This is a genomic window from Microbacterium sp. F01, assembly GCF_056156365.1.
This window is the reverse complement of the sequence record NZ_CM149592.1, coordinates 1,770,515-2,683,452: the sequence shown is the minus strand read 5'-3', so window position 1 is coordinate 2,683,452 and position 912,938 is coordinate 1,770,515. Positions and strand designations below refer to the sequence as shown.

General features: G+C 69.8%; 845 protein-coding genes, 22 tRNA genes, 3 rRNA genes, 2 other RNA genes, 2 pseudogenes and 2 riboswitches (2 of these 876 running past the window's edge). Of the genes and pseudogenes, 551 read left to right on the top strand and 323 right to left on the bottom strand.

Features of this window, described 5'->3' with window-relative positions:
* A protein-coding gene (locus ACVN90_RS12295) for a Gfo/Idh/MocA family protein (protein WP_475098527.1) crosses the window boundary here: on the bottom strand, positions 1-435 show its 5' end (the start). It extends 558 nt beyond the left edge of the window; the window shows 435 of its 993 coding nt (coding positions 1-435); its start codon is at positions 433-435; its stop codon lies off the left edge, out of view.
* 142 nt (positions 436-577) lie between these two features.
* On the opposite strand from ACVN90_RS12295, the gene ACVN90_RS12290 reads away from it, so the two are divergent.
* Positions 578-1,549, top strand: coding sequence for an IS481 family transposase (locus ACVN90_RS12290; RefSeq protein ID WP_475098526.1), 972 nt, complete (start codon positions 578-580; stop codon positions 1,547-1,549).
* Between the two features lie 13 nt (positions 1,550-1,562).
* Here ACVN90_RS12290 and ACVN90_RS12285 read toward each other — a convergent pair whose 3' ends face one another.
* From ACVN90_RS12285 to hrpA, 3 genes are all read right to left on the bottom strand, one after another.
* Positions 1,563-2,933, bottom strand: coding sequence for an O-acetylhomoserine aminocarboxypropyltransferase/cysteine synthase family protein (locus ACVN90_RS12285; protein ID WP_475098525.1), 1,371 nt, complete (start codon positions 2,931-2,933; stop codon positions 1,563-1,565).
* Positions 2,934-3,045: 112 nt separating this feature from the next.
* A complete protein-coding gene (locus tag ACVN90_RS12280; protein ID WP_475098524.1) occupies positions 3,046-3,987 on the bottom strand; it encodes a quinone oxidoreductase family protein in 942 nt (313 codons plus the stop codon).
* A 27-nt stretch (positions 3,988-4,014) separates the two neighbouring features.
* Entirely contained in the window at positions 4,015-7,959 is a 3,945-nt protein-coding gene (hrpA, locus tag ACVN90_RS12275; RefSeq protein ID WP_475098523.1) for an ATP-dependent RNA helicase HrpA, read from the bottom strand.
* Between the two features lie 218 nt (positions 7,960-8,177).
* Here hrpA and ACVN90_RS12270 point away from each other — a divergent pair, with 218 nt between their 5' ends.
* Together ACVN90_RS12270 and ACVN90_RS12265 are read left to right on the top strand one after the other, a co-directional pair.
* Positions 8,178-9,014, top strand: coding sequence for an aldo/keto reductase (locus ACVN90_RS12270; RefSeq protein WP_475098522.1), 837 nt, complete (start codon positions 8,178-8,180; stop codon positions 9,012-9,014).
* Between the two features lie 28 nt (positions 9,015-9,042).
* Positions 9,043-10,893: a thioredoxin domain-containing protein gene (locus ACVN90_RS12265; RefSeq protein WP_475098521.1), complete on the top strand. Its 1,851-nt coding sequence runs from the start codon at positions 9,043-9,045 to the stop codon at positions 10,891-10,893.
* A 7-nt stretch (positions 10,894-10,900) separates the two neighbouring features.
* Here ACVN90_RS12265 and ACVN90_RS12260 read toward each other — a convergent pair whose 3' ends face one another.
* On the bottom strand, positions 10,901-12,499 hold the full coding sequence (locus tag ACVN90_RS12260) for a dolichyl-phosphate-mannose--protein mannosyltransferase (RefSeq protein ID WP_475098520.1): 1,599 nt from the start codon (positions 12,497-12,499) through the stop codon (positions 10,901-10,903).
* A gap of 23 nt (positions 12,500-12,522) precedes the next feature.
* Between ACVN90_RS12260 and rsmI the strand changes: the two genes are divergently transcribed.
* Entirely contained in the window at positions 12,523-13,341 is an 819-nt protein-coding gene (gene rsmI, locus ACVN90_RS12255) for a 16S rRNA (cytidine(1402)-2'-O)-methyltransferase (RefSeq protein WP_475098519.1), read from the top strand.
* A gap of 19 nt (positions 13,342-13,360) precedes the next feature.
* Here rsmI and ACVN90_RS12250 read toward each other — a convergent pair whose 3' ends face one another.
* The 5 genes from ACVN90_RS12250 to ACVN90_RS12230 all read right to left on the bottom strand — a co-directional run bounded on the left by ACVN90_RS12250 (position 13,361) and on the right by ACVN90_RS12230 (position 22,111).
* Positions 13,361-16,090 carry a glycosyl hydrolase 53 family protein gene (locus ACVN90_RS12250; RefSeq protein WP_475098518.1) on the bottom strand — a complete coding sequence of 910 codons (2,730 nt, stop codon included), beginning with the start codon at positions 16,088-16,090 and terminating at the stop codon, positions 13,361-13,363.
* Positions 16,091-16,130: 40 nt separating this feature from the next.
* The gene (locus tag ACVN90_RS12245; RefSeq protein ID WP_475098517.1) at positions 16,131-17,042 is read right to left on the bottom strand and encodes a sugar ABC transporter permease; all 912 of its coding nucleotides are present in this window, start codon (positions 17,040-17,042) and stop codon (positions 16,131-16,133) included.
* Complete coding sequence (locus tag ACVN90_RS12240) at positions 17,042-18,661, bottom strand: ABC transporter permease subunit (RefSeq protein WP_475098516.1); 1,620 nt, start codon at positions 18,659-18,661, stop codon at positions 17,042-17,044. The genes ACVN90_RS12245 and ACVN90_RS12240 overlap by 1 nt, the downstream gene beginning before the upstream one ends.
* 160 nt (positions 18,662-18,821) lie before the next feature.
* Positions 18,822-20,051, bottom strand: a complete 1,230-nt coding sequence (locus ACVN90_RS12235) for a sugar ABC transporter substrate-binding protein (protein ID WP_475098515.1) — start codon at positions 20,049-20,051, stop codon at positions 18,822-18,824.
* Positions 20,052-20,092: 41 nt separating this feature from the next.
* On the bottom strand, positions 20,093-22,111 hold the full coding sequence (locus ACVN90_RS12230) for a beta-galactosidase (RefSeq protein WP_475098514.1): 2,019 nt from the start codon (positions 22,109-22,111) through the stop codon (positions 20,093-20,095).
* A gap of 198 nt (positions 22,112-22,309) precedes the next feature.
* Here ACVN90_RS12230 and ACVN90_RS12225 point away from each other — a divergent pair, with 198 nt between their 5' ends.
* The 4 genes from ACVN90_RS12225 (at position 22,310) to ACVN90_RS12210 (ending at position 26,476) form a co-directional block, all read left to right on the top strand.
* Positions 22,310-23,326, top strand: coding sequence for a LacI family DNA-binding transcriptional regulator (locus ACVN90_RS12225; protein ID WP_475098513.1), 1,017 nt, complete (start codon positions 22,310-22,312; stop codon positions 23,324-23,326).
* Between the two features lie 102 nt (positions 23,327-23,428).
* Positions 23,429-25,009: a methionine--tRNA ligase gene (gene metG, locus ACVN90_RS12220; RefSeq protein WP_475098512.1), complete on the top strand. Its 1,581-nt coding sequence runs from the start codon at positions 23,429-23,431 to the stop codon at positions 25,007-25,009.
* Entirely contained in the window at positions 25,009-25,920 is a 912-nt protein-coding gene (locus tag ACVN90_RS12215; protein ID WP_475098511.1) for a TatD family hydrolase, read from the top strand. The genes metG and ACVN90_RS12215 overlap by 1 nt, the downstream gene beginning before the upstream one ends.
* 19 nt (positions 25,921-25,939) lie before the next feature.
* Complete coding sequence (locus ACVN90_RS12210; protein WP_475098510.1) at positions 25,940-26,476, top strand: NUDIX hydrolase; 537 nt, start codon at positions 25,940-25,942, stop codon at positions 26,474-26,476.
* A 50-nt stretch (positions 26,477-26,526) separates the two neighbouring features.
* Here the strand turns inward: ACVN90_RS12210 and ACVN90_RS12205 are convergent, their stop codons facing one another.
* Positions 26,527-27,831, bottom strand: coding sequence for an MFS transporter (locus tag ACVN90_RS12205; RefSeq protein ID WP_475098509.1), 1,305 nt, complete (start codon positions 27,829-27,831; stop codon positions 26,527-26,529).
* 86 nt (positions 27,832-27,917) lie between these two features.
* Positions 27,918-29,381: a sugar porter family MFS transporter gene (locus tag ACVN90_RS12200; protein WP_475098508.1), complete on the bottom strand. Its 1,464-nt coding sequence runs from the start codon at positions 29,379-29,381 to the stop codon at positions 27,918-27,920.
* Positions 29,382-29,563: 182 nt separating this feature from the next.
* Here ACVN90_RS12200 and rsmA point away from each other — a divergent pair, with 182 nt between their 5' ends.
* Both rsmA and ACVN90_RS12190 read left to right on the top strand, forming a co-directional pair.
* Complete coding sequence (rsmA, locus tag ACVN90_RS12195) at positions 29,564-30,424, top strand: 16S rRNA (adenine(1518)-N(6)/adenine(1519)-N(6))-dimethyltransferase RsmA (RefSeq protein ID WP_475098507.1); 861 nt, start codon at positions 29,564-29,566, stop codon at positions 30,422-30,424.
* Between the two features lie 118 nt (positions 30,425-30,542).
* Complete coding sequence (locus ACVN90_RS12190; RefSeq protein ID WP_475098506.1) at positions 30,543-31,463, top strand: phosphodiesterase; 921 nt, start codon at positions 30,543-30,545, stop codon at positions 31,461-31,463.
* Here the strand turns inward: ACVN90_RS12190 and ACVN90_RS12185 are convergent.
* Positions 31,411-32,997 carry a stealth conserved region 3 domain-containing protein gene (locus ACVN90_RS12185; RefSeq protein WP_475098505.1) on the bottom strand — a complete coding sequence of 529 codons (1,587 nt, stop codon included), beginning with the start codon at positions 32,995-32,997 and terminating at the stop codon, positions 31,411-31,413. The genes ACVN90_RS12190 and ACVN90_RS12185 overlap by 53 nt on opposite strands.
* A gap of 174 nt (positions 32,998-33,171) precedes the next feature.
* On the opposite strand from ACVN90_RS12185, the gene ACVN90_RS12180 reads away from it, so the two are divergent.
* The 4 genes from ACVN90_RS12180 (at position 33,172) to ACVN90_RS12165 (ending at position 38,459) form a co-directional block, all read left to right on the top strand.
* Entirely contained in the window at positions 33,172-34,239 is a 1,068-nt protein-coding gene (locus tag ACVN90_RS12180) for an aldo/keto reductase (RefSeq protein WP_475098504.1), read from the top strand.
* Positions 34,236-35,162, top strand: a complete 927-nt coding sequence (locus ACVN90_RS12175; RefSeq protein ID WP_475098503.1) for a 4-(cytidine 5'-diphospho)-2-C-methyl-D-erythritol kinase — start codon at positions 34,236-34,238, stop codon at positions 35,160-35,162. The genes ACVN90_RS12180 and ACVN90_RS12175 overlap by 4 nt, the downstream gene beginning before the upstream one ends.
* 61 nt (positions 35,163-35,223) lie before the next feature.
* On the top strand, positions 35,224-36,591 hold the full coding sequence (locus tag ACVN90_RS12170) for a GNAT family N-acetyltransferase (protein ID WP_475098502.1): 1,368 nt from the start codon (positions 35,224-35,226) through the stop codon (positions 36,589-36,591).
* Positions 36,592-36,641: 50 nt separating this feature from the next.
* Positions 36,642-38,459: an ABC-F family ATP-binding cassette domain-containing protein gene (locus tag ACVN90_RS12165; protein WP_475098501.1), complete on the top strand. Its 1,818-nt coding sequence runs from the start codon at positions 36,642-36,644 to the stop codon at positions 38,457-38,459.
* Between the two features lie 20 nt (positions 38,460-38,479).
* On the opposite strand, the gene ACVN90_RS12160 is transcribed toward ACVN90_RS12165, so the two are convergent.
* The gene (locus tag ACVN90_RS12160; protein ID WP_363433678.1) at positions 38,480-38,983 is read right to left on the bottom strand and encodes a MarR family winged helix-turn-helix transcriptional regulator; all 504 of its coding nucleotides are present in this window, start codon (positions 38,981-38,983) and stop codon (positions 38,480-38,482) included.
* Between the two features lie 209 nt (positions 38,984-39,192).
* Between ACVN90_RS12160 and ACVN90_RS12155 the strand changes: the two genes are divergently transcribed.
* The 8 genes from ACVN90_RS12155 (at position 39,193) to ACVN90_RS12120 (ending at position 48,130) form a co-directional block, all read left to right on the top strand.
* Positions 39,193-39,264: transfer RNA gene (locus ACVN90_RS12155), tRNA-Gln, on the top strand.
* A gap of 1 nt (position 39,265) precedes the next feature.
* Complete coding sequence (gene glmU, locus ACVN90_RS12150; RefSeq protein ID WP_475098500.1) at positions 39,266-40,738, top strand: bifunctional UDP-N-acetylglucosamine diphosphorylase/glucosamine-1-phosphate N-acetyltransferase GlmU; 1,473 nt, start codon at positions 39,266-39,268, stop codon at positions 40,736-40,738.
* The gene (locus ACVN90_RS12145) at positions 40,713-41,747 is read left to right on the top strand and encodes a ribose-phosphate diphosphokinase (RefSeq protein WP_475098499.1); all 1,035 of its coding nucleotides are present in this window, start codon (positions 40,713-40,715) and stop codon (positions 41,745-41,747) included. Before glmU ends, ACVN90_RS12145 begins: the two co-directional genes overlap by 26 nt.
* Before the next feature lie 49 nt (positions 41,748-41,796).
* Positions 41,797-44,556: a cation-translocating P-type ATPase gene (locus ACVN90_RS12140; protein ID WP_475098498.1), complete on the top strand. Its 2,760-nt coding sequence runs from the start codon at positions 41,797-41,799 to the stop codon at positions 44,554-44,556.
* Between the two features lie 73 nt (positions 44,557-44,629).
* Positions 44,630-45,109: a hypothetical protein gene (locus ACVN90_RS12135; protein ID WP_475098497.1), complete on the top strand. Its 480-nt coding sequence runs from the start codon at positions 44,630-44,632 to the stop codon at positions 45,107-45,109.
* Between the two features lie 2 nt (positions 45,110-45,111).
* On the top strand, positions 45,112-46,005 hold the full coding sequence (locus tag ACVN90_RS12130) for an FAD:protein FMN transferase (RefSeq protein ID WP_475098496.1): 894 nt from the start codon (positions 45,112-45,114) through the stop codon (positions 46,003-46,005).
* A 2-nt stretch (positions 46,006-46,007) separates the two neighbouring features.
* Entirely contained in the window at positions 46,008-46,562 is a 555-nt protein-coding gene (locus ACVN90_RS12125) for an MOSC domain-containing protein (RefSeq protein WP_475098495.1), read from the top strand.
* 5 nt (positions 46,563-46,567) lie between these two features.
* Positions 46,568-48,130: an FAD-dependent oxidoreductase gene (locus ACVN90_RS12120; RefSeq protein WP_475098494.1), complete on the top strand. Its 1,563-nt coding sequence runs from the start codon at positions 46,568-46,570 to the stop codon at positions 48,128-48,130.
* Between the two features lie 135 nt (positions 48,131-48,265).
* Here the strand turns inward: ACVN90_RS12120 and ACVN90_RS12115 are convergent, their stop codons facing one another.
* Positions 48,266-49,852 (bottom strand): sensor histidine kinase, encoded by a 1,587-nt coding sequence (locus tag ACVN90_RS12115; RefSeq protein WP_475098493.1) that lies wholly within the window; start codon positions 49,850-49,852, stop codon positions 48,266-48,268.
* Positions 49,849-50,577, bottom strand: a complete 729-nt coding sequence (locus tag ACVN90_RS12110) for a response regulator transcription factor (protein WP_475098492.1) — start codon at positions 50,575-50,577, stop codon at positions 49,849-49,851. Before ACVN90_RS12110 ends, ACVN90_RS12115 begins: the two co-directional genes overlap by 4 nt.
* Before the next feature lie 194 nt (positions 50,578-50,771).
* On the opposite strand from ACVN90_RS12110, the gene ACVN90_RS12105 reads away from it, so the two are divergent.
* Positions 50,772-52,250, top strand: a complete 1,479-nt coding sequence (locus ACVN90_RS12105) for an ABC transporter permease (protein ID WP_475098491.1) — start codon at positions 50,772-50,774, stop codon at positions 52,248-52,250.
* 65 nt (positions 52,251-52,315) lie between these two features.
* A complete protein-coding gene (locus tag ACVN90_RS12100) occupies positions 52,316-53,041 on the top strand; it encodes an ABC transporter ATP-binding protein (protein WP_475102114.1) in 726 nt (241 codons plus the stop codon).
* Positions 53,042-53,056: 15 nt separating this feature from the next.
* On the opposite strand, the gene ACVN90_RS12095 is transcribed toward ACVN90_RS12100, so the two are convergent.
* A complete protein-coding gene (locus ACVN90_RS12095) occupies positions 53,057-54,046 on the bottom strand; it encodes an NAD-dependent epimerase/dehydratase family protein (protein WP_475098490.1) in 990 nt (329 codons plus the stop codon).
* Positions 54,047-54,148: 102 nt separating this feature from the next.
* On the opposite strand from ACVN90_RS12095, the gene ACVN90_RS12090 reads away from it, so the two are divergent.
* Positions 54,149-55,492: an FAD-binding oxidoreductase gene (locus tag ACVN90_RS12090; RefSeq protein WP_475098489.1), complete on the top strand. Its 1,344-nt coding sequence runs from the start codon at positions 54,149-54,151 to the stop codon at positions 55,490-55,492.
* A gap of 96 nt (positions 55,493-55,588) precedes the next feature.
* On the opposite strand, the gene gndA is transcribed toward ACVN90_RS12090, so the two are convergent.
* Positions 55,589-57,037 (bottom strand): NADP-dependent phosphogluconate dehydrogenase, encoded by a 1,449-nt coding sequence (gene gndA / locus ACVN90_RS12085; RefSeq protein ID WP_475098488.1) that lies wholly within the window; start codon positions 57,035-57,037, stop codon positions 55,589-55,591.
* Between the two features lie 180 nt (positions 57,038-57,217).
* Positions 57,218-57,730, bottom strand: coding sequence for a gluconokinase (locus ACVN90_RS12080; RefSeq protein ID WP_475098487.1), 513 nt, complete (start codon positions 57,728-57,730; stop codon positions 57,218-57,220).
* 131 nt (positions 57,731-57,861) lie between these two features.
* Between ACVN90_RS12080 and ACVN90_RS12075 the strand changes: the two genes are divergently transcribed.
* Positions 57,862-58,599, top strand: coding sequence for a FadR/GntR family transcriptional regulator (locus ACVN90_RS12075; protein WP_475098486.1), 738 nt, complete (start codon positions 57,862-57,864; stop codon positions 58,597-58,599).
* A 24-nt stretch (positions 58,600-58,623) separates the two neighbouring features.
* Here the strand turns inward: ACVN90_RS12075 and ACVN90_RS12070 are convergent, their stop codons facing one another.
* Positions 58,624-58,746 carry a hypothetical protein gene (locus tag ACVN90_RS12070; RefSeq protein WP_262927523.1) on the bottom strand — a complete coding sequence of 41 codons (123 nt, stop codon included), beginning with the start codon at positions 58,744-58,746 and terminating at the stop codon, positions 58,624-58,626.
* A 281-nt stretch (positions 58,747-59,027) separates the two neighbouring features.
* Between ACVN90_RS12070 and ACVN90_RS12065 the strand changes: the two genes are divergently transcribed.
* Together ACVN90_RS12065 and pth are read left to right on the top strand one after the other, a co-directional pair.
* Positions 59,028-59,663, top strand: coding sequence for a 50S ribosomal protein L25/general stress protein Ctc (locus ACVN90_RS12065; RefSeq protein ID WP_475098485.1), 636 nt, complete (start codon positions 59,028-59,030; stop codon positions 59,661-59,663).
* A gap of 118 nt (positions 59,664-59,781) precedes the next feature.
* Positions 59,782-60,360 (top strand): annotated as a pseudogene (gene pth / locus ACVN90_RS12060) (aminoacyl-tRNA hydrolase); the annotation flags it as partial.
* A 157-nt stretch (positions 60,361-60,517) separates the two neighbouring features.
* Here pth and ACVN90_RS12055 read toward each other — a convergent pair.
* Positions 60,518-61,144: a hypothetical protein gene (locus ACVN90_RS12055; protein WP_475098484.1), complete on the bottom strand. Its 627-nt coding sequence runs from the start codon at positions 61,142-61,144 to the stop codon at positions 60,518-60,520.
* A gap of 175 nt (positions 61,145-61,319) precedes the next feature.
* Here ACVN90_RS12055 and mfd point away from each other — a divergent pair, with 175 nt between their 5' ends.
* Positions 61,320-64,952, top strand: coding sequence for a transcription-repair coupling factor (mfd, locus tag ACVN90_RS12050; protein ID WP_475098483.1), 3,633 nt, complete (start codon positions 61,320-61,322; stop codon positions 64,950-64,952).
* A 324-nt stretch (positions 64,953-65,276) separates the two neighbouring features.
* Here the strand turns inward: mfd and gdhA are convergent, their stop codons facing one another.
* Entirely contained in the window at positions 65,277-66,659 is a 1,383-nt protein-coding gene (gene gdhA / locus ACVN90_RS12045; RefSeq protein WP_475098482.1) for an NADP-specific glutamate dehydrogenase, read from the bottom strand.
* 127 nt (positions 66,660-66,786) lie between these two features.
* Between gdhA and ACVN90_RS12040 the strand changes: the two genes are divergently transcribed.
* The 3 genes from ACVN90_RS12040 (at position 66,787) to ACVN90_RS12030 (ending at position 69,910) form a co-directional block, all read left to right on the top strand.
* Complete coding sequence (locus ACVN90_RS12040; protein ID WP_475098481.1) at positions 66,787-67,386, top strand: gamma carbonic anhydrase family protein; 600 nt, start codon at positions 66,787-66,789, stop codon at positions 67,384-67,386.
* Positions 67,387-67,477: 91 nt separating this feature from the next.
* Positions 67,478-69,199 carry an MFS transporter gene (locus ACVN90_RS12035; protein WP_475098480.1) on the top strand — a complete coding sequence of 574 codons (1,722 nt, stop codon included), beginning with the start codon at positions 67,478-67,480 and terminating at the stop codon, positions 69,197-69,199.
* Between the two features lie 3 nt (positions 69,200-69,202).
* Complete coding sequence (locus ACVN90_RS12030; RefSeq protein ID WP_475098479.1) at positions 69,203-69,910, top strand: DUF2652 domain-containing protein; 708 nt, start codon at positions 69,203-69,205, stop codon at positions 69,908-69,910.
* Positions 69,911-69,965: 55 nt separating this feature from the next.
* Here the strand turns inward: ACVN90_RS12030 and ACVN90_RS12025 are convergent, their stop codons facing one another.
* Positions 69,966-70,133 (bottom strand): hypothetical protein, encoded by a 168-nt coding sequence (locus ACVN90_RS12025; protein WP_475098478.1) that lies wholly within the window; start codon positions 70,131-70,133, stop codon positions 69,966-69,968.
* Positions 70,134-70,193: 60 nt separating this feature from the next.
* Positions 70,194-72,866 carry a phosphoenolpyruvate carboxylase gene (locus ACVN90_RS12020; protein WP_475098477.1) on the bottom strand — a complete coding sequence of 891 codons (2,673 nt, stop codon included), beginning with the start codon at positions 72,864-72,866 and terminating at the stop codon, positions 70,194-70,196.
* 173 nt (positions 72,867-73,039) lie between these two features.
* Between ACVN90_RS12020 and nhaA the strand changes: the two genes are divergently transcribed.
* The 3 genes from nhaA to hisS are packed head-to-tail and all read left to right on the top strand — an operon-like array spanning position 73,040 to position 76,333.
* A complete protein-coding gene (gene nhaA / locus ACVN90_RS12015) occupies positions 73,040-74,200 on the top strand; it encodes a Na+/H+ antiporter NhaA (protein WP_475098476.1) in 1,161 nt (386 codons plus the stop codon).
* Positions 74,155-75,006: a MazG nucleotide pyrophosphohydrolase domain-containing protein gene (locus ACVN90_RS12010; RefSeq protein ID WP_475098475.1), complete on the top strand. Its 852-nt coding sequence runs from the start codon at positions 74,155-74,157 to the stop codon at positions 75,004-75,006. Before nhaA ends, ACVN90_RS12010 begins: the two co-directional genes overlap by 46 nt.
* 55 nt (positions 75,007-75,061) lie before the next feature.
* On the top strand, positions 75,062-76,333 hold the full coding sequence (gene hisS / locus ACVN90_RS12005) for a histidine--tRNA ligase (protein WP_475102112.1): 1,272 nt from the start codon (positions 75,062-75,064) through the stop codon (positions 76,331-76,333).
* On the opposite strand, the gene ACVN90_RS12000 is transcribed toward hisS, so the two are convergent.
* The gene (locus ACVN90_RS12000; RefSeq protein ID WP_475098474.1) at positions 76,317-77,573 is read right to left on the bottom strand and encodes an APC family permease; all 1,257 of its coding nucleotides are present in this window, start codon (positions 77,571-77,573) and stop codon (positions 76,317-76,319) included. The genes hisS and ACVN90_RS12000 overlap by 17 nt on opposite strands.
* Before the next feature lie 77 nt (positions 77,574-77,650).
* Here ACVN90_RS12000 and ACVN90_RS11995 point away from each other — a divergent pair, with 77 nt between their 5' ends.
* On the top strand, positions 77,651-78,091 hold the full coding sequence (locus ACVN90_RS11995) for a YdeI/OmpD-associated family protein (RefSeq protein ID WP_475098473.1): 441 nt from the start codon (positions 77,651-77,653) through the stop codon (positions 78,089-78,091).
* Positions 78,092-78,382: 291 nt separating this feature from the next.
* Positions 78,383-79,210 carry an SGNH/GDSL hydrolase family protein gene (locus ACVN90_RS11990; protein WP_475098472.1) on the top strand — a complete coding sequence of 276 codons (828 nt, stop codon included), beginning with the start codon at positions 78,383-78,385 and terminating at the stop codon, positions 79,208-79,210.
* Here the strand turns inward: ACVN90_RS11990 and ACVN90_RS11985 are convergent.
* Positions 79,197-79,703, bottom strand: a complete 507-nt coding sequence (locus ACVN90_RS11985; protein WP_475098471.1) for a VOC family protein — start codon at positions 79,701-79,703, stop codon at positions 79,197-79,199. The two genes, ACVN90_RS11990 and ACVN90_RS11985, sit on opposite strands and share 14 nt — an antisense overlap.
* A gap of 92 nt (positions 79,704-79,795) precedes the next feature.
* Between ACVN90_RS11985 and ACVN90_RS11980 the strand changes: the two genes are divergently transcribed.
* Entirely contained in the window at positions 79,796-80,557 is a 762-nt protein-coding gene (locus ACVN90_RS11980) for an AraC family transcriptional regulator (protein ID WP_475098470.1), read from the top strand.
* A 9-nt stretch (positions 80,558-80,566) separates the two neighbouring features.
* On the opposite strand, the gene ACVN90_RS11975 is transcribed toward ACVN90_RS11980, so the two are convergent.
* Entirely contained in the window at positions 80,567-81,046 is a 480-nt protein-coding gene (locus ACVN90_RS11975) for a PaaI family thioesterase (protein ID WP_475098469.1), read from the bottom strand.
* 98 nt (positions 81,047-81,144) lie between these two features.
* Here ACVN90_RS11975 and ACVN90_RS11970 point away from each other — a divergent pair, with 98 nt between their 5' ends.
* The 13 genes from ACVN90_RS11970 (at position 81,145) to ACVN90_RS11910 (ending at position 93,266) form a co-directional block, all read left to right on the top strand.
* Entirely contained in the window at positions 81,145-81,516 is a 372-nt protein-coding gene (locus tag ACVN90_RS11970) for a GntR family transcriptional regulator (RefSeq protein WP_475098468.1), read from the top strand.
* Entirely contained in the window at positions 81,494-82,516 is a 1,023-nt protein-coding gene (locus ACVN90_RS11965; protein WP_475098467.1) for a DUF1648 domain-containing protein, read from the top strand. Before ACVN90_RS11970 ends, ACVN90_RS11965 begins: the two co-directional genes overlap by 23 nt.
* A gap of 32 nt (positions 82,517-82,548) precedes the next feature.
* Complete coding sequence (locus ACVN90_RS11960; RefSeq protein ID WP_475098466.1) at positions 82,549-83,235, top strand: O-methyltransferase; 687 nt, start codon at positions 82,549-82,551, stop codon at positions 83,233-83,235.
* Positions 83,236-83,331: 96 nt separating this feature from the next.
* Positions 83,332-84,612, top strand: coding sequence for a phosphopyruvate hydratase (eno, locus tag ACVN90_RS11955; protein WP_475098465.1), 1,281 nt, complete (start codon positions 83,332-83,334; stop codon positions 84,610-84,612).
* 108 nt (positions 84,613-84,720) lie between these two features.
* The gene (locus tag ACVN90_RS11950) at positions 84,721-85,209 is read left to right on the top strand and encodes an FtsB family cell division protein (RefSeq protein ID WP_475098464.1); all 489 of its coding nucleotides are present in this window, start codon (positions 84,721-84,723) and stop codon (positions 85,207-85,209) included.
* 103 nt (positions 85,210-85,312) lie between these two features.
* Entirely contained in the window at positions 85,313-85,831 is a 519-nt protein-coding gene (locus ACVN90_RS11945; protein ID WP_475098463.1) for a DUF501 domain-containing protein, read from the top strand.
* Positions 85,828-87,102 carry a S8 family serine peptidase gene (locus ACVN90_RS11940; protein ID WP_475098462.1) on the top strand — a complete coding sequence of 425 codons (1,275 nt, stop codon included), beginning with the start codon at positions 85,828-85,830 and terminating at the stop codon, positions 87,100-87,102. Before ACVN90_RS11945 ends, ACVN90_RS11940 begins: the two co-directional genes overlap by 4 nt.
* A 34-nt stretch (positions 87,103-87,136) precedes the next feature.
* On the top strand, positions 87,137-88,579 hold the full coding sequence (locus ACVN90_RS11935; protein ID WP_374978222.1) for an NAD(P)/FAD-dependent oxidoreductase: 1,443 nt from the start codon (positions 87,137-87,139) through the stop codon (positions 88,577-88,579).
* A gap of 76 nt (positions 88,580-88,655) precedes the next feature.
* A tRNA-Leu gene (locus tag ACVN90_RS11930) sits at positions 88,656-88,728 on the top strand.
* Positions 88,729-88,861: 133 nt separating this feature from the next.
* The gene (locus ACVN90_RS11925; protein WP_475098461.1) at positions 88,862-90,091 is read left to right on the top strand and encodes an alanine racemase; all 1,230 of its coding nucleotides are present in this window, start codon (positions 88,862-88,864) and stop codon (positions 90,089-90,091) included.
* Positions 90,088-91,401: a D-arabinono-1,4-lactone oxidase gene (locus ACVN90_RS11920; protein WP_475098460.1), complete on the top strand. Its 1,314-nt coding sequence runs from the start codon at positions 90,088-90,090 to the stop codon at positions 91,399-91,401. The genes ACVN90_RS11925 and ACVN90_RS11920 overlap by 4 nt, the downstream gene beginning before the upstream one ends.
* A gap of 82 nt (positions 91,402-91,483) precedes the next feature.
* Positions 91,484-92,050, top strand: a complete 567-nt coding sequence (locus tag ACVN90_RS11915; RefSeq protein ID WP_056368027.1) for a LemA family protein — start codon at positions 91,484-91,486, stop codon at positions 92,048-92,050.
* Between the two features lie 121 nt (positions 92,051-92,171).
* Positions 92,172-93,266: a DNA glycosylase AlkZ-like family protein gene (locus ACVN90_RS11910; protein ID WP_475098459.1), complete on the top strand. Its 1,095-nt coding sequence runs from the start codon at positions 92,172-92,174 to the stop codon at positions 93,264-93,266.
* 18 nt (positions 93,267-93,284) lie between these two features.
* On the opposite strand, the gene ACVN90_RS11905 is transcribed toward ACVN90_RS11910, so the two are convergent.
* Positions 93,285-94,598: a winged helix-turn-helix domain-containing protein gene (locus tag ACVN90_RS11905; protein WP_475098458.1), complete on the bottom strand. Its 1,314-nt coding sequence runs from the start codon at positions 94,596-94,598 to the stop codon at positions 93,285-93,287.
* 84 nt (positions 94,599-94,682) lie between these two features.
* Here ACVN90_RS11905 and ACVN90_RS11900 point away from each other — a divergent pair, with 84 nt between their 5' ends.
* Both ACVN90_RS11900 and ilvA read left to right on the top strand, forming a co-directional pair.
* On the top strand, positions 94,683-95,873 hold the full coding sequence (locus ACVN90_RS11900) for an AI-2E family transporter (RefSeq protein WP_475098457.1): 1,191 nt from the start codon (positions 94,683-94,685) through the stop codon (positions 95,871-95,873).
* Between the two features lie 8 nt (positions 95,874-95,881).
* On the top strand, positions 95,882-97,162 hold the full coding sequence (ilvA, locus tag ACVN90_RS11895; RefSeq protein WP_475102110.1) for a threonine ammonia-lyase: 1,281 nt from the start codon (positions 95,882-95,884) through the stop codon (positions 97,160-97,162).
* A 48-nt stretch (positions 97,163-97,210) separates the two neighbouring features.
* On the opposite strand, the gene greA is transcribed toward ilvA, so the two are convergent.
* Both greA and ACVN90_RS11885 read right to left on the bottom strand, forming a co-directional pair.
* Entirely contained in the window at positions 97,211-97,702 is a 492-nt protein-coding gene (gene greA / locus ACVN90_RS11890; protein ID WP_116196585.1) for a transcription elongation factor GreA, read from the bottom strand.
* 130 nt (positions 97,703-97,832) lie between these two features.
* Positions 97,833-98,231 (bottom strand): DUF4307 domain-containing protein, encoded by a 399-nt coding sequence (locus ACVN90_RS11885; RefSeq protein ID WP_475098456.1) that lies wholly within the window; start codon positions 98,229-98,231, stop codon positions 97,833-97,835.
* 114 nt (positions 98,232-98,345) lie between these two features.
* Between ACVN90_RS11885 and ACVN90_RS11880 the strand changes: the two genes are divergently transcribed.
* A complete protein-coding gene (locus ACVN90_RS11880; RefSeq protein ID WP_475098455.1) occupies positions 98,346-98,657 on the top strand; it encodes a hypothetical protein in 312 nt (103 codons plus the stop codon).
* 56 nt (positions 98,658-98,713) lie between these two features.
* Here ACVN90_RS11880 and trhA read toward each other — a convergent pair whose 3' ends face one another.
* Positions 98,714-99,457, bottom strand: coding sequence for a PAQR family membrane homeostasis protein TrhA (gene trhA, locus ACVN90_RS11875; protein WP_475098454.1), 744 nt, complete (start codon positions 99,455-99,457; stop codon positions 98,714-98,716).
* 112 nt (positions 99,458-99,569) lie between these two features.
* Between trhA and ACVN90_RS11870 the strand changes: the two genes are divergently transcribed.
* The 4 genes from ACVN90_RS11870 to ACVN90_RS11855 all read left to right on the top strand — a co-directional run bounded on the left by ACVN90_RS11870 (position 99,570) and on the right by ACVN90_RS11855 (position 103,990).
* Positions 99,570-100,355 carry an isoprenyl transferase gene (locus ACVN90_RS11870; protein ID WP_475098453.1) on the top strand — a complete coding sequence of 262 codons (786 nt, stop codon included), beginning with the start codon at positions 99,570-99,572 and terminating at the stop codon, positions 100,353-100,355.
* Positions 100,356-100,400: 45 nt separating this feature from the next.
* The gene (locus tag ACVN90_RS11865) at positions 100,401-101,522 is read left to right on the top strand and encodes an aminotransferase class V-fold PLP-dependent enzyme (RefSeq protein WP_475098452.1); all 1,122 of its coding nucleotides are present in this window, start codon (positions 100,401-100,403) and stop codon (positions 101,520-101,522) included.
* 197 nt (positions 101,523-101,719) lie between these two features.
* A complete protein-coding gene (locus ACVN90_RS11860; protein WP_475098451.1) occupies positions 101,720-103,075 on the top strand; it encodes a PhoH family protein in 1,356 nt (451 codons plus the stop codon).
* A gap of 168 nt (positions 103,076-103,243) precedes the next feature.
* Positions 103,244-103,990: a hypothetical protein gene (locus tag ACVN90_RS11855; RefSeq protein WP_475098450.1), complete on the top strand. Its 747-nt coding sequence runs from the start codon at positions 103,244-103,246 to the stop codon at positions 103,988-103,990.
* Positions 103,991-104,106: 116 nt separating this feature from the next.
* On the opposite strand, the gene ACVN90_RS11850 is transcribed toward ACVN90_RS11855, so the two are convergent.
* Genes ACVN90_RS11850 through xseA form a run of 7 tightly spaced genes read right to left on the bottom strand, consistent with a single transcriptional unit; the run spans position 104,107 to position 110,658 of the window.
* Positions 104,107-104,763, bottom strand: coding sequence for a response regulator transcription factor (locus ACVN90_RS11850; protein WP_475098449.1), 657 nt, complete (start codon positions 104,761-104,763; stop codon positions 104,107-104,109).
* A complete protein-coding gene (locus tag ACVN90_RS11845; RefSeq protein ID WP_475098448.1) occupies positions 104,760-106,262 on the bottom strand; it encodes a sensor histidine kinase in 1,503 nt (500 codons plus the stop codon). The genes ACVN90_RS11850 and ACVN90_RS11845 overlap by 4 nt, the downstream gene beginning before the upstream one ends.
* Before the next feature lie 48 nt (positions 106,263-106,310).
* On the bottom strand, positions 106,311-107,705 hold the full coding sequence (locus ACVN90_RS11840; protein WP_475098447.1) for a class II fumarate hydratase: 1,395 nt from the start codon (positions 107,703-107,705) through the stop codon (positions 106,311-106,313).
* 53 nt (positions 107,706-107,758) lie between these two features.
* Positions 107,759-108,370 carry a carbonic anhydrase gene (locus ACVN90_RS11835; protein ID WP_475102109.1) on the bottom strand — a complete coding sequence of 204 codons (612 nt, stop codon included), beginning with the start codon at positions 108,368-108,370 and terminating at the stop codon, positions 107,759-107,761.
* A 35-nt stretch (positions 108,371-108,405) separates the two neighbouring features.
* The gene (locus tag ACVN90_RS11830; protein ID WP_475098446.1) at positions 108,406-109,053 is read right to left on the bottom strand and encodes a DUF4245 family protein; all 648 of its coding nucleotides are present in this window, start codon (positions 109,051-109,053) and stop codon (positions 108,406-108,408) included.
* Entirely contained in the window at positions 109,053-109,295 is a 243-nt protein-coding gene (locus ACVN90_RS11825; RefSeq protein ID WP_374974810.1) for an exodeoxyribonuclease VII small subunit, read from the bottom strand. The genes ACVN90_RS11830 and ACVN90_RS11825 overlap by 1 nt, the downstream gene beginning before the upstream one ends.
* A gap of 4 nt (positions 109,296-109,299) precedes the next feature.
* The gene (gene xseA / locus ACVN90_RS11820; protein ID WP_475098445.1) at positions 109,300-110,658 is read right to left on the bottom strand and encodes an exodeoxyribonuclease VII large subunit; all 1,359 of its coding nucleotides are present in this window, start codon (positions 110,656-110,658) and stop codon (positions 109,300-109,302) included.
* Positions 110,659-110,782: 124 nt separating this feature from the next.
* On the opposite strand from xseA, the gene ACVN90_RS11815 reads away from it, so the two are divergent.
* The 5 genes from ACVN90_RS11815 (at position 110,783) to ACVN90_RS11795 (ending at position 114,363) form a co-directional block, all read left to right on the top strand.
* A complete protein-coding gene (locus ACVN90_RS11815; protein ID WP_475098444.1) occupies positions 110,783-111,823 on the top strand; it encodes a 4-hydroxy-3-methylbut-2-enyl diphosphate reductase in 1,041 nt (346 codons plus the stop codon).
* Positions 111,820-112,389 (top strand): DUF6264 family protein, encoded by a 570-nt coding sequence (locus ACVN90_RS11810; protein ID WP_475098443.1) that lies wholly within the window; start codon positions 111,820-111,822, stop codon positions 112,387-112,389. Before ACVN90_RS11815 ends, ACVN90_RS11810 begins: the two co-directional genes overlap by 4 nt.
* Before the next feature lie 137 nt (positions 112,390-112,526).
* Positions 112,527-113,066, top strand: coding sequence for a sigma-70 family RNA polymerase sigma factor (locus ACVN90_RS11805; protein WP_475098442.1), 540 nt, complete (start codon positions 112,527-112,529; stop codon positions 113,064-113,066).
* The gene (locus ACVN90_RS11800) at positions 113,063-113,776 is read left to right on the top strand and encodes a zf-HC2 domain-containing protein (RefSeq protein WP_475098441.1); all 714 of its coding nucleotides are present in this window, start codon (positions 113,063-113,065) and stop codon (positions 113,774-113,776) included. The genes ACVN90_RS11805 and ACVN90_RS11800 overlap by 4 nt, the downstream gene beginning before the upstream one ends.
* Before the next feature lie 35 nt (positions 113,777-113,811).
* Positions 113,812-114,363: an MOSC domain-containing protein gene (locus ACVN90_RS11795; RefSeq protein ID WP_475098440.1), complete on the top strand. Its 552-nt coding sequence runs from the start codon at positions 113,812-113,814 to the stop codon at positions 114,361-114,363.
* Between the two features lie 58 nt (positions 114,364-114,421).
* Here the strand turns inward: ACVN90_RS11795 and fbaA are convergent, their stop codons facing one another.
* Positions 114,422-115,453: a class II fructose-bisphosphate aldolase gene (gene fbaA, locus ACVN90_RS11790; protein WP_475098439.1), complete on the bottom strand. Its 1,032-nt coding sequence runs from the start codon at positions 115,451-115,453 to the stop codon at positions 114,422-114,424.
* Positions 115,454-115,644: 191 nt separating this feature from the next.
* Here fbaA and glpX point away from each other — a divergent pair, with 191 nt between their 5' ends.
* Complete coding sequence (gene glpX / locus ACVN90_RS11785) at positions 115,645-116,634, top strand: class II fructose-bisphosphatase (RefSeq protein ID WP_310291961.1); 990 nt, start codon at positions 115,645-115,647, stop codon at positions 116,632-116,634.
* 141 nt (positions 116,635-116,775) lie between these two features.
* A complete protein-coding gene (locus ACVN90_RS11780; RefSeq protein WP_082496936.1) occupies positions 116,776-116,988 on the top strand; it encodes a UDP-N-acetylmuramyl pentapeptide phosphotransferase in 213 nt (70 codons plus the stop codon).
* A gap of 3 nt (positions 116,989-116,991) precedes the next feature.
* Here ACVN90_RS11780 and ACVN90_RS11775 read toward each other — a convergent pair whose 3' ends face one another.
* Positions 116,992-118,335, bottom strand: coding sequence for a DNA recombination protein RmuC (locus ACVN90_RS11775; RefSeq protein WP_475098438.1), 1,344 nt, complete (start codon positions 118,333-118,335; stop codon positions 116,992-116,994).
* A 64-nt stretch (positions 118,336-118,399) separates the two neighbouring features.
* A complete protein-coding gene (locus ACVN90_RS11770) occupies positions 118,400-119,002 on the bottom strand; it encodes a 3'-5' exonuclease (RefSeq protein WP_475098437.1) in 603 nt (200 codons plus the stop codon).
* Positions 119,003-119,078: 76 nt separating this feature from the next.
* Here ACVN90_RS11770 and ACVN90_RS11765 point away from each other — a divergent pair, with 76 nt between their 5' ends.
* Entirely contained in the window at positions 119,079-119,837 is a 759-nt protein-coding gene (locus ACVN90_RS11765) for a class I SAM-dependent methyltransferase (RefSeq protein WP_475098436.1), read from the top strand.
* Between the two features lie 16 nt (positions 119,838-119,853).
* Here ACVN90_RS11765 and ACVN90_RS11760 read toward each other — a convergent pair whose 3' ends face one another.
* Positions 119,854-120,510, bottom strand: a complete 657-nt coding sequence (locus ACVN90_RS11760; RefSeq protein WP_475098435.1) for a class I SAM-dependent methyltransferase — start codon at positions 120,508-120,510, stop codon at positions 119,854-119,856.
* A gap of 59 nt (positions 120,511-120,569) precedes the next feature.
* Between ACVN90_RS11760 and ychF the strand changes: the two genes are divergently transcribed.
* The gene (gene ychF / locus ACVN90_RS11755; RefSeq protein ID WP_475098434.1) at positions 120,570-121,643 is read left to right on the top strand and encodes a redox-regulated ATPase YchF; all 1,074 of its coding nucleotides are present in this window, start codon (positions 120,570-120,572) and stop codon (positions 121,641-121,643) included.
* 25 nt (positions 121,644-121,668) lie between these two features.
* The gene (locus ACVN90_RS11750; protein ID WP_475098433.1) at positions 121,669-122,235 is read left to right on the top strand and encodes an alpha/beta fold hydrolase; all 567 of its coding nucleotides are present in this window, start codon (positions 121,669-121,671) and stop codon (positions 122,233-122,235) included.
* A 16-nt stretch (positions 122,236-122,251) separates the two neighbouring features.
* Here the strand turns inward: ACVN90_RS11750 and ACVN90_RS11745 are convergent, their stop codons facing one another.
* Positions 122,252-123,628 carry a pyridine nucleotide-disulfide oxidoreductase gene (locus ACVN90_RS11745; RefSeq protein WP_475098432.1) on the bottom strand — a complete coding sequence of 459 codons (1,377 nt, stop codon included), beginning with the start codon at positions 123,626-123,628 and terminating at the stop codon, positions 122,252-122,254.
* 107 nt (positions 123,629-123,735) lie between these two features.
* Between ACVN90_RS11745 and ACVN90_RS11740 the strand changes: the two genes are divergently transcribed.
* Positions 123,736-124,464, top strand: a complete 729-nt coding sequence (locus tag ACVN90_RS11740; RefSeq protein WP_475098431.1) for a phosphatase PAP2 family protein — start codon at positions 123,736-123,738, stop codon at positions 124,462-124,464.
* 64 nt (positions 124,465-124,528) lie between these two features.
* Positions 124,529-125,329, top strand: a complete 801-nt coding sequence (locus tag ACVN90_RS11735) for a DUF1206 domain-containing protein (RefSeq protein WP_475098430.1) — start codon at positions 124,529-124,531, stop codon at positions 125,327-125,329.
* Positions 125,330-125,345: 16 nt separating this feature from the next.
* On the opposite strand, the gene ACVN90_RS11730 is transcribed toward ACVN90_RS11735, so the two are convergent.
* Positions 125,346-126,122 carry a patatin-like phospholipase family protein gene (locus tag ACVN90_RS11730; RefSeq protein ID WP_475098429.1) on the bottom strand — a complete coding sequence of 259 codons (777 nt, stop codon included), beginning with the start codon at positions 126,120-126,122 and terminating at the stop codon, positions 125,346-125,348.
* Positions 126,123-126,276: 154 nt separating this feature from the next.
* Here ACVN90_RS11730 and ACVN90_RS11725 point away from each other — a divergent pair, with 154 nt between their 5' ends.
* Complete coding sequence (locus tag ACVN90_RS11725) at positions 126,277-127,461, top strand: aminotransferase class I/II-fold pyridoxal phosphate-dependent enzyme (RefSeq protein WP_475098428.1); 1,185 nt, start codon at positions 126,277-126,279, stop codon at positions 127,459-127,461.
* Between the two features lie 26 nt (positions 127,462-127,487).
* Here the strand turns inward: ACVN90_RS11725 and ACVN90_RS11720 are convergent, their stop codons facing one another.
* Positions 127,488-128,240 (bottom strand): EI24 domain-containing protein, encoded by a 753-nt coding sequence (locus ACVN90_RS11720; RefSeq protein ID WP_475098427.1) that lies wholly within the window; start codon positions 128,238-128,240, stop codon positions 127,488-127,490.
* 234 nt (positions 128,241-128,474) lie between these two features.
* Here ACVN90_RS11720 and ACVN90_RS11715 point away from each other — a divergent pair, with 234 nt between their 5' ends.
* From ACVN90_RS11715 to ACVN90_RS11705, 3 genes are all read left to right on the top strand, one after another.
* Positions 128,475-129,314 carry a DNA-formamidopyrimidine glycosylase family protein gene (locus tag ACVN90_RS11715; protein WP_475098426.1) on the top strand — a complete coding sequence of 280 codons (840 nt, stop codon included), beginning with the start codon at positions 128,475-128,477 and terminating at the stop codon, positions 129,312-129,314.
* A 63-nt stretch (positions 129,315-129,377) separates the two neighbouring features.
* The gene (locus ACVN90_RS11710) at positions 129,378-129,500 is read left to right on the top strand and encodes a hypothetical protein (RefSeq protein ID WP_263046473.1); all 123 of its coding nucleotides are present in this window, start codon (positions 129,378-129,380) and stop codon (positions 129,498-129,500) included.
* 34 nt (positions 129,501-129,534) lie between these two features.
* Positions 129,535-130,038: a hypothetical protein gene (locus ACVN90_RS11705; RefSeq protein ID WP_475098425.1), complete on the top strand. Its 504-nt coding sequence runs from the start codon at positions 129,535-129,537 to the stop codon at positions 130,036-130,038.
* Here ACVN90_RS11705 and ACVN90_RS11700 read toward each other — a convergent pair.
* From ACVN90_RS11700 to ACVN90_RS11690, 3 genes are all read right to left on the bottom strand, one after another.
* Positions 130,025-130,627, bottom strand: a complete 603-nt coding sequence (locus tag ACVN90_RS11700; RefSeq protein ID WP_475098424.1) for a carboxymuconolactone decarboxylase family protein — start codon at positions 130,625-130,627, stop codon at positions 130,025-130,027. The genes ACVN90_RS11705 and ACVN90_RS11700 overlap by 14 nt on opposite strands.
* 91 nt (positions 130,628-130,718) lie before the next feature.
* On the bottom strand, positions 130,719-132,248 hold the full coding sequence (locus tag ACVN90_RS11695) for a DHA2 family efflux MFS transporter permease subunit (protein WP_475098423.1): 1,530 nt from the start codon (positions 132,246-132,248) through the stop codon (positions 130,719-130,721).
* A 131-nt stretch (positions 132,249-132,379) separates the two neighbouring features.
* Positions 132,380-132,589: a hypothetical protein gene (locus ACVN90_RS11690; protein WP_475098422.1), complete on the bottom strand. Its 210-nt coding sequence runs from the start codon at positions 132,587-132,589 to the stop codon at positions 132,380-132,382.
* 47 nt (positions 132,590-132,636) lie between these two features.
* Between ACVN90_RS11690 and ACVN90_RS11685 the strand changes: the two genes are divergently transcribed.
* Positions 132,637-134,649 (top strand): ABC transporter ATP-binding protein, encoded by a 2,013-nt coding sequence (locus tag ACVN90_RS11685; protein ID WP_475102108.1) that lies wholly within the window; start codon positions 132,637-132,639, stop codon positions 134,647-134,649.
* 27 nt (positions 134,650-134,676) lie between these two features.
* Here ACVN90_RS11685 and ACVN90_RS11680 read toward each other — a convergent pair whose 3' ends face one another.
* The 6 genes from ACVN90_RS11680 to ACVN90_RS11655 all read right to left on the bottom strand — a co-directional run bounded on the left by ACVN90_RS11680 (position 134,677) and on the right by ACVN90_RS11655 (position 141,511).
* Entirely contained in the window at positions 134,677-135,630 is a 954-nt protein-coding gene (locus ACVN90_RS11680; protein WP_475098421.1) for a glycosyltransferase family 2 protein, read from the bottom strand.
* A gap of 74 nt (positions 135,631-135,704) precedes the next feature.
* Positions 135,705-136,859, bottom strand: a complete 1,155-nt coding sequence (locus ACVN90_RS11675; RefSeq protein ID WP_475102107.1) for a cysteine desulfurase family protein — start codon at positions 136,857-136,859, stop codon at positions 135,705-135,707.
* Between the two features lie 24 nt (positions 136,860-136,883).
* Entirely contained in the window at positions 136,884-137,741 is an 858-nt protein-coding gene (gene nadC, locus ACVN90_RS11670; protein WP_475098420.1) for a carboxylating nicotinate-nucleotide diphosphorylase, read from the bottom strand.
* Positions 137,735-139,420, bottom strand: a complete 1,686-nt coding sequence (gene nadB, locus ACVN90_RS11665; protein WP_475098419.1) for an L-aspartate oxidase — start codon at positions 139,418-139,420, stop codon at positions 137,735-137,737. Before nadB ends, nadC begins: the two co-directional genes overlap by 7 nt.
* A complete protein-coding gene (gene nadA, locus ACVN90_RS11660) occupies positions 139,417-140,769 on the bottom strand; it encodes a quinolinate synthase NadA (protein WP_475098418.1) in 1,353 nt (450 codons plus the stop codon). The genes nadB and nadA overlap by 4 nt, the downstream gene beginning before the upstream one ends.
* 22 nt (positions 140,770-140,791) lie before the next feature.
* The gene (locus ACVN90_RS11655) at positions 140,792-141,511 is read right to left on the bottom strand and encodes an NUDIX hydrolase (RefSeq protein WP_475098417.1); all 720 of its coding nucleotides are present in this window, start codon (positions 141,509-141,511) and stop codon (positions 140,792-140,794) included.
* 236 nt (positions 141,512-141,747) lie between these two features.
* Between ACVN90_RS11655 and ACVN90_RS11650 the strand changes: the two genes are divergently transcribed.
* From ACVN90_RS11650 to gcvP, 10 genes are all read left to right on the top strand, one after another.
* Positions 141,748-143,034, top strand: a complete 1,287-nt coding sequence (locus ACVN90_RS11650) for an ABC transporter substrate-binding protein (protein WP_475098416.1) — start codon at positions 141,748-141,750, stop codon at positions 143,032-143,034.
* The gene (locus tag ACVN90_RS11645) at positions 142,983-143,426 is read left to right on the top strand and encodes a hypothetical protein (RefSeq protein WP_475098415.1); all 444 of its coding nucleotides are present in this window, start codon (positions 142,983-142,985) and stop codon (positions 143,424-143,426) included. Before ACVN90_RS11650 ends, ACVN90_RS11645 begins: the two co-directional genes overlap by 52 nt.
* Positions 143,427-143,469: 43 nt before the next feature.
* Entirely contained in the window at positions 143,470-144,465 is a 996-nt protein-coding gene (locus ACVN90_RS11640) for an ABC transporter permease (protein WP_475098414.1), read from the top strand.
* A 97-nt stretch (positions 144,466-144,562) separates the two neighbouring features.
* The gene (locus tag ACVN90_RS11635) at positions 144,563-145,546 is read left to right on the top strand and encodes an ABC transporter permease (RefSeq protein WP_475102106.1); all 984 of its coding nucleotides are present in this window, start codon (positions 144,563-144,565) and stop codon (positions 145,544-145,546) included.
* On the top strand, positions 145,543-146,436 hold the full coding sequence (locus tag ACVN90_RS11630) for an ABC transporter ATP-binding protein (RefSeq protein WP_475098413.1): 894 nt from the start codon (positions 145,543-145,545) through the stop codon (positions 146,434-146,436). Before ACVN90_RS11635 ends, ACVN90_RS11630 begins: the two co-directional genes overlap by 4 nt.
* Positions 146,433-147,299 (top strand): ABC transporter ATP-binding protein, encoded by an 867-nt coding sequence (locus ACVN90_RS11625; protein ID WP_475098412.1) that lies wholly within the window; start codon positions 146,433-146,435, stop codon positions 147,297-147,299. Before ACVN90_RS11630 ends, ACVN90_RS11625 begins: the two co-directional genes overlap by 4 nt.
* A gap of 85 nt (positions 147,300-147,384) precedes the next feature.
* Positions 147,385-148,560 (top strand): MarP family serine protease, encoded by a 1,176-nt coding sequence (locus tag ACVN90_RS11620; protein ID WP_475098411.1) that lies wholly within the window; start codon positions 147,385-147,387, stop codon positions 148,558-148,560.
* A gap of 43 nt (positions 148,561-148,603) precedes the next feature.
* A riboswitch (glycine riboswitch) is annotated at positions 148,604-148,700 on the top strand.
* A 1-nt stretch (position 148,701) separates the two neighbouring features.
* Positions 148,702-148,788, top strand: a riboswitch (glycine riboswitch).
* Between the two features lie 48 nt (positions 148,789-148,836).
* Complete coding sequence (gcvT, locus tag ACVN90_RS11615; protein WP_475098410.1) at positions 148,837-149,955, top strand: glycine cleavage system aminomethyltransferase GcvT; 1,119 nt, start codon at positions 148,837-148,839, stop codon at positions 149,953-149,955.
* Positions 149,952-150,335, top strand: coding sequence for a glycine cleavage system protein GcvH (gcvH, locus tag ACVN90_RS11610; RefSeq protein WP_475098409.1), 384 nt, complete (start codon positions 149,952-149,954; stop codon positions 150,333-150,335). Before gcvT ends, gcvH begins: the two co-directional genes overlap by 4 nt.
* Entirely contained in the window at positions 150,332-153,223 is a 2,892-nt protein-coding gene (gcvP, locus tag ACVN90_RS11605; RefSeq protein ID WP_475098408.1) for an aminomethyl-transferring glycine dehydrogenase, read from the top strand. The genes gcvH and gcvP overlap by 4 nt, the downstream gene beginning before the upstream one ends.
* A gap of 210 nt (positions 153,224-153,433) precedes the next feature.
* On the opposite strand, the gene ACVN90_RS11600 is transcribed toward gcvP, so the two are convergent.
* The gene (locus tag ACVN90_RS11600) at positions 153,434-154,438 is read right to left on the bottom strand and encodes a type IV toxin-antitoxin system AbiEi family antitoxin (RefSeq protein ID WP_475098407.1); all 1,005 of its coding nucleotides are present in this window, start codon (positions 154,436-154,438) and stop codon (positions 153,434-153,436) included.
* Between the two features lie 204 nt (positions 154,439-154,642).
* Positions 154,643-155,512 (bottom strand): CPBP family intramembrane glutamic endopeptidase, encoded by an 870-nt coding sequence (locus tag ACVN90_RS11595; protein WP_475098406.1) that lies wholly within the window; start codon positions 155,510-155,512, stop codon positions 154,643-154,645.
* 163 nt (positions 155,513-155,675) lie between these two features.
* On the opposite strand from ACVN90_RS11595, the gene ACVN90_RS11590 reads away from it, so the two are divergent.
* The 3 genes from ACVN90_RS11590 to ACVN90_RS11580 all read left to right on the top strand — a co-directional run bounded on the left by ACVN90_RS11590 (position 155,676) and on the right by ACVN90_RS11580 (position 160,300).
* Positions 155,676-157,451 carry an ABC transporter family substrate-binding protein gene (locus ACVN90_RS11590; protein ID WP_475098405.1) on the top strand — a complete coding sequence of 592 codons (1,776 nt, stop codon included), beginning with the start codon at positions 155,676-155,678 and terminating at the stop codon, positions 157,449-157,451.
* 159 nt (positions 157,452-157,610) lie between these two features.
* Positions 157,611-159,146 carry an ABC transporter permease gene (locus tag ACVN90_RS11585; RefSeq protein WP_475098404.1) on the top strand — a complete coding sequence of 512 codons (1,536 nt, stop codon included), beginning with the start codon at positions 157,611-157,613 and terminating at the stop codon, positions 159,144-159,146.
* Positions 159,146-160,300, top strand: a complete 1,155-nt coding sequence (locus ACVN90_RS11580; protein WP_475098403.1) for an ABC transporter permease — start codon at positions 159,146-159,148, stop codon at positions 160,298-160,300. Before ACVN90_RS11585 ends, ACVN90_RS11580 begins: the two co-directional genes overlap by 1 nt.
* 14 nt (positions 160,301-160,314) lie before the next feature.
* Here the strand turns inward: ACVN90_RS11580 and ACVN90_RS11575 are convergent, their stop codons facing one another.
* Positions 160,315-160,920: a PH domain-containing protein gene (locus ACVN90_RS11575; RefSeq protein WP_475098402.1), complete on the bottom strand. Its 606-nt coding sequence runs from the start codon at positions 160,918-160,920 to the stop codon at positions 160,315-160,317.
* A gap of 38 nt (positions 160,921-160,958) precedes the next feature.
* Here ACVN90_RS11575 and ACVN90_RS11570 point away from each other — a divergent pair, with 38 nt between their 5' ends.
* The 8 genes from ACVN90_RS11570 (at position 160,959) to ACVN90_RS11535 (ending at position 169,332) form a co-directional block, all read left to right on the top strand.
* Entirely contained in the window at positions 160,959-162,719 is a 1,761-nt protein-coding gene (locus ACVN90_RS11570; protein ID WP_475098401.1) for an ABC transporter ATP-binding protein, read from the top strand.
* An 89-nt stretch (positions 162,720-162,808) separates the two neighbouring features.
* On the top strand, positions 162,809-164,722 hold the full coding sequence (typA, locus tag ACVN90_RS11565; RefSeq protein ID WP_378898251.1) for a translational GTPase TypA: 1,914 nt from the start codon (positions 162,809-162,811) through the stop codon (positions 164,720-164,722).
* 131 nt (positions 164,723-164,853) lie between these two features.
* Positions 164,854-165,615 carry an AzlC family ABC transporter permease gene (locus tag ACVN90_RS11560; protein WP_475098400.1) on the top strand — a complete coding sequence of 254 codons (762 nt, stop codon included), beginning with the start codon at positions 164,854-164,856 and terminating at the stop codon, positions 165,613-165,615.
* Positions 165,612-165,926: an AzlD domain-containing protein gene (locus ACVN90_RS11555; RefSeq protein WP_475098399.1), complete on the top strand. Its 315-nt coding sequence runs from the start codon at positions 165,612-165,614 to the stop codon at positions 165,924-165,926. Before ACVN90_RS11560 ends, ACVN90_RS11555 begins: the two co-directional genes overlap by 4 nt.
* Positions 165,927-165,988: 62 nt before the next feature.
* Positions 165,989-166,354, top strand: a complete 366-nt coding sequence (locus ACVN90_RS11550; RefSeq protein ID WP_475098398.1) for a histidinol dehydrogenase — start codon at positions 165,989-165,991, stop codon at positions 166,352-166,354.
* Positions 166,355-166,401: 47 nt separating this feature from the next.
* A complete protein-coding gene (gene fdxA / locus ACVN90_RS11545) occupies positions 166,402-166,722 on the top strand; it encodes a ferredoxin (RefSeq protein WP_018170155.1) in 321 nt (106 codons plus the stop codon).
* A 1-nt stretch (position 166,723) separates the two neighbouring features.
* On the top strand, positions 166,724-167,845 hold the full coding sequence (gene dapC, locus ACVN90_RS11540; RefSeq protein ID WP_475098397.1) for a succinyldiaminopimelate transaminase: 1,122 nt from the start codon (positions 166,724-166,726) through the stop codon (positions 167,843-167,845).
* A 188-nt stretch (positions 167,846-168,033) separates the two neighbouring features.
* Complete coding sequence (locus tag ACVN90_RS11535) at positions 168,034-169,332, top strand: citrate synthase (RefSeq protein ID WP_374974765.1); 1,299 nt, start codon at positions 168,034-168,036, stop codon at positions 169,330-169,332.
* Positions 169,333-169,412: 80 nt separating this feature from the next.
* Here the strand turns inward: ACVN90_RS11535 and ACVN90_RS11530 are convergent, their stop codons facing one another.
* Positions 169,413-170,852 (bottom strand): MFS transporter, encoded by a 1,440-nt coding sequence (locus ACVN90_RS11530; protein WP_475098396.1) that lies wholly within the window; start codon positions 170,850-170,852, stop codon positions 169,413-169,415.
* Positions 170,853-171,025: 173 nt separating this feature from the next.
* Here ACVN90_RS11530 and ACVN90_RS11525 point away from each other — a divergent pair, with 173 nt between their 5' ends.
* Complete coding sequence (locus tag ACVN90_RS11525) at positions 171,026-171,595, top strand: TetR/AcrR family transcriptional regulator (RefSeq protein ID WP_475098395.1); 570 nt, start codon at positions 171,026-171,028, stop codon at positions 171,593-171,595.
* An 84-nt stretch (positions 171,596-171,679) separates the two neighbouring features.
* On the opposite strand, the gene dapD is transcribed toward ACVN90_RS11525, so the two are convergent.
* A complete protein-coding gene (gene dapD, locus ACVN90_RS11520; RefSeq protein WP_475098394.1) occupies positions 171,680-172,636 on the bottom strand; it encodes a 2,3,4,5-tetrahydropyridine-2,6-dicarboxylate N-succinyltransferase in 957 nt (318 codons plus the stop codon).
* Positions 172,637-173,174: 538 nt separating this feature from the next.
* Here dapD and ACVN90_RS11515 point away from each other — a divergent pair.
* The 6 genes from ACVN90_RS11515 to ACVN90_RS11490 all read left to right on the top strand — a co-directional run bounded on the left by ACVN90_RS11515 (position 173,175) and on the right by ACVN90_RS11490 (position 181,123).
* Positions 173,175-174,696, top strand: a 16S ribosomal RNA gene (locus tag ACVN90_RS11515).
* A gap of 443 nt (positions 174,697-175,139) precedes the next feature.
* A 23S ribosomal RNA gene (locus ACVN90_RS11510) occupies positions 175,140-178,246 on the top strand.
* Positions 178,247-178,374: 128 nt separating this feature from the next.
* A 5S ribosomal RNA gene (gene rrf / locus ACVN90_RS11505) occupies positions 178,375-178,491 on the top strand.
* Together the 16S, 23S and 5S rRNA genes form the textbook arrangement of a ribosomal RNA operon.
* A gap of 81 nt (positions 178,492-178,572) precedes the next feature.
* Positions 178,573-179,649 (top strand): succinyl-diaminopimelate desuccinylase, encoded by a 1,077-nt coding sequence (dapE, locus tag ACVN90_RS11500; RefSeq protein WP_475098393.1) that lies wholly within the window; start codon positions 178,573-178,575, stop codon positions 179,647-179,649.
* Positions 179,631-180,854 carry a hypothetical protein gene (locus ACVN90_RS11495; RefSeq protein ID WP_475098392.1) on the top strand — a complete coding sequence of 408 codons (1,224 nt, stop codon included), beginning with the start codon at positions 179,631-179,633 and terminating at the stop codon, positions 180,852-180,854. Before dapE ends, ACVN90_RS11495 begins: the two co-directional genes overlap by 19 nt.
* A 95-nt stretch (positions 180,855-180,949) precedes the next feature.
* Positions 180,950-181,123, top strand: coding sequence for a DUF3117 domain-containing protein (locus tag ACVN90_RS11490; protein WP_019179788.1), 174 nt, complete (start codon positions 180,950-180,952; stop codon positions 181,121-181,123).
* 62 nt (positions 181,124-181,185) lie between these two features.
* On the opposite strand, the gene ACVN90_RS11485 is transcribed toward ACVN90_RS11490, so the two are convergent.
* Complete coding sequence (locus ACVN90_RS11485) at positions 181,186-181,821, bottom strand: O-methyltransferase (protein WP_116192952.1); 636 nt, start codon at positions 181,819-181,821, stop codon at positions 181,186-181,188.
* A gap of 72 nt (positions 181,822-181,893) precedes the next feature.
* On the opposite strand from ACVN90_RS11485, the gene ACVN90_RS11480 reads away from it, so the two are divergent.
* On the top strand, positions 181,894-182,274 hold the full coding sequence (locus ACVN90_RS11480; RefSeq protein ID WP_475098391.1) for a twin-arginine translocase TatA/TatE family subunit: 381 nt from the start codon (positions 181,894-181,896) through the stop codon (positions 182,272-182,274).
* 12 nt (positions 182,275-182,286) lie between these two features.
* Here ACVN90_RS11480 and ACVN90_RS11475 read toward each other — a convergent pair whose 3' ends face one another.
* The 3 genes from ACVN90_RS11475 to ACVN90_RS11465 are packed head-to-tail and all read right to left on the bottom strand — an operon-like array spanning position 182,287 to position 185,263.
* Positions 182,287-183,438, bottom strand: a complete 1,152-nt coding sequence (locus tag ACVN90_RS11475) for a P-loop NTPase (RefSeq protein ID WP_475098390.1) — start codon at positions 183,436-183,438, stop codon at positions 182,287-182,289.
* Positions 183,435-183,962, bottom strand: coding sequence for a DUF1003 domain-containing protein (locus tag ACVN90_RS11470; RefSeq protein ID WP_475098389.1), 528 nt, complete (start codon positions 183,960-183,962; stop codon positions 183,435-183,437). Before ACVN90_RS11470 ends, ACVN90_RS11475 begins: the two co-directional genes overlap by 4 nt.
* Complete coding sequence (locus tag ACVN90_RS11465; RefSeq protein ID WP_475098388.1) at positions 183,962-185,263, bottom strand: magnesium transporter MgtE N-terminal domain-containing protein; 1,302 nt, start codon at positions 185,261-185,263, stop codon at positions 183,962-183,964. The genes ACVN90_RS11470 and ACVN90_RS11465 overlap by 1 nt, the downstream gene beginning before the upstream one ends.
* A gap of 40 nt (positions 185,264-185,303) precedes the next feature.
* On the opposite strand from ACVN90_RS11465, the gene ACVN90_RS11460 reads away from it, so the two are divergent.
* Both ACVN90_RS11460 and ACVN90_RS11455 read left to right on the top strand, forming a co-directional pair.
* Positions 185,304-186,068: a YflT domain-containing protein gene (locus tag ACVN90_RS11460; protein ID WP_475098387.1), complete on the top strand. Its 765-nt coding sequence runs from the start codon at positions 185,304-185,306 to the stop codon at positions 186,066-186,068.
* Positions 186,065-186,763 (top strand): alpha/beta hydrolase family protein, encoded by a 699-nt coding sequence (locus ACVN90_RS11455; protein ID WP_475098386.1) that lies wholly within the window; start codon positions 186,065-186,067, stop codon positions 186,761-186,763. The genes ACVN90_RS11460 and ACVN90_RS11455 overlap by 4 nt, the downstream gene beginning before the upstream one ends.
* Here ACVN90_RS11455 and ACVN90_RS11450 read toward each other — a convergent pair.
* On the bottom strand, positions 186,739-187,938 hold the full coding sequence (locus ACVN90_RS11450) for a citrate synthase (RefSeq protein WP_475098385.1): 1,200 nt from the start codon (positions 187,936-187,938) through the stop codon (positions 186,739-186,741). The genes ACVN90_RS11455 and ACVN90_RS11450 overlap by 25 nt on opposite strands.
* Before the next feature lie 112 nt (positions 187,939-188,050).
* Between ACVN90_RS11450 and ACVN90_RS11445 the strand changes: the two genes are divergently transcribed.
* A complete protein-coding gene (locus ACVN90_RS11445) occupies positions 188,051-189,202 on the top strand; it encodes a citrate/2-methylcitrate synthase (protein ID WP_475098384.1) in 1,152 nt (383 codons plus the stop codon).
* Between the two features lie 6 nt (positions 189,203-189,208).
* Here the strand turns inward: ACVN90_RS11445 and ACVN90_RS11440 are convergent, their stop codons facing one another.
* The 3 genes from ACVN90_RS11440 to ACVN90_RS11430 are packed head-to-tail and all read right to left on the bottom strand — an operon-like array spanning position 189,209 to position 193,507.
* The gene (locus tag ACVN90_RS11440) at positions 189,209-191,008 is read right to left on the bottom strand and encodes a gamma-glutamyltransferase family protein (RefSeq protein WP_475098383.1); all 1,800 of its coding nucleotides are present in this window, start codon (positions 191,006-191,008) and stop codon (positions 189,209-189,211) included.
* 4 nt (positions 191,009-191,012) lie between these two features.
* Positions 191,013-192,446, bottom strand: a complete 1,434-nt coding sequence (locus ACVN90_RS11435) for an aminopeptidase P family protein (RefSeq protein ID WP_475098382.1) — start codon at positions 192,444-192,446, stop codon at positions 191,013-191,015.
* Between the two features lie 38 nt (positions 192,447-192,484).
* Positions 192,485-193,507, bottom strand: coding sequence for an endonuclease/exonuclease/phosphatase family protein (locus ACVN90_RS11430; protein WP_475098381.1), 1,023 nt, complete (start codon positions 193,505-193,507; stop codon positions 192,485-192,487).
* A gap of 83 nt (positions 193,508-193,590) precedes the next feature.
* On the opposite strand from ACVN90_RS11430, the gene ACVN90_RS11425 reads away from it, so the two are divergent.
* Complete coding sequence (locus ACVN90_RS11425) at positions 193,591-194,454, top strand: PHP domain-containing protein (RefSeq protein ID WP_475098380.1); 864 nt, start codon at positions 193,591-193,593, stop codon at positions 194,452-194,454.
* Between the two features lie 68 nt (positions 194,455-194,522).
* On the opposite strand, the gene ACVN90_RS11420 is transcribed toward ACVN90_RS11425, so the two are convergent.
* Complete coding sequence (locus tag ACVN90_RS11420; protein ID WP_475098379.1) at positions 194,523-194,954, bottom strand: SHOCT domain-containing protein; 432 nt, start codon at positions 194,952-194,954, stop codon at positions 194,523-194,525.
* Positions 194,955-195,061: 107 nt separating this feature from the next.
* The gene (locus ACVN90_RS11415; protein WP_475098378.1) at positions 195,062-196,594 is read right to left on the bottom strand and encodes a DEAD/DEAH box helicase; all 1,533 of its coding nucleotides are present in this window, start codon (positions 196,592-196,594) and stop codon (positions 195,062-195,064) included.
* Positions 196,595-196,808: 214 nt separating this feature from the next.
* Between ACVN90_RS11415 and ACVN90_RS11410 the strand changes: the two genes are divergently transcribed.
* Positions 196,809-197,522 (top strand): ferritin-like fold-containing protein, encoded by a 714-nt coding sequence (locus ACVN90_RS11410; RefSeq protein WP_475098377.1) that lies wholly within the window; start codon positions 196,809-196,811, stop codon positions 197,520-197,522.
* A gap of 54 nt (positions 197,523-197,576) precedes the next feature.
* Here the strand turns inward: ACVN90_RS11410 and ACVN90_RS11405 are convergent, their stop codons facing one another.
* Both ACVN90_RS11405 and ACVN90_RS11400 read right to left on the bottom strand, forming a co-directional pair.
* Complete coding sequence (locus ACVN90_RS11405) at positions 197,577-197,867, bottom strand: hypothetical protein (RefSeq protein ID WP_475098376.1); 291 nt, start codon at positions 197,865-197,867, stop codon at positions 197,577-197,579.
* 14 nt (positions 197,868-197,881) lie between these two features.
* Positions 197,882-198,106 carry a DUF3107 domain-containing protein gene (locus ACVN90_RS11400; protein WP_018171265.1) on the bottom strand — a complete coding sequence of 75 codons (225 nt, stop codon included), beginning with the start codon at positions 198,104-198,106 and terminating at the stop codon, positions 197,882-197,884.
* Positions 198,107-198,288: 182 nt separating this feature from the next.
* Between ACVN90_RS11400 and ACVN90_RS11395 the strand changes: the two genes are divergently transcribed.
* Both ACVN90_RS11395 and ACVN90_RS11390 read left to right on the top strand, forming a co-directional pair.
* Positions 198,289-201,534: an ATP-dependent helicase gene (locus ACVN90_RS11395; protein ID WP_475098375.1), complete on the top strand. Its 3,246-nt coding sequence runs from the start codon at positions 198,289-198,291 to the stop codon at positions 201,532-201,534.
* Entirely contained in the window at positions 201,531-204,878 is a 3,348-nt protein-coding gene (locus tag ACVN90_RS11390; protein WP_475098374.1) for an ATP-dependent DNA helicase, read from the top strand. Before ACVN90_RS11395 ends, ACVN90_RS11390 begins: the two co-directional genes overlap by 4 nt.
* Before the next feature lie 41 nt (positions 204,879-204,919).
* Here ACVN90_RS11390 and ACVN90_RS11385 read toward each other — a convergent pair whose 3' ends face one another.
* Positions 204,920-206,278, bottom strand: a complete 1,359-nt coding sequence (locus ACVN90_RS11385) for a phosphotransferase (protein WP_475098373.1) — start codon at positions 206,276-206,278, stop codon at positions 204,920-204,922.
* Positions 206,279-206,355: 77 nt separating this feature from the next.
* Between ACVN90_RS11385 and nudC the strand changes: the two genes are divergently transcribed.
* A complete protein-coding gene (gene nudC, locus ACVN90_RS11380; RefSeq protein WP_475098372.1) occupies positions 206,356-207,270 on the top strand; it encodes an NAD(+) diphosphatase in 915 nt (304 codons plus the stop codon).
* Complete coding sequence (locus ACVN90_RS11375) at positions 207,267-209,045, top strand: ATP-dependent helicase (protein ID WP_475098371.1); 1,779 nt, start codon at positions 207,267-207,269, stop codon at positions 209,043-209,045. The genes nudC and ACVN90_RS11375 overlap by 4 nt, the downstream gene beginning before the upstream one ends.
* 781 nt (positions 209,046-209,826) lie before the next feature.
* On the opposite strand, the gene ACVN90_RS11370 is transcribed toward ACVN90_RS11375, so the two are convergent.
* Entirely contained in the window at positions 209,827-211,272 is a 1,446-nt protein-coding gene (locus ACVN90_RS11370; protein WP_475098370.1) for a zinc-dependent metalloprotease, read from the bottom strand.
* A 146-nt stretch (positions 211,273-211,418) separates the two neighbouring features.
* Between ACVN90_RS11370 and ACVN90_RS11365 the strand changes: the two genes are divergently transcribed.
* Both ACVN90_RS11365 and ACVN90_RS11360 read left to right on the top strand, forming a co-directional pair.
* Positions 211,419-212,546: a YlbL family protein gene (locus tag ACVN90_RS11365; RefSeq protein WP_475098369.1), complete on the top strand. Its 1,128-nt coding sequence runs from the start codon at positions 211,419-211,421 to the stop codon at positions 212,544-212,546.
* A gap of 91 nt (positions 212,547-212,637) precedes the next feature.
* Positions 212,638-215,550 (top strand): UPF0182 family membrane protein, encoded by a 2,913-nt coding sequence (locus ACVN90_RS11360; RefSeq protein WP_475098368.1) that lies wholly within the window; start codon positions 212,638-212,640, stop codon positions 215,548-215,550.
* Between the two features lie 54 nt (positions 215,551-215,604).
* On the opposite strand, the gene ACVN90_RS11355 is transcribed toward ACVN90_RS11360, so the two are convergent.
* The 7 genes from ACVN90_RS11355 to idi are packed head-to-tail and all read right to left on the bottom strand — an operon-like array spanning position 215,605 to position 221,214.
* Entirely contained in the window at positions 215,605-216,498 is an 894-nt protein-coding gene (locus ACVN90_RS11355) for a prenyltransferase (RefSeq protein WP_475098367.1), read from the bottom strand.
* Positions 216,495-216,818, bottom strand: coding sequence for a lycopene cyclase domain-containing protein (locus ACVN90_RS11350; protein WP_475098366.1), 324 nt, complete (start codon positions 216,816-216,818; stop codon positions 216,495-216,497). The genes ACVN90_RS11355 and ACVN90_RS11350 overlap by 4 nt, the downstream gene beginning before the upstream one ends.
* Positions 216,815-217,168 (bottom strand): lycopene cyclase domain-containing protein, encoded by a 354-nt coding sequence (locus ACVN90_RS11345; RefSeq protein ID WP_475098365.1) that lies wholly within the window; start codon positions 217,166-217,168, stop codon positions 216,815-216,817. The genes ACVN90_RS11350 and ACVN90_RS11345 overlap by 4 nt, the downstream gene beginning before the upstream one ends.
* 2 nt (positions 217,169-217,170) lie before the next feature.
* A complete protein-coding gene (gene crtI / locus ACVN90_RS11340) occupies positions 217,171-218,736 on the bottom strand; it encodes a phytoene desaturase family protein (protein ID WP_475098364.1) in 1,566 nt (521 codons plus the stop codon).
* Positions 218,733-219,614 (bottom strand): phytoene/squalene synthase family protein, encoded by an 882-nt coding sequence (locus ACVN90_RS11335; protein ID WP_475098363.1) that lies wholly within the window; start codon positions 219,612-219,614, stop codon positions 218,733-218,735. The genes crtI and ACVN90_RS11335 overlap by 4 nt, the downstream gene beginning before the upstream one ends.
* Positions 219,611-220,666: a polyprenyl synthetase family protein gene (locus ACVN90_RS11330; RefSeq protein WP_475098362.1), complete on the bottom strand. Its 1,056-nt coding sequence runs from the start codon at positions 220,664-220,666 to the stop codon at positions 219,611-219,613. Before ACVN90_RS11330 ends, ACVN90_RS11335 begins: the two co-directional genes overlap by 4 nt.
* Entirely contained in the window at positions 220,663-221,214 is a 552-nt protein-coding gene (idi, locus tag ACVN90_RS11325) for an isopentenyl-diphosphate Delta-isomerase (protein WP_475098361.1), read from the bottom strand. The genes ACVN90_RS11330 and idi overlap by 4 nt, the downstream gene beginning before the upstream one ends.
* Positions 221,215-221,341: 127 nt before the next feature.
* Here idi and ACVN90_RS11320 point away from each other — a divergent pair, with 127 nt between their 5' ends.
* Positions 221,342-221,770, top strand: coding sequence for a MarR family winged helix-turn-helix transcriptional regulator (locus ACVN90_RS11320; protein WP_475102105.1), 429 nt, complete (start codon positions 221,342-221,344; stop codon positions 221,768-221,770).
* A 67-nt stretch (positions 221,771-221,837) separates the two neighbouring features.
* On the opposite strand, the gene ACVN90_RS11315 is transcribed toward ACVN90_RS11320, so the two are convergent.
* Positions 221,838-221,911, bottom strand: a tRNA-Met gene (locus tag ACVN90_RS11315).
* Positions 221,912-222,003: 92 nt separating this feature from the next.
* Here ACVN90_RS11315 and ACVN90_RS11310 point away from each other — a divergent pair.
* Complete coding sequence (locus tag ACVN90_RS11310; RefSeq protein ID WP_475098360.1) at positions 222,004-222,522, top strand: DUF6328 family protein; 519 nt, start codon at positions 222,004-222,006, stop codon at positions 222,520-222,522.
* Positions 222,519-223,322: a carbon-nitrogen hydrolase family protein gene (locus ACVN90_RS11305; RefSeq protein WP_475098359.1), complete on the top strand. Its 804-nt coding sequence runs from the start codon at positions 222,519-222,521 to the stop codon at positions 223,320-223,322. The genes ACVN90_RS11310 and ACVN90_RS11305 overlap by 4 nt, the downstream gene beginning before the upstream one ends.
* Before the next feature lie 9 nt (positions 223,323-223,331).
* Here ACVN90_RS11305 and ACVN90_RS11300 read toward each other — a convergent pair whose 3' ends face one another.
* A complete protein-coding gene (locus ACVN90_RS11300; protein ID WP_475098358.1) occupies positions 223,332-224,531 on the bottom strand; it encodes an aminotransferase class I/II-fold pyridoxal phosphate-dependent enzyme in 1,200 nt (399 codons plus the stop codon).
* Positions 224,532-224,649: 118 nt separating this feature from the next.
* On the opposite strand from ACVN90_RS11300, the gene ACVN90_RS11295 reads away from it, so the two are divergent.
* The 3 genes from ACVN90_RS11295 (at position 224,650) to ACVN90_RS11285 (ending at position 229,142) form a co-directional block, all read left to right on the top strand.
* Positions 224,650-226,347: a S1C family serine protease gene (locus tag ACVN90_RS11295; protein ID WP_475098357.1), complete on the top strand. Its 1,698-nt coding sequence runs from the start codon at positions 224,650-224,652 to the stop codon at positions 226,345-226,347.
* Positions 226,348-226,419: 72 nt separating this feature from the next.
* Positions 226,420-227,694: a CDP-glycerol glycerophosphotransferase family protein gene (locus tag ACVN90_RS11290; protein WP_475098356.1), complete on the top strand. Its 1,275-nt coding sequence runs from the start codon at positions 226,420-226,422 to the stop codon at positions 227,692-227,694.
* Positions 227,691-229,142, top strand: a complete 1,452-nt coding sequence (locus ACVN90_RS11285; protein ID WP_475098355.1) for a CDP-glycerol glycerophosphotransferase family protein — start codon at positions 227,691-227,693, stop codon at positions 229,140-229,142. The genes ACVN90_RS11290 and ACVN90_RS11285 overlap by 4 nt, the downstream gene beginning before the upstream one ends.
* 20 nt (positions 229,143-229,162) lie before the next feature.
* Here the strand turns inward: ACVN90_RS11285 and ACVN90_RS11280 are convergent, their stop codons facing one another.
* Positions 229,163-230,200: a glycosyltransferase family 2 protein gene (locus tag ACVN90_RS11280; RefSeq protein ID WP_475098354.1), complete on the bottom strand. Its 1,038-nt coding sequence runs from the start codon at positions 230,198-230,200 to the stop codon at positions 229,163-229,165.
* A gap of 97 nt (positions 230,201-230,297) precedes the next feature.
* On the opposite strand from ACVN90_RS11280, the gene ACVN90_RS11275 reads away from it, so the two are divergent.
* A complete protein-coding gene (locus tag ACVN90_RS11275) occupies positions 230,298-231,578 on the top strand; it encodes a CDP-glycerol glycerophosphotransferase family protein (RefSeq protein ID WP_475098353.1) in 1,281 nt (426 codons plus the stop codon).
* 30 nt (positions 231,579-231,608) lie between these two features.
* Here the strand turns inward: ACVN90_RS11275 and ACVN90_RS11270 are convergent, their stop codons facing one another.
* From ACVN90_RS11270 to ACVN90_RS11250, 5 genes are all read right to left on the bottom strand, one after another.
* Positions 231,609-232,997: a phosphotransferase gene (locus tag ACVN90_RS11270; RefSeq protein WP_475098352.1), complete on the bottom strand. Its 1,389-nt coding sequence runs from the start codon at positions 232,995-232,997 to the stop codon at positions 231,609-231,611.
* Between the two features lie 87 nt (positions 232,998-233,084).
* The gene (locus ACVN90_RS11265) at positions 233,085-233,420 is read right to left on the bottom strand and encodes a DUF4192 family protein (RefSeq protein ID WP_475098351.1); all 336 of its coding nucleotides are present in this window, start codon (positions 233,418-233,420) and stop codon (positions 233,085-233,087) included.
* Between the two features lie 115 nt (positions 233,421-233,535).
* Entirely contained in the window at positions 233,536-233,772 is a 237-nt protein-coding gene (locus ACVN90_RS11260) for a hypothetical protein (protein WP_475098350.1), read from the bottom strand.
* Positions 233,773-233,811: 39 nt separating this feature from the next.
* Positions 233,812-234,744: a hypothetical protein gene (locus ACVN90_RS11255; protein WP_475098349.1), complete on the bottom strand. Its 933-nt coding sequence runs from the start codon at positions 234,742-234,744 to the stop codon at positions 233,812-233,814.
* A 64-nt stretch (positions 234,745-234,808) separates the two neighbouring features.
* Positions 234,809-235,501, bottom strand: coding sequence for a phosphocholine cytidylyltransferase family protein (locus ACVN90_RS11250; RefSeq protein ID WP_475098348.1), 693 nt, complete (start codon positions 235,499-235,501; stop codon positions 234,809-234,811).
* Positions 235,502-235,696: 195 nt separating this feature from the next.
* Between ACVN90_RS11250 and ACVN90_RS11245 the strand changes: the two genes are divergently transcribed.
* Genes ACVN90_RS11245 through ACVN90_RS11235 form a run of 3 tightly spaced genes read left to right on the top strand, consistent with a single transcriptional unit; the run spans position 235,697 to position 239,111 of the window.
* On the top strand, positions 235,697-237,253 hold the full coding sequence (locus ACVN90_RS11245; protein WP_475098347.1) for an ABC transporter ATP-binding protein: 1,557 nt from the start codon (positions 235,697-235,699) through the stop codon (positions 237,251-237,253).
* Entirely contained in the window at positions 237,229-238,794 is a 1,566-nt protein-coding gene (locus ACVN90_RS11240; protein ID WP_475098346.1) for a hypothetical protein, read from the top strand. The genes ACVN90_RS11245 and ACVN90_RS11240 overlap by 25 nt, the downstream gene beginning before the upstream one ends.
* 50 nt (positions 238,795-238,844) lie before the next feature.
* The gene (locus tag ACVN90_RS11235) at positions 238,845-239,111 is read left to right on the top strand and encodes a DUF3039 domain-containing protein (RefSeq protein ID WP_045296870.1); all 267 of its coding nucleotides are present in this window, start codon (positions 238,845-238,847) and stop codon (positions 239,109-239,111) included.
* Here the strand turns inward: ACVN90_RS11235 and ACVN90_RS11230 are convergent, their stop codons facing one another.
* Entirely contained in the window at positions 239,112-240,437 is a 1,326-nt protein-coding gene (locus ACVN90_RS11230; RefSeq protein ID WP_475098345.1) for a nicotinate phosphoribosyltransferase, read from the bottom strand.
* Between the two features lie 108 nt (positions 240,438-240,545).
* On the opposite strand from ACVN90_RS11230, the gene murI reads away from it, so the two are divergent.
* From murI to rdgB, 3 genes are read left to right on the top strand one after another with little or no spacing between them, the layout of a single operon-like run.
* Complete coding sequence (gene murI, locus ACVN90_RS11225) at positions 240,546-241,391, top strand: glutamate racemase (protein WP_475098344.1); 846 nt, start codon at positions 240,546-240,548, stop codon at positions 241,389-241,391.
* Between the two features lie 30 nt (positions 241,392-241,421).
* Positions 241,422-242,168 carry a ribonuclease PH gene (rph, locus tag ACVN90_RS11220; RefSeq protein ID WP_475098343.1) on the top strand — a complete coding sequence of 249 codons (747 nt, stop codon included), beginning with the start codon at positions 241,422-241,424 and terminating at the stop codon, positions 242,166-242,168.
* Positions 242,169-242,185: 17 nt separating this feature from the next.
* Positions 242,186-242,842 (top strand): RdgB/HAM1 family non-canonical purine NTP pyrophosphatase, encoded by a 657-nt coding sequence (rdgB, locus tag ACVN90_RS11215; protein ID WP_475102104.1) that lies wholly within the window; start codon positions 242,186-242,188, stop codon positions 242,840-242,842.
* Positions 242,843-242,852: 10 nt separating this feature from the next.
* On the opposite strand, the gene ACVN90_RS11210 is transcribed toward rdgB, so the two are convergent.
* Positions 242,853-244,466: a CocE/NonD family hydrolase gene (locus ACVN90_RS11210; RefSeq protein WP_475098342.1), complete on the bottom strand. Its 1,614-nt coding sequence runs from the start codon at positions 244,464-244,466 to the stop codon at positions 242,853-242,855.
* A gap of 136 nt (positions 244,467-244,602) precedes the next feature.
* Between ACVN90_RS11210 and ACVN90_RS11205 the strand changes: the two genes are divergently transcribed.
* Positions 244,603-245,514: a cation diffusion facilitator family transporter gene (locus ACVN90_RS11205; protein ID WP_475098341.1), complete on the top strand. Its 912-nt coding sequence runs from the start codon at positions 244,603-244,605 to the stop codon at positions 245,512-245,514.
* A 9-nt stretch (positions 245,515-245,523) separates the two neighbouring features.
* Here the strand turns inward: ACVN90_RS11205 and ACVN90_RS11200 are convergent, their stop codons facing one another.
* Complete coding sequence (locus ACVN90_RS11200) at positions 245,524-248,010, bottom strand: ATP-dependent DNA ligase (RefSeq protein WP_475098340.1); 2,487 nt, start codon at positions 248,008-248,010, stop codon at positions 245,524-245,526.
* 71 nt (positions 248,011-248,081) lie between these two features.
* On the opposite strand from ACVN90_RS11200, the gene ku reads away from it, so the two are divergent.
* Complete coding sequence (gene ku / locus ACVN90_RS11195) at positions 248,082-248,975, top strand: non-homologous end joining protein Ku (protein ID WP_475098339.1); 894 nt, start codon at positions 248,082-248,084, stop codon at positions 248,973-248,975.
* A gap of 19 nt (positions 248,976-248,994) precedes the next feature.
* Here ku and ACVN90_RS11190 read toward each other — a convergent pair whose 3' ends face one another.
* The 3 genes from ACVN90_RS11190 to ACVN90_RS11180 all read right to left on the bottom strand — a co-directional run bounded on the left by ACVN90_RS11190 (position 248,995) and on the right by ACVN90_RS11180 (position 250,160).
* Entirely contained in the window at positions 248,995-249,759 is a 765-nt protein-coding gene (locus tag ACVN90_RS11190; protein ID WP_475098338.1) for a DedA family protein, read from the bottom strand.
* Positions 249,760-249,804: 45 nt separating this feature from the next.
* Positions 249,805-249,886, bottom strand: a tRNA-Leu gene (locus ACVN90_RS11185).
* Positions 249,887-249,953: 67 nt separating this feature from the next.
* Positions 249,954-250,160, bottom strand: coding sequence for a PLDc N-terminal domain-containing protein (locus tag ACVN90_RS11180; protein ID WP_475098337.1), 207 nt, complete (start codon positions 250,158-250,160; stop codon positions 249,954-249,956).
* A 103-nt stretch (positions 250,161-250,263) separates the two neighbouring features.
* Here ACVN90_RS11180 and ACVN90_RS11175 point away from each other — a divergent pair, with 103 nt between their 5' ends.
* The 7 genes from ACVN90_RS11175 to ACVN90_RS11145 are packed head-to-tail and all read left to right on the top strand — an operon-like array spanning position 250,264 to position 254,754.
* Positions 250,264-251,412, top strand: coding sequence for a CpaF family protein (locus ACVN90_RS11175; protein WP_475098336.1), 1,149 nt, complete (start codon positions 250,264-250,266; stop codon positions 251,410-251,412).
* Positions 251,409-252,269, top strand: a complete 861-nt coding sequence (locus ACVN90_RS11170; protein WP_475098335.1) for a type II secretion system F family protein — start codon at positions 251,409-251,411, stop codon at positions 252,267-252,269. The genes ACVN90_RS11175 and ACVN90_RS11170 overlap by 4 nt, the downstream gene beginning before the upstream one ends.
* Positions 252,266-253,198 carry a type II secretion system F family protein gene (locus tag ACVN90_RS11165; RefSeq protein WP_475098334.1) on the top strand — a complete coding sequence of 311 codons (933 nt, stop codon included), beginning with the start codon at positions 252,266-252,268 and terminating at the stop codon, positions 253,196-253,198. The genes ACVN90_RS11170 and ACVN90_RS11165 overlap by 4 nt, the downstream gene beginning before the upstream one ends.
* Before the next feature lie 31 nt (positions 253,199-253,229).
* On the top strand, positions 253,230-253,418 hold the full coding sequence (locus ACVN90_RS11160) for a hypothetical protein (RefSeq protein WP_475102103.1): 189 nt from the start codon (positions 253,230-253,232) through the stop codon (positions 253,416-253,418).
* Positions 253,419-253,422: 4 nt separating this feature from the next.
* Positions 253,423-253,857 carry a TadE/TadG family type IV pilus assembly protein gene (locus tag ACVN90_RS11155; protein WP_475098333.1) on the top strand — a complete coding sequence of 145 codons (435 nt, stop codon included), beginning with the start codon at positions 253,423-253,425 and terminating at the stop codon, positions 253,855-253,857.
* Positions 253,832-254,305 carry a TadE family protein gene (locus ACVN90_RS11150; RefSeq protein WP_475098332.1) on the top strand — a complete coding sequence of 158 codons (474 nt, stop codon included), beginning with the start codon at positions 253,832-253,834 and terminating at the stop codon, positions 254,303-254,305. Before ACVN90_RS11155 ends, ACVN90_RS11150 begins: the two co-directional genes overlap by 26 nt.
* Positions 254,302-254,754, top strand: coding sequence for a pilus assembly protein TadG-related protein (locus ACVN90_RS11145; protein ID WP_475098331.1), 453 nt, complete (start codon positions 254,302-254,304; stop codon positions 254,752-254,754). The genes ACVN90_RS11150 and ACVN90_RS11145 overlap by 4 nt, the downstream gene beginning before the upstream one ends.
* 10 nt (positions 254,755-254,764) lie before the next feature.
* Here ACVN90_RS11145 and ACVN90_RS11140 read toward each other — a convergent pair whose 3' ends face one another.
* The gene (locus ACVN90_RS11140) at positions 254,765-255,367 is read right to left on the bottom strand and encodes a LuxR C-terminal-related transcriptional regulator (protein ID WP_475098330.1); all 603 of its coding nucleotides are present in this window, start codon (positions 255,365-255,367) and stop codon (positions 254,765-254,767) included.
* A 504-nt stretch (positions 255,368-255,871) separates the two neighbouring features.
* Between ACVN90_RS11140 and ACVN90_RS11135 the strand changes: the two genes are divergently transcribed.
* On the top strand, positions 255,872-256,117 hold the full coding sequence (locus ACVN90_RS11135; protein ID WP_475098329.1) for a hypothetical protein: 246 nt from the start codon (positions 255,872-255,874) through the stop codon (positions 256,115-256,117).
* Between the two features lie 8 nt (positions 256,118-256,125).
* Here ACVN90_RS11135 and ACVN90_RS11130 read toward each other — a convergent pair whose 3' ends face one another.
* Both ACVN90_RS11130 and ACVN90_RS11125 read right to left on the bottom strand, forming a co-directional pair.
* Positions 256,126-256,455: a hypothetical protein gene (locus ACVN90_RS11130; RefSeq protein WP_475098328.1), complete on the bottom strand. Its 330-nt coding sequence runs from the start codon at positions 256,453-256,455 to the stop codon at positions 256,126-256,128.
* Positions 256,452-257,771, bottom strand: coding sequence for an MFS transporter (locus ACVN90_RS11125; RefSeq protein ID WP_475098327.1), 1,320 nt, complete (start codon positions 257,769-257,771; stop codon positions 256,452-256,454). Before ACVN90_RS11125 ends, ACVN90_RS11130 begins: the two co-directional genes overlap by 4 nt.
* Positions 257,772-257,796: 25 nt before the next feature.
* On the opposite strand from ACVN90_RS11125, the gene prfB reads away from it, so the two are divergent.
* The 5 genes from prfB to smpB all read left to right on the top strand — a co-directional run bounded on the left by prfB (position 257,797) and on the right by smpB (position 262,448).
* Positions 257,797-258,906 (top strand): peptide chain release factor 2, encoded by a 1,110-nt coding sequence (prfB, locus tag ACVN90_RS11120; RefSeq protein WP_475098326.1) that lies wholly within the window; start codon positions 257,797-257,799, stop codon positions 258,904-258,906.
* A 52-nt stretch (positions 258,907-258,958) separates the two neighbouring features.
* Positions 258,959-259,741 (top strand): alpha/beta fold hydrolase, encoded by a 783-nt coding sequence (locus ACVN90_RS11115; RefSeq protein ID WP_475098325.1) that lies wholly within the window; start codon positions 258,959-258,961, stop codon positions 259,739-259,741.
* A 95-nt stretch (positions 259,742-259,836) separates the two neighbouring features.
* Positions 259,837-260,967: a cell division ATP-binding protein FtsE gene (gene ftsE / locus ACVN90_RS11110; RefSeq protein WP_475098324.1), complete on the top strand. Its 1,131-nt coding sequence runs from the start codon at positions 259,837-259,839 to the stop codon at positions 260,965-260,967.
* Entirely contained in the window at positions 260,964-261,878 is a 915-nt protein-coding gene (gene ftsX, locus ACVN90_RS11105) for a permease-like cell division protein FtsX (protein WP_475098323.1), read from the top strand. Before ftsE ends, ftsX begins: the two co-directional genes overlap by 4 nt.
* 93 nt (positions 261,879-261,971) lie before the next feature.
* Positions 261,972-262,448 (top strand): SsrA-binding protein SmpB, encoded by a 477-nt coding sequence (smpB, locus tag ACVN90_RS11100; protein ID WP_475098322.1) that lies wholly within the window; start codon positions 261,972-261,974, stop codon positions 262,446-262,448.
* 13 nt (positions 262,449-262,461) lie between these two features.
* Here smpB and ACVN90_RS11095 read toward each other — a convergent pair whose 3' ends face one another.
* The 4 genes from ACVN90_RS11095 to ACVN90_RS11080 all read right to left on the bottom strand — a co-directional run bounded on the left by ACVN90_RS11095 (position 262,462) and on the right by ACVN90_RS11080 (position 266,885).
* Positions 262,462-263,931 carry an MFS transporter gene (locus ACVN90_RS11095; RefSeq protein WP_475098321.1) on the bottom strand — a complete coding sequence of 490 codons (1,470 nt, stop codon included), beginning with the start codon at positions 263,929-263,931 and terminating at the stop codon, positions 262,462-262,464.
* A gap of 77 nt (positions 263,932-264,008) precedes the next feature.
* Positions 264,009-265,373 (bottom strand): M20/M25/M40 family metallo-hydrolase, encoded by a 1,365-nt coding sequence (locus ACVN90_RS11090; RefSeq protein ID WP_475098320.1) that lies wholly within the window; start codon positions 265,371-265,373, stop codon positions 264,009-264,011.
* On the bottom strand, positions 265,370-266,044 hold the full coding sequence (locus tag ACVN90_RS11085) for an SIMPL domain-containing protein (RefSeq protein ID WP_475098319.1): 675 nt from the start codon (positions 266,042-266,044) through the stop codon (positions 265,370-265,372). The genes ACVN90_RS11090 and ACVN90_RS11085 overlap by 4 nt, the downstream gene beginning before the upstream one ends.
* Positions 266,045-266,072: 28 nt before the next feature.
* A complete protein-coding gene (locus ACVN90_RS11080; RefSeq protein WP_475098318.1) occupies positions 266,073-266,885 on the bottom strand; it encodes a siderophore-interacting protein in 813 nt (270 codons plus the stop codon).
* A 169-nt stretch (positions 266,886-267,054) separates the two neighbouring features.
* On the opposite strand from ACVN90_RS11080, the gene ssrA reads away from it, so the two are divergent.
* Positions 267,055-267,425, top strand: a transfer-messenger RNA (tmRNA) gene (gene ssrA, locus ACVN90_RS11075).
* A 77-nt stretch (positions 267,426-267,502) separates the two neighbouring features.
* Here the strand turns inward: ssrA and ACVN90_RS11070 are convergent.
* The 4 genes from ACVN90_RS11070 to ACVN90_RS11055 form a co-directional block, all read right to left on the bottom strand.
* On the bottom strand, positions 267,503-269,194 hold the full coding sequence (locus ACVN90_RS11070; protein WP_475098317.1) for a glycoside hydrolase family 13 protein: 1,692 nt from the start codon (positions 269,192-269,194) through the stop codon (positions 267,503-267,505).
* Between the two features lie 59 nt (positions 269,195-269,253).
* Entirely contained in the window at positions 269,254-270,138 is an 885-nt protein-coding gene (locus ACVN90_RS11065; RefSeq protein ID WP_475102102.1) for a carbohydrate ABC transporter permease, read from the bottom strand.
* A gap of 32 nt (positions 270,139-270,170) precedes the next feature.
* On the bottom strand, positions 270,171-271,040 hold the full coding sequence (locus tag ACVN90_RS11060) for a carbohydrate ABC transporter permease (protein WP_475102101.1): 870 nt from the start codon (positions 271,038-271,040) through the stop codon (positions 270,171-270,173).
* An 86-nt stretch (positions 271,041-271,126) separates the two neighbouring features.
* Positions 271,127-272,395, bottom strand: coding sequence for an ABC transporter substrate-binding protein (locus ACVN90_RS11055; protein WP_475098316.1), 1,269 nt, complete (start codon positions 272,393-272,395; stop codon positions 271,127-271,129).
* Between the two features lie 116 nt (positions 272,396-272,511).
* On the opposite strand from ACVN90_RS11055, the gene ACVN90_RS11050 reads away from it, so the two are divergent.
* Positions 272,512-273,726, top strand: a complete 1,215-nt coding sequence (locus ACVN90_RS11050; protein WP_475098315.1) for an ROK family protein — start codon at positions 272,512-272,514, stop codon at positions 273,724-273,726.
* A 7-nt stretch (positions 273,727-273,733) separates the two neighbouring features.
* Here ACVN90_RS11050 and ACVN90_RS11045 read toward each other — a convergent pair whose 3' ends face one another.
* On the bottom strand, positions 273,734-275,080 hold the full coding sequence (locus ACVN90_RS11045) for a vanadium-dependent haloperoxidase (protein WP_475098314.1): 1,347 nt from the start codon (positions 275,078-275,080) through the stop codon (positions 273,734-273,736).
* A gap of 821 nt (positions 275,081-275,901) precedes the next feature.
* Here ACVN90_RS11045 and ACVN90_RS11040 point away from each other — a divergent pair.
* Both ACVN90_RS11040 and ACVN90_RS11035 read left to right on the top strand, forming a co-directional pair.
* Positions 275,902-276,270, top strand: a complete 369-nt coding sequence (locus tag ACVN90_RS11040; protein WP_475098313.1) for a VOC family protein — start codon at positions 275,902-275,904, stop codon at positions 276,268-276,270.
* A gap of 67 nt (positions 276,271-276,337) precedes the next feature.
* Positions 276,338-278,002 carry an ABC-F family ATP-binding cassette domain-containing protein gene (locus ACVN90_RS11035; protein ID WP_475098312.1) on the top strand — a complete coding sequence of 555 codons (1,665 nt, stop codon included), beginning with the start codon at positions 276,338-276,340 and terminating at the stop codon, positions 278,000-278,002.
* A 21-nt stretch (positions 278,003-278,023) separates the two neighbouring features.
* Here the strand turns inward: ACVN90_RS11035 and ACVN90_RS11030 are convergent, their stop codons facing one another.
* The gene (locus ACVN90_RS11030; RefSeq protein WP_475098311.1) at positions 278,024-278,374 is read right to left on the bottom strand and encodes a LysR family transcriptional regulator; all 351 of its coding nucleotides are present in this window, start codon (positions 278,372-278,374) and stop codon (positions 278,024-278,026) included.
* An 88-nt stretch (positions 278,375-278,462) separates the two neighbouring features.
* Here ACVN90_RS11030 and ACVN90_RS11025 point away from each other — a divergent pair, with 88 nt between their 5' ends.
* The 4 genes from ACVN90_RS11025 (at position 278,463) to ACVN90_RS11010 (ending at position 281,139) form a co-directional block, all read left to right on the top strand.
* A complete protein-coding gene (locus ACVN90_RS11025; RefSeq protein WP_475098310.1) occupies positions 278,463-278,870 on the top strand; it encodes a VOC family protein in 408 nt (135 codons plus the stop codon).
* A 93-nt stretch (positions 278,871-278,963) separates the two neighbouring features.
* Positions 278,964-279,887: an RNA polymerase sigma-70 factor gene (locus ACVN90_RS11020; protein ID WP_475098309.1), complete on the top strand. Its 924-nt coding sequence runs from the start codon at positions 278,964-278,966 to the stop codon at positions 279,885-279,887.
* 128 nt (positions 279,888-280,015) lie between these two features.
* The gene (locus ACVN90_RS11015) at positions 280,016-280,297 is read left to right on the top strand and encodes a hypothetical protein (RefSeq protein WP_475098308.1); all 282 of its coding nucleotides are present in this window, start codon (positions 280,016-280,018) and stop codon (positions 280,295-280,297) included.
* Between the two features lie 83 nt (positions 280,298-280,380).
* Positions 280,381-281,139, top strand: a complete 759-nt coding sequence (locus tag ACVN90_RS11010) for an SDR family oxidoreductase (RefSeq protein WP_475098307.1) — start codon at positions 280,381-280,383, stop codon at positions 281,137-281,139.
* 67 nt (positions 281,140-281,206) lie between these two features.
* On the opposite strand, the gene ACVN90_RS11005 is transcribed toward ACVN90_RS11010, so the two are convergent.
* The gene (locus ACVN90_RS11005; RefSeq protein ID WP_475098306.1) at positions 281,207-282,427 is read right to left on the bottom strand and encodes a Fic family protein; all 1,221 of its coding nucleotides are present in this window, start codon (positions 282,425-282,427) and stop codon (positions 281,207-281,209) included.
* A 91-nt stretch (positions 282,428-282,518) separates the two neighbouring features.
* On the opposite strand from ACVN90_RS11005, the gene ACVN90_RS11000 reads away from it, so the two are divergent.
* Entirely contained in the window at positions 282,519-282,698 is a 180-nt protein-coding gene (locus ACVN90_RS11000; RefSeq protein ID WP_475098305.1) for a hypothetical protein, read from the top strand.
* Between the two features lie 81 nt (positions 282,699-282,779).
* On the opposite strand, the gene ACVN90_RS10995 is transcribed toward ACVN90_RS11000, so the two are convergent.
* Both ACVN90_RS10995 and ACVN90_RS10990 read right to left on the bottom strand, forming a co-directional pair.
* Positions 282,780-283,010, bottom strand: coding sequence for a putative acetyltransferase (locus ACVN90_RS10995; protein WP_475098304.1), 231 nt, complete (start codon positions 283,008-283,010; stop codon positions 282,780-282,782).
* Positions 283,004-284,485, bottom strand: coding sequence for an SDR family NAD(P)-dependent oxidoreductase (locus ACVN90_RS10990; RefSeq protein ID WP_475098303.1), 1,482 nt, complete (start codon positions 284,483-284,485; stop codon positions 283,004-283,006). The genes ACVN90_RS10995 and ACVN90_RS10990 overlap by 7 nt, the downstream gene beginning before the upstream one ends.
* A 49-nt stretch (positions 284,486-284,534) precedes the next feature.
* On the opposite strand from ACVN90_RS10990, the gene ACVN90_RS10985 reads away from it, so the two are divergent.
* The gene (locus ACVN90_RS10985) at positions 284,535-284,951 is read left to right on the top strand and encodes an NUDIX hydrolase (RefSeq protein WP_475098302.1); all 417 of its coding nucleotides are present in this window, start codon (positions 284,535-284,537) and stop codon (positions 284,949-284,951) included.
* A gap of 6 nt (positions 284,952-284,957) precedes the next feature.
* Here ACVN90_RS10985 and ACVN90_RS10980 read toward each other — a convergent pair whose 3' ends face one another.
* Entirely contained in the window at positions 284,958-285,497 is a 540-nt protein-coding gene (locus ACVN90_RS10980) for a YaeQ family protein (RefSeq protein ID WP_475098301.1), read from the bottom strand.
* A 54-nt stretch (positions 285,498-285,551) separates the two neighbouring features.
* Here ACVN90_RS10980 and ACVN90_RS10975 point away from each other — a divergent pair, with 54 nt between their 5' ends.
* From ACVN90_RS10975 to ACVN90_RS10950, 6 genes are all read left to right on the top strand, one after another.
* The gene (locus tag ACVN90_RS10975; protein ID WP_475098300.1) at positions 285,552-286,112 is read left to right on the top strand and encodes a Chromate resistance protein ChrB; all 561 of its coding nucleotides are present in this window, start codon (positions 285,552-285,554) and stop codon (positions 286,110-286,112) included.
* 4 nt (positions 286,113-286,116) lie between these two features.
* Positions 286,117-286,530 carry a YkvA family protein gene (locus ACVN90_RS10970; RefSeq protein WP_475098299.1) on the top strand — a complete coding sequence of 138 codons (414 nt, stop codon included), beginning with the start codon at positions 286,117-286,119 and terminating at the stop codon, positions 286,528-286,530.
* A 105-nt stretch (positions 286,531-286,635) separates the two neighbouring features.
* Positions 286,636-288,885: a hybrid sensor histidine kinase/response regulator gene (locus ACVN90_RS10965; RefSeq protein WP_475098298.1), complete on the top strand. Its 2,250-nt coding sequence runs from the start codon at positions 286,636-286,638 to the stop codon at positions 288,883-288,885.
* Positions 288,882-289,274, top strand: a complete 393-nt coding sequence (locus tag ACVN90_RS10960; RefSeq protein WP_475098297.1) for a response regulator — start codon at positions 288,882-288,884, stop codon at positions 289,272-289,274. The genes ACVN90_RS10965 and ACVN90_RS10960 overlap by 4 nt, the downstream gene beginning before the upstream one ends.
* Complete coding sequence (locus tag ACVN90_RS10955; RefSeq protein ID WP_475098296.1) at positions 289,264-290,400, top strand: response regulator; 1,137 nt, start codon at positions 289,264-289,266, stop codon at positions 290,398-290,400. Before ACVN90_RS10960 ends, ACVN90_RS10955 begins: the two co-directional genes overlap by 11 nt.
* Positions 290,397-291,971, top strand: coding sequence for a peptide ligase PGM1-related protein (locus tag ACVN90_RS10950; RefSeq protein ID WP_475098295.1), 1,575 nt, complete (start codon positions 290,397-290,399; stop codon positions 291,969-291,971). The genes ACVN90_RS10955 and ACVN90_RS10950 overlap by 4 nt, the downstream gene beginning before the upstream one ends.
* 19 nt (positions 291,972-291,990) lie before the next feature.
* Here the strand turns inward: ACVN90_RS10950 and ACVN90_RS10945 are convergent, their stop codons facing one another.
* The gene (locus ACVN90_RS10945) at positions 291,991-292,569 is read right to left on the bottom strand and encodes a hypothetical protein (RefSeq protein WP_475098294.1); all 579 of its coding nucleotides are present in this window, start codon (positions 292,567-292,569) and stop codon (positions 291,991-291,993) included.
* Between the two features lie 52 nt (positions 292,570-292,621).
* Positions 292,622-293,449, bottom strand: coding sequence for an inositol monophosphatase family protein (locus ACVN90_RS10940; RefSeq protein WP_475098293.1), 828 nt, complete (start codon positions 293,447-293,449; stop codon positions 292,622-292,624).
* Positions 293,450-293,543: 94 nt separating this feature from the next.
* Here ACVN90_RS10940 and ACVN90_RS10935 point away from each other — a divergent pair.
* A tRNA-Lys gene (locus ACVN90_RS10935) sits at positions 293,544-293,619 on the top strand.
* 48 nt (positions 293,620-293,667) lie between these two features.
* On the opposite strand, the gene ACVN90_RS10930 is transcribed toward ACVN90_RS10935, so the two are convergent.
* On the bottom strand, positions 293,668-294,900 hold the full coding sequence (locus ACVN90_RS10930; RefSeq protein ID WP_475098292.1) for an MFS transporter: 1,233 nt from the start codon (positions 294,898-294,900) through the stop codon (positions 293,668-293,670).
* Positions 294,897-295,355, bottom strand: a complete 459-nt coding sequence (locus tag ACVN90_RS10925) for a MarR family winged helix-turn-helix transcriptional regulator (protein WP_475098291.1) — start codon at positions 295,353-295,355, stop codon at positions 294,897-294,899. Before ACVN90_RS10925 ends, ACVN90_RS10930 begins: the two co-directional genes overlap by 4 nt.
* Before the next feature lie 216 nt (positions 295,356-295,571).
* Between ACVN90_RS10925 and ACVN90_RS10920 the strand changes: the two genes are divergently transcribed.
* From ACVN90_RS10920 to ACVN90_RS10880, 9 genes are read left to right on the top strand one after another with little or no spacing between them, the layout of a single operon-like run.
* Positions 295,572-296,771: a substrate-binding domain-containing protein gene (locus ACVN90_RS10920; RefSeq protein WP_475098290.1), complete on the top strand. Its 1,200-nt coding sequence runs from the start codon at positions 295,572-295,574 to the stop codon at positions 296,769-296,771.
* Between the two features lie 19 nt (positions 296,772-296,790).
* Positions 296,791-297,603 (top strand): ABC transporter ATP-binding protein, encoded by an 813-nt coding sequence (locus ACVN90_RS10915; protein ID WP_475098289.1) that lies wholly within the window; start codon positions 296,791-296,793, stop codon positions 297,601-297,603.
* A complete protein-coding gene (locus tag ACVN90_RS10910; protein WP_475098288.1) occupies positions 297,600-298,319 on the top strand; it encodes an ABC transporter ATP-binding protein in 720 nt (239 codons plus the stop codon). Before ACVN90_RS10915 ends, ACVN90_RS10910 begins: the two co-directional genes overlap by 4 nt.
* A complete protein-coding gene (locus tag ACVN90_RS10905) occupies positions 298,316-299,191 on the top strand; it encodes a branched-chain amino acid ABC transporter permease (RefSeq protein ID WP_475098287.1) in 876 nt (291 codons plus the stop codon). Before ACVN90_RS10910 ends, ACVN90_RS10905 begins: the two co-directional genes overlap by 4 nt.
* A complete protein-coding gene (locus tag ACVN90_RS10900) occupies positions 299,188-300,345 on the top strand; it encodes a branched-chain amino acid ABC transporter permease (RefSeq protein ID WP_475098286.1) in 1,158 nt (385 codons plus the stop codon). Before ACVN90_RS10905 ends, ACVN90_RS10900 begins: the two co-directional genes overlap by 4 nt.
* Positions 300,342-301,967 (top strand): class I adenylate-forming enzyme family protein, encoded by a 1,626-nt coding sequence (locus ACVN90_RS10895; protein ID WP_475098285.1) that lies wholly within the window; start codon positions 300,342-300,344, stop codon positions 301,965-301,967. Before ACVN90_RS10900 ends, ACVN90_RS10895 begins: the two co-directional genes overlap by 4 nt.
* On the top strand, positions 301,964-302,644 hold the full coding sequence (locus ACVN90_RS10890; protein ID WP_475098284.1) for a TetR/AcrR family transcriptional regulator: 681 nt from the start codon (positions 301,964-301,966) through the stop codon (positions 302,642-302,644). Before ACVN90_RS10895 ends, ACVN90_RS10890 begins: the two co-directional genes overlap by 4 nt.
* On the top strand, positions 302,644-303,396 hold the full coding sequence (locus ACVN90_RS10885) for a 3-hydroxybutyrate dehydrogenase (RefSeq protein WP_475098283.1): 753 nt from the start codon (positions 302,644-302,646) through the stop codon (positions 303,394-303,396). Before ACVN90_RS10890 ends, ACVN90_RS10885 begins: the two co-directional genes overlap by 1 nt.
* Positions 303,393-304,301: an alpha/beta hydrolase gene (locus ACVN90_RS10880; RefSeq protein ID WP_475098282.1), complete on the top strand. Its 909-nt coding sequence runs from the start codon at positions 303,393-303,395 to the stop codon at positions 304,299-304,301. The genes ACVN90_RS10885 and ACVN90_RS10880 overlap by 4 nt, the downstream gene beginning before the upstream one ends.
* 3 nt (positions 304,302-304,304) lie before the next feature.
* Here ACVN90_RS10880 and ACVN90_RS10875 read toward each other — a convergent pair whose 3' ends face one another.
* Positions 304,305-305,093 carry an IclR family transcriptional regulator gene (locus tag ACVN90_RS10875; protein ID WP_475098281.1) on the bottom strand — a complete coding sequence of 263 codons (789 nt, stop codon included), beginning with the start codon at positions 305,091-305,093 and terminating at the stop codon, positions 304,305-304,307.
* A gap of 108 nt (positions 305,094-305,201) precedes the next feature.
* On the opposite strand from ACVN90_RS10875, the gene ACVN90_RS10870 reads away from it, so the two are divergent.
* Genes ACVN90_RS10870 through ACVN90_RS10860 form a run of 3 tightly spaced genes read left to right on the top strand, consistent with a single transcriptional unit; the run spans position 305,202 to position 307,838 of the window.
* The gene (locus ACVN90_RS10870; RefSeq protein WP_475098280.1) at positions 305,202-306,002 is read left to right on the top strand and encodes a CoA transferase subunit A; all 801 of its coding nucleotides are present in this window, start codon (positions 305,202-305,204) and stop codon (positions 306,000-306,002) included.
* 1 nt (position 306,003) lies between these two features.
* Complete coding sequence (locus ACVN90_RS10865) at positions 306,004-306,657, top strand: CoA transferase subunit B (RefSeq protein WP_475098279.1); 654 nt, start codon at positions 306,004-306,006, stop codon at positions 306,655-306,657.
* A complete protein-coding gene (locus tag ACVN90_RS10860) occupies positions 306,654-307,838 on the top strand; it encodes an acetyl-CoA C-acetyltransferase (RefSeq protein WP_475098278.1) in 1,185 nt (394 codons plus the stop codon). Before ACVN90_RS10865 ends, ACVN90_RS10860 begins: the two co-directional genes overlap by 4 nt.
* 86 nt (positions 307,839-307,924) lie before the next feature.
* On the opposite strand, the gene ACVN90_RS10855 is transcribed toward ACVN90_RS10860, so the two are convergent.
* Positions 307,925-308,179: a hypothetical protein gene (locus ACVN90_RS10855; RefSeq protein WP_475098277.1), complete on the bottom strand. Its 255-nt coding sequence runs from the start codon at positions 308,177-308,179 to the stop codon at positions 307,925-307,927.
* A 135-nt stretch (positions 308,180-308,314) separates the two neighbouring features.
* On the opposite strand from ACVN90_RS10855, the gene ACVN90_RS10850 reads away from it, so the two are divergent.
* The 6 genes from ACVN90_RS10850 to ilvC all read left to right on the top strand — a co-directional run bounded on the left by ACVN90_RS10850 (position 308,315) and on the right by ilvC (position 315,763).
* On the top strand, positions 308,315-309,763 hold the full coding sequence (locus tag ACVN90_RS10850) for an alpha,alpha-trehalose-phosphate synthase (UDP-forming) (protein ID WP_475098276.1): 1,449 nt from the start codon (positions 308,315-308,317) through the stop codon (positions 309,761-309,763).
* Positions 309,760-310,539: a trehalose-phosphatase gene (gene otsB, locus ACVN90_RS10845; RefSeq protein ID WP_475098275.1), complete on the top strand. Its 780-nt coding sequence runs from the start codon at positions 309,760-309,762 to the stop codon at positions 310,537-310,539. Before ACVN90_RS10850 ends, otsB begins: the two co-directional genes overlap by 4 nt.
* Before the next feature lie 62 nt (positions 310,540-310,601).
* Positions 310,602-312,320 (top strand): dihydroxy-acid dehydratase, encoded by a 1,719-nt coding sequence (gene ilvD / locus ACVN90_RS10840; RefSeq protein WP_374974632.1) that lies wholly within the window; start codon positions 310,602-310,604, stop codon positions 312,318-312,320.
* Between the two features lie 47 nt (positions 312,321-312,367).
* Complete coding sequence (locus ACVN90_RS10835) at positions 312,368-314,173, top strand: acetolactate synthase large subunit (RefSeq protein ID WP_475098274.1); 1,806 nt, start codon at positions 312,368-312,370, stop codon at positions 314,171-314,173.
* A gap of 3 nt (positions 314,174-314,176) precedes the next feature.
* Positions 314,177-314,686: an acetolactate synthase small subunit gene (gene ilvN, locus ACVN90_RS10830; RefSeq protein WP_045297961.1), complete on the top strand. Its 510-nt coding sequence runs from the start codon at positions 314,177-314,179 to the stop codon at positions 314,684-314,686.
* 12 nt (positions 314,687-314,698) lie between these two features.
* The gene (ilvC, locus tag ACVN90_RS10825; RefSeq protein WP_475102100.1) at positions 314,699-315,763 is read left to right on the top strand and encodes a ketol-acid reductoisomerase; all 1,065 of its coding nucleotides are present in this window, start codon (positions 314,699-314,701) and stop codon (positions 315,761-315,763) included.
* A gap of 257 nt (positions 315,764-316,020) precedes the next feature.
* Here ilvC and ACVN90_RS10820 read toward each other — a convergent pair whose 3' ends face one another.
* Complete coding sequence (locus ACVN90_RS10820) at positions 316,021-320,256, bottom strand: nSTAND1 domain-containing NTPase (protein WP_475098273.1); 4,236 nt, start codon at positions 320,254-320,256, stop codon at positions 316,021-316,023.
* Between the two features lie 198 nt (positions 320,257-320,454).
* Here ACVN90_RS10820 and ACVN90_RS10815 point away from each other — a divergent pair, with 198 nt between their 5' ends.
* From ACVN90_RS10815 to serA, 7 genes are all read left to right on the top strand, one after another.
* Positions 320,455-320,661: a hypothetical protein gene (locus ACVN90_RS10815; protein ID WP_475098272.1), complete on the top strand. Its 207-nt coding sequence runs from the start codon at positions 320,455-320,457 to the stop codon at positions 320,659-320,661.
* 82 nt (positions 320,662-320,743) lie between these two features.
* Positions 320,744-321,460, top strand: a complete 717-nt coding sequence (locus ACVN90_RS10810) for a copper homeostasis protein CutC (protein ID WP_475098271.1) — start codon at positions 320,744-320,746, stop codon at positions 321,458-321,460.
* A gap of 79 nt (positions 321,461-321,539) precedes the next feature.
* Positions 321,540-324,788: a lamin tail domain-containing protein gene (locus ACVN90_RS10805; protein ID WP_475098270.1), complete on the top strand. Its 3,249-nt coding sequence runs from the start codon at positions 321,540-321,542 to the stop codon at positions 324,786-324,788.
* An 80-nt stretch (positions 324,789-324,868) separates the two neighbouring features.
* Positions 324,869-325,723 (top strand): peptidoglycan-binding domain-containing protein, encoded by an 855-nt coding sequence (locus ACVN90_RS10800; protein WP_475098269.1) that lies wholly within the window; start codon positions 324,869-324,871, stop codon positions 325,721-325,723.
* A gap of 136 nt (positions 325,724-325,859) precedes the next feature.
* Positions 325,860-326,408: a DNA polymerase III subunit gamma/tau gene (locus tag ACVN90_RS10795; RefSeq protein ID WP_475098268.1), complete on the top strand. Its 549-nt coding sequence runs from the start codon at positions 325,860-325,862 to the stop codon at positions 326,406-326,408.
* Complete coding sequence (locus tag ACVN90_RS10790) at positions 326,405-326,779, top strand: bacitracin resistance protein (protein ID WP_475098267.1); 375 nt, start codon at positions 326,405-326,407, stop codon at positions 326,777-326,779. The genes ACVN90_RS10795 and ACVN90_RS10790 overlap by 4 nt, the downstream gene beginning before the upstream one ends.
* 139 nt (positions 326,780-326,918) lie before the next feature.
* Positions 326,919-328,523 carry a phosphoglycerate dehydrogenase gene (serA, locus tag ACVN90_RS10785; RefSeq protein WP_475098266.1) on the top strand — a complete coding sequence of 535 codons (1,605 nt, stop codon included), beginning with the start codon at positions 326,919-326,921 and terminating at the stop codon, positions 328,521-328,523.
* Between the two features lie 81 nt (positions 328,524-328,604).
* Here serA and ACVN90_RS10780 read toward each other — a convergent pair whose 3' ends face one another.
* Positions 328,605-329,150 carry a TetR/AcrR family transcriptional regulator gene (locus ACVN90_RS10780; RefSeq protein WP_475098265.1) on the bottom strand — a complete coding sequence of 182 codons (546 nt, stop codon included), beginning with the start codon at positions 329,148-329,150 and terminating at the stop codon, positions 328,605-328,607.
* A gap of 66 nt (positions 329,151-329,216) precedes the next feature.
* Here ACVN90_RS10780 and ACVN90_RS10775 point away from each other — a divergent pair, with 66 nt between their 5' ends.
* The 5 genes from ACVN90_RS10775 to ACVN90_RS10755 all read left to right on the top strand — a co-directional run bounded on the left by ACVN90_RS10775 (position 329,217) and on the right by ACVN90_RS10755 (position 335,156).
* Complete coding sequence (locus ACVN90_RS10775; protein ID WP_475098264.1) at positions 329,217-330,758, top strand: MFS transporter; 1,542 nt, start codon at positions 329,217-329,219, stop codon at positions 330,756-330,758.
* Between the two features lie 7 nt (positions 330,759-330,765).
* Positions 330,766-331,818 carry a 3-isopropylmalate dehydrogenase gene (locus tag ACVN90_RS10770; RefSeq protein WP_475098263.1) on the top strand — a complete coding sequence of 351 codons (1,053 nt, stop codon included), beginning with the start codon at positions 330,766-330,768 and terminating at the stop codon, positions 331,816-331,818.
* Between the two features lie 60 nt (positions 331,819-331,878).
* Positions 331,879-332,985, top strand: a complete 1,107-nt coding sequence (locus ACVN90_RS10765) for a branched-chain amino acid aminotransferase (protein ID WP_475098262.1) — start codon at positions 331,879-331,881, stop codon at positions 332,983-332,985.
* Positions 332,986-333,097: 112 nt separating this feature from the next.
* Positions 333,098-333,865 carry a fumarylacetoacetate hydrolase family protein gene (locus tag ACVN90_RS10760; protein ID WP_475098261.1) on the top strand — a complete coding sequence of 256 codons (768 nt, stop codon included), beginning with the start codon at positions 333,098-333,100 and terminating at the stop codon, positions 333,863-333,865.
* Positions 333,858-335,156, top strand: coding sequence for an MFS transporter (locus ACVN90_RS10755; RefSeq protein WP_475098260.1), 1,299 nt, complete (start codon positions 333,858-333,860; stop codon positions 335,154-335,156). Before ACVN90_RS10760 ends, ACVN90_RS10755 begins: the two co-directional genes overlap by 8 nt.
* Positions 335,157-335,190: 34 nt before the next feature.
* On the opposite strand, the gene ACVN90_RS10750 is transcribed toward ACVN90_RS10755, so the two are convergent.
* Entirely contained in the window at positions 335,191-336,258 is a 1,068-nt protein-coding gene (locus ACVN90_RS10750) for an aminotransferase class V-fold PLP-dependent enzyme (protein ID WP_475098259.1), read from the bottom strand.
* Between the two features lie 82 nt (positions 336,259-336,340).
* Between ACVN90_RS10750 and ACVN90_RS10745 the strand changes: the two genes are divergently transcribed.
* The 7 genes from ACVN90_RS10745 (at position 336,341) to ACVN90_RS10715 (ending at position 342,736) form a co-directional block, all read left to right on the top strand.
* Positions 336,341-337,312 carry a LysR family transcriptional regulator gene (locus ACVN90_RS10745; RefSeq protein ID WP_475098258.1) on the top strand — a complete coding sequence of 324 codons (972 nt, stop codon included), beginning with the start codon at positions 336,341-336,343 and terminating at the stop codon, positions 337,310-337,312.
* A gap of 11 nt (positions 337,313-337,323) precedes the next feature.
* The gene (gene gltX, locus ACVN90_RS10740) at positions 337,324-338,853 is read left to right on the top strand and encodes a glutamate--tRNA ligase (RefSeq protein WP_475098257.1); all 1,530 of its coding nucleotides are present in this window, start codon (positions 337,324-337,326) and stop codon (positions 338,851-338,853) included.
* 69 nt (positions 338,854-338,922) lie between these two features.
* Positions 338,923-338,994, top strand: a tRNA-Gln gene (locus ACVN90_RS10735).
* A 117-nt stretch (positions 338,995-339,111) separates the two neighbouring features.
* A complete protein-coding gene (locus ACVN90_RS10730; RefSeq protein ID WP_475098256.1) occupies positions 339,112-339,690 on the top strand; it encodes a hypothetical protein in 579 nt (192 codons plus the stop codon).
* Between the two features lie 519 nt (positions 339,691-340,209).
* The gene (locus ACVN90_RS10725; protein WP_159843640.1) at positions 340,210-340,407 is read left to right on the top strand and encodes a hypothetical protein; all 198 of its coding nucleotides are present in this window, start codon (positions 340,210-340,212) and stop codon (positions 340,405-340,407) included.
* 383 nt (positions 340,408-340,790) lie between these two features.
* A complete protein-coding gene (locus ACVN90_RS10720; RefSeq protein WP_475098255.1) occupies positions 340,791-341,783 on the top strand; it encodes a diacylglycerol/lipid kinase family protein in 993 nt (330 codons plus the stop codon).
* 644 nt (positions 341,784-342,427) lie between these two features.
* Positions 342,428-342,736, top strand: coding sequence for a hypothetical protein (locus ACVN90_RS10715; RefSeq protein ID WP_475098254.1), 309 nt, complete (start codon positions 342,428-342,430; stop codon positions 342,734-342,736).
* A gap of 52 nt (positions 342,737-342,788) precedes the next feature.
* Here the strand turns inward: ACVN90_RS10715 and ACVN90_RS10710 are convergent, their stop codons facing one another.
* Positions 342,789-342,929 carry a hypothetical protein gene (locus ACVN90_RS10710; protein ID WP_475098253.1) on the bottom strand — a complete coding sequence of 47 codons (141 nt, stop codon included), beginning with the start codon at positions 342,927-342,929 and terminating at the stop codon, positions 342,789-342,791.
* Positions 342,930-343,140: 211 nt separating this feature from the next.
* On the opposite strand from ACVN90_RS10710, the gene ACVN90_RS10705 reads away from it, so the two are divergent.
* On the top strand, positions 343,141-343,854 hold the full coding sequence (locus tag ACVN90_RS10705; protein ID WP_475098252.1) for a GAF and ANTAR domain-containing protein: 714 nt from the start codon (positions 343,141-343,143) through the stop codon (positions 343,852-343,854).
* Positions 343,855-343,863: 9 nt separating this feature from the next.
* Positions 343,864-344,577, top strand: a complete 714-nt coding sequence (locus ACVN90_RS10700) for a GAF and ANTAR domain-containing protein (protein ID WP_475098251.1) — start codon at positions 343,864-343,866, stop codon at positions 344,575-344,577.
* Positions 344,578-344,610: 33 nt separating this feature from the next.
* Here the strand turns inward: ACVN90_RS10700 and ACVN90_RS10695 are convergent, their stop codons facing one another.
* The gene (locus ACVN90_RS10695; RefSeq protein ID WP_475098250.1) at positions 344,611-345,711 is read right to left on the bottom strand and encodes a fatty acid desaturase family protein; all 1,101 of its coding nucleotides are present in this window, start codon (positions 345,709-345,711) and stop codon (positions 344,611-344,613) included.
* Between the two features lie 271 nt (positions 345,712-345,982).
* On the opposite strand from ACVN90_RS10695, the gene ACVN90_RS10690 reads away from it, so the two are divergent.
* Complete coding sequence (locus tag ACVN90_RS10690) at positions 345,983-346,474, top strand: hypothetical protein (protein ID WP_475098249.1); 492 nt, start codon at positions 345,983-345,985, stop codon at positions 346,472-346,474.
* Positions 346,443-346,967, top strand: coding sequence for a hypothetical protein (locus ACVN90_RS10685; protein ID WP_475098248.1), 525 nt, complete (start codon positions 346,443-346,445; stop codon positions 346,965-346,967). Before ACVN90_RS10690 ends, ACVN90_RS10685 begins: the two co-directional genes overlap by 32 nt.
* Before the next feature lie 77 nt (positions 346,968-347,044).
* Here the strand turns inward: ACVN90_RS10685 and ACVN90_RS10680 are convergent, their stop codons facing one another.
* A complete protein-coding gene (locus tag ACVN90_RS10680; RefSeq protein WP_475098247.1) occupies positions 347,045-347,971 on the bottom strand; it encodes an aminoglycoside phosphotransferase family protein in 927 nt (308 codons plus the stop codon).
* A 74-nt stretch (positions 347,972-348,045) separates the two neighbouring features.
* Here ACVN90_RS10680 and ACVN90_RS10675 point away from each other — a divergent pair, with 74 nt between their 5' ends.
* The 4 genes from ACVN90_RS10675 (at position 348,046) to ACVN90_RS10660 (ending at position 352,158) form a co-directional block, all read left to right on the top strand.
* Positions 348,046-348,825: a DeoR/GlpR family DNA-binding transcription regulator gene (locus tag ACVN90_RS10675; RefSeq protein ID WP_475098246.1), complete on the top strand. Its 780-nt coding sequence runs from the start codon at positions 348,046-348,048 to the stop codon at positions 348,823-348,825.
* Positions 348,822-349,763 carry a 1-phosphofructokinase gene (pfkB, locus tag ACVN90_RS10670; RefSeq protein ID WP_475098245.1) on the top strand — a complete coding sequence of 314 codons (942 nt, stop codon included), beginning with the start codon at positions 348,822-348,824 and terminating at the stop codon, positions 349,761-349,763. The genes ACVN90_RS10675 and pfkB overlap by 4 nt, the downstream gene beginning before the upstream one ends.
* A gap of 34 nt (positions 349,764-349,797) precedes the next feature.
* A complete protein-coding gene (locus ACVN90_RS10665) occupies positions 349,798-351,825 on the top strand; it encodes a PTS fructose transporter subunit IIABC (protein WP_475098244.1) in 2,028 nt (675 codons plus the stop codon).
* Positions 351,826-351,888: 63 nt separating this feature from the next.
* Positions 351,889-352,158 carry an HPr family phosphocarrier protein gene (locus ACVN90_RS10660; RefSeq protein WP_116193108.1) on the top strand — a complete coding sequence of 90 codons (270 nt, stop codon included), beginning with the start codon at positions 351,889-351,891 and terminating at the stop codon, positions 352,156-352,158.
* Positions 352,159-352,267: 109 nt separating this feature from the next.
* Here the strand turns inward: ACVN90_RS10660 and ACVN90_RS10655 are convergent, their stop codons facing one another.
* Positions 352,268-352,906, bottom strand: coding sequence for an MBL fold metallo-hydrolase (locus ACVN90_RS10655; protein WP_475098243.1), 639 nt, complete (start codon positions 352,904-352,906; stop codon positions 352,268-352,270).
* A gap of 117 nt (positions 352,907-353,023) precedes the next feature.
* Here ACVN90_RS10655 and ACVN90_RS10650 point away from each other — a divergent pair.
* A tRNA-Glu gene (locus tag ACVN90_RS10650) sits at positions 353,024-353,099 on the top strand.
* Between the two features lie 42 nt (positions 353,100-353,141).
* A tRNA-Glu gene (locus tag ACVN90_RS10645) sits at positions 353,142-353,214 on the top strand.
* 107 nt (positions 353,215-353,321) lie between these two features.
* Here ACVN90_RS10645 and ACVN90_RS10640 read toward each other — a convergent pair.
* Positions 353,322-354,509, bottom strand: a complete 1,188-nt coding sequence (locus tag ACVN90_RS10640) for a DUF4349 domain-containing protein (RefSeq protein WP_475098242.1) — start codon at positions 354,507-354,509, stop codon at positions 353,322-353,324.
* A complete protein-coding gene (locus tag ACVN90_RS10635; RefSeq protein ID WP_475098241.1) occupies positions 354,506-355,063 on the bottom strand; it encodes an RNA polymerase sigma factor in 558 nt (185 codons plus the stop codon). Before ACVN90_RS10635 ends, ACVN90_RS10640 begins: the two co-directional genes overlap by 4 nt.
* 246 nt (positions 355,064-355,309) lie before the next feature.
* Between ACVN90_RS10635 and ACVN90_RS10630 the strand changes: the two genes are divergently transcribed.
* The 7 genes from ACVN90_RS10630 to ACVN90_RS10600 all read left to right on the top strand — a co-directional run bounded on the left by ACVN90_RS10630 (position 355,310) and on the right by ACVN90_RS10600 (position 363,092).
* Positions 355,310-356,383 (top strand): TerC family protein, encoded by a 1,074-nt coding sequence (locus tag ACVN90_RS10630; protein ID WP_475098240.1) that lies wholly within the window; start codon positions 355,310-355,312, stop codon positions 356,381-356,383.
* Positions 356,384-356,654: 271 nt separating this feature from the next.
* The gene (gene leuC, locus ACVN90_RS10625) at positions 356,655-358,127 is read left to right on the top strand and encodes a 3-isopropylmalate dehydratase large subunit (protein WP_475098239.1); all 1,473 of its coding nucleotides are present in this window, start codon (positions 356,655-356,657) and stop codon (positions 358,125-358,127) included.
* Between the two features lies 1 nt (position 358,128).
* Positions 358,129-358,725, top strand: coding sequence for a 3-isopropylmalate dehydratase small subunit (leuD, locus tag ACVN90_RS10620; RefSeq protein ID WP_116193114.1), 597 nt, complete (start codon positions 358,129-358,131; stop codon positions 358,723-358,725).
* 74 nt (positions 358,726-358,799) lie between these two features.
* Entirely contained in the window at positions 358,800-360,182 is a 1,383-nt protein-coding gene (murA, locus tag ACVN90_RS10615) for a UDP-N-acetylglucosamine 1-carboxyvinyltransferase (protein ID WP_475098238.1), read from the top strand.
* Positions 360,183-360,186: 4 nt separating this feature from the next.
* On the top strand, positions 360,187-360,951 hold the full coding sequence (locus tag ACVN90_RS10610) for a lysophospholipid acyltransferase family protein (RefSeq protein ID WP_475098237.1): 765 nt from the start codon (positions 360,187-360,189) through the stop codon (positions 360,949-360,951).
* Positions 360,941-362,077 (top strand): NAD(P)H-dependent glycerol-3-phosphate dehydrogenase, encoded by a 1,137-nt coding sequence (locus ACVN90_RS10605; protein WP_475098236.1) that lies wholly within the window; start codon positions 360,941-360,943, stop codon positions 362,075-362,077. Before ACVN90_RS10610 ends, ACVN90_RS10605 begins: the two co-directional genes overlap by 11 nt.
* On the top strand, positions 361,977-363,092 hold the full coding sequence (locus ACVN90_RS10600; RefSeq protein ID WP_475098235.1) for a D-alanine--D-alanine ligase family protein: 1,116 nt from the start codon (positions 361,977-361,979) through the stop codon (positions 363,090-363,092). The genes ACVN90_RS10605 and ACVN90_RS10600 overlap by 101 nt, the downstream gene beginning before the upstream one ends.
* A 16-nt stretch (positions 363,093-363,108) precedes the next feature.
* On the opposite strand, the gene ACVN90_RS10595 is transcribed toward ACVN90_RS10600, so the two are convergent.
* Positions 363,109-363,612 carry a DUF3515 family protein gene (locus tag ACVN90_RS10595; RefSeq protein ID WP_475098234.1) on the bottom strand — a complete coding sequence of 168 codons (504 nt, stop codon included), beginning with the start codon at positions 363,610-363,612 and terminating at the stop codon, positions 363,109-363,111.
* 72 nt (positions 363,613-363,684) lie between these two features.
* On the opposite strand from ACVN90_RS10595, the gene thiL reads away from it, so the two are divergent.
* Positions 363,685-364,665, top strand: coding sequence for a thiamine-phosphate kinase (gene thiL / locus ACVN90_RS10590; protein ID WP_475102099.1), 981 nt, complete (start codon positions 363,685-363,687; stop codon positions 364,663-364,665).
* 33 nt (positions 364,666-364,698) lie between these two features.
* The gene (locus tag ACVN90_RS10585) at positions 364,699-366,069 is read left to right on the top strand and encodes a serine hydrolase domain-containing protein (protein ID WP_475098233.1); all 1,371 of its coding nucleotides are present in this window, start codon (positions 364,699-364,701) and stop codon (positions 366,067-366,069) included.
* Here ACVN90_RS10585 and rsmD read toward each other — a convergent pair.
* The gene (rsmD, locus tag ACVN90_RS10580) at positions 366,027-366,590 is read right to left on the bottom strand and encodes a 16S rRNA (guanine(966)-N(2))-methyltransferase RsmD (protein ID WP_475098232.1); all 564 of its coding nucleotides are present in this window, start codon (positions 366,588-366,590) and stop codon (positions 366,027-366,029) included. The genes ACVN90_RS10585 and rsmD overlap by 43 nt on opposite strands.
* A 90-nt stretch (positions 366,591-366,680) precedes the next feature.
* On the opposite strand from rsmD, the gene ACVN90_RS10575 reads away from it, so the two are divergent.
* Genes ACVN90_RS10575 through mutM form a run of 7 tightly spaced genes read left to right on the top strand, consistent with a single transcriptional unit; the run spans position 366,681 to position 372,499 of the window.
* Entirely contained in the window at positions 366,681-367,277 is a 597-nt protein-coding gene (locus ACVN90_RS10575) for a hypothetical protein (protein WP_475098231.1), read from the top strand.
* Positions 367,278-367,314: 37 nt separating this feature from the next.
* The gene (locus ACVN90_RS10570; RefSeq protein ID WP_475098230.1) at positions 367,315-369,477 is read left to right on the top strand and encodes an ATP-dependent DNA helicase RecG; all 2,163 of its coding nucleotides are present in this window, start codon (positions 367,315-367,317) and stop codon (positions 369,475-369,477) included.
* A 42-nt stretch (positions 369,478-369,519) separates the two neighbouring features.
* Entirely contained in the window at positions 369,520-370,017 is a 498-nt protein-coding gene (coaD, locus tag ACVN90_RS10565) for a pantetheine-phosphate adenylyltransferase (protein ID WP_056367579.1), read from the top strand.
* Positions 370,018-370,058: 41 nt separating this feature from the next.
* Positions 370,059-370,595 (top strand): YceD family protein, encoded by a 537-nt coding sequence (locus ACVN90_RS10560; RefSeq protein ID WP_374978209.1) that lies wholly within the window; start codon positions 370,059-370,061, stop codon positions 370,593-370,595.
* A 33-nt stretch (positions 370,596-370,628) separates the two neighbouring features.
* A complete protein-coding gene (rpmF, locus tag ACVN90_RS10555; RefSeq protein ID WP_045297913.1) occupies positions 370,629-370,838 on the top strand; it encodes a 50S ribosomal protein L32 in 210 nt (69 codons plus the stop codon).
* 19 nt (positions 370,839-370,857) lie between these two features.
* Positions 370,858-371,559: a ribonuclease III gene (rnc, locus tag ACVN90_RS10550; protein ID WP_475098229.1), complete on the top strand. Its 702-nt coding sequence runs from the start codon at positions 370,858-370,860 to the stop codon at positions 371,557-371,559.
* Complete coding sequence (gene mutM / locus ACVN90_RS10545) at positions 371,552-372,499, top strand: bifunctional DNA-formamidopyrimidine glycosylase/DNA-(apurinic or apyrimidinic site) lyase (RefSeq protein WP_475098228.1); 948 nt, start codon at positions 371,552-371,554, stop codon at positions 372,497-372,499. Before rnc ends, mutM begins: the two co-directional genes overlap by 8 nt.
* A gap of 24 nt (positions 372,500-372,523) precedes the next feature.
* On the opposite strand, the gene ACVN90_RS10540 is transcribed toward mutM, so the two are convergent.
* The 3 genes from ACVN90_RS10540 to ACVN90_RS10530 all read right to left on the bottom strand — a co-directional run bounded on the left by ACVN90_RS10540 (position 372,524) and on the right by ACVN90_RS10530 (position 375,031).
* Positions 372,524-373,624 (bottom strand): N-acetyltransferase family protein, encoded by a 1,101-nt coding sequence (locus tag ACVN90_RS10540; protein WP_475098227.1) that lies wholly within the window; start codon positions 373,622-373,624, stop codon positions 372,524-372,526.
* Positions 373,617-374,699 carry a GNAT family N-acetyltransferase gene (locus tag ACVN90_RS10535; protein WP_475098226.1) on the bottom strand — a complete coding sequence of 361 codons (1,083 nt, stop codon included), beginning with the start codon at positions 374,697-374,699 and terminating at the stop codon, positions 373,617-373,619. Before ACVN90_RS10535 ends, ACVN90_RS10540 begins: the two co-directional genes overlap by 8 nt.
* Before the next feature lie 77 nt (positions 374,700-374,776).
* A complete protein-coding gene (locus tag ACVN90_RS10530) occupies positions 374,777-375,031 on the bottom strand; it encodes a hypothetical protein (RefSeq protein ID WP_116193129.1) in 255 nt (84 codons plus the stop codon).
* A gap of 489 nt (positions 375,032-375,520) precedes the next feature.
* Between ACVN90_RS10530 and smc the strand changes: the two genes are divergently transcribed.
* From smc to ACVN90_RS10510, 4 genes are all read left to right on the top strand, one after another.
* Complete coding sequence (gene smc / locus ACVN90_RS10525) at positions 375,521-379,072, top strand: chromosome segregation protein SMC (RefSeq protein WP_475098225.1); 3,552 nt, start codon at positions 375,521-375,523, stop codon at positions 379,070-379,072.
* 43 nt (positions 379,073-379,115) lie between these two features.
* On the top strand, positions 379,116-379,820 hold the full coding sequence (locus tag ACVN90_RS10520) for a hypothetical protein (protein ID WP_475098224.1): 705 nt from the start codon (positions 379,116-379,118) through the stop codon (positions 379,818-379,820).
* Positions 379,821-379,846: 26 nt separating this feature from the next.
* On the top strand, positions 379,847-380,719 hold the full coding sequence (gene ftsY, locus ACVN90_RS10515; RefSeq protein WP_475098223.1) for a signal recognition particle-docking protein FtsY: 873 nt from the start codon (positions 379,847-379,849) through the stop codon (positions 380,717-380,719).
* Positions 380,720-380,800: 81 nt separating this feature from the next.
* Positions 380,801-381,301: a DUF2004 domain-containing protein gene (locus ACVN90_RS10510; RefSeq protein ID WP_374974570.1), complete on the top strand. Its 501-nt coding sequence runs from the start codon at positions 380,801-380,803 to the stop codon at positions 381,299-381,301.
* A gap of 12 nt (positions 381,302-381,313) precedes the next feature.
* Here ACVN90_RS10510 and lipA read toward each other — a convergent pair whose 3' ends face one another.
* Complete coding sequence (gene lipA / locus ACVN90_RS10505) at positions 381,314-382,363, bottom strand: lipoyl synthase (protein WP_475098222.1); 1,050 nt, start codon at positions 382,361-382,363, stop codon at positions 381,314-381,316.
* A 275-nt stretch (positions 382,364-382,638) separates the two neighbouring features.
* Here lipA and ACVN90_RS10500 point away from each other — a divergent pair, with 275 nt between their 5' ends.
* On the top strand, positions 382,639-383,835 hold the full coding sequence (locus tag ACVN90_RS10500) for an IS110 family RNA-guided transposase (protein ID WP_475098221.1): 1,197 nt from the start codon (positions 382,639-382,641) through the stop codon (positions 383,833-383,835).
* Between the two features lie 17 nt (positions 383,836-383,852).
* On the opposite strand, the gene lipB is transcribed toward ACVN90_RS10500, so the two are convergent.
* Positions 383,853-384,623, bottom strand: coding sequence for a lipoyl(octanoyl) transferase LipB (lipB, locus tag ACVN90_RS10495; protein ID WP_475098220.1), 771 nt, complete (start codon positions 384,621-384,623; stop codon positions 383,853-383,855).
* Here lipB and ACVN90_RS10490 point away from each other — a divergent pair.
* The 3 genes from ACVN90_RS10490 to ffh all read left to right on the top strand — a co-directional run bounded on the left by ACVN90_RS10490 (position 384,622) and on the right by ffh (position 389,387).
* Positions 384,622-385,617, top strand: a complete 996-nt coding sequence (locus ACVN90_RS10490) for a TetR family transcriptional regulator (RefSeq protein ID WP_475098219.1) — start codon at positions 384,622-384,624, stop codon at positions 385,615-385,617. The genes lipB and ACVN90_RS10490 overlap by 2 nt on opposite strands.
* An 80-nt stretch (positions 385,618-385,697) precedes the next feature.
* Positions 385,698-387,767 carry an elongation factor G gene (locus ACVN90_RS10485; RefSeq protein WP_475098218.1) on the top strand — a complete coding sequence of 690 codons (2,070 nt, stop codon included), beginning with the start codon at positions 385,698-385,700 and terminating at the stop codon, positions 387,765-387,767.
* A gap of 57 nt (positions 387,768-387,824) precedes the next feature.
* Positions 387,825-389,387 (top strand): signal recognition particle protein, encoded by a 1,563-nt coding sequence (gene ffh / locus ACVN90_RS10480; RefSeq protein ID WP_475098217.1) that lies wholly within the window; start codon positions 387,825-387,827, stop codon positions 389,385-389,387.
* 61 nt (positions 389,388-389,448) lie between these two features.
* On the opposite strand, the gene ACVN90_RS10475 is transcribed toward ffh, so the two are convergent.
* Complete coding sequence (locus ACVN90_RS10475; RefSeq protein ID WP_475098216.1) at positions 389,449-390,612, bottom strand: glutamate--cysteine ligase; 1,164 nt, start codon at positions 390,610-390,612, stop codon at positions 389,449-389,451.
* Positions 390,613-390,806: 194 nt separating this feature from the next.
* Here ACVN90_RS10475 and rpsP point away from each other — a divergent pair, with 194 nt between their 5' ends.
* The 4 genes from rpsP to ACVN90_RS10455 all read left to right on the top strand — a co-directional run bounded on the left by rpsP (position 390,807) and on the right by ACVN90_RS10455 (position 396,279).
* Positions 390,807-391,238 carry a 30S ribosomal protein S16 gene (gene rpsP / locus ACVN90_RS10470; RefSeq protein ID WP_475098215.1) on the top strand — a complete coding sequence of 144 codons (432 nt, stop codon included), beginning with the start codon at positions 390,807-390,809 and terminating at the stop codon, positions 391,236-391,238.
* Positions 391,239-391,242: 4 nt separating this feature from the next.
* Positions 391,243-391,473, top strand: coding sequence for an RNA-binding protein (locus ACVN90_RS10465; protein ID WP_475098214.1), 231 nt, complete (start codon positions 391,243-391,245; stop codon positions 391,471-391,473).
* 49 nt (positions 391,474-391,522) lie between these two features.
* Positions 391,523-392,131 (top strand): ribosome maturation factor RimM, encoded by a 609-nt coding sequence (rimM, locus tag ACVN90_RS10460; RefSeq protein ID WP_475102098.1) that lies wholly within the window; start codon positions 391,523-391,525, stop codon positions 392,129-392,131.
* A 101-nt stretch (positions 392,132-392,232) separates the two neighbouring features.
* On the top strand, positions 392,233-396,279 hold the full coding sequence (locus ACVN90_RS10455; RefSeq protein WP_475098213.1) for a molybdopterin-dependent oxidoreductase: 4,047 nt from the start codon (positions 392,233-392,235) through the stop codon (positions 396,277-396,279).
* 185 nt (positions 396,280-396,464) lie between these two features.
* Here the strand turns inward: ACVN90_RS10455 and ACVN90_RS10450 are convergent, their stop codons facing one another.
* On the bottom strand, positions 396,465-397,895 hold the full coding sequence (locus tag ACVN90_RS10450) for an MFS transporter (protein ID WP_475098212.1): 1,431 nt from the start codon (positions 397,893-397,895) through the stop codon (positions 396,465-396,467).
* Between the two features lie 179 nt (positions 397,896-398,074).
* On the opposite strand from ACVN90_RS10450, the gene trmD reads away from it, so the two are divergent.
* On the top strand, positions 398,075-398,770 hold the full coding sequence (gene trmD / locus ACVN90_RS10445; protein WP_475098211.1) for a tRNA (guanosine(37)-N1)-methyltransferase TrmD: 696 nt from the start codon (positions 398,075-398,077) through the stop codon (positions 398,768-398,770).
* 20 nt (positions 398,771-398,790) lie between these two features.
* Here the strand turns inward: trmD and ACVN90_RS10440 are convergent, their stop codons facing one another.
* The 4 genes from ACVN90_RS10440 to nirB are packed head-to-tail and all read right to left on the bottom strand — an operon-like array spanning position 398,791 to position 403,668.
* Complete coding sequence (locus ACVN90_RS10440) at positions 398,791-399,927, bottom strand: uroporphyrinogen-III synthase (RefSeq protein WP_475098210.1); 1,137 nt, start codon at positions 399,925-399,927, stop codon at positions 398,791-398,793.
* Positions 399,924-400,697: a uroporphyrinogen-III C-methyltransferase gene (gene cobA, locus ACVN90_RS10435; protein ID WP_475098209.1), complete on the bottom strand. Its 774-nt coding sequence runs from the start codon at positions 400,695-400,697 to the stop codon at positions 399,924-399,926. Before cobA ends, ACVN90_RS10440 begins: the two co-directional genes overlap by 4 nt.
* Positions 400,694-401,092, bottom strand: a complete 399-nt coding sequence (nirD, locus tag ACVN90_RS10430; protein WP_475098208.1) for a nitrite reductase small subunit NirD — start codon at positions 401,090-401,092, stop codon at positions 400,694-400,696. Before nirD ends, cobA begins: the two co-directional genes overlap by 4 nt.
* Positions 401,089-403,668 carry a nitrite reductase large subunit NirB gene (gene nirB, locus ACVN90_RS10425; RefSeq protein ID WP_475102044.1) on the bottom strand — a complete coding sequence of 860 codons (2,580 nt, stop codon included), beginning with the start codon at positions 403,666-403,668 and terminating at the stop codon, positions 401,089-401,091. The genes nirD and nirB overlap by 4 nt, the downstream gene beginning before the upstream one ends.
* A gap of 310 nt (positions 403,669-403,978) precedes the next feature.
* Here nirB and glgX (ACVN90_RS10420) point away from each other — a divergent pair, with 310 nt between their 5' ends.
* Genes glgX (ACVN90_RS10420) through treZ form a run of 3 tightly spaced genes read left to right on the top strand, consistent with a single transcriptional unit; the run spans position 403,979 to position 410,275 of the window.
* Positions 403,979-406,192: a glycogen debranching protein GlgX gene (gene glgX / locus ACVN90_RS10420; RefSeq protein ID WP_475102043.1), complete on the top strand. Its 2,214-nt coding sequence runs from the start codon at positions 403,979-403,981 to the stop codon at positions 406,190-406,192.
* 10 nt (positions 406,193-406,202) lie between these two features.
* A complete protein-coding gene (treY, locus tag ACVN90_RS10415; protein WP_475102042.1) occupies positions 406,203-408,545 on the top strand; it encodes a malto-oligosyltrehalose synthase in 2,343 nt (780 codons plus the stop codon).
* The gene (gene treZ, locus ACVN90_RS10410) at positions 408,542-410,275 is read left to right on the top strand and encodes a malto-oligosyltrehalose trehalohydrolase (RefSeq protein ID WP_475102041.1); all 1,734 of its coding nucleotides are present in this window, start codon (positions 408,542-408,544) and stop codon (positions 410,273-410,275) included. The genes treY and treZ overlap by 4 nt, the downstream gene beginning before the upstream one ends.
* Before the next feature lie 2 nt (positions 410,276-410,277).
* Here treZ and map read toward each other — a convergent pair whose 3' ends face one another.
* On the bottom strand, positions 410,278-411,060 hold the full coding sequence (gene map / locus ACVN90_RS10405) for a type I methionyl aminopeptidase (RefSeq protein WP_475102040.1): 783 nt from the start codon (positions 411,058-411,060) through the stop codon (positions 410,278-410,280).
* 119 nt (positions 411,061-411,179) lie between these two features.
* Here map and ACVN90_RS10400 point away from each other — a divergent pair, with 119 nt between their 5' ends.
* From ACVN90_RS10400 to ACVN90_RS10360, 9 genes are all read left to right on the top strand, one after another.
* Positions 411,180-411,674, top strand: coding sequence for an MFS transporter permease (locus ACVN90_RS10400; RefSeq protein WP_475102039.1), 495 nt, complete (start codon positions 411,180-411,182; stop codon positions 411,672-411,674).
* A 168-nt stretch (positions 411,675-411,842) separates the two neighbouring features.
* Entirely contained in the window at positions 411,843-412,193 is a 351-nt protein-coding gene (gene rplS, locus ACVN90_RS10395) for a 50S ribosomal protein L19 (protein ID WP_045297891.1), read from the top strand.
* Positions 412,194-412,325: 132 nt separating this feature from the next.
* Entirely contained in the window at positions 412,326-413,102 is a 777-nt protein-coding gene (gene lepB / locus ACVN90_RS10390) for a signal peptidase I (RefSeq protein WP_475102037.1), read from the top strand.
* Positions 413,099-413,758, top strand: coding sequence for a ribonuclease HII (locus ACVN90_RS10385; RefSeq protein WP_475102036.1), 660 nt, complete (start codon positions 413,099-413,101; stop codon positions 413,756-413,758). The genes lepB and ACVN90_RS10385 overlap by 4 nt, the downstream gene beginning before the upstream one ends.
* A gap of 61 nt (positions 413,759-413,819) precedes the next feature.
* The gene (locus ACVN90_RS10380) at positions 413,820-414,143 is read left to right on the top strand and encodes a DUF2469 family protein (protein ID WP_045297888.1); all 324 of its coding nucleotides are present in this window, start codon (positions 413,820-413,822) and stop codon (positions 414,141-414,143) included.
* Between the two features lie 112 nt (positions 414,144-414,255).
* Positions 414,256-414,624 carry a YraN family protein gene (locus tag ACVN90_RS10375; RefSeq protein ID WP_475102035.1) on the top strand — a complete coding sequence of 123 codons (369 nt, stop codon included), beginning with the start codon at positions 414,256-414,258 and terminating at the stop codon, positions 414,622-414,624.
* Positions 414,621-416,144, top strand: coding sequence for a YifB family Mg chelatase-like AAA ATPase (locus tag ACVN90_RS10370; protein WP_475102034.1), 1,524 nt, complete (start codon positions 414,621-414,623; stop codon positions 416,142-416,144). Before ACVN90_RS10375 ends, ACVN90_RS10370 begins: the two co-directional genes overlap by 4 nt.
* Positions 416,144-417,328, top strand: a complete 1,185-nt coding sequence (gene dprA, locus ACVN90_RS10365) for a DNA-processing protein DprA (protein ID WP_475102033.1) — start codon at positions 416,144-416,146, stop codon at positions 417,326-417,328. Before ACVN90_RS10370 ends, dprA (ACVN90_RS10365) begins: the two co-directional genes overlap by 1 nt.
* A gap of 70 nt (positions 417,329-417,398) precedes the next feature.
* Positions 417,399-418,304 carry a tyrosine recombinase XerC gene (locus tag ACVN90_RS10360; protein ID WP_475102032.1) on the top strand — a complete coding sequence of 302 codons (906 nt, stop codon included), beginning with the start codon at positions 417,399-417,401 and terminating at the stop codon, positions 418,302-418,304.
* 5 nt (positions 418,305-418,309) lie between these two features.
* On the opposite strand, the gene ACVN90_RS10355 is transcribed toward ACVN90_RS10360, so the two are convergent.
* The gene (locus ACVN90_RS10355; protein WP_475102031.1) at positions 418,310-418,882 is read right to left on the bottom strand and encodes a murein hydrolase activator EnvC family protein; all 573 of its coding nucleotides are present in this window, start codon (positions 418,880-418,882) and stop codon (positions 418,310-418,312) included.
* 336 nt (positions 418,883-419,218) lie between these two features.
* Here ACVN90_RS10355 and rpsB point away from each other — a divergent pair, with 336 nt between their 5' ends.
* The 9 genes from rpsB (at position 419,219) to ACVN90_RS10310 (ending at position 425,892) form a co-directional block, all read left to right on the top strand.
* A complete protein-coding gene (rpsB, locus tag ACVN90_RS10350) occupies positions 419,219-420,103 on the top strand; it encodes a 30S ribosomal protein S2 (RefSeq protein WP_475102030.1) in 885 nt (294 codons plus the stop codon).
* A 103-nt stretch (positions 420,104-420,206) separates the two neighbouring features.
* Entirely contained in the window at positions 420,207-421,034 is an 828-nt protein-coding gene (tsf, locus tag ACVN90_RS10345) for a translation elongation factor Ts (RefSeq protein WP_203579638.1), read from the top strand.
* A gap of 84 nt (positions 421,035-421,118) precedes the next feature.
* Positions 421,119-421,838 (top strand): UMP kinase, encoded by a 720-nt coding sequence (gene pyrH / locus ACVN90_RS10340; RefSeq protein WP_363432763.1) that lies wholly within the window; start codon positions 421,119-421,121, stop codon positions 421,836-421,838.
* 52 nt (positions 421,839-421,890) lie between these two features.
* Positions 421,891-422,445, top strand: coding sequence for a ribosome recycling factor (frr, locus tag ACVN90_RS10335; RefSeq protein ID WP_045297881.1), 555 nt, complete (start codon positions 421,891-421,893; stop codon positions 422,443-422,445).
* A gap of 9 nt (positions 422,446-422,454) precedes the next feature.
* Entirely contained in the window at positions 422,455-423,498 is a 1,044-nt protein-coding gene (locus ACVN90_RS10330) for a phosphatidate cytidylyltransferase (RefSeq protein WP_475102029.1), read from the top strand.
* Positions 423,495-424,058, top strand: coding sequence for a DivIVA domain-containing protein (locus ACVN90_RS10325; protein ID WP_475102028.1), 564 nt, complete (start codon positions 423,495-423,497; stop codon positions 424,056-424,058). The genes ACVN90_RS10330 and ACVN90_RS10325 overlap by 4 nt, the downstream gene beginning before the upstream one ends.
* A gap of 138 nt (positions 424,059-424,196) precedes the next feature.
* On the top strand, positions 424,197-424,877 hold the full coding sequence (locus ACVN90_RS10320) for an aggregation-promoting factor C-terminal-like domain-containing protein (RefSeq protein WP_475102027.1): 681 nt from the start codon (positions 424,197-424,199) through the stop codon (positions 424,875-424,877).
* Between the two features lie 3 nt (positions 424,878-424,880).
* A complete protein-coding gene (locus ACVN90_RS10315) occupies positions 424,881-425,165 on the top strand; it encodes a hypothetical protein (RefSeq protein WP_374974539.1) in 285 nt (94 codons plus the stop codon).
* Position 425,166: 1 nt separating this feature from the next.
* Entirely contained in the window at positions 425,167-425,892 is a 726-nt protein-coding gene (locus ACVN90_RS10310; protein WP_475102026.1) for an alpha/beta hydrolase, read from the top strand.
* A 3-nt stretch (positions 425,893-425,895) separates the two neighbouring features.
* Here the strand turns inward: ACVN90_RS10310 and ACVN90_RS10305 are convergent, their stop codons facing one another.
* Positions 425,896-426,963: an AI-2E family transporter gene (locus tag ACVN90_RS10305; RefSeq protein WP_475102024.1), complete on the bottom strand. Its 1,068-nt coding sequence runs from the start codon at positions 426,961-426,963 to the stop codon at positions 425,896-425,898.
* Positions 426,964-427,139: 176 nt separating this feature from the next.
* Between ACVN90_RS10305 and ACVN90_RS10300 the strand changes: the two genes are divergently transcribed.
* Complete coding sequence (locus ACVN90_RS10300) at positions 427,140-428,993, top strand: DUF8094 domain-containing protein (RefSeq protein WP_475102023.1); 1,854 nt, start codon at positions 427,140-427,142, stop codon at positions 428,991-428,993.
* Positions 428,993-429,931, top strand: coding sequence for a tetratricopeptide repeat protein (locus tag ACVN90_RS10295; protein WP_475102022.1), 939 nt, complete (start codon positions 428,993-428,995; stop codon positions 429,929-429,931). The genes ACVN90_RS10300 and ACVN90_RS10295 overlap by 1 nt, the downstream gene beginning before the upstream one ends.
* 87 nt (positions 429,932-430,018) lie before the next feature.
* Here ACVN90_RS10295 and glgB read toward each other — a convergent pair whose 3' ends face one another.
* From glgB to glgX (ACVN90_RS10280), 3 genes are all read right to left on the bottom strand, one after another.
* Entirely contained in the window at positions 430,019-432,196 is a 2,178-nt protein-coding gene (gene glgB / locus ACVN90_RS10290; RefSeq protein ID WP_475102021.1) for a 1,4-alpha-glucan branching protein GlgB, read from the bottom strand.
* The gene (locus ACVN90_RS10285) at positions 432,193-434,277 is read right to left on the bottom strand and encodes an alpha-1,4-glucan--maltose-1-phosphate maltosyltransferase (protein ID WP_475102020.1); all 2,085 of its coding nucleotides are present in this window, start codon (positions 434,275-434,277) and stop codon (positions 432,193-432,195) included. Before ACVN90_RS10285 ends, glgB begins: the two co-directional genes overlap by 4 nt.
* Positions 434,278-434,353: 76 nt before the next feature.
* Positions 434,354-436,438: a glycogen debranching protein GlgX gene (gene glgX / locus ACVN90_RS10280; RefSeq protein ID WP_475102019.1), complete on the bottom strand. Its 2,085-nt coding sequence runs from the start codon at positions 436,436-436,438 to the stop codon at positions 434,354-434,356.
* 124 nt (positions 436,439-436,562) lie between these two features.
* On the opposite strand from glgX (ACVN90_RS10280), the gene ACVN90_RS10275 reads away from it, so the two are divergent.
* The 4 genes from ACVN90_RS10275 to ACVN90_RS10260 all read left to right on the top strand — a co-directional run bounded on the left by ACVN90_RS10275 (position 436,563) and on the right by ACVN90_RS10260 (position 441,673).
* Entirely contained in the window at positions 436,563-437,747 is a 1,185-nt protein-coding gene (locus ACVN90_RS10275) for a cysteine desulfurase family protein (protein ID WP_475102097.1), read from the top strand.
* A gap of 9 nt (positions 437,748-437,756) precedes the next feature.
* On the top strand, positions 437,757-438,854 hold the full coding sequence (mnmA, locus tag ACVN90_RS10270; RefSeq protein WP_475102018.1) for a tRNA 2-thiouridine(34) synthase MnmA: 1,098 nt from the start codon (positions 437,757-437,759) through the stop codon (positions 438,852-438,854).
* 83 nt (positions 438,855-438,937) lie between these two features.
* Positions 438,938-441,310, top strand: a complete 2,373-nt coding sequence (ligA, locus tag ACVN90_RS10265) for an NAD-dependent DNA ligase LigA (protein WP_475102017.1) — start codon at positions 438,938-438,940, stop codon at positions 441,308-441,310.
* A gap of 54 nt (positions 441,311-441,364) precedes the next feature.
* Positions 441,365-441,673, top strand: a complete 309-nt coding sequence (locus ACVN90_RS10260) for a YciI family protein (RefSeq protein WP_475102016.1) — start codon at positions 441,365-441,367, stop codon at positions 441,671-441,673.
* Between the two features lie 4 nt (positions 441,674-441,677).
* Here ACVN90_RS10260 and ACVN90_RS10255 read toward each other — a convergent pair whose 3' ends face one another.
* Complete coding sequence (locus ACVN90_RS10255) at positions 441,678-443,378, bottom strand: long-chain-fatty-acid--CoA ligase (protein WP_475102015.1); 1,701 nt, start codon at positions 443,376-443,378, stop codon at positions 441,678-441,680.
* A 60-nt stretch (positions 443,379-443,438) separates the two neighbouring features.
* On the opposite strand from ACVN90_RS10255, the gene gatC reads away from it, so the two are divergent.
* The 6 genes from gatC (at position 443,439) to ACVN90_RS10225 (ending at position 449,128) form a co-directional block, all read left to right on the top strand.
* On the top strand, positions 443,439-443,738 hold the full coding sequence (gene gatC, locus ACVN90_RS10250) for an Asp-tRNA(Asn)/Glu-tRNA(Gln) amidotransferase subunit GatC (protein WP_475102014.1): 300 nt from the start codon (positions 443,439-443,441) through the stop codon (positions 443,736-443,738).
* Between the two features lie 11 nt (positions 443,739-443,749).
* Positions 443,750-445,270, top strand: coding sequence for an Asp-tRNA(Asn)/Glu-tRNA(Gln) amidotransferase subunit GatA (gene gatA / locus ACVN90_RS10245; protein ID WP_475102013.1), 1,521 nt, complete (start codon positions 443,750-443,752; stop codon positions 445,268-445,270).
* Entirely contained in the window at positions 445,270-446,793 is a 1,524-nt protein-coding gene (gene gatB / locus ACVN90_RS10240; protein WP_475102012.1) for an Asp-tRNA(Asn)/Glu-tRNA(Gln) amidotransferase subunit GatB, read from the top strand. Before gatA ends, gatB begins: the two co-directional genes overlap by 1 nt.
* Before the next feature lie 101 nt (positions 446,794-446,894).
* Positions 446,895-448,157, top strand: a complete 1,263-nt coding sequence (locus ACVN90_RS10235) for a DNA polymerase IV (protein ID WP_475102011.1) — start codon at positions 446,895-446,897, stop codon at positions 448,155-448,157.
* A gap of 82 nt (positions 448,158-448,239) precedes the next feature.
* On the top strand, positions 448,240-448,560 hold the full coding sequence (locus ACVN90_RS10230) for a hypothetical protein (RefSeq protein WP_159843834.1): 321 nt from the start codon (positions 448,240-448,242) through the stop codon (positions 448,558-448,560).
* Positions 448,535-449,128 carry a nucleoside/nucleotide kinase family protein gene (locus tag ACVN90_RS10225; RefSeq protein ID WP_475102010.1) on the top strand — a complete coding sequence of 198 codons (594 nt, stop codon included), beginning with the start codon at positions 448,535-448,537 and terminating at the stop codon, positions 449,126-449,128. The genes ACVN90_RS10230 and ACVN90_RS10225 overlap by 26 nt, the downstream gene beginning before the upstream one ends.
* A 7-nt stretch (positions 449,129-449,135) precedes the next feature.
* Here the strand turns inward: ACVN90_RS10225 and ACVN90_RS10220 are convergent, their stop codons facing one another.
* The 6 genes from ACVN90_RS10220 to ACVN90_RS10195 all read right to left on the bottom strand — a co-directional run bounded on the left by ACVN90_RS10220 (position 449,136) and on the right by ACVN90_RS10195 (position 451,221).
* Entirely contained in the window at positions 449,136-449,630 is a 495-nt protein-coding gene (locus tag ACVN90_RS10220; protein WP_475102009.1) for a DUF2017 family protein, read from the bottom strand.
* Positions 449,627-449,926, bottom strand: a complete 300-nt coding sequence (gene clpS / locus ACVN90_RS10215) for an ATP-dependent Clp protease adapter ClpS (RefSeq protein ID WP_475102008.1) — start codon at positions 449,924-449,926, stop codon at positions 449,627-449,629. Before clpS ends, ACVN90_RS10220 begins: the two co-directional genes overlap by 4 nt.
* The gene (locus tag ACVN90_RS10210) at positions 449,926-450,273 is read right to left on the bottom strand and encodes a metallopeptidase family protein (protein ID WP_475102096.1); all 348 of its coding nucleotides are present in this window, start codon (positions 450,271-450,273) and stop codon (positions 449,926-449,928) included. Before ACVN90_RS10210 ends, clpS begins: the two co-directional genes overlap by 1 nt.
* Before the next feature lie 58 nt (positions 450,274-450,331).
* Positions 450,332-450,407: transfer RNA gene (locus ACVN90_RS10205), tRNA-His, on the bottom strand.
* A 37-nt stretch (positions 450,408-450,444) separates the two neighbouring features.
* Positions 450,445-451,071 carry an oligoribonuclease gene (gene orn / locus ACVN90_RS10200; RefSeq protein WP_475102007.1) on the bottom strand — a complete coding sequence of 209 codons (627 nt, stop codon included), beginning with the start codon at positions 451,069-451,071 and terminating at the stop codon, positions 450,445-450,447.
* 77 nt (positions 451,072-451,148) lie between these two features.
* Positions 451,149-451,221: transfer RNA gene (locus tag ACVN90_RS10195), tRNA-Arg, on the bottom strand.
* A gap of 106 nt (positions 451,222-451,327) precedes the next feature.
* Here ACVN90_RS10195 and ACVN90_RS10190 point away from each other — a divergent pair.
* Positions 451,328-451,540, top strand: a complete 213-nt coding sequence (locus tag ACVN90_RS10190) for a methyltransferase (protein WP_220287448.1) — start codon at positions 451,328-451,330, stop codon at positions 451,538-451,540.
* 45 nt (positions 451,541-451,585) lie between these two features.
* On the opposite strand, the gene yczE is transcribed toward ACVN90_RS10190, so the two are convergent.
* Positions 451,586-452,194 (bottom strand): membrane protein YczE, encoded by a 609-nt coding sequence (gene yczE, locus ACVN90_RS10185; protein ID WP_475102006.1) that lies wholly within the window; start codon positions 452,192-452,194, stop codon positions 451,586-451,588.
* A 62-nt stretch (positions 452,195-452,256) separates the two neighbouring features.
* On the opposite strand from yczE, the gene yczR reads away from it, so the two are divergent.
* Positions 452,257-453,681 carry a MocR-like transcription factor YczR gene (gene yczR, locus ACVN90_RS10180; RefSeq protein ID WP_475102005.1) on the top strand — a complete coding sequence of 475 codons (1,425 nt, stop codon included), beginning with the start codon at positions 452,257-452,259 and terminating at the stop codon, positions 453,679-453,681.
* A gap of 38 nt (positions 453,682-453,719) precedes the next feature.
* On the opposite strand, the gene ACVN90_RS10175 is transcribed toward yczR, so the two are convergent.
* Positions 453,720-453,983: a hypothetical protein gene (locus ACVN90_RS10175; protein ID WP_475102004.1), complete on the bottom strand. Its 264-nt coding sequence runs from the start codon at positions 453,981-453,983 to the stop codon at positions 453,720-453,722.
* A 228-nt stretch (positions 453,984-454,211) separates the two neighbouring features.
* On the opposite strand from ACVN90_RS10175, the gene ACVN90_RS10170 reads away from it, so the two are divergent.
* From ACVN90_RS10170 to ACVN90_RS10155, 4 genes are all read left to right on the top strand, one after another.
* On the top strand, positions 454,212-454,757 hold the full coding sequence (locus ACVN90_RS10170) for a single-stranded DNA-binding protein (protein WP_475102002.1): 546 nt from the start codon (positions 454,212-454,214) through the stop codon (positions 454,755-454,757).
* Between the two features lie 41 nt (positions 454,758-454,798).
* Positions 454,799-455,326, top strand: coding sequence for a DUF6993 domain-containing protein (locus tag ACVN90_RS10165; protein ID WP_475102001.1), 528 nt, complete (start codon positions 454,799-454,801; stop codon positions 455,324-455,326).
* Positions 455,327-455,439: 113 nt separating this feature from the next.
* Positions 455,440-457,119, top strand: coding sequence for an energy-dependent translational throttle protein EttA (ettA, locus tag ACVN90_RS10160; protein ID WP_475101999.1), 1,680 nt, complete (start codon positions 455,440-455,442; stop codon positions 457,117-457,119).
* Positions 457,112-457,633, top strand: coding sequence for an acyl-CoA thioesterase (locus ACVN90_RS10155; protein WP_475101998.1), 522 nt, complete (start codon positions 457,112-457,114; stop codon positions 457,631-457,633). Before ettA ends, ACVN90_RS10155 begins: the two co-directional genes overlap by 8 nt.
* Positions 457,634-457,653: 20 nt before the next feature.
* On the opposite strand, the gene ACVN90_RS10150 is transcribed toward ACVN90_RS10155, so the two are convergent.
* Positions 457,654-458,514 (bottom strand): acyl-CoA thioesterase, encoded by an 861-nt coding sequence (locus tag ACVN90_RS10150; protein WP_475102095.1) that lies wholly within the window; start codon positions 458,512-458,514, stop codon positions 457,654-457,656.
* 112 nt (positions 458,515-458,626) lie between these two features.
* Between ACVN90_RS10150 and ACVN90_RS10145 the strand changes: the two genes are divergently transcribed.
* Entirely contained in the window at positions 458,627-459,301 is a 675-nt protein-coding gene (locus tag ACVN90_RS10145) for a DUF8185 domain-containing protein (protein WP_475101996.1), read from the top strand.
* A gap of 14 nt (positions 459,302-459,315) precedes the next feature.
* Here ACVN90_RS10145 and ACVN90_RS10140 read toward each other — a convergent pair whose 3' ends face one another.
* From ACVN90_RS10140 to pepN, 8 genes are all read right to left on the bottom strand, one after another.
* Positions 459,316-460,974, bottom strand: a complete 1,659-nt coding sequence (locus tag ACVN90_RS10140; protein ID WP_475101994.1) for an FAD-binding dehydrogenase — start codon at positions 460,972-460,974, stop codon at positions 459,316-459,318.
* Positions 460,975-461,019: 45 nt separating this feature from the next.
* Positions 461,020-461,502, bottom strand: a complete 483-nt coding sequence (locus tag ACVN90_RS10135) for a globin (protein ID WP_475101992.1) — start codon at positions 461,500-461,502, stop codon at positions 461,020-461,022.
* On the bottom strand, positions 461,499-462,611 hold the full coding sequence (locus ACVN90_RS10130; protein WP_475101990.1) for a mechanosensitive ion channel family protein: 1,113 nt from the start codon (positions 462,609-462,611) through the stop codon (positions 461,499-461,501). The genes ACVN90_RS10135 and ACVN90_RS10130 overlap by 4 nt, the downstream gene beginning before the upstream one ends.
* A 45-nt stretch (positions 462,612-462,656) precedes the next feature.
* The gene (locus ACVN90_RS10125; protein WP_475101988.1) at positions 462,657-463,367 is read right to left on the bottom strand and encodes a response regulator transcription factor; all 711 of its coding nucleotides are present in this window, start codon (positions 463,365-463,367) and stop codon (positions 462,657-462,659) included.
* The gene (locus ACVN90_RS10120; RefSeq protein WP_475101986.1) at positions 463,364-464,665 is read right to left on the bottom strand and encodes a sensor histidine kinase; all 1,302 of its coding nucleotides are present in this window, start codon (positions 464,663-464,665) and stop codon (positions 463,364-463,366) included. The genes ACVN90_RS10125 and ACVN90_RS10120 overlap by 4 nt, the downstream gene beginning before the upstream one ends.
* Positions 464,666-464,675: 10 nt before the next feature.
* Positions 464,676-465,485, bottom strand: a complete 810-nt coding sequence (locus tag ACVN90_RS10115; RefSeq protein WP_475101984.1) for an ABC transporter permease — start codon at positions 465,483-465,485, stop codon at positions 464,676-464,678.
* Complete coding sequence (locus ACVN90_RS10110) at positions 465,482-466,393, bottom strand: ABC transporter ATP-binding protein (RefSeq protein WP_475101982.1); 912 nt, start codon at positions 466,391-466,393, stop codon at positions 465,482-465,484. Before ACVN90_RS10110 ends, ACVN90_RS10115 begins: the two co-directional genes overlap by 4 nt.
* 145 nt (positions 466,394-466,538) lie before the next feature.
* Positions 466,539-469,085: an aminopeptidase N gene (gene pepN / locus ACVN90_RS10105; RefSeq protein ID WP_475101980.1), complete on the bottom strand. Its 2,547-nt coding sequence runs from the start codon at positions 469,083-469,085 to the stop codon at positions 466,539-466,541.
* A 185-nt stretch (positions 469,086-469,270) separates the two neighbouring features.
* Here pepN and ACVN90_RS10100 point away from each other — a divergent pair, with 185 nt between their 5' ends.
* From ACVN90_RS10100 to ACVN90_RS10070, 7 genes are all read left to right on the top strand, one after another.
* Positions 469,271-470,470 carry a ferrochelatase gene (locus tag ACVN90_RS10100; protein WP_475101978.1) on the top strand — a complete coding sequence of 400 codons (1,200 nt, stop codon included), beginning with the start codon at positions 469,271-469,273 and terminating at the stop codon, positions 470,468-470,470.
* Positions 470,471-470,555: 85 nt separating this feature from the next.
* Positions 470,556-471,101 carry a ribose-5-phosphate isomerase gene (locus ACVN90_RS10095; RefSeq protein WP_475101976.1) on the top strand — a complete coding sequence of 182 codons (546 nt, stop codon included), beginning with the start codon at positions 470,556-470,558 and terminating at the stop codon, positions 471,099-471,101.
* A 3-nt stretch (positions 471,102-471,104) separates the two neighbouring features.
* Positions 471,105-472,103 carry an Fpg/Nei family DNA glycosylase gene (locus tag ACVN90_RS10090; protein WP_475101975.1) on the top strand — a complete coding sequence of 333 codons (999 nt, stop codon included), beginning with the start codon at positions 471,105-471,107 and terminating at the stop codon, positions 472,101-472,103.
* Positions 472,104-472,144: 41 nt separating this feature from the next.
* The gene (locus ACVN90_RS10085) at positions 472,145-472,786 is read left to right on the top strand and encodes an FMN-binding negative transcriptional regulator (protein ID WP_475101973.1); all 642 of its coding nucleotides are present in this window, start codon (positions 472,145-472,147) and stop codon (positions 472,784-472,786) included.
* Positions 472,783-474,288 carry an amidohydrolase gene (locus ACVN90_RS10080; protein WP_475101972.1) on the top strand — a complete coding sequence of 502 codons (1,506 nt, stop codon included), beginning with the start codon at positions 472,783-472,785 and terminating at the stop codon, positions 474,286-474,288. Before ACVN90_RS10085 ends, ACVN90_RS10080 begins: the two co-directional genes overlap by 4 nt.
* Positions 474,289-474,398: 110 nt before the next feature.
* Positions 474,399-475,805, top strand: coding sequence for a sensor histidine kinase (locus tag ACVN90_RS10075; RefSeq protein WP_475101970.1), 1,407 nt, complete (start codon positions 474,399-474,401; stop codon positions 475,803-475,805).
* 20 nt (positions 475,806-475,825) lie between these two features.
* Positions 475,826-476,494: a response regulator transcription factor gene (locus ACVN90_RS10070; RefSeq protein WP_475101968.1), complete on the top strand. Its 669-nt coding sequence runs from the start codon at positions 475,826-475,828 to the stop codon at positions 476,492-476,494.
* Positions 476,495-476,543: 49 nt separating this feature from the next.
* Here the strand turns inward: ACVN90_RS10070 and ACVN90_RS10065 are convergent, their stop codons facing one another.
* Entirely contained in the window at positions 476,544-477,026 is a 483-nt protein-coding gene (locus tag ACVN90_RS10065; RefSeq protein ID WP_475101966.1) for a Dps family protein, read from the bottom strand.
* 144 nt (positions 477,027-477,170) lie between these two features.
* Here ACVN90_RS10065 and ACVN90_RS10060 point away from each other — a divergent pair, with 144 nt between their 5' ends.
* On the top strand, positions 477,171-479,318 hold the full coding sequence (locus ACVN90_RS10060) for an acyltransferase family protein (RefSeq protein WP_475101964.1): 2,148 nt from the start codon (positions 477,171-477,173) through the stop codon (positions 479,316-479,318).
* A complete protein-coding gene (locus tag ACVN90_RS10055; protein WP_475101962.1) occupies positions 479,315-479,854 on the top strand; it encodes a gamma carbonic anhydrase family protein in 540 nt (179 codons plus the stop codon). Before ACVN90_RS10060 ends, ACVN90_RS10055 begins: the two co-directional genes overlap by 4 nt.
* Before the next feature lie 7 nt (positions 479,855-479,861).
* On the opposite strand, the gene ACVN90_RS10050 is transcribed toward ACVN90_RS10055, so the two are convergent.
* The 3 genes from ACVN90_RS10050 to ACVN90_RS10040 all read right to left on the bottom strand — a co-directional run bounded on the left by ACVN90_RS10050 (position 479,862) and on the right by ACVN90_RS10040 (position 482,078).
* Positions 479,862-480,767: an alpha/beta fold hydrolase gene (locus ACVN90_RS10050; RefSeq protein ID WP_475101960.1), complete on the bottom strand. Its 906-nt coding sequence runs from the start codon at positions 480,765-480,767 to the stop codon at positions 479,862-479,864.
* 132 nt (positions 480,768-480,899) lie between these two features.
* The gene (locus tag ACVN90_RS10045; protein ID WP_475101958.1) at positions 480,900-481,928 is read right to left on the bottom strand and encodes a lactonase family protein; all 1,029 of its coding nucleotides are present in this window, start codon (positions 481,926-481,928) and stop codon (positions 480,900-480,902) included.
* A gap of 76 nt (positions 481,929-482,004) precedes the next feature.
* Positions 482,005-482,078 (bottom strand) — tRNA-Gly (locus tag ACVN90_RS10040).
* A gap of 99 nt (positions 482,079-482,177) precedes the next feature.
* Between ACVN90_RS10040 and ACVN90_RS10035 the strand changes: the two genes are divergently transcribed.
* The 7 genes from ACVN90_RS10035 to ACVN90_RS10005 all read left to right on the top strand — a co-directional run bounded on the left by ACVN90_RS10035 (position 482,178) and on the right by ACVN90_RS10005 (position 488,269).
* Complete coding sequence (locus ACVN90_RS10035; RefSeq protein WP_475101956.1) at positions 482,178-482,555, top strand: nuclear transport factor 2 family protein; 378 nt, start codon at positions 482,178-482,180, stop codon at positions 482,553-482,555.
* Positions 482,556-482,631: 76 nt separating this feature from the next.
* Positions 482,632-482,705, top strand: a tRNA-Pro gene (locus ACVN90_RS10030).
* Positions 482,706-482,787: 82 nt separating this feature from the next.
* Entirely contained in the window at positions 482,788-484,302 is a 1,515-nt protein-coding gene (tig, locus tag ACVN90_RS10025) for a trigger factor (RefSeq protein ID WP_475101954.1), read from the top strand.
* A gap of 157 nt (positions 484,303-484,459) precedes the next feature.
* The gene (locus tag ACVN90_RS10020) at positions 484,460-485,050 is read left to right on the top strand and encodes an ATP-dependent Clp protease proteolytic subunit (RefSeq protein WP_374974494.1); all 591 of its coding nucleotides are present in this window, start codon (positions 484,460-484,462) and stop codon (positions 485,048-485,050) included.
* 28 nt (positions 485,051-485,078) lie between these two features.
* Positions 485,079-485,750, top strand: a complete 672-nt coding sequence (locus ACVN90_RS10015) for an ATP-dependent Clp protease proteolytic subunit (protein WP_475101952.1) — start codon at positions 485,079-485,081, stop codon at positions 485,748-485,750.
* 205 nt (positions 485,751-485,955) lie between these two features.
* Entirely contained in the window at positions 485,956-487,224 is a 1,269-nt protein-coding gene (gene clpX / locus ACVN90_RS10010; protein ID WP_116193219.1) for an ATP-dependent Clp protease ATP-binding subunit ClpX, read from the top strand.
* Between the two features lie 31 nt (positions 487,225-487,255).
* A complete protein-coding gene (locus ACVN90_RS10005) occupies positions 487,256-488,269 on the top strand; it encodes a serine hydrolase domain-containing protein (RefSeq protein WP_475101951.1) in 1,014 nt (337 codons plus the stop codon).
* 152 nt (positions 488,270-488,421) lie between these two features.
* Here the strand turns inward: ACVN90_RS10005 and ACVN90_RS10000 are convergent.
* A pseudogene (locus ACVN90_RS10000) lies at positions 488,422-489,447 on the bottom strand (IS110 family RNA-guided transposase); the annotation flags it as partial.
* 239 nt (positions 489,448-489,686) lie between these two features.
* Here ACVN90_RS10000 and ACVN90_RS09995 point away from each other — a divergent pair.
* From ACVN90_RS09995 to ACVN90_RS09985, 3 genes are all read left to right on the top strand, one after another.
* Positions 489,687-490,805 carry an epoxide hydrolase family protein gene (locus ACVN90_RS09995; RefSeq protein ID WP_475101950.1) on the top strand — a complete coding sequence of 373 codons (1,119 nt, stop codon included), beginning with the start codon at positions 489,687-489,689 and terminating at the stop codon, positions 490,803-490,805.
* 106 nt (positions 490,806-490,911) lie between these two features.
* Positions 490,912-491,742: a hypothetical protein gene (locus tag ACVN90_RS09990; RefSeq protein ID WP_475101949.1), complete on the top strand. Its 831-nt coding sequence runs from the start codon at positions 490,912-490,914 to the stop codon at positions 491,740-491,742.
* A gap of 88 nt (positions 491,743-491,830) precedes the next feature.
* A complete protein-coding gene (locus ACVN90_RS09985) occupies positions 491,831-492,898 on the top strand; it encodes an alpha/beta fold hydrolase (protein WP_475101948.1) in 1,068 nt (355 codons plus the stop codon).
* On the opposite strand, the gene ACVN90_RS09980 is transcribed toward ACVN90_RS09985, so the two are convergent.
* Positions 492,895-494,952, bottom strand: coding sequence for a M3 family metallopeptidase (locus ACVN90_RS09980; protein WP_475101947.1), 2,058 nt, complete (start codon positions 494,950-494,952; stop codon positions 492,895-492,897). The two genes, ACVN90_RS09985 and ACVN90_RS09980, sit on opposite strands and share 4 nt — an antisense overlap.
* A 120-nt stretch (positions 494,953-495,072) precedes the next feature.
* Here ACVN90_RS09980 and ACVN90_RS09975 point away from each other — a divergent pair, with 120 nt between their 5' ends.
* From ACVN90_RS09975 to ACVN90_RS09965, 3 genes are read left to right on the top strand one after another with little or no spacing between them, the layout of a single operon-like run.
* Positions 495,073-495,711, top strand: a complete 639-nt coding sequence (locus ACVN90_RS09975; protein WP_475101946.1) for an ArsR/SmtB family transcription factor — start codon at positions 495,073-495,075, stop codon at positions 495,709-495,711.
* Positions 495,708-495,938, top strand: coding sequence for a hypothetical protein (locus ACVN90_RS09970; protein WP_475101945.1), 231 nt, complete (start codon positions 495,708-495,710; stop codon positions 495,936-495,938). Before ACVN90_RS09975 ends, ACVN90_RS09970 begins: the two co-directional genes overlap by 4 nt.
* Positions 495,935-497,302, top strand: a complete 1,368-nt coding sequence (locus tag ACVN90_RS09965) for an MFS transporter (protein WP_475101944.1) — start codon at positions 495,935-495,937, stop codon at positions 497,300-497,302. The genes ACVN90_RS09970 and ACVN90_RS09965 overlap by 4 nt, the downstream gene beginning before the upstream one ends.
* Before the next feature lie 9 nt (positions 497,303-497,311).
* Here the strand turns inward: ACVN90_RS09965 and ACVN90_RS09960 are convergent, their stop codons facing one another.
* The 3 genes from ACVN90_RS09960 to ACVN90_RS09950 all read right to left on the bottom strand — a co-directional run bounded on the left by ACVN90_RS09960 (position 497,312) and on the right by ACVN90_RS09950 (position 501,631).
* Positions 497,312-497,560 (bottom strand): hypothetical protein, encoded by a 249-nt coding sequence (locus tag ACVN90_RS09960; protein WP_116193228.1) that lies wholly within the window; start codon positions 497,558-497,560, stop codon positions 497,312-497,314.
* 1 nt (position 497,561) lies between these two features.
* The gene (valS, locus tag ACVN90_RS09955; RefSeq protein ID WP_475101943.1) at positions 497,562-500,162 is read right to left on the bottom strand and encodes a valine--tRNA ligase; all 2,601 of its coding nucleotides are present in this window, start codon (positions 500,160-500,162) and stop codon (positions 497,562-497,564) included.
* A gap of 131 nt (positions 500,163-500,293) precedes the next feature.
* On the bottom strand, positions 500,294-501,631 hold the full coding sequence (locus tag ACVN90_RS09950) for an MFS transporter (RefSeq protein WP_475101942.1): 1,338 nt from the start codon (positions 501,629-501,631) through the stop codon (positions 500,294-500,296).
* 306 nt (positions 501,632-501,937) lie between these two features.
* Between ACVN90_RS09950 and ileS the strand changes: the two genes are divergently transcribed.
* Genes ileS through ndk form a run of 4 tightly spaced genes read left to right on the top strand, consistent with a single transcriptional unit; the run spans position 501,938 to position 507,528 of the window.
* Positions 501,938-505,321 carry an isoleucine--tRNA ligase gene (gene ileS, locus ACVN90_RS09945; protein WP_475101941.1) on the top strand — a complete coding sequence of 1,128 codons (3,384 nt, stop codon included), beginning with the start codon at positions 501,938-501,940 and terminating at the stop codon, positions 505,319-505,321.
* Positions 505,318-506,676: a bifunctional folylpolyglutamate synthase/dihydrofolate synthase gene (locus ACVN90_RS09940; RefSeq protein WP_475101940.1), complete on the top strand. Its 1,359-nt coding sequence runs from the start codon at positions 505,318-505,320 to the stop codon at positions 506,674-506,676. The genes ileS and ACVN90_RS09940 overlap by 4 nt, the downstream gene beginning before the upstream one ends.
* Positions 506,664-507,074 carry a DUF4233 domain-containing protein gene (locus ACVN90_RS09935; protein WP_475101939.1) on the top strand — a complete coding sequence of 137 codons (411 nt, stop codon included), beginning with the start codon at positions 506,664-506,666 and terminating at the stop codon, positions 507,072-507,074. Before ACVN90_RS09940 ends, ACVN90_RS09935 begins: the two co-directional genes overlap by 13 nt.
* A gap of 37 nt (positions 507,075-507,111) precedes the next feature.
* A complete protein-coding gene (ndk, locus tag ACVN90_RS09930) occupies positions 507,112-507,528 on the top strand; it encodes a nucleoside-diphosphate kinase (protein WP_116193233.1) in 417 nt (138 codons plus the stop codon).
* A gap of 46 nt (positions 507,529-507,574) precedes the next feature.
* On the opposite strand, the gene ACVN90_RS09925 is transcribed toward ndk, so the two are convergent.
* Positions 507,575-508,198, bottom strand: coding sequence for a vitamin K epoxide reductase family protein (locus ACVN90_RS09925; protein WP_475101938.1), 624 nt, complete (start codon positions 508,196-508,198; stop codon positions 507,575-507,577).
* A gap of 344 nt (positions 508,199-508,542) precedes the next feature.
* Between ACVN90_RS09925 and ACVN90_RS09920 the strand changes: the two genes are divergently transcribed.
* Together ACVN90_RS09920 and ACVN90_RS09915 are read left to right on the top strand one after the other, a co-directional pair.
* On the top strand, positions 508,543-510,936 hold the full coding sequence (locus ACVN90_RS09920; RefSeq protein WP_475101937.1) for an Rne/Rng family ribonuclease: 2,394 nt from the start codon (positions 508,543-508,545) through the stop codon (positions 510,934-510,936).
* Between the two features lie 102 nt (positions 510,937-511,038).
* Complete coding sequence (locus ACVN90_RS09915; protein WP_475101936.1) at positions 511,039-512,133, top strand: glycosyltransferase; 1,095 nt, start codon at positions 511,039-511,041, stop codon at positions 512,131-512,133.
* A gap of 2 nt (positions 512,134-512,135) precedes the next feature.
* Here the strand turns inward: ACVN90_RS09915 and ACVN90_RS09910 are convergent, their stop codons facing one another.
* Positions 512,136-512,402: a DUF4031 domain-containing protein gene (locus ACVN90_RS09910; RefSeq protein WP_475101935.1), complete on the bottom strand. Its 267-nt coding sequence runs from the start codon at positions 512,400-512,402 to the stop codon at positions 512,136-512,138.
* Between the two features lie 162 nt (positions 512,403-512,564).
* Here ACVN90_RS09910 and rplU point away from each other — a divergent pair, with 162 nt between their 5' ends.
* From rplU to ACVN90_RS09850, 12 genes are all read left to right on the top strand, one after another.
* Entirely contained in the window at positions 512,565-512,873 is a 309-nt protein-coding gene (gene rplU / locus ACVN90_RS09905) for a 50S ribosomal protein L21 (RefSeq protein WP_026059456.1), read from the top strand.
* 18 nt (positions 512,874-512,891) lie between these two features.
* The gene (gene rpmA / locus ACVN90_RS09900; RefSeq protein ID WP_045302739.1) at positions 512,892-513,149 is read left to right on the top strand and encodes a 50S ribosomal protein L27; all 258 of its coding nucleotides are present in this window, start codon (positions 512,892-512,894) and stop codon (positions 513,147-513,149) included.
* Between the two features lie 104 nt (positions 513,150-513,253).
* Positions 513,254-514,762: a GTPase ObgE gene (obgE, locus tag ACVN90_RS09895; protein ID WP_475101934.1), complete on the top strand. Its 1,509-nt coding sequence runs from the start codon at positions 513,254-513,256 to the stop codon at positions 514,760-514,762.
* Complete coding sequence (gene proB / locus ACVN90_RS09890; RefSeq protein ID WP_475101933.1) at positions 514,759-515,598, top strand: glutamate 5-kinase; 840 nt, start codon at positions 514,759-514,761, stop codon at positions 515,596-515,598. Before obgE ends, proB begins: the two co-directional genes overlap by 4 nt.
* A complete protein-coding gene (locus ACVN90_RS09885) occupies positions 515,598-516,857 on the top strand; it encodes a glutamate-5-semialdehyde dehydrogenase (protein ID WP_475101932.1) in 1,260 nt (419 codons plus the stop codon). Before proB ends, ACVN90_RS09885 begins: the two co-directional genes overlap by 1 nt.
* 54 nt (positions 516,858-516,911) lie before the next feature.
* Positions 516,912-517,136: a hypothetical protein gene (locus tag ACVN90_RS09880; protein WP_475101931.1), complete on the top strand. Its 225-nt coding sequence runs from the start codon at positions 516,912-516,914 to the stop codon at positions 517,134-517,136.
* Between the two features lie 9 nt (positions 517,137-517,145).
* Positions 517,146-517,742 (top strand): nicotinate-nucleotide adenylyltransferase, encoded by a 597-nt coding sequence (gene nadD, locus ACVN90_RS09875; RefSeq protein WP_116193242.1) that lies wholly within the window; start codon positions 517,146-517,148, stop codon positions 517,740-517,742.
* A complete protein-coding gene (locus ACVN90_RS09870) occupies positions 517,739-518,944 on the top strand; it encodes a hypothetical protein (RefSeq protein WP_475101930.1) in 1,206 nt (401 codons plus the stop codon). The genes nadD and ACVN90_RS09870 overlap by 4 nt, the downstream gene beginning before the upstream one ends.
* On the top strand, positions 518,944-519,324 hold the full coding sequence (rsfS, locus tag ACVN90_RS09865; protein ID WP_045302730.1) for a ribosome silencing factor: 381 nt from the start codon (positions 518,944-518,946) through the stop codon (positions 519,322-519,324). Before ACVN90_RS09870 ends, rsfS begins: the two co-directional genes overlap by 1 nt.
* A gap of 71 nt (positions 519,325-519,395) precedes the next feature.
* Positions 519,396-519,471: transfer RNA gene (locus ACVN90_RS09860), tRNA-Ala, on the top strand.
* 255 nt (positions 519,472-519,726) lie between these two features.
* On the top strand, positions 519,727-520,992 hold the full coding sequence (locus ACVN90_RS09855; protein WP_475101929.1) for a tyrosine-type recombinase/integrase: 1,266 nt from the start codon (positions 519,727-519,729) through the stop codon (positions 520,990-520,992).
* A gap of 116 nt (positions 520,993-521,108) precedes the next feature.
* Positions 521,109-521,366 (top strand): helix-turn-helix transcriptional regulator, encoded by a 258-nt coding sequence (locus tag ACVN90_RS09850; protein WP_475101928.1) that lies wholly within the window; start codon positions 521,109-521,111, stop codon positions 521,364-521,366.
* Between the two features lie 130 nt (positions 521,367-521,496).
* Here the strand turns inward: ACVN90_RS09850 and ACVN90_RS09845 are convergent, their stop codons facing one another.
* From ACVN90_RS09845 to ACVN90_RS09825, 5 genes are all read right to left on the bottom strand, one after another.
* Positions 521,497-522,513: an NAD(P)-dependent oxidoreductase gene (locus tag ACVN90_RS09845; protein ID WP_475101927.1), complete on the bottom strand. Its 1,017-nt coding sequence runs from the start codon at positions 522,511-522,513 to the stop codon at positions 521,497-521,499.
* A gap of 70 nt (positions 522,514-522,583) precedes the next feature.
* On the bottom strand, positions 522,584-523,705 hold the full coding sequence (locus tag ACVN90_RS09840) for a Gfo/Idh/MocA family protein (RefSeq protein WP_475101926.1): 1,122 nt from the start codon (positions 523,703-523,705) through the stop codon (positions 522,584-522,586).
* 7 nt (positions 523,706-523,712) lie between these two features.
* Positions 523,713-525,965 carry an alpha-L-rhamnosidase gene (locus ACVN90_RS09835; protein ID WP_475101925.1) on the bottom strand — a complete coding sequence of 751 codons (2,253 nt, stop codon included), beginning with the start codon at positions 525,963-525,965 and terminating at the stop codon, positions 523,713-523,715.
* 114 nt (positions 525,966-526,079) lie between these two features.
* On the bottom strand, positions 526,080-526,700 hold the full coding sequence (locus ACVN90_RS09830) for a TetR/AcrR family transcriptional regulator (protein ID WP_475101924.1): 621 nt from the start codon (positions 526,698-526,700) through the stop codon (positions 526,080-526,082).
* A 68-nt stretch (positions 526,701-526,768) separates the two neighbouring features.
* Positions 526,769-527,386 (bottom strand): TetR family transcriptional regulator, encoded by a 618-nt coding sequence (locus ACVN90_RS09825; protein WP_475101923.1) that lies wholly within the window; start codon positions 527,384-527,386, stop codon positions 526,769-526,771.
* A 121-nt stretch (positions 527,387-527,507) separates the two neighbouring features.
* Between ACVN90_RS09825 and ACVN90_RS09820 the strand changes: the two genes are divergently transcribed.
* The 9 genes from ACVN90_RS09820 (at position 527,508) to ACVN90_RS09780 (ending at position 539,018) form a co-directional block, all read left to right on the top strand.
* Positions 527,508-529,040, top strand: coding sequence for an ABC transporter substrate-binding protein (locus ACVN90_RS09820; RefSeq protein WP_475101922.1), 1,533 nt, complete (start codon positions 527,508-527,510; stop codon positions 529,038-529,040).
* 57 nt (positions 529,041-529,097) lie between these two features.
* The gene (locus ACVN90_RS09815) at positions 529,098-530,039 is read left to right on the top strand and encodes an ABC transporter permease (RefSeq protein ID WP_475101921.1); all 942 of its coding nucleotides are present in this window, start codon (positions 529,098-529,100) and stop codon (positions 530,037-530,039) included.
* Positions 530,036-531,772: an ATP-binding cassette domain-containing protein gene (locus ACVN90_RS09810; protein ID WP_475101920.1), complete on the top strand. Its 1,737-nt coding sequence runs from the start codon at positions 530,036-530,038 to the stop codon at positions 531,770-531,772. The genes ACVN90_RS09815 and ACVN90_RS09810 overlap by 4 nt, the downstream gene beginning before the upstream one ends.
* Positions 531,769-532,671 (top strand): ATP-binding cassette domain-containing protein, encoded by a 903-nt coding sequence (locus tag ACVN90_RS09805; RefSeq protein WP_475101919.1) that lies wholly within the window; start codon positions 531,769-531,771, stop codon positions 532,669-532,671. The genes ACVN90_RS09810 and ACVN90_RS09805 overlap by 4 nt, the downstream gene beginning before the upstream one ends.
* Positions 532,668-534,494 (top strand): glycoside hydrolase family 3 protein, encoded by a 1,827-nt coding sequence (locus ACVN90_RS09800; RefSeq protein ID WP_475101918.1) that lies wholly within the window; start codon positions 532,668-532,670, stop codon positions 534,492-534,494. Before ACVN90_RS09805 ends, ACVN90_RS09800 begins: the two co-directional genes overlap by 4 nt.
* Positions 534,491-535,687 carry a family 1 glycosylhydrolase gene (locus ACVN90_RS09795; RefSeq protein WP_475101917.1) on the top strand — a complete coding sequence of 399 codons (1,197 nt, stop codon included), beginning with the start codon at positions 534,491-534,493 and terminating at the stop codon, positions 535,685-535,687. Before ACVN90_RS09800 ends, ACVN90_RS09795 begins: the two co-directional genes overlap by 4 nt.
* Before the next feature lie 4 nt (positions 535,688-535,691).
* A complete protein-coding gene (locus tag ACVN90_RS09790; protein WP_475101916.1) occupies positions 535,692-536,846 on the top strand; it encodes a GDSL-type esterase/lipase family protein in 1,155 nt (384 codons plus the stop codon).
* Between the two features lie 94 nt (positions 536,847-536,940).
* Positions 536,941-538,032, top strand: coding sequence for an aromatic ring-hydroxylating oxygenase subunit alpha (locus ACVN90_RS09785; protein WP_475101915.1), 1,092 nt, complete (start codon positions 536,941-536,943; stop codon positions 538,030-538,032).
* 2 nt (positions 538,033-538,034) lie between these two features.
* Positions 538,035-539,018 carry a PDR/VanB family oxidoreductase gene (locus ACVN90_RS09780; RefSeq protein WP_475101914.1) on the top strand — a complete coding sequence of 328 codons (984 nt, stop codon included), beginning with the start codon at positions 538,035-538,037 and terminating at the stop codon, positions 539,016-539,018.
* A gap of 67 nt (positions 539,019-539,085) precedes the next feature.
* Here the strand turns inward: ACVN90_RS09780 and ACVN90_RS09775 are convergent, their stop codons facing one another.
* A complete protein-coding gene (locus tag ACVN90_RS09775) occupies positions 539,086-539,706 on the bottom strand; it encodes a TetR/AcrR family transcriptional regulator (RefSeq protein ID WP_475101913.1) in 621 nt (206 codons plus the stop codon).
* A gap of 122 nt (positions 539,707-539,828) precedes the next feature.
* Here ACVN90_RS09775 and ACVN90_RS09770 point away from each other — a divergent pair, with 122 nt between their 5' ends.
* From ACVN90_RS09770 to ACVN90_RS09760, 3 genes are all read left to right on the top strand, one after another.
* Positions 539,829-540,800 carry an aldo/keto reductase gene (locus ACVN90_RS09770; RefSeq protein WP_475101912.1) on the top strand — a complete coding sequence of 324 codons (972 nt, stop codon included), beginning with the start codon at positions 539,829-539,831 and terminating at the stop codon, positions 540,798-540,800.
* 140 nt (positions 540,801-540,940) lie between these two features.
* On the top strand, positions 540,941-541,327 hold the full coding sequence (locus ACVN90_RS09765) for a nuclear transport factor 2 family protein (RefSeq protein WP_475101911.1): 387 nt from the start codon (positions 540,941-540,943) through the stop codon (positions 541,325-541,327).
* Positions 541,328-541,377: 50 nt separating this feature from the next.
* Complete coding sequence (locus tag ACVN90_RS09760) at positions 541,378-542,430, top strand: NAD(P)-dependent alcohol dehydrogenase (RefSeq protein WP_475101910.1); 1,053 nt, start codon at positions 541,378-541,380, stop codon at positions 542,428-542,430.
* Positions 542,431-542,787: 357 nt separating this feature from the next.
* Here ACVN90_RS09760 and ACVN90_RS09755 read toward each other — a convergent pair whose 3' ends face one another.
* The 18 genes from ACVN90_RS09755 to ACVN90_RS09670 all read right to left on the bottom strand — a co-directional run bounded on the left by ACVN90_RS09755 (position 542,788) and on the right by ACVN90_RS09670 (position 559,662).
* Positions 542,788-543,363: a hypothetical protein gene (locus ACVN90_RS09755; RefSeq protein WP_475101909.1), complete on the bottom strand. Its 576-nt coding sequence runs from the start codon at positions 543,361-543,363 to the stop codon at positions 542,788-542,790.
* A gap of 9 nt (positions 543,364-543,372) precedes the next feature.
* Positions 543,373-543,822: a single-stranded DNA-binding protein gene (locus ACVN90_RS09750; RefSeq protein ID WP_475101908.1), complete on the bottom strand. Its 450-nt coding sequence runs from the start codon at positions 543,820-543,822 to the stop codon at positions 543,373-543,375.
* A 427-nt stretch (positions 543,823-544,249) separates the two neighbouring features.
* Positions 544,250-546,067, bottom strand: a complete 1,818-nt coding sequence (locus ACVN90_RS09745) for a type IV secretory system conjugative DNA transfer family protein (RefSeq protein ID WP_475101907.1) — start codon at positions 546,065-546,067, stop codon at positions 544,250-544,252.
* Positions 546,068-546,101: 34 nt separating this feature from the next.
* Entirely contained in the window at positions 546,102-547,100 is a 999-nt protein-coding gene (gene dprA, locus ACVN90_RS09740) for a DNA-processing protein DprA (RefSeq protein ID WP_475101906.1), read from the bottom strand.
* 45 nt (positions 547,101-547,145) lie between these two features.
* Positions 547,146-548,627: an ATP-binding protein gene (locus ACVN90_RS09735; protein WP_475101905.1), complete on the bottom strand. Its 1,482-nt coding sequence runs from the start codon at positions 548,625-548,627 to the stop codon at positions 547,146-547,148.
* The gene (locus ACVN90_RS09730) at positions 548,624-549,382 is read right to left on the bottom strand and encodes a hypothetical protein (RefSeq protein WP_475101904.1); all 759 of its coding nucleotides are present in this window, start codon (positions 549,380-549,382) and stop codon (positions 548,624-548,626) included. Before ACVN90_RS09730 ends, ACVN90_RS09735 begins: the two co-directional genes overlap by 4 nt.
* A 32-nt stretch (positions 549,383-549,414) precedes the next feature.
* Entirely contained in the window at positions 549,415-550,878 is a 1,464-nt protein-coding gene (locus tag ACVN90_RS09725; protein ID WP_475101903.1) for an SCO6880 family protein, read from the bottom strand.
* The gene (locus ACVN90_RS09720) at positions 550,875-552,182 is read right to left on the bottom strand and encodes a type IV secretion system protein (RefSeq protein WP_243073698.1); all 1,308 of its coding nucleotides are present in this window, start codon (positions 552,180-552,182) and stop codon (positions 550,875-550,877) included. The genes ACVN90_RS09725 and ACVN90_RS09720 overlap by 4 nt, the downstream gene beginning before the upstream one ends.
* A gap of 28 nt (positions 552,183-552,210) precedes the next feature.
* Positions 552,211-552,480, bottom strand: a complete 270-nt coding sequence (locus ACVN90_RS09715; RefSeq protein ID WP_243073697.1) for a DUF6112 family protein — start codon at positions 552,478-552,480, stop codon at positions 552,211-552,213.
* Positions 552,481-552,553: 73 nt separating this feature from the next.
* Positions 552,554-552,826 carry a DUF6112 family protein gene (locus tag ACVN90_RS09710; RefSeq protein ID WP_243073696.1) on the bottom strand — a complete coding sequence of 91 codons (273 nt, stop codon included), beginning with the start codon at positions 552,824-552,826 and terminating at the stop codon, positions 552,554-552,556.
* Positions 552,823-553,986, bottom strand: coding sequence for a M23 family metallopeptidase (locus tag ACVN90_RS09705; protein ID WP_475101902.1), 1,164 nt, complete (start codon positions 553,984-553,986; stop codon positions 552,823-552,825). Before ACVN90_RS09705 ends, ACVN90_RS09710 begins: the two co-directional genes overlap by 4 nt.
* Positions 553,987-553,990: 4 nt before the next feature.
* Positions 553,991-554,641, bottom strand: a complete 651-nt coding sequence (locus ACVN90_RS09700) for a hypothetical protein (protein WP_475101901.1) — start codon at positions 554,639-554,641, stop codon at positions 553,991-553,993.
* A gap of 71 nt (positions 554,642-554,712) precedes the next feature.
* Positions 554,713-555,768, bottom strand: coding sequence for a ParB N-terminal domain-containing protein (locus ACVN90_RS09695; RefSeq protein WP_475101900.1), 1,056 nt, complete (start codon positions 555,766-555,768; stop codon positions 554,713-554,715).
* Positions 555,765-556,586, bottom strand: a complete 822-nt coding sequence (locus ACVN90_RS09690) for a hypothetical protein (protein ID WP_475101899.1) — start codon at positions 556,584-556,586, stop codon at positions 555,765-555,767. The genes ACVN90_RS09695 and ACVN90_RS09690 overlap by 4 nt, the downstream gene beginning before the upstream one ends.
* An 84-nt stretch (positions 556,587-556,670) precedes the next feature.
* A complete protein-coding gene (locus ACVN90_RS09685) occupies positions 556,671-557,048 on the bottom strand; it encodes a hypothetical protein (RefSeq protein ID WP_475101898.1) in 378 nt (125 codons plus the stop codon).
* Between the two features lie 3 nt (positions 557,049-557,051).
* Positions 557,052-557,687, bottom strand: coding sequence for a DUF2637 domain-containing protein (locus ACVN90_RS09680; RefSeq protein ID WP_475102094.1), 636 nt, complete (start codon positions 557,685-557,687; stop codon positions 557,052-557,054).
* A 29-nt stretch (positions 557,688-557,716) separates the two neighbouring features.
* Positions 557,717-558,604 carry a bifunctional DNA primase/polymerase gene (locus ACVN90_RS09675; RefSeq protein ID WP_475101897.1) on the bottom strand — a complete coding sequence of 296 codons (888 nt, stop codon included), beginning with the start codon at positions 558,602-558,604 and terminating at the stop codon, positions 557,717-557,719.
* On the bottom strand, positions 558,601-559,662 hold the full coding sequence (locus ACVN90_RS09670) for an ArdC-like ssDNA-binding domain-containing protein (RefSeq protein WP_475101896.1): 1,062 nt from the start codon (positions 559,660-559,662) through the stop codon (positions 558,601-558,603). Before ACVN90_RS09670 ends, ACVN90_RS09675 begins: the two co-directional genes overlap by 4 nt.
* Positions 559,663-560,072: 410 nt before the next feature.
* Here ACVN90_RS09670 and ACVN90_RS09665 point away from each other — a divergent pair, with 410 nt between their 5' ends.
* The 10 genes from ACVN90_RS09665 to istB all read left to right on the top strand — a co-directional run bounded on the left by ACVN90_RS09665 (position 560,073) and on the right by istB (position 571,122).
* The gene (locus tag ACVN90_RS09665; protein ID WP_243073689.1) at positions 560,073-560,495 is read left to right on the top strand and encodes a hypothetical protein; all 423 of its coding nucleotides are present in this window, start codon (positions 560,073-560,075) and stop codon (positions 560,493-560,495) included.
* A gap of 63 nt (positions 560,496-560,558) precedes the next feature.
* Positions 560,559-561,023, top strand: a complete 465-nt coding sequence (locus ACVN90_RS09660) for a hypothetical protein (RefSeq protein ID WP_243073688.1) — start codon at positions 560,559-560,561, stop codon at positions 561,021-561,023.
* Complete coding sequence (locus tag ACVN90_RS09655; protein WP_475101895.1) at positions 561,020-561,985, top strand: MAB_1171c family putative transporter; 966 nt, start codon at positions 561,020-561,022, stop codon at positions 561,983-561,985. The genes ACVN90_RS09660 and ACVN90_RS09655 overlap by 4 nt, the downstream gene beginning before the upstream one ends.
* Before the next feature lie 63 nt (positions 561,986-562,048).
* Positions 562,049-563,170, top strand: coding sequence for an alpha/beta hydrolase family protein (locus ACVN90_RS09650; protein WP_475101894.1), 1,122 nt, complete (start codon positions 562,049-562,051; stop codon positions 563,168-563,170).
* 100 nt (positions 563,171-563,270) lie between these two features.
* Positions 563,271-566,729, top strand: a complete 3,459-nt coding sequence (mobF, locus tag ACVN90_RS09645; RefSeq protein WP_475101893.1) for a MobF family relaxase — start codon at positions 563,271-563,273, stop codon at positions 566,727-566,729.
* A 148-nt stretch (positions 566,730-566,877) separates the two neighbouring features.
* Positions 566,878-567,267, top strand: a complete 390-nt coding sequence (locus ACVN90_RS09640) for a sulfate permease (protein WP_475101892.1) — start codon at positions 566,878-566,880, stop codon at positions 567,265-567,267.
* 90 nt (positions 567,268-567,357) lie between these two features.
* Positions 567,358-567,627: a hypothetical protein gene (locus ACVN90_RS09635; RefSeq protein ID WP_475101891.1), complete on the top strand. Its 270-nt coding sequence runs from the start codon at positions 567,358-567,360 to the stop codon at positions 567,625-567,627.
* A gap of 9 nt (positions 567,628-567,636) precedes the next feature.
* Complete coding sequence (locus tag ACVN90_RS09630; RefSeq protein WP_475101890.1) at positions 567,637-568,935, top strand: hypothetical protein; 1,299 nt, start codon at positions 567,637-567,639, stop codon at positions 568,933-568,935.
* A gap of 193 nt (positions 568,936-569,128) precedes the next feature.
* Positions 569,129-570,334, top strand: coding sequence for an IS21 family transposase (gene istA, locus ACVN90_RS09625; protein ID WP_475101889.1), 1,206 nt, complete (start codon positions 569,129-569,131; stop codon positions 570,332-570,334).
* Positions 570,334-571,122 carry an IS21-like element helper ATPase IstB gene (gene istB, locus ACVN90_RS09620; protein ID WP_475101888.1) on the top strand — a complete coding sequence of 263 codons (789 nt, stop codon included), beginning with the start codon at positions 570,334-570,336 and terminating at the stop codon, positions 571,120-571,122. Before istA ends, istB begins: the two co-directional genes overlap by 1 nt.
* Before the next feature lie 96 nt (positions 571,123-571,218).
* Here istB and ACVN90_RS09615 read toward each other — a convergent pair whose 3' ends face one another.
* The 4 genes from ACVN90_RS09615 to ACVN90_RS09600 form a co-directional block, all read right to left on the bottom strand.
* Positions 571,219-572,877 carry a competence protein CoiA family protein gene (locus ACVN90_RS09615; RefSeq protein ID WP_475101887.1) on the bottom strand — a complete coding sequence of 553 codons (1,659 nt, stop codon included), beginning with the start codon at positions 572,875-572,877 and terminating at the stop codon, positions 571,219-571,221.
* A gap of 184 nt (positions 572,878-573,061) precedes the next feature.
* Positions 573,062-574,114 (bottom strand): Eco57I restriction-modification methylase domain-containing protein, encoded by a 1,053-nt coding sequence (locus tag ACVN90_RS09610; protein WP_475101886.1) that lies wholly within the window; start codon positions 574,112-574,114, stop codon positions 573,062-573,064.
* A gap of 1 nt (position 574,115) precedes the next feature.
* Positions 574,116-577,466: a DEAD/DEAH box helicase gene (locus ACVN90_RS09605; protein ID WP_475101885.1), complete on the bottom strand. Its 3,351-nt coding sequence runs from the start codon at positions 577,464-577,466 to the stop codon at positions 574,116-574,118.
* Positions 577,441-578,319 (bottom strand): DNA methyltransferase family protein, encoded by an 879-nt coding sequence (locus ACVN90_RS09600; protein WP_475101884.1) that lies wholly within the window; start codon positions 578,317-578,319, stop codon positions 577,441-577,443. Before ACVN90_RS09600 ends, ACVN90_RS09605 begins: the two co-directional genes overlap by 26 nt.
* A gap of 37 nt (positions 578,320-578,356) precedes the next feature.
* On the opposite strand from ACVN90_RS09600, the gene ACVN90_RS09595 reads away from it, so the two are divergent.
* From ACVN90_RS09595 to ACVN90_RS09585, 3 genes are read left to right on the top strand one after another with little or no spacing between them, the layout of a single operon-like run.
* Positions 578,357-579,430 (top strand): CBASS cGAMP-activated phospholipase, encoded by a 1,074-nt coding sequence (locus ACVN90_RS09595; protein ID WP_475101883.1) that lies wholly within the window; start codon positions 578,357-578,359, stop codon positions 579,428-579,430.
* Positions 579,427-580,416, top strand: a complete 990-nt coding sequence (locus tag ACVN90_RS09590) for an SMODS domain-containing nucleotidyltransferase (RefSeq protein ID WP_475101882.1) — start codon at positions 579,427-579,429, stop codon at positions 580,414-580,416. The genes ACVN90_RS09595 and ACVN90_RS09590 overlap by 4 nt, the downstream gene beginning before the upstream one ends.
* Positions 580,413-582,164, top strand: coding sequence for a ThiF family adenylyltransferase (locus ACVN90_RS09585; RefSeq protein ID WP_475101881.1), 1,752 nt, complete (start codon positions 580,413-580,415; stop codon positions 582,162-582,164). The genes ACVN90_RS09590 and ACVN90_RS09585 overlap by 4 nt, the downstream gene beginning before the upstream one ends.
* A 358-nt stretch (positions 582,165-582,522) precedes the next feature.
* On the opposite strand, the gene ACVN90_RS09580 is transcribed toward ACVN90_RS09585, so the two are convergent.
* Positions 582,523-583,164, bottom strand: a complete 642-nt coding sequence (locus ACVN90_RS09580; protein WP_475101880.1) for a M15 family metallopeptidase — start codon at positions 583,162-583,164, stop codon at positions 582,523-582,525.
* Between the two features lie 87 nt (positions 583,165-583,251).
* Here ACVN90_RS09580 and ACVN90_RS09575 point away from each other — a divergent pair, with 87 nt between their 5' ends.
* Genes ACVN90_RS09575 through ACVN90_RS09545 form a run of 7 tightly spaced genes read left to right on the top strand, consistent with a single transcriptional unit; the run spans position 583,252 to position 590,715 of the window.
* Positions 583,252-583,932 (top strand): response regulator transcription factor, encoded by a 681-nt coding sequence (locus tag ACVN90_RS09575; RefSeq protein ID WP_475101879.1) that lies wholly within the window; start codon positions 583,252-583,254, stop codon positions 583,930-583,932.
* Complete coding sequence (locus tag ACVN90_RS09570; RefSeq protein ID WP_475101878.1) at positions 583,925-585,010, top strand: sensor histidine kinase; 1,086 nt, start codon at positions 583,925-583,927, stop codon at positions 585,008-585,010. The genes ACVN90_RS09575 and ACVN90_RS09570 overlap by 8 nt, the downstream gene beginning before the upstream one ends.
* 45 nt (positions 585,011-585,055) lie before the next feature.
* A complete protein-coding gene (locus tag ACVN90_RS09565; protein ID WP_475101877.1) occupies positions 585,056-585,532 on the top strand; it encodes a VOC family protein in 477 nt (158 codons plus the stop codon).
* Positions 585,529-586,671, top strand: a complete 1,143-nt coding sequence (locus ACVN90_RS09560) for a PQQ-dependent sugar dehydrogenase (RefSeq protein ID WP_475101876.1) — start codon at positions 585,529-585,531, stop codon at positions 586,669-586,671. The genes ACVN90_RS09565 and ACVN90_RS09560 overlap by 4 nt, the downstream gene beginning before the upstream one ends.
* Positions 586,672-586,712: 41 nt before the next feature.
* A complete protein-coding gene (locus tag ACVN90_RS09555) occupies positions 586,713-587,810 on the top strand; it encodes a zinc-binding metallopeptidase family protein (protein ID WP_475101875.1) in 1,098 nt (365 codons plus the stop codon).
* Positions 587,807-589,483 (top strand): acyl-CoA dehydrogenase family protein, encoded by a 1,677-nt coding sequence (locus tag ACVN90_RS09550; protein WP_475101874.1) that lies wholly within the window; start codon positions 587,807-587,809, stop codon positions 589,481-589,483. The genes ACVN90_RS09555 and ACVN90_RS09550 overlap by 4 nt, the downstream gene beginning before the upstream one ends.
* A gap of 26 nt (positions 589,484-589,509) precedes the next feature.
* Positions 589,510-590,715, top strand: coding sequence for a glycoside hydrolase family 3 N-terminal domain-containing protein (locus tag ACVN90_RS09545; protein ID WP_475101873.1), 1,206 nt, complete (start codon positions 589,510-589,512; stop codon positions 590,713-590,715).
* Between the two features lies 1 nt (position 590,716).
* Here ACVN90_RS09545 and ACVN90_RS09540 read toward each other — a convergent pair whose 3' ends face one another.
* From ACVN90_RS09540 to ACVN90_RS09525, 4 genes are read right to left on the bottom strand one after another with little or no spacing between them, the layout of a single operon-like run.
* Complete coding sequence (locus ACVN90_RS09540; protein WP_475101872.1) at positions 590,717-591,592, bottom strand: 3-methyladenine DNA glycosylase; 876 nt, start codon at positions 591,590-591,592, stop codon at positions 590,717-590,719.
* Between the two features lie 41 nt (positions 591,593-591,633).
* On the bottom strand, positions 591,634-592,347 hold the full coding sequence (locus tag ACVN90_RS09535; RefSeq protein WP_475101871.1) for an SOS response-associated peptidase: 714 nt from the start codon (positions 592,345-592,347) through the stop codon (positions 591,634-591,636).
* A 47-nt stretch (positions 592,348-592,394) separates the two neighbouring features.
* Positions 592,395-593,450, bottom strand: coding sequence for an App1 family protein (locus ACVN90_RS09530; RefSeq protein WP_475101870.1), 1,056 nt, complete (start codon positions 593,448-593,450; stop codon positions 592,395-592,397).
* Positions 593,451-593,454: 4 nt separating this feature from the next.
* On the bottom strand, positions 593,455-594,132 hold the full coding sequence (locus ACVN90_RS09525; RefSeq protein WP_475101869.1) for a DedA family protein: 678 nt from the start codon (positions 594,130-594,132) through the stop codon (positions 593,455-593,457).
* Positions 594,133-594,174: 42 nt separating this feature from the next.
* Between ACVN90_RS09525 and ACVN90_RS09520 the strand changes: the two genes are divergently transcribed.
* The 5 genes from ACVN90_RS09520 (at position 594,175) to holA (ending at position 602,340) form a co-directional block, all read left to right on the top strand.
* Complete coding sequence (locus tag ACVN90_RS09520; RefSeq protein ID WP_475101868.1) at positions 594,175-595,491, top strand: anthranilate synthase component I family protein; 1,317 nt, start codon at positions 594,175-594,177, stop codon at positions 595,489-595,491.
* Positions 595,492-595,552: 61 nt separating this feature from the next.
* Positions 595,553-598,153, top strand: a complete 2,601-nt coding sequence (leuS, locus tag ACVN90_RS09515) for a leucine--tRNA ligase (protein WP_475101867.1) — start codon at positions 595,553-595,555, stop codon at positions 598,151-598,153.
* Positions 598,154-598,244: 91 nt separating this feature from the next.
* The gene (locus ACVN90_RS09510) at positions 598,245-598,871 is read left to right on the top strand and encodes a helix-hairpin-helix domain-containing protein (protein WP_475101866.1); all 627 of its coding nucleotides are present in this window, start codon (positions 598,245-598,247) and stop codon (positions 598,869-598,871) included.
* A 1-nt stretch (position 598,872) separates the two neighbouring features.
* Positions 598,873-601,260 carry a ComEC/Rec2 family competence protein gene (locus ACVN90_RS09505; protein WP_475101865.1) on the top strand — a complete coding sequence of 796 codons (2,388 nt, stop codon included), beginning with the start codon at positions 598,873-598,875 and terminating at the stop codon, positions 601,258-601,260.
* 42 nt (positions 601,261-601,302) lie between these two features.
* Complete coding sequence (gene holA / locus ACVN90_RS09500; RefSeq protein ID WP_475101864.1) at positions 601,303-602,340, top strand: DNA polymerase III subunit delta; 1,038 nt, start codon at positions 601,303-601,305, stop codon at positions 602,338-602,340.
* Between the two features lie 85 nt (positions 602,341-602,425).
* Here holA and rpsT read toward each other — a convergent pair whose 3' ends face one another.
* Positions 602,426-602,686, bottom strand: a complete 261-nt coding sequence (gene rpsT / locus ACVN90_RS09495) for a 30S ribosomal protein S20 (RefSeq protein ID WP_045302706.1) — start codon at positions 602,684-602,686, stop codon at positions 602,426-602,428.
* 239 nt (positions 602,687-602,925) lie between these two features.
* On the opposite strand from rpsT, the gene ACVN90_RS09490 reads away from it, so the two are divergent.
* Positions 602,926-604,284, top strand: a complete 1,359-nt coding sequence (locus ACVN90_RS09490) for a GH1 family beta-glucosidase (protein ID WP_475101863.1) — start codon at positions 602,926-602,928, stop codon at positions 604,282-604,284.
* Complete coding sequence (locus ACVN90_RS09485; RefSeq protein WP_475101862.1) at positions 604,281-605,531, top strand: MFS transporter; 1,251 nt, start codon at positions 604,281-604,283, stop codon at positions 605,529-605,531. The genes ACVN90_RS09490 and ACVN90_RS09485 overlap by 4 nt, the downstream gene beginning before the upstream one ends.
* Here ACVN90_RS09485 and ACVN90_RS09480 read toward each other — a convergent pair.
* Positions 605,520-606,245, bottom strand: coding sequence for an alpha/beta fold hydrolase (locus ACVN90_RS09480; RefSeq protein WP_475101861.1), 726 nt, complete (start codon positions 606,243-606,245; stop codon positions 605,520-605,522). The two genes, ACVN90_RS09485 and ACVN90_RS09480, sit on opposite strands and share 12 nt — an antisense overlap.
* A gap of 40 nt (positions 606,246-606,285) precedes the next feature.
* On the opposite strand from ACVN90_RS09480, the gene ACVN90_RS09475 reads away from it, so the two are divergent.
* The 14 genes from ACVN90_RS09475 to leuA all read left to right on the top strand — a co-directional run bounded on the left by ACVN90_RS09475 (position 606,286) and on the right by leuA (position 620,813).
* Positions 606,286-607,428, top strand: coding sequence for a pyridoxal phosphate-dependent aminotransferase (locus tag ACVN90_RS09475; RefSeq protein WP_475101860.1), 1,143 nt, complete (start codon positions 606,286-606,288; stop codon positions 607,426-607,428).
* A 57-nt stretch (positions 607,429-607,485) separates the two neighbouring features.
* Complete coding sequence (gene lepA / locus ACVN90_RS09470; protein WP_376006386.1) at positions 607,486-609,336, top strand: translation elongation factor 4; 1,851 nt, start codon at positions 607,486-607,488, stop codon at positions 609,334-609,336.
* Positions 609,337-609,363: 27 nt separating this feature from the next.
* Entirely contained in the window at positions 609,364-610,014 is a 651-nt protein-coding gene (locus ACVN90_RS09465; RefSeq protein WP_475101859.1) for a DUF1990 family protein, read from the top strand.
* 7 nt (positions 610,015-610,021) lie between these two features.
* Positions 610,022-611,239 carry a radical SAM family heme chaperone HemW gene (hemW, locus tag ACVN90_RS09460; protein ID WP_475101858.1) on the top strand — a complete coding sequence of 406 codons (1,218 nt, stop codon included), beginning with the start codon at positions 610,022-610,024 and terminating at the stop codon, positions 611,237-611,239.
* A gap of 129 nt (positions 611,240-611,368) precedes the next feature.
* Positions 611,369-612,409 (top strand): heat-inducible transcriptional repressor HrcA, encoded by a 1,041-nt coding sequence (gene hrcA / locus ACVN90_RS09455; protein ID WP_475101857.1) that lies wholly within the window; start codon positions 611,369-611,371, stop codon positions 612,407-612,409.
* Between the two features lie 51 nt (positions 612,410-612,460).
* Positions 612,461-613,576 (top strand): molecular chaperone DnaJ, encoded by a 1,116-nt coding sequence (gene dnaJ / locus ACVN90_RS09450; RefSeq protein ID WP_475101856.1) that lies wholly within the window; start codon positions 612,461-612,463, stop codon positions 613,574-613,576.
* Between the two features lie 3 nt (positions 613,577-613,579).
* Complete coding sequence (locus tag ACVN90_RS09445) at positions 613,580-614,317, top strand: 16S rRNA (uracil(1498)-N(3))-methyltransferase (protein ID WP_475101855.1); 738 nt, start codon at positions 613,580-613,582, stop codon at positions 614,315-614,317.
* A gap of 50 nt (positions 614,318-614,367) precedes the next feature.
* Positions 614,368-614,715, top strand: coding sequence for an HIT domain-containing protein (locus ACVN90_RS09440; protein ID WP_475101854.1), 348 nt, complete (start codon positions 614,368-614,370; stop codon positions 614,713-614,715).
* A 52-nt stretch (positions 614,716-614,767) separates the two neighbouring features.
* The gene (locus ACVN90_RS09435; protein WP_475102093.1) at positions 614,768-615,799 is read left to right on the top strand and encodes a PhoH family protein; all 1,032 of its coding nucleotides are present in this window, start codon (positions 614,768-614,770) and stop codon (positions 615,797-615,799) included.
* Entirely contained in the window at positions 615,796-616,266 is a 471-nt protein-coding gene (ybeY, locus tag ACVN90_RS09430; protein WP_159844058.1) for an rRNA maturation RNase YbeY, read from the top strand. Before ACVN90_RS09435 ends, ybeY begins: the two co-directional genes overlap by 4 nt.
* Positions 616,263-617,615, top strand: a complete 1,353-nt coding sequence (locus ACVN90_RS09425; protein WP_475101853.1) for a hemolysin family protein — start codon at positions 616,263-616,265, stop codon at positions 617,613-617,615. Before ybeY ends, ACVN90_RS09425 begins: the two co-directional genes overlap by 4 nt.
* Positions 617,612-618,556 (top strand): GTPase Era, encoded by a 945-nt coding sequence (gene era, locus ACVN90_RS09420; protein WP_475101852.1) that lies wholly within the window; start codon positions 617,612-617,614, stop codon positions 618,554-618,556. The genes ACVN90_RS09425 and era overlap by 4 nt, the downstream gene beginning before the upstream one ends.
* A gap of 93 nt (positions 618,557-618,649) precedes the next feature.
* The gene (locus ACVN90_RS09415; protein ID WP_475101851.1) at positions 618,650-618,838 is read left to right on the top strand and encodes a hypothetical protein; all 189 of its coding nucleotides are present in this window, start codon (positions 618,650-618,652) and stop codon (positions 618,836-618,838) included.
* Between the two features lie 214 nt (positions 618,839-619,052).
* The gene (gene leuA / locus ACVN90_RS09410; protein ID WP_475101850.1) at positions 619,053-620,813 is read left to right on the top strand and encodes a 2-isopropylmalate synthase; all 1,761 of its coding nucleotides are present in this window, start codon (positions 619,053-619,055) and stop codon (positions 620,811-620,813) included.
* 152 nt (positions 620,814-620,965) lie between these two features.
* On the opposite strand, the gene ACVN90_RS09405 is transcribed toward leuA, so the two are convergent.
* The 3 genes from ACVN90_RS09405 to ACVN90_RS09395 are packed head-to-tail and all read right to left on the bottom strand — an operon-like array spanning position 620,966 to position 622,814.
* Entirely contained in the window at positions 620,966-621,652 is a 687-nt protein-coding gene (locus tag ACVN90_RS09405) for a trimeric intracellular cation channel family protein (protein ID WP_475101849.1), read from the bottom strand.
* 20 nt (positions 621,653-621,672) lie between these two features.
* Positions 621,673-622,353 carry a hypothetical protein gene (locus tag ACVN90_RS09400; RefSeq protein WP_475101848.1) on the bottom strand — a complete coding sequence of 227 codons (681 nt, stop codon included), beginning with the start codon at positions 622,351-622,353 and terminating at the stop codon, positions 621,673-621,675.
* Entirely contained in the window at positions 622,350-622,814 is a 465-nt protein-coding gene (locus tag ACVN90_RS09395) for a MarR family winged helix-turn-helix transcriptional regulator (protein ID WP_475101847.1), read from the bottom strand. The genes ACVN90_RS09400 and ACVN90_RS09395 overlap by 4 nt, the downstream gene beginning before the upstream one ends.
* A gap of 90 nt (positions 622,815-622,904) precedes the next feature.
* Here ACVN90_RS09395 and recO point away from each other — a divergent pair, with 90 nt between their 5' ends.
* The 5 genes from recO (at position 622,905) to ACVN90_RS09370 (ending at position 627,057) form a co-directional block, all read left to right on the top strand.
* A complete protein-coding gene (gene recO / locus ACVN90_RS09390) occupies positions 622,905-623,648 on the top strand; it encodes a DNA repair protein RecO (protein WP_475101846.1) in 744 nt (247 codons plus the stop codon).
* Positions 623,645-624,457: an isoprenyl transferase gene (locus tag ACVN90_RS09385; RefSeq protein WP_475101845.1), complete on the top strand. Its 813-nt coding sequence runs from the start codon at positions 623,645-623,647 to the stop codon at positions 624,455-624,457. Before recO ends, ACVN90_RS09385 begins: the two co-directional genes overlap by 4 nt.
* A 92-nt stretch (positions 624,458-624,549) precedes the next feature.
* Complete coding sequence (locus ACVN90_RS09380; RefSeq protein ID WP_475101844.1) at positions 624,550-625,344, top strand: hypothetical protein; 795 nt, start codon at positions 624,550-624,552, stop codon at positions 625,342-625,344.
* On the top strand, positions 625,341-626,312 hold the full coding sequence (locus tag ACVN90_RS09375; RefSeq protein ID WP_475101843.1) for a hypothetical protein: 972 nt from the start codon (positions 625,341-625,343) through the stop codon (positions 626,310-626,312). The genes ACVN90_RS09380 and ACVN90_RS09375 overlap by 4 nt, the downstream gene beginning before the upstream one ends.
* 64 nt (positions 626,313-626,376) lie before the next feature.
* On the top strand, positions 626,377-627,057 hold the full coding sequence (locus tag ACVN90_RS09370; protein WP_475101842.1) for a DsbA family oxidoreductase: 681 nt from the start codon (positions 626,377-626,379) through the stop codon (positions 627,055-627,057).
* Positions 627,058-627,116: 59 nt separating this feature from the next.
* Here the strand turns inward: ACVN90_RS09370 and ACVN90_RS09365 are convergent, their stop codons facing one another.
* Positions 627,117-627,620, bottom strand: a complete 504-nt coding sequence (locus ACVN90_RS09365; protein ID WP_475101841.1) for a glutathione peroxidase — start codon at positions 627,618-627,620, stop codon at positions 627,117-627,119.
* 76 nt (positions 627,621-627,696) lie between these two features.
* Here ACVN90_RS09365 and dusB point away from each other — a divergent pair, with 76 nt between their 5' ends.
* The 6 genes from dusB (at position 627,697) to ACVN90_RS09335 (ending at position 633,796) form a co-directional block, all read left to right on the top strand.
* Positions 627,697-628,863, top strand: a complete 1,167-nt coding sequence (gene dusB, locus ACVN90_RS09360) for a tRNA dihydrouridine synthase DusB (RefSeq protein ID WP_475101840.1) — start codon at positions 627,697-627,699, stop codon at positions 628,861-628,863.
* On the top strand, positions 628,853-630,211 hold the full coding sequence (locus ACVN90_RS09355; protein ID WP_475101839.1) for a deoxyguanosinetriphosphate triphosphohydrolase: 1,359 nt from the start codon (positions 628,853-628,855) through the stop codon (positions 630,209-630,211). The genes dusB and ACVN90_RS09355 overlap by 11 nt, the downstream gene beginning before the upstream one ends.
* On the top strand, positions 630,211-632,076 hold the full coding sequence (dnaG, locus tag ACVN90_RS09350; RefSeq protein WP_475101838.1) for a DNA primase: 1,866 nt from the start codon (positions 630,211-630,213) through the stop codon (positions 632,074-632,076). The genes ACVN90_RS09355 and dnaG overlap by 1 nt, the downstream gene beginning before the upstream one ends.
* A 50-nt stretch (positions 632,077-632,126) precedes the next feature.
* The gene (locus tag ACVN90_RS09345; RefSeq protein WP_475101837.1) at positions 632,127-632,915 is read left to right on the top strand and encodes an ATP-binding cassette domain-containing protein; all 789 of its coding nucleotides are present in this window, start codon (positions 632,127-632,129) and stop codon (positions 632,913-632,915) included.
* Positions 632,916-632,989: 74 nt separating this feature from the next.
* Positions 632,990-633,062 (top strand) — tRNA-Asn (locus ACVN90_RS09340).
* Positions 633,063-633,127: 65 nt separating this feature from the next.
* Positions 633,128-633,796 carry a hypothetical protein gene (locus tag ACVN90_RS09335; RefSeq protein WP_475101836.1) on the top strand — a complete coding sequence of 223 codons (669 nt, stop codon included), beginning with the start codon at positions 633,128-633,130 and terminating at the stop codon, positions 633,794-633,796.
* Between the two features lie 19 nt (positions 633,797-633,815).
* Here the strand turns inward: ACVN90_RS09335 and def are convergent, their stop codons facing one another.
* Entirely contained in the window at positions 633,816-634,382 is a 567-nt protein-coding gene (gene def, locus ACVN90_RS09330) for a peptide deformylase (protein WP_475101835.1), read from the bottom strand.
* Between the two features lie 42 nt (positions 634,383-634,424).
* Between def and ACVN90_RS09325 the strand changes: the two genes are divergently transcribed.
* The 3 genes from ACVN90_RS09325 to nagE all read left to right on the top strand — a co-directional run bounded on the left by ACVN90_RS09325 (position 634,425) and on the right by nagE (position 637,749).
* Entirely contained in the window at positions 634,425-635,522 is a 1,098-nt protein-coding gene (locus ACVN90_RS09325) for a DMT family transporter (RefSeq protein ID WP_475101834.1), read from the top strand.
* A gap of 25 nt (positions 635,523-635,547) precedes the next feature.
* A tRNA-Ile gene (locus ACVN90_RS09320) sits at positions 635,548-635,621 on the top strand.
* 187 nt (positions 635,622-635,808) lie between these two features.
* Positions 635,809-637,749, top strand: a complete 1,941-nt coding sequence (gene nagE, locus ACVN90_RS09315) for an N-acetylglucosamine-specific PTS transporter subunit IIBC (protein WP_475101833.1) — start codon at positions 635,809-635,811, stop codon at positions 637,747-637,749.
* 63 nt (positions 637,750-637,812) lie between these two features.
* Here the strand turns inward: nagE and ACVN90_RS09310 are convergent, their stop codons facing one another.
* The gene (locus ACVN90_RS09310) at positions 637,813-639,819 is read right to left on the bottom strand and encodes a DUF262 domain-containing protein (protein ID WP_475101832.1); all 2,007 of its coding nucleotides are present in this window, start codon (positions 639,817-639,819) and stop codon (positions 637,813-637,815) included.
* A 164-nt stretch (positions 639,820-639,983) separates the two neighbouring features.
* Between ACVN90_RS09310 and ACVN90_RS09305 the strand changes: the two genes are divergently transcribed.
* Together ACVN90_RS09305 and ACVN90_RS09300 are read left to right on the top strand one after the other, a co-directional pair.
* A complete protein-coding gene (locus ACVN90_RS09305; protein ID WP_475101831.1) occupies positions 639,984-640,757 on the top strand; it encodes a hypothetical protein in 774 nt (257 codons plus the stop codon).
* Between the two features lie 150 nt (positions 640,758-640,907).
* A complete protein-coding gene (locus ACVN90_RS09300) occupies positions 640,908-641,411 on the top strand; it encodes a DUF3145 domain-containing protein (RefSeq protein ID WP_475101830.1) in 504 nt (167 codons plus the stop codon).
* Between the two features lie 145 nt (positions 641,412-641,556).
* On the opposite strand, the gene ACVN90_RS09295 is transcribed toward ACVN90_RS09300, so the two are convergent.
* From ACVN90_RS09295 to aceE, 6 genes are all read right to left on the bottom strand, one after another.
* Positions 641,557-642,795, bottom strand: a complete 1,239-nt coding sequence (locus ACVN90_RS09295) for a beta-ketoacyl-[acyl-carrier-protein] synthase family protein (protein WP_475101829.1) — start codon at positions 642,793-642,795, stop codon at positions 641,557-641,559.
* Between the two features lie 58 nt (positions 642,796-642,853).
* Positions 642,854-643,102 carry an acyl carrier protein gene (locus ACVN90_RS09290; protein ID WP_013586517.1) on the bottom strand — a complete coding sequence of 83 codons (249 nt, stop codon included), beginning with the start codon at positions 643,100-643,102 and terminating at the stop codon, positions 642,854-642,856.
* Positions 643,103-643,176: 74 nt separating this feature from the next.
* Entirely contained in the window at positions 643,177-644,178 is a 1,002-nt protein-coding gene (locus ACVN90_RS09285; RefSeq protein ID WP_475101828.1) for a beta-ketoacyl-ACP synthase III, read from the bottom strand.
* 15 nt (positions 644,179-644,193) lie between these two features.
* Entirely contained in the window at positions 644,194-645,105 is a 912-nt protein-coding gene (locus ACVN90_RS09280; protein ID WP_475101827.1) for an ACP S-malonyltransferase, read from the bottom strand.
* A 94-nt stretch (positions 645,106-645,199) separates the two neighbouring features.
* Positions 645,200-646,417 carry a PucR family transcriptional regulator gene (locus tag ACVN90_RS09275; RefSeq protein ID WP_374978147.1) on the bottom strand — a complete coding sequence of 406 codons (1,218 nt, stop codon included), beginning with the start codon at positions 646,415-646,417 and terminating at the stop codon, positions 645,200-645,202.
* Positions 646,418-646,424: 7 nt separating this feature from the next.
* Positions 646,425-649,154 (bottom strand): pyruvate dehydrogenase (acetyl-transferring), homodimeric type, encoded by a 2,730-nt coding sequence (gene aceE / locus ACVN90_RS09270; protein ID WP_475101826.1) that lies wholly within the window; start codon positions 649,152-649,154, stop codon positions 646,425-646,427.
* Between the two features lie 142 nt (positions 649,155-649,296).
* On the opposite strand from aceE, the gene ACVN90_RS09265 reads away from it, so the two are divergent.
* Positions 649,297-649,369: transfer RNA gene (locus ACVN90_RS09265), tRNA-Val, on the top strand.
* A 10-nt stretch (positions 649,370-649,379) separates the two neighbouring features.
* Here the strand turns inward: ACVN90_RS09265 and ACVN90_RS09260 are convergent.
* Positions 649,380-650,924, bottom strand: coding sequence for an amino acid permease (locus ACVN90_RS09260; RefSeq protein ID WP_475101825.1), 1,545 nt, complete (start codon positions 650,922-650,924; stop codon positions 649,380-649,382).
* Between the two features lie 89 nt (positions 650,925-651,013).
* Between ACVN90_RS09260 and ACVN90_RS09255 the strand changes: the two genes are divergently transcribed.
* The 3 genes from ACVN90_RS09255 (at position 651,014) to rnpB (ending at position 653,912) form a co-directional block, all read left to right on the top strand.
* Complete coding sequence (locus tag ACVN90_RS09255) at positions 651,014-651,745, top strand: zinc ribbon domain-containing protein (protein ID WP_475101824.1); 732 nt, start codon at positions 651,014-651,016, stop codon at positions 651,743-651,745.
* A 21-nt stretch (positions 651,746-651,766) separates the two neighbouring features.
* Positions 651,767-653,497, top strand: a complete 1,731-nt coding sequence (locus ACVN90_RS09250; RefSeq protein ID WP_475101823.1) for a bifunctional 3'-5' exonuclease/DNA polymerase — start codon at positions 651,767-651,769, stop codon at positions 653,495-653,497.
* Positions 653,498-653,544: 47 nt separating this feature from the next.
* Positions 653,545-653,912, top strand: an RNA gene (gene rnpB / locus ACVN90_RS09245) — RNase P RNA component class A.
* Positions 653,913-653,971: 59 nt separating this feature from the next.
* On the opposite strand, the gene ppgK is transcribed toward rnpB, so the two are convergent.
* The gene (gene ppgK / locus ACVN90_RS09240; protein WP_475101822.1) at positions 653,972-654,736 is read right to left on the bottom strand and encodes a polyphosphate--glucose phosphotransferase; all 765 of its coding nucleotides are present in this window, start codon (positions 654,734-654,736) and stop codon (positions 653,972-653,974) included.
* A gap of 94 nt (positions 654,737-654,830) precedes the next feature.
* On the opposite strand from ppgK, the gene ACVN90_RS09235 reads away from it, so the two are divergent.
* The 3 genes from ACVN90_RS09235 to ACVN90_RS09225 are packed head-to-tail and all read left to right on the top strand — an operon-like array spanning position 654,831 to position 659,471.
* The gene (locus tag ACVN90_RS09235; RefSeq protein ID WP_475101821.1) at positions 654,831-655,058 is read left to right on the top strand and encodes an SPOR domain-containing protein; all 228 of its coding nucleotides are present in this window, start codon (positions 654,831-654,833) and stop codon (positions 655,056-655,058) included.
* A gap of 59 nt (positions 655,059-655,117) precedes the next feature.
* Entirely contained in the window at positions 655,118-656,455 is a 1,338-nt protein-coding gene (gene glnA / locus ACVN90_RS09230) for a type I glutamate--ammonia ligase (RefSeq protein ID WP_310290934.1), read from the top strand.
* Between the two features lie 13 nt (positions 656,456-656,468).
* Positions 656,469-659,471 (top strand): bifunctional [glutamine synthetase] adenylyltransferase/[glutamine synthetase]-adenylyl-L-tyrosine phosphorylase, encoded by a 3,003-nt coding sequence (locus ACVN90_RS09225; RefSeq protein ID WP_475101820.1) that lies wholly within the window; start codon positions 656,469-656,471, stop codon positions 659,469-659,471.
* A 25-nt stretch (positions 659,472-659,496) separates the two neighbouring features.
* Here ACVN90_RS09225 and ACVN90_RS09220 read toward each other — a convergent pair whose 3' ends face one another.
* Together ACVN90_RS09220 and glnA (ACVN90_RS09215) are read right to left on the bottom strand one after the other, a co-directional pair.
* Positions 659,497-660,237: a peptidase M23 gene (locus tag ACVN90_RS09220; RefSeq protein ID WP_475101819.1), complete on the bottom strand. Its 741-nt coding sequence runs from the start codon at positions 660,235-660,237 to the stop codon at positions 659,497-659,499.
* 135 nt (positions 660,238-660,372) lie between these two features.
* Positions 660,373-661,797 (bottom strand): type I glutamate--ammonia ligase, encoded by a 1,425-nt coding sequence (gene glnA, locus ACVN90_RS09215; protein ID WP_475101818.1) that lies wholly within the window; start codon positions 661,795-661,797, stop codon positions 660,373-660,375.
* Positions 661,798-661,929: 132 nt separating this feature from the next.
* Here glnA (ACVN90_RS09215) and ACVN90_RS09210 point away from each other — a divergent pair, with 132 nt between their 5' ends.
* Positions 661,930-662,322 (top strand): RDD family protein, encoded by a 393-nt coding sequence (locus tag ACVN90_RS09210; protein WP_374978069.1) that lies wholly within the window; start codon positions 661,930-661,932, stop codon positions 662,320-662,322.
* Between the two features lie 51 nt (positions 662,323-662,373).
* On the opposite strand, the gene ACVN90_RS09205 is transcribed toward ACVN90_RS09210, so the two are convergent.
* A complete protein-coding gene (locus ACVN90_RS09205; protein WP_475101817.1) occupies positions 662,374-663,084 on the bottom strand; it encodes a DUF4191 domain-containing protein in 711 nt (236 codons plus the stop codon).
* 124 nt (positions 663,085-663,208) lie between these two features.
* Between ACVN90_RS09205 and ACVN90_RS09200 the strand changes: the two genes are divergently transcribed.
* Positions 663,209-664,516 carry a hypothetical protein gene (locus ACVN90_RS09200; RefSeq protein ID WP_475101816.1) on the top strand — a complete coding sequence of 436 codons (1,308 nt, stop codon included), beginning with the start codon at positions 663,209-663,211 and terminating at the stop codon, positions 664,514-664,516.
* Between the two features lie 19 nt (positions 664,517-664,535).
* On the opposite strand, the gene sucB is transcribed toward ACVN90_RS09200, so the two are convergent.
* The 3 genes from sucB to ACVN90_RS09185 all read right to left on the bottom strand — a co-directional run bounded on the left by sucB (position 664,536) and on the right by ACVN90_RS09185 (position 669,231).
* Positions 664,536-666,311 (bottom strand): 2-oxoglutarate dehydrogenase, E2 component, dihydrolipoamide succinyltransferase, encoded by a 1,776-nt coding sequence (sucB, locus tag ACVN90_RS09195; RefSeq protein ID WP_475101815.1) that lies wholly within the window; start codon positions 666,309-666,311, stop codon positions 664,536-664,538.
* 62 nt (positions 666,312-666,373) lie between these two features.
* A complete protein-coding gene (gene lpdA, locus ACVN90_RS09190) occupies positions 666,374-667,747 on the bottom strand; it encodes a dihydrolipoyl dehydrogenase (RefSeq protein ID WP_475101814.1) in 1,374 nt (457 codons plus the stop codon).
* Entirely contained in the window at positions 667,744-669,231 is a 1,488-nt protein-coding gene (locus ACVN90_RS09185) for a leucyl aminopeptidase (protein WP_475101813.1), read from the bottom strand. Before ACVN90_RS09185 ends, lpdA begins: the two co-directional genes overlap by 4 nt.
* Positions 669,232-669,316: 85 nt before the next feature.
* Here ACVN90_RS09185 and ACVN90_RS09180 point away from each other — a divergent pair, with 85 nt between their 5' ends.
* The 3 genes from ACVN90_RS09180 (at position 669,317) to ACVN90_RS09170 (ending at position 672,521) form a co-directional block, all read left to right on the top strand.
* Positions 669,317-670,237 carry a proteasome assembly chaperone family protein gene (locus tag ACVN90_RS09180; RefSeq protein WP_475101812.1) on the top strand — a complete coding sequence of 307 codons (921 nt, stop codon included), beginning with the start codon at positions 669,317-669,319 and terminating at the stop codon, positions 670,235-670,237.
* A gap of 248 nt (positions 670,238-670,485) precedes the next feature.
* Complete coding sequence (locus ACVN90_RS09175) at positions 670,486-671,829, top strand: RNA polymerase sigma factor (RefSeq protein WP_475101811.1); 1,344 nt, start codon at positions 670,486-670,488, stop codon at positions 671,827-671,829.
* Positions 671,826-672,521, top strand: coding sequence for a coenzyme F420-0:L-glutamate ligase (locus ACVN90_RS09170; RefSeq protein ID WP_475101810.1), 696 nt, complete (start codon positions 671,826-671,828; stop codon positions 672,519-672,521). Before ACVN90_RS09175 ends, ACVN90_RS09170 begins: the two co-directional genes overlap by 4 nt.
* Before the next feature lie 69 nt (positions 672,522-672,590).
* Here ACVN90_RS09170 and ACVN90_RS09165 read toward each other — a convergent pair whose 3' ends face one another.
* Positions 672,591-673,613, bottom strand: coding sequence for a sugar-transfer associated ATP-grasp domain-containing protein (locus ACVN90_RS09165; protein ID WP_475101809.1), 1,023 nt, complete (start codon positions 673,611-673,613; stop codon positions 672,591-672,593).
* Between the two features lie 43 nt (positions 673,614-673,656).
* On the opposite strand from ACVN90_RS09165, the gene ACVN90_RS09160 reads away from it, so the two are divergent.
* Complete coding sequence (locus ACVN90_RS09160) at positions 673,657-674,334, top strand: alanine racemase C-terminal domain-containing protein (RefSeq protein WP_475101808.1); 678 nt, start codon at positions 673,657-673,659, stop codon at positions 674,332-674,334.
* Complete coding sequence (locus ACVN90_RS09155; protein WP_475101807.1) at positions 674,331-675,380, top strand: alanine racemase; 1,050 nt, start codon at positions 674,331-674,333, stop codon at positions 675,378-675,380. Before ACVN90_RS09160 ends, ACVN90_RS09155 begins: the two co-directional genes overlap by 4 nt.
* Positions 675,381-675,413: 33 nt before the next feature.
* On the opposite strand, the gene ACVN90_RS09150 is transcribed toward ACVN90_RS09155, so the two are convergent.
* Positions 675,414-675,632, bottom strand: a complete 219-nt coding sequence (locus tag ACVN90_RS09150; RefSeq protein ID WP_056367331.1) for a DUF7455 domain-containing protein — start codon at positions 675,630-675,632, stop codon at positions 675,414-675,416.
* Positions 675,633-675,800: 168 nt separating this feature from the next.
* On the opposite strand from ACVN90_RS09150, the gene ACVN90_RS09145 reads away from it, so the two are divergent.
* Complete coding sequence (locus tag ACVN90_RS09145) at positions 675,801-677,882, top strand: DNA gyrase/topoisomerase IV subunit B (protein WP_475101806.1); 2,082 nt, start codon at positions 675,801-675,803, stop codon at positions 677,880-677,882.
* Positions 677,883-677,935: 53 nt separating this feature from the next.
* Here ACVN90_RS09145 and ACVN90_RS09140 read toward each other — a convergent pair whose 3' ends face one another.
* The gene (locus tag ACVN90_RS09140; protein ID WP_475101805.1) at positions 677,936-680,395 is read right to left on the bottom strand and encodes a DNA gyrase/topoisomerase IV subunit A; all 2,460 of its coding nucleotides are present in this window, start codon (positions 680,393-680,395) and stop codon (positions 677,936-677,938) included.
* 68 nt (positions 680,396-680,463) lie between these two features.
* On the opposite strand from ACVN90_RS09140, the gene ACVN90_RS09135 reads away from it, so the two are divergent.
* Positions 680,464-681,585 (top strand): alkaline phosphatase family protein, encoded by a 1,122-nt coding sequence (locus ACVN90_RS09135; protein WP_475101804.1) that lies wholly within the window; start codon positions 680,464-680,466, stop codon positions 681,583-681,585.
* Between the two features lie 4 nt (positions 681,586-681,589).
* Here the strand turns inward: ACVN90_RS09135 and sepH are convergent, their stop codons facing one another.
* Positions 681,590-682,633: a septation protein SepH gene (sepH, locus tag ACVN90_RS09130; RefSeq protein WP_475101803.1), complete on the bottom strand. Its 1,044-nt coding sequence runs from the start codon at positions 682,631-682,633 to the stop codon at positions 681,590-681,592.
* A 263-nt stretch (positions 682,634-682,896) separates the two neighbouring features.
* Here sepH and ACVN90_RS09125 point away from each other — a divergent pair, with 263 nt between their 5' ends.
* Positions 682,897-683,190 (top strand): DUF4193 domain-containing protein, encoded by a 294-nt coding sequence (locus ACVN90_RS09125; RefSeq protein ID WP_045302586.1) that lies wholly within the window; start codon positions 682,897-682,899, stop codon positions 683,188-683,190.
* Here the strand turns inward: ACVN90_RS09125 and ACVN90_RS09120 are convergent.
* Positions 683,165-683,668, bottom strand: a complete 504-nt coding sequence (locus tag ACVN90_RS09120) for a DUF3093 domain-containing protein (RefSeq protein ID WP_475101802.1) — start codon at positions 683,666-683,668, stop codon at positions 683,165-683,167. The genes ACVN90_RS09125 and ACVN90_RS09120 overlap by 26 nt on opposite strands.
* 12 nt (positions 683,669-683,680) lie before the next feature.
* Between ACVN90_RS09120 and dut the strand changes: the two genes are divergently transcribed.
* From dut to dxs, 5 genes are all read left to right on the top strand, one after another.
* Positions 683,681-684,133, top strand: a complete 453-nt coding sequence (dut, locus tag ACVN90_RS09115) for a dUTP diphosphatase (protein ID WP_475101801.1) — start codon at positions 683,681-683,683, stop codon at positions 684,131-684,133.
* Positions 684,130-684,729 carry a DUF3710 domain-containing protein gene (locus ACVN90_RS09110; RefSeq protein WP_475101800.1) on the top strand — a complete coding sequence of 200 codons (600 nt, stop codon included), beginning with the start codon at positions 684,130-684,132 and terminating at the stop codon, positions 684,727-684,729. Before dut ends, ACVN90_RS09110 begins: the two co-directional genes overlap by 4 nt.
* Positions 684,726-685,541: a DUF3159 domain-containing protein gene (locus ACVN90_RS09105; protein WP_475101799.1), complete on the top strand. Its 816-nt coding sequence runs from the start codon at positions 684,726-684,728 to the stop codon at positions 685,539-685,541. The genes ACVN90_RS09110 and ACVN90_RS09105 overlap by 4 nt, the downstream gene beginning before the upstream one ends.
* Before the next feature lie 133 nt (positions 685,542-685,674).
* A complete protein-coding gene (locus ACVN90_RS09100) occupies positions 685,675-688,509 on the top strand; it encodes an aconitate hydratase (RefSeq protein WP_475101798.1) in 2,835 nt (944 codons plus the stop codon).
* Between the two features lie 97 nt (positions 688,510-688,606).
* Positions 688,607-690,559, top strand: a complete 1,953-nt coding sequence (gene dxs / locus ACVN90_RS09095) for a 1-deoxy-D-xylulose-5-phosphate synthase (protein WP_475101797.1) — start codon at positions 688,607-688,609, stop codon at positions 690,557-690,559.
* Positions 690,560-690,639: 80 nt separating this feature from the next.
* Here dxs and ACVN90_RS09090 read toward each other — a convergent pair whose 3' ends face one another.
* The 4 genes from ACVN90_RS09090 to ACVN90_RS09075 form a co-directional block, all read right to left on the bottom strand.
* Positions 690,640-692,784, bottom strand: coding sequence for a 3-hydroxyacyl-CoA dehydrogenase NAD-binding domain-containing protein (locus tag ACVN90_RS09090; RefSeq protein WP_475101796.1), 2,145 nt, complete (start codon positions 692,782-692,784; stop codon positions 690,640-690,642).
* A gap of 12 nt (positions 692,785-692,796) precedes the next feature.
* Positions 692,797-694,002: a thiolase family protein gene (locus ACVN90_RS09085; protein ID WP_475101795.1), complete on the bottom strand. Its 1,206-nt coding sequence runs from the start codon at positions 694,000-694,002 to the stop codon at positions 692,797-692,799.
* A gap of 72 nt (positions 694,003-694,074) precedes the next feature.
* Positions 694,075-695,274, bottom strand: a complete 1,200-nt coding sequence (locus tag ACVN90_RS09080; RefSeq protein ID WP_475101794.1) for a ribonuclease D — start codon at positions 695,272-695,274, stop codon at positions 694,075-694,077.
* Complete coding sequence (locus ACVN90_RS09075) at positions 695,267-695,857, bottom strand: DUF3000 domain-containing protein (protein WP_475101793.1); 591 nt, start codon at positions 695,855-695,857, stop codon at positions 695,267-695,269. The genes ACVN90_RS09080 and ACVN90_RS09075 overlap by 8 nt, the downstream gene beginning before the upstream one ends.
* Positions 695,858-695,882: 25 nt before the next feature.
* Between ACVN90_RS09075 and ACVN90_RS09070 the strand changes: the two genes are divergently transcribed.
* Positions 695,883-697,136 carry an alpha/beta hydrolase family protein gene (locus ACVN90_RS09070; protein WP_475101792.1) on the top strand — a complete coding sequence of 418 codons (1,254 nt, stop codon included), beginning with the start codon at positions 695,883-695,885 and terminating at the stop codon, positions 697,134-697,136.
* Between the two features lie 16 nt (positions 697,137-697,152).
* Here the strand turns inward: ACVN90_RS09070 and ACVN90_RS09065 are convergent, their stop codons facing one another.
* Positions 697,153-697,593: a SufE family protein gene (locus ACVN90_RS09065; RefSeq protein WP_475101791.1), complete on the bottom strand. Its 441-nt coding sequence runs from the start codon at positions 697,591-697,593 to the stop codon at positions 697,153-697,155.
* A gap of 34 nt (positions 697,594-697,627) precedes the next feature.
* A complete protein-coding gene (locus ACVN90_RS09060) occupies positions 697,628-698,533 on the bottom strand; it encodes a sulfurtransferase (RefSeq protein WP_475101790.1) in 906 nt (301 codons plus the stop codon).
* 185 nt (positions 698,534-698,718) lie between these two features.
* Between ACVN90_RS09060 and zapE the strand changes: the two genes are divergently transcribed.
* From zapE to ACVN90_RS09045, 3 genes are all read left to right on the top strand, one after another.
* Positions 698,719-699,747 (top strand): cell division protein ZapE, encoded by a 1,029-nt coding sequence (zapE, locus tag ACVN90_RS09055; RefSeq protein ID WP_475101789.1) that lies wholly within the window; start codon positions 698,719-698,721, stop codon positions 699,745-699,747.
* A gap of 182 nt (positions 699,748-699,929) precedes the next feature.
* Positions 699,930-701,198 carry an ammonium transporter gene (locus ACVN90_RS09050; RefSeq protein WP_475101788.1) on the top strand — a complete coding sequence of 423 codons (1,269 nt, stop codon included), beginning with the start codon at positions 699,930-699,932 and terminating at the stop codon, positions 701,196-701,198.
* 92 nt (positions 701,199-701,290) lie between these two features.
* The gene (locus tag ACVN90_RS09045; RefSeq protein ID WP_475101787.1) at positions 701,291-701,818 is read left to right on the top strand and encodes a type II toxin-antitoxin system PemK/MazF family toxin; all 528 of its coding nucleotides are present in this window, start codon (positions 701,291-701,293) and stop codon (positions 701,816-701,818) included.
* A gap of 42 nt (positions 701,819-701,860) precedes the next feature.
* On the opposite strand, the gene ACVN90_RS09040 is transcribed toward ACVN90_RS09045, so the two are convergent.
* A tRNA-Val gene (locus ACVN90_RS09040) sits at positions 701,861-701,936 on the bottom strand.
* 155 nt (positions 701,937-702,091) lie between these two features.
* Here ACVN90_RS09040 and ACVN90_RS09035 point away from each other — a divergent pair.
* The 3 genes from ACVN90_RS09035 (at position 702,092) to ACVN90_RS09025 (ending at position 702,392) form a co-directional block, all read left to right on the top strand.
* Positions 702,092-702,164: transfer RNA gene (locus ACVN90_RS09035), tRNA-Gly, on the top strand.
* A 54-nt stretch (positions 702,165-702,218) separates the two neighbouring features.
* A tRNA-Cys gene (locus ACVN90_RS09030) sits at positions 702,219-702,292 on the top strand.
* Between the two features lie 25 nt (positions 702,293-702,317).
* A tRNA-Val gene (locus ACVN90_RS09025) sits at positions 702,318-702,392 on the top strand.
* A gap of 45 nt (positions 702,393-702,437) precedes the next feature.
* Here the strand turns inward: ACVN90_RS09025 and ACVN90_RS09020 are convergent.
* The 3 genes from ACVN90_RS09020 to ACVN90_RS09010 are packed head-to-tail and all read right to left on the bottom strand — an operon-like array spanning position 702,438 to position 706,133.
* A complete protein-coding gene (locus ACVN90_RS09020) occupies positions 702,438-702,650 on the bottom strand; it encodes a KTSC domain-containing protein (RefSeq protein ID WP_475101786.1) in 213 nt (70 codons plus the stop codon).
* A gap of 25 nt (positions 702,651-702,675) precedes the next feature.
* Complete coding sequence (locus ACVN90_RS09015; protein WP_475101785.1) at positions 702,676-703,716, bottom strand: alpha/beta fold hydrolase; 1,041 nt, start codon at positions 703,714-703,716, stop codon at positions 702,676-702,678.
* Positions 703,713-706,133, bottom strand: a complete 2,421-nt coding sequence (locus tag ACVN90_RS09010) for a GMC oxidoreductase (protein WP_475101784.1) — start codon at positions 706,131-706,133, stop codon at positions 703,713-703,715. The genes ACVN90_RS09015 and ACVN90_RS09010 overlap by 4 nt, the downstream gene beginning before the upstream one ends.
* 366 nt (positions 706,134-706,499) lie before the next feature.
* On the opposite strand from ACVN90_RS09010, the gene ACVN90_RS09005 reads away from it, so the two are divergent.
* Genes ACVN90_RS09005 through ACVN90_RS08995 form a run of 3 tightly spaced genes read left to right on the top strand, consistent with a single transcriptional unit; the run spans position 706,500 to position 710,561 of the window.
* On the top strand, positions 706,500-708,335 hold the full coding sequence (locus ACVN90_RS09005) for a peroxidase family protein (protein ID WP_475101783.1): 1,836 nt from the start codon (positions 706,500-706,502) through the stop codon (positions 708,333-708,335).
* Positions 708,332-709,660, top strand: coding sequence for a cytochrome P450 (locus tag ACVN90_RS09000; RefSeq protein ID WP_475101782.1), 1,329 nt, complete (start codon positions 708,332-708,334; stop codon positions 709,658-709,660). Before ACVN90_RS09005 ends, ACVN90_RS09000 begins: the two co-directional genes overlap by 4 nt.
* Positions 709,641-710,561: an alpha/beta hydrolase gene (locus ACVN90_RS08995; RefSeq protein ID WP_475101781.1), complete on the top strand. Its 921-nt coding sequence runs from the start codon at positions 709,641-709,643 to the stop codon at positions 710,559-710,561. Before ACVN90_RS09000 ends, ACVN90_RS08995 begins: the two co-directional genes overlap by 20 nt.
* A gap of 57 nt (positions 710,562-710,618) precedes the next feature.
* On the opposite strand, the gene ACVN90_RS08990 is transcribed toward ACVN90_RS08995, so the two are convergent.
* Positions 710,619-712,076, bottom strand: a complete 1,458-nt coding sequence (locus ACVN90_RS08990; RefSeq protein ID WP_475101780.1) for a hypothetical protein — start codon at positions 712,074-712,076, stop codon at positions 710,619-710,621.
* 21 nt (positions 712,077-712,097) lie between these two features.
* Complete coding sequence (locus ACVN90_RS08985; protein WP_475101779.1) at positions 712,098-713,180, bottom strand: alpha/beta fold hydrolase; 1,083 nt, start codon at positions 713,178-713,180, stop codon at positions 712,098-712,100.
* A gap of 307 nt (positions 713,181-713,487) precedes the next feature.
* On the opposite strand from ACVN90_RS08985, the gene thrS reads away from it, so the two are divergent.
* The gene (thrS, locus tag ACVN90_RS08980; RefSeq protein WP_475101778.1) at positions 713,488-715,482 is read left to right on the top strand and encodes a threonine--tRNA ligase; all 1,995 of its coding nucleotides are present in this window, start codon (positions 713,488-713,490) and stop codon (positions 715,480-715,482) included.
* A gap of 23 nt (positions 715,483-715,505) precedes the next feature.
* Positions 715,506-716,060 carry an HIT family protein gene (locus ACVN90_RS08975; RefSeq protein WP_475102092.1) on the top strand — a complete coding sequence of 185 codons (555 nt, stop codon included), beginning with the start codon at positions 715,506-715,508 and terminating at the stop codon, positions 716,058-716,060.
* Positions 716,061-716,159: 99 nt separating this feature from the next.
* On the opposite strand, the gene pdxY is transcribed toward ACVN90_RS08975, so the two are convergent.
* Both pdxY and ACVN90_RS08965 read right to left on the bottom strand, forming a co-directional pair.
* Positions 716,160-717,011 (bottom strand): pyridoxal kinase PdxY, encoded by an 852-nt coding sequence (gene pdxY, locus ACVN90_RS08970; RefSeq protein ID WP_475101777.1) that lies wholly within the window; start codon positions 717,009-717,011, stop codon positions 716,160-716,162.
* A 7-nt stretch (positions 717,012-717,018) separates the two neighbouring features.
* Positions 717,019-718,365 carry an aminotransferase class I/II-fold pyridoxal phosphate-dependent enzyme gene (locus ACVN90_RS08965; RefSeq protein WP_475101776.1) on the bottom strand — a complete coding sequence of 449 codons (1,347 nt, stop codon included), beginning with the start codon at positions 718,363-718,365 and terminating at the stop codon, positions 717,019-717,021.
* A 128-nt stretch (positions 718,366-718,493) separates the two neighbouring features.
* Here ACVN90_RS08965 and pdxS point away from each other — a divergent pair, with 128 nt between their 5' ends.
* The 11 genes from pdxS (at position 718,494) to ACVN90_RS08910 (ending at position 729,330) form a co-directional block, all read left to right on the top strand.
* Complete coding sequence (pdxS, locus tag ACVN90_RS08960) at positions 718,494-719,384, top strand: pyridoxal 5'-phosphate synthase lyase subunit PdxS (protein WP_475101775.1); 891 nt, start codon at positions 718,494-718,496, stop codon at positions 719,382-719,384.
* Entirely contained in the window at positions 719,378-719,980 is a 603-nt protein-coding gene (gene pdxT, locus ACVN90_RS08955) for a pyridoxal 5'-phosphate synthase glutaminase subunit PdxT (protein WP_475102090.1), read from the top strand. The genes pdxS and pdxT overlap by 7 nt, the downstream gene beginning before the upstream one ends.
* Positions 719,981-720,017: 37 nt before the next feature.
* A complete protein-coding gene (locus tag ACVN90_RS08950) occupies positions 720,018-720,539 on the top strand; it encodes a hypothetical protein (protein ID WP_375872140.1) in 522 nt (173 codons plus the stop codon).
* 73 nt (positions 720,540-720,612) lie between these two features.
* A complete protein-coding gene (locus tag ACVN90_RS08945; RefSeq protein ID WP_475101774.1) occupies positions 720,613-721,374 on the top strand; it encodes a YebC/PmpR family DNA-binding transcriptional regulator in 762 nt (253 codons plus the stop codon).
* Between the two features lie 72 nt (positions 721,375-721,446).
* On the top strand, positions 721,447-722,019 hold the full coding sequence (ruvC, locus tag ACVN90_RS08940) for a crossover junction endodeoxyribonuclease RuvC (RefSeq protein ID WP_475101773.1): 573 nt from the start codon (positions 721,447-721,449) through the stop codon (positions 722,017-722,019).
* A gap of 62 nt (positions 722,020-722,081) precedes the next feature.
* Positions 722,082-722,708 (top strand): Holliday junction branch migration protein RuvA, encoded by a 627-nt coding sequence (ruvA, locus tag ACVN90_RS08935; protein WP_475101772.1) that lies wholly within the window; start codon positions 722,082-722,084, stop codon positions 722,706-722,708.
* Positions 722,701-723,726 carry a Holliday junction branch migration DNA helicase RuvB gene (ruvB, locus tag ACVN90_RS08930; RefSeq protein WP_475101771.1) on the top strand — a complete coding sequence of 342 codons (1,026 nt, stop codon included), beginning with the start codon at positions 722,701-722,703 and terminating at the stop codon, positions 723,724-723,726. Before ruvA ends, ruvB begins: the two co-directional genes overlap by 8 nt.
* A 78-nt stretch (positions 723,727-723,804) precedes the next feature.
* Positions 723,805-724,266 carry a preprotein translocase subunit YajC gene (locus ACVN90_RS08925; RefSeq protein ID WP_475101770.1) on the top strand — a complete coding sequence of 154 codons (462 nt, stop codon included), beginning with the start codon at positions 723,805-723,807 and terminating at the stop codon, positions 724,264-724,266.
* A 43-nt stretch (positions 724,267-724,309) separates the two neighbouring features.
* Entirely contained in the window at positions 724,310-726,034 is a 1,725-nt protein-coding gene (gene secD / locus ACVN90_RS08920; RefSeq protein WP_475101769.1) for a protein translocase subunit SecD, read from the top strand.
* Positions 726,034-727,026 carry a protein translocase subunit SecF gene (secF, locus tag ACVN90_RS08915; protein WP_475101768.1) on the top strand — a complete coding sequence of 331 codons (993 nt, stop codon included), beginning with the start codon at positions 726,034-726,036 and terminating at the stop codon, positions 727,024-727,026. The genes secD and secF overlap by 1 nt, the downstream gene beginning before the upstream one ends.
* Before the next feature lie 54 nt (positions 727,027-727,080).
* Positions 727,081-729,330: a RelA/SpoT family protein gene (locus tag ACVN90_RS08910; RefSeq protein ID WP_116193488.1), complete on the top strand. Its 2,250-nt coding sequence runs from the start codon at positions 727,081-727,083 to the stop codon at positions 729,328-729,330.
* On the opposite strand, the gene ACVN90_RS08905 is transcribed toward ACVN90_RS08910, so the two are convergent.
* The 3 genes from ACVN90_RS08905 to ACVN90_RS08895 all read right to left on the bottom strand — a co-directional run bounded on the left by ACVN90_RS08905 (position 729,309) and on the right by ACVN90_RS08895 (position 732,042).
* A complete protein-coding gene (locus ACVN90_RS08905) occupies positions 729,309-729,866 on the bottom strand; it encodes a hypothetical protein (protein WP_475101767.1) in 558 nt (185 codons plus the stop codon). The two genes, ACVN90_RS08910 and ACVN90_RS08905, sit on opposite strands and share 22 nt — an antisense overlap.
* A gap of 114 nt (positions 729,867-729,980) precedes the next feature.
* A complete protein-coding gene (locus ACVN90_RS08900; protein WP_475101766.1) occupies positions 729,981-731,618 on the bottom strand; it encodes a DUF349 domain-containing protein in 1,638 nt (545 codons plus the stop codon).
* Positions 731,619-731,727: 109 nt separating this feature from the next.
* Positions 731,728-732,042 carry a dioxygenase gene (locus ACVN90_RS08895; protein ID WP_475101765.1) on the bottom strand — a complete coding sequence of 105 codons (315 nt, stop codon included), beginning with the start codon at positions 732,040-732,042 and terminating at the stop codon, positions 731,728-731,730.
* Between the two features lie 190 nt (positions 732,043-732,232).
* Here ACVN90_RS08895 and ACVN90_RS08890 point away from each other — a divergent pair, with 190 nt between their 5' ends.
* From ACVN90_RS08890 to ACVN90_RS08830, 13 genes are all read left to right on the top strand, one after another.
* The gene (locus ACVN90_RS08890) at positions 732,233-733,519 is read left to right on the top strand and encodes a replication-associated recombination protein A (RefSeq protein ID WP_475102089.1); all 1,287 of its coding nucleotides are present in this window, start codon (positions 732,233-732,235) and stop codon (positions 733,517-733,519) included.
* 90 nt (positions 733,520-733,609) lie between these two features.
* Positions 733,610-734,146, top strand: coding sequence for a helix-turn-helix transcriptional regulator (locus tag ACVN90_RS08885; RefSeq protein ID WP_475101764.1), 537 nt, complete (start codon positions 733,610-733,612; stop codon positions 734,144-734,146).
* Between the two features lie 13 nt (positions 734,147-734,159).
* Complete coding sequence (locus tag ACVN90_RS08880; protein WP_475101763.1) at positions 734,160-734,543, top strand: hypothetical protein; 384 nt, start codon at positions 734,160-734,162, stop codon at positions 734,541-734,543.
* A 174-nt stretch (positions 734,544-734,717) separates the two neighbouring features.
* A complete protein-coding gene (gene rpsD, locus ACVN90_RS08875) occupies positions 734,718-735,347 on the top strand; it encodes a 30S ribosomal protein S4 (RefSeq protein WP_475101762.1) in 630 nt (209 codons plus the stop codon).
* Between the two features lie 186 nt (positions 735,348-735,533).
* Positions 735,534-735,830 carry an ATPase gene (locus ACVN90_RS08870; RefSeq protein ID WP_475101761.1) on the top strand — a complete coding sequence of 99 codons (297 nt, stop codon included), beginning with the start codon at positions 735,534-735,536 and terminating at the stop codon, positions 735,828-735,830.
* 94 nt (positions 735,831-735,924) lie between these two features.
* The gene (gene alaS / locus ACVN90_RS08865; protein ID WP_475101760.1) at positions 735,925-738,582 is read left to right on the top strand and encodes an alanine--tRNA ligase; all 2,658 of its coding nucleotides are present in this window, start codon (positions 735,925-735,927) and stop codon (positions 738,580-738,582) included.
* Positions 738,583-738,595: 13 nt separating this feature from the next.
* The gene (ruvX, locus tag ACVN90_RS08860; RefSeq protein ID WP_475101759.1) at positions 738,596-739,063 is read left to right on the top strand and encodes a Holliday junction resolvase RuvX; all 468 of its coding nucleotides are present in this window, start codon (positions 738,596-738,598) and stop codon (positions 739,061-739,063) included.
* A complete protein-coding gene (gene mltG / locus ACVN90_RS08855; RefSeq protein ID WP_475101758.1) occupies positions 739,063-740,742 on the top strand; it encodes an endolytic transglycosylase MltG in 1,680 nt (559 codons plus the stop codon). The genes ruvX and mltG overlap by 1 nt, the downstream gene beginning before the upstream one ends.
* Positions 740,712-741,587, top strand: a complete 876-nt coding sequence (locus tag ACVN90_RS08850; RefSeq protein WP_475101757.1) for a shikimate dehydrogenase — start codon at positions 740,712-740,714, stop codon at positions 741,585-741,587. The genes mltG and ACVN90_RS08850 overlap by 31 nt, the downstream gene beginning before the upstream one ends.
* Before the next feature lie 30 nt (positions 741,588-741,617).
* Positions 741,618-742,847 (top strand): chorismate synthase, encoded by a 1,230-nt coding sequence (aroC, locus tag ACVN90_RS08845; protein WP_475101756.1) that lies wholly within the window; start codon positions 741,618-741,620, stop codon positions 742,845-742,847.
* Entirely contained in the window at positions 742,831-743,394 is a 564-nt protein-coding gene (locus ACVN90_RS08840) for a shikimate kinase (RefSeq protein ID WP_475101755.1), read from the top strand. The genes aroC and ACVN90_RS08840 overlap by 17 nt, the downstream gene beginning before the upstream one ends.
* Positions 743,391-744,467: a 3-dehydroquinate synthase gene (gene aroB / locus ACVN90_RS08835; protein WP_475101754.1), complete on the top strand. Its 1,077-nt coding sequence runs from the start codon at positions 743,391-743,393 to the stop codon at positions 744,465-744,467. Before ACVN90_RS08840 ends, aroB begins: the two co-directional genes overlap by 4 nt.
* On the top strand, positions 744,464-744,997 hold the full coding sequence (locus ACVN90_RS08830) for a GNAT family N-acetyltransferase (protein ID WP_475101753.1): 534 nt from the start codon (positions 744,464-744,466) through the stop codon (positions 744,995-744,997). Before aroB ends, ACVN90_RS08830 begins: the two co-directional genes overlap by 4 nt.
* A 54-nt stretch (positions 744,998-745,051) precedes the next feature.
* On the opposite strand, the gene ACVN90_RS08825 is transcribed toward ACVN90_RS08830, so the two are convergent.
* The 3 genes from ACVN90_RS08825 to ACVN90_RS08815 form a co-directional block, all read right to left on the bottom strand.
* A complete protein-coding gene (locus ACVN90_RS08825) occupies positions 745,052-746,377 on the bottom strand; it encodes an MFS transporter (protein ID WP_475101752.1) in 1,326 nt (441 codons plus the stop codon).
* 23 nt (positions 746,378-746,400) lie between these two features.
* Positions 746,401-747,276 (bottom strand): shikimate dehydrogenase, encoded by an 876-nt coding sequence (locus ACVN90_RS08820; RefSeq protein ID WP_475101751.1) that lies wholly within the window; start codon positions 747,274-747,276, stop codon positions 746,401-746,403.
* Between the two features lie 160 nt (positions 747,277-747,436).
* Positions 747,437-748,069 (bottom strand): TetR/AcrR family transcriptional regulator, encoded by a 633-nt coding sequence (locus tag ACVN90_RS08815; protein ID WP_475101750.1) that lies wholly within the window; start codon positions 748,067-748,069, stop codon positions 747,437-747,439.
* 84 nt (positions 748,070-748,153) lie between these two features.
* Here ACVN90_RS08815 and ACVN90_RS08810 point away from each other — a divergent pair, with 84 nt between their 5' ends.
* The 20 genes from ACVN90_RS08810 to ACVN90_RS08715 all read left to right on the top strand — a co-directional run bounded on the left by ACVN90_RS08810 (position 748,154) and on the right by ACVN90_RS08715 (position 772,952).
* A complete protein-coding gene (locus tag ACVN90_RS08810) occupies positions 748,154-749,989 on the top strand; it encodes a TIM barrel protein (RefSeq protein WP_475101749.1) in 1,836 nt (611 codons plus the stop codon).
* Positions 749,986-750,444 carry a type II 3-dehydroquinate dehydratase gene (gene aroQ / locus ACVN90_RS08805; protein WP_475101748.1) on the top strand — a complete coding sequence of 153 codons (459 nt, stop codon included), beginning with the start codon at positions 749,986-749,988 and terminating at the stop codon, positions 750,442-750,444. The genes ACVN90_RS08810 and aroQ overlap by 4 nt, the downstream gene beginning before the upstream one ends.
* Positions 750,445-750,562: 118 nt before the next feature.
* A complete protein-coding gene (efp, locus tag ACVN90_RS08800) occupies positions 750,563-751,123 on the top strand; it encodes an elongation factor P (RefSeq protein ID WP_376006277.1) in 561 nt (186 codons plus the stop codon).
* 3 nt (positions 751,124-751,126) lie between these two features.
* Positions 751,127-751,537 (top strand): transcription antitermination factor NusB, encoded by a 411-nt coding sequence (nusB, locus tag ACVN90_RS08795; protein WP_475101747.1) that lies wholly within the window; start codon positions 751,127-751,129, stop codon positions 751,535-751,537.
* A gap of 52 nt (positions 751,538-751,589) precedes the next feature.
* Positions 751,590-754,862 carry a DEAD/DEAH box helicase gene (locus ACVN90_RS08790; RefSeq protein WP_475101746.1) on the top strand — a complete coding sequence of 1,091 codons (3,273 nt, stop codon included), beginning with the start codon at positions 751,590-751,592 and terminating at the stop codon, positions 754,860-754,862.
* Positions 754,863-754,969: 107 nt separating this feature from the next.
* Positions 754,970-756,547, top strand: a complete 1,578-nt coding sequence (locus ACVN90_RS08785; RefSeq protein WP_475101745.1) for a Rieske 2Fe-2S domain-containing protein — start codon at positions 754,970-754,972, stop codon at positions 756,545-756,547.
* Between the two features lie 174 nt (positions 756,548-756,721).
* Positions 756,722-757,255 (top strand): DoxX family protein, encoded by a 534-nt coding sequence (locus ACVN90_RS08780; protein WP_475101744.1) that lies wholly within the window; start codon positions 756,722-756,724, stop codon positions 757,253-757,255.
* A 124-nt stretch (positions 757,256-757,379) separates the two neighbouring features.
* The gene (pyrR, locus tag ACVN90_RS08775) at positions 757,380-757,910 is read left to right on the top strand and encodes a bifunctional pyr operon transcriptional regulator/uracil phosphoribosyltransferase PyrR (protein ID WP_475101743.1); all 531 of its coding nucleotides are present in this window, start codon (positions 757,380-757,382) and stop codon (positions 757,908-757,910) included.
* Positions 757,907-758,914, top strand: a complete 1,008-nt coding sequence (locus tag ACVN90_RS08770) for an aspartate carbamoyltransferase catalytic subunit (RefSeq protein ID WP_475101742.1) — start codon at positions 757,907-757,909, stop codon at positions 758,912-758,914. The genes pyrR and ACVN90_RS08770 overlap by 4 nt, the downstream gene beginning before the upstream one ends.
* Positions 758,911-760,221 carry a dihydroorotase gene (locus tag ACVN90_RS08765; protein WP_475101741.1) on the top strand — a complete coding sequence of 437 codons (1,311 nt, stop codon included), beginning with the start codon at positions 758,911-758,913 and terminating at the stop codon, positions 760,219-760,221. Before ACVN90_RS08770 ends, ACVN90_RS08765 begins: the two co-directional genes overlap by 4 nt.
* Positions 760,218-760,727: a PH-like domain-containing protein gene (locus tag ACVN90_RS08760; protein ID WP_475101740.1), complete on the top strand. Its 510-nt coding sequence runs from the start codon at positions 760,218-760,220 to the stop codon at positions 760,725-760,727. The genes ACVN90_RS08765 and ACVN90_RS08760 overlap by 4 nt, the downstream gene beginning before the upstream one ends.
* Entirely contained in the window at positions 760,724-761,881 is a 1,158-nt protein-coding gene (carA, locus tag ACVN90_RS08755) for a glutamine-hydrolyzing carbamoyl-phosphate synthase small subunit (protein ID WP_475101739.1), read from the top strand. Before ACVN90_RS08760 ends, carA begins: the two co-directional genes overlap by 4 nt.
* On the top strand, positions 761,881-765,168 hold the full coding sequence (gene carB, locus ACVN90_RS08750; protein WP_475101738.1) for a carbamoyl-phosphate synthase large subunit: 3,288 nt from the start codon (positions 761,881-761,883) through the stop codon (positions 765,166-765,168). The genes carA and carB overlap by 1 nt, the downstream gene beginning before the upstream one ends.
* Positions 765,165-765,998: an orotidine-5'-phosphate decarboxylase gene (gene pyrF, locus ACVN90_RS08745; protein WP_475101737.1), complete on the top strand. Its 834-nt coding sequence runs from the start codon at positions 765,165-765,167 to the stop codon at positions 765,996-765,998. The genes carB and pyrF overlap by 4 nt, the downstream gene beginning before the upstream one ends.
* Position 765,999: 1 nt before the next feature.
* The gene (gene gmk, locus ACVN90_RS08740; protein ID WP_475101736.1) at positions 766,000-766,953 is read left to right on the top strand and encodes a guanylate kinase; all 954 of its coding nucleotides are present in this window, start codon (positions 766,000-766,002) and stop codon (positions 766,951-766,953) included.
* An 88-nt stretch (positions 766,954-767,041) separates the two neighbouring features.
* Entirely contained in the window at positions 767,042-767,296 is a 255-nt protein-coding gene (gene rpoZ / locus ACVN90_RS08735) for a DNA-directed RNA polymerase subunit omega (protein WP_018170775.1), read from the top strand.
* A gap of 118 nt (positions 767,297-767,414) precedes the next feature.
* Positions 767,415-768,608 (top strand): methionine adenosyltransferase, encoded by a 1,194-nt coding sequence (metK, locus tag ACVN90_RS08730; RefSeq protein WP_116193519.1) that lies wholly within the window; start codon positions 767,415-767,417, stop codon positions 768,606-768,608.
* Positions 768,609-768,618: 10 nt separating this feature from the next.
* Positions 768,619-770,640 carry a primosomal protein N' family DNA-binding protein gene (locus ACVN90_RS08725; protein WP_475101735.1) on the top strand — a complete coding sequence of 674 codons (2,022 nt, stop codon included), beginning with the start codon at positions 768,619-768,621 and terminating at the stop codon, positions 770,638-770,640.
* Positions 770,641-770,661: 21 nt separating this feature from the next.
* Positions 770,662-771,585 carry a methionyl-tRNA formyltransferase gene (gene fmt, locus ACVN90_RS08720; protein ID WP_475101734.1) on the top strand — a complete coding sequence of 308 codons (924 nt, stop codon included), beginning with the start codon at positions 770,662-770,664 and terminating at the stop codon, positions 771,583-771,585.
* The gene (locus ACVN90_RS08715; protein ID WP_475101733.1) at positions 771,582-772,952 is read left to right on the top strand and encodes an RsmB/NOP family class I SAM-dependent RNA methyltransferase; all 1,371 of its coding nucleotides are present in this window, start codon (positions 771,582-771,584) and stop codon (positions 772,950-772,952) included. The genes fmt and ACVN90_RS08715 overlap by 4 nt, the downstream gene beginning before the upstream one ends.
* Positions 772,953-772,974: 22 nt before the next feature.
* Here the strand turns inward: ACVN90_RS08715 and glsA are convergent, their stop codons facing one another.
* A complete protein-coding gene (gene glsA, locus ACVN90_RS08710) occupies positions 772,975-774,147 on the bottom strand; it encodes a glutaminase A (protein WP_475101732.1) in 1,173 nt (390 codons plus the stop codon).
* A gap of 20 nt (positions 774,148-774,167) precedes the next feature.
* On the opposite strand from glsA, the gene rpe reads away from it, so the two are divergent.
* From rpe to ACVN90_RS08635, 15 genes are all read left to right on the top strand, one after another.
* On the top strand, positions 774,168-774,863 hold the full coding sequence (gene rpe, locus ACVN90_RS08705; protein ID WP_475101731.1) for a ribulose-phosphate 3-epimerase: 696 nt from the start codon (positions 774,168-774,170) through the stop codon (positions 774,861-774,863).
* A 52-nt stretch (positions 774,864-774,915) separates the two neighbouring features.
* Positions 774,916-775,179 (top strand): phosphoribosyl-ATP diphosphatase, encoded by a 264-nt coding sequence (locus ACVN90_RS08700; RefSeq protein WP_045302883.1) that lies wholly within the window; start codon positions 774,916-774,918, stop codon positions 775,177-775,179.
* 43 nt (positions 775,180-775,222) lie between these two features.
* Positions 775,223-776,065 (top strand): ATP phosphoribosyltransferase, encoded by an 843-nt coding sequence (gene hisG / locus ACVN90_RS08695; RefSeq protein ID WP_475101730.1) that lies wholly within the window; start codon positions 775,223-775,225, stop codon positions 776,063-776,065.
* Positions 776,065-776,838, top strand: a complete 774-nt coding sequence (gene hisF / locus ACVN90_RS08690) for an imidazole glycerol phosphate synthase subunit HisF (RefSeq protein WP_475101729.1) — start codon at positions 776,065-776,067, stop codon at positions 776,836-776,838. The genes hisG and hisF overlap by 1 nt, the downstream gene beginning before the upstream one ends.
* Positions 776,835-777,200 (top strand): phosphoribosyl-AMP cyclohydrolase, encoded by a 366-nt coding sequence (gene hisI, locus ACVN90_RS08685; protein ID WP_475101728.1) that lies wholly within the window; start codon positions 776,835-776,837, stop codon positions 777,198-777,200. The genes hisF and hisI overlap by 4 nt, the downstream gene beginning before the upstream one ends.
* Positions 777,197-777,832 (top strand): Trp biosynthesis-associated membrane protein, encoded by a 636-nt coding sequence (locus tag ACVN90_RS08680; protein WP_475101727.1) that lies wholly within the window; start codon positions 777,197-777,199, stop codon positions 777,830-777,832. The genes hisI and ACVN90_RS08680 overlap by 4 nt, the downstream gene beginning before the upstream one ends.
* 46 nt (positions 777,833-777,878) lie before the next feature.
* Positions 777,879-778,109, top strand: a complete 231-nt coding sequence (locus ACVN90_RS08675; protein ID WP_475101726.1) for a DUF6704 family protein — start codon at positions 777,879-777,881, stop codon at positions 778,107-778,109.
* A 2-nt stretch (positions 778,110-778,111) separates the two neighbouring features.
* Entirely contained in the window at positions 778,112-778,888 is a 777-nt protein-coding gene (gene trpC / locus ACVN90_RS08670) for an indole-3-glycerol phosphate synthase TrpC (protein ID WP_475101725.1), read from the top strand.
* Entirely contained in the window at positions 778,885-780,150 is a 1,266-nt protein-coding gene (trpB, locus tag ACVN90_RS08665) for a tryptophan synthase subunit beta (protein WP_475101724.1), read from the top strand. Before trpC ends, trpB begins: the two co-directional genes overlap by 4 nt.
* Complete coding sequence (trpA, locus tag ACVN90_RS08660; protein ID WP_475101723.1) at positions 780,147-780,941, top strand: tryptophan synthase subunit alpha; 795 nt, start codon at positions 780,147-780,149, stop codon at positions 780,939-780,941. Before trpB ends, trpA begins: the two co-directional genes overlap by 4 nt.
* Positions 780,942-781,006: 65 nt before the next feature.
* Complete coding sequence (gene lgt, locus ACVN90_RS08655; protein ID WP_475101722.1) at positions 781,007-781,978, top strand: prolipoprotein diacylglyceryl transferase; 972 nt, start codon at positions 781,007-781,009, stop codon at positions 781,976-781,978.
* Between the two features lie 75 nt (positions 781,979-782,053).
* On the top strand, positions 782,054-786,661 hold the full coding sequence (gene gltB, locus ACVN90_RS08650) for a glutamate synthase large subunit (protein ID WP_475101721.1): 4,608 nt from the start codon (positions 782,054-782,056) through the stop codon (positions 786,659-786,661).
* The gene (locus ACVN90_RS08645) at positions 786,654-788,120 is read left to right on the top strand and encodes a glutamate synthase subunit beta (protein WP_475101720.1); all 1,467 of its coding nucleotides are present in this window, start codon (positions 786,654-786,656) and stop codon (positions 788,118-788,120) included. Before gltB ends, ACVN90_RS08645 begins: the two co-directional genes overlap by 8 nt.
* A 48-nt stretch (positions 788,121-788,168) precedes the next feature.
* Complete coding sequence (gene pyk / locus ACVN90_RS08640; RefSeq protein ID WP_056367250.1) at positions 788,169-789,617, top strand: pyruvate kinase; 1,449 nt, start codon at positions 788,169-788,171, stop codon at positions 789,615-789,617.
* A 74-nt stretch (positions 789,618-789,691) separates the two neighbouring features.
* Entirely contained in the window at positions 789,692-790,081 is a 390-nt protein-coding gene (locus ACVN90_RS08635; RefSeq protein ID WP_475101719.1) for an SHOCT domain-containing protein, read from the top strand.
* A gap of 75 nt (positions 790,082-790,156) precedes the next feature.
* Here the strand turns inward: ACVN90_RS08635 and ACVN90_RS08630 are convergent, their stop codons facing one another.
* The 5 genes from ACVN90_RS08630 to ACVN90_RS08610 all read right to left on the bottom strand — a co-directional run bounded on the left by ACVN90_RS08630 (position 790,157) and on the right by ACVN90_RS08610 (position 792,725).
* Positions 790,157-790,924, bottom strand: a complete 768-nt coding sequence (locus tag ACVN90_RS08630) for an ABC transporter permease (protein ID WP_310290718.1) — start codon at positions 790,922-790,924, stop codon at positions 790,157-790,159.
* Entirely contained in the window at positions 790,921-791,751 is an 831-nt protein-coding gene (locus tag ACVN90_RS08625; RefSeq protein ID WP_475101718.1) for an ABC transporter ATP-binding protein, read from the bottom strand. Before ACVN90_RS08625 ends, ACVN90_RS08630 begins: the two co-directional genes overlap by 4 nt.
* Positions 791,748-792,116, bottom strand: a complete 369-nt coding sequence (locus ACVN90_RS08620) for a DUF1048 domain-containing protein (protein ID WP_159844286.1) — start codon at positions 792,114-792,116, stop codon at positions 791,748-791,750. Before ACVN90_RS08620 ends, ACVN90_RS08625 begins: the two co-directional genes overlap by 4 nt.
* Positions 792,117-792,118: 2 nt before the next feature.
* Positions 792,119-792,478, bottom strand: a complete 360-nt coding sequence (locus tag ACVN90_RS08615; RefSeq protein ID WP_056367246.1) for a PadR family transcriptional regulator — start codon at positions 792,476-792,478, stop codon at positions 792,119-792,121.
* A gap of 164 nt (positions 792,479-792,642) precedes the next feature.
* Positions 792,643-792,725, bottom strand: a tRNA-Leu gene (locus ACVN90_RS08610).
* A 47-nt stretch (positions 792,726-792,772) separates the two neighbouring features.
* On the opposite strand from ACVN90_RS08610, the gene ACVN90_RS08605 reads away from it, so the two are divergent.
* A complete protein-coding gene (locus ACVN90_RS08605) occupies positions 792,773-793,396 on the top strand; it encodes an ANTAR domain-containing response regulator (RefSeq protein WP_109209425.1) in 624 nt (207 codons plus the stop codon).
* Between the two features lie 69 nt (positions 793,397-793,465).
* Here the strand turns inward: ACVN90_RS08605 and ACVN90_RS08600 are convergent, their stop codons facing one another.
* A complete protein-coding gene (locus ACVN90_RS08600; RefSeq protein ID WP_475101717.1) occupies positions 793,466-793,897 on the bottom strand; it encodes a hotdog fold thioesterase in 432 nt (143 codons plus the stop codon).
* Positions 793,898-793,960: 63 nt separating this feature from the next.
* On the opposite strand from ACVN90_RS08600, the gene polA reads away from it, so the two are divergent.
* Complete coding sequence (polA, locus tag ACVN90_RS08595; protein ID WP_475101716.1) at positions 793,961-796,618, top strand: DNA polymerase I; 2,658 nt, start codon at positions 793,961-793,963, stop codon at positions 796,616-796,618.
* 79 nt (positions 796,619-796,697) lie between these two features.
* Positions 796,698-798,371 (top strand): DUF885 domain-containing protein, encoded by a 1,674-nt coding sequence (locus ACVN90_RS08590; RefSeq protein ID WP_475101715.1) that lies wholly within the window; start codon positions 796,698-796,700, stop codon positions 798,369-798,371.
* Here ACVN90_RS08590 and ACVN90_RS08585 read toward each other — a convergent pair whose 3' ends face one another.
* A complete protein-coding gene (locus tag ACVN90_RS08585; protein ID WP_475101714.1) occupies positions 798,372-799,001 on the bottom strand; it encodes a phosphoribosyltransferase in 630 nt (209 codons plus the stop codon). It abuts the gene before it with no gap.
* 89 nt (positions 799,002-799,090) lie between these two features.
* On the opposite strand from ACVN90_RS08585, the gene ACVN90_RS08580 reads away from it, so the two are divergent.
* Genes ACVN90_RS08580 through ACVN90_RS08570 form a run of 3 tightly spaced genes read left to right on the top strand, consistent with a single transcriptional unit; the run spans position 799,091 to position 802,325 of the window.
* Positions 799,091-800,134 (top strand): LLM class flavin-dependent oxidoreductase, encoded by a 1,044-nt coding sequence (locus tag ACVN90_RS08580; protein WP_475101713.1) that lies wholly within the window; start codon positions 799,091-799,093, stop codon positions 800,132-800,134.
* Between the two features lie 36 nt (positions 800,135-800,170).
* Positions 800,171-801,523, top strand: a complete 1,353-nt coding sequence (locus ACVN90_RS08575) for an MFS transporter (RefSeq protein WP_475101712.1) — start codon at positions 800,171-800,173, stop codon at positions 801,521-801,523.
* 43 nt (positions 801,524-801,566) lie between these two features.
* Entirely contained in the window at positions 801,567-802,325 is a 759-nt protein-coding gene (locus tag ACVN90_RS08570; RefSeq protein WP_475101711.1) for an SGNH/GDSL hydrolase family protein, read from the top strand.
* A gap of 7 nt (positions 802,326-802,332) precedes the next feature.
* On the opposite strand, the gene ACVN90_RS08565 is transcribed toward ACVN90_RS08570, so the two are convergent.
* Positions 802,333-802,902 carry a dihydrofolate reductase family protein gene (locus tag ACVN90_RS08565; RefSeq protein WP_475101710.1) on the bottom strand — a complete coding sequence of 190 codons (570 nt, stop codon included), beginning with the start codon at positions 802,900-802,902 and terminating at the stop codon, positions 802,333-802,335.
* Positions 802,903-802,992: 90 nt separating this feature from the next.
* On the opposite strand from ACVN90_RS08565, the gene ACVN90_RS08560 reads away from it, so the two are divergent.
* Together ACVN90_RS08560 and ACVN90_RS08555 are read left to right on the top strand one after the other, a co-directional pair.
* Complete coding sequence (locus tag ACVN90_RS08560; protein WP_475101709.1) at positions 802,993-803,382, top strand: ArsR/SmtB family transcription factor; 390 nt, start codon at positions 802,993-802,995, stop codon at positions 803,380-803,382.
* On the top strand, positions 803,375-803,821 hold the full coding sequence (locus ACVN90_RS08555; RefSeq protein ID WP_475101708.1) for an SRPBCC family protein: 447 nt from the start codon (positions 803,375-803,377) through the stop codon (positions 803,819-803,821). The genes ACVN90_RS08560 and ACVN90_RS08555 overlap by 8 nt, the downstream gene beginning before the upstream one ends.
* On the opposite strand, the gene ACVN90_RS08550 is transcribed toward ACVN90_RS08555, so the two are convergent.
* From ACVN90_RS08550 to ACVN90_RS08540, 3 genes are all read right to left on the bottom strand, one after another.
* Positions 803,775-804,284: a carbohydrate kinase family protein gene (locus ACVN90_RS08550; protein ID WP_475101707.1), complete on the bottom strand. Its 510-nt coding sequence runs from the start codon at positions 804,282-804,284 to the stop codon at positions 803,775-803,777. The genes ACVN90_RS08555 and ACVN90_RS08550 overlap by 47 nt on opposite strands.
* A complete protein-coding gene (locus tag ACVN90_RS08545; RefSeq protein ID WP_475101706.1) occupies positions 804,284-805,204 on the bottom strand; it encodes a pseudouridine-5'-phosphate glycosidase in 921 nt (306 codons plus the stop codon). Before ACVN90_RS08545 ends, ACVN90_RS08550 begins: the two co-directional genes overlap by 1 nt.
* A 103-nt stretch (positions 805,205-805,307) precedes the next feature.
* Positions 805,308-806,651 carry an MFS transporter gene (locus tag ACVN90_RS08540; RefSeq protein ID WP_475101705.1) on the bottom strand — a complete coding sequence of 448 codons (1,344 nt, stop codon included), beginning with the start codon at positions 806,649-806,651 and terminating at the stop codon, positions 805,308-805,310.
* 212 nt (positions 806,652-806,863) lie between these two features.
* Between ACVN90_RS08540 and ACVN90_RS08535 the strand changes: the two genes are divergently transcribed.
* Positions 806,864-807,127, top strand: coding sequence for a DUF6458 family protein (locus ACVN90_RS08535; protein ID WP_378901684.1), 264 nt, complete (start codon positions 806,864-806,866; stop codon positions 807,125-807,127).
* Positions 807,128-807,179: 52 nt separating this feature from the next.
* On the opposite strand, the gene ACVN90_RS08530 is transcribed toward ACVN90_RS08535, so the two are convergent.
* Complete coding sequence (locus tag ACVN90_RS08530) at positions 807,180-807,872, bottom strand: GNAT family N-acetyltransferase (RefSeq protein WP_475101704.1); 693 nt, start codon at positions 807,870-807,872, stop codon at positions 807,180-807,182.
* Positions 807,873-807,956: 84 nt separating this feature from the next.
* On the opposite strand from ACVN90_RS08530, the gene ACVN90_RS08525 reads away from it, so the two are divergent.
* Positions 807,957-808,523 carry a TetR/AcrR family transcriptional regulator gene (locus ACVN90_RS08525; protein ID WP_475101703.1) on the top strand — a complete coding sequence of 189 codons (567 nt, stop codon included), beginning with the start codon at positions 807,957-807,959 and terminating at the stop codon, positions 808,521-808,523.
* A 25-nt stretch (positions 808,524-808,548) separates the two neighbouring features.
* Here ACVN90_RS08525 and ACVN90_RS08520 read toward each other — a convergent pair whose 3' ends face one another.
* A complete protein-coding gene (locus tag ACVN90_RS08520) occupies positions 808,549-809,415 on the bottom strand; it encodes an AraC family transcriptional regulator (RefSeq protein WP_475101702.1) in 867 nt (288 codons plus the stop codon).
* A gap of 452 nt (positions 809,416-809,867) precedes the next feature.
* Between ACVN90_RS08520 and ACVN90_RS08515 the strand changes: the two genes are divergently transcribed.
* From ACVN90_RS08515 to ACVN90_RS08470, 10 genes are all read left to right on the top strand, one after another.
* The gene (locus ACVN90_RS08515) at positions 809,868-810,659 is read left to right on the top strand and encodes a nucleotidyltransferase domain-containing protein (RefSeq protein WP_475101701.1); all 792 of its coding nucleotides are present in this window, start codon (positions 809,868-809,870) and stop codon (positions 810,657-810,659) included.
* Between the two features lie 203 nt (positions 810,660-810,862).
* Positions 810,863-811,144 (top strand): hypothetical protein, encoded by a 282-nt coding sequence (locus ACVN90_RS08510; protein WP_475101700.1) that lies wholly within the window; start codon positions 810,863-810,865, stop codon positions 811,142-811,144.
* Positions 811,145-811,372: 228 nt separating this feature from the next.
* Positions 811,373-811,651 carry a hypothetical protein gene (locus tag ACVN90_RS08505; protein WP_475101699.1) on the top strand — a complete coding sequence of 93 codons (279 nt, stop codon included), beginning with the start codon at positions 811,373-811,375 and terminating at the stop codon, positions 811,649-811,651.
* 608 nt (positions 811,652-812,259) lie between these two features.
* Entirely contained in the window at positions 812,260-812,631 is a 372-nt protein-coding gene (locus ACVN90_RS08500; RefSeq protein ID WP_475101698.1) for a hypothetical protein, read from the top strand.
* A 115-nt stretch (positions 812,632-812,746) separates the two neighbouring features.
* Positions 812,747-813,190 (top strand): SRPBCC family protein, encoded by a 444-nt coding sequence (locus ACVN90_RS08495; RefSeq protein WP_475101697.1) that lies wholly within the window; start codon positions 812,747-812,749, stop codon positions 813,188-813,190.
* A gap of 794 nt (positions 813,191-813,984) precedes the next feature.
* On the top strand, positions 813,985-814,179 hold the full coding sequence (locus ACVN90_RS08490; RefSeq protein ID WP_475101696.1) for a hypothetical protein: 195 nt from the start codon (positions 813,985-813,987) through the stop codon (positions 814,177-814,179).
* A gap of 552 nt (positions 814,180-814,731) precedes the next feature.
* A complete protein-coding gene (locus ACVN90_RS08485; RefSeq protein WP_475101695.1) occupies positions 814,732-815,064 on the top strand; it encodes a hypothetical protein in 333 nt (110 codons plus the stop codon).
* Positions 815,065-815,135: 71 nt separating this feature from the next.
* Positions 815,136-815,369, top strand: a complete 234-nt coding sequence (locus ACVN90_RS08480; protein ID WP_475101694.1) for a hypothetical protein — start codon at positions 815,136-815,138, stop codon at positions 815,367-815,369.
* Between the two features lie 91 nt (positions 815,370-815,460).
* Entirely contained in the window at positions 815,461-815,688 is a 228-nt protein-coding gene (locus ACVN90_RS08475) for a DUF2283 domain-containing protein (protein WP_475101693.1), read from the top strand.
* A 92-nt stretch (positions 815,689-815,780) separates the two neighbouring features.
* Entirely contained in the window at positions 815,781-816,200 is a 420-nt protein-coding gene (locus ACVN90_RS08470; RefSeq protein ID WP_475101692.1) for a hypothetical protein, read from the top strand.
* Positions 816,201-816,338: 138 nt separating this feature from the next.
* Here the strand turns inward: ACVN90_RS08470 and ACVN90_RS08465 are convergent, their stop codons facing one another.
* The gene (locus ACVN90_RS08465; RefSeq protein WP_475101691.1) at positions 816,339-816,578 is read right to left on the bottom strand and encodes a PLDc N-terminal domain-containing protein; all 240 of its coding nucleotides are present in this window, start codon (positions 816,576-816,578) and stop codon (positions 816,339-816,341) included.
* A gap of 87 nt (positions 816,579-816,665) precedes the next feature.
* Between ACVN90_RS08465 and ACVN90_RS08460 the strand changes: the two genes are divergently transcribed.
* Positions 816,666-817,211, top strand: coding sequence for a DUF6578 domain-containing protein (locus ACVN90_RS08460; protein ID WP_475101690.1), 546 nt, complete (start codon positions 816,666-816,668; stop codon positions 817,209-817,211).
* 126 nt (positions 817,212-817,337) lie between these two features.
* Positions 817,338-817,691: a hypothetical protein gene (locus tag ACVN90_RS08455; protein ID WP_475101689.1), complete on the top strand. Its 354-nt coding sequence runs from the start codon at positions 817,338-817,340 to the stop codon at positions 817,689-817,691.
* A 21-nt stretch (positions 817,692-817,712) separates the two neighbouring features.
* On the opposite strand, the gene ACVN90_RS08450 is transcribed toward ACVN90_RS08455, so the two are convergent.
* The 3 genes from ACVN90_RS08450 to ACVN90_RS08440 form a co-directional block, all read right to left on the bottom strand.
* Positions 817,713-818,213: a GNAT family N-acetyltransferase gene (locus ACVN90_RS08450; RefSeq protein WP_475101688.1), complete on the bottom strand. Its 501-nt coding sequence runs from the start codon at positions 818,211-818,213 to the stop codon at positions 817,713-817,715.
* 120 nt (positions 818,214-818,333) lie between these two features.
* Positions 818,334-818,957 (bottom strand): hypothetical protein, encoded by a 624-nt coding sequence (locus ACVN90_RS08445; protein ID WP_475101687.1) that lies wholly within the window; start codon positions 818,955-818,957, stop codon positions 818,334-818,336.
* Positions 818,958-819,165: 208 nt separating this feature from the next.
* Complete coding sequence (locus tag ACVN90_RS08440; RefSeq protein ID WP_475098597.1) at positions 819,166-820,434, bottom strand: IS256 family transposase; 1,269 nt, start codon at positions 820,432-820,434, stop codon at positions 819,166-819,168.
* A 216-nt stretch (positions 820,435-820,650) separates the two neighbouring features.
* On the opposite strand from ACVN90_RS08440, the gene ACVN90_RS08435 reads away from it, so the two are divergent.
* The 4 genes from ACVN90_RS08435 to ACVN90_RS08420 all read left to right on the top strand — a co-directional run bounded on the left by ACVN90_RS08435 (position 820,651) and on the right by ACVN90_RS08420 (position 824,366).
* The gene (locus tag ACVN90_RS08435; protein ID WP_475101686.1) at positions 820,651-821,718 is read left to right on the top strand and encodes a hypothetical protein; all 1,068 of its coding nucleotides are present in this window, start codon (positions 820,651-820,653) and stop codon (positions 821,716-821,718) included.
* 107 nt (positions 821,719-821,825) lie between these two features.
* Positions 821,826-822,425 (top strand): hypothetical protein, encoded by a 600-nt coding sequence (locus tag ACVN90_RS08430; RefSeq protein ID WP_475101685.1) that lies wholly within the window; start codon positions 821,826-821,828, stop codon positions 822,423-822,425.
* Between the two features lie 1,052 nt (positions 822,426-823,477).
* Positions 823,478-823,870 (top strand): hypothetical protein, encoded by a 393-nt coding sequence (locus ACVN90_RS08425; protein ID WP_475101684.1) that lies wholly within the window; start codon positions 823,478-823,480, stop codon positions 823,868-823,870.
* A gap of 331 nt (positions 823,871-824,201) precedes the next feature.
* On the top strand, positions 824,202-824,366 hold the full coding sequence (locus tag ACVN90_RS08420; RefSeq protein WP_475101683.1) for a hypothetical protein: 165 nt from the start codon (positions 824,202-824,204) through the stop codon (positions 824,364-824,366).
* A 12-nt stretch (positions 824,367-824,378) separates the two neighbouring features.
* Here ACVN90_RS08420 and ACVN90_RS08415 read toward each other — a convergent pair whose 3' ends face one another.
* The 5 genes from ACVN90_RS08415 to ACVN90_RS08395 form a co-directional block, all read right to left on the bottom strand.
* Entirely contained in the window at positions 824,379-825,926 is a 1,548-nt protein-coding gene (locus ACVN90_RS08415) for a hypothetical protein (protein WP_475101682.1), read from the bottom strand.
* Positions 825,919-826,257, bottom strand: a complete 339-nt coding sequence (locus ACVN90_RS08410) for a helix-turn-helix domain-containing protein (protein ID WP_475101681.1) — start codon at positions 826,255-826,257, stop codon at positions 825,919-825,921. Before ACVN90_RS08410 ends, ACVN90_RS08415 begins: the two co-directional genes overlap by 8 nt.
* Positions 826,254-827,009: a tyrosine-type recombinase/integrase gene (locus ACVN90_RS08405; protein WP_475101680.1), complete on the bottom strand. Its 756-nt coding sequence runs from the start codon at positions 827,007-827,009 to the stop codon at positions 826,254-826,256. Before ACVN90_RS08405 ends, ACVN90_RS08410 begins: the two co-directional genes overlap by 4 nt.
* Positions 827,010-827,063: 54 nt before the next feature.
* Positions 827,064-827,369, bottom strand: a complete 306-nt coding sequence (locus ACVN90_RS08400; protein ID WP_475101679.1) for a hypothetical protein — start codon at positions 827,367-827,369, stop codon at positions 827,064-827,066.
* Between the two features lie 456 nt (positions 827,370-827,825).
* Entirely contained in the window at positions 827,826-828,275 is a 450-nt protein-coding gene (locus tag ACVN90_RS08395) for a pyridoxamine 5'-phosphate oxidase family protein (protein WP_475101678.1), read from the bottom strand.
* Positions 828,276-828,363: 88 nt separating this feature from the next.
* On the opposite strand from ACVN90_RS08395, the gene ACVN90_RS08390 reads away from it, so the two are divergent.
* Positions 828,364-829,284: an AEC family transporter gene (locus ACVN90_RS08390; RefSeq protein ID WP_475101677.1), complete on the top strand. Its 921-nt coding sequence runs from the start codon at positions 828,364-828,366 to the stop codon at positions 829,282-829,284.
* 14 nt (positions 829,285-829,298) lie between these two features.
* On the opposite strand, the gene ACVN90_RS08385 is transcribed toward ACVN90_RS08390, so the two are convergent.
* The 3 genes from ACVN90_RS08385 to ACVN90_RS08375 are packed head-to-tail and all read right to left on the bottom strand — an operon-like array spanning position 829,299 to position 830,883.
* Positions 829,299-829,568, bottom strand: coding sequence for a DUF6510 family protein (locus tag ACVN90_RS08385; protein WP_475101676.1), 270 nt, complete (start codon positions 829,566-829,568; stop codon positions 829,299-829,301).
* Complete coding sequence (locus tag ACVN90_RS08380) at positions 829,568-830,293, bottom strand: ferredoxin reductase (protein WP_475101675.1); 726 nt, start codon at positions 830,291-830,293, stop codon at positions 829,568-829,570. The genes ACVN90_RS08385 and ACVN90_RS08380 overlap by 1 nt, the downstream gene beginning before the upstream one ends.
* A complete protein-coding gene (locus tag ACVN90_RS08375; RefSeq protein WP_374977947.1) occupies positions 830,290-830,883 on the bottom strand; it encodes a sulfite oxidase-like oxidoreductase in 594 nt (197 codons plus the stop codon). Before ACVN90_RS08375 ends, ACVN90_RS08380 begins: the two co-directional genes overlap by 4 nt.
* Positions 830,884-831,063: 180 nt before the next feature.
* On the opposite strand from ACVN90_RS08375, the gene ACVN90_RS08370 reads away from it, so the two are divergent.
* Positions 831,064-831,621 carry an HdeD family acid-resistance protein gene (locus tag ACVN90_RS08370; RefSeq protein ID WP_475101674.1) on the top strand — a complete coding sequence of 186 codons (558 nt, stop codon included), beginning with the start codon at positions 831,064-831,066 and terminating at the stop codon, positions 831,619-831,621.
* A gap of 69 nt (positions 831,622-831,690) precedes the next feature.
* Here the strand turns inward: ACVN90_RS08370 and ACVN90_RS08365 are convergent, their stop codons facing one another.
* Both ACVN90_RS08365 and ACVN90_RS08360 read right to left on the bottom strand, forming a co-directional pair.
* Complete coding sequence (locus ACVN90_RS08365; RefSeq protein ID WP_475101673.1) at positions 831,691-833,670, bottom strand: S9 family peptidase; 1,980 nt, start codon at positions 833,668-833,670, stop codon at positions 831,691-831,693.
* A gap of 4 nt (positions 833,671-833,674) precedes the next feature.
* On the bottom strand, positions 833,675-834,448 hold the full coding sequence (locus ACVN90_RS08360; RefSeq protein ID WP_475101672.1) for an SDR family oxidoreductase: 774 nt from the start codon (positions 834,446-834,448) through the stop codon (positions 833,675-833,677).
* 42 nt (positions 834,449-834,490) lie between these two features.
* Between ACVN90_RS08360 and ACVN90_RS08355 the strand changes: the two genes are divergently transcribed.
* From ACVN90_RS08355 to ACVN90_RS08340, 4 genes are all read left to right on the top strand, one after another.
* Entirely contained in the window at positions 834,491-834,985 is a 495-nt protein-coding gene (locus tag ACVN90_RS08355) for an NfeD family protein (RefSeq protein WP_475101671.1), read from the top strand.
* Complete coding sequence (locus ACVN90_RS08350; RefSeq protein ID WP_475101670.1) at positions 834,982-836,013, top strand: SPFH domain-containing protein; 1,032 nt, start codon at positions 834,982-834,984, stop codon at positions 836,011-836,013. Before ACVN90_RS08355 ends, ACVN90_RS08350 begins: the two co-directional genes overlap by 4 nt.
* A complete protein-coding gene (locus tag ACVN90_RS08345) occupies positions 836,010-836,798 on the top strand; it encodes a glycerophosphodiester phosphodiesterase family protein (protein ID WP_475101669.1) in 789 nt (262 codons plus the stop codon). Before ACVN90_RS08350 ends, ACVN90_RS08345 begins: the two co-directional genes overlap by 4 nt.
* 126 nt (positions 836,799-836,924) lie before the next feature.
* On the top strand, positions 836,925-837,308 hold the full coding sequence (locus ACVN90_RS08340; RefSeq protein WP_045302382.1) for an RNA polymerase-binding protein RbpA: 384 nt from the start codon (positions 836,925-836,927) through the stop codon (positions 837,306-837,308).
* 24 nt (positions 837,309-837,332) lie between these two features.
* On the opposite strand, the gene lnt is transcribed toward ACVN90_RS08340, so the two are convergent.
* The 9 genes from lnt to ACVN90_RS08295 all read right to left on the bottom strand — a co-directional run bounded on the left by lnt (position 837,333) and on the right by ACVN90_RS08295 (position 847,286).
* Positions 837,333-838,889, bottom strand: a complete 1,557-nt coding sequence (gene lnt, locus ACVN90_RS08335) for an apolipoprotein N-acyltransferase (RefSeq protein WP_475101668.1) — start codon at positions 838,887-838,889, stop codon at positions 837,333-837,335.
* A gap of 50 nt (positions 838,890-838,939) precedes the next feature.
* Positions 838,940-841,438 carry a DEAD/DEAH box helicase gene (locus ACVN90_RS08330; RefSeq protein ID WP_475101667.1) on the bottom strand — a complete coding sequence of 833 codons (2,499 nt, stop codon included), beginning with the start codon at positions 841,436-841,438 and terminating at the stop codon, positions 838,940-838,942.
* Entirely contained in the window at positions 841,435-842,262 is an 828-nt protein-coding gene (tatC, locus tag ACVN90_RS08325; RefSeq protein ID WP_475101666.1) for a twin-arginine translocase subunit TatC, read from the bottom strand. Before tatC ends, ACVN90_RS08330 begins: the two co-directional genes overlap by 4 nt.
* Positions 842,263-842,268: 6 nt before the next feature.
* Positions 842,269-842,514 carry a Sec-independent protein translocase subunit TatA gene (gene tatA / locus ACVN90_RS08320; protein WP_116193575.1) on the bottom strand — a complete coding sequence of 82 codons (246 nt, stop codon included), beginning with the start codon at positions 842,512-842,514 and terminating at the stop codon, positions 842,269-842,271.
* A 67-nt stretch (positions 842,515-842,581) separates the two neighbouring features.
* Positions 842,582-843,544, bottom strand: coding sequence for a helix-turn-helix transcriptional regulator (locus tag ACVN90_RS08315; RefSeq protein WP_475101665.1), 963 nt, complete (start codon positions 843,542-843,544; stop codon positions 842,582-842,584).
* Entirely contained in the window at positions 843,541-844,536 is a 996-nt protein-coding gene (locus ACVN90_RS08310; RefSeq protein WP_475101664.1) for a helix-turn-helix transcriptional regulator, read from the bottom strand. Before ACVN90_RS08310 ends, ACVN90_RS08315 begins: the two co-directional genes overlap by 4 nt.
* Positions 844,537-844,581: 45 nt before the next feature.
* Complete coding sequence (locus tag ACVN90_RS08305) at positions 844,582-845,547, bottom strand: FKBP-type peptidyl-prolyl cis-trans isomerase (protein ID WP_475101663.1); 966 nt, start codon at positions 845,545-845,547, stop codon at positions 844,582-844,584.
* 9 nt (positions 845,548-845,556) lie between these two features.
* A complete protein-coding gene (locus ACVN90_RS08300) occupies positions 845,557-846,582 on the bottom strand; it encodes a tRNA (adenine-N1)-methyltransferase (RefSeq protein ID WP_475101662.1) in 1,026 nt (341 codons plus the stop codon).
* Positions 846,579-847,286, bottom strand: a complete 708-nt coding sequence (locus ACVN90_RS08295) for an HAD family hydrolase (protein ID WP_475101661.1) — start codon at positions 847,284-847,286, stop codon at positions 846,579-846,581. Before ACVN90_RS08295 ends, ACVN90_RS08300 begins: the two co-directional genes overlap by 4 nt.
* A 92-nt stretch (positions 847,287-847,378) precedes the next feature.
* Between ACVN90_RS08295 and ACVN90_RS08290 the strand changes: the two genes are divergently transcribed.
* On the top strand, positions 847,379-848,254 hold the full coding sequence (locus ACVN90_RS08290) for a PAC2 family protein (RefSeq protein ID WP_475101660.1): 876 nt from the start codon (positions 847,379-847,381) through the stop codon (positions 848,252-848,254).
* Between the two features lie 21 nt (positions 848,255-848,275).
* On the opposite strand, the gene ACVN90_RS08285 is transcribed toward ACVN90_RS08290, so the two are convergent.
* From ACVN90_RS08285 to ACVN90_RS08265, 5 genes are all read right to left on the bottom strand, one after another.
* The gene (locus ACVN90_RS08285) at positions 848,276-849,097 is read right to left on the bottom strand and encodes an undecaprenyl-diphosphate phosphatase (protein ID WP_475101659.1); all 822 of its coding nucleotides are present in this window, start codon (positions 849,095-849,097) and stop codon (positions 848,276-848,278) included.
* 59 nt (positions 849,098-849,156) lie between these two features.
* Positions 849,157-850,458 (bottom strand): M20/M25/M40 family metallo-hydrolase, encoded by a 1,302-nt coding sequence (locus tag ACVN90_RS08280; RefSeq protein ID WP_475101658.1) that lies wholly within the window; start codon positions 850,456-850,458, stop codon positions 849,157-849,159.
* Between the two features lie 118 nt (positions 850,459-850,576).
* Positions 850,577-850,661: transfer RNA gene (locus ACVN90_RS08275), tRNA-Leu, on the bottom strand.
* A gap of 83 nt (positions 850,662-850,744) precedes the next feature.
* Positions 850,745-851,833, bottom strand: a complete 1,089-nt coding sequence (locus ACVN90_RS08270) for a VIT1/CCC1 transporter family protein (protein ID WP_475101657.1) — start codon at positions 851,831-851,833, stop codon at positions 850,745-850,747.
* 143 nt (positions 851,834-851,976) lie between these two features.
* A complete protein-coding gene (locus tag ACVN90_RS08265) occupies positions 851,977-853,809 on the bottom strand; it encodes a DEAD/DEAH box helicase (RefSeq protein WP_475102088.1) in 1,833 nt (610 codons plus the stop codon).
* Between the two features lie 229 nt (positions 853,810-854,038).
* Here ACVN90_RS08265 and ACVN90_RS08260 point away from each other — a divergent pair, with 229 nt between their 5' ends.
* Both ACVN90_RS08260 and ACVN90_RS08255 read left to right on the top strand, forming a co-directional pair.
* The gene (locus tag ACVN90_RS08260; RefSeq protein ID WP_475101656.1) at positions 854,039-854,899 is read left to right on the top strand and encodes an SGNH/GDSL hydrolase family protein; all 861 of its coding nucleotides are present in this window, start codon (positions 854,039-854,041) and stop codon (positions 854,897-854,899) included.
* 1 nt (position 854,900) lies between these two features.
* Entirely contained in the window at positions 854,901-855,590 is a 690-nt protein-coding gene (locus ACVN90_RS08255) for an SDR family oxidoreductase (protein ID WP_475101655.1), read from the top strand.
* 19 nt (positions 855,591-855,609) lie between these two features.
* On the opposite strand, the gene ACVN90_RS08250 is transcribed toward ACVN90_RS08255, so the two are convergent.
* A complete protein-coding gene (locus tag ACVN90_RS08250) occupies positions 855,610-856,413 on the bottom strand; it encodes a TrmH family RNA methyltransferase (protein ID WP_475102087.1) in 804 nt (267 codons plus the stop codon).
* Between the two features lie 23 nt (positions 856,414-856,436).
* On the bottom strand, positions 856,437-857,210 hold the full coding sequence (locus tag ACVN90_RS08245; protein ID WP_475101654.1) for a class I SAM-dependent methyltransferase: 774 nt from the start codon (positions 857,208-857,210) through the stop codon (positions 856,437-856,439).
* A gap of 102 nt (positions 857,211-857,312) precedes the next feature.
* On the opposite strand from ACVN90_RS08245, the gene ACVN90_RS08240 reads away from it, so the two are divergent.
* Entirely contained in the window at positions 857,313-858,146 is an 834-nt protein-coding gene (locus tag ACVN90_RS08240; RefSeq protein WP_475102086.1) for a Sir2 family NAD-dependent protein deacetylase, read from the top strand.
* Between the two features lie 37 nt (positions 858,147-858,183).
* Entirely contained in the window at positions 858,184-858,789 is a 606-nt protein-coding gene (locus ACVN90_RS08235; RefSeq protein WP_475101653.1) for a histidine phosphatase family protein, read from the top strand.
* A 45-nt stretch (positions 858,790-858,834) separates the two neighbouring features.
* Here the strand turns inward: ACVN90_RS08235 and ACVN90_RS08230 are convergent, their stop codons facing one another.
* From ACVN90_RS08230 to ACVN90_RS08205, 6 genes are read right to left on the bottom strand one after another with little or no spacing between them, the layout of a single operon-like run.
* Positions 858,835-859,032, bottom strand: coding sequence for a helix-hairpin-helix domain-containing protein (locus ACVN90_RS08230; protein WP_475101652.1), 198 nt, complete (start codon positions 859,030-859,032; stop codon positions 858,835-858,837).
* Positions 859,029-859,838, bottom strand: coding sequence for an HpcH/HpaI aldolase/citrate lyase family protein (locus ACVN90_RS08225; RefSeq protein WP_475101651.1), 810 nt, complete (start codon positions 859,836-859,838; stop codon positions 859,029-859,031). Before ACVN90_RS08225 ends, ACVN90_RS08230 begins: the two co-directional genes overlap by 4 nt.
* Positions 859,835-860,359 (bottom strand): MaoC family dehydratase, encoded by a 525-nt coding sequence (locus ACVN90_RS08220; RefSeq protein ID WP_475101650.1) that lies wholly within the window; start codon positions 860,357-860,359, stop codon positions 859,835-859,837. Before ACVN90_RS08220 ends, ACVN90_RS08225 begins: the two co-directional genes overlap by 4 nt.
* Positions 860,360-860,375: 16 nt before the next feature.
* Positions 860,376-861,536: an acyl-CoA dehydrogenase family protein gene (locus ACVN90_RS08215; RefSeq protein WP_475101649.1), complete on the bottom strand. Its 1,161-nt coding sequence runs from the start codon at positions 861,534-861,536 to the stop codon at positions 860,376-860,378.
* 16 nt (positions 861,537-861,552) lie between these two features.
* A complete protein-coding gene (locus ACVN90_RS08210; RefSeq protein ID WP_475101648.1) occupies positions 861,553-863,586 on the bottom strand; it encodes an acetyl/propionyl/methylcrotonyl-CoA carboxylase subunit alpha in 2,034 nt (677 codons plus the stop codon).
* Positions 863,587-863,591: 5 nt separating this feature from the next.
* Complete coding sequence (locus tag ACVN90_RS08205; protein WP_475101647.1) at positions 863,592-865,196, bottom strand: carboxyl transferase domain-containing protein; 1,605 nt, start codon at positions 865,194-865,196, stop codon at positions 863,592-863,594.
* 135 nt (positions 865,197-865,331) lie between these two features.
* On the opposite strand from ACVN90_RS08205, the gene ACVN90_RS08200 reads away from it, so the two are divergent.
* On the top strand, positions 865,332-865,928 hold the full coding sequence (locus ACVN90_RS08200; RefSeq protein WP_475101646.1) for an SACE_7040 family transcriptional regulator: 597 nt from the start codon (positions 865,332-865,334) through the stop codon (positions 865,926-865,928).
* Positions 865,929-865,957: 29 nt separating this feature from the next.
* Complete coding sequence (locus ACVN90_RS08195) at positions 865,958-867,775, top strand: alkaline phosphatase family protein (RefSeq protein WP_475101645.1); 1,818 nt, start codon at positions 865,958-865,960, stop codon at positions 867,773-867,775.
* Positions 867,776-867,814: 39 nt separating this feature from the next.
* On the opposite strand, the gene ACVN90_RS08190 is transcribed toward ACVN90_RS08195, so the two are convergent.
* From ACVN90_RS08190 to pdhA, 3 genes are read right to left on the bottom strand one after another with little or no spacing between them, the layout of a single operon-like run.
* Entirely contained in the window at positions 867,815-869,215 is a 1,401-nt protein-coding gene (locus ACVN90_RS08190; RefSeq protein ID WP_475101644.1) for a dihydrolipoamide acetyltransferase family protein, read from the bottom strand.
* The gene (locus ACVN90_RS08185; protein WP_475101643.1) at positions 869,212-870,222 is read right to left on the bottom strand and encodes an alpha-ketoacid dehydrogenase subunit beta; all 1,011 of its coding nucleotides are present in this window, start codon (positions 870,220-870,222) and stop codon (positions 869,212-869,214) included. Before ACVN90_RS08185 ends, ACVN90_RS08190 begins: the two co-directional genes overlap by 4 nt.
* A gap of 2 nt (positions 870,223-870,224) precedes the next feature.
* Positions 870,225-871,355 carry a pyruvate dehydrogenase (acetyl-transferring) E1 component subunit alpha gene (pdhA, locus tag ACVN90_RS08180; protein ID WP_475101642.1) on the bottom strand — a complete coding sequence of 377 codons (1,131 nt, stop codon included), beginning with the start codon at positions 871,353-871,355 and terminating at the stop codon, positions 870,225-870,227.
* Between the two features lie 164 nt (positions 871,356-871,519).
* On the opposite strand from pdhA, the gene ACVN90_RS08175 reads away from it, so the two are divergent.
* Positions 871,520-871,993 carry an Lrp/AsnC family transcriptional regulator gene (locus tag ACVN90_RS08175; protein WP_045302332.1) on the top strand — a complete coding sequence of 158 codons (474 nt, stop codon included), beginning with the start codon at positions 871,520-871,522 and terminating at the stop codon, positions 871,991-871,993.
* Here the strand turns inward: ACVN90_RS08175 and ACVN90_RS08170 are convergent.
* The gene (locus ACVN90_RS08170; RefSeq protein WP_475101641.1) at positions 871,965-872,975 is read right to left on the bottom strand and encodes an EamA family transporter; all 1,011 of its coding nucleotides are present in this window, start codon (positions 872,973-872,975) and stop codon (positions 871,965-871,967) included. The genes ACVN90_RS08175 and ACVN90_RS08170 overlap by 29 nt on opposite strands.
* Before the next feature lie 75 nt (positions 872,976-873,050).
* Between ACVN90_RS08170 and ACVN90_RS08165 the strand changes: the two genes are divergently transcribed.
* Positions 873,051-873,605, top strand: coding sequence for a CGNR zinc finger domain-containing protein (locus ACVN90_RS08165; RefSeq protein WP_475101640.1), 555 nt, complete (start codon positions 873,051-873,053; stop codon positions 873,603-873,605).
* Here ACVN90_RS08165 and ACVN90_RS08160 read toward each other — a convergent pair.
* Positions 873,565-874,464 carry an alpha/beta fold hydrolase gene (locus tag ACVN90_RS08160; RefSeq protein WP_475101639.1) on the bottom strand — a complete coding sequence of 300 codons (900 nt, stop codon included), beginning with the start codon at positions 874,462-874,464 and terminating at the stop codon, positions 873,565-873,567. The genes ACVN90_RS08165 and ACVN90_RS08160 overlap by 41 nt on opposite strands.
* Positions 874,465-874,552: 88 nt before the next feature.
* Here ACVN90_RS08160 and ACVN90_RS08155 point away from each other — a divergent pair, with 88 nt between their 5' ends.
* From ACVN90_RS08155 to ACVN90_RS08090, 14 genes are all read left to right on the top strand, one after another.
* Complete coding sequence (locus ACVN90_RS08155; RefSeq protein WP_475101638.1) at positions 874,553-875,284, top strand: exonuclease domain-containing protein; 732 nt, start codon at positions 874,553-874,555, stop codon at positions 875,282-875,284.
* A gap of 152 nt (positions 875,285-875,436) precedes the next feature.
* Positions 875,437-875,643 (top strand): hypothetical protein, encoded by a 207-nt coding sequence (locus tag ACVN90_RS08150; RefSeq protein WP_475101637.1) that lies wholly within the window; start codon positions 875,437-875,439, stop codon positions 875,641-875,643.
* The gene (locus tag ACVN90_RS08145; protein WP_475101636.1) at positions 875,640-877,241 is read left to right on the top strand and encodes a recombinase family protein; all 1,602 of its coding nucleotides are present in this window, start codon (positions 875,640-875,642) and stop codon (positions 877,239-877,241) included. Before ACVN90_RS08150 ends, ACVN90_RS08145 begins: the two co-directional genes overlap by 4 nt.
* A 318-nt stretch (positions 877,242-877,559) precedes the next feature.
* Positions 877,560-877,898, top strand: a complete 339-nt coding sequence (locus ACVN90_RS08140; protein WP_475101635.1) for a hypothetical protein — start codon at positions 877,560-877,562, stop codon at positions 877,896-877,898.
* Positions 877,899-878,125: 227 nt separating this feature from the next.
* The gene (locus ACVN90_RS08135; RefSeq protein WP_475101634.1) at positions 878,126-878,404 is read left to right on the top strand and encodes a hypothetical protein; all 279 of its coding nucleotides are present in this window, start codon (positions 878,126-878,128) and stop codon (positions 878,402-878,404) included.
* A gap of 206 nt (positions 878,405-878,610) precedes the next feature.
* Positions 878,611-879,393, top strand: coding sequence for a hypothetical protein (locus ACVN90_RS08130; protein ID WP_475101633.1), 783 nt, complete (start codon positions 878,611-878,613; stop codon positions 879,391-879,393).
* Positions 879,390-879,581, top strand: coding sequence for a hypothetical protein (locus ACVN90_RS08125; protein ID WP_475101632.1), 192 nt, complete (start codon positions 879,390-879,392; stop codon positions 879,579-879,581). The genes ACVN90_RS08130 and ACVN90_RS08125 overlap by 4 nt, the downstream gene beginning before the upstream one ends.
* Before the next feature lie 445 nt (positions 879,582-880,026).
* Positions 880,027-880,950 (top strand): hypothetical protein, encoded by a 924-nt coding sequence (locus tag ACVN90_RS08120; RefSeq protein WP_475101631.1) that lies wholly within the window; start codon positions 880,027-880,029, stop codon positions 880,948-880,950.
* 108 nt (positions 880,951-881,058) lie between these two features.
* The gene (locus ACVN90_RS08115) at positions 881,059-881,199 is read left to right on the top strand and encodes a hypothetical protein (RefSeq protein WP_475101630.1); all 141 of its coding nucleotides are present in this window, start codon (positions 881,059-881,061) and stop codon (positions 881,197-881,199) included.
* Between the two features lie 611 nt (positions 881,200-881,810).
* Positions 881,811-882,206, top strand: coding sequence for a hypothetical protein (locus ACVN90_RS08110; RefSeq protein ID WP_475101629.1), 396 nt, complete (start codon positions 881,811-881,813; stop codon positions 882,204-882,206).
* A 4-nt stretch (positions 882,207-882,210) separates the two neighbouring features.
* Positions 882,211-882,417, top strand: a complete 207-nt coding sequence (locus ACVN90_RS08105) for a hypothetical protein (protein ID WP_475101628.1) — start codon at positions 882,211-882,213, stop codon at positions 882,415-882,417.
* Positions 882,414-882,701, top strand: a complete 288-nt coding sequence (locus tag ACVN90_RS08100; protein WP_475101627.1) for a hypothetical protein — start codon at positions 882,414-882,416, stop codon at positions 882,699-882,701. The genes ACVN90_RS08105 and ACVN90_RS08100 overlap by 4 nt, the downstream gene beginning before the upstream one ends.
* Positions 882,702-882,725: 24 nt before the next feature.
* Positions 882,726-883,403 carry a hypothetical protein gene (locus tag ACVN90_RS08095; protein WP_475101626.1) on the top strand — a complete coding sequence of 226 codons (678 nt, stop codon included), beginning with the start codon at positions 882,726-882,728 and terminating at the stop codon, positions 883,401-883,403.
* 344 nt (positions 883,404-883,747) lie between these two features.
* The gene (locus ACVN90_RS08090; RefSeq protein WP_475101625.1) at positions 883,748-883,927 is read left to right on the top strand and encodes a hypothetical protein; all 180 of its coding nucleotides are present in this window, start codon (positions 883,748-883,750) and stop codon (positions 883,925-883,927) included.
* A 238-nt stretch (positions 883,928-884,165) separates the two neighbouring features.
* On the opposite strand, the gene ACVN90_RS08085 is transcribed toward ACVN90_RS08090, so the two are convergent.
* The 4 genes from ACVN90_RS08085 to glgA all read right to left on the bottom strand — a co-directional run bounded on the left by ACVN90_RS08085 (position 884,166) and on the right by glgA (position 887,032).
* Positions 884,166-884,465, bottom strand: coding sequence for a hypothetical protein (locus tag ACVN90_RS08085; protein ID WP_475101624.1), 300 nt, complete (start codon positions 884,463-884,465; stop codon positions 884,166-884,168).
* A 205-nt stretch (positions 884,466-884,670) separates the two neighbouring features.
* Positions 884,671-884,922: a type B 50S ribosomal protein L31 gene (locus tag ACVN90_RS08080; protein WP_475101623.1), complete on the bottom strand. Its 252-nt coding sequence runs from the start codon at positions 884,920-884,922 to the stop codon at positions 884,671-884,673.
* 121 nt (positions 884,923-885,043) lie between these two features.
* The gene (locus ACVN90_RS08075; protein ID WP_475101622.1) at positions 885,044-885,829 is read right to left on the bottom strand and encodes an ABC transporter ATP-binding protein; all 786 of its coding nucleotides are present in this window, start codon (positions 885,827-885,829) and stop codon (positions 885,044-885,046) included.
* Positions 885,830-885,838: 9 nt separating this feature from the next.
* Positions 885,839-887,032, bottom strand: coding sequence for a glycogen synthase (gene glgA / locus ACVN90_RS08070; RefSeq protein WP_475101621.1), 1,194 nt, complete (start codon positions 887,030-887,032; stop codon positions 885,839-885,841).
* A 77-nt stretch (positions 887,033-887,109) separates the two neighbouring features.
* Between glgA and ACVN90_RS08065 the strand changes: the two genes are divergently transcribed.
* The 3 genes from ACVN90_RS08065 (at position 887,110) to ACVN90_RS08055 (ending at position 889,808) form a co-directional block, all read left to right on the top strand.
* Positions 887,110-888,354: a glucose-1-phosphate adenylyltransferase gene (locus ACVN90_RS08065; RefSeq protein ID WP_475101620.1), complete on the top strand. Its 1,245-nt coding sequence runs from the start codon at positions 887,110-887,112 to the stop codon at positions 888,352-888,354.
* 42 nt (positions 888,355-888,396) lie between these two features.
* Positions 888,397-889,038, top strand: coding sequence for a phosphoserine phosphatase SerB (gene serB, locus ACVN90_RS08060; protein ID WP_475101619.1), 642 nt, complete (start codon positions 888,397-888,399; stop codon positions 889,036-889,038).
* Positions 889,039-889,100: 62 nt separating this feature from the next.
* The gene (locus ACVN90_RS08055; RefSeq protein ID WP_475101618.1) at positions 889,101-889,808 is read left to right on the top strand and encodes an alpha/beta fold hydrolase; all 708 of its coding nucleotides are present in this window, start codon (positions 889,101-889,103) and stop codon (positions 889,806-889,808) included.
* An 81-nt stretch (positions 889,809-889,889) separates the two neighbouring features.
* On the opposite strand, the gene fabG is transcribed toward ACVN90_RS08055, so the two are convergent.
* Positions 889,890-890,600: a 3-oxoacyl-ACP reductase FabG gene (gene fabG, locus ACVN90_RS08050; RefSeq protein WP_475101617.1), complete on the bottom strand. Its 711-nt coding sequence runs from the start codon at positions 890,598-890,600 to the stop codon at positions 889,890-889,892.
* Between the two features lie 127 nt (positions 890,601-890,727).
* On the opposite strand from fabG, the gene ACVN90_RS08045 reads away from it, so the two are divergent.
* From ACVN90_RS08045 to ACVN90_RS08030, 4 genes are all read left to right on the top strand, one after another.
* A complete protein-coding gene (locus tag ACVN90_RS08045; RefSeq protein ID WP_475101616.1) occupies positions 890,728-891,258 on the top strand; it encodes a DUF4190 domain-containing protein in 531 nt (176 codons plus the stop codon).
* 67 nt (positions 891,259-891,325) lie between these two features.
* On the top strand, positions 891,326-891,727 hold the full coding sequence (locus ACVN90_RS08040) for a DUF3099 domain-containing protein (RefSeq protein ID WP_475101615.1): 402 nt from the start codon (positions 891,326-891,328) through the stop codon (positions 891,725-891,727).
* Positions 891,724-891,954: a hypothetical protein gene (locus tag ACVN90_RS08035; protein ID WP_475101613.1), complete on the top strand. Its 231-nt coding sequence runs from the start codon at positions 891,724-891,726 to the stop codon at positions 891,952-891,954. The genes ACVN90_RS08040 and ACVN90_RS08035 overlap by 4 nt, the downstream gene beginning before the upstream one ends.
* Positions 891,951-892,844: an SURF1 family cytochrome oxidase biogenesis protein gene (locus ACVN90_RS08030; protein ID WP_475101611.1), complete on the top strand. Its 894-nt coding sequence runs from the start codon at positions 891,951-891,953 to the stop codon at positions 892,842-892,844. The genes ACVN90_RS08035 and ACVN90_RS08030 overlap by 4 nt, the downstream gene beginning before the upstream one ends.
* A gap of 18 nt (positions 892,845-892,862) precedes the next feature.
* Here the strand turns inward: ACVN90_RS08030 and ACVN90_RS08025 are convergent, their stop codons facing one another.
* Positions 892,863-894,461, bottom strand: a complete 1,599-nt coding sequence (locus ACVN90_RS08025) for an ABC-F family ATP-binding cassette domain-containing protein (protein ID WP_374977898.1) — start codon at positions 894,459-894,461, stop codon at positions 892,863-892,865.
* A gap of 166 nt (positions 894,462-894,627) precedes the next feature.
* Here ACVN90_RS08025 and ACVN90_RS08020 point away from each other — a divergent pair, with 166 nt between their 5' ends.
* From ACVN90_RS08020 to ACVN90_RS07980, 9 genes are all read left to right on the top strand, one after another.
* Positions 894,628-895,263: a DedA family protein gene (locus ACVN90_RS08020; RefSeq protein ID WP_475101608.1), complete on the top strand. Its 636-nt coding sequence runs from the start codon at positions 894,628-894,630 to the stop codon at positions 895,261-895,263.
* Between the two features lie 4 nt (positions 895,264-895,267).
* On the top strand, positions 895,268-896,527 hold the full coding sequence (locus ACVN90_RS08015; protein WP_475101606.1) for a sensor histidine kinase: 1,260 nt from the start codon (positions 895,268-895,270) through the stop codon (positions 896,525-896,527).
* On the top strand, positions 896,524-897,195 hold the full coding sequence (locus tag ACVN90_RS08010) for a response regulator (protein WP_475101604.1): 672 nt from the start codon (positions 896,524-896,526) through the stop codon (positions 897,193-897,195). Before ACVN90_RS08015 ends, ACVN90_RS08010 begins: the two co-directional genes overlap by 4 nt.
* Positions 897,196-897,292: 97 nt before the next feature.
* Positions 897,293-898,564, top strand: coding sequence for an acyltransferase family protein (locus ACVN90_RS08005; RefSeq protein WP_475101602.1), 1,272 nt, complete (start codon positions 897,293-897,295; stop codon positions 898,562-898,564).
* Positions 898,565-898,654: 90 nt separating this feature from the next.
* Positions 898,655-899,686, top strand: a complete 1,032-nt coding sequence (locus tag ACVN90_RS08000) for an iron-siderophore ABC transporter substrate-binding protein (protein WP_475101600.1) — start codon at positions 898,655-898,657, stop codon at positions 899,684-899,686.
* Positions 899,683-900,738, top strand: coding sequence for a FecCD family ABC transporter permease (locus ACVN90_RS07995; protein ID WP_475101598.1), 1,056 nt, complete (start codon positions 899,683-899,685; stop codon positions 900,736-900,738). The genes ACVN90_RS08000 and ACVN90_RS07995 overlap by 4 nt, the downstream gene beginning before the upstream one ends.
* Entirely contained in the window at positions 900,738-901,793 is a 1,056-nt protein-coding gene (locus ACVN90_RS07990) for a FecCD family ABC transporter permease (protein WP_475101595.1), read from the top strand. The genes ACVN90_RS07995 and ACVN90_RS07990 overlap by 1 nt, the downstream gene beginning before the upstream one ends.
* On the top strand, positions 901,790-902,644 hold the full coding sequence (locus ACVN90_RS07985; protein WP_475101594.1) for an ABC transporter ATP-binding protein: 855 nt from the start codon (positions 901,790-901,792) through the stop codon (positions 902,642-902,644). The genes ACVN90_RS07990 and ACVN90_RS07985 overlap by 4 nt, the downstream gene beginning before the upstream one ends.
* Entirely contained in the window at positions 902,641-903,549 is a 909-nt protein-coding gene (locus ACVN90_RS07980; RefSeq protein ID WP_475101593.1) for a siderophore-interacting protein, read from the top strand. The genes ACVN90_RS07985 and ACVN90_RS07980 overlap by 4 nt, the downstream gene beginning before the upstream one ends.
* A 15-nt stretch (positions 903,550-903,564) precedes the next feature.
* Here the strand turns inward: ACVN90_RS07980 and ACVN90_RS07975 are convergent, their stop codons facing one another.
* The 7 genes from ACVN90_RS07975 to sufB are packed head-to-tail and all read right to left on the bottom strand — an operon-like array spanning position 903,565 to position 910,307.
* Complete coding sequence (locus ACVN90_RS07975) at positions 903,565-904,944, bottom strand: MFS transporter (protein ID WP_475101592.1); 1,380 nt, start codon at positions 904,942-904,944, stop codon at positions 903,565-903,567.
* 55 nt (positions 904,945-904,999) lie between these two features.
* On the bottom strand, positions 905,000-906,166 hold the full coding sequence (locus ACVN90_RS07970) for a MalY/PatB family protein (RefSeq protein ID WP_475101591.1): 1,167 nt from the start codon (positions 906,164-906,166) through the stop codon (positions 905,000-905,002).
* Between the two features lie 58 nt (positions 906,167-906,224).
* Positions 906,225-906,554: a metal-sulfur cluster assembly factor gene (locus tag ACVN90_RS07965; protein ID WP_045298811.1), complete on the bottom strand. Its 330-nt coding sequence runs from the start codon at positions 906,552-906,554 to the stop codon at positions 906,225-906,227.
* 10 nt (positions 906,555-906,564) lie between these two features.
* On the bottom strand, positions 906,565-907,359 hold the full coding sequence (sufC, locus tag ACVN90_RS07960; protein WP_475101589.1) for a Fe-S cluster assembly ATPase SufC: 795 nt from the start codon (positions 907,357-907,359) through the stop codon (positions 906,565-906,567).
* 15 nt (positions 907,360-907,374) lie between these two features.
* Positions 907,375-907,704, bottom strand: coding sequence for a non-heme iron oxygenase ferredoxin subunit (locus ACVN90_RS07955; protein WP_116193620.1), 330 nt, complete (start codon positions 907,702-907,704; stop codon positions 907,375-907,377).
* Positions 907,701-908,888 carry a Fe-S cluster assembly protein SufD gene (gene sufD / locus ACVN90_RS07950; RefSeq protein WP_475101588.1) on the bottom strand — a complete coding sequence of 396 codons (1,188 nt, stop codon included), beginning with the start codon at positions 908,886-908,888 and terminating at the stop codon, positions 907,701-907,703. The genes ACVN90_RS07955 and sufD overlap by 4 nt, the downstream gene beginning before the upstream one ends.
* Positions 908,889-910,307 (bottom strand): Fe-S cluster assembly protein SufB, encoded by a 1,419-nt coding sequence (gene sufB / locus ACVN90_RS07945; RefSeq protein ID WP_116193622.1) that lies wholly within the window; start codon positions 910,305-910,307, stop codon positions 908,889-908,891. It abuts the gene before it with no gap.
* A gap of 258 nt (positions 910,308-910,565) precedes the next feature.
* Here sufB and ACVN90_RS07940 point away from each other — a divergent pair, with 258 nt between their 5' ends.
* On the top strand, positions 910,566-911,522 hold the full coding sequence (locus ACVN90_RS07940) for a COX15/CtaA family protein (RefSeq protein WP_475101586.1): 957 nt from the start codon (positions 910,566-910,568) through the stop codon (positions 911,520-911,522).
* 93 nt (positions 911,523-911,615) lie between these two features.
* A complete protein-coding gene (locus ACVN90_RS07935) occupies positions 911,616-912,026 on the top strand; it encodes a dinucleotide-utilizing enzyme (RefSeq protein ID WP_475101585.1) in 411 nt (136 codons plus the stop codon).
* 67 nt (positions 912,027-912,093) lie between these two features.
* On the opposite strand, the gene ACVN90_RS07930 is transcribed toward ACVN90_RS07935, so the two are convergent.
* Positions 912,094-912,938: the 3' portion of a heme o synthase gene (locus ACVN90_RS07930; protein WP_475101584.1), read on the bottom strand. 97 nt of this gene lie beyond the right edge of the window; the window shows 845 of its 942 coding nt (coding positions 98-942); its start codon lies beyond the right edge, outside the window — the gene reads right to left on this strand; it ends in the stop codon at positions 912,094-912,096.

Below are 912,938 nucleotides of genomic sequence, written 5' to 3'. Positions count from 1 at the left end.
GAGGGCGCCCGACTCCACGAGTTCGCGGATGCGCACCATGTGAGGAAGGTACCGCGTCCACATCGCCTCCATCGCGAGGAGACCGCGCTCCGCCGCCGCGTCGCGCACCGCCGCGGCCTCGGCGGCGTTGAGGGTGAACGCCTTCTCGACCAGCACGTGCTTGCCCGCCTCGAGGGCGAGAAGAGCGTTCGCCGCGTGCATCGGGTGCGGCGTCGCGATGTACACGATGTCGACGCCGGGATCGGCGAAGAGCTCCTCGTACGAGCCGTGGGCGTGCGGGATTCCGAAGTCGGCGGCGAACGCCTCGGCGGTCTCTCTGCGCCGCGAACCCACGGCGGCGACGTCGAGCCCGGCGGTGCGCAGGTCGCTGGTGAAGGCTCGGGCGATGCCGCCCGGTCCGAGGATCCCCCAGCGGGGGGAGGAGGGCGAAGTCATGAACACGAGGCTATCGGCGCGATGCCGCTCGTGCCCGGACGACTAGCTGTACTCAGCAGAGACGTTGGTGACGTTCTTGTGAGGTGAGGAGACCTCCTGGCTTAGTGGAGCTGTCTAGTTTCTTCACCCGCCAGGAGGTCTCGTGTCTCACGCTAATGCCCGGCTGAATGTCCGGGGCAGGGTTCTGCTTGTCGAACGGGTGCTGGTGCAGCATCGTCCAGTCGCACACGTCGCGAAGGAGCTCGGGGTGTCGCGCCAATGCGCGCACCGCTGGGTCAACAGGTTCCGGGCCGAGGGCGTCGCCGGACTGCGTGACCGGTCCTCGCGTCCGCACTCCATGCCGCAACGAACACCACTTGAGGTGGAGTTGCGGGTGGTCGCGTTGCGCCGTCAGCTGCGACAAGGCCCCGATCGCCTCGCCGCGGTGGTGGGTGTTCCCGCGCGCACCATCACCGCCATCCTGCGGCGGCATCACGTGCCGCGTCTGGTCGAGTGCGACCCGCTCACCGGGGCGGTCATCCGGGCGTCGAAGACCACCACTGTCCGCTACGAACGCGCCCGACCCGGCGAGCTGGTGCACATGGACGTGAAAAAGCTGGGCCGCATCCCCGACGGCGGCGGGTGGCGTGCGCACGGCAGATCGGCCGGCGACACCGCCGCCCACAGGAGAGCCCGGATCGGGTTCGACTACGTGCACTCACTCGTCGACGATCACTCCCGACTGGCGTACTCCGAGATCCACCCGGACGAGAAGGGCGCCACCTGCGCCGGGTTCCTCACCCGGGCTGCCGCCTACTTCCGCGACCACGGCATCACCCGCATCGAGCGGGTCATGACCGACAACCATTTCAGCTACCGGCTCTCCAACGACGTCCAGGACGTGCTTGCCGCGCTCGGCGCCAAACACGTGCTGATCCGCCCCCACTGTCCCTGGCAGAACGGCAAGGTGGAACGACTGAACCGCACCCTGCAAACCGAATGGGCATACCGGCAAGTGTTCACCTCGAACGACCAACGCGCCGCCGCCCTTGCACCCTGGCTCGAGCACTACAACACTCAGCGATACCACTCAGCCATCGGCGGCACCCCACTCAGCCGGGTGTCACCAACCTGACAGCCGAGTACAACTAGCGGGCGACGCTCTCCGCGAGCTCTGCGCGGTCGGCCGTGAGGGTGATCTGGTCCAGCGCACGGGCCAGGTCGTCGACGATGTCGCGGGCGTCCTCGAGGCCGATCGACAGGCGCACGGTGGTCGGGCCGATGTGCGCCTCAGCGAGCTGCGTCGGCGACATGTGACTGTGCGTCATCGACGACGGGTGCGCGACGAGGCTGCGCGCGTCGCCGATGTTCGCCACCAGCCGGATCACCTGCAAGCGGGAGATGAACCCCTCGACCAGGCGGAAGTCCGCCTCGGCGTCGCCCGTCGCGGGGAGGTCGAACGCGAACACCGAGCTCACCCCGTCGGGGAGGTACGTCTCGGCCTGCGCGTGCCACGGGCTCGACTCGAGGCCCGGGTGGTGCACGCGCGAGACGGCCGGGTGGGACTCGAGGAACCGGGCGACCGTGAGCGCGCTCGCGGTGTGGCGCTCCATGCGCAGGTCGAGCGTCTCGAGTCCCTGCAGCAGCTGGAAGGCGTTGAAGGCCGACAGCGAGGGACCGAGGTCGTGCACGTACTTGGTCTTGACCAGTGCGATGTACGGGGATCCGGTCTCGCCGAAGCGCTCGACCAGGCTGCCGTCGGGCACGCGCGCGTACGTCTGGGTCAGCTGCGGCCAGCGCGCCGGCTCGGCCGTGAAGTCGAACGTGCCGAGGTCGACGACGACGCCGCCCAGCGACGTGCCGTGGCCGCCGAGGAACTTCGTGGCGGAGTGCACCACGATGTCGGCGCCGAAGTCCTTCGCGCGCTGCAGGTACGGCGTCGCGACGGTGTTGTCGATCACGAGGGGCACGCCGGCCTCCTTGGCGACGGCGGCGACGGCGCCGAGGTCGAGCACCTGTGCGATCGGGTTGGAGATCGACTCGGCGAAGAGGGCGCGGGTCGTGGGTCGCACGGCCGCGCGCCACGCGTCGAGGTCGTCCTGATCGACGAACGTCACCTCGATGCCCCAGTCGGCGAAGGTGTCCTGCAGCAGGTCGACGGTGCCGCCGTAGAGCTGCCGCGCGGCGACGATGTGCTCGCCCTGCTTCGCGAGAGCCAGCAACGCGACCGCGACGGCCGCCTGGCCCGACGCGACACCCGCTGCGGCGATGCCGCCCTCGAGCTCGGCGACGCGCTTCTCGAACACGAGCACCGTCGGGTTCGCCGCACGGCTGTAGATGTTGCCGTCCTTGCGCAGCGCGAAGAGGTCGCGTGCCTCAGCGAGCGAGCGGAACTCGAACCCGTTCGACTGGTGGATGGACGGGATGGCGGTGTTCTCCGCGATGCCGGAGTCGAACCCGGCCTGCACCTGCGCCGTCGCGAACGAGCGAGGGGCGGCAGGACGAGTCTGTTCAGGCATGCCCACCATTGTCGAGCCGAGGCGCCCGCGGCGGTGTTTCGTGTGTCGAACTGTTGCGCCGGCGGCCCTCAGGCGCCCAGGAGCCGATAGCGCGCGGGCACGCGAGAAAGGGTCACGGGACGAGCGTGATCTTGCCCGCCACGCCCGACTCGAGCGCGCGATGCGCGTCGGCGGCGTCGGCGAGGGCGAACGACGGGCCGAGCTCGACTGAGAAGCGCCCCGCGGCGATGAGCGCGAGCACGACCGGCACGGCCTCGGTGCGCCACACCTGCTGCTGCGCGGTGAGAGGTTCGGGCGAGCCGCCAGAGAATGCGCGGATGCCGAGGGCCGCAGCATCCCGCCCCCGCACCAGCGTCGCGATGCGCTCACGGTCGTCGACCAGCTCGAGCGAGGTGTCGAGCGCTTCGTCGGTGCCGGCGGCGTCGATGGCGACGGTCACGCCCTGGGGAGCCGCCGCACGCACGCGGTCGGCGAGCCCCTCACCGTAGGCGACCGGGATCGCTCCGAGCTCGCGGACTCGGTCGAAGCGGCGCTCGGACGAGGTTGCGACGACGGTCGCGCCCCACAGCACGGCGAACTGGATGAGAGCCTGGCCGACCGCGCCCGACCCGGCGTGCACGAGCACGGTGTCGCCGCGGCCCACCGCGAGCGAGCGGAGCGCCTGGTACGCCGTGCCCACCGGGATGCCGAGGGCGGCGCCTTCGGCCGCGCTCACCTCGGGCGGACGGGGGAACACGTGCGAGGCGGGCACCGCGAGGTCGGTCGCGTATGCGCCGGAGGCGCTCGCGAAGACGACCGGATCGCCGACGCGAAAGCCGTCGACTCCTTCGCCGACGGCGGTCACGACCCCGGCGCCATCTGCGCCGATGCGTCGTGGCTCGGTGATCTCGGCCGACGGCCGCCGGCCCGAGCGGAGCTTGGCGTCGATCGGATTGACGCCGGCCGCCGTGACGCGGATCGCGAGTCGGCCGGCCCCCGCCACCGGCTCGGGAACGGGGATCTCGTGCAGGACCTCAGGGCTCCCGAACTCGGTGTACGCGATGGCAGTGGTCATGACGAGGCGACTCCTGTCGTCGAGGGGTTATTCCCTCAGGGCTTTCTGGATCCGCTGCAGCGACACGGGCTCGGCCGTGCCGAGGGACTGCGCGAACAGGCTCACACGGTACTCCTCGAGCAGCCACCGGGTGTGGGCGAGCGGACTCGGGGCGTCATCGGCGGGCGGGATGACGCCGCCGGCCTCGGTGAACACGGTCGTCGCGCGTTCGAACTCGGTCATCCGCTGACGATCGCGGCCGGGGTTGTCGGTGAGCGTGCGCACGCGGTCGAGCGCGCCGCGCAGGTACCGCGGCAGCTGGGCGAGCCGCGCGGTGCCGGTGCGTGACACGAAGCCGGGGAATACGAGGCCGGCGAGCTGGCCCTTCACGTCGTTCAGGGCGCCGAGCAGCGTCAGCGAGTTCGCGTCGCGCATCGCGCGCTCCACGTCACGCGCGGCGGTGAGGATGCGGGCGGTCAGCGACACCGTCTGGAACAGCTCGTCGACCACCACGGCCGAGAACGCGTCGCGCACCGCCTCGAAGCCGGCGCGCGTGCGCACCGCCGCGTCGGGAGTGGTGCGCGCGATGACCGCATCCGCCACCGCCACGCGGCCGTCTTCGATGAGCGCCTTCGCGGACGGATACGGGGATGCTGCGAGCGCGAGCTTCTCGGCGGACGTGAGGTGTTCGAGCACATAGGCCGAGGGTGATGCGACCGACAGCAGGACGAGGCGCCGTACGCCGGCCTTCGTCGCGCGGGCCGCGGTCTCGGGCGTGGTCTCGATGCGCAGGGCGACCGAGGCGCCTTCGTCGACGATCGCGGGGTAGCCGCGCACGACACCGCCCGCGACCTTCGTGTCGACGACGTCCGGCAGGTCGCCGAACGTCCAGTCGGTGAGGCCGGAGCGCTCGGTGAACGTCGACTCGGGCTGCTGTGCGGTGCCGGGCATGCCGCCGGGGCGGGGTGCGGGACTCTTCGCCGGGCGGGGGCCGCGTCCGTTCGCGGGCGCGGGAGCCGTGAGCGAACGGGACACGGATGCCCGGGCGCGGTCGGCGAGCCGCGCCTGCAGGGCGGCGAGATCGCGGTCGGAGCCGACGGCGCGCCCGCGCTCGTCGACGGCGCGGAACGAGACCTGCAGGTGGCCGGGCACGCGCTCCATCTCGAAGTCGGCGGCACTGACCGGCTGACTCGCGACGCGCTGGATACGCGTCGCCAGGGCATCGCGGAGCGGCGTCGGCGGCAGGCCGTCGTGGGCTTCCGGGCCGTGCCCCGCGAGCTCGCCGGCGAAGGTCGCGGCCCAGTCCGCGGCGGGCACCACGTGCCGGCGGATCGCTTTCGGGAGCGACCGGAGCAGCGCCGTGATGAGCTCGTCGCGCATCCCCGGCACCTGCCAGTCGAACCCGTCGGGCCGGAGCTGGGCGAGGAGGGCCAGCGGCACGACGGCCGTCACACCGTCGTCGGCCGCGCCCGGTTCGAACCGGTAGGCGAGCGAGAGCACCTGGTCGCCCTGCGTCCAGCGCGCGGGGAAGTCGCGCTCGTCGCCGCGCGACGCCTCGTCGACGAGGTCGGCCTCGGTCATGTCGAGGAGGCGGGGCGTGCGGGACGAGGCATCCTTCCACCAGGCCTCGAAGGAGCGCGCGTCGAAGACGTCCCGCGGGATGCGGGCGTCGTAGAAGCGGAAGACCGCTTCGTCGCCGACGAGGATGTCGCGGCGGCGCTCGCGCTCCTCGATCTTCTCGAGGCGTCGCCGCAGCTCGAGGTTGCGGCGCTCGAACGCCGTGAGCTTCTTGTCGAGGTGCGACGAGTCCCACTCGCCCTCCACCAGCGCGTGGCGCATGAAGAGCTCGCGCGCGAACGGCCGGTCGAACCGGGCGAGCTGCACCCGGCGCTTCGGCACGATCTCGAGCCCGAACAGTGTGACCTTCTCATAGGCGGATGCTGCGCCCGACGCCTTCGACCAGTGCGGCTCGCTCAGCGAACGCTTGGCGAGGTCGCCCGCGAGCGGTTCAGCCCAGGCCGGGTCGATCGCCGCGACGGTGCGCGCGAACAGGCGGCTGGTCTCGACGACCTCCGCTGCCATGACGGCGGTCGGCCGATTCTTCTTGAGTCCGGAGCCAGGGAAGATCGCGAAGCGGGTGCCGCGCGAGCCGAGATACTCGGCGCCGCGACGCTGGTCGGCGCGGTCGGAGCCGGCGCGGCCTCGCGTGGCGGTGCTCGTCGTGCGGTCATCGATGATGCCGAGGTGCGAGAGCAGCCCCGACAGGATCGCCTTGTGCAGCTCGTCGGGGTCGGCGGTGCCCGGTGCCGCTTTACGCGGGGCGTTCACGAGCATGCTGAGCTGGCGATGAACGTCGGCCCACTCGCGCACCCGCACGTAGTTGAGGTGCTCGGCACGGCAGAGGCGCCGGAACGCGCTCGAGCCCAGTTCGGCCTGCTTCTCCTGCAGGTGATTCCAGAGGTTCAGAAGGCTGAGGAAGTCGCTCGACGGGTCGGTGAACCGCGCGTGCAGGCGGTCGGCCTCCTCGCGCCGCTCTTCGGGGCGCTCGCGCACATCCTGGATCGACATCCCCGCGACGATCGCGAGGACGTCGCGCAGCACGCCGGTGCGACGGGCCTCGACGAGCATGCGGGCGAACCGCGGGTCGATCGGCAGCCGCGAGATCTCGCGGCCGAGGTCGGTGAGCGTCGGATGACCCCCGCCGGTCCCCGAGCCCGTCGAAGGGCGAACCGCCCCGAGCTCGACGAGCAGGTCGAGCGCGGCCTTGACGCCGCGCGAATCCGGCGGGGTGAGGAACGGGAACGACGAGATGTCGCCGAAGCCGAGCGAGAGCATCTGCAGGATGACCGATGCCAGGCTCGTGCGCAGGATCTCGGGCTCGGTGAACTCGGGCCGGGTGTCGAAGTCCTCCTCGGCGTACAGCCGGATCGCGATGCCGTCGCTCGTGCGGCCGGCGCGGCCCGACCGCTGCTGCGCAGAGGCCTGCGACACCGCCTCGATCGGCAGGCGCTGCACCTTGCTGCGGTTGCTGTAGCGCGAGATGCGCGCCGTGCCGGTGTCGACGACGTACCGGATGCCCGGCACCGTGAGGCTGGTCTCGGCGACGTTCGTCGCGAGGATGACACGACGACGGATGCCGGGCACCTGCGACCGCTCGAACACCCGGTGCTGCTCGGCCGCGGAGAGGCGCCCGTAGAGGGGGAGAACCTCGGTGGGCGCGGAATCCTTCGCGTATATGCCGCGGACGGCGTCCGCGGCGTCGCGGATCTCGGCCTCGCCGGGGAGGAACACGAGCACGTCGCCGGCAGGTTCGCGGTCGAGCTCGCGGAGGGCGGCGGTGATGCCGTCGACGTCGTCGGACTCGTCCTCGCCCTTCGCCGCACGCGCGGGCGGGCGGTACCGGATCTCGACCGGGTACGTGCGTCCCGACACCTCGATGATCGGCGCCGGTGTGCCGTCGGGCTTCGCGAAGTGCTTCGCGAAGCTCTCCGGGTCGATCGTCGCGCTCGTGATGACGACCTTGAGGTCGGGGCGCTTGGGCAGGATCCGTCGCAGATACCCGAGGAGGAAGTCGACGTTGAGCGAACGCTCGTGGGCCTCGTCGACGATGATCATGTCGTAGCGGCGCAGCAGGCGGTCGCGGTGGATCTCGTTGAGCAGGATGCCGTCGGTGAGCAGCGCGATGCGCGTGTCTTCCGACACCTTGTCGGTGAAGCGGACCTTGTAGCCGACCGTCGAGCCCAACGGCACCTGCAGCTCCTCGGCGATGCGCTCGGCGATCGTGCGTGCCGCGATGCGGCGCGGCTGGGTGTGCGCGATGCGCGTGCGCCCGAGCTCGAGCGCGATCTTCGGCAGCTGCGTGGTCTTGCCCGACCCGGTCGCGCCCGCGACGATCACCACCTGGTGGTCTCGGATGGCGCGCGCGATCTCTTCGCGCGCGGCGCTGACGGGGAGCTCCGGCGGATACGAGATGACGGGTTCGGGCGCGGACATAGCCTTCGATCGTATCCCGTCCGGCCGGTCGCTCGGCGGTCCCCGCCGTGGCTGTACGTCGTCGCGAGGTTCGCCGGCAGCAACTTGCCGAAAACGACGATGAACTTCCGGCTCACACGAGTGGGTCGGCTCGAGGTCGCCGACAGCGGACCCGGCAACGCAGCTGCCTGACGCCGAGGACGACCCCGACGCCGACTTCGACTTCTAGGCTGAGAACCATGACAGTCCCCAGCGTGACCCTCAACGACGGCAACACGATCCCTCAGCTCGGTTACGGCGTCTTCAAGGTGCCGCCGGCCGACACCGAGCGGGCCGTCGCCGAGGCGCTCGAGGTCGGCTACCGCCACATCGACACCGCCGCGATCTACGGCAACGAAGAAGGCGTCGGTGCGGCCATCGCGGCGAGCGGCATCGCGCGCGACGAGCTGTTCATCACCACGAAGCTCTGGAACGACCGCCACGACAGCGACGAGCCCAACGCTGCGATCGCCGAGAGCCTCGCCAAGCTCGGACTCGAGCAGGTCGACCTGTACCTGGTGCACTGGCCGACGCCCGCCCACGACAACTACCTGCACGCGTGGGAGAAGCTCATCGAGCTGCGCGCCGCGGGCCTCACGCGCAGCATCGGCGTCTCGAACCACCTGGTTCCGCACCTCGAGAAGATCGTGTCGGCCACCGGAGTGGTCCCGACCGTGAACCAGATCGAGCTGCACCCGGCCCACCAGCAGCGCGACATCACGGACTGGGCCGCCGCCCACGACGTGAAGATCGAGTCGTGGGGTCCGCTCGGGCAGGGAAAGTACGACCTGTTCGGCGCCGCACCGGTCGCCGCGGCGGCTGAGGCGCACGGCAAGACCCCGGCCCAGGCGGTGCTGCGCTGGCACCTGCAGAAGGGGTTCATCGTCTTCCCGAAGTCGGTGCGCCGCGAGCGCCTCGAGGAGAACCTCGACGTCTTCGACTTCGAGCTCACCGCCGACGAGATCGCCGCCATCGACGCGATGGAGCCCGGCGACGGCACGGGTCGCGTCAGCGCGCACCCCGACGAGGTCAACTGACCGCCGAAGAGCGGCAGGAGCGGATGCCGTGAACCCTCGCCTCGCGGAAGCGACGAGCCCGTACCTGAGAGCCCACGCGGGCAATCCGGTCGCGTGGTTTCCGTGGGGCGAGGAGGCATTCGCCGAGGCGCGACGCCGAGACGTTCCCGTCATGGTGTCGATCGGCTACTCGACGTGCCACTGGTGTCACGTGATGGCCCGGGAGTCGTTCGAAGACGAGACGACGGCGGCCGAACTCGATGCCGGGTTCGTGTCGATCAAAGTCGACCGCGAGGAGCATCCCGAAGTCGACGCGGCCTACATGGCGGCGGCTTCCGCGTTCTCGCCGAGCCTCGGCTGGCCGCTCACCGTGTTCGCGACGCCGGAGGGGCGACCGTTCTACGCCGGGACCTACTTTCCGCCGCAGCCGCGTGCGGGCATGCCCGCGTTCCGGCAAGTTCTCGCTGCCGTCCACGAGGCCTGGACCGAGCGGCGCGACCAGATCGACGAGACGGCGGATGCCGTCGCCGGCGCCCTGGCGGAGGTCCGCGACTCCTCGCCCGCCCCAGAGACGACGATGCCGTCCGCCGCAGACCTGGTCGATGCAGCCCACGCGCTCGCGGCCCGGGAGGATCCGCGTCACGGCGGGTTCGGCGACCCCGGCGCCGGCGCCCCGAAGTTCCCCGTAGCGACGGCTCTGCGCTTCCTGCAGACGCGGGTCGTCCGCGAGCGGGCATCCAGGGCCTCCGTCGTCGCCGACCGTGCGCTCACCGCGATGGCCGCGTCGCCGCTTCGCGACGCCGTGGAGGGCGGATTCTTCCGGTACGCGACCCGACCCGACTGGACGGTGCCGCACTACGAGCGCATGCTGACCGACAACGCGCAGCTGCTCGACGTCGCGATGGACGCCGTGCCGTCCCGCGAAGACGTGGCTCGCGGCATCGCGGGTTTCCTGCGCGACGTGCTGCAGCAGCCCGGGGGCGGCTTCGGCGCCGCACAGGACTCGGAGTCGTGGATCGACGGCGCTCGCAGCGAGGGCGGCTACTACGCACGGGATGCCGCGGACCGGGCCGGTCTTGAACCCCCGGCCGTCGATGGCAAGGTGGTGAGCGGCTGGAACGGCCTTGCGATCGGCGCACTCGCGCGCGCGGGCGCGCGGCTGGCAGAGGCATCCTGGATCGAGGCGGCCCGATGGGCGGCCGACGCCGTGCTCGAGGTCAACGTCACCGCGCACGGACGCCTGCTGCGCGCCTCGCTCGACGAGGTGCCGTCGCGGGCCCACGCGACGCTCGCGGACCACGGGCAGCTCGCCGCGGGCCTCCTCGCACTCTCCGTCGCCACCGGCGAGGTCGCCTACGCCGTGCGGGCCAGAGAGCTCGTCGACGCCTGCGTCGGCGCCGACGGCCGGGTCGCCGTTCCGGGTGGGGGAGATCCGGTGCTGTCGCAGCAGGGGATCGGAGCGCCGGATTCCGCGTCCGACGCCGACGAGCCGTCCGGCGCCGCGTCGGTCGCGGAGGCCGCGGCGGCACTCTGGGTGCTGGGCGCCGGCGACCCCTACCGGGTGATCGCGGAGCGCTTGATCTCCGCCCATGCTCCCGTCGCCCTCGCGCAGCCGCTCGCGTACGGCGCGCTCCTGCGGGTCGCCGCGGGCGTCGCCGAACCGCCGCGGCAGGTCGTCGTCGTCACGGACGACCCCCGAGGCGCGCTTGCGACGGCGGCGCGCAGCATCCGTGCCGATGTCGTGAGCATCGTGTCGCCGGAACAGGCGCTCTCGTGGGCCGAGGCGGGATTCGAGCTGTTCGCCGAAAAGGGGCAGCGCGATGGGCGCCCGACCGCCTACGACTGCCGGGACTTCGCGTGCCGGCTGCCGGTCACCGACGCGGCCGACCTGACGGCGTGAGACGCGGTCACACCCAGCTGTTCAGCCACATGTGCAGGTGCCAGAAGTCGTAGGGCACCGTGATCGCCGAGATGATCGGGTACCAGAACGCCGACAGTGCGAGCGCGACAGCGAGGAACACGAGCACGAGCCGCTGGCCTGTGAGCCGGCGGTAGGAGTCCGCCGATGGCGGACCCGCGATGTCTTTCAGGGCGAACGTCAGCGCGAGCAGCATGAACGGCAGGACGAGCACTGTGTAGAACTGGAAGATCGTGCGCTGGGGGAGGAACAGCCACGGCACGTAGGTGACCGCGATCCCGGTGAGCACGAGCGCGTAGCGCCAGTCGCGGACGACGACGAAGCGGTACGCGAGGTAGAGCACGGCGGCGACGCCGGCGTACCAGATCAGCGGATTCGGCATCGTCGAGATGACGTCGACGCAGCCGCTCGGGGCGGTGCACCCGTTCACACCCAGCGCGTCGTGGTGGTAGTAGACGCCTGTGGGCCGCCACAGCAGCGGCCACTGCCAAGCCGGGCTCGCGTAGGAGTGCCCGGACATGATCCCCGCCGTCGAGGTGTACATGGCGACGTGGTACAGCCACAGGCTCTCGAGGGCATTGCCGCCCGCATGGCGGTCGTACCCGCGGTCGGTGACGAGCCAGCCGGTCCAGGACGCGAGGTACACCGCCAGTGCGATCGGGACGAACAGCGTGAAGGTCGCGAGGCCTTGGCGCACGGCATCCGTCGGCCAGAAGAGGACACCCGCCCGGCGCCGGGCGAGCGCGTCCGTCACGACGAGGTAGACCCCGAGGCCGGCGAGCACCCACGCACCCGACCACTTCACGGCGCTCGCGGCGCCGAGGGCGGCGCCGGCGGCGATGATCCACGGCCGGTTCCACAGCACCGGGCCCCACTGCACCTGTTTCACGCCCGGCGGCGCGTCGCGGTCGTAGCGGGCGGCGACGGTCTCGGCGATGCGCGTCATGGTGCGCTCGCGGTCGCGCAACACGAAGAGGAAGGCGAGCAGCACGAAGAACGTCAGCGACGTGTCGAGGAGCGCGATGCGGCTCATCGATATCGCGAGCCCGTCGACGGCCATGAGCAGGCCCGCGACGACGGCGAACGTGGTCGAGCGGGTGAGGCGCTTCGCGATGAGCATGAGCACGAGCACGGAGGCGATGCCGAGCAGGGCCGTCGTGATGCGCCAGCCCCAGCCGGACTCCGGGCCGAGCACCGCCATGCCCAGCGCGATGATCCACTTGCCGAGAGGTGGGTGGACGACGAACGACGGGTTGGTCGTGAAGACGTCCACGTCACCCGAGAGGAAGCTCTCGTTGGCGCCGGAGGGCCAGGATGCCTCGTACCCGAGGTTGAGCAGCGTCCAGGCGTCCTTGACGTAGTACGTCTCGTCGAACTGGTTCATCAGGTCGTGCGCGGTGGCGAGGTTCCACAGACGCAGGACCGCCGCGATGACCAGGACGACGGCAGGACCGAGCCACCGATAAAGTCGCCGTGCGCGCGCGTCCGTGCTCAGCCGGCGGGCGAAGCGGTCGTACAGGCTCGGTCGTGCCGGGGGGTTCAGCGGCGCGGCAGGCTGGTCGGCCTCGAGCCGCGGGGCATCCGTCACCCGGTCAAGTTTAGGCTGAGGGGGTGATCATCCTCGCGGCGACCCCGATCGGAAACCTGGGGGACGCGTCCCGCCGACTCGTCGAGGCGCTCGAGGAGGCGACCATCGTCGCAGCCGAAGACACCCGCACGACGCAGCGGCTGCTGGCCGCCCTCGGCATCGCGAACCGCCCGCGCCTCATCGCACTGCACGACCACAACGAGAAGGAGCGGGCGCCCGAGCTCGTGGAGCTCGCGCGCGAGCAGGACGTGCTGGTGCTGAGCGACGCGGGCATGCCCACCGTGAGCGACCCCGGCTACGGACTCGTCGCGGCGGCCGCCGCGGCCGGCGTGGACGTGACGGCCATCCCCGGTCCGAGCGCCGTCGTGACCGCGCTCGCCGTGTCGGGACTGCCGACCGACCGCTTCACCTTCGAGGGCTTCGTGCCACGCAAGGCGGGGGAGCGAGCAGCGACGTTCCGCGCGCTCGGCTCCGAGCCGCGCACCATGGTGTTCTTCGAGGCGCCGTCGCGCGTCGCGGCGACGCTCACCGACATGGCCGCCGGTTTCGGCGCCGATCGTCGTGGCGCCGTGTGCCGCGAGCTCACGAAGCTCCACGAAGAGGTCGCCCGGGGCACCCTCGCCGAACTCGCCGCCTGGGCCGAGGCCGGCGTCCGCGGCGAGCTCGTCATCGTCGTCGAGGGGGCGCCCGCGCGCGGCGTGCCTTTCCCCGACGCGGTCACGCAGGTGCTCGAGCTGGTCCGCGGCGGACTGCGTCTGAAGGAGGCCGCGGCCGAAGTGTCCGGGCTCACCGGACACTCCAGCCGCGAGCTCTATCAGGCCGCGCTCTCCGTCCGCGGGTAGCGCTGACGGCGGATCACTGTCACCTCCGAACGGTGACCGCGAGGTCCTTGCTCGTGGTCGCGCCCGCGTCGTTCGCGAACACGACGCGGTAGGTGTGCGTGCCCCGCGTGGCGCCGGTGATCGAGAGCGTCGCGCGCTGGGAGCCGGGGGTCGCTGCGGCGAGCGCACCCTCGCCGACGAGGGTGTCGCCCTCGTAGAAGCGGTAGCTCGTCGCGTTCGTGCCCCACCACAGGTCGGCGGTCACGGCGTAGGTGCCGTCGCCGTCCTTGTTGTCGTGGCTCAGCACGGGCTTTGCGGGAGACGCGTCGGTGACCGTGACGGTCACCGGCTGCAGCGCGGTCGTGCCCTGCGAGTTCACGAGCTCGCCGGTGTAGACGTAGACCCCGTTCTTCCTGCCCGCCACCGGGATCTCGGCGGACTGCTCGCCGACGCCGCCATACGCGAGCGCCACGGTGGCGATGCGCTCGCCGTTCTCGAACACGCGCAGCTTCGTGCCGTTCTCGCCCCACCACAGGTTCATGCGCACGGTGTACGCGCCGTCCTTCAGGCCCGTGTCCCAGCCGTTGTCGTGCGACAGGATGCCGCGGCCCGGTGCCTTCGCGGCGGTGTCGAGAACGACGAGCCCGTCGACGGCGTCGGCGAGCGCGGTCGCCGCGCCGTCGACGGCGGAGCGGGACGGAGCATCCGCCGACAGCACGATGTGCGCCCGCTCGATCGCCGCCTGCAGTGCCGCCGCAGTCGTCGCCGTGTGGCCCGAGCGGTCGATCCCCTCCGCGGCGGCGAGGTCCGCGGCCAGGGCGGAGGTGTCGACGCCGGTCGGTGCGGCCCGCACCAGCTCGAGGTCGTCGATGGTGCCCCACGCCCCGCCGTTGAGCGTCGCGGTGACGGCGACCGTCACGCTGCCACCCGCAGGCACATCGATCGGCGCCGTCGTCGGCATCGACCAGGTGCGCCAGCCGTCCATCGAGAAGGGGACGGATGCCTCGGCCGATCCGCTCGAGACGCTCAGGCGCACGCTGCTCACGGCATCCTCTCCGTCGCCCTGCAGTGCGCCACGCACGACGTACGATCCGGCGGGGACGGCGTCCACGCGCTGCGACAGGGTGAAGGAGTACGCGTTCGCGGCCCAGAAGTGCGCGGAGCGCACCCCCGTGCGAGGGTCGTCCCACGCGCCGACGGTGAGGCCCGCACCGGTCTTCGTCCAGGGGCTGTTGTCGCCCTCGAACCCGGGGCTGAGCAGCAGGTTCTTCTGCGCGACGACGACCGTGGCGGTCGCCGCGAGACCCGACGACGTGACTCCCGCGATCGAGTAGATGCCGGGGCCGTCGATCCAGGTCGCGGCGTCGGACCACGTGACCGGCTGCGTCTCGGACGAACCGTCGTTGTACGACACGGTCACGGTGGCGGGAAGGACGACCGCATCGCCCTCGGTGACGGCGAGGTTCACCGGCCCGACCGCGGTGACCTCGCGCGGCGCGACGGCGCCGGTGCGGGCGTACGCGAACACGTTGAGCGACTCCAGCGGCGTGCCGTCGTGAGCGAAGAGCGCCTGGTTGTCCCACGCGGAGCCGCCGTACCACTGGCCGGCGTCGTCCGGGTCGTACTCGCCGGCGAAGCTCGAGGCCCAGCCCGAGCCGTGTTCCTCCCACAGAGCCTTGTTGGCCTCCAGCGCCGACGGCGGGCCGACCGGCAGCCACGCGGGCTCCCAGTAGAAGACGCCGATGCCCGCGGAACCGACGTTCGCGACCGCCTGGATGACGTCGCGCACCGCCGTCGCCTGCCCCTGCACACTCACCGGGTATTGCGTGGCCTCAGAGGGGAGGTCGATGACGTTGCCGTGGCCGTCGCCGTCCTCGAGCGTGTATGCCCACGAGGTCTCGGCGACCATGACCTTCTTGCCATACGCATCGGCGACGTTCTTCAGCACCGCCGTGAGGTTCCCGAGCGTCCCGTGCCAGTACGGGTAGTAGCTGGAGGCGAACACGTCGTAGTCGACGCCGCGCGCGGCGAGGTTCGCAGCGTATCCGGCGTAGCGACCGCTGGACTCGGGGTTGGTGAAGTGCACCGCGATGAGGGCGCCGGGGAAGACCGCCCGCACCGCGGACGCGCCGGCGGAGAAGATCTGCGCCATGCCGTCCCAGCCGGTGACGCCCGCCACCGCGTTGTTGGTCTCGTTGCCGACCTGCACCATCTGCACGTCGACGCCCGCGGCCCTGAGCTCCTCGAGCGCGTCCGTCGTGAAGTCGGTCACCGCGACGGCTTTCTGCGCCACCGTCATCGACGCCCACGCCTTCGGCGCCTGCTGCTTCGCGGGGTCGGCCCAGAAGTCGGAGTAGTGGAAGTCGACGAGGACGCCGAGTCCGGCATCCGTCGCCCGCTTGCCGATCTCGACGGCGTGCGCCACGTCGTTGTCGCCGCCGCCGTAGCCGCTGCCGGCCGCATCGAACGGGTCGTTCCACACGCGCACGCGGACGTCGGTGACGCCGGCGTCGGCGAGCACGTCGAACAGGTCGGCGGGCTGCCCGGCAGCGTCGCGGAACACGACGCCCGACTCCTCGAGCGCGATCGCCGACGACACGTCGACCCCGCTGATGAAGTCCGCGGGAAGGTTCTCGACCTTCGGCACGGTGATGCCGGCCTTCACTGGGCCGTCGTCCGCAGCGGCAGGTGCCGCCGCGAGCCCGGTGATGACCAGGGCGATGGATGCTGCGACCGCCGCGAGGTGCGGGGGTCGGGGGTGGTGGGACACGGTGTTCTCCGATCGACGTTGATCTGGGGCGGGCTGCAGGTCAGCCCTTGACGGACCCCGCGGTGAGGCCGCCGACGATGTAGCGCTGCAGCGACAGGAACAGGACGAGCACGGGTATCGCGGCGATCACGGCGCCGGCCGCGAACAGACCCCAGTTGGACGCGAGCTGGTTCGAGACCCACTGGTACATGCCGACCGCGAGGGTCCAGTTCTCCTCCGAGACGAGGACGATCTTGGCGATGATGTAGTCGCCGAATGCCGCGATGAAGGCCAGCAGTGCGACGACCGCGAGGATCGGCGTCACGAGCGGGAAGATGAGGCGCCAGAAGATCTGCGCGTGGGAGGCGCCGTCGATCTTGGCGGATTCGTCGATCTCGATCGGCACGGTGTTGAAGAAGCCGTACATGAGGAACGTGTTCACGCCGAGCGCGCCGCCGAGGTACACGCAGATGAGCGCGATCTTGGAGTTGAGACCCAAGGCGGGCACGACCTCCCCGAGGCCCAGCAGCATCAGGAAGATCGCGACGAACGCGAGCGCCTGCGGGAACATCTGGATGATGAGGAGTCCGGTGAGCCCCGCACGGCGGCCGGAGAACCGGAAGCGCGAGAACGCGTACGCGGCCGCGGCGCCCATCAGCACGGCGCCGACCGAGGCGATGCCGCCGATGAGGAGGGTGTTGCCGGCCCAGGTCCAGAAGCTCGTCTCGCCGAGGGCGGCGTAGTTCGACAGGTCGATGACGCTGAACAGCGCGTTGCTCGCGGCGAGCGTGCCGTTCGGATTCAGCGACGCCGACAGCACGTAGACCAGCGGGAAGATCGCGTAGAAGATCACGACGACGGCGAGCAGGTACTTCCAGCCGACGTCGAGCAGCCAGCGGCGCCGGCGTGCCGAGCGGCGGTCGCGCGGGGCGCGGGTGGTCGGTCCAGCGGCGACATCGGTGGCGGTGGACATCACTGGAACTCCTCGAGCTTGCGGGTCTGACGGAACGCGATCGCCGAGATGCCCCCGACGACGGCGAACACGAGGATCGAGAGGGCGCTGGCGAGGCCGTAGTCCGCCGCGCCGCCCGACACCCCGGAGATGTCGTAGATGGCGGAGATCAGGATGTCGGTGGCGCCGAGCGCGTACGGGGCGCCGGGGATCGCCGGCCCGCCGTTGTTGAACATGTAGATGACGGTGAAGTTGTTGAAGCTGAACGCGAACGATGAGATCAGCAGCGGTGCGGTGGCCACGAGCACCAGCGGCAGGATGATCGAGCGCAGCTGGCGCGAACGGCCGGCGCCGTCGAGCGATGCCGCCTCGAGCGTGTCCTGCGGGAGCGCCTGCAGCGCGCCGGTGCACACGAGGAAGTAGTACGGGTAGGTGAGCCACAGGTTCACCCACACGACCGCCGCGCGGGCGAGCCACGGATCGCCCAGCCAGTTGATGTTCGCGCCGAAGAAGAACAGGTCGTTGATCACCCCGAACTCGGCGTTGAACATGCCGCGGAACAGCAGCGCCGACATGAAAGCGGGGAACGCGTACGGGAGGATGTACAGCGTCCTGAGGAACCGCCGGCCCTTGAGACGCGCGTCGTTGTAGATGAGTGCGAGCAGGAGGCCGAGTGCGAACGGCAGTACGACCGACAGCGTCGCGAACACGAATGTCCAGACCGTGACCGACAGCAGCGTCTGCGCGAGCGCCGGGTCGGTGAACAGGCGGAAGAAGTTCTCGAAGCCGACGTTGACGTACCAGCCGGTGGGGAGGGCCGAGCCGTCCTCGGCGACGAACGAGCCCTTGTCGTTCGCGGTGTAGACGGTGCCCGTCGTGGTGTCGGTGATCGTCTGGGACGCAGCATCCCACACCAGAGTCGACTCGTAGACGGCGCCCGACGAGCCGTCGCGCGTGCGGATCGAGCCGTCGTTGGGGTCCTCGGACACGGGCACGCGCAGGCTCGCGATCTGCTCCTGGAGGGCGGCGTCGGTGATGACGGTGGCGCGGGGCACGACGTCCCAGCCGGCGACCTCCGACGGAGCGCCGGTGCTGCCGACCTCGGCGTCGCGAGCCTCTTCGAGGGGCTGCTCGGCAGAGCCGACGAGCACGTCGCCGTTCTCGTCGACGATCGCGAAGCCGAGCCCGCCGGCGCGCTCGACCACCGAGAGCGGGTAGGTGGGGGAGTCCTCGATGCGGCGCTCGCCCTGGATGAGGGCCGCCTCGACGGCTTGCTCCTGCGTGCCGGCGTGGCCGGTGCCGTAGTTGGTGAAGGCGATGTACGCCGTGTAGCCGAAGATGAAGACCTGGAAGACGAGCAGGAACACCAGGCCCGGCAGCAGGTACTTGAGCGGCAGCGCACGCTTGGTGAAGTAGACGATGTCGGCGGCGAGGAGCAGCACGAGCGTCGCCGAGAAGACGACCCACGACTCGACGCGGAACGCGCTCAGCAGGGTCATCACGCCGAAGGCGTTGACGAGGGCCATCAGGCCGAGCTTCGCGAGGAAGCCCCAGCCGGGGCCGCGCCAGCGGCGGGCATGCGATTCGCGGGGCGGCGTCTCTGCCGGCGCCTGGGGGAGGGTGGGGGCGTCCACCGTCATGCGTCTGCTCCTGTCACGGGGCCTCATCGCCGGGCGTGAGGGGGATCGACGGGGTCGATCCGGGAAAGAGGATGGGATCCGGGAGACGGGGAGAGGCACTCACCCGCCTCCCGGAGCAGGTCGGCCACCATGTCGGTGACCGGGTTTCAGACGGCCGGGATCAGCCCTCGACCGCGGCCTGGACGTCGGCGACCATCGTGTTCCAGGTCGACACCGGGTCGGCGCCGCTGATGATCTGCGACTGCGCCGCGTTCCACAGGTCCCAGACCGAGCCCATCTCGGGGATGCTCGGCATCGGGACGCCGTTCTGGGCCGACGCGAGGAAGCCCGCGATGATCGGGTCGCTCGAGACCTCGGTGGCGAGCGTCGACCACGCCGGGATGCGGGGGTCGGCCTCGTAGAGGGCGCGCTGCGCCTCCTCGGTGCCGAGGTAGTTCACGAGGAACTCCTGCGCGAGCAGCGCGTTCTTCGACTGCGAGCTGAGGTAGAAGCCCTGCACGCCGACGAACGGAGCGGCGGTCTCGCCGCCGGCCGACGGGATCGGGTTCACCGCGATGTTCTCCACGTCGGTGTAGGCGCTGATCGCCCACGGGCCCTGGATCGTGTACGGCGCCTTGCCGCTGTTGAACAGCTCGTTGTTGATGTCGTAGTCGACGGTCGTCGAGATGTAGCCGGTGCCGGCGGTGCCGTTGGCGCCGAGCCACGTCGCGAAGGCCTCGCCCGCCGCGCCGCCCATGCCGACCTCGGTCGTGTACGAACCCGATGCGTCCTGCACGAAGACGGGAGCGCCGAACGACGTCTGGAAGCCGTACATGGTGTAGCCGTCGCCGGTCTCGCCGGCGGTGTTGATGACGAACGGGCGCTCGGCGCCGGACGCCAGACCCTTCTGGATCATCTCATCCCACGTCGCGGGGGCCTCGGCGCCGACGAGGTCGGCGTTCTGCACGAGCGCGATGGTCTCCAGCGAGTACGGGAGGGCGTACAGCTGGCCGTCGTAGGTCATCGCCTCGAGAGCGACGGGCTCGAACTCCGACGCCTTGTCGCCGAGGTCGATCGTGTCGACGACGCCGGCGGCGACCAGCGCGCCGAGCCAGTCGTGCGCGCCGACGGTGATGTCGGGGCCCTCGCCGGTCGGCACCTGCGCGATGAAGTCGTTGCGGAGGTCCTCGAAGTTCTTCTTGACGATCTTGACGGTGGCGCCGGTCTCCTCTTCGAAGGCCTTCGCGGCGTCCTTGACGGCGGTCTGACGCTCCTCGTCGGTCCAGATGACGAGCTCGGCGCCGCTGTCCGCCGCCTCGTCGCCGCTGTCGGACGAGCCTCCGCCGGCGCAGCCGGCGAGGACGACCGCTGCCGTGAGCGCCAGCGCTCCGAGTGCGATCTGCTTTCGCATGGTTTCCCTTTCGGTGATGTGGTGTTGCAGGGTTCGGTGGGTCAGTGGGTTCGCGCGGTGCGGACGACGGCGACGCCGCCCGCGGGCACGAGGAGCTCGCCGTCGACGTCCGCGCCGGTGAGGAGTTCGACGCCGGAGGCCGCGAAGGCGGTGTCGTCGTCGCGGTGGTTGACCGCGATCGTGTAGTCCGCACCGTCGCCGCGGCGCACGACGACCTCGAGGCCTGCGGGGTGACCCGACGGGGCCACGCCGGCGTCGGCGTACACGTCAGTCATGACGGTGCTGAGGCCCGCAGCATCCAATCGGGTGCTGATGTACCAGCCGTGCCCGGTGCCGTGCGCGTGACGCGTGACCGCCGCGTTGCCGGCGCCGGGGCCGTCGACGTACGTCGCCTTCACGTCCGCGCCGTGCAGGACGAGGTCCTCCTGCCACGCGTCGGCGTGGAGAGTGGCCGATGCCGAGCCCGACCACTGCACCGCGTGACGGGCGCCTTCGCGCAGCGGCAGGAACTCCTCGACGGTGACGCCGAGCGCATCGCGCAGCGGCGCGCCGAAGCCGCCCGGGTGCACGGCGTCGTTCTCGTCGACGATGGCCGAGAAGAACGAGACCACGAGCGTGCCGCCGCCCTCGACGTAGCGGGTGAGATTCGCGGCGTCCGCGGCGCTGAGCAGGTACTGCGCGGGGGCGAGCACGAGCTTGTACCCGGAGAGGTCCTGGCCGGGGAGGGCGAAGTCGACCGTGATGCCGTCACGCCACAGCCGCTCGTAGAACGCGCGGATCTGCTCGGCGTGCGACACGTCGACCGACGGTCGCCACTCGAGGTCCTGCGCCCAGAACGACTCGAAGTCCCACAGGATCGCGACGTCGGCGGCGACGCGCGAACCGCGCACCTCGTCGAGGCGTCCGAGCGCGTCGCCCAGCTCGACGACCTCCCGCCACACGCGGGAGGCGGTGCCGGCGTGCGGGATCATCGCCGAGTGGAACTTCTCGGCGCCCGAGCGTGAGGCGCGCCACTGGAAGAAGAGGATGGCGTCGGCGCCGCGCGCGAGGTGGGTCAGCGAGTTGCGAGCCATCTCGCCCGGACGCTTCGCCACGTTGCGCGGCTGCCAGTTGACGGCCGACGTGGAGTGCTCCATGAGGATCCACGGCGTGCCGCCGCCGACCGAGCGGGAGAGGTCTGCGGCGATCGCCAGTCCGATCTCGCCCTCGCAGTCGGCCGCCCACAGGTAGTGGTCGTCCGACACGATGTCGACCTCTCGAGCCCATGCCCAGAGATCGGTGGTCCAGCTCTGGTTCGCCATGAAGTTCGTGGTGACCGGCTGCGACGCGTGGGCGCGGATCGCATCGCGTTCGGCGATGAAGCAGGCGCGCAGCTGGTGGTCGGTGAAGCGCGCGAAGTCGAGGCGCTGCGCCGGGTTGACGACCGAGGGCGCCGCGGCCGGGGCGCCGATGTGATCCCACTCGCCGTAGCGCTGCCCCCAGAACGTCGTGCCCCACGCGGTGTTGAGGGCCTCGAGCGTGCCGTACTTCTCACGCAGCCACCCGCGGAAGGCGCGCACCGACTGCGCGGAGTAGTCCTCGCCGACGGGCACGCCGTATTCGTTGTGCACGTGCCACATCACGACCGCGGGGTGCGAGCCGTAGCGCTCGGCGAGCGCCGAGGCGATGCGCACGATCGCCTCGCGGTAGGCGGTCGACGCGTGCGAGGCCATGCCTCGGGCACCGAAGCCCATCGTGACGCCGTCGCGCGAGACGACGCGGGCGTCGGGGTGGTTCGCGAAGAACCACGCCGGGGGAGACGCGGTGGGTGTGCCGAGGTCGGCCGAGATGCCGTTCTCGTGCAGCAGGTCCAGCAGCTCGTCGAGCCACGCGAAGTCGAACACGCCTTCGCTCGTCTCGATGAGGGCCCAGGCGAAGATTCCGACGCTGACCAGGTTGACGCCGGCCTCGCGCATGAGGGCGACGTCCTCGCGCCGCACCTCTCGCGGCCACTGCTCGGGGGTGTAGTCGCCTCCGTAGGCGATGCCCCGGATCTCGGGCCAGCGGTCGGGCGAGGTCATGGACGCTCCATCGGGTCGGTGCAGGGGTCGTGCTGCGGTGCGGGTCGGTCACAACGGTGGCTGTGACCGGTCACAGTCTTACCCGGACGGATGCTGGGCGCAGGCTCTGCTCGGCAACCGTTACGCAACTGTGACCGGTCACAGTCCGAATCGTGTCGTCGCGCGTTCCGGGCGGCGACGGGGGTAGAGTCGCTCGTCGTGGAGGAGACGACGTCCGTGCGGCGCAAGCCGACGATCCGCGATGTCGCGGCGGTCGCGGGCGTGTCGCGGGGAACCGTCTCGCGCGTCATCAACGGCGGGCACTGGGTGTCGCCCGACGCCCGGGTGGCCGTCGAAGAGGCGATCCGGCGCACCGGCTACACCGCGAACCACGCGGCGCGCAGCCTTGCCACCGGGCGTGCGGGCTCGCTGGCGTTCCTGCTGACCGAGCCGCAGCACCTGCTCTTCCAGGACCCGACGTTCGCGCTGCTCCTGCGCGGTGCCGCGGAGGCCCTCGCGCAGCGGTCGATGACGCTGGTGCTGCTCGTCGCGGGCACGCCGGCGGAGCGCGCCAACGTCGCCCACTTCGTGAGCGCAGGCCATGTCGACGGCGTCCTGCTCATCTCGTCCCACGAATCCGATCCGCTGGTCGACGAACTGCTCGAGGCCGGCGTGCCCACCGTCTGCTGCGGCATCCCGCTCGGTCATGAAGCCCAGGTGCCGACGGTCTCGGTCGACGAGATCGGCTCGGCGCGCGAGATGACCCGCTACCTCCGTGGGCGCGGGCACCGGCGCATCGCGATGATCGCCGGACCCCACGACACACCGGGCGGCAAGTTCCGGCTCGTCGGCTTCCAGGAGGAGATGGCCGACGACTTCGACCCGGCCCTCGTCGAGGAGGGGGACTACAGCCAGGAGTCCGGCGCTGTCGCGATGGCGCGCCTCCTCGAGCGCACCCGCGACATCGACGCCGTCTTCGCCGCCAGCGACATGATGGCCGCCGGAGCGATCGCGACCCTGCGCAAGGCAGGGCTGCGCGTCCCCGACGACATCGCGGTGGCCGGATTCGACGACTCCGGTCTCGCCGCCACGCACGAGCCCGCACTCACCACGATGCGTCAGCCCTGGGAGCGCCTGAGCAACGAGATGGTGTCGACGCTCCTCGAGGCGATCGGCGGCGCACACCCCGCGCCGATCACGCTCCCGACGACGCTGGTGGTCCGCGAGAGCGCCTGACCCGACACGCCCGAGTGTTACGTTCGGGTGCCTGGGAAGGTCCGGACGACGGCGTCCGGTCACAGCGGCGGGCGAGGCATCCGTGCTGGCTAGACTCGTCGGGTGACTTCCGGCCCCTCGTCCTTCTACATCACGACGCCGATCTACTATCCGAGCGACGTGCCCCACATCGGCCACGGCTACACCACCGTGGCGGTCGACACCCTGGCGCGCTGGCACCGCCAGGCGGGCGACGACACCTGGATGCTGACGGGCACCGACGAGCACGGCCAGAAGATGATGCGCGCCGCGTCGGCGAACGGCGTGACGCCGCAGGAGTGGGTCGACAAGCTCGTCACCGAGGCGTGGTTCCCGCTGCTCGAGACGCTCGACGTCGCCAACGACGACTTCATCCGCACCACGCAGCAGCGCCATGAGGAGCGCGTGCAGCAGTTCGTGCAGGCCATCTACGACCGCGGCTACATCTACGCCGGCGAGTACGAGGCGCTGTACTGCGTGGGCTGCGAGGAGTTCAAGCCCGAGTCCGAGATCGTCGACGGCACCGGCGCCTTCGAGGGCCTCAAGGTCTGCGCCATCCACTCGAAGCCGCTGGAGCTGCTGCAGGAGAAGAACTACTTCTTCAAGCTGAGCGAGTTCCAGGACAAGCTCCTCGAGCTCTACTCGAGCGTCCCCGACTTCGTGCGCCCCGAGTCGGCGCGCAACGAGGTCGTGTCGTTCGTGAAGAACGGGCTCAAGGACCTGTCGATCTCGCGCTCCGCGTTCGACTGGGGCATCCCGCTCCCGTGGGACGAGTCGCACGTGATCTACGTGTGGGTCGACGCGCTGCTCAACTACGCCACCGCGATCGGCTACGGCGAGGACCCCGCCGAGTTCGCCCGCCGCTGGCCGGCGTACCACATCGTCGGCAAGGACATCCTGCGCTTCCACGCCGTCATCTGGCCCGCGATGCTGATGGCCGCGGGGCTCGAGGTGCCCCGCGGCGTCTTCGCGCACGGCTGGCTGCTCGTCGGCGGCGAGAAGATGTCGAAGTCGAAGCTCACCGGCATCGCACCGACCGAGATCACGGACGTCTTCGGCTCGGACGCCTACCGCTTCTACTTCCTGTCGGCGATCGCGTTCGGTCAGGACGGCTCGTTCTCCTGGGAGGACCTCTCGGCCCGCTACCAGGCCGAGCTCGCGAACGGATTCGGCAACCTCGCCTCGCGCACGACCGCGATGATCGAGCGCTATTTCGAGGGGATCGTGCCCCCGGCCGGCACCTACACCGAGGCCGATCTGCACATCCAGAAGACGGTGGCGGATGCTGCCTCCCACGCCGACGCCGCGATCGAGCGGTTCCGCATCGACGAGGCGATCCACGCCATCTGGACGATCGTCGACGCGCTGAACCTGTACATCACGGAGAACGAGCCGTGGGCGCTCGCCAAGGACGACGCCCAGCGCGGACGCCTCGGCACGGTGCTCTACACGGCCGCCGAGGGCCTGCGCGCCCTTGCGGTGCTGCTGTCGCCGGTGATGCCGGTCTCGACCGAGAAGCTCTGGATCGCGCTGGGCGCTGCCGAGTCGATCGGTCGCCTGCAGGACCAGCCGATCCGCGAGGCAGGCGCATGGGGCGTGCTGAAGCCGGGGTCCTCGGTGAACGGCCTCGCGCCGCTGTTCCCGCGCGTCGAGCAGTCGGTCTGATGGCGACACCGCCGGTCCCGTACCCCGCGGCGGGGTCAGACCCGTCGCAGTACGTGCGCACCCGCGACAAGGGGTCGCGCGACGTCACGTATCCGGCGGCCCCCGAGCCGCTCGCGGTGCCGGTGTACGACAACCACGCCCACCTCGAGATCGAGGACGGCGTCGGCCTGTCGCTCGACGAGCAGCTCGCGCGAGCCGGGCAGGTCGGCGTGGTCGGCGTCGTGCAGGCAGGGGGCGACATCGACTCGAGCCGCTGGTCGGCGTGGGCGGCAGCATCCCATCCCCGCGTCCTTGCGGCGGTCGCCATCCACCCCAACGAGGCACCCGCTTACCAGGCCGCGGGGCGGCTCGACGAGGCCATCGCCGTGATCGACGAGCTCGCCGCGCAGCCGCGCGTGCGCGCGATCGGCGAGACGGGCCTCGACTTCTTCCGCACCGACGAGGACGGCAGGCCCGCCCAGTTCGAGAGCTTCGAGGCGCACATCGCGCTCGCGAAGAAGCACGGCGTCGCGATGCAGATCCACGACCGCGACGCGCACGAAGCGGTGCTCGAGACCCTCGACCGCGTCGGCGCCCCGGAGCGCACGGTGTTCCACTGCTTCTCGGGCGACGCCGACATGGCGCGCATCGCGGGCGAGCGCGGGTATTACCTCTCGTTCGCCGGAAACGTCACCTTCAACAACGCGCAGAACCTCCGCGACGCGCTCGCGGTGATCCCGCGCGAGCGGATCCTGGTCGAGACGGATGCCCCGTTCCTCACGCCGACGCCGCACCGCGGTCGCCCCAACGCGCCGTACCTGATCCCCGTGACGGTGCGGTACATGGCGGCGGAGCTGGGCCTCGATGTCGACGAGCTGTGCGCTCAGATCGCGGCGAACACGCTCGAGGTCTACGGGGCGTTCGAGGACTGAGCCGGCACGGGAGTCTGCGGTGGACGACGAGCTGTGGGACCTCACGGATGCTGCAGGCGCACGCATCGGCCGGACCCACCGCCGTGGCGATCCGGCGTTCCCCGAGGGGCTGTTCCACGTCGTGGCGTCGGTGTGCGTGGTGCGCGGCGACGGGCTCGTGCTGCTCACCCGGCGGGCGGAGGCCAAGGACTGGGGCCTCACGTGGGAGTTCCCGGCCGGCAGCGCCCTGACCGGAGAGACGAGTGCGCAGGCGGCGGTGCGCGAGCTGCAGGAGGAGACCGGCGTACGCGTCCTCACCTCGGACCTGCGGATCGTCGGCCGCCTCGCCGAGCGGACCGCGCTGTTCGATGTCTACGTCACGCGGGTGGCCGGCGACCCGATCCTCGCACTCGATCCCGACGAGGTGTGCGACAGCGCCTGGGTCCCCTTCGCGGAGGCGATGCGCCGCGGTGCGGCCGGCGAGATGGCGGGTCCGTGGACTCCCCGGCTGGAGCAGCTCGGCTCGAGGCTCGCGGCGCTCGTCGACGCAGGGGATTCGCGCCGAAACCCAGGGTGACGTCCCGCGTCTCGACGGGAATCCCCTGGCTCGGCGGAGCCACAGCGGTGTCAGTCGATCAGCGGCAGCCCGCCGGCACCGGGCTCGTCCTCGCCGGCGACGTCCTCGGCCTCATCCGCGTCGAGCACCGGCTTCGCGGCCGCGATGTGCGAGATCGAGCGCCACACCAGCAGCAGCGTGATGAGCGACCCGGCGAAGGCGAACCACCAGGGTGCGGTCAGGCCGAAGAGCTGGGCGAGGATGCCGCCGATGAACTGCCCGATCACGAGGCCGCCGAAGACGCCGACCATGTTCACCGAGGCGATCCGCCCCTGCAGCTCCATGGGGACGAGGCGCTGGCGCACGGTCGTCGAGATCGTGCCCCACACGAACGCGTAGAGGCCGAAGCCGAACATGATGACGAAAGCCACCGCGGGTGAGGTGGTGAGCGCGAACGCGAGGTGCATGAGGACCTCGAGCGACAGGCATACCCGCATGAGGGTCGAGAACGACACGTGCTTCTCGAGCCAGCCGAAGCTGAAGATCGCGATGATCCCGCCGAGCGCGGCCGCGGTCGTGAGGGCGCCGTAGCCGACGGGTCCCATGCCCAGGTGCTCGGTGGCGTAGAGCACGAGCACACCCCAGGGGGCCGCCCACGTGACGTTGAAGACCAGGATGATGATGACGAGCGTGCGCACCGGCGCGTTGTGACGCAGCCACTGAAGTCCTTCGCGGATGGCGTGGGCCTTCGTGCCGCGGCCGGAGTCCGGGTGTTCGGGCACCGGCGTGCGCGCGATCCGGGAGATGAGCAGCACCGCCAGCGCCACGCACAGCACCTGCAGCACGAACGGCCAGAAGGAGCCCACCGCGAAGAGGAAGGCGCCGAGCGGCGGCCCGGCGAGCTGGTTGGCGACGAGGTAGCCCGCCTGCATGCGGGCGTTGCCGATGCCGAGATCGGCCGGCTTCACCAGCATCGGCAGCAGCGTGCTGCCGGCCGAATCGGCGAAGACCTCCGCCGTGCCGTAGAGGAACGCCACGGCCAGCACCAGCCACACGGTGGCCTGCCCGGTGACGAGGAACGCGACGAGCACCGCCACGATCACCGCCCGCAGGCCGTTGGCGAGCATCACCAGGCGGCGCCGGTCGTGGTGGTCGGCGACGGCGCCCGCGAGGAGGCCGAAGAGGAGCCACGGCAGGAACTGCATCATGGCGCCGGCCGCGACGAGCACGGGCGACGACGTGAGTGAGGCGATCAGCAGCGGCGCGGCGGCGAGTGCGATGCCGTCGCCGAGATTGCTCGTCCACGACGACGCGAGCAGCCACCGGAAGTCGGTCCCGAGGCGACGTGGTGCGATCAGTTCCCCGAGCGAAGGCATCCCGCCATCCTACGAGCGACGGCGGTGAGGCGACACCTGAGGGACGAGACCCCGGCGTTGCGGTGTCTCGTCCGTGCGCTGTCGTGTCACCGCGCGGCGGGCGCGTCCTTCGGATGGATGAACAGCGTCTCGGTCTGCTCGATGTCCATGCCCTTGGTCTCGGGCACGCGCCACGCGACGTAGACGAACGACAGGGCCGCGAACAGGGCGTACATGCCGTACGTGAGGGGGAGCGACCACGACGACATCGCCGGGAAGGAGATCGTGATGAGGAAGTTCGCGACCCACTGCGCACCCGCGGCGACGCCGAGCGCCTTGCCGCGGATGCGGCTCGGGAAGATCTCGCCCAGGAGCACCCACACCAGCGGTCCCCACGACGCGCCGAACCCGACGACGAACACGTTCGCCGCGACGAGCGCGACCGGACCCCACGGTGCCGGCAGCACGACGGCTCCTTCGGCATCCGTCGTGGAGAACAGGAACGAGATGGCCATGAGCCCCAGCGACAGCGTCATCATGACGGATCCGGTGAGGAGGATGGGCTTGCGGCCGACGCGGTCCACCAGGAAGATCGCGATCAGCGTGACGAGCACGTTGGTGATCGAGGTCACGACGCTGATCGTGAAGGAGTCGCTCTCGTCGAACCCGACGGACTGCCAGAGGCTCGTCGAGTAATAGAAGATCACGTTGATGCCGACGAACTGCTGGAACACCGACAGGATGATGCCGACCCACACGATGCGCTGAAGCCCGAGCACCGGTCCGCGGATCGAGACGCCGGAGTTCTTGCGGTCGGTCTCGATCGCGGTCTGCAGTTCGCGGATCGTCTGGTCGAGGTCGGCGGGCGGCATCAGGCGCGCGAAGATCGCACGGGCCTCGTCGACGCGGCCCTTGGACAGCAGGTAGCGCGGCGACTCGGGCACTGTGAACGCCAGGATGCCGTAGACCGCCGACGGGATCACACCCACCAGGAACATCCACCGCCACGCCTCGAGCCCGAACCACAGCACGCTGTCGGCGCTGCCCGCGGCGTTCGCCAGCAGCGCGTCCGAGAGGAGCGCCGCGAAGATGCCGATCGTGATCGCGAGCTGCTGCAGCGACGCGAGTCCGCCGCGGATCTGGCGCGGCGCGATCTCGGCGATGTAGGCCGGCGCGACGACGGAGGCGATGCCGATGCCCAGGCCGCCGACCACGCGCCAGAGGGCGAGGTCCCACGCGGAGAAGGCGAGGCCGGCGCCGATCGAGCTGACGAAGAACATGATGGCGCCGAGGAACATCACCCGCAGGCGCCCCCACCGGTCCGACAGGTTGCCGGCGATGATCGCGCCGACCGCGCAGCCGAGGAGGGCGATCGCGACGACGAATCCCGTGATGACGTCGTTGAGCGCGAAGTCCTTCGAGATCGAGTCGACGGCGCCGTTGATGACCGAGGAGTCGAAGCCGAAGAGGAACCCGCCGACCGCCGCCGCGACCGACAGGCCGATCGCTCGTCGCCCGTAGGGACTGCGGAGGGAGAACGCGTCTGCGGGGATCGATCCGGTCGAGTTCATGCTGGTCACGCTAGCGTTCGGGCCGCCGCCGCGGCAGGGGGCGCGCGGTGCACAAGATCGGAGGTTTTCGGCCGACACGCCGGTCTGCAGCATCCCCACACCGGCATGCCGCACAGAGCCTCCGACGCTGTGCACCCGTGCCACGGGCCGGCAGGCGCCGTCACCGTCGGTACAGTGAACGCATGCCCGTGACACTCCTCGGTGCGGCCGAGATCCGCGCGCTGGCCGCCGAACTCGACGTGACGCCGACCAAGAAGCTCGGGCAGAACTTCGTTGTCGACGCCAACACCGTCCGCAAGATCGTGCACATCGCCGAGGTGGAGCCGGGCGATCGCGTCGTCGAGGTGGGGCCGGGTCTCGGGTCGCTGACCCTCGCGATCCTCGAGGCCGGGGCATCGGTCACCGCCGTTGAGATCGACCACCGCCTGGCGGAGCGCCTGCCCGCCACCGCGGCCGCCCACGGCGTTCCGGACGGCGCGCTCACGGTGGTCGACGCCGACGCGCTGCGTGTCACCGAGCTGCCCGGCGACCCGACGGTGCTGGTCGCGAACCTGCCCTACAACGTCAGCGTGCCGGTGCTGCTGCACTTCCTCGAGCACTTCCCGGCGCTCGACCGCGGCGTCGTGATGGTCCAGGCCGAGGTGGGGGAGCGGCTCGCCGCCCCGCCCAGGTCCAAGGTGTACGGCGCGCCGAGCGTCAAGGCCGCGTGGTACGGGCCTTGGCGCCTCGCCGGCACCGTGTCGCGCCAGGTCTTCTGGCCGGTCCCGAACGTCGACAGCGTCCTCGTCGGCTTCCATCGCGCCGCCGATCCGCGGGGCGACGAAGAGCTGCGCAAGCGGACGTTCTCGATCGTGGATGCCGCGTTCCAGCAGCGGCGCAAGATGCTCCGGCAGGCGACAGCCGGGGTGCTGGGCGGCACGGCGGCCGCAGCATCCGTGATCCTGGAGAGCGCGGGGGTCGCACCCACCGCGCGCGGCGAGGACCTGTCGATCGACGACTACGTGCGCATCGCGGAGGCCGCGGGACGCGTGCACGAAAGCTGAAATTCAGCGGATCTTCACCGCGTCGTCGGCTGATGCACGAAACATGCCGGTAACATTCGAGCGTCCGCCGTCCCGGTTACACGGCACCTCGCCTCGCGGCGGACCGGAGTGACCCGACATGCGCACCGCCGAGTACCCGGCCCCTGAACGCATCCTGCTGCACCTGAGCGACACGCACCTGCGCGCGCCGGCGACGCCGCACCTGTTCGATTCCGTCGACGGTGCCGCCCACCTCGCTGCGACCATCGGCGTGATCGAGTCGAGCGGCATCCGTCCCGACGCGATCGTCGTCACCGGCGACCTCGCCGACCTCGGCGAGCCCGGCGCGTACGCCGCGCTGCGCGCGCTCGTCGAGCCGTTCGCCGAGCGCATCGGCACGCGCGTGCTGTGGGTGATGGGCAACCACGACGAGCGCGGCGCGTTCCGCGCGGGCCTGTACGACGAGGTCTCCGACGCTCGTCCCGTCGACCGGGTCGACGAGCTCGACGGACTCCGCGTGATCACGCTCGACACGAGTGTGCCCGGCCACCACCACGGAGAGGTGCGCGACGAGCAGCTCTCGTGGCTCGCCGCCGAGCTCGCGACGCCGGCACCCCTCGGCACGATCCTCGCGATGCACCACCCGCCCGTGCCGAGCGTGCTGCCGCTCGCGGCGAGCGTCGAGCTGCGCGACCAGCGTCGGCTGGCCACGGTCCTGCGCGGCTCCGACGTGCGGGCGATCATCGCCGGCCACCTGCACTACTCGACGTTCGCGACGTTCGCCGGGATCCCCGTGTCGGTCGCCTCGTCGACCTGCTACGCCCAGGACCTCACCGTGCCCGTCGGCGGCACGCGTCCACAGGACGGGGCGCAGGCGTTCAATCTTGTGCACGTGTACGACGACACCGTCGTGCACTCGGTCGTTCCCGTCGACGCGCCCCGCACACTCGAGCACATCGACGCCGAAGAGGCGCAGCGCCGGCTCCTGTCGGCCGGCGTCGCGCCCCTCAGCGGCGTGCGGAAGGATGCGCCGACCGAGCCGATCGCCGTGCTGCGCTGAGCTCGTCGCGCTCCCACGGCGCCCGGACCGGGAACATGCGCTCCAGAGCGCTGCGGATCGCACGCACCCGGAGCTCCTCCGGCACCTCGGAGTCTCCGCCGTCGTTGAGGCAGAACATGTCGAGGTTCCCGCGCTCGGCGAACCGCTCCATGCGCTTGAGACCCGCCGCGAGCGTCGTCTGCGCGTAGCCGACGCGCGGGGCCCGGGTGGCGACGGCGCGGCCGGTCATCACCGCGTAGTAGTGGTAGAGGCTGTTCGTCACCGAGATGTCGGTCGCGGAGCGGAAACGGGATGCCGCGGTCCGGGCGAAGTCGTCGGCGAAGGCCTCCTCGAGCTCGGCCATGACGCTGCGGCGCAGCGGCGCCGCGCAGTGCTCGAGGTCGCGGACGATCGTGCGGCCGAACCTTTGCTTCAAGAGGGCGCGGTTGACGCGCAGCCCGTTGTCGTGGCCGCTGCGATGCAGGGCGGGGTCGCCGGCGCCGATGCGCACCTCGCACTCGACGAACTTCGAGACACCCGCCGGCGTGAAGAACATCTCGGGTTCCAGCGGCCGCCCGAAGAACATGTCGTCGTTCGAGTAGAGGAAGTGCTCGGCGATGCCGGGGATCCGGTGCAGCTGCGCCTCGATCGCGTGCGAGTTGTGCGTCGGCAGCACCGAAGGATCGGCGAAGAACTCCTCGCTGCGCACGATCGTCACCTTCGGGTGATCGAGCAGCCACGCGGGCGCGGGGGAGTCGGTGGCGATGAAGATGCGACGCACCCACGGCGCGTACATGTGGACGCTGCGCAGGGCATAGCGCAGCTCGTCGACGTGGCGGTAGCGCGCCGGTCCGTCGTCGCCGTCGCCGACGACATACTCGGCGAGCTGCGCGGCGCGCTGGCGCTGGAAGTCGCTCGACGACCCGTCGACCCATGAGAAGACGATGTCGATGTCGTCGGTGACCTCGAGGGGCTGGGGGTCGAACATGCCCGCGATGGTGCGCCAGATGCGTCCGTGGCGCTCGACGGTCGTGTAGGCGACATCCTCCGCTGGCGTCAGACGGCGCAGGACCGCGTTGTCGCGCGGTGCCTCGACCGTCTCGGCGCCGAAGCTCCAGAACTCCACGTGCACACCGAGCGCCGCACCGTAGCGGAGGGCGCCCGAGCGGGTGACGCGCGGACGGTAGACGCGCACGGCCGAGGGAGCGTCGGCGACGTGAGGCGCGTCGCACGCGAGGATCGGTGCGCGGCCCTTGGCCTTCAGATACAGCGGCTCGCGCGTGCAGACGGCGGCCAGGGCGGCCTGCGCCGCCTCGCGATCGCGGACGTCGACGACGAGCGCGGGCACAGCGCGGTCGTGGCGCACCAGGAGGGTCCCGACTCCGGCCTCGGACAGGGCGTCCGCGACGAGAAGCAGGTCGGCCTCGCGGGCTTCGTGCGGGGCGACGTCGTCGTGGACGAGGTGAAGGATGCCGCGGTCGACGACCACGTCGCCTCGCTCGATCAGCACGCTCCACGGGTCGGTCGCGCGCGGCAGTGCGGACAGCAGGGTCATGCGGTCCTCCTTTCGTCCGTCGGGTGGCGCTCGGATGTGAGCGTTCCCCGGTGTCGCCACGATAGGGAGCGTCCGTTACGACGACGTTTCGGACGTAGACCCTTGACACGGGGTGCGCCGATGTGCCGTGCGACGCCTCCTGCGCGCGTGGGCCGACCTCGCTAGCCTGGACCGGTGACCGAAGACGCGCGCTACCTCTCCCGTGGAGGAGACCTCCACCGCCCCTACACCGCCGCCGCCGACCGCTACGACCTCGCCGAGTACCGCCGCGTCGGCACGTCCGGGCTGACGCTTCCGCCCGTGTCGCTCGGACTCTGGTGGAACTTCGGCGACAACATCCCGTTCGACAACCAGCGGGCGCTGTTGCGCCACGCGTTCGACCGCGGCATCACCCACTTCGACCTGGCGAACAACTACGGACCGCCGTACGGCACCGCCGAGACGAACTTCGGCCGCATGATGCGCGAGGACTTCGCGCCGTACCGCGACGAGCTCATCGTCTCGTCGAAGGCGGGCTACGACATGTGGCACGGCCCTTACGGCAACGGTGGCTCACGCAAGTACCTGATCTCGAGCGCCGAGCAGTCGCTGAAGCGCATGAACGTCGACTACGTCGACATCTTCTACTCGCACCGCGTCGACCCCGACGTCCCGATCGAGGAGACCGTGGGCGCGCTCGACACCCTGGTGCGCCAGGGCAAGGCCCTCTACGTCGGCATCTCGTCCTACAGCGCCGAGCGCACGGCGGTGGCAGCATCCGTCGCCCGCTCGCTCGGCACGCCGCTCGTGATCCACCAGCCGGCGTACTCGATCCTGAACCGCTGGGTCGAAGACGGCCTGACCGGAGTGCTCAAGCAGGAGGGGATGGGCGCGATCGCGTTCACGCCGCTGGCGCAGGGGCTGCTCACCGACAAGTACCTGGGCGACGGCTCGGCAGAGCGTGCGCAGCAGCGCGGGTCGCTGCCGAACGGCTCGCTGAGCGAGAAGGGCCTGTCGACGCTGCGGTCGCTCGACGTCATCGCGAAGGAGCGCGGGCAGACCCTCGCGCAGATGTCGATCCAGTGGGTGCTGCGAGGCCCCGTGGTGGCCTCCGCGCTCATCGGCGCGTCGCGTCCGGCGCAGCTCGATGAGAACCTCAAGGCGCTCGAGGGCCCGGCATTCACCGTGGAGGAGGAGGAGCGGATCGACGCCCTGTCGGACGGCATCGACGTGGACCTCTGGGCGGAATCGGCGAACCGGTGAGTCAGGCCCTCGCCGCCGAGGGCGTCCGGGTGCGGGCGCCGGGCAAGCTCAACCTCTTCTTCGAGGTCGGCGGCGTGCACGACGACGGCTACCACGACGTCGCGTCGGCGTACCAGGCGGTGTCGCTGTACGAGGACGTGTGGGCCACGCCCTCCGATGAGTTCACGGTCGCCGTCTCGGGGACCGTCGATGTGTCCGGAGTTCCGGCCGACGACCGCAATCTCGCGGTGCGCGCGGCCCGGCTCGTCGCGCAGCGCATCGGCCACACGGGCGGCGTGCACCTCGACATCGTCAAGCACGTGCCGGTCGCGGGCGGCATGGGCGGTGGATCGGCGGATGCTGCGGCCGCCCTGGTGGCCTGCGACGCGCTGTGGGGGGCAGAGCTCGGCACGGCCGAGCTGCACAAGCTCGCATCCCGGCTCGGCGCCGACGTGCCCTTCGCGCTGATGGGCGGGACGGCGGTCGGCACCGGGCGGGGCGACCAGCTGAGCCCGGCGCTCGCGAAGGGTCGCTTCGACTGGGTCGTGGTGCCCTCGGATGCGGGCCTGTCGACCCCCGAGGTGTACACGCACCTCGACGAGCTGCGCGCCCGGCCCGACATCGTCTCGGGCGCCCGCGTGCCCGCGGTCGCGCCCGGCGTGCTCCACGCGCTGCGGGCCGCCGACCCGATCGCGCTCGCCGAGCACACGCGCAACGACCTGCAGATCGCGGCGCTCTCACTGCGCCCCGAGCTGCGTGATGTGCTCGAGCTCGGCGAGGAGTCCGGCGCGCTGGCGGGGATGGTGTCGGGGTCAGGGCCTACGCTGGCGTTCCTGACCGTCGACCCCGAGTCGGCGCTCGAACTGCAGATCACGCTGTCGGCAGCCGGGTACGAGGCGCTCCACGTGCACGGACCGGTCGCCGGCGCGCGCGTGGTCACCTGACGCGGCTCATCGGCCGGCCGCACATCACCTGAGCCCCTCGGGGGCGCGGAGAGGAAGATCAATGAGCACGCGCGAAACGACCCACGGCCGCGTCGGCGAGACCGAGCGCGCCGCTTTCCGCGCCGGACCCGTCGACGGCGAATCCGCGACGCGTCTGGCCGCGAACGGACTGGAGTACCGGCGCCTCGCCGTCGACAGCGACGAGTACGTCGGCTGGCTGCAGTCCGTCGCGCGCGGATTCCAGGACGGCGAGCGCACCGCGGAGCAGATCGCGGCGTCGCGCGAGCGCAGCGGCTACCGGCGGCTCACCGGCGTCTTCGACCCGCAGGCGCCGATGGACGCGCCGGTGGCCACCATCGCGTCGTGGCTCGGCGAGCTCACGGTGCCCGGCGAGGCGATGATCCCGTCGTGCGCCATCTCGGCGGTCACCGTCGCACCGACGCATCGCCGCAAGGGCGTCGCGCGGGCGATGCTCGAGGGAGAGTTGCGCGCGGCCCATGCGGCCGGCATCCCGATGGCGATGCTCACCGTGAGCGAATCGCCGCTCTACGGGCGCTACGGGTTCGCGCCCGCTGCAGCCGGCGCGTCGTGGCGGATCGAGACGAAGCGCGCCGGATGGATCGGCCCACAGCCCGCCGGGCGCATCGACTTCATCGGCCGTGAGCGCGTGCGCGAGCTCATGCCGGCCCTGCACGAGCGGGTGCGGCACCGCCATGCCGGCGAGATCGACGTCCCGGGCAGTCACTGGGACGGGTACGCCGGGACCAATCCGGCGGCCGAGAAGACCGCCGAGAAGCGGGCGGTGCAGTACACCGACGCGGACGGCGAGGTGCGCGGCGCAGCGGTGTACGCGGTGCGCGAGAACCACGACGACTTCACCAAGGCGACCGTCGACGTCCACTACCTGCTGACCGAGACGGATGACGCGTACGCGGCGCTGTGGCGATTCCTGCTCGAGCTCGACCTCGTCGCCGAGGTGCACGTGGGCGAGCTGTCGGTCGACGAGCCGCTGCTGTGGATGATCGCCGACCAGCGCGCGGCCAAGATCAGCGTGCGCGATCACCAGTACGTGCGGATCCTCGACGTCGTCGCCGCGCTCGAGACGCGCCGCTACGGCGGCTCGGGCACGCTCGTGCTCGACGTGTCCGACCCGCTGGGCATCGCGTCCGGCCGCTACCTCCTCGAGGTCGACGAGTCCGGTGCCGGGCGTGTGCGCCGCCTCGACGGCGAGACGGTCGATGCCGTGACGGTCGCGCTCGGCGTGGCGGAGCTGTCGGCCACGTACCTCGGCGGTGTCTCGCTCGCGGCGCTGGCCGCCGCGGGACGCGTGACCGTCGCAGGAGGCGGGGAGGCAGCATCCGATGCGCTCGCCACTGCCTCGAGTGTGCTGTCGTGGCACACGGCGCCCCGCCTGAGCATCTGGTACTGAGCCCGGGCACGTCGGCGCGGGCACGCCGGCTCGCCTAGCCTTGAGGGGACATGGCACATCTTCTGGGGGCCGAGGCCCTGCACCTGGAGTTCCCGACCAAGGTCGTCTTCGACCGCGTGTCGCTGGGCATCGACGAGGGCGACCGCATCGGCGTCGTCGGCCGCAACGGCGATGGCAAGTCGAGCCTGCTGGCGATGCTCGCCGGCCGCCTCGAGCCAGACGGCGGTCGCGTCACAGTGCGTGGCGGCGTCCGCGTCGGTGTGCTCGACCAGGCCGACACGCTCGACGATACGCTCACGATCCGCGAGGCCGTGGTCGGCGACCGCCCCGATCACGAGTGGGCCGGCGACGCCCGCACCCGCGACGTGATCGCCGGCCTTCTCGGCGACCTCGCATGGGACGGACCCGTCGCTGGCCTGTCAGGCGGCCAGCGCCGCCGTGTGTCGCTCGCTGCGCTGCTGGTGGGCGACCACGACGTGCTGTTCCTCGACGAGCCCACGAACCACCTCGACGTCGAGGCGATCGCGTGGCTCGCCGAGCACATCAAGCGCCGGTGGCCGGCGAACCAGGGCGGACTCCTGGTCGTGACGCACGACCGCTGGTTCCTCGACGAGGTGTGCAACACCACGTGGGAGGTGCACGACCGCATCGTCGAGCCGTTCGAAGGCGGCTACGCGGCCTACATCCTGCAGCGCGTCGAACGCGACCGGCAGGCGGCCGTCATCGAGCAGCGCCGTCAGAACCTCGCCCGAAAGGAGCTCGCATGGCTGCGCCGCGGTGCGCCCGCGCGCACGTCGAAGCCGAAGTTCCGCATCGACGCCGCCAACGTGCTCATCGCCGACGTGCCCGAGATCCGCGATGCCACCGAGCTGCGCTCCCTCGCCGTCTCGCGTCTCGGCAAGGACGTCGTGGACCTCCTCGACGCTGCGGTCGCTTACAACGGCCGCGAAGTGCTGCACCCGGTGGAGTGGCGCATCGCGCCGGGCGAGCGCACCGGCATCCTCGGCGTCAACGGCGCCGGCAAATCGACGCTGCTCGGCCTGGTCGCGGGCGACGTCGAGCCGACGGCGGGCCGCGTGAAGCGCGGCAAGACCGTGAAGGTCGCCACGCTCACGCAGCGCCTCGACGAGCTCGAGGAGCATCTCGACGACCCGGTGCGCGTCGTCATCTCGCGCCTGCGCACGACGTACACGTTCGGCAGCGGCTCGAAGGCGCAGGAGCTCACGCCGGGCCAGCTGCTCGAGAGCATGGGCTTCCAGAGCGCCCAGCTGTCGACCCCCGTCAAGGACCTCTCGGGTGGTCAGAAGCGCCGTCTCCAGCTGCTGCTGATCCTCCTCGAGCAGCCCAACGTGCTCATCCTCGACGAGCCCACGAACGACCTCGACACCGACATGCTCGCCGCCATCGAGGACCTCCTCGACTCCTGGCCGGGCACCCTCCTCGTCGTCTCGCACGACCGGTACTTCATCGAGCGCGTCACCGACCAGCAGTACGCGATCCTCGGCGGCCACCTCCGGCACCTCCCCGGCGGCGTCGACGAGTACCTGCGCCTGCGCGAGCGCGAGAAGTCGGCGGGGCCCACGACGACGTCGAAGGCGACGGATGCTGCGGCCGCAGCATCCGTCCCCTCCACCACGCCGTCCCTCTCGGGGCCGGAGCTGCGCGCCGCACAGAAGGAGGTCGCGTCGCTCGAGCGCCGCCTCGAGAAGCTCGAGACGCAGATCGGCGCCGCGAAGACGGCGCTCGCCGACCACGACCAGTCGGACTACGTCGGCCTCGGCGCCGAGATGGCGCGCATCGGCGAGCTCGAGAAGGAGCGCGACGGCGTCGAGGAGCGCTGGTTCGAGCTCACCGAGCAGATCGGCTGACGCTCTCCGCGCGCGGAGCGTCAATCGGCGGCGTCGAAGCCGAGGCTGAGCTTGCGCAGCAGGGCGGCGAGCCGGTCGCGGTCGCCGCGCGACAGCCCCTCGAGCAGGAGCGCCTCGGCATCGACGAGACGCGTGATCGCGGCATCCACCCGGATCTTGCCCTCGTCGGTGAGGGTGACCAGGATGCTGCGGCCGTCGTCCGGATCGGATTCCCGGCGGACCAGCCGCCGCCCGACGAGGCGGTCGATGCGGTTCGTCATGGTGCCGCTCGAGACGAGAGTCTGCTGCAGCAGCTGCTTCGGGCTGAGCTGGAACGGCTCGCCCGCGCGCCGCAGCGCCGACAGCACGTCCCACTCCCACGGCTCGAGCTCGCTGCGCTTGAACGCGTCGCGGCGCGCGCGGTCGAGGTGCCGCGACAGCCGGTCGACGCGCGACAGCACGCCGAGGGGCGAGAAGTCGAGGTCGGGGCGCTGCGTGGTCCACGCCTCGACGATGCGGTCCACCTCGTCGCTCTGCGCCGTCATGCCCCCATTATCCCGACACGGATGCTGCGCGCCCGACTCCGCGCGTTCACATCGCGTGATCTCGCCGAGGCGACCCGATGCGAACGCGCACAGCGCGTGTTCTCGGTGAGAGCACGTGAAGTGAGCGCCGGAGACCAGCGCGCGGACGGGCGCGCGCGGGGCATCTGGCAGACTTGACGGGCGGCGTCCGGCACCCGGGAGCGCCGCGGTCCGCCGTGGTGTAATGGCAGCACGACAGCCTTTGGAGCTGTGAGGTCTAGGTTCGAGTCCTGGCGGCGGAGCATGACCGACACGACCCGCGACAGCGCACTCGCCGTCATCGTCCTGGCCGCCGGCCAGGGAACCCGCATGAAGTCCTCGGTGCCCAAGGTGCTGCACCGCATCGGAGGGCGTCCGCTCGTCGGGCACGTGCTCGACACCGCGATCGCCCTCGAGCCCGAGCGCGTCGTCGTGGTCGTGCGCCACGAGCGCGACCTCGTCGCCGCCGCCGTGGTGGAGGCCGTGCCGGGCGTGGTCGTCGTCGACCAGGACGAGACCCCCGGCACCGGCCGGGCGGTCGAGGTGGCGCTCGACGCCCTCGGCGACTTCGCGGGCGACGTGCTGGTGCTGAGCGGCGACGTGCCGCTCCTCGAGGCCGACACCCTTGCGGCGCTCGTGCGCACCCACCGCGACCGCGCCGTGGCCGCGACAGTGCTCAGCGCGGCGCTCGACGACGCCACCGGCTATGGCCGCGTGATCCGCGACGCCGACGGCGCCGTGTCGCGCATCGTCGAGCAGAAGGACGCCACCGCGGACGAGGCATCCGTCACCGAGATCAACGCGGGGGTGTACGTCTTCCAGATCCAGGCGCTGCGCACCGAGCTGGCGCTCGTCGGCACCGCGAACGCGCAGGGCGAGAAGTACCTCACGGATGTCGTCGCGCTGCTGCGCGGCGACGGTCTCCTCGTGGCGGCGCAGACGGCTCCGGATGCCGCGGCCGCCCTCGGCGTCAACGACCGCGTGCAGCTGGCAGAGGCCGCTCGCGTGCTGAACGCGCGCACGGTGCGGCGCTGGCAGCTCGAGGGTGTCACGGTCATCGACCCGGCGACGACGTGGATCGACGTCGACGCGAAGCTGGCGCCCGATGTCACGGTGCTGCCGAACACGCACATCCTGCGCACCACGACGATCGCGTCGGGTGCGATCGTCGGCCCCGACACGAGCCTCGTCGACTGCGAGGTGGGTGAGGACGCCACCGTCACCCGCACCGACGCGACGCTCGCCGTCATCGGCGCGAAGGCCACCGTGGGCCCTTTCGCGTACCTGCGTCCGGGCACGTACCTCGGCGACAAGGGCAAGATCGGCACCTTCGTCGAGACCAAGAACTCGACGATCGGCGAGGCCAGCAAGGTGCCGCACCTGTCGTACATCGGCGACACGACCATCGGCAAGCACGTCAATCTCGGCGCCGGCGCGATCACCGCGAACTACGACGACCTGCACAAGCACCGCACCGAGATCGGCGACGAGGTCCACTCGGGCTCGCACAACGTCTTCGTGGCGCCCGTTAGGATCGGAGACGGCGCGAAGACCGGGGCCGGGGCGGTCATCCGCAAGGATGTGCCCGCCGGTGCCCTCGCTCTCAGCGTCGCCCCTCAGCGCAACGTCGAGGGGTGGGTCGAGAAGAACAGACCGGGTACCGGAGCGGCGGATGTCGCCGCCAAGGCCCGCAGCGCACAGAAGGCGGACGATGGCGCGCAAGAAGAAGACCGTTGAGCTCGACCGGGCGAACGACATCGCCCCGGGACTCGTCGCCAAGACGAAGAAGCGCCTCGTCATCGCACGGGGCAGCTCTCACCCCGAGCTCGCGGCCGAGGTCGCTGCGCAGCTGAGCACGGAGCTGGTGCCGACCGAGTACCGCACGTTCGCGTCGGGCGAGATCCTGACCCGCTTCGAGGTCTCGATCCGCGGCTGCGACCTGTTCCTCATCCAGAGCTTCGGCCCGCCGGTCAACGAGTGGATGATGGAGACCCTCATCATGCTCGATGCCGCCAAGCGCGCGTCGGCCAAGCGGATCACGGTCGTGGCTCCCTACTTCCCGTACTCCCGGCAGGACAAGAAGGGCCGCGGCCGCGAGCCGATCAGCGCCCGCCTGGTCGCCGACCTCTTCAAGACCGCGGGCGCCGACCGCGTGATGAGCGTCGACCTGCACGCCGCGCAGATCCAGGGCTTCTTCGACGGTCCCGTCGACCACCTGTTCGCCAAGCCCGTGCTGCTCGAGTACTTCGAGAACACGCTGAGCGCCGAGGACCGCGAGCGTCTCACCGTCGTCTCGCCCGACACCGGCCGGGTGCGCGTCGCCGACCAGTGGTCCGACAGCCTCGGTGCGCCGCTCGCGATCATCCACAAGCGCCGCGACCCGAACGTCGCCAACCAGGTCACGGTCAACGAGATCGTCGGCGCCGTCGACGGGCGCGTCTGCCTCCTCGTCGACGACATGATCGACACCGGCGGCACGATCGTCAAGGCCGCCGAGGCGCTCAAGGCGAACGGCGCGGTCAAGGTCATCGTCGCGGCGACGCACGCGATCTTCAGCGACCCCGCGGCCGAGCGCCTTCAGAGCCCGGCGATCGACGAGGTCGTCGTGACCGACACGGTCCCGCTCCCCGCCGAGAAGCGATTCCCAAGCCTTACGATTCTGCCTATCGCACCCCTGCTCGCACGTGCGATCCACGAAGTGTTCGAGGACGGCTCCGTCACCAGCATGTTCGACGGAGCCGCCTGACGCCGGCAGCCGGTCGAATCCCCGGCGGCGACGGAAGGACGAAGCAAGCATGTCGCAGCCGCTGACGGAGGCCCGTCTCACCGTTCCGCGCCCGTGGGCGGCCCCCGCCGACGACGTGCTCGCGCACCTGGAGGCGGAGGCAGGTGGCCTGCGCACCGTTGAGGCGGTGGAGCGGCTCGAGCTCGCCGGCCCGAACCGACTGCCCGAACCCGCGCGCAAGCCGGGCTGGCTGCGATTCCTCGCGCATTTCAACGACACCCTGATCTACATCCTGCTGGGCGCCGCCGTCATCAAGGCGCTCATGGGCGACTGGCTCGACTTCTGGGTGATCATGGTGGTCGCGATCATCAACGCGGTCATCGGCTACATCCAGGAGGGGCGGGCCGAGAAGGCGCTCGCGGGGATCCGGGGGATGCTGTCGGCCGACGCCAGCGCGCGGCGCGACGGCGGCTGGATCACGGTGCCGGCCGCCGATCTCGTACCGGGCGATGTGGTGCGGCTGATGCCCGGCGACAAGGTCCCGGCCGACCTGCGACTGCTGCAGGCGCACCAGTTGCGCATCGACGAGGCCGCGCTCACCGGGGAATCGGTGCCGTCCTCCAAGACGACCGACCCGGTCGCCGCGGAAGCGGGCGTGGGCGACCGCGGATCGATGGCGTTCTCGGGCACGATCGTGAGCGCCGGGCAGGGCCGGGGCGTCGTCACCGCGACCGGGCCGACAACCGAGCTCGGCCGCATCCAGGGCCTCGCCGACGAGGCCGACGCACTGGCCACGCCGCTCACGCGTCAGCTCGACAGCTTCGGCCGCGTGCTCACCGTCGTGATCCTCGGCATGGCGGCGGTCATGCTGATGATCGGCCGGTTCCTCCATGGGATGCCGTTCGACGAGCTGATCTCGGCGGCCATCGGCTTCGCCGTCGCGGCGATCCCCGAAGGGCTCCCGGCCCTCGTGACGATCACGCTCGCCATCGGCGTGCAGCAGATGGCGCGCCACAACGCGATCACGCGCAAGCTCCCCGCGGTCGAGGCGCTGGGCTCGGTCACCACGGTCTGCTCCGACAAGACGGGCACGCTCACCCGCAACGAGATGACGGTGCGCCACATCGTCACGCCGCTCGCCGAGTACGACGTCACGGGGCTCGGCTACGCGCCGGAGGGCGAGATCCTGCCGGTGGGCGGGGAGGGAGCGGATGCTGCGCCCCGAGGCGATCTCGCCGCGATCCTCGCCATCGCGACCCTGTGCAACGATGCGCACATCGTGCGCGCCGACGACGGCACCTGGAGCCTCGTGGGCGAGCCCACCGAGGGCGCGCTCAAGGCCGTTGCGATCAAGGGCGGCGTCGGCAGCGCCGGGGGACGCCGGGTCGCGGTCATCCCGTTCGACTCCGCCAACAAGCTCATGGCGACGCTCAACGAGGGCGCCCGCTCCGGAGGAGAGGCCGGTGAGGTATCGCGGGCGATCCTCGTGAAGGGCGCACCCGACCGCCTGCTCGAGCGCTCGCTGACGCAGCGCGGCGCCGACGGGTCGGAGCCGCTCGATCTCGCTCACTGGGACGCGGCCGTCGCCGCGCTCAGCGCGCGGGGCCTGCGGGTCCTGGCTGCGGCGCGCAAGCCGGTGCGGCCGACGATGGAGGAATTCGCGCTCGACGACGTGGTCGACCTCGAGTTCATCGGCGTGTGGGGGATCGTGGATCCGCCCCGGCCCGAGGCGATCGAGGCCATCGCCGACTGCCACACCGCCGGCATCCGCGTGAAGATGATCACCGGCGATCACGCCGGCACCGCCCTGGCGATCGCGCACGAGATGGGCCTTGCCGGCGCCGTCGCCGAAGTGCTCACCGGCGCGGAGCTCGAGGCGCTCACACAGGAGCAGCTGCGGGAGGTCGTGCGCGATGTCGACGTGTATGCGCGCACGAGCCCCGAGCACAAGATCCGCATCGTGCGGGCGCTGCAGTCGCACGGCGAGGTCGTGGCGATGACCGGCGACGGCGTCAACGACGCGCCTGCCCTCACTCGCGCGGACGTCGGCATCGCGATGGGCATCAAGGGCACCGAGGCGACGAAGGAAGCCGCCGAGTTCGTGCTTGCGGACGACAACTTCGCGACGATCCGCAGCGCCATCGCCGAGGGCCGTCGCATCTACGACAACCTGCGCAAGTCGATCGTGTTCCTGCTGCCGACGAACGGCGCGCAGTCGCTCGTGATCCTGGTCGCGGTCGTGTTCGGCCTGGCGCTGCCGATCACGAGCGTGCAGGTGCTGTGGGTCAACATGGTCACCGCCGTCACCCTCTCGCTCGCCCTCGCGTATGAGCCGGCCGAACGCGGCATCATGCGCCGACCCCCGCGTGCGACCGGAGGACCGATCATCAATCGGGGCGAACTCGGGTTCATCCTGATCGTGTCGCTCCTGATCGGCGGTGCGGCGATGGGGGTCTTTCACGGCGTCACCGCCGCCGGCGTCGATCTCGAGGTGGCGCGCACCGAGGCCGTGCTCATGCTCGCGCTGGGGCAGCTCGCGTTCCTGTTCAACTGCCGGTTCCTCACCCGCTCGAGCCTCACCATCGACGTCCTGCGCGGCAACCGCGCGGTGTGGTGGTCGGCGCTCGCGCTCGTCGTGCTGCAGCTCGTCTACACCTACGTGCCGTTCATGAACGTGCTGTTCGAGTCGCGGCCGCTGCCCGCGGCATCCTGGATCATCCCGATCCTGGCGTCGATCGGCATCTTCCTGGCCGTCGAGGCGCTGAAGGCGGTGCTGCGCCGCGGGCGCCCCTCATCGCCGTCTGCTGAGGAGCTCAAAGGCGGCTCATAGGACCGGTCGTCAAGATGAGTCCTGACGCAATCGCGTCGACGCCACGAGCCCGACCCGAGCCAGGAGGACCATGATGATCCGCACCGCACTCGCTTCCCGCCCCGTCCGCGCCGGTGCGGCCCTGACCGCCGTCGCCGGCATCGCCCTCCTCTCGGGCTGCGCGGCGACCGCCTCCGAGGCCGAAGAGCCGACCACGGCCGACACCGGATCGTCGTCGACCGACACGGGATCGACCGGCTCCGACGGTGGCTCGGGCTCATACGCCGACGGCACCTACACCGCTGACGGCTCGTACGCCACGCCCGAATCCGTCGAGACGATCAGCGTCACGGTGACCCTCGAGGACGACGTCATCACCGCCGTCGAGGTGACCGGCGATCCGCAGAAGCGCGAGTCTGAGCAGTACCAGAGCCAGTTCATCGGCGGCATCGCCGATGTCGTGGTCGGCGAGGACATCGACGACATCCAGGTCAGCCGGGTGGCCGGATCATCGCTGACGAGCGGCGGCTTCAACGACGCCATCGAGACCATCAAGACCGAAGCAGCGAGCTAGGCATGTCCGCGGCGCCGGCGACATGGCGCTTCGACGCCATCGGCACGTCGTGGGAGATCGTCACGGCACGTGAAGTGCCGACGGTGGTGCGCGACGAGGTCGCGGCGCGGATCGACGCGTTCGACCGCGAGTGGTCGCGGTTCCGGCCGGATTCCGTTGTGAGCGCCCTGGCACGCGGCGGCGGATCGATCCCGGCGCCTGAGGACGCCGCCCCCATGCTCGACGCCCTCGCAGGGGTGTCGGAGGCGACCGGAGGAGCGGTGAACCCGCTCGTCGGCGCCTCGCTCGACGCGCTCGGCTATGACGCGCGGTACTCGTTCCATGACGCCGAGCCGGTCGCCGCGCCCGTCGATTGGCGGGAGCGGCTCACCTGGCAGGAGGGACGCCTCGCGCTCACCGAACCCGCCACGGTCGACGTCGGCGCGCTGGGCAAGGGGCGCCTCGTCGACCTCGTCCTGGGCATTCTGTCGCGCACCGAGGCGGGCGATCTCACCGTCGACGCCGGCGGCGACCTCGCCCTGCGGGGGCGTCCGCAGCGCATCGGGCTGGAGCATCCGTTCGATCCGCGTCGCGCGATCGGCGTCTGGGAGGTGACGGATGCTGCGCTCTGCGCGTCCGCGATCAACCGGCGTTCGTGGCCGTCGTCGACGGGCGCGACGCTGCATCACGTGCTCGACGCGCGCACCGGGCAGCCCGTGCGGACGATCGCCGCGACGTGGGCGGTGGCGCCGGACGCGATGACGGCCGACGCGGTCGCGACCGCGCTGTTCTTCGACGGCGGCCCGCGCCTCGCGCACGATTGGGGCGTGGAGTGGGTGCGCATGACGACCGACGGCCGCGTCGAGTGGTCGCCCGGCTGCCGCGCCGACCTGTTCGTGCGAGCAGATAGCGTTTAGGGGTGATCGAGTCTCCCTCCGGACACGTCGTCGCGGTCTCCCGCGACGACGCGCATCGCTTCAGCAAGCCGGCGCGCGAGAGCATCACCCTGATCGCCGGGATCGGCGTCGAGGGCGACGCCCACGCCGGCGCCACCGTGCAGCACCTCTCCCGCATCAAGCGGGACCCGGCGACGCCGAATCTCCGGCAGGTGCACCTCATCCACGCGGAGCTGTTCGACGAGGTGGCGGCGCGCGGGCACGTGGTGACACCGGGCACCCTGGGCGAGAACATCACCACGGCCGGCATCGACCTGCTCGGCCTGGCGCGCGGCACGCGGCTCGAGCTCGGGGATGACGCGGTGATCGAGATCACCGGGCTCCGCAACCCCTGCGCGCAGATCAACGGACTCTCGGAAGGGCTCATGAAAGAACTGGTCCACGTCGACGACGCCGGCGCCACGGTGCGTCTGGCGGGCGTCATGTCGGTCGTGCTCGAAGGCGGCGTCGTCCGCCCGGGCGACAGCATCCGTGTCCTCCCGCGTGCGGGTCGTTTCGAGCCCCTCCAGCCGGTGTGACGCGCATGGGATCGCTCACCGCCCTCTGGAACCGCGTCTTCGCGGTGCTCGGCCGCATGTCGATGTACCGCCTCGCCTACTTCGCGCTCGCCGCCCTCGCCGTGGTGGCCCTGCTGCTGTCGTTCTTCGACCTGGTCGGACCCGACCCGCTGCAGCTGATCGCGACGCTCCTCGTGCTCTCGGCCGTCTGCGTGGGGGTGGATGCTGCCGCCCAGCGCGTGCTGAACCTTCCATGGCGCCTCGAATCCTCGCTCATCACGGCGCACATCCTGCTGTTCGTGCTCCGTCCGACGTACGAGCTGGTTCCTCTCGTCGGGATCGCGATCGCGGCCGCCGTCGCCTCGCTGTCGAAGTACGTGCTGGCGTGGCGCGGGCGTCACATCTTCAACCCCGCGGCGGTCGGCGCGACGGTCCTGACCCTGCTCAGCCTCGCGTGGCCCGACCTCGGCGCGTCGTCGTGGTGGGTGGGCACGCCTGCGCTCGCCGCGCCGGTGATCCTGCTGGGTCTCGCCGTGCTCGTGCGCACCGAGAAGGTGCGGGTGATCCTGGTGTTCCTCGTGGTCGCCGTGGCGGTCGCCGTCGTTCGCACCTCGGTGCAGTACCAGGCCGCGGGGCTCGAGATCGAGGCGCTCGACCTCTTGTGGCCGGTGCTGTGGTCGTCGCCGTTCCTCTTCCTCGGCGCGTTCATGCTCTCCGAGCCGCTGACGCTCCCGCCGCGCCGCTGGCAGCAGTTCGTGGTCGCCGGTGTCGTGGGCGTGCTCGCGGGGTGGCCGATCGCGATGGGCGACATCACCCTCGGGCAGGAGCGCGCGCTCCTCATCGGCAACCTGGTCGCCTTCGCGTTCGCCGTCCGCACGGCGGTGCGGCTGACGCTCGTGGCGCGCTCCGAGCCGACCCCGACCGTGCAGGAGCTCACCTTCCGCGTGCACGACCGGCTCGCGTTCCTTCCCGGCCAGTACCTCGAGCTCGAGGTGCCGCACCGCCACCCCGACGCTCGCGGCACGCGCCGCGAGTTCAGCATCGCATCGGCGCCGGCCGACCTGCCGTTCGTGAAGGTCGCCTTCAAGGAGGGCAAGACTCCGCAGGCCCTGAGCTCGTACAAGAAGGCGCTCGCGCTGGTCGAGCCGGGCGACGAGCTCGCCATCACCGGCGTGTGGGGCGACTTCCTCCTGCCCAAGCGCGACGCGGCGCCGATCCTGATGGTCGCGGCCGGCATCGGCGTGACGCCGTTCGTGTCGCAGCTCGGCCAGGCGACGGCGAAGGGTCTCGACCGCGACGTGGTCCTGGTCTACGTCGCGTCGGATTCCTCGGAGCTGGCGTACCGCGACGAGATCGAGGCATCCGGTGCCCGCGTCGTCGTGTTCACCCGCGACCGACCCGCCGACCTGCCCGCGCACTGGGTGTGGGCGCAGGGCGTGCGCCTCGACGCCGAGGGACTCGTGCGCATGGTCCCCGACATCGCCTCGCGACACGCGTACATCTCCGGCCCGGCGAATCTGATCGCCGAGCTCGCCCCCGCGCTCGAGAAGGCCCGCTCGATCACGACCGACGCCTTCAGCGGCTACTGATCGGCCGCTGCTCTGTCCTCGGGGAGGCGCCCGACGAAGGCGACTCGCTGAGAGTACAGCTGGCGGACGAGAGGGTGGTTCGTTCCCTACCTCTCGTCCACCAGCTGTACTCTCACCGACAGAACGGGTGTGGGCTCAGCCGGCCTTGGGGTCGGCGGGCCGGGCAGGCAGGCGGACCTCGAAGGTCGTGTCACCGGGCTCGCTGGAGACACGGATGCTGCCGCCGTGCGCGTCGACGATGGCACGGGCGATCGAGAGGCCGAGGCCGGTCCCGCCGGTCTGACGCGCCCGGGAGCGATCGGCCCGTGAGAACCGTTCGAACAGCTCGTCCTTGATGGACGGATCGATCCCGGGGCCGTCGTCGTGCACGCGGAGGATAGCGTCGCGGCCGTTGCGCGCAACACTCACGGTCACCGTCGTGCCGGCCGGCGTATGCGTGCGGGCGTTGGCGAGCAGGTTGGCCGCGACCTGGTGCAGGCGTCCGGTGTCGCCGGCGATGAGGACGGGCTCGTCGCCCACCTCGAGCACCCACTCGTGGTCGGGTCCGGTCGGTGTGACATCGGCCACCGCGTCGATCGCGAGGCGGGTCAGGTCGACGGTGCCGTAGACGAGTTCCTGCCCCTCGTCGAGGCGCGCGAGCAGCAGGAGGTCCTCGACGAGGGAGGTCATCCGCAGCGACTGCGCCTGGATGCGCTCGAGCGACGCCTCGGTCGTCTCGAGCGCCGTGCCCTGCCCGCGGCCCAGCGCCGTGAGCGACAGCTCGGAGTACCCGCGGATCGACGCGAGCGGCGTTCGCAGCTCGTGGCTGGCGTCGGCGACGAAGCTGCGCATGCGCTCCTCGTTGCGCTGGCGCGCGGTGAGCGACTCGTCGACGTGGTCGAGCAGGGTGTTGAGGGCGGCGCCCACGCGGCCGACCTCGGTGCGCGGATCGGCCTCGCGCGCGGGGACGCGCTCGGAGATCGACACCTCGCCCTGGTCGAGCTGCTGCGACGACACGCGCGCGGCGGTGTCGGCGACGGCCCGCAGCGGCGCGAGGCCACGGCGGATCGTCCACGCGGTCGCCACCGCGAGCAGCAGGAGACCGCCGGCGGTGAGCAGGGCGATCGTCGTGAGCATGCGGGTGATCGTCGCGGCGACCTCGTCCCGCGAGAGCCCGACGACGACGATCGACTGCCCGTTGACCGGGTGCCCCTCGACCCGGAACGTCCCCACGTCGTCGATGGTGACGACAAGCGGTCCCTCGCCCCGCAGCCCGGCGGCGAGCTGTTCGATCTGATCCTCCGACAGCTCCGTCACGGTGCCATCCGCTTCCATCACCGCCGCGGTGGGAGGCGACGGGGGCGTCTCGATGGCCAGGAGGAACCCGGCCTGCTGCGGCTGTTGCTCGAGGATCTCCGCTGCGGTGAGCCCGGCAGCGATGGGCTGGCGCAGCATGGCGGATGTGCGCTCCGCGGTGGAGCGCAGCTCGTTGCTGAGCCCCTCCTCCAATACGCCTCCGAGGATCGCGCTCGTGGCGACGCCGACGAGAACCATGATGAACGACGTGATGCCGACGACCGTGACGATGAGGCGGCGCTGCAACGTCCACGGGGCACGGCGGGGGAGCGTGGCGTGCTTTTCGCTCTCGACGGAAGCCGCGGATGCCTCGGCCTGCGCGGTCGCGCCGGCCGAGGCATCCGTCCCCTCCGTGATGAAGGGGTCCGGAGTCTTCTCGTCTGTCACTGCGGCGCCTTGATCATGTAGCCGACGCCGCGCACGGTGTGGATGAGGGGCTCCTGGCCGGCGTCGATCTTCTTGCGGAGGTACGAGATGTAGAGCTCGACGACGCTGGATCGGCCGCCGAAGTCGTAGTTCCAGACGCGGTCGAGGATCTGCGCCTTCGACACGACGCGGCGCTGGTTGCGCATGAGGTAGCGGAGCAGCTCGAACTCGGTGGCGGTGAGCTCGATCTCGGCGCCCGCGCGCTCGACCTCGTGGCTGTCCTCGTTGAGCGTGAGGTCGCCGACGCGGAGGATCGGCTCGGCACCGGCGGCGTGCGCGGTACCGGCGCGTCGCATGAGGCCGCGAAGGCGCGCCACGACCTCTTCGAGGCTGAAGGGCTTCGTGACGTAGTCGTCGCCGCCAGCGGTGAGCCCGGCGACCCGGTCGGTCACGGCGTCCTTCGCGGTCAGGAACAGCACCGGCACATCGTCGCCGGCCTGCCGCAGCCGCTGCAGCACGGCCATGCCGTCCAGGTCGGGCATCATGATGTCGAGCACCATGGCGTCGGGCTCGAACTCGCGCGCCGACTGGAGCGCCTCGAAGCCCGAGCCCGCGGTGCGAACCTCCCATCCCTCCATGCGCAGCGCCATCGACAGCAGGTCGGTGAGCATCTGCTCGTCGTCGACCACGAGGACGCGGAGGTTCGAGCCATCGGGACGCAGGAGGGCCGGTGCGGGGTTGGTCATGCGTCCATTGTGGAGCCCTTCCTATGCGATTCCTATGGAGCGCGCTATGCGCCGGCTGTGAAATCCACGACGGTCGGGAACGATGCGGATGCCGCTTTCCATCAGTTCTTCATAGCTCCCGCCTGTGGAGCGCATCACGCCGATCCGTAGCGTCGCGTCGACGGCCGGCACTCCGCCCGCCCAAGAGGAGACCCATGTACATGACCTATCTGCGGCGGGAGCTGGCCGGCCGCAAGAAGCAGACGATCATCGTGGCCGCCGGCCTCGCGATCGCGATCGCGCTCGTGATGATCGTGAACTCGCTCGCCGCGGGGGTGAGCGCCGCGCAGGCGAAGGCGCTCGAGTCCGTGTACGGCGTCGGCACCGACCTCACAGTCAGCGGAGCCCAGGCGGAACCCGGCGAGGGCGGCGGCGGTGCACGCTTCGACTTCGGCGAGGACGGCGGATCGACGACCGACGACGGTACGACCGAGCTGAGCCAGTCGCGGCTCATGACCGACTTCATGCGTGGCACGCTCGACGCCGCGACCGTCGACACGGTCGCGGGAGTGGAGGGCGTCTCGGCTGCGTCCGGCGCGCTGAGCCTGACGAACTCCACGTTCTCGGGCGAGCTGCCGCAGCGTCCGGACGACTCGACCGACTCCGGCACGACCCAGGGCCAGCCCCCCCAGCAGGGCGAGGGCGGCGGAGGCGGCGGATTCGGCGGCGGCTCGTTCGACGTCGACTCGTTCACGGTTCTCGGTATCGACCCGTCGGCGGACGCCGTCGGTCCGCTGTCGGCCGTGGAGGTCTCCGACGGCCGAGGTCTCGAGACGTCCGACGAGGGCGAGTACGTCGCCGTGCTCGACGCGACCTACGCCTCGACGGCGGAGCTCGCGGTGGGCGACACGCTCGATGTCGGCGGCCAGGACTTCGAGGTCGTCGGAATCGTCGCATCGACGTCGGACGAGGCCGACACGGCCTCCAACGTGTACATCCCGCTGGGCGTCGCGCAGGAGCTCTCGGGCGCCGGCGAGGTCGTCTCCACTGTGTACGTGCAGGCCGAGTCCTCCGACGCCATCGCCTCCGTGCAGTCGGCGCTCCAGGAAGAGCTGCCCGACGCCACGGTGAGCTCGCAGGCGGACCTCGCCTCGACCGTGTCGGGCTCGCTCTCGAGCGCCTCGTCGCTCATCACCAACCTGGGCACGTGGCTCTCGATCATCGTGCTGGCCGTCGCGCTGGTGCTCGCTGTGCTGTTCACGATCTCCGGCGTTTCGCGACGTACGCGTGAGTTCGGCACGCTCAAGGCCATCGGCTGGTCGAACGGCCGCGTGGTCGGCCAGGTCGCGGGGGAGTCGGTCGTGCAGGGCGCGATCGGCGGTGTGGTGGGTCTGGTCATCGGCCTCGCCGGCATCCTCGCGATCAACCTCATCTCGCCGACGATCTCGACCGCGCCGACGGCGCAGACCTTCGGCCCCGGCGGCGAGGGCGGGTCGATGGGCGGTGGCGGCGGTGCGTTCGCCGACGCCATGCAGTCCGCGGGCACGGACATCGTGCTCTCGGCCCCGATCACCCTGTGGGTCGTGGTCGCTGCGGTCGGCATCGCGGTGCTGGGCGGCCTGGTCGCCGGCGCGTTCGGCGGCTGGCGCGCGGCTCGACTGAGCCCCGCCGAGGCGCTCCGATCGGTCGGCTGAGGCCTCTCATGTCCGACACCATCCCCACTGAACCCGAAGACACCTCACCGACGGGAGAGCACGTCATGACCATGATCGACACCGAGCCGCAATCGACGGGGGATGCTGCGCCGCCGCCGCAGTACCGCCTCGAGGGCGTCACCCGGACCTACACGCAGAAGGGCCGGATCGTGAAGGCGCTCGCGGGCGTCGACCTCACGATCGACGCCGGCGACTTCGTCACCATCCAGGGACCGACCGGCGGCGGCAAATCGACGCTCCTGCAGCTGCTGGGCGCCCTCGACCGACCGACGACCGGATCGGTGCACCTCGGCGAGATCGACATCGCGACCGCGAACAACCGTGAGCTCGGCCGCATCCGCGCGCACGAGATCGGCTTCGTGTTCCAGGGCTTCAACCTCATCCCGACGCTCACCGCGCACGAGAACGTCGACATGGCGCTCGAGCCGCTGGGGCTGTCGAAGGAGGAACGCACCGCGCGCGTCACCGAGGCGCTCACGCACGTCGGGCTCGCCGAGCGCGCCGACCACCGTCCCGGCGAGCTGTCGGGCGGTCAGCAGCAGCGCGTCGCGATCGCACGCGCGATCGTCAAGCGCCCGCGCGTGCTCCTCGCCGACGAGCCCACCGGCAACCTCGACGAGAGCATGCGGGACGAGATCCTCGCCGTGCTCCAGGCGCTCAACGACGAAGGGCTCACGCTCATCGTCGTGACGCACGACTCGGCCGTCGCGCGACGGGCCCGCCGCCGCCTGCGCCTCGACAAGGGAACGGTGCGCGACATCACGCGCTGACCGGTCTCACACCGATCAGCCCGCCGAGCGGGCATGGGCCGCGATGCGATCGAAGAGCGCATCGCGGCCCTCGTCGATCTCCTGGGCCTCGGGGTGCGCGTCGTAGTACGCGAGGATGCGGCGCGCGCCCTCGTCGAACGTCACGGTCGTGCGGAACTCCGGCACGAGCTGCGTCACCTTCGACACGTCGAACACCACCGAGTTGGCCTTGTCGCCGATGAGAGTGGGGCCGAGCTCGGGCGCGAAGGCGGCGATCGTCTCGGACGCGACATGCAGCAGGTCGGGGGAGGCCACGCCCGCGGCGTCGGCCAGCCAACCGTGGATCTGGTTCCACGTCGGCGCGTGCGTGCCGGTGATCGTGAAGGCCTCTCCGATCGCGGCGGGGTTGCCGAGCAGGCCGGTGAACGCGACCGCGAAGTCGTCGGCGTGCGTGATCGTCCAGAGGCTCGTGCCGTCGCCGTGCACGATGACCGGGCGACCCGAGCGCATGCGGGCGATGTCGTTCCACTTGCCCAGGGTGGGCAGCATCCGTTCGTCGTACGTGTGCGATGGACGGATGATCGTCACCGGCAGACCCCGCTCGCGGTAGGCGCCGACCAGCACGTCCTCGCAGGCGATCTTGTCGCGCGAGTACTGCCAGAACGGGTTGCGCAGCGGCGTGGACTCGGTCACCGGCAGCCGACGCGGCGGCTTCTCGTATGCGGAGGCCGAGCTGATGAACACATACTGCCCGATGCGGCCCTCGAACAGGTCGAGGTCGGTGGCGATGTGCTCGGGCGAGAACGCCAGGAACTCGGCGACGACGTCGAAGCGCCGGTCGCCGATTGCGGCACGCACGGTCGCAGCGTCGCGGATGTCGGCCTCGATGAGCTCGACCTCCGGCGGAAGGGGGCGCCGGGCGCTGCCGCGGTTGAGGACCGCGACGTCGTGCCCGAGGGCGACGGAGCGGCGTACGCACGCCGTGCTGATGGTTCCGGTACCGCCGATGTAGAGGATGCTCGTCACCTTGGCGAGCCTACGCCCGCCCGACGACACGTCCGGGCGGCGAGCGGAGCGATCGACGCGGGACTCTGGTCGATGTCGGCGCGTACCCCTAGCCTGGCCGTCATGAGCAACGACGACCTCAGCGCCGGCTCCGTCGGCACCGTCATCCGTCCGGGCGATTCCGAATGGGAATCCGCCCGCCGCTTCCACTCCGGCATCGGCACGCCCGCCGCCGTCATCCGCTCCGCCACGGTCGACGACGTGCGCGGCGCCCTCCGCTACGCCTCGGCCGAGAGGCTCGACATCATGATCCGCGGCGGCGGTCACAGCGCCTGGGGCGGGGTGCCCGGTGGCCTCACCCTCGACATCTCCGCGCTCGACGACATCGAGGTCGAGGGCACCCGCGTGCGCGTCGGCGGGGGAGCGCAGTGGGGCGCGGTCGCACACGCGCTCGCCGAGCGCGGGCTGGGCATCAGTTCGGGCGACACGGCATCGGTGGGCGTCGGCGGCCTCACCCTCGGCGGCGGCATCGGCTGGATGGTGCGCGCATGGGGTCTGGCGTCCGACCAGCTCGTCGGCGCGCAGCTCGTCACCGCGCGCGGCGATGTGGTGGAGGCGACGGATGCCTCGCACCCCGAGCTGCTGTGGGCCTTGCGCGGCGGCGGCGGCAACTTCGGCGTCGTGACCCGGTTCGACTTCGAGGCGCATCCGCTCGACGGCGTCGTGCACGCGGTGTATGGCATCGACGGCGACGCCCGCCCGATCATCCGCGTGCTGCGCGACCTGATGGCCGACGCTCCGCGTGACCTCACCGTCACGTACATGGACGTGCCCGCGATGGACCCGAGCGCCCCGGCGGGCGCCTCGATCACCGCCGTCTGGATCGGCACCGACGAAGAGGCCGCGCGGCGGGCGCTGGCACCGCTGGCGGACGCGCCCGGGGTCACCGAACGTGAGTTCGGAGTGCAGGAATACCCCGACGTGCTGCTCGAAGCCCCTGAGTTCGACCCCGAGCAGCCGATGCCCGGGTTCGTCGGCGGCAACACGCTGCTGCCGGTGCTCGACGACGACGCGATCGAGCGGCTCGTGTCGTTCCGCGAGCGGCATCCGGCATCCGTCGCCTTCCTGCGCTCACTGGGCGGGGCGTACGGCGACGTCTCGCAGGACGACTCGGCGTTCCCCGCGCGCGACGCGACGTGGTTCGCGATGGCGGGCGCGTTCGATGTGCCGGGCATGCTCGACGACCCGACGCGGGCGCAGGTCATCGAAGAATGGGATGCCATCGAGGCGAAGGGCTCGGGCGTGTACGGCAATTTCACCGTCTCGACCGAGGCGTCGTTCGCCGAGCGGATGTATCCGCCGGCGACCATGGCCCGTCTCGTGGCGGTCAAGCGCGAGTGGGACCCCGCAAACGTGTTCTGCCGCAACCACAACGTCAAGCCCGGTCCGAACGGCCACGCAGGCTGACCCGAGCCGATCCCGCGCCTGGGCGCCGACGTGGGCTGAGACACCGAGGGCGGATCCCCATGATGGGGATCCGCCCTCGGACGTTCGCTCGATGCGTCAGTGGGTGTCTTCGGCTTCGATCTCGGTGCGGTCGCCGGACCACAGGGTGTGGAAGGTGCCGTCCTTGTCGATGCGCTTGTAGGTGTGGGCGCCGAAGAAGTCGCGCTGCCCCTGGATGAGGGCGGCGGGCAGGCGCTCGGCGCGGAGGCCGTCGTAGTACGACAGCGACGACGAGAACGCGGGGGCGGGGATGCCGGCGCCGGCGGCGGCGGACACGATGCGGCGCCAGGCGCCCTGGGCGCGGCCGAGGGCCTCGACGAAGTACGGCGCGGTCAGCAGCACCGGCAGTTCGGGCTCGGCGGCGTAGGCGTCGGCGATGCGGTTGAGGAACTGGGCGCGGATGATGCAGCCGGCGCGCCAGATCTTCGACACCGCGCCGAGGTCGATGGTCCAGTCGTACTCGGCCGCGCCGGCGCGGATCTCGTCGAAGCCCTGGCTGTAGGCGACGATCTTCGACGCGTACAGGGCGAGGCGGACGTCCTCGATGAACGCGTCCGGGTCGTCGACCGTCAGGCCCTCGGCGGGGCCGGGCAGGCCGCGGGACACCTCGCGCTGCTCGGGGTGGCTGGACAGCGAGCGGGCGAAGGTGGCCTCGGCGATGCCGGAGACCGGGACGCCGAGCGACAGCGCGGTCTGCACGGTCCAGGCGCCGGTGCCCTTGGCGCCGGCCTGGTCGAGGATGACGTCCACCAGCGGCTGGCCGGTGGCGGCGTCGGTCTGGCGGAGCACCTCGGCGGTGATCTCGATGAGGTACGACTCCAGCTCCCCGGTGTTCCACTCGGCGAACACCTCGGCGATCTCGGCGGGCGTCTTGCCGGTGCCGCGGCGGATCAGGTCGTACGCCTCGGCGATGAGCTGCATGTCGGCGTACTCGATGCCGTTGTGCACCATCTTCACGAAGTGGCCGGCGCCGTCGTGGCCGACGTGCGTGACGCAGGGCTCGCCCTCGGCGACCGCGGCGATGGACTTGAGGATCGGGCCGAGGGTGACCCAGGACTCGTCGGAGCCGCCGGGCATGATCGACGGGCCCAGCAGTGCGCCCTCCTCGCCGCCGGAGATGCCGGCGCCGACGAAGTTGATGCCTGTCTCGCGGACCGCCTTCTCACGGCGGATGGTGTCGGTGAACAGGGCGTTGCCGCCGTCGACGATGATGTCGCCGGGCTCGAACACCTCGACCAGCGCGTCGATGACCGCGTCGGTGGGGCGGCCGGCCTTGACCATGATGATCGCGGCCCGCGGCTTCTGCAGTGACGCGGCGAACTCCTCGTACGAGAACGCCGGGACGAACTCGGCCTCCGGGTGCGCGGCGGTCAGCTCGTCGGTCTTGGACCGAGACCGGTTGTACACCGCGACGGTGTTTCCCTCGCGGCTGGCCAGGTTGCGGGCGAGGTTCGACCCCATCACCGCAAGACCCACCACACCGATGTTCGCTGCGTTCTCCGACACTCTGAAGCTCCTGTCTTCGTTGCTATTCAGCCTAAAGTCTGGCCTGTTCGTGTTACACGACATGGCCGGCTGCTCACGCCGCACGGCGGTCGATTGTGAGCGTGGGATTTCCGGGCATGGCGGGCTCGCGGCTGATGCAACGAGCCTAGCCCGGGAGTCATGACGGGTCCGGTCCGAGCGTCACGAACCTTCGAGGCGGAGTGCCGACGCGACGAGCTCCGTCTGGTCCTCGGGAGCCAGCGCGATGTCGACGTCGATCGCCCGCTCGTCGGGCCCGGGCGCCTCGAGGGTCGCGAACTGCGAGTCGAGCAGTGCCGGAGGCATGAAGTGCCCCTGTCGCCGCATCATGCGGTCGCGCACGACCGCGGCGTCTCCCGTGAAGTTCACGAACGTGACGTTGTCGCGGCGGAGGATGTCGCGGTAGTTGCGCTTGAGCGCCGAGCAGGTGACGATCCCGGGTTCGCCGGCCGCGCGGCGGGCGTCGATCCACGCGGCGACGAGCTCGAGCCACGGAACCCGGTCCTCGTCGTTCAGCGCGTGACCTCGCCGCATCTTCTCGACGTTGGCGGCCGGGTGGAGGTCGTCGCCCTCCTGGAACGGCCACCCGAGCCGGCCGGAGAGCATGGCGCCGACGGTGGACTTGCCGGTGCCGGACGGGCCCATCAGCACCAGGATCGGCGGGGTCGGCAGCATCCGGAATCATCTCCTTCGTAGGCTCGTGTTCTGTCCCGATCTTAGCGCGTCCCCGATCGATAAGTACGACATAAAAACAGTAAGTGTCGATGATGTCGGATGAAACGGGAGACATGCGGCACAATCGGACCATGGCCGACACACCATACGGCAGCCCCGTTCACGACGCCCTCGTCGAGCGGGTCGGCGCCGCGATCGTGCACGGCGAACACCCCGCCGGATCGCGCCTGCTGACCACCGAGCTGGCCGAGTCCTCGGGTGCCTCCCGCTCCGCGGCGCGCGAAGCGGTGAGGGTTCTCGAGTCGCTCGGGCTGGTGCAGGTACGCCGCAAGGCGGGTATCGAGGTGCTGCCGGTGGAGCACTGGAACGTCTACGCCCCCGAGATCATCGCCTGGCGGCTCGACGGACCCGGGCGCGCTCGGCAGCTGCATGAGTTGAGCGAGCTGCGCGGCGCGGTCGAGCCGCTCGCTGCCCGTCTGGCGGCGGCCAACGCGACCGACGCCCAGCGCCAGGCGCTCGTGACCGCCGCGCTGGGCATGGCGCGTCACGACCAGCAGGCGGCGGAGGCCGAGTACCTCGACGCCGACGTGCGGTTCCACCGCACGCTGCTCAGCGCATCCGGAAACCCGATGCTCGGGGTGCTGGGCGGAGTCGTCCAGGCGGTGCTCGAGGGTCGTACGCGCCACGCGCTCATGCCGCACGAGGCGAACCCGCACGCGGTGCGCTGGCATCGCGACGTCGCGTTCGCGGTCGCGAGCGGGGAGGCGGATGCTGCGTTCCAGGCGATGACGCGGATCGTCGGCGAATCCGAGGCAGCGATGGATGAGGCCGTCGGAGAGGACCTCGCCGAGGCGCCCGGGGAGCGGTAGCGCTCAAGACCCGGACGGCGGCTCTCAGTCCTTGCGGTAGCCCTGGCGGCCGAGGCTCCAGAACGCGAGCACCGTGCCCAAGGCGCCGACGGCGGCCATGGCGCCGATGAGCCAGAGAAGAGCGTGGCTAGCGAAGCCGTAGTCCATGGGGTCCTCCGTGGGAGCGGGAAGCAGGTGCGTTCCTCATCGTAGCGGGGGCGCTGGTAGACTCTTGTCCGAACTTCGGCGAGGGATGCCTCGCGCCCGTCGATCGCGGCGGGCTGCGGCATCCGTGATCGACGCGGTGATGCCGGCCCCACGGGCTTTCCTCACGCGCGCGCGTTCGAGTCGAAGACATCCCCAATACCCGGGCCCGCCACCGCGCAGGCCGATTCGGAACGGCCCCGCGCCGCCGCAGACAAGGGCCCCGCGCCCGCAAGGAGAACACCATGTCGACCGAGCCCGACACCAAGGTCCACGCCGAGTTCCGCGAGAGCTTCGGCAAGGGCTTCGCCCGCCGCCTCCGCGCCGCCGGCAAGATCCCCGCCGTCATCTACGGCCACGGCACCGACCCCGTGCACGTCGCCCTCCCGGGCCACCAGGTCTCGCTGCTCATCCGCCGCGCCAACGCGGTGCTCGAGCTCGACCTCGACGGTACCTCGCAGCTCACGCTCGTCAAGGACGTCCAGAAGGACCCCGTGCACCAGATCGTCGAGCACATCGACCTCCTCGTGGTGAAGAAGGGCGAGAAGATCCAGGTCGACGTCCCCGTCGTCGTCCTGGGCGAGCCCGTCGCCGGCACCATCGTCAACCTCGATGCCACGTCGGTTGCGCTCGAGGTCGAGGCCACCCACATCCCCGAGCACATCGAGGTCGACGTCGAGGGCCTCGAAGAGGGCACCCACATCACCGCCGCCGAGCTGAAGCTCCCGAAGGGCGCGACGCTGGCCGCCGAGCCCGAGCTGCTCGTCGTCGCCATCGCCGTCCCCGCTGCGGCGATCGCCGCCGAGGAGGAGATCGCCGAGGCCGACGCCGAGGTCGCCGCCGAGCAGTCGGAGGAGGCCGCGGAGGCCGCCGCCGAGTAATCGGACGCCGAGCGATCGGATCGCTTTCCAGCGAGGGGGTGCGGATGCCGCGCCCCCTCGCTGCGTCTTCACGAGGAGTCACGCCGTCCTCGCGGCGTGCTCGGGCAGGATGGATGACATGGCAGACACGTGGCTGATCGTGGGGCTCGGCAATCCCGGCCCGCGCTACGAGCTCACGCGGCACAACGTGGGGCAGCTCGTCGTCGACGAGCTCGCCGGCCGCCGCAGCGAATCGTTCAAGGCGCACAAGGCGAACGCCCGTGTCGTCGAGACGTGGCTGCGTCCCGGCGGACCGAAGCTCATCCTCGCCAAGCCCAACACCTTCATGAACGTCTCGGGCGGGCCGGTCGCCGGACTGGCGAAGTTCTACAGCATCGACGCCGACCACGTCGTGGTCGTGCACGACGAGCTCGACATCCCGTTCGACACGATCAAGCTCAAGATCGGCGGCGGCCACGGGGGCCACAACGGCGTGCGCGACGTCGCGAAGGCACTTGACACCCCGGAGTTCCCGCGCGTCCGTGTCGGCATCGGGCGTCCTCCCGGACGCCAGGACGCGGCGGACTGGGTGCTCGACCCGTTCGGCTCCACGGAGCGCAAGAACCTCCCGATTCTCCTCGGCGACGCCGCCGACGCGGTCGAGCAGCTCGTCGCCGAGGGTCTGCTCGCCACCCAGCAGAAGCACCACGCGCCCCGCGTCTGCGGGAGGCGAGGGCAGCCGGGCCTTCCCGCATCCTCATCTGAGGACGTCAGCCGAGATGCGGAACGATCGTGCCGGTTTGCTCCGCACCCCGGCTTACGTCCTCGAATGAGGAGCGAAGGGGACGGATGCTTCGACCCGGCCGCCGCGGATGTCAGCCGCCGATGCCGGTCCCGGCGGCGAGACCCGCGGTGAGGAAGCCCTGCACCACGGCGCCGAAGGCGATCGGGCCGAGGGCGGCGATGACGATCGCCGCGATGCCGGCGCCGCGGCCGCGTCCCTTGACCACCGCGATGATCCCCTGAACGAGAGCCCAGACGCCGATCGCGGTGCCGACCCAGAACGAGACCTCGCCCATCAGCACCCAGTCGCGCACGGGCGTCAGGACCGACCAGTCGAAGTCGCCGGTGAACGGCCGTGACGAGATCTCGCGGCCGGCGCCGAGCCCGACGTTGAAGCTTGCGATCGCGGCCACCAGGCTCGCGCCGATCGTGGCGACGAGCGCGAGCGCGAGTGCGACGATCCCGAGTGCGCTGCTGCGCTTCACGGGGACGGGCGCGCCGTACGCCGCTGTCGTGGGCGCCCCAAAGCCCGCGGGTGCCGCGTATCCGGCTGGGGGCGCGTACGCGCCGGCCGGGGGAGCCGACCACCCCTGCGGGACACCCGCCGGATATCCCGGCGCGGGGGCTTCGCTCGCCGGCGTCCCGAACGGCGCCGCTCCGGGCGGCGCCCAGCCGCCGGGCTGAGCGGGCGGGTTCTGAGGCGCGTCGGGCTGGCTCACAGCCTCATCCTAGGAGCCGCCTGTCCGCCGCCGTCCGGATCCGCGCCCGCTGGAATCGCGAAAGGGTAGATTTCGGCACGCCATGGGTGTGCGGACATCTACCCTTTCGCGATTGCCGAGCGCGGGATCGATTCGCTGGCGGATCCCATGCCCGGCTGGGTCGTAGACTCGTGCGGTGACAGTTCCCGGGATCGTGCGCGCCCTCGAACAGGCTGAGCCTTTCCGGGACGCGTTGGCCGCGGCATCCATCGATGCCGACTTCTCGCTCGTCGAAGGACTCGACGCTCCGCTCCTCGCTGCTCTGATCGAGCGACGCCGCGCTGCCGGCAAGCCGCCCATCGTGCTCTTGGTCGCGCCGACCGGGCGCCGGGCCGAGTCGCTCGGTCCCGCGCTGGGCGCCCTCTTGCCGGGCGCCGAGGTGCTGCACTTCCCGGCGTGGGAGACGCTGCCGCACGAGCGCCTGAGCCCGAGCGCCGAGACGGTCGGCGCGCGACTCGACATCCTCACGCGCATCGCCCGCTGGGACGCCGCCACCCCGCTCGTCATCACGGCGTCGGTCCGCGGTGCGATCCAGCCCCTGGCCGCGGGTCTCACCGAGGTCGATCCGATCGAGCTCGTCGTCGGCGGCCGGGGCCACGACCTCGGTGACGTGTCGACGCGCCTCGTCCAGCTCGCGTACCACCGCGTCGACATGGTGTCGCGGCGTGGCGAGTTCGCTGTGCGCGGCGGCATCCTCGACGTATTCCCGCCCACCGCGGCGCACCCGTACCGTGTCGAGTTCTTCGGCGACGAGGTCGACGAGATGCGCGCATTCTCGGTCGCCGACCAGCGCTCGCTGCCGGGAGAGGTGCGCGAGGTCACCCTCCTGCCGAGCCGCGAGCTGCTGCTGACGGATGCGGTGCGCGGCCGCGCCCGCCAGCTCAAGGACGAGTTCCCCGGCCTCGCGGGCATGCTCGAGAAGATGTCCGAGGGCATTCCGGTGGAGGGCATGGAGTCGCTGCTGCCCGCCGTGGTCGACCGGCTCGTCACGCTCGTCGACTACCTGCCTGAGGCCGCCGCGGTCGCCCTGATCGACCCGGAGCGCGCGGTGACTCGCGCGATCACGCTCGGCGAGACCAACCGCGAGTTCCTCGATGCCGCGTGGAGCGCCGCGACTGCCGGGGCGAGCACGCCGATCGATCTGGGCGCGGGCGACTTCCTCACCCTGCCCGAGCTGCGTGAGGCGGCCCGCGATCGCAGCGGCGTCTGGTGGACGCTGAGCGCCTTCGACTCCGGACACGCGGATGCCGCGGCCGAGGGTCTCATCGACGACGACATCGACGTCGCGCTCGAGGCCGCTGCCGCGATCCGCGTGCCGGGTTCTGCGGTGCCGTCGTTCCAGGGCAACGTCGAGGGCGCCACCGACCACGTGGGTGCGCTGCTCGCAGATGGCTGGCGCGTCGTGGTCGCCGCATCCGGAGCCGGACTCGTGGAGCGCGCCCGCGACGTGCTCGCCGAGCGCGGCATCGCGGCGCGCAAGGTCGACGAGGTGCTGCACGCACCCGAGCCGGGCGTCGCACACGTGGTCGTGAGCGTGCTCGAGCGCGGGTTCGAGGCGCCCGACGCCAAGCTCGCGGTGCTCACAGAGTCGGAGTTCTACGGCCGCACGATCGGCGGCGACACGCGCGTCGTCAAGAAGCTCGCGTCGCGGCGAAAGGCCGTCGTCGACCCGCTGCAGCTGAAGGCCGGCGACTACGTCGTCCACGCGACGCACGGCATCGGCAAGTTCGTCGAGCTCACGCAGCGCGAGGTGTCCAGCGGCGGCCGCAACGCCGTGAAGAGCATGCGCGAGTACCTCGTGCTCGAGTACGCGCCCTCCAAGCGCGGTTACCCGGGCGACAAGCTCTTCGTGCCCACGGACCAGCTCGACCTGCTGTCGCGCTACGTCGGCGGCGAGGCGCCGAGCCTGTCGAAGATGGGCGGCAGCGACTGGGCGCAGGCCAAGAGCAAGGCGCGCCGCGCCGTTCGCGACATCGCGGTCGAGCTGGTCAAGCTGTACTCGGCGCGCATGGCCTCGAGAGGGCACGCCTTCGGCCCCGACACCCCGTGGCAGCGCGAGCTCGAAGAGGCGTTCCCGTTCGCCGAGACGCCCGACCAGCTGCAGACGATCGACGAGATCAAAGCCGACATGGAGAAGCCGATCCCGATGGACCGGCTCTTGTCGGGCGACGTCGGCTTCGGCAAGACCGAGGTCGCCGTCCGCGCGGCGTTCAAGGCGATCCAGGACGGCAAGCAGGTCGCGATGCTCGTGCCCACGACGCTCCTGGTCAAGCAGCATCTCGAGACGTTCACCGAGCGCTTCGCCGGCTTCCCCGTCAAGGTCAAGGCGCTCTCGCGGTTCCAGACCGACAAGCAGGCGCGCGAGGTGCTGGCGGGGCTCACCGACGGAACCGTCGACATGGTCATCGGCACGCACCGCATCCTCACCGAGAAGGTGATCTTCAAAGACCTCGGCCTGATGATCATCGACGAGGAGCAGCGGTTCGGGGTCGAGCACAAGGACACCCTGAAGAAGCTCAAGACCAACGTCGACATCCTGGCCATGAGCGCGACGCCTATCCCGCGCACCCTCGAGATGGCGGTGACCGGCATCCGCGAGATGTCGACGCTGCAGACGCCGCCGGAAGACCGGCATCCGATCCTGTCGTACGTCGGGGCACGCAACGACAAGCAGATCGCCGCGGCGATCCGCCGCGAGCTGCTGCGCGAGGGCCAGGTGTTCTACGTGCACAACCGCGTGCAGTCGATCCAGCGCGTCGCGGCGGAGCTCGCCGAACTCGTGCCCGAGGCGCGCATCGCAGTCGCCCACGGCCAGATGGGCGAGCATGCGCTCGAGGAGGTCGTCGACGCGTTCTGGGAGCGGCGATCCGATGTCCTCGTCTGCACGACGATCGTCGAGACCGGACTCGACATCTCGAACGCGAACACGATCATCATCGATCGCGCCGACAAGTACGGCCTGAGCCAGCTCCACCAGCTGCGCGGCCGCGTCGGGCGTGCGCGCGAGCGCGCCTACGCGTACTTCCTCTACGACGACATGAAGCCGCTCAGCGAGACGGCCGCCGACCGCCTCGAGACGATCGCCGTCAACAACGACCTCGGCTCGGGCATGCAGGTGGCGCTCAAGGACCTCGAGATCCGCGGCGCGGGCAACCTCCTCGGCGCGGAGCAGGCGGGCCACATCGCCGGCGTCGGCTTCGACCTCTACCTCCGCATGATCGGCGAGGCGGTCGCCACGTTCCGCGGCGAGGAGACGGAAGGGCCGACCGAGCTCCGGCTCGAGCTGCCGGTGCAGGCGCGCATCCCCGAGTCGTACATCGACAGCGAGCGGCTGCGCCTCGAGGCGTACCAGAAGCTCTCGGCGGCAGCATCCGTCACCGCGCAGCCCGGCGCGATCGACCTCGTCGTCGAGGAGCTCACCGACCGCTACGGCGAGCCGCCGGCCGAGGTCGAGGGCCTGCTCGCCGTCGCCCGCCTGCGCCGTCGCGCAGGGCAGGCGGGCCTGGCGGACGTCGTCGCGATGGGGCCGAACCTGCGCGTCGCGCCCGCGAACCTGCCGGACTCGATGCGCGTGCGCCTGCAGCGCCTGCACCCCAAGGCGAAGCTCGTCGCCGGAGGAGAGGCGATGGTCGTGCCGCTGCCGTCGGCCGGCGGCGAGCCGCTCGGCGACGACGGGCTCATCGCCTGGGTCGCACAGCTCATCGAGCAGCTCTGGCCCGAGAAGAAGCCGGAGACGGATGCCGCGGCCAACGCCGCGGCGAGCGCCTGACGCGCCCCCTCCGGATCCGCGGAGCCTTCACCGATGACGGATGCCGCGGCCCGCGGCATCCGTCATTGCTCGCTGTCGCCCCGCAGTCGGCCCCGACGGTCGCTTCCTGCGCCGGTGGTGACGACGCGGGCCGACCCGGACCCCGCCTTCGGGCTCGCCGGAGCCGCTCCCGCCTCGACCCGGTGCGCGGAGTCGGCCCGAGCGGCCGCTTCCCGCCGTGGTGGCGACCGCATGGGCCAACCAAGGGGCGCGGCCAACGCCTGAGCCGGTGGCGGGTCGGGGACTCGCGAGAGCGCCCCGCCGGTCAGCGGGTCGGAAGGACGGTCAGATGACGCCCTGAGCGAGCATCGCGTGCGCGACGCGCTCGAAGCCCGCGGAGTTGGCGCCGACGACGTAGTCGCCGGGGCGGCCGTAGCGCTCGGCGGCCTGGAACGCGGCGTCGTGGACGTCGGCCATGATCGCGCGGAGCTTCGACTCGCTGTCGTCGAAGCTCCAGCGCTGGCGCGCGGCGTTCTGGCTCATCTCGAGCGCCGAGGTCGCGACGCCCCCGGCGTTCGCGGCCTTGCCCGGGCCGAACAGCACGCCCGCGGACTGGAACAGCTCGATCGCCTCGGGCGTCGAGGGCATGTTCGCACCCTCGGCCACCGCCCGCACGCCGTTCGCGATGAGGGCGCGGGCGTCGCCGCTGTCGAGTTCGTTCTGCGTGGCCGAGGGGACGGCGACGTCGACCGGCACCTCCCACGGACGTGCGCCCTCGACGTAGCGGGCGCCCGGGCGCCGCGCGGCGTACTCCGAGATGCGGGCGCGCTCGACCTCCTTGATCTGGCGGAGGAGGTCGACGTCGATCCCGGCGTCGTCGACGACGTAGCCGGAGGAATCGGATGCCGTGACCGCGGTCGCGCCCAGCTGGCGGGCCTTGTCGATGGCGTAGATGGCGACGTTGCCCGAGCCGGAGACACCTACGCGCTTGCCGTGGAGGGTCTCGCCGTGCACGCCGAGCATCTCCTCGACGAAGAAGACGGCGCCGTAGCCGGTCGCCTCGGTGCGCACCTCGGCCCCGCCCCACTGCACGCCCTTGCCGGTGAACATGCCGGACTCGTGACGGTTCGTGACCTTGCGGTACTGGCCGAAGAGGTAGCCGATCTCGCGGGCGCCCACGCCGATGTCGCCGGCGGGCACGTCGGTGTGCTCGCCGAGGTGGCGGTAGAGCTCGTTCATGAACGACTGGCAGAAGCGCATGATCTCGGCGTTCGAGCGGCCGTGCGGATCGAAGTCGCTGCCGCCCTTGGCGCCGCCGATGCCTTGGCCGGTGAGCGCGTTCTTGAAGATCTGCTCGAAGCCCAGGAACTTGATGATCGACAGGTTCACCGAGGGGTGGAAGCGGAGGCCGCCCTTGTACGGCCCGAGCACCGATGAGAACTGCACCCGGAAGCCGCGGTTGACCTGCAGGCGGCCGGAGTCGTCGACCCACGGCACGCGGAAGAGGATCTGCCGCTCGGGCTCGACGAGACGCTCGAGGATGCCGCCGTCGACGAACTCGGGGTGCGCCTCGAGCACCGGCGAGATCGACTCGAGCACCTCGTGCACGGCCTGCAGGAACTCGGGTTCGTTCGGGTTGCGGGCCTCGACGGTGTCGAGGACGAGCCGGATCGAATCGGCCGAGGTGAGCGACGCGGTGGCGGACGTGGTCGAGGGCGCTGAGGGCATGGTGGAGCTTTCGAGGTGGAGCGATGCGCGGGGGTGGCGCTCCTTCACCCTATCCACGGCCGGCGGCGTCGCCCGCGCGTGTGACGGCGCTACGCTGGCCCCATCCACGACGGCGGGAGGCACAACGATGCGGTTCGAGCACCTCGGGGCACAGCCCCGCATCCACCCCGACGCGGTCGTGGCGGCGACCGCGGTGATCAGCGGCGACGTCGAGATCGGCGCCGACTGCCAGATCCTCCACGGCGCGGTCATCACGGCGGAAGGCGGCGCCATCACCCTCGGCGCGAACGTCATCGTGATGGAGAACGCGCTCATCCGCGCGACCGCGACGAATCCGGTGCACATCGCCGACCACGTGCTCGTCGGCCCGATGGCGAGCATCTCGGGCGCCGTCGTCGAGGAGGAGGTCTTCCTCGCGACCGGCACGCGCATCTTCAACGGCGCGCACATCGGCGCACGCAGCGAGGTGCGCATCAACGCCGTCGTGCACCTGCGCACCACGCTCCCACCCGAGTCGACCGTGCCGATCGGCTGGGTCGCGGTGGGAGACCCGGTGCAGATCCTGCCGCCCGATCGCCACGAGGAGGTCTGGGCCGCGCAGCGCGAGCTCGACTTCCCCGGCTACGTCTTCGGCCTCGACAGAGAGACGCCCGACCTGATGGTGCAGCTCACCGAACGCTACGGCCGCAGCCTCGCGCGCCACGCCGACGACCGCCCGGTGGACTGAACGAGACGGGATGGATGCTGCGTCCCGATCGCGGTGCTCGTCGGCGCACGGATGCTGGCCATCGCAGTATCCCAGGCCATAAAGTCTCCGCATGGGCCGTCTGGGGACCCGTTCGAAGTTCGGTCAGGCCGTGGGCGCCTTCTCGAGCAATTGGCGCAACGCCAATCTGCGCCGCGCCCAGCTGAGCTTCCTCGGGGCATGGACGGCGGAATGGGCGTTCACGGTCGCCCTCGGCATCGTCGCGTACAACGACGGCGGGGCGCTCGCCCTGGGTCTGGTCGGGCTGCTGCGCATGCTGCCCTCCGCGATCCTGGCCCCGGTGCTGTCGCCCTTCGCCGATCGCGGCCGGCGCGAGCGTGTGCTGGTGGTCGTCTCGGTCCTGCGAGCCTTGGCGACAGCCGTCGCCGCGGTCGTGGTGGCGATCTCGGGCCCGATCGCCGTGATCTACGCCCTCGCGGTGCTGTCCACGATCGCCGCGACCCTGTTCCGCCCGGCGCACTCGGCGCTGCTGCCCACGCTGTGCCGCACCGGCCACGAGCTTGCCAGCGCGAACGTCGTGCGAGGGCTGCTCGATTCGGTCGCGACGCTCGTCGGTCCGCTGCTCGCGGCGATCGTCCTCGCGTTCGCCGACGTGTCGATCGTGTTCGCGGTCGCGGCGGCGGCGTCCCTCTGGGCGGCGGCGCTGCTGTTCCGCGTGCGCTACGACGCCCCGCCACGGCCGCCGGCGCCGCGCCCCGACCTGCTGAAGGAGGCGGCTGAGGGACTGCGCGCCGTCGGCCGCAGCAGGGATCTCCTGCTCATCCTCGGGCTGGCGGCCGCGCAATCGCTCACGCGCGGTGCGCTGACCGTCTTCTCGGTCGTCGTCGCGATCGAGTTGCTCGGCATGGGCGAGTCCGGTGCCGGTGCGCTCATGGCGGCCGTCGGCGTCGGTGCCGTCGTCGGATCGCTCGCCGCCTCGTTGCTGGTGGGCACCGGGCGTCTGGGGGCGTGGTTCGCGGTCGGCGTCGCCCTATGGGGTCTGCCCATCGCCCTCGTCGGCGTCTTCCCGCAGCAGGCGGCCGCGCTCCTCCTGCTCTCGTTCGTCGGCGTCGGCAACGCGCTGATCGACCTCGCCGGGTTCACGCTGATCGGAAGGCTCGCGCCCGACGAAGTGATGGCACGTGTGTTCGGCGTGCTGGAGAGCCTGGTGGCGATCTCGATCGGGATCGGCTCGATTCTGGCGTCGGCGGTCATCGCATGGATCGGCGTCGAGCCGGCGCTGGTGGTGATCGGCCTGGTCTGCCCCGTGCTGGCGGTCGCATCGTGGTGGCGGCTGCGGCGCCTCGATCGATCCGTCGACGCGCTCGACGTCGAGGTGTCGCTTCTGCAGAACGTGCCGATGTTCAAGCCGCTGCCGCTGCCCTCGATCGAGCAGCTCGCCCGTGGTCTCGAGCCGGTGGATGTGGCGGCAGGCACGTCCGTCTTCACCCAGGGTGACGTGGGCGATCGCTACTACGTGATCGAACGTGGCACGGCGGACGTCATCGGGGACGGCCGGGTCGTCGCGACGCTCGGCGAAGGGGAGGGCTTCGGCGAGATCGCGCTGCTGCGCAGAACGCGCCGAACGGCAACCGTGGCCGCGCACACCGCCCTTCACCTGAAAGCACTGGCGTCCGACAGATTCACCGCGGTGGTGCTCGGCTACGCGCCGAGCGCGCAGGCGGCCGCCACGAGCGTCGACGAGCAACTCGATCGGTTCGCACCGGACGCACCGCTCGACGACTCCCGCATCGCGAGGAGCGCGGATGACCGGGACCAATCCAAGGGGATGTGACACATGACGACTTCGCGAACGGCCCTGCTGATCGCCGACATCGGCGGCTACACCGAGTACATGGGCTCCCACCGTCTGACGCTCGCGCACGCCGAGGTGAACACCGCGCGGATGCTCCAGAGCATCGTCCGGGCAGCCCGTGGCTTCGAACTCGTCGAGATCGAAGGAGACGGGGCCTTCCTCTCGCGGCGTGCCGGCTCGGGTGACCGCGACGCGACGCTGGCGGACATCCTGCAGGTCGCCGTCGCGATGCATCGCGCCTTTCACCGGGAACGCGAGTACGTCGTGCAGAACCTCTGCCCGTGCGGCGGCTGCCGCCAGGCGCGCGACCTCAAGCTGAAGTTCGTCGCGCACGTAGGAGACGTCGCGACGCAGAGCATCAGTGGCAGGTCGAAGCTCGTCGGTATCGACGTGATCCTGGTGCATCGACTGCTCAAGAACTCCGTCGGGATCCCCGAGTACGTCCTGCTCACCGAAGACCTTTACAGCGCCGACACGCCGTCGCTCCCCGGCACCGTCGGCGAGATCACTCCGGATCTCGAGGGGATCGGCAGCGTCCACGCCTACTTCGTCGACGTCGCCGACCTGGACGGCGTCGGCTCTGAGACGCTCAAGCCGACACTGCGCTCGCGGCTGGGCAGCACGTTCTCGGCGGTGGGGCGAGGGCTTCCGTACATGGTCGGCACGAAGAAGCCTCGCCGCGCCCGGTAGTCGACAGACGAGGGCGACGGATGCCGCGGGCCGCAGCATCCGTGGATCTCCGACGTCAGTCCCAGGCGAGGCCGCAATCGCGGCAGCGGAACTCGAGGTGGTCGACCGAGCCGTCGTCGAGGTGGCCTCGACGCTCCCACTCGATCCGGAACCACCGCGGTTCGGTCGCTCGCACATCGAGCGACCCGCACCAGGGGCAGACTTCGGCGACGATCCGTGCCATGGGCGCCACGGTACGCCGGCTCCGGAGCGATCCCGGTTGCGACGCGCGGCGGCGTCGGGGTCAGCCGGTGTTCTGCAGACCCGCGGCGACGCCCGACACCGACAGCAGCAGCAGGCGCTGAAGTTCGGGGTCGACGGGGGCGCCCTCGGGGGCTTCGCGCAGCGCCCGCAGCGCGCGCAGCTGAAGGAGCGACAGGGCGTCGACATAGGGGCTGCGCATCTTGACGGCCCGCTGCAGCACCGGCTTGTTGCCGAGCAGCTCGGTGCCGCCGGTGATGCGGATCACCCAGTCGCGCGTGAGATGCATCTCGTCCCGCACGAGGCTCGCGAGGTCGTCGCGGTCGCCGAGCTCGAGATAGTGCAGGGCGATGCGGTCGTCGGTCTTGGCGAGGCTCATGGCGACGTTGTCGATCAGCGTCCGGAAGAGAGGCCACTCCTGGTACGCCTGCTGCAGCAGCGGCTCGTCGCCGACGGCTTCGAGCGCCGTGCCCAGGCCGAACCAGCCGGCGAGGTTGATGCGCGCCTGCGTCCACGCGAACACCCACGGGATCGCGCGGAGGTCTTCCAGGGACTCGACCGACAGGCCGCGGCGCGCCGGACGCGAGCCGAGGGCCAGAAGGCCGATCTCCTCCATCGGCGTCACGCGCGCGAACCACGGCGCGAAGCCGGGTGCCTTCACGAGCGAGAAGAAGCGTTCGCGGGATGCCGCGTCCATCGTCGCGGCGACGCCGGCGTACCGATCGGCCGCCGCGCGGTTGCGCTCCTCGTTCGAGGGGGACGAGGCGAGCAGGATCGCCGCGGCGACCTGGTCGATGTGCCGCATCGCGATCGCGGGGTCGCCGTAGCGGGCGAAGATGACCTCGCCCTGCTCGGTGAGCTTGAAGCGGCCGTCGACGGAGTGCGGCGGCTGCGCCATGATCGCCGAGTTCGCGGGTCCGCCGCCGCGGCCGAGGGCGCCGCCGCGGCCGTGGAAGAGGGTGAGCTCGATGCCGTTCTCGTCTGCCCAGGCGGCGATCTTCGCCTGCGCCTCGTAGAGCGCGAGGTTGGCGGCGACGGGGCCGACGTCCTTCGAGGAGTCCGAGTAGCCGAGCATGACCTCGAGGCGTCGACCGGTGGCCTCCAGGCGCGCGGCGAACTCGGGGTGCTCGACGATCTCGGCGAGGATGCGGGGTGCGGCCTGCAGGTCGGCGAACGTCTCGAACAGCGGGATGACGTCGAGCACCGGGGGCGTGCCGTCGGGGCCGACCGCGTACGCGGCCAGCTTGTGGACGTTCGCCAGATCCTGGGCGGACTGCGTGAACGACACGATGTAGCGTCCGGCGGCGCGAGGGCCGTAGCGCTCCTGCAGGAACCCGACCGTGCGCACGACGTCGAGCACCTCTTCGGCGAGCTCGCTGCGCGGCGCGCCCGACTCGAGCTCGGCGAGCACCTTGGCGTGCACGGCGGAGTGCTGGCGCACCTCGAGCTCGGTGAGGTGGAAGCCGTAGGTCTCGACCTGCCACAGCAGCTGCTGCAGGTGGCCGTAGGCCTGGCGCGGCGCGCCGGCCTGCACGAGCGAGTCCTGCACGACGCGGAGGTCGGCGATCAGGTGCTCGGGATCGCGGTATGCGAGGTCGGCGTCACGCGCGCGGGTCGCCTCGATCTTGCGGGCGATCAGCAGCAGGATGCGCCGGTGCGGCTCGTCGGGGGAGCGCTTCGCGATGTCCTTCGCGGCATCCTCGTCGGCGGCCTTGAGGCGCCGCCACAGCGTGAGCAGGGCATCGCTCGGCGGCGTGGTCGACGCGTCCAGCGTCATCGTGCGGCCGATGCGGCTGGTGGTGCGCGCCAGGCCGATCAGCACGTGCTCGCTCGCGATCGCGGAGGCCTTGCGGGTGACGGATGCTGTGACGAACGGGTTTCCGTCACGGTCGCCGCCGACCCACGAGCCGACGCGCACGAACGGGCGTACGACGGGCGCGCGACCACCGGCGGCGGGGCCCTGCAGGGCGTCGTCGACGCGGCGGTAGACGTGGGGGACCGCGGTGTAGAGCGTGTCGTCGAACACGGCCATCACGGCGCGCACCTCGTCGGTCGGGGCCGGCTTCTCCGGCCGCAGCGGCGCCGTGCGCCACAGGGTGTCGATCTCCTCGAGCATGCGACGCTCGGCGCGACGCTCGTCGGCGCCGCCCCGCAGCGAGGCGTCGTGCTCCTCGAGGAGGGTGGCGAGGCGGCGGATGCTCGTCGAGATTGCGCGGCGGCGCGCCTCGGTCGGGTGTGCGGTGAAGACGGGGTGGAACCGCATGCCCTGCAGGCGCTTCAGCGCGGTGTCGTCGCCGACCTCGGCAGCCAGGCGCACGAACGCGGCGGCGACCGAGTCGGTCGCCTGCTCGCGGTCGGGGCGGCCGTCGCGCTCGCGCAGCACGCGCACGCGCTGGTGCTCCTCGGCGAGGTTCACGAGATGGAAGTAGGCGGTGAACGCCCGGGCGACCTCGTCGGCGCGGGCGATCGTGAAGGAGTCGGCGATGGCGGCGGCGCGGGCGAAGGCCTCGGGCGTCTCGTCGGTGTACGCCTGGATCGTCGCGGTGCGCAGGCGCTCGACATCCTCGTACAGTCCCGGCGATCCGCTCTCCCTGAGCACCTGACCGAGGAGCGTCCCCAGCATGCGGACGTCGCCGCGCATCTGCTCGGGGATCGCCTGCTCCGCCTCGTACCGCCCGACGAGGTCGATCGCTTCGGTGTGGGTGAGTTCACGCATCTCTCCAGGCTAACGTCGCGGTGTTTCCCCGAAGTGACGGTGGACGCTGTGTGACGATCGGCCGGGCAATCGCGCCGCGGCGTGGCGAACCCGCTCGGTACACTGGCCCGTGGAGCGCCGGGAAGTCTGGTCGGCACGTCCTCGTCGACCCGCGATTCCCTCCCGGAGGCCAGATGTCGCTTCTCCGCTCCGCCCGCTTTCCCGCGATCATCCTGCTCGTCGCGGCAGCCCTCGGTCTGTTCGTCGCCAACTCGGCGTGGGGTCCTGCCGTCGACCACGCGATGCACGCGTACCTCGGTATCCCGGGCGTGTTCGAGCTCAGTGTGTCGCACTGGATCAAGGACGGACTCCTCGCCGTCTTCTTCTTCGTCGTGGCCGTCGAGCTGCAGTACGAGCTCACGTCCGGCCAGCTGAACTCGGCGCGCAAGGCGATGCAGCCCGCGATCGCCGCGGCCGGCGGGGTTCTCATCCCGATCGCGATCTACGCCGCCATGGCGTGGGGGTCCGACGCCACCGCGGGCTGGCCGATCCCGACCGCGACCGACATCGCCTTCGCGCTCGGCGTGCTCGCGGTCTTCGGCCGCGGGCTGCCGTCCGCGCTTCGGGTGTTCCTCCTCGCGCTCGCGATCCTCGACGACATCGTCGGCATCGTGTTCATCGCAGTGCTCTTCACGACAGGGGTGAACGTCGCGGCGCTCGCCGGTGCCGCCGTCGCGGTGGTCGCCTTCGGCATCCTGAGCCGGCAGCTCGACACGCGCGCGCGCGTGCCGATCGCCGTCGTGCTCGTGCTGCTCGCGATCACGACGTGGGTGCTCGTCTACCTGTCGGGCGTCCACGCCACGATCGCGGGCGTCGTGCTCGGGCTCGCCATGGCACAGCGGCCCGCGCTGCGGGTGCGCCATGAGCTCGAGCCGTGGGTCAACGTCATCGTGCTCCCGGTCTTCGCCTTCTCCGCGGCGCTCGTGCCGATCCCGTCGGTGCCGCTGTCGGAGCTGTCGCCGGCCTTCTGGGGCGTACTCGTCGCGCTGCCTGTCGGCAAGGTCATCGGCATCTCGCTGTTCGGGTGGATCTCCCTGCGCGTCGGGCACAAGGGGAGCGCACCGCCGCTCGCCTTCGCAGACCTGCTCGCCGCCGGCGCCCTCGGCGGTATCGGGTTCACCGTGTCGCTGCTGCTGTCCGAGCTCGCGTTCTCCGACGCGGCGGCGCTGCGCGACCAGGCGACGCTCGGTGTGCTGGCAGGTTCCGTGATTTCGCTCCTCCTGGCCGCGGGGCTCGTATCGTGGCGGGCATGGCACTATCGACGCCGGACGGCGGCAGCATCCGTGACGACGTGAACGGGGCGAATCCACCCGGCGCCCCCGACCCGCTCCGCGAGGCGGCCGACGTCATGCGCGCCGTGCGCGACCGGTGCGTCTGGACACAGCAGATCGATCACCGCGCCCTCGTGCCCTACCTCGTGGAGGAGAGCGCCGAGCTGATCGACGCGGTCGAGACCGGCACGCGCGAGGAGCTCCGCGAAGAGCTCGGCGACCTGCTGTGGCAGGTGCTGTTCCACTCCGAGATCGCGTCGCGCGACGAGGACGACCCCTTCGACATCGACGACGTCGCCCGCGGGCTCACCGACAAGATGGTGCGGCGGCATCCTCATGTCTTCGGCGACGCGGTGGCGACGACGCCCGAGGAGGTGCTCATCCACTGGAACGCCGCGAAGGCGGCCGAGAAGCACCAGCGCCGCTCGGTCCTCGACGGCGTGAGCGAGCGGATGCCGAGCCTCGCCCTCGCCCAGAAGCTCCTGTCGAAGGCGGCCCAGGTGGGCGTAGCCCCCTCCGTGCCCCCGACGGTGCCCCCGCAAGCCGCCCTTCCAGAATCCGCGAGAGTACAGCTGGCGGACGAGGGTGTGGTTGGTTCCCTACCTCTCGGTGACCAGCTGTACTCTCGCCGGACTGACGCCGACGGACCGACGACGGAGGAGGCGCTCGGGGACGCGCTCCTGGGCCTGGTCGCGACCGCCCGGACGAAGGGGTGGGACGCGGAGCGCGCGCTGCGCGAGCGCCTGCGCCGGCTCGAGCGCGACATCCGTGCCGCCGAAGGGACCACGGAGGACCTGGAAAGAGCGCCTGCGGCCCCTCGGGAGGAGTGACCTCGATTCGACCTGGAAGGATAGGGGCGTGGCATCCGTCAATCCGCCGCGCGGCATGCGCGATTTCCTCCCCGCTGAAAAGGCCCGTCGCGAGAGCGTGCTCGCCGTCATCCGTGAGCGCTACCGCGCACACGGGTTCGACGAGATCGAGACGCCTGTCATGGAGGAGTACTCGCGGCTGCATGCGGGCATCGGCGGCGACAACGAGAAGCTCGCCTACAACGTGCTCAAGCGCGGTCTCGACGCCGACGCGATCCGGGCCGCGGCCGACGACCCGGCCGCGCTCACCGACCTCGGCCTGCGGTACGACCTCACCGTGCCCCTCGCGCGCTTCTACGCGACCAACCGCGGCCAGCTGCCGTCGGTGTTCCGCGCGATCCAGATCGCGCCGGTCTGGCGAGCCGAGCGTCCGCAGAAGGGCCGGTATCGCCAGTTCATGCAGTGCGACATCGACATCATCGGCGATGCGTCGGCCCGCGCCGAGGCGGAGCTCGTCGTCGCGACCCTCGACACCGCCGACGCGCTCGGACTCGAGGGCGCGAGCGTGCGCATCAACGATCGGCGAGCCCTCGACTGGATGCTCGACAGCTTCGGCTTCACCACCGACGAGCGCCCGGGCGTCCTCATCACGATCGACAAGCTCGACAAGATCGGCCCCGACGGCATCGTCGCCGAGCTGAGCGAGCGGGGGGCGACCCCAGCCGCCGTCGACGCGTTCGCGGCGTTCCTCCGCCGCCCGATGACCCTCGAGTACCACCCGTACGGCGAGCGGCAGATCCGCAAGGCGCTCCCCGAGGGCGCCCCCGACGAGGTCGTCGCGCACCTCGTCGGCATCGGCGCCGCGGTCGCTGCGGCCCGCGGTTCGCTGACCGGACTCGAGGGCGACATCCCGCTCGTGTTCGACCCCTTCCTGGTGCGCGGCATGGGCTACTACACCGGCACGATCTTCGAGCTCGCGCACCCTTCTGTCGACTATTCGCTCGGCGGCGGCGGCCGCTACGACGGCATGATCGGCCGCTTCCTCGGCCAGGACGCTCCCGCCGTCGGGTTCTCGATCGGCTTCGAGCGCATCGTCGACCTGGTGGCGGAGCGGACGGATGCTGCGGCCCCGGCGGTCGTCCTCGTCCACGACCGCGACGTGTCCGAGGGCGAGCTCCTCGCGCTCAAGGCCGCGCTCGTGCGCCAGGGCTCGCGCGTGCGCCTGGAGCAGCGGACCAAGAACCTCAAGGCGCTGCTCGAGCGCGCGGCATCCGACGGCTACACCGCCTTCGCCACCGTCGCCGCCGGCTCGACGGCGGACGCCCTCGAGGTCAAGCCCCTCGCCTGATCCGACGCAGGCGAAGCGCGCGGTACGTCACCCCGACCGCGACGACGATCACGCCGGCCACGACGGACTGCCACGGGAGCGTCACGGCGAGGACGAGGCATCCGATCCCGCCGACGACCTGGAGAGTGACCGGGTAGCGTCGCGCGTCGCCGCGCTGGCGGAAAGCGGCGACGTTCGCGACGAAGTAGTACAGCAGCACGCCGAACGATGAGAAGCCGATCGCGCCGCGGAGGTCGACGAGCGCCACGAGCAGCACCACGACTGCGGCTGCGGCGAGCTCTGCGCGGTGCGGCACATGCCAGCGGGGGTGCACGGCGTCGAGGAAGCCGGGGAGATCCCGCTCGCGCGACATCGCGAACGCGGTGCGGCTGACTCCCGCGATGAGTGCGAGCAGTGCGCCGAGCGACGCGGCTGCGGCGCCGATTCGCACGACCACCTCGATCCACGCCCAGCCCGACTGCGCGCCCGCCTCGGCGACGGGCTCGGTCGACGAGGCGACGGCATCGGGGCCGAGCGCGCTCAGCACAGCGACCGCGACGACCGCGTATACCGCGAGGGCGATGGCGAACGCGATCACGATCGCCCGCGGGATCACGCGACGCGGATCGCGCACCTCCTCGCCCATCGTGGCGATGCGCGCGTACCCGGCGAACGCGAAGAACAACAGCCCGGCGGACTGCAGGATGCGATAGCCGCCGCCCGCCCACAGGGTCTCGGACGTGAACCAGTCCGGGGCCGAGCCCGCCGAGAAGGCGGCCGTGACCGCTGCGGCGAGCGCGCCGAGCGAGATCACGACGACCACCCGCGCCGCGCCGGCGGTGCGGGTGACGCCGAACCAGTTGACAGCGGTCAGCAGGACGACGGCCGCGATCGCGACGGGTCGTTCCCATCCCGCGGGGGCGGCGTACGCGGCGAACGTGAGCGCCATCGCCGCGCAGCTCGCGATCTTGCCGATGACGAAGCCCCAGCCCGCAACGAACCCCCACCAGGGGCCGAGCTCCGCGCGTCCGTAGGCGTACGTTCCGCCCGACGTCGGATAGGCGGCGGCCAGCTGCGCCGACGAGGTCGCATTGCCGAACGCCACGATGGCGGCGATCGCGAGGCCGATGAGAAGGCCCGTGCCCGCAGCATCCGCCGCCGGCGCCCACACGGCGAAGACGCCGGCGCCGATCATCGAGCCGAGGCCGATGAAGACGGCGTCGCCGAGCCCGAGGCGGCGCTGGAGCGCGGGGGAGGTCACGGGCGAACTCTAGCCCGCGAGGGAGAATCGGCGGTTCGGGGTTTCCGGGCTGCCCCCGCGCCCACGAGGATGGGGCCATGACGCTGCAGATCCACACCGTGCTCGCGCCGATGGGCCCGGCCACCGCCATCGAACTGACCGATGAGCAGGTCGCCGAGCTCGGCGGCGGCAAGCGGGCCGCCATCGTCGTCGGGATCGGCGGACGCACCGCACGGGTGCGTCTCGGCGTGATGGGCGGGCGCAACCTCATCGGTTTCTCGAAGGCCGTCCGCGCCGAGCTCGGCGTCGAGATCGGCGACGAGGTCGACGCCACGATCGAGCTCGACACCGCCGAGCGCGAAGTCGAGGTGCCGGACGACCTCGCCGCGGCGCTCGAGGCCGCCGGCGTGCGGGCGGCATTCGACGCGCTGGCGTTCTCGCGCCGCAAGGAGCTGGCTCGCGGCGTGACCGAGGCCAAGCGCCCCGAGACCCGCGAGCGCCGCGTCGCCGCCGCGGTCGAAGAGGTGACCGCCTCGTAGACCATGGCCCGGCTGCGGTCCGGGTTTCGCGGCTCGCCTGCGACAACACGCTGCGAAGTCCGGACTTCGCAGGATGGTCGACGCCGCCCTGTGTGCGTTCGCTTGGTGGAGGGGTGCGGTCCCGGAATCGCAGGGATACCGGGCCTCGTCTGCGGCGAAGTCCGGACTTCGCAGGGAACCTGTGCGCGGAGGCGCGACGGTCCGGCGACCGCTCACGTGGGGGCGTGGCGCCGCACCGCCGCGTCAGTGGGGCGTCAGCATCCGTTCACCCGGCTGTTGTCGCATGTAGGCATGGCTCGTTCGCGTGAGATCCCGCCGCGTTCGGTCGTCATCGGCACCGCCGGGATCGTGCTGGGCGCGGGGCTCGTACTGCTCGGCGGCCGCGCCGTGCTGAAGCGCCAGGCGGCGGTCGCGCGGCGCAGGATCGGCAAGCCGCTCGGCGAGGAGGCGCTCGACGCCGACCGCGTGTGGGCCCGCCGCTTCGAGGGTCCGCCGCTCGAGTTCGTCGTGTTGGGCGACTCGATCGCGGCCGGGCTCGGCGCAGAGCGGCGCAAGGACACCCTCGGCGGCCGCCTGGCGAAGGGCCTCGCGCGCGCCGAGCGCCGGCCGGTGCGGCTGCGCACGGCGGCCATCGTCGGTTCGGAGTCATCGGTGCTCGCCGCGCAGGTCGATGCGCTGCCCGCGGACTATCGCCCCGACGCCGCCGTCATCGTGGTGGGCGGCAACGACATCACGCACCGCGTGCCGGTGTCGACATCGATCGACCATCTCGAGGCGGCGATCGTGCGGCTGCGGGCGCGCGGCGCCGTCGTCGTGGTGGGCACCTGCCCCGATCTCGGGGCGCTCCGTCCGGTGCCGCAGCCGCTGCGCGCGCTCGGCTCCCGCCTGTCGCGCCAGCTCGCCGACGCGCAGGCCGTCGCCGCCGCCCGCACCGGTGCGCGCGCCGTGTCGCTCGGCCGAGCCGTCGGGCCGTTCTTCGTGACCCAGCCCGACGAGATGTTCAGCCTCGACCGCTTCCACCCCAGCGCGCTGGGTTACCGCCGCACCGCCGAGGCGCTGCTGCCCGCGCTCGTCGCCGAGCTCGCCGCCGCCCGGGAGGACGCCGTCAGCCTGCGCTGACCGAGGCGGCCCATTCCGCGACGCGCGCGGCGCTCTCTTCGTCCGACAGGTCCTCAACCCGCGTCATGATCGACCACCGCACACCGAACGGGTCGCGCACGCTGGCGTAGCGGTCGCCCGACACGAAGGTCGAAGGCGCTTCGCGCACGGTCGCTCCCGCGGCCACCGCTCGGGCGGTCACCGCGTCGGCGTCGGGCACGTAGAGGCCGATCGAGTAGCAGTCGTCGTCGCCCTCCGGCGCGGGGACGAGACCGTACGCGGGGGACGGCTCACCGATCTGCAGGATGCCGAGGCCGAAGTCCAGCCCCGCGTGCACGACGAGCCCGTCGAACTCGGTGACGTCGGTCACGCGTGCGCCGAACACGTCGCGGTAGAAGTCGAGCGCCTCTTTCGCTCCACGGATCGCGAGGAAGGGGGTGAGGCTGGTCGCGCCGTTCGGGCGTCCGTCGGTCGTGTGCGCACCGGTCACGCCGGTCGTGTTCTGAGTGCTCATGCCTCCATGCTCGCGAGGGACGGATGCCGCGGTCTTGAAGATTCGCGACACCCTCGGTTCCGGGTGTCGGAGCCGCGCACTACCGTGACGGGGTGACCGATCCGACGCGCGGCGTGCTCTACCCGGAGCGCCTGCCGCGCTTCACCCGGCTCGCGCCCGTGGGCGCAGCATCCGCTCTCCTCGAGTGGTTCTGGATCCCGCAGTGGGATCTTCCCGACGGCGTCGTCTCGCGACAGCCGATCCTCGGCTACCCGGCCGCGAACCTCGCGGTAGAGCCGGACGCCGTCACGCTGTGGGGCGCCACGACGCGGGCGTCGGAGCGCGAGCTGCGGGGGAGCGGCTGGGCGGTGGGGGTGCTGCTGAAGCCTGCTGCCTACGCCTGCCTGCACGACGCGCCGAGCGACCTCGTCGATGCGCACATCGTGCTCGACGAGCCGGAGCTGCATCTCTCCGTGTCGGCGGCGATGCCCGACCTGGATGCGGCGGTTGCGATCATCTCGGCGTGGCTCGCGGCGCGCGTCGGGCCGCCGACGTCCGACGCGCGCCTCGCGAACGCGATGGCGGACCTGCTGATGAGCGACCCGACGATCCTCCGCCTCGACGACGCCGCCGGGCGACTGCGGGTCTCGGTGCGCACCCTCCAGCGGCTCGCCCACCGCACGGTCGGGCTGTCGCCGGCCGCGATGATCCGGCGCCGGCGGCTGCAGGAGGCGGCGCAGCGCGTGCGGGAGGACCCGGATGCGCCGCTCGCCGACATCGCGGCCGAGCTCGGCTACGCGGATCAGGCGCACCTGGCGAACGACTTCCGCGCGGTGCTCGGGTTCACGGCCACGGACTACCGCGCGGACCTGTGAGGAGCGCCGCTACGCGCCGGCCGTCGACGCCGCGGTCACCCGTTTCTTCTCGCGGACGTACACCTCGCGGCGCACGCGCGCGACGACGTCTCCCGAGGCATCCGTGATGTCGGTCTCGAACCACTCGAGCACCTTCGCGCCGCCGCGTGCGCGCTCGCGGAGGGCCTCCGCCTTCTCCCGCGGGACCGCGAAGTGTGCCGTGAGCACGCCGCGACCGGGCTTCAGGAATTCGATCTCACCGCGGGTGTCCCACACGACGTAGTCGCGGCCGAGCTGGTGCATGACCAGCATGAAGTAGTACGGGTCCGTCATCGCCGACATCGAGCCGCCGAACGCCGTCTTCACATAGTTCCGCGTGAAGACGTTGACGTGCAGCTCGACAGTGGCGCTCGTCCAGTCGTCGGCGAACCTCCGTACGCGGATGCCGCTGAAGAGGTTGGGGATCCACAGGCTCATGCCGACGGCGAGGCGTCGAGGGGTCACGCGCATGCGCCTCAGCATGGCCGAATCGCCACGCGGGCCGCATTCGCTTGGTCGATCTCCACAATCTGGTCATCATGTTGTTCTAGTTATCATAGAATAACTGCGTGTTGGTGAGAATAGATCCCGAGAGCGACGCGCCGCTGTTCGCGCAGATCGCAGCGTCGGTGCGAGCGGATGCCGCGGCCGGCCGTGTGCAGCCGGGTGACAGGCTTCCCGCCGCCCGCGAGATCGCTGCCGCGCTCGGCGTCAACGTCCACACGGTGCTGCACGCCTACCAGGACCTCCGCGACGAAGGGCTCGTCGAGCTCCGCCGAGGGCGCGGCGCGGTCATCACGGCGCAGGCGTCGACCCTCGAGGCCCTCCACCACGACATCCACGACCTCGTCGCGCGGGCGCGCGCCGCGGGGCTCCCGTCCGACGCACTCGCCGCTCTCGTGAAGGAGATCGCCGCCCATGACGAACGCCACCACCACTGACCGCTCCGACCTGGTCGTCCGCCGCTTCGTGCTCGTCGCGGTGTGGCTGCCCGTCCTGCTCGTCGCCGTCGGCGTCGCCGTCCAGCTCGCGTTGCTTCCCCAGGTGCCGTCGACCGTCGCGGTGCACTGGAACGCGGCGGGGGAGGCCGACCGATTCGCCCCGGCGTGGACGCAGCCGCTGATGACCGCGGTGTTCGGGCTCGGCATCCCGTTCCTCATCGCGCTGACCAGCCTTCCGGGGCTGCGTCGCGGAGAGCGGGGAGCCACGTACCGCCTCATGGGCGCCACGGCGGCGGCGACGTCGGCGCTGACGACGGTTGCGTTCACCGTGACGTTCGCGATGCAGGCCGCACTCGACGGCGCGGGCGACGCGCCCACCGTCTGGGTCGCGCTCGTGGCGGCGCTCGCGGCCGCCGCGCTGGCGGGGGTGGGCGCGTGGTACCTGCAGCCCCACCAGCAGGCAGCACACGATACCCCGGCGCCGGCGAGGCCGCTCGCACTCGCCGCCGGCGAGCGCGCGGTGTGGGTGCGAGCGACCGCGATGACCCTCGGTGGAGCGATCGCCATCGTCGCCGCCGTGCTCGCCGTCGCCGTCGCGGCCGCAGTCGCCTGGCTGACCGGCGCCGAGCCGGTCCTGGCCTGGCTCCTCACCGGCATCGCGCTGCTGCTCCTCGTGTTCGCGGCGACGACGCTCGCCTTCCACGTGCGCGTGGACGACAGCGGCCTGCACGTCGACTCCGTGCTCGGCGTCCCGCGGTTCCACCTCCCGCTCGCCGACGTGGTCTCGGCAGCGCGCGTCGAGGTGAACCCGATGGGGGAGTTCGGCGGCTGGGGGATTCGCCTCAGCACCGGGCGCCGGTTCGGGGTCGTGCTCCGCACCGGTGAGGCCATCGAGGTGTTCCGCCGCAGCGGCAAGCGGTTCGTGGTGACCGTCGACGACGCCGGCACCGGCGCTGCGCTTCTCGAAGCGCTCGTCGAGCGGACCGCTGTCAGGTCTTGACGCCCGGCGGCCGTCGAGGATTGGCTGTGGGCATGGCCGATCCCACCCCTGACACCTGGCTCACTCCGCAGAAGTGGCAGCGAGTCGACGCGTACCTCACCGAGCTGCTGGTCGGACACGATCCGGGCCTCGATCAGGCGGTCGCCGACCAGAACGACGCGGGGCTGCCGGCCATCGAGGTCGCACCGGTCAACGGCAAGTTCCTCCACCTGCTCACGCGGATGTCGGGAGCGCGCCGCGTCCTCGAGATCGGCACCCTCGGCGCCTATTCCACGATCTGGCTCGCCCGTGGCGTGCCCGATGACGGCCAGGTCGTGACGATCGAGGCCGAGCCGCGCAACGCCGACCTCGCGCGCACGAACCTCGATCGCGCCGGCGTGGGCGACAAGGTCGAGATCAAGGTCGGGCGCGCCGCCGACGTGCTGCCCACCCTGGACGGCGGCGCGCCGTTCGACTTGGTCTTCATCGACGCCGACAAGGAGTCCAACACGATCTACATCGACTGGGCCGCCCGGCTCGGCCGCCCGGGGACGGTGGTGATGGTCGACAACACCGTCCGCGGTGGCGAGGTCGCGAACCCCGCGACCGAGAATCCCCAGATCATCGGCGTGCAGCGCGGCCTCGAGATGCTCGGCCGCGACCCGCGGTTCGACGCGACCGCCATCCAGACGCTCGATGCCAAAGGCTACGACGGGATCGCGATCGCGCTCGTCGTATGACGCAAACCTCTGGCCGCGGCATCCGTCATCACTAGACTCGTGGGCGGACCGACGACGCTCCGACGAACCACCCTCCACCAAGCAAGGAGACCCCCTGTGGCACAGATCGAGGCTGTAGGCGCCCGTGAGATCCTCGACTCGCGCGGAAACCCGACCGTCGAGGTGGAGGTGCTGCTCGACGACGGGATCGTCCAGCGCGCGGCCGTCCCCTCGGGCGCGTCGACCGGCGCTTTCGAGGCGTACGAGCTGCGCGACGGCGACAAGAGCCGCTACGGCGGCAAGGGCGTGCTGAAGGCGGTCGCGGCCGTCATCGACGAGCTCGGCCCCGCGATCGAGGGTGTCGAGGCGAGCGAGCAGCGTCTCGTCGACGAGATCCTCATCGCCACCGACGGCACCGAGAACAAGTCGCGCACCGGTGCGAACGCCATCCTCGGCGTCTCGCTCGCGGTCGCCAAGGCGGCCGCCGACTCGGCCGACCTGCCGCTGTTCCGCTACCTGGGCGGCCCCAACGCGCACGTCCTGCCCGTGCCGCTGTTCAACGTCATCAACGGCGGCGAGCACGCCGACAACGGCATCGACTTCCAGGAGTACTTCCTCGCCCCGATCGGCGCGGACACCTACGCCGAGTCGCTGCGCTGGGGCACCGAGGTCTACCACGTCCTCAAGGGCGAGCTGAAGGCCGCCGGCTTCTCGACCGGGCTCGGCGACGAGGGCGGCTTCGCGCCCGACCTCCCCAGCAACCGCGAGGGGCTCGACTTCCTCATCAAGGCGATCGAGAAGGCCGGGTTCACCCCGGGCGCGGACATCGGCGTCGGCCTCGACGTCGCGGCGACCGAGTTCTTCAAGGACGGCGTGTACACCGTCGAGGGCAAGGCCTGGTCGGCCGAGCAGCTGACCGACTACTACGCCGACCTCGTCGCGAACTACCCCGTCGTCACGATCGAAGACGCCCTCGCCGAGGACGACTGGGACGCCTGGAAGGACCTCACCGACAAGATCGGCAAGAAGGTCCAGCTCGTCGGCGACGACCTGTTCGTCACGAACCCCGAGCGCCTGCAGCGCGGCATCGACCTCGGCGTCGGCAACGCGCTGCTGGTCAAGGTGAATCAGATCGGCACGCTGTCCGAGACGCTCGACGCGATCGCCCTCGCCACTCAGAACGGCTACCGCTCGATGCTGTCGCACCGTTCGGGCGAGACCGAGGACACCACCATCGCCGACCTCGCGGTGGCCGTCAACGCGGGTCAGATCAAGACCGGCGCGCCCGCCCGCAGCGAGCGCGTCGCGAAATACAATCAGCTTCTGCGCATCGAAGAGGAGCTCGGCGAGGCCGCGGTGTTCGCGGGCCGCGGAGCATTCCCCCGATTCAAGGGCTGATGCACTGAAGACGTCGTAGCGAGAGGGGGAGCCGTGGCCAAGACGACGGCTTCCCCTTCTCGTACCCTGGGGACCGGCGCCGGTGCCGCCGCGCCCCGTCGCCGCCCCGTGAGCGCGCGACGCCCTGTCGACGTGCGGGCATGGCTCGGCGGCATCCGTCTGTCCGGCTTCATGGTCATCATGATGGGCCTGGTCGTGCTCGCGGCCTTCGTGCTCGTCCCCACGATCGGCACCTACGTCGACCAGCGCCAGCAGGTGGCCGCGCTGGAGGCGGCGGTGCAGCTCAGCCGCGACGAGGTCGCCGAGCTCGAGTCGCAGCGCGACCGCTGGCAGGACCCCGCCTACATCACCACGCAGGCGCGTGAGCGGCTGTACTACGTGAAGCCCGGCGAGGTCGTGTACCTCGTCGACGACGATCTGCCCCCCGAGCTCGCGCCGCAGGAGCAGGACCCGGTGAGCGACGAACTCCGGGCCGCCGACGCGGACTGGATGTCGAAGCTCGTGCGCTCGGTCACCGAGGCCGGGCTCGCGCAGACCGTGACGCCCGTGACGGTAGGCGTGCCCGACCCCGAACCCTCGCCCACTCCCACGCCGTGAGCGAAGCCGGCCGCCGAGTCGACGGCGGCGCGTCCGCGCGCCCTGCGGTCCAGGACCGTCCCAGGTGGCGCCGCTAATCTGAGCCCGACCAAGGAGCATCTCTGTGACGACCCCGCCGTACCCCCCTGTCAGCGACGCCGACCTGGCCGTGCTCCGCGAACAGCTCGGTCGTCCTGCGCGCGGCGTCGTCGGCATCGCCGCCCGCTGCGTGTGCGGCAACCCCACCGTCGTCGCGACGTCGCCGAGGCTCCCCGACGGCTCCCCGTTCCCGACGTTCTACTACCTCACGCACCCCGCCGCGACCGCGGCGATGTCGGTGCTCGAAGCCGATCACGTGATGCGCGAGCTCCAGGGCGAGCTCGCCGCCGACGAGGAGGTCGCCGCCGCATACCGGCGCGCGCACGAGGCCTACCTGCGCGACCGCGCCGAGTTCGGCGAGGTCGACGAGATCGCGGGCATCTCCGCCGGCGGCATGCCGACGCGGGTGAAGTGCCTGCACGCGCTCGCCGGTCACGCGTTGGCAGCAGGGCCTGGCGTCAACCCGATCGGCGACCGCGCGCTGGCCATGTCGTCGTGGTCGCCGGAGCGCTGCGTGTGCTCGCAGCCGGGATCGGACGGATGATCCGGCGCCTCGTTGCCGGGGTCGCCGCGGCCGCCGTCGCGATGACCCTCGTCGCCGCCGCCCCCGCGGCGGCGCAGGCCGCCCCCGCGGGCGACCCGGTGCGCGAGGCCGAGTACTGGCTGACCGACTACGGCGTCGAGAAGGCGTGGGAGACCACGCGCGGCGCCGGGGTGAAGATCGCGGTCATCGACACCGGGATCGGTCGCGGTCCCGTCGCGTTCGACGGCGCGGTCGCCGGGGGGACGGATGTCTCCGGGGCCGGCTCGTCCGACGGGCGCACGCCCGTCGGCGCCGTCGACAAGGACCACGGCAGCTGGGTCGCCTCCCTCGCGGCGGGCCGGGGCACCGGCCCCGACAGCGGCATGATCGGCGTCGCGCCCGAGGCGCAGCTTCTGTCGGTGTCGGTCGCGTTCGGGTCGTCGGCCCAGCGCCCGTTCTCGGATCAGATCGCCGACGCGATCCGCTGGTCGGTCGACAACGGCGCGGACGTCATCAACATGTCGCTCGCGACGAACGTGCCGGACTGGCCCGAGAGCTGGGACGACGCCTTCCTTTACGCCTTCGAGCACGATGTGGTCATCGTGGTGGCCGCGGGCAACCGGGGGAGCGGGACGACCCGCGTCGGCGCTCCCGCGACGATCCCGGGCGTGCTGACGGTGGGCGGCGTCGACCGCTCCGGCAAGGCCAGCGTCGACGCGTCGACGCAGGGCATCACCATCGGCGTCTCGGCGCCGAGCGAGGAACTCGTCGGCGTGTCGGCTGACTCGACCCTGGTCTCGTGGGACGGCACGAGCGGCGCGGCGCCCATCGTCGCCGGCATCGCGGCCCTCGTCAGGGCGGCGCACCCCGAACTCGACGCGAACAACGTCATCAACCGCATCATCAAGACCGCCCGCCCCGCGGCGGGTGCGACGGACGTGCCGGATCTCCTCTACGGCTATGGATTGGTGGATGCTGCGGCCGCCGTCTCGGCGAGCATCCCGAGCGTCACCGCGAACCCGATGGGCAGCCTCGCGGACTGGGTTCGCCTGTACCGCCGGGCGGCGGTCGCGCCGATGCCCGAGGAGCCGGCTGCGCCCGTGGAGGTTCCACCGCTGCCGGACGCGGAACCCATGACCCGCGCGGCATCGCCCCTCCTTCCCGATCGGGACACGGTCATCTACGGCACCCTCCCGCTCCTGCTGGTCACGGCGACGGCTATACTGGTGGCGCTCGGCGTCACCGCTGCTGTCCGACGCATCCGATTGGCGTCCCGCGCGCCGAGCCGCTGACACAGGAGGAGTACTCCAAACCGTGACCAACACCGTGCCCAAGATCCTCATCGTCGGTGGCGGATACGCAGGCTTCTACACGGCCTGGAAGCTCGAGAAGCATCTGCGCAAGGGCGAGGCGGACGTGACCATCGTCGACCCGCTGCCCTACATGACCTACCAGCCGTTCCTCCCCGAGGTCGCCGCCGGCTCGATCGAGGCCCGCCACTCGGTGGTGGCGCTGCGTCGTCACCTCAAGAAGACGAACGTCGTGGCCGCCAAGGTGACCGGCATCAACCACGCGAACAAGGTCGCCACGATCACGCCGATCGCGGGCGAGCCGTACGAGCTCGCTTACGACCAGATCGTGGTGACCGCGGGCGCCGTCTCGCGCACCTTCCCGATCCCCGGCATCGCCGACAACGCGATCGGCCTGAAGACGATCGAAGAGGCCGTCGCGATCCGCGACAAGCTGATGTCGAACTTCGACAAGGCGTCGACGCTGCCCGCGGGTCCCGAGCGCGACCGCCTGCTCACCGTCGTCGTCGTCGGCGGCGGCTTCGCCGGCATCGAGGTGTTCGCCGAGCTGCGCTCGCTCGCCTCCTCGCTGGTCAAGAGCTACCCGCAGCTCACGTTCGACGACACGCACTTCCACCTCATCGAGGCGATGGGCCGCATCATGCCCGAGGTGTCGCTGAAGACGAGCGAGTGGGTGCTGAAGAACCTCGCGAAGCGCGGCGCCTCGGTGCACCTCGACACGCAGGTCACCGGTGCCGTCGGCGGCAACATCGAGCTGTCGACCGGCGAGACGATCCCGAGCGACCTCATCATCTGGACCGCCGGTGTCATGGCGAACCCGACCGTCGTGCGCGGCGGTGACCTCCCCGTCGAGGAGCGCGGCCGCATCCGCACCCGCGCCGACCTTCGTGTCGGCACCGAGGACGAGGTCGTCGAGGGCGCCTGGGCGGCCGGCGACGTGTCGGCCGTGCCCGACCTCACCGGTGGCGGCGTGGGCGGCTACTGCGTGCCCAACGCCCAGCACGCCGTGCGTCAGGCGAAGCTGCTCGCGAAGAACCTGGTCGCGGTGCTCCGCGGTGAGGTGCCCCGCGAGTACATCCACAAGAACCTGGGTGCCGTCGCGGGCCTCGGCCTCTGGGTCGGCGTGTTCCAGTCGGGCAACATCGCCCTCAAGGGCTGGATCGCGTGGCTCGCCCACCGCGGCTACCACGGCCTGGCGATGCCGTCGTGGGAGCGCAAGTGGCGTGTGCTGTGGGGCTGGTGGAACAACTTCTGGCTCGGCCGCGACATGGTGAACCTGTCGACCGTGCAGAACCCGCGCTACGTGTTCGAAGAGTTCGCCGCGCGCCCGCGGCCGCCGCAGCCGGTCGAGGCGCCCGCTGAGAAGGCTGCTCCGGCGGTCGCGCCCGCCAAGAAGGCTCCGGCGCGCAAGGCTCCGGCCAAGCCCGCGGCCGACGCCGAGAAGGTCGCCGCGAACTGACGTCGTACGCCGGATGCCGCAGGCTCGTCTGAGAAGATGAGCCTGCGGCATTCGCGTTCCCGGCGGAACGCGACCCGCCCCCGTAGCCCAACGGCAGAGGCAGGCGACTTAAACTCGCTCAAGTGTGGGTTCGAATCCCACCGGGGGTACTCGCGCCAGCCCAGGACTGCGCACGGGATCGTCTCGGCGCAGAAGGGTGCGAAACGCCGTCCACAGCCGGTCATCGGTACCGCTCCCAGCGCTCTAGGCTGGGGCGATGCGCACGCACCCGAAGCGAGCCGTATGAGTCTCGATCTGCTGTCCACGTCCGCGGCGACGAAGCCGTGGGACCACCCCGCGTCCTACTGGGACGCCATGGGTCATGCCCTGGCCGACGCGAGCGGCCCGGTCGCCGCGATCAACGCCGAAGCGCTGCGGTACAACGCCCTCGACCTCGTCGTCCGCGCCGGCGGCGTTCCGATCCGCGTCGCCAGCAAATCGGTCCGCGTGCGCGAGGTGCTCGACGCCGTCCTGGCGCTGCCCGGCTACCAGGGCATCCTCGCGTTCACCCTGCCCGAGGCGCTGTGGCTGGCCGAGACGATGGACGACATCGTGCTCGGCTACCCGACGGCCGACCGCGCCGCGATCGCGGCACTGGCCGCCGACGGGACCGCGGCGTCGCGCATCACCCTGATGGTCGACGACCTGGCGCAGCTCGACCTCGTCGACGCCGTCGCCGCACCCGGCGCGCGACCCGAGATCCGCGTGGCCATCGACGCCGACGCGTCGTGGAGGGCGCCGGGCTTGGGCCACATCGGCGTGCTCCGCTCTCCGGTGCACGAGGCAGCCGAGGTGGCCGCGCTCGCGCGCTCGATCGCCGCCCGTCCCGGCTTCCGCCTGGTGGGCCTCATGATGTACGAGGCCCAGATCGCGGGCCAGGGTGACGCGACCGGATCCGGGGACGCGGTCATCCGCTGGATGCAGCGCCGTTCGGCAGCCGAACTCCTCGATCGGCGCGGCGCAATCGTCGCGTCCCTCCGCGACATCGCCCCGCTCGAGTTCGTCAACGGGGGTGGGACCGGATCCCTCGAGCTCACGGCATCCGATCAGGCCGTCACCGAGGTCACCGCCGGCAGCGGTCTGCTCGCCGGCCACCTGTTCGACGGCTACCGCGCATTCGCCCCCGCGCCCGCCGCTGCGTTCGCGCTGGAGGTGGTGCGCAAGCCCGCCCCCGACGTGGCGACGGTGCTGGGCGGCGGATGGATCGCCTCCGGGCCTGCGCTCGAGTCGCGTCAGCCCCGTGCCGTGTGGCCTGCCGGGCTGCGCATGGCGCCCCGCGAGGGAGCCGGCGAGGTGCAGACGCCGCTGCGCGGCGACGCGGCCCGCGACCTCCGGGTGGGCGACCGTGTCTGGTTCCGCCACTCGAAGAGCGGCGAACTCGCCGAGCGCGTCGATCGCTATCACCTGGTGGACGGCGACGCCCGCGTGGGGGAGGTGGCGACCTACCGCGGCGAAGGCAAGGCGTTCCTGTGACCCGCCCCGGAGGCGTATGGCGCAACTGGGCGCGCACGGAGTCGGTGCGCCCGCAGCGCATCGAGTTCCCCCGCACCGTCGCGGCGGTGCAGCGCGCCGTCGTCGCGGCGGCGGCGCAGCATATGCCGATCAAGGCGGTCGGCGCCGGGCACAGCTTCACCGGCATCGCGGTCGCGCCCGGCGCACTCCTGGAGCTGCGTGACCTCAGCGGGCTCGTCTCCGTCGATGTCGACCGCGCCCGGGTGACGCTCCTCGCGGGAACCCGCCTGCACGAGATCCCGGCCCTCCTCGCCCCGTACGGGCTCGCGATGGAGAACCTCGGCGACATCGACCGCCAGTCCATCGCAGGCGCGATCTCCACGGGCACCCACGGCACGGGGGAGCGGTTCACGGGCATCGCCGGCCAGGTCGTCGGCGCGACGCTGGTGACCGCGTCCGGCGACCTCTTCACCGTGAGCGAAGATGAGCACCCCGAGCTGGTGCCGGCGGTCGCGCTCGGGCTCGGGGCGCTCGGCATCCTCGTCGAGGTCACGCTGCAGTGCGTGCCGGCGTTCGTGCTGCACGCGGTCGAGCAGTCCGAGGATCTCGAGGTGGTCCTCGGCGCGCTGGACGAACGCGCGGCGGCGGCCGACCACTTCGAGTTCTACTGGTTCCCGCACACCGACCGGGGGATGACGAAGACCAACACGCGGCTTCCCGAGAGCGCGCCGCGGCATCCGCTTCCCAGAGTGGGCAAGTGGATCGACGACACGCTCGTCGGGAACGGGGTCCACCAGGTCGCGTGCGCGGCGGGCGTGGCGATCCCGGCGCTCGTGCCGCCGATCAACCGCCTGTCGGCGAAGATCTGGGGCAATCGGGAGTTCACGGATGCCTCGGCCCGCGTCTTCGCGACGGACCGGTCGGTGCGGTTCCGCGAGATGGAGTACGCGGTGCCGGTCGAGAACCTGCGGCCCGCCTTCGAGGCGATGCGCGCACTCATCGACGACCGCGGCTGGCGGATCGGGTTCCCGGTCGAGGTGCGGGTCGCGGCAGCTGACGACCGGTGGCTGTCGACGGCGTACCGCCGCGACTCGGGGTACATCGCGGTGCACCGCTATTGGCGCGAGGACCCGACGGAGTACTTCGAGGCGGTCGAGGAGATCATGCTCGGCTTCGACGGTCGTCCGCACTGGGGCAAGATGCACACGCTCGGCGCCGACGCCCTGAGGTCGCGCTATCCCCGCTTCGACGACTTCGTCGCCCTGCGCGACCGCCTCGACCCGGAGCGGCTCTTCCGCAACCCGTACCTCGATCGCGTGCTCGGTGGGTAACGGCTGAGAGTCGGGGAATACCCCACATGCGAGGGGGTTTCGCGTCGGTAGGATGAGGGCACTATCGAACGGAGCCTCGGCAATGGAATGGCTGATCCCAGTCCTCATCGTGGTGGCGCTCGTCGTCATCGTCGGCATCTATCTCTGGGCGACCTACAACTCCCTCGTCCAGCTGAATGTGCGGGTGGATGAGGCGTGGAGCGACATCACGGTGCAGCTCAAGCGTCGGGCCGATCTGCTCCCGAACCTCATCGAGGCAGTGAAGGGCTACGCCGCGCACGAGAAGGCCGTGTTCGAGAACGTGACGAGGGCCCGGGCCGAGACGCTGTCGGCGTCGGGGCCGGCTGAGGCCGGTGTCGCCGAGGGGCACCTGCAGCAGGCGCTGAAGTCGCTTTTCGCGGTCGCTGAGGCCTACCCACAGCTGCAGGCGAGCCAGAACTTCCTGCAGTTGCAGCAGTCGATCGTCGACACCGAAGACAAGATCCAGGCGTCGCGCCGGTTCTACAACGGCGGCGTGCGCGAGCTCAACACGAAGATCAAGGTCTTCCCGAACAACCTGTTCGCGCGCAACCTCGGCTTCCACGAGCGCGAGTTCTTCGAGGTCATCGACGGCGCGGCGATCTCGGAGCCACCGCGCGTGCAGTTCTGACGCGACTCGGATCAACGCGGGCGCCAGCAGGCGTTGAGGCGAGTCGGGTCGAGGTCGGGCGAGCGAAGCGAGTCGAAACCTCCCCCATCCGGACGTCGTACCCAACGGGTAGCGTCGGGGAATGGTCCATCGGCTGACCCGCGAACAGGCGCGCCGCATCGCGGTGCGCGGGCAGCTGTTGACGGCGGAGCGGCCCGCGGGCATCGTCGAGACGATCGACGCGCTCACGGTCGTCAACATCGAGCCGACCGCGGCCGTCGCTCCGAGCGCCGATCTCATCCTGTGGAGCCGGCTCGGGTGGCCGTACCAACCGGCCGACCTCATACGCCTCTTCGAGGCGGATCGTGCGGTGTTCGAGTGGGGCGGCTTCTACCGCGCCATGACCGACCTCGCCCTGCTCATCCCCGAGATGCGGCGCCGGCCCGAGTCGGCGCAGGCGCGGGAGTGGCTGGCCGCCAACGACGTGTTCCGCCGTGAGGTGGTGGCGCGGTTGCGCGCCGAGGGTCCGCTGCGGGCCGCAGAGATCCCCGATGCGGCGCAGGTGTCGTGGCGGTCGTCGGGATGGACGAACAACCGCAACTCCATCCAGCTGCTCGAGATGCTCGTGCTGTGCGGCGATGTGGCCGTCTCGTCGCGGGACGCTGCGGGCCGCCTGTTCGACGTCGCCGAACGCGTGTACCCCGCCGACGTGCCGCCGTTGACGGACGAGGATGCCGGGCGCGAACGCGCCGAGCGCCGGCTCGCGTCGCTGGGGATCGCGCGAGTCAAGAGCGTCGCACAGCCCTTCGAGCCGATCGACGTCGGCGAGATCGGGGAGGAGGCGGTCGTCGACGGCGTCGACGGCGTATGGCGCGTCGATCCCGGCGCGCCGGCCGCTGCCGACGGCTTCGTCGGGCGCACGGCACTGCTGTCGCCCTTCGACCGCCTCGTTTTCGATCGGCGCCGGCTCGAAGAGCTGTTCGCCTACGAGTACCTGCTCGAGATGTACAAGCCCGCGGCGAAGCGCCGGTGGGGGTACTTCGCGCTGCCGATCCTGCACGGCGACCGCTTCGTCGGCAAGCTCGACGCCAAGGCCGATCGCAAGGCCGGCCTGCTCCGCGTGCACGCCGTCCACGAGGACGAGCCGTTCACGGACGAGGTCAGGGAATCGGTGGATGCCGAGATCCAGGACCTCGCCCGCTGGCTCGGGCTCGAGGTGGCCGGCCCGGGCGCCTGACCTCGCCGGGCGGTCGGGTCAGCCCGCCAGCTCCGCGACGTGGAGGTCGCGCGCATCGGCCCCCGGCTCGTCGTCGGCCAGGGATACGGGCTCCGCCGGACCCGCGTCGTGACGCGCCGCCTCGGGCATGACCCTTGCGAGGTCGTCGGTGGCATCGCCCCAGCGGGAGATCGAGATCGATTCGAGGCTCTGCCAGGCGGCGGCGAGCCGGAGTTCGTCGGTGAGCCGGGGCGCGGCGTCAGCGGGTCTGCCGTGCTCCCACCACGCCGATTGGACGAGCAGCCGGGACGCGGCGCGGTCGGCCTTGAGATCGACGCGGCCGACGATGTCGTCGCCGATGAGCACCGGCAGCGAATAGTAGCCGTAGCGCCGTCGCGGCGCCGGCGTGTAGATCTCGATGCGGTACTCGAAGTCGAAGAGCCGCTCGGCACGGTCACGGAACCACACGACCGGATCGAACGGCGTCAGGATCGCGGCGGCATCGACCTTGCGGGGCACGACGGCGTCGGAGTGCAGCCACGCCTTGGCCGGGCGCCCGGCGGTCGTCCATCCTTCGACGGTCACCGGCTGCAGCTCGCCGGCGTCGACGAGGTCGCCGAGCGCGGACGTCACCGCCTTGCGGTCGGCGATGCGCCAGTAGTCGGCGATGTCGGCTGCGGTCGCGACGCCGTAGGCACGCGCCGCGCGCCGCACGAGCTCGTGCACGGCCTCGTCACGGGGGACCGGCGCGTCCAGCACGTGGCGCGGGATCACCTGCTCGGCGAGCCCGTACCGTCGCTCGAAACCGCGGCGGCCCGCGATCGCCACCTCTCCGAACATCCACAGGTACTCGAGAGCCTGCTTGACGACGTTCCAATCCCACCAGGGGCCGCGGGCGCTCTCTTTCGCGTCGTGCTCGATCTGCGCCGGGCGGAGCGGACCGCGGTCGGCGAGCTCGGCGCGCACCCAGTCGACGATGTCGTGGTTCGCATCGAACCAGCCGCCGGGCTTGCTCCCGTACTTCGCGCGCATCGCCCGCATGCGGAAGTCGAACAGACCCCAGTCGTCGGCGGGGATGAACGCGGCGACGTGCGCCCAGTACTCGACGTACGGGGAGCGGCGGGCGAACAGCAGACGGTCGAGCGCAGCGGTGTCATAGGCGCCGACGCGCGAGAACAGCGGCATGTAGTGGGACCGGGCGAAGACGTTGACCGAGTCGATCTGCAGCGTCGCCATGCGGGCCAGCGCGCCGTTCAGCTGCCGGGTGCCGGCGGCTGCGGGGCGGGGCCGCCCGAAACCCTGGGCGGCGAGGGCCACGCGACGCGCCTCTTCGGCGCTGAGGGAGGACTTCACGCGCGCCAGCGTAGCCCGAGGCTCCGACATCGCGTGCCCGCCGTTCATGACCGGCACGGAATGCGACGCGCCTAGACTGGGCCAATGAGCGGCTCAGATGAAAAGCCCCGCGGCTCCATCTTCGACGCCGTCCGCGACCGCAGCCGGATCGTCTCCACCGAGACCTCCGCCGCGGTGCCGCGTGGCCTCCGCGTCGCGACCGCCTATTCGTGGCGACTGATCGTCGTCGCTGCGGCGATCGGGATCGGCGTGTGGCTCGTGATCCAGCTGAAGCTGCTGGTCATCCCGCTCCTGATCGCGATCCTCATCACAGCTCTGCTCTGGCCCGCATTCACCTGGATGCTGCGGCGCCGCGTGCCCCGTTGGCTGGCCATCGTCATCTCCGTCGTGGGGACCATCGCGATCGTCACGGGGCTGCTCTGGCTCGTGGTGTGGCAGATCATGCAGCAGTGGGACTCGGTGCAGGCGAGCACGGTCGCCGCGGTCGAGCAGTTCCGGCAGTACCTCATCGACGGCCCGCTGCACCTGAGCGAGGACCAGATCGACGACCTGCTCGACCAGGGATGGGCCTTCCTGCAGCAGCAGGCGGAGCTGCTCTGGTCAGGGGCGCTGGCCATCGGCTCCACGATCGGGCACGTCGTCACCGGCGCCGTCCTCGCGTTCTTCATCCTGCTGTGCCTGCTCGCCGACGGCGCGGGCATCTGGCGCTGGACCCTGCGGCTGTTCCCCAAGAAGGCCCGTCCCGCCGCCGACGGCGCCGGCCGCGCCGGGTGGGTCACCGTCGTCAACTATGCGCGCACGCAGCTGCTGGTCGCGACCATCGACGCCATCGGCATCGGTCTCGGCGCCGCGCTGCTCGGGGTGCCCCTCGCGATCCCCGTCGCCGTGCTCGTCTTCCTGGGTGCGTTCGTCCCGATCGTCGGTGCCGTCGTCACCGGGACCGTCGCGGTCTTCCTGGCGCTCGTCTACAACGGTCCGTGGATCGCACTGTGGATGCTCGTCGTCGTCCTCGGCGTGCAGCAGCTCGAAGGACACGTGCTCCAGCCGCTCCTCATGGGCTCGGCCGTCAAGGTCCACCCGCTCGCGGTGGTGCTCGTGGTCGCCGGCGGTGCCATGATCGCCGGCATCCCGGGCGCCCTCTTCGCCGTGCCACTCGCCGCGTTCGTGAACGTCGTCGCGGTGTACCTTGCCGAACGCGCGTGGGAGACCGGCGCCAGACCCACCGGGGACCTCATCTGGAGTACCGTTCCCCGGCCGAGGAGAGTCCGTTCGTGACCACCGCCATGTCATCCGCCGACCAGGTTTCCGAGACCGCGCCCGCCCCGGCGTCGCTCGCGTCGGCCGTGCCGACGCTCGCCGACTTCGAGGACGCCGCGGCCACGCTTCAGGGCGTCATCGCGCACACGCCGCTCGATGTCTCGCAGCACCTGTCGGACGTCCTCGGCGTGCCGGTGCATCTCAAGCTGGAGAATCTGCAGCGCACCGGGTCGTTCAAGATCCGCGGGGCGACCTACCGCCTTTCGCGACTGACCGCGGAGGAACGCGCGCGCGGCGTGGTGGCCGCCTCCGCCGGCAACCACGCTCAGGGCGTGGCGCTCGCAGCGAAGGCGCTCGGCATCCACGCGACGATCTTCATGCCCCTCGGCGTGCCGGTGCCGAAGCTCCTCGCCACACGCGGGTACGGCGCAGACGTCGTGCTGGAGGGCGCCACCGTCGAGACGCCGCTGCGCCTCGCGGCCGAGTTCGCCGAGCGCACGGGCGCCGTCTTCATCCACCCGTTCGACCACCATGACGTCATCGCCGGTCAGGGCACCCTGGGCCTCGAGCTCATGGACGAGCTGCCCGACCTCGACACTGTCGTCCTCGGCATCGGCGGGGGCGGACTCGTCGCCGGCGTCGCCGCGGCTGTCAAGGCGCGTGCCGCGGCAGAGGGTCGCACGGTGCGCGTCATCGGCGTGCAGGCGGCGAACTCGGCGGCGTATCCGCCCTCACTCGAGGCGGGGCATCCGCTCGAGATCCGCACCTCGCCGACGATCGCGGACGGCATCGCGGTCGCCCGGCCGGGAGACCTGCCCTTCGAGATCATCCGCGACCTCGTCGACGAGGTCGTGACGGTGACGGAGGACGACATCGCCCGCGCCCTGCTCGTGCTGCTCGAGCGCGCCAAGCAGGTCGTGGAGCCGGCGGGTGCCGTCGGCGTGGCGGCGATCCTGGCGGGGAAGGTCGTCGCGGCCGGCCCGACCGTGACGGTCCTCTCGGGCGGCAACATCGACCCGCTGCTGCTGCAGCGCGTCGTCGCGCACGGGCTCGCGGCTTCCGGCCGGTACATGACGCTGCGCATCCCGCTGCCGGATCGTCCCGGCCAGCTCGCGCGTGTGTCGGAGCTGCTGGCCATCGCCGGCGCGAACGTGATCGAGGTGCTGCACACCCGCCACGGGCAGGGGATCCAGATCAGCGAGGTGATCCTGCAGCTGAGTGTCGAGACGCGCGGCGAGGAGCACCGCGCTCACGTCATCTCGGTGCTCGAGGATGCGGGCTACGCACCCACGGTCGTTCCGGACTAGCCAAGCTGCGCCCGGTGGCCTCAGGGGAGTCCCTGAGGCCGCCTCGGGTCACTGACCGTTGTAGGTCTCGACCTTGACGATCTCGACGGCGATCTCGCGGCCGTTGGGGGCGGTGTACGAGGTCTTCTCACCCTCCTTGCGGCCGAGGATCGCCACGCCCAGGGGCGAGGCCTCGCTGTACACGTCGAGCTCGGAGCCGACGGCGATCTCGCGGTTGCCGAGCAGGAAGACCTCTTCGCCGCCGGCGACGATCGCGGTGATGACGGTGCCGGGTTCGACGACACCGCTGCTCTCGGGCGCCTCGCTGACGGTCGCGGTCTTGAGCAGGTGCTGAAGCGTGCGGATGCGCGCCTCCTGCTTGCCCTGCTCGTCCTTGGCGGCGTGGTAGCCGCCGTTCTCCTTGAGGTCGCCTTCTTCGCGCGCGGCCTCGATGCGCTTGGCGATCTCCTCGCGGCCGGTGGTCGAGAGGTGCTCGAGCTCGGCGGCCAGGCGATCGTAGGCGTCCTGGGTGAGGAAGGTCACGGGGGCGTCGGTGGACACGGCTGACTCCTTCATTGGGCCCGCTGCCTCCGGAGCGGTGCGGGCATAAACCGAACGCCCCGGCTCACGGCCAGGGCGCGATTGTGCTGATGTCCCGCCAGACTACGTCACGGCGCCGGTTCGGACAAACTCATCCGGGCAGCACCCAGCACGAGTTCACGAAGCCGGTCGTGGCGAGTGCGGTCGTCGGAATGGCCTCGCGGAAGGCGCGCGCGTGGAGCTCGGATGCCGGGAGCTCGACCACCCGCCAGCCCACCACGCCGTGCTCCTCGTCCTGTGCTTCGATCGCGCACGCGACAGCGGCGCCGGGCGGACTGCTGATCTGGAATCCCAGCATCACGGAGTGCTCGTCGACGACCTCGAACGACGTCGTGTCGGAGTCGACGGAGTTGAGGGAACCCTGCACCGTGAACCAGCCGAACAGCGCCACGAGGCCGACGGCGACCACGATGCCGACACCGATGATCCAGCCGCGCGCGGGGGAGCGGCGACGGCCGTAGCGCTCGTCGAGCATGTCCTGCGTGGTCACGCCGCTCCTTCGGGCTCGTCGGGTCGGATCGGAAGATTAGGCTGGAACTCCAGGCTATGCGCTCGCGCGCAGCCCCGACGACACCGCCCGCCCCGCGGGCAGAGCGAGGACCCCATGCAGCACGCGATCGCCGGGATCCTTCCCACCGCGACGACTCCGACGCCGACTCCCACGCCCGCGGTCGACCCGAACCTCGTGAGTCCCGGAGTCGTCGGATTCCTCTTCACCGCGCTCATCGCGATCGCCGTGATCTTCCTGGTGTGGGACATGATGCGCCGCATCCGCCGCGGCCGCGTGCGGGCCGACATCCAGGAGCAGCTGGACGCCGAGGAGCAGGCGGCACGAGCGACCGAGGCGACTGACGTCGACGACCAGCGCATCGACCCGGCTGACGACGACGATCGCGGTGAGACGCCCAAGGCATGAGGTCCTCGAGCGATGATGATGACGGATGCTGCGGCCCGCAGCATCCGTCATCATCGTCAGCCCGGGAGTCCCAGTGACGGGGAGTACGGTTCCAGCGCGATGATGAGGCACGCCGTCCAGTGGCAGAGGAACGCCAGCACGGTGCACACGTGGAAGATCTCGTGGAAGCCGAAGTGCCCCGGCCAGGGATTCGGCCGTTTGAGCGCGTACACGACCGCGCCGCCCGTGTAGAGCAGGCCGCCGATGGCGACGAGGATCATCATCGCCGCGCTCGCCTGGAACAGCGGGACGATGTACATGACGGCCGCCCAGCCCAGCAGGAGATAGAGGGCGACATAGAGCCAGCGCGGCGCGTTGATCCAGAAGACGCGGAAGAGGATGCCGAGGAGTGCCCCGCTCCAGACCAGGATCAGCAGCAGTGCGCCCTGCTGCGGGGGGAGAGCGAGCGTCGCGATCGGCGTGTACGTGCCCGCGATGAGCAGCAGGATGTTCGCGTGGTCGATGCGCTTGAGGATCGCCTTGGTCTTCGGCTTCCAGTTGAATCGGTGGTACAGCGCGGAATTGCCGAACAAGAGGAGTGACGTGGCCATGAACACCGCCGACGCCCACTTCGCCGGCGCACCCTGCGCGAGCACGATGAGCACGATGCCGGCCGCGATCGCGATGGGGAAGGTCGCCGCGTGGATCCAGCCGCGCCAGCTCGGCTTGAGGTCGGGCGTCGCGGCGTCGACCGCCGCGGCGTCCATCAGCGGCAGCACGGGGACCTCGGGGGCCCGGGGGAGACTGCGACGGCGGCTCATGTCCTAAGCGTAGAGGGGGGCGCATGCCGGTAAGGGAACATGCTCAGTCCCACGGAAGGTGGCACCGAGTCTCGCGCTAGGGGCGTGGTCGCGCGCGAGGTAGCGTAGGCGTGTGGCGCGCGGCGAGACGAACGAGGGCAGGGGTCCCCTCTATCGGCTCTACATCAATCGCCTGCGCCGTCGCCTGGATCCGGCATCCGTCCCGCGACACCTCGCGATGATGATCGACGGCAACCGCCGGTGGGCGAAGCAGCTCGGCTACGACTCCGCCGCGCACGGCCACCGCGCGGGCGCGGCCAAGATGAAGGAGTTCCTCCGCTGGTGCGACGACGTGGGCATCCGCGTCGTGTCGCTGTACCTGCTGTCGAACGACAATCTGCGCAAGCGCGATTCGCGCGAGCTGTCCGACCTCATCGAGATCATCGCCGAGCTCGCCGACGAGCTCTCCCATGAGCGCGACTGGCGCGTGAAGCACGTGGGCCGCGCCGACGCGCTGCCGGAGGACCTCCGGCGTGTGCTCGCGGACGTCGAGACCCGCACGAAGGGCAACGCGGGGATGCACGTCAACCTCGCCGTCGGCTACGGCGGCCGGGGCGAGATCGTGGACGCCGTCCGCAGCATCATCGCCCAGCACGACGATCGCGGCGGCTCGCTCGAGGAGCTCGCCGCCAGTCTCACACCCGAGCAGATCGGCGAGCATCTGTACACGGGCGGGCAGCCCGACCCGGACCTCGTCATCCGCACGTCGGGGGAGCAGCGGCTGAGCGATTTCCTGCTGTGGCAGTCCGCCCACTCGGAGTTCTACTTCGTCGAGGCGCTCGGCCCGGACCTGCGCGAGGTGGACTTCCTCCGCGCCATCCGCGACTTCGCCTCGCGTGACCGCCGATATGGCGGATAGCAGGGCTTCCACAACGTTGTTCTCACCTCTGCCAGAATGATCCGCGTGACGGATCTGGATTCATATCTGGCGTCGTTCGATGGGGAACCGGGGTATCTGGACTGGGCGGCATTCGGGCCGCTCTCGCCTGCGGTCCGCGGCGAGGCGCAGGCCGACACCGAGCTGCTGGGCTCGGGCCGCCCCACGAGCATCGAGCTCGTCGCCGACCACGTGCGTGAGGCCCGCGAGCTCGTCGCGGAGCTGATCGGCACGGATGCGTCGCACGTGGCGCTGCAGCCGTCCACCACGTACGGACTGATGCACGCGATCTACGGGCTGGCGGGCGGGCTCATGCTCGGCCGCGGAGAGTTCCCGAGTCTCACCGTCGCGGCGACGCGCGCGTCGGAGGCATTCGGCTCGGTGCAGCTGCAGTGGGTGGAGCCTGCCGACGGCTTCATGACCCCCGACGCGATCCGCTCAGCGCTCTCCGACGACACCCGCGCCGTCGCGGTCAGCCTCGTCGACTTCCGCACCGGCTACCGTGCCGACCTGTCGGCGATCCGCGAGGTGATCGGCGATCGCCTGCTCATCGTCGACGCCATCCAGGGCTTCGGGATGGTCGACGCCGATTACCTCGCCGCCGACGTCGTGTGCGGGCACGGGTACAAGTGGCTTCGTGCAGGTCGGGGCACCGGGTTCGCCTGGTTCGGCGAGCGTGCGCTCGAGCGCATCGCGCCCGTACTCTCGGGCTTCGCCGGCGTCGACGGCGACCTCCCGGTCGACGCGGTGCCGGCGCCGGCCGCGTCGGCGCAGGCGTTCTCGGTCTCCGGGATCGACACCCTCGCCGCGGCGCGCCTCGCGACGGCGCTGCGCGAGGTCGTGGACGTGGGCGTCGCCGACATCGCGTCCGTGCTGGCCGCGCGGGCGGCCGACGTCATGTTCTACGCGGACCGCTATGAGGTGCCGGTGGTCACACCCCGCGAACCCGAGCGCCGCGCGGGCATCGTGACGCTCGAGCCCGCCGCGCAGGACGCCGCTCCGCTCGCCGCCTCGCTCGCGAACCACGGCCTGACGGTGACGACGCGCGCCGGCCGCATCCGGGTCGCACCCCACGTCGGCACCGGCGCCGACACGCTGCGTCTGTTCGGCGACGCGCTCGCCGCCTTCTCGTCGGCAAGGGTCTGGTGATCGGGATGCTGCGGATGCGGCATCCGTTCATCAACATGTAACGAGATTCTTGCGTGTCGGGCGCGTCCGATGTCTGTGTGCGGTCGTAGCGTGAGCGCATCGGGCAAGGAGCCCGGTCGAGTCGGCCTCAGGATCGCGACTCGTGACTCCGGTCGACTCGTGACTGCCGGGTGAACCACCCGGGGCGGGAGTGGGTTGTGACCACACGAGCACCACACGAGCAGCGCAGTCAGGACCTCGAGCAGGTCGCAGCATCCGATCAGGATCTGCGCACCTATGTGCTCGATACTTCGGTGCTGCTCAGCGATCCGCGGGCGTTCTTCCGCTTCGCCGAGCACAGCGTCGTGATCCCCGTCGTGGTGATCACGGAGCTCGAAGGCAAGCGGCACGATCCCGAGATCGGTTACTTCGCCCGGCAGGCGCTGCGCCATCTCGACGAGTTGCGCGTCGAGCACGGACGCCTCGACTTCCCCGTTCCGGTCGGCGAGGGCGGCACGCTCCGCGTCGAGCTGAACAACACCGACGCGACGGTGCTGCCGTCGGGCATGCGGCTGGGCGACAACGACAGCCGCATCCTCGCCATCGCGATGAACCTCGCCCAGGACGGGCAGGAGGTCACCGTCGTCTCGAAGGACCTGCCGATGCGGGTCAAGGCGGCGTCGCTGGGCATCACCGCCGAGGAGTACCTCGCCGAGCAGGCGGTCGACTCCGGCTGGACCGGCATCTCCGAGATCGACGTCTCGGGCGACGACATCAGCGACCTGTACGAGAGCGAGGTCGCCTCGAGCGAGGACGTGCAGGGGCTGCCCGTGAACACCGGGCTGATCATCCACTCCGAGCGGGGATCGGCGCTGGGTCGCGTCGTGGGCGACGGTGAATACCGGCTGGTCCGCGGGGACCGCGAGGTGTTCGGCCTCCACGGCCGCTCGGCCGAGCAGCGCATCGCGATCGACCTGCTCCTCGATCCCGAGGTGGGCATCGTGTCGCTCGGCGGCCGCGCCGGCACCGGAAAGTCGGCGCTCGCCCTGTGCGCCGCACTGGAGGCGGTGCTCGAACGGCAGCAGCAGCGCAAGATCATCGTGTTCCGGCCGCTGTTCGCCGTCGGCGGGCAGGAGCTCGGCTACCTCCCGGGTGACGCGCAGGAGAAGATGAACCCCTGGGGCCAGGCGGTGTTCGACACCCTCGGGTCGGTGGTCTCGACCAACGTCCTCGACGAGGTGGTCGAACGGGGACTTCTCGAGGTGCTGCCGCTCACGCACATCCGCGGCCGGTCGCTGCACGACGCGTTCGTGATCGTCGACGAGGCGCAGTCGCTGGAGCGCAACGTGCTGCTGACGGTGCTGAGTCGCATCGGGCAGAACTCGCGGGTCGTGCTGACCCACGACGTCGGCCAGCGCGACAACCTGCGGGTCGGTCGTCACGACGGCGTCGCGTCGGTCATCGAGACGCTCAAGGGTCACTCGCTGTTCGGTCACGTGACGCTCGTGCGGTCGGAACGGTCGGCCATCGCCGCCCTCGTCACCGACCTCCTGGAGGCCGGAGAGCTCGCGTGAGCGCCACCGCAATCCGCTGACGACGCGGCGGGCCGGGATGCTGCATCCCGGCCCGCTGTGCCGCGTGACCATGAGGAAAGTCTCATCGCCGGCGGCGCATACGGCTCGATCGGTCTGTCACCATGGATGAGGGGAAACGATTCCGCGCACACGGAAGGCAGGCGAGACGTGGACGCACGCACGGGGCTCGTGATCGGCGGCATGACCGCTGTCGCGGCGAGCGTCGCTGTCGTCACCGCCGTCGCCCTTGCGAACACCGCGGCCCTGGCGGAGTCGAAGGGCGCGACTGTCGCCTCCGAGCGCGTCGTCGTCCCTGCCGCGGCATCCCCGTCAGCAACCCCCCAGCCGATGCCTGCGGCGACCTCCGACGCCCTCATCCCCACGGCCGGGCCGCAAGTCGTCCCGGCGCCCGCACCTGTCGAGGTCGCGCCGTCCGAGTCGACCGGCGCGCGCGGGTACGCGGCACCCGCCGCCCCCGAGGGAGTCGCGCCCGCCGCCCCTGCTGCGCCCGCCGACGTCGACGCCGCCATCGCTGCCGCCCAGGCGGCCGGAAGCTGGGACTCGCTGCGCAGCTGGGCGGCTGCGCAGGGCTGGTCGAGCGGCCGTCTCGACGCCTTGATCGCCCGGCTCGAGCGCGAGGTCGCCGACCAGAACAAGCAATCCGACTCAAACAGCTCCCTCGAGTCGAGCGGTGCGGACACCCAGCGTCAGGGCATCGTTCAGGCGCCCGCGCCGGCACCTGCACAGCGTCGGGTGAACGTCCAGGCTCCAGTGGAGGAGCAGAAGCAGTCCGGTCAGCAGTCGACCGGCCCCCAGCGTCCCGCTCACGCGGGCTCGAACGTCGGAAACGGCAACGGCGCCGGACACGGCGAGAAGAAAGACCAGTCGCGCAATTCCCCAGACAAGCGCGACTGACAACGGTCGGATCCCCCAGTCCGGCCTTTCACAGCCCCCGGTGTCCCCCAGCACCGGGGGCTTCTTCGTGCCGTGGGCGGTGCGGTGGGCACCCGGCGACGGGGTGCCCGAAGGGTTCACTCCCAGCGGTAACCGGCGCCGCGAACCGTGACGATGTGATCGGCACCGAGTTTGCCGCGCAGATACCGCACGTACACGTCGACCACGTTCGAGCCCGGGTCGAAGTCCAGCCCCCACACGCGACTCAGGAGTTGCTCGCGGCTGAGCACGCGGCCGGGGTTGCGCAGGAACTGCTCGGCAAGGGAGAACTCGCGTGCCGACAGATCGATCTCGCGACCGCCCACTGTCGCGCGGCGCGCGAGGATGTCGAGGACCACATCGCCGTGCGAGATCGAGACGCCCGCCTGCGGCACGCTCTCGCGCAGGCGCGAACGTACACGGGCCAGAAGCTCCTCGAACGTGAACGGCTTGGGCACGTAGTCGTTGGCTCCGGCATCCAGTCCGGTGACGGTGTCGCGCGTGCTGGATCGCGCGGTGAGCATGATCACCGGCACGGCGGAACCCCGGGCGCGCAGTTCGCGCAGCACCTCGAACCCGTCCATGGTGGGCAGTCCGACGTCGAGGAGCACGAGGTCGCCGTCGCCGCGCAACGCGGCCTCGAGTCCTTCGGGGCCGTCCTCGAACACCAGTGTCTCGTAACCGGCCGCCTCGAGGCCGCGGCTGACGAATGCCGCGATCCGAGGTTCGTCCTCGACGATGAGGATCCTGGTCATCCCGCAGCCTCCCGTTGCAGCACGTCTCCGGCACGAACCGGCGCCGGCAGTTCGGCCTCCGTCGGAGGCAGGTGGATCGTGAACGTGGCGCCGCCGCGCGGAGTGTCGGTGACGACGCAGTGGCCGCCGTGCCCCTTCGCGATCGCGTCGACGATCGCGAGGCCGAGGCCGGAGCCGCCGACCGAGCGCTTCACGTGCGCGCGGTCGAAGCGACGGAAGATCCGGGCGCGCGCGCCTGGAGGGATACCGGGGCCGTGGTCGCGCACCCAGAGGCGCGCGCCGTCGTCGGTGTGGGCGCTGCCGATCTCGATGGGGCTGCCCTCGGGCGTGTACTTGGCGGCGTTGTCGGCGAGTTGCAGCCATGCCTGCAGCAGCCGATCCTGGTCGCCTACCGTGGTCCCCTCGGCACGAGCCCCGATGGTCCACGTGTGCCCGGGGATCACCGCGACGAGCTCGGCGACGCGCTCGGTGAGTGCGGCGAGGTCCACGGTCTCGAGGCTGTACGAATCCGCCTCGGCCGTGGCGAGAAGGTCGATGTCCTCCACGAGCCGGGTGAGCCGGTCGAGCTCGGCGATGCCGATGTCGCGCGCCGACGCCACATCCGCGGCATCCTGCGGGTTCATGAGCTCGAGGTGGCCCCGCACGATCGTGATGGGTGTCTTCAGCTCGTGACGCACGTCGTCCAGCAGCTGTCGCTGCACGTCGACGGAGTCCTCGAGGCGGTCCAGCATCGAGTTGACCGTGCGGGAGAGGTCGGCGATGTCGTCGTTGCCTTGGGGCTCGAGCCGGTGGGAGAGATCGGAGATCGAGATCGCGTCAGCGGTCTCTCGGAGGCGACGGATGGGCGACAGCAGGCGGCCGGTCACGAACCACCCCACGATCCCGATCGCGATCAGCACCGCGACGGCCGCGATCACATACGTCGTCATCGCGAAGGTCACCGGCTGGAGCTCGGCACCCAGGTCGACCGCGCGCACGTACAACCCCTCGCGGGAGTCGCCGTCCATCGTGACCGGGATCGCGATGTAGCGGAGCGAGCCTTCGTCGGTGACCGCGGTGCCCAGCTTCTGGGAGCCGTCCGCGGTCTCGGTGAGGACCCGGTCGATCAGCTGCTCGTTCTCGGAGATGTCGAAGCCCGACAGCGTCGCGGGCACCCACCGCGGCACGCCGTCGATCAGCGCGAGCGAGGCCTCGTTGCGTGCGGGGACCAGCCTCGCGACGACCGCGTTGAGGTACTGGTCGACGGAATCGAAGTCGCTGCGGTCGAGCTCGTCGGTCGCGGCGGGGGCGCCGCCGGGTGAGTCGGCGACGCTGTCGTCGGCGACCGCCTGCAGCGATTCCACCTGCGCCTTGAGGCGCGCGTCGATGCCTCCCAGTGCCTGCTCGCGCTGGACCAGGAATGTGACGCTCCCCACGATCGCCAAACCGACGCACGCGACCGCCAGGATCGCGGCGAGGATCCTGACGCGCGCGGGAACGGGGCGGGGCGTTCGGGCCATGTCCCGATTATCCCGCCGACGCACGGCTGGCGGCATGGGTCGGGCGGATCAGCCCGGGTGCGTCATCGAGAGAAGATCGAGCTTCTCGTCGAGCTGCTCGAGCGTGAGCTCGCCGCGCTCCACGTAGCCGAGGTCGATCACGGCCTCGCGCACCGTGATGCCCTTCGCGACGGAGTGCTTGGCGATCTTGGCGGCGGCCTCGTAGCCGATGAGCTTGTTGAGCGGCGTGACGATCGACGGCGACATCCCGGCGTACGCGGCGGCGCGCTCGACGTTCGCCTCGAGGCCGTCGATGGTCTTGTCGGCGAGCACGCGCGACGTGTTCGCCAGCAGCTCGATCGACTCGAGCACGGCACTGCCCATGATGGGGATGGCGACGTTGAGCTCGAACGCGCCGGAGGCGCCGGCCCACGCGACCGTCGCGTCGTTGCCGATGACGCGGGCGCACACCATGAGGGTCGCCTCGGGGATCACCGGGTTGACCTTGCCGGGCATGATCGAGGACCCGGGCTGCAGGTCGGGGATGTGGAGCTCGCCGAGGCCGGTGTTCGGTCCCGACCCCATCCAGCGGAGATCGTTGTTGATCTTCGTCAGCGAGACTGCCACGGTGCGGAGGGCGCCGGAGGCCTCGACGAGCGCGTCGCGGTTCGCCTGGGCCTCGAAGTGGTCCTTGGCCTCGGTGACCGGCAGTTCCGTGTCGGCGACGATGAGCTCGATCACGCGCTGCGGGAAGCCGAGCGGGGTGTTGATGCCGGTGCCGACCGCCGTGCCGCCGAGGGGCACTTCGGCGACGCGGGGGAGCACGGCCTGCACGCGCTCGATGCCGAGGCGGATCTGGCGGGCGTAGCCGCCGAACTCCTGGCCGAGCGTGACGGGCGTCGCGTCCATGAGGTGGGTGCGTCCTGACTTCACGACGCTCTTCCAGAGTTCGGCCTTCGCCTCGAGCGCGACCGCGAGGTGGTCGAGCGCCGGGATCAGGTCGTCGATGAGCTCCTGTGTCACCGCGATGTGCACCGAGGTGGGGAACACGTCGTTCGACGACTGCGACGCGTTGACGTGGTCGTTCGGGTGCACGGTCGCGCCGAGCGCCTGCGTCGCGAGGGTCGCGAGCACCTCGTTCATGTTCATGTTCGACGACGTGCCGCTGCCGGTCTGGTAGACGTCGATGGGGAACTGGTCGGCGAACTCGCCGGCGATGATGCGGTCCGCCGCGCCGGCGATGGCGTCGGCGATGGCGCCGTCGAGCGTGCCGAGCTCCTTGTTCGCGAGGGCCGCCGCCTTCTTGATGCGTGCGAGCGCCACGATCTGGGCGGGCTCCAGCCGGTCGCCCGAGATCGGGAAGTTCTCCACCGCGCGCTGCGTCTGCGCGGCGTAGAGCGCGTTCTTGGGCACGCGCACCTCGCCCATGGTGTCGTGCTCGATGCGGTACTCGATGTCGGTCACGTCGTTGTTCCTCACGTGTCGGTACAGGGGGTGTCTTGGCAGAGCTCTGTTGTTCAGGCGGCGTCGGTGATGCCGACCATGACGTCGGGCACCGCGGTGCCTTCGCCGAGGCGGTAGTTGGCGCCGACGATCGCGAGGCGGCCTTCCGCGACGGCGGAGCTGATGAGCTCGGACGAGTTCAGCAGCTCGCCGACGGTGTCGCGAAGGTGCTCGCGGCCCACCTCTTCGGCGTCGATGGCGTCGGGGTAGACGCCGTCCACAGCGGAAGCCCGCTGGACGCGGCGCACGGCGGGGACGATCGGCGAGATCAGGCGCCAGATGTGCGGCGGCAGCGGATCGGCGTCGGGACTGGTGCTGTCGATCGCCGCGCGGACGGCGCCGCACGCGTCGTGACCCAGCACGACGATGAGGGGCACTTCGAGCACCGCGACGGCGTACTCGAGGCTGCCGACGACCGAGTCGGAGACGACCTGCCCGGCGTTGCGCACGACGAAGAGGTCGCCGAGGCCCTTGTCGAAGATGATCTCGGCCGCCAGACGCGAGTCCGCGCAGCCGAAGAGCGCCGCACGGGGTCGCTGCCCTCCCGCGAGCTCATGCCGGGTGTCGACGTCCTGCCGCGGGTGGCGGGGTTCGCCGGCGACGAAGCGCGCGTTGCCGCGCTGCATCTCCTGCCAGGCCTTCGCGGGCGTGGGCTGGTCGGTCACTCGGCCTCCTGGCGTAGTGCGGTGATCTGATCCGTGACGCAGCGGGCGGTCTCTTCGAGGGCGTCCTCGTCCGCGGCGCCGTAGATGAGCACCGTGTCGGTGCCGGCGTCCGTGGCGAGCGCGACCGAGATGTTCCCGGTGCGGTCGGGGTCGAGCTCGTAGCGGTCCCACGTGATGCCGTCGATCGTGACGGTGTCCTGCGGGGCGGAGCCCGACAGGACGCGGGCCTCCCACGCCTCGTCGGTGTCGAAACCCTGCGCGACGCGCAGGAATCCGCGCTCGTTCTCCTCAGCGGGGGCGTAGACGACGGTGAACGCGCGCACCCCTCCGTTGCCCTCGATGCCGGCGCGGTTGACGATCCAGGCGTCGGACATCTCCGGGGCGATGACGGTGCGTCCCTCGGAGGCGGCGACGCCCTCTGCGGCGCTGGCGACGTCTATCGCGTCGCGCGGCGGCGGCGTGCCCCGGGGCACGGCGGCGATGATCACGATGACGACCGCGAGCGTCGCGAGCAGCGCCGCGATCAGATTGCGGACGTTCTGGCTCGAGCGGTAGACCCGCGAGGACTCGGCCTTGCGGTCGGCGGCCTCCTGCGGGGTCTCGGGTCGTCCGAGTTCGGCGACGATGCGCGGTTCGCGTGACATCAGAGAGCCTCGCCCTGTGCGCGATCGGCGGATGCACGAGCGGCCTCGAGCCGGCGCTTGGCGCCGAGCAGCCACTCCTCGCAGCGGGCAGCGAGGGCTTCGCCGCGCTCCCACAGGGCGAGGGAGTGCTCGAGGGTCGGGGCGCCCTGCTCGAGTTCGGCGACGACGCGGACGAGTTCATCGCGCGCCTGCTCGAACGAGAGGGTCGCGACGTCCGCGAGGGCGCCGCTCGTCTCAGTCATACCCCTATCCTAATTCGGTCCGGGGGCGTCCCCGTGCCCCGTCCCGATTCGGCTCGGCGACGTCGCCCGCCGCGGTGGCGCCTCGACCGTCGCCCTCCGCGATCTCCCCGTCGGAGCGGGCGGCGAACGATCCGCGCCCCACGGTGACGACGATCGGGGTGGCGGCCGGAGCCTGCGCCGCGTCGCGCACGATCACGCCGTCGGCGAGGTGGGTGATCGCGTAGCCGCGGGCGAGCGTCGACGCGGGGGACAGGGCGCGCAGCGTCGCCCGGAGCTCGGCCGTACGCTGCTCCTGGACCCGCAGCGACCGGTCGATCCGGTCGCGCCCGCGCGCGGCGAGCAGCTCCACCTCGTGAGCGCGCGTGGTGAGGAGCGTCTCGGGGGCCCGCAGCACCGGGCGCGAGCGCAGCTGCTCGAGCTGGGCGATGTCGTGCGAGATGCGCTGCGTGAGCCGCGTGCTCATGCGGGCGCGCAGCTGCCCGACGAGCGCGCGCTGCTCGGCGACGTCCGGCACGACGCGCTTCGCCGCGTCGGTCGGGGTCGATGCCCGAAGGTCGGCGACGTCGTCGAGGAGCGGATGGTCGTTCTCGTGGCCGATGGCGCTGACGACGGGAGTGGATGCTGCGGCCACAGCGCGGACGAGTCGCTCATCGCTGAAGCCGAGCAGGGTCTGAGGGTCGCCGCCGCCACGGGCGATGATGATGACGTCGACGTCGGGTGCAGCATCCAGCGCCTTCAACGCAGCGATCGTCTCGGGGACGCACCGGTCGCCCTGCACCGCGGCGTACTTCGTCTGGAAGCGCACCTGCGGCCACCGCAGTTCGGCATTGCGGTGGACGTCCTTCTCGGCGTCGGACTTCTCCCCGGTGATGAGGCCGATGAGGTGCGGCAGGAAGGGAAGGGGCTTCTTGCGGGACGGATCGAAGAGCCCCTCGGATCGCAGCTGCACGCGCAGGCGTTCCAGCTTCTCCAGCTGGTCTCCGAGTCCGACGTGACGCATCGCGGAGACCCCGAAGCTGAAGTCGCCGTTCTTCACGAAGTAATCGGCCTTGACGCACGCGATGACGTGGTCGCCCACCTTGAGGTCGCCGGGCAGCCGATCGCGCGTCGACGACCAGATGCGGAAAGAGATCGTGGCATCGGTCACCAGGTCCTTCAGGCGGCCGAACACGTTGCCGCCCCGCTGGTTCCACCCGGTGATCTCGCCCTCGACCCACACCGAGCCCCACGTCTGCACGAACCCGCGGATCGTGTCGTTGAGGCGGGCCACGGACGTCGGTGCCTGCGCCGTCGAATCGCGTGGCGAAACCGAGTCGGGCGGCGGCGGCTCGCCGGGAACGGCGGCCGGCTGGAAACTCGTCATTCGGTCCTCTCGTGCCCGCGCGCGGGGTCCCTGTCGGAGGCCTCGCCCAGGAGCCCGCCCGTAGAATCGTGTGGTGAGCATCAGCACCGCGGGACAGACCCGACCGAGTCAGGCCCCTGTGAGCATGCCCGTACCTAGGGTCCCGCGGCGGCGCGAACCGCTCAAGGATATCGCCGGGGCCGGACACAAGCGGGTGCTCCTGGCATCGCCGCGCGGCTATTGCGCGGGCGTGGACCGCGCCGTCATCGCCGTCGAGAAGGCGCTCGAGCGCTTCGGCGCGCCCGTGTACGTCCGCAAGCAGATCGTGCACAACATCCACGTCGTGACCGAGCTCGAGAAGCAGGGTGCGATCTTCGTCGAAGAGGTCGACGAGGTTCCGGCCGGCGCCCACGTCGTGTTCAGCGCGCACGGGGTGTCGCCCGCGGTCGTGAACGAGGCATCCGATCGGGGCCTTCTTGCCATCGACGCGACCTGCCCTCTCGTCACGAAGGTGCACCGCGAGGCCGTGCGCTTCGCGCGCGACGACTTCGAGATCCTGCTGATCGGCCACGAGGGACACGAAGAAGTCGAGGGGACGGCGGGCGAGGCGCCCGACCACGTCACCATCGTCAACTCGCCCGAAGAAGCCGACACCATCGAGGTGCGCGATCCGTCGAAGGTCGTCTGGCTGTCGCAGACGACGCTGTCGGTCGACGAGACCATGGAGACGGTGCGCCGTCTGCGCGTGCGCTTCCCGGAGCTGCAGGATCCGCCGTCGGACGACATCTGCTACGCCACGCAGAACCGTCAGGTCGCCATCAAGAAGGTCGCGAAGGACGCCGACCTCGTGATCGTCGTCGGCTCGGCGAACTCCTCGAACAGCGTGCGGCTCGTCGAGGTCGCCCTCGAGTACGGCGCGAAGGCGGCGTACCGCGTGGACTACGCGGACGAGATCGAGCAGGCGTGGCTCGACGGGGTTGAGACCGTCGGCGTCACCAGCGGAGCATCGGTGCCGGAGGTGCTCGTCCAGCAGGTGCTCGAGGACCTCGCCGCGGCCGGCTACGGCGAGGTGGAAGAGGTGCGCACCGCGGAGGAGGACCTGATGTTCTCGCTCCCGAAGGAGCTGCGACAGGACCTCGCGGGCAAGCGCGACGACCGCGCCCTGGGCGGGCGGAGCCGCTCGTGAGCGACCCCGGGAACACCGAACCCGAACTGCGCTCGCGTCCGCGCCCGCAGTACGGCGAGTACGCGACCCCCGAGGAGCAGCGCGCGCGCATCCAGGAGCCGGCGCCGTGGCAGCTGGAGCCGGCCGCGCCGATCATGACGGATGCGCCGGCTGCCGGCATCCCATCCGCTCCCGTCGTCGCCGAGAAGCGGCAGCACCCGGTCGACCGCATCATCACGTTCGCGCTGCTCGCGTACGGCCTGGTGAACGTGATCGCGTCGATTCCGGCCTTCCTGGACTACGGCAGCTACGCCGAGACGATGCTCGGGGTGATGGGGGTCGACGCGCAGCTCTCGGACCCTGCCGCCGGGAAGCCGTGGGCGATCTCAGCCGTCATCGTCCTCGCGGTCGGCTGGTGCGTGACGACCGCCCTGTCGGTCTGGAACATGCGCCGCTCGCGGGTGTCGTGGTGGATCCCGCTGGCGGGCGGCGTCGTCTTCTCGCTGACGGCCGGCGCGCTGATGGTCGCTCCGCTGATGAACGACCCCGCCGTCTGGCAGGCGCTCCTCGACAGCACGCGGCTCTGAGCTCGAGCGGCTCGCGGCGTCCGTCCCGTGCGGTCCCGACGCGCCGGGTCCATACTCACAGGTGACGGCGCGGACGCGCTGCGGATTCACGTGAACCCGCGGGTGGTGTGTCTCGTGTCTCCTGCGGGAGGTGATGGATGCCGCACGACAGCGTGGAGCGTCGAGACAGCGCAGCCGGACGCGATGCCGCGCGGCTGGCCGCGCTGTTCGACGCACATGCGGCGCCGGTGTGGCGCTATGTCGTGCATCTCACCGGCGACCGCGCCGGTGCCGACGACATCGTGCAGGAGACACTGCTGCGGGCGTGGCGAACGCCCAAGATCCTCGAGCAGGATCCCTCGACCACGCGCTCGTGGATGTTCACGGTGGCGCGCCACCTCGTGATCGACGAGGCGCGCAGCGCACGGCGCCGACGCGAGATCGACGTCGCGGAGGTCCCCGAGCGCAGCGCGCCGGATGCCACCGATGCGCTGTTCGAGGCGATCCTCGTCGAGGAGGCGCTGGCGACGCTCACGACGGACCATCGCGCCGTCGTCGTGCGCGCATACTATCGCGGGCTCTCGGTCGCCCAGATGGCCGACGAACTCGACATCCCGGAGGGCACCGTCAAGTCGCGCCTCCACTACGGCCTGCGCGCCCTCCGGCTCACCCTGCAGGAGAGGGGGGTGACGCGATGACCACGGATCACGCCCGCTTCGCCGACTGGGACGCCGCGTACGTCGTGCGCGCGCTGAGCGTGGACGACCGCCGCCGGTACGAGGCGCACCTCGACGGCTGTCCGGTGTGCCGCGACGCCATCGCCGACCTCGCGCCGACGATGGGCCTGCTCGCCCGCGTCGCGCCCGAGCGCGCCGAGGCGCTTCTCGCTCCGTCCGACCAGGGCAGCCCCGACCCTGCGGCGCGGGAGCGCCTGGTCGTCCGCGGCACGCGCGACTCCCGCCGGCGCCGCGTGATCGCCTGGGGGAGTGGCCTCGCGGCCGCGGCAGCGGTCGCCGTCGTGGTCGCCTTCGCCGTGACGACGGCGGTCACCCCCGCGAGCGGTCCCGAGGAGGTCGTGGCGCTGCAGGCCGTGACCGATGTGCCGCTGACCGCGAAGGTCGAGCTCACCGACGTCGCGTGGGGCACCCGCATCGCCATGACCTGCCACTACCCTCCCAGCCGCGACCCATACGCGGCCGACAAGGAGTGGCCCTATGTGCTGGTGGTGACCTCCACCGACGGCACGACCAGCGAGTTGTCGTCCTGGCGCGCCGGACCGGGGACGACGGCTCACCTCGACGCCGGCACGGCTCTCGACCGCGACGACATCGCCTCGATCGAGGTGCGCGCCGTCTCGGACGGCCGCGTGCTGCTGCGCGGCGAGCCGGCGGCGCCGCCGGGGGAGTGAGCGCTGGGCGCGGGGCCCGTGGCTAGGATGAGCGGATGCCTCGCCTGGTCGCCGTCTGCGCCGTCCGACAACTGCGTCCCGATGCCGGCTCGGTCGGCGTGACCGCGATCGACAAGGGCCCGGTCGACGGACCGGTGAGGGTCGGGCCGTACGGCGTGTACGCCGACGTGCAGGCCGACCGCAAGCATCACGGCGGCTTCGACAAGGCGCTCTACGCGTACGCCGCAGAAGACGCCGCGTTCTGGGAGTCCGAGCTCGGTCGCGAGCTTCCGCCCGGCTGGTTCGGCGAGAACCTGCGGGTCGAGGGGATCGACGTCAACGCCGCGCTCATCGGCGAGCGGTGGCGGATCGGCGACCGTGTCGAGGTCGAGGTGACGATGCCGCGCACCCCCTGCCAGACGTTCGCGCGCTGGGTCGGCGGCGACGACGCGCGCGGCTGGGTCAAGCGGTTCGCGAACGAGCGCCGCCTCGGCCCTTACCTGCGGGTCGTGCAGGGCGGTCGCGTGCAGGCCGGCGACGAGATCGTCGTCGTCCATCGCCCCGAGGGCGCACCAGGTCTCCTCGATCGCTATACCGATCCCGAGTAGACGAAAGCCCCGGCGCCGGCCGCGAGGCCGGTGCCGAGGCATCCGTCGAATCCGCTGCTTACGCGGCGAGGCTCTTGCCGGCCGAACCGAGCTGCTGCGTGGCCTCCACCACGCGGGCGGCCATCGCCGACTCCGCGATCTTGCCCCACGCGCGCGGGTCGTAGGCCTTCTTGTTGCCCACCTCGCCGTCGACCTTCAGGACCCCGTCGTAGTTCTGGAACATGAAGCCGGCGACGGAGCGCGTGAACGCGTACTGCGTGTCGGTGTCGATGTTCATCTTCACGACGCCGTTGGCGACCGCGAGCGCGATCTCCTCGTCGGTGGAGCCGCTGCCGCCGTGGAAGACGAGGTCGAGGGGCTTCGGGCCGGTGCCGAACTTCGACGCGATGCCCTCCTGGATCTCGCCGAGGAGCTCGGGGCGGAGCTTGACGTTGCCCGGCTTGTAGACGCCGTGGACGTTGCCGAAGGTGAGGGCCGAGATGTAGCGGCCGTTCTCGCCGAGGCCCAGGGCCTCGACGGCCTTGGTCACGTCGGCGACCGTCGTGTAGAGCGCCTCGTTGGAGCCCTCGTGCTGCACGCCGTCCTCTTCGCCGCCGACGACGCCGATCTCGACCTCGAGGATCGCGTTGATGTTCTTGAGGCGGGGCAGGAGGTCCTTCGCGATCTCGATGTTCTCGTCGAGCGGCACGGCCGAGCCGTCCCACATGTGGGACTGGAAGATCGGGTTGCGGCCGGCCTTGACCTCTTCCTCCGAGGCCTCGAGGAGCGGCAGCACGAAGTCGGCGAGCGCGGGCTTGGGGCAGTGGTCGGTGTGGAGCGCGACCGTGATCGGGTAGCTCTTGGCGACCTCGGTGGCGAACTTCGCGAAGGCGAGAGCGCCGGCCGCGCGAGCCTTGACGGTGTGGCCGGCGAAGTAGTCGGCGCCACCCGTCGTCACCTGGATGATGCCGTCGGAACCGGCCTCGGTGAGGCCCTGCAGCACGGCGTTGATCGACTGCGAACTGGCGGCGTTGATGGCGGGATACGCGAAGCCACCGGCCTTCGCGCGGTCCAGCATGTCGGCGTACTGCTCCGGGGTGGCGACGGGCATGAGTGCTCCCTTTGATCGAGTGGGGTTCACCGCAAACTCTACCCAAGCGCCGGGTGACGGACCGGATGCCGCGACTCGGCCTCGTGCGGGAAATCCACGTCCCTGCACTATCGGAAAGAAACGCGATTCCTTCGCTTGCCGTTGCGTGAAATTCCCGTGAATCGGGCGCGATGCTGGCATAGGCTGACCGCATGGTGAGCCTGACCGCGGACATGAGTCCCCTCCACCCCGACCGCAACCTCGCACTCGAACTCGTGCGCGCGACTGAAGCGGCGGCGATCCGAGCGGTGCCGTTCATCGGCCGTGGCGCCAAGGAAGCGGCCGACGGGGCCGCCGTCGACGCGATGCGAGCGTTCTTCACCACCGTCAACTTCGACGGGACCATCGTCATCGGCGAGGGTGAGAAGGACGAAGCGCCCATGCTCTACAACGGCGAACGGGTCGGCAACGGCCGTGGCCCGCAGGCCGACGTCGCGGTCGACCCGATCGACGGCACGTCGCTGACCGCAGCCGGCCGCAACAATGCGCTGTCGGTGATCGCCGTCTCCGACCACGGCACGATGCTCGACGCCTCCAGCGTCTTCTACATGGACAAGCTCGTCACCGGCCCCGCCGGCGTGGGTGTCGTCGACATCCGCCTTCCGATCGGTGAGAACATCCGCCGGCTCGCCAAGGCGCTGGACAAGCCCGTCGACGAGCTCGTCGTCTCGGTGCTGCACCGTCCGCGGCACGAGCGTCTCATCGAAGAGATCCGCGAGGCCGGCGCCGGCACGCGCCTGATGAGCGACGGCGACGTCGCCGGCGGCATCAACGCCGCGCGCCACAACGCCCGCACCGACATGTGCGTCGGCGTCGGCGGCAGCCCCGAGGGCATCGTCACCGCGTGTGCGATCAAGGCGCTCGGCGGCCACATCCAGGGTCGCCTCTGGCCGCGCGATGACGACGAGAAGCAGCGCGGCATCGACGCGGGCCTCAATCTCGACGGATTCGTGTACGAGGCCGACGACCTCGTGAAGGGCAACAACACGATCTTCGTCGCCACCGGCGTCACCGACGGCGCGCTCGTCGCCGGCGTCCGACGTGAGGGCGGGTACGTCTACACCGAGAGCGTCGTGCTGCGCGGGGCGTCGGGGACGCTGCGCCGGATCTCGTCGGAGCATCTCGTCTCGAAGTGGCTCTGACCGCCTGACGCGGTGCGCGTCGCGCACGCGACACGTGACGCTGCCGTGACCCTTTCGTGACCGTCGCCGCGGGGAACTCTGGCAGAATCTTGTGTGGTGTCGATGGAGACACGTTCGTGTTTCCTACTCGAGGAGTTGACGATGTCTGCGCACTCAGCCGATCCGTCGTCGCCCCAGACGGGCGCACAAGCCGTGGTCGCCAACGCGATCGATCCGGCCCGCCGGCCTGACGTTCTGCTGCGCGTCCGCCGTGACGAAGGTCACGAGATCAGCGCGTGGTGGATGATCGGCGCGTTCGTCGGCGTCTCCGCCGCGGTCATCGTCCTGCTGAGCTTCGTCCCCGGCGGCGCCTGAGCCTCACTCGTTCGGCGACGCGATGCGTGCGCGCACCTCGCCGAGCTCCGCGGTGGCGGTGAGCGGCGTCACCTCGGCGTCGTTCCCGGCACCCGCAGCGGTGGCCACCTCGAGGCCGGGAAGCGTCTCATCGAGGAGCTCGGGCGCAGTGAGGCGACGCGGGCTCTTCTCGATCGCCGCAGGCTCGTTCACCGCGTCGAGTTTGGTGGCGTCGATGCCGGGGAACTTGCGCGCGCTGACCAGCACGCGCGTCTCCAGCGAGCCTGCGAACCGGTTGTAGCTGTCGACCGTGCGCTCGATCGCCCGGCGCAGGTCGTCGGCGTGGGACGCCAGCGACCCGAGCCGCTCGTAGAGCTGGTTGCCGAGGTCGAAGAGGGCGCGGGCCTCTTGTGAGACGTCCTGCTGGGTCCAGGTGTACGCGACGGTCTTGAGCACCGCCCAGAGGTTCACCGGCGACGCCAGCGCGACGCGCTTGCCGAAGGCGTAGTCGAGAAGTGAGGGGTCTTCTTCGAGGGCCGCCGCGAGCAGCGACTCGCTCGGCACGAAGCAGACCACGAACTCGGGGCTGGACGAGAGCCCCGCCCAGTACGTCTTGCGGGCGAGTGCGTCGACGTGCGCCCGCACCGCCTTGACGTGCTTGTCGAGCAGGCTCCGCCGCCGGGCCGCCTCGGCGCCCTGCGCCGTCAGCGGGATCGCGCTCGCCTCGAGGAACGCGTCGAGCGGCACCTTTGCGTCGACGGCGATCGCCTTGTCGCCGGGGAGGCGGATGACCATGTCGGGGCGCCCGGCGCCCGCATCGGATGTGATCGAAGCCTGCAGGTCGAAATCAACGTGACGCGTGAGCCCCGCGGCCTCGACGACACGGCGCAGCTGGGTTTCGCCCCACACGCCTCGGGTGCTGCCCGAGCGCAGCGCGCTCGCCAGCGACTCCGTGGTCGCGCGCAGCGCCTCGTCGGACTCGTGTGCGCGTCGCAGCTGCTCGGCCAGCGTGCCGAACTGCAGATGGCGGTCGCGTTCGAGATCGTCGACCTTGGTGTGCATCGCCGCCAGCGTCTCCTGCACCGGGGCGAGCGCGCGCAGCACCGACTGCTCGCGCCGCTCGCGCTCCTCGCGCGCGGCCTGGTCGTGGCGCGCCTGGCTGGCGAGCTCGCGGTAGAGCACCTGCTGGTGTTCGAGCTGCGCCTGCACGCCCTGCCGCGCGGCCTCCGACCCCGCGAGCCGGGCGGTGAGATCGGCCTGCTCACGCGCGGCGCGCGCTGCGCCACGGGCCAACCCCGCCGCCCAGCCCGCCATCGCGCCGACGAGGAGGGAGGCGATCACCACCACACTGATCACGACTGCGTCCATGCCTAAAGGGTGCCCGATGCCTCGGACATCGCCGCGGCGGCGGGCCGCAGCATCCGCTTCCGCGTCACGCGACGGCGAAAGAGACCGCGGGTACGTCGGCGACCGCGATCTGCGACACACGGACGCCGACCGCCGCGGTGAGGCCCTCGATGTCGTCGGCGCCGACGCGCCGTGCCGCATCGATCATGACGTGGGCGCACGCCATCGCGTCGGCCGTGGCGTTGTGGTGCGGGAAGTCGGCGAAGCCGGCCTCTGCGGCGACGAACGGCAGCCGGTACGACTCGAGCCTGTAGACCCTGCGGGCGACCTGCAGGCTGCAGGCGTAGCGGTAGGGCGGGCACTCGTCGCCGGTCGCGTCGCACGCGCGCTTGAGTACGGCCATGTCGAAGCCGGCGTTGTGGGCGACGAGGACATCGGAGCCCGCGAACGCGACGATGTCGGCGAGCTGGCGACTCCACGGAGCCGCGTCGACGACGTCCTCGGGACGGATGCCGTGGATGCGCACGTTGAGCTCGAAGAACACGTCGTGCCCGGCCGGCGGGCGGATCAGCCAGCCCGTCCTGTCGACGATCCGGCCGCCGCGCACCCGCACGAGCCCGACCGCGCAGGCCGAGGCGTTGCTGGAGTTCGCCGTTTCGAAGTCGATCGCGGTGAAATCCAGAGGCACGTCCCCAGATTCACCCCGCGCCGCCTGCGCGGACGGAAGGCGCGCCGAGCGCGCCCGGTCGTCATAGGGTCGGAGCATGGCCAGTCGCGAAGAGATGTCGCTGTCGTTCGGGGCCGCCGCGGGCGCGTACGAGTCGGGCAGGCCAGACTATCCGCGCGAGGCCGTGGACTGGATGCTCGCGCCGGTTCGCGAGCCCGGACGCGCGGTCCGCGTCGCCGACGTCGGGGCGGGAACGGGCAAGCTGACCCGCACGATCGTCGAGGCGGGTGCCGAGGTCGTCGCGATCGACCCGGACGCCGACATGCTGGCAGCTCTCCGCGAGCACGTCCACGGCGTCCCGACCTTCGTGGGGACGGCGGAACGGATGCCGCTTCCCGACGCCTCCGTCGACGCGGTGCTGCTCGGCCAGGCGTGGCACTGGGTCGACCCGGTCGCCGCCTCCGCCGAGGTCGGGCGCGCGCTCCGCCAGGGCGGCGTGCTCGGGCTGGTCTGGAACATCCGCGACGAATCCGATCCCTGGGTCGCGCGGCTCACCTCTGCGATGCACGGCAGCCACGCCGAGGAGATGCTCGCCGGCGACGGGCCCCGCGCGGCGGATCCGTTCGACGGGCTCGAACACCGGGCGTGGACGTGGACCCGCTCCCTCACGCGGGCCGCGCTGCTCGACATGGTCGCCTCGCGCAGCTACGTCATCACCGCCTCCGAGGTGGACAGGACGGCGATCCTCGCGGCCGTGAGTGCGCTGTTCGACGACCGCCGCATCACCGAGGCCACCGGCGTCGAGGTCGTCGACCTCCCGTACGTGACGCACGCATATCGCGCCATCCGCTCCTGAACGCCCGCCCGGCGGGCTACGCGCGGACGGCACCCACGACGTGCCACGGCCCGCTGACTTCGCGGTAGCGCGGCTCCAACCCGCGCCCGGTGAGTACGGCGATCATCGCGTCGGGCATGTGGGCGTACGCACGGTACGGGTTGCCGGTCAGGGTGTACCACGCGTTGATCGCGCGCGCCGAGAACCGGGCGAACAGCGTGCGCGGCGGGTGGCTGAACACGACAGCGTGCTTGGCGCGGCCGGCAGCAGCGCCCAGGAGGCGTTCGTAATCGGGATAGCAGCACACCACCCGGTGCAGCACGACGATGTCGGCGCGCTCGACGGCATCGGGCGTGCCCGCGAGATCGACCCCCAGCATCCGTGTCACCCGATCGCGCAAGCCCGCCTCGTCGAGCAGCCGCGCGGCCTCGGGTTCGTAGGCGGCCGACAGCTCGACGTTCGTGGTGTGGGACGCGCCCCGCTTGAGCGCCTCGAGCTGGATGTCGCCGATCCCGCCGCCGATCTCGAGCAGCGAGGCTCCTGCCAGGCCGATCGAGCTCGCGAAGTCGAGCACGAGCGCCGCGCTCGGCGTCAGACCGTCGCGTCGGTACTGGTGCGCGAGCCGCCGGGCGAACCGGGCGTTGAACTCCCGGTCGTAGCCCTCCGGCGCGTGCGGTGCACAGCACTCGTCCACGCGCTCAGTATCGCGCCCGGGGAAGGGCCGGGCAACGCCGCCATCTAGACTGGATGCCCGTGGCTCTCACCATCGGAATCGTCGGTCTCCCGAACGTCGGCAAGTCGACCCTCTTCAATGCCCTGACCAAGAACCAGGTTCTCGCGGCGAACTACCCGTTCGCGACGATCGAGCCCAACATCGGCGTGGTCAACCTGCCCGATCCGCGGCTCGACAGGCTGGCCGAGATCTTCCATTCCGAGCGGATCCTGCCCGCCGCGGTGTCGTTCGTCGACATCGCCGGCATCGTGCGCGGCGCGAGCGAGGGCGAGGGCCTCGGCAACAAGTTCCTCGCGAACATCCGCGAGGCTGACGCCATCGCCCAGGTCGTGCGCGGCTTCGACGACGACGACGTGGTGCATGTCGACGGTGCGGTCAACCCGCAGGGCGACATGGAGACCATCAACGCCGAGCTGCAGCTCGCCGATCTCGAGACCCTCGAGAAGGCGATCACGCGGTACGAGAAGGAGGTCAAGGGCAAGAAGCTCGACCCCTCCGTGCTCGCCGCCGCGGTCGAGGCGAAGGACGCCCTCGAGCGCGGCGTGCTGCTGTCGGCCTCGGGCATCGACCTCACGCCGATCAAGGAGCTGGGCCTGCTGACTGCGAAGCCGTTCATCTTCGTCTTCAACGTCGACGAGGCGGTCTTGACGGATGCTGCGAAGAAGGCCTCGCTCGAGGCTCTGGTCGCCCCCGCCAAGGCGGTCTTCCTCGACGCGAAGATCGAGTCCGAGCTCATCGACCTCGACCCCGAGGACGCGGCGGAGCTGCTCGCGTCGACGGGGCAGGACGAGTCGGGTCTCGACCAGCTCGCACGCATCGGGTTCGACACTCTGGGCCTCCAGACGTACCTCACGGCCGGCCCCAAGGAGGCCCGCGCCTGGACGATCGGCAAGGGCTGGAAGGCCCCGCAGGCCGCCGGCGTGATCCACACCGACTTCGAGAAGGGCTTCATCAAGGCCGAGGTCATCTCGTTCGACGATCTCGTCGAGACCGGCTCCGTGGTGGAGGCCCGCTCGAAGGGCAAGGCCCGCCTCGAGGGCAAGGACTACGTCATGCAGGACGGCGACGTCGTCGAGTTCCGCTTCAACGTCTGACGACTGCTCCCTGGAAAGGCTTGCCATGACCGACACCACGCAGATCTTCGAGCCCGACGGCCGCGCGATCCCCTACATCGTCGAGGGCGACGGGCCCATCGGCCTGGTGCTGATCGCCGAACCCGGTCAGGACGCCCTCGGCGTCGTGGGACACTACCTCGCCGAGGAGGCGGGGTTCCACATCATCCGCGTCGGGTACCGTACGAACGTCGACGCCGCGACGACCGCCGACCAGGCTGATGACGTCGTCGCTGTCATCGATGAGCTGGGCCTCGCGCGCACCTGGGTCGGCGGGCACGGCCGCGGCGGCACTGTCGCTCGGGCGCTGGTCGCCGCCCACCCGGAGCGCGTCAACGGACTGCTGCTGCTGGGCGTGGAGGACGAGGACATCGCGCTCGCCCCGGTGATCCCGGTCCTCATCGTGCAGGGCGCCGACGACGAGGTGACCCCGCCCGCCAACGGCGAACGCCTGCAGTCGACGGCGCCCGAGCGGGCGAGCGTCAAGACCCTCGACGAGGCCGGTCATCTCTTCCCGCTCACGCACCCCGTCGAGACGGCGGTCATCGTCGAGGAGTACCTCGACTGGGACTGAGCTCCCGGCGCACCGGCTACGCGATCCCGGCGAACTCCGCCAGACGTGCGCGTCCCGGGCCGATGTTCTCCTTGAACCGCGCCGCGGCCGCGAGCACGGCCGGGTCGTCCACCCGCTCCGGAGCAACGCGCGCCGGATTCAGCGAGGTGGTGTTCGACCACGCGCGCAGGTCGGTCTCCCTCGACATCGCGAGCGACGCGTCACCGCCGATCGTCTGCATCGTCGCCCAGTCCGCGGGGGTGTCGGAGTACGGCGACGGGCGGCAGACGCGGTTCTTCTCCGCGTCGTCGTCCCGCGTCGCCTCGACATAGCCGGTGAGCGCCGCGCCGTAGCAAGGGAAGCCGACCCGGACCGGCTGCGGGACGATCGCCTCCGGCGTCCAGATCGGCGTGAGCCCCGGGTACTTCAGCCCCTCGGCCGCGCAGTGCACGACGAGCGAGTCGGCGGGTACGTGCACGTCGCCGTCCGCGAACGACAGGCGTCCCCGGCCGACGGACTGCACGTGCCCGCGGCGGATGACGTCGTCGATCGTGCGGACGAGGTCGAGCTCCCACGTGGCGAGCGTCGGTGTCTTCGCCATCGTCGGGGTGACCGCGGAATCGAAGCGCAGCATGATCCCGGCGTCTTCCATGCGGAGGAAGGCATCGTCGGCATCGGATGCTGCGGCAGCAGCGGCCATCGTGTCGGCGGCCATTCCGAGGAAGATGGCCGGATCGGGCTGCACGACGGCGCGGTTGAGCAGCCACGGATCGCGAGGGCGCACCCACGTGATCGCAGTCGGTGCGACGCCGTTCTGCAGCAGCCAGACGCACGTGTCGGTCGCGGTCTTGCCCGCGCCCACGATGACGTAATGACCGGGCGCCTCCGTGATGCGGACGAGCTCGTTCACCGCGACGACGTGGGCGCCGTCCTCGATCGCGAACGGCGGGGGAGTGAGGAGCGGGATATCGGGTGACAGGTATCGCGCGTCCACGACGCGGGCACGCGGCGCGTGGAACCGGGCGCCGCTCAGCAGCGATACGAACCGGCGGTCGCCCAGGTACTCGCTGCGGCCGTGGAACGCGACGCGACCCGACCGGACGAGCCGAGCGAGCACACGGGCGTAGTACTCCGCCACCTCCGCGGCACTCGCCCGCTCGTGAAGCCCGCGCTCCGGGCCGTCGTCCTGCAGCCGCCCGCCGCCGAGCAGCGTCGAGGCGACGCCGTAGAAGGCCGACGCCTGGTGCAGTCGCACGAATCCGTAGGCGTCGAGCCAGTGACCGCCGGCCCCATGCCGGCGTTCGACGATCGCGACCGACACGTCTTCGGCGGCCGTGGTGAGGGCGTCCACGAACGCCATCCCCATCGCCCCCGCCCCGACGACGACATAGTCGACGTCGACGATCGCCTCCATGCGCTCATCAGAGCAGTGCACGTGCCGCCCGTCAATGCCCCTACGACACGGAGACCGTCGACGGCAAGGGGCCGCGCGCCGGGCTCGCCCCTGTCCACAATGGTCGCGTGGGTGAGAACGAAGAACGCCAGGGCAGTCGCGGGCCGCTCGCTGCGACGCCCGACGGGCCGCCTCCGCACCCCGATCCCCACCCCGATCCCCACCGCGCGACCGTGCTGCTGATCGGCGTGGTGGCCACGGTCCTGTTCGTGGTGCTGCGCTTCGCAGTCGCGCTGGGCGGACACGATCCCCTTGCGGTCGACGTCTGGTGGGACGATGTCATGCTCGCCGGCCTGAACGACCTGGGTCTTGTGATCGCCTGGGTGCCCGCCGTCGTCGGCGGCGTGGTCGGCGCGCCGGTGGTCGGGATCCTCATCATCGTGATCTTCCTCTGGCGGCGACGACGATGGGATGCTGCGACCCTCGCGGTCGCCATCGTCACTGTGACGGCGATCGGCGCCCCGATGGCCGCGGTCATCGCGCGGGTGCGGCCGTCGGAGTCGCTCGCCGAGAGCGTGGCCACCTCTTTCCCGTCGGGTCACACTGCCGTCGCGACGACAATCGCCGTCACGCTGGGACTGCTGCTGCGCCGCTGGTACGTCTGGACGCTCGGCGTGGTCTGGGTCGTCTACATGATGTGGAGCCGCACGTACCTCCACGCCCACTGGGCGAGCGATGTGCTCGCGGGGGTGCTGGAGGGCATCGCGGTGGCCTGCCTGGTGTGGAGCGCGATGCAGGCCTACCGCATCCGGAGGGCGATGTCTTTGCGGGCGTCTTCGTCGGAGCCGGACACCTGAGCACGGTTCCCGTGCGGATATCAAGCCCCACTCCTGCGGGAATCCCGGGGGATACGCTTCGCGGATGACCAGTGCCAAGAGTGCCGCGCGGGCCGCGACCGACTCACCCGTCTTCCGGACGATCGCCCGCATCGGCTATGTCGTCCTCGGCATCGTGCACATCGTGATCGGAGCCATCGCGATTTCGGTCGCGACCGGCGGGGCGGGCGAGGCGGACCAAGGCGGTGCCATGGAGAGGATCCGCGAGACCCCCGCCGGAGTCTTCCTCCTCTGGGCGATCGTGCTCGGCCTCGCGGCGCTGGCCGTCTGGCAGGTCGCCGAAGCCCTTGTGGAGCAGGACCCCGACACCAAGAAGAAGTGGGGGTATCGCGTCAAGTACGCGGGCACCGCCGTCGCCTACCTCGCGATCGCGTTCACCGCCCTCGTGTACGCGCTCGGCGGAAGCTCCGATTCCTCGCAGTCCTCGCAGTCTCTGAGCGCCCGGCTGATCGACAGCCCCGGGGGACTGCTCGTGCTGGTCCTGATCGGGCTCATCGTGCTCGCCATCGGCGTCGCCTTCATCGTGCGCGGCTTCACCCGCGCCTTCGAGAAGCGCCTCGACCTCCCGGCGGGCGTCGCTCGCAAGGGCATCGTGACGTTCGGCGTCGTCGGCTACGTCGCGAAGGGAATCGCTGTGGCGGTGGCTGGTGCGCTGTTCGTGGTCGCCGCCTTCACACACGATCCCGAAGCGGCGGGCGGACTGGATGCCGCGCTCCACACCCTGGCCGGACTGCCGCTCGGATCCGTCGTCCTGTGGGTGGTGGCCGCCGGGCTGATGATCTACGGCGTGTTCTGCTTCGCCCGCGCCCGCTACGCGCGGATGTGAGAGCCCGCCCGGGCGGTCACTCGACCACGAGCTCCGCAGCAGAGCGTGAAGACAGATCCTGCGGGGCCGCAGCATCCAATGCCGTCGTCGCCGCGCGGCGCCCCTCCTCGATGAGACGCGGCACGTCGGTCATCCGCCACTGAGCCATGCCCTCCATCTCGGGCTGGATCAGCACGACCGATGGGTCGGCGACGAGATCCGCGGTGCGGGTGACGGTGCGCATCATGCGCACGTTCTCCCACTTCGCGTGCAATCGCACCACGATCACGCGCGTGGCTCCGAGGGCGCGCGCGGCGGCGACCGGGACGTTGTCGATCATGCCTCCGTCGGCGAGCAGCGCATCGCCGCGGCGGATCGGGGGGAGCAGTCCCGGCACCGCGACCGTCGCGCGGAGCGCGGCGCTCAGCGGACCCTCGTCGAGGATGATCCCGCGCCGCGTGCGCAGGTCGGTGGCGTACGCCGCGAAGCGGCGGGGCAGGTGCTCGATGTGCGGGTCCTCGCCGAGGGCGCGCGGAACGGCATCGACGATCGCGGTGGTGTCGAGCAGACCCCAGCGCGGAGTCAGCGACCAGCGCGCGATCGCGCTCCAGCGGAACGTGCGTGCGGCGCGCTCGATGGCGTGCGGCTCCAGGCCCGCGGCGTAGGCGGCGGCGACGAGGGCACCCGAACTCGTGCCGGTTGCGATGCCGGGACGGATGCCTCGCTCGGCCAGCACCTGCAGGACGCCGACGTGGGCGGCGCCGAATGCGCCACCGCCTCCGAGTACGAGCCCCAGCTCAGGGTCGTCGATCATTGGTCCTCCGCTCGTCCCGCCCGGGCGACGGTAGCATCCGGCAGTTGGGGAACAACTGTGCATGGGCGTGACGCGAGGGGTGATTGACGCGTCACGCGCCAGTTGGGATCCTGGGCGGGATCACGGATCGGCACTGGGGCGAGAGGTGACTGCCATGGCGATGTCGACACGGGCGCAGGCGGCGAAGGCGGCGGTGGATGTCGTCGCGTCGTACTTCTCGCGCATGCAGGTCGTCGCGTCCGACCCGGATGCGCTGGTCTTCGCGTTCGGCAACCCGCACGAGATGGCCCTGCCCGGACTGCCGGCCGCGATCCGGCTGCACGCGGAGCCGCAGTCCGTCGACTGGTACGCGTACAAGAGCAGCGAGCGATCGGCGCAGGAGGTCGTGGCCGCTGCGCTGTCCGGAGAGCTGGGACTCGATTTCGATCCTGACGACATCGCCATGACGCAGGGCGCCTTCGGTGCGATGTCGCTCGCGTTCGCACTGCTGGCCGACGCGGGCGACGAGGTCGTGATCCCGGTGCCAGGGTGGTTCTGCTATCCGCCGATGCTGCGCGCCGCGGATCTCGTCCCGGTCGGCGTGGAGCTCGCCCCGGGGACGTTCGACCTCGACATCGACGCGATCGCCCGCGCGATCACGCCTCGCACGAGGATCGTCGTCGTCAACTCGCCTGCCAACCCGACCGGTCGCGTCTATCCGCGGTCGACATGGGAGGCGCTCGCTGCCGTGCTCGACGAGGCGTCGCGCGCGCAGGGCCGCCGCATCTGGCTGCTGTCGGACGAGCCGTACCGCCGCATCCGCTTCGATGGGGTCGAGTTCACGAGCCCCGCCGGGTTCTACCCGTGGACGGTGATCGACTACAGCTACGGCAAGGTCCTGCTCGCGCCTGGCGCGCGTCTCGGCTATCTCGCGCTGTCGCCGCTCATCCCGGCGACGGAACGGGAGGAGCTTCGTGCCGCGCTCTTCCCCCTCGGGCTGGCGATCGGCTGGGGATTCCCCGACGCGGTCATGCAGTATTCGGTGCCCGAGCTCGAGAATCTCTCGATCGACATGGCTGAATTGGCGCGCAAGCGCGACCGCATGTACGGCGCGCTCACGGATGCCGGCTACGAGCTCACCCGGCCGGAGGGCACCTTCTACCTGTGGGGCAAGGCGCCGGGTGGCGACGCCCAGGTGTTCTGCGACGCCCTTGAGGAGCGGGGCGTGTACGTCATGCCGGGCTCCCTGTTCGAGCAGCCGCATCACTTCCGGATCTCGCTGACGGCGACCATGTCCATGATCGACCGGGCGATCCCGCACCTCATCGAGGTCGCGGCGGAAGGCGACAAGACCGAGTGACGGATGCTGCGACGCAGGCCCTCACCTCACGCCCGAGCCTCTGCGTTCGGCGGGGCAGGATCGATCAGCGATCGAGCGAGCAGCGTGGCTCCCGCCACGGCCGCCGGCATCGTCGCGACCGCACCGAGCGGCACCAGGAAGCAGAGTTGCGTCGCGACGCCGAATCCCAGGACGCGGGCGCGACGGTGGCGCAGGAGCTCTTTGCGCGCGTGCCTCGTCAGACCGCGCGCGGTCAGCGCGCGTGAGCTCAGCTCGTCGGCGATCAGCCACCCGGTGAAGAGCACCGCGAAGACGGTGCTCATCACCCCGCCGACGACCGGGACCAGGCCGATCAGCGCGGCCACCACGGCGACGCCGACACCGCGGGCGATGAGCGAAAGACCGTCCGCGACGGAGCGCCAGAACCCGTAGTCGTCGTCGAACGCCGGGGAACCGGCATCCGTCTCCACCGCCCTCCAGATCCGCTCGTAGAACGGCTCGCCCACGAGCAGTGTGAGCGCCGTGAACGAGACGGCCACGAGCACCAGGGCGGCGCCGAGGAGCGCCGTGCCCACAGCGATCCGGAACACCGCGGCCCACACGCCCGGCCAGCCGTCGGCGAACGGCGTCATCGCCTCGGTGAGCGCCGGGAGCGAGACGCTCAGTGCGACGAGCCCGCCGAGGAACAGCAGACCGACGATCGCGGCGGGAACGAGGCCGAGCGCCATGAGTCCGGGTCGATGCCGCCATTGCGCGAAGCCGCGGCCGAGCAGACCGACCCCTCCGATGAACTCCCGCACCCGATCACCCTAGGACGCCTGGGCTGCGGGTTGCGCAGGCAGATCACGCGCCCGGCGTCAACCCCCTCTGCGCGGCGTCCTCCGGCGAGGATCGGGTCGAGCCGCGACGCACTCGACGAGATCGCTCTGCGCCTCGGGTTCGACGGAAGCCGGACCATCTGAGTGCGCTATCGAACGACGCCCGCGCACGCGTGATCTCGACCGCGTGTCGGGGCCTGGTGGCAGTATGGGGCCATGCCTGAGTCGCCGGAGGTCGAGGCTCTCGCGCGGTTCCTCGCTGAAGAGGCATCCGGCCGAGAGATCCGCGGAGTCGATGTGCTCGAATTCCGCACCGTCAAGACGCGTGCCGCACCTCCGGCGAGCATCTCCGGGCGCACGATCACCGGCGCGAGGCGCCATGGCAAGCACGTGGAGCTCGTACTCGACGAGTCGAGCCTCGTGGTGTCGCTCGGTCGTCACGGATGGATGCGGTGGCTCGACGCCGCACCGGATGCTGAGTCCGTGGTCCTCGCCGACGAGGCACCGCCCGCTCTCGCGACCTTCGAGCTGTCGGGCGACCGCGGCCTGGAGGTGACGGATGCCGGAAGCTGGGTGTCGCTCGGGCTGTTCGTCGTCGGCGACGCGAACGAGGTACCGGCGATCTCGAAGCTCGGGCCCGATCCCGCCGACCCCGCATTCACGCGCGACCAGTTCGATGCCGCGCTCGGCCGGCGACGCAAGCAGATCAAGGCCATCCTGCAGGAGCAGGACTCGCTTGCGGGCATCGGCAACGCCTACTCCGATGAGATCCTGCACCTCGCCAAGGTGTCGCCGGTGACCCACGCGTCCGCGCTCGACGAGGGCGAGGTGGATCGGGTGTTCGACGCCACGGTTCTGACCGTGCGGGAGGCGATCGATGCCCGGCTCGGAGTGCCCATCGACCAGCTGAAGGCCCGCAAGGTGGCCGCGATGCGCGTGCACGGACGCACGGGCGAGGCCTGCCCGGTGTGCGGGGACACCATCCGCGACCTGACGTTCTCGGGGACGTCCGCGCAGTACTGCCCCACCTGTCAGAACGGGGGCGTGCCGCTGTGAGCGGCGGCCCGTCCGCAGGCTCAGGCGGCCGAGGTCGCCGTTTCCGTGGGTAGCATGGTCGCTATGACGACTTCGCCGCAGCCCGCCCCGATCACCCTCGCTCCCGTCTCCGACGAGAAGAACCTCCTCACGGTGGTCGAATCCGCCGGGTCGTGCTGCGGCGGCGGCAGCTGCAGCATCGACTGAACCGCCCTTCCGTTCGCACCACGACGCGCCGGCGATGACCGACGAACAGCTTCACATCACGCCGCGGGTGGGCCGCATCCTCATGTCGGAGGAGGCGATCTACGGGCTGATCCTCGTGTCCGGCATGATCGTGGTCTCCGCGCGAGGCACCTCGTGGGAGGCGTTCGTCACTGTCGCCGTCACGGTGATCGTCTTCTTCGCGGCCCACGTGTTCGCCGGCACTCTCGGTCGCCTGGCCGCCACCGACGGTCATGCCGGGCTCCGTGCCAGCCTTCGCGCAGCGGCGCGTCAATCGGGCGGCATGCTCCTGGCCTCTGTGCCGCCGCTCATCATCCTGCTGCTCGGCGCGACGCGAGTCATGGAAGATTCCACTGCGCTCTGGGTGGCGCTCATCGCCAACACCGTGATGCTCGGCGCATTGGGCTGGATCGCCGTCGCGCGCTGGAGCACACACTGGCTTCCGCGCATACTGAGCGCTCTCATCACCGCCGCTTTCGGGGGAGTGCTCATCCTCCTGAAAGCCCTCATCCACCACTGATGTCGCCGCGGGCGGCCTGCGCCGGCGCGAGCAGCGCCGCGACCAGTGCGGGGCTGAGCCCGGGCACGTCGTCCACCGGTACCGCGAGGGCCAGCAGTGCGCGGCTGAAGTAGTTGCGCACGGCTGCGGCGAGGGTGATGTCCACGATCTGCCGATCGGTGAACCCGACGTCACGCAGCCGCTGGCTGTCGGCATCGGTCATAGCCGCGGCATCCGTCGAGAGCTTCTCGGAGTAGGCGACCACCGCGAGATCCGTCTCGTCGAGGTCGGCGTCCGCCCCGTCGCGCGCGAGCCGGGCGAGCTGGTCCTCATCGAGGAGTCCCGCCCGCAGGCTCCTTCGGCCGTGGGCGAGGAGGCAGTGGTCCGACCCGATCGCGCGCGCGGCGCCGAGGGTCGCGAGCTCGTAGGTTCGCAGGCCGATCGACGGAACGATGGTCCGGATCAGCGCCTCGAAGGCCTGGTGGGCCTCGGGGTTGATCGCCATCGCGCGCGTGTGCCCGAAGACGAAGCCGTCTCCGCGGAGGTCGCTGTCGTACATCTCGGCGATGTGGCCGGTCGCGACGTCGGGGTCCGGAGTGCTCACGATCATGGTGCTGCCTTCCCATCGGGCGTCGGGCGCATCCAGAATCGCGGAAGCCCCACCCCTTGTCGAGGGGTGGGGCTTCCGTGTGATACCTCGGTCAGTGACCGGCGGGCGCGCCCATCGGGGCGTCAGCCGGCTTGCGGATGAGGAATGCGCCGACCAGCAGCGGCAACGAGAGGATCGCGGCGGTGAGGAACGCGGCGTGGGTCCCGGCGGCGCCTGCCGCGACCTCGTCGGCACCCGACGCCGTCGCGCCGGCACTCGCCGAAGCCATCACGCCGAACATGAGCGCGATACCGGCGGCGCCCGCGACCTGCTGTGCGGTGCCGACGACCGCCGAGCCGTACGAGTAGAACTTCGGCTCGAGCGACGCGAGGGATGCGGTGAAGAGGGGCGTGAACGACAGAGCCAGGCCGAGGGAGAGGATCGTCTGCGTCACGGCGACCAGCCACACCGGCGTCTCGGTGCCGAAAGTCGTGTAGAACCACAGCATCGCGCTCGTGATCACGGCGCCAGGGACCAGCAGCACTGTCGTGCCCCAGCGGTCGTAGATGCGGCCGATGATCGGACCGGCGACACCCATGGCGAGGGCGCCGGGCAGCACGACGAGACCCGTCGTGAGCGGATCAACACCGAGGACGTCTTGCAGGTAGAGCGGGACGACCGTGATCGCGCCGAAGAACGCCATCGACATGATCACCATCTGCCCCATCGACAGCGAGAAGTTGGCGCTGCGGAACACCCGCAGGTCGAGCAGCGCGTCGTCCTTGCGCTGCAGCACGATCTGGCGCCAGCCGAACAGGCCGAGTGCCACGATGCCGACCGCCAGCGACACGATGAGCGTCGTGGTCGACGCGGCGGCGGCTGCCGCGGCCTCCGCCCCGCCGCCGTGCCCGCCGGCACCCAGCTGGCTCAGACCGAAGACCAGACCACCGAAGCCGAGGGCCGACAGGATGACGGAGAGCACGTCGATCGGGGCGTGGGTCGTCTCACCGAGGTTGTGGATCCAGCGCGCGCCGACGACGAGCGCCACGATCGCGATCGGCAGGACGATGCCGAAGATCCAGCGCCACTCGAAATTGTTGAGGATGGCGCCCGCGAGGGTCGGGCCGATCGCCGGGGCGAGTGAGATCACGATGCTGACGCGGCCCATCATGCGGCCACGGATGGCCGCCGGGACCACCGTCATGAGGGTCGTCATGAGCAGCGGCATCATGATGGCGGTGCCGGACGCCTGCACGACGCGTGCGACCAGCAGCATGGGGAACCCGGGCGACAGGAACGCGATGAGCGTTCCCGCGGAGAAGAGGCTCATCGCGGCGACGAACATCGTGCGGGTCGTGAAGCGGCGCAGCAGGAAGCCCGTGATCGGGATGATCACGGCCATCGTCAGCATGAACGCGGTGGTCAGCCACTGCGCGGCGAGCGCGGTGATGCCGAGATCGGTGATGAGGTGCGGGATCGCCACGCCCATCGTCGTCTCGTTGAGGATCGCGACGAAGGCGGCTGCGAGGAGCAGCCAGATGACGCGGCTTTCTTCGGGGCGCAGCTTGGGCGCCGCACCGGCGGCGCTGCGCGCAACAGCGGGAATGCTGCCGGTTCCGGGTGTCGTTTCGATGGCGGCCATGGGTCTCCTCGAGGCTCGGATGGACAGCGATGTGCCACCCGAGGATGGCAAGCCCTCAAGATAACCACAGGTTCCGACATCCCATTCCCACTTCGAGGGAAGGGATGCCGGCGATCAGGCGATCCGCCGGGTCAGCTGTCGGAGCCCCCGGAATCCGCGTCGTCCCACGTCTCGGAGCCGATCGCGTCGGTCGGCTCGGCCTCGGGCTCGCGCTCCTCGAGGGTCTTCGGGAGCGGGTTCACGATCTCCTCGTGCGGGATCGCCTGGAGGGCGTCGATCTCCTCGCGGAGCTCCGCGAGGTCGCTGCCGTCGTGTTCGGGGAGGTCGGGCGTCGAGGTCATGCCCCGAGCCTAGCGTCGGCGGCGCTCATTAGGCTGGCCACGTGAGCATGCGCGGCGGTGGTGGCGGGGGAGGACACCCCGGCTTCCGGCCGGTCGACACCGAGGCGCAGCGGCGCGCCAACGCCGAGGCGCCCGAGATCCCGAACCTCGGGCGTCGGGTGGTCGCTCTCTTCCGGCCCTACAAGTGGTCGATCCTCATCACCGGCGTGCTCGTCGTCGTCGGCGCGGGCATCGCCGTCGTCCCGCCGCTCTTGGTGCAGCGCGTGTTCGACGACGCACTGTTCCCCGTCGACGGCTCCCCGCCCGACCTCTCGCTGCTCTGGAAGCTCGTGCTCGCGATGATCGCGCTCTTCCTGCTGTCGGCGGCGGTCGGGGTGGTGCAGACGTGGCTCACCTCCACCGTCGGCAATCGCGTCACGGGTGACCTGCGGGTGAAGCTCTTCGACCACCTGCAGGCGATGGAGCTCGGCTTCTTCACGCGCACCAAGACCGGCGTCATCCAATCGCGCCTCCAGAACGACGTGGGCGGCGTCTCGGGCGTACTCACGAACACCGTGACCAGCATCCTCGGCAACACCGTCACCGTCGTGGCATCGCTCGTCGCGATGATCCTCATCGACTGGCGGCTCACGATCATCGCCGTCGTGCTCATGCCGTTCCTCATCCTGGTGCAGCGCCGGGTCGGTCAGGTCCGGGCGCGGATCGCCGGCGAGACGCAGGAGTCGCTGTCGGAGCTGACCGCCATCACCCAGGAGACCCTGAGCGTCTCGGGCATCCTGCTGTCGAAGTCGTTCAACCGCCAGCGCACGGAGTCGACGCGCTACGCCGACGAGAACGTCAACCAGGTGCGCCTCCAGGTGCGGCGCGCCATGAGCGGCCAGGGCTTCTTCGCCGTGGTGCAGGTGATCATGGCGAGCGTCCCCGCGATCATCTACCTCGTGTCGGGCTACCTCATCGGAGGCGGCACCGATGCCATCACCGCGGGCACGATCGTCGCGTTCACCACGGTGCAGGCGCGACTCCTCATGCCTCTCATGGGGCTCATGCGCGTCTCGCTCGACCTCCAGACGTCGTCGGCGCTGTTCGCCCGCATCTTCGAGTACCTCGATCTCGTGCCGGCCATCCGCGACGCCCCCGACGCGATCGACGTCGCCGACGCCCCCGGACCGCTCGGGCGCATCGAGTTCCGCGATGTGGAGTTCCGATATCCGGATGCCGCAGCCGACGCCCGCGCGACGCTCGAGAGCGTCTCGTTCACGGCCGAGCCCGGCCAGCACGTCGCGTTCGTCGGGCCCTCCGGCGCGGGCAAGACGACAGTGCTGTACCTGACGCCGCGCCTGTACGAGGCATCCGGCGGCTCCGTCCTCTTCGCCGGTGAAGACGTACGGCGCCTCACGCAGGAGTCGATCATCGACAACGTGGGCATCGTCTCGCAGGAGACGTACCTCTTCCATGCCACGATCCGCGAGAATCTGCGGTACGCGAAGCCGGAGGCGACGGACGCCGAGGTCGAAGCCGCCTGCCGCGCGGCGAACATCCATCACGTGATCGAGCGCTTCGAGAAGGGCTACGACACCGTCGTCGGTGAGCGCGGCTACCGGCTGTCGGGCGGTGAGAAGCAGCGCATCGCGATCGCGCGCGTGCTCCTCAAGGACCCTCCCGTCCTGCTCCTCGACGAGGCGACGTCGGCCCTCGACACCGTGTCTGAGCGGGTCGTGCAGGAGGCGCTGGATGCCGCGGCCCGCGGCCGCACGACGCTGTCGATCGCGCACCGCCTGTCGACGGTGATCGCGGCCGACGTCATCCATGTCGTCGAGGCGGGGCAGATCGTCGAGTCGGGCACCCACGCCTCGCTGCTGGCGGAGGGCGGGCTGTACGCCGAGCTCGCGGCGCAGCAGCTCGCGACCACCCGGATCCTCGAGGCCGAGGACTCCGAGCCGCCCGCCGACCACCCCGATCGCCGGGCCGACACCGCGCCCGACGCGCCCGTCGTCACCTCGGAAGAGGTGCTCGCGGCTGGTCGCGGCAGCGTCGGCGACCCGGAGTGGCGCGAGGACTGAGTTCTCTCGCCCGACGGCGCGAGGTGCTCACCAGAGGCGTGCGGCAGCGAGCGCCGTGGCGGCGGGGTCCGACAGCACGGCCCCGTCACTGCGCGACCACAGCGTGCGCGCGAACGCGCCGAGCTCGCGCCGGTAGGCGTCGTCGACGTGGTCGCGGGCGAGGTCCACGAGCGGCGGCAGGTCCATCGCGAGGATGAGACGGACACGGGATGCTGCGGCCCGCGGCTGGCCCGCAGCATCCAGCACCGCGATGCCCCCGGTGAGGGCCTCGAGGTAGTCGCGCAGCACGGGGAGCTCGCCCTTGTGCTGCGTGATGGAGGAGCCGTCGGCGCGTTCGCGCCATTCCACGACGACGTCGGGGATGACGTCGAACGCGCGGGCGCGCGTGTACATCTGCTGCGCGACGATCTGGTCCTCGTACGCCTTGCCGACCGGAAACCGCAGGCCGGTGCGCCGCCACAGGTCTGTGCGGCTCACCTTCGACCACGCGACGATGTTGCCGGATGCCTCGGGATGCTCTTCGAGCGTGGTGCCGACGCGCGCCGGGTCGGTTGCGGCCGCGACCCACGGCTGCACGCTGCCGGCTTCGTATCCGCCGGCGCTGTCGGGGCGCAGCCGCACGTAGGCACCGAGCGAGAAGTCGCTGCCGCTGGCGGCCACCGTGCCCACGAGGCGTTCGAGCGCGGTCGGCGTGAGGCGGTCGTCGGCGTCGAGGAACCCGACGAACGGGGTGCGGACGAGGTCGAGCGCGGAGTTGCGCGCCGCCCCGAGCCCGCTCTGCTCGCGGTGATGCACGACCTGGAACCGCTCGTCGGCGGCGGCCGCGGCGTCGAAGAGCGCACCGGTCGCGTCGGTCGAGGCGTCGTCCACGAGGATCGCGACCCAGTCGTCGCGCGTCTGCGCGCGCAGGGAGTCGATCGCCTCGGCGGCGTAGAGGGCCACGTCGTAGCCAGGGACGATGACGGTCACGGCGGGGGGCACGTCCCGATCCTACGGTCGCTGCGAAGGTCCGGGATCCGCGCGCGGCAGGTGTGACGTCGCGTCTCGCCCGCGACTCAGCGACCCGCCTCGGACACCGCGGAGACGGATGCCTCGACCGCGTCGGCGACGGCATCCAGCGGCGCGTTCAGCCAGCGAGGAAGGGTGAAGCGCACCGCGGTCTGCGCGAAGGCTGGGGCGATGCCCATCGCGAGCAGCACGTGGGAGGGCTCGTCGCTGCCCGCGGCGCACGCCGAACCGCTGGACGACACGACGCCGCGACGCTCGAGCTCCAGGAGCACGGCCTCCCCGCTCGTCCCGGCGAACGTGAAGCTCGCGGTCCCCGGGAGGCGGTGCACGGGGTCGCCCGTGAGACGCGCGGACGGGACCCGCTCGAGCACGCGGGCGATGAAACCGTCGCGGATGGCCGACACGCGAGCGGATGCCTCGACCCGCTCCGCCTCGGCCAGCTCCAGGGCCGTGGCGAACCCGACGGCGCCGGCCACGTCCTCGGTGCCGCTGCGGCGGCCGCGCTCCTGCCCGCCGCCGTGCAGCAGGGGCTCGAGCGGGATGCGACCGCGGACGCCGAGCACGCCCGTGCCTTTCGGCGCGCCCAGCTTGTGTCCGGCGAGCGAGATCGCGTCGTACCCCAGCTCGGCGGCAGACAGCGACAGCCAGCCCGCGGCCTGCACGCCGTCGAGGTGGAGCGGGATCCGCCGTTCGCGGGCGACGGCGGCCGAGGCCGCGGCATCCTGAACCGTCCCGACCTCGTTGTTCGCGTACCCGATGCTCACGAGCACCGTGTCGTCGCGAAGACTTTCGGCGACGGCATCCGTCGACACACGTGCGTGCTCGTCCACGGGCACGCGCGTTGCGGCGAACCCGTGTACGCGTTCGAGGTAGTCGACCGACTCGAGCACCGACTCGTGCTCGATCGGCGTCGTCACGACGTGCGCGCGCCGGTCGTCGCGGCGCAGCGCCGCGGCGATCGCGATGCCCTTGATCGCGAGGTTGTTCGCCTCGGTGCCCCCGGAGGTGAAGACGATGTCGCCGGCGCGGAGGCCGAGCACGCGCGCCACGCGCGCACGGGCGTCGGCGAGGGCATCCGCCGCCGCCTCGCCCACGGTGTGGTGGCTCGAGGCGTTGCCGTACCAGCGGGTGAGGTACGGCATCATCGCCTCGAGCACCTCGGGTCGCACCGGTGTGGTCGCGGCGTTGTCGAGGTACAGCATGCTCATCGGGTGCTCCCTGGCGAGTCAGGCGGTGTCGATCCGCACGTCGAGCCCGAGGTCGAGGGCACGTGCCGAGTGCGTGAGAGCGCCCACCGAGATCACGTCGACGCCGGTCTCGGCGATCGCGCGCGCGGTGTCGAGGTTGACACCGCCGGACGCCTCCACCGTCGCGCGGCCCGCCACCTGGGCGACCCCTGCGCGGAGGTCGTCGAGCGAGAAGTTGTCGAGCATGATCGTGCCGATTCCGGCGGCGAGCACCGGTTCGATCTGGTCGAGCCGGTCGACCTCGACCTCGATGTGCGTGGTGTGGGGGAGGAGATCTTTCGCGACGAGAAGAGCCGCCGTGGGCGAGACGCCCTTCTGCGCGAGCACCGCGAGGTGGTTGTCCTTCGCCATGACGGCGTCCGACAGCGAGTGGCGGTGATTGCGGCCGCCGCCGTCGCGCACGGCCTTGCGCTCGAAGGCACGGAGGCCGGGTGTCGTCTTGCGTGTGTCGGCGATGCGCGTGCCGGTGTGCGCGACCTCGGCGACATACGTGCCGGTGAGGGTCGCGATGCCCGACATCCGCTGCACGAAGTTGAGGCCGATCCGCTCGGCTGTGAGCACTCCGCGCGCCGGTCCGGTCACGACCGCGAGCACCGCACCGGGCTCGAACCACTCGCCGTCCTCCACGACGAGTTCGACGTCGATCGAGGGATCGGTGAGCCGGAATGCCGCCTCGAAGACCTCGCCGCCCGAGAACACGCCGCGCTCGCGCGCGACGAGGTCAGCGCGGGCCACCGCGTTCTCGGGGATCAGCGCCTCGCTGGTGAGGTCGCCCCACGGCGCGTCCTCTTCGAGGGCGGCGGCGACGGCGCGGTCGATCACGGCGCGGGTCAGCATGCGACGGGCTCCTTCGAGAGGTCGGCGGCGTGGGTGCGCGGGGCGGTGGTGTCGACGTTGCGCGGTTCGGCGGGCGGAACGGCTGCCTCGGCGGGCGTGCCGTCCGAGCGGAAGTGGGCGCCTACCGACTCCCGCCGGACGAGCGCTGCGGCGACGAGGTGCGCGGCCACGAGCAGCAGGTTCTCGTCCTCGAAGTCGTGCTCGGTCACGGGAGTGCGCGGCTGCGCGCGCCAGATCGCGATGACGGATGCTGCATGCTCGAGGCCCGCTTCATCCCGCACGAGTCCGGCGTCATCCCAGAGCAGCTCCTGCAGCGCCGGCCGCGAGAACACCGGCGCCTTTTTCATCGGGGTGGTTCTGTGTGCGTTCGTCACCTGTGTACGCAAGACGGCGGATTCCGCGTGCATATGTGACGAACGAACGAGGGTGACGGGCCAGGATCCGGATGCTGCGTCCTCGACGATCACGTCACCCGCTCGTGCGCCGAACACGGCGCCCTCGAGCAGCGAGTTCGACGCGAGGCGGTTCGCGCCGTGCACGCCGGTGCGCGCGACCTCGCCGACCGCGTACAGGCCGGGCAGGGTGGTGCGGCCGAAGAGGTCCGTGGTGACGCCACCCATCAGGTAGTGAGCGGCCGGCGTCACCGGGATCGGCTCGCGCGCCCAGTCGAGACCGCGCTCGCGCACCGCGCGGTCGATCGTGGGGAAGCGGTGGGCGAGGAAGGCCGCGCGCTCGGCGGCGTCTTCCGAGTGGATGTGCGTTGCGTCGAGGAACACAGGCCGCCCGTCCTGGCGCTCCATCTGCCGCGCGATCGCGCGGGCGACAACGTCGCGAGGAGCCAATTCTCCGTCGGGGTGCGCGTCGAACGCGAACCGGCGGCCGTGCTCGTCGATCAGCGTCGCACCCTCTCCCCGTACCGCCTCCGACACGAGGAAGGAGTCACCGATGCCGATGATCGTCGGGTGGAACTGGAAGAACTCGAGGTCGCGCACGTCTGCTCCGGCCCGGATGGCCGCGGCGATCCCATCGCCCGTCGCCACCTCGGGGTTGGTCGAGTGTGCATAGAGTTCACCCGCGCCCCCGGTCGCGAGTACGACCGCGTCGGTCTCGATGATCTCGCGGCGGCCGGCCGCAGCATCCGTCTCTCCGACCAGCAGCTCCACCCCGGTGACGCGGCCGTCCGTGACGACGAGGTCGACGAGGAATGCGTGCTCGATCACCGCGACGTCGCTCGCGCGGAGGCGGGCGACCAGCGCCTTCTCGATCGCGGTGCCGGTCGCGTCGCCGCCCGCGTGGAGGATGCGAGGGTACGAGTGCGCGGCCTCGAGGCCCTTCACGAACCCGCCGGTGTCGTCGCGGTCGAACGCGACGCCGAGCGCGATGAGCTCGCGGATCCGTGCAGGTCCTTCGTCGACGAGCACCTGGACCGCCTTCGGATCGCCGAGTCCCGCGCCGGCCACCAGCGTGTCGCGCACGTGGTCGTCGGCACGGTCGTCGTCGAACATGACGCCGGCGATGCCGCCCTGCGCGAAGCGGGTGTTGGCGTGCTCGAGCACGTCCTTGGTCACGAGCGTCACGCGGGAACCATGCTCGACGGCGTGCAGCGCGGTGAGAAGCCCCGCGATGCCCGAGCCGACGACGACGGCACCCAGCCCGCCTTCGGTCTCGTGCACCGTCATGAGGCGTTCTCCCACGCGGCCGCGGGCGCCGCCGGGGGCTTGGCAGCCAGCATCCGCTCCAGTGCCACACGGGCCGGAGCCGCGACCGAGTCCGGAACGGTGATGCGGTTGCGCACGTCGCGGTCGACGAGTCCCTCGAGCACCCATGCGAGGTATCCGGGGTGGATCCGGTACATCGTCGAGCAGGGGCAGACGACCGGGTCGAGGCAGAAGATCGTGTGCTGCGGGTGGTCGGCGGCGAGGCGCTGCACCAGGTTCACCTCGGTGCCGATCGCGAACGTCGTGGGCTCGGTCGCGGCTTCGATCGCCTTTCGGATGTAGTCCGTCGAGCCCGCCTCGTCGGCGGCGTCGACGACCTCCATCGGGCACTCGGGGTGCACGATCACCCGCACGCCCGGGTGCTCGGCGCGCGCCTTGTCGATCTGGTCGACCGAGAAGCGGCGGTGCACCGAGCAGAAGCCGTGCCACAGGATGACGCGGGCGTCGTCGAGCGTGCCGGCGTCGGAGCCCCCGAGGGGCTTGCGCGGATTCCACATCGGCATCTGCTCGAGCGGCACGCCCATCGCCTTCGCGGTGTTGCGTCCGAGGTGCTGGTCGGGGAAGAACAGCACGCGGCGTCCGCGCTGGAACGCCCATTCCAGCACCGTCCGCGCGTTGGACGACGTGCACACGATGCCGCCGTGGCGTCCGACGAACCCCTTGATCGCGGCAGAGGAGTTCATGTACGTCACGGGGATGACGGGCACCAGGTCGTCAGCATCCGTCTCGTCCATATCGCCGTAGATCTCGGCGAGCTGCTCCCAGCACTCCTCGACCTGGTCGATGTCGGCCATGTCGGCCATCGAACAGCCGGCGGCGAGGTTCGGGAGGATCACGGCCTGCTCGGGACGCGACAGCAGGTCGGCGGTCTCGGCCATGAAGTGCACACCGCAGAACACGATGGCCTCGGCGTCCGGGTGCTCGAGAGCCGCGTTCGCGAGCTGGAACGAGTCGCCCACGTAGTCGGCGTGGACCACGACCTCCTCGCGCTGGTAGAAGTGCCCGAGCACGACGACACGGTCGCCCAGGATCGCCTTCGCGGCGCGGATGCGCTCGTCGAGCTCGGCCTCGGATGCCTCGCGATACTCGCGGGGCAGCTCGCCCTGGCGCGGTGAGCCCGTGGGGATGACGTCCCCCATCGACGAGCCGGGACCGTAGCCGGGGCGCGTGTCGAAGTCCCACGGGCCGGCGGCGAGGTCGGTGTTGCAGGTCTCGCCTTGCAGCACACCCGCGACGATCGCCTGGATCTCGTGGTCGACCGAGGGGTCGAGTTCGGGCCGGGGCTGGAGGGTGATGTTCACGGCAGGCATGTCGGGTGCTCCGTTCGGTGGGTCAGTGGCGGGCGTCGAGCGGGCCGCGGTCGGCGAGCTCGACGTCCTGGTTGTAGCGGTAGAGCCGCGCGGGACGGTGGCTTCCGGTGCGGAAGCGGTCGGTGGGGATGAGGGTGCCGGAGTTCTCGACCTGCCTGCGGAAGTTCGCCGGGTCGAGGCGCCGGGCGAGGATCGCCTCGTACACCTCGCGCAGGTCGGCGAGGGTGAACTCGTCGGCGAGGAGCCCGTGGGCGATGCGGCTGTAGCCGACCTTGTTGCGCAGACGCCAGAGCGCGTAATCGACGATCTCGTTGTGGTCGAAGGCGAGCGCGGGGAGGGCCGCCGCGTCGAACCACTGCACGTTCTCGACGGTGGCGTCGGTGATCTCGTCGGCGCGCAGGAGCGCCCAGTACACGATCGAGACGACGCGGGTCGGGGAACGGTCGACGGCCCCGAACGCGTACAGCTGCTCGAGATAGCTCGGTGCCAGCCCGGTCGTCTCTGCGAGGGTGCGGGATGCCGCGGCATCCAGTCCTTCCGTCACGTCGAGCCATCCGCCGGGAAGCGCCCACTGGCCCTCGTGCGGATCGCGCGTGCGGCGCACGAGCGGGAGCACGACCTGGACGGCGTCGCTGCCGGGGAGGCGCCGGAGCGTGAAGATCACCGTCGACACCGCCACGCGGATCGCGTCGGTGTCGACGGGCGTGCCGGGGGAGCGGGGTTCAGGTGCTGTTCTGGTCATAGTGACTCTAACTGTCGGTTCGATCATAGTGTCACTCTGACCAGAAGCCAAACCCCCGCCGTAACACCCAACCGTTGCCAAGACGTGACGTACACAGCGCGCTCCCAGGATGCGCGAACCGAGGAATGTTTGTTAGGTTTACTAACACACATTTGTTAAGACTCAGTACTTAATAGATGGACCGGGTGCCCGCGCACTCCTCCCTGCAATGCCGCACGAGAGAGAAAGAACCAACGATGCTTCGAAACGCGAAGCGCCGAGCGGCGCTCATCGCCGTCGCCGGGGCAGCGATCCTCGGTCTCGGCCTGTCGGGCTGCGCCACTGGCGGCGGCGATGACAGTGGCGATTCCGAGGGCCGCACCCTGCGGGTCTGGGCAGGCAGCCAGACCCCCATCGAGGCGAACTTCAACCCCTTCTCGCCGAGCGTCCTGCACGCCGCGCTCGGCCCCATCTACGAGCCGCTGTTCTTCTACAACAAGACCGCCGACGACGCGCCCGCTCCGATGCTCGGCGAGAGCTTCGAGTACAACGAGGACGGCACCGTCATCACGGTGACGCTCAAGGACGGCGTGAAGTGGAGCGATGGTGAGGACTTCACCGCCGAGGACGCCGCGTTCACGTTCAACTACGAGCCGAACCACCGCGACGGCCTCATCTCGGCGGAGGCGCCCGACGACACCACGCTCGTCCTGACCTACGAGACGCCGCAGTTCACGAACGAGTTCCAGATCCTCGGCACCACCTGGATGCTGCCCGAGCACGTCTGGTCGGAGGTCGACGACTACACCACGTTCACCGACGAGGAGCCGGTCGGCACCGGTCCCTACGTCGTCGACAAGGTGACGGATGCCTCGTACACGGTCGTCGCGAACGAGAACTTCCGCGACGAGGGCGTCCCCGCCATCAAGAAGGTGCAGTACATCGGCATCGACGCGAACCAGTCGGCACAGGACCTGCTCACCGCGGGTGAGCTGGACTGGACCGGCATGTTCGTGCCGAACCCCGACTCCGTGACCTCCAACGGCGTCATCAGCATGCTGAACACGCCGCAGGACCCCACCGTTCTCTACACCTGCTCGAACGCGGAGCTCGGCTGCGCGGGTCCGCAGACCGACGTCGCCGTCCGCCATGCCCTCAACGTCGCGATCGACCGCGGGACCATCAAGGAGAAGGCGTTCGTCGGCCTCACCGGCGACATCTCGCCGACCTTCGCGCTGCTTCCGCGCGACCAGAAGTGGGTCGCCGACCCGGCTGACGAGGTCAGCCCGCAGTCGCCCGACGCGGCGGCGGCCGGTGAGATCCTCGAGGCCGCCGGCTACACGAAGGGCGGCGACGGCTTCTACGGCAAGGACGGCGCCCCGATCGAGCTGAGCCTCATCTCGGTCGACGGCTGGACGGACTACAACGACGCCGCCAAGCTCATCAGCGAGCAGAGGCGGCCGAAGCCGGCATCAAGGTCAACGCCTCGACCGTGCAGTGGCAGGAGTTCTCCGACGCGCGCCAGACCGGTCAGTACCAGCTGATCATGGGCGGTGTCATCGGCACCTCGGTCGCCGACCCGTTCCAGATCTACAAGGACTGGTTCGCGGGCGAGTCGACGTCGCAGGTCGGCGAGGAGGTCCCGTCGGGCCGCTGGAACTTCAGCCGCTACGACAACCCGATCGTGAACGAGGCCGTCGCTGCGGCCGCCGCCACGAACGACGAGGCCGTCAAGCAGGAGGCGTACGCCGCCCTGCAGACCGAGATCGTGCGCGACCTTCCGTACATCCCGCTGGTGATCAACGCCACCCAGACGTTCTTCAACACGAAGGACTTCACGGGCTGGCCGACCGAGGACGACCTGTACGCCTTCCCGCCCGCGTGGGGCTCGGTGGCGTCCGGCTACGTCCTCCAGCACCTGGAGCCGGTGAAGTAATGCAGACCCGGGCAGAAGCCGCGGCACGGAGGAGCAGGCTGCGATGAAGTTCTATGCGCGGCGGATCGCGTTCTATGTGGTGACACTCTGGGCGACGATCTCCCTCAATTTCCTCCTGCCGAGGCTTCTGCCCGGCGACCCCGCCGACATCCTCCTCGCGAAGATGCAGCGTGCCGGCGGGGAGATCAACGAGACGACGGTCCGCAACATCAAGACCCTGCTCGGCGGCGACTCGTCGTCGATGTGGGACCAGTACGTCGCGTACTGGGGGCGGATGCTGCAGGGAGATCTGGGCATCTCCATCACGAAGTACCCGGCTCCGGTGACCGACCTCATCGCCGCGGCCCTGCCGTGGACGGTGATCCTGGTGGGCCTGGCCACCGTCATCTCCTTCGTCCTCGGCGTCGGAATCGGTGCCTGGGTGGGATGGCGACGGGGCACCTGGGTCGACCACCTCGTGCCGTTCACGACCGTGCTGCAGTCCATTCCCTACTTCTGGCTGGCGCTCGTGCTCGTCGCGATCTTCTCCGTCGCTCTGGGCTGGTTCCCGATCTTCGGCGGCTACGACGTGTGGGAGTTCCCGGAGGGGCCGGAGTGGAGCTGGGCGTTCATCGGCAGCGCCGTCTACCACGGGTTCCTTCCGGCGCTCACGATCGTGCTGAGCTCGGTCGGCGGGTGGCTGCTCGGCATGCGCAACATGATGGTGTCGACAGTCTCGGAGGACTACATCGTCACCGCCGAGGCCAAGGGCCTCAAGCCCGCCCGCATCCTCCGCACCTACGCGACCCGCAACGCCGCGATCCCGTCGATCGCCGGGTTCGGCATCTCGCTCGGCTTCGTCGTGGCCGGCTCCATCGTCATGGAGCAGGTGTTCACCTATCCCGGCATCGGCAAGCTCATGATCCAGTCCGTGCAGAACAGCGACTACGCGCTGATGCAGGGCGTCTTCCTGGTGATCACGATCGCGGTGCTCGCGGCGAACTTCATCATGGACATCGTCTACGGATTCATCGACCCGAGGGCGCGCCACAATGTCTGAGAGGCTCGAAGTGACCGACACGTCGACCGATTACGAGAACGCCCCCGAGACGCTCTCCGATCGCACGATCGACCCCGCCCTCATCGCGCCGGGAGCGATGATGTCGCCGCCCGTGGACGCCGACGTCGAAGCGGCCCGAGACGAGGCGGCCGCCGCACGCCGCGGCTTCCGCCAGCTGCTGCCGAGGATGTCGCTGAAGCTCGCGCTCGGCCTGACGATCGTCATCGGCATCACGCTCTTCGGCATCCTCGGGCCGCTGTTCTGCCAGGACCCGACCGACTCCGACAACCCTGCGCTGTCGCCGCCGAGCGCGGACCACTGGCTCGGCACGACCAAGCTCGGCTACGACGTGCTCGCTCAGCTCGCGTGGGGCACGCGCGGGTCTCTCATGGTGGGCCTCGTGGCCGGCCTCATCGCCCTGATCCTGTCGATCGTGTTCGGCATCCTCGCCGGTTACAAGGGCGGCTGGTGGGACGAGATCCTGTCGCTCTTCACGAACATCATGCTCGTCATCCCCGGTCTGCCCCTGGTGATGGTGATCGCCACCTACATCCCCGGACGCAGTTGGATGCTGGTGGCCCTGGTCCTCGGAATCACCGGGTGGGCGGGATCCGCGGTGGTGCTGCGGGCGCAGGCGCGCTCGCTGCGGTCGCGCGACTACGTCGCGGCCAGCCGCGTCGCGGGGGAGAAGACGGCGCGCATCATCCGTGTCGAGATCCTCCCGAATCTCCTCCCTCTGCTCGCAGCGCAGTTCCTCTTCGCGATCATCTTCGCGATCCTCGGCGAGGCGGGCCTGTCTTATCTGGGACTCGGGCCGACGGGCTCGATCACGTGGGGCACGATGCTCAACGACGCGCAGACCGGTCAGGCGCTGGGCACCGGCGCGTGGTGGTGGTTCGTGCCGCCCGGCCTCATGATCGCGCTGCTCGGCGCGGGCCTGTCGCTCATTAACTTCTCGATCGACGAGATCATCAACCCGAAGCTTCGGCTCGCGCCGGAGAATGCGCGGCGCGTGCGGCAGGCCAAGCGCGCCGGCCGGGGTGTGGAGTCGGTCCACGTCACGAACGGAGCCGAGGCATGAACGGCGACGCCGTCCTCACCGCGAGGAACGTCTCGATCGAGTACGAGGTCGACCCACCCGTGAAGGCGGTGCGCGACGTGTCGCTCACCCTCCACCGCGGCGAGATCCTCGGACTCGCCGGCGAGTCCGGGTGCGGCAAGTCGACCCTCGCGTACGGCATCAACCGGCTGCTCAAGCCGCCGGCGCTGATGACGGCGGGCGACATCGTGTTCCACGATCGCTCCGGGGAGGACATCGACGTCGTCGGCCTCGCCGACGAGGAGCTCCGCCGCTTCCGGTGGGACAAGGTGTCGATGGTGTTCCAGGGCGCGATGAACTCGCTGAACCCGGTCATCAACGTCCGGGCGCAGCTGTTCGACGTCTTCACGACGCACCGCCCCGAGATGTCCAAGCGCGACAAGCAGCGGCGCAGCGAGGAGCTCCTCGAGCTGGTCGGCGTCGATCCGAAGCGCCTCTCGAGCTTCCCGCACGAGCTGTCGGGCGGCATGCGTCAGCGCGTGATGATCGCGATGGCGCTCGCGCTCGATCCGCAGGTCATGATCATGGACGAGCCGACCACCGCGCTCGACGTCGTGGTGCAGCGCGGCATCATCCGCGAGATCATGCGCCTGCGCGAGAAGCTCGGGTTCGCCGTCATCTTCATCACCCACGACCTGCCGATGCTCATCGAGATCTCCGACCGCATCGCGGTGATGCTGCAGGGCGAGATCGTCGAGCTCGGCACCGCGACCGACATCTATCGCAGCCCGCAGCATGAGTACACGAAGAAGCTGCTGTCGAGCTTCCCAAGCCTGCGCGGCGACCGCGGCGACTTCGTGCGCACCGGCCACCAGCCGATCTCGGCGACGCCGGGCGCAGCATCCGCTTCCGTCGAAGGAGGGGCCGCATGAGTGCCCAGTGGCCCGCCGCGGGCGGATCCCGCACACTTGAGGCCCGGAACCTGGTCAAGGACTTCCGGCTGCGCAACGGCCTGAAGTTCTCGACGCTGCACGCGGTGAAGGACGTGTCGTTCACGCTCGAAGCGGGGCGCACGATCGCGCTGGTGGGAGAGTCCGGGTCGGGCAAGTCGACCATCGCGAGGATGCTCGCGCGGCTCGAGACCCCGACGAGCGGCGAGATCCTGCTCGACGGCAAGGCCGTCGGCGGCCGGAGCCGCGATATCGCCGCCTATCGCGGCGACGTGCAGATGGTGTTCCAGGACCCCTTCGCGTCGCTGAACCCTTTCCAATCGATCGAGCACCACCTCGAGCGTCCGCTGCGCATCCACAATCCGGGGATGGGCAAGGCCGAGGTGCGCAGGCGCGTACTGGAGCTGCTCGACCGGGTGCGGCTCACGCCGACCGACAAGATGGCGGAGAGGCGCCCGCACGAGCTGTCCGGAGGTCAGCGCCAGCGCGTCGCGATCGCGCGTGCGCTCGCGCCGGGCGCGCAGTTCATCGTCGCCGACGAGCCGGTCTCGATGCTCGACGTGTCGATCCGTCTCGGCGTGCTGAACCTGCTGGCGCAGCTGCAGCGCGAGGACCACCTCGGGGTGCTGTACATCACCCACGACCTCGCCACGGCGCGGCACTTCTCCGACGAAATCCTGGTGATGTACCGCGGCGACATCGTCGAGCGCGGGCCTGCCGACACCGTCATCCTCGACCCTCAGCACGAGTACACGCGGACCCTCCTGGGTGCGGCTCCGGATCCTGAGAACCAGGGGATGCTGCGCGACGAGGTCCGGAGGGAGCTCGCCGCCGAGCGCCGCTGACGCGCGGCGGCGCGTCGCCGGGGCTCGCTCACAGGCGCGGTGCGTAGTCTGGCCGGACGAAAGGGCCAGACCGGAGGGGCACGGAATGATCGTCTTCGACGTCATCATCGTCCTCGTCCTCGTCCTGGCTCTCGTCACGGGGTTCCGTCGCGGGTTCTTCGCGAGCATCGGCACGCTCGCCGGCCTCGCGGCCGGCGCGTTCGCGGCATCGTGGCTGGCTCCGCTGGTGAGCAACCTGGTGCCGTCCCCGGCGTGGCGCACCGTGGCGGTGATCGCGACCATCCTCGGGCTGCTCTTCGGCGGCGGCGCCTTGGGCGCGTGGCTCGGATCCCTGCTGCGATCCGGCGCCGATCGCCTGAAGCTGCGGTGGGCCGAACGATTCCTCGGGGGCATCGCGTCGGTGGTCGCGGCGGTACTCGCGCTCGCGCTCGTCGCGCCGCCGCTGGTGACCTCGGGCATCCCCGGCGTGTCGGCCGCGGTGGGCTCGTCGTACGTGGTCAACGCGATCAAGACCGTCGTCCCGCCCCCGGTCGAAGCGGCACTGGCGGAACTGAGGTCGACGTACCTCCCCGACGGCATCCCTCGTCTGGGTGAGCTCCTCGGACCCGCGAGAGCGGCGCCGACTGAGCCCCCGGTCGCCCTGGATGATCCGGAGCTCGCGACGGCTGCAGCATCCGTCGCCCGCGTCTCGGGGACCGCCTACGCGTGCGGGCGAGGGGCCACCGGGTCGGGCTTCGTCATCGCGCCCGACCGGGTCGTGACCAATGCGCACGTCGTCGCAGGTGTGGATCTGCCGCTGGTCGAGCTGCCGGGCCGTCCCGCGCGCGAGGGGCGGATCGTCTACTTCGACGCGGTCGTCGACCTCGCCGTGATCGCGGTCGACGACCTCGGCGCGACGCCTCTTCCTCGTGGCGACACCCTGCCGGCGGGCAGCTCGGCCGCGGTGCAGGGCTATCCTCTCGGCGGCCCGTTCACGATGACCAGCGCGTCGGTGTTCTCCACCGGAACGGCCATGATCCCCGACATCTACGATCGGACGTCGAACCCGCGCGAGATCTACTCGCTCGCGTCTCTCGTGCGCCCCGGCAACTCCGGGGGCCCGGTCCTGACGGGCGACGGTGAGGTCGTGGGTGTCGTCTTCGCGCGCGCCGAGAATGACGAGAACCTGGGCTACGCGATGACGATGGCGGAGCTCGAGCCTGTCGCGCAGCTTGCCGGAGCCGCGACCGATCGCGTGTCGTCGGGTGACTGCGTCGGCTGACGGCACCGACCGGTATGCTTGCTGCGCAAGTCAATAACGGCCCATCACCCGGGCGGGAGAGCCTCGGCAGCACCATCGCCGAGCACCGAAGGAGCAAGCCTCCCCGCCAATCTCTCAGGTACGCGTACCGTTCGGGCAGGCCGACTCTGGAGAGTGACGTTCGCGTCCGCCGAAGGAGAAAGCCGGATGCCCGTCCGGCGAAGCTCTCAGGCCCATGACAGAGGGGGAGTTCACAGGCGTCTTCCGGCGTCTGCCCGTCCGCGACCGGGGGAACTCATGACAGAACTCCGTACGACTGCCCTGCACGACCGCCACGAGGCGCTCGGCGCCTCCTTCACCGACTTCGGCGGCTGGCTCATGCCGGTGCGCTACAGCTCGGATCTCGCCGAGCACCACGCCGTGCGCACCGGCGCCGGGCTCTTCGACATCTCGCACATGGCCGAGTTCCTGGTCACCGGGGCCGATGCGGCCGCGTTCCTCGACTACGCGCTCGCCGGCGCGATCTCGCCGATGCGCGTCGGCAAGGCGAAGTACTCGCTGGTGCTCGCCGAGTCGGGCGGCATCATCGACGACGTCATCGTCTATCGCCTCGCCGACGACCGCTTCCTCGTGATCGCCAACGCCGGGAACCGGGATGCTGTGGCCACGGCGTTCGCCGAGCGCATCGGCGGCTTCGAGGCCGAGCTCGAGGACCAGACCGACGACACGTCGCTCATCGCCGTCCAGGGTCCCGCGGCGCGGGAGATCGTCGAGGCGACCGCGAGCATCGCGGACGTCGCGCCCGCGTTCGCCGACCTCGGATACTACGCGTGGTCGTCCGGAACCTTCGACGGCGAGCCCCTGTTCATCGCCCGCACCGGCTACACGGGCGAGGACGGCTTCGAGCTCCTGGTGCCGAACCGAGCCGCAGGCGCCCTCTGGGACGCCCTCCTCGCCGCGGGGGAACCGCTCGGCCTCGTGCCCGCGGGCCTCGCCGCACGAGACACGCTGCGCCTCGAGGCCGGGATGCCGCTGTACGGCCACGAGCTGTCGCTCGACATCGTCCCCGCCCAGGCGGGCCTCGGTCGCGTCGTCGCGGCCGACAAGGACGACTTCGTCGGCAAGGCGGGCCTGTCCGCCGTCGTCGCCGCTGACGCTTCCGTGCTCGTGGGCCTCTCCAGTGAGGGCCGCCGCGCCGGCCGCGCCGGCTACGCCGTGTTCGACAGCGCCGACGCCGCGGCGCCGGTCGGCGAGATCACGAGCGGTGCGCTCAGCCCGACCCTGGGGCATCCCATCGCCATGGCGTTCATCTCGCCCACGGCGAGCGCCGCCGGAACCGAGCTCTTCATCGACGTGCGGGGTACCCGCATCCCCGCGACCGTGACCGACCTACCCTTCTACCGGAGGAACAAATGACCGATCTCACCGCCCTCAAGTACACCGCCGAGCACGAGTGGGTCGCCCTCGACGGCGACGTCGCCACCGTCGGCATCACCTCGTACGCTGCCGACAAGCTCGGTGACGTCGTGTTCGTCGAGCTGCCCGCCGTCGGCAGCTCGGTGAGCGCGGCGACCGTCGTCGGCGAGATCGAGTCCACGAAGTCGGTCGGTGAGCTCTACGCGCCGCTCACCGGCGAGGTCGTCGAGGTCAACGAGGCCGTTGTCGACGATCCGGGCCTGGTGAACGCCGACCCGTTCGGCGCCGGCTGGCTCGTCAAGATCACGGTCGACCCGGCCGCCGTGGCCGACCTCCTCGACCGCGACGCGTACATCTCCCTCACGGGTGGCGCCGAATGACGGGTCTGTTCGCCGACCGTCACATCGGGACGGATGCCGCGGCCCAGCGCACGATGCTCGACGCGCTGGGCTACGACAGCGTCGATGCGCTCGTCGAGGCGGCGGTCCCGGCATCCATCCATGCCAAGCCTCGTTCCACGAGCGACATCCCGCCCGCAGCGACCGAGGCCGAGGCGCTCGCCGAGCTGCGCGTGCTGGCGTCGCAGAATCGTACGGCGCGGCCGATGATCGGTCTGGGCTACTACGACACGCTCACGCCGTCGGTGATCGCCCGCAACGTGCTCGAGAACCCGTCCTGGTACACGGCGTACACGCCGTACCAGCCCGAGATCTCGCAGGGGCGCCTGGAGGCGCTCATCAACTTCCAGACGATGGTGACCGACCTCACCGGGCTCGCGACGGCGAACGCGTCGATGCTCGACGAGTCGACGGCCGTCGTCGAGGGCATGCTGGTGGCTCGGCGCGCCTCGAAGTCGGCGTCGAACGTGTTCGTGGTCGACGCCGACGCGCTGCCGCAGACGAAGGCGCTGCTCGCGCACCGCGCGGCCGCCGTCGGAATCTCGCTCGTCGAACTCGACCTCGCGCGAGGCGCGGTGCTTCCCGACGACCTGTTCGGGGTGCTCGTGCAGTACCCGGGCGCATCGGGAAACGTCTGGGATCCGTCCGGCGTCGTCGACGCCGCGCACGTCGCGGGTGCGCTCGTCGTGGTGGCCGCCGACATCCTCGCGCTCACGCTGCTGCGCTCGCCGGGCTCGCTCGGCGCCGACGTCGCCGTGGGCACGACCCAGCGCTTCGGCGTGCCGCTCGGCTTCGGCGGCCCGCATGCCGGCTACATGGCGGTCCGCCAGGGCCTCGAGCGGCAGCTGCCCGGACGACTCGTGGGCGTCTCTCAGGACGCCGCCGGCCACCCCGCTTACCGTCTCGCGCTCCAGACCCGCGAGCAGCACATCCGCCGCGAGAAGGCCACGTCGAACATCTGCACGTCGCAGGTGCTGCTGGCGGTCATGGCGTCGATGTACGCGGTCTATCACGGGCCGGACGGCCTCCGGGCGATCGCCACCGACGTCGCGAAGAAGGCCGAGGCGCTCGCCGCCCGCCTGCGCTCGTACGGTCTCTCGCTGCGCTCCGATGCGTTCTTCGACACCGTCCGCGTCGCGACGCCCGGCGCCTCGCGCCGCGTGATCGAGCGCGCGCGCGAGCGCGGCTACCAGCTGTTCTGGGTCGACGACGCCACCGTCGGAGTCTCGGTCGACGAGACCACCACGGCCGACGACCTCGCTGCTGTCGCGTGGGCCTTCGGCCTGCCCGAGAACGAGTTCCTGGGTGCGGGGGAGCAGGGCGAGCGCGTACTTCCGTTCACGGATGCTGCGCCCCTGGCTGGCGTGCCGTCCGGGCTGCACCGAGCCTCGGAGTTCCTCACGCACCCGGTGTTCAACTCGCACCGGTCCGAGACGGCGATGATGCGATACCTCAAGCAGCTCTCCGACCGCGACTACGCGCTGGACCGCGGCATGATCCCGCTGGGCTCGTGCACGATGAAGCTCAACGCGGCGACCGAGATGGCCGCCGTGTCGTGGCCGGAGTTCTCGCGCGTGCACCCGTTCGCGCCCGAGGACGACGTGCACGGCTACCTCGCGATGATCGAGCAGCTCGAGGTGTGGCTCGCCGAGGTCACCGGGTACGACGCGGTGTCGCTGCAGCCCAACGCGGGGTCGCAGGGCGAGCTCGCGGGCCTCATGGCGATCCGTGGCTACCACCGGGCGAACGGCGACCTCGCGCGCACGGTGTGCCTCATCCCGTCGTCGGCGCACGGGACGAACGCGGCATCCGCCGTGCTCGCGGGCATGCGCGTCGTCGTGGTCGCGTGCGACGAGGCCGGCAACGTCGACCTCGACGACCTGCGCGCCAAGATCGCGACGCACGCCGACGAGCTCGCGGCGCTCATGATCACGTATCCGTCGACCCACGGCGTGTACGAGCACGACGTGCTCGACATCACGCAGGCCGTGCACGACGCCGGCGGCCAGGTGTACGTCGACGGCGCGAATCTCAACGCCCTCCTCGGCTACGCGCGCTTCGGCGACCTCGGCGGCGACGTCTCGCACCTGAACCTGCACAAGACGTTCGCGATCCCGCACGGCGGCGGCGGCCCGGGCGTCGGCCCCGTGGCGGCGAAGGCGCACCTCGCGGCCTACCTCCCGTCGCACCCGCTGTCGCAGCGCAAGGACCATGCCGGCGGCGTCTTCGACGGCGGACCCATCTCGGCCGCACCGCACGGCTCGGCCGGAATCCTGCCGATCTCGTGGGCATACGTGCGCATGATGGGCGCCGAGGGGCTGCGATCGGCCACGGCCGCCGCGGTGCTCGCCGCGAACTACATCGCGGTCCGCCTGCGCGACCACTACCCGGTGCTGTACACCGGTGAGGACGGCCTCGTCGCGCACGAGTGCATCCTCGACCTGCGTCCGCTGAAGGAGGCGACCGGCGTGTCGGTCGACGATGTCGCCAAGCGCCTCATCGACTACGGCTTCCACGCCCCGACGATGTCGTTCCCCGTCGCGGGCACGCTCATGGTCGAGCCGACGGAGTCGGAGGACCTCGCCGAGATCGAGCGCTTCATCGAGGCCATGATCGCGATCAAGGCCGAGGCAGACCGCGTCGCCGCGGGGGAGTGGCCCGCGGCCGACAACCCGCTCGCGAACGCCCCGCACACCGCCGAGTCCGTGGTCGCGGGTTCGTGGGAGCACCCCTACTCGCGCGAGACCGCCGTGTACCCGGTGCACACCCTGGTCCGCACGAAGTACTGGCCCCCGGTCCGCCGCATCGACCAGGCCTACGGCGACCGCAACCTCGTGTGCGCCTGCCCGCCCATCGAGGCCTTCGCCTGACGCACCCCTGAGTCGACGGGATGCCGCGCCCCGCGGCATCCCGTCGCCCTCTCGTCTCCGCCCGCCGCCCCTCGGGATTCCGCGAAGGAACACCTGGCGGCCGAGAGGTAGCGAAGTTGCCTACCTTTCGGCCGCCAGGTGTTCCCTCGCCGATGGGTGCGGCAACATGCGGCGCCGAGGACGGTGCGGCGGCCGATGGGCCGCATCGCGTCAGCGATCGCCGGACGACGGGCCGGTCGCGTGGGGCGGGCGCGAAGCGAGTGCGCGCCGGAGTGAGTGAAGGTCGGCCGTATGCTCCGGATCGGTCGCCTTCAGGCCGACCCCGAGCAGCCGCTTGCGCAGGGGTTCGACGTTCACCGCGTCGTCCCAGCCCCAGTGGGTCACGCTGCGCACGTTCTCGAGCAGCCGGACGTCGCGCTCGGACTGCTTCTTGAGCACGGTCCGCGCATCACCGAAACGTCCGTCGTACTTCAGGTCACCGTCGCTGTCGCCGGCCATCGCTGAGCGTCGAGCCGATGCGGGGGGGTCACGCCAGAGGAAATCGGGCCGATGCTCCGCGCCATCACGGGCGCGGAAGACAACCTGCAGCTCCGGCCGAGGGAACCCGAGCCACTCCAGCACCGCTCGGCTGATCGACTCGATCGCCGTCTCCGCGAGAGCCGTCGCGCGGCTGAGCGGCCAGCGGGCGATATCGCGTCCCCGGCTGCTCGATCGAGCCTCGTTGATCCCGAGGAGCACCTCAGCGGTGGTGGCCGGATCGAGTCGTAGCGCAGCGTCGGCCGCGGCCAGTCCTATCGCATGGTGGCGAGCCCGGGCGAGGTCGACAGCAGTGTCGCTCGGTGAGGTGACGAGCACACCCGAGAGGTCGATGATGGTTCGCTCCGTCGTCGCACGATGTGTTCGCACGCCGGCGACCTGTCGCGCCGCTCCGCTCGGCGGCACCAGGACGTGCATCGTCACAGGATCACCGAAGATCGGCATCCCGAGCAGCGCTGCGGCGGACTCCATGCAGAAGACGGCGTCGGGATGGACCAGCGCGACCGCATGGACCCGACACAAGTAGCGATCCCACGGCGCGAGATCACGCCACAATCGAGTCGCCGCGTAGACGCCGTGTCGCACCTTGACGAGCTCGCCGCGCTGCACAGCCCGCTCCGGGTGCGGCGTGTCGGCGCGCTGCAGCAAAGGGAGCGGCGCGGGCGCGAGGGTCAGCATCCGTCAAAGATGTCGTTGGTCCGGTCGCGCGACGGCCCGTCGTGTCGGCGTTGTGGAAACTCTGCGCATGCCCCCATCCGGTGGAGGAGCCGCGAGAGAACACCGGGCGGCCGAGAGGTAGGCAACGTCACTACCCCTCGGCCGCCAGCTGTTCTCTCGCAGAGATGAGGGACGGATGCTGCGTGGCCGGGCAGCTGCGACCGATCAGGCCGCGGGCGTCGGGGTCGGCGTCGGGGTCGGGGTCGGGGTCGGCGTGGGGATCGGGGCGAATACGCCGGGCCACAGCGCGGCCGCTAAGGGGTAGCCGACGAACGCGACGATGTCGAGCAGCGTGTGCGCGATGACGAGCGGCATGACGCGACCCCACCGGCGGTAGCACCAGCCGAAGACCACGCCCATCACGACGTTGCCGACGATCGCGCCGATGCCCTGGTAGGCGTGGTAGGCGCCGCGCAGGCCGGCGGAGGTCAGGATGATGGCCCAGTCGTTCCATCCGAACCGGCGCAGCCGGTCGAACAGGTAGCCGATGAAGATGACCTCCTCGGTCAGCCCGGCACGCAGCGCCGACAGCACCAGCAGCGGCACGGTCCACCACGCCGCATCGAGCGGAGACGCGACCACCGCGACGGTGACCCCCAGCGCGCGGCCCGCGGCATAGAGGGCCAGACCCGGCACACCGATGACGGCGGCGAGCAGGATGCCGCGGCCGAGGTCTCCGCCGAACCTCGAGAAGTCCAGTCCGAGGCGGCGCAGCGCGTTGCTCCCGGGCTCCCAGAGAAGGTAGACGACGAGCGCCACCAGGGCGAGCGCGAAGAAGACGGCGAGCACCTGGTAGACGACATCCCAGACCGCCTGCGCGTCCCGCGGAGGGTTCACCTGGGTCTGCTGCTGGCCGAGCGGAACGGGTGCGAGGAGCTTGCGCACGAGCGACAGCACCGAGTACAGAGCGGACTGCCCGACCGTGATCGCGAGGACGATCCAGACCTCCCACGTGAGGCGTCGGCGATCGTACGACGTGAGGGGCGAGAGACTAGTGGAATTCCTCTGGTCTGTGGGCCGGTTCGGCGGCGTCATCTTGTCAGATTGTCACACTCCACGTCGATTGAGTTAAGGCTCTGTAACGTTTTCGCCGATCGTTTTGACCATCTCACTACCGGTGCTTATCGTTTTCCCATCCGCGCGCAGGTCCGGCTTCCGGCCGGATTCGCGCGCATTACCCTGCACAGAGGAGACACAAGTGTCTGACAAGACGACGTGGCGCATGCGCGCACTCGGAGTCGCGGCGGGCGTCGGCGTGACCGCACTGGTCCTCGCCGGTTGCTCGACGACCCCGCCGGAGGCGGAGGAGCCGACGGCCACCGACACCGCGGTGACGGTTGCCGAAACGAACGAGTTCACCGGCACGAACTCGAACAGCGACAACGGCAACCTCGACATCAACGGCAAGATCGACTACCTGACGAAGTCGACGTTCTACTACGTCAGCGACAGCTACGAGGTCGTTCCGGACGAGTCGTTCGGCACGATGGAGGTCGTCAGCGAGGACCCCCTCCAGGTCAAGTACACGCTCAACGACGGCCTGGTGTGGTCGGACGGCGAGCCCATCACGACCGACGACCTGGTGTTCGGCTGGGCCGCCACCTCGGGCGTCTTCGACGACGCGACCCTCGACCCCGAGACGGGCGAGCCCACCAGCGGCACCAAGTACTTCGCGTACGCGGGCAGCACCGAGGGCCTCAAGACCTCGACGATCACCGAGGTCGCGGACGACAAGCTCTCGCTCGTCCTCGAATACGACGAGCCCTTCGTCGACTGGAACATCCAGGACCTCATGGACCAGCCTGTCCACGTCGTCGCTGAGAAGTCCGGCGTCGACCAGGCCGAGCTCGTCGACACGATCCTGACCAGCCCGCGCGGCGACGCCGCGGCCCCGGCTCCGGTCAACGAGACGCTCAAGGCTGCGGCCGACTTCTGGAACTCGGGCTTCGACATGACGTCGCTGCCGGACGACCCGTCGCTGTACCTGTCGAGCGGCCCGTGGGTCATCGACTCCTACGAGCCCACGCAGTCGATGACGCTGAAGCTCAACGACAAGTACACCGGTGACCTCAAGCCGCAGTTCTCCGAGATGGTCATCCGCTTCATCGGTGACGCTCAGGCGCAGGTCACGGCCCTCCAGAACGGCGAGGTCGACATCATCGCCCCGCAGGCGAGCGGCGACACGCTCACCGCGCTCCAGGGCATCGACGGCGTGGAGGTCCTCCAGGGCGACGCGCTGAACTACGACCACCTCGACCTGACGTTCGCCGGCCCGTTCGCCGAGCAGAACGTCCGTGAGGCGTTCCTCAAGACGATCCCGCGTCAGCAGCTCGTCGACACGCTGATCAAGCCGGTCAACCCCGAGGCCGAGGTCCTCAACTCGCAGCTGTTCATCCCGGCGCAGGCTCCGTACGAGGACGCCGTCGCCAGCAACGGCTCCGACGAGTACGCCGAGGTCGACATCGAGGGCGCCAAGGAGCTCCTCGCCGGTGCGACCCCGACGATCCGCCTGATGTACAACATCAACAACCCGAACCGCGTCGCCGCGTTCGAGGCCATCCAGGCCTCGGCTGCTGAGGCCGGCTTCGTGATCGAAGATGTGGGCCGCGAGGACTGGAGCGCTCAGCTCGGTTCCGACATCTACGACGCAGTCATCTTCGGGTGGATCTCGCCCGGTGTCGGCAACGGCACCATCCCGCAGATCTTCGCGAGCTTCGGTGGCAGCAACTTCAACAAGTACGCCAACGACCGCGTCGACGAGATCGCGACCGAGATCCCGACCACGCTCGACATCGACGCGATCGACGAGCTCACGGTCGAGGCCGACGGCCAGCTGTTCGCGGACGCCTACGGTCTGCCCCTCTTCCAGGGCCCCGGCCTCGAGGCGCACGTCGACACCATCGAGGGCATCACCTTCATGGGCAACCAGACCGGTGTGTTCTGGAACTTCTGGGAGTGGACGGTCGCCGAGTAATTCGGTGATCCACTGAAACACCACGCCATGGGGCGTCGGGTGCTGACAGCCCGGCGCCCCGTGCGTGTGTCTTCCCGTCCACAGCCGGCGAACCCGACGCCCGGCCTCTGCTGCCGTCGTCGCGTGCCTGCTACCTTTTCTGCATGAAGGGCCAGCCCAGTGCTTAGCTTCGTTCTGCGGCGCATCGGGGTCTCGATCCTGATCCTCATCGCCGCATCCTTCCTGATGTACACCCTCGTGGCTCTGGCAAAAGATCCGCTCGAGGACCTGTACGCCTCCAACAGCCCGAACCGCGACGCGCTGATCGCGCAGCGCATCGCGTGGCTGAACCTCGACCAGCCCATCCCCGTCCGCTGGTTCAACTGGCTCCTCGGCGCCGCACGCTGTGTCATCCCGTTCGGTGGCTGCGACCTCGGCGTCACCATCCAGAACCAGCCGGTCACGATCGTCCTCGCCCGTGCGATGGGTGCGACGCTCCAGCTCGTCACCGCTTCGACGATTCTCGCCATCGTCCTCGGCGTCCTCGTCGGCATCGTCTCGGCGCTGCGCCAGTACAGCGCGATCGACTACTCGTTCACGTTCGCCAGCTTCCTCTTCTACTCGCTGCCCTCGTTCGTGATGGGCGTCCTTCTCAAGGTCTTCGTGGCGCTCGGCTTCAACAACTGGCTCGACAGTCCGGTGTTCACGTGGCCGTGGATCATCGCACTCAGTCTCATCTCCGGAGTCTTCTGGCAGGCCATCATCGGCGGGAACAGGCAGCGTCGCCTGGTCGTGTTCGCGGCCTCGGTCATCACCACCGGAGCGATGCTCTACGGCATGAGCGTGACGGCGTGGTTCCTCAACCCGTCGCTCGGCCCGATCCTCACCCCGCTGCTCATCGCCGCGTTCGGCGCCGGCATGGTGCTCATCATCGCGGGCGCGCGCGCACGCTACGCGTGGCGAACCGCGGGCGTGACCGTGATCGCGCTCATCGCCGCCTACTTCGTGCTGCAGCCGTTCCTGAAGTCCTTCAATGGGTGGGGCGTGTTCGCGCTCTTCGTCGCCGCCGCACTGGTCGGCGCCGCGGCAGGGTGGTTCCTCGGCGAGTACGACAAGGGGCAGGCGATCCGGATCGGCGTGCTCACGGGCGTTCTCGGCATGGGCGTGATCATCCTCGATCAGTTCATGCAGAACTGGAACTCGTACGTCAACAACCCGAAGGTGAACGGGCGGCCGATCGCCACGATCGGGTCGCAGACGCCGAACCTGCAGGGCGACTGGTGGATCCAGAGCATCGACACGTTCACCCACCTGCTGCTGCCGACCATCAGCCTCATGCTGATCTCGTTCGCCGCGTACACCCGCTATGCGCGCGGCGGCATGCTCGAGACGCTGAACCAGGACTACATCCGCACCGCGCGCGCGAAGGGCCTCCCCGAGCGGACGGTCGTCGTGCGCCACGCGTTCCGCAACTCGCTCATCCCCATCACCACGATCGTCGCGGCCGATGTGGGCGCGCTCATCGGAGGCGCGATCATCACCGAGCGCATCTTCGCGTTCAGCGGCATGGGCGCCCTCTTCAACGCCGGTCTCCAGCGCGCCGATCCGAACCCGGTCATGGCGTACTTCGTCGTCATCGCCGTGGTCGCCATCACGTTCAACTTCCTCGCCGACCTCGCATACTCGGCGATCGACCCGAGAGTGAGGGTCAAGTAATGTCCATCCCGATCGATCCGGCCCTCGAGCCTCCCACCGCGCCGTCCGACGGCGGTGTGCACGTCCAGACCGCAGAAGAACGCGGCGTCAGCCAGGGGCGACTCACGTTCCGCCGGTTCATCGCGCACAAGCCTGCGGTCGTCAGCGCCATCCTGTTCATCCTCATTGTGGGATTCGCCATCTCCGCGACCGGCATCGGCCCCATTCCGGGCTGGTGGAAGTGGAATTACGAGCAGCTCCTGCCCATCACCAACGGCGGAAGGCCGACGCTGACGCTGTGGCCCTTCTCGCTCGGCGAGCACCCGTTCGGCCAGAACACGGTCGGCAAGGACTACTTCGCGATGACCATGCGCGGCCTCGTGAACTCGTCCTACATGATGTTCATCATCGGCTTGATCGGCGCCTTCCTCGGCGTCATCGTGGGCGCCCTTGCGGGCTACTACCGCGGGTGGGTCGATTCGCTGCTGATGCGCCTGACCGACATCGTGATCGTGATCCCGGTCATCGTGATCGGCGCGGTCGTCGGTTCGGCCGTCGGTGGACTCGGGCCGCTGCTGCTGGCTCTCTTCCTCGGGTTCTTCGTCTGGACGGGCATCGCCCGACTGGTGCGGGCCGAGTTCCTCACGCTGCGCGAGCGCGAATTCGTCGAGGCGGCTCGTGTCGCGGGCGCGTCGGACGCGCGCATCATCTTCAAGCACATCCTCCCGAATGCGATCGGCGTGGTCATCGTCGCGACGACCCTGCTGATTGCGGCCGCGATCATCCTCGAGACGTCGCTGTCGTTCCTCGGCTACGGCGTGAAGTCGCCTGACGTCTCGCTCGGCCTGCTGATCTCGCAGAACGAGTCGGCGTTCCAGACCCGCCCGTGGCTGTTCTGGTGGCCGGCGGCGTTCATCGTCATCCTGTCCCTGCTTGTCAACTTCGTCGGCGACGGACTCCGCGACGCGTTCGACCCGCGCCAGAAGCGCGTCGTCTTCCGCAAGGTCAAGGAACTCCCCGAGGACGCGGTCATCGTGGCCGGCACGACCGCCGACGTGCCCGAGGGTGCGTTGGTCACGGCCGGTGGTGCGGCGATCGTCGAGGGCGTCACGAGCGATCGCCCCGACGATGTGCTCGACGACGAGATCGCGCCCGACCCGGATCGGCGCGGATGATGCGCCGCAGGCCCTCAGCCGGTGGCGACGATCAGCGCGACCGACGTCGCGGCGAGCACGATCGACGCGACGAGGAACGGCACGTGCCAGTGGCGCTTGACCGGCGTCTCGTCCGCAACGCCGAGCTCCACCTGACCGGCATCGAGACGGCGGCGCCAGGTCTCTCGCACGACGAGAGCCGCGTTGCCCGAGTCGGTGCCCATACGGTCGCTCGGGCGGGCGTCGCCACCGGCGGCGTTCGCCTCGCGGCGGGCCTTCGCGTTGCCCATCATCGTGGTGAAGAAGCCGGGCGCCGGCGCCGACCAGGCGGTGAAGCTGCCGGACGGCGTGTGCAGCGTCAGGGCGCGCGCCGTGTCGACGTGCACGAGGGCCTCCCAGGGCACCTCGACATCGTGGCTCACGTTCTCGATGCGCACACCGTGATCCGATACGACCACGCTGGGGCGCCACAGTGCCATCCAGCCCAGGAGGGCAGCCAGTGGGGCGGCGGCGTAGACCCACGCCAGCCGCGGGTCCGTGCTCCATACGGCGGTGATCACTGCGAGCGCCGCGAGACTCCAGACGATGACGGCAGCAATGCGGTTGAAGCGGGAGTCGATGCGGAGCGCATGGTCGGTCACCCCCTCATTCTCTCAATCGATCCCACAAGGACCATCAAATGAACGCGTCCCCCACTCCCGTCTCCACCGGCAGTCCGCTGCTGGAAGTGAGCGGTCTGTCCGTGGACTTCGCCGTCGACAACTACTGGGTGCCGGCAGCGAAGAAGCTGAACTACTCCGTCGAATCGGGCAAGGCCCTCGCGATCGTCGGCGAGTCCGGCTCGGGCAAGAGCGCGAGCTCCATGGCGATGCTGGGACTCCTGCCGTCGAACGCCCGCGTGACCGGCAGTGTCAAGCTCGGCGGCCGCGAGATCCTCGGTCTGCGTCCTGACGACCTGCGTCGCGTGCGCGGCCGTGAGATCGCCGTGATCTTCCAGGAGCCGATGACGGCGCTGAACCCCGTGTTCACGGTCGGGTTCCAGATCATCGAGACGCTGCGCATCCACCAGGGCATGACTCCGAGCGCGGCGCGCGCGCGTGCACTCGAGCTGCTCGACATGGTGGAGCTTCCCGACCCGCTCAAGGCGTTCAACTCGTACCCGCACCAGCTGTCGGGCGGCCAGCGTCAGCGCGCCATGATCGCGCAGTCGATCTCGTGCGACCCGCAGCTGCTCATCGCCGACGAGCCGACCACGGCTCTCGACGTGACGGTCCAGGCCGAGATCCTCGACCTCATGCGCGACCTCCGCCACCGCCTCGACTCGGCGATCCTGATCATCACGCACGACATGGGCGTGGTGGCCGACATCGCCGACGACATCGTCGTGATGCGCAAGGGCGAGATCGTCGAGCGCGGCACGGTCGACGCGGTCTTCAACCGCCCCACCCACGCGTACACGCAGCAGCTGCTCGCAGCGGTGCCGCGCATCGGCGATGCGCAGGGCGAGTCGATCGACACGACGGCAGCCCTCGCCGGCGACACCTCGGTGATCCGCTTGGCCGACGTCGCCGCCCGTGAGGACGAGGAGCGCCGCAAGGGCCTCGGCGCACCGGTGCTCGACTTCACGGACGTTGCGATCGACTACCCGAAGAAGGGGCGCGTGCCCGCGTTCCGAGCGGTTGAGCACGCGAACTTCACCATCTATCCGGGTGAGGTCACGGGCCTCGTGGGCGAGTCCGGCTCGGGCAAGACCACGGTCGGCCGCGCCGCGATCGGCCTGCTGCCGATCGCGGACGGCAAGGCCGAGGTCGTCGGCTACGACATCTCCAAGGCCGACCGGCGCCTGCTGCACAAGGTGCACAAGGACGTGGGCATCGTCTTCCAGGACCCGTCGTCGTCGCTGAATCCGCGCCTTCCGATCGGCCAGTCGATCGGCGAGCCGATGCTCCTGGCGGGGATCGCGAAGGGTCGCGAGCTCGACGTGAAGGTGCAGGGGCTGCTTGACGCCGTCGAGCTGCCCCGCTCGTACCGCAACCGCTACCCGCACGAGCTGTCGGGCGGTCAGAAGCAGCGTGTCGGCATCGCGCGCGCCCTGTCGCTGCAGCCCAAGCTGCTCATCGCGGACGAGCCGACCTCGGCGCTGGACGTGTCGGTGCAGGCCACCGTCCTGCAGCTGCTGCGCCAGCTGCAGGCCGACATGGGCTTCGCATGCCTCTTCATCAGCCACGACCTCGCGGTCGTCGACTCGCTGGCCGACCGCATCATCGTGATGCACCACGGCAAGATCGTCGAGCAGGGTGCGACGGGTCAGATCCTGCGCGCGCCCAAGGAGGACTACACGCGCCGCCTCATCGCCGCCATCCCGGTGCCCGATCCCGAAGAGCAGCGCGTGCGCCGCGAGGCGCGCGCCGCCCTGCTCGAAGCGGGCCTGGAGGGCTGATCCGCCGCCGAAAGGCGATACACAGCAGCGCCCAATAGAATGGGGATGCCGGCATTCCGGCATCCCCATTCTCTTTCAAGGATTCCCTCATGGCGCGCGCCCTCCGTCCGGACCTCCGCAACGTGGCTATCGTCGCTCACGTCGACCACGGCAAGACCACCCTCGTCGACGCGATGCTCCGCCAGACCGGCTCGTTCGGCGAGCACGCTCACGTCGAAGAGCGCGCGATGGACTCGAACGACCTCGAGCGCGAAAAGGGCATCACGATCCTCGCGAAGAACACCGCGATCACGTACAACGGCGCCCACACCGACGTTCCCGTCACCATCAACGTCATCGACACCCCCGGCCACGCCGACTTCGGCGGCGAGGTCGAGCGCGGACTGTCGATGGTCGACGGCGTCGTGCTGCTCGTCGACGCGAGCGAGGGCCCGCTCCCGCAGACCCGCTTCGTGCTCCGCAAGGCGCTCGAGGCGAAGCTGCCTGTCATCCTGCTGGTCAACAAGACCGACCGTCCCGACGCGCGCATCGCCGAGGTCGAGGAGGAGGCGCACGACCTGCTGCTGGGCCTCGCGTCCGACCTCCACGAGGACGTGCCCGACCTCGACATCGACGCCCTGCTCGACGTCCCCGTCGTGTATGCGAGCGGGCGCGCGGGCGCAGCATCCCGTACCCGTCCCGCCAACGGCGAGCTCCCCGACAACGCCGACCTCGAGCCGCTGTTCGAGGCGATCCTCGAGCACGTGCCTGCACCGGCATACGACGACGAGGCGCCCCTTCAGGCCTGGGTCACCAACCTCGACTCGAGCCCGTTCCTCGGCCGCCTCGCGCTGCTGCGCGTCTTCAACGGCACCCTCAAGAAGGGTCAGACCGTCGCGTGGGTCCGTCACGACGGCTCGCACTCGAACGCCCGCATCACCGAGCTGCTGAAGACCCGCGCTCTCGAGCGCTACCCGGCCGAAGAGGCCGGTCCCGGCGACATCGTCGCCATCGCCGGCATCGAGGAGATCACGATCGGCGAGACGATCGCCGACCCTGAGGACGTCCGGCCGCTCCCCGCGATCACGGTCGACGATCCCGCGATCTCGATGACGATCGGCACGAACACGTCGCCGCTGGTCGGCAAGGTCAAGGGCCACAAGGTCACCGCCCGCATGGTGAAGGACCGCCTCGACCGAGAGCTCATCGGCAACGTGTCGCTCAAGGTCGTCGACATCGGACGCCCCGACGCGTGGGAGGTGCAGGGTCGCGGCGAGCTCGCGCTGGCAATCCTCGTCGAGAACATGCGCCGCGAGGGCTTCGAGCTCACGGTCGGCAAGCCGCAGGTCGTCACGCGCAAGGGCGAGGACGGCAAGGTCAAGGAGCCTTTCGAGCACTTGACGATCGACGCCCCCGAGGAGTACCTCGGCGCCATCACCCAGCTGATGGCTTCCCGCAAGGGCCGGATGGAGACGATGGTCAACCACGGCACCGGCTGGGTCCGCATGGAGTTCATCGTGCCCTCGCGCGGTCTGATCGGCTTCCGCACCGAGTTCCTCTCGATGACGCGCGGCACGGGCATCGCCAACGCGATCTCGCACGGCTACGACGACTGGGCGGGCCACATCGTCGCCCGCCAGAACGGCTCGATCGTCGCCGACCGCTCGGGCGTCGTCACCCCGTTCGCCATGATCGCGCTGCAGGAGCGCATGAGCTTCTTCGTGCAGCCCACCGAAGAGGTCTACGAGGGCATGGTCGTCGGCGAGAACTCGCGCGCCGACGACATGGACGTGAACATCACCAAGGAGAAGAAGCTCACGAACATGCGGTCCTCGACCGCGGACGCGTTCGAGTCGATGACTCCGCCGCGCCTCCTCTCCCTCGAGGAGAGCCTCGAGTTCGCCCGCGACGACGAATGCGTCGAGGTCACGCCCGAGAAGGTGCGCATCCGCAAGGTGATCCTCGACGCCACCGAGCGCGGCCGCGCGGCCTCGCGCCTGAAGCGCCAGGACGCCAACGCGTAATTCTGGAACGGATGCCGCGACCCCGCGCCCTCGAAGGGCGCAGGGTCGCGGCATCCGTCGTATCAGAAGAGAGGCCACCGATCGGCTCGCGGCCCGGCGCCCGGTGTCGGGGCCGTCGGTAGCATGACGAGGTGACCCTCGACCCGCACTTCGACGATGCGCACAGCGCGGGCGAAGGCCAGAGGGCCGTGCGCGAAGGACTCGGGGTCGCAGTGGCGACCAGCGCCTACGGCATCTCGTTCGGCGCTCTCGCGGTCGCCGCCGGGCTCGACGTCTGGCAGACCTGCGTGCTGAGCCTCGTGATGTTCACCGGCGGGTCGCAGTTCGCGTTCGTCGGCATCGTAGGCGCCGGGGGACTGGCCGCTGTCCCCGCCGCGATCGCGTCGGCAGCGCTGCTCGGGGTGCGCAACGTCGCCTACGGCATCCGCATGTCGCCGGTGATCGGTGCGGGCTTCTGGCGTCGCGCGGCCGCGGCGCAGTTCACGATCGACGAATCGACGGCCGTCGCGCTCGCGCAGCGGTCACCGCATGCGCGCTCGCTGGGCTTCTGGGTGACGGGCATCGGCATCTACGTCGGGTGGAACCTGTCGACCCTTGCGGGCGCCCTGCTCGGAGACGTACTCGGCGACGTCCGGGCGTACGGGCTCGACGCCGCGGCCGCCGCGGCGTTCCTCGCGCTGCTGTGGCCGCGTCTGCGGGCACGGCAGCCCATCGTCGTGGGCGTGGCTGCCGCGGTCGTCGCGACGGTGCTGACGCCCGTCCTCATGCCGGGGCTGCCGGTCATCATCGCCGCGCTCGTCGCGATCGTGGTCGGCTGGACGAACTGGCTCGGCAAGGACGAACGGGTGGATGCCGAGCCCGACGACGTCGCCGAGAGAGAGGGGCTGCCGTGACGATGTGGACCGCCATCCTCGTGGCCTCGATCATCTGCGTCGCGCTCAAGACCGTGGGGTATCTCATCCCCGCCAAGTGGGTGGAGGCGCCTACGCCGATGCGCATCGCGGACCTCCTCACCGTCGCGCTGCTGGCTGCGCTCGTCGCCGTGCAGACCCTCGGCGTCGGGCAGGCGGTGGTGGTCGATGCGCGGGTGCCGGCCGTGCTCGTCGCCGCGGGCCTGCTGATGCTGCGCGCGCCGTTCCTCGTCGTGGTGATCGCCGCGGCGATCGTGGCGGCGCTCCTGCGGCTGTGGGGCTGGGCGGCGTAACGCTCAAGATCTCGGTAAGCGGGCGGGGAGGAGCGTCCAGGCGCGCTCGGTACCATCGACGCATGCGCCCTTCCGTTCCCGCCCGCATCGGCAGCTGGATCATCGCCCTGCTGGTGGGACTCGTCTACGGGGTCGCTGGTACAGTCGCCCACGCGTACGCGATCGGCCGGTTCCCGCTGGGCCTGATCCTCGCTCTGATCGGCTCGGGCGCGCTGCTCGTCGCCGTGAGGCTGCTCACCTCCGACCGCTGGGCGACCCTCGCGACAGGCGTCGGGATGATGGTGTCGACCCTCGTGTTCTCGGGCAGCGGCCCCGGCGGCTCGGTCGTCGTGCCCCAGTCGGAGCTCGGCGTCGTATGGACCATCGCCGTGCCGATCCTCGTGGCGCTCGCGGTGGCCTGGCCAGATCGCATCCCCCGGATGCAGTGAGCGTCGCACGGCGGTCGGCCATCGGAGGTCGCGGCTAGACTGAGGGCGTGACGTACGTGATCGCCCTTCCCTGCGTGGACGTCAAGGACCGCGCCTGCATCGACGAGTGTCCCGTGGACTGCATCTACGAGGGCGACCGGTCGCTGTACATCCACCCGGACGAGTGCGTGGACTGCGGCGCCTGCGAGCCGGTCTGCCCCGTCGAGGCGATCTACTACGAAGACGACCTGCCTGACGAGTGGCAGGACTACTACAAGGCCAACGTCGAGTTCTTCGACGACATCGGCTCCCCGGGCGGTGCCGCCAAGGTCGGCGTCATCCACAAGGACCACCCGATCATCGAGGCGCTCCCGCCGCAGGAACACTGACGTGGGGGTCGCGGACCTCGCCGACTACCCCTGGGATGCCGTCGCGCCGTATGCCGCGCGCGCACGCTCGCACCCCGACGGGCTCGTCGACCTCTCGATCGGCTCGCCCGTCGACGCCACGCCCGCGGTCGTCGCCGAGGCGCTCCGTGCCGCGACCGACGCGCACGCGTACCCGCAGACCGTCGGCACCCCGAGTCTGCGCGCGGCCATCGCGAGCTGGTACGACCGGCGCCGTGGTGTTCCCGGGCTGACTGCCGACAACGTGCTCCCGACCGTGGGGTCGAAGGAGCTCGTCGCACTCCTCCCGCTGCTGCTGGGCCTCGGGCCCGGCGATGTGGTCGTGCATCCCCGTGCCGCCTATCCGACGTACGAGGTCGGGGCTCGGCTGGTGGGCGCCATGCCCGTCGCGGCTGACGATCCCGCAGAGTGGCCCGAGGGTACGCGCCTCGTCTGGGTCAACTCCCCGGGTAATCCCGACGGCCGCGTGCTCGACATCCCCGCCCTTCGCGCCGCGGTCGCCCGAGCTCGAGAGCTCGGCGCCGTCCTCGCATCCGACGAGTGCTACGCCGAGCTGGGCTGGGACGCACCGTGGGACACCGCGCCGGTGCCCTCGGCGCTCGATCCCCGCGTGACCGGAGGCGACCTCGGCGGGATCCTCTCGGTCTACTCGCTGAGCAAGCAGTCGAACCTCGCGGGCTACCGGGCCGCGTTCCTCGCCGGCGATCCCGCCGTCATCGCGCGCCTGCTGACCGCACGCAAGCACCTCGGCCTCATGCTCCCGCTTCCGGTCCAGGCGGCGATGACCGCAGCGCTCGAGGATGACGTCCACGTCGCCGCCCAGAAGGAGCTCTATCGTCGCCGGCGCGAAGTGCTGCGACCCGCTATCGAGGCCGCAGGCTTCCGCATCGACGCCAGCGAAGCCGGACTGTACCTGTGGGCGACCGAGGGGCGCGACGCGTGGGAGAGCCTGGGCCGTCTCGCCGACCTCGGCATCCTCGCGGGCCCCGGCCATTTCTACGGCACGCACTTCCCTCAGCACATCCGGCTGTCGCTCACGGCGACGGACGAGCGCATCGCGTCGGCGGCCGAACGCCTGCGCGCGGCATCAGATATCGCGATCTGAGGATTCCTCTATCGGATGCCGCGGCCCTTTGGCTGTGTCAACAGTAGGCGCAACGGCGCACTAGGCTGTAGGAACGCGGCGACGCGGCATCCCCCGTCCCGCCCCTCCGTTCTGCTGCTGCCCTCTCCCCGGCGCCGCACAGGACTGGACGACACCCCCGGTACGACCAGAAATCGCGAGGAGGCGCCGTGAGCGACGCGGGCACCCAGCAGGAGAAGGCCACTCTCACGATCGGTGGCAGCACCGCCGAGTTCCCGCTCCTGCGGGGCACGGACGGCACACCGAGCGTGGACCTCTCCACTCTCACCCGCCAGACCGGCTACACGGCTCTCGACTACGGCTTCGTGAACACCGCGGCGACCAAGTCCGCGATCACGTACATCGACGGCGACCAGGGCGTGCTGCGCTACCGCGGCTACCCGATCGAGCAGCTCGCGAAGAACAGCACCTACCTCGAGGTCGCATGGCTGCTCATCTACGGCGAGCTGCCGAGCGCCGACCAGCTGGCCGAGTTCGACGAGAAGATCCGCCGGCACACGCTGCTGCACGAGGATCTCAAGCGCTTCTTCTCGGCGCTGCCGCACACCGCGCATCCCATGTCGGTGCTGTCGTCGGCCGTCTCGGCGCTCTCGACGTACTACGAGCACCAGTCCGACCCGAACAATCCTGAGCACGTCGAGCTGAACACGATCCGCATGCTCGCGAAGCTGCCCGTGATCGCGGCGTACGCGCACAAGAAGAGCATCGGCCAGGCGTTCCTGTATCCCGACAACTCGCTCGGGTTCGTCGACAACTTCCTCAAGCTCAATTTCGGCGTCCTGTCGGAGGTCTACCAGGTCGACCCCGTCATGTCGCGGGCTCTCGAGCGCCTGCTCATCCTCCACGAGGACCACGAGCAGAACGCGTCGACCTCGACCGTCCGTCTCGTCGGCTCGACCGGGGCGAACCAGTTCTCGTCGATCTCCGCCGGCATCAATGCGCTCTACGGTCCGCTGCACGGCGGCGCGAACGAGGCCGTGCTCGACATGCTGGCGCGCATCCGCGATTCCGGCGAGAGCGTGCAGCGCTTCGTCGAACGGGTCAAGAACAAGGAAGACGGCGTGAAGCTCATGGGCTTCGGTCACCGCGTCTACAAGAACTACGACCCGCGCGCGAAGCTTGTCAAGGAGTCGGCCGACGAGGTGCTGTCGGCGCTCGGCGTGAGCGACCCGCTGCTCGACCTCGCGAAGGAGCTCGAAGAGATCGCGCTCAACGACGCGTACTTCCAGGACCGTCGCCTGTACCCGAACGTCGATTTCTACACCGGCGTGATCTACAAGGCGATGGGCTTCCCGACCCGCATGTTCACGGTGCTCTTCGCGATCGGGCGCCTGCCCGGCTGGCTCGCGCAGTGGCGTGAGGCCGCGAGCGACCCGCAGACCAAGATCGGTCGACCGCAGCAGCTGTACATCGGCGCCGAAGAGCGCAACTACCCCGGTCTGTCCTGACTCTGCCGGAATGACGGATGCCGCGCCCCCGAGTGGGAGCGCGGCATCGTCGTGCTGCGGGGTCTGTGCCTCGTGGTGAGTCAGCCGACCTCGGCCAGAGCCGCTTCGTCGGCGTCCTCCAGTGACCCCGGGGCTGCAGCATCCGTCCGTCCCCGCGGGCGCACCGTCAGCACGAGGATCGCAGCCACGACCGCCCCGGCGGCGAGTGTCAGCCAGGCGACCGCGTAGCCGTCGAGCGCGGGGGTGGCGCCCGGCTCGACCGCGCCGAATACGACCGCCGTCGTGAAGGCGGAGCCGACCGCCGACCCGATCGTGCGCAGGTTGGCGTTGACGCCGGTCGCGATGCCGGTGCGGTCGGCGGGCACGCTCTCGACGATGATGCTCGCCGTCGACGCGTAGGCCAGGCCGATGCCCAGCCCGAACACGCCGCCCGCGAGGGCGAGGGTGACGAGCGTCTCGTGGTCGAACACCGCGAACACGACGCCGCCCGCCATCAGCAGCGCGCCGAGCGCCATCATGAGCCGCAGCGGGATGACGCGGGCGATCGCACCTGTCGCGAAACCGACGCTCGACATGCCGATGAGAAGGGGGAGCAGCGCCAGGCCGGCGGCCTGCACGCCGAGCCCCAGGCCCCATCCCGAGCTCGCGGGCGTCTCGAGGAACTGGGGGAGGTAGCCCCAGAAGCCGAAAGCGGCGGCTCCGATGAGGAGTGCGGCGGCGTTGACGGGCCAGATCGCCCGCGAGGCCATCAGGCGGAGGTCGACGAGCGGCTCCGACGAGCGGAGCTCGGACACCACCCACGCCACCATGAGGAGCACGGCGGCGGCGAACAGCGCGAGCGTGAGCGGCGAGGTCCAGCCCCAGCGCGCCCCGGAGCTGAGCGGAACGAGCAGTGCGATGAGCCATCCCGACAGGAGCACGGCCGAGATCACGTTCACACGGCCGACCGCACGCAGACCCGCGGGCGGCACGAGCATCATCGTGAGCACGATGCCCGCAACAGCGGCGACGAACGGGACCGCGAAGATCCCGTGCCAGCCGAGGAGCTCCGCGAGGGGACCCGCGAGCACGCTTCCCGCCGCACCACCGATGCCGATGATCGCGCTGGTGGCGCCGATGGCGCCGGTGAGCTGGTGGCGAGGCATGACATCGCGGAGCAAGCCGAACGCCAGCGGGAAGAGCGCCCCGCCGACGCCCTGCAGCACGCGGGCGAGGATGAGCACCTCGAGGTTCGGCGCGAACGATGCGACCACGTCGCCGATCGCGACGACGGCGAGCACCGCGAGGAACGTGTTGCGTCGGCCGCGGAGGTCGCCGATGCGGCCGAGGAGCGGAGTGGCGACAGCCGCGGCGATGAGCCAGGACGTGTTGGTCCAGGATGCTGCATCCGCCGTCACGCCGAAGTCCGCGGCGATGAGGGGGATGACGGGGATGACCAGATTCTGGAGCAGCGCGAGTGAGGCGACGCTCAGTGCGATCGCCGCGAACGCAGCGCGGGGTGTGAAGGGGACAGTGGGCATCGACGGGCCTTCCGATGGGTGCGGATCCGATGAATGCGGGATAAAGTGGAGGGAGGTCTCCGAACGGAGGACGCCTCCGCTTTGCAAGATTAGCGGAGGGACCCTCCGTTTCGCAACCACGGAATTCGCCGTCGCCGCAGGGCGCGGCTCGGCTATATCAGGAGGGTTCGGTCATGGCGGTCGTCGAGCGGGTGTCTGCACTGGATGCACGTCGGCCGCAGCGGGCCGATGCCGCGCGGAACTTCGACGCGCTCGTCGCGGCCGGCCGCGAGGCGTTCGCGGAGGAAGGATCCGCGGCCTCCCTCGAAGACATCGCGCGCCGCGCGGGTGTCGGGATCGGGACGCTGTACCGCAACTTCCCCACTCGCGACGACCTCATCGAGACGCTCTACCTCGGGGAGGTCGACGCGCTCGTGCGCGCCGCGGATGAGGTCGCCGATCTCGAGCCCTGGGAGGCGCTCCGCGCATGGCTCGACCGGTTCGTCGCCTACGTGGGGACCAAGCACGCCCTGCTCGACGGCCTGAACCGCCGCTCGCCGGTACTGGCGGAGTGCCGCACGATCATGCTCTCCGCAGGGGAGCCGCTGCTCGAGCGCGCCCAGGCCTCGGGCGACGTCGACCCCGACATCTCGATCGGGGACGTGGTGAAGCTGGTGTCGGGAGTGGCGGCAGTCGCCTCGTTCGACGACGAAGCGCAGCGCGAGCGGGTGCTCAACCTGGCCATAAACGCCATTCGCCGCTGATCCGCGGGCCGGGACGAGAGGGCGCGCGGTTGAAGCGACGAGACCGCCCCGTCGTCGTGACGGAGCGGTCTCGCTGAGCAGGATTCAGGCGTGGAGCGCCTCGTTGAGCGTGACACCCACACCCGCGCGGCGCACGGCCTCGACCGCGCCGGTGAGGGAGTTCCGGCGGAAGAGCAGCCCGGCGCTGCCGGACAGATCCGCGCCCTTGGCGGTCGGAAGCGAACCGTCGGCGCGACGCGGCTCGTCCGCGAGGACGACCTTGGTGCCGGCGGTGACGTACAGTCCGGCCTCGACGATGCAGTCGTCGCCGAGCGAGATGCCGATACCGGCGTTCGCCCCGAGCAGTGTGCGGGCGCCGACGGACACCTTGTGCGTGCCGCCACCCGAGAGCGTGCCCATGATCGAGGCGCCGCCGCCGATGTCGCTGCCGTCGCCCACGACCACGCCCTGCGAGATGCGGCCTTCGACCATGCTCTGGCCGAGGGTGCCGGCGTTGAAGTTCACGAAGCCCTCGTGCATGACGGTGGTACCGGGCGACAGGTACGCCCCGAGCCGCACGCGGGATGCGTCGGCGATGCGGACGCCGGCGGGGGTGACGTAGTCGAGAAGGCGCGGGAACTTGTCGAGGCCCTGTACCTGGATGCCCTCGCGCGCAAGGAAGGGGCGCAGGCGGGTCAGAGCGTCCGGATGAATGGGGCCCGCGTTGGTCCAGGCCACGTTGGGCAGGTGCGCGAAGATGCCGTCGAGGTTCACCTCGTTGGGACGCACGAGCAGGTGCGACAGCGCGTGCAGGCGCAGGTAGGCGTCTGGCGTCGAAGTCGGAGCGGCATCGAGGTCGGCCTCGATTGCCACGACCTCCACGGTGACGGCCCGGCGTGCGTCGGCGACCGCGAGGCGGTCGAGTTCGTCCGGCGGCATCTGAGGGTCGTAGCCCAGCGGAATGCGTCCGGCAGCGGGGGAGGGGAACCACGTGTCGAGCACGGTCCCGTCTTCGGCGGTCGTGGCGAGGCCGACGCCCCACACCCATCGTTCTTCGGTCATGCCTTCCACGCTAGCGCGCGGGCTCGGCCGGAGTTCCGCGTGTTTCCGCGGCTCGGAGCCTGCGACACGCCCGGGCGGCGGTGCGGATTCGACGGTGGGGTGGGATCGGCGTAGAGTTCTTGTTGTTCGCCCCAAAGGGTAGAGCAGAAGGCCGGAAGGTCTCGCTCCCCTCAAGCAGCGAACGACCTCCACCACACAGGATCCGCTGGTCGGATCACTCGCTTGCGAGAGTGGTGGAAGCCTTGTTCGGAGGGTTTTGGTCAGTTTGACCGGATCGCTTCGGCGAGGTAGGATAGTGAAGTTGCCCAGCTGGGTTGCGGGTCCGTGGGATTCGTTGCTGGTTGGTGCGTCCGATCTTTGAGAACTCAACAGCGTGCACTTGTCAAATGCCAATTTTTTTCTCTGTCGATCAGTTTTTTGCTGGTTGGTGGGGGTCTTTTTTGGATCAATTCATGGATGTCAGTTTGATATTCGTTTTTGGTCATGGTTGAACTCGTCTGCTGTGAGCTGTTTTCCCGGTTCTGGTGGGCATCATTTTTTTATGGAGAGTTTGATCCTGGCTCAGGATGAACGCTGGCGGCGTGCTTAACACATGCAAGTCGAACGGTGAAGCCAAGCTTGCTTGGTGGATCAGTGGCGAACGGGTGAGTAACACGTGAGCAACCTGCCCTGGACTCTGGGATAAGCGCTGGAAACGGCGTCTAATACTGGATATGAGCCTCTATCGCATGGTGGGGGTTGGAAAGATTTTTTGGTCTGGGATGGGCTCGCGGCCTATCAGCTTGTTGGTGAGGTAATGGCTCACCAAGGCGTCGACGGGTAGCCGGCCTGAGAGGGTGACCGGCCACACTGGGACTGAGACACGGCCCAGACTCCTACGGGAGGCAGCAGTGGGGAATATTGCACAATGGGCGGAAGCCTGATGCAGCAACGCCGCGTGAGGGATGACGGCCTTCGGGTTGTAAACCTCTTTTAGCAAGGAAGAAGCTTTTGTGACGGTACTTGCAGAAAAAGCGCCGGCTAACTACGTGCCAGCAGCCGCGGTAATACGTAGGGCGCAAGCGTTATCCGGAATTATTGGGCGTAAAGAGCTCGTAGGCGGTTTGTCGCGTCTGCTGTGAAATCCCGAGGCTCAACCTCGGGCCTGCAGTGGGTACGGGCAGACTAGAGTGCGGTAGGGGAGATTGGAATTCCTGGTGTAGCGGTGGAATGCGCAGATATCAGGAGGAACACCGATGGCGAAGGCAGATCTCTGGGCCGTAACTGACGCTGAGGAGCGAAAGGGTGGGGAGCAAACAGGCTTAGATACCCTGGTAGTCCACCCCGTAAACGTTGGGAACTAGTTGTGGGGTCCTTTCCACGGATTCCGTGACGCAGCTAACGCATTAAGTTCCCCGCCTGGGGAGTACGGCCGCAAGGCTAAAACTCAAAGGAATTGACGGGGACCCGCACAAGCGGCGGAGCATGCGGATTAATTCGATGCAACGCGAAGAACCTTACCAAGGCTTGACATACACCAGAACGGGCCAGAAATGGTCAACTCTTTGGACACTGGTGAACAGGTGGTGCATGGTTGTCGTCAGCTCGTGTCGTGAGATGTTGGGTTAAGTCCCGCAACGAGCGCAACCCTCGTTCTATGTTGCCAGCACGTTATGGTGGGAACTCATGGGATACTGCCGGGGTCAACTCGGAGGAAGGTGGGGATGACGTCAAATCATCATGCCCCTTATGTCTTGGGCTTCACGCATGCTACAATGGCCGGTACAAAGGGCTGCAATACCGTGAGGTGGAGCGAATCCCAAAAAGCCGGTCCCAGTTCGGATTGAGGTCTGCAACTCGACCTCATGAAGTCGGAGTCGCTAGTAATCGCAGATCAGCAACGCTGCGGTGAATACGTTCCCGGGTCTTGTACACACCGCCCGTCAAGTCATGAAAGTCGGTAACACCTGAAGCCGGTGGCCCAACCCTTGTGGAGGGAGCCGTCGAAGGTGGGATCGGTAATTAGGACTAAGTCGTAACAAGGTAGCCGTACCGGAAGGTGCGGCTGGATCACCTCCTTTCTAAGGAGCACCTCAACTCTTCGGGGTTGCAGGAACCTCAGCCGGGACGAATGTTCCTGGTGGGGGCTCGTGGGTGGAACATTTGACATGGCATCAGCGCGACTGATTCCTACTAGTACGCCCGGTTCTCGGACCGGGTTGGAGGGTGGGGGTGGGTGAGCGGGGTGCCTGCACGCTGTTGGGTCCTGAGGGACCGGACGCCGCATGCTCACCGTTTGGGTGGGGTGCGGGGGACGTGACTTCTGGGCTTTCCTTGCTGCCGGCTTGGCTGGTGGGTGGGGGAAGTGCCGCCCGTACTTTGAGAACTACACAGTGGACGCGAGCATCTTTGCAAGATGACCTCTTTTGGGGGTTGTTTTGTGTTGATGATCTTAAAGATCATTAGTCAATTTCTTTCGCACTCTTCCTTTGGGGGAGTGTGGTTGAGTTTTTGATTCTCATGTTTTCAAGTCTTTAAGAGCAAACGGTGGATGCCTTGGCATCTGGAGCCGAAGAAGGACGTAGCAATCTGCGATAAGCCTCGGGGAACTGATAAGCAAGTTTTGATCCGAGGGTGTCCGAATGGGGAAACCCCGCTGGGCGGCGTGCCGACCTAGTGACTCCCGCCTGAATATATAGGGCGGGTAGAGGGAACGTGGGGAAGTGAAACATCTCAGTACCCACAGGAAGAGAAAACAACCGTGATTCCGTGAGTAGTGGCGAGCGAAATCGGATGAGGCTAAACCTTATGTGTGTGATATCCGGCAGGAGTTGCATGTGAGGGGTCGTGGGACTTTCCGTATCATTCTGCCGAGTGGTGAACGTGATGCGTCGATATAGATGAACGGTCTTGAAAGGCCGGCCAGAGTGGGTGCCAGCCCCGTAATCGAAATGTCGGACGCAGCGTGGAGAGTATCCCAAGTAGCACGGGGCCCGAGAAATCCCGTGTGAATCTGTCAGGACCACCTGATAAGCCTAAATACTCCCAGATGACCGATAGCGGACAAGTACCGTGAGGGAAAGGTGAAAAGTACCCCGGGAGGGGAGTGAAATAGTACCTGAAACCGTTTGCTTACAAACCGTTGGAGCACCCCTGGTAGGTGTGACAGCGTGCCTTTTGAAGAATGAGCCTGCGAGTTAGCGATATGTGGCGAGGTTAACCCGGGTGGGGTAGCCGTAGCGAAAGCGAGTCTGAATAGGGCGATTTTAGTCGCATGTCCTAGACCCGAAGCGAAGTGATCTATCCATGGCCAGGCTGAAGCGACGGTAAGACGTCGTGGAGGGCCGAACCCACTTAGGTTGAAAACTGAGGGGATGAGCTGTGGATAGGGGTGAAAGGCCAATCAAACTTCGTGATAGCTGGTTCTCTCCGAAATGCATTTAGGTGCAGCGTTGCGTGTTTCTTGCCGGAGGTAGAGCTACTGGATGGCCGATGGGCCCTACAAGGTTACTGACGTCAGCCAAACTCCGAATGCCGGTAAGTGAGAGCGCAGCAGTGAGACTGTGGGGGATAAGCTTCATAGTCGAGAGGGAAACAACCCAGACCACCATCTAAGGTCCCTAAGCGCGTGCTAAGTGGGAAAGGATGTGGAGTTGCTTAGACAACCAGGAGGTTGGCTTAGAAGCAGCCACCCTTGAAAGAGTGCGTAATAGCTCACTGGTCAAGTGATTCCGCGCCGACAATGTAACGGGGCTCAAGCACGCCACCGAAGTTGTGGCATTGACATTATTGGTAGGCCTTCGTGGTCCAGCCGTGTTGATGGGTAGGAGAGCGTCGTGTGGCGAGTGAAGCGGCGGGGTGACCCAGCCGTGGACGCTACACGAGTGAGAATGCAGGCATGAGTAGCGAAAGACGTGTGAGAAACACGTCCTCCGAAAGACCAAGGGTTCCAGGGTCAAGCTAATCTTCCCTGGGTAAGTCGGGACCTAAGGCGAGGCCGACAGGCGTAGTCGATGGACAACGGGTTGATATTCCCGTACCGGCGAAGAACCGCCCCAATCAATCCAGTAGTGCTAAGTATCTGAATCCCCATGACCGGATCCTTCGGGTGATGGCGTGGGGCCTAGCGTACGACCCCATGCTGGTGCGGTTAGCGTATTAACAGGTGTGACGCAGGAAGGTAGCCCATCCCGGGCGATGGTTGTCCCGGGGCAAGTGCGTAGGCCGAGTCATAGGCAAATCCGTGACTCGTGTGGCTGAGACACGATGCGGATGAAAAGTGGGTGATCCTATGCTGCCGAGAAAAGCATCGACGCGAGGTTCTAGCCGCCCGTACCCCAAACCGACTCAGGTGGTCAGGTAGAGAATACCGAGGAGATCGAGAGAATCGTGGTTAAGGAACTCGGCAAAATGCCCCCGTAACTTCGGGAGAAGGGGGGCCATCCACTTATACCAGCTTGCCTGGAAAAGGGTGTGGTGGCCGCAGAGACTAGTGGGTAGCGACTGTTTACTAAAAACACAGGTCCGTGCCAAGTCGCAAGACGATGTATACGGACTGACGCCTGCCCGGTGCTGGAAGGTTAAGAGGACGGGTTAGCCGCAAGGCGAAGCTCAGAATTTAAGCCCCAGTAAACGGCGGTGGTAACTATAACCATCCTAAGGTAGCGAAATTCCTTGTCGGGTAAGTTCCGACCTGCACGAATGGCGTAACGACTTCCCAACTGTCTCAACCGCGAACTCGGCGAAATTGCAATACGAGTAAAGATGCTCGTTACGCGCAGCAGGACGGAAAGACCCCGTGACCTTTACTACAGCTTGGTATTGGTGTTCGGTGTGGCTTGTGTAGGATAGGTGGGAGACTGTGAAGCTATGACGCCAGTCATGGTGGAGTCGTTGTTGAAATACCACTCTGGTCACTCTGGATATCTAACTTCGAACCGTAATCCGGTTCAGGGACAGTGCCTGGTGGGTAGTTTAACTGGGGCGGTTGCCTCCCAAAAAGTAACGGAGGCGCCCAAAGGTTCCCTCAACCTGGTTGGCAATCAGGTGGCGAGTGTAAGTGCACAAGGGAGCTTGACTGTGAGACTGACAGGTCGAGCAGGGACGAAAGTCGGGACTAGTGATCCGGCAGTGGCTTGTGGAAGCGCTGTCGCTCAACGGATAAAAGGTACCTCGGGGATAACAGGCTGATCTTGCCCAAGAGTCCATATCGACGGCATGGTTTGGCACCTCGATGTCGGCTCGTCGCATCCTGGGGCTGGAGTAGGTCCCAAGGGTTGGGCTGTTCGCCCATTAAAGCGGTACGCGAGCTGGGTTTAGAACGTCGTGAGACAGTTCGGTCCCTATCCGCTGCGCGCGTAGGAAGTTTGAGAGGATCTGACCCTAGTACGAGAGGACCGGGTTGGACGAACCTCTGGTGTGCCAGTTGTACTGCCAAGTGCACCGCTGGTTAGCTACGTTCGGGATGGATAACCGCTGAAAGCATCTAAGCGGGAAGCCGGCCTCAAGATGAGACTTCCATACCCTTCGGGGTGAGAGGCTCCCAGCCAGACTACTGGGTTGATAGGCCAGATGTGGAAGCACGGCAACGTGTGCAGCTGACTGGTACTAATAAGCCGATGACTTGAAAACACTTCCCCCCACCCCTGCGGGTGGGGTGAGATAGCTCGCGTCCACTGAGTGGTTCCCGATGTACGGTCGGGACACCGCAACTGAACAGAAGACTTTCACGTTGTGAACACCTGAAACATCGAAAGAGTTTCGGCGGCCATAGCGAGAGGGAAACGCCCGGTCCCATTCCGAACCCGGAAGCTAAGCCTCTCAGCGCCGATGGTACTGCAGGGGGGACCCTGTGGGAGAGTAGGACACCGCCGGACACCCATTCACGAAATGGCCACCCAAAGCAGGGTGGCCATTTCGCGTTAACCCCCCGAAATCGCGCTCGGTAGACTCGAGGGATGCCGGCGCTCGACCTGACTCTTCCCTCTGACGAACTCACTCGCCTCATCTGCGACATTCCGAGCGTCTCCGGTGACGAGAAGACCCTCGCCGACGCGGTCTTCGACGAGATCTCCGCACTCGATCACCTCGAGGTGTATCGCGACGGCGACACGATCGTCGCCCGCACCCACTTGGGTCGAGCGCAGCGCGTCGTCATCGCCGGCCACATCGACACGGTTCCCATCAACGGCAACGTGCCGACGAAGGACATCGAAGTCGACGGGGCGCCCCATATCTGGGGCCGTGGGACCGTTGACATGAAGGCGGGCGTCGCGGTGCAGCTCAAGCTCGCCGCCGAGCTCGCCGCCCCCCGGGTCGACATCACGTGGATGTGGTACGACCACGAGGAGGTCGACGCGGATCTCAACGGTCTCACCCGCCTCGCACGTACGCGCCCGGATCTGTTCGCCGGCGACTTCGCGATCCTCGGTGAGCCGTCCAATGGCGAGGTCGAAGGTGGCTGCAACGGCAACCTGCGTGCGATCGTGCGCACGCACGGGGTGCGCGCGCACAGCGCCCGAGCGTGGATCGGCGAGAATGCGATCCACAAGTCCGCTCCGATCCTCGAACGTCTCGCGGCCTACGTCCCGCGCGACGTCGCGGTCGAGGGCCTCGTGTACCGTGAGGGCCTCAATGCCGTGCGCATCAACGGCGGCGTGGCCGGCAACGTGATCCCCGACCTGTGCGAGGTGGAAGTCAACTATCGCTTCGCCCCGAGCCGCGATGTCGCCGAGGCCGAGACTCATGTCCGCGACGTGTTCGCCGGCTTCGAGGTGGATGTCGTCGACGCCGCTGCCGGCGCGCGACCCGGGCTGGACGCGCCGCTCGCGCAGGAGTTCCTGGCGGCCGTCGGCGCCGAGCCCCGGCCGAAGTACGGCTGGACCGACGTCGCACGCTTCAGCGCGCTGGGCGTGCCCGCCGTCAACTACGGCCCGGGCGACCCGCACCTGGCCCACCACGACGAGGAGCGCGTGCCCGTCTCCCAGATCGAGGCGGTCGAGCGGGGTCTGCGCGCGTGGCTGGCGAGCAGCTGACCCTGCCGCCGGTGTCGCGCCCGTCCGCCGCGCGGACCGCCTTGCGCGTGGCAGCGATCTACGTCGCCGCGCGGATCGTGACCACGCTGTTCCTCTTCGCCGCGACCGAGTTGTCGGGGTTCACGTCGCGGATGGGCGCAGATGCCCGCCTCGGCGACACCGTCGTCGCGTGGGACGGCATGTGGTACTGGACGGTCGCCGCGTCCGGATACCCGAGCCGACTGCCCCTCACCGACTCCGGGCAGGTCGCGGAGAACGCGTGGGCGTTCCTCCCGCTCTATCCATGGCTCGCGCAGGCGGTGTCGACGCCGTTCGGCCTCTGGCAGGTCGGCGCCCTCATCGTCTCGCTCGTCGCGGGGTACGGGGCATCCGTCGCCCTCTACTATCTGCTGCGGATGCGGCTGGACGAGTCCGCGACGCTCTGGGCGGTGGCGTTCTTCGCCAGCGGGCCCCTCGCGGCGCTCTTCCATGTCGGTTACGCCGAGGCGCTCAACCTGTTCTGGCTGTTCTGCGCGGTCCTGGCCGTCGCGCGCCGGCGGTATGTGTGGCTGTACGCACTGATCCCGCTGATGGCGTTCACGCGCCCCGGTGTGCTCGCGTTCGCGCTGTTCCTGGCGCTCTTCGGTGTGTGGCGCTGGTTCACGCGGGCGCGCGAGCCGCTGCACGGCCCCGAGATCGCGCACATCATCGCAGCCGGTCTGTTGGCTGCGGTCGCGGGCTTCGCGTGGCAGTTCATCGCCGGATGGGTCACGGGGAACCCGGATGCCTATCTCGTCACCGAGATGGCCTGGCGTCGCAATTGGATTCTCGGTGACGCGACGTTCACGCCCTTCGAGCCGTTCCTCGCGGGAATCTCATACTGGTTCGAGACGATGTGGCACCTCCCGCTGGTGCTCGGCTATGTGATCGTGGCCGGGGGGCTGCTTCTCATCGCGGTCGCCTTGATCGCGCTGCCGCAGGTCCGCCGTCTCGGCATCGAGATCCGCCTGTGGAGTGCCAGCTATCTCGTCTACCTCCTGCTGGTGTTCTTCCCGCAGTCGAGCATCTTCCGGCTGCTGGTGCCGTTGTCGCCGCTGTGGGGCGCGTTCGCTGTTCCGCGCTCGCGCGCGTGGCGTGTCGGCGTGCTCGTCGCGTGCCTCATCGGTCAGTGGTGGTGGATCTACAACATGTATGCGCTCGGCAGCACGAACTGGCACGTGCCATGACGCCGGATGACGGATGCCGCTTTCCCCAGGCGTGTCCGTGGCGTCGGCCCTCACGATAAACTTGACGTGCAGACCATCGATGAAAAGGAGCCGCAATGGCAGCCATGAAGCCGAGAACCGGAGACGGGCCGATGGAGGCCGTGAAGGAGGGTCGACTCATCATCGTGCGCGTGCCGCTCGAGGGAGGCGGTCGTCTGGTCGTCTCGGTGAACGACGCTGAGGCCAAGGAGCTCTACGACGTCCTGGGGGGCGTCGTCAACGCCGCGTAATCGCTCGTTGCGCGAACGGCCGGTCCGATCGGACCGGCCGTTCGCGTTTTCGCGTTCGAGACTCAGGACGTGGCGACGGTGGTGAGCTGCAGCAGACCCTCGCCCGTGATCGACAGTGCGCCGATCACCGCGGGGGAGGCCTGCGTCTCCTGGATGAGCGAGCGGTAAGCCGTCGTGACCGGGTCGCGGCGCACCGGATCGGCGACCGCCCCTCCGGAGAGTACGCGGGGGACGAGCACCGTCCCGCCGGCACGGACGAGGCGGAGGCCGTGCTCGACGTACTCGATGACGCCCTCGGGGTCGGCGTCGACGAGGACGATGTCATAGGAGGCCTCGTTCATGCGTGGCAGCACCTCGGAGGCGCGGCCGGTGATGAAGCGGGCGCGCGCCGGAGGGATCCGGGCCTCGGCGAAGGCCTGACGGGCGGCGCCGAGGTGCTCGGGCTCCTTGTCGATGGTGGTGAGGGTCGCGCGGGGGGAGCCATGCAGCAGCCACAGTCCCGAGACCCCCGCCCCGGTGCCGATCTCGACGATGTTGAGCGCCTGCGACACCGCGGCGATGACCGCGCACTGGGCCCCGATCGCCGGGCTGATCGGCGCGGCGCCGAGCTCGAGCGCGTGCGCGCGGGCTCGCGCGATGTGCTCCGGCTCGCTCGTCGCCTCGTCGACGAACCGCTGGTTCGCGTTCTGCTCTCCCATCGGAATCCTCCGCCCGCCAGCCTACGCGGCCGCGCGGCGCTGGCCGCACAGGCACGGCGGTAATCTGAAGGCATGATCTTCGGCCTCACGATCGAGAAGCTCCTGCTGATCGGACTCGTCGCGGCACTCATCCTCGGACCCGAGCGGCTGCCCCGCTACGCGGAGGCCCTCGCGGGGCTGACCAAGCGGGCACGGGCGTGGGTGACGACTGCGCGGACGCGCGTGCGCGACGAGATGGGCGAGGATTTCGACGATGTCGACTGGCGCACGCTCGACCCGCGCCAGTACGACCCGCGGCGCATCATCCGCGAGGCTCTGCTCGACGACGCTCCGGTCGCGAGCATCGCCGCGACCCAGGCGCCGTCCGCCCTCGTGCCCCCGACGACGCCGGTGCGGACGCCGTACCGGGTCCCGATCGACGGCCCGACGCCCTACGACAGCGAAGCGACCTGACCCTCGCCGCGGTCAGCGCGGACGGAACGGAAGCGAACGCCCCGACAGCCCGCGCGGGGTCTGGGCCAGCGTCTCGGCCAGGCCCGCGATGGTGCGAGCCGCGGGATCGTCGGGGTGTGCGATGACGGCCGGCGTGCCGGCATCCGCGTCGGTCCGCAATGTCGGGCTGAGCGGCACCGAAGCCAGCAGGGGGACCTCGGCGTCGGGCCGCGACAGCGACTCGGCGACCGCGGCGCCGCCCCCGGCGCCGAACACGTCGATCGTCGTGCCGTCGGGAAGCGTCATGGCGGCCATGTTCTCGACCACGCCGATGACGCGCTGCCCGGTCTGACGCGCGACGACGCCGCTGCGCACCGCGACGTCGGCGGCCGCGGCCTGCGGGGTCGTCACGACGAGCACTTCGGCGTTGGGCAGGAGCTGCCCCACCGAGATCGCGACGTCGCCGGTACCGGGCGGCATGTCGAGCAGGAGCACGTCGAGGTCGCCGAAGTACACGTCCGTGAGGAACTGCTGCACCGTGCGGTGCAGCATGGGCCCGCGCCATGCCACGGCGCCGACCGGGGCGTCGCCCTCGGCGCGGCGCAGGAACATGCCGATCGAGATCACCTTCACGCCGTGCGCGACCGGCGGCAGCATGAGATCGTCGACGCGCGTCGGCTGGGGCACGGTGCCGTCGGCCGCGACGAGCCCTAGCTGGCCGGGGATCGAGAACCCGTGCACGTCGGCGTCGATCAGCCCGACGGCGAGCCCGCGCGCGGCGAGAGCGGCGGCGAGGTTCGCGGTGACCGTCGACTTGCCGACGCCGCCCTTGCCGCTCGTGACGGCGATGACGCGCGTGAGCGTGCCGGGACCGAAGGGCATCTCGCGGGCGCGGCCGCCGCGCAGCCGCTCGGTGAGCGCGTGCCGCTCGGCCGGGGTCATGACGCCCACCTCGAGCGCGACCTCCGTGATCCCCGGAACGGATGCTGCGGCCGCGCGCACGTCGGACGCGATGCGGTCCGCAGCGGGACACCCCACGATCGTGAGCGCGATCCCGACGTGGGCGACCCCGTCGTCCACCGAGATGTCACGGACCATGTCGAGCTCGCCGATGGGTCGGCGCAGCTCGGGGTCGGAGACAGCGCCCACGGCGGTGCGGACGTCGTCCGCGGAGGCCGAGGTCATCGGGTGGCGCCGTCCTCGGCCTCAGGGGAGCTCTCGAGCTTCTCGAGCATGGCGCGCAGCTCGCTGCGCAGGACGTCCCGCGTGAGGACCTGGTCGGCGAAGTCGTTGACGGCCATCCGCAGTGCGACGACCTCGCGGGCGAGGTACTCGGTGTCGGCGAGGTTGCGCTCGGCCCGCTGCCGGTCCTGCTCGATCTGCACGCGGTCGCGGTCGTCCTGCCGGTTCTGCGCCAACAGGATGAGGGGCGCGGCATACGACGCCTGCAGCGACAGGATCAGCGTCAGCAGCGTGAAGTTGGTCGCCGCCGGGTCGAACTGGAGCTGCGGCGGCATGAAGATGTTCCATGCCAGCCATACGGCGACGAAGATCGTCATCCCGATCAGGAAGCCCGACGTGCCCATCGCACGGGCGAATGCCTCGGAGAACCGGCCGAAGCGGTCGCTCGAGGGCTGCGGGGAACGCTGGAGCATGCCCGAGCGGCCACGGGGCGCGTCGAGCGACGGCTGACGGGTGTTGCGTGCCATCAGCGCCTCCTTGGAATGCTGGCGGTCGTGGTCGGGACGGACTCGGATGCCGGGCGTTCATCCTCCTCGGCATCGTGCGATCTCCAGTCCTCGGGGAGGAGATAGTCGAGCACGTCGTCGACGCTGACCGCGCCGACCAGCCGATGGGCGGGGTCGACGACGGGGAGCGAGACGAGGTTGTACGAGGCGAGCAGCCGCGCGACCTCGGCAGCCGAGGCGGTCGCCGGCACCGGGTCGAGCGTGTCGTCGATGATCGCACCCAGGCGCTCGTGCGGCGGGTACCGCAGCATCCGCTGGAAGTGCACGGTTCCGAGAAGACGGCCGGTGGGCGTCTCGTACGGGGGAAGGGTCACGAAGACCGCGGCGGCGAGTGCGGGGTGCAGTTCGTGACGGCGGATGAGTGCGAGGGCCTCGGCGATCGTCGCGTCGGCGGAGAGCACGATGGGCTCGCTGGTCATGAGGCCGCCGGCGGTGTCGGGGCCGTACTTGAGGAGGGCGCGGACGTCCTCGGCCTCTTCGGGCTCCATGAGCTCGAGGAGCTCCTCGCGCTGGTCCTCCGGGAGCTGCCCGAGCACGTCGGCCGCGTCGTCGGGCTCCATGGCGTCGAGGATGTCGGCGGCGCGCTCGTCGTCCAGTGCCTCGAGGATGTGGACCTGCTCCTCCTCCGGCATCTCTTCGAGGGCGTCGGCGAGCCGGTCGTCGGGGAGCTCCTCCACGACCTCGAGGAGTCGCTCCTCGGGGAGATCGAGCAGTGTGTTCGCGAGGTCGGCGGGACGCAGCTCCGAGTAGGTCGCCACCAGCTGCTCGGCGGACTGCGCCTCGCCGGGCACCTGGCTCTCGCGCACGGCGTCCCAGTTGGCGAACGTCGTCGGGCCTTTGGCGAAAGGGGAGGCGCTCGTCTTCGGCTTGCGCAGGAAGAGCTGCCCGACGTCCCACTCGCCGAGGCGGTTGCGCTCGATGGCGACGTCCTCGATGACCGCGGTGCCGGAGCCGTCGGCGAAGAACACCTTGCGACCGAGCAGCTCCGCCATCACGCGCACCTCGCCGCCGCGCTGCTGGAAGCGGCGCACGTTGATGAGGCCGGTCGTGATGACCTGGCCGGTGGCGATGGAGGTGACGCGGCCGATCGACACGAAGACGTTGCGTCGGCCGGGGATCTCGACCATGAGCCCGATCACGCGCGGCGGATCGTCTTTGCGGTAGATGACGACGACGTCGCGGACCTTGCCGAGACGGTCGCCGGCGGGGTCGAAGACCGAGCACCCGGACAGGCGCGCGACGAAAACCCTCTGCGTGCTCACACGTCCCAGCGTAGTCCGCGTGCCGTGGGAGGATGGGGAGATGACCATGATGGGAGGGCGCTCTCCGCAGAGTTCCGATGCGGTCGGACAGACTGTGGCGAGCTTCCCGACATATGAGGCGGCGCAGAAGGCGGTGTCCTCTCTCATCGCGGCCGACATCCCGGCGCGCGACATCGCGATCGTGGGGCAGGGACTCCGCTCGATCGAGCGCATCACCGGCCGCCTGGGTTACGCGTCGGCCGCGCGGTCCGGCGCGGTGAACGGACTCCTCCTCGGCCTCCTCTTCTCAGCGATCCTCGTGATCGGCTCGCCGTCCGTGCCCATCCAGGCATTCGTCGGCGTCCTCTTCGTCGGCATCGCGATCGGCATGCTGCTCAGCATCGTGGCGTACTCGTTCGTGCGTCGCCGCCGCGACTACGCCTCGGTGATGCAGGTCGTGGCCGACCACTACGAGGTCACCGTCACCGACAGCAGCGTCGTCCGCGCGCGTCAGGTGCTGGGCCCGCAGGCCACGGTTGCACCGGTGGTTCCGGTCCCCCCGGCGGCGGGAGTGAGCTCCGGCCCGGCGCCTCGGCCCGCTGAGCCGCCCAAGTACGGCGAGCGAGTCGCACCGAGGACCGACGCCGAGGTCCCGGCCGACAGCGAGACCCCTGCCGAGCCCGACACTCCGACGTCGCCCATGCAGCCCTCAGACGCCGGGTCCGCGGCCGAGCACGGCGCCGTCCCCGCGAACGCCGAGTCGGCGGCCGACGTGGGCGACGGAGCATCGAACGCCGCGCGCGCCGACGACAGCGAGCGCGCATGACCGCAGACGGCGATTCCTCGCGGATCGCCGTCGCGCTCCCGAACGGGAGCGCCGAGGTGTCGGCCGACTTCGCCATGCCGCCATCGGCATGGGCCTTCGCCGCGGTGGCGCACGGCGCGGGCGCGGGGTATCGGCATCCATTCCTCACCGGCTTCGCCGACGCGCTCACGCAGCAGGGGATCGCCACGCTCCGCTTCAACTTCCCCTACATCGAGGCGGGACGACGGATGCCGGGACCTGCGGCGCACGCGATCGCGACGTGGGCGGCGGTCCATGCCGAGCTGGTCGAGCGCGCGGCGGGCGCACCGGTGTTCGCGATGGGCAAGTCGTACGGCGGACGCATGGCGTCGATGGCCGCCGCGGAAGGGGCGATCGACCCGGTCGGCCTGGTGTATCTCGGGTATCCGCTTCACCCGCCGGGCAGCCCCGACAAGGCCCGCACCGCGCACCTGCCGGACGTGCCGCAGCCCCAGCTCTTCGTCGAAGGCACCAACGACCCCTTCATCGACCCTCACGCGCAGCTCGAGGAGGCCGTCACGTCGTGCCGGGTCGCCGAAATCGCCTGGATCGACGGCGGTGGGCACTCGTTCGAGGTCAAAGGACACAAGCGCCCGGCGGCCGAGATCGCGGCCGACCTCGCGCCCCCGATCGCCGAGTGGCTGCGTCGTACTCACTCCGGGACAGGACCGACGTAGCGCCCGCGCGGTCGCAGGCGCATCGGCCGTTCGTCGAACTCGTCGACCGCGTGCGAGATCCAGCCGGCGATACGGCCGATCGCGAAGATCACCGCCCCGGCATCGTCGGACATGTCCGCCCAGAGGGTGAGTGCCGCCAGCGCGAGATCGAGGTTCGGCCGGACGTCGGCGCGGCGCCCCACTTCTCCGGCGATCGCATCGACCGCGGCGACCACGTCCGCGCTGTCCGGGGCGTCCCGAAGCATGTCGAAGAGCACCGCCGCCCTCATGTCGCCGCCGGCATACAGCGGCTGACCGAAGCCGGGGATGCCGCGGCCGCCGTCGCGCACGGCGCGCGCGATCGCGGTCGTCGGTGCTTCGCCGTCACGGACGGCGCGGAGCAGGTGTGCCGCCGCACGGCTCGCGGTGCCGTGCAGCGGCGCGTCGAAGGCGCCGAGCGCGGCGGTGACGACGGCGTACCCTGACGCGCGGGCCGAGGCGGCCACGCGCGCGGCGAGAGTCGAGACGGCGAGATCGTGGTCGATGACGAGCACCAGTGCCGCGTCGAGAAGGCGGGATCCGCCCGGACGATCCCGCACGGCGAGTGCGCGCCACAGCGTCTGCGCGACGCCGGCGGGCACAAGAGCGCCGGCGAGCACGGCGGGCAGACCCGTCACGAGCCGAGCTCCGACCCGCACGAGCTGTGACGGATCCGGGTCGTCGCGCAGGGGATCCGTGGCGGCGAGGGCTGTCACGGCCACGAGCAGACGGTCCAGGGGAGCCGCAGTCTCACCCAGTGCGTCGCTGGTGCGCCGGGCGACCGACAGGTCGGAGTGAGCCGGGGTGCGCAGCGACGGCACGCCCCACAGCCAGGTCACGACCTCCTCGAACGACGACTCGCGCGCGAGCCGTGCCGCCGACCGCTCGCGATAGTGCAGCTCGTCGTCCTCGATGTGGGCGAGCCTCGTGTCGAGCACCATGAGCGGGGTGCCCGGAGTCGGCGAACCGGGGACCGTACCGGGGGAACGCCGGCGCCGGCGTGCGAACGCCTCGACCTCCAGCGGATCGAACGACGAGCCCGCGGCATCGCGTTCGCGCGACAGGAGTCCCCGTGACACGTAGGCGTACAGCGACTCCGGCTTGACGCCGAGGCGAGCGGCCGCCTCGGCCGCGGTCAGTCGGGGGAGGTCGTCCACGACATTGATCCGATCAAGATTGACGAAAGCGTGATCAAGTTCCGACACTGACTGTAGCGGGAACGACCGGCCAGGGCGGTCGCCGTCCCGGAATCGCGAGCAAGGAGCCGACATGACCACGACGACACGGCCCACCCCGATCGACGCGCCGCGGGGCCTTGCCGGCGTGATCGTCGCCGATACCACCGTGAGTGACGTCCGCGGAGCGGAAGGCTTCTATCAGTACCGTGATCGGTCGGCGATCGAGCTGGCTGAGACCGTGAGCTTCGAGGACGCCTGGCAGCTGCTCGTGACGGGTGAGACCGCGACGGCTGCCTCGCGCCCGGCGTTCGCCGCGCGCATCGCCGAGTCCACCGTCGCGCGGAAGGCAGACCTCGACGTCGTCGTCGACGCGGTGTCGTCGGCGACGCCGGACGTGCTGGCCGGGCTCGCGGCAGCCTGGCCCCTGCTGGGCGCGAGGCGCAGCATCCGTCCGCTCTACGATCTCGACGAGGACGAGCGCCTCGCCGACGCGATCGCGCTGGCTGCGGCGACGCCGGTGCTCGTCGGCGCGCTGTGGCGTCGCGCCCGCGGCGACGGTGAGCTTCCGGTGCTGAAGGATCGCGGCGTGGTCGCGAACTACCTGCACCAGGTCACCGGCATCGTGCCCGACGAGGCGACCGAGAGCGCGCTGACCGCGTATCTCATCGCCGTCATGGACCACGGCTTCAACGCCTCGACCTTCACGTCCCGGGTCATCGCCTCGACGGGGGCGGATGCTGCGGCCTGCCTCGTCGGCGCCCTCGGCGCCCTGACGGGACCCCTGCACGGCGGCGCGCCGTCGCGAGCTCTCGACGGGCTCGACGCCGTCGGCACGTCGGAGCGCATCGAGCCGTGGATCCGCAGCGAGCTCGCATCCGGACGGCGACTGATGGGGTTCGGCCATGCCGTGTACCGCACCGCCGATCCGCGCGCCGAGCTGATGAAGCGGGTCGCACAGCGCACGGGCGGGCCGCGCGTCGAGCTCGCGCTGCGCTTTCAGGAGAGCGCCGAGCGGCTGCTCGGGGTGGCGAAGCCAGGCCGCGAGCTGCACGCGAACGTCGAGTTCTGGGCGGCGCTCGTCATGGAGCAGTGCGGGATCCCGCGGTCGATGTTCACGCCGACGTTCGCCGTCGCTCGCACGATCGGCTGGACCGCTCACATCCTCGAGCAGGCGCGCGACCCGAAGATCATCCGCCCATCGGCGCATTACGTGGGGCCGCCGGTCCGCGGGGTGGCAGCGTGAACGGCGTCACCGCCCGGCGGCGTACCCCTGCATCCCGCGCGGGTTCGCCGCGCCCCACAGCACGCCAGTGGCGGCATCGCGTCCGACGGCCGACACGCGGCCGAGCGCCCAATCGCCCGCTCGCGTGACGCGGTGGCCACGGCGCTCGAGACCCTCGATCACCGCGTCGCCGAGGCGGTTCTCGACCACGGCGCCCGCCGGTGTCCAGGTGCGCGGCCAGAACGACTCGGGCATCGACGTCGTGTGCAGCGCGGGCGCGTCGATCGCCTGCTGCGGCGCGTAGCCGCCGACGATCATGCGCAGCAGCGCCAGCAGCTGCCACTGGTCCTGCTGGTCGCCGCCGGGGGAGCCGATCGCGAACTCGGGCGCGCCGTCACGCAGCACCAGCGTGGGCGTGAGCGTGGTGCGCGGGCGCCTGCCCGGCACGAGGGAGGACGGATGCCCCGGCTCGAGCCACGTCATCTGCAGGCGCGTGCCGAGGCAGAACCCGAGAGCGGGGATGGTCGGCGAGGACTGCAGCCAGCCGCCCGACGGGGTCGCCGAGACGATGTTGCCCCACCGGTCGATGACGTCGAGGTGGCAGGTGTCGCCCTTCGTCTCGCCGGTCTTGGCGACGGTTGGTTCGCCGGTGCCCAGGGCGGGCGCGCCGTACGTCGTGCGCAGCGGCGGGCGGAAGGGCGTGCGCCCGTCCGGAGATCCTGGGCGGAACTCGGCCGAGGCCTCCGACGTGATGAGCGACCGCCGCTCATCGAGGTATGCGGCGGACAGCAGGGCGTCGAGGTCGACATCGTCGTCGCCGAACCATGCATCGCGGTCGGCGTACGCCAGCTTCTGCGCCTCGAGGATCGTGTGCGCGCCCGCCTCCTGCGACGGATCGAGCAGGTCGTCGGCGAGGGGTTCGAGCATGCCCAGCGTCTGCAGCATCGCGGGCCCCTGCGTCCACGCACCCGCCTTCGCGATCGTTCGGCCGCGGAACGCCCGGGTGACCGCGGGCTCATACTCAGCGTCGAAGCCGGCGAAGTCGTCCGTCGTGATCACCGCCGCGTGCACGCCGCCGCCGGAGTGCCGGTGCGGCTGCGACAGGAACGCGGATGCTTCGTGCGCGACGATTCCCGTCTTCCATTCGCGCCGCGCGGCGTCGATGCGGGCGGCGCGGCCGACCGGCCCGTCGTCGCGGACGGTGCACGCCGCATGCACGAGCGAATCGAGCACCGCCGCGTACGCCGGGTTGCGCATGATCTGCCCGGCGACCGGAACGTCGCCGTCGGGCAGCCAGAGGTCGGCCGATGTCGCCCAGTCGTCGCGGAAGAGCTCGGCGACGCGCGCGATCGTGGCGGCGGCGCCGGCCACGAGCGGGTGCCCGTCGCGCGCGTAGCCGATCGCGTACGCGAGGACGTCGGTGAGCTCCCACGTGCCGTGGTCGCGCAGCAGAAGGAGCCACGCGTCGACCGCGCCGGGCACCGCGGCCGCGAGGCCGCCGGCGCCCGGGGTGAGCTCGAGACCCTGACCCTGGTAGTGCTCGATCGTGGCGCCCGCCGGTGCAGGCCCCTGGCCCATCAGCACGGTCGGGGTCGCGGCATCCGTCTCCTGGAAGACGGCGACGAGGTCGCCGCCGGGACCGTTGAGGTGGGGTTCGACCACGTGCAGCACGAAGGCCGCGGCGACCGAGGCGTCGAAGGCGTTGCCGCCGCGCTCGAGCACGGCCTGAGCCGTCGCGGTGGCGATCCAGTGCGTAGACGCGGCCATGCCGAACGTGCCCGTCAGGGTCGGGCGCGTCGTGAACGACGCCGGTGCGGTGTATGCCACGGGGTCAGCGGCCGCCGCGGGCGATCCAGGCCTCGACCTCGTCGGCGGTGCGCGGGATCGCGGCCGACAGGTTGACGGGTCCGTCGGCGGTCATGAGGATGTCGTCCTCGATGCGCACGCCGATGCCGCGATACTCCTCGGGCACGGTGATGTCGTCGATCTGGAAGTACAGGCCCGGCTCGATCGTGAAGACCATGCCCGGTTCCAGGACACCGTCGTAGTACATGTCCCGACGCGCCTGCGCGCAGTCGTGCACGTCGATGCCGAGGTGGTGGCTCGTGCCGTGGACCATGTAGCGGCGGTGATGGCCACCCGCGTCGGGGTCGAGGGCCTCCTCGGCGGTGACCGGCAGCAGCCCCCACTCGGCGACGCGCGTGGCGATGACCTGCATCGCCGCCTCATGGATCGAGCGGAACTTCACCCCCGGCTTCGCCACCGCGAACGCGGCGTCCGCCGCCTCACGCACGGTCTCGTAGACCTTGCGCTGCACGTCGCTGAAACGGCCGCTGACCGGCAGGGTACGGGTGATGTCGGCGGTGTAGAGGCTGTCGACCTCGACGCCGGCGTCGATGAGGATCAGGTCGCCCGGCACGACCGCGCCGTCGTTGCGCGTCCAGTGCAGATAGCAGGCGTGAGGACCGGATGCTGCGATCGTGTCGTAGCCGACCGCGTTGCCGTCGCTGCGGGCACGCTGGTGGAACACGCCCTCCACGACGCGCTCGCCGCGGGGGTGCTCGACGATCCCGGGCAGATTCGCGACGATGTCGTCGAAGCCGGCGGCGGTGACCTGTACGGCGAGTTCCATCTGGCCGATCTCGTACGCGTCCTTCACGAGGCGCAGCTCCGACACGAATCGAGTGAGGTCGTCGTCCTCGTCGAGCACGACATCCCCGTCACCTGCTTCGAAGTCGTCGATGTGCGCCGTCGCGAGGCCGAGGTCGGAGGCGACGCCCGCCAGCGCGGGCCGCGGGCCGATCCAGAACTCGCCGATCGAGGCATCCGAGTAGAACTCGCTCGTCGTGCGGTCGGCGCGCTCGCGGAAGTAGAGCGTGACATCGTGACCGCCGGCGGAGCGAGGCTCGAACACGAGCACCGCACCGGGCTCGGCGTCGGAGGCCCAGCCGGTCAGGTGCGAGAAAGCGGAGTGCGCGCGGAACGGATAGTCGGTGTCGTTGCTGCGCTGTTTGAGCTCGCCGGCGGGGAGCACGAGGCGCTTGCCCGGGAAGGCCGCCGACACGGCGTCGCGGCGCGCGGCGGTGTACGCAGCCTGCGCGCGTGCCGGCGGAGTCGACTCAGGGCGCTCCGCCCAGCCGGTCGAGATCGTGTCGAGGAAGCCCTGGCCGTACGGCTGCCGGCGGTTCGTCGAGGTCGAGGTCGGGGTCGAGGTCTCGGTGGTGCTCGTGGCGCCGGGGGACTGCTCGCTGGCTGCGCTGCTCATGCCTCCCAGTCTCGCACGGGCGATGGAGCGCGGACAGTTCAGCCGGCGGGGTCGTACTGGACGATGAGCGGCCGATGATCGGAGCCGGAACCGTCGAGCGAGCGCAGCACGAGGGAGCCCGTCGCCCGCCATTGCTGGGTCGCCATCACGTGGTCGATCGGGGCGCCGAGGATTGCCGGCATGTCGGCCGACCAGGTGCCCAGCGCGGCGTTGCCCGTCTCGGAGGCTGCGTCGCTGCAGTGACCGAGGGTGGCGCCGTCGAGCCCCATTCCCGACATGTGGTCGACCGTCGCGTTGAAGTCACCGGCCATGATCACGTTGCCATCGCCGCATTGATCGGCCAGCCACTGGAGGTCGTCCCGCCAATTCTGCATGTAGCTCGGGCGGGGCGCGACCGCGTGCACGGCCACCACGATCGGACCCTCGCCGGAGACGGGCATCGCGACGGCGCTCGGCACGGTCGAGGTGTTGCTGCTGCCGTCGAGCGACGACTCGATCACGGCGTAGTCGCCGAGCTCGGGCGAGATCAGGAGCGTCGTGGAGCCGGCATCCCATTCCGTCGACGGGTCTGAGGCATGGTGCGCCCACATGCGGTGGCCGAGGTCGCGCATCGCGATGGCGACGCTCTCGCCGGTCTCGATGGTCGTCTCGGGGAGTGCCACGATGTCGGCATCCATCGCGACGGCGATCTTGGCGATCGTCTCGGGCGGCGTCGCCGGGCCGGCGGTGTTCCACGTCATGACGCGGATGGACGCGTCGGTCTTGGCGGGCAGCGGGTCGCTGCCCAGGCCCCCGCGGGACGACAGCACCGCGATGTTCGCGACGGTCGCAAGCCCCGCCACCACTGCGAGCGACAACGCGAACGCGCGGATCGGGCGGGCGATCGCCAGGAGGAGCGCCAGCAGCGCCGCGGCGGCGAACGCGAGCGCGAGGATGCCCCGGAACGAGACGATCTGGGCGATGGGATAGATGCGCTCGACGCGGAAGAAGCCCGGGAACGTGAGCACCGCTGCAGCGATCGCGCACAGCACGGTGATGAGGATCCCGAGCAGGCGAAGCACGTCGGCGACTCTATGCGAGCAGGCTGTGAGATCCGTCAGCGCACCGGGCGTGCCGCGTGGTACCGCCGCGCTACGCTGGGAGGATGCCCAGACTGCAGCGGTTCGAAGGACCGAGCGACCTGCATCTGCACTCGGCGAACTCCGACGGCACGCAGCCTCCCGCCGAGGTGATGGCATCCGCGCACCGGCATGGTGTGCGCACAGCCGCCCTCACCGACCACGACACCACCTCGGGCTGGGCCGAGGCGGCCGAGGCGGCGACCTCCCTCGGCATGACGTTCGTGCCGGGGATGGAGCTGTCGGCGCGGCACGAGTGGCGCAGCGTCCACGTGCTGGCGTACCTGCCCGACCCCGACGAGCCGGCGCTGCGCGCCGAGACCGCGCGCATCCGCTCATCGCGGCTGGATCGCGCGCGGCTGATGGCCGACCGCATCGCACGCGACTACGACCTGGTGTGGGACGACATCCTCGAGCAGACCTCCGACGGGGCGACCGTCGGCCGCCCGCACATCGCCGACGCGCTGGTGGCGCGGGGGCTCGTCCGCGATCGAGCCGAGGCGTTCGCGGGCATCCTGAGCCCCCGCGGCGACTACTACGTCGCGCTCTACGCGCCGGACCCGGTCACCGCGGTGCGACTCGTCGCGGGCGCCGGGGGAGTGCCGGTCATCGCGCATCCCGCCGGGCGAGCGGGCCTGCTTCCGATGCGACTGATGGAACGGATGCTGGACGCCGGCCTCGCCGGCTTCGAACTGGGTCATCGCGAGAACCGCGACCCGGCGCTCACGACCCTGCGCGATCTGTGCCGTGAACGCGACCTCGTCGTGACTGGCTCGAGCGACTACCACGGCCTGGGCAAGCCGAACCAGCCGGGTGAGAACACCACGACCGACGAGATGGTGTCGCGCATCATCGCCCTGGCGAGCGGAAGCGCCCCCGTCTACCCGTGAGGGTGGACGAGGGCGCTCCGTGACCGCGGACTCCGCGGGTCAGATCATGACGATCGGCGGGTTGCCGATCAGCTCAGGGCCTTGGCCTTCAGCGCGTCGTACTCGGCCTGCGTGATCGTGCCGGCGTCGAGCAGGCCCTTCGCCTTCGCGATCTCTTCGGCGGGGCTGGCGCCTGAGCCCGCGACGGACTTGATGTACGCGTCCTGTGCGCTCTGCAGCTCGGAGGCCTCCTTCGCGCTGCGCTTGGCCATGCCGGTTCCGCGCGCGATGAGGTAGACGAGCAGCGTCAGGAAGGGCACGAAGATCAGGAAGATGATCCAGACGGCCTTCCACCAGCCGTTCAGCTTGTGGTCGCGGAACAGGTCGGCGATCACGGCGAACAGCGCGAACAGGTACGCCATGAAGAAGAAGATCCAGAGGAACCACCAGATGATGTCCCAGAAGGAGCCCCAGAAGCCCTGGTACTCATAACCGGTGGTGACGGCCTCGATGATGCGCATCGTGTGCCTTTCGTGAATGCGAGGTACCGGCGCCCTGTGCGCCGCCTGCGCTCACCATAGCGCTGTCGCGGCGCCGGATGACGGCGCCGCGACAGGAGAGAACGGATTCAGGCGCCCACGGTGGCGCCGCCCGCGGGAGCCGACCCGCCGCTGCCGCCGCGGCGCCGGCGCCGGCGCCGCGGAGCGGGCTTGCCGTCGTGGTGCTCCTTGCCCCCGCCGTCGTGGGTGCCGCCGCCGTCGGTGGAGCGATCGCCGTCGGTGCTCGCCGGGGCGCCGTGCCCCTGGACGGCGGCGGTGCCGCCGTCCGCGGTCTCGAAGGTGGAGCCCACGCGCTCGGACGAGCCCGACCGGCGACGGCGACGCCGGCTTCGCGGAGCCTGGCCGTTCGTCTCGGCCTCGGCCGCAGCATCCGCGGCCCTCTCAGGCTGGACACGGATGGCCTGCGTCTTCGGAGCCGTCACGATGCGGCCCTTCGTGCCCGCGGGGATGTCGAGGTCGGAGAACAGGTGCGGGCTCGACGAGTATGTCTCGACGGGCTCGGGCTGGCCGAACTCGAGGGCGCGGTTGATGAGGGCCCACTTGTGCAGGTCCTCCCAGTCGACGAACGTGACCGCGATGCCGGTCTTGCCGGCGCGGCCGGTGCGGCCGGCGCGGTGCAGGTACGTCTTCTCGTCGTCGGGGATCGTGTGGTTGATGACGTGGGTGACGTCGTCGACATCGATGCCGCGCGCGGCGACGTCGGTCGCGATGAGGACGTCCTTCTTCCCGGCCTTGAAGCCCGCCATCGAACGCTCGCGCGACTCCTGGCTCATGTCTCCGTGGACGGCGCCGGCGTTGAAGCCGCGGTCGTTCAGTTCGTCGACCAGCTTCTGCGCGGCGCGCTTGGTCCGCGTGAAGATCACGGTCTTGCCGCGAGCCTCGGCCTGCAGGATACGGGCGATCACCTCGTCCTTGTCGAGCGAGTGCGCGCGGTACACGAGATGACGGATGTTCGCCTGCGTGAGGCCCTCGTCGGGGTCGGTCGCCCGGATGTGGATCGGGTTCGACATGAACCGGCGCGCGAGCGCGACGATCGGGCCGGGCATGGTCGCCGAGAACAGCTGCGTGTGCCGGATCGCGGGGACCTTCGAGAAGATCTTCTCGATATCGGGGAGGAACCCGAGGTCGAGCATCTTGTCGGCCTCGTCGAGCACGACCTCGGTCGCGTTCGACAGGTCGAGCAGGCGCTGGTTGTTGAGGTCGATGAGGCGGCCGGGCGTGCCGACGACGATCTGCGCGCCGGCCTTGAGCTGGTCGATCTGACCCTCGTACGCCTTGCCGCCGTAGATGGCGACGACGCTCGTCGAGCGGTTCGAGGTCAGCATGTCCATGTCTTCGTAGACCTGCACCGCGAGCTCGCGCGTGGGGACCACGATGAGTGCCTTGACGCCGGGAGCGGGATCCTTCCCGAGACGCTGGACCACGGGGATGCCGAAGCCGAACGTCTTGCCGGTGCCGGTCTTGGCCTGGCCGATGATGTCCTGGCCCGGAAGGCCGAGGGGGATGGTCTGCTCCTGGATGGGGAACGCGTCGACGATGCCCTTCGCTGTGAGAGCGTCGACGATGTCCTGATCAACGCCGAGTTCGGCGAAGGTCGTCACGATATGTGCCTGTCCGGCAGTGGGATGCTGCCTGGGTTCATGCCCTGGCGCGGGATCCGGCCTCTTCTGAGGTCGCCGCGCGGGCGGAAAAGCGATCCACGCCCTTCTTTCCCACAGGCGCGGGCGCCCCGATCCGACGCCGGGGCCGACACCCACGATACCCGAGGACCCCGGCGCGAGCATGGAGGCGGTGTCCCCTCGTAGGCTTTCGTGCATGGTGAAGTGGTTCTGGCAGCGTCGCGACACGGGACGCAAGCTGCAGCTGCGCTCGCGTGACGAGCTGAGCGGCGGCAATCGCGTCGACTTCGAGGAGCTCGCTCCCGATATCGACACGTTCCTCGGTCAGGCCGCGTATCTGCAGCTCGGCTTCTTCGAGACGCTCACCGAGCTGATCCAGTCGATCCCGGAACTCGGTGAGAAGGAGGCCGTCTCGCGCGCGGCCGGGGCGGCACTCACCAAGCACGAGGCACTCGTCGCGCTGATCCGCGAGCGCGGCGACGATCCCACCGAGGTCATGCGGCCGTTCCGCGAGCCGCTGGACGCCTTCAGAGCGGCCACGCACGGCGTGCGGCCGCAGGAGACGATGCTGTCGGTGCACATCACGGCCGGCATGCTCGATGACTTCTACCTCGCCCTGTCGGCGAGCTACGGCGAGACCGGCGACCGCGTCGCGCGCATCCTGCAGGCCGACGACGATCGGCAGGCCATCGTCGAGCTGATCTCCCAGGCCATCGCGAGCGACCCCGAGTGGAAGTCGCTGCTGGCCCTCTGGGGGCGCCGCCTGGTCGGCGACACCCTGCTCATCGCGCGCGCCGCGCTGCGGCCGACCGATCTCGGACCGGCGGCCGAGGAGAAGGTCGAGCCTGTCTTCACCGAGCTCATGGCCGCGCACTCGCGACGCATGGACGCCATGGGGCTGGCCGCCTGACGCGGGACGGATGCTGCGGCCGCGGGTCCTCGCGGTGCGCGCAGCCGAGCCGGATCAGCCGATGCCGAGGCGGGCCTTCTCGCGCGCGTCGTGCGAGACGCGGGCACGTGAGATGAGGGTGATCGCCGGGTAGGTGACGACGATCGGGACGATCAGCGCCGCGAGCCACGGCCACGGGGTGTCGATGCCCACGCCGAGCCACGTCAGGATCGACCACGCCGCACCGGCCGACACGGCACCGATCATCGGCGCCAGGACGACGCCGCGCGTCAGGCGCTGGTGGAGCTGGAAGTGGATGCCGATGCCGACGACCGCGCCGACGATGAACGCGATGAGGATCTGCATGGGTCCGGTTCCGCTCAGGCGACGAAGCCGACGCGGCGCGACTCCTCCGAGCCGAGCTCGACGTAGGCCAGGCCCGCGGTCGGGACGATGTACGAGTTGCCCTTCGCGTCGGCGAACGTCACGTGCGTGGCGCCGGCGTCGAGGGCGGCGGCAATGGACTTCTTCACGTCGGCAGCGGGCTCGTTCGTCTCGAAGTTGAGCTCGCGGCCGGTGTTCGCGATGCCGATGCGGATCTCCACGTGACTGTCCTCCTGCGCGGGGCGATAGTTTCCTGCCGGATGGCTGAGGGCTCCTGCTGGCTGAATGCCTGAGGGCTCCCCGGACGCATGGCAACTCTACGACACCGCGCGGGGGCATCCGCCCGTCTCCGGAACGCTCTGGGCGAACGGGCGATGTCGCCCCTTCGCGCTAGCGTCGAAGGGTGACTTCGGGCAGGGCAGACCACGCGGCCGACCGCCTCGACGCGCCGCAGCGGGTCGTGCTGGAGCTGCCGTCGGGCGCATCGGGCGTCGTGGTGGGCGCAGCGGGTACGGGAAAGACCGAGACGCTGATCGCGCGCGTCGCCGCCCTGACCGAAGGCGGCGTCGATCCCGATTCGATCCTCGTGCTCACGCCGTCGCGGCAGACCGCGACGGCTCTGCGCGACAGGCTCGGCCTCGCCGTGCGCGTGGCGACGACGGGGCCGCTCGCCCGGTCGGTCGCCTCCTACGCATTCCAGATCGTGCGGGCGCACGCGGTCGCGGCGGAGGCCGATCCGCCGCAGCTTCTCACGGGCGGTGACGAGGATCAGATCATCCGCGACCTCCTCGAGGGCGACGACGAAGACGAAGCGTCCGGTGCGGTGCGCTGGCCGGACTGGCTCGGCCCGACGATCCGCGGCACCGCCGGATTCCGCACCGAGGTTCGTACGTTCCTCGCGGAGTGCACGACCCTCGGCATCGAGCCGCGGCGCCTCCGCGAGCTGGGTGAGCGTCACGAGCTGCCGGCATGGGTCGCGCTGTCGTCCTTCTTCGGCGAGTACCTGCAGGTGCGTGACGGCATGCGCGGCGCCCACCGGGACGCCGCGGGGCTGGTCCGCGAGGCCGTCGGCCTGCTGCGCACGGCCCCGGCGGGAAGCCCGGCCGTCGATCGCGTGCGCGTCGTCCTGGTCGACGACGCACAGGAGCTGACGCTCGGCGGGGTCGAGCTGCTCGAGGCCGTGCGGGCCCGGGGCGCCGCCGTGCTCGCCTTCGGCGACCCCGACGTCGGGTCGGGGTCGTTCCGCGGCGCGACGCCGGAGAACTTCGCCCGGCTGGCGGCGTCGCTCGGCGCCGTGCACGTGCTCACCGTCGGGCATCGCGGCACCGCGTGGCAGCGCGAGCTCGTCGGCCGTGTCACGCAGCGCATCGGCGCGGTCGGTGTGGTGGCACATCGCGGGGCGGCCTCGGGTGCCGAGACCGACGACTCGGTGCGGGTGCTGACGCTGCGCTCGGCGGCCGAGGAATACGATGCGATCGCGCGCGTGCTCCGCGAGCGGCACGTCCGCGACGGCGTTCCGTGGCGCGCCTGCGCCGTGATCGCGCACGACACGCGGCAGGTCGCCGCGCTCGAGGCCGAGCTATCGGCGCGCGAAGTGCCGGCGCGCTCGAGCGGGCCAGGGCGCGCGCTGGGCGCGGTGCGGCCGGTCGCCGACCTGCTGCGGCTCATCGAGCTCGCCTCGCGCGACGAGTGGACGTTCGACGAGGTCTCTGCGGCGCTCATCGGCACCTACGGACGCCTCGACGTCATCGAGCTCCGCCGGCTGAGGTCGGCGCTGCGCCACGCCGAGGTGCGGCGGGTCCTCGAGAGCGGGCCGCAGGACGCCGACAGCGTCGCGAGTGCCGAGAGCGACGAGGTCGCCGAACGCTCCGGTCGCGACCTCGTGCTCTCGGCGATGCGCCGGCCTCTGGAGTTCGACCTGCTCGACACGCGCGAGGCCCGGCGTGCGGCGTCACTGGCGCGCACGCTCGCCGTGCTGCGCGACGACCTCGACCGCGGGGCGACGGCGCACGAACTGCTCTGGACCGCGTGGGACCGCAGCGGTCTCGAGCGCGCGTGGGGCGAGCTCGCGCGCACCAACGGCCCGCTTGCCGAGCAGGCCAACCGCGATCTCGACGCCCTGGTGGCGCTGTTCCAGGCGGCCAAGCGTTTCGTCGAACGGTCTCTCGACGCCGATCCGCGCGTGTTCGCGCGTTCGATCCTCGACAGCGGTGTGGCCGAGGACCGCCTCGAAGCGCCGACGCGCGACGACAGCGTGCGCATCATGACCCCGGCCGGCGCCCTCGGACTCGAGTTCGACACTGTCGTCATCGCCGGCCTGCAGGACGCCGTCTGGCCCAACACCCGGTTGCGCGGCAGCCTCCTCGACACGTGGCGTCTGACGGATGCCGCGACCCGCGCCGACGGCGAGACGCTCGGCGCGTTCGACCGCCGCCGCGCAGCGATGCACGACGAGCTGCGCCTGCTCGCGCGGGCACTGTCGCGCGCGACGGCCCAGGTGATCGTCACGGCCGTCGACGACGACGACACCGGTCCGAGCGTCTTCTTCGAACTGCTGCCCGATCCTGAGCCCTTCGAACTCGATCACCCGGTGTCGCTGCGCGGACTCGTCGCGCGGCATCGGCGCACACTCACCGCCGCCGCCACACGTTCGGCTTCCGCGGCGGGCTCCATCGCCGCGCCGGCGGTGCGCGCCGCGGAGCAGCTCGCGCTGCTGGCGGACGCCGGTGTCCCCGGCGCCTCGCCGCGCGAGTGGTACGGCGTCGCGGGGCCGACATCGACCGGGCCGCTGCGCGATCTCTCCCGGGAGGACGTGCGGGTCTCGCCCTCGCGGCTGCACGCCTTGGAGGAATGCGAGCTCAACTGGGTGATCGCCGATCTCGGCGGCGATCCGGGCGGCACCACCGCCGGCCTCGGCACGATCATCCACGCGGCCCTCGAGCACGCGGCGGGTCACGACGAGGCGGCGCTCTGGGCGGAGGTCGAGTCGCGCTGGGGCGAGCTGACGTTCGAGGCGGACTGGCGCGATCGCGCCGAGCAGACCCGGGCACGCGATCTGGTGCGGCGCCTGCACCTGTACTTGCGCCGCTTCGACGACGCCGGAGGCACCCTGATCGGCGCCGAACCGCACTTCGAGGTCGTGATCCCGCTGGAGGACGACAGCGCGACTGCTGGAGCGCAGGCGGCCGGCCCCGAGCTCGACGTCGATGCCGAGGCGACGACGCACCGCGTGATCCTGTCGGGGTACATCGACCGAGTGGAGCTGACCCCGGAGGGAACCGTCGTCATCATGGATCTGAAGACCGGCAAGCGCGAGCCGCAGACCGATGCCAAGGTGCTCGACAACCCGCAGCTGGGCGCGTACCAGCTCGCTTTCGAGTCGGGCGCGATCCCTGAGGCGAACGGCCATGCGCCCGGCGGTGCGAAGCTCCTCGTACTGCGGCCGACGGCGACGAAGTCCGACTACGTCACGCCGTGGCAGCCGCCGTTCGACGACGAGCGGCGCGACGCGTTCGTCGGCCGCATCCGCACAGCGGTCGCGGTGATGCGGGGTGTGAGCTTCACCGCACCGTACGAGGAGCACTGCCGCGACGAGCACTCCTACGGGCTCTGCCGGATCCACACCGTGGGCGCGGTGAGCGCCTCGTGACCATCGTGCAGCCCGTGGACACGCAGGCGGTGTCCCCGACTCCCGTCCTGTCGGCGCGCGTGATCGCGTCCGCGCTCGGGCAGTTCCCCCCGACCGACGAGCAGGTCGCCGTCATCGAGGCGCCGTTGGCGCCCGCCCTCGTCGTCGCCGGCGCCGGCAGCGGCAAGACCGAGACGATGGCGGCCCGCGTCGTATGGCTGGTCGCGAACGGGATCGTCCGCCGCGACGAGGTGCTCGGCCTCACGTTCACACGCAAGGCCGCCGGCGAGCTCGCGGAGCGCATCCAGAAGCGCCTCGCGCGCCTCGCCGAGTTCGAGCGGCGAGGCCTGCTGCCGTCGCTGACGGCGCTCGCGGAGGCGGGGCGGCTCGACGTGTTCGGCGAGCTGGAGCGTTCCGGCGTCGACGGGGCGCGGGCGACCGCCGAACGTCACCGCCTGCTCGATGCGCTCGCGCGGGGCGTCGACTCCGTCGCGCAGGACTCCGTCGACGACGCGCTCCTGCACCGGCCGAGCGTGGCGACCTACAACAGCTTCGCCGACCAGATCGTGCGCGAGCACGCCTTGCGGATCGGACGGGATGCCGACGCCGCCGTCCTGTCGGAGTCCGCGGCGTGGCTCCTCATGCGTCGCGTCGTGTTCGCCTCCGACGACCCGCGGCTGGAGCAGCGGGGGGAGGCCGTGCGCACGATCGTCGACGCCGCTCTGCGGATCGCTCGTGACGGCGTCGACAATCTCGTCGACTTCGATGCGCTCGCCGCGTTCCCCGAGCGCTTCGGCACCGTGCGCGAACTGCCGTCGACCAATCGGCGGACCACGGTCTACGCCGATGTCGCCGATGCGGCAGACCGGGTCGACGCGCTCGCGCTGCTGGCCGACCTCGCGCGCGAGTACGCCGCCGAGAAGCTTCGGCTCGGCGTCATCGACTTCTCCGACCAGGTCGCCGGCGCGCTGGAGGTGGTCGCGAGCCACCGCGCGGTCGCCGACGAACTGCAGGGTCGCTACCGGGTCGTCCTCCTCGACGAATACCAGGACACGTCCGTTGCGCAGACCGACCTGCTGGCCGCGCTCTTCGCCGGCTCCGGCGTGATGGCCGTCGGCGATCCGCACCAGGCGATCTATGGCTGGCGCGGCGCCAGCGCAGGCAACCTCGGCGGCTTCGCGGCAGCCTTCGCCCCGGGTGCTGCATGCGCGCAATATGCTCTCCTCACGAGCTGGCGCAACAGCGCCTCGGTGCTGACGGCGGCGAACGCCGTGCTCGCACCGCTCGCGGCGTCTGCCTCCGTCGCGGTCGGCGAGCTGCAGCCGCGGCCGGCGGCGCCCGCCGGCGTGGTCGAGCTCGGCTTCGACGCCGACCTCGACACCGAGGCCGACCGTGTCGCAGAGTGGTTCGCGCGCGTTCGTGCCGAACGCGCCGACGTGGGTCGATCCACCACTGGGGCCATCCTCTTCCGCAGCAAGAAGCACATGGTGCGGTTCGGCGACGCGCTCGGGCGCCGCGGCATCCCGCATCGCATCCTCGGACTCGGCGGCCTGCTCTCGACGCCTGAGGTCGTAGACGTGGTGTGCGCGCTGCGTGTCATCAGCGATCCGTCGGCCGGCTCCGCGCTCATCCGGCTGCTGTCGGGGCCACGGTGGGCGATCGGTCTGCCCGACCTGCGCGAGCTCGCGGCGCTGTCCCGCCGCCTCGCTCGTCACGACACCGCACTGCAGCCCCTCGCCCCCGAGGTCGTCGAGCGCATCCGGGGAAGCGCCGGCGACGACGACGGCTCGCTGGTCGACGCGCTCGACTTCGTGCTGCGGCAGAAGTCCGACCACGGCTGGCTGGAAGGTTTCACGCCCCGGGCGCGCGAGCGGCTGCGGGACGCGGCATCCGTCTTCGCGGGTCTCCGTCAGGCGAGCGCCATGCCGATCCCGGAACTGGTGCGGCTGATCGAGCTGGAGCTGCGCCTCGACATCGAGCTCGCCGCGAACGAGTCACGAGGCCCCGCCCGCATCGCGTCGGCGCAGCTGCGGGCCTTCGTCGACGAGGTGCACGCCTTCCTCGCCGCCGACGAGACGGGTTCGCTGTCGAGCCTGCTCGCCTGGCTCGACCACGCCGAGCAGCTGGACGAGTTCGCGCCCCGCACCGAGCCGCCCGAGGACGACGTCGTGCAGCTCCTGACGATCCACGGGTCCAAGGGGCTCGAGTGGGACGCTGTCGCGGTCGTGCGCCTCGTCAAAGACGAGCTGCCGAGCGCACCCCGCGACACGAAGGCCTGGCTCGGGTTCGGCGTTCTGCCGTACGCGTTCCGCGGCGACTCCGCCTGGCTGCCCGCGCTCGGGTGGCAGTCCGCAACCACCCAGCAGGAGCTCAAGGTGGCGATCGAGACCTTCGTCGAGGCCAACCGGGCGCGGCAGCTCGAAGAGGACCGTCGCCTGGCGTATGTCGCGGTCACCCGCGCCCGCGACCACCTGCTGCTCACGGGTGCGACGTGGTCGGGCACCAAGCGCCCCCGCACGCGCAGCACGTTCTTCACCGAGATCGCCGAGGCGCAGGACCTGGCGCTGCCAGACGATGAGCCCGGCGACGACCCTTACCAGGGCGAGCGGCGCGTACTGCAGTGGCCGATCGATCCGCTCGGCGCTCGCCGAGCGGCCGTCGGCGGCGCGGCGGCGACTGTCGAGGCAGCGCTCGACGCGCCAAGGGCCGAGGTCGATCCCCAGGCGGCGCTTCTGCTCGCCGAGCGCGATGCGCGTCGCGCGCGCCCGGTGCACACGGCGCCGACCCGCATCGCGGCGTCCCGCTACAAGGAGTACGTCGCCGACCTCGAGGGAACGCTCGCCGGCATCGCACGGCCGATGCCGGAACGACCCTTCCGCCAGACGCGCCTCGGCACGCTCTTCCACGCCTGGGTCGAGCAGCGTTCCGGGCGCTCGGGGCTGGGCGGCTCGCTTGACGACGCGCTGTGGGAGACCGATGAAGACGTGCCTGGCACTGACGCATCCGTCGAAGATGCCGCCGCACTCGCGGCGCTGCGCGAGCGCTTCCTCGCGTCGGAGTGGGCGCCGCTGCAGCCGATCGAGGTCGAGACCGAGATCGATTTCACCACCATCGGCCCCGACGGCCTGCCGCATATCGTCATCTGCAAGCTCGACGCGGTGTACCGGCGCGAGGACCGCGGCGGCCGCATCGAGATCGTCGACTGGAAGACCGGCGTCGCGCCGCGCAATCCCGCCGAGAAGGACGAGCGGATGCTGCAGCTCGAGCTCTACCGCCGGGCTTATCACTCCAAGCACGGGGTACCGCTCGACGAGATCGACGTCGCGCTCTACTACGTGGCTGAGGATGTCATCCTGCGCAGCTGAGATCGCCCGGCCGCCGAAAGGTCAGCCGTCGCGGTGCCGCCTCAGTCGGCGAGCCAGCGGCGCAGGGCCGCCTCGGACGCTCGCTCCGCCTCGGCTGCGGCATCCATCCCGCCCTCGTCCTCGCGTGAGGGTGCGGCGCCCTGCGTCGTCATCGCGCCCGGCAGCGTGATGGGTGCGGTGGAGAGGTCGTCGTCCGGGTGCCGCGCGGGCAGTTCGACCGCCGACGGGTCGAGGTCGACGGGCCGGAACGCGGCGAGGTCTTCGGCGGAGATCTCCTGCGTGTCGAAGGACTCCGGTGCGGCGGAGACCGGACCGGTATCCCGCCGGGCGTCATCCTCGTCCGCGACCCACTGCGCCAGCTCCTCGGGATCGTACGCGTCGGTCTGCATCGAGGTGTCGATCGTCGGTGCGCCCGCTCCGGGCGTGCGCTCGAGGAGGGCGATCGCGTCGTCGACGTCGAGCGCAGCCGCCGCCAGGATGTCGTCGCCCGCCACGCCCGCGGCGAGGGATTCGAGCAGCTCCACGGCGTCGGCGACGATGTCGTCGCGGTCGGCGTCGTGGCCGTGCACGAGCCACTTCGCGAACTCGAGCTCGGCGTACAGGCGGGAACGCTCGCGCGCTCGCGCGTCGGGGGCGCGGCCGCTGCCGGCGACGTAGGCGGCGTAGACGTCTTCGGCGGCGTCGGGAGCGGACGCGAGCCATTGCAGGTCGGTCGCCGGATCGCCGATCGACAGTCCGTGCCACTCGAGCAGTCCGGTCACGGTCGGGATGCCGTCGAGGTCTTCGAACAGGAACGAGGCGGCTCCGGCGCCGCCGAGCACGACGGCCGATTCGAAGCGCCACAGTTCGTCGGCGTCGACGGCGCGGTGCCAGCGCTCCGCCAGACTCACCGGCAGCCGCCGCGTCGCGACGGCACGTTCGATCAGGCGTGTGACGTCGGCGCGAACCTGCTGCGGGGTGCGCGCGGGCAGACCCTCGGCTTTGACGATCGAGTGCGGCAGCGCGTGCAGCGCGGCCAGCGCCGCGCCCAGCGAAGTCGCTGCACCGCGTCCGGGCGGAAGGTGGGCCGCGTCGACGCGATACCCGGGAAGGAAGTCCACGACGACCACGCGCGTGTCGCCGAGGCCGGCCTCGCCGAGCAGCTCGGGGGCGCGGAAGGGGAGGAGACCTCGCACACCCGGTGTCAGTGCGCGCAGCGCGCGCACCTCCGCGGCGAGCTCGGGGGCGGACGACGGGTCGGCAGGCACCCGCACGACCACACGGCGCCCATCGTCGAGGTCGGCGACCGCTGCGTCGTAGCGGCCGGTCGCTCCCTCGGTGAGGGCGCCGACTCCGACGACGCCGACCCGCGGGAGAGCCGACGTGACCGACGCGGCTAGAGTGAGGGGTGAGCGTGCCATGTGCCCAGGGTAGGTCGGTCGCGCTCGTCCGTCCCCGCGCCACGCCCGGCCCTGAACGACGAAGCGGAGCATGTTCGATGACGGCGCCCGACAGCACGAGCCTGAATCCGCTGGCGCATCCCGGGCTCGATCGCGCGGCCGATGAGCGGCTGATCCCCGACCTGCTCGAGACGGCGAAGACGGATGCTGCCTCCCGCGTCCTCGTCATCGTCGGCGATTCCGCGCCACTCGTCGCGGGGGAGTCGCTGCTCTGGCTCCCACCCGCTGACGTCCCTCACGGAGCCGAATGGGCGTTTCTCGGACGTGACGACGACGGGGCCGCGCTGCTCGCCGCTGTATTCGCATCCCAGGACGAGGAGCTGTTCGTCGCACCGGCGGGCTGGGCGGGTCTGCGCACCGTCGGAGCGCTGCTGTCGGCCCATGATGCCGGCGCGTTCGTGGAGGCGCTCAGTCTCGGGCGCTGGTTGATCGACGCGCCGTTCTGCCCGGCGTGCGGCACGCTGACAGTCCTGGGCGATGCCGGCTGGTCGCGCCGCTGCCCGAACTGCGGGCGGCAGCACTTTCCGCGCACCGACCCGGCGGTCATCGTCGCCATCACGAGCGCCAACGACCCCGACCTGCTGCTCCTCGGCTCGAACGCGCTATGGGGCGCCGACCGGTTCTCGTGCTTCGCCGGGTTCGTCGAAGCCGGCGAGTCGCTCGAGGCGGCCGTGCGCCGGGAGGTCGCCGAGGAGTCCGGCGTCGATGTCGGCACGGTGACGTATCGCGGGTCTCAGGCATGGCCGTACCCCCGCTCGCTCATGGTCGGCTATCTCGCCGAGTCCCGCGACGACGCGGCGGCGCGCGCCGACGGCGAGGAGATCGCGGCGATCCGCTGGTTCACACGTGACGAGATCGGCCGGGCTCTCGCCGGCGAGGGTGATGTCGTGCTGCCGGGGCGGGCGTCCATCGCGCACCGGCTCATTGCCGACTGGTACGCGGAGCGCGCGTGAGCGCCGGCGCCCTGGCCGGGCTGGACGAGCATCAGCTCGAGGCGGCGACCGCGTTGCGCGGACCCGTGGCAGTGCTGGCCGGCGCCGGAACGGGCAAGACCCGCGTCATCACGCATCGCATCGCGCACGGCGTCGATACCGGGGCGTACTCGCCCGGACGCGTCATGGCGGTCACCTTCACGACCAAGGCCGCCGGCGAGATGCGCGGTCGCCTGCGCGCGATGGGCGTGGGCGGAGTATCGGCCCGCACCTTCCACGCGGCCGCCCTCGCGCAGCTCAACTTCTTCTGGCCGACCCTCGCGGGCGACACGGCGCCGGGCATCATCGACAACAAAGTGCGCATGCTCGCCCACGCCGCCGACGGCATCGGGCTCGCGCCCGACGTGGCGACCCTGCGCGACGTCGCATCTGAGATCGAGTGGCGGAAGGTCTCGATGCTGAGCGTCGACGCCTACGCCACGGCCCGCCCGAACGGGGTCGGCCGCCTCGGGGTCGACCGCGTCGTCGCGCTGCAGCACGCGTACGAGAAGCTCAAGGACGAGCGCCGCCAACTCGACTTCGAAGACGTGCTGCTCGCCTGCGCGGGCATGCTCGAGGCCGAGCCCCAGGTCGCCAAGGCTGTGCGCGAGCAGTACCGCCATTTCACCGTCGACGAGTTCCAGGACGTGTCGCCGCTGCAGAACCGCCTGCTCGAGCTGTGGCTGGGCGACCGCCGCGACCTCTGCGTCGTGGGCGACGCGAGCCAGACCATCTACTCGTTCGCCGGTGCCGACGCGGCGTACCTCCTCGACTTCCCGTCGAGGTACGAGGGCACGCGGGTCGTGCGCCTCGAGACGAACTATCGATCGGATGCCCCGATCCTGGCGGTCGCGAACGAGCTGATGCGCGGACGCCCCGGCGCCCTGCACCTCGCGGCCGCCGCTGACCGCGACGCACAGACCGACGCCGCACCGGTTCCGACGGTGACCGCCTTCGAGGACGACCGGGACGAGGCGCGCGCGGTCGCGGCGCGGATCGCCGCGCAGATCGCCGACGGCGCCGACCCGCGCCACATCGCGGTGCTCTACCGCGCGCATGCGCAGTCGGCCGAGCTCGTCGCCGCGCTCTCCGACGCGGGGATCGCGACGACGGTGCTCGGTGGCCGCCGCTTCTTCGACATGCCCGAGGTGCGGCAGGCGGTGATGGAGCTGCGGGCGGCCTCGGTGGCCCCGATCGAGAGCGGCTTCGTCGACACCGTGCGCGACATCCTCCGCTCGCGGGGTCTCACCGACGAGCCGCCGGAGGCGGGCGGCGCCCTCCGCGACGCGTGGGAGGCTCGCGCCGCTCTGCTGCGCCTCGCGCAGGAGGCTCCCGCCGGCACGACGCTCCGCGCCTTCGCGGACGAGCTCACCGCGCGGGCCAAGGCGCACGACGAGCCCGCGATGCGCACGGTCACCCTTGCGACGCTGCACGCGGCCAAAGGCCTGGAGTGGGAGCACGTGCACCTCGTCGGCGTCGCGGAGGGTCTGCTGCCCATCTCATACGCCACGACGTTCGAGCAGGTCGACGAGGAACGGCGGCTCGCGTACGTCGGCATCACGCGAGCCGGGCGAACGCTGTCGCTGTCGTGGGCGCGAGGCGTACGGGAGCGACAGCCGTCGCGGTTTCTGCGAGAGATCGGCAACGGCACTCTGCGTGCGGGCGGTGCGACCGCACGTGCCGGTGCAGCGAGCCGGCGCGGAGGGTCACCGAGCGGGTCCGGCCGGCCGAGGGGTGCCGCGCGCGCTCCGCGATGAGCCGCCCTGCCACGATCCCCGCCTCCCACAGCACAGAGGGCTCGCTCGCCACGGCGCGCCCCAGCAGCTGAGCGGCGACCGCAGGCCACGACGGGTCTCTGTCGCGGCGGTGAGCCGCGACGCAGGCGAGGCACGCGCTCCGGCCCGGCCCGACGAACGGACCGACTTCTGCCCCCGAACCGGTGAGCACCACAGGCACATGGTCGACGTCGGCGCTCATCAGAGCCGCGGCCGAGCCGGGAGCCACCACACGATGCACGATGAAGACGACGGCGGCAGCATCCGTTCCGACCCTTCCCACGGCATCGAAGCGGTGGGCGGTGTCGACGTCGAATCCCTCGGCGGACAGGCCCGCGGCGACCGTGTCGCGATGCTCGTCAGGCACGTCCTCGGCGCACTGGACCAGGATGCGGCGGCGGGTCGCGGCATCCGTCATCAGAGCCCGGCGGATGCGCGAGAGGAACCCCGCCGCCGCCCTGGCGTCGGGTGCTCCGAGCGCCTGCGCGAACGGCACCGCCGCGCCGTCGGGGATGCCGCGCTCGAGCTCGCGCAACAGCCGCTGCTGCCACGGCTGGGGGTCGTCGAGCACGGCGACGGGCTCGGCGCCGAACTGGATCGTCGAGTCGGTCCGCCACACCGGGGGATACGAGGGGTCGAGTCGCAGCATGCGCCGATCCTGTCGCACCCGCGGGGCGCACAGCCGGTATCCACAGGCCGAGATCGCGAATCGCCGGATCCCGCGAACCTGGGGAGGAACCGACGATCCGGCCCGGCCGGCCGCCTACACGGGCCGGTGGTCGTCGGGCGCGCCGCTCTCACCCTCGTCGCCCGCGCCGTCGGACTCGGACGGGCGATCGGATGCCTCGCCCGCGGCCGGTCCGCCGGGCTCCTCGCCTGCGAGCAGGCGCGCCAGAGCGTCGTCCATCTCGTCGCGCACCGGCTCCTCGCCGCGCGCGCGGGCCTCAAGACGGGCGACGAGTGACGCGGGATCGTCGATGTCGGACGCGCTCGGCATGAGGTCGGGGTAGTCCCACAGCGCGTCGCGCGCGGCCGGGCCCACGGCTTCCGTCACGGCGCGCCACATCGCGGCGGCTTCGCGCATGCGGCGCGGGCGGATCTCGAGGCCGACGAGGGAGCCGAGCGCGCGCTCGGCCGGACCACCGACGGCGCGGCGGCGGCGCACGGCCTCCGAGATGCGCTGCGCCGAGGGGAGCCGCGACGTGGCGTCCTCCGTGACGACCTCGACCCAGCCCTCGACGGTGGCGAGGAGGTTCTCGAGGCGCGCGAGAGCCGCGTCCTGCGCCTCCGAGCGGGCGGGCAGAAGCGCGCCGCTCTCGATCGCCCGGCGGAGCTCCTCGGGCTCGGACGGGTCGAAGCGGGTGGCGAGGTCTTCGAGGGCATCGGTGTCGACGTGCACGCCGCGGGCGAAGTCGGTGACCTGCGAGATGACGTGCAGGCGCAGCCAGCGGGCGTGCCGGAACAGGCGCGCGTGCGCGAGCTCGCGCGTCGCGACGTAGAGGGCGAGCTGATCCTCGGGCACCTCGAGATCGCGGCCGAAGTCCGCGAAGTTCTGCGGGAGGATCGCGGCCTGCCCGTCGGGCATCAGCGGGATGCCGACGTCGCCGCCGCTCACCACCTCTTTCGACAGATTGCCGACCACCTGGCCGAGCTGCGACGCGAACAGCGACCCGCCGACCGTGCGCATGAGGCGCCCTGCGCCCTGCACCAGTCCCTGCATGTCTTCGGGCGCCTGCTCGCTCAGCGCCGTCGTCAGGGCGTCGGCGATGCTCGTCGCGACCGGTGCCGCGAGCTCCTGCCACACCGGCAGCGTCGCCTCGACCCACGCGCCGCGCGTGAGCGTCGCCGGGGGAGTGGGCAGCTCCGAGATGGTGGTCGCCTCGCTCAGCCACAGGGTCGCGAGCGCGAACGCCTGGTCGAGGTCGGTGCGCTGGCCGGCGGTGACCCCGAGGCCCTCCTGATTCGCGATGTGCAGCGCCTGGCGCTGGGCCATGTCCCACGAGATGCCGGTCTCGTCGGCGCCTTCGAACGCGCCCTGCAGCTGGCGCATGACCGCCTGCATCATGGCGGGGTCGATGTTCATCCCCGACAGCCGCGAGAGCTGCTCGGGGTCGAAGTCGCCCGCCGCGCCGCCGAACAGCTGGCGGATGAGCTCCTGGAAGTCGTCCTCGGGGCTCGGGTCGCCCCCGGGAGTGACGTCGTCTGCCACTTCAGCCGCCTTTCAGCCGGTCGATGAGGTTGCGTTCTACGCTAGTCGCAGCATCCGTCGCACTCCCCGGCAGGGACCCCTTACGCCTTACGCCGGTCGCGAACGACCAGGCGCATCAACGACAAGGCACGGAAGAGAGGTCCCGCGTGGCCCTGTTCGACGAGAACACGACGATCGAGCCCGCACCGCGGCCGCGGATGTCCCGCCGCACGCTGGTGGGTGTGTGGGCGCTCGCCGTCGCGATGGTGGTGCTGCTCGTCATCACGTTCCTGCCGACGTCGTACGTCATCCAGCGTCCCGGGCCTGTCTACAACACCCTCGGCAGCGCTCAGAACGCCGACGGCGAGGAAGTGCCGCTGATCTCGGTCGAGGGCGCGGAGACGTACCCGACCGACGGATCCCTCGACCTGCTCACCGTGCAGGTGCAGGGCAACCGCGAGCACACCCCGTCGTGGTTCGAGCTCGCGATGGCGTGGTTCGACCCGAGCCGGGCCGTCATGCCGATCGACGCGATCTTCCCCGAGGATCAGACCACGGAGGAGCGCAACGAGGAGAGCGCCCAGATGATGGTGGACTCGCAGCACGAGGCGACCGCCGCAGCGCTCACGGAGCTCGGCTACGACGTCGGAGCCACCCTGGCGGTGTTCTCGGTCATGGATGATGCCGCCGCTGCGGGGATTCTCGAGCAGGGCGACCTGATCCTCGAGGCGAACGGCGAGGAACTCACGGATGTCGCCACCCTGCGCTCGGTCATCAACGAGGGGGAGGGAGCCCCCGTCGAACTGCTCATCGAGCGCGACGGCGAGCAGCAGACCGTCGAGGTCATCCCGAAGGAGAGCACGGACGACGACGGTGAGACGAGCTGGATCCTCGGGGTCAATCTCACGACGGACTACGACTTCCCGATCGACGTCACCATCCAGCTCAACAACGTCGGCGGCCCGAGCGCGGGCATGATGTTCGCGCTCGGGATCATCGACACGCTGACTCCGGGTGAGCTCAACGGCGGCCAGCAGGTCGCGGGCACGGGCACGATCACCGCGGACGGCGAGGTCGGGCCGATCGGCGGCATCCGTCAGAAGATGTGGGGCGCGCTGGATGCCGGGGCCCAGTGGTTCCTCGCCCCCGAAGCGAACTGCGATGAGGTCGTGGGCCACATCCCGGGCGATCTGCGCGTGTTCTCGGTCGAGGATCTCGACGACGCGCTGGCCGTGCTCGACGCGGTGAGCGAGGGCGGCGACCTCGATTCCCTCCCGACCTGCGCGCTGAAGTGATGCGGATCGTGCCCGAAACGTTGCGAGTTTCTTAGAGTTCGCCCAGGGAGGACAAGGCGGGCGCCGAGAATCGCGCGCCTAGGATGGGAACGTGACCACGACCTCCGCGCCGACTCCGGCCACACCCTCTCGCACCCGACGCGTCATCGCCATCACCCTCGCGGTCATCGCCGCGCTCGTCGTGGCGTTCTTCATCTTCGCCAGCCTCTACGCGGACTGGCTCTGGTACGACCAGCTCGGGTTCTCGGAGGTGCTGCTGACCCAGTGGATCGCGCGCATCGTGATGTTCGTGGTCGGCTTCCTGGGAATGGCGGTGCCGGTGTGGCTCTCCATCCAGCTCGCCTACCGGCTTCGCCCCGTCTACGCGCGGCTGAGCTCCCAGCTCGACCGGTACCAGGAGGTCGTCGAGCCGCTGCGCCGCCTGGCGATGTGGGGCATCCCGATCTTCTTCGGCTTCTTCGCCGGCTTCGCCGCCTCGGCCCAGTGGGAGACCACGTGGCTGTGGTTCAACGGCGTCGCCACCGACACGACCGACCCCGAGTTCGGGCTCGACACCGGCTTCTACATGTTCGCGATGCCGTTCTGGAGCTCGCTCGTCGGCTTCGCGTCGGCAGTGCTGCTGATCTGCCTGCTCGTCACGGCGCTGGTGTCGTACCTCTACGGCTCGGTGCGCATCGGCCAGCGTGAGCTGCGCATCTCGAAGTCGGCGCGCATCCAGCTCGCGGTGATCGCGGGCCTCTACCTGCTGGTGCAGGGCGCGAGCCTGTGGCTCGACCGGTACAAGACGCTCGTCGAGCCCGGCGATCGCATCACCGGCCCCGGGTACACCGGCGTGAACGCGATCATCCCCGGCCAGACGATCCTCGCGTTCGCGGCCGTCATCGTCGCGATCCTCTTCTTCGTGACCGCGATCATCGGCCGCTGGCGCTACCCGCTCATCGCGACCGCCCTGCTCGTGGTGTCGGCGATCGTGGTCGGCGTCGGCTACCCGTGGGTGGTCAACACTTTCCAGGTGCAGCCGAACCGCTTCACGCTGGAAGAGGAGTACTACCAGCGCAACGTCGACATGACGCACGAGGCGTACGGGGTCGACGGCCTCGAGCAGGAGGACTTCACGGCCGTCACCGACGTGGAGGCCGGCCAGCTGCGCGAGGACGCCGCCACGACGGCCCAGGTGCGCATCATGGACCCCGCGATCATCTCGCCGAACGTGCGCCAGCTCGAGCAGTACCGCTCGTACTACCAGTTCGCCGACCCGCTCGATGTCGATCGATACGAGATCGACGGCGTGTCGCAGGACACCGTCGTCTCGGTGCGCGAACTGAATCTCGCCCAGCTGGGCAATGCCGCCGACTGGCAGAACTCCGCCGTCGTCTACACGCACGGATACGGCATCGTCGCGGCCAAGGGCAACGACCGCACCGGCGAGGGGGATCCGGTCTTCCTCGAGCGCGGCATCCCCACCACCGGGTTCCTGACCGACCAGGACGACTTCCAGCCGCGTGTGTATTTCGGCGAGTACTCCCCGACCTACTCGATCGTCGGTGCACCCGAGACCGCGGAGCCGGTCGAGCTCGACTACCCGTCGGCCGAGGACGGCGGCAACGAGACGAAGACCACGTTCAACGGTGAGGGCGGCCCGAGCCTCGGAAACGTGTTCAACCGCCTGATCTACGCGCTGAAGTTCCAGGCCGAGCAGATCCTCTTCTCGGACTACGTCAACGAGGACTCGCAAATCCTCTACGACCGCAACCCACGTGAGCGTGTGCAGAAGGTCGCTCCGTACCTCACCCTCGACAACGACGCGTACCCGAGCGTCGTCGACGGCCGCATCGTCTGGATCGTCGACGGCTACACGCTGAGCGCCAACTACCCCTACTCCTCGACGGTGAGCCTCACCTCGGCGATCTCGGACTCGTCGAACCCGGCGCCGCGGTTCGCGCTCGACGACATCAACTACATCCGCAACTCGGTGAAGGCGACGGTCGACGCGTACGACGGCTCGGTGACGCTCTACGCGTGGGACGAAGAGGACCCGGTGCTGCAGTCCTGGCAGAACGTGTACCCGTCCACGATCAAGCCGATCAGCGACATGTCCGCCGAACTCGTCAGTCACGTCCGCTACCCCACCGACCTGTTCAAGGTGCAGCGCACGATCCTCGGCGTGTACCACGTCGACGATGCACGGTCGTTCTACCAGAGCGACAACCGCTGGCAGACGCCGAACGACCCGCAGGAAGACACGCAGCTGCAGCCGCCGTACTACCTGACGATGCAGATGCCGGGTCAGGAGAACCCGACGTACTCGATGTTCACGTCGTTCATCCCGTCATCCACGGGCGGGAACGCGCGCAACGTGCTGATGGGGTACCTCGCTGTCGACTCCAACGCCGGAGCCGAAGCGGGCGTCAAGAGCGAGGACTACGGCAAACTCCGGATGCTGGTGATCGATGCCGAGACGCCGGTTCCCGGTCCCGGTCAGGTGCAGAACACCTTCGACTCCGAGCCGAGCGTGTCGTCGTTCGTCAACATCCTCCAGCAGGGTCAGTCCGAGGTGCTCAACGGCAACCTGCTGACGCTTCCCGTCGGCGGCGGCCTGCTGTACGTGCAGCCGGTGTTCGTGCAGTCCTCGGGTGCCACCAAGCTTCCCAAGCTCCAGAAGGTCCTCGTGTCCTTCGGCGACGAGGTGGCGTTCGAAGACACCCTGAGCGAGGCGCTCGACGTGATCTTCGGCGGCGACTCCGGCGCCGACGCGGGCGACACGGATGTCGAGCCGACGCCTGGGGCGACGCCTCAGCCGACGCCCGAGCCGACCGAGCCCACCGAGCCGACGGAGCCCGCCCCGCCCGCCGACGCGTACCAGGCGGCGCTGCAGGATGCCCAGCAGGCCATGATCGACCGGCAGACGGCGCTCGAAGCCGGAGACTGGGCCGCGTACGGCGAGGCCGATGAGCGGTTGACCGCGGCGGTCGAGACGCTCATCCAGCTCGGCGGCGGCCAGTAGGCACGTACGAACGAAGGCCGGTCCCGCTCGGGACCGGCCTTCGGCGTTCCCAGGTCAGGCTGTGAGGATCGCGTACCAGATGAGCAGCAGCGTGACCGCGAAGCCCGTGAACTGGTTGAGCCAGAGGAACCGACGCCAGCCGGTCGTCGCGGCGGCCGCATCGTCGTCGGTGATCGAGCGGTAGGGCCACACGGTCACGAGGTACGGCAGCACGAGCAGGGCCGCGATCGGCCCCGGCCACGCGGTCGCGAGCATCGCGACGCCGGCAGCCGTGTAGCAGGCGAGGGCGAAGCGGACCGTCCATCTCGCGCCGCGCGCGGTGGCGATCGACGCGATGCCCGCGTCGCGGTCGGCGACCACGTCCTGCACCGCTCCGAACGCGTGCGAGGCCACGCCCCACAGCGCGAAGGAGCCGATGAGTGCCACGAGCGGCAGCGTCCAGGTCGCGCCCGCCAGAACGAGACCGTAGACGGCAGGGGAGAAGAAATGGATGCTGCTGGTCACGGAGTCGAGGAACGGCCGCTCTTTCAGCCGCAGCGGCGGCGCGCTGTAGAAGACGACGAAGAACAGGCTCGCGGCGAGCACGAGCCACGACGAGGGGGCACCGACCACGGCGAGGTAGGCCACGAACGGCAGGCACAGCAGCGCGGAGGCCCACAGAGTCGCCCGATGCATGCGCCGATCGAGCACCGCCCCGTGGGCGCCTCCCTTGCGCGGGTTGCGCAGATCGGACTCGTAGTCGAACACGTCGTTGATGCCGTACATCGCGAGGTTGTACGGCACGAGGAAGAACAGCGTGCCGATCACGAACGTCAAGTCCACTTCGCGAACGGTCATGACGTACGCGGCTGCGAACGGGTAGGCGGTGTTGATCCAGCTGACCGGTCGCGAGGCGATCAGCAGCTGCCGGGCGACGGCGCCGGCCCGCAGGGGCGGGGCGGAGGTCACGCCTTCGCCTCCTCGTGTCGAGCCCCTGACGGCGTGAGCAGCGTGAAGACGGCGGGGACGAGGAACGCCGCGCATACGGGGTAGGCGAAGTCCTCGATCGGCGCGAGCCCGATCCGCACTCCTGAGATCAGCGTCTCCGGGTAGGTGAACAGGCCGGCGGCGATCATCACGTTGTCGAAGACGGCGGTCAGCGCGATCAGGATGCCGGCGGCGATGACGGATGCTGTCATCCTGCGTCCGAACCCGGGTCGACGCACCGTCAGCAGCACGACGACCGCCGTGATCACGACGAACGGCACGACGATGAGGGCGTACGTCATCGCGCCGCCTCCGAACGGGGAGGCGCAGCATCCGTCGTCCGTCGTGCCATCAGGCGCATCGCTGCGGACCACGCGACGAGCGCCAGGTAGCTCAGGAACGCCAGGAACACCGGCTCCTCGAGGGGGAGGTGCGGGGCTAGATCGACACCGAGCAGCAGGGGACTGTCACCTTTCACGAAGACGCCGGTCGCGATGCCGACGGCGTCCCACGCGAGGAAGAACGCCGTGCCGATGCCGACCGCGAGCGCCGTGCGCCCGGGCGACCGCCACGCGGCGAGGCGCCAGCGCCGGTCGATCAGCAGCATGCCTGCGGCGGAGGCGAGGATGGCGGCGAGGTAGAGCCCTGGCACCGTCACACCCTCGCCGGCTCTGCGAGCGGACCGGGGGAGCGATCCCCTCGCAGACGCTTGACGACGAGCTCCGCCGAGATGAGGCACATCGGCAGGCCGATGCCCGGCAGCGTGGAGGCCCCGACGTACGACAGGCCCTCGACTTCGCGCGAGGTGTTCCGCGGGCGGAAGACCGCGCTCTGCCCGAGCGTGTGGGCGAGGCCGAGCGCGTTCCCGCGCCACGCGCCGAGGTCGTCGGCGAAGTCGCCGGGGGCGACGGTGCGTCGAACCACGATTCTCCGCTCCAGATCCGGGATGCCGCACCACTGGGCGACCTGGGCGATCACCCGGTCGGCCGCGGTCTCGATCGCCGGGTCGCCGTCGCCGTCGATGCCCCCGTGCCCCAGCCGGGGATCTGCGGGCACGGGGACGAGCACGAAGAGATTCTCGTGTTCCGGCGGCGCGACACTCGGGTCCGTGGCGCTGGGACGGCAGATGTAGAGCGACGCGGGGTCGGGGATCCGCGGGCGGGTGCCGAAGATGTCGGTGAAGTTCTCGCGCCACTCCTTGGCGAACAGCAGCGTGTGGTGGGCGAGCTGCGGCAGCCGCCCCTCGACGCCGAGCATCACCAGCAGCGCCCCTGGGCTGGGCGTGCGCGAGCTCCACCACTCCTCTGGGTAGGTCTGCTCGGCGCGCGGGAGCAGCCGGGTCTCGGTGTGGTGCAGGTCCGCGCCCGACACCACGAGGTCGGCGGGCACGCGGTGGCCACCGGCGAGCTCCACGCCGGTCGCGACCCCCGCGTCGGTCGTGATCGCGGTGACGCGAGCCCCTGTCTCGATCGCGACTCCGGATGCCTCGGCCAGGCGCACGATCGCCTGCACGAGCTCGGTGAACCCGCCGCGCGGGTAGAGCACGCGATCGCCCAGGTCGAGGTGGCTCATGAGGTGGTAGAGGCTCGGCACACCGTACGGCGATCCACCCAGGAAGACCGCGGGGTACTCGAGGATCTGCCGCAGCCTCGGGTCGGTGAACCGCCGCTCGACGTGGCGGGCGAGGCTGCGGGTCAGGAGGGGGGCGAGGCGCGGCATCCGTCGCAGCAATGCCGGGTCCCTGAGGCCGGCCGTGGTCTCGTACGTGTCGTAGAGGAAGCGCGTGACGGCGAGGTCGTACGCGTCGGCGGCGGAGTCGAGGTAGGTGTCGAGGCGAGCGCCGGCGCCGGGTTCGACGCTCTCGAACAAGGCGGCGGCCTCGGCGCGTCCGGACCGCACGTCGAGGGGGGACAGCCCGGTCGAAGGATCCGAGTAGACGCGGTACGCCGGGTCGAGGGGCACGAGGTCGAGCTCGCTCTCCGCGGTCGTTCCGAGGAGCCGGAAGAAGTGATCGAACACCTCGGGCATGAGGTACCAGCTCGGGCCGGTATCGAAGCGGAAGCCGCCCTGCTCCCATGACCCCGCGCGCCCGCCGAGTTCGTCGCGCGCCTCGAACAGGGTCGTGTCCCAGCCCTCGGACGCGAGCAGCGCTGAGGCGGCGAGTCCGCCGACACCGCCGCCGATCACGACCGCGCGCCGCGGTCCGTCGTCGAGCGTCATGCGCGCACCTCCCGCGGGGCGAAGCCGAGCAGCGCGCGCGCCGCGAGACGCGCCTTCACGGTGTCGGGCACCCGCACCCGCTCGTCGCCCCCGTCGCATGCGCGCAGACGCACGGCCAGTTCCGCGAAGAGATCGTGCGCGGCGGTCACCGCGCGCCGGCAGTCGGCTGGAAGCGCGGGGATGGCGCTCGCCGCGACCGCGAGATCCCGGTCTATGCGATCCAGCACCGCCGCGCGCTCGCCGTCGGCCGTCGACAGGGCCAGGTAGTCGCGACCGAGCACGGTCTCATCGTGACGGAGGTCGCGCAGGAAGTTCACGTCCTGGAACGCGGCCCCGAGACGGCGAGCCCCGTCGACGAGCTCGGGAGAGGGGGAGACGGGATGCTGCGCCCCCGCGTTGACGAACACCTGCAGGCACATCAGGCCGACGACCTCCGCCGAGCCGTAGACGTATGCGTCGTGCGAAGCGGCGTCGTGGTGGAACGTGTCGAGGTCGGTCCGCATCGACGCGAAGAACGGGCTCACGAGATCCTCGCCGATGCCGCACTCGCGCGCCGTGCCCGCGAACGCGTGCACCACGAGGTTGGAGCTGAACCCGCGCTCGATCGCCGACAGGGTCTCGAGCTCGAGCTGGTCGAGGATCTCGCCGGCGACCTCCGACGACAGTCCGGCCTCCTCGGCGGGGCCGTCGACGATCTCATCCGCGATCCGCACCAGGGCGTACACGTTCCGCACGTGCGGGCGCGGTCGCGGGCCGAGCAGTCGGCACGCGAGCCCGAACGAGGTCGAGTACCGCGCGATCACGGTGGCCGCGGCATCCGCTGCCGCCTGGTCGTAGAGGGCGAGACCCGTGGGGGACGCGGCGCGCACCGTGCTCATGGGATCCGCCCTTCGATGCCGTCGGCGAGGGTGCGCAGAAGAGCCCCGGCTTGATCGGGGAGTACCGGGTCGTACGAGGCCTCCCGCACCGCCGCCAGCGTGTCCTCGACGAGCCGCACCAGGCGCTCCCGGGCGCCGGTCTGCTCCAGGACGAGCTGCGCCTCACGCACGGCGACGGGCCCGGTGCGCGCGAGGGCGAGAGCCTCGTCGACGCGGGGCGCGGCGCCGGTCTCGCGGGCGAGCGCGACGAGCGGGGTGCGCTTGTTCTCGCGAAGGTCCGGTCCGGTGTCGCGGCCCGTCTGCGACGTGGTCCCGAACGCCCCGATGAGGTCATCGACCAGCTGGAACGCGAGTCCGAGGCGCCCGCCCGCCTCGCCGAGCACACGCAGGGCGTCGCCGTCGGCGCCGCCGAGCAGCGCGCCCGCCTGCAGCGGCGCGCGGAACGTGTAGACCGCGGTCTTGTTGAACGCCGTGTCGAGCGTGGAGATGCGGGATGGATGCCGCGCCGCGACGCTGTTCTCGACGTCGGCGAGTTCGCCGGCCGCGGAGATCAGGACGGCGTCGTCCAGGAGGGTCAGGAGTCGATCCCGGGTCGCGTCGTCGGTGTGGGCCATGGCGACAAGGCGGAAGGCCTCGTGGAGCAGGATGTCGCCTGCGAGGATCGCCGCGGCGTCGCCCACCAAGGCCGCCCCGTCGGTGTCGGCGCCGTCGTCCTGTGCCCGTCGCCGGAATTCGCCGCCGATGTTCGGCACCCCGCGCCGCATCGTGTCGTGGTCGATCACGTCGTCGTGCACGACGAAGGCCGTGTGCAGCAGCTCGAAGGCCGCCGCGACCGAGAGGACGGCCGACGCGTTGGAGTCGTCGGTGCGGAACGCATCGAAGGCCGCCGTGACCAGCGCGGGGCGCAGGCGCTTGCCGCCCTGCGCCGCCCGGGTGATCGCGTCGCCCAGTGCGCCGAACGCCGGCCCCAGTTCGGCGGCGCGCTCACGGATCCGCGCGAGCGCGCCGTCGATCGCGATCCGCAGATCGGGGTCGGCCGCCGCGGGGATCATGACGCGCGTCTCTCGCGCGACGGCGTCTCGAAGAGGTGCAGCTGCTGGGCCTGGAGCACGAGCCACGGGCTGAACGCCCACGGCGTCGCTTCGAGCGAGACAGCGAGCGCCTCGGGCTCGACCCACCGCGCATCGACGACCTCGAGCGGGTTGAGCACGGGCTCGTCGTCGGTGTAGGCGGTGTACACCGGGCACACCTCGTGCTCGACGATGCCGTTGGCGTCGGTGGCGCGGTACCGGAACAGGGGGAGGGCTATGCTCAGCTCGCTCAGCGTGAGCCCGAGTTCGAAGTCCGCGTGACGGCGGACCGCCGCGAGCACGGGCTCAGCGGGACGGGGGTGCCCGCAGAACGAGTTGGTCCAGACCCCGGGCCACGTGCGCTTCGTGAGGGCGCGGCGGGTGATGAGCACCTGGCCATCGCTGTTGAGCACGTGGCAGGAGAATGCGAGATGCAGGGCGGTGTCGGGACCGTGCACGCTGGATTTCGGTGCCGTGCCGATGGCGCGGCCGTCATCGTCGAGCAGGACGACGTGGTCGATGTCGGGCATCCGATCGCTCCTCTCAGATTGCTAGCTAAACTAGCAATACGTCTTGTGCGATGCTACAACGGGTCGGAGGGAAACGTCCACGATGTCAGAACGCTGGTTGCCACAGACGGATCATGAGCACGCGGTGATGCGCGTGCTGCAGTCCATCCGTGCCGTCAGCGACGCCATGGAGCGCATGCACAGCGGCATGAAGGGCGACATGGACATGAACGCCTCGGATGTCGCGGCGCTTCGTCTGCTCATCATTCGCGAGCGGCAGGGGCGCTCGGTCAGTCCGCGCGACATCGCGCGCCATCTGCGCATCTCGACCGCGTCGACCACGAAGCTGCTCGACCGGCTCGTCGAATCCGGGCACGTCGAGAGGCTGCCGCACCCCAGCGACAGGCGGGGACGTGTGGTCGTGCTCACGGAGGGGGCGCGCAACGCGTTCTTCCGCGTCTTCGGCGATCGCCTGCGGGCGATGAGGTCCGTCGCCATGGAGTACGAAGAATCCGAGCTCGCGGTGATCGCGCATTTCCTCGACGACCTGTGCGGCGCCATGGATCCCGAAGACTGAACCCACGACAGAGCGGGAAACACAGAAGAGGGCGTCCCTTTCGGGACGCCCTCTTCTGTGTTTTCTGTTGCGGGGACAGGATTTGAACCTGCGACCTCTGGGTTATGAGCCCAGCGAGCTACCGAGCTGCTCCACCCCGCGGCACAAGGAATAGCCTAGCACGGGGTTTGGGGTGGTCGTGACACAGGGCGGCCGGCTTGCCCCGATCGCGCGCCGCGGGCAAGGATGAACGCATGTCCACCGAGCGCGACGCCGACCCCCAGGACGATCGTGTCGACGGTCGCGACGAGACGCCGGAGGAGCGCGCCGACCGCAACTGGAGCGAGGTGCTGCAGGAGGTGCGCGTCCTGCAGACCGGCACGCAGATCCTGACCGGCTTCCTGCTCGCCCTGGCGTTCCAGCCGGCCTTCGGCGACCTCACGGAATCGCAGAAGGCGTTCTATCTGGGTCTCGTGGTGCTGTCCGCGCTGAGCTCGATCATCGCGCTCGCTCCCGTCGCGCTGCACCGCGCACTGTTCCAGCAGCGAGCCAAGGCCGAAGTGGTGCACTATGGCCACTTCGCGCTCGTCACCGCGCTCGCGACCGTGGCGGTGCTCCTCGTCGGCGTCGTGGCGTTCGTGTTCGATGTGGTGCTCGGCGGGTCGGCGTTCTGGTGGGCGCTCATCCCGCTCGGGCTGCTTCTGTTCGCGCTGTGGCTGGTCGTGCCGGCGATCCTCCGCGCGCGCCGCCGGACGAATGGAGGACGACGATGACCGACACGCTTCCCATCGCGGTGGCGCAGTTCGCACCGACAGCCGACACCGCCGTGAACCTCGAGTCCATCGCGCAGCTCGTGGCCACGGCATCCGTCCGCGGCGCGCGCATCGTGGTGTTCCCCGAGTACTCGAGCTACTTCGTCGACCCGTTCGACGAGTCGCTCGCCGAGAACGCGCAGGAGCTGGACGGCCCGTTCGTCGAGGCGCTGACACGTCTCGCCGCACAGCACGGCGTGACCATCGTCGCCGGGTTGCTGGAGCGCGCGAGCGACCGCGAGCGCGTGCGCAACACGGCGGTCGCGGTCGACGCGACGGGTCTGGTCGCGCACTACCGCAAGCTGCATCTGTACGACGCGTTCGGGCAGCGGGAGTCGGACTGGGTCGAGCCGGGCGAGCCGGAGGAGCCGAAGACCTTCGAGCTCGGCGGACTCCGGTTCGGCTTGATGACCTGCTACGACCTGCGCTTCCCCGAGGTCGGGCGCCTGCTCGTCGACGCCGGTGCCGATGTCTTCGTCGTTCCGGCGGAATGGGTGCGCGGTCCGCTCAAGGAGCACCACTGGCGCACGCTGCTGCACGCTCGCGCGATCGAGAACACGGTTTTCGTGGCCGCGGCCGATCACCCGCCGCCCCTCGGCGTGGGCAACTCGCTCGTCGTCGATCCGCAGGGCGTCGAACTCGCCGCCGTGGGAACGTCGACCGATGTCGCGGTCGCCCACCTCGACGTCGGCGCGATCGAGCGGGTGCGCCGTGTCAACCCGGCGCTGAGGCTCAGACGCTTCGGCGTCGGGCCCCGGTGACCCGCACTCTCACCCGAGGCGGGCGAGGCGGGCTGCCGCGTCCTCGAGCACCTCGACGCGCTTGCATGCCGCGAAGCGCACGAGCGTGGCGTACTCCGCGCGCCTGGCCGGCGTCGCGAAGGCCGTGAGCGGGATGGCCACGACCCCGGCGCGCTCCGGGAGGGCGCGGCAGAACGCCGCGGCATCCGTCGCCCCCAACGGGGCGGCGTCGACGACGGTGAAATACGAGCCCGCGGGGGTCGACACATCGAAGCCGGCGGCGCGCAGCCCGGCTCCCAGCAGGTCGCGCTTGGCGCGCAGGGTGTCGGCGATGCCGCGGAAGAAGTCGTCGCCGAGCCGCAGCCCGGTGGCCATCGCGGGCTGGAACGGACTGCCGTTGACGTACGTGAGGAACTGCTTGACCGCGAGCACCGCGTCCACGAGCGTGGCGGGTCCCGAGATCCAGCCGATCTTCCAGCCGGTCGTCGAGAAGGTCTTCCCGCCCGACGAGATCGTGAGCGTTCGGTCCCAGGCGCCGGGAAGGGTCGCGATCGGCACATGCGGCGCGTCGAACACGAGATGCTCGTACACCTCGTCGGTCACGATCACGGCGTCGTGGTGCTCGGCGAGGCGGACGATCTCCTCGCCGACCTCGGCGGCGAAGACCGCACCCGTCGGGTTGTGCGGGTCGTTCACGAGGATGACGCGTGTGCGGTCGCTCACAGCGGCACGCAGTTCGTCGAGGTCGGGCTGGAAGTCCGGCCACCGCAGCGGCACCGTGACGAGCCGTGCGCCGGCGAGCGCGACGACCGCCGCATACGAGTCGTAGTACGGCTCGAGGACGACGACTTCGTCGTCGGGGTCGTCCAGCAGCGCGAGGAGCGCCGCGGCAAGGGCCTCGGTCGCCCCCGCGGTCACGAGGACCTCGTGTGCGGGATCCAGGTGCAGGCCGTAGAACCGCTCCTGATGCTCGGCCACCGCCGAGAGGAGATCAGGGATGCCGCGACCCGGCGGGTACTGGTTCACGCCGTTCGCGATGGCGGAGCGTGCCACCTCGAGCACCTCGGCGGGCCCGTCCTCGTCGGGGAAGCCCTGCCCGAGATTGATGGCGCCGGTTCTCGCCGCGAGAGCCGACATCTCGGCGAAGATGGTGGGGTGGATCGACCCGTCGGAACCGACGAGTCCGGCGCCCGCGGCTGTGCGGCGCCATGCTCCGGGGATCTGTCGCATCGCTTCACCGTAATACCGGGCGGGCTCATCCCTGTTGCATAGGCGAGTCCCATTCGCGACATAAGAAACGCACAGCATCGGTGGGCACAGTGGTGAGTGCTTGGCAGAAGGAGCAACCATGAGCGACATCCAGGGCGACCGCCCGGAAGACCAGACCCCCGCCGTCCCCTCGCAGTCGGCCGCGGAGGCCGCCGCGCAGACGCCCGCCCAGCCCGAGACCCCGGTCCCCGCCGCGGCCGCGTCGGAGGCCGTCGAGCCCGCGCAGCCCGCCCAGCCGGCTGCGCCCGCCGCCACCCCGGCTGCGCCCGCTCAGCCCGCTCCCGCGGCGCCTCCGGTTCCGCCCGCCGCCCCGGCGGCACAGCCTGCGGCCGATGTGCAGCCCACGGCGCCGACCCAGCCCGTGCCCCCCGCGGGCTACCCGGTCGGCGCGCACGCCTACGCACGTCCGCAGGGCTACGCCGGTCAGCCCGCGCCCTATCCCCACTCCTACGCGGGTCAGCCCGCACCGGGTGCCCCCGGTGCCGCGTTCGGCGTGAACCCCGCGGACGCTCAGCCGACGCTGCCGATCGCCGGCTCGACCGGTGCGGTGCCGACCGCGACCAAGGCCCCCAAGAAGTCCTCGGGTGCGGGCAAGGTCGTCGGCCTCATCGTCGCCGCCGCCATCGTCGGCGGGGCGGCAGGTCTCGGCGGTGCCTACGCCGGGGTCACGTGGTTCGCCCCCGTCAGCGCTTCGCCTGCCGCCGGCCCGTCGACGGTCACGGTCAACGACACCGATTCGGTCAACCAGACCACCGCGATCGCCGCGAAGGTCGTGCCGAGCGTCGTCACGATCGAGGCGACCGGATCGTCGGGTGCCGGCACCGGTTCGGGCGTCGTGCTCACAGAAGACGGCTACGTCGTCACCAACACGCACGTGGTGACCCTCGACGGCGCGACCGGCGACGCGGCGATCCGCGTGACCACCTCCGACGGCCGCGTGTACGACGCCGAGGTCGTCGGCACCGACCCGACGTACGACCTCGCCGTCATCAAGCTGAAGGACGCCGAGGACCTCACTCCGATCGAGATCGCCGACTCGAGCAAGCTCAACGTCGGCGACACGACGGTCGCCGTCGGCGCGCCGCTCGGCCTCGCGAACTCCGTCACCGAAGGCATCGTGAGCGCACTCAACCGCTCCATCTCGATCGCATCGTCGGCAGCGCCGGACAGCGGCGACAGCGAGGACCAGGAGGACCAGGAGGACCAGAACAGCCAGGAGGGCCCGTTCCGCTTCGACTTCGGTCAGGGCGAGCAGCAGTCGACGGCCACCGAGAGCATCTCGATCTCGGTGATCCAGACCGACGCGGCCATCAACCCGGGCAACTCGGGCGGCGCGCTGGTCGACTCCGACGGCAAGCTGATCGGCATCAACGTGGCCATCGCGACCGCCGGCGGCTCGTCGTCCGACGGCTCGGGCTCGATCGGCGTCGGCTTCTCCATCCCATCCGACATCGTCCAGCGCATCACCGACGAGATCATCGAGAACGGCGAGGCGACGCACGGTCTGCTCGGCGCCAACGTCCAGGCCGCGGCATCCGTCGAGGGCTCCACCATCACGGGCGCCTACATCGCCGGTGTGACCGACGGCGGCGCGGCGGCCGCCGCGGGTCTGCAGGAGGGCGACATCGTCACCGCTTTCAACGGCGTGCCCGTCACCGACGCGACCGACCTCACGGCGCAGGTGCGCGCCGCGGCGGCCGGCAGCGACGCCGAGGTCACGTTCGTCCGCGACGGCAAGACGCAGACCGTCGAGGTCACGCTGGGGTCGCTCCAGTAATCCACACCGTCCAAGGACGCCATTGCGCGAGTTTGCAAGCCTGCGGCGCGGGCTCGCAGGTAGGCTCGCGGAATGGCGTCCTTCTCGTTCGGCGCGGGGAACGCCCGGAAGATCGCGACGATCCCGCTCTACGCCGCCGGACGCCTCCTGACGCTCCTGGTGCCGCGCTCCCGCGACGAGTGGGTGATCGGCTGCGCGGTCGGCATCGGCGACGGGGCGCTGGCGCTCTGGGAAGTGGCGGCCGCCGACGGGCGCAGTCCCGTATGGCTGGTCGGGTCGAAGCGGGAGGCGACGGATGCTGCGGCCCGCGGCATCCGTGCCGTTTCGAAGCGCTCCCTGCACGGGCTGTGGCGGACCGCGCGTGCCCGCGTGGTCGTCGTCACGCACGGGTTCGGCGACGTCAACCGCTACACCGTGTCGGGTGCATTCGTCGTGCAGCTGTGGCACGGCATCCCGCTCAAGCGGATCGGGGTGGACTCGCCCGAGACGCTGCGGGTTCCCGGCGCCGTCGCCGCCACACCCGCCGCCGGCGCCGTGAGGACGCTGCTGCGCACGATGTACCGTGGCGCCGCGCGCCGCATCCGGGTGCTGCCGGCCGCTTCGCACCTCGTGCGCGGCCGTCTCGAGTCCGCGTTCGCGCTTCCCGATGCGAGCGTGCCGGTGACCGGCGAGCCTCGCGTCGACGTGCTCTCCCGGGGCACCGCCGACGATCGCCGTGTCGGCGCGCGTGCCGCGATCGGGCGCGCGGTGCCGCGCGTGGCGCCGTCGAGCCGCTTCGTGCTCTACGCGCCCACGTGGCGCGATGGCGCGGTGGATCCCGCGGTGCCGACCGCCGAGGAGTGGTCGCAGATCGTCGAGGTGCTGAGGCGTCATGACGCGACGTTCCTGGTCCGGTCGCACCCGCTCGGCGCCGGCGACTACGCCCCGCCGTTCCCGACCGACCGCGTGCACTCGCTCGGCAGCGACCTCGTCGCGGATGTGACGCCCCTCCTGCCCGGTCTCGACGCCCTGGTCACCGACTACTCGTCGCTCGCGTTCGATGCTTCGCTCGTGCCGCTGCCCACGTTGTTCCTCGCGCCCGACGTCGAGGAGTATGCGCGCACGCGCGGCTTCTACGGTACGTACGCCGACGTGGCGGGCGATGACTGGGCGGTCGACTGGACCCAGGCGGCGGCGCAACTGGACGCGGTGCTCGGCTCCGACAGCGAGCGCGAGCGCCGCGTGGAACGGGCGATCGCGCTCGACGCGCGGGTGCACGCGTACCGGGACGGACGCAACGCCGAGAGGGTGTACCGTGCGATTCTGGCCGGAACGGTCCACGACGGCCCGAGGGAAGGAACCGGATGACCGACGCGCGCTTCACGACGGAGGGGAGCCCGGCTCTCGTGCTCTCGGGCGAGGGGGAGCGGCCCGATTCCGTCGAGATCGTCGGCGCCCGCGCCCGGGTGGCTGCCCGCCTCACCGGTCGGGGCAAGACGTGGACGGCGACGCTGCCGCTGCGTGCCGCGCGCTGGGGAGGTCCCGAGCTTCCCCTGCCCGCGGGGTCGTACGAGGTGCGGATCACGGATGCCGCGGGCCGAGGCATCCGTCCCCCCGAAGCCGTTCCGCTCACGCAGCTGGGCACGCTCCGCGCAAGCCTCGAGGGGTGGACGCTGCGCGTCGGACCGCCGATCGACCCCGCCTACGACTCGGGCGAAGGGCAGGACGCCCTCGAGCGCCGCTACGCGACCCGCCCGGCGGCGGGGTTCGAGAACGCGGTGTTCTTCGAAAGCTTCTACGGCCGTAACGCCAGCTGCAACCCGCTCGCGATCGACCGGGAGCTCGCGCGCCGCGCGCCCGGGGTGACGCGCTACTGGAGCGTCGTCGACCTGTCAGTGGCCGTGCCGGACGGCGCGATCCCGGTGGTCGAGGGGAGTCCCGAGTGGTGGCGCGCCCGCGGCGCCGCACGGCTGCTCGTCGTCAACGACTGGCTGCGCCGCCGTTTCTCGCGCCGCAAGGGCCAGGTCGTTCTGCAGACCTGGCACGGCACACCCCTCAAGCGCCTCGCACTGCACCGGCCCGGGTTCGACCCGCGCCGCACGGCGGCGGTCGTGCGCGAGTCGCTGCGGTGGAACATCCTGCTGGCGCAGAATCCCTACGCCGCACGCATCCTGGGCAAGGCGTACGCCTTCCTCACGCGCCCGATCTGGGTCGAGGGGTATCCGCGCAACGACGTGTTGGCCACAGGCGACGGCGCCGCCACGCGCGAGGCCCTCGGGATCCGTCCCGGGGAACGGGTGCTGCTGTACGCGCCGACGTGGCGCGACGACCGCGACCAGATCGTCGACTTCGTCGATCCGGTCTCGCTGGCAGCGGCCACCGATGCGGTCGTGCTGGTCCGCGGCCACTCGCGCACGCTGCTGCCGGGGCGCGATGCCGAGGGACCGCGAGTGATCGACGTCACGGGCTTTCCCGACACGTCGCTGCTGCTGCTCGTCGCCGACGCGCTCATCACCGACTACTCGTCCGTGATGTTCGACTACTCCGTGACCGGCAAGCCGATGTACTTCCTCGTGCCCGACATGGAGCACTACCGCGGCGAGCTGCGCGGGTTCTACTTCGATCTCGCCGCGCACGCGCCGGGGCCCATGGTTCGCACGCAGGACGAGCTGGTGGCAGCGCTCGCCGCCGATGACACCGCGACCTACGCCGGCCGCTACGCGCAGTGGCGTGACAAGTTCAACGCCCGCGACGACGGACACGCCGCCGAGCGGGTCGTCGCCCGGATCCTGGACCAGGGCTTCATCGACGCGTGACGCGCTGACGGCTCCGGCCGTCACGGCAGGGGCGTGTTGCGGCTCCCGAGACGCGACGTGTCGACAGTGTCGTGGGCGCCACCGACCACGCCGAGGAGGAACCCCCAGCCCCAGGCGAGGTGCATCGACGGCAGCACGGCCGCGGTCCAGAGCTTGTCGCGCCAGCCCCGCCCTCCGCCCGGGCCGAGGGTCACGACGACGATGAGGAGCGCGTACGCGATCACGGGGAGGTAGACGACGGATGCCGCCACGGACCACCACCCCTGCAGCACACCGGTGAGCTGCAGCACGCCGACCACGATCCCGAGGAGGATCGTCAGCACGAGTGCGGGTGGGGCGAAGAAGCGGAGCGAGTTGCCGCGCCCGAACCGGCGGACGAGTTCACCGCGCCACCGCCCCGTCGCGGAGAACTGGCGCACGAGGCGCGTCCAGCTCTCCCGCGGCCAGTACGTCACGGCGAGCGTCGGGTCGAACCAGACGCGATACCCGGCGCGGCGGATGCGCAGGTTCAGCTCCCAGTCCTCGCCGCGGCGGATGCTCTCATCGAACAGTCCCACCTCTTCGAGCACCTCCCGCCGCATGACGCCGAGGTACGCCGACTCCGCTTCACCCTCCTGCGTGCCGCCGTGGTAGGCGCCGCCACCGAGGCCGATCGGCGAGTTGTAGGCGCGGGCGACGGCCCGCTGGAACGGGGTGCGGCCGTCGGCGCGCATGACGCCGCCGACGTTCGCCGCGCGCACGCGGTCGAGCGTCGCCAGCGCGCGTCGTGCGTACGTCGGGTCGAGCTCGGAGTGCGCGTCCACGCGCACGACGGTGGGGTGGCGGGCGGCGCGGATCGCGAGATTCAGGCCGATGGGGATGTCGGCGCCGGGGTTGTCGACCAGCACGATGCGGTGGTCGCGGGCGGCCAGCTCGGCGGCCAGCGCGTTCGTGCCGTCCGTCGACGGCCCGAGCGCGAGTATCAGCTCGGTCGGGCCCGGGACGTCCTGTGCGAGCACGGTCTCCACCGCGCGGCCGAGGTAGTCGTGCTCATTGAGCACCGGCATCACGAAGCTCACGCCGGCGTCGGGAGAAGGGACCGGAGCGTCCCTGCGCCCGTGTTGCTCGACATGCACGCGTCGATCATGTCATGGGTGCCCTGGGTAGGCTGGATGCGTGGGTCTGGTCTCGGATGGAAAGAAGGCGGTCGCGCTCGTCCGCAAGGCGGTGCGCAATCGTTCGGCCGTGATCGACGTGCGGCGCAGGCTCGCCGCCCGTCCTCCGCACCCGCCGTTCCAGTACCGGGTGGCCGTCTACTTCGCCGACGGCGCGGTGAACATGTACCAGATGCGGCAGTGGTACAAACCGCTCGCCGACCTCGCCAAGACCTGGCCCGTCGTGGTGCTGAGCCGAGCGGCGACGGGCGCCGAAGCGCTGCTGTCCGACGGAGCGCTTCCGGTGGCGTTCGTGCCGACGGTGCGCGATCTCGAGCGCTTCATCGCCAAGCAGGACATCCGCGTCGTGCTGTACGTGAATCAGAACACGCGGAATTTCCAGATGTTCCGGTACGGCCGCCGCTGGCATGTGTTCATCAACCACGGCGAGTCCGACAAGATGTACATGACCACGAACCAGTACAAGGCGTACGACTACGCGATGATCGCGGGCGACGCCGCGCGCGAGCGGCTCTCGCGAGTGCTGTGGGACTACGACATCGAGCGGCGCACGATCGAGATCGGCCGCCCTCAGGCCGACCACTACTCGGGCACCCTGCCGTACACGCCCGACGAGCGCACGGTGGTGCTCTACGCGCCCACGTGGGAGGGCGACCGCCCGTCCGCCCACTACGGCTCGATCGCGACCCACGGCGAGGCGCTCGTCACCGCGCTGCTGTCCACGGGCCGTCACCGCGTGATCTATCGCCCTCACCCGCGATCGGGCGTCGTGAACCACGATTACGGCGCCGCGAACAAGCGCATCATCTCGGCGCTCGCCGCCGCGAACGCGTCGGATCCCGCAGCCCAGCACGTCTTCGACGACGGGCCCGAGCTGGGCTGGCAGCTCGCTGCCGCCGACGTCGCCATCGTCGACATCTCGGCGATGGTCTACGACCGGCTCGCGGCCGACAAGCCGCTCATGATCACGCGCCCGGCCGACCCCGCCGCCGCGATCGACACCCACGGTTACCTGTCGGCGTGCGAGTGGCTCGCCGCGGCGGACGCCCCCGACATCGTCGCCCACACCGAGCGGGTGCTCGGCGACCCCGACGCGGTTGCTCGGCTCGAGGAGTGGGTCGCGCACTACTTCGGCGACACCGCCCCGGGTGCGGCGACGGCGCGCTTCCAGGGGGCGGTGCAGCGCCTCATGGACGACTGGGACACCTGGTTCGCCCGGTCGGTCGCCGACACCGAGGACGACGAACCGGAAGACGAAGCGGAACTCGACGACGAGGGCTGAGCCGTCGCGCTGCCGGAGCAGGGGCGGGGCTCACGCCACCGGAGCCGGACGCTCGACGAGTCGTGCGATCGCGCGCAGGGGAATCGCCACCCACGTCGGCCGGTTGCGGGCCTCGTAGATCGCCTCGTACACCGCCTTGTCGAGCTCGAGGGCGGCGAGGAGCGGATGCCGAGGGTCGAGCCCGCCGGCAGACACCGCGTATCCCTCCACGAAGGCCCCGCGGGCGTCGCGCGCCCAGGAGCGCACCGCGTCGGCGGAGCGATCGGGATCGTCGAGGCGGAGCGAGCCCGCGACGTAGTCGAACGAACGGAGCATTCCCGCCACATCCCTGAGCGCCAGATCCGGCTGCGTGCGCTCCGCCATCGGGCGCAGCGGCTCGCCCTCGAAGTCGACCATGATCCAGCCCCGGTCGGGGGAGTGCAGCACCTGCCCGAGGTGGAAGTCGCCGTGGATCCGCTGCAGCGGCGGCCACGGCACCTCGAGGGCGCGGCGGTACACCTCGGCCGCGGCATCCCGTTGGCCGGCGATGTCGGGAACCTCCGCCATCGCGATCGCGAACCGCCGCTCCCACGTCGCGGCCGTCGCCTCGCGATCGGCCGCGCTGGCGATGCGGGTCGGGAAGCACTCGGCGAGGGCGAGATGAACCTCTGCCGTCGCGGTGCCGAGGGCGCGCGCCGCATCGCGGAAGTCGTCGCCCTTGGCAGCGGCCTGGAGCGCGACGCGCCAGGCGTCCTCGACGCCCGGCAGGAACTCCTGCGCGGAGGCGAGGGATCCGTGCACGGTGCCGTGAGCGGTGGCGAGGTCGGGCCAGGTCCCTTCGATCGAACCGACCGGGCGCGGCACATGCGGCGATCCGGCTCCGGCCAGCGCCTCCTGCAGTTCGATGTCGGGGTTCAGGCCCGCGTGCAGCTGGCGAAAGACCTTGCAGATCACCGGGGCGCCGTCGCCTTCGTAGATGAGGGACGTGTTCGACTGCTCTCCGCTGATCACGCGCGACGTCGCGCGTGCGGGAGCGCCGCCGGTCGGCGCAGCCCGCCCGACCGCGGTCGCCTGCGGGCCGTGCGCGGTGCCGCCGAGTGAGATGAGGCGCAGCAGCGCCTGCGCATAGGCGGGATCGAACGGCCCATCGATGAAGGTCGTCCCCGGCACCGGACTGCCGATGACGTGGTCGGGGTCGGCATCCACGGTCTCGGTCGCGCGTTCGACGACCGGGATCTGGTACAGCACGGCGGGCAATGCGCCCTCGTCCGCGACGAGGAACGTGCGGATTCGCGCCCCCGCGTCTGCGTCGTCGTGCTCGCCGGACGCAGCATTCAGATCCCACCACGAGAGCAGTCTCAGGCTGGGCGGGCGCCCTTTCGCGGCGTACCACCGCTGCCGCGGCATCCACGCCGCAAGGCACGCCAACGTGCTGTCCATACCCTGAGCGTATGCCCGCGGTCGGTCGTGTGTCGAGGACGCACTGCAAGCGCTTGCAATCCGCGGCGACGGGCGCTGTCCACCGCGTCAGCCGGACTCGGTGCCGACTCGCCCCGTTGCCGCTCGCAGGTCGCGATCGAATACCCAGGACGGCAATGAGACCGACAGAGCAATGGCGTTGACGATCGCTGTCAGCTCGTGGTGAGGCGCGATTCGCGCCGATTCGCTGAGAAATCGTCCGGTGTACGTGCCGAGGCCCAACGACCAGTGCAGCCACGCGAGAATGCAGAGGGTGGTCGGCCGATAGTCCAGCGGTGCATGTGCCGCGACGTGGGCGAGCAGCGCGATGGCGGAACGAACCCGCTCCGTATCAGGGCGGGCACCGCGGAGGCCGCGGAGCAGCGCGCTGCGAGGGCCACCCATCCATCGAATCTCTGAGCGATATCAGAGTCGCAGTCGCTGGGTGAATCAAAACAAAACTCCGACGATCTCTCGCTCTGCCAGGGGCCGGCAAGGAAGCCCGCGGGCCCTGCCGGGGTTACTCGTCCTCGCCGGACTCCTGCGACTGCACGATCTCGATGACCGGGGCGACCGGAATGACGATCGATTCGACCGCCCCTCCGCCTCCGACGGCGAGGTCGCCCAGGCCGAGCCCGCCGAGGTCGACGGTCGCGGCATCCGTCAACCGCTCCGCCTGCGTCTCGGCACGTGCCGGCTCGGAGGGGAGCCCCGCCCATTCGACGGGTTCTTCGGGAAGCTTGCTGAACAGACCCATACCGCCATTGTCACCCCGCCGCGCGCCGGCGGGCCTACATCAGGAGTGCTCGCTCTGCTCGGTCGGAGCCTCGATGGCGTCCGGCGTCCGCCGGATCACGCGCGCGGTGATGCGGCGCGCACCCGACGCCCCGCGCGTCACCCCGCCGACGACGGCCTCTCCGGCGCGACGGATGCTTCGTCCGGCGAGCCGTTCGATCCGGTCGGCGCCCGGGCGCGGTTCGAGCTCGGAGGGCAGCATCTGCGGAGGTACACCGAAGGCGCGGCGGGAGCCTGTGAGCACGCGGCGCCCCAGGATGTTGTTGCCGGCGCCGCCGATCGCGGCGCCGATGCCGAACGGCAGCGCCTTGCCGATCCAGGACGCGCCGCCCCGCGCGGCGAACTGGCGGATGAACGTCGTCTTGAGTCGGTCCACGAGCGGCCCGACGGCGGCCCGGGGGAGCGACTTCGTGATCAGCTCGCCCCAGTAGCCGGAGCGGGACGGACCGCGCCCGGCGGCCTGTCCGGCGAGCTGCGCGACGAGGTCGACGCCCTCCTTGCCGAGCATGAGGGTGAGCACGAGCGCCCGTGCCCGGTCGGGATCCGACACCGGGATGCCGTGCACCTCGGCGACCGACTGCGCGAACAGCGTGGTCGCCTCGAGGAACGCCACGGTCTCCACGCCGCTGAGCGCAAGGGTCACTCCCGTTCCGATCCCGGGAACGACGGCGGTCGCGCCGACCGCGGCGCCGCCGGTGGTCACCGCTGCGAGATAGCGCCGCTCGAGGATGCGGACGATGTCGGCGGGTGAGGAGTCCGGGTGGCGCAGACGGATGCTGCGCAGATGCGCGAGCACGACGGGCCGCTGGATCGCAAGCACGCGGTCGAGCGCACGGATCGTGAAGGGATGCTCGTCGGACCCTGTGGGCGGCAGCCCTCCCTGCCACGGCGCGTCGCCGGGCAGGGAATGGATCTGGTGAACCTTGTCGGTCATCGCGCCGAGTCTATGCGCCCGAGTCTGAGCACAGGCTCGGGGTTGACAGCCCCGGCGCGATCGGTCAGACGAAGAGGTTGGCGCGCTCGAGGTCCTCGGCGAAGTCGACCTCGACGGCGTACAGGTCCGAGATGTCGAGCGGCTCGAGCAGCACGCCGTCCTCGGCGATCGCGAGTTCGAGGCCGCGCTCGAAGTAGTCCTGGTCGTCGACGCGCGTCAGGTGGCGCATGAACGCCTTCTTGTCGCGGCTCGAGATGTAGTTGATGCCCACGGCCTCGCCGATGCCGCCCTTGACGGTCTTCGAGAGCTCGTCGATGAAGCCCTCCGAGGTCACCGTGTACTTGACCTCTTCGTCGCTCACCTTGGACGTGTTGACCGTGACGAACGACTGGTCGCGCTCGATGAGCTCGATGGCGCGGCCGAGCACGCGCGGGTCGAAGACGACGTCGCCGTTCATCCAGAGGACGCCGCCCCTGCCCGTCTTCGACAGGGCGCGCAGCAGGCTCTTGGAGGTGTTGGTCTGGTCGTAACGGTCGTTGTAGACGTAGTCGACGTCGGGGAAGGCCTCGACGATGGTCTCGGCACGGTAGCCGACGACAGTGGTGATCTTGGCTTCGCGGCCGAAGGCGGCACGGATGTTGTCGTGCTGCTGCTGCATGATGCTGCGGCCGTCGCCGAGCTCCGTGAGGGGCTTGGGCAGGCTGCGGCCGAGACGCGAGCCCATTCCGGCTGCGAGGATGACGGTCTGAAGGGTCAAAATCTGCTCCTGAAGTGCGTGATTCACTGCCGGTTCACCGGCGGGACACCCCTTCGTGCCTCGACCATGGTAGCGATGAGGCCTGGGAAGCCGCATAATGAGCGGCTCCCGTTGCAGAGTTGTGACATAACGTGAATGCCGCGACGCGGCGAGACGAACTGCCTCGCGATCAGGACCGCTTGATACGTTGGTTCAGTGACAGCCTCCCTCCCGGTGCCGAATGACATCGATCCGGAAGAGCCGGACCGTCACTCCAGCGCGCGCGTCGTACGCCTCGCAGACACGGTCTCACCGGCTCCCGAGAAGCCCCGCCGCCCGCCGCGCAAGAAACGCACACCGGCCGCATCCAAGGGGAAGGCGGCGCCGGCGCCCGTTCCGGATCCGGGGCCTCCACCTCCGCTCCCGAGCGATCTCGAACTCGCGGCCAGCGCCGCTGCGGGCATCGTCGTGCCGCCGCGCCCGCCGCTACCCGGCTCCGAAAGTGCCGCGCCGACGGATGCTGCGGAGCCGACTCCGAGCGAGGACTCGGCGCTCGTCGACGTCGAGGCAGCGACCGCCGAAGCCGAAGCCGCGGCCGATTCCGAAGCCGCCGTCGCACCTGAGCCGATGGTCGAGCCGGAGGCGGAAGTCGAGCCGGAGGCGGAAGTCGAGTCCGAACCCACTGCCGAGCCGGAGGCAGAGATCGAGCCGGATGCGGAGATCGAGCCGGAACCCGCTGCCGAGCCTGAGCCGCTCACCGCGCCCGAGTTCGCCGAGGACGCGACTCTTGCCGAAACCGCGGCGGTGGTCGATGCTGAGCCCGTGGTCGAGTCCGCGCCCGTGGCCGAGCCCGCGGGGGTGGTCGAGCCCACGCCCGTGGTCGAGCCCTCCGCTGCGCCCGTCGAGCCCGTGCCCGTGCCTTCCCCCGCACGGGAGCCCGCCACGACCCTCGATCCCGCGGCGCTGGCCGCGGCCGTCTCCCTGGATGCCGCCGCTTCGGCGGTCGCCGCATCCGGGAACGCCCTCGTGCTGCGCGGAGTCACCAAGCGCTTCGGCAGCACGCACGCCGTCGACGGCATCGACCTCACGATCCCGGCCGGCACGTTCTACGGTCTCGTCGGCCCGAACGGCGCAGGCAAGACGACCACGCTCTCGATGATCGCGGGTCTGCTCGAGCCGGATCGCGGCACCATCCATGTCGGAGGAGTGGATGCTGCGGCCAAGCCGCTCGCGGCCAAGAAGCTCATGGGCGTCCTGCCCGATCGGCTCCGTACCTTCGACCGTCTGACGGGCCGTCAGCTCCTCTACTACTACGGGGTGCTGCGGAAGCTCCCGCCCGCCGTCGTCGAGAGCCGCACCGCGGACCTCGCTCGCGCGTTCGATCTCGAGGACGCACTGGGCCGCAGCGTCTCGGACTACTCGGCGGGCATGCTCAAGAAGGTCATGCTCGCGGGAGCGCTCATCCACTCGCCGCGCCTGCTCGTGCTCGACGAGCCGTTCGAAGCTGTCGATCCCGTCTCGAGCGCGATCATCCTCGACATCCTCTCGACCTACGTCGCCCACGGCGGCACGGTGATCCTCTCCAGCCACGGCATGGACCTCGTCGAGCGCGTCTGCACGCGCGTCGCGGTCATCGTGGCCGGCCAGGTGCTCGCGGAGGGCACCGTCGACGAGGTGCGCGGCGAGCTGACGCTCGAGCAGCGCTTCGTCGAACTGGCCGGAGGGCTCAGCGACGTGGAGGGCCTCGAGTGGCTGCACACATTCTCCGACTGAGGCTCGCGCTGCTGTTCGGCACGTTCCGCGGTCACGCGGGGCATGTCGTGCGCGTCGTCGGCGCGCTGCTGATCCTCGTGGCCGCGACGGTGGCCGCCTGCTGGGCGCTGCTGACGCTGCAGGACGCCGCCACGGAGGAGGTGCTCGCGGTCACGGTGCTCGGCGGTTCCGCCGTCACCCTCGGGTTCGCGCTCGCTCCGCTGTTCGGCTCGGTCGTAGACCCCCTGGATCCGCGGCGCTTCGCGTTGTTCGGCCTCCCGCGCGGGCGCCTCGCGCTCGTGCTCGCGGTCGCCGGCTTCCTCAGCGTGCCGATCCTCGTGCTGCTCGCGATCGCGGTGTGCTCGGCGATCGTGTGGGCGGCGCACGGCGTGCCGGTCATGGTGGGGGTCGTCAGCGTGCTGCTCGGGGTCCTGACATGCGTCCTGCTGGCTCGGGTGTGCATGGCGCTGGCCTCGCTGTTCCTGCGCGACCGGCGCTCGCGCGAGCTCTCGGGCGTGTTCGTGCTCGTGGTGCTCGTGGTCGTGGTCCCGGTCGGCGTCTTCCTCGCCTCGCTCGAGTGGCAGGGGAGTGTGCCTCCTCAGCTGCTCGAGGCGGTGGACTGGCTCGCCCTCACCCCGTTCGGCGCCGCCTGGGCGCTGCCCGGCATGGTGGTCACGGGCGGCGACGCGGGGCTCTCGGCGCTGGTCGCGGTGGGCACGGTCGTGCTGCTGGGCATGCTCTGGGCGTGGACGGTGAGGCGACTGCTCACGACGACCGAGCGCCCCGGAACCGGTCGCGAACGCGGCGGCCTGGGCTGGTTCGGCGTCGCGCCGGGCACGCCCGGTGGGGCGATCGCTGCGCGCAGCCTCGTCTACTGGTTCGGCGACCGACGCTACGTGGTGAACGGCCTCGTGATCCCGTTCGCCGCCGCGATCACCGTGGTGCCGCTCCTCATCGCGGGAGTTCCGCCGGAGCTCGTCGCGCTCGTGCCCGTGCCGTTCGCGGCGCTCTTCCTCGGCTGGCTGCCGCACGACGACCTCGCCTACGACTCCACGGCCGTCTGGATGCACATCGCCAGCGGCGTGCGTGGCGTCTCCGACCGGCTCGGCCGGCTCGTGCCCGTGCTGCTGGTCGGCGTGCCGCTGCTCGCCGTCGCGATCCCGGTGGCGACCCTGCTGCACGGGCGGTGGGCGGTGCTGCCCGCGCTCACCGGCGTGTGCGCGGCGCTGTTCCTGTCGGGCCTCGGGCTCTCCAGCATCTCGTCGGTCCTCGCGCCCTACGCGGTCTCGCGCCCGGGCGAGAGCCCGTTCCAGCAGCCGCAGCGCACCAGCGCGAGCGGCGCGATCGCGCAGGGCAGCGTCATGGCCGGCGCGCTCGTGGTCTCGGCGCCGGTGCTGTGGTGCGGCTGGCTCGCCCTGCGGGGCGACACGGATGCTGCGAACACGGCGCTGTGGGGCGGCCTCGCGATCGGACTCGGCGTGCTCGTCGTCGGCATCGGCATCGGAGCCATCGCCTTCGAGCGTCGCGGCGGTCGTCTCATGGAGTTCGCCGAGTCCACCTGACTCCGGCCGCCCGACCCCATGCGGGCTCGCCCCGACTACACTGGCAGACCATGAGCACCCCGCTGGACAGCCCCGACCAGGGCGGCATCGCGACCCTCGATCGCGAGCTCGAAGAGCTCCTCAAAGAAGAGAACATCGAGCCGGGTGACCACGAGCGCTTCTCCCATTACGTGAAGAAGGACAAGATCCTCGAGTCCGCCATCACCGGCAAGCCGGTTCGCGCGCTGTGCGGCAAGAAGTGGACGCCCGGCCGCGACCCGGAGAAGTTCCCCGTGTGCCCGACCTGCAAAGAGATCTACGAGTCGCTTCAGGGCTGATCACTCGGCGTCGGCGTAGACCGTCGGGATCGCCGGGTCGGATCGGCTGAGCGCGAGTGCGCGCACCGGAAGCTCTTCGCGCACGCGCGCGTGATGTGCTCGCGCTGCCTCTACTCCGTCGGATCCCTCGTACGCGGCATCCGGTTCGCCGTCGACGACCAGGGAGACCTGCAGTGCGCGCGAGCCGGGATGCGCCGAGGCGGTCTCCAGCGCCTCGAAGCCGTCTGACACGACGATGAGTTCGCTCGTCGCGGTGCCCGCGTCCAGCGTGCGGAAGGCCGCCTTGCGGCCGCCCTTCGATGCCTTGTCCGTCGAGGCCTTCGCCACCCCGACCCAGCCGCCGTGGGAATCCTGTCGGGCGACGAGCTTGTAGACCATGCCGGCAGTCGGTGTGCCGGACCCCGTGACCACGGACGTGCCCACACCGTAGGAGTCGACGGGGGATGCTGCGAGCGCGGCGATCGCGTACTCGTCGAGGTCGCTCGTCACGGTGATGCGCGTGCCGGTGGCTCCCAGCTCGTCGAGTTGGGCACGCACCTCCGCAGCCACCGTCGGGAGATCGCCGGAGTCGATGCGGACTCCGCCGAGCCCGGTCCCCGCCACGCGGACGGCCGTCTCGACGCCCTGACGGATGTCATAGGTGTCGATGAGGAGGGTCGTCCCGACGCCCAGAGCGTCGATCTGCGCCTGGAAGGCGTCTTCCTCGGTGTCGTGCAGCAGGGTCCACGCGTGCGCGGCGGTGCCCATCGTCGGGATTCCCCAGCAACGGCCGGCTTCGAGGTTCGAGGTGGCGCTGAATCCCGTGATGTACGCGGCGCGCGCGGCCGCGACGGCGGACGCCTCGCCGGCCCGTCGCGAGCCCATCTCGGCCAGCGGGCGATCTCCGGCGGCGATGCTCATGCGGGCGGCGGCGGTCGCGACCGCGGAGTCGTGGTTGAGCACGCTCAGCGCGAGGGTCTCGAGCACGACGGCCTCGGCGAAGGTCCCCTCGACGGTGAGGATGGGGGAACCGGGGAAGTACAGCTCGCCCTCGCGGTAGCCGGTCACCGAGCCGGTGAACCGGTAGCCCTCGAGGAAGTCGAGGGTCGCAGCATCCACCACCTTCTCGTCGCGGAGGAACCGCAGCTCGTCGTCACCGAAGCGGAAGTCCCGGATGAGCGACAGCAGCCGGCCCGTGCCCGCGACGACCCCGAACCGTCTGGCGCCGGGGAGGCGGCGGCCGAACAGCTCGAACACGCATCGGCGGTGGGCGGTGCCGTCGCGGAGTGCCGCGTCGACCATCGTGAGCTCGTAGCGGTCCGTCAGCAGGGCGGTCGAGGCGGCCATGCGGGTCAGCCTAGCTTTTCATGACGCGGGGGTCCCCCCGAGGGCTCGCTCTGCTCGCCGCGGCTTCGCCGTGCCCCGCGGCGACCCGCTGGCGTAGGGTGGACTCTCGTGAACGACGCGCCGATCGGAATCTTCGACTCCGGGGTCGGCGGGCTCACCGTCGCGCGGGCCGTCTCGTCGCTGCTGCCGCAGGAGTCGATCCTCTACATCGGCGACACCGCGCGCTCGCCGTACGGGCCGAAGCCGATCGCCGACGTCCGGCGCTACGCGCTCGAGGTGCTCGACGATCTGGTCGCCCAGGGCGTGAAGATGCTGGTGATCGCGTGCAACACCGCCTCCGCGGCGATGCTGCGCGACGCGCGCGAGCGCTACGACGTCCCGGTGGTCGAGGTCATCAACCCCGCCGTGCGCACGGCGATGTCGACGACGCGCAACGGACGCGTCGGCGTGATCGGCACTGCCGGGACCATCAGCTCCGGTGCGTACCAGGACATGCTCGGGGTGAACGAGCGTCTCACCGTCTTCGCGCAGGCCTGCCCGCGCTTCGTCGAGTTCGTCGAGGCGGGCGTCACCGGCTCTCCTGAGGTGCTCGCGGTCGCCGAGGAGTATCTCGCGCCACTGCGGGCGGCCGAAGTCGACACCCTCGTGCTGGGCTGCACCCACTACCCGTTCCTCGAGGGCGCGATCAGCTATGTCATGGGGCCCGACGTCAGTCTGGTCTCCAGCGATACCGAGACCGCGAAGGACGTCTACCGTCAGCTGGTCTCCCGCGATCTGCTCGCGGGGCCGGATGCCGAGCCCCGCCACGTCTACGAGGCCACCGGCGCGTCCGCCGACGAGTTCCTGCGCCTCGCGCACCGGCTCATGGGACGCGAGGTCACCTCCGTGCGCCTCGTGCAGACCGGCGCCATCGACCTGCCCACTGCCTCGAACCCTGCCCGGCGCCTCGGCTGAGGCGTCCGTCCCGCTCCGGAGGAGAACCGAATGACCGACATCACCCGTGCCGACGGCCGTTCCGTCGACCAGCTGCGACCCATCACGATCGAGCGGGGCTGGTCGAGCCAGGCCGAGGGGTCCGCCCTCATCTCCTTCGGGAACACGAAGGTGCTGTGCACGGCGTCGTTCACGAACGGCGTGCCGCGCTGGCTGACCGGCAAGGGCAAGGGGTGGATCACCGCCGAGTACGCGATGCTGCCGCGCGCCACCAACGAGCGCAACGACCGCGAGAGCGTCAAGGGCAAGATCGGCGGCCGGACGCATGAGATCTCGCGCCTCATCGGCCGGGCGCTGCGTGCCGTCGTCGACACCAAAGCCCTGGGCGAGAACACCATCGTCATCGACTGCGACGTGCTGCAGGCCGACGGCGGCACGCGCACCGCGGCGATCACCGGCGCCTACGTCGCGCTCGCCGACGCGATCGAGTGGGGCCGCGGCAAGAAGTTCATCGGCCAGAAATCACAGGTGCTGTTCGACTCGGTGGCGGCGGTCTCGGTCGGCATCATCGACGGCGAGCCCATGCTCGACCTCGCGTATGTCGAGGACGTGCGCGCCGAGACCGACATGAACGTCGTCGTCACCGGACGCGGCCTGTTCGTCGAGGTGCAGGGCACCGCCGAAGGAGCGCCCTTCGACAAGCGCGAGCTCGACGCGCTCCTCGAGCTCGGCGTGAACGGCTGCGCCGACCTGCGCACGCACCAGCTCGCGGCGCTCGCCGCGGAGGATGCCGCGTGACCGCGCACCCCGAGGACATGGCTGATGTCGTCGCCGCAGTCGAGGCCGAGTCTGCGGCTGCGGGCGGGACGCTGGAGCAGATCGTGCTCGCGACGCACAACCGCCACAAGGTCGAGGAGTTCCAGGCGATCGTGGCCGCGACGCGGCCGGATCTGATCGTGATCGCCTACGACGGACCCGAGCCGGTCGAGGACGGGATCACGTTCGCCGAGAACGCGCTCATCAAGGCGCGAGCGGCGGCGCAGCATACGGGCCTGCCGGCGCTCGCCGATGACTCGGGCATCTGCGTCGACGTGCTCGGCGGCGCCCCGGGCGTGTTCTCGGCGTACTGGGCCGGTCACGCGAAGGATGCCTCGGCCAACCTGAATCTGCTGCTCGACCAGCTCTCCGACATCGGCGACCCGCACCGCACGGCGCAATTCGTCTCGACGATCGCGCTCGTGGTGCCGGGCGACGCCTCGCGCGAGAGCGTCGTCGAAGGCGTGTGGCCCGGACGCCTGGCGACCGCGCCGTCGGGGGAGAGCGGCTTCGGCTACGACCCGATCTTCTTTCCCGACGGGCAGGAGCCCGGCGCCGAGCGGACGGTCGGCGAGTGGACGGCCGACGAGAAGAACGCAGCATCCCATCGCTCGCGTGCCTTCGTCGCGCTCGCGGCGCTCCTTGCCGACCTCTGACGCGAGGGGGTCAGCGGCTCTCCACGAGGGGCAGTTCGAGCACCTGCGGACGGACGGGATCGGAATGCAGCGAGAAGCCGGCCTGCCCGCCGGCGCGGTAGAGCGCGGGGAACGCGCCCGTCAGCGGGTTTCGGGGGGAGAGCTGGCGACCCGCGACATGCAGTCGCAGCTCATCGCCGGCGCGGAAGAACGTGGCTGACGGAGCGAAGTCGATCTCGACCTCCGTGGGCGTGGTGCGCACCTCGACCCGGCGAAGGCCCGTCGTGACGAGATCCCGTCCGAAGCCGTACGAGCCTTCGAACGGAACGAATCGCCCGCCGCTCCACTTCGAGAGCCCTGCGAAGATCGAGACCCCGCCGGCGGCAGTGGCGCTCACCCACAACCGAATTCTCGCCTCGCCGGTGATCTCGGCATCGTCGGGGAACACCCATGAGAACCGCGCGGCACGTCGTCGGCCGGCTGCCGCGACAGAGCCGCCCGCCGCCGGCGACGACGACAGGCGACCTCCGTCGGCGAGCTGGAGCAGCAGCGGCCGGGTCTCAGGCGGCCAGCGCTCCTCCTCGCGGACGGCATGGACGAGATCGCCCCGCTCGCGCACCTCCAACCGCACGCGCGGCAGTGCGGACGCGGCATCCTTCAGGTGCGTGTCGAGAAAGGCGCGCTGCACGGCCTTGGCGTCCTCACCGTAGAACGCCGCCCACTTGCCGGTGCGATGGGTGAACAGGTGACGCTCGGGGGACCCTGCCTCGGCGAAGGCGCGGAAGCTGCCGCGGGAGTGCAGGTCATGGTCGGAGAAGCTGCCGCAGACGAGCATCGGCGTCTGGATCCGGCCGAGGTCTGGCGCCAGCGAGCGCCACCACGCGTCGTCGTCAGGACGCGCCGCCGCCTCTCGCCCCAGATCCGGCGACATGCGCGTGGCGCGACGGACGAGGGTGGTCCACAGTCGTGAGAATCCGATCTCTCGCACCCCGCCGGGGTAGAAGAAGTCGCGGTACGCGTCGGTGAAGCCCTCCCATGGAACGATCGCACGCAGATGCGGCGGGCTCAGGGCAGCGGCCTTGTACTGCGAGATCGCGAGGTACGACACGCCGAGCATGGCGACCCCGCCGTCGCACCAGTCCTGTGCGGCGATCCACTCGATCGCGTCGTAGACGTCTTCCGCCTCGGCGTCGGTCATCAAGGAACCCACGCCGTCGGAACGGCCAGCGCCGCGCATGTCGAGGTTGACCACCGCGTAGCCCCGCGGCACCCACCACGCCGGATCCGGGGCCTCCCAGCTGGTCTCGTCCGAGATGTGCACGGGTGCCGTCTGGCGCAGGATGCGGAACTGCGGGTTGATCCGGTAGCGGCGTCCCGCGCGTCGCGGCAGCGCGTCCTTGCCGTAGGGGTGCGCGCAGAGAATCGCCGGCACAGTGTCGCCGGTCGTCGGCAGGTACACGTTCGCCCGCAGGAGCGTGCCGTCGCGCATCGGCACCTCGATGTCGCGCCGGATGCGAACGTCGGTGCCGATCGGCGTGACCACGACGGGCGGACGCACTGCCCGCGCCACGCGATGGCGAGCATAGGCGAGGGCGCCCGAGCGCCGCCAGGGGCGATCGGTCATTCCCACGACGCGGTCGATCACGGTGCGACGCTATCAGCCGCCGGGAGCTGGGCAGTGGATCCCGCGCGTTCACGCCGAGCCGACACTGAGAATCACACTCATTCCCGACTAGGCGGAACAGCGCTGTCCGACGCAGTCCCGGGCATACCCTGGGGCCATGCACGACCACGCGCCGACCGGGATCCGAGGGGCGGGCAACCGCCGCCTGCTCGCGATCTCGCTCGCGATCACCGCCACGGTCATGGTGGTGCAGATCGTCGGCGCCGTGCTGTCGGGATCCCTCGCGCTGCTCGCCGACGCGGCGCATATGTTCACGGATGCCGCGGCCCTGGTGATCGCCCTCATTGCGAGCACCGTCGCGGGCCGGCCCGCGAACGACCGCCGAACCTTCGGCTATCAGCGGGCTGAGGTGTTCGGCGCCCTGATCAACGGTGTCATCCTGATCGTGCTGTCGGGATGGGTCGCGTTCGAAGGCATCTCGCGCCTGCTGAACCCGGGGGAGGCCGAGGTCGCGGGTTCGCTCATGCTCATCGTCGCGATCGTCGGACTGGTGGCCAACGGCGTGGCGATGTGGCTGCTGAGCTCTGCCCAGCGGCACAGCATCAACGTACGCGGCGCCTACCTCGAAGTGCTGGGCGACCTCATCGGATCGGCGGCAGTCATCGTCGCCGCGATCGTCATCGTCACGACCGGCTGGTACCAGGCGGACGCCATCGCGTCGCTGTTCATCGCCGCCATGATCATCCCGCGTGCGATAGGTCTGCTGCGTGAGGTCGTCTCGGTGCTGGCCGAGTCGGCGCCCCAGGGCACCCACGTGAAGGAGATCCGCGAGCACATCCTCACCACGCCCGGGGTCGTCGACGTGCACGACGTGCACGTGTGGCAGCTCACGCGCGGAGCGCCGGTGTTCACCGCGCACGTCGTGGTCGACGGCGCGGCGCTCTCCGACGGTCGGGCAGCAGCCATCCTCAGCACCCTGCAGGCCTGCCTCTCGGACCACTTCGACGTGGAGCACTCGACGTTCCAGCTCGAGCCCGCCGGACACGTCGAGCACGAAGCCCACGCGTAGCGCACGGCGTCAGTCTTCGCGCCGGACCTCGGCGGGGGACTTGTCGGGGCGCAGCCCCCGCCAGCGGGGATGGCGCAGGATGCCGCCAGGGGTGAACTCGCCGTACTCGACCTCGCCGACGAGCTCGGGCCGCACCCAGAGCGCGTCACGCGCGTCGAGCGCCGGCACGCCGACCAGGGGATTCTCGTCGGTGCGCAGCGGCGTCAGCTTCTTCAAGAGCGCGGCGAGCGTCGAGTCGCTGAATCCGCTGCCCACGCGGCCGGCGTACTGCAGCCCCTCCCTTCCGGGGATGCCGAGCAACAGCGACCCGAAGGTGCTGCTGCGCCCGCCCTTTCCTGGACGGATGCCCGCGATCACGACCTCCTGCGTGCGCGTGTTCTTGACTTTGAGCCAGGACTCCGAGCGGCCTCCTCGGAGGTACCGCGACACCGGGTCCTTCACCACGATGCCCTCGAGCCGCAGCTGCTCGCTCGCGTCGAGTGCGGCGTCGACGTCGTCGAACACGGGTGGCACGGTGATCGCATCGACGGATGCTGCGGCCACCGCTTCGAGCACATCACGGCGTTCACGCAGTGGCAGGCCGGCGAGGTCGTCGCCGTCGTGGGAGAGCACGTCGAAGAGGTAGTAGCGCACGGGCGTCCGCCGCGCCACGCGGGCGATGTCGCCCGCGTGCTCGAGGTTCATCCGCGTCTGCAGGAGCGGGAAGCTGGGGCGGCCGTCGGCCTCGAGAGCGACGAGTTCGCCGTCGAGGACGCAGGGCTGCTCGCCGAGCCCCGGGTCGACCGCTGTCAGCTCGGGGTAGCGATGGGTGATTTCGTTCCCGCTGCGCGCGAAGAGGCGCAGTCGTCGGCCGTCCCACGTGCCGACCGCGCGGATGCCGTCCCACTTCATCTCGACCCAGGCGGTCTCGGCTTCGCCCTCGGCCCAGGTCCGGGCGGCCAGGCGCGCCTGCGTCGGGGTCGCGCTCGTCGAGAGCATCGGTCGCAGGTCGGATGCGCCGCGCGTGGGCATGGGCGCGTGCGCGTGTGCCTGGACCCGGCGAGGGACGTCGGCCTGAGGGCTGGGCTCGACGACCGTGCCTTCCGGCTGCGGGCGGCCCGCAGCATCCGTCTTCATGCGATGCAGGAGCCAGCTGGATTTCTCGCCCTCGCCGGTCGTCCGGATGAGTGCCAGGCGCACACGACCGAGCGGGCCGCCGGGGCGGCCTTCGAGCGTCGCGATGACCTCGTCGTCGCGCCACTTCTCGAGCTCGTAGCGGCCGTCGTCCCAGATGGTCACCGTGCCGCCGCCGTACTCGCCCGCGGGAATCGTGCCCTCGAAGGTGGCGTACTCCATGGGATGGTCCTCGGTCATGATCGCGAGGTTGTTGCGCTTGTACGAGTGCGGGACGCCTCGGGGCACGGCCCAGCTCACGAGCACGCCGTCGTGTTCGAGGCGGAAGTCCCAGTGCAGGGCGGTCGCGTGGTGCTCCTGAATCACGAACCGGGGCAGCTCGCCGTGCGGCGTGGCGCCCAGCGGGTTCGCCGGTACGGGCTCGGGGGTGCGGTCGGCGCTGCGCTTGGAGATGTACGCCGACAGCGGGCCCGACTCCGCCTCACGACCGCCGGCGTGGAAACCGAGCGCGGCCATCGGGTCGCCGATCGTCTCGACACGATCGAGCACCTCGGAGAAGTCGAGGTGGCGCAGATTCGGATCGTCGAGTTCGTCCCACGTGCGCGGCGCGGCAACGGTCGGGTGCGGGCGACCACGCAGGGAGTAGGGGGCGATCGTCGTCTTCGAGCCGTTGTTCTGGCTCCAGTCGATGAGTACTTTCCCGTGCCGCTCGGTCTTCTTCATGCTGCTGACCACGAGCTCCTTGTGGTCGGCTTCGATCGCGCGGGCGAGCTCGTTCGCGAGCGCCGAGGCCTGCTCGGTCGACTGCCCCGGCGGCAGCGCGGCATACAGGTGGATGCCCTTGCTGCCGCTGGTGACCGGGTAGGGCTCCAGACCCATGTCGAGCAGGATCTCGCGCGCCCAGCCGGCCACCACCGCGCACTCGGCGAGGCCCGCACCCGGACCGGGGTCGAGGTCGAGCACGAGACGGTCGGCGGGGCCGCGGCCGCCTCCCGCATCGAAGCGCCACTGGGGCACGTGCAGTTCAAGGCTCGCCACCTGCGCGAGGTAGACGAGCGTCGGCACGTCGCCGACGAGGGGATACTCCTTGGTTCCGGTGGAATGGGGGATCGGCATCCGTCGCACCCACGATGGCGCTCCACGCTCGAGGTCCTTCGCGAAGAACACCATCCCAGGGTCGTCCTCGGTGCCGACACCGTCGGGCCAGCGCTTGCGGGTGACGGGGCGCCCGACCACATGGGGGATCAGCGCCTCGGCGATGCGCGAGTAATAGTCGATGACCTCGCCCTTGGTGGTGCCGGTCTCGGGGTAGAGCACCTTCTCGAGGTTCGTGATGCGCAGGCGGCGGCCGCCGATGCGCACCAGCTGCTCGTCGCCCGCCATGGGCTCAGAGTATCGGCGCCGCGTCGCGCAAGGGGTGGCCGCATGTCGGCGCCCTGGTGTTCACTGGTGGGGTGAGAGCGATCTGGAAGGGTGCACTGACGTTCGGGCTCGTCAACGTACCGGTGAAGGTGTACTCGGCGACCGAAGACCACGACGTCTCGCTGCATCAGGTGCACAACAAAGACGGCGGGCGCATCCGCTATCAGCGGATCTGCGAGATCGACGGTGAGGTCGTTCCTTACTCCGATATCGACAAGGCCTACGACGACGGTGAGAAGACGGTCGTCCTGACCAAGGAGGACCTCGAGTCGCTCCCGGCCGAGCGCAGCCGCGAGATCGACGTCGTCGAGTTCGTGCCGAGCGAGCAGATCGATCTGCTGACGCTCGACCGTGCGTACTACCTCGAGCCCGACTCGGCGTCGCCCAAGGCCTACGTGCTGCTGCGCAAGACGCTGGAGCAGACCGATCGCACGGCCATCGTGCGGTTCTCGCTCCGGCAGAAGACCCGCCTCGCGGCGCTCCGCGTGCGGGACGACGTGCTGGTGCTGCAGACGCTGCTCTGGGCAGATGAGGTGCGCGAAGCCGCGTTCCCGTCGCTCGACGAGTCGGTGCGCATCTCGGCGAAGGAGCTCGAGCTGTCGGCATCGCTGGTCGAGAGCTTCTCGAGCGACTTCGATCCCGAGGAGTTCAAGGACGAGTACCAAGAGGAACTGCGAACCCTCATCGAGGCGAAGCTCGAGAAGGGCGACGCGGTCGACACCTCCGAGACGTTCGGCGAGCAGGAGGAAGAGGAGGCCGGCGGCGAGGTCATCGACCTGATGGCGGCCCTCCGCGCCAGCGTCGAGAAGTCCCGTGCGGCCCGCGAAGGAGGCGCCGCGAAGGCCGGCTCAGGAAAGCCGGATGCTGCAGCCCCGGCGAAGGCGCCCGCGAAGAAGCCTGCGGCGAAGAAGAAGAAGGCGTCCTGACGGGCTAGTGGCTCGGGGCTCAGGCCTTGGGGGACTCGCCGTGCTCGGGGCCACGCTCGAACACCTCGGGGTCGAGCACGAGCGCCTCGGCCTCGGCGTGGTCGGTGACGATGTCTTCACCGGCCGCAGCGGCCTTCTTCGCCTTGCTGCGCTCGCGGAGGTAGTGCCACAGCGTGACGAGCGCGGTGCCACCGACGGCGACCAGCAGGATGAGGTCGATGTAGTTCTCGACGAACTCGGCGACCGGCGGGATGAAGCCCAGCAGGTAGCCGAACATCGTCAGCCCGAAGCCCCACAGCACCGCGCCGATGAAGTTGTAGAGCGTGTACTTCCACTTGTTCATGTGGCCGATGCCGGCGGCGACCGGGGCGAACGTGCGGACGATCGGCACGAAGCGCGCGAGGATGATCGTGAGCCCGCCGAAGCGCTCGAAGAACGCGTTGGTGCGCTCGACGTTCTTCACGCTGAACAGGCCCGATTCCTTCCTCTCGAAGACCGCGGGGCCGCCCTTGTGGCCGATGTAGTAGCCGACCTCCCCGCCGACGAACGCGGCGAGTCCGATCAGCAGCGAGACCACCCAGATGTTGACGCCGAAGATGTTGCTCGTGTGCGTCAGCAGCCCCGAGATGACGAGCAGGGTGTCGCCGGGAAGCAGGAAGCCGACGAGGAGGCCGGTCTCGGCGAAGACGATGAAGCACACCACCACGAGCGCCCAGGGGCCGGCCCATTCGATGATGGCGGCCGGATCCAGCCAGGGGATCAAGGCTGTGGGAACTGCGTGCACGATGGTCGTCCCGTCGTCAGTCGGCGGAGGATGCGAGAACTCGCGTGCGGAAGGTGGGACTTGAACCCACACGCCCGGAGGCACAGGAACCTAAATCCTGCGTGTCTGCCAATTTCACCACTCCCGCGAGGCTCTCAGTCTACTGAGGCGACTGGGGGTCGGCTGTGGGGCTTGCCCCCGTCCGGACCGGGGGATCAGCGGCGGATGCCGAACAGGAAGTAGCTCGCGGGGCCGATCCAGTTGACGAGGATCGCGGGGATCCACGCGACCTTGGGGCCGTGCACTTCGTCGGCGTCGCGGTGAGCCAGGTCCCAGAACGCGAGGAACGCGAACGCGACCTGCACGATGCCGAGCAGGCCGAGTCCCGCCTTCGCCGCCGGGGCCATGTCCGTCTTCGTCATCATCGTCCCTTTCGTCGGTGACTCCATCCTGCCTCCCGGGCGCGTCCCGCGCATCTGTGGATAACTTTCGGCTGGCTCCGCGGGGAATTGGGAGGATGCTGACGTGACCTCCCCCGCCGCTCCCGTCGCGACCGTCGTGGCGGAGCGCGTGCGCGAACGCCTCCGGGCAGAGCGCTCGGATCCGACCCGCGATCCGGAGTTCGCGGCGCAGATCGCGCGCGCAGAGGTGCGCCGTCACAACGATTTCGCGCTGGCGCGCGGCCTCACGCCCGTCGACGACGAGACCGCGTGCGTGCGAGAGGTGCTGGCCGCGGTGTCGGGCTTCGGGCCGTTGCAGGCGTACCTCGACGATCCGACGGTCGAGGAGGTCTGGATCAACGCCCCCGACCGCATCTTCGTTGCCCGCGGGGGAGTGGCCGAGCGCACACCGCTCATGCTCACCGATACCGCGGTGCGCGATCTGGTGGAACGGATGCTGCAGTCCAGCGGCCGTCGGGTCGACCTGAGTCAGCCCTTCGTCGATGCGTCTTTGCCGGATGGGAGCCGGCTTCACGTCGTGATCCCCGACATCACGCGCCGTCACTGGGCGGTCAACATCCGAAAGTTCCTTCCGGCCTACCGCGATCTCGGGAGACTGGTCGCCGCCGGCTCGATCGCTGCGGAGGCCGCCACGCTGCTGCGCGACGCGATGATCGCGGGGCAGTCGGTCCTGGTCTCGGGCGCGACGCACGCCGGCAAGACGACGCTGCTCGGCGCGCTCATCGCGGCGTGCCCGCCCGAACACCGGATCGTGACGGTGGAGGAGACCTTCGAGCTCGCCGTAATGGCGCCCGATCTCGTCGCCCTGCAGGGCCGGCAGCCGAGCCTCGAGGGCACCGGCGAGGTGACGCTCCGCCGCCTCGTGAAGGAGGCGCTGCGCATGCGCCCCGACCGCCTCGTCGTCGGCGAGGTGCGCGACGCCGAAGCGCTCGACCTGCTGCTCGCCCTCAACACGGGCGTCCCCGGCGCGGCGACGATCCACGCCAACTCGGCGCGCGAGGCGCTCGGCAAGCTCGCCGCGCTCCCGCTGCTGGCGGGACGCAACATCGACTCGAGCTTCGTGCAGCCGGCTGTGGCGGCATCCGTCCACCTCGTCGCGCATTGCGAGCGCGATGCGGGCGGAGCACGGCGGGTCGTCGAGATCGTCGCGCCGACCGGCGTCGCGGACGGCGTCATCACCGCGAACACCCTGTACCGGGCGGTCGGCGCGTGACCTTCGTGTGGGGCGCGGTGCTCGCCGCCGGAATCCTGCTGATGCTGTCGCCGTGGCTCTGGCCAGGGGGATCACGCTCCCGCGCCGCTGCGACACGGCGCGGGCGAGTCGCGCGACTGCTCGAAGACGCGGGCATGGCGCGGGTGACGGTGCCGTCGATCGTCGTCGTCGCCGGTGTGAGCGGCGCGATGGCGGCGGCGGTGGCATGGCTCATCGCTCCGGTCGCAGCCCTCGCCCTCGTTGCTGCCGTCGCCGGTGCGCTCGCGCCGTTCACGTGGCTGCGGGCGCGCCGTTCCAAGCTGTTGCGCACGAGGCGGGGACTCTGGCCCGACGTGTGCGATCTGCTCATCGCCTCGGTGCGCGCAGGGATGTCGCTGCCCGACGCGGTGGCGAGTCTCGCCGACTCCGCACCCGCCGAGCTGCGACCGGCGTTCGCGGCCTTCGCCCGCGACGTGGCGGCGTCGGGGCACTTCGACTCGAGCATCCAGCGGCTCAAGACCACCCTGGCGGACCCGGTCGCCGACCGCATCGTCGAGACGCTGCGCATGGCGAGACAGGTCGGCGGCACGGAGCTCACAACGGTGCTGCGTGCCCTCGCCTCGTCGGTGCGCGCGGATGCTGCGCTGCGGGCCGAGGTCGAGTCGCGTCAGTCGTGGATCCGCGGCGCGGCGGTACTCGGCGTGATCGCGCCGTGGGTGATCCTCGCGATGCTCGCGATGCGTCCGGAGGGAGCACGCGCCTACGGCAGCCCGGGCGGCATCGCTCTCATCCTCGTCGGTGCGGCGGTGTCGCTCATCGCGTACCGGCTCATGATCCGGCTCGGCCGTCTTCCCGAGCCGCGGCGGTGGTTCGGGTGAGCGGGTTCGCGCTCGGTGACGTCGCCTACGCCGTCGTCCTCGGCACCGCGCTGGGTATCGGGGTCTGTCTGCTGATCTCGCTCGCTCCGCGGTGGGGCGCGCCCAGCCTGGCGCGGCGGATCGCGCCCTACATCCGAGATGTCACCGACCCACGCGGGCTCGACGTGGCCGCGCCGGCCGGCGGGAGCTCGCCGTTCGCGTGGTCGGCGTTCGCGCAGCGGCGCCTCGGCCGCTTGGCCGGTGGCGACGCGGTGCTCACCCGGCGTCTGCATCAGGCCGCGTGGACGATCGACACGGCACGCTTCCGCGGGCGACAGCTGGCGTGGGCGATCGCGGGCCTCGCGATCGGCGGCGCAGTGGTGGTCGTTCTCGTGCTCGTCGGCCGCGGATCGCCCGTTCTCGGGCTCTTGCCCCCGGTCGCCGCCGTTGCGGCAGCACTCGCGTATGACGCCTGGCTCACGCGGGCGGCACGGACGCGATCCGCACGCATCGAGGAGGAGCTGCCGACGGTGCTCGAGTTCCTCGCGCTGTGCCTGTCGGCAGGCGAAGGGATCCTCGACTCGCTGCGGCGGGTCAGCGACGTCGGCGCGGGGGAGCTCACCGCCGAGCTTCGCGGCGTCGTGGTCGCGGTCGGCACCGGCTCGCCGCTGTCGGAGTCGCTCACGCGCCTCGCCGCAGGCCTCGAGATCCCCGCCCTCACCCGCGCGATCGATCAGCTGGTGGCGGCGATCGAGCGAGGTGCCCCGCTCGCGCACGTGCTGCAGGCGCAGGCGATCGACGCCCGCGAGGACGCCAAGCGCACGCTCATCGAGCGCGCGGGGCGCAAAGAGATCTACATGCTCTTTCCGCTTGTGTTCTTGATCCTGCCGCTCAGCGTGCTGTTCGCGGTGTTCCCGGGGATCTTCATGCTTCGGCTCGGACTCGGCTGACGGCCGGAAGGAGAAAATGATGAAAGCACGGATGCTGCGCCTCACGGCTCGACTTCACGCTGCGGCGAGCGACCTCGCCGACGACGAGCGGGGCGACGTGCCGGGGTGGGTCCTCATCACCCTCATGACCGCGGGGTTGGTGGTCGTGATCTGGGCGATGGCCGGCCCCGCCCTCGCCGACCTGTTCGAGCAGGCGATCAGCCGCGTCTCCGGACTCTGACGCCGTGCGCGTCGTCCTGGCCCGCGCGACGTCGGGCGTGCGCGCCCGACTCGCGGCGGACCTCCGCGACGACGCCGGCGCGAGCCCGGTCGAGTTCGTCCTCGTCGGCGCACTGCTCACCGTCCTGGCCCTGGGCGTGCTCCAATTCGGGCTCGCGGTGTACGTCCGCAACGTCGTCCACGACGCCGCCGTCGAGGGGGCCTACCACGCGGCCCTCGCCGATACCACGCTCGCCGACGGCGCTCAGCGCACGCGTGACATCGTCGGCCGCACGATTGGCGCCGAGTATGCGACTGACGTCACCGTGCACGAGACAGCGGCGCTCGGCCAGCAGACGGTCGAAGTGCGCGTTCACGCGACGCTGCCGCTGGTGGGTCTGCTCGGCGCACCCCGCGGGCTGGAGGTGACGGCGCATGCACCCGTCGAATCGTTCGACTGACACTCCGCACGCGGACCCGCTCGGCGACGACCGCGGCTCAGCGGCGCTCGAGTTCATCCTCGTCGGCCTGCTCCTCCTGGTTCCTCTCGTCTACCTGATCGTCGCACTCGGCCTCGTCCAGGGGCAGAGCCTCGGTGCCGAGGCCGCGGCGCGCCACGTCGCACGTGCCGTGTCGACGGCGAGCGACGTCGACGACGCGCGCGCCCGGGCGGACGCCGTGCTGGCGTCCGTTGCGGAGGAGTACGGACTCGAGGACGTCGACCTGTCCATCGAGTGCACGCCATCGGGCGCCGCGTGTCCGCGGGCAGGTGCAACCCTCCAGGTGAGCGTTCGCACGATAGTCACGCTGCCGCTCGTGCCGCCGGTGCTCGGACTCGACCGCATCGCCGCGATCCCGATCGAGGCGTCGGCCGCGCACAAGGTCTCGCGGTTCTGGAGCGAACGGTGATCGCGCGCGTGCGTCGCGTGCTCGCCGCGCGCATCGAGGCTCGCGAGGCGGACGACGAGGGGAGCGTCCTCATCCTCACCCTCGGATACGCCGTCCTCGCGATCGCCGTGATCATGGTCTGCACCGCCGCGACGAGCTTGTATCTCGCCCAGAAGCAGCTCGATGCGGTCGCGGATGCCGCGGCCCTGGCGGCCGCGGACGGCTTCGACCTGACGGTGGTCGGCGGTGAGCCCGTCGCGACGCTCACCGATGCGGGCGTGCGCCGGGAGGCGGAGGCCATGATGGGCGCCGTCGGTCCCGACGCGCGTCTCGTTGCGGCGTCGACCCCCGACGGTGTCTCTGCGCGGGTGACGGTCGCGGGCCAGTGGCATCCGCCCATCGTCACGGTGTTCGTTCCCGAGGGCGTCGCCCTCGAGTCCACCGCGACGAGTCGCACCGCGCTGCGCTGACGGGCGGGCGTCAGGCCTCGGTGGCCGCGGCGCGCGCGGCGAGCGCCACCGCCTCCATCCGCGAGTGCACGCCGAGCTTGCCGAGCAGGTTCTGCATGTGGGCGCCGACGGTTTTGATGCTGATGCCCATGTCGGCTGCGACCTGTTTCTGGGTCATCCCCTCCGTCGTGAGCGAGAGCACCTGCCGTTCGCGCGGGGTCAGCGACGAGAGTCGCCGGAGGTCGGCGGTCGCGCCGCGAGATGGGCGCGTGCGCTCGATGAGCCGCCGCACGCGGGCGAGGAACTCCTCGGTGTCCATCGACTCCGCGGCGTAGTCGTCGGCGCCGACGAGCAGTCCGGCGACGACATCGGCGGGTGTCGTGCGATCCGCCGACACGAGCACCGCGGGCATGTCGGGTCCGTATCGATCCCGCAACTCTCGGAGGAAGCTGCACCCGCCGTCCTCCACCTCGAGGATCGCGACGTCCGGCGCGACGCCGTTCAGTGCGGCCGCAGCATCCGTCGCTCTCGCGAATGCCATCGACCGCAACCCCAGACGCCGCAGCAGCGTCACGTAATCGGCTCTGACGTGGTCGCCGGCGACCACCAGAGCGTATGCCTCATCCGTGCTCACGATTCCTCCCCGAATCGCGCGCCCTCCCGCTGAAACCACGACCTAGGGAGTATCCCCACACCCCGGTACGCATCCACCCGATGGTCGCGTCCCCACGCGGTTCATAGCCTAAGCCCCGCGGAGGCCCGGGAAAAGGGGAGCACTATGTCCACGAACACGCGGCGGCGATCGATCGCCGCAGGGATCACGGCGACGGATGCTGCCGCCCACGCTTGCGCAGATCACCTCGGGTGACGCGCACCGCGCGCGTCGGCTAGAGTTGCGCGCAGTCGGTGCCGGCTCACGCGCCGCACCTCGGACCGGAGGGAGGAAGAACGATGGCCGTCTTTGTTGCGCCTCGCCACCTGATCCCCTCTCGCGAGGTCGCCCGCACGTATTGACCCGGCGGCGACCTCCAGTCCTGGAGTGTCCCACCGATGTCATACGAACGCATCGACGCGTCCGCATCCGTTCTCTCGCCGGATCTCGAACCCGGCCCTGACTCACGCGCGCGACACCGCGAAGATGTACCCGTCGCCATCGACCACGGCCACAGAGTTCCTGCCGATCGCCGCCGTGCCGACCGCCGACGACGTGGACGGCGATCTGCTCCGACTGCTTCTTCTGGGAGTGACGGATGCTGCGGCCGCCGCGCAGCTCGGCATCTCATTGCGCACCGTCCAACGGCGTGTCGCCGAACTGATGGAGACGGCCGGCGTGACGACCCGCATGCAGCTGGGAGCGGAGGCCGTGCGGCGCAACTGGGTCTGAGGCGTCGACTACCAGCCGAAAGCGTTGAACCATTCGCGGCGACGCTGGGTCTCAGCATCCGTCTCCTGCGCGTCCGACGTGTCATGAGCCGGCAGCCTGCCGTCGTCCAGTGCGATGAAGCGCAGGCACACCGGGCACAGCGCGCGGCCGCCGGGGAAGCCGTCGGCGAGCCTCGCAGCGGGCTCGCCCGGCTGGGCCGACCCGGGGCAATGCGCGGGATCTGCGCCGGCATCCGTCCACATGATCGTGCGGTGGCGGTGCAGACCGGCGTGCCCGAGCGGTCGGGTGCAGCGCCGCCCGTCGTTGCGACTGCGGCAGAACTGCACGATCTCGGTCATGGGCGGGTCCGCGGCACGTAGCGCGGGACCCACCGCACGAAGGCGAACGCGCCGACGAGTCCGATCGCGCCCATGATGCCCGTCGCGACGGAAAGGGACGCGAGGGCGGCGATGCCCGACACCAGCAAGGGTGCGACCGCCCCGCCGGCGTCGGTGAGCGTGCGCCACGATCCGAGGAACGGCGCCGGGTCGGCCTTGGGCGCGACGTCGGCGCCGAGGGTGAGGAGGATGCCGCTCGACAGGCCGTTGCCGACGCCCAGCACGGCGGCGAACATCGCGAACCACATCGCCGCCTGCGGGAGATCGTGGGTGAACGCGAGCGCGACGAATCCCGCTCCCATCAGGATCATGGCCGGAAGGGCGGCCCACAGTCGCCCGAATCGGTCCATCACCTGGCCGCTGGCGTAGAAGAGGGCGAAGTCGATCGCCCCCGAGATGCCCACGACGAGCGCGATCGTCTGCGCGTCGAGGCCGATCGACACGCCCCACAGCGGCAGCACGACCTGGCGGGCAGAGCGGACGGACGAGAGGGATGCTGCGGCCAGGCCGAGCGTCGACAGCACGCGGCGGTGCCGCCACATCGTGCGGATGACGCCCGCGCCCGGGCCCGAGCCCTCCGTCGGCGGGCGCGTGCGATGCACCGGAATCGACCCGGTGACCGGCTCGCCGGTGTCCTCCGTGTCGACGGCGTCCTCGCGCAGACCGGCGGGGGTCGGCGCGAAGAACTGCCGCTCCGGGTCGGGACCGAGGAGGACGAGAAGAACAGTGGCCACGAGGCATCCGCCGAAGAACCAGATCGTGGCATGTTCGTCGCCGAACAGTGCGAGGAGGCCCGCCGCGACGAACGGTCCGATGAACATCCCGAGGCGGAACGTGCCGCCCAGCAGTGACAGTGCGCGGGCGCGGAACGACACCGGCACCCGGGTCGTCATGAACGAGTGGCGGGCCAGGCCGAAGGCCGCGGCGCAGAAGCCGATGAGGAAGACCGCGATCGCGAAGATGCCGAGCGAGGGCGCGAGGGCCATGCCCACCACGCCACCGAGTGAGATGACGCCTGCGATCGCCATGGTCAGGCGCTCGCCGATGCGGGCGACCGCCCAGCCGGCGGGGATGTTGCCGCAGAGCTGCCCGACGACGAGCGCCGAGGCGACCAGAGCGGCGGTGGCGACATCCGCCCCGAGCTGTGCGGCGATCACGGGGATCAGCGGGATGACCGCGCCCTCGCCGAGCGCGAACAGCACGGTGGGGCCGTAGACCATCGGCCCGAACCGCCACAGCACGTCACGAGCGGTGGGGGAGTCGGCGTGATCGGTCATCGCTTCCACGTTAGTCTGGAGTGTCATGCTCGACTTCGATCCCTCCGCCGATATCCAGGCCCTGCGTTCCACGTTCGCCGACATCAAGGCCGTGGTCGACGTCGAGGCACTCAACGCCGACATCGCCCGCCTCAGTGAGGAAGCCGGCGCTCCCAATCTCTGGGATGACGTCGAGAAGGCGCAGAAGGTCACCAGCGCCCTCAGCCACCGACAGGCCGAGCTCAAGCGCATCACCGACGTCGAGCAGCGCCTCGACGATCTCGATGTGCTCGTCGAGCTCGCCAACGAGATGGACGACGAGGACTCCGCCGAGGAGGCGCGTCACGAGATCGCGGAGCTCGAGGACATCGTCAGCCAGCTCGAGGTGCAGACGCTCCTCGACGGCGAGTACGACGAGCGCTCCGCGGTCGTCACGATCCGTTCGGGCGCGGGCGGTGACGACGCCACCGACTTCGCCGAGATGCTGCTGCGCATGTACCTGCGCTGGGCCGAGCGTCACAAGTACCAGGTGAAGGTCATGGACACCTCCTACGCGGAGGGCGCCGGCATCAAGTCGGCGACGTTCGAGATCGACGCTCCCTACGCCTACGGCACGCTTTCGGTCGAGGCCGGCACGCACCGCCTCGCGCGCATCAGCCCGTTCGGCTCGGCCGACAAGCGCCAGACTTCGTTCGCCGCGGTCGAGGTCATCCCGGTGATGGAAGAGGCCGTCGAGGTCGACATCCCGGAGAACGACCTTCGCGTCGACGTCTTCCGCTCGTCGGGGCCGGGCGGCCAGTCCGTCAACACGACGGACTCCGCCGTGCGCCTCACGCACATCCCGACCGGCATCGTCGTGTCGATGCAGAACGAGAAGTCGCAGATCCAGAACCGCGCCGCGGCTATGCGCGTGCTGCAGACCCGCCTGCTCCTGCTCAAGCGCGAGGAAGAGGCGGCGAAGAAGAAGGAGCTCGCGGGCACGATCACCGCGAGCTGGGGCGACCAGATGCGCTCGTACTTCCTCTACGGCCAGCAGCTGGTCAAAGACCTCCGCACCGGCCATGAGGTGGGCAACCCGGCGATCGTCTTCGACGGCGACCTCGACGGCTTCATCTCGGCGGGCATCCGCTGGCGCAAGCGCAAGGACGACGACTGACACGGATGCCGCGCCGCGACGGCCGATGATCGGACCGCGTTAGGATCGCGGGATGGTCGAGGTCGTAGGCGATTCCGGTCCCGCGGTTCTGCTGCTCCCGGGCGGCGCCGAGGCGGTGGACGGCTTCTTCCCCGGTCTCGTGGAGGGTCTTCTCGCCGATCCCGGATGCCGCATCATCCTCTTCGACAGGCCCGGAAACGGCGCGTCGAAGGAGACCGGTGGACTCGGCGCGTCCACTGCCGCGCTCCACGCCGCGATCGAGGAAGCCGGTGCGGGCCCCGTCGTCGCGATCGGACAGAGCCTGGGCGGTGCGGTCGCGCTCATGCTCGCCGCCGAGTATCCCGACGACATCGCCGGCTTGGTGCTGCTCGATCCCACGCCGATCACTGACGAGAAGCTTGCCGCGACGGTCGCCAGGAGTGCACGGGTGACGGTGGCGCTGTTTCGCGTGCCGGTGGTTCGCGACATCCTTCGCCGCTCCCTGCGCCGCGGCGCCGAAAGAACAGCCGACCGCCACCGGATGGACCCCGATGCACGCGCGGCGATGCTCAAGATGACGGCGCTCGATGCGCCCCAGCTCGGTCGCGCCGTCGCCGGTCTGGAGGACGCGGCGCGCGAACTCGATCTGGCCGCCATCCCGCGGGTCCCTGCCGTGGTGGTGACCGCCGACCGCAAGCCGAGCAACCGGATCCAGCGCGCTCATGCGCGGCTCGCCACCGCGATCGACGCTCCCCTCGTGAGCTGGCCCGCCGCCGAGCACGCCGTGCACGTCACGCATCCTGAAGAGGTCCTCGACCAGAGCCGCAAGGTCGTACGCCGGGTGGCCGCGCCCTGATCGCCCGCATCGCGCCGCGCACCCGGCGAACCGATGCGCAAACGTTGAGTGTCGCTGGACCGACGCCCGGGGCCTCCGCATAGGCTCGTTAGGCCATGATCCGGTTCGAGAACGTCACGAAGCGCTTTCGCGGCACTTCCAAACCCGCCCTGAGCGATGTCGATTTCGAGGTGCTGCGCGGGGAGTTCGTCTTCCTCGTCGGCGCGTCGGGATCCGGCAAGTCCTCCTGCCTGCGCCTGATCCTCCGCGAGGAGACGCCGTCCGAAGGGCGAGTCGTCGTCCTCGGCCGCGACCTGCGCACGCTGTCGAACCGCAAGGTGCCGTATTTCCGTCGGCACGTCGGCGCGGTGTTCCAGGACTTCCGGCTGCTGCCGACGAAGACCGTGTTCCAGAACGTCGCGTTCACGCTGCAGGTCATCGGGTCGTCGCGCGGATTCATCCAGCAGGCGGTCCCTGAGGTGCTCGCCCTCGTCGGCCTCGCCGGCAAGGAGAAGAGATTCCCGCACGAGCTGTCGGGCGGTGAGCAGCAGCGCGTCGCGATCGCCCGCGCGCTCGTGAACCGGCCCCAGATCCTGCTCGCCGATGAGCCGACCGGAAACCTCGACCCCGCGACATCCATCGACATCATGCAGCTGCTCGCGCGCATCAATGCCGGCGGCACCACCGTGGTGATGGCCACGCACGAGGCCGGCTTCGTCGACCAGATGCAGCGTCGCGTCATCGAGCTGCGCCACGGCGAGATCATCCGCGACGAGCGACACGGCGGCTACGGCGATCGGTCGAGCCTGCCGAGCCTGGCGCCCGAGCCGGAGCGTGGTGCCGCCGCGGTCGCCGCCCTCACCGCCGTGCTCGAGGTGCAGCGCGAGGCCGCCATCGCGGCCGCCGCGGGCCTCGACCCGACAGCCGTGGAGGACGACGACGAACTCGTCGGCGTGGAGACGGATGCCGCGTCCCCTTCCGCCGGTGTCGCCGCTGCTGCGGCCGCTGCGGCGGCGGCGGTCGCCGTCACCGCCGCGGAAGCACAGCAGGCGGAGGGGCTCGCACAGGCGCTCGAGGAGCCCGTCGCCGAAGTCGCACCAGAGGCATCCGTTCCTGCGAAGCCGGCGCACACGCAGCCGATTCCGCTCGTCGATGCCGTCGAGCTGCAGGTCGAGGAACTCGGTCTCGCAGATCGCCTCGGGCTGGATGACGCGAATCGCGACGACGAAGTGGGGCCCACCTCATGAGGTTCGGACTCATCATGTCGGAGGCCTTCACCGGCCTCCGGCGCAACGTCTCGATGGTCGTGTCGGTGGTGCTCGTCACGTTCGTGTCGCTCACGTTCGTCGGCGCCGCGATCTTGATGCAGATGCAGATCGGCACGATGCGCGACTTCTGGGTCGAGCGTGCGCAGGTCGCCGTGTACATGTGCACGAGCATCTCGACGCCGGCGACGTGCTCGAACGGTGAGGCGTCGCCGGAGCAGGTCGAGGAGGTGCGCGCCAAGCTCGAAGGCAGTGCGCTCGCGCCGCTCATCCGGGATCTGACGTTCCTCGACCATCAGGCAGCCTACGACGAGCTTCTGCAGATCGCCGGCGAGGAGAACGCGAGCGTGATCACGCCTGAGCAGGTGAACGAGACGTTCCGCATCACTTTGGTCGACCCCGAGCAGTCCGACGTCATCATCGAGGCGTTCAGCGGCCTGCAGGGGGTCGAGCTGGTCAAAGACCAGATGCAGTACCTCGACCCGCTGTTCTCGGCGCTCACGATCGCCACGTACATCGCCGTCGGGATCGCGGTGCTGATGCTCATCGCCGCGGTGCTGCTGATCGCGACCACGATCCGTCTCTCGGCCTTCGCGCGAAGGCGGGAGCTCGGGATCATGCGCCTGGTCGGGGCATCAAACCGGTTCATCCAGACGCCGTTCATCCTGGAGGGCGTGATCGCGGCGCTGCTCGGATCGATCCTCGCCAGCGCGGCCGTGATCGCGGGCGTGCACTTCGGCGTCAACAACTATCTGCGCAACCGGGTCGACTTCGTCACCACCTGGGTCGGCATGGCCGATGCGTGGATCGTGGTGCCCGTCCTGATCCTCGTCGGGGTGGTCCTCGCTGCCCTGTCGGCGAGCTTCGCGATCCGGAGATGGCTGCGCGCGTGATGGTCGGCCCCGCCGCAGGGGTAGACTGACAGGCTGCCGTCCGCCCCTTCACAGGCTCAGGGGCCAGCAGGTCGGCATCAGCGAGGAGACATCATGCCCAGGGAACGCGGGGAGAAGGTCGTGGCGACCAATCGTCGCGCGCGCCACGAGTACGCGATCGAGAAGACGTACGAGGCCGGCCTCGTGCTGACCGGCACCGAGGTGAAGTCGCTGCGCGAAGGCCGCGCGAATCTCTCGGACGGCTACGCGTACATCGACAACGGCGAGGCGTACCTCGACGCGGTGCACATCCCGGAGTACTCGCAGGGCCACTGGACGAACCACTCGTCGAAGCGCACGCGCAAGCTGCTCCTCCACAAGGAGGAGATCGTCAAGCTCTCGCACGCCATCTCGGCGGGCGGCTACACGCTGATCCCGCTGAAGCTCTACTTCTCGGACGGTCGCGCCAAGGTCGAGATCGCCGTCGCGAAGGGCAAGCGCGAGTTCGAGAAGCGTCAGACGATCCGCGAGCGCGAAGACGAGCGCGAAGCCGAGCGTGCGATGCGGTCCCGCAACCGCCTCGGCGAGTAGTCCGCAGGGAGTCTCAGATCGAGGCAGGTGCCGCGGCGTCATGCTCGGCACGGTCGCTGAACGCCGTCTTCGGGACGAAGAACAGCAGCACCGCGGCGGCGAGCGCCGTCACACCGCACACCACCCACACGGTGACGTAGCCCGAGAACGATCCCGCCGTGCCCTCCGCTGCGGCGCCCGTCGCCCCGTGCAGCAGCGCGATGCCGAAGACGCACGACGCGATCGCGCCGCCGACGGTCTTCACGGAGTTCGTGAGGCCGGTGGCGACACCCGTCTGGGTGGGAGGAGCGGCGGATGCTGCCGCCGCGGGCAGTGCCGCGACCAGTGCTCCGGAGCCCAGGCCGACGACCACCATGTTCACGATGATCTGCGTGTACGTGTCGTGGAACGGCAGGAACATGAGGAATCCGATGCCGACGAGCGTCGCCGCGCCGATGAGCGTGAGTCGCGGTGCCGTGAGTCGCGCGATCAGCGGGAACAGCAGGGCGCCCGTGATCATCGCGATGAGGTAGACGCCGATGATGAGCGAGGTCTGGAAGCCGGTCGTACCCAGACCGTAGCCGTACACCGACGGGTCGGTGCGGGCGAAGGTCGACAGCGGCGCCTGCGCGCCGAGCACGCTCACGCCGAACAGGCCTGCGGTGAGGAAGACCGGGCCGAGGGCGGGCGAGCGGAACATGCGCACGTCGATGAGGGGGTCGTCGTGGCGGAGCTCCCACAGCACGAACGGCACGACGAGCAGCACGCCGAGCAGGGTGACGAGCCAGGCGGTCAGGTCGACGGGTCCGTTCAGTCGCAGGAGGCTCAGGCCGCCGGTGAAGGCGACGAGCGCGAGCGAGATGAGCACGAGGCCGACATTGTCGAGGCGACCGCCGGTGGGATCGGGCGACTCCTTCACGCCGAAGAGGATGACGAAGAAGCACGCGACCACGAGCAGCGCCGGCACGAGCAGCACGATCCACAGCGGCAGGCTGTCGATCAGCATGCCGCCGACGAGCGCGCCGGCGATGGCTCCGGTCTCGAGCGCCGCCACGAGGAAGCCGGCCGCGCGCGCGGTGATCGTCGCCCTGCCTTCCATGCGCCGTGACCGCGACCAGATGAGGGCGATCTCGAGCGGCAGCCACACCACGTAGAAGCCCTGGATCGCCCACGCCGCCAGGAAGATCCCGAACGAGTCGGTGAACGGCAGGACGAGCGATGCCGCAGCGGTGATCGCGGTCGAGATCACCAGCATCCGCTTGTGCCCGACCATGTCGCCGAGTTTCGCGAACGCCGGGACGACGAGCGCCGACAGCATGAGCTGCGTGCCCTCGAGCCAGTTGACGTCGGCGTCGTGCACGCCCAGGTGGCGGGCGATGTCGGTGAGCATGGGCGTGTAGAAGCCCTGGATCACACCGCTCGTGAACTCGACGAACGCGAGGAAGCCGACGACTCCCGCGAGCGCGCCGATCGTGACGCGTGAGGACACGGCGCTGCGCGTCATCGGTGCTCCTTCGCTCGGGCCCCAGACCCGGTCACTGCTTCGCCCCGCCGCTGAGCATGCTCAAGGTCGGCCGCGAATCACTCTAAGCGCTGCAGCAGGGTGCGATGGAACAGCTCGCCCCTCTCGAGCTCCGCGATCTCGACACGCTCGTCGACGCCGTGGATCGACGCGCGCTGCGCCTTGCTCATCGCGAGCGGTGCGAAACGGTAGACCGCAGGCGAGAAGCGGTGGAAGTGCCGCGAGTCGGTGGCCGCCATCATCACGTAGGGCACGGTCGCCGCGTCGGGATGCGACGCCTTCACGGCGTCGGCGATGGCGGCGAACTGCGCGTTCTCGGTCGACGATTCCGGCGACGGCCCGTCGCCCTCGAGCACCTCCATCTTCACGTGCCGGTCGGCGACCCGTTTGCGGACGCGCGTCACGGTGCTCTCGACCGACTCGCCCAGCGCGATGCGCAGGTTGAGGGTCGCCGACGCCTGCGAGGGCAGGACGTTCGCGGCCGTGCCACCGGACTGCATGGTGGCCGCGACGGTCGTGCGAACGAGCGCCGCCGGTTCGCCGCCCATCAGCGTGAAGACGCGCGCGGTGAGCCACGGCGCCGACGAGAGCAGACGATACAGAGCGCGAGGTATGCCGTCGGCCCGCGTCGCGAACAGCTCGAGCATGCGCGTGACCGCTGCCGGTGTGCGAGCGCGGAAGGCCTCGGGCGACAGCCGCTCGACCGCGCGCGCGATGCGCCGGACGGCGGTACGCGCCGGGGGAGCCGACGCGTGCCCTCCCGCGCCACGAGCGCTGAGGCGGAGCGTCAGCACGCCCTTCTCGCCGACGCCGACCATCGCCGCGCTTCCGCGGACGAAGGGGAGTGGCGCGTCGACGACCGCGCCGCCTTCGTCGAGCACGAGCCACGGCTCGACGCCGCGCTCCTTGAGCGTCTCGGCGATGATGCGCGCCGCTCCGCCGAAGGTCTCCTCGTCGCCGCCGAACGACAGGTACACGTCGCGGGCGGGTGTGAAGCCCGTCGCGAGGAGGTTCTCGACGGCGTCCATCACCACGACGAGCGGTCCCTTGTCGTCGAGCGCACCGCGGCCGTACACCCAGCCGCCCTCGATGCGCCCCTCGAACGGCGGGTGGGTCCACGCGTCGCTCTCGTCGACGGGCACGACATCGAAATGCGCCATCAGCACCGTGGGCTGCGCGGCTTCGCGCCCACGCCACCGGTACAGGATCCCCAGCTCGCCGATGCGCTCGCGTTCGAGGCGCGCGTGGACGAGAGGGTAGAGCTCGACCAGAAGGTCGGCGAAGGCATCGAACGGACCCTGCCCGCGCTCGGCGCGCTCGGCCGAGACGGTGGGCAGCTGAATCATGCGGGAGAGCCGCTCGGCGATGCCGTCGCGGGCAGAGGGGAGGGAGGCCGCGCCCGCGGCCGTGACCGGACCACTCATCGGGCGGCGAACCGGGCCTCGACGGCGGCCGAGATCACGATGTCCTCCGGCTGCAGCTGCACAGCGGGGCCGCCGCCGGAGTCCGAGGCGAACGATGCCTTCGCCATCAGCATGCGCGGGGCAGGCGCCATCTCGGGGACGCTCGGCTGAGTCAGCAACCCCACGTCGGCGAGCTCGACGGCGGTGACGTGCGCCAGGCCCAGCGCGCCGGCGTAGGCGGTCGCGCGGGCGACGGCCACCCCGACGGCCTGGGTCGCGACGTCCCGCTCCACGGAAGCTTTCGTCTCGGGGGTGAGCTTCCACTCGATCCAGCCCAGCTGTACACCCTCGCGCTCGGCGATCTCACCCGCCCACCACGACAGCACCGCGAAGTCGGTGAACGTGACCGAGAAGTCGACCGTGGCGTAATGCACGGGCGCGAGACGCTTGCCCTCGTTGTTCCACGGGCGCTCCGACCACACCGACACGCGCTGGCTCGTCCACTCGGTGACGGTGCCCGCCGACTTCCGCGAGGCGAGGTCGGCGCGTACCGGCTCGGTGAGCGCCGCCATGCGCTCGACGACGGCGCCGCGCTCGGGTCCTTCTGCCCGGATAGTCAGGTGCGCGATCGCCCGCTCAGGGGCGATGCGGGTCTCGTGCTCCCCGCGGACGGTGATGACGACGTCGCTCATGCTCAGACCCTAACCCGTCACCCGTGCGTCAATCCGGGAAGATCTGCCCGACCGGGAGACGCTTCTCGGCCTGGAACGCATCCTCGGTGCGTCCGTACGCCCAGTACGCCGACAGCGACAGGTCGGCCCGCGTGACGCCGCGCGCGAGCAGCAGCGGTCGAAGGGCCTTCATCGCGCCGCGCTCACCGTGCGCGAACACCTGCACGCGGCCGGCCGGCCAGGCCGCAGCATCCACCGTCGACACGAGTCGCGCCCCGGGAGCGTCGTGGTCCTCGTCGACCCACTGCACGACCGCGCCCGACGGCACTTCCACACGGTGCGCCGCGGAGCGCGTCTCGATGATCGTCGTGACCGGAGTCCTCGCGGGCAGCGCCTCGAGCGCGGACCAGATCGCCGGGATCGCCGACTCGTCGCCGATCAGCACGTGGTGGTCCGCGGTGAGGTCGGGAGAGTATCCGGCTCCGGGCGACGACAAGGTGAGCCGATCGCCGGGCTTGGCGTTCGCGGCCCAGGGGCCCGCGACACCCGTGTCGCCGTGCACCACGAAGTCGATGTCGATCGTGCCCGCGGCCGCGTCCACTCGCCGGATCGTATAGGTGCGGATCGTCGGCAGTTCGTCGAACGGGAGCGTCTCGCGGAGCGTCGCGAGGTCGTACGGCGGCTCGAGCGTGCTGCCGGCCGGCGGGAAGTAAAGCTTGGCGTACTTGTCGGTCTCGGGTCGGTCGGCGAAGTCGGCGAACTCGTCGCCCGCCAGCGTCACCCGCACGAGGTCGGGCGAGAGCCACGTGCTCCCGGTCACGAACAGGGTGGTCTGCGGGCGCGCGGCACGAGGTGAGGTCACCCTTACATGCTAGGCAACGGATGCTGCGCCCCGGCCGTGCCCGCCGGGAATGGCGGGGACGCGGCATCCGTTGTATCCTGATGTGCTCGGATGCTTCGGCGGCCGAGTCTTGGCAACTCCACAGTGTGACAGCGGCCCTTCGCGAGAAGGACACCTCGAGAGAGGCCACGGGGATGATCGGTTTCGACATCGCCTGTGAATCTGCGAGAAGCGGGCCGAGGATGCAGGGTTATCTCGTGAACGCTCCCTGCAAACCAATAACTGCCGAAAAGAAGCAGTCCGACTTCGCCCTCGCTGCCTGAGCAGCGAGCCCGAGTCCGTCAATCCGTGACTGATCCCGTCACGGGTATTGGCGTCATCTAGGGATCTTGCTGCGTGACGTCGCCTGAGCGTCACGCGGGACTCTTTTCAGGATGGGCTCGTCGACTTAGGTGTCTGTGACAAAGGTCGGAGCCGATGAGAACGCTCGCACAGACTGCGCCCGGAGAATCCGCAGTATCCCAGCGATGGACGGGGGTTCGATTCCCCCCATCTCCACAGCCGTTGTCACCACGTGGAAGCCCCGGTCCCCGCGAGAAATCGCGAGGACCGGGGCTTTTTCCGTTATGGCCGCGTCGTCAGGCCTTGGCGATCCATACCGTGGTCTCGCCGTGCAGGATGCGCTGGTCGACCGGTCCGCTCGACAGCGACACCTGCGAGCCAGCCGGCAGATCGAACGGCTCTGTCCCGAAGTTCGTGATCACGGTCCACCCACTCGGGCGCCGGAACGCCAGCACGTCGTCGCGGCCGGTGTCGATCCACTCCAGCGATTCGCCCGTCTGCAGCTCGTGCCGCAGCGCCAGCGCCTGGCGGTAGAGCGACAGCGTCGACGCGGGGTCGCCCTCCGCCGCCGACACCGCGTACTCGGCGAACCACGCGGGCTGCGGCAGATGCGCGCCGCCGTCACCGAAGCCGAACGAAGATCCCGAGTCCGACCACGGCAGGGGAACGCGGCATCCGTCCCGTCCGATGTCCTCACCGGGGCTGCGGAAGAAGGTCGGGTCCTGGCGCTCGGCGTCGGGGATCACCGCCACTTCGTGCAGGCCCAGCTCCTCGCCCTGGTAGACGTACGCCGAGCCCGGCAGCCCCAGTACGAAGAGCGTCGCAGCCCGCGCGCGGCGGAGTCCGCGCGCCACATCGAGCTCTGGCTCGGTGCCGCCCGACAGCAGCCACTCGTTGCCGTGCTTGCGCGTCGGTCGTCCCCTCTCGTCGCGCTCGGCGTCGGGCAGGCCGTAGCGCGTGGCGTGGCGTACCACGTCATGGTTCGACAGCACCCAGGTCGTGGACGAGCCTGACTTCTCGGCGAGCGCGAGGTTCGCGCCGACGATGCGGCGGAATTGCGCAGCGTCGAAGTCTGCCTCGAGCAGGTCGAAGTTGAAGGCCTGCCCCAGGCTCTCGGCGCGCGCGTACAGCGGGATGCGCGACGGCTCGACCCACGCTTCGGCGACGGCCGTGCGCGGCGGGTCGTACGAGTCGAACACCTCGCGCCACTCCGCGTACACCTCGTGCACGTCGTCGCGGTCGATCATCGGGTGGTTCCCATCACTGGGCATGGCGTCGAGCTCGGCCTGCGAGGGGAGGGGGTCGACGAAGTCCTTCGTGAGCATGTGCGCGACGTCGATGCGGAAGCCGTCGACGCCTCGGTCCGACCAGAAGCGCAGCGTCTTGACGAAGTCTCCGCGCACCTCGGGGTTCGACCAGTCGAGGTCCGGCTGCTCCACCGCGAAGTTGTGGAAGTACCACTGCCCGTCGGCCACGCGCTCCCAGGCCGATCCGCCGAACACCGACACCCAGTCCGCGGGCGGCTCCGAGCCGTCCGGTCCGGTGCCGTCGCGGAAGATGTACCGCGCACGAGCCGCTGAGCCGCGGCCGGCCGCCAGCGCCTCCTGGAACCACCCGTGCTGATCCGACGTATGGTTGGGCACGATGTCGACGACCACCTTGATGCCCGCGCCGTGCAGCGCCGTGAGCATCTCGTCGAAGTCGTCGAGCGTACCGAGCCGCGGGTCGACGTCACGGTAGTCCGCCACGTCATAGCCGCCGTCGGCCAGCTCCGACGGATAGAAGGGGCTCAGCCATACCGCGTCGATCCCAAGCTCTTTCAGGTACGGCACACGCGAGGTGACGCCTCGGATGTCGCCGATGCCGTCGCCGTCGGCGTCCGCGAAGCTTCGCGGGTACACCTGGTACACGACGGCCTGACGCCACCATTCGGGCGTCTCGAGGTCATTCAGCTTTGCGGTCAGGGGTGCGGAATGCACAGTCGTCACGGGGACGGGTTTCCTTTCTGAGTGGGTTTGTTCTCGGTGGGGGACGGGATGCCGCGGCCTCAGCCCTTCACGGCTCCCTGGGTGACGCCTGCCACGACCCATCGCTGGGTGAAGAGGTAGACGATGATGGCCGGTGCCATCGCCATGAGGTATGAGGCGAACGACACGTTGTAGTTGTTGCTGAACTGCGTCTGGAAGATGTTCTGCACCACCGGCAGCGTCTGCAGCGCGGGGTCGGAGATGATCAGCGACGGCATCATGAAGTCGTTCCACGAGGCCAGGAAGGCGAAGATCCCGACCGTCGCGCTCATCGGTGCAAGCAGCGGGAAGATGAGCCGCCAGAAGGTCTGGTTGGTGCTGGCGCCGTCGATCCGCGCGCTCTCTTCGAGCTCGTGCGGGATCGAGCGGAGAAAAGCCGTGAAGAGCAGGATGCTGAAGCTCAGCTGGAACATGATCTTCAGGATGATCACACCACCCGGGTTGTCGAGTCCGGTCAAGCCCGTCAGCTGGATCTGCGGCAGTGCCACGACCGGGAACGGCAGGAACAGCGCCGCGAGCAGGTAGTAGAACGAGTAGCGGAAGAGCTTGCGGTCCCAGTTGCGCGAGATCGCGAAGGCGGCGAGCGCCGCCAGCACGATCGTGCCGGCCACCGTGAAGACAGTGATCAGCAGCGAGACCGTGAACGCCCGCGGGAAGTTCGTCAGCTCCCACGCGGCGACGAATCCCTCGATGCTCCACGGCGTCGGCCAGGTGAAGGCGTTGCCGTCGACCGCCTGTGACTGCGTCTTGAATGCCATCGTGACCGTGACGTAGAGCGGCACCAGCACGGTGAGCGTGCAGAGGGCGAGCAGGATGGTGCCCGGCCAGTTGACGCGCTCCATGGCGAAGCGCGAGCGGGCGGGTTGGCGGCCGTCGTCGCCGGCGAGCACGCGCTCGGCGGTCATGTCCTCGACAGCGAGGGCGGGCTGCGTAGCCATCAGAACACGTTCCTTCCGCGAGTGAGTCGGAGTTGGAGAAGGGCGAGGGTCAGCGTGATGACGAAGAAGATCGTCGCGTTCGCCATCTGGTAGGCGTAGTCGCCGCCCGAGAAGCCGGTGAAGATCGTCATGGCGATGCTGCGCGTCGCGGTTCCAGGCCCGCCGTTGGTCAGGCCGACGATGATGTCGTAGGCGTTGAGGTAGTCCTTGAAGCCGATGATCACGTTGATCACGACGTAGCCCGCGACGAGCGGCAGCGTGATGCGCAGCAGTTGCTGCAGCTTGCCGGCGCCGTCGATGTCGGCCGCCTCATACACCTCACCGGGAATCGACAGGAGTCCGGCGATGTAGATGAGGAGGGTTCCGGGGATCGCCTGCCACGCCGTGACCATCGCGATCGCGACCCACGCCAGGTCAGGGTTGGCGAGGATGCTCTCGCTCAGCCACCCGACGCCCCACAGCTGCCCCAGCGCCGGTACGGAGTTGGAGAACAGGAAGTTGAAGACGTAGGCGATGATGATGCCCGAGATCACCATGGGGATCACGAAGATCGTTCGCAGCCCTGTCTTCAGGCGCACCCGGGACACCAGTCCCACCGCGAGCAGGAATGCGAGGATGTTCACCACGATCACCACGACGAAGGCGAGCCAGAAGGTGAACAGATAGCTCTGCAGGATCGCGGGGTCGGTGAAGACGGCGATGTAGTTGATCAGCCCGACGAACTCCCAGTCTCCGAAGCCGATGGAGTTGGTGAAGCTGAAGAAGATGCCGATGATCGCGGGGATCGTGATCGCCAGCGTGAACAGGATCAGCGCGGGCAGAAGGAAGAGGTAGTAGACCCCCTCCACCTTCCGGCGCGTGCGCGGCATCGTCGCCGCACCGGCGCGCCGGCCCGATCTCGGCACCGTGACGGTGGCCGTGGTAGTTGCCATGAGTGCGTTCCCTTCGTGTCGCGCTATTGGCGGAGCGCCAGTCGGGCCCAGTCGGCATCGAGCCTCGCGAGCGTGCGCTCGGGGTCTTCACCGGTGACGATGCCCTGCATGTAGTTGTCGGTGGGGATGGTGAGCGGGATCGCCTTCGAGGCGCCCTGGTAGAACTTCGCCTCGTCGTAGTACTCCTTCATGCCGAGAATGCGCTCGTCGGTCACGGGAGCCGAGTCGGTCGTGGTGCCGTAGCCCAGGAACGCGGCGTTGTACTCGTCCATCACGTCCTTCTGGAAGAGGTAGCTCAAGAAGTCGCGCGCCCCCTCCTTCTGGTCGGACGCCTCCGGGATCCACGCCGCGAGGTCGATGTTGACCCGCACCTTGTTGTCGTCGGGGTCGTCGGTCATCGGCAGCGGGAACGTGCCGAGGTCAAGGTTGGGGTTGGTCTTGTCGATCTCGCCGAACGCCCACGGCCCCTGCAGGTACATCGCCCCCTCTTGTTTGGCGAAGGCGAGGTTGCCGTCGCCGTACCCTCGGCTCGCAGCATCCTCGTTCACGTAATTGCTCGTCAGCTCGACCATCTGGTCGACCGGGTCGGCCATCGTCTTCTGGAACGACACCTCGGAGTCGGGACCGACCTCGGTGCCGAGCTCGTTCATCTCGTCGTAGAACGACGCCACGTCGACGTCGCCGCCGACGGAGTAGTCGAACCAGCCTTGGCCGACCGTCCACGGGTCCTTGAAGGTGGCGTAGAAGGGGGTGATGCCCGCGACCTTGAGCGCGTCGCAGACCTCGATGAGCTCGTCCCACGTGGTGGGCACCTCGAGGCCCTGCTCCTCGAAGATCTGTTTGTTGTAGATGACGGATGCCGCCATCACCGAGTACGGCAGCACGCTGGTGCGTCCGGGGTAGGTGGCGTACTGGTCGACGAGATCCTGCACCTCGGGGAGGATGCGGTCGGCCTCGGGCATGTCGCTCAGGTCGCTGAGGGCGCCGCGCTCCATGAAGCGCGCCATCTCCATGTTGTAGTTGAGCAGCCCGAGGTCGGGCGGGTTGCCGCGCAGGAAGCCCGCCTGCAGGTTCGACGAGGTGTCGAAGACGACCTCGACCTCGTCCTGGCTCGCGTTGTACTCCGTGATGAGATCGCGGAAGTAGGGGATCGCCTCGGGCTTGCTGAGGTGGAACCTTACTTCGGCGGGGCCGGTCTGCGCGCCGGAGCACGCGACCAGCGAGGTGCCGACGAGCGCGACGGCGACGGCGGTCGCGCTCGCGCGGCGGAGGATGACGGATGCTGCAGGCACGTCGTTGTCCTTATTCCGTAGGTTTCGGGGAATGTTGGTTCGAAGAGTAGATTTACTCACCGAATCAACTGGGTGTGGACCATAATGACGAGGAACGCGTGAAAGGTCAAGGCCCGATGCCACAATCGCTGCTCACCCCGACGGCACTTCGTCGTGCGAGTCTGGATGCCGTGCTGGGCTTCGCGTGGGACGCCGAAGCGCTCACGGCATCGGATGTGATCGAGAACGTGGGGCTCACGCGGTCGACTGCGATCGACGTCATCGACGAACTTGTGCAGCGCGGACTGCTGGCTGAGCTTCCGAACGCCCGTGCCGCGGGGGAGTACCAGAAAGGGCGACCGGCGAGGCGGTTCGCCTTCCGCGCCGACGCCGGATACGTGGTCGGGGTGGACGCGGGGCGCGCACGCCTCACGGCGACGGTCGCGGATCTGCGAGGTGACCCCCGGGCGGTCAGCCATCTGGCGGCGGATTCGTCGCAGGATTCCGCGGAAGACAGGCGTCGCGACGTCGAGAAGGTGGTGGACCAGGCTCTCGCGGCAGCAGGACTCAACCGGGCAGACGTCACGGCGCTGTGCGTCGGTGTTCCGGCGCCGGTGGACCGCAATGGCTCGTCGCCGCCGCACCGCGACGACTTCTGGCGCCGCATGAACCCGTCATTCGGTGACCTGTTCGGGAAGTGGGCGCCGATAGTGCGGGTGGAGAACGACGCATCTCTCGCAGCGGTGGCGGAGCGTGCGGTGGGCGCGGCGGTCGGCTACGACGACTTCGTGACCCTGCTCGCGGGAGAGCGTCTCGGTGCGGGGGTCTGGGTCGACGGGACTCCTCTCCGTGGTGCGCATGGAGGGGCCGCCGAGATGGTCGCCTTCGATCATGTCGCGGGCGTCGAGGGCGCGTGGGGACTCGGATATCGGGCGGCCGAGCTGGCACGCCGGGCGTTGGCGAAGGGGGCCCTTCCAGCATCGAGTGCGCTGCGAGAACTCGACGCGGCAGACATCGACGGCAAGACGGTGCTGATGCTCGCTTCGCACGGCGACGCGGGCGCGATCATCGTCGCACGGCAGGTCGGAGAGACCCTCGCTGTGGTCGCCGGTGTGCTGGGGAGCCTGTTCGACTCCCGCCGGATCATCGTGTCCGGCGCCGTCGCCGCGGGCGCCGCGCCCGTGATCGAGGCCGCACTCGACGCACTCCCGCAGGAGCTTGACCTGCCGGCACCCGAGATCGTCGCCTCGGAACTCGGTGCCGACATCGTGTCGGTCGGCGCCGTGCGCGCCGCCGTTGAGGCGGCGCGCACGGGCGTTCTCGATCTGCCGCGGTTCGTCGTGGCCGGCTGACACGTTGTCAGCGGCCCACCGCCTGCAGGTGGTGGGTAGCGCCGTACTGTGCGACATTCACGCCGAGCAGCTGACCCTCGACGTCGCCGTGGTGGAAGTGCAGACCAGCCCAGATGCGGGCGTCGATCAGCTCTGACAGCGGTTGCGAGAACGTCTGGAACGTCCGCACCCGCTGCGCGCCGGCCGGAAGTGCCGCCGACGTGCTCGTCATCTGGAAACCGCCCGCGATCACGTCGCCGAAGAACATGCGGAGGATCGCGCCGTGCGCGCCGTCGTTGCAGTTGTGTCCCGACGGGTGTTCGGGGTACGGAGCCGTGATGAGTGCGGTCCAGCCGGGCTCGGCGGTGGTCGCCTCGTTGCCGTCTTCGTCAGCACGCGTGATCGCGTTCCAGGGCCGCCAGAAGTCGTAGTAGTACTTGTCCGCCCAGCATGTGATCAGGGCGTCGGCCCCGCTGAGATTCTGCAGCGCGAGGAGCCGCGCGGCGTCGGTGGCGCTGAGGTCATCGGCGACGATCAGCTGCCGGGCGACCTCGTTCCATGCGAGGATCGGCGGCCATTGCCACCACTGCGCGACGTACGTCTGCTCAGCGGTTCGGGTCGAGCCCGTCGACCTGCCGAGCGTCTGTACCGCGTTCACCTCGGCGGCGTATTCAGGGCTGTCGAGTGCCAGCGGTGGAGCGGAGCGGAACTGAGACGCGCTCTCGACGAGGAACGGCTCGACGCCGCCCACCCATGGCGTCGGGTCAAGGACTTCCTGACCCGCCGCGTTGAGCAGCGGCGACCAGTGCCCGGGGCGCGGATCGCGCAGCCACTGCGACGGGCCGAAACGTCCGTCGTCTTGCCGTGCCTGCAACATCGCGTCTGCTGCCGCGTGGCCCGCGGCCATGCCCTGCTTCTTGAAGGCGTCGTCGGCGATGTCGTCGATCGACGACATGTACTGGGTGTCGAGCGCGGCCAGCAGGCCCGCCCTGCCCGGGAACGGCGCGATCTCGGGCGCGGTCGATACGAGGTTCGTCAGAACCTCGTAAGCCGCAGTGGCCACCGCCGCGTCGATCGACGCCTTCGCACCGAACCGCTGCCTGAGGAGATACGGCTGATACTGCTTCGGACCGATCGCTGTCACCGCGTCGTACACGGCTCCTTGCGTCATGGCCATGTTGATCTGGTAGGCAGGAGGCGCGCCGCCGTCGGGTCCGGGAATGGCGACGAGCGTGTTCGCCGCCACCTCGTTCCAATGGGCGACCGCCGTGGCGTCCGTCTGTGTCGGTGGTGCGGCTGAGGCTCCCGCGGCTCCGAGTGAGACCGAGGCGATGAGCGCGGCCGCAACGATGGCGATGGATCGACGAGTGTTCATGACCAACCTCACAAGTGGGGATCTGAGGTGAAGGCTCGGGTAGCCTGCCTCACTGTCTCACCGCCGTGCGCGGCCGTCGATTGGGCATAGCCCCTAGGGAGAATCAGCGAGCTGCTCTTGTGGCGGGCAGGCGGGCCCGCGCGGGTACCCGCCTCCCTGGTCCGGACAGACTCCCACGGTGAGAAGGTGCGAATGGAGGACGTTCCGTGTGCTGCCGAATGGTGCGATCAGCGGATCCTCTTCCGACAGCCAGACGGCGTAGACGATCGGTACCGTGAACCGTCCTCCGTATACGAACGCCCCTGTGCCCTCGTTGAAGGGCACGAGCAGGGCCGGGTGGCAGTCCACTCGCTCGATGCAGAGCGGGACGGCGCGATCCGCGATCCCGGTGCACGGTGAGAGGCCGCTGAGCTCGCAGTACTGCGTCGCCCAGGCCGACAGGCGTTCAGGACCCGTTCCAGGTCTCAACCCGAAGCCGATCGGGTCGATCGTGACGAGGCTCGATCCGCCCGCGTTCGCGGGCGACGGCGTCACCTGTCCGGCAGCGGGAGGCGCCGGCGCATGCCAGTGCGTGGTCGGTGCCGGTGGAATCGCGGACGAGGGCGCGCTGCAGCCGGCCAGAAGCAGTACCGCCCCCAGCGTCACCACCCATCGTCCCCAGGCGAGCACGGGCATCTCCCTGGGCGTGACCGTAGACCTCGCCGCCGAGGGGGCGCAAGACGACCGATACCGCCCGAGTACGCATTACGGACGGAATTTGTCCGCGTCGTACGGGATGATCGCTGTGTCAAAGAGCCTGACGTCCGAAGGAGGACGATGCAATGTCCAAAGTCGTGTGGTTCGACATCCCCGTGGCAGACATGACGCGAGCTATCGCGTTCTACGAGGCGCTCACGGCCGAGAAGCTCATCCGGCTCCCCGTCGGGCCCGGCAAGGAGACCGCCATCTTCGCCGCGGCGGACGGGGGTGCGGCGGGATGCCTGTTCGCGGCCCCGGAAGACGAGCCGTCGCACTTCGGATCGCGCGTCTACTTCGACGCGAGCCCTTCGATCGACGACTGGCTGGCACGGGTCGAGCCGGCGGGAGGACGCATTCTCGTGCCGAAGACCGAGATCACCGGCGGTCGCGGCGTCTACGCCTACGTCGAAGACAGCGAGGGCAACAGGATCGGGCTGAACTCACCGGCGTGAGCCGGTGATGGGCGTCACCAGCGTCCATCGGGTCAGCGCTCCGGGCGCGCGCTGAGAGGATTGTCTGATGACCGCAACACTCGTGGCGCGCGGCCTGGCCGGCGGCTACGGCCACCGCACGCTGTTCGACGCGCTCGACCTGACTGTCGCGCCGGGGGATGTCGTCGGTGTCGTCGGCGCCAACGGCGCCGGCAAGTCCACGCTTCTGCGTCTGCTCGCCGGCGTCGACGAGCCGCAGGCGGGTACCGTCAGCCTTTCGCCCGCTGACGCGTTCGTCGGCTGGCTGCCCCAGGAGCACGAACGGGTCGAGGGCGAGACGGTGGCCGGGTATATCGCGCGTCGGACGGGGTGCGCGCAGGCGACGAGGGACATGGATGCTGCGGCCGCCGCACTCGGCGACGCCACGCTCGCTCCGCTCGGCGTCGACCCCGCCGACGCGTACTCGACCGCGCTCGACCGCTGGCTGGCGAGCGGCGCCGCAGACCTGGAGGAGCGGATGCCGGTCGTGCTCGCCGACCTGGGGCTCGACCTCGGTGGCACTTCCGCCGACGAGGCGGGGATGACGGCGCTTTCGGGCGGCCAGGCCGCGCGCGTCGGGCTCGCGGCGCTCCTGCTCTCGCGGTTCGACGTCGTCCTGCTCGACGAACCCACCAACGACCTCGATCTCGATGGCCTCGATCGGCTCGAGACCTTCGTGCGCGGCATCCGTGGCGGTGTCGTGCTGGTCAGCCACGATCGCGAGTTCCTCGCTCGCTGCGTGACCCGGGTGCTCGAACTCGACCTCGCGCAGCACTCGAACCGCGTCTACGGCGGCGGGTACGACGCCTACCTCGAGGAACGCGCGACACTTCGCCGGCACGCGCGGGAGAAGTACGACGAGTTCGCCGACAAGAAAGCCGATCTCGTGGCGCGGGCGCGCACGCAGCGGGAGTGGTCGAGCCAGGGCGTGCGCAACGCGATGAAGAAGTCTCCCGACAACGACAAGATCCGGCGCAAGGCCAACACCGAGTCCAGCGAGAAGCAGGCGCAGAAGGTGCGGCAGATGGAGAGCCGCATCGCGCGGCTGGAGGAGGTCGAGGAGCCGCGCAAGGAGTGGCAGCTCGAGTTCACGATCGGCGCCGCGCCGCGGTCGAGCACCGTGGTCTCGACGCTCAGCTCCGCCGTGTTCGAGCAGGGTTCGTTCACGCTCGGGCCGGTGTCCCTGCAGGTCAACGCAGGGGAGCGGATCGGCATCACGGGGCACAACGGCGCCGGCAAGTCCACGCTGCTGCGTGCGCTGCTCGGCCGCCAGGCGCCGACCGCGGGCACAGCGGGCGTCGGGGCCAACGTCGAGATCGGCGAGATCGATCAGGCCCGCTCGCTGCTGATGGGATCGCAGGCGCTCGCCGCCGCGTTCGGTGAGCTCGTGCCTGCGATGGAGTCCGGCGAGGTGCGCACCCTGCTCGCCAAGTTCGGCCTCAAAGCCGCTCACGTGAGTAGACCGGTGGACGAGCTGTCGCCGGGGGAGCGCACCAGGGCCGCCCTCGCCTTGCTGCAGGCGCGGGGGATCAACGTGCTCGTGCTGGACGAGCCGACCAACCACCTCGATCTGCCGGCGATCGAGCAGCTCGAGCAGGCCCTCGAGTCCTATCGGGGGACGCTGCTGCTGGTGACCCACGATCGGCGGATGCTCGACGCGGTGCAGCTCGACCGCCACTGGCGCGTCGACGCCGGGCGCGTCACCGAGCTGTAGCCTCGCGAGATCGAGGGACGCCTAGCGTCCCTGACGCTTCTTGTACGGTTTCGGCTGCCCCTTCACGATGGGCGCGCGCCCTTTGCCTTTGGAAGCCTTGGCCTTGCCGCCCGCGGAAACCTTCGGCTTCGCGGCGGGCGCCGGGGCTTCGGTGATCCGCATCCTGGCCTCTTCGAGCAGCAGCGCGCCGGCGGCAGTGAGGGACCAGTTCGGCTTGCTGCGCGTGAAGAGCGGGTGCCCGACCTCGGTCTCGAGCTTGTCGATCGTGGAGTAGAGCGACGCCAACGGCACGCCGAGCGCGTCCGCCGCACGCGGCACATGCATTCCCTCGTCGACGATGGCGACGAACCGCTGCAGTTCGCTGATCTTCACGGGCACCCTTCCGCTCGCCGAGGCTCCCATCAAGTCTGCCCCAGCGACCAGCGCTCCCGCACGTCGCGCGATGGGGCAGACTGGCCCGATGCCCCTCCTCGATCACCTCGGCGTCACCGTCGATGACCTGCCGCGCGCCGTCGCCCAGTTCGACCCCGTGCTCACGGCGCTCGGTATGGAGCGCACCGACGGTGACGTCGGGGTCGCCTGGTACGTCGAGGACGAGACGGAACTGATCCTCTTCCCCGCGCGGGAACCTGGGACCGGCCCCCACAGACACGGGACCGTCGGCTGGCAGCACCTGGCATTCGCCGTGGACTCCCGTGACGAAGTCGATCGGCTCCACGCCATCGCTCTGGCCGCGGGATGGAGCGCGGTGCGCGACCCCAAGCCTTACCCGCGCTTCAACGAGCGCTACTACGCGTCGTTCGTCGAGGACGACAACGGCATCCGCATCGAGTTCATGCACAACCCTCCGAAGCCACAGGTCGGCTGAGCTCCGACTTTCCGTCGATCCGTCACAGATCGCTGTCGTGTCCGGTCTCAGCTGGAAACGGACGCTCGTCGCGGGCGTACGCTGAGCGCGACGATGGGAGCGGCAGACGCGATGGGCGAGACCACGGAGCGCATGAACGATCATGACGACATCGCGCTCGCGGTCGCGGTCTTCGACGAGCATCGGCGGCGCGTCTTCGGCATCGCGTATCGCATGCTCGGCACCGTGGCCGATGCGGAAGACATCGTGCAGGAGACCTGGATCCGCTGGCAGAACGCCGACCGCGCCGGCATCCGGGAGCCGGGGGCGTTCCTCGCGACCGTCGCAACCCGGCTGTCGATCAACGCCACGCAGTCGGCGCACGCTCGCCGCGAGACGTATATCGGACCGTGGCTGCCTGAGCCGGTGAACACGGATGCCGACCCCGCGCTCGGCGCCGAGCGCGGGGAAGCGCTGCAGTACGCGATCCTGCTCATGCTCGAGAAGCTCACGCCCACTGAGCGTGCCGCGTACATCCTCCGCGAAGCGCTCGACTATCCGTACGATCGCATCGCCGACGTCGTCGGCGCGACAGTCGCCAGTGCCCGCCAGCTCGTCAGCCGTGCTCGCAAGCACCTGGAGTCGGCACGCAAGGCGGAGGTGGCCGCCGCCGAGCAGCGCCGCCTGCTCGAGGCGTTCCTCGTCGCCGCGCAGAAGGGCGACGTGAGCGACCTCGAGCGGCTGTTCGCCGAGGACGTCGTCAGCTACAGCGACGGCAACGGTGTCAAGCTCGCAGCGCGCATCCCCGTGGTCGGGCGAAGTCGCGTCGCCAAGTTCGTCGCCGCGTTCTCCAGCCACTTCTGGACCGGCAAGCAGATCGACTGGGTCGAGGTCAACGGGCAGCCCGCGGCCACCCTCTCGGAGGAAGGGGAGGTCACGACTCTCGTCACCGTCACGGCGGGGGAGGACGGCATCCGTCGCCTGCTCTGGGTCATGAGCCCCGACAAGCTCAGGCATGTCGCCCAGGTCGGGGCGTGATCAGGCGTCTTGGCGCGAGGCTGCACCGCTCTGTGCGGAGCTCGACCGCGAGCCCCGCACAGCACGAACGTGTCGTTCGGGCGTTGGCCGCCTCTGCGCAAGCGGGTGATTCCCGCGGACTGGAACGGATGCTGCACCCCAGCGTCGTCCTCACCGTCGACGGCGGTGGGGCCGTGGCGGCTCCGTCTCGGGCGCTCGAGGGCGCGTCGATCGTCGGGGATTACCTCGGCGAGATGCTGATCGATGCGGCGCAGTCGCTGCGGGTGGAGTCGGTGAACGGCATGCCGGGCGTCGTCCTGTGCCGAGCAGGACGCGTGACCGGGGTGCTCAGCATCCGTGTTCGGGGCCGGGTGATTCTCGAGGCGTGGCTCGTCCTCAACCCCGAGAAGCTGACGCACTGGAACCGCTGACTCCGGACTGTCACAGATCCGGCGCCGATCCGGTCATAGATGATGAGCGCCGCCCCACGCGCTCCTCGAACGAAAGGCTCATCATGGCAAAGATCGTCGTCATCGGAGGCTCCGGGCTCATCGGCTCGAAGGTCGTCGCGAAGCTCACCGCGCATGGACACGAGGCCGTTCCGGCCTCTCCGAACTCGGGTGTCAACACCATCACCGGCGAGGGCCTCGCCGAAGCGCTGGAGGGGGCGGCTGTGGTGGTCGACGTGTCGAACTCGCCGTCGTTCGCGCCGGCGGACGTGATGGAGTTCTTCACGACGTCGACGAGGAACCTCATCGCCGGTGCGCGCGAGGCGGGCGTCGGGCACTTCGTTGCACTCACCGTCGTCGGCACGAACCGTCCGAATGCGATCTCGTACTTCGCCGCGAAGACCGCTCAGGAGCAGTTGATCCGCGATTCGGGCATCCCGTATTCGATTCTTCACGCGACGCAGTTCTTCGAGTTCATCACGGGCATCGCAGGGGTGTCGGGGAACGGCGACGCGATCCACCTGCCGGGCAACCTCGTGCAGCCGATCGCGGCGGAGGACGTCGCGACCGCCGTCGCGCGCACGGCCGCGGGAGCCCCGCTCAACGCCGACGTCGAGATCGCCGGGCCCGAGGTCATGGGACTCGATGAGATGGTGCGTCGTGGGCTGACGTTCCGCGGCGATGCACGTGAGGTCGTGACCGACCCCGAGGCGCCGTACTTCGGTGCGCTCATGCAGGAGCGCACGCTCATGCCCGTGGCCGGGGTGCAGGTGTTCGAGACGACGCTGGAGGAATGGCTGCCGGCGAACCCTCCCCGCAGCTGACCGCCGGATGTGGAGGGGTCCGTGTGCCAGACGGCGCGCGGACACACCTCCGCGTGCGGCACGCCGGTCAGGACGTCATCGCGGCCTGGACCCGTCGGTCGAGCTCTTCCAGCTCGCCGAGCGCATCCGTCGCGGCCCACACCCGATCGCGCTTGCGGCCGGTGATCTCGGCCAGGATGCCGGCATCCACGAGCCGATCGATGGCCGCGTACGCCGCGGCGGTGGTCGACCCAGAGGCGGCGATCATCTCCTCCGCCGCCATCACCGGGTTGTCGAACAGTGCGTCGATGATCCGGTCGGCCGCAGGGCTCCTGCGCCCCGTCAGCAGACGCCTCCATTCGTCGGGCAGCGCGCGCAGCTCATCCATCGACGCCCGGCTCTCGACGGCGGCGGCCTGCGCTGACCGGCAGACGATCCCGATCACCGGCACGGGATCGCCCTCGCGATATGACGTCAGCGCGGCGAAGTAATCGTCGCGCACGGCGAGAATGCCACTGGCGAGCGGGATGACGACGTTGCGGGCAACCCCCCGCCGCCGCAGGATCGCGCTGATCAGCGCCCGGCCGATGCGCCCGTTGCCGTCGGTGAACGGGTGGATCGACTCGAACTGCGCGTGTGCGATCGACGCATGGATGACGGCCGGCACGTCGTCGCGGGCCGCCCATGCGAGGAGGTCTTCGAGAAGACGCGGGACGAGCTCGGGTGGCGGGGGAACGAACAGCGCCCCCCGAGGGCTGTGATTGCTTCCGCCGATCCAGTTCTGCATGTCGCGCAATCTCCCGGCGTAGTGCGACTCGGCGGGATCGTCGGCCATGAGCACGCGGTGGGCCGCGAGAAGATCGTCGAGCTGGATGCTGCCGCCCTCGCCCGCCCGCTGCACCATGCGATGCAGGGCAGCGGAGGCCGCCACCATGCTCACGGCGCTGGCGTTGGAGCGGCTGCCGGCCAGTGCGCGTGCGTAATCGCCGACACTCGCCGAGACGCGCTCGATCTTCGACGACGCCGCAGACTCGGTCCGCAGGAGAAACCGACCCAGGGCGTGCGACTGTGCGCGAGCCTCGGCGTCGGTCGTCGCGATCTCGATGACGGCGCGCTCGGTCTCGGAGAGGAGGTCGGATGACGCGTCGAACGTGAGGTCGGCGATGCGTGGCGGGATCGATGCATCGATGTGACGCAGCATCCGATCCTCGCGGCTGCCGCCGCGCACCGACTGGCGCCATTCGCGCCGGTCGGTGCCGTGTGCCGGCCACTTGGCGCCCGGCGATGGCGAAGGAGGCTCCGTGCTCACTATTCCAGTTTACTGTCCCAAAACGGAACAAGAACACCGCTGTTTCAGGGCTCTCGGTGAGGGCGTCGACGCCCTGAAGCTCGCGCAGCGCGTGGCCACCGGCGGAACGTTCGGCGTATGGAGCGAGTACTTCGTCGCGAAGGCCGCGGGGCTCGTCCCCGTGCCTGATGCGCTGCCGGTCGACGCGGTGTTCCCCTTCGAGCAGGCACGAGAGGCCGCGGCCGCGAGCGCCGTGCCCGGGCGGGACGGCAAGGTGCTGCTGCGGTTCTGAGTGCTCGCCGAGAGGTCGCGCCGATCACGGCGCGGCCCGCCGGGGCTCACGTGTCGCGCGAGGATCTTCCCGATCAACCCCTTATTCGATCGGCGGACCGGGGCGCCTCGGCGCGCGCGGCGGGGGTGGCGGAGGCACCTCCTTCGCGGCGATGATCGCGCCGCGCGGGATGCGCTCGACACCGCGTTTGCCGTCGACCGTGACGGTCTCGGCGTCCGTGCTCAGCAGCATCCCGAGCGCGTCCGTCGCCTGGCCCGTGGGCAGGATGTAGCGCACGACCACCCGGTGGCCCGGCTCAGGCAGGTTCACCATTGGCCGGGCGCGTAGTCCTTCAGGAAGACGCCGAACAGATCCTCGCCCGCCTCGCCGCGCACGATCGGGTCGTAGACGCGAGCGGCACCGTCGACGAGGTCGAGCGGAGCGTGGAAGCCCTCCTCGGCGAGCCGCACCTTCGTCGGATGCGGGCGCTCGTCGGTGATCCAGCCGGTGTCGACGCTCGTCATGAGGATGCGGTCGGTCTCGAACAGCTCGCGCGCGCTCGTGCGCGTCAGCATGTTGACCGCGGCCTTGGCCATGTTGGTGTGCGGATGCCCCGGCCCTTTGTATCCGCGATTGAACACACCCTCCATCGCGCTGACGTTGACCACGTACGTGCGGCGCGCGGGACTCGCGGCCAACGACGCCCGCAGCTTCGAGACCAGCAGGAACGGTGCCGTCGTGTTCGCGAGCTGCACCTCGAGCATCTCGAGAGGGTCGACCTCCTCGACGCTCTGCACCCACGAGTTGGTGTGGTCGAGGTCGGGGATCAGTCCGCCGGCATCGATCGCGGTGCCGGCGGCGAGGCGCTCGAGCGAACTGGAACCCGCCGCCATCGCCTGCTCGGTCAGCTCGTCGGCGCGCGCGGCGGCCGCGGCGAGGATCGGGTGGGCGGTGACCGAGCGCTCCAGCGCCTGCGGGTGACGGTCGTTGGTGTGGCCGAACGTGACGAGCTCGGGGAGGGGGCCGTCGGGCAGCGGGGCGAGCTCGGCGTCGACGAGCGGCTGGTACGCGCCGGGCGAGCGGCGGACCGTCTGGGTCGCATTGTTGATCAGGATGTCGAGCGGACCGGCGGCCGCGACATCCTCCGCCAGCCCGATCACCTGGGCGGGATCGCGCAGGTCGATGCCGACGACCTTGAGGCGGTCGATCCACTCCGGCGCGTCGGGCAGGCTGCTGAAACGGCGCACCGCGTCGCGGGGGAAGCGCGTCGTGATCGTCGTGTGCGCGCCGTCGCGCAGCAGGCGCAGCGCGATGTACATGCCGATCTTGGCGCGGCCGCCGGTCAGCAGCGCGCGCTTGCCGGTGAGGTCGGTGCGTGCGTTGCGCTTCGCGTGGCTCATCGCCGCGCACGTCGGGCAGAGCTGGTGGTAGAACGCGTCGACGATCGTGTAGGGCTGCTTGCAGATGTAGCAGGCGCGCGGCTTGAGAAGCGTGCCCGCGGTGGGCGCGGTCGTGGATGAGCTGATCGGGATGCCGCGGGTCTCGTCGTCGATCCGGTCGGGGGCTCCGGTGGCCGTCGCGGCGACGACGGCGCGGTCGGCGGAGGCGATCGCCTCGCGGATCTCGCGGCGCCGCACTTTCTTGACGGCCTTGAACATCGCCGCGGTGGCGCGGCGGACGGCCACGTAATCGGGGTGCGACTCGTCGACACCCGGCATGATCGCGAGCACCCGCAGGGTGGTCGCCAGATCGTCCGGGTCGATGCCGCTCGGCGGCAGGTCGGAGGGCGCGGGGGAATCGGGAAGCACACGTGATTCTACGCCGGGGCGGTTCGGCGGTTCCTGTTAGCGTGCCTTCGTGAGCACCTCGAACCCGGCACCGACGTCGACGCGCAGCATCCGTGTGTCGGCCGCGGTCATTCTGAACGACCGCGACGAGCTTCTGCTGGTGCGGAAGGCGGGCACGACGGCGTTCATGCAGCCAGGCGGCAAGCCCGAGCCGGGCGAGACGCCGGCCGAGACGCTGAGCCGCGAGTTGTTCGAGGAGCTCGGGCTGTCCGTCGAGCCCGATCAGCTGGATTCACGGGGCCTGTTCACGGCTGCTGCGGCGAACGAGCCGGGTTTCCTGGTGGTGGCGGATGTGTTCGTGGCCGACATCGGCGATCAGGTGCCGGTGACCGACGCGGAGATCGAAGAGCTGCGCTGGGTCTCGCGTGCCGACGCGCAGCACCTGGAGATCGCCCCGCTTGCGCGGGAGAACTTCCTGCCGGGCTGATCCGGCTCAGCCGGCGGTGACCGCGTGGATCTCGGACTCGAACGAAGAGCCGTTGAGGTCGAGGTAGAGGCGCCGCTCGGTGATCGAGACGGTCATCGTGTTGCGGCGTTCGAGCGCGGCGGTGGCCGAGTCGAAGAAGCCGGGATCGAAACTGTAGAGCTCCACCTCGTCGGCGCGGTGGATCTTCTTGCCCGCCCACGGCGCGGCCACCTTCGCCGGATCGCGGTGCGTGTACACCGCGACGCGCGCGCCCGCCAGGCTGCCGGTGTGCAGGCGCGCGGCATCCGGCGCTCCCACTTCGATCCAGGCGACGAGCGCGCCCGTGAGATCACGTACGAGCACGGCCGGTTCGTCCGTCGCCGAGATGCCCTCGCTGAACCCGATGCCCTCCTCGTACTCGAGCGCGTACGCGAGCACGCGCGTCAGCATGAACGCGTCGGTCTCGGACGGATGCCGCGCCACACGCACGGAGAGATCCTCGTAGACGCTCCGGTCGACGTCGGCCAGCTGGATATCGAAGGTGTACATCGTCACGCCGATCGCCATGGGAATCGAGCCTACGCGGTTGGACTGGGGTGTAACGAGTGTTACAGTCAGCGCATGACGACTGATACATCGGTGTCCTGGCTGTTGATCATTCCGAAGGTTCCGGCGGAGCCGTCGCGGCACCGCGTCGCGGTCTGGCGTGAGCTTCGCCGTGTCGGCGCCGTGCCCGCCGCGTCCGGCGCGTGGACCGTACCCGATCTGCCGGCCTTCACCGAAGCGCTGCCGACGGTGCGCGAACTCGCCGAACGGGGCGGCGGAACACTGGCGGTGCTGGCAGCCTCCTCGCATGGTGACGACGACATCGCCCTGCTGCGCGACGCGTTCCTCGCCGCGCGGACCGACGAGTGGGAGGAGTTCATCGCCGACTGCGGCAAGTTCTCCGACGAGATCGACCGCGAGATCGCCAAAGAGAAGTTCACCTTCGGCGAGCTCGAGGAGGAGGAGCAGAGCCTCGAGCGCCTGCGCCGCTGGCACCGGGACCTGCGCCGCCGCAACGTCGCCGAACTCGAGATCGCCGCGGCGGCGACGCAGCGACTCGACGACGTGACGGAGAAGCTCGCCGGCTTCGCCGAACGGGTGTTCGCCGCGAACCTGCCAGGCACTGCGCAGGGCTGACCGAATGCCGGAATGGGCCGTCATCGTCCTCTCGGTGCTCGGCGGGCTCGTGGCGGTCTGGCTGGTGCTGCTGCTCATCCTGTGGGCGCAGCAGCGCCGAGCCGGCCGCGATGTGGACTGGCGCCAGATCATGCGGCTCGTGGCCGACGTGGTCGTACTCCTCAAGCGACTGATCGCGGATCCTGAGGTGCCCCGGGGCACTCGGTGGTGGCTCGTCGGGCTGCTGGTGTACCTGCTGCTGCCGTTCGACCTGGTGCCGGACTTCATCCCGGTGCTCGGGTACGCCGACGATGCGATCATCGTCGCGATCGCGCTGCGGTACGCGATCCGAACGGCGGGGAGGGCCGCCATCGAGCGTCACTGGCCGGGGAGTCCCGAGGGACTCGGGAGTCTGCTGTCGCTGGTGGGCGCCCGCTGAGCCCCGACGTCCGGCCGAGGCCTGTCTTGAATGCGCTCCCGGGCGCGAGGACAATGTGGCCTGTCATCGCGGCGAACGCGCGGTCTCACTGGGAGGAGGCCACTCGTGGAGCGTTCGGACGGAGCCGGCGAAGGGGAGCTCGAAACCCTCCAGCGTGGCTACACCGACGCCACGGAGCAGTTCGCGGCGATGAACGAGGTGCTGCTGGCGCTCGGACGCTCGGCTTCGGACCCCGATTCCGCTCTCGACACGATCGTCGAGAGCGCGCGCCGGCTGTGCCGGTCCGACGCAGGTGCCGTGTATCTCATAGACGGAGACACGTTCGGGCTGTCGTCGTGGGTCGGCGTACCCGACGAGGTGGTCGCCTACATCGCCGCGCACCCCTTCCGGCTCGACCGCGCCAGCCTCGTCGGACGCGTGGCCACGGATCGGCAGATGCAGCAGATAGACGATGTCCTCGCCGATGCCGACTACGGGCGCCAGGACGCGCAGAAAGTGGGTCATTACCGCAGCCTCATCTCGGCTCCGATGCTCCTCGATGACGAAGTCGTGGGCGTGCTCTCGCTGTGGCGCACCGAAGTCGCGCCGTTCGACGCGCATGCGCGTACGGCGCTGGAGGCATTCGCCACCCAGGCAGCCGTGGTGGTGCGTCAGGTACACCTGGTGCGTGCCCTCGAGGACCGCAGCGTCGAACTCGCGCGCAAGGTGAATCAGCTCGAAGCGCTCAGCGAGGTCGGCGAGGCGGTGAGCTCGAGCCTCGTCCTCGACGAGGTGCTGACCACCATCATCATGAACGCGGTGCGCTTCGCCGGCTGCGACGGCGGCTCCATCATGGAGTACGTCGAGCACGAGCGTGCGTTCACGGTCCGCAGCGCGTATGCGAGCGATCGCCTCCTCGAGCGGCTGCGCGGCATCAAGGTCGACCTCGACACCACGCTCGTCGGCCGCGCCGCGAGGGAGCGGCATCCCATCGCCGTGGCCGACCTCGACGATGTCGAACTCGACATCCATCTCCGGCTGCTGCACGAAGACGGCTGGCGCTCGATGGTCGCCGTACCCGTACTGCGGGGCGACCGGATCGTCGGCGCGCTCGTGGTGCGCCGTCGCACGCCCGGGGACTTCTCGGCCGACACCATCGACTTCCTCGAGAACTTCGCGGGCCAATCGGCGCTCGCGGTGTGGAACGCGCAGCTGTTCCGCGAGCTCGAGACGAAGTCCGCCGAACTCGAGGTCGCGAGCCGCCACAAGTCGGAGTTCCTCGCGAGCATGTCGCATGAGCTGCGCACACCGCTCAACGCCGTGATCGGATTCTCGGAGGTGCTCCTCGAGCGCATGTTCGGCGAGCTCAACGACCGGCAGGACGAGTACCTGCGCGACATCCTCGGCTCCGGCCGCCATCTGCTGCAGCTGCTCAACGACATCCTCGACCTGTCCAAGGTGGAGGCCGGGCGCATGGAACTCGAGCCGTCGACGTTCTCGCTGCGCTCCGCACTCGAGTACGGCGCGTCGATGGTGAGGGAGCGGGCAGCGAGGCACGGCATCCGTCTCTCCATCGACGTCGACGACGAGCTCGACACGGTCGAATCCGACGAACTGCGCGTGAAGCAGGTGCTCGTGAACCTCTTGAGCAACGCCGTGAAGTTCACGCCCGACGGCGGCCGCATCACGGTGACGGCACGCGAAAGCGAGCACGAGATCGCGATCGCGGTGGCCGACACGGGCATCGGCATCGCGTCGGCAGATCGCGAGCGGATCTTCGAGTCGTTCCAGCAGGGGCGACGCGGGCTGCAGAGCGAAGAGGGCACGGGACTCGGCCTCACGCTGTGCCGGCGGATCGTGGCGATCCTCGGCGGATCGATGTGGCTCGAGAGCGAGGTCGGCATCGGCAGCACCTTCGGGTTCACGATCCCGCGTCGTGTGCCGATCGCGACGCCCGCGACGGACGACGAGACCGGGCGGCCGACGGTCGTGGTGGTGGAGGATGACCGCGCCTCGCTCGACCTCATCTCCGCGTATCTCGACGGACTCGCGGTGGATGTCGTCATCGCGCGCGACGGCGACGCGGGCCTCGCGGCGATCCGCCAGCACGTTCCGGCCGCCGTGCTGCTCGACATCCGTCTGCCGCGGACCGACGGCTGGGAAGTGCTGAGGCGCGTGCGAACGGATGCTGCCACCGCCGCGGTGCCCGTCATCGTGGTGTCGATCGTGGACGAGCGGGCGCGTGGCCTCGCGATGGGCGCGTCGGCCTACCTCGTCAAGCCCGTCCACCGCGACGCGCTGGTCGGCGCGCTGCGTGACGTCGGTGCGCTCAGCGGTGCGGTCGCGGCGGCCCCGCGAGGAGGGGAGGCGCCGTGAACGATGGCCGCCGGGTGCTCGTGGTCGAGGACAACCCGCTCAACCTCAAGCTCGTGCGCGACGTGCTCACGGTGTCGGGCTACGAGGTGCTGCCCGCGGTCACAGGCGAAGAAGCCGTCGCGCTCGCGGCCACGTGCGAGCCCGACCTCGTCCTCATGGATCTGCAGCTGCCCGATTTCGACGGGTACGAGGCGCTGCGCCGACTGCGGGAGGATCCCGCGCTGCAGGCCGTGCCGGTCGTCGCGGTGACCGCGTTCGCGATGCGCGAGGACCATGAGCGGGCGAACGCGTCCGGGTTCGACGGCTACCTCGAGAAGCCGATCAGCATCCGCGACCTGCCGGGTCAGGTGGCGGCGTTCATCGTCAGGGGACACGCTGATGCCCGATGAACCGATCGTCGTGCTCGCCGTCGACGACCTTGAGCAGAACCTGCGGCTGCTGGACGCGGTGCTGAGCCCGCGCGGCTTCAGCGTCGTCACCGCGTCGTCGGGTGAGGAGGCTCTCGAGCAGCTCGCGCGGCACGACGTGGACCTCGTGCTGCTCGACATCATGATGCCGGGCATCGACGGGTACGAGGTCTGCCGTCGCATTCGCAGCGTGCCGCAGTGGCGGTTCCTGCCCGTCGTGATGATCACGGCGAGCGGGGATCAGGAGAAGCGGCACGCGCTCGAAGCCGGCGCCGACGACTTCGTCAGCAAGCCTTTCGATCAGGCAGAGCTCATCGCGCGCGTGGCGTCGCTCGCGCGCCTCAAGCGCTACCACGACACGATCGAGCGCCAGGCCGCTGAGCTCGCCCGCTGGAACGTCGAGCTCGAGGCCCGTGTCGCGACGCAGGTCGACGAACTCGAGCGGGTGAACCGGCTGCGGCGATTCCTGTCGCGGCAGGTCGTCGACGTTGTGCTCGACAACGGCGACGAAACGGTGCTGGCCAGTCACCGGCGAGACATCGTGGTGGTGTTCTGCGACCTCCGTGGGTTCACCCCCTTCGCCGAGTCGAGCGAGCCCGAAGAGGTCATGGGCGTGCTGTCGGAGTACCACGCGGTGCTCGGTGAGCTCATCGATCGCTACGAGGGCACGCTCGAGCGCTTCACCGGCGACGGCGTCATGGTGTTCTTCAACGACCCGCTGCCGCTCGACGAGCCCGCGCGCCACGCGATCGAGATGGCGATCGAGATCCGGGACCGCGTGGGCGATCTCACCGCGCTGTGGCATCGGCGGGCGATCGATCTCGGCATCGGGATCGGCGTGGCGCAGGGCTACGCGACGCTCGGCCGCATCGGCTTCGAAGGTCGCTTCGACTACGCCGCCATCGGCAGCGTCACCAATCTCGCCGCGCGCCTCTGCGCCGCGGCGGCTGCGGGGCAGATCCTCGTCGCGCAGCGCGCGTTCACCGCCGTCGAAGAGCACATCGCCGCGAATCCGGTGGGGGAGCTCGACGTGCGCGGATTCAGCCGGGCCGTCCGTGCGTACGCCGTGGACGGCATCCGTGATCCCGAGAATCGAGCCGCACCATGACTGTCACAGACACGGCGCCCCTGACGACGCTCTCATCCCTCACCGACGCCGAACGAGATGAGCGTTTCGATCGCCTGCAGCAGAGGATGCCCTCGGTTTGGGCTGCCATGCAGCAGAACGTCGAGGACGAATCCGTCGTCGTGGTGCCGTCGCTCACCGTCGGAAGCCGCGCGACCTCGGCGGCGATGGTGCAGGCGTACGAGGAGCGCTTCCTGTTCCTCCTCCTGCTGCTGCGCCAGCCCATGCTGCGGATGACCTACGTCACGTCGCAGCCCATCGACCCGCGCATCGTCGAGTACTACCTCGCGCTCCTGCCGGGGGTGATCCCGAGCCATGCGCTCGCGCGGCTGACCCTGATCTCGGTGGGCGACGGCACGCACCGCACGCTGAGCGAGAAGGTGCTCGAGCGTCCGCGGGTGCTGGCCCGCATCGCCCGCAGCATTCCGGACCGCGAGCGATGCCACCTCATTCCGTACAACACGACGGAGCGCGAGCGCGATCTCGCGCTGACGCTCGGCATCCCGATGTACGGCGCGGACCACCGACTCGCCCCGCTCGGCACCAAGACGGGCTGCCGGCGGCTCTTCCGCGACGTCGGTGTGCAGCATCCGCTCGGCGTCGAAGATCTGCGCAGCCGCGACGATGCCGTGCGGGCGATCGAGACGGTGCTGGACGAGAAGCCCACCGTGCAGCAGATGATCTTCAAGCTCGACGAGGGCGTGTCGGGTTCGGGCAACGCGCTCGTCGAACTCGCCGGGGTCGGCGAGCTCGACGGCGTCGCCCGGCGGGCGGCGATCGTCCGGAGCCTCGAAACGATGCAGCCCGAGGTCGAGACGCTGACCCCCGCCGACATGCTCGATGCGCTGGCGACCCGCCACGGCATCGTCGAGGAGCGCATCGTCGGCGAAGAGATCCTGAGCCCCAGCGTGCAGCTCAGGGTGCTGCCCGACCGCACGATCGAGCTGCTCTCGACGCACGACCAGCTGCTCGGTGGTCCGAGCGGGCAGAGTTACCTGGGGTGCGTGTTCCCCGCGGACCCCGCCTACTCGCGCCTCATCAGCGAGCCGGCGATGGCGGTCGCCCGGCGCCTCGCCGACATGGGCGTACGGGGGCGCTTCGCGCTGGACTTCGTGGTCGTGAGGGATGCTGCGGGCGAATGGTCGTCGTGGGCGATCGAGCTGAATCTCCGGAAAGGCGGGACGACGCACCCGTTCCTCACCCTGCAGTTCCTGACCGACGGCCGCTACGACGGGGAGGAGGGAGCGTTCGTCACGCCGGAGGGCGGGCACAAGCACCTCGTCGCGACGGATCACCTCGAGGGGGACGACCTCAGGGCCCTTTCGGTGGGGGAACTCTTCGACGCCGTGGCGCGCCACCACCTGCACTTCGACCGCTCGCGGCAGGAGGGCATCGTGTTCCACATGATCAGCTCGATCACCGAACAGGGGCGCCTGGGCATGACGGCGGTCGGCGACACGCCCGAGCGCGCGATGGAGCTCTACGAGCGGGGAGGCCGGATCCTTCTCGAGGAGGCCGCGCGGGCGCGCGCGGAGCAGCCCCTGCCGGGATGACCCACGCCGGCGGGCGGAATCAGCTCTGGGGCCACTCGATCAGCAGGAGGCCCTGCTTCGTGTCGGCCACCTTCACCTGGCCGGGCGAGAAGAAGTACGTCATGCCGTAGCCTTCGGCATCCGTCGCGATCGCGGTGTCGGCGCTCTCGGTGATGTACACCCCGGCAGAGTCCTCCTCGCGCACCCAGCCCTGGGCCTCGAGCTCCTCCTGCAGGTCGACGGCCTGGTCGTCGGCGAGAGGCGCCCAGCCGAACATCTGCCCGTGATCGCCGGCGGGACCCTCGAAGTCCGCCCACATGCACTGCAGGCCGTCCTCGATCTCGGTGCTGCCGATGTACAGCGGCGACGCCTGTGAGCTCCACCCGAGGCTCTCGAAGTTCGCCACGACCGACTCTCCGATGATGGTGGTGCAGGTCGGGTCCTCGGTCGAGGCGGGCGCGGGCTCGGGCGTCGCCGAGGGCTCGGGTGCAGCCGCGGTGGGCGTCTGCGCATTGCCCGTCTCTTCGGGCGCAGCCTCGGGCGTGCCGGCGCAGGCCGACAGGAGGACGGCGGAGAGGGCGAGGGCGGCGGCGGTGCCGAGGATGCGGGGAGCAGGCATCAGAGAGTCTCCGTGGGGGATGGGAGGCGGTCGGGTGTCAGGCGGTGCGGGATCAGGCGGAGTGGAGCAGGTCGAGATAGGCGGAGTGGAGCACGCGGTTCGTGGCGAGCGAGGAGCGCTCCGAGATCGAGTCGTCGCCGTCGAACGATGTGAACTTGCCACCGGCCTCGGTCACGATGGGCACGAGCGCGGCGATGTCGTACTCCTTGACGTCGAACTCGGCGACGAATTCGAGACGCCCCTCGGCCAGGAGCATGTACGGCCAGGCGTCGCCGTAGCCGCGATCGCGCCATACCGACGAAGTCAGGCGCTCCAACGCGTCGAGCTTGCCGGCGTCGCGCCACTGCGCGATGCTCTGGAAGCTCACGCTCGAGTCGGCGATCGCATCCACCGTCGACACCGCGAGGCGCTTCGGCGGGCCTGTGGGCGTGTTGGTCCAGGCGCCGAGTCCGGTCGCCGCCCACCAGCGCCGGCCGATCGCGGGCTGGCTCGCCACGCCGACGCGCGGCACGCCGTCGATCGCGAGGGCGATGAGGGTCGTCCACATCGGGATGCCCTTGAGGTAGTTCGCGGTTCCGTCGATCGGGTCGATGATCCACTGCCGCGCCGAGTCGCCCGTGACGCCGTACTCCTCGCCGAACACGCCGTCGCCCGGGCGCTCGGTCTCCAGCAGGTCGCGCAGGGCGCGCTCCGTGGCCAGGTCAGCCTCGGTGACGTGGCTCGCGTCGGCTTTCACTCGCACATCGAGATCTGCCGCATCGAAGCGGGACATGGATGCCGCGTCCGCCGCATCCGCCAACCGTAGAGCGAGATCGATATCGGCCCGGAGGTCTCCCTCGAACGGCGTGTCGAACGTCGAAACGGGGGAGGGGGAGGTCACGAGATCAAGGATAGCCGGGGCGTTCCCGCCTCGATTTCACGAGACGCGATCGTGATGCTAATGTTGATCCTCGTTCGCCTCGTAAGTGAACAGCGCACCTCTAGCTCAATCGGCAGAGCAACTGACTCTTAATCAGTGGGTTCTGGGTTCGAGTCCCAGGGGGTGCACCACTGAGAAGGGCGGTCCGAAAGGACCGCCCTTCTGCTGTTTCCGGCGACTCAGGCGGCGTCGCCCACGAGCACGGCGGCGGCCTCATCCGCAGCATCCGCTTCGCGCTCGTCGATGCGGGCGAGCGCGCGCCGGCCGAACAGGATCGTGGCGGTGGCGAGGAGGACGGATGCCGCGGCGAAAAGATACGGAACCGTCGGCCCGTACAGGTGCCACAGGAGCGCGGCGAGCGGGGGAGCGGCGGCGCCGCCGAGGAAGCGGACCGCCGAGTAGGACGACGACGCGACCGAGCGAGGGAGATCGGTCGCCTCCATCACCGACTCGGTGAGCACGGTGTTCATCACGCCGAGGAGCAGCCCGCCGACGATGATCGCGGCGACCAGGGCCGCGGCGTCGTCGACGAGGATCCCGGCGACGACCAGGTCGATGGCGAGCAGCGGCAGCGTCAGGAGCATGGCCGTGGTGCGGGCCATGTAGCGCAGCAGCAGCGGCGCCACCCACACGCTGGTGATCGCGAGCGCCACGCCCCAGCCGAAGAACGTGAAGCCGATGCCCATGGCGCCGAAGCCGAGCGGGAACGGCGAGAACGCGAGCAGCACGAAGAACCCGATGTTGTAGAACAGCGCGGCGACGGCGAGCACAGCGAGCGACGGGATGCGCAGCGCCGTGAACGGGGCCGACAGCGACACCGGCACGGGCTTCTCGCTCCGCCCGCGCAGCAGCACCAGCACGGCGACGAACGCGATCGCCATGAGCACCACGACGCCGAAGAACGGCCCGCGCCAGCTGATCTCGCCGAGGAGACCGCCCAGGAGCGGGCCGACCGCGATGCCGAGCCCGAGCGCGGCCTCGTAGAGCACGATCGCGGCACCGCTGCCGCCGGATGCGGCTCCGACGATCGTCGCTAGCGCCGTCGAGATGAAGAGCGCATTGCCGAGGCCCCAACCGGCTCGGAAGCCGATGATCGCGTCGACGCTGCCGCTCAGCGAACAGAGCAGAGCGAAGACGACGATGAGCGCGAGGCCGATGAGCAGGGTCGCCTTCGCGCCGATGCGACTCGAGATCCAGCTCGTGATGAGCATCGCGAGGCCCGTCACCAGCAGATAGCTGGTGAAGAGGAGTTCGGTCTGCACGGGGCTTGCCTCGAGCGATTCGGCGATCGCGGGGAGGATCGGGTCGACGAGCCCGATGCCCATGAATGCGACGACGCACGCGAACGCGACCGCCCAGACCTGGGCGGGCTGGCGCCACACGGAGCCGGTCGTGCAGCGGTGCGCGCTCATCGGGCGATCTCCTGCGCGTCGGCGGCCGACGTCGTGCGGGTGCGGTCGAGCTTGCGCATGAGGACGGAGGCCGTGGTTCGCAGTGCCTCCCACTCCGACGGCTCCAGGTCCTCGAAGTGCGGGGCGAGTGCCGCCGTGAGCTGGAGCAGCCACGTCTGGAGCGCTTCGAGGCCGAGCGGAGTCACCTCGACGACCGTCGCGCGCGAGTCCGCAGCATCCGTCGTCTTCACCACCAGCCCGTGGTCCGCCATCTGGCCGACGAGCCGCGTCATGCCGGGCTGCGTCACGCGGCTGAGGCGGGCGAGCTCGCCGATGCGGAGCGCGCCGCGGTCGCGCAGGATCGTGAGCGTCCGCCATTGTGCGGCGGGGGTCTCGTTGGCGGTCTCGAGCGCCGCGACGCGGGTGAGCGCGTGGGCGGCGACGATGAGGGTTTCGATGTCGTGGTCGTGTGTCACCCCGAAAGCATACCGCCGATATATATCGACGGTATGCAATCAGCAGCGGCTGCCTGCCAGCGTCGCGATTCGGTAACGACGACGTCGGAGCGGGCTTGCCGACTTGACCTCCAGGGCTTCTGTTTCCTAGATTGCAAGAACCTGAATCGGATCTCATGTTTGAGAGCGAAGCACCGGTTCACGCACCAGATCCTTCCAATGGGGAAAGGCACGCACATGCGGGTTACGAAGAAGTTGCTCCTGGGCTCCGTGGTCGTCACGGCAGCGCTCGCCCTGGCGGCCTGCGCGCCGACCGCCGAGACGCCGTCCGGCGAGGCGACCGAGGGCGGGCTGTCCGAGGTCACCGTCGGCATCGTCACGAGCGAGTCCGGTCCGCTCGCCGGCTACGGCAAGCAGTACCTCGACGCGTTCAAGGCGGGGCTCGACTACGCCACCGACGGCACCGGCGAGATCGATGGCACGACCATCAACGTCGAGTACCGCGACGACGCCGGCGACCCCGACAAGGCCGTCACCGCCGTCAAGGAGCTCATCGGCTCGGGCGTCGACATCATCGCCGGAACCGCCTCGTCGGGCGTCGCGCTCGCCGTCGCCGAGCAGGCGGAGCAGAACAAGGTGCTCTACATCTCCGGCCCCGCTGCTGCCGACGCGATCACGGGCATCAACGACTACACGTTCCGCTCGGGGCGCCAGAGCGCGCAGGATGTCGCGACCGCGGGCACGTTCCTCGACGACATCGAAGGCAAGACCGTGACGGTGTTCGCGCAGGACAACGCGTTCGGACAAGGCAACGTCGCAGCGGTCGACGCGATCCTCGGCGGCCAGGGCGCGACCGTGAACTCCGTGCTCGTCGCGGAGGACGCGACCGAGTTCACGCCGTTCGCGCAGCAGGTGCTCGCCGGGGCTCCCGACCTCGTGTTCGTGGCGTGGGCGGGTGCGACCTCGGGCGCGATGTGGCAGGCCATGAGCCAGCAGGGCGTCATGGACGAGATTCCCGTCGTGACCGGTCTCGGCGACTCGGCGACGTTCGGTGCGTACGGCGAGGCCTCCGAGAAGATCAGCTTCCTGAACCACTACTTCTCCGAGGCTCCCGACAACGACGTGAACACCGCGATGGTCGAGGCGATCGAAGAGGCCGGCGGCACGCCCGACCTGTTCAGCCCCGACGGCTTCAACGCGGCGATCATGATCGTCCACGCCATCCAGGAAGGCCAGGGCGACCTCGACGCGATGGTCTCGGCGCTCGAGGGCTTCGAGTTCGAGGGCCCGAAGGGCACGATGACAGTGCGCGCGGGCGATCACGCCCTCATCCAGGAGATGTACCAGGTCAAGCTCGTCGCCGACGGCGGCACCTTCGTGCCCGAGCTCGTCGACACGGTCGCGGCCGACGACGTCGCTCCCGCCGAAGCCGAGTGATCCGGGGCTTCGCGAAACGATGAGCACCACAGTCCCGTCCGCGCCTGTCGCGGAGACCGCGCGCCGCGGCTCTCCGCTCAAGATCGAGGGCCTCGGCCTGCAGATCGGCGGCGCGACGATCCTGAAAGACGTCGAACTCGACGTCGCCGCCGGCTCCCTCGTGGGCGTCATCGGTCCCAACGGCGCCGGCAAGACCACGCTCTTCAACGTGATCTCGGGGCTCATGAAGCCCACGGCCGGCCGCGTCGTGCTGGACGACCGGGACATCACGACGGCGTCGGTGCCCGCGCGAGCGCGGGCGGGACTGGGCCGCACCTTCCAGACCTCCAGCCTCTTCCCGAAGCTGTCGGTGCTCGAGAACGTGCGCCTCGCGGCCCAGGTGTCGCTCGGTGGCTCGGGTTCTCTCCTGCACTTCCCGAGGCGGACGGATGCTGCCACCGAGCTCGCGCTCGAAAAGCTGGAGGCCGTCGGGCTCAGCCATGAGCGCGACGCGCTCGCGGGCGACATCTCGCACGGCGACAAGCGCAAGCTCGAGATCGCGGTGCTGCTGGCCACCGACGCGAGCATCGTGCTGCTGGACGAGCCCATGGCGGGCGTCGCCTCGGGCGACGTCCCCGGGCTCGTGGAGAACATCCGCGATATGCAGCGCGAGAAGGGCTGCACGCTGCTGATGGTCGAGCACCACATCGACGTGCTCATGGGACTCGTCGAGAAGGTCGCGGTCATGTACTTCGGCACGATCATCGCGTACGACACGCCGCAGCGGATCATGGAGAACCCCCTCGTGCAGAGCGCGTACCTCGGAACGGGATCCGCGGGGGAGGCGGCATGAACGACACCCCCGCCCCGATCCTCACCGTGCGGAACCTCCGCTGCACCATCGCGGGCCAGCAGGTCGTCGAGGACGTCTCGTTCGACGTGCCCGCCACCGGCATCACCGCGGTGCTCGGCCGCAACGGGGTCGGCAAGACGTCGTCGCTTCGCGGCATCCTCGGGCTCATCTCGCGGCGCGGCGCGGTGACACTCGCCGGCGAGCGCATCGACGGCCTGCCCACGCACCGCATCGTGCGCCGCGGCGTCGGGTACGTGCCGGAGGACCGCGAGGTCTTCTCGAAGCTCACCGTCGCCGAGAACCTCGCGCTCGCGGAGCGGCAGCGCAACCCGCGTCGCGAGTTCGTCGCGGCGCTGTTCCCCGATCTCGTAGCCCGGCGCGACCAGCCGGCCGGCACGCTCTCGGGCGGCCAGCAGCAGATGGTGTCGGTCGCTCGCGCTCTGCTCAACGACAACCGGCTTCTCCTCGTCGACGAGCCGACGAAGGGCCTCGCCCCGAAGATCGTCACCGAGGTCGCCGACGCGCTGCAGGAGGCCTCCAAGACCGTTCCGATCCTCCTCGTCGAGCAGAACCTCGAGGTCGTGCGCCGCTTGGCCGATGACGCCGTCGTCATCGCCGGCGGACGCGTCGCGCACGCCGGCAAGGCCCGCGACATCCTCGACGACGAAGACCTCACCCGCCGCCTCCTCGGCGTCCACGTGGAGCACGCTTCATGAGTACCCTCGTCCTCACCCTCATCACCGGCGTCGGTCTCGGCGCCCTCTATTTCCTCGTCGCCAGTGGGCTGAGCCTCATCTACGGCCTCATGCACGTGCTCAACTTCGCGCACGGCGCGTTCCTCACGCTGAGCGCGTTCACCGGTTGGATGGTTGCGCAGGCGCTCGGCACCGATTCGTGGGGATCTTTCCTGCTGTCAGTGCTCGTCGGTGCGGGCGTGGGCGCCGTGTTCGCCACGCTCACCGAGCTCGTGCTCATCCGCCCGCTCTACGAGCGGCACATCGAGCAGGTGCTCGTCACCGTCGGTCTGTCGTTCGCAGCCGTCGCGCTGTTCGAGGGGATCTGGGGCACCGATCCGATCCACATCGGCGGACCCCCGTGGCTCACGCAGACCACCGACGTCCTCGGCGCCCGCATCCCCAACACGTACTGGGTCCTGATGATCGCGGCCGTCCTCGTGCTCGCGGCCCTGGTGCTGTTCCTGCAGAAGACGCGCTACGGCATGATCATCCGGGCGGGCGTCGAGAACCGCTCGATGGTGACCGCGCTCGGCATCGACGTGCGGCGCTCGTTCACGCTCGTGTTCGCCATCGGCGGCGCGGCTGCCGGGATCGGGGGCGTGCTGGCGATGCACTACTCGACCTTCGTGTCGGCCCACCTCGGGCAGACCCTGCTCATCTTCGCGTTCATCGTCACCGTGGTCGGCGGCCTCGGTTCGCTCACCGGTGCGGCCGTGGCATCCGTGCTCGTCGCAGTGCTGCAGCAGTTCGCGAACTTCTACCTCGGCGGCACCGGCGACTTCATCGTCGTGATCCTGCTGGCCCTCGTGCTGCTGGTGCGCCCGACCGGACTCCTGGGGAGGAAGGCATGACCCTTCGACACGATCGGGGACCGGGGGAGGTTTCGGGGCGCAGCATCCGTCCCTTCATTCCCGCTGTGGTCGGCGTCGTGCTCGTCGCGTTCATGGCGATGCTGCCGCTGCTCAACCTGTCGCTGCCCGGCATCCTGCCCACGCCGACGTACATGCCGGGGACGCTCGCGCTGCTCTCGCTGTGCATGGTGTTCGCCGCGCTCGCGCTGTCGTACAACCTGCTGCTCGGATCCGGTGGAATGCTGTCGTTCGGGCACGCCCTGTACTTCGGTGCCGGCGCGTACGGACTCGGCATCGCCCTCGAGCACTTCGGCGTGCCGCTGTGGCCGGGCGTGTTCATCGCTCTGATCGGCGGCATGGTGATCGCACTCGTGACGGGTGCCGTGTCGATGCGGGTCTCGGGGATCCCGTTCGCGATGGTGACGCTGGCGTTCGCGCAGGCCGGGTCGGTGCTCGTACGCCGCAACTCGCAGGTCACCGGCGGCGAGGAGGGGCTCAGCCTCAACACGTCGCAGGTGCCCGACTTCCTCATCGGCGTCGTGAACACGCGCAATCTGTACTGGTTCACGCTGGTCGTGCTGGTGGTCGTGTACCTCGTGGTGCTGTGGGTCGACACCTCGCGCCTGGGCCACCTCGCCCGTGCGACGCGCGAGAACGAGCAGCGCGTACGCGTGCTCGGGCTCTCGCCGTACCGCGTGCGACTGATCGTGTTCGTCATCGCCGCGGGGCTCGCCAGCCTCGCCGGCGTGGCGTACATGCTGCTGCAGTCGGGCACCGTGCCGCGGTCGGTCTCGGCAGACCTCACGATCACCGTCCTCGTGATGGTGGTGCTGGGTGGCGTCGGATTCCGCTGGGGTGCCATCGTGGGCGGTGTGCTCTACACGCTGCTCGATCAGCGGCTCACCGTGCTGGCCGGCTCCGAGGCCATCGCCGGGCTGCCCGACGTGCTGCGGATTCCGCTGTCGGAGCCGCTCTTCCTCCTCGGGGTGCTGTTCATCGTCGTGGTGATGTTCCTCCCCGGCGGCATCGCGGGCACGATCGACGCGGCCGTCCGCCGGCGCCGCGGTGAGAAGGTGCGTGGGTCGCTGCGGCAGCTCGACGACGCTGAGCAGGCGACCGAGACCGCCGACGCACCCGCAGAGGTGCGCGCATGACGTGGACCGCCGACCCCGACATCGACGACGGGCCGCACACGGTCGGCCGGTGGATCGTCGACCGCGCGAAGCGCTCGCCCGAGCGCATCGCCATCGACGACCGCGGCGTGACGACCGACTACGCGACGCTCGCGGCCCGTGCGACCGAGCTCGCCGACGCGCTGCGGCAGGCGGGTTACGGGCCTGGTGACCGCATCGCGACGGTGTCGGGCAACTCCACCGACCACGTCGTGGCATTCTTCGCCTGCGCGATCGCGGGGATCGCCTTCGTGCCGCTGTCGTGGCGGCTCACACCCCGCGAGCTCGCCGACGTGCTCACCCGCTCCGCTCCGGCGCTGGTGCTGATCGAGGATGAGCATGCGGCGCTCGCCGGCGAGGCACTGCGCGTCGCCGTCGTGACCCCGCCTGTGGGCGTGCTCGGAACGACCGGGGTCGAGGCATCCGTCCCTCGCGCCGAGCAGCCGTGCCCACGGCGGCCGGTGCGCGACGACGACCCCCTGCTCGTGATCTTCACGTCGGGCAGCGAGGCGGCGCCGAAAGGCGTCGTGCTGACGCACGCGAACTGCTTCTGGAACAACCTCGCGCTCGCGCAGGCGCTGCCGCTCACGCAGGACGACATCGTGCTCGCGATGCTGCCGCAGTTCCACGTGGCAGCGTGGAACTGCCAGCCGCTGCTCGCGTGGTGGGTCGGTGCGACCGTCGTGCTGGAGCGCTCGTTCCAGCCGGCGCGCGTGCTGCAGCTCATCGCCGACCGGAAGGTCACCGCGATGATGGGTGTGCCGACGCAGTACGCGCTGCTCGCGGGCGACCGCGATTGGATGACGACGGATGCTGCATCCCTGCGCCTCGCCCTGGTCGGCGGTGCGACGATGCCGGTGTCGCTGCAGGAGGCGTGGACGGCTCAGGGCATCCCGCTGACACAGGGCTACGGGCTCACCGAGGCGGCGCCGAACGTGCTGCATCTGCCCGCGGCAGAGGCCGCGGGGGCGCCGGGCGCCGTCGGCCGGCCGTACCCGCACGTGTCGGTACGGATCGTCGACCCGGCGTCGGGGCTTGCGCTCGAGGGAGCCGCGACAGGCGAGCTGTGGGTGCGGGGTCCGAGCGTGTTCGCCGGCTACCTCGGGGACGACGACGCCACCGCGCGGGCGATGAGCGGCGAGTGGCTGCGTACCGGCGATCTGGTGTCGCGCGACTCGTCGGGCGTGTACCGGATCGTCGATCGTCTCAAGGACATCTTCATCTCGGGCGGTGAGAACGTCGCTCCCGCGGAGGTCGAGTACGCGCTGTGCCTGCATCCGCTCGTCGAGGCGGCCGCAGTGGTGGGTGTACCCGACGCGGTGTGGGGCGAGCGGGGAGTCGCGTTCGTCGTGCCGGTTCACGGGGCCGCGCTGTCGGTCGATGAGGTGCTCGCACACGCCCGTCGCAACCTCGCGGCGTTCAAGATCCCGGTCCACGTGGAGTTCGTCGACACGCTGCCGCGCTCGACGATCGAGAAGCTCGCACGATCGCGCCTCCGGGACGAGGCCCGGTTGCTGGTCGAATCACCTCGGGGGCAGGAAGATCGTGCTGGGGAGCCCGCGCACGCAGACGTGCACGGGCGGACGAAGGGGGAATCCCGATGAGCATGTCCGACGAACTCGTCGACCGCGAAGAGGAGCTGGTGTCGTCCGCCACCGGACGCCCGCTCACCAAGCGGGGCGAGGCGACCCGACGCCGGCTGCTCGAGGCGGCAGAGCTCGTGTTCGCCGAGCAGGGCTACCACGAGGCATCCATCGTCAAGATCACCGAGCGCGCCGGCATCGGGCTCGGCACGTTCTACCTCTACTTCGACAGCAAGCAGGCGATCTTCGAGGCGCTCGTGCTCGACCTCAACCGCCGCGTGCGCCACTCCATGTCGGAGGCGATGGAGGGGGCATCCGGTCGGCTCGAAGCGGAGCGCGCAGGATTCGCCGGCTTCTTCCGGTTCACGGCGGAGCATCCGGCGCTGTACCGCGTCGTCCGCGAGGCGGAGTTCGTCTCGCCCGAGGTGCTGCGCCTGCACTACACGCGCATCGTCGAGGGCTACGAGGCGGGGCTCCGGGCCGCCCAGACCACCGGCGACGTCGACCCGCTCCTGGACCCGGGTGTCGCCGCCTGGGCCCTCATGGGCATGGGCGAGCTGATCGGCATGCGGTTCCTGCTGTGGGAGCGCGACGCCGACGGCAAGCCGCCCGCACAGCTCGACCCGGCGGTGTTCGCCGCAATGACCCGGTTCATCGACAACGCCCTCGCGCCGCGAGCCGGCGGGAAGGACGCCTGATGGCAGAGCAGGATCTCGCGGGCAAGCGCGCGCTGATCACCGGTGGCGCGAGCGGCATCGGCCTCGCGTGCGCGCACGAGTTCGCGTCGCGCGGCGCACACGTCGTCATCGCGGACCTGAACGCGGATGCCGCGACGGATGCTGCCACCGCCGTCGGCGGTGAGCCCTGGGTCGTCGACCTCGCCGACACCGCCGCGCTCGACGACCTGACGCTGGACGTCGACATCCTCGTGAACAACGCGGGCATCCAGCGCGTGTCGCCGATCACGGACTTCGACCCCGAAGCCTTCCGGCTGATCGTGCGGCTCATGCTCGAGTCGCCGTTCCTGCTCGTCCGCGCGGCGCTGCCGGCGATGTACGAGCGGGGCTGGGGACGCGTCGTCAACATCTCGAGCGCGCACGGCCTGCGGGCGAGCGCCTTCAAGTCGGCGTACGTCTCGGCCAAGCACGGTCTCGAGGGGCTGTCGAAGGTGACGGCCCTCGAAGGAGCACCGCACGGTGTGACGAGCAACTGCATCAACCCCGCCTACGTGCGCACCCCGCTCGTCGAGAAGCAGATCGCCGACCAGGCCCAGGTGCACGGGATCCCCGAGAGCGAGGTCGTTGAGAAGATCATGCTCACGGAGAGCGCTGTGAAGCGGCTCGTCGAGGCCGACGAGGTCGCTTCTCTGGCGGGATGGCTCGTGTCGGACAAGGCCGGAATGGTGACCGGCGCCTCGTACACGATGGACGGCGGATGGACGGCGCGGTGAGTCACGAGTATCGGACGATCGACGTTCCCGTCGAGGGCGGCGCGCTGCGCGCCGGCGTGTGGGACCCGGCGGATGCTGGGCCCCACACACCGACCGTGCTGCTGGTGCACGGGGTCACGGCCTCGCACCTGGCATGGCCGTTCGTCGTGGACCGTCTGCCCGAAGCGCGCGTCGTCGCACCCGACCTCCGGGGACGCGGGCGCAGCAACGGCATCGAAGGGACGGCGGGGATGGCCGCCCATGCGGCCGATCTCGCGGCGCTGCTGAACGCGCTCGGCATCGACCGCACGGTGGTCGTCGGGCACTCGATGGGCGGATTCGTCTCCGTCGTGTTCGCGCACCTGTACCCCGAACGTGTCTCCCGGCTGCTGCTCGTCGACGGCGGGCTGCCGCTCGACGTCCCCGCGGGGCTCGGCACCGACGAGCTGGTCGCCGGAATCCTCGGCCCGACCGCGGCGCGCCTGTCGATGAGGTTCGCAGGCACCGGGGAGTACCTCGACTTCTGGCGGCAGCATCCGGCCTTCACCGGAGCATGGTCCCCCGAGCTCGAGCGCTATCTCGCCTACGACCTCGTAGAGGACGGCGCGGGAGCGTTCCGGCCGGCGACGAGCTACGCCACGACCGCCGACGACACCGTCGATATGAACACGGGGACCGCGCTGCCGGCGGCTCTGGCCGGGCTGCAGCATCCGACCCGCCTGATCACCGTGCCGCGCGGTCTGCAGAACGAGCCTCCCGGACTCTATGCCCCCGAGCACCTCGAGCGGCTGCTGGGGGACTACCCGAGCGTGGAGCACGAGCGGGTCGACAGCTTCAACCACTACACGATCGTCATGTCGCCTGCCGGGGCCGAGGTGGTGTCGGCCGCGGTCCGGGACGAGCTCTCGGCGGTTCCGACCCGGTGATCTTCAGCGGGAGGCCGCGATGCGGGTCGTGAGCTGGTGCGCGTGCGCGAGCAGCGTGCGGCCGAGCTCGGGGAGGCGGTCGGGGCCGAAGCGGAACTCGACACCCGTGAGGCTCAGCGCCCACTGCGGGTGACCCTCGCGCGTGAAGACGGCGGCCCCGATGCCGTACGAGCCCTCGACGATGAGGCCGGGGTTCACGGCATAGCCGCGCTCCTGGGTGTCGCGCAGGCGCGTGCGCAGCCGCTGCTCGCTGTGCGACGCGCCCCACCTACCCGAGAGCTCGGGGTGGCGCTCGAAGTAGGCGTCCACATCGTGGGGTGGCAGGAACGACAGGATCGCGAGGCCCGCTGACGCGACGCCGAGCGGGAACCGCACACCCTCCGAGAGCACGAACGAGCGGATCGGGAAGCTGCCCTCCTCGCGCAGCAGGCACACCGTCTCGTCGCCCCGGCGCACAGAGAGGAACGCGCTCTCCTCGGTGCGGACGGCGAGCGAGCGCACGATGTCGCGCGCGACGGCGGTGATGTCGTACCGGGATGCTGCGACCGTGCCCATCAAGTAGAGCTCGGGTCCCGGCATCCAGCGCCCGGTGCGTTCGTCCTGATCGACGAGGCCCTCGTGGCGCAGGGCGGTGAGGAGCCGGTGCGTCGTCGGGCGGGTGAGGTCGGCGCGGCGGGCGAGCTCGGCCACCGGCATCCCTTCGTCCCCACCCGACGTCACCAGGCGCAGGAGCTGGGCCGCACGGGCGATCGACTGGGCTCCGGGAACGGTGCGATGGGAGGTGGTGTCCACAATATGGACGCTATGACGCCGGGTGGCCACATGGCAAGCGGGGAGGTGGTGCGGCCGCGAACGAAGTCGCAGGATGGACACCGAGCGACCGGATTGCGAAGGAGCGAAATGATCGACAAGACCTGGGGGTCGGCGGCCGAGGCCGTCGCCGACATCCCCGACGGGGCGTCTCTCGCGGTGGGAGGGTTCGGGCTCTCCGGCAACCCCATCGCACTCATCGAGGCGCTGCTCGCGCAGGGCACGAGCGACCTCAGCATCGTCAGCAACAACTGCGGCGTGGACGACTGGGGACTCGGCATCCTGCTGAATGCGAAGCGCATCCGGAAGATGACCTCCTCCTACGTCGGCGAGAACAAGGAGTTCGAGCGGCAGTTCCTCTCCGGCGAGCTCGAGCTCGAGCTGACCCCGCAGGGCACGCTCGCCGAGAAGCTCCGTGCCGGCGGCTCGGGCATCGCGGCGTTCTACACCCAGACCGGTGTGGGCACGCAGGTCGCCGAGGGAGGGCTGCCGCGCCGCTACGCCGCCGACGGCAGCATCGCGGTGGCGTCGCCCGTCAAGGACGTCCGCAGCTTCGACGTCTCGGGCACTCCGCGCGACTACGTGCTGGAGGAGGCCATCGTCACCGACTACGCCCTCGTGCACGCGCTCAAGGGCGACCGCCACGGCAACCTCGTCTTCAACAAGGCGGCGCGCAACTTCAACCCGCTCGCCGCGATGGCGGGCCGCATCTGCATCGCGCAGGTCGAGGAGCTCGTGGAACCGGGCGAACTCGAGGCCGACAGCATCCATCTCCCCGGCATCTACGTGCACCGCATCGTGGAGGTCGGATCCGACATCGAGAAGCGCATCGAACGGCGCACGGTCTCAGTCGCACAGGCCGCCGCGCGCGAGATGCCGGAAGGAGCCTGACATGCCGCTCACCCGCAACGAGATGGCCGCCCGCGCGGCCGAGGAGCTCGCCGACGGCGCCTACGTCAACCTGGGCATCGGCCTGCCGACGCTGGTGCCGAACTTCGTGCCCGACAGCATCACCGTCGTGCTGCAGTCCGAGAACGGCATCCTCGGCGTCGGGCCGTATCCGACGGAGGAGAACGTCGACCCCGACCTCATCAACGCCGGCAAGGAGACGGTGACGACGCTGCCCGGCGCCGCGTTCTTCGACTCGGCGACGAGCTTCGGGATGATCCGCGGCGGCAAGATCGACGCCGCCATCCTCGGGGCCATGCAGGTGTCGGCCACCGGCGACCTCGCGAACTGGATGATCCCCGGAAAGATGGTGAAGGGTCCCGGCGGCGCGATGGATCTCGTGCATGGCGCCGCGAAGGTCATCGTCCTCATGGAGCACGTCGCCAAGGACGGCTCGGCGAAGATCGTGAACGAGTGCTCGCTGCCCCTCACCGGTCGGGGCGTGGTCGACCGCATCATCACGGACCTCGCGGTCATCGACGTGACGGATGCCGGACTCGTGCTGGTCGAGACGGCCCCCGGCGTCACCGTGGAAGAGGTCATCGCGGCCACCGAACCGGAGCTGACGGTCGCCGTCGGAGAGAGAATCGAAGCATGAACCACGACGACGTCGTCATCGTCGCCGCTGCGCGCACTCCGCAGGGGCGGCTGAAGGGCCAGCTCGCCCCCCTCACGGCGGTGCAGCTGGGCAGCGCCGCGATCAAGGGCGCACTCGAGAAGGGCGGCATCCCCGCCGAGGCCGTGGATGCGGTGCTCGTCGGCCAAGTGCTCGCAGCAGGGAGCGGGCAGAACCCCGCGCGTCAGGCGGCGGTGGGCGCCGGCATCGGCTGGCACGTCCACTCCGGCTCGGTCAACAAGGTGTGCCTCTCGGGCCTCACCGCGATCATCGACGGTGCGCGCATGCTCGCCACCGGCGACGCGACGGTCGTGGTCGCCGCCGGCATGGAGTCGATGACCCGCGCCCCGCACCTGCTCATGGGCTCGCGCGACGGCTGGGCGTACGGCTCGATCGAGGTGCTCGACCACATGGCGTTCGACGGACTCACCGATGCCTACGACCGCGAGAGCATGGGCGCGTCGACCGAGCGGCACAACGAACGCCTCGAGGTGACACGAGAGGCTCAGGATGCTGTGGCAGCGAGGTCGCATCAGCGTGCGGCCGCCGCGCAGGCCGAGGGTGTCTTCGACGCCGAGATCGTGCCGGTCGAGATCCCGCAGCGCAAGGGCGACCCTGTCGTCGTCACGAAGGACGAGGGCGTCAGGCCCGAGACGACCGTCGAGACGCTCGCCGGACTGCGCCCGGCGTTCGCGTCGAGCGGGTCGATCACGGCGGGCAACTCTTCGCAGATCTCCGACGGCGCGTCGGCGGTCGTGCTGACCACGCGCTCGCACGCAGACGAGAACGGCTGGGATGTGCTCGCGGTCGTCGGTGCGTCCGGTCAGGTCGCCGGTCCCGACAACTCTCTGCACTCGCAGCCGGCGCGTGCGATCGAGAAGGCGCTGGCCAAGCAGGGCATCGCCGCGAGCGACCTCGACATCGTCGAGATCAACGAGGCGTTCGGAGCGGTCGTCGTTCGGTCGCAGGCTGAGCTCGGCCTCTCGGACGACGTGGTGAACCCGCACGGCGGCGGCATCGCCATCGGACACCCGATCGGGGCATCCGGCAACCGGCTCGTCGTGCACGCGGTGCACGAGCTCGTGCGCCGCGGCGGCGGCACCGCCGCGGTGGCGCTGTGCGGCGGCGGCGGTCAGGGCGACGCGCTCATCCTCACGCGCTGAGCAGGAAACGCGAAAGGGTGGATTTCAGCACGCTGATCGTGCCGAAACCTACCCTTTCGCGATTCCCTGACCGGGACGAGGGCGGGTCAGGGCTCGATACGGCGCTTGAGGAGCTTCTTCTCGCGGCCGTGGATGGGGGAGTCGTTCGCGATGAGCTCGCCGCGCGAAGCGCGGCGGACGTCGACGATCGCGCCGATCGCGAGAGCCAGTGAGATGCCCCAGCTGAGCCACGCGAGCGCCATGCGCCACGTGAACGGCTCGTTCTCGCGGAGTCCCCGCATCAGCGTCAGCCCGCCGGTGATCGCGGTGAGCAGGCCGGTGCCGAAGAGGTACTTGCGCATGGGGCCACGTTAGCGCGGCGTACGCGGACGCCGCGCCCCTTGACATGGCGTCCGCCGGCGGGTCAAGGGGACTCGGGGGGATGATCCGCGCTGTTAGCCTGAGCGTGCCGAGTCCACGAACCGTCAGGAGACCGCGTGACAGAGCCCACCGCCGCCGCCGCCGAACTCGTCGTCGTCGCCAACCGCCTGCCCGTCGACCGGGTCGTCGACGCTGCGGAGGGGTCGGAGTGGCGCCGTTCGCCCGGGGGGCTGGTGACGGCTCTCGAGCCGGTGATGCGGCGCGCCGACGGCGCGTGGGTCGGCTGGCCCGGCCAACCCGACATCGACGTCGAGCCCTTCGAGTTCGAGGGCACCCACCTCGTGCCCGTCGCGCTGAGCGCCGAAGAGGTCGAGCTCTACTACGAGGGCATGTCGAACGACACCTTCTGGCCGCTCTACCACGACGTCATCGCGGCACCCCGCTACCGGCGGCTGTGGTGGGACGCGTACGTCAAGGTGAACCGCCGATTCGCCGAGGCCGCCGCGGGCGTCGCCGCCGAGGGCGGCACAGTGTGGGTGCAGGACTACCAGCTGCAGCTCGTTCCGCAGATGCTGCGGGAGGTGCGCCCCGACCTCACCATCGGCTACTTCCACCACATTCCCTTCCCGGCATACGGCCTCTATTCGCAGCTGCCCTGGCGTCGCCAGGTGCTCGAGGGCCTGCTGGGCGCGGACGTGATCGGCTTCCAGCGTGTGGCGGACGCCGGCAATTTCGCCCGCGCCGTTCGCCGGCAGCTGCGCTACCAGACGAAGGCGACCGGCATCACGGTCCCCGAGGCGGACGGCTCCACCCGCAACGCGCTCGCGAAGGCGTTCCCGATCTCGATCGACACCGGCTCCTACATCGAGCTCGCCGCGCGCCCCGACATCCAGGCCCGTGCAGCCGAGATCCGCGAGAGCCTCGGCAATCCGAAGAAGATCCTCCTCGGGGTCGACCGGCTCGACTACACGAAGGGCATCCGCCACCGCCTCAAGGCGTTCGGCGAACTCCTCGAAGATGGGCGCATCGACGTCGAGGACGTCACTCTCGTCCAGGTCGCCAGTCCCAGTCGTGAACGCGTCGAGGCGTACATGCAGCTGCGGGACGAGATCGAGCTCACCGTCGGCCGCATCAACGGCGACCACGACACGATGGGGCACACCGCCATCCGCTACCTTCACCAGGCGTACCCGCGAGAGGAGATGGTGGCGCTGTTCCGCGCCGCCGACGTCATGCTCGTGACGGCGCTGCGCGACGGGATGAACCTCGTCGCCAAGGAGTACGTCGCAGCGCGCACCGACAATCGGGGCGTGCTCGTGTTGAGCGAGTTCGCCGGCGCCGCGGACGAGCTGCCGAGCGCGATCCGCATCAACCCCCACGACATCCACGGCATGAAGGAGGCCATCATGCGCGCGATCGAGATGCCAGCCGCCGAGCAGGGCCGCCGGATGCGGGCGCTGCGCAAGAAGGTCGTCGAGAACGACGTCGCCAGCTGGTCGCGGTCCTTCCTCGAGGCTCTCGACGCCGCCCGTGCGGGCAAGCGCGCGAAGAGGGCCGGCGCGTGACCGCCGCCGACGACGCGATCGCCCGGCTCGCAGCATCCGATCGCCTCCTCGTCGCCCTCGATTTCGACGGCACGCTGTCGCCCCTCGAGGACGAGCCGATGGACGCACGGATGCTGCCCGCCGCCCGCGACGCTGTGGACGCGCTGGTCGCGACGCCTGACACGATCGTCGCGTTCGTGTCAGGGCGCAGCCTGGTCGACCTGCGTGTCATCGCCGAGCACGACGACTCGTCGAAAGAGCTGCTCGCAGGATCCCACGGCGCGGAGTTCTGGATCCCGGGCGAGGGCATCGCGAGCCACGGCGAGGACGAGGCCGACGTCGCGCTGCGCGACGCACTGCGAGGTCACGCCGAGGACGCTACCGCGCACCTCGAGGGCATCTGGATCGAGCCGAAGACCTTCGGGTTCGGCGTGCACACGCGACGGGCGAGCACCGAGGCTGCGGCGGCGGCGAACCGCCTCGTCGACGAGATCGTCTCAGCGGAGGCGCCGCACTGGCGTCGGCGCACCGGGCACAACATCGTCGAGTTCGCGTTCCGGCACGAGGGCAAGGACTCGGCGATCGCCGAGCTGCGCGAGCGCGTCGGCGCGTCGGCCGTCCTGTTCGCCGGCGACGACGTCACCGACGAGGACGCGCTGGCGAGCCTCGGCGAGGAGGATCTCGGCGTGCGCGTGGGGGAGGGGCAGACATCCGCCACCGTGCGGGTCGCCGACATCGCGGCGCTCGCGGCGTTGCTGCAGCAGCTGGCGGAGGCGCGTTCGCGGCGTCGCGCGTAAGCGGGGGCCCCGCCTCCGTCACTCGGGGCGAGCGAGTCGCCATGCGGGAATACACTGAACCAATGGCCCAGCCCGATTCGCTCGCTGACAACTCCATCGACATCAAGCCCCGCAGTCGCGTCGTCACCGACGGCATCGAGGCCACGACCTCCCGCGGCATGCTCCGCGCCGTCGGCATGGGCGACGCGGACTGGGACAAGCCCCAGATCGGCATCGCGTCGAGCTGGAACGAGATCACCCCCTGCAACCTGAGCCTCGACCGGCTCGCGCAGGGCGCCAAGGAGGGTGTGCACGCCGGCGGCGGCTACCCGCTGCAGTTCGGCACCATCTCCGTCTCGGACGGCATCTCCATGGGCCACGAGGGCATGCACTTCTCGCTCGTCTCGCGCGAGGTCATCGCCGACTCGGTGGAGACCGTCATCATGGCGGAGCGCCTGGACGGCTCGGTGCTCCTCGCCGGCTGCGACAAGTCGATCCCGGGCATGCTCATGGCCTCGGCCCGCCTCGACCTGTCGAGCGTCTTCCTCTACGCCGGTTCTATCGCACCCGGCTGGGTCAAGCTGTCGGACGGCACCGAGAAGGACGTCACCATCATCGACTCGTTCGAGGCCGTGGGCGCGTGCCTCGCGGGCAAAATGAGCGAGGCCGACCTCAAGCGCATCGAGTGCGCGATCGCCCCGGGCGAGGGCGCGTGCGGCGGCATGTACACCGCGAACACGATGGCCTCCGTCGCGGAGGCGCTCGGCCTCAGCCTCCCCGGCTCTGCGGCGCCGCCCTCGGCCGACCGCCGCCGCGACTACTTCGCGCACCGTTCCGGCGAGGCCGTGGTCAACCTGCTGCGCCAGGGCATCACGACGCGCGACATCCTCACGAAGGAGGCGTTCGAGAACGCGATCGCCCTCGCGATGGCGCTCGGCGGCTCGACCAACGTCGTGCTGCACCTTCTCGCGATCGCCCGCGAGGCCGATGTCGACCTGAGCCTGCACGACTTCAACCGCATCGGCGACAAGGTGCCGCACGTGGCCGACATGAAGCCGTTCGGCAAGTACGTCATGAACGACGTCGACCGCCACGGCGGCATCCCGGTCATCATGAAGGCGATGCTCGACGAGGGACTCCTGCACGGCGACGCCCTCACCGTCACCGGCAAGACGCTCGCCGAGAACCTCGCCGACCTGAACCCCGACCCCGTGGACGGCACGGTCATCCACTCGTTCGACGACCCGATCCACGCCAAGGGCGGCATCACGATCCTGCACGGCTCCATCGCGCCCGAGGGCGCGGTCGTGAAGTCTGCCGGATTCGACGCCGACGTCTTCGAAGGCCCCGCCCGCGTGTTCGAGCGTGAGCGCGCCGCGATGGACGCGCTCGAGGCCGGCGAGATCGCCGCGGGCGACGTCGTCGTCATCCGGTACGAGGGCCCGAAGGGCGGACCGGGCATGCGCGAGATGCTCGCCATCACCGCCGCCATCAAGGGCGCGGGGCTCGGAAAAGATGTACTACTCTTGACGGACGGCAGATTCTCAGGCGGCACAACCGGCCTGTGCATCGGCCACATAGCACCCGAAGCGGTGGACGCAGGTCCCATCGCCTTCGTGCGCGATGGTGATCTGATACGGGTCGATATCGCGGCTCGCACTCTCGACCTACTCGTCGACGAGGCTGAGCTTGACTCCCGCCGCTCCGGCTGGGAGCCGCTTCCCCCGCGCTATACCCGTGGCGTCCTTGCCAAGTACTCCCGACTCGTGCGCTCCGCTGCGGAGGGCGCGACCACCGGTTGAGCCTGGCTTCCGACATCCCCCTCCGACCCACTTCAGAGGAAATCACCATGTCAGCCGACACCGCCGCGGCCGTTCCCCGGCCGCCAGCCCGCACCGCCTCGACGCCCGTGCTCACGGGCGCGGAAGCGGTCGTCCGTTCACTCGACCTGCTCGGGGTGACCGACGTCTTCGGTCTTCCCGGCGGGGCGATCATGCCCGTCTACGACCCGCTCATGGATGACGAGTCCGTGCGCCACATCCTCGTCCGTCACGAGCAGGGCGCCGGTCACGCGGCCGAGGGCTACGCCGCGGCATCCGGTCGTGTCGGCGTCGCGCTCGCGACGTCGGGCCCCGGCGCCACGAACCTCGTCACGGCGATCGCCGACGCGTACATGGACTCCGTGCCGATCGTCTGCATCACCGGCCAGGTCTTCTCGACCCTCATGGGCACGGACGCGTTCCAGGAGGCCGACATCGTCGGCATCACGATGCCGATCACCAAGCATTCGTTCCTGGTGAAGCGCGCCGAGGACATCCCCGGTGCGATCGCCGCCGCGTTCGAGATCGCGTCGACCGGACGCCCGGGCCCCGTGCTCGTGGACATCACGAAGGACGCCCAGCAGGCCGAGGTGCCGTTCGTATGGCCGCCGAACATCGACCTGCCGGGCTACCGGCCGGTGACCAAGGCGCACGGCAAGCAGATCCAGGCCGCGGCGCAGCTCATCGCCGATGCCAAGAAGCCCGTGCTGTACGTCGGCGGCGGCGTGATCCGCGCCCGCGCCTCGGAGGAGCTGCGCTCGCTCGCCGAGACGACCGGTGCGCCGCTCGTGACCACGCTGATGGCGCGCGGCGCGTTCCCCGACTCGCACCCGCAGCACCTCGGCATGCCGGGAATGCACGGCACGGTGCCGGCGGTGCTGGCGCTGCAGGAGGCCGACCTCATCGTCGCGCTCGGTGCCCGCTTCGACGATCGCGTGACCGGCAAGGCGGCGCTGTTCGCGCCGCACGCGAAGGTCGTGCACGTCGACATCGACCCCGCCGAGATCTCGAAGATCCGCACGGCCGATGTGCCGATCGTGGGCGACCTCAAGGACGTTCTCGTCGACCTCGACGTCGCGTTCCGTGCGGTCAGCGGCGGCACCACGCCCGACATCACCGAGTGGTGGTCGTTCCTCGACGGCCTGCGCGACGAGTTCCCACTCGGCTACACGCAGCCGACCGACGGCCTGATGTCACCGCAGTACGTGATCCAGCGGATCGGCGAGCTCACCGGCCCCGAGGGCGTCTACGCCGCAGGCGTGGGTCAGCACCAGATGTGGGCTGCGCAGTTCATCAAGTACGAGCGCCCGAACGCCTGGCTCAACTCCGGCGGTGCGGGCACGATGGGCTACTCGGTCCCGGCGGCGATGGGCGCCAAGGTCGCCGAGCCGGACCGCGTCGTGTGGGCGATCGACGGCGACGGCTGCTTCCAGATGACCAATCAGGAGCTGGCGACCTGCGCGATCAACAACATCCCGATCAAGGTCGCGATCATCAACAACTCGTCGCTGGGCATGGTGCGCCAGTGGCAGACGCTGTTCTACGACGGCCGCCACTCGAACACCGACCTCAACACCGGCCACGGCACGGTGCGCATCCCCGATTTCGTGAAGCTGGCTGAGGCATACGGCTGCCTCGCGATCCGCGTCGAGAAGGAAGAGGACGTGGATGCTGCGATCCAGACGGCCCTCGAGACCAACGACCGCCCCGTCGTCATCGACTTCGTGGTGAGCGCAGACGCGATGGTGTGGCCGATGGTGCCGCAGGGCGTGAGCAACAGCTACGTCCAGTACGCGCGGGACCACTCGCCCGCCTTCGACGAGCAGGAGGACTGAGACATGACGAGTCACGTGCTGAGCCTCCTCGTGGAGGACAAGCCCGGTCTGCTGACGCGCGTCGCGGGTCTGTTCGCCCGGCGCGGCTTCAACATCGAATCGCTGGCGGTGGGCGTCACCGAGGTGCCCGGACTCTCGCGCATCACGGTCGTCGTGGACGTCGACGAGCTGCCTTTGGAGCAGGTCACCAAGCAGCTCAACAAGCTCATCAACGTCATCAAGATCGTCGAGCTCGACCCCGCGGCATCCGTCCAGCGCGAGCACATGCTCGTGAAGGTTCGCGCCGACAACCAGACCCGGTCGAACGTGCTCGAGGTCGTGAACCTCTTCCGCGGCCAGATCGTGGATTACGCGCCCGACGCGCTCGTGGTCGAGGTCACCGGCGACAAGGGCAAGGTCGACGCATTCCTGCGCGCGCTCGAGCCCTTCGGCATCAAGGAGCTGGCGCAGTCCGGCCTCGTCGCCATCGGCCGCGGCGGCAAGAGCATCACCGAGCGTGTGCTGCGCGGCTGAGCCGCAGCATCCATTACTTCCAGAACCGATCAATCAAGGAGAAACACGAAGATGGCTGAGATCTTCTACGACGCCGATGCCGACCTGAGCATCATCCAGGGCAAGAAGGTGGCGATCGTGGGCTACGGCTCGCAGGGTCACGCGCACGCCCAGAACCTTCGCGACTCGGGTGTCGAGGTCGTCATCGCGCTCAAGGACGGCTCGAAGTCGATCGAGAAAGCGCAGGACGAGGGCTTCGAGGTCAAGTCGGTCGCCGACGCGGCCGAGTGGGCGGACGTCATCATGATCCTCGCGCCGGACCAGCACCAGCGCGGGATCTACAACGACAGCATCAAGGACAAGCTGACCCCGGGCAAGACGCTCGCGTTCGCGCACGGCTTCAACATCCGCTTCGGCTACATCGACGCGCCCGAGGGCGTCGACGTCATCCTCGTCGCGCCGAAGGCCCCGGGCCACACGGTGCGTCGCGAGTACGTCGCGGGCCGCGGCATCCCCGACATCATCGCGGTCGAGCGTGACGCGACCGGTGGCGCCTGGGCGACCGCCCTGTCGTACGCGAAGGCGATCGGCGGCACGCGCGCCGGCGTCATCAAGACGACCTTCACCGAGGAGACCGAGACCGACCTCTTCGGCGAGCAGGCTGTCCTCTGCGGTGGCGTGTCGCAGCTCGTCCAGTACGGCTTCGAGACCCTGACCGAGGCGGGTTACCAGCCGCAGATCGCCTACTTCGAGGTCCTGCACGAGCTGAAGCTCATCGTCGACCTCATGTGGGAGGGCGGCATCGCCAAGCAGCGCTGGTCGGTCTCCGACACGGCCGAGTACGGCGACTACGTCTCGGGCCCGCGCGTCATCGACCCGCACGTCAAGGAGAACATGCAGGCCGTTCTCGCCGACATCCAGTCGGGCGCGTTTGCCAAGCGCTTCATCGACGACCAGGACAACGGCGCCGCCGAGTTCCTCGAGCTGCGCGAGAAGGCCGCAGCCCACCCGATCGAGTCGGTCGGCAAGGACCTGCGCTCGCTCTTCGCGTGGAAGCAGCAGGACGCGGACTACGTCGAGGGCTCGGCCGCGCGCTGATCCTCGCCTCACCCGAAGGCCCGGTTCCCGCTTGCGGGAGCCGGGCCTTCGGTGTTGACGGCGCACTGAACCTGTCGCCGGCGGGGAAGGCGGAGGGAACGCTCACCGTCGACCTCTTGGTGCGGCGGCCCGACGTGCTCGTGCCGGTCGTGGAGCTCAGGGTCGCCGACGACTGACGTCGGTCGGGTGGTGGGCAGCTCGATGAACGTCCGATGTCCGGGCTGCGTCGCCGATGGCGCCGCCGCGTCGGTGCATTCTCAGCCGCCGGCAGCGGACGCGAGCGCTGCGCACGTCTCGACGCGTCCCTCGCCGGGGAAGTACGTAGACCACTCGTCCGGGGTGAGCTCCCTGCCGGCGAGCGCGCACGCGTGAATCGACTGCTGCCGGGTGCGCAAGTCCCAGACCCTGATTCCACTCGGCAGCGCCTCGATCAGCTTCTGACCGTCGGAAGTGAGGAACCCGCCGGCGATGCGGGTCGCGTCCGCCGTACCGTCGACAGGGCTCGCCAGCGCGACGTTCCCAGCCAGGTCGTACAGCGTGAGTGTGTTGTTGTATCCGACGTTCAGGAGCGTGCGGCCGTCGGCGCTGACTCCGATGCGGTTGCCGCCGCCGGCGGCCCGGGCGAGGGCCTCGACCGGCTCGAGGGTACGGAGGTCGTAGATCCGCGCGTCGTCCTCGGCGATACCGACCATTCGGTCGTCGGCGACGGCGAGGCTCCCTTCGAGTCCGAAGAGCCCACGTGCGACGAGGCCTCCGGTCGCGATGTCGAAAACTCCGGTCTCCGAGGCGGAACGCCTCTCGTTCCACCAGGTGACGACGGCTCGTGTCGCGTCGGGCGTTTCGCTGACCGATCTCACGTCGATGAATCGGTCGCGCGGGAGCGTCAAGATGGGTCCGAGGGCCTCGCCCGTCGAAGGATCGAATGCGACCACACCTTCGGGCCACGCGGCGAACGCGGGCGTCCACCAGCTGCCGGCATAGACGTTGACCGAGTCCGGGAGACCGGCGATGTGCAGCGGGATCTGGTCGCCCGTCGACACTCGCTCGAGGGTCGGCCGACCCCACTGCTGCTCGTATCGGGCGTACAGGGGACCGGGTTCGTACTCGGCGAATCGTGCGACCACCCCATTGCCCAGTGGGACGATCCGCGCGGACTCCTTCCCGACGGCGACGTCGCGCTCGATGTCCCACAGTTGCATCCGCCCACCGCCTGATGGCTGGGTCACGACGAGCGAGCTCCCCGCCTCGGGGCCTTCGAGGAGCTCGCGTCCTTTCGCGACGACGTCCGCACCGGCGCCGCCGCCGTCGATCCGCCAACGCAGCCAGACCGCCGGGACCGTGGGGAACGCGAGCAACGACTCGTCGTCGATGGACCTGAAGAAAGCGTTCCGGTTGTACTGCAGCGGCACAGATTCACCGGAGAGCTCGCCGGTCTCGAGATCGAGGAACGACAGCCCTCCATATGACCCGCAGGCGATCGTATCGGCGGCTGCAAGGTGCAAAGACACGCAGTCCTGAGTCGCGTCCCCGAAGCGCCGCCACATGACCGTGCCGTCAGCGGCGAGGCGGGCGGTGCCGTCCCAGCCCGTGGTCACGAAACCGCCACGACCGTCGGCGATGACAGACTCGCTCGCTCTGTCGTCGCCGAGAGGAATCGTTCGCACGAGACCGAGGGAGTCGTGCAGGTAGAAGCGGATCTCCTTCCCCGCGCCGACAGCGACGAGGTTGTCGTCGACCATGGTCGGGACCGCGAAGAACTGCATGTCCGCCATGCGGGGATGGATCGTCGGCGTCCAGCCGCTCGACGCTCGCACGACGCCCGACGTGGAGTCGACACCGATCAGGTCGGCAGTTGTCGCGTCGACCAAGAACACGTGGCGACCTGCCGCATCCCACACTGCGCCGGGGAGCATGATTCCTCGGACGACCCCGGGCCCCGGCCGAGATCGACCGGTCGCGAGATCGATGACCGAGACGTGCGTCCAACAGCACTCCTCCGGGACATTCGGATCGGGGTAGACGAATAACGTGATCGCTGCGCTGGATCCGTCAGGGCTCACCGATACGCTGCGTTCGCCGTCGCCGACCGCTGCCGGCAGCGCGGTGTCCAGCACGTCGACCACTTCGCCCGTCTCGAGATCGACCATGTCGAGTGCGGACCGCGTCGTGTCGCTCGGGTCTGCCGACACCCGGACCGCGGTGCCCGTGCCCGGAATCACGTCGAGCCAGGGCACCGACGCTTCGGCTCCGTGATGGACGGCGACGACCCCTCCCGAATTCGTCACGACACCCCAGAGCGCGGATCTCGTGCGCGGATCGTCCGGCCATCGGCGGTACGCCTCCGCGGCGAGCAGCGCGGCGACTTCGCGGTCCTGGTCGAGCAGGGAGAGGGAGGTCGCAACGAGCGCCTCGACGCTCGCGTTCTCGGCGGCGACCTGTGCCTCTCCGCCCCGCACGACCGCGAGACTCCCGCCGACGAGCGCAGCCACCAGCAGCACGCCCGCCCCTCCGACCGCCCACCGGAGCCTGCGGTTGGTCCGTTTCTCGCGTTCGGCGCGCTCGCCGAGTTCGCGCATCTCGTCCTGCTCGCGTTCGGCCGACGTATCGAGCAGTTCTTGCTCCAGGGTGGTGAGGTCTGGCCGTGCCTCATCCCTCCAGTCCAGCGCAGCCTGCAGGCGCGCTCCGCGGAGCAGGTCCTCGTCCCGGCGGCCGGAACCGTTCCACAACTCCGCCGCTGTCGCGACGGTCGAGACGAGGCGCGCTCCCTCGGCATCCTCCTCGAGCCAGCCGTCCAGGCGCGGCCACGCGGTCGCGACGGCCTCGTGGGCGACCGTCACCTCGTCCCCGTCGGTGGCCAGGAGTCGTGCGGCGACCAGGCGGTCGAGCACCCTGCGGCGCGCGGGGTCCGCGATGAGCGGCCCCAGCTGAGCGGTATGCCGTACCGAGGCGCCATCGGCTCCTCGCTGCACGAGGCGGAGCATGAGGGATCGGCACGCCGCCGCATCCTCGGGGTCGAGCGAGCGGTACAGGCTCTCGGCCGACTGTGCGATGGCGCCGACGATCCCCCCGGACGCCTCGTACCCTGCAACGGTGAGCGTCGCTCCCTCGCGTCGGATCCAGGTCTCGACCAGGGCGTGGGACACGTGGGGCAACGTGCTGCGGCGGTCGTCGGCATCCCTCACGATCACTTCGACGAGTCCCGGCTCGAGCCGGAGGCCGGCGCGGGTGGCCGGGAACTCGATCGCCTCCCGCAGCCCGGGGACGCTGAGCGGCCCGATCGCATAGACGCCCCGGCCGATCGGGGTGCCGATATGAGGGAGACCCGTTGCGCGATCGAGGAAGTCGCTGCGGAGCGTCAGGATCACCGCCGACCCGGCCGTCAGCACACTCGCGATGAGCGCGCAGAGCTCGTCCCGCTCGCGCTCGGAGAGCTGGAACAGCGCCTCCGACTGGTCGACGACCACGAGGTCGGCAGCGGCCCTCTGCTCGAGCCGTCCACGGAGGCGGGGCGCGGCTTCGCGTCCCGCGGTGACGACGGTCACGCGGCGCCCCTCCGAGGCATGCGGCAGCAGGCCCGCGAACACCAGCGACGACTTGCCCGAACCGGACGCCCCGACCACCGCGGTCAGCGTCCCCGGCCGCACCCGCTGCAGGAGGGCCCCGATATCGCTCTCGCGTCCGAAGAACTCGTCCGCATCGGCGATTGAGAAGGCCGCCAGACCGCGGTACGGGCAGGCGTCGCTCACCCGGTGAAGCGTCTTCACGAGGGTGAGCGCCGGATCCTGCTGCAGCATGGACGCCTCGAGTTCGCGCAGGCGCTGCCCGACGTCGATGCCGAGCTCGTCGACGAGTCGCGTACGGGCTGCGCGCACGGTGGCGAGCGCCTCGGCCTGCCGGCCGGCGCGATAGTTGGCGATCGCGAGGATCGCCCAGCGGTCCTCGCGCAGCGGCGCCGCGCGTACGAGTCGCTCGGCATCGGCGATGACCGCGCGGTGCTCGCCTTCGGCGAGGCGTGCTTCGAGCAGCTCCTCCTGGGCGCTGTCACGGATCTCGATGAGGCGCTCGGCTTCGACCGCCGCGGGCGCCCAGTCGACCAGGTCCACGTAGGGCTCGCCGCGCCACAGCTCGAGCGCCCGCCGATACGCGTCGATGGCGCGGTCGTGCTCGTCATGCAGCGCGTGCTGCCGCGCGCTCGAGACCAGGCGTTCGAACTCGAACGCGTCGATCGTCGCGGGGTCGATCCCCAGCGTGTACTCGGAGCCCCGGGTCACCACGGCGGCGCTCCCGAGCCCCGCCCGGATGCGTGCCACACAGGTCTTGACCTGCTGCGGCCACGTGCGAGGCGGATCTTCGCCCCAGCACGCCTCCGCGAGGTCGCCCGGCGCGACGGTGCGTCCCGCCCGCACGATGAGTGCGGCGAGCACCACCCGCTCCCGCGGGCTCAGGGTCTGCTCGGTCCCGGTATCGAGCGGCCCCAGAACCCTGATGGCCATGGATGCAGTGTGATGTCCGCGCAAGCGAGCGTCAACGGCATCCGCGCCCGATCAGTACCGGATCAGTACCGGACGCACCCGATTCCGATACCGGATGCCGCGACGCTGTGTTTCACGGCCCGGCGTATCAGCGCACGGCAACCGCCACTCATCCACACAGCCTCGCCAACCCGGGCGAGCATCAGGAAAGGAACGGCCATGGACGGGAACACCCTGACCTTCACGGCCGACCGGCTCGATCGCGAGCGGGCGGCCGCCCTGGATCGCGAGAACGAGATTCTCCGCAGCATCGCCGACCGCGGCGCGACTGTCACGCCCGAGAGCCCGGCGTCGCACGTCCTCGCAGGCCTCGGCGTGTGGTTCCGCAACCTCTTCACGAGGCCGCGGCAGCTGCGACTCTCTTGAATCCGTCGAGACCCGCCGCCCGTAGGCGCGGCGGGTCTCACCATGTCTGCGGCACGCCGGGCGCCCGGACTAGGCTCACGACATGCCCTCACCGCGCCCCGTCGAGATCGCCGTCCAAGACCCCGCCGGAGCACGCGCAGCGATCGCCGCCGGGGCCGCACGCCTCGAGTTGTGCCAGGCCCTGGACGTCGGCGGGCTCACTCCGTCGCTCGCGACGCTCGAAGCCGTGCTGGCCGCCGTCGACCCCGCGACCGTCAACGTTCTCGTGCGCCCGCGCGGCGGCGGGTTCGTCTACGACCTCGACGAGATCGCGCTCGTGTCGGCCGACATCCGTGCCTGCGTCGACCGCGGCGCCGGCGGAGTGGTCGTCGGCGCCCTCACTTCCGCCGGCGGTCTCGATGTCGAGACGCTGCGCAGATGGCGGGATGCTGCAGGCCCGGTGACCCTCGTATTCCACCGCGCCGTCGACGCCGCCGCCGACCCGTCGGCCGCCTTCGATGCGCTGGTGGCCGAGGGCGTAGACCGTGTGCTCACCTCAGGCGGAGCGCCGCGCTCGATCGACGGTCTCGCCACGCTGGCGGCGTTCGCCGAGCGCTCGGGCGGCGTGGAGGTCATGGCTGGCGGCGGCGTGCAGCCGGCCGACATCCCGGCGCTGTTCGCCGCAGGGGTCGACGCGGTGCATCTGTCGGCGCGATCGCGCGCGGGCCACGACGCGCCATCCGGCCCGGGTGGCGGCTCCGCCGGGCACGATGTCACCGATCCCGCACTCGTGGCGCAGGCCGTCGCCGCCGCGGGCTGAGGCAACCGTCCCGCAGCCGTACACCGGATGATCGCCGGGGGGCCCGCGCCGGTTCACCTCGCCGGGTCACGGTCGCCTCGTGCGCGCCGCGAACCGTGTGACCACATTCCTTACGGCCTCCGTTCTCCTCGTCGGGATCGCGGCCTCGATGGGCGGCCCCGCCGGTGCGGCGCAGCCTCCCGGGGCTGTGGCGTCGCCGGTCACCGTGACGATCGACGAGGTGTCGCCCGCCGGCGCCCGGGGGCCGGCCGCGGGATTCTTCGAGCTCGCGAATCCCGGAGATCGCCCGATCGACCTCACCGGGTACGCGGTCTTCCGCTGCGACGAAGAAGGGCTGCGGACCCGCCCGACGGATCCCGAGGCGGATCTCGCCGGCATCATCCTCGCGGCGGGGGAGCGACGCGCGTTTGCCACCGCGCGCCTGGCGGAGCGCGGGTACGGACTCATCGTCATCGCGCCGTCGGGCGCGACGGCCGACGCGGTGGCGGTCTACACCGACGACCCGGCGCCGACGACGTCGGAGTGCGCAGGGGGCGTCGAGCTCCCGGTCACCACGGCCGCCGCGCTCGGGGAGAGCTGGCAGCGCGCCGGGTCGTCCACCGACGGGCGATGGGTGCGCGCTGTCGCGACCCCTGGCGAGGCGAACCGCCTCGCGGAGGTCTCCGATGCACGAGTGCGGGTGTCGGAGATCGCAGCGGCGGGTCCGGACGGGCACGGTGACGACTTCGTCGAGCTCGTGAACGACGGCACGACCGACGTGGGCCTCGCGGGCTGGCGGCTGTATCGCTGCACGGCGAGCGGGACCGCGCCCACGGAAGCGCTCCAGCACGTGTTCGGGCCGGACACCGCCCTGGCGCCGGGCGAGCGGCTCATCATCGGCGGTCCCGCCTTCGGGGGAGAGCCCGACGTCCGCGTCGAGACATCGCTCGCCGACACCGCGCACGGCGCCCTCCTTGTCACGGCGGACGGACGCCGGGTCGACGGTGTGGGAGTGTCCTCGTGGGAGGACACCGCCTGCCAGACGGGACGCGACAAGCTGCCCTCGACGCTGGACTACCGCACCGGGCAGAGCTGGCAGCGGCAGCCCGACGGCGGCTTCGCGATCGCGGGTCGCACTCCGGGCGAACCGAACGCGGGGGAGCCGGTCGCGGTCGCCGCATCCGCTGCGAGGGCGTTCGCGTACGGCGATCGGCCGGGTGTCGCAGTGAGCGAGATCGCGACGGACCCGGAGATCGAAGGGATGCCGCGACGCAACTTCGTCGAGCTCGCGAACTTCGGCTCGCGCGCGGTCGACATCTCGGGGTGGACGCTGGTGGCGTGCGGCGCGGATGGCTTCCGCCGGTTCGACGACCTCGCCATGGTGGCGTCGGGCACGGTGCTCGCTCCCGACGACACCTGGACGGCCGCGCTCGCAGGCACGCCGGCCGCCGAGAGCGCGGAATCGGTCTACGACGACCCGCTCGAGCTCGCGGGCGCTGGCGTGTGGGTGGAGGACGCCGAAGGACGCCGCGTCGACAGCGTCGGTGTCTACCACCGCAACGAGATGGACAGCAGCGTGGACCGCGAGAGCCCGTGCACGAAGGGGCTCGCGCTGTCGACGTTCGCCGTCGACCGGGTGCGGGGCGAGACGCTGCAGCGCGCCGCGTTCACCGGCGATGACGCGAGCGACTTCGTGCCCGCCGCCGCGACCCCCGGCGTGCTCGCCGGCCCGCGAGCGGTGTCCGCAGACGACATCATCGAGCGCGCGCTCGACCAGGCTCGATCGGACACCGTCGACTCCGCGATCGGCCAGGCGGCAGCATCCGCAGCACTTCCGAAGGGCAGGGAGGGCGAGCCGGTCGAGGTGATCGCGGCCCATGCCGGGTCATCGCTCTCGCCCCTCACGAGCCGCACCGCACCGGGCGAGCGGGAGGTCGCGGCCGCCGAGCTGACCGCGCGCGACGATGCGTACGACCTGCCTTACGTGCGGATGCGCGTCCGCCTGCCCGCTGACGGCGGCACGGTCTCGTGGAGCGGGCGCACGGTCGGGCGCGCCGAGGTGCGTCTGTCGGTGTGGGCTCCGGCCTCCGCAACGGCCCGGCAGTCGGAGTGGCGCGCGCTCGACGAGGGCGCGGGCGCGGCGACGGCGATGGATGCTGCGGCCACCGCCCCCGTGCGGCTCGAGGGCGTCGTGCGCGAGGAGGAGATCGTCGACGGCACAGCCGACCTGCTGGTGCAGGTCGTGACGCTGGAGGAGTCGGCGGCCGCCGCCGCCGACGGACTCGCCGACCCCGCGGACTACGACCTCGCCCTCGGCCACATCACCGACACGCAGTACTACTCGGAGGCGTACCCGGAGGTGTATGCGGGTGAGGTCGCGTGGCTGGCCGAGAACGCCGACGCGCGCAAGCTCGCTTTCGTCACGCACACGGGCGACCTCATCCAGAACTGGGTCGATCCCGGCCAGACGGAGGAGCGTGCCCGCCGCGAGTACGAGGTGGCGTCGCGACTGCAGGGCGTGCTGGATGCGAACGGCATTCCCAACAGCGTGCTTCCGGGCAACCACGACAACAAACGCGGCGTGAGCAACGACCTGTTCAACGAGTACTTCGGCCCCGAGCGCTACCGCGATCAGCCGTGGTTCGGCGGATCGCTCACTCGAGATGACAACAGCGCGAATTGGTCGTCGTTCGACGCGGGCGGCGCCCGGTTCGTGATGATCTCGCTGCCGTACGCGTACGGGGAGCGCGAGATCGCCTGGGCCGAAGCCGTCGTCGCAGCGCATCGGGACGCGAACATCGTCATCTCGACGCACGAGCACCTCACCCCGGCCACTGCTGAGGACGACGCGGAGCGCTCGACCACGTCGCGGTGGGTCTCGCACGGCGACCTGCTGTGGGAGCGGGTCGTGGCGCCGAACCGCAACGTCGTGCTCGTGCTGTCGGGGCACTTCCACGGGCTCGGCGCGATCGTCACCGAGAACGCCGGAGGCATTCCGGGGCACACGGTGCTCGAGGCGCTCGCGGACTACCAGGAGTTCCGCACGCCGACAGGGGAGAGGGCGACGGGCTTCCAGCGGCTGCTCCAGGTCGATCTCGCCGCGGGACTGCTCGCGGTCGACACGTTCTCGGTGCCGCTCGGCGCCACGGCGAGTCATCCGTACGACTACACGCAGTTCCTTCCCGACGACGGCGACGCCGCGACTCCGTCCAACGAACGGCCCTGGCGCATCCTTGCGCAGGGACTCCAACACCGCTACACCGAAGAGGACGACGCGTTCGCGGTGCCGCTGGCGCTGCAGTACGCGAAGGCGGTGGAGACGGATGCCGTCTCCCTCGTGCACCGCTGACGTATCAGCTCACGCGGGGAACGCCTCGGAACCGTGAGGGGCCGCACGCCTCTCCTTCGAACCTGAGCAGAGGAGCCGTCATGAACGTCGAACCGTGGAGCACCGTCGGACCGGGATCGTCGGCAGCGATCGTCCCGGGCATCCAATATCTGCTGCGGGCGCACGGCCATGCCGTGGTCGTCGACGGCGACTACGGGCCCGCGACCGCAGCCCCGGTCACCGCCGTCCAGACCGCGCAGGGCGTGCCCGCCGACGGCATCGTCGGCCCCGTGACGTGGCCCAAGCTCGTCATCGCGGTGCAGCAGGGGTCGACGGGCGACGCGGTACGGGCGGTGCAGCAGTTCGGGCTCGTGCGCTCGCCCGGGGAGGACCCGCTCGTCGTGGACGGGGACTTCGGTCCGATCACGAAGGAGCGGGTCGAGTTCTTCCAGGAGTCATGGGGCCTCACCATCGACGGCATCGCCGGCCGTGAGACCTGGTCGTTCTTCAGCACGTTCATGCCGGGCCCCCGGCCGTGGGCACTGGTGAAGCAGGGCTCGACGCAGGCGACGAACTGGCGAGTCCTCGCCGCGCAGCATCTGCTGCGCGTCCGAGGCGCGACGATCGCCGCCGACGGCGCGTTCGGCCCGCTGAGCGGTCAGGCCGTGAAGACGTTCCAGCAGACGCTGCGCGCCGTCGAGATCTCGACCACGCTCGGGCAGCTGGACTGGCCGAACCTGATCCTCACCGTCAAGCAGGGCGACGGCCCCGCCGGGGCGAAGGGCGAGGCCGTGAGGGCGGTCCAGACGCTCCTCGCCGGGCTCACCGTCGACGGCGACTTCGGTCCGGCCACCGACGCCGCGGTCCGCGAGTTCCAGCAGCTGTTCGCACCGCCGGTCGACGGGATCGTGGGTCCGGTCACGTGGCACACGCTGATGCTGCGGCTCTTCGATTGAGCGACGCAGGCCCGGGCGCCCCGCTCACCGGGGGCGCCCGGGCCGGCGCGGCCGAGCTGCAGGGGGCGCCCGGGCCGGCGCGGCCGAGCTGCAAGGGGCGCCCGGGCCGGCGCGGCCGCGGCACTACGCTGAGAACGTGACGACCGGACGCGACGACGACGCCCTCACCTGGGACGGCGACGACGATCCCACGCTCGACCACGGTGCGACCGGCGAGCCGGAGGACGAGACCGAGACCCCGACGGCGTCGACGCCGGCCGAGCTGCCGAACGGCTTCACCGCCGTGGGCAAGGGCAGCGAGACGCTGGCCTCCGCGGACGCGCCGTCGGCCGCAGCATCCGTCCCCGAGGCGACCGCCGGCACGCCGGCCGCGACGCCCGAGCGCCGGCCGATGGGCAACGCCGCGCTGATCGCGTTCGGCGTGCTCGGCGGCGTGTACGCCCTCTATGCGATCGGCTGGCTCATCGGCGGCCTCCGCCTGCAGGGCAAGGCACAGTACCTCGTGCTCGACGTGATGTACCAGGGAAGCCTGTGGCTCGCCGTGCTGGCCCCGCTCCTGTGGTTCGCGACAACCCTGCTGCTCACGCGCAGCTCGCGCGCGTGGGTGCGGTTCGCGTGGCTCGGGGCAGGAGTCGTGCTGCTGCTGCCCTGGCCCTTCGTGATGATCGGGGCGATCGGACAATGAGCGAGAACGTGACGGATGCTGCAGCCCCGGCCACGAAGCGTGGCAAGACCCCCACGTGGCTCGTGGCCGCGATCTCGGGTGTCACCGGGCTGTTCTACGCCTACGCCGTCTGGAACGCCGTCGGCAACCTCGTCGCGACCCTCGGCGTGTTCGGCGACGCCGGCCTGACGCTCAACGCGCTCGGGTGGTTCATCTGGATCTTCGCGGCGGTGTTCCCGCTGCTGGTGTGGGGCGGGGCGTTCGCGATCGGGTACCGCCGCGCGCCGCACGAGCTGTTGCTCGTGATGCTCACGGGCCTCGCGGTCGTGGCCGTCTTCTGGCTCAACGTCGTCGCCTACACGACGCTGAACTCCGCGTCGTTCCTGGGCTGAGCCTGCGGGCGGCCGTCACACGGTCGGGCGCGCCGTCGCGCGGGAGGTAGGCTGGCACAGGCCTCGCCCCCCGACGGCGTGCGGCGCGGCATCCGGTTCTGCTCCGCGCGTTCGCGCACCGCCCCACTAAGGAACACCCGTGCCGAAGCCTGTCGTCCTGATCGCCGAAGAGCTCTCTCCCGCCACGATCGATGCCCTGGGTCCTGACTTCGACGTGCGCAACGTCGACGGCACCGACCGCCCCGCGCTGCTGTCGGCCCTCGCCGACGCCAACGCGGTGCTGATCCGCTCGGCGACGAAGATCGACGCCGAGGCGATCGCCGCGGCGCCCGTCCTCAAGGTCGTCGCCCGTGCCGGCGTCGGTCTCGACAACGTCGACATCAAGACCGCCACCACGGCCGGCGTCATGGTCGTGAACGCGCCGACGTCGAACATCATCTCGGCGGCCGAACTCACCGTCGGCCACATCCTCAGCCTCGCGCGCCGCATCCCCGCCGCTCACGCGTCGCTCGCGGGCGGCGCGTGGAAGCGCAGCTCGTACACCGGCACCGAGCTCTTCGAGAAGACTGTCGGCATCATCGGCCTCGGCCGGATCGGTGCGCTGATCACGGCTCGCCTGCAGGCTTTCGACGTGCGCGTCATCGCGTACGACCCCTACGTCACGAGCGCTCGCGCGCAGCAGCTCGGCGTGCAGCTGGTCACCCTCGACGAGCTCCTCGAGCAGAGTGACTTCGTCACGATCCACATGCCGAAGACGCCCGAGACCACGGGCATGATCGGCACCGAGCAGTTCAAGATCATGAAGCCGACCGCGTACGTGGTCAACGTCGCGCGCGGCGGACTCATCGACGAGGAGGCGCTGCACGCCGCCCTCACCGCGGGCGAGATCGCGGGCGCGGGCCTCGACGTCTTCACGTCGGAGCCCCCGGCGGAGGGCGGCACCGCCGCGGCCTTGCTCGACCTCCCCAACGTCGTCGTCACGCCGCACCTCGGCGCCTCCACCGAAGAGGCGCAGGAGAAGGCGGGCGTCTCGGTCGCGAAGTCGGTGCGCCTCGCGCTCGGCGGCGAGCTCGTGCCCGACGCCGTCAACGTCGCAGGCGGCGTCATCGACCCGTATGTGCGCCCCGGCATCCCGCTCGTCGAGAAGCTCGGCCAGATCTTCTCGGCGCTCGCGCGGTCGCCGCTCACGAGCCTCGACGTCGAGGTGCACGGCGAGCTCCAGGCCTACGACGTCAGCGTGCTCAAGCTCGCTGCGCTCAAGGGCGTCTTCACGAACATCGTCAGCGAGACCGTGTCGTACGTGAACGCGCCGCTGCTCGCCGAGCAGCGCGGCGTCGAGGTGCGCCTGCTCGTCGACGACGACAGCCCCGAGTACCGCAACGTCATCACGCTGCGCGGCGCGCTGTCGGACGGCTCGCAGCTCGCGATCTCGGGCACGCTCACCGGCCCGAAGCAGGTCGAGAAGCTCGTCGGCATCAACGACTACGCGATCGAGCTGCCGATCGAGACGAACCACGTCGTCATGCTCTACACCGATCGCCCCGGTATCGTCGCGATCTACGGCCAGAAGTTCGGCGAGGCCGGCATCAACATCGCCGGCATGCAGATCGCGCGTCAGACGGCCGGCGGCCAGGCGCTGTCGGTGCTCACAGTCGACTCGCCCGTGCCCGACGCCCTCCTCGACGAGGTGAGCACCGCGATCCAGGCCGACCTGTTCCGCCAGATCGAGATCACCGAGTCCTGATTCCACGACGGATGCCGCGTCCCTGAGCCCTCCGTAAAGGCTCGTTGGCGCGGCATCCGTACGCCGTCAAGCGGGCGCGGGTCAGGGACGCGCGGCGCGCTCGACCAGAGCGATCAGCGCTTCGAGCGCCTCGCCGCGGGGGACCGGGCCGGGGATCGACCCGCCCGAAAGTGCGTTGTTGAAGTAGAGGCCGTCGCTCACGAGCATCACCAGGTCGAGCGCCGTCGCGTCCTTGGTGTGGGGTTCGAGCACGGCCGCCCAGTCGTCGCGGATGTGCCGCAGTGCATCGCTGGCGGTGGCATCGCCGCCCTGGGCGAGGCGTGACGTCGCGAGGATCGCGCGGTCGATCGGGTCGTTCGCCATGACCGACGTGTGAAGGAAGTACGCGATCGGCCCCTCCGGTGCCGCGGCCATCAGGTCGACGTCCTCCTGCACGAGTGCGCGGAGCCGCTGGATCAGGGCCGCCTCGAGCGCCTCCTTGGTGCCGAAGTGGTACAGCAGGCCGCCCTTCGAGACGCCCGCGGCCTTCGCGGTGGCGTCCATCGTGGCCGCGCGCTCGCCCTCTTCGATGAGGATCTGCTCGAAGGCGTCGAGCACCTTATCGCGGGCCAGGGGAGGGCGACTCATGGCCTCGATGGTATCGACAGAGGCTCGGGCATCCTGTTACTATACCGGCTGGACGGTATAGAAAACATGATGACTCTCACCCAAGAACTCTCGCTCGCCGACGCCCAGGCCCGAAAGGTGGGCTGGCGCGGCTGGGCCGCGCTCGTCGTGCTGATGCTGCCCGTCCTGCTCGTCTCGGTCGACAACACGGTGCTGAGCTTCGCGCTCCCGTCGATCGCCCTCGAACTCGGGCCGACGAGCGCACAGCAGCTGTGGATCATCGACGCGTACCCGCTCGTCCTCGCGGGTCTGCTCGTCACGATGGGCACGCTCGGCGACCGGTTCGGACGGCGGCGGATGCTGCTGATCGGCGCGACCGGGTTCGCCGCCGTCTCCGTGCTCGCGGCTTTCGCGCCGAGCGCCGCGTGGCTCATCGCCGCCCGCGCGGCGATGGGCGTGTTCGGTGCGATGCTGATGCCGTCGACGCTGTCGCTGCTGCGCAGCATCTTCACCGACCGCGACCAGCGACGCCTCGCGATCGCCGTGTGGGCGTCGATGTTCTCCGCCGGCGCCGCGCTCGGGCCGATCGTGGGCGGCCTGCTGCTCGAGCACTTCTCGTGGGGCTCGGTGTTCCTCCTCTCGGTGCCCGTGCTCATCCCGCTGCTGGTGCTCGCGCCGCTGCTGGTGCCCGAGAGCCGCGACCCGAAGCCGGGCCGGATCGATCCGCTCAGCATCGCCCTGTCGATGGCGACGATGATCCCGATCGTCTACGGCATCAAGGAGCTCGCCGTACACGGATTCGCGGTCGCGGCGTGGCTGCCGATGCTCGTGGGCTTCGGCTTCGGCGTGCTGTTCGTCTGCCGCCAGCTGCGCGCCAAGGCGCCGATGCTCGACATGCGGCTGTTCGGTCTCGGCACGTTCAGCGGCGCGCTGCTGGTGAATCTCCTCAGCGTCATCGCGCTGGTCGGCTTCCTCTTCTTCGTCGCGCAGCACCTGCAGCTCATCGTGGGTCTGTCGCCGATGCAGGCGGGCCTCGCTCTTGTGCCTGGCCTCGCGATGATGATCCTGGCGGGCCTCGCGGTCGTGCCGATCTCGAAGAAGTGGCCTGCCCGCGTGGTGGTGCCGGCGGCGCTCGTGTTCTCGGTCGCGGGCTACATCGCGGTGGCATTCGCCACCGGGCCCGACAGCGTGGGCACACTCGTCGCCGCGTTCATCTCGCTCGGGATCGGCATCGGTGCCGCCGAGACCGTGTCGAACGAGCTGGTCCTCTCGAGCGCACCGCCGGCGAAGGCGGGCGCCGCGAGCGCCGTCTCCGAGACCGCGTACGAGCTGGGCGCTGTTCTCGGCACGACCGTTCTCGGCGGCATCCTGACGGCGCTCTACCGGTCGAATCTCGTGGTCCCGGATGGTGTGACGGATGCTGCGGCCGAGGCCGCCTCCGAGACCCTGGCGGGCGCGGTCCATGCCGCCGACCAGATCGGCGGTGCGACGGGCGAGGCGCTCTTCGAAGCTGCGGCGACCGCATTCGATGCGGGCGTGACAGTCACGGCGCTCATCGGAGCGGCCCTCGTGGTCGTCGCGGGGGTCATCGCGGCCACTACCCTGGGAGGGTCCCGCCAGAAGTCGTAGGAGCACCATGTCGCGTGTCGTGAAGCTTGCCGTCATCCCGGGTGACGGCATCGGTCCGGAGGTCATCGCCGAAGCGGAGAAGGTGCTCGACGCCGCGACCGCGGGCAGCAGCATCCGATTCGAGAAGACGCGGTACTCGCTGGGCGCAGGCCGCTTCCTCGAGACCGGTGACACGCTGACCGACGAGGACCTCGACGCGATCAAGGCGCACGACGGGATCCTTCTCGGCGCCGTCGGGGGAGTGCCGGGCGACCCGCGGCTGAAGAACGCGAACATCGAACGCGGGCTGCTGCTGAAGCTGCGCTTCGAGCTCGACCACTACGTCAATCTGCGTCCGTCGAAGCTGTACCCGGGCGTTCCCGGGCCGCTGGCCGAGCCGGGTGACATCGACTTCGTCGTCGTCCGCGAGGGCACGGAGGGGCCGTACGTCGGCAACGGCGGCTCGATCCGCACGGGCACGCCGCACGAGGTCGCGAACGAGACGTCGGTGAACACCGCCTTCGGTGTGGAGCGCGTCGTGCGTTACGCGTTCGACCTGGCCGAGCGCCGCCGCAAGAAGCTCACGCTCGCGCACAAGACCAACGTGCTCGTGCACGCGGGCGGCATCTGGAAGCGCCTCGTCGACGAGGTGGCGCGGGAGCACCCCGACGTGACCGTAGACTATGTGCACGTCGACGCGGCCACCATCTATCTGGTCACGAACCCGGGTCGTTTCGACGTGATCGTCACCGACAACCTCTTCGGCGACATCCTCACCGACCTGGCCGGCGCCGTCACCGGTGGCATCGGCCTCGCAGCCTCGGGCAACATCAACCCCGACGGCGCGTTCCCCTCGATGTTCGAACCCGTGCACGGATCGGCGCCCGACATCGCAGGACAGCAGAAGGCCGATCCCACGGCCGCGATCCTCTCCGTCTCACTGCTGCTCGACCACCTCGGGCTCACCGACGAGGCACAGCGCGTCACCACGGCTGTCGAGGAAGACATCGCGACCCGGGGAACGGCATCCCGCACCACCGCGCAGATCGGCGACGCCATCGCCGCCCGACTCCAGGCGTAACCTGGATCCCGCAAGCGCCTCCACCCTCGCGGATCCGTCCGCACGAAAGCACAGGCCGTCATGACCCTCATCGATTCCGACCCCGACACCGGACTCGCGCCTCTCGAGTTCACCGTCAACCGCAACCTGCAGGCGAAGACCACCGCGCAGCGCGAGGAGATCCTCGCGAACCCCGGCTTCGGCACCAGCTTCACCGACCACATGGTCGACATCTGCTGGTCCGTGAACGGCGGGTGGCACCGACCCCGCGTCCAGCCGTACGGCCCGCTGTCGCTCGACCCCGCCGCTGCGGTCCTGCACTACGGTCAGGAGATCTTCGAGGGCATCAAGGCCTACCGCCACGCGGACGGCTCGATCCACACGTTCCGTCCTGACCAGAACGGCCGCCGCCTGCAGCGCTCCGCGCGACGCCTCGCGCTGCCCGAGCTTCCGGTCTCGTACTTCATCCAGTCGCTGCGCGAGCTCATCGCCGTCGATGGCGCCTGGGTGCCGTCCGGTGACGACCAGAGCCTGTACCTGCGCCCCTTCATGTTCGCGAAAGAGGCGTTCCTGGGCGTGCGTCCCGCGCACAAGGTCGGCTACTACGTGATCGCCTCGCCCGCCGGTGCCTACTTCAAGGGCGGCGTGCAGCCGGTGTCGATCTGGCTCAGCGAGGACTACGCGCGCGCCGGCAAGGGCGGCACGGGCGCGGCCAAGACCGGCGGCAACTACGCGGCGAGCCTGCTGCCGCAGTCCGAGGCGTACGAGAACGAGTGCGACCAGGTCGTCTTCCTCGACCAGGACCGCAACGTCGAGGAGCTCGGCGGCATGAACGTCGTGTTCGTCTACAAGGACGGAACGATCGTCACCCCGCAGTCCGACTCGATCCTCGAGGGCATCACGCGCGACTCGATCCTGCAGCTCGCGGTCGACCGCGGCCACAAGGTCGAGGGCCGCGCAGTGTCGTTCGACGAGTGGCGCCAGGGCGTCGCGTCCGGCGACATCGTCGAGGTGTTCGCCTGCGGCACTGCCGCCGTGGTCACACCCATCGGCGTGCTCAAGGGCAAGGACTTCCTCGACGAGCAGCCGACCGGCTCGCTCGCGCTGTCGCTGCGTGAGGAGCTCACCGACATCCAGTACGGCCGCCGCGAAGACAAGCACGGCTGGCTGCTGCGCCTCGACGCCTGAGCGGCGCACACCACGACCTCTGGAGCGGACGGATGCTGCGGCATCCGTCCGCTCCCTCGTTCCGGCACGCGCACCCCGGGCCGGCGTCGGAGCTTCTCGCTAGGCTGAGCGGGTGAGGATCGCGCGCTTCAGCCACAACGACGCCATCAGATTCGGGATCGTCGACGAGGGCGAGCTGGTCGTCCTCGCGGGCGACCCGATGTTCGCCGGCTACGACACCACGGGGGAGCGCGTGCCGCTCGCCGACGTCGCACTGCTGGCACCGGTCATCCCGCGATCGAAGATCGTGGCGGTCGGCCGCAACTACCGCGACCACGCCGCAGAGATGGGCAACGACGTGCCGGCGTCGCCGATGCTGTTCTTCAAGCCGAACACGTCGGTGATCGGCCCCGGCGACGCCGTGGTGCTGCCCAAGGGATCGGACTTCATCAGCTTCGAGGGTGAACTGGCCGCCGTCATCGGGCGCATCGCCAAGAACGTCTCGGCAGAGAACGCGCTCGACTACGTCTTCGGCTACACGATCGCCAACGACCTCACGGCGCGCGACTGGCAGCGCTCCGATGGCCAGTGGGCGCGTGCCAAGGGCTTCGACACGTCGTGCCCCCTGGGTCCCGCCATCGAGACCGACTTCGACGTGAACGGGCCCGCCGTCATCACGACGCGGCTCAACGGTGAGGTCCGCCAGCAGGGGCCGATCAGCGACATGATCTTCTCGCTCGCCGATGTCATCGCCTTCGCGTCAGCAGCCTTTACGCTGCTCCCGGGCGACGTCATCCTCACGGGCACCCCGGCCGGGGTCGGTCAGATCAGCGCGGGCGACACCGTCGAGGTCGAGATCACCGGGCTCGGGACGCTCCGCAATCCGGCTCGCGATGCCTGAGACCGGATCCTCGTCAGCGGTCGACCTCGCGCCGACCGCTGACGAGATCGCCCGCGTCCAGCGGCGCACCGTCTGGGTGCTGTCGGGCGGGCAGGTGCTCGGCGGGCTCGCGTTCGGCGCGACGCTGTCGCTGGGTGCCGTGCTGGCGGCCGAACTGTCGGGCGAGGACGCCTTGTCAGGACTGGCGGCGGCCGCCGTCACCTTCGGCACCGCGCTGACAGCGGTGCCGCTTGCGGCGATCGCGCGCCGTCGAGGCCGCCGGCTGTCGCTCACCACGGGCATGGCCGTCGCCCTCATCGGTGTCGCCCTCGTCATCCTCGCTGTCGCGCTGCGATCCTTCCCGGTGCTGCTGGCCGGGTTCCTCATCATCGGTTCGGGGCAGGCCGCGAACCTGCAGTCCCGCTTCGCCGCGGCGGACCTGGCGACGGACGCCTCGCGCGGACGCGACCTGTCGATCGTCGTGTGGGCGACCACCGTCGGCGCCGTTCTCGGCCCGAACCTCACCGGTCCCGGCGAGCTGATCGGCGGGGCGATCGGGATGCCGCCGCTGACGGGCGCGTACCTGTTCACGGTCGTCGCGCAGGGGCTCGCCATCGTCCTGTACCTCGTCGCGATGCGACCCGATCCACTGCTGCTCGCGCAGCGCGTCGTGGCTGCCGCGAGGGCGGGCAGCCGCATGATCGCGAAAGCGGACAGACCCATGGCCGCGCGCTACGCGATCTTCGCGGTGGCGGCCGCCCACGGCACGATGGTGTCGGTCATGGCGATGACGCCCGTGCACCTGGCGCACCTGACGCACGACGCGTCGGAGGCGGCGACGCTGTCGATCATCGGCCTCACGATCAGCCTCCACATCGCGGGGATGTACGTGCTCTCACCGGTCTTCGGCATCCTCGCCGACAAGGTAGGGCGCGTCGCGACGATCCTCCTCGGACAGGCGCTGCTCGCCGCAGCGCTCCTGACGGCGTCCTTCGGTCAAGCGTCGACCACGGCGGTCACGGTCGCCCTCATCCTCCTCGGGCTCGGCTGGAGCGCCACCACGGTCGCCGGGTCCACGCTGCTCACCGAGTCCTCGTCGGAGGAGTTGCGCACCCGCCGCCAGGGGTTCAGCGACTTCACGATGAGCATCGTCGGCGGCGTCGGCGCGATCGTCGCCGGCGCGCTGCTCGGCTGGATCGGCTACGGCGGGCTCGCCCTCGTCGTGCTGGTTCTCGTCGTCGCCTCGGTGCTGCTCTCGCCGCTCGGTTGGCGCGCGTCCGCCGCGAGCGTGCCAGAAGCGCCGGGCGCCTGACGCGAGACTCGAACCGAGTCTGGACAATGTGGGATCAGTGGCCCAGCGCAGCGAGCGCGAGGTCGACGTCGCCCTGGTCGTTGAAGAGGTGGAACGCCACGCGAGCGCGACCCGACCGCCCGGATGACGTGATCCCCGCGGCGGTGAGCCGCGCGAGATCGCACCCCTCGGGGTCGTCCCACGTGACGATCGCCGACGCACGCTCGGGCTGTGCGAGGCCGAGCCCGACCCGGAACGCCGTGGCCAGCGCGGTGGCGTGCGTGTAGAGCTCTCCAGGGTCCAGCGAGGCGAACAACTCGAGCGCGGGCGCTGCGCCGATGAAGGCCTGCCAGGCCGGCGACACATCGAAGCGGCGCGCGTCGGGTGCGAGCTCGGCCTCCCCGCCATAGCACGACGCCCAGGGGTCGTCGCCGGCGTACCAGCCGGCGTTGAGCGGCGTCATGCGCGCGGCGAGCCGGTCCGACACGGTCAGGAACGACACACCCCGCGGCGCGCACAGCCACTTGTACGCGTGGCACACGAGGGCATCGAAGACGGATGCCTCGACCCGCAGCCATCCGACGGCTTGAGTCGCGTCGCACAGCGTGAGCGCGTCGTTCGCTGCGGCCGCCTCGACGATGGCCGCGGCATCCGCCACCTCGCCCGTCGCCGACTGCACGACGGAGAACGCGACGAGCGCCGTGGTCGGACGCACGTGCGCGGCCAGGTCGGCGAGCGGGGCCGTGCGCACGGCGAGCCCGCGTCCGGAGTGGACGAACGGCAGCACGAGCGACGAGAACTCGCCCTCGGGGACCAGCACCTCGGCGCCGTGGGGGAGCGCGGAAGCCACCATCCCCGCGGCGACCGAGGTCTGCGAGCCGATCGCGACCCGCTCTGCGCCGACTCCGACGAGCGACGCGAACAGCGCCCGCGAGCGTTCGACCGCCGCGCAGTACGCAGCGAGGTCGGGGCGCCCGGAGGCGGAGGCATCGAGGTCGGCCAGCACCGCGCGGCGGGTGGCGCGGCTCGGCAATCCCACCGTGCACGCCGCGAGGTAGTCACGGCCGCCGGCGAATTCGCGCCGGGCGGCCTCGAGAGCGGAGGAAGGAGCGATCGCGGGCATGCATCCAGGGTGGATGGTCGCAATTGCTCATGTCTACGACAGGTGTCCCATGCTGGACATAACAATCACTTATGATTCAGCCATGACCGATGCGTGGGACGACGACCCGGGCTTCGACGCGCGCGAGCTCCGCGTCGTGAAGGCGATCGCGGACGAAGGGTCCATCACGGGCGCCGCCCTCGCGCTGGGCTACAGCCAGCCTGCGGTGAGCCAGCAGCTCAAGCGGCTCGAACAGCGTCTCGGGGTGGCGATCGTCGAGCGAGTCGGGAGAAGCGTTCGCCTCACCGACGCGGGCCGTATCCTCGCGAGGCATGCTCCGGCCGTGACGACGGCTCTGGATGCTGCCGCCGGCGAGCTCGCGGAGCTCCGCGGTCTGCGCGCCGCGCGCGTGCGGCTGGTCGGCTTCCCTTCCGCCTCGCCCACGATCGTGCCGCGCCTGCTCGCGGACCTCGCGCTGCGGCATCCGGGAATCTCCCTCACCTACGTCGAGGCCGAGCCGCCCGAGGCCGTCGAGGCGGTGCGCGAGGATCGCACCGACATCGCCCTGACGTTCAGTTACCCCGGAGACCGCGACGACCCGCACGGCTCGAGCGCCCGCGGGCTGGCGGTTCACACGGTCGGCGCCGACGAGCTGCTCGCAGTGCTGCCCACCGGGCACCCCGCGGCGTCGGACGACACGATCGACGTCGCCACTCTCGCCGACGACGACTGGATCGCCGGCTGTCCGCGCTGCCGGGGCCATCTGCTCGAGCTGTGCGGGCGCGCCGGGTTCGCGCCGCGGATCGCGTTCGAGACCGACAACTTCGTCGCCGTCGAAGGGCTCGTCGCGCAGGGGATCGGCGTCGCGACGCTGCCGCGCATGGCCGTCGAGTCCTTCCCGCAGCTGCCCGGAGTCGCCGTGGTGCCGTTGCCGGCGGGTGAGCAGCGCCGCATCCACACCGTCACGGCGCGCGGCGCAGACCGCGTGCCGGCCGTGCGGGCGACGCTCGAAGCCCTCGCGCGGCTCATCGCGGAGCCCGCGGGCCAGCCGGGCGCCGCAGCATCCCGCAACTAGACTTACCGGCGATGTCTTCTTCGCCTGACCCCCGCACCACGACCGCCACCGGCACCGACGTCCGCGTCCGGTTCTGCCCCTCGCCGACCGGTCTTCCGCACGTCGGACTCATCCGCACGGTGCTCTTCAACTGGGCGTATGCGCGTCACACCGGCGGCAAGCTGGTGTTCCGCATCGAAGACACCGACGCGGCGCGCGACAGCGAGGAGAGCTACCACCAGCTTCTGGACGCCCTGCGCTGGCTCAAGATCGACTGGGACGAGGGTGTCGAGGTCGGCGGTCCGCACGCGCCGTACCGGCAGTCGCGGCGCCACCACATCTACCGCGAGGTGCTCGACAAGCTCGTCGCCGCAGGCGCGGTGTACGAGAGCTACTCGACGCCCGAAGAGATCGACGCCCGCAACGAGGCGAACGGCCGCGCGAAGCAGCTCGGGTATGACAACTTCGACCGCGACCTGACCGCCGAGCAGAAGGCCGCGTTCCGCGGCGAAGGTCGCGAGCCTGCGTGGCGCCTGCGCGTCCCCGACGAGGACCTCACCTACGTCGACCTCATCCGCGGCGAGGTGACCTTCCCGGCGGGCTCGTTCCCCGACTTCGTGCTCGTGCGCGCGGGTGGCGTGCCGCTGTACCCGTTCGTGAACCCCGTCGACGACGCGCTCATGGGCATCACCCACGTGATCCGCGGCGAGGACCTCATGCCCTCGACCGCCCGCCAGCTGGCGCTGTACAGCGCGCTGGTCGATGCGGGCGTCACGACGTTCATCCCGCGCTTCGCGCACATGCCGCTCGTGCTGGGCGAGGAGGGCAACAAGAAGCTCTCCAAGCGCGACCCGAAGGCCGATCTCTTCCTGCAGCGCGACAAGGGCTTCATCCACGAGGGCCTGCTCAACTACCTCGCGCTCCTCGGCTGGTCGATCGGCCCCGACCGCGACGTCTTCTCACTCGAGGAGCTCGTGGCGGCCTTCGACATCGTCGACGTGAACCCGAACCCGGCACGCTTCGACCAGAAGAAGGCCGAGTCCATCAACGGCGACCACATCCGGATGCTGCGGCCCGGCGACTTCGCCGACCGTCTGGTGCCGTATCTGGCCGCTGCCGGAGTGGTCGACGAGGACCCGACCCCGGCGCAGCAGGCCATGCTCGTCGCCGCCGCCCCGCTCGTGCAGGAGCGCATGCAGCTGCTCGGAGACGCGCCGGGCCTGCTCGGCTTCCTGTTCTCCGACACCGTCGGCTATCAGGACGACGCCCTGGCGTCGCTGCCGGCGAACGCGAGCGAAGTGCTGGTCGCCTCGGTCGGCGCGCTCGAGCTGGTGCCCGACACCGAGTTCACCGCCGCCGCCGTGCAGGACGCCCTCGCCGGTGCTCTCATCTCGCCGGTGGAGGAGGGCGGGCTCGGCCTCAAGCCCCGCGTCGCGTATGGACCGCTGCGGGTCGCGCTGAGCGGCCGCCGCGTGTCGCCGCCGCTGTTCGAGTCGATGGAGCTGCTCGGCAAGTCCGAGTCGATCCGCCGCCTCGGAGCACTGCTCGACGCGCGCGGGTGACGGCTCGGTTTGGAGCACGTGCCGGCGTCGCGTAGACTCTATCCTCGGCACGGCTTCGGCTGACAGCCTTGGGGTATGGTGTAATTGGCAACACGGCTGATTCTGGTTCAGTTGTTCTTGGTTCGAGTCCAGGTACCCCAGCAGTAGTTTTCGCAGGATTCCGCAGCAGAATCCAGCTCTCGTTTAGAGGCCCTTTCTCCCGTCTGACCGGGTCCGGGACCAGAAACGACGCTCGCCGACGCCGCGGATGCGTAGCTCGTGCAGGCAAACGCGCGCGCGAATGCGGGAAGCCTCGCGCACTCGACGCTCGAGTCCTACGAGTCCGCGGTGCGGCTCGTCCTGAAGCCGGTGTGCGGCGCCGTCACCCTCGAACGGCTCACGGTGGGTCGGTGCGATCGGATCATCCAGAGCATCATGCGTGACGGCTCACTCTCGAAGGCGCGCAAGGCCCGAGCGGTACTCGGACTGATCTGCGGTTACGCGGAGCGGGATGACGCGATCCCCCGCAATCCCGTCCGTGACGTGCAGCGGCTGCCGATGCCGGAGAAGACCTACGTTCTCACGCCGGAGCAGGTCGCCGCGATCCGGGATCTCATGCACAGTTGGCGGGCGACCGGTGGTGCCAGACCCCGCCTCGCCGCCGACCGTGCTCGTCGACGGGACGATCGTGAGCACCAAGAAGCAGGGGCTGCACCGCGAGGATGCGCCGAAGCGTGCTCGGCAACGGCGACGCATCGCGCTGCCGGCTGTGGCGGCCGCGGCCATCCGCAACCGGCTGTGCTCGCGGGGCCGGGGGAGGACGCGTTCCTTCCCCGACAAAGACGGGCCGGCCGATGAGCGTGAGCAACTGCGAGCGGCTGCTGCGCACCTGTACAGCCACCCGGCACCGCCGGCCTCCCGGCGTGGCCCACGGACGGCGCGCACGCGCCTTTTGGATAGATCGCTCCGAGCCAGCGGCGCGTCCAAGCCGAGCGCGGACAGTTTTCGTGGGACGGATGCCTATGCAGAATCGGGTGGATTCTGTGGATCATCGCCGGGCGGGCGCGATGGGATGTCGGTTGGTTTCAGCGAGCGGAGGCGTTCCTTCACGCGGGGCTGAAGCAGGGTTGGAGGTATCGATCTGTCCGCGTGCCAATCCTCCGCTCTGGCCTCCGCCCATCGCTTGTCGCGAGCGGCCCTACGTTCGTCCAGCGTCTGGTCGTACGGCTGATCGGATCCGCTGCTCATCTTGTGACAGTAGGGCCTTCACATGTGCACGCTCTCAGGAACGGAGCGCGTCGCCACTCGAACGTCGGCGATCACTGCGGACCATTCGCGCTCGAGCCTTGCCCTGCGACTGCGGCGTACGCTCGGTGGATGGAACCGCCGAACGTGTGCAAGGCCAGATTCGACGAGGTGGTTACCGGCGGCCGCCGCCGCGTCACTGTCGGCATCGAAATCCTCGACCGGGAATCCGACGGATCAGTCCCCACCGCCGCGTGGTTCCGCGGCGAGGAATACCGCCTCGACATCGAGGATGCGGAGGGCGTTGCAATCTATGTGAGACGCCTCTAGAGAATTGCACCCCGGCACTAACGGAGCTCAGTCCGGATGACCGGCCCATCGGGATGCTCAAACTTCCTAGAGGCCTGCCGGTCCCGAGGTTAGCCCGGGACAGGCGATCTACCGTGGCACGGAAGAGGACGGATGGGTCACGCCGTGCACCCGACGGAACTGATCATCGGTGACCACACTTACGTTATGACGACGAGATGCCTTGGTGATGAGTCCGCGTTCGTCGGCACCGGGAGCCGATCGCCATTCCGGCGTATCGTACGGGTCATGGCGGCGCGGACTCGAGCACGCGGTGCACATGCTGCGTCGGGCGCCCCAGCGGCGTCGTCGGTCACGGATACTGACCGCGCGGCTGCTCGGCGCGATGCGGGCCGAAGTCGGCGATGAGCGCATTGGCAAACTTGAGCAGCGCGCAGCCGCACGCGGCCGTCATCTACAACCCGGCGAAGGCGCCTCTGGACCGGATTCGCGCGGCCGTCGCCGAACGTGAAAGTCGCTGCGCGTGGGGTCCAACCCGTTGGTATGCGACGAGCAGCCATGATTCCGGGCGGACAGCCGCAGGAGAGGCTGCAGGTGCCAAGCCGGCCGTCGTCATCGTCGCCGGCGGAGACGGCACTGTCCGCGCAGTGGCCGAAGTGCTGGCCGGCACCGGTATTCCTGTCGCACTGGTTCCCTCCGGCACGGGCAATCTGCTGGCGCGCGACCTCGGAGTGTCGCTCAACGACATCGCCGCCAACGTCTCGGTGGCCTTCACCGGGCTCGATCGCTCGGTCGACGTCGGCGTCGCCGAACTTCAAGATGAGGAAAACGTTCGGCGCACTCACGTCTTCATGGTGATGGCGGGCATCGGGCTCGACGCTCAGATGGCGCAGAACACGAGCGCGATCGCGAAGCAGCGTCTCGGCTGGTTCGCGTACGTCACACCGATTGCGAGGTCGATCATCGCCAACCGGCTATTCCACCTCACGTACCGAGTCGACAGAGGGCGGACCAGGTCTACTAGAGCGCACACGATCATCGTCGGCAACTGCGGCACCCTCACTGGGAACATGCTCCTGATTCCTGCGGCGGTGATCGACGACGGGCTTCTGGATGTCGTCATCATGCGCCCAGCGGGTCGCTTCGGATGGGCGCAGATCGGAACTCGACTCACGCTCCAGAACGCGGCGCGCCGCTCCCTGCTCACTCGGCGTCTCCTCGCACGATCACCGGATCTGCACGCGCTGGCCTATGTGCAGGGCAGACATTTCGAAGGGCGATTCGAAGCTCCCCACGTCGTCGAACTCGACGGCGACAGCTTCGGTCACGCCAGCCGAGTACGGATCAGCGTCAGGCCCGGCGCACTGCAGGTTCGCAGCGTCGCCCGCGCGGAGTGAACGCGAGCAGTCATCTTCGGCGGTTTCGTTCGTGTCCGCCATGGTGGGTCGCAACGTGCCCACCATCCGGGCCACTTGGGCCGGCGCACGCTTCCTCACATTGTGCAAGCCCCACGGCGACCGCGGCGAGGCGGGCGTATGCTCAAACGGATCGGAGACACGTGTACGCGATCGAGTTGACCATCGGAGAATACGTCCATCGCCTCCCGAGAGCGGCCACGAACTCTGGTGCCGGATGATGAAGGATCCGACCCGTTCGGCCCCGCTGACTTCACGCACGACAACTGGCCGGCGGCCGAGGAATTCTGAGATGAGTGCGGACCGTGCCACTTCAGATCGTCTCCGGCGGTCGAGAGTCTTGTCTGCGGTCCACCACCCTGGTGGCGTGGGAACGGAGCGCGGTTCCGTATTCGACCGCCGACCCGGCATCGCGCCGAAACACCAGATCGCCTTAGTAGCAGAGTGCGGCAGCGCGCGCACCGGTCGATCGACGTGCCCACGCCGGCCCTGATGCATTCAGCGTCCGCTGTTGCCATCTCTCCAGTCGCCTGTACGCAGGAGGGCAGCTCGTCGGCCGAACACTAACCTTCGCCCGCGTTGGCCCATACGACGCGTCCCCGGCGGAAAGAATGAAACGAGGAGACATGGAACAGTCATCGCGCGCCCGGTCGTGCACCGTGGGGGATCTCGACGACTTCGATATCAACCACCGCGTCACGTTCACGCGTCCTCCGAACGACCCCAGCTCGCGGCCCCGAGTGAGCGGTCGGCTCAAGCGCATTCGCGACGTTGACTATCTGATCGGCAACATGCGTCGGCCGGGTATCGAATTGGTAGTTGCCTTCCCACGGCAGCTTGGCGGCGAGACTGTGGACGTTTTCGGTCCACTACCCCTCACATATCTGATCGAGGTCGGTCTATCGATGCAGGCCGCGAAAACGAAGAGGGTTTAGTTCTCAGCCGAACGAAACGGCACGCGCTGTATCGTCGGGGTTCACAGTGTCGTCAACAAGACGGTCTCTTCTTGCGACGCTCATCAGGGCTGCGGGCGACCACCATTAGGCCGCGGGTCAGCAGCCGGTCGACCAGCACGGTGCCCGACGCGGCTGCGAGATGCAGGGCAGCGACGATCATCGTCGCGGTCACCTCGGAAGTCCGTCCGCCGAACGACGTCGCACGCTCGGTACAGGACTGGACGGGGCAACCGTGCTTACGGTCTGGCGCCGGGCGTCCATCGCCGCACTCCGCGGGACACGCAAGTCCCCGCTCGTGTGGAAGCGAGGCGTGTACCATCACCACGAGGGCACCCGGACCCAGCGCCCGCTCATTCCGATGCGAACGGCGGGAAGCGATGTCCATGACAGCCGGCTACGAACGACCACCTGATGCCTTCTCAATCGCGGCCGCCATACTCGCCGCCGCGGAGAGCGAAGATCTGTGCTCGCCGCTGCGCGCGGCGGTCGCGATGCCTGGTGCGGTGGTCTCCACTCTGGGTTCGCCGATGGGTTCGCAGACGGTATGCGCCAGCTCCACGCTCGGCGCCCGGATCGACGAGATCCAGATCGACCTCGGCGAGGGTCCCTCGTGGGAGGCGCTTCGTACCCGGCGCCCCGTCGCGGCAGTCGACCTACGAGCGAACGGTGGGGCATGCTGGCCGGGAGCCTGGGCGGCTCTCCGAGAACTGGAAGTGACATCGCTCTATGCCTTCCCCCTCTTCGTCGGGAAACTGAGCATCGGGTCGATCGCGCTCTACTCGGCGGCCGCGCGCGAGCTGTCCGGCGCCGACGTTGCAGGGATGAGCCAGCTCGCCGCGATCGTCTCGGGCACTCTTCTGCGCCGGGCATTGGATCGTCTCGAGGTCGTGGGGGCTGAGGCGCCAGACGAGCCTTATTCGCGTCGGGAGGTGCACCAGGCGACCGGCATGGTCGCGGCCAGGAACGGGATCGATGTGGACGATGCTCTCATGCTCCTCCGGGGCCACGCCTACGCGACGGGGCGCCCGGTCCGCGACGTCGCTACGGACGTGATCGCCCGCACCCTCGACCTCGGCCTGTGGGAGGACTCCGCCTAGGATGACGTCATGACGGCGCCGACCCGCGAGCTTCAGCTGCTGGAGATCTTCGTCGCCCTGGCTGACTCTCTCGTCGACGACTTCGACGTCGTCGACCTCCTCCAGCGACTCGTTGACGAGTGCATCTCGCTGTTCGATGCCGCGGCGGCCGGCATCCTCCTTCTCGGTCCGTCGGATGAACTCGAGGTAATCGTCTCGACGAGCGAGCGGAGCGAGCTCGTGGAGCTGATGCAGCTGAGGGCGGGGGCGGGTCCATGTGTTGAGGCTGCGACGACCGGGGAGGTGGTCTCCGTCGACGACATCGAGGCGATCGCTGACCGCTGGCCCGCTTTCGCGGCCGATGCCCGCGCCTCCGGATTCTCATCGATTCACGCGATTCCGTTGCGCTTGCGCGACTCGACGCTCGGATCTTTGAACCTCTTGAGGGATGAACCGGGCGCGCTCAATGCAGCCGATGCCGCCGCCGCCCGGGCGCTGGCGGACATCGCCACGATCAGCATCCTGCAGCAGCGGCTGGTCGAGGAGTCCGAACTCGCGCAGGCGCAGCTCCAGCGGGCGCTGGACAGCCGGGTGGTGATCGAGCAGGCCAAGGGATATCTCGCTCAGCGACAGAACATCGACATGGATGAGGCGTTCGCGCGGATCCGGAGTCATGCGCGCTCGACGCAGGCGCGAATCGGCGTCATCGCCGCCGACATCATCGCGGGGCGACTGCTCCTGTGACCGCGCCCGGCGCCGCCCGCTGGCGGGATCCGGCTAAAGGGTTTGCCGCTGCTGGAGCAGCGGACACTCGAAGGGGTCGCGTTCGCCGAGCCCGACCCTGTTGATGTAGCGGACGACGATTCCGTAGGACTGCCAGAGACCCGTCTCGGTGTATGCGACGCCGTGCTCCTGGCAGTAGGCGCGGATCGTCGCCGACGCCTCGCGGAGGTGCGGTCGGGGCATAGACGGGAACAGGTGATGCTCGATCTGGTAGTTGAGACCTCCCATGACCGTGTCCAACAGTCGGTTGCCTCGGATGTTCCGGCTCATCAGAACCTGACGACGGAGGAAGTCCACCTTCTGGTCGGCCGGGACGAGTGGCATCCCCTTGTGGTTCGGTGCGAACACCATGCCCATGTAGACGCCGAACACCCCGAGGTGAACGCCGATGAAGGCGAGGGCGATCCCGGGCGAAAGCACCAAGAACACCAGCACGACCAACCCGACGATCCGGACGGTGAGAAAGGCGATCTCGATCGGACGGCGACGCAGCGGTTCTCGTGAGAACACGCGACGCACGCTCGATGCGTGCAGCGAGAGACCTTCCAGCAGCAGGATCGGGAAGAACAGCACCCCCTGGTGTGCGATGAGCCAGCGCAGTGGTCCGCTTCGGCTGGCGCGCCGACGGTCCGCCTGCTCCGGGGTGAACGCGATGACGGGTAGTTCGATGTCGGGATCGCTGCCGATCTTGTTCGGGTTGGCGTGATGTCGCGTGTGCTTGTGCTGCCACCACCCGTAGCTCATTCCGACGAGGAGATTTCCGATCACCAACGTGGTCCAGTCGTTCCACCGACCGGAGCGGAAGATCTGCCGGTGGGCAGCGTCGTGCCCGAGCATGGCAACCTGCGTGAGAACGACGGCCAGCACGGTCGCCGTCACCAGCTGCCACCAGGTGTCGCCGATGAGGATAAGGCCGGTGAGCACACCCGCGATGGCGATGGGGGCCGCGAGGAGCTTCGTCCAGTAATAGCCGTAACGACGACGCATGAGGCCGCTTCGGGTCACGATCTGGGACAGTTCCGTGTAGCGGTTCGGCGCCTTCGGCGTCGCGGACCGCACGGATGCTGCGATCGATCCGGAAGGAGAGACGGTCATCTTGGTGCTCCTGTCATGTGAAGCGCGCACAGATCGTGTCGCATCAATGACGAAGTCCGGGCCATCTGTTCTCAGAGTATCCCCGTGAAACGCCGCTTCTCGCGGCGTCACGGTGAACGCACAGGAAGGCGGTAAGCGGCAAGATCGCAGGCGCCCGCGGGCAGCGACTGAGAGTCGCGGGATTGGCGCAGCCGCATTCGTCGCGGCCGGTGACGCGCGCGAGGTTCGCGCAACCTGTGAGGCGCACATGTTGGAGGCGTACCGTCAGGTCATGAAGACGCAGGCACGAACGAGCGGTGGAGACGCCGCGACGCTGGGCCTGGGATCGGTGCTGGTGAGCTCGTTGCCTGCAGCGCTGATGACAGAGGATGCCCCCGATCGTTACACGGTGGAGGCGGTATTCAGTCGCCGTCCCGAGCGGGAAGAGGTGACGGCGATCCTTGGCGATGAGACTCGCGACTGTCTCACCAAGTCGGGATACCCCACTGTTGAGGTGACAGTCTCCGATCGCCGCTTGGAGATCGCGAATACGAACCTGGAAGAGTTGCGGGATGGGCTGGCGAGTGTGCTCGCTGATCGGCTCGCCGAAATCAGCGCGGTCGTTCGCACGGCACGGGAGACGGCTGCCGCCCGCTTCGCCGACGCAACCGCCAGTGAGCATGAACGCGCGACGGCGGTGACAGCACTGGCGGCGTCGGTGGCGTTCAGGACCACGGGGAACACGCAGGCGCATGCGCCTGATGATGGCCGAGTCCACGCCTGAACTGAGCACCTGCACGTCAGCGCGTTTGCAATTGCCGGCCCGAAGAGAGGCGCTCATGTCCGCATGGTGGGAAGAACTTGTCTATGCGGTCACGGGGCGTGTCCGGCGTCACGATGACCTGCCAGACCTGCGACGGTTATCGTCGCGGTCCGTCGCACTGGAGCGGACGCACTACCTCGTCAACGATCGCGAGCGTCAGGGGCGTGAGCGTCGCGCGTACGTCCTTCGGCACGAGCCTGACAGCTCGCGAGGGTCGGTCAACATCGCCGTGTTCTCCAACGGGCGCGGTGTGGGCTATCTGCCGACGGATGTGGCGGAGGAGGTGCGGCCGTTCCTCGACCGGATCGGAGGCGCCGCAATCGTCAACGGTGCCGGAGTGAAGTCCGGAAGCATCCGACTCTGGGTCGATCTGCCCACGCGGAGCGCGCTCCACGGGTTCGTCGGAGGGGAGGCGGCGGACATGACGGACACCGCCGAACGAATGGAGACATAGGGAGGGAGCGACCGGCAAAGGTTCGCCCGAGGGAACCCCCGCTGAGCGCGGGTTCTCGCTATTCGGGGACGGATGCCTCAACCCGCGGCGTCGGCGATCACCTCGGCAGCGGCATCCCGTCCGAGCGCGAAGTAAGCGGGGTTGTCGTCGCTGTGGGCGAGCAGCATCAGCACGACGGCGACCGCCCATGCGTGTGCTCGCACCCAGACGTCGGCGTCGTAGCGCGGACCGGCCGCGCTGATGAAGCGCTCGCGCCCTGCGGCGTCGAACGCCAGCCATGCGACGGCCAGGTCGTACGCGGGATCCCCGGCGGTGACGTCTCCGAAGTCGATGATCCCCGCCAGCGCGCCGGCGCGACAGACGAGGTTGCCCGGGTGGAGGTCGCCATGGATCCACACCGGGGTCCGGCCCCAAGGGGTAGCTGACAGCCCTGCCTGCCAGACGGCGCCCAGAGCGCTCAAGGATCGTGCATCGAGGGTCGCGGCCGTTTCCAGCGTGCGCAGCCGCTCCTCCACGGCCTCTGCGCGTGTGGCGAGCGGGTTTCCGCGGAACGGGTTGATCGGGTGGTCCGCCGGGGCGTCGACGTGAAGTCCGTCGAGAGCGCGTGCCAGGGTGCCCGCCCATGCGCCGCGCTCGGCACGCGACTGCTCGATGGCGCTGATGCCGTCGACCCAGGGCACCACCGACCAGGCCCAGGGGTAGCCATGGCCGGCTACGCCGTCGATCACCGGGGCGGGAACGCGCACGCCGACCCGCGCGAGTCGCTCGGCGACGCCCGGAAGTACCGACTGCTCATGCAGCACGAGCGGCGCGGCGAGCGCACGACGGGGGAGACGCACCGCGTACTCGTCGCCCAGTCGCCAGACTTCGCTGTCCCAGCCTTCGGCGACCTTCTCGAGCGGCAGGTCCGCGGCGCCCGGGATCGCCGCCCCCGCCTGCGCGGCGAGCAGATCGCGGATGAGCCGGGCGTCGATGGAAACCTCGGCGGTGGGCTTGTCGGGCATTGTCCGAAGATACCCTGTTGTGTTCATGTGGGATTGTGTTGTATTGTGTGGGTATCCAACGGAGGTTGTCCCACATGTACGCGACGGAGCGCCACGAGCAGATCGAGCTCCTGTTGTCTGAACGCAGCCGGGTGAGCGTCGTCGAGCTCGCCGAGCGGTTCGACGTCACGACCGAAACCATCCGCCGTGACCTCGACCACCTCGAGTCGGCCGGCGCGTTGCGCCGCGTTCACGGGGGAGCGGTAGGCCGGGAGCGTGCCAGCACACGAGAGCCCTCGCTCGCCGAGCGTCTCGAACACCACGGCGGCGCCAAGGCCGCGATCGGCGTGCGGGCCCTCGATGCCCTCGGCGCCGACTTCACGGGGTCGGTCTTCCTCGACGCCGGCACGACCACCGCGGCCGTCGCCTCCGCACTGATTCCGCGCCTCTCGACGGCCCGCATCGAGGTCGTCACGCATTCGCTCACCCTCGGCCACACGCTCGCCGGCGTTCCCGGCGCCTCGCTCTCGCTGGTCGGAGGGCGGGTGCGCGGTCTCACCGCCGCGGCCGTCGGCGCCGACACCGTCCGCGCGATCGGCGCCCTGCGTCCCGACGTCGCCTTCATCGGCACCAACGGCGTCTCCGCGAGGTTCGGCCTCAGCACGCCCGACCCCGACGAAGCCGCGGTCAAGCGCGCGATCGTCGCGTCGGCGCGGCGCGTGGTCGTCGTGGCCGACGCCGAGAAGCTCGGCGCAGAGCTGCTCGTCGGCTTCGCGCCGCTGGCCGACATCGACGTGCTGGTGACGGATGCCGCACCCGACGCAGAACTCGCGTCCGCCCTCTCGGACGCCGACGTGGAGGTCTGGCTCGCATGATCGTGACACTCACCGCCAACCCGTCCCTCGACCGCACGGTGATGCTCCCCGCGCCGCTGCAGGTCGGCGACGTGCAGAGCGCCTCGTCCACGCGCGAGGACGCGGGCGGAAAAGGCATCAACGTCGCCCGCGCGATCACGGCGGCCGGCGAGGACTGCGCCGCGGTGCTGCCGCTCGCGCCGGGAGACCCGTTCGACGCCGCGCTGCGTGCGGCCGAGGTCGACGCGCGTCGAGTGCCGATCCGGGGGAACGTCCGCGCGAACATCGCGATCACCGACCCCGCCGGCGTCACGACGAAGCTGAACCTGCCGGGTGCCGAGCTGTCGCGCGACGAGGTCTCCGCGGTCGTCGACGCGGTGGTCGCAGCATCCGTCGACGCCCGTTGGCTGGTGCTGGCGGGCTCGCTGCCTCCCGGCGTTCCCGACGACTTCTACGTGCGCGTCATCACCGCGGTGCGCGCGGAGCACGGCGCGGACGCCCCGTTCATCGCCGTCGACACGTCCGGGCCCGCGCTGGCCGCGGTCGTCGCCGACGGCGCGCCCGACCTCATCAAGCCGAACGACGAAGAGCTCGCCGAGCTCGCCGGCGTCGCGATCGACGGCGCCGACCCGCGATCGGTGCTCGACGTCGCGCGGGCGCTCGTCCCCGCACGCGTCGGGGCCGCGCTCGTCACGCTGGGTTCGCGCGGGGCGCTCCTCGTCGACGCCGACGGAGCCTGGGCGGCCACTCCGCCGCCGATCCAGGTGGTGAGCACCGTAGGTGCGGGCGACAGTTCGCTCGCCGGCTACGTGCTCGCCGCGACACGCGGTGCCGACCAGGGCGAGCGGCTGCGGCTGGCCGTCCGCTACGGCGCTGCCGCAGCATCCCTTCCCGGCACGAAAGCGCCGACCCCCGCAGATCTTCCCACCGGCGACGTGCCCGTCACGCGCCTCGCCTGAGCACCAACCCACCCAACGACCGCAGGAGGTCACCGTGTCCGACACCATCACCCCAGGCCTGGTGAGCCTCGACGTCCCACTGGGCGCCGACAAGTCCGCCGTCATCCGGTCCCTCGCCGCACGCGTGGTCGCGCAGGGTCGCGCGACCGACGCCGAAGCGCTCTACGCCGACGCGTGGGCGCGTGAAGAGAAGGACGAGACCGGGCTTCCCGGCGGCATCGCGATCCCGCACGCCAAGAGCGCCGCGGTCACGACGCCGTCCCTCGCCTTCGCCCGCCTGACGCCCGGCGTCGACTTCGGTGCGCCGGACGGCGCTGCCGACCTCGTGTTCCTCATCGCCGCGCCGGCGGACGCCGCCGAGGCGCACCTCGCGGTGCTCTCGAAGCTCGCGCGGAGCCTCATGCAGGAGGACTTCACCTCGGGTCTGCGCGCCGCGAAGTCCGACGACGACGTGGTCGCGATCGTGCAGGCGGCGATCGGCGAGCGGGAAGCTGCGGCCGCCGCGGTCGCAACGCCGGCTGCCGCGGTCGCAACGCCGGCTGCCGCGGGACTCGACGTCGACGGGCGGCCCGCCCGTGTGGTCGCGGTGACATCGTGCGCCACCGGCATCGCGCACACCTTCATGGCGGCGGACGCGCTCACCGCCGCGGGCAAGAAGGCCGGCATCGACCTCAGAGTCGAGCCGCAGGGCTCCAGCGGCTACCAGGCGCTTCCCGCCGACGTCATCCGAGGCGCCGACGCCGTCATCTTCGCGACCGACGTCGACGTGCGGGAGCCGCAGCGGTTCGCCGGCAAGCCCGTCGTCCGCTCGGGCGTCAAGCGCGGCATCGAGCAGCCCGACCAGCTCATCGCCGAGGCCGTAGCCGCGGCGAACGACCCGTCGGCCACCCGCGTGGGCGGAGAGGCGAGCGCCGCCACGGCGGCTCCGACCGAGACCCTGTCGTGGGGCGCCCGAATCCAGCGGATCCTCCTCACCGGCGTCAGCTACATGATCCCGTTCGTCGCGGGTGGAGGTCTGCTCATCGCCCTCGGCTTCCTCATCGGCGGCGTGAACGTCGGCGACGAGGCGTTCGGCGTCATCGTCGACAACGCCCTGTGGGCGCTTCCTGCGGGCGGGCTCGCGCAGTACCTCGGCTCGGTGCTGTTCGTGATCGGTGTGACCTCGATGGGCTTCCTGGTCTCGGCCCTGGCGGGCTACATCGCGTTCGCGATCGCCGACCGTCCCGGCATCGCTCCCGGATTCGTCGCAGGTGCTGTCGCCGTCATCATGAACGCCGGCTTCATCGGCGGCATCGTCGGCGGTCTGCTCGCCGGATTCGTCGCCTGGTGGATCGGGCGGCTCAACGCTCCACGCTGGCTGCGGGGCCTGATGCCGGTCGTGATCATCCCGCTCGCGGCGTCGATCGTCGCCTCGGGGCTCATGATCCTGTTCCTCGGCCGCCCCATCGCGACCCTGATGGAGGGGCTCAACGCGTGGCTCACCGGTCTCGCGGCGACCGACGCGATCATCCTGGTGGGCGTCATCCTCGGTCTCATGATGTGCTTCGACCTGGGCGGGCCGGTGAACAAGGTCGCCTACGCGTTCGCGGTCGCGGGCCTCGCGTCCGCCTCGGCGGAGAACACCACGCCGTACCTGATCATGGCGGCCGTCATGACCGCGGGCATGGTTCCTCCGCTCGCCATGGCGCTCGCGTCGACCGTGCTGGCGCGCAACATGTTCCCGCCGGTCGAGCGTGAGAACGGCAAGGCGGCTTGGCTGCTGGGTGCGGCATTCATCAGCGAGGGTGCCATCCCGTTCGCGGCCGCCGACCCGCTGCGCGTCATCCCCTCGATGATGCTGGGCGGTGCCGTCACCGGCGCGCTGAGCATGGCGTTCGCCGTCGAGTCGCTGGCGCCCCACGGCGGCATCTTCGTCCTCTTCGCGATCAACCCGATCTGGGGCTTCCTCATCGCCCTCGCGGTCGGAACGGTGGTCTCGGCCCTCACGGTGATCGCGCTCAAGAAGTGGATCGCCCCGAAGGAGCTCGCCGAGGCCGAAGCACGCGTGCCCGTGGCGGCCTGAGGCCATCGTCCGCCAGAATCGGAATCGTCGACCGCCGAGGTCCGACACAGACAGGAGAGAACCATGGCAGAACGTCAGGCCACCATCGCCAGCAGCTCGGGACTCCACGCCCGCCCCGCGAAACTCTTCGTGCAGGCCGTGCAGGCGCAGCCGGTCCCCGTCACGATCGCCGTCGAGGGCGGTGCCGATCTCAATGCCGGCAGCATCCTGTCGCTGATGGGCCTCGGCGCCTCGCAGGGGACCGTCGTGACCCTCAAGGCCGATGGCGACGGCGCCGATGAGGCGCTCGACGCCCTGGTCGCACTGCTCGAGACGGACCTCGACGCGCAGTAACAGAACTGATGCGTGCGGTCGCAGACCGCACAAGAGCGACGGATGCCGCGGGTCGAAGCTGCCGCGGCATCCGTCGTCCGCGTTCTGCGGGGTCTTCCGAGCTCCGCGGTCAGATGTCGGTGCTGTCTCCGGGGTTCAGGACCACGAGCTCTCCACCGTCCTGCTCGGCGGCCCATCCCAGGCGGGCGCGCCCCATGTCGCGGCCCGCGACCGACAGCGTCATGTCGTGCGTGCCGAACACGCGCCGCGGCGCGACGGCGAGCACGAAGTCCATCGCCTCGCCGATCTTGAGCCACGGGGCGCCGACCGGCGATGCCAGGAGCTTCACCGTGCGGCCCTTCGGCACGGCGTAGGAGTCGCCGGGGTAGTAGAACTCGTCGTTCACGAGCACCCCGACGTTGTCGACGACCGGGATCGACTCATGGATCACCGCGTGCCGGCCGCCGAAGAACTCGAGGCGGAACGGCTCGGCGTCGACGACATCGCCGGGGTGCACGATGGTGATGTTGTAGCCTATGGCGGCCTTGGACACGCCCTCCGGGGCGAAGATCGGCGTGCCCGGGAACGTCTCGAGGATGCGGTCGAGGTGGTCGGGCGTCCAATGGTCGGGGTGCTCGTGGGTGATGACGATCCCGACGACGCCCTCGAGCTCCCCGAGCGGGGCGGTGAACGACCCGGGATCGAGGATCAGCGTTCGACCGGTGTCGACGAGGGTCAGGGTGGCGTGCTCGAACTTCGTGACTCGCATGCGTCGAGTCAAGCGTTCCGGGACTGCGGGGGCAAGCGAAGAGCCGCGGCGCGCCGATACCCGTGTCGATTTGGAACGGGCATGAGGCCCGTGGCATAATCGAACGGTTGCCTGAACGGCCCCATCGTATAGCGGCCTAGTACGCCGCCCTCTCACGGCGGTAACGCGGGTTCGAATCCCGCTGGGGTCACCAGTCAGGCAACAACGTCGCAATCTCGGTTGCGGCGCGCTGTACGGCCCCATCGTATAGCGGCCTAGTACGCCGCCCTCTCACGGCGGTAACGCGGGTTCGAATCCCGCTGGGGTCACACACGTGACAGAGCCCCCGAGTCCTCCAGGACCCGGGGGCTCTTCGTCGTTCTGCCGCTGGGAGGAGCGGGAGTGCTGCGGGCGACGCCCGCGCAGACGGCGACGATCATGTGGACGCGCCGGGGGTGTGGTCGGCGTCACCGGGCGACGGGCGCGGGGTCGCGGCATCCGTCCCGCGACGGCGAATGCGGACCAGTCGCACGATGCCCCAGACGACGAGGGCGGCGACGGCGGCCACGGCGAGCCAGGGGAGGAGGAACCCGATCGCGACCACGATGCCGTTCAGCGTCGCGACGAGGCCGTTCCAGCCCGCGGCGAGACCGTCGCCGAACCCGGCGGGGTCGGCGGTCACGGGTTCGACTTCGGGCACGACCGTCACCGACAGCGTCGACATGGCGACCTGGTCGTCGAGCATCTCGAGCTGCTGCTGGTAGGACTCCAGCGTGGCCTGGCGCTCCGACAGCGCCGCCTCCGCGGCGATGAGATCCGCGACACTCTGAGCCTGCGCCATGAGCTCGGTGAGGCGGTCCACAGACGCCTGTGCGGCGTCGATGCGGGCCTCGAGATCCACGGTCTGCTCGGTGACGTCCTGACGGGACAGGTTGGTCGCGGTCACTTCGCCGACATCGTCGAGCTCGTCGACGACGCTCTGCAGCTGATCGGCGGGGACGCGGACCGTGATCCACGCGCCGTCGGTCGGATACGGGTAGGGCATGGTGTCGTAGACGACGCCGCCCTCGGAGGGGCTGACCGGGTACACGATGCCGTCGCTGCCGACGCTCATCGACTCGACGTAGCCGCCGTGGGCGACCGCGGAGTTCGCGATGGCGCGCGCGGCCGCGTCGACCTCGTCGGCCGTGACCGTGGCGGAGGCAGTGGTGATGATGTCGCGGTCCGCGGCCTCGGCGCCCGCGGCGGTGTCTCCGGCGGACGCGTCGGGCGCGACCGTGAGCGGCGCGGACTCGCGCGTGTCGGTGCCCGACGAGTCGGAGCTGAACGAGCCGTCGCCGGAGTCGGCGGGCGCGACCGGCGCGACGGCGGACTCCTCGCTCGCACCGCCCGACGTGCCGACCAGCGATCCCACCGACGGCGCGATCACGGCGGCCACGGCGATCACTGCCGCGGCGGCGCCGCCGGCGATCCAGAGTCGACCTCGACGCGTACGGCGGGCCGACTGACGGGTGCGCTCGCGCGCGATGTCGGCGAAGAGCGCGTCCTCGATCTCATCGATCCGGTCGGCGCTGAGTTCGGGAAGGGATTCCGGGGTCTCGGGGACCAGGGACTGCGTGCTCATGTGCTCTCCTTGACAACGGTCCGCAGACGGGTGCGGATGCGGGAGAGACGGTTGCGGACGACCCCGTGGGCGACGCCCAGCTCATCGGCGGCCGCCTGATAGGCGTAGCCCTCGGTCGCGCACAGCCGGAAGATGGCGCGATCGAGCTCGCCCAGCCCTGCGACCTCGTTGAGGATCGCCTCGGCGAGCCGATCGTCGATCACCTGCTGCTCGACATCGACCGTCGAAGGAAGCGTCTCATCGGCGGCCGCCCCGGTGTGCTCGCGCTCGCGCCGCTGACGGCGGATGCGGTTCGCGCACTGGAACCGGCAGATCGTCGCGAGCCAGGGCAGCAGCGAATCGCCGGCGAGGTCGAGGCCGGGGAGCTTGCGCCAGGCGACGAGGAACGTCTCCTGCGTGACCTCCTCGGCGTCCGCCGGATTGCCGACCAGTCCGTGCGCCAGCCAGTACACCGGCCGCACGTACGCCCGATACAGGGTGCGGAAGGCGTGCTCGCTCCCGCCCGCAGCCAGCACCACGAGCTCGGCATCGCCCGGCAGGTCCTCGCCTGTCATCCCCATCCTCCGAATTGTCTCTCACCATGTCAGTGTCCGCACCGGCCGGATCGTCTCACGGGCAACGGTCGCACTGTGCCGAGCCTGTATTCTGTTGCGAGCGAGAGGGAGTATCCCGACTCGCGCATCCGTCATCACGGGTCCCGACAGAGCGACCCCGGGTGCGCGCCGCAGGCCGTTCCGCCGGCGGGGGAGAGACTTTCGGATTCCACCGACCCCTCGTACGTCCCCTTCGAAAGGCCCTCCATGGACCTCGAACTCCCGCTGTGGTTCGAAATCGGATCGCTCGTGATCCTCACCCTGATCCTGATCGCGGATCTGCTGCTCATCCTGAAGCGGCCGCACATCCCCTCGACGCGTGAGTCGACGCTGTGGGTCGTGTTCTACGTGACCCTCGCGCTCATCTTCGCGGGAATCATGTGGATCGTCGCCGGGCCCGAGTACGCCGGCCAGTTCGTCGCCGGCTGGCTCACCGAGTACAGCCTGTCGATCGACAACCTCTTCGTCTTCGTGCTTATCATGTCGCAGTTCGCGGTTCCGCGGCGCTATCAGCAGGAGGTGCTGATGGTGGGCATCATCATCGCCCTCGTGCTGCGCGGCATCTTCATCCTGGTCGGCGCGGCGGTGATCGAGCAGTTCAGCTGGGTCTTCTACATCTTCGGCGCGTTCCTCGTCTGGACCGCGTGGCGTCAGGCGTTCCCGGGCGGCGACCACGACTCCGATGTCAAGCAGGAGAACTTCGTCGTGCGCATGCTGCGCCGCACGATCGACATCAGCGACCACTACGACGGCGCCAAGATCCGCACCGTCGTGGACGGCAAGAAGATGTGGACGCCGATGATCATCGTCTTCGCGGCGATCGGCGTCACCGACCTGCTGTTCGCGATCGACTCGATCCCCGCGATCTTCGGCATCACGCAGAGCGCATTCATCGTCTTCACGGCGAACATCTTCGCCCTGATGGGTCTGCGCCAGCTCTACTTCCTGCTGGGCGACCTGCTCGATCGCCTCCGCTACCTGCACTACGGCATCGCATTCATCCTCGCGTTCATCGGCCTGAAGCTCGTCTTCCACGCCATGCACGTGAACGAGCTTCCGTTCATCAACAACGGTGAGCACATCGAGTGGGCTCCCGAGATCTCGACATGGATGTCGCTGGGTGTCATCGTCCTCTCGATGGCCGTGGCGACGATCGCGAGCCTCATCGCGTCGGCCCGCGACAAGAAGGCTGTGACGGCGGATGCTGCGGCCGCGGTCGTGGCGGATGAGAAGGGCACGCCTCCGACGGTCGACCACCCCCGTTCGGACGACGGTCGCTGATCCCGATCCGCTGAGCGTGCGCCTCGGGTCGCCGGCAGTCGCCGGCGGCCCGAGGCGTCGTTTCGAGCGGCTCGGGACCGGGCACGGCGACGGCAGATGACGGCGGCGGCGCGGGCGGCGGTTTCGGCGATGGTAGCCTGGGCACGTGCGGATCGCTCGCCTTCTCCTTAGCGGCCGCGACGAGTCCTAGTCTCAGGCCTCCCTCGTCGCGGAGTTCGTCGCGGGCCCCACCCCCATGCGGGCGCAGTCCCATAGAGGAGAACGAAGAGCAATGAGCACGACTGATGCATCCGGCATTCCCGACCGTCCCCGGACCCTCGCCGAGAAGGTGTGGGACGACCACGTCGTCGTCCGCGGCGAAGACGGTCAGCCGGACCTGATCTACATCGACCTGCACCTCGTGCACGAGGTCACCAGCCCCCAGGCCTTCGACGGTCTGCGGGCGGAGGGTCGTCCGGTGCGGCGGCTGGATCTGACGATCGCGACGGAGGACCACAACACCCCGACGCTCGACATCGACAAGCCGATCGCCGATCTCACCAGTCGCACGCAGATCGAGACGCTGCGGCGCAACGCCGCCGAGTTCGGTGTGCGTCTGCACTCGCTGGGTGACAAGGAGCAGGGCATCGTCCACGTGGTGGGCCCGCAGCTCGGCCTGACGATGCCGGGTATCACGGTGGTGTGCGGCGACTCGCACACCTCGACGCACGGCGCCTTCGGGGCGATGGCGTTCGGCATCGGCACCAGCGAGGTCGAGCACGTGCTCGCGACGCAGACGCTGCCGCTGAAGCCCTTCAAGACGATGGCGATCACGGTCGAGGGTGAGCTGCGGCCCGGCGTCTCGGCCAAGGACATCGTGCTGGCGATCATCGCCAAGATCGGCGCGAACGGCGGACAGGGCTACGTTCTCGAATTCCGCGGCAGCGCCGTCCGGTCCCTCTCGATGGAGGGCCGCATGACGATCTGCAACATGTCGATCGAGGCGGGCGCCCGTGCCGGGATGGTCGCGCCCGACGAGACCACGTTCGCGTACGTGAAGGGCCGCGAGCACGCGCCGACCGGTCAGGACTGGGACGACGCGGTCGCGTACTGGCGGACGCTGCCCAGCGACGAGGGCGCCGTGTACGACGCCGAGGTGTTCCTCGACGCCGCCGAGCTCGAGCCGTTCGTGACCTGGGGCACCAACCCCGGTCAGGGCGTCTCGCTGAGCGCGTCCGTGCCGTCGCCCGACGACTTCGCCGATCCCAACGAGCGGGCCGCCGCAGAGCGCGCACTCGAGTACATGGACCTCGTGCCCGGCACCCCGCTCAAAGCGGTCCCGGTGGATGCCGTGTTCATGGGTTCGTGCACGAACAGCCGCATCGAGGACCTCCGTGCGTTCGCGTCGGTCATCGAGGGCCGCAAGAAGGCCGACGGCGTGCGTGTCATGGTCGTCCCGGGCTCGGCCCGGGTCCGACTCGAGGCCGAGGCCGAGGGCCTCGACAAGGTCTTCGAGGAGTTCGGCGCCGAGTGGCGTTTCGCGGGGTGCTCGATGTGCCTGGGCATGAACCCCGACCAGCTCGCACCGGGGGAGCGCTGCGCCTCCACGAGCAACCGCAACTTCGAAGGCCGCCAGGGCAAGGGGGGTCGCACACACCTCGTGTCGCCGCTCGTCGCCGCAGCCACCGCCGTCATGGGCCGCCTCGCGAGCCCGGGCGATCTTCCCGCGCCCGTCGGGGCCGCAGCCGAGGGCACGGAGGCCTGACATGGAGAAATTCACGACGCATACCGGCATCGCGGCCCCGTTGAAGCGCTCCGCCGTCGACACCGACCAGATCATCCCGGCCGTCTACCTGAAGCGCGTCACCAAGACGGGCTTCGAGGACGCGCTGTTCGCGAGCTGGCGTCAGGACCCCGAGTTCGTGCTCAACCAGCCGGCGTACGCGGGCGCGAGCATCCTCGTCGCCGGCCCCGACTTCGGCACCGGCTCGAGCCGCGAGCACGCGGTGTGGGCATTGCGCGACTTCGGATTCAAGGTCGTGCTGAGCCCGCGCTTCGCCGACATCTTCCGAGGGAACGCGGGCAAGCAGGGCCTGGTCGCCGGAGTGATCTCCGAAGCGGACCTCGAGGCCGCGTGGGCCGCCATCGAGGCGGATCCCGGCGTCTCGATGACGGTCGATCTCGAGGCCCGCACGGCGCGCATCGGCGCGCTGGAGCTGCCTTTCGAGATCGACGATTACACTAGGTGGCGGCTTCTCGAAGGGCTCGATGACATCGGGCTCACGCTGCGCGACGCAGACAAGATCGCGCAGTTCGAGGCTCGCCGAGAGGCGTGGCGGCCGCGGACACTTCCCGTTCCGTGAGCCGGGCCGGGCGCCCAGAACCCGGGCGCCCGACCGTCGCAAGCCCCCTCTGCACACCAAGTGAGGACCACCGGATGAAGCCGCTCCTGAACGTCGCCGCCGGCGAAAGCACCACTGCCGAAGCGGGAGAGCAGGAACTGACCGGTGAAGTCCTGGCGATCCGGGGCGGGCGACCGCTGACGGGTCGCGTCGAGGTGAAGGGCGCCAAGAACCTCGTCACCAAGGCCATGGTGGCAGCTCTCCTCGGCGAGACGGCCAGCACGCTGCGCGACGTCCCCGACATCAGCGACGTCCAGGTCGTCCGCTCGCTCCTCGAGGTCCACGGCGTGCGCGTCGTCGACGGCGAGGAGGAGGGCACGATCCACCTCGATCCCAGCGGCGCCGTGGCGGCCCACTTCGAGGAGATCGACGCGCACGCCGGGGCATCCCGCATCCCGATCCTGTTCTGCGGGCCCCTGCTGCACCTGCTCGGCGAAGCGCTCATCCCCGATCTCGGCGGCTGCCGCATCGGCGACCGTCCGATCAACTTCCACATGGACGCGCTGCGCGCCTTCGGCGCCGTCGTCGACAAGAGCTACGAGGGCATCCGGATCACCGCGCCCAACGGGCTCCACGGCGCGAACATCGAGCTGCCGTACCCGAGCGTCGGTGCGACCGAGCAGGTGCTCCTGACCGCGGTGCGGGCGAAGGGCGTGACAGAGCTGCGCAATGCCGCGATCGAGCCCGAGATCATGGACCTCATCGCGGTGCTCCAGAAGATGGGCGCGATCATCTCGTACGAGCCGAACCGCGTCATCTTCATCGAGGGGGTCGACTCGCTGCGCGGCTACGACCACCGGGCGATCTTCGACCGCAACGAGGCCGCCTCGTGGGCGTGCGCGGCGTTGGCCACCGACGGCGACATCTTCGTCGGCGGCGCACGCCAGCAGGAGATGCTGACCTTCCTCAATGTCTTCCGCAAGGCCGGCGGATGGTTCGACGTCCGCGAGGACGGCATCCAGTTCCGCCGCGGCGGGGCGCTCAAGCCCGTCGTCGTCGAGACCGACGTGCACCCCGGCTTCATGACGGACTGGCAGCAGCCGCTCATCGTCGCGCTCACGCAGGCCGAGGGCGAGTCGACCGTCCACGAGACCGTGTACGAGAACCGGCTCGGCTTCACCGAGGCGCTGAACCTCATGGGCGCCGACATCGTCGTGCACCGTGACGGCATCGATGCACCCGGCCGGCGTGTTCCCCGCCGGGCCCTCGAGCAGGCCGCCGTGATCAACGGCCCCACGCCCCTGCACGGCGCCGATGTGGTGGTCCCTGACCTGCGCGGCGGGTACAGCTACGTGATCGCGGCGCTGGCCGCCGAGGGGGAGTCGGTCGTCCGCAACGTCGGCATCATCCGTCGCGGCTACGAGAAGTTCTTCGCCAAGCTCGAGCAGCTCGGCGCCGACTTCGACGTCATCGGATAGCCCGGTGGCCACCGATCGTCCGCGCGCATCGGCCGAGAAGACGCGACCGAGCGCCTTCTGGCCGCTGGCCGGCCTCCTCGTGCCGCTCTTGAGTCTGCTCTTCAAGCTCGAGATCGAGGACGGCAGGAAGCTCCCGCGCGACGGCGCGTTCGTGCTCGCTCCGAACCACATGAGCGAGATCGATCCGCTCGTGGTCGCCCTCGCCGTGTGGCGTCTGGGCCGGGCCCCGCGGTTCATGGCGAAGGAGAGCCTGTTCCGTGTGCCGGTGCTGGGCTGGGTCCTGCGCATCACGGGGATGGTGCCGGTCGCGCGGGCGACCTCCGCCGCCGCGGCACGAGCGACGCTCGAGGCATCCGAGACCCTCGTGCAGCATGGCCGCGGGGTCATCGTCTACCCGGAGGGCTCGCTCACCCGCGAGCCGAACCTGTGGCCCATGCGCGGCAAGACCGGCGCGGTCCGTCTCGCGCTGGCCGGCGGCATCCCGGTCATCCCGATGGCGCAGTGGGGCGCCCAGCAGGTGCTCCCGCGCTACGGCAAGCTCAAGCTCTGGCCTCTGCGCCGCCGCGTGCGCGTGATCGTCGGCGACCCGGTCGATCTCTCGGCGTTCGTCGGGTCGGTGTCGTCGCAGACCGCGCTCGTCGAGGCGACGGACACCGTGATGGCCGACATCTCGGGCCTGCTCTCGCAGCTGCGCGGCGAGCCCGCGCCCGCCCAGCGGTGGAACCCGGCCGATCACGGCCAGAAGGAGACGGGGCGCCTTGAGCCGTAGGCAGGATGCTGCGCGCCCGCGCGTCGCCGTCGTCGGCGCGGGCAGCTGGGGGACGACGTTCGGCAAGATCCTCGCCGACGGCGGCGCCCACGTCACCATGTGGGCGCGTCGCCCGGAACTCGCGAGCGAGATCCAGGAGGGCAAGCGCAACAGCGAGTACCTCCCCGGGATCAACCTGCCGCGCGACATGCACGCGACCCACCACCTGTCGGAGGCGCTCGACGGCGCTGAGCAGATCTACCTGTCGATCCCGAGCCAGGCGGTGCGCCAGAACCTCAAGGCGGTGCGGCCGCTGATCTCGCAGAGCGACGTCCCCATCGTGTCGCTCATGAAGGGCGTCGAGCGGCGCACGGGCCTTCGCATGAGCCAGGTGATCGAGCAGGAGCTGCACTGCGACCCCGCGCGCATCGCGGTGGCGTCCGGTCCGAACCTCGCCCTCGAGATCGCGCGCGAGCAGCCCACCGCGGCCGTCATCTCGTCGACGAGCCAGGAGACCGCCGAGGCCGTCGCGCGCCGCGCGCGCAACACGTACTTCCGCACGTTCGTCAACACCGACGTGATCGGCACCGAGTTCGGCGGTGTGCTCAAGAACCTCATCGCCGTGGCGATCGGCATCGTCGACGGTGTCGGCTACGGCGAGAACACGAAAGCGTCGATCATCACGCGCGGCCTCGTCGAGATGACGGACTTCGCCGTCGCGTTCGGCGCGCAGCACGAGACGCTGCAGGGTCTCGCCGGACTCGGCGACCTCATCGCGACGTGCCAGTCGCCGCTCAGCCGCAACAACACCGCCGGGCGACTGCTCGGCCAGGGCTATCGCTTCGACGACGTCGTCAAGCAGATGAACCAGACGGCGGAGGGGCTCGCGTCCGTCGCGCCCATCCTCCAGCTGGCGCGGGAGGTGGGCGTGCAAATGCCCATCGTCGAGCAGGTGAAGATGGTGCTCGACGGCACCATGAACCCTCGTGACATCGCGCCGCACCTTACGACCGACGACGACACCCCCCAGGGCGAGAGGACGACGAATGGACAAGCCGGCGGTGGCGGTGCTCTTTGGCGGTCGATCCAGCGAGCACTCGATCAGTTCCGCAACGGCGGGCGGGGTGCTGCGGGCGATCGACCGTGACAGTTACCGCGTGATCCCGGTGGGGATCACGCGCGACGGCGTGTTCGTCCTCGAGGACGACGACCCCGGCAAGTTCGCGCTCGATGCCGAGCGGCTCCCCGAGGTCGTCGACAACGGCACCCGCATCCTGTGGCCCGAGGTCGGCGAGCGAGAGATCCGGGTGCGCCGCGCCGACGGCACGGTCGACGGCTTGGGTGCCCTCAATGTCGTGCTGCCGATCCTGCACGGGGTGCACGGCGAGGACGGCACCATCCAGGGCTTCTTCGACACCCTCGAGATCCCGTACGCGGGCGGCGGTGTGCTCGATTCGGCGCTGTGCATGGACAAGCACTTCATGAAGATCGTCCTGCAGGCCGCCGGCGTGCCGGTATCTCCGTGGGTCACGGTGACCGAGGAGCGCTGGGAGCGCGACCCGGAGGGAGTGCGAGCGGATGCTGCGGCCCTCGGTGAGCCGTCCTTCGTGAAGCCTGCCCGCGCGGGGTCGAGCGTCGGCGTCTCGAAGGTCCACGATGCGTCCGAGCTCGACGCGGCGCTCGCGCTGGCGTTCGCCGAGGACGACAAGGTGCTCATCGAGTCGGCGATCGTCGGCCGCGAGGTCGAGGTCGCGATCCTCGAGGGACGCGGCGGCGCCGCCCCGCGGGCATCGCTGCCCGGCGAGATCGTGCTCACGACGCGCGAGTTCTACGACTTCGAGGGCAAGTACCTCGGCGGCGACGGCGCCGAGGTGGTCTGCCCCGCCGACCTGACCGACGGCGAGATCGCGGCGATCCAGGATCTCGGCGTCCGTGCCTTCCAGGCCGTCGACGGCAAGGGCCTCGCACGTGTCGACTTCTTCCTCGCCGCGGACGGGCTCTACGTCAACGAGCTCAACACGATGCCGGGGTTCACGCCGATCTCGATGTTCCCGAAGTGCTGGATCGCGTCCGGCATGTCGTACCCCGAGCTGATCACAGAGCTCATCGACACGGCGCTGGAGCGCACCACCACGACCGAGCAGGTTCGGGCGACGCGCTGAACGCGGCTCACGAGCCTCAGGGTGCGGGCGTCGCCTCTCCCCGATCGAGGCACTGGCCGTCGACCGGGAGCACGCTCACGAGCGGCGACAGCGCGTCGAGCACGTCGCGGCTCGACACCCCGTCGCCGTTCTCGTCGGCGGTCGTGTCGAGGTAGATCTCGACGGCGGGCGTTCGGCCGAACGTGGTCACGCGGAACCTCGGCGCATCGGAGTCGTCGATGATCCAGTCGACGCCGGCCACGTCCTGGCAGGGGAGCGTGGTCGGCCCCGGCGGCTCCACGCCGCATGTCAGCAGCACCTTCGAGTCTCCGGGTGAGCCCCACGCGCCGGTCGCCTGCGCGTCGGTCCACAGCCGTGCCTGCCCGCTGACCGTCCCTGGCAGGTTCGAGGTGACCTCCGCGCACAGCGGGTCGTTCGCCGCCGCCGCCGGATCGAGGTCGACCGTCGTGGTGCATCCCGTCAGCCCGACAGCGGCCACCATCGTGAGGCCGAACGCAACCAGGGAGGGGAGAGCACGCACCATTCCAGGCTAACCCGGCGGCGCTGCCCGCTCAGTCCGCACCGGTAGCGTGGATGTGTGGTCGAAGAGCGCATGGATCCGACGGTGGGCGAGCTCAGCGAGGGGCGCATCCTGCGCCGGATCCTCGAGCGTCTCGGCGATTCGAACGCCCTCGTCGGGCCGGGCGACGACGCCGCGGTGATCGCCGCCGCGGACGGCCGGGTGGTGGCGACGGTCGACACGCTGGTCCACGGCCCCGACTTCCGCCTCGCATGGTCGAGCGCGTTCGACCTCGGGTACAAGGCAGCCGCCGTCAACCTCGCGGACGTGGCGGCAATGGGCGCCACTCCCACGGCCCTGCTCGTGGCCCTCGCGATGCCCGATGCGACGCGGCTCTCGTTCGTCACCGGCATCGCCGACGGCCTCCGCGCCGCCTGCCGCGACCTCGCACCCGGCTGCCGCGTCGAGGGCGGCGATCTCACCGTCTCCGACACGCTCACGATCGCCGTCACCGCGCTCGGGGCGCTCGCGGGTCGTGCACCCGTGCTGCGCTCGGGCGCCGAACCCGGAGACCTGGTCGCGGTCGCCGGCGAGCTGGGGAGCGCCGCGCGAGGGCTCAGCATCCTCTTCGAACGATTCACGGATGCCGCGGGCCACCCGATCCCTGTCGACGAGAGTCATCTCGACCCCGCGGAGCTCACCGATCTCGTGGCGCAGCTGCGTCCTTCTCCACCCGTGTGGCTGGGACCCGAGGCGGCCGAGGCGGGTGCCACCGCGATGATGGACGTGTCGGACGGCCTCGTGCTCGATGCATCGCGCATGGCCGCAGCATCCGACGTCACGATCGCCCTCGAGTCGGCGTCGCTCGGATCCGATGTCGCCTCCGCCCTTGCGGGCGGCGAGGATCACGCGCTGCTCGCGACCTTCCCGGCGAACCGCCCGCTGCCGCGCGGGTTCGTCCGGGTGGGGATGGTGCAGCCGCGCGGTCACGACGCGGTGCTCGTCGACGGCCGACCGCACGATGGTCGCGGCGGCTGGGACCCCTACCGCGACTGGGACGCCGGCACGGGATGACCCGGTGTCGCCGACACCCGCTACGGTGACACGGTGACCCAGCTGCTGCCCCGCTCGACGCCCGAGCGTCAGTCCGTGCCGTCTGCCGCGATCTCACGACTGATCCGTCGGCTCGACGGCATCTCGCACATCCACACGCTGACCGTCGTGCGTCACGGGCACGTCATCGCCGAGGCGACGTGGGCGCCGTACGAGCGGGAGCTGCCGACCGCGATGTACTCGGTGAGCAAGAGCTTCACGTCGATCGCCGTCGGGCTGGCCGTCGAGGAGGGCCTGCTCGCGATCGACGACCGTGTGGTCGACCTGCTTCCCAGGCTCGCACCCGAGCGGCCCTCCGCGCACCTCGCAGCCTTGACGGTGCGACACCTGCTCACGATGACGACGGGTCACGCGATCGAGCCGCCGTTCGACGATGAGGACTGGGCCCGGGCCGCCCTCGCCGCCGAGCTGCGGCACGAGCCTGGCACGCACTGGATGTACAACACGCCGGCGACGCACCTGCTGTCGCAGATCCTTCAGACGATCACCGGCGAGCGGCTCCTCGACTACCTGACGCCGCGTCTGTTCGATCCGCTCGGGTTCCGCGGTCCCGAGTGGGAGCAAGGCCCTACAGGCGTCGACGCCGGCGGCTTCGGGCTCTCCATCCGCCCCGAGGAGCTCGCCGCATTCGGCCAGCTGCTTGTGCAGCGCGGCGCGTGGGAGGGAGCGCAACTGGTTCCGGCCGAGTGGATCGATGCGGCGACCAGCCGTCAGGTGGCGAACAGCACGGGCATCGGCGACTGGAGCCAGGGCTACGGATTCCAGTTCTGGCGCTGCCGCCATGACGCGTACCGCGGCGACGGCGCGTTCGGCCAGTACGTCGTGGTGATCCCCGGGTTCGACACCGTCGTCGCGATCACCGGCGGACTGCCCGACATGCAGCCGCCGCTGGACGCGATCTGGGACACGCTGCTGCCGGCATTCGACACGGAAGAGCAGTCGGTCGAGCTCGTCGCGGCGGCGCCGATCGCCGCGATCGACGGGGAGCGACGCGGCGGCGAGGTCGCCTTCGACTACGACGGGCCGCTGCGACGCATCCGTGTGAGCGACGGGCTCCTCGAGATCGACGGGTCGGCGCTGCCGTGTGTTCCTGGCGCGTGGTCGGCCGCGACGTTCCCGCCCGATCCGGCCGCGAACCGCTTCTGGTACGGCGACCGGGTCGCGGTGTCGGGCGGCTGGCACGATGACAGATTCCGTGCCGACGTGCGTCTGCTCGGCGACGCCGCGACATTCCACCTCGAGCTCGACGCGTCGGGCCATCTGCGCATCACGAGGGACGTCGGATTCGACGGCACTCAGGTCTGGGAGGGCGATGCCGTCGATCAGTCGGCGGTGGTCGCCCACCACATCGCCGTGTCGCCGTAGCGCTTCGAGCGCGTGGCGACGAGCCCGTCGGGCAGGCTCGGCTCGGGGGAGCGCGAGGCGCGTTCGATCACGACGTCCGCTCCGGCCGAGAGGACCGGGACGAGCAGCGCGAGGGTCGACGACAGCTCCGTCTCGCCGACGTCGTACGGCGGGTCGAGGAAGACCAGGTCGAACGGTCCTCGCACCGAGCGGAGGAACGCGTCGGCTGACGAACGGTGCACGCGGATCGCAGCATCCGTCCCCACGGCCTTCGCGACGCGGCTCGCGTTGCGCTGCACGATGGTCGCCGCCCGCGGAGACTTCTCGACGAGGTCGGCGGATGTCGCCCCCCGGCTCACCGCCTCGAGGCCGAGGGCGCCGGAACCCGCGTAGAGGTCGAGGACGGCGGCGCCGCGCAGAACGTCGGCGGATTCCAGAGCCCCGAAGAGAGACTCGCGTACCCGATCGCTCGTGGGGCGGGTGCCGGCGTCCGGCACATCGAGCATGAGCGAGCCCGCACGGCCGGCGATGATGCGCGTCACCCTCTCACGATATCGGCCCGCCGCCGTGCGGCTCCGCAGGGGCCGCCCTGTGATCGCCGGTGGGGGAGCCCGGAATCGATGGGGGTCGACATGAATCGCATTGGCATCAGGGTTTCGTCGGCGGTGGTCGCGTTCGTCGCGGCCGCACTCGTCCTTGCGGGGTGCGCGACCGGCGGCGGGTCGTCGCCGACGACATCGCCGACCACTTCGGCGTCACCGTCCGAATCACCCACCGCCTCACCGACACCGACGCCGACACCGAGTGCGTCGGTCGCGGTGACGCTGCCCACCGACTGCACGAAACTCGCGACTCCGGCGACGTGGCAGGCGGCGGTCGGCGATATGACGCTGCAGAGCAACGGCGAGGGCTTCGTGCGGCCGGCTCCCGAGGGCGCCACGCTCGCGCTGGGCTGCGACTGGATCGTCGGCGATGCGACCGGGATGCTGCTTCTCATCAGCACCGCGACGCCCGAGGCTGTCAGCGCCGCGGTGGCAGACCTTCCCGCGCAGGGCTACACGTGCCAGGTCTCGGACGACTTCGGCGCCGACTTCTGCGTACTGCCTGGACAGGGCACCGACACCGAGGAGATGATCGTCGCCCGGGATGGCGTGTGGATCTACCTGTCCACCGTGAACCGCAACGGGCGCGCGTTCCTCTCCGAGATCGTGGAGTCCATCTTCGCCTGAGCAACGCGACGTCGCCGGTCGCTCCTAGACTCGTGGCGTGGCCTCCTTCACCCTCGACTCGAGCCTCGGCGGCGCGATCGGCGGAAAGACCGCGGCGGCGCTCGAGCGTGCGTTCGGCATGAAGACAGTCGGCGACCTGCTCGTCCACTATCCCCGCCGCTATGCCCGCCACGGCGAGCTGACGCCGATCTCGACACTGCCGCTCGGCGAGCCGGTGACGATCGTCGCCGAGGTGCGCCGCGTCAGCGAACGACGCATGAAGAACCGGAACGGCTCGCTGCTTGAGGTCGTGATCAGCGACGGCAACGGCGAGATGTCACTGACCTTCTTCAACCAGTCGTGGCGGGTGCGTGACCTGCAGCCCGGCAGACAGGGCATCTTCGCGGGCAAGGTGGGCATCTACAAGGGCGTACAGCAGCTCGCCCACCCCGACTACGAGCTGTTCGAAGACGCCGACACGGCGCGGATGAAGGTGCAGGCGAATGCCAACCTGCCGATCCCGATCTATCCGGCCACCAGCACGGTCGCCAGCTGGCAGCTGCAGAAGACAGTGGAGCTGGTCCTCGACGGTCTGGGCGAGATCCCCGAGCCTCTCACCGACGAGCTGCGCGCACGGCACGGCCTGATCGGGGCACGCAGCGCGATCGAGCGCATCCACCGCCCCGACGATTTCGACCAGATCGAGCCTGCGCGCGCGACGCTGCGCATGCAGGAGGCCTTCGTCCTCCAGGTCGCGCTCCTGCAGCAGCGGCAGTTCGTCCGTGCGCTGTCGGCGACCACGCGCGCTCCGGGAGCGCTGCTCGAGCGATTCGACGAGTCCCTGCCTTTCCCGCGGACGCCCGACCAGGTCACGGTCGGCGACGACGTCGCGCGCGACCTCATGGGCGACTGGCCCATGAACCGCCTCGTCCAGGGCGAGGTCGGCTCGGGCAAGACGCTGGTCGCGTTGCGCGCCATGCTCCAGGTCGCCCAGTCAGGCGGTCAGTCCGCTCTCATCGCGCCGACCGAAGTCCTCGCGGCGCAGCACGTGCGGTCGATCGCACGGATGCTGGGCCCGAAGCTCGCTCCCGAGCTCATGCCCACGCTCCTGACCGGGCAGCTCCCGGCGGCCGAGCGCCGGAAGGCCGCACTGCGTGCCGCGTCGGGGCAGGCCCTCATCGTCGTCGGCACCCACGCGCTCCTGAGCGAGAGCACGACCTTCGCCGACCTCGGCCTCGTCGTGGTCGACGAGCAGCACCGCTTCGGCGTCGAGCAGCGCGAGTCGCTGCGCGCCAAGGGCTCCTCGCCGCACGCCCTGGTGCTCACGGCGACGCCCATCCCGCGCACGGTGGCGATGACCGTCTTCGGCGACCTCGACGTCTCGACGATCCGGACGATGCCGGCCGGCCGCGCCGGCATCGAGACCTACGTCGCGCCGCTGGCCGAGCGCTCGAGCTGGTTCGCGCGCGTCTGGGAGCGCATCGCCGAGGAGGTCGCCCAGGGGCGCCAGGCGTTCGTCGTCTGCGCCGCCATCGACGCCGAGAAGCTCACCAAGGACGACACCGCCGACGAGCCCGCCGGCGACACCGGGGGCGAGGCGACCCGCACCCGCTGGGGCGTCGTGCAGGTCGCCGACCTGCTGTCGCGGCATCCGTCATTCGAGAACATCAGGGTCGAGATCCTGCACGGCAAGATGCCGTCCGACGAGAAGGACGCTGTCATGCAGGCCTTCGCCCGCGGCGATATCGACGTGCTCGTGGCGACCACCGTGGTCGAGGTGGGCGTCGATGTGCCGAACGCGTCGACGATGGCGATCCTCGAGGCCGACCGGTTCGGTGTGTCGCAGCTGCACCAGCTGCGCGGACGCGTCGGCCGCGGCGGGATCCCGGGTCTGTGCCTGCTGGTGACCGAGGCGCCGCTCGGCACGCCCGCGCGCGAGCGGGTGGACGCCGTGGCCTCGACCCTCGACGGATTCGCGCTGGCGGAGGTCGACCTCGAGCTCCGCGGCGAGGGCGACGTGCTCGGCGACGCGCAGTCCGGGGCGCGGTCGTCGCTTCGACTGCTGCGTGTCGTGAAGGACGCCGACATCATCTCCGAAGCGCGGGTGGCGGCCGAGCAGCTGATCGCCGACGACCCGGCGCTGCTGCGGCATCCCGGGCTCGCGGCCGCCCTCGAGCGCAACGTCGGAATGGCCGAGCGCGCTGCGCTCGCCAAGAACTGACGCGTTCGGAGCGCCTTCGGACGGCCCACTAGGCTGGACCGCATGAGCAGCCGGATCGCCGTCGTCCCGGGATCTTTCGATCCGCCGACCCTCGGTCATCTGGACGTGATCCGCCGTGCCGCCTCGCTGTACGACCAGCTCCACGTGCTCGTCGTGCACAATCCCGGCAAAGAGGCGATGCTGCCCATCGCGCAGCGCCAGTCGCTCCTGGAGCAGTCGATCGCCGAGGCCGAGATCGAGGGCGACGTGATCGTCGCGTCGTGGAGCATGGGCCTGCTGGTGGACTACGCGACGGACGTCGGAGCCGGCGTGCTGGTGAAGGGCATCCGCTCGCAGGTCGATGTGGCGTACGAGACGCCGATGGCGATCGTGAACCGCCACCTCGCTCACGTCGAGACCGTTTTCCTGCTCCCAGACCCTGCGCACGCGCTCGTCTCGAGCTCGCTGGTGCGTCAGGTCGCGTCGCTCGGGGGCGATGTCTCCCCGTTCGTGCCGCCCGCCGTGGCGCGGTTCCTCGACACCGGCGCGCGCGGCATCTGACCGGAAACCGCGGCTAGGCTGGAGCCGTGGTCAGAAAGCATGTGACGGGTCCGTTCGTCCTCCCGGTCCGCGACATCGCCCACCGCTCGGGAGAGATGCGCGAGCATACCCTCGAGGTCCCAGCCCCCGAGAAGTGGGGCGAGGGTCTCGTCGCCGTCGCCGAGGGGGAGCCCCTCGTGCTGGACGTGCGTCTGGAGTCGGTGCACGAGGGCATTCTCGTCTCCGGAGAGGTCGACACGGAGTACACCGGCATCTGCAGTCGGTGCCTCATCGACATCGCCGAAGGGCTCAAAGTCGAGTTTCAGGAGCTTTTCGCGTATCCTGGGGAGGAAGAAACTGACTTCGAGGTTCAAGACGACCACGTGGATCTTGAAACTCTGGTCAGGGAAGCGGTCGTCCTGTCGCTTCCGTTTCAGCCGGTATGCCAGCCGGATTGCCCCGGACTCGATCCGATAACGGGCGAGCGACTGGCCGAGAATGCCGGAACGCCGCAGAGCGAGCCTCTCGATCCACGATGGGCCGCGCTCCAGGACTTCACCACGAGCCACGACGACGAAGCACCGCGCCCCCGCGGTTGACAGCGGCGTCGAGAACACAGAAGAGAGCTAGCCATGGCAGGTAACCCCCCGAAGCGGAAGGTCTCCCGCTCCAACACTCGCTCGCGTCGCGCGCAGTGGAAGGCCGAGGCCCCCACGCTCGTCAAGACCGTCGAGAACGGCAAGACCGTCTACAGCCGTCCGCACCAGGCGAAGGTCGTCACCGACTCGCAGGGCACCGAGCTGTTCCTCGAGTACAAGGGCCGCAAGGTCGCCGACGTCTGATCGTCGCGCACGGTCTGACGTGACAGACGTCGCAGCGGAGCGCACCACGCTCTCAGACCTCACACAGAAGCTCGGAGTCGATATCGACCCCGAGCTTCTGTCGCTGGCGCTGACTCATCGCTCGTGGGCGTACGAGAACGGACAGGTTCCGCACAACGAGCGCCTCGAGTTCCTCGGGGACTCCGTGCTCGGCCTCGCGGTGACGGTTCGACTGTTCACCGGTCACCCGGAGCTCGAAGAGGGCGCCCTCGCGAAGCGGCGCGCCAGTGTCGTCTCGACGGTGGCCCTCGCCGAGATCGCCCGGGGCATCGGCCTCGGTGCGCACCTCAAACTCGGCCGCGGAGAGATCCTCACCGGCGGACGCGACAAGGACTCGATCCTCGCCGACACCATGGAGGCGATCTTCGGGGCGACATACCTGTCGGCGGGATCGGATGCCGCGACCGGCCTGGTGCTGCGACTCGTCGAGCCCCTGCTCGCCGACCCCGAACGCTACGGGGCCGCGATGGACCCGAAGACGGCGCTGCAGGAGCTCGCTGCGCACGGCGGACTGCTGCCCCCCGCGTACGAGGTCACCTCGACCGGACCCGATCACGACCGCCGCTTCACGGCGATCGTCACCGTGGGCGAACTCTCGGCGAAGGGCGCGGGCACCAGCAAGAAGCACGCCGAGATGGCTGCCGCGCTCACGGCCTGGCGCGCGCTCAGCGGGCGTGCCTGAGCTTCCCGAGGTCGAGGTCGTCCGCGCCGGCCTCGCCCCCGCTGTCACGGGCGCCCTCGTCATCGGCGTGACGGTGCTCGACGAGCGTGCGCTGACGCGACACGCCGGCGGTGGTGCCGACTTCGAGGCGCGACTCACCGGGCGCGTCGTGAGCGCGGCTGCCCGGCGCGGCAAGTTCCTGTGGCTCCCGCTGCAGTCGGGCTCCGATGGCGCCCCGTCCGATGAGGCGGTGATCGGCCACCTCGGCATGAGCGGGCAGATGCTTCTGCGCGCTCCGGGAGCGGCGCCCGAGCGGCATGAGCGCGTGCGCATCGACCTCGCGCATCCGGTGCACGGTGAGCTCTCCGTCGTCTTCGCCGATCAGCGCACATTCGGCTCACTCGCGCTCGACGACCTGATCGCCACGCCCGACCGCGCGCCCGGCGGCTACGGGTGGGACGAGGCATCCGTTCCGGCACAAGTGGCGCACATCGCGCGCGACCCGCTCGATCCGGCGTTCTCCGATGCGGGATTCCGGCGGGTGCTCGCTCGCAAGGACTCGGCGATCAAGCGGGTCCTGCTCGACCAGACGGTCGTCAGCGGCGTGGGCAACATCTACGCAGACGAGTCGCTGTGGGCCGCGCGGATCCACCCCGAGACATCCGCGCGCGCCCTGCCGACCCGCGCGGTGAACCGCCTGCTCGGCGAGGTGCGCCACGTGCTCGACAAGGCGCTGGCCGAAGGCGGCACGAGCTTCGACGCACAGTATGTCAACGTCAACGGCCAGGCCGGCTACTTCGCGCACTCGCTGAACGCGTACGGCCGCACCGGGGAGCCGTGCCCCCGATGCGGCCGTCCGATCGTGCGCGTGTCGTTCACGAACCGCTCGAGTCACTTCTGCGCGCACTGCCAGCGGGTGCCGCGCTCGGCTGTGGACGGACCGAACGCGGCACATGTCTGAGCGATCTCCGGCGTGCGCCGGAGATCAGAGTTCGAGAACCTTCTTCCACGCGCCGGCGTACGAGGCCGGCACGAAGCCGATCGTCTCGTTGATGTCGAGCATGTGCCGGTTCTCCTCGGCGTTGAACGTCGAGACGCGCGGCGACTCCGGCACGAGGTCGCGCCAGCGCAGCAGGTTCGCGCACTTGACGATCGTGCCGAGGCGGTGGCCACGGTGCTCCTTGACGACCAGCGTGCCGTACTGCTGTGTCGCGCCGGAACGGTCCTCGCCGATCACGAGCTCGTTGTACGCGGCGACCCGGCCCGTCGGCACATGGAGAACAGCCGCCACCGAGACGGTGAGCCCTTGTGCCTTCAAACGGGCATCACGTCGCTCGACCCGCGCAGCGTCCCAGTGCTGCTCGTCGATGACGAGGCCACCGGCGGGCACGTCGGTCGACATGCGCGACAGCGCGTAGGCGAATCCGTCGACGTACTCCGGCGGCGTCGGCGACGTCCACTGGATCGGCCGGTACTCGTCACCGGCGACCGCTACGGCGTCCGCGAGCATGCGCGTCACGAGGGCGAAGTCGCCGGTCAGGTCGAACACGCTGTTGCGCTCCACCTGTTCGAGCGTGAAGCCGCTCGCCAACTGGAACTTCGTCTGCGCGTCGTCGGCGGGGATCGCCCCCCACCCCGTGGACGGCTGCAGACGCGGGCCCGCAGCATCCGGTCGATGAAGCGTCCATGTCTGGATCGTGGCGAGTCCGCGTTCGCGCGCCTCGCGCTCGACCTCGGCGAGCAGCAGCTCCTCGAGACCACGACCGCGGTGCGGCGGATCGACCATGAGGTCGAACTCGACGGTACTGACGTCCGTCTCGTTCGAGATCATGAGCTTCACCGCACCGAGCACCTCGTCGCCGCGGAGCGCGGCGAACCCGAGCTGGGTCCAGTCGGACTGGTCCTGCCAGAACCCGAGCATCTCGTCGGGCTCCTCGCGCAGGTAGTCGTGTCCGGCGTCCTCGAGGCAGACAGCGTTGGCGATCCGCACCATCTCGAGGAACACGCGGGCGTCGGCGGCGTCCGCCGTCTCGGGGACGACGATGCGCTGGACTGTCACGACGGTGTTTTCGGCCAGGTCAGTCATCGAGCACCTTCTTCCATGCACCCTCGTACGCGATCGGCGCGAAGCCGATCGCCTCGTTGATGTCCAGCATGGGCCGGTTCTCCTCTGCGTTGTAAGTGATGACGCGCGCCGAGTCCGGCGCGATCTCGCGCCAGGACAGGAGCCCCGCGCACTTCACGAGCGTTCCGAGCTTGTGCCCGCGGTGCTCTTTGAGGACGAGCGTGTCCTCCTGATGGGATGCCTCGGTGCGGTCCTTGCCGATCACCAGCTCGTTGAAAGCGCACAGCTCACCGGTCTCGATGTGCTGGGCGGCCGTGACCAGGATGGTGCGCCCCGATGACGTGTACCGCGCGTCGTGCTCGGCGATCCGCGCGGCATCCCACGTCTCCTCGTCGAACTCGAGCGCCGCAGCGGGTGCGTCGGTCGACATACGGGACTTCATCCACGCGTACCCGGCGACGTATTCGTCGGGGGTCGGTGCGGACCACTGGACGAGGCGGTAGGCAGGCGATGCGGCCTGCGCCTCGGCGAGGAGCCGCTCGACGCCGTCGAACGAGCCGGTGAGGTCGAAGGCGCTGTTGCGCTCGACCTGTTCGAGGCTGTAGCCGTGGCGGAGGTAGAACCGCGCGACGTGATCCTCGGGGATCTCGCCGAAGCCGGTCGGCGGCGCGAGCTGCGGCCCCGGCGCGGCGGGGTGCTCGGCCCACGACTGCAGCACCGTGCGGCCGTGCTCGAGCGCCGTGCGCTCGACGAGTTCGTAGGCCGCCGAGCCGATGCCGCGGCCCCACGACTCGCGGAGCAGCTCGATGAGCCAGAAAGCGGCGGTCGAGCCCTCTTCGTGGGGGATGTCGATGCCGACGCGGCCGATGATGGCTCCGTCGTCGACGATCACCCAGCTGATCCGGGTCTCGTACTCCGAGGGCTGATAGTGCGGAAGCAGTTCGTCGGCGGTGATCCGGTGGTCGTCGTGCCCCGAGATCTCGCGGTAGATGAGGTTGCGCACCCGCACCATCTCGACGAAGTCGGCGGCGTCGGGTGCGTCGATGGAGGCGGGTACGACGAGGGGGCGGAACTCCAGCCCCGTGATGGTGGTCATGTCGGTGCGTCCTTGCGTTGTCGGGGGTTGAGGGGTGGGGTCCGCCGCCCGGGTGCGGGCGGCGGACCCGGTGGCCGTCACGGCCGGGGTGCGAGGCTGGCCTCGCGGAGGTAGGCGCGTTCGCGCTCTGTGTTGGCCTCCTGGTGCCGGTACGCCTGGGCGTGCCGGCGGCGGTCGTCCGCGAGCCGCGGGGTGCGGGTGCTCCACAGCAGGAGCCACAGGCCCAGGTGGAGGGCGAGGCGGTCCAGGAGCGAGGTCCGGGTGTCGCGGCTCGGGAGCCGCAGCGTATCGGGAAGGCCCGAGGGGCGCTGCGGCGCAAGGAGAGTGTTCATGATTGCTCTTTCCAGATGGAGTGATGCCTCGGGCGGGGGCCAGGAGGCGGGGATGCCGTGCCGCAGCACGACGGGACGAGATCGCAGGGGGAGCGCGCTCAGCACCACGAAGCGGGTGCGGCGCAACAGACGGTTCGCGCCCGGAAACGGGCAGACTCGTCCCCTGCGGGGATCAGATGGCGGCGGGGAAGCGGCCGTTCAGCACAGCGCCGAAGGAGACGGTCCCCGACGCGACGGCACGAATCGCTCCGCCATCACGGGCGGCGATTCCGGTTGGAGTCATCAGCATCATCGGGGGACCTCCTTTCTCGACTTCAGACGCAGAGAGTGACGTTAGCGGGTGTGGGATACCCGCGTCAAGCTTTCTCGCAGATTCGGTGATCTCATGGCGTGTCGCGGGATCCGCGCACGCCACGGCCGGTCTTCCGGGCGCGTGTGCTGCGCTCGGGTAGCGTAGGCGGGTAAACGACCGGGGTGGAAGGCGTATCCATGCACCTGAAGAGCGTGACGCTCAAAGGGTTCAAGTCGTTCGCCCAGCCGACGACGTTCGCCCTCGAACCCGGCGTGACATGCATCGTCGGTCCGAACGGCTCCGGCAAGTCCAACGTCGTCGACGCGCTCGCGTGGGTGATGGGGGAGCAGGGGGCGAAGACGCTCCGCGGCGGCAAGATGGAGGACGTCATCTTCGCCGGCACCGCGACGCGCGGGCCGCTCGGGCGTGCCGAGGTGCAGCTCACGATCGACAACAGCGACGGCGCACTGCCGATCGAGTACTCCGAGGTGACGATCAGCCGGACGCTGTTCCGCAACGGTTCGAGCGAGTACGCGATCAACGGCGAGTCCTGCCGGTTGCTCGATGTGCAGGAACTGCTGAGCGATTCCGGCCTCGGTCGCGAGATGCACGTGATCGTCGGCCAGGGGCGTCTCGACAGCGTCCTGCAGGCGACGCCGGAGGACCGCCGCGGGTTCATCGAAGAGGCGGCCGGCATCCTCAAGCATCGCCGTCGCAAGGAGAAGACGCTCCGCAAGCTCGACGCGATGGGGGCGAACCTCACGCGTCTCAGCGATCTGGCCGGCGAACTGCGCCGGCAGCTGAAGCCGCTCGGCCGCCAGGCGGAGATCGCCCGCGAGGCGGCGACGATCGCGGCCGTCGTGCGCGATGCGAAGGCCCGCCTCTTCGCCGACGAGATCGTCGGTCTGCGTGCCGAGCTCGCCTCCCACGCGCAGAGCGAGCACGAACGGCACGCCGAGCGCATGGTGCTGCAGGAGCGGCTCGACAACGCCCGCGTGCGCATCGAGCAGCTCGAGAGCGACCAGCGCTCCGAGAGCGTGGACCGCGCCCGCCGTGTGGCCTTCGGGCTCGAGCGGGTGCAGGAGCGTCTGCGAGGGCTCTACGCCCTCGCGGGGCAGCGGCTCGCACTCCTCGGCGACGCCGAGGACGAGGACCGCATCGAGCTGACCACGGTCTCGCAGGCGATGATCGACGAGGCGCGCGCAGAGATCGACGACGTCTCGGACGGACTGGGCGCCGCGCAGGACGCCGCCGCGGAAGCGGCGCGCGGCGTCGTGCGCGCCCGCGCCGAGCTCGACGCCCTCGACGTCGACATCGCCGCACAGAGCGCGCTGGTCTCCGAGCACGACATGCGCATCACCGCGCTGCGCGGCACCGCCGAGGCCGCAGCATCCGCCCTCGCCGCCGTGCGGACCGCGGTCGAACGCCAGCAGAAGGCGCTGGATGCCGCACTCGCTCGCCGCGCGGAGGCCGAGGCGATCCTCGCCGGCGTCGACCCCGACCTCGTGCCCGAGGAGTCCTCGGCCGACCACGCCGCGGCCTACGAGCGGGCGCAGCGCGACGCCTCCGAGACCGAGTCCTCGGTCGCTTCGCTCCGGGAGCGCCTGCATGCCGCGGAACGTGAACGCGAGGCCCTGACTGCGCAGACGGCCGCGCTGAGCCGGGCCCTCGATGTGAAGAGCGGCGCGTCGTCGCTCATCGCCTCGGAACTCCGCGGCGTCCGCGGGATTGTCGGCGATGCGGTGCAGGTGAAGCCGGGTTTCGAGGCCGCGATCGCCGCGGTGCTCGGACCCATCGCCGAGGGCGTGCTCGTCGAAGACCGCGACAGCGCGTTCGCCGTGGCCGACGCCGCGCGCGACGCCGAGGCGGGTGTCGTCGACATCGTGATCGCCTCGGCCGGCATGATGCGACCGCTGTTTCCCGCGCTGCCTGGGGTGGTGCCGGCCCGCGACGTCGTCACGGCTCCCGAGGGCGTGCTCGGCCTGCTCGCGTACGTCGTCGTCGCCGACGACCTCGATACGGCGCGCCGCGCCGCCCCCACGCTCGCGGACGCCGAGCTCGGCAGTGCCCTCACGCTGGTCACCCGCCGCGGCGAGGTGTACACCGAGTACTCGCTCCGTGCGGGCGCGGGCGCCTCGCGATCGCGACTGGAGCTCGCAGCGGAACGGGATGCTGCGGCCGAGCGTCGCGACGAGATCGCCGTCGTCGCGGACTCGCTGCGCGAAGCGCTGGCCGACGCGACCCGTGAGCTCGAGTCCGCGCGCCTGCGCACCAAGACCACGCTCGCGACCCTCCGTGAGCACGACGCGGCGCTGGCCGCCCACGCCGAGCAGGTCAACCGGGCGACGGTGCGGCACGAGGCCGCGGTCGCCGAGTGCGAGCGGCTCGCCGCCGGGCTCGCACAGGCCGCCGCGGCCGTCGAGGACGCCGAGGGGTCGGCGCGATCCGCCGAAGACCAGCTCACGTCGGCGCTCGAGGCTCCGCGCCCGATCCTCGACGCCTCCGCACGCGAGGGCATGCTCGCCGCGCTCGAGGAGGCCCGCGACGGCGAGATGCGCGCTCGTCTCGACGTCGAGACGCTCCGGGAACGCATCCGGGCGGGGGAAGCGCGTGTCATCGGGCTCGAACGCCAGCGCGAGCGCGAGCGTGATGCCGCGGCCGAGGCGGCGCGTCGCGCCGTCATCCGCCGCGCGCAGCGCGAGATCGCGGCCGGCGTCGCCGGTCAGCTGCCGGCCGTGATCGACTCCGTCGACCGCTCGCTCGCGCAGGCCCGCGCCGACCTCGCCGCCGCGGAGTCCGAGCGCACCGCTGTCACCGCCGAACTCACCGAACTGCGGACGCAGGAGAACACCGTGCGGGAGCGGCTCGCCGGGCTCACCGAGAGCGTCCACAGCCTGGAGCTTCAGATCCACGAGAAGCGTCTCCACGTCACGGGACTGCTCGAGCGGGTGCACTCCGAGCTCGGGCTCGACGAAGACATTCTTGTTTCGGAATATGGTCCGGATCAGGCTGTTCCGTTGGATCCCGTTGCCGGGCCCGCGCCCGAGGATGGCGACGACGCCGAGGCGGCAGCATCCATCGCATATGATCGCCCGCAGCAGCGCAGACGCCTGCAGGAGGCCGAGCGCAAGCTTGCACAGCTCGGCCGGGTGAACCCGCTCGCGCTCGAGGAATTCGAGGCGCTCGAGCAGCGCCATAAGTTCATGACCGAGCAGCTCGCCGACCTCACGCAGACCCGCAAGGACCTGCTGACGATCATCGAAGAGCTCGACGAGCGTATGCAGACGATCTTCCTGGCGGCGTTCGAAGACACGAAGGTCGCGTTCGGGGAGGTGTTCCCGATCCTTTTCCCCGGGGGCACGGGCTCGATCGCGCTCACGGACCCCGACTCACCGCTCACCACCGGGATCGAAGTGGCGGTTCGGCCGGTCGGGAAGAAGATCGAGCGGCTCTCGCTGCTGTCGGGCGGGGAGCGCTCGCTCGCGGCGGTGGCGCTGCTGACCGCGATCTTCAAGGCGCGTCCCAGCCCGTTCTACATCCTCGACGAGGTCGAGGCCGCGCTCGACGACGCCAACCTGGGACGCCTGCTCGGCGTCTTCGAGCAGCTGCGCGCCTCGAGCCAGCTCATCGTCATCACGCATCAGAAGCGCACGATGGAGATCGCCGACGCGCTGTACGGGGTGTCGATGCGCCAGGACGGCGTCTCGGCCGTCGTCGGCCAGCGGATCGCCGACCGCGTCGCCTCCTGAACGAGCGGACCCGCCCGGGGGTGGGCCGGTGTAGCGTTCGCCCATGCACATCACTGCTCGCCTCGCGACCGTCGCCATGGTGCTGTCGGCCCTCGTCCTGACCGGATGCACGCCCGACATCACCGGAGCTCGACGCGTCGACGTCAAGCCATCCCCGTCGGAGGTCACCACGGAGACGCCCGAGGCGGTCGACGAACTCGACGCGGCGCCTCCGACGGACCTCACATTCGAGGCCGGAGCCGATCTCGCGCCCGGCATGTGGACCGTGGGGTGGGACGACCGTCTGATGGCCACGGACGCTCGGTTCTCGGTGTCGGCCTCCGACGACGGCAACGGCAGCTGGGCGTACCTCGACGAGCAGACGCAGTGCTCGGTGGCGTTCTATCAGGGTGCGATCACCGATCTCACGCTCGGCGCCGACGACCGGGAGAGCACGGACAACATGCTTGCAGCTGTGCTGGGTGCGCAGATCCCCGGCGTCACCGCCACCGACGTCAGCGCCAACGCCACTGACGAGTACGTCGCGCAGACGATGCAGGAGGGCAGCGTCGACGTGCGCATCGTCGTCGGAACCGGCGGGAGTGCGGGCGGCGAGGCGACCTGGAGCGAGTTCGGGCGCATGTTCGGCACGCTCGGGACCGCGCTCGTCGTCAACGTCGAGTGCCCGCCGGGCCAGGACGCGTCCACCGAGGTGTCAGATGTGCTGAACTCGTACCTCGGCGTCTCGATCTCACCGACGTCGGAGTGACCCGCGTCGGCACCTAGGCTGGGGGAATGGCAGAGAGCTCCTGGTCGCTCGGACGCGCGTTGCGCGGCATGTTCGTCAAGCCCACGATCGACGAGACGACGTGGGACGACCTGGAGACGGCGCTGCTCACCGCAGACTTCGGGCCGGACATCACCGAGCGCATCGTGGACGAGTTGCGGGAGAAAGTGGAGCGCTACCGCACCACCGACCCGAGAGACCTGCAGCGCATGCTGAAGGAGACCCTCGAGGAGCACTTCGCGAAGTTCGACACCACCCTGCGGCTCACGGAGCGCCCGGCGGTCGTGCTGGTCGTCGGAGTCAACGGCGTCGGCAAGACCACGACGATCGGCAAGTTCGCGAAGTTCCTGCAGCGGTACGGCCGCACGGTCGTGGTGGGCGCGGCGGACACGTTCCGCGCCGCGGCCGTCGACCAGCTCGCGACCTGGGCCGAGCGCGGCGGGGCGACGATCGTCCGGCCGCAGCAGGAGGGCCAGGATCCGGCATCCGTCGCCTTCCAGACCATCGAGTACGCGAAGAACACCGGCACCGAGATCGTGCTCGTCGACACCGCGGGACGCCTGCACACCAAGGGCGGCCTCATGGACGAGCTCACCAAGATCCGCCGTGTGATCGAGAAGCAGGCACCCATCAGCGAGGTGCTGCTCGTCCTCGACGCCACGACCGGTCAGAACGGCGTGATGCAGGCGCAGGCGTTCCTCGAGCACGCCGGAGTCACCGGCCTCGTCCTCACGAAACTCGACGGTTCCGCCAAGGGCGGGTTCGTCCTGGCCGTGCAGGAGCGCACCGGGATCCCCGTGAAGCTGCTGGGCCAGGGCGAGGGCATCGGAGACCTCACGGGCTTCACTCCGCACGTGTTCGCGGCGTCCCTCGTCGACTGAATCCACCGGCGGAATCGACCGAATCCGCGCCATGCCGTGTTCGGGCTATCGCCGACGCCCGGGTTGCGGTTTCATGGGGTCATGGCGATCGAGCACGACTACTTCGGACTCCTCGAATCGGGGCCTGACGGATCGATCTTCTGGTCGGAGAACGTCGAACTGGGAGACCAGTCCGTCACGGTGGACCTCACGGCCCCCGACCAGGATGACGTGTCGGAGGCGGCCCTCGATGTGGCCGCAGCGCTCATCTCGTCGATCGAGGACATCGACCGCAGCGCCCGCAACGCGATGGTCAACGAGCTGAGCGATCGCACGAGCGAGGTGACCGAGTACATCCTGCAGCAGCAGGAGGCGCTCGGCGAGGCTCTCGAAGACACGCTGGTCGACATCTCGGGCGACGTGCACATCGACGTGATCCGCTCGCTGCAACTGATGAGCATGACGATCCTCGCCGACGAGCACGGGGGCTCCGACCCCTTCGCCGTGCTCGAGTACGCGCTCGATCCCGACGCCACCGACGACGTGCTGCTGGTGAACCTCGACTCCGACGGCGGCGTGCTGTCCGTGACGAGCGCCGACTAGCGCCGGGAGGGCTCAGACCGCCTGCGCGAACCCGCGCTCGACGTGCACGTCTCCGGCGATGTGCGCCAGGTGCGGCGGGATCTCCCGTCCCTTCGAGATCATCGACTGCGCCCACAGACGTCCGGCGCGGTAAGACGAGCGCACGAGCGGGCCGGCGAGGACACCGAGGAACCCGATGCGTTCGGCCTCCTCCTTGAACTCGACGAACTCCTGCGGCTTCACCCAGCGGGCCACCGGCAGGTGGCGCGGCGAGGGTCGCAGGTACTGCGTGATCGTGATGATGTCGGTGCCCGCCCCGTGCAGGTCCTCGAGCGCCTGCACGACCTCCTCGGGCTCCTCGCCCATGCCGAGGATGAGGTTCGACTTGGTGATGAGGCCGGCGTCGCGCGCCTGCGTCAGGACGTCGAGCGAGCGCTCGTAGCGGAAGGCCGGGCGGATCCGCTTGAAGATGCGGGGCACCGTCTCCACGTTGTGCGCGAAGACTTCCGGGCGGCTGTCGAAGACCTCGTCGAGCAGCGAGGGGTCTCCGTTGAAGTCGGTCGCGAGGATCTCGACGCCCGTGTTCGGGTTCGCCGCGTGGATCGCGCGGACCGTCTCGGCGTGCAGCCACGCTCCACCGTCGGGCAGGTCGTCGCGGGCGACGCCGGTCACCGTGGCGTAGCGGAGGTTCATGCGCACGACGCTCTCGGCGACACGCCGGGGCTCGTCGGTGTCGTAGTCCGCCGGCTTGCCGGTGTCGATCTGGCAGAAGTCGCACCGGCGCGTGCACTGGGAGCCGCCGATGAGGAACGTCGCCTCGCGGTCCTCCCAGCACTCGTAGATGTTGGGGCAGCCGGCCTCCTGGCAGACCGTGTGCAGCTCCTCGGTCTTCACCAGCGAGTGCAGCGCCTGGTACTCGGGACCCATCTTCGCCCGCGTCTTGATCCACTCCGGTTTGCGCTCGATCGGCGTCTGCGCGTTGCGGACCTCGAGACGCAGCAGCTTTCGGCCGTCAGGAGCGGAGGAGGGGGCGGATGCTGCGCCCCCGGCGGATGCTCCGTGGCCCGTGCCGCAGGCGCTCATTGGTGCACCATCGCTTCTGTAGCGCGAGCGGGTCGCGTTGGATGAGGCTTCCTGTTGAACCGCCGGCCGGTGGCTGACCGCCTGAGCCGCTTGTCCCTCGAGGACCAGCATGAGATCTGCGGCAGCCGCCGGGCCGGGAAGCCGATACCGGCGCTAGGGATATGCGGGTTGGACCGCCACGCAATGAGCATCCGGACTGGCTCCCCGTCACCGACGGTGCCAGATCCATCATCACAGGAAGGACCGGACAGATGTCCACAGAGAACGACCCGCGGTTGTTCGCCGGCATCGACTGGGCCAGCAACACCCATGCCGTCTGCGTGGTCGACGCTCACGGAGAGATCCGGGTGCGTTTCGAGATCGCTAACACCGGCAAGACCTTCGCGGGGCTCGTGAAACGGTTGGCCAAGCTCGCCGTCGAAGGCGTCGCGATCGAACGGTGTGACGGGCCGCTGGTCGAAGCGCTGCTGGACGCGAACCTGCACGTCGTGGTGATCACGCCACGACAGGTCAAGGGACTGCGCAGCCGCTACTCCGGCTCGGGCGCGAAGTCCGACGCCGGCGACGCCTACCTGCTCGCCGACGTGCTGCGCACCGATGGCCACCGGCTGAGCCCGCTGACCCAGGACAGCGGCGCCACCCAGGTACTGCGGTCGCTGTCGCGCACCCGCAAGCAGCTCGTCGAGGCCCGGGTCGGGTTGATGAACCAGCTGCGCGCCGAACTGGAGCGCTGCTTCCCCGGCGCGATCGGCCTGTTCGCCCGACTGGACAGCGACGTCACCATCGCGTTCCTGCGCCGCTACCCCACCCAGCGCGCCGCCGCCCGACTCACCCCGGCCCGGCTCGCGGCGTTCCTGCGGCGCATCGCCTACTGCGGCCGCAAGAGCGTCGACGACCTCTACGCTCGCGTCACCCAAGCGCCCCCGGCGGGACTGTCCGCCGAGGAAGCCGACGGGCACGCCGTCTGCGTCCACGCCCTGCTCAAAGCCATGGAGACCATCCGCAACCAGGAACGCGAACTGGAAGCCGAGATCATCGAACGCCTCGACGCCCACGCCGACGCGCACATCTTCACCAGCCTCCCCAAAGCGGGCCACGGCGTCCGCGCCGCAACGCTGCTCGCCGAGATCGGCGACGTCCGCGCCCGGTTCCCCGACGAGGAATCCCTCGCCGCCCTCGCCGGCGTCGCACCCGTCACCAGAGCCAGCGGAAAGATCCACTCCGTCGCGTTCCGCTGGGCCGCGGACAAGAAGCTCCGCAACGCGCTCATCGACTTCGCCGACGACTCCCGACACGCCAGCCCCTGGGCCGCGAAGATCTACCAAGATGCCATCGCCCGCGGCAAACGCCACCCCCATGCCGTCCGCATCCTCGCCCGCGCCTGGGTCCGCGTGATCTGGCGCTGCTGGCAAGACCACACCGCCTACAACCCCCAACTCCACGGAGGCGCCATGCAGCAGATCGCCGCCTGAGGTTGACCTAGGGAATCTCATGCCGGCACCCCCGCGAAGTCGGCCTCGAACACGCGAGCGACGGTGTCGATCACGTCGGCGGGCGAGACGTCGGCGCCGACGATCTCGCTGACGGTCGTGACTCCGGCATCCGTGATCCCGCACGGGATGATCCCGCGGAATCCCGCGAGCGTGTTGTCGCAGTTGAGCGCGAAGCCGTGCATCGTCACGCCGCGCTGCACGCGCACGCCGATGGCCGCGACCTTGTCCTCGCCGAGGGGGCGGCGCACCCACACGCCGCTGCGCCCTTCGACGCGGTAGCCGTCGATGTCGAAGTCGTGCAGCGCGTCGATCAGCAGCTGCTCGAGGCGGCGCACGTGCGCGACCACGTCCACAGGCTCGGCGAGGCGGACGATCGGATAGCCGACGAGCTGACCCGGCCCATGCCACGTGATCTTGCCGCCGCGATCGACATCGACCACGGGCGTGCCATCGGTGGGCCGCTCATGGCGAGCGGTGCGAGCGCCGGCCGTGTACACCGCCTCGTGCTCCAGCAGGAGGAGGGTGTCCGGGCGGGTCCCCGCGACGATGTCAGCGTGGATGCTGCGCTGCAGCGCCCATCCGTCGAGGTAGGGCACATAGTCGGGGGAGAGGCCGACAGTCCGGATGTCGAGCATCGTGCTCCTTCGCGTTCTCGCTTGTGGCGATTGATGGATCGCGTCCAACAATACATCTGCGGGCCAGGGGTGCGGCGCCGCGTCGGCGTCGCGGGGCAACGTGCGCGAGGCGGCCAATAGGGTGGGCTTCATGTCCACCGAGCCGCGAGCGGGACGACCCAAGGCGTCGTCGCGCGAGACGATCGCCGAGGCCGCCTGCGAGCTGTTCCTGGAGCAGGGCTACGAGCAGACGTCCATCGTCGACATCGCACGGCGCGCGGGGGTCAGCCGGTCGAGCTTCTTCAACTACTTCTCATCCAAGTCCGACGTGCTGTGGGCAGGTCTCGACGAGCGCCTGGCGGTGTTCGAACAGCGTATCGACGCGGATGAGACGGCGGATGCTGCGACCGCCGTGCGCGCCGCGACATTGGCTGTCGCCGACTCCTTTGCGCCTGACAGCCTCGCGCTCGGCATCGTGAACGCGACCGCGATGGGGCTCGAGACGGAGTTCGAGCGCGATGCCGCGCTGCGGCGTGCGCGGGTCGCTCGAGCGGTCTCCGCGCGTCTTCTGCGCGGCGGAACCGACCGCGTGCGCGCCGAGGTCGCGGGAGCGGCGTGGGGCGGCGCGGTCCTCGCGGCCATCGAGGCGTGGGCGCACGACGGCGCCGGCCGCACGTCGCTCGCGCGCTTCCTCGCTCTCGCCGCCGACGCGGCGGCGCCGGTGTCGGCCGCCGCCCCGGTCGGTGAGGTCGCACAGCTCCGTGTGGTGGTGCAGGCCTCGGCCTTCGAGCAGACCCTCGCCTTCTATCGCGACAGCGTCGGCATGCCTCAAGCCGAGGCCTACGAAGCCGACGGCGGCGCGCGCGTCGCGATCCTCGCCGCGGGGCGCGCGACGCTCGAGATCGCCAATCCCGCGCAGGTCGAGTTCATCGACCGCGTCGAGACCGACGGCGACGCCCCGAGCGACCGGATCCGTCTGGCTCTCGAGGTCGCCGACACGGCCGCCGCGGCGTCGCGGCTGGCGGACGCGGGCGCCGAGGTCGAGGCATCCGCCCGTGAAACGCCCTGGCGCTCGATCAACGCCCGCCTGCGCGGCCCCGCCGGGCTGCAGCTGACCCTCTTCCAGGAGCTCGGCCCCGCGGACTGACCGTTCCGCACGGTCCTCTGGCAGCCGCCCCCGAGACGGTGCACGATGGTGCCCAGCGCACATCGTCGTGGGAGGTCACCGTGGAAACGGCATCCGCACTCGCCAGGCATTGCTCCGTCGCCCTGATCGGTGCGACCGGTTCGGGGAAGACGATGCTGGCGGAGGCGATGCTGCTCCGCGCAGGCGCGATTTCGCGACGGGGGTCGATCGAGCAGGGCACGACAGTGTGCGATCACGAGCCCGAGGAGATCGCGCGCCACACGACGCTCGGACTGACGCCCGCATGGCTGTCTTGGCGTGTCGATGATGCGGATGTCGGCATCACGCTCATGGACACACCGGGGCACCCCGACTTCGTGGGCGCCGTCGACGCGGCGCTCGCGGTGGCCGACGTGGCGGTGCTCGTGATCAGCGCGATCGACGGGGTGTCTGCCGGCGCCCGCGCCGCGTGGTCCGCGGCGGAGGCGGCCGGTGTCGCGCGGGTCGTCGTCGTGACCCAGGAGGACCGCGCGCGTGCGTCGTTCCGCGCCGTGCTCGATCAGCTTCGCGGAGAGTTCGGCGACCGCATCTGGGCGCTCGAACTGCCGGTGGGGGAGGCGCAGTCCTTCCAGGGAGTCGCCGACGTGCTGACGGAGCAGGCCGTTCTCTACGACGCCGACGGGGGTCACCACGAAGAGCCCGTGCCCGCCGACCTCGCGGAGGAGGAGCATCGCCTGCACCAGGCGGTCACCGAGGAGATCGTGTCCCGCGACGACGAACAGCTCGAGGCGTATCTCGAGGGGCACGAGCCGCCGGCGGCCGAACTCGGGCGCACCCTCGCTCGCACCGTCGCCGCAGGCGAGGGCGTGCCGGTCGTCGTGTGCTCTGCCACGACCGGAACGGGCGTCGACCGTGTTCTCGATCTCCTATGCGAGCTCGCGCCGGCCGTGGCCGACCGTGACAGCAGGATCGTCCTCGGCGTGGACCAAGACGGCGCGGGAGGCAGCGAGCACGACGTGGCGCCTGACCCCGCGGGCGACAAGCTGGTTCACGTGTTCCGCACCGTCGCCGACCCGTTCGTGGGTCAGATCGCGATGCTGAAGGTGCTCTCGGGTGTCCTGCGTCCGGGCGACCGCCTGCGCAACGCGTCGACCGGCGTCGAGGAGCGGATGCCAGGACTGTTCCGGTTGCGCGGCGCCGAGCACCTGCCGGTGGACGCGTTGCGCGCAGGTGAGATCGGCGCCGTCGCCAAGCTCGCGGGCACGCCGTCCGGCTCTCTGCTGTGGAGCCGCGCGCAGACGAACGCTCGTCCTGCGCGACTGCCGTCCCGTCCGCCCGTCTTCGCGATGAGCCTGCAGCCGGTGTCGCAGTCGGACGACACGAAGCTGACCACGGCGCTCGGCCGGCTCCTCGCCGAGGACCCGACCCTCGTCGTGGATCGCGCGGGGCCCGACACGATCCTGCACGGACTCGGCGACACGCACGTCGCGGTCGCCGTCGAACGGCTCGCGCGCGTGCTCGGCGTGCATGTCACGACGGGGCCCGCGCCGGTCGCGTATCGCGAGACGATCGCGCACGGCGCGGCGGCCGAGGGAAAGCTCAAGAAGCAGTCGGGCGGACACGGGCAGTTCGCCGTCGTCATGCTGCGCGTCGCTCCGCTGCCTCCGGGTGGAGGCTTCGAGTTCGTCGACTCGGTCGTCGGCGGCGCGGTGCCTCGCTCGTACATCCCGGCCGTCGAGAAGGGCGTGCGCGATGCCCTGGCTGCCGGGGGCACACTCGGGCATCCCGTCGTCGACGTCCGTGTCGAGCTCTACGACGGCAAGTCGCACTCCGTCGACTCGTCGGAGATGGCCTTCCGCACGGCGGCGGCGATGGGGGTCAAGACGGCGCTCGCGCAAGCGGGCGCTGTGCTGCTCGAACCGGTGTCCACCGTCGTGGTGATCGTCCCGGCCGCCGGGCAGGGGCAGGTCCTGACGGATCTTTCCGGGCGCCGTGGCCGCGTGGTCCAGTCGGAGACGGATGCGGACGGGCGCACCCGCGTCATCGCGACCGTCCCCGATGCGGAGCTCGCACGGTACGTCCTCGACCTGCGTGCACTCACCGGCGGTCAGGCGGAGCTCACGCTCACCCCCTACGGTTACGAGCGCGCGCCGGAGGGTGCCCGGGCATGACGTCGAGGCGATAGCCCACGCGAAGCACGCGGTGCGCTCCCGTAGAATCGGGGCATCATGGCGACTTTCGGCACCCTCTCCGACCGGCTCACCGAGACCTTCCGCAACCTCCGCACCAAGGGCAAGCTCACGCCCGCGGACGTCGACGGCACGGTCCGCGAGATCCGGCGAGCCCTGCTCGACGCCGACGTGGCGCTGCCCGTCGTCAAGGAGTTCACCGCCAAGGTGCGCGAGCGCGCCCTCGGCGACGAGGTCAACAAGGCGCTGAACCCGGCCCAGCAGGTCGTGCAGATCGTCAACGAGGAGCTCATCGCGATCCTCGGCGGCGAGCAGCGCCGGCTCCAGTTCGCGAAGACCCCGCCGACCGTCATCATGCTCGCGGGCCTCCAGGGCTCCGGTAAGACCACGTTCGCCGGCAAGCTCGCGAAGATGCTCGAGAAGGACGGCCACACGCCCCTCCTCATCGCCGCCGACCTCCAGCGCCCCAACGCCGTGGGCCAGCTGCAGGTCGTCGCCGAGCGCGCCGGTGCCGCGATCTACGCGCCCGAGCCGGGCAACGGCATCGGGGACCCGGTCAAGGTCGCGAGGGACGGCGTCGAGGTCGCCCGCCGCCAGCAGCACGACATCGTCATCATCGACACCGCCGGTCGTCTCGGCGTCGACGCCGAGCTCATGAAGCAGGCCGCCGACATCCGCAAGGCGACCGACCCCGACGAAGTGCTGTTCGTCATCGACGCGATGATCGGACAGGATGCCGTCAACACGGCGAAGGCGTTCCAGGACGGAGTCGACTTCACGGGCGTCGTGCTCTCGAAGCTCGACGGCGACGCGCGCGGTGGTGCCGCGCTCTCCGTGGCGTCCGTGACCGGCCGCCCGATCATCTTCGCGTCGACGGGTGAGGGTCTCGACGATCTCGAGGCGTTCCACCCCGACCGCATGGCGTCGCGCATCCTCGACCTCGGTGACATCCTCACGCTCATCGAGCAGGCGCAGCAGGCGTTCGACGAGGCCGAGGCGCTGAAGGTCGCCGAGAAGCTCGCGACCGAGCAGTTCACGCTCGAGGACTTCCTCGAGCAGATGCAGCAGATGCGCAAGATGGGCTCGATGAAGAAGATGCTCGGGATGCTCCCGGGCATGGGCCAGATGAAGGACCAGCTCGACAACTTCGACGAGCGCGAGATCGACCGCACCGAGGCGATCATCCGCTCGATGACGCCCGCCGAGCGCCGCAACACGAAGCTGCTCAACGGCTCGCGCCGCCTGCGCATCGCGCGCGGCTCGGGCATGACCGTGACCGACGTCAACCAGCTCGTGCAGCGTTTCGACCAGGCCGCGAAGATGATGAAGACCGTCGCTCGCGGCGGCGTGCCGAACATTCCCGGCATGGGCCCGATTCCGGGCGCCGGGCGTCCGGGCGCGTCGGCGAAGCGTGGAAAGCAGCAGAAGGCCAAGGGCTCGCGTTCGGGCAACCCGGCCAAGCGCGCTGCCGAGAACGCCGGCATCGCGGCTCAGGCCGCGGAGGCTCCGACAGGTTCCGGCTTCGGGCTCGGGGGTGGCGCGAAGGGCGCGCCGACCGAGGCCGACCTCGCCGAGCTGCAGAAGATGCTCGGCCGCGGCTGACGTCGGAATTCACGGATGCTGCGGGCCGCAGCATCCTTCTCCATCACGCGTCTGCGCGAGATCACTGACCGAGCGCGGCGAGGTGCTCGCGCAGGGTCGGACCCGAGCGGAACTCGCCGACCAGGTGGCGCACGACCTCGCGGAGGTCGCCGTCCGACGCGTCGGCGACCGCGAGCTGGCGAGAATAGCTGGCGCCGTCGGTGAGGATCGTCCGGATTCCCGCGAGCTCCCGGGCGCATTCGAGCTCGACGGCGATGTCGCCCACCTCGTCCAGAGTCTCGCGCAGGTGATCGACGACCGGGCGCTGCGTGCCGAGGTGGTCGACGACCACGCGCGCGTCGAGACCGTAGCGGGCCGCGCGCCACTTGTTCTCCCGGAGGAACCAGGGCTGGATCGTCTCGAGCGGCAGGCCTTCGTCGAGGCGGCGCGAGAAGTGCTCGACGAGCACCTGCACGAGCGCGGCGATGGCCGCCAGCTCCGGCAGCGTCGACATTCCGTCGCACGCGCGCACTTCGATGGTGCCCCACCGGGGCGCCGGGCGGATGTCCCACCGCACCTCGGTGGCGTCCTCCATGACACCCGTGCTGACCATGTCCTTCAGGTAGCCCTCGAACTCGTCCCAGGTCTTGAGCGGCCAGGGAAGCCCAGCGGTGGGCAGCTGCTGGAAGACCAGGGCGCGGTTCGAGGCGTATCCCGTGCGATCTCCCGCCCAGAACGGACTGGAGGCCGACAGCGCCTGCAGGTGCGGGAGGTACACGGCAAGGGCGTTGATGATCGGGAACACCTTTCGCACATCCTCGACGCCGACGTGCACGTGGATGCCCCAGATCATCATGTTGCGACCCCACCACTGGGTGCGTTCGATGAGCTTGTGATAGCGCGTCTTGTCGGTGACGCTCTGGTCGTACCACTGCGCGAACGGGTGACTGCCGGCGCACAGGAGGTCGATGCCGTGCGGGTCGGTGAACGTGCGCACTTTCGCGATCGCGTCGGCGATGTCGTCGGTGGCGGCGGCCACGGTGTCGCCGACCCCGCTCGTGACCTCGACGGTGTTCGTCAGCAGTTCGCCGGTCACGGTGTAGCGCTCGAGGGTGGACTCCTCTTCGAGGGCGGCGAGCAGCTCGGGGCCGCGCGGGGTGAGGTCTCCTGTCGCGGCGTCGGCGAGCATGAGCTCCCATTCCAGGCCGACGGACGATCGGGCGGATGTCGCGAAGGGCACCGTCATGGGCACAGTTTGACACGGCGACCCGCCGGACCCGCTTGGTTCACGGCACAGGAAGACATCTGGCAGAATAGAGGGCTGGATCACCCGCTCGACCCTCTATCCAGCGCGGAGATCCTCCTTCAGAGCTTCCGCCGGGTGTGCACCCCACTCTCCAGGCGACCGGTTCAATCACTTTCCACACATTCAGGAGAATCGTGGCTGTCAAGATTCGTCTCAAGCGCCTCGGCAAGATCCGTGCGCCCTACTACCGCATCGTCGTGGCCGACTCGCGCACCAAGCGCGACGGTCGTGTCATCGAGGAGATCGGCAAGTACCACCCCACCGAGGAGCCCTCGTTCATCGAGGTCGACTCGGAGCGCGCGCAGTACTGGCTGTCGGTCGGCGCCCAGCCGACCGAGCAGGTGCTCGCCATCCTCAAGCTGACCGGCGACTGGGGCCAGTTCAAGGGCGACAAGAACGCGGTCTCGACCGTGAAGACCCGCGAGGACAAGACCGCTTACGAGGCCGACGCCTCGAAGAAGTCGGTCATCAAGCCGAAGGCTGAGAAGAAGGCTGAGGAGCCCGCCGAGGCTCCCGCCGACGAGGCGACCGACGCGGCCGACGAGGCCGCCGAGTCCGCCGAGTAATCCGTTGCTCTCCGCCGCGCTCGAACACGTCGTCAAGGGGATCGTCGATCACCCGGATGACGTCCGCATCGACTCGTCCACGTCGCCGCGAGGCGAGGTGCTCGAGGTGCACGTCCACCCCGACGACCGGGGTCGCGTGATCGGGCGCGGCGGCCGCACGGCCAAAGCCCTGCGCACCCTCATCTCTGCCCTCGCCGACGGCCGCCGTGTGCGCGTCGACGTCGCGGACGACTGAGGTGTCCGCCGGCGACAGCACGGGATCGGGCGCTGACGCCCGCAAGCCCGTGAACGCAGTTCCCCCTGCGGGCAAGACGCAGCTCCGGGTCGGGCGCCTCGTCAAGGCGCACGGCCTGAAGGGCGCGATCAAGCTCGAGCTGTACACGGACGATCCCGAGGGTCGCTTCGTCCCCGGTGCGACGTTCACCCTCCAGGTGCCCGAGTCGTCGCCGTGGCACGGCAAGCCGCTCACCGTGCGCGAGTTCAAGTGGATGAACAGCCACCCGGTCGCCTTCTTCGAGGGCGTCGAGGACCGCGACGCCGCCGAGGGGCTCATCCGCGCGATCCTCTGGATCGACGAGGACATCCAGGCCACGCCCGCCGAGGAGGACGCCTGGTTCGATCACCAGCTCGTCGGGCTGAACGTCGTGCGCGACGGTCGGACCGTCGGCAAGGTCGCACGTGTCGATCACTTCCCCGCGCAGGACCTCCTCATCGTGAAGGTCCGCGACGAAGAGATCCTCGTCCCGTTCGTCAAGGCGATCGTGCCCGAGGTCGACATCGCGGGCGGTCGCGTCATCGTGACGCCGCCGGCGGGACTCTTCGAAGAGATCCCCGACGAGGCCGAAGAGGCTCGGTCGGACTCCGCGGCCGACTCTGACGACTCGACCGGCTGACGCCTCTTCACTGTGCGCTCCCGCTGAGCGTGCGGCAGATGTGATCTGCGGGAAACACGGCGGGAAACGCCCCGGAATCTCCATCCGGGACCATCGAAGGCATGGTCGAAGTCCGCACCGTGTGCTCCTACTGCGGCGTCGGCTGCGGTATCTCGGTGACGACCGCGGACGCCGGAGCGGGGCATCCTCTCGCCATTGCGAAGGTGACGGGCGACCGTGCGCACCCCACGAACGCCGGCCGGCTGTGCACGAAGGGCGCGACCCACGCCGAGCTCATGCAGGCTCCGGGCCGCATGACGTCGGCCCACGTGCGACCCTCTCGCGGCGAGCCCGCGGCGCCGGTACCGGTCGCTGATGCGGTGACGGATGCTGCCGCCCGCCTCCGCGCGATCCTCGACGAGCACGGACCCGATGCGATCGCCCTCTACGTGTCGGGGCAGATGAGCATGGAGGCGCAGTACCTCTCGAACAAGCTCGTCAAGGGGTACCTGCGCGGAATCCACATCGAGTCGAACTCGCGGCTGTGCATGGCGTCGGCCGGTACCGGCTACAAGCAGTCCCTCGGAGCCGACGGGCCGCCCGGGTCGTACGAGGATTTCGACCGCGCCGACCTGTTCTTCGTGATCGGCTCGAACACGGCCGACTGCCACCCGATCCTGTTCCTGCGGATGGCCGACCGTCTGAAGCAGGGCGCGAAGCTCATCGTCGTCGATCCGCGTCGCACGACCACCGCCGACCGCGCCGACCTCTTCCTGCAGATCCAGCCCGGCACCGACCTCGCGCTGCTCAACGGTCTGCTCCACCTGCTGGTGGAGGCCGGCGACATCGACGAGGAGTTCATCTCCGCTCACACCGAGGGCTGGGAGCACATGGCCGAGCTCCTCGCCGAGTACTCGCCGGCGCGCGTCGCGGAGCTCACCGGACTCGCCGAGGACGACATCCGCACCGCCGCCCGCTGGATCGGCGAGGCCGGCGAGTGGATGACGCTGTGGACGATGGGCCTCAACCAGTCCACCCACGGCACCTGGTCGACGAACGCCATCTGCAACCTCCACCTCGCCACCGGCGCGATCTGCCGACCCGGGAGCGGTCCGTTCTCGCTCACCGGCCAGCCGAACGCGATGGGCGGGCGCGAGATGGGGTACATGGGCCCCGGCCTTCCCGGCCAGCGCGCCGTGTTCAGTGCACCGGACCGCGCGTTCGTGGAGGAGATCTGGGACCTCGAACCGGGCGCGATCCGCGCGGAATCGGGCTCGGGCACGATCGACATGTTCCGCCGCGCGGCGGATGGCGAGATCAAGGCCGTCTGGGTCATCTGCAGCAACCCCGTCGCGTCAGTTGCGAACCGCAAGACGGTGATCGAGGCGCTCGAGACCGCCGAGCTCGTCATCGCGCAGGACGTCTACACCGAGACCGCCACCACGGCGTACGCCGACATCCTGCTGCCGGCCACGCTCTGGGTGGAGGCCGACGGCGTCACGGTCAACAGCGACCGCACCTTGACGCTCGTCCGCGACGTCGTGCCCGCTCCCGGCGAGGCTCAGCCGGACTGGCTGACGATCTGCCAGATCGCCCGGGCCATGGGCTTCGACGGGTTCGACTTCGCCTCGAGCGCCGAGGTGTTCGACGAGATCCGCCGCTTCTGGAACCCGCAGACCGGCTGGGACCTGCGCGGCGTGACCTACGAGCGTTTGCGTGAAACGCCGGTGCAGTGGCCCGCGCCTCCGGACGACGCGGAGACGCGGCATCCGATCCGATACGTCAACGACGGGGTGAGCCAGTCGCTGCACGTCGAGGAAGACGGCACAGTACCGCGCCTCGCTTTCGCGACGCCCTCGCGCCGCGCCCAGTTCCTCGCGCGACCGCACCTCGCCCCGGCGGAGCTGCCGGACGACGACTACCCCTGGGTCCTCAACACCGGGCGGCTGCCACACCACTGGCACACGCTCACGAAGACCGGTCGGGTCGCCAAGCTGACGAAGCTGCACCCCGGACCGTTCGTCGAAGTGCACCCGGCCGACGCGGAGGGGCTCGGGATCGCGGAAGGCGACCAGGTCGAGGTCGCGTCGCGCCGCGGTCGGTTCGTCGTGCCCGCGGTGCTCACCGATCGCGTACAGCCCGGCGGGCTGTTCGCGCCCTTCCACTGGAACGACGAGCACGGCGAATACGTCACCGTCAATGCCGTGACCAGCGACGCGGTCGACCCGCTGTCGTCGCAGCCCGAGTTCAAGTTCGCTGCGGTCACGCTTCGCCGGGTCGGCCCGGCCGTCGGGGGAGCAGGATCGTCGACGGCGTCCGCCGATGAGGCACTGGCGAGTGCCGGTGTGGCCCTCGCGCCGCCGCAGCTGAACGATCTCGAGGGTGCCTACCTCGCGGGATTCCTCTCGACGGTGCGGTCGGTGGTGCTCGCGCCCGGCGAAGTGCCGGTGCTGCCGGTCGAGGCGCCTCTCGGCGCGCTCGCCCGCGCATGGTTCGACGGCGTGCTCGCGGGGGCGTTCTCGCGCACATCCGTCGGGGTGGCCACCGCCGAGGCCCTCGACGAGGTCGTGGTGCTGTGGGGCTCGCAGACGGGCAACGCCGAGGAGTTCGCCACGGCGGCGACCGCCGCGCTCGGCGCCCGCGGCATCCCCGCGCGTGCCCGGAGCATGGCGGAACTGCGCGCCACGGACCTGACAGCGGTGAAGCGGCTGCTCGTGGTCACCTCCACGTTCGGCGACGGTGGACCGCCCGACAACGCGGCCGCTCTCTGGCACGAGCTCAACGCCGACGGTGCACCCGAGCTGTCGGGGCTCCGCTACGCCGTGCTCGCGCTCGGCGACTCGAACTACGACGACTTCTGCGGCCACGGACGCCGCCTCGACACGCGGCTCGGCGAACTCGGCGCCACGGCGCTCCTCGATCGCGTCGACCTCGAGCCCGATGCCGACGAACCTCGTGAGGCGTGGCTCGCCCAGATCCTCGACACCCTGGCGGCGGAGGGGACGACGGGTGCAGCATCCGTCTCCCTGCAGGCGCCGCCTGCGAAGCGGCTGTTCAGCCGGGGCAACCCGGTGCAGGCGCCCCTCGTGCGCAACGACCTGCTGAGCGGGCCCGGGTCCCAGAAAGAGGTGCGCCGCTTCGCGTTCGACCTCTCGGACTCGGGCGCGACGTACGAGGCCGGCGACTCGCTCGGCGTCGTCTGCGCGAACGCGCCGTCCGTCGTCGCGGAGTGGCTCGACGCGACCGGCATCGCGCCGCTCGAGATCGTGGAGATCGACGGCGAGGAGCGGACTTTCGCCGACGCCCTGCGGACGAGACTCGACATCACGAAGACCCCCGTCGACCTGGTGCGGTTCGTCGCGGAGCGCAGCGGCGACAGCATGCTCGCGGGGCTCCTGCGCCGTGAGAACAAGGGCCGCCTCGAGCAGTTCCTGTGGAGCCAGCAGGCGGTCGACCTCGTGCGCGACTTCCCCGTGCAAGCCACCGCGTCCGACTGGGCCGGCGTGCTGAAGCGCCTGCAGCCCCGCCAGTACTCGATCTCGTCGAGTCCCAAGACCGACCCCGACACCGTTGAGCTCACCGTCTCGGTGGTGCGGTTCGAGACCGACTCCGGACGCGCGCGCGGCGGTGTGTGCTCGACGTTCCTCGCGGACGGCGACGCGCCGGCGGCGCCCGTCTACCTGCAGCGCTCGCCCGCGTTCCGCCCGCCCGCGGCCGGCGACACGCCGATGATCATGATCGGACCCGGCACGGGCATCGCGCCGTTCCGCGCGTTCCTGCAGGACCGCCGCGCCGACGGCCACACCGGCCGCAACTGGCTGTTCTTCGGCGAGCAGCACGCCGCGACCGACTTCTACTACCGCGACGAGCTCGACGAGATGCGCGAGGACGGGTTCCTCACGCGCCTCGACGTCGCGTTCTCACGCGACCAGCGGCAGAAGATCTACGTGCAGGACCGCATGGTCGAGCACGGGGCGCACCTGTGGCGCTGGCTCCAGGACGACGGCGCGCACGTCTACGTGTGCGGCGACGCGATGCGCATGGCCAGGGACGTCGACGCGACCCTCGTTGCTATCGCGCAGCAGCACGGCAAACTCTCCGAGGAGGCCGCTGCCGAGTACGTGCGGGGCCTCGCCGCCGACGAGCGCTACGTCCGCGACGTCTACTGACCCGCCGGCCGATGCTGCGTCTCGCGGCACCCGTCGCTCCATCGCGTCCCGATACCGAGGGTCGCGTGGCGACGACGGTCGCGTGGCGACGCCCTCACGCCCTGTTCGTTGACGGAGCCGACGGACATGCAGAAGAGCGGATGCCTCGGGGTCGAGGCATCCGCTCTCCGTCAGAGCAGGTGCGGTCAGATGCGCTGCTTCGCGAGCGACTTCCGCGGGATCACGTACACGAACACCGTGAGGAGCAGGAGCCCGACATAGGCGGCGACGAAGCCGTAGAACGCGGCCTGGTAGCCGCCCGTGGCGAGCTGGGACGCGTTGAGCACCTGCGGTACGAGGAACCCGCCGTAGGCGCCGATCGCCGAGATCAGCCCGAGCGCCGCAGCCGCCTTGCGGATCATCTTCGTGGCGTCCGCCGTGCCGGGCTCGTAACCTCTCGCCTGCGAGCGAGCGGCGAAGATGCTCGGGATCATGCGGTAGGTGGAGCCGTTGCCCATTCCGGTCGCCGCGAACAGCACGAGGAAGCACGCGAGGAACACGACGAAGTTGTGCATCGGCAGCGTCCAGACGAGCGCCAGCGCGCCGAGAGCCATGACCGAGAAGGCGCCCACGGTCACACGTGCACCGCCGAAGCGGTCGGCCAGGCGCCCGCCGTACGGGCGGGCGAGCGAACCGACGAGCGCGCCGAGGAAGGCCAGCGAGATCGCAGCCTGCCCGACCTGGAACGTCGAGAACTCGGGGAACTGGTCGGCGATGAGCTTCGGGAAGACGCTCGCGAAACCGATGAACGAGCCGAAGGTGCCGATGTAGAGCACCGCCATGATCCACAGGTGAGGTTCGCGCAGGGCCGCAGCGGAGCTGCCGAAGTCCGCCTTGGCCGACGACAGGTTGTCCATGTAGCGCCATGCGCCCCACATCGCAACGAGAATGAGCGGGATCCACATCCAGCCGGCGAGCGAGATGTTGAGGGTCGCGCCGGCGCCGATCGTCACCGCGATCGGCACGGCGAACTGCGCGACCGAGGTGCCGAGGTTGCCGCCGGCAGCGTTCAGGCCGAGGGCCCAGCCCTTCTCCTTCTGCGGGAAGAAGTAGGTGATGTTGGCCATCGAGCTCGCGAAGTTGCCGCCGCCGACGCCGCCGAGGGCCGCGACGAGCAGCAGCACGCCGAACGGCGTCTCAGGGTTCGCGACGACGAAACCGAGCAGCACGGCCGGAATGAGCAGCAGGCCCGCCGACACGATCGTCCAGTTGCGGCCGCCGAAGATCGCGACCATGAACGTGTACGGGAAGCGCAGCGTGGCGCCGACGAGGCTCGGCAGCGAGATGAGCCAGAACGACTCCGAGCTGGTGAGCTGGAATCCTGCGGCCGGCAGCATCACCACGACGATGCTCCACAGCTGCCAGATGATGAACCCGAGGAACTCGGCGAAGATCGACCAGCCGAGGTTGCGCCGGGCGATCGCGCGCCCCGAAGCCGCCCAGAACGTCGGGTTCTCGGCGTTCCAGCCGTCGATCCAGCGGCCGGGGCGATGGGTGAGGGTGACCGGTGCATCGGCCGGGGCGATGGTGCGGGATGGAGCAGCGGTATCCGTGAGCGACGGATCGGTCGTTGTCATGACGCCTCCCTGGGTTGAGCAGCACTGGGGGTGAGTGTGTCTCCACGCTAGGAACCCCGTGTTTCGGCCCGCCTGCTCGCGCGGTTACCTCTCCGTCACTTCTCGATCACGGATGCCGCGGCCCGAGGTGGACGCGCCGTCACACGTCGGAAACACGCGGGGCTTCTAAACTCGAAGGCATGCGCGTCGACATCGTCACGATCTTCCCGACGTTCTTCGACGTGCTCGGGGTCTCGCTGATCGGGAAGGCCCGGGATCGCGGCATCCTCGACATGCATGTCCACGACTTGCGGGAGTGGACCCACGATCGCCACCGCACCGTCGACGACACCCCCTACGGCGGCGGCGCGGGCATGGTCATGAAGCCCGAGCCCTGGGGCGAGGCCCTCGACGAGGTGCTGAGCGACGATGCCGTGCTGCTGGTGCCGTCGCCCGCCGGCGAGCTGTTCTCGCAGCCGATGGCCCGCGAGCTCGCCGACGAGAAGCACCTCGTGTTCGCCTGTGGACGCTACGAAGGCATCGACCAGCGCGTCGTCGACCACTACTCGGCGCGCGGGCGCGTGCGGCTGGTGAGCCTCGGCGACTATGTGCTCAACGGGGGAGAGGTCGCCGCGATGGCCGTGATCGAGGCGGTGTCGCGGCTGATCCCCGGTGTCGTCGGCAACCCCGAGAGCCTCGTCGAGGAGTCGCACGAACTCGGCCTGCTCGAGTACCCGAGCTACACGAAGCCCGCCGAGTGGCGGGGGCTCGAGGTGCCCCCCGTGCTCCTCAGCGGCAACCACGGTGCGATCGCCGCGTGGCGGCGCGAGCAGAGCCTCGAGCGCACCCGGGCGCATCGGCCCGACCTGCTGCAGGAGCCGGATCCTGCCGCCTGACGTGCCTTTTCGGCGCCGCGTCAGGCGGGTTCGATGACGTTGAGCCGGTAGCCGCGCTTGACCACGGTCTTCACCAGGTCGGGAACCCCCAGCGACTCGCGCAGCCGCGCCACGGCCATCTCCACGGCGTGCGTGTTCTCGCCCGATCGCGGAAGCGCCGCCTGCAGGCGCGGCCGCGACACGACACCGCCCTGAGCGTCGAACAGCGCGGCGACGATGTCGGTGGCGCTGCGCGACAGCGGAATGTGGCGGCCGTCGAGCACGATGCCGGTGCTGCGCAGTTCGAGACGGCCCGCCGATGTCGGCAGCGACGCCGCGCCGCCCCCGCCGAAGTGCGTGACGACGGCCCGCACGAGCGAGCCGAGGCGCCCGCGTTCGGCGATGAGAGGCCGAAGGCCGGCATCCTGCAGCGGGCCGGCCGTGATCGGTCCGACGGCCGCCATGAGCAGGCGTCCTTCGGCCTCGCGGTCGACGATCGCGTCGAGCACGCCCTCGTTCCGCGCCGCGGCGATCCATTCGGCGGCACCGGGAGCGGACGTGAACAGCACCGCGTCGACCTCACCCTGCGCCGCGGCGACGACGGAGCGCGAGACCGCGGCAGGGTCGGGGGGAGGACCCCACCGGTACACGGTGAGGCTCACCACGTCCGCGCCCGCGCCCTCGAACAGCTCGTCGAGCCCGTCGGCCCCCGAGCCGTGGTGCTGGACCGCCACGCGCTTGCCCGCCACGCCTTCGGCGAGGAGGAACTCGCCCAGCTCCGCGGAGGTCTCCGACTCCGCCACCCAGTCGGCCGTGAGGCCGGCCTGCTGGATCGCGCCCCGCGCCTTCGGGCCCCGCGCGACGATCTGGGCGCGGGAGAGGGCGGCGTGGAGGTCGTCGAGCATTCCGGCTTCGTCGGCGGCCTCCATCCAGCCGCGGAAGCCCACGCCGGTCGTGGCGACGACCACGTCGGGCTGCAGCGCGATGAGTTCGCGGGTCGCCGCGATCAGGGCGTCGTCGTCGATGTGGGGCACGATCGTCAGCGCGGGGGCGTGGCGCACCTGCGCGCCGTGACGCTCGAGCGCTGCGGCCAGCTCGGACGAGCGACGATCGACGGCGATGACGATCGTGCAGCCGTCGAGTGCGGCCGAGAGGGTGGGGCGTGGGGTGGAGCTCAAAGGACGATGTCACCTGCCAGTTGGGGGTCGGGAAGCAGCAGCCCGGCGCGAGCGACCTCGCCGACCACGATGACCGCGGGGTTGCGCACACCGGCGAGGCCCGCGTCGACCACGACCGATCCCAGAGTACTGCGGGTGGTGCGCTGATCGCGGTGGTGGCCACGCTCGATGATCGCGACGGGGCGGTCGGCCGGCACCCCGGCGTGGAGGGCGTCCGAGACGATGCGGGGCAGAGCGCCGACGCCCATGAGGATGACCGTCGTCACGGAGTCGTCGCGGAGAGCCGCGAGCGTGGCGTCCGTCACTTCCGAGGGGCCGTTCATGATGTGCACTGCTCCCGCCACACCGCGATGGGTGATCGGGATGCCGGCTGCCTGGGGCACTGCGACTGCGCTGGAGATTCCGGGAACGACGTCGACCGGGATGCCGGCGGCCAGGCAGGCGGCGACCTCTTCGCCGCCGCGGCCGAAGACGAAGGGGTCGCCGCCCTTGAGACGCACCACTCGCTTGCCCGCGCGGGCGCGGGCGACGAGGATCTCGTTGATCTCGTCCTGCGGCACCGGGTGGTGCCCGGGGAGCTTGCCGACGTCGATGATCTCGACGTCCGGGCCGACGTGGTCGCGGATGTCGGTCGGACCGAGACGGTCCATCACGACGACCTCCGCCCTCGTCAGGAGGCGCCACGCCCGCAGCGTGAGCAGGTCGATGGGCCCTGGACCGCCGCCGATGAGGTCGACGCGGCCGACGGGGCTGTTCACGCGCCCGGTCATCGCTCGCCCTCCCAGCGGACCAGGACGTGGCCGTCGTCGATGGCCACGGGCCAGACGTGCAGGCTCTTCGGCTCCTTGCCCTGGGTGTCGAGGCAGATGCCGGTGCGCAGATCGAAGACCTGCTTGTACATCGGTGACGCGACCGTGGGGACGTCCTGGCGGGTGCCGACGATGCCGCGCGAGATGACGTGTGCGTGGCTGTAGGGGTCGAGGTTCGACACGGCGTGCACGCGCCCCGCCGAGCCGTCGGGGCCGTGGAGGAGGAAGAGTGCGATCTGCGTGCCGCCCAGCAGAGCGGCGCGGCCGCGCTCCACCTCGAGGTCGTCCAGTGCGCACACGCGCACCCAGCCGTCGGGGGCGGTGTACTCGGCCGTCTGCGGGTCGACGAGGGTCATCGGCGCACCTCCAGGGTCGTTCCGGCGATGAGCACGCGCGAGTCGGCGCGCTCGTCCTCGGTGGCGGGTCGGGGCTGGCCCCGCTCGGCCGTGTAGGCCAGCGAGGGGTCGGGCGTGGTCGGGGCGTTGACGAATGACGCGAACCGGCGGAGCTTCTCGGGGTCTTCGAGGGTCGCCTTCCATTCGTCCTCGTACGAGTCGAGGTGGGCGTCCATCGCGGCGTCGAGGTCGGCGCAGATGCCGAGGCTGTCGTCGAAGATGACTTCGCGCAGACCCTCGATGCCGCCGTCGAGGTCCTCGAACCACGGTGCGGTCCGCTGCAGCCTGTCGGCCGTGAAGATGTAGTACATCAGGAAGCGGTCGATCGCCGTGAGCAGCTCGTCGTCGCTGAGGCCCTCGGCGAGGAGCACCGCGTGTCGAGGGGTGAACCCGCCGTTGCCGCCGACATACATGTTCCAGCCGGCCTCGGTGGCGATCACGCCGACGTCCTTGCCCCGCGCCTCCGCGCACTCGCGTGCGCAGCCCGAGACGCCGAGCTTGATCTTGTGCGGTGAGCGCAGACCGCGGTAGCGCAGCTCGAGCTGCACCGCCATGCCGACCGAGTCCTGCACGCCGTAGCGGCACCACGTCGAGCCGACGCACGACTTCACCGTGCGCAGCGACTTGCCGTACGCGTGACCCGACTCGAAGCCGGCGTCCACGAGTTGCTTCCAGATCTCGGGCAGCTGCTCGAGGCGGGCGCCGAACATGTCGATGCGCTGGCCGCCCGTGATCTTCGTGTACAGGCCGAAGTCCTTCGCGACCTGGCCGATCACGAGCAGTCCCTCGGGCGTGATCTCGCCGCCGGGGATGCGGGGGACGACCGAGTAGCTGCCGTCCTTCTGAAGGTTCGCCATCACGTGGTCGTTGGTGTCCTGCAGCGTGGCGTTCTCGCCCTCGAGCACGTGGCCGCGCACGAGCGTCGACAGGATGCTGGCGAGGGCCGGCTTGCAGATGTCGCAGCCGCGCCCGCTTCCGAACCGCTCGATGACGGCGCTGAAGGTCTCAAGACCCGACACCCGCACCGCGTCGAACAGCTGACGACGCGACATGTCGAAGTGCTCGCAGATCGCGTTGCTGAGCGCCGCTCCCGACTTGGCGAGCTCGGTGCCGACGATCTTCTTGACCATCATCACGCAGGAGCCGCACGCGGCCCCGGCCTTCGTGCACGACTTGACGGCCGCGACATCCGTGCAGCCCTCCTCGTGCACGGCGCCCCGGATCGTCCCTGCCGTGACGCTGTTGCACGAACAGACCAGCGCCTCGTCGGGCAGGTCGCCCGTCGGTGCCGCGACGCCACCCTCGGGCATGAGGTAGGCCGCCGGGTCGCCGCCCAGCGCGCCGCCGACGAGCGGCCGCAGCGACCCGTACGCCGACGCGTCACCGACGAGGATGCCGCCGAGCAGCGTCTTCGCGTCGTCGGACAGCACGAGCTTCTTGTAGACGCCGGCCACCGGGTCGGCGTAGGTGACGTCGAGTGCGCCGGGGGTCTCGGCGAAGGCATCGCCGAAGCTCGCCACATCGACGCCCGACAGCTTGAGTTTGGTCGACAGGTCGTAACCGGGGAAGGATGCCTCGCCCCCGAGGAGGCGCGTCGCCGCGACCTCCGCCATGGCGTAGCCGGGAGCGACGAGGCCGACGCACATTCCGTCGTAGTTCGCGACCTCGCCGATCGCCAGCACGCGGGGGTCGGAGGTCTGGCAGCCGGCGTCGATCAGCACACCGCCGCGAGGGTGGACGTCGAGGCCGGCGCTGCGCGCGAGCTCGTCGCGCGGTCGCACGCCGACGGTGAAGACCACGACGTCGGTGCGCGCGTACGTTCCGTCGCGGAACTCGAGACCGGTGACCTGTCCCGAGCGGTCGGGGTCCAGACGCGTGGTGACGGCTTCGGTCTTCACCGCGATGCCGCGGGACTCGATGAGGCGCCGCAGTGCGTTGCCTGCGGGCAGATCCAGCTGTGCCGACATCAGCCGGTCCGAGGACTGCACGACGGTGCAGTCGACGTCGAGGCCCTGCAGGGCGCCCGCCGCCTCCAGGCCGAGCAGACCGCCGCCGATCACCGTACCCACGAGCGGACGCCCGAGTTCGGCCGCACGCTGCTGGACGAACTGCTCGAGCTTCTCGACGTCGTCGAGCGTGCGGTAGACGAAGCAGCCTTCGAGACCGAAGCCGTCGACCGCGAGCTTTGCGGCGTACGAGCCCGTCGCCAGGATCAGCCGGTCGTACGCCACGCTCGTGCCGCTGCGGGTCGTGACGCGACGCGCAGCGCGGTCGATGCGGGTGACGGCCTCGCCGCGGAGGAACCGCACGCGCTCGTCGTCGAGCACCGCGCGCTCGAGTTCGAGATCCTCGGGGGAGGCGCCGGCGAAGAAGCCGGTCAGCCCCACCCGGTCGTAGGGGTGACGCTCCTCCTCGCCGATGAGCGTGATGCGCCACTCCTCGCCGGCCCGGCTGAGCAGGCTCTCGACGAAGCGGTGCGCGACCATGCCCGCGCCGACGATCACCACGTGGGTGCCGAGGGCAGGGGTCTCGTTCATGCGGTCACCGTACGCCGGTGATGTTGCAGCAGCGTCAGCGTCATGTTTCCGGCTGTTGACACGGTCGCGGTGGGCCATGGCTCCTCCTCGGGGCGGACGACTCGGTGATGCTGACGCTACGAGCGCGGTGTTTCACCTCCCGTGGGCGGCGATTACCCCGAGCGAACGTTTCTCTCACAGCGTCGGGGGCGGTGTTGTGAGAAACGGATGCCGCGGCCGCCGCCTACCCTGTCGGCGCCGCATTCACCACCCCGAACAGCAGGTCACCGCCGCCCGCTATGGTGAAGGCCCCCGCCGAAACGGAGCGTGCATGCAGATCTGGCCCGGTTCTCCCTACCCATTGGGTGCCACCTTCGACGGAAGCGGCACCAACTTCGCTCTGTACAGCGAGGGGGCCGACCGCGTCGAGCTGTGCTTGTTCGACGACGCCGGCGCGGAGACCCGCGTCGAGCTTCTGGATGTCGATGCGTTCGTCCATCACGGCTACCTGCCCTCGGTGCAGCCGGGTCAGCGCTACGGGTATCGCGTTCACGGCCCGTACGACCCCTCGAACGGCCAGCGGTTCAATCCGAACAAGCTCGTGCTCGACCCCTATGCGAAGGCTGTCGAGGGCCAGGTTCGGTGGGGCCAGTCCGTGTTCGGCTACGACTTCGGCGACCCGGACTCCCGCAACGACGAAGACTCGGCGGCGCAGCAGATGATGGGCGTCGTCGTGAACCCCTACTTCGACTGGAGCGGCGACCGTCTGCCGAAGACCCCGTACGCGGAGTCCTTCATCTACGAGGCGCACGTGCGAGGACTCACGCAGCTGCACCCGGCCATCCCTGAGGAGATCCGCGGGACCTACAGTGCCATCGCGCACCCCGCGATCATCGAGCACCTGCAGAAGCTCGGGGTGACGGCGATCGAGTTGATGCCGGTGCACCAGTTCGTCGACGACTCGGTGCTCGAAGAGAAGGGGCTCTCCAACTACTGGGGCTACAACACGATCGCCTTCCTCGCCCCACAGAACTCCTACTCCTCGAGTGGCCAGCGCGGTCAGCAGGTGCAGGAGTTCAAGGCGATGGTCAAAGCGCTGCACGCCGCGGGGATCGAGGTGATCCTGGACGTGGTCTACAACCACACGGCCGAGGGGAACCATCTTGGGCCGACCCTGTCGATGCGGGGTATCGACAACGAGGCCTACTACCGGCTCGAAGACGACGACAAGCGCTACTACACGGACTACACCGGCACCGGGAACAGCCTCAATGTCGGCAATCCGCACACGCTGCAGCTCATCATGGATTCGCTGAGGTACTGGGTGCTGGATATGCACGTCGACGGCTTCCGCTTCGATCTCGCCTCGACCCTCGCGCGCGAGTTCTACGAAGTCGATCGCCTGGCGGCGTTCTTCGAACTCGTTCAGCAGGACCCGGTGGTGTCGCAGGTGAAGCTGATCGCGGAGCCATGGGACGTCGGCCCCGGCGGCTACCAGGTCGGCAACTTCCCCCCGCAGTGGACGGAGTGGAACGGCAAGTACCGCGACACCGTGCGCGACTTCTGGCGCGGTGAGCCGGCGACGCTCGGAGAGTTCGCGTCCCGGCTCACAGGCTCGTCCGACCTCTATGAGCACTCGGGCCGCCGCCCCGTGGCATCCATCAACTTCGTCACGGCGCATGACGGGTTCACCCTGCGCGATCTCGTCTCGTACAACGAGAAGCACAACCAGGCCAATGGGGAGGACAACCGCGACGGCGCGGACGACAACCGCTCGTGGAACGGTGGCGTCGAGGGCCCGACGGACGACCCGGAGGTGCTGGCGCTGCGCGCCCGGCAGCAGCGCAACTTCATCGCGACGCTGCTGCTGTCGCAGGGCGTGCCGATGCTGCTGCACGGCGACGAGCTGGGGCGCACCCAGCGGGGCAACAACAACGGCTATGCGCAGGACAACGAGATCACGTGGGTCGATTGGTCGGCGCCCGATCATCCTCTGGTCGAGTTCACGGCAGCGCTCGCCCGCCTGCGCCGGGAGCACCCGACCTTCCGCCGGCGCCGGTTCTTCGACGGGCGCCCGGTGCGTCGCGAAGAGGGCGCTCCGATCCCCGACATCGCGTGGGCGCGCCCAGACGGATCGCAGATGCAGCCCGAGGACTGGGACTCGGGATTCGGGCGGGCGGTGGCCGTGTTCCTCAACGGCGACGGCATCCGGGAGAGGGATCGCCGCGGCGACGCGATCTCGGACGACCATTTCATCGTGCTCTTCAACGCGGGCGACGACGTGGTCGACTTCGTCATCCCCGATGTGGAGTTCAGTCCCGAGTGGGATGTGATCGTCGACACCGCCGGTCTGCAAGCGAACACCGCGCCGGTCGAGCCCGGATCCACGCTGTCGGTGCTGGGGCGCTCCCTCATGGTGCTTCGCGAGCACGAGCTGCCGGAGCCGGAGATCGATCATTCGGTCGCCGCCTCGCTGGCCGTGACCAGCGTCGCCGGCCTCGACGAGGTTCCAGGCGCCGCTCCCCGTCCCGAACTCTCCCGCTGAGTAGACCACCGTGCCCACGCGCCGCCCGCGGTCCACGTACCGCCTCCAGATCCGACCCTCGTTCACCCTCGACGATGCCGCCGCGTTGCAGCAGTACCTGAGCGATCTCGGGGTGGACTGGGTGTACTTCTCGCCGATCCTGACGGCGTCGAAGGGCTCGGATCACGGCTACGACGTCGTGGACCCGACCACCGTCGATCCGGCTCGGGGCGGACGGCGGGCGCTCGAGCGGGCTTCGCGTGCTTTCCACGGCGCCGGGCGCGGCATCCTCGTCGACATCGTCCCCAACCACGTCGGCGTGGCGCGCGCGGAGGAGAACGCCTGGTGGTGGGACGTCCTCACCCACGGGCCCGCGTCGCGGTACGCGGCCGCGTTCGACATCGACTGGGTGTTCGGCGGCGGCAGGGTCCGCCTTCCGGTGCTCGGCGAGGATGCCGACGCGGCGGCCGCCTCGGGAGCGCTGCGCGTCGCGGACGGCGAGCTGCGCTACTACGAGCATCGCTACCCGCTCGCGCCGGGCTCTTGGGCCGACGACGACGACGTGCTCGACGTTCACGAGCGGCAGCACTACGAGCTCATGGACTGGCGACGCGAAGCGTACGACCTCAACTACCGTCGCTTCTTCGGGGTGTCGAGCCTCGCTGCGGTGCGGGTAGAGGATCCGGCTGTGTTCGACGAGACCCACGGGGAGATCGGCCGCTGGTTCGCCCAAGGCTTGGTGGACGGCCTGCGCGTGGACCATCCGGACGGACTGCGCGCCCCCGTCGACTACCTCGAACGACTGCAGGAGCTCACCGGCGGAGGGTACGTGCTTGTCGAGAAGATCCTCGAGGATGGCGAGGCGCTTCCGCAGTTCTTCGCCGCGGACGGCACGACCGGCTACGAGGCGCTGGCCGACATCGACCGCGTTCTCGTGGACCCGTCCGGCGAGCCGGGGCTGGACGCGCTCGACGAACGACTGCGCGAGGCATCAGGTCTGCCGGAGGCGCTTCCGTGGTCAGAGGTGATCGCCGGCACCAAGCGCGCCATCGGCGAGGGCATCCTCCGTTCGGAGGTGCGGCGGCTCGCGCGGGACCTCGGCAGGCCGGATGATCCCGCGACACAGGACGCGCTCATCGAGCTGCTCGCCCGCTTCCCCGTCTATCGGTCCTACCTGCCCGCGGGACGAGAGCACCTCGATGAGGCGGCTGCGGCCGTGCGGGCGCAGCGTCCGGATCTCGCCGATGCGCTCGACGCCGTGCTGACGATGCTGACCGATCCGCAGCATCCTGCCGCTCTGCGCTTCCAGCAGACGAGCGGCATGGTGATGGCGAAGGGCGTCGAGGACACCGCCTTCTATCGCGCGACGCGCCTCGGCACGCTGACCGAGGTGGGTGCTGATCCCTCCGTGTTCTCGCTGCCGGTCGACCGCTTCCATGCCGCGCAGGCGACGCGGCACGCGGCGTGGCCCCACTCGATGACGACGCTGTCGACGCACGACACCAAGCGGGGTGAGGACGTGCGCGCACGACTGGCCGTGCTCGCGGAGATCCCGGAGCGCTGGACGCAGGTGCTGGAACAGCTGACGGATGCCGCCACCACCGGCCATGGTCCCTTCGATGCGCTGCTGTGGCAGGCGATCGTGGGCGCGTGGCCGGCCTCCCGCGAACGCCTGCACGCCTACGCCGAGAAGGCGGCGCGGGAAGCTGCCGAAGCGACGTCCTGGCTCGAGCCCGACGACGTTTTCGAGCAGCGCATGCACGCGGTGGTCGACGCCGCGTTCGACGAGCCCGACGTCGCCGCGCGGCTCGAATCGTTCGTTTCGGAGATCGAGGGCGCCGGATGGTCGAACTCGCTCTCGGCGAAGCTGCTGCAGCTCACGGGACCCGGGGCCCCAGACATCTACCAGGGGAGCGAGCTGTGGGAGCAGAGCCTGGTCGACCCAGACAACCGCCGTGCGGTGGACTTCGATGAACGCCGACGTCTGCTCTCGCTCATCGACGGGGGCCTGCAGCCGGTCGTCGACCGCACGGGAGCGGCGAAGCTGCTCGTCACCTCGCGCGCGCTGCGACTGCGCCGCGACCGCCCGGAGCTCTTCACGCGATACACGCCGATGACCGTCGTCGGTACCGCGGCGGACCATGCGATCGCCGTCGATCGAGGCGGTGCGGCGGCGGTGGCGACGCGGCTTCCGGTCGGCTTGGCGGCGCGGGGCGAAGTCACCGGCTCGCCCTGGAAGGACACGATGCTGCTGAGGCATGGAGGGACCACGACCGATGCGCTGACCGGACGCGCGTTCACCGGCCACATCGCTCTGGCCGAGCTGCTGGACATCTACCCCGTCGCCCTCCTCGTTGCGGGGGAGCTGCCATGATCCCCGAAGTGTGGGCGCCGCGCGCCGGCAGAGTGGCGATGCGTGTGGCAGGGCGCGGTGAGGACCGCGCGATGATCCGCATCGACGGAGGCTGGTGGCGCGCGGATGCGGAGCTCCAGGCCGGCGACGAGTACGGGTTCGTGCTCGACGGAGCAGACGCCGCCCGCCCGGACCCGCGCTCACGTCGTCAGCCGCGAGGTGTGCACGAACTCAGTGCCGTCTTCGATCCGGCGTTGTACGCGTGGTCCGACGCGGAATGGACGGGACGCCAGCTTGCCGGCGGAGTCGTCTACGAGCTGCACGTCGGCACCTTCACCCCCGAGGGGACGCTGCATGCCGCGATCGATCGGCTCGGACACCTCGCCGAGCTGGGCGTGGATTTCGTCGAGCTGCTGCCGGTGAACGGCTTCAACGGCGTTCACAACTGGGGCTACGACGGCGTGCTGTGGTACGTGGTGCACGAGCCGTACGGGGGACCCGCGGCGTACCAGCGATTCGTCGACGCCTGCCATGCCGCCGGCATCGGCGTCATCCAGGACGTCGTCTACAACCACCTGGGCCCGAGCGGCAATTATCTGCCCGAGTTCGGCCCGTACCTGCGTGATGCGGAGTCGAACACCTGGGGCTCGTCCGTCGACCTCGACGAGCCCGAGGTGCGTCGCTACATCGTCGACAACGCGCTGATGTGGCTCCGCGACTACCACGTCGACGGGCTGCGTCTCGACGCCGTCCACGCGCTGAAGGACCGCTCGGACGTCCACATCCTGCAGGAGCTGGCGGAGGCGGTGGACGCGCTCAGCATGCATCTCCGGCGCCCGCTGACCCTCATCGCCGAGTCGGATATGAACGACGCGCTGCTGATCGCCGCTCGTGAAGCCGGCGGGTACGGCCTGACCGCGCAATGGAGCGACGACTACCACCACGCGCTGCACGTCGCGCTCACCGGCGAGACGACGGGCTACTACGCCGACTTCGCCCCGTTGTCCGCACTCGTGAAGGCCTCGACGCGAGGGTTCTTCCACGACGGCACCTGGTCGTCGTTCCGGGGCCATGCACACGGGCACCCCATCGATCCCCGCATCCCGGCATGGCGTCTCGTGACTTTCTCACAGGACCACGACCAGATCGGCAATCGTGCGGCAGGCGACCGGCTGTCGCAGACGCTGGACGAGGGGGGCCTCGCGATCGCTGCCGTCCTCACGGTCCTGACGCCCTTCACGCCCATGTTGTTCATGGGGGAGGAGTGGGCTGCATCGACCCCTTGGCAGTTCTTCACGTCGCATCCCGAGCCGGAGCTCGGCGAGGCGACGGCCCGCGGGCGCAAGGCCGAGTTCGCAGCGATGGGGTGGGACGAGTCGGTGGTTCCCGACCCGCAGGATCCCGAGACTTTCCAGCGGTCGAAACTGGACTGGGAGGAGACCGATGCCGGTGTCCACGCGCGCGTGCTCGCGCTCTACCGGTCGCTCATCCAGCTGCGCAGGGAGCACGCCGACCTGACGGAACCGGACTTCCGGGCCTTCTCCGCTGAGGCGGACGAGCAGCAGCGATGGTTCCGGCTGCGTCGCGGCAGGACCGAGATCGTGGTCAACTTCGCCACCGAACCGGTCACGGTCGCCGTTACCGGCGCGCCGGACGTTCTGCTCACCACCGACCCCGCCGCGCGCGTGGCCGACGGGTCCGCGGCGCTCCCGCGGCGGTCAGCGCTGGTGCTCGCTCACCGCGACTGCTGAGATCAGGCGACGCCGAGCCAGGAGCGGTCGGTGAGGACGATCGGGCCGTTCTCCGTGATCGCGACGGTGTGCTCCGAGTGGGCACCACGGGAGCCGTCGGCCGATCGCAGCGTCCAGCCGTCGGGGTCGGTGACGAGCTCGTCGGTCGTCTCGAGGAACCACGGCTCGAGCGCGAGCACGAGGCCCGCGCGGAGGGGGTAGCCGCGGCCGGCCTTGCCGTCGTTCGCGACGTGGGGATCGCCGTGCATCTCGCGGCCCACGCCGTGACCGCCGAAGTCGGTGTTGATCGAGTAGCCGTCGCCGTGTGCCACCGCGGCGATGGACGCCGAGATGTCGCCGATGCGGTTGCCCACGGTGGCCGCGCCGATGGCGGCGGCCAGCGCGCGCTCGGTCGTGTCGATGAGCGCGAGGTCCTCGTCGCGCGGCGTGCCTACGACGAACGAGACCGCGGAGTCCGCGACCCAGCCGTCGACCGACACGGCGAAGTCGAGCGAGACGAGGTCGCCGTCGCGCAGGGCGTAGTCGAAGGGGAGCCCGTGCAGGACCGCATCGTTCACGGAGGTGCAGATGACCTTCCCGAAGGGACGGGCGCCGAAAGACGGGTGGTAGTCGATGTAGCAGGACTCGGCCCCGGCGCGGCGGATGAGATCGTGCGCGCGACGGTCGATCGCGAGGAGGTTGGTGCCCACCTTGGTCTCGTCTCGCAGCGTCGCGAGGGTCTCGGCGACGAATCGCCCGGCGGGCTTCATCGCCTCGATCTCGGCAGGCGTGCGCAACTCGATCATGTGGTGGATCCTCTCGTTCCCCTCCATTCTGTCTGACCGGTCGTTGCGGGGCTGTGAGGATGCTCCGCGGCACGCGGAAGCGGACCATCGCGGTCGCGTGCGGGCGTAGCATCAGTGACATGTGGCTGCGTCGCGCGTTCTTCGGCTGGCTGATCCCGGCCGCCTTCCTGCTGCCGCTGTGGCTCCTCGTCGGATGGGCCGTGTTCAATGCCGGCGGGTGGGCGTTCCTCTGGGTGCTCTTCCTCGCCATTCCCGGCGTGTTCCTCTGGCAGCTCCTGCTCACACTGCTGGTACGAGCGCGCGGTACCGTCCGGGCGCACCGGGCCGTCTCCTGGTGGGATGTGCTCGGGTTCACGGTGTGGCACGCACTCGTCATCTCGCTCGGCTTCTTCGCCGAGGCGTGGTGGGCACCCGTGATGGTCGTCGCGATCCTCGCCGGCGTGGGCCTCTTCTGGCTCGAGCTGTGGCAGCTGTGGAGCGAGGCGAGGCCCTCGCGATTCGTCCTGCACACGTCCGAGGGGGTCGCGTACATCCCCGCGGAGGCCGACGCGCCGGAGGCCGCTCCGCGCGAGGTCATCGTCATCTCGGAGAAGCAGACCCCGCCGGCGAGCTGACGCGGTTTGGCCGGGTGCGGCATCCATGGCAGAATAGTTGTTTGTGCCCTGACCGGTTCTGCCTCAGGGGAATCAGCTGGACGGCGTCACGCCGAAGGCCTGCGGCACGCTCAGTCCTTTACCATCCTTCCCGCGGTCGACCTGTGGCGGCCGCAGAGAGAGACGATCATGCAGATCCTCGACGCCGTCGACGCGGCTTCGCTCCGCTCCGACATCCCCGCCTTCAACGCCGGCGACACCGTGAAGGTGCACGTCAACATCACGGAGGGCAACCGCTCCCGTATCCAGGTCTTCCAGGGCGTCGTCATCGGCCGCTCGGGCGACGGTGTGCGCGAGACCTTCACGGTCCGCAAGATCAGCTTCCAGGTCGGCGTCGAGCGCACCTTCCCGGTGCACTCCCCGGTCATCGACCACATCGAGGTCGTGACCCGCGGTGACGTGCGTCGCGCGAAGCTGTACTACCTGCGCAACCTCCGTGGCAAGAAGGCCAAGATCAAGGAGAAGCGCGAGAGCAACTGACGCTCCTCCCGCAGCGTTTTCACGAAGCCCCGGACCCGCGAGGTCCGGGGCTTCGTCGTACTCCGGAAGGGCCGGAGTGTGCGACCCTTGAAGGCGGGGTGGCTGCGACCGTCGGCACCCGTGAAGGAACTCATGACGACCGAGAAGTCGGCTCCGGCCGAGCCGGCGCCCGGGGCCGAGCCCGCCGCGACCATCCAGCCGCGTCGTCGGGGCTGGCTGGTGTTCCTGCGCGACGTGGTCGTGATCATCCTGATCGCGGTGCTCGTGTCGCTCGTCGTCAAGACGTTCCTCGTGCGGTCGTTCTACATCCCGTCGGGATCGATGGAGGACACCCTCCACGTCAAGGACCGCATCCTCGTCGACGAGATCACGCCGCGGTTCGGCAGCTACGAGCGCGGCGACATCGTCGTCTTCCAGGATCCGGGCGGCTGGCTGCCTCCCAGCACCGAGCCCGCGCGTCCGCCGGTCGTCGAGGGCGTCGAGTGGGTGCTGTCGCTCGTCGGTCTGGCCGCACCCGACAGCGACGACCATCTCGTCAAGCGCATCATCGGCCTCCCCGGCGATCACGTCGTGTGCTGCAACGCCATCGGCCAGATCACCGTCAACGACGTGCCGATCGACGAGTCCGCCTACCTCAAGCTTCCCGGGGGCGAGACCGCGGCCTCGGGCGACGCCTTCGACGTGACCGTTCCCGAGGGCAGCCTCTGGGTGCTGGGCGACAACCGGTACCGGTCGAAGGACTCGCGGTACAACACCGATCAGCCCGGGAAGGGCTTCGTCCCTATCGACAACCTCGTCGGACGCGCGTTCCTCGTGACGTGGCCACTCGACCGGTTCGGGCTTCTCGACTTCCATCACGACGTGTTCGCCGGGGTTCCCGACGCGGAGCCGGAGGGCGGCGGGCAGTGACCGTCGCCGAGCCCCGCCTCACGCTCGAGCGCCGGCTCCTGCGGGAGCACACGCTCGTCATCGCGTGCGACGAGGTGGGGCGAGGGGCACTGGCCGGGCCGGTCGCGGTCGGCGCAGCGGTCGTGGACGCGCCGAGATCGCGCAAGCGGATCCCCCAGGGGCTGCGGGACTCGAAGCTCGTCCCCGAACTCAAGCGCGCCGATGTCGCGGCACGCGCCGCGTCATGGGTCGCCGCGAGCGCCGTCGGGTGGGCGAGTTCCGAGGAGATCGACGAGATCGGCATCATGCGCGCGCTCGGGCTCGCATCGATCCGGGCGATCGCGGACCTGCGCGCCCACGGTGTCGTGCCGGAGGATGCCATCGTCATCCTCGACGGCAACTACGACTACATCCGGCCCGCCGGCGAGTGGGGGCTCACGGTGCGGCCGGTGATCAAGGCCGACCGCGACTGCGCATCGGCGGCCGCGGCATCCGTCATCGCCAAGGTCGCCCGCGACCGCCTCATGACCGAGCTCCACGACGAGCTGCCCGCGTACAACTGGGCCCGCAACAAGGGCTACGCGAGCCCCGACCATCGCGAGGCGATCCGCACCCACGGCATCAGCCGGCATCATCGCGCGTCCTGGTCGATCGCCGAGGCGCCGACGCTCTTCTGAGCGTTCGCCACACGCGCGCGCGGGTCGCCGGGACCGCTCGCGCCCATAGGATGGATGCACCATGGATGACGAGGTCTTCGAAGACTACGACCGCGAGCTCGAACTCGCTCTGTACCGCGAGTACCGCGATGTCGTCTCGCAGTTCCAGTACGTGATCGAGACGGAGCGGCGCTTCTACCTCGCGAATGAGGTCAACGTCGTGCGCCGCGACACCGAGCACGATTTCTACTTCGAGATCTCGATGTCCGATGTCTGGGTCTGGGACATCTACCGCGCCGACCGCTTCGTGAAGGCGGTGCGCGTGCTGACGTTCAAGGACGTCAACGTCGAAGAGCTCTCGCGCCGCGATTTCCATCTCCCCGAAGAGCTCTCGCTCGACACCTGAGCAGGCTCGACGCCTCCTCCCCAGACCGCCTGTTCCGGGAAGTTGACCGCGTTCTGAACGGATGCCGCGCCCCCGCGTCCGCGCGGAGGCCCCCGCGCGCGACGATGCCGGAATGGCAGATAAAGACGTCCTGGGGCGCGCGGGCGAGGAACGCGCCGCCCGGTACTTCGAGGCGCAGGGATTCACCGTCCTCGCCCGCAACTGGCGATGCCGGGGCGGCGAGATCGATCTGATCGTCGCCGACCGGTCCGCCGTCGTGGTCGTCGAGGTCAAGACTCGCCGGGGCGAGCAGTTCGGGCACCCGTTCGAGGCGATCGATGCCCGCAAGCGCGGCAGACTCTGGCGGCTGTCGATCGCATGGGCGAGCGCCCACCGCGAGCAGCTGCAAGGGCGCCGGCTCCGCATCGATGCCGTCGGGATCGTCGGCGCCGACCCGAGCACGGCCCGGCTGGAGCACCTCGTCGACGTGGAGGTGCCGTGAAGGTCGCGCGCACCTGGGCGGTCGCCCTCGTCGGAGCCGAGGGCGAGTGCGTCGAGGTCGAGGCGGACCTCTCGAACCAAGCGCCGGACTTCCGCATCATCGGGCTTCCCGACAAGGCCCTCGGCGAGTCGGTCCAGCGGGTGCACAACGCCTGTGCGAACAGCGGCACGCCGCTCACGCGGCGACGCCTCACAGTGAACCTGTCGCCCGCAAGCCTGCCCAAACAGGGATCCGGATTCGACGTCGCCATCGCGGTGGCTTCCCTCGCGACCGAGACCTCCATGGACTCGACTTCTCTGGCGTCCGCGGTCCACATCGGCGAGCTGGGGCTCGACGGTCGCCTCAGACCCGTGCCGGGAATACTTCCGGCGGTGGTCGCGGCCCGGCGGGCGGGGCATCGACGCGTCGTCGTGCCGCATGCCAACGGTCCCGAGGCGTCGCTCGTCGACGGCATCGAAGTGCTCGCCGCCGTCAACCTCGCGCAGGTGATCGCGTGGCATGGCGGCGAGGTCGAGGTCGCCGATGTCGATCCGGTAGGACTGCCGGACGACGAGGAGGCGCCCGAACCCGCACTCGATCTCGCGGAGGTGATCGGGCAGCGCGATGCCGTCGAGGCGCTCGTCGTCGCCGCCGCCGGCGGGCACCATCTGCTGATGTGCGGGCCGCCGGGGGCGGGAAAGACGATGCTCGCCCGGCGCCTGCCCGGGATCCTTCCCGAGCTCGACGACCGCGCGGCGCTGGCGGCCGCCTCGATCCGGAGCCTCGCGGGCTCGCGGGTCGTCGAACTGTCGCGCACGCCGCCCTTCGTCGCGCCGCACCACAGCGCGAGCGTGGCCGCCCTGGTGGGCGGCGGCACGCGCGTCGTGCGGCCAGGGGCGATCGCGCGAGCGAGCGAGGGCGTGCTGTTCCTCGACGAAGCGGGCGAGTTCGCCGCCAGTGCGCTCGACGCGCTGCGGCAGCCGCTCGAGTCCGGCTCCATCACGATCGACCGCGCCGGCGCTCACGCGCAGTTTCCGGCGCGATTCCAGCTGGTGCTCGCCACGAACCCGTGTCCATGCGGCGACTACGGCATCCGCGGCGGCACCTGCACGTGTCCACCGGCGGCGATTCGCCGCTACCTCGGCCGGTTGTCGGGGCCGCTTCTGGACCGCATGGACATCGAGCTGACGCTCACCCGCGTCGCGGTCGCCCAGCGCGGGGCTGGGCCGACGATCTCGACCGAGGCCGCGAGGGCACGTGTCGCGGAGGCGCGGGAACGCGCGCGCCTCCGCCTCGCCGGGACCCCGTGGACGGTGAACGCCGACGTCCCCGGCACCTGGCTGCGCGAGGGACCGGCGGCGCCGTCCCCCGTCGTCCGACGCCCGCTCGACGCAGCCCTCCACCGCGGCGCGCTCACGCTGCGCGGGTACGACAGGGTGCTCCGCGTCGCATGGTCGCTGGCGGACATCGAGGGGCGCGGCCAGCTCGGGGCGGAGCACGTCGGCCGCGCGCTCTACCTGAAGAAGGGGATCGCGCTGTGATGGCGTTCGACCTGAGCGCGGATGCCGCGCGGCGCGCGCTGGCGCCCGCGGGGGTCGACCATGACCCGGAGGGGGTGCAGGAACGATACGCCACCGCAGTCTGGTGTCAGCTCACCGAACCAGGTGACTCGGTCGCGGGACGCATCATCGCAGCCCGCGGTCCGGTCGCGAGCCTGGAAGCGGTCGTGGCCGGTGACGATCTGGCCGAGCTCTCGCCCAAGGAGGCGGCGGAGGGGCGCAAGCGGTGGCTGCCGCGACTGTCGGCGGGCGCCGTCGCCGAGTCCCTGGCAACGGCGGCGGCACGCGGAGTCACGCTGGTGACGCGGGCGGATCCCGAATGGCCGACGCAGCTGGACGACCTCGGCATGCATGCGCCGCTGTGTCTTTGGGTGCGAGGGGACGCCTCGGCGCTTCCGAGACTCCAGGCATCCGTCGCCATCGTCGGAGCCCGAGCCGCGTCCCACTACGGCGATCACGTGGCACGGGAGCTCGCGGCCGAGCTGGCCGGCAGCGGCATCGCCGTGGTGTCGGGCGGTGCCTACGGGATCGACGGCTCCGCACACCGAGCCGCGCTTCTGGCGGGCGGCCTCACCGTCGCGCTGCTCGCGGGCGGCGCGGACCGCGCGTATCCGGCGGGTCACACCCAGCTGATCGACGACGTCGCGCGACGGGGTGTCGTGGTGAGCGAGGTCGTATGCGGCTCCGCGCCGACGAAGTGGCGCTTCCTGCAGCGCAATCGGCTGATCGCTGCGCTGTCGGCCGCCACCGTCGTCGTCGAGGCGGGGTGGCGGAGCGGCTCGCTCAACACCGCCGGCCACGCGGCCACATTGTCGCGCCCGCTCGGCGCCGTGCCCGGCCAGATCACGTCGCCGACGTCGGCAGGCACGCACCGGCTCATTCGCGAGTACGGCGCACAGTGCATCACCAGCGCCGACGATGTTCGAGAGCTGCTGGGCATGACTGGGGGGATGGATGCCGCCACCGCCGCGCGCGGGACGTACACCGGGGACGCGAGCAGGGTGAAGGACGCCATGAGCACCCGCGTCTGGCGGGACGCCGGCGAGATCGCGCGACGCGCGGGCATGGCACCCGACGCGGTGGAGGGCATCCTCGGTCTGCTGGCACTCGATGGAGCGGTCGAATCCGGCATCGAGGGCTGGCGGCTGTCTCGGATCGGAGCGTGAGGGCCGGCGGCGAGGCGGGCAAGGTGCGTCGCACTGCGGTCGGGCGCGACGCCTGGCCCATGCTGGAGGCATGGACATCCCCGAGGCAGCCGCGGCGTATCTGCGCAACCTCGCGGAAGTGCGACGCCTTTCGCCGGCCACGGTGCGGGCGTACCGGTCCGACCTCGACGGACTGGCCGCCGCCTGCGGCGACCTCGAGCTCGCGGCCGTCGATCTCGAGCACCTTCGCGACTGGCTGTGGCACGCGGTCCAGCGCGGCGACAGCCGCGCCACGATCGCGCGCCGCACGGCGGCCGTCCGGGGCTTCTTCGCCTGGGCGACCGAGACCGGTGCGATCCCCGCGGACCCGAGCCTTCGCCTGGTCGCCCCGAAGCGTGGGAAGACGCTGCCGAAGGTCGCCACTGCGGAAACCTTGAGCGGGATGCTCGATGCCCTGGCGTCGGCGGCCGCCGACGGCGATCCCGTCGCGCTGCGTGACCACGCGATGCTCGAGCTGCTGTACGGGGCCGCCGTGCGCGTCTCCGAGCTGTGCGGGCTCGACCTCGACGACCTGGATCACGAGCGCCGCACGGCTCGGGTACTGGGCAAGGGATCGAAAGAGCGGGTCGTGCCGTTCGGGCTCCCGGCGCTGCGCGCGATCGACGCCTACGTCGTGCGGGGCCGGCCGATGCTCCTCACCCGGCGAGCGGACGACTCGCCGAATCCCGCGCTCTTCCTCGGCGCCCGCGGAGGGCGTATCGGGCCACGCGCGGTGTACGACCTCGTGTCGCGCCGGCTCGGCCCCGAGCTCGGCGCCCAGGTGGGTCCGCACGCGCTGCGCCACTCGGCAGCGACTCATCTCCTCGACGGTGGCGCCGACCTCCGCGCCGTCCAGGAGATGCTGGGCCACGCGAGTCTCGGCACCACGCAGATCTACACGCACGTCTCCAGCGAGCGACTGACGGCCTCGTACCGTCTTGCCCACCCACGCGCCTGAGACCGTCAGCAGCAGGGGAGCAGTACCGCGCGCGGCACTCCGCCCAGGAGGACGAGCGGGTTGATGTAGACGCCGTCGAGTCGGACCCCGAAGTGCACCGTCCCTGCCTCGGCATGGCCGCCGGTCGACACCGTTCCCAATGTCGTGCCCACGTCGACCGGTGTCCCGGCGCTGAGAGGGGAGTCCACCGGCTCGAGCGTGGAGACGAGACCGTCGCCGTGATCCACGGTGATCACGCCGCGCCCCGCGACCTGACCCGAGAACGCGACCACGCCGCCCGCGGCGGCGCGGACGTCGCCGTCGTCGACCGGCAGAAGGTCGATACCTCGATGTCCGGGCCCGTACTCGTGCGGCGGTGCGACGAAGGGGTGCACCAGCCGGAACGGATGCACCGGCCATCGCCAGTCCCGCGCGAGCGACACGGTTCCGCCGTCGATGCCCGGCCCCGGCTCAGTGTCCCGCGCGTGCGCCGCCGCGGCAGGCGACAGCGCGACGAGGACACTCATGGCGACGACGGCCCCGAGGTACGCGAGCGACCGGCGAGATCGGCGATGACGGGTTGATGGCGGCTTCGACACGGCACCACCCTGGCCCGTCCGAAGAACCTGCGGATCGAAGCGACGGATGCCCGTGGACAAGCGTCGCGATCGGCGGGCGGGGGAGGAGGAGGCGGCCGCGCCGCTGCTGATACACTGGGTGCGCACTCCGCATGTCGGAGTGACTCCGCGTGCCCACAGCACCGCAAGCCCCGAGTCTGACGAAGGGTGCGGCGCGGCATCCATTCCCACCGGTCCCGGCGATCGCTTCCGAGCGAGCGCGGGGCGGGAATGAGCCGGGCACCAGGCCACGCCGGCCACGAGCCGGCGCGAGAACAACCGCAACAGGCGCGTACGCGCCGGAACAGGAGAACGGCCATGGCCGTCGTCACCATTCGCCAGCTGCTCGACAGCGGCGTCCACTTCGGACACCAGACCCGCCGGTGGAACCCGAAGGTCAAGCGCTTCATCCTCACGGAGCGCAGCGGCATCCACATCATCGACCTGCAGCAGTCGCTGACGTACATCGACAAGGCGTACGAGTTCGTCAAGGAGACCGTCGCGCACGGCGGCACCATCCTCTTCGTCGGCACCAAGAAGCAGGCGCAGGAAGTCATCGCCGAGCAGGCGACCCGCGTGGGCCAGCCCTACGTCAACCAGCGCTGGCTGGGTGGTCTGCTGACCAACTTCTCGACCGTGTCGAAGCGTCTTGCCCGCATGAAGGAGCTCGAAGAGCTCGACTTCGCGGACCCGGCCGCGAGCGGCTTCACCAAGAAGGAGCTCCTCCTCAAGAAGCGCGAGCTCGACAAGCTCCACAAGTCGCTCGGCGGAATCCGCAACCTCCAGAAGACCCCGTCGGCCATCTGGGTCGTCGACGCCAAGCGCGAGCACCTCGCGATCGACGAGGCGTCGAAGCTCGGCATCCCGGTGATCGGCATCCTCGACACCAACGCCGACCCGGACGAGTTCCAGTACCCGATCCCCGGCAACGACGACGCGATCCGCTCGGTGGGGCTGCTCACCCGCATCATCGCCGACGCCGCCGCGGAGGGCCTCATCCAGCGCCACCAGCCCACCGACGAGACCGCTGACGCGGAGCCGCTCGCCGACTGGGAGCGCGAGCTGCTCGAGCAGGGTGCCCCCGTCGTGACCGACGTCGCCGAGGTCGAGACCGTCGCGACCGAGTCGGCCGCCGACGAGGCCGGTGCCGAGGCGGCTGAGGTCGCAGAGGCCGCTGAGGCCGAGGCGACCCCCGCCGAGTAAGGCTCACACACACTCCGCCCCGGCGGGATCGCCCTGATCGAACGGTCCGGACGGTCCCGCCGAGGCATCCACGAGAACTCACACAATCAAGGAGCCGCCACCCATGGCAAACTTCACGATCGCCGACATCAAGGCGCTGCGCGAGCAGCTCGGCACGGGCATGGTCGACACCAAGAAGGCGCTCGAGGAGGCCGACGGCGACCTCGAGAAGGCCGTCGAGATCCTGCGCCTCAAGGGCGCGAAGGGCAACGCCAAGCGCGCCGACCGCTCCACGAGCGAGGGCCTGGTCGCGGCCAAGGAGGTCGACGGTCAGGTCACGATCATCGAGCTCAACACCGAGACCGACTTCGTCGCCAAGAACGACCGCTTCATCGCCCTCGCGGAGAAGGTGCTCGACGCCGCCGCGGCAGCGCACGCCGACTCGGCCGAGGCCGCCCTCGCCGCTCCGGCCGGCAGCCAGACGGTCGCCGAGCTCATCTCGGACGAGGCCGCGATCATCGGCGAGAAGGTCGAGCTGCGTCGCGTGAACACGCTCTCGGGCGACAAGTTCGAGATCTACCTCCACAAGACCAGCAAGGACCTGCCGCCGCAGGTCGGTGTCGTCCTCGCCTACTCGGGCGACGACGCCGAGACGGCGCGCAGCCTCGCCCAGCACATCTCGTTCGCGAACCCGTCGTACCTGTCGCGCGACGAGGTGCCCGAGGCCGAGGTCGAGAAGGAGCGCGAGATCGTCACCGAGATCTCCCGCAACGAGGGCAAGCCGGAGGCCGCCCTTCCGAAGATCGTCGAGGGCCGCGTCAACGCGTTCTTCAAGCAGGTCTCGCTGCTCGACCAGGACTACGCGAAGGACAACAAGCAGTCGGTCGCGCAGGTCGCGAAGGACGCCGGTCTGACCCTGACGGGCTTCGCCCGCTACAAGGTCGGCGCCTGACCTTCTGAGAAGGCCCGCATCGGCAATCCGATGCGGGCCTTTTCTCATGCCCTTCGGTAGTTTGTCGTAGACGAGAGGACCACAGTGATCAACGAGAACACCGGGCGCCGCCGCGTCCTTCTGAAGCTGTCCGGCGAAGCGTTCGGCGGAGGCCAGCTGGGTGTCAACCCCGACGTGGTCAGCCAGATCGCCCAGGAGATCGCTGCAGCGGTCGACCGCGTGGAGATCGCGGTGGTCGTCGGCGGTGGCAACTTCTTCCGCGGCGCCGAGCTGAGCCAGCGCGGCATGGACCGGGGCCGGGCCGACTACATGGGCATGCTCGGCACAGTCATGAATGCCCTCGCCCTGCAGGACTTCCTCGAGCAGGCCGGTGCCGCCACGCGCGTGCAGTCCGCGATCTCGATGACGCAGGTCGCCGAGCCGTACATCCCGCGCCGTGCGGAGCGCCACATGGAGAAGGGTCGCGTGGTCATCTTCGGCGCCGGCGCCGGGCTCCCGTACTTCTCCACCGACACCGTAGCCGCGCAGCGTGCGCTCGAGATCGACGCGCAGGAGGTCCTCGTCGCGAAGAACGGTGTCGACGGCGTGTACACCGCGGATCCGAAGAAGGATGCCTCGGCCACCCTGATCGATCGCATCACGTACCTCGACGCGCTGCAGCGCGGTCTCAAGGTCGTCGACTCGACGGCGTTCAGCCTCTGCATGGACAACCGCATGGACATGCGCGTGTTCGGAATGGAGCCCGCGGGCAACGTGACGAAGGCTCTCCTGGGCGAGACCATCGGCACGCTGGTCACGGCGTGACCGGCCCCGCGTCGATAGACTTGACCAGCCCCATCTACGTGAAGGAGACACTGTGATCGCGGACGTCTTGGCCGATGCCGGAGTGCGCATGGACCGCGCCGTCGAGGCAGCGAAGGAGGACTTCGCCACGGTGCGCACCGGACGCGCGAACCCGCAGCTGTTCCAGAAGGTCCTCGTCGACTACTACGGCAGCCCGACGCCGCTCGCGCAGCTCGCGTCGATCAACAACCCCGAGGCGCGCACGCTGCTCATCACGCCGTACGACAAGTCGGCGCTGAAGGCGATCGAGCAGGCGATCCGCGACATCCCGAACCTCGGCGTCAACCCGACCAACGACGGCAACCTCGTGCGCGTCACGATGCCCGAGCTCACCGAGGAGCGCCGCAAGGAGTACGTGAAGCTCACGCGCACCAAGGGCGAGGACGCCAAGGTCCACGTGCGCGGCATCCGCCGAAAGGCGAAGGACGACATCGACGCGCTGAAGGGCGAGGTCGGCGAGGACGAGCTCGCTCGCGGCGAGAAGGAGCTCGACGCGCTCACGCGCGCGCACGTCGACGCGATCGACGAGGCGCTCAAGCGCAAAGAGGCCGAGCTCCTCGAGGTCTGAGGTCTGCCCATGACCGACGCATCCGACCCGCCGCGGAGCGACGAACCCGCCTCACCGCAGACGCGGCGCGAGGCGGGTGAGGCTCGGCGTGCCGCCGAGACCCCCGACACCGGCCCCGCGCGGCAGTCGCATCTGCGAGCGGCGCGCAGCGAACTGGAAGGCCACGTCGCCCAGGCGCGCGCAGACTTCGAGGAGGCGAACGAGCGCATCAAGGAGCGGACGGGTCGCGATCTCATCGTCGCGATCCTCATCGGGCTCGCAATCGGCCTCGTCCTGCTCGGGTCGCTGCTGTTCGTGAAGTGGGCGTTCGTGCCGTTCGCCCTGGGCGCGGCGTTGCTCGCGATCTTCGAGTTCTCCCGGGCTCTGGTCGCGAGCGGTCGCCGGGTCGATCTCGTCCCACAGCTCATCGCCGGTGCGGTGGTCGTGCTGTCGGCGTTCTTCGTCGACTCGTGGATGCACTGGGTGCTGCTGTTCGTCGCACTGGCTTTCGTCGTGGTGTGGCGACTGGTCGGGCAGATGGCCTCCCACGACGGCCGCGCGTACGGTCTGGTGCTGGGCGACGTGCTCATCGCCACCTTCCTGCAGCTGTACGTCGCCTTCCTCACGAGCCTGTGCCTCGTGCTGCTGGCCAAGGACGGCGGCGAATACTGGGTGCTGGCGTTCATCATCGTCGCGGTCGCGGTCGACACCGGCGCGTACGCGGCCGGCATCAGCTTCGGCAAGCACCCCATGGCGCCGCGGATCAGTCCGAAGAAGACCTGGGAGGGCTTCGCGGGAGCGGCGGCCGCAGCCATCATCGCGGGCATCCTCGTCGGCCTCTTCATGCTCGGCCTTGAGTGGTGGATGGGCGCCGTGTTCGGCATCCTGATCCTCGCCACGGCCACCGCGGGCGATCTGGGAGAATCGATGATCAAGCGCGATCTCGGGATCAAGGACATGAGCTCCTGGCTGCCCGGTCATGGCGGCGTGCTGGATCGACTGGACTCGATCCTGCTGTCGGTCGTCGCGGCGCTGACCCTCTACTACCTCTTCACTCCGTTGGTGGCATCATGACGGCATCGCAGGCGACCGCCCGGGCGTCCTTCCCCGAAGCGCGAGGACGCGAGAAGGGCTACGACAAGCAGCCCGTCGACGAGTTCCTCGCGCGGGCACGCTCGTCGTTCGAGCGCGGGACGGACGCCCTCACGTCGGCCGACATCCGGCAGGTGGCGTTCCCTCTCGTGCGGCACGGCTACGCGATCGCGTCGGTGGATGCGGCTCTCGGCCGCATCGAGGACGCCTTCGCCGCGCGCGAGCGCTCTTCGGCGGTGGCGGCGACCGGCGCCAAGGCATGGGTCGGCCACACTCGCGAACTCGCGCAGGAGGTCCTGGACCGTCTCTCCCGGCCTGCGAAGCGTCGATTCGATCGTGTGTCGCCGCTGCGCTACGGCTATCGCATCGCGGAGGTCGATCTCGTCACCGACAAACTCGCGCGCTTCCTCGAGACCGGCGACTCCGTCACGGTCGAGCAGGTGCGCGCGGTCGCGTTCCGCATGCAGCGCGGGGGGTACCGCGAGACGCAGGTCGACGCCGTGCTCGATGCCGTCGTCGAGGTGATGCTCGCCGTCAAGTGAGACGCGCGGGTCCGCGGATGGCACGCCCTCGTGCCGGTATGCGAGAATCGGGTCACTGTGACTTCTGGAAACGAGCTGCACCCCACCAGACGCGCCCGACGTCACGAGGTGGCTGCCCGGTCCGCGAGGCCGGTCGCCGTGACGGGATCCACTCCTTCGGCGCCCTCCGCACCGACCCCCAAGCCGGCTCCGCGCTGGTCGCGTCGCCGTGGCGTGGTCGGCGCGTTCGCGGCCTTCGCGGTGCTCGGCTTCGTCGTCGCCTACATCGGTCCGACCGGACTCGCACTGGCGCAGGCGAGCGCCGAGGACGAGTCTCAGGTCTCGCTCTACGCCAGCGGGCTCGGTGACGTCCAGTCCCGCGCCGGCGACGAGACCGCGGTCGACCCGGAGCCTGCCGCGCTCGACCGGGGCAACTACACGGTCTACGTGAAGCCGAAGCCCACGCCGACCGTGCAGGCATCGACGTCGGCGTCGACGTCATCGAGCGGATGGCGTCCTCCGTTCGTGACGCCCGACCCGGGCAGCGCGCAGGCGATCGCCTACGACATGGTGCTGGCTCGGGGCTGGGGCGACGACCAGTTCGCCTGCCTCGTCGCGCTCTGGAAGAAGGAGTCCGGCTGGCGCGTCAACGCGTACAACGCCGGCAGCGGCGCATACGGCATCCCGCAGGCGCTGCCGGGCAGCAAGATGGCCACCGCCGGGGCCGATTGGGAGACGAACCCCGCGACGCAGATCACGTGGGGTCTCGGCTACATCGGTGGCCGCTACGGCACACCGTGCGGTGCGTGGGACCACTCGCAGCGCACAGGCTGGTACTGACCCGTGCCGCGGTCGAACCGCCGCCGTCACGACTCGAGCGGCGACGACTCGTTCGAGCGCCTGCTCGCCGGCTGGAAGCGCACCGAGGTGCGTCGTGGCATCGAGTGGACAGTGCAGCCCGTCTCGGCGGCACAGGCGCAGAAGCCTTACACGTGCCCCGGATGCGGTCGTCAGATCGACATCGGCGTCGCGCATCTCGTGGCGTGGCGCGCGGACGGGGTGCTGGGCGACGCGGCCGACCTCGCCGCACGCCGGCACTGGCATCAGCATTGCTGGAAGGTGGCCTGACATGGAGATCCGCGGACCGATGCAGCTGCCCGCGCGACGGGAGGACATCGAGCTCGAGACGCTCGACGGGCTGACGCTCGTCGGTGAGCTCGCCCTGCCCGAGACCCGTGACCCGGTCGCGACGCTCGTGACGCTGCATCCGCTGCCCACCGCCGGTGGATTCATGGACTCGCACATCCTCCGCAAGGCGGCGGGCCGCCTGCCCGCACTCGCCGACCTCGCGGTGCTGCGGTTCAACACGCGAGGCACCACGTCACCGCGGGGCACCAGCGAGGGCTCGTTCGACGGTGGTCGCGCCGAGGCGTTCGACGTCGCCGCAGCGATGGACTTCGTGCGCGAGCGCGGCCTCCCGCGGCCGTGGTTCGTGGGCTGGTCGTTCGGGACGGAGCTCGCCCTCAAGTACGGTCGCGACCACGGCGTCGAAGGTGCCGTGCTCCTGTCTCCGCCGCTGCATCGTGCAACCGATGAAGAAGTTGCGGCGTGGGCGGGCGACGAGCGCCGTCTGGTCGTCCTCGTCCCGGAATTCGACGACTACCTCCGACCGGATGCTGCGACCCAGCGCTTCGCGAGCGTGCCGGAGGCCGTCCTGATCCCGGTCGAGGGGGGCAAGCATCTGTGGGTGGGGGAGAACCAGACCCGCCGCGTGCTGACCGAGATCGTGGCGGCCGTCAACCCCGACGCGCTTCCGCTGCCGCTGGAGTGGCACGGATCCGCCGTGCAGGGCTGAGCGTCACCGCTCGTTCTGGCGCGGGATCACGACCTGGCGGTAGATGATCAGGATGCTGGCCGCCACCGGGATCGCGACCAGTGCGCCGAGCAGGCCCAGCAGCGAGCCGCCGGCGAGGGCCGCGATCACGACCACAGCGCCGGGGACCGCCACTGCGCGTCCCATGATGCGCGGCGAGATCACGTACGCCTCGATCTGCATGTAGATCAGGTAGTAGATCGCGGCGATCAAGGCGGTGGTGGGGGAACCCACCACGAGGCACGTGAACACGATGATGATGGAGCCGGTGAGCGTACCCACGAGAGGGATCAGCGAGAAGAAGAAGGCGATCACCGCGAGCACCGCGGGAAACGGCGCCTTGATGATCGTGAGGAAGATCGCGCTGAGCACGCCGTTGATGAGACCGAGCGTGACCTGGCCGATGACGTAATAGCCGACGGAGTCGGTGATCTGCTCGCCGAGATCCATGAACCGTGCACGCTTGGATGCCGGCACCAGCTGGTAGACGGCGCGCTTCAGGTTCGGCGTCGAGGCGGTGAAGTAGATGGTGAGGATCAGCACGATGAAGGCGCCGGCGAACCCGGCGATGAGGGCGCCGATGATCGCGATAATGCTGCCGCCGACCTCGGAGCCGATCGCACCGACATCGAGCGAGGCGTACCAGTCCTCGATGTAACCCCACACCTCGTCGACGTTGAGCGCGGGGAAGACCGCGTGCAGCCAGTCCTGGATCGCACCCACCGGGTCGTCGAACTCGCCCTTCTCGGCGAGATCCTGGATCGTCGCGACGAGCTGACCGATCTGCTGGACGATGATCGGCACGACCATGAGGATGATGCCTGCGAAGACCGCGAGCACGCCCAGGATCGTGATGAGGACTGCCGCCCAACGCGGCAGCTTGCGTCGCTCGAGCCACGCAACGATCGGATCGAGGCCCAGAGACAGGAAGAGGGCGGTGCCGACGTAGAGCAGGATCGTCTGGAGGTTCTGGATGCTTCCGATGAGGAGCAGCCCGAGGCCGACACCCAGCGTCGCGAGCAGCGCTGTGCGGAACGGGTTGTGCAGCTTCATCGAGTTCCCCCTCAGATCGACGTGGCGTCGATGCATCGTTCGCCCAGGATACGCATCAGCGACGTCCAGCCTCGGGAATGGAGCCTCCCACGCGCCTCCCAGGTCGTGTTCGCTAGTCTGAACTGTCGAATCGAAGGGCTGCGCCGTGTCCGCGCGCCCCGGGAAAGGTGTTCTTCGTGCGTTTCGTGTGGGCCGTGGCGGCGTTCGTGCTCGCCACCGTGATGATCGGTGCGGGCATCGCCCAGCGGACGATCTTCCAGGGACCCAAGACTGAGACCACGGCGATCTCGGTCGAAGAGCAGACTCCGTATCTCCTCATCGACGGCGCCGTGCTCAACCAGATGCCCGGCACGCAGACGCTGCGCGCCCAGACCGCGGGCGACATCTTCGCCTCCTACGGCCGCACGGCCGACATGGAGGCATGGCTCTCCGACTCCACGTACACCCACGTCACTCTGGACGACGAGGGCGGCCTGGGGACGGCGGTCGTCGAACCCGAGGTCGATGCGACCGTGGATCCCACCGCGGAAGCGCCTGCCGAGGACGCCGCAGCAGGCGACGCCACCGCAGAGGACGCTGCCGCCGAGACCGCAGGTCGCAGTCCGGTCGGATCCGACCTCTGGCTCGACGAGTACCAGCAGACCGACCTCCTGATCGCGCCGCTGCAGCTGCCGGAGGGCATGAGCGTGCTCGTCGCCGCCGACGGCACCGCACCCGCTCCGAGCAAGGTGACCGTGTCGTGGCCACTGCAGACCTCGACACCATGGGCGGGTCCGCTCATCGTCGTCGGCGGCATCCTGATGGCCGTCGGTGTGTTCCTGTACATCCTCGGAATCCGCCATGTGCGCCGCAAGCGCGGTCCGCGCCGCAAGGGACTCCCGCTGCCGGTCACCGAGCCCATCGACATCGCGATCGACCACGACGACGACAAGGGCGTGATCAGCAGCTCGAAGCAGACGCCCCGGGCAGTCTCCAGTGGCGGGCGCCGCGCGTTCGCCGTGGTGCCGGTGGTGGCCGTCTCAGCGCTGCTGTTCTCGGGCTGCTCGGCAGACGCATGGCCGCAGCTCGGCTCCTCACCCACCCCGTCGCCCACTGCGACCGTCATCGCCCCCGACGGCCAGCAGGCCCCGGCCGTGACGAAGGCGCAGGCTGAGCGGATCCTCACCCGCATCGCCTCGACGGTGGCGGACGCCGACGCGGCGATGGACGGCGACCTCGCCGACACCCGCCTCGAGGGTGCGGCGCTCGCGGCGCGCGACACGAACTACAAGCTCCGCGCAGCAGTCGCGGATTACCCCGCGCCGGCGCCGATCCTGGCCAAGCCGCTCGAGATCATCCTGCCCCAGGCCTACGACGGCTGGCCGCGTTCGGTCATCGCCGTCGCCGACGACGACGAATCCAAGACGTCGAGCATCATGGTGCTGACCCAGCAGGATCAGTGGTCCGACTACAAGCTGTCGTACGTCGGAAGCCTCGAGGCCTCCACCACGCTTCCCGACCTGGCGCCTGCCTACATCGGCGCGCCGCAGGTCGAGCCGGACTCGCCGTTCCTCCTCCTGCCGCCGAACGAGGTCGCCGCCGCGTACGCGGACGTCCTCAACAACGGTGAAGCCAGCAAGTACTACGACCTCTTCGAGGCCGACGGCGACCAGCTCCGAGCCAGCATCGCGGCAGACCGCCAGCGCCGGCTCGAAGAGTTCAACAAGACCGCCTCGTCGACCGGAAGCCTGGAGTTCAGCTCAGCAGCCGGTGTCCAGGCGCCGTTCGCCCTGCAGACGGTCGAGAGCGGCGCGATCGTCGCGGTGAACATCAACGAGATCGACACCGTGAAGCCCACCAACGCGGACGCCGTGATCAAGGTCGACGGCAACCAGACGGTGAAGACGCTGGCCGGCGTCGACCAGTCGCAGACCGGCTTCGCGACGACATTCAGCGACCAGGTGTTCTTCTACGTGCCGGGTCCCGGGTCGAACGAGAAGATCCGTCTGCTCGGTTACTCGTCCGACATCCTCGATGCGAAGATTCTGTAGTGACCGATCCCACTCTGGGCGCCTCGCTTCGCGGTGCCGTCGACCTGTCCTCTCTCCGCAACCGTCCGGCGCCCGCCGCTCCGGGTGAGGAAGCGCCGGCCGGCGCCGGCGTGGCCGTCCCGTCGCTCGTCCTCGACGTCACCGACGAGACGTTCCCTCAGGTGCTCGAGCTGTCTCGCACGGTTCCTGTGGTCGTCGACCTCTGGGCCGAGTGGTGCGGACCCTGCAAGCAGCTGAGTCCGATCCTCGAGAAGGTCGTGGTCGAGCTCGGCGGACGCGTCGTGCTCGCCAAGGTCGACGTCGACGCCAACCCCCAGCTGTCGCAGGCGTTCCGCGCGCAGTCCATTCCCATGGTCGTCGCGCTGGTGGCGGGCCAGCCGGTGCCGATGTTCACGGGTGCGGTGCCCGAACAGCAGGTGCGCGAGGTGTTCGCCCAGCTCCTGCAGCTCGCGGCCCAGAACGGTGTGACCGGCTCCGTCGCCGTCGACGGCGATGCCCCCGAGGAGGAGCCGGCCGAGCCGCCGCTTCCGCCTCTCCACGCCGAGGCCTTCGCGGCCATCGAAGAGGGCGACTACGCCCGCGCGGTCACGGCGTATGAGAAGGCCCTCGCCGAGAACCCCCGCGACGCCGAGGCGCGCGCCGGGCTCGGACAGGTGCGCTTGCTGGACCGCGTGCAGGGCGTCGATCTGCAGGCGGCGCGTGCGGCCGCAGCATCCGCTCCCCAGGATGTCGCCGCGCAGTTCACCGTCGCCGATCTCGACCTCGCGGGCGGGCACGTCGAAGATGCCTACGGGCGCCTGCTGGACCTGTTCGCCCAGCTTCCCGCGGACGAGCGCACCCCGGTGCGCGAGCGGCTTCTGGAGCTGTTCGCTCTCGTCGGCGATGCCGACCCGCGCGTCATCGCGGCGCGCGGCCGCCTCGCTTCCCTGCTGTTCTGAGCGACCCGCACAGCGGACGACAGCACGGCCGTCTCGTGAACGAGGGCTCCGGGCACACCCGGAGCCCTCGTTCACGTCTGACGACGCTCAGCCGTGCGTCGGCGAGGGGATGTGCGCGTCCGTCCGGTGGCGCAGCCACAGCACGCCGAGTGGCGGCAGCACGAGCGACGCGCGCCCGCCGGCTCCCGCATGGACGACGCCGAGGTTGCCGACGCCCGACCCGCCGTACACCTCAGCGTCGGTGTTGAGGATCTCGTCCCAGACTCCCGTCTCCGGCAGGTCGAGCTCGTACGACGAGATCGGGTTCCCGGAGAAGTTCGCGGCGACGACGATCGTGTTGCCGTGCCAGTCCCGTCGCGCGAAGGCGATCACGTTCGGGTTCCACTTCGGAGCACCCAGTCTGGTGAACGCCGCTCCATCGCTGTCGCGCGCCCAGAGTGCGGACTCCTGGCGGTAGACGCGGTTCAGCGCCGCGACGAACTGCTGGAGCTGCGCGTGCGTGGGCTGATCGACCAGCCACCAGTCGAGCGAACGGCCCTCCGACCACTCCGAGAGCTGGCCGAACTCCTGCCCCATGAACAGCAGCTGCTTGCCCGGGTGCCCCCACATGTAGGCGAGGAAGGCGCGCATGTTCGCGAGCTTCTGCCAGTGGTCGCCAGGCATGCGGGAGAAGAGGCTGCCCTTTCCGTGGACGACCTCGTCGTGGCTGATCGGCAGCACGTAGTTCTCGCTGAACGCGTAGACGAACGAGAACGACAGCTCGCCTTCGTGGTGCGAACGATAGATCGGATCGCGCTTGATGTACTGGAGCGAGTCGTTCATCCAGCCCATGTTCCATTTGAACCCGAACCCGAGACCCGCCTGGTTCGTCGGGGCCGTGACCCCGGGGAAGCTCGTGGACTCCTCGGCGATCATCGCGATGCCGGGGTAGCGCTTGTACGCGGTGGCGTTGACCTCCTGCAGGAAGTGGATCGCCTCGAGGTTCTCGCGTCCGCCGTGCACGTTCGGGGCCCACTCGCCGTCCTCGCGGGAGTAGTCGAGGTACAGCATCGATGCCACGGCATCCACGCGGAGACCGTCGACGTGGAACTCCTCGAACCAGTACAGCGCGTTCGCGACGAGGAAGTTGCGCACTTCACTGCGGCCGTAGTCGAAGATGTACGTGCCCCAGTCGCGGTGCTCGCCACGTCGCGGGTCGGCGTGCTCGTACAGCGGCTCGCCGTCGAAGCGGGCGAGGGCGAACGAGTCCTTCGGGAAGTGCCCCGGGACCCAGTCCATGATGACGCCGATGCCGGCCTGGTGGAGCCGGTCGATGAGGTACCGGAGGTCGTCGGGGTGTCCGAAGCGACTGGTCGGTGCGTAGTATCCGGTGACCTGATAACCCCACGACCCCCCGAACGGATGCTCGGCGAGGGGGAGGAACTCGACGTGGGTGAAGCCCTGTGCACTGACGTAGTCGATGATCTGGTCTGCGGCCTCGCGGTACGACAGGCCCTGACGCCACGAGCCGAGATGCAGCTCGTACACCGACATCGGACGCGACACGGGGGTGGACATGGCGCGCTCTGCGAGCCAGGCGGCATCCCCCCACGTGTACGAGGAGCGCACGACGACGGAAGCCGTGGCCGGCGGCACTTCGGCGAACCGGGCCATGGGGTCGGCCTTGAGCACCCAGTCGCCATGACGCGCGCGGAGCTCGAACTTGTACGTCGTGCCCTGGCCGAGGCCGGGGATGAAGAGCTCCCACACACCGCTCGCGCCCATCGAGCGCATCGCGTGGCCCTGGCCGTCCCAGCCGTTGAAGTCGCCCACCACGCGCACGGCGCGGGCGTTGGGCGCCCACACGGTGAAGGCGGTGCCCATCGACCCGTCGTGCTCGCGCTCGTGCGCGCCGAGCACGCGCCACAGCTCCTCGTGACGGCCTTCGCCGATCAGATGGAGGTCGAGCTCGCCGATCGTGGGGGAGTGGCGGTAGGGGTCGTCCGCGGTGAAGTCGGGGCCGTCGGGATAGGTGGTCAGCAGCTCGTACCGGCTCATCCCTCCGGCGCGCGTTCCCTCCCAGATTCCGCCGCGCACGTGCTCGAGCGGCACCCGCGTGCCGTCCGCGAACACGGCGGTGACGCTGCGGGCCAGGGGTCGGCGGGCACGCACGATCCAGGTCGCGGTGCCTTCGGCATCCCTATCGGGATGGATGCCGAGCACGGCGTGGGGATCGTGGTGCGAGCCCGTCGCGACGGCATCGAGGATCTGGTCGGCGGGCGTCATCGGGACTCCTTCACGTGGAGGATGTGGACCGGCTCGGTGAACGCGTCGAGCATCACGTAGTTGTGATCCGACCACGTCCAGCGCGCGCCGGTGACGAGGTCCTCGACCTCGTACGGCGTACCAGGCTCGACGCCCCAGACGCGGGTGTCGAGGTGGACCATCGTCTGACGTACCGAGTGGGGATCGGTGTTGACGACGACGATGATGGTGTCGCTGCGCCCGTCGGGCGACAGCGCGGCGTCGAGATGCTTCGCGTAGACCAGGATCGCGTCGTCGTCGCTCCAGTGGATGCTGAGGTTGCGCAGCTGCCGCAGCGCCGGGTGTGCGCGACGGATCTCGTTGAGGCGCGTCAGGAACGGAGCGAGGGAGTCGCCCCTCTCGATGGCGCCCGCCCAGTCCCGGAACTTGTACTCGTACTTCTCGTTGTCGATGTTCTCTTCGGACCCGGGTCGAGCCACGTTCTCGAACAGCTCGTACCCGGCATACACACCGTACGTCGGGGCGGCGGTCGCTGCGATCGCCGCCCGGATCACGTAGGCCGGCCGACCGCCGAACTGCAGGAACTCCGTGAGGATGTCGTGGGTGTTGACGAAGAGGTTCGGCCGCATGAAGTCCGCGGTGTCGTGCGCCACCGACGAGAGGAACTCCTCCAGCTCGCGCTTGGTGTTGCGCCACGTGAAGTACGAGTAGCTCTGCTGGAACCCGACGGCCGCGAGACTCTGCATCACGGCGGGCCGCGTGAAGGCCTCGGAGAGGAAGATCGCGTCGGGATGCTCGGCGTTCACGGTCGCGATGAGCCACTCCCAGAACTGCAGGGGCTTGGTGTGGGGGTTGTCGACGCGGAAGATCTTGACGCCCTGCGAGATCCAGTGCCGGACCACCCGGAGGACCTCGGCGTAGATCCCCGCCGGATCGATGTCGAAGTTGATCGGGTAGATGTCCTGATACTTCTTCGGCGGGTTCTCCGCGTAGGCGATCGAGCCGTCCGGAAGAGTCGTGAACCACTCGGGGTGTTCCGTCACCCAAGGGTGGTCGGGGGACGCCTGCAGAGCGAGGTCGAGGGCGACCTCGAGGCCCTCCCGCTGGGCGGCCCGCACGAACGCGCGGAAGTCGGCGGGCGAGCCGAGCTCGGGGTGGATGGCGTCGTGCCCGCCTTCCGGTGCCCCGATGGCGTAGGGCGATCCGGGATCGCCCGGCCGCGCCTCCAGCGTGTTGTTGCGACCCTTCCGGTTCGCCTGCCCGATCGGATGGATGGGCGGCAGGTAGGCGACGTCGAACCCCATCTCCGCCACCGCGGGAAGGCGCTTGGCCGCGGTGCGGAACGTGCCGCTCTTGACCGTGCCGTCCTTGAGACGGCGGGCGCCCTCGGAGCGCGGGAAGAACTCGTACCACGCGCCGACACCGGCCCGCTCGCGTTCGACGAGCAGTTCCCGCTCCTCGCCGATGCTGACGAGCGACATCAGCGGTCGCTGGTGGAAGTACCGCGCGATCGCCGGATCCTCGACGATCGACAGCGCTGTGGCGTCATCGTCCTCGGTATCCCGCAGGGAGGCGGCCGCGTCGGCGAGCACCCGGCGCTCCGCTGCGGGGCGGCCCCTCTCGGCACCGGCCCGTTCGAACAGCTGAGCGCCCATCTCGCGCATGAGCGCAGCATCCACTCCCGCTGCGATCTTGAGGGAGGCGGCGTGCTCCCACGTCGCGAAGTCGTCGCCGAACGACTCGAAGCGGAACCGCCAGACACCCTCCTCGAGGAGAGCCACCTCGGTGCGCCAACGGTCCAAGCCGTCCTCGAGGGGCGCGAGGCGATGCAGCGATTCGTCGCCCGACGGCGAGAACAGCCGCACCTGCACGCCGATGCGGTCGTGCCCTTCCCGGAACGACGTCACGCCGAACGGGACGATCTCGCCGGCGAAAGCCTTGGGCCGGTAGTCACCCCACGGAACGGCCGGTGTCGGCTGGGCGAGGGGGACGCGCCGCGCTGCGGTGTCGCGTTCCGCCTGCCAGGCGCGGGTCTTGCGGACAGGGAGGGCCGAGGCGCTCCGCCACGGACGGGAGCGCACGGAGCGCGTCTTCGTGACCACGACTCGAACCTATCGCGCGTCCGACCGGGATGACAGCGACGTGACGCGGCCCCGCGATCTCGTCGCCGGCTCCGCGCTACTCGGCACGGAAGAGGCGCATCGACGTTCCGGCGAGCGAGACGGTCTCTCCGGGGGCGAAGGACTCCGCGCTCGCGGACGGCGTCTCGTCGCCGCTCGACCACAGCGAGACGTAGCGCGTCACGCCCTCCACGTCGGGAAGCGTGACCTCGATCGGCCGTTCGGTGCCGTGAACCATGAGCAGCACGCGGTTGAAGCCCTCGAACTCGGGCGTGGACGCGGCCACGTACTGCAGCGTGCGGTGGGACGGATCGGTCCACCGCTCGATCGACATGGTCTCGCCGTGCTCGTCGTACCACTCCATGACAGATGCCGAGGGCGTGCGTTCACCGAGCCGCGCGAAGCGGCTGGGACGCAGTGCCGGGTTCTCGCGACGCAGGCGCAGGAGGTGCCGCACGTGGGCGTAGAGATCCTGCTGCCACGGCGCGTGCTCCCACGACAGCCACGTCAGGACCGAGTCGTGGCAGTACGCGTTGTTGTTCCCGCGCTGCGTGCGGGCGAATTCGTCGCCGGCGGTCAGCATCGGCACACCGGCCGACAGCAGCAGCGTGCCCAGGAGGTTGCGCATGGCCTTGCGCCGCGTCGCGAGGATGCGCTCGTCGTCGGTCGGGCCCTCCGCGCCGTGGTTGAAGGAGCGGTTGGTGTCGGCTCCGTCGCGGTTCTGCTCGCCGTTGCCGAGGTTGTGCTTGACGTCGTACGACACCAGGTCGCGCAGCGTGAAGCCGTCGTGCGCGGTCACGAAGTTGATGCTCGCGAGTGGACCGCGGGCGTCCGCGAAGGTGTTCGCAGATCCCGCGAGGCGGTTGGCGAAGCCTCCGATGCCCACCGGCGAGGTCGAGGCGCGACGCGCGTAGTCCACGTCGCTCAGCCAGAAGTTGCGGACGCGATCGCGGTAGCGGTCGTTCCACTCGCTCCAGCCGTCGCCGAAGTTCCCGGTCTGCCATCCGCCCATGCCGACGTCCCACGGCTCGGCGATCATCTTGACGCCCGCGAGCGCGGGGTCGTCGAGGATGGCGCGCAGCAGTGGATGCTCCGGCGTGAACACGTGCCCCGCATCGCGGCCGAGCGTCGCGGCGAGGTCGAACCGGAAGCCGTCGATCTGCACGTCGTTGGCCCAGTAGCGCAGCGAGTCCAGCACCAGGCGGGCCGCAGCATCCGTCGACGTGTTCACCGCGTTGCCGCAACCCGTGACGTCGATGTAGGCGCCGTCGGCCTGCTGGCGGTAGTAGGCGCGGTTGTCGATGCCGCGCAGACTCGAACGCGGACCGCCGATGCCCTCCTCGGCGGTGTGGTTGTAGACGACGTCGAGGATCACCTCGAGCCCGGCTTCGTGCAGCAGCTTCACCATGCCCTTGAACTCGCGCAGCACGGCCTCGGGGCCCTGCCGACGAGCGTCCTCGGTGGCGTATGCCGCGTGCGGCGTGAAGAAGTTCAGGGAGTTGTAACCCCAGTAGTTGGTGAGCCCATGCTGGAGCAGCCGCGGTTCGGTCGTGAACGCGTGAATCGGCAGCAGTTCGATGCTCGTGACGCCGAGGTCGAGGAAATGCTTCACCATGGCCGAGTGCGCGAGACCGGCGTACGTGCCGCGGAGGGCACCGGGGACGTCGGGATGCCGCTTCGACAGGCCCTTGAGATGGCCCTCGTACAGCACCGTGCGGTCCATCGGGATGGCGGGCTTGGCGACGCCGCCCCAGTCGAACGATCCGTCGACGACCTCCGAGCGCCAGCCGTCGTAGCCGGTCCGGACGAGTCCGCGGGCGTAGGGCTCCAGCAGGAGCGTGCCGCGGTTGAAAGTGTTGCCCGGGGCCTGCGGCCCGTCGACGCGGATCGCGTAGCGCGTGCCGGGTCGCAGCAGCGGGGTGGTGATCTCCCACACACCGCCGCCGATCGCGACGAGGGGCTCGGTCGCGGTGATCCAGTCGAGGTCGGTGTCGTCGAAGACGACGAGGTCGATCGCGTTCGCCGCATCCGACCAGACGCGCAGGCGTGCATGCCCGTCGAGCAGCACGACCCCCAGCCCGTCGAGCTCGGGGTCGAACAGACCCGCGTCAGGCGGCGAGATGACGGAGACCGGGCTGATCATGCGGACTACCATAACCATGGTCCGAGTCGGCGGTGTTACGACACCGGGTCCCACCGGACACGGAACTCGGATGCAGCAGCCCGCCGCGTCCGTTCGCGAAGGAGGTCGACCGGTCATGGGCGACGTGCGGATCTATCTCGATCACGCCGCGACGGCGCCGTTGCGGCCGGAGGCACGAGACGCGTGGATCGACGCCGCGGCGACGGTGGGCAACGCCTCCTCCATCCACGGCGCGGGACAGCACGCACGACGCGTGCTCGAGGAAGCGCGCGAGCGCCTCGCCGCGGTGGTGGGTGCCGATCCGATCGAGGTCGTGTTCACCTCGGGCGGCACCGAGGCCGTAAACCTCGCGGTGAAGGGCCTGTGGTGGGCCCGGCGACCGGATGCCGACACCGTGGTGCTGCCGGACGGCGAACATCACGCGACACTCGACGCGGTCGAATGGCTCGACGCGCAGGGCGCGCTCGTGCGGCACGTCGGCATCGACGGCACTGCCCGCATCCGCCTCGACGAGTTCACCGCGGCCTTGCCCGGCGCCGCGCTGGCCACCGCGCTCGTGGCGAACAACGAAGCCGGCACCGTGAACGACGCCGCCGCGCTGTCGGCGTCCGCCGCGGAGGCCGGCGTACCGCTGCACCTGGACGCGGTTGCGGCCTTCGGCCACGTGCCGGTGTCGTTCCGCGACTGGCGGGCCGATGCCCGCGGCCGCGCAGGCCTCGCAGCCCTGAGCGTGTCGGCGCACAAGATCGGTGGGCCGACGGGCGTGGGTGCGCTCGTCGTCGCGCGCGGCGCCGAGCTCACCGCCCTCGTGCACGGCGGTGGCCAGCAGCGGCGACTGCGCGCCGGTACACAGGACGTTCCCGGAGCCGCCGCCTTCGCGGTCGCCGCGGAGCTCGCCGAGGTGGAGCGCGCGACCGAGGCGGAACGACTCACGGCGCTGCGGGAGCGGCTGGTGCGCAGCATCCGTGATTCGATTCCCGATGTCGAGCTGCTCGGCGACCCCGTCGACCGCGTGCCCGGCAACGCGCACCTGCTGTTTCCGAGGGCATCGGGCGAGACGCTGCTCTTCCTGCTGGACATGGCCGGCATCGAGGTCTCGACGGGATCGGCGTGCCAGGCGGGCGTGCCGGAGCCGTCGCACGTCGTGCTCGCGATGGGACGGACGGATGCCGAAGCCCGCCAGGTGCTGCGGTTCACGCTCGGCCGCACCACCGCCGACTCCGACGTCGACGCCGTGCTCGCGGTGCTGCCCGACGTCGTCGAGCGTGCGCGGGCGGCGTCCGGGCCACGGTCAGGCAAGGGTTCGTAGACTGGACCCATGCGGATCCTTGCGGCCATGAGCGGTGGAGTGGACTCCGCCGTCGCGGCCGCCCGGGCCGTCGAGGCGGGCCACGATGTCGTCGGCGTCCACCTGGCGCTCTCGCGAGCGGGTGGCACGCTGCGCACCGGCAGCCGCGGCTGCTGCACCATCGAGGACGCCATGGACGCGCGGCGGGCCGCCGACCGGCTCGGCATCCCGTTCTACGTGTGGGACTTCTCCGAGCGGTTCCGCGACGATGTCATCGACGACTTCGTGGCCGAGTACCGCGCCGGCCGCACCCCGAACCCGTGCATGCGGTGCAACGAGAAGATCAAGTTCGCCGCGCTCCTGGAGCGCGCGCTCGAGCTCGGCTTCGACGCGGTGTGCACCGGGCACTACGCGACGCTCGTCGACGGCGCCGAAGGCCTCGAGCTGCACCGGGCTTCCGATGCCGCCAAGGACCAGTCCTATGTGCTCGGCGTCCTGAACGCCGAGCAGCTCGCGCACACGTATTTCCCTCTCGGCTCTACGCCCTCCAAGGCCCTCGTGCGCGCCGAGGCCGAGGAGCGCGGCCTGACCGTCGCGCACAAGCCGGACAGCCACGACATCTGCTTCATCCCCGACGGCGACACGCGCGGCTGGCTCGCCGAGAAGGTCGGCGCAGAACGCGGCGACATCGTCGACCGGACCGGCGCGGTGGTGGGCGCGCACGACGGTGCCCACGCCTTCACCGTCGGACAGCGTCGGGGTCTGCAGCTCGGCGTTCCGGCCCCCGATGGCAAGCCCCGGTTCGTGCTCGAGGTGCGGCCGGTCTCGAACACCGTGGTCGTCGGCCCCAAGGAGGCTCTCGCGACCGCCGAGATCGCGGGGGAGCGGTACTCCTGGGCCGGGCGCCCGCAGCCCGCGGGCGAGTTCGCCTGCCACGTGCAGATCCGCGCGCACGCCGAGCCCGTCCCGGCTGCCGCGACGCTCGCCGACGGCGTGCTGACGGTCGTCCCGGCGGAGCCGTTCGACGGCGTCGCGCCGGGCCAGACGGCTGTGCTCTACGACGGTACGCGCGTGATCGGGCAGTTCACGATCGATCGGACGGTCTCGGCTGTCCCGGTCGACGCGTAGCCGGCGGACGGATGCTGCGCCGCCGGCGTCTGCGGACTCCCCGGCGCCGTGGAGGTGTCGGACCCCGCTCCTAGACTGGTGCGGTGACGGATGACCTCGGTACGCCAGCCTCCGCGCCGCTCGATGCGGCGGACGCCCTTCCCACCGACGCCGGACTGGAGGCCTCGCGCACCGAAGCGCAAGAGCTGACGGATCGCATCATCGACGCCCGTGACGCGTACTACGGGCGCAACGCCGAACTCGTCGACGACGCGACCTACGACGGGTGGATGCATCGGCTCGAAGAGCTCGAGCGCCTTCACCCCGAACTCCAGGGCCAGGACTCGCCCACGCAGACCGTCGGCGCCGCCGAGAGCTCGATGTTCGCGCCGGTCGAGCACGCCGAGCGCATGCTGAGCCTCGACAACGTCTTCAGCCTCGACGAGCTGCGCGACTGGTGCGTCAAGACCGAGTCGGCGGCCGGCCGCAAGGTCCGGTGGCTCACCGAGCTCAAGATCGACGGACTCGCGATCAGCCTGCGGTACGAGCGTGGCGTGCTGACGTCGGCGGCGACACGCGGCGACGGTCGCACCGGCGAAGACGTCACGATCAACGCGGTCCGCGTCGCGGGCATCCCGCAGCGGCTCGAGGGCACCGGGCACCCCGACCTCGTCGAGGTGCGCGGAGAGGTGTTCATCCCGGTGGCGGCGTTCGAAGCGCTGAACGCGCTGCAGGCCGACATGCGCGATCGAGCCGTCGAAGAGACGCGCGCCCGCAGCCGGGCGTTCGACGAGGCCAAGGCGCGATTGAGCGCGGAGCGGCGGTTCCCGTCGTTCGCCAACCCGCGCAACGCCGCCTCGGGCGGCCTCCGTCAGCAGCTCGACAAGAAGGACGGCCTCGAGCGGGAGGCGGGCCAGGCCCGGCTCGACTCCCTCCGCCTGTTCGTCCACGGAATCGGCGCGTGGAGCCGTCCGCCCGTCGACTCGCAGAGCGAGACGTACGGGCTGCTCGCCGAGTGGGGGCTCCCGACGAGCCCATACTTCCGAACCGCCGACGACATCGACGGCGTGCTGGAGTTCGTCGCCCACTACGGCGAGCACCGCCACGACGTCGAGCACGAGATCGACGGCGTCGTCGTCAAGGTCGACGAGCTCGCGCTCCACGACGAGCTCGGCGCGACGAGCCGAGCTCCGCGCTGGGCGATCGCGTACAAGTACCCGCCCGAACAGGTGAACACGAAGCTGCTCGACATCGTCGTCTCGGTGGGGCGCACGGGTCGCGCCACGCCGTTCGCCGTGATGGCTCCCGCTCGCGTCGCCGGATCGGTGGTCCGTCAGGCGACGCTGCACAACCAGGACGTCGTCCGCGCGAAGGGTGTGCTGATCGGCGACACGGTCGTGCTCCGCAAGGCGGGTGATGTGATCCCCGAGATCCTCGGTCCGGTGGTCGAACTCCGCGACGGCACCGAGCGCGAGTTCGTCATGCCCGCGGACTGCCCCGAGTGCGGCTTCCCGCTCGCGCCGGCGAAGGAAGGCGACATCGACCTCCGCTGCCCGAACACGCGAGCGTGCCCGGCGCAGGTGCGCGGTCGCGTCGAGCACATCGGCTCGCGCGGTGCCCTCGACATCGAGGCGCTGGGCGAGGTCACCGCGGCCGCCCTCACGCAGCCGTCCGTGCCCGAGGTGCCGCCGCTCGAGACCGAGGCGACGCTCTTCGAACTCACCGTCGACCAGCTCGTGCCGATCGAGGTCGTCGTGCGCGATGCCGAGACCGGAGAACCCCGCATCGACGAGAAGACGGGCGAGGTCGTGCGGCGGGCGCCGTTCCGGCGCAACCCCACGCCGGCGGAGAAGAAGGCAGGCATCACCGAGGCTCAGCCTTCGGCGCAGGCGCTCACGCTGATCGATCAGCTGGAGCGCGCGAAGGGCAAGGAACTTTGGCGGTTCCTGGTGGCTCTCAACATCCGCCACGTCGGCCCGGTGGCGGCGCGCGCGCTGGCGCAGTGGTTCGGCTCGGTCGAGGCGATCCGCGAGGCATCGCGTGACGACCTCGCCGCGGTCGAGGGCGTGGGCGGGATCATCGCCGACTCGCTCCGGGAGTGGTTCGACGTGGACTGGCACCGCGACATCGTCGCTCGCTGGGCCGCGGCGGGCGCCCGACTCGCCACCCCCGGCCACCCCGGGCCGGGCGCAGCGGTCAGCACCGGTGGTGTGCTCGACGGCCTCACCGTCGTCGCGACCGGGTCGCTGGAGGGGTACAGCCGAGAGGGCGCGCAGGAGGCGATCCTCAAGGCCGGAGGCAAGGCGGCGTCGAGCGTGTCGAAGAAGACCGACTTCGTCGCGGCGGGGCCGGGGGCCGGTTCGAAGCTCACGAAGGCGGAGGAGCTCGGCATCCGCATTCTCGACGCCGCACAGTTCCACATCCTGGTGACACGGGGACCCGAAGCGCTCGACGCCCTCGAGCCCGACGCGGGCTGACCCGAGCCGCGCGGAATCGATGCATCGTCGGGCGACTGCTGCGATGATGACCGCATGACGCAGTGGCTCTACCGCATCGTCCCTTCGCGGCCCGAGATGGTCGTCGACGCGACGCCCGACGAGCAGCGCATCGTCGGCGCCCACTTCGATTACCTGGTCGAGCTCCGCGACCAGGGCACGCTGATCCTCGCCGGCCGCACACAGGAGGCGGAGGGCACGTTCGGCATCACGATCTTCGAGGCCGACGACGAGTCGGCCGCTCGCGCGGTCATGGACGCCGACCCCGCGGTCGCGGCAGGCGTCTTCGTCGCCTCTCTGCACCCGTACCGGATCGCGGTCGCGCGCGACGGGCTCGGGGAGTGAGTCGTCAGGCGCCCGTGTTCAGCGCGAGCAGGCGGTCGCGCACCTGGCGACGCAGCACCTTGCCGATGAGGGACTTCGGCAGCTCGTCGACGACGTAGATGCGCCGAGGAACCTTGTACGGCGTGAGAATGCCGCGGGCGAACTCGCGGACGGCTTCGACGTCGATCTCCTGACCCGGAGAGACGACGATCGCCGCGACGACCTCCTCGCCGGAATGCTCGCTCGGCAGCCCGACGACCGCGGCATCATCGACCTGCGGGTGCTGGCGGAGCGCGTTCTCGACCTCCGTCGGGGCGACGTTGAATCCGCCCGTGATGATGAGCTCCTTGATCCGGTCGACGATGCGGACGAACCCGGCGTCGTCGATCGTGACGATATCGCCGGTGCGGAACCACCCCTCGGTGAAGACCGCCTCGGTCTCCTCGGGCTTGCCGTAGTAGCCGCCGAACACCTGCGGCCCGCGCACGACGAGTTCGCCGCGCTCGCCCGCCGGCACGTCCTGCGTGGGGTCGTCGGGATCGACGACGCGGCACTCCGTACCGGGCAGGGGCAGGCCGACGGTGCCGGGGACGCGATTGTCGGCGACCGGGTTCGCCATCAGCACCGGCGAGCACTCGCTGAGGCCGTAGCCCTCGACGAGGAACCCGCCAGAGGCCGCTTCGAACGGCACCACCAGCTCGTGGGGGAGTGCCATGGCGCCCGAGATCGCGACCTCGGTGCCCGTGAGCGCCACGCCCTTCTCGCGCGCCGCCTTGAGCAGGCGATCGGCGATCGGCGGCACGAGCGGGAGGAACGTCGCCGGATGCTTCTTGGTCACGTCCAGCACCATGTCGGGATCGAAGCGCGGGAAGAGCACCAGCCGTGCGCCCATCGACATGGCGAAGGTCAGGCACAGCGTCAGCCCGTAGGCGTGGAACATCGGCAGCACGGCGTACACGACGCATCCGTCTCCGCGCACGATCGACGGCACCCACGCGCGCGCCTGCGCCGCGTTCGAGAGCAGGTTGCGATGCGTGAGCGACGCACCCTTCGGGGTGCCGGTCGTGCCGCTCGTGTACTGGATGAGTGCGAGGTCGTCGGTGCCCGGGCGCGGGTGGGATGCCGGGAGCGGCGACGACCCGACGACCTGCTCCCAGGTCACCGTGCCGGAGACGCGCTCGGAGAGCGCCTCGCGGGCCTCGCGGGCCTTCGCGACGGGGAGCTTGAGCGCGAGGCGGGTGCCGAACGGCATCGCCTTGATGACGTCGACAGAGATGAGGTTCGTCACCGCGAGGTCGGTGGGGAACTCCTGCACGGTCGCGACGACCTTGGTCCACACGATGGCGTGCTTCGCGCCGTGATCCTCGAACTGCTTGCGAAGCTCCCGTGGTGTGTAGAGCGGGTTGTGCTCGATGACGACGGCGCCGAGCCTCAGGATCGCGTAGAACGCGACGATGTGCTGCGGGCAATTGGGCAGCACGATCGCGACGGGGTCGCCTGCCTTCACACCGAGGTTGCGCAGTCCTGCCGCCGCACGCTCGATCTGCTCCTGCAGCGAGCGGTACGACGTCTCGCGTCCGAAGAACTGCAGGGCCGCAGCATCCGGGTAATCGCGTGCAGAGGCATCGACGATGTCGACGAGAGAGCCCGTCACGGGGGCGAGGTCCTCCGGGACGCCTTCGGCGTAACTGGCGATCCAGGGGCGAGGCGGGTCGAAGGTCGTCACGGCCACAGCCTACGCCGGGGGCGCCTCGGGCCAGTGGTGCGGCCCCGGTAGTCTTATCTGGTGTCTGAAATCACCCCCGATCTCGTGCGCCATCTCGGTGTGCTCGCCCGGATCCAGCTGAGCGACGGAGAGATCGAGCGCCTCACCGGCCAGCTCGATGCGATCGTCGACAACATCGCCAAGGTCTCCGAGGTCGCCACGCCCGACGTCCCCGCCACCAGCCACCCGATCGCCCTCGAGAACGTGTTCCGTTCGGACGTTCCCGGTGACCTGCTGACGCCCGCGCAGGTGCTGCAGAACGCGCCTGATTCCGCGGACGGGCGTTTCCGCGTGACGGCCATCCTCGGCGAAGAGCAGTAAGGGACCCCGACGTGACCGATCTCACGAAGCTGAGCGCCGCCGCGCTCGCAGACAAGCTCTCCGCCGGCGAGGTCTCGAGCGTGGAGGCCACGCAGGCCCACCTCGATCGCATCGCCGCGGTGGACGCCGACGTGCACGCCTTCCTCCACGTCAGCGAGCACGCGCTCGACGTGGCCGCCGACATCGACCGCCGGCGCTCGGCCGGCCACGACCTCGGTCCGCTCGCGGGTGTGCCTCTGGCGATCAAGGACGTGCTGGTGACGACCGACATGCCGTCGACCAGCGGCTCGAAGATCCTCGAGGGCTACATGTCGCCGTACGACGCGACCGTCGTCGCGCGCTCGCGCGCCGCGGGTCTGGTGCCGCTCGGCAAGACCAACATGGACGAGTTCGCGATGGGCTCGTCGACCGAGCACTCGGCCTACGGTCCGACCCGCAACCCGTGGGACCTCTCGCGCATCCCCGGCGGCTCGGGCGGCGGCTCGGCCGCCGCGGTCGCGGCCTTCGAGGCGCCGCTGGCCCTCGGCTCCGACACCGGCGGCTCGATCCGCCAGCCGGCGCACGTCACCGGAACGGTGGGCATCAAGCCGACCTACGGCGGCGTCAGCCGCTACGGCGCGATCGCTCTCGCATCGAGCCTCGACCAGGTCGGCCCCGTGACCCGGACGGTGCTCGACGCCGGGCTCCTCCACGATGTCATCGGCGGGCACGACCCGCACGACTCCACGTCGCTCGCCCACGAGTGGCCGTCGTTCGCCGGCGCCGCCCGCGAGGGCGCCACCGGCGAGGTGCTCAAGGGCCTCAAGGTGGGTGTCATCCGCGAGCTCCCCGACAGCGGCTTCCAGGCGGGTGTGTCGGAGTCGTTCCGTGCGGCGCTGGCCGCGATGGAGGAGCAGGGCGCCGAGATCGTCGAGATCAGCGCACCGCACTTCGAGTACGGCGTCGCCGCCTACTACCTGATTCTCCCGGCCGAGGCATCCAGCAATCTGGCCAAGTTCGACTCGGTCCGCTTCGGCCTGCGCGTCGATGTTCCCGGCGGCACCGTCGAGGACGTCATGGCGAAGACCCGCGACGCCGGCTTCGGCGACGAGGTGAAGCGCCGCATCATCCTCGGCACCTACGCGCTGTCGGCGGGCTACTACGACGCCTACTACGGTTCGGCCCAGAAGGTGCGTACGCTCATCCAGCGCGACTTCGCGGACGCGTTCGCGCAGGTGGATGTCATCGCGACACCGTCGGCACCGACCACCGCGTTCAAGCTCGGCGAGAAGATCGACGACCCGCTGCAGATGTACCTCAACGACGTGACGACGATCCCGGCGAACCTCGCCGGCGTGCCGGGCATCTCGATCCCGTCTGGCCTGGCGTCGGAGGACGGCCTGCCTGTCGGGATCCAGTTCCTCGCTCCTGCGCACGAGGACGCGCGTCTGTACCGCGTCGGTGCGGCGCTGGAGTCCCTGCTCGTCGACTCGTGGGGCGGTCCGCTCCTCGACAGGGCGCCGGCCCTCGGCGCGAACGGAGGTGCCCGCTGATGGCGAAGGACAAGCTGATGGACTTCGACAAGGCGCTCGAGCTCTACGAGCCGGTCCTCGGGTTCGAGGTGCACGTCGAGCTCAACACCGAGACCAAGATGTTCTCGGCGGCGGCGAACCCCGCGAACTCCGCGAACCACGGCGCCGAGGCGAACACCCTCGTCGCGCCCGTCGACATGGGCCTGCCGGGTGCGCTGCCCGTCGTCAACGAGACCGCGGTCCGCTACTCGATCAGCCTGGGCCTCGCGCTCGGCTGCTCGATCGCGCCGTCGAGCCGGTTCGCGCGGAAGAACTACTTCTACCCCGACCTCGGCAAGAACTATCAGATCTCGCAGTACGACGAGCCCATCGCGTTCGAGGGCTCGGTCGACATCGAGCTGGCCGACGGTGAGATCGTCACGGTGCCGATCGAGCGCGCGCACATGGAAGAGGATGCCGGCAAGCTCACGCACGTCGGCGGCTCGACCGGTCGCATCCAGGGCGCCGAGTACTCGCTGGTCGACTACAACCGCGCCGGCGTCCCGCTCGTCGAGATCGTCACCAAGCCGATCTTCGGCGCCGAGCACCGCGCGCCGGAGATCGCGAAGGCGTACGTCGCGACGATCCGCGACATCGTGATCGCGCTCGGCATCTCGGAGGCGCGCATGGAGCGCGGCAATCTCCGCTGCGACGCCAATGTGTCGCTGCGCCCACGCGGCCAGGAGAAGCTCGGCACGCGCACCGAGACGAAGAACGTCAACTCGATGCGCTCGGTCGAGCGTGCGGTGCGTTACGAGATCCAGCGCCAGGCGGCGATCCTCGCCGCCGGCGGAACGATCACGCAGGAGACGCGTCACTGGCACGAGGACACGGGCACCACATCGCCAGGTCGTCCCAAGTCCGACGCCGACGACTACCGCTACTTCCCGGAGCCCGACCTGCTGCCGGTCGCGCCGTCGCTCGAGTTGATCGAGCAGCTCCGCGCCGCGCTGCCCGAGCCGCCCGCGGCTCGCCGGCGTCGCCTCAAGGCCGACTGGGGCTTCGCAGACATCGACTTCCAGGGCGTCGTGAACGCGGGACTGCTCGCGGAGGTCGAAGCCACGATCGCGGCGGGCACGTCGCCCGCTTCAGCGCGCAAGTGGTGGACGGGCGAGCTCCTGCGCATCGCCAACGCCGAGGGCCGCGAACCCGCGGAGCTGGCGACGCCGGCGGACGTGGCCGCTCTGCAGTCGCTCGTCGATGCCGGGACCCTGACCGACAAACTCGCGCGCCAGGTGCTCGAGGGGATGATCGCCGGTGAGGGCACGCCGCAGGAGATCGTCGACGCCCGCGGGCTCGCGGTCGTCTCGGACGACGGTGCGCTCATCGCGGCGATCGACGAGGCACTGGCCGCTCAGCCCGACGTGCTCGAGAAGATCCGCGACGGCAAGGTGCAGGCTGCGGGCGCGGTGATCGGCGCGGTCATGAAGGCGATGAAGGGCCAGGCGGATGCCGCCCGCGTGCGCGAGCTCGTGCTCGAGCGCGCAGGCTCCGCGGACGCCTAGGAGAACGACGGAGGCGGGCGTTCGAGCTCGACGAGAGGGCGGGTCCTGACCGGGATCCGCCCTCTCGCGTCGATGTCCGCGGTTGCTGGGAGGATGGACGCATGGGGCGTGGCGACGGAACCGGCCGGGTCGTCTCACCAAAGGGTGCCGACGACAGCGGTGCGGGAATCCTGCACGTCGACATGGACGCGTTCTACGCGTCGGTCGAGCAGCTGGACGACCCCTCCCTGCGCGGCAAGGCGATCATCATCGGCGCGCCCGAGAGCCGCTCCGTCGTCTCGAGCGCATCGTACGAGGCCCGTCGCTTCGGCGTGCGCTCGGCGATGCCGGTCGGCCAGGCGCTGCGACTGTGCCCGCACGCGATCGTCGTCCTTCCGCACTTCGATCGGTATCTCGAGATGTCGTCGCAGGTGATGCGCATCTTCCGCGACGTGACCCCGCTGGTCGAGCCGCTCTCGATCGACGAAGCATTCCTCGACGTGCGCGGTGCGCGGCGGCTCTGGGGGAGTCCGGGAGAGATCGCACGGATGCTGCGCCGCCGCGTCCTCGACGAGACCGGCCTCACCTGCAGCGTCGGCGTCGCCGCGACGAAGCATGTCGCGAAGATGGCCTCCACCTTGAGCAAACCCGACGGCCTCCTGATCGTCGCCGAGGCGGACACCGCCGCATTCCTCGCCCCACGGTCGGTACGCGCGCTGTGGGGCGTCGGACCCAAGACTTCCGAAGCGCTCGAGGCGCGCGGCATCCGCACCATCGCCGACGTGATCGACACCCCCCGCGAACTGCTCGATCGCGCTCTTGGCGTCGCGATGGGGGACCGCATCTGGCACCTTGCGCGGGGGATCGATGCACGCGAGGTCGACACAGGCCGGCTGGAGAAGAGCGTGGGGCACGAAGAGACCTTCCACGAAGACATCGGCGACACCGCGATCCTGCGTTCCGAGCTGCGGCGCCTCGCCGACCGGGTCGGCGCGCGACTGCGCAGCAGCGGGTGGGAGGCGTCCACGGTCGCGATCAAGGTGCGGTACGCGGACTTCACCACCATTTCGCGCTCGCAGACGCTCGCCGAGCCCACTGCGGTCGGGCAGCGCATCGGCGACGCCGCCCACGAGCTGTTCGCCGCGGTCGACCGCACCCTGCCCGTCCGGCTGATCGGCGTCCGGGCGGAGAAGCTGCGCCCCGCCGGGACGGCGATGGCGACGCTGTGGGACGACGACGAGGGCTGGCGACGGATCGAGGACGCGCTGGACGGCGCGACCGCGAAGTTCGGACGCGGAGCGGTCACCCGAGCGACGCTGCTCGGCACTCGCGGCGGCGACACTCTTCCCTCGAGCCCGCCGGCGCCGAGGCTCGACCAGGGCTGACTCCGGAGAACGGGGGCACGATGGGTTGCCGGTGTTCACCCCCGCGCTGTGCGAGGGGCGCGGCGCCGGGTACGTTGGACGCATGCCCAACATCGCACTCGAACTCGGCAAGCAGTCCGCGTCCTTCGGCGTGAAGAGCGCATACGGCGAGCAGCAGGATGTCGACGGCGTTCGCATCATCCCCGTTGCATTGACGTGGTCAGGCTTCGGCGGCGGATCGGATGAGGCCGGCAACGGCGGCGGAGGCGGCGGAGGCTGGGCCATCCCGGTCGGCGCATACATCCGGCAGGGCGACGGGCTGCGGTTCGAGCCGAACATCATCGCGCTCCTGACGGTCGCGATTCCGTTCGTCTTCTTCGCCGGTCGCGCGCTCAGCCGTGTCATCCGCACCCTCAAGAAGTAGCCCGGACGCCGTCGGCAACTCGCTCGATATCGCGGTCGGCCAGATCATCGCGGCGATCGCGCAGGTCGCGGCCTCGAATCCGGTCGTCCTCATCGACGGACGCAGCGGAGCCGGCAAGACGTCGCTGGCACGGACTCTGGTCGCACGATGGCCGCTGCGCGGCCGGGTGCAGCTCGTGGCGCTCGATTCGATCTACCCGGGCTGGGACGGCCTGGACGACGGCGTCGCGCTCGCGAAGGACCAGATCCTGACCCCGCACGCCAAAGGGCTCGTGGGTGTGTGGCAGCGGTGGGACTGGACCGTCGGCGAGCCCGCCGAGGCGCACGCCGTCGACCCGTCTCTGCCGCTCATCGTCGAGGGCTCGGGAGTCCTCACGCCCGCGACGGCGCGCCTCGCCGACGTCCGCGTCTGGCTCGAGTCGCCGGCGGCGTCGCGCAAGCAGCGGGCGCTGACCCGTGACGGCGAGACGTACCGTCCGCATTGGGAGCGATGGGCGCGCCAGGAGCACCGGCACGTCACCCGCGACGATCCGATGAACCTCGCGACCCTCGTGATCCCCGTGCCGTGAGCGCGGATCAGTCCGCGCGGTCGACGGCCGCCACGAGGCCGTCGAGCCGGTACCCGATCCAGTCGTAGACGCCGAAGCGCGGATCGTCGTGCTCGTGGTCGTCCTCTACGACGACGCCCAACCGCGTCGCCAGCACCAGACGGACGGCCGCGAGGGTGCGCAGCCATGCCTGGGCCGTCTCTGGATCGAGCCTGATCTCGACCTCTTCCAGCAGCGCCGGGTCGTCGGGATCCTCGGGGATCTGAGCCGCGTCCTGAAGGGAGGCCAGCACGAGGCCGGCGTCCGACTCCCGTCGACCGAGCAGGTCCGCCTGCGTCAGGGCCCGGAACTCCCGCGCGGCCTCCTCGTCGTCCGCGTACGCGGACGGCACCAGCCGGGCGATCGCCGGGTCGCCGGCGTCGGGCGCGGACTCGCGAAGCAACTCGGCGAACTGGCCGACGAGCCCTGCGAGGTGCGCCGCCTCGAGCCGGGCGAGCTCGAGCACGACGATCCGGCGGCTCACCGGGGCTCCTGCCTCACGGTCGCCCACAAGCCGTAGTCGTGCATCGCCTGGGCATGCATCTCCATCTGCTCGCGGGGGCCCTGCGAGACGACGGCGTGCCCGTCGTTGTGCACGGCGAGCATGAGCCGTTCGGCGTCGGCACGCACGAGACCGAAGTACTCGCGGAAGACATGGGTGACGTAGCTCATCAGGTTGACGGGGTCGTCCCAGACCACCGTCTGCCACGGGCGCGCGGGATCGACGCGCTCAGCGACGTCGATGTCCTCCTCGACCGATGGTGCAGCGAGCGGGGCCATCATGCCCACCCCAGCTCGTGCAGGCGATCATCGTCGATTCCGTAGAAGTGCGCGATCTCGTGCACCAGCGTGGTGTGCACCTCGTTGCGCAGCTCATCCTCGTCATCGCACACCGCCAGATGCGGTTCGCGGTAGACGATGATGCGATCGGGCAGCTCGCCGATCCCGTAGCGTTCCCGCTCCGTCAGCGCCCAGCCGTCATAGAGCCCCAGCAGCTCGAGGCTGCCGTCCTCCGGTCGGTCTTCGACGACGAACACGACGTTGTCGAGGCCCTCGACCATGTCGTCGGGGAGGGCGTCCAGCTCGTCGATCACGAGCGTCTCGAAGGTCGCGGCATCCATCTCCATCATGATGCCCCGCTTCTACGCGAATGGGGCGCGAAAGACGCGCCCCATTCGATTGATTTGGGGTGAGTAACGGGACTTGAACCCGCGACCCCCTGGACCACAACCAGGTGCTCTACCAACTGAGCTATACCCACCATGTCTCCCGCTCGCGCGGGCAACCAGACGATTCTCTCACACCTCCGGAGCAAACGACGACACGACGGCAGCAGCAGCTGCGCGCGCGCCGTCGCTCGTCGGGCCGGGCTCTGGAACGAACACCGCCTGGCGGTAGTACGCGAGTTCGCGGATCGACTCGAGGATGTCGGCCAGGGCGCGGTGACCGCCGTCCTTCGCGGGGGCGTGGATGTACGCGCGCGGGTACCAGCGGCGCGACAACTCCTTGATGCTCGAGACGTCGACGTTGCGGTAGTGCAGCCAGCGGTCGACACGCGGCATGTACTTCGCGAGGAACATGCGGTCGGTGCCGATGGTGTTTCCGGCGAGGGGAGCCTTGCCCTCGAGTGGGACGAACCGCTGGATGTACTCGAGCACCTGGAACTCGGCGTCCGCCAGGCTCACGCCCTGGGGGATCTCGTCGAGGAGCCCGGAGGTGCGGTGCATGTTGGTGACGAACTCGTTCATGTTCGCCAGTGCCGATTCGTCGGGCTTGATCACGACGGAGAAGCCGGGATCGAGCGTGCGCAGCTCGAAGTCGGTGACGACCACAGCGATCTCCACCAACTCGTCCACGCCGAGGTCGAGCCCGGTCATCTCGCAGTCGATCCATACCAGACGGTCGTTCTCGGATGCACCCACCATGTGCTCCATCCTTATCGCAAGTCCAGACATCCCACGGGCCTGGACTCGGGTGCCGACTCCCACGCCGGACCCGTTCGCCCCTCCGGGAGGATTCGAACCCCCGACCTGGCGGGTAGAAACCGCTCGCTCTGTCCCCTGAGCTACGGAGGGAAGGGTTCTTCCACACTACCGGGTCGCACCACGCCGTCGCGGACGCTGGCGGATGACCGGCTCTCGGCGTAGCGTCAGCATCGGAGGCATCGAAAGGAGTTCACCGATGAGCACCACGGAGACGCACCACCCTCTCTGGGTCGCTTACGGAGCGTCCGGCGTCGCCGGAAGCATCCGCAAGGACGACGACGGCTACACGGTCACCATGGCCGGGGCAAGCGAAGCAACAGGCACGTATCCAACCATGGAGATCGCGAAGAGCGCGCTCCACTCGCACATGACGCCGGGCAGCGACTGGCCCATGTTCCGCGAGCACTGACCCGCGCGGCGCGCCCGGCTTCGGGCGGTCATGGGGTCGCGAGCGTCACGCCGATCGTTCGGCCGCGGCGCGCGTGGGCGTCCGACGCGTGTCCAGCAGCGGCAGTGCGATGTGCACCAGCGGGCCGATGAGGACGGCGAAGAGGACCGTGCCGATGCCGACCGTGCCTCCGAGCAGCCAGCCCACGAGCAGCACCGAGATCTCGACGAGCGCGCGGCACACCCAGATCGGCCAGCCGAGGCGGGCATTCATGCCGGTCATGAGCCCGTCGCGCGGACCGGGGCCGAAGCGCGCGCCGATGTAGAGCCCGGACGCGACGGCGACCAGGACGATGCCGCCGAGGAGCGTCGCGAGCTGGACGGCGAACCCCGACACCGTGGGTACGACGCTGAGCACGATCTGCATGCTCGTTCCGACGAGGAGGATGTTGGCGATCGTTCCGACGCCCGGCTTCTGGCGGAGAGGGATCCACAGCAGCAGCACGAAGAACCCCACGATGTTGGTGATCCAGCCGATGCCGATCCTCGTACGCACGGACAGCCCTTGGGCGAAGACGGTCCAGGGGTCGACGCCCAGCCCGGCTTCGACGGTGAGCGCGCAACCGGCTCCGTAGAGGAAGAGACCGATGAGCAGCTGGACGAGTCGGCGTGGCATGAGGTCCATCCAATCTCATGATTGGCTCGTTGCGTGCAGTCCAATACGGGTACGCTGGCCTCATGGACTCCCGCATCTCCGCGCGTGCTCTCGCCGCTGCCCTGGGCGGCTGGCGCACGCGTGAGCCGGCGTACGAGGCGTTGGCCGACGGCATACGTCTGCTCTGTCTGGACAATCGGCTCGCACCGCGCACCGCGCTGCCGGCCGAGCGAGAGCTCGCCGCCGCGCTGCAGGTGAGTCGCAGCACCGTCGCCGCGGCGTACCGGAGCCTTCGCGAGACCGCCCACATCGCGAGTCTGCGCGGATCGGGCAGCGTCACGCTGCCGCTCGGGCGGCGGGACCCGGGCCGCGCCGACGTCGGCGACGGGATGATCGACCTGCAGCAGGCCAGTCCGCCGGCCTGGCCGGGGCTGGCGGGGATCGTGGCCGAGACTGCCGGCGGCGCGCCTGCGCTGGTGTCGCGTGTCGGGTACGACGTCCTCGGTCGCATCGAACTGCGTGAAGCGATCGCCGATCGCTACACCGCGCGGGGTATTCCGACGCGTCCGGACGAGGTGCTCGTCACGACCGGCGCGCAGAGTGCGATCCACCTCGTGTCGACGGTGCTCATCGGGCGAGGCGATCGCGTACTCGTGGAAACGCCCACTTACCCGCACGCGGCGGACGCGCTGCGTCGCGCGGGTGCCCGCCTCGTGGGTGTGCCTGTGACCACCGAGGACGGCTGGGATCTCGATCGGGCTGAGCAGGCGTTCGCCCGAACCCTCCCCGTGATGGCCTACCTGATGCCCGACTTCCAGAACCCGACGGGCCGGAGCATGAGCGCCGAGGCGCGAGAGGCGATGCTCTCGGCGGGGGAGCGATCGGGATCGGTGCTGGTCCTCGACGAGACGACGGCGGATCTCGACATCGACCGCGGATCGCTCGCGCCCGGTTTCGCGGCCTCCGAGCCGGGCACCGTGGTGCGCATCGGCTCGCTCGGCAAGACCGTCTGGGGCGGCCTGAGGCTCGGGTGGGTGCGCGCCGATGGCGACCTCATCCGCCGGCTCGTGGCGGCGCGGCCCGCGCACGATCTCGGCACGCCCGAGTTCGAGCAGGCCATCGCCACCCGCCTTCTCTCGCAGTTCGACGACGTCGTCGCACAGCGGTCGGACCTGCTGCGGTCTGGCCGCGACGCGCTGGTGCGGGAACTGCGCGAGCGACTTCCGTCGTGGCACCTGCCCGATGTGCACGGGGGTGTCTCTCTCTGGATCGAGCTGGGTGCCCCGCTCAGCTCGGCACTGGTGATCGAGGCGCGATCGCGCGGCGTGCTGCTGAGCGCCGGGCCCCGGTTCTCCGTCGATGGCGGGCACGAGCGTCACCTCCGGGTGCCGTTCACCGCGCCCCCCGAGGAGATGGTGCGCGCCGCGGACGTGCTCGCAGACGCCTGGACGTCTGTGCGGGCCGGGGCGCCGTCGACGATCGTGGAGCAGGTCGGCGCGGTCATCTGAGATCCACCGCGATTCCGCGGCTGGGTGCATCGCCCGCGTCAGCGGGCGAACACCAGGCACTCGACCGCGTCGTCGGCGTTCCAGAAGTCGCCCAGATCGCGGAAGGCATGGGCCACGGGGTTGTATCGCCGCGCACGGAAGCGGATGCCGCCCGCCTGGGCGACCTCTTGCAGATGACCGATCACGCGCCCATCTGGCTCGAGCACCCGCCAGAGGGACGGCGCCGCGGCCACGAGTCGCATGCGGGTCCGGGGAGAGAGAAGCGGGGGTCGGGAGATGCGTGTTTCGACGACAGCTGACATGTTGCCTCCTTCCTTCTCGAACATACCTACGGGTTCCGACATTCCGGTTGTGGAGATCTCCCGGCGTTTCCTCCCCAACCGCGTGCGCGCCATCGCTGTCCACAGATCCGTCCGTCGGAGCACTCTGAGGATGTCCTCAGGGCGAGGCTGGGTCCACTGCCGGCGCCCTCGGGCACGGGGCGCCGGCAGGACCGAGGACGGTCCTCGGATCGACAGAGAGGATGAGAGATGAGCGACACAGGCGACACGATCACGATCACCGGCAACGTCGCGACACCGCCGGAACTGAAGCAGACGCCGGCCGGAGTTGCGATCGCCACGTTCCGGGTCGCGAGCGGTCAGCGACGGTACAGCCGAGAGGCCGGGGGATGGACCGATGCCGGGACGAACTGGTACACCGTCTCGGTGTTCCGCACGTTGGCGGAGCATGCCCATCGATCGCTCCAGAAGGGTGATCGTGTGATCCTCACCGGTCGCCTGCGGCTGCGCGAGTGGGACAACGGCACCCGCCGCGGCACGGCGATCGAGATCGACGCCGACGCCATCGGGCACGATCTGCGATGGGGGACGACCACATTCGAGAAGGACTCCCGTGCCGCGACGATCGACACGTCGCAGAACTGGGCGACGGCGCCCGCCGGTGACGAGTGGGCGGCCCCCGGCGTCGAGGGAGCGCAGCACGCCGGAGAGGGCGCGGACACCCTGAAGCCCGTGCTCGTGGCCGTCGGATCGAGCACCGGGTCCGTAGGCGACGATGTGGAGACGCCCTTCTGACGCGTTCAGCGTGCGCGGGGCCAGGGCCCTAAACTCTCCCCGTGGCCCGAGACCTCCCGCCCCGCGCTCGCTTCGATATCCGTTCGCCGCGCGCCCCGCGGGTCATCGCCGCCGTGCTGATCGTCGGGGCGCTGACGGCGTGCAGCCCTGGCGAACCGGAGCCGACCCCGACGCCCACCCCCACGACGACCGACAGTGCGCCGAGCCCGAGCGCCACTCCGACCGCACCGCCCGCGCCCACGCTTGTGTCCGACGGCACAGCGGACGACAACCTCCCGCTGTTCTCGTCGATCACCGCGGCGGTATGGGCGACGGATGCCCGGGTGACCGGGCGAGCGTACGTCGATGCGCTCGCGGCGGCGGGCTTCGACAAGGCCGCGATGCAGGTCACGGAGGACATGTCGACGGTGGGCAATCCCGCCGAGAGCATTCAGTTCTCGGTGCGCTGGAACGACCAGTGCCTCATCGGCCAGGTCGGGCCTGCGACAGGAGATCCGGTCACGGTCGTGGTCCCGGTGCTCGCCGAGGGGAACTGCCTCGTCGGGCAGACCCGCCCGATCGACTGGTGAACCGGTCCGCGGAACGCGCGATGGGCTGATGCGCGTCGCGCTCACGCCGCTCGCCGCGCCGCCCGGTAGGCTGGGACGCTGACGTCTGAAGTCCAAGGAGAGCAGAAACCCGCATGGCAGAGTACATCTACTCGATGGTCCGCGCCCGTAAGGCCGTCGGCGAGAAGCTGATCCTCGACGACGTCACGATGGCGTTCCTCCCGGGCGCGAAGATCGGCATGGTCGGCCCGAACGGCGCAGGAAAGTCGACGATCCTGAAGATCATGGCCGGCCTCGACACCCCGTCGAACGGCGAGGCGAAGCTCAGCCCGGGCTTCACTGTCGGCATCCTCATGCAGGAGCCGGAGCTGGACGAGACCAAGACGGTGCTCGAGAACATCCAGGACGGCATCGCCATCAAGGCCAAGGTCGACCGGTTCAACGAGATCTCGGGTCTCATGGCCGACCCTGACGCCGACTTCGACGCGCTCCTCACGGAGATGGGCGTCCTCCAGGAGGAGATCGACGCCGCCGACGCCTGGGACCTCGACTCCCAGCTCGAGCAGGCGATGGACGCCCTGCGCACCCCGCCGGGGGATGCGGAGATCGGCCCGCTCTCGGGCGGTGAGAAGCGCCGCGTCGCCCTCACGAAGCTCCTGTTGCAGAAGCCCGACCTGCTGCTCCTCGATGAGCCCACCAACCACCTCGACGCCGAGAGCGTGCTCTGGCTCGAGCAGCACCTGCAGAAGTACCCCGGCGCAGTGATCGCCATCACGCACGATCGATACTTCCTCGACAACGTGGCCGAGTGGATCGCCGAGGTCGACCGCGGGCGCCTCATCGGCTACGAGGGCAACTACTCGACCTACCTCGAGAAGAAGGCGGAGCGCCTGGCCATCCAGGGCAAGAAGGACGCCAAGCTCGCCAAGCGTCTCGCCGAGGAGCTGGACTGGGTCCGCTCGAACCAGAAGGGGCGCCAGGCCAAGTCGAAGGCTCGCCTCGCCCGATATGAGGAGATGGCGGCCGAGGCCGACCGCACCCGGAAGCTCGATTTCGAGGAGATCACCATCCCGCCGGGGCCGCGCCTGGGGAGTGTCGTGATCGAGGCGAAGAAGCTGCAGAAGGGCTTCGACGGCCGCTCGCTGATCGACGGGCTCAGCTTCACGCTTCCGCCGAACGGCATCGTCGGCGTCATCGGCCCGAACGGTGTGGGCAAGACCACGCTCTTCAAGACCATCGTCGGCCTCGAATCCCTCGACGGCGGCGATCTCAAGATCGGCGAGACGGTCAAGATCAGCTACGTCGACCAGTCGCGCGCGAACATCGACCCGCAGAAGAGCCTGTGGGAGGTCGTATCGGACGGGCTCGACATCATCACGGTCGGCAAGACCGAGATCCCCTCCCGTGCGTACGTGTCGAAGTTCGGATTCAAGGGCCCCGACCAGCAGAAGAAGGCCGGTGTGCTCTCGGGCGGTGAGCGCAACCGCCTCAACCTCGCGCTGACGCTCAAGGAGGGCGGCAACCTGCTGCTCCTCGACGAGCCGACCAACGACCTCGATGTCGAAACTCTCCAGTCGCTCGAGAACGCGCTGCTCGAGTTCCCCGGCTGCGCCGTGGTCATCACGCACGACCGCTGGTTCCTCGACCGCATCGCGACCCACATCCTCGCCTACGAGGGCACCGACGAGAACCCCGACCAGTGGTACTGGTTCGAGGGCAACTTCGAGGCGTACGAGGCGAACAAGATCGAGCGCCTCGGGGCGGAGGCGGCGCGCCCGCACCGCACCGCATACCGCAAGCTCACGCGTGACTGACACCGGCGACGCGGCGGTCGCAGCCACCGGGGGCGACCGCCGCGTGCACATCCCCATCCACCTGAGATGGGGAGACCTCGACGCGTTCAACCACGTGAACAACACGTCGATGCTCAAGCTCCTCGAAGAGGCGCGTGTGCGGGCGTTCTGGCTGCCCGAGCCCGGCGAGGACGCACCCGCCACCGCGGTGCTCGACTCGAGCATCTTCAGCGGCATGCTGACGCTCATCGCCCGACAGGAGATCGAATACCTGGCCCCGGTGCCGTACCAGCGGCATCCGCTCGACGTGCAGATGTGGTTCGGCAAGCTGGGCGGCTCGAGCATCGAAGTCTGCTACGAGGTCTACAGCCCGGTCGAAACGGCCGACGCCGGGCAGACGCTCTACGCACGTGCCACCACGGTGATCGTGAAGGTGGATGCCGAGACCGGGCGCCCGCTCCGCCTCACACGCGAAGAGCGCTCGGCGTGGGACCCGTACGTCGGCGAGCCGATCCACTACGCGCACCGGCGCTGACGCGGCCCACCGGCACCCACTCAGCCGTCGTGGTTCCCAGCCCCGGGGACGCGGATCATGATCTCCTGCGCGACACTGGCCATCAGCGTGCCGTCGGCGGCGTAGATCCGTCCTGACGCGAGGCCGCGGCCACCGCGGGCGCTCGGTGATTCCTGGACGTACAGCATCCACTCGTCGACTCGGCCGAACCGATGCCACCACATCGCGTGGTCGAGGCTCGCGACCTTCAGTCCCGGCGTCGCCCAGGAGACGCCGTGCGCGCGCAGGATGGACTCCTGGATCGTCAGGTCGCTGAGGTACGCGAGCGCGGCCCGGTGGACGGCGGGGTCGTCGGGGATCGGCCGCCGGATGCGCATCCACACCGCCTGACGCGGCGCCTTCTCGGCGTCGGCCGTGACGTAGATCGGCGCGGGGATGTGGCGCAGATCCACCGGTCGGTCGGTGAAGAGCCGCTTCGACATCGGATGCAGGCCGCCGAGGTGGGCCTCGATGTCGGGAAGGTCATCGGGCGCGGGGATGCCTTGCGGCATCGGCTCCTGGTGGTCGAGCCCGGGATCCTCGTCCTGGAAGGACGCGATCATCGAGAAGATCGGGACCCCGTCCTGAAACGCCTGCGTCCGCCGCGTCGAGAAGGATCGTCCGTCGTGGATGCGGTCCACAGCGAACGTGATGCCCTTCGCCGAATCGCCCGGGCGCAGGAAGTACCCGTGCATCGAGTGCACGATCCGCTCCTCGGGGATCGTCCGCGACGCGGCGACGATGGACTGCGCCAGAACCTGGCCGCCGTACACGCGGCCGAGCGGCATCGACTGCGATGCGCCGGTGAAGATGTCTTCCGTGGTGCGCGCGTCGGACGCGCTCAGATCGATGACCGACAGCATCGACGCGACCGGATCCTTCTCCGGCGCGATCTCTGCGTTCGGCTCGGCATCCACGGGTGCTCCTCTCCGGGGCGGCGGCCGCCCGCAGGTCCGCTTGGTAGCTTAGAGGGCGATGTCACCGCGCCTGTTGCTCGCCGATCCCGAGTCCGCCGCCGACGCCCTCACCTTCGCGGGTCGGGCTGCGCGCTTCACCGTCGAAGGCGTCCGCCTGCAGGCGTCCGGCGGGGTTCTGGCGATGACCGCCGCGCCACTGGCGCCGCGGGGCTTCGGCGATCCGACGCCCACTGTCCTCGCGCTGCGCTCTCTCGGCGCAGACCCCGAACTCGTGTGCGACCTCGTGATCGAGGCATCCGCTCTCTCCGCCACGACCGATGACCCGCGAGCGCTCATGCTCCCCGAGACCGCCCTCTCGCCCGCGTGGGCCGGCATCACGCCGCCGCGCAGCGGCTGGGACGCGCGGCCAGGCATCGAGGCTTCGACGCTCGCGGCGAAGGCGCAAGGCGGGATCGCACGCGTCGCCGACACGGTGCCAACGGATGCCGGCGAGGACGTTGTGCGCACCGTCCGCGCAGCGGTGTGGGGCGGACCCGACGAGGACCTGGGCGGCCTCCCGCTCGGCGTCGCATTCGCGGCGCTGAGCCTCGGGTTCATCAGCGGCGGTGAGACCGCCCGGGTGTTCGCGAGCGGTCCGTGGACACGTGTGAGCCTCACCCGCGGCCATGTGCTGGTGCGCGGACCGGTGGCCACCGGCCTTACCCCCGTGCGGCGGACGGGCTCAGCGACCTGAGGCCCGACCTTCGGTCACACCGCTCCCGCCGCCGCGCGCCCGGCGACGCGCCCTGAGAAGAGGCATCCACCCACGAACGTGCCCTCGAGCGCACGATAGCCGTGGACGCCGCCGCCGCCGAAGCCGCTCGCCTCGCCCGCCGCGTACAGGCCCGGGATGGGCTCGCCGCCGGCGCCGAGGGCGCGGCCCGACAGGTCGGTCTCGATGCCACCGAGGGACTTGCGGGTGAGCACGTGCAGCTTCACCGCGATGAGCGGACCCGACTTGGGGTCGAGGATCCGGTGCGGGCTGGCGGTGCGGATGAGCCGGTCGCCGCGGAACGCGCGCGCCGAGCGCAGCATGGCGATCTGGGCGTCCTTGGTGAAGTCGTTGTCGACCTCGCGGTCGCGGGCTTCGACCTCGGTCCGCACGCGGTCGCCGTCGAGCACATCGCCGCCGGGGAGCGCCTGCATGCCCGCGATGAGGTCGTCGAGGTTGTCGCGCACGACGAAGTCGGCGCCGCGATCCATGAAGGCCTGCACGGGACCGGCGGCGCCCTTGCCCAAGCGGGACTTCGCGAGGAGCTTGACGTCCTTGCCGGTGAGGTCGGGGTTCTGCTCACTGCCCGAGAGGGTGAACTCCTTCTCGATGATCTTCTGCGACAGCACGAACCACGAGTGATCGTGGCCGGTCGCGCGCAGGTGCGCGAGTGTGCCGAGCGTGTCGAAGCCGGGGAAGAGCGGCACCGGCAGACGGTTGCCGGTCGCGTCGAGCCACACAGACGACGGGCCGGGGAGGATGCGGATGCCGTGATCCGGCCAGATCGGATCCCAGTTCTGGATGCCCTCGACGTAGTGCCACATACGGTCGCCGTTGATCAGCCGCGCGCCGGCCGCCTCCGAGACCGGCTGCATGGATCCGTCCACGTAGGCGGGGACGCCGGTCGCCATCGTCGCCGGGGGAGTTCCGAGGCGCTCGGGCCACCACTGGCGCACGAGGTCGTGGTTGCCGCCGATGCCGCCGGACGACACGATCGTCGCGGCCGCCGTGACGGTGAACGTGTCGACGGCCTCGCGCGAGCTCGCGACACCTCGCGCCGCGCCTGAGGGCGCCAGCACGTCGCCGGCCGCACCGGTGACGACGCCGCCCTCGACGGTCAGGGACGTGACCCGGTGGCGGGGCAGGATCGTCACGCGGCCGTCAGCCTCGCCGGCCTCGACCGCCGCCTGGAACGGCGCGACGATCCCCGGCCCGGTTCCCCACGTGATGTGGAAGCGCGGCACCGAGTTGCCCGGTCCGGTCGCGGTGTAACCACCCCGCTCCGCCCAGCCGACGATCGGGAAGAACCCGACGCCCTTCTCGCGCAGCCACGCGCGCTTCTCCTCGTGCGCGAACTGCAGGTAGGCGTCCGCCCATCGCCGCGGCCACAGGTCCTCGTCGCGGTCGAACCCGGCATTGCCGAACCAGTCCTGGCGGGCCAGCTCGAGCGAGTCGTGGATTCCGAGCCGGCGCTGCTCGGGCGAATCGATGAAGAACAGCCCGCCGAACGACCACCACGCCTGCCCGCCGAGGTTCGACCGCGGCTCCTGATCGACGATCGTCACGCGCTTGCCTGCGGCGACAGCTTCGGCGGTGGCCACGAGACCGGCGAGTCCCCATCCGATGACCAGGATGTCGGTGTGGTGTGAGGGCATGTCGACTCCTTCGTCGGCGAGGGGGATGACGCCGAGTCGGCTGACTCAGCGCGCGGGGTCGGCGTCCGCCGGGGGCGCCGCGATGACGGGGAAGGATGCTGCACCCCGGGGTCCTGCGGCGGGTCCGATGCCCGAGGGCTCGAAGGTATTCACCATGGCATATGCCGCGCGCTGGAGGTAATCCCAGAGAGTCGCCTCGTGGAGCGGCGGCAGGTGGAGCTCGTCGACGGCGACCCGCATGTGAGCGAGCCAGCGGTCGCGGGCGTCGGGATCCACGTGGAACGCCGCGTGGCGCATCCGCAGCCGAGGGTGGCCGCGTTCCTGGCTGTACGTCGTCGGACCGCCCCAGTACTGCTCGAGGAAGAGCGTGAGCCGCTCCTGCGCCGGTCCGAGGTCCTCCTCGGGATACATGGGACGGAGCACCTCGTCCTCGGCGACGCCGCGGTAGAACACATCGACGAGCCGCACGAACGTGTCGTGACCGCCGACCTCGTCGTAGAAGCTCAGGGGGGTGGCCGAGTCGGTCATGAGGTTCCTCCGGTGGTCGTGCCGGATTCGTCGCCCGCGGGCGGTGTCGACGGCTTCTTCGGGGTTCGCTTCGGCTTCCACACGGGGCGCTCGGGCGTGGCGGCGACTGGTGTGGGCTTGGTCTTGGGCGGGTTGGCGCCACGCACCCGCTGGGCGCCCTCCAGGCCGCTCGGCATGACCGCGGTGAGGGCGGGGAGCGTGATGCCCATCTCGTCGATCGTGTGCTTGAGGCGCATCCGCAGCTCGCGGGCGACGTCGTCCTTCGCGTTCGCGCGCGTCTTCATGACGAGACGGATGACGAGCGCATCGCCCGAAATCGACTCGAGGCCCCACACCTCGGGCTGCTCGAGGATGCGCGTGCGCCACTTCGGATCCTTCGCGAGCGCTTTCGCGGTGTCGAGCATCGCCTTCTCGACCTCGCCGATGTCGGAATCCGTCGCCACCGAGAGGTCGAGGATCACCCGCGACCAGCCCTGCGACAGGTTGCCGATGCGGGTGATCTCGCCGTTGCGGACGTACCAGAGGGTTCCGTTGACATCGCGCACGTGCGTCACCCTGACGCTGACGTACTCGACGATGCCGGTCGCCAGGCCGAGGTCGACGACGTCGCCGATCCCCACCTGGTCCTCCGCGACGATGAAGATGCCGTTGAGCACGTCCTTCACGATGTTCTGCGCGCCGAAGCCCAGGCCCGCGCCGATGGCGGCGGTCAGGAGCGTGAGCGAGGCGAAGGCCGAAGGCGCCAGCACGTTGATGATCAGCAGCATCGCGATGACGACGATGGTCACATTGACCACGTTGTGGAGAATCGACCCCAGCGTCCGCGTGCGCTGCACGAGTCGCACCGACGCGAGCGGTGCCCGCTCGAGAGCCTGGGTGTCGTCGACGTTCGCCTTGTTCTTCGCGCCGTTCACGATGCGGCCCACGACGCGGCGGATCACGAATTTCAGGATCCAGGCGAGGATGATGGCGCCGACGATGATCCCGGCGACCGCGAGCAGGTTCTTGCCGACGGCGAGGAAGAACTCGCCGAACTGCTGCCAGGTCTCGGCGTCGGTCAAATCAGGGGCTTCCGGGCTGGGAGTGGTCTGGAGGGGGACGCGAATCATCGTCACGATCCTACGAGGTCGCGATGCGCTCAGCCTGGGCGGCGCTCAGGTCGAGGGCCACCCGTCACCGTCGGAGGGCAGCGGGGCCGAAGCGTCGACGAGCCGATGACGGTGCGCGAGGATCACGGCATGCACGCGATCGCGCGCCCCGATCTTCGCCAGCACTCGTCCGACGTGGGTCTTGACCGTCGACTCGCTCAGGTACAGGTGGTGCGCGATCTCGGCGTTGTTCATCCCCCGGGCGATCGCGACGAACACCTCGCGTTCGCGGTCGGTGAGCTGCGTCGTCGGGTCGTCGGCCGACGAGGGATGCGGCACGGCCGGCGGTGCCGCGTGGAGCCGGTCGATGAGGCGCCGCGTGACCGACGGCGCGAGCACGGCGTCGCCGCGATGCACGGCGCGGATCGCGGCGGTCAGCTCGGAGCGCTGCGCATCCTTCAGGAGGAATCCGCTCGCCCCCGCGTCGAGCGCGCCCAGCGCATACTCGTCGAGGTCGAATGTGGTGAGGACGAGAACGCGTGTCGCCGGGTAGGCGGCGACGATGGACCGGGTGGCGGCGATGCCGTCGGTACGCGGCATCCGTATGTCCATCAGTACGACATCCGGTGCGTGCGCGGCGACGGCACGCACCGCCTCGTCGCCGTCGGCCGCTTCCCCGACGACCGCGACGTCCGGCTCGGCCTCGAGCACGAGGCGGAAGCCGAGCCGGATCAGCTCCTGGTCGTCGACCAGGAGCACTCGGATGGGTGTCGTCATGGTCCGTTCTCCTCTCGCCCGGCCTTCGTGCTCGCCTGCGTCGGTAGCGGCAGCGACGACCGCACCGCCCATCGCCTGCCCTCGACTGCTCCCGCCTCGAGCGTCCCGCCCACATGCGCCGCGCGCTCGCGGAGCCCGGGGAGGCCGAAGCCGACGCGTCCCGGCGGGTCCGCGGTATCCGTGCGCGGTCGCACCCCATCGTTGACGATGTCGAGCGTGACCGCGTCCGCCCGAACGGCGATCCGCACGTCGATCGCGGTGGCGAGCGGCGCGTGCCGCATCGCGTTGGTGAGCGACTCCTGCACGATGCGCGCCACCGCGAACCGCACTTCGGCGGGCACGTCGTCCAGGCGACCCTCCAGGTGCAGCACGACGGGGAATCCCGCCCGCTGCGCGGACTCGACCGCGTCGGCGACGGACGCCGAGTCGATCGGCGCGAGGGGCGCATCGGGGGAGAGGTCGGGATCGCGCAGCACGCCGAGCATCGCCCGCATCTCGGTGAGCGCCCCGCGCGCGGTGCCGGCGATCTGCTCGGTGGCGATGCGGGCCCGCGCGGCGTCGAGCGTCGCGGTCGCCCCCTCGGCGAGGGCCACGATGACGGTCAGGTTGTGCGAGACGATGTCGTGCATCTCGCGCGCGATGCGCGTGCGCTCGGCCGCAGCGCCCAGGCGCGCCTGCTGGTCTCGCTCGACGAGCAGCTGGCGTGAGCGGTCGATGAGCGCCTCGAGATACCGGCGGCGGTTGCCGACGTTGATCCCGATCAACGCGCCGATCAGGAGCGCGATCGTGCCCGACACGAGCGAGGTGATGAGGTAGCTCCACGTCTCCGGCGCAGCGAGGCCGGCCACCGCCGTGTAGACGGCCATCAGCGCGGTCGCCGTGGCGAAGGCGATCCAGCAGGAGCGCACGGAGCGGTACACGGCGACGGCGTAGACGGCCAGAGCGGGGACGATATGGGATGCCGGGACGAGGCTCGGCGGCAGGATCACCAGCGGCAGCGCCGCGAGGGCGAAGACGAGAAGAGGGCGAGAGCGGCGGAACACCAGGGCCACGCAGGCACCGATGACCACCACGATCGCGAAGATCGTCTGCGCGAGAGTCGGGGGCACCGGGTACTCGGAGCGGATCGCCGCGGTGGGTACCGACAGGAGCAGGGCGACGACGGCGACGATCACGTCGGCGAATCGCGGATGCCGCGCCCAGAAGCGCCGGAAGACGCCGGGGGGCCTCGGCAGCAGGAGGCCGTCGTCGGTGCCGAGAGCGGCACCGACGACGGCCTGACTGGCGGATCGCGGCATTCGGTCGACTCTACGCGTCGCGGCTGCGCAGCACCGCCCAGCCGCCCACGAGAGGCACGAGACCCCATGCGGCCAGCGTGAGGAGCGGCACCGTCAGGTCCTCGGCGCCCGGTGCGGTCACCGCGGACGCGGCGTTCATCGGGAGATACTCGGCGAGGTCGGCGATCCAGCTCCAGCTCTCACCGAACATCGCGAACAGACTGAACACGATGGGCAGCACGAACAGCACGCCGACGGTCACGGCGATGGCACCGGCGCCGTTGCGCAGGATGAACCCGAATCCGAGGCCGATGAAGGTGAAGACCACCATCGACAGCACGCCCAGCGCGAGCGGCACGACGGACTGTGCCGGTTCCGACCAGTCGATCCCCTCGGCGAGGAACGGAGCGGTCGCCGCGATCGCGAGCGCGTAGGTCACCACGGTCGTCAGGGCGATGAGCACCCCGACGACGACGGCCTTCGCCACCACGACGGTTCCCCGGCGCGGCTCGGCCGTGAGAGTGGAGCGGATCATTCCGGTCGAGTACTCTCCGGTGATGACGATCGCGCCGAGGATGCCGGCGACGAGCATCGTGAACTGCGTCGGCGAGAGGATCGCGCTGACCGCGGGGAACCCGCCTCCGAACTGGGCGGACGCCGACGCGATCATCATCGAGATCCCGATCGACAGCAGGGCGGTGATCCCGAGCGACCACCAGGTCGAGCGGAGCGTCGTGAGCTTGATCCACTCGCTGCGCAGCAGGTGGGCGAAGCTCAGTCGGTGGGGCGAGGCGGCGCGGGGGCCGGCGTCGGCACGCGTGGCGGGGGCGAGGGCGGTCATGCGATCTCCTTGGAGGTGTACTCGACGGCGTCGCCGGTGAGGGCGAGGTAGGCGTCTTCCAGTGAGCCGGTGCGGGAGGTGAGCTCGTGGACGGGGATGCCGAGCGAGGCGGCGAGGTCGCCGATCGATGCGGCGGTGACACCCGAGATCTCGGCGACGCCCGGGGACGATGCGGTGACGGTGACGTCCGGGCCCGCGAGGGCGGCGACGATCTCCGAGAGGCGGGGCGAGCGCACCACGACGTTGTTGGTCGTCCACGCCCGAACGAGCTCCGACAGTTCGGCGTCCGCGAGGACGTGGCCGCGGCCGAGCACGATGACGTGGTCGGCGGTCTGCGCCATCTCGCTCATGAGGTGGCTGGAGAGGAGCACGGTGCGCCCCTCGGCGGCGAGGTGCCGCACGAACTGGCGCACCCACCTCACGCCCTCGGGGTCGAGACCGTTCACCGGCTCGTCGAGGATGAGGGTGCGCGGGTCGCCGAGCAGAGCCGCGGCGATGCCGAGCCGCTGGCCCATGCCGAGCGAGAACTTGCCCGCCCGCTTGCCCGCGACCGACTGGATGCCGGTGAGCTCGATCACCTCGTCGACGCGCGCCCGGCCGATGCCGTGGGTCGCGGCCATGGCGCGGAGGTGATCGCGCGCCGAGCGCCCGGTGTGCACCGCCTTCGCGTCGAGCAGCACGCCGACCTCGGTCAGCGGGGAGCGCAGGTGCGCGTAATTCTGGCCTCCGACGGTCACCGTGCCGGACGTGGGCCGGTCGAGGCCGACGATCATCCGCATGGTGGTCGACTTGCCGGCGCCGTTCGGACCGAGGAACCCGGTGACCTTCCCCGGCTGCACGGTGAACGACACGTTCGACACCGCGGTCTTGTCTCCGAAGCGCTTCGTGAGCTGTTCTGCAACGATCATGCCCACCACGCTATGAGCCGGCTGTGTCCGCGCGCGTCAGCCTTCGGGATGAACAATGGGCGACGCAGTGGTACCACGGTGCCGAAGACGACGGATGCCTCGACCCCACGCGGGGATCGAGGCATCCGGTCCGTCCTTGACGGCGTTACTGGGCGTCGCGGTCCTGCACCGACAGCGCGCGCTCGACGCCGGCGAGATTCTCGGCGACGAGGCGGCGCAGCGCCGGAGCGGCGTCGGCGTTCGCCTCGAGCCACGCGCGCGTGGCGTCGCGCAGCGCGACGTCGGCGAGCGGAGCGGGGTAGAGGCCCACGATCAGGTACTGCGCGATCTGGTACGTGCGCGAGTCCCAGATGGGCAGCAGGGCGTCGAAGTAGCGCGCGACGAACTCGCCGAGCAGGTCGCGGCCGGCCGGGTGCACGAAGCCGAGGGCCGCGGCGCGGACGATCGTGTTCGGCTGGTCGTCGCTGTCGACGAGCGACGCCCACGCCGCCGCCTTCGCCTCGGCCGACGGCAGGGCCGCCTTGGCCTGCGCGGCGAACTCGCCGCCCTTCGCGGTGTTGTCGGCCTCGAGCGCCTCGTCGATGTCGGCCGCCGTGACGACGCCGCCCGCGGCGAGCGACACGAGCAGCTGCCACGAGAGGTCGGTGTCGATGGCGAGGTCCGTGAAGGCCACCTCGCCGTCGCGCACCTGACGGACCTTCTCCCACTGCCCCGGGGTCGCGGCGGCGGATGCGAACGCGGTCACGAACTGCAGCTGGCTGTCGCTGCCGGGCTCGGCGGCCTCGGCGAGCTGCCACAGCGCGTCGGCGACCTTCGCGCGCGTGACGTCGCGCTTCTCGGGCGCGACATACGAGTTCGCGGCGAGCTGCAGCTGCGCGAGCGTCGTGCGGACCGTGGTCGACTCCGTCTCGGCGCCGATGTTGCGCAGCACGAGGTCGACGTAGTCGGACGCGGATGCCTCGGCATCGCGCGTCTGGTCCCATGCGGCACCCCACACCAGCGAGCGGGCGAGCGGGTCGCTGATCTTGCCGAGGTGGTCGATCGCGGTCTGGAGCGACTGGTCGTCGAGGCGGATCTTCGCGTACGCGAGGTCCTCGTCGTTCAGGAGCACCAGCGCCGGGCGCTTCAGTCCCTTGAGCTCGGGCACCTCGGTGAGGTCGCCGTCCACGTCGAGCTCCACGTGGTGCACGCGCACGAGCGCCTCGCCCCGCAGCTCGTAGAAGCCGACGCCGAGGCGGTGCGGGCGGATGGTCGGGTAGTCGGCCGGTGCCGTCTGCACGATGGCGAATCGCGTGATGGTGCCGTCGACATCCGTCACGATCTCGGGCGACAGGGTGTTGACGCCCGCCGTCTCGAGCCACTTCTTCGACCACGTCGAGAGCTCACGGCCGCTGGTGGCCTCGAGTTCGGCGAGCAGGTCGCCCACTTCGGTGTTCGACCACTCGTGCTTCTTGAAGTAGGCGGCGACGCCGGCGAAGAACGCCTCGATGCCGACCCACGCGGCGAGTTGCTTGAGCACCGACCCGCCCTTGGCGTATGTGATGCCGTCGAAGTTGACCTGCACGTCCTCGAGGTCGTTGATCTGCGCGACGACCGGGTGCGTCGAGGGGAGTTGGTCCTGGCGGTACGCCCAGGTCTTCTCCATCGCGTTGAACGTGGTCCACGCCTCGGTCCACTCGGTGGCCTCGGCGGTGGCGATCGTCGACGCCCACTCGGCGAACGACTCGTTGAGCCACAGGTCGTTCCACCACTTCATGGTGACGAGGTCGCCGAACCACATGTGGGCGAGCTCGTGCAGGATCGTGACGACCCGGCGCTCCTTGACGGCATCCGTCACCTTCGAGCGGAAGACGTACGTCTCGGTGAAGGTGACCGCGCCCGCGTTCTCCATGGCGCCCGCGTTGAACTCGGGCACGAAGAGCTGGTCGTACTTGGCGAACGGGTAGGGGTAGTCGAACTTCTCCTCGAAGTACGAGAAGCCCTGGCGCGTCTTGTCGAAGATGTAGTCGGCGTCGAGGAACTGCCAGAGGCTCTTGCGGCCGTAGACGCCGAGCGGGATGACGCGGCCCGACGCGCTGGTCAGCTCCGAGAACGTCGCCTCGTACGGGCCGGCGATGAGTGCCGTGATGTACGACGAGATGCGCGGTGTGGGCTCGAAGCGCCAGGTCGCGGTGCCGTCACCGTGCCTCTTCGGCTCAGGGGTGGGCGAGTTGGAGACGACCTTCCACGGCTCGGGGGCCGTGACCGTGAACGCGAACGTCGCCTTGAGGTCCGGCTGCTCGAACACCGCGAACACGCGGCGCGAGTCGGGCACCTCGAACTGCGAGTACAGGTACACCTCGCCGTCGACGGGGTCGACGAAACGGTGCAGACCCTCGCCGGTGTTGGTGTACAGGCAGTCCGCGTCGATCACGAGCTCGTTGTCGGCGGCCAGGTCGTCGAGCGCGATGCGCGAGTCGGCGAACGCCGTCGCGGGGTCGATCGAGCGGCCGTTGAGGGTGATCTCGCGCACCTCGCGCGCGATCAGGTCGATGAACGTCGCGGCACCGGGCGTCGCGGTGAAGCGGACGACGGCGCGGGATCCGAAGACCTCGGCGCCCTTCGTCAGGTCGAGCGCGACTTCGTACGACTGCGTGTCGACGATCGCGCGGCGCTCCTGCGCCTCGATACGGGTGAGGTTCTCTCCAGGCACTGCTGTGGCTCCCATGGGTGAGGATGACGGAGGTGGTCGATCGGCTCGTCGCGCGAGCGCTCGATCCGGAGGCCGCCACCAGCGCTGCTGGCACCGATGACAACCGTCCCAGCCTATGACAGCGCACCCGTGAACGCCCGATCCCGTGGCTGAAAGCATCTCAGCAACGGTGTCAGGATGGAGGGGTGACCTCTCCCGAGCAGCACGTCGTCCCGTTCGCCTCTCCGGCCGCCGCTCCCGGTGCCCCGTACGTCGAGGAACCCGTCGCGTACGACGGCATCCTCCTTGCGGGCTTCGGCGGTCCCGAGGGACAGGACGATGTCATCCCGTTCCTCCGCAACGTCACGCGCGGTCGCGGCATCCCCGACGAGCGACTCGAAGAGGTCGCGCACCACTATCGCCACTTCGGCGGCGTGAGCCCGATCAACGCGCAGAACCGCGCCCTGAAGGCCGCCCTCGAGGCCGAGCTCACCCGACGGGGTCTCGATCTGCCGGTCTACTGGGGCAACCGCAATTGGGCCCCCTACCTCGGCGAGGCGGTGACGGATGCCGCAGCCGCCGGTCACACGAACCTCCTGGCTCTCGCGACCAGCGCGTACTCCTCGTTCTCGAGCTGTCGCCAGTACCGCGAGGACTTCGCGCGCGTGCTCACCGAGACGGACCTCGAGGATCGCGTCACCATCGACAAGGTGCGCCAGTTCTTCGACCACCCCGGCTTCGTTCAGCCCTTCGTCGACGGCGTGCGCGACGCGGTGGCGGGCTTCCTCGCGGACGGCATCGCGCCTGAGGCCGTGCGGGTGCTGTTCTCCACCCACAGCATTCCGACGGCGGATGCCGAGCGCTCCGGCCCGCGCGAGGGCGACGAGCTGCACCGCGATCTGGGTGAGGGCGGCGCCTACGCCGCGCAGCACCTCGCCGTGGCCGAGGTCGTCATGGCGACCGTGGCCGCGGAGGTCTCCGGTGCGGACCGCGTCGAATGGGACCTCGTCTACCAGTCGCGCTCGGGCCCGCCCAGTCAGCCGTGGCTCGAGCCCGACATCAACGACGTCATCGCCGAGCTTCCGGGCGCCGGCGTACAGGCTGTCGCGATCGTGCCGGTCGGTTTCATGAGCGACCACATGGAGGTCCTGTGGGACCTCGACACCGAGGCGATGGATGCTGCCGCCGAGGTGGGCATCCGCGCGGTGCGCACGCCGACCCCCGGCGTCGATCCGGTCTTCGTATCGGGCCTCGTCGACCTCGTCGAGGAGCGACTGAACGGCACACCGGCGAGGGGGCGGCCCCACGCCACCGACCTCGGACCGTGGTTCGACGTCTGCCGGCCGGCATGCTGCGAGAACGTGCGCGCGGGCTTCAAGCCGGCCGCCGCCGGCATCGCCCCCTGAGCCCGGGCCCCGTCTCGATCGACGCTCGCAGCGGAGCGCCGCATCCGTCGTCCTTCGTCCATCGCCCCTCTCTAGGATTGAGCCCATGCGCATCCACATCGCGACCGACCACGCCGGCCTCGAGTTCTCGACGCAGCTGCAGCACCACCTCGCGGCCGCCGGGCACGAGGTCGTCGACCACGGCCCGATCGAGTACGACCCGCTCGACGACTACCCGGCGTTCTGCATCCGCGCGGCCCAGGCCGTCGTGCGCGACCAGGCCGCCGGCATCGAGGCGCTGGGCGTCGTGTTCGGCGGCTCGGGCAACGGCGAGCAGATCGCCGCGAACAAGGTCGTGGGCGTGCGCGCGGCACTCGCGTGGAGCATCGCCACGGCGGAGCTCGCCCGCGAGCACAACGACGCGAACGTCATCGCGATCGGCGCCCGCCAGCACACGTTCGAAGAGGCCGCGACCTTCATCGACCGCTTCATCGCGACGCCGTTCTCGGGCGAAGAGCGCCACGCGCGCCGCATCGCCCAGCTCGCCGCGTACGAGGAGGACGGCGCCCTCGAGCCCGACCCGCGGGCTGTCGCCGGACAGCCCGACGTCCTCGCCGCCGACGACAGCTCGTTCGACCCCGAAGCCGGCTGAGCCGTGCCCGAGGGGCATTCCGTCCATCGCATCGCACGCCAGTTCGACCGCAACTTCGTCGGCCGCTCCGTAGCCGCCTCGAGCCCGCAGGGACGCTTCGTCGAGGGCTCCGAGATTTTGAGCGGGCGCACCGCGACGTCGGTGCGGGCCGTCGGCAAGCAGATGTTCCTCGAGTTCGACGACGACCTGTGGCTGCGCGTGCACCTCGGCATGTACGGGGCGTGGGACTTCGCCGGCGAGATCCTGGTGGATCCGACCATCGCGTCGGCCAACGGACGCATGGGCCAGACGAACCAGCGCGGCACCGAACTCGCCGACCCGATCCTCGACAGCGCGGGGGAGAACTCACTGACCTCGATCGGCGCGCCGCGCCGGGCGCGTGTGCACGTGCGCATGTCGGAGCAGACCACCGGGCTCGCCGACGAGGGCGACGAGTGGCCGCCGCCCGTGGTCGGCCAGGTGCGCCTGCGGCTGCTCACGGATGTGACCTGCGCCGACCTGCGCGGCCCGACCGCGTGCGAGCTGCAGTCGCCCGACGAGGTCGCCGCCACGATCGCCAAGCTCGGCCCCGACCCGCTGGTCGACGACGTGGCCGAGGGCGAGGAACGGTTCACCTCGGTCGTGCGCCGCAAGCCGACCTCCATCGGACTGCTGCTCATGGATCAGAACGTCGTCAGCGGCATCGGCAACGTCTACCGCGCCGAGCTGCTGTTCCGGGCGCGCCAGAACCCGCACACGCCGGGGCGCGACGTCCCCGAGGAAGTGGTGCGCGACCTCTGGCGGGACTGGGTGCGCCTGCTCGCCATCGGCGTCGAGACCGGGCAGATGATGACGATGGACGACCTCGACCCCGACGCGTACCGCGCGGCGATGGCCAGCCGCGACGACCGTCACTGGGTCTACCACCGTGCGGGTCTGCCGTGCCGGGTGTGCGGCACCGCGATCGTGGTCGAGGAGGCCGCGGGGCGCAAGCTCTACTGGTGCCCGAACTGCCAGGCCTGAGCGCGCGGCCGCGTGGCCGGGCCCGCGAATAGGCTGGGCGCATGCGCCAGAACCCGAGCTTCGCGATGTCGGATGTCGGCGAGATCCGCCGGCTCATCGAGCAGAACCCCTGGGTCACGATCGTCTCGTCGACCGAGAGCGGGCTCGTCGCCTCGCACTACGCCGTTCGCCTCGAGGCGGATCGCGACGACCTGACGATCGTGGGCCACGTCGGAAAGCCGGACGATCTCATCCACGGCCTCGGCGAACGGGAGCTGCTCGTGGTCGTGCAGGGCCCGCACGGGTACGTCTCGCCCGGCTGGTATGGCGACGTGCAGAGTGTGCCGACCTGGAACTTCGTGTCGGCGCACCTCACCGGCATCCCCGAGCTGCTGTCGCCCGAGGAGAACCTCGAGGTGCTCGGGCGTCTCGTCGCCCGCTTCGAGAGCGGCTTGCCGCAGCCGCGGCTGATGTGGGAGCCGCCGAACGACCCCGAGTTCGTGCGGCGGCTCGAGAAGGGCACCGTGGGCTTCCGGCTCACGCCGACGAAGGTCGTCGGCAAGCGCAAGCTGAGCCAGAACAAACCCGACGAGACTGTCGAGACCGTGATCGTGGAGCTCGAGTCTGGCGGGAGCCCGTACGCCGACCCGCGGCTGCCGGCCGAGATGCGCCGCGACCTCGAGACCCGGAAGGCCGCCCGATGACGGCGGCCCGTGGCGAAGCCCTCGATGTCATTGCGAACGCGCGACTGACCGGGTCCGACCGCACCGATCCGTTCGGCGCAGACCCGGTCGATGTGCACCTGGCCGAGGGGCTCGTCGTCGACATCGCGCCCGCAGGGGCGCTGCCGCGCAGCGGGCACGTGCTCGACGCCGAGGGCGGCTGGGTGATCCCGGGCCTCTGGGACCACCACGTCCACACCGTGCAGTGGGCGCTCTCCGCCCAGCGCGTGGCGCTCGGAGGGGCATCGTCGGCAGCGCAGGCGGCGGCGCTCATGGGCGCCGCGCCGGCGCTCCCGGACGGGCGCCGTGTGGGCAGCGGCTTTCGCGACGCGTTCTGGGCCGACACGCCCGACCTCACGCTGCTCGACGCGGTCACGGGCGAGATTCCGACGTACCTCATCAACGCCGATGTGCACAGCGTCTGGCTCAACTCGGCGGCGCTCCGCCGCGAGGGGTTCGAGCCGGACGGGTCGGGCATCCTCCGCGAGGAGCCGGCGTTCGAGATCTCGCGCCGACTCAACGCCGTGGACGCGTCGGTGTCCGATCCGCTCGTCGCGCGGATGGCGCAGGATGCTGCATCCCGTGGTGTCGTCGGGCTCGTCGATCTCGACATGTCGTGGAACGAGGACGCGTGGGCCCGGCGGCTCGCTGCGGGGTTCGACGCATTGCGGGTCTCGTTCGGGATCTACCCGCAGTTCCTCGACCGGGCGATCGCCGACGGACTCCGGACGGGGGACGCGGCCCGGGGCGCAGCATCCGATCTCGTCCGTGTCGGCCCTCTCAAGGTGATCACCGACGGCTCGCTCGGCACCCGCACCGCCGCGTGCTCGCACGCGTACCCGGACGACCCGCACAACCACGGCATGATCACGGTCGACCTCGCGACGCTCGTCGACCTCATGACGCGCGCCACGGCCGCGGGCATCGCGTCGGCGATCCACGCGATCGGCGACGTCGCGAACTCGCACGCGCTCGACGCCTTCGCCGCGACGGGGGCGTGGGGGACGATCGAGCACGCGCAGCTCGTCGCGCACGCCGACATCCCCCGCTTCGCCCGCCTGGGAATCGGCGCGAGCGTCCAGCCCGAGCACGCGCTCGACGACCGCGACCTGACCGACACGGTGTGGGCGGGCCAGACCGCGCAGCCCTACCCGTTGCGCGCCCTCGCCGACACGGGCGCGAACCTGCTCTTCGGCTCCGATGCGCCGGTCTCGCCGCTCGATCCGTGGGCGGCGATGTCGGCGGCGGTGTTCCGCACGCACGGAGGCCGCGATCCGTGGCAGCCGGCGCAGCGGGTCGACGCTGCGACGGCGCTGGCGGCCTCGACCCGGGGCGGCTCCGCCGTGTCGGCGCGCATCGAACCGGGCGACGTCGCCGACCTCGCCATCTGCGAGCACGACCCCCTCGCCGTCGACGAACCGGCGCTGCGGGGGATGCGGGTCGCCGCGACGCTTCTGGCGGGACGCCTCACCCACGCGGCGTGACCCGTCGCCCGGTACGGGGGCCTTCCCCCGTACCGCTTCGGGAGGGCGTCGGATGCCGCAGCGATGCCGCAGCCCGGAAGCTGGGAGCATGAGTTCCGAGGGAGACACCGATGACCGCCGCCATCACTGAACCGGCTCCGATCCAGCCGGTCGCATCGCGCCCCGCCGCCGGGTTCTGGGCGTCCTACGGCCAGGCGTGGGCGCGCACCCCCGGCAGTGCGCTGTACCTGCTCGCGGTCTTCGTGCTCGCCATGGTCTCGGTGAGCCTGCTCGCCTCCCTGTTCTGGACCGGCGTCGGGCTGCTGATCCTCGTGATCGGGCTGCCGCTCATCGTGCTGACGCTGCTGATCGCCCGGGGGTTCGGCGTCGCGGACCGATTCCTCCTGCTGCTGACCGGACAGCCGGAGATCTCCGAGCCCGAGTGGAATCGCGACAAGCCCGACACGACGGGCTTCTGGATGACGCTGACCCGCCCCATCCGCAACGCGCACTACTGGCTGTACCTCGTGCACGGCATGATCGTGAACCCGATCATCAGCACCATCTCGTTCACCCTCACGGTCGTGTGGCTGAGCGTCGGCCTCGGCGGCCTCACATACTGGTTCTGGGGACTGTTCCTCCCTCGCAGCTGGAACGCCGACGGCTCCGGCGGGGAGTGGGGGCACTACGTCGCCGACTTCATGCCGTGGCTCTTCGGCGGCTGGTCGAGCTGGGCCGTCGAGGTCACGCTCTACCTGATCGCCGGCATCCTCTTCACCTTCACGATGCCGTGGGTGCTCGGCGGACTCGCGCGCGGCCACCACGCCGTCGCGAAGGGCATGCTCGGCCGGTGGGAGTCGGACGAGCTCGCCGCCGAGGTGCGCGCCGAAGCCGCCGCGCGCGGCGCTGCTGTGCACGCCGAGGACGTCGCCCTCCGCCGCCTCGAGCGAGACATCCACGACGGCCCGCAGCAGCGCCTGGTGCGGCTGCAGATGGACCTCGCCGCGCTGGAGCGGCGCGCGGAGTCGGGAGACACGGATGCTGCCGCCGACCTCGCGCGCGAGGCACGAGGTCATGCGAAGGCGGCGCTGGACGAACTGCGCGCGCTGTCGAGCGGTGTCGCCCCGCCGCTCCTGCAGGACCGCGGGCTCGCTGCCGCCCTGGACGCCGTCGCGACCGCGTCGCCGCTGTGGGTGCAGGTCGACGTCGACCCCGCGATCGACCGCGCCGTCAGCCAGGAGGTCGCCCGCACCGTCTACTTCGTCGTCGCGGAGCTGATGACGAACGTGGTCAAGCACTCCGGAGCCACCGGGGTCACGCTGCGAGCCTCGTTGCGACGCAACGCGGCCGGGGCGCCGACGCACCTCGACGTGTGGGTCGTGGACAACGGTCGCGGCGGCGCGACCATCACGTCGGGCCACGGGCTCGAAGGCCTGCGGGAGCGGGTCGCCGGCCTCCGCGGCGTGCTGGTCGTGACGAGCCCGGCGGGCGGTCCGACCTCGGTCGGCGCGCACATCCCGCTGACGGTCCTGCCGTGACGGTTGCCTATCCTGAGGGCATGGTCGCCCCGCCCGACTCCGCACCCCTCCGCGTCGTCCTGTTCGAGGACTCGGTCCTCCTGCGCGAAGGCCTCGTCCGGTTGTTCGAGGAGGCAGGGTACACGACCGCCGGCGCCTGGGGCGACGCCGAGGACGTGGTGGCCCGCGTCCGCGAGGCACGAGCAGATGTCGCGATCCTCGACGTCCGTCTGCCGCCCGGTTTCCGTGACGAGGGCATCCGCGCGGCCCTGGCCCTGCGCGCCGCGATTCCGGCAGTCGGCATCCTCGTGCTCAGCCAGTACGTCGAGGGCGTCTATGCGAAGGAGCTCCTCGCCGGCGGCGAGGGCGGCGTCGGCTACCTCCTGAAGGATCGCGTCACTTCGCTCGACGAATTCACCGATGCCGTCCGCCGCGTCCGCGAGCGGGGCACGGTGCTCGATCCGCTCGTGGTGCAGGGCCTCCTCTCGGCGCGGCCCGATCCGCTCGCGACGCTCACGCCGCGCGAGACGGATGTGCTGACGCTCATGGCCGAGGGGCGCAGCAACGCCAGCATCGCGCAACGGCTGTTCATCGGCGTCGGAGCGGTGGAGAAGAACATCAGCGCGATCTTCGCGAAGCTCGGTCTCGAGGAGTCGGGTACCGAGCACCGCAGGGTCCTCGCGGTGCTCGCCTTTCTGCAGCATCCGTGACATGACGAAAGCCCCCGGAGAACCGGGGGCTTTCGTCATGACGTTCCGGTCACTCGGCGAGGTGCGCGAAGAGGAACCAGCGGTCCTTCTCGAGCGACTCCTTGATGCCGATCGCGATGTCCTGGCTCGTGAGGTCGAACTCGTCGAGTCCGTCGATCGCGGCCTGGGTGTCGGCGATGACCGTGTCCATGTCGGAGATCACGTTGCGGATCAGGGCGTCCCACTGCGTGAAGCCGGCGGGCACGGCGCTCGACGTCTTCTGGGCGACGGTGCCGACGCGGGCGTCGATCGGGAGTCCGAGGGCCACGATGCGCTCGGCGGCCTGGTCGGCGCCGGCCTGCGCGTGGAGCACCACGGAGTCCAGCAGCTCGTGGATCGCGATGAAGTTCGCGCCGCGCACGTTCCAGTGCGCCTGCTTTCCGTTCACGGCCAGGGCCTGCAGGCCCAGGACAACGGGGGTGAGGAACTGCGCCGTCGCGGCGGCGACGTCGGGGTTCGCTGCGGTTGCGGGGGTGGTCTGGGTGTTCGTCATGTCTCTCGTCTCCATCGTTCGGCCTCCAGTGACTGCAACGCTACTCACGAGGAGTCATTCCGCAAGCAAGAGAAGGCTGGGCTAAACCGGGGAATCCGTGCCGTCGGTGCGAGCGAGCCATGCGACAGCGGCTAACGTCGATGCGTGCCTTCCGCCGATCACGACCTCGGACCGCAGCATCTGGGCGCTCCCGCCCAGACCGTGACCCGCGAGCCTCGCGACCGCTCGCCCGAACACGCCGAGCCCTCGCGCTTCATCCCGCACGTGCAGGGACTGCGTGCCATCGCCGTCCTGGCCGTGGTGCTGTACCACTTCTGGCCCGGTCGGCTCACCGGCGGTTACATCGGCGTCGACATCTTCTTCGTGATCTCGGGCTTCCTCATCACGGCGCACCTCATGCGCGAGCTCACCGCGACCGGCACGGTGAGGCTCGGCCAGTTCTGGGCGCGCCGCGCACGACGCCTCCTCCCGGCATCCCTTCTCGTTCTGCTCTTCTGCGCGGTCGTCGTGATGTCGCCGTACCTCATGCCCACCTCGGCGCTGCCGAACGAGGTGCGTGAGATCCTCGCGTCGACGTTCTACGTCGAGAACTGGTACCTGGCCCTCAACTCGGCCGACTATCTGAACCATTCCGGTTCGCCCACCACGGTGCAGCATTACTGGTCGCTGTCACTCGAAGAGCAGTTCTATGTGATGTGGCCGCTCATCATGCTGCTGGCCGCGTGGATCGGCGTGAAGTTCTTCCGCGGCGCGCGTCGGCGCGCGATCATCACTGCCCTCGGCATCGTGACCGTCGTCTCGTTCGTGTTCTGCGTCGTCTTCACGATCACGAACCCGGCGCCCGCCTACTTCGTGACGTTCGGCCGCATGTGGCAGTTCGGCGTCGGTGCGCTCATCGCGCTGGTCCCCATGCTGCGGGTGCGGGGCGCGATCGGCAGCTTCGTTCTCGGCTGGGGCGGAATCCTGCTGCTCCTGTACGTCGCGTTCACGTTCGACGGTCAGACGCCGTTCCCGGGCTACATGGCGGCGCTGCCGACCTTGGGAGCGGCCGCGGTCATCTCGGCCTCGAACACCGAGCGCTGGTGGTACCCGACCCGCATCCTCGCGATCCGCCCGGCGCAGTTCGTCGGCGACATCTCCTACTCGCTGTATCTGTGGCATTGGCCGCTGATCATCATCGCCCCATCGGTCCCGTTCTGGGGCCTGACGATCTACCATCGCGTCGCGCTCCTCGTGCTGTGCTTCGTGCTCGCGTGGCTCACGAAGAGGTTCGTCGAAGACCCGGCCCGCGGCTGGAAGGTGCTCACCTCGCGCCCCGCCCGCGTGACGCTGTGGTCGTCGCTCGCCGCGATGGTGGTGGTGGGGCTCGTGGCCGCTTCCGCGTGGTTCGTCAACGCGCCGCTCTACAACCAGGGAACGCGCGACATCGCCGAGCTGCAGCAGGACCCGCCGGGGTGCTTCGGCGCGGCTTCCGTCCTCGACGCGTCGTGCGTCGGCGCCGACTTCGGCGACACGATCCTGCCGGCGCCCGGGTTCGCCGGCATCGACCGGCCCGAGAACCCCGACTGCTTCGTACAGCTCACCGACTCGCGCCCCGTCTCCTGCACCTTCGGCTCCGACGATCCCGACGCCCCGCGCGTCGCGCTCATCGGCGACAGTCACGCCTACCAACTGCTGTCGACGTTCCAGCGGATGGCCGACGAGAACGGCTGGCAGCTCGTGACCTGGTTCAAGGGCGCCTGCCCCTGGAACACCACGCCGCTGTCGACGCCGGGGGCGTTCGGCGCCGCCTGCACCGAGTGGCGCGACCGCGTGCAGAACGCGATCGACGACGCCGACCTCGACGCCGTCTTCACCGCGGCGATCGCGACGACCCCGTACGCGTCGTCGGGGTACGACTCCTCGTTCGACGCCGCCGTCGCCGGCTACCGCGATGCGTGGAGCACGGTGACCGATCGCGGCATCCCCGTCATCACCGTCGTCGACAACCCCGTGTGGGAGACCGACCCGAACAAGTGCCTGCGCACACGAGACGCGTCCGAGTGCGACGGCGCCCGGTCGGACGTGCTGGTGGAGGACGATCCGCTGCGGGACGCAGCATCCGGTGCCGACTCCGTCACTCTGCTCGACTTCACCGACGTGTTCTGCGGCGACGAGACGTGTGCGCCCGTCGTGGGCGGGGCGAACATCTACCGCGACCAGGACCACCTGACGGTCACCTTCGCCGACACCCTCGCGCCCTGGTACACCGAGGCCATCGAGGCGGCGCTGGCCAATAGGGTCGGACCATGACAGTCGCACCCGGAGCCTCGGTCCTCGTCGCAGCAGGCAGGACGCCCTCGCTCGACCCGACATCGTTCATCGCCGCCGGCGCCCGCGTCGTCGGGGGAGTGACCCTCGGCCCCGGCGCCAGCGTCTGGTACAACGCGGTGCTCCGCGCCGACGGCGACACGATCACCGTGGGAGCCAACAGCAACCTGCAGGACAACGTCTCGGTCCACGTCGATGCGGGCAAGCCCGTCGTGATCGGCGACAACGTGTCCGTCGGCCACAACGCCGTCGTCCACGGCTGCACGATCGGCGACGGCTCGCTCATCGGCATGGGCGCGGTCGTGCTCAACGGCGCCAAGATCGGATCCGGATGCCTCGTCGCCGGCGGTGCGGTCGTGCTCGAGGGCTCCGACATCCCGGACGGCTCCCTGGTCGCCGGCGTACCTGCGAAAGTGCGCCGCGCGCTCAGCGACGAGGAGCGTGCGGGGCTGCTGCGCAACGCCGAACACTACCTCGCGCACATCGAGGAGCACCGCGACGCGGCGCCCCTCACCTGAAAGCTCGTCAGTCCTTCGGACGCGCGGTCGGGTGGTGCTTGCCGCGGTGCACTTCGTACAGGCGAACGTGGCCCGGCCAGGCAGGGTCGTTCTCGATCGGCAGATCGTCCATGAAATGACGGATGACGTGCGCCAGCTGACCCGGATGGCTGAAGTTGATCGCGTGGGCCGCGCCCTCGAGCATCACGACCAGCACGTGGCTGTCGGTCTGGCTGGCGATCTCGTCGACGCGGTGCGCGTGGGGGAGGAGCGGGTCGCGCTGGCCCAGCACGACGAGCGTGGGGATGCTCATCTCGAGCAGCCGCTGCAGTGACGGGTACTGGGTCAGCGAGCGGAACATCCGCATCGTGCTCGGCACGCCGAACCGCACGTAGTCGGGCACGGCGACGCGCGCCATCTTGACCGGCTCGCGTGGCGCATCCTGCGAGAGCTGCTTGATGGCACGGCGCAGCGGCTGGTTGAACAGCCCGCCCGCCGGGGAGACCAGCACCGCGCGGTCGATGCGCTCGGGGAAGCGATGCGCGAACTCGATGATGACGGGGCATCCCATCGAGTTGCCCACGAGCGTCGCCTTCTCGACGCCGCGGTCATCGAAGAAGTCGACCGCGGCGCGCGCGAGGTCGGGGATGTCGAGCATGTCCCGACGCCTGCCGCTGCGCCCGAAGCCGGGAAGGTCGGGCACGTAGGTGTGGAACTCGTCGGCGAGCCGCTCCGCCGTCGGCAGGAGGTAGCGGCCGGAGAGTCCGAATCCGTGCACGTGCGCCATGACGCGCTCGTCCTTGGTCGGATTCGGCGACTCGCGGTAGAAGACGTCCACGCCGTCGATGCGCGTCCACTTCTCGGCGAGTTCCGACGCGGGTCGCCGCGGGAGCTTGCGCTCGCCCGGCTCGGGGATCGGCTTGCGGCTGCTCATGGCGGCTCCTGGAGGGCATGGAACAGTTCCACGCTCAGTCTGCCGCGATAAAGCGATCGGGGGACAGTAGGGCACGCAGGAGAACGTCGTGCGATCTGAACGAAACCGCGCTTCCGGAGGCGCCCCCTCGTCTCAGACGAACCGCACCCAGTTGGCCCCGCCGCCGGTCTCGATCCGCTGCAGCAGCTCGAGGCGATCGTCGTCCACCGCATAGAGAGCGACGTCGGTCGAGCGCTCGCCCGCCGCGACGAGGTAGGCGCCGTCGGAACTGACCGCGAAGCCGCGCGGCTGGGTCTCTGTCACCGTGAAGCTCGCCGCCGGCGTCACCGACCCATCGGCCGACACGGATGCCGCGCCCAGCGTGCTCTCGGTGCGTTCCGTGGCCCACAGCCATCGGCCGCCCGCGCCGAAGTGCAGATCCGCGCCCCAGATGAGGTGCTCCGCCCGCGGATCGGCGCCGAATCGGCTGTGCGCGAGCCCCTTCGACGGATCGAACACGGATGCTGCGCCCACGAGCTCGAGCGTCCCGTCAGAGGTGTCACGGGTGAAGTGCAGCACTTCGCCCGAGAACTCCGTCAGGACGTACACCGCGTCCTGCGCCTCGTTGAGCACGAGGTGGCGGGGACCGCTGCCCTCCGGCGCGGCGACCGTCGCCGGCTCGAGCGGTTTCAGCGAGAAGTCTTCGCCGATGGCGTACTGCGCCACCAGATCGGCGCCGAGCGAGACGAAGTACGCGAACCGGCCGTCGGCGCTCGGCAGCACGGAGTGCAGATTGGGGAACCCGATCCGCGACACCGGCTCGCCCACGACCCCGTCGGTCACCGGTGCGACGATCCCGTATCCGCCGCCGTACGACACCCCGAGAAGGCCGGAGCCGTCGCGCGTGAGCGCCAGGTAGTTCATGCCGCCGCCGCCCAGATCTGCGCGGGAGACCTCCGAGAGCCGGCCGGTCGCGCGATCGAGCCGGAGCGTCACGATCCCCGCGGGTTCACCCTTGACGCCGGCGTAGACGAGGTCGCGCCTCGCATCCATCGCGAAGGTGGAGCATCCGTTCAATCCTTCCGTCACCGCAAGCCGTTCGAGTGAACCGTCCGAGAGTCGGAAGGTGCTGATGCTGCCATCACCGGCATTGGCCACGAGGGCGAGAAGCGATTCGGTCACCCCTCGATCGTAGGCGTGGCGACGCGTCGGCTCCCAGACATGAAGAAAGCCCCGAATCATCGGGGCTTTCTTCATATGGAGGGGATGACGGGAATCGAACCCGCACCATCAGTTTGGAAGACTGAGGCTCTACCATTGAGCTACATCCCCGTGCGCCCGCGGACGGGCACCGACCAATCGTATTACATCGCGAAGGTCGTTCCGGTCCGACCCGCCCTCCAGACGCGCGGCCGAGCAAAGGGGCCGGTCATGGAACGCACGGGCAGGCAGGTCGTCGAGGCGCTCGTCGCCACACTCAACGCGGGCGAAGTCGCGGGCATGGACGACGTGTTCCACGACGATGCCGTCATCGAATGGCCGCAGTCGGGGGAGCGCATCGTCGGCGCCGGCAACCGGCGCTCGATCTACGGCGCGTTCCCGCAGCTTCCGGCGATCTCTCCGCGGCGCCTCACCGGTGACGGAGACCTGTGGGTGCTGGAGGCTGATCTCGACTACGGCGACGGCGATCCGTACCAGACGGTCTTCGTCTTCGAGCTGCGGGACGGGCTCATCGCGAAGGAGACCGCGTATTGGACGAAGCCGTTCCCGGCGCCCGACTGGCGCGCGGGCTGGGTCGAGCAGATGTAGGCGGCGCAGGAACGTCTCCGGCAGGTCGGCTAGACTTCTCGGGGCCGAAAGGCGCACGCACGCGTGCGAACCCGCCCGGGGCGTAGCTCAGCTTGGTAGAGCGCCCGCTTTGGGAGCGGGAGGCCGCAGGTTCAAATCCTGTCGCCCCGACATCACGGCCCTCGGAATTTTTCGAACCCAGACCTTCAACCGCACGCTGGCGTGTGCGGCCGGAAAGAGGAGAAGTACAGGCATGGTGAACAGCACCGTCGAGAAGCTCAGCCCGACCCGGGTGAAGCTGCACATCACGGTCAGCCCCGACGAGCTCAAGCCGTCGATCAAGCACGCATACGAGCACATCGCGCAGGACGTGCAGATCCCCGGCTTCCGCAAGGGCAAGGTGCCCGCGCCGATCATCGACCAGCGCATCGGCCGTGTCGCGGTGCTCGAGCACGCCGTCAGCGAAGGGCTCGACACCTTCTACCGCGAGGCCGCCGCCGCCCACGAGCTGCGCGTGCTCGGCCGTCCGTCTGCCGACGTCACCACGTGGCCGAACGAGAAGGACTTCTCGGGCGACCTCGAGGTCACCGTCGAGGTCGACGTGCGTCCCGAGTTCGACCTTCCGTCCTTCGAGGGCACGACCGTCGAGGTCGACGCGATCGAGGTCGACGAGGCCGCGATCGACGAGGAGCTGGACCGCCTGCGCGGCCGCTTCGGCACGCTCGTGACCGTTGACCGTCCGGCCGCCACGGGCGACTTCGTCGAGCTGGACCTCGTCGCCACGATCGACGGCAGCGAGATCGACCGCGCCGAGGGCGTGTCGTACGAGGTCGGCTCCGGCGAGCTCCTCGAGGGCATCGACGAGGCCATCGACTCGCTCACCGCCGGTGAGGACACCACGTTCCGCTCGAAGCTCGTCGGCGGCGACCACGCCGGCGAAGAGGCCGAGGTCTCGGTGACCGTCAAGGCCGTCAAGGAGCGCGAGCTCCCCGAGGCCGACGACGACTTCGCTCAGATCGCCAGCGAGTTCGACACCATCGCCGAGCTGCGCGACAGCCTCAAGGAGCGCGTCGGCCAGCAGGGTGCGTTCACGCAGGGCTCCGCGGCGCGCGACAAGCTGATCGAGACGCTCCTCGAGCAGGTCGAGATCCCCGTGCCGCCGCAGCTCATCGAGGACGAGGTGCACAACCACCTCGAGGGCGAGGGACGCCTCGAGGACGACGTCCACCGCGCCGAGGTCGCCGAGGCGAGCGAGAAGCAGTTCAAGACCCAGATGCTGCTCGACAAGATCGCCGAGACCGTCAACGTCCAGGTCTCGCAGGACGAGCTCACGCAGTACCTGGTGCAGTCGGCCGCGCAGTACGGCATGGCTCCGCAGGACTTCGTCAACGCGCTGCAGGAGGGCAACCAGCTCCCCGCCATCATCGGCGAGGTCGCCCGCAACAAGGCCCTCGCGGTCGCCCTCGGCAAGGTCAACGTCGTCGACACGAACGGCAAGCCCGTCGACCTCAGCGGCTTCGTCGCGACGGATGACGAGGAAGAGGTCGTCGCGGAGGCTGAGGAGATCGCGGATGCCGCGGCCGACGCCGACGCCGTGATCGCGGCCGAAGAGGCCGAGGCTGCAGAGAAGCCCGCGAAGAAGGCTCCCGCGCGCAAGCCCGCCGCGAAGAAGGCCGAAGCATCCGATGAGCCCGCCGCCGAGAAGGCGCCGGCCAAGAAGCCGGCCGCGAAGAAGGCTCCGGCCAAGAAGGCCGCCGACGCCGAGTGACGCTCTTTCCGGTCGACTGACCGATTGACAGAAGAGGACGGATGCCGCGGCATCCGTCCTCTTCTGTCATGAGTGCGCTCTGCCCAGGGCGAACACGGGCGGGTCGTTCGCGGGGCGCCGGTAGATTCGATGGCGACCCAAGGAAACAGGAGTACACATGGCCGAACCACTTGTCGCGACCAGCGTCTTCGACCGGCTGCTGAAGGACCGCATCATCTGGCTGGGGTCGGAGGTGCGTGACGACAACGCCAACGAGATCTGCGCGAAGATCCTGCTTCTCGCCGCCGAGGACTCCGAGAAGGACATCTACCTCTACATCAATTCGCCCGGTGGCTCGATCACTGCAGGCATGGCGATCTACGACACCATGCAGTTCGTGCCCAACGACATCGTCACCGTGGGCATCGGCATGGCGGCCTCGATGGGCCAGCTCCTGCTGACCGCGGGCACCAAGGGCAAGCGCTACATCACGCCCAACGCCCGCGTCCTCCTCCACCAGCCGCACGGCGGCTTCGGCGGTACCGCGAGCGACATCCAGACGCAGGCGCAGCTCATCCTCGACATGAAGAAGCGCCTCGCCGAGATCACGGCGAAGCAGACCGGCAAGACCGTCGAGCAGATCAACGCCGACGGCGACCGCGACCGCTGGTTCGGTGCCGAGGAGGCACTCGAGTACGGCTTCGTCGATCACATCCGCGAATCCGCGACCGACGTCATCGGCGGCGGCGGCACCGCCACCGACAGCTGAGCCTGAAGGCGAAAGAGAGAGAACCCGAATGCAGACCCCCACCTTCGGTCAGGCGGCGCCCCAGGCGCTTCAGATGCCCGGCAGCCGCTACATCCTGCCGCAGTTCGAGGAGCGCACGGCCTACGGCTACAAGCGCCAGGACCCGTACAACAAGCTGTTCGAGGACCGCGTCATCTTCCTCGGCGTCCAGGTCGACGATGCGTCGGCAGACGACGTCATGGCGCAGCTTCTCGTGCTCGAGTCGCAGGACCCCGACCGCGACATCATCATGTACATCAACTCGCCGGGCGGCTCGTTCACGGCGATGACGGCGATCTACGACACCATGCAGTACGTGTCGCCGCAGATCCAGACGGTCGTGCTCGGCCAGGCCGCATCGGCCGCCGCCGTGCTGCTGGCCGCCGGTGCGCCCGGCAAGCGCCTCGCATTGCCGAACGCGCGCATCCTGATCCACCAGCCCGCCGTCGGCGAGGCCGGCCACGGTCAGGCGTCCGACATCGAGATCCAGGCGGCCGAGATCCTGCGCATGCGGACGTGGCTCGAGGAGACTCTCGCGAAGCACTCGAACAAGACGCAGGCCGAGGTCAACAAAGACATCGACCGTGACAAGATCCTCTCCGCGGAGGAGGCGGTCACCTACGGCCTCGTCGACCAGGTGCTCACCACGCGCAAGCGCGGTCAGCAGGCTCTGACGAAGTAGTCCTTCCGCACCTGCGCGTGAGAGATGAGCGCCCCGCCGCCCGGCCAGCCGGGTGGCGGGGCGCTTCCTTGCGCGGCGCGGGTTCTCTGTCCGCGAACTCCGTGTCGTCCACAACGTGCGTCGCAATGCCCGCGCATGTCGGCGTCAGCTATTAGGCTCGGAGAACAGCTGGGGGGCTCGCCCCCGACGTACGAGGAGGAGCGGCATGGCACGCATCGGTGAGAGCGCCGACTTGTTCAAGTGCTCCTTCTGCGGCAAGAGCCAGAAGCAGGTGCAGCAGTTGATCGCCGGGCCCGGCGTCTACATCTGCGACGAGTGCGTCGAGTTGTGCAACGAGATCATCGAAGAGCGCATGGCCGAGTCGTCGTCCGGCGTCGTCGCCGACTTCGATCTTCCCAAGCCCCGCGAGATCTTCGCCTTCCTCGAGGAGTACGTCGTCGGGCAGACCGACGCGAAGCGCGCGCTCTCAGTCGCCGTGTACAACCACTACAAGCGCGTGCGTGCACACGGCACGATCCAGTCGGCCGAGCAGCGCGCCGACGAGATCGAGATCGCCAAGAGCAACATCCTGCTCCTCGGCCCGACGGGCTGCGGGAAGACCTACCTGGCGCAGACGCTCGCAAAGCGCCTCAACGTGCCGTTCGCGGTCGCAGACGCCACGGCGCTGACCGAGGCGGGCTACGTCGGCGAAGACGTCGAGAACATCCTCCTCAAGCTGCTGCAGGCCGCCGACTTCGACACGAAGCGCGCCGAGACCGGCATCATCTACATCGATGAGGTCGACAAGATCGCGCGCAAGGCCGAGAATCCGTCGATCACGCGCGACGTCTCGGGGGAGGGCGTGCAGCAGGCGCTGCTGAAGATCCTCGAGGGAACCGTCGCCTCGGTGCCTCCGCAGGGCGGGCGCAAGCACCCCCATCAGGAGTTCATCCAGATCGATACGACGAACGTGCTGTTCATCGTGGCGGGCGCCTTCGCCGGTCTGGAAGACATCATCTCGTCCCGCGTCGGCAAGCACGGCGTCGGCTTCGGCGCTTCGCTGCACCGCAAAGACGAAGACCTCAACCTCTTCGGCGACGTGCAGCCGGAAGACCTGCACAAGTTCGGCCTGATCCCCGAGTTCATCGGTCGTCTCCCGGTCGTCGCGTCGGTCTCGCCGCTCGACCGCGAGGCGCTCATGGAGATCCTCACCGAGCCGAAGAACGCGCTGGTGAAGCAGTACCACCGCATGTTCGAGCTCGACGGCGTCACCCTCGAGTTCGACCGTGAGGCGCTCGAGGCGATCGCCGACCTCGCCGTGGCACGCAAGACCGGCGCTCGCGGCCTTCGCGCGATCCTCGAGGACGTCCTCGGCCCGATCATGTTCGAGATTCCCTCGACCGACGACGTCGACAAGGTCATCGTGACGCGCGCGGCTGTCGACGAGGGAGCGCCCCCGACGCTCGTGCTCCGGGAGAAGCGCAAGAGCGCCTGATTCGGGTTCCACCGCCGCGGAAGCTCAGCGCATGAGTGACGTCGTCCCCGATCTCGAGGGTTTCTGCGGAGTCATCAGCGCCCGGCGCGGCGAACACGTGCTCGGCGAGTGGGCCGTCGGTCTCGCCGACCGCACCGCGGGTGCGCCGAACACCCCCGAGACGCGCTTCGGGCTGGCGAGCGGCACGAAGACCTTCACGGCCCTCACGACGCTCTCCCTCATCGGCGACGGCGACCTGCGTCTGGACACCCGCGCACGAGAGCTCCTTCAGAACGACCTGCCGCTGATCGCCGACGATGTCACCGTCGACCACCTGCTGAGCCACACCTCCGGGATCGGGGACTACCTCGATGAAGAGATCGACGCGCTGGCGCCCCTGAGCGTGCCCGTGCAGCAGCTCGACTCCACGCCCGCCTACCTGCCGATGCTGGAGGGGTTCCCGACGAAGTTCCCGGCAGGGGAGCGGTTCTCGTACTGCAACGGGGGCTATGTCGTGCTCGCGATCATCGCGGAGCGCGTCGGGGGCATCCCGTTCGCCGACCTCGTGCGGACCCGCGTCTTCGAGCCGGCGGGCATGGGCGCAACGGGCTTCCCGCGCTCCGACCGGCTTCCGCCCGGCACCGCCACCGGATACAAGGAGGACGGCCGCACCAACGTGTTCGAGCTCCCGGTCGTCGGGTCGGGAGACGGAGGAGCGCACTCAACAGTCGGCGACCTCCACCGCTTCTGGCGGGCGCTCCTGGCCGGGCGCATCGTCGATCCCTCGCTGGTGGCACTGCTCACCGAGCGGGTCACCGACGACGCCGGAGACGGACTCGGTTACGGCCGAGGAGTGTGGCTCGATGACGACGACCTCATCATCGTGGGCGGCGACCACGGCGTGGTTGCGGTGAGCCGGCATCATGCCCCGAGCGCGACCACCGTCACGGGCCTCGCGAACGTCGAGGTGCCGACGTTCGCACGGGTGCGCGAGCTGATGCACGCCATCAAGGGCGGCGGTGATGCTCCTATTGGTTGTCAAGCCGTGAGGAGCCATTTGCGGTAGGTGGTGGCGAAGTCGTCGTCGCGTCGTTTTCCGCGTTCGATGGTGGAGATCTTCATGGGCCAGACGCTGAAGTGTTGGGCGGCGGTCTCGAGGCTGATGCCGCGTTGCTGGCGGAGAGGGCGGAGATCGTCGAAGGCTGGGATCTCGACGTCTTGGGTGAGCAGGGTGAAGATCTCCCGAGCGACGGTGCGTTTCAGACAGCGGATGATCTCCCGCGTTGAGCGGCCCTCGGCGCGTTTCTTGGCGACGTAGTCTCGGGTGCGTTGTTCGTAGCTCATCCTGACCAGCACGATCCGGTGCAGGGCAGCATTCGCTTGCCGGTCACCGCCCCGGTTCAGGCGGTGGCGGGTGGTCTTCCCGCTGGACGCGGGGATCGGGCTGACTCCGCAGAGCGCGGCGAACGCGGCTTCCCCGTGGAGCCGTTCCGGGTTGTCTCCGGCCGTCACGAGCAGTTGCGCGGCGGTGACCGGGCCGACGCCCTTCGCGGCAGCGAGGGCCGGGTTCTGCTGCCTGGTGAGGTGTTCGAGGAGGGACTCGAGGTCGGTGATCTCGTCGGTGAGCTGCTGGTGTCTGCGGGCGAGGGACCGGAGCGTGCGGGCGACGATCGTCGTCACATCGACGGCATCGGCCGGGCCGGTGGCGGCGAGGGTGCTGATCAGGGATTTATCGGTCCGGCCCCGATACTTCTGGCGGATCTTCTCGGGAGCGGTCACCAACAGGGTCTTGATCTGCACTTGCGCGGCGGTGCGGGCCTTGACAGCGCTGCGGCGGGCGACCAGGACGTGTCGGATCGCTTCGACCTGACCATCCGCGGTCTTCGGCACGGGCAGATCGGTCTCGGCCAGCGCGGTCGCGGCAGCGGCGTACGCGTCGATCGGGTCGGACTTGCCCCGCATCCGCCGGGTCTGCCGGTTCGGGCGGATCACCTCACTGACCAGGATGCCGTGATCACGCAGAACACGGGCCAGGCCGGCCCCGTACGAACCGGTGCCTTCGACACCAACCCGCAGCAGCACACCGAACGACACGATGAACGCGATCAGCGCGAGATAGCCGGCCTCAGTCGCCGGGAACTGACGATCGCCCAGTCTCCGCCCGGCGCTGTCGACGACGGCGGCATGATGCGTATCGGCGTGCGTGTCGACTCCGGCGATGACTTCCACCGCAGGTGTTGTCATGATGGTTCTGCCCTTCTCTAGTCGGATCGGCAACCGACCGGGCGGGCAGACAGGACGTTGATGGGGGCCTGTTCGCCCAGGCTCCTATGAAGTCATGTCCGCCTGGTCGGCGACCTCAGAAGCCCCGCCCGGTGTCGACGGATCACTTTGAAGGCACCAGGGCCAGTCGGAGGCTGAGTCAGACGCTCGGCGGGGCGCTACCAGTCTCAACGTCGGAGGGGCCGAGTAGGTTCGGCCCCATGTCGCCCGTCCGTCCCTTCTCGATCCACGTGCCCGAGGCCGTCCTCGCCGATCTGCGAGAGCGTCTCATCCGGTTCCGACCGCTCCCGGACTCACCGCGGCGGCCGACCTCCGGCATGAGCGGGGAGTACCTCGCGGAGCTCGTCGAGACCTGGCGAGCATGGGATTGGCGCGCGCGGGAGGACTGGCTGAACGCCCACCCGCAGTTCCTCGCCGACATCGGCGACGCCACGATCCACTTCGCGCACCTTCGCTCGGCGCGCGCCGACGCCCCCGCACTTCTCGTGATGCACGGCTGGCCGCACACCTTCGCGCTGCAGCTCGATTTCGCCGATCTGCTGCCCGACTTCCACGTGGTCGTGCCGAGCTTCCCCGGCTTCGCGTACTCGACCGCGTACGCCGACGGCCCGATGACCGAGACGCGGCTGGCCGCGACGATGCATGCCCTCATGACCGAGGTGCTGGGGTACGACACCTACCTGACCTACGGCGAGGATGTCTCCGCGAACGTCAACGACCTGATCGCCGGGACATACCCGGATGCGGTCACCGGCGTGCTCGTCACCCATTCGCACTTCCCCTCGATGACCGAGCGCGCGGCGCTGACCGCGCCGGACGAGGTCGCCTTCTTCGCCCGGCTCGAGCGGTGGGGCGGCGCGAACGGCGCCTACGGGCACATCCAGGCGACGCGACCCGACACGCTCGCCGTCGCGCTCAACGACTCGCCGGCGGGATTGCTCGTCTGGCTGGCCGAGAAGCTCGTCGAATGGAGTGACACGCCGCAGGGTGACCCGCGTGCTGTCGAAGGCCGGATCTCGCGCGAACGCATCCTCACCGAGGCGATGATCTACTGGACCACCCAGTCGATCGGCACGTCGTTCCGTCCGTACTACGAAGGCGCCGATCAGCCCGACGCGATGCCCCCCGTCGTGGTACCGGCATCCGTCCACATCCAGAGGCATGAAGGGGATTACCCGGAAACACTCGCCCGAGGGTTCTACCGCGACCTGCGCACGTTCGAGCGGCTCGACGCGGGCGGGCACTTCGCGATCGCCGAGGTGCCCGCCGCGATGGCCGATCGCGTTCGCGCGTTCGCGCGGGAGCTCCAGCTGATGTGATGGGCTCCGACCGCACCGGACCCGCTCGGAGTGACTCTTTCGGGCCATGCGCGAATAGCCTGATCGGGCGACGCGGAGCCCGTGCCGCCACGCCTTTACTCGGAGCATGTCAGCACTCGCTCCTTCCACCCTCGGCCTCGGCCCAGAACCCACCTCGGCGCCCGCTCTCTCAGCACTGAGCGTCCCCACCCCGGGCGAACGGATCGGCACCGTCGTCGTCGATCGCCGGCTGAACGGTCCACGCCGCTCCGCCAACGGCGGCTTCGCCGCCGGCTCCATCGCCCAGCACATCGACGCGGAGACGACCACCGTGGTCCTGCACCGGCCGATTCCACTCGGCCGTGAGCTGCCGGTCGTCGGAGACGGGAGCGGTGGCGGACTGGTCTTCGACCGGCGACGAATCATCGCACGGGCGCGCCCGGCTCGCCTCGTGGACGCGGCCATGCCTGCCGCGCCGACCTATGACGAAGCACTCGCGGCGAGATCCCGCTACCCGCTGGCCGGCATGCGACACGCTCTGGCCGATTGCGTCGTGTGCGGAACGCAGCGGGTGGACGGCATGCACGTCACGCCGGGACCGCTGGCCGATGGCACACGACTCGCCGCGCCGTGGAGCGTCGACACCCGCGTCGCGCACGCGGGGGTCGCCGACTATCCCGCGGTGTGGGGTGCGCTCGACTGCCCGAGCTACCCGGCGCACGCGCTGGACGCGCGCATCCTGTGCCTGCTGGGGACGCTCACGGGCCGCGTGGAACGCCGTCCGCGCGTCGGCGAGCATCTCGCGGTCCACAGCTGGACCCGCGCGCAGCACGGCCGGCGCTACGAGACGTCCGTCGCGATGATCGACGAGCGCGGTGGTGTGGTCGCCCGGGCGGACGCGACCTGGATCGCCCTGAGGCATCCACGGACGACTGCCCTGCTCGCCCGGCTGGGATAGCCCTCCGCCGGTGGGCGAGCCTGCAGCGCCGCGCACCGGCGGGCACGCCCCGCCCTTGCCGGGCGGGACCGTGGCCCATACTGATGTCGTGTCCACCGTCCGTTACGTCTGGTCGGGCTCCGACGACGTCGCATGGTCGGAGATCGGCTCCGGCCCGCCGCTGCTCATCGGGGGATGGTGGATGAGTCATCTCGAGCGCGACTGGGAGTACGCGCCCTTCCGCGCGTTCGTGGAGGAGATGGCGCGGCATCGTCGCGTCATCCGGACGGACCCGCCCGGAAGCGGGCTCTCACGGTCCCGCACCGAGACTCCCGACAGCCTCGAGCCCCACGTCGCGGCGATGAAGGCCGTGCTCGACGCGGCCGACGCACCGGATGCGACGCTGTTCGCGGGCTCGTCCGGCTGCGCGGTCGCGGTCGAGTTCGCGGCGCGGCATCCGGATCGTGTGCGGCGTCTCGTCCTGTCGGGCGCGTACCTCGACGGCTCCTCGATCGCCTCGCCTGCCGACCGTGCGGCCCTCGTCGAACTCGTGCGCCGCAGCTGGGGCGTCAGCTACCGAGTGATGTCCGACATCTTCTACCCCGACGCCACGGCCGAGCAGCGTCGCGCGTACGCCCGCCACCAGCGTTCGACGGCCACGGCTGACGCCGCGGCTGCGGGGCTTCGCGCGGTGTACTCCTTCGATGCTCGCGCGGCAGCCTCCCGCGTGCGCGCGCCCACCCTCGTGCTGCACCGGAGGGGAGATCGGGCCGTACCTCTGGCGCTCGGTGCCGCCGCCGCGGCCGCGATCCCCGGTGCGCGGCTGGAAGTGCTAGACGGCTCCGCTCATCACCCGTGGCACGGCGACGCCGCCGGCTTCCTGCATCGCGCGCTCGCGTTCGACGGTGTCATCGACCCACAGCTCCCCGGTGGACTCGTGCCCGACACACGAGAGCAGGAGACGGGGCAAGGCCGCGCGGCGTCTCCGATCTCGGCCAGGGAGCGCGAGGTGCTCGTGCTGATCTCCCAGGGCAAGACGGATGCGCAGATCGCGGCCGAACTCTTCCTGAGCGTCCACACCGTGCATCGGCACGTCGCCAACGCCCGGACGAAGCTCGGAGTGCCGACACGCGCGGCGGCGGCGGCATGGGCCGTAGCCCACGCCGCCGGTGCCTAGCGCCTACCGGCGAGACCCCGCCGCTCGAGGAGCGGCTGGATCTCGGCATCCCGCCCGCGGAAGTCGCGATAGGCCTCGAGCGGGTCCTTCGACCCGCCCACGCCGAGCAGTCGCCCGCGGAACCGGTCGCCGTTCTCGCGGCGCAGACCGCCGTTCTCGCGGAACCACTCCACGGTGTCGGCGTCGAGCACCTCGCTCCAGATGTACGAGTAGTAGCCGGCGCTGTAGCCGCCCGAGAACACATGGGCGAAGTACGTCGACGAGTACCGGGTGGGCACGACCGGGCTGTCGAGGCCGATGTCGGCGAGGGCTCTCGCCTCGAAGTCCGCGACATCGATGCCTGCCGCGGCGCCGTCCACCGACAGGGAGTGCCACGCCTGGTCGAGCCATGCCGCCGCGAGGTACTCGCTCGTCGCGAAGCCCTGGTTGAACGCCTCGGATGCGTGGAGCTTCTCGACGATCTCGGCAGGGAGCGGCTCGTCGGTGTCGATGTGGCGGGCGTACGACGCGAGGATCTCGGGCCAGTAGATCCACATCTCGTTGACCTGGCTCGGGAACTCGACGAAGTCGCGGTAGACATTGGTGCCCGCGAAATGCGGGTACGTGACGGTCGCGAACAGGCCGTGCAGCGCGTGGCCGAACTCGTGGAACAGCGTGGTCACCTCGTCGAGGCTGAGCAGCGTCGGGCGCCCCTCGGCCGGCTTGGGCACGTTGAGGTTGTTGACCACGATCGGCTGCGTGCCGCGCAGCCCCGACTGCAGCACGATCGAATTCATCCACGCGCCGCCGCGCTTCGTGTCGCGCGTGTAGAGATCGAGGACATAAAGCCCGAGCGTCGAGGTGTCCGCGTTGTGGATCTCGAAGACGCGTGTGTCGGGGTGGTAGCCGCGGAGGTCGGGGCGCTCGGTGAACGTGATGCCGTACAGGTCCGTCGCGGCGCGGAACACGCCGTTCTGGAGTACCCGCTCGGCCTCGAACCACGGCCGGAGCGCGGCGCGGTCGAGATCGTACTCCGCGGCCCGCACCTTCTCGGTGTAGAACGCCCAGTCGTGTGCCTCCAGAGCGAAGGGCTCGGGGCCGGCGTCGACGATGGCCTGCAGCTTCGCCTGCTCGCGACGGGCGTTCCGAGCCGCCGGCGCGGCGAGCTGGCGCAGCAGGTCGTGGACGGCCGCGGGCGAGCCGGCGGTCTCGTCCGACGTGATGTACGCGGCGTGCGAGTCGTAGCCGAGCAGGGCGGCGCGCTCGGCACGCAGGCGCACGATCTCGAGCAGCGTCGCACGGTTGTCGTTGTCGTTGCCGCGCGATCCGCGGGAGCGGGATGCCGCGAGCAGGCGAGCACGCGACTCCCGATCCGTCAGACTCGACAGGTAGGGGTGGCCGGTGAACAAGGTGAGGGTCACGACCCACTTGCCCTCCAGCCCGCGATCCGCGGCGGCCTGCGCGGCCGCGGAAAGCTCGCCCTCCGCGAGCCCATCGAGCTCGGACGCATCGTCGAACACGATCGCCAGGTCGTTGGTGTCGGCGAGCAGGTTCTTTTCGAACTGCGTCGTCAGGGTGGACAGACGCTGGTTCAGCTCCGTGAGGCGCTTCTTCGCCTCATCGTCGAGCCCTGCGCCGGCATGGGCCATCTCGGTGTGGTGACGCTCCACGAGGTAGCGCTGTTCGGGTGTCAGATCGAGTTCGTCGAGCTGATCGTGGATCGTCTTGATGCGCCAGAACAGCGCGGAGTCCAGCTGGATCGAATCCTGGTGCGCAGACATGAGCGGCGCCAGCTGCTCTTCGATCTCCTGGATCTCGGGTGTCGCGTCGGCCGAAGACACCGTGTAGAAAGTCCGCGCGATGTCGCCCAGCAGTCGTCCGCTCTCTTCGAGCGGCACCAGGGTGTTCTCGAAAGTCGGCATCGATCGCACGCGCGTGATCGTCGACACCTCTCGGGTGTGATCCGCGAACGCCTGCTCGAACGCCGGCAGATAGTGCTCGGGGCGAATCGCTGCGTACTCGGGAAGCCCATACGGCAGCGTGCTGGGGGACAGGAGCGGGTTGTCGTTCGGCATGGCGTCCAGCCTAGTCACGCCGGCGCGGCATGCCGCGAGTATTTTGCAAAGACAGACTTGCAAACAATTTGTTGCAAAGAAGTACTTGCAAAGACGTCTTTGCATCGCTAACCTGAGGTCATGGCAGAGAACGAGACCCCGCAGGCGGACGATGCCGCCGCCCGCTCCGCAGAGCGCCACGACCAGGACCGCGTCCTGGACTCCGGCGCCCTCCGGGCCCTGGCGCACCCGCTTCGCGTGAAGATCTACGACATCCTCAGCCAATACGGCCCACAGACGGCGAGCTCGCTCGCCGAGCGCCTGGGGGAGTCCAGCGGCTCGACGAGCTACCACCTTCGCGCTCTCGCCAAGCAGGATCTCATCCGCGAGGCCGAGGACCGCGGCACCGGGCGTGAGCGCTGGTGGGAGCGTCCCGTCGGTGGCGTGTCCTTCGCGAACCCCGACGCGATGACGACGCCCGCCGGCCGCGCGGCTACACAGGTCGTCATGAACGAGTTCCTGCGCAACCGCAACGACCAGCTGCTCGACTTCGTCAATCGGGGGATCGGCGGCGAGGACGAGATGTGGCAGGAGGGGACCCTGATCTCCACCGCCACCGCGCGACTCACGCCGGAGCAGAGCAAGGAACTGGCGCTCAAGATCATGGCGCTCATCGACGAGACCGTCGACAACTACCGCAATCAGACCGGCGAGAACGTCCGGCCCGTCACCATCCGGGCCGACCTGTTCCCGCTCCCGCAACTAGGAGGACAGTCATGACCGCCATCACGGCAGACGAACTCGCAGCACGTGGGTTCCGGGCATCCGCCACCCGATTCGACCGCGCGCTGCTGCGCGCGGCATCCGCTCTCGACGCGTACGTCGTCGCACGCGTCGAGAAGCGAGACGACGCCCAGGAGCGTCGCGCACTGACCGCACAGGCTGCAGCGAGCGGCGCACGGCGCGAAGCCGAGGCGCGCGCCGCGATGGGGATGCTCCCGCGATGAGCGAGAGCGTCGTCGACACGGCTGAGCGGACCGGATCGCCGGCCGGGCGGGCACGCAGGGTCCCGCTCGGCCGCGATTTCGGCAAGCTGTGGACGGCAGCCGCCTTCAGCAACCTGGCCGACGGGCTCGGGCGGGTGGCGGTGCCGCTCATCGCCACCACCCTCACCCGCGATCCGCTCGCGATCGCGGCCATCGGGGCGCTGGCGTTCCTCCCGTGGCTCGTCTTCGGCCTCCCCGCGGGCATGATCGTCGACCGCTTCGACCGGCGATGGATCATGGCGATCGCGAACGGCATCCGCGGCCTGGCCGCGGTCGGGCTCGCCGTCCTCACTGTCACCGGAGCGCTCGACATCTGGTGGCTTTTCGCCGGTGTGCTGGTGTTCGGCCTCGGCGAGACCCTGTTCGACAACGCGACCAACGCCATCGTGCCGAGCGTGGTCAAGCGCCCCGCGCTCGATCGCGCCAACGGCTGGCTGCAGACGGCGCAGATCACGATCGACAGCTTCATCTCGTCGCCGATCGGCGGTGTGCTGTTCGCGATCTCCCTCGCGCTCCCGCTCTGGGTGGGCGCAGCCGCCTACCTCATCCCGATTGTGCTCGCGGTGATGCTTCCGCTGTCTGCGGCCCGTCCCCTCCACGATGTGCACGCCACATCGGTGCGGGCCGAGGCGGCGGTGGCCGCCGGTGACCCGCTGGCCGCTTCCGAGGAAGCCGCCGAGAAGACCGCGGAGACGGATGCTGCGCCCGCAGCGCGTCCGAACGTCTCGGCGCGTGACGCCTTCGTGTACCTCTGGAACCACCGGTTCCTGCGCTCGATGGTGATCTTCACCTCGATCGTCGGGTCAGCGTTCGCCTTCGCCCAGGCGCCCGTTTACCTGTACTTCCTCGACGTGCAGCACGTCCCGGCCGCCGCGATCGGCGTGGTCACCGCCGGCATCGGGCTCGGCGGGCTCGCCGGATCGTTGGTCGCCGCAACGCTCGTTGCGAAGTTCGGCCGCGGGGCGGTCATGCTCGGGGCCAACGTGGTCGCCGCTCTCAGCCTCGCCGCCGTCTGGGCAGCACCCGAGGCGATCACGGGGACGATCGCCTACGGCCTCATGGCCGCCGCCGTGTCGGTGTGGAACGTGCCGTGGGGCGCGCTGCGTCAGACGATCGTGCCCGGCCACATGTTCGGCCGCGTGCTGGGGATCAGCCGCACCTTCACGTGGGGCATCTTCCCGTTCGCGACGCTCCTCGGCGGGTGGGTCGCCCGCATCGACCTGCGGCTGCCGTTCCTCATCGCGGCAGGTGTCACGCTCGTCGCGACCCTGTTCGCTGTGCGACTGCTCCTCTCGGCGTCGCAGCACGACGCACCGGAGGAATGAGCCCGAGGCCTACGCGAAGCCGTCGTCCGGATCGTGCCGGACGACGGCTTCGCCGTCGGCGTCCAGCGACACGATCACGCCCGTGTCGAGCTCGGCGATCGGCTTCCCCTCGAGCCACGTGAGCGTCCAGCGCGGACGCGGCTGACCGAGCTGGTCACCGGGGATCGTCTCGTCGACGGAACGGATGCCGCGCACCAGCGCGGCGGGGACGGCCTTCGGCGGTTCGTCGCCCGAGGTCCAGCGTGTTCCGAGCTGCATGTCACACCTCCTGAGGAGCGAGCTCGACGCCCTCGATGACGAGTTCGCTCCACCCGTCGAGGAGTTCGAGCGTCTCGATGCGGCCGACGGCCCGCAGGTCGCCCTCGGCGAGCCGCAGGTTCGCGATCGTGTGGTCCTCGGCGCGAATCGTGAGCGACGCCACCGGGGTCTTCTGCGACGCCTTCGCCTCGGTCTTCGCGCGGCGGATGCCGATCAGCGCCGCACTCACCGCCGTGAGCACGGCGGGGTCGCCCCACTCCTCCTCAGGCGCGACGGGCCATTCCGCGGTGTGGACCGAGCCTTCGTTGAACCACGACCAGGCCTCTTCCGCCGCGAACGCGAGCACAGGCGCCAGAAGTCGCAGCAGCGCCGACATCGCCAGGCGCAGCGCGAGTGCGGCGGAAGCCTGCCCCGCGTCCGTCTGGTTGTAGGCGCGCTCCTTGACGAGCTCGAGGTAGTCGTCGCAGAACGTCCAGAAGAACGACTCGGTCAGCTCGAGCGCACGCGCATGGTCGTAGTTGTCGAGGGCTTTCGTGGCCTCGCGCACCACGCCGTGCAGGGTGGCGAGCATCGACGCGTCGAGCGCGTGGGTCACCTCCGCGCCCTCGGGAACCGGGAACGACAGCACGAACTTGGCGGCGTTGAGCACCTTGATCGCGAGGCGACGGCCGATCTTCACCTGCGTGGGGTTCTGCGGGTCGAACGCCGCGTCGGTGCCGAGACGGCTCGAGGCGGCCCAGTACCTCACCGCGTCCGAGCCGTGCTGCGAGAGGATGTCGGCGGGCGTGACGACGTTGCCCTTCGACTTCGACATCTTCTTGCGGTCGGGGTCGACGATGAACCCGGAGATCGCAGCATCCGTCCACGGCGCACGGTCGTCCTCGAGGGCGCTGCGCAGCAGCGTCGAGAACAGCCACGTGCGGATGATGTCCTGACCCTGCGGACGCAGGTCGAACGGGGCGACGAGGTTCCAGAGCTCCGGGTCGCGCTCCCAGCCGCCCGCGAGCTGCGGGGTGAGCGAGGAGGTCGCCCACGTGTCGAAGATGTCGTTCTCACCCTCGAAGCCACCCGGTACACCGCGCTGCTCGGGCGTGTAACCGGCGGGGACGTCGATGGACGGGTCGATCGGCAGCGAGGCGTGGTCGGGCGTGAGCACGCGGTCGTAGTCCCGCTCGCCGTTCTCGTCGAGTGCGTACCAGACGGGGATGGGCACGCCGAAGAAGCGCTGGCGCGAGACGAGCCAATCCCCGGTGAGGCCGTTGGTCCAGTTCTCGAAGCGCACCCGCATGAAGTCGGGGTGCCACGACATGTCCTTGCCGAGCGCGATGAGCTTGTCGCGCAGCGCCTCGTCGCGCGCGCCGTTGCGGATGTACCACTGGCGCGTCGAGACGATCTCCATCGGGCGATCGCCCTTCTCGTAGAACTTCACGACGTGCGAGAAGGGCTTCGGGTCGCCGATCAGCTCGCCGGACTCCTGCAGCAGTTCGACGACGCGCTTCTTGGCGCTGAACACCGTCTTGCCCGCGAGCTCCGCGTACGCCGCCTTGCCGGCCTCCGTCTCGATCGCCTGCGGGGCCTCGGCCAGCACGCGTCCGTCGAGACCCAGGATCGTGCGGTTGGGCAGCTGCAGTTCGCGCCACCACACGACGTCGGTGACGTCGCCGAAGGTGCAGATCATCGCCACGCCCGAGCCCTTGTCGGGCTGCGCCAGCGGGTGCGCGAGCACCGGCACCTCGACGTCGAAGAGCGGCGTGCGCACCGTGGTGCCGAAGAGGGGCTGGTAGCGCTCGTCGTCGGGGTGGGCGACAAGCGCCACGCACGCGGGCAGCAGCTCGGGGCGGGTCGTCTCGATGTGCACGTCGCCGGCGCCGTCGGTGCGGTGGAACGCGACGCGGTGGTACGCGGCGGGCTGCTCGCGCTCTTCGAGCTCGGCCTGGGCGATCGCGGTGCGGAAGTCGATGTCCCACATCGTCGGCGCGAGGTCCTGGTACGCCTCGCCGCGCTCGAGGTTGCGCAGGAACGCGCGCTGGCTGGTGCGGATCGTGTCGTCGGAGATGGTGCGGTAGGTCTGGGTCCAGTCGACACTGAGTCCCAGCTGGCGGAAGAGGTCCTCGAAGTGCTTCTCGTCCTCGACGGTGAGCTTCTCGCAGAGCTCGATGAAGTTGCGACGGCTGACGGGCACCTGGTCTGCGGCCCGGCTGGACTTGTTGTCGCCGCCCTCGAACGGCGGGGTGAAGTCGGCGTCGTAGGGCAGCGAGGGGTCGCAGCGCACGCCGTAGTAATTCTGCACGCGGCGCTCGGTGGGAAGGCCGTTGTCGTCCCAGCCCATCGGATAGAACACCGTCTTGCCGCGCATGCGCTCGTAGCGCACCTTGAGGTCGGTGTGCGTGAACGAGAAGACGTGCCCGATGTGCAGGCTCCCCGACGCGGTGGGCGGGGGAGTGTCGACCGAGTACACGCCCTCACGGCCGACCTCGACGGCGCGGGCGCGGTCGAACAGATACGTGCCCTGACCGGACCACGCGGCGTCCCACTTCTCTTCGAGTCCCTCGAGCGCGGGCTTGTCCGGGATCTGACCCTGTGCGGGGTGGGCGTCGGTCATGGCGTCTCCTCGAGGCGATATGTGCGGCACTGTGTGAGCGTGCCTGAGTGTGGGATGTCGCTCGATTCTACCCGGGTGCAACACACCCGCAGGGCGGAACGGATGCTGCGGCCCGCAGCATCCGTTCCGGTTCAGGCGTTCGCTGTCGCGGTCGCAGGGTCCGTGGCGAGCTCCGGCTCGACGGCGCGGCGTGAGGCGAACCACGCGGAGACGAGCGTGACGGCGGACATGACCGCGAGGATCACGCCGGGGTGCCACCACGCGAAGCCCGTCGCGACGCCAAGCTCGAACGTCAGGTAGGGCACGAACCCGCTGATGGTCGCGGCCAGGGCGTAGGCGAACGACAGCGCCGAGTAGCGGAAGCGATCGGGGAAGAGGTCGTTCATCAGGCCACCGAGCGCAGCCCACGCCATCGTCGGCAGGATGCCGCCGACGAGCATGGTCGCCACGAGGATCGGGAAGGTCGCGAACTGGAGCAGGAAGTACATCGGGAACGTGATGAGGAGCGTGCCCAGCGCGCCCCACACCACGACGTTCGCAGAGCCGACGCGGCTCGCCCAGGCGCCGAACAGCGGGATGGTGACGAGTTGCAGCAGCCCGCCGATGGTTGTCGCGATGAGCAGGTCCTGGAAGCTGAAGCCGAGCTGCTCCACGCCGTAGTTGACCGTGTAGGTGTTCATCAGCGAGTACGACCCGATGCCCAGGAGAGCCGCGCCGATGGCGATCGCCATGGCTCCGGGGCGCTTCGCGAACATCGTGAGGAACGGGACGCGGACGCGGCGCCCCTCTGCGACGACGCGCTCGAACACCGGTGTCTCGGTGATCGACCACCGCAGGTACAGCGACACGAGCAGCAGCGGGACCGCGAGGAGGAACGGGATGCGCCATCCCCACTCGGCGATCTGCTCGGCAGGGAGGACGGCCGTCAGCACGATGAACACGGTGGCGGAGAGGATCGAGCCCACGGGGGAGCCGAGCTGGGGGACCGCGGCGTAGAAGGCGCGCTTCAGCGGTCCGGAGTTCTCGGTCGCGATGAGGATCGAGCCGCCCCACTCGCCGCCGAGCGACAAGCCCTGCACGATGCGAAGGAAGATCAGCAGGATCGCACCGAGCCAGCCCGCCTGGGCATACGTGGGGAGAACGCCGATGAGGCCGGTCGCGACGCCCATGATGGCGACCGTCCACAGCAGCGTCGCGCGGCGGCCGAGCCGGTCGCCCATGTAGCCGAAGATCACGGCGCCGATCGGCCGGACGACGAACGCGAGGGCGATGGTGAGGAACGCCGCGCTGGTCGCGCCGAACTCGCCCAGCGGGTCGAAGAAGAGCGGCCCGACGAAGAACGCCGAGAAGTACGCGAACAGGTAGAAGTCGAAGGATTCAAGGGACGTGCCCACCATCGAGGCCCACGCCACGCGGCGGGTGGGGGCGGATTCGAGGGCGAGCGCGGTGTCGGGTGCTGCTGCGGTCACGGGAGTCGATCTTGGCACGAGTCCAGAAACCCCTGAGGCCGCCCCCGCATTCCCCCTTGCACTCCCACGGTAGAATCGTCGGACCAGCGCTGATCCGGCCATCACCGGGGAGCTCTCGGAAGAACAGGACGCCACGCACGGGGCGTTCACATTAGAACCGAGCGGGGCAGGCCCGTCACAGCCGCAGTGAGAGCGGGCGGTCGCCTCGGCGTCGTCAATGCAGGGTGGTACCGCGGTACGTCTGGTCACGGATCCAGGCTGTGTCGTCCCCGCAGGAAGCACACGAGCGAGCACCTGCGAGAGAAGATGACCTACCCCCGCCCTTCCGCCTTCGGGCCCGCGGCCGACGCCGCGCCGGCCCCCGTCGTTCCGAGCCCCCGCTTCCCCGAGGTCGAGCAGGAGACGCTCGCGTTCTGGGAGGCCGACCGCACGTTCCGTGCGTCGATCGATCAACGCGACGGCGCCGAGGAGTGGGTGTTCTACGACGGCCCGCCCTTCGCGAACGGCCTTCCGCACTACGGTCACCTCCTCACCGGATACGCGAAGGACGTCTTCCCGCGCTTCCAGACGATGCTCGGCAAGAAGGTCGACCGCGTCTTCGGCTGGGACACGCACGGCCTCCCCGCCGAGCTCGAGGCCATGAAGCAGCTCGGCATCACCGAGAAGAGCGAGATCGAGGCGATGGGCATCGCCACGTTCAACGCGAAGTCGAGGGAGTCGGTGCTGGCCTACACCCGCGAGTGGGAGGACTACGTCACCCGTCAGGCGCGGTGGGTCGACTTCGAGCGCGGCTACAAGACGCTCGACCTCACGTACATGGAATCCGTGCTGTGGGCGTTCAAGACGATCTACGACAAGGGCCTCGCGTACGAGGGCCACCGCGTGCTGCCGTACTGCTGGCGCGACGAGACGCCGCTGTCGGCGCACGAGCTGCGCATGGACGACGACGTCTACAAGATGCGCCAGGACCCGTCGGTCACCATCACCTTCCCGCTGGTGGGCGCCAAGGCGGAGGCGCTCGGTCTCACCGCGGTGCGCGCCCTGGCGTGGACCACGACCCCGTGGACCCTGCCGACGAATCTCGCCCTCGCCGTGGGACCCGACATCTCCTACGTCGTGGTGCCGGGAGGCCCGAACGGCGCCGCCGACGTGCACCGCGACGACGAGAAGGCCGAAGCCGAGTCGCACCGCTACCTCCTCGCCCAGGAGCTGCTCGCCGGCTACGCCAAGGACCTCGGCTACGACTCCGCCGACGCCGCGCGCGAGGCCGTCGAGCGGACGGTCCTCGGTTCCGAGCTCGAGGACGTCGCCTACGACCGCCTGTTCGACTACTACGCGGATGCCTCGGTCTGGCGCACGCAGAACGCCTGGCGCATCCTCGTCGACGACTACGTCACCACCGGCGACGGCACCGGCATCGTCCACCAGGCTCCGGCCTTCGGTGAGGACGACCAGCGGGTGACCGAGGCTGCGGGCATCCCGCTCATCATGAGCCTCGACGACGGCGGACGCTTCCTCCCGCAGGTGACGGATGTCGCCGGCGAGCTCTGGATGGACGCCAACCGTCCGCTCATCCGCCTCCTGAAGCAGGACGGGCGCCTCTTGCGCGAGGCGAGCTACGAGCACTCGTACCCGCACTGCTGGAGATGCCGGAACCCCCTCATCTACCGCGCCGTGTCGAGCTGGTTCGTGCGCGTCACCGACATCAAGGACCGCATGCTCGCGGGCAACGAGCAGATCACGTGGGTGCCCGAGAACGTCAAGCACGGACAGTTCGGCAAGTGGCTCGAGGGCGCGCGCGACTGGTCGATCAGCCGCAACCGCTACTGGGGCTCGCCGATCCCGGTGTGGAAGAGCGACGACCCCGAGCACCCGCGCGTCGACGTCTACGGCTCGCTGGAGGAGCTCGAGCGCGACTTCGGACGTCTGCCGCGCAACGCGGAAGGCGATATCGACCTGCACCGCCCGTACATCGACGACCTGACGCGCCCGAACCCGGACGATCCGACCGGCAAGAGCACGATGCGCCGCATCGAGGACGTCTTCGACGTGTGGTTCGACTCGGGCTCCATGCCGTACGCGCAGGTGCACTACCCGTTCGAGAACCAGCAGTGGTTCGACGAGCACTCGCCGGCGGACTTCATCGTCGAGTACATCGGGCAGACTCGCGGCTGGTTCTACGTCATGCACGTGCTCTCGACGGCGCTGTTCGATCGGCCCGCCTTCACCGGGGTGTCGTGCCACGGCATCGTCCTGGGCAGCGACGGTCTGAAGATGTCCAAATCGCTGCGCAACTACCCCGACGTCAGCGAGGTCTTCGACCGCGACGGATCCGACGCGATGCGCTGGTTCCTGATGTCGAGCTCGGTGCTGCGCGGCGGCAACCTCATCGTCACCGAGGAGGGCATCCGCGCGGGCGTCCGCGAGTTCCTGCTGCCGGTCTGGAACGCGTGGTACTTCTTCGCGACGTACGCCAATGCGGCAGGCGGCGCCGGTGGCGAGGGCTACCAGGCATCGTGGCGCACCGACTCGACCGACGTGCTCGACCGCTACATCCTGGCGCTCACGGGCGACCTCGTGCGCGACGTGGCCGCCGACCTCGAGGTGCTCGACTCGACGCTGGCGGCGGCGAAGCTGCGCGACTTCGCGGAGGCACTCACCAACTGGTACATCCGCCGCTCACGTGACCGGTTCTGGGTGGGCGTCTCCGACGACCCGAGGAGCCGCGAGGCGTTCGACACGCTCTACACCGTGCTCGAGACACTCACCCGCGTGGCGGCGCCCCTCATCCCACTGGTCTCCGAGAAGGTCTGGCAGGGTCTCACGGGCGGGCGCAGCGTGCACCTGCAGGACTGGCCCGACGCCGACGCCTTCCCTGCAGCCGACGACATCCGCGCCGCGATGGACGCCGTCCGCGAGGCATCCAGCGTGGCCAACGCGCTGCGCAAGAAGGAGGGCCGTCGCGTGCGTCTGCCGCTTCCCACCCTGACGGTGGCGGTTCCGGATGCTGCGTCCCTCGCGCAGTTCGACGGCATCCTGCGCGACGAGCTCAACGTGAAGTCGGTCGAGCTCATCGAGCTGGGCGACGACGTGTCGGAGCGCTACGGCATCAGCAAGCGCCTCACGGTGAACGCGCGCGCCGCAGGACCGCGCCTGGGCAAGCGGGTGCAGCATGTGATCTCGGGCGCCAAGGCCGGCGTGTGGGAGGAGCGCGACGGCGTCGTGGTCGTCGACGGCATCGCCCTGGAGCCGGGGGAGTACGACCTCACTCTCGAGGCGGGCGGCGTCGCCGAGGGCACGGCGATCTCGCTCCTGGCCGGCGACGGCTTCGTGCTGCTCGACACCACCACGACTCCTGAGCTGGAGGCGGAGGGTCTGGCTCGTGACGTGATCCGCGCCGTCCAGGACACCCGCAAGTCAGCCGGCTTCGACGTCAGCGACCGCATCCGCCTCGGCCTCCTCTTCGACGACGATGCGGACGGCGAGGCCGTCGCCGCCGCGTTCGACGTCGCCGACGTGGCGGGCGAGACGCTCGCCCTCGCACACACCGTGCGGACGCGGGCGACCGAGCTCGCAGCATCCGGTGATTCCGAGACCGCAATCGAATACGAGGCGGTGGTCGACGCGGGAACCTACGCCAACCGCGGCGCCTTCACCGTCTCGGTCGGCAGGACGGGAGTCCAGGCATGAGCGATCGCGACCGGCGGCGCGCCGACGCCGTCTACGAGGCCCTCCTCGAGCGCCAGGGCGAGCGCTGGGTGCAGCCCCGCGTGGAGCGCACGAAGCGGGTGCTCGAGCTGCTGGACGACCCGCAGAAGACCTACCGCGTCGTCCACGTCACGGGCACCAACGGGAAGACGTCGACCAGCCGCATGATCGAGAGCCTCGTGCGCGCGCACGGGCTGCGCACCGGCCTGTTCACCAGTCCTCACCTCGAGCGGTTCACCGAGCGGATCATGGTCGACGGCGAGCCGATCGACGATGCCGCGGTCGCCGACGCGTGGGACGAGATCGCGCCCTTCGTCGACCTGGTCGACGCCGAACTCGCCGCGCACGACGATGCCGCGCTCACGTTCTTCGAGCTGCTCACCGTGCTCGCGTTCGTCGCCTTCGCCGACGCGCCGATCGACGTGCTCGTGCTCGAGGTCGGCATGGGCGGGTCGTGGGACTCCACGAACACCGCCGACGGCGACGTGGCGGTGTTCGCCCCTATCGACCTCGACCACGCGGACCGTCTCGGCGACACCATCGCCGAGATCGCGAGCGTCAAAGCGGGAATCATCAAGGACGGCGCGGCGGTCGTCTCGGCACGGCAGGATGCCGCCGCCGAGGCGGTGCTCCGCGACGTCGCCGCCGCGCACGGCGCCTCGATCGCCTTCGAGGGCGCCGAGTTCGCGCTCGCCGAGCAGCGACTCGCCGTCGGCGGACAGCAGATCACCGTGCGCGGCCTCGCCGCCACGTACGAGGACGAGTACCTGCCGCTCTACGGCGCCCACCAGGGCTTCAATGCCGCGCTCGCGATCGCCGCGGTCGAGTCGCTCGTGGGCGGCGCTTCCCAGCCGATCGCCGGAGACGTGCTGGCGGACGGACTCGGCGGCGTGACCTCGCCGGGACGCCTCCAGCTCGTCGGCGCCGCGCCGACAGTGCTCGTCGACGCGGCCCACAACCCGCACGGCGCCCGAGCCCTCGTGACCGCCCTGCGGGAGGCGTTCGACTTCGACGAGTGGGGCGTCGTGCTCGGAGTGCTCTCCGACAAGGATGCCGCCGGGATCGTTGCGGAGATCGCACCCGTGGCCGCGCACGTGTTCGCCACCGCTCCCGACTCCGAGCGCGCGGAGGATGCCGATGACATCGCCGACCTCGCCGAGGCTCACGATCTGCGGGTCTCCGTGCACCGCGACCTCGCCGACGCCGCGGAGGCGGCGCGCGCGTGGGCCGCAGCATCCGATCGGCGCGCCGTCGTGATCGCGGGATCGGTCGTGCTCGCCGGCGAGGCCCTCGCCCTGGCGGCCGACGAGGACTGGAAGGCCGGGTGGAACGAGTGACGGACGCGAAGCAGCCGAAACCCCGTCGCCCGCGCGGTGCGGCGGAGTCGCTGGCCACGATCGTGCTCGGCTTCGAGTCGATCGTCGTCTTCCTCGGGGGCCTCGTCGTGTACGGGCTCAAGGCGCTGCCCGCCTCGATCGAGCCGCGGTGGGGCATCGTCGCCGGCGCCGTGGTGGCGCTGCTGATGATCCTCACGACGCGCGTGGTGCGCTACCGCTGGGGGATCGTGCTCGGCTGGGTGCTGCAGGTGATCGTCCTGCTCGGCGCCTTCCTCGTGCCGGCGCTCGCGATCGTCGCGCTCATTTTCGGCGGCATGTACGGGTATGCGACGATCAAGGGGGCCGCTCTCGACCGGCGCAACGCGCGCCTCGCAGCCCGATCTCCCGAAGAGCACTGACTCCTCCCCACGCCTGATCCGTAACGAAAGGTCCCGCATGCCCATCGAAGAGACCCTCGTCCTCGTCAAGCCCGACGGAGTCGCCCGCGGCCTCACCGGCGCGATCCTCGCCCGCATCGAGGCGAAGGGGTACGCCCTCGTCGACATCCGCCTGGTGGAGCCCGACCGCGAGACCCTCGAGCGCCACTACGCCGAACACGAGGGCAAGCCGTTCTACGAACCGCTGCTCGAGTTCATGATGTCGGGCCCGTCGGTCGCGATCCGTCTCGCCGGCAACCGCGTGATCGAGGGCTTCCGCTCGCTCGCGGGCACGACCGACCCCACGACCGCCGCCCCCGGAACGGTCCGCGGCGACTACGGCCGCGACTGGGGTCTGAAGGTGCAGCAGAACCTGGTGCACGGCTCCGACAGCCCCGAATCCGCCGCGCGCGAGCTCGAGATCTGGTTCGGCTGAAAACCCTCTCGGCTGACCTCGGGAGCACCCACCGGCCGATCCGAGGTCAGCCGAACAGCGTCTGCCAGATGTTGACGACCGCGTTCATCTCGAGCTGCGCCAGCAGCAGGATGATCGCGTAGCTGACGATCGCCGCCAGCGGCACCCAGACCGTCAGGCGGTCGGCCACGTCACGGACCCGATCGGATGCCGGGACCAGGCCGGCCCGGAGCATGTGCAGCGTCACGGCGTAGAAGGTCGGTATCGTGACGGCCCAGGTCACCATGCACCACGGGCACAGCGTGTGGAGGTTCGGTGCGTAGATGCTCTGGCTGATGAGCCAGATCACGAACCCGAACGCGAACGCGATGCCGGCCCAGAAGCACCACCAGAACCAGCGGGCGAAGCGCGCGCGCGCCAGGATCGCCATGCCGACGACGATGGGCGCCACCCATCCCGTGAGACCGATGATCGGGTTGGGGAAGCCGAACGCGCTGCCCTGCCACGAATCGAGGTTCGCGCTGCACTGCACCAGCACGCTCAGATCGCACGACGCGATCGCGTCGGGGTTCGCCAGCTTCTCGAACTTCTCGACCGTGAGCGAGTAGGCCGCCCACCACCCGATCACGCCCGCGATCACGAGCCATACGGCGAGTCCGGTCGGCCGGGTGTGGGTCTGCTGCTCGGGCATGCCTCGGATTATGGCACCGAGATCTGCACGGATGCCGCACCCCGGCGCCGTGGCAAATCGCCGATGCGCGGCGTGGGGAAGGCGCGGTCACGGGCCGAATGGGCATTCTGGCGGGGGAAGTGCGATAATGGGGGTCGATGACTCACGGCCGCGCCGTGGCGATCATCACCAGAAGACTTCAGGGCGACGAATGCCCTTGGCAGCGCGAGCATCCGCCTAGCGCCGGACGACCGCTGCAGACCGAGTGAGTTCGCGGCACCGCCCCGTCCAATGGGGCATGGGCGGCGCTGCACGAGATTTCGCCGGGCGACGCGCGGTGTCGCCCCGCTAGGAGTACGCCAGTGATGGCTGATGGAACCGATGCAGAATTCACCCCTCAGACCGAACCGGACGCAGCGCTGACATCAGCGGGCGACGAGGCGACGCCCGCGGCTGACGCGGATTCGCCGGTCGAGGAGCCGCAGGAGACCGCCGAGGTCTCCGCGCAGGCCGAGGAGAGCCCGGCCGAGGACGCTGTCGACGCGTCCGAGGCAGCCACCGAGGCGGAGGATCCCACGGAGCCCGACGCCGACGCGACTCCCGAGCCGGCCGATGAGACCGCCCCGGCCGAAGCGTCGCCGGCCGCGGCGCAGCCCGAGTCCCCGGCAGAGTCCGAGACCCCCGCGGAGCCAGAGACCCCCGCGGAGCCCGACGCCGTGACGGCGGTGAGCCTGGGGCTGTTGCCCGAGGTCTTCGTGTCGGCGGTGTCGACGCAGCTCATGTTCTACGCGCCCGAGATCACGCCGCTTCCCGCGCGCCCGGGCCGCCCGCAGCCGGAGGCGGAGCCCGAGGCCGCGGCGCCGTCCAGCACCTCGCGCCGACGCAGCCGTCGCCGCGGCGAAGGGCGGGACGAGGCATCCGCTCCATCCGAGCCGTCGCAGCCCCGTCAGCGTGCCGTCGAGCTCATCACCGAGCCGCAGCGCATCAAGGGCTCGACCCGGCTCGAGGCCAAGAAGCAGCGCCGCCGCGATGGTCGCGAGGCCGGCCGCCGCCGCGCGGTGGTGACCGAGGCGGAGTTCCTCGCCCGTCGTGAAGCTGTCGACCGCGACATGATCGTGCGCTCGCGCAACGGCCGCATCCAGATCGCGGTGCTCGAAGACAACGTGCTCGTCGAGCACTACGTCGCCCGCAACCAGGACGCGTCGCTCATCGGCAACGTCTACCTCGGCCGCGTCCAGAACGTCCTGCCGAGCATGGAGGCCGCCTTCGTCGACATCGGCCGCGGCCGCAACGCGGTGCTGTACTCGGGCGAGGTCGATTGGGACGCCGTCGAGACCGGCAACCAGCCGCGCCGGATCGAGCTCGCGCTCAAGACCGGTGACCGCGTGCTCGTGCAGGTCACGAAGGATCCGGTAGGGCACAAGGGCGCGCGCCTCACGAGCCAGATCTCGCTCCCCGGTCGCTACCTCGTGTACGTGCCGGGCGGCAACATGAACGGCATCTCGCGCAAGCTTCCCGACACCGAGCGCGCCCGCCTCAAGAAGATCCTCAAGGAGGTGCTGCCCGAGTCGTCCGGTGTCATCGTCCGCACGGCCGCCGAAGGCGCCACCGAGGACCAGCTGACGCGCGATGTGCAGCGCCTCACGAACCAGTGGGAGCACATCTCGAAGCAGATCGAGACGATCCAGGCGCCCGCGCTGCTGCACTCGGAGCCCGACCTCCTGGTCAAGATCGTCCGCGACGTCTTCAACGAGGACTTCTCGAAGATGCTCATCCAGGGCGACGACGCGCACCACACGATCTCCAAGTACCTCGAGTCCGTCGCGCCTGACCTCCTCGAGCGCGTCGAGCGTTACGAGGGCGAGCACGACCCGTTCGACGTCTTCCGCGTCACCGAGCAGATCGAGAAGGCCCTCGACCGAAAGGTGTGGCTCCCCTCAGGCGGCTCGCTGGTCATCGACCGCACCGAGGCGATGACCGTGGTGGACGTCAACACCGGCAAGTTCGTCGGCTCGGGCGGCAACCTCGAAGAGACCGTCACGAAGAACAACCTCGAGGCCGCCGAGGAGATCGTCCGCCAGCTGCGCCTGCGCGACATCGGCGGCATCATCGTCGTCGACTTCATCGACATGGTCCTCGAGTCGAACCGCGACCTCGTGCTGCGGCGCCTCGTCGAGTGCCTGAGCCGCGACCGGACGAAGCACCAGGTCGCCGAGGTCACCTCGCTCGGTCTCGTCCAGATGACGCGAAAGAAGCTCGGACTGGGTCTGCTGGAAACCTTCAGCGAGGCCTGCGAGGTCTGCGCGGGGCGCGGCTTGATCGTGCACCACGACCCGGTCGTCAAGCACCGCGTGCCCGCCGCCGGCGGCGCGCCCTCGTCCGGCCGTCGCCCGCGCGGCGGCGCCCCGGCGCCCGCGACCGGCAGCGGCTCGAACGGCACGCACGTGATCACGGAGGGTGTGAAGTCGGCGCTCGCGCAGATCGCGGCATCCACGATCCACCACAGTGAAGAGGCGCCGCACGTCGAGCCGGAGCCGATCGTCGAGCAGGCCCCCGTCGAGCGTCCGAAGAAGCCGCGCAAGAAGCGCCAGGATTCCGGCGCGAAGAAGGAGAACCGCACCGAGAAGGATCTCCTCCTCGACTCGGTGCTGAACGCCCTTCCCGAGCCCAAGGCGCCGGGACAGGGTCGCTCCCGTCGCCGGGTGACGACCGCGGCGCTCACGGGCACCCCGGTGCCCCACACGCCCTCGGACGACTGAGCGCAGCGCGCCGTCCCGGCTCAGCCGGGGCGGCGCACCCTCTGTCGGCCGCCGCGCCCCGTCGATAGGGTGAGCCCTGGGAGCTGGGGAAACGGGGGCGTGATGGCGCGCTACGTCTTCGTGACGTGGGACGGCGGCGGCAATCGCATGCCCACCATCACGATCGCGCGGGCGCTCGCGGAGCGCGGGCACGACGTGCGCATCCTCGGACACGACTCCCAGGCAGCGGCCTTCGAGGCTGTCGGCCTGCGGTTCACGGCGTACGCGAGCGCACCCGGTTTCGTGCTGGATCCGAGCCCCGCGGGCCTGCTGCGGCTGTTCACCGACCACGGCCTCGCCGACGACACCGTGGCGCTGCTCGCGGCATTCCCTGCCGACGTCGTGGTGGTCGACTGCACGCTGTTCGCGGTGCTCGACGTCCTCGACCGTATGGACCAGCGCTTCGCAGTGCTCGAGCACACGCTTCACGGCTTCCTGGCCTCCGGCGCGCGCGTGGCCGCGTCCGTGCTGTGGACGCGAGGGATACGCGTACGCGCGCCCCGCCGACACGCGGCACCGATCCTTGTGGCATCCGTACCCGGGTTCGAGGTGCCGTTCCCCGCGCAACATGCGCTGTCTGCGACGCCGGGGGAGGTCGTGTACGCGGGAGCGATGCAGCACGCCGTCGCCGCACGACCCACCACACCCACGGTGGTGCTGAGTCTCAGCACGTTCCGGTTCGCCGACCTCCTCCTGACCTGGCAGCGCGTGCTCGACGCCGTCGAGGGCCTCGACGTCCGGGTGGTCGCCACGCTGGGACCTGCGGTGGGAATGGAGGAGGTTCGCGTACCCCCCGGCATCGAAGTGCATGGGTGGGTGCCCCATGACGAGCTGTTCCCGGAGGCTTCCCTGGTCGTGGGCCACGGCGGACACGGCACCACGCTCGCGGCGCTCGCACACGGGGTGCCGGTGCTCGCGCTTCCCCTCGACCCGACGTCCGATCAGCCTCGCATCGGACGCGCCCTGGTGCGGGCGGGCGTGGGTTCGACGATGTCGAGACGGACGGATGCTGCGACCCTCCGCCGCGCAGTCCAGCAGGCGATGGGAGACGACGCCACGCGGATGCGTGCGCAGCAGCTCGGCGACGCCATCCGGGCCCTCGATGGACCCGGCCGCGCGGCCGAGGTGCTCGAGATGTCGGCGGCCGCTGGGCGGTGAGCTCAGTGGCGGTCCCGGCCGCGAACGCGCAGCCCCGAGGCGATCAGACGACGCACCAGTTCGTGCCCGCTCACATGAACCGCGCCGGCCGCGATCAGGCGCGCATGCGCCTCCTCGGGCACGTCGTAGTGGTCGAGGTCGAATCCGCGCGCAGGAATGCCGTTCGCGGCCGCGAACGCGTGGAGCTCCGCGAGATCGGTGTCTGTCACCAGGTGCGCCCACAGTCGACCGTGCGCCGGCCAGAGAGGATCGTCGATGAGGATCGCCACGTGCAGATCCTACGCACTGGCGCCGCGACACGGCCCGGCGCGCTTTCGCGGAGTGTTCCCGCATCTGGTAAAGTAGACCCTTGGTGCGTCGAGACATCCGCACCAAGTCTTCATTGACGTCCCCGAGTGCGTGCGCGCGCTCCCAGAAGAAACAGGTGTGAAGTGGTTTACGCAGTTGTGCGCGCCGGCGGCCGGCAGGAGAAGGTCGAGGTCGGCACGATCGTCGTTCTCGACCGCCAGGCCGCGAAGATCGGCGACAAGATCGAGCTCCCCGCGGTGCTCTTCGTCGACGGTGACACCGTCACGACCGACGCCGACAAGCTCGCGAAGGTCACCGTGACCGCCGAGGTGCTCGGCGAGGAGCGCGGCCCGAAGATCGTGATTCAGAAGTTCAAGAACAAGACCGGCTACAAGAAGCGCCAGGGGCACCGTCAGGACCTCACGCGCGTCAAGGTCACCGGCATCAAGTAAGCCACAGGAGACGCAGAGATGGCACACAAAAAGGGCGCAAGCTCCACCCGCAACGGTCGTGACTCCAACGCTCAGCGCCTCGGCGTGAAGCGTTTCGGCGGCCAGGCCGTCAACGCCGGCGAGATCCTCGTCCGCCAGCGTGGCACGCACTTCCACCCCGGCGCCAACGTCGGCCGCGGTGGCGACGACACGCTGTTCGCGCTGGCCGCGGGCTCGGTCGAGTTCGGCCAGAAGGGCGGCCGCAAGGTCGTCAACATCGTGGCGGTCGCGGAGTAATCCAGCGAGTCGCACAGACTTCCGGAAGGGGCGGGCTTCGGCTCGCCCCTTCCCTTTATCCCTCTCCCGGCACCCCGGGAGCATGAAGACCTGAGGGGGACCGCATGGTCACGTTCGTCGATCGGGTGACGCTTCACCTGCGAGCCGGCAAGGGCGGCAACGGCTGCGTGTCGGTCAAGCGCGAGAAGTTCAAGCCGCTCGCCGGACCGGACGGCGGCAACGGCGGTCACGGCGGCGACGTCGTGCTCGTCGCCGACCCGCAGGTGACGACGCTGCTCTCCTACCACCACTCGCCGCACCGCTCCAGCGGCAACGGCGGCTTCGGCATGGGCGACCATCGCTCGGGCGCGCTGGGCGAGCCGCTCGAGCTGCCCGTCCCCGTCGGTACGGTCGTCAAGGACGCCTCCGGCGAGACCCTCGTCGACATGATCGAGCCGGGCATGCGCTTCGTGGCGGCCCCCGGCGGTCTCGGCGGCCTCGGCAACGCCGCTCTCGCAAACCCCAAGCGCAAGGCGCCGGGCTTCGCCCTGCTCGGCACGCCCGGCTGGGAGGGCGATGTCCTCCTGGAGCTCAAGACCGTCGCCGACGTCGCGCTCGTCGGCTTCCCCTCGGCGGGCAAGTCGAGTCTCATCGCCGCGATCTCGGCCGCACGGCCCAAGATCGCCGAGTACCCGTTCACCACGCTCCACCCGAACCTCGGCGTCGTTCAGGCGGGGGAGCAGCGCTTCACCGTCGCCGATGTCCCCGGCCTCATCGAAGGCGCGAGCGAGGGCAAGGGCCTGGGGCTCGAATTCCTCCGTCACGTCGAGCGCTGCACGGCGCTCGTCCACGTCCTCGACTGCGCGACGCTCGAGCCGGGGCGCGACCCGCTCAGCGACCTCGACGTCATCCTGGCCGAGCTCGCCGCGTACCCGGTGCCGGATGGGCAGCTTCCACTGCTCGAGCGCCCGCAGCTGGTGGCGCTGAACAAGGTCGACGTCCCCGAGGCGAAGGATCTCGCAGACCTCGTCCGTCCCGACCTCGAGTCGCGCGGCTTCCGCGTGTTCGAGATCTCGACGGTGAGCCACGAAGGGTTGCGCCAGCTCACATTCGCGCTGGGCGACATCGTCGCGAACCACCGCGCCGAGCAGGCCGCCGCTCCCGCGCCGGAGCGCATCGTCATCCGGCCGAAGGGCTCGGAAAAGGACTTCTCGGTGCGCGTCGAGGGCGGCACCTACGGCAACATCTACCGCATCCTCGGCGACAAGCCGCTCAAGTGGGTGCAGCAGACCGACTTCCAGAACGAGGAGGCCGTCGGCTACCTGGGTGACCGTCTCGAGAAGCTGGGCGTCGAGGTCGAGCTGTTCCGCGCCGGCGCGACCCCCGGCGCCACCGTCGTGATCGGCGAGGGTGACGGCATCGTCTTCGACTGGGAGCCCTCGATCTCGTCGAACGCGGAGCTCATGACCGCCCCGCGCGGCACCGATCCTCGTCTACTGCGCGACACGCGTCGCACCACCTCGGAGCGCCGCGAGCGGTACCACGACATGATGGACGCCAAGGCCGACGCGCGCGCCGAGCTCGAGGCCGAGCGGATCGCCGAGCGCTACCGCGACCAGGAGGACTCGGAGTGAGCGCGCGGGAGCGCAGCGACCTCCCGTTCGCCCGCCGCGTCGTCGTCAAGGTCGGATCCTCTTCGATCAGCGGCGACAACGCCCACAAGATCAAGCCGATCGTCGACGCCCTCGCCGCCGCGCACGGACGCGGAACGGAGGTCGTGCTCGTCTCGTCCGGTGCCATCGCGACAGGAATGCCCTACCTCCTCCTCGACGAGCGCCCGAGCGACCTCGCGACCCAGCAGGCGGCGGCCGCGGTCGGCCAGAACGTGCTCATCTACCGCTATCAGGAGTCGCTGCGCCCGTTCCGCATCGTCGCCGGCCAGGTGCTCCTCACTGCGGGTGACCTCGAGAACGCGACGCACCGCTCCAACGCGCGCCGCGCCATGGAGCGGCTCCTGGGCCTGCGCATCCTCCCGATCGTCAACGAGAACGACACCGTCGCGACCCACGAGATCCGCTTCGGAGACAACGACCGACTCGCCGCGCTGGTCGCGCAGTTGATCGGCGCCGACGCCCTCGTACTGCTCAGCGACATCGAGTGCCTCTACACGCGTCCGCCGGACGAGCCCGGCGCGCTGCCGATCCCGCGTGTCATGTACGGCGACGACCTGCACGGCTTCGAGTTCGGCTCGGTCGTGGTCAACAGCGTCGGCACCGGGGGAGCGGCCACCAAGGTCTCGGCCGCACGGCTGGCCGCAGCATCCGGAATCGGCGTCCTCGTCACCAGCGCCGACCTTGTCGGCGAGGCGCTGTCGGGCGACGAGATCGGCACGTGGTTCCAGCCCAACCCCGAGCCCACGGCGGCGGCCGCGACGGGTCCGGTGCGCACCGCGGTCGATAAACTGGGCTGATGACCACCACCGCCACGACGGCACGCGAACGGATGCTGCTCGCCAAGGACGCTGCACGCAGCATCGGCCTCCTCGGCGACGACGCGAAGCGCGATGCGCTCCTCGCGATCGCCGACGCGATCGAGGCCGCGACGCCGGAGATCGTGGCGGCCAACGCGGATGATCTCCGCCGCGGCAGCGAGAGTGGCCTCTCGACAGCGCTGCAGGACCGCCTGCGCCTCGACGAGCCGCGCGTCGCCGCCCTCGCCGCGGCGGTGCGCGAGATCGCCGCCCTGCCCGATCCCGTCGGCCGGGTCCTCGATGAGAGGACGCTGGCGAACGGCGTGTCGCTCACCAAGGTCGCCGTCCCGTTCGGTGTGGTGGGCTCCATCTACGAAGCCCGGCCCAACGTCACCGTCGACATCGCCGCCCTCGCCCTGCGCTCGGGCAACGCGGTCGTCCTCCGGGGCGGCACGGCCGCCGAGCACACCAACGCGGCCCTCGTGCGCGCGATGCGCGGCGCACTGGCCGAGCGGGGCATCGACCCGGAGGCCATCCAGACGGTGGACGAGTTCGGCCGCGAGGGCGCCCGCGAACTGATGCACGCGCGCGGCATCGTCGACGTGCTCGTTCCCCGCGGCAGCGCGCAGCTGATCGAGACGGTGGTGACCGAATCCTCGGTCCCGGTCATCGAGACCGGCGCGGGCGTCGTGCACATCGTCCTCGACGAGACCGCGCCCCTCGACTGGGCGCGCGACATCGTGGTGAACGCCAAGACCCAGCGGCCGAGCGTGTGCAATGCGGTCGAGACCGTCCTCGTGCACCGTGGCGCCGCCGACCGCCTCGTCGGCCCTGTCGTAGCGGCCTTGCAGCAGAGCGGCGTCACCGTCCACGGCGACAAGACCGTCGAGCGCCTCGCCGCAGGTGTGACCCCCGCGACCGACGAGGACTGGGCGACCGAGTATCTGAGCCTCGACCTCGCGATGCGGGTCGTCGACGACCTGGACGACGCGCTCGAGCACATCCGCCGGTACTCGACCCACCACACCGAGTCGATCGTGACGCAGGATGCCGCCAACGAGGCGCGCTTCCTCGCCGAGGTGGATTCGGCCGTGGTGATGGCGAACACGTCGACGCGGTTCACCGACGGCGGCGAGTTCGGCTTCGGCGCCGAGGTCGGCATCTCCACGCAGAAACTGCACGCGCGCGGCCCCATGGGGCTCGCTGAGCTCACGAGTTCGAAGTGGCTTGCGCGGGGTGCCGGGCAGGTCCGCGCGTAACGGAATAGACTTGACCAGTCCTGCGCCCCAGAGGCGAACCCGAATGGAGCCCGAATGACACTCGCCACGATCATCGCCTTTGCCGCCGAAGAGTCGGAGCACCACGGCAACGTCGCCCTCGAGACTGTCGGGTACGGGATCACCGCGATCGTGGTCTTCGCCGCGCTGGCGATCGTGACGCTCTCGTACCGCAATGTGGCGAACCGCCACTCGCACAAGGCCGAGGCGTATGCCAAGGCTCACGCGAACGACGTCCAGCGAGCGGGGCACGGCCACTAAGGCGGCTGCATGTCCTTGGCGACAGCCCCGAGAGTCGGGGTCATGGGCGGCACTTTCGACCCGATCCATCATGGGCACCTGGTCGCCGCCAGCGAGGTGGCACAGTGGTTCGACCTCGATGAGGTCGTCTTCGTGCCGACCGGCGAGCCCTGGCAGAAGGCCGACGTCTCGCCGAGCGAGCATCGATATCTCATGACCGTCATCGCCACGGCATCCAATCCCCGATTCACGGTCAGCCGCGTCGACATCGACCGCGATGGCCCCACCTACACCATCGACACGCTCCGCGATCTGAAGGCCCAGCGCCCCGACGCGGAGCTGTTCTTCATCACCGGTGCCGACGCCATAGCGCAAATTCTCAGTTGGAGGGACCATGATGAGTTGTGGGACCTCGCCCACTTCGTCGCGGTGTCCAGGCCGGGTCATGTTCTGAACACCGACGGTCTGCCCAGCGACGACGTCAGCCAGCTCGAGATCCCCGCCCTCGCGATCTCATCGACGGATTGCCGTGACCGAGTTCAGCGAGGACACCCCGTGTGGTACCTCGTACCCGACGGGGTCGTCCAATACATTGCGAAGCACCATCTCTACCGGAGCAAGGAATGAGTACACCCGAGCACCCGGCGACGCCAGCCCTCACACGTAAGCAGATCCGCGAACTGCGGAACACGGGATCAACCCCCGTCATCACCGCGGCCTCCGCCGACGAGGCCCCCGAGGCTCCCGCCGCGGCAGTCGCGGCGCCCCCGGTCGATGCCGCGCTGCCGACCCCGCCGCCGCCTCCGGTGGCTTCCGCGCCGTTCCCGCGCCCGTCCGAGCCCGCCGCCGTGGCCCCGGCACCCGTTCCCGATTCCGCCGTCGACCTGGGCGTGTCTCCGCTCACGCGCCGCCAGGCGCGCCAGCAGGAGCGCATCCGCACCGCGTCGGTGCCCGTGATCACGCCGGAGGTCGTCGCCGCGCACGCCGCCGCGACCGGCGGAAGCGCCCCGACCTTCGCATTCCCCGTCGCTCCGCCTCCCGTGGGGCCGTTCGACGAGCCCGCGCCCTCGCTTTTCACGCCTGCTCAGGACGACACGCAGGTGTCGACCGACAGCGGTGTGCACGCACTGTTCGGCATCCCGCGCGAGGCTGAACCCGCGCCTGCACCCGCGCCGAGTTGGCAGCAGGCCGCGCCCGCGGCACCGATCGCGGTCCCCGCCTTCGCGGCGCAGCCCTCGGTGCCCGAGGTCGAGGACCACTCGTTCGGCGATGTGTTCGGGGCCGCTGACGACGACGAGGCCGACGAGCCGGTCGCCGCGCCCAAGGCGGTCAACCCGCTGCTCGGCGCCAGCCTGCTCGACGAGGCACCGGTCGCCGGCCAGCCCGCCCCCGTCGAGTTCCCGCCGTCGTTCGACCAGCTCCTGACGCGCACAACCGGCGCGATCGCCATCCCCAACGCGCTGATCGTGTCGCAGGCGCCCGAAGTCGCTCCGCTGGTGGCGCCGGTGACGGCGACCGGCGAGGTCATCGTCACCGGCACGTTCAACCTGCCGGAAGGGCTCGGTTCGACCGGCCACGCGAAGGGCACCGCCGACGGCAAGGAGATCGACGCGACGCTCGTCGACGGCGAGCTGCCGTCGCACTCGTCGCCCACACCGATCGCCGCAAGCGCCGCCGTCAGCACCGCGAAGGCGCCCGGCGACGTCATCAAGCCGCCGGTGCCCGAGAAGGGCGGCAAGCTCATGATGTCGCTCGCGATCACCGCGGGCGTGCTGGCCCTCGCTCTCGTGGGCGTTCTGATCCTCGCCTTCGTGACAGGAGTCTTCTGATGGTGGCGAGTGCGCAGTCCCACGACATGCTCCAGATCGCTGCGGCCGCGGCCGACGCGAAGGGCGGCGAGGATCTCGTCGCCCTCGACGTGTCGGAGCCGCTTCCGCTCGTCGACATCTTCCTGCTGGTCACCGGGCGCAGCGAGCGCAACGTGGCGGCGATCGCCGACGAGATCGAGGACAAGCTGCTCGAGGCGGGCCACAAGCGCCTGCGTCGCGAAGGCCGCGAGGAATCGCGGTGGATCCTCATCGACTTCGGCGACCTGGTGGTGCATGTGTTCCACGAGCAGGAGCGTGTCTATTACGGCCTCGAGCGGCTGTGGAAGGACTGCCCCGTGGTTCCGATCACGCTGCCCGCGCGCGCGACCGCGGAGGAGTGATCCTGGTACGGAGCACTCCTCGGAGTGTTGTAAGCTAGACGAGTTGCCCCGCGAGAGCGGGAACAGCGTCTGGGCCTGTGGCGCAGCTGGTAGCGCACCTGCATGGCATGCAGGGGGTCAGGGGTTCGAGTCCCCTCAGGTCCACCAAAATCTCCCGGAAGTCCGCGGCTTTTCGCCGCGGCTTCGGCGCCCGGTGGAGGCTTGACGGGGCTCGGTCGCCTTTTACTCGCCTTTTTAAACCGTTCGCACTCGTGAGCAACCGGTACGGATCGGTGAAATCCGGCGGGCGGTCTTGTCTCCCGGGCCTCGGTATCGGGGCTGATCGGAGCGGTCCCGGATCACGCGTACGCACCTATCCGGAAACTCGACGGACTTCCCGACGTCCAGCTGAACGGCCTCGTCGTGCCGTCGACGCCGATTCGACGTGCGAAGCGGGGCGTTGAGATGCCGCGACCAAAGCTTGAGTCCGGAACATGGGGCGACTTCAGCGAGGCGACCCTAGCAAACGGAAAGACCGTCCTCACGGCTCGTTATCGGCGTCTCGACGGCAGCGAGTCGAAGACCACTGCGCAGGGCGGTAACAGGGCCGAAGCCAGGCGCAAGCTTCTCGCGAAGCTGCCCGCGCTCGTTGCGAAGGACGGACCCGAGAAACCATCGACGGTGCGTGCAGAGCCGCGCACATTCCGCGATCTCGCTCTGGAGTGGATCGAGCACGATCGACTCAGAATGGAGCAGGGAGAGATCGCGCCCTCGACCTTCGGGGAACACGAGCGCATCACCCGAAACATCCTCATTCCGCGTCTCGGCGAGGAGATCGTCGACCAGATCACGACGCGGGGCATCGCCGTGACGTACCACCAGATGGTGAGGGAGTGGTCGGCGCAGGCACGCAACGCGAAGGGTGTGCTGTCCCTGATCATGACGTTCGCAGCCCAGATGGGCCTCGTTGAACGCAATCTCGTACGTGAGGTACCCGCGATCCGCCGGAAGAAGAGGGAGATCTTCGCGCCGGGGATCGACGAGCTGCGCACATTCCGTGCAGCGGTCGTCGCCTACAACGAGGATCCCGACCGCCCGGGCCCGATGCCCGGCCCACTGCTGCTGGACACGATCGACATGATCCTCGCGACGGGCCTTCGCATCGGCGAGGTGCTTGGGCTGAGGTGGGAGGAGGATGTCTTCCTCGACGAGATGTCGCCGTACGTCGTCGTCAACGGCGCCGTGAAGGAGAAGGGCGGCGCCAAACGCTGGGAGCCGTTCCCGAAGACGGAAGCCGGGCGGCGCGAGATCGCGGTCCCGGACTTTGCCGTCGCAATCCTACTGCGCCGTCTGGTCGACAACGCGGGTGGAAGCGCATTCGTGTTTCACACGCGCACCCTTCGGCCGAACGGACCACAGGACGTGCATCGGTCTCTCCGGAACGTCCGGCGGCACGCGCGCCTTGCCGACGACTACGTGCCCCACGCCCTACGGAAGTCCGTCGGCACCGTCGTAGCAAAGACAATCGGACTCGAGAACACCGCGCTGCTCCTTGGGCACGAGCGCTCACGAGTCACCGAGCAGTTCTACGCGAAGCGAACCCGTGAGGCTCCGGACGTGCGCTACATCGTGCAGGCCGTCCACGACAGCATCAATGGGGTCGCCCCGGGCGAGGAACCGGCGCACTAGCTGTACCCGGGCGATCGCTCTCTCTGACGGCGCGTCACTTACGTTGGATGCGATGGAGTCTCACCGGCTGGTTCCGGTTGCATGGGGTCTGTGTGCACTCGGCGCACCTTCTCTTCATGGATCTGAACGACATCGCCGACCAGAACGAGTGGGGCCTCGAGCATTTGATGAATGTCCGGGAAGTCGCTGCACACCTGCGCGTGCCTGTCTCAACCGTCTACGACTGGCGCACCCGCGGGCTCGGCCCTCCTGCTCATCGTTTCGGAAAGCATCTTGCCTTTGCCGTGTCGGATGTCCAGGTCTGGATTCAGCAACACCGAGATCCCACTCCGCCTGCGTCGGGGGCGGGATCGGTCGCTGGGCGTATTGGCTAGTTCTGGCGACATGCCCGGTCGTTCATCCGGGTCGACATCGTCCGGGATGTACGCAACTTCTGCGCTTCGTATCTCGTTGCGGCAGATTCCGACGAAGCGCGCCCGTGATGGACGGCTGCCCGCCGCCGCGTCAGCCGACCGGCTTGTTGCGGTAACGGCCGACGAGCTCCGGAGCTGCGACCTGCAGTCGCGCCGGAGGGAGGCCATCGCGCAGCAATTCGAGGTCGTCGCAGACCATTTCGCCGATGCTGAAGAAGGCTTGGGGGATGCCGCCCGCACGGTGGGCCGAGACGACCACGTTCTTCAACTCGAGGAACGGATCGTCGGAAGGGATCGGTTCGAGCGGCCACACGTCGATTGCGGCGTGCAGCTTTCCCGCCTGGAGGCGTTCGAGCAGTGCGTCGTAGTCGACGACCGCGGCGCGGCTGACCAGGATCAGGCGTGCCCCAGGCCTGAGTAGATCGAGCTTCTCAGCGCTCAGGAGGTGCTCACTGTCCGCGGTCGCGGTCGCGAAGACGAAGACGAAATCGCTCGACTGGAGCGTTTCCTCCAGGCTGGCTGAGATCGCGCCAGCGTCGCGGATGATGCTGTCCGGCAGCCACGGGTCGTGGATGCGGATTTCGTTGTGGAACGGCTCGAGGAGTGCGTGGAACGCCCGGCCGAGGTTGCCGTAGCCGATGAGTCCCACGCGCGCGCCGCGGAGCAGGATCGAGTCGGAGGTGGTGGCCGAGACGATGGAGGTCGAGCCGTTGCGGGTTGCGTGATCCTCCCGCGTGATGCCGCGGGCGATGTCGAGGGCGAGGGCGAGGGAGTACTCGGCGACGGCCTGAGAATACGCGGTGCCGCACCCGAGAACGCGGGTGCCGTTGGCGAAGGCGGTTGGATAGTCGATGTTGGGGAAGAAGTTCCCCTCGACATTGACGATCGCCCGCAGGGCGGGTGCGGTGCGGAGAGCGTCGGCGCTGAGGTCTGGCTGGCCGACGACGGCGAACGCGGTGGGCAGTCGTCGGGCGAAGTCCTCGTGGTCGGGGTGTGCCTCATAGTCGATGACGTCGAAGCTGCTGGTGAAGCGCGTCCAGGATTCGGGGCTGAAGATGCGGTCCCTCAGCTGGGGAGCGGGGTTGAACAACACAACGGGCTTGGTCATGAGGGGATTCCTGGGTTCTTTTCGATCGCGGTCGGCTTCACCGAAGTGGTTGCCGCACACGTTGGGATGGCTAGGCGGGAATTGACGCGTAGGTGGTTTCCACCCACGCGCCGGCGGAGTCGACAGAATCGAGTACGGCGTCGCAGAGTTCTGCGGCGCGCAGGCCATCGGCGAGCTGCGGCAGACCGCGTTGTGCTTCTCCGGTCAGGCTGCCTGCGAAGTGGGAGTAGCTGTCTGCGACAAAGGCGTTGAAGGCGTCTTGGTAACCCTGCGGGTGGCCACCAGGAAGGAAGGAGAGTCGCGCGGCATCCGCGGACAGTTGCGCTGAGTCTCGTGCGAGTTCCGTGCCACCCCGCAGACCACCCTTCCAGAGGGTCTCGGGTTGCTCCTGATCGAAGGCGAAGCTGGCGTGGGATCCGGAGATCTCCAGGTGGAGTCGGTTCTTCCGGCCGGCGGACACTTGAGAGACGACCATCGCGCCGATGACGCCCTGATCGGTCCGGAACTGCACCGACATCGCATCCTCTGTCGTCGCGGCGCGTCCGGCCCTGTGCGGGAATGCGGTGAACGCCTGCGCGCTGACGTGTGCGACACGGTCTCCCGTGACGAACTCGAGGAGGTCGAACCAATGCGAGCCGATGTCTGCGAACGCGCGAGAGCGACCACCTTGGCCGGGGTCGACGCGCCAGTTCGACGCGCTCTCGGCGGCGAGCCAGTCCTGCAGGTAGCTCCCCTGAATCACGCTGGGCGTCCCCAGTGCACCGGATGCGATCTGTGCGCGCATCTCCCGCACCATCGGATGGAATCGGTAGACGAAGGGGACGGAGCCACCCAGACCTGTGCGCGCCGCGGCATCCAGGATCGATCCCGCAGAAGCGCTGCTCGTCGCAAGCGGCTTCTCGCACACCACCCATTTGCCGGCGTACAGCGCCTGCGTCGCGTACTCCTCGTGCGTCGCATTCGGGCTGCACACGTGCACGACGTCGATGTCGTCGCGCCGCAGGAGGTCGCTGACGCTGGCCTCCGCATCCAGAGCTGCGGTGTTCTGTCTGGCAAGGCGGGCGCCATCGGGAGAGCCCGCCGTGGCCGCAACGACCGTGGCGCCGATGGCGCGAACAGCGCGGGCGTGCACGGTGGCCATGAAACCGCCGCCGATGATCGCGGCGCGCAAGGGCGTGGGGGAGTAGGTCATGGTGGCCTCAATCAAGGACGAGATCGGAGTGCGGGACGGTCAGCGAATGAGATCCCCCCGGCAGGGTGATCTCGTCCGCGCCGGGAAGTCGGACGACCCCTTCCACATCGACGGGGAGTTGGACCTCGAGGGCCAGCTCGCCCCCGCGCAGCTGCCAGGAGACCGAGATCAGGCCGTGCGGACTGTCGAGGGTAGTCTCGGCGAAGCTGAGGTCGCCTCCCGGGGTGGGGGCGATCAGCACTCGGGAGTATCCGGGGGCGAGAGGTGACAGGCCGCCGACGGAGCGATGCAGCCAGTCGGCCACGGCGCCGAGTGCGTAGTGGTTGAAACTCGTCATCTCGCCGGGGTTGATCGAGCCGTCGGGAAGCATGGAGTCCCAGCGCTCCCAGACCGTGGTTGCCCCCATGGTCACGGGGTAGAGCCAGCTCGGGCACTCGGTCTGCAGAAGCAGCCGGTAGGCGGCCGCGATGTGTCCGGTTGACGAGAGGGCGTCGGAGATGAACGGCGTACCCGCGAAGCCGGTGGAGATGTGGTACCCGGACTGTTCGACGAGCTCTGCGAGACGGTCGCCGGCCTTCTGCACCGATGCCTCATCGAGGATGCCGAAGGCGATGGCCAGTGCGTACACGGTCGGCGCGTCGCTCAGAATCCGACCGTCGTCCGAGTCGACGTACTCCCGGTTGAAGGCGACGCGAAGCGATGACGCCATGGAGTCGAACTCGGTGGCCTCGGCTGTTCGGTCGAGGACCCGTGCGGCGTCGGCGATCATGCGAGCGCTTCGGTAGGCGCAGGCGGTCGCCACGACCCCCTTGTTCGCCTTCGAATTCCAGGGTTCGTCCGGCGCAGAGGTCGGGTCGAGCCAGTCGCCGAATTGGAATCCGGCGTCCCAGAGGCCGTTGGGCGAGAGAAGGGTGCGCACTCGGCGGCCGTGCGCGAGCATCGAGTCGAACTGGCGAGTGAGCACGGTCTTGTGCCCGTACGCCTCCCAGAGCGCCCACGGCACCCAGACCGCCGCATCGCCCCAGATGGCGATCGTCCCGGCGGGCGGAAGACCGATGTCGACGTTCTTGAGAGCGTCGGGCGCGAACAACGGCACATCGCCGAGTTGCGCCTGCTCGAAGGCCACATCACGCAGCCATTCCGTCAGGAAATCCTCGGTGTCGTAGAGGAAGTTGGCGGTCGGGGCGAAGACGGCGAGGTCGCCGGTATAGCCGAGACGCTCGTCGCGCTGGGGGCAGTCGGTGGGGACCGCGAGGAAGTTGCCGCGAAGCCCCCAGACGATGTTCTCGTGAAGCCTGTTCACGAGCTCATTCGAACTGCGGAAGTGACCGATCCGGCGAAGGTCGTTGTGCACGACGACGCCCGTGATGTTCGCCTCGGTCAGCGGCGTTCCCTCCGGCCAACCGGTGATCTCCGCGTACCGGAAGCCGTGGAAGGTGAAGGTCGGCTCGAACTCATCGAGTTCTCCGGAGAGGATGAACCGGTCAGTCGCCTTCGCTGCGCGCAGAGGGCGGGTGCTGAGCTCTTCGTGCTCGAGCACTTCGGCGTGACGGACGGTGATCGTCGTGCCAGCGGGGCCTTGGACTCGAATCTTGACCCAGCCCACGATGTTTTGTCCGAAGTCGATGAGTGTGGCTCCCGACGGCGCCTCCCAGATCCGCTCTGGACGGCGAAGCTCCTGTCGCCGAATGGCCGGACCTTCGCCTTCGACCAGAAGCGACAGATCGGCGTCCACGATCCGGACCGCGCTGCCCGAGCGGAGGGCACTCAGATCTGGGCGGGCGCGCGCGTCGATGGTCTGGCCGTTGTAGAGGTCGTCCTCGAGAATTCCCGACGCCGATGCGCTCCACGACTCGTCGGTCCCGATCAACTGTTCGTGGCCGTCCTCGAACACGATCCGCAGCTCAGCCCAGCCGGCACGCTCGTCGCCGTAGAGTGCCGACTCGCCGGTCCACCCGAGATATCCGCGGTACCAGCCGTTGCCGACGACGAGGGCGAGAGTGAACTCATCGCCGAGCAGCGACGAGACGTCGTGCTCGACAGTGCGGATGCGGTGATCGTAGCTCGTCCATCCGGGCGTGAGCAGGTCCGAGGAAACCGGCCGACCATCGATCCACGCTTCGACGACGCCCAGTGCACTGATGGCAAGGCGAGCGGAGGTCACGGTGCCGTGGCCTCGGTCGAGAGCGATGCGCCGGAAAAGGACAGGCGCGCCGTCGATGCCCTCGGCGGCAGTGATGAATCGGATGGTGTGCGTCACGGTGTGTCTCCTTCGCCGCCCGCTGCGATGCGGTGCTGAACCATTCAAAATTAGTCCAGGCGGTCAGCTTTCGAGGAGACTACCCTCCGAGTGCCGGATCTGTCCAGTCGCGCATCACTCGGGGTGCGGCACGAGGGGCACGGTCAGGAGCGACTGCATGAATCTTTGGACATCGGAAACCATGTCGACTGCGTCTCGGTCATACAGCCACTGCAGCTGGAGTCCCTCCACGACCGCGACGAGCGTGCGGGCGGCGTGGTCCGGATCGACTCCGGGCTGCAGTCGGCCATCGTCCGCGAGCGCGATCAGGGACCCCCGCACCACCTCGGTGATCCAGCGATACCGGGTGCGGAAATACTCGTGTACAGGGTGCGCGGGCGCGGTCGCCTCTGCGGAGAGCACGCTGTAGAGCTCGACAAGGCCCGGGTCGTTGACGTTGTCGCGGATGAGTGCGAGGAACTCCCGCAGTCCCTCGATTCCGGGTTGTGCGTCAGCGGAGAAATGCTTCCGGCTGCGTTCGTCGCGCCGTTCGAGAACCGCCGCCAGGAGGTTCTCCTTGGTCTTGAAATGAAAAAGCACGACGCCGTGGCTGATGCCCGCCAGCTCGGCGATGTCGCGCAGAGATCCCTTGCCGTATCCGCGGGCGGAGAACACCTCGAAGGCGGCATCGAGAATCTGCTCACGGCGGGCAGTGGTCTTCGCGTACGATCCGCGAGCGGCAGGTTCGGGGGGCATGGCGGGAACCCTAGCATCGCGGGTTCGCTCGACTGCTTCAGGTCGTTGTGGCCGCAGTGCCCGCGCGATCAGGTCGGCTGGTCAGCGTCGAACGAGGTCCGCACAACGCTCTCCAGGAATCGACGTGTCAGCGTGGCCTGGCTCACCTGATCGACGGCATGAAGTCGCTGCAGCTGAAGGCCGTCGGACAGCCCAACGTACATCTGCGCTGCTTCGGCGGGAATCACCCCCGGCCGTAGGTCACCATCCTCTGCCGCTTCGGCGAAGGCCTGGCGCACGGTGCCCAGAATCAAGAGATAGCGGTCGCGGAAGTAGGCGTGCGCAGGGTGATCGTCGATGGTCGCCTCGGCGGCGAGGATCGCGTACAGCTGGGTCAGCCCGCGGTCGTGTTCGTCGCGTTCCGCGATCTCCATGAGGCCCCGGAACATGTCGACCCCACGTCGACCCCGGAGGTGACTCGCCGCATCCTCGTCTCGTTCTTGGAGGACGGCTTCGAGCAGGCCGGACTTGGTCGGAAAGTGATGGGTCACTCCGGGCATCGTCATTCCGGCGCGCTTGGCGATCTCGCTCATCGAGCTGTTCAGGTAGCCGTAGCGCGCGAACACCTCGAAGGCGGCTTCGAGGATCTCCTCGCGCCGCTTGGGCGTCTTCGCGTAGGCGCCGCGGGGGCCTGGACTCCTGGGCATCGATTCACGATATCAAAACCTTTGATGCATAAAAACTTTTGGCCTCGAAGATTTTCATGTTAGATTCGCGTCGTCGTCGCAACCCGTGCCGACGAACCCGTCCGTTCCGAAAGGACGTGCAATGATGCACCGCACCAAGCTCGCCCGTATGGCCGCCGCCGGCGGGCTGGTGACCGCACTCGCGCTCACCGCCTGCTCGTCACCCTCCGACGCCCAGACCGAAACTTCGACCACGCTGCGCCTCGGCGTGATCACCCAGTTGACGACCTTCGCCCCTTGGAACGCGTCGTGGGCTACCGAATCTCCGTATCTGCAAGCCGTGTACGACACGCTTCTGAGGACCGAGCCGGACGGCACGGTCACGGAGGGCCTGGCCACGGCATGGGGGTGGGACGACACCAAGACCGTCTTCACGCTCACCCTGCGTGAGGGTGTCGAGTTCAGTGACGGCACCGCCCTCACCGCGCAGGTCGCGGCTGACAACCTGACGCGTTTCCGGGACGGAACGAGCGCGAATGCCACTCTCCTGGCGGGTATGACCTCCGCCGAAGCGCCCGACGACACGACTCTGGTGATCACCCTTGCCGCTCCCGACCCGGCGCTGCCGGTGTACCTCAGCCAGAACGCGGGCCTGGTCGGAAGTCCGGCCATGTTCGATTCGCCCGACGCGCAGACGACCCCGATCGGCTCGGGTCCGTACCTCCTCGATGCCAAAGACACCGTCGTTGGGTCCAAATACGTGTATGACGCGAACCCTGACTACTGGGACACCGATTCGGTGCACTACGACTCCATCGAGATGACGTTTTACGGAGACCCGACCGCACTGATGAACGCGGTCAAGGGTGGCCAGGTCGATGCGACGCCTCTGCAGAGTTCGACGCAGATCGCCGACGCGGAGGCTGCCGGGTACACGTCACAGACCATCGAGAACACGTGGACCGGCTTCCTTCTCGCCGATCGTGACGGAACAATCAACCCGGCGCTCGGCGATGTGCGTGTGCGGCAGGCGATCAACTACGCCCTTGATCGCAAGGGCCTCCTTCAGGCGATGGACGCCGGACTCGGCACGGTCACGACGCAGGTGTTCGGTACCAGCACGTCGGCATACGACGAGAAGCTCGACGACCGCTATCCGTACGATCCGAAGAAGGCGAAGGCCCTCCTTGGGGAAGCTGGCTACGCCGACGGCTTCACCCTCGTGATGCCGAGCAACAACTTCGTTCCGGAGTCGACATTCGCCATCTACAAGGAGCAGCTCGCCGCCGTCGGCATCACCGTGGAGTGGGAGCCCACAGGGGATGATCTGTTCGGCCGGATGCTCGGAGGCACGTGGGCGGCGTTCCCGTTCCTCCTGCAGACCGATCCCACCTCGTGGCAGACCATCCAGTTCTCGATGCTCCCCGAGTCGGCATGGAACACGTCGCACGTCGCCGACCCGACCGTGATCAAGCTCGCGGACGTCGTGCGCACCGGTGACGAAGCGGAAGCGGATGCCGCGGCGAAGGAGCTCAATACCTACATCGTCGAGCAGGCCTGGTACGCGCCGATCTATCGTCCGTACTCCGCGTACGTCACCGCCGAGGGCACGCAGGCGACTCTCCAGGTCGACAACGCCAGCCCGAACCTCTGGAACATCCGTCCCACCGAGTAATCAGGAAGGATCGCGCACGGGGCCGGCGGCCCCGGCCCCGTGCGCGACACCACGTCGATGCTGACTTTTATCTCCCGCCGCCTCGGGGCCGGTCTGCTCACCGTGCTCACGATCAGTGTGCTCGGCTTCTATCTCCTTCACCTCGGAGCGCGAGACACTGCGCGGCGCATCGTCGGCGACACCGCCGACCCGGCGATCGTCGCCCGCAAAGCGCACGAGCTCGGCCTCGATCGGCCGATCATCGTCCAGTTCTTCGACTGGGCGAGCAGCGCCCTCCGGGGAGACCTGGGCCGGTCCTGGTTCTCCGGGCAGCCCGTTACGGAGGCCCTGACCAGCCGCCTCCCGGTCACGCTGTCGCTCACCATCGGCGCCATTCTGGTCACCGCCGTCGCCGGCACGGTCCTCGGTGTGCTCGCCGCAACCCGCCGTGGAGTCGTCGACAGCAGCATCCAGGTGGGTTCGTTCGTCGGCGCGGCCATCCCGGGATTCCTTGTGGCGCTCGTCCTGGTCATGATCTTCGCCCTAGGGCTGGAGTGGGTCCCTGCGACGGGTTACATCCCTCCCACGACATCGATCAGCGGGTGGCTGTCGACCATCATCCTTCCGATCATCGCCCTCTCGATCGGGGCGACCGCCAGCATCGCCCAGCAGGTGCGCGGATCGATGCTCGATGTCCTGCGCCTGGACTACGTCCGCACGCTGCGGGCACGCGGCATCCCGCACCGGCGCGTGATCTACGACAACGTCCTGCGCAACTCGGCAGGCCCGGCGCTCAGCGTCCTGGGCATCCAATTCATCGTCATGTTCGGGGGTGCGGTCGTGATCGAGCAGGTGTTCTCACTCCCCGGCCTCGGGCAGACCGCCGTCTCCGCAACGATCCAGGGCGACATTCCGCTCGTCATGGGATTGATCGTGGTCACCGCGGTCATCGTGCTCCTGATCAATCTCGCCGTCGACCTCCTGCAGGGATGGCTCAACCCGAAGGTGCGACTGTCATGACCTCGTCCGCCGGTACCCGCCGCTCGCCCATGGTGCGGCTGTTGAGGACGCCGCTGGGCGCGATCTCCACCGCGTACATCGTTCTGCTGCTCCTCGTCGCCGTCGCCGGGCCGTTCCTCGCGCCCTACTCGCCCTACGACACCTCATTGTCGAACGTGCTGGCCCCGCCGAGCGCCGAGCACCTGCTGGGTGGCGACAGCGCCGGGCGCGACATCCTCTCCCGCCTCATCTTCGCGACGTCCACGAGCCTCCTCGGCGCGGCCATCGCCGTGCTGGTAGCCGCGCTCATCGGCGTCACGGCGGGCCTGATCGCGGGCTATCGCGGCGGCTGGTTCGACACGGTCTCGAGCTGGATGGCCGGTGTCGTGCTCTCTCTTCCCGCGATCGTGATCCTGCTCGCCGCGCGGGCCGTGATCGGCCCGTCGATCTGGTGGATCATGGCCGTGTTCGGCATCGTGCTCTCTGCGTCGTACTACCGCATCGTGTACGGCGCGGTGCGGAACGTCCGCCAGGAGCTGTACATCGACGCGGCCCGCGTGGCAGGGCTGAGCGATCTGCGCATCGTCGGACGGCACGTGCTCACCGCCGTCCGCGCGCCCGTGATCCTTCTCACCACCGGCCTGTTCGCCGTGGCGATCGCCATCCAGGCGAGCCTCGACTTCCTCGGCGTCGGCGATCCCTCGCTGCCCACCTGGGGCGGGATGCTCAGCGAAGGCTTCTACAACCTTTCCCGCGCGCCGTGGCTCATGGTGTGGCCGAGCATCGCGATCGCACTGACCTGCATCGCATTCTCACTGTTCGGCACCGCACTGCGCGACGTGCTCGAGCAGTCCGGCACCCAGACCCGCCGAGGACCCGCACGCTGGGCACCGCCCGAGCCGCGGCCCGACGCCGCCGTGCGACACCACGAAACCGCCGACGCCGACCCGCTCCTGCAGATCGACAGCCTGTCTGTCGGCTACCGCAACGACCAAGGGTGGAAGACCGTCGTCGACGACGTGTCGCTCACAGTCCACCGCGGCGAAGTGCACGCCCTCATCGGCGAGTCCGGATCGGGAAAGACCCAGACCGCCTGGTCGGTTCTGGGCCTCCTGCCCGAGGGAGGCACCTGCGTCGCCGGCGCCATCCGCTTCGACGGCAAGGACCTCCTGCAGATGGGCGCCCGGGACCTGCAAAAACTGCGCGGGCGACGCATCGGATACGTTCCGCAGGAGCCGATGTCGAACCTGGATCCGTCCTATACGGTCGGCCACCAGCTCGTAAAGCCGCTGCAGTACACGCTCGGACTCTCGCACCAGGAAGCCAAGGCGCGCGTGCTGGCGCTCCTCGCCCGGGTGGGGATCGCCGACCCCCAACGCACGTTCGCCGCGTATCCGCACCAGATCTCCGGCGGCATGGCGCAGCGCGTGCTCATCGCCGGTGCCGTGGCGACCGAACCGGACCTGATCATCGCGGACGAGCCCACGACGGCGCTCGACGTCACGGTCCAGGCCGAGATACTCCAGCTCCTGCGCGACCTCCAGCGCGAGTCCCGGATGTCGATCCTGATCGTGACGCATAACTTCGGGGTCGTCGCCGACCTGGCCGACCGGGTCTCGGTCATGCGGGCGGGAAGCATCGTCGAAACGGGCTCTGTCGCCGATGTGTTCGCCGACCCCCGGCATGAGTACACCCGCGGGCTGTTCGAGGCTCTCCTCGACGACGCCCCCGCACGAGGAGCGCTGCACGCATGATCGATGCACCATCCACCCAGGCGCCTGCAACGCCGGAAGATCGCCCGCTCCTCGACATCCGTGACCTGCGCGTCGCCTACCCAGGTCGCGGCCTCCGGCGCAAGCCCGTCGAGATCCTGCACGGCGTGAGCCTCGACGTCCGCGCCGGTGAGACGGTCGGCCTGGTCGGCGAGTCCGGATCCGGCAAGTCCACACTCGGCCGCGCCGCGCTCGGCCTGGCACCTGTCACGGGCGGAACGATCAGCCTCGACGGCGAAGACATCTCGCAGGCGTCCCGCGCCCGACGACGAGAACTCGCGATGGACCTGCAGGTCATCTTCCAGGACCCCTACTCATCGCTGAGCCCTTCACTGACTGTCGGCGACACCCTGGCCGAGCCGCTGCGAGCGCGTGGCATCGGTTCGAAAGACGCTGCCCGCAGAGTGCGCGAACTCCTCGACCTCGTCCACCTGCCCGCGGATGCCGCCCAGCGTCTGCCGCGCGAATTCAGCGGCGGACAGCGCCAGCGGGTCGCGATCGCGCGGGCGATCGCTCTGGAGCCGCGGCTGATCGTCTGCGACGAACCTGTGTCGGCCCTCGACCTGACGACCCAGGCACGCATCCTCGACCTCCTCCTCGAGGTCCAGGTGCGAACGGGTGTCGCGTACCTCTTCGTCTCGCACGATCTCAACGTCGTGAGGGTGCTGTGCCATCGGGTAGCGGTCATGCGCGGCGGCGAAATCGTCGAATGGGGTGACGGTGACAACGTCACCTCGGCACCGAGCCACCCCTACACACAGCGTCTGCTGCTGGCATCGCCCGTGGCGAACCCGACCATCCAGGCCGAGCGGCGGGTGGCGCTGCAATCAACCGCGCAGGATCCCGCCGCTGCGGCGCCCACACTCAAGGAGTCCGCATGACGGTCACACCCCCCACCACACTCGACGTGCGCACACGCGCGCGGGAAGTCGTCGCAGGCCTCAGCGCAGCCGAGATCGCTGGACTGCTGTTCCACCCCATCGTCCTGATCAACGCCGATCACGACCCGGATTCGTCTTCGCCTTTCGGGCCTTCGACCCGCGAGCTGATCGTCGAGCGCGGCATCCGTCACTTCTGCCTCGGCGCGATCCCCTCGCCCGCAGAGGCGGCCGAGGTGCTGGGTCGCCTGCAGGAGATCGCCACCTCCCACGGATCACGACTGCCGATCGTCTTCTCCACAGACCCGCGCCACTCGTTCCTGCAGAACATGGGCGCAACCCACCGTGCGGACGGCGTCTCGCAGTGGCCGGAACCGATCGCGTTCGGAGCACTCGACGACCCTGATCTGGTCCGAGCCTTCGCCCGCATCGTCCGAGACGACTACCGGGCGATGGGCATCCGGATGGCGCTGCATCCGCAGGTCGACCTCACCACGGAACCCCGCTGGGCGCGACAGGCGCAGAGCTTCGGTGCCGATCCCGTGCTGACCTCCCGGCTGCTCACGGCCTTCCTCGAGGGACTGCAGGGTCCGGAGGTCGGCGGCGACAGCGTCGCGGCGACCGTGAAGCACTTCCCCGGTGGCGGTCCGCAGCTGGACGGCGAGGACCCGCACTTCGCGTACGGCCGCGAACAGGTTTACCCCGGTGGCCGATTCGAAGATCACCTGATGCCCTTCCGCGCGGCGATCGCCGCCGGGGCAGCGGCGATCATGCCCTACTACGGGATGCCGGTTGGCCTCACCCGCCAAGGCAAGGCCATCGACGAGGTCGGGTTCGCCTTCAACCGCGCTCTGATCACCGACCTCCTGCGCGACGAGCTCGGATTCGACGGCGTGGTCCTCAGTGACTTCGGACTCGTACACGACGCGGTCGTGTTCGGAAAGCCGTTCCCCGCACGCGCGTGGGGGGTCGAGCACCTCGACCCGGCCGAGCGAGTGGCACGCCTGCTCGCCGCCGGCGTCGATCAGCTCGGCGGTGAGAGCGACACGGCTCTGCTGGTGTCCCTGCTCGAAGACGGCCGGGTCGCCGAGGAGCGGGTGACGGCGGCCGCGACGCGCATCGTCGAGCTGAATCTCCGGCTGCACGACGGTGACGTGTCCGTTCCTGATGCGGCATCCCTGCCACTGCGCGAGCACGTCGAGCTCGGCGCGCTCGCCCAATCCCGTTCGATCACGGTCCTGCACAACGGACCACTCGACGAGCGCGCCGCGCTGCCGCTGGCGCGACCGCGCCGCGTTCACGTGCGCGGCATCGACGCAGCGGCACTGCCGGCCGGATGGAGCGCGGTCGACGCCTCCGACGCGGAGGTCGCGATCGTCCGGCTCGCCGCCCCGTTCGAGCCGCGCGACCACTACTTCCTCGAAAGCGGCATGGAACAGGGCTCGCTCGAGTTCGCCCCTGAGCTCGTCGCGGAGCTGCGCGCTCTCGCAGGGCAGACCCCGCTGATCGTGGCCGTGACCCTCAGCCGCCCGGCGATCCTGACGCCCATCGCCGAATTCGCGACGGCCATCGTCGCCGACTTCGGCGCGTCCGACGCGGCCGTGCTGGATGCTCTCACGGGCCTCGTGCTGCCGGAAGGCCGCCTTCCCTTCGAACTGCCGCGCAGCATGCAGGCAGTCGCGGCCAGCCGTCCTGACGTCGCGGGCGACACCGTCGACCCGCTGTACCCCTCCGGGTGGGGAATCACCATCGAGGCCCCCAACGCGTTGAACGACGAAAACGGGTCAGATGAGCGGTCGGCAATCCTCAGGGACGCCCGGAGGTGAGCGACTTTCTGTGGGGGGCCGCGACCTCTGCCCACCAGGTAGAGGGCAACAACGTCAACAGCGACTGGTGGCAGATCGAGCAGGCCTCAGACGGATTCTTCGAAGGCAGCGGTGACGCCGTCGACAGCTTCCACCGGTACGGCGAAGAGATGAAGCTGCTCGCCGACGCGGGGCTGAACACGTATCGGTTCAGCGTGGAGTGGGCGCGGATCGAACCCATCCACGGCCAGTTCTCGCGAGCCGCGCTGGCCCACTACCGCCGGATGATCGAGGAGGCGATGCGTCTGGGGTTGACGCCTGTGGTGACGCTCCACCACTTCTCGCACCCCCAGTGGTTCATCGACCGCGGCGGTTGGTGGGCGGAAGATTCCGCTGAGGTGTTCGCTCGCTATTGCGGGGAGGTGTGCACGATTCTCGAGGGCGTCGAGTGGGTGTGCACCATCAATGAACCGAACGTGCTGGCATTCATCCAGTACTTCCATAGCCTGATGCGGGCAGGGGAGCAGCTTCCGCCTCGCGACGACACCTTCCGGCCGCCGCTGCCCGATCTGCAGCTCGGTCAGCGGCTCATCGAGGCGCATGTCGCGGCCCGCGAGGTCCTTCGGCGATCCACGACCGCGAAAGTCGGGTGGACGGTCGCCGGCCAGGCATTCACCCCCACGCCGGGGAACGAAGCGAAGTTCCGAGAGGTCAAACACGCGTGGGAGGACCTCTATTACGCCCCGTCCCGCAACGACGACTTCGTTGGCGTGCAGGCGTACACGAGCCAGCCCGTCGACGAGGTGGGGCCGGTCCCTCACCCCGATGCGCCAGACAACACGCTCACCGGCTGGGCGTACCGCCCGGACGCCTTGGAGATCTGCGTGCGCAACGCCGCCGACGTCGCGGACGGAGTCCCGATCGTGGTGACGGAGAACGGAATCGCAACCGATGACGACGATGTCCGCATCGCATACACGGATGCCGCACTCACAGGCCTCTATTCGGCGATGCGCGACGGGATCGATGTCCGTGGCTACATTCACTGGGCTGCGGTGGACAACTTCGAGTGGGGCCACTGGCGCCCGACCTTCGGCTTGATCGCCGTCGATCGTGGCTCGTTCGCGCGCACTCCGAAACCGAGCCTCCACTGGTTCGGCCGGATCGCGGATCGCGGACCATCTGATCCGACGACGCGTACAACGGAGAGGTAGCGGCATGCTCAACGTGGTGGATCTCGACGTGGTCGCCGCCGCCGTCCGCGGCGCCGGCGAGGTCGAACGCCGAGAGGATCGTCTGCTCGTGCGCCGTCTTCCGGACTGGACCAGGATCCAGTATCCCGATGTCACCATCGAGACGGGGGCGAGCTTCCTCTCGGGTGTCCGACTCGAATTTCTGACGGACGCATCGGTGCTCGAACTGCGTCTTCACTTCCACCGGCTCCATCTCGAGACGGCAGGATTCCCGCTGCGGCCATCGGTGGTGACGGTCGAAGCCGACGGGGAGCTCGTGCACTTCTGCAGAGAAGAGGGGGACATCACCCGGGTGGAGGCCGATTGGACCGCGCGAGTGATCCCGGGGCCGACCAGCGTCATTCTCGCTCACCTGACCCGCAGCGCCAGGCCCCGCAAGGTCGTGGTCTGGCTCCCACACAACTGCTCCGCAGAGATCGTGTCGTTCTCAGCCGACGCTACTGTCCAGGCGTGCGCACCCACGGGGCGACGCTGGGTCCACTATGGGAGCTCCATCAGCAACGCCTCCGAAGCCGACGATCCGACCGGGGTCTGGCCCGTCATCGTCGCTCGTGAACTCGGCTTGGCCCTCTCCAACGTGTCGCTACCCGGCAACGCCCAGCTCGACGGATTCGCCGCCCGCACGATCCGTAACATGCCCGCCTCCGTCATCACCCTGAAGGTCGGCATCAACCTGGTGAACGCGGCGAGCATGAATCAACGGACTTTCGCTCCGGCCGTTCACGCGTTCCTGGACACGGTGCGGGAGGGGCATCCGGACACACCGATCCTGGTGATCTCGCCGATCTTCTGCCCGCCACACGAAACGGCTCCGGGACCCACCGAGTTTCGCGACGGAAAGGCGACGGCTGCACACCACACACCCAAGGCGGCACCCGGTGCGCTCACGCTCGAGGGCGTCCGCGAAGCCCTGCGCGACATCGTCGAGAAGCGCTCGCCGGCAGACAGGTTCCTGAGCTACCTCGACGGGCTGACTCTCCTCGGTCCCGATGACGCCGCGCTCCTGCCCGACGACCTGCACCCCGACGCCGCGGGGTACCGGCTGATCGCCCGCAACTTCGTCGGCGCTCTAGCGTCCTTGCTTCCGGATGCCGTTGCACACACCGACGGGCCCGCGTGATCCGCCATCGTCGCACGGCGGGGGCGCCGTCGCGCCTCCTCATGTGCTGCGCGGATCACTGCGCTCATTATGGATAGATGACGAAGGAGTCAGCATGCAGACCAGCACGACCAGCAAGGTGTTGGACTACCCGCGCAATGCCTGGTACGTGGCGGCGTGGGACTACGAGATCACCCGCAAGCCGCTCGCCCGCACGATCGCGGGCAGGCCCCTGGCGATGTATCGCACCGAGGACGGTCGCCCGGTGGCGCTCGCCGACGCGTGCTGGCATCGGCTCGCGCCCCTGTCGATGGGGAAGGTCGTCGGCAAGGACGAGATCCAGTGCCCATATCACGGCATCCGCTACAACTCAGCGGGCAGATGTGTGTCGATGCCGGCGCAGGAGACGATCAATCCGAGTGCTCTCGTGCCTTCGTTCCCGATCATCGATCGGTACCGGTACGCGTGGGTGTGGGTCGGCGACCCGGATCTCGCCGACCCCGACACGATCCCCGACATGAGTCAGATGACCGACCCGGACTGGACCGGCGACGGCGAGCTGATCTACGCGCCCTGCAACTACCAGCTCGTGCTCGACAACCTGATGGACCTCACGCACGAGGAGTTCGTGCACTCCTCGAGCATCGGCCAGGAGGAGCTCAGCGAGTCGGACTTCGTCACCACTCACACGGACACCACCGTGAAAGTCGAACGCTGGATGCTCGATATCGAGCCGCCGCCGTTCTGGCTCAAGAACATGCGCGACAAGTTCCCGGGGTTCGAAGGCCGCGTCGACCGATGGCAGATCATCCACTTCGAGGCGCCCTCCACGATCCGCATCGACGTCGGAGTGGCCAAGGCAGGTACCGGAGCCCCGCAGGGTGACCGCAGCCAGGGGGTCAACGGGTACGTGATGAACACCATCTCTCCCGAGACCGACCGCACCTGCCACTACTTCTGGTCCTTCCAGCGCGACTACCGCCTCGACAGCCAGCTGATCACCACACAGCTGCGCAACGGCGTGCACGGCGTGTTCGGCGAGGACGAGGCGATGCTCACGGCGCAGCAGGCAGCCATCGACGCCAACCCCGACTACGAGTTCTACAGCCTCAACATCGACGCGGGTGGCATGTGGGTGCGTCGCCTGATCGAGCGACGGCTTGCGGCCGAGGGCAGGATGCCGACCGTCGGCGTTGCGGGGGTCTGAAGGTGGCCAGCGCACACACCGTGGTGTGGCAGCGGGCGACGGTCATCGACAACGTCGCCCTGACCCCCGCCATCCGACGCATCGTCCTTCGTCCCGAGCATCCGGTGAAGGCGTCGCCGGGTGCGCACATCGATGTCCGGTTGTCGATCGGCGGCGACGACGCCACCAGGTCGTACTCGATCGTGGATGCCGCACCCGCAGGCGAGACCCTCGCGATCAGCGTCTTCGAGTCCGAGGCCTCCCGCGGCGGGGCCGCGGAAATGCACGCCCTTCGCGTGGGTGACCTCATCGAGGTGACCGAGCCGCTGCAGGACTTTCCGCTGCGCTTCGGCGCCCCGTCGTATGTGCTGCTGGCAGGTGGCGTGGGGATCACCGCGATCGCCGGAATGGCGGCATCCCTCGCCGCAGCGGGCGCAGACTACCGTCTCGTCTACTGCGGTCGCTCGCGCGAACACATGGCGTACCTCAGCGAGCTTGAGGCTGCCCATGGCGATCGACTCGAAGTACATGTGGGCGCCGAAGGGACCACGCTCGACGTCGCCGATCTGGTGAGCAGCGTGAAGCCCACCGGCGAGCTGTACATGTGCGGCCCGATCCGGCTGATGGATGCCGTGCGCCGCGCATGGCTCGAGCGTGAACTCTCTCCCGCCCAGCTGCGCTTCGAGACGTTCGGCAACAGCGGCTGGTACGAGGCGCAACCTTTCGTGGTTCGAATCCCCGCCCTGGACGTCGAAACGGTCGTCCCTACGACGGCGACGCTGCTCGAGGCGCTCGAGCAAGCGGGCGTCGATGCGCTCTTCGACTGCCGCAAAGGTGAATGCGGCCTGTGTGAGGCACGCGTCCTGGGCCTGCAGGGCGTAATCGACCATCGGGACGTCTTCTACAGCGAGCGGCAACGCGACGCGAACTCGAAGATCTGCGTGTGCGTGTCGCGTGTGTGCGAGCTGAGCCGGGGGAGCGGCGCGATCACGCTCCAACTCAGTTGAGGGACACCTTCGCGCCGTGCGCTCGTGCGTGCACTCCCTCCTGCGAGTAGGTGGGCGGCTCCGGGTTCTAGCGTCTGCCGCGCCAGGCTCGGATGGCTCGGTCGATATATGTCGAAACGCTGGCTTCGACGTCGGCGGCCGGGTCGAGCAGCCATTGCAGCCCGATGCCGTCGAGCGTCGCGGTCACCAACCTGACTTCGATGTCGACCTGTGCCGGGGTCATGGGTGCCACGTCGCCGGTCTCGATGGCTTGGGTCAGATGCTGGGCGAGCGTGGCGAGGTTCGTCCGGTAGCGATGAGCGATGAAGGCATGTGCAGGATGGGCTGGGCTGGAGGCCTCAGCGGAGATGGTGGTGAACAGCTCCAGCAGGCCCCGGTTGTGCCTGTGGGCGGACATGACTTGGGGCAGTCGTCGGAAGTAGTCCAGACCGCTGACGTCGGTAAGGGTGTTCTGCACGGTGCGCCGGTCCCACTCTTCCAGCACGGCTGTAAGCAGACCTTCCTTGCTGCCGAAGTGCTGGAGCAGCGTGGCGTGGGAGACGCCGGCCCGCTCGGCGATCGTGCGGATCGAGCCGCCCGCGAAGCCGTGCTCGCCGAACACTTCAATGGCCACCGCGACAATCTGCTCGCGTCGACGCACGCCTGTGCGGTAGGGGCCTCGAGCTTTGCTCGGCGTGCTGCTTGACATCTACACAGCCTCCCACACGCTTGCCGAAGTACTACCGATCGGTTATAGTTCCGTATCAGGCGACGGTACCGTCAAGGGGTATGAGACCGCCGCGCTCCAAAGCCCTGTGAAGGACGACCTGAATGAAGTACTCCACTCTCGGCCCGACCGGTGTTCGCGTTTCCCGGGTCTGCGTCGGAACGGCCACCTTCGGCGTCGCCCCGAGTGCGCACGCTGCAGACGGCATCGTGGGGGCGGCCCTGGATCTCGGCATCAACTTCTTCGACACCGCGGACGTGTACGGATCCACCCCGACATTCGACAGGCCGGGCGCGCCGCCCGCTGGGGAGCGCGAGTCCGCCGAGGAGATCCTCGGTCGGGCGCTGGCAGGTCGCCGTGATGAGGCCGTGCTCGCCACCAAGTCCGGGGAGCGACGTTTCGACCCGGCCGCCGGACTGTCGCGCCGCTACATCATTCAGCAGGTCGAGCAGAGCCTGCGCCGACTGCGCACCGATCGCCTCGACCTCTACTACGCGCACTTCCCCGACCCCGCCACCCCGCTCGAGCAGACGCTCGCGGTCTACGACGACCTGATCCGGCAAGGAAAGATCCGCTACGTCGCCCTGTCCAACCACCCGGCCTGGCAGATCACCGAGGCTCTCTGGATCGCCGACGACCGCCGAATGGTCTCCGCCCCGGTCTGCGCCCAAGTCATGTACAGCCTCCTGGACCGCAGCCCCGAGGCGGAGATTTCCGCCGCGTGCGTGCGTTTCGGGCTGTCGATCATCCCCTACGCGCCCCTGCATGGCGGCTTGCTCGCCGATCTCCAGGTTCTGGACCGGGAGATCGCGGGAGGCAAACGATACGGTGGCCCCGGATTCTCCGAGGCAGAGATCGCGGTGGCCCGTGCGCTCGATCGTCTCGCCCGCGACTGGGGCCTGGAGATGTACCAGGTCTCGCTGGCATGGCTTCTCGCGCGGCCCGCCGTGGCCTCGGTCATCGTCGGGGCCGAGACGGTCGAAGAGCTTCGCGGGAACGCCTCCGCCGCCGACATCGAACTCACCGCGGAACAGCTGGATGCCGTCTCCGCGCTGACCGTCGGCCTCGCTCCCTGACCGCGGAAGACGCGAAGAAATGCAGTAGTGCCAGCGTCGCCGGGTGTCGAGCTGTCCCGCCTGCCTGAAACGCCCACTTTCGATCGCGACCGCCCCCTTGGTGGTCAGGTTCGCAACTAGAGGTAGAGGAACACCGCCCTATGTCCCGCGCCAACCAGTCCACCCTCGACCTACTGACTGGATACTTCGCTGCGATGGCGGCCAAGGACACCGATCGCGTCGGCTCCTACTACGCCGACGACATCGAACTGACCTTCGCCAACGCCCCGACCATCCTCGGCCGGAAGGCCGTCTTGGCGCAGATGGCAGAGCTGCTTGCCAAGGTCGAATCGCTCGCGCACCCCCTGATCAACGTCTGGCAGGAGGAGCACGGCGTGGTGATCTTTGAGGTCGCCAGCGTCTGGCGCTTCCCCGACGGAGTCGAAGCGACGATCAACGCGTGTTCGATCTTCACCATCGCGGACGGGAAGTTCACCCGCCAGCGCATCTACGTCGACAACAGTCCCATTGACGGCTACCTCAACTGAGGCCCGCCTGTTTCGCCCCGCGCTTCGCACACTGAAGGAGAAGAGAACAGATGCTCAACGTCAACGCCTACGCCGCCGCATCACCCACTGCCCCGCTGATCCCGACAACCATCGTGCGCCGCGATGTCGGTCCGCACGACGTTCTGATCGACATCGCGTACGCCGGAATCTGTCACTCGGATATCCACACCGTACGGGGCCACTGGGGTCCGATCACCTACCCCCAAGTCGTGGGACACGAGATCGTCGGCATCGTTCGCGAAATCGGCTCCGAGGTCACCAGGCACCAGGTCGGTGACCGTGTCGGCGTCGGCTGCGAATCGAACTCCTGCGGTCATTGCGAACAATGCCGCAAGGGCGAAGAGGTCTACTGCCTCAACACAGCCGTACAAACGTACGCCGGTCTCGACTATGACGGCACCATCACTCAGGGTGGGTACTCCCAGGCCACCGTCGTCCACGAGAACTTCGTCCTCTCGATCCCCGCGTCGCTTCCTCTCGAGAAGGTCGCTCCGCTTCTGTGCGCGGGCGTCACGCTCTACTCGCCGTTGAAGCACTGGAACGCCGGCCCGGGTACGAAGGTCGCCATCGTTGGACTGGGTGGTCTCGGCCACATCGGCGTGAAGCTCGCCCACGCTCTCGGAGCAGAGGTCACAGTTCTCTCCCGCACGTTGTCGAAGAAGGACGACGGACACAAGTTCGGCGCTGACCACTACTTCGCAACGGAGGATCCGGAGACGTTCGAACGGCTCGCCGGCCAGTTCGACCTCATTCTGAACACCGTCTCCGCCAGGGTCGACATCGGCCAGTACGTGAACCTTCTCGCCGTTGACGGAGACCTCGTTCTGCTGGGCGCACCATCGGAGGACATCAGCCTGCCTGCCATGCCGCTACTCGCCGGACGACGCTCGATCGCAGGTTCCGCCAACGGCGGCATCGCGATCACTCAGGAGATGCTGGACTTCTGCGCGGCGAACAACGTGCTCCCTGAGACCGAACTCATCTCGGCCGACGACATCAACGATGCGTACGAACGTGTGCTTTCCTCGGACGTGCGCTATCGCTTCGTCATAGACGGCAACAGCTTCGCGGGGCAAGCCTGATCGCCAGGGAAAGCGGCCGCTCGTGTCAGGACCGGGCCGACCTCGACCGCGCCAACACGCGTCTCTACACTGCGCGGTAACTGCGTTGCGGGACGGGCCAGCCACATCCGGCATAAGCCTTTGCCGGCATCGTCCTCGAACGCTAGTTCCGGCGCCTCGGCATCTGCGGCCAAAGGCTCCACCCCCGGCCCCGCGCGGGCGGGCGGGCGTACTCAGCCGAACCGGTCAGCGCGGAATATGCCGTCTCTGCGGTGGTGGGAGCGTGCCAGGGGGCGAGATGTCGGCTCGGATGGGCGAATCTAGGCCCTGCTGAGGTGGAGTCCTCGATTCGGCGGAACCGCTAATGGATCGCACGGTCTACCTCGAGCCCTCGCTCACCGTCGTATAGAAGAGGCGTTCTGCCTCGCGTCGGCGTTCCAAGTCGTCGAGGACGAAGTTGATGAAGTCCTCGTCTCGGTTGGCGATGGCGACGTCGTCTATCGCGTCGGCCGAGGGCTCACCCGGCCATGAGGTTTGACGCGTGGCGCGGTCCTTGTCGAGTCGTGTCCCGCATGTCGCGACCCAGTCGTGGAGACGCTGGCGGGCATCGGCGAAGTCGTGGAGCCAGCCGATTGGCGCGGATCCGTGTTGGTCGGGGTCGTAGGCGGACAGCCAGTGCAGGTGCAGCGCGGACAACTCCCAGACCAGCTCGGAATGCCGGTGCCAGAACGGTGGGATGACGGAAGCCGGCAGCCCGTATGTCCGTCGTAGCCAATTCACCCACTTGTTCAGTTCTATCCACTCTGTCTCGGCTTCGTCGGCGGTGAGGAGGTTCCAGTTCACGGGCCGCGGCGGCCCCGACTTCGCAGGTCCGTCCTCCGCGTCGTCCATCGACGCGGCGCGGAACCCCGACTCGGCTTCGTCGCGCCCGGGACCCCGGGGAGAGGACGACATCGTGACCGGTCAGATGCCGAGAGCGTTCGCGACCGCGGTCCGGTGACCCAACGCCGGGACCGGGCGAGCCGGCGTCTCCCGCTCAGCCGCCGCGGCTGACCGCCTCGTGCGGTCGACGTCGTAGTTGGTGCGAGCGAGGTCGTGGCCGAGCTTCTTGGCGACGAACTCCTCCGCTTCAATCACCTGGCCGTCGCGCTCGATCGGGAAGGTGCGGGTGTAGCCCTCGGCGATGAAACTGTCGCCCTTGGCCAAGCGCGTGAGCGCCCGTTCGGCAGTTGCTCGGTAGGCGACCATGTCGTGGAAGGTCGGCTCGAGCTCGGTGAACGTGCCGTCTTCGTTGCGCCGGAAGTGGGGCTGCCCGATGCGGAGGTAGAGGCGGGTGTCGCCGTTCTCCATGGTGGACTGCTGCGGCTCCGAGGCAATGAAGCCGGAGATGGACTGCTGGGTGTGGAGAGCCATTGGACCGTTCCTTGCGATCGAGGCGGACCGGGTGTGATCCGCTCTACCGAAGAGGTGCGCACGAGATGCACCACGGCCGCCGGGACGTCGTTGGTCGGCCATATCCTCGTCCTCGGCCGGGGAAGGGGTCCGACCATCGGTACGTCCAAGCGATACGAACAGCATTTCGACCGGCTGATGGACGACCGCATCCTCGCCCGCATCGCATCGGAGCATCCGCTTCAGTCGTTGACGCCCCAGGAACGGCAGGCCGACACGTTGCCCGTCACTCGTGACCCTCAGCCCAAGCCGTGTAGCGCCTGGGTGAGATTCGGGCCGCACTCGATGCGGGTGGAGGGCACGGTCGTCGTCTGGAATGACGTGGCGTGCGGCGTATCCTTCCAGGTCGGCAGCAAGGAGCACCGCTGCTGGGTGTGGGCGAACGCCGTCACTCCTCTGGATCGTCCTCGGCGGGCTCCCGACCCTGGTTGAGATCCGGATGCTGTCGCAACAGCGTCTCGAGTGCCGAACGATCGGCGAGAAGGGCGTTCGCGTCGCGTCGCGATGTCCAGGTACGCAGTTGGGTGACGATGGGTGGGGCCGCGCGAAGCATCACCAAGCCCGTACCGAACGGGAGGGTGCGGATGACGTCGGGAGGCATGATCGCCACCCGACGGACCGACCGTTGTGACGATCGTGTGCCGTGGTCGCCAACGGTCACGGAATCGGTGGCTTCGTCGCGGTCGCCGATGAGGGTCGCCAGGTCTTGGAGGTCGCGGGAGTTCGATGCGCCGCCGAGGATGACTTTGACGATCGACGCATCCCAGATCGCGCCGGCGGCGTTGTCGCTCCACTTGGAGCGCGCCTGGGTCAGGGACTGGAGCACCGGCATTGTGGTGATCCCCGTACCTCCGCCCTCAGCCATCAGGGTTGGCAGGGAGGGGAGGGGTGCGAGGTTGCAGATTTCGTCGAGGGCGAGCAGCAGGGGCGGGTCGAGTCGGGCGCCGGGATTACGTGCGGCGATCCGGCGTGCTGACTCGACGACGTCTTCAACGAATGCCGCGACGAGCGCGGCGGAGTTGTTGGCGCCGGCGCCGGTGGCGAGGAGGTACAGGGTCCCGTTGCTTCTGAGGAACGACTCGGGGTCGAACGACTCGCCGGGTGCGGGGGAGACCGCGGCGAGGACACGCGGGTCGGCGAGTGCGGCGAGCGCGAGTGAGACGCCTTGCCAGATGGAGTCGCGGGTTCTGGGGTCGGATTCGAGCATCGCTTGCAGTGAGTCAGCCCACCCGCTCGCTGCGCGGGGGTCATTGATGAGGATCGCGACGGCGTCGGATGCTGCGGCCGGGTCGAGTGTCCAGCGGAAGAGCTCGCCGGGTGGCCGGTCTGCGAGTGCGGCCGCGTGCAGCAGCGACTGCAGCGCGGTGCGGGTCTTGGCCTCCCAGAAGCCGCCGGATTCGACCCCGCCGGCGGCGAGACCAGTGCCGACGGCGAGGCCTGCGGCGCGGATCATCGCGGTGAGGGGGTTCTCGCAGCCGCGGATCGGCGACCATCGGAGGCCGGCCGGTACGCCTTCGGCCAGTTGTTGCGGGTCGAAGACGGCCACCGGACCGAGCCGCTCGCGTGCCCGGAGTGTCGCGGTGAGGTTGTCGGGGCGCGTGGAGGTGGTTACTACGGCCCCGGGCGCATCAAGGATCGCGTTGATGACGATGTGCGCGCCCTTCCCGGATCGGGGTGGGCCGATGACCAGGATCGAGTCCTCGACGCTTGCCCAGACGGCAGATGCCCGCGCGTGCCCGATCAGATAGCCCACATCGGTGGGCTTGGCATTGGTGAGCGACGGCCGCAGGTGTGCGGCCCGCTTCATGAGCGCGCTCCGTGACGCGGCGTGAGCGACGTCGTGGCGGCCGGCGATTCCCTCGAGGCGATGCGGGTTGGTCGCGGTCGGGCGATGGTTGCCGCGAACCAGCCGCCACACGAGGAGGGCGAGACCGGCGACGACGCCCATCGCCAGGGCGGCACAGAACCAATAGGCGACCGGGTTCAGGCCTGGGGCTTGCAATGCGGAGGCGGGGTCGGCGGGGTTGAGCAGCACTCCGAGCCCGGCGCCGATCCCCGCAGGGGGTTGGGTTACGCCGGTGAGCCACGCCGCCGCTGACCCGGCTGCGCGGAGAATCACGGCGAGCGAAGCTCCGGCGATGAGGATTCCGAGGCCGAGGTTCGTCAGTTCGTCACCGAAGGCGCTCGACGGCTTGGGTGTGCTCATGACGGGCCGCCAGCGATTGTCGTGTACGCGTTCATCAGAGGCTGATGTCTGGCTCGAGCCGCAGCGGGCGACGCGCGGATGTCGCGACGTTGAACGGCCGGTCTGGGCCGGTGGTGTTGGTCGAGTCGAGCAGGTCGATCGCGTCTCTCGTGTCGGTCACGATCGTGGCTATGCCCTCCTGGAGTAGCCGGTGGCAGCCGGCGCTGGCTGGGCTGGTGATGGGACCGGGTACTGCGCCGATCGGTCTCCCCAAAGCGTGGGCCTGGCCGGCGACGTTGAGCGATCCGGAGCGGTAGCCTGCTTCAACCACGACGGTGGCGCCGGTGAGCGCGGCGAGGATCCGATTGCGTTGTAGGAAGCGCCAGCGTGTTGGCGACGAGCCGGGCGGCAGCTCGCTGACGAGCAGGCCGCCGGAGTCCTGGATCCGTTCGAACAGCTGCTGGTTGCCGACGGGGTAGGCGCGGTCCAGGCCGGTTGCGAGGACCGCCACTGTCGAGCCGGGGCGCGCCATCGTCGCGGCTCGATGCGCCGCGCCGTCGATGCCGTAAGCGCCGCCCGAGTAGATGATCCGTCCTTGGGAGGCGAGGTCGGCGGCGAGCTCCATCGTGATGTGCTCGCCGTAGCTGGTTGCGGCGCGGGCGCCGACCAGCGTGATCCGACTCGCCGTCGCACCTTCGAGTCGGCTCGGCTGTCCGCTGAGCCAGAGAGCGAGCGGGGCCCCCGAACCAAGCTGCTGCAGCTCGGCCGGCCACGCGAGGTCCTCGGTGGTCAACATCGTGAGCGCGCGGCGCTCCATCTCGTCTCGGATGCGGTCCACCTGGCCAGGGTCAAGGCGCGGCGCCAGCCTTCGTCGCCAGAGGCTTCCTTCCGCGGGGTCGATCGGCGCCGGCAGCGGGGAGTCTGATGTGACGAGCGCGAGAGTCTCGAAGGCGCCGACGCGTGCGATGAGGGTTCCGGTGACGTTGTCGCCGGGTTCGGATGCGGCGGCCAGGCTGATGCGGGCGAGGCGGTCTTCGGAGAACGAGTGGGACATGGGGGGGCTCCTTGTGTCGGGCAGGTGCGTCGGGTGCGCCTGCGGTTATGCCGCCGTCATTCGGGCGGTGGTGTCGAAGATGGCGAGCTCGTCGGGGTGCAGTTGGTGCTGGACGACGAAGCTGCGGTCCTTCACCCGCCACAGGCCTTGCCCGGTGCCGAGTGCCGGGAGGAGGTTCATCTCGGTGCGGGTCAGGCCGAGCGCGGCTGCAGTGGAGCCGAGCTGGTCTGGTTCCTGCCGGTAGACGATGCGAGTCTCGGCATTCGCGAGGAGTGACGAGGCGAGCCCACGCATCGCGGAGCCGGAGTCTCCGACGTTGTCGAGGTCTGACAGCTTGTGGAAGACGAGCATGTTCGCAATGCCGTAGTGGCGTGCGAGGCGCCACTGGGCATCCATCCGACGGAGTAGCGCCGGGTACGCCATTAGGCGCCAGGCTTCGTCATAGATGACCCAGCGCTGACCACCGGCTGGGTCAGCCAGCGCCGATTCCATCCATGCGGATGAACAGGTCATCAGGACGGAGACGAGCGTCGAGTTCTCAGCGACGCGTGAGAGGTCGAGGGACACCATCGGCAGGGCGGGGTCGAAACGGACGGTGGAGGGTCCGTCGAACAGGCCCGCGAGGTCGCCGGCGACGAGCCGGCGGAGCGCGTGTCCGACGAGGCGGCCGTCTTCTGCGAGTCGTCGCTCGCGGTCGTCGCGTCCGCTGGGGGACAGGATCCTTTCGACGACCATGGGCAGAATCGGTACCTCTGCGCTTCGGACGACGTCCGTGAGGGCGAGGTCGATCGCGGTGTGCTCCAGCGGGGTGAGTGACCGCTCTAGCACGGTCTCGGCGAGTGCGCCGATTAGGTCGCGACGGCGGGCAGCGACCTGAGCCGCCCATTCGGCGTCCGACAGGGCTGACGCGCGATGGCCCTCGTCGAGCGGGTTCAGCCGGTTGCGGAGTCCGTGGCCGAGGATGATCGCGCGGCCCCCGACGGCCTCCGCGACGGCGGTGTGTTCGCCTTTTGGATCGCCGGGGACGTAGACGCGGCGGCCGAAGGGGAGCGAGCGGGTGTAGAGGGACTTGGCGAGGGAGGACTTGCCGGAGCCCACGATGCCCGCGAGCACGACGTTGGGAGCCGTGATGAGGCCGCGCTGATAGAGCACCCACGGGTCGTAGACAAAGGAGCCGCCGGAGTAGAGGTCCTGTCCGACGAAGACGCCGGCGGAACCCAATCCTGCCTCGGCGAGGAAGGGGTAGTGGCCGGCCAGCGTGGCGGACGTGTCCTGATGCTTGGGAAGCCGGAGGCGGCCCGGTGTGCGCAGAGCGGCGGGACCCGCCTCACCTGCGGCGGGCAGGTACGCCGCTGCGCGGGCTTCGGCGCGCTCCGCGACCCATTGCTCCTTCGCCTCACGAGCGTGCGTCTTGCGCGCGTCAGCTTCGATCCGGGCCGCGGCGCGTTCGCGGCCGCGGCGGTGGTGGCGACGTTCGCCGTGGGGGTTGATCAGCGTGCTGGCGTGAAGCTGTTCCTCGTCTCTCACAGTGCGACGCTCCTCACAACGGAGCGATTGCTGTCCCGTCGCAGGGAGATCCACGTGGGAACCGCCGACAAATGTGTAGGCGTTGCCGAGATGTCGGTCGCCGGGAGGTCGACGTCGTCCGGGCCTCGAGGGAAGCGACGCAGGAGAGAGACGTATCCGAGCGTCTGGTTGTAGATGAGTGCGTACCCTGAGGTCGGGTCTTGGGCCGTGCGGTCGGTTGAGCTGGCTGGGATCCCTTCGTAGACGTATCCGTTGACGAGAGCGGACTCGGTGGTTTCGTCGCCGTAGTCCCAGCGTGCAAGGTGGCGAATCGCTGCCTGCGTTTCGGACCGCTCGAGGAGGTCGAGCGTGTGGACTGCATCGGCGCCCTGCAAGAAGACGACGTTCAGCCATCGCTCGGCCCTTTCCGTCGGCACCCACGCGATGTGTCCCGAGTTCTGTGAGGCGAGGTCGGTCGCGCTCTCGGCGGCGTCGAGGAGCTCACGAGCGCGCACGAGCGCCCATGCCGCGCCGTCCGCGTCCTGTGCGCCGATCGAGGCGTCGCCGTCATCCGTGCGAGCGCGACCTCGGTGCTGCATGTGCGCGTGGGCGAGTTGATCGGTGACCTGCACGAGCGATCGGAGGGAGCCGAGGAGTTCCCCGATGAGGGGGTAGAGGTCGGCAGGGTCGTCGAGGGCGATGGTCGCCTGGGCCAGATGCCTCATCTCATTCGACGCGGTGGCGGCAACATGACGAGGTGATTCGTCAGTGCTCATGGCTTGCTCCAATCACTCGTAGGGATGTCGACTCACGCGGGCCGACAGAGGGGGAGTGCAGCAGCCGCGAATGCTTGCGCCTGCTGGCCGACGAGCCGACGTGTCTCGCAGGAGGCTTGGATCGCGGCCTGTTCGACGGTCGCGACAGCTACGTCGAGTTCCGCTTGTGTGGGGGCGGAGATGCTGATCAGCCCGATCGTGCGAAGGACGCCGTGGCCGGCCGTGAGGTCGGCCTCCTGCTGCAGGACGTCTTCGTACTCGGCGGTGGCGGCAGCATCCTCGATCTGCCCGATGCGACGGCGCTGGTGGGCGTCGCTGATCAGTTCCGTCTTCTTGCGGCGTATGTCTCGCGCGGCGTGATCGGATCGCACCGGAATGTAGTGCAGTGACATTGTGCGCAGCACGCCGTTGGAGAGCACGAGCGGGGAAAGGAATCCTGGGAAGACCTGCGATCGCGGCCATTCGCTGATCCACAGCACGACATGATGCGCGCTGTCGCTGCGCAACCCATCCCACGTCTCCGTAACGGCGACCGGTCCGGCGTTGGCAAGCGACGTTCCGATGGAAGGATGCCGCTCGAGACCAAGACTCGCCGCGGGGTCATACGCCGACCTCAGAACTGTGGCGAGCTCGGCCGGACCCTGCCAGTCGCCCACGGCGAGGTCGGCCGCTCGGAGCGCGGACACGACGGCGGCCATCTCCTGTCGGAGCACGCTCGCCGATCCGCGCATTCCTCCACCGCCGGCTCGGATCTGTCGTCCCGCGGCCTGCAGATCCAGGGCGATGCTGACCGTGGTGGCGTGTCGCTCACCGGCGGGACCTGCGCGCGCGATCAGCTCCCGATAGGTCGCGGCGGCCCAGCTGCCGTCGTTGACGCCGTGGCGATCCCACCACTCGTCGAGTCCTGTGCCTGAGTCGAGGAGGGTTCGTTCGGAAACCTGCACTCGCGATATGCGGCCAGATCGACAGGCGCCCGCGAGCACGCGGCCCCATCCCGCGACGCGGCGGTGCTGCTCCGCGGGATCGAGCAGCACGAACGCGGGATGGGAGATCCCGAGAACCGCCGTCAGTGTCTGCGCGTGAGGGTCGTGGATCATCACGGCACCCGACTCGACGTCGACCCACTCGCGGAGGCGTGCCGCATCTCCGGGGAGTGCCAGAGTACCGGCGGGGCGTGGACGCTCGATCCGCTTGCGGTAGGTGAGCTGTCCGGACAACACGCGCCGTGACCACTGGAGGAGCACGGGAGTCCACTCGACGATCTTCCGGCCACCGACGCCGACGCTCGCGACAAGGATTGCCGAGAGCCAGATCGGCGCTGTCCACGCGACGGCTTCAGCCCCGGACGAATAGAGCGCGACGACGATCGTCAGGAGCCCGATCGAAACGGCGATGAGCTGCGGAAGAGAGAGGCCGAGCAGGATGCCGCGACGCGTGAGTCGCGAGAACTGCACGGGCACCGGCTGGAAGGCCGAGTTCGATTCCGGTCGAGTCATGGTCGTGTCTCTCCCTGTCGTGGCGGGACCCGCAACGGCGGCCGGGGTGCGGAGCTGTGATGTCCGGGAGTCGCTACGCCCACAGATGCCTCACGTACGCGGCCGACCGCGCGCGGGCTGGACGACGCAGAGCCGCCGGTGGACTGGGTCTGAGCATCCGCTGCCCCGGCGATGGCGCCACCGGCCTTCGGTCCCGCTGTCGCGGCGCCGTGAACCACAGCGGCGCCGGCCGCAATCCCGGCTCCCACTGCACCTGCTGATGAAGCTCCTGTCGCAGCAGTACCGCCACCACCAGTCGCTGCACCGGTTGAGGTGCCCGCCCCGCGCTGTCCGGTCGCACCGAGGATCTTCGCCGCATTACCGGCCATCGGTCCTGTGGGCACCGGGACTGGTCGGTTGAGCGAGGACTTGGCCTCCTGCTCGCTCGACATCGCGTGGTACATGTCGAAGCCGACGAAGCTGAGGAACTTGTAGGTGATGTATGGCGCGAAAGCAGCGATGAACATCAGCACGATTCCGGCGATGGGGTCGCTGATCGAGGCGAGGTCGGCGTCGATGGGCGCCGCGACTTGGGCCACCGCGACCAGGAAGATGACGACGAGCACAAGCTTGGACAGGATCAGCGCGACGACGAATGCTGTCCACTTGCCGAGCCATCCCTTTGTCGCATCCCACGCCGAGCCGGCCAGCGCGATCGGGCCGAACACGATCGCGACGAGCAGGAGCGCTTTGCGAATGAGGAGTGAGAACCAGACGATCGCGGCGGCGCTGATCGCCAGTCCGGCCAGAAAGATCGTGACGATCGCACCCACGCCGGGCGTAGTGATGTTGATCGTGGCAAGGCCCGCGACGAGCAGCGCGATCCGGTCCCCGATGCCGGCCATCGTGTTTCCGGTCGCCTGAACGATGCCGATCGCGAGCTGGTCTGTAATCTCGAGCAGCAGGGCGGTGAGTGAGATCACGACGAAGGATCCGAGGATCGACTTGCCCAGTCCCAGTGCCGCTCGCGAGAGAGCGCCGGGGTCGCGTCGCACGAGCCCCGTGATGAGCTGGAAGCAGAAGAAGACGAGCGTGACGAAGACGGCGACACCGAACAGCACGTTGAACACGTCGACGTACCCCGGCGCCCTGACGTCGACCAGCGTCGTGCTGTCGAAGGCGCTCCACACTGCCTCGAACAGCCAGGCGGCGGCCGAGCCCATCGCGTAGGCGAGCCAGTCGAACGGTGCGGCGATGAGCGTTGCCGTGCCCTCCCCGACGGCATCGCACACGGTGGCGATGACCGGCACCTCGCACACGCTCATGGGGTGGCCTGGGATTTCGTGTCGCCGGTCAGACGGTCTGGCCGACGCCCCAGAAGAAGTTGATCAGCGTGACCGCGGCGCCGCAGATGATCGCAGCCCCGCAGGAGACGAGAACTCCGAGCTTGCCCCGTGACGCGAGGTGCGGGTTCGAAGAGTTCGCGCCGAAGCCCCAGACGATCGCGGAGACGATCAAGGCAAGAACGCTGAGAATTAGTCCGATCGTCATGACCGCGCCGACGATGACGCGGAGCTGCTCGATGCCAGGAAGACCTGTGGCGTTCGGGTCGATGTCGATCACGGGATGCTCCTCGTTCGCCGGAATGGTTCGAAGGGAAGGAGCGCCAGGGCTCCCTGGCCCCCTGCCCACCGGACTAGAGGTCTGCGCCGATGCCGAGGAGGAAGTTCACGAAAGCGACGCCGGCACCCGCGAGTGCGGCCGTACCGCAGGCCAGCCAGACGCCGAGTCGCGCCCGCGCTGCGGTCTGGTAGTGCCCGTTGCCTGCGGCCAGGGCCCAGGTGGTGGCGCAGACGATGAGCATGAGGACGGAAGTGATGAGCGCGAACATCATCAGCGCGCCCACGATGTCACGAAGCTGGTCGGCGCCCCCGACGGCGCCGAAGTCAGGGAAAACGTTGGTGCTCATGATGCGGTCGCGATGCAGTCGGCCGGTACGAGTGCCCCGCCCTCGAGTCCCGCTGCCTCGTGCTCCGCCAGCCATTCGATGGCGTTCACAGGTGGGTGCGAGGGCCCGCCCGGATGGATCTCGAGGTGCAGGTGGGTGCCGGACGATCGACCGGAGGATCCGACGTCGCCGATGTGCTGTCCGGCTGTCACGGTGCTACCCGCCGCGACGTGGATGCCGGCATCCCACATATGCGCGTAGTAGGAAGCGACACGCTCGCCGTCGACCGTGTGCTCGATGATGATCAGGTTGCCGTAGCCGCCCCGAGGGCCCGCGAAGGTGACGACGCCGTCGGCGACCGCAAGGATTGGGGTCCCACCCGCAGCTGCGAGGTCGCTGCCCTCGTGAAACTTCTGCTTGCCCGTGAAGGGATCGGTGCGCCAGCCGAAGCTCGAGGTGTCCGTGTAGGTGCCGGCCGGGAGTGGGAACACGATTCGCGTCGTCTCGGGGACTCGGACGTCACCGTTGCCGCTCGATCTCGGCGGCGACGAGGTGAGGGCGTTGAGGATGGCCTCGGCGACGGGCTGGTAGCTCTGGTACCGGTCGGGGTACGCGCTGACTTCGACCGATTGCGCGGCGACACCCGGGTCGAGCGACTGCCAGCCGGCGACATCCAAGAGTCCTCGGGGTGAGCCGGCATTCGGCCCGGTCGGACCGCCGTAGAACGCTTGTGCTTGGTAGGACGCGCCCATCAGTTCCCCAACGGAGCCCCAGCCCGCCTCCGGTCGCATCTGAAACAGGCCGAGGGAGTCGTGATCCGAACCGTCGCCGTCATTGGGGTAACTTGCCGACTCCGGGTAGGCGGTCGTGTTCGACAGCATCCGAAGTGTCGACTCAGTCAGAGCCGCCATCAGGGCAATGAGCACTCCCGGTCGGCCGACGCCGACCGTTTGGGCGCCCACCGTGATGAGAGTGGCTGCGTGTGCGAGCTGCGGCCTGTGGAGAGTGATCGCGTGGCCGTCGCGCGTTCGAGCGGTCAATGAGTCGGGGATCGGGCCGACGAGAAGGCTGCTGACGGAGCACGATGCGACGGCCGGGCTGAGCAGGGTCGCGACAGTGATCAGCCCGACCGAGGGGATTGTCAGGACGAGGACAAGCAGAATGCCGATCAGCTTCGCCATCGCGTCACTCGAGTGGCTCGTTCAGTCGCGAAAGGCGGAGCAGCCGACAATCCTGTGCCCTCGGGCAGGCGATGAAGACTGTGAAAGCGACGTCGCTGGAGGTGGCGATCGGCTCGCCGTCCCAGATGCCGTCGCGATGCCGCACGCCGGTGATCGTGTATGCAGTCGCACCGGGTGGGAGCTGACCGGGTGCTGCCTGCGCCACGGCCGTCGCCCATGTCGCGGGAACGTTTGCGGAGTCGATCGCGAGCCATTGACGCGTCCCGTAGGCCTTGAGCTGCTCCCATTGCTCGATCGTCGGCGAGTAGCCGCGGATGTCCGATGCGAGTCCCGCGGTCTCCTCCGGGTCTCCGACATCGATGAGCGGCTGTGCCCACTCCGAGGGTCCGGCGGAACCGCGCGTGTCCCACCGGAACAACGCGATCGCCGCAGCGCGCGCGAACACCTCCGCGTCCGACGACGCGACCAGTAGCCGTGGGTGGGCGACGGGTGAAGCAGTCGCGACCGTCGCGCTGGCTGTGGGTGCCGGTCGCGATTGAGCGGATGCTGGGCCGCGAAGAAGCCCGTACACGCCGATGGCGATCAGCAGGACGAGGATCCCGGCACCCGCGAGAACTGTCGCGATGAGGATCCGACGGCGGCGCTGAGCGTGCATTGGGGTATCCCGTCGAGTCGAGTTCGGAGGAGTCGACGGAGAGGTGCGCGCTGGCTGCCTCAGTGCAGGATTCAGCTGGCGCGTTGCGAGGTCGCCGAGTTGTCGCCGCGCAGCTCGCGGACTCGATCAGCGAAACTCAGACTGCCCTCGAGTGTTGCCTCGAAGCGGATCCACTCGTCTTGCGTGAGCCCGCTGGCGATGATCGACGGATCGAACCGCTCCCACCAGTCCGCGAGGTCGTCCCATGTGTAGACGAAGCGCTTGAGCTCAGCGGATGACATCCTCTGAGGTGGAGTCGTCGAATGATTCGCCGCCTTGGATCGGGCCAGAGCCCTGACGGCGACCTGCTTCGGGTCCTCACCCCAGGACAGCTCCTCGCCTGCTCGGATCCTCGCCGCGGCCTTGACGGCGGCGCTCCGATCCTCCGCAGGCTCGTTGACCGACTCGGCAACTGCGTCGAGTTCCGTCAGCACTTGGTCGCCGCTCACCCGGCGGAAGGCGGGGAGCACCGGGGCACCCTTTTCTACCGCGTCGAGTTCGGCCCGTGCATGGTGGCGGACTTCAGCCGGGAGTGACTCATCCGCTGCGATGTCCTGCAGTCGGCCGATGCGCTCGAGTGTCGTAAACGACCGCCGCCCAGTGACGAGAAGCGCGGCCTGGGTTCGGGTGTCTCCGTCGTTCCGCTTCGCCGGTGCCGTTACCGTAACGGCGCCGTCCGAGCCGCCCCCGGTGGCTACGGCACCGAAGCGGGATGCGAGCTGTCGACGCGCAGCATCCTCCGCGAGAAGCGTCTTGCACTCGCGATACAGCGTGGCGGCCTCGGTAGGTGAGAGCGGCTTGTGGAGCGCGTTCTCGTCCTGCTCGGCGAGCACCTGCGTGAGACGGTCTGAGATGCCGGCACGCACCCAGACGCTGACCTTCCGGACCCCGAGTTGCCGCAGCGCAGCGAGGCGACGCGCACCGCAGACGAGGACGCCTTCGGGCGTGACCGTGATTGGCTGCAGCAAGCCTTGGCGCTCGATCGATTCAGCCAGCGCGTCGATGTCGCCAAGGTCAGCGCGGTGCCTGGATCCGACGCGGATGGAGTCGACGGACCGCTCGAGCTCGATGTGGTTTTGCTGCTTCATGGTCGTTGGAAGGGCACGTTCTCGAGGAGGGCTTTAAGGAGACGATCGTCGTGGAGCAACGACTCGAGCGACTCGCCGACGAGGAGTCGGAGGAGGATGCCGCGTCCCGCGGCCGTGTGCTCCTGGGCGGGGTCGGGGCATCCCAGCAGGACACTGAGCATCGCTCGCCACGCTGTCTGGGGGAGGTCGAGGAGGGCTCGAGCGGCGTGATCGCGGCGAAGCTGTTCGAAGGCCGCTGGTCGGCAGGTCGCGTCGGCAAGCCGGGAGCACACGTACTCGACTCCTGACCGAGCGGTGTCGGCCGGCCAACCGACTAGTGCGAACAGGGCGATCGAGTCCTCCACCGCGGATTCGACGGCTGCGGACTGCTCCGATGCATCTGGATCCGGTGATTCGACGCGGAACGCGGGGTGATAGTCGACCAGTGCGTTCTCGCGGTCGCTGAATCGCTCGGCGTCGTGGAAGACGGAGTATCGCGGCCTGCGCGCTTGATGGACCGAACACAGGAGACCCCGCGCTCGCTCCTCGGCGATGCATGTGACCTGAACCGCGCGGGTCACGATCGCCCATGGGTCGTCGGCGCGGCGGACCGAGGCTGCGCGCATTGCTTCGAACGTCGCAGTCGCGGCCTCCCACGGATCCATTCCGTGTTTGCGTGCGAGTGCCGCGAACCGCTTTGCCGCGTAGATCATGAGCTCGGCGACCTCACGATCGGATTGCCATGCCGCGGACTCGGTGGTGCTCATGCGGTCGAGCAGATCGCGAAGACCTTCCGAGTCTTTGAACGTGACCTCTCTGGCGCGGCTTGCTTCGGGCATCGTGGCACCTCCTGCCTGGAAGGTGCGCCCGGCGCCCTCCGCCGTGGCGGCGGAGGAGGTTCTCGGGTTAGCAGACATCTCTGATCAGCTCCGTCCGAGCGCATCGCGACTGGTCCGCGCGCGGCTCCGCCCGAATGCATCGAGCGGAGGCAACGCGGAGCGGCGATCCGTAATTGCCTGGCGGGTCGCGCCGACGGGATGCCGCAGGCGCCGGGCGAGTTCGGCCTCGAAGTCGATCCCGCGCCCTGCGATACGTCCGGTGCCCGAGCTGATGAGGTCTGCGATGCGAACCCACTCGACGCCATGCTCGGGAGTGAGGTTCGCTCGGAGCCTGCGCTCGGAGGCGGCGTGCTGGAGGTGAGCGCGGTGCGGAGCGTGACCCTCCTCCATGAACTCGAGAGTCTCGTTCTCCGTCAGAGGCCGGAGAACCCCCTCCTCCCGGCTGTGTGGTGTGTCGTCCATCGCTCAAATCCTCTCTGTGAGTTCGTGCTGTTGTCCTGCCACGCGGTCCTGCAGCCATCTGCCAACGGTCGATGGATGGACGCCGAGGCGCCGAGCAATCGCCCGGTTCGACCATCCGGAAGCGCGGAGCTCTGCCGCGTCGTCTGGCCCTGCCTTAGCGACTGCGCTGGGCACTCGGTCGACGAAGGGACGGGGGCTGTCTGCGTCCGTGACGACCGTCAATCGCAACTCGGGTTCGAGAGCCTGCTCGGCGGCAGGCGATTTGGAGGCGTGGCGGGTCAAGACCGAAGTGAGATGCGTGATGGCAAGCAGCACGAGCGGTGGGACGGCCGCGACGGCCGCAGCCAGGACAAGCGGCACATCGGACGTCGCCGTCACGACAGCGTGGAGCGCATTGCCGGTGACCGAGATCAGCGCGCCTGCGAAGAGCAGCATCCAGGGGTACCAGGCCGCGCGCGTCCCCGCGAGGACGACGACCGCGACCGTTGCAACGACGATGATGCCGTCAACAATGAGAGGCCACGCCCACGCCTGGTCGACGCCCAAGCCTGAGCGTCGTGCGAGGTCTGCGAGCGACGTGAATGACAGCCAGAACGCTCCCGCCGCTATGAATACGGTGCCCACGACAGCGGTCAGCATCGCGAGACGGATGCCGCCTCTCGCCGCGTTCACGGGAGACTCCGTGCTGCACTCGACAGTTGTCGCCCGGGCGGTGCGCCGCTCGCGGTGGGCAGTCCGGCGTTCGGCCGGCCGGCGTGCGTATGGCGGCACGCGGAGTAGATCGTGCGCTGAATCTCATTCGCGTCCAGCCCGATGCGCGCGGCAGCCGGCCCGAGAACCTCCACGATCGCGTCCGCGATGACGCCGGCCTCGCTCAGGCGACACGCCGCCCAGAACAGGCCGTGATTGCGCTCGCCCTCACGCAGACGGGACACCCAGCGCGAGAGCAATTCGCCGCTCACACCATCGGTCTGCACGCGCCCTTCTCGCATTGGTCGCGGGTCCACGAAGTCGCGAAGAGCGACAGCATCGATGGACCGTGCCGGCGCAGAAGACAACGAGAAGGGACTGTATGACTTCGTACCCCCAGCTGTGAGGGCCATGGAGGGAGGGACGACGACATATCCGCCGTCGCCGCGAAAGTCGATATGCGAACGGGCTGCCTGCCAGCACCGCTGCGGACCCGCAGCCGGGAAGTAGATGTGCAGACCGCCCGACGGCGTTCGCACCCGTGCGAGCTCGCCGTCGAGAAGCCCCTCGTCCACAGCGCGATGGAATATGGGGAACCCTGATCCGTCAGCTTTGACATCTACATCGACGACGTCGATGCCGGACGCGCGGCCGGTCGGCATTCCGATGTTGGCGTGCGGTGTGCGCCGCCACCATGCGCTGACCTGTTCGATGTCGCGTGTGGCGTCGAGGAACCCAGCGCCCGTCAACGGCCGTTTCCCTTGAGGTTCGCACGGGAAGACTGGAACCCCCGCCGCCGCGAACTGGAGTGCGGCTTCGCTCGTGTCCAGGCGGCCGACTCGCAGCAGGACATCGGCGACGTTCATGAAATGCTCCGCGCCGGGATGGGCTCGGCGATCCGCGGCGGCGTGGACGAAGTCGGCTTTCGCAGCGGTTCTCGCGCAGGCGCGGGACGATCCAGGCCGGGCGGGTCTCCTGCGCCGACTTGGTCCGTGGGGAGCGCGTCGAGGATCGCGACGGCAGTGCGCCGAACACGCTCACCCGTTTGCTGCACCACCGCAACGGCATCCGAATCCGGAACGGCAGTTGCCCATCCGGCGACATAGGGGATTGTGTAGTCCCTCGTGTCCATGCCATGAGCCGAGGCGACCATCAGTGCTACGGACTCGGCCTCGACCTCCCCGATGCCGCGGTGCGCGAGCGCTTCGTGGTCCGGCCCGTGCAGCCGGATGTGGGCGAGTTCGTGAGCCAGCGTCTTCGTCCGGGCAGCGGCATCCATGTCCTCGCGAATCGTCACGTTCCGCCTCGAGAAGTCGGTCCGCCCGTTCGCACCATCGATGGATGTCGCATCGGCCACCAACGACAGGCTGAAGTCCTCTGCATCGATCAGCGTGGCAAGCCCATCCCAAAGCCCGGGGGGCGCGTCGCCGCGTAGAAGTTGGGGATGCGGGAGCACGGCGATGGGCGCGCCGGTCGTCTGCGCGATGTCCCATACATACGCCGGCCGGGCGCCCGTGATGCCCGCGCGCACGGCTTCGCCTGCCCGCGGACGCTCCCGCGGTGCGAGACGGCGCCACGACGAGGCATCCAGGGGAGTGGTGGTCGCGAACCGCGCCGTGCGGGGCGCGAAGATCATGTAGCCGTGCTGACCGGCCACAACGTTTCGGCCCAGCTTCTCCCATTGCCTGAAGCCGGCGACGTAGGTCGGCATCGGTTCGACGACTGTGCCGGCCTCGAACGCCGCGGTGTGCTGAGCCCAGATGAGGAGTGTGTTGTTGAAGGAGCGCGAGCGGAAGTGGGCTGCGAACTCAAGCGCTCGATTCCAATCGTCGCTCTCGATCAACGCCTCCACAGAACGGACGAGTCGATCGTGCAGCTCGTTCAACTTCGATTCCGAGTCGGGCCTTGTCATCTGGTCGGACACGACGATCACCTCTCCTGAGTGGCGGCGCGCTGCTTCTCTGCGCGTCCATGACACTGAGGTGCTCCATCGGGAGCAGATGAGGCACTTCGCGAGACCGCACCGCGTGCGCGGGGTCATCTGAAGGCGAGAGTGCAAGCTCGAGGGGCTCGGAGGTCTTCGCTCCGAGTGGCGGGCGAAGCTCGACCGGCGTCAACCTGCCGTCGAGTCGTGTCTTGATTCTGTCTTGTCGTCACCTCCATTGAGCATGCTCAACATGAACTGACTCTGGTCTAGCACCAAGTTTGAGCATGCGCAACCCTTGCTTTGAGCATGCGCAACAGATAGCTTGAGCATGCCCAAATCGATGGATGCCATGCGGATATCAGCGACGATGCCTTGCCTTACCCGAGGGCGAAGGGTGGTCCAGTGGAATGACGGAAGACGACAACAAGGCGGCCGCCGAGGATCTGGCGAAGCGCCTCAGACTCTTGCTCGATGTGTCCATCGCCGAGTCAGGTGCGGAGCCGACCTACGCGCAGATCGCTGCATTCCTCGAAGCTCGAGGAGCAAGCCTGTCGAGGTCGCGATGGACGTATATGGTCAACGGCCACCGGTACGTCAGAGATCCCGTCATCGTCGACGGGCTGGCCGCATTCTTCGACGTGGACGCGCCATTCCTCCTCGGCGAGGAGGGCGCGCCAACACCCGAGAAGGTGAATGCCCAATTGGACCTGATCCGCTCGATGCGCGCGGCACGAGTCAAGTCGTACGCCGCGCGAACGCTGGGGGACGTCTCGCCGAAGGCACTTCAAGCGATCAGCAAGTTCCTGGATGAGGAAATGACACAAACCTGAGCAGTGCCCACGCCGGTCCTCGCCGACCACCCGTGCGCACGCTCCCGGAAGGGAGTGAGACACGTGAACATCGAACAGACCGTGTCGACGGCCGTCGAAGACCTCGCGCTCGGGAGCGCTTTCACTTTCGACGAACTGGTCAGCGTCCTCCAGAAGCGCCGGCAGCGAACACTTCGAATCGTCGAGCTCGCCGACCTCGGTGAACACGACGGGATCTGCGCCCTGTGGCTGATCACGGATTCGGAGGATCTCGTCCTCCACGCACATAGCGACTCGATCCTTCACCGGCAGCAGTTCGTGCTGCACGAGTTCGCGCACATGATCCTCGGCCACGGCGACGACGACGATTGCTCTGTCGACGACTTCCTGCTTCCCGACATCCCGCCGCACACGCGTCGTCGCCTCCTCGCCCGCCAGGACCTGGATTGCGACAGTGAAGTCGCAGCGGAGTCGCTCGCCGACCATCTGGCCGCCGCGATCAGAGGTTCGGCGTTTGCAGAGTCTCGCTACCTGGAGATCTTCGGATGATTCAGGCCGTCATCGCGTCGCTGATGTGGGTACTCGTCATCAGTCTGCTGATCCTGCGCCGCCGAAGGGCGGAGCGCAGCATCACGTACGCTGCGATCACGATCGCGATCGCCATGACGCTCAGCGTCGACGCTGTGTATGCGCCTGTGGATGCGCTTCTCGGCGGCTCGAACCTTGGGACGTTGATCGCTGACGCCGCACTGATGATCGGCGTCTTTTTCCTCGGTCGTGGCATCACGAAGGCGGCCGAGTACCGTCCGCTACCTGTTCGTATCGCCCTCGGACCGGCCACGCTTGTCGTTGCACTCGCCGGCCTGGTGATCGCCTTCCTCCTGATCGACACGGGCTCTACAACGACGAACTTCATGCTGGACCTCGGGGAACAACCGGCAGCGGCGGCCTACTCCATCATTCAATTCACCTACTACGGCGTCGTGGTCGCGGCCATGGCGACGGTCGCGATCCGTCAATTCCGGCTCCGCACTGGTGTGCAGCGAATTCCGGCCGGATCGCTCATCATTGGCGCCGTGCTCGGCGTCTCGCTCAGCGTGGTTGTGATCGTCATGGACATCGCGCATCTCACCGGAAATCTGCAGCTGATGGTCGCAGCGGGCAGCCTGTACGGTCCGCTCTTCCTCCTCACCTTCGTCTTCCTCTGTATCGGCCTCGCGGGTCAGCCCGCCCTTCGCTACATCGGCGAGCGGAGGAGGCTGACGCGAACGCAGAGCTTTGTCGAGCAGCTCACGCCGCTGTGGGATGCCGCGACTCGAGTCCGACCCGGACTCAGCCAGCGCGACGCCACTGCCATTCGACTTGAGGATCCCGAGACAGTACTCCATCGCGAGGTGGTGGAGATTCGAGACGCGATGATCGACCCACGCGTCGAGTTCGATCCGACCAACGAAGACCGTCACCTGCTGGAACGAGCTGAGGCCCATCTGCTTGGCTCAGATATGCGATGAGCCTGGTTCGTCGCCGACAACAGAACGGGCATGGGAGTGCGCACACCGAGAACGCTGGGATGGATGCTCAGTGCTGCCGCAGCCTCGGCGCTCGGCGTCGGCGCCGTCATAGCCCGTCGGCTGACGGCTCCACCCGCGCCCCGAACCTTCAATCTTTCGATCCGGGATGTCGAGAGGGATGAAGGCGCAGTCGTGGTCGTGCTCGACCAGACGCGGCAGACGACCGCCCGCGGCTCGTACACCCTCCTGTTCGAAGGAGGCGGATGGGCGCAACTCTCTGAGGATGTCGAGCAGCGAGGGCCCGGCCTGGTTGCGCGTCGAGCGACGAAGCTCTCCGCCGGTCTCCTACCGGCGATCGGTGATCGAGTCTCGTGGAGCGGCATCTACTTCACTACGCCAACTGAGGCTGGTCTCGACGCCGCAGACGTGCAGTTTCCGACTCCCGCAGGCACCGCCCCTGCCTGGCTGATCAAGGGCGACGATCCGGAGACCTGGGCAATTCACATCCACGGACTCGGCAGTCCACGTTCCGGGCCGTTGCGCGGAGCACAAGTCGCCGCTGCGCTCGGCTACACCTCACTCGTGGTGACCTTTCGGAATGACGGCGACGGACCCTGGGCAGGTACGGGACGCTCCACTCTCGGAGCCACCGAGGTCGACGACGTCGCCGCAGCCGTGCAATTCGCCATCGCTAATGGTGCGCAACGCATTGTGCTCTTCGGATGGTCGATGGGCGCGGCGATTGCGCTGCAGCTCGCCGCGGACCCACGTCAGTCGCCGCTGATCAAAGCGCTCGTCCTCGAGTCTCCAGTTCTCGACTGGATCGCAACGGTCAAGGCGAACTGTGCACGTGCCGGTCTGCCTGCCGCTGCCGGACTGCTCGCGGTGCCCTGGCTCGCGCTGGGTCCGCTCGCACGCGCCATCGGTCTTCCCGCATCCATCCCGTTGCGTTCGCTCAACTGGACAATTCGCGCACACGAGCTCGAGACACCGACGTTGGTCCTCCACGGCGCACGTGATGACTCCGCGCCAGTCAACGTCTCCCGCAGGCTCGCAGGCATCCGCGCCGACATGGTCCGCCTCGAGGAATTCGATGCCGGCCACACGATGACCTGGAACTCCGATCCCAGGCGCTGGCAGGCCACCGTCTCCTCCTGGCTGTCTGCCCGGCTCCCCAAGGCCTGACGGATCCCGCGACCTTCCAGGACTCACCCACCATCAAAGCGGCCACGCCTCTTGCAGATCGAGGGCGCGCACCTTCTTCGTGAACAGCGGAGGTGGCGCGGTGACGGTCTCGATGCGGGTGATGAGTGCCGGCGACGGCTACAAGTACCTGCTCCGCTCCGTCGCCGCGGGCGACGGAGACCGCTCGCTTTCCACTCCGCTCACGCGCTACTACAGCGCGGAGGGCACCCCGCCGGGCCGATGGATGGGTGCCGGTCTGGGGTCGCTGGCTTCCAGCATCCGCGAGGGAGACACAGTCAGCGAAGCACAGCTGCAACTGCTGATCGGGATGGGACGGCACCCGGTCACCGGCGAGCCCCTGGGTCGCGCCTACCCGCAGTACGGCAAGGAAGGGCACGCGGGCGGGCCCCGTCAGCGCGCGGTAGCCGGCTACGACTTTACGTTCTCGATCCCGAAGTCAGCGAGCGTGCTGTGGGCCGTTGCCGACGCAGACACGCAGGCGCTCATCGCACGTGCGCACCATCGCGCCGTTGCACATGTGGTTGCGTACATGGAACGCGAGGTTGCGATGACCCGTACAGGTGCAACGGCAGGCGACGGGGCAGTTGCACAGGTCCGAGTGCACGGACTGATCGCGACGGCGTTCGATCACTTCGACAGCCGTGCAGGCGATCCTCACCTGCACACCCACGTCGTCGTGAGCAACAAAGTGCAGACCGCACTCGACGGCAAGTGGCGCTCACTCGATGGCAGACCAATGCACGCGGCCGTCGTTGCACTGTCGGAGTTGCACGAGGCGATCTTCAGCGATGAGCTCACGCGCTCGCTCGGGATCGACTGGGAGGCGCGCGACCTCGGGCGTGACCGCAACACGACGTGGGCGATCGTCGGCGTGCCGGAGGACCTCGTCCACGAGTTCTCCACTCGAGCGCATGCGATCGATGGCGAAACCGATCGGCTCATCGCGGCCTATGTCGCATCGCGCGGACACCGCCCCACGGCTGCAACGATCATGAAGCTGCGCGCGCAGGCGACGCTTTCGACACGTCCCGAGAAGCAATTGCACTCGCTGGCCGCGTTGACGGCCGGATGGCGCGACCGTGCGTCGAACGCGCTTGGGCGTGAGGCAACATCGTGGGCGCACGCGCTGGTCGCGGACAGCGTGGGACCGACGCTGATGCGTGCAACAGACCTCTCGTCCCTGCAGCTAGCGACCCTCGGCGACAGCGTCATGATCACCGTCGCCGACAAGCGGACGACGTGGCGCCGCTGGAACCTCGTCGCCGAGGCTGCACGCCAGACCATGCCGATGCGATTCGCAACAGCATCCGATCGCGAAGCGGTGGTCGAGCTCGTCGCCGATGCGGCGGAGAATGCGTCTCTGCGACTGTCGCCGCCTGAGATCGCGGCAACTCCGCTCGAGTTCCAGCACGCCGACGGATCTTCGGTTTTCCGTGCGCGCCGCAGCGCCGTGTTCACGGCCGAGCATCTTCTCGAGGCCGAGGCGCGGCTGCTCGACCGCTCCCGCGACACTCTCGCACCGCGTATGCCGACCGTGCAGACCCGATCGGCAGGGCGCGACCGCATTGCGCTCGGCTCCGACCAGAGTGAGGCGCTCGACCGCATCGTCAGATCGGGCCGCAGCGTCGATCTCCTTGTCGGAGCGGCAGGCACCGGCAAGACCACGGCGATGCGCGCACTGCGCGACGCCTGGGAAGCGAGCTACGGTCGCGGTTCCGTCGTCGGGCTCGCACCTTCGGCGGGCGCCGCGCATGTGCTCGCTGAGGAGCTCGGCATCCCGACCGAGAACACCGCCAAGTGGTGGACCAACCATCTGATCCACGGTGATGCCTTCGCGGCCGGGCAGTTGGTGATCGTCGATGAGGCATCGCTTGCCGGCACGCTCTCGCTGGACCGCATTACGCGCTTGGCGGCGGATGCTGGCGCAAAGGTCCTGCTCGTCGGCGACCACGCGCAACTCCAGGCAGTCGACGCAGGCGGCGCATTCGCTCTACTGGTCCACGATCGGGATGACGTACCTGAGCTGGTCGACGTCCATCGGTTCGTCCACAGCTGGGAGAAGGAGGCATCTGTCCAGTTGCGCAATGGCGATGTCGACGTGATCGATGCCTACGCGGAGCACGGCCGACTGGTCGAGGGCGATTCGGACGCGATGATCGACGCGGCATACGCGCAATGGCGCGACGATGTGCGTCGCGGCAAGTCGAGCGTCCTCGTTGCGGATTCCAACGACGCCGTTGCAGCGCTCAACGTACGCGCTCGCGCCGAGCGGATCCTCGACGGTGAGGTCACCGGACCGGACGAAGTCACACTGCACGCGGGCACCGCTGCGGCGGTCGGCGACGTCGTGCTCACGCGGCGCAACGACCGCACCCTGCGCGCGGGACGGACGTGGGTGCGCAATGGGGACAGGTGGAGTGTCGTCGGGCTGCGCCGTGACGGGGGGATGCTGGTGCGCCGCACCAGCCGGGCGTGGGGAGCAACGGTGGCACTGCCCGCTGCCTATGCCGCCGAGCACGTCGACCTGGGGTACGCGATCACCGCCCACCGAGCGCAGGGGATCACAACCGACACGGCTCACGTCCTCGTGCGGTCCGGGATGACGCGCGAAAGCCTCTACGTCGCCATGACGCGTGGACGCGAGGCGAACACCGCCTACGTCGCCGTCGACCGGCCGGAAACTGCACACGGGGGACCGCACCCCGGCGATCCGATCGATGTGACCGCTCGGACAGTGCTCCACGCCGTGGTTCAGCATGTAGGCGCGGAGCTCTCCGCCCACGAGACGATAGCTGCCGAGCAGGACCGCTGGGGATCCATCGCCCACCTCGGTGCGGAGTACGAGACCATCGCAGCTGCAGCGCAACGCGACCGCTGGATCGCTCTGATCAAGACCGCAGGGCTCGCGAGCGCTGAAGCTTCCGGGGTACTCGACTCGGACGCCTTGGGTCCACTCACTGCTGCGCTTCGCCGCGCCGAGGCCGATCACCACGATGTGGAGCAGCTCTTCCCTGCGCTTGTGCGGTCGCGCGGTTTCGACGGGGCGGGCGACCTCGCGGCAGTGCTTCTGTCTCGCCTCGAGAAGACCGTCGCGCGCGCGGCTGCGCAGCGCAACTTCGGGCGTAAGGCGCCGCGGCTGATCGCGGGGCTCATCCCAGAGGCTCTCGGGCCGATGACCACAGAGATGCGCGGCGCGCTGGACGAGCGGAAGACGCTCATGGAGCACCGAGCTCGGCGTCTCACCGAGAGCGCACTTGCCAGACGCGACGCGTGGGTTGTCGAACTCGGCGTCCAGCCACACGGGTCCGCCCGTGCGGCGTGGATTCGTCAGGCTCGCGTCGTCGCGGCTTATCGCGACAGGTACGCGATTACCGGCCACCGTCCGCTCGGCGGCGTTCCGACGAGCAGCGCTCAGGAGCGGGATGCTGTCCGCGCTCGTGCCGCGATCGAGGCTGCACGACGTTTGGCCAGCGCCGCATCTGACCAGGTCTCCGGCACGAGGGGGAGTGCTCACAGGATGGCGGCGCCCAGCCGGTAGTGGTCCGTGGTGGTCTTTCCATTGTCGGGCGCCCGTTATACCCTTTCACCAGGCAACCTCTAATGCGCCGCCGCTCGTTGCGGCGGTATGACGGGCCGTCGGCCAGTCCTTCCAGGTTCTTGTTGCCGAACGTATGGAGGGCAGCCGCATGTTCGGAGCGATCTGGATGCTCAGCATCCGTCTCCGCACCTTTCTGCGTCGGTTCATGCCGACCAACATCCTTCTCGCCGCGATCTTCACTCGCCGCGGCCTGAAGTGGGGAGTGCCGGCGATGCTCATCGCGATGCTCTATTTCCTCGCGGCCGTGCTCTGCGCGGGACTCGTGGAGCAAGGCGCCGCTGGATGGCTCAACATGCTGGTCCTGCTGTTCCTCTGGAACGCACTCAAGTTCGTCGCCGTCGGGCCGGCCAGCCTCGTCTGCCTGCTGCGCGTGAGGATGCGCGAAGCTCAGATCCGTCGCCTCACGCGCGTGGCTGTCATGAGCGACGGAGTCCCGCTCGAGCGCATGACGCGGGCGCCCTCTCGAGTTCTGCACTGATTCTCCTGCGCACCGCGCGGGGCGATGTGCGCACCTCCTCTTCGGGCCAGTCTTGTGCACAGGCTGGTGCCCGATTCTCGGAGGTGTCGCATGACTTTGCCCCAAGAGCAGTTCGATGAGCTTCTGCAGAGGACGGCGCTCGCGTCGTTGTTCTACTACCCCGAGATCGCCGTGGACGACGGCGACTACAACTTGCAGAACGACATCGAGTATTGCCTGGAGCCAGTGACAGTACTCGAGTCGGAGGATCTCGACGAAGTGAGAGCCGCCGTCGGTCGCGTGATCACCAATCCTTCCGCCCATCGCGCGGAGCTCATCGAACTCGTCATCGAGCTCGCGCCAGAGCCGACGGGGGAGTAGGCCGGGCAGGTGGCCGACGCATCGGGCGACGCCTCGCGTCCCGCCGAACGGGAAGAGCACTCCGACGACCAGGATGCGAGCGCGAACGAGCGCGCTCGCGAGAGCAACCGCCGATACCGGCAGGCTCATCCAGATCGACACGCTGACTCCGCGCGACGCTGGAAAGAAGCGCATCCGGAGCGTGTGCGCGAACTGAACCGCCGATGGAGGGCCGAGAACGTCGAACGGTCGAGGGAGCTGAACCGCGAGTCGATGCGCCGAGCGGCTGTGCGCAAACGTCAACTGCTCGAAAAGCGCCGCCGATCGAACGAGGCATCGAAGCGCTGGAAGGAAGCCCACCCTGATCACGTCCGGGAGTACCACCGCCGCTGGCAGGCCGCCAACCCCGACAAGGTGACCGAGTACCTCGAGCGCTACCGCCGGACACATCGGGAGAAACTCAACGAGCGGGCGACGATCTGGCGCGATTCCGCACCCGAAAAGATGAAGGCGGCGCGAAAGGCCTGGGCGGACCGGAACAAAGAGCGCACCGCCGAGATTCAGCGGAAGCGACGAAACGATCCTGAGAAGTACCGTGCCGACCTCGACAAAAATAGCGCTGCCAAACGACTCGCACACCGCCTCGAGCGAGCGGGCCTGCCACCCAAGCGGCTGCATCGCACCACGGCAGCTGAGCGCCGATCGAACGATCGAGTGGCTGCTGCCTACTTTGACGACCCGGCGTTGTCGGAGCGACTGCGGCAGTTCGCTCAGCTCACGCAGAGGCTGACAGAGCACATGTTGACGCATGGCGATCGAGTCCGCGACTTCGCGCAAGCTTTCCTGGCCACCCGCTCGCGCATGGGTCTGCCGCCAGTCGACGTCGAGCAGGCCGTGTGGGCTCGCGCGGTGGAGATAGTCACCAATCGGATGAAGCGTGTGGATTTGCTGACGAGCCGGGATGTCGCGGCCGCTGTACGTAGCGCGAGGTCAAACATCGCCGCTGCCGAGCGTGAGCGACGCGCACAGCAGCTGCGTGCGGACATTGAAGCGCACGTCCGGAGGAACCGCCTACGACTGCTCGAGGAAGCAAGGCTTGAGAACGCAATGCGACTGCGTTCGGGGAAGGTGAGGATGCCGGTAGAACTGATCGTCGCTCACGCCGCTCTGGTCGAGGTCCTCGAAGCCCGCACCGAACGCGCCATCGACCGCGCGGGGTTGCGACAGATTCTGGGGCAGGTTCAGCCAAGGCTCGCTGGCATCGCGCAACATCGCGTCTCGGATCGGGACGTAAGGCGCGTTTCCTGTTCGGAAGCAAGGTCGCTCTAGCACCCAGCAAGCCATCCGTCTGGTAGCACTGCCGGATGGCGCCCACTGCTGGGCTCGGCGACTATTTCGCGGGAGGCTGGGCTGAGCCGTGCGATCTGGATCCCCAGCGGACATGCGCCATTGGTGTCGGCGACGCTCCAATCTGACGCGTTAACGACGGGCCAAAACGAGGCCACCCAGACAGATTGGGTGGGTGATCTCGGTGGAAGATTGGGCGGTCATTCGGCGGCTGGTCGCGGACGGAGTTCCGAGGCGGCAAGTCGCGAGGCAGCTGGGGATCGGCCGGTCGACGGTCGATAGGGCGTTGGCGTCGGACCGGCCGCCGAAGTATGAGCGACCACCGGTGCCGACGTCGTTCACGCCGTTCGAGGCGCGAGTTCGAGCATTGCTGGCGGAGCATCCGGAGATGCCGGCGACGGTGATCGCGGAGCGGCTGGAGTGGTCCGGGTCGATCACCTGGTTCCGGGAGAACGTGCGGCGGTTGCGGCCGGAGCATCGCCCGGTTGACCCGGCGGACCGGCTGATCTGGGCGGCGGGTGATGCGGCGCAGTGTGATCTGTGGTTCCCTCCGCGGAAGATTCCGCTCGAGGATGGGTCGAGCGTGCTGCTGCCGGTGCTGGTGATCGTGGCCGCGCATTCGAGGTTCGTGACGGCGCGGATGATCCCGACCCGCAAGACCGAGGACCTGCTGCTCGGATCGTGGGAGCTGATCCAGCAGTTGGGTCGGGTGCCGCGGCGGCTGATCTGGGACAACGAGCCCGGGATCGGGCAGAAGGGGCGGCTCGCGCAGGGCGTCTCCGCGTTCGCCGGCACGCTTGCGACGAAGGTCGTGCAGCTGCGGCCTTACGATCCGGAGTCGAAGGGGATCGTGGAGCGCCGCAACGGGTGGTTCGAGACCTCGTTCATGCCCGGCCGCTCGTTCACCTCGCCCGCGGACTTCAACACGCAGCTCGCCGACTGGCTGGAGCGAGCGAACGCCCGGGTGGTGCGGACGATCAAGGCGCGCCCGGTGGATCTGATCGAGCATGACCGGGCCCGGATGCTGCCGCTGCCGCCGGTTCCGCTGCAGCTGGGCTGGCGGGAACGGGTCCGTCTGGGACGGGACTACTACGTGCGTCTGGATGCCGTTGACTACTCCGTCGACCCGGCGGCGATCAGCAGGTTCGTCGATGTCGCAGCCGACCTGGAGCGGGTCCGAGTGCGGTTGGAGGGGCGGATCGTCGCCGACCACGCCCGGGTCTGGGCGCGCGGCAGCACCGTTACCGACCCCGTCCATGTTGAGACCGCGAAGCGACTGCGGGAACTGTTCCAGCAGCCCCGACCGATCGCCGCGGCGGACGACCTCAGCCGGGATCTGGCTGACTACGACCGCGCGTTCGGGATCAGCGGGGTGGCGTGATGAGCGCGAAGAGCACTGAGTCGGTGAAGCAGATCACCTACCTCGCCGGCGCACTCAAAGCGCCCCGGATCACCGAAGCCGCCGCGCGGATGGCCGACCAAGCCCGCGATGCCGGCTGGTCGTTCGAGGACTACCTCGCCGCGATCCTCGAACGCGAAGTCTCCGCGCGCAACGCCTCTGGCGCGGAGCTGCGGATCAAAGCGGCCGGGTTCCCCGCGCGGAAGACGCTCGAGGACTTCGACTGGGACGCGCAGCCCACCGCCCGCCAGCAGATCGCCGCCCTCGCATCCGGCGGATTCCTGCTCGAGGCGCAGAACGTGGTGCTGCTCGGCCCGCCCGGAACAGGGAAGACGCACCTCGCGACCGCGCTCGGGATCGTCGCCGCCCGACACGGCCACCGGGTGTTGTTCGCGACCGCGACGGACTGGGTCACCCGCCTCACTGAGGCGCACCGGCAGGGCAACCTGCCCCGCGAGCTCGCCCGGCTCCGCCGCTACGGGCTGATCATCGTCGACGAGGTCGGCTACCTCCCGTTCGAGCAAGACGCCGCCAACTTGTTCTTCCAGCTCGTCTCGAGCCGCTACGAACACGCGTCACTGATCCTCACCAGCAACCTGCCGTTCTCCGGCTGGGGTGGTGTCTTCGGGGACCAGGCGGTCGCTGCCGCGATGATCGACCGGATCGTTCACCACGCCGACGTCCTCACCCTCAAAGGCGCCAGCTACCGACTCCGCGGCAGGGGCATCGACAGCCTCCCAAGCATCAAGACACAGGATCCGGCAGACTAACGAAACGACAACCAGGTGGCCTCATTTTCGAGCGTCGTTCTGGCTTCACCTTGGACCGTCGTCGACAATTGGTGAGGCTTGCGAGCTAATGCGGTCCTATGGCGCGGACGGCGGAGGCGTGATCCGGAGCCGTCCGTCCGCGTCCATCCAGATCTGCTGTTGCTGGGGGCGACGCATCTTCCGTTCGCCACTCGACGTGTTTCCAGCGGGGTCTTGCTGTTTGCTCACATTCCCCTGTGCAAGCGGGGCAGTCGGCGTGCCTGACTGAGTGTCCGGTTCCTGGATTACGCTCATGGCGAGGACCGAGGCGAGTTGTGCAGCGCACGCGACGTGATAGCCAAGACGGATTGACTCGCGCGCCTTCAACCATGATCGACACACGACGCACGCCGTCAGCCCACTCGACGTACGCGGGTTGGGGGGCACCACGGCACCGCGGTCTCGCAACTCACGGACAGAAAGGTAGGTGGGCGGCGCGGCCGGGGTCTTCTCCCCTCGTCGCGCGCCCACTTCATACTTCGTCCATAGGTCGCCGGGCCGCCGCTTCTCGCGAATGAGTTGGTGCAGTGTCAGCAGGCTCAACCAACTCCGTATCGCTTCCTCCGATAGACGAACGTCGGGATCCATTCCCTCGAGCTCTCGCTGCATCGCCAGCACGCTGAGCCGGTGTCCCTCGGGCTTTCCATGGATGTAGTTGAAGTACAGCCGTGACTGCCACAGCACCGGCGGCACCGGAAGGTGGATCACTCCCTTGGAGTAGGTCGGCGTATGCGTCAGCCAGACCGGGTAGGAGCCGAACTCGGTCCGGACTCTTGCGTCGAGTGGCGTACCTGAATGCGCCTTCGCATGCTCCCTTCGCCGGCTCTCCATCCGCGTCATGAACCTGTCATTCCGCTCCTGCCGTTGACGCTCCTTCTCTTCCGCTGCGTGGCGGGCACGCTCGGCGGCTTCGGCGATGCTTTCAGCGGTTCGCATGAGCGTAACGATGCTGTTGGAGATGAACTGCCGTTCCGCGGTCAGGAAGAACTCGTCTAGTGGCTCGATCTCTAGCCGACCAGACCAGTTGTTGGCGAGTACTCGGGCGCCGGGCTGCTCCTCTGAGTACGGGTTGACCGTGGCGTGGGCGATGAGTCCGAGTTCCGGATTGATCCACAGAACTGGCAGCCCCGCGGCCGCGGCGGCACGTTGCGCGTAGTTGAGTGCGACACTTCCGATGTCGGTTCCTTTGCGCATCTGATCTCCCGCGTGCCCGAAGAGCCAGATGTCGACTATGCCTAGATCCCGGTATGACTCGTGTCGGGCAGTCCACTCCTCCGCAGTGATCGCCGCGTACTGCACCTCGAACGCGATCTTCTTACCAGACAGCGACGCTGTAGCCATCACGTCTGCGCGCCGGCGGCCATCTTCGGTGGTCGCTTCCAACTCGACCCGTAGCCCGGGGTACTTCGTCCTCAGCCAATCGGCAATCAGCAGTTGTGATTGTAGGTGCGAGAGCCCCATCCCATGGTTGCCTGCGCCTTTGCCATGCGAGAACCCATCTCGCTTCCTTCCCCGACGATTGACCACACTGAGAGTCGGTCGTTCGCAGCCGGGGACCACACAACGGAACACCTCGCCAGCGAGCCGACGTTCCTTGAACGCCACTGCGTCACCATCGGGCATGTAGACGATCACGTCGTCATTGAGCCTCGCGAAGACCAGCCTGGGTTCGCCGCTCCCCGTGAACGCCGCCACCTCAAGTGGATCATGCAACATGACGCGACAATAGCGACGAGCGAGGACACCCGTCATCTACCCCGGCGGTGGGCATCCGGTTACGTGCATCGCCAGACGCGCGAGCGTCGTGTGGAGCCGCTTGAGCGTTCGCTTGCCGTTCGAACGCCATCGTGGGCCCCACACATCACTACTGCTCGATCGGCGGCTCGCCGCCGCGAATGGGTCAATCCATCGGCTTGACGTGGGACTCGATGAACGCGATTTCGGCCTCGTCTAGGCCGTACTTCGCATAGAGCTTCGCGTCGATCTCGGGGATCGATTTCGACCAGTCGATATCCGAGGCCGAGGTGAAGTCCTGGTTGGGGACGTATTGCCACACCTTTGCCGGGTTGTGCTGCGTGATCTTCAACACGCCTAGCATCGTCCTTGCGAACTTGGTCTTTACGTAGGTCAGGCACGCCTGCGCCTCGGCTTCGGACTCAAACGAGCCAATGGTGATGAATGTCTGCGTCACCGCGATTCCCGGTTCAAGCACGATCGGCTTGTTCAGCGCAACGCCGAAGAAGTCAGTCGTCGACCCCGACCCGTTTGCCGCTGGGACAGCAACCTTGTACTTCTCCAAAGAATTGGGCCCGGCAATGTGCTCGCTCAGTATCCACCGGAACGCACGACGGTTCCTGATGACGCCGAGGACGCGCACGTACTTTCCGCCGTCTTCCGGGGGGTTGTCGTGGAACAGGAACCCGAGCTGCTCGAAAGCGTTGGTGCTTACGCGGAACTGTGCGTCACTCGACATGACACTCGCGGCATGAGGGTGCTGATCATGCATCTCCTTCGTGAACGCGTACGCGCGACCGCTCGACACCTCGCTCGCGATTGACGGCGCTCCCGACTCAAGCACCTTGTGCAGGATCGCGTTGAGCTCCGGGTGTCGGGTGAAGAAGCCGATGGGTCCGAGCTTGCTGTCCGAATCGCGGTAGGTGACAGCAATGCCGCCCTTAATGGGGTCCGTGAGGCTCGGGAACAGCCGGTTTGAGTCCGGCTCAAAATATGGCACTGTCAGGTGCTCGTCTGAGAGCATCTTCTCGTTCCATGCCTTGGGCGTGAAGCCGGCGTTGAAGAGGAAACGAGCGGGCGTGATGAGCACGACCTTGGTGCCGACCTCGTGCGCGGCGTCCATGAACCGGTGGTAGATCGGGGTGTCGCGGGTGCCTTCACCTTGGGCCTCCTCCTGGTAGGGAGGATTCCCGATCACAACAGCGAACTTCTTGGGCATGTCAGTTGTCTCCCAGCATCTCGGCCACGACGCGTTCGCGTTCATCAGCGGTCATTCGGGCGAGGTCCCCGACTCGGAAGTGTCCGGAATCTTCCAGCCAGGCTCGACGCTCGGGGACGCCGCCGCTGACGGCCTCCAGCGTGATCGCGTGGAGGATCTGGTTGTGGCTCATCTCGAACACTTGCTGCGTAAGAATGTGGCGCAACCGATCGTTCTGATCGGGGATGGAGTCCGCTAAGCCCTTGTCGAGTCGGCGGACGAGCTCCATGAGGAAAAGGCCGGCGGTGGAGAACAGGTCGGCGAACGTCTTGTCGGGATCGGAGAAGATGCCCGGGTTAGCCGCTTCGAGTGTGTTGCACATTAGCTGCACAACCGGCTTCGGGGTGAAGACCAGCGACGTCTTCTGCTGCGGGATGTACGCGAAGATGTCCTCGGTGAGCGCCGGGTCGAAGTAGTCGGAGAGTTCGTCCTTCTTGTTGAAGAACTCCTGGATCGCCTGGTTGAACACGGCCTCGTCGAAAAGACCGGGAACCCGGGTTACTTCGCCCGTCTTCTCGTCGGTGATGTCGCGACCGTCGCGGAGCTTGCGGAAGTCTTCCTCGGTGATGCCGGTGATCTCTGCGAACACGTCATCGGGTGTGTAGTCGTCGAAGTTGGTGAGGGTGATGTCGCGATCCCCGTAGGCCATAAGGAACATCGGTATTGTGCGCGCGAACCCGCGGAGATGGTCGCGGGCAGCATCCATGGTCTTGTTCGCCTGAGACTGGGCCTTCTTCGTCTCCTCGCGTGTGACGACTGTCTCCGTGACGCTGTCGAGGGTCTGGTGGAAGATCGCGAGGATCTGCGCGTCGAGATCGGCCTTCGCCTCGGCCTTCTTCTCCTCGACGGCCATGAACTCGGCCTCGGTCGCAGCATTCCGAGACTCGGCTTCGATGTGGTGGACGGCGATCTGATGGTCGACGTAGGCGCGCTCGACCTTGGCCTTCACGTGCGCTTCGGTGGCCTTCTCGTCGTTCTCGACCTGCTTGGCGGTCATGCCGTACTCGGCCGCGACCTTCGTCCGTGTCTCGCGTGCCCTCTCGGTGACGACTGCGGCGACCCGCTTGGCAGCATCCATCGCCTTCGTCGTTTCGGGGTCGAGCGATGGCACGTCGTCGTCTGAATAGATCGGCTTGCCGAGCTGTGCGATCTTCGGGTTGATGACGGTGCCGACGTCAACCTGCACATTGCCGGCCGTGTCGGTGGTCGGCGGCGGGATCGGAACGTCGACATGCTCGCCCTTTTTCGCCTTGTTCTCCTTGGCGACCGGGAGCTGGTTGAGGATGTCTTGGAAGTGCTCGACGGCTCGGAAGATGCCCGACACGTTGGCGAACAGCAGGTTCGACAGGAAGCCCCGGCGAACGACCTCTCGGGCCTTGAACACCTGGGGAAAGGTGAGGACCTGCGCGGCGTCGAGCTCGATCATCCGACCCTCGGTGTCCTCACCCAGGATCGGGAAGAAGTTCAGGAGTCGGCGGATGTTCTCCCTGCGCTCGCCGGCGTCGACAGGCGGGTTCGGGGCGAGATTGTTCGCGAACTCGTCGAAGATCGTCAGTGTGCGCTCGGGGGCGAAATCGAAGATGTACGCGTTCTTCTTCTGGAACACCTTGTCGCCGCGGGTGAACGTGCAGGGGTTCTGCGATCGGAACGCTGCCTGCATATATAGCGCGGGTGAGGACAGGTTGGACAGCATGATCACCGCGGTCCACTCCGGCACCGTGACGCCCGTCGTGAGCTGACCCACTGACAGCGTGATGGTCTTGCCGCCCTCGGCCTCCGTCTTCGCGATGGCGGCACGGACCTTGTCGAGCGACTTCCCCACGGATACCGAGTCGTCGGCATCCTCATCCAGGCCGTCGCTCTCCTCAGTGTGTGGCCGGCCATCACCCGCGGCGAGGATAACGGTGTAGTCGCCGAAGACGTGGTGCTTCTTCAGCATCCGCTCCAGCGCTTTCGCGGACGCGACCCGGTTCAGCAGCCAGAACGAGTGCCTGATCTCATCTCGCAACTCCGGGGTGGAGAACGGGTACTTCTCCTGCGTCGCCAGCGCATCCAAGAACCGCGCCACGTCGGCTTCGTACACGAAGTAGCCGTTGTCCTTGGTGGCGAAGAACTCCGCCAGATCGAACGTGTAGTCCACGTTCCCCGCATCTTCGTCGAGCGCGACGCCCTCAGCGAGCCGGTCGGTCACCATCCGGGAGAGCTGGTAGGTCAGCAGGTTGAGGGTCGGGAGCTGCGTGTACGGATTGTCGATCGAAGCATCCGTCCATGACGCCTTGGCGTCCTGCTCGTCCTCGTACGTCCAGTTGAAGATCTGGTCGGCGCCGAAACGTCCTGACGCCAGCGCCTTGAACGGCGTGCCCGACAGATGCAGAGTATGGCTGCGCTTGATCTGTGTGAACGCGACATCCGTCTTCGTCGTGTCGACACCTTCATGCGCCTCGTCTATGACGAGGAGGTCCCACTTGAAGTCGGCGACGTGCTTGAGCTTGTCGAAGGACCCGCCGAAGTACTTCGACCCCTTGAGATCCTGCAAAGACACGAACTCAATGATGCGGGGATCGCGATCGACGTTCTCCAGCGAATACGCCCTCCACTGCTCGCGCGTCATCGGGTTGCGCTGAGCGAGCGACGGAGAGTCGGAAACGAACTGGTAGGTCGTCTTGTGGCCGATGAAGCGCTGGTAGTCGTCGAACCACGAGTTGGCGATCGCCGGGCGGTTGGTGACGATCAGGGCACGCTTGACGTCCATCTTCACCATCAGGTCGTACGTCGTCAGCGTCTTGCCGAACCGCGGCTTCGCGTTCCACAACACCTCACTGGCGCCGTCAGGACCGAACGCCTCGATGGCCTGGCTGACCGCCTGCTGCTGCTCGGGGCGCAGCGTGTAGTCATCCTGCGACACTCCGCGTGGCGTCGTGAAGGACTTCGAAGCGAACTCGAAGAAGTACTGCTGACTCGGCTTGGGGGCGCCGGCGAACTTGTGCCACTCCGTGCGGCTCGGTGTGCTTGCAGGGTCGAACTCGCGCTCGATGCCCTGCTGCTTGAGGAAGGCGTGGAAGTCCGAATCGCGGAACGTCCCACCATCCTCGGTCATAAACGCCGCACGGTACGCCCAGACCTTAATCTTCTGAATGTTGAGCTGACCGGCCTGCTGCGCGATCCGCTTCTCGGCAGACTCTTGCTCGGTGTACCCGATCTTCTCCCACCCGTCATACTTCGGGATGTCGGGGGTCCTCCACGAGTAGATGTACGGCACGACCTCGCGGAAAGTGCTGATGTTGGGGCTAGCCACCGGCTCTCGCTTCTTCATGGACGTGATCGATTCGGCACACCGCGTAGGTGTCGTAGACCGTGAAATCAATACCGTTGTTCTCTCGCAGGGAGGCGAGCGAGAACGGCTCGCGCTGCACCATGCCAGGACTGCTCGGGACACGGGTCCACCACGAGAACTGGATCTCGTCGCCGCGCCAGTCCCGCTCGGTCAGCGTGTTGCCCCGGATGACGTTCGCGTCGATCAGGAACTCGGCCGCGCGCACCAGGTCGGTGTCGGGACCACAGGGCGTGTCGTGTCGTGTGTGGAATCGCACGAACTCGGCGAGCATGGCCGCCTGGGCATCTTCATGGTTGTCTTCGAGCAGCTCGATGCCGTAGATCGAGGCGACCGCGAACAGTGACTCGTGCGACCACGACGCGACGGGACGCCGCTTCTCGATCGCGCGGAGCTTGCGATGCAGGATCGCGACGAGGAAGTTGCCATCGCCGGCAGCAGGTTCGAGGAAGGTCTTGTCGACGAAGTCGGGCCCGGTTTCGAGCTCTTCGCGCACCAGGTCGAGCATGCGGTCGACCATGTGCCGAGGGGTGAACACCTCGCCGTAGGCCTTGACGCGATGCCGTGACTTCACCGCCCGCTCCTCGATGATCGTCGGTGTCACTCGTGTCCCCATGCTTGCTCCGAAAGTGGCCGCCCTGCCCGGCAGTCCGCGTAGTTCGAGCAACGAAACCGGCTCACGCCAGAGTACAACGCCCCCAGGACGTGGCCCCGCGTACCGCGCGGGCGCAAGGGAAGGCGATGGTGCCATTGCCTGCGCAGACCCCTCGATGGAGAATTCCGGCGAACCTTGCGAAGCCTCGATGGGCAACGAGAGTTCGCTGTACGCGATCACCGCCGGCAGTGTCGGAGGCCGACCGTATCTTAGTTACATGGATGTAATTCCTCCAGCTGAGCCAGTTGAAGGTGGTGGTGAATCCACATCGGACCACCATGCTGAGGGTGCGCCCGTTGCCGTCGCCGCGGGCCGTTGGGACGGACCGCTGCAGATCTTGGCGCTCGATGGCGGTGGGGCGAAGGCACTCTTCACGGCATACGTGCTCGCCGACCTCGAGGACGACCTCGGGGTCTCCGTCGCTGATCGATTCGATCTGATCGCGGGGACTTCGGCGGGAGGGATCATCGCGCTCGCGCTCGGTGTGGGTATGCGCCCGCGCGAAATCGTCGAGCACTACGAACGTCTCGTCGCGACGGTCTTCCCTCCTGCCCGTCGGCGGTGGTGGGCGCGGCCGCGTCAAGTCTTCAGACCGATGTACGACGGTGTCGCCCTGCGGGCCGCGCTCGCCGATGTCTTCGGGTCGCTGCGCCTTGGGGACAGCCGGAAGCGACTGCTCATTCCGTCATGGAATGTTCAAGCCGGCAGCGTCCACGTATTCAAGACCCCTCACCACCCCCGCCTAAGGCGCGACTGGAAGATGTCCATGGTGGATGTAGCGAACGCGACGGCGGCCGCGCCGCTCTACTTCCCCGCCGCAAAGGTGGAAGGGCTCCGACTCATCGATGGCGGTGTGTGGGCGAACAACCCGTCGGTGATAGCCGTCGCCGAGGCGACGAGCATGCTGGGCGCAGATCTGTCGAACCTGCGCGTGCTGAACGTCGGAACCATGGAACCCGACGCATCGCACAGCAAGCAGCTCGACAACGCTGGATTCCTAGGGTGGGCGAGACCTGCAGCAGGGACCATCCTGAACGCGAGCAGCCGGGGCGGGCAGGGCATCGCCGAACATCTGATTGGCAAGGCAAACTACGTGCGGTTCGACACGCCCACTCCTCGCGGAGCGTTCGCCCTGGATGCCGCTGACCCGAAGGACGTATATGGCCTGGCGAGCACGGCCAGCCGTCGCCTCAGCCCCGTCTTCGAGGACCACTTTGCCGCTCACACCGCGGCCGCCTACCTTCCTTCTGTTTCCGTGCCCGTTACTTCGAGCTCTGGGGGCTCCCGATGAAACTCGCTGACCACTTCGACGTCCTGCTGAAGGACACCGTCAACCTGCCGCAGTACAAGCTCGACTCGCTCGAGGAGCGCGTCACTGCGATCTACACCGCGCTGAGAGCCGACGCGGTCGTCGGGCCAAAGATCACTGGCAAGTCACCGCAGGGCTCGTGGGCCCATCGAACGATCATCCGGCCCCTAAACGGCAAAGAGTTCGACGCCGACTTCATGCTCAACATGGACGAGGACGCAGAGTGGTCGCTGACACCGAAGACCTACATCGACGAGGTGTACACCGCGCTTCGTCGCCACCCCGTCTACGCGAAGATGAACCCTACGCGCAAGTGCCGCTGCGTTCGGATCTCCTACGCCAACGACATGCACGTCGACATCGTCCCCCACCTCATCCTCAGCAACGGTCGTGAAGTCATCGTCAACCGGGATGACGATGACTGGGAGGACACCAGGCCAGAAGGCTTCACGAAGTGGATGCGGGAGAAGGACGCAATCGCGCAGGGGAATCTCCGGAAGGTGATTCGACTGATGAAGTACCTTCGCGATCACAAGAACTCCTTCACGGGGACCCGATCGATCCTCCTGACCACTCTGCTGGGGGAGCGGGTCGACGAATTGAGCAAGATCCTCAACCCCAGCTGCTACAGCGACCTCCCCACCGCGTTGCGGACGATCGTCAACGACCTCGACACGTGGCTCCAGGCTCGGCCGTACAAGCCATCGATTGCCGACCCGTCGGGTTCCGGCGTCACGTTCGATCATCGCTGGGATGAGAACACGTACCTGTACTTCCGCGACCGCATCCACAAGCACGCTGCCGAGATCAACGACGCATACACGGATTCCGACAAGGACAGCAGCGTCAAGAAATGGCAGGGTCTGTTCGGCGATGCCTTCCACGCGCCCGCTCCGGCCACTGCACCCAAGTTCACGCCGGCGGCGCCGGCTACGACGAGCACGGGACGTTCGGGGCGCGCCGGTTGACCCGAAAACGCTCGCAGGCATGCACGCCTTGGCAGCACCAACTCCTTGGCGGGCTCAAGCAGCTTGCGCGCGACCGCCCGACAGAATTGCGCGCCGGACGTGCCACTCTCGATAACGGCGACGCGCTCGTCGAGGTTTCCGTGGCCACGGCCGGCATCGTCCGTGTTGACGGCGGGCTGAACCTCGGTGACTGGGAGCCGTTCACATTGCGCATCCCGGACACGCCGTTTGCCGCGCCCAGCGTCGAGGTCCCACACCTCCGTTTCCTCGGCTTCCCCCACGTGCTGCAGGGCCGCCGGATCTGTATATACCTGGATCCATCCCGCGAGTGGCACCCTCTGGATGGCATCGCTGCAACGCTTGACCGGCTCTGGCAGTGGCTGGGCGAGGCCGCGGGCGGGGAGTTCGATGCCTCGGCCGCGATGTACCACGCTGTCGGTGGCGTGCTTCACCGAGCACCCGGCACACCAACGATCGTCGCGCGGGCCAACCTGCCCGCGACCGCCGCGTCCCTCGGATGGCTTACGCCCCGGACGGACGAGCGCCTGGACCTCATCCTCACACGCGAAGACGGTCACGCGACGCCAGTGATTTCCCTGGCCTCGGATCTCCCGCTGGGCGCCAGCTCGTCCCTGGTACAGCTCCTGCTGCTCGCCGACTACCCCCGATATGCAGCCGACGCCGCCCGACCCCTGGGCGCACTTCGCACCGCTCCAGCGATCTCCCCAGCCATCACCACGACGCTCATCGCAGCCGCCATGCGCAACGCCACTGGCACCGAGCAGTACTTCGTTCTTGCCGTTCCGCACCCAGCAGGCGGGGCACCCCATCTCTTGTGTGGAAGGCTTCCCGCGCTCGTCGCCGATGCTCTCCGTCACGTCGGTCGCATGCGAGGGACACTCGTCGACCTCGACCCCACGAAGCTCGACATCGACATCCCGATCGAATGGTGCAACATGTCTGACGAACGCGAATCCGTTACAACTCGTCGCGACGCCGACCGTCCCGTGAACGGGTTCCTTGGCAAGACCGTGCATGTGTGGGGCTGCGGCGGGCTCGGCTCCTGGATCGCCGAGTTCGCCGTGCGTGCAGGCGCCAGCCAGATCACGATCTGTGATCCAGGGGTGGTCACTGGCGGCCTCCTCGTCCGCCAGAACTACGAGGAAGAAGACATCGGTAGAACCAAGGCTGACGCGCTTGCGATCCGTCTCGCGGCACTCCGTGACGATGTCGATGTGCGCGTCGCGACGGGGATCCTCCCCGATGACATTGCCGGGGCACTCCAATCGGACCTGGTCGTCGATGCAACGGTCAACAACGCCATCACCGCGCTCCTCGACAGCCTGATCGCCGTCGAGGGCCGACGTGCCCTGATTGCGCAGGCGGCCACCGACGTCGCTTCCGGCACGCTGGGCATTCTGACGATCTGTCCGTCGGCGTCGTCCGATATTCCGTCCGCGGTCGATGCGGCCGTGGGCCGAGTGGTGACCGCCGACGGCGAACTCGAGCTGTATCACCGGCTGTGGGCTGACCCGCTTTCCGGGGACGAACTGACCCCGACCCGCGGGTGCTCCGTGCCGACCTTCCACGGATCCGCCGCCGACCTTGCCGCGGTCGCCGGAGTGCTCACCACACTCTTGGGCAGTCACCTCAACGCGGCCGGCACAGATGTCGCGGGAACCCACCTCGTCGCGCTTCCCCTCGCAGGCGATGGCCCACCTCACCGCTTCGTCGCGGCACTCCCGTAAGGTCAATGAGCTCCTGAGCGACTCGGCGACGGGGGGACCCGACTCGGGCTCGGCAACAGCGCCGCGCTCCAGTCGAAGCGGGCGGCACTCCGCGGGCGATGAAGCTGTGGTCGCCTTTTACTCGCTCTTTTCAACCCCAACGAACCCGAATCAACCGTGAATGTGGACGTCCAGCCGGAGGCGCTCGAGACGTAGAATCCCTTCTAACGACTGACAAGTCGCAACAACAGAAAGGATTCGGATCTCATGCACTCCTCTCAGGGGGTCAGGGGTTCGAGTCCCCTCAGGTCCACCGAAAAGGCCGCCCGATCCGGGCGGCCTTTCGTCTTGCTCGAGAGTTTTCTCTCCGCCTGCGGACTCACTGCAGGCGCGGGTCCTGCGTCGGATCCGCATAAGGTGCGGGGCATCCCGACTCGATCGCTCCGGTGCGGAGCTCGAAGTGCCACGCCTCGTTGCCGTAGGTCTGGCACAGCCCGTAAGCGGCGCCGTGCCGGGCGAGCCACTCGACCGCATCGTACGAGCCGACGTCGACGGCGTCGCCGGCCACGTGCACCGAGGTTTCGGACGACGCCACCCAGCGCGCGGCCTCTTCCTCCGAGCCGTACTGGGCTACGGCCTCGTACCGCAGCCGATCCTGATACTCGGCGGAGCGCCACCCGCTGTTGACGCCGATCGCGACATGGTCGACCGCGGCGTCGTGGGATGCGCGCTGCAGTGCACCCCGCAGGCCGGGCGACAGGCGCGCGACACCGGGGTAGTCGTCGTCGAACGCGGTGGCACCATCGGGAAGCAGTCCGTCCTCGGGGGTGACGTCACCGTCCGGCGCGTCAGGAGCGACGACGTTCGACCCGCCGCCCGCAGCGTGCCCGAGCGGGACGGCGGCGGATGCGGTTAGGTAGACGGCGACGCCGACGAGCGCGAGCGCAGCGACGAGAACAGCGCTCATCGCGCGGCGTGCGACGCGCCGGGTTCTCGACGGCGCGGTTGCTGTGGGGATCATGCTCCAAGCCCACACGCGCGCGTGTTGCGAGGGCGTATCGGATTCCGCATACGCGGACGATATGCGCCGGCTCGTAGCATCGAGGTCATGCGCGTGCTGGTGGTCGAGGACGAGCCCCTCATGGCGGATGCGATCCGCGACGGACTGCGCCTCGAGGCGATCGCGGCCGATATCGCGGGCGACGGTGACACCGCCCTGGAGCTGCTCAGCGTCAACGCCTACGACATCGCCGTGCTCGATCGCGATATCCCGGGCCCCTCGGGTGACGAGGTCGCCGCGCAGATCGTGCGCTCGGGAAGCGGCATCCCGATCCTGATGCTCACGGCGGCGGACCGCATCGACGACAAGGCGACCGGATTCGAGCTGGGCGCCGACGACTACCTGACGAAGCCGTTCGACCTGCAGGAACTCGTGCTGCGGCTGCGGGCGCTGGATCGTCGTCGTGCGCGCAGCCGCCCGCCCGTGCGGCAGCTCGCGGGGCTGCGACTGGATCCGTTCCGCCGCGAGGTGTACCGCGAGGGCCGCTACGTCGCGCTGACGCGCAAGCAGTTCGCCGTCCTCGAGGTGCTCATGAGCGCGGAGGGCGGGGTCGTGAGTGCCGAGGAGCTGCTCGAGCGGGCGTGGGACGAGAACGCCGATCCCTTCACCAACGCGGTGCGCATCACGGTCTCGGCGCTGCGCAAGCGGCTGGGCGAGCCGTGGGTGATCGCCACCGTCGCGGGTGTCGGCTATCGGATCGACAGTGCGGACGGCGGCGGTCATGACTAGAGCGCCCGGTGTGAGCGTACGGCTCAAGCTCGCCCTCAGCTACGCCGGCTTCCTCGTGGTGGCGGGCGCGCTGCTGCTCGCCGTGGTGTGGCTGTTCCTCCTCAGATACGTGCCTGACGGGCAGATCACCGGCCCCGGGCCCTTCGTCCCGAATCGTGGCGACCTCGTTCGCGCCTTCACGCCGGCCGCCTCCTGGGCGCTGCTCTTCCTCCTCGTGTTCGGTCTACTCGGCGGCTGGATCCTCGCGGGACGGATGCTGGCGCCGCTTGCGCGCATCACCGATGCCACCCGCCGCGCCGCGAGCGGATCGCTGTCGCATCGGATCGCGCTCTCGGGCCGCCGGGACGAGTTCCGCGAGCTCGCCGACAGCTTCGATGCGATGCTGGCGCGCCTCGAGGCGAACGTCGCCGAGCAGCGGCGGTTCGCGGCCAACGCCTCGCACGAGTTGCGGACACCGCTGGCGATCACGCAGACGCTGCTGGACGTGGCCAGCAGCGACCCCGATCGCGATGTCGACGCGCTCATCGAGCGACTCCGCGCGGTCAACACCCGAGCGATCGAGCTCACCGAGGCGCTGCTCGTGCTCAGCCGGGCCGAGCAGGCATCGTTCGCCCGCGAAGCCGTCGACCTGTCCCTCGTCGCCGAAGAGGCCACCGAGACACTGCTGCCGCTCGCCGAGGCCCGTGGCGTGACCGTTCGCACGAGCGGCGACGTAGCCTGGACCACGGGCTCGTACGCCCTCCTCCTCCAGCTGGTGTCGAACCTGCTGCACAACGCGATCGTCCATAACCTCCCCGCGCATGGCATCGTCGACGTGATCACCTCCGAGCGCGACGACGCGGTGGCGCTCGTCGTCGAGAACACCGGCGAGGTGGTCAGCCCGGAGCGCGTGGCGACGCTGACCGAGCCGTTCCAGCGCGGGAGCGAGCGCGCCCGCACCGGCGACCACGCCGGCGTGGGGCTGGGCCTCGCGATCGTCCGCAGCATCACCGAGGCCCACGGCGGCACGCTCGCGGTCGCAGCGCGGGCGGAAGGAGGCCTGCGGGTGACGGTGCGGCTCGGGGCGCAGCATCCGTGATCCCCACCATTGCGCGGGTGGGATGCGTCGGCAAGGGTGGAACGCATGAGCGCAGTGACCCCGTTCCTGTGGTTCGACGACGCCGCTGAGGAGGCCGTCACCTTCTACACCGGTCTGATCCCGGACTCCGAGCTCGTGACGATCGACCGCTACCCCGACGAAGTGCCGGGCATGGGCGGGAAGGTCATGCACGTGCACTTCCGGCTCGGCGGGCGCGACTACTACGGGATGGATGCCGGCCCGCAGTTCCCGTTCACGGAGGCCGTCTCGCTCTACGTCTCGTGCCGCGACCAGGCCGAGGTCGATCGCTACTGGGACGCGCTGACGGCGGGCGGCGGTCAGGAGCAGCCCTGCGGCTGGCTCAAGGACCGCTGGGGCCTGTCGTGGCAGATCATCCCCGACCGGCTCGTGGAGCTGATCCGGCACCCCGACCCCGAGGTCGCGCACCGTGCCGTGCAGGCGATGCTCCGGATGCGGCGCATCGACCTCGCGGTCCTCGAGGCGGCCGTGGCGGACGGATGAGTCGCGGCGCCCGGTGGGCGGCGGTCGGATGCCTCGTTCTGGCGCTGACCGCAGCATCCGGGTGCAGCGCCCCGGCGTCGCAGCCGGCTCCTTCGTCGCAGGCGCCCACGATCGGCCCGAGCACGGCCGCCCCGGCGGCCCAGACCTGGTGGCGCGCCGGGGAGGTCACCGGAGCGCTCGCCTCGGAACTCGTGGCGCCATGGTCGGTCGTGCCCCTCAAGGCCGGGGGAGCGCTGGTCTCGGAACGCGGAGACGGCACGGTACTCGAGCTCACCCCGGACGGCGAGGTCCGGACGGTCGGCGTGATCGAAGGTGTCGTGTCGGGTGGTGAATCCGGCCTCCACGGACTCGCGCTGCTCCAGACTGACGACGCCCTCATGCTCTACGCGTACTTCGGTGCCGCCGACGACAATCGCGTGGCGCGGATGCCGCTCGTCGGCCAGCCGGGATCGTTCGGGCTCGGCGCGCCGGAGGTGATCATCGAGGGCATCGCGCGGGCGAGCACCCACGACGGCGGCCGCCTCGCCTTCGGGCCGGACGGGTATCTGTACGTCACGACGGGGGACGCGCAGCAGCGCGATGCCGCGCAGGACCCGGACGCCCTCAACGGGAAGATCCTGCGCGTGACCGCCGACGGAGATCCCGCCCCCGGCAATCCGTGGGGCACCCGCGCGTGGTCGATGGGGCATCGGAACGTGCAGGGCATCGCGTGGACGGCCGACGGCACGATGTGGGCGAGCGAGTTCGGTCAGAACGCGTGGGACGAGCTCAACCGCATCGAACCGGGGGCGAACTACGGCTGGCCCCTGGTCGAGGGGATCGCCGGGCGCGAGGGGTTCGCGGATCCGGTGGCCCAGTGGCCGACGAGCGACGCGAGCCCCAGCGGCATCGCCGCCCGCGGCGACACGGTGTTCATGGCGGGGCTCCGCGGCGAACGGCTGTGGCAGATCGACACCGACGCGGGCCGGATGCGCGGTGAACCCGTCGCCGCGTTCGTGGGAGAGCATGGGCGACTGCGAGACGTCGTGACGCTGCCCGACGGGTCGCTGTGGCTGCTGACGAACAACACCGACGGCCGCGGCTCACCGCGAGCGGGCGATGATCTGCTCCTCCGCGTGGAGCTGGTTGCGGCGCCGTGACGCGTGCATCCGCACGCTCTCCGGCACGCTACGGTGAGAGCGTGACCTCGCAGCCCCGCTGTCCGCATTGTCGCCACTTCGTCTACCTGGACACGTTGCGGTGTCCGAACTGCGAAGCCGAGATCGGCTACCACATCCCGACACGTGAGTTCTTCGGGCTCCGCCACGGCCAGGCCGTCATCGACGGCGAGACCTGGTACACCTGCTCGAACCGCGAGTGGGCGTGCAACTGGCTGGTGTGGGAGAACGCGCCGGCGGGCCGCTGCTTCTCGTGCCGGCTCACCCGCCGCCGCCCCGCCGCTGATGACACCGTCGCCCTCGAGAAGCTCGCGAAGACCGAGGAGGCGAAGCGACGGCTGCTCCTGCAGCTCGCCGACCTCGGCCTCCCGATCATCGGCTGGGACGTCGAGAAGGGCGGGCTCGGATTCGACCTGATCTCGAGCCTCTCCGACGGCAAGCCGGTCACGATCGGGCACGCCAACGGCATCATCACGATCGACCTGGCCGAGAGCCTCGACGACCGGCGGGAGGCGCTGCGGGTCCGGCTCGGCGAGCCGTACCGCACGATCCTCGGGCATCTGCGCCACGAGGTCGGGCACTACTACCAGAATGTCCTCCTCACCGACGACGAGCTCTGGGCGCGGTGCCGCGAGCTCTTCGGCGACGAACGGACGAGCTACCGGGACGCGCTCAAGCATCACTACGCCTTCGGCGCGCCCTCGGACTGGCACGAGGCGTTCATCTCCGAGTACGCGACCATGCACCCGTGGGAGGACTTCGCCGAGACGTTCGCCCACTACCTGCACATCACCGGAACGCTGCAGACCGCCGCGGTCATCGGCATCCATCTCGACGCGTCGGTGACGAACCTCCGTGACACGGATGTCGTGCCGCTCGAGTCGTACGAGAACGAGCCGATCCAGCGCCTCCTCACCGACTGGGAGTGGCTGTCGCAGGCGTTCAACCGCATCAATCGGTCGATGGGCTTCGGCGACCTGTACCCGTTCACGATCGTGACGCCGGTGCGACACAAGCTGGCGTTCGTCCACGACATCGTGACGCGCGCGCCACTCAGCCCGGGGGAGCAGTACACGCTTGCGATGGCAGGCGCCGGGGCAGGGGAGACCGAGACGTCATGACGTCGTTCGCGCGCGGGCAGCGGGTGATCGGTGCGGCGACGCACTACGTCGAGAACCAGCCGCCGTGGCGCGTCGATGTCGACGAGTACACCCTCAACGCCCCGCTCGGCGCGGCGGTCCGCGCGTTCGGAGCGGAATGGGCCGACGAGGGGCTCCGCGAGGCGGGCACGCTGGTCGGGTCGGGTTCGTTCCAGCGCGACGCGCACCTCGCGCACGTGCACCCGCCCGTCGCGCACGCCCACGACCGCTGGGGCTTTCGCCTGGACGAGGTCGAATACGATCCGTCGTATCACCGCGTGATCGCGGATGCCGTCGCGCGGGGGGCGCACACCTCCGCGTGGGCCGACCCTCGCCCGGGGGCGCACGTCGGCCGTGCGGCGATGTTCATGCTGTTCGCGCAGGTGGAGCCCGGCCACGCGTGCCCGGTGTCGATGACGCACGCCGCGGTCGCTTCGATCGAAGGATCCCCGTGGGTGGCGGACGAGTGGCTCCCGCGCATGTACTCCCGCGAGTACGACCCGCGGCTCATCGTCGACGGCGGAAAGGGCAGCGCCCTCATCGGGATGGCGATGACCGAGAAGCAGGGTGGCTCCGACGTCCGCGCGGGCACGACGATCGGCGAGTCGATGGGTGGGCACGCCTACCAGCTCACCGGCCACAAGTGGTTCTGCTCCGCGCCGATGTCGGACGGCTTCCTCGTGCTCGCCCACACCCGCAGCGGGGGTGTCGACGAGGGCCTCACGTGCGTGTTCGTGCCCCGCATGCTGCCGCACGACATGCGCAACGTGTTCCGCATCCAGCGGCTGAAGGACAAGCTCGGCAACCGCTCGAACGCGTCGGCGGAGGTCGAGTTCGACGGCACCGTCGGCTTCCTGATCGGCGAGCCCGGCCGCGGCGTGCGCGCGATCATCGAGATGGTGCAGCGCACGCGTCTCGACTGCGTCCTGGGCACTGCTGCGGGCATGAGGCAGTCGGTCGCCGAAGCAGTGTGGCACGCGCGCGGGCGCGAGGCGTTCGGTGAGCTCCTCATCGACCAGCCCGCGATGACCAGCGTGCTCGCCGACCTCGCCCTCGAGTACGAGGCGGCGATGCTCACCGGCCTGCGCCTCGCGCAGCTCTTCGAGGCCGAGGCATCCGATCGCGATATCGCCCTCCGCCGTCTCGCCACACCGGTGTCGAAGTACTGGGTGTGCAAGCGCGGCCCGCACCACGCGTACGAGGCGCTCGAGTGCCTCGGCGGCAACGGGTACACCGAGACCTTCCCGCTCGCCCGGCGCTACCGCGAGCAGCCCGTCATGGCGATCTGGGAGGGCTCGGGCAATGTCATCGCCCTCGATGTGCTGCGGGCCCTCACCCGCGACCGCGCGTCGGGGGAGGCCTTCGCCGACGAGCTCGCGACCACGGCGGGCGCTTCGGCGGTGCTCGACCGCCACGTGGAGCGCACCCTCGCCCTCCTGCACCGCCTCGTTGCCGATCCGGACGACGCTCCGGCTCAGGCCCGCCGCCTCACCGAGGACCTCGCCCTGGCGTTCCAGGCGTCCCTCATGCTCCGTCACGCGCCAGGACTCGCCGCCGACACGTTCATCGCGGCCCGACTGGGCGAGGATCGCGGCGCGCAGTACGGCGTGCTGCCGTCGGGGACGGACGCCGCGGCCATCGTCGCGCGCCACTGACCGCCGACCGCGCTTAGGCTGTCTGAGTGACTGCGGCGCGACGTTCCCTCCTGTTCGCCGCGGTCGTCGCAGCCGCGGTGATCGTCACCACGTCGTGCGCGGCGACCGCCACCGCGAAGCGGTCGCCGACCTCGTCGCCGTCGGCCACGGCGACCCCGACGCCTGCCGCCGTGGGGCTCACTCCGGCTGAGCAGGCCGTCTCCGCGATGACGCTGCGGGAGCGCGCCGCGAGCGTGGTGATGGGGCACATTCCGACGACGGATGCTGCGGCCCTGCGCTCGTACATGGAGTCCACCGATGCCGGCGGCTTCATCCTCATGGGCGCGAACATCCCCGCCGACGAGGCGGCGCTCGAGGAGCTCACCGCCGCGCTCACGGTCGACCCGGCACAGCCGCCCCTGATCGCCATCGACCAGGAGGGCGGAGACGTGTCGCGGCTGCCGTGGGACGACCTGCCGTCGCCGCTCGAGCTGCAGAGTGCGGATCCCGCCACCGTGGAGGCGGCGTACGCCGGTCGCGGTGCGCTCGTCCGCCAGGCGGGCATCCCCGTCAACTTCGGCATCGTCGCGGACGTCACCGCCGACCCGAACTCGTTCATCCATCGCCGGATCCTCGGCACGACGCCCGACACGGCCGCCGCACACGTGGCCGCGGCGGTCGCCGGCGAGAAGGGGAGCGTGTTCTCGACGCTCAAGCACTTCCCGGGACACGGCGCCGCGCCGGGGGATTCGCACTCGTCGATCCCGTCGACGCCGATGCCGCTCGACCAGTGGCGCACCATCGACGCACTGCCGTTCCAGGCGGGGGTCGACGCGGGCGCCGAGCTGCTCATGTTCGGTCACCTGGCGTACACCGCCGTCGACCCGGCGCCCGCGAGCCTCTCACCGGAGTGGCACCGCATCGCCCGCGAAGAGCTCGGCTTCGACGGCGTCACCATCACCGACGATCTCGGCATGCTGGAGGGCTCGGGCCTGCCCGAGTACGCCGACCCTGTCGCGAACGCCGTCGACGCCCTCGCGGCCGGCAACGACATGGTGCTGACCGTGGTCTACTCGACGCCCGAGACGGCGCCGCAGATCGTCGACGGCATCGTCAGCGCGGTGGAGTCGGGCGCGGTGCCGGCAGAACGACTGGAGGAGGCGGCGACCCGCGTGATGGAGCTGCGCCTCGCCGTCGCCGAGGCCGGAGGCGGCGAGCTCCCGTGCACGACCTGCCCGGATCCTGCCGAGTGAGTCAGCCGACCGCGATCTCGATAAGCCGGGCACGGACGACCTGTCCGCGCTGGGCGAAGCCGCGCTGCTCCCGGACGTAGGCTGCCTTGCCCTCGGCTGTCTCGATCTGGACAGCGTCGTAGCCCCAGTCCGCGAGGTCGTACGGCGAGGCGCGCATGTCGAGCGCGCGGATGTCACGCGCCAGCTCGAACGCATCGAGCAGCACCTCGCCCGGCACGAGCGGCCCGAGCTTGACCGCCCACTTGTACAGGTCCATGCCGGCGTGGAGGCAGCCGGGCTGCTCGAGCTCGGACTGCCTTTCACGAGTGGGCGCGTCCCGGTTGCGCGGAACGGCGTCGGGCGTGAAGAACCGGAATGCGTCGAAGTGCGTGCAGCGGAGGTCGTGGGCCTCGACCACCGAGTCGGTCGCGGCCTGCCCCAGCCGGAGCGGAACCGCATGGCGGTGCTCCGGCTGCCGGTACACCATGGCCCATTCGTGAAGGCCGAAGCACCCGAAACCGGGAGGACGGCCGGCGGTGGCTCGCAGGATCCGTGCGACGTTGGAGATGAGCGCGCCGCGCTCGGCGCGCAAGCCCTCGCCATCGACGGCGATCGCGCCGGGCACGCTGCCCGGCCGATACCAGCGCCATCCGGCGCGTGCGTCGGTGGCGGCATCCGCCAGCTCCACCCCATCGCCCGGATGCCAGCGGTGCAGCACCGCCGGCTTGTACGAGTAGTACGTGAAGAGGAAATCCTCGACGGGGTGGGTCTGCTGGCGGGCGGCCCGCGCGCGATGCGCCGCCGTGAGGGCTCGGGCGCGTTCCTCGTGGGCGGCCTCGCGCTCGCGCCACACGCCGCCGGCCAGTACCGGGGCTTCAGGAGGCGCGATCGTCACCATTCGAGGATACGCGGGGCGCCGCCGCACGCCCTGGGCACGAGTCAGGACTCGACGGGCTCGATGAGCTCCGGCGAGTTGTTGCGCACGTTGCCCACCGCCTTCGACACCTCGTGGTCGGCAAGGGTGTCCGCGAGGGCCGGGGCCGCGTCGATCGCCGCGTCGAGCACATCGCGCACGTTGTCGGTCGTGGGGTCGAGCCACGCGTCGGCGTGGTCGGGGTCGAGGAAGAGGGGCATGCGGTCGTGGATCGAGCCGAGGTGCCCGATCGAGTCACGGGTGAGGATCGTGAAGCTCAGCAGCCACCGCTCGGGGTCGTCGTCGCCCTTCGTCTTGTCGCGCCACCACTCGTACAATCCGGCGAGGAACAGCGGTTCGCCGTCGGCGGGGTGGATGTAGTGAGGGATCTTCGTGCCGTCGACGTTCTTCCACTCGTAGTACCCCGACACGGGCACCACGGCGCGGCGCTTCTCGAGCGCGCTGCGGAACATCGGCTTGTCTTCGAGCTCCTCCGCCCGCGCGTTGAACGCACGCGCGCCGATCTTGGTGTCTTTCGCCCACGACGGGATGAGGCCCCAGCGGGCCGCCTCGAGTCGGCGCGTCGGCGGCTCGGTCTTCGCCGAGTCGAGCACGATGGCGGCGCTGCTGGTGGGAGCCACGTTGTAGGACGGCTCGGGAAGGTCGTCGCCCTCGACATCGACGCGCAGCACCCCGACGAGGTCGGAGCCGGCACTGGCCACTACGAAGCGTCCGCACATGCGGCCAGCCTACGCGCGGCCGCGGACACCGGTACGGGCAGGACCGGTCAGGCTTCGAGCGCTCCGGCGGCACCGAGGACGCCGACATCCTCCAGCCGCTCCAAGAGCCCTGCTCCGTCGCTGTCGCTCACCCACGGCACCTCGGCGGCCGCGTGGTCGTTGACCGCCGTGCGCCCGCCCGCGAGCACCGCCTCCGCGGGGGAGAGGCGCCGGATCGCGACGGCCACCACTCGAGACGGGTGCTCGTCGGTGAAGGTCGTGTAGATCGCGTCGTCGTGCTGCCCGTCATCGCCGATCAGCAGCCACCGCACGTGCGGGAACTCCTCGGCGAGGCGGCGCAGGTTGGAGAGCTTGTGCGCTCTGCCGCTGCGGAACCAGCGATCGTGCGTGGGGCCCCAGTCGGTGAGCAGGAGCGCACCCGGCGGGAAGACGTGGCGGCTGAGGAATCGGATCAGCGTCGGCGCGATGTTCCATGCACCGGTGGAGAGGTAGATGAGCGGGGCGCCGGGGTTCTCGCGCACGACGCGCTCCATGAGCACCGCCATGCCGGGTACCGGCTGGCGCGCGTGCTCGTTCACCACGAATGAGTTCCAGGCGGCGAGGAGGGGGCGGGGGATGGCCGTGACCATCACGGTGTCGTCGACGTCCGACACGATGCCGAACGTGACATCCGGCGCGACGATGTAGGCCCGTGTCTCGACCGGCGTGCCGCCCTCCACCGACACCGTGAAGGTCTGCCAGCCGGGCTCGAGGTCCGCCGGGAGCTTCGTATCGATCACACCGCCCCGATCGGCGACCACGTCGTGGTCGACGCCCGCGATCGTCACCGTGACCTGGGCGTACCCGATGGGGACCGCCGCGAAGCTGCGCCAGCCGCGCACTCCGGCGTACTCGCCGGTGGTCGTCTGCTTCGCCGGCGGGACGATCATCACGCGTCCGAGGACGCGCACCCAACCGGGGCCCCCGTAGCCGGGGAAGGGCGTGACGGTGGGCGTCTGGCCCCGACGGCGCGCGCGCCGCTCACGCCACGCGTGGAACCGGTACTCCAGACGTGCGAGCCACAGGACCTTGGCGCGCGTGTTCTGGGCGTCGGTGTGGGGCACCCCTTCAGTCTTTCATGTCCGCCACAGGGGACTCGTCCGGGCCGTCGTGCTCGAGGTGCTTGCGCTCGGCCCGCTCGATGATCTTCTTGCTCACGAAGACGAGCACCAGGAACAGCACGATGACGCCCACGAAGATGTAGCCGGCGTAGTGCAGCTGGTCGGCGAGCTCGCGGTAGGTGCCCGCCGCGACCGCGGCGACCGAGATGTAGAGCGTCGACCAGATCACGCACGCCGGGATCGTCCACGCGAGGAACCGACGGTAGGGGTAGCCGCTCATCCCGACGGTGAGCGGAACCAGCGAGTGGAGCACGGGAAGGAAGCGCGAGATGAAGATGGCCGGGCCGCCGCGTCGGCGCAGGTACCGCTCCGAGCGCGCCCAGTTCTCCTCGCCGATGCGCCGGCCCAGCCTCGAGTGCTGGATGTGCGGGCCGAGGTAGCGTCCGAGCCAGAAGCCGATGCTCTCGCCGATGAGGGCGCCGACGACCACCGCGATCCCGAGGATCACACCCTCGAGCACAGACGAGACCGCGGTCCCGGCGACGATCACGATCGTGTCGCCGGGCACCACCAGCCCGATCAGCACGCTGGTCTCGAGCATGATCGCGAAGCCGGCGAGGAGCGTCCTGACGATGGGGTCGACGCTCTGCACGGCGTCGAGCAGCCACGTCAGGAACTCGTTCACGCCATGAGCCTAGAGGTCTGCGGTCCCCTCTAACCTGGGAACATGACGGAGCCCCTCGCCGCCGCGGACGTCGCGCACTGGGTGGATCCGGCATCCGTCTTCACCGCCGTCTTCCAGGGCGAGCCGCACTCCTTCTGGCTGGATGCCGGGCCCGACGCGGGCGAGGGGTGGAGCTTGATGGGCGCGGGGGCTCCGGAGGACCCCGCGCGCGTGAAGGCGACGGCGTGCATCGCCGACCCGCGCGACGACGGTGAGAGCCCGTTCCGAGGCGGCTGGGTCGGCTGGACGGGGTACGACGATGCCGCCGCGCGCGCGGCGGCGCCCGCGTTCGCCGAGACCGATGGCGTCCCGCAGGACCTCTGGCTGCGCGTGGACCGCTTCGTCGCGTTCGACCACGCGCGGGGTGCCGTCCGCGTCTACGCGCCGGCCGATGAGGTGGACGCGCTCGTCACCGCGGCCGCCGCGGCGACCGAACCGCCCGCGCGCCCCTCACCCGCCGGAGCCCTTGGCGCCGCGCACGCACGCCACCGTCCGGACGAGTACGCGGCGCTCATCGAACGCTGTCGCGATGCGATCCGCGAGGGCGATGCGTACCAGCTGTGCTTGACGACGCGCTTCGAGGTCGAGGCATCCGTCGATCCTGTCGAGGTCTATGCCCGCCTGCGTGCGGCGACGCCCGCACACCACGGAGGGCTCGTTCGGTCGGGCGGCATCGCCCTGCTCAGCGCGAGCCCCGAGCAGTTCCTGCACGTCGAAGAAGGCCCGGCCGGCGGCACGGTCGTGCGCACGCGGCCGATCAAGGGCACCCGGCCGCGCGGCGCCGACGCCATCGCCGATGCGGCGCTGGCGGCGGAACTGCGCGCCAGCGAGAAGGAGCGCGCCGAGAACGTGATGATCGTCGACCTCATGCGCAACGACCTCTCCCGCGTGTGCGTCCCCGGCACCGTCGGCGTCGACGCCCTGCTGGAGGTCGAGTCGTACCCCGCCGTGCACCAGCTCGTCAGCACGGTGTCGGGTCGCCTCGAGGCCGGCACGACGCTCGACGACCTCCTGGTCGCCACCTTTCCGGCGGGGTCGATGACGGGGGCGCCGAAGCTGTCGGCGATGACGATCCTGCACGGCCTCGAAGGCGCACCGCGCGGGGTCTTCTCCGGCTGCTTCGGATGGGTCGGAGATGACGGCGCGCTCGATCTCGCGATGGTGATCCGCTCGATCGTCGTCCGGCCCGACAGCGCGTATGTGGGCGCCGGAGGAGGGATCACGTGGCGATCGGATGCCGCGGCCGAGGTCGCCGAGGTGGGCATCAAGGCCCGTAGGCCCCTCGCCGCGCTGGGCGCCGCACTGCCGCCGGGCTGGTGAACCGCCCGTTCCGCTAACCTGGAAGACGCGCTTCGCGCGCTGCGCGCGCTTTCCGGCTTCCATGATTGGCACTTTCCACGTGAGTCAGACCGAAACCCCCGACACCTCTGCGCCCACAGAGGGCTACGACGCCTACTCGATCCAGCAGAAGTGGCAGGCGCGCTGGGCCGAGGCCGACCCCTTCCGCGCCGGCGGCGCCGATGACACGCGCCCGCGCAAATACGTGCTCGGGATGTTCCCGTATCCTTCGGGCGACCTCCACATGGGCCACGCCGAGAGCTACGCGTACGTCGACATCGTGGCGCGGTTCTGGCGCCACCGTGGCTACAACGTCCTGAACCCGATCGGGTGGGACTCCTTCGGCCTCCCCGCCGAGAACGCGGCGATCCAGCGCGGGGCCGACCCGCGCGAGTGGACCTACGCGAACATCGAGCAGCACAAGAAGAGCTTCCGCGAGTACGGCTCGTCGTACGACTGGAGCCGCATCCTCCACACGAGCGACCCCGAGTACTACCACTGGAACCAGTGGCTGTTCCAGCGCCTCTACGAGCGCGGCCTGGCTTACCGCAAGGAGAGCCCGGTCAACTGGTGCCCCAACGACCAGACCGTGCTCGCCAACGAGCAGGTCGTCGACGGGCACTGCGAGCGCTGCGGCGCCGAGGTGATCAAGAAGAAGCTCACGCAGTGGTACTTCAAGATCACGGAGTACGCCGACCGCCTGCTCGACGACCTCAACCAGCTCGAGGGCTTCTGGCCGCAGAAGGTCATCCGCATGCAGCGGAACTGGATCGGCCGCTCGGTGGGCGCCGACATCGACTTCGAGATCGAGGGTCGGGCCGACAAGGTGACGGTCTTCTCGACGCGCCCCGACACGCTGCACGGCGCGACCTTCATGGTCGTCGCACCCGACAGCGACCTGGCCGCCGAGCTCGCCGCCGGCTCGTCGGCCGAGGTGCGCATGCGCTTCCAGGACTACCTCGAGAGCGTGCAGCGCGAGACCGAGATCGAGCGCCAGAGCACCGACCGCCCGAAGACGGGCGTGTTCCTCGACCGGTTCGCGGTCAACCCCGTCAACGGGGAGCGGCTGCCCATCTGGGCCGCGGACTACGTGCTCGCCGACTACGGCCACGGCGCCGTCATGGCCGTGCCCGCGCACGACCAGCGCGACCTCGACTTCGCGCGCGCCTTCGACCTGCCCGTCAAGGTGGTCGTCGACACCACCGCCCCGATCACCGGCGCGATCCCCGTCATCGAGCTCGACGAGGAAGGCGTGCCGATCGACCCCGGCCCCCTCGAGACGCTGGCCGACCTCGATCCCGCCACCACCGGCATCGCGCTGACCGGCGACGGCCGTGTCATCAACTCCGGCTCGCTCGACGGCCTGTCCAAGCGCAACGCGATCGCGCGCATCATCGAGCAGCTCGAGGCCGCCGGCACGGGGCGCGCGGCGAAGTCGTACCGCCTGCGGGACTGGCTCATCTCTCGCCAGCGGTTCTGGGGCACGCCGATCCCGATGATCCACACCGACGACGGCCGCATCGTTCCCGTCCCGGAAGACCAGCTGCCGCTGCGACTGCCCGACGCGCACGGTCTCGATCTCGCGCCCAAGGGCACGTCGCCACTGGGCGGCGCGACGGAGTGGATGAAGACGACCGACCCCGGGACGGGCGAGCCGGCGCTGCGGGATGCCGACACGATGGACACGTTCGTCGACAGCTCGTGGTACTTCCTGCGGTTCCTGGCGCCGAACGACCCGAACGAGGCGTTCCCGTCGCGCGAGGCCGACCGCTGGGCGCCCGTCGACTCGTACATCGGCGGCGTGGAGCACGCGATCCTGCACCTGCTGTACGCGCGCTTCATCACGAAGGTCCTCTTCGACATGGGGCTCATCGACTTCACGGAGCCGTTCTCGAGCCTGATCAACCAGGGCATGGTGCTCCTCGATGGCTCGAAGATGTCGAAGTCGAAGGGCAACCTCGTCGAGTTCGCGTCGAGCATGATCGACCCCGGCGCCGACGCGGTGCGCACCGCGATCGCGTTCGCCGGCCCGGTCGAGGACGACATCAACTGGGAGGACGTGTCGACCACCGGCGCCCAGAAGTTCCTCGCGCGCGCCTGGCGCGTCGCGACGGACGTCACGAGCGACCCCGACGTGGTGTGGGCGGAGGGCGACGCGTCGCTGCGACGCGTGACGCACCGGCTCCTCGCGGACGCACCCGGGCTGGTCGAGCAGACGAAGTTCAACGTGGTCGTCGCCCGACTCATGGAGCTGGTCAACGCGACACGCAAGGTGATCGACACGGGCGCCGGCCCCGCCGACCCCGCCGTGCGCGAATCCGCGGAAGCCACCGCCATGATCCTCGACCTGTTCGCTCCGCACCTCGCGGAGGAGATGTGGGAGGTTCTCGGGTACGACGGGTTCGTCGGCCTGGTGCCGTGGCGAAACGCCGACCCGACCCTCCTCGTCGAGGAGAGTGTGACGGCGGTCGTGCAGATCGACGGCAAGGTGCGCGGCACCCTGCGGGTGCCTGCGCGCATCGACGCCGCCGAGCTCGAGCGCCTCGCCCGCGCCGACGAGAAGGTCGTCCGCTCGCTCGCCGGCCGCGAGATCACGCGCGTGGTCGTCCGCCCGCCGAAGGTCGTCAGCTTCAGCACGCACTGACCTTCCTCCACAGGAAGACCTGGTCCCGGGGGTATGCACATCCCCGGGACCTGCCATGTCCGCGGCCCCGCGCACCTCCTAGCCTGGGGTCGTGACAGCCGGCGACCGCTCCGAGGGCGCGCCGGCCGAGCCACTGGCCGCGCGCCGCCGTCTCGGGATCGGAGCCGTCGTCGTCCTCGTGATCGCCGCGCTCGCGATCACGGTCGGCATCGGCATCCTCCGCGGTGCGATGGCCCCGGTCGATGAGGTCGTCGTCGACCAGACGCCCGCTCCCGCGCCGACGTCGGCGGACGAGCTGTACGTCCACGTCTCCGGTGCGGTGCAGACACCCGGCCTCTACCTGCTTCCGGCCGGCTCGCGCGTCGTCGACGCCGTCGCGGCCGCAGGCGGCTTCGCTGACGACGCCGACCGAGACGCTGTCAACCTGGCACGCACCCTCGACGACGGCGAGCAGCTGCCCGTCCCTCGCGAGGGCGACGCGCCGCCCGCCGCGACGGCAGCCACCGGCTCCGCGTCGTCCGGCGACGCGCGCGTGAACCTCAACACTGCCGACGCGACGCTGCTCGAGACCCTTCCGCGCATCGGACCCGCGCTCGCCGAGCGCATCATCGCGTGGCGCGACGACAACGGCGGGTTCACGAGCATCGAGGACCTCCTCGCCGTCCCCGGAATCGGTGACAAGATGCTCGAGTCCTTCCGCGACCTCGTGACGGTCTGACGTGCGACGCCGGCGCGGGCTGCGGCTGTTCCCCGTGGCCGGGACGTGCTGGGCCGTCGCCGCCGCGGCGATCCTCGCGCCCGCAGCGGCGCCCTGGATCGCCCTGACCCTCTGGGCGCTCGTGATCGCCCTGACCGTCGTCGTGCGGGCCGTGAGCACGTCCGCGGCCCTTCCGTCGCGCCGCACCGCCTCACGGACGCGATTCCGGATGCCTCGGCACACGGTGCGCCGAACGCTCGTGGTCGTCGTGCTCGCGGGCGCGGCCGCGGCGGCGGCGGCATCCCACGTCGCCCTGGCGCAGCCGGCTCGGACCGCGGTCGCCGATCTCGCCCTCGACGGCGGCCGGGCCGTCGCCGTCCGTGCCGACGTCGTCGGCAAGATCGAGCGTCGCGCCGACGGTTCGCTCGCCTTCGATGCCCGGGCGGAGCGGGTCTCGATCGGCAGCGAGAGTCACACGGCGGATGTCGAGATCACCGTGCGCGTCTCATCCGACGACGTCGACAGCCCGTGGCTGCTCGACGTCGGCGCGACCTTCGTCGCGCACGGCACCGCGACGCCCGGCCGGCCGGGGGAGCGGGCGGTGCTCGAGATCTGGGCCTCGCGCGGTGTCGAGGTCCTGAACCCGCCGGCCGGCGCTGCCGCCGCCGCCGGCGACCTGCGGCGCGGCCTCGTCGCGGCGGTCCAGGGTCTGCCCGGCGACGGCGCGGGGCTCGTGCCCGGTCTCGCGGTCGGCGACACGTCGATCGTGTCGCCGTCGCTCGACGCGGCGATGAAGGAGTCCTCGCTCTCGCACCTCACCGCCGTGTCAGGTGCCAACTGTGCCCTCGTCGTCGGCATCGCGTTCGCCCTCGCCGCGGCTCTCGGCGCCTCGCGAGGGCTCCGGGTCGCCGTCGGCCTGGCGGTACTCGGGGGCTTCGTGCTGCTCGTCACCCCCGAGCCGAGCGTCGTGCGCGCCGCGGCGATGGCCGCGGTCGCGATGCTCGCGGTGCTGCTCGGTCGCGCCGGCGCCGGGATGGCGCTGCTGTCGTTCGCCGTGGCGCTGCTGCTCGTCCTCGATCCGTGGCTCGCGGCCTCGCTCGGGTTCGCCCTGTCGGTCGTCGCGACGGGATCGCTGCTGCTGTGGGCGCGTCCGCTCGCCGCCGGCCTCGGCCGGATCCTCCCACGGCCGCTCGCACTCGCCCTCGCGGTGCCGCTCGCCGCCCAGCTCGCGTGCGGTCCGCTTCTGATCCTCATCGAGCCGACCGTGCCCGTGTACGGTGTGCTCGCGAACCTCCTTGCGGGTCCCGCCGCACCGGCCGCGACCGTGCTCGGACTCGCGGCGTGTGTCGGTGCGCTCCTGCCGTGGCTGCAATCGGGTCTCGCGGCACTCGCCTGGCTGCCGGCGTCGTGGATCGCTGCGACCGCGACCACCGTCGCCGCGCTCCCCGCGGACGCGCTGCCCTGGCTCGAGGGCGTGCCCGGGGCGCTGGCGCTCGCCGGGGCCGGTGCGTCGATCGGGTTCGCCATCGCCCTCGACCGCGGAGGATCCCGGGCGCTGCGCCTCACCCGCGGCGGGGCGGTCGCCGTCGTCGCCGTGCTGGTGGGCGCGGGGGTCGGCACGGCGGCGCTGACCACGGTCGCCGGCCGGTGGACCCTGCCCGCCGACTGGTCGGTGCTCGCGTGCGACGTGGGTCAGGGCGACGCCGTCCTGCTCCGGTCGGAGGGTGCCGTCGCGCTGGTCGACACCGGGCCCGACCCCGAACCGCTCGCCGCGTGCCTCTCCCGTGCGGGGCTCGACCGGATCGACCTGCTCGTCCTCACCCACTTCGATCTGGACCACGTCGGCGGGCTCGACGCGGTGCGCGGTCGTGTCGGGACGGTGCTCCACGGGCCTGGCGACGCCGCCGCGGAGACCGCGATCGCCTCGCTGACGGCGCGGGGAGCAGAGGCCACCGAAGCGGCCACGGGGCTCACCGGCTCACTCGGGGGCGCGCGATGGCGGGTCCTGTGGCCGAAGGCCGGCAGCCGCGCCTTCCCGTCGGGCAACGACGCCAGCGTCGTCCTCGACGTGCGGGGCGGGGCAATCCCTCCGACGCTTCTCCTCGGCGACCTGTCGGCCTCCCCGCAACGGGTGCTGACGGCATCCGGTGTCCTGGCCCCGCCGTACGCGATCGTCAAGACCGCGCATCACGGCAGCGCCGACCAGGATGCGGGGCTCTACATCGCCGCGCGACCGTCGATCGCTCTCGTGACGGTCGGCGTCGACAACGACTACGGGCATCCGCGCGACGAGGCGCTCGCGATCCTCGACGAGGTCGGCGCGCGGATCGTGCGCACCGACCGCGACGGCGCGATCGCCCTGTGGTCGGACGCCGGCACGGTGTCGCTGTGGCGCGACCGGGGCGGGTGAGTGCGGGCGACCGCCGTCGGTGGTCGTCGGTAGGCTGGGGGAATGGCTTCCCCCGCACGCCGAGCACCCGCGAAGGCCGCGCGCAGCGCCATTCCCCAGCTCACGTGGCGGGCGCCCCAGCCGGCGCCGATCGTGCTCGTGTCCGGACCGGAGGAGGTCTGCGCCGAGCGCGCGATCGCCGGCGTACGCGACTACCTCCGCGCCGAGGACCCGACGCTCGAGGTGTCCGACATCCGTGCCGATGACTACGCCGCCGGAACGCTCTTGGGCGTCACGTCGCCGTCGCTGTTCGGCGAGCCGCGGCTGGTCCGCGTGAGCGGCGTCGAGAAGTGCTCCGACACGTTCCTCGCCGAGGCCGTCGCCTATCTCGCCGCCCCGCAGGAAGGTGCGACCGTCGTACTCCGCCACACCGGTGCGAGCGTGCGCGGCAAGAAGCTGCTCGACGCGATCCGCGCCGGCGAGGGATCGGGCGTCGAGATCGCGTGCCCCGCCGTCAAGCGCGACGCCGACCGCTTCGACTTCGCCGCGGGGGAGTTCCAGGCGGCGAAGAAGCGCATCGCCCCGACGGCGCTGCGCGCGCTCGTCTCCGCCTTCGCGGACGACCTCACCGAACTCGCCGCGGCGTGCCAGCAGCTCATCGCCGATGTGCCCGGCGACGTCACCGACGACGTCGTCGAGCGCTACTACGGCGGCCGTGTCGAGACGTCAGCCTTCACCGTCGCCGACACGGCGATCGCGGGGCGCTACGGTGAGGCGCTCATCGCGCTGCGCCACGCGCTGGCGTCCGGTGCCGACCCGGTGCCGCTGGTCGCCGCTGTCGCGATGAAGCTGCGCACGATGGCGCGCGTGGCGGGCAATCGCGAGCCGGCCGCGGCACTGGCGTCACGCCTCGGCATGAAGGACTGGCAGGTCGACCGGGCCCGCCGCGACCTGGTCGGCTGGAACGAGGAGAGCCTGGGCCGCGCGATCCAGGCGACGGCACGGGCGGACGCCGAGGTCAAGGGCGGCTCGCGCGACGCGGTGTTCGCCCTCGAGCGCATGATCACGGTGATCGCCACGCGTGCGCCGTACGGCGCCTGACACGTCCCCCGCACCCCATGCGAAAGGCCCGCCCCTTGCGGGACGGGCCTTCACGCGACTCGGTGTCGCGGAGCTTGTCAGAGGCTCAGAGAGCGGCGACCTGCTTGGCGATGGCCGACTTGCGGTTCGCCGCCTGGTTCTTGTGGATGACGCCCTTGCTGACGGCCTTGTCGAGCTTCTTGGTCGCCGTGCCCAGCGCCTTCTCGGCAGCAGCCTTGTCGCCGGCCGCGATCGCCTCGCGGGTGCGACGGACGTGCGTCTTCAGCTCGCTCTTGACGGCCTTGTTGCGCTCGCGCGCCTTCTCGTTGGTCTTGTTGCGCTTGATCTGCGACTTGATGTTCGCCACGTGTCGACGTTCTTTCGTTCGAAGGTGAATCGGATTGATGTGCCGGTCAGCGGGAGAGGGGCGCTTCGCGGCGGTCGTGAGGGCGAACCCACACGCAAGCCAAACAAGGATTCTATCAGGTGAACCGATGGGCCATGGACACGCGCAGGAGTGCACGGCGGGGCCCTCCCATGATGCATGATCTACGCGTGGGTGCGCGCGTCGCTGGGGACGCGCGCTCACTGACGAAGGAGTCCGCCGTGCCGCAGCATCCGTCCGTCGATCTCTCACCGTTCCCGCCCGGCTTCCGGTGGTCGGCGGCGACCGCCGCGTTCCAGGTGGAGGGCTCGCGCGCCGCGGACGGACGCGGCCGGTCGATCTGGGACGACTTCGTGGGCACGCCCGGCGCCGTGCGCGACGGGGCGACCGCCGACCCGGGTCCGGACAGTTACCGGCGCCATCGCGAAGACGTGGCCCTGCTCGCCGCGCTCGGGGTCGATCGCTACCGCTTCTCGATCTCGTGGGTGCGCGTACAGCCCGAGCCGGGCGGCCCCGTGCTGCAGGCAGGCCTCGACTACTATCGGCGCCTCGCCGACGACATGCGCGACGCGGGGATCACCCCCTTCGCGACGCTGTACCACTGGGACCTGCCGAGCGTCCTCGAGGAGCGCGGCGGCTGGCTCGACCGCGACACCGCGCTGCGCTTCGGCGAGTATGCCGAGATCGTCTCGCAGGCGCTGGGCGACAGCATCCGTCACTGGTACACGCTCAACGAGCCGGTCTCGACCTCGCTGCAGGGCTATGCCGTCGGCACGCTGGCGCCGGGCAAGCAGCTGCTCTTCGGCGCCCTGCCGACCGTTCATCACCAGCTGCTCGCGCACGGCCTCGCGCTGCGAACGCTGCGCGCCGTCGGCGCCGAGGAGGTCGGGATCGTCAACAACCACACGCGCGTCTCGCCGGCAGCCGAGACGGATGCCGACCTCGGCGCCGCAGCCGTGTACGACCTGCTCCACAACCGCGTCTTCGCCGACCCCGTGCTCACGGGCGCCTACCCCGACCTCGAGTCGTTCGGCATCCCGCCGATGCCGGTCGAAGACGGCGATCTCGAGCTGATCTCGGCGCCCGGGGACTTCTACGGCATCAACTTCTACAACCCGACGACCGTGGCCGCCGCGCCCGAGGGCAGCCCCGTGCCGTTCGAGATCGTGCCCACTCCCGGCGCGCCCGTCACCGGTTTCGGGCCGGAGTGGCCGATCGTGCCCGCGGCACTGACCGGCCTCCTGCTCGACTTCCGCGAGCGCTACGGCGACCGCTTGCCGCCGCTCGTGATCGGCGAGAACGGGGCGTCGTTCCCCGAGCCCGACCACGTCGCCGGCCCCGTCGCCGATGCGGACCGGATCTCATACCTCGCGGGCCACATCGACGCGGTCGGTGCGGCCGCGCGCGCCGGCGTCGACGTGCGCGAGTACACGGTGTGGTCGCTGCTGGACAACTTCGAATGGGCCGACGGCTGGTCCCAGCGGTTCGGGCTCGTCCACGTCGACTTCGATACGGCCGCTCGCACGCCCAAGGCGTCGTTCGACTGGTACCGCGCCCTCATCGCGGAGGCACGCGCGTGACCGCCCCGCAGGGCGCCAAGGTCGGCGCGGGCTGGTTCACCCTCTTCACGCTCGCGTGGCTCGCGCTGTGGACCGTGCAGCTGACGCCGCTGCAGCTGCTCATCCCGCTGCAGCTGAACACTCCGGACGACGCCGACGGGTGGGTGTCGGGAGTCGTGTCATCGGGCCTCGTGCTCGCGATCGGCGGCATCGCCGGTGTGATCGCGGCGCCGATCGCGGGCGGCCTGTCCGACCGCACCCGCGGCAGGAGGGGACGCCGGCGCCCCTGGGCGCTCGGGGGAGTGTGGCTCGCCGCCGCGTCCCTTGCCGCGATCGCCTTCGCGTCCGGTCCGTGGGGCGTGGGGCTCGCCTGGGTAGGCGTCTCGGTCGGCGTCGCCGTGGCGTCCGCCGCCTTCACCGCGCTCATCGCCGATCAGCTGACGACGCAGCGGGGCGCAGCATCCGCCGCCGTCTCTTCCTCGCAGGCACTCGGCATCGTCGTGGGTGTCGGAGTCATCGTGCTCCTCGAACTCGGCGTCGTGGTCGGTTACCTCGTGCTGGCCGGCTTCCTCACGGTCGTCGGCACGGCGGCGGCGCTCCTCCTGCCCGACCCGCCGGCGCGCGCCGACGTCGCGGTCGCGCGCGAGGTGCGCACGCTCGGCGAGCGGCTCGCGGCCCTGCGCGACCGCGACTTCGCGTGGCTCCTGGCCGGACGCCTCACGGTGAACATCGGCAACGCGCTCGGCACCGGGCTGCTGCTGTTCTTCCTGCTGTACGGACTGCACCGCGACCCTGCGACGGCCGAGGACGAGCTGCTGCTGCTGATCCTGGTGTACACGCTGTTCGTCGTGGTCTCCTCGATCGCGTCGGGGTGGATCTCCGACCGCACCGGGCGACGGATCCCGTTCGTCGTGTGGTCGGCCGTCGTCCAGGGTCTCGCGTCGATCATCCTGGTGGTGGCGCCGTCGCTCGCCACGGCGATGATCGCGGCGGCGCTCCTCGGCGTCGGCTACGGGGCGTACATGTCGGTGGGCCTCGCACTCGGCACGGACTTGCTGCCGTACCCGGAGGACCACGCGCGCGACCTCGGCTTCGTGAACGTGTCGGCGAGCCTCGGCCAGCTCATCGGACCACTCCTCGGCGCCGGCTTGGTCGCGCTCGTGGGCGGCTTCTGGCTGCTGTTCCTCGTCGGGGGCGTCCTGTCGATCGCCGGCGGCTTGATGACCTACGCGATCCGCAGCCGCGAGCGTGAGTCGTCAGCGGTGTGACGCCTCCAGCGTCGCGAGGGCGACCTCGAGGAGCGCGTTGAACACGCGCGGGCGCATCGCCGTGACGAGATGGGAGGTGCGCGGCACGACGATCAGTTCGGCGTGCTGCGCCACCTTCATGAACAGCTTCTCGTTGGCGCGCAGCTGGTCGTACTGACCGCTGATGAACCACAGCGGCACCTCGATGCGGTGAAGGGCCGCCAGCAGGTCCAGCACCGAGAGGCTGCGCAGGGCCGCGTCCTGCGTGTCGAAGGCGTACCCCCCGGCGCCGAAGTCGGGCCGCGTCTCACTCGGCAGCGTGCGGTCGAGCACCTGGTTCGTGAGCCACATGCCCCGGTCGGGGAGCGCGTCGAACCGGCGCGCCAGAAAGCGGTAGGTCTGCAGGGCGAGGCCGCGGGGGATGGCGGTGCAGGAGGCCGCGATGAAGCCCGCGACCGGCGGCGGATCCTCCGCCCCGACGTACTCGATGCACAGCAGCCCGCCCATCGAGTGGCCCGACAGCAGGACGGGACCGCGCTCCGCCGCGGCGCGCACCGCGGAGTCGATCGTCTCGAACGCCGACTCGAGCGAGAACTCCTCGGCCATGCGCGAGCCGTGCCCCGGCAGGTCGACGGCGGCCACCGGAATGCCGCGGTTCGTCAGGTACTCGACCTGCGCGCGCCACATCGTCGCGGACGTCCGGATGCCGTGCACGAGCACGACCTGGACGACCATGACGCCAGGGTAGCGGCGCATGCCCGCTTAGCATGGCGGCATGCCCGAGATCGCCCCGCACATCGCGCGCATGCCCGGTTCCGGCGTGCGCCACATCCTCGAGCAGGCGCTGCGCCGCCCCGGCACGATCATCCTCGCGGTGGGCGAGCCGGGCGAGGTCGCGGGAGAGCGGATCCGGGATGCTGCGTCCCGGGCGTGGCACGACGGCGCGATCCGCTACACCCCCAACGGCGGCATCCCGGCCCTGCGCGAAGCGATCCGCGACAAGCTCGCGCGAGAGAACGCGCTGGACGTCGACCTCGAGCAGATCTGGGTGACGGTCGGCGCGACTCAGGCACTGCATCTCGCGATGGCGCTCACGCTGTCGGAGGGCGACGAGGTGCTCGTGCCCGACCCCGGTTACACGACCTTCACGATGAACGCCCATCTCCTGCAGGCGACACCGGTGCCGTATCCGCTGCGGCCCGAACGCGCGTTCCAGCCGGAGCTCGGCGAGCTCGAGGCGCTCGTCACGCCGCGCACGCGCGCGCTCATCGTCAACACGCCCTCCAACCCGCTCGGCTCGACGTTCGACCGGGCGACGCTGGAGGCGCTCCTCGCTCTGGCGCGCCGCCACGACCTGTGGCTCATCAGCGACGAGGTGTACGAGCGCTTCACCTGGGGCGAGCCGCACGTGAGCCCCGCGACGCTGGACGCCGACGGCCGCGTGCTGTCGGTGTTCTCGATGTCGAAGACGTACGCGATGACCGGAGCCCGGGTGGGCTGGCTCGTCACCCCTCCGGGGTGGCGGCAGACGATGCTGCGCGTCCAGGAATCGGTGGTCAGCTGCGTCGACGAGCCGTCGCAGCGGGCGGCCGCCGAGGCGCTCGCCGGCGACCAGGGCGCGGTCGCGCACAGCGCGGCGCACTACCGCGACAACCTCGCCGCGGCGACGGCGCTCCTCGACGCCCAAGGGCTCCGATACCTCGACCCGACCGGCGCGTTCTACCTCTGGATCGACGTGTCGCACGTGTCCGCCGGTGACGTCGTGGCGTGGTGCGAGCGGTTCCTCGACGAGCACGGCGTCGCGGTGGCTCCGGGGAGCGCCTTCGGCGCTTCGGGCGAAGGCTGGATCCGCGTCTGCGTGGCGAGCGATCGCGACGAGCTGCTCGAAGGCCTCGGCCGCATCCCCGCTCCTGCCTGACCCCGGCGCCGTCGCCGGGGCTCGTCGAGGGGCGCGCACCCGTACAATCGTCTGGACATGTCACCGCGCGCCCTGAAGCCCCTCGAGCCCTCTGCCACGCCGCCCGAGCTGATCCGCAACTTCTGCATCATCGCCCACATCGACCACGGCAAGTCGACGTTGGCCGACCGGATGCTGCAGATCACCGGCGTCGTCTCCGACCGCGACATGCGCGCGCAGTACCTCGACCGCATGGACATCGAGCGCGAGCGCGGCATCACGATCAAGTCGCAGGCCGTGCGCATGCCCTGGGCGACCGCCGACCAGACCTTCGCGCTCAACATGATCGACACCCCCGGTCACGTGGACTTCACGTACGAGGTCTCGCGTTCGCTCGCCGCCTGCGAGGGGGCGATCCTCCTGGTCGACGCCGCGCAGGGCATCGAGGCGCAGACCCTCGCGAACCTGTACCTCGCGCTCGAGAACGACCTGCACATCATCCCCGTGCTCAACAAGATCGACCTGCCGGCGGCCGACCCCGAGAAGTACGCCGCGGAGCTCGCAGGCCTCATCGGCGGCTCGCCGGACGACGTGCTGCGCGTGAGCGGCAAGACCGGCATGGGTGTCGAGACGCTGCTGGACCGCATCGTCGAGCAGATCCCCGCTCCGAAGGGGAACGCGGATGCCCCGGCCCGCGCCATGATCTTCGACTCGGTGTACGACTCCTACCGCGGCGTCGTGACCTACGTCCGCATGGTCGACGGCAAGCTGGAGCCGCGCGAGCGCATCCAGATGATGTCGACGAAGGCGACGCACGACCTCCTCGAGATCGGCGTGTCGAGCCCGGAGCCCGTTCCCACGAAGGGGCTCGGCGTCGGCGAGGTCGGCTACCTGATCACCGGCGTGAAGGACGTCCGCCAGTCCAAGGTCGGCGACACCGTCACCAACCAGCGCAAGCCTGCGACCGACGCGCTCGCCGGCTACACCGACCCGAAGCCGATGGTCTTCTCGGGGATCTACCCGATCGATCAGAGCGACTACGCCGACCTGCGTGAGGCGCTCGACAAGCTCAAACTGTCGGACGCGTCCCTCCAGTACGAGCCCGAGACGTCGGTGGCGCTCGGCTTCGGCTTCCGCTGCGGCTTCCTGGGCCTTCTGCACCTCGAGATCATCACCGAACGCCTCTCGCGCGAGTTCGACCTCGACCTCATCACGACGGCACCGTCGGTGACCTACGAGGTCACGACCGACACCGGCGAGACCGTCGTCGTCACCAACCCGAGCGAGTACCCCGACGGGCGCGTCGCCGAGGTGTCCGAGCCGGTGGTGAAGGTCGGCATCCTGCTGCCCAAGGACTACGTCGGCACCGTCATGGAGCTCTGCCAGTCGCGCCGCGGATCGCTCCTGGGCATGGACTACCTCAGCGAGGACCGCGTCGAGCTGCGCTACCACATGCCCCTCGGCGAGATCGTCTTCGACTTCTTCGACCAGCTGAAGTCGAAGACCCAGGGCTACGCGAGCCTCGACTACGAGCCCGCCGGCTCGCAGACCGCTGACCTCGTGAAGGTCGACATCCTGTTGCAGGGCGACAAGGTCGACGCGTTCAGCTCGATCGTGCATCGCGAGAAGGCCTACGCCTACGGCACGATGATGACCGAGCGCCTGCGCAAGCTCATCCCGCGCCAGCAGTTCGAAGTGCCGATCCAGGCCGCCATCGGCGCCCGCATCATCGCTCGCGAGAACATCCGGGCGATGCGCAAGGACGTCCTGGCGAAGTGCTACGGCGGCGATATCTCGCGCAAGCGCAAGCTCCTCGAGAAGCAGAAGGAGGGCAAGAAGCGCATGAAGATGGTCGGTCGCGTCGAGGTCCCCCAGGAGGCGTTCATCGCCGCGCTCTCAGGGGACGTCGAGGGTCCTGCCAAGAAGTGACCCGACTCGCGAAGTAGGCTGGAATCCATGCGTCGAGGAACCTTCCGGGACGACACCGTCGACTATGCCGCTGTCGGGGCGACCCAGGCGCCGGATCTGATGCAGTACCCGCCGGAGCGCAGCATCCCGGCGGAGCAGTCCTGGCGCATCGGCAGCGGCGAGGCCCGCTTCCGTGCCGCGAGCGAGGCTCTCATGTCGTGGACCGCGCAGCGCGGCGCCGGGCTCGATCTCACCGACGTGCGTCCCGCGTCCGGCCCCATGTACTCGGGTGTGAGCTTCGACGCCGAGGGCAACCCGGTTGCGCCGAGTCGGTCCGAGGCCGAGCAGCGGTTCGACGCCGACGGCACCCCGTTCGTCGGCGCCGGCACCACGATCCGCGTCGACGGCCGCGTCAAGGGGCTGCGCGCCGATGCGGAGCTCCGCGTCATCTTCGCGGTGGAGGAGCCTCGCCGCGTGGGCTTCGCGCTGGGCACGGTGAGCGACTCGGTGGTGAGCGGCGAGGAGTCGTTCATGCTCGACTGGTACGACAACGACGAGGTCTGGTTCACCGTCCGCGCGTTCGACGCGCCGCGCGCGGTGCTCTACCGGATGCTTCCCGGGCTGACGAAGCGCCGTAGGCGCGAGCTGTTCACGCGCTACCTGCGCGCGATCTCGCCGCTGTACACGACCCCCGCGTGAGGCGCTGATGGGCTCCGCTCTTCCGCTCGGCGAGCCCGTTCCCTCGGACGGCTCGCTGCCTTCGGGCGCGCGCATCGATCCGGCCACCGAGTTCAGCGTGTATCTGCACGTCCCGTTCTGCCGCGTCCGCTGCGGCTACTGCGACTTCAACACGTACACCTCGTCCGAGCTGCGGGGCGCCCGTCAGGACGAGTACGCCGACACGCTGCTGCGCGAGGTCGCCCTGGCCGCGCCCGTGCTCGAGCGCGCCGGAGGCATCCGTCCCGCCTCGACGGTGTTCTTCGGCGGCGGCACGCCCACGCTCCTCCCGCCGGGCGACCTCGCTCGCATGCTGGCAGGTGTCCGTGACACGTTCGGCATCGCCGACGGCGCCGAGATCACTGTCGAGGCCAACCCCGACACGGTCACCCCCGCCGTCGCGGCCGAGCTCGCAGCATCCGGTGTCACGCGTCTGTCGATCGGCATGCAGTCGGCGGTCTCGCACGTCCTCGCCTCGCTCGACCGCACGCACGATCCCGACAACGTCCGCACTGCGGTCGCGGCGGCGCGCGGTGCAGGACTCGACGTGAGCGTCGACCTGATCTACGGTGCCCCGGGCGAGTCCCTGGACGACTGGCGCACGTCGCTCGAGGCCGCGGTCGCGCTCGAACCCGATCACGTCTCGGCGTACGCGCTCATCATCGAGGACGGCACCAAGCTCGCCCGGCAGATCCGCCGCGGCGAGGTCACCGCGCCCGACGACGATCTGCAGGCCGACATGTACGAACTGGCCGACGACACGCTCGCCGCCGCCGGGTTCGACTGGTACGAGGTGTCGAACTGGGCGCGCGGCGACGGGCACCGCTCGCTGCACAACCTCGCGTACTGGGTCGGGGCGGACTGGTGGGGGTTCGGCCCCGGCGCGCACAGCCATGTCGCCGGCGTGCGATTCTGGAACGTCAAGCACCCCGCGGCCTACGCGCAGCGGCTCGCGGCTGGGGAGTCCCCGGCTGCAGGACGCGAGATCCCGGATGCTGCGGCCCGCACCCTCGAGACCGTGCTGCTGCGCACGCGCATCCGCGAGGGACTGCCCGTGGAGGAGCTCCTCGGCGAGGGCCGTCACGCGGTCGCCGCGCTCATCGCGGACGGTCTCATCGAGGGCCACGCCGCCCTGCGGGGGAGGGTCGTGCTCACCCGCCGCGGCCGCCTCCTCGCCGACGCCGTGGTCCGCGCGCTCACGGACTGACGCCGGCCGCACGTGCGCGCCCGGCCGCGACGGCAACCCTACCTGCGTCGCTCGACGATGCGGACAGGGGCATCGGATAGAATTGGCACTCCAGTCATGCGAGTGCCAGCTGCGGCGTGAGGAGGCGGGATGGTCAGCGAGCGAGGACTGCAGGTACTGCGCGCGATCGTTCAGGACTACGTCGACACGCGCGAGCCGGTCGGCAGCAAGGCGATCGTCGAGCGCCACGCCTTCGGCGTGTCCGCGGCGACGATCCGCAACGACATGGCGCTGCTCGAGGACGAAGAGCTCATCGTGGCGCCGCACACCTCGTCGGGCCGCGTGCCCACCGACAAGGGCTACCGCGTGTTCGTCGACCATCTCGCTGAACTGCGCCCCCTCTCCGCAGCGCAGCGCTCGGCGATCGCAGCCTTCCTCGACGGCTCCGGCGACCTCGATGAAGTGCTCGTGCGAACCGTGCGCGCGCTCACGCAGCTGACCGGCCAGGTCGCGATCGTCCAGTACCCGTCGTTCGCTCGTGCGACCGTCACCCACGTCGAGCTGGTTCAGCTCGGCGGCGGACGCATGCTGGTGATCGTCGTCACCGACACGGGCCGCGTGTCGCAGCGCCTCACGTTCGTCGGCGAGGACTTCGACGACGCAGACCTCGCGCGCATCCGCGCCGGACTCGGCACCCTCCTGGTGGGTCGCCCCGTCCGCGAGGGGCTGCAGCGCATCGCGGACCGGCTCGAGGATCCCGATGCGCAGGCGCCGGCGCACGAGCGCGCGACGGATGAGATCGTCCGCGCCGTCGCGGAGGAGCTCGAGGAGTTCCGCCAGGACAAGCTCGTGATGGCCGGCAGCGCCAATCTCGCCCGCCGCGAGTCCGACTTCCGCGGCAGCATCTACCCGCTCCTCGAGGCGATCGAGGAGCAGGTGACCCTGCTGCGGCTGATGGGCGAGATGGTCGCCGACGAACACGGCCTCTCGGCCAGCATCGGCCGCGAGAACGAGGCGTTCGGCCTGGCCGAGGCATCCGTCGTCGCCAGCGACTACGACGCGACGGGCTCGCTCGCCCGTGTCGGCGTGCTCGGCCCGACGCGCATGGACTACCCCACGAACCTCGCGACGGTCCGCGCCGTCGCGCGCTATCTCACGCGCATGCTCGAGCAGGACGACAGCTCCCGCTGACGCACGCGCGCACACACGATCCCGCGGCATCGCCGCGGCAGGAAGGCGAATGTGGCTGACCACTACGAGGTCCTCGGCGTCTCACGCGACGCCACCACCGACGAGATCAAGAAGGCGTACCGCAAGCTGGCCCGACAGCTGCACCCCGATGTGAACCCGGGGGAGGAGGCGTCCGAGCGCTTCAAGCTCGTGACCCACGCCTACGACGTGCTGAGTGACCCCGAGCAGCGCGCCCGCTACGACATGGGCGGCAGCGACTCGCCGTTCGGGGGCGGCGCCGGCGGCTTCGGCGGGTTCAACGACATCTTCGAGACGTTCTTCGGTGCCGCGGGCGGCTCGCGCGGCGGTCGTCCGCGGTCACGCCGGGAGCGCGGCCAGGACGCGCTCGTGCGCGTCACGCTCGAACTCGGCGACGTCGTGTTCGGCACGCACCGCGACATCGAGGTCGACACCGCCGTGGTGTGCGAGACCTGCCAGGGATCATGCTGCCAGCCGGGCACGAGCCCGGTCACGTGCGACATCTGCCACGGCACGGGCAACGTCCAGCGCCAGGTGCGCAGCCTCCTCGGCAACGTCGTCACGACGCAGCCGTGCAACGTCTGCCAGGGCTACGGCACGACGATCCCGTACCCGTGCGCCACCTGCCAGGGGCAGGGCCGCGTCCGCGCGCGTCGCACCGTGTCGCTCGACATCCCCGCCGGCGTCGAGACCGGGCTGCGCCTGCAGCTCCCCGGCTCGGGCGAGGTCGGCCCGGCGGGCGGGCCCAACGGCGACCTCTACATCGAGGTCACGGTGCAGCCCCACGAGGTGTTCAGCCGCGACGGCGACGACCTGCTCGCGACGCTCGAGGTGTCGATGCCCGACGCGATCCTCGGGACCACGACGACGATCCAGTCGCTCGACGGCCCCGTCGACCTCGAGGTGCGGGCGGGCGTGCAGGCCGGCGACATCCTGACGATCAAGGGCCGCGGCATCACGCCGCTGCGCGGCTCGCAGCGCGGCGACCTCAGGGTCGGCGTGCACGTGGTCACGCCCACGCGCCTCGATCACAAGGAGCGCGCCCTCATCGAGGAGTTCGCCAAGCGCACCAAGGCTCCTTCGCCCAAACTCGCCGAGTTCCACCAGGGCCTCTTCGCCAAGCTCCGCGACCGCTTCCGGAACGGCTGACCCGTGACCCTGCACTTCCTCCTCGACCAGCCCGTCGACGCCGCTCCCGGCGAGGCGGTGACGCTCACCGGCACGGAGGCGCACCACGCCGCGACCGTGCGCCGGGTGCGGGTCGGCGAGGAGGTCACGGTGGGCGACGGCCGGGGCGCCTGGCTCACCGGCTCCGTCGAGTCGGTCGCACCGCGCGAGGTCGTCGTACGCATCCACGGACGGACGGATGCTGCGCCCCCGCGCCCCCGCATCGTGCTGGTGCAGGCGCTGGCCAAGGGGGATCGCGACGAGCTCGCCGTCCAGGCGGCGACCGAGCTCGGCGTCGACGAGATCGTGCCGTGGCAGGCCGCCCGCAGCGTCTCCCGGTGGGACGCGGCGAAGGCGGCGAAGGGCCGGGCCCGCTGGGCGACCATCGTGCGTGAGGCGGCGAAGCAGGCGCACCGCGCGTGGGTGCCGGAGGTGGCGGAGCTGAGCACCACCGCGGCGCTCGCGCGCCGGGCGGCAGCATCCGTCGTCCTGATTCTGGAGCCGACGGCGTCCGAGCGGCTGAGCGCTCTCGCGCTCGAGCCGGGGGACGGGCGCGACGTCGTCCTCGTGGTCGGGCCCGAAGGCGGCATCGCCCCGGAGGAGCTCGACGCCCTCACGAGCGCGGGCGCACGACCCGTGCGCCTCGGCGAGACCGTGCTGCGCACGTCGACGGCCGGTCCCGCCGCGCTGGCCGTCGTCAGCACCGCCCTCGGCCGCTGGTGAGCGGCGGGCCGCAGCCGTCCCGCCCTGACCCCCGTCGGTAGACTTGCGGCATGAGTGAACCTTCGATCTTCACGCGCATCCTGGACGGCGAGATCCCGTCCGAGATCATCGCAGAGACCGACAACGCATTCGCCATCCGCGACATCGCCCCGAAAGCACCCGTGCACCTCCTGGTGATCCCCAAGACCGGGGAGTACCGCAACGTCGTCGAGCTCGCCGCCGGCGACCCGGACCTCATGGCGGAGCTCGTGGGCCTCGCGAACACTGTCGCCGCCGAGCATTCCGACGGGGATTTCCGCCTCGTCTTCAACACCGGCCCGAACGCGGGCCAGACCATCTTCCACGTGCACGCCCATGTGCTCGCGGGAGGCCTCGAAGAGAAGAGTCTCGGTGCCTGATCAACCTTCCCATGAGACCGTGAGCGACCACGTCGAGGTAGACGGCGTCGCGATGGTGCAGCTGCTCGGTCCGCAGGACCGCCTGTTGCGGGTCGTCGAGAAGGAGCATCCGGGCGTCGATGTGCACGTGCGCGGCAACGAGATCACGCTCACGGGCGAGGCGCCGGCCGTCGCGGCGGCACGGACACTGGTCGACGAGCTCGTCGCGATGACGAAGGCGGGCCAGTCGCTCGGCGAGGACGACGTCGCCTCGTCGAACCGCATTCTCCGGAGCGAAGGCGGACCCCGTCCGTCCGAGGTGCTCGGAGAGGCGATCCTCTCGTCGCGGGGCAAGGTCATCCGCCCGAAGACCCTCGGCCAGAAGGCGTATGTCGACGCGATCGAGGAGAACACGATCGTGTTCGGCATCGGCCCCGCCGGCACCGGCAAGACGTATCTCGCGATGGCGAAGGCCGTCCAGGCGCTGCAGCGCAAGGAGGTCAGCCGCATCATCCTGACGCGGCCGGCGGTCGAGGCAGGGGAGCGGCTCGGGTTCCTCCCCGGCACGCTCACCGACAAGATCGACCCCTACCTGCGCCCGCTGTACGACGCGCTCAACGAGATGATGGACCCCGAGCTCGTCCCCAAGCTCATGGCGACCGGAACGATCGAGGTCGCTCCGCTGGCATACATGCGCGGACGCACGCTCAACGATTCGTTCGTCGTGCTCGACGAGGCGCAGAACACCACGCCCGAGCAGATGAAGATGTTCCTCACACGCCTGGGCTTCGGCACGCGCATGGTGGTCACCGGCGACATCACGCAGATCGACCTCCCGCAGGGCGCTTCGGGCCTGCGGCTCGTGACCCGGGTGCTCGGCGACATCGACGACATCCACTTCTCATACCTGACGAGCGACGACGTGGTGCGTCACACGCTCGTCGGCCGCATCGTCGACGCGTACAGCGAGTACGACGAGCGCCGCGTCGCCGCGCGTCGCGAGCGGGACGAGGCATCCGAGTTCGCCAACCGCGCCGAGCGCCGCGCCGCCACCGTCCGCGGCGGCGGACCCCGTGACCACCTTCCGAAGCGAGGACGCCCATGACCATCGAGATCGGCAACGAATCGGGGATCGCCGTCGACGAGACGGTCCTGCTGCGCCTCATGGAGCACAACCTCGCCGAGCTGCACGTCAGCCCCGACGCCGACGTCGCGATCCTGCTCGTCGACGAGGGCGCGATGGAGGCACTGCACGTCCAGTGGATGGACGAGCCCGGCCCGACGGACGTGCTGAGCTTCCCCATGGACGAGCTGCGCCCGGGCACCGAGGACGCCCCGACGCCGGCGGGACTTCTCGGCGACATCGTCCTGTGCCCGCAGGTCGCCGAGACCCAGGCGGTCGCCGCCAAGCACTCGACGCTCGACGAGCTCATCCTCCTCACCACGCACGGCCTGCTGCACCTCCTCGGCTTCGACCACGCCGAGCCGGAGGAGGAGCGGGAGATGTTCGGACTGCAGCGCGAGCTCATCACCTCGTTCCAGGCATCCGAACGCCGACGACCTCGCGCATGACCGCCGCCCTCCTTCTCGTCGCTGCGGCGCTCCTGCTCGCGTTCGGCGCCCTCATGGTCGCGATCGACGCGGCGCTCAGCGTCACCTCCCGTGCGGACCTCGCCGAACTCGGGGCAGGTGGGCGCAACTCGGCATCGCTGCGCAAGATCGCCGACGACCCCGACGCGCACGCCAACGCCGTGATCTTCATCCGCGTGCTCGCCGAGACGACCGCCGCGGTGCTCGTGACCGTCGCGTTCGTGGACCTCTTCAACAGCATCTGGTGGGCCATGCTCGCCGCCGCCGTGCTCATGACCGGCATCTCGTACGTCGTCGTCGGAGCGAGCCCCCGCACGGTGGGCCGGCTCCACGCGAAGGGCCTCCTGCGCGGCGCCGCCCCCGTCATCCGCGGGGTGCGCATCATCCTCGGCCCCCTCGCCCACGGCCTCGTCGCACTGGGCACGCGCATCACTCCGGGGGCCACCCGCGGTTCGTCGTTCGCGTCGGAGGAGCAGCTGCTCAGCATCATCGACGAGGCGGCCGAGAACGAGCTCATCGAACAGGACGACCGCGAGCTGATCCACTCCGTCTTCGACTTCACCGACACGTTCGTCCGCGCCGTGATGGTGCCGCGCACCGACATGGTGACGGTGGATGCCTCGACCTCGACGCGTGAGGCGATGACGATCTTCCTCGAGAAGGGCGTCTCGCGCGTGCCGATCGTGGACGACGACGCCGACGACGTCGTCGGCGTGCTGTATCTCAAGGACCTCGTGCAATTCGGCTTCCGCGACGAGATCGGCTGGCGGGACGCCCCGATCAGCCGCATCGCGCGCCCCGCGGTGTTCGTGCCCGAGTCGATGAAGGCAGAGACGCTGCTCCAGCAGATGAAGCGCGACGCCGTGCACGTGTGTCTCGTCGTCGACGAGTACGGCGGGGTCTCCGGCCTCGTGACACTGGAGGACCTCATCGAGGAGCTCGTCGGCGACATCTCGGACGAGTACGACCCGCGCGGCGAAGAGGTCACGGAGCTCGAGCCCGGCCACTACCGCGTGAGCGCCCGCCTCGGTCTCGACGAGGTCGGCGACCTGTTCGGCCTCGAGCTCGAGGACGAGGACGTCGACTCCATCGGCGGACTCCTCGGCAAGGCCCTCGGCCGCGTCCCGCAGCCGGGCGCGACCGCCGAGTACGCCGGCCTCGTGCTCACCGGCGGCGCCTCCCGCGGGCGCGGCCGCGGCATCTCGACGGTGTTCGTCGAGCGCGGCGACCCCGCCTTGGACGTCGGGCGCTCGCCGCGCACCGGCGAGATCCGCATCGTGAGCCCCCGCACCGGCGAGATCCGGCTGCCTCGGAAGGAAGAGACGTCATGACCGAGAACGAGCCAACGCCGGAAGCCGAGCCCGGCTCCGCGCCCGAGTCCCGCGAGGGGCGTTCCGGCTTCGTCACGTTCGTCGGCCGGCCGAACGTCGGCAAGTCGACCCTGACCAACGCGCTCGTCGGCGAGAAGGTCGCGATCACGAGCGACAAGCCGCAGACGACGCGCCGCGCGATCCGCGGCATCCTCAATCGCCCCGGCGGCCAGCTGGTGATCGTCGACACGCCGGGACTCCACAAGCCCCGGACGCTCCTCGGCCAGCGGCTCAACGACCTCGTCGAGCAGGTGCTCGGCGACGTCGACGTCATCGGCTTCTGCGTGCCCGCGACAGAGAAGGTGGGACCCGGCGACCGCCGCATCGCGGAATCGCTGAGCGGCTACGGGCGCGCCAAGAAGGTGGCGATCGTGACGAAGACGGATGCCGCCACCCGCGATCAGATCACCGAGAGGCTCATCGAGGTCGACACGCTCCGCGAGGACTGGGCCGCCGTCATTCCGCTGTCCGCCTTCACGCGCGACCAGCTCGACGTCCTGAGCGACGAGCTGCTCACCCTCATGCCCGAGGGCCCCGCTCTGTACCCGGAGGGCGTCGTCACCGACGAGTCGACCGAGGACCGCATCGCCGAGATCATCCGCGAGGCCGCCCTCGACGGTGTACGCGACGAGCTGCCGCATTCCATCGCGGTCGTGGTGCAGGAGGTGGCGGCCCGCGAGGACTCCGACCTCACCGACGTCTACGCCGACATCGTCGTCGAGCGCGACAGCCAGAAGGGCATCATCATCGGGCACAAGGGCTCCCGGCTGCGCGATGTCGGCGCGCGCGCCCGCGCGCAGATCGAACCGCTCCTGGGCACCAAGGTGTTCCTCAAGCTCCACGTGCGCATCGCGAAGGAATGGCAGCGCGACCCCAAGCAGCTCGGCCGTCTCGGCTTCTGAACCGGGATCGGCGGACGGATGCTGCGACCCGGCCCGCCCGCGCCGGTACAGGCGTAGCCTGGCGATGAGGTGAAGCGAGAGGAGGGGTCCGCGATGACGACGCCTTCTCAGACCGTGCCGTGGAGCGACCCTCGCGACGACATCGCCGTCGGCGTGCTGATGGCCAACGGCAGGCTCGCTCCGCGGAAGTTCACAAGCCGCGCCCAGGCGGAGGCATGGGCGCGTCCTGAAGAAGGCGACCGCGTCGTCGAGTGGAACCTCATCTGCGAGTGCGACCACTGACGCGGCATCCGTTCGTCATCTGTTCGCTCCCCGCCCGAAACGGGGTGTAGCCTGAAGCCATGCGCTTCGGCGGGCTTCTCCTTCTTAGCCGCCGCGACGAGACCTCGTTCTAGGGCCTTCCTCGTCGCGGAGCTTTGTGTTGGCCCGCATCATCAGGCACCGAGCCACCCCGATCGGGCTGACGCTCGGACCACACGAGAGAAGCGACGACATCATGGAGAACACTCAGAAGACCTCGGGCATGCCGACCCACAAGTATCGGCCGTTCCACGAGCAGATCACCGTGCATCTGCCCGACCGCACCTGGCCCGACCAGCGCATCACGACCGCGCCTCGCTGGTGCGCCGTCGACCTGCGTGACGGCAACCAGGCGCTCATCGATCCGATGAGCCCCGAGCGCAAGCGCATCATGTTCGACCTGCTCGTGAAGATGGGCTACAAGGAGATCGAGGTCGGCTTCCCCTCGGCGAGCCAGACCGACTTCGACTTCGTGCGTCAGCTGATCGAAGAGGACCTCATCCCCGACGACGTCACGATCCAGGTTCTGACGCAGGCCCGTGAGCACCTCATCGAGCGCACCTACGAGTCGATCGCCGGCGCGAAGCAGGCGATCGTGCACCTGTACAACTCGACGAGCACGCTGCAGCGCGAGGTGGTCTTCCGCACCGACGAGCAAGGCATCATCGACATCGCACTCGAAGGCGCGCGCCTGTGCCGAGAGTTCGAGAAGCGCATCCCCGAGACCAAGGTCTTCTACGAGTACTCGCCCGAAAGCTACACCGGCACCGAGCTCGAGTTCGCGCTCAACGTGTGCAACCAGGTCATCGAGATCTTCGAGCCGACACCCGAGCGCAAGGTCATCATCAACCTGCCCGCCACCGTCGAGATGGCGACGCCGAACGTCTATGCCGACTCGATCGAGTGGATGAGCCGTCGCCTGGCCCACCGCGAGAACGTCATCCTGTCGCTGCACCCCCACAACGACCGCGGCACCGCGATCGCCGCAGCCGAGCTCGGCTACATGGCCGGTGCCGACCGCATCGAGGGCTGCCTGTTCGGCAACGGCGAGCGGACGGGCAACGTCGACCTGGTGGCCTTGGGGATCAACCTCTTCACGCAGGGCATCGACCCGCAGATCGACTTCAGCGACATCGACCAGGTCAAGCGCACGGTCGAGTACTGCAACCAGCTGCCGGTGCACGAGCGCAGCCCGTGGGCCGGCGACCTGGTGTTCACCGCCTTCAGCGGCTCGCATCAGGACGCCATCAAGAAGGGCTTCGAGGCGATGGAGGCCCGCGCGGGCGCGGCCGGCGTCACCGTCGACGAGATCGACTGGGCGGTGCCGTACCTGCCCATCGACCCGAAGGACCTGGGCCGCTCGTACGAGGCGGTCATCCGCGTCAACTCGCAGTCGGGCAAGGGCGGTGTCGCCTACCTGCTGAAGACCGACCACTCGCTGGATCTGCCGCGCAAGCTGCAGATCGATTTCTCGGGCGTCGTGCAGGCCAAGACCGACGCCGAGGGCGGCGAGGTCACGAGCGACCAGATCTGGAAGATCTTCACCGACGAGTACCTGCCGTCGGAGGTCGCCGACGAGCGGTGGGGGCGCTTCGAACTGCTGGCCACCAGCACTCGCAGCGACCTGTCGGGCGACGTCGCACTCGACATCACGCTGCGCGACGGCGACGACCGCTTCGAGGCATCAGGTCACGGCAACGGCCCGGTGGCCGCATTCCTCGAGATCATCCGCGCACAGGGATTCGACGTGACGCTCTACGACTACGTCGAGCACGCCCTGAGCGCAGGCGGCGACGCGCAGGCGGCCGCCTATATCGAACTCCAGGTCGATGGCGAGCGCCTCTGGGGCGTCGGCATCGACTCGGACATCTCGACCGCATCGCTCAAAGCGATCGTGTCGGGCGTCAACCGCGCCATCCGCACGCGGCAGCGCTCCGGAGCCCTCGCGGGCGTCTGAACGCGAACCGTCGACGGGTGCGCGCGGCTGATCCCGCGCGCACCCGTCGGTGTTCGTCGGCCCGCGGTCGCTGAGCGAGAGCGGAGCGCGGTCGTTGAGCGAGCCTCCGAGTCGAAACGCAGAGTCGAAACGCAGAGCCGAAACGGGATGCCTCAGGGCTTGACGATCGGGATCGTCGAGGTCTCGACGGCCACCTTGCGGCGGTAGAGCGCGCGCTGCTCCGGCAGCGAGATGTCGAAGATCACCGCGAGCAGGCGGATCACCGTCGTCACCACGATGCCGATGATCGCGGCGACGACCACGCTCACCCCGAGCTGTTCCGCGACCGCGAGGACGAGGCATCCGACGCCCGCCGCTGCCGCGTACAGCGAGCTGACGTGCATGATCGCGACCGGCAGCCCCATGATCACGTCACGGAGGATGCCGCCGCCGACGGCCGCGCAGACGCCGACGAAGACGGCAGGCACGAGCGGGAGCCCGAGCACGAGGGCCTTGCTGGTGCCGAACGCGCCGAACAGGCCGATGACCAGGGCATCGAGGCCGACGATCGCGGCGTTGAGTCTCTGGAAGAGGCCGGCCAGCAGCATCCCGAACAGCGCCGCGCCGGCAGCGGTGAGCAGGTACCAGTTGCTCTGCAGCGTCGTCGGCGTGACGTTGAGAAGCAGGTCGCGGATGAGACCGCCGCCCATGCCCATGACGATGCCGATGATCGCGACGCCGAGCAGGTCGAGCCGGCGTTCGCCGCGGAATCCGGAGGCGAACAGGGCGCCCTGGATGCCGCCGAGGCCCACGGCGATGAGATCCGCCCACAGGGGGATCACGAAGAGCGGCTCGTCCACCCCTCCATTGTCGACGGGGATCAGGGGATGTGGGTGCGCACCGCCGTCAGGAATCCGTCGAGGTCGTCGGTCCACAGCCGCACCGCTTCGATGCGATCGCGGCCCTGCGGCAGGCGCACATCGATCGGGTGTTCGAGGCGGATCAGCACGTTCGTCTCGTTCGCGATGCGCGCGGCGAACGTGCGGCCTCCCGGTTCGTCTGCGACGGCCGGCGCCTTGTCGACCCGGTGCGGGGAGCGCTCGACGGACTGCACCACCTCCCACGGAAGATCGAGGTCCAGCTCCGCACCCTGACGCACGCGGATGCCGGCGGGACCGACCGCGTGCGGTCGGGTGAGGTAGCCGAACAGGAGGCCGAGCATCCACGTCACGCCCCAGATGCCGAGGATGAGGAGCGGGATGCGGACCCAGACCCAGCGGTGGACGATGAGATCCACGATCGGGATCTCGATCGCCGACAGCACGATGAAGATCACCAGCAGGGTCAGCACGGGGGAGTGGTAGCGGAACGCGCTGGCGCCCGCGGGGACCCGCGGGCGGCGGAACACGAAGCGGTAGATGCTCTGATAGACGCCGAGCTCCATGATCCACGCACGCCGGGCGAACGTGACCAGCTTCGCCCGCCACGCGGGCGGTGCGGGGACGTCGGGCGCCGGGCCCGGTCGGGGCTGACGGTCGCGCGGCGCATCGACGGCGCTCACGACGGGCCGCCCTCGTGCGTGCGCGGCTCGTGCTCGGCGATGAGCCGGGTCAGGCGGTCGAGGACGTGCGTCAGCCCCCGCAGAGTCGCCTCTGCCGTGGCCTCGTCGAGACCGTCGATGAGCTGCGCGCCGAGTTCGGTGTGCTCGGCGTCCATGGCGCGCATGGCCTCTTCGCCGCGTGGTGTCAGGGTGACGAGCACCGCCCGGCGATCATGCGGGTGCGGAGCGCGGCGCGCGAAGCCGGTGGCCTCGAGCCCGTCGACGAGGGTGGTGACGTTGCGCGGTGTGACCCCGAGCGCGGTCGCAAGCTCGGCCTGCGTGCGCGGGCCCTCGTGGAACACGAGCCACAGCACGTGGGTGCGGGCGGGGGTGAGGCCCCGCCGATCGAGCTCGCGCTCCTGGTCTGCGCTCAGCACCCCGGACAGCGCGAGCAGCGTGTCGAGAATCTGAGTACCGGACATAGTGAATACGGTACACCAATCCGTGCGCCACCCGCGGCACCCGCGGCGCCGCGCCGCCCGATCGCACGGGAGCACAGGGATAATTGACGCGTGCCCACCTACCGCGATGAAGTCGTGGTCCTGCGCACCCACAAGCTGGGGGAGGCCGACAGGATCGTGACGATGCTCAGCCGCCGCCACGGCAAGCTGCGCGCCGTCGCCAAGGGCGTCCGTCGCACGTCGTCGCGCTTCGGCGCCCGCCTCGAGCCGTTCATGGTCGCGGACGTGCAGCTGTACCAGGGCCGCTCGCTCGACATCGTCCAGCAGGCCGAATCCCTCGGCTCGTACGGCGCGGAGATCGTGGCCCACTACGACCGGTACACCTCCGCACATGCGATGGTCGAGGCGGCCGACCGCCTGAACGAGGCGGAGGCCACACCTCAGCAGTACCTGCTCCTCGTCGGGGGGCTTCGCGCTCTCTCACGCGGTGAGCATGCCTCGCGCAGCGTGCTGGATTCGTACCTGCTCCGCGCTATGGCGCTGTCGGGCTGGGCGCCCGGCCTCGGCGAGTGCGCGCTGTGCGGGCGCCGCGGTCCTCACGACACCTTCGTCGCCCAGCAGGGCGGCATCGTCTGCCGCGACTGCGCTCCGACTGGCGCCGCTCGCGTCGACGCCGCCACCGTGTCGCTCCTGCAGTCGCTGATGGCGGGGGAATGGGACGTGGTGGATGCTGCGTCCCCGGGGTCGACGGCAGCCGCGTCGGGTCTCATCGCGGCCTACGCGCAGTGGCACCTCGAACGCGGCATCCGTTCGCTCTCCCATGTCTCGGCAGCCCCGCAGGAAGGCCCCAGGTGACCCCGAAGCCCTACACGCACCGCGATGCGGTGCCGTACCGCCCGCTGGACTGGACCGGCGTCTACCCGCCCGAGTACCCCCGGGGCGCCGTGCCCGACCACATCGCGATCGTCATGGACGGCAACGGCCGGTGGGCCAACCGCCGGGGCCTCACCCGCATCGAGGGGCACAAGGCGGGCGAGGCTGCGCTGCTCGATGTCGTCGCCGGCGCGATCCAGGCCGGCGTGAAGCACCTCTCGGTCTACGCCTTCTCGACCGAGAACTGGTCGCGCTCGCCCGACGAGGTCCGCTTCCTCATGGGCTACAACCGCGACGTGCTGCACCGGCGCCGCGACCAGCTCAACGAGTGGGGCGTGCGCATCCAGTGGGCCGGCCGCAAGCCGCGCCTGTGGGGCAGCGTCATCAAGGAGCTCCAGTTCGCCGAGCAGCTGACGACCGGCAACGACGTGCTGACTCTGACGATGTGCGTGAACTACGGCGGCCGCATCGAGCTCGTCGATGCGATGCGCTCGATCGCCGACGACGTCGCCGCGGGGCGCCTCAAGCCGTCGGCCGTGTCGGAGAAGCTCATCCAGCGGCGGCTGTACCGCCCCGACATGCCGGACGTCGATCTGTTCCTCCGGTCGAGCGGCGAGCAGCGCACGTCGAACTTCCTGCTCTGGGAATCCGCGTATGCGGAGTTCGTGTTCCTCGACACGCTGTGGCCCGACTTCACGCGCGAAGACCTGTGGCACGGCATCGACACCTACCTCGGTCGTGATCGCCGTTTCGGCGGCGCCGTGGACGCCCCCGACTCCGCGACGCCCTGAGTCACGCCCCCGCGGCCGGCGGGGTATCCAGCGAGCGTTCGCGCCCTCATCATTGACGTGAGCCGCGCATGCGGCCGGTCAGGAGGCGCATCATGGCGCTGTCACGGCCCCGGGTGGGCCTCCCCGTGATCCTGAGCCTTGTCGTCGTCCTCGCCATCACGGGATGCGGGACGACAGTGACCGCGCAGGAGGCGGGACGCACGACGACGAGCCCCACACCGTCCGCAGAAGAGACGAACGAGGGCACCCCCGACGGCGAGGCCGAAAGCGGCGGCGACCAGGGGCAGACCGACTCCGACGGTGGCGAGGATCCCGCCCAGGATCGCGTCCGCACCGGCCCCGTCGCCCAGTACGGCGGTCCCGCGTACGGCGACCAGGGAACGGCCGAAGTCCTCGAGGGCGGGCTCTGGTGCAAGACGATCGCGGTGTTCTGGGGCGGCAACGAGCCCATACCCGAGGGGGTCCGCTTCACGTTCGAGAACGCCGCGCCCGATCGACCCGGCCTCCGGGTGGAGGGCGGGATCTGCGGCACCCGCGGCGCGGATCGCTCGTGCCTCGGCATGCTGGTCCAGGCGAACGAGTCCGGGATCTTCTGCAGTCTCCTCCTGCGCCCGGGCAGCGACTTCCAGGACGGCACCGCGATCACCTTCCGCGGAACGCTCGAGTGCCCGATCGCCGAGATCTGCGATCAGGTCGCCGCACGCGAGGTCGAGCCGGGCCCGCCGATCATCGTCAACGACCCGGAGCCGTCCGCCGAGCAGGAGCAGGAACAGGAGCAGGAGCAGGAGCAGCAACAGCAGCAGGAAGAGGAGCAACCGGACGAGGAGCAGCCGACCGAGTCGCCCGATCCCGGACAGTCGCCGCAGCCAGGGGAGGGGAGCGGGTGACCGATCGCCCGGCGATCACGCCTTCCGAGCCGTCGACGCCCGAGCACGAAGCGCCGCCGCGCGTCGAGCCGCGCCCGATCGAGCCCGGCCTGGGCTTCGAGAAGTGGATGGGCTTCCTCTCCTCGTTCGTGGCGCCGCTCACGCTGGTCACCGCGCTCCTCTTCTACTTCGGCTACGTCTCGACACGACAGTTCTTCCGCTACTTCGGGGTCGACGTCGACATCATCGGACTGAGCTCGCAGGAGTTCGTGATGCGCAGCCCCGGCGCCCTCTTCATCCCGGTCATGGTGCTCACCCTGCTCGCGGCCGCGGCGATCATCGGCCATCGCGCCCTGCGGAAGTGGCTGCTCGTGCAGGAGCGCCCGGCGCAGCGCCGGGTGATCGGCATCCTCGCGTGGACGGGGATCGGCTTCATCCTCGCCGGCCTCGTCCTGGCCTTCCTCGTGCCGTTCCTCCCGGGCTGGACGTACGGGCAGCTCCTCACCCCGCTGTTCCTCGCGATCGGCGCGGGACTCGCCGCCTACGCCTCGGCCACCGTGCGCGCGCTCGACCCCTCGAGCGGCGGGCGCGGCGTCGTCGTGCTGCTCGTGCTCGTGATGATCGCCGGCACGTTCTGGTCGACCGCGACCATCGCGCAGTGGTGGGGGCTCGGGCAGGCGCGTTCCCTCGCCGCCGACCTCACGACGCTTCCCGCCGTCGTGCTCGATACGCGCGAGCGCCTCTACCCGGGTAACGACGACATCACCTTCCAGCAGCTCGGGGACGAGGCATCCGTCGACGATCCCGCGGCGGCGCCGCAGACGTTCGGGTACCGCTACTTCGGCCTTCGACTGCTCGCACACGGCGGCGGACGCCTGTATCTCGTGCCCGATTCGTGGTCGCCGGATGCCTCGACCCTCGTTGTGCCGTACGACGACGTGCGGGTGAGGTTCCGCTTCGTGCCCGACGCCGATCCGCCGATTCCCTGAGGATTCACATCACAGCGACCCATTCGGCGGAATAGACGCGCGGACGCGCGCGGTTGTGCTGAGCATGACGGACGCCATCAAGATCGACGTGTGGAGCGACATCGCCTGCCCCTGGTGCTACATCGGCAAGCGGAATCTCGAGAACGGACTGGCCGCGGCATCCGCGGACGCCGACGCCCCCGCCGTGGAGGTGACGTACCACTCCTTCGAGCTGTCGCCCGATACGCCCGTCGACTTCGAAGGCGATGAGCTCGACTTCCTCGCGAAGCACAAGGGCATGCCGCGCGCCCAGGTGCACCAGATGCTCGAGCGCGTGACCGGCGTCGCCGCCGACGCAGGCCTGGAGTACCGCTTCGATCTGCTCAAGCACACCAACACCGTGAAGGCCCACGAGCTCCTGCACTTCGCGAAGGAGCAGGGGCGTCAGCTCGAGCTCGCCGAGCGCCTCATGTCCGCATACTTCACCGAGGGGCGCCACCTCGGTCGCGAGGACGAGCTCGTCGACCTCGCGACGGATGCGGGACTCGACGCCGACGCCGCGCGCGACGCCCTGCAGAGCGGCCGCTACCTCGACGCGGTGCGCGCCGACCAGGCGCAGGCCGCGGCCTACGGCATCAACGGGGTGCCCTTCTTCGTGATCGACGGCAAGTACGGCGTGTCGGGGGCGCAGCCCGCCGAGGCCTTCGCGCAGATCGTGCGGCAGGTGTGGTCCGAGCACCGCGAGCCCGCCGACGTCGACGCCTGAGCCCTGAACGAGAACAGGCCCGCCGCGAGGAGTCGCGGCGGGCCTGTTCGCCTGTGGGATCAGCGCGGCAGGTTCGCCTCGATGACCTCGACGATCGCCGGGTCATCGGGCTTGACGTTCGGACGGAAGCGGTGGATGCCACCCTCCGGCGTCAGGACGAACTTCTCGAAGTTCCACACGATCGGGCCTTTCTTGCCTTCGGTATCGCGCGACTTCTTCAGCGCCTTGTAGACCGGGGCGGCCCCCGGGCCGTTCACCTTGATCTTGTCGAAGACCGGGAACGTCACCCCCCACGTGACGGAGCAGTACTCGAGGATCTCGTCCATCGAGCCCGGCTCCTGACCCATGAACTGGTTGCAGGGGAAGCCCAGCACCGTGAAGCCGCGGTCGGCGTACGCGCGCTGCAGCTGCTCGAGCTGCTCGTATTGCGGAGTCAGGCCGCATTTCGATGCGACGTTGACGACGAGGAGCACCTGGTCGCCGTACTCGGAGAGGGTGGCGGTGCCGCCGTCGGCGGTGTCGAAGGGGATCTCGCGCAGGTCGGTGATCGTGGCCTCGGTCATGCCTCCAGGCTAAGGGCTCTGCACAGGGGCGCGGCCGTTCAGCCAAGGAACGGATTCCTGTAAGAGAATGGAACGCGTGACGACTGCCCTCGCCCCCGCGCCGACGCTGCGCATCGGGCCCATCGAACTCGACGCCCCCGTGGTGCTCGCGCCGATGGCGGGCATCACGAACACCGCCTTCCGCCGCCTGTGCCGCGAATACGGCGCCGGTCTCTATGTCAGCGAGATGATCACGACGCGCGCCCTCGTCGAGCGCAACGCGACGACGATGCGCCTGATCACCCACCACGAATCCGAGACCCCGCGCTCGATCCAACTGTACGGGGTCGACCCCGCGACGACCGAGGCGGCAGTGCGTCTCCTCGTCGAGGAGGATCGCGCCGATCACATCGATCTGAATTTCGGATGCCCCGTCCCCAAGGTGACGCGCAAGGGCGGCGGAGCAGCGCTGCCGTGGAAGCTCGGCCTGTTCCGCGACATCGTGACGCGCGCCGCCCGCGCCGCCGGTGACATCCCCCTCACGGTCAAGATGCGCAAGGGGATCGACGCCGACCACCTCACGTATCTCGATGCCGGGCGCATCGCTGAGGACGCCGGCGTCGCCGCCGTCGCCCTGCACGCCCGTACCGCATCGGAGTTCTACTCCGGCGAGGCGGACTGGCCGGCGATCGCGAAGCTCAAAGAAGCCGTCACCAGCGTCCCGGTGCTCGGAAACGGCGACATCTGGTCGGCCGACGACGCGGTGCGCATGATGGACGAGACCGGCTGCGACGGCGTCGTCGTCGGACGCGGCTGCCTCGGGCGACCGTGGCTGTTCGGCGACCTCGCCCGCGCGCTCGGCGGGCCGGGTGCCGCACCGGCCGAGCCCGTCGACGCGACCCTCGGCTTCGTCTCCCACGCGTTCCGCCGTCACGCGGAGCTGCTCGTGGAGTTCTTCGAGGACGAGGACCGCGGCTGCCGCGACATCCGCAAGCACGTCGCCTGGTACTTCAAGGGCTACCCGGTGGGCGGCGAGCTCCGCGCGAGCCTCGCGACCGCATCGAGCCTGGCCGAGATCGACGACCTGCTCGCCACCCTCGACGCTGACGCGCCGTACCCGGGCGCGGCGGCGGAGGGCCAGCGCGGTCGCGCCGGCACCCCGAAGCGCCCCGCACTGCCCGACCGCTGGCTGGAATCCCGCGAGCTCAGTGCCGAGGCATCCACCGCCATCGCCGAAGCGGAACTCGACCACAGTGGCGGGTGACCTGGCCGGCGCATCGGAGCGCCCGGTGGGGTACGACGACGCCGACGCCGCCCGCTTCCACGCCGAGCGCCACCGATCGCAGCGCGACGACTTCGCCCGCGACCGCGCCCGCGTGCTGCACTCGGCCGCCCTGCGCCGCCTGGCCGCCAAGACCCAGGTGCTGAGCCCCGCCAGCCCCGCGGACTTCGCGCGGAATCGCCTGACCCACTCGCTCGAGGTCGCCCAGGTCGGCCGCGAGCTGGCGACCGCACTCGACCTCGCTGCCGACGTCGTCGACACCGCCTGCCTCAGCCACGACCTCGGGCACCCGCCGTTCGGACACAACGGCGAACGCGCGCTGAACGAGTGGGCCGAGGATTTCGGCGGCTTCGAGGGCAACGCACAGACCCTGCGCATCCTCACCCGGCTCGAGCCCAAGGTGATCGACGCCGACGGGCACAGCTTCGGCCTGAACCTCACCCGGGCGAGCCTCGACGCCGCCTGCAAGTACCCGTGGACCGTAGACCATCCGCTGCCCGACCCCGGCGGTCGGCTCAAGTTCGGCGTCTACCCCGAGGACGAAGAGGTGTTCCGCTGGGTCCGCGCCGGTGCGCCGGGGCGGCTGCGCTGCATCGAGGCCGAGGTCATGGACCTCTCCGACGACATCGCCTACTCGGTCCACGACTTCGAGGACGCGGTCGTCAACGGATACCTCGACCCGGCCCGCCTGGTCGACCCACGCGAGCACGAGTGGCTCCTCACCGCGATCCAGTCGTGGGTCGGGTTCGACTTCGCCCGCGACGAACTCGAGGACGCGCTGTTCCGGCTCACCCGCATGCCGGAGTGGATCGATTCCTTCGACGGCACCCGTGCGGCGCTGGCGCGGCTGAAGAACCTCACCTCCGACCTCATCGGCCGCTTCGCCCGGGCCGCCACCACCGCGACGCGCGAGGCGTACCCGACCTCCGTGCTGACGCGCTATCGCGGGCACCTCGTCGTGCCCCGCATCGTCGAGGCCGAGATGGCGGTGCTCAAGGGGATCATCGGCGCCGCGGTCGTGTCGATCGAAGGACGCAAAGACCTCTACAAGGAGCAGCGTCGCGTCCTCAAGCGTCTCGCCACGGCCCTGTGGGAGCACCCCGATTCGCTCGACCCGCTCCACGCGGAGGACTTCGCCGCGGCCGAGACGGAAGCTGCGCGCCGCCGTGTCGTGGTCGACCAGGTGGCCAGCCTCACCGACCAGCTGGCGATCGCGTGGCACACCTCGCTCGTCGAGCCGGTGGATGCCGCATCCGTCGGCGTGTGGGCACCGGGCGCGCGCCCCATGGACACCGCCTCGCGCGCCTTCCGCGCCTCCGAGGCGCGCTGATGGCGGGGCGCATCCGCCAGGCGGACGTCGACGAGGTCAAGGCGCGCACGAACATCGCCGACATCATCGGGGAGCGGGTCGCGCTCAAGTCCGCGGGCGTGGGCTCGATGAAGGGCCTGTGCCCCTTCCACGACGAGCGCAGTCCGAGCTTCAACGTGCGCCCACAGGCCGGCTTCTACCACTGCTTCGGCTGCGGCGAGTCCGGCGATGTCTACTCGTTCCTGCGCGCGATGGACCACGTGACCTTCACGGAGGCCGTCGAACGGCTCGCCGGCCGCATCGGCTACGCGCTGCACTACGAGGACGGCGGCGCCGCTCCGGAGCACACCGGTCGCGCCCGCCTGTACGCCGCGAACGCGGCGGCGGCCGAGTTCTTCCGGGCGCAGCTCATGACGCCCGAGGCCGACATCGCGCGACGCTTCCTCGGCCAGCGCGGCTTCGACGCCGGCGCCGCGGCCCACTTCGGCGTCGGATTCGCCCCGAAGGGCTGGGAGGGCATGACCCACGCGCTCCGCGCCAAGGGTTTCACCGACGAGGAGCTGTCGTCAGCCGGACTCGTGTCGCAAGGGCAGCGCGGCGTCTACGACCGCTTCCGCGGACGCGTGGTCTGGCCGATCCGCGATGTGACCGGGCAGGTGATCGGCTTCGGGGCGCGCAAGCTGTTCGACGACGACAACGGTCCCAAGTACCTGAACACGCCGGAGACGACGATCTACAAGAAGGCGCAGGTGCTCTACGGGCTCGACCTCGCCAAGCGCGAGGTCTCCCGCCAGCACCAGGTCGTCGTGGTCGAGGGCTACACCGACGTCATGGCGTGCCACCTCGCAGGCATCACGACCGCGATCGCGACGTGCGGCACGGCGTTCGGCTCCGACCACATCACGGTGCTCCGGCGCGTGATGGGAGACGACTCGACGGCCGGGGAGGTCGTCTTCACCTTCGACCCGGATGCCGCGGGGCAGAAGGCGGCGCTGCGCGCCTTCGCCGATGCCAAGCGATTCAACGCGCAGACGTACGTCGCCACCGGTCCGGAGGGCCTCGATCCGTGCGACCTGCGCCTCGCCCGCGGCGACGGCGCCGTCCGGGCGCTGCTCGAGACGAAGGTGCCCATGGTCGAGTTCGTGCTCGACCAGCGCATCTCGGGCTACGACCTGCGCAGCGTCGAGGGGCGCGTCGGCGCGCTTCGGACGGCGGCCCCGGTCGTCGCCGAGCTGCGCGACCCGCTCCTGCAGCCGGAGTACGTCCGCGTGCTCGCTCGGCGACTCGGCATGGACACCGAGGATGTCCGCCGTGAGGTCGAGCGCGCGGGTCGGAGCAGCGGAGGCGGGCGGCGCGACGCCGCGCCCGGCACCGCCGAGCCGGCGGAGCCACCCGTCGACGACGGCGCCCTGCGCGTCACGCTCGCGACGCTTCCTCGCACGCCCGACGTCGGCATCGAGCGCGGCGCGCTGATGGGCGTGCTGCAGTTCGGCCACCGCATGGACCCGTCGCTGGTCGCGCGCGCGCTCGACCTGCCCTTTCGTCATCCGGCGCTCGACGCCGTCCGCGTCGCCGTGCGCGACGCTCCGGGCATGCAGCGGCCGGGGTGGGCGGTGGATGCCGTCGCCACCGTCCGCGAGCCCTACCGATCACTCGCGGCGGAGCTGCTCGCCGCCGACTTCCCGGCTCTGAGCGACGACGAGGCGGTCTCGTCGGCGGGCGACCTCGCCCGCCGCCTGGTGATGCGCGGATTCGACCGTGAGAAGGCGGAGCTGCTCGGCGCGATCCAGCGGGTGCCCGCGGACTCGGAGGAGGGCCGCACGATCCGGCTGCGTCTGCGGGAGCTCGACGCCCAGCGCCAGGCTCTGGCCGACGAGGGCTCCTGAACGGGTCCCGTCGGCTGGCGTCGGCGCCGGTCAACAGGCAGGATGAGGATATGGCTCGCCGACGAGATGCGGATGTCGCGATCGACTGCTCGGATCTGTCGATCGCCCGCTCCGGCCGCGGGGGCCCTGCCCAGCGCGTGGTCGACGGCGTCTCGTTCCGGTTGCCGCACGGCGGCATCCTGGCGGTGATGGGGCCGACCGGCTCGGGCAAGTCATCGCTCGCGGCGGTGCTGGCGGGCGCGGATGAACCCGGACTCGCGGTCGTGGGAGGACGCGGCCTCGTCGAGGGCGTCGCGGTGCGGCGTCCCGGTCGCGCCCATCGCTACCTCACGTACTACGCCGGCTATGTCCCGCAGTCCGCCGGCGCGCACCTGCCGGCGCGCCTGACGGTCGCCGAGGTGATCGGCGAGCCGATCACCAGCCGCGACCGTCGCGTCAGTCCGCGCGCACTCGCGGTGCGCGTGGCGTCTCTCCTCGACGAGTTGATGCTGCCCCTCGGCGCTGCGGCGAAGTACCCGTACGAGCTCAGCGCGGGTATGCGCCAGCGCGTGGCGCTGGCGAGGGCTCTGGTGCTCCAGCCCCGCGTGCTGATCGCGGACGAGCCCTTCGCCAACATGGACGTCGAGGTGCGCAAGGCGGCACGTGAGGCGGTGCTCCGCCGGCGGCGCGAGCTCGACATGGCCGCCCTCGTCGTGACGAACGAGCCGGACGTCGTGCACGAGCTCGATGCGGACGTCCTCGTGCTGCGGGCGGGCCACGCTGTCGCCTTCGGGCACGGCACGCAGGATCTGCTGTGGACGCCCGACGGCCAGGCCGATCGACGCGTCGTCAACTCCTGAGCGCGCCCGTGGTCATGAGCACGGGTTGAGCTTTGCTAGTATGGACTGGTTGCCCGCACGAGAGTGCGGAACATTCCTCCATAGCTCAATTGGCAGAGCAATCGGCTGTTAACCGATAGGTTCTTGGTTCGAGTCCAAGTGGGGGAGCGAAGGCCTCGGGGCTCCACCCCCGAGGCTTTCTTCGTCTCCGGGGACCACATCGAGGAGTGCACATGGCGGCTCGCGCGAAGCCTGCGCCGCGTCTGGCCGTCGAAGGCGGCGTCCCCGCCCCGGCGCCGATCTACCGCTCCGTCCCGCTGCTGATCGCGCTGGGAGTCTTCGGCGCCACCGTTCTGTGGGTCGGGCTCGTCGTCCTGTTCGGCGGCGAACCCTGGATGTTCCCGATCTCGGCGCCGGCGCCCTGGCTCTTCCTCGCGCTCGTTCCGTCCGTCGTCGCGATCCTGCTCGCCGTCCGCGGCATCGCGCTGTGGGCGCTCCTCTGCGCCGTGGCGAGCGTGTGGCTCGTCCCCACCGGCGTCGCGACGATGGCGGTGGTGCTCGTCGCGCTCTGGACCGTACGCGGGATCCGCAGCCAGTGGGCCGCCCACGATCTCGACTCGGTCATCGCCACGGCTGCGGCGCACGGCCTTCCCGTTCTCGTCGTGCAGCACGTGGCGGGAAAGGCGCGGGCGCGCAAGACCACCGACACGACGCAGGTGCAGGTCCGCGACATCGACACCGGCGAGCTCTCGACGGCCCGTGTCTGGGGCCCGATGACCACGGGGACCACCTTCGTGCGTCAGGGGATGAACGTCATCGCACAGGCACCGCCCGGAGCCGACGCGGAACTCCGCCGCTGGGTCGAGCGTCAGAACCGCCGGAGCGCGCCGACGTCCGCGTAGTGCGGCGCGGCGCGCCGGCTCAGGCGTCGAGGTCGTCGATGCCCGGGGTCCAGGAGCTGCCCGGCCGGCCCCAGCCGCGCTTGCGCGCGATCTTCTGCACGGTCTTCCAGTCGCCGTCGTCGAGACGGTCGACGTAGAGGATCCCGTCGAGGTGGTCGAACTCGTGCTGCATGATGCGCGCCCGCCAGCCGTCCACCTGGACGCGAACGGGCTCGCCGTCGAGATCCGTGCCGGTCACCAGCACCTCGTCGGATCGACGGAGCGCGAATCGCTCGCCGGGGAACGACAGGCACCCCTCGGACTCCTCGTCGGGGTCGGGTGCACCGGGCTCGAGGGACTTCATCCACAGCTCGGGATTGATGATGACGCCGCGCCAGGGCGCACCGTCGTCGTCGGCGTAGGTGTACGTGTAGATGCGCAGCGGCACGCCCACCTGCGGGGCCGCGAGACCCACGCCGGGTGCGGCATCCATCGTCTCGAACATGTCGGCGACCAGGGTGCGGATCTCGTCCGTGATCTCTTCGACGGCGGATGCGGGGGAGTGCAGGACGGGATCGCCCATGATGCGAATCGGGAGAACAGCCACGCCTTGAGCCTATCGACAGGCACCTGCGGCTAGTGTCGATACGTGGTGTGGACTGCGGTGGAGCTCGAGGACATCGGCGATCAGCTGGTCGGCGTGTTCCAGAACCCGAACATCCTCATCGGCATTCCGCTGGCACTCCTCGGCGCCGTCTTCATGTCGTTCGGCGCACAGTACCAGCACCGCGGCGTGACGAAGGTCGAGCGTCTCTACGGCTCCCAGGCCAACGGCGGGCTGGGCGCGAACCACCTGCTGAAGCTTCTCGCGCGACCGTCGTGGGTGATCGGCACCGTCATGCTCGGGCTCGCCATCGTGTGCCAGCTCTGGGCGCTCGCCTTCGCCCCGCTCATCGTGGTTCAGCCCCTCGGAGCGATCGCCCTCGTCATCACGACGCTGCTGAACGCCCAGATCAGCGGCCACAAGCCGACGAAGCGCTCCCTCATCGCGATCGCGGCGTGCGTGGGCGGAATCTTCGTCTTCGTCACGATCGCGGCGCTCTTCGCGACAGAGAAGCCGGTGTCGAACGGACAGCTCATCACGATCCTGGTGCTGCTGGGCATCGTCACCGTCGTCTTCGCAGGTCTGTGGATCTGGCTGCGCTCGCGGATGGGTGCGCTGTTCTACATCATCGCCGCGGGGGTCATCTACGGCTTCGTCGCGACGCTCGCCAAGGTCGTGATCGTGCGCATCCAGTCGCAGGATTTCAACTGGCTCACCTTCACGTGCCTCGCCGCACTCATCGCGGGCGCCATCGTCGGCGCTTATTTCGTGCAGAACGCGTACGCCTCCGGGCCACCGGATCTCGTCGTCGCCGGCCTCACGGTGATCGACCCCATCGTCGCGATCTTCATCGGCCTGACGGTGCTGCAAGAGGCCGCCGGCGCGCCGCTCTGGGTCTACATCACGTTCGCGGTGGTCGGCGCCGTCGCGGTGTGGGGAGTGTTCCAGCTCGCCAGGCACCACCCCCAGGTGCTCAGCGAGAGCCAGGAGCTCCCGATCCAGCGGGGGAGCAGCGGAAGGGAGACGGATGCCGCGCACCCGCACACCGCGTCCATCAAGGTGACCGAGGCCGTCGCCAAGGTGTGGCCCGAGCCGCCCGTGAAGGACCCCGCCGACGAGTCCGAAGGCAAGACGGGCAGGTAGGCTCGTCAGCGCGCGGCACGCGCAGGGGGCGGTGGCCAAGCTGGTCAAGGCAGCGGGCTCATAACCCGACGATCGTGGGTTCAAGTCCCACCCGCCCTACGTGTCGAGGTCCGTCGCAACCCCCGCGGTTGCGACGGACCTCTCCTCGTTGCGGCCCTTGATCACGGACCGATGAGAAATTCGTTCACACCCCTAACTTTCGGAGGGGAACCCCGTGACGCGCGACTCGGTTTGGCTGTAGCGTCAGCCACATCAACTGTCCCCTGGCTCCTGATGGAGGCGAACAATGAAGTTCCTGCAGAGGCTCGGCAGGTCGATCATGCTCCCGGTGGCTGTGCTGCCGGTGGCTGCGATCCTGTCCGGCATCGGTTTCTGGATCAGCAACGGCGGAAAGAGCCCCAACCTCGTATCGATCTTCCTCGACGCGGCGGGCGGTTCGCTGCTGGGCAACATCGCCCTGCTGTTCGCGGTCGGCGTCTCGATCGGGATGGCGAACAAGCCGGACGGCACCTCTGCGCTCGCAGGTCTCGTCTCGTGGCTCGTCGTCACGACGCTGCTCAAGCCCGAGACGGTGCTCCTGTTCACCGGCGTCGACAACGTCAACGAGGTGGACCCCGCCTTCCTCCGCGTCCAGAACGTCTTCGTCGGCATCGTCTGCGGCCTGATCGGGGCGTTCTGCTACAACCGGTTCAAGGACACGAAGCTCCCTGACGCACTGTCCTTCTTCTCGGGCAAGCGGTCGGTCGCGATCGTGACGGCCGGAATCTCGCTGGTGCTCGCGATCATCCTGTTCTTCGTGTGGCCGTTCGTGTACACCGGGCTCGTCGGGTTCGGCGAATGGATCGTGACGCTGGGCGCGTTCGGCACCGGCATCTACGGCTTCCTCAACCGCCTCCTGATCCCGGTCGGCCTGCACCACGCGCTGAACTCGGTGTTCTGGTTCGATGTCGCCGGCATCAACGACCTGAACAACTTCCTGGACGGCACCGGAACGTACGGCGTCACGGGTCAGTACATGACCGGCTTCTTCCCGATCATGATGTTCGGCCTGCCGGGCGCGGCCCTCGCGATGTACCTGACGGCCAAGACCACGCGCAAGAAGCTCGCGTACGGCATCCTGCTCGGTGGTGCGATCTCGTCGTTCTTCGTCGGAGTCACCGAACCGCTCGAGTTCGCGTTCATGTTCCTGGCGCCGGTGCTGTACCTGGTCCATGCGGTGTTCACGGGCATCTCGATGGCGATCAGCCAGATCCTGCCGGTGCGCATGGGCTTCGGCTTCTCCGGTGGCTTCGTCGACCTCGTCCTGGGCTGGATGAACCCGATGGCGCAGAACCCGTGGTTGATCCCCGTCATGGGCGTCTTCTGGTTCTTCATCTACTTCGCGGTGTTCTACTTCTTCATCAAGCGCTTCAACCTGAAGACGCCGGGGCGCGAGGACGACGACATCCTCGGCGAAGGCACCGAGTACGACACCCACGCAGCCGACGACAAGTACCTCGTCACCGGCAGCCGCTTCATCGACGCGCTCGGAGGCAAATCCAACATCCTCGAACTGGAGAACTGCGCCACGCGACTGCGCATGGAGATCGACGACCCGAGCAAGGTCGACGAGACCGCGCTCAAGCGTGCCGGTGCTGCCGGCACGATGAAACCGGGCGGGAAGTCGGTGCAGGTGATCTACGGCACCAATGTGCAGTTCGTGAAGGACGCGATGGAGCAGATCATGTCGGGGCAGGCCGAGGCGCCGACGCCCGCCGCACCGGAGCCGGCCATCGCGCCGGCGGCGACCGGAACGGCGGTCCTGACCGACAACCCGGCGACGACGGCGGTCCGGCTGCGCCAGCCGCTCGAGGGCAAGGTCGTGCCGCTGTCGGAGGTTCCCGACCCCACGTTCGCGCAGGGGATCATGGGCCCGGGCATCGCGATCGAACCCACCGGCGACACGGTCGTCGCGCCGGCCGACGGCACGATCGGCGCCACGTTCGACAGCAGCCACGCGGTGGCGCTCGTCCTCGACGACGGCACCGAACTGCTCATCCATGTCGGCATCGACACGGTCGGCATGAAGGGCGACGGCTTCGACACCCTCGTCGAGAAGGGGCAGCAGGTCACGGCGGGCACGCCGCTCCTGCGCTTCGACCTCGCGAAGATCCGGGCAGCCGGCCACCCCTCGATCACCCCGGTGATCGTGCTCAACAACGAGAACGCCGCCGTCACCTTCGAGTGACGCCGGCGTCCCGGCCACGATGAACGGGACGGATGCCTCGACCCTGAGGCATCCGTCCCGTTCTCACATCGCGTTGCCGATGTAGGAGTACTTGACGAAGACCTCGGGAGCGAGCCCCGCTTCTTCCAGCACGCCCTGCACGGCGCTCAGCATGTAGCTGGAGTCCCAGCCCATGTAGAGCGAGTGCGCGTCGTCAAGGCGATCCCACTGGCCGTTCCAGGACTGCGCCGTGTAGACCGGGCCGCCGCGGCGCGCGCTGTACGCGACGACCGACTCGCGGGAGTCAGCCCAGAGCCGCTTGAAGATGCGGTTGAAGAGGTACTTGACGTCGGGCACCTCCCAGTGCTCGCCGCAGTACTCGACATACGCCCACTCGCGATGCCAGCCCGGCGGCCATCCGCGGCGCCGGACGGCGTCGAGGATCGGCGTCAGGCCGTCGTCGTCGATCGCGGGACCCCCCGGGCGTTTCCAGACCTCGACGAACCGTCCCGTGAGCTGCAGAGACCGTTCGGCGATCGCCGCTGTGCCCCATGAGGGGAGCGCAGCGAGCTCGGAAGTCGTCGCGACGGCGCTGCGGGCGTACAGCGCCTGCTTCTCGGGGAACGACCGGTCGAACGACCGGAGGGCGAGTTCCTCCTCGAGGACGGTGAGATTGCCGATCGTGCTCGCGAGCGCACGATGGCTGTTCTGCTCGTCGTCGCTGTACGACGCCCACTCGCGGACGCCGTCGCCCGACCATCCGTCGCCGGGGGCGAGAGGGAAGATGTGCTCGATGTCGAGGCCGCCGGCGCCGTCGACCCCCGCGATGCGGCCGAGGACATACGCCGCGTGCGGGAGCTCGGAGTACTTGAGGGCCACGGCGACGCGCTCGTCGGACGGCGTGATGCGCGAGATCGCCGAGAAGAGCGCTTCCGCTCCCTCTTCGCGCGCGCGGCACAGGCGCGCGACCAGACGGTCCACGCCGGTGCCGACGACGGCGCGACGCACGAGCAGCGACTGCACCATCTCGAGCGTGTCGATCAGCTCGTCGCGGCCGAGCGAGCCCTGCTCGAAGTCGCGGTACGCCCGCATCACGAGCGGGTACATGCCGGTGCCGAACGTGCCGAGGTAGGCGAGGTGACGCGTGATGTCGGCATCCGGAGCCTCGCTCGGCCGGAGGAGGATGCGGTACACGCGGGAGAGCTCTCGCCACTCGTCGGCGTGCCGCGCCAGGTCGTCGAAATCGAGCCGCGGGAACTCATGACGGAAGGCGTCGTACACGCCGCGACCGCCGACGACGGTGACCTCGCGCCCGGTCCGCATGACGAGGTACTGCCGCCAGAACTCCGCGATCGACTCGCCGGTGTTCTGCTCGATCGCCTGCCAGTACTCGGCCTCGATCTCGCGCTGCTCGGAGTGGTTGAGTCCCATGAGCACGTAGTTGTGGATGAGCTCGTGGTCGCGCAGCGGCTCGCCGGTCGAGTTCAGGCTCTCGAAGATCTGCTGCGCGTTCGCGCCCGCCCCGAGCGTGATCGCCACGTGCTCGAGCTTCTGGAGCCCTCGCCAGATGTGCGGCGCCTCCTCGAGGCTGATCTGGCTGCGGAAGAACGCGTAGTTGTCATCGAACCGCGAGTCACGGTGCTCACCCTGTGCGAGGGGGAGGTCGAGCACGACGCGCTCGAACACCGACGCCCACGCCCGATGAGGACGCAGCTTCGTGCGCGCGGCGTCGTGCGAGTGCACGAGCACGCGCTGGAGCTGATCGGCGAGATCGGGATCTGCTTCGCGCACGGTGTGGTGCAGCGCGGCGACGAGCAGCATGAGCGTCGTGGTGCGCTGTTGCCCGTCGATCAGCACGAGTTCGGCGTCGGAGCCTTCTCCGCTCGCCGAGGAGAGGATCGAGCCGATGAAGTGCATCCGGCGATCGTCGAGATCCGCGACCGCGCGGATGTCGGAGAGGAGCTGCTCGCACCCGCCGATGTCCCACCGGTACTGCCGCTGATACACCGGGACGACGATCGTCCAGTCCGCGGCGGAGAGCCAGCCGATGGTGTTGACAGCAGTGGCATCGACGTTCGTGGCAGTGACCATGGCCCGTCCAGTCTAGGCCGGGCGCCCCGCCCCGGAGCGGGCGCACGACGGCCGTCGGTTATTCACGGCGCCGTCTCCGGAGCCCCTCAGAGCCCCGAGGTAGGCTTACCTAAGTTGAGCCTGTTAAAACGTGCTGGCTCACTGACCGAAAGGCATGATTCGTCATGGGTTACATCAAGTCCGCCGCTCTCGACGAGACCGGCTTCGTGGTGCTCGACTCCTACGGTGAGGAGGTCGACCCGCAGGAGTGGCTCTCGATCGAGTACGTCGACTGGAAGTCGTCGGGCGACACCCGCTTCGCGCCGCTCGCGTCCGCCAAGGGCGAGATCGAGTGCAACGGGTTCTGGAACCACACGCCCCCGCGCACCGACAAGGACGGCGTCTGGATCCCCGAGCAGACCGAGAAGTCGCCGACCCTGACGCGTCGCGCGCAGGAGCCGGGCTCCAACGTCGGCCGCTGCCGCATCATCGAGCTGCAGCCGAACACGTACGCCGACGCGCTGTACAACCTCCACCAGGACGACAACAACCGCCTCAACCCCGACGGCACCGGGTGGGTCGTGCGCGGCTTCTTCAACCTCACCGACGACAAGACCAGCTATTTCGTGCTGCGTGAGAACCGCACCGACCCGAGCATCGAGTACCGCGTCGCGCTTCCCGCCGGCGCCCAGCTCATCGTCGACACGCAGCGCCTGTGGCACGCCGTGCATCACGACGGCACCGAGCCGCGGTACTGCCTCATCACGTCGTGGGAGTCGGGCCCGGAGCTCGACGCCTACATGGAGAAGTACAACGCCGTGCCGACGGCGCCGCAGTTCGAGGTGGCGCAGGAGGTGCTCGACGCCGGTCAGGCCGAGCAGGCCCGCCGCGACGCCGCGCGCGCCGCGTACTACGCCGCCAAGGGCAAGGCCGAGGTCCAGGCCATGAGCGAGGCCTGAGCAGCGCTCACCTGATCGGAGAGGGCCCGGGAATCACAGTCTTGTGATTCCCGGGCCCTCTCGGCGATAATGGCGGCAGCACAACCGAACAGCACGTCATGACACCGTCACAGGTCGTAGGGGAAGACGCACCTGACGAACGGAGAGATCATGGCGACACAAAAGGCGCGTGGGGTGATCTTCATTCACTCCGCGCCACGAGCGTTGTGCCCCCACCTCGAGTGGGCAGTCGGGCGGGCCCTGGGCCGCGCCGTCAGCTTCGACTGGGCGGATCAGCCGGTGCTGACCGGCAGCCGGCGCTCCGAGTTGTACTGGGAGGGATCCGCCGGGACCGGCTCGGCGCTGGCGACGGCGATCCGCGGCTGGGAGCATCTGCGCTTCGAGGTCACCGAGGATCCCACCCCCCGCAGCGACGGCGGCCGTTGGCTGCACACGCCGGGACTCGGCATCCATTACGCCCAGACCGACACCGCGGGGAACGTCGTGATCGGCGAGGACCGCATCCGCTACGCGATGGAGATCGCCGGCGGCGACGCGTTCGAGCTGCAGCGCGAGCTCGACGTCGCGCTGGGCGCCGCGTGGGACGAGGAGCTCGAGCCGTTCCGGCACGCGAGCGACGACGCCCCGGTGGTCTGGCTGCACAAGGTCGGCTGAACGACCCCGCAGACGCAGGCGGCGCGAGGCGCCACTACCGAGGCTCGGAGGCCACGAATCCCGGGCCCTGGGACCGCGAACCGCCGCCTGACACGACAGACGCCCCCGGTCGGCTTCACCGGGGGCGTCTTCGCGTCGCGGCTCGTCAGACCGAGCGGAAGGCGACGACGGCGTTGTGACCGCCGAAGCCGAACGAGTTGCTGATCGCGAGCTGGTCGCCGGCGCCGAGGGCGAGGGGGGCGTCCGAGATGCGCAGCGGGATGTCGGGGTCCTGCGTGGTGACGTTGATCGTCGGCGGTGCCTGACGCTCGCGCAGCGCGAGAAGCGTGAAGATCGCCTCGAGCGCGCCGGTGCCGCCCAGCAGGTGGCCGGTGGCGCCCTTCGTGGCCGAGACGGGGATCTCGTGGACGCGGTCGCCGAAGACGCTCAGGAGCGCCTTGTACTCGGCGATGTCGCCGGTCGGGGTCGACGTGGCGTGCGCGTTGATGTGCGTGACCTCGTCGGGCGTGGCACCCGCCTGCTCGAGCGCGAGCCGGACCGCGCGCGAAGCGCCGAGTCCCTCGGGCTCGGGAGCCGTGATGTGGTACGAGTCCGCCGTCACGCCGCCGCCCACGATCTCGCCGTAGATCTTGGCGCCACGGGCCTTGGCATGCGCCTCGGTCTCGAGGACCAGGGCTGCCGCGCCCTCGCCCATGACGAACCCGTCACGGTCGACGCTGTACGGCCGCGACGCGGTCTCGGGGGAGTCGTTGCGCTTGGACAGCGCCTGCATCGCGGCGAACGCGGCGATCGTGAGCGGGTGGATGACCGCCTCCGCGCCACCCGCGATGACGACGTCGGCGCGACCCTCGCGAAGGCTCTCGAAGGCGTTGACGAGCGACTCGGTGCTCGACGCGCACGCAGAGGCGACCGTGCGCGCGTACGCGCGGGCGTTCAGGTGCATCGAGACGGCCGCGGCGGGGGCGTTCGGCATGAGCATCGGGACGCTCATCGGCATGACCCGGCGCGGACCCTTGGTCTTGAGCGTGTCCCAGCCCGCGAGCGTCGTCTGCAGGCCCCCGATGCCGGTCGCGAAGTCGACGGCGAACCGTTCCGGCTCGACCTCGGGCTTGCCCGCGTCCTCCCACGCCTCGAACGCGGCGACGAGCGCGAACTGCGCCGAAGGGTCGAGGCGGTTGGCGACAGGGCGCTCCAGCACGGTGTCGGGCCGGACGAGCGCCTGCGCGGCGAAGGCGACGGGGAGCTGATACTCCTCGACCCATTCCTGCTCGATGGTGTGCGTGCCGGATGCTCCGCTCAGCAGCGCCGACCAGCTCTCGGGGGCGGTGCCGCCGATGGGGGTCGACGCGCCGATGCCGGTGACGACGATACGGGGTGTGCTCATGAGATCAGAGTCCTCGTGATGCTGGCCGGTGGGGGCCGCGGCCCCCACCGGGATGGTCCTACGCCTGGTTCGACGTGATGAAGGTGACGGCGTCGCCGACGGTCTTGAGGTTCTTGACCTCGTCGTCGGGGATGGTCACGCCGAACTTCTCCTCGGCGTTGACGACGATCGTCATCATCGAGATCGAGTCGATGTCCAGGTCGTCGGTGAACGACTTCTCGAGCGCGACCTCGTCGGCCGAGATACCGGTCTCGTCGGTGATGAGCTCCGCGAGTCCCGCGAGGACCTCGTCGTTGGTGAATGCCATGGGATTCTCCTGTTTGTTAGGGGTAGGCGTGCCCGAGCGGGCCGGGAATCAGTCTAGGGTCGCGGTTCGCCGCGTCAGGGAAGGACGACCACCTGCGCGCCGAAAACCAGCCCGGCGCCGAAGCCGATCTGGAGCGCGAGGCCGCCACTGAGCTCCGGGTGCTCCTCGAGCAGACGGTGGGCGGCGAGCGGGATGGAGGCCGCCGAGGTGTTCCCGGTGGTCTCGATGTCGCGGCCGATCAGCACGGTGTCGGGGAGCCCGAGCTGCTTGGCGAACTCGTCGATGATGCGCATGTTCGCCTGGTGGGGGATGAACGCGGCGAGATCGGATGCCTCGACCCCCGCGGCCTCGAGCGCCTGGCGTGCGACCTTCACCATCTCCCAGACGGCCCAGCGGAACACGGTGGGGCCCTCCTGGCGCAAGGTAGGCCACGGTGCGACGCCGTCGCGGAACTCGGTCAGCGTGTGGTTCATCCCCACGGCGTCGGCCTTCGAGCCGTCGGAGCCCCACACCGTCGGACCGATGCCCGGGGTGTCGCTCGGGCCGATCACGACCGCTCCGGCGCCGTCGCCGAGCAGGAACGAGATGCTCCGATCGGCGGGGTCGACGATGTCGCTGAGCTTCTCGGCCCCGATCACCACGGCGTAGTGTGCCGCGCCGGCCCGGATGAGCGCGTCCGCCTGGGTCACTCCGTAGGCGAAGCCCGCGCATGCGGCGTTCACGTCGTATGCGGCCGCCGGGTTCGCGCCGACGCGGTCCGCGACGATCGCCGACACCGACGGGCTCTGCTTCGGGTTGCTGATCGTCGCGACGATGACGGCGTCGACCTGCGACGGGTCGACACCGGACCGCTCGATCGCCTCGCGGGCGGCATCCGTCGCGAGGTCGATCGCATCGGTCTCGGGGACCGCGCGCGTGCGGGTGACGATGCCGGTGCGCTGGCGGATCCACTCGTCGCTCGAGTCGATCGGGCCGATGAGGTCGTCGTTCGGCACGGCGATCTCGCCACGGGCGGCGCCGTAGGCGTAGATGCGCGTGTGGGCGGCACCGGTGGGCTGGATGAGGCTGCGGGTCATGCGGGGGTACTCCGGTCAGGCGTCGGCGGCCACCAGCGCGGCGGCGGCCTCCAGGTCAGCGGGCGTCTTGACGGCGACGGCGGGGACTCCGCGCAGCGCGCGCTTCGCGAGCCCGACGAGAGTGCCCGCGGGGGACAGCTCCACGATGCCGGATACCCCTGTGGCGGCGAAAGACGCCATGCAGAGGTCCCAGCGCACCGGCGAAGCCACCTGGTCGACGAGAAGGTCGACGAAGGCGCGGCCCGAGGTCGCCGTGGAGCCGTCGCGATTGGTCCACAACGTGACACCGGGATCGGAGACGTCGTGGTCGGCGGCGGCCGCACGCAGGGTCTCCACCGCCGGTGCCATGTACTGCGTGTGGAAGGCGCCCGCGACCTGCAGCGGAATCACCCGGGTGCCGGCGACCGGCTCCGCCGCGAGGGCCTGGAGGGCGTCCAGCGCGCCGGCGACGACGAGCTGGCCGCCGCCGTTGTAGTTCGCGGGGGAGAGGCCGAGCTCTTCGAGGCGGACGAGAACGGATGCCTCGTCCCCGCCGATCACGGCGCTCATGCCGGTCTCGGCGGCCGCTGCGGCCTCCGCCATCGCGCGGCCGCGGATGCCGACCAGCGTGAGTGCCGACTCTTCGCTGAGGACGCCTGCCGCCGCGGCGGCGGCGAACTCGCCGACGGAGTGCCCGGCGACGCCGGTGATGCGCTCACGGTCGGGCAGCGCGTTCCACGACAGCAGGCTGGCCGCGACGATGAGCGGCTGCGCCACCTGGGTGTCGCGGATCTGGTCGGCGTCCCACTCGGTGCCGGCCGCGACGAGGTCGACGCCCGACCACTCGGAGTACTGAGCGAGGCGGTCCGCCGCGCCGTCCGATTCGAGCCAGGGAGCCAGGAAGCCGGGGGACTGGGAGCCCTGCCCGGGGAAGACCGCGATTCTCACCGTTCCATCCTGCCAAGGATCAGAAAGGTCGTTCTGGCGACACCGTCACAAGAATCACGCGCTGCTTTGTGTGTGGCCCACACTGACAGGTGGATCAAGCCGGGTTGCGCCGTGCGGGCGGACGGCGGCGCGAGGCATCCGTCCCGATCGATCCGAGGATCAGCGCCGTCTGCAGGATCAGCGCCTCGCGGGGGCCGGTGGCGTCCCAGCCGATGACCTCGGACACGCGCTTCAGGCGGTAGCGCACCGTGTTCGGGTGCACGAACAGCTCGCGGGCGGTGGCCTCGAGCGAACGGCCGTTGTCGAGGTAGGCCCAGAGCGTCGACACGAGGTCGGCGCTGTGCGACTGGAGCGGTCGGTAGATCCGCTCGACCAGCGTGAGCTTGGCGAGGGGATCCCCGGCGAGGGCGCGCTCGGGCAGGAGGTCGTCGGCCTCAACCGGCCGGGGCGCGTGGCGCCAGGCACGCGCGACAGCGAACCCCGCGAGGGCGGCGCGGGCGCTCTGGCTGGCGTCGACGAGTGCCGGCACCGTCGGGCCGAGCACCAGGTAACCCCCACCGAATCCCGGCTCGAGGCGACGCGCGATCTCGCCGAAGGGAAGGTCGGTCACCGCGTCGTCGGCGACGGCCGACGGCTCGGCGCGCCCGACCACCAGCACGAGGCGGGAGCCTTGCACGCCGATCAGCACGTCGACGCCGAGCTTGCGGGCCGTGCGCCGGAGCTGATCGACGTCGAACTGCGGGGGAGTCGTGCCGACGAGCACCGCGACCTCGCCGTGACCGTGCCAGCCGAGCGCTGCGATGCGGCTGGGCAGCTCCTCGTCCGCCTCGCCCGTGAGGATCGAGTCGACGACGAGCGCCTCGAGGCGTGCGTCCCACAGGCCGCGCGCCTCGGCGGCGCGGGCGTACACGTCCGCCGCGGCGAAGGCCACCTCGCGCGAGTACAGCAGGATCGCCTCGCGCAGGTGCTCGCCCTTGCCGGCCACCCGCTCCTCGGTCACCTCGACGGTGACGCGGATGAGCTGCAGCGTCTGCTGCAGGCTGACGCTGCGGAGGAGCTCGCGCGGAGCCGCGGCGAAGATGTCGGAGGCGATCCACGGCGTGGAGCCAGGCTCGTCGTACCACGAGATGAACGACGTGATGCCGGCCTGAGCCACCAGCCCGACGGCGGAGCGTCGGGCCGGCGGCATCTCGGCATACCAGGGCAGCGTCTCTTCGAGGCGCTTGATGGTGACGGTCGCGAGATCGCCCGAGATGCGTCGCAGCCAGGCGAGCGTCTCGACCTTGTCCATCACCTCGGTGGACTTGCCCATTCGCAGGTCAGCTCTCGCCGCCCGCGTTCCCGCTCGTACCGGCGGTCACGTCGTGCAGGCGGTACTTCTGGATGGCCTGTGCGGCGAGGCTGCGCTCGACCGCACCCTCTTCGGCCAGCGCCTGCAGCGTCCGGACCGCGACCGAGGGGCCGTCGATCTTGAAGAAGCGACGGGCCGCGGCGCGCGTGTCGGAGAAGCCGAAGCCGTCCGCACCGAGCGTCGCGAAGCGGTTCGGCACCCACGGACGGATCTGATCCTGCACCGCGTGCATGAAGTCGCTGACCGCGACCACGGGGCCGGCGGCGTCCTTCAGCTTCTCGATCAGATAGGCGGTGTGCGGCTCCTCCTCCGGGTGGAGGAAGTTGTGCTCGTCGGCGGCGAGGCCGTCGCGACGCAGCTCGCTCCACGAAGTGACCGACCAGACGTCGGCCTGCACGCCCCAGTCGTCGCGCAGCAGCTGCTGCGCCTCGAGCGCCCACGGCACGCCCACGCCCGACGCGAGGAGCTGGGCCCTGGGACCTTCGCCCTCGGCGGTCGAGACGCGGTGGAGGCCGCGCACGATGCCGTCGACGTCCACACCCTCGGGCTCGGCCGGCTGCACCAGCGGCTCGTTGTACACCGTGAGGTAGTACATGACGTTCGGGTCGGGGTGGTTGCCGCCGTACATGCGCTCGATGCCCGAGCGGACGATGTGCGCGATCTCGTAGCCGTAGGCCGGGTCGTACGACACGGTCGCCGGGTTGGTCGACGCCAGCAGCAGCGAGTGGCCGTCGGCGTGCTGGAGGCCCTCACCGGTCAGGGTGGTGCGTCCGGCGGTGGCGCCGATGATGAAGCCGCGCGCCATCTGGTCGCCGGCCGCCCACTGCGCGTCGCCAGTGCGCTGGAAGCCGAACATCGAGTAGAAGACGTAGACCGGGATGAGCGGCTCGCCGTGCGTGGCGTACGAGGTGCCCGCGGCGGTGAACGCGGCGACGGCGCCGGCCTCGTTGATTCCGACGTGGACGATCTGGCCCTGCGGGCTCTCCTTGTAGGCCAGGAGCAGCTCGCGGTCGACCGACGTGTAGTTCTGGCCGTGCGGGTTGTAGATCTTCGCCGAGGGGAAGAACGCGTCCATGCCGAACGTGCGCGCCTCGTCGGGGATGATCGGCACGATGCGGTGGCCGAAGTCCTTCGCGCGGAGGAGGTCTTTGAGCAGGCGGACGAACGCCATCGTCGTGGCGATCTCCTGCGTGCCGGACCCCTTCTTCGGGAGCGCGTACGCCTCGTCGCCGGGCAGCTGCAGGCCGACGTGGTGCGAGCGACGCTCCGGGAGGAAGCCGCCCAGGTGGCGGCGGCGCTCCAGCATGTACTGGATCGTCTCGTCGTTCGAACCCGGGTTGTAGTACGGCGGCAGGTAGGGGTTCTCTTCGAGCTGCGCGTCCGAGACCGGGATCCGCATCGAGTCGCGGAAGTACTTGAGGTCCTGGAGCGTCATCTTCTTCATCTGGTGGGTCGCGTTGCGGCCCTCGAAGTGATGCCCGAGGCCGTAGCCCTTGATCGTCTTGGCGAGGATCACGGTGGGCTGGCCCTTGTGCTCGGTCGCGGCCTTGTAGGCGCCGTAGACCTTGCGGTAGTCCAGGCCGCCGCGGCGCAGCTTGCCCCAGATGTCGTCGTCGGACCAGTCCTTCACGAGAGCGGCCGTGCGCTCGTCGCGCCCGAAGAAGTGCTCGCGGATGAACGCGCCGTCCTCGGCACGGTAGGTCTGGAAGTCACCGTCCGGCGTGGTGTTCATGAGGTGGACGAGGGCGCCGTCGGTGTCCTTCGCGAGCAGCTCGTCCCACCCGGAGCCCCACACCACCTTGATGACGTTCCAGCCGGCGCCGCGGAAGAAGCTCTCGAGCTCCTGGATGATCTTGCCGTTGCCGCGCACCGGGCCGTCGAGTCGCTGGAGGTTGCAGTTGACGACGAACGTGAGGTTGTCGAGGCCCTCGTTCGCCGCGACCTGCAGCTGACCGCGGCTCTCGACCTCGTCCATCTCGCCGTCGCCGAGGAACGCCCACACGCGCGAGTTCGAGAGGTCCTTGATCCCGCGGTTGGTGAGGTACTTGTTCGACATCGCCTGATAGATGGCGTTGATCGGGCCGAGGCCCATCGACACCGTCGGGAACTGCCAGTACTCGGGCATGAGGCGCGGGTGCGGGTACGACGGCAGCGCGTGCGGCGCCTTCGACTTCTCCTGGCGGAAGCCGTCGAGCTGCTCCGAGCTCAGGCGTCCCTCGAGGAACGAGCGGGCGTAGATGCCGGGGGAGGCGTGGCCCTGGATGAAGATCTGGTCGCCGCCGGTCGGGTCGTCGAGGCCGCGGAAGAAGTGGTTGAAGCCGACCTCGTACAGCGACGCCGAGGAGGCGTACGTCGAGATGTGGCCGCCGACGCCGATGCCGGGCCGCTGCGCGCGGTGCACGGTGATCGCGGCGTTCCAACGGATCCAGCGGCGGTAACGGCGCTCGAGTTCCTCGTCGCCGGGGAACTCGGGCTCGTTCTCGGGGGCGATCGTGTTGATGTAGTCCGTCGTCGGAACCTGCGGAACGTTCAGCTGCAGCTCGTGAGAGGTCTGCAGCAGGCTCAGCATGATCTCGCGGCCACGTCCGTGGCCCTTCGCCTGCACGAGCTGCTGGAGGGACTCCTGCCACTCGGAGGTCTCATCGGGATCGCTGTCGAGGGGTTCCTGCGAGTACGGATCCTGATCGTTGACAGTCACAGAAGACCTTTCGTCGTCTGGCAGATCGTGCCAGGTAATCGCTACCGGAGCGGCGCGGGCGTTGTCTGCCCTGCACAAACGCACCAACTGCCAGCCTAGCGAGTTCGAGACGCCCCGGACGCACCTCGTAGACTGGCTGCGAGGGCCTTTAGCTCAGCTGGTAGAGCGCCACGTTTACACCGTGGATGTCGTCGGTTCGATCCCGGCAGGGCCCACCGAAGTCGTTCAGGGCCGATCCGCGCGCGAATCCCCGTCGCCGTCCTGGTCGCCGTCGTCGCGCTGGTGCGAGACGACATGCGGCAGCGCGAACTCCTGGTAGCCCGGCTGGCCGATCTTGGAGTGCCGGTGCGAGTAGGCGAAATAGATGGCGAAGCCGATGACCAGCCACACCAGGAATCGCAGCCACGTCTCGACAGTGAGATTGAGCATCAGGTAGACGCAGATCGCGGCCGAAAGAGCCGGCAGCCACGGATTGAGCGGTACGCGGAAGGAGCGCTGCAGGTCCGGGCGCTTGCGCCGCAGCACGATGACGCCGATCGACACGAGCACGAACGCCGACAGCGTGCCGATGTTGACCATCTCTTCGAGCAGGCCGATCGGGGTGAAGCCCGCGACCACCGCGACGATGATCGTGACAAGGATCGAGATCACCCAGGGCGTACGGAACCGCGGGTGCACCTTGGCGAGGCGGACCGGAAGGAGCGCGTCGCGCGACATCGCGAAGATGATGCGCGTCGCGCCGATCAGGAGCGTCAGCACGACCGTGGTGAGGCCGGCCACGGCGCCCGCCGAGATCAGTGTCGCCATCCACGTCGCCCCGTGGAACGCGAAGGCGTTGGCGAGCGCGGCCGCCGGGTCGAGGTCCTGGTAGGGCACCATCCCGGTCACCACGAGGGCGACGGCGCAGTACAGCAGCGTGCAGATGACCAGCGACGCGATGATGCCGATCGGCAGGTCGCGCTGGGGGCGCCGCGTCTCCTCGGCCGTCGTCGCGACGACGTCGAAGCCGATGTAGGCGAAGAACACGAGCGCGGCGCCCGCGAAGATGCCTCCGACGCCGAAGGCCGTGGGCTCGATGCCGGAGAAGAACTGCAGCAGCGGCTGACTCAGTCCCGTGGCGGACTCCCTCGGCGCGGGCGCCGGCACGAACGGCGACCAGTTCGCCGGGTTGACGAACAGCAGTCCGGCGACGATGACGAACAGCACGATGAAGAGCTTGACGGCGACGAGCACCATGTTCACGCGCAGCGATTCCTTGATGCCGAACGTCATCAGGCCGCCGAGCACGAGCACCAGCAGGATCGCCATCAGGTCGACCGTGCCTCCGTATCCAATCTCGGGGGGAATCGGCATCCCGAGCTGTTCGAAGAGCGTGCCGAGGTACGCGCTCCATCCCTGCGCGACGACGCTCGCCCCCAGGAACATCTCGAGGATGAGGTCCCACCCGATGATCCAGGCGAACAGCTCGCCGAGCGACGAGTAGGAGAACGTGTAGGCGGACCCCGAGACCGGGACCGTCGACGCGAACTCGGCGTAGCAGAGCGCGGCGAGCGTGCAGGCGATCGCGGCGACCACGAAGCTGAGCACGATCGCCGGGCCGGCGACCTCGTGCGCGGCCCGACCGGTGAGGGTGAAGATGCCGGCGCCGATCACGACGCCGATGCCGAAGACCGTGAGGTCCAGGGCCGTCAGGGACTTCTTGAGTCGGAATTCCGGTTCGTCGGTGTCGGCGATCGACTGCTCGACGGACTTGGTGCGGAGAACGCCCATGGTTCGCGCCTTTCGTCTTCGGAAGCGCCGGTCGTCGAATGCTAGTCTCCGCCGCTCGTGCCGTCGATGCCCCACGGTAGGTTGGTGACGTGAACGCCAGCCCCGCAGACCAGCGCCGCCTCGTCGAGGTCGCCCAGCTCGACGCCCGCATCCGCCAGGCCGACAACGCCCGCAGGAACCCGCCCCAGGCGGGTCGCGTGCAGGAACTGCTGGGCCGGCGTCAGGAGCTCTCGCAGGAGCTGGCGACGCGCCTCGGTGCGCGGGACGATCTGCGCACCGAACTGTCGCGGATCGAGTCCGATGTCGCGGTCGTCGACGCCCGCGCGGCACGCGACGCGGGCCGCCTCGCCGCCTCGACGAACTCGAAGGAGGCCCAGGGCCTCGAGAGCGAGCTGGGCGCTCTCGCGCGCCGCAAGAGCGACCTCGAAGACGCGGAGCTCGCTGTCATGGAGCGGTTGGAACTCGCCGACGCTGCCGTCGCCGAGCAGGAGGCACTCATCGCGGCGACCAACGCCGAGGGCGCCGAGCTGAGCGCCGAGGGCAAGCGTGCCGTCGCCGAGGCGACGGCGGCCTTCGATGGAGCCACCCGTGACCGCGCGGCCATCGCGGGCGGAGTTCCCACCGACCTGCTCGCCCTGTACGACCGCCTCGCGGTCCGCAGCGCCGGCGCCGCGTTCCTGCGGCGTCGCACGTGCGAGGGCTGCCACATGGTGCTCGCCGGCACCGACCTGCAGGTGCTCCGCCAAGCCGGCGAGAACGACGTCGTGACGTGCCCCGAGTGCGGCTGCATTCTCGTGCGCGACGACGAATCCGGGCTGTGACCGCAGCCGGGCGTTGCCGTGGTGGGCGTGCCTGACGCTCCCGGCTGGATCGTCCTCGGACGGACCGCACGCGGTGCCGCCGTCATCCTTCTCGACGCGAACGCCGACGAGACCGGCCGCGACGAGGTCGACGGTGCCGCACTGTCGTCGTGGATCGCGGACGCGGAGACCCACTGGGCGCCGAGGTGGGTCTGGCACGACACGCCGCAGTGGTACGCCACGCTGCTCGCCGACGGCGTTCGCGTCGCCCGGTGTCACGACCTGCGCCTCTGCCACGCGATCCTGCGCGACTCCGCGCTGGTCGCCGAGACGGCGGCAGTCCGGCGGGCACAGGAATGGGATGCTGCACCGCACGTCGACACCGACCACGCCGCGCCCGCCCTGTTCGAACTGGACTCCGTCACGCGCGGCTCCGGTCCGCCCGCCGACGTCGACGCGGCGGTGGCCGAGTTCGCTCGTCAGCGGGACGCGGTCGCCGGCAGCGCCGAGCCCGGTCGCCTGCGGCTGCTGACGGCCGCGGAGTCGGCGGGCGCGCTGGTGGCCGCCGAGCTGCGGGCGGCAGGGCTCCCGTGGGACGCCGAGGCACATGACCGCATCCTCGTCGAGACGCTCGGGGAGCGCCGCCCCGGCGGCGCGCAGCCCGTGAAGCTGGCCGCGGCGGCGGAGCGGGTGCGGGCGGCGCTCGGCGATCCGTCCGCCAGCCTCGACTCGCAGCCGAAGCTGCTCCGCTCGCTCCACCGCGTCGGCGTGCTGGTCGAATCCACCAGCCGGTGGGAGCTCGCCGAGCAGCGGCATCCCGTCATCGAACCCCTCCTCGAGTACAAGAAGCTGTCGCGGCTGCTGTCGGCGAACGGGTGGACGTGGCTGTCGGAGTGGGTCGCCGACGGCCGGTTCCGCCCGGTCTACGTTCCCGGCGGAGTCGTCACGGGGCGCTGGGCGTCGTCCGGCGGGGGAGCGCTGCAGCTGCCTCGTCAGCTGCGCGAGGCGGTTCGCGCCGACCCGGGGTGGCGGCTCGTCGTCGCCGACGTCGCGCAGCTCGAGCCGCGTGTGCTCGCTGCGATGTCGGGCGACACCGCCCTCGCCGCGGCGGCACGCGGCCGCGACCTCTACACGGGGATCGTCGACAGCGGCGCGGTGGCCACCCGGCAGGAGGCGAAGATCGCGATGCTCGGCGCGATGTACGGCGCCACGACGGGCGAGTCGGGGCGGCTGGTACCACGCCTGCGGCGCGCGTACCCGCGGGCGATGGGGCTCGTCGACGACGCGGCGCGCACCGGCGAGGACGGCGGCATCGTCTCCACGTGGCTCGGCCGCACGTCGCCCGCCCCGTCGCCGGAGTGGTCGGCCGCGCAGTCGCGTGCGACCGAGGCTGAGGCGTCCGGAGCCGAAGAGAATCGTGCCCGGCGCCAGGCGCGCGATCGCGGACGCTTCACCCGCAACTTCGTCGTGCAGGGCACCGCCGCCGAGTGGGCGCTCGCGTGGCTCGCCGACCTGCGCGGGCGCCTCGCCGCTCTCCCGCCGGTGGCTCCCGAGCGCGGAGCGCCGCGCTCGGGGCCGGCCTTCGCCCGCAGGCCGCATCTCGCCTTCTTCCTTCACGACGAGGTGATCGTGCACGCCCCCGAGGAGCACGCGGATGCTGCCGCTCAGGCGGTCGAGGAGGCCGCGGCCACCGCGGGGCGCCTCCTCTTCGGCGGCTTCCCCCTCGACTTCCGGCTCGACGTGCGCATCGCCGAGACGGCCCTCAAGGACTGACCGCGCGGCGTGCACCCGGCTGCCGGCGATAAGCTGGCCGTTGCGAATGGGTCGGCTGGACGGTCGCGTCGCGGACGGTTCGCCGCCCCGCGCCGAGGAACGTCCGGGCTCCACAGGGCAGGGCGGTGGGTAACACCCACCCGGAGCGATCCGCGAGACAGTGCCACAGAGAGCAGACCGCCCGGCTTCGGCCGGGTAAGGGTGAAAGGGTGGTGTAAGAGACCACCGGGGTCGTGGTGACACGACCCGCACGGTAAACCTCGCCCGGAGCAAGGCCAGACAGGGGATGACGACGCGGCCCGCCGAGTCCCCGGGTAGGCCGCTGGAGCGGCACGGCAACGTGTCGCCGAGAGAGATGACCGTCCACGGGGCTCACGCCCCCGGACAGAACCCGGCGTACAGGCCGGCCCATTCGCCCTCTCCGCCGCGCCGCTTCGCGGCGAGGCCCGCCACGAAGCGGCTGGGCTCGGGGCGTCAGCCGCGTGCGAGTGCGGCGGCGCCGATGATCCCGGCGTTGTTGCGGTGCACCGCCGGAACGATCGGCGTCTTGAGGTCGAGCAGGTGCAGGAACTTGTCGGAGTGCTTCGACACGCCCCCGCCCACGACGAACAGGTCAGGGCTGAAGAGGAACTCGATGTGGCTGTAGTACCACTGCAGCCGCTTCGCCCACTGCTCCCACGACAGGTGATGGCGCTCCATCGCGGAGTACGCGGCGTAGGCCTCAGCGTCCTTCCCGTGTCGCGCGCGCTGCACGTGGCCGAGCTCCGAGTTCGGCACCAGGACGCCGTTGTACAGCAGCGCCGAGCCGATCCCGGTGCCGAGCGTTGTGAGGATCGTGAGCCCGGGCTTGTCCTTCGCGGCGCCGTAGCGGACCTCCGCGACGCCCGCGACGTCCGCGTCGTTCGCGAAGTGGATCTCGCGGCCGAGGCCCTCCTCGAAGAACTTCTCGGCGGCGAAGTCGATCCACTCGTCCGACACGTTCGCCGCCGACAGCGTGAAGCCGTTCTTCACGATCGCGGGGAACGCCACACCGAGCGGCACCGACGGGTCGTCAGCGACGCCGAGGGTCGAGAGCACCTCGGTGACCGCAGCCAGCACGTCCGGCGGGTGCGCCCCGGCCGGAGTCGCGACCTTCACCCGATCGCTGACGAGTTCGCCCTTCTCGAGATCGACGATCCCCGCCTTGATTCCGGTGCCACCGATGTCCACGCCGACGGCGCGTGCCGCGTCAGATGCCATGTCGACAGCCTATCGACGCCGACGCCGTCGCCGAGGCGGGCGTCACTAGGATCGAGCTGAGGGCGACCAGCCCGCGATGCGAGGAGCGTGCACGATGACGAGCGGCAGCGAGAAGTACTGGTACAACCTCAAGACCGGTGAGGTCGAGAAGGGCTTCGAATCGCCCGCGCCCGACCGCGCCGGCCCCTTCGACACTCCCGAGGAGGCGGCCAAGGCTCCCGAAGTGATCAAGGAGCGCTCGCGGGCATGGGCCGCGGACGAGGCGCGTGAGGACTCGTGGGGCGCCGACAGGGTGTCAGGCAAGGGCGGCGACGACCAGTAGTCTGGCTTTCACCGCGGTCGTATTGACACCTCGGGCGATCCGGCACCGGAGAGGACGCGATGGACAAGCAGCGTGACTTCGTTCTGAGGACCATCGAAGAACGAGGCGTGAAGTTCGTACGGCTGTGGTTCACAGACGTGATCGGCACGCTGAAGTCCGTCGCCATCGCCCCCGCCGAGGTCGAGGGCGCCTTCAGCGAGGGCCTCGGATTCGACGGCTCCGCGATCGAGGGCCTGACGCGCTCGTACGAGTCGGACCTGCTGGCGCACCCCGACCCGACCACGTTCCAGACCCTGCCCTGGCGCGGCGAGATCGACCCGACCGCGCGCATGTTCTGCGACATCACCACGCCCGACGGGCAGCCGGCCGTCGCCGACCCGCGCCACGTCCTCAAGCGGACGCTCGCGAAGGCCGCCGACGCGGGGTTCACGTTCTACACACACCCCGAGATCGAGTTCTACCTGCTGAAGTCCTCGTCTTTCGGCACCGAGGGCCCGGAGCCGGTCGACTCGGCCGGCTACTTCGACAACGTCCCCGGCGGCACCGCCCACGACTTCCGCCGCAGGTCGGTGCGCATGCTCGAAGACCTCGGCATCTCGGTGGAGTTCAGCCACCACGAGGGCGGCCCGGGTCAGAACGAGATCGACCTGCGCTACGCGGACGCCCTCACCACCGCCGACAACATCATGACGTTCCGCACGGTCATCAAAGAGGTCGCGATCGAGCAGGGCGTCTACGCGACGTTCATGCCGAAGCCGATGACCGGCAAGCCCGGCAGCGGCATGCACACCCACATGTCGCTGTTCGAGGGCGATGTCAACGCGTTCTACGAAGAGGGCGCGCAGTACCAGCTCTCGAAGGTCGGCCGGCAGTTCATCGCCGGCCTGCTGCGCCACGCGAACGAGATCTCCGCCGTGACGAACCAGTTCGTCAACTCGTACAAGCGGCTCTGGGGCGGCGACGAGGCGCCCAGCTTCATCTGCTGGGGCCACAACAACCGCTCGGCGCTCGTGCGCGTGCCGCTGTACAAGCCCAGCAAGGGCCAGTCGTCGCGCGTCGAGTACCGCGCCCTCGACTCGGCCGCCAACCCCTACCTGGCGTACGCGCTCATGCTGGCGGCGGGACTCAAGGGCATCGAGAACGAGTACGAGCTCCCGCCCGAGGCGGAGGACAACGTCTGGTCGCTGACGGATGCTGAGCGCCGGGCGCTCGGCTACGCCCCGCTGCCCGCGAGCCTCGACCACGCGCTGGAGTACATGGAGGAGTCCGAGCTCGTCGCCGAGACGCTGGGGGAGCAGGTCTTCAACCACGTGCTCCTCAACAAGCGCCGCGAGTGGCAGGAGTACCGGTCCCAGGTCACGCCGTTCGAGCTCAAGAGCAACCTCGAGCTGCTCTGAGACCGGCTGACGCATGTCTGCGAGCGACCGGCCGGGTTCTCTGACACCGCTCGCGCGCCTGGGCTTCAGCCGCCTGACCGACGCCGAGGAGCTGCTCGACGAGCTGTCCACCCTCCTCGACGCGCCTCGCGGTGCGCTCCTCGAAGGGGCGGTCGACGCGGCGGATCCCGACGAGGCGCTGCACGCCCTCGCGCGTCTCGCTCGACGCGACGCCGCACCCGTGCGCCGCACCCGCGAACGGCCCGCGGCCTGGCGCGCTCTGTGGGCGCTGCTCGGTGCGTCGACCGGCTTCGGCGAGTTCTTCTTCCGCCACCCCGCAGAGGTCGACCACCTCGCGGACGCGGGGGAACGGCTGCCCACGCCGGAGGAGCTGCGCTCGGAGCTGCTCGCGTCGATCGATGCCGTCGACGGGTTCGCCGCGGACGGCGGCGAGAGCGCGTGGGTCGCCTTGCGCGTGCGCTACCGCCGCATGCTCGCGCGGATCGCCGCATACGACCTCCTGAGCCCGGCACCGGTCGACGAGGTGGCCGTCGTATCGGCACGGCTCGCGGATGCCGCGGGCGCGGCGCTCGAGGCATCCCTCGCGGTCGCCCGCACCCGCGTGTCAGGTGGCGCGGTCGGAGCGGGGCTGTTCCCGCACGAGCAGGTGGCGCGCACGAAGCTCGCGATCATCGGCATGGGCAAGACCGGTGCCCGCGAGCTCAACTACGTCAGCGACGTGGACGTCATCTTCGTGGGAGGCGGCGACGACGACGCCGTCGAAGAGTTCGGCGAGAGCCGCATCGTCGACATCGCGACCCGGCTGGCGGTCCAGACGATGCGCGGCATCTCCGGCGTCGAGATCGAGCCTCCGCTGTGGGAGGTCGACGCCAACCTGCGCCCCGAGGGCAAACAGGGTGCGCTCGTGCGCACGCTCGACTCGCACCTGGCGTACTACGACCGCTGGGCGAAGAGCTGGGAGTTCCAGGCGCTGCTGAAAGCGCGGCCCATCGCCGGCGACGAGGGGCTCGCGCAGGCGTACATCGAAGCTGTCCAGCCGAAGGTGTGGACGAGTGCTGCCCGCGAGAACTTCGTCGACAGCGTGCAGCGCATGCGCGAGCGCGTCACCGAGCACATCCCGCCCGCGGACGTGCCGTATCAGCTCAAGCTCGGTCCGGGCGGCATCCGTGACATCGAGTTCACCGTCCAGCTCCTTCAGCTGGTGCACGGCCTCTCGGACGACCGCATCCGGCAGCGCGGCACCCTCGAGGCGCTGGACGCGCTGGTCGCCGAGGGGTACATCGGCCGGGCGGAGGCATCCGCCTTCTCCCGCGACTACCGCGTCCTCAGGCTCCTCGAGCACCGCGTGCAGCTGCGTCAGCTGCGCCGTACGCATCTCATGCCCTCGCGTCCGGAGGAGCTTCGCGTCCTCGCGCGCGCCACGGGCCTCGCCGACACCGGCGACGGGATCTGGCAGCTATGGGAGTCCGTCAAGCGCGAGGTGCGCGACATCCATGTCCGGCTCTTCTACCGGCCGCTGCTGTCGGCGGTCGCGGCGCTGCCGGCCGATGAGCGCGTGCTGTCGACCGAGCAGGCCCACGACCGGCTCGCGGCCATCGGCTTCGCCGACCCCGCCGGAGCCCTGCGCCACATCGCAGCGCTCACCACCGGCCTGAGTCGCAAGGCGACCATCCAGCGGCACCTGATGCCCGTCATGATCCGCTGGTTCGCCGACGGCGTCGATCCGGACTACGGCCTGCTGGCCTTCCGCCGGCTCAGCGAGCGTCTGGGCGACACGCACTGGTTCCTGCGCATGCTGCGGGACTCATCCGGCGCCGCGGAGAGCCTCTCCCGCGTGCTCTCGGGCTCCCGCTACGTGGGGGAGCTCATGGAGTGGATCCCCGAGTCCGCCGCCTGGCTCGACGACCCCGAGCTGCTGCGCCCGCGCTCGGGCCTCGCGCTGCAACAGGAGGCGCGCGCGATCCAGACCCGCCACAGCACCGTCCTCGATGCCATGCGCGCGGTGCGGGCACTGCGGCGCCGCGAGCAGCTGCGTATCGCGATGGGCGCGATCCTCGGAAGCGTCACCATCGAGGAGGTCGCGGACGCACTCACGACCATCACCGAGGTCACGATCCAGGCGACCCTGCGCGCCGTGCGCCGCGAGGTCGTGCCCGCCGAGGACGCCGCCCTCGACTTCTCGGTCATCGCGATGGGACGCTTCGGCGGCGCAGAGCTCGGCTTCGGCTCGGACGCCGACGTCATGTACGTCTACCGGCCGAACGGCGTCGACCCGCAGCGCGCCCACGAGCTCGCCCTCAAGCTCGTCGCGGCTCTGCGCACCCACTCGGAGGATCACCGCGTCCCGCTCGAGCTCGACGCCGACCTGCGCCCCGAGGGCCGCAACGGCCCGCTCGCGCGCTCGCTCGAGGCGTACGAGGAGTATTACCGCCGATGGGCACTGTCGTGGGAGGCGCAGGCGCTTCTGCGAGCCCGCGGCGTCGCCGGCAGCGTCAAGCTCATCGGCGATTTCATGAAGCTCGCCGATCGCGTACGGTATCCGTCGACCGTCGACCTCGCCGCGACGCGCGAGATCAAGCGCATCAAGGCCCGCGTCGAGAGCGAGCGGCTGCCGCAGGGCGTCGACCCCTCACGGCACCTCAAGCTCGGTCCCGGGTCGCTCAGCGACGTCGAGTGGCTCGTACAGCTCCTGCAGCTGCAGCACGCCCACGCCGTTCCCGAGATGCGGACGACGTCCACGCTGGGGGCGCTCCGCGCCGCCGAGAGCGCCGGACTCATCCCCGCGAGCGCCGCGGACCGCCTCGCGGAGGCCTGGCGCCTTGCGAGCCGCCTGCGCTCGGCCAACACGCTGCTGTCGGGCCAGACCAGCGACGTGCTTCCGGTCGACCGCAAGAAGCTCGACGGTATCGGCCGGCTCCTCGAGTACCCGCCGCGGTCGGCCACGCAGGTCGAGGAGGACTACCTCGGCGCCACCCGCCGCGCGCGTCGCGTGTTCGAGAAGCTCTTCTACGGCTGAACCGGATGCTGCGGCCCGCCGCCGCTCACGCGCCCGGGCAGTGCGGGATCCCGTCGATCCGGTCGCCCTCCAGCGGGCTTCCGGTGACGGCGGCCACCACGCGGACCGCGCGATCCCAGTAACGGGCGTAGTGGTTCGGGTCGGCATTGACCTGCGTGCGATGCGCGACGAGGGTCGGCTCCACGGCCGCGCGGTCGGGGACGCGTTCCGCCATGGCCCGGTAGAACACCGTCGCGGCCGTGTACGGATCGAGGCGCGCTTCGCGCGTGCCCCAGGAGTCCTGCTGCTGGAACAGGCCGATCGAGGTGGTGCGTGAGCCGTCGGGGTTGGTGACGCCGCTCGTCTCCCAGTCGCCGTAGTCGATGTTGCGCAGCGACGATTCGCCCATCGCCGTCATCACCGCGATCGTCTGGTCCCGCGCGTCGAATCCGAGGTCCCTGCCCGCGGCGAGGATCGTGCAGGCGTTCGTGAGTTGCTCGAACCGATACCCGGCGACGGCGGGCTCGATGATCGGCGGCGGGACAGGTCCGCGATCGTCGGGGGCGAGTGCGAGGTCGTCCGCCCACGACACGCGGAAGCTCCCCGCGAGGGCCGCGGCACCCACCAGGAAGGCGGCGAAGAGGATCACCGGCACGACGATCGCCAGGGCGACGCCCGTACGCCCTCCACGCCGACGGGCGTGTCGATGCTGCGACCGACGCCTGCGCGCCGCCGGCGACCGGCGCGCGGAGCGCCGTCGTGTCGTCGCGCTGGTGCGGGTGGGCATCGTCTTCGCCTTCTGTCGGAACGAGCGCGGATGCGCTCGATCAGCCTAGGCCGCGCCTCGGGTCGCAGCATCCAACTCCCAGCGAACACAGAAGCGGGCCCCGGTCTCCCGGGGCCCGCCTGCGGTGCTGGAACGTCAGACGCCGAAGTACAGCTCGTACTCGAACGGGTGCGGACGCGCGTTCAGCGGCTGGATCTCGTTCTCGATCTTGTACTCGATCCACGTCTCGATGAGCTCGGGCGTGAACACGCCGCCCTTGAGCAGGAACTCGTGGTCGGCGCGCAGCGCGTCGAGCGAGTCGAGCAGCGAGTTCGGCACCTGCGGGATGTTCTTCGCCTCCTCGGGGGGAAGCTCGTACAGGTCCTTGTCGACCGGCTCGTGCGGCTCGATGCGGTTCTGGATGCCGTCGAGGCCCGCCATGAGCTGCGCGGCGAACGCGAGATACGGGTTGCCCGAGGCGTCCGGCGCGCGGAACTCGATGCGCTTGGCCTTCGGGTTCGAGCCCGTGATCGGGATGCGGATGGCCGCCGAGCGGTTACCGGCCGAGTACACCAGGTTGACCGGCGCCTCGTAGCCCTTGACGAGGCGCTTGTACGAGTTGAGCGTGGGGTTGGTGAACGCCAGCAGCGCCGGCGCGTGCGCCAGGATGCCGCCGATGTACCAGCGGGCGAGGTCGGAGAGCTGAGCGTAGCCCTTCTCGTCGTAGAACAGGGGCTTGCCGTCGAGCCACAGCGACTGGTGCGTGTGCATGCCCGAGCCGTTGTCGCCGAAGAGGGGCTTGGGCATGAAGGTCGCGACCTTGCCCCACTCGTTCGCCACGTTCTTGACGATGTACTTGAACTTCAGGATGTCGTCGGCCGCGTGCACCATCGTGTCGAAGCGGTAGTTGATCTCCTGCTGGCCGCCGGTGCCCACCTCGTGGTGGGCACGCTCGAGGTGCAGGCCCGACTCGATGAGGCGCAGGCTGATGTCGTCGCGCAGGTCGGCCGTCTTGTCGACGGGCGAGACCGGGAAGTAGCCGCCCTTGAAGGGGGTCTTGTTGGCGAGGTTGCCGCCCTCTTCGGCGCGGCCGGTGTTCCACGCGCCCTCTTCGGAGTCGACCGAGTAGAAGCTCGAGTTCTGCTTCACCTCGTAGCGGACGTCGTCGAAGATGTAGAACTCGGCCTCGGGCGCGAAGAACGCGGTGTCGGCGATGCCGGTCGACGCCAGGTACTTCTCGGCCTTCTTGGCGACCTGGCGCGGGTCCTTCGAGTAGATCTCGCCGTTGCGCGGGTTGTAGATGTCGAAGACCATGACGAGCGTCTTGGCCTCGCGGAACGGGTCGAGGTAGCCCGTCGACACGTCCGGGATCAGCTGCATGTCCGATTCGTGGATGTTCGCGAAGCCTCGGATGGAGGAGCCGTCGAACAGCTGGCCGACCGTGAAGAACTCTTCGTCGACGGTGGAGGCCGGGATGTTGAAGTGCTGCTGCACGCCAGGAAGATCCGTGAAACGGATGTCGAGGAACTTGACGTCCTCGTCCTTGATGAACTTCAGCACCTCGGATGAATCTTTGAACATGAAGACTCCAGAGGTAGGGCATTCGGATCCGCCCGTACGGGCCGGGCACTTTGGCAAGCTACCCGTAGGGCATTGCCCTCCAGTATCACCTGTGTTTCAGGGATGTTACGGCGACCTGGGTACGCTGGGGAAGTGACGCAGAGCACCCAGGACTATCCCGGCGAACGCCTCGGACTGCCCCGCGAGGGCACCGGATCCATCGGCCGTCTGGGCCGCCGCGTCGGTGCTCTCTTCCTCGATTACGGTGCCGCGTACCTCATCTCGGGGTTTTTCGGATGGGATCCGCTCGCGATCCTGGCGATCTTCGCCGCCATCCAGATCGTGTTCCTGCCCACCCTCCAGGGAAGCCCCGGCCATCGCATCTTCGGCCTGCGGCTCGTGCGCCTGGACGGCGCGTGGGTGGGCCTGTGGCGCCCCGTTCTCCGGACCGCGCTCCTGATCCTCGCCATCCCGGCCGTCATCTGGGACGCCGACCAGCGCGGCCTCCACGACAAGGCCGCGGGCACGGTGCTCATCCGCTCCTGAGACGACAGAACCCGGCCGGCGTCTCCGCCGACCGGGTTCGGGTGCTCTTGCTCAGCGCGGTCGCGGCGCGCGGACCTTCGTGGGGTCGATGCCCTTCGGGATCGGCAGCGAGGTGAGCGACTGCGAGACCGACTCGATGCGCTTGATGACCGCAGACATCGTGGCGCGGTCGATCTTCGTGGGCAGCGCCTTGATGGTCGGCGCGAGCTTCGAGATCGGCGTCTCACCCTCGCCATGGCCGACGTACAGGACGGTGAGGGGAACACCCGCGGCCACCCGCTGGACCTTGGAGCGCTCGTCGTTCACGAGGCGGGTGAGACGGCCGCGGGCGCCCTCGCCCACGATCACGACGCCGCCGCGGCCGATCGCGCGGTAGACGGCTTCCTGCGTCTTGGGGTTGATGCCCACCGGCATCTCGCTGGCCTGCCACTTGCGGCCGAGCGAGGTCGACAGGACGTGACCGGTGGCCCCTGGCATCCCGTCGATCTTCTTGTACATCGCGCGGGTCGACAGACGGGTCATCGTCATCATCGACGCGAGGACACCCAGCATGAGGCCGGTGACGCCCCACAGGATGACGCTCCAGACGGCGACCGGCGGGATGAGGAACCCGATGCCCACACCCACGGCGATGCCGAGGACGAGGAGGCCGATCAGCAGGAACGGCAGCCAGCGGAACTCCTTCTGGGTGAAGGTGTAGAGGGTGCGGATCTGGGAGAAGAATCCCGGGCCCTTCTCGGGGGCGGAACTGCGCGCGGCCATACCCTCCAGCCTACCTTTTCGCGGGCTCCTCCTCGGCTCCTCCACAGTCGGGAACAGACGCCATCCATCCACAGACGCGGCCCGAGCGAGGCGGCGACGGGGCGCGCCGCCGCACACTGGCGTCATGACGACCGCCGATGGCTCGCTCCGCAGCCCCTACCGCGCCATCCGGGCAGTGCGGGCGCGGGATGACGGACCATGGCCGGGCACGCTGGTCCGCACCGCCGGCGGCGACGCGGGGGTGCTCGTCGACGCCGGTGTACTCGGCCCGGATTGGCGGGGATGGGATGCCGAACCCGACGGCCACGTGCTGGCTCCCGTCGACATCGTGCGACGCGTCGACGGACACGACGTGGTGCTGCCGGTGTGCACCGAGCGCCTCGAGGACTTCGTCCGCCGTCGGGCGGCGCGGATGCCGCTCAGCCTCGGTGAGGCCGTCACGCTGGGCGTGAGCGTGCTGCGCGGCTGCGTCCAGCTCGCGCGCGAGCCCGATGCCGCGGGCGACTGGTGGCTCGACGACGCCGGCAGGCCGGTTCTGGCGACGGATGCCGCGTCCCGGCGCGCATTCGAGGCGTCGGCGGCCGTTCTCGAGCAGGTGGGCGTCGACCCACCCGCGCAGCGCACGTGGCAGACCGCGCTGCGCGCCGTCACCGCGGAGCGCATCTCGGTCCACGAGCTCGAGGCGGCCGAGGAGGCACTGTTCGCGGTCGCCGAGGCGGAGCCGCTCAGCACGGTCAGCCTGAGCCCACGGAGCGCCACCGAAGGCGCGGCCCGCGCCCACGAGGAGACACGCCGCGCGGTCGACATGCCGCACGAACCTGCTCCGCGATCGATGTGGCACACGCTCGTCGCGGGCGTGGACGACGACCTCGCCGACACCGTGTCGCGCGCGACGACGGCGGTATGGCGGCGGCTGCGACGGAGGGAGGAGCCTTCCCGGACCGGAACCCGTCGCGCGCCGTGGCTCGTCGGCGGAGCCGTCGCGGTCGCCGTCCTCGCGGGCGGCGCGCTGTGGCCGACCGCGAGCGGCGTTGCAACCGATGACGCAGCGGACGCGACGGCGACGGCGACGCCCGCAGCATCCATTCCGCCAGGTGCGGACCCACCCGAGACGCCCGAGGGCGGAGCAGCGACGGGGGAGCCGGCCGATCTGGCTCGGATCACGGGCGAACTGCTCGACGCACGGATCGCCTGCGCCGGGGACGCCGCCTGCCTCGCGACGGTGACCGTGGATGCGGTCGCCTTGGCCGGTGCCGCCATCGACAGCCCCTCCACCGGACGCACGGTGACACTGCTCGACGATTTCGGCGACATCGCGGTGCTCCGCGTCGACGCGAGCGACGCGTCCGCGCCGTCGCAGATGGTCGTCATTCTGCGCAGAGACGACAGATGGCTGCTGCGCGACGTCTCCGACGTCGCGCAGCAGCCCTAGAAGCGGGACCCGCCCCTGATCAGATGCCCAGGTTGCCCTCGAAGGCGGCCGCCTCGAGGCGCGTCTTCACGGCACCGAGGAAGCGCGCTGCGTCCGCACCGTCGATGACGCGGTGGTCGTACGACAGCGCGAGGTAGACATACGAGCGCACCGAGATCGCGTCCTTGCCGTCGACCGTCACGACGCCGGGACGCTTGACGACCACGCCGGTGCCGAGGATCGCGGTCTGCGGCAGGAAGACGACGGGGGTGTCGAACAGCGCCCCGCGCGAACCGGTGTTGGTCAGCGTGAACGTGCCGCCGGCGAGCTCGTCGGGCTTCAGCTTGTTGTCGCGCGTGCGCGCGGCGAGGTCGGCGATCTCGTGCGCGATCTGGGCGAGGTTCTTGGCTGCCGCGTCACGCAGCACCGGGGTCAGCAGGCCCCGCTCGGTGTCGACGGCGATGGACAGGTTCTCGGTCGCCGGGTAGACGATCTGGTCGCCGTCCACCGTCGAGTTGACGACGGGGTACGCCTGGAGCGCCTCGGCGGCGGCCAGCGCGAAGAACGGCAGGAACGACAGCTTGTCTCCGGTCTTGGCGAGGAAGTCGTTCTTCACCTTGTCGCGGAAGGTCGCGAGCTTCGTGACGTCGACCTCGACCACCGTGGTGAGCTGCGCCGTCGACTGCATCGACTCCACGGCACGCGAGGCGAGCACCTTGCGCAGACGCGACATCGGCTGCGTGGTGCCGCGCAGCGGCGACACCTCGAGCGGCGCGGGTGCGGCAGCGGCGGCGGGAGCAGCGGGCGCCGACGCGGCCTCCGCGGCCTTGAGCACGTCCTCCTTGCGGATGCGACCGCCGACCCCCGTGCCCTTCACCGAACCGAGGTCGACGCCCTGCTGCTGCGCGAGACGGCGCACCAGGGGCGTGACGTAGGTGATCCCGTCCTCCTCGGCGACCAGCGCCGGGGCGGCCGGCGCAGGAGCGGCGGCAGGGGCAGGCGCGGCGGCAGGGGCAGGCGCGGCGGCAGGGGCAGGCGCGGCCGCCGCAGCGGGCTCGGCGGCCGGCGCGGGCGCTGCAGCCGGGGCGGGCGCAGCAGCCGGGGCGGCCGCTGCAGCCGGAGCCTCAGCGGGTGCGGGCGCAGCAGCCGGAGCCTCAGCGGGTGCCGGAGCCGCGGCAGGCGCCGCACCGGCCTCACCGATGCGGGCGAGCGGCGAGCCGACGGCGACGGTCTCGTCCTCGGCGACCAGGATCTCGGTGAGCACGCCGGCGAACGGCGACGGGATCTCGGTGTCGACCTTGTCGGTCGAGATCTCGAGGAGCGGCTCGTCCGCGGCGACCTCGTCACCGATCTGCTTGAGCCAGCGGGTCACGGTGCCCTCGGTGACGCTCTCGCCGAGCTCGGGAAGGACGACGTCCTTGCCGCCGCCTGCGGGTGCAGCGGGCTGCTCGGCGGCGGGCGCCGGTGCGGCCTCGGCCGGGGCGGCGGGGGCCTCTGCGGTCGGAGCCTCGGCGGGCGCGGCCGGGGCTGCCTCGGCGGCCGCGGTCTCGGGGGCAGGAGCCGCAGCGGGAGTGCCCGAGCCGTCGCCGATCTTCGCCAGCACGGCGCCGACCTCGACGGTCTCGTCCTCCTGCACGAGGATCTCCTCGATCACGCCGCTGACCGGCGAGGGGATCTCCGTGTCCACCTTGTCCGTGGAGATCTCGAGCAGGCCCTCGTCCGCCTGGACCGTGTCGCCGACGTTCTTGAGCCAGCGGGTGACCGTTCCCTCGGTCACGCTCTCGCCGAGAGCGGGGAGGACCACGGATGTGCTCATGAGGATGTCTCCTTCTGAAGAAATATCGGATCTAGCTTAGTGATGGGGCGCGGCCCGAAGGGTCACAGGGTGTGCAGCGGCTTGCCTGCGAGAGCGAGGAAAGCCTCGCCGAGCGCTTCGGACTGGGTCGGGTGCGCGTGGATGAACGGCGCGATGTCCTCGGGGTGGGCTTCCCAGCCCACGACGAGCTGCCCCTCGGTGATGAGCTCGCCGACGCGGTCGCCGATGAGGTGGACGCCGAGCACCGGCCCCTCCTTGACGCGGACGACCTTGACGATCCCGCTCGTGCCGAGGATCTCGCTCTTGCCGTTGCCGGCGAGGTTGTACTCATACGCCACGATGCCGTCAGCGCCGTGGGCGTCTGCCGCCTGCGCCTCGGTCAGGCCGACGGACGCGACCTCCGGGTGGCTGTACGTGACCTTGGGGATGTGGGCGTCGGGGATCAGGACGGGCGAGAGCCCGGCGATCTCCTCGGCGACGAAGATGCCCTGCTGGAACCCGCGGTGCGCGAGCTGGAGACCCGGGACGATGTCGCCGACCGCCCACACGTGATCGACGTCGGTGCGGAGGCGCTCGTCGGTGATGACGAAGCCGCGATCGATCGTCACGCCCGCTTCCTCGTAGCCGAGGCCCGCGGTCGCCGGTCCGCGCCCGACGGCGACGAGGAGGTGGTCGGCCGTGAAGGTCTTGCCGTCCTCGAGCGTCACGGTCACCGCATCCGCGGTCTGGGTCGCACTCTGGAACCGCACGCCGAGGGAGTACTGGATGCCGCGGCGCCGGAACGCGCGCTCGAGGCCCTTGCTGAGCGCCAGATCCTCGTTGGGCACGAGGTGGTCGAGCGCCTCGACGATGGTCACGTCGGCGCCGAACGAACGCCACACGCTGGCGAACTCGACGCCGATGACGCCGCCCCCGAGGATCACGACGCTGCCCGGGATCTCGTCGAGCTCGAGTGCGTGCTCACTGGTGAGGATGCGGCCGCCGATCTCGAGGCCGGGAAGCGTCCGGCTGTACGAGCCGGTGGCCAGCACGACGTCGGTGCCACGGTAGAGGTCGTCTCCGACGCGGACGGCCGGGCCCGCTTCGAGGCGTCCTTCCCCGTTCACGACGGTGATGCCGCGAGCCTTGACCAGGCCCTCGAGTCCCTTGTACTTCTTCGCCACGATCCCCTCGCGGTAGGCGCGCACGCCCGCCGGGTCGACGCCCTCGAAGGTCGCGCGGATGCCGATGGCCGCAGCATCCCGTGCCGTCTCGGCCACCTCGGCCGCGTGCAGCAGTGCCTTCGTCGGGATGCAGCCGCGGTGCAGGCATGTCCCGCCCACCTTGTCCCTCTCCACGAGGGCGACGGTCTTGCCGAGTTCCGCGGCCCGCAGCGCGGCCGCATAGCCGCCGCTTCCACCGCCGAGAACGACGAGATCGAAGGAGTGGTCGGTCATCGTGCCTCCTCATCGAGGTCAGTCATGACGAAGCGGATCAGGCTGCGCACGGTAGCGGCAGTCGGTCCCTTGTCGGTGATGCCGTACGGCGCGCCCTTGTGGGTTCCGCTGCCGGCGATGTCGAGATGCACCCAGGGGATTCGAGGTGCATCGGCTTCGCCGGCGCTGCGGCCGACGAAGTGACGCAGGAAGAGTCCTGCGAAGAGCGAGCCGCCTGCGGGGTCGCCGATCTTGGCGTTCTGCAGGTCGGCGATGGGGGAGTCGAGCTCCTCCACCATGTGGGCGGGCAGCGGCAGCTGCCACGCGGGCTCGCCGGTCTCGGCGGCCGCGGCGAGATAGGCGGCCACGGCATCGTCGTCGCCCATCACACCGGTGTGGCGCGTGCCGAGGGCGATCAGGATCGCACCGGTGAGCGTGGCGACGTCCACGATCACGTCGGGGTTCTCGCGACTGGCGGCGACGAGGCCGTCGGCGAGCACGAGGCGCCCCTCGGCGTCGGTGTTGAGCACCTCGACGGTGGTGCCGTCGAGCAGGCGCAGCACGTCGCCGGGACGCGTGGCGCGACCGGACGGCATGTTGTCGGCGACACAGAGCCACGCCGTCACCTTGACGGGAGCGCCGACGGATGCTGCGGCCCGCAGCACGCCGAGCACAGTGGCGGCGCCGGCCATGTCGTACTTCATCCCCACCATCGAGGCGGCCGGCTTCAGCGACAGGCCGCCGGTGTCGAAGGTGATGCCCTTGCCCACCAGCGCGACGTGCCGGGCGGCACCCTCGGGCGCGTACTCGAGACGGATGAGGCGCGGCGGGCGATCGGAGCCCTGCCCCACGCCGAGGATCCCGCCGTAGCCCTGCTCGCGCAGTGCCTCCTCGTCGAGCACCTCGACGGTGACGGGCAGGTCCGCGACGGATTCGGTCGCACGCGCGGCGACATCCGCGGGTCCGAGCCATTCCGCCGGGGTGTTGACGAGATCCTTGACGAGGGCGACGGATGCTGCGGTCTCGACGATCAGCTTCAGCGCCGCGTCGTCCGGCTCGGCGGTGCCGTGGACGACCACGCGCTGGGCGCGGGGCTTCGGCGCCTCGGTCTTGTACCCCTCGAAGCGGTAGCCGCCGAGCGCGGCACCTTCCGCAGCGGCGGTCCACAGCGAAGGATCGGCGAACGGCGCGGCCACGGCCACGGCCTCGAACCCCGTGATGGCGCGGATGGCCGCGCCGACCGCATCACGCAGGGCCGCGGCATCCGGAGCCGAACCGGTCCCCACCACGGCCAGCGGAAGGGTCGTCGCCTCCGGCGCGTAGACGCGGACCGAGGCGCCGGCGGCGCCGGTGAAGCCCACCCCCGACAGCGCGTCGCGCAGGCCCGGCCAGTCGGCGAGATCCGGGGATCCCTCGGTGTCGAGCGGGGGCAGCGCGAGGAGGAGAAGGTCGGCGTCGGACTCTCGGACGGGTGCAGTGCGGTACTCGAGGTCGGGGAACGACATGGTCTCCATCCTAGGGACGACGACTGTTCGCTCTGAGCGCGACCGTCACGACCCGACCTCCGCGGACGGCTCGTAGCATGGGTGCATGCCTTTTCCCGGCCCGCTGTTCGAGCGTGCGGCTTCAGCGCCGCCTGTGCCGCGCGGGCTGCCGCTGGTGATCGCCCTGACCGGGTTCACCGATGCCGGCAGCGCCGTGAGCCGTGTGATCGACTACTTCCGCGACGAACTCTCGCCCTCGCCGCTGGCCGTGTTCTCCAACGACACGCTGCTGGACTACCGGGCACGCCGCCCGATCGTGTCGTTCGAGAAGGACCATCTCACCGACTACCGCCCGTCCCGTCTGGAGCTGTCGTTCGCCCACGACGCCCTCGGGCAGCCGTTCCTGCTGCTCGCGGGCTACGAACCGGACTTCGCATGGGATGCCTTCACCGCGGCGGTCCTCGAGTTCACCGAGCTGTACGGCGTGTCGACGGTGACGTGGGTCCATGCGATCCCGATGCCCGTGCCGCACACGCGGCCGATCGGCACGACGGTCAGCGGAACGCGGTCGGAGCTCACCGAAGCGCACTCGGTGTGGCAGCCCCACACGCAGGTGCCGGCCACGGCGGGTCACCTCCTCGAGTATCGCCTCGCCGCCGCGGGCGTGCGCGTCGCCGGCTTCGTGCTGCTGATCCCGCACTATCTCGGCGACACCGAGTACCCCGCCGCCGCGCTGGCAGCGCTCGACAGCCTCACCGTCGCGACCGGACTCGTGTTCGCCGGCGACGAGCTGCGCGAGGAGAACCGCGAGTACCTCGAGAAGGTCACCGAGCAGATCGAAGGCAGCGACGAGCTCGCCCGCATGGTGCAGGGCCTCGAAGAGCGCTACGACGCGTACATGGCGGGATCCACGCTGGCGACGCCGATGATCCACACCGGCGACCTGCCCAGTGCCGACGAGCTGGCGGCGGAACTGGAGCGGTTCCTGGCGACGCGACCCGCGGAGGACGACAAGCGCGGCTCCTGAAGCGGCATCCCGCGCGTCGACGGAATTCGACGCCCGAGCGGGGTGTTGACACCAGGAGACGGAGGTGCGCCGGTCCCGGCAGGGCGATGCTGGCGGCGCACGGCAAGTATGAGATACTAGACGCTCTGACCCGTTGTCAACCGTCTTCGTGGGGCATCCCCTCGAAGATGTGGACTTGACAAGGGTCTTACTAGTGTCCGAAACCGACCGGAGAGGCGCACGGCGCTTCGACCGGTGAAAGGCGAAACGTGACTCCAGGCACGAACACCAAGGCTCGCTCGGCCGCGAAGGACACCGAGACGGACGAGGCGAAGACGGCGGCCGCCAAGAAGGCTCCGGCGGCCAAGGGCGCCGCCAAGACCAAGGCCGCACCCAAGACCGCGTCCAAGCGCGCGAAGAAGTCGGACGACGAGTTCGAGGACGACGTCGAGGAGATCGACGACGACGTCGAACTCGAGGACGACGGCGACGACGCGGAGGGCGACGACGCAGCGGAGGCCGGCACGCCGGCCAAGGGTGCGAAGGCCGCCGGGGACGACGCCAACGCCACCGAGGACGAGGAGGAAGAGGAGGAGAGCACCAAGCCGGCGTTCACCGAGCCTCTCCCCACCGGCGCGATCGTCATCTCGTCGAGCGACGAGGACGACGTCCCCGTCTACTCGACCCAGATCACGGGCGCGACGGCCGACCCGGTCAAGGACTACCTCAAGCAGATCGGCAAGGTGCCGCTCCTGAACGCGGCCGAAGAGGTCGAGCTCGCGATGCGCATCGAGGCGGGTCTGTTCGCCGAAGAGAAGCTGTCGCACATGTCGGCCGCCGAGAAGACCTCGCAGCTCGGTCTCGACCTGCAGTGGGTCGCCCGCGACGGCCAGCGCGCGAAGAGCCACCTGCTCGGCGCCAACCTGCGCCTCGTGGTCTCGCTCGCCAAGCGTTACACCGGCCGCGGCATGCAGTTCCTGGACCTCATCCAGGAGGGCAACCTCGGTCTCATCCGCGCGGTGGAGAAGTTCGACTACACCAAGGGCTTCAAGTTCTCGACGTACGCGACGTGGTGGATCCGTCAGGCCATCACCCGCGCCATGGCCGACCAGGCGCGCACCATCCGCATCCCGGTGCACATGGTCGAGGTCATCAACAAGCTCGCGCGCGTCCAGCGCCAGATGCTGCAGGACCTCGGTCGCGAACCCACGCCCGAGGAGCTCAGCCGCGAGCTCGACATGACCCCCGAGAAGGTCATCGAGGTGCAGAAGTACGGCCGGGAGCCGATCTCGCTGCACACACCTCTCGGCGAGGACGGCGACAGCGAGTTCGGCGACCTGATCGAGGACACCGAGGCCGTGGTCCCCGCCGACGCGGTGGGCTTCACGATGCTGCAGCGCCAGCTCGAGTCGCTCCTCGACTCGCTCTCGGAGCGCGAGGCCGGCGTGATCCGCATGCGCTTCGGCCTCGGTGACGGGCAGCCGAAGACGCTCGACCAGATCGGCGACACGTTCGGGGTCACCCGTGAGCGCATCCGCCAGATCGAGTCGAAGACGATGGCGAAGCTGCGGCACCCGTCGCGTTCGCAGTCGCTGCGGGACTACCTCGAGTGACCGAGGCGAACGCCGGCAAGGCGCTCACCGTCCAGGTCGAGGGCTTTTCGTTCGCCCGCATCCCGATCCGCACGCGGGTCGTGATGCCGGGCGACGACCTCGACTCGTTCGTGAAGGAGTACGCGGCGGACGTCGTCCGCGAGGGTGACCTCCTGTTCGTGACGGAGAAGATCGTCGCCATCACGCAGGGGCGCTCGTACCTCGTGGAGGACATCAAGCCCCGCAAGCTCGCGCTCTTCCTGTCCAAGTACGTCACCCGCACGCCCTACGGCATCGGACTCGGCATGCCCGAGACGATGGAGATGGCGCTGCGCGAGTGCGGCACGATCCGCATCCTGTTCGCGGCCGCCGTCTCGGCCGTGACCAAGCTGTTCGGCCGCAAGGGCGACTTCTACCGCATCGCCGGCGACAAGGCGCGGGCGATCGACGGACCGACGTCGGGCACGATCCCGCCGTACAACAAGGCCGTCGTGCTCGGACCCGAGCGCCCGCGCGAAGTCGCGGCTCACCTCAAGGCGCTGCTCGGCGGTGTGCCCCAGGTAGCTGTGGTCGACATCAACGACCTGGGCGGCAACATCCTCGGCTCGACGCTCGACAAGGCGGAGGAGAAGCGCCTCGTCTCGATCCTCAAGGACAACCCGCTCGGTCAGGGCCACCAGTCGACGCCGCTCGGCATCGTCCGGACGATCTGAACCCTCCGATACAGAAAGGCGCGGCATCCTTCACGGATGCCGCGCCTTTCGCATACGCGGGGTTTCGCGTCAGAACCCGATCGCGGCGCGGTAGCGGGGTTTGTGTCCCGTGCGGATGCCGGTGACGCTCGGCTTGTTCTCGTACACGCCGGCGCCCCAGTTGCCCTCGACGAGCACCGGTCCGTCCGGCGAGACCACGATGTCCCAGCCGACGTACTGGATCTGCGGCACGACGCGCGCGACCTGGTCGACGAACGCCTTGACCTCGTCGACCATCGGCAGCTGGAAGTCGGCGATGACGAACCCGCTGTCGGGGTGCTTCTCGTGAACGTGGGCGTGCGAGTCGTAGCCCGGGCCGACCGCATGGCCGTTCTCGTCGAGCATCGTGTAGAAGCCGCCGAAGGTCATCTGATCGCTCACCGCGCCGCGGCCGAACTTCTGCGCCATCGCCAGGATGTGGGTCTTCTCGCCGTCGAAGAACGCGGTGACGCGGGTGGTGTTCACGGTGCCGGGGCACACCGCCGCGAGGTCGGCGTGCTGACGGATGACCTCCTCGATGAGCAGCTCGCCGCGCGAGAGCAGACCGCGGTGGAAGTCGTCCCAGTCGGAGATGTCCGCCGCGTGGTAACGGTGCACACCCGTGCCCGCCTGACCCACCGGCTCCTTCGTGACGATCGTCCCGTGCTTCTCGGCGAAGGCGCGCACCGCGTCGGCGTTGCCGTGATCGACGACCATCCAGTCGCGGCGGAGGAAATCGCTGAACGTGCGGTCGAACTCGACCTTGTCCTGGAACTGGCCCCGGTATGCGGGATCGTCGTACTTCTGCGACAGCTCGTTCGAGACCGGGTGCGTCATGTAGGTCGCGCGCTCGGCGCGGCTGAGGATCGCGAAGTCGTAGTCGACGTAGTCCTGGAAGCCGACCTGCTTGAACCCGGCCGACCAGAGCATGTCGACGACGACGGCGGGGGTCCACTTGCCATGCTCGTGCGCGGTCTCTTTCGCGCGCTCCAGCACGGAGCCGACATCGATGCGACGGACACGCCAGGCGAGGTAGCGAAGGCGATTCGAGAGGGCGAGGCCCTGAGAAGACATGCGTGCTCCGGGTTCGGTTCGGGGACCCCGATAGTCTAGAGGCGTGAGTTCCGCGATCCCTGGGCACGACCACGTCGCGCCGGGATCCGACTCCCGCAGCGCTCCGGTCGCACGCATCTCGCGGGCCGCGCTGACCGCGAACGCCCGTGCCGCGTGGGAACGCAGCATCCGTTCGTACGACCCGTCGATCCTGGATGCGGATGCTTGGGGGCACGGGGAAGAACTCGTGCGCAGCGTGCTCGAGACCGAGAGGTTCGTGCCCGGACGGACGCAGAACCTCTCACCGTCGTCGCTCTTCGGACTCCCCGGCGCCGGGCACGCGCCCGTGCCCGCACTGCGGCTCACCGGCACCGTGCTCTCCGTGAAGGACCTCCGCGCGGGCGAGGGCGTGTCGTACGGCTACGCGTACCGCGCGTCCGCCGACACCCGCGTCGCACTCGTCACCGGCGGCTACGCACAGGGCATCGTGCGCGGACTCGGCGGCGCGGTGCACGTCGCGATCGCGGGGGAGCGTCACCCTATCGTCGGTCGCGTCGCGATGGACGTGTGCGTGGTGGAGATCACGGATGCCGCGGTCCGCCGCGGCGAAGAGGTCCTGTTCCTCGGCGACCCGGCGCAGGGTGAGCCGTCGCTCGACGAGTGGGTGCGCGCGACCGGGCTGACCGCGGGGGAACTCGTCACGATGGTCGGACTCCGCGCCATCCGAGAGGAGGCACGGTGACCGCGCGCCTGAACGTCGACCTCGATGCCCTCGCGGCCAACATCTCACGCGTGCGCGACACGGTGTCTCCCGCCGGGCTGATGCTCGTGGTCAAGGACGACGCCTACGGCCACGGCCTGGAGCCCGTCGTGCGGGCCGCCTCCGCCGCGGGGGTGACCTGGTTCGGCGCCTTCGATGTGCGGACGGGATGCGCGGTCCGCGAGGCGGTGGGCGACGACGCCCGCATCTTCGCCTGGATCGCCGCCTCGCGCGACGACCTCGACGCGGCCGTCGCCGCGCGGATCGACCTGGGGGTCGGCGACGCCGAGCTGCTCGAGGAGCTCGCGGAGGCCGCGCGCGCGGCCGGTGCCGCGGTGCGCGTGCACCTCAAGATCGACACCGGCCTGCACCGCAACGGCGTGCGACCGGAGCAGTGGCCCGGATTCGTGTCCCGCGCGGCGGCCCTTCAGGCGGATCGGGTCATCGACGTGGTCGGGGTCTGGAGCCATATCGCGGAGGCATCCGACGCCGAGGACGACGACGCCCGCGGCGTCTACGAGTGGGCGCTCGAGCAGGCCGCGGCCGTGGGGCTCCGCCCGGTGATGCGCCATCTCGCCGCCAGCGCCGCCTCGTTCGCGCGCCCGGAGTTCCGCTACGACATGGTTCGCGTCGGGGCGTTCTGCTACGGCATCCGCTCGGCGGGCGGCCCCTCCGCCGACGACCTGGGCCTCACGCCGATCGGAACGCTCGAGGCGGACGTCATCGAGGTCGGCGATCAAGCCGTTCGGATCGGCCTCGGGGCACTCGACGGCCTCCCGTCGTTGCTCGGGCGACGCGCTGCCGTCGGCACGCCCGCCGGAAGCCGTTCGCTCGTGGCCGTCGCAGTGTCGGATTCCCTGGTCGCCGCATGGCCGGGCGCGACCGCCGGGGACGCCGTCACGATCTACGGCCCGGGCTCCGCGGGCGAAGTCAGCGCGACGGATCTCGCCGAGCTCATCGGCACGATCGGCGAGGAGATCGCGCTGCGCGTGTCACCGCTCGTGGAACGCAGATACACCCGCCGCTGAGAGCGACGGGTGCGAGTCTGCCGAGCCGGGCGCCTACTCGGCGAGGCGAGCGGTCTCGTCGTGCCACGAGGTCGCGATGGCGCGGAGCTTCTCTTCGTACTTGCGACCGTGGTGGGCGCAGAAGAGGAGTTCGCTGCCGTTGACCTCGGCCGCGATGTACGCCTGTGCGCCGCACGAATCGCAGCGATCCATGGCGGTGAGGCGGTGCTCGAGGACGGCGCCGGTCTCGGTCGGTGTCGATAGCGTGTTCATCTCGGTGCCTCCTCGTACTGGTAGAACTCTCTAGCGGTCATGAAATACAACCACGCCGATGTTTCGAGAATGCCGCGAATTGACGACATTTCGCTGAGCGCGTACGCTCCTCGGCCTTGAAGCGTGTCTGTGCGGGGCTGTCGGGTCCCCCGATTACGATGGGAGATTGTGACCGCCGAGTACTCCGCCCATCATCTTCAGGTGCTCGAAGGGCTCGAAGCGGTCCGCAAGCGCCCCGGCATGTACATCGGCTCGACCGACTCGCGGGGCCTCATGCACTGCCTGTGGGAGATCATCGACAACTCCGTCGACGAGGCCCTCGCCGGCCACGGCTCGAGAATCGACATCGTCCTCCACGCCGACGGCAGCGTCGAGGTGCGCGACCGCGCCCGCGGCATCCCCGTCGACATCGAGCCGCGAACGGGGCTGTCGGGCGTCGAGGTCGTCTTCACCAAGCTCCACGCCGGCGGCAAGTTCGGCGGCGGCTCCTACGCCGCATCGGGCGGTCTGCACGGCGTCGGGGCATCCGTCGTCAACGCGCTCTCGGAGCGCCTCGACGTCGAGGTCGACCGGGGCGGAAAGACCTGGGCGATGTCGTTCCACCGGGGCGAGCCCGGCATCTTCTCGAACGGCAGTCCCGACTCGGCGTTCACGCCGTTCGAGGACCGCAGCGAGCTGCGCGTCGCCGGCCGCGCCGCCAAGGGCGTCACAGGAACGCGCATCCGCTACTGGGCCGACCGGCAGATCTTCACGAAGGACGCCGCCTTCAACATGCAGGAGCTCGAACAGCGCGCCCGCCAGACCGCGTTCCTGGTCCCCGGCCTCGAGATCGTCATCCGCGACGAGCGCCCCGGCACCGAGTCGGGCGAGCCGGTCGAGACGAGCTACCGCTTCGACGGCGGCATCTCGGAGTTCGCCGACTTCCTCGCCCCCGACTCGGGCGTCACCGACACGTGGCGACTGAGCGGAGAGGGGAAGTTCACCGAGACCGTCCCGGTGCTGCAGCCCTCGGGAGCGATGGTCCCGACCGAGGTCGAGCGCGAGTGCCACGTCGACATCGCGGTCAGGTGGGGCACCGGCTACGAGACGGTGTCGCGCTCGTTCGTCAACATCATCGCGACGCCGAAGGGCGGCACCCACCAGCAGGGGTTCGAGCAGGGCCTCATGAAGGTGCTGCGCGATCAGGTCGCGCAGAACGCGCGTCGCCTCAAGGTCGGAAACGACAAGCTCGAGAAGGACGACATCCTCGCCGGGCTCACGGCCGTGCTGACGGTGCGTCTTCCCGAGCCGCAGTTCGAAGGCCAGACCAAGGAGGTCCTCGGCACCCCGGCGGTCCGCCAGATCGTGTCGAACGTCCTCACCCGCGAGCTCACCGCGCGGTTCACGTCGCCGAAGCGCGACGACAAGGCGCAGACGTCGCTGCTGCTCGACAAGGTGGTCTCCGAGATGAAGGCGCGCATCTCCGCGCGCACGCACAAAGAGACGCAGCGCCGCAAGAACGCGCTGGAGTCCTCGTCGTTGCCGGCGAAGCTCGCCGACTGCCGGTCGAACGACGTCGCCGAGTCCGAGCTGTTCATCGTCGAGGGCGACTCGGCGCTCGGAACAGCCAAGCTGGCGCGCAACAGCGAGTTCCAGGCACTGCTGCCGATCCGCGGCAAGATCCTCAACGTGCAGAAGGCGTCGATCAGCGACATGCTGTCGAACGCCGAGTGCGCCGCGATCATCCAGGTGATCGGCGCCGGCTCGGGTCGCTCGTTCGACCTCGACACCGCGCGCTACGGCAAGATCATCCTGATGAGCGACGCCGACGTCGACGGCGCCCACATCCGCACGCTGCTGCTGACGCTGTTCTTCCGCTACATGCGGCCACTGATCGACGAGGGCCGCGTCTACGCCGCCGTCCCGCCGCTGCACCGCGTGGTCGTGATGAACCCGGGGTCGAAGCCGAACGAGACGATCTACACGTACTCCGAGGCGGAGCTCCACGGACTCCTCACGAAGCTCACCAAGGCGGGCAAGCGCTGGCAGGAGCCCGTTCAGCGCTACAAGGGCCTCGGCGAGATGGACGCGGACCAGTTGGCCACGACCACCATGGACCGCAGTGGCCGCACCCTCCGACGCGTGCGGATGCAGGACGCCGAGGCCGCGGCATCCGTCTTCGAACTGCTCATGGGCAACGACGTGGCGCCCCGCAAGGAATTCATCATCGACTCCAGCGACCGGCTGGTGCGCGAGCGCATCGACGCGTGAGTCGGTCCGCCCGCTCGCCTCACCGTCACGCGTGAGACGAGCCGGCGAACGGCTCAGCGGATGCCGGTGCCGACGGCGCCGATGACGCCGTCGAGCGCCGTCCCCGACGCGTCGCGCTTCGCACCCGCGGTGGGCAGCGCGCGGGTCGCGCCGTCGGAGCCGATGGCGCGAGGGTCGGTGCCCACCCAGGCGATCGTGAGCGCGTCCTCGCCGCGCAGGAAGCGCTGGGCGCGGACGCCGCCGGTTGCGCGCCCCTTGGCGGGGAATTCGCTGAACAGCGACACCTTGGCACTGCCGGCGTCGGTGCCCGCGAGCGCCGTCGTCGAGCCGGCGATCGTCACCACCACGGCGTCGAACTCCGACGGCCCGACGACGTCGAACGCGATGACCTGTGCGCCGTCGGTGAGACGGATGCCGGCCATGCCCCCGGCCGAACGGCCCTGAGGGCGCACCGACGACGCGTCGAAGCGCAGGAGCTGCGCGTCGCTCGCGACGAACACCAGCTCGGCGCCGTCCGAGGCGGGCGCGGCACCCACGACCCGGTCGCCGTCCTTCAGGGCGATGATCTCGATGTCGTGCTTGTTCGCGATCTCGCTGGCGGCCACGCGCTTGACGATGCCCTGCGCCGTGCCGATCGCGATCGGCGGGGCGTCTGCCAGCGGCACGAGCGCGACGATGTGCTCGCCACTGCTGAGGCCCAGGTACTGGTCGCCGCGGGTGCCGGCTGCGAGCTGCACCGAGTTGCCGGGGACCGAGGGCAGGTCGACGGGGGAGAAGCGCACCAGGCGGCCGAGGTTGGTCACAGCGCCGACGTCACCGCGCGTGGTGGCGTCCACCGCCGAACGGATGGCGTCGTGCTTGGAGCGTCGTGCGGGTGCGACGATGCCGCCGCCAGGCGCGTCGGCCACGAGCTCGGCGCGCACCATGCGCCCGGTGGCGGAGAGGAAGACCCGGCAGGGCGCGTCCGCGATCTGCAGGTCGGCGGCCGCCGCGGCGGCTCGCGAGCGCGGCTGGACGGGGCCGCCGTTGAGGAGGAGCGTGCGCCGCGGGGTGCCGAACGCCTCGGCGGCGGCATTCAATTCGTGAGCCACCTGCGCGCGCAGCAGCACGTCGCTGCCGAGCAGCTCCTCGAGCTGCGCGATCTCTTTCTTGAGGTTTTCGCGCTCGGTCTCGAGCTCGATGCGCGAGAACTTCGTGAGGCGACGCAGTCGCAGCTCGAGGATGTACTCGGACTGCGCCTCAGACAGATCAAACACGCTCATCAGGCGCGTGCGCGCCTGCTCGCTGTCGTCGGAGGTGCGGATGACCTGGATGACCTCGTCGATGTCGAGGATCGCGATGAGCAGGCCCTCGACGAGGTGCAGGCGTTCCTTGCGACGCTCCAGGCGGTAGCGGCTCCGGCGCGTGACCACGCTGATGCGGTGGTCGAGGTACACGCGGAGGAGCTCGCGCAGACCCAGGGTCTGCGGCTGGCCCTCGACGAGGGCGACGTTGTTGATGCTGAACGAGTCCTCGAGCGGGGTCAGCCGGTAGAGGTGGTCGAGCACCGCCTGCGGGTCGAAGCCGGTCTTGATGCCGATGACCAGTCGCAGGCCGTGGTGACGGTCGGTCAGATCGGTGACGTCGGCGATGCCCTGCAGCTTCTTCGCGTTGACGGCGTCCTTGATCTTCTCGATCACGCGCTCAGGGCCGACGAGGTACGGCAGCTCGGTGACGATGAGGCCGGTGCGGCGCGGGCCGAGCGATTCGATCGACACCTTCGCGCGCGTGCGGAAGCTGCCGCGACCGTTCGTGTAGGCGTCCTTGATGCCGTCGAGACCGACGATGATGCCGCCGCCGGGAAGGTCCGGACCGGGCACGAACTCCATGAGCTCGTCGACCGTCGCCTCGGGGTTCTCGAGCAGATGGGTCGCCGCGCCCACGACCTCGATGAGGTTGTGCGGCGCCATGTTGGTCGCCATGCCGACCGCGATGCCGGTCGTGCCGTTCACGAGCAGGTTGGGGAAGGCGGCGGGCAGCACCTCGGGCTGCTGGAACTGGCCATCGTAGTTGGGGATGAAGTCGACGACGTCCTCGTCGAGGTTCTCCGTCAGCGCCAGCGCCGGCGGCGCGAGGCGGGCCTCGGTGTAGCGGGGCGCGGCGGGACCGTCGTCGAGGGACCCGAAGTTGCCGTGCCCGTCGACGAGCGGAACGCGCAGCGAGAAGGGCTGCGCGAGCCGCACCAGCGCATCGTAGATGGGGGCGTCGCCGTGCGGGTGCAGCTTTCCCATCACCTCGCCGACGACGCGCGCGCTCTTGACGTGGCCGCGGTCGGGCCGCAGCCCCATGTCGGCCATCTGGAACAGGATGCGCCGCTGCACCGGCTTGAGCCCGTCGCGCGCGTCGGGCAGTGCGCGCGAGTAGATGACCGAGTACGCGTATTCGAGGAACGATGTCTGCATCTCCGAAGAGACGTCGACGTCCTCGATGCGTCCGTGGTCGGCGGGGGAGGAATCGGTGCGGGAAGCGGGCATGTGTCGATGAAGCCTCGGGTGACGGCGGGGAGCGAGGGGGCGCGGCCGCGTGTGCGAGACTGGCCCCGATGACCCTCAGCCTACCCGTGGACCCGCCCCGCGCCCGGAGCCTCACCCGTGTCGTGACCGAGATGTCGGCGGCGCTGGACGGCGACTCGGAGTGGTTCGCCCCGGCACGGAGCGCCATCGTCTGGGTGCTCGACGGCCTCGGCGTCGCCAACCTCTCCGCCCGCGCCGGGCACGCCCGCTTCCTCAGCGAGGCCCGGACGAAGAAGGACGTCGCGCGCACGGTGTTCCCGTCGACAACCGCCGCGGCGCTGACCAGTCTTCTCACCGGCACGCTGCCGGGGGAGCACGGCATCGTCGGGTATCGGGCCCGCGTGCCCGGCACCGACGACGTGATCAATCTCCTCCGCGGCTGGGACACCGACGGCCTGCCGCTGGAGTTCCAGCGCGCTGCCCCGCTGTCAGCGACGCTCGGCCGGCCGTTCTTCGCCGTCTCGCGCAACGAGTACGCGGGCACCGGCTTCACGGCGGCCACCCTCGGCGACGCCGAGTTCCACGGCGCCGACGACCTCGACGAGCGCGTGAGCCTCGCCGCCGACCTTGCGGCGCAGCATCCGGGTTCCCTCACCTATCTCTACGCCCCCGATCTCGACGCGATCGGTCACAAGCGCGGCTGGGAGTCCGACGAATGGGTCGCCGGGCTGGAGAGGGTGGATGCTGCGGCCCGCACACTCTCGACATCCCTCGACCGCGGTACCGGCGTGGTGGTGACGTCGGACCACGGCATGGTCGACGTGCCGCGGCATCGCCATCTTCTCCTGGAGGCGGGCGACGACCTGCTGGACGGCGTCCGGCTCATCGGCGGCGAGCCGCGGATGCTCCACCTTTACGCGGAGCCGGGTGCGGCGGACGTGGTGCTCGCACGGTGGCGGGAGGCCGAGGCATCCCGTTCGTGGGTCTTCTCCCGCGCCGAGCTCGAGGCATCGGGCCTGGTGGGCCGGATCGACTCCGAGGTGGGTGCGCGCATCGGCGACGTGATCGTCGCGGCGCGCGCGGGCATCGCGTACTACGACGACCGGCTCTCCGACAAGGCACCGCAGAAGATGATCGGGCAGCACGGCTCGCTGACCGACGAGGAGCGGATCGTACCGCTCATCCGGCTCGGCGCGTTCGCCGGAGCCTGAGGCCTCAGTCTTCGGAGCGCGCGCCGAAGACGATCTCGTCCCACGACGGCATCGACGTGCGTCCCTTGCGACGCCCCGCCTCAGCGACCGCGGCCGGAGTCGGCGCCTGGTAGTCGGGTGCGGGTGGCTCGTCGTCGGACGACGACTCGTCGTAGCCCGGCTCGAGCGCGTCGAAGAGAGCGACGGGCGCGGGCGAACGGGGAGCCGACGCCACCTCTTCCGCACCCGGGAGCGGCTCGCGCTGACCACGACGACGACGCAGCGCTTCGAGCAGGTCGGCGGTCTCGGCCGAGGTCACCACGGCGGGCTCGCTGGCGCGCTTGATGGCGGCCTCCTGGACCGCGGGGGCTGCGGGGCCCGGGATCTCGGGTGACTCGATGTCGGCGTCCGGGAGGCGGCGCGGGCCGAACGCCCCGCTGTCGAAGCGGGAGTCATCCTTCGGGGCGACCGCGTCGAGGGCCCGCAGCCGGGGGATCAGACCCTCCGGAAGCGACCCCTGACGAGAGAGCTGGATGGCGTCGGCGTTCAACGGCGACAGGGTGCTGCGTCGCGGGTCGAACCCCCAGCGGGCGTCGTGGCCGATGTCGTTCGAGGTGAACTCCAGCTTGACGGTCCAGCCGGTCGGCTCCTTCCAACTGGTCCAGCGTTCGCCGATCGCGCCCGCCTCGGCGAGCTTGGCGCGCACCGCCGAGCCGAACGTCGTCTGCCCATCGCCCTCGAAGTCGCCGCCGAGGAGCACCGGAACCGCCAGCGCCTGGCCCACGATGTGCTCGCGCTCGGCGAGGACGGGGCCCTCGAAGCGCACGATGTCCTCCACGCGGGCGCCGAGGAGCTCCGCCACCTCGCGCGCGGAAAGACCTGAGCGGATGTGGGCCTGGATCTCGCGGGGGCTGGGGCGCGGGGTCTGCACGTCGGCGTCGCGGTCACGGCGCGCCTTGCGCAGCTCGCCGCGCAGCACGTCGTCCACGTCGAGCGTGAATCTCTCGCCGGACTCCGTCGCCAGGATGAGCTTGTCGTCCTCGGTTCCGATGACCTTGAGCTGTTCCATGCGGACGCTCCCTGCTTCTCGTGCCGGCTCTTGGCTGCGCTGGTCCGGCGGACTTCACGGCTTCAGAGCCCGCCTGTCCGCCCCATCGTGTCATAGGGCACCACGAGGGCCGGGAATATCCCGCGCGTGCCGCGAGTTTCACGCGAACGCACGGTCAGGACGGCGCCCGATCGCATTTGCGAAAAGAGGAATGGTCGTGCAAACTATCGCCGCCCGCAAGGGCGAGCGCAACCGCGAATACCCGGAAGTTGAGATCTTCACGCATGGCCACCGATTACGACGCCCCCCGCAAGACCGAGGACGACAGCGAGTCGATCGAGGCGCTCAAGGAGCGCGTTCCCGACAAGCTCTCGGGCTCGGTCGATGTGGAGGACGCCGACAACCCGTCGGGCTTCGAGCTGCCCGGTGCCGACCTGTCGGACCTCGAGCTCGACGTCGTCGTTCTCCCCGCACAGGAGGACGAGTTCACCTGTTCGAACTGCTTCCTGGTGAAGCACCGCTCGCAGCTCGATCACGAGACCGCCGACGGCCCTATCTGTACTGAGTGCGCCGCGTGATCTGAGCCCGCCGCACAGCGGCGGCCAGCCGGTCCGGCGTCCGCGAGGAGATGACCCACGCGGTCGTCGGATCATCGGCATCCGTCACGGCGAACACGAGGACTCCGTCGATCCCGCCCCGGATGAGATGCCACGAACGCGGGTCGAGTCCCGCGCCGCGCGCATGGCGCGCATCCTCTCCGAGGTGCACCTCTCCGTCACCGAGGAACTCGACGCCGATGTGCGCGCGTCCCGCCCGCAGCTCGCCGTCCCGGACCTCGACGACGGGTGCCGCCAGGATCAGCAGCGCGATCAGCAGGATGCCGACCACGGCCCCCACGACGAGCGCGACAGTCGTGTCGATCGGCGTGACGACGAGCGCCGCCATCGGCGCGGCCATCCCTGCCGCGACCAGGATCCACAGTGACGGGCCGAGCCGCTCGCGATAGCCGTCGGCGCGGCCGGTCCGGGCACCGGCGTGAGGCGTTGAGTTCTGCATTACCCTCGTTGGGTGACTGAAACGGTGGACGTCCCCATTATCGCCCCCGACGTCCCGGTGTACGCGCACCCCGGGGACGCCGGAGCCGACCTCGTCGCCGCCGAGGCGGTGCACCTCGAACCCGGTGAGCGCGCCCTCGTCGGCACCGGCGTGCGGATCGCACTGCCCGCAGGACACGTCGCGTTCGTGGTGCCGCGCAGCGGCCTGGCCGCCAAGCACGGGATCACCGTCGTCAACGCGCCGGGCACCATCGACGCCGGCTACCGCGGCGAGATCAAGGTGATCCTGCTGAACACCGATCGGGTGCAGGCGCATGACATCGCCGTGGGCGACCGCATCGCGCAGCTCATCGTGATGCCGGTCCCGCGTGCCGTGTTCATCCCCGTGGAAACCCTGCCCGACAGCGTGCGCGGCGAGGGCGGCTTCGGCTCCACGGGCTATCAGAAGGACGGAGTCCTCGCATGACCGACCCCTCATCCGTCGACGGCCCCCGCAAGGTCGCACCCGACGACCGCGCCACCACCGGCCCGTTCGACGAGTCCGAGGCCAACCCGGTCCGCCCGTACATCGACCTCGGGGGGATCAAGATCCTGCCCCGCGAGGGCCTGAACCTGCGGCTCGAAGTCGAGGAGCAGACCAAGCGCATCGTCGCCGTCGGCCTCGACTACGCCGGCTCGACCCTGCAGGTTCAGCCGTTCGCCGCGCCGCGCTCGGCCGGGCTCTGGGAGGAGACGCGCGAGCAGATCCGCCAGCAGATCCGCCAGCAGGGCGGCCGCGTCGAAGAGCGCGAGGGACCGCTGGGCCCCGAACTGCTCGCCGAGGTCCCCGTCATCGCCGGGCCCGACGGCGCGGCCGGCAAGCGTCTCGCGCGCTTCGTCGGTGTCGACGGACCCCGCTGGTTCCTGCGCGGCGTCATCGGCGGCGCCGCGACGGCCGATGTCGAGGCGGCGGCGTCCGTCGAGGACCTCTTCCGGTCGATCGTGGTCGTCCGCGGCGGCTCGCCGATGCCACCCCGCGACCTCATCCCGCTGAAGATGCCGGCCACGCCGGGCTCGGCGTGAGCGACACCTCGCGCCCCGATGACGCGGCGGCCGGGCCCGCCGCGAACCCTCCCGCCGGCGACGCGAACCCTCCCGCCGGCGACGCGGGAGGGACCACGGATGCCGCGCCCTCGGCCTCCGAGGTGCTCGGCGCCGCGCTGGGCGGCGCCGCGCGCCGCGCCGGACTGGATCCGGCCGAAGGCAAGAGCACGGGGCACGTCGTGTGGGCCGCGATGGGCGGCTGGCGCGGCATCCTCGAGTCCGTCCTTCCGGGCGTCGTGTTCCTCGTCGCGTGGACGGCGACATACAACCCCGACCCGGATGTGCGCTCCGGCAACCTTCTGCTGAGCCTCGGGCTCTCGGTCGGTCTCGCCGCCGTCTTCACCGTCGTCCGCCTCATCCAGCGGCAGTCCGCGAGCGCCGCCATCGGCGGCCTGATCGCGGCGGCCGCGGCGGCGGGCCTGTCGCTGTGGACCGGCAGGGGAGAGGACAGCTTCATCCCGGGCTTCCTCACCAACACGCTGTATGGCACCGCGTTCCTCGTCTCAGCGCTCGTCGGGTGGCCGCTCATCGGCCTGGCCGTCGGCTTCCTGATGGGGGAGGGCACGGCGTGGCGCGCCGACAAGCGCAAGCGTCGCGTCTTCTCCTGGCTGTCGATCGCGTGGGCGGGGCTGTTCGCACTCCGCCTGCTCGTGCAGGTGCCGCTCTACTTCGCCGGCGACGTCGCAGCGCTCGGCACCGTGAAGCTGATCATGGGGCTGCCGCTGTTCGCGCCCATGGTGGCGGTCACATGGCTCGCCGTGCGCGCGCTCTATCCGCGCGCGCCGAAGTGATACATTTATCTCGACATCAAGATAAATTTCCTCCGAACCGTTAGGTCGACCTCACTAGCCGAGGGCTTCGGTGCGGGGGAAGATGGGGATGCCGGACTCCGGCACGATCCCGCCGCCGACGAAGGAGACAGACGTGTCCACGGTTGACAGCTTCGGTGCGAAGAGCACCCTGACGGTCGGCAGCACCGACTACGAGATCTTCCGCATCGACACGGTCGCGGGCTACGAGAAGCTCCCGTTCAGCCTCAAGGTGCTGCTCGAGAACCTGCTGCGCACCGAGGACGGCGCCAACGTCACCAAGGAGCAGATCCAGGCGCTCGGCTCGTGGAACCCCGATGCCGAACCCGACACCGAGATCCAGTTCACGCCGGCACGCGTCGTGATGCAGGACTTCACCGGCGTCCCCTGCATCGTCGACCTCGCCACGATGCGCGAGGCCGTCACCGCGCTGGGCGGCGACCCCAGCAAGATCAACCCGCTCTCGCCCGCCGAGATGGTGATCGACCACTCCGTCATCGCCGACCTCTTCGGCCGCGAGGACGCCCTCGAGCGCAACGTCGAGATCGAGTACGAGCGCAACGGCGAGCGGTACCAGTTCCTCCGCTGGGGCCAGACGGCGTTCGACGACTTCAAGGTCGTCCCCCCGGGCACCGGCATCGTGCACCAGGTCAACATCGAGCACCTCGCGAAGGTCATCTACGACCGCCAGGTGAACGGCGTGCTCCGCGCCTACCCCGACACGTGCGTGGGCACCGACTCGCACACCACGATGGTCAACGGCCTCGGCGTGCTCGGCTGGGGCGTCGGCGGCATCGAGGCCGAGGCCGCGATGCTCGGCCAGCCCGTATCGATGCTCATCCCGCGCGTCGTCGGCTTCAAGCTCACCGGCTCGATCCCGGCCGGCGTCACCGCGACCGACGTCGTGCTCACGATCACCGACATGCTGCGCAAGCACGGCGTCGTCGGCAAGTTCGTCGAGTTCTACGGCGAGGGCGTCGCCTCGGTGCCGCTTGCGAACCGCGCCACCATCGGCAACATGAGCCCCGAGTTCGGCTCGACCGCCGCGATGTTCCCGATCGACGACGTGACGCTCGACTATCTCCGCCTCACCGGCCGCGACGAGGACGCGGTTGCGCTCGTCGAGGCGTACGCCAAGGAGCAGGCGCTCTGGCACGACCCGGCGCGCGAGCTCGTCTTCAGCGAGTACATGGAGCTGGACCTCGGCACGGTCGTGCCCTCGATCGCCGGCCCGAAGCGCCCGCAGGACCGCATCCTGCTGTCGGAGGCGAAGTCGCAGTTCGAGAAGGACATCGTGAACTACGCGACGGCCTCCACGAGCGACGACATCGTCGACCTCGAGTCGAAGCACTCGTTCCCGGCATCCGACCCGGGCGCCGTCCCCGGCGAGGAGGAGCCCACGACGCGCCCGGTGCACATCAACAGCGGCGCGCCCGCGACGGCCTCGAAGCCGGTCAAGGTCACCACGCCCGACGGCGAGGCCTACATCCTCGACAACGGCGCGGTGACGCTTGCGGCCATCACGTCGTGCACGAACACGTCCAACCCGTCGGTCATGATCGCGGCGGGCCTGCTCGCCAAGAAGGCCGTCGACAAGGGCCTCAAGCGCAAGCCGTGGGTCAAGACGACGCTCGGCCCCGGCTCGAAGGTCGTCACCGACTACTACGAGAAGTCCGGACTCGACAAGGCGCTCGAGGGCCTCGACTTCTTCACGGTCGGCTACGGCTGCACGATCTGCATCGGCAACTCGGGACCCCTCATCGAAGAGGTCTCGGCCGCGATCAACGACAACGACCTCGCCGTCACCGCCGTGCTCTCGGGCAACCGCAACTTCGAGGGCCGCATCAGCCCCGACGTGAAGATGAACTACCTCGCCTCGCCGCCCCTCGTGGTCGCGTACGCGCTGGCCGGCTCGATGAACTTCGACTTCGAGACCGACCCGCTCGGCAAGGACACCGACGGCAACGACGTGTTCCTCAAGGACATCTGGCCGTCGCCCGAAGAGGTCCAGCAGATCATCGACACGTCGATCTCGCGTGAGCAGTTCATCACTCAGTACGCGACCGTCTTCGAGGGCGATGAGCGCTGGAAGAACCTGCCGACCCCGACCGGTCCGGTCTTCGAGTGGGACCAGGACTCGACCTACGTGCGCAAGGCGCCGTACTTCGACGGCATGAAGATGGACCTGACCCCCGTCACCGACATCTCCGGCGCGCGCGTCATGGCGACCCTCGGCGACTCGGTCACCACCGACCACATCTCGCCCGCCGGCAACATCAAGGCCGGCACGCCTGCCGCTCAGTACCTCACCGAGCACGGCGTCGCGCAGAAGGACTTCAACTCCTACGGCTCGCGCCGTGGCAACCACGAGGTCATGATCCGCGGCACCTTCGCCAACATCCGCCTCAAGAACGAGCTGGTCGCGGCGGTCAACGACGGACAGATCGTCGAGGGCGGCTTCACGCGCGACTTCACGCAGGAGGGCGGTCCGCAGTCGTACATCTACGACGCGAGCCAGAACTACCAGGCGCAGGGCACGCCGCTCGTCGTCTTCGGCGGCAAGGAGTACGGCTCGGGCTCGTCGCGCGACTGGGCTGCGAAGGGCACGAGCCTGCTGGGCGTGAAGGCGGTCATCACCGAGAGCTTCGAGCGCATCCACCGCTCGAACCTCATCGGCATGGGCGTCGTCCCGCTGCAGTTCCCGGCCGGCGAGAGTTGGAAGTCGCTCGGCCTCGACGGCACCGAGATCGTCTCGATCTCGGGTCTCGAGCAGCTCAACGAGGGTGTCACGCCGAAGACCGTCAAGGTCACGGCCGAGCCCAGCGAGTTCTCGCCCGAGGGCAAGCAGACAGTCGAGTTCGACGCGGTCGTCCGCATCGACACGCCCGGTGAGGCCGACTACTACCGCAACGGCGGCATCCTGCAGTACGTGCTGCGTTCGCTGGTCTGACAGCTGATTCACGGGGGACCGGATGCTGCGGCATCCGGTCCCCCTTCATGCCCCGGGTAGACTTGCAGAGCCCTTCCGGGGCCGGAAAGGAGCGGGGATGTCGCTGCTGTCGTCCATCACCGGACCCCGCGACCTCGACGCATTGAGCCTCGATCAGCTCGAGCAGCTCGCGGAGGAGATCCGCGGCTTCCTCGTCGAGAACGTCGCACGCACAGGCGGCCACCTGGGCCCCAACCTCGGTGTCGTCGAACTGACGATCGCGCTGCACCGCGTGTTCGACTCACCGAACGATCCCATGATCTTCGACACCGGGCACCAGTCGTACGTGCACAAGCTCCTCACCGGGCGTCAGGACTTCACGAAGCTGCGCGCACGCGAAGGGCTGGCCGGCTACCCGCAGCGGTCCGAGAGCCCGCACGACGTCGTCGAGTCGTCCCACGCCTCGAGCTCGCTGAGCTGGGCGGACGGCGTCTCGCGTGCTCTGACCCGCACCGGCCGCAAAGACCGCCACGTGGTCGCCGTCGTCGGCGACGGTGCGCTCACCGGCGGCATGACGTGGGAGGCGCTCAACAACATCTCCGACGACAACGACCGCAACCTCGTCATCGTCGTGAACGACAACGGGCGCTCGTACGCCCCGACCATCGGCGGCATGGCGCGCTACCTCAACCGCGTCCGCACGGCGGATTCCTACCGCAACCTGCACCGCGGCTCCGACACGCTCTTCCGCAAGCTCGGCCCCGCCGCCCGCGCCGTGTACCGCGGCGTGCGCGGCGGCACGCACGGGTTCCTGTCGCGCTTCACGAACAACGCCGCGCTGTACTCGAACCTCGACATCAAGTACCTCGGGCCGGTGGACGGCCACGACCTGCCGACGCTCATCGAGACGCTCGAGCTCGCCAAGGAGTACGGCGCGCCCGTCATCGTCCACGCGATCACCGAGAAGGGCCGAGGCTACGCGCCCGCCCTCGAAGACGAGGCCGACCAGTTCCACGCCGTGGGCAAGATCGACCCGATCACCGGCGAGTCGCTCGGCTCGGCCGGCGGCACCGCCTGGACCGACGTCTTCGCCGACGAGCTCGTGCACGTGGGCGAGCAGCGCGACGACCTCATCGCGATGACCGCGGCCATGCTGCGCCCCACCGGACTCCTGCCCTTCGCGCAGCGCTTCCCCGACCGCGTCTACGACGTCGGCATCGCGGAGCAGCACGCCGTCGCCTCCGCGGCGGGCCTGTCGTTCGGCGGCCTGCACCCGGTCGTCGCGATCTACGCGACGTTCATGAACCGCGCGTTCGACCAGGTGCTGATGGATGTCGCGCTCCACCGCGCGGGCGTCACCTTCGTGCTCGATCGCGCCGGCGTCACGGGCCCCGACGGCCCGAGCCACCACGGCATCTGGGACCTCGCGATGCTGCAGATCGTGCCGCACATCCGCATCGCCGTGCCGCGCGACGAGACGCGCCTCCGCGAGGAGCTGCACGAGGCGGTGGCCGTCGACGACGCCCCCACCGTCATCCGTTTCCCGAAGGGCGGCGTGAGCCCCGAGATCCCGGCGCTGGAACGCCTCGAGGACGGCGTAGACGTTCTCGTGCGCTCCGACGTCCAGGATGTGCTGCTCGTCGGCATCGGCCCGATGGCGCACATCGCGGTCGACGTCGCCGAACGTCTGCGCGCGCAGGGAATCGGCGCCACCGTCGTCGACCCGCGGTGGGTCGTGCCCGTGCAGCCGTCGATCGTCGAGCTCGCAGCATCCCACCGCCTCGTCATCACGATCGAGGACGGCATCCGTGTCGGCGGCATCGGCACGCGCGTGCGCCAGGTGCTGCGCGAGGCCGGCGTCGACACGGCGGTCGACGAGCTGGGCGTGCCCGACGCGTTCATCGACCACGCGAGCCGCGAGCAGATCCTCGAGGACGCCGGCCTGACCCCGGCGAAGATCGCGCAAGACGTCGTCGCGCAGGTGCTCGGCACTCGCATCCCCGTCGCGCGCGGGGCCCAGACCAGCGAGATCCCGGTGATCTCGACGCTGTCGCGCGAAGAGCGCCGCTAGGCCACGGCGGCCGAGCGCCGCGCCCACGACGAGAAGGGCGCATCCTCCCCAGAGGATGCGCCCTTCCGGTGTTCGCGGCGTCAGCCGGCGATGCCCTTGATCACCGGGTGGTGGAACGTGTCGCCGGAGACGCGCTCGGACGCGCCTTCGCGGTCGAGGTAGGGGGATGCGCCGCCGTCGATGAACGGCCAGCCCGCGCCGAGGATGAGGCAGAGGTCGATGTCCTCGACCTCGGGGACCACGCCCTCGTCGAGCATGATCCTGATCTCCTGCGCGAGACCGTCCTGCACGCGGCGGAGGATCTCATCGGCGGAGGCCGGAGACGCGCCCACGGCGGGCTTCAGGACTTTCTCCGCGGCCTTGGTCCAGCCGGTCACGCGGCCGCCCTTGTCCTTCTCGACGACCTCGGGGAGCTCCGCGAGCGCGTGGAAGTTGTCGTTCGCATAGAACCGCTCGGGGAAGGCGCGAACCATCGTGTCCTGCACGTGCGCGGCGACCTTCCAGCCGACCAGGTCGATGAGCTGGAACGGCCCCATCGGCAGTCCGAGCGGGGCGAACGCCTTCTCGACGTCGGCGACCGGCGTGCCCTCGTACACGGCGCGGGCCGCCTCACCCATGACCTTCGCGAGCAGGCGGTTCACGACGAATCCTGGGGCGTCGGCCGTGAGGACCGCGTTCTTGCCGAGGTTCTTCGCGACGACGAACGCGGTCCAGAGCGCGGCCTCCGAGGTCTGCGGCGTCTTCACGATCTCGATGAGCGGCATGACCGCGACCGGGTTGAAGAAGTGGAACCCGACGAGACGCTCGGGGTGGGCGAGCTTCGCGCCGATCTCCTCGACCGACAGCGACGAGGTGTTGGTCGCGAGGATCGCGTCCTCGGCGATGATCTGCTCGATCTCGCCGAACACCTGCTGCTTGACCCCGACCTCCTCGAAGACGGCCTCGATGACGAAGTCGCAGTCCGCGTAGAGGCGCTTGTCGGTCGTGCCCGTGACGAGCGCGCGCAGCTTGTTGGCGGAGTCGCCGTCGAGGCGGCCCTTCGCCTCGAGCTTGCCGATCTCGTCGTGGATGTACGCCACCCCCTTGTCGACACGCGCCTGGTCCAGGTCGGTGATGAGCACCGGCACCTGCAGCCTGCGCACGAACAGCAGCGCGAACTGACTCGCCATGAGGCCGGCGCCGATGATGCCGACCTTGGTGACCTTCTTCGCGAGCTCCTTGTCGGGGGCGCCGACCGGACGCTTGGCGCGCTTCTGCACCAGATCGAAGGCATACATGGATGCCGCGAACTGGTCGCCCGTGACGAGCTCGGCGAGAGCCTCGTCCTCGCGTGCGAACCCCTCGGCCTTCGATCCGTTTCGCGCCTTGTCGAGCAGGTCCAGCGCCACATACGGCGACTTCGGCACGGTGCCGATCTTCGACTCGAGCATGCCGCGGGCCATCTTGACGGCGATCGGCCACTTGGTGAGACGCTCGATCTTGCCCGGCTCGTTCTTGCGGTCGACCTTGATCTTCCCGCCGAGCACGCCGTCGGCCCAGGCCAGCGAGTCCTCGAGGTAGTTCGCGGCGGGGAAGATCGCGTCGACGATGCCGTAGTCGAACGCCTGCTGCGGCTTCAGCATGCGGTTCTGCTTCAGCGGGTTCGAGATGACGACCTCGAGCGCGTTCTCGATGCCGATGAGGTTCGGCAGCAGGTACGCGCCACCCCAGCCGGGGATGATGCCGAGGAACACCTCGGGCAGAGCGATCGCGGCGGCCGAGGCATCCACCGTCCGGTACGTGCTGTTCAGCGCGATCTCGAGCCCGCCGCCGAGCGCGAGCCCGTTCACGAACGCGAACGTCGGTACGCCGAGGTCGGAGAGCTTTCCGAACACCTTGTGGCCGAGCTGGGCCACCATGCGCGCGTTGTCCTTCGAGCCGACCTTGCTGATGTCTGAGAGGTCGGCGCCCGCCGCGAGGATGTACTGCTTGCCGGTGATGCCGACCGCCTGGATCTCACCGGCGGCCGCGCGCGCCTTGAGCGCATCCAGCGTCTCGCCGAGCTGGAACATGGTCGCGGGACCCAGCGTGTTCGGGCGCGTGTGGTCGCGACCGTTGTCGAGCGTGACGAGCGCCAGCACCTTGCCGGAGGCGAGACGGATGTCGCGTACCCGCGAGTGCGTGATCACCTCGCCGTCCGTCACGGCGAGGATGGGGGAGAAGTCGATGTCGTCGTAGTTCGTCATTTCGTCGATGCCTCAGCGCTTCTTCTTGCCGTCGAAGTGGGGGTTCTCCCAGATGACCGAGCCGCCCTGGCCGAGGCCGACGCACATCGCGGTCAGGCCGTAGCGCACGTCGGGGCGCTCGGCGAACTGGGCCGCGAGCTGGATCATGAGGCGCACGCCGGAGGCGGCGAGCGGATGGCCGAGCGCGATGGCGCCGCCCCACTGGTTGACCCGGGGGTCGTCGTCGGCGATGCCGAAGTGATCGAGCAGCGAGATCACCTGGATCGCGAACGCCTCGTTCAGCTCGAACAGGCCGATGTCGCCGATGCTCAGGCCCGCCTTCTTCAGCGCCTTCTCGGTCGACGGGATCGGGCCGATGCCCATGATCTCGGGCTGCACACCCGCGAACGCGAACGAGACGAGCTTCATCTTCGGCGTGAGGCCCAGCTCCTTGACCGCGCCGCCGCCGGCCAGCAGCGACATCGTCGCGCCGTCGGTGAGGGGCGAGGAGGTGCCCGCGGACACCCGGCCGTGCGGGCGGAAGGGCGTCTTCAGACCTGCGAGGTCTTCCATCGTGGTCTGCGGGCGGCGGCCCTCGTCCTCGGTGGCGAGGCCCCAGGAGCCGTCGGCGTCCCTTGTGGCGACCGAGACGAGGTCGGGCTGGATCTTGCCGGCGTCGTACGCCGCCTGCGCCTTGTGCTGGCTCAGCATGCCGTAGCGGTCCGAACGCTCCTTGGTGAGGTGCGGGAACCGGTCGAAGATGCGCTCGGCGGTCACGCCCATGTTGAGCGCGCCCGGGTCGACCATCTTCTCCGCCACGAAACGCGGGTTCGGGTCGGCGTTGCCGCCGATCGGGTGGTGTCCCATGTGCTCGACGCCGCCCGCGAGAGCGAGGTCGTACATGCCGACGCCGATGGACCCTGCCATCGTGGTGACGCTCGTCATCGCTCCCGCGCACATGCGGTCGATCGCGAAGCCCGGAACCGTCTGGGGGAGCCCGGAGAGGATCGCGACGCTGCGGCCGAGGGTCAGCCCTTGGTCACCGGTCTGGCTCGTCGCTGCGATGGCGACATCGTCGATGCGGTCCTTGGGAACGCCGGGGTTGCGCTCCATCAGCCCGATCGTCGCCTTGACGGCGAGGTCGTCCGCGCGGGTGTTCCAGTACATGCCTTTCTCGCCGGCGCGCCCGAACGGGGTGCGCATGCCATCGACGAAGAAGACGTCCGAAATCTCGGCCACTCTGCCTCCAAAAGTAGGGATGTCGCCAGCCTAGGAGGGCGCGTGGAGCGGTCGGAATCGGGTGGGGGAAACCTACGAAGCCGTTTCCGGCGCCTTCGATACGGCTTGCACGGATCCCACAAAGGCATCGGCAATCACCTGTGAGGTCTGCGCAATCTGCCAGGGTCGTGCGCCTAGTGTCGCAAGAGCTTCGCCGACGGATGCTGCGGTCAGCGGCTGCGGGGGAGTCCAGGCGACGCGCCGCAGCAGCTCGGGCGTGAGGAGATTCTCGGTCGGCATGTGCAGCTCCTCGGCCCGCTGCTCCACGACGGGGCGAGCCGCCTTCAGACGGGCGTCGGCCTCGGGGTTGCGATCGACCCACGCCCGCGGCGGCGGCAGCGTGTCGCCGCCGGTCGCACGTTCCAGCGGGAGCTGCGTGACCGCACGCCCGCTCTCGATCGCCGCCCACCAGCGGTCCAGCTGCGACCGGCTCGCGCGGCCGGTGAAGTCCTTGACCGCGGCGAGGGCGCTCTTCGTCTTGGGGTCCGCCAGCACCGCGGCGACCAGAGCGCGGTCGGGGACGAGGCGCCCGGGGGCGACGTCCTCCTCCCTCGCGTACTCCTCGCGTGCGGTCCACAGCTCGCGGGCGACGGCCAGCGCCTTGCGTCCGCGCACGGTGTGCAGGCCCGACAGGCGGCGCCACGGCTCTTCCCGGGGAGGCTTGGGCTCGCGTTCGAGCACGGCGCGGAACTCCTCCGCGGCGAACTCGGTCTTACCCTGCTCCACGAGCTCGGCGACCAGCTTGTCGCGGACGTCGACGAGGTGCTCGACGTCGAGTGCCGCGTATTCGAGCCACGACTGGGGGAGGGGCCGCGTCGACCAGTCCGACGCGGAGTGGGCCTTCGCGAGCGTGATGCCCAGCGTGTCTTCGACGACGGCCCCGAGGCCCACCCGCTCATGGCCGAGCAGGCGCGCGGCGAGCTCGGTGTCGAAGATGGAGGCCGGCTCGAGCCCGATCTCGCGCAGGGAAGGCAGGTCCTGGCTCGCGGCGTGCAGCACCCACTCCTCGGCGCCGATCGCATCCTCGAGCGCCCGGAAGTCTCGGATCGGCGGGGGATCGAAGAGGAACACGCCCGCCCCGCGCCGGTACACCTGCACCAGATACGCCCGCTGAGAGTAGCGGAACCCGGAGGCGCGCTCGACGTCGACGGCGACAGGCCCCTCCCCGTCTGCAAGGCGCCGTGCGGCCTCTCCGACGCGCGCGACCTCGTCGATCACGTCGTATTCAGCCACGTGGCGACCTGTGCGAACCGAGCATCGCGATCCCTTCCGAGCCGGGCGGAAGTCCGGCCAGCATGCATACCAACTCCGCCCATGCTTCCACGTGCGGAGCGATCGCGCCTTCCGGAGACCAGGACGCACGCAGCTCTATCTGTGCGCCGTCGCCCTCCGCGGCCAGCGCGCCGAACCCCTTGGAGAGGGTCTTCGTCGCCGTTCCGGATGCCGAATGGTAGGCGGCTCGTCGTGATTCGAGCGCATCGGTGAGCCAGGTCCACGCGACGTCCGCGAGCAGCGGATCGACCCCGATCTCGGGCTCGAGCGGAGCCTGCGCGAAGCACACGATCCGCCACGGACCGTTCCAGGGCGCGGGCTCCTCCGGATCGTGCAGGAGGACCAGCCGCCCGGTGCCGTAGGGAGAGTCCGTGGCGTCGGGCTCGGGACGCACGTCACCCGCGATGGCGAACGCGTTCGGCGCGAGACCCTGCGGCGCGGCGATCTCGCGGACCGTGAGGTCGTCGCGGAAGGAGATCGCGCGCACCGCCTCGGCGGCCTGCTCGAAAGAGCCCGGTGCCGCCGGGGGACGCTGCTCAGTCACGCGGACAGACTAGGCTGATGCCTCGATGGTCGCCTCCAGGCGCGCCGCATGGGGCGGCGCACGCAGTTACCCGGGAGGGCCGAAGGCTCTCGCTCCTCGCCGCAGGCGCAGGACGCCCGCCCTCGTCGCCGGGGTGAAGGCCGCGCTCACGGTGCTGAGCGTGGCGCTGGCCGCTGTGCTCGGCGCTCTCACGGCGAGCTCCGTGGTGATGGCCCGAAAAGTCGTCACTCCCGCACGCCGACAGGCCGACACCCGCATCCTCGCGCTCGACACCGCCGCGCAGACGATCACCCTGTCGCGCACGGCCGACACGGAGCTCCCCGGTCGCTACGGGCTGTTCACGTCCGGCACGTCCGACTACATCAAGCTCGGCTCGGTGCTCTCGGAGGACGCCTCGAGCGTCAAGCGCAAGCTCCTCACCCACATCCCTGCGGACGCGAGCCTGGCCCCCGAGGCGGCGTTCAGCGGCTGGTACTACGACCACCCCGAGCAGCTGCACCTGCCGTTCACGCCGGAGCTCATCGGCTCCACGGTCGGCCCGTGCCCGGCGTGGCAGTTCCCGGCCGGAGAGGGCGACACCTGGGTGATCCAGGTGCACGGGCGCGGCACCACGCGTGCGGAGTGCCTGCGGGCGGTGCCCGTGTTCCACGCCCTCGGCATCACGTCGCTCGTCGTGTCGTACCGCAACGACGGCGAGGCGCCCCGCAGCCGCAACGGCACCTACGCGCTGGGCGCCACCGAGTGGCGCGACGTCGACGCGGCCGTCGGATTCGCGCGGCGACGCGGCGCGCGCCGGATCATCGTCATGGGCTGGTCGATGGGCGGCGCGATCGCGCTGCAGCTCGCGCTCAACTCGGCGCACGGGGATGCCATCGCGGGACTCATCCTCGAGTCGCCCGTCGTCGACTGGCGCATCGTGCTCGACTTCCAGGCCCGCGCCGAGCGGGTTCCCGGCGCCGTCAGCCGTCTCGCGATCGAGGCGCTGCAGGCCGAGTGGGCCTCGCCGCTCACCCGCACCGGCGCCGCGATCCGTCTCGACCAGCTCGACGTCGTCGCGCGGGCCGCGGAGCTCAGGCATCCCATCCTCATCCTCCACAGCGACGACGACGGGTTCGTCCCGTCGGACGCCTCGCACGACCTCGTCGCCGCGCGTCCGGACCTCGTCGAGATGCAGGTGTTCGAGGTCGCACGCCACACGAAGCTGTGGAACTACGACCAGGAGCGCTGGAGCGCCAGCATCGGCACCTGGCTCGCCGCCCACGGGATCATCGCTGACTGACGGATCCTGGGAGGGATCACACCGCCGACTTGGCGCGCACCTGACGCTGGGCGCGCAGGAGCATTCCGGTCATCCCGGAGATGCGCAAGGGCGACACCACCCGCGTGAGACCGAGCGTCTGCGGGAAGTCGCCCGGCACGGCCAGCACCTCGGCGGCCGTGAGGCCGGTGAGTCCCTGCGCGAGGATGCTCGCGAACCCGCGGGTCGTCGGCGCCTCGGGCGGAGCAGTCGCGTGCATCGCGACTGCCCCGTCGGCATCGACGTCGATGACGATGAACACCGGCGACTGGCACTCGACCACACGCTCGTACAGCTCAGGGTGCCCTTCGTACTCCGCAGGAACCGGCGGCAGGTCGTAGGAATACTCCAGCAGCAGCTGCAGCCGGTCGAGCTCGGGCAGCTCGAGGAACTCGTCGCGGATCTCGGCGAGACGGTCAGGCAGAACGGCTTCGGTCATCTCCGCCATTCTCCCACGTGATGGATGCTGCGGCTCAGCGCTGCGGCGCCTCGCCGGGCTCGGCACCCGCCACGATCGGCACACGCACGGCGCTGCCCCACTCGGTCCACGACCCGTCGTAGTTGCGGACGTCGTCGAAGCCGAGGAGATGCTTGAGCACGAACCACGTGTGGCTCGACCGCTCGCCGATGCGGCAGTAGGCGACGATCGCGTCGCCGTCCTCGAGCCCGACCTCGCCGCGGTAGATCGCGTCCAGCTCGGCGCGGGACTTGAATCCGCCGTCCTCGCCGACGGCGCGCGCCCACGGCACGCTCTGCGCCGAGGGGATGTGCCCGCCGCGCAGTGCGCCTTCCTCGGGATAGGCCGGGGCCGACGTGCGGGACCCGTCGTACTCCTCGGGGGAGCGCACGTCGATGAGCGGCCCCTGGCCGAGGTGCGCGAGCACGTCGTCCTTATAGGCGCGCAGCACGGAGTCGTCGCGCTCGATCACCGGGTAGTCCGTGGGCGCCGGGGTCGAGGCATCCGTCGTGATCGGCCGCCCCTCGGCGATCCACGTGTCGCGACCGCCGTCGAGGAGGCGAACGTCTTCGTGACCGAACAGCGAGAACACCCACAGCGCGTACGCGGCCCACCAGTTGTTCTTGTCGCCGTAGATCACGACGGTGTCGTCGCGCGAGATGCCTTTGCGGCCGAGGAGCTCGGCGAAGCCCCCACCGTCGACGTAGTCGCGAACGACGGGGTCGTTGAGCTCGGTGTGCCAGTCCACCTTGACGGCACCGGGGATGTGGCCGGTCTCATACAGCAGGACGTCCTCGTCGGATTCGACCACGACAAGGCCGGGCGCACCCAGGTGAGCCTCGAGCCAGTCGCCCGTCACGAGCCGGCCGGGCTCGGAGTACTCGGCGAACTTGTCGGACGAGGTGTCGGTCGCGACGGTCATGGCATCTCCTGGATTCGGGTGCGAGGTCGAGCGGCTGTCATCCGGTGTCAGGCGAGGACAGGCGCCCGCGGCTGACGGTTAGGGTTGAACCGTCGCCTTCGACCCTAGATTCCCGGGCGGGGCGGCACAGCACTCTTGTAAGACTCCGTCACAGGCCCTCTGTACGATTCCGAAGCAGGATCCGCATGACCGTCTCCGCCACCCGCACCGGCGTCGTCCACCTCGCGGAGCGCACTCCGCAGCTCGCCGGCGCCGAGATGGTCGCCGCGCTGGTCCCACCGCCCCAGTTCGCCGACGCAACGTTCGACACGTACCGCGCCGACCCCGCCTATCCGTCGCAGCAGGAGGCGAAGGATCTGCTCCAGGCGTTCTCCGGCGCCGCGGCGCCCGCCAAGGGCGGGCTGTTCCGTCGCGCGAAGCGCCCGGAGCTCAAGCCCGGCGTCTACCTCGACGGCGGCTTCGGCGTCGGCAAGACCCACCTGCTCGCCTCCGTCTACCACGCGATGCCGGCACGCCGGAAGTACTTCGGATCCTTCATCGAGTACACCGCGCTGGTCGGCGCACTCGGCTATCAGAACACCGTCGAGCTGTTCCGCGGCGCGGATCTGCTCTGCATCGACGAGTTCGAACTCGACGATCCGGGCGACACCATGGTCATGACGCGCCTGCTGGGCGAGCTCGTGACCTCCGGAACACGGCTGGCCGCGACATCCAACACCCCTCCCAACGCCCTCGGCGAGGGACGCTTCGCTGCGCAGGACTTCCTCCGCGAGATCCACGCGATGGCCTCGAGTTTCCAGACCATCCGCATCGACGGCACCGACTTCCGCCACCGCGCGGTCGACGGGCATGCCGTGGTGCTCGAGGAGCCGCAGTACGAGGCTGCGATCGCGGATGCTGCCGCCAGAGGACTCGCGTCGGACGACACCTTCGACGCACTCGTCGGGCACCTCGCCCACGTGCACCCGTCCCGTTACATCCGCCTCATCGAGGGACTGGCGGTCGTGGGGCTCCGAGACGTGACGCCCTTCGACGACCAGTCGGCCGCACTGCGGTTCGTCGCCTTCATCGACCGCGTCTACGACGCGCAGCTGCCCATCCGCGCGACCGGCACGTCGCTGGACCTCGTCTTCCCCGAGGAGATGCTTGCCGGCGGCTACCGCAAGAAGTACCTCCGCGCCATCTCACGCCTGGTGGCCTCGACCCTCGCCTGAACCCGCCGGGCATCGACCGGTTCGGGGTCGCCGCACGGCAACGCGAAACACGATGTTTACGTGAGCACCCATCGCGTAACGAAGGGGAAACACGGGTCGTCCCGCAACCGAAACGGACCGAGACCACACTGAGGGAACCCGACGCTACACCTGCGTCACCCGCAGAGAGGTTCTCCACCGAGATGGATCAAGGCAACACCGCATTCATGCTCATAGCGGCCGCGCTCGTCCTGTTGATGACGCCCGGTCTCGCGTTCTTCTACGGCGGCCTGGTCAAGGCCAAGAGCGTCATCAGCATGATGATGCTGAGCTTCGGAGCCTTGGGGCTCATCGGCGTGCTGTGGGTGATCTACGGCTACGCGATCGCGTTCCCCAGCGCTGACGGACTCGTCGCCCCCTGGGCGATCGACTGGTCGGCCATCGGCCTTTCGAGCCTTCTCGAGACGCCTGAGGGCGCCGCCTACCCGCCACTGGCCTTCGTCGCCTTCCAGGCCACGTTCGCGATCCTGACCGTCGCGCTGGTGTCGGGCGCGATCGCCGACCGCGCCAAGTTCGGCTCGTGGATGATCTTCGCCGCCATCTGGGCGACGATCGTCTACTTCCCGGTCGCCAGCTGGGTCTTCAACTTCGGCCTCGCTGAGGACGGCAGCTTCGCCTACGGCGGCTGGATCACCTACGGCATGCAGGAGTGGTTCGGCGTCGGCGCGATCGACTTCGCCGGCGGCACCGCGGTCCACATCAACGCCGGTGCGGCGGCTCTCGCTCTCGCGCTCGTGCTCGGCAAGCGCGTCGGCTTCCAGAAGGGCGTCCACGTCCCGCACAACCCGCCGTTCGTCCTCCTCGGCGCCGGCCTGCTGTGGTTCGGCTGGTTCGGCTTCAACGCGGGCTCCGAGCTCGCCGCCGACGGCACCGCGGCGCTCGCGTTCGTGAACACCATCGCGGCACCTGCTGCAGCCCTGCTCGCGTGGCTCGTCGTGGAGAAGATCAAGGACGGCAAGCCCACGTCGGTCGGCGCGGCCTCCGGCGCGGTCGCGGGTCTCGTCGCGATCACCCCCGCGTGCGCGTCCCTCACCCCGATCTGGGCGATCGTGCTCGGTCTCGTGGCCGGCGCCGTCTGCGCCCTGGCGATCGAGCTCAAGTACAAGTGGGGCTTCGACGACTCCCTCGACGTGGTGGGCATCCACCTGGTCGGCGGTCTCATCGGAACGCTGTACCTCGGCTTCTTCGCCAACAACACCGGCCTCATCTACAGCGGCAACGGCACTCAGCTGATGGTCCAGGCGATCGCCGCCGTGGCAGTGCTGGTGTACTCGTTCGTCCTCGCGTACGCCATCGGCTTCCTCATCGAGAAGACCGTCGGCTTCCGCGTCAAGAACGAGGACGAGGTCGCCGGTATCGACACGGTTGTCCACGGCGAGGAGGGCTACGTGCTCGAGGGCGCTCGCGCCTGACACACGGCATCCGCTCCGAAGGGGCGTCGCGGTCTTCCCCCCACCGCGGCGCCCCTTCGGCGTTTCCGGCGCCGACCCCGGGCGATCCTAGGATGGCGACTGTGACACAGCGAAGCGGGCTGCGCAGCATCCTGAACAGCATCCTCCGGCCCCGCCGAACGGCAGGCCCTTCCTCGGCCCCTGCGCCTGAGGACGGCCGCAGCGGGCCGACGGCCACCGTGGAGGTGGCGCCGCCCGGCAGGGGAGCGCTGAGGATCACGTACGCGCCCGATCACGACGGCGATCCCGATGCGGGCGAGATCATCTGGACATGGGTGCCCTACGAGGAGAACGACGGGCGCGGCAAGGACCGCCCGCTCCTCGTGATCGCGCGGCAGAGCGCCGAGCGCGTGTACGCCGTCCGTCTCACCAGCAAGTCCCACGACGGCGACCGCGACTTCCTCCCTCTCGGCACGGGGGACTGGGACGCGCAGGGACGACCCTCGTGGCTCGACATCGAGCAGCTCTACAGCGTGCATCGCGACGGCATGCGGCGCGAGGCATCCGCTCTCGATCTGGACCGGTTCGTGCGCGTCGCCGACGCCCTCCACCGCCGCTACGGCTGGGACGTCGGCAACTGACGCAAGAAGGCCCGATCACTTTCATGACCGGGCCTTCTGTGGTGGTGGGCGATACCAGACTCGAACTGATGACCTCTTCCGTGTGAAGGAAGCGCGCTACCAACTGCGCCAATCGCCCGTTCCCCGAGGGGGACGAGTAACAACCTTACCGGATGCGGGAGCGTGCCTCGAACCACATCGGTGTGACACGCGCGGGGTGCACTCGGTTTTGCAGGACGCTCAGGATCGGTTAGAGTCTTTCAAGTGCCCGGGTGAACAAGCCGGGAACGAAATGCGGATGTAGCGCAGTTGGTAGCGCATCACCTTGCCAAGGTGAGGGTCGCGAGTTCGAGTCTCGTCATCCGCTCGAGTGCAGGGATCCCCCTCCAGGGATCACGGCACGTGGGGTCAAACCACACGCGGTGGCGTGGCCGAGCGGCTAGGCACCGGCCTGCAAAGCCGTTTACACGGGTTCGAATCCCGTCGCCACCTCCACTCGAATTGAATAGCCCTTTCACGGGCGCGATTGGCGCAGCGGTAGCGCGCTTCCCTGACACGGAAGAGGTCACTGGTTCGATCCCAGTATCGCGCACCACCTGAAACCCCCGCCTCGGCGGGGGTTTTCGCATTCACGTGCACCTCAGCGGACGTGCTCCGAGGGATAGACCTCCCTGATCCGCTCCTGGAAGAACCTCCCGGCACTGTCGGCCTCGCGGAGCGCGCGGTGCACCGACGGCGGCACCGCGAAGTAGCGATACACGTCGCCCGACGTGAACTCGAGTTCGAGCACGGCGGTGTCGGCGTCGTATCCCGCCGACGCGATCGCCGCGGAATCGAGACGGTGTCGTCGCACGGCTTCAGGCTACGCCGCGACCCGGTCAGGCGTTGAGCTCGGCGAGGACCCTCGGATAGACATCGATGTGGGCGCGCGCCCCGAGGAAGACGTCGGCGTGGCCGTATCCGCGGAGCACGGTGAGCGAGTGCCGACCCGGCTGATGCCGTTCGAGGTAGGCGTGGGTCTGCTTCTGGCTCTCCGGCAGGAACGCACGGTTCTGCGCACCCGCGAAGAGCGCGAATCTCGCCTGCGTCTGCGGCGCCGAGGCTGTGATTCTGGCGGACAGACCACCCTTCGCCCGGATCGGCACGATCTGCCCGGCGCGGTCGGAGGCGGCGAGCTGCGCGTAGAAGCTCATCGGCACACGGCCGAACTCGGTCGCGACCCAATCGTGGGTCGCGGCATCCAGATTCGCGTGCCGCCAGAGCGCGGGATGCCCCGACCCGAGCGCGAAGCTCGCCATGTTGCAGCTCGCGTTGCCGCATTCGGCGTGCCACATGCGCACGGCGTTGCGAGTCACGCGGGGGAGCACCCCCTCCGGTCCGTCGCGCCAGGGGACGTCGACGTACGACTGCGTGCGCTGTACGAGCGGTCGCAGCGCGTGCAGCTTCACCCGTGCGAAGGGCGGCATCACCGGATGCAGCGATACGCCGTTCGACACGATGACGTCCACCTCGGGCACGAGCCCGCTCACCGCGGCCATGCTGAGGGCCGTCGACCCCTGGCAGTGCGCCACCGCCCTCAGCGAAGATGCACCCGTCTGTGCGAGCACGTGGCGGACGGCGGCAGGGATGTCGCGGAGCGCGACGTCGTCGAGCGTCCAGGGCCGCGGGTCGAGGTCGGTCGAGCCGCGCCAGTTGAGCATCCACACGTCCCAGCCGTCGTCGAGGAGCACATCGACGAGCGTTCGTGCGACGGGCGGCCGGAACGACTCCGCCCGCATCGCCACGCCGTGCAGCAGCAGCACCGGCCCCTTCGTGGATTCGGCGTCGGTGCGCACCCGGATGAGGGTGATCGTGACGCCGTCGCCGGCGTCGAGGAAGTGGACCTCGTCATGGTGACGCCATCGTGCCGAGGCCCTCACGATCCCTCCTCCCTCGGCGCCGCCGACGACGCCGACGCCGGGGCGGCGTCCGGCGGGGGCGGTCCGGGGCGCAGGTAGACGTCCTTCATCGAACCGGCGAAGAAGGCGCCGAACCGGGCGATGGAGCTGAGCGGACCCGAACCCGACCCGCGGAACGTCGTGAGCTGACGCGCGAAGTCGAGCGGGAGGATCCGCAGGATGCCGGCGCCGACCACGTCGGCGCCGGCATCCTGAGCGCCGTTCTCTCCGGACGGGACATGCCCGCGCATGAGGGTGATGTAGAGCGTGGAGGTGTCGGTCCACATGTCGAAGCCGCGATCGTTGCGCACGGTCTTGCAGCCGTACATCGTGAGCGGCTGGCCCGACATGTCGCTGAACCAGAGCCGGTAGCGCATTTCGCGGGTGAGGACGGCATCGGCGGCCACGAAGAGGTTCGCCCACCCGCGCTGCACGGGCAGGGTGCCGCCGAGGAGGTCGCAGTCGACGTAGCCCTCGGCGGTGGCGGTGTGGTCCTCGCCGGCTGCGAAGCGCTCCACATCGGGTGCGGTGATCGTGAGTTGGAACATGAAGCGCTGCGCCAGCTGGCGCCCGAGCTCCCAGCCCGCGAGCGGATCCGTCTCGCCGAGGGCGAGGTGCCCCTTCATCTGCTCGGTGAACTCCATGCCGCGGCCGGCGACGGGATCCGCAGGCGCGGCGACGACAGGCGCCGGGGCGGGCTCTGCCGCCCTGCGCCGCCGCCTGGGCTTCGGCTTGTCGAGCACATGCTCGAGGGCACGATCGGCCATCGCCGCGATCGTGAGCGATGGATTGGGGCCGACGGGCCCCGGCACCGCCGAGCCGTCGACGACGAAGAGTCCGGGGTGGCCGAACGACTCGTTCCAACTGTCGACCACGCCCTCCTGCGGCGCTCGCCCCATCGGGGTGCCGCCCAGCGGGTGCACCGTGACGACGCGCTTCGTCCACCAGAGCGGGTTGTCACGGAACTTGCCGCCCAGCGCTTCGGTGATGCCCTTCATCGTCTCGCGCATGGCGTCGAAGTACGCCTTGCTCGTGGCGGTGGTCCACTCCACCTCGATCTCGCCGTCGACCAGCGTGATCCGCCCGTCCGGTGTGTCTCGGCCCATGCCGAGCAGCGGGAGCGAGCTCGAGGTGAGCCGGCCCTGCCCGACGAGCTTGGCCACCTCGGCCGAGATGGTGGACTCGTTCTTGTTCGTGAGCCGGTGGGCGACCATCTGAGAGACGACGCTCGCCGCGCGCCGCATCGACGCGGTGACCTGAGCGGTCTCGACGAGCCAGCTGGTGAACTCGGGGAAGCCCGCCTCCTGCACGTAGTAGCCGCGCCCCTGGCCCTCCTCGTCCAATCCGTCGGGTTTGCGGATGGCCGTGGTGATCACCGGCCCAAAGGCCGGGTCGATCATGCGCGTATGCCCCGCCTCGGTCGTCGACTGCGCACCGAAGCAGAAGGTCAGCAGGTCGCCGTTGCCGCTGAAGCGGGTGCCCAGAGCGCGCCCGAGCGCGGGCAGGGCCACGCGGTTGCGCAGCAGCAACGCGGTCGTGCCGAAGGTGCCGGCGCCGAGGAACAGCTGGTCGCACGTGATGCGCAGGTGCGTCCGCTCGTGACGGCCGCTCGCATCGGGGTCGCCGTAGCGCACGTAGCGCACCTCGTAACCGCCGCCGTCGAGCGGCGTGACACCGGTCACCTCGCACAGCGTGCGCAAGTCGGCTCCGTGGGCGGCCGCCGCGGACAGGTAGTTGTGGTCGAGCGTGTTCTTCGAGCCCTCGTTGCAGCCGATGTCGCACTCGCCGCACAGGCGGCACGTGAGTCGTGTCGCGTTGTGGAGGTTCCCATACGACGGCAGGTCGACGACCTGCTTCGGGATCGCCTCAGCTCCTGGCCGCGACGAGAACGACACCGCGAGCGGGGGAGAGAACGCCTGCAGTCCCAGCGTGTCGGCGGCGTCGCGCAAGGCACGCGCCTTGGGGAGGTCGGGGTAGGGGTTCGGCACCGGCGTCATCATCGCCTCGACCGCGTCGTAGTGTCGGTCGAGGTCGCCCCGGCCGATCGGCCAGTGCTCGTAGCCTCCGCCCGGCAACGGGGAATCGTGCACGAACCACCGCTCGTCCTTGCGCAGCAGCACGTTGGCGTAGATGAGCGAGCCACCGCCGAGCCCTGCCGACACGATGCCTTCGAGCTTGCGGAACGACCGCACGTCGAACAGGCCCAGCAGTTCGTCCTTCGGCTCCCAGAACGCCCTGCTCATCTCGTACGGATTGCGCGCGAAGCTCCCTGGCGGGTACGCGCGTCCGCGCTCGAGCAGCACCACGGAGCGGCCCGCCTCGGCGAGACGATAGGCGCTGACGGATGCGCCGAATCCGGAGCCCACCACGACCGCGTCGACGTGCTCTGCCGTCGGCATCTCAGGCCATCTCCTGGCCGACGGGGGCGTACCTCGGGTCGTTCTCGTGTTGCGTACGGATCATCGACTCCCTCTCTGCGGGGCTCGGCGACACACTCGGTGGAGACGGTCGTACACCGGAGGAGTCCCGCGCGCCGCAGAAGATACGTCGCCCTGGAACCACCCCCTCGGCACTCAAACTAGTGATCCCGGCGACGACGCCGCAACGGATGCCGCGCCCTGTGGCAGAGCTGCTCAACACGTCGCCCGAAACATCCGCACGTCGCATGTACGAAGGATGGCCCGTGCATGCTCTCTTCACTATGATTCGGGCAGATCCACGGACCTGCCCTCCCGCGTTCACCGCCGGCTACGAGGAGACCCAAGGTGCTCAGACGCTTCTACGCAAGGATCAATCGCACGAAACAGTGGTATCGGCTTCCGTTCCTGCTCGGTCTGTTCAACCTGATAGCGCTGCGTGAGCAGCTGCGAGAGGACAACCTCGTCGACACCCGCACGCCCGGCGGTGCGGGCCGCACCGCCGGTGTGACACCTGCCACGGCCGGCGAAGAGCGCCGGCGGTTCCGCACCGCGGACGGCTCGTACAACGACCTGAGCGATCCCGACATGGGTCGCGCCGGCACGCGATTCGCGCGCAACGTGCCGCTGGCGCACGCGTGGGCCGCCGAAGGCGACGAACTCATGACACCCAACCCCCGGGAGATCAGCCGCACGCTGATGCGGCGCGAGACGTTCACCCCGGCGACCTCGATCAACCTCCTCGCCGCCGCATGGATCCAGTTCCAGACGCACGACTGGTTCGCGCACGGCCGGGAGCCCGTCGACGTCATCGAGATCGACATCGAGGACGGCGACGACTGGTTCGAGAAGCCGATGCGGATTCCGCGCACCAAAGTCGACGACACCCGCACCGACGCGGACCGCGACCTGCCGCCGACGTTCCTCAACGACAACTCGCACTGGTGGGACGCGTCATCCATCTACGGGAGCACCCCCGAGCGGCGCGAGCAGGTGCGCAGCCACGTCGACGGCAAGCTCGTACTCAAGGATGGAAACCTCCCTCTCGATCCGGCGACGGGCGTCGCGCTCACCGGCTTCAGCGAGAACTGGTGGGTGGGCCTCGGTCTGCTGCACACCCTCTTCACCCTCGAGCACAATGCGATCTGCGATCGGCTGAAGCAGGACTACCCGGGGATGACCGAGGACGAGCTCTTCGGCACCGCCCAGCTGGTCGTCTCGGCGCTCCTCGCCAAGATCCACACGGTGGAATGGACGCCCGCGATCATCGCGCACCCGGTTCTCAAGGTCGCCATGCGCGCGAACTGGTGGGGGCTCGCCGAAGAGAAGCTCCACCGCATGTTCGGCCGCCTGAGCAAGAGCGAGGTCATCAGCGGCATCCCGGGGTCCGCGTTCGACCACCACGGCTCGCCGTATCAGCTGACCGAGGAGTTCGCGGCGGTGTACCGTCTGCACCCGCTTCTGCCCGACACCCTCGAGGTCCATTCGCTCGACGACGGCACGCTCGTGGACAGCATGGAGTTCCAGGAGATCATCCTGCTCAACGCGCACCGCGTACTGACCTCGGGCGCGAAGGTCCAGGACCTCTGGTACTCGTTCGGGGTGCAGCATCCGGGTGCCGTGCAGCTGCACAACTTCCCGCGCTGGATGCAGGACATCACCCTGCCCGACGGGCTGCGTCTCGACCTCGCAGCCCTGGACGTCATGCGCGACCGCGAGCGCGGCGTGCCGCGGTACAACGAGTTCCGGCGTCAGCTGCACCTGAAGCCTGCCGCCACGTTCGACGAACTCACCGACAACCCGACGTGGGCGCGGGAGCTCGAGGCCATGTACGGCGACGTCGAGAAGGTGGATCTGCAGGTCGGCATGCACGCCGAGACGCCGCCGCCGGGATTCGGCTTCAGCGACACCGCGTTCCGCGTGTTCATCCTGATGGCCAGCCGGCGTCTCAAGAGCGACCGGTTCATCACCGACTGCTACACCGAGGAGTACTACACGAAGACCGGGATGCAGTGGGTCGCCGACAACACGATGGCCTCGGTGCTCCTTCGCCACTACCCGCAGCTGGCGCCGTCGCTCGACGGGGTCGAGAACGCGTTCGCACCGTGGAAGGTCCAGACGGCGCCGGAGGGCACCACGGCCCCCGCCGCAGCCACGCGCGCGACGGCGGTGACGGGGAAGTGACGCGCAAGCCGCTCCCACCCGGACGGTTCGGGCTGCCCTGGCTGGGCGAGACCCTGTCGATCCTGCGGAACAACCACGGCTTCTACAAGGACCGCATCGAGAGGTACGGTCCGATCTTCAAGACGCGGCTGTTCGGGAACAGTTTCGTCATCTTCTCGGGGCACGAGGCATTCCACACCTTCGCGATCGACGAGCGCATCGTTCGCGGCGACGCGGACCCGATCTCCGCGGAGCAGATCTTCGTGAACTCGCTCGCGCTGATCGACGGATCCGAGCACCATCTCCGCAAATCCGTCATGCTGCGCGCGGTGGGCTTCCGGTCGGCGATCGCGTCGTATCTTCCCACGATGCAGGAGCTGCTCGAGCGCACCATCCAGCCGTGGCTCGCCAGCGGCACAGGCGGCGACCTGCGGGCGGACCTGCAGCGCTTCGCCGCGCGGCTCACCGGAGCGCTCTACACGGGAGACCGCAGCGAGGAGCACGCGGCCGAACTCGACCGCCACCTCGCGAACATGCGTGACGCATTCATGACCCTTCCCGTGCCGATCCCCGGCACGAAGTACGGCAAGGCCATCGCGGGTCGCAAGCGGATGGACCAGATCATCGACGAGGCGCTGGAGAAGCACCAGCAGGGCGGATACGACGACATCGTGTCGCGCATGATCGCCGCCGCGAACGACGCCGACGTTCCGATCGACTCGCTGCGCGGCGACATCCGTCACCTCATCTTCGCGGGCCAGGGCGGCTACTTCGTGCCGCTCACACTGACCACGATGATCGTGGGCCAGCACCCCGCCATCATGGAACGCGCCCGCGCGGAGGTGCTCGCCGTCTCACCGGAAGGTCCCATCACCATGGAGCAGATCGAACGGATGGAGTACCTCGAGCAGGTCTCGAAGGAGGTGCGCCGGTACTTCGCGATGAACTCGGCGACCTTCTTCGGCCGTGTGCAGTCCGACATGGAGGTAGGCGGCTACCGTATTCCGAAGGGCTGGGGTGCGATGGGCGGCATCCACATCAACATGCGCAACCCCGACGTCTTCCCCGACCCCGACCGGTTCGACCCCGATCGTTTCGAGGCGAGCGCCGAGGCGGCGCTGCCGCCGGGAAGCTACGTCCCGCACGGCGACGGTCAGAGCACGCACCACCGGTGCCCGGGCGAGAACATCGTGACGGTCGCGGTCAAGATGTACCTCACGCTCTTGCTTCGCACGGCCGAATGGTCGATCCCCGAACAGGATCTGACCCTCACCAACGAACTCTTCCCGCTGCCCGCGAGCGGGCTCACCGTGAAGTTCCGCGAACATGTCCCGGTCTCAGGCTGACAAGGGCCGACGCGCCGAGGCCCGCGGCGGCATCGGCGGGCTCGTGCCGCTCACGCGGCTCATGGTCGTCGGCTCCCGGTTGCCGCTGACGCGCACGCCCGCCGAAGCCGGACTCGCGTTCGAGGATGTCGTCTTCGACGCGACGGACGGCGTGGAGCTGCGGGGCTGGTTCGTACCCGCAGGGCCGGATCCCGCACCGACGGTCGTGTGGGTGCACGGGTGGCTCTGGAACCGGATGGGCAACGTCGCCGGGCTCGTCCCGTTCCCCGACCGGGACGTGGACTTCCTGCCCGCCACGAAGCGGCTCCACGATGCGGGCTTCCACGTGCTCATGTTCGACCTGGCCAACCACGGTGAGAGCGGGTCGCGCCGCCCGCTCACCTTCGGGCCGTGGGAGGCGCGGGACTTCGCCGGAGCGGTGGCCTACCTCCGGTCGCGGTCGGATGTCATCCCCGACCGTATCGGCGCCATCGGCATGTCCGCCGGCGGCAACACCGTGCTCTACGGCGCGCTCGATGCGGAGCCGATGAAGGCGCTCCTCATCGTCCAGCCCACCAAGCTCACCGTGTTCAACGAGCGTTTCGCACGCGATCGGCTCGGCCGCCTGGGGTCCCTGGCGGCCCGCTCGATGGATCTGCTCTACTTCCTGATGCGCGCGCCGCTGCCCAGCCGGCAGAATCCGGCGATCCCGGCACGTCGCATCGCGAACGCGACGGTGCAGTATGTGCAGGGCGTCGGCGACCCCTGGGGCACGATGGAGGTCGTCGAGAACGTCTCGGCCGCGACTTCGGGGTCGCTCGGCGTCATCCGGTATCCGTCGCCTCCCGGCCGCTACGAGGGCTACCGGTACGTGATGGACGATCCATCCGCCGTCGTCGGCTTCTTCCGCGCGCACCTCTGACGACAGGATCGGGCGGCCGCGGGACTCGTCCGCCGTCGCCCGGCTCCCTGCACCGGATCAGCGGTGCCAGAGCCCGTCGTGGGCCGCCTGTCGCGTGTACTGCCGCGGGTCGAAGAAGCGGTCGTAGTACTCGAGCTCGAGGTGCGAGAACTGCAGCCACATGCCCGGCGTGTAGAACGCGTCCACATGGGCGGGGAACCGGCCGTAGGTGTCCCAGATGTAGTTGCAGATCTCCTTGGTGTACGCGATCTCTTCGGGGCCGAACCGCGTGCCCTTCTCGAGGAAGGCGCGCGCGTCGTCGGAGTTGCGGTAGGGGCTCGAGAAGACCTTCTCGTTGCCGTAGGCCGGCCCCGTGGCGCTGTACTTGGACTCGACCACGCGGTCCACCGCTTCGTCCATCGACGACACATACGGGGGAGTGAGGCCCTCGAGGATCCCGTCGATCCCGACGGGGTTCGGCTGCGACGCCGGCACCGGCGGCCACTTGTGGTGCTTCTTCGGCTCCTGGAGCCGGAAGCCGAGCCCGTGCCAGCCCTTCGCGTCATCCTGCTGCCAGATATACGGCGGGAACACCGACCCGTGGATCCAGCCTCCGAGGCCCATCGCCTGGCCGAGCAGCATCAGGTTCTGGAAGTAGAAGAACGCCTCGTAGTCGGTGCGCAGCGTGTTGCCGAAGCCGAGGGGCGCCTGACTCGCCTTGTTGAGGTAGCCGCTGCGCACGCGGTCGAGCCCGCCGATCGGGTGGTACGGGATCTTCGGCCCGATCCCGAGGCCGCTGCCGATCTTGGCGATCCACTCGACGGCGTTCTTCGGGTGGAAGGTGCGCCAGTCGTCGAGGAAGAGCGGACGCATGCCGCCCGGCTCGGTGAGGAGGATGAGGATCGCGTTGATGTACTGCCACGTGCAGTCGACGACGGGGAAGAAGACCGTGGTGCCCGGGGTGTTGGAGGCCTGGTTGTTCCATCCGAGGTAGTACGGCCACTCACGCGGGAAGTCCAGGCGACGGTCGGACACCCGCACGAGGCATTCGTCGGCGGCGCCGATCCAGTCGGCCTCCGTCCAGTCGCCCCACTTCGGCGGGAGGTCCTTCAGCAGCTCGAGCGCGCGCTCGCCGCGGGGGCTCTGCAGCAGGAAGATGCCGTCGTCGTTGATCATGAAGAAGTGCGTGGCCTGCGCATTGTCGGCGCTGCTGCCGGTGCGGGCCATGATGTTGAGGAACGGAGTGCCGAGCTCGTTGAGCCCGTTGTTCTCGACGAGCGGCCCGTCGTGCGTCGTGATGCCGGTGATCCCCGTCACGCACGTGATGAGGATCGCCTCCTCGAGCTTGCTCAGCGGCGCGGGCGCGTTGTGGCTCTCGTGGCTGAGCGGACCGGCGTTCACCGAGAAGCCCCGGGGGATGCGCCTCGTGCGCCGTTCGGTGAGCGCCGACAGGAACGGGTAGGCCGCGAGATCGGCGAGTGCCGGGTGGATAGCGGAAGCCGTGGCCTCGGCCGGTGACGGGTCGATCGATGTCATGGCGCTCTCCTCGTTCTCGTGTCAGTTGTGCAGGTCGAGCCGGCCGGTGATCACGGGATAGACGTCGCGCGCGGCATCCTTCCCGATGAAGCAGTCCATGTGGGCGTACCCGGGGATGACGTCCCGCGTGTAGTACTCCTCGCCGTTGCGCTCGCGGAGCACGTCGTAGGTGATCTCGCTGCCCTCGGGCACGAACAGCCGGTTGTCGGCCCCGTGCAGGAAAGCGATCGGCAGCGCAAGTCCCGACACGTCGTCGAGGTAGTCGTGCTCGCCGTCGGCGCTCACGGCATGGTCCTCCCGGAGGATCTTGGTGATGTGACGCAGCGTCGTCATGTTCGCGACGCCGAACGCCTCCTCGAGATGGTCGTGCGTCGCCTCGTTCAGCTGCGCGTGGTCGTACACCTCGCCGTACATGAACATCACCCGGCGGCAGAAGGGGCGGTCGCAGGGCTCGTCCCCGGCGGGGTAGATCGCGAGCGCCTTGTCGTACAGCGTCTCGCCCCACGAAGGGTCGTCGTCGAACTCGGTGGTGAGGGTGTCGAACCCGAGCGCCTGCAGGATGTTCCCGGCATAGATGCCGGCGCGCAGCTCGTTGAGAGTGCCGCCGCGAGGGTGGAGGGTCACCTGCGACGCCACCGCCGACCGCACACCCGGAAGGCCGAGCCCGAGCGCCATCAGCATCGTGAGCGACCCGACGCAGTGCGCCACGATCTGGACCGACTCCGCTCCCGACACCTCGCGCACCTTCGCGACCGCGGCCGGGTAGTCGTATCGGGCGATGTCGTCGAGGGTGAACTGCGTGCCGCCGGACGGCAGCGCCGGGCTCGCGCGATAGTCGAGCACCCACACGTCGTAGCCGTGCTCGTAGAGGTACTCGGGGAAGTTCGTCTCGGTCGTGTCGATCGTGTAGGCGAACGCCGACGTGCCGAATCCGGGTGTCAGGATGACGGGCCCCTTGGTCCCGCCCTCGAACCGCGTGAGCCTCAGCGTCAGCCCGTCTTCGGTGGCGAACTCATGGATCGTCGGCTCGCCGCAGCGCAATGGCCGTCGAACACGTTCCTCCGAGGCATCCGTCGCCGTCGAAGCGGTCTGGTGCTCGCTCATCTCGACCCCCCAGCATCAGCCGCACGGAGATCGTCGCGGCGAGGCGGGACCGGCCCACGGGCGACGACGGAGTCAGCATATTGCCCGGCATGCGCTCTCGTCACGAACTTCAGGAGCCGCATCGGGCACCCCTGATACCCGGCGTCCGAGAACCACTGGCTAGACTCGTCGCGTGGAACTCGTCTGGTCGACCGCCGCGACGGCGGTGCAGACCGACACGCGAACGCTCGGCGCCTGAGCGGGCGGGGCGCGTCGTGCGCCCGAAGCTGAGTAGCCTTGAATCCGAGCCATTCCCAGGAGAGTTTCCGTGACTGACGCTGTGCCCTATCCCGCCGACGGCTTCGCCCTGTTCCCCGACCGCTCCGTGGTCGCGCTTCGCGTGAACGGCGAGCTGAAAGATCTCGCCACGGTGGTGGAGGAGACGGATGCTGTGGAGCCCGTCACCATCGACAGCGCCGACGGCCTCGCGATCCTGCGTCACTCCACGGCGCACGTCCTGGCCCAGGCCGTCCAGCGCATCAACCCGCAGGCCGACCTCGGCATCGGCCCGCCCATCACCGACGGCTTCTACTACGACTTCGGCGTGGAGCATCCCTTCACCCCCGAGGACCTCAAGGCCATCGACAAGGAGATGGCGCGCATCATCCGCGAGGGCCAGCGCTTCGTCCGCCGCGCCGTGAGCGACGAGGAGGCACGCGTCGAGCTCGTCGACGAGCCGTTCAAGCTCGAGCTCATCGGGCTGAAGGGCGGAGGAGCCGAGAAGACCGAGGGCGCCTCCGTCGAGGTCGGTGCCGGCGAGCTCACCATCTACGACAACGTCGACCGCGACGGCCAGACGGTCTGGAAGGACCTCTGCCGCGGGCCGCACCTGCCGAACACCCGCATGATCGGCAACGGCTGGGCGCTGCAGCGCATCGCCGGCGCGTACTGGCGCGGCAGCGAGAAGAACCCGCAGCTCCAGCGCATCTACGGCACCGCGTGGCCGACCAAGGACGAGCTGCGCGCCTACCAGACCCGCCTCGAGGAAGCTGCCAAGCGCGACCACCGCAAGCTCGGCAAGGACCTCGACCTGTTCTCGTTCCCCGACGAGATCGGCTCGGGCCTGTCGGTGTGGCACCCGCGCGGCGGCGTCGTCCGCGGCGAGATGGAGCAGCACGCGCGTCGCCGCCACATCGCCGGCGGATACACCTACGTCTACACGCCGCACATCTCGAAGGAAGACCTCTTCCTCACCTCGAATCACCTCGTCACGTACAAGGAGGGCATGTTCCCGCCCATCGTCATGGACGAGGAGCGCGACGAGCACGGCGAGGTCACCAAGCACGGCCAGGACTATTACCTGAAGCCGATGAACTGCCCGATGCACATCCTCATCTACAAGGAGCGCGCGCGCAGCTATCGCGACCTGCCGATGCGCCTCGCCGAGAACGGCACGGTGTACCGCAACGAGCTCTCGGGCGCCCTGCACGGCCTCACCCGCGTTCGCGGCTTCACGCAGGACGACTCGCACCTCTTCGTCACGCCCGAGCAGCTCGAGGAGGAGGCCACCCGCGTCCTCGAGTTCGTCATCTCGATGCTGCGCGACTTCGGCCTCGACGACTTCGAGCTCGAGCTGTCGATGCGCGACGACGAGAAGGACAAGTGGATCGGCTCGGACGAGTTCTGGGACTACTCCACCAACGCCCTGCGCAACGTCGCGGTCGCGAGTGGCCTGAAGCTCACCGAAGTGCCCGGCGAGGCCGCGTTCTACGGCCCGAAGATCGACCTCAAGACCCGTGACGCGATCGGCCGCACCTGGCAGCTGTCGACCGTGCAGGTCGACCCGAACCTGCCCGAGCGCTTCGAGCTCGAGTACACCGACCGCGACGGCCAGAAGAAGCGGCCGATCATGATCCACCGCGCGCTCTTCGGCTCGATCGAGCGGTTCTTCGCGATCCTGCTCGAGCACTACGCTGGCGCGTTCCCGGTGTGGCTGTCGCCCGTCCAGGTCGTCGGCATCCCCGTCGCGGAGGACTTCGCGGACTACCTCGGCGAGGTCATCGACCAGCTGAAGGCGGACGGCGTGCGCGCAGAGCTCGACCACTCCGACGACCGGATGCAGAAGAAGATCCGCACGCACACCACGCAGAAGGTGCCGCTGCAGCTCATCGCGGGCGCGCAGGACCAGGCCGGCGGCACCGTGTCGTTCCGCTTCCGCGACGGCTCGCAGGAGAACGGCGTGCCGATCGCCGACGCGGTGCGGCGGGTCCGCGACGCGATCGGCTCGCACGCGCTGGTCAACACGGCCGAGGACTTCGCGTGAGCTCTGACGGCGTCGGGTCGGGCATTCCGCAGACGGATGCTGCAGACCCGGCGCTCGTCGACGCCGGCACGCTGGCGGGCGTCCCCGACGAGTTCCAGCGTCTCTGGACGCCGCACCGCATGGCGTACATCCAGGCCGGACCCGAGGTGCTGCGCAAGGAGTGCCCGTTCTGCGAGGCGCCGCGCAAGTCGGACGAGGACGGACTCATCGTCTTCCGCGGGCAGACCTCGTATGCGCTGCTGAACCTCTTCCCGTACAACTCCGGGCACCTGCTCGTCTGCCCGTACCGCCACATCGCGACGTACGACCAGGCGACCGACGAAGAGGTCGCCGAGATCGGGCTGCTCACGCAGCAGGGCATGCGGGTGCTCCGTCAGGTCTCGCGCTGCGACGGCTTCAACATCGGCATGAACCAGGGTCATGTCGCCGGTGCGGGCGTCGACGAGCACCTGCACCAGCACATCGTTCCGCGGTGGGGTTCCGACGCGAACTTCTTCCCGATCATCGCGAAGACGAAGGCCCTGCCGCAGCTGCTCGGCGACGTGCGCCGCGCGATCTCCGACGCCTGGCACGCATGACCTGAGGGAGACGGATGCTGCGGCCTGCGGCATCCTCCCCACGCCCCCTCCACGCGCGTGGGCCCGCATCGTGGAAAGGTCTCCGGCGCGTCAAGGGCCTTAGCGCACCTGGGTGACCTCGAACTGCAGGCGAGGGTTCGCGTAGGCGTCCTGCGACTCGACGAGCTGCAGTTCGCGCTCACCCGAGGAGTGGGTCCGCTCGAGGAGGTCGTAGACGCTCGACGTCGTGCGGGCGAGGGCGTCGGCCGCATCGCCGGTCCGTCGGTAGTGCGCCGTGAAGAGTGCCGCCGTGACGTCGCCCGAGCCGTTGGCCTTCATCGGGATGTGCGGGGTCTGCACGATCCACGCGCCGTCGTCGGTCACGGCGAGCATCTCGATCGTGCCCTCGGCGCGATCGGGGCGCTCGACGCTCGTGACCAGCACCGTGCTCGGACCCATCGCGCGGGCCGCGTCGGCGGACGCGAGGGTCGAGTCGAGGTCCGACGGGTCGGTCTCGGTGAGGAAGCCCAGCTCGAACTGGTTGGGTGTGATGATGTCGGCGGCGGGCACCACGCGGTCGCGAAGCAGCACCGGGATCGCGGGAGCCACGAAACACCCCGACTTCGCGTTGCCCATGACGGGGTCGCACGCGTAGACCGCGGCGGGGTTGGCCTGCTTGACGCGCGCGACGGTGTCGAGGATGACATCGGCGATGCCGTCACCGCCCTGGTAGCCCGACAGGACGACGTCGATCTGCGGGAAGACGCCGCGGTCCTCGATTCCGGCCACGACGTCGCGCACGTCGTCGGCGCTGATCATCGGGCCGCGCCACGCGCCGTAGCCGGTGTGGTTCGAGAAGTTCACGGTGTACACCGGCATGACCTCGACGCCGATGCGCTGCAGCGGGAAGACGGCGGCGGAGTTGCCGACGTGGCCGTAGGCGACCGCGGACTGGATCGAGAGGATCTTCACCGCTCGATCATGCCACTTCGCGCGCGATGAGCCGTCCACCGGCCGCACGCACGGCCGCGGCCACATCGACCGCGAGCCGTTCGGCGTCGGCGTCGTCGAGGTCGTGAACCGTGAGGCGGAGGCGGCGCGAGGGCCCGCCGTCGCCGAGGACGAAGTCGTCGCCCGCGCGCGCCAGCCAGCCGCGTCGCATGAGCTGCTCCGACACCGCTCGTGCGGGCACCGGGAGGGGGACCCACAGGTTCAGCCCGTCCCCGGCATCCGCCGGCACGCCCTCGGCGGTCAGCCGATCGATGAAGGCGGCGTTGCGCGCCGCGTAGTGCGCACCGGCGCGTTCGATCGCGGCCATGGTCGCGGCATCCGTCACCAATGCCAGGGTGAGTCGCTGCAGCAGGTGGCTCACCCATGTGGTGCCGGGGGTGAGGCGCATCGCGAGCCGCTCGGCCGTCTCGGGGTCGGATGCCGTGACCGCGAGGCACATGTCGGGTCCGAGGAACTTCGACACCGACCGCACGAGCGCCCAGCGGCGATGCGCGGGGGCGATGAGGGAGTGGAACGGCTGCCGCGAGAGGAGGGAGAAGTGGTCGTCCTCGATGACGAGAACGTACGGGTGATCGCTGAGCACCGCCCGAAGCTGTTCCGCGCGGCGCGCGGACAGGCTCGCTCCGGTCGGGTTCTGGGCACGGGGCGTGTGGACGACCGCCCGCACTCCCTGGTCGAGGGCCGCACGCAGTCCTTCGACCGTCATGCCTTCGTCGTCGACCGGCACGGGCACGGGGCGGTAGCCGCCGATCCGGACCGTGTGGATGCTGGTGAGGAAGCACGGGTCCTCGAGCGCGACGGCGTCGTCGCGCGTGAGCGCCTGAGCGAGCAGTCGCTCGACGGCATCCGCGGCGCCGCTCGTGATGGTCAGACGCATGTCCGGGCCGGCAGGAGCGAGCCCGTCGCGCATCCACTCGTGCGCCCAGCGCTCGAGTCCGGGATCGATCACCGGCTCGCCGTAGAGGACGGGCCGCCCGGCCATCGCCGCCAGCGCGCCGGAGAGGTCGGGGATCAGCTCGGGATCGGGATTGCCGGTGCCGACGTCGCGCAGCACGCTGCCGGCGGCGAAGCCCTCCTGCGCGACGGGGGAGAGGTCCGCGACGCGTGTGCCGCCCCGGCCCCGCGTGACGATCACGCCCGCCTGGGTGAGCTGGCGATACGCGGCGACCACGGTGTTGCGGTTCACGCCGAGGTCGTCGGCGAGGGAGCGCACGGGCGGCAGGATGTCGCCGGGATGCAGATCACCGCGCTCGATGCGCGCCCGCAGACTGTCGGCGATCTCGGAGGCGGACCGGCCGCTGATGTCGAGATCCATGCCCGCCCTTCCGTGACGTCCTGCCCCGCCGAGTGTAGGGCCCAGCCCATGCTATCTTTTGGCCTAGGCCAATACTCGCATTGTCCTCACCCGTTTGCGCGTCCGCGCTCCGATCGAAGGGATAGCTCGTGACCACTGCCGACACGGGAACCGACCGCGTCAAGCGCGGCCTCGCCGAGATGCTCAAGGGCGGCGTCATCATGGACGTCGTCACGCCCGACCAGGCGAAGATCGCCGAGGATGCCGGCGCCGTCGCCGTCATGGCCCTCGAGCGCGTTCCCGCCGACATCCGCGCCCAGGGCGGCGTCTCCCGCATGAGCGACCCCGACATGATCGACGGCATCATCGAGGCCGTCTCGATCCCGGTCATGGCGAAGGCGCGCATCGGCCACTTCGTCGAGGCGCAGGTGCTGCAGGAGCTCGGCGTCGACTACATCGACGAGTCCGAGGTGCTCTCGCCCGCCGACTACGTCAACCACATCGACAAGTGGAACTTCACCGTCCCGTTCGTCTGCGGCGCGACCAACCTGGGTGAGGCGCTGCGCCGCATCAACGAGGGCGCGGCGATGATCCGCTCCAAGGGCGAGGCGGGCACCGGCGATGTGTCGGAGGCCACCAAGCACATCCGCAAGATCACGAGCGAGATCAACGTGCTGCGCTCGATGACGAAGGACGAGCTGTACGTCGCCGCGAAGGAGCTGCAGGCGCCCTACGACCTCGTGGCCGAGATCGCGGAGACCGGCAGGCTGCCGGTCGTCCTCTTCGTCGCCGGCGGCGTGGCCACTCCGGCGGACGCCGCGATGATGATGCAGATGGGCGCTGACGGCGTGTTCGTCGGCTCGGGCATCTTCAAGTCCGGCAACCCTGCCGAGCGCGCCGCGGCCATCGTCAAGGCGACGACCTTCTACGACGACCCCAAGGTCATCGCCGACGTGTCGCGCGGCCTCGGCGAGGCCATGGTCGGCATCAACGTCGCGGATCTGCCCGCGCCGCACCGACTCGCCGAGCGCGGCTGGTGACGACACCGCCACGCGTCGGGGTACTCGCGCTGCAGGGTGATGTCCGTGAGCACGTGCGCGTGCTCACGGACCTCGGCGCCGACGTGACGACGGTCCGCCGTCCGGAGGAGCTCGCCGAGGTGGACGGGCTCGTGCTCCCGGGCGGCGAGTCCAGCGTCATCGACAAGCTCTCCCGCGCCTTCGGCATGCGCGAGCCTGTGCGCGAGGCGATCGCGGCGGGGATGCCGATGTACGGGACGTGCGCCGGCCTCATCCTCCTCGCCGACCGCATCACCGACGGCATCGACGGGCAGCAGACCTTCGGAGGCCTCGATGTCACGGTTCGCCGCAACGCGTTCGGCAGCCAGGTCGACTCGTTCGAGGTCGACCTCGACATCCCGGCACTCGGCGAGCCGTCTGTCCATGCGGTGTTCATCCGCGCGCCCCTCGTCGAGCAGTCTGGCGAGGGCGTCGAACGGCTCGCGACCCTCGACGATGGCCTCGTCGTCGCCGTGCGGCAAGGTGCGCTCCTGGGCACCTCGTTCCATCCCGAGGTCACCGGCGAGCACCGCTTCCACGCGCTGTTCCTCGACATGGTCCGCGAGCGGGTGCGGTGACGAGGCAGACGCGATGCGTCGGGGTAGATTCGGAATCATGACGATCAACGACTGGTGGCGCGAGCACCCCGAGGAGCGCTACTGGATGATCGCCCCGTCGCGCGGCATCGTCGGCGACGCCCTCTCGGCGCCGAAGGCCCAGGACGAACGCCGGTTCGAATGGTCTCACGAGCTCGTCGGCTTCACCGAGCCCGGCGACACGCTGTTCGTGTGGGATCGCACCCTGCCGGTACCCGGCATCGCCGCGTGGGGTCGCGTGCTCGGCCCGCTCGGCGAGGAGACCCGCGATCGCCGCGGCGACGACCTGCCCCACTGGCGCATGCCGATCAGCGACACGCTGCGGCTCGCGTCTCCGATCACCCTGCCGAGCCTTCGCCGCGTGGGCAGCGAGATCGTCACCGTGCGCGACCGGGTGGAGGGGCTCACCGAGGGCCCCGTCTATTTCCCCTTCATCGGCTCGGCCGAGACGCTCGCCCCCGCACCCGCGTACCTCACGAAGGTCCCGCGCGACCTCGTCGCGCTGCTGTCGTCGCGGTTCGGCTTCGAGTTCGCGCTGTAGCGCGGGGATAAACTAGTCCGTCGGGCGAGGCGTTCACACGCCCGCACCCGACGAGCGTGAATTCAGGAGGACCATGTCCGGGCATTCCAAGTGGGCGACGACCAAGCACAAGAAGGCCGTCATCGACGCGCGCCGTGCGAAGTCGTGGGCCAAGCTCATCAAGAACATCGAAGTGGCCGCCAAGCTCGGCGGACCCGACCTGCAGGGGAACCCGACCCTCTTCGACGCCGTGCTCAAGGCGAAGAAGACGTCGGTCCCGAAGGACAACATCGACCGCGCGATCAAGCGCGGGGCCGGCATCGGCGGCGAGTCGGTCGAGTACGCGTCGATCATGTACGAGGGCTACGGCCCGAACGGCGTCGCCCTCATGATCGAGTGTCTGACCGACAACAAGAACCGCGCCGCGGCCGAGGTGCGCACCGCGCTCACCCGCAACGGCGGCACGCTCGCCGATCCGGGCAGCGTCGCGTACAACTTCACCCGCAAGGGCGTCATCGTCGTCGGCGGCGAGGACACCAGCGAGGACGACGTGATGCTCGCCGTGCTCGAGGCCGGCGCCGAAGAGGTCGAGCCGCACGCGCAGGGCTTCGAGGTCATCACCGAGGCGACCGACCTCGTGACCGTGCGATCCGCCCTGCAGGACGCGGGCATCGAGTACGAGTCGGCGGACGTCGAGTTCGTCCCGAACCTCAAGGTCGAGGTCGACGCCGACACGGCGCGCAAGGTCTTCCGCCTCATCGACGCCCTCGAAGACAGCGACGACGTCCAGAACGTCTACAGCAACTTCGACCTCACCGCCGAGGTGCAGGCCGAGCTCGAGAACGACGAGGACTGATGGCATGAACGGATGCTGCGGCCCGGCGCGCGCCTGGCCGCAGCATCCGTCCTCCTCGCTTAGCGTGGGGGAGTGGCATCCTCCCGCGGTCGACTGCGCGTGCTCGGAATCGATCCGGGCCTGACGCGCTGCGGTGTCGGCGTCGTCGACGTCGCCCCCGACCGATCCGCCGTGCTGGTCCACGTGGGAGTCGTGCGATCCGACCCCGGAGCCCCGATCGAGGAGCGGCTCGCGGTGATCGCCGCCGGGCTGCGCGCCGTGCTGGAAGCCCACGAGCCCGATGTCGTCGCGGTGGAGCGCGTCTTCGCCCAGCACAACCGCGCGACGGTGATGGGGACGGCGCAGGCGAGCGGCATCGCCCTGCTCGTCGCCGGCGAGCGGGGACTCCCTGCGGCCACGCACACCCCGTCCGAGGTCAAGGCCGCCATCACCGGCTACGGCAACGCGGACAAGCGACAGGTGCAGACGATGGTGGCGCGCGTCCTCCGCCTCGACGAGCTGCCGAAACCGGCTGACGCGGCGGACGCCCTCGCATTGGCGCTGTGTCACGCGTGGCGCGGCGCACCCGCCCAGGCCGCGGCATCCGGTCCGCTCACTCCGGCTCAGCGGGCCTGGGCCGACGCGGAGCGACTCACCCGACGATGATCCCGCGCGTCGCCGCGCGTGTCGCTCGAACAAACGTCCGAACCGCCCCGTAGGCTCGACGCATGATCTCCTCAGTCCGCGGCACGGCCGTGCATGTCGATGCGGATGCGGTCGTCGTCGAGGTCGGGGGAGTCGGTCTCCACGTCGCCGTGACGCCGCAGGTCGCGCGCACCACGCACCTGGGCGACACCGTCACCCTCCACACCTCGCTGATCGTCCGCGAAGACGCGCTGTCGCTGTTCGGCTTCGAGTCACGCGAAGAGCTGGTCGTCTTCGGCCAGCTGCTCGGCGTCACGGGCGTCGGCCCCAAGTCGGCGCTGGGCGTGCTCGCGACGCTGACCGTCCCGCAGATCGCCGATGCCGTCTCCGCCGACGACGACGCCCCCTTCCGCCGCGTCTCGGGCATCGGCCCGAAGACGGCGAAGCTCATCGTGGTGCAGCTCGCGGGCAAGATCGCGGTGACGCGCCCCTCCGGTTCCGGGGGAGCAGGTGCTGCGACCTCGACAACGATCCCGGCACAGGTCGTGCAGGCCCTGGTCGGCCTCGGCTGGTCCGAGCGGGTGGCCGTCGAAGCCGTCGAGAACGTGGCGGCCGACGCGCCCGAGTCCGATCGATCGTCGGTGCCGGCGCTGCTGCGCCTCACGCTCGCAACCCTCGGCCCCGCCCGGAAGGAGACCGTGAGTGGCTGACGTGCGCGAAGCCGAAGAGCCCGTCGACGAGTCCGAGCTCGCGATCGAGGGCGCGCTGCGCCCGATGTCGCTGGCGGAGTTCGTCGGCCAGCAGAAGGTGCGCGGTCAGATGCAGCTGCTGCTCGACGCGGCCCGCATCCAGCAGCGGCCCGCCGACCACATCCTGCTCTCCGGGCCCCCGGGACTCGGCAAGACCACACTCGCGATGATCGTCGCCTACGAGAGCGGGCGCCCGCTGCGGCTGTCCAGCGGCCCCGCGATCCAGCACGCCGGCGACCTCGCCGCGCTGCTGTCGAGCCTCACCCCCGGCGAGGTGCTGTTCATCGACGAGGTGCACCGCATGGCGCGTTCCGCGGAAGAGATGCTCTACCTCGCGATGGAGGACTTCCGCATCGACATCATGGTGGGCAAGGGCGCCGGCGCGACGAGCATCCCGCTCGACCTGTCGCCGTTCACCCTGGTCGGCGCGACGACGCGGTCGGGTCTGCTGCCCAACCCGCTGCGCGATCGCTTCGGCTTCACCGCCCACCTCGAGTACTACGAGCCCGAAGAGCTCGAGCGGGTCATCGAACGCTCCGCCGTCATGCTCGGGGTCTCGCTGCCGCCCGCCGCCCGCGCCGAGATCGCACGACGCTCGCGGGGCACGCCCCGCATCGCGAACCGCCTGCTGCGGCGCGTGCGCGACTACCTGGTCGTACACGGCCGCACCGGCGCCGACATCGCGGCGGTCGACGCCGCGCTGGACCTCTACGACGTCGACCGGATCGGTCTCGACCGGCTCGACCGCGCCGTGCTCGACATGCTCGTGCGGCGGTTCCGGGGCGGCCCCGTGGGGCTCAGCACACTCGCCGTCGCGGTCGGCGAGGAGCCCGACACCATCGAGTCGGTCGTCGAGCCGTACCTCGTGCGCATCGGCTTCATGGGGCGCACCCCGCGCGGACGCATCGCGATGCCCGAGGCCTACGCCCACCTGGGCGTGCCGGTGGCCGACTCGGTGCTCGGATTCGATGACCTATAATCGCTGGAGGTTTCCATCCCTCCCTGCAAGGCAGTGCCGCCCTGGCACGTGCCTGACCCGAAAGGTGCTTCCAGCTCCATGGACTTCGCTTCGTTCCTGAGCAATTACGGCCTCATCATCCTGCTGGTCGTGCTCCTCGTCTTCATGTTCTGGAGCTCCCGTCGCCGCATGCAGAAGCAGAAGGCCGAGCAGGAGGAGAAGGCCCGTCAGACGGTGCCCGGCTCCGAGGTCCTGCTGCAGGGAGGCCTCTACGGCACGATCGTGTCGTACGACGCCGACAACCTCGACCAGCCCGCGATCGTCGAGCTCGCGCCCGGCGTCGAGATCAAGGTGCACAGCCAGGCGATCCTGCGGGTCGTCAACCCCGGCGAGCACTCGGTCACCGAGGACGAGTACCTCGCCGCCGAGGAGAGCCACGCCGAGTACGCCGAGGGCGTCGCCAACGGCGACATCACCTCGATCAGCGACGACCAGAGCTCCGCCGCGGGCAAGGAGAAGACCGACCCCGACGCCGAGACCGGCACCAAGTCGCAGGGCTGACGCCCCTCCGTTCGCCCGTTCGGGCTCTCAAGAAAGCAAAGACGTGGCGACTTCCACCCCCGTCCGGCATGCATGGCGCGCGCTGACCGGACTCCTCGCGATCACGGCGCTCCTGTTCGGCATCAACGCGCTCGGCGTGTACGTGTTCGGGCAGAGCTCGTGGACTCCCGCGCTCGCGCTCGACCTCCAGGGCGGCACGCAGATCGTCCTCGAGGCGCAGACCGAGGACGGCGCCGACCCGTCGGCCGAGCAGATGCAGCAGGCCGTGACGATCATCCGTCAGCGTGTCGACGCCTCGGGCGTCGGCGAGGCCGAGGTCACCACGCAGGCCGGCAACCAGATCGTCGTGCAGATCCCGGGTCAGGCCGACGAGGAGACCCGCAACCGCATCGAGGCGTCCGCGCAGCTCCAGCTGCGCGCCGTGCTCTACACCGGCGCGCCGGCCACCACCTTCGTCGGCGAAGACGGGAACGAGACGCCGTATCCCACGCCCGACCCGACGCTCCAGGCGACGCCGACGACCGCGCCGACAAACGGCAGCGACCCTGCGTGGATCACGCCGGCGCTCCAGGCCGAGTTCCTCGCCTACGACTGCGCCGACCCGGCGAACGACCCCGCCAACGCCCCCGCCGACGAGCCGCTCATCACCTGTGACGCCGACGGCACGGTCAAGTACATCCTCGGCCCCGTCGAGCTCGACGGCTCGTCGATCGACGACGCGACCTTCGGCGTGCAGCAGAACAACGGCCTGTGGGCGGTCAACCTCTCGTTCGACGCCGAGGGCACCCAGACGTTCGGCGAGATCAGCCAGCGCCTGTACGGCGCGCAGGCTCCGCTGAACCAGTTCGCGTTCGTGCTCGACGGGTACGTCCTGTCGGCTCCCTCGATGAACGGCGTGATCCTCGACGGCAAGCCGAGCATCACCGGCAGCTTCACGCAGGAGACCGCGAAGGTGCTCGCCGACCAGCTGAAGTACGGCGCGCTGCCGCTCAGCTTCACCGTCGAGAGCTCGAACTCGATCTCCGCGACGCTCGGTTCGCAGCAGTTGCAGATCGGCCTCATCGCGGGTCTCATCGGTCTGCTCCTGGTCGCGATCTACTCGCTCATCGTCTATCGCGCGCTGGGCTTCATCATCATCGCCTCGCTCGCGGTCATGGCGGTGCTGACCTACGTCACGCTCTGCATCCTCGCGTGGCGCATGGGCTTCCGCCTGTCGCTCGCCGGTGTCGCGGGTCTGATCGTGACGATCGGCTTCACGGCCGACTCGTTCATCGTCTACTTCGAACGCATCCGAGACGAGCTGCGCGACGGCAAGTCGATCACCGCCGCCGTCGAAGACGGCTGGGGCCGCGCGAAGCGCACGATCTATATCTCGAAGTCGATCAACATCCTCGCCGCCGTGGTGCTGTACATCCTCGCGGACTCGACGGTGAAGGGCTTCGCGTTCACGCTCGGACTCACGACCGCCATCGACGTCCTGATCTTCATCCTGTTCACGCACCCGGTGCTGCAGCTCCTGGCACGCACGCGCTTCTTCGGGTCGGGGCATCCGCTGTCCGGACTCGACCCGACCGCGCTGGGCGCCGTCTATCGCGGCCGCGCGCAGTTCCGCGAGCCGGTGCTCGCCACCGGTGCCGCGGGTCGCCGCAGCGCCAAGGCACGCGGTGAAGCCGCGCGTCGCCAGACCATCGCCGAGCGCAAGCAGGCCGAGCTGGCCGCCGCCGACAGCACGAAACCCGGCCCGACCGCCAAGGAGGGAGACGACTGATGCGCTCCATGAGCCAGTTCGGCAACGACCTCTACACGGGCAAGACGTCGTTCCCCTTCGTCAGCCGCCGCCGCCTGTGGTTCCTCATCGCAGCGATCCTCGTCCTCGGCTCGGCCCTGGTGCCGCTGTTTCGCCCCATCCAGTTCTCGATCGAGTTCACGGGCGGCTCGCAGTTCACGGTGAGCGGCGTGACCGCGCCGGTCGACCAGTCGCTCGCGACCGACGCCGTCCACTCGGTGGTCCCGGAAGCCACGACGAAGGTCGTCACGATCGGCGAGGACGCGGTTCGCGTCCAGACCGACCAGATGACGGATGCCGAGAGCCGTGAGGTCTCGGCCGCCCTCGCCGAGACGTACGACGTGCCCGAGAGCGAAGTCAGCTACGCGTTCATCGGCCCCAGCTGGGGAGCGGACGTCACACGCCAGTCCCTCTGGGGCCTCGCGATCTTCCTGGCGCTGACCGCGATCATCCTGGCGCTGTACTTCCGCACCTGGAAGATGTCGCTCTCGGCGATCATCGGCCTCGTGGACGTGCTCATCATCACGATCGGCATCTACGCGCTTTTCGGCTTCGAGATCTCGCCCGCCGCCGTCATCGGCTTCCTGACGATCCTCTCGTACGCGTTGTACGACACCACAGTCGTCTTCGACAAGATCAGGGAGAACACCAGCGAGGACGGCGAGGTGTCCGGGCGCACGTTCGGCGAGTCGGTGAACCTCGCGGTGAACCAGACGCTCGTGCGCTCGATCAACACGACAGTCGTCGCGATCCTGCCGACCGGCGCGATCCTGTTCATCGGCCTCGTGTGGGCCGGCGCGCAGACGCTCACCGACCTGTCGCTGTCGATCTTCGTGGGAACGATCGTGGCCGCGTACTCGACGATCTTCGTCGCGGCACCGCTGTACTCGCTCCTGCGCGAGAACGAACCGGCCATCAAGACGCGCGACGCGCGTGTCGTGGCGGCACGCGAGCTTGCCGGCACCCCGGCCTGAGCGTCCACCACGCGGGCGTAGGATTGTGAGGTCCAGCGGAGGGGAGGGGATCGAGTGACCGAGACCGTCCCTGCCGCGCAATCCTCCTCGCTGCGGCGCCTGGTCCCTCGGATCTTCTCGAGGTCCGCCCGCCGCGACGACGTCGAGCAGCTCCTGCGGACGGTGCGCACGCACCATCCCAAGGGCGACCTGTCGATCGTAGAGCGCGCCTACTCGGTCGCCGAGACCGCGCACACCGGGCAGCTGCGCCAGAGCGGCGAGCCGTACATCACGCACCCGCTCGCGGTGGCGCAGATCCTCGCGGATCTCGGTCTCGGACCACGCGCGATCGCCGCGGCGCTCCTCCACGACACCGTGGAGGACACCGAGTACTCGCTCGAGATGCTCACGAGCGAGTTCGGCGACGAGGTCGCCATGCTCGTGGACGGCGTGACCAAGCTCGACAAGGTCAAGTACGGCGAGAGCGCGCAGGCCGAGACGGTCCGCAAGATGATCGTCGCGATGTCGCGAGACATCCGCGTGCTGCTCATCAAGCTCGCCGACCGCCTGCACAACGCCCGCACGTGGGGTTTCGTCCCGCCGGAGAAATCGCGCAAGAAGGCGACCGAGACGCTCGAGATCTACGCGCCGCTCGCACACCGTCTCGGCATCCAGGCGATCAAGTCCGAACTCGAGGACCTGTCGTTCGCCGTGCTGCACCCGAAGCTGTACGCCGAGATCGACAGCCTCGTCAAGCAGCGCACGCCACAGCGCGAGCAGTACGTGCAGAACGTCATCGACGCGGTCGACAGCGACCTGCGGGAGCTGCGCATCCGCGGCAGGGTGATGGGGCGGCCGAAGCAGCTCTACTCCGTCTACCAGAAGATGGTCGTCCGGGGCCGCGAGTTCGACGACATCTACGACCTCATCGGCATCCGCGTGCTCGTCGGCAGCGTGCGCGACTGCTACGCCGTCCTCGGCGCGATCCACGCACGGTGGACGCCGTTGCCCGGGCGCTTCAAGGACTACATCGCGACCCCGAAGTTCAACCTCTACCAGTCGCTGCACACGACGGTGATCGGCCCGGGCGGCCGCACCGTCGAGATCCAGATCCGCACGCACGAGATGCACCAGCAGGCGGAGTACGGCGTCGCGGCCCACTGGAAGTACAAAGAGCAGATGAACGGCGGCAAGACGGACTCCAAGTCCGTCGACACCGACATGGCGTGGCTCGCCCACATCTCCGACTGGCAGGCCGAGACCGCCGACCCGGGCGAGTTCCTCGACTCGCTCCGCTTCGAGATCGGCGCCAAAGAGGTCTACGTCTTCACCCCGAAGGGCCGCGTCATCGGCCTTCCCTCGGGAGCGACGCCCGTCGATTTCGCGTACGCCGTGCACACCGAGGTCGGCCACCGCACGATGGGGGCCAAGGTCAACGGACGACTCGTGCCGCTCGAGTCCGAGCTCAAGAGCGGCGATGTCGTCGAGGTGTTCACCTCGAAGAACCCCGACGCCGGCCCGAGCCAGGACTGGCTCGGCTTCGTGCGCAGCACGCGCGCCCGCAACAAGATCCGCGGCTGGTTCACCAAGGAGCGCCGCGAAGAGGCGATCGAGCAGGGCAAGGAGTCGATCGCGCGCGCGATGCGCCGGCAGAACCTGCCGCTGCAGCGCCTGATGAGTCAGGACTCGTTCACCGAGGTCGCCCACCAGCTCCGCTACGAGGACGTCTCGGCGCTGTACGCGGCGGTCGGCGAGGGCCACGTCTCGACCCAGTCGGTCCTCGAGAAGGTCACCGCTCTCGTCGCAGCCAACGACACCACCACCGGTCCGATCGACCTTCCGGTCGTCGGCCGGGCCCGCGCGCCGCGCAACGGCGACTCCGGCATCCTCGTGCGCGGTGCGCCCGACATCCTCGTCAAGCTCGCGAAGTGCTGCACTCCGGTGCCGGGCGACCAGATCGTCGGGTTCGTCACGCGCGGCAGCGGTGTCTCGGTGCACCGCGCCGACTGCACGAATGTGAAGTCGCTCATGGAGGACCCGGAGCGCCTCATCGAGGTGGAGTGGGCACCCACGACGAAGAGCGTCTTCCTGGTGCAGATCCAGGTCGAAGCGCTCGACCGCTCCGGCCTGCTGAGCGACGTCACGCGCGTGCTCAGCGAGCATCACGTCAACATCCTGTCGGCGACGGTCTCGACCTCGAACGACCGTCTGGCGCTCAGCCGCTTCGTCTTCGAGATGGGCGACATCGTCCACCTCGACCGTGTGCTCAACGCCGTGCGGCGCATCGACGCCGTCTACGACGTCTACCGCGTCACGTCGTCCTGACGCCCGGCGACGATCGCCCGGAGGCACGCGAGCGCCGAGCGCTTGTGGGGGAGCGCCCCCGCCTCGAGCCGCGCGATCGCCCGGCCGGCAGCATCCGTGTCGACGTCCGCGAGGAGGCGCGCCGCCGCCGTGTGCTCGGCATCGCCCACGCGTGCGAGATCGGCGAGCGTGCGCTCGGGAGTCGTGACGAGCACGCCGCCGACGACCTGGAGGTCGCCGGGAGGCACCTGCAGGTCGCGGTACACCACGCGGCGGTCCGGTCGGACGTGCAGGCGTCGCGACACCGCGCGCTGCACGGTGTGCCGCGAGGGCGGCATCGGCAGGCCGCCGTGGACCCACGCCGCAGAGAGATGGGTCGCCGCGAGCGTGTCGCCCAGGGTCTCGGTGAGCGAGCCCGCGCGCAGCGCCGCCGTCTCGACGGCGTCGGCGGGGATGTACGCGTCACCGAGGGCGACGAGGTCTCCGTCGAGGCACGCAGCCGTGAGTTCGGCGCGCGAGAGCCGCTCATCGGCGAAATAGAGGAAAGGCGATCCCACGGGTGCAGTCTGCCGCACTCCAGACGGCGCACGGATGCTGCGGCCCGCCCACTGTGGAGAACCCGGCCGCCGCGGAAAGCGACGACCGGGTTCGACAGGCTCACGCGCGGCGGATCAGCCGCCGAGCGCCTTGAGCCAGGTGCGACGGGCTTCGAGGGCGTCGGTCGCGTTCGCGATCGCCTTCTTGTCGCCCGACTTCTTCGCGGCCTCGAGCTCGTCCTCGAGCTTCTGGATCGCGTCGTTCAGCTGGCGCGTCATGTCGTTCGCGCGCGCCTTCTGCTCGGGGTCGTTGCGCTTCCAGTCGGCGTCCTCGCGCGAGCGCAGGGCGTTCTCGACGCGACGCAGCTCGTCGTCGAGCGAGCGCTCGGTGTCGCGCGGGAAGATGCGGCCGATCTCGTCCCAGCGGCGCTGGATCCCGGTGAGGACCGAGCGGGCCTTCGTGATGTCGCGCTCGTCGCCGACCGCCTTCGCCTCCTCGAGCAGCGCGCGCTTGAGGTCGATCTTCTCGCGCGAGGCCTCGGCATCCGCCGCCTCCCGCTCGATCCGCGCGCCGTAGAGGGCGTCACCGGCAGCCTTGAAGCGGGCCCACAGGGCGTCGTCGACCTTCTTGCCCGCGCGGCCCGCGGTCTTCCACTGATCGAGCAGCTCGCGGTACGCGGGGATGCCGTCCTCGCCCTTGGGGGCGAGGGCCTCGGCCTTCTCGACCAGGCGCGTCTTGCGGTCGCGGACGCCCTTGTGAGCTTCATCGAGTTCGGCGTAGAACGCGCGGCGGTGCTTGTCGACGGTGGCGCGCGCGTCGCGGAACCGCTTCCAGAGCTGCTGCGCCGTCGACTTCGGCAGGCGCGGGCCGTTCTGCTGCTGCGACTGCCACTGGTCGAACAACGCGTTGAGGTCGGCCGTGGCCTGCTTCCACTGGACGGTGCGAGGGTCGCGTGCCGCCAGTGCCTCGGCCTTCTCGACCAGCTCGGTGCGGGCCTTGACCGCGTCGTCGACGGCTTCGCGCGCCGCGACGGCCTCGGTCGCGGACTCGGCGGCGAGCGTCTCGGTGAGAGCCGCGACGCGGGCTACGAGGCTCGCGAGGTCGCCCACGGCGGCTGCTCCGTCGAGCTTTCCGTTGATGGTGCGCGCGGTCGAGCGCAGGTCGGACGCGGATGCACCGCCGCGACGATGGCGCACCTCGAGGAGCGTCACCTCGCTGGCGAGGTCGTTGTACTTGCGCTCGAAGTAGGCGAGCGCCTCTTCGGCGGAACCGTCGGGGTACTGTCCGACGACGCGCCATCCGTCGGCCTCGCGGACCGAGACGGTGCCGTCCTCGTCGACACGGCCCCACGGCTCGTCGGGCGACGGCGCGGTCTCGACGACAACGTCCACGACCTCCACCGCGACGACGTCGCCGTCTTCGACGACCTCGGCGATGCCGACCACCTCGACGGCGACGACCTCGGAATCCTCGACGACTTCCACCACGTCGATCTCGACGACCTCGACCTCGACGTCCGCGGCGTCGGATCCTGCAGAGGCGCCTTCGTCGGGCGCCTGCTCGGGCTCGACCGCGTCGCCGGCGGAGGCATCCTCCGAGGGCTCGGCCGATTCGGCCTCTGCCGTGTCTTCGACTGCGGTCGCGGCATCCGCGTCCGTCGCGTCATCGGTCGGGGTGGCGGCGTCGTCGGCGACGGCCGCGGTCTCGTTGTCGTCGGCCCCGGTGGTCTCGGGGGCGTCGGTCTCGGGCTGGAAGTCTGCTGCGGCAGTCACGGGTTGCACCTCATCGCGGCTCGCGCCGTCTGTAGGGAGTAGGACGGCTCACAGCCTAGTACGGCGGATGCCTCGCCTGAGGTGCTGTTGTGGCGTGAGACGCCGGATGTCAGGGGGTCGGCGTGGGCGTCGCGCTCGGTTCCGGCGTCGTCGTCGCCGACGGCGTCGGTTCCGGCGTCGTCGCGGTCGGCGTCGGTGTCGACGACGGCGACGGCGACGGCTCGGGAGCGCCGGGGCCGGCCACGAAGTACAGCGTCTGCGCGCCGATCAGGCCGAGCACGAGGACGCCGCCGACGATGCCGGCGATGAGGTTGTCTCGCGTGCGGCGGTGCGCCTGGCCGTCGTGGAACTGACGTCGAGCCTCGTACAGCCGCGTGCGCTCCCGCGCAGCGCGCGCGTCGCGGTCCTTGCCACCGGTCGCCACGTGACCTCCTCGATCCGTTCGTGTCAGGCTCGTGCGCCTGGTGCCAGGCAGCGCCCGGGCGGGTTGATCCTACGGGCCCGCACCCCGCCCGCCAAACCACGACGGATCCCGTGTCGCCGGCCCGGGATAGCCTGGTGGGGTGACGGGTCCTGCTGCGCTCTTCCAGGGGCTGACGCCTCTCGCCGTGCGCATGCGACCGACCTCGTTGGAGGAGGTCGCCGGGCAGTCGCACCTGCTGCGTGCGGGGTCGTCGCTGGTGACACTCGCCAATCCGGATGCCGCGGCCCGCGCTGCGACGTCTGTCATCTTGTGGGGCCCTCCCGGCACGGGCAAGACGACGCTCGCGCAGGCGATCGCCCGCTCGTCCGGGCGTCGGTTCGTCGAGCTCTCCGCGGTGACCGCCGGCGTTCGCGACGTGCGCGAGGTCATGCAGGAGGCACTGACCCAGCGCGATCTCTACGGCCAGTCCACGATCCTCTTCCTCGACGAGATCCACCGCTTCACGAAGGCCCAGCAGGACGCCCTCCTGCCCGGCGTCGAGAACGGCTGGGTCGTGCTCATCGCAGCGACGACCGAGAATCCGTCGTTCTCGGTGATCTCGCCCCTCTTGTCTCGATCACTGCTGCTGACGCTCAAGCCGCTCACCGACGACGACCTCGGCACGCTGCTCGACCGTGCGGTGTCCGACGCCCGTGGTCTGTCGGGCAGCGTCGTGCTCGGCGACGAGGCGCGCGCCGCCCTCGTGCGACTCGCCTCGGGCGATGCTCGACGAGCTCTCACCGCGCTCGAAGCCGCAGCATCCCTCGCCCTTCCGGAAGATGAGGACGAAGACGCGGCGATCCCCGAGATCTCGGCCGACAACGTCGCACAGGCGGTCGATCGGGCACTGCTGCGCTATGACCGCCAGGGCGACGAGCACTACGACGTCATCAGCGCCTTCATCAAGTCGATCCGCGGCTCGGACGTGGACGCCGCGATCCACTACCTCGCCCGCATGATCGAAGCGGGCGAGGACCCGCGCTTCATCGCCCGGCGCCTCATCATCTCCGCCGCGGAGGACATCGGCCTCGCCGACCCGCAGGCGCTGCCGATCGCCGTCGCCGCCGCCGACGCCGTGCAGTTCATCGGCATGCCCGAGGGGCGCATCCCCCTCGCGGAGGCGACCGCGTATCTCGCGACGACCGCGAAGTCGAACGCGGCGTATCTCGCGATCGACGCCGCGATCGCCGACGTGCGCTCGGGCGGCTTCGGCCGCGTGCCGATCCATCTCCGCGACGCGCACTACCCGGGGGCCAAGCGCCTGGGCCACGGCAAAGGCTATGTGTACCCCCACGACGCCGAGATCGGCATCGTGCCGCAGCAGTACCTCCCCGACGAACTGCGGGGCCGTCGCTATTACGAACCGAAGGCGCTCGGTGCCGAGCGCGACGTGCAGGCACGTCTCGAGAAGATCCGTCGCATCCTCGACGGCGGCTGATCGCCGACGGCAGTTGACGCATGATATCCCTCAGAGGTAGATTGATATCCCTCAGAGGGATATCACCCACGTCGCGCCCGGAGGTGCCGCATGCAGTTCGTGATCCTCGGCCTGCTGCTGGGCGACCCCCTGTCGCTCTACGACGTGCAGAAGCGGTTCGCCGCGGGCATCTCGCTGTTCTACAGCGCGAGTTCGGGCAGCATCCAGCGCGCCCTGCAGCACCTCGTGGACGACGGTTCCGTGGTCGTCGCGGAGGCCGACGGCAGCCGGCGCGGCCGCAAGGTCCACCGGATCACCGATGAGGGGCGGGAACGGTGGCGCGCGTGGATGCGGGCACCGATCCCCGGCGGGACGGATGCCGAGACCACGGTGCTTGCGAAGGTCTATCTGCTCGGCCGGCTCGACGCGCCGGAGGACCGGGCGGACGCGATCCGCAGCATCCGTGACCATATCGAGGGCTCCCACCGCGCGCTGGAGGCGCTGGCCTCCGAGGTGGACGCGCACGCCGCCGACCTCGACGACACGACGCGGCGGATCTTCACATTCCAGCGCGCGACCCTCGACTACGGGCTGCGCTCGCACGCGCTGATGCGCGAGTGGATCGACGAAGTGGGGGAGCAGACATGAACGGACGGCTCTCGTGACACCGGCGATCCTGGCCGCCGCCGTCGCCTGCCTTGTGCTCGGGGCCCTCGCCGTGGTGCAGATCTGTGTCGAGGCCGGCGCACCGTGGGGTCGCTTGGTATGGGGCGGGGCGCACCGCGTGCTGCCCCGCCGGTTGCGCGTCGCCAGCGCGGCGTCCGTCCTGCTCTACGCCGGCTTCGCTGCGGTGCTGCTCAGCCGGGCGGGCATCCTGCCCGGCGGCGACAGCCTTCTCATCCGCATCCTGACGTGGGTGCTCTTCGCGTACTTCGCCGTCGGGATCGTCATGAACGGCATCTCGCGCAGTCGCTCCGAGCGCCTGACGATGACCCCGGTCTGCGTGGTGCTCGCCGCCGCGACGCTGGTCATCGCCCTCTCATGAAGGCCCGGCCGCGCGTCTGGTAGGCTTGAGCGGCTCGAAACGCAGTTTTCGAGCATCCCCTCTTCTCTACATACCTTCCGGCATGCCCCGGCGTGCAGTCCGGATCGGGCGGGGAGAGGGCGATACGCCCGCAGGCCGTGAAAGACACGGCCGCGTCATCGAAAGGAACACTTCGTGGCAACGAAGTCCCAGGACCGCCGCAAGGTCCGTCTCTCCCGCGCTCTCGGCGTGGCCCTCACCCCGAAGGCCGCCAAGTACCTCGAGAAGCGCCCCTACGCGCCCGGCGAGCACGGCCGCACCAAGCGCAAGCAGGACAGCGACTTCGCCGTCCGCCTCCGCGAGAAGCAGCGTCTGCGCGAGCAGTACGGCATCCGCGAGAAGCAGATGCGCAACACGTTCAACGAGGCCCGCCGCACCCAGGGCCTGACGGGTGAGAACCTCGTCGAGCTCCTCGAGATGCGTCTGGACGCGCTCGTCCTGCGCGCCGGCTTCGCCCGCACCACCGCGCAGGCGCGCCAGCTCGTCGTGCACCGCCACATCCTCGTGGACGGCCAGCTCGTCGACCGCCCGTCGTTCCGCGTGAAGCCGGGTCAGCTCATCCACGTCAAGGCCAAGAGCGAGGGCATCGAGCCCTTCCAGGTCGCAGCTCTCGGCGGTCACGCCGAGGTCCTGCCGCCCGTTCCGGGCTACCTCGAGGTCGAGCTCGACAAGCTCCAGGCCCGTCTCGTGCGTCGCCCCAAGCGCGCCGAGGTCCCCGTGGTCGGCGACGTCCAGCTCGTCGTCGAGTACTACGCGGCCCGATAGGGCCGCGGGCGGATGCGGTGCGAAGCACCGCGTCCGCAATGGGCACCGCGCGCTAGGTCCGCAATGGGCACAGCGCGATAAGCGCCAGCAACGCACGAAGGGCGTCGGGTCATCCCGGCGCCCTTCGTCGTTTCCGCATACGATGGGGGGATGCCGCGCCCCGGCGGCCCGCGAGGAAGTGGTGACATGAAGAACCTCCTGTGGTTCCTGCTCGGCATCGCCGGCGGATTCGTTCTCGCGCACCTGGTCAACAAGGACCCGCGCGGCCACGAGATCCTCGCCGACGTCGACGCCCGCATCACGGAGTTCACCGACCGCATGGGCGACGCGTATCGCGAACAGGAGGCGCGCTTCGCCGGCCTCGTCGACGACGTGCGGGATGCCGCCGCCGACGCGGCGTCGAGCGCCCGGGCCGCAGCATCCGATGCCGTCGAGAACGTCGCCGACGCGGCCCAGGACGCGGCCCGCAAGATCGCCGACTGAGCGACAGCAGATGCGCCGGCGGCACCGGCCCGCCCTCTCGCCCGAACCCCTCCCAGACACACCGACGCTCCCGCACGCACACGCAAGGACCCGCATGAAGACCGCCGCGATCGCACAGCGCTTCCTCGATTACTTCGAGAAGAACGGCCACACCATCGTCCCCTCGGCATCGCTGGTGACCGACGATCCGGCGCTGCTGTTCACGGTGGCCGGCATGGTCCCGTTCATCCCGTATCTGTCGGGCGACGTGCCCGCGCCGTACCCGCGCGCGGCCGACAACCAGAAGTGCATCCGCACCAACGACATCGAAGAGGTCGGCAAGACCCCGCGTCACGGCACGTTCTTCCAGATGCTGGGCAACTGGTCGTTCGGCGACTACTTCAAAGAAGGCGCGATCCGCTACGCATGGGATCTGCTGACCAGCCCGGAGTCCGAGGGCGGCCTCGGCTTCGACCAGAAGGACCTGTGGGTCACCGTCTACGAAGAGGACGACGAGGCGCACGATCTCTGGCTGAAGCTCACCGACCTGCCGGAGGAGCGCATCCAGCGCCTCGGCAAGGACACGAACTACTGGAGCACCGGTCTTCCGGGCCCCGCCGGCCCCTGCTCGGAGATCTTCTTCGACCGCGGCCCGGAGTACGGCATCGACGGCGGCCCCGCGACCGACGACGACCGCTACGTCGAGATCTGGAACCTCGTGTTCATGCAGTACGAGATCACCAACGTGCGCTCGAAGTACGACTTCGACATCGTCGGGGAGCTCCCGAACAAGAACATCGACACCGGCATGGGCCTGGAGCGCATCGCGTTCATCAAGCAGGGCGTCGACAACATGTACGAGACCGACCAGGTGCGCCCGGTCCTCGACAAGGCGGTCGAGCTCTCGGGCCGCACCTACGGCGCGAACCACGACGACGACGTGCGCTTCCGCGTCGTCGCGGACCACGTGCGCTCGTCGCTGATGCTCATGTCGGACGGCGTCACGCCCTCCAACGACGGCCGCGGCTACATCCTGCGCCGCCTCATGCGCCGCGTGATCCGCTCGATGCGCCTGCTCGGCGTCGACGGGCCGACGTTCGAGGTGCTGTTCACGGCGTCCCGCGACGCCATGAAGGACGCGTACCCTGTCGTCGATACCGACTGGGCCCGCATCTCGCAATACGCCCTGGCGGAGGAGGCGACATTCCTGCGCACCCTTGCGGCGGGGGAGTCGATCCTCGACGAGTCGCTCTCCGAGACGAAGGCTTCCGGCGGCACGACCCTCACCGGCGCCGAGGCGTTCCTGCTGCACGACACGTACGGCTTCCCGATCGACCTGACGCTCGAGATCGCCGAAGAGGCGGGCCTCAGCGTCGACCGCGCGGCGTTCGACGGCCTCATGCAGGAGCAGCGCGCACGCGCCAAAGCCGACGCGCGGGCGCGCAAGCGCCAGCTCGCCGACACCAGTGTCTACCGCGACCTGCGGGCGCAGGGCGAGACCGTCTTCACCGGTTACACCGACCTCGAGGCGGAGTCGCAGGTGCTCGGCATCCTTGTCGACGGCGTCTCGGTCGACCGTGCGAGCGTCGGCCAGATCGCCGAGGTGATCCTCGCCGAGACCGCGCTGTACGCCGAGTCGGGCGGCCAGGTCGCCGACAAGGGCGTCATCGTCGGCCCGGGCTACGAGCTCGAGGTGCTCGACGTGCAGAAGCCGGTGCCGGGCCTCATCAGCCACACGGTCGAGGTGTCCACGGGCGAAGTGGGCGTCGGCCAGGCCGCGACGACGGTGGTGGATGCTGCGAACCGCCGCGCCGCCCGTCAGGCGCACTCCGCGACGCACCTGGTGCACGCCGCGCTCCGCGACACGCTCGGCAAGACGGCGACGCAGGCGGGCTCGCTCAACCGCGCCGGCTACATGCGCTTCGACTTCTCGTGGGGGCAGTCGCTGTCGGACGAGACCAAGACCGAGATCGAGGAGATCGCCAACAACGCGGTGCGCGACAACCTCGAGGTGACCACGCGCGTCCTGCCCCTCGACGAGGCGAAGGCTCTCGGCGCGATGGCGCTGTTCGGCGAGAAGTACGGCGACACCGTGCGCATGGTCGACATCGGCGGCCCCTGGTCGCGCGAGCTCTGCGCCGGCACGCACGTCTCCACGAGCGCCGAGGTCGGGCTCATCAACCTCGTCGGCGAGTCGTCCGTCGGCGCGTCGAACCGCCGCGTCGAGGCGCTGGTCGGTCTCGACGCCTTCCGCTCGCTCGCGGCCGAGCGGGCCCTCGTGTCGCAGCTGACGACGTCCCTCAAGGCACCGCGCGAGCAGCTGCCCGCGCGCATCGCCGAGCTGCAGGCGAGTCTCAAGGCCGCCGAGAGGAAGATCGCCGCGTTCGAAGCCAAGGCGCTCGGCGATCGGCTCCCGGCCCTCGCCGCCGCGGCGACACGGGTCGGCGACACCGTCGTGGTCGCGGAATCGCTCGGCAACGCAGCATCCGCCGACGATGTCCGCGCGCTCGCGCTGCAGGTGCGCGAGCGCCTCGGCTCCGAAGCAGCAGTCGTCGCCCTCGGCGCCGTCGTGAACGACCGCCCGGTCGTGATCGTCGCGACGAACGACGCCGCCCGCGCCGCGGGCGCCAAGGCCGGCGTCCTCGCCAAGGGCGCCGCAGGAGTGCTCGGCGGCGGAGGAGGTGGCCGCGACGATGTGGCTCAAGGCGGCGGAACGGATGCTGCGGCCCTGCCCGCGGCGCTCGGCTCGGTGAAGGACGCGCTCGGCGCGTGAGCGGAGCGTGCCTGTGAGTACCTGGCGGCGGGGGACTCGTCTCGGCATCGATGTGGGCAAGGCCCGGGTCGGGGTCGCCACGTGCGACCCCGACGGCCTGCTCGCCACCCCGGTCGAGACGGTGCCGCGCGACGACGCGTCGGTGACCCGCATCGTGGCGCTCTCGGAGGAGTATTCGGCGGTCGAGCTCTACGTCGGGCTGCCGCTGAACATGCGCGGCGAAGACACGGCGTCGACCCAGGACGCCCGGGACTTCGCCGCGGCCCTGGCCGCGGCGTCCGGGCTCCCGGTGCGCCTCGTCGACGAGCGTCTCTCGACCGTCTCGGCACACGCGGCGCTGCGCAGTTCGGGCAGAACCCAGCGTTCGTCGCGTAACATCGTGGACCAGGTCGCCGCGGTCGTCCTGCTTCAGCAAGCGCTCGACGTCGAGAAGAGCACCGGACGACCTCCCGGAACCCCCGTCCCCCAGGAGCCCGCCTGATGCCCGACTCATCGCCCGACGGCGAAGCCGTTCCCCAGTCGCGCCGCGCCGCCCGCGAGGCCGCAGCGCGACAGGCGGCGACGGGGGAGACGCCGACGACGACCCCGGCCGCCGCTGCTGCGGCGCCCGGGCCGGGAGCGGCGACCACGCCCGCTCCCGCAGCCCCGGCGGCCACCTGGGAATCGCTCATCACCGGGTCCACGCCGATCGTCGAGAGCGTTCCCACCGCGCCCGCTGCCGGTGCCGACGCGGCGGAGGCCGAGACCCCGGGAAGCGGATTCCAGCCCGTGCCACTGCGCGCTCCCCGCCCGACGCGCACCGATGTCGACTCCACCCCCGAGAACGACCCGTGGCTGTTCTCGGGAGACACCGCGCCCGCGATGCCCTACAGTCGGGGCAACACCGGCGCGACCGCGACGGTGACCGCAAGCGCGACTCGAACGGCGACGCTGCCCGAGAAGCCGGAGCAGAGCATGGGGCGTCCGACGACGCCCACGCTCGACGATCTCTTCAGCGGCTCCTCGTCCACGGAGGACATCGGATACGTGCCCTCGGCCCCGAACAAGAAGCGCCGGCGCATCGGCGGCTGGATCGCCCTCGGCGTCGTGCTGCTGATCCTCGGCGGCATCGCCGCCGGGGGCCTCTACGTGTGGAACACGTACGAAGACAAGATCCGCGAGGTCATGGGCTGGGAAGAGCCCAAGGACTACGAGGCCGGACTCGCGAACGGTGAGACGTTCGTCACGATCGAGTCCGGTTTCACCGGGCAGCCGATCTCGGAGGCGCTGCACAACGCCGGAGTGACGAAGACCCCGGACGCGTTCTACGACTACCTGATCGAAACCGGCCAGAACCCCAACTTCCAGCCGGGTGTCTACAGGCTGCAGAAGCAGATGACCAGCGAGGCCGCGCTGGCCATGCTCTTGGATCCCGCCAACAAGCAGGAGTTCACCGCACAGATCCCCGAGGGGTTCACCGTCGACGGCACGCTCCAGCGGATCTCCGAGGGCACCGGCATCCCGCTCGAGGAGCTCACCGCCGCCGCGGCCGACGCGTCGGCGTACGGTGTGACCGCCGACCCGGCAATCGTCGCGGCGGGTGGGCAGCCGCTCGAGGGCTGGCTGTTCCCGGCGACCTACACGTTCGACCCGAGCGTCACCGCGCAGTCCGCCATCCAGACGCTCGTGGACCGCACGAAGCAGTCGCTCGACGCGGCCGGTGTGCCGGAGGAACGGCGACAGGAGATCCTGACGACCGCCTCGATCATCCAGCGCGAGGCACGCGCCGGGACCGACATGCAGAAGGTGGCGCGCGTCATCCAGAACCGCCTCGATCCGAACAACCAGGAGACGTTCGGACTGCTGCAGATGGACTCGACCGCCCAGTACGGCTACGGCGAGATGCACGACGGCACCGTGAGCTCCTCTGCGGAAGCCCTCGCCGACGACAACCCCTGGAACACCTACGTGCACGCCGGGTTGCCGGTCGGGCCGATCGCCAACCCCGGCGACGTGGCGATCGACGCCGCGATGCACCCGGCCGACGGTGACTGGCTGTACTTCGTGACCGTCAACCTCCACACCGGTGAGACCACATTCACCAACAACCTCGCCGACCACAACCGCGCCGTCGCCCAGTGGCAGCAGTGGTGCCGCGACACCCCGGACTCGGGGTGCTGAGCCCCTCCGCGTCGCGTCTGGAGGTCTGGGGCGACCCGATCGCGCACAGCCGCTCGCCGCAGCTGCACGCGGCCGCTTACGCCGTGCTCGGGTTCGACTGGCCGTACGGACGTCGCCGCGTGGACGAGTCGTCGTTCGCCGGCGAGCTCGCCGGACTCGACAGCACGTGGCGCGGCCTCTCGCTCACGATGCCTCTCAAGGGCGTCGCCTTCGCCGCGGCCTCGTCCCTCGACCGCCGCGCCGAGCTCACCGGCGCGGTCAACACGCTGCTGCTGGATCCCGCCGGCGCGCGCGGTTTCAACACCGACGTCGGCGGCATCGTCCGCTCCCTCGCCGATGACGGCATCACGGAGGTGTCGCGGGTGCGCATCGTCGGCGCCGGCGCCACCGCAACCTCGGCGCTTGTCGCGCTGGGCGAGCTCGGCACGCGCGAAGTGGACGTGGTCGCGCGGCGCCCCGAAGCCGTCGTGCCGCTCGCCGCGCTCGGCGACCGGATCGGCCTGACCGTCACGACGACGCCGTTCGCAGCATCCGTCCACCGTGACGTGTCGCTCACGATCGCGACCCTTCCCGGCGACGCACCGGTCACGGATGCCGCGGCCGACGCCCTCGCCGCGTCCGGCGGCCACCTGCTCGACGTCGTGTACGGGCACTGGCCCACCGCGCTGTCGGCCGCCTGGGAGCGGGTCGGCGGCACCGCGCGATCGGGACTCGGGATGCTGCTGCACCAGGCTCTGCTGCAGATCCGCATCTTCCGGCACGGCGACCCCGGCACACCCCTCGATCGCGAGACGGAGGCGCTGGAGGCGATGCGCCACGTGCTCGAGGAGCCCGCGACGGCGTAACCGCCTCCCGGGGCATGGGAGACTGGACCAATGCTCCGCGTGCTCACGGCCGGCGAATCGCACGGCCCCGAACTCGTCGCCGTCATGGAGGGCCTGCCTGCGGGCGTCCCCGTCTCCCGCGCTGCGATCCAGGCGGATCTCGCGCGCCGCAAGCTCGGCTATGGCCGCGGTTCGCGCATGAAGTTCGAGGAGGACGAGCTCACGATCTCCTCCGGCGTCGTGCACGGCACGACCCTCGGCAGCCCCATCGCGCTGCGCATCGGCAACACCGAATGGCCGAAGTGGGTCGAGGTCATGAGCGCCGAGCCGGTGGACCTCACCGAGAAGTCCCGCGGCCGCGGTGCGGCGCTCACGCGTCCCCGCCCGGGCCACGCCGACCTCGTCGGCATGCAGAAGTACGGCTTCGACGAGGCCCGTCCCATCCTCGAGCGCGCGAGCGCCCGCGAGACGGCCGCCCGCGTCGCCCTCGGCGCGCTCGCACGCGCGTTCCTGGCCGAGCTCGGCATCCGTCTCGTCAGCCACACCCTCTCGATCGGCCCCGTGCAGGTCCCCGAGGGCTCGGCGCTTCCCACGCCCGACGATGTCGGGACGCTGGACGCCGACCCGCTGCGCTGCTTCGACCCCGCCACGAGTGCGGCGATGGTCGCCGAGGTCGACGACGCCCGCAAGGACGGCGACACGCTGGGCGGCATCGTCGAGGTGCTCGCCTACGGACTGCCGCCCGGGCTCGGCTCTCACGTGCACTGGGACCGCCGCCTCGACGCGAAGCTCGCGCAGGCGCTCATGAGCATCCAGGCGATCAAGGGCGTCGAGGTCGGCGACGGCTTCGAGACCACGCGCCGCCGCGGCTCCTCCGCCCACGACGAGCTGTTCGTCGCCGGCGACGGCATCACGCGCTCGAGCGACAAAGCAGGCGGCACCGAGGGCGGCATGTCGACCGGCACCGTGCTGCGCGTGCGCGCGGGCATGAAGCCGATCGCGACGGTGCCGAAGGCGCTCCGGACGGTCGACGTCGCCACCGGCGGCGCCGCATCCGCCCACCACCAGCGCTCCGACGTGTGCGCCGTCCCCGCTGCGGGCGTCGTGGCCGAGGCCATGGTCGCGGTCGTGCTCGCCGACGTCGTGCTCGAGAAGTTCGGCGGCGACAGCGTCGCCGAGACGCGCCGCAACCTGGAGGGCTACCTCGCAGCGATCCCCGACGCGCTGCGCAGTGCGGCGGAGAGCGACTCCGGTCTCGCCGACCATGACCTCGCCCTCTGACGCGGTCGTGCTCATCGGTCCCATGGGGGCCGGCAAGACGAGCATCGGCAAGAAGGTCGCGCGCGCTCTCGGCCTGCCGTTCTTCGACACTGACGCCGCGGTCGTCCGCGACCACGGACCGATCGAGCAGCTGTTCGTCGAACGCGGCGAAGCGCACTTCCGCGCCGCGGAGCGCGCCGCCGTGGTCGAAGGGCTCGCCACCGGCGGCGTCGTCTCGCTGGGCGGCGGGGCCGTGCTGGACCCCGAGACGCGCGCCGACCTCGCCGGTCATCGCGTCGTGCTGCTCACCGTCTCGCCGAGGGTCGTCGCGGGCCGTGTCCGCGACTCCAACCGGCCGCTGCTGCAGGGCGGCGATGATGCGATCGAGCGCTGGACGGCGATCTTCGAAGAGCGCCGGCCCGTCTACGAGGAGCTCGCCGACATCACCTTCGACACCTCCACCGGTCCGGTGCAGGACGTCGTCGACGCCCTGGTCGCCTGGGTGCGCGGCGACGTCGTCGACCCGCCGGCTTCCGCCGGCCACGAGCACAAGGAGCACACGGCATGACGGATGCCACGACCATCACCGTGAGCGGAGATGCGAGCTACGACATCACCGTGGGACGCGGCATCCTGTCGTCCGTCGGCGAGGCGCTTCCGCCCGCCGCCCGCAAGGTGCTCGTGATCCACCCGCCGACCCTTGCGGCCGAGGCGGAGCGCCTCCGCGCGCAGCTCATGGTCGATCGCGAGGTCCTGCTCGCCGAGGTCCCCGACGCCGAGGCGGGCAAGCGCATCGAGGTCGCCGCGTTCTGCTGGCAGGTCATGGGCAAGGCGGACTTCACCCGCACCGACGCCGTAATCGGCTTCGGCGGGGGAGCGGTGACCGACCTCGCCGGCTTCGTGGCCGCGACGTGGCTGCGCGGCGTCGAGGTCGTTCAGGTGCCGACGACGGTGCTGGGCATGGTCGACGCCGCCGTCGGCGGCAAGACGGGCGTCAACACCGCCGAGGGCAAGAACCTCGTCGGCGCTTTCTGGACGCCGCGCGCCGTGATCTGCGACCTCGACCTGCTCGACACGCTGTCGCGCAACGAGCGCGTCGCGGGGTACGCCGAGGTCGTCAAGGCCGGCTTCATCTGGGCACCCGAGATCCTCGACCTCATCGAGGCCGATCCCGAGAACGCCGTGGACCCGGGGAGCGCGGCGTTCCGTCGCACCATCGAGCTCGCCATCGGGATGAAGGCGCGCGTCGTGGGGGAGGACCTCCGCGAGGCGGGCCTGCGCGAGATCCTCAATTACGGGCACACCCTCGGGCACGCCATCGAGCACGCCGAGCGCTACCGCTGGCGCCACGGCGCCGCGATCTCGGTGGGCATGGTGTTCGCCGCCGAGCTGTCGCGCCTCGCGGGCCGGCTTCCGGATGCCGCCGCCCAGCGTCACCGCGAGATCCTCGGGACGCTCGGCCTGCCGACGACCTACCGCCCCGGCGCGTGGCCGCAGCTGCTGTCGACGATGCAGCGCGACAAGAAGAGCCGCGGCGGAATGCTGCGCTTCATCGTGCTCGACGACATCGCCAAGCCCACCGTGCTGCAGGCGCCCGACGAGTCGCTGCTGTTCGCGGCGTACCAGGAGGTCGCGGGGTGAGCACCGTGGCCGTGCGCCGCATCCGCTCCGACGAGTGGCGGGCGGTGCGCGAGCTGCGGCTCGAGTCGACGAGCGATCCCGACGCGAACATCGCCTTCCTCGAGACGCCGGAGCAGGTCGCGGCCCGTCCGGAGCAGTTCTGGCGCGACCGCGCCCAACTCGCGGCCGAGAGCGAGACCGCCGCGCAGTTCGTGGCGGTGGCCGACGACGTCTGGGTGGGAAGCCTCTCCGTGCTCGTCCGTGCGACCGGGCAGACCGACCACTTGGGCCGCTTCGTCGACGACCGCCGGGCGGATGTCGTCGGGGTCTACGTCAACCCCGCGCATCGCGGAACGGGTGCGATCGACCTCCTGCTCGCCGCCGCCGCGGAGTGGGTGAGCGCCCTCGGGCTCGCCCGGCTCAGCCTCGACGTGCACCGGGAGAATCTCCGCGCCCAGGCGGCGTATCGAAGGGCCGGGTTCGCGCCGACGGGCGAAACGTTCACGAGCGTGATCGGCCCGGAGATCGTGATGGCACGCCCACTGCCGTGAACGCGCCGACCCCGCCCCGCGCAGCGGGACGGGGCCTGGCGATGACCGCGCTCGTCACACCGCCGGCACGAGCTCTTCCTGCTTCTCGGACTGCAGTCCGAGCTCGGCCGTCGGAATGCTCTTCGACTCGCGTGCGGTGAGGGCGCTCACCGTCGCGATGAGCGAGATGACCGCGGTGAAGACGCTGATGACGACCCAGCCGCCTTCCTGCACGCCGCCGAGCGCTGTGACGATGGACGGCGCGAAGCCCGCCATGAGGAACCCGAGCTGCGTGCCGATCGCCATGCCTGAGAACCGCACGCGCGTGCTGAACATCTCGCCGTAGAACGAGGGCCATACGGCGTTGGCGGCCGCGTACCCGCACGAGAACGTGAGCACGGCGAGCAGGAACGTCACGAACTCGTTCCCCGCGCCCATCGACAGCATGTAGAAGGGCATGAAGGCCGCCGACGACAGAGCGCCGTAGATGAACACCGGCTTGCGGCCGATGCGGTCCGCGAGTGCGCCGAACAGCGGCTGCGTGCCGAGCGCGACGAAGTTCGCGACGACCACCAGCCACAGCGTGATCGCGGCGTTGAGCCCCACCTCCACGCCGTATGCGATGGCGAGATTGCCGAACACCGTGGAGACCGCGGCGATGAAGGCGCAGCAGATCACCCGGAGCACGTCACGCCAGTGGTCCCGCAGGAGCGGGATGAGGGGCATCCGTGCGATGCGTCCGTCCGCCTTCGCCTGCTCGAACTCGGGGGTCTCATGCAGCGTCCGCCGGATGAAAAAGGCGACGAGAACCACGATCGCGCTCAGCCAGAACGGCACGCGCCAGCCCCACGTGTACTTGATCTCGTCGGGGAGGGGCACGACCGGGATGAAGATGAGCGCGGCGAGGATCTGGCCGCCCTGCGTGCCCGTGAGCGTCCACGAGGTGAAGAACGATCTGCGGTCGTCCGGTGCGTGTTCGAGCGTGAGCGACGAAGCGCCGGCCTGCTCACCCGCCGCCGAGAGGCCCTGCATGAGCCGGCACAGGACGAGGAGCGCCGGAGCGGCCCAGCCGATCTGCTCGTACCCGGGAAGGCACCCGATCGTGAAGGTCGAGATGCCCATGAGCAGCAGTGTGAACATGAGCACCTTCTGACGACCGATCCGGTCGCCGAAGTGCCCGAGGATCACGGCGCCGACGGGCCGCGCGATGTAGGCGAAGCCGAATGTCGCGAACGACATCACGAGGGCCGCCTGGTTGTCGGAGGGGAAGAAGACGGTGGGGAAGATGAGCGCGGCGGCGGAGCCGAACAGGAAGAAGTCGTAGTACTCGACGGCGCTGCCCATGAAGCTGGCGACAGCCGCCTTCACGGGGGTCTTCCGCGTCGTTGCGGTGGTTGTCATCGGTCGTCCTTCTCTGGTGAGTGTCATGCCGGAACGCGGTCCGACGCAACAAGGTCGTGGAAATGGCGGATCATGCGGTCGGGGTCGGGCTGGTGGCCCGTGATGAGGCGGAAGGCGTCGACGGCCTGGTGGACCGCCATCCGACCGCCGTCGAGCGTCGCGCACCCGGCATCGCGGGCGGCGCGCAGGAGCGGGGTGTCGAGGGGCCGGTAGACGATGTCGGCGACCCACATCTCCGGCCGCAGCAGCTCGGGGGCGAACGGCGTGCCCGGGTGCTCCTTCATGCCGGTGGGCGTGCAGTGCACGAGTCCAGACGCCGACGAGAGCAGGCTCGGGAGCGCGTCCGTGGTGGCGTGGCGCACCTCGACGCCGTGGCGTCGGGCGAGGTCGTCCGCCAGTTCCCCGGCGCGCTCGGCGTCGATGTCGACGACCGTCAGCTGCCTCGTTCCCACCCGGAGCAGTGCGTCGGCGACGGCCGAACCGGCGCCGCCCGCGCCGAGCAAGGTCACGTCGTCCACGGCCACGCCGGGCAGACCCGTGCGGAAGGCGGTCTCGAACCCGGTCGTGTCGGTGTTGTAGCCGGCGAGTCCGTCCTCGGTGAAGAGCACCGTGTTCACGGAGCCGAGCGCCTGGGCGAGCGGGTCGATGCGGTCGAGGTACTCGACGACCAGGCGCTTGCAGGGGTGCGTGACGTTGAGGGCGTCGAATCCGAGTCTGCGCGCCCACGCCAGGATGTCGGGCAGCTGATCGGGGGCGAGGCTCAGCTCGGTGAGATCGATCGCGCGGTAGACGTAGTCGATGCCGAGCGAGCGGGCTTCGGCCATGTGCATCGCCGGCGTGAGCGAAGGGGTCACGCCCGTGCCCACGAGCCCGACGAGAAAGGGCGAGGTCTGGTCCATGGCACTCCTTCGTCCGACCGGTACGTCTATGTACTAACTGGTACGTTCAGAGAAAACCACGACAGATCGTCGATGTCAAGCGCGAAGGGATGCCGCGACCTCCGGCCGGCGCGCCCGCCACGGCGCACCCGGCCGAGCGGAGCAGCGCCGAGGGCGCCCGTTATCGCGGGTTGCTCGTGAGCCAGCCGACGACGACGTCGCCGATGAGGGATCGCAGGTGGCTACGGCGATCCGGGTCGGTGAACGACACGTCGAAGAGGTAGCCGAACGTGTACTGATTGGCGATCTGGAACACGCAGTAGGCGCTGATGACGAGGTGGACGTCGATCGCGTCGACATCTGCGCGGAAGGCGCCTGTGTCGCGTCCTCGCTCGAGGATCTCGTCGAGAAGGGTCTTGGCGGGCTGGGCGAGCGTGCGGAGCGAGTCGATCCGCCGGATGAATTCCCCGCGGTGGATGTTCTCGATGGCCACGAGCCGGATGAAGGCGTCGTGCGTCACATGGTGGTCGAACGTGAGCTCGGCAAGCTGGCGGATCGCCGCGACGGGGTCCGTGTGGTCGACATCGATCGCCCGCTCGGCTTCGCGGATGCCCTGATACGCGTTCTCGAGCACCGCGAGGTAGAGCTGCTCCTTGCCGCCGAAGTAGTAGTAGATCATCCGCTTCGTCGTGCGCGTGCGCTCGGCGATGTCGTCGACCCGGGCACCCGAATACCCCTCCTCCGCGAACACCTCTGTGGCGACCGCGAGGAGCTCTGCTCGCGTCCGCTCGGCGTCGCGCGATACGGGGGGCACGATCGTCAGAATAGTCGGCGCTGCCCGAGCCGCCGGCGAGGAAGGGGGTGCGTCACAATGTACCAACTGGTACATTGTGACGCCATGAGGACCTCCATCGCGACGGTGTGCATGAGCGGAACCCTCGTCGAGAAGCTCCACGCGGCAGCCGCGGCGGGTTTCGACGGCGTCGAGATCTTCGAGCCCGACCTCGTGTCGGCGCCGGAGAGCCCTGAGGAGATCCGCGCGCTCGCGGAGCGCCTCGCGCTGACCCTGGACCTGTATCAGCCGATGCGCGACGTCGAGGGCGTCGACGAGGAGGCGTTCCAGGACGTGCTGCGGCGCGCGAACGCGAAGTTCTCCCTCATGCGGCGGATGGGCATCGATGTCGTCCTGTGCTGCAGCAACGTCGCGACAGCGACGATCGACGACGACGCGGTGTCGGCATCCCAGCTGCGCCGGCTCGGCGATCTCGCGCAGGAACACGGCGTCCGGATCGCCTTCGAGGCACTGGCCTGGGGGAAGTTCGTCGACGACTACCGTCGCGCATGGCGGATCGTGCAGCTCGCGGACCATCCCGCGGTCGGCATCTGCCTCGATTCCTTCCACATCCTGTCGCGGGGCCACGATCCGCAGGCGATCGAAGACATCCCGGGCGACCGCATCTTCTTCCTGCAGCTCGCCGATGCTCCCGCGCTCTCGATGGACGTCCTCTCGTGGAGCCGCCACCACCGTCTCTTTCCCGGTGAGGGGAGCTTCGATCTCACGCGGTTCCTCACCCATGTCCTGCGCGCCGGCTACGACGGCCCGGTCTCCCTCGAGGTCTTCAACGACACCTTCCGACAGGTCGACGTGCGAGGGACCGCGGTCCACGCGCGCCGGTCTCTGCGCTGGCTCGAAGACGCCGTCGCACGGGAGTTCGGGCCCGCCGCGCCCGCCGAACTCGATACGCTCGCCGACAGCGGGACGCCCCTCGGGTTCGATTTCGTCGAGATCAAGGCCGAGGACACCTCGAGCATCGAGGCGCTCCTCGCGACGGTCGGATTCACCCCGCGCGGCAAGCACCGCACGAAGCCCGTCACGCTGTGGACGGCCGGCGACGCCCGCGTCGTGCTCAACGAGCAGCACGCCCGCGACCTCGATCCGCACATCGCGGCGGTCGGGTTCGACGTTGCGGATGCCGCCGCGCTCACCGCGCGCGCCGCCGAGCTGGGAACACCGTTCGCCTACCGGCGCACGTACGCGGGGGAGCAGCTGCTCGACGGCGCGACCGCGCCCGACGGCACCGAGGTCTTCTGGTCGTCGCGTGGCACCGAGATCGAACCGTCGTGGGCCGCCGAGTTCGAGCACGGCTCACCCCTGCGCGACACCCCCATCACGGCCGTCGACCACGTGAGTCTCGGCCAGCCCTGGCAGGTCGCCGACGAGGCGGTCCTCTTCTTCTCCTCGGTGCTCTCACTTCCGACGGCGAGCTCGACGGAAGTGGCGAGCCCTCAGGGCCTCGTGCAGAGCCGCGTCATCCAGTCTGCGGACGGCTCCATCCGCATCCCCCTCAACGTGTCGCCGCCGATCCTGTCGGGCCGGCCCGGGGCGTCGCCCCAGCACGTCGCCTTCGCGTGCGACGACATCGTCGCGCTCGCGCGCGCCGCCAAGGCGAAGGGGCTCCGGCCGCTGGCCATCCCGCGCAACTACTACGAGGACCTCGCGGCGCGGTTCGACCTCGACGACGACCTCCTCGCGACGCTCCGGGAGCTCGACCTCGTCTTCGATCGCGACGCGGAGGGCGAGTACCTGCACTTCTACACCGCGACGGTCGGCGACCTGTTCTGCGAGTTCGTCGAGCGCCGCGGCCGGTACAACGGCTATGGCGCCGGGAACGCGCCCGTCAGGCTCTCGGCGCAGCGAGCGGGCGCCGCGCGCGCTGATATCGTGCGAGCATGACCGCCCCTCGCCGCCTGCTGCTCGTCAACGGCCCCAATCTGAACCTCCTGGGCACCCGAGAGCCCGAGATCTACGGCACCGCGACGCTCGCCGATGTCGTTCGCCTGGCGACGGATGCTGCCGCCCGGCGCGGCTTCGAGGTGCGGGCCGTGCAGAGCAACCACGAGGGAGTGCTCCTCGACGCGATCCACGACGCGCGCCAGGACTGCGCCGGCATCGTCATCAATCCCGGCGGCCTGACCCACACGTCCGTGGTGCTCCGTGACGCACTCTCGGGCGTCGGGCTGCCGGTGGCCGAGGTGCACATCTCGGACGTGATGGCGCGCGAGGAGTTCCGCCACCACTCCTATGTCGCCGACGTCGCCGTGATCCATGTGATCGGCGAGGGCGTCCCCGGCTACGAGACGGCTGTCGCACGCCTCATCGACATCATCACCGGGCAGGCCGAGGGCTGACGAATCGGCCGGGGACCAGGCATCCCGTAGAATCGAACGTCGGCAGGTCCGACCCCTGAGCTCGTTCACGGGGGAGCGTCCGCCTCCACGCACTTCAACGAAACGGATTCCTACCCTCATGGCCTCCACCGCAGACATCAAGAACGGCGTCGTCCTCTCGATCGACGGCCAGCTCTGGAACGTCATCGAGTTCCAGCACGTCAAGCCGGGCAAGGGCGGCGCCTTCGTCCGCACGAAGCTGAAGAACGTCGTCTCGGGCAAGGTCGTCGACCGCACCTACAACGCCGGCGCGAAGATCGACATCGAGAACGTCGACCGCCGCGACTTCACGTACCTCTACAACGACGGCGACAACTTCGTCTTCATGGACGTCGCGGACTACGACCAGCTCAACGTCGGTGCCGCCACCGTCGGCGATGCCGCCCACTTCCTGCTCGAGAACCAGCAGGTGCAGATCGCGCTCAACAACGGCAACCCGCTGTACGTCGAGCTCCCGGCATCCGTCATCCTCGAGATCACGTACACCGAGCCGGGCCTCCAGGGCGACCGCTCGTCGGCCGGCACCAAGCCTGCGACCGTCGAGACCGGCTACGAGATCCAGGTGCCGCTGTTCGTCGAGACCGGCACCAAGGTCAAGGTCGACACCCGCACGGGCGAGTACCTCGGTCGCGAGAAGTAAGGCGTGAGCGCCCGTACGAAGGCGCGCAAGCGCGCGCTCGACATCCTGTTCCAGGCGGACGTGCGCGGCGACGCGCCCGCGACGGTGCTCGCGGCCGAGGCGAAGCGCGCGGCGAACGAGCCGGCGCGTCAGGCCTCGTGGCTCTACGCGCGTGAGATCGTCGACGGCGTGATCGACAACCAGGACGCCATCGACGAGCAGATCACGACGTTCGCGAAGGACTGGACGCTCGCCCGCATGCCCGCGGTCGACCGTGCGGTGCTGCGCATCGGCACGTGGGAGATCCTCTTCAACGACGAGGTGCCCACGGCGGTCGCGATCGACGAGGCCGTCGAGCTGGTGAAGGAGTTCTCGTCCGACGAGTCGGGGCCCTTCGTCCACGGCGTCCTCGCCCGCATCGCCCGCGCGAGCTGACGACGAGCGGGCGCCCGTCCGGGCGTCGGCGGGAGCGGGCAGGATGGATGCCGTGACCCCGCCGTCCGCCGGACCCCCTCCGTTCGTCGACCCCGGGCACATCCGGCGGTTCGCCGACAGCGGCACGTACGAGCGCGGTGTCGGGTACTTCGCCGATGGCGCCGTCGAACGCGTCGAGTGGGACCCGCTGACCTCCGTCATCGAGGCTGTCGTCGCCGGCAGCGGCGGACGCACGTACCGCTGCCGCGTGAGGCTCGACCCGCAGCGCGCCGACCATCCCATCGCGGCGACCTCCTGCACGTGCCCGGTCCAGTTCGACTGCAAGCACACGGTCGCGACGCTGCTCGCGAGCAACCGGCTCGCGGCCGCCGCGCCTGCGCCCGACCGCGCGTCGTCGTGGCGCGACGTGTTCGTACCCTCGGCGACGACGGAACGCGCCCGGACCCCGCTCGCCCTCGGCATCGAGCTCCGGCAGCGCATCCGCCGCGGCGCGTCCACGTGGGCGCCGGCGCGCGTCGAGGCGGCGACGCCGCGCGGACTGCACCAGCACGGTGCCGACGTGCTCGTCGGCCTTCGCCCGCTCGAGCGCTCGGCTCGTTCCGACGCGTGGATCAAGGGCGGCGTCTCATGGGACGCGCTGCGCCGGCCGACCACAGCCTTCGACCCCGCGCAGGCGCGCTGGTTCGCGGAGCTCCACAGCATCGGGCGTGACGTCCGCTCGTTCGGCGCCTTCTCCGACGTGTCGGAATGGCTCACGCTCGACGACATCGAGTCGAGCCTGCTCTGGCCGCACCTCGCGGGCGCGGCGGAACGCGGCATCCCGTTCGTCCCGACCAAACGCACCACCACCGTCGCGCTGGCGGCATCGGCGACCGTCTCCGTGGGCGCGCATCGCACCGGCCGTGGGCTCGAGATCACGCCCATCGTCACGATCGACGGCGAGCGGACGGATGCTGCGGCCCTCCGCCCCGTCGGACGCACCGGTGTATACCGGTTCGCGGTGGACCGCGAGCGCATCGACCTCGTGCTCGCCGCCGTCGCCCTGCCCGACCCCGTGCCCGCGCTCCTCACGGCGCGCGAGGCGGTCGTGGTGCCGGGCGCGGAGGCCGAGGAATTCGTCCGCGATCACCTGCCCCGGATCGCGCGCCGGATCGAGATCGACGCGCCCGGGCTCGACATCGCGCCGCCGCCGCGGCCCGAGCTGGTCGCGCGCGTGCATTTCGAGCCGAATCACCGGCTGGTCTACACGCTGTCGTGGCGCTACGGAGTCGGCGACCTCCTCGGGCTCGACTCCACCGGCGACGATCGCGATCCGGCGGCCGAGGCGGCGATCCGCGGCCGCGTCGAGTCGCTGTGGCATGACCACGCACCCGTGGACTTCGCCTCCGCCGACACGCTGACGGGCCTCGACGCGGCCGAGTTCGCGTCCCGGCTGCTGCCGCTGCTCGAGGCCGACGCCGACGTCCGCGTCGAGATCTCGGGAGAGCGACCGCAGTACCGCGAGCTCGGCGGCGACCCGCGCATCGACATCACCACGGTCGAGACGAACGACGCCGACTGGTTCGACCTGGGGGTCGTCGTGACGATCGACGGCCGCCGCATCCCGTTCGGCACCCTGTTCACGGCGCTCTCGCGCGGCCGCAAGAAGATCCTCCTGAGCGACGGCGCCTACTTCTCGCTGTCGCATCCGTCGCTGCAGCGCCTGCGCGACCTGATCGACGAGGCCGGCGAGCTCGACGAGTGGGAGACGGGGCCGCGCATCAGCCGCTACCAGACCGCGCTCTGGGCGGACTTCGAGGACCTCGCCGACGAAGCGCAGCCCGCGGTGTCGTGGCACGCGACCGTCGCGGCGCTGCGCGACGCGGACGGAGTGCCCTCCGCTCCGTTGCCGTCGGGACTCGATGCCGAGCTGAGGCCCTACCAGCGCGTCGGCTTCGACTGGCTCGCGTTCCTGTGGGAGCACCGGCTCGGCGGGATCCTCGCCGACGACATGGGCCTGGGCAAGACGCTGCAGCTGCTCGCACTCGTCGCCCACGCGCGCGAGCACGGCGAGCGGCGGCCGTTCCTCGTGGTGGCGCCGACGTCGGTGCTCTCGACGTGGCGCAGCGAGGCTGCGCGCTTCACGCCGGGTCTGCGGGTGGCGGTGATCGACGCGACGCGCGCCAAGCGCGGAACGACGGTGACGGATGCTGCCGCCTCGGCCGACATCGTCGTCACGTCGTACACGCTGCTCCGGCTCGACGAGCGCGAGTTCGGTGCCGTCACGTGGGCGGGGCTGATCCTCGACGAGGCGCAGTTCGTGAAGAACAGCCAGACCAAGGCGTACCGGGCCGCGCGCGACCTGTCGGCAGACGTGGTGTTCGCCGTCACCGGCACGCCCCTCGAGAACAGCCTCACCGAGCTGTGGGCGCTGCTGTCGCTGACCGCGCCCGGACTGTTCGCCTCGAGCCGACGGTTCCGCGAGGAGTACGTCGGGCCGATCGAGAAGGGCAAGGTGCCCGATAACCAGGAGGGCGGCGCGTATCGCGCCGGCCGCCTCGCGCGGCTGCGACGCCGCATCCGTCCGCTCGTGCTGCGGCGCACGAAGGAGCTGGTGGCCGCCGATCTCCCCGCCAAGCAGGAGCAGGAGGTGCGCATCGAGCTGGGCGCCGCTCACCGCGCGCTCTACGACACCGTGCTGCAGCGAGAGCGCCAGAAGGTGCTCGGGCTCCTCGAAGATCTCGACCGCAACCGATTCATCGTGTTCCGGTCGCTGACGCTCCTGCGCATGCTGAGCCTGGCGCCCGAGCTGGTGGACCCCGCGCACGCGGGCATCGCTCCCAGCAAGCTCGCCGCGCTGTTCGAGCAGCTCGACGAATCGCTGGCCGAGGGGCACCGCGCGCTCGTGTTCAGCCAGTTCACGTCGTTCCTGGGTCTGGTCGCGAAGCAGCTCGAGGCACGCGGCATCCCTTACGCGTACCTCGACGGATCGACGCGCGACCGCGATGCCGCCGTCGCCGCCTTCCGCGGGGGAGAGGCACCCGTGTTCCTGATCAGCCTCAAGGCGGGCGGGTTCGGCCTGACGCTGACCGAGGCGGACTACGTTTTCCTGCTCGACCCGTGGTGGAACCCCGCAGCCGAAGCGCAAGCGGTCGACCGCGCGCACCGCATCGGTCAGCACCGGAGCGTGATGGTCTACCGCCTCATCGCGAACGGCACGATCGAGGAGAAGGTCATGGCGCTGCAGCAGCGCAAGGCGCGGCTCTTCCGTTCGGTGATGGACGACGACGCGCTGTTCGGACAGGCGCTCACCGCCGACGACATCCGCGGGCTGTTCGAGGAGTGACGCCACCGCCGGTCCCGCTCGAGCGGATCCGGTTTTGCACGGCGGGCGATCCGGTCCACCCGGCGGGCCTCGCCTAGACTCGTCTGGTTCGACAGGAGGGCAACCCCATGCGCATCACGGGCCTCGGCCACGCCGGAATGTTCATCGAGACGGCGGGAGGAAGCATCCTCTGCGACCCGGTGATCGGGCCGACCTTCTTCGGGTCGTGGTTCCCGTTCCCCGACAACCGGGCGCTCGACTGGGCGAAGTACGGCAAGGCCGACTTCCTGTACATCTCCCACCGCCACCGCGACCACTTCGACCCGGCGCTCATGCACAAGCACGTGCCGAAAAGCATCAAGGTCCTCCTGCCGGACTATCCGACCGACGACCTCGAGCAGGACCTGCGGGGGCTCGGCTACGACAACATCGTCTACACGCAGGCCGGCGTGCCGCTGGAATTCGGCGACCTCAAGATCATGGTGACGCCGCTGCGCGCTCCCAGTGATGGTCCGATCGGCGACTCGTCGCTGAGCGTCGACGACGGCACCGCGAGCATCCTGAACCAGAACGACTCGCATCCGCTCGACCTCGAGAAGCTGATGTCGTTCTCGAAGCCCGAGGCGTACTTCACGCAGGTGTCCGGCGCGATCTGGTGGCCGATGGTCTACGACCTGCCGCAGGACGCCAAGCAGAACTTCGCGAAGCTCAAGCGCGACGCGCAGAACAAGCGCGCCATGTACTACATCGACAAGGTCGACGCCGAACACGTCTTCCCCATGGCGGGGCCGCCGATGTTCCTCCGCGAGGAGCTCTTCAGATACAACGGCTACGGGCTCGACGACGACGCCATCTTCACCGACCAGCGCCAGTTCCTCGCGCACATGGCGGAACTGCGTCCCGAGCAGAAGGGCTACGAGTTCGTGCCGGGCACGGTCGTGGAGCTGAACGGCGGCGAGATCTCGGTGACCCAGACGCTCTACACGCAGGCCGAGATCGACCGGATCTTCGACGACAAGTGGGCGTACCTCGCCGAGCAGCGCGATGCGCGCCAGGACGAGGTGCGCGCCGAGGAGGCGACCCGCGCCGCGGTGCTGCCGCCCGCCGAGATGCTCGCCGCGATCAAGGAGTGGTGGGAGCCGCTGCTGCGACGGGCCCGCACGATCCGGGGCGGCGTGGGCGGCGTGGTGCGCTTCCGCATCGGCGAACTCGACATGGTCGTGGACTTCCCTAAGGCGAAGGTGCGCGAGTACGCCGAAGGCGACGAGTGCATCTACTGGTACACGATCCCCGCGGACCTCGTCTCGACCAACATCGCCGACCACGAGATCGACTGGTCGAACTCGATCTTCCTGTCGATGCAGTTCGAGGTCGGGCGCAGCGGCAAGTTCAACGAGTTCCTCACGACTTTCCTCAAGTGCCTCTCGCGCGACCGCATCGAATACGTCGAGAACTGGTACGCCGAGCAGACCGACCAGACCGAGGACGCCCAGCTCGGCGAGTGGATCGTGCAGCGCCGCTGCCCCCACCTGCGTGCCGACCTCACGAAGACCGGGAAGATCGAGGACGGCGTGCTCACGTGCTCGCTGCACGACTGGAAGTGGGACCTCGCGAGCGGGAAGTGCCTCACGAGCCAGGGGCACCCGATCCGGGCCTCCCAGGCCGAGGACGACCTGTACCGCGCGGCGACGAGCCCTGCGGCCTGATGAACCTGGAACGCCGAGTTGTTGTAGATCCTCTACAACAACTCGGCGTTCTGCTCGCGGGACTTGTGTGGAGTCGACGCTGATCCGACGCGGTTCGTATCACCCCGCGCCCCCGGTGGGTCCTGATCACCGTGCCTGCGATCGCGGGCGATCAGAACCCGAAGGAATCACGCCATGACCACCGTTCCCATCCACGGCGCCGGCGGCGTCGTGCCCACCTCGACCCGTCGCCCCCACATCCTGCGCGCCGCGATCGCCTTCGAGGCACGCGCCGAGGCCGGGCTGAAGGCCTCGCTGCAGCGCTGGAGCATTCCCGCGCTGCGCGTCGCACTCGGCGCGGTCTTCGCCGTGTTCGGCGTCCTCAAATTCTTCCCCGGTATCAGCCCCGTCGAGGCGCTCGTGAGCGCCACGTGGGAGAAGCTCACGTTCGGCCTCGTGAGCGGCCAGGCCGCTCTCGTCGCGACCGCGGTGATCGAGGTGGCAGCCGGTGCGCTCCTCATCGCCGGCGGGGCTTTCGCCCGCATCGGGCTCGTGGTGCTCGCGCTCGCGTTCGTGGGCATCCTGTCGCCGATCGTGCTCCTGCCCGCGGAGGTCTTCGGTCCGGTCGGACCGACGCTCACCGGCCAGTACATCTTCAAGAACGTCGTGCTGATCGCGGCAGCGCTCGTCGTCGCGTCCCGCGTGCTGCGCGGACCCGCGCGCCGCTGACCGGCGGCGCACGACGCGGCGAAGGCCGGACCCGGTTCGGGTCCGGCCTTCGCCGTGTCGTAGACTGGACGACGATCACAGCAACCTTTAACACCGTCCCGTGAGGCGGAGAAGGGAGCGGCGGATGAGCACGCGCACCGTGCTGCACGAGGCCGACATCGCCCGGGCTTTGACTCGGATCTCCCACGAGATCCTCGAGTCCAACAAAGGCCCTGAAGGACTGGTCCTCCTCGGCATCCCCACTCGCGGCGTCACCCTCGCCCACCGCGTCGGCACACTCATCGCCCAGTTCGGCGGCGCCCCCGTCCCGGTCGGATCGCTCGACGTCACGATGTACCGCGACGACCTGCACCGCAATCCGACCCGCGCGCCGCAGCCGACGCAGATCCCTGCCGGAGGCATCGACGGCAAGGTCGTCGTGCTCGTGGACGACGTGCTCTTCTCGGGTCGCAGCATCCGTGCCGCTCTCGACGCCCTGCAGGACATCGGCCGTCCCGCCGCCGTGCGGCTGGCGACGCTGGTCGACCGCGGGCACCGCGAGCTGCCCATCCGGCCGGACTTCGTCGGCAAGAACCTGCCCAGCGCCCGCGACGAGCGCGTGAACGTGCGCCTCGCTGAGAACGACGGCGTCGAGGAGGTGACGATCGAGTCATGAGGCACCTGCTCGACACCCAGACCCTCGCCCGCGAGGACGCCCTGCGCATCCTCGACGTCGCCGAAGACATGGCCGACACGCAGCAGCGCGAGGTCAAGAAGCTCCCGACGCTGCGCGGCAAGACTGTCGTCAACCTCTTCTTCGAGGACTCCACGCGCACCCGCATCTCGTTCGAGGCGGCCGCGAAGCGCCTGTCGGCCGACGTCATCAACTTCTCCGCGAAGGGCTCCAGCGTCTCGAAGGGCGAATCCCTCCAGGACACCGCGCAGACCCTGCAGGCGATGGGCGCAGACGCCGTCGTCATCCGCCACGGGGCATCCGGAGCACCGCGCACCCTCGCCACCAGCGGCTGGATCAGCGCGGGCGTCGTCAACGCGGGCGACGGAACCCACGAGCACCCGACGCAGGCGCTCCTGGACGCCTTCACCATCCGCAAGCGCCGGTTCGGCGGCGACAGCCGCGGCCGCGACCTCGCCGGGGTCAAGGTCACCATCGTCGGCGACGTGCTGCACTCGCGGGTCGCGCGATCGAACGTGTGGCTGCTGAACACGCTCGGCGCGAGCGTCACCCTGGTGTCGCCGCCCACCCTCGTGCCGCAGGACATGACCAACTGGCCGGTCGAGGTGCGATACGACCTCGACGAGGCGATCGCGGAGGGTCCCGACGCGCTCATGATGCTGCGCATCCAGCTGGAGCGCATGAACGCGGTGTATTTCCCCACTGAACGGGAGTATTCGCGCCGCTGGGGCCTGGACGCCCGCCGACTTCAGGCACTGGGAGCGGATAGCATTGTCATGCACCCCGGACCCATGAACCGGGGCCTGGAGATCTCCGCAGAAGCCGCTGATTCGCCGCGCTCGACCGTGCTCGAGCAGGTGACCAACGGCGTCTCGGTGCGCATGGCCGCGCTGTACCTGCTGCTGGCGGGCGCGGAGCGCACCCCGACCGAGAACCCGACGGCGGCGGATGCCCCGGACGGCACAGAGAAGGAGAACACCCGATGAGCGAGACCCTTCTCTTCCGCGGAGCACTCGTCGAAGGATCGACCGCTGCCGACGTCCTCGTCGAGGACGGCGTCATCGCCGCCATCGGCCCCGACATCAGCCGCGCCGGCGCGACAGAGGTCGACGTCGACGGCCTGGTGCTCCTTCCCGGCCTGGTCGACCTCCACACGCATCTGCGCGAGCCCGGGTACGAGGCATCCGAGACGATCCTCACCGGATCGCGCGCCGCAGCGGCCGGCGGGTACACCGCCGTGTTCGCGATGCCCAACACGTCCCCGGTCGCCGACACCGCGGGCGTCGTCGAGCAGGAGCTCGCGCTCGGCGAGGCCGCCGGCTTCGTCACCGTCCAGCCCATCGGCGCCGTCACCGTGGGCCAGAAGGGCGAACGGCTCGCCGAGCTCGGCGCCATGGCCGACTCACGCGCCCGTGTGCGCGTCTTCAGCGACGACGGCTTCTGCGTGTGGGACCCGCTCATCATGCGGCGAGCGCTCGAGTACGTGAAGGCGTTCGACGGCGTCATCGCGCAGCACGCACAGGACCCGCGCCTCACCGAGGGCGCGCAGATGAACGAGGGCGCCGTCTCGGCAGAGCTCGGTCTCGCGGGCTGGCCCGCGGTCGCCGAGGAGTCGATCATCGCCCGCGACGTGCTCCTCGCCGAGCACGTCGGCTCGCGCCTGCACGTCTGCCACCTCTCCACCGCCGGGTCGGTCGAGATCATCCGCTGGGCCAAGCGCCGCGGCGTGAACGTGACCGCCGAGGTCACGCCGCACCACCTGCTCCTCACCGACGAGCTGGTGCGCGACTACGACGCCCGTTTCAAGGTGAACCCGCCCCTGCGCCGCGAGGAGGACGTGCTCGCCGTGCGCGAGGGTCTCGCCGACGGCACGATCGACATCGTCGCGACCGACCACGCGCCGCACCCCGCCGAGGCGAAGGCGTGCGAGTGGCACGCGGCCGCGAACGGCATGGTCGGCCTCGAGAGCGCGCTGCGGGTCGTGCAGCAGTCGATGATCGACACCGGGCTCATCACGTGGGGGGACGTCGCCCGCGTCATGTCGCGCGAGCCCGCCCGCATTGGGCGCCTCGCCGGCCATGGCACCCCGCTCACGGAGGGCCAGCCCGCATCGCTCGCGTTCTATGACCCGTCGCCGCGCCGCACCTTCACCACCGACGACCTGCGGGGCCGCAGCGTGAACTCGCCGTACCTCGGCCGCGAGCTCCCGGGCGACGTCCGCTGGACCCTGCACCAGGGCACCGTCACGGTCGCCGACGGCGCGCTCCTCGACACGCCGGGAGTGCGCGCATGACCCGCGAGGGCGCCCTCGGCGTCATCGTCGCGGTCACCATCGCGCTGCTCGGGGTGCTGGTGTGGGCCTGGTGGCGACGAACGCGGCGCGACGCGGCGCTGGTCGCGCCCGTCGGCGAGATCCCCGCCGGAGCGGCGACGCTCTCGGCGTTCCCGACGCTCTACGTCGCGACCACGCGCCACGGCGACCCGCTCGAGCGCCTCGCCATCGGCGGTCTCGCATTCCGTTCGCGCTCGGACGTGACGGTCACCGACGCCGGTGTCGCCCTCGACTTGACGGGCAAGCCGCGGGTGTTCCTCGCGGCCGACCGCATCGAGGACGTCGCGCAGGCGACGGTCGCGATCGACCGCGTGGTCGAGCCCGACGGCCTCGTGCGCCTCGCGTGGCGCCTCGACGACGGCACCGTCGTCGACTCCTATCTCCGACCCCAGGATGCCTCGGCCCGCGCTCTCGCGGACGCCGTGGCCGGCATCCTTCCCCCGACCCAGACGGGAACCGACGCATGACCTCCCTGTTCCAGACCGACCCGGCAGTCCTCGTGCTCGAGGACGGGACCCGCCACGTCGGACGCGCCTACGGCGCCCTCGGCACCACCATCGGCGAAGTCGTCTTCGCCACCGGCATGACCGGCTACCAGGAGACGCTGACCGATCCCTCATACGCGGGCCAGATCGTGCTGCAGACGGCACCCCACATCGGCAACACCGGCATGAACGACGAGGACCCCGAGTCCCGGCGCATCTGGGTGTCGGGCTACATCGTGCGCGACCCCTCCCGCGTGGTGTCGAACTGGCGCGCCGACGAGTCGCTCGACGACGCGCTGGTGAACGACGGCGTCATCGGCATCAGCGGCATCGACACGCGCGCGGTCACGCGGCACATCCGCTCGGCCGGCAGCATGCGCGGCGCGATCTTCTCGGGCGAGGCCGCTCGGATCGACCCCGACGAGCAGCTGCGTCTCGTGCGCGAGGCACCCGAGATGGCGGGCCAGAACCTCTCCGCCCAGGTGTCGGTCGCCGCCGCGGAGGTCACGCCGGCCCAGGGCGAGCGCATCGGCAACCTCGCGGTGCTCGACCTCGGCGTGAAGCAGGCGACGGTCGACAACCTCGCCGCCCGCGGCTTCGAGGTGCACGTGCTCCCGCAGGACGTCACCATCGACGGCATCCGCGCGATCGACCCGGTCGCGGTGTTCTACTCGAACGGTCCCGGCGACCCGGCGGCATCCGGCGACCACGTCGACCTGCTGCGCGGCGTGCTCGACGACGGCCTGCCGTTCTTCGGCATCTGCTTCGGCAACCAGCTGCTCGGCCGCGCGCTCGGCCTCGGCACCTACAAGCTCCCGTTCGGGCACCGCGGCATCAACCAGCCCGTGCTCGACAAGGCGACAGGGCGCGTCGAGATCACCGCGCACAACCACGGCTTCGCCGTCGACGCCCCCGTCGAGGGCGAGTTCGACAGCCCGAACGGCTACGGCAAGGTCGAGGTCAGCCACGTCGGCCTCAACGACCGGGTGGTCGAGGGCCTGCGCGCGCTCGACATCCCGGCCTTCTCGGTGCAGTACCACCCCGAGGCCGCCGCCGGTCCTCACGATGCCAACTACCTGTTCGACCGCTTCCGCGACCTCGTGGTCGCGAACCTCGAGAAGAAGGCCGCGAAGTAATGCCCAAGCGCGACGACATCAACTCCGTCCTGGTCATCGGCTCCGGGCCGATCGTCATCGGCCAGGCGTGCGAGTTCGACTACTCGGGCACGCAGGCCTGCCGCGTGCTCCGGGAGGAGGGCGTGCGCGTCATCCTCGTGAACTCGAACCCGGCCACGATCATGACCGACCCGGACTTCGCCGACGCGACCTACATCGAGCCCATCAACTGGCGCGTGATCGAGACGATCATCGCGAAGGAGAAGCCCGACGCGATCCTGCCGACGCTCGGCGGCCAGACGGCCCTCAACGCCGCGATCGACCTGCACAAGCACGGCATCCTCGAGAAGTACGACGTCGAGCTCATCGGCGCCGACTTCGAGGCGATCAACAAGGGCGAAGACCGCCAGATCTTCAAGGAGCTCGTGCTCGCGGCGGGCGCCGATGTCGCAGCATCCGTCATCTGCCACACCATGGACGAACTGCTCGCCGGCGCCGAGAAGCTCGGCTACCCGCTCGTCGTGCGCCCGTCGTTCACGATGGGCGGTCTCGGATCGGGCTTCGCGTACGACGAGGAGGACCTGCGTCGCATCGGCGGCGCCGGCCTGCACGACTCGCCGACGAACGAGGTGCTGCTCGAGGAGTCGATCCTCGGGTGGAAGGAGTACGAGCTCGAGCTCATGCGCGACACCGCCGACAACACGGTCGTCGTCTGCTCCATCGAGAACGTCGACCCGGTGGGCGTCCACACCGGCGATTCGATCACGGTCGCCCCGGCGCTCACGCTCACCGACCGCGAATACCAGAAGCTGCGCGACATCGGCATCGACATCATCCGCGCGGTGGGCGTCGACACCGGCGGCTGCAACATCCAGTTCGCGGTCGACCCGACCAACGGGCGCATCATCGTCATCGAGATGAACCCGCGCGTGTCGCGCTCGTCGGCGCTCGCCTCGAAGGCGACGGGCTTCCCGATCGCGAAGATCGCCGCGAAGCTCGCCATCGGCTACCGCCTCGACGAGATCCCCAACGACATCACCAAGGTGACGCCCGCGAGCTTCGAGCCGACGCTCGACTACGTCGTCGTCAAGGTGCCGCGCTTCAACTTCGAGAAATTCCCGGCCGCCGACACCACCCTCACCACCACCATGAAGTCCGTGGGCGAGGCGATGGCGATCGGCCGCAACTACGCCACGGCGCTGCAGAAGGCGCTGCGCTCACTCGAGAAGCGCGGGTCGAGCTTCCACTGGGGCGACGAGCCGCGTTCGGTGGAGGAGCTCCTCGAGATCGCCAAGACCCCGACCGACGGCCGCATCGTCGTGCTGCAGCAGGCGCTGCGCAAGGGCGCGACGATCGAGCAGGCGTTCGAAGCCACCAAGATCGACCCGTGGTTCCTCGACCAGATCGTCCTGATCAACGAGGTCGCCGACTTCGTCGCCAAGGCGGGGGAGTTGGATGCCGCCACCCTCCGCATCGCGAAGGAGCACGGCTTCAGCGACGCCCAGGTCGCACAGCTGCGCGGTGACAGCGAGGCGCAGGTGCGCGGCATCCGTCACGGTCTCGGGATCCGTCCCGTCTACAAGACGGTCGACACCTGCGCGGGGGAGTTCCCGGCGCTGACGCCCTACCACTACTCGAGCTACGACTTCGAGACCGAGGTGACGCCGTCCCAGCGCACGAAGGTCGTCATCATCGGCTCGGGCCCGAACCGCATCGGACAGGGCGTCGAGTTCGACTACTCCTGCGTGCACGCGTCGTTCGCGCTGTCGGACGCGGGCTACGAGACGGTCATGGTCAACTGCAACCCCGAGACGGTGTCGACCGACTACGACACCTCGGACCGCCTGTACTTCGAGCCGCTCACGCTCGAGGACGTCCTCGAGGTGCTGCACGCCGAGGCGCAGTCGGGGAAGATCCTCGGCGTCATCTGCCAGCTCGGCGGCCAGACGCCGCTCGGCCTCGCCAAGGGCATCGAGGAGGCCGGCTACACGATCCTCGGCACCAAGCCCGCCGCGATCGACCTGGCCGAGGAGCGCGAGCTCTTCTCGCGCCTGCTCGACGACGCCGGACTCGTCGCGCCGCGCAACGGCACCGCGATCGACGTCGAGGGCGCCGTCGCCGTCGCCGAGGAGATCGGCTACCCGGTGCTGGTCCGCCCGAGCTTCGTGCTCGGCGGCCGGGGCATGGAGATCGTCTACTCGACCGAGGCGCTGCGGGACTACTTCGTGCGCGTCGCGGGCGAGGCGATCATCGGACCCGGGCTGCCGCTGCTCGTGGACCGCTTCCTCGACGACGCCATCGAGCTCGACGTGGACGCGCTGTACGACGGCGACGAGCTGTACATCGGCGGCGTCATGGAGCACCTCGAGGAAGCCGGCATCCACTCCGGCGACTCGTCGTGCACGCTGCCGCCGGTGAGCCTCGGCCGCACCGACATCGACCGCGTGCGCGAGGCGACGCGCGCCATCGGCGAGGGCGTCGGCGTACGCGGCCTGCTCAACGTGCAGTTCGCGATCTCGGCCGGCGTGCTCTACGTCATCGAGGCGAACCCGCGCGCGAGCCGCACCGTGCCGTTCGTGTCGAAGGCTCTCGGCATCCCGCTTGCGAAGGCCGCGTCGCGCATCATGGCCGGAGCCACCATCGCCGAACTGAAGGCCGAGGGGCTGCTGCCCGAGCAGGACGGCTCGCGCGTGCCGCTGGACGCCCCCGTCGCCGTCAAGGAGGCGGTGCTGCCCTTCAAGCGGTTCCGCACGCGCGACGGCCAGACCGTCGACTCGGTGCTCGGCCCGGAGATGCGCTCGACCGGCGAGGTCATGGGCATCGACCGCGACTTCCCGACCGCGTTCGCGAAGTCGCAGGAGGCCGCTTACGGCGGCATGCCCCAGTCGGGCACCGTGTTCATCTCGGTCGCCGATGCCGACAAGCGCGCCGTGATCCTCCCGGCCCACCGCCTGCAGGAGCTCGGCTTCGACCTCGTCGCGACCGAGGGCACCGCCGAGATCCTCTCGCGCAACGGCATCGACGTGCGCGTCGTGGGCAAGTACTCCGAGACGCAGGACTCGGGCGACACCAACATCGTCGACCTCATCAACGCCGGCGAGATCGACATCGTCGTGAACACGCCGTCCGGCGGCGCCACCCGCGCCGACGGCTACGAGATCCGCGCCGCGGCCGTCGCAGGCGACAAGGCGCTCTTCACCACGATGGCGGTCCTCGGCGCCGCGGTGAGCGCGCTGCCGGTGCTGCGCAACGGCTTCGACGTCAAGAGCCTGCAGGAGTACGCCGCCGATCGACAGGGAGCTGCATGACCTCATTCGGAGAACGCGTCCGCGCCGGGATGGCGACGCACGGTCAGCTGTGCGTCGGCATCGATCCGCACGCCCACCTGCTGGCCGAGTGGGGATTGGATGCCTCGGCCGCCGGTGTGCGCGAATTCGGCCTGCGCGTGGTCGAGGCCGCGGCAGGCCGGGTCGCCGTGGTCAAGCCGCAGGTCTCGTTCTTCGAGGTGCACGGCTCGGCGGGCTTCGCCGCCCTCGAGGACGTGCTCGCGGCGGCGCGTGACGCCGGACTCCTCGTGATCGCGGACGCCAAGCGGGGCGACATCGGCACCACGATGGACGCGTACGCGCAGGCGTGGCTCACGCCGGGCTCGCCGCTCGAGGCCGACGCGCTCACCGTGAACCCGTTCCTCGGGGTCGGCGCCCTCGACAGCACGTTCGACCTCGCGCTGCGCCACGGCAAGGGCGCGTTCGTGCTCGCCGCGACGAGCAACCCCGAGGCGCTCGGGCTGCAGCGCGCACACCACGTGGACGGCGACACGGTCTCGGCCGGCATCGTGCGCGAGGTCTCCGAACGCAACGCGCGCACCACGCCCGACGGCGAATGGGGGAGCGTCGGCTTCGTCATCGGCGGCACGGTGGACTGGCCGGATGCCGGCCTCCGGGATTTCTCCCCGGTGGCGCCGATCCTGGGCCCGGGCTTCGGCCACCAGGGCGCGGAACCGCGTCATCTCGGTGAGCGCTTCGGCGTCCTGCAGGAAGCGGTGGTAGCGTCTGAGAGCCGCAGCATCCTGGCTGCCGGACCCGACCGGCTCGCCGCGCGCATATCCGAGCGCGCCCTTCTCTACCGTGGTGATTGAAATGCCCGATTCGCGAACCCTTTATCAGGAATCCCCTGATGAGGCCCCGGCCCACGCCCCCGGCACGCAGGGGAGGCCTCCTGAGGTCGACCGCGTCGCCGCGTCGCGCCGTGCCGTCGCCGCCCGCCGCGAACGCGCCGCCCTCAAGAAGGACGTCGCGATGCGGGTCATCACACCGCAGGAGCTGCTGCGCCGCGCCCTCGCCGAGCCCACCTCACCGGCCGGTGCGATGCGCGTACCCGAGTTCCTCACCGCGATCCCGGCGATCGGCGAGGGCAAGCGCGACCGCATCCTGCAGGACCTCGAGATCTCGCCCGTCAAGCGCCTGGGCGGCCTCGGCTCGCGCCAGCGCGAGGACCTGCGCGACTTCCTCGACGCGCGGTGGCCCGAGGCCGAGCCCCGTGCCGGCCGCAGCCGCCTCGTCGTGCTCGCCGGTCCCACCGCGGTCGGGAAGGGCACCGTCGCCGCGCACATCAAGGACCACCACCCCGAGATCCTGCTGTCGGTGTCGGCGACGACGCGCGCGCCGCGTCCCGGTGAGGTCGACGGCGAGCACTACTTCTTCGTCGACGACGCCGAGTTCGACCGCATGATCGCCGACGGCGAGCTGCTCGAGCACGCCACCGTCCACAACGCGTACCGCTACGGCACCCCGCGCGGCCCCATCGAGAAGGCCCTCGCCGAGGGGCGCACGGTGCTCCTCGAGATCGACCTGCAGGGCGCGCGCCAGGTGCGGGACGCAGACCCGTCGGCCACCCTCGTGTTCCTCCTGCCGCCGAGCTGGGACGAGCTCGTGCAGCGTCTCGTCGGACGCGGCACCGAGGACGCCGCCGAGCGCGCCCGGCGCCTGCGCACCGCGAAGACCGAACTGGCCTCGCAGGGCGAGTTCGACTACCGCGTCGTGAACGACGACGTCGCCCACGCGGCCGACGAGGTCGCCCGCCTCGCGCGCTGAGCTCCGCCCGTCACGTAGAATAGTGGGATGCCTCGGCACCCCGAGGCCCCGCAGACTCTCTTTTCCATCCGATCCAGGAGGTTTCGCCATGGCCGGAACGAACCAGGGCATCATCGAGCCCCCCATCGACAGCCTGCTCGAGAAGGTCGACTCGAAGTACCAGCTCGTGATCTTCGCGTCCAAGCGCGCGCGTCAGATCAACGACTACTACTCCGACCTCCACGAGGGCAACCTGTTCGACAACGTGGGCCCGCTCGTCGACTCGACCGTCGAGGACAAGCCGCTCACCATCGCGATGCACGAGATCCACGAGGACAAGCTGCGCCTTCGTCGCGCGGAGTAATCCGACACATCCTCGATGCCCCCGAGGACGGCGCTGTCCGTCCTCGGGGGCATACTGGTGTCCGCCCCCTCGGCGGCCGGACGCCTTGAAGACCGGAGCCACGACAACTGGAGTACCGATGACCGACCTGCGTCTGTTCACGTCCGAATCCGTCACCGAGGGCCACCCCGACAAGATCTGCGACCAGATCTCGGACTCGATCCTCGACGCGATCCTGGACGCCGACCCGAACGGGCGCGTGGCCGTCGAGACCCTCGTCACCACCGGGCTCGTCCACGTCGCCGGCGAGGTCTCGACCTCTGCGTACGTCGAGATCCCGGCGATCGTCCGCGACGTCGTCAACCGCATCGGCTACACCTCCAGCGAGACCGGCTTCGACGGCGACTCGTGCGGCGTGAGCGTCTCGATCGGTGCGCAGTCCTCCGATATCGCGGCCGGCGTCGACAAGGCGTTCGAGCGCCGCGAGGACGGCTCGGAGGACCCGCACGATCTGCAGGGCGCGGGCGACCAGGGCATCATGTTCGGCTACGCGACGACCGAGACGCCGCAGCTCATGCCGATGGCCGCGTGGACGGCGCACCGCATGGCCGAGCGCCTCGCCGAGGTGCGCCGCTCGGGCGAGCTCCCGTTCCTGCGCCCCGACGGCAAGACCCAGGTCACCCTCGGCTACGACGGCGCGACGCCCAAGACCGTCGAGTCCGTCGTGCTCTCGACGCAGCACCACCCCGACATCTCGCAGAAGGCGCTGCGCGCCGCCGTGCGCGCCGAGGTGATCGACCCGGTGCTGGAGGCGACCGGACTCGAGCTGCCCGACGTCAAGTTCTACATCAACCCGGCCGGGCCTTTCGTCATCGGCGGTCCCAAGGGCGATGCCGGCCTGACGGGCCGCAAGATCATCATCGACACGTACGGCGGGGCATCGCGCCACGGCGGCGGCGCGTTCAGCGGCAAGGACCCGTCGAAGGTCGACCGCTCGGCCGCGTACGCGATGCGCTGGGTGGCGAAGAACGCCGTCGCCGCGGGCCTCGCCGACCGCCTCGAGGTGCAGGTCGCGTATGCCATCGGCAAGGCGAAGCCCGTCGGCCTCTACGTCGAGACGTTCGGCACGGGCCGCGTGGCCGACGACGTGATCACCCAGGCGATCCTCGACGTGTTCGACCTCCGCCCGAAGGCGATCATCGACCAGCTCGATCTGCTCCGGCCGATCTACGCGCAGACTGCGGCATACGGCCACTTCGGCCGCGAGCTGCCCGACTTCACGTGGGAGCGCACCGACCGCGCCGACGCGCTGCGCGCGGCAGCCGGGCTCTGACGCCGGCCGCGTGACCGCGGTGAACGGCGGCGAACCCGACCCGGGCGATCGGCCGCGGCGCTCCCGCCGCGTCGCACGCGTGCTGATCGACTCGCCGCTGCCGCAGCTCGACCGTCTCTTCGACTACGAGATCCCCGGAGAGCTCGCCGCCGACGCCGTGCCCGGTGTGCGCGTGCGCGTGCCACTGCGCAGTGCCGGGCGGGTGGTCGACGCGCTCCTCGTCGAGGTGGGGGAACCGGATGCCTCGGATCGCCCGCTCTCGCAGCTCGAAGCTGTCGTGTCGCCGGTGCCGGTGCTGACGCCGCCTCTCTACGCGCTGGCGCGGCGCGCCGCCGACCGTGCCGCGGGATCGGCGGGCGACATCCTTCGTCTCGCGATCCCGAAGCGCATGGTGCGAGCCGAGAAGGCATGGCTTGCGGCCGACCCGCCGGAGCCGCCGGTGATCGACGACGCGGATCGCGCGTGGGCCGACGGTGTGCTCGGCGCGTACCCGGGGCTCGCCGAGGGGCTCGACGGTGACGAACGGCTCGCGCTCGACGCGCCGCCCGTGCCCGCGACCCTCGGCGACGGCACCGTCGTCGGGTCGTGGGCGATCCTCCTCGCCGCGGCCGCCACGCACACGCTGGCTTCAGGGCGGAGCGCCGTGATCGCCGTGCCCGACCACCGCGACCGCGCCCAGCTCGAAGCGGCGCTGGCGGCCCGCATCCCCGCCGACGCCCTGGTCAGAGACGACGCGAAGCAGAGCGGCCCGACCCGGTACGCCGCGTTCCTGCGCACGCTCGCCGAGGCGCCGTGCGTCGTGATCGGCAACCGCTCCACGGTGTACGCGCCGGTGTCCGAGCTCGGACTGGTCGCACTGTGGGACGATGGCGACCCGTTGCTGGGCGAGCCCCTCAGCCCCGGCGTGCATGCCCGCGACGCCGCGCTGCTCCGGCAGGAGCTGCACGGCGGATCCCTCGTCTTCGCAGGGCACACCCGCACCACCGACGTCGAGCGTCTCGTCGCCGTCGGCTGGGTGCGGGACCTCCCCGCAGCGCGCCGTGTGAGCCCGCGCGTCGTGCTGAGCGCGAATCGCGAGGGGGAGTCGCGCGCCGCGCGGGTGCCCTCGTCGGCGTTCGCCGCCGCACGCGAGGCGCTCACCGACGGGCCGGTGCTGGTCCAGGTGGCGCGCCCCGGTTACGCCCCCGTGCTCGTGTGCGCGAAATGTCGGCACCCCGCGCGCTGCGCGCACTGCGGCGGCCCGCTCCACGCGGCCCGGCAGGGCGCCGTGCCGACCTGCTCGTGGTGCGGCCGCGCCGCGAACGCCTGGGCGTGCCCCGAGTGCCGCTCGAGCATGCTGCGGATGGCCTCGTCCGGCAGCGAGCGCACCGCCGACGAACTCGGGCGCGCCTTCCCGGGCACGCGGGTGATCGTCGCCGACGGCGATCACCCGGTGGCCCAGGTCGACGCGCGCCCGGCGCTCGTGGTCGCGACGCGCGGCGCCGAGCCGCTCGCGGGCGGCGGATATCGCGCGGTGATCCTGCTGGACGGGGATCGGATGCTGATGGCCGACGACCTGCGCATCGGCGAATCATGTCTGCGCTGGTGGTCGAATGCGGCTGCCCTCGCCGCCCCCGGGGCCCCCGTGCACCTCGTCGGCGTCGGGGGAGAGATCGCCCGTGCGCTCGCGACGTGGACGCAAGCCGGCTACGCCCGTGCCGAGCTCGCCGACCGCGCCCCGCTGCGCATGCCGCCGACCGTCCGCGTGGCCTCCGTCGACGGGCCCCGGCGCGCCGTCGATGCCGCGATCGCCGAACTGCGCACCGCCGTCCCCGAGCTCGACGCGGAGGCTGTCCTCGGTCCGATCGCACACGACGAGTCGGTGCGTGCACTGGTGCGGTTCGACTACGGCCTCGGCGCGCGCGTGACCGAGAGTCTGCGCGCGTCCGTCGTCGGCCACGCGGTGAAGGGACGCCGCCCGGCGAAGGGTCGCACACCCGGACCCGCCCATACACTGAAGGTTCGGGTCGACGTGCCCGATCTCGATCTCTGACCCTCGACTTCCAGGAACGTCATGCGTCTCGTCTTCGCCGGCACACCCGCGCCGGCTGTGCCGTCGCTGCGCCGGCTCGCGGCATCCGCCCACGACATCGCCGCCGTCGTCACCCGCCAGGACGCCCCTCTCGGGCGCAAGCGGGTGCTGACGCCGTCGCCGGTCGCGGCGGCCGCCGAGGAGCTCGGCCTCCCGGTGATCCGCGCCGACCGCCTCGATGCGACCGTCACGGCCGAGATCGCGGCGCTCGAACCCGACCTCGGCGTGATCGTCGCCTACGGCGGGCTCGTGCGCGAGCCACTGCTGTCGACGCCGGCGCACGGCTGGATCAACCTGCACTTCTCGCTGCTGCCGCGCTGGCGAGGCGCCGCACCGGTGCAGCGTGCGCTCATCGCGGGCGACGCCCGCACCGGGGCGAGCGTGTTCCAGCTCGTGCCCGAGCTCGACGCAGGCGACGTGTTCGGCGAGCTCGCGGTCGACATCCCGGCTGACGCCACCGCGGGCGACCTCCTCGCGGCGCTGGCCGACGACGGTGCCCGACTGCTGACCGACGTCGTCGACGCGATCGGCGCCGGCACCGCCGTCGCGCGCGCCCAGCAGGGCGAGACCACATACGCGTCGAAGCTCGGCGACGACGACGGCCGCGTCCGATGGGACGAGCCGGCCGACGCCGTGCTCGGCCGCATCCGCGGCGTCACGCCCGAGCCGGGCGCGCACACCACCATCGACGCTGCCCGGTTCAAGATTCTCGCCGTCGCACCGGCTCCCGCCGACGCTCCGTCGCTCGCGCCGGGGGTGCTCGCCCTGCACGGCAAGCAGGTGATCGCCGGGACCGCGTCCGCGCCGATCGCACTCGAGACGGTGCAGCCCGCCGGCAAGGGCGCGATGCGCGCCGCCGACTGGTGGCGTGGGCTCCGCGACGCGACGCCGGTGGCGGGATCGTGAGCCGCACGGTCGCGGCGCGCCGCGTCGCCTACGACACGCTGCGGGCCGTCCACGAGTCGGACGCGTACGCCAACCTGCTGCTGCCGACCGCGATCTCCCGCGCCGGGCTGTCGACGGCCGACGCCGCGCTCGCGACCGAGCTCACCTACGGCACGCTCCGGCGCCAGGGCACGTACGACGCGGTGATCGCGATCGCCGCCGACCGCCCCGTCTCCGACATCGATCCGGCAGTGCTCGACGCCCTGCGGCTCGGTGTCCACCAGCTGCTGTCGACGCGCGTGGCCTCCCACGCCGCCGTGAACGAGTCCGTCGAGCTCGCCCGCGGCGCCGGCGGGCGCGGCGCCGCGGGCTTCGCGAACGCCGTGCTGCGCCGGGTCTCCCGCGACACCCCGGGCGACTGGATGACCCACGTCGCCGCGAGCGCGCGCTCCGACGACGAGCAGCTCGGCCTGCTGTTCTCGCACCCCGTGTGGGTGGTGCGCGCCTTCCGGCGGGCGCTCGCGGCGGAAGGCCGCGTCGAAGAGCTCGAGGCGCTCCTCACCGCCGACAATGCGTCGCCTCGCGTCACGATGGCGGCCCTTCCCGATCTTGCGGGTGTCCCCGACGACGCACGCCGCACGCCGTTCTCGCCGATCGGCTTCCGGCTCGGCGGCGGCGACCCCGATTCGCTGGTGCGCACCTCGCGCGGCCGCCTCCGCGTCCAGGACGAGGGCTCGCAGCTCGCCGCCCTCGCGCTGACGCGCGCGCTGCCGATCGTCGAGGGGGAGCGCTGGCTCGATCTGTGCGCGGGTCCCGGCGGCAAGACAGCCGTGCTCGCCGCCGAAGCGCGGGTGGGCGGAGCCATCCTCGAGGCCAACGAGATCTCGCCGGCTCGTGCCGGGCTCGTCCGTCAGGCTCTCGCCGGCGTCCCGATCGAGGTGCCGGTGTCGGAGGAGGACGGCCGCGTTCGGGCACAGGAGGCGCCCGAGACGTACGACCGCATTCTCGTCGACGCCCCGTGCACCGGGCTCGGCGCGTTGCGCCGTCGTCCCGAGGCACGGTGGCGCAAGGCGCCCAGCGATGTGCCGGCGCTCACCGAGCTGCAGCGCGAGCTCCTCACCGAAGCGGTCGGCGCCCTCAAGCCCGGCGGTGTCGTGGCCTACGTCACGTGCTCACCGCACCTCGCCGAGACGTCGGGCGTCGTCGCCGACATCCGCCGCGAGTGGGGCGCGGCGCTCGAGGAGGTCTCCGCCCGCGACGTGATCACGTCACTGTCGGACGCCGACCCGGGCCTGCCGCCGCAGGCCGACGGCAGCGGACGTGCGCAGCTGTGGCCGCACCGTCACAACACCGACGCGATGTCGATCTCGCTGCTGCGGCGCGTCTGATCCGCGGCATCCGCTCTCCGGGTCACTCCCGGAGGCGGATCCCGTGTGGCATCTGCTCGAACTCGACCCGCAGCGCGACCAGCGCGGCGCTGTGGGCGCGCGCGAGGTCTCGGGCGTCGACGATGACCTCGGCGCCCTCTGGCAGAGCCTCGGCGATCTCTCGGAGCACCGCGACGATACGCTCGGTGCCGGCGAGCCCGAGCTCGCCCGCCAGGCGCAGCACCCGCCCCTGGTCGGTGTCCTCGACCGTGAACGCGGGCACGGCGACGCTCTCGTGCGATTCGAGCAGATGCATGCCGAACCGCTCGCCGAGTGTCTCGAGGAGCGCGATGGCGCGCACCGAGTTGCCGTGCGCATCCAGGCGCGGGCTGAACGCTGCGATGCCGAACTGCGACGGGGCGACGGCGAGAAGACCGCCGCTGACTCCACTCTTCGCCGGCAGGCCGACGCGCAGCAGCCATTCGCCGGAGTAGTCGTACATGCCGCAGCTCGCCATGATCGACAGCACGTCGCGGGCAACCGCCTCGGAGACGACCCGCTCGCCGGTGACGGGGTTGAGGCCGCCGAACGCGAGGGTGGCCGACATCACGGCGAGGTCGCGCACGGTCACGAGGAGCGAGCACTGCCGGAAGTAGGTCTCGACGGCGATTTCGACGGACCCCTCGATGACCCCGTGCGAGCGCAGGAGGTGCGCCAGCGCGCGGTTGCGGTCGCCGGTCGCCGACTCCGAGGCGTAGACCTGCTCGTCGACCCACAGCGACCTCCCGGCGAAGGCGGAGAGCCCGTCGACGATGCGGGTCATCCGGTCGTCGACGCCGTCTCCGGGGATGAACGCGGACGTCGCGATCGCCCCGGCGTTGACCATGGGGTTCGCCGGTCGCCCGGTGCCGGGTTCGAGGCTGATCGCGTTGAACGGCTCGCCGCTGGGCTCCACGCCGACCTTGCGCAGCACCGCGTCGCGGCCCCGGTCGGCGAGCGCGAGCGCGAGAACGAACGGCTTCGAGATCGACTGGATCGTGAACTCGTGCGTGACGTCGCCGACGGCGCGCACCCGGCCGCGCGGGCCGACGACGGCGAGCGCCAGACGATCGGGGTCGGCGGCGGCGAGCTCGGGGATGTAGCCCGCCGGGGCACCGTCGTCATGCGGGCGGATGTCTTCGAGGACGTCGTGCAGCAGCGCCGTGATCGGATCCACGGCTCGACCATAATGGACGCGTGCCACCGATCTACGACACCTCCCGCCAGACCGGCATCCGCATCAACCCCAGCATCCTCGCCGCCGACTTCGTCAACATGCAGGCGGAGCTCGCGCGCATCGCGACGGCGGACTTCGTCCACGTCGACGTCATGGACAACCACTTCGTGCCCAACCTGACGTTCGGCCCGCAGATGGTCGAGCGCATCCAGTCGACGAGCCCGGTGCCCCTCGACGTGCACCTCATGATCGCCGACCCCGACCGCTGGGCCCCCGGCTACGCCGAGCTGGGCGCGGCATCCGTCACGTTCCACCTCGAGGCGGCCACCGAGCCGGTCGCGCTCGCGCGGCGCCTGCGAGACATCGGTGCGCGCGCCGGCGTCGCGGTCAAGCCCGCGACGCCCGTGGAGGGCCTGTTCGACCTCCTCGACGACTTCGACCAGATCCTCGTGATGACCGTCGAGCCCGGCTTCGGCGGCCAGTCGTTCATGCCCGAGACCATGCCGAAGCTCAGCCGCCTGGCCGACGAGGCCCGTCGGCGCGGGTCGTCGGTCTGGCTGCAGGTCGACGGCGGCATCGGCGAGTCGACCATCCTGCAGGCCGCTGAGGCCGGCGCCGACACGTTCGTCGCGGGCTCCGCCGTGTTCGGCGCGAGCGACCCCGCGAACGCCATCGCGGGTCTGCGCGCGACCGCCGCCGAGCACCACGGGCACTGAGCCTGCCGTCACGCGGCGCCGAGGCATCCGTTCGGTTCGATACCCTGGCATGGTGAAGACGTTCGACACGCTGTACGCCGAGCTCGCCGCGAAAGCGGCTGAGCGCCCCGAGGGATCGGGAACCGTCGCGCAGCTGGACGCGGGCGTCCACGCGATCGGCAAGAAGATCGTGGAGGAGGCCGCCGAGGTCTGGATGGCGGCGGAGTACGAATCGACGGATGCCGCAGCCGAGGAGATCTCGCAGCTGCTGTACCACCTGCAGGTGCTGATGCTCGCGAAGGGGCTGAGCCTCGAGGACGTCTACCGACATCTCTGAGCGCGCGTCCCCACCCGTCCTCGAACCCGAAAGCCCCGCTGCCATGCTGCGAATCGCCGTGCCGAACAAGGGCTCGCTCGCCGAGACCGCCTCTGAGATGCTCCACGAGGCGGGCTACATCGGTCGTCGCGACCCCAAGGACCTCCACGTCATCGACCCTCAGAACGAGGTCGAGTTCTTCTACCTCCGCCCGAAAGACATCGCGACCTACGTCGGCTCCGGCGCACTCGACGTCGGCATCACCGGCCGCGATCTGCTGCTCGACGCCCGCATGCCGGGCGCTCGCGAGATCGAAGCCCTCGGCTTCGGCGATTCGACCTTCCGCTTCGCGGGCCCTCCCGGGCGCTTCACGTCCGTGCAGGACCTCAACGGCTCGCGCGTCGCGACCGCCTATCCGGGCCTGGTCGACGCGTTCCTCGACGAGCACGGCGTCGCCGTCGACCTGGTGCCGCTCGACGGCGCGGTCGAGTCGGCCGTGCGCCTGGGAGTGGCGGATGCCGTCGCCGACGTCGTGTCGACCGGCACCACGCTGCGCCAGGCGGGCCTCGAGATCTTCGGTCCCGTGCTGCTGCAGTCCGAGGCCGTGCTGATCACCTCGCCGACCCAGGCGGAGGGCACCGACACGCTCCTGCGGCGCCTGCGCGGCGTCATGGTCGCCCGGCGCTACGTCATGGTCGACTACGACCTGCCCGCCGACCTCGTAGACGACGCGGTCAAGATCGCCCCCGGCATCGAGTCGCCCACGATCGCGCCGCTGCGCGATCCGGCGTGGGTCGCGGTGCGCGTGATGGTCCCGCGCAAGGGTGTGAACCAGGTCATGGACGCGCTGTACGCGATCGGCGCCCGCGCGATCCTCGTGACCGCGATCCACAACGCGAGACTCTGATGAGCCTGGTCTGCCGCGTCATCCCGTGCCTCGACGTCGCCGCCGGCCGCGTCGTCAAGGGCGTGAACTTCCAGAACCTGCGAGACATGGGCGACCCGGTCGAACTCGCGCGGGAGTATTTCCGCCAGGGCGCCGACGAGATCACCTTCCTCGACGTCACCGCGACCGTCGACAAGCGCTCGACGACGTACGACGTCGTCCGGCGCACCGCCGAAGAGGTCTTCATCCCGCTCACGGTCGGCGGGGGAGTGCGCTCTGCCGACGACGTCGCCCGACTGCTGTCGGTCGGCGCCGACAAGATCGGCGTGAACTCCGCCGCGATCGCGCGTCCGCCGCTGCTGGACGAGATCGCGGACCGGTTCGGCGCACAGGTGCTCGTGCTGTCGCTCGACGTCAAGCGTTCGCCCGCGACCGACTCCGGCTTCGTCGTCACCACGCACGGCGGCCGCACGGAGACGACCCTCGACGCGCTCGAGTGGGCGCGCGAGGCGATCGAGCGCGGCGCGGGCGAGCTCCTCGTGAACTCCATCGACGCCGATGGCACCAAGCAGGGCTTCGACCTCGAGCTCGTCTCCCTGATGCGCGAGGTGGCCAGCGTCCCCGTCATCGCGTCGGGCGGCGCCGGCAAGGCCTCGGACTTCGGCCCCGCGATCGAGGCCGGCGCGGACGCCGTGCTCGCCGCATCCGTCTTCCACTCCGGTCAGCTCACGGTCGGCGACGTGAAGGCCGCCATGCAGGCCGAAGGCATCGCCGTGCGGGAGGTGGCGGCATGACCGAGACGCTCGACGAGCGCATCGCGCGCGTCACGTTCAACGGCGACGGCCTCGTCGCCGCCGTCATCCAGCAATGGGACACGCGAGAGGTCCTGATGCTCGGATGGATGGATGCCGAGGCCCTCCGCCGCACGCTCACAGAAGGTCGCGTCACCTTCTGGTCGCGCTCGCGCCAGGAGTACTGGCGCAAGGGCGACACCTCCGGCCACATCCAGCTCGTGCGCGGAGCGAGCCTCGACTGCGACGGCGACACGATCCTCGTCGAGGTCGAGCAGATCGGCGCCGCGTGCCACACCGGCACCCGCACGTGCTTCGACGGGCGCGACCTCGGCGCCGTCCGCGGCCCGGAGCCGGTCGCGTGATCCGCAGGGCGCGACTGCTCTCCGTCGTCGTCATCGTGCTGTGCGGCGCGCTCGGCGTGATCTCGTCCACGCAGACCTGGCTCACGGTCGAACTGCAGGACGCCGCCCAGCACCTGCTCGACGTGCCGGGCGCGTCGGCGGTGCCGGTCCTCGCTCCGCTCAGCCTCGCGGTGCTGGCCCTCGGCGCCGCGCTGTCGATCGTCGGACTGGTGCTGCGCTATGTCTTCGGCGCGCTGGCGTTCTTCATCGGCTCAGTGCTCGCCTGGCTGACCGCCCGCGTCGTGTTCGAGCACCCGACCTCCGCTGTCGCGTCGGTCGTCACCGAATCGACGGGCATCGCGGGGGAGGAGTCGGTCGCGAAGCTCGTCGCCTCGATCGATGCGACTGCGTGGCCCGCCATCACCCTGGTGGTGTGGGCGGTGCTCGTCGCGGCCGGCGTCTTCGTGCTCGCCACGGCTCACTCCTGGTCGCGCACGGGCCGGCGCTACCGCACCGACGAGGCGGCGAAGGCCGCTCCTGCCACCGATTCCCCCGCGCGCGCCGGCGACGGCGCGCGCCCCCACGACGCCGCCGGATCGCGCGCCATCGACGACTGGGACGACCTGTCGCGTGGCGAGGATCCGACCGCCTGACCGCTAGACTGGCGGCATCCCGCCCAGGTTTCACGAGGAGATATCCATGAGCAACAACATCGGCGACCCCGGCCACGGACACTCGCCCGCAGCCTGGACGGCCGTCGTGATCATGCTCATCGCGGTCTCGATCGGCACCTTCTTCTTCTTCATGGACATGCCCATCTACGTCTGGGCGTCGGCAGGCCTTCTGCTGATCGGCCTTCTCGTCGGCTGGATCATGAAGCGCGCCGGCTACGGCGTGGGCGGCTCCAAGGTCGCGGCGAAAGAGCACTGAGCATGCTCGCCGACCTCACGGCCGGCGCGGTGGAGGATGCCGAGGCACGCGCCTCGGTGCGTCCCCTGGCACAGGTGGAGTCCGCTGCTCTCGCGCAGCGTCCCGCTCTCGACGTCCTCGCCTCGCTCGCTCCTTCCGACCGCGTGAAGATCATCGCCGAGGTCAAGCGCGCGAGCCCGTCGCGCGGTGACCTCGCCACCATCCCCGACCCGGCCCTCCAGGCCCGTCGCTACGAAGAGGGCGGCGCGTCGGCGATCTCGGTCCTCACCGAAGGACGCAAGTTCAAGGGCAGCCTCGCCGACCTCGAGGCCGTCAAGGCCGCGGTGTCGCTTCCGGTGCTGCGCAAGGACTTCATCGCGACCGAGTACCAGCTTCTCGAGGCTCGCGCGGCGGGTGCCGACCTGGCGCTCCTGATCGTCGCCGCGCTCGAACAGGACGCGCTCGCCCGCCTCTACGCGTTCACGCGCGAGCTGGGCATGACGGCACTCGTCGAGACCCACTCCGCCGACGAGGTCGACCGCGCCGTGGACCTCGGGGCCCAGCTCATCGGGGTCAACGCGCGCGACCTGTCCACGTTCCAGCTCGACCGCGACCTCTTCGGCCGCCTCGCCGAGCGCATTCCGGCCGGGGCGATCAAGATCGCCGAGTCGGCCGTGCTCGCACCCGAGGATGTCGCCCACTACCGTCGTGACGGCGCGGACGTCGTGCTCGTGGGCGAGGCCCTCGTCACGAACGATCCCGTGTCCACCCTGCGCGCATTTCTGGAGGCAGGCGCATGAGTCTTCGTGAGGCTCCCGGGCCCCTGTTCGGCGAGTTCGGCGGGCGGTACATGCCCGAGTCCCTCATCGCCGCGATCGACGAGCTGACGGCGGAGTACGAGGCCGCGAAGGCCGATCCGGCGTTCCAGGCCGAGTTCGTGCGGCTGCTGCACTCGTACGCCGGTCGCCCGTCGCCGATCACCGAGGTCGCCCGGTTCGCCGAGCACGCCGGCGGCGCCCGCGTCTTCCTCAAGCGCGAGGACCTCAACCACACCGGCTCGCACAAGATCAACAACGTGCTCGGCCAGGCGCTGCTCACGAAGCGCCTCGGCAAGACGCGCGTCATCGCCGAGACCGGCGCCGGCCAGCACGGCGTCGCGACCGCGACCGCCGCGGCACTGTTCGGCTTCGAGTGCACGATCTACATGGGCGAGGTCGACACCGAGCGCCAGGCGCTCAACGTCGCCCGCATGCGGCTGCTCGGCGCCGAGGTGATCCCTGTCAAGACCGGCTCGCGCACCCTCAAGGACGCGATCAACGACGCCTACCGCGACTGGGTCGCGAGTGTCGAGACGACGAACTACATCTTCGGCACGGCGGCGGGCCCGCACCCGTTCCCCGCGATGGTCCGCGACTTCCAGAAGGTCATCTCCGAAGAGGCCCGCGCGCAGCTCCTCGAAGAGGCGGGCCGTCTGCCGGACGCCGTCCTCGCGTGCGTCGGCGGCGGCTCGAACGCGATCGGCATGTTCGACGCCTTCCTCGACGACGAGGGCGTCAAGCTCTACGGCGTCGAGGCCGCCGGCGACGGCGTGGACACACCGCGTCACGCCGCCTCGATCGAGCGCGGGCGCCCCGGCGTGCTGCACGGCGCGAAGACCTTCGTGCTGCAGGACGAGGACGGCCAGACGATCGAGTCGCACTCGATCTCGGCAGGTCTCGACTACCCGGGCGTCGGCCCAGAGCACGCATGGCTCGCGTCGATCGGCCGCGCCGAGTACATCCCCGCGACCGACGACGAGGCGATGCAGGCGCTGCGACTGCTCTCCGAGACGGAGGGCATCATCCCGGCGATCGAATCGGCCCACGCCCTCGCCGGGGCCCTGCGCATCGGCCGCGAACTCGGTCCCGACGCCATCCTCGCCGTGTGCCTCTCGGGCCGAGGCGACAAGGACATGGACACCGCCGCGCGCTACTTCGACCTGTACGACAAGGGCACGGATGCCGCGGCCGCCGCCTCCGCGCCGCACGACGACACCGCCCACGGCGAGGGGGAGAAGCTATGACTTCGCGCGTCGCCGCGGCGATCGACGCCGCTCGTGCGGAGGGTCGCGGCGCGTTCGTCGGCTATCTCCCGCTCGGATTCCCCGACCTCCAGGCGAGCATCGACGCCGCGGTCGCACTGGCCGAAAACGGCGCCGACATCCTCGAACTCGGCCCGCCGTACTCCGACCCGGTGATGGACGGCACTGTCATCCAGGAGGCGACGCAGGCCGCTCTTGCCGGCGGCTTCCGACTGCGCGACACGTTCACGGCCGTGCGCGAGATCACGCGTCGCGTCGACGTCCCCGTGCTCGTCATGACGTACTGGAATCCGGTGCTGCAGTACGGCGTCGACCGCTACGCCGACGACCTGCTCGCCGCCGGGGGAGCAGGGCTCATCACGCCCGACATCACGCCCGAGGCGGCACCCGAGTGGATCGCCGCCAGCAAGCGGACCGGTCTCGACCGCGTGTTCCTCGCCGCGCCGACCTCGACCGACGAGCGCCTCGCGCTCATCGCCCTGAACTCCACCGGCTTCGTCTACACCGTTTCGACCATGGGCATCACGGGCGAGCGCGCGCAGTTGGATGCTGCGGCCCGCACGCTCGTCGCCCGCCTGCGCGAGCACGGAGTCGAGCACGCGTGCGTCGGCATCGGCATCTCGAACGCCGAGCAGGTCGCGGGCGTGCTCGAGTACGCCGACGGCGCGATCGTCGGCACCGCGCTCGTACGCGCGCTGCGCGACGGAGGCCTGCGCGGTCTCGCCGAGACCGCGCAGAGCCTCGCCGCAGGCACCACCCGCGGCGCGAACTAGACTTCTGAAGTCGACGGCCACCGCCGCGACCCCCCGCACGGATCCAGCAAGGACACGGTTCTCCCATGATCAACGCCGCCGCGAGCGTCGTCGCCAGCATCCCGAGCCCGTCGATCAGCTACTTCGACATCGGCCCCCTGCGGATCCACATCTACGCGCTGTGCATCATCACGGGCATCATCGTCGCGGTGCTGTGGACCAACGCCCGCCTCACCAAGCGCGGCGCCGAGCCGTGGGTCGTCATCGACATCGCGCTCCTCGCCGTACCGCTCGCGATCATCACGGCGCGCATCTACCACGTGCTCACGCACTGGAACTTCTACTTCGGCGAGGGCGCGAACCCCTGGTCGGCACTGTTCATCTGGGAGGGCGGCATCGCCATCTACGGCGCGCTCATCGGCGGCGCCGTCGGTGCGTGGCTCGGCTGCCGGTGGACCGGAATCCGCTTCTGGACGTTCGCCGACGCCCTGGCCCCGGGCCTCCTCCTGGCGCAGGCGATCGGCCGCTTCGGCAACTGGTTCAACCAGGAGCTCTTCGGCCTGCCCACCGACGTGCCGTGGGGCCTCGAGATCGCCTACCCGAACCCGGCGTGGCCGATCGGCCTCCCCGAAGGCACGCTCTTCCACCCGACGTTCCTGTACGAGGTCATCTGGAACACGCTCGGCGTGCTCTTCCTCGTGTGGGTGGGTCGCCGGTTCACCCTGCAGTGGGGACGCCTCTTCGGCCTGTACCTCGTCTGGTACAGCGCCGGCCGCATCGTGTGGGAATCGATCCGCATCGACCCGAGCGACATCTTCCTGGGCCTGCGCACCAACGTCTGGGCGGCCATCTTCGGCGTCGTGATCGGGCTCGCGATCTTCTTCGTGCAGAAGCGCCGTCACCCCGGCCTCGAGCCGTCGCCCTATGTGTCCGGCCGCGAGTGGAAGGCCGGACAGGCTGTACAATCGCAGGACACCGACGACTTCGTCGACGTCAGCGAACCCCCGACGTCCGAGGCCGAAGGGGCCAGCGCCACAAGCACTCCTGCCAACAAGTAACGCTGCTCTCCCCCCGAAGAGCGCGCCCAGGGCCGACGTCGTCCCATCTTGACTATCAACGTGAGGACGGTAGGTATGGCTTCGAGCCCCCGTTCCGTCGCCTCTGCGGAGGCGAACTTCCCCGCTTCGTCCGGCCGCGCCGGATTCCCCCAGAAGCAGGGGATGTACAACCCTGCCTTCGAGAAGGACGCCTGCGGCCTGGCCATGGTCGCCACGCTCCGCGGTGAAGCCGGCCACGACATCATCGATCTGGCCCTCACCGCCCTGCGCAACCTCGAGCACCGCGGTGCGATCGGCTCCGACGCCGGCACCGGCGACGGCGCAGGCATCCTGACGCAGATGCCCGACGCGTTCCTGCGCGCCGTGGCGGGCTTCGAGCTTCCTCCCGTCGGGGAGTACGCCGCAGGCCTCGTTTTCCTGCCGCGCGATGCCGAGGCCCGCGAGACCCAGAAGAGCGGGATCGAGCGGATCGCAGCATCCGAGGGTCTGACGGTGCTCGGGTGGCGCGACGTCCCGACCTCCGACGAGAACCTGGGCAAGCTGGCCTTCGAGGCACGCCCGGTCTTCGAGCAGCTCTTCATCTCGCACCCGGCGTCGGGCGAGCGCGCCGCGTTGTCGGGCATCGCCCTCGACCGCCGCGCGTACCGCCTGCGGGCTCGGGCGCGGACCGAGCTCGACGCGTACTTCGTCTCGCTGTCGTCGCGCACGCTCGGCTACAAGGGCATGGTCACGACGCTCCAGCTCGAACCGTTCTACCCCGACCTGCAGGACGAGCGATTCGCCTCCGAACTCGCCGTCGTGCACTCGCGCTACTCGACCAACACGTTCCCGTCGTGGCCGCTCGCGCAGCCGCTGCGCATGCTCGCGCACAACGGCGAGATCAACACCGTCAACGGCAACCGCAATTGGATGCGCGCGCGCCAGTCGCAGCTCGAGTCCGAGCTGCTGGGCGACATCCAGCCCCTGCTGCCGATCTGCACCACCGGTGCGAGCGACTCGGCCTCGTTCGACGAGGTGCTCGAGCTCCTCACGCTCACGGGCCGGAGTCTCCCGCACGCCATCATGATGATGGTCCCCGAGGCCTACGAGAAGCAGGCCGACATCGACCCGAAGCTGCGGGCGTTCTACGAGTTCCACTCCATGCAGATGGAGCCGTGGGACGGCCCGGCCGCGCTCATCTTCACCGACGGCACGCTCGTCGGCGCCACGCTCGACCGCAACGGCCTGCGCCCCGGCCGCTGGACCGAGACCACCGACGGCCTCATCGTGATCGGCAGCGAGACCGGCGTGCTCGACTTCGAGCCCGAGCGCATCAAGCGCCGCGGGCGCCTCCGCCCCGGCCGCATGTTCCTCGTGGACACGGCCGAGCGCCGCATCATCGAGGACGACGAGATCAAGGCCCGGCTCGCCGACCAGGAGCCGTGGCAGGAGTGGCTCGACGCGGGCCGCGTGCGCCTCGCCGACCTGCCCGAGCGCGAGCACATCGTGCACCCCATCGCCTCGATCACCCGGCGTCAGCGCACGTTCGGCTACACCGAGGAAGAGGTCAAGATCCTCCTCACGCCGATGGGGCAGAACGGTGCCGAGCCGCTCGGCGCGATGGGCTCCGACACGCCCGTCGCCGTGCTGAGCGAGCGCCCCCGCCTGCTGTTCGACTACTTCACGCAGCAGTTCGCACAGGTCACGAACCCGCCGCTGGACTCCATCCGCGAAGAGGTCGTCACGTCGCTCGGCCTGGGTCTCGGTCCCGAGCGCAACCTCCTCGAGTGGGGACCCGAGCACACGCGCGTCGTGACGCTCGACTTCCCGGTGATCGACAACGACGAGCTCGCGAAGATCCAGCACATCGACACGGCGCTCCCGGGTCGCACGTCGGTCACGATCCGCGGCCTGTACCGCGTCGAGGCCGGCCACAAGGGTATGAAGAAGCGCCTCGAGCAGATGTGCCAGGAAGTCGACCAGGCCATCGAGGACGGCGCCGAGTTCATCGTGCTGTCGGACCGCGACTCCAACAAGGACCTCGCGCCGATCCCGTCGCTGCTCATGCTCGCGGCCGTGCACCACCACCTCATCCGCAAGCAGACCCGCATGAAGTGCGGCCTCGTGGTCGAGGCCGGCGACGTGCGCGAGGTGCACCACATCGCGACGCTCATCGGGTACGGGGCATCCGCCGTCAATCCGTACCTGGCGATGGAGACCGTCGAGTACCTGGTGCGCGCCGGGTTCATCACCGGCATCGCGCCCGAGAAGGCCGTCAAGAACCTGATCTACGCGCTCGGCAAGGGCGTGCTCAAGATCATGTCGAAGATGGGCATCTCGACCGTGTCGTCGTACGCGGGCGCGCAGGTGTTCGAAGCCGTGGGCCTGTCCCAGGACTTCGTCGACACCTACTTCACCGGCACCGAGTCGAAGCTCGGCGGCGTCGGACTCGACGTCATCGCCGCCGAGAACGCCGCCCGGCACGCGTACGCGTACCCGGAGGATGCCGCGGTCCGGGCGCACGAGCGGCTCTGGACGGGTGGCGAATACCAGTGGCGCCGCGACGGGTCGCCGCACCTGTTCAACCCCGACACGGTGTTCCGCCTGCAGCACTCGACGCGCACGCGCCGGTACGACATCTTCCGCGAGTACACGAAGCTCGTCGACGACCAGGCGAACGAGCTGAAGACGCTCCGCGGCCTGTTCGCGCTCAAGACCGAGGGTCGCACGCCCGTGCCGATCGACGAGGTCGAGTCGGTCGCGTCGATCGTCAAGCGCTTCTCGACGGGGGCCATGAGCTACGGCTCGATCTCGCGCGAGGCCCACGAGACGCTCGCCATCGCGATGAACCGCATCGGCGGCAAGTCGAACACGGGTGAGGGCGGCGAGGACGTCGACCGCCTGCTCGACCCCGAGCGACGCAGTTCCATCAAGCAGGTCGCCTCGGGCCGCTTCGGCGTCACGAGCCTGTACCTGACCGAGGCCGACGACATCCAGATCAAGCTCGCCCAGGGTGCCAAGCCCGGCGAGGGCGGTCAGCTGCCGCCGACCAAGGTGTACCCGTGGGTCGCACGCACGCGTCACGCGACCGCCGGCGTGGGCCTCATCTCGCCGCCGCCGCACCACGACATCTACTCGATCGAAGACCTCAAGCAGCTGATCTTCGACCTCAAGCGCGCCAACCCCGGTGCGCGGGTGCACGTGAAGCTCGTGAGCCAGTCCGGCATCGGCGCGGTCGCCGCCGGCACCGCCAAGGCGCTGGCCGACGTCATCCTGGTGTCGGGTCACGACGGCGGCACCGGTGCGAGTCCCCTGAACTCGCTGAAGCACGCGGGTACCCCGTGGGAGCTCGGTCTCGCCGAGACGCAGCAGACGCTCATGCTCAACGGCATGCGCGACCGCGTCGTCGTGCAGGTCGACGGCCAGCTCAAGACCGGCCGCGACGTCATCATCGGCGCGCTGCTGGGCGCCGAGGAGTTCGGCTTCGCCACGGCGCCGCTCGTGGTCTCGGGCTGCATCATGATGCGGGTCTGCCACCTCGACACGTGCCCCGTGGGCGTCGCGACGCAGAACCCGGTCCTGCGCGAGCGCTTCAACGGGAAGCCCGAGTTCGTCGTGAACTTCATGGAGTTCATCGCAGAAGAGGTGCGCGAGTACCTCGCGGCGCTCGGCCTCCGCTCGCTCGACGAGGCGATCGGCCGCAGCGACCTGCTCGACGTCGATGGTGCGGTCACGCACTGGAAGGCGAACGGCCTGGACCTCGGCCCGGTGCTCGACGGTCCGGTCTTCGCCGAGGACGAGCCCCGCCGCAACACCACCGCGCAGCTGCACGAGCTCGACGAGCACTTCGACGTCGGCCTGATCGAGCGCGCGCAGGACGTCATCGCGAACGGCGGCGAGATCACGATCGACCTGCCGATCCGCAACACCGAGCGCGCGGTCGGGACGCTCCTGGGTCACCACGTGACCCGGGCACGCGGCGAGAACGGCCTGCGGTCGGGGAGCATCGTCGTCAACCTCACCGGTTCGGCGGGCCAGTCCTTCGGCGCGTTCATGCCCGCGGGCATCACGCTGCGCCTCGAGGGCGACTCCAACGACTACGTCGGCAAGGGCCTTTCGGGCGGGCAGATCGTCGTCCGCCCGCCGCGCGGCGCCACGTTCGACGCGTCGAAGAACGTCATCGCGGGCAACGTGATCGGCTACGGCGCCACGCTCGGGACGATGTTCCTGCGCGGCGTCGTGGGCGAGCGCTTCTTCGTCCGCAACTCCGGCGCCACCGCGGTGGTCGAGGGCGTGGGCGACCACGCGCTCGAGTACATGACCGGCGGTCTCGCGGTCATCCTCGGTGCGACCGGGCGCAACCTCGGCGCGGGCATGTCGGGCGGCACCGCCTACGTGTACCGGCTCGACCGCAAGCTCGTGAACCGCGAGGCGCTCGCCTCCGGCGAGCTCGAGCTCGGCGAGCTGGGTTCCGGCGACGCCGAGATCCTCCGCGACCTGCTCGAACAGCACGTCGCCGAAACCGAATCGACTCTCGCCCAGGCTCTGCTCGACGACTTCGAGGCCGAGCTGGCGAACTTCGTCCGGGTCCTGCCGCGCGACTACGCCGCGGTGCTGCAGACCCGCCAGGAGGCCGTCGCCGAGGGGCTCGACCCCGACGGCGACGTCGTCTGGAACCGCATCCTGGAGGTGACGGGTGGCTGACCCGAAGGGCTTTCTGAAGGTCACCGAGCGCGAGCTGCCCACGCGGCGGCCGGTGCCGGTGCGCATCATGGACTGGAAAGAGGTCTATGAGCCGGGCGACGCGGCGGTGCTGCGCCGGCAGGCCGGACGCTGCATGGACTGCGGCGTGCCGTTCTGCCACAAGGGCTGCCCGCTCGGCAACCTGATCCCGGAGTGGAACGACCTGACGTGGCGCGGCGAGGGCCGCGCCGCGAGTGAGCGTCTGCACGCGACGAACAACTTCCCGGAGTTCACCGGGCGGCTGTGCCCCGCGCCCTGCGAGAGCTCCTGCGTGCTCGGCATCAACCAGCCGGCCGTGACCATCAAGCAGGTCGAGGTCTCCATCGTCGACGAGGCGTTCGCGAACGGCTGGATCGAGCCGGAGCCCCCGGGACGCCTCACCGGCAAGACTGTCGCCGTCGTCGGCTCGGGCCCGGCAGGCCTCGCGGCCGCGCAGCAGCTCACGCGCGCCGGCCACACCGTGGCCGTGTTCGAGCGCGACGACCGCATCGGCGGTCTCCTGCGCTACGGCATCCCGGACTTCAAGATGGAGAAGAAGCATCTCGAGTCGCGTCTTCGCCAGATGCAGGACGAGGGCACCCGCTTCCGCGCGGGGGTCGAGATCGGCAAGGACATCTCCTGGGCGGATCTCCGCGCGCGCTACGACGCGGTCGTCATCGCCACCGGCTCGACGGTGCCGCGCGAGCTCGCGATCCCCGGACGCGACCTGGCCGGCGTGCACTTCGCCATGGAGTACCTGATCGAGTCCAACAAGGCCGTCGCGGGTGACGCGGTGCCCAACCAGATCAGTGCCGAGGGCAAGCACGTCGTCGTCATCGGCGGCGGCGACACCGGCGCCGACTGCATCGGCACGGCGCACCGCCACGGCGCGCTGAGCGTGACCAACCTCGCCATCGGCCGCCGCCCTCCGGGCGAGCGGCCGGAGCACCAGCCGTGGCCGATGGACCCGCTCGTGTTCGAGGTGCAGTCCGCGCACGAAGAGGGCGGCGAGCGTGCCTACCTCGCCTCGACCGTCGAGTTCCTCGGGAACGGCGCCGGCGAGGTGCGCGCGCTGCGCGTGGCCGAGACCGAGTTCGTCGACGGTCGACGCGTGCCCAAGAGCGGCACCGAGCGCGAGATCCCCGCCGATCTCGTGCTGATCGCGATGGGTTTCACCGGCCCGGAGCGGGCTCTGCTCGAGGACCAGCTCGGCGCCCGCTTCACCGAGCGGGGGAACGTCCGCCGCGAGGATGACTACCAGACGACCGCCCCGGGCGTGTTCGTGGCCGGCGACGCCGGCCGCGGCCAGTCGCTCATCGTGTGGGCGATCGCCGAAGGACGCGCCGCCGCAGCCAGCGTCGACCGCTTCCTCATGGGTGAGACCCAGCTGCCCGCTCCGGTCCGCCCCACCGATGTCGCCATCGGCCTGCAGCCCGCGTAGGCTGGCCGAGGCACTCGCCACCTTCAACCCACCCGGAGAAAACCACGGATGAGACGCGCCAAGATCGTCGCCACCCTTGGGCCCGCCACGTCGTCGTATGAGATGGTCCGCGCGATCATCGATGCCGGCGTCGACGTCGCCCGCTTCAATCTGAGCCACGGGGACTACTCGGTCCACGACAACAACTTCGCCAATGTGCGCAAGGCCGCCGACGACGCCGGACGGGCGGTCGCGATCCTCGTCGACCTGCAGGGTCCGAAGATCCGCCTCGGCAAGTTCGAGAACGGACCGCACGAGCTGGCGGTCGGCGACATCTTCAAGATCACCACCGAAGACATCCTCGGCACCAAAGAGATCGTGGGCACGACGTTCAAGGGCCTCCCGAACGACGTCAAGCCGGGCGACTTCCTCCTCATCGACGACGGCAAGGTCCGCGTCGAGGTCGTCGAGACCGACGGCACCGTGGTCACCACCAAGGTGATCGTCGCCGGCCCGGTCTCGAACAACAAGGGCATCAACCTGCCCGGCGTCGCGGTCAACGTGCCCGCGCTGTCCGAGAAGGACGAGGCCGACCTCCGCTGGGGTCTGCGCGCCGGCGCCGACATCATCGCCCTGTCGTTCGTACGCGACGCGAAGGATGTGCAGCGCGTGCACGTCATCATGGCGGAGGAGGGACGCCACGTCCCGGTCATCGCCAAGATCGAGAAGCCGCAGGCGGTCGACAACCTCGAGGAGATCATCGACGCGTTCGACGGCATCATGGTCGCCCGCGGCGACCTCGGCGTCGAGCTGCCCCTCGAAGCGGTGCCGATCGTCCAGAAGCGTGCGGTCGAGCTCTGCCGCCGCATGGCGAAGCCCGTCATCGTCGCGACGCAGATGCTCGAGTCGATGATCGAGAACCCGGTGCCGACCCGCGCCGAGACGAGCGACGTCGCCAACGCCGTCCTCGACGGCGCGGACGCGGTCATGCTCTCGGGTGAGACCAGCGTCGGCAAGTACCCGGTCGTGGTCGTCGAGACCATGGCGCGCATCGTGGACTCGACCGAGGAGCACGGCCTGGACCGCATCCAGCCGCTCACGACCAAGCCCCGCACGCAGGGTGGCGCGATCACGCTCGCGGCCATGGAGGTCGCCGAGTTCGTCGACGCGAAGTTCCTCTGCATCTTCACCGAGTCGGGCGACACCGCGCGCCGCATGTCTCGCCTGCGCCCCCGCATCCCCATGATCGGGTTCGCCCCCGAACCGGCGATCCGTCGCCGCATGGCCCTCACGTGGGGCGTGCAGTCGACGCTGGTCGAGCACGTCGCGCACACCGACCTGATGTTCATCCAGGTCGACGACTACCTGCTGTCCAACGACCTCGCGAAGGTCGGTGACAAGGTCGTCGTGATCTCGGGATCCCCTCCCGGGATCATCGGCTCCACGAACGACATCCGCATCCACAAGGTGGGCGACGCGGTGCACGGCAAGGCGCCGATCTACAAGACACGGGACTGACACCTCCCTCATCCGGACGGCTGCGACCACTACTGTGGTCGCAGCCGTCCGGCTTTTCGAGAAAGGTGACGCCGATGTTCTTCGGTGACTTCTGGTGGTTCCTGCTCTGGAGCTTCTACTTCATCGCCTACCTGTACATCGTGATTGTGATCATCACGGACCTGTTCCGAGACGAGGCCCTCAATGGGTGGCTCAAGGCGCTGTGGATCATCGCCCTCGTCTTCGTGCCGTTCCTCACCGCGCTGATCTACGTGATCGCCCGCGGCAAGGGCATGGCCGCGCGTGCGCAGGCCGCGCGCGGGGGAGTGGTGGCCGAGTCCGACGACTACCGTCCCAGCGCCTCGTCCAGTCCCGCGGAGGACATCGCGCAGGCGAAGGCGCTCCTCGACGCCGGCGCGATCTCGCAGGGCGAGTTCGACGCCCTGAAGAGCAAGGCGCTCGGCAACCAGTATTTCGGCGCTTAGCCCCGAGAACAGCGGAAGAGCGGATGCCTCGAATTCGAGGCATCCGCTCTTCCGCTGTGTATCGGTGTGCCGGCGTCAGCTGATCTTCTTGCGGTAGATCGCCATCGACGCGATGTACGCGACGACCAGGATGCCGACCAGCCATGCCATGGCGACCCAGATGTCGGTGCCGACCGGCTCGCCGGCGAACAGCGCCCGCATCGAGTCGACGATCGAGGTGACCGGCTGGTTCTCCGCGAACCACTGCACCGGGCCGGGCATGCTCTCGGTCGGGACGAAGGCCGAGCTGATGAACGGCAGGAAGATGAGCGGGTACGAGAACGCGCTCGCGCCGTCCACCGTCTTCGCCGTGAGGCCCGGGATCACCGCGAGCCATGTGAGCGCAAGGGTGAACAGCACCAGCATGCCGATCACGCCCATCCACGCCCCGAAGCTCGCGCCGGTGCGGAACCCCATCAGCAGAGCCACGCCGATGACGAGGGCCAGCGAGACGAGGATCGAGACGAGCGACGTCAGCACGTGCGCCCACAGCACTCCCGATCGCGCGATCGGCAGCGACTGGAACCGCTCGAAGATGCCGCTCTGCATGTCCAGGAACAGCCGGTACGCGGTGTAGGCGATGCCCGAGGCGATCGTGATGAGCAGGATCCCCGGGAGCATGTAGTCGATGTACGACCCCTTCGCCCCGCCGGTGTCGATCGCCCCGCTGAACACATAGACGAACAGCAGCATCAGCGCGATCGGGGTGACCGCGGTGGTGATGATGGTGTCGGGGCTGCGCAGGATGTGCCGCAGCGACCGGCTGGTGAGAACGGCGGTGTCGCCGATGATGTGCGTGGTCATCGTCCTTCCTTCCGTGTCGTGGCGGCGCCCTTTCGCCCGGAGGCGTCGGCGGCGTCGCCGGGTTCTGCGGTCTCTTCCTCGCCGGTGAGAGCGAAGAAGACGTCCTCGAGGCTCGGCTGCTTCTCGACGTACTCGACCTCCGCCGGCGGCAGGAGCTTCTTGAGCTCCTCCAGCGTGCCGTCGACGATGATCCGGCCCCTGTGGAGGATCGCGATGCGGTCGGCGAGCTGCTCGGCCTCTTCGAGGTACTGCGTGGTCAGCAGCACGGTCGTGCCGCCCCGCGCCAGCTCCCGGACGGCGTCCCAGACCTCGAGGCGCGCCGCGGGGTCGAGACCGGTCGTGGGCTCGTCGAGGAAGATCACCGGCGGGTCGCCGATGAGGCTCATCGCGATGTCGAGCCGTCGCCGCATGCCGCCGGAGTACGTCGACACCTTGCGGGAGCCGGCATCCGTGAGCGAGAAGCGGTCGAGGAGGGCGTCTGCGATCCCACCGGGATCGGGCAGGTGGCGCAGCTGCGAGATGAGCACGAGGTTCTCGCGCCCGCTCAGCACCTCGTCCACCGCGGCGAACTGCCCGGTGAGGCTGATCGTCTGGCGCACCTTCTGGGCCTGGGCGACGACGTCGAACCCGGCGATCGCGGCGGTGCCGGCATCCGGCCTCAGCAGCGTCGAAAGGATGCGGACGACCGTGGTCTTGCCCGCGCCGTTCGAGCCGAGCAGCGCGAAGATGCTGCCCCGCGCCACGTCGAAGTCGACGCCGCGCAGCACGTGCAGGTCCTTATAGGACTTCTCGAGCCCTTGGACCCGGATGGCGGTGTCGGTGGTCATTTCTGGTCTCCTCGTTCTGCGTCGTCGATCGCCTTGTTGAGGCGTGCGCGCTCCTTGTCGATCCACTGCTTGCCGGAGTACGCGGCGGTGAACTCCTCGGCGAACGCCGAGGCGTCCTCGCCGACGATGTCGCGCACCGGGGTGCCGTCGGCTGCCGCGCGCTCCCAGAGGTCGGCGGAGTCGCCGAGCATCTGCATCATCGTGACGCCGTCGGTCATTCCGCCGACGGTCATGAAGTACCGGTCCAGCGCCTTGGCGGCGCCGCGGTAGGGCTCGGGCAGCGCCTCGATGCGCGCCTTGTACTGGCGGTACTGCTTCTTCTGCTCGAGCGAGCCGGTGACGACTTCGTACCACTTGGCGGCCATGATCAGTCCTCTTCCTGGGGGTTGGCGTTGCTGTCTGCGTGTTCGCGGTGGAGCTGTTCGATGCGTTCTGCGAGGAAGCTCCAGGTCCTCCAGAATTCCGCGAGCTGCTCGCGGCCCTGCGCGTTGAGGGAGTACACCTTGCGCGGTGGCCCCTTCTCCGACGGGACCTTCTCGACGTCGACGAGGCCGCGCTGCTCGACCCTGACCAGCAGGGCGTAGACCGTGCCTTCGGCGATGTCGGAGAAGCCCTGGTCCCGCAGCCACGAGGTGATCTCGTACCCGTAGGCGGGACGGCCGGAGAGGATCGCGAGCACGATGCCCTCCAACGTGCCCTTGAGCATCTCGGTCTCCTGCTTGCCCATGGCGCACCTCCTTCTGACTACTCAGTGTTGTTGACTACCAGTAGAAAGTAACACTAGGTACCAGTACTTAGCAACACCGAATACCAAAGATTCTCGGGAAGGCGGAGAACGAGAAGAGCGGATGCCTCGAATCGAGGCATCCGCTCTGAGAGAAGTCGGGAGAGTGCCGGTGGTGGGAGTCGAACCCACACGCCCTTGCGGGCAACCGAGTTTGAGTCGGTCGCGTCTGCCATTCCGCCACACCGGCCCGCGCGCCGTGCCGCGCGTCCGCGTTTGACCATACCGTAGGATTCAATGGTGACTGAGCAGGAGCAGACCGCCGCATCGACGGCTTCCACCCCCCGCCGCGTCGTGGTCGCCGAAGACGAGTCGCTCATCCGGCTCGACATCGTCGAGATCCTCCGCGACAACGGATTCGACGTCGTCGGAGAAGCCGGAGACGGAGAGACCGCGGTGGCCCTGGCCACCGAGCTGCGGCCCGACCTCGTGATCATGGACGTCAAGATGCCGCAGCTGGACGGCATCTCGGCCGCCGAGAAGCTCAGCAAGAACCACATCGCCCCTGTCGTGCTGCTCACCGCCTTCAGCCAGAAGGAGCTCGTCGAGCGCGCGAGCGAGGCCGGCGCCCTGGCGTACGTCGTGAAGCCCTTCACCCCGAACGACCTGCTGCCCGCGATCGAGATCGCGCTGGCGCGCTACGAGCAGATCATCACGCTCGAGGCCGAGGTCGCCGACATGGTCGAGCGCTTCGAGACCCGCAAGCTCGTCGACCGTGCGAAGGGCCTCCTCAACGAGAAGATGGGCCTCAGCGAGCCAGAGGCGTTCCGCTGGATCCAGAAGGCGTCGATGGACCGCCGCCTCACCATGCAGGACGTCGCGAAGGCGATCATCGAGCAGCTGGCGCCCAAGAAGGGCTGACCCCTCACTGCTGACAGAGAAGCGGATGTCTCGTCACGAGGCATCCGCTTCTCTCATCCCCGCCCGGACTCAGACGGGCGGCAGGTCCTTGATGTGGTTCGTGATGCGCACGGTCGAGCACCGGCGGCCGTCCTGGTCGGTGACGACGATCTCGTGGACCGCGAGCGTGCGACCGAGGTGGACGGGCGTGCAGACACCCGTGACGATGCCCGTCGTCGCGGAGCGCGTGTGCGTGGCGTTGATGTCGACACCGACCGCGAGGCGGCCCGGGCCGGCGTAGAGGTTCGCCGCCATCGAGCCCAGCGATTCGCCCAGCACGACATACGCGCCGCCGTGCAGCAGCCCGACCGGCTGGGTGTTGCCCTCCACCGGCATCGTCGCCACGGCGCGCTCGACGGAGAACTCGGTGAAGACGATCCCCATCTTCTCGGCGAGGGCGCCCATGCCGCGATTCGCCGCCCACGCAAGGCCGTCGACGGGGGAGGGGGAGTGCTCGGGCATGCGTCGCCTTCGGGGGTGCGGGGCGGGAGATCGGGTGTCGCCGGCCCTGACTAGGCTTGCAGGGTGACGGACTCCGCAAAGCCTACCCTTCTCGTCGTCGACGGCCATTCGCTGGCATATCGGGCTTTCTACGCCCTCCCCGTCGACAACTTCTCCACGAAGGACGGCCAGCACACGAACGGGATCTACGGGTTCCTCGCGATGCTCATCAACCTGATCAAGGCGGAGAAGCCGACGCACCTCGCGGTGGCTTTCGACACCTCGCGGCAGTCCTTCCGCACCCGCGAGTACACCGAGTACAAGGCGAACCGCTCCGAGACGCCGTCCGAGTTCAAGGGGCAGATCCCGCTCCTGCAGGACTGCCTCGCAGCGATGAGCATCCAGGTGCTCCAGCAGGAAGACATCGAGGCCGACGACATCCTCGCGACGCTCGCCACACAGGGCGCGTCGCAGGGGTTCCAGGTGCTCGTGTGCTCGGGCGACCGCGACACGATCCAGCTGGTGAACGACGACGTCACGCTCCTGTATCCGAACGTGCAGGGCGTCTCGCAGCTCAAGCGCTACGACCGCGACGCCGTCATCGAGCGCTACGGCGTGCCGCCCGAGCAGTACCCCGACATCGCGGCGCTCGTGGGCGAGACGAGCGACAACCTGCCCGGCGTCCCGAAGGTCGGCGAGAAGACCGCCGTGAAGTGGCTCACCCAGTTCGGCTCGCTCGACGCGCTGCTCGAGGGCGCCGACTCCATCAAGGGCGTCGTCGGCGGCAACCTGCGGGACCACCTCGACGACGTGCGCCGCAACCGCCGCCTCAACCGGCTGCTCACCGACGTCGACCTGCCGCTCGGCCCCGACGACCTCGAGGTGCAGCCGATGGACGCGCAGGCGGTGCGCGACATCTTCTCGCGCCTCGAGTTCAAGACCCTCATCCCGCGCGTGGCGGAACTCGCCGGGATCGAGCAGCAGATGGCCGCGGTCACGTCGGCGGCGGCCGAGCTCGCACCCGCCGCCGACGAGCTCGCGCCCGCGGAATTCGCCGCATGGCTGGAAGGCGCGACCGGTGAGCTCGGCGTGACGATCACGGTCGAGGGCGGCCTCCCGGCGCGCATCGGCGTCGCCACGAAGGATGCCGCCGCCGAGGCGTCATGGACCCCCGAGCTGGCGACGGCCATCGCGCCGTGGATCGCCTCCGACGCCCCCAAGGTCCTCGCGGACGCGAAGCCGCAGGTGAAGGCGCTGCGACGGGTGGGCCTGCGCCTCGGCGGACTCGCGTTCGACGTGATCCTCGCCGGGTGGCTCTTGCGCCCGAGCTTCCCCGACAAGACGCTGGCCGATCTCGTCGATCGTTACCTCGACGAGAAGCTGCCCGAATCCGACCCGACGCAGCTCGTGCCCGAGACCGACGGCGCCACGACCGGTCAGCTCTCCTGGTACTTGATGCGCGTCGCCACCGCCGTGCGCGCGGAGCTCCCCGAGAGCGTGGCCGCCGTCCTCACCGACATCGAGCTGCCGACCCTCCATACCCTCGCCGACATGGAGCTCGCGGGCGTCGCCGTGTCGCACGCCACACTGTCGCAGTTCTCCGGCGAGCTGGGCGCCCGCGCCGACACCCTCGCCCAGGAGGCGTACGCCGCGATCGGCCGCGAGGTGAACCTCGGCTCGCCGAAGCAGCTGCAGGAGGTGCTGTTCGAAGAGCTGCAGCTGCCGAAGACCCGCAAGACCAAGACGGGCTACTCGACGGATGCTGCGGTCCTGGCCGATCTGCAGGAGACCAACCCGCACCCGTTCCTCGACCTGCTGCTGCAGCACCGCGAGGCGACGAAGCTGCGGCAGATCATCGAGTCGCTCGACAGCGCCATCGGCGGCGACCGCACAAGCGGGGCAGACGGCCGCATCCACACGACCTACGTGCAGACCGGCAGCCAGACCGGGCGCCTCTCGAGCACCGACCCGAACCTGCAGAACATCCCGATCCGCACAGAGGAGAGCCGCCGCATCCGTTCGGCGTTCACCGTCGGCGAGGGCTACGAGACGCTGCTCACCGCCGACTACTCGCAGATCGAGATGCGCATCATGGCCCATCTCTCCGAGGACCCCGGCCTCATCGAGGCGTTCAACTCCGGAGAAGACACGCACCGGTTCGTCGGCTCGCGCGTCTTCGGCGTCACCCCGGAAGACGTGACCCCCGCAATGCGAACGAAGGTCAAGGCGATGTCGTACGGCCTCGTCTACGGACTCTCGGCGTTCGGTCTGTCGAAGCAGCTGCGCATCGAGCAGTCCGAGGCGAAGCAGCTGATGATGGAGTACTTCGCGCGCTTCGGTGCGGTGCGCGACTACCTGCGCTCGTCGGTCGAGCAGGCACGGATCGACGGCTACACCGAGACGATCTTCGGTCGCCGACGCCCGTTCCCCGACCTCGCCAGCCCCAACCGTGTCCTCCGCGAGAACGCCGAGCGAGCCGCCCTCAACGCGCCGATCCAGGGCAGCGCGGCCGACATCATGAAGATCGCGCTCTTCCACATCCACGACGACTTCGCCGCTCAGCAGCTGGGCTCGCGCGTGCTGCTGCAGATCCACGATGAGCTCGTGATCGAAGTGGCGCCGGGGGAGTGGGACGCCGCCGAGCAGATCGTCCGCACCCGCATGGGCGATGCGGCGCAACTGTCCGTGCCGCTCGACGTGCAGATCGGTCGCGGCGACAACTGGGACGTCGCCGGTCACTGATCGGCGTACGCGCGAACGGGACCTCCGGCACCCGGATCCTCGTTTGGCGGCACCGCGTCCCATGCCTAGGCTCGGTGCTATGACAGACGAAACCCGCACGCCCACGCAGATCGACACGATCGCTGATGCGTGGGTCGACACCCTCGCCGAACTCGAGCCCCGGATCGCCACCTACATCGGTCGCGACGAGTACAACGACCGGTTCGGCGACTACAGCCCGGCGGGCCAGGAGCGACTGATCGATGAGGGCCGCAAGACCCTCGCCGCGCTTCACGCCGCGGACGCGGTCGACGACATCGACGTCGTCACGAAGGAGGACCTCGGTCAGCAGATCCAGCTCGAGCTCGACCTGCACGACGCGAAGTGGCACCTTCGCGACCTCAACGTCATCGACTCGCACGCGCAGAACATCCGCGCGGTGTTCGACCTGATGCCCACCGCGACGACCGACGACTGGTCGGTCATCGCTGCGCGTCTGGCAGCGGTTCCCGGCGCGATCGACGGCTACGTCGAGACGCTCCGCGAGGGCATCTCGCAGGGCGTGGTGCCTGCCCGCCGGCAGGTCACCGAGGTCGCGACGCAGATCGCCCGCTACACCGCGGAGAACGGCTTCTTCGCGACGTTCGCCGCCGAGGCCGCCCCCGAGGAGGGTCAGCTCCCGGCCTCCCTCGCCCGCGACCTCGCCGACAACGCGAACGCCGCCCGCGTCGCCTACGACCAGCTCGCCGCGTTCCTCTCGAACGAGCTCGCCCCCGTCGCCCTCGAGAAGGATGCCGTCGGCCGCGAGCTTTACGCGCTGCACTCGCGGCGCTTCCTCGGCGCCACGATCGACCTCGACGAGACCTACGAGTGGGGCGTCGAGGAGCTCGCGCGCATGGTCGCCGAGCAGGAGGCGATCGCGAACGAGATCAAGGCCGGCGCCTCGGTCGAGGAGGCGGTCGCGTTCCTCGAGCAGGACACGAACCGCAAGCTGTACGGCACCGATGCGCTGCAGAAGTGGATGCAGGAGACCAGCGACCGCGCCGTCGCCGAGCTCGGCAAGACGCACTTCGACATCGCGGAGCCCATCCGCAAGCTCGAGTGCATGATCGCGCCCACCAAGGAAGGCGGGATCTACTACACCGGGCCGACCGACGACTTCTCGCGTCCTGGCCGCATGTGGTGGTCGGTGCCCGAGGGCGTCGAGGACTTCGACACCTGGCGCGAGCTCACGACGGTGTACCACGAGGGTGTCCCCGGCCACCACCTCCAGATCGCGCAGGCCGTGTACAACCGCGCGCAGCTGAACACGTACCGCCGCCTCCTCGGCGGCACCTCGGGTCACGCCGAGGGATGGGCGCTCTACGCCGAGCGCCTGATGGAGCAGCTGGGCTACCTGTCCGACCCCGCCGACCGGCTGGGCATGCTCGACGGCCAGCGCATGCGCGCCGCCCGCGTCGTGCTCGACATCGGCGTGCACCTCGAGAAGCCGCGTCCCGACGGGCAAGGCCCGTGGGACGCCGACTTCGCGCTCGAGTTCATGCTGCGGAACGTGAACATGCCCGACGAGTTCGTGAAATTCGAGGTCAACCGCTACCTCGGCTGGCCGGGCCAGGCGCCGTCGTACAAGGTCGGCCAGCGCATCTGGGAGCAGCTGCGCGACGAGGTCGCCGAGCGCGAGGGCGAAGCGTTCTCGATCAAGCAGTTCCACAAGCGCGCTCTCGACCTCGGTGGTGTCGGCCTCGACACCCTGCGGTCCGCGCTGACGCGCTGATCAATCGCCGAGGTCGTGGCGCAACAGCGCCACGACCTCGGCATCCGTCGTCTGCCGGAAGTCGTCGTAGTACTGGCCCACGGCCCAGAAGTCGGCCTCACGGTAGGGGCACACGAACGCATCGACGGCGTCAACCGGCGGTTCCCATTGTTCCGGCGCGACGGGCACAGCCAGCACGACCTGCTCGGGGTCGCGGGCGCGCAGCGCCCTGCACGCCGCGATGGCGGTCGCGCCCGTCGCGACGCCGTCATCGACCACGATGGCCGTGCGCCCTGACAGCTCCACGGACGCCGAGCCGAAGGCATCCGTCCGCCGTGCCAGCTCGTCGCGCTCCGCCGCCTCGACGCGCTCGAGATCTTCCGGCGACATGCCCGCCCACCGCATCGCGCCGGGCGTGACGATGCGGACGCCCTCGGCGATCGCGCCGACCGCGTACTCCTTGTGGCCTGACGCGCCGAGCTTGCGCACGACGACCGCGTCCAGTTCGAGCCCGAGCGCTTCGGCGACCGCCGCTGCGACGACGACGCCGCCCCTCGGGATGCCGAGGACCACGGCATCCGTTCCCCGCCATCGTTCGAGCTCTGCGGCGAGCTCACGCCCGGCTGACCGGCGATCCGTGAACGGGATCATGCCTCCACGCTACGCTCGCGTCGCGCGGCCGTCTCGGGAATGCCCCCACCGGCCCGCCGGTTCATGCAGATGCATAGAAGGAGAAGCACATGACATCTGGCGACCCTGCCACGATCGAACTCGGACTCGACACCTTCGGCGACGTGACCCGCGACGCCTCCGGAGAGCTGATCAGCGGCGCCCAGACGATCCGCAACGTCGTCGAGCAGGCAGTTCTGGCCGACCGCGTCGGCCTGTCGTTCTTCGGGGTGGGGGAGCACCACCGCCGCGAGTTCGCGGTGTCGAGCCCCGAGATCGTGCTCGCGGCCGCCGCCGCGCGCACGGAGCGCATCCACCTCGGAACCGCCGTCACGGTGCTCTCGAGTGACGATCCGGTGCGTGTCTTCGAGCGGTTCTCGACCCTGGATGCCGTCTCGAACGGGCGCGCCGAGGTCATCCTCGGCCGTGGATCCTTCATCGAGTCGTTCCCGCTGTTCGGCTACGACCTGCGCGACTACGAAGCGCTGTTCGACGAGAAGCTCGACCTCTTCTCTCAGTTGCTGACGGAGAAGCCCGTCACCTGGAGCGGGACGCTCCGGGCGTCCCTCGACGAGGCCGACGTCTTCCCCAAGACCGAGAACGGACTGCGGGCCTGGGTCGGCGTGGGCGGCACGCCGGAGTCGGCGGTGCGCGCGGCGCGGTACGGGTACGGGCTCATGCTCGCGATTATCGGGGGCCCTGCTGGGCGCTTCGCGCCCTTCGCCGAGCTGTACCGCCAGTCGCTCGACACGTTCGAGCAGCCGCAGCTGCCGGTGGGGGTGCACTCGCCGGGCCATGTCGCCGAAACCGATCAGCAGGCCTGGGATGAGGCGTACCAGGGTTTCGAAGCGATGAACAACTCGATCGGCCGCGAGCGCGGCTGGCCGACCTACAACCGGCTCCGCTTCCAGCACGATGTCGGCCCCGAGGGCGCGTTGTATGTCGGCTCACCCGAGACGGTCGCCCGCAAGATCGCCGCCACCGTGCAGGCGCTCGGTGCCTCCCGCTTCGACATGAAGTTCTCGACCGGCACGCTTTCGCACGAGAAGATGATGCGCTCCATCGAGCTGTTCGGCACCGAAGTGGTCCCGCGCGTGCGCGACATGCTGTCGTGAGACCCGCGAGGGCTGCAGCATCCGTAGCATGACGCTATGACGGATGCCGCCACCCGCGCGTCGTCGACGCTCTCGGAGCGTCTCGACAGCCTGCCCTTCACCCGCAAGCACCTGCGGGTGCTCACCGGCTCGGGGATCGGGTGGGCGCTGGACGCGATGGACGTCGGGCTCATCTCCTTCATCATCGCGGCGCTGGCGGCGCAGTGGAGTCTCACCCCGACCGAGGCGAGCTGGATCGCCTCGGTCGGCTTCGTCGGCATGGCGATCGGCGCCAGCGTCGGCGGCCTCCTCGCCGACCGCTTCGGGCGTCGTCAGGTGTTCGCGCTCACGCTCCTCGTGTACGGGCTCGCGACCGGTGCGAGCGCGCTCGTCGGCGGGCTCGCGGCACTTCTCGTGCTGAGGTTCCTCGTGGGCCTGGGGCTGGGCGCGGAACTGCCGGTCGCGAGCACCTACGTGAGCGAGTTCGCTCCGGCGCGTATGCGGGGGCGTCTGATCGTGATCCTCGAGGCCTTCTGGGCCGTCGGCTGGACCCTCGCGGCGCTCATCGGGTACTTCGTGATCCCGGCCTCCGAGGACGGCTGGCGCTGGGCGTTCGCGCTGGGTGCGATCCCCGCACTGTACGCGCTCATCGTGCGCTGGGGCCTGCCCGAGTCGGCGCGCTGGCTCGAGCGGCGAGGGCGGTTCAGCCAGGCGGAGTCCGTGGTGCGCTCGTTCGAAGACGCCGCCCGCGTCCCCGCGGCCCCTGTCGCCGGGCGGCAGTCGGCGCCACCGGCTGCGGCGACATCGCTGGGTGAGAGGCTCGGCACGCTGTGGTCGGCCGAATTCCGTGTCCGCACCGCCTGCCTTTGGCTGGTGTGGTTCTGCGTCAACTTCTCGTACTACGGCGCGTTCATCTGGATCCCCTCGATCCTCGTCGCCCAGGGGTACGACCTCGTGCGGTCCTTCGGCTTCACCCTGATCATCACGCTGGCGCAGCTGCCCGGGTACGCGGTGGCGGCCTGGCTCATCGAGGTGTGGGGGCGCCGCGCGACGCTCTCCGTCTTCCTCATCGGCTCTGCAGTGTCGGCGATCTTCTTCGGCACCGCATCCGGGCCCGGTGCGATCATCGCCGCCGGCATGGCGCTCTCGTTCTTCAATCTCGGCGCCTGGGGTGCCCTGTATGCCGTGACTCCGGAGATGTACCCGACGTCGCTGCGCGCCACCGGCTCGGGCTGGGCGGCGGGTGTCGGACGCATCGCGTCGATCGTGGCGCCCCTGGTCGTGCCGCCGCTCCTCGTCGCCGGCGGTGCGCCCGTGCTGTTCGTCGTGTTCGCGGCGTTCTTCGCGGTCGCGGCGGCCGCGGCGTGGGGACTCGTCGATCGCCGGGGTGTCGCCCTCGACGACCGCTGAGCGGTGGCGGGACGCGCGCCCCACCGGTCGTAGGCTTGAGCCCGTGGCATCCGTTCGATACGTCGCGATCGGCGACTCCTTCACCGAGGGCGTGGGCGACGAACTCCCCGACGGCCATGTGCGCGGCTGGGCCGACCTCGTCGCTCACGGGTGGGCGAACGCCACCGGTGAGGGCGTCGAGTACGCGAATCTCGCGATCCGCGGAAAGCTCGTGTGGCCGATCGTCGAGCAGCAGCTCGAGCCGGCGCTCGCTCTGAAGCCGACCCACTTGTCTTTCAACGGCGGCGGCAATGACATGCTGCGCCCGCGCACGAGCGTCGCACACGTGCTCGCGGCGTTCGAGACGGTGCTGCGCCGCTGCGACGAGGAGGGCGTCCAGCTCATCGTGCTCTCGGGGGCGAATCCGACGGCGCAGCTGCCGCTGAAGCGCGTGATCCAGCGCCGCGGCGACCTTCTGTCGTACGCCGTCGAGGCGCGTCTGGCTGCCCGCACCGACGTCGTGCAGGCGTACAACTGGTTCGACGAGGAGCTGGCGACGCCGCCGTACTGGTCGGAGGACCGCCTGCACATGAACTCCCGCGGACACCACCGTGTCGCTGCCCGCGTGCTCAGCGCGCTCGGCGTCGAGCCGGTGCCGGAGTGGTGGTCGCAGCCGCCGCTTCCGCCGATGGGACCGCGCGGCGCAGCCTACTATCGCGAGCACGTCGGGCCGTGGGTGAGGCGCCGCCTCACCGGCACGTCATCGGGCGACGGACGAGAGCCGAAGTTCGGTCAGTGGAGCGAGATCGCCCCGACCCGCTGACAGCCTCTCACGCGGCGCCGCCGATGACCGCATAGGTCAGCTCGGCGAACGCGCCAGCCTGTCGTACGGCCGTCAGCTCGAGCCGATCGGCTCCCAGGCTGCGCGGGAGGAGCGGCTTGCCCGACGGCAGCGTCGCGGGAGCGATCGACACGCGGATCTCGTCCAGCAGTCCCGCATCGGCGAATTGACCCGCGAGGTCGCCACCGCCGACGATCCACACGTCGCGGTCGCCCGCCGCGTCGCGGATCTGCGGCCACACCTGGCGCACGTCACCAGAGGCGAAGCGGATGTCGACGCCGGGCACCACGGGCTGCTCCTTGCTCGTGAACACCCACGTGGGGCGGTCGCCGTAGTACGACGGCCACTTCTCGGGGTGGGCGACCAGATCTTCGTGCTCGAGCACCCACCGGTACGTCGACGAGCCCTGCACGAGCACGCCGATGCCGGAGAGGAAGCGCTGGAAGTCCTCGTCGCCGCCCTCGCCGCCCGGAGCGGCGAAGAGCCACTCCAGCGAGTCGTGGTCGTCGGCGAGGAAGCCGTTGAGCGTGGTGGCGGTGTAGAAGACGACGCGGGGCATGCGGTCACGGTAGCGCGCATCTCCGACAAACGCTTGACTCGATATTCAACCAAGTAGTACTGTACCGATCAGTTGAATAAAGGAGGCGAGATGACCGATGCACTGAGCCGCACATTCGCGGCACTCGCCGACCCGACGCGTCGCGCGATGCTCGCGCGGCTGAGCGAAGGCGAGGCGACGGTGGGGGAGCTCGCCGAGCCGTTCGACATGACGTTCGCCGCCGTGTCGAAGCACCTGCGCGTGCTCGAAGGAGCGGGGCTCGTCACCCGGGGCCGCAACGCCCAGTACCGCCCGGCCCGGCTCGACGCGCGGCCCCTGGCTGCGGCATCCGACTGGATCGGCGGCTACGCGCAGTTCTGGGAAGACAGCCTCGGCGCCCTTGATCACTATCTCAACGCCCTGCAGCAGCTCGGGGCGCCCCGCACCGCACCGACCGGCGGCCCCGCCGCACCCACCGAGAAGGAGAACGACCATGACTGAGTACTTCACCGTCACGCGCACCCTGCAGGCTCCCCGCGAGCTCGTGTTCGAGACCCTGACGAAGCCCGAGCACTTCGCCGTGTGGTTCGGCACCGCGGCCGTCGAGGTGCCGCAGGACAGCCTCACGATGGACGTCCGGCCGGGGGGCGCCTTCCGCGCCGTCATGCTGCTGCCCGACGGCAACCGCATCGACTGGGCGGGGGAGTACAAGGTGGTCGAGCCGCCGTCGCACCTCGCGATGACGCTGACCGACCAGCCCGGCGACGACGCGGGGCTTCCCGTGCTGTTCGACCTGGAAGAGGCCGGCGACGGCACCGTGCTCACGATCCGCCAGGACCGCAGCGACTTCTCCGACGAGCAGGTCGCCGCGACCATCGCCGGTTACAACTCGTTCATCGACGACATCGAGCGTGTGCTGGAGCGTCTCCAGAACGCCTGATCGCTGTCACACCCTGCGCAGCGGCCCGGGTCGCAGCATCCGTCACCGCCTGCGCGGAGCGCGCCGACGCGAAGCCGTACAGGGGCGCATGCACCCATTCGGCGTCGGCGAGCCACGCCGGATCGATGCCGTCGAGCTCGGCTGCCGCGCCGCGATCGGTGATCATGGTGCGCTCGCCCACGGCGTCGACGAGCACCACGATCGAGCCGGTGCGGCCGTGCCGCTGCACCTTGGCGTCGACGCCGGCGGCCTCGAGCTCTCCGACGAGCGCGCGGGCGAGGGTGTCGTCGCCGACACGGCCGATGAAGCGGGACGGATGCTGCGCCACCGCCGCCACCGCCACGTTCGCGGCGCTTCCGCCCCGCGTGAGACGCACCTCGGCGGGATTGTCGGTGCCGCGCTCGAGCGCCGCGCCGCCGAGGACGATGAGGTCGGCGACGAGGTCGCCGATCACGACGAGCATCAGACGTCGCCGGCGAGTGCCTGCGCGATGCGCGCGCCGAGGTCGACGTTGCCGCGGTACACGGCGACGTTCACGTCGAGGCTGCGTCCGCCCGTCTCCCGCTGGAAGAAGTCGAGCAGGAACGGCGTCGTGTCGTGCCCCGAGACCCCTGCGGCGTCGGCCGCGGCGAGCGCCCGCGCGAGCACGTCGTCGTGCAGTGCCGGGTCGAGCTGGCGATCCGCGGCCACGGGATTCGCGACGAGCAGCGTCGACGAGATGCCCAGGGCGTCGCGCGCGCGGGCGATCGCGGCGATCTCGGCCGGGGAATCCACCGAGTACTCGACGTCGTGGCCGGAGTCGCCGACGTAGAACCCGGGGTAGTCGGTGGTGCGGTAGCCGACCACGGTGAGGTTCAAGGTCTCGAGGCGCTCGAGGGTCAGCGCGATGTCGAGGATCGACTTGACGCCCGCGCTCACCACGACGAGCGGGAGGCCGGCGAGGGTCGGCAGATCGGCGGATTCGTCGAAGGTCTGCGCGGCCCCCCGATGCACACCGCCGAGTCCTCCGGTCGAGAAGACCCGCACGCCCGCCCGCGCCGCGAGGTGCGCCGTGGCCGCGACGGTGGTGCCCGCGCTGAGTCCTTTCACCACCGCGACGGGCACATCACGCACGCTCGCCTTCACGACACCGTCCGTCGTCGAGAGTCGCTCGATCTCGTCGGGCGACAGACCCACCGTGGGTCGGCCGTCCACGATGCCGATCGTCGCGGGCACGACGCCCAGCGCGCGGACGCGGGCCTCCGCTTCGAGCGCCACCGCGACATTGCGCGGTCGCGGCAGGCCGTGCGTGAAGATCGTCGACTCCAGCGCGAGCACGGGATCGCCCGCGGCGACGGCTTCGCGCACCTCCGGGGCGATGACGAGGGGATCGGACACGGGCATCCTTTCGATCCGGGCAGCTCGTCCGGCCCGGATAGGGACACAGTATCGAGCGGATGCTGCCGCCCCGCCCGACGCGCGGGCTCGAGTCGTGCGATGCCGGCGCTCAGCGGCGCGGGCGACGCGGCGTCCTGGGCGGGTCCATCCCCAGGCGGATGCGCGTGCGCTTGCGCTCGATGACGATGAACACGCTGCCGAGCGCCCACAGCGGCACCTGCATGAGGAACGCCAGGCGGAACGCGTCGAGGTTGTACGTCGCGGGCGTGCCGGCGCCCTGCAGGTCGAGCGCCAGGCCGATGAGGAGGATCGCGACCAGCGCCGCGAGGAACCCGCCGGCGTTCGTCACCCCCGTCGCGGTGCTGAGGCGGTGCGAGGGGTTGTGCGTCCGGGCGTGGTCGAAGGCGATCATCGACGCGGGTCCTCCGGTCGCGAGGGCGACGGCGAGCGCGATGAGCAGCCACAGCGGCGCGGGGCCGGGGTACGCGATGACGGCCAACCAGGCGACCGCCTGCACGGCGACGGTCGGCAGCACGAGCGCCCGTGATCGCAGGTGCGGGATGCGCCGCGAGAGTTCCCCGATGATCGGCCCGAGCGCCATGCCCACCACGACATACAGCGACATGATCGACGCGGCTCCTGCCGTGCTGAGGCCTTCTCCGGCGGTGAGGAAGGGCATGCCCCACAGCAGCACGAATGCGGTTCCCGCGAATGGCGTCGTGAAGTGCGACCAGAACGCGAGGCGCGTCCCGGGATGCGCCCACGCCGCGCGGATGCCGACCCCGGTGTCGACCGACGAGGTCACGACGCGGATCGCGCCGGTGTCGGTGTCGACCGAGACGTCCTCGTCACGGTCTGCCGGGTGGTTGCGGATCAGGAGGAACACGAGGATCGCGAACAGCACGCCGAGTCCGGCGATGCTGCCGAACGTGATCGTCCACGACGTGGCGTGCAGCAGCGCCGCGAGCGGGATCAGCGCGACCAGCTGGCCGGCCTGGCCCACGATGCCGGTGAGCTGCACCATGATCGGGCCGCGCTGCGCGGGGAACCAGGTCGCGATGAGGCGCAGCACGCCCGGGAAGATCGCCGCGTCGCCGGCGCCGAGCAGCATGCGGGCGAGGATCGCGACGCCGACGCTGGGGGAGACCGCCATGGTGAGCTGTCCCACCGCCATCAGCAGCATCCCGACAGTCATGATCGGCCGCGCACCGTATCGGTCGAGCAGCACGCCGATCGGGATCTGCATGCCGCCGTACACCGCGAGCTGCACCACTGCGAAGAGCGACAGGGTGGCGGCGTCGGCGTCGAAACGCGCCGCCGCATCGACGCCCACGGCGCTCAAAGAAGAGCGGTTCGTGATCGCGAGGACGTACCCGGCGACGCCGACAGTCCAGATCACCCAGGCATATGCTCCCGGCCCCGTCGCGCGAGGACGGGACAGACTGTGCACCATTCCACAGTAGTCACCGTGACGGATGCCTCGGCCAGCGGCCGCCGACTCACCGGGTCGCAGACCGGCATGACCGTGAATCGGCGCCTTGCGGCAGCATCCGTCACCTGTCAACCCCCTCCCGCGCACGCCGACGGATGCGGGAGCGTACGTACGGGACCACTCGTCCCGAGACAGGGGAGGCTGATCGCCGCGCCCCGGAAAGGACACCTCGCATGAGTATCGGAGCAGGCATCGCCCTCTTCGCCATCGGAGCGATCCTCGCGTTCGCGGTGAACGTGGAGGTCGAGTGGGTGAATCTCGACATGATCGGCTACATCCTCATGGGTGCCGGAGCCGTCATCTTCCTGGTCGGCATCGTTCTGCTGGCGCGCCGCCGCCGGTCGGAGTCCGTCACCCGGACCGCCGTCGACCCGAACGTCAACGAGCAGGTCACGCGCCGGAGCACGAGCTCGACCGACGACGCCGCCGGACTCTGAACGACCTTCCGGCCGCGGACGCTGCGGCGTCCGCGGCCGGAGTCCTGCGCGCTCAGTCCGCGGTGGGCGCCGAATCGATCGCCGCGCGGAACGCCTCGACCCCGCGCATCTCGATCGGCGAGCCGAGCGCGGTGACGTGATCGCCCCGCAGCGACTCCCAGCCCTCGCGCGACATCGTGAAGCGGTTGTGCAGGACCGCGACACCCTCGCGGGCGACCTGGAACGCGCCGTCGGGCTCATAGCCCACGCGGCGTGACACGGCGTTCGACGGGCCGTTGTCGACGAAGGCGCCCGATGTCGCCTCCCGCGCGCCGAGACCATCGAATGCGAGGTGCAACGCGAGCATCCGCATGCGTGTGCCGATGCCGCGCCCTTGGTGAGCGCGGCCGAGCCACGATCCGGTGGTGACGCGGCGCAGCACCGGCCACTCGCTCGCCGTGAGCCCCTGGACACCGGCCGGGATGCCGTCGTGCATCACGGCGAGCTCGAGGATGAACGCATCGGGGGAGATGCGGTTGCGGATTCCCCATTGGTACGCAAGGACGCTCCGTGCGACGTCGTCGGCCGTGCCCCGGGACCAGGGGTGCTCGAACGGCATCATCTCGGGATCATGGATGCCGCGTCCCGCGAGTTCCGCGAGCTGCACGAGCAGATCGTCGTCGATCCAGCGGAGTTCGATGTCGCCCGCGCGCACCGATACCGCCGAGGCGGGCCAGAGGCGGGCGAGCGCGCCGGTGTGCGACATCCCGGAAGTCTGCCAGACGGCGGTGACAGAGGATAGAGTGACCGGGCGCCCACTCTAGTGGGCGCCCGCCCATTTGGAGGATCGATGCCTACCGGTCACGCACTCGATGATGCCCGCGGCCTCCTGCTGGAGGCGGGGCGCAGCATCCTCGCGTCGCAGGGAGCCAACGCCCTGACGAGTAGATCGGTGACCGAGGCGTCCGGAGTCGCGAAAGGCGTTCTGCATCGCCATTTCCAGGACTTCGACGCCTACGTCGCGGCACTGGTCGTGGACGAGGCCATCCGCATCCAGGCGATCGAGCCGCGGGTGGGGGACTCCGCCGCGGCGGCGACCACGGATGTGATCGAGCAGACCTTCACACCGACGATGCTCGGGCTCACGAGCCTGGTCATCGGCCGCGACGGAGTGCGGCGGCTCGTCGGCGATGGTTCGCCCGGCATTCCGCTGCTGGGCGACGCGACGGCTGCCGTCGCGGACGTCCTGGCGGCGGGGCGCGAGGTGGGCTGGATCCGGGAGGACGCCGACGTCTCCGTTCTTGCACTGGCGCTCGCAGGGAGCGCGTATCTGCTGTCAGCAGGGGAGTCGGGCGCCCTCCCGGATCACGACGCGGTGCAGGAGGTCGTCGAGTCGATCCTCGCGTCCTCCCTCTGACGCCGGCGGGAGAGCAGTTCGGCCGTTACTCGCGCTCGACCGGGAGCCACAGCTCGCATGTCGCCGTGCTGAAGTCCGGGGCCCTGTCGAGCACCGCGACGATCGACGGACCCGGCCGGAGACGCCAGGGGTTCGACGGGAACCAATCGCTCGCCGTTGCCGCCCACGTCTCCTGCAGCGCGGTGGGGTAGGGGCCTTCCGTGCGAAAGACGGCCCATGCACCCGCCGGAACCACGATCACGTCGAGATCATCGGGCACGGACGCGCCCTCACCGACCGCGACGCCGTGGAGGTAAGTCAGCTCGCTGCCCTCTGTGTAGTCGGGGTCGACGTCTGCACTCACCTGGAGCAGGCCCGCGGGCTCAGTGCTGCTCAGGCTCTTCAGTCGGGAGTGCTCGGAGACAGGAAGCGCGGAGATGTGCGCCTGGATATGAGGATTGACGCCTTCGTGAATGAGGGGCACGCGTGCGGCGTGGCCGACGAGCAGGAATGCCGGCCGATCGGCGATGCGGGTGTCCATGGGTGTGTTCCCTTCTACTGTCAGGCGGAACCTGAGCTGCGGTTGTGAGCGAAGGGGACCGCCGTCGCGGCGCACGTCGGCGGGACCGACACCGTGCACCGTACGGAACGCACGACCGAACGCCTCCGTGGAGCCGTAGCCGTAGCGGACCGCGATCTCGAGCATCTCGCCATCACCGAGCAGGTCGGCGACCGCGACGGTCATGCGCCGACGCCGGATGTACTCCGACAGCGGCATGCCCGCGAGCGACGAGAACATGCGGCGCACGTGATATTCGGTGGTGCCGAGGCTTCCGGCGATGCGGGCGAGGTCGACGTCAGCCGACAGGTCGGCCTCGACGAGCTCGATGACGCGGTTGAGAGTCGCGATCACGGTTCCTCCTTCGACACTCAGCCTCGTCGAGCGCGAAGGAGCGCACCCGACTATCGCGGTTCGATTCGATCGTGCCGCACCGAACGCACGTGCTCAATCTAGGAATCCCAGGTCCGCAGTCGTTTCAGGGGAGCAGCTGCACCGTCGACCTCAGCACCATTCTCGAAAGATGCTGGGAAACCGCGTTACCCGTTTTCTCACTAAGGTCGGACATCCCCGCGCGATTGGGGGTCGCTGGGCGTACACGACCGCGGGCGCCCTATCCGGGCAGTGGCTCAGTGACGCATTCCCCGAAGCGGCTGCGGCCGGTCACGGCCCACATGTCTTCGTCCATGCACGACCAAAACTAGCCGCGCCGCCGCAACTCCACGAAGGGCTCGGTCGAGGACCGCTCACCGTTCGATGCCGACGGGGAGATCGAGCAGGGCTGACCGCCCAGCTACCCTCAGCTCATGCGTGACCCTCACGAAGGGCTGACCGCCGACGGCTGTATCCGCACGGGGGCGTCCCGCGATCGGGTCCCGCCGGCCTTCGAGCAGGTCGTCGTCGACGCCACGTCCGCGTTCGACGACCTCCGGCTGCGCGAGGCGATCGACACGGACGCCGCGCTGCTGCTGTACGGCTCAGTGGCCACCGGAATGGCGGAGCCAGGTCGGTCGGACGTCGATCTCGTCGCGATCGGTGTCGAGAAAGAGCACGCCGCGGCGCTCGCGCGGGAACTCTCCCACGCGCACCGGTCGCTCTGCCGCGAGGTCGCAATTGCTGTGGCCGGGCGACACGACCACGAGGGGCCCAGCGACGAGGCATACGGCAATCAGGTGTTCCTACGTCACTACTGCGTTCCGCTCCTGGGCCACTCGCCCGTTGGCGACGACCGATTCCCTGGGGACGCGCGCGCGGCACGCGGGTTCAATGGCGACATCGGACACGCGCTGGACCGGTGGCGGCAAGCAGGCACCACGGATGCCGCGGCCCTCGGTAGGCGGGTCGGCCGCAAGACGCTGCTGGCGACCGCTGGACTCGTCAGTGTGGCCGAGGGCACCTGGTCGACGGACCGGGCGACAGCGGCGGCTCGCTGGCGCAGACATCGCCCCGATCTCGCGGGAGGACTCGATCAGCTGCTGGCGTGGTCCGACGGCGCTGCCGCGTCAGCCAACGATCTACGAGACGCGGTGGCCGACGACGGCGTCGTCTCCCGCATCGCCGAGGACTTCGCAAATCGCATCGGACTGTGGGACACGTGAAGAGCCGGTCCTAGCAAGTTCGCTTCTGACGAGCGTCCGTGAGTGGACCGGCGAAGCTCGGCGTCCCTGTCTCAGATTTAGCTCGTTGGGCATCGATCCTCTTCAGCGAGAAGTGAGTAGCGTGGTCCAACGCGCGCGCCACGGTGCGGTTGAGGACCGGCCTGCGGGCGTAATGAATCGCGCTCACGCGATATCGTGCTCGCATGTCGAGCTGGCAAGAGGGACGTTTCATCACTGACTGGGCCGACCCGTCGGAGGTTGAAAAGCTACTCGCGCTGATGCCAGTGCAGCAGGTGGGTCGCCTTTCGCGCGACGAGCAGATCCAGCGCAGAGTCACTCTGTACAACCTCTTTGGAATCGGCGCCGTCGCGGTCCAAGATGGCATCGAGTACGAGCCAGGGGTCGGTCCAGCGGATCAGCCACTTCATGCGGCGCTCGACGCCTTGTTCGTCCGTCGGTTCTCTTCGGGTACAAGCTACGACTGACCGAGGCTGACGACAGCCGCTGCCCAGGCGCGATTCGTGTTGATCGCAGGGCGGTTGACCGGCGTACGGCGTCGACAGATTCGTCCGCGGGAGGGGCACGGCCCGCTCAAGGACCCGCATCCGCACGGTGGCCGGCCAATGCGCGGCCGGGTGAGTAATGGGTTCAAGTCCCGTCACCCCGTCGGAGTCAGCGCGGTCGGCGAGCGGATACGTCGGTATGGTGACCGCATGCGCAGAGTGTCCGTCGGAGTTGTGACAGCCGCCATCATCTCCGGCGTGCTCTTGGTCGGCGGCGTCATCATGTTCTTCGCCGCACGCCCGACTGGGACGGCACCGTTTGGTTGGTTCGCGTATCAGCCACTCGCTGGGGCAGCGTTCTTCCCTGGTTCACTCATCATGCTGACACCGCTCATGGTTGCGGCTGCCACCATCGCAATCGTCGGTCTCGTGGGAATTGGCGCGATCGCCGGGTACCTGCTCGGTCGACGTCACCAAGCTGCTCTCTGAGGGACTGGCTTGCGCCCCCGGCGCAACGCTCTTGGTCAGCTCTGGCTGTCTGGCACTTCCCAGGTTCGCTTGCGCGGCCATCCACCCGGGATCTCGCCCTTCGTGACGCGCCGAATCCCACCGCTCGCCAACGCCTCCACATGGAGGCATCGCTGCGCTGACGCAATGCCGGCACCGCCGAAGACGGCCAAGATGAGCGCGAGCACGATGTGGTACCACGGGGGCCGAACGTCATGAGCAAGCGTCGCTTGATGCTCCGATCGCTCAACAACGGCCCACCCGTCCTGCTCCCGCGCCGCAATCTCCGCGGCAAACGCGGCACGCCGCCGACCGGCGGTGAAGACATCGGCCCCCTCGATCACTCAAGCCTCCACACGACGGACGGTGCAGTCCCAGTTGGTTGCATTCCGCCATCTTTTCCGACCGCGAGCGACTGCGCAGTGATTCTCATTCGACGTCCGCTCGCGTCCCTAAGTGGTTCGCGGCCGACGGTAGGACGGAAAGGTGAAGAGGCGCTGCTTCTTGCGCGCGGTCCGCTCCAACCCGTAGACGACGGATCCGTCGCGGTCTAGCAGGTAGTCGGGGTGTTTCATGTCAACGGTGCCTCCGTGGTCGACGATCTGCTGGACGATCTTCCACGCCGCGAGGTGACCGTTGTCGTGATTAGCATCGTCCAACGTCCACCAACCCAGCGAGCCGCGCCGGACCGAAACGACTACAAGCCCGTGGTCGCCGGGCATTGCGTTCTCTTCCTCGTGGCCCAGCATCATGTCCAGCGCAACTGCGGTGACTACGCGCGGGATGAGGTGAAGGATTCTGTCGAACTCGGCAACCGGACGCTCTACCTCGACGAGCCCGTCGCTTCCTACGAGTTCGACAATCGCTGCAGTCAGATCGTCATTCGAGACAACGGACGGAGCAGTCCCACCTGGAAGCATTCCGCCATCTTCCCCGATCCCGTCGTGTCCGCGCAGGGGTGACCTCAAACGTGCGCTCAGGGACCCACAACCGAACGCAGTCTGCCGGCACGCCTCGGGCCTCAAGCGCGCACTGCGCTCGCGCCGACCGCCAATCGGACCAGGGCAAAATGGGAGGGTGCCCTCGACGTTCGCGCTCGTCACCGACACGCCGATGCCCGCTGAGGCGCTGTTCGACCTGTCGCTGGATATCGACGCGCACGTCGCGTCGATGGCACAGTCTGGCGAGCGCGCCGTGGCCGGCGTGACGAAGGGCCGTATCGGGCTCGACGAGACTGTGACCTGGCGGGCCCGTCACTTCGGCATCTGGTGGACGATGACTTCACAGATCACCGCCCTCGACCGACCAACGCACTTCACCGACCGCCAGGTCCGCGGGCCGTTCAGGACATTCGTCCACGAGCACAGGTTCGAGCAGCTCGCGACCGGCTCCCGCATGACCGACACCATCACCCTCGCCTCCCCGGTCTTCGGATCACTCGCCGAAAAGCTCGTGCTGGTGCCCTACCTCCGACGACTCATCACGAAGCGCAACGCCCACCTGCTCGCCAGACCCAGTTGAGCCTGCGAACGTACGGTCGCCGACCCGCTGGCGACAGACGTGGCTTTGCTGCCGGGGACGTTGGCCATCAGCGTTGCGCCCGGACTGTCTCCCCGATCGTGCGGAATGTGTACAGCAGCGAGATTGCTTCACCAGGTGTGAACAACGACGTCGCCACGGCCCTGCACCGAAGTCAGCTCATCGACTTGACGACGACCGGTCGCCGTAGCGGGCTACGTCGCCGCATCGAGATCTTCCTGCACGAAAAGGACGGCGTGCTGTTCATCACCGGGCTTCCGCGTCGAGACCGCACACGGGACTGCGGCGCAACGGCAATGGGTGCTCGCACAGGAACAGCAACGGGTGGCTCGAATTTGGTCCGCCGGCGGTGGCTCAAACGCCAGCCGAACTCCGTGGCGTCGGCGTTGAGCGATGATGGGCGTCGGTGGCCCGCTACACGTTCCCTGCCCTTCCAACGCCCACGCTCCGGACAGCGATACTTACAGGAGCGGGAGCGTAGGGCGCAACCTCGTGTTGCGTCTCAGCATGGCGGACCTAATCTTCCGATTGTGCTGAGTGTGACGATGTCTCCGAACCCGTTGCTGCCGTCCATTCCTGTGCTGCTCACTATCGCGATGGTGGTCGTAGCCGTTGTGGTCGCAGTGGGGATTGCGGTCGCGGTCTGGCTTGCCGTCCGCGCCCGGCGCCGTGGGTAGCTGAGCGCCGCGGGCGCCGAATGCACGTAGAGGGTCCGACACTCGCTCACCGCCCTCTCGAGGACCGACTGCGGACACTAGAAGCGCTATCGTCAGTCCATGAAACTCAGCTTCGGCGCCTGGGTCGTCATGATCTTGATCGTCGCGGGTGAGGCCCTGATCGCTTTCCTCACGGTCAAGGAAGCCGGTATACCGATTGGCTGGGCGGTGGCCGGTTTTGTGCTTGCCGGAATTCTTACCGCGGGCTACTTCTGGGTGTTCACGCGGACGGACACGAACGAGAGCGGCAAATAACCCCGTCCGAGTTGGCTAGGCGAGCGCGTCCTGCGAACCACGGTCATTTGCACGCTCGTCGACCCACGAGCGCGCGCCGGTTGCTCACAAGGTCGGCGGCGGGGGTGCTAGCCAGCTTGTGCCGGTCAGGGTGGGACGCCAGTCAAACCGGCTGCTCTCCAGATCGTGCTCTTGTGGACTGCGCGGAATCCAGCCGAGACCCCATTCAACTGTCAGACGGGCGGGGAGGTCGCGCTCGTCGGCGTAGAACTCGCCTGGTGCGTCTGCGTGCGGGCTCGGGTCGATAACGTATGTCCACCAAGGCTCGCGCGAGTCAGGATAGAGGAACAGCAGTCGGCCGGTCCACGGCCCTTTCGTGATGTGAGCAAGGCGTCCTCCCGCCCAATAGTCCTCATCTGGCGCCGCGACGTCTCCCATTTCTGCATGATGTCACGATCGAGCCAGCCCGTCCGACGATCCTGATTCCGTCGAATGCACGTTGGTGGCACCGCCGACATTGCTTGCACGTATGCGGACCCACTGCCGAGCGCCGAGCCGTGCGAAGCTGGGTCGGTGAACGAACGCGACGAGGCTGAGCGAGTTCGGTCGGTGCTCGCGGAGACGACACAGGTCGCCGACGCCGTCGTAGCGCTCCTGGTTGATCGGAATCCCGCAACACACGTCGAGCGGACCCTCATCGCCGAAGTGATCTGGCAGATGCGCGTGCGAGTTCCCGGACTCCGCGACTCCGACGTTGTGATCGAGCAGTTCGATCACGTCAGTCCCCGGCTGCGGGATTCCGGGGAAGTCGACAACGGGAGGGCCCTGGCGGAACTCCTGATGAGCGAGCCGCCTGGATGCTTCACGAGATCTACTCCCGACCTGCGTCGCGCTGATCAAGGCTGATCAGTGAGCGACCGATCTTCGTTCCTCCCTTCGCCTTGCGGGGTCTTCCGTGCCAAGGCAGAGTGTCGATCGTGCGCTACACCGCTCCCGCGATCGTCGTTGGATTCGCTTCAGCGGTCTTCTTCGCCGCGGTCTGGCTTGGGGCAGGGGTGCTGTCCGATGGAAGGACTGGGCCGACACTGCTCGTCGCAGTTGCGCTGGCGATCACTACCTTCGTCGCGGCTGCGTGGGCCGTCGGCAGGATCCGCCGGACGCGCGCCATGACGCCGGAGACGATCACCACACCGCCTGACGAGGCTAAGTAGGTCTCTTGGCGGCGCGGCCATCGACCGGGCTGCGGACGGGCAGACCAGCGGCGTCACGCACGCCGCCGCGAGATTCACTACCGTCGATGAGATGACCGAGCGCCGCTTCACGATCGACCCTTCCGCTGACGCCGCGTACATCCCGGTTGCGCCCTCAATCGGCGCCGGCCAATCGGTCGAGAACGTCGTCATCGAACGCGCACAAGGCACGATCGCCTTGGACTTCGATGGCGAGGGCCGCCTGCTCGGTGTCGAGATCCTCGGCGCATCGGCGCTCCTCACGCCACGAACGATCGCAGACGCCGAGGTGCTCGCGTAGCGACCCTCCACCGCGCTAGGAGGGCTTCTCTGAGCTTCGCTGCGTTCAGCTGGTGCTGAAATCTACTACTTCGGTCCTGGGAGACTCTTGAAGTGACCGCCGACGTCAAAGCCATGCTGGATCGCTTCATTACCGATGTGTTCAACGGGGAGTTCGTCGTTAAGGACGTCACTCTCGACGATCCCATGTGGATACATGGTGTCGAGGTGGTCGGCCGTACCCGTTCGGATCGCGCAGCAAGAATCAGAGTTGGTCGCGTCTGGATGGACGCTTTCATTCCTGAACTGGGCTGTGGAGCGGCTCACGTCGACGAAGACGGTGATGTCGTCTATCAGGAGGAGGAATTGACGAAGCTCTGCCGCGCCTTGCGTGCCTATCTCCAAGGGGAAGGTCGCATGCGACAGCAGCGTCGACTGTTCGGCCGGGGTAGTACGTCTGAACTGGCGATTGAGGTCGACGGCTTCGAATGGCGCTTCGGTACGAGGTCCTGGATTTGGGCGAGGGAGGTCTAGCTGACACCTCGGCTATGCGCACGACTGTTGTGCCCGCGCGGCGACCGGTGATCGCGCGTCGCGGACCGCGAACTTCGACGGGCGCTTCCGCGCATGGCCCGCCGCGCGACCGCCTATCGGCTGCGGATACCCGCCCAACTAACCGTCTTGACTGACCGCGACCGTTCGGCGCCCAACAGCAAGCCAGGCGAGCGGGCCGAGCACTGGAACCAAGAGCACGAGCGCTGCCCACAGCAGGCCCTGCGCCGGGGGGAGACGCTTCGCTGCTCGAGCGAGACTGACGAGCGCGAGCATCGTGAGCGCGATCACTAAAGCGCTGATGACTGACCACGCGATGTCATAGCCGGCGGGAATCAGTGGGTTGTGTTCATCGCTCACCTTTCCAGCCTATGGTCGGCGAGGTTTCGACGGATAGATAACCGGCGATCGAACCGAAGGCGAAGCTGACTCGCTACCGTGGGCTGAATGACGCGGGTGTGGCTGACGGAGTGGGAGTGGGCGTGCTGCGGTGACGCATTCGAGGTGGGCGACGACGTCGACTTCGGCATCGCGACCCGCACCTCTGATCCGTCGCTCGCTAAACTTCTCGGTCCGGCGCTGCTGGCAACAGTGGAGGCAGTCGAATCGCACCATGAAGCGGAATTCACCGATCGAGTACGCGGTCGCGTGACCGCCGTGCACGCCGTCGCTCATGAAGTCTCGGAACGTCGCTCCTTGCGTCGCCCAGGTCACGGCGCGCCCCCGAACGCAGTCATGCCCGCTGACGGCGAGGAATGGCCGCTGGTCGGCCGTGACCTCGGCGGCGGCGTGTTCGCTGGCTCGCGCCCGTCCCGGTACGTGATTGAGGTTGTGCCTGTGCCTGGCACCGCCAAGCTCTCGCCAGCTGGCGGCGTGCGGCTGCACGCGGCCGGAACTACCCTGCCCACGGCCGGCACTAGCATCGGCGAACCACCTGCTGAGCGGAAGGCGCGTGTGCTGGCGGGCTGGCTGGTCGACGTCGAAGATCGCTAGTCGAGCACTGTGCGGCTGCGCGTTCAGCGACCGGCATGCGAGCGCTCCCGAAGCGGTCTTGAATCTGGAATCCAATGTGATGATTGGGCGATGGTGCGACGTGCCAGGACCAGGCCACTGACCATCGTGGCCACCATCGTCGGGATCGCCCTGTTGGTCGCCGGCGCGACTGGACTGACTCCCGCGGCCGGGTCAGCTATCAAGAACGGTGCCGACTACGCATGCCTGGTCGACTCGAGCGGCACGCCCCCTCTTGGCGAGGGCCACAACCCCGAGTCGGTCATCGCGCAAGGATCTTGGTCGCTGGTCCCGCTCGGTCTGCAGTGTCGCTTCATTGCCGCCGACACCGGCGCCGCTGTCTCGGTCCCTCCGTCACCGCTGCCCACTGTATTGATCATGAGCGGCGCGGCCATCGCGTGCGGCGCAGGCCTCCTGGCCCGCCGAAACCGACGCGTCAGCACGTCCGCAACGTCCGGCTGAGGACCGGCTTTCGAGGCGCATTCAGAGTGTCATTCCGAGCACGGTACGGACGGCGATGGGTCCACCGTGGTCATCCTCGCGTCGAGTCATCCCGATCTTCAGTGCGACCTTCTCGGACGCGGCGTTGTCGGGATGGATGATCGCAACGAGTTCAGCCGTACCCAGCTCAACACGTGCGAAGTCCCGGCAGGCGGCCGCTGCCTCTGTTGCGTAGCCCTGCCCTTGGAGCGCCACGCGCACGTGGTAGCCCACTTCGAGCATCGGGACGCCGTTGACGTCTTGCCAGGTCAGCCCGCAGTCACCGACGAACTGGCCCGAATGCGTTTCGATGATCCAGAGACCGAAGCCGTGGGCGGCGTAGTTGTCCTCATTCCAAGCGATCCATCGCGCCGCGTCGTCGCGACTCTTCGTCACCGGGTAGAACTCCATGACCCGGGGGTCGCCGAGCAGGTCGGCCATGTCATCGAGATCGGCCGACGTCATCTCACGGAATCGGAGCCGCGCGGAGGGAGCGGGAATCATCCCAGCACCGTATCGGCAGCCGACCCCCGAACGGATCCAGTTTGGCCCGCCCGTGACCCGCGCGATGCGTGCACTGCGCGCAGGTCGACCGTCTTCAGCACGCCTCGAGAAGTGATGCTGTCAAGACAACTCGAAGTCTGGACGCACCTCGGCGACCGCGTCGAGTTCCGTCTGCATCCGCGCGTGGAGCTGTCGCCCGTGTTCGATCCACCCATCTGGCACCGGCTCGGTCTCGTCCCGAGCCTGCCAGACCGCGTTCCACTCGTGGAGGTCGGCGGCCAGCTCACTGCTCAGCGGCAAGTCCTCGGCGTCGAGCGTGTACTGCTCGCTGAAGGACTCCCACAGCGGCCACTCGCGCCCCCAATCCGGGAAGAGCCGGATCACCCGCCGTCCGTCTGGGAGGGTGAGCGGGAGCCTTTTCCGGCTTCGGTGCGCGAGGAGCCGGTCTTGCATCTCCGCGCGCATGCGCCACTCGCGCGGCGACTTCGGCGGCGAGTTATAGTCGCCTCCGACCAGCCAGATCAGGCCGCGCCCGTGGGCGGTGTCGTCGACAACCAGTGCGACTGACCACAATCGATCATCGCCCGCGAGCGTCGTCGCGGACCATTCGACGTCCTTGAGCGAGGCGTCGACCAGATCGACCGTGGTCACCGCCGAGCCGGCGCCTTCGAAGACATTGATCCGGTAACGCGGCTCGTTCGATTCCCACGATGAGTCTCGTTCGTCGACCTGGATCCCGCGCATCCCACCACGATAGGGCGACGCCCGCTGGTGTTCGCAAGAGCCTGGGATGTGGTGAGCGAATAGCGGGTTCAGGTGCGGTTACTCGCTTCCCGATCGGCGCGGTGGAGGACCCGTGATCGCACGCGCTCCGGCCCGTGCGCGACAGGCGTCAACCGGTCAAGTCCCGTGGCGTGGTGTCACTTCTGTTGTTGCCGATGGTGGGTGATGGTCAGGCGGTGAGGTACAGCTCGGTGCGGGCGGGCTCGGTGTGTTCGTGCAGGGAGTGGATGAGCTTGCGCATTGAGATGTCGGAGAAGTAGCGGCGTTCGCCGTATTGCCACTCCTCGTGCTGCTCCTGCAGAACAGCGCCGATGAGGCGGGTCACGGAGTCGCGGTCGGGGAAGATCTGGACGACGTCGGCGCGGCGTTTGATCTCGCGGTTGAGCCGTTCGATCGGATTGTTGGACCAGACCTTCTGCCAGTGCTCTCGAGGGGTCGAGGCGAAACCGGTGAGGTCTGGCTCGGCGGTTTCGAGCATGGCGGCGATCTCGGGGAACGACCCGCGGAGGCTGTCGGTGACGGCCTGGTACTGGGCGAGCACGGCCTCCGGCGTGGTCTGCGCGAAGATCGTGGTGATCAGCGCGTTGACCGGCTTGGAGCGCGCGGATCCGATCTTCTGGGTGACGTTGCGGGCGAAATGGACTCGGCATCTCTGCCAGCCAGCTCCGGGCAGGATCGCCTTCACCGCTGCTTTCAGGCCGGCGTGCGCGTCGCTGGTGACCAGGGCGACCCCGAGCGGGTCGGCGTCGGTGGCGACCTTCAGTCCCCGGTCGCGGAGGCTGCGGAGGAACTCGGTCCAGAAGTCGGTGGTCTCCGCGTCTCCCAGCGCCATCCCGAGGATCTCCCGGCGGCCCTCGCCGCTGACGCCGGTGGCGACGACGAGGGCTTGGGAGACGACCCGGCCGCGGTGGCGGACGTCGAGGTAGGTGGCGTCCAGGAAGAGGTAGGGGAACCACGTGTGGTCGATCCGGCGGTGCAGGAACTCCTGCACGGCCTCGTCGATCTCACTGCAGATCCGCGACACCGTCGACCGGCTGATACCGGTGTCGTTGCCCAGCGCCCGGATCAGCTGGTCGACCTTGCGAGTGCTCACCCCGTCGATCCAGGCCTGGCAGATCACGGCGTAGAGCGCCTTGTCGACCCGGCGGCGCGGGTGCAGCAACGACGGGAAGAACGATCCCTCCCGCAGCTTCGGGATCGCCAAGTCCACCTCCCCGGCCGGGGTCGCGAGCGTCTTGGGGCGGGTGCCGTTCCGCCGAGTGGTGCGCTCCGGGGTGCGTTCGTGCGGCGCCGCGCCGATCTTCACCGTCGCTTCCGCGTCGATCAGGTCCTGCAAGCCGGCCTGCAGCATCCGGCGGAACACGTCCGAATGAGCGAGCTCCGGCTCGGCGAGGACTTCGGCAATCAGGGTCGTCAAGGCAGACTGGTTCTGGGTCATCGTGGGATCACTTCTTTGCTTCTTGGCGGAAACAACTGGTCTCCCACGATGGCCCTCCTACGTCAACGACGACGAGGACCCCGTGGGAAGTGACACCACGCTATGAGACGCACCCCGTCAACCGCGCATCGCTCCCAACAGGACCGCGCTTCGTGCCCCCAAAGATGGCGGCGACGACGGTGGAGCGGTCCAGCGGTTGTCGGGCAGGCTGGGGGGATGACCGACATCGCGGAGACACTCATACGCGGTCCGCGTGGCCGTCGGCTGTGCCTGGAGTACGTGATGGTCACAGAGGAGTCCGTACGCTTAGCGGTGTTTCAGCTCGGGTACCAGCAAGTACGGCAACCGGGGGTTCAGCTCCGGCGTATCGGCGATGACGATTCCACCGGTCGAGACGACCCGACCTACAGCAGCGAGCAGATCGCGGCGCTGATCGATGACGTCGAGTTGGCCCCGCGTCGCGACGATGTGGTGCGGGAAGCCTTTCAGGCGTCCGTCGACCATGCACGGTACTGGCAGGAGCCCGATGGGGAGGATGCCGTCGCCGCAGTTCCCGCAGTGCGGGATGCGCTGCGACGCGTCGCCGATCAGCTCGTGGCCGTGATGCCCCAACTGACGGCTCCTCGCGCAACGGCGCAGTGGGCAGTGGACTGGCGGTCTCTCAGCGACGCCGCGCCGTTGCAGACCGACCCGGCGGCGGTTCTTGCGAAGTGGACGCGCGACCAGCGGGAGCACGAGGCGAGAGCGGTCTGGGAGCGTCCGGCGGATCCGCACGCGAACTGGTCGGGGCAATGGTGGTCCGTGCCGCTGGGACTCGTCACCACGCGCGGGAACCGTGCGGATGGCATCGAGCTAGTCGAAGACTCAGTCGGCTGGCAAGTCGCAACCGTCATCCCCGTGCGGGGAGCCGGAACTACGCTCGAGATCCGCGGGGCGGATGACTGGGCCGACCTCTGCCGCGAGTACCCGTTCGAGGTCACCGCTTCCCGCCGGCACGACTGGTTCCGTGTCACCGGGCGTGACGGAAGATGGCTCATCCCCGACTGGCAGCGGGTGTCGCAGCGATGGGATGCGGTGCACCTCACCACGCTCGGCTACCTCTCCGCAGCCACCCGGTTGATCGAAGTGGACGACGAATTCGCGTCCGTGATCGCAGGCTGGGCGCCCGACTCCACCATCTGGCTCACCGATGTCGCGCGCGAGTGGAGCGAGCCGCGCGAGGAATGGACGCGCCCCAGCAACGACTGGCGCTGGACCGTCTCCGCGCGCACGGACGGCCGCTGAGCCACCGGGCGCGTGCAGACCAACGGTGCGGGCATGATTGCGGTGACTGGACAGGAGCGTTGATGCGATCGAGCAGACCGATCCCCGGAAACCCGTGGCCGCACGACATGGTCATCACCGTCGAGGACCGGCCCAACGCGCTCCTGGAAATGCTCTGGATCCGCGCGGCCCACCACCACCACATCAACGGCACCGATCTCCCGCCCTTGCTGATCGACACGCCCTCGGACCCGAGTGAACGAGTTGACTCCCCAGCGGAACGGAGCCGGTGGGAGGGGGCTTGGCCGACGTTGTGGCACCAGGCGGCGGAGCACGCGGGCCGCGACCAGGATCCCCGCCATTTCGAGACACTGCAGCAGACTGTGAACGGTTCACCCGAGCGCGAGTCCATTCTTCGTGAGATGTTCGGACCCTCGTGGCGGGACGAGTTCGGTGACGCCGTATTCGATGACGACTCCTACCGGGACTGGTCCTCGCGGGGCATGGATGCTCACCTATCGGCGATGCGGCAGGGAACGACGCCGTCACCGGAGCACAGGGACCTTGACGCGCTCGTCAGGGCCTGGCGTGCCGGGCTGACCAAGATCGTGACCATCCCCTGCGAGGGTGAATACTCACGCAGGATCGGCCCCAACGCGTTGCTGATGACCGACGTCACTCGCGGCGACAGCGCCGCCTACCAGCGCGCCCTGGACTCAATCCGCTGACGACTCAACGGACCCTCTCCGCGCGCGATGAGACGCAGCCACCAGGGACGCCTCTCGCGCACTGCCCGATGCTCGACCGACAAGCGAGCAATACGCGGCGCTGCTGAGCCCAGGCGACCTGGCAGCACAGCCAGCAACTCCGCCCGGTGAGCGCCCACTGAGCTTGTCAAGGTCATACGGACCCACCCCGACGGTTCCAGTCGAGACCACGTGCTCATTAGTCGCCTTCTGAACGAGGAATCGGTGCGGCATCCGACGGCCATCGGGACGTCACCGTGGCAGCCGGCTCGCAGGAATCTCTAACCGGTGTGTCGTGAGCGTTGGCGAGTTACTGCTGAGCGATAGCGATGCCTGTGCATGGCACGAGCTGCTCGACGTCACATCGTGAGCACTACAAAGAGCGACGGCTAGGGCGGACCGGAAGGTCTCGAACCTTTTGCGGACGCAGCTTCTTCTGTGCCACCTGAGAATTTTCTGGACGAGATACCCGTCTCATGGTTCGATGCACACACGCAGAGGATCCCTCGCCGGCATCTCGAGTAATCGAGTAGACGTCCCGAGCTCACGATGAAGTGCAGTGAAGGGATTCCCGTGCGAAAGCTCGACCTTGAGCCCTCGAGCGCAACGGCGTGCCAACCTCCTGTGGGATGTCACTGGCGTGATCGGCGGTCTCACCACGCAGTCGTCGGAGTCGCCGCACTGGTGGCGGCTCTACCGACGGGCGGCATGTCCCTCCTGGTCGGTGCAATCACGACCGTGAACATCATCGGAGGAGTGTACGGTGCTGCACGGTCGTTTGGAGATGCACGGCGCTTCGTGCCGCGGCTCTTGGAGGTGAACCTTGGCAAGTAGTTCTCTTCGCACACTGCAAGTGTTGCGAGTCGTGGCGGTTGTCCTCGCCGTCGTCGGTGTTCTCGCCCTCGTACTTGGGATCGTGCTGATCGGCCCAGATGCTATATGGCCGAGCCTGATCCCGTTGATTGGGGGCACGGTCGCGGCCGTATCGCTGTCAATCCAAATACGTCGGGCCCGCCCATCAGAGAGATAGGCGGATGCTCAGCGACAGAGAACCGGGCGCTGACTTGCGATCTCCAGCGCACCTTGGAAACATCGCCTTGCGATTCGTCGCGCCGGCGGTGCTCGGGGGGTTAGGTGTCCTGTTCATTGTCCTCGGTCTCACCGATCCCGTAGGACCGGCAGCGCCCGAACCAGACTGGGGATTGGTTGTGCTGGGAGCGATCGCGGTGGTCCTCGCGATCGCAACCGCGATCGCGTGGAATCATCGGCGGGCCCGGTCGAGCGCATTGACCGTCGATGCCGCCATCGAGCGAGCTCATCAGGGCAATGACTCGATCACGCGCGTACCCGGCAACAGCAACAGTGAGCACGGGAGTGCAGGCAAGGATTCGAATGGTGGAGGAAACGAGCGGCCCGACGAGGAATGAGGCCAGGAGGGATCGCAGGGAAGCACACGCCGTCCACGCGGTCGCTAATTCGTGGACGTGGACGTGGCCTGGGTTCGGGTGTCCGAGGCGGTAGCTGGTGGTGCCGGTTTCGATGATGGTGCCGTGGAAGGTGAGCCGATGAGTGGGCTCATTCGGCGCCACACAAAGGAGGTCGGGGGGAGAGGCCAATTCGCATCAGACGCGAAGATGTCGTCTTCTGCTGGGAATCCGCGTTACCCGTTTCCTCGCTAATCGTCATGTCGGGTGGCGGATCCTGTGCGGTTGCGCTGGACATCTGCCATGATGGCGACAGAGCGACAGGAGGCCCGTGATGACTGAAAAGCCCGGCCTGAGGACGCGACTGAAGTGGGCGGTGTTCGGCAAGCCGGTTAGCTATGAGGAGCAGCGCGCCGCGCAGGCCTCGCAGTTTCGCGACGAGCGGACCATTGCTTACCACGAGACTCGCAACCAACGCTTCCACGCTGGCGGTTTCTAACCTGACAGCCACTCAGCGGTCCCGACGTTTGAGGTCGACGTAGTCGCTCATGCGGGTGCCGGTCTGGGCGGCGTGCTGTGTGATGACGCCAGGGCTATAGCCGAGCAGGTTGATGAGTGAGCGGGCGTCGACTTCGTGGACCAGGTCGCGGAGGGTGGCGTTGCGGGCGCGCTGCGCGTCGATGCCGAGGACCTTCAGCCGGGTGGAGAGCGTCGCCGGATGCAGGTGGCGGCCGGCGCGAGTTCCCGGGAAGAGCCAGTCGGTCGCAGTGTTGCTGGTGCGCTGATTCGATGGGTGCTGGGCGTGGCGCCAGAGGAGGTCGGCGATCGCTTCTGGCACTGCTGCCGGTCGCGTCCCGAGCGTGATGGTCATCCCGGTCGGTCCGCGCTGAATGTGGTCATGACGGAGCATGACGATCTTGTTCAGTGGCTGGGCCCACAGGAGCAGGATGAGGCCGGCGACACGGAGCGATAGGCCGACGCGTTCCCATTCCAGGCAGTTGCGGACGAGGTCGATGCGCTGGGTCTGAGTGAGCATGGGCACCGACTTCGCCTCACGGTGGGGAGCTTCGAGGCGCCGGCTCGGACTGGACCGGTCGTGGGTGAGCCAGCGGACGTAGTTGCGGATGTGTTTGCGGGTGCTGGGGCCGTCGGCGAGGTAGTCGTCGACGTGCGCCTGCGTCAGGCCGCCGGCGTCGGCACCGTGGGTGTCGGCGAGCCAGATGAGCAGGTTCGCGGCTTCGGTGATCTCCTGTTTGGCCGCGTGTGTCACGGTCTCCAGGTTCACCGCGGGGTCTGCTGCGCGCTTGCGGATGCGGTTCAGGTGGTGCCAGGTGGCGAACCGTTCGATCGCGGTGCGGGTGCTGTCGTCGGGGAGCGCGGTGAGCTTCTGGGAGAGCCAGTGTTCGAAGCGGGCGACGGGTTCGGGGCCTCGTTGCGGCAGCATCCCGTGGTGCATGAGCAGGGCGCGGAGGTGTTCCGCTGCGGTGGAGCGGGGGAGCGCGTCGAACGCGTCGTGTCGAAGTGCGAGGCGTCGCTCTCCGATCGCGGTCAGCAGCTCGCGGGCTTTCGCCCCGCGCGTGTAGGTGTAGATGCTTTCTGGGCGTTCGGCGTCGGCGAGCACGCGGACCAGGCGGTGCAGGCTGATGTTGTCGCCGGGTTGCAGCAGTGTGGTGAGGTCGTCGGTGACGACGCAGCGCGCGCAGTTTCCGGCTCGAAAGCGTTCGGCTTCGCGGCCGCATCGGCCGCAGACAAGGTCGGTGGAGATGCCGGCGCAGTGTCGGCAGTTCGGCTTGCCCTGCCTGTTGCGGCCGGGGAGCATCCGGTCGGGATCGAGGCAGTCCGGGCAGGTGCCGAAGGTGTGGGTGGCGGTGGTGAAGCAGATACCGCAGATGGCGCCGTCGGGCCATCGGACACGGATCTTGGCGACGTCGGTGAGGCGGCAGCGGTCGCAGGTCAGCTGCCCCACCGAGCGGGGGCGGCCGCGTGCGGGCGGTTCCGTGGCGTTGCGGACCGATGGGGGTCGGGCGGAGCCGTTGCCGCCGGTTGCGGGTCTACTCATCGTCGACGATGCGGGCGCGGACCGGTCGGTAGTCGCGAAGGTCGGGGAGGTCATCGCCGGCGGCCTTGCGGCGATGCCGAAGGGTCTTCGCGTCGGTGGCGGTGTAGGTGATGAGGTCGTTCGGGGTGACGTCGAGCGCGTCGCAGAGCGCAACCAGCATCTGGAAGGAGATCCGTTCCGGGTCCTGCGACACGATCCGCCAGATCGCGTTCGGCGTGAGCGTGATTCCTCGCTCGTGGAGCAGGGGAGCGAGCTGCTTGGCGTTGAAGATGCGGCGGCGAGCCATGACCTCCCGCACCCGCCAGGTGTAGGTGATCTCGCGTCTGGTCACGGGGTGCTCCTGTTCTCGTTTCGCGGCCGGCGTGCCGCCGCGAGGGTGCGGTCGTGGGCGCGCTCGAGCGCGAGCCGCTGGTAGTCGGGGGAGGGGAGGGAGTAGATCGAGGTGGTGGAGGCGTGCTCGTGGCCGAGCTGCAGCTGCACGAACGTCACGTCGAACCCCTCGCCGGTGATGAGGTGGGTGGCGTAAGCACGTCGGAACGAGTGCAAGTCCAGCCCTGGCGGGAAGCCGAGTTCGTCGACCAGCGTCCGCAGTTTGTGGATCAGGTGCGTCTCGGAGACCAGACCGCCGGTGCCGGTGGGGAAGAGGTCGGTGATGGGGTAGCCGTAGCGGGGGAGCCCGCGTTCCACCCAGTCGTGGATGGTGTCGGCAGCCCATTGCCAGACGGTGAGCACGGTGCGCACCTTCTTCGCGGAGCCGCGGTGCGGTTTGCCCCAGCGCACTCGGAGCACGCCGTGATCGCCGAGGTAGGGCGCGCGGTTGTTGCGGGAGAAGTCGACCTGCTGCAGGTGGCGGAGCTCGTTGACACGCAGCCCCCAGCCGTAAGCCGTCTTGAAGGCGACCGAGTCGCGCCAGGCCGCGAGGGCGCCGCGCCGGCCGGAGTCGAGGATGCGGTGAACCTCGAGGTCGGCGAGGTCGAAGAACTCCTGGAGCTCGCGCTGCGTGAACGGGCGTTTGGCCGGCCGCGCGTCGGTCGGGTGCGCGTGGGTGACCTTGTTCAGTTCGGTGACGATCTGCCCGAACACCCGTCCGAACAGCGTGGCCGCCTGCTCCGACCAGTCGTACCGCGGGTCGCAGGCCTAGTCGCAGAACAGCTTGATAGCGCCCTGGTAGGAGCGCACGGTGGAATGGGAGAGATTGCGAACGCCGCGGGCGTGGGAGAAGAAGTCATCGGCGTCGGCCATCGTCCAGTCCCACGGGTAGTGGCCGGTGAAGTCCACCATCGCCAGCACCAGCCGACGGCGGCTGCGGATCGTCGTGGGAGAGAAGTCCTTCGCGCGCTGCTGACGCTCCCAACCGTCGAGCACGCTCGACAGGAACAGCTCGGGATCGGGCGCCTGACCACCGAACGGCGCGAACAGCACGTTCTCCGGACCATCTGCCATCGGCGCTCCCGACCCCCAAAAGTCGATTGCGAGTTTCGCACACAGATTGCAAGAATCGCAATCACCACGAGAGAAATACCAGGTCAGACGCGGTTGACGGGGCGATGGTTACTCACGTCTCAACACCGCGCTCGGCGCTATGGGCCAACCAGTCGGGCGGTGAGCAATCCCTGATCAGAGTCACTTTCAGGGGAGCGGACTCGGTGATACCCGTTTCCGCAGTAATTGCGAGATCCGCAAATAGTACAACCTCCAGTTGACATAATGTGCATTATCGGCGCGCTTTCGAAGCGCCTGACAGAACCCCTTCCGTGGGCCCCTCTCCAGATGGGGCTCCCAGAAGGGGCTGCGGAGAGGTCCGAGTCTCACCCAACATCCGGGCCAGCATCCGCCGCACGAGGCGACACGACAGAGTCAACCGGATGACTTTCCCTTCTCGTGTTACACGGCTGTCGTTCACACGATCCAGTCACCGTCCCGCATGAGCACCCGGCCGGCCAGCTCGTTCGATTCGCGCCATGCCTGGATCCGCGTCGGCCGCAGCACCAGGAATATGTACCCGGCAAGTCCGCGCGGGTCCCAATCCGCCTGCGCCGCATAGGCGTCGCCGAGCGGCACGTCGTCGTCCACACCTGCGGACCGTTCGAGCACGACATCGATCATCGCGACGTCGCGCGTCGGGCCGACCGCCAGTCGCGCGACCCCGGACGCAACGATGTTGCGGGCGGTCACCGAGCGGTCCTCCAGCGCGATGACGGCAGAGCCGTCGATCCACGCGAGCGACAGCGGCACGAGGTGCGGCGCCGCCGTCGGCGAGGCCGTCGCCACCCAGACATCGACCGCCGGAGCAGTCAGCGCTGCGAGCAGATCGGCCTTGCGGGTTGCGCGGCCACGGGGTTCAGGCATCCGGTGCTCCTTTGATTCGGCGCGTGCAAGTCTGTCACCTGACGGCACGCGATTCGCTCCCCAGAGAACGATTTCCTAGGCTCGAATCATGCTGCAGTCGCTCACCGGGTTCGTCGTGGTGGGTGTGGCGATCCTCGTGGGCTGGATCCTCGGCCGCATCGACCTTCTCGGCGAGCACGCACGGCCCGTGCTCGCTCGCCTGACGTTCTTCGTGCTCTCGCCCTTCCTGCTGTTCGTCGTCCTCGCGCAGGCTGACGTCCACACGCTCTTCTCGGCGCTGCTGCCGGTGTCGGCCATCGCTGCGGTGGCGGTGATCCTCGTCTATGCGCTGATCGCACGGCTCATCTGGAGGCGCTCCGCCGGCGAGACCGTGATCGGCGCCCTCAGCGCGGGTCAGGTCAACTCGAACAACATCGGCATCCCGCTGTCGCTGTATCTCCTCGGCAGTGCGGCGTATCCCGCGCCGGTGATCCTCATGCAGCTCCTGGTGTTCACCCCCATCACGATGGCGATCCTGGATGCTGTGACCACCGCCCGCGCATCGCTCTGGCGCGCCGTGGCCCGGGTGGCGACCAACCCGATCGTGGTCGGCTCAGTGCTCGGCACGCTCGTCTCGGTGCTGGGGATCGACCTGCCGCCCATCGTGATGGAGCCGGCGATGCTCATCGCGAACGCGTGCGTGCCGATCCTTCTGATCGCCTACGGGATCTCGCTGCACGGGCAGCGCGTGCTGGGAGCGTCGGGTCGCCGGCGCGACATCGTCCTCGCCACGACGCTGAAGCTCGTCGCGATGCCGGCGATCGCTTGGGCGGTCGCCGAGTTCGTGTTCGGTCTCTCGGCGCACGACGTGCTCATCGTCACTGTGCTCGCGGCCCTGCCCACGGCTCAGAACGTGTTCAACTACTCACAGCGCTACGACGTCGGCGAGACGATCTCTCGCGACACCGTGTTCCTCACGACGATCGGCTGTGTCCCCGTCCTGATCCTCGTCACGCTGCTGCTGGGCTGAGTCGGGTCAGCCGGTCAGGGCCGCACGATCTCGTGCAGCATGCCCAGCACGAGCCGCACCTGCTCCCCCTCATGCAGCACCGTGAACAGCGTGTGGGTGCAGGAACGGCAGCGGACGATCGCCGCGGTCTCGTCGAGCTCGACGACGGCTTCGGCGACGGGCGCGGCGTCGCCGCACCCGCCGCACACGCCGACCAGCGCGGTGACGTCCGCACCGAACACATCCCACAGCATCCCCGCCGCGGCGTTGCCGTCGACGACGCTCGCGGCGTTCTCAGCACGCATCATGCACCTCCGAAGCGTTCAGTCTTGATCCGAGCAGGCTCGTGTCCCAACCCGACCAGCGCGTCGGCGACGTGCTCGACGAACCCCGTCGGACCGCAGACGTACACGATCGGCTCGTGGCCGGGCTCCCACGTGGCCGCGCGCAGCGCCTCGTCGTCGACCCGTCCGACGGATCCCTGCCAACCGTCGGGCGCCGCGCGGGTGTACCGCCAGGTCAGCCCCACTCCCCCATCTCCGTTCAGCTGCTCGAGCTCTTCGCGATATATCGCGTCTTCCGCCGTGCGGACGGAGTAGAGCAGGCGGACGGATGCTGCCGCCCCGGCATCCGTCGCGGCCCGCACCATCGCCATCAGTGGCACGATTCCCGACCCGCCGGCGATGAGCTGCACGGGCGCCGCTCCCCCGGGCCGCCAGACGAAGTAGCCGCCGAGCGGACCCTTGACCTCGAGCTCGTCGCCGGGGAGCACGTCTTCGACGAGGTACGGCGACACCTCACCGTCAGGAATCTTGTCGACCGCGAGCTCGATGGTCTCCGCGGTGCCGTACGAGCCGAGCGAGTACGACCGCACCGCCTGATAGCCGTCCTCGGCCGTGAGTCGGATGTCGACGTGCTGGCCCGCGTCGTTGCCCGGCCAGCCCGGAACCTGAAGTCGCAGGATGCGCGCCGACGGCGACGCCGGCACGGACTCGACGACCCGCCCGGGGCGCCACCCGCCGACGGTCACCAATACCGCTCCTCAGTCCAGGGGTCCCCGTGCATGTTGTACCCGTTCTGCTCCCAGAAGCCGGGCTCATCGTCCTGCATGAGGGTGAGTCCGCGCACCCATTTGGCGCTCTTCCAGAAATACAGGTGGGGAATCAGCAGGCGCGCCGGGCCACCGTGCTCGGGGTCCAGTGGTTCGCCCTCGAACTCGAACGCGACCCACGCCTGGCCCCCGAGCAGGTCCTCCATCGGCACATTGGTCGTGTAGCCGCCGTAGGAATGCGCCATCGCGTACTCGGCGTCGGTTTCGACAGTCTCGAGCAGGGTGTCGAGCGACACGCCGCGCCAGGAGGTGCCCAGCTTCGACCAACGCGTCACGCAATGGATGTCGGTGTGCACATCTTCGATGGGCAGTGCCATGAACTCGTCCCACGTCCACGAGACCGCGTCGCCGCCCTCGGTGCGGATGCCGAAGCGCCAGTCGTCCTGCTCGATCCGAGGCGTCGGTCCGGCCGACAGCACCGGGAAGTCCTCCGTCAGATACTGCCCGGGCGGCAGCCGCGGATCGCTCTCGCGACGACGCGCTCCGAACCCCCTCGACACCACGGCCATGGAAACCCTCCTCACTGCACGCCGATCCGGGCGCGCACGCTGCGCACGCTCACGCTAGCGCGGCGCGACCCGTCGAAGCGATGGGCATCGGGCAACACACGTTCACGGTCGCTTGCATGTTCGATCTGGGGTCTAAGCTTTAGCCGCACTACGTACAGGGAACTCTCAGAAAGGCCCCTCATGTCCACTGCATCCGAAGCCGAGAAGTCGGCCGTCAACGGAATCCGCACGGCGCTCGGCGTCGGCGGCGTCCTCGCCATCATCGTCGGCATCCTGATCCTGGTCTGGCCGGGCAAGACGGCCGCGGTCATCACGGCGATCATCGCGATCTATGCGATCGCCGCCGGCCTGGTCTACGCCGGTCTCGGGATCTTCTCGAAGACCAAGGGCGGCTGGGCTCGCGTGGGCCACATCGCGCTCGGCATCCTGTTCATCATCGCCGGCGTCGTGGCTCTGTTCAACCTCGGTCAGACGACGGCGTGGCTCGCGCTGTTCCTCGGCATCCTCATCGGAATCATGTGGATCGTCGAAGGCATCGTGGCGCTGTCGACGCTCGGCGACGCGTCGTCGAAGGGCTGGTCGATCTTCTTCGCCATCCTGAGCATCATCGCCGGTATCGTCGTGCTCTTCGCGCCGGTCTGGGGTGTCGCGATCCTCTGGTGGATCCTCGGCATCTCGCTCGTCGTGCTCGGTGTGATCAACATCGTCCGCGCCTTCACCTTCAAGGGCGACATCTGATCCGCGCCTGAACCGCAGTCGGCCCCGGGGAGCGAACGCTCCCGGGGCCGACTCGTGTCTGCGGTCGGATCAGCCGACCGGGAGGTGCCGGCTCCACCAGTCGAGCACCGCGTCGAAGCGCTGGACGCGGTGGCGCGGCTGACCGGAGCGCGTGAGCTCGTGGTTCTCACCGGGAAACACCAGCATCTCGGCCTCGGTGCCCTGGCGCTTGAGCGCCGCGTAGTAGCGCGTCGCCTGTTCGAGCGGGCAGCGCAAGTCGAGCTCGGAATGCATCACGAGCGTCGGGGTCGTCACCTGCCCGACGACCGCCATCGGGCTCTGGCGCGCGATGTCGTCGGCCGAGATGCCGACGTACTGGTCGCCGAAGAACGAGCCGATGTCGCTCGTGCCCTGGAACGAGAGCGGCTCGAGGAAGCCGCGCTCCACGATCGCCCCGGAGAACCGGTGGTCGTGCGCGATGACCCACGCCGTGAGGTAGCCGCCGTACGAGCCTCCCTGCACGCCGACCCGGTCAGCGTCCAGGCGGGCGTCGTCGGCGATCGCTCCCTCGAGGAAGTCGATGACGTCGGCGAAGTCGACAGTGCCCATCTGCTGACGGATGCTGCGCCCATGCGCCCGCCCGTACCCCGCTGAGCCGCGCGGGTTCGAGTAGACGACCGCGTAGCCCGCGTCGACGAGCACCTGCGTCTCGTCGAACAGGTGCACGCCGTACGAGGCGAAGGGGCCGCCGTGGATCTGCAGGATGACCGGGAACGGGCCCTCGCCCTCCGGCGTCGCGACCCAGCCGTGCACCGGGTAGCCGTCGCGGCCTGTGATCGTGAGCTCGCGGGGAAGGACGATCCCGGATGCTGCCGCCCGAGCCCCGAACGAAGTCAGGGTGCGCGCGGCACCGTCCTCGATGACGACGAGCTCGCCGAACGAGTCGGGCTGGGACACCGAGGCCACGACCAGGCCGCCGCCGGTCGCGTGGCCGCCGACCTCGACATCTCCGCCGAGGAGCTCGGTGACCGCACCGTCCCGCGTGACGCGCAGCAGCCGCACGCGACCGCGCGCGGCGTCCTGCACGACGAACGCGTCGCCGTCCGCCCGCAGGTGTCCCTCGCCGAGGTTCAGCTCGTCGGCGTCGGTGATGCGGCGAGCGCTGCCGTCCTCCACGAGCCACAGGCCGACGCCGGGGGCGACGAAGTCGACGCCGTCGCCGACCTCGTGCGCGAGGAGGGCGATCGTGCCGTCCGCGCCGGCGACCGCCTCGTAGACAGCGATGCCCGCGTCGGTGCCGAGCACCTCACGCTGCCCCGAGCCGTCGACGGCCACGGCGACGATGCGGTCGCGCAGGTCCCGGCGGTCCGCCTCGATCTCGTCGGGCACGGTGAGGAGCTCGCGCCCGTCCGCGGTGAAGACGACCCCGCCGTGCGATGCCGTTCCCTCGGTGAGCTGGCGTGCCTCGGCGGCGACCAGCGTCTTCTTGGGCGGCGTCTCGTCGTCGGGGCGCACCGCTGCGGCGGGCTCGTAGAACGGCTCCGTGTCGACCTCGGGCACCGCGATCACGAAGACGTGGGCAGGGCGATCGCCGATGTAGCCGAGGCCGTTCGCGTGCCACCGCACACCGGTGATGTGCCGCGGCGCCTCGGCCGCAGCATCCAATCCCTCCACGCTGCCGTAGCGGCCCTTCTCGGGCACGCGGGCGATGAACGCGATGGTCGCCCCGTCGGGCGACCAGGCGAAGTCCTCGACGCCCAGGACGGTTTCGGTCGCCTGCACCGGCTCGCCGCCGGCGGCCGCGACCACGTGCACCTGCGGCTTGCCCTTGGCGTCGCCACGCATGAACGCGATACGGGTGTCGTCGGGTGAGAGCTTCGGCGAGCCGTCGGCGGTGCCGCGGGTGAGGCGTCGAGGCGTGCCGTCGGGGAGGTCGACGCGCCACACCTGGCCGACGCTCCGGTTGGCCGCGAGGTCCGGACGCGAGGTCGCGAAGACGGCGAACGAGCCGTCGGCGGCGATCTCGGGACGCCCGACCGAGACGAGAGTCTCGATGTCGTTCGCCTTCATCGGGTCACTCCGCGCCGAACGACGAGACGTCGCCCACGAGGCGGGTGTTGTCGGCCGGCACCGGGTCGAGCGCCGCCTGCGCGACCTCGGCGGCGAACTCCGACACGTTGTAGAGCTTGCCCGCGTCCTCGCGACGCGCGGCGATGGCGCCCGGGTTCGCCCGCTCGAGCAGCGTCGCGGTGATCGTGCCCTCGATCATGTCGCCCGACACGACGACGAACTCGACGCCGCGCTCGGTGAGCGCGGGGATGCGCTCGCGCAGGGCGTCCTCACCGGCGCGCTTCGACAGTGCGACCGGCTCGTACTCCGGCATCGTCGGCGTGGTGCGGATGAAGTGCGCCTGGTGGCTCGTCACGAAGACGACGCGCGAGCCCTCGCCGAGGATCGGGAGCGCCGTCTCGAGCACGTTCACCTGCGCATCGCGGTTGAGAAGGAGCGCGTAGTCCTCGGCCATTCCGGACTCCATGCCGCCCGACGCGTTGAGCACGAGGATGTCGAGCGAGCCGAACGTGTTCGCGACCTCGTCGAACATCGCCTGCACCGATGCGGGGTCGGTGAGATCGGCGCCGACCACGAGCACCTGGACACCCAGCTCGCGCAGCTCGGTGGCGAGCTTCTCGGCGCGCGGAGCCTTGTTGCGGTAGTTGATGACGACGTCCGCTCCGGCCTGCGCGAGGTAGCGGGCCGTGTCGGCGCCGATGCCGCGGGACGAGCCCGTCACGAGTGCGGTCTTGCCGCTCAGCGAGCTCTCGGGAAGCGGGTTCAGAGTCTGAGTCACGTGTAGACCCTACCTGCTAGGTTCGAGCTGAGGAGGCGCACCGTGGAGCTCATCGAGGTCGTCGAACAGTGGGCATGGATCGGCTGGCTGGTGCTGATCCTGGTGTTCCTCGTGATCGAGATGCTGACTCTCGACTTCACGTTCCTGATGCTCAGCATCGGCGGTCTCGCGGGCCTGCTTACCGACCTCCTCGGCGCGCCGATCTGGCTCCAGGTGATCATCGCCGCCGGTGTCGCCGCCGCCCTCGTGCTCCTGCTCCGGCCACCGCTGCTGAGACGCCTGCGCCGCGGCGAAGACCCGACGCCGTCGAACGTCGACGCCCTCATCGGCCTGGGCGGCACCGTCGTCTCGTCGGTCGGCGCGCACGGCGGCCAGGTCAAGCTCGCCAACGGCGACATCTGGACCGCGCGCACAGAGACCGGAGACCTCCAGCCGGGCATGCGCGTGCGCGTCAGCCGCATCGAGGGCGCGACCGCGGTGGTGCGCTCCGACTTCCCCGAATCCCTCGCCCCCGCACCGGAGGACCCGCTCGCATGAACGACTTCACCTCGGCCATCCCGACGGCGATCGGGTGGATCCTCGCGATCGCGGTCTTCATCTTCGTCCTGGTCGTCATCTTCCGGTCCATCCGGATCATCCCGCAGGCGACGGCCGGCATCGTCGAGCGCCTGGGGCGGTACCACAAGACGCTCTCCCCCGGACTCAATCTGCTCGTCCCCTTCATCGACCGTCTGCGCCCCCTCCTCGACATGCGCGAGCAGGTCGTCTCGTTCCCGCCGCAGCCCGTGATCACCGAAGACAACCTCGTCGTCTCGATCGACACCGTGGTGTACTTCCAGGTCACCGATGCCCGGGCCGCGACCTACGAGATCGCCAACTACCTCAGCGCCGTGGAGCAGTTGACCGTGACGACCCTCCGCAACGTGGTCGGCGGGCTCAACCTCGAGGAGGCGCTCACGAGTCGCGACAACATCAACGGGCAGCTGCGCGTCGTGCTCGACGAGGCGACCGGCAAGTGGGGCCTGCGCGTGTCGCGCGTCGAGCTCAAGGCCATCGACCCGCCGCACTCCATTCAGGACTCCATGGAGAAGCAGATGCGCGCCGAGCGTGAACGCCGCGCGACGATCCTCACCGCCGAGGGCTCGAAGCAGTCCCAGATCCTCGAGGCCGAGGGCCGCCGGCAGGCCGAGATCCTGAAGGCCGAAGGTGACAAGCAGGCCGCGGTCCTGCGCGCACAGGGCGAGGCCGAGGCGATCCAGACCGTGTTCGACGCGATCCACACCGGCAACCCCGACGACAAGCTGCTCGCGTACCAGTACCTGCAGACCCTGCCGAAGATCGCCGACAGCGCCTCGAGCAAGCTCTGGATCATCCCGAGCGAGTTCACCGAGGCACTCAAGGGCCTGACAGGCTCCTTTGCGGGCGTGATGGCGGATGCTGCGGCCAAGGGCCGCCCGCCCGGGGCAGGCGGCATCGCCACCGGCGGGGTCGCGTCGAGCGGCCCGGCCACCGGTGGGCCCGCGATCGGCGGCCCGCCCCCCGCGGTCACGCCGCCCACCCCGTGACCCACCCCTGGTTCGAGGGCGTCGCGACACCCCGCGTGCTCGCACACCGCGGCCTCGTCACGCCCGACGCCGAGCGCAGCGGCATCGTCGAGAACTCCTTCGCCGCCGTCGCCGCGGCACACTCGGCCGGCGCGCGCTACGTCGAGTCGGACTGCCACCGCACCGCCGACGGCGTCGTGGTGCTGTTCCACGATGACGACCTCTCGCGCGTGACCGGTGACCCACGCAAGATCGCCGACGTGACCGTGCGGGAGCTCGAGCACCTCATGGCCCCGCGGGGCGGCCTCATCACGCTCGCGCAGGCTCTGACGTCATTTCCCACCGTCAGGTTCAACCTCGACGTGAAGGCGACGGATGCCGCGTCCGCCGTCGGCACAGCGATCGCGCCGTTCGCCGACCGAGTGCTGCTGACGAGCTTCTCGGACGAACGGCGACGCGCCGCGCTGAGCGCCGCTCAGGTCGTGAGCGAGGCGTCGGGGCGCAGCATCCGTCCCGCGACGTCAGGGGGTCGCGGCACCATCGCGCGCGTGCTGGCGGCCGTGTCGGCGCGCTCGGATCGCCTTGTCGCGCGCGCTCTCGCGGGCGTGGACGCCCTTCAGGTGCCGGAGCGGCAGGGCCGCCTGCGCATCGTCACGCCCCGGCTCATCGCGGCGGCGCACCGGCACGGCGTGGAGGTGCACGTGTGGACCGTCAACGCCCCCGGCGACATGGTCCGCCTCGTCGAGATGGGCGTCGACGGCATCGTCACCGACCGCGCGGACGTCGCCCTCGCCGCTCTCGCCTAACATGGGGTGGTAACGGTCCGCATCTCCCCCTGTGCATCCACTGTGAAAGGTCGATGAACAGGGGTCCTTCGGATGATCCGCTCAGGTCACTTCGTTATACCTGTACAGCGACGAGAGGACCACAAAATGGCAGACCGCAGCCTGCGCGGCATCCGACTCGGCGCCCAGAGCCTACAGAGCGAAGAGGGCGTCGTGTTCCATGAGCGCGCACAGCACATCTACTCGTGCACGTCGTGTGGACGTGACACGACTTTGACCTTCGCGGCCGACGCCGAGGTTCCGCCCGCCTGGGAGTGCCGCACATGCGGCGCCGAGGCGCTGCTGCGGGTGGGTGACGGCACCGCGACCGTCGACCACTCCGGCGACAAGACGCCTCGCAGTCACTGGGACATGCTCCTGGAGCGCCGCACCATCCCCGAGCTCGAAGAGCTGCTCGAGGAGCGCCTCGCGTACGTCCGCGCCCGCCGCGGCGCCGGCGAGGCCGTGACGGTGGACAAGCTCAGCGCCTGACCCGCGCTCCGCGCGACGCCGGCCCTACGGGGCCGGCGTTTTCGCGTGCCCGTGCGAGCGCCGGCGCACGGCGAATCCGAAGCCTGCGAGAACGATGACGCTTCCCCACGCCACCAGCGCGTTCAGCCACGGCCCGATGATGACGGCCGGTGTGAGGCCTGTCCGCAACGGCACATCGGTGAGCATGTGGCCCGGTTCGTCGGCCGGGAGCCCGTCGATGGTGGACCCGTCGGGCGCGATCACCTGACTCGTGCCCACCGTCGAGAGGTTGACGACCGAGCGCCCGGTCTCGATGGCGCGCAGTCGCGCGACGGCGAGCTGCTGGAGGTTCTCGTCGGTGCCCCGGAAGTCGGCGTTGTTGGTCTGGAAGAGGTAGATCTCCGCGCCGTCGCGCGCGCCTTCCCAGATCAGCGCGTCGTAGATGACGTCGAAGCAGATCGCGAGTCCGGCGACGGTGCCGTCGATGTCGAACACCGGCGGGGTGGTGCCGGGCGTGTAGTCCCTGCCGATCATGCCGATGAGGTCGGGGGCGATCGACGCGTAGAACTCCCGGTCGGGCACGTACTCGCCGAACGGCACCGGGTTGCGTTTGTCGTACGTCTGCTCGATGCCGGCGCCCTCGCGCCAGAGGAACGACATGTTGAAGTATTCGTCGCCGCGCTTGTCGATGCGGTTGGCGACGAGCGGGGCGCCCACCTGCCGCGCCACGCGATCGAGGGCGGCCGCGACGACCGGCGACGCGTCGGGGTCCACGTCGACGCTCCCTTCGGGCCACAGCACCACATCCACGCCCTCCGCGCCGAACAGCGGCTTCGTGGCCTCGTACTGTGACGCGAGGATGTCCCCCGCCTCCCGCTCGTCGAAGTAGCCGGCGGGGCCATTGCCTTGCACGCTCGCGACGCGCATCTTCCCCGCGGGCGTCGTCGCCCACGCGGGGACGAGGAGAAGGGCCGTGGCGACGAGGACGAGCACTCCGAGCGGGAGGAGCGGACGGATGCTGCTCCCCCGCGCGCGTTGCGGAGCCCGGACGAGCTCCACCGACGCGGCGACGAGCGCGACGATCAGGAACGTGAGTCCGGCGGTTCCCGTCCACGAGACCACCTCGGCGAACGGCCCGTTCACCTGTGACGTTCCGACGCGCCCCCAGGGAAAGCCACCGTACGGAAAACCGCCGATCACCGCCTCTTTCGCAGTCCACAGCCCCGCGACGAGCACCGAGGTGAGCAGGATGCGACCCCGACGCGGCACCACCACGGGCACCCACAGGTACGCCAGCGAGATCAGCACCGCGCCGCCCGCGACGAACAGCGCCTCGAGCAGGGAGAGCGCGAGCCACGGAAGCGGCCCGACCCATTCGGCGGTGAAGTCGACGTTGAGCAGATAGAACGCGAGGCCGTAGGCGAGTCCGGTGAGGAATGCGCCGCCGACCCGGCGCCCGATGAGCGTCACGAGCGCCAGCGCGACCGAGACGAAGGCCATCGGCCACCACGCCACCGAGGGGAACGCCAGGTCGAACAGCACCCCGGCCAGGACCGAGAGCGGAACCGCCGCCCAGAGCGGCAGGATCGGGCGAGGTGGCACGGATTCAGCCTAGGCGAGCGGGACGGCGTTCCCTCGCCGCGTCGGCGCGGCTAGACCCCGGAGTAGGCGACGATGCCGCGGCGCACAGCATCCAACGCCTTGCGGGCTGTGCCCGCGATCGGCTGGTCGGCGACGATCGACAGCTGGTCGAGCAGGTCGATCGTCTGCTTCGACCAGCGCACGAAGTCGCCGGCCGCCATGTCGGCCTCGATCAGCACGCGGTCGAGCATGCCGCCGCGCGCCCACGTGTGCATCGCCTGCGCGAGGCCGGCCGCGACCGGCTCGGTGCCGGGAAGCCGGTGCTCCTGCTCGAGGTCGTCGAGCTCCTCCCACAGCGACAGCGTCGCCTCGAACGCCGGCCGGAACGCGCCGCGCGGCAGTCCCCGCTCGCCCGGGCCGCCGTCGTCCCGCCTCGGCTCGTACACCAGCGAGCAGGCGAGCGCGGCGAGGGAGGCGGCGTCCAGGTCCTTCCAGATGCCGCGGCGCAGTGACTCGGCGACGAGCAGGTCGCGCTCACCGTAGATGCGGCGCATCGTACGACCCGCGGGCGTCAGCGCCGTCGAGCCGTCGTCCTGGATCGACACGTACTCGAGCGCGCCCAGCACATCGACGACGCGGTCGAAGATGCGGGCGACCGTGCCGGTGCGGGTCTCGATCTGCCGCCGCAGCTTGTCGACGTCGCGCTTGAGCTTCCAGTACCTCTCGGCCCACCGCGCGTGGTGCTCGCGATCGGGGCACTGGTGGCACGCGTGGCGCTGCATCTGCTTGCGCAGACTCGCGATGTGGCGCAGCCGTTCGTCGCGGGTGCGCCGCGAGGCGTTCGCGTCCTTGCGGTTCAGCTTCTCGACGTCGCTCAGCTCGCGACGGATGCGCGAGTACTCGGCGAAGTCGCCGCGGTCGCACGTCATCGCCTTCGCGTAGCCGGCGAGCGACTCCTCCTGCTCCTTGACCTGCCGGGCGAGCCCGACGACGGCGCGGTCGGCCTGGAACTGGGCGAACGACGACTCGAGGATCTCGCGCGCCTTGGCCCGGCCGAACTGGTCGATGAGGTTGACCGCCATGTTGTACGTCGGCCGGAAGCTCGAGTTGAGCGGGTACGTGCGCCGGGAGGCGAGGGCGGCGACGGCCTGCGGGTCGAGCCCCTCGGTCCACTGGATCACCGCGTGTCCCTCGACGTCGATGCCGCGCCGGCCGGCACGACCGGTCAGCTGCGTGTACTCCCCCGACGTGATGGCGACACGGGCTTCGCCGTTGAACTTCTCGAGCTTCTCGAGCACCACCGTGCGCGCGGGCATGTTGATGCCGAGCGCGAGGGTCTCGGTGGCGAACACGACCTTGACCAGCTTGCGCTGGAACAGCTCTTCGACGACCTCCTTGAACGCCGGCAGGAGGCCGGCGTGGTGCGAGGCGACACCGCGCTCGAGATTCTCGCGCCACTCCCAGAAGCCCAGCACGGCGAGGTCCTCTTCGAGGAGGGTGCGCGTGCGCTCTTCGATCACGGCGCGGATCTCGCGGCGCTCGTCCTGCGACGTCAGCCGCACACCGGCGCGGCGCACCTGCTGCACGGCGGCATCGCAGCCCGCCCGGCTGAAGATGAAGAAGATCGCCGGGAGCAGGTTGGCCCGCGACAGCAGCTCGACGACATCGGGGCGGTCGAGACGCTCGATCCGCTGCACGTTCGCCGACCGCACCGGCCGCTTGCCCCCGCGGTGGGGACGACGATGGGATGCCTCGTACCCCGCCTGGCGCGCACTGTTCGACGCCTGCACCCGATGATTTCGCTCGAAGTTCTGGCCCTTGAAGGACCGGATGCGCATCAGCTCCTGGTTGACCTGCGCGGTCGCGATGCCGGCGCGGTCGTCGAACAGCGGCAGCAGGTCGCCGCGCACCAGCACGTGCTGCTCGAGGGGCACCGGGCGCGTCTCCGAGACGATGACTTCGGTGTCGCCGCGGACGGTGTCGAGCCAATCGCCGAACTCCTCGGCGTTCGAGACGGTCGCCGACAGCGAGATCAGCCGCACGCTCGGCGCGAGGTGGATGATGACCTCCTCCCACACGGCACCGCGGAAGCGGTCGGCGAGGTAGTGCACCTCGTCCATGACCACATACCGGAGGCCCCGCAGCGCCGGCGAGTCGGCGTACAGCATGTTGCGCAGCACCTCGGTCGTCATCACGACGATGCGCGCGTTGCCGTTGATGTTGGTGTCGCCGGTGAGAAGACCCACCTCGCCCTCGCCGTACACGTCCTGCAGCTCGCGGAACTTCTGGTTCGAGAGCGCCTTCATCGGCGTCGTGTAGAACGCCTTGTCTCCGGGTTCGCGCATCGCCAGATGCACGGCGAACTCGCCGACGATCGTCTTGCCCGCGCCGGTGGGGGCGGCCACCAGGACGCTGCGGCCCTCCTCGAGGGCGCGGCATCCTTCGATCTGGAAGGGGTCGAGCGTGAACCGCTGGGAGGCGGCGAACGCGGCCGTGATCGGGTGCGTCCGATCGAGGCGTGCCGACGCGGTCGCTCGCGCGTAGCGGTCGGCGGGAGCGGACTCGCTCACGAGACCTCGGGCGGCAGAAGTCCGGCCGCGCGGTCCCGCTTGGCCTTGCGGCGGTCGAAGAGCATCGAGAGACCGACGGCGGCGAAGTAGAGCACGCACAGGATGCCCGCGAGCAGCAGCATCGAGGTGACGTCGGCGGCGGGCGTCGCGGCGGCCGCGAACACGGTGATCACGATGATGGCGACACGCCAGCCCTTGAGGATGCCGCGGCCCGACACGACGCCGGCGAGGTTCAGCGCGACCAGGAAGACGGGCGTCACGAACGAGATGCCGATCACCAGCAGCAGCTTGAACACGAAGTCGTAGTACGTGGCGTAGTCGTAGAACTGCGCGACGCCCAGGTCGTTCGGCACGAAGTTGGCCATGAGCACGACCATGTGCGGCATGATCAGCCAGCCGACGTACAGTCCCGCGACGAACAGCGGGATCGCCGCGGCGAGGAAGCCGACGGTGTAGCTGACCTCTTTGCGCGTGAGGCCGGGCATGATGAACGCCCAGATCTGCCAGAGCCAGATCGGCGCCGAGATCAGCAGGCCGATCGCGAAAGCGATCCGCATGTGCAGGTCGAAACCGCTGGAGACCGTCGTGAAGTTGAGCGCGATGTACTGGTCGCCCCGCTCGGTGGCGATCTGCACGATCGGCTGCGCCAGCAGGTCGATGACCCAGCCGCTGATGATGAACGCGACGACCATGCCGACCACGAGACCGGCGGCGGCGATGAAGAAACGCCGACGCAGCTCGCGCAGGTGCCCTCCGAGGGACATGCGCTTGTCGCGCCGAGGCTGCTCAGGCTCCTCGATGCGCGGTGGATCCGTGGTGACCACGGTGGGTCAGGATGACGGGTCTGCGGTGCTGCTCGAGCTCGCGGGGGTGTCGGCCTTGGGAGTCTCGGACGCCACGTTCTCGGCCTTCGGCTTCGCCGTGGAGTCGTCCTCCTTCATCGCCTTCATCTCGCCCTTGAAGACCCGGGCGGACTGACCGAGGCTCTTGGCCAGAGCCGGCAGTTTCGCAGCCCCGAACAGGAGCAGGATCACCGCGAGGATGATCAGAAGGTGCGGCCATCCGAATGCGCCCATGCGGAATCTCCTTGTCGGTGCGGATGTGCGAACAGTCTAACCTGACGACGAGGGCTCGGAACGGCCGTCACCGGTATTGCGCCAGCCCCGCTTCGGCCCAATCAGCCACGGCGCGGCGGGCTGCTGCGGGCTCGAGCACCTCGACGAGACCACCGCGGCGCGCCGCGAGACGCCGGAGGCTGAGTTCGTCGGCGACGCGCATGGTCGCGACAGTGACGCCGTCCGCGGTCTCGAGCGACGCGCGGTCGAGGTAGTCCCCCAGCAGCGGGGCGACATCCTCCGCGAAGCGGATGCGCGCGACCACATCGCCCGCATCGGCGTCGAACCAGTCCGGTGCCTGCTCGCCCGCGTGCGTGCTCGGGATGCCGGTGAGCTCGAGGTCGCTCACGCGGTCGAGGTGGAACGTGCGCATCGCCTCGCGAAGGTGGCACCACCCCTGCAGGTACCACTGCCCGCTCGCGATGTGGACCTTCACCGGGTCGACCGTGCGCGTCGTGGGCGCAGCATCCGGCGCCTTGTACGTGAACGACACGGCGACGCCGCGTCGGAGCGCATCGGACACGAGATCGCGCACGACGTCGACGGGCTCCGTCGCCAGGATCACCTCGGCCGGGATGCCGGACGCGCCCCGGGCGAGCTTCGCGAGCAGGCCCGCGTAAAGGGCGGTGTCGCCGACCCCGGGGATCGACCGCGCCAGCTGCAGGCCCGCGAGGAGTGCCGCCGCTTCGCGCGCCGTGAGCTTGGGGGCGCGCTCGAGGCCCACCGAGTTCGTGATGACGATGAGGTCGCGCTCATCGAGCAGGTCCCAGTCGATGTCGAACAGATCGTTCGCCATCTGCCAGTAGCCGCGGTCACCGGGAAGACCGATCACCGTGAGCTTCTCCACCATCGACCGCATCTGCTCTGGCGAGACGTCGAACTCGTCGGCGGCCTCGGCGAGCGAGACCTCGCCCTTGCCGATCAGATAGGGAACCAGCTGAAGCATGAGCGCCGCGCGATCGGTCGCGACGAGCTGGCGCCGGACGCTCATGAGATCCCTCCGTGGAGGTCGCGGGTCGCTGCGAGCCGCTCGATGACGCGATCGCGCAGGTCTGCCGGCTCGACGACCCGCACCTCGGGTCCGTAGGAGGCGAGCTCGTCGGCGAAGATGTGCGCGTCGACGTACGGCACGCGGATCCCCTGCTCGGCGGGCTGCGCGCGCCGCGCGAGGCGCAGTGCCGCCTCGGTGCCGGGGTTCACCTCGAGCAGGGCGGAATTGCGCGCGGCGACCTCGTCGAGGCCCGCGAGAGCACGGTCGCCCGCGCCCTCGCGCAGTGCCGGGTCGAAGGACGCGCGCGTGACGGCGACCTGCCCGACGATGCGCGCGAGCAGGAACGTGCGGTCCGCCTTGACGTCGAGGTCGATGCCGAACACGTGCCACCGGCCCTCGTACTCGACGAGGGCGAGGGGCTGCACGCGCCGGGTGCGGGGTGCGGCCTCGCCCGGCTTGAGGTACGGGAAGGTGACGACGCGGCTCGACTCGATCGCCTGCTGCAGCGCCGGGAACGCGGGATCGCGCAGGCTCAGGCGCGGTGAGAACCCGATGATGGGCTCGTCGACGAGATCGCCCAGGGCACGGATCTTGCGCAGGCCGCTGCGGGCGTCGTCCGACAGGGAGCTCTCGCTCCACACCCCGCCGGCGAGGGTCAGCAGCGCCAGCTCGGCCGGCGTGAACTCGATGTCCTCCGGAAGCTCGTACTCGGCGCTCGGCACGCGGTACCGCGCCTCGCGGAGGTCGTCGGGGTCGGCCCAGTCGCCGATGGTCTCGATCGGCACGCCGAGCCCGCGCAGCGATTCCTTGTCGCGCTCGAACATCTTCTCGAGCGCGTCCTTCGACGCCCCCGCCTCGCTCTGCTCGCGGTAGCCCGCGACCGAGGTCAGGATGGTGTCCTTGGTGAGGCCCTGATCCGTCGCGATGAGCGCCACCACGAGGTTCACCAGGCGCTCCTCGGGCGGGATCTTCGCGGCGGCAGTGGCAGGCACCCGCCTATCCTATGGCCGCCCGCGTCGGGGTCGTCGGACCTCGGGCTACTCCGCCGCCACCGCGTCGAGACCCAGGATGTCGATCACGAAGACCAGGGTCGAGCCGGCCGGGATGCCGCCCTGCGCCTGGTCGCCGTAGCCCTGGTCGGGCGGTACGACGACGAGAACCTGAGAGCCGACGGTCTGACCCTCGAGCGCCTTCGCGAAGCCCGGGACCACCCCGTCGAGCGTGAGCGATGCGGGCTCGCCGTCCCACGTCGTGTCGAAGGTCTCGTCCGCGCCCCAGACGACGCCGGTGTAGTGGACGCGCACCGGCTGCTCGCCGGTGACCTCCTCGCCGTCGCCCTTCTTGAGCGTCTGGATCGTCAGCTCGCTCGGCGCCGCGCCGTCGGGGATGATGAGGCCCGGGCGTCCGTCGGGCGCACGCACGACGCTCGGCAGCCCGAAGCCACTGTTGAACTGGTTCTGGCCGTCGGCGGCAGCGAGGTACACCTTGCGGAGGTCGATGACGGCGACGAGCGCGTCGCCGTCATCGAGACCGGCCTGATCGGCGACGCCCGAGGCGAGGTCGTCGGACGAGAGCGCGACCGCGACGCGGGACCCTTCGGTGGCGCAGTGCAGCGCGTCCTCGAAGCCGGGGAAGTTGGCGAACTGCGCGACCGAGCCGACTCGCGACAGGTCGCCGTCGTACGGCGTCGCAGCGAGCAGCTCACCGGTCGTGCCGCTGAACAGTGCGACGTCGAGCACGAGGGGCTGGTTGACGGAGGTGATGGCGGTGCCCTCACCCGTCACGACGTCCTGGTAGGCGAGCTCGGGGGCCTTCACCGGCGTGTACAGATCGACCTCGGGCTCGTCTTCGACATCGCCGGTGACGGTGATGAGGTCCATCACGTCAGGGTTCGACACCTCGGGACGCGAGCAGTCGGACGAGGACGAGCCGGGCAGCGAGCATCCGGCCAGGCCGACGGTCACCAGTCCCAGGACAACCAGGGCAGCGGGGATCTTGCGCACCGGCCTAGTTTAGGCGGACTCGTCGGGCGCGTCGGACCGTCCGGCCGCCTGGCGCGCGCCCTCGGCCGCCCGCTCGGCTTCCCGGACCCGCTTGCGCAGGTTCTTGTCGGTGATCTGCCGGTCGCCGACGGCGCCCGGGGTCCACAACTCCACGTCCTCGTCGCCGTAGCTCGACTTCGACGCGCGGCGCTTGACCTCGGGGGGGATCGCACCCGGAGCGAGCCGGCGCGCCCACACCAGGAAGCCGGTGTGCGCGACCATGCGGTGATCGGGGCGCACCGCGAGACCTTCGACGTGCCAGCCGCGCACCATGGTCTCGTTGGCGTCGGGCTCGGTGAACAGCCCCGTGCCGCGGATGTACTCCGCGACACGGCTGAGCTGGGTCGCGGTCGCGACGTAGCAGACCACGACTCCGCCGGGCGTGAGCGCCTCGGCCACCGCGTCGATGCACTCCCAGGGCGCGAGCATGTCGAGCACGACACGATCGACGGATGCCTCGGCCACCGTGTCGTTCAGCTCCTCGGCGAGGTCGCCCACGACCACGTCCCAGTTCGCCGGGACGTGCCCGGTGAAGGTCTCGACGTTCGCCCGTGCGACCGCGGCGAAGTCGTCGCGGCGCTCGAAGGAGACGAGCCTCCCTTCGCCCCCGATCGCGCGGAGGAGCCACAGCGACAGCGCCCCGGAGCCCACGCCGGCCTCGACGACCGTCGCGCCGGGGAAGATGTCGGCCTCGGCGAGGATCTGCGCGGCGTCCTTCGGGTAAACGATGGCCGCTCCACGCGGCATCGACATCACGAAGTCGCGCAGCAGCGGGCGCAGCGCCAGATACTCGTGCCCGCCGCTGTTCGCGACGACGGAGCCGTCGGGCTGCCCGACGAGCTGCGAGTGCCGCAGCACGCCGTGATGGGTGTGCAGCTCGCCGCCCTCACGCAGCGTGATGGTGTGGAGGCGACCCTTGGGGCCGGTGAGCTGCACACGGTCGCCGAGGCGGAAGGGGCCACTCGGGCGCGCCGTTTCCAGGTTGTCGTCGGTCATCGGGCGGTCTCCTCGGCGGGGTGCGGGGCGTGGACGCGGGCGCGGTGCGCCGCGTGGAACTCGGCGACGTCGGCGGCGGTGCGTCCTTCCAGGCTCTCCCACAGCGTGTGGGCGCCGGCGCCGGTGAGCGACACCATGAGCGGGACGCCGATGACCGACGCACCCGAGGCGACGGCCGAGCGCAGTCCGTTGGGCGAATCCTCGATGGCGACGGTCTCGTCGGGCGTGACGCCGAGCGCCTCGCACGCCTGCAGGTACGGATCTGGGAAGGGCTTCGGGCGCGTGACGTCGTCACCCGCGACGACGACGTCGAAGGCGTCGAAGTCGATGAGATCGACGACGGTCTGCGCCATGCGGCGCATCGACATCGTCACGAGCCCGGTCTTGATGCCGGCCTCGCGCAGACTCGCCAGCAGCTCTCGCGCGCCCGGCCGGAACGGCACGCCCGTCGCGGACAGCTGGCGCATGACGTCCTCGGTGAGGTGGTCGATGATCGCGTCCGTGCTCATGCGCACGCCTGTGCCCTGCAGGATGCGGGCGGAGTCCTCCAGTCCGAGGCCGACCAGGCCGAGCGCCTGCTCGTGGGACCACGTCCCTCCGAAGCTCTCGATGAGAGGCGTCTCCGCCGCCATCCAGTACGGCTCGGTGTCGACGAGGGTGCCGTCCATGTCCCACAGGACGGCGGCGAGTCGGGGCGCATTCACCGTGCAATCCTACCGAGGGGGCTCCGACCCTCCTCGGGGGCGGGGGCATATCCTGGAAGGAACCCGCAGCGGATGCGGGCGAAGGGGGTCTCGTGGACGGACTGGGTCGTCGTGTTCTCGTCGCAGCGTTCGACGGCTGGAACGACGCGGGCGAAGCCGCGTCGTCCGCCATCACGCAGCTGCGCGATGGCGGCTCGTACGAGACGGTGTTCTCGGTCGACCCCGAGCTCTACTTCGACTACCAGTACACGCGTCCGCACATCGCCGCAGACGGCGACGGACGCCGCACGCTGCGCTGGCCCGAGGCCACTCTGCTGCGCCCCGCGCAGGCGACCCGGGGGACGCAGCTGTGGCTGCTCACCGGCGTCGAGCCCGCCCGCGCCTGGCAGGCGTTCTCATCCGAGTTCATCGACGTCGCCCTCCGCGAAGACATCACGGGTTTCGTCGCGATCGGCTCGATGATGTCGGACGTGCCGCACACCCGGCCGATCTCGGTCTTCTCCGGCAGCGACAACGAGAACCTGCGTACGGCGCTGGAACTCGAGCGCACCACCTACGAGGGCCCTGTCGGCATCCTCAGTGTGCTGGGCGACGCCGCCGAGCGCGCGGGCATCCCGACGGCGAGCCTGTGGGCGAGCGTGCCGCACTACGTCGCCGGCCACACGCCCTCGCCCAAGGCGACGCTGGCGCTCCTCGACCGGCTCGAAGACATCACCGGCGCTCCCGTCCCCCGCGGCGACCTCGCCACGGAGGCGGCGGCATGGGAGGCCTCCATCGACGCCGCCGCGGCCGACGACGAGGAGATGACCGAGTACATCCACCAGCTCGAGCGCACCCGCGACACGTGGGATTCCCCCGAGGCCTCGGGCGACGCGATCGCGCAGGAGTTCGAGCGGTACCTGCGCCGCACCGACGGCAAGCCGGGCGACGGGCCGAGCAAGCCCGGCCGCGACGACCCGCGCCGCTGAGCGGCATCCGTCCCCCCGGTGTCAGGGGTTGATGACGCCCATGCTGAGCAGCACCAGCAGCAGTGATCCCAGCGCCACGCGGTAGACCACGAACGGCAGGAAGCTGTGCTTGGAGATCCAGTTCATGAAGAACGCGATCACGCCGAGCGCGACGATGAAGGCGACGGCCGTCGCCACGGCGGTCTCGCCGAGCGTGAACATGCCCGGCTCGTCGAGGCTCTTGAACAGCTGGAAGAAGCCGCTGCCGAAGACCGCCGGGATGGCCAGCAGGAACGCGTAGCGCGCGGCGGCCGCCCGCTCGTAGCCCATGAAGAGGCCGGCGGTGATGGTTCCGCCTGAGCGCGACACGCCCGGGATCAGCGCGAGCGACTGCGCGAAGCCGTAGATCACGCCGTGGCCGATCGTGATGTCCTGCAGCTTGCGCTTCTTGGCGCCCACGTGGTCGGCGATGCCGAGCAGCACGCCGAAGAAGATCAGCATGCCCGCGGTGATCCAGAGCGACCGCAGCACGGTCTCGATCTGATCCTGGAACAGCAGTCCCAGCACCACGATCGGGATCGACCCGACGATGATCAGCCACCCGAGCTTCGCGTCGGGGTCGTTGCGAGGGATGCGGCCGAACAGCGCCCGGAACCAGTGCCCGATGATCCTCACGATGTCGCGCCAGAAGAAGACCACGACGGCCGCCTCGGTGCCGATCTGCGTGATCGCGGTGAACGCCGCGCCCGGGTCCTCGGCGGACGGCAGGAACTCGCCGAGGATGCGCAGGTGCGCGCTCGACGAGATGGGAAGGAACTCGGTCAGTCCCTGGACGAAGCCGAGGATGATCGCTTCGAGAAGCATGGGCGCCTTTCAGCCGTTGCCATGACGGATGCCGCGGGAAGCTCGCATCCGCTCGGTTCTCAGTAGGTGCGGAGCAGATCTGTGAGGACGGCCTGGCCGAACACGAGTGCGTCGATCGGGACGCGCTCGTCGACGCCGTGGAACATGCCCGTGAAGTCGAGGTCGGACGGCAGGCGCAGCGGCGCGAAGCCGTAGCCGGCGATGCCGAGGCCGGCCAGAGCCTTGTTGTCGGTGCCGCCGCCCATGAGGTACGGCACGACGGGCGCGCCCGGGTCGTGACGGCCCAGCGCAGCGACCATCGCGTCGACGAGATCGCCCGAGAAGGGGACCTCGAGGCCGATGTCCTGGTGGACGACCTCGACCTCCACGTCGTCGCCCACGATTCGGCGGATGTCGGCCAGGACGGCTTCCTCGGTGCCGGGGAGCGCCCGCACGTCGATGAGCGCCTCGGCCCGGTCGGGGATGACGTTGTGCTTGTACCCGGCCACGAGACCGGTGGGATTGGTGGTCGTCCGCAGCGTCGAGCGGAGGAATCCGGATGCTGCGCCGGTGGCCGCCGCGACGGCGTCGGGCTCGGCGGCGCCCTGGCCGGTGAGCGCGGCGAGCCGCTCGCTCATCTCGCGCGAGGTGTCGGTGAGGGTCACAGGCCAGGCGGTGCGGCCGAGCGCCGCGACGGCCTCGGCGAGCCGCGTCACGGCGTTGTCGTCGTGCAGCTTGGACCCGTGCGCGGCGCGTCCGCGCGCGACGAGACGGATCCAGATGAGCGCCTTCTCCCCCACCTGCAGGAGGTACGCGTGGCGGTCGCCGATCGGGATCGAGTACCCGCCGACCTCGCTGATCGCCTCGGTGGCGCCCGCGAACCACTCCGGGCGGCCCTGGACCACGAGCGCGGACCCCTCGACACCGCCGTTCTCCTCGTCGGCGAAGAAGGTCAGGACGAGGTCGCGCTCGGGCTGCTCGCCGGCGCGCAGGATGTCGGCGACCGACGTCAGGATCATGGCGTCCATGTCCTTCATGTCGACGGCGCCGCGACCCCACAGCATTCCGTCCTTCACGACGCCCTCGAACGGGTCGACGCTCCAGTCCTCGGCGATCGCCGGGACCACGTCGAGGTGGCCGTGCAGCACGAGCGCGGGCTTGTCGCGGTTGCGGCCCGGAACCCGTGCCATGACGTTCGTGCGGCGCGGCAGGGGCTCGTAGAACTCGGGGCTCAGACCCAGCGTCTCGAGGTAGGCGCCGACGTACTCCGCGGCCTCCCGCTCGCCGGCGGCGCGGCCGCCGCCGTGGTTCGTCGTGTCGAAGCGGATCAGATCCCGCGCGATCGCGGCGACCTCCGGGAGTCCGGGATCGGATGAAGGCATGCGCTCAAACCTACCGGTCACTCGTTTCCCGTCCGTTTCCACCAGCAGTGCGCGACACCGGCGGACTCGGTGTCCGCCACGACGAAAGAAGGCCCCCTTTCGGGGGCCTTCTTCACTGTGCGCGAGGGGGGACTTGAACCCCCACGCCCTATACGGGCACTAGCACCTCAAGCTAGCGCGTCTACCTATTCCGCCACCCGCGCAGGTGGTTTTCGGTTTCGCAACCGAGGAATGACATTACCACGTCACCGGAGGTTCAACGAATCGCTCCCCACGCCCGGGCGCGTCATCCCATCGAGACGCCGAACAGCAGGCCCAGGATGTACGTCACCGCGGCGGCGCCGAACCCGATCGCGAGCTGGCGCAGTGCGCGCTTGAGCGGCGGAGCGCCCGACAGCAGGCCGACGGCGGCACCGGTCGACATCAGCGCGATCCCGACCAGCACGAGGGCCACGAGGACAGCGGCGAGGCCGGACAGGCCGAAGATCCAGGGCAGCACGGGGATGATCGCGCCGGAGGCGAAGAACAGGAAGCTCGACAGTGCCGCGGCCCAGGCGCTGCCCACGACCTCCTCGTGATCGGCGACCGAGATCGGGCCGGTGTCGGTGCGTCCCTGACCGAGCGCGTGCGCGGCTTCGACGACGCGGCGGGCGCGCGCGGACGCCTCGGCCTCCGGCATCCCGCGGGTCCGGTACACGAGCGCCAGCTCGTTGGCGTCGATGTCGAGGTGCGGGATCGCGCCGTCGGCGTAGTCGCTCGGCTCGGTGGCCGCCAGGAGTTCCCGCTGTGAGCGGACCGACACGAACTCGCCCGCTCCCATCGACAGGGCGCCCGCGAGCAGGCCCGCGATGCCGCTGAAGAGCACGAACTGGCTCGAGACGCCGGTCGCGCCGATGCCCATGACGAGCGCGAGGTTCGAGACGAGGCCGTCGTTCGCGCCGAAGACCGCGGCACGGAACGTGCCCGACAGGCGACGGCGTCCGCGGGCGGCGAGCCCGCGCACGACCTCGTGGTGGATCCGCTCGTCGGCCGCCATCGTCGGCGTCGCGAAGGGCTCGTCGTCGTACGGTGAGCGGGCCTCCGCGTTCTGGGCGAGGGCGAGCACGAAGATCGAGCCGAAGCGCCTGGCCATCCAGCCGAGCATGCGCGTGCGGATGTCTGCCTGCGGCAGTCGCGCCGGCTCGCTGCCCAGCAGCTGCAGCCAGTGCGCCTCGTGGCGCCCTTCGGCCTCGGCGAGGGCCAGGAGGATCTCGCGCTCCTCCCCCGAGCGCCGTCCGGCCAGCTCGCGGTAGACGTGTGCCTCCGCGCGCTCGTTCACGAGGTACTGCGCCCAGCGGCGTCGATCGCGGTCGGTCGGTGCGGCGGGCGTGCTCACTCGGGCCTCCAGTCGGGTGCGGGACCCGTCAACGCTAGCCATCGCCGAGAGCCGGGCAGCGCGAAAACCAAGGATTGCCAGCATTTCGGGTTTCCGAACCCCACCGCCTCTCGCGCGCCGCTCACAGCGCGCGGGGCGTCGCGTCAGGAGCGCACGCGCTTGCGCAGGACGTCGATGCGGGACTGCAGCTGCGTGACCGTCGCGTGCGACACGGCGGGGCCGCCGCAGATGCGCCGCAGCTCGGCGTGCACGAGACCGTGCGCCTCGCCTGTCTGGCGGGCGTAGAGGCCGACGAGGCTGTTGAGCAGCTGGCGCTGCTCCTTGAGCGTGCGGTGCAGCGCCTGGGGCAGCGCAGGCTCCTCCTCGGGCGCCGTCGATTCCTGTGCCTCGCGGGCGCTCCGGTGTCGCGACTGCCGCGAGACCCGCGACATGAGCACGTCGTGCACCTGGTCGGGTTCGAGCAGGCCCGGGATCCCGAGGAATTCCTCTTCCTCGGGAGTGCCCGGCACGGCGAGCTGGCCGAACTCCTTGCCGTCGAAGAGCACACGGTCGAAGTGCGCGAGCGAGCCCAGGGCCTGATAGGAGAACTCCTCCTCGAGCGCATCGGACGCCTTGTCTTCGCGCTCGGCCGCGTTCATCAGGTCTTCTTCGGCGTTCCACTCGTCCTCGCCGTCGGAGTCGCGGTCGAGCGCATGGTCGCGCTGCCGCTCCATCTCGTTCGCGAGGGCGAGCAGCTGCGGCACGTTCGGCAGGAACACGCTCGCGGTCTCGCCGCGGCGGCGGGCGCGCACGAAGCGCCCGATGGCCTGGGCGAAGAACAGCGGGGTCGACGCGCTCGTCGCGTACACCCCGACGGCGAGGCGCGGCACGTCCACACCCTCCGACACCATGCGCACCGCGACCATCCAGCGTGTCGTCGAGGACGAGAACTCCTCGATGCGGCTCGAGGCCTCGGCCTCGTCCGACAGCACGACGGTCGGCGCCTCGCCGCTGATGTCGTGCAGGATCGCGGCGTAGGCGCGCGCGGCGGTCTGGTCCGTCGCGATCACCAGGCCGCCGGCATCCTGAACATGCTCGCGCACCTCGGTGAGCCGACGGTCGGCCGACCGCAGAACGGCGGGAATCCAGTCGCCCTCGGGGTCGAGCGCGGTACGCCACGCCTGCGAGGTGATGTCCTTCGTGTTGTCCTGGCCGAGCTGCGCCTCCATCTCCTCGCCGGTCTTGGTGCGCCAGCGCATCTGGCCGGCGTAGACCATGAAGAGCACCGGCCGCACGACGCCGTCCTCGAGGGCGCGGCGGTAGCCGTAGGCGTAGTCGGTGCGGGAGACGCGGATGCCCTTGGCATCCGGGTGGTACTCGACGAACGGGATGGGCGCCGTGTCGCTGCGGAACGGCGTTCCGCTGAGCAGCAGCCGGCGAGTCGCCCGCGCATACGACTCGCGGAGCGCGTCGCCCCAGCTGAGCGCGTCGCCGCCGTGGTGCACCTCGTCGAGGATCACGAGCGTCTTCGCATCCATCGTCAGCCGCTGATGGACGGATGCCTTGACCGCGACCTGCGCGTAGGTGACGGCGACGCCGTGGTACTGGCGGGCGGGCGCGAAGTGGCGGTTGCTGAACGCCGGATCGAGGCGGATGCCCACCCGGGCGGCCGCGTCGGCCCACTGCGTCTTGAGGTGCTCCGTGGGCGCGACCACGACGATGCGGTTGACCACACGGCGCCGCAGCAGCTCACTGGCGAGGCGGAGGGCGAATGTCGTCTTGCCGGCGCCCGGGGTCGCCGCGGCGAGGAAGTCGCGGGGTCCGCCGCCGGGGCCGTCGGGGCCGTCCAGCCCGAAGTAGAGGTCGAGCGCCTCGGCCTGCCACGCGCGCAGGCGCTGCGCGGTTCCCCACGGCGCGCGCTGCGGATAGGTCGGCGACAGGTGCTCCGCGGCGAAGCTGCCGATGTGCGGCTCGGCGCCATGCGGGCCGGTGGCCAGCCGCCCTTCTGCGGACGACTCGGCGAGGAGGTTCTCGGGCGGGGCGGGCGGCGATTCGATCGTCGTTTCGTCCGTCACCGATCACACCTCCCCCGTAGACAACGAGTCACCACGATAGACGACCCGCACGACATCGAGGGCCGGGCGGCGCCGGGTCGCGGCATCCGGTGTCCTGTCCCCCGCCGCGATAACCTGACTGTCGGTCACGAGCCGAGAACGGATGACACGGATGTCCACGAGAGAAGATGCCCGCAGCCCCTATGTGGCGAACGCCGAGCCGCACCCCTGGCGCCGCTACGTCGCGATCGGCGACTCGTTCACGGAGGGTGTGGGCGACCCCGAGCCGTCGGCGCCGAACGGGTTCCGCGGGTGGGCCGACCGCGTCGCCGAGGTGCTCTCGGAGCAGGTCGACGACTTCGCCTACGCGAACCTCGCCATCCGCGGCCGTCTCATCGGTCAGATCGTCGACGAGCAGGTCGCGCCGGCGATCGCCCTCAAACCCGACCTGGTGACCTTCTCGGCGGGCGGCAACGACGTCATCCGCCCCAACGGCGACCCCGACCACGTCGCGCAGCTCTTCGAGGACGCCGTCGTGCGCCTCTCGCGCGACGGCGCGACCGTCGTCGTCTTCACGGGCATCGACACGGCGTTCACCCCTGTGTTCCGCGGCATCCGCGGCAAGGTCGCGATCTACAACGAGAACATCCGCGCGATCGCCGACAGGTACGACTGCATCGTCGCCGACCAGTGGGCCCTCAAAGAGGTGCAGGACATGCGCTTCTTCGACGACGACCGCCTGCACTACAACGCGCTCGGCCACCACGAGGTCGCCCGCATGGTGCTGCGCGCGCTCAACGTGCCGAACGACCTCCAGCCGATGCAGCCCGACCCGCTGCCTCTTCGCACCTGGCGCGAAGCGCGCGCGGTCGACGTCATGTGGGCGCGCGAGTACCTCGTGCCGTGGGTGCTGCGGCGCCTGCGCCACCAGTCCTCGGGCGACCACGTCACGGCGAAGCGGCCCGATCCGCTCCCCGTGATCACGCTGGCGCCGGGAACGGATGCCGCGGCGCACCGCGGCGAGGAGGCCTGACGTGGCGACGCACCTCGTGACCGGCGCGGGCTCCGGCATCGGCGCCGCGCTCACGGAGCGGCTCGTCGCGCGCGGCGACGACCTGTGGCTGCTCGTGCGGGACGCCGGCCGCGCCGCGCAGCTGCGCGAGCGCTTCCCCGGCACGCAGACCCTCGTCGGCGACCTCGCCGACCCGGCGCGTCTGTCGTGGGCGTTCAGCCACCAGACGGTGCCCCCGCGGCTCGACTCGCTCATCCACGTGGCAGGTGTCGTGGAGCTCGGCGCGATCGGCGAGACGCCGGTCGCGACGTGGCAGCACCAGCTGAACGTCAACGCCGTCGCGCCCGCCGAGCTGACCCGCCTGATGCTCCCGGCCCTGCGCACGGCTCGGGGACGCGTCGTCTTCGTGAACTCCGGCGCCGGCCTGCGCGTGAGCCCCGAGTGGGGCTCCTACGGTGCGAGCAAGTTCGCTGTGCGCGCTGTCGCCGACGCCCTCCGCGAGGAGGAGCGGGTGAACGGCGTGCGCGTGACGACGGTCTACCCCGGCCGCACGGCGACCCCGATGCAGGAGAAGGTGCACCAGCAGGAGGGCGCCGACTACGACGCGTCGCAGTGGATCGACCCGGCATCGGTCGCCACGGCGATCCTGGCGGCCCTCGACCTGCCCCGGGACGCGGACCTCACCGAGCTGATGGTCCGCCCCGGCGCCTGAAGCGGGCGCGGGACGCGCGTCAGCGCGCCCGCAGCTCCCACAGGGCGACCGCGCTCGCCGCGGCGACGTTGAGCGAGTCGACGCCGCCCGCCATGGGGATCGTGACGACGGTGTCGGCCGCCTCGAGTGCCCGACGCGAGAGCCCGTCGCCCTCGGCGCCGAGCATGAGCGCGACCCGCTCCGGGCGGCGCGCGCTGAAGTCGTCGAGCGAGACGGCGGCGTCCGACAGGGCGAGCGCCGCGAGCTCGAAGCCCGCGTCGTGCAGCACCCCGCGCGCCTCGCCCCACTCGGGTAGCCGCGTCCACGGCACCTGGAACACCGTGCCCATGCTCACACGCACGCTGCGCCGGTAGAGCGGGTCGGCGCACCTCGGGCTGATGAGCACCGCGTCGGCCCCGAGACCGGCCGCAGCGCGGAAGATCGCCCCCACGTTGGTGTGGTCGACGATGTCCTCGAGCACGACGACGAGCCTCGCATCCGCGACGACCTCGGCGACGGGCGGGAGCTCGGGCCGGTGCATCGACGCCAGCGCGCCACGGTGCACGGCGTACCCGGTCAGGGACTCGGCGATCTCCGGGGTGACGACGTACGTCGGGACCGCAGCATCCGTCACCAATTCCTCGATGTCGGGGAGCCACTTCTCCTGTACGAGGACCGATCGAGGGCGATGGCCGGCGGCGATCGCGCGCCCGATGACCTTCGCCGACTCGGCGATGTACAGACCGCCCTCGGGCTCGATCACGCGCCTCAGCGCGACATCGGTGAGATCGCGGTAGTCCGCGAGCCGCTCGTCGGAGGCGTCGGTGATCTGGATCGCGTGCATCACGTCCCATCGTCGCATGGCGCTCAGACCGGGGTGCCGACCGCCGTCCAGGCCCGCGCCGTCTCCGTGAACGCCCCGTCCCCGAGCTCGTCGCGCAGCGCCGCCTCGAGGCGCGCGACGTCCTGCACGTCGAGCGTGGCGATGTAGCGGCCGGCCGGCCCGACGCCCAGGAGGAACGGGTCCCACCAGTCCGTGAAGTCACGGAACGAGACGGTGCATTCGACCACCGTCTGGGCGACGTCGGCGAGGCCCGCGCGCCGGAAGATGTCGACGAGCTGACCTGAAGCGGCGCCGCTGAGCCCGGCCTCCCCACGCACCCCGTCGTCGAGTCGGCGCGCCACGCGCCAGAACCTCGAGAGCGGTCCGCCGGCGCCGGCGTGGTCCCACACGCAAGCCGAGACGCGGCCACCCGGCGTGGTCACACGGCCCATCTGCGTCACTCCGCGCACCGGGTCCGACATGAAGTGGACGACGAGCTGGGCCAGCGTCGCACCGAACTCCCGGTCGGCGAACGGCAGGTGCTCGGCCTCTGCGACCCTGACGTCCACGCCGGGGCACAGCTCCTCGGTCGCTTCGACGAATGCCGGTTCCGGGTCGACGGCGCTGACCGCCGCGGGTCCGCGACGTTCCACGAGCTCGAGCGTCAGCATCCCGGGTCCGCAGCCGACGTCGAGAACGCGGGCATCCGCGGCGACGCCCTCGAGGCCGACGGTCGCGAAATCGACAGCCAGCGGGGTCGAGAAGCGGCCCATGAAACGCGCGTACTGCTCGGCGCTGACGCCCCCGAAGCTGCCCACGGGCTCATCCTGGCACGCCGAGTCACGCCGTAACATCCCCGAAAACCGCGAGGCCTACACTCGACGCGAAGGGGGTGCGCCGTGACGACGATCGCGACCGGAATGGACGCCCGGACGACGGATGCCGTGGCCCAGGCCATCGCGACGCTCGCGGGCCGACGCATCGCCGTGCTGACGGGGGCGGGAGTCTCGACCGACTCGGGGATCCCCGATTATCGCGGCGCAGGCGCCCCCGTGCGGACCCCGATGACCGTCGAGCAGTTCCTCTCGAGCGACGCGTCGCGGCGCCGTTACTGGGTGGGAAGCCACCTGGGATGGCGGGCTTTCGCATCGGCCGAGCCGAACCCCGGCCACCGCGCCCTCGCCGACCTGGAGGCCCGCGGACTCGCGACCGGCGTCGTCACCCAGAACGTCGACGGACTCCACGTGCGCGCCGGGAGCCGCCGCGTCGTGGAGCTCCACGGCACGATGCGCCGCATCTTCTGCACCCACTGCGGCCAGGTCTTCGACCGCCGCGACCTCGCCCGCCGCGTCGAAGACGACAATCCGTGGATCCGTGTGCCCGAGAACGTCGCACTCGGCCCCGACGGCGACGTCCTCCCCGAGAGCACCGAGGGCTTCAACATTCCCGATTGCAGCGTGTGCGGCGGCATGCTGAAACCCGATGTCGTGTTCTTCGGCGAGTTCATCCCCGCTGAGAAGTTCCGCGAGGCCGAGCAGCTCGTGCGCACGAGCGAGGCGCTCATCATCGCGGGCTCGTCGCTCGTCGTGAACTCCGGCATCCGCCTGCTCGAGCGGGCGCGCCGGCGTCGCCTGCCCGTGGTGATCGTTAACCGCGGCGTCACGCGAGCCGACGCCCGCGCGACGGTCAAGATCGACGCCGGCACGAGCGAGGTGCTGCGCGCGCTCGCCGACGGGCTGCCGGCACTCGCCTGAACCGAGACGTCCAGGTGGCGCGGGTAGGGTCGAGAGCATGACCGCCCTCACCCTGATCCGCCACGGCGAGACCGATTGGAACCGCGACCGGCGCATCCAGGGCTCGACGGACATCCCCCTGAACGACACCGGCCGGGCGCAGGCGCGCGCGACCGCCGCGGTGCTGCGCGATCGCCTCGAGGGCGGCCTGCCGGTCACCATCGTCTCGAGCGACCTCTCCCGCGCCCGCGAGACGGCCGAGATCATCGCGGCCGAACTCGGCCTCGCCGCGCCGCGCGCGTACCCGGGTCTCCGCGAGCGCGCGTACGGCGAGGCGGAGGGCGTCGGCATCGACGAGTTCCGCACCCGCTGGGGCGACTGGCACACCGCCGAGGTGCCGGGGGCCGAGCCGTGGCCCGAGCTGCGCGCCCGCGCCATCGCCGCCCTCGGCGGCATCGTGCGGGAGCATCGTCGCGCGACCGCTCCCGCCGCGGCCTCGCTCATCGTCGTGAGCCACGGCGCCCTCATCCGCGAGGTGATGCGTCACGCGACGGCCGGCGAGCTGCCGCTCGAGGGCGAGCGCCTCGCCAACGGCGCCACGCACGACTTCGTCTACGAGCGCGATCACCTGCGGCTCGTGACCTACGCGGGGCTGGTGGCCTAGGCTCGGCGCCATGGCCGTACCCGCCACCGTCGACGAGCGGGTGCGTCAGTCGGCGAACGACTGACCGCGCGCGGCGAGCTCCTCGTCGAGGATGCGGATCGCCTTCGGCCCGACACCGTGGATCGCCAGCAGCTCCCCGCGGGTGCGCCCGGTCAGCTGGTCGTAACAGGTGATGCCGTGCACCGCGAGCTCGCGGCGCGCAACGACACCGAGGCGCGGCGTGAGCTCCGACTCCGCGTTCATTCGTCCGCGCGCGCCAGCACGCCGCGCGCGTGGCGCAGCACCGGCTCGTCGACCATTCGCCCGTCGTACGAGAACACACCGCGCTCGCCGTCGGCGGCCGCGAGCACGGCGCGCGCCCACGCCACGGTCTTCTCGTCGGGGCGGTAGGCGGCGCGGATGACGGCCACCTGGCTCGGGTGGATGCAGGCGGTGGCACGGAAACCGGATGCTGCGGCATCCGCCGCCTCGATGGCGAGGCGCTTCGCGTCCTCGATGTCGAGGTGCACGGCGTCGATCGCGGCCTTGCCGCGCGCGCCGGCGGCGAGCAGCACACGGGACCGCGCATAGCGCGCGATGTCGCGGTAGCGGCCGTTGGGCTTGCGACTGGAGGTGCCGCCGATGCTCGCGACGAGGTCTTCCGCGCCCCACATCAGCGCGACGACGTTGTCGAGGGCGGCGATGCGGTCGGCCTGCGCGACGCCCTTCGCCGTCTCGCACAGCGCGACGACCTCGAAGCGCGCGTCGATGCGACGGATGCGCCCCGGCGACTCGGACTTCGCGACCATGATGCACCGGTAGTCCGTCTGCGACAGCGTCGCGAGGTCGGCCGTGAACGCGTCGGTCTCGGGCGGGTTCACGCGCACGATGACCCGCGCCGGGTCGAGCTCGGACTCGATGAGATGTCCGCGCGCCGCAGTCTTGTCGGCGGGCGCGACCGCGTCCTCGAGGTCGAGGATCACCGCGTCGGCGCGGTCGAACGCTTTCGCGTACCGCTCGGGGCGGTCGGCCGGGCAGAACAGCAGCGCGGGGCCGAGATCGAAGCTCACGACGTCTCCTCCGGGGTCTCGGGTGCGCACCACATGAGCGCGCTCCGTGTGGCCAGCGCGACGACCTCGCCGCGCTCGTTGCGGCCGGTGTGGCGCAGGGTCACGATGCCCTGCCCCGGGCGCGACGCCGAGAGGCGCTTGTCGAGCACCTCGGTCTCGGTGTACAGCGTGTCGCCGTGGAACAGCGGCGCCGGGAACGAGACGTCGGTGAGACCGAGCTGGGCGACGAGTGTGCCCTGCGTGATCTGCGAGACAGACGCCCCCACCATCGTCGCGAGCGTCCACATCGAGTTCATGAGGCGCTGGCCGAACGGCTGCGACGCGGAGAACGCGGCATCCAGATGCAGCGCCTGCGTGTTCATCGTGATCGACGAGAACAGCACGTTGTCGGCCTCGGTCGCCGTACGGCCGGGGCGGTGCAGGTACCGCGCGCCGACCTCGAGCTCGTCGTAGTACAGCCCGCGCTGCACGATCTCGCGCACGTCGGCCGCAGCCGCGTTCTCGGAGGCGTCGGGGGTCACGTCTGTCACGCTACCCTCACGCCACGCCGAGCGCCCGCGCGATCACCAGGAGCTGCACCTCGTTCGTGCCCTCGCCGATCTCGAGGATCTTCGAGTCGCGGTAGTGCCGCGCGACGGGGTACTCGTTCATGAAGCCGTTGCCGCCGAAGATCTGGGTCGCATCGCGGGCGTTGTCCATCGCGGCGTCGCTCGCGGTGAGCTTCGCCATGGCCGCCTGCGTCTTGAAGGGCTTGCCGGCGTCCCGCAGGCGCGCCGCGTGGTGCCACGCCAGCCGCGCGACGTGCACGCGCTGCTGCATGCGGGCCAGGAGGAACTGGATCCCCTGCCGCGTCGACAGCGCGTCGCCGAACACCGTCCGCTTCTTGGCGTAGTCCACGGCGGCGTCGAGGCATCCCTCCGCCGCTCCTGTCGCGAGCGCGGCGATCGCGATGCGTCCCTCATCGAGGATGTGGAGGAAGTTCGCGAAGCCGCGCCCCTCGGTGCCGAGCAGGTTCGCCGCGGGAACGCGCACGTCCTGGAACGTCAGCGGGTGCGTGTCGGACGCGCGCCAGCCGACCTTGTCGTAGCCGGGTTCGACGGTGAAGCCGGGAGTGCCGTGTGGCACGACGATGGTCGAGATCTCCTTGCGGCCATCCGTCTCGCCCGTCACCGCGGTGACCGTGACGAACCGCGTGATGTCGGTGCCCGAGTTGGTGATGAACTGCTTCGAGCCGTTGATGACCCACTCGTCGCCGTCCCGGCGCGCGGTGGTGCGGGTGGCGCCGGCATCCGATCCCGCCTCCGGCTCGGTGAGCCCGAACGCGGCGAGCGCGGTGCCGGCCAGGAGGTCGGGCAGGAGCTCCTGCTTCTGCTCCTCGGTACCGAATCGGAACACCGGCATCGCGCCGAGGCTGACGCCCGCCTCGAGCGTGATCGCGAGCGACTGGTCGACGCGGCCGAGCGCCTCGATCGCGAGGCACAGCGCGAAGTAGTCGCCGCCCTGCCCGCCGTACTCCTCGGGGAACGGCAGGCCGAACAGCCCCAGCTCCCCCATCTGCGCGACGACGTCCATCGGCAGGGTGTGGGTGCGGTCGGCCTCGTACGAGACGGGCGCGACGACCTCGTCGGCGAACTGGCGCACCAGGGCGGCGAGCTCGCGCTCGTCGTCGGTGAGGTCGTAGGTGTCGTAGCTGTCCATTGCTGCTCCTCGGGTGTCAGGAGGTCGGCGCGGGCGCCGCGTGGGCGTCTGCGGTGGAGTCGTCGGGGGGATCGGATGCTGCGGCCGCCGCATCGGCGATCGAGACGTGGGCGAGCACCTGGTCGCGGCGCACCTGCTCGCCGATGGTGACGTCGACGCGCACGACGCCGTCGTGCGGGGCGAGGACGGGGTGCTCCATCTTCATCGCCTCGATCGTCACGATGCGGTCGCCGGCTGCGACGGACGCCCCGTCGGTCACGTGCACGGCGACCACCGCGCCCGGCATCGGGGCACGCAGTTCGGGATCGGATGCCGCGGCCGCGCGCTCGCGGGCCGCCAGGCGCCGCTCCATCGCGGCGCGGCGGGTGAGCGGACGCAGGCGATGCGTCGCGCCGTCGGTGTGCACCCAGACCCAGCCGTCGGCGTCGACCGCTACCCGCGCCGGTGAGGCGGGGATCGAAGTGGCCGGTGTGGGCGCTTCCGGGGTTCCGAGGCGTCCGGAAGCGCCGCCTCCGCCGGGTGTGGTCGCGTACACGGCGCCGGATTCGTCGAGCAGCCTCACCACCGCCGGGACGGCGGCCGCGCCCGCGCGCCACCCCTCGAGCTCGCGCCAGGCTGCGCCGCTGCGCACGGGGCGCCGGGCACCGATGCTGCGCGAGTCGAGCGACGCGGCGGCCCGCAGCGCGGCGGGCGTCGGCTCTGCTGCCGCGGAGGGCGGCATGCGATCGATGAGCCCGGTGTCCATGTCGCCGGTCTGCACGCCGTCCTCGGCGAGGAGAGCGCGAAGGAAGCCGATGTTGGTGTCGAGCCCGAGCACCACCGTCTCGGCGAGCGCGCCGTCGAGACGCCCGAGCGCCTCCGCGCGGTCCGCGCCATGCGCGATGACCTTCGCGATCATCGGGTCGTAGTCCGCGGTCACGACGCTCGCGGTCTCGACGGCCGAGTCGGTCCGCGCGCCGGCGGCGGCCCGCCACGCCAGCACCTCGCCCGTCGCGGGCAGGAACCCGCGCTCCGGCGACTCCGAATACACCCGCGCTTCGATCGCGTGGCCGTCGAGACGCACGTCCGCCTGCGAGAACGCGAGCGGCTCCCCTGCGGCGATCCGCAGCTGCTGTTCGACCAGGTCGAAGCCGGTCACGAGCTCCGTGACGGGGTGCTCCACCTGGAGGCGGGTGTTCATCTCGATGAAGAAGAACTCGTCAGGTCGGGCGGCCGCGACGAGGAACTCGACTGTGCCGGCACCGCGGTAATCCACGGACGCCGCCGCCGCGCACGCGGCCGCGCCCAGGCGCGCGCGAGTGTCGGCGTCGACCACCGGCGACGGAGCCTCCTCGATCACCTTCTGGTGCCGGCGCTGGAGCGTGCACTCGCGCTCGCCGAGGTGCACGACGGTGCCGCGCCCGTCGGCGAGCACCTGCACCTCGATGTGACGCGGTCGCTCGATGAGTCGCTCGAGCAGGAGGGTGTCGTCGCCGAACGCCGCCGCGGCGATGCGGCGCGCCGTCGCGAGCGCGTCCGGCAGCTCCGCGGCAGTGCGCACCACCTGCATGCCCTTGCCGCCGCCGCCGGCCGACGGCTTCACCAGGAGGGGGAAGCCGGTGCTCTCAGCGGACGCGGAGATCTCAGCATCCGTCATTCCGGCCGCACTGAAGCCGGGCACCGTCGGCACGCCGTACGACGCGACGTGCTCCTTCGCACGGATCTTGTCGCCCATCACCTCGAGGGCGCGCTCGCCCGGGCCGATGAAGACGATGCCTGCCTCGGCGCACGCGCGGGCGAAGGCGACGTTCTCCGAGAGGAAGCCGTAGCCCGGGTGCACCGCCTGCGCACCGGCGTCGACGGCGGCCGCGACGACGGCGTCGATGTCGAGGTACGACTGCACGGCAGCCGCGGGGCCGATGCGCACGGCCTCGTCGGCCTCGCGGACGTGCGGCGCGTCGGCGTCCGCGTCGCTGTAGACCGCGATCGAGCGGATGCCGAGGCGTCGGAGCGTGCGGATCACCCGGCGGGCGATCTCACCGCGGTTGGCGACGAGGACGGATTCGAACATGTTCCTCACATCCGGAAGACGCCGAAGCGCGGTTCGGGCAGAGGGGTGCGCGAGACGACGTCGAGCGCGAGCCCGAGGAGGTCGCGGGTGTCGAGCGGGTCGACGACGCCGTCGTCCCACAGGCGGGCCGTCGCGTAGTACGGGTCGCCCTGTTCCTCGTACCGCGCGCGGATCGGGGCCTCGAACGCCGACTGATCCTCGGCCGACCACTCCTCGCCGCGCGCCTCGAGCTGGTCGCGCTTGACGGTCGAGAGCACCGACGCCGCCTGGTTGCCGCCCATGACGGAGATGCGGCTGGCCGGCCACGTCCAGAGGAACCGCGGTGAGTACGCGCGACCGCACATCGAGTAGTTGCCGGCACCGAACGACCCGCCGATGACGACGGTGAGCTTCGGCACGCGCGTGGTGGCGACGGCGGTGACCATCTTGGCCCCGTCCTTCGCGATCCCGCCGGCCTCGGCATCGCGTCCGACCATGAAGCCCGAGATGTTCTGCAGGAACAGCAGGGGCACCCCGCGCTGGTCGCACAGCTCGATGAAGTGGGCGCCCTTCTGGGCGGACTCGCTGAACAGCACGCCGTTGTTGGCGACGATGCCGACCGGGTGCCCGTGGACGCGCGCGAACCCGGTGACGAGCGTGTCGCCGTATTCGCGCTTGAACTCGTGCAGCTCGCTGCCGTCGACCAGGCGCGCGATGACCTCGCGCACGTCGTAGGGCTGGTTCACGTCGACGGGCACGACACCATACAGATCGGATGCCGCGACCGCCGGTTCGACGGCGGGCACGACCTCCCACGCGGGCTCAGCGGGCGCCGGCAGGGTCGCGACGATGTCCCGCACGATCTCGAGGGCGTGCTCGTCGTCCTCCGCGAGGTGGTCGACGACGCCCGAGCGCCGGGCATGCAGCTCTCCCCCGCCGAGCTCCTCGGCCGTGACGACCTCGCCGATCGCCGCTTTCACCAGGGGCGGACCGCCGAGGAAGATCGTGCCCTGATTCCTGACGATCACGGTTTCATCGCTCATGGCCGGCACGTAGGCGCCGCCGGCCGTGCAGGAGCCGAGCACCGCCGCGATCTGCGGGATGCCGGCAGCGGAGAGACGCGCCTGGTTGAAGAAGATGCGACCGAAGTGGTCGCGGTCGGGGAACACCTCGTCCTGCATCGGCAGGAAGGCGCCGCCGGAATCGACGAGGTAGAGGCAGGGCAGACGGTTCTCGAGCGCGATCTCCTGCGCCCGCAGGTGCTTCTTGACGGTCAGCGGGTAATAGGTCCCGCCCTTCACCGTCGCGTCGTTGCACACCACCATCACGTGGCGGCCGTGCACCAGTCCGATCCCCGCGATCACGCCGGCGGCGGGGGCCTCGCCGTCGTAGAGGCCCTCGGCGGCCAGGGGCGCGACCTCGATGAACGGGCTCCCCTCGTCGAGGAGGCGCGTGACCCGGTCGCGCGGCAACAGCTTGCCGCGGGCGACATGCCGCTCGCGCGACGCCTCGGGTCCGCCGACGGATGCGGCGGCCAGCCGCTCGTGCAGCCTCTCGGCCAGTTCCCGCTGGGCATCGCGCGTGCGCGCGAAGGCCTCGTCGTGCACTGCGGCGGTGCTCAGCACGCTCATCCGGATCTCCCGCGCATCTTCCTCGACGTCACGATCGGATCACGTCCGTTGTCGGGACGCGATCGAATTGGTTAGTGTTCACTAACTGAGGTTCAGGTTAGCGAGCCTTAACTGGAATTACAAGCGGAGCATCAGATGACGAACGGTGTCACCGACCGCGATCGTGCGAAGGCCGACCGCCACGCGGCGATCCTCCACGAGGCGGCCGCCCTCTTCGCCGAGCGCGGCTTCAGCGGCGTCAGCCTCGAAGACATCGGCGGAGCGGTCGGGGTGAGCGGTCCCGCGCTCTACCGTCACTTCGCCAACAAGCAGGCGCTGCTCGGCGCCATCCTCGTCGAGGTGAGCGAGCGACTCCTCGCGGGCGGCCGCGCCGTGCTGGCGACCCACCAGGAGGCGGACGAGCAGCTGGACGCGATCATCGCCTTCCACGTGGAGTTCGCGCTGCGCGACGCCGACGTCATCCGCGTGCAGGACCGCGACCTCGCGAGCCTCAGCGACGACGACCGCCACACGGTGCGGCGCCTGCAGCGCGAGTACGTGGAGGTGTGGATCGGCATCCTCTCCACCGTCCACCCTGAGCGCGACGAGGACGACCTCCGCGTGCGTGCGCACGCATGCTTCGGCCTCATCAACTCGACCCCCCACACCGTGCGGGCCTCCCGGTCACGCCCCGGCGAGCGCGATGTGCGCGGCATCCTTCGCACGATGGCCCGCGCATCCCTGACCGCGTGAGCCGGGCGAGGGCCTAGTCTGGACGGACCATGACGGGGCATGGCCTGCAGGACGACGCCGGGGCGGGGCGCGTCCACGGCACCGAGACGTCCGGTGACTCCCCTGCGCCCGAGCCCGGTGACGCGAGCTCGCGTCGGGACTTCCTCAAACTCGGCGGGGTGGCCGCCGCCGGCCTCGTCGTGGGCGGTGCGGTGGGCGCCGCCGCCGGCGCGTCCATCGGCCGCACGATCGGCTACCGCGAAGGGTCGGTCGACTTCGGCCCCGTACCGCCGCGTTCCGAGCCCGGCTTCGACCACGTCGTCGTCCTGATGGGCGAGAACCGATCCTTCGACAACCTCCTGGGTTGGCTGTACACGCCCGAGAACCTGCCCGACGGCGCCACGTTCGACGGGCTCGCGTTCGGCGACTATGCCAACACCGCCCCCTCCGGCGAGCGCGTCGCGGTCCACGCCTACTCGGGCCCCACCGACGACGTGATGGCGCGGCCGGACCCGGATCCCGGCGAGGAGTTCCCGCACGTCAACACCCAGCTGTTCGGCGTCGTCGACCCGAGGGACAACGCGGCAAGTCAGGTGGGCGACATGACCGCACCGTTCAACGCCCCGCCGTCCGGCACCGCGCCGACGATGGAGGGATTCCTCCACGACTACTGGAACAACATCACGCGGCTGCGCCACGGCAAAGAGCCGACGATCGACGAGGCGTCGCACATCATGGGCGGCTTCTCCCCCGAGCAGCTTCCTGTGCTGTCGACCCTGGCGAAGGGCTTCGCGGTCTTCGACGCATGGTTCGCCGCGGTGCCGTCGCAGACCTACTGCAACCGGTCGTTCTTCCACGCCTCGACATCCCATGGCTTCGTCACCAACAAGCACGGCGGCGGCTACGACAAGTGGCTCGATGCGGCTCCTACGCCCACCATCTTCAACCGGCTCGAGGATGCCGGCATCCCGTGGAAGGTCTATTTCGACGAGATGCAGCTGGTGTCGCTCACGGGCATCCTGCACGCGCCGGTGCTCGAGAAGTACTGGCGGACCGGCCGGTTCGGGCACATGACGGAGTTCTACGACGACGCGAAGGCGGGCACGCTGCCGGCCTACGCGTTCATCGAGCCGCGGCTGGTCTACAACCACAACGACTTCCACCCGCCGTTCGGCGCATTCCGCGAGAGCGAGGTCGACGGCTCGGCCGTGGTGGACTCCGCGGTGTCGGACGTACGCGCAGGCGAGAAGCTCGTGGCCGACGTCTACGAAGCCATCAAGTCGAGTGCGACACCGGACGGATCGAACGCGATGAACACGCTGCTGCTCATCACGTTCGACGAGCACGGCGGGACGTACGACCACGTGCCGCCGCCGACGGCGACACCGCCCGTCGCGGACGATGAGCCGGGCGAGATGGGGTTCGCGTTCGACCGGCTCGGCGTGCGCGTGCCGACGATCGCGGTGTCGGCATACACGCGCGCCGGCACCATCGTGCACGACGAGATGCATCACGCCGCGGTGGCCGCGACGCTCGCGCGCCTGCACGGGCTGCGTCCGCTGACCCGGCGCGATGCCGAGGCGCGCGACCTGTTCTCGGTCGTGAACCTCGACACGCCCCGCGACCCGGCGACGTGGCCCGTGGTGCACCCGATGTACGTGCCACCCAATCCCGCCGAGGACGAACTGACCGACCTCAAGGACGGACCGCACCGGAGCAAGCCCCTCAGCCCGCCCGGACGCGGCCTGCTGGGGCTGCTGCTCGCGCGGTACGCGGCCCCCGGCTCTGCCGAGCCCGAGACCTACGCCGAGGCGTACGACGTGCTGCAGAAGCACGGCCTCGGGCTCTTTTACCCCAAGAAGGACTGACCGGCCGGCCCCCAAGGTGCCGGCCGATCAGCGGCCTTCTCACCGCAGCAGCATCGCCCGTCCGGGCTCGCGGAGGATGTCCGCGACATCCACGAGGAACCGCGACCCCTGCTCGCCGTCGACCAGCCGGTGGTCGAACGACAGCGCGAGCGTCATGACGTCGCGCAGCACGATCTCGCCGCGATGCTCCCACGGCTGGCGTCGCACCGCGCCGAGCGCGAGGATGCCCGCCTCCCCGGGGTTGATGATCGGCGTGCCGGCGTCCACGCCGAACACCCCGACATTGGTGATCGAGAACGTGCCGCCCATCATGTCGGCCGGCGACGTCTTGCCCGCGCGTGCGGTCTCGGCGAGCCCGCGGATGGCGTCGGCCAGCTCGACCAGTGTCAGCTCTTGGGCGTCGCGGATGTTCGGCACCACGAGCCCGCGCCCTGTCGCCGCCGCGATGCCCAGATTGACGTAGTGGTGCTCGACGATCTCGCCTGCGGCATCGTCCCATTTCGAGTTGAGGCCCGGGTGGCGAGCCAGCGCGAGGCACACGGCCTTCGCGGCGACGGCCATGATCCCGATCCGGTGCTCCTGCAGGTCGCGGTCGCCCTTCAGCGAGGCGATGAGCTCGCTGGTCGCCGTGACGTCGACGGTCAGGAACGTCGTGACGTGCGGCGCGGTGAAGGCGCTGCGCACCATCGCATCGGCGGTCATGCGCCGCACTCCGCGAATGGGCGTGCGCGTCGTGCGCTCCCCGGTGGCGGCAGGCATCGGCATCTCGAACGTCTCGACCGGCTCGGCCGCGGCGGGTGCGCTCGTCGTCGCACCCACGCGGGTCGCGTACGCCTCGACGTCGGCGCGGGTGATGACGCCCGACGCCCCGCTCGCCTCGACGAGCGCGAGGTCGATGCCCAGCTGCTTCGCGAACTGCCGCACCGGCGGCGTCGAACGCGGGCGCTCGACCGGACGCTCCACGACGTCCGTGAACTGGATCGCGTCGTGCGGAGCCGCCTCGAGGACGGCGGTATCGGATGCTGCGGCCACCGCGCCGGCGACACGGGCGCGGCGCTGCGGGCGCCCGGCCCCCTTCGGCGCGGCCCCGTAGCCCACGAGGTTGGGCTCGGACTTCGCCGGCTCGGCCGGTGCGCTCTCGGCGGCCTCGGGAGCGGAAGCCTGGGCCTTCGCGGCGGGCGCCGCGGGCGCAGCATCCGAGCCCCCGATGTCGAAGGAGATCAGCACCGAGCCGACCGCGACGATGTCGCCCGCTTCGGCGTGGAGCGCCGTGATGGTGCCGGCGTACGGCGACGGCAGCTCGACGACGGCCTTCGCGGTCTCGACCTCGGCGATCGTCTGGTTGAGCTTCACCGTGTCGCCGACGGCGACGAGCCACTGCACGAGCTCGGCCTCGGGAAGGCCTTCGCCGAGGTCGGGGAGGGTGAAGTCCTGCGTCATGACTCCACCCCCGAAAGGCTGTTGGGCCGGTCCATCACGCGGTCGACGGCGTCGAGGATCCGGTCGAGGTCGGGCAGGTGGTGCTTCTCGAGCTTCGCCGGCGGGTAGGGGATGTCGTGCCCGGTGACGCGCTGCGGCGCCGCCTCGAGGTAGTTGAAGCAGCGCTCCGTGATGCTCGCGATGAGCTCGGCGCCGACGCCCGCCTCGCGCGCGGCCTCGTGGGTGACCACGACACGGCCGGTCTTGCGGACCGACGCGGTGACCGTCCGGTAATCCACGGGCGAGATCGAGCGCAGGTCGATGACCTCGATCGAGACGCCGTCGTCTTCGGCGGCGGTCGCGGCGTCGAGCGCCGTCAGCACCTGCGAGCCGTAAGTCAGCAGCGTGACGTCGCTGCCCTCTCGAGCCACGCGGGCCAGCCCCATCGGCGGGGCATCCGCGAGCTGGACGTCGAGGTCGACTTCGCCCTTGGCGTGGTACAGCCGCTTCGGCTCGAAGTAGACCACCGGGTCGTCGGACGCGATCGCCTGCCGCAGCATGACGTACGCATCCTGCGGGTTCGACACCGCGATCACGCGCAGGCCCGATGTGTGGACGAAGTACGCCTCGGGCGACTCCGAGTGGTGCTCGGCGGCGCCGACGCCGCCGGCCCACGGGATCCGGATCGTGATCGGCATCTTCACGTTGCCGCGCGTGCGGTAGTGCAGCTTCGCGACCTGGCACACGATCTGGTCGAACGCGGGGTACACGAAGCCGTCGAACTGGATCTCGACGACGGGGCGGTAGCCGCGGAACGCGAGCCCGACCGCGGTGCCCATGATGCCCGCCTCGGCGAGCGGGGTGTCGATCACGCGCTGCGCGCCGAACCGGTCGAGCAGACCGTCGGTGATGCGGAACACGCCGCCGAGTTTGCCGATGTCCTCGCCCATGACGAGGACCCTGTCGTCGTCCGCCATCGCGCGGCGGAGTCCTTCGTTGATGGCCTTCGCCATCGTCAGCTGCGCCATCGTCACACCCCCTCGGCCGCCGGGGCGAACCCGTCGAGGTAGGCGCCGAACCACTCGCGCTGCTCGGCGAGGCCCGAGTGGGGCTCGGCGTAGACGTTGTCGAGCACGGTCAGCGGGTCGCGGGTCTGGGCGGTCATCGCCGCCTCGCGCACGGACGCCGCAAGGGCGTCGGCGGCCGCCTCGACGTTCGCCACGAAGGCGTCGTCGAACTCGCCGCGCGATCGCAGCAGCGCCTCGACGCGCGTGATCGGGTCACGGCGACGCCACTTCTCGACCTCCTCCTTGTCGCGGTAGCGGGTCGGGTCGTCGGAGGTGGTGTGCGGACCCATGCGGTAGGTGACCGCCTCGATGAAGGCGGGGCCGTTGCCGCGACGCGCGTTGTCGAGAGCCCAGCGCATCGCCGCCAAGCACGCCAGCACGTCGTTGCCGTCGACGCGCATGCTCGGGATGCCGAAGCCCGGCGCGCGCCCGGCGATCGGGAACTTCGCCTGCACCGTGACGGGCTCCGAGATCGCCCACTGGTTGTTGGTGCACACGAACACCACGGGAGCGCGGAAGGACGAGGCGAACACCATCGCCTCGTTGACGTCGCCCTGGCTGGACGCGCCGTCGCCGAAGTAGGCGACCGACACCTGGTCCGTGCCGTCGCGCTGCACGCCCATCGCGTAGCCGACCGCGTGCAGCGCCTGCGCGCCGATGATGATCTGCTGCGTGGCGGTGTTGATGTCGTAGGGGTTGTAGGTCGAGTGCTCCTCGCCGCGCCACGCGAGCACGAAGTCCGCGGGCTTGCCGCCGCGGGCGTAGACCACGCCGGTCTCGCGGTAGCTCGGGAAGGCGAAGTCGTCGGCGCGCAGGGCGCGGGCGGTGCCGATCTGGGTCGCCTCCTGCCCCTGGCACGGCGGCCAGAGGCCCAGCTGACCCTGTCGCTGCAGGGCGACGCCCTCGGTGTCGATGCGCCGCAGGAGCACCATGTCGCGGTAGAGGCCGCGCAGTGTCGCGGCGTCGACGTCGGCCACCCAGCGATCGAGCTCGGGGTCGGCGATGCGCTCGCCGTCGGGGGTCAGCAGTCGCGCGACATCCTCGATGTCGGTGGCGAGATCCGCTGTGGGTGTCAGGGTGTGCGTCATCGTCATCACTCCTCTTGCCGGTCCCCTCGTGAGGGACCGCTTGGCGTGCGCCGGCCTCTTCGCCGGCTGCTTCAACGGTACGTCCGCATCGCACCTCGCTCAAGCATTCGAGGACTTCTTGAGCATGTTGACAACTGAAGCACACCAAAGCCGTGCTAACGTTGCGCACTATGAGTGCACTCGATCACGTCGACCTGGAGCTGCTCGCAGCACTCTCCGCCGACCCGCGCGCGACCGTCGTCGCACTCGCCGAACGACTCGGCCTCTCGCGCAACACCGTCCAGGCACGCATGTCGCGCCTGGAGAAGGCGGGGGTCTTCCTGTCGTACGAGCGAGCCATCTCGTCCGCCTCCCTCGGGTTCCCGATCGAGGCCTTCATCAGCGTCATCGTGCGGCAGGCCGATCTGCCCCGCATCGCCGTCGAACTCGCGCGCGTCCCGGAGGTCGTGCAGGCCCACGGACTGTCGGGTCAGGTGGACCTGCTCGTGCGGGTCGCGTGCCGCGACACGCAGCATCTGTTCGACACCGACGCCCGTATCCTCGCGATCGAGGGCGTCGAGCGCACCGAGACCTCGCTCGTCATGGGCGAGGTCATCGCCCACCGCGTGACACCTCTTATGGAGCTGGCACGACGGGAGTCCTAGCGGCAAGCCCCTTCGGGTTGCCCGTCGATGACGAGTCGGCGCGGACGAGCACCACGCCGACGAGGATCAGCGCACCGCCGACGAACTGGATGGGCGCGGGCACCTCGGCGAGGAAGATCCACGCGAACATGAGGGCGAACAGCACCTCGGAGAGCCCGACGAACGACGCCACACGAGAGCCGATGCGCGGAACCGCCATCACGCCCAGCGCGTAGCCGAGCGTCGTCGCGATCGCGGCGACCCAGAGGAGCGGCATCCACCACGGCACGGCCACACCGGCGAGCACCACGTCGACCGCCGGCGCCTGGAAGGGCATGATCCCGGTCAGGCACAGCACGCCCATCACGATCGCACCGGTGAGGAGCCCGCTCGCGGCCAGCGCCAGCGGCGGCAGGTCGTCGCCGGCCCGCTCCGAGATCACGAAGTAGGCGCAGACGCACACCGCGGCAGCCAGTGCCAGCAGAGTTCCGATCAGGTCGAAAGAGGCACCTGAGATGTCGACGACGAGCACCAGGCCGACCATCGCGACCGCGGACCCCCACAGCACGAGCGCCGACGGCGCTTTGCGCGTACGCACCCACACCGCCGCCACGAGCATGACCGGCGCGAGGTATTGGATCAGCAGTGCCACGGCCACCGGCATCCGCTGCATCGCCGAGAAGAAGAAGAGCTGGCAGCCGAGCACCGGCATCAGACCGAAGCCGACGATGAGCCGCCAGTGCCGCTTGAGGAACCCACGCTGCCGCTTCATCGCCAGGAACAGCGCCGGCGAGAGCACCAGGCCCGCGATCCCCATGCGCACGAGCAGCGCGGCGCCCAGTGACCAGCCGGCCTCGAGGAGCGGCTTCACGAAGGGTCCGCTCGACGAGAACGCCAGGGCCGATGCGACGCCCATGACCAGTCCGGAGGTGCGCATTCGCGCATTCGACGCGAAGGCGGTGCCCGGGGCGATGATGGGGAGGGACGCGGTCGAGGCGGTCATGGGCGACATCCGGCTGTCAGGGGTGAAGACTGCTTACACTGGTGACAGTATCGGAAGGGAATGTCAGGAGTCAACGTGGTTTTCATTCATGACACGCGAAGGACGCTGATGATGGTCGTCGACCTCGTCAACACGCTCCCCGGCTTCGACGACGAAGACACCCTGCAGACGCTCGACGACCTCGACGAGTTCCTCATCCGGCAGCCGTACACGGGGACGATCCATCGGGATACCGAGACCCTCGATGCCGTCCGCGCGGTGCGCGCGCGGCTACGCCGAATGTGGGAAGTGGACCGGGCCGGCGCGGTGCCGCTCGTGAACGCGATGCTCGCCGACGGCGAGGCACTCCCCCGCCTCGTCATCCACGACGACTACGACTGGCACATCCACGCGACGTCCGACGAGTCGCCACTCGCGACGCGCATGTTGGTCGAGGCCGCCATGGCGTTCGTCGACGTGATCCGCTCCGACGAGTACGGGCGCGTGCGCATCTGCGACGCCGACGACTGCGACTCCGTCTACATCGACTTCTCGAAGAACGGCTCGAAGCGCTACTGCGACACCGGCAACTGCGGCAACCGCATGAACGTCAACGCGTACCGGCGTCGGAAGGCGCGAGAAACCGCGTGATCGCGTCGGCGGCGGCCGCCGGCGTCTCGTAGTGGATGAGATGCCCGACGTCGGGGATCTCCACCAGTTCCGCGTCGGGGAACATCGTCGCGAGCTTCCGCTCGGCCTCGATCGGCGTGATGTCGTCCCTCACGGCGGCGACCAGCAGCGTCGGCTGCGCGATGCGCGGAGCGAACGCGCGCACGTCGTTCGACACCGACGCGACGAACGCATCGTGCAGCACGTCGCGGTCCGCGAACCGCGAGAAGTAGGTGTCGTGCTGATCGTGTACGAATCGACGGATGCCGGAATCCTTGGTCTTCGCCATCGAGACGCTCATGACCCGCACGATGAGGCCGTTGCGCAGCAGCGCCTCGCCCAGACCCTTCGGCAGCTTCGCGCCGGCCCAGTAGTAGAAGACCGCGAGCCGGGTGAGGATGCCCCGCGGGCCCTCGAGCGCGGGAGCGCCGATCGGGTTCACGAGGATCACGCGGGGCGTCTCGAGGCCGCCGGCGACGGCGGCCGAGACGACGATCGAGCCGAACGAGTGGCCGAGGATCACGGCTTCGGGGGCGACCGTCGCCGCGAACTCGCCGAGCCACTCTGCGTAGAGGTCGAGATCGTGGATCCGCCCGGGGACCGGCGCCGTCTCGCCGAAGCCGGGAAGGTCGGGCGAGATGACCCGCACGCTCGGCAGGTGCGCGACCACGGGCTCGAGCCCGTGGTGCTCGCCGCGGAAGCCGTGCACCGCGACGATGGTCGTGTCGGCGTCCGCTGGCCCGTAGACCCAGTACGCGGTCGTGCCGCCGAGCACACCGACCTCGCACCGCTCGACGGGGATCTCGTCGAGGAGCGGGGCGTACGGATTCGGCGTGGTCACCCGTCGAGTCTACGAGGCGTTCCCCGGGCGCGGCTGTGCGCGGAGCGCCTCCGGACGGATGTCGGAGGCGACGCATACCGTGAACGGCATGAGTCACCCGCATCCCGAACAGCTCCCGCTGTGGGATGTGCCGGACTGGGTGCGCCTGGTGGGCGTGTTCGACCTCGAGACCACCGGGATCGACGTCACCGCCGACCGCATCGTGACGGCGCACGTGGGCCTGCTCGATGCGGCGGGCCGCGTCATCCGTGCCCGCGACTGGCTCGCCGACCCCGGCGTCGAGATCCCCGCGGGCGCGAGCGCGATACACGGCATCTCGACGGAGCACGCACGGGTGAACGGCCGGCCGGCCGCTGAGGTCGTGGGTGACGTGGTCGCGGCCGTGCGCGCACTTCTGGATGCCGGCATCCCGGTGGTCGCGTACAACGCGCCGTTCGACTTCTCGCTGCTCAAATACGAGTCGCTGCGGCACGGCATCGCGCCGATCGAGAACCCGTCGCCCGTCATCGACCCCCTCGTGGTGGATAAGGCGTACGACCGGTGGCGCAAGGGCAAACGCACGCTCGAAGTGGTCGCGGCCCACTACGCCGTTCAACTGGACGCCGCGCACGAGGCGTCGGCCGACGCGGTCGCGGCCGGCCGCGTCGCCCAGGCCCTCGCCGAGCGCTTCGCACCGTGGCTGCCCGAGACCGTGCACGAGCTGCACACGCGCCAGATCGGCTGGGCCCGGGCGCAGGCCGAGAGCCTCACCGAGTACTTCATCCGCATCGGGCGGATCGACCCCGACGACAGTCTCGACGGACGCTGGCCGATCTGCTGAGCGGGCATCCCTCCCGGGAAACGCAGAAGACCCCGCCGAAGCGGGGTCTTCCGGAAGAGCTGAGGCTTACTTGGAGCCGCCGAAGTTGTTGTGTGACCCCTAACTACACAACTCCGCGAGCAACCAACCCCGCCCAGGCGGCATCACTTCCCGTGAATGTCTACGCCTCCTCTGACCCGTTCGCGGGCACCACCTATCGCCACCTCACGACGGCCGCCGACGCGGTCGATACCGCCCGCTTCCACGGGAGCACCGAGGACGGCATCGGCTACGATCCGCGCGCCGCCGTCGCCGCGATCGATGACGCGCTCGCCGCCCTTGCCGCCGCACGGGCCATCCTCTCCGAGGCCATCGCATGACTCGGCCCCGGCCCCGCGCCGTCCTGTACGCCCGTCTCTCGCGCGAGAGTGTCGCCTCAACGTCCATCGCCGGTCAAAGTGACGACCTCTTCGGCCTCGCCGAACGCGAGGACTGGGACGTCGTCGCGGCGTTCGTAGACGAAGGCCTCTCGGGCGGCAAGCGCCGGGAAGCCGCCGAGGAGTCGCTCCGCATGCTCGCCTCGGGCGAGGCCGACATACTCGCGGCCTACGCCGTCGACCGCTACAGCCGACAGGGCGTCGGCGAGGATGCCGAGGTCGTCCGCGTCGTGCGGCGCGGCGTCGCGGAGGCGGCCCGACGACCCGGCGCGCTCGCTCCGCGCGTTGTCTTCGTCCGCGAGGGCATCGACTCGGCGACCGATCCGACGAACTGGGGAATGCGCTTTGCGTTCGCCTCCGAGCTTGCCTACAACGAGCGGCAACTCGTCCGCGCTCGCCAGATCGCCGCGCGCGATCGCATGCGGCGCCAAGGGCGAAACGCTGGGCACGGAACGCCTCCGTTCGGCTACCGCACCGGCCCACATCCGACTCTCGCCGTGGGCCGCGGATACCACGTCATCCCGGAAGAGGCCGCAATCGTCCGAGAGGTTGCCGGGCGCGTCATCGCCGACGAGTCGCTCGTCAAGATCGCCGCCGACCTTACGGCCCGCGGCATCCCAACCGCCACGAGTCCCGCCCGGCGTGCGGCGTTGGCGGGCAATCCTTACGACGGTCTCGGCCCGACACGCGATCCCGGCGTTTGGACCCTCGGCCGCATCCGCTCGACATGGAGGAGCGACCACCTCCTCGGGCGCGTCTCCCACAACGGATCGCCACTGTACGACGAGGCCGGGGCGCCCCTCGCACCATTCGAGCCAATCCTCACGCTCGATACTGCGCTCGCCATCCGCGCGCGCTTCGATGCCGCAACCCGCGCCCCCGCGAAGCGCCGCGCCACCGCTCTCCTCTCAGGCGTCGCCTTCTGCTCGGGCTGTGAGGGGAAGATGTACCCGCGGTCAACGGGCCGTCTCGGGTATCTCTCCTACACATGCTCGGCGGCAGGGCGCGGGCGTACGTGCCCGCGGCCCGTTTCCATGACCGTGCGGAAGCTCGACGCCGCGATCGCCGCGAGATACCTCGCAGTCATGGGGGATGTGCCCGAGGTCAAGGTCATCGACCGCTTCGACGACGGAGGGAGCGGCGACGAGCTCGCCGAGACTGAGGCGCGCCTCAAGGAGCTCGCGGCGAGGCTCGTGACGGTCGACGACCCAGCCGAGGTCAGCGCCCTCATGGGTGCTCTCGGCGCTCTCAAGAGTCGCCGCGCCTCCCTCCGCGAGGTCACCCCTTCGCGAGTGTCCGAGTTCGTGCCGACGGGTCGAACCTACGGCGACGCATGGCGCGACGCCGAGAGCGACGACGAGCGACGCCGACTTCTCCTCCGTGCTCTCGATCACGTGGTCGTGCACCCGGCGAAGGCTCATGAACGCCTCACCTACCGCTGGCACCCGGCGCCCGACGAGCTCGGCGAGGTCGGCGGCAACTCCCGCGGCCCCGGCGACCCAGCCAAGCGCCGCACGCCCGCCGTCACGCGCCCGGCGTGAGGGACGAAATCGTCCCCCGGGGGACGGTTCGCGCGCTTTTGCGGTTCGGTCTATAACGCCGGAGAAGAATCTCTCTCACTTCTGCACCTTCTGCACCGCCGCCCCGGAATGACGCGGCAGAATCCGGTGCAACTTCGGTGCAACTTTCCAATTCCTGCACCGGGACGGACAGCGACCTTGGGCAGGGCACCCGCGCCGGGCGGCCTCTCCCCACGTCCCCCGATTCTCGGCAGTTCTGGGCAGTGGCACCTTCGGGGGCCGTCTCCTCTTCTGTGAGCGTCGAGCGACGCTTCGCCATCTACACGGAAGAGATTGATCATGACCACCACAACCGCCCCCGCCGCCAAGCTCCGCGACGCCCGCGACCGGCTCCGCGCCCAGGCCGCCGAGTTCGTCGAGGACATCGCGGACGGGTCCGCACCCGACTTCGAGGGCATCCAGACAACCACCCAAGAGCTCGACACGGTCCTCAGCGACGATCTGAGCGCGTCGCGCGGCCCCGCCCTCGACAAGCTCAACGCCCTCATCTTCTCGTTCTCGGGAGATGTGCACCGCTGGGCCGAGGACCACCGAAACGGGCTCGCCGTGACTCAAGAGGCGCGCCACCTTGCGGCGCTCGTCGACATCTACGCCGACCTCCTCGACTCGGCGGCGTGAGCATGTCGGCACCCGTCGCCTTCACTCTGCCGACGTCGTGCCGCGCGTGCGGCGGCCCCATCCGCTACAGCGGGCGAGGCCGTCGTCCGACGACATGCTCGCCAGAGTGCCGACGCATCATCCGAACCGACGATGTGCGCGTCCACCGCGACAAGAACCGCACGCCGCCCGCGGTGTCCGCCCCGGTCGCGCCTCCGTCTGCCGACGTCGCGGCAATGGCCGCCCGCGTGCGAGTCCAACTCCGCGAGAGCGCCGCGGAGCGCGCCAGCCGCTACGAGGACCGCCTCGCCGCGCTCGCGACCGAGGCGGACTTCGCCCCGTCCATCGGCGCCGAGCTCGGTACGGACGCGGACCCGCTCCCCATTAGCGTCGTCCGTCTGACCGCGAACGGCACCGAGTGGAGCGGCGACCGACGCGCCCGCGCGCGCTCGAAGGACGACGCCGCCCGCTGGCTCGCCGAGCACCACCCCGAGGAGCTCGCGACCTTCCCCGCGGCCCTCATGTAACCGAATCCTCTAGAGGTGAGGGACCTAGTCCGCCGCCACGCGCGCCCCTCCCCTTACACGTCCGGCATCCTTGCCGGTTGTCTCTTCTTGGCGGAGCGAGACACCTGAACGCCCCCGGCCCTTTCTCGCGAAGGTCACCGGGGGCGTTCGCATGCCCACCCCTCGATGCTCCGCCAACGCACGAGACAAGCCTCCTAGGACCACCCGTGACTATCGACCCCGAGGCCGTGCTCGGCCTCCTCGCATACGCGCGCGATCCTGACGCGAACACGTCCCCACTTCCCCCGCAATCCGCGCGCATCCAGCGCCGCGACGCCAGCGTCGGCGGCCCCGTCACCTTCCCGGAAGAGTGGCCCGCCGCGCTCCTCGGCTCGGCGGCGCTCGCTGTCGACCTCGCCGCGCGAGGTGTCAGCTACCGACCGCCCACGCCACGCCGTGCCGCCGCCTACGTCCTTGACGAGGCGACCGTAGAGGCCATCGTCGTCGCCCGGATGGCCGCCGACGTCCTCGTCGAGGCATCCGCGCCACTGTACGAGCTCGGCGGCGCTCACCGGCTCGACGCGCACGCCCTCCGCGCTTCTGCGCGCGTGCTCCGCACCTCGCGGCCCGCCGAGGGAAACCTCCTCCGCAACGTGCGGACGCACCTTCCCGCACCCGTCGAGCTCGGCGTCGATGCCTTCCTCGCGACCTATGACGACCGCGACCGCGTCCGACGCTCCGCGCTCGGCGACGACTACCTCGCCGCGGGCTCACCCGGCGACCTGTCGACTACCGGCCTCTACGCCGCCGCTCGCGATCGCTGGGCGCCTCCTGTCCGCATCGAGGGCGTCTTCCACTTCCGGCCCGCGCGAGCCCTCGCCGCCAAAGGCGCCCCGCCAGCGTCGCCGCTCGACGACCTCCCCACGGCACTCGCCGAGCTCGTCGCCCGACATGGCGCCGACGCTGTCGCCGGGCTCCTCGCCGAGCTCACGAAGGACCGCCCCGCATGACCCATCCCACCCCAGATCGTCGACCGGGCAGAATCGCCGCCCTTCTCGGCGTCTCCCGCGTCCATGCGCGCTTCCTCCTGAGCATCCCGCGCCCGCTTCGCGCCGAGCTCCTCGACGAGCTCGCCCGCGTCGGCGTCGGCCGCACCCTGGCGTTTACACGCACTCAGCCCAGCGTGGAACACCCCTAGACCCCCTCCGAGCTCCCGCCGACCCTCACCCGCGCCCTGAGCGCATCACCGCGGCCTGAGGAGCTCGTGAGGCCCTTCCCCCGCTCGCCACCCCGGCGCGCGGTCCCGCCCGCACGTCGCCGAGCTTCGCGAGCTTGACGAAACGACGGGCTCCTCGTTGACCCCCGCGAACGGTCGACGGCCCCTGTCCCGCGTCCCCTGGCAAGTGCCACGGGACACCCCGCGGGACTCCTCGGGACGCGCTACGCGCCCCACTCGCGGCCTCACCGCCGCACACCCCGGCCAACGGCCTCCCCGACCTTTCTACGCCCGCAAGGCGGCGCGTAGCGGACGGGAGCCAATCGGCCGGCCTCGACGCCAGGCAAGGCCCCGCGTCAACCGCAAGGCGGCTCCCTAACTCCCCCTCCCGGCGCATCCCGCGCCTCGACTCCTTAGGAGCCCACAAATGGCTAACGCCTTCATTCACGACCCCCAGACCATCGCCGAGCTTGCCGCGAAGCTGACCGGGGCCGACTTCAACCTCGCCAAGCTCATCAGCACCGACGTAGCGGCCGAGTTCGCCGAAGGCTCGGGCGCGACCGTGCGAGTCCGCGTCCCCGGCGCGATCCCGACGCGCTCCAAGCCGATCGGCAACAAGACGACCGCCCTCGTCGCCGATGAGCTCACCGAGCAGTACATTGACGTCACCCTGAGCGATCACCTGTACAACCTCGCGATCCTCTCCGAGGGCGACCTCTCGCTCGAAATTGGCGATTACGCGCGACAGGTGCTCGTGCCGCAGACCCGCGCTATCGCGGCGAAGATCGAGGCGCTCACCGCCGCCGCGCTGTCGGCGACGCCCGAGACGACCACGATTGCCTACTCGGCGTCGGCGCCCGCAAAGGCGATCACTGCCGCACGGCGACAGCTTCGCCTGAACGGCGTGCCCGAGTCGGCGAAGCTGACCGCGGCCGTCGGCGCGACCGTCTACGCCGACCTCCTCGACGCGGACCCTGGAAAGGGCTTCGACGCGAACGGAACGCACGTGCGCGGCGTCGAGGTGATCGAGTCGACGCGCCTGTCGCCGACCGAGATTGTCGTCTTCATCCGCGAGGCGTTCACCCTCGTCGCTCGCGCGCCGATCGTGCCCGCGGGCGCACCCTACGGCGCCTCGATCAAGACGCCGATCGTCGACGCCGAGCGCGGCGCACAGTTCGCTGTGCGCGTCGTGAACGACTACGACAGCAATGTCGCGGCTGACCGCTCGCTCGTGTCCTCGTTCGTCAAGGTCGCGCCGCTCCCCCTCCCGGTGGACCGCGAGAACGGCACGGTTGACCTCGTCGCCAACGGCGGCGTCGTCCGCATCGACACGGCGACCGCCCCGGCGTAACCCCTCGACGCCCTCGGCGTCACCCCGCTCGGCCCCTCGAAATGCTCGCGAGCTCGCGACCAAACCGAGGGGCCGAGCACCCAACCTCACCCCCTCCAAGGAGCAAGAATGACCACTCCCAGCACTCCCACCGTCTCCCCCGCTACCGCAGTCGTCCCGCGCACGTCGGCCGAGCTCGACGCCATCGTCGCCCACGCGATCGCCGAGAACCCCGTAATCGTGATCCCCCGCGACGCCGCCGCAGAATAGCCCCCCCCCCGGTCGCGGAAGCCACCCCGGGCGCCAGGGATGCCGCCCGGGGGTCTACCCCCCGCCCCCTACACACCCCCAATCGCCTCTATGCGCCGCGCTGGCGCGTCGAGGAGCTCGGCCGCGCGTCCTGTCATGCGCTCGGCCGAGAGCTCACGGCCTTTCCTCCTTGGGGCGCGGTGAGTGCACGCGACGGCGTCAGACACCGTGCGGCGTGAGCGCGTGGTCGAGTAACGGGCTCGACGCGACGCGCATTGATCGCTCGTCATCCTCTTGAGCTCGCCTTCATGGCGAGTTTGACGAGCGATCCCCGCGGCCTCGCTCCTCGGCGTCGATTACCGACGCCTGAGTCGAGCGAGGCCGCCCCCAACCCGCCGCGAGGGTGGGGGGCCTTCAAGTCGGCCCCGTCGCTTCCCTCCCGGAGAGGCATAGCGCTACGCGGTCGATGCGCATCCCTCGCCGTTTTTGAAGATTGGGGCCCATTTTGGCCGTTTCAGCCGCGTAATCACGCGGGAGCGACGCCTCCGCCTCCCCGTCGAAAACACGCACCTAAGGGCCTCTAACGCCTCACGACACGCCGCAAACCGGCCCGCCGCACGACTGGAGCCCTCATGCCTCGACCCCTTCCCCCTGCCCTCTCCGAGCTTGAGGGTGACCTCGGCGTAGAGGCGGGCACCCTCGACGGCGTCGACAAGGTCCGCGCGGAGCGCTCGCTCGACAAGGCCACCACGCTCGTCCTCGCAGAGGTCGCGCCCGGCACCGTCGAGCGCTGGACTTCCGACGCTCCCGCCGTCGTCGAGCTCGTCGTCCTGACGGCCGCTCGCCGCGGCTACGAGAACCCCCGCGGAATCAACCAAGAGACGCTCGGCGCGCACACCGTCGGCCTCTCCGAGTCCACGGGCGTCTACCTCACCGCTCGCGAGCTCGGCCAAATCCGACGCGCCGCAACCGGCCGCCGCGGCGCCGCGCGCTCCGTCCGGACTCCCTCCGCCTACGAGGGCCGCTGACCCGATGCTGACCGACCCCGTAACCGTCCACCTCGGCGACGAGCTCATCGAGGTCGACCTCTTCGCCCCCGGCTCTTCCCTCGCGCTCTACCGGCAAGAGTGGCAACTCTGGGCTACCCTCGCCGCCCGCCGCATGCTCGACGAGCAAGCCGCGTTCGAGCTCGCCATCGACGCGTGCCTCGCCTCGCTCGCCCGGCTCCGCGCCGCATGAGCCGCGACCCTGACACCTGGCGTCGCTACCGCGCCCGGCACCCTTCCCGTGTCCGAGCCGCCAACACGGCGCGCTCGGTGGCCCGCTCCGCGCGGACACCCAAGGGGATCGACGCCGACCGCCGCCGCATTCACCCCGAAGGCGTCAAGCGTTGCCCGACCTGCCGCGAAGGCCTCCCCTTCGAGGCCTTCCACGCCAACCGCTCCCGCCCCGACGGCCTCGGCGCGATCTGCCGCGAGTGCGACCGCGATGCCCGCCACGAGCGCGCACACACCCGCCCCTAGCCCCTAGCCCCTCAAGGAGCCCCCATGCCTATCCCCTCCGGTCACGTCGTCGGACGCTACTTCACCCCCGACACCATGACGCCCGCCGTCGGCGAGGTCCGTTTTGAGCTCATCGCCGCTACCGGCCAGGCCGACACGACGATCGTTCCGAGAGAGGTGACGGTCGACCTTGTCGACGGCGAGCTCCCCGCCACCGTGCTCGCAACCGGCCAGTATCAAGTCAGGTTCTACCTCGTCGGCGCCGGGCTTGCCTCGTTCCCCATCGCCGTAACCACGGAACACACCGCCGAAGCCCCGCTCGACCTCGTGCTCGCGGCGCCGCTCGTGCCAACCCCTGCCGAGCGATTCATCGTCAATGAGCTCGTCCACCGCGAAGCGATCGAGGCCGCCTCGTCGGCGTCGGCGTCGGCGACCACCGCCGCCAGCGCCGAGGCTGGCGCGATCGCCGCCCGCGACGGCGCGACAGCCGCCCGTGACGCCGCCAACGTCTCAGAGGATCACGCGGCAACCGACGCCGCCCAGGCCGCCGCCGACCGAGCCGCCATCGCCGCCATGCGCGAGGACGTCCGCGCCATGCGAAACGATGTCGCCTGGAGCTACCACCCCGACGACCCCGACATCGTCGTACTCAACGTCCCCGACTCATGGATCGACGAGAACGACACACTCATCGTCCGCATGCCGGTAATGGCCCACGCCTGACCCGAAAGCCCCCTCCTGACTCAGGAGGGGGCTTTTCGTCGTTACGATGCGGCTCGGACTAGCTTGGCGTGCCGCAGTGGCACATCTCTCCGAGCACCACTCGGTGCTCTTCGACGTTCGGGCAGTTGACGAGGGATTCGACCTCGGCATCATATTCAGGGACAGCACCCATAGCGACGGTTCCTTTCGTTCAACGACCGTCTGACTTGCAGTGCTGTCTGCCCGGATACCTCCTGAATCTTCGAGGGCCAACTCCTGACCACATTAGGGGTGGGCTCCGACACCCGACCGGCGCTGCGGACACATTCGCCCGCGCCCGACCCCGCGCCGGTAGCCTCTCCCGCGTGGACAGCCTCGACGACGTACTCGACGACGTAGCCCCGCCGCGCTTGTGCCCAGCGTGCGCGCGTCCGCTCGACGTCGCGCCCCTCGCCGAGGGTTCCCTCGTGCTCGCCCTCGTGTGCGTTGAGCACGGCGAAGTGGGCCTCGGCGACCCGCACGAGACGCCCGGCGTATTTAGCTAGCCAAACCCCCCGAGGCGACGCGGCGGCGACTCTAGACTCCGCGCCATGCAGTCAGACGTCATGGAGCACATCGCCCGCCTCGCGCCATATGTGGCGCCTACCCTCACCGCTCTCGCGACCCTCGTGACAGCGATTGCCCACCTGAAACGCCGAAGGCCCCCGGCGCCGTAGCGTCGGGGGCCCTCCCGTATCGTGGGCCTTGCAGGACCGGGCATCTTCGACATGTCCGGTCCTGTCTTCAAGCGGCGACGAGTTCCAAGCTGTCGCCGTGCGCGTAGGCGTCGCGTCCGTCGAGCTCGGCGCGCACACCGACCACGATGGCCTCAAGCGTCGCCTCATCGAGCCCGAGCTCAACCGCGTCCGCGAGGAGCTCGTCCACGCCGACGAACGCCGCGAGCGCCTCATCGAGCGCATCCGCCCGCACGAGCTCGCCCGCGAGGTGCGCGGCGAGGCACTCGGCCGCGACAGCGTGGAACGCCGCCCAATGCACCGCCCGCGAACCGTGCGTCTCGGCGACCTCAGCGAATGAACCTTCCACGATGTTCCCCATTCTGGGTGCCGCCCCTCGGCACCCGCTCGGCGACCTTAACGCGACCGCGTCGTTGGAAGCAAATTAGCCCAGATCAAGCGTGTAAACGTGCGCGCATGTCTGCACGCGAGCCCCGAGGCTTGTCTTCGACGCCCGCGCACGCAAAAGCCCCCCGGCCCGAAGGCCGAGGGGGCTCCAAACTTGCGTTGTGCGGTTAGCGTCCGCCAAAGTTCTTGAAGCGCTGGTTGAACTTCTCGACACGACCGGCCGAGTCCATGATGCGCTGCTTGCCCGTGTAGAACGGGTGCGAGGCCGACGAGATCTCGACGTCGATGACGGGGTACTCGACGCCGTCGAGCTCGATCGTCTTGTCGCTGGTCACCGTCGAGCGGGTGAGGAAGGTCTCGCCCGAGCCGAGGTCACGGAACACGACGGCCTGGTAGTCCGGGTGGAGGTCAGTCTTCATGATGGTCCTTTGAGGATGGTGCCCTGGATTTTGCCAGGGCGGTCAAAGTCTGTGGTGCGAATGCACCAAAGAGAGATTCTACCAGTCTCCGGCGCGGACGCCGAACCGGCCGCCTCGGGGCTCAGTGCGCGGCGCGCGCGGCGTATCGGCCGCCCTCTTCGCTGAGGCGGATCGGAACGCCGAAGGTGTCCGTCAGGGCCTCGGCGGTGAGGGTCTCGCGGATGGGACCGGATGCCACGGCCTGGCCGTCGCGAAGCAGCAGCACGTGCGTGAATCCGATGGGGATCTCTTCGACGTGGTGGGTGACCATGATCATCGCCGGGGTCGTGGGCGCCTGCGCGTAGCCGCCCAGCAGGATGAGGAGCTCTTCGCGAGCGCCGAGGTCGAGGCTGGCCGTCGGCTCGTCGAGGAGCAGCAGCTCGGGGTCGGTCATCACGGCGCGGGCGATCTGGACGCGCTTCTGCTCGCCGTCGCTGAGCGTGCCGAACGTGCGGTCGGCGAGATGGTCGAGCTTCCACTCCGCGAGCACGCGAAGTGCGCGCCGCTCGTCGATGTCTTCGTAGTCCTCGCGCCAGCGGCCGAGCACCGAGTACGCCGCCGTCAGGACGACGTTGAGCACGGTCTCCTCCGGCGGCACGCGACGCGCCATCGCAGAGGAGGCGAACCCGATCCGGGGCCGCAGTTCGAAGACGTCGGTGCGGCCGAGGCGCTCACCGAGGATGCTCACGACGCCCGACGTGGGGTGCAGCAGCGTGTCGGCCATCTGGAGCACGGTCGTCTTGCCCGCACCGTTGGGTCCGAGGACCATCCAGCGCTCGTCGTCGTTGATCGTCCAGTTCAGGTGATCGACGATGTTCCGGGCGTTTCGGCGGACGACGACGTCGGAGAACTCGAGCACCTGGGGCATGCTGACAGCCTATCGGCCGCCGGCGACCACCTCCGCGTACAGGGCGGCCGTCTGATCGGCGATGCGCTGCCAGCTGAAGTCCTCGGTCGCGCGCTTGCGACCGGCCACGCCGTACTCGCGCGCGCGCTCCGGATCGCTCACGACCTCGGTCAGCACCCGGGCGAGGTCCGACACGTACTGCTCGGGGTCGGTCGGTGTGCCCGTGCCGTCCTGCACCTGCTCGATCGGCACCAGGCGGCCGGTGACGCCGTCGACGACGACCTCCGGGATGCCGCCGGTCGCCGTCCCGACGACAGCGGCGCCGCACGCCATAGCCTCGAGGTTCACAATGCCGAGCGGCTCGTAGACCGACGGGCAGACGAAGGTCGTCGCCGCACTCAGGATGGTGCACAGCTCGTGCCGCGACAGCATCCGATCCAGCCACACCACGCCTTCGCGGGTCTCCTGCAGCCCGCGGACGAGCCCTTCGACCTCCGCCATGATCTGCGGTGTGTCGGGCGCTCCGGCGGCGAGGATCACCTGCACGTCGGCAGGCAGGCGCTCCGCGGCGCGAAGGAAGTACGGCAGGCCCTTCTGCCGCGTGATGCGTCCGACGAAGACCACCGACGGCTTCGCCGGGTCGATTCCGAGCTCCGCCAGGAGCGCCGGATCCTCGACGGGATGCCAGGCCTCGACGTCGATGCCGTTGTAGATCACCCGCACACGGTCGGGGTCGAGCGACGGGTAGCTGCGGAGGATGTCCTCCCGCATGCCGTTGCTCACCGCGACGATCGCCGCGGCGCTCTCGTACGCCGACTTCTCGATCCAGCTCGAGACCGCGTACCCGCCGCCCAGCTGCTCCGCCTTCCACGGGCGCAGCGGCTCGAGGCTGTGCGCCGTCACGATGTGCGGGATCCCGTGCAGCAGCGACGCGAGGTGCCCGGCGAAGTTCGCGTACCAGGTGTGGCTGTGCACGACGTCGGCGCCCGCGACATCCGTCACGATCTCGAGATCCGTGCCGAGCGTCTGCACCGCGGCGTTCGCGGTGGCCAGCTCCGCCGGCACGCCGTACGACGCCGTGCCTTCCTCGTCGCGGGCGGCGCCGAAGGCGCGCACCCGGACATCGATGCTCGAGCGGAGCGCCTTCACCAGTTCGGTCACGTGGACACCAGCGCCACCATAGATCTCGGGCGGGTACTCCTTGGTCACGATGTCGACGCGCATGGCACGAAACCTAATACACGAGGACGTCCGCGTGTAGCGGGTACCCGTAATCTCCCGCCGGCCCTAGGGTGGGTGCCATGCCAGCAGCGCCCAAGGTCTTCGGAATCATCCTCGCCGGCGGCGAAGGGAAGCGGCTGATGCCGTTGACCGCGGACCGCGCCAAGCCCGCCGTCCCGTTCGGTGGGCAGTACCGGCTCATCGACTTCGCGATCTCGAACCTGATCAACTCGGGCCTCAGGCAGATCGTGGTGCTGACGCAGTACAAGTCCCACAGTCTCGACCGCCACATCTCGCAGACCTGGCGCATGTCGGCGCTCCTGGACTCCTACGTCACCTCGGTCCCCGCGCAGCAGCGCCTCGGCAAGCGCTGGTTCTCGGGATCCGCGGACGCGATCCTGCAGAGCCTCAACCTCATCAACGACGAGCAGCCCGACATCGTCGTCGTGATCGGCGCCGACCACGTCTACCGCATGGACTTCCGGCAGATGCTGTCCGCACACATCGAATCGGGCGCTCGCGCGACGGTCGCGGGGATCCGTCAACCGATCTCGCTCGCAAATCAGTTCGGCGTCATCGACGTCGACCCCGAGGACCCGGTGCGCATCCGCGAGTTCCTCGAGAAGCCGCAGAACGCCGTCGGCCTGGCCGATGCGCCCGACCAGGTGCTCGCTTCGATGGGCAACTACATCTTCGACACCGACGCGCTCATCGAGGCCGTCGAGTCCGACGGGGAGCTGCCGACGTCGAACCACGACATGGGCGGCGACATCATCCCGTACTTCGTCGACCGCGGCGAGGCCGGCGTCTACGACATGAACCGCAACGACGTGCCGGGGTCGACCGACCGCGACCGCTACTACTGGCGCGACGTGGGAACAATCGACTCGTTCTTCGACGCGCACCGCGATCTCATCTCGACGCTGCCGGTGTTCAACCTGTACAACATGGACTGGCCGATCCACTCGCAGGCGGTCAACTCCCCGCCCGCGAAGTTCGTGCGCGACTCGGTCGGCCGCATCGGCAACGCGATCGACTCGATCGTGTCGCTCGGTTCGGTGCTCTCCGGCACGCATCTCGAGCGCAGCGTGGTGGGCCCGTGGACGCTGGCCGGCGGAGGATCGACGATCACCGACTCGGTGCTGTTCGACCACGTGCAGGTCGGCGCGGGCGCCCGCGTGCACCGCGCGATCCTCGACAAGAACGTGGTCCTCGAAGACGGCGCGACTGTCGGCGTCGACCGCGACAAGGACCTCGCGCGCGGATTCACGATCACCGACAGCGGCATCACCGTCGTCGGCAAGGGGTTCCGCGTCGAGCGCTGACACACGGCGGTAGCAGCCTGTGCGTCCCGCTAGCGTGGGAGCATGCCTGTCGCCCCCGCCCGCTTCCTCGTCGTGCTCGACGCCGACTCCACGCTGATCCGCAACGAGGTCATCGAGCTCATCGCCGACGAGGCCGGACGCGGCGCTGAGGTCGCCGCGGCGACGGAGGCCGCGATGCGCGGCGAGGTCGACTTCGCGACGAGCCTGCGCTCGCGCGTCGAGGCTCTCGAGGGTGTGCCGGTGACGGCTTTCGCGCGCGTGCTCGCGCGCATCGAGCCGACGCCGGGCGTGCGTGAGCTGGTCGCTGCGGTGCACGACCGCGGCGGCGCCGTCGGCGTCGTGTCGGGCGGGTTCCACGAGATCCTCGACACCGTCGCCCCCGATCTCGGCGTCGACGTGTGGCGCGCCAACCGGCTCGCGACGAGCGACGGCGTGCTGAGCGGCACCGTCGACGGCGGAATCGTGGATGCTGCGGGCAAAGCTGCCGCCCTCCGGGAATGGGCCGACGAGCGCGGCGTGCCCCTCAGCCGAACGCTGGCGATCGGCGACGGCGCGAACGACCTCGAGATGATGGCCGTCGCCGGACTCGGCGTCGCGTTCAACGCGAAGCCCGCGGTGCGCGAGCGCGCCGACGTGGTCGTCGGCCCGGTCGACCTCGCCGAGGTCATCCCGCTGCTGCCGTAGAGCCCTCCGCCGCCCCGCTCGCGGGGTGTTCCGATGTCGGGCGCCGTCGATAGCGTCGGAGCATGCACATCATCCTCGTTCCCGGGCTGTGGCTCGACGCGTCGTCGTGGGGCGACGTCGACCCCGCTCTCGAAGCCGCCGGCCACCGCACGCACGCGCTCACCATGCCGGGGGTCGGCGCCTCCGGCACCGAGTCCGCCGGCATCGGCATCGCGGACTGGGTGGCGGCGACCGTCGCCCAGATCGACCGCCTCGACGGGCCGGTCGTCCTCGTCGGGCACTCCGGCGGCGGCAACGTCGTTTACGGCGCCGTCGATGCGCGACCCGACCGGGTCGCGCACGTCGTGTTCCTCGACACGTTCCCGCCCGGCGACGGCGGCTCGATCTCCGAGTTCCCCGTCGTCGACGGCGTGATCCCCTTCCCCGGGTGGGAGTCCTTCGACGAATCTGACGTCGCCGACCTCGATCCGCAGACGCGGGCGGATGCCGCGGCCCTGGCGAAGTCGGTGCCGGCCCAGGTGCCGACCGATCCGATCCGGCTCACGGACGAGAAGCGGCGCACGGTGCCGGCGACGATGATCACCGGAACGGTGCCGGCGGCCCAGGTCCGCGAGATCATCTCGGCGGCGCCGCCGTGGGCTGCCGAGCTCGCCGCGCTCGAGCACCTCGACATCATCGAGCTCGGTGCACCCGGAGACCCCACCGGCCACTGGCCTCAGTTCTCGCGGCCTGGCGCCGTTGCCGAGGCCATCCTGCGGGCGATCGCCTGAACGCCGACAGGCTCAGCGGCCGGACCGATCGCTGAGCCTGTCGGAGCGGGCTGAGCCTGTCGAAACCCGAAGGTCGTGGGGTCAGTGCCCCATGCCGAGGCCGCCGTCGACAGGGATCACGGCGCCGGAGATGTAGGCCGCGTCGTCCGACGAGATCCACGTCACGACACCCGCCACCTCGTCGGCGGACGCGAACCGCCCGGCGGGGATGTTCTTCTTGTACTCGGCCTGCGTCTCGTCCGAGAGCTCGGCCGTCATGTCGGTCTCGATGAAGCCGGGGGCCACGACGTTCGCAGTGATGCCGCGGGCGCCGAGCTCGCGGGTGAGCGAGCGGGCGAATCCGACCAGCGCACTCTTGGAGGCGGCGTAGTTGATCTGGCCCGCCGAGCCGTAGAGCCCGACCACGCTCGAGATCAGCACGACGCGGCCCCAACGGGCGCGCAGCATGCCCTTGGAGGCGCGCTTGACGACACGGAACGCGCCGCCGAGGTTGGTCGAGACGACGCTGTCGAAGTCGTCCTCGGTCATGCGCAGCAGGAGGGTGTCCTTCGTGATGCCGGCGTTCGCGACGACGATCTCGACCGGGCCCAGGGTGTTCTCGACCTCGGTGAACGCGGCGTCGACGGCTGCAGCATCCGTCACATCCGCCCGCACGGTGAGGGTGCCCTCGGGGCCTTCGCCGGAGCGTGCGGTGACGGCGACCTTGTAGCCCTCGGCGACGAAGCGCTCCGCGATGGCGCGGCCGATGCCGCGGTTTCCGCCGGTGACGAGGACGACGCGATCGGTGGACATGGTGGCACTCCCGGGGTTGTGACGGATCCGCACCAGCCTACCGGCGCGGTCTCGGTGGGCCCGCCTGTTTGACACCCCCGCCGCGCCGCTGGGACTCTGGTCCCAGACACCGAAGAAAGGCCTCGCCGTGAGCGACAACACCTCGCAGAACCCCGTCCCGGAGCCCGGCGCATATCCGCCGGTTCCGCCCGCCCCGTCGGCGGACGAGCCCGCCCAGCCGGCCCCCGGCGCGTACCCGCCGCCCGCTCAGGGCGCCTATCCTCCGCCGGCCTACGGCGCCCCCGCGGCCCCCGCGTACGGCGGCGCTCCCGCGTACGGCGCGGCGCCCGCCAACGGCGCGGCCCCGGCGTATGGCGCCGCGCCCGGCTACGGTTACGGCGCCCCGGCGAAGACGAACACCCTCGCGATCGTGTCGCTCATCGCATCGATCTCGAGCTTCGTGATCCTCCCGTTCATCGGCTCGATCGTGGGCGTCATCACGGGCCACATGTCGCTGAACCAGCTCAAGACGAGCGGCGAGCAGGGGCGCGGCATGGCGCTCGCCGGCACGATCGTCGGCTGGGTCGGCCTCGGGCTTTCGATCCTCGGCATCATCGCGGCGATCTTCTTCTTCGTGTTCCTCGCCGGGGTGTACGGGCAGTACGGCACGTACTCCTGAGTCGCTCCGCCCCGGGACGCGTTCCCGGGGCGATCCCGGGGTGCAACCGGCGTACCCTGGAAGTACCGTGAAGAGTTCCAGCCACGCCCCGTCGGCGACATCCCTGCCGCGTTCCCCGCGCGACGAGATCGACGCGCGTTCGACCCGGTATCTGGTCACGATGGGCATCCGCGTGGTGTGCTTCATCCTCATGGTCGTCATCACGCCGTACGGCTGGTACACCTGGGTCTTCGGCGCGGCCGCGATCTTCCTCCCCTACATCGCGGTCGTCTCCGCCAACGTCGGGCAGGAGGCACGGCGCAACCGTCGCGAGGACCCGGAGCCCGCACTTCCCGCCGCTGCATCGACCTCGCCCGCGACCGACACGCGAGTGATCCGCATCGAGGAGACCCGCGCGCTCCCGGCCGACGAGAAGCGCGCGGCCGAGACGGAGCCGGGCACCGACGACGAGGCGGATCCCACCGCATGAGCGACGCCGGACCCGACCAGGTCGCCGACGCGGTCTGCTCGCGCGCGGGATGCCGCGCCACGGCGAACTGGCGCATCGATTGGCGCAATCCGCGCATCCACTCGGAGGATCGCCGCAAGACCTGGGTCGCGTGCGACGAGCACGTGGGGTATCTCCGAGAGTTCCTGGCGGCACGCGACTTCCCGGTGGTCGTCGCCCCGCTCACCCCGACGGAGGCCGCACGATGAGCCCCCGCGCCGTCAGCATGCAGAATCTCCCGCGCGCGGGCAGATGGGCGATCTACATCGCCCTCGCCGTGGTCTTCGCCGTCGCATGCGCCTTCCTGTCGAACTGGCAGTTCACGCGCAACCAGGAGCGCTCGGGGCAGCTCGCGCTCGTCGCCGAGAACTACGACGCCACACCGGTGCCGCTGGCCGACCTCATCCCCGCCGATGGCGAGTTCTCGCCGGAGGACGAATGGCACCCGGTGATCCTCACCGGGACGTACCTCGCCGTCGAGCAGCTCCTGGTGCGCAACCGCCCCCACGGCGGCACCTCGGCCTTCGAGGTGCTCGTGCCCTTCCGCCTCGACGACGGACGCGTGCTGCTCGTCGACCGCGGCTGGGTGCCGCCGGGCCAGGATCAGCCCCTCCCCGACGCGATCCCCGCGCCCCCGACCGGCGACGCCACCGTGGTCGTGCGGCTGCGGCCAGGCGAGGCCCTGCCGTCATCAGGCCGCTCGGCGCCCGAGGGTCAGGTCCCCACGATCAACCTCGGTCTCGTCGCAGAGACGCTCTCCCCCGCCGCCGGTGAGGCCCTCGAGCCGAGCGCCTATGGCGTCGTGGTTTCGGAGGACCCGGCACCGGCGACCGCGCCGACCGCCCTCGAGCCGCCGTCGGACGACCCCGGACCCCACCTCTCCTACGCGATCCAGTGGATCCTCTTCGCCGTGATGGGTTTCGTCTTCATCGGCTACGTCATCCGCACCGAACGCCGTCATCGCCGCGAGGACGCCGAGGACGCCCGGTCGGAGGATGGCGGAACGGATGCTGCCGCCCCTGCGCCGCCGGCACCGCGCCGTCGCCGCGATCGCGACGCCGAGGACGAAGACGCCCTGCTCGACGCCGCCGGCCGCTGAAACGTCGTCCGAACCCGCCTACGCGAGCGTGACCAAGTCGGCGTAGTCGCGACCCCAGATGTCTTCGACGCCGTCGGGGAGGATGAGCACGCGCTCGGGGTTGAGGGCCTCGACGGCACCCTCGTCGTGCGAGACGAGCACGACGGCCCCCTCATAATGCGCGAGCGCGCCGAGGATCTCTTCGCGCGAGGCGGGGTCGAGGTTGTTCGTGGGCTCGTCGAGCAGCAGCATGTTCGCCGACGACACGACCAGCGTCGCGAGCGACAGTCGCGTCTTCTCCCCGCCGGAGAGCACCCCGGCCGGCTTCAGCACGTCGTCACCGGTGAACAGGAACGACCCGAGCACCTTGCGCGCCTCGGTAGCCGTGATGTTCGGCGCCGCCGACATCATGTTGTCGAGCACCGAGCGCGAGACGTCGAGGTTCTCGTGCTCCTGCGCGTAGTAGCCGATCTTGAGGCCGTGGCCCGGCTCGAGCTGACCGGTGTCGGGCTGGTCGACGCCGGCGAGGATGCGCAGCAGGGTGGTCTTTCCGGCACCGTTCAGGCCCAGGATGACGACCTTGGAACCGCGGTCGATCGCGAGGTCGACGTCCGTGAAGATCTCCAGCGAGCCGTACGACTTCGACAGGCCCGACGCCATGAGCGGGGTCTTGCCGCAGGGTGCGGGCTTCGGGAAGCGCAGCTTCGCGACGCGCTCCTCCTGGCGCACTTCGTCGAGGCCCGCGAGCATCTTCTCGGCGCGAGCCACCATCTGGTGCGCGGCGGCCGCCTTGGAGGCCTTGGCGCCGAACCGGGCCGCCTGCTGCTGCAGCACGGTGGCCTTCTTCTCGACGTTGGCGCGCTCCTTCTTGCGGCGCTCCTCGTCGGCCACCCGCTGGCGCAGGTAGTTCTTCCAGTTCATGTTGTAGACGTCGATGACCTGGCGGTTCGCATCGAGGTAGAAGACGCGGTTCACGGTCTCGCCGACGAGCTCGACGTCGTGCGAGATGACGATGAGCCCGCCCTTGTAGCCCTTGAGGAACTCGCGCAGCCACACGACGCTGTCGGCGTCGAGGTGGTTGGTCGGCTCATCGAGGATCATCGTCTGCGCATCCGAGAAGAGGATGCGCGCGAGCTCGATGCGCCGGCGCTGACCGCCCGACAGGGTCTTGAGCGGCTGGTCGAGGATGCGGTCGGGCAGCGAGAGGTTGTGGGCGATGGACGCCGCCTCGGCCTCCGCCGCGTAGCCGCCGAGCGCCTCGAAGCGCTCGGTGAGGTTCGCGTACTTGCGCATCGCCTTCGCGGCGACGGCCTCGTCGGCATCGCCCATGGCGAGGGATGCCTCGTGCATGCCGATCGCGAGCGTGCCGAGCCCGCGGGCGTCGAGGATGCGGGTGCGCGCGAGCATCTCGGGATCCCCGGAGCGCGGGTCCTGCGGCAGGTAACCCAGCTCGCCGGAGCGCTCGACCTTGCCGTCGGCGGGGATGAGATCGCCCGCGAGAACCTTCGTCAGCGTCGTCTTGCCGGCGCCGTTGCGGCCGACGAGACCGATCTTGTCGCCGTCCGAGACGCGGAAGGAGACGTCCGACATGAGCACGCGGGCGCCCACGCGGATCTCGAGGTCGTGCACGGCGAGCACAGCGGAAGTCCGATCCGTCGATGGAGATGGGGAGGTGGCCGAACGGCCAGCCTCCCAGTATACGGGGCGCCCCTCCCCCGGATTCGACCGAATACCTCTGCAGAGGGATCCGGGTCGATACCGCAGAGGGATGCCGCGGCAGGTACCCCGCGCATACCGTTCCGGGGTGGATCTCATCTCCGATCTCGTGCTCCAGGCCGTCGAGTCGCCGTGGCTGTATCTCGCGATGTTCGCCGTGGCGGTGATCGACGGCTTCTTCCCGCCGGTGCCGAGCGAGACGCTGCTGGTCGCAGCGGCGGCGGTCGCGGCATCCACCGGCGATCCTCACCTTGTCGCGCTGGGCGTCGCGGCGGCGGCAGGAGCCGTCGTCGGAGACAACATCGCCTTCGCGATCGGCCGGCGAACCGGCACGACGAGATTCGCGTGGATGCGACGACCGCGGGTGGCGAGAGCCTTCGCGCAGGCAGGCGGCGCGCTCGAGCGACGCGGGGCTGCACTCATCCTGGGCGCGCGCTTCATCCCGGTCGGGCGCGTGGCCGTCAACGTCTCGGCCGGTGCCCTGGCCTACCCGTGGCGGCGGTTCGCCGCGTTGGCCGTGGCGGCGGGTGGCTGCTGGGCTGCCTACAGCATCGCGATCGGGCTGCTGGCGGGTGCCTGGCTGGAGGACCAGCCGCTGTTGAGCGCGGGGCTCGGGGTCGTGGTGGCGATCGGGCTCGGGCTCGTCCTCGACCGCGTCGTCGCCCTGCGCTCCCGCCGCGCCGCACTCACCCCCGATGGGACCGCCTCGCGGCTGACAGGATGACATCGTGCGCGACACCTCCTCGCCCGCGGGCGTTTCGTCTCGCCCGCGGCGCCGCCTGAACGTCCGGACGGCGGCGTTCGGCGCGCTGACGCTGACGGCCGTCGCGCTGTTCTCCGTGCTCGTTCCCGTGCTCATCACGCTCTATCGTCAGCCGGCGGCCTTCGCGTTCCTGTTCGGGGCACTCGCCTGCGCTGCGCCGGTGCTGGCGGTGCGGTTCCCCCGCTGGGCGACCGCGCTCTTCGTCGCCTCGGCGATCGCGCTGCCCCTTCCGGTCGGCGCGCTCGAGGGCGAGCAGTGGCCCTGGCCGTGGTCGGTACCCGCGATGCTCGCGCTCATCCTCTTCGTCGGCGTGCTCGCGATCGTCCACGGGTGGCGCCTCGCCGTGATGGCCTGGATCCTCTCCGTCGCCGGAACCCTCGCGGTGGCCTTCGTGATGTCGGGCGCCTATCCGCTGGTCGCCGCCATCGTCAACCTGGTCATCGTCACGTCGGTGTCGGGCGCCGCCCTGCTGGTCGCCGTCCTCGTGGCCAGTCGGCTGCGTGTCGGTGCCGAGCTCACGCGCGAGCGCGAGCTGGCGGCCCTCGAGCAGTCGCGGCGCGTCCTCGTCGAGGAGCGCACGCGCATCGCCCGGGAGCTGCACGACGTGGTCGCGCACGGGATGTCACTCATCCAGGTGCAGGCGTCCACCGCGCGCTACCGTGTGCCGGGTCTGCCCGACCAGGCGATCCACGAGTTCGACGACATCGCCCGCACCGCGCGGGACGGGCTGACCGAGATGCGTCGCCTGCTCGGCGTGCTGCGCACCGACGATCAGCAGCAGGCGCTGGCCCCGCAGCAGGGGATCCGCGACATCCCCGAGCTCGTCCAGACAGTGCGCCGAGCGGGCGCCGACGTCGAGGCATCCCTTGCGCCGATACCGGACGCGGTGCCGGCCGCGGTGGACGTCGCGGCGTTCCGCATCGTGCAGGAAGCGCTGAGCAACGCTGTGCGGCACGCCCCGCACGCCCGCATCGAGCTCACCGTGGAGACGGATGCCGCGGCCGTGCGTCTGATGGTCACCAACGGGTCGTGGGGCGAGGCCGAGCGCGGTGCGTCGGAGCGGGGTCACGGGCTCCTCGGCATGCGCGAGCGCGCCGCGCTCGTGGGCGGCACGGTGAGCGCCGGGCCGGACGCGGACGGCGGCTGGACGGTTCGGGCCGTCCTCCCGCTCACGGGACCTGTCCCGGCGGCACCCCCGGCCCGGATCGACGGAGGCTCACCATGACCATCAACGTGCTCGTCGCCGACGACCAGGCCATGGTGCGCGCCGGCTTCGCGGCGCTCCTGGACGCGCAGGAGGATGTCCGCGTCGTCGGCCAGGCCGCCGACGGCGCCGAGGCCGTCGCCCTGTCTGCGCGGCTGAACCCCGACGTCGTGCTGATGGACGTGCGCATGCCGGAGCTCGACGGCATCGCCGCGACACGCCGCATCCTGGGGCCGACCTACCCCGCCGCGCACGTCCCGCGCATCCTCATGCTCACCACGTTCGACATCGACGACTACGTATACGATGCGCTCGAAGCAGGGGCGAGCGGGTTCCTCCTGAAGGATGCGCTCCCCGAGGACCTCGTCCACGCGGTGCGTGTCGTCGCGGCGGGAGACGCGCTCCTCGCGCCGAGCGTGACGCGACGGATGATCGAGCACTTCGCGGCACGGCGGCCGCGAGCAGGGCGGGCCGCCGCCGTGCTGGGCGAGCTCACGGAGCGCGAGCGCGAAGTCCTCACCCTCATCGGCCAGGGCCGCTCCAACGCCGAGATCGCCGGCGACCTGTTCATCTCGGAGCAGACGGTCAAGACGCACGTCGGCAAGGTGCTCGCCAAGCTCGGCGCGCGCGACCGCGTACAGGCGGTGATCTTCGCGTACGACGCGGGTCTGGTCGAGCCTGCCGGCTGATCCCCCCGCGGGGTGAGGCCACGACGGCACCGCGGAGCGATGCGGCTCCGCACACCGCCTTTCTAGCCTTCACGGGACGCACCCCGAGGAGGCCATCATGACCATCGTCCGCACCGCCACGACGGCACCGTCCCCGACCGGTTCCGTGGGCAGAGACCGCGCGATCGACCTCGTCCGCGCCGGCTGCATCGCCGGTGTGGTGCTGCTCCACGCGATGATGGTCGGCGTCGCCGTGACCGACGCCGGTCCTTCCTTCGTCAATGCGAGCGACGGCACCGCCTGGATCGTGCCTCTCAGCTGGCTGCTTCAGGTGATGCCGCTGTTCTTCGTGATCGGCGGATTCTCCGGCGCGACCGCGCTGCGCCGCGCACGGCACCGCGGACAGGACGGCGTGGACTTCGTCGCAGGGCGCATCCAGCGTCTGTTGCTGCCTGCGCTGGTCACCATCGGAACCGTGGGTGCGCTGCTCGCACTGCTCGCGGTCGTGGGCACTCCGCCGGACCTGGTCGCCCTGGCGGGGTTCCGGTACGCGCAGCCGCTGTGGTTCCTCGGCGTCTTCCTCGTCTGCCAGGCCCTGCTGCCGGTGTTCCTGCGCCTGCACGAGATCGCCCCCTTGCGGACCATCGCGGCGCTCGCCGCGGCTGCGGTTGTCGTCGACGCGGTCCGTCTGGGCACGGGCATCGGAGCGTTCGGGTTCGCGAACCTCGCGTTCGTCTGGCTCGCGCTGCAGCAGCTCGGGTTCTTCATGGCCGATGGCCGCATCGACGCGCTTTCGCGACGCACCCGCATCCTGAGCGCCGCCACGGCGGTCATCGCGCTCGCGGTCTCGTTCGTCACCGGAGTGCATTCGCCGGATCTCGTGGCGAACATCAATCCGCCGACGACGGCGTTGCTGCTGGTGGGCATCGCGCACACGGCGCTGTTCTCCCTCCTCCGGGGCAGACTGGAGCGGCTCGCCGCCCGCGCCGTGCCCGCGCGGCTCATCGACGTCGTCACGCCGCGCGCGATGACCGTCTACCTGTGGCACATGCCGGTCCTCCTCTGCCTCGCCGGTCTCACGGCAGCCGGCGCGATGATCACCGCGCTGCCGCTCCCCGCGATCGACGGCGCATGGTGGTGGCTCACACGACCGGCCTGGCTGGCACTGGCAGTCACGGCGACGGCGATCGTCGCGTGGCCGCTCGCCCGCATCGAGACGATCCCGTCGCCGCGGGGTACGCGCTCCCGTGGGCGACTCGGTCTTGCAACGGCGGCCGGCACGACGGCCGTCGCCGTCCTGCTGATGGCTGGAACGAGCGTGGTCACCGCCGCGGTCGCCGTCGCGCTCCTCGTCGCCGCGCTCCGGCTGGCATCGCGTCGCATGACGTGACCGATTGGCGATCTGGGAAAACGCTGGGTAAGGTTGGCCTTACTCGACCGCCCTAAGGGCATCCTTACCTAAACTTCCTCGGAGGATTCCGTGCGCCTCAATCGCCCCGCCACCGCCACCGCGATGCTCGCCGTCGCCGCGCTCGCCCTCGCCGGCTGCGCGAGCGCGACCACCACCACCGACGACACCGACGCAGCCGCGTCGGGCGCCGGCTTCCCCGTCACGATCGAGCACGCGCTGGGCGAAACGGTGATCGAGTCCCAGCCCGAACGGGTCGCGACGATCGCGTGGGGCAACCAGGACGTCGCGCTCGCGCTGGGAGTCGTCCCGGTCGGCATGGACACGCAGGTGTGGGCGTGGAGCGGCGCCTCCGACCCGGGCGTGTACGAGTGGACGAGCGACAAGCTGGACGAGCTCGGCGCCGACTTGCCGACCCTGTTCGAGACCACCGACGGCGTGGACTTCGAGGCGATCGCCGACACGGCGCCCGACATCATCCTCGCCGCCCAGTCTGGGCTCAGCCAGGAGGACTACGACACCCTCAGCGACATCGCGCCCGTCGTCTCGTACCCCGAGATCCCCTGGTTCACGCCGTGGCGCGACCAGATCACGCTGAACGCGGAGGGTCTGGGCCTGAAGGCCGAGGGCGACGAGCTCGTCGCCGACCTCGAGCAGCAGATCGCGGATGCCACCGCCGACGCCGGTTTCGCCGGCAAGAGCGCCGCGTTCTTCTACATGTCGCCGGCCGACCTCTCCACGGTGTCGCTGTACACCGGCGGCGACTCGCGCACCGCGTTCCTGAACGACCTCGGCTTCGACCTGCCGCAGGTCGCGATCGACGCCGCGGAGGAGGGCTCGTTCTACCTCGACTTCAGCGCCGAGAACGCCGACCAGCTCGCCGACGTCGACGTGATCGTCACCTACGGTGACGAGACCCTGCTGCCCGCGCTCCAGGCGGACCCGCTGTGGAGCACGATCCCGGCGGTCAAGAACGGTGCTGTCGTCGCCGTCGGCGAGGGCGACGCGTACAGCGCCGCCGTCAGCCCCACCGCTCTGTCGATCCCCTGGGTCCTCGAGCAGTACGTCGGCGACCTGAAGGCCGCTGCCGCCAAGGTGCAGTGACCGACACGCTGGTCACACCGCGCCGCGCGTCCACCGGATCGGTGGGCGCGCGGCGCCGCGTCGTGGTCCTCGTCGCCGCGATCGTCGCCGTCGTTCTGTCGGTGGTCATCTCTCTGTCGTTCGGCTCACGCCCGGTGTCGGTCGACCAGATCGTCGAGGGCATCGCGTTGTGGTTGCGGGGCGAAACCCCGACCGACATCGGGGCGATCGCGGTGCAGAGCCGCGTGCCGCGGACCGTCCTCGCGCTCCTCGCCGGCGCGGCCCTCGCCCTGTCGGGTGCGCTCATGCAGGCGATCACGCGCAATCCCCTGGCCGATCCCGGCATCCTCGGCGTCAACACCGGAGCGGCGCTCGCCGTGGTCATCGGCATCGCGTTCCTCGGCACCTCCAGCTCGCTCGGCTACCTCGGGCTCGCCCTCATCGGCGCCTTCGTCACCGCGTTCTTCGTGTACTTCGTCGGCTCCGTGGGTCCCGGCGGCACCACGCCCATCAAGCTCGCCCTCGCGGGCGCGGCGACCACGGCCGCCCTCGCGTCGCTGGTCGCGGCGATCCTCCTCCCCCGCCAGGCCGTCATGGACGAGTTCCGCTACTGGCAGATCGGCAACGTCGGCCGCGCCGAGTGGGAGACGATGGGGATCGTCGTGCCGGTGCTCGTCGTCGGCGCCGTCATCGCACTGCTGTGCGCCTCTTCGCTCAACGCCCTCGCGATGGGCGACGACGTCGCCGTCGGTCTCGGGGTGCATGTGGGACGCGTCCGCATCGTGGCCGCCATCGCGGGCGTCACGCTCTGCGCAGCGGTCACAGCCGTTGCCGGCCCCATCGGGTTCGTAGGCCTCATGGTGCCGCACGCCGTACGGCTCCTCGTCGGCTCGGACCAGCGATGGCTGCTGCCGCTGTCGGCGCTGGGCGGCGCGGTGCTCCTGACCCTCGCCGACACGATCGGCCGGGTGCTCGGCGCGCCGGGCGAGGTGGAGGCCGGAATCATCACGGCCTTCCTCGGGGCGCCCGTCCTCATCGCGATCGCTCGCCGCACCAGACTGAAGGCGATGTGATGACCGCGACCTTCCCTCTCCTCACCGACGCGCACATCGATCAGGTGCGCGGCGGACGCCTCCGCCGCAACCGCCGCCGCGTGATCGCGCTGTGCGTCATGGCCTTCCTGCTCGTCGCACTGTTTGGTGCGATGCTCATGCTCGGCAACACCATCTACCCCGTCTCGGACGTGCTCGCCGTTCTGGCAGGTCAGCAGGTGCCGGGCGCGTCGTTCACGGTCGGCACACTGCGCCTGCCCCGTGCGCTCACCGGCATCCTCGCCGGCATCGCGTTCGGCGTGGCGGGTGCCACGTTCCAGACGATGCTCCGCAACCCGCTCGCGAGCCCCGACGTGATCGGCATCACCTCCGGGGCGAGCGCCGCCGCCGTGCTCTCGCTCGTCGTGCTGCACTGGAGCGGCGCGGCCACGATGGGCCTCGCCCTCGTGGCCGGTATCGGAACAGCGGCCGTCATCTACCTCGCCGCGCGCGGCGGAGATGCCACCGGCGGCCGACTCATCCTGATCGGCATCGGCGTCGGCGCCATGCTCGACGCAGTCGTCGCGTTCCTGCTGATGCGGGCCGCGGTCTGGGACCTAGCGGTCGCGACCCGATGGATGACCGGCAGCCTCAACGGGTCGCGGATGGAGGACGTCCCTCCCTTGGCGCTCGCGGTCGTGGTGCTCGTTCCGGTCGTGCTGCTGCTCGGCCGCGACCTCGGCGCGCTCGAACTCGGGGACGCGTCGGCGACGGCGCTGGGCGTGCGCGTCGAGAGGACGCGCATCGTACTCATCGTCGCCGCGGTCGCCCTCGCCTGCTTCGCGACTGCGACGACCGGCCCCATCGCGTTCGTCGCGTTCCTGGCCGGCCCCATCGCCGCGCGCATCGTCGGTCCGGGCACGTCGGTCATCCTGCCTGCGGCGCTCACCGGTGCGTGCCTCGTGCTGGCCGCCGATCTGCTCGGGCAGTTCGCCTTCGACACGAAGTTCCCCGTGGGCGTCATCACCGGCATCCTGGGCGCGCCCTACCTCATCTACCTGCTCATCCGAACCAGCCGCAGCGGAGGATCGTCATGACCGCACAGCACGCCATCCGCACCGAGGGGCTGGTCGCCGGCTACGGCGGGCGAAAGGTCGTCGACGGCATCGACATGGTGATCCCCACCGGGCGCATCAGCGTCATCGTGGGCGCGAACGCCTGCGGCAAGTCGACGCTCCTGAAGACCATCTCGCGGCTGCTGCCCGCTCAGGAGGGCGCCGTGGTCCTCGACGGGAAGCGGATCGATCAGATCCCCACGAAGGAGCTCGCCCGCACCCTGGGTCTGCTTCCTCAGCAGCCGATCGCGCCGGAGGGGATCGCCGTGGCGGACCTCGTCGGCCGGGGCCGGCATCCGCACCAGAAGCTGTTCCGCTCGTGGACCGCCGCGGACGACCGCGCCGTCACCGAGGCGCTGGCGGCGACAGGGGTCCTCGACCTCGCCGACCGCGCCGTCGACGAGCTGTCGGGCGGGCAGCGGCAACGCGTGTGGATCGCGATGGCGCTCGCGCAGCAGACCGACGTGCTGCTGCTGGACGAGCCGACGACCTTCCTCGACGTCTCGCACCAGATCGACGTCCTCGACCTTCTCGCCGACCTGAACGCGAGCCGGGGCACGACCATCGTCATGGTCCTGCATGACATCAACCTCGCAGCACGCTACGCCGACCATCTGTTCGCGCTGCGGCAGGGCCGGCTCGTCGCCAGCGGCGCGCCGACCGACGTCGTCACGAGCGAGCTCGTCCGTGAGGTGTTCGCTCTCGAGTCGCTCGTCATCGCCGACCCGGTTTCGGGCGCGCCCATGGTGCTGCCGCGCGGCCGCCACCACTCCCGCGCCGACGTGGGAGCGCCCCCCGTGCAGACCCCCGACCCGACTGGAGATCCCCGATGACCGATGCGCGACCGACCAGCCGCTTCTTCCGTGCGCGTGTCACGGCGATCGCCGACGTGACGCCGAGCTTCCGCCGCTTCACTTTCGGCGGCGACGACCTCGCCGACTACGGCGACCCGGGTCTCGACCAGCGCATCAAGATCGTGTTCCCCACGCGCACTCTCGGCCTCGACGCGATGCCTCTCGGCGACGACTGGTACACGCAGTGGCGCGAGCTGCCTGAAGAGAAGCGCCTGCCGTTCCGCACGTACACCACGCGGTACGTTCGCAACCACCTCAGCGAGGTCGACGTCGACATGGTCTCGCACGACGTGATCGGCCCCGCCTCCGACTGGATCGACCGTGCCCAGGTCGGCGACGAGGTGCTCATCTTCGCTCCGACCACAGCCCACAGCGGCGTGAGTTTCGGCATCGACTTCGTGCCGCCGGCCCGCGTCGACTCGATCCTGCTCGCCGGTGACGAGACCGCCGCGCCCGCGATCGCCGCGATCCTCGAGCAGCTCCCCCGCGACGCCAGCGGAGTGGTCGCGGTCGAGCTGCCGCACGCCGACGACGCCGCGTACTTCCCGCAGCACCCCGGGTTCGAGTACCGCATCGGCGCGCGCGCAGACGGCGAGCGTCACGCGCATCTCGTGGAGTCGGTGACGGATGCTGCGGCCCGCCTGGTGCCCGCGGGTGCCGGCGCGGACGTCGAGGAGGTCGACATCGACACCGACATCCTCTGGGAGGTGCCGCGCACGGCCAAGGGCGGTGCGGCGCTGAAGAGCGCCCGCCTGTACGCGTGGCTCGCGGGCGAGGCCGGTGCGATCAAGGCCCTGCGCCGCCACCTCGTGACCGAGCGCGGCGTGGACCGTCGCGCCGTCGCGTTCATGGGCTACTGGCGCCTCGGACGAGCCGAGAACTGAGGCGCGGCGGCAGCTTCAGGACCGTCGTGGCGCCTCGTGCGCGTGGCCGAGCCGGAGGCCCGGCACCAGCGCGCCGAGCGCGAGCACCACGGCGATCGCGAAGACGGCCGGGAAGCCGGCATCCGTCCCCACCAGCGCGGTGAAGACGAGACCCATCACGGCGATCGACGACGCCGAGCCGACGGCGTCGGAGATCGACAGCGCCGACGAGTTGAATCCCTGATTCTGCGGCGTCGAGTACGCCAGGGTCAGGACTGTGAGGCGCGGGTACATGAGCCCCATGCCGCCGCCCGCGAGGCCCCACCCGGCGATGAGGACCGCAGCCGGCAGTCCGAGCACCGCCGTCGCGGCCCCGATCAGCAGCGCGGTCACGAGCAGCGCGGTGCCGACGAGGGTGATGCGGGCGTTCCCCATGCGATCGCCGAAGCGCCCCTGCACGTCGGCGGCGACCGCCCACGCCAGCGCGGCGGCCGTGAGCCCGAGTCCTGCCCACGTCGGCGAGAAGCCGTAGCCGTCGATCAGCAGGTACGGCACGTAGATCTCGGCGCCGAACAGAGCGCCCGCGATGAGTCCGCGCATCAGCACGACGCTCGGCAGGCCTCTCGCGGCAACGAGCGTGCCCCGCGGCAGCAGCGGTCGCGCCGCCAGCCCGATGACGACGACGGATGCTGCCACCGCCGCCCACGCCCACGCCCCGAGCTCGCCCGCCAGGCTGAGCCCGAGTGCCCCGACGGCCACTGCCACCGCGCACGCGAGGCGCGGTGCGATGCGCTCCGTCGCAGGCTCGTCGGTATCCAGCGGAAGCCCGTGCAGACGTGCCACCACGAGGACGAACGCGACGACCGTCAGCGCCGCGACGCCGAGGAACACCCAGCGCCAGTGCAGGAACTCCGTCACCGCGCCGGCGAGGAAGGGCCCGATGAGCGAGGGCACGACCCACGCCGCCGAGAAGGCGGCGAAGACGCGGCCGTGCATCGCGCCGGGGTACACGCGGGCCACGACGACGTAGAGGGCCACGGTCTGCCCGCCGGTGCCGAGGCCCTGCACCAGCCGGCCGGCGACGAGGGCCGGCATGGTGAGGGCGAAGCCGGCGATGAGCAGACCGACCACGAAGAGCACGACCGCGGTGGTGAGCGGGGCGAGCACTCCGCCGCGATCGCACCAGGCGCCCACCGCCACCATGCCGATGACGCTCGTCGCGAGCGTCCCGGCGAACGCCACGGCGTAGAGGCGCTCACCGTCGAGGTCGGCGCTGACGACCGGCATCACCGTGGTGACGGCGAGCGACTGCATCGCCGCCAGGAAGATCAGCGCGACGGCGCCGACGGTCACCCAGAGGAACCGCGCGCCCCAGATGCCGGAGGCTTCTGCGTCGACGGCGGCCGGAGAGGTCATCCGGCCAGGCTAACCCCTTCGGCGGACGGACCGGGGCGAACCGACCGACCTGCGGTCAACCGCGGGCGAGCACGCCGATCCGCTGCACCGCTTCGCGCAGCAGGTCGGGATCGCAGCCGAAGTTGATGCGCACGTACCCCTTGCCCTCGGTGCCGAAGAGAGGCCCATGGTGCAGGGCGACCTTCGCCTCACGGAGCACCTTCACGGCGGGATTGTCACCCCAGCCGTACGCCGAGAGGTCGACCCACGCGAGGAAGCCGGCATCGGGGGGCAGGTACCGGGCCTGCGGCACGTGCTCCGCGAGCAGCTCGGCCAGGAGGAGGCGGTTGGCGTCGAGGGCGGCCAGCAGGCTCTCGAGCCACTCGTCGCTCTCGGCAGAGTACGCGGCGACGTTCGAGAGCGCACCGAACAGACCCGTGCGCCACTCGACCTCCCACGGCAGGGCGCGAAGCTGCTTCGCCTGGACGTCGCCGCCACCGACCATGACGGCGCACTTGAGACCGGCCAGGTTGAACGTCTTGCTCGCGCTCGTCACGGCGTAGCCGACGCGCCGCGCGGACTCGGATGCGGCGAGGAACGGCGTGAACGGCTTCTGCGCGTAGGTCAGGGGGCCGTGGATCTCATCGCTGATCACGGTGGCACCGAAGCCGTCCGCGATGTCGGCCAGTGCCGCCAGCGTCTCGGATGTGTGCACCGTGCCGGTCGGGTTGTGCGGGTTGCACAGCAGCACGGCCCGCGCGCCGCCCGCGAGAGCGGCCTCGATGCCGAGCAGGTCGATCTCCCACCCGGTGTCGCCCGCCACGAGCGGGACGCGCTCGACGACGCCGCCCGCTTCCTCCACGGTGTCGTAGAACGGCGGGTACACCGGCGGCATGACCACGACACGGTCACCGGGCTCGATGACGCGACGCAGGATCTCGACGACGCCCATCATCACGTCGCCGGTCCAGAACACGTGGGATGGGTCGACGTTCCAGCCCCAGCGCCTCTCGGCGAAGCCCACGAAAGCCTCGCGAACACCGGGCTCCGGCGGGGTGTAGCCCGTGTCGCCGAGCTGCACGGCACGCGTCAGCACCTCGGTGATGGCCGGGGCGAGGGCGTAGTCCGTCTCGGCGACGAAGAACGGCAGCACCTCTTCGCCGTACTTGCGCCACTTCGTGCTCGTGCGCTGACGCAGCTCGTCGATGGGCAGGGCCTGCAGCGGGGTGACGGTGACGCTCACCCGAAAAGCCTAACGAGCGCGGCCGGACGGCCGCCGTTGTGCGTCCTCGTATGAAGCGTCAGATCGCGAAGCCGAGCGCGCGCATCATGTCGCGCCCGTCGTCGGTGATCCGCTCGGGGCCCCACGGCGGCATCCACACCCAGTTGATGCGGAACCGCTCGACGATGTCGTCGAGCGCCTGGGCCGTCTGCTCCTCGAGCACATCGGTGAGCGGGCACCCGGCCGACGTGAGGGTCATGTGGATGACCAGCGCGTCGTTCTCGTCGTCCCACGCGAGATCGTAGATGAGGCCGAGGTCGACGACGTTGATCCCCAGTTCGGGGTCCATCACGTCTTTGAGAGCCTCGGTCACCTCGTCGTACTTCTCGGGGGTGAGCGTCGCCGTCATAAGGTCGATCCTACGCTTCGCTGCCGACGGGGGCCTCGGCCGACTCCACTTCGCCCGCGGGCAGGAAGCGGTCGTAGCCCTCCTCCTCGAGACGGTCGGCCAGCTCCGGGCCGCCCTCCTCGACGATGCGCCCGTTCACCATGACGTGCACGAAGTCAGGGGCGATGTAGCGCAGGATGCGGGTGTAGTGCGTGATGAGCAGCACGCCGAGGTCGGTCTCGGCCTTGGCGCGGTTGACGCCCTCCGACACGATCTTCAGCGCGTCGACGTCGAGGCCGGAGTCGGTCTCGTCGAGCACGGCGATCTGGGGCTTGAGGAGCTCGAGCTGGAGGATCTCGTGGCGCTTCTTCTCGCCGCCCGAGAAGCCCTCGTTGACGTTGCGCGACGCGAACTTCGGGTCCATGCGCAGGTTCTTCATCGACGCCTTGACGTCCTTCGTCCACGTGCGGATCGAGGGCGCCTCACCGTCGATCGCCGTCTTCGCGGTGCGCAGGAAGTTGGTGACGGTCACGCCCGGGATCTCGACCGGGTACTGCATCGCCAGGAAGAGGCCCGCGCGCGCACGCTCGTCGACAGACATCGCGAGGACGTCCTCGCCGTCGAGCGAGATCGAGCCGCTCGTGACGTTGTACTTGGGGTGTCCGGCGATCGTGTAGGCGAGCGTCGACTTGCCGGAGCCGTTGGGGCCCATGATCGCGTGGGTCTCGCCCTTGCGGATCGTGAGGCTCAGGCCGTTGAGGATCGGGGTGGTGCCGGCATCCGTCTCGACCGTCACGTGGAGGTCGCGGATCTCGAGAACAGACATTCTTCAGTACCTTCTTCAGTTCACTTCGAGCTTGACTGTCGCGTCGATGAGCACGTCATCGCCGTCGACGGTGACCGCGAAGACCGGGACCGGCTCGTACGCGGGGAGATTGAGGGGCTTGCCGGTGCGCAGCGAGAACGCGGAGCCGTGGGCCCAGCACTCCAGCGACTCGCCGTCGACGAAGCCCTCCGACAGCGAGATGTCGCCGTGGGTGCAGACGTCACCGATCGCGTGGACCTCGCCGTTGGAGTCGAGCACGAGGGCGATCGCGACACCGTCCACCTCGACGCGACGGGCCTCGTCCTGGACGAGGTCGCTGAGGGCGCACACGCGCTGAGCGGTCACAGCCCGGCCTCCTTGGCGAGTTCTTCCTCGATCGCGGCGAACAGCTCCGCCTCGAGGTCTTCGACACCGATCTTCTGCACGATCTCGGCGAGGAAGCCGAGCACGACGAGGCGTCGCGCCTCGTCCTCGGTGATGCCGCGGGCCTGCAGGTAGAACAGCTGCTCGTCGTCGAAGCGCCCGGTCGCGCTCGCGTGACCGGCACCGCGGATGTCGCCCGTCTCGATCTCGAGGTTGGGGATCGACTCGGCGCGCGCGCCCTCGGTGAGGACGAGGTTGCGGTTGGCCTCGTAGGAATCGGTGCCCACGGCGTCCGCTCCGATGAGGACGTCGCCGATCCAGACGGTGCGCGCCGCGGCGCCCTGCAGGGCGCTCTTGTACAGCACATCGCCGGAGGTCTCGGCGCCCTTGTGGTGCATGTACACCTGGCTCTCGAGGTGCTGCCCCGAGTCGGAGTAGCTGAGGCCGTAGAGTTCGGCGCGCGAGCCGGTGCCCGCGAGCTCGACGCTCGGGTTGACGCGCACGACGCCACCGCCGAAGCTGACGACGACATGGCGAAGGGTCGCATCGCGCTCGACGCGGGCCTGGTGCGACGCCACATGCACGGCGTCGTCGTCCCAGCGCTGTACCGTCACCAGCTCGAGGTGGGCGCCATCGCGGACGATGATCTCGATGTTCTGCGCGTGGTGCGCGCTGCCGCTGTGGTGGAAGACCACCGTCGCGTGAGAGTTCGCCTGCGCCTCGACCACGACGTGGGCGTGCGCCAGGCCGCCGGTGCCCTTCAGCGACACGACGATCGGCTCGGTGAACTCCGCGCCGGCGGGGATGCGCAGCAGCGGCGCCTCGGACTCCTGCTTCCACGCGATCGCGCTGGGCAGGTCCTCAGGCTGGAAGACCTCCCCACGGGGAGCGCTGCCGACGTGGAGGCGATCCTGGACGAGCGCCTCGGGTCCGGCGACGTCGACCTCGATGACGCCGTGGGGTCCGGCCTCATCGGTGAACAACGGCTTCAGCTGGGCGATCGGCGTGTGCTTCCAGTTGACCTCGCGGCCCGTCGGCGCCTCGAAGGCGGTCGGGTCGAACGACCAGGGTCGCTCGGAGCGGGTCTGAACGGGCACGAAGGCACCGGCGCCATCGGTGTGGCCCTTCGCGCCGGGAACGGGGGGGGCCTCGGTGGTGGGGCTCATCTAGCCGACGGATCCTTCCATGCCCATCTCGATGAGCTTGTTGAGTTCGAGCGCGTACTCCATGGGCAGCTCACGCGCGATCGGCTCGATGAAGCCGCGCACGATCATGGCCATGGCCTCGTCTTCGGGCATGCCGCGGCTCATCAGGTAGAAGAGCTGCTCCTCGCTGACCTTCGAGACCGTGGCCTCGTGGCCGAGCTGCACGTCGTCGACGCGGATGTCGATCGCGGGGTACGTGTCGGAACGCGAGATCGTGTCGACCAGGAGCGCGTCGCAGCGCACGGTGTTGGCCGAGTGGTGCGCGTTCGCGTCGACGCGCACCTCGCCGCGGTAGCCGGCGCGGCCGCCGCCCCGGGCGATCGACTTCGAGACGATCGACGACTGGGTGTACGGCGCCATGTGGATCATCTTGGCGCCGGCGTCCTGGTGCTGACCGGGACCCGCGAAAGCGACCGACAGGGTCTCGCCCTTGGCGTGCTCGCCCATCAGGAAGATCGACGGGTACTTCATCGTGACCTTGGACCCGATGTTGCCGTCGATCCACTCCATCGTCGCGCCCTCGTGGGCCACGGCGCGCTTGGTGACGAGGTTGTAGACGTTGTTCGACCAGTTCTGGATCGTCGTGTAACGCACGCGGGCGTTCTTCTTCACGATGATCTCGACGACCGCCGAGTGCAGGGAGTCGCTCTTGTAGATCGGGGCGGTGCAGCCCTCGATATAGTGCACGTACGAGCCCTCGTCGGCGATGATGAGCGTCCGCTCGAACTGGCCCATGTTCTCGGTGTTGATGCGGAAGTACGCCTGCAGCGGGATCTCGACGTGCACGCCCGGCGGCACGTAGACGAACGATCCGCCCGACCACACCGCGGTGTTCAGCGCCGCGAACTTGTTGTCGCCGGCGGGGATGACGGTGCCGAAGTATTCCTCGAAGAACTCCGGGTGCTCGCGCAGCGCCGTGTCGGTGTCCATGAAGATGACGCCCTGCTGCTCCAGGTCCTCGCGGATCTGGTGGTACACGACCTCGGACTCGTACTGGGCCGCCACACCTGCGACGAGGCGCTGACGCTCCGCCTCGGGGATGCCGAGCTTCTCGTACGTGTTGCGGATGTCCTCGGGCAGCTCCTCCCAGGAGCCGGCCTGCTTCTCCGTCGACCGCACGAAGTACTTGATGTTGTCGAAGTCGATCTCGCTGAGATCGGCACCCCACGTGGGCATCGGCTTGCGCTCGAAGAGCTGCAGACCCTTGAGGCGGGTCTTGAGCATCCACTCCGGCTCGGCTTTCAGCGCCGAGATGTCGCGCACCACGAGGTCGCTCAGGCCTCGCCTGGCGCTCGCTCCCGCGGCATCGGCATCGTGCCAGCCGAACTCGTAGACGCCCAGGCCTTCCAGCTCAGGGCGATCGATCAGCACATCAGACATCGTCTCGTTCTCCTCCGGGTCCTGGCGGTGTGATCCGTCCCGGCATCCGTGCTCCCCGGTGGAGATACCGGAAAGGGATGCCGCTTCTCGGGCCCTCTCAAGCGGCGCCGACCATCGCGCCTAGACTGTCAGTGGTGCGCGGCGCTGTGAAGCACGTGCGCAACCGACCCCTCGATTCTACAGGCTCCACCCCACCGCGGACGCGCCCCGTGACGTCACGCAGCCCGTGGGAGCCTCTGCCCAGGAGGCGACACCCGCATGTCCGCGCCACAGTCCACGACCACCGCCCCGGGAATCTGGCAGCGCCTCTGGCTGTGGCTCCCCGACCGCGTGGATCGACGGGTGATCGCCGCGGCATGGGCGACTCTGGTGGTGCAGATCGGCATCGTCGGGACGGGCGGACTGGTGCGGCTCACGGGCTCGGGCCTCGGCTGCGACACCTGGCCGCGATGCACGGAGGACTCGTTCGTACCGGTTGCCGAGATCTCCGGCGTCCACGGATTCATCGAGTTCGGCAACCGGCTGCTCACCTTCGTGCTCGTCGCGGTCGCGATCATCACGTTCCTCTTCGTCGTGCGGATGCGCCGCGAGCGCCGCGACCTGTTCTGGCTCGCGCTCCTGATCGGTCTCTACGTGCCGCTTCAGGCGGTGATCGGGGGCATCACGGTCCTCACCGGCCTCAATCCGTACGTCGTGGGCCTGCACTACTTCGCGTCGGTGCTGCTCGTGGCCCTGGCGGCGGCACTGGTGGTCCGCGTGTACGCCGTGCCTGGGCCGCGCGTGCTCGCCGTCCCGCGCTGGTACGCGGTCCTGACCCACCTCACGAGCGCTCTCGTGCTCGTGACAGTCGTGGTCGGCATCCTGGTGACCGGCTCCGGGCCGCACGCGGGCGACGGCGGCGCAGCGCGGAACGGGCTCAACCCCGAGCTCATGCAGCACATCCACGCCTGGCCCGCGTACGTCCTGTTCGGTCTGACGCTCGCACTCGTGGCCGGGTCGTGGCGCACGCCGCCGGCGCTGCGGCTGCGCCTGTGGACGCTTCTTCTGCTCGGCGTCGAGCTCATCCAGATCGTCGTCGGCCTGTGGCAGGCGCGCACGGGCCTTCCCATCGTGCTCGTGAACATCCACATGGTGCTGGCGGTCGGTCTGGTGGCGGCGATGACCGCGGTCGTGATGCACCTGAAGGCGCCGGCGGCAGAGGTCGCGCACAGCTGATCCATAGCAACCGGATTGGCGTCGCACGGACTCCTTTGCCAGGGTGGGATGCCGCGGCCACCCGGGTCGCGCATCCCGAGGAGTGATCGACACATGCCCACCCGCCCCCGTCTCGTCCGCAGCATCCCCTTCTGGGGCCTCGTCGTCGTCTCCGTGGCGACGATCGCCGGCGGCTGGTACATCACCACCGACAAGCTCGGCTCGATGACCACGACCCTGACCGACGGCACCGCGACCGGCGTCGACGTGTATGTCGGCCAGTCGATCGCCCAGCTCGGCTCGATCCTCATCGGCGCCGGCGTCATCGGCGTGCTGCTCGCGCTCGGAGTCGCCGCCGTCTCGACGCTCCGCCCGTATCCGGCCGTCGAGGTCGTCGAGCCCATCGACTGGACGTCGGAGGCCGAGACCGCTGCCGAGGAGACCTCGGCGCCGAAGGCCGACGTCACCCCCGCCGAGACCGCGGAGCCGGTCGACGCCGAGGTCGAGGCATCCGTCGCCCGCTGACGCGCCCCGCGCATGAACGAAGAGGCCGCCCGGTTCGCCGGGCGGCCTCTTCGTAGTTCGTGTCAGATCAGAACGGCAGCAGCGGGTCGACCGCGATCGCGACGAACAGCAGCGTGAGGTACGTGATCGACGCGTGGAACACGCGCATCGGGCGGGGCTCCGTGCCACGCACAGCGCGGTTGTAGAGCACGTGCGACTCGTAGATGAACCAGCCGCCGAAGACGAGGGACGACACGGTGTACACGAGGCCCATGTCGGCGACGGGGATCAGCAGCAGCGAGCACACGACGGTGGCCCACGCGTAGAGGATCACCTGGAGGCCCACCTGAGAGCCGGCGCGCGTCGCGCCGAGCATGGGGACGTCGACCTCTTCGTACTGATCCTTGTACTTCATCGACAGCGGCCAGTAGTGCGGCGGCGTCCACAGGAACACGAGCGCGAACAGGATGACGGGCGGCCACGCGAGCGACCCGGTCACCGCGGTCCAGCCGATCAGCACCGGGAAGCAGCCCGCGATGCCGCCCCACACGATGTTCTGCTCGGTGCGCCGCTTGAGGATCATCGTGTAGATCACGACGTAGAAGAAGATGGCGGCGGCCGACAGCGTCGCGGCCAGCCAGTTCGTGGTGAGCCACAGCCACACGGTCGAGAACACCGCGAGCGTCCACGCGAAGATCAGCGCGCCGCGCGGCGAGACCTCGCCGGTGACGAGCGGGCGGTTCACCGTGCGCTGCATGTGCGCGTCGATGTCGCGGTCGAGGTACATGTTGAACGCCGCGGCCGATCCGGCGCTCGCGGTGCCGCCGATGACGGTCGCCACGACGAGCCACACGTCGGGGAAGCCGCCCTGCGCGAGGATCATCACCGGGACAGTGGTCACAAGCAGCAGCTCGAGCACGCGCGGCTTCATCA

Coding starts and splice junctions, on each gene's coding strand:
- ACVN90_RS10945 (WP_475098294.1), bottom strand. CDS start 292,569: ATGCCTGCTCCCCGCATCCTCGGCACCGCCGCCGCCCTCGCCCTCTCC.
- ACVN90_RS08170 (WP_475101641.1), bottom strand. CDS start 872,975: ATGACCGCCTCGACCGCGTCCCTCCCCATCATCGCCCCGGGCACCGCC.
- ACVN90_RS11750 (WP_475098433.1), top strand. CDS start 121,669: ATGACCGACACCACGCAGATCTTCGAGCCCGACGGCCGCGCGATCCCC.
- carA (WP_475101739.1), top strand. CDS start 760,724: ATGACCTCCCTGTTCCAGACCGACCCGGCAGTCCTCGTGCTCGAGGAC.
- ACVN90_RS09425 (WP_475101853.1), top strand. CDS start 616,263: ATGACCGCCGCCCTCCTTCTCGTCGCTGCGGCGCTCCTGCTCGCGTTC.
- gltB (WP_475101721.1), top strand. CDS start 782,054: ATGGCTTCGAGCCCCCGTTCCGTCGCCTCTGCGGAGGCGAACTTCCCC.
- ACVN90_RS10930 (WP_475098292.1), bottom strand. CDS start 294,900: ATGAGCGCGCACCGCTGCACGACCGGCTCCGTGTGGCGCCAGCCCGCC.
- ACVN90_RS11685 (WP_475102108.1), top strand. CDS start 132,637: ATGCGCGGCGGTGGTGGCGGGGGAGGACACCCCGGCTTCCGGCCGGTC.
- ftsY (WP_475098223.1), top strand. CDS start 379,847: ATGGCAGAGAGCTCCTGGTCGCTCGGACGCGCGTTGCGCGGCATGTTC.
- ACVN90_RS11700 (WP_475098424.1), bottom strand. CDS start 130,627: ATGATCGTGAGCACTCCGGACCCCGACGTCGCGACCGGCCACATCGCC.
- ACVN90_RS09200 (WP_475101816.1), top strand. CDS start 663,209: ATGACGACCGCCGATGGCTCGCTCCGCAGCCCCTACCGCGCCATCCGG.
- ACVN90_RS10310 (WP_475102026.1), top strand. CDS start 425,167: ATGGAGATCCGCGGACCGATGCAGCTGCCCGCGCGACGGGAGGACATC.
- ACVN90_RS12200 (WP_475098508.1), bottom strand. CDS start 29,381: ATGAACTCGACCGGATCGATCCCCGCAGACGCGTTCTCCCTCCGCAGT.
- ACVN90_RS07990 (WP_475101595.1), top strand. CDS start 900,738: ATGACCGCGACCTTCCCTCTCCTCACCGACGCGCACATCGATCAGGTG.
- ACVN90_RS09665 (WP_243073689.1), top strand. CDS start 560,073: ATGACGGAAGACGACAACAAGGCGGCCGCCGAGGATCTGGCGAAGCGC.
- ileS (WP_475101941.1), top strand. CDS start 501,938: ATGACCTACCCCCGCCCTTCCGCCTTCGGGCCCGCGGCCGACGCCGCG.
- holA (WP_475101864.1), top strand. CDS start 601,303: ATGGCTTCCCCCGCACGCCGAGCACCCGCGAAGGCCGCGCGCAGCGCC.
- ACVN90_RS10920 (WP_475098290.1), top strand. CDS start 295,572: ATGCGGGTTACGAAGAAGTTGCTCCTGGGCTCCGTGGTCGTCACGGCA.
- ACVN90_RS12100 (WP_475102114.1), top strand. CDS start 52,316: ATGACCATGATCGACACCGAGCCGCAATCGACGGGGGATGCTGCGCCG.
- ACVN90_RS09535 (WP_475101871.1), bottom strand. CDS start 592,347: ATGTGCGGACGCTTCGTAGTGGCCAGTGCCGGCTCCGACCTCGTCGGG.
- ACVN90_RS09090 (WP_475101796.1), bottom strand. CDS start 692,784: ATGACGAACTACGACGACATCGACTTCTCCCCCATCCTCGCCGTGACG.
- ACVN90_RS08300 (WP_475101662.1), bottom strand. CDS start 846,582: ATGACCGACGACAACCTGGAAACGGCGCGCCCGAGTGGCCCCTTCCGC.
- ACVN90_RS08075 (WP_475101622.1), bottom strand. CDS start 885,829: ATGCCCCAGGTGCTCGAGTTCTCCGACGTCGTCGTCCGCCGAAACGCC.
- ACVN90_RS09310 (WP_475101832.1), bottom strand. CDS start 639,819: ATGGTCACTGCCACGAACGTCGATGCCACTGCTGTCAACACCATCGGC.
- ACVN90_RS11850 (WP_475098449.1), bottom strand. CDS start 104,763: ATGACCAGGATCCTCATCGTCGAGGACGAACCTCGGATCGCGGCATTC.
- ACVN90_RS09185 (WP_475101813.1), bottom strand. CDS start 669,231: ATGTCGTTCCCCGACCTCGAGTACCGCACTGCACCCGTCCGAGAGTCC.
- typA (WP_378898251.1), top strand. CDS start 162,809: ATGGCGCGCGCCCTCCGTCCGGACCTCCGCAACGTGGCTATCGTCGCT.
- ACVN90_RS11310 (WP_475098360.1), top strand. CDS start 222,004: ATGTCCACCGAGCGCGACGCCGACCCCCAGGACGATCGTGTCGACGGT.
- ACVN90_RS10635 (WP_475098241.1), bottom strand. CDS start 355,063: ATGACAGGCGAGGACCTGCCGGGCGATGCCGAGCTCGTGGTGCTGGCT.
- ACVN90_RS09765 (WP_475101911.1), top strand. CDS start 540,941: ATGTCCCGCGCCAACCAGTCCACCCTCGACCTACTGACTGGATACTTC.
- ACVN90_RS09755 (WP_475101909.1), bottom strand. CDS start 543,363: ATGTCGTCCTCTCCCCGGGGTCCCGGGCGCGACGAAGCCGAGTCGGGG.
- gcvP (WP_475098408.1), top strand. CDS start 150,332: ATGACGGGTCTGTTCGCCGACCGTCACATCGGGACGGATGCCGCGGCC.
- lepB (WP_475102037.1), top strand. CDS start 412,326: ATGACGACCGAGAAGTCGGCTCCGGCCGAGCCGGCGCCCGGGGCCGAG.
- sufC (WP_475101589.1), bottom strand. CDS start 907,359: ATGTCTGTTCTCGAGATCCGCGACCTCCACGTGACGGTCGAGACGGAT.
- era (WP_475101852.1), top strand. CDS start 617,612: ATGACCGAGAACGAGCCAACGCCGGAAGCCGAGCCCGGCTCCGCGCCC.
- ACVN90_RS08450 (WP_475101688.1), bottom strand. CDS start 818,213: ATGATTCCCGCTCCCTCCGCGCGGCTCCGATTCCGTGAGATGACGTCG.
- ACVN90_RS08525 (WP_475101703.1), top strand. CDS start 807,957: ATGCCTACCGGTCACGCACTCGATGATGCCCGCGGCCTCCTGCTGGAG.
- lgt (WP_475101722.1), top strand. CDS start 781,007: ATGATCAACGCCGCCGCGAGCGTCGTCGCCAGCATCCCGAGCCCGTCG.
- ACVN90_RS10915 (WP_475098289.1), top strand. CDS start 296,791: ATGAGCACCACAGTCCCGTCCGCGCCTGTCGCGGAGACCGCGCGCCGC.
- ACVN90_RS09925 (WP_475101938.1), bottom strand. CDS start 508,198: ATGCCCGAGCAGCAGACCCACACCCGGCCGACCGGACTCGCCGTATGG.
- ACVN90_RS12245 (WP_475098517.1), bottom strand. CDS start 17,042: ATGTCCACCGCCACCGATGTCGCCGCTGGACCGACCACCCGCGCCCCG.
- ACVN90_RS12285 (WP_475098525.1), bottom strand. CDS start 2,933: ATGCCTGAACAGACTCGTCCTGCCGCCCCTCGCTCGTTCGCGACGGCG.
- ACVN90_RS10755 (WP_475098260.1), top strand. CDS start 333,858: ATGCCTGAGACCGGATCCTCGTCAGCGGTCGACCTCGCGCCGACCGCT.
- rpmA (WP_045302739.1), top strand. CDS start 512,892: ATGGCACACAAAAAGGGCGCAAGCTCCACCCGCAACGGTCGTGACTCC.
- ACVN90_RS10680 (WP_475098247.1), bottom strand. CDS start 347,971: ATGCCCGACAAGCCCACCGCCGAGGTTTCCATCGACGCCCGGCTCATC.
- tig (WP_475101954.1), top strand. CDS start 482,788: ATGGTGAACAGCACCGTCGAGAAGCTCAGCCCGACCCGGGTGAAGCTG.
- ACVN90_RS12030 (WP_475098479.1), top strand. CDS start 69,203: ATGACGACTTCGCGAACGGCCCTGCTGATCGCCGACATCGGCGGCTAC.
- ACVN90_RS08945 (WP_475101774.1), top strand. CDS start 720,613: ATGTCCGGGCATTCCAAGTGGGCGACGACCAAGCACAAGAAGGCCGTC.
- ACVN90_RS11295 (WP_475098357.1), top strand. CDS start 224,650: ATGAGCGACATCCAGGGCGACCGCCCGGAAGACCAGACCCCCGCCGTC.
- clpX (WP_116193219.1), top strand. CDS start 485,956: ATGGCACGCATCGGTGAGAGCGCCGACTTGTTCAAGTGCTCCTTCTGC.
- ACVN90_RS11725 (WP_475098428.1), top strand. CDS start 126,277: ATGGCGATGTCGACACGGGCGCAGGCGGCGAAGGCGGCGGTGGATGTC.
- zapE (WP_475101789.1), top strand. CDS start 698,719: ATGACCGTCTCCGCCACCCGCACCGGCGTCGTCCACCTCGCGGAGCGC.
- ACVN90_RS12140 (WP_475098498.1), top strand. CDS start 41,797: ATGTCGCAGCCGCTGACGGAGGCCCGTCTCACCGTTCCGCGCCCGTGG.
- ACVN90_RS09540 (WP_475101872.1), bottom strand. CDS start 591,592: ATGGTGACGATCGCGCCTCCTGAAGCCCCGGTACTGGCCGGCGGCGTG.
- ACVN90_RS11320 (WP_475102105.1), top strand. CDS start 221,342: ATGCGCGTGCTGCAGTCCATCCGTGCCGTCAGCGACGCCATGGAGCGC.
- ACVN90_RS09960 (WP_116193228.1), bottom strand. CDS start 497,560: ATGCAGCTCGGAACACGCTGGACCTCGGGCGACGAACCGCCGAAGGCC.
- ACVN90_RS10765 (WP_475098262.1), top strand. CDS start 331,879: ATGACCCTCATCGATTCCGACCCCGACACCGGACTCGCGCCTCTCGAG.
- ACVN90_RS12185 (WP_475098505.1), bottom strand. CDS start 32,997: ATGACCCTGCTGTCCGCACTGCCGCGCGCGACCGACCCGTGGAGCGTG.
- ACVN90_RS11780 (WP_082496936.1), top strand. CDS start 116,776: ATGTCTGCGCACTCAGCCGATCCGTCGTCGCCCCAGACGGGCGCACAA.
- ACVN90_RS11805 (WP_475098442.1), top strand. CDS start 112,527: ATGCCGCACGACAGCGTGGAGCGTCGAGACAGCGCAGCCGGACGCGAT.
- ACVN90_RS08120 (WP_475101631.1), top strand. CDS start 880,027: ATGGCTAACGCCTTCATTCACGACCCCCAGACCATCGCCGAGCTTGCC.
- valS (WP_475101943.1), bottom strand. CDS start 500,162: ATGACCGACGCCCACCCCGCACAGGGTCAGATCCCGGACAAGCCCGCG.
- lpdA (WP_475101814.1), bottom strand. CDS start 667,747: ATGACCGACCACTCCTTCGATCTCGTCGTTCTCGGCGGTGGAAGCGGC.
- ACVN90_RS08675 (WP_475101726.1), top strand. CDS start 777,879: ATGAGCAACAACATCGGCGACCCCGGCCACGGACACTCGCCCGCAGCC.
- ACVN90_RS10170 (WP_475102002.1), top strand. CDS start 454,212: ATGAGCGACACAGGCGACACGATCACGATCACCGGCAACGTCGCGACA.
- ACVN90_RS09610 (WP_475101886.1), bottom strand. CDS start 574,114: ATGCCCAAGAAGTTCGCTGTTGTGATCGGGAATCCTCCCTACCAGGAG.
- ACVN90_RS08580 (WP_475101713.1), top strand. CDS start 799,091: ATGACATCTGGCGACCCTGCCACGATCGAACTCGGACTCGACACCTTC.
- ACVN90_RS11655 (WP_475098417.1), bottom strand. CDS start 141,511: ATGACCAGAACAGCACCTGAACCCCGCTCCCCCGGCACGCCCGTCGAC.
- ACVN90_RS09655 (WP_475101895.1), top strand. CDS start 561,020: ATGATTCAGGCCGTCATCGCGTCGCTGATGTGGGTACTCGTCATCAGT.
- ACVN90_RS09395 (WP_475101847.1), bottom strand. CDS start 622,814: ATGTCCGGTACTCAGATTCTCGACACGCTGCTCGCGCTGTCCGGGGTG.
- fmt (WP_475101734.1), top strand. CDS start 770,662: ATGCGTCTCGTCTTCGCCGGCACACCCGCGCCGGCTGTGCCGTCGCTG.
- ACVN90_RS09415 (WP_475101851.1), top strand. CDS start 618,650: ATGACGACGCCTTCTCAGACCGTGCCGTGGAGCGACCCTCGCGACGAC.
- ACVN90_RS11650 (WP_475098416.1), top strand. CDS start 141,748: ATGCTTCGAAACGCGAAGCGCCGAGCGGCGCTCATCGCCGTCGCCGGG.
- ACVN90_RS09575 (WP_475101879.1), top strand. CDS start 583,252: ATGCGCGTGCTGGTGGTCGAGGACGAGCCCCTCATGGCGGATGCGATC.
- ACVN90_RS09290 (WP_013586517.1), bottom strand. CDS start 643,102: ATGGCATTCACCAACGACGAGGTCCTCGCGGGACTCGCGGAGCTCATC.
- ACVN90_RS11690 (WP_475098422.1), bottom strand. CDS start 132,589: ATGACCTCGACGCCCGACCTCCCCGAACACGACGGCAGCGACCTCGCG.
- ACVN90_RS09725 (WP_475101903.1), bottom strand. CDS start 550,878: ATGACTCGACCGGAATCGAACTCGGCCTTCCAGCCGGTGCCCGTGCAG.
- ACVN90_RS08475 (WP_475101693.1), top strand. CDS start 815,461: ATGACCGAGCGCCGCTTCACGATCGACCCTTCCGCTGACGCCGCGTAC.
- ACVN90_RS08125 (WP_475101632.1), top strand. CDS start 879,390: ATGACCCATCCCACCCCAGATCGTCGACCGGGCAGAATCGCCGCCCTT.
- rplS (WP_045297891.1), top strand. CDS start 411,843: ATGCAGATCCTCGACGCCGTCGACGCGGCTTCGCTCCGCTCCGACATC.
- serB (WP_475101619.1), top strand. CDS start 888,397: ATGCCTGTCGCCCCCGCCCGCTTCCTCGTCGTGCTCGACGCCGACTCC.
- ACVN90_RS11115 (WP_475098325.1), top strand. CDS start 258,959: ATGGTCGAGGTCGTAGGCGATTCCGGTCCCGCGGTTCTGCTGCTCCCG.
- ACVN90_RS08115 (WP_475101630.1), top strand. CDS start 881,059: ATGACCACTCCCAGCACTCCCACCGTCTCCCCCGCTACCGCAGTCGTC.
- ACVN90_RS10970 (WP_475098299.1), top strand. CDS start 286,117: ATGCCGGAATGGGCCGTCATCGTCCTCTCGGTGCTCGGCGGGCTCGTG.
- ACVN90_RS10950 (WP_475098295.1), top strand. CDS start 290,397: ATGACTGTCACAGACACGGCGCCCCTGACGACGCTCTCATCCCTCACC.
- ACVN90_RS08545 (WP_475101706.1), bottom strand. CDS start 805,204: ATGCCCGTGTCCGATCCCCTCGTCATCGCCCCGGAGGTGCGCGAAGCC.
- ACVN90_RS10600 (WP_475098235.1), top strand. CDS start 361,977: ATGGACAAGCCGGCGGTGGCGGTGCTCTTTGGCGGTCGATCCAGCGAG.
- ACVN90_RS08540 (WP_475101705.1), bottom strand. CDS start 806,651: ATGGTGCACAGTCTGTCCCGTCCTCGCGCGACGGGGCCGGGAGCATAT.
- ACVN90_RS09050 (WP_475101788.1), top strand. CDS start 699,930: ATGGATCAAGGCAACACCGCATTCATGCTCATAGCGGCCGCGCTCGTC.
- ACVN90_RS11040 (WP_475098313.1), top strand. CDS start 275,902: ATGTCCAAAGTCGTGTGGTTCGACATCCCCGTGGCAGACATGACGCGA.
- yczR (WP_475102005.1), top strand. CDS start 452,257: ATGGACTCCCGCATCTCCGCGCGTGCTCTCGCCGCTGCCCTGGGCGGC.
- ACVN90_RS10510 (WP_374974570.1), top strand. CDS start 380,801: ATGGCGATCGAGCACGACTACTTCGGACTCCTCGAATCGGGGCCTGAC.
- sucB (WP_475101815.1), bottom strand. CDS start 666,311: ATGAGCACATCCGTGGTCCTCCCCGCTCTCGGCGAGAGCGTGACCGAG.
- gcvH (WP_475098409.1), top strand. CDS start 149,952: ATGACCGATCTCACCGCCCTCAAGTACACCGCCGAGCACGAGTGGGTC.
- ACVN90_RS10705 (WP_475098252.1), top strand. CDS start 343,141: ATGACAGCCGGCTACGAACGACCACCTGATGCCTTCTCAATCGCGGCC.
- pfkB (WP_475098245.1), top strand. CDS start 348,822: ATGATCGTGACACTCACCGCCAACCCGTCCCTCGACCGCACGGTGATG.
- ACVN90_RS12165 (WP_475098501.1), top strand. CDS start 36,642: ATGGCACATCTTCTGGGGGCCGAGGCCCTGCACCTGGAGTTCCCGACC.
- ACVN90_RS09150 (WP_056367331.1), bottom strand. CDS start 675,632: ATGAACACGCTATCGACACCGACCGAGACCGGCGCCGTCCTCGAGCAC.
- ACVN90_RS11305 (WP_475098359.1), top strand. CDS start 222,519: ATGACCGACACGCTTCCCATCGCGGTGGCGCAGTTCGCACCGACAGCC.
- ACVN90_RS09140 (WP_475101805.1), bottom strand. CDS start 680,395: ATGCCCGCTTCCCGCACCGATTCCTCCCCCGCCGACCACGGACGCATC.
- ACVN90_RS10750 (WP_475098259.1), bottom strand. CDS start 336,258: ATGCCCGCGATCGCTCCTTCCTCCGCTCTCGAGGCCGCCCGGCGCGAA.
- ACVN90_RS08365 (WP_475101673.1), bottom strand. CDS start 833,670: ATGAAGGCGAACGACATCGAGACTCTCGTCTCGGTCGGGCGTCCCGAG.
- ACVN90_RS11205 (WP_475098341.1), top strand. CDS start 244,603: ATGCACGACCACGCGCCGACCGGGATCCGAGGGGCGGGCAACCGCCGC.
- ACVN90_RS08505 (WP_475101699.1), top strand. CDS start 811,373: ATGCGCAGAGTGTCCGTCGGAGTTGTGACAGCCGCCATCATCTCCGGC.
- ACVN90_RS10145 (WP_475101996.1), top strand. CDS start 458,627: ATGTCACCGCGCCTGTTGCTCGCCGATCCCGAGTCCGCCGCCGACGCC.
- ACVN90_RS11470 (WP_475098389.1), bottom strand. CDS start 183,962: ATGGCACGCAACACCCGTCAGCCGTCGCTCGACGCGCCCCGTGGCCGC.
- ACVN90_RS08550 (WP_475101707.1), bottom strand. CDS start 804,284: ATGCTCGTCGTGATCGGCGACCTCGTCGCCGACCTCATCGTCCTCGGC.
- ftsE (WP_475098324.1), top strand. CDS start 259,837: ATGATCCGGTTCGAGAACGTCACGAAGCGCTTTCGCGGCACTTCCAAA.
- glnA (WP_310290934.1), top strand. CDS start 655,118: ATGGACAAGCAGCGTGACTTCGTTCTGAGGACCATCGAAGAACGAGGC.
- ACVN90_RS11640 (WP_475098414.1), top strand. CDS start 143,470: ATGAAGTTCTATGCGCGGCGGATCGCGTTCTATGTGGTGACACTCTGG.
- smc (WP_475098225.1), top strand. CDS start 375,521: ATGCACCTGAAGAGCGTGACGCTCAAAGGGTTCAAGTCGTTCGCCCAG.
- ACVN90_RS11845 (WP_475098448.1), bottom strand. CDS start 106,262: ATGGCCCGAACGCCCCGCCCCGTTCCCGCGCGCGTCAGGATCCTCGCC.
- ACVN90_RS11965 (WP_475098467.1), top strand. CDS start 81,494: ATGACGAACGCCACCACCACTGACCGCTCCGACCTGGTCGTCCGCCGC.
- ACVN90_RS11900 (WP_475098457.1), top strand. CDS start 94,683: ATGAGCGGCTCAGATGAAAAGCCCCGCGGCTCCATCTTCGACGCCGTC.
- ACVN90_RS08985 (WP_475101779.1), bottom strand. CDS start 713,180: ATGAGCGAGCACCAGACCGCTTCGACGGCGACGGATGCCTCGGAGGAA.
- ACVN90_RS09565 (WP_475101877.1), top strand. CDS start 585,056: ATGAGCGCAGTGACCCCGTTCCTGTGGTTCGACGACGCCGCTGAGGAG.
- ACVN90_RS11530 (WP_475098396.1), bottom strand. CDS start 170,852: ATGCCCACTGTCCCCTTCACACCCCGCGCTGCGTTCGCGGCGATCGCA.
- ACVN90_RS12120 (WP_475098494.1), top strand. CDS start 46,568: ATGGGATCGCTCACCGCCCTCTGGAACCGCGTCTTCGCGGTGCTCGGC.
- ACVN90_RS12170 (WP_475098502.1), top strand. CDS start 35,224: ATGAGCACGCGCGAAACGACCCACGGCCGCGTCGGCGAGACCGAGCGC.
- ACVN90_RS09285 (WP_475101828.1), bottom strand. CDS start 644,178: ATGACCCGCAGCCTCATCCAGCCCACCGGTGCCGCCCACACGCGCATC.
- murA (WP_475098238.1), top strand. CDS start 358,800: ATGAAGCCGCTCCTGAACGTCGCCGCCGGCGAAAGCACCACTGCCGAA.
- gmk (WP_475101736.1), top strand. CDS start 766,000: ATGCCCGATTCGCGAACCCTTTATCAGGAATCCCCTGATGAGGCCCCG.
- ACVN90_RS08105 (WP_475101628.1), top strand. CDS start 882,211: ATGCTGACCGACCCCGTAACCGTCCACCTCGGCGACGAGCTCATCGAG.
- glmU (WP_475098500.1), top strand. CDS start 39,266: ATGACCGACACGACCCGCGACAGCGCACTCGCCGTCATCGTCCTGGCC.
- ACVN90_RS08630 (WP_310290718.1), bottom strand. CDS start 790,924: ATGACCACGCACATCATCGGCGACACCGCCGTTCTCACCAGCCGGTCG.
- ACVN90_RS11435 (WP_475098382.1), bottom strand. CDS start 192,446: ATGAGCAGCGCAGCCAGCGAGCAGTCCCCCGGCGCCACGAGCACCACC.
- ACVN90_RS08215 (WP_475101649.1), bottom strand. CDS start 861,536: ATGGACAGCTACGACACCTACGACCTCACCGACGACGAGCGCGAGCTC.
- ACVN90_RS10075 (WP_475101970.1), top strand. CDS start 474,399: ATGACCGCCGCCATCACTGAACCGGCTCCGATCCAGCCGGTCGCATCG.
- ACVN90_RS09720 (WP_243073698.1), bottom strand. CDS start 552,182: ATGAGCGTGTGCGAGGTGCCGGTCATCGCCACCGTGTGCGATGCCGTC.
- ACVN90_RS10775 (WP_475098264.1), top strand. CDS start 329,217: ATGATGACTCTCACCCAAGAACTCTCGCTCGCCGACGCCCAGGCCCGA.
- lipA (WP_475098222.1), bottom strand. CDS start 382,363: ATGAGCGCCTGCGGCACGGGCCACGGAGCATCCGCCGGGGGCGCAGCA.
- ACVN90_RS10305 (WP_475102024.1), bottom strand. CDS start 426,963: ATGAAGCTGCACAACCCGTTCCGCACAGCGCTGCTCGCGACGCTGGGT.
- ACVN90_RS10065 (WP_475101966.1), bottom strand. CDS start 477,026: ATGACGAACACCCAGACCACCCCCGCAACCGCAGCGAACCCCGACGTC.
- ACVN90_RS08515 (WP_475101701.1), top strand. CDS start 809,868: ATGCGTGACCCTCACGAAGGGCTGACCGCCGACGGCTGTATCCGCACG.
- fabG (WP_475101617.1), bottom strand. CDS start 890,600: ATGTCCACCGATCGCGTCGTCCTCGTCACCGGCGGAAACCGCGGCATC.
- hisG (WP_475101730.1), top strand. CDS start 775,223: ATGCTGCGAATCGCCGTGCCGAACAAGGGCTCGCTCGCCGAGACCGCC.
- ACVN90_RS07975 (WP_475101592.1), bottom strand. CDS start 904,944: ATGACCTCTCCGGCCGCCGTCGACGCAGAAGCCTCCGGCATCTGGGGC.
- ACVN90_RS11065 (WP_475102102.1), bottom strand. CDS start 270,138: ATGACCGCCGAGCGCGTGCTCGCCGGCGACGACGGCCGCCAACCCGCC.
- ACVN90_RS10780 (WP_475098265.1), bottom strand. CDS start 329,150: ATGAGTCGCCCTCCCCTGGCCCGCGATAAGGTGCTCGACGCCTTCGAG.
- ACVN90_RS11180 (WP_475098337.1), bottom strand. CDS start 250,160: ATGACGAAGACGGACATGGCCCCGGCGGCGAAGGCGGGACTCGGCCTG.
- ACVN90_RS08585 (WP_475101714.1), bottom strand. CDS start 799,001: ATGATCCCGTTCACGGATCGCCGGTCAGCCGGGCGTGAGCTCGCCGCA.
- ACVN90_RS12105 (WP_475098491.1), top strand. CDS start 50,772: ATGTACATGACCTATCTGCGGCGGGAGCTGGCCGGCCGCAAGAAGCAG.
- dnaG (WP_475101838.1), top strand. CDS start 630,211: ATGGCGGGGCGCATCCGCCAGGCGGACGTCGACGAGGTCAAGGCGCGC.
- ACVN90_RS08620 (WP_159844286.1), bottom strand. CDS start 792,116: ATGGCCGCCAAGTGGTACGAAGTCGTCACCGGCTCGCTCGAGCAGAAG.
- ACVN90_RS11200 (WP_475098340.1), bottom strand. CDS start 248,010: ATGGCGGGCGACGAGCAGCTGGTGCGCATCGGCGGCCGCCGCCTGCGC.
- ACVN90_RS09345 (WP_475101837.1), top strand. CDS start 632,127: ATGGCTCGCCGACGAGATGCGGATGTCGCGATCGACTGCTCGGATCTG.
- ACVN90_RS10140 (WP_475101994.1), bottom strand. CDS start 460,974: ATGCCCTCACACCACACCGACATCCTGGTCATCGGATGGGGACTCGCC.
- ACVN90_RS10190 (WP_220287448.1), top strand. CDS start 451,328: ATGAGCACCACGGAGACGCACCACCCTCTCTGGGTCGCTTACGGAGCG.
- ACVN90_RS09975 (WP_475101946.1), top strand. CDS start 495,073: ATGGCAGAGAACGAGACCCCGCAGGCGGACGATGCCGCCGCCCGCTCC.
- ACVN90_RS10695 (WP_475098250.1), bottom strand. CDS start 345,711: ATGACCGTCTCTCCTTCCGGATCGATCGCAGCATCCGTGCGGTCCGCG.
- ACVN90_RS07935 (WP_475101585.1), top strand. CDS start 911,616: ATGCCCACCCGCCCCCGTCTCGTCCGCAGCATCCCCTTCTGGGGCCTC.
- ACVN90_RS11350 (WP_475098366.1), bottom strand. CDS start 216,818: ATGACGTACGCCCTCATCGTCGTGCCGTTCGTCGTGATCACGGCGGTC.
- ACVN90_RS08110 (WP_475101629.1), top strand. CDS start 881,811: ATGCCTCGACCCCTTCCCCCTGCCCTCTCCGAGCTTGAGGGTGACCTC.
- ACVN90_RS10455 (WP_475098213.1), top strand. CDS start 392,233: ATGGTCGAAGTCCGCACCGTGTGCTCCTACTGCGGCGTCGGCTGCGGT.
- ACVN90_RS12270 (WP_475098522.1), top strand. CDS start 8,178: ATGACAGTCCCCAGCGTGACCCTCAACGACGGCAACACGATCCCTCAG.
- ACVN90_RS09690 (WP_475101899.1), bottom strand. CDS start 556,586: ATGCCCGAAGCAAGCCGCGCCAGAGAGGTCACGTTCAAAGACTCGGAA.
- ACVN90_RS09640 (WP_475101892.1), top strand. CDS start 566,878: ATGTTCGGAGCGATCTGGATGCTCAGCATCCGTCTCCGCACCTTTCTG.
- ACVN90_RS10905 (WP_475098287.1), top strand. CDS start 298,316: ATGAGTACCCTCGTCCTCACCCTCATCACCGGCGTCGGTCTCGGCGCC.
- ACVN90_RS10115 (WP_475101984.1), bottom strand. CDS start 465,485: ATGACCGCCCTCGCCCCCGCCACGCGTGCCGACGCCGGCCCCCGCGCC.
- ACVN90_RS08810 (WP_475101749.1), top strand. CDS start 748,154: ATGAGGACCTCCATCGCGACGGTGTGCATGAGCGGAACCCTCGTCGAG.
- nirD (WP_475098208.1), bottom strand. CDS start 401,092: ATGACCCTCGTCGACCCGCAGACGGCCGAGTACACCGCCCCCGACGGC.
- ACVN90_RS09590 (WP_475101882.1), top strand. CDS start 579,427: ATGAAACTCGCTGACCACTTCGACGTCCTGCTGAAGGACACCGTCAAC.
- ACVN90_RS10865 (WP_475098279.1), top strand. CDS start 306,004: ATGCCGCTCACCCGCAACGAGATGGCCGCCCGCGCGGCCGAGGAGCTC.
- ACVN90_RS08260 (WP_475101656.1), top strand. CDS start 854,039: ATGTCCACGAGAGAAGATGCCCGCAGCCCCTATGTGGCGAACGCCGAG.
- ACVN90_RS11765 (WP_475098436.1), top strand. CDS start 119,079: ATGGCCAGTCGCGAAGAGATGTCGCTGTCGTTCGGGGCCGCCGCGGGC.
- gatB (WP_475102012.1), top strand. CDS start 445,270: ATGGCGAAGGACAAGCTGATGGACTTCGACAAGGCGCTCGAGCTCTAC.
- ACVN90_RS08530 (WP_475101704.1), bottom strand. CDS start 807,872: ATGTCGCACACCGGCGCGCTCGCCCGCCTCTGGCCCGCCTCGGCGGTA.
- ACVN90_RS09065 (WP_475101791.1), bottom strand. CDS start 697,593: ATGACCGAAGCCGTTCTGCCTGACCGTCTCGCCGAGATCCGCGACGAG.
- metK (WP_116193519.1), top strand. CDS start 767,415: ATGACCGACCTGCGTCTGTTCACGTCCGAATCCGTCACCGAGGGCCAC.
- ACVN90_RS09790 (WP_475101916.1), top strand. CDS start 535,692: ATGCTCAACGTGGTGGATCTCGACGTGGTCGCCGCCGCCGTCCGCGGC.
- ACVN90_RS09685 (WP_475101898.1), bottom strand. CDS start 557,048: ATGGACGACACACCACACAGCCGGGAGGAGGGGGTTCTCCGGCCTCTG.
- ACVN90_RS09135 (WP_475101804.1), top strand. CDS start 680,464: ATGACCCTCAGCCTACCCGTGGACCCGCCCCGCGCCCGGAGCCTCACC.
- ilvN (WP_045297961.1), top strand. CDS start 314,177: ATGACGAGTCACGTGCTGAGCCTCCTCGTGGAGGACAAGCCCGGTCTG.
- ACVN90_RS09820 (WP_475101922.1), top strand. CDS start 527,508: ATGATGCACCGCACCAAGCTCGCCCGTATGGCCGCCGCCGGCGGGCTG.
- ACVN90_RS10725 (WP_159843640.1), top strand. CDS start 340,210: ATGGAACCGCCGAACGTGTGCAAGGCCAGATTCGACGAGGTGGTTACC.
- leuS (WP_475101867.1), top strand. CDS start 595,553: ATGATTGGCACTTTCCACGTGAGTCAGACCGAAACCCCCGACACCTCT.
- ACVN90_RS11135 (WP_475098329.1), top strand. CDS start 255,872: ATGTACCCGTCGCCATCGACCACGGCCACAGAGTTCCTGCCGATCGCC.
- ACVN90_RS09225 (WP_475101820.1), top strand. CDS start 656,469: ATGTCTGCGAGCGACCGGCCGGGTTCTCTGACACCGCTCGCGCGCCTG.
- ACVN90_RS08200 (WP_475101646.1), top strand. CDS start 865,332: ATGACGAACGGTGTCACCGACCGCGATCGTGCGAAGGCCGACCGCCAC.
- leuC (WP_475098239.1), top strand. CDS start 356,655: ATGAGCACGACTGATGCATCCGGCATTCCCGACCGTCCCCGGACCCTC.
- orn (WP_475102007.1), bottom strand. CDS start 451,071: ATGGTGGGTGCATCCGAGAACGACCGTCTGGTATGGATCGACTGCGAG.
- ACVN90_RS09990 (WP_475101949.1), top strand. CDS start 490,912: ATGTCAGCACTCGCTCCTTCCACCCTCGGCCTCGGCCCAGAACCCACC.
- ACVN90_RS11815 (WP_475098444.1), top strand. CDS start 110,783: ATGCCCGTACCTAGGGTCCCGCGGCGGCGCGAACCGCTCAAGGATATC.
- glgA (WP_475101621.1), bottom strand. CDS start 887,032: ATGCGCGTCGACATCGTGACCAAGGAGTACCCGCCCGAGATCTATGGT.
- ACVN90_RS09800 (WP_475101918.1), top strand. CDS start 532,668: ATGACGGTCACACCCCCCACCACACTCGACGTGCGCACACGCGCGCGG.
- ACVN90_RS09915 (WP_475101936.1), top strand. CDS start 511,039: ATGGCGCGCTACGTCTTCGTGACGTGGGACGGCGGCGGCAATCGCATG.
- ACVN90_RS08490 (WP_475101696.1), top strand. CDS start 813,985: ATGAAACTCAGCTTCGGCGCCTGGGTCGTCATGATCTTGATCGTCGCG.
- ACVN90_RS11910 (WP_475098459.1), top strand. CDS start 92,172: ATGGTCCATCGGCTGACCCGCGAACAGGCGCGCCGCATCGCGGTGCGC.
- ACVN90_RS10475 (WP_475098216.1), bottom strand. CDS start 390,612: ATGACGGTGCCCTTCGCGACATCCGCCCGATCGTCCGTCGGCCTGGAA.
- ACVN90_RS09880 (WP_475101931.1), top strand. CDS start 516,912: ATGACACTCGCCACGATCATCGCCTTTGCCGCCGAAGAGTCGGAGCAC.
- ACVN90_RS11825 (WP_374974810.1), bottom strand. CDS start 109,295: ATGACTGAGACGAGCGGCGCCCTCGCGGACGTCGCGACCCTCTCGTTC.
- ACVN90_RS11635 (WP_475102106.1), top strand. CDS start 144,563: ATGATGTCGCCGCCCGTGGACGCCGACGTCGAAGCGGCCCGAGACGAG.
- ACVN90_RS10980 (WP_475098301.1), bottom strand. CDS start 285,497: ATGGCGATCGGCGTGACGATGTACACCTTCGATATCCAGCTGGCCGAC.
- ybeY (WP_159844058.1), top strand. CDS start 615,796: ATGACCATCGAGATCGGCAACGAATCGGGGATCGCCGTCGACGAGACG.
- ACVN90_RS09060 (WP_475101790.1), bottom strand. CDS start 698,533: ATGACCGTCGCGACCGACACCTCGTCCGACAAGTTCGCCGAGTACTCC.
- ACVN90_RS11460 (WP_475098387.1), top strand. CDS start 185,304: ATGACCATGATGGGAGGGCGCTCTCCGCAGAGTTCCGATGCGGTCGGA.
- ACVN90_RS09440 (WP_475101854.1), top strand. CDS start 614,368: ATGAGTGAACCTTCGATCTTCACGCGCATCCTGGACGGCGAGATCCCG.
- ACVN90_RS10175 (WP_475102004.1), bottom strand. CDS start 453,983: ATGTCAGCTGTCGTCGAAACACGCATCTCCCGACCCCCGCTTCTCTCT.
- aroQ (WP_475101748.1), top strand. CDS start 749,986: ATGACCGCCCCTCGCCGCCTGCTGCTCGTCAACGGCCCCAATCTGAAC.
- rpsB (WP_475102030.1), top strand. CDS start 419,219: ATGGCCGTCGTCACCATTCGCCAGCTGCTCGACAGCGGCGTCCACTTC.
- ACVN90_RS12080 (WP_475098487.1), bottom strand. CDS start 57,730: ATGCTGCCGACCCCGCCGATCCTGGTGCTGATGGGCCCGTCCGGCACC.
- trhA (WP_475098454.1), bottom strand. CDS start 99,457: ATGAGCCGCCGTCGCAGTCTCCCCCGGGCCCCCGAGGTCCCCGTGCTG.
- ACVN90_RS08765 (WP_475101741.1), top strand. CDS start 758,911: ATGAGCGAGACCCTTCTCTTCCGCGGAGCACTCGTCGAAGGATCGACC.
- ACVN90_RS11525 (WP_475098395.1), top strand. CDS start 171,026: ATGGCGGTCGTCGAGCGGGTGTCTGCACTGGATGCACGTCGGCCGCAG.
- ACVN90_RS11130 (WP_475098328.1), bottom strand. CDS start 256,455: ATGACCGAGATCGTGCAGTTCTGCCGCAGTCGCAACGACGGGCGGCGC.
- ACVN90_RS08145 (WP_475101636.1), top strand. CDS start 875,640: ATGACTCGGCCCCGGCCCCGCGCCGTCCTGTACGCCCGTCTCTCGCGC.
- lipB (WP_475098220.1), bottom strand. CDS start 384,623: ATGAAGCCCACCCTATTGGCCGCCTCGCGCACGTTGCCCCGCGACGCC.
- ACVN90_RS09750 (WP_475101908.1), bottom strand. CDS start 543,822: ATGGCTCTCCACACCCAGCAGTCCATCTCCGGCTTCATTGCCTCGGAG.
- leuA (WP_475101850.1), top strand. CDS start 619,053: ATGGAGAACACTCAGAAGACCTCGGGCATGCCGACCCACAAGTATCGG.
- ACVN90_RS12145 (WP_475098499.1), top strand. CDS start 40,713: ATGGCGCGCAAGAAGAAGACCGTTGAGCTCGACCGGGCGAACGACATC.
- dapD (WP_475098394.1), bottom strand. CDS start 172,636: ATGACCGAAGAACGATGGGTGTGGGGCGTCGGCCTCGCCACGACCGCC.
- ACVN90_RS08780 (WP_475101744.1), top strand. CDS start 756,722: ATGACCACCGTTCCCATCCACGGCGCCGGCGGCGTCGTGCCCACCTCG.
- ACVN90_RS12205 (WP_475098509.1), bottom strand. CDS start 27,831: ATGCCTTCGCTCGGGGAACTGATCGCACCACGTCGCCTCGGGACCGAC.
- trpB (WP_475101724.1), top strand. CDS start 778,885: ATGAGTCTTCGTGAGGCTCCCGGGCCCCTGTTCGGCGAGTTCGGCGGG.
- ppgK (WP_475101822.1), bottom strand. CDS start 654,736: ATGGCATCTGACGCGGCACGCGCCGTCGGCGTGGACATCGGTGGCACC.
- ACVN90_RS10080 (WP_475101972.1), top strand. CDS start 472,783: ATGACGGCGGCCCGTGGCGAAGCCCTCGATGTCATTGCGAACGCGCGA.
- ACVN90_RS10770 (WP_475098263.1), top strand. CDS start 330,766: ATGTCGCGTGTCGTGAAGCTTGCCGTCATCCCGGGTGACGGCATCGGT.
- ACVN90_RS11800 (WP_475098441.1), top strand. CDS start 113,063: ATGACCACGGATCACGCCCGCTTCGCCGACTGGGACGCCGCGTACGTC.
- ACVN90_RS11675 (WP_475102107.1), bottom strand. CDS start 136,859: ATGCTGTACCTCGACAACGCCGCGACCACACCGGTGCGACCCGAGGTG.
- ACVN90_RS09550 (WP_475101874.1), top strand. CDS start 587,807: ATGACGTCGTTCGCGCGCGGGCAGCGGGTGATCGGTGCGGCGACGCAC.
- ACVN90_RS10820 (WP_475098273.1), bottom strand. CDS start 320,256: ATGGCCATCAGGGTTCTGGGGCCGCTCGATACCGGGACCGAGCAGACC.
- nagE (WP_475101833.1), top strand. CDS start 635,809: ATGAAGTTCCTGCAGAGGCTCGGCAGGTCGATCATGCTCCCGGTGGCT.
- ACVN90_RS11445 (WP_475098384.1), top strand. CDS start 188,051: ATGACCACGACGACACGGCCCACCCCGATCGACGCGCCGCGGGGCCTT.
- ACVN90_RS10790 (WP_475098267.1), top strand. CDS start 326,405: ATGAGCGAGAACGTGACGGATGCTGCAGCCCCGGCCACGAAGCGTGGC.
- ACVN90_RS08340 (WP_045302382.1), top strand. CDS start 836,925: ATGGCAGACCGCAGCCTGCGCGGCATCCGACTCGGCGCCCAGAGCCTA.
- ACVN90_RS10380 (WP_045297888.1), top strand. CDS start 413,820: ATGGATGACGAGGTCTTCGAAGACTACGACCGCGAGCTCGAACTCGCT.
- ACVN90_RS10640 (WP_475098242.1), bottom strand. CDS start 354,509: ATGAGCACGCAGTCCCTGGTCCCCGAGACCCCGGAATCCCTTCCCGAA.
- ACVN90_RS09680 (WP_475102094.1), bottom strand. CDS start 557,687: ATGCTGACCGCTGTCGTGGGCACCGTATTCATAGCGGCGGGAGCGTTC.
- ACVN90_RS08435 (WP_475101686.1), top strand. CDS start 820,651: ATGACCGACATCGCGGAGACACTCATACGCGGTCCGCGTGGCCGTCGG.
- ACVN90_RS12035 (WP_475098480.1), top strand. CDS start 67,478: ATGGGCCGTCTGGGGACCCGTTCGAAGTTCGGTCAGGCCGTGGGCGCC.
- ACVN90_RS11425 (WP_475098380.1), top strand. CDS start 193,591: ATGCCCAGACTGCAGCGGTTCGAAGGACCGAGCGACCTGCATCTGCAC.
- ACVN90_RS08230 (WP_475101652.1), bottom strand. CDS start 859,032: ATGAACGCGGAGTCGGAGCTCACGCCGCGCCTCGGTGTCGTTGCGCGC.
- ACVN90_RS10400 (WP_475102039.1), top strand. CDS start 411,180: ATGTGGCTGCGTCGCGCGTTCTTCGGCTGGCTGATCCCGGCCGCCTTC.
- ACVN90_RS10885 (WP_475098283.1), top strand. CDS start 302,644: ATGGCAGAGCAGGATCTCGCGGGCAAGCGCGCGCTGATCACCGGTGGC.
- ACVN90_RS08760 (WP_475101740.1), top strand. CDS start 760,218: ATGACCCGCGAGGGCGCCCTCGGCGTCATCGTCGCGGTCACCATCGCG.
- ACVN90_RS10085 (WP_475101973.1), top strand. CDS start 472,145: ATGCGCCAGAACCCGAGCTTCGCGATGTCGGATGTCGGCGAGATCCGC.
- ACVN90_RS11960 (WP_475098466.1), top strand. CDS start 82,549: ATGGCCGATCCCACCCCTGACACCTGGCTCACTCCGCAGAAGTGGCAG.
- ACVN90_RS08950 (WP_375872140.1), top strand. CDS start 720,018: ATGACGATCAACGACTGGTGGCGCGAGCACCCCGAGGAGCGCTACTGG.
- ACVN90_RS09920 (WP_475101937.1), top strand. CDS start 508,543: ATGGCTGATGGAACCGATGCAGAATTCACCCCTCAGACCGAACCGGAC.
- dxs (WP_475101797.1), top strand. CDS start 688,607: ATGTCGCTGCTGTCGTCCATCACCGGACCCCGCGACCTCGACGCATTG.
- ACVN90_RS11600 (WP_475098407.1), bottom strand. CDS start 154,438: ATGCTGACCCTCGCGCCCGCGCCGCTCCCTTTGCTGCAGCGCGCCGAC.
- leuD (WP_116193114.1), top strand. CDS start 358,129: ATGGAGAAATTCACGACGCATACCGGCATCGCGGCCCCGTTGAAGCGC.
- ACVN90_RS08615 (WP_056367246.1), bottom strand. CDS start 792,478: ATGGGCAAGCAGGAGACCGAGATGCTCAAGGGCACGTTGGAGGGCATC.
- ACVN90_RS09605 (WP_475101885.1), bottom strand. CDS start 577,466: ATGAAGAAGCGAGAGCCGGTGGCTAGCCCCAACATCAGCACTTTCCGC.
- ACVN90_RS11060 (WP_475102101.1), bottom strand. CDS start 271,040: ATGCCGCGCACGCGCCGGAAGGTGGAGGGGGTCTACTACCTCTTCCTT.
- ilvD (WP_374974632.1), top strand. CDS start 310,602: ATGGCCCAGCCCGATTCGCTCGCTGACAACTCCATCGACATCAAGCCC.
- ACVN90_RS09850 (WP_475101928.1), top strand. CDS start 521,109: ATGGATCTGAACGACATCGCCGACCAGAACGAGTGGGGCCTCGAGCAT.
- efp (WP_376006277.1), top strand. CDS start 750,563: ATGGCCTCCACCGCAGACATCAAGAACGGCGTCGTCCTCTCGATCGAC.
- ilvA (WP_475102110.1), top strand. CDS start 95,882: ATGTCATCCGCCGACCAGGTTTCCGAGACCGCGCCCGCCCCGGCGTCG.
- crtI (WP_475098364.1), bottom strand. CDS start 218,736: ATGACGCTCGACGACGGACCGCGGCGCGCGGTCGTGATCGGCGGCGGT.
- ACVN90_RS10800 (WP_475098269.1), top strand. CDS start 324,869: ATGAACGTCGAACCGTGGAGCACCGTCGGACCGGGATCGTCGGCAGCG.
- pdhA (WP_475101642.1), bottom strand. CDS start 871,355: ATGACGATGACGCACACCCTGACACCCACAGCGGATCTCGCCACCGAC.
- ACVN90_RS10230 (WP_159843834.1), top strand. CDS start 448,240: ATGCCCAACATCGCACTCGAACTCGGCAAGCAGTCCGCGTCCTTCGGC.
- ACVN90_RS10860 (WP_475098278.1), top strand. CDS start 306,654: ATGAACCACGACGACGTCGTCATCGTCGCCGCTGCGCGCACTCCGCAG.
- ACVN90_RS12235 (WP_475098515.1), bottom strand. CDS start 20,051: ATGCGAAAGCAGATCGCACTCGGAGCGCTGGCGCTCACGGCAGCGGTC.
- ACVN90_RS11995 (WP_475098473.1), top strand. CDS start 77,651: ATGACGCTGCAGATCCACACCGTGCTCGCGCCGATGGGCCCGGCCACC.
- ACVN90_RS09885 (WP_475101932.1), top strand. CDS start 515,598: ATGACCACCACCGCCACGACGGCACGCGAACGGATGCTGCTCGCCAAG.
- nadC (WP_475098420.1), bottom strand. CDS start 137,741: ATGCTGACCCGCGCCGTGATCGACCGCGCCGTCGCCGCCGCCCTCGAA.
- ACVN90_RS09695 (WP_475101900.1), bottom strand. CDS start 555,768: ATGAAGCAGCAAAACCACATCGAGCTCGAGCGGTCCGTCGACTCCATC.
- xseA (WP_475098445.1), bottom strand. CDS start 110,658: ATGACGAGTTTCCAGCCGGCCGCCGTTCCCGGCGAGCCGCCGCCGCCC.
- ACVN90_RS11715 (WP_475098426.1), top strand. CDS start 128,475: ATGCCTGAGTCGCCGGAGGTCGAGGCTCTCGCGCGGTTCCTCGCTGAA.
- ACVN90_RS09650 (WP_475101894.1), top strand. CDS start 562,049: ATGCTCAGTGCTGCCGCAGCCTCGGCGCTCGGCGTCGGCGCCGTCATA.
- dprA (WP_475101906.1), bottom strand. CDS start 547,100: ATGTCCCACTCGTTCTCCGAAGACCGCCTCGCCCGCATCAGCCTGGCC.
- ACVN90_RS10325 (WP_475102028.1), top strand. CDS start 423,495: ATGACGGCATCGCAGGCGACCGCCCGGGCGTCCTTCCCCGAAGCGCGA.
- tsf (WP_203579638.1), top strand. CDS start 420,207: ATGGCAAACTTCACGATCGCCGACATCAAGGCGCTGCGCGAGCAGCTC.
- ACVN90_RS10520 (WP_475098224.1), top strand. CDS start 379,116: ATGCACATCACTGCTCGCCTCGCGACCGTCGCCATGGTGCTGTCGGCC.
- ftsX (WP_475098323.1), top strand. CDS start 260,964: ATGAGGTTCGGACTCATCATGTCGGAGGCCTTCACCGGCCTCCGGCGC.
- ACVN90_RS11160 (WP_475102103.1), top strand. CDS start 253,230: ATGCTGCGCCTCACGGCTCGACTTCACGCTGCGGCGAGCGACCTCGCC.
- ACVN90_RS09700 (WP_475101901.1), bottom strand. CDS start 554,641: ATGCACGCTCAGCGCCGCCGTCGGATCCTCATCGCGACAGTTCTCGCG.
- glpX (WP_310291961.1), top strand. CDS start 115,645: ATGGTGAGCCTGACCGCGGACATGAGTCCCCTCCACCCCGACCGCAAC.
- ACVN90_RS09275 (WP_374978147.1), bottom strand. CDS start 646,417: ATGGGCAAGTCCACCGAGGTGATGGACAAGGTCGAGACGCTCGCCTGG.
- ACVN90_RS08990 (WP_475101780.1), bottom strand. CDS start 712,076: ATGACATCGATCGACCCGTCACCGGCCGAGGCCACGGCTTCCGCTATC.
- ACVN90_RS08425 (WP_475101684.1), top strand. CDS start 823,478: ATGCTCAGCGACAGAGAACCGGGCGCTGACTTGCGATCTCCAGCGCAC.
- clpS (WP_475102008.1), bottom strand. CDS start 449,926: ATGGCCCCGCTCGCTGCACCATCGGTCGAGGAGGACATCGACGTCGCT.
- ACVN90_RS11405 (WP_475098376.1), bottom strand. CDS start 197,867: ATGCAGATCCTCATCGCGTTCATCGTCGGCGCGGTCGTCGGCATCGGC.
- ACVN90_RS08965 (WP_475101776.1), bottom strand. CDS start 718,365: ATGGATCTCGACATCAGCGGCCGGTCCGCCTCCGAGATCGCCGACAGT.
- ACVN90_RS09180 (WP_475101812.1), top strand. CDS start 669,317: ATGCCTTTTCCCGGCCCGCTGTTCGAGCGTGCGGCTTCAGCGCCGCCT.
- ACVN90_RS12190 (WP_475098506.1), top strand. CDS start 30,543: ATGCGCACCGCCGAGTACCCGGCCCCTGAACGCATCCTGCTGCACCTG.
- ACVN90_RS09295 (WP_475101829.1), bottom strand. CDS start 642,795: ATGAGCACACCCCGTATCGTCGTCACCGGCATCGGCGCGTCGACCCCC.
- sufD (WP_475101588.1), bottom strand. CDS start 908,888: ATGAGCCCCACCACCGAGGCCCCCCCCGTTCCCGGCGCGAAGGGCCAC.
- dapE (WP_475098393.1), top strand. CDS start 178,573: ATGCCGGCGCTCGACCTGACTCTTCCCTCTGACGAACTCACTCGCCTC.
- gcvT (WP_475098410.1), top strand. CDS start 148,837: ATGACAGAACTCCGTACGACTGCCCTGCACGACCGCCACGAGGCGCTC.
- mnmA (WP_475102018.1), top strand. CDS start 437,757: ATGCGGATCCTTGCGGCCATGAGCGGTGGAGTGGACTCCGCCGTCGCG.
- ACVN90_RS10530 (WP_116193129.1), bottom strand. CDS start 375,031: ATGAACACTCTCCTTGCGCCGCAGCGCCCCTCGGGCCTTCCCGATACG.
- ACVN90_RS11300 (WP_475098358.1), bottom strand. CDS start 224,531: ATGCGACAGATCCCCGGAGCATGGCGCCGCACAGCCGCGGGCGCCGGA.
- ACVN90_RS08770 (WP_475101742.1), top strand. CDS start 757,907: ATGAGGCACCTGCTCGACACCCAGACCCTCGCCCGCGAGGACGCCCTG.
- ACVN90_RS09560 (WP_475101876.1), top strand. CDS start 585,529: ATGAGTCGCGGCGCCCGGTGGGCGGCGGTCGGATGCCTCGTTCTGGCG.
- ACVN90_RS11990 (WP_475098472.1), top strand. CDS start 78,383: ATGGCTCGTTCGCGTGAGATCCCGCCGCGTTCGGTCGTCATCGGCACC.
- ACVN90_RS09165 (WP_475101809.1), bottom strand. CDS start 673,613: ATGTCTTCTCAGGGCCTCGCCCTCTCGAATCGCCTTCGCTACCTCGCC.
- hemW (WP_475101858.1), top strand. CDS start 610,022: ATGGGCTCCGCTCTTCCGCTCGGCGAGCCCGTTCCCTCGGACGGCTCG.
- ACVN90_RS10535 (WP_475098226.1), bottom strand. CDS start 374,699: ATGACCACCATCACGGGGCTGGAGTTCCGCCCCCTCGTCGTACCCGCC.
- ACVN90_RS10900 (WP_475098286.1), top strand. CDS start 299,188: ATGACCCTTCGACACGATCGGGGACCGGGGGAGGTTTCGGGGCGCAGC.
- ACVN90_RS11150 (WP_475098332.1), top strand. CDS start 253,832: ATGCACCCGTCGAATCGTTCGACTGACACTCCGCACGCGGACCCGCTC.
- ACVN90_RS10910 (WP_475098288.1), top strand. CDS start 297,600: ATGAACGACACCCCCGCCCCGATCCTCACCGTGCGGAACCTCCGCTGC.
- ACVN90_RS10035 (WP_475101956.1), top strand. CDS start 482,178: ATGGAACGCACGGGCAGGCAGGTCGTCGAGGCGCTCGTCGCCACACTC.
- ACVN90_RS08375 (WP_374977947.1), bottom strand. CDS start 830,883: ATGGCCGTGGTGTCGAGGGGGTTCGGAGCGCGTCGTCGCGAGAGCGAT.
- ACVN90_RS11490 (WP_019179788.1), top strand. CDS start 180,950: ATGGCAGCCATGAAGCCGAGAACCGGAGACGGGCCGATGGAGGCCGTG.
- ACVN90_RS10685 (WP_475098248.1), top strand. CDS start 346,443: ATGCGCCTGATGATGGCCGAGTCCACGCCTGAACTGAGCACCTGCACG.
- nhaA (WP_475098476.1), top strand. CDS start 73,040: ATGTCGCTTCTCCGCTCCGCCCGCTTTCCCGCGATCATCCTGCTCGTC.
- rsfS (WP_045302730.1), top strand. CDS start 518,944: ATGGTGGCGAGTGCGCAGTCCCACGACATGCTCCAGATCGCTGCGGCC.
- pyrR (WP_475101743.1), top strand. CDS start 757,380: ATGAGCACGCGCACCGTGCTGCACGAGGCCGACATCGCCCGGGCTTTG.
- ndk (WP_116193233.1), top strand. CDS start 507,112: ATGCCCATCGAAGAGACCCTCGTCCTCGTCAAGCCCGACGGAGTCGCC.
- ACVN90_RS10895 (WP_475098285.1), top strand. CDS start 300,342: ATGACGTGGACCGCCGACCCCGACATCGACGACGGGCCGCACACGGTC.
- yczE (WP_475102006.1), bottom strand. CDS start 452,194: ATGCCACGCCGACTCGTCCAGCTGCTCATCGGTCTCTTCCTCTACGGA.
- ACVN90_RS10330 (WP_475102029.1), top strand. CDS start 422,455: ATGACCGACGCATCCGACCCGCCGCGGAGCGACGAACCCGCCTCACCG.
- ACVN90_RS10700 (WP_475098251.1), top strand. CDS start 343,864: ATGACGGCGCCGACCCGCGAGCTTCAGCTGCTGGAGATCTTCGTCGCC.
- ACVN90_RS08155 (WP_475101638.1), top strand. CDS start 874,553: ATGAGTCACCCGCATCCCGAACAGCTCCCGCTGTGGGATGTGCCGGAC.
- pyk (WP_056367250.1), top strand. CDS start 788,169: ATGAGACGCGCCAAGATCGTCGCCACCCTTGGGCCCGCCACGTCGTCG.
- glnA (WP_475101818.1), bottom strand. CDS start 661,797: ATGTTCAAAGATTCATCCGAGGTGCTGAAGTTCATCAAGGACGAGGAC.
- ACVN90_RS09775 (WP_475101913.1), bottom strand. CDS start 539,706: ATGTCAAGCAGCACGCCGAGCAAAGCTCGAGGCCCCTACCGCACAGGC.
- ACVN90_RS08195 (WP_475101645.1), top strand. CDS start 865,958: ATGACGGGGCATGGCCTGCAGGACGACGCCGGGGCGGGGCGCGTCCAC.
- ACVN90_RS09595 (WP_475101883.1), top strand. CDS start 578,357: ATGGATGTAATTCCTCCAGCTGAGCCAGTTGAAGGTGGTGGTGAATCC.
- ACVN90_RS08370 (WP_475101674.1), top strand. CDS start 831,064: ATGTCCACTGCATCCGAAGCCGAGAAGTCGGCCGTCAACGGAATCCGC.
- ACVN90_RS10020 (WP_374974494.1), top strand. CDS start 484,460: ATGGCCGAACCACTTGTCGCGACCAGCGTCTTCGACCGGCTGCTGAAG.
- ACVN90_RS11795 (WP_475098440.1), top strand. CDS start 113,812: ATGCCTCGCCTGGTCGCCGTCTGCGCCGTCCGACAACTGCGTCCCGAT.
- ACVN90_RS09845 (WP_475101927.1), bottom strand. CDS start 522,513: ATGACCAAGCCCGTTGTGTTGTTCAACCCCGCTCCCCAGCTGAGGGAC.
- ACVN90_RS08430 (WP_475101685.1), top strand. CDS start 821,826: ATGGTCATCACCGTCGAGGACCGGCCCAACGCGCTCCTGGAAATGCTC.
- ACVN90_RS11035 (WP_475098312.1), top strand. CDS start 276,338: ATGACCGCAACACTCGTGGCGCGCGGCCTGGCCGGCGGCTACGGCCAC.
- ACVN90_RS11485 (WP_116192952.1), bottom strand. CDS start 181,821: ATGGGAGAGCAGAACGCGAACCAGCGGTTCGTCGACGAGGCGACGAGC.
- ACVN90_RS08555 (WP_475101708.1), top strand. CDS start 803,375: ATGACTGAGTACTTCACCGTCACGCGCACCCTGCAGGCTCCCCGCGAG.
- ACVN90_RS08240 (WP_475102086.1), top strand. CDS start 857,313: ATGGACGCCCGGACGACGGATGCCGTGGCCCAGGCCATCGCGACGCTC.
- ACVN90_RS09965 (WP_475101944.1), top strand. CDS start 495,935: ATGAGCGAGAGCGTCGTCGACACGGCTGAGCGGACCGGATCGCCGGCC.
- ACVN90_RS08885 (WP_475101764.1), top strand. CDS start 733,610: ATGCAGTTCGTGATCCTCGGCCTGCTGCTGGGCGACCCCCTGTCGCTC.
- ACVN90_RS08280 (WP_475101658.1), bottom strand. CDS start 850,458: ATGCCTTCATCCGATCCCGGACTCCCGGAGGTCGCCGCGATCGCGCGG.
- ACVN90_RS09710 (WP_243073696.1), bottom strand. CDS start 552,826: ATGAGCACCAACGTTTTCCCTGACTTCGGCGCCGTCGGGGGCGCCGAC.
- ACVN90_RS11695 (WP_475098423.1), bottom strand. CDS start 132,248: ATGGCCGCCATCGAAACGACACCCGGAACCGGCAGCATTCCCGCTGTT.
- ACVN90_RS09760 (WP_475101910.1), top strand. CDS start 541,378: ATGCTCAACGTCAACGCCTACGCCGCCGCATCACCCACTGCCCCGCTG.
- ACVN90_RS07965 (WP_045298811.1), bottom strand. CDS start 906,554: ATGACGGCGACGCTCACCCCCGAGAAGTACGACGAGGTGACCGAGGCT.
- ACVN90_RS08055 (WP_475101618.1), top strand. CDS start 889,101: ATGCACATCATCCTCGTTCCCGGGCTGTGGCTCGACGCGTCGTCGTGG.
- ACVN90_RS08575 (WP_475101712.1), top strand. CDS start 800,171: ATGACGGATGCCGCCACCCGCGCGTCGTCGACGCTCTCGGAGCGTCTC.
- ACVN90_RS09475 (WP_475101860.1), top strand. CDS start 606,286: ATGCCCGAGATCGCCCCGCACATCGCGCGCATGCCCGGTTCCGGCGTG.
- ACVN90_RS11570 (WP_475098401.1), top strand. CDS start 160,959: ATGAACGCGTCCCCCACTCCCGTCTCCACCGGCAGTCCGCTGCTGGAA.
- ACVN90_RS08100 (WP_475101627.1), top strand. CDS start 882,414: ATGAGCCGCGACCCTGACACCTGGCGTCGCTACCGCGCCCGGCACCCT.
- ACVN90_RS10630 (WP_475098240.1), top strand. CDS start 355,310: ATGGACCTCGAACTCCCGCTGTGGTTCGAAATCGGATCGCTCGTGATC.
- cobA (WP_475098209.1), bottom strand. CDS start 400,697: ATGACCGGGCGCGTGAACAGCCCCGTCGGCCGCGTCGACCTCATCGGC.
- ACVN90_RS09110 (WP_475101800.1), top strand. CDS start 684,130: ATGACCGACCCCTCATCCGTCGACGGCCCCCGCAAGGTCGCACCCGAC.
- ACVN90_RS07940 (WP_475101586.1), top strand. CDS start 910,566: ATGTCCGCGCCACAGTCCACGACCACCGCCCCGGGAATCTGGCAGCGC.
- hisI (WP_475101728.1), top strand. CDS start 776,835: ATGACCGAGACGCTCGACGAGCGCATCGCGCGCGTCACGTTCAACGGC.
- ACVN90_RS09635 (WP_475101891.1), top strand. CDS start 567,358: ATGACTTTGCCCCAAGAGCAGTTCGATGAGCTTCTGCAGAGGACGGCG.
- ACVN90_RS09520 (WP_475101868.1), top strand. CDS start 594,175: ATGACGGAGCCCCTCGCCGCCGCGGACGTCGCGCACTGGGTGGATCCG.
- ACVN90_RS11230 (WP_475098345.1), bottom strand. CDS start 240,437: ATGGCCGCCTCGACCGCCCTGCTGACGGACCGCTACGAGCTCACGATG.
- obgE (WP_475101934.1), top strand. CDS start 513,254: ATGGTCACGTTCGTCGATCGGGTGACGCTTCACCTGCGAGCCGGCAAG.
- ACVN90_RS11625 (WP_475098412.1), top strand. CDS start 146,433: ATGAGTGCCCAGTGGCCCGCCGCGGGCGGATCCCGCACACTTGAGGCC.
- mltG (WP_475101758.1), top strand. CDS start 739,063: ATGCCCGACTCATCGCCCGACGGCGAAGCCGTTCCCCAGTCGCGCCGC.
- carB (WP_475101738.1), top strand. CDS start 761,881: ATGCCCAAGCGCGACGACATCAACTCCGTCCTGGTCATCGGCTCCGGG.
- ACVN90_RS09675 (WP_475101897.1), bottom strand. CDS start 558,604: ATGAACGTCGCCGATGTCCTGCTGCGAGTCGGCCGCCTGGACACGAGC.
- ACVN90_RS08035 (WP_475101613.1), top strand. CDS start 891,724: ATGAGCGACGCCGGACCCGACCAGGTCGCCGACGCGGTCTGCTCGCGC.
- ACVN90_RS08395 (WP_475101678.1), bottom strand. CDS start 828,275: ATGCCTGAACCCCGTGGCCGCGCAACCCGCAAGGCCGATCTGCTCGCA.
- ACVN90_RS11285 (WP_475098355.1), top strand. CDS start 227,691: ATGACCGACGCGCGCTTCACGACGGAGGGGAGCCCGGCTCTCGTGCTC.
- ACVN90_RS09730 (WP_475101904.1), bottom strand. CDS start 549,382: ATGAGCACTGACGAATCACCTCGTCATGTTGCCGCCACCGCGTCGAAT.
- ACVN90_RS10210 (WP_475102096.1), bottom strand. CDS start 450,273: ATGGAGATGGATGCCGCGACCTTCGAGACGCTCGTGATCGACGAGCTG.
- ACVN90_RS08400 (WP_475101679.1), bottom strand. CDS start 827,369: ATGGCAGATGGTCCGGAGAACGTGCTGTTCGCGCCGTTCGGTGGTCAG.
- ACVN90_RS10375 (WP_475102035.1), top strand. CDS start 414,256: ATGGCAGATAAAGACGTCCTGGGGCGCGCGGGCGAGGAACGCGCCGCC.
- ACVN90_RS09785 (WP_475101915.1), top strand. CDS start 536,941: ATGCAGACCAGCACGACCAGCAAGGTGTTGGACTACCCGCGCAATGCC.
- ACVN90_RS12075 (WP_475098486.1), top strand. CDS start 57,862: ATGGCCGACACACCATACGGCAGCCCCGTTCACGACGCCCTCGTCGAG.
- sepH (WP_475101803.1), bottom strand. CDS start 682,633: ATGGAACAGCTCAAGGTCATCGGAACCGAGGACGACAAGCTCATCCTG.
- rpoZ (WP_018170775.1), top strand. CDS start 767,042: ATGGCCGGAACGAACCAGGGCATCATCGAGCCCCCCATCGACAGCCTG.
- ACVN90_RS10745 (WP_475098258.1), top strand. CDS start 336,341: ATGACCGATGCGTGGGACGACGACCCGGGCTTCGACGCGCGCGAGCTC.
- ACVN90_RS11095 (WP_475098321.1), bottom strand. CDS start 263,931: ATGACGCGCAGCGCCGTGTCCTCACGCGTCACGATCGGCGCGCTCGCG.
- ACVN90_RS09205 (WP_475101817.1), bottom strand. CDS start 663,084: ATGGCCGCGCGCAGTTCCGCCCCCGAGAAGGGCCCGGGATTCTTCTCC.
- ACVN90_RS12135 (WP_475098497.1), top strand. CDS start 44,630: ATGATCCGCACCGCACTCGCTTCCCGCCCCGTCCGCGCCGGTGCGGCC.
- ACVN90_RS12065 (WP_475098485.1), top strand. CDS start 59,028: ATGTCGACCGAGCCCGACACCAAGGTCCACGCCGAGTTCCGCGAGAGC.
- ACVN90_RS10660 (WP_116193108.1), top strand. CDS start 351,889: ATGGCAGAACGTCAGGCCACCATCGCCAGCAGCTCGGGACTCCACGCC.
- fbaA (WP_475098439.1), bottom strand. CDS start 115,453: ATGCCCGTCGCCACCCCGGAGCAGTACGCCGACATGCTGGACCGCGCG.
- tatA (WP_116193575.1), bottom strand. CDS start 842,514: ATGGGCGCATTCGGATGGCCGCACCTTCTGATCATCCTCGCGGTGATC.
- ACVN90_RS12280 (WP_475098524.1), bottom strand. CDS start 3,987: ATGACCACTGCCATCGCGTACACCGAGTTCGGGAGCCCTGAGGTCCTG.
- ACVN90_RS12130 (WP_475098496.1), top strand. CDS start 45,112: ATGTCCGCGGCGCCGGCGACATGGCGCTTCGACGCCATCGGCACGTCG.
- ACVN90_RS11455 (WP_475098386.1), top strand. CDS start 186,065: ATGACCGCAGACGGCGATTCCTCGCGGATCGCCGTCGCGCTCCCGAAC.
- ffh (WP_475098217.1), top strand. CDS start 387,825: ATGGCGACTTTCGGCACCCTCTCCGACCGGCTCACCGAGACCTTCCGC.
- ACVN90_RS09745 (WP_475101907.1), bottom strand. CDS start 546,067: ATGAGCACACCCAAGCCGTCGAGCGCCTTCGGTGACGAACTGACGAAC.
- ACVN90_RS10125 (WP_475101988.1), bottom strand. CDS start 463,367: ATGACGACACCCATCCGAGTGCTCCTGGTCGACGACCAGGAGCTGATC.
- ACVN90_RS09465 (WP_475101859.1), top strand. CDS start 609,364: ATGCGTCGAGGAACCTTCCGGGACGACACCGTCGACTATGCCGCTGTC.
- ACVN90_RS11620 (WP_475098411.1), top strand. CDS start 147,385: ATGATCGTCTTCGACGTCATCATCGTCCTCGTCCTCGTCCTGGCTCTC.
- ACVN90_RS08415 (WP_475101682.1), bottom strand. CDS start 825,926: ATGAGTAGACCCGCAACCGGCGGCAACGGCTCCGCCCGACCCCCATCG.
- ACVN90_RS09995 (WP_475101950.1), top strand. CDS start 489,687: ATGTCGCCCGTCCGTCCCTTCTCGATCCACGTGCCCGAGGCCGTCCTC.
- ACVN90_RS08635 (WP_475101719.1), top strand. CDS start 789,692: ATGTTCTTCGGTGACTTCTGGTGGTTCCTGCTCTGGAGCTTCTACTTC.
- aroC (WP_475101756.1), top strand. CDS start 741,618: ATGCTCCGCGTGCTCACGGCCGGCGAATCGCACGGCCCCGAACTCGTC.
- trpA (WP_475101723.1), top strand. CDS start 780,147: ATGACTTCGCGCGTCGCCGCGGCGATCGACGCCGCTCGTGCGGAGGGT.
- ACVN90_RS09365 (WP_475101841.1), bottom strand. CDS start 627,620: ATGACCGAGGCCACGATCACCGACCTGCGCGAGATCCCCTTCGACACC.
- ACVN90_RS10490 (WP_475098219.1), top strand. CDS start 384,622: ATGTCCACCGAGCCGCGAGCGGGACGACCCAAGGCGTCGTCGCGCGAG.
- ACVN90_RS11085 (WP_475098319.1), bottom strand. CDS start 266,044: ATGAGCGACGTCGTCATCACCGTCCGCGGGGAGCACGAGACCCGCATC.
- aroB (WP_475101754.1), top strand. CDS start 743,391: ATGACGGATGCCACGACCATCACCGTGAGCGGAGATGCGAGCTACGAC.
- ACVN90_RS09830 (WP_475101924.1), bottom strand. CDS start 526,700: ATGCCCCCCGAACCTGCCGCTCGCGGATCGTACGCGAAGACCACTGCC.
- thiL (WP_475102099.1), top strand. CDS start 363,685: ATGGATCCGACGGTGGGCGAGCTCAGCGAGGGGCGCATCCTGCGCCGG.
- ACVN90_RS11705 (WP_475098425.1), top strand. CDS start 129,535: ATGACCGACGAACAGCTTCACATCACGCCGCGGGTGGGCCGCATCCTC.
- ACVN90_RS11335 (WP_475098363.1), bottom strand. CDS start 219,614: ATGAGCACGGTGCGCGCCGCGTCCCCCACGGGTCTCGCCCTCTACGAC.
- ettA (WP_475101999.1), top strand. CDS start 455,440: ATGGCAGAGTACATCTACTCGATGGTCCGCGCCCGTAAGGCCGTCGGC.
- ACVN90_RS11480 (WP_475098391.1), top strand. CDS start 181,894: ATGATCTTCGGCCTCACGATCGAGAAGCTCCTGCTGATCGGACTCGTC.
- ACVN90_RS12010 (WP_475098475.1), top strand. CDS start 74,155: ATGGCACTATCGACGCCGGACGGCGGCAGCATCCGTGACGACGTGAAC.
- ACVN90_RS08925 (WP_475101770.1), top strand. CDS start 723,805: ATGGACTTCGCTTCGTTCCTGAGCAATTACGGCCTCATCATCCTGCTG.
- nadB (WP_475098419.1), bottom strand. CDS start 139,420: ATGACGGTGCACGAGACCGAAGGCGGGCTGGGTGCCGTCGTCGTCGGC.
- ACVN90_RS10715 (WP_475098254.1), top strand. CDS start 342,428: ATGGAACAGTCATCGCGCGCCCGGTCGTGCACCGTGGGGGATCTCGAC.
- ACVN90_RS11710 (WP_263046473.1), top strand. CDS start 129,378: ATGACGACTTCGCCGCAGCCCGCCCCGATCACCCTCGCTCCCGTCTCC.
- ACVN90_RS10815 (WP_475098272.1), top strand. CDS start 320,455: ATGGACGGGAACACCCTGACCTTCACGGCCGACCGGCTCGATCGCGAG.
- ACVN90_RS08445 (WP_475101687.1), bottom strand. CDS start 818,957: ATGCGCGGGATCCAGGTCGACGAACGAGACTCATCGTGGGAATCGAAC.
- ACVN90_RS10130 (WP_475101990.1), bottom strand. CDS start 462,611: ATGATTCGCGTCCCCCTCCAGACCACTCCCAGCCCGGAAGCCCCTGAT.
- idi (WP_475098361.1), bottom strand. CDS start 221,214: ATGCCCGACATCGACCACGTCGTCCTGCTCGACGATGACGGCCGCGCC.
- rpmF (WP_045297913.1), top strand. CDS start 370,629: ATGGCAGGTAACCCCCCGAAGCGGAAGGTCTCCCGCTCCAACACTCGC.
- ACVN90_RS09570 (WP_475101878.1), top strand. CDS start 583,925: ATGACTAGAGCGCCCGGTGTGAGCGTACGGCTCAAGCTCGCCCTCAGC.
- trmD (WP_475098211.1), top strand. CDS start 398,075: ATGCGCGTCGACATCGTCACGATCTTCCCGACGTTCTTCGACGTGCTC.
- ACVN90_RS11045 (WP_475098314.1), bottom strand. CDS start 275,080: ATGAACACTCGTCGATCCATCGCCATCGTTGCGGCCGCGCTCATCGCC.
- ACVN90_RS08460 (WP_475101690.1), top strand. CDS start 816,666: ATGACGCGGGTGTGGCTGACGGAGTGGGAGTGGGCGTGCTGCGGTGAC.
- dprA (WP_475102033.1), top strand. CDS start 416,144: ATGGCGTTCGACCTGAGCGCGGATGCCGCGCGGCGCGCGCTGGCGCCC.
- ACVN90_RS09435 (WP_475102093.1), top strand. CDS start 614,768: ATGGTGCAGCTGCTCGGTCCGCAGGACCGCCTGTTGCGGGTCGTCGAG.
- ACVN90_RS09770 (WP_475101912.1), top strand. CDS start 539,829: ATGAAGTACTCCACTCTCGGCCCGACCGGTGTTCGCGTTTCCCGGGTC.
- ACVN90_RS12110 (WP_475098492.1), bottom strand. CDS start 50,577: ATGACCAACCCCGCACCGGCCCTCCTGCGTCCCGATGGCTCGAACCTC.
- ACVN90_RS11015 (WP_475098308.1), top strand. CDS start 280,016: ATGCTGCACCCCAGCGTCGTCCTCACCGTCGACGGCGGTGGGGCCGTG.
- ACVN90_RS08870 (WP_475101761.1), top strand. CDS start 735,534: ATGAAGAACCTCCTGTGGTTCCTGCTCGGCATCGCCGGCGGATTCGTT.
- ACVN90_RS08205 (WP_475101647.1), bottom strand. CDS start 865,196: ATGAGCGTGCTGAGCACCGCCGCAGTGCACGACGAGGCCTTCGCGCGC.
- ACVN90_RS10070 (WP_475101968.1), top strand. CDS start 475,826: ATGGTCGCCCCGCCCGACTCCGCACCCCTCCGCGTCGTCCTGTTCGAG.
- ACVN90_RS08600 (WP_475101717.1), bottom strand. CDS start 793,897: ATGCCCGAGCACTCCCCCTCCCCCGTCGACGGCCTTGCGTGGGCGGCG.
- ACVN90_RS12020 (WP_475098477.1), bottom strand. CDS start 72,866: ATGCGTGAACTCACCCACACCGAAGCGATCGACCTCGTCGGGCGGTAC.
- ACVN90_RS09840 (WP_475101926.1), bottom strand. CDS start 523,705: ATGACCTACTCCCCCACGCCCTTGCGCGCCGCGATCATCGGCGGCGGT.
- hrcA (WP_475101857.1), top strand. CDS start 611,369: ATGGTCAGCGAGCGAGGACTGCAGGTACTGCGCGCGATCGTTCAGGAC.
- ACVN90_RS08140 (WP_475101635.1), top strand. CDS start 877,560: ATGACCACCACAACCGCCCCCGCCGCCAAGCTCCGCGACGCCCGCGAC.
- ACVN90_RS10690 (WP_475098249.1), top strand. CDS start 345,983: ATGAAGACGCAGGCACGAACGAGCGGTGGAGACGCCGCGACGCTGGGC.
- ACVN90_RS08840 (WP_475101755.1), top strand. CDS start 742,831: ATGACCTCGCCCTCTGACGCGGTCGTGCTCATCGGTCCCATGGGGGCC.
- ACVN90_RS09260 (WP_475101825.1), bottom strand. CDS start 650,924: ATGGGCGTTCTCCGCACCAAGTCCGTCGAGCAGTCGATCGCCGACACC.
- ACVN90_RS08890 (WP_475102089.1), top strand. CDS start 732,233: ATGCGACCGACCTCGTTGGAGGAGGTCGCCGGGCAGTCGCACCTGCTG.
- ACVN90_RS09120 (WP_475101802.1), bottom strand. CDS start 683,668: ATGCAGAACTCAACGCCTCACGCCGGTGCCCGGACCGGCCGCGCCGAC.
- ACVN90_RS08235 (WP_475101653.1), top strand. CDS start 858,184: ATGACCGCCCTCACCCTGATCCGCCACGGCGAGACCGATTGGAACCGC.
- ACVN90_RS08175 (WP_045302332.1), top strand. CDS start 871,520: ATGAGTGCACTCGATCACGTCGACCTGGAGCTGCTCGCAGCACTCTCC.
- ACVN90_RS09220 (WP_475101819.1), bottom strand. CDS start 660,237: ATGCCCACCCGCACCAGCGCGACGACACGACGGCGCTCCGCGCGCCGG.
- pyrF (WP_475101737.1), top strand. CDS start 765,165: ATGACCTCATTCGGAGAACGCGTCCGCGCCGGGATGGCGACGCACGGT.
- ACVN90_RS10995 (WP_475098304.1), bottom strand. CDS start 283,010: ATGGTGAACCTGCCTGAGCCGGGCCACCGGGTGGTCGTGCGCTACATC.
- rsmA (WP_475098507.1), top strand. CDS start 29,564: ATGCCCGTGACACTCCTCGGTGCGGCCGAGATCCGCGCGCTGGCCGCC.
- ACVN90_RS10975 (WP_475098300.1), top strand. CDS start 285,552: ATGACGACTGATACATCGGTGTCCTGGCTGTTGATCATTCCGAAGGTT.
- ACVN90_RS11550 (WP_475098398.1), top strand. CDS start 165,989: ATGCGCCCTTCCGTTCCCGCCCGCATCGGCAGCTGGATCATCGCCCTG.
- ACVN90_RS10095 (WP_475101976.1), top strand. CDS start 470,556: ATGCGCATCCACATCGCGACCGACCACGCCGGCCTCGAGTTCTCGACG.
- ACVN90_RS09615 (WP_475101887.1), bottom strand. CDS start 572,877: ATGTTGCATGATCCACTTGAGGTGGCGGCGTTCACGGGGAGCGGCGAA.
- nadA (WP_475098418.1), bottom strand. CDS start 140,769: ATGCCTGCCGTGAACATCACCCTCCAGCCCCGGCCCGAACTCGACCCC.
- ACVN90_RS11385 (WP_475098373.1), bottom strand. CDS start 206,278: ATGGCACGCTCACCCCTCACTCTAGCCGCGTCGGTCACGTCGGCTCTC.
- ACVN90_RS11580 (WP_475098403.1), top strand. CDS start 159,146: ATGTCCATCCCGATCGATCCGGCCCTCGAGCCTCCCACCGCGCCGTCC.
- ACVN90_RS11010 (WP_475098307.1), top strand. CDS start 280,381: ATGGCAAAGATCGTCGTCATCGGAGGCTCCGGGCTCATCGGCTCGAAG.
- ACVN90_RS11050 (WP_475098315.1), top strand. CDS start 272,512: ATGCCACAATCGCTGCTCACCCCGACGGCACTTCGTCGTGCGAGTCTG.
- ACVN90_RS08005 (WP_475101602.1), top strand. CDS start 897,293: ATGACCATCGTCCGCACCGCCACGACGGCACCGTCCCCGACCGGTTCC.
- ACVN90_RS10835 (WP_475098274.1), top strand. CDS start 312,368: ATGTCAGCCGACACCGCCGCGGCCGTTCCCCGGCCGCCAGCCCGCACC.
- nadD (WP_116193242.1), top strand. CDS start 517,146: ATGTCCTTGGCGACAGCCCCGAGAGTCGGGGTCATGGGCGGCACTTTC.
- ACVN90_RS09815 (WP_475101921.1), top strand. CDS start 529,098: ATGCTGACTTTTATCTCCCGCCGCCTCGGGGCCGGTCTGCTCACCGTG.
- ACVN90_RS09335 (WP_475101836.1), top strand. CDS start 633,128: ATGGCGGCTCGCGCGAAGCCTGCGCCGCGTCTGGCCGTCGAAGGCGGC.
- ACVN90_RS09070 (WP_475101792.1), top strand. CDS start 695,883: ATGGTCGCCTCCAGGCGCGCCGCATGGGGCGGCGCACGCAGTTACCCG.
- ACVN90_RS11940 (WP_475098462.1), top strand. CDS start 85,828: ATGATCCGGCGCCTCGTTGCCGGGGTCGCCGCGGCCGCCGTCGCGATG.
- ACVN90_RS12215 (WP_475098511.1), top strand. CDS start 25,009: ATGGCGACACCGCCGGTCCCGTACCCCGCGGCGGGGTCAGACCCGTCG.
- ACVN90_RS09010 (WP_475101784.1), bottom strand. CDS start 706,133: ATGCCGACGGCAGAGCACGTCGACGCGGTCGTGGTGGGCTCCGGATTC.
- ACVN90_RS10655 (WP_475098243.1), bottom strand. CDS start 352,906: ATGCGAGTCACGAAGTTCGAGCACGCCACCCTGACCCTCGTCGACACC.
- hisS (WP_475102112.1), top strand. CDS start 75,062: ATGCGCGATTTCCTCCCCGCTGAAAAGGCCCGTCGCGAGAGCGTGCTC.
- ACVN90_RS11835 (WP_475102109.1), bottom strand. CDS start 108,370: ATGCAGCGCGGCAACGCGCGCTTCGTCGCCGGCGAACCCCGCCACCCG.
- ACVN90_RS08560 (WP_475101709.1), top strand. CDS start 802,993: ATGACCGATGCACTGAGCCGCACATTCGCGGCACTCGCCGACCCGACG.
- istB (WP_475101888.1), top strand. CDS start 570,334: ATGAGCGCGAAGAGCACTGAGTCGGTGAAGCAGATCACCTACCTCGCC.
- gdhA (WP_475098482.1), bottom strand. CDS start 66,659: ATGCCCTCAGCGCCCTCGACCACGTCCGCCACCGCGTCGCTCACCTCG.
- ACVN90_RS12025 (WP_475098478.1), bottom strand. CDS start 70,133: ATGGCACGGATCGTCGCCGAAGTCTGCCCCTGGTGCGGGTCGCTCGAT.
- glgX (WP_475102019.1), bottom strand. CDS start 436,438: ATGATCAGCCCGGTCTCCGTCATCTCGCCGCCTGACGCGGGTCTGTTC.
- rph (WP_475098343.1), top strand. CDS start 241,422: ATGACCGACATCACCCGTGCCGACGGCCGTTCCGTCGACCAGCTGCGA.
- ACVN90_RS09810 (WP_475101920.1), top strand. CDS start 530,036: ATGACCTCGTCCGCCGGTACCCGCCGCTCGCCCATGGTGCGGCTGTTG.
- nirB (WP_475102044.1), bottom strand. CDS start 403,668: ATGAACGAGACCCCTGCCCTCGGCACCCACGTGGTGATCGTCGGCGCG.
- ACVN90_RS10720 (WP_475098255.1), top strand. CDS start 340,791: ATGAGCGCATTGGCAAACTTGAGCAGCGCGCAGCCGCACGCGGCCGTC.
- nudC (WP_475098372.1), top strand. CDS start 206,356: ATGACGGCGCCCGACAGCACGAGCCTGAATCCGCTGGCGCATCCCGGG.
- ACVN90_RS11235 (WP_045296870.1), top strand. CDS start 238,845: ATGAGCACCCCGCTGGACAGCCCCGACCAGGGCGGCATCGCGACCCTC.
- ACVN90_RS09825 (WP_475101923.1), bottom strand. CDS start 527,386: ATGCCCAGGAGTCCAGGCCCCCGCGGCGCCTACGCGAAGACGCCCAAG.
- ACVN90_RS10955 (WP_475098296.1), top strand. CDS start 289,264: ATGCCCGATGAACCGATCGTCGTGCTCGCCGTCGACGACCTTGAGCAG.
- ACVN90_RS09580 (WP_475101880.1), bottom strand. CDS start 583,164: ATGATCCCCACAGCAACCGCGCCGTCGAGAACCCGGCGCGTCGCACGC.
- ACVN90_RS12070 (WP_262927523.1), bottom strand. CDS start 58,746: ATGGACTACGGCTTCGCTAGCCACGCTCTTCTCTGGCTCATCGGCGCC.
- ACVN90_RS10005 (WP_475101951.1), top strand. CDS start 487,256: ATGAGTGACGTCGTCCCCGATCTCGAGGGTTTCTGCGGAGTCATCAGC.
- ACVN90_RS08390 (WP_475101677.1), top strand. CDS start 828,364: ATGCTGCAGTCGCTCACCGGGTTCGTCGTGGTGGGTGTGGCGATCCTC.
- ACVN90_RS10575 (WP_475098231.1), top strand. CDS start 366,681: ATGAATCGCATTGGCATCAGGGTTTCGTCGGCGGTGGTCGCGTTCGTC.
- gltX (WP_475098257.1), top strand. CDS start 337,324: ATGTCTTCTTCGCCTGACCCCCGCACCACGACCGCCACCGGCACCGAC.
- ACVN90_RS12240 (WP_475098516.1), bottom strand. CDS start 18,661: ATGACGGTGGACGCCCCCACCCTCCCCCAGGCGCCGGCAGAGACGCCG.
- ACVN90_RS08210 (WP_475101648.1), bottom strand. CDS start 863,586: ATGTTCGAATCCGTCCTCGTCGCCAACCGCGGTGAGATCGCCCGCCGG.
- ACVN90_RS09980 (WP_475101947.1), bottom strand. CDS start 494,952: ATGCCGAACGACAACCCGCTCCTGTCCCCCAGCACGCTGCCGTATGGG.
- ACVN90_RS08510 (WP_475101700.1), top strand. CDS start 810,863: ATGTCGAGCTGGCAAGAGGGACGTTTCATCACTGACTGGGCCGACCCG.
- ACVN90_RS08250 (WP_475102087.1), bottom strand. CDS start 856,413: ATGCACGCGATCCAGATCACCGACGCCTCCGACGAGCGGCTCGCGGAC.
- ACVN90_RS08080 (WP_475101623.1), bottom strand. CDS start 884,922: ATGAAGACTGACCTCCACCCGGACTACCAGGCCGTCGTGTTCCGTGAC.
- ACVN90_RS11925 (WP_475098461.1), top strand. CDS start 88,862: ATGAGTCTCGATCTGCTGTCCACGTCCGCGGCGACGAAGCCGTGGGAC.
- ACVN90_RS08825 (WP_475101752.1), bottom strand. CDS start 746,377: ATGACAACCACCGCAACGACGCGGAAGACCCCCGTGAAGGCGGCTGTC.
- ACVN90_RS11985 (WP_475098471.1), bottom strand. CDS start 79,703: ATGAGCACTCAGAACACGACCGGCGTGACCGGTGCGCACACGACCGAC.
- ACVN90_RS11020 (WP_475098309.1), top strand. CDS start 278,964: ATGGGAGCGGCAGACGCGATGGGCGAGACCACGGAGCGCATGAACGAT.
- ACVN90_RS11125 (WP_475098327.1), bottom strand. CDS start 257,771: ATGACCGATCACGCCGACTCCCCCACCGCTCGTGACGTGCTGTGGCGG.
- ACVN90_RS11260 (WP_475098350.1), bottom strand. CDS start 233,772: ATGGGTCTGTTCAGCAAGCTTCCCGAAGAACCCGTCGAATGGGCGGGG.
- ACVN90_RS11290 (WP_475098356.1), top strand. CDS start 226,420: ATGGCGTCCTTCTCGTTCGGCGCGGGGAACGCCCGGAAGATCGCGACG.
- ACVN90_RS11735 (WP_475098430.1), top strand. CDS start 124,529: ATGACCAGTGCCAAGAGTGCCGCGCGGGCCGCGACCGACTCACCCGTC.
- ACVN90_RS10890 (WP_475098284.1), top strand. CDS start 301,964: ATGAGCATGTCCGACGAACTCGTCGACCGCGAAGAGGAGCTGGTGTCG.
- ACVN90_RS09870 (WP_475101930.1), top strand. CDS start 517,739: ATGAGTACACCCGAGCACCCGGCGACGCCAGCCCTCACACGTAAGCAG.
- ACVN90_RS11255 (WP_475098349.1), bottom strand. CDS start 234,744: ATGACCGACAAGGTTCACCAGATCCATTCCCTGCCCGGCGACGCGCCG.
- secF (WP_475101768.1), top strand. CDS start 726,034: ATGCGCTCCATGAGCCAGTTCGGCAACGACCTCTACACGGGCAAGACG.
- ACVN90_RS08535 (WP_378901684.1), top strand. CDS start 806,864: ATGAGTATCGGAGCAGGCATCGCCCTCTTCGCCATCGGAGCGATCCTC.
- ACVN90_RS11830 (WP_475098446.1), bottom strand. CDS start 109,053: ATGTCACGCGAACCGCGCATCGTCGCCGAACTCGGACGACCCGAGACC.
- ACVN90_RS08065 (WP_475101620.1), top strand. CDS start 887,110: ATGCCAGCAGCGCCCAAGGTCTTCGGAATCATCCTCGCCGGCGGCGAA.
- ACVN90_RS12040 (WP_475098481.1), top strand. CDS start 66,787: ATGCGGTTCGAGCACCTCGGGGCACAGCCCCGCATCCACCCCGACGCG.
- ACVN90_RS08995 (WP_475101781.1), top strand. CDS start 709,641: ATGTCCCGGTCTCAGGCTGACAAGGGCCGACGCGCCGAGGCCCGCGGC.
- ACVN90_RS08590 (WP_475101715.1), top strand. CDS start 796,698: ATGACAGACGAAACCCGCACGCCCACGCAGATCGACACGATCGCTGAT.
- ACVN90_RS08440 (WP_475098597.1), bottom strand. CDS start 820,434: ATGACCCAGAACCAGTCTGCCTTGACGACCCTGATTGCCGAAGTCCTC.
- ACVN90_RS07985 (WP_475101594.1), top strand. CDS start 901,790: ATGACCGCACAGCACGCCATCCGCACCGAGGGGCTGGTCGCCGGCTAC.
- treZ (WP_475102041.1), top strand. CDS start 408,542: ATGATCCCCGAAGTGTGGGCGCCGCGCGCCGGCAGAGTGGCGATGCGT.
- ACVN90_RS08315 (WP_475101665.1), bottom strand. CDS start 843,544: ATGAGCGTCCGGCGCCAGCTCGTCGCGACCGATCGCGCGGCGCTCATG.
- ACVN90_RS10120 (WP_475101986.1), bottom strand. CDS start 464,665: ATGCCGCGATCCGCCAGTCAGGCCGTCGTCGGTGCCGCTCTCGGCACC.
- ACVN90_RS10135 (WP_475101992.1), bottom strand. CDS start 461,502: ATGACCGACTCGGCCACCCCCCTGAGCTTCTACGACGAGGTCGGCGGT.
- ACVN90_RS09125 (WP_045302586.1), top strand. CDS start 682,897: ATGGCCACCGATTACGACGCCCCCCGCAAGACCGAGGACGACAGCGAG.
- ACVN90_RS08385 (WP_475101676.1), bottom strand. CDS start 829,568: ATGCGTGCTGAGAACGCCGCGAGCGTCGTCGACGGCAACGCCGCGGCG.
- ACVN90_RS10055 (WP_475101962.1), top strand. CDS start 479,315: ATGACAGTCGCACCCGGAGCCTCGGTCCTCGTCGCAGCAGGCAGGACG.
- ACVN90_RS10015 (WP_475101952.1), top strand. CDS start 485,079: ATGCAGACCCCCACCTTCGGTCAGGCGGCGCCCCAGGCGCTTCAGATG.
- ACVN90_RS09235 (WP_475101821.1), top strand. CDS start 654,831: ATGACGAGCGGCAGCGAGAAGTACTGGTACAACCTCAAGACCGGTGAG.
- ACVN90_RS11745 (WP_475098432.1), bottom strand. CDS start 123,628: ATGGAGGCGATCGTCGACGTCGACTATGTCGTCGTCGGGGCGGGGGCG.
- ACVN90_RS09305 (WP_475101831.1), top strand. CDS start 639,984: ATGGGTTACATCAAGTCCGCCGCTCTCGACGAGACCGGCTTCGTGGTG.
- ACVN90_RS08625 (WP_475101718.1), bottom strand. CDS start 791,751: ATGACCACCGACACCGCCATCCGGGTCCAAGGGCTCGAGAAGTCCTAT.
- ruvA (WP_475101772.1), top strand. CDS start 722,082: ATGATCTCCTCAGTCCGCGGCACGGCCGTGCATGTCGATGCGGATGCG.
- glgB (WP_475102021.1), bottom strand. CDS start 432,196: ATGACGCCCGCCGACCAGATCCTCGATGCCGTCGCGACGGGCTCGCAC.
- ACVN90_RS09940 (WP_475101940.1), top strand. CDS start 505,318: ATGAGCGATCGCGACCGGCGGCGCGCCGACGCCGTCTACGAGGCCCTC.
- sufB (WP_116193622.1), bottom strand. CDS start 910,307: ATGTCTGATGTGCTGATCGATCGCCCTGAGCTGGAAGGCCTGGGCGTC.
- ACVN90_RS09705 (WP_475101902.1), bottom strand. CDS start 553,986: ATGGCGAAGCTGATCGGCATTCTGCTTGTCCTCGTCCTGACAATCCCC.
- glgX (WP_475102043.1), top strand. CDS start 403,979: ATGCAGATCTGGCCCGGTTCTCCCTACCCATTGGGTGCCACCTTCGAC.
- ACVN90_RS10855 (WP_475098277.1), bottom strand. CDS start 308,179: ATGCGCAAGTACCTCTTCGGCACCGGCCTGCTCACCGCGATCACCGGC.
- ACVN90_RS11090 (WP_475098320.1), bottom strand. CDS start 265,373: ATGAGTGGTCCGGTCACGGCCGCGGGCGCGGCCTCCCTCCCCTCTGCC.
- ACVN90_RS11025 (WP_475098310.1), top strand. CDS start 278,463: ATGCCCCTCCTCGATCACCTCGGCGTCACCGTCGATGACCTGCCGCGC.
- ACVN90_RS10110 (WP_475101982.1), bottom strand. CDS start 466,393: ATGATCGTTGCAGAACAGCTCACGAAGCGCTTCGGAGACAAGACCGCG.
- ACVN90_RS11410 (WP_475098377.1), top strand. CDS start 196,809: ATGGTGAAGTGGTTCTGGCAGCGTCGCGACACGGGACGCAAGCTGCAG.
- ACVN90_RS12230 (WP_475098514.1), bottom strand. CDS start 22,111: ATGACCTCGCCCGACCGCTGGCCCGAGATCCGGGGCATCGCCTACGGA.
- ACVN90_RS11730 (WP_475098429.1), bottom strand. CDS start 126,122: ATGATCGACGACCCTGAGCTGGGGCTCGTACTCGGAGGCGGTGGCGCA.
- ACVN90_RS07980 (WP_475101593.1), top strand. CDS start 902,641: ATGACCGATGCGCGACCGACCAGCCGCTTCTTCCGTGCGCGTGTCACG.
- trpC (WP_475101725.1), top strand. CDS start 778,112: ATGCTCGCCGACCTCACGGCCGGCGCGGTGGAGGATGCCGAGGCACGC.
- ACVN90_RS08285 (WP_475101659.1), bottom strand. CDS start 849,097: ATGCTTCTCGAAGCGATCATCCTCGGCTTCGTCCAGGGACTGACCGAG.
- ACVN90_RS09970 (WP_475101945.1), top strand. CDS start 495,708: ATGACCGCCATCACGGCAGACGAACTCGCAGCACGTGGGTTCCGGGCA.
- ACVN90_RS08785 (WP_475101745.1), top strand. CDS start 754,970: ATGCGCATCACGGGCCTCGGCCACGCCGGAATGTTCATCGAGACGGCG.
- ACVN90_RS08820 (WP_475101751.1), bottom strand. CDS start 747,276: ATGGACCAGACCTCGCCCTTTCTCGTCGGGCTCGTGGGCACGGGCGTG.
- ACVN90_RS10450 (WP_475098212.1), bottom strand. CDS start 397,895: ATGACAACGACCGATCCGTCGCTCACGGATACCGCTGCTCCATCCCGC.
- ACVN90_RS10360 (WP_475102032.1), top strand. CDS start 417,399: ATGGACATCCCCGAGGCAGCCGCGGCGTATCTGCGCAACCTCGCGGAA.
- ACVN90_RS09380 (WP_475101844.1), top strand. CDS start 624,550: ATGGCGCTGTCACGGCCCCGGGTGGGCCTCCCCGTGATCCTGAGCCTT.
- prfB (WP_475098326.1), top strand. CDS start 257,797: ATGCTCGACTTCGATCCCTCCGCCGATATCCAGGCCCTGCGTTCCACG.
- ACVN90_RS10675 (WP_475098246.1), top strand. CDS start 348,046: ATGTACGCGACGGAGCGCCACGAGCAGATCGAGCTCCTGTTGTCTGAA.
- ACVN90_RS09480 (WP_475101861.1), bottom strand. CDS start 606,245: ATGGTCGTCCAGGTCGTGCTCGTGCACGGCATCCGGACGTCCGCGACG.
- ACVN90_RS10810 (WP_475098271.1), top strand. CDS start 320,744: ATGCCCTCACCGCGCCCCGTCGAGATCGCCGTCCAAGACCCCGCCGGA.
- ACVN90_RS11420 (WP_475098379.1), bottom strand. CDS start 194,954: ATGCGCATCATCGAGGCCGTCACCACCGGTTATGAGTACCAGGGCTTC.
- ACVN90_RS12090 (WP_475098489.1), top strand. CDS start 54,149: ATGAGCAACGACGACCTCAGCGCCGGCTCCGTCGGCACCGTCATCCGT.
- ACVN90_RS11915 (WP_056368027.1), top strand. CDS start 91,484: ATGGAATGGCTGATCCCAGTCCTCATCGTGGTGGCGCTCGTCGTCATC.
- ACVN90_RS10050 (WP_475101960.1), bottom strand. CDS start 480,767: ATGAGCAGCCGCAAGCCGATCCCCGAGCCGGGCGAGCGCAAGCTCCCG.
- ACVN90_RS08095 (WP_475101626.1), top strand. CDS start 882,726: ATGCCTATCCCCTCCGGTCACGTCGTCGGACGCTACTTCACCCCCGAC.
- ACVN90_RS11270 (WP_475098352.1), bottom strand. CDS start 232,997: ATGGACAGCACGTTGGCGTGCCTTGCGGCGTGGATGCCGCGGCAGCGG.
- ACVN90_RS11775 (WP_475098438.1), bottom strand. CDS start 118,335: ATGGACGCAGTCGTGATCAGTGTGGTGGTGATCGCCTCCCTCCTCGTC.
- coaD (WP_056367579.1), top strand. CDS start 369,520: ATGAGCAGCCGGATCGCCGTCGTCCCGGGATCTTTCGATCCGCCGACC.
- ACVN90_RS08190 (WP_475101644.1), bottom strand. CDS start 869,215: ATGACGCAGGACTTCACCCTCCCCGACCTCGGCGAAGGCCTTCCCGAG.
- ACVN90_RS09805 (WP_475101919.1), top strand. CDS start 531,769: ATGATCGATGCACCATCCACCCAGGCGCCTGCAACGCCGGAAGATCGC.
- alaS (WP_475101760.1), top strand. CDS start 735,925: ATGAAGACCGCCGCGATCGCACAGCGCTTCCTCGATTACTTCGAGAAG.
- rdgB (WP_475102104.1), top strand. CDS start 242,186: ATGGCTGATGTCGTCGCCGCAGTCGAGGCCGAGTCTGCGGCTGCGGGC.
- ACVN90_RS11475 (WP_475098390.1), bottom strand. CDS start 183,438: ATGACCTCGGCCTCCGCGGACGACGTCCGCACCGCCGTGGGCGCTGTC.
- ACVN90_RS08030 (WP_475101611.1), top strand. CDS start 891,951: ATGAGCCCCCGCGCCGTCAGCATGCAGAATCTCCCGCGCGCGGGCAGA.
- ACVN90_RS10540 (WP_475098227.1), bottom strand. CDS start 373,624: ATGACTGACCTGGCCGAAAACACCGTCGTGACAGTCCAGCGCATCGTC.
- hrpA (WP_475098523.1), bottom strand. CDS start 7,959: ATGTCCGCGCCCGAACCCGTCATCTCGTATCCGCCGGAGCTCCCCGTC.
- smpB (WP_475098322.1), top strand. CDS start 261,972: ATGCCCAGGGAACGCGGGGAGAAGGTCGTGGCGACCAATCGTCGCGCG.
- ACVN90_RS08605 (WP_109209425.1), top strand. CDS start 792,773: ATGGTGACTGAGCAGGAGCAGACCGCCGCATCGACGGCTTCCACCCCC.
- ACVN90_RS08420 (WP_475101683.1), top strand. CDS start 824,202: ATGACTGAAAAGCCCGGCCTGAGGACGCGACTGAAGTGGGCGGTGTTC.
- ACVN90_RS11630 (WP_475098413.1), top strand. CDS start 145,543: ATGAACGGCGACGCCGTCCTCACCGCGAGGAACGTCTCGATCGAGTAC.
- ACVN90_RS09370 (WP_475101842.1), top strand. CDS start 626,377: ATGACGGACGCCATCAAGATCGACGTGTGGAGCGACATCGCCTGCCCC.
- map (WP_475102040.1), bottom strand. CDS start 411,060: ATGATCGAGTTGCGCACGCCTGCCGAGATCGAGGCGATGAAGCCCGCC.
- ACVN90_RS11595 (WP_475098406.1), bottom strand. CDS start 155,512: ATGACGCCGCCGAACCGGCCCACAGACCAGAGGAATTCCACTAGTCTC.
- ACVN90_RS10260 (WP_475102016.1), top strand. CDS start 441,365: ATGACGCAGTGGCTCTACCGCATCGTCCCTTCGCGGCCCGAGATGGTC.
- ACVN90_RS09045 (WP_475101787.1), top strand. CDS start 701,291: ATGGCGACTGTGACACAGCGAAGCGGGCTGCGCAGCATCCTGAACAGC.
- ACVN90_RS11330 (WP_475098362.1), bottom strand. CDS start 220,666: ATGATCCCCGCGGCGGCCGACCCCGATCTGCGGATCGCGATCGACGGC.
- ACVN90_RS10870 (WP_475098280.1), top strand. CDS start 305,202: ATGATCGACAAGACCTGGGGGTCGGCGGCCGAGGCCGTCGCCGACATC.
- ACVN90_RS11265 (WP_475098351.1), bottom strand. CDS start 233,420: ATGGGTGGCCCTCGCAGCGCGCTGCTCCGCGGCCTCCGCGGTGCCCGC.
- lepA (WP_376006386.1), top strand. CDS start 607,486: ATGTCACCGCGCGCCCTGAAGCCCCTCGAGCCCTCTGCCACGCCGCCC.
- ACVN90_RS10150 (WP_475102095.1), bottom strand. CDS start 458,514: ATGCTGTCGGTCATCGATCTGAGCGCGTCCGACGCGCGCACCACGGAA.
- ACVN90_RS08565 (WP_475101710.1), bottom strand. CDS start 802,902: ATGCCCCGCGTCGTCTTCTACACCGCCACCACGCTCAACGGCTTCCTC.
- ACVN90_RS11880 (WP_475098455.1), top strand. CDS start 98,346: ATGCAGCACGCGATCGCCGGGATCCTTCCCACCGCGACGACTCCGACG.
- hisF (WP_475101729.1), top strand. CDS start 776,065: ATGAGCCTGGTCTGCCGCGTCATCCCGTGCCTCGACGTCGCCGCCGGC.
- ACVN90_RS12160 (WP_363433678.1), bottom strand. CDS start 38,983: ATGACGGCGCAGAGCGACGAGGTGGACCGCATCGTCGAGGCGTGGACC.
- ACVN90_RS08010 (WP_475101604.1), top strand. CDS start 896,524: ATGACCATCAACGTGCTCGTCGCCGACGACCAGGCCATGGTGCGCGCC.
- ACVN90_RS08350 (WP_475101670.1), top strand. CDS start 834,982: ATGAACGACTTCACCTCGGCCATCCCGACGGCGATCGGGTGGATCCTC.
- ACVN90_RS08185 (WP_475101643.1), bottom strand. CDS start 870,222: ATGGCGCAGCTGACGATGGCGAAGGCCATCAACGAAGGACTCCGCCGC.
- ACVN90_RS11975 (WP_475098469.1), bottom strand. CDS start 81,046: ATGCGCGTGACCCCTCGACGCCTCGCCGTCGGCATGAGCCTGTGGATC.
- ACVN90_RS10235 (WP_475102011.1), top strand. CDS start 446,895: ATGGGGCGTGGCGACGGAACCGGCCGGGTCGTCTCACCAAAGGGTGCC.
- ACVN90_RS09300 (WP_475101830.1), top strand. CDS start 640,908: ATGGCGACACAAAAGGCGCGTGGGGTGATCTTCATTCACTCCGCGCCA.